This window comes from Dietzia sp. PP-33, assembly GCF_033790845.1.
Lineage (GTDB): Bacteria > Actinomycetota > Actinomycetes > Mycobacteriales > Mycobacteriaceae > Dietzia.
The window spans coordinates 1-851291 of the sequence record NZ_JAMYEI010000001.1; the positions used below are offsets into that span (position 1 = coordinate 1).

Annotated in this window: 798 protein-coding genes, 11 tRNA genes, 1 rRNA gene, 8 pseudogenes and 1 riboswitch; of the genes and pseudogenes, 306 read left to right on the forward strand and 512 right to left on the reverse strand. The window is 69.5% G+C overall.

Annotated features, from left to right (window positions below; translation table 11 throughout):
• The first annotated feature begins 170 nt into the window (after positions 1-170).
• From rrf to NJE57_RS00095, 18 genes are all read left to right on the forward strand, one after another.
• A 5S ribosomal RNA gene (gene rrf / locus NJE57_RS00005) occupies positions 171-287 on the forward strand.
• 107 nt (positions 288-394) lie between these two features.
• Complete coding sequence (locus NJE57_RS00010) at positions 395-1390, forward strand: hypothetical protein (protein ID WP_319026339.1); 996 nt, start codon at positions 395-397, stop codon at positions 1388-1390.
• A 5-nt stretch (positions 1391-1395) separates the two neighbouring features.
• The gene (locus NJE57_RS00015) at positions 1396-2394 is read left to right on the forward strand and encodes an HAD-IIA family hydrolase (RefSeq protein ID WP_319026340.1); all 999 of its coding nucleotides are present in this window, start codon (positions 1396-1398) and stop codon (positions 2392-2394) included.
• A gap of 10 nt (positions 2395-2404) precedes the next feature.
• Positions 2405-2632 (forward strand): hypothetical protein, encoded by a 228-nt coding sequence (locus NJE57_RS00020; RefSeq protein ID WP_319026341.1) that lies wholly within the window; start codon positions 2405-2407, stop codon positions 2630-2632.
• A complete protein-coding gene (locus NJE57_RS00025; protein WP_319026342.1) occupies positions 2632-3453 on the forward strand; it encodes a TlyA family RNA methyltransferase in 822 nt (273 codons plus the stop codon). The genes NJE57_RS00020 and NJE57_RS00025 overlap by 1 nt, the downstream gene beginning before the upstream one ends.
• Positions 3450-4379: an NAD kinase gene (locus NJE57_RS00030; protein WP_319026343.1), complete on the forward strand. Its 930-nt coding sequence runs from the start codon at positions 3450-3452 to the stop codon at positions 4377-4379. Before NJE57_RS00025 ends, NJE57_RS00030 begins: the two co-directional genes overlap by 4 nt.
• A 9-nt stretch (positions 4380-4388) precedes the next feature.
• Positions 4389-6134 (forward strand): DNA repair protein RecN, encoded by a 1746-nt coding sequence (gene recN, locus NJE57_RS00035; protein WP_319026344.1) that lies wholly within the window; start codon positions 4389-4391, stop codon positions 6132-6134.
• A 59-nt stretch (positions 6135-6193) separates the two neighbouring features.
• Positions 6194-7366, forward strand: coding sequence for a putative cytokinetic ring protein SteA (steA, locus tag NJE57_RS00040; protein WP_319026345.1), 1173 nt, complete (start codon positions 6194-6196; stop codon positions 7364-7366).
• Positions 7363-8295, forward strand: coding sequence for a copper transporter (locus NJE57_RS00045; protein WP_319026346.1), 933 nt, complete (start codon positions 7363-7365; stop codon positions 8293-8295). The genes steA and NJE57_RS00045 overlap by 4 nt, the downstream gene beginning before the upstream one ends.
• A 58-nt stretch (positions 8296-8353) precedes the next feature.
• Positions 8354-10774, forward strand: a complete 2421-nt coding sequence (locus tag NJE57_RS00050) for a CTP synthase (RefSeq protein WP_413464329.1) — start codon at positions 8354-8356, stop codon at positions 10772-10774.
• A 16-nt stretch (positions 10775-10790) separates the two neighbouring features.
• Positions 10791-11741 carry a site-specific tyrosine recombinase XerD gene (locus NJE57_RS00060; protein WP_319026347.1) on the forward strand — a complete coding sequence of 317 codons (951 nt, stop codon included), beginning with the start codon at positions 10791-10793 and terminating at the stop codon, positions 11739-11741.
• Positions 11742-11837: 96 nt separating this feature from the next.
• Entirely contained in the window at positions 11838-12713 is an 876-nt protein-coding gene (locus NJE57_RS00065) for a ParA family protein (RefSeq protein ID WP_319027017.1), read from the forward strand.
• Positions 12710-13582 carry a segregation and condensation protein A gene (locus NJE57_RS00070; RefSeq protein ID WP_319026348.1) on the forward strand — a complete coding sequence of 291 codons (873 nt, stop codon included), beginning with the start codon at positions 12710-12712 and terminating at the stop codon, positions 13580-13582. The genes NJE57_RS00065 and NJE57_RS00070 overlap by 4 nt, the downstream gene beginning before the upstream one ends.
• Positions 13579-14277, forward strand: coding sequence for an SMC-Scp complex subunit ScpB (gene scpB, locus NJE57_RS00075; RefSeq protein ID WP_413464330.1), 699 nt, complete (start codon positions 13579-13581; stop codon positions 14275-14277). The genes NJE57_RS00070 and scpB overlap by 4 nt, the downstream gene beginning before the upstream one ends.
• Before the next feature lie 7 nt (positions 14278-14284).
• Complete coding sequence (locus tag NJE57_RS00080) at positions 14285-15043, forward strand: pseudouridine synthase (RefSeq protein WP_413464331.1); 759 nt, start codon at positions 14285-14287, stop codon at positions 15041-15043.
• A complete protein-coding gene (cmk, locus tag NJE57_RS00085; RefSeq protein WP_319026349.1) occupies positions 15040-15774 on the forward strand; it encodes a (d)CMP kinase in 735 nt (244 codons plus the stop codon). The genes NJE57_RS00080 and cmk overlap by 4 nt, the downstream gene beginning before the upstream one ends.
• Entirely contained in the window at positions 15771-17228 is a 1458-nt protein-coding gene (gene der, locus NJE57_RS00090; protein ID WP_319026350.1) for a ribosome biogenesis GTPase Der, read from the forward strand. The genes cmk and der overlap by 4 nt, the downstream gene beginning before the upstream one ends.
• Positions 17229-17296: 68 nt before the next feature.
• Positions 17297-17370: transfer RNA gene (locus NJE57_RS00095), tRNA-Pro, on the forward strand.
• A 118-nt stretch (positions 17371-17488) separates the two neighbouring features.
• On the opposite strand, the gene NJE57_RS00100 is transcribed toward NJE57_RS00095, so the two are convergent.
• Entirely contained in the window at positions 17489-18658 is a 1170-nt protein-coding gene (locus tag NJE57_RS00100; protein ID WP_319026351.1) for an FAD-dependent oxidoreductase, read from the reverse strand.
• An 82-nt stretch (positions 18659-18740) separates the two neighbouring features.
• Positions 18741-19088, reverse strand: coding sequence for a hypothetical protein (locus NJE57_RS00105; RefSeq protein WP_319026352.1), 348 nt, complete (start codon positions 19086-19088; stop codon positions 18741-18743).
• 289 nt (positions 19089-19377) lie between these two features.
• Between NJE57_RS00105 and NJE57_RS00110 the strand changes: the two genes are divergently transcribed.
• From NJE57_RS00110 to NJE57_RS00145, 8 genes are all read left to right on the forward strand, one after another.
• Positions 19378-20130: an alpha/beta hydrolase family protein gene (locus tag NJE57_RS00110; RefSeq protein ID WP_319026353.1), complete on the forward strand. Its 753-nt coding sequence runs from the start codon at positions 19378-19380 to the stop codon at positions 20128-20130.
• A 123-nt stretch (positions 20131-20253) separates the two neighbouring features.
• Positions 20254-20880 carry a DUF4178 domain-containing protein gene (locus NJE57_RS00115; protein WP_319026354.1) on the forward strand — a complete coding sequence of 209 codons (627 nt, stop codon included), beginning with the start codon at positions 20254-20256 and terminating at the stop codon, positions 20878-20880.
• Positions 20877-21455: a DUF2617 family protein gene (locus NJE57_RS00120; RefSeq protein ID WP_319026355.1), complete on the forward strand. Its 579-nt coding sequence runs from the start codon at positions 20877-20879 to the stop codon at positions 21453-21455. The genes NJE57_RS00115 and NJE57_RS00120 overlap by 4 nt, the downstream gene beginning before the upstream one ends.
• Positions 21452-21871, forward strand: a complete 420-nt coding sequence (locus NJE57_RS00125) for a DUF4247 domain-containing protein (protein ID WP_319026356.1) — start codon at positions 21452-21454, stop codon at positions 21869-21871. Before NJE57_RS00120 ends, NJE57_RS00125 begins: the two co-directional genes overlap by 4 nt.
• Before the next feature lie 43 nt (positions 21872-21914).
• The gene (locus tag NJE57_RS00130) at positions 21915-22355 is read left to right on the forward strand and encodes a DUF350 domain-containing protein (RefSeq protein ID WP_319026357.1); all 441 of its coding nucleotides are present in this window, start codon (positions 21915-21917) and stop codon (positions 22353-22355) included.
• 76 nt (positions 22356-22431) lie between these two features.
• Complete coding sequence (locus NJE57_RS00135; protein ID WP_319027020.1) at positions 22432-23997, forward strand: polyamine aminopropyltransferase; 1566 nt, start codon at positions 22432-22434, stop codon at positions 23995-23997.
• Positions 23998-24078: 81 nt separating this feature from the next.
• Complete coding sequence (locus tag NJE57_RS00140; RefSeq protein ID WP_319026358.1) at positions 24079-25182, forward strand: ATP-binding protein; 1104 nt, start codon at positions 24079-24081, stop codon at positions 25180-25182.
• 136 nt (positions 25183-25318) lie between these two features.
• Positions 25319-26668 (forward strand): glutamate decarboxylase, encoded by a 1350-nt coding sequence (locus NJE57_RS00145; protein ID WP_319027021.1) that lies wholly within the window; start codon positions 25319-25321, stop codon positions 26666-26668.
• 82 nt (positions 26669-26750) lie between these two features.
• On the opposite strand, the gene NJE57_RS00150 is transcribed toward NJE57_RS00145, so the two are convergent.
• Positions 26751-27335 (reverse strand): TetR/AcrR family transcriptional regulator, encoded by a 585-nt coding sequence (locus tag NJE57_RS00150; RefSeq protein ID WP_319026359.1) that lies wholly within the window; start codon positions 27333-27335, stop codon positions 26751-26753.
• Positions 27336-27428: 93 nt separating this feature from the next.
• Between NJE57_RS00150 and NJE57_RS00155 the strand changes: the two genes are divergently transcribed.
• The 13 genes from NJE57_RS00155 (at position 27429) to NJE57_RS00215 (ending at position 41479) form a co-directional block, all read left to right on the forward strand.
• A complete protein-coding gene (locus NJE57_RS00155; protein WP_319026360.1) occupies positions 27429-27809 on the forward strand; it encodes a DUF1304 domain-containing protein in 381 nt (126 codons plus the stop codon).
• Between the two features lie 65 nt (positions 27810-27874).
• Entirely contained in the window at positions 27875-28924 is a 1050-nt protein-coding gene (locus NJE57_RS00160) for an NADP-dependent oxidoreductase (RefSeq protein ID WP_319026361.1), read from the forward strand.
• Between the two features lie 148 nt (positions 28925-29072).
• Entirely contained in the window at positions 29073-30221 is a 1149-nt protein-coding gene (locus NJE57_RS00165; protein ID WP_319026362.1) for a hypothetical protein, read from the forward strand.
• A gap of 90 nt (positions 30222-30311) precedes the next feature.
• The gene (secA2, locus tag NJE57_RS00170; protein WP_319026363.1) at positions 30312-32609 is read left to right on the forward strand and encodes an accessory Sec system translocase SecA2; all 2298 of its coding nucleotides are present in this window, start codon (positions 30312-30314) and stop codon (positions 32607-32609) included.
• Positions 32606-33370, forward strand: a complete 765-nt coding sequence (locus NJE57_RS00175; protein ID WP_319026364.1) for a CDP-alcohol phosphatidyltransferase family protein — start codon at positions 32606-32608, stop codon at positions 33368-33370. Before secA2 ends, NJE57_RS00175 begins: the two co-directional genes overlap by 4 nt.
• A gap of 48 nt (positions 33371-33418) precedes the next feature.
• Entirely contained in the window at positions 33419-33823 is a 405-nt protein-coding gene (gcvH, locus tag NJE57_RS00180; protein ID WP_319026365.1) for a glycine cleavage system protein GcvH, read from the forward strand.
• A gap of 121 nt (positions 33824-33944) precedes the next feature.
• Complete coding sequence (locus tag NJE57_RS00185; protein ID WP_176475132.1) at positions 33945-34364, forward strand: FHA domain-containing protein; 420 nt, start codon at positions 33945-33947, stop codon at positions 34362-34364.
• Entirely contained in the window at positions 34361-35095 is a 735-nt protein-coding gene (locus NJE57_RS00190; protein WP_319026366.1) for a MerR family transcriptional regulator, read from the forward strand. Before NJE57_RS00185 ends, NJE57_RS00190 begins: the two co-directional genes overlap by 4 nt.
• Before the next feature lie 68 nt (positions 35096-35163).
• Complete coding sequence (locus NJE57_RS00195; RefSeq protein ID WP_319027022.1) at positions 35164-35664, forward strand: bifunctional nuclease family protein; 501 nt, start codon at positions 35164-35166, stop codon at positions 35662-35664.
• Between the two features lie 323 nt (positions 35665-35987).
• Entirely contained in the window at positions 35988-36557 is a 570-nt protein-coding gene (locus NJE57_RS00200; protein WP_319027023.1) for a MerR family transcriptional regulator, read from the forward strand.
• A 33-nt stretch (positions 36558-36590) separates the two neighbouring features.
• Positions 36591-36687, forward strand: a riboswitch (glycine riboswitch).
• A 176-nt stretch (positions 36688-36863) separates the two neighbouring features.
• Positions 36864-39743 carry an aminomethyl-transferring glycine dehydrogenase gene (gene gcvP, locus NJE57_RS00205; protein WP_319026367.1) on the forward strand — a complete coding sequence of 960 codons (2880 nt, stop codon included), beginning with the start codon at positions 36864-36866 and terminating at the stop codon, positions 39741-39743.
• Between the two features lie 47 nt (positions 39744-39790).
• Positions 39791-40618 carry a hypothetical protein gene (locus NJE57_RS00210; protein WP_319026368.1) on the forward strand — a complete coding sequence of 276 codons (828 nt, stop codon included), beginning with the start codon at positions 39791-39793 and terminating at the stop codon, positions 40616-40618.
• A gap of 27 nt (positions 40619-40645) precedes the next feature.
• Positions 40646-41479: an alpha/beta hydrolase gene (locus NJE57_RS00215; RefSeq protein WP_319026369.1), complete on the forward strand. Its 834-nt coding sequence runs from the start codon at positions 40646-40648 to the stop codon at positions 41477-41479.
• Positions 41480-41487: 8 nt separating this feature from the next.
• Here NJE57_RS00215 and NJE57_RS00220 read toward each other — a convergent pair whose 3' ends face one another.
• Positions 41488-43044 (reverse strand): fatty acyl-CoA synthetase, encoded by a 1557-nt coding sequence (locus tag NJE57_RS00220; protein WP_319026370.1) that lies wholly within the window; start codon positions 43042-43044, stop codon positions 41488-41490.
• A 30-nt stretch (positions 43045-43074) separates the two neighbouring features.
• The gene (locus NJE57_RS00225) at positions 43075-43323 is read right to left on the reverse strand and encodes a hypothetical protein (RefSeq protein ID WP_319026371.1); all 249 of its coding nucleotides are present in this window, start codon (positions 43321-43323) and stop codon (positions 43075-43077) included.
• Between the two features lie 136 nt (positions 43324-43459).
• On the opposite strand from NJE57_RS00225, the gene NJE57_RS00230 reads away from it, so the two are divergent.
• Positions 43460-43786, forward strand: coding sequence for a YchJ family protein (locus tag NJE57_RS00230; RefSeq protein WP_319026372.1), 327 nt, complete (start codon positions 43460-43462; stop codon positions 43784-43786).
• A 24-nt stretch (positions 43787-43810) separates the two neighbouring features.
• Here the strand turns inward: NJE57_RS00230 and NJE57_RS00235 are convergent, their stop codons facing one another.
• The 7 genes from NJE57_RS00235 to NJE57_RS00265 all read right to left on the reverse strand — a co-directional run bounded on the left by NJE57_RS00235 (position 43811) and on the right by NJE57_RS00265 (position 50977).
• On the reverse strand, positions 43811-44353 hold the full coding sequence (locus NJE57_RS00235) for a hypothetical protein (protein ID WP_319026373.1): 543 nt from the start codon (positions 44351-44353) through the stop codon (positions 43811-43813).
• A 57-nt stretch (positions 44354-44410) separates the two neighbouring features.
• The gene (locus tag NJE57_RS00240) at positions 44411-45346 is read right to left on the reverse strand and encodes a TY-Chap domain-containing protein (protein WP_319026374.1); all 936 of its coding nucleotides are present in this window, start codon (positions 45344-45346) and stop codon (positions 44411-44413) included.
• Positions 45347-45409: 63 nt separating this feature from the next.
• A complete protein-coding gene (locus NJE57_RS00245; RefSeq protein WP_319026375.1) occupies positions 45410-46228 on the reverse strand; it encodes an NUDIX hydrolase in 819 nt (272 codons plus the stop codon).
• A 59-nt stretch (positions 46229-46287) separates the two neighbouring features.
• Complete coding sequence (locus NJE57_RS00250; RefSeq protein ID WP_319026376.1) at positions 46288-46914, reverse strand: TetR/AcrR family transcriptional regulator; 627 nt, start codon at positions 46912-46914, stop codon at positions 46288-46290.
• A complete protein-coding gene (locus tag NJE57_RS00255) occupies positions 46911-47369 on the reverse strand; it encodes a DUF3817 domain-containing protein (protein WP_319026377.1) in 459 nt (152 codons plus the stop codon). The genes NJE57_RS00250 and NJE57_RS00255 overlap by 4 nt, the downstream gene beginning before the upstream one ends.
• Before the next feature lie 84 nt (positions 47370-47453).
• Positions 47454-50000: a DEAD/DEAH box helicase gene (locus NJE57_RS00260; protein WP_319026378.1), complete on the reverse strand. Its 2547-nt coding sequence runs from the start codon at positions 49998-50000 to the stop codon at positions 47454-47456.
• A gap of 41 nt (positions 50001-50041) precedes the next feature.
• Positions 50042-50977: a PAC2 family protein gene (locus NJE57_RS00265; RefSeq protein ID WP_319026379.1), complete on the reverse strand. Its 936-nt coding sequence runs from the start codon at positions 50975-50977 to the stop codon at positions 50042-50044.
• A gap of 270 nt (positions 50978-51247) precedes the next feature.
• Between NJE57_RS00265 and NJE57_RS00270 the strand changes: the two genes are divergently transcribed.
• On the forward strand, positions 51248-52420 hold the full coding sequence (locus NJE57_RS00270) for a DUF4192 domain-containing protein (protein WP_319026380.1): 1173 nt from the start codon (positions 51248-51250) through the stop codon (positions 52418-52420).
• Positions 52421-52439: 19 nt separating this feature from the next.
• On the opposite strand, the gene galE is transcribed toward NJE57_RS00270, so the two are convergent.
• Entirely contained in the window at positions 52440-53420 is a 981-nt protein-coding gene (gene galE / locus NJE57_RS00275; protein ID WP_319026381.1) for a UDP-glucose 4-epimerase GalE, read from the reverse strand.
• On the reverse strand, positions 53417-54106 hold the full coding sequence (locus NJE57_RS00280) for a metal-dependent transcriptional regulator (protein ID WP_319026382.1): 690 nt from the start codon (positions 54104-54106) through the stop codon (positions 53417-53419). The genes galE and NJE57_RS00280 overlap by 4 nt, the downstream gene beginning before the upstream one ends.
• A gap of 228 nt (positions 54107-54334) precedes the next feature.
• On the opposite strand from NJE57_RS00280, the gene NJE57_RS00285 reads away from it, so the two are divergent.
• A complete protein-coding gene (locus tag NJE57_RS00285; RefSeq protein ID WP_319026383.1) occupies positions 54335-55567 on the forward strand; it encodes an acetoin utilization protein AcuC in 1233 nt (410 codons plus the stop codon).
• 61 nt (positions 55568-55628) lie between these two features.
• Positions 55629-58355 (forward strand): GNAT family N-acetyltransferase, encoded by a 2727-nt coding sequence (locus NJE57_RS00290; RefSeq protein WP_319027024.1) that lies wholly within the window; start codon positions 55629-55631, stop codon positions 58353-58355.
• Between the two features lie 98 nt (positions 58356-58453).
• On the opposite strand, the gene NJE57_RS00295 is transcribed toward NJE57_RS00290, so the two are convergent.
• From NJE57_RS00295 to NJE57_RS00310, 4 genes are all read right to left on the reverse strand, one after another.
• Positions 58454-59422: a sigma-70 family RNA polymerase sigma factor gene (locus NJE57_RS00295; protein ID WP_319026384.1), complete on the reverse strand. Its 969-nt coding sequence runs from the start codon at positions 59420-59422 to the stop codon at positions 58454-58456.
• 146 nt (positions 59423-59568) lie between these two features.
• A complete protein-coding gene (gene dtd / locus NJE57_RS00300; protein ID WP_319026385.1) occupies positions 59569-60006 on the reverse strand; it encodes a D-aminoacyl-tRNA deacylase in 438 nt (145 codons plus the stop codon).
• Between the two features lie 10 nt (positions 60007-60016).
• Positions 60017-61645, reverse strand: coding sequence for a methyltransferase (locus NJE57_RS00305; RefSeq protein ID WP_319026386.1), 1629 nt, complete (start codon positions 61643-61645; stop codon positions 60017-60019).
• Positions 61642-62037, reverse strand: a complete 396-nt coding sequence (locus tag NJE57_RS00310) for a DUF3099 domain-containing protein (protein WP_319026387.1) — start codon at positions 62035-62037, stop codon at positions 61642-61644. The genes NJE57_RS00305 and NJE57_RS00310 overlap by 4 nt, the downstream gene beginning before the upstream one ends.
• Before the next feature lie 57 nt (positions 62038-62094).
• On the opposite strand from NJE57_RS00310, the gene NJE57_RS00315 reads away from it, so the two are divergent.
• Positions 62095-62340, forward strand: coding sequence for a DUF3039 domain-containing protein (locus tag NJE57_RS00315; RefSeq protein ID WP_017837712.1), 246 nt, complete (start codon positions 62095-62097; stop codon positions 62338-62340).
• Positions 62330-64177 carry a DEAD/DEAH box helicase gene (locus NJE57_RS00320; RefSeq protein ID WP_413464345.1) on the forward strand — a complete coding sequence of 616 codons (1848 nt, stop codon included), beginning with the start codon at positions 62330-62332 and terminating at the stop codon, positions 64175-64177. The genes NJE57_RS00315 and NJE57_RS00320 overlap by 11 nt, the downstream gene beginning before the upstream one ends.
• A gap of 88 nt (positions 64178-64265) precedes the next feature.
• On the opposite strand, the gene NJE57_RS00325 is transcribed toward NJE57_RS00320, so the two are convergent.
• Complete coding sequence (locus tag NJE57_RS00325) at positions 64266-65639, reverse strand: RNA polymerase sigma factor (RefSeq protein ID WP_319026388.1); 1374 nt, start codon at positions 65637-65639, stop codon at positions 64266-64268.
• 181 nt (positions 65640-65820) lie between these two features.
• Entirely contained in the window at positions 65821-66666 is an 846-nt protein-coding gene (gene ppgK, locus NJE57_RS00330; RefSeq protein ID WP_319027026.1) for a polyphosphate--glucose phosphotransferase, read from the reverse strand.
• A gap of 161 nt (positions 66667-66827) precedes the next feature.
• Here ppgK and NJE57_RS00335 point away from each other — a divergent pair, with 161 nt between their 5' ends.
• Positions 66828-67700, forward strand: a complete 873-nt coding sequence (locus tag NJE57_RS00335; protein WP_319026389.1) for an inositol monophosphatase family protein — start codon at positions 66828-66830, stop codon at positions 67698-67700.
• Here NJE57_RS00335 and cei read toward each other — a convergent pair.
• Entirely contained in the window at positions 67690-68265 is a 576-nt protein-coding gene (cei, locus tag NJE57_RS00340; protein ID WP_319026390.1) for an envelope integrity protein Cei, read from the reverse strand. The two genes, NJE57_RS00335 and cei, sit on opposite strands and share 11 nt — an antisense overlap.
• A gap of 268 nt (positions 68266-68533) precedes the next feature.
• Here cei and NJE57_RS00345 point away from each other — a divergent pair, with 268 nt between their 5' ends.
• Positions 68534-68836 (forward strand): DUF4193 domain-containing protein, encoded by a 303-nt coding sequence (locus NJE57_RS00345; RefSeq protein WP_179525218.1) that lies wholly within the window; start codon positions 68534-68536, stop codon positions 68834-68836.
• A 5-nt stretch (positions 68837-68841) separates the two neighbouring features.
• Here the strand turns inward: NJE57_RS00345 and NJE57_RS00350 are convergent, their stop codons facing one another.
• Positions 68842-69348 carry a DUF3093 domain-containing protein gene (locus NJE57_RS00350; RefSeq protein ID WP_319026391.1) on the reverse strand — a complete coding sequence of 169 codons (507 nt, stop codon included), beginning with the start codon at positions 69346-69348 and terminating at the stop codon, positions 68842-68844.
• A 54-nt stretch (positions 69349-69402) separates the two neighbouring features.
• Between NJE57_RS00350 and dut the strand changes: the two genes are divergently transcribed.
• The 4 genes from dut to NJE57_RS00370 all read left to right on the forward strand — a co-directional run bounded on the left by dut (position 69403) and on the right by NJE57_RS00370 (position 71929).
• Positions 69403-69882, forward strand: a complete 480-nt coding sequence (gene dut, locus NJE57_RS00355) for a dUTP diphosphatase (RefSeq protein WP_319026392.1) — start codon at positions 69403-69405, stop codon at positions 69880-69882.
• A gap of 78 nt (positions 69883-69960) precedes the next feature.
• Positions 69961-70788, forward strand: coding sequence for a DUF3710 domain-containing protein (locus NJE57_RS00360; RefSeq protein ID WP_319026393.1), 828 nt, complete (start codon positions 69961-69963; stop codon positions 70786-70788).
• A gap of 26 nt (positions 70789-70814) precedes the next feature.
• Positions 70815-71219: an OB-fold nucleic acid binding domain-containing protein gene (locus NJE57_RS00365; protein WP_319026394.1), complete on the forward strand. Its 405-nt coding sequence runs from the start codon at positions 70815-70817 to the stop codon at positions 71217-71219.
• Entirely contained in the window at positions 71216-71929 is a 714-nt protein-coding gene (locus NJE57_RS00370) for a DUF3159 domain-containing protein (RefSeq protein ID WP_413464332.1), read from the forward strand. The genes NJE57_RS00365 and NJE57_RS00370 overlap by 4 nt, the downstream gene beginning before the upstream one ends.
• A gap of 102 nt (positions 71930-72031) precedes the next feature.
• On the opposite strand, the gene NJE57_RS00375 is transcribed toward NJE57_RS00370, so the two are convergent.
• From NJE57_RS00375 to NJE57_RS00385, 3 genes are all read right to left on the reverse strand, one after another.
• The gene (locus NJE57_RS00375) at positions 72032-72895 is read right to left on the reverse strand and encodes a hypothetical protein (RefSeq protein ID WP_319026395.1); all 864 of its coding nucleotides are present in this window, start codon (positions 72893-72895) and stop codon (positions 72032-72034) included.
• A 177-nt stretch (positions 72896-73072) separates the two neighbouring features.
• Positions 73073-73597: a carboxymuconolactone decarboxylase family protein gene (locus NJE57_RS00380; RefSeq protein ID WP_319026396.1), complete on the reverse strand. Its 525-nt coding sequence runs from the start codon at positions 73595-73597 to the stop codon at positions 73073-73075.
• Complete coding sequence (locus NJE57_RS00385; RefSeq protein WP_319026397.1) at positions 73594-74190, reverse strand: peroxiredoxin; 597 nt, start codon at positions 74188-74190, stop codon at positions 73594-73596. Before NJE57_RS00385 ends, NJE57_RS00380 begins: the two co-directional genes overlap by 4 nt.
• 154 nt (positions 74191-74344) lie before the next feature.
• On the opposite strand from NJE57_RS00385, the gene NJE57_RS00390 reads away from it, so the two are divergent.
• Positions 74345-75280, forward strand: coding sequence for a LysR substrate-binding domain-containing protein (locus NJE57_RS00390; RefSeq protein WP_319026398.1), 936 nt, complete (start codon positions 74345-74347; stop codon positions 75278-75280).
• On the opposite strand, the gene NJE57_RS00395 is transcribed toward NJE57_RS00390, so the two are convergent.
• From NJE57_RS00395 to gndA, 3 genes are read right to left on the reverse strand one after another with little or no spacing between them, the layout of a single operon-like run.
• Positions 75237-76220, reverse strand: coding sequence for a hypothetical protein (locus NJE57_RS00395; RefSeq protein WP_319026399.1), 984 nt, complete (start codon positions 76218-76220; stop codon positions 75237-75239). The two genes, NJE57_RS00390 and NJE57_RS00395, sit on opposite strands and share 44 nt — an antisense overlap.
• A complete protein-coding gene (locus NJE57_RS00400; RefSeq protein ID WP_319026400.1) occupies positions 76217-77551 on the reverse strand; it encodes a DEAD/DEAH box helicase in 1335 nt (444 codons plus the stop codon). The genes NJE57_RS00395 and NJE57_RS00400 overlap by 4 nt, the downstream gene beginning before the upstream one ends.
• Complete coding sequence (gndA, locus tag NJE57_RS00405; protein ID WP_319026401.1) at positions 77518-78990, reverse strand: NADP-dependent phosphogluconate dehydrogenase; 1473 nt, start codon at positions 78988-78990, stop codon at positions 77518-77520. The genes NJE57_RS00400 and gndA overlap by 34 nt, the downstream gene beginning before the upstream one ends.
• Before the next feature lie 299 nt (positions 78991-79289).
• Here gndA and NJE57_RS00410 point away from each other — a divergent pair, with 299 nt between their 5' ends.
• Positions 79290-80054 carry a hypothetical protein gene (locus NJE57_RS00410; protein WP_319026402.1) on the forward strand — a complete coding sequence of 255 codons (765 nt, stop codon included), beginning with the start codon at positions 79290-79292 and terminating at the stop codon, positions 80052-80054.
• 90 nt (positions 80055-80144) lie between these two features.
• Positions 80145-80561, forward strand: a complete 417-nt coding sequence (locus NJE57_RS00415; protein WP_319026403.1) for a PaaI family thioesterase — start codon at positions 80145-80147, stop codon at positions 80559-80561.
• A gap of 102 nt (positions 80562-80663) precedes the next feature.
• Here NJE57_RS00415 and NJE57_RS00420 read toward each other — a convergent pair whose 3' ends face one another.
• Positions 80664-82079: an NAD(P)/FAD-dependent oxidoreductase gene (locus tag NJE57_RS00420; RefSeq protein WP_319026404.1), complete on the reverse strand. Its 1416-nt coding sequence runs from the start codon at positions 82077-82079 to the stop codon at positions 80664-80666.
• A 226-nt stretch (positions 82080-82305) separates the two neighbouring features.
• On the opposite strand from NJE57_RS00420, the gene NJE57_RS00425 reads away from it, so the two are divergent.
• On the forward strand, positions 82306-83658 hold the full coding sequence (locus NJE57_RS00425; RefSeq protein WP_319026405.1) for a class I SAM-dependent methyltransferase: 1353 nt from the start codon (positions 82306-82308) through the stop codon (positions 83656-83658).
• Entirely contained in the window at positions 83655-84134 is a 480-nt protein-coding gene (locus tag NJE57_RS00430; RefSeq protein ID WP_319026406.1) for a nitroreductase family deazaflavin-dependent oxidoreductase, read from the forward strand. The genes NJE57_RS00425 and NJE57_RS00430 overlap by 4 nt, the downstream gene beginning before the upstream one ends.
• A 6-nt stretch (positions 84135-84140) precedes the next feature.
• Here the strand turns inward: NJE57_RS00430 and NJE57_RS00435 are convergent, their stop codons facing one another.
• On the reverse strand, positions 84141-84620 hold the full coding sequence (locus NJE57_RS00435) for a MaoC family dehydratase (RefSeq protein WP_319026407.1): 480 nt from the start codon (positions 84618-84620) through the stop codon (positions 84141-84143).
• Positions 84621-84685: 65 nt separating this feature from the next.
• Here NJE57_RS00435 and NJE57_RS00440 point away from each other — a divergent pair, with 65 nt between their 5' ends.
• Positions 84686-85456 carry a thioesterase family protein gene (locus NJE57_RS00440; RefSeq protein ID WP_319026408.1) on the forward strand — a complete coding sequence of 257 codons (771 nt, stop codon included), beginning with the start codon at positions 84686-84688 and terminating at the stop codon, positions 85454-85456.
• Positions 85457-85540: 84 nt separating this feature from the next.
• On the opposite strand, the gene NJE57_RS00445 is transcribed toward NJE57_RS00440, so the two are convergent.
• Together NJE57_RS00445 and NJE57_RS00450 are read right to left on the reverse strand one after the other, a co-directional pair.
• The gene (locus tag NJE57_RS00445; RefSeq protein ID WP_319026409.1) at positions 85541-86458 is read right to left on the reverse strand and encodes a GNAT family N-acetyltransferase; all 918 of its coding nucleotides are present in this window, start codon (positions 86456-86458) and stop codon (positions 85541-85543) included.
• A 50-nt stretch (positions 86459-86508) separates the two neighbouring features.
• A complete protein-coding gene (locus NJE57_RS00450) occupies positions 86509-86862 on the reverse strand; it encodes a cupin (protein WP_319026410.1) in 354 nt (117 codons plus the stop codon).
• Between the two features lie 176 nt (positions 86863-87038).
• Between NJE57_RS00450 and NJE57_RS00455 the strand changes: the two genes are divergently transcribed.
• A complete protein-coding gene (locus tag NJE57_RS00455) occupies positions 87039-87782 on the forward strand; it encodes an MBL fold metallo-hydrolase (protein ID WP_319026411.1) in 744 nt (247 codons plus the stop codon).
• Between the two features lie 110 nt (positions 87783-87892).
• Positions 87893-88789: a potassium channel family protein gene (locus NJE57_RS00460; protein ID WP_319026412.1), complete on the forward strand. Its 897-nt coding sequence runs from the start codon at positions 87893-87895 to the stop codon at positions 88787-88789.
• Positions 88790-88845: 56 nt separating this feature from the next.
• Here the strand turns inward: NJE57_RS00460 and NJE57_RS00465 are convergent, their stop codons facing one another.
• Together NJE57_RS00465 and NJE57_RS00470 are read right to left on the reverse strand one after the other, a co-directional pair.
• Positions 88846-89352 (reverse strand): hypothetical protein, encoded by a 507-nt coding sequence (locus NJE57_RS00465; RefSeq protein WP_319026413.1) that lies wholly within the window; start codon positions 89350-89352, stop codon positions 88846-88848.
• Positions 89353-89371: 19 nt separating this feature from the next.
• Entirely contained in the window at positions 89372-89875 is a 504-nt protein-coding gene (locus NJE57_RS00470) for a DUF309 domain-containing protein (RefSeq protein WP_319026414.1), read from the reverse strand.
• Between the two features lie 113 nt (positions 89876-89988).
• On the opposite strand from NJE57_RS00470, the gene NJE57_RS00475 reads away from it, so the two are divergent.
• Entirely contained in the window at positions 89989-90771 is a 783-nt protein-coding gene (locus tag NJE57_RS00475; protein ID WP_319026415.1) for an alpha/beta fold hydrolase, read from the forward strand.
• A gap of 76 nt (positions 90772-90847) precedes the next feature.
• Positions 90848-91228, forward strand: a complete 381-nt coding sequence (locus NJE57_RS00480; protein WP_319026416.1) for an SRPBCC family protein — start codon at positions 90848-90850, stop codon at positions 91226-91228.
• 267 nt (positions 91229-91495) lie between these two features.
• On the opposite strand, the gene NJE57_RS00485 is transcribed toward NJE57_RS00480, so the two are convergent.
• A complete protein-coding gene (locus NJE57_RS00485) occupies positions 91496-91621 on the reverse strand; it encodes a hypothetical protein (RefSeq protein WP_319026417.1) in 126 nt (41 codons plus the stop codon).
• A gap of 157 nt (positions 91622-91778) precedes the next feature.
• On the opposite strand from NJE57_RS00485, the gene NJE57_RS00490 reads away from it, so the two are divergent.
• Positions 91779-92144 carry a DUF1330 domain-containing protein gene (locus NJE57_RS00490; protein WP_319026418.1) on the forward strand — a complete coding sequence of 122 codons (366 nt, stop codon included), beginning with the start codon at positions 91779-91781 and terminating at the stop codon, positions 92142-92144.
• 115 nt (positions 92145-92259) lie between these two features.
• Here the strand turns inward: NJE57_RS00490 and NJE57_RS00495 are convergent, their stop codons facing one another.
• Positions 92260-93744, reverse strand: a complete 1485-nt coding sequence (locus NJE57_RS00495) for an amidase (RefSeq protein ID WP_319026419.1) — start codon at positions 93742-93744, stop codon at positions 92260-92262.
• Positions 93745-93808: 64 nt separating this feature from the next.
• Here NJE57_RS00495 and NJE57_RS00500 point away from each other — a divergent pair, with 64 nt between their 5' ends.
• Positions 93809-94771: an alpha/beta hydrolase family esterase gene (locus NJE57_RS00500; RefSeq protein ID WP_319026420.1), complete on the forward strand. Its 963-nt coding sequence runs from the start codon at positions 93809-93811 to the stop codon at positions 94769-94771.
• 47 nt (positions 94772-94818) lie between these two features.
• Here the strand turns inward: NJE57_RS00500 and NJE57_RS00505 are convergent, their stop codons facing one another.
• Complete coding sequence (locus NJE57_RS00505) at positions 94819-95298, reverse strand: hypothetical protein (RefSeq protein ID WP_319026421.1); 480 nt, start codon at positions 95296-95298, stop codon at positions 94819-94821.
• A 60-nt stretch (positions 95299-95358) separates the two neighbouring features.
• Here NJE57_RS00505 and NJE57_RS00510 point away from each other — a divergent pair, with 60 nt between their 5' ends.
• Positions 95359-95799, forward strand: coding sequence for a MarR family transcriptional regulator (locus tag NJE57_RS00510; RefSeq protein ID WP_319026422.1), 441 nt, complete (start codon positions 95359-95361; stop codon positions 95797-95799).
• Positions 95800-95827: 28 nt separating this feature from the next.
• On the opposite strand, the gene NJE57_RS00515 is transcribed toward NJE57_RS00510, so the two are convergent.
• The 6 genes from NJE57_RS00515 to NJE57_RS00540 all read right to left on the reverse strand — a co-directional run bounded on the left by NJE57_RS00515 (position 95828) and on the right by NJE57_RS00540 (position 102033).
• Positions 95828-96265, reverse strand: coding sequence for a PaaI family thioesterase (locus tag NJE57_RS00515; protein ID WP_319026423.1), 438 nt, complete (start codon positions 96263-96265; stop codon positions 95828-95830).
• Between the two features lie 26 nt (positions 96266-96291).
• Positions 96292-96915, reverse strand: coding sequence for a GyrI-like domain-containing protein (locus tag NJE57_RS00520; protein WP_319026424.1), 624 nt, complete (start codon positions 96913-96915; stop codon positions 96292-96294).
• Positions 96916-96918: 3 nt separating this feature from the next.
• A complete protein-coding gene (locus NJE57_RS00525) occupies positions 96919-97503 on the reverse strand; it encodes a pyridoxamine 5'-phosphate oxidase family protein (protein WP_319026425.1) in 585 nt (194 codons plus the stop codon).
• A gap of 10 nt (positions 97504-97513) precedes the next feature.
• On the reverse strand, positions 97514-99868 hold the full coding sequence (locus NJE57_RS00530) for an excinuclease ABC subunit UvrA (protein ID WP_319026426.1): 2355 nt from the start codon (positions 99866-99868) through the stop codon (positions 97514-97516).
• 66 nt (positions 99869-99934) lie between these two features.
• Positions 99935-101647, reverse strand: coding sequence for an alpha/beta hydrolase (locus NJE57_RS00535; RefSeq protein WP_319026427.1), 1713 nt, complete (start codon positions 101645-101647; stop codon positions 99935-99937).
• 29 nt (positions 101648-101676) lie between these two features.
• Positions 101677-102033 carry a hypothetical protein gene (locus tag NJE57_RS00540; protein ID WP_319026428.1) on the reverse strand — a complete coding sequence of 119 codons (357 nt, stop codon included), beginning with the start codon at positions 102031-102033 and terminating at the stop codon, positions 101677-101679.
• A gap of 153 nt (positions 102034-102186) precedes the next feature.
• Between NJE57_RS00540 and NJE57_RS00545 the strand changes: the two genes are divergently transcribed.
• Complete coding sequence (locus NJE57_RS00545) at positions 102187-102531, forward strand: RNA polymerase-binding protein RbpA (protein WP_319026429.1); 345 nt, start codon at positions 102187-102189, stop codon at positions 102529-102531.
• 95 nt (positions 102532-102626) lie between these two features.
• Here NJE57_RS00545 and NJE57_RS00550 read toward each other — a convergent pair whose 3' ends face one another.
• Genes NJE57_RS00550 through NJE57_RS00560 form a run of 3 tightly spaced genes read right to left on the reverse strand, consistent with a single transcriptional unit; the run spans position 102627 to position 105955 of the window.
• Positions 102627-103394 (reverse strand): polyprenol monophosphomannose synthase, encoded by a 768-nt coding sequence (locus tag NJE57_RS00550; RefSeq protein WP_319027030.1) that lies wholly within the window; start codon positions 103392-103394, stop codon positions 102627-102629.
• A gap of 12 nt (positions 103395-103406) precedes the next feature.
• A complete protein-coding gene (lnt, locus tag NJE57_RS00555; RefSeq protein ID WP_413464346.1) occupies positions 103407-105005 on the reverse strand; it encodes an apolipoprotein N-acyltransferase in 1599 nt (532 codons plus the stop codon).
• Positions 105006-105025: 20 nt separating this feature from the next.
• Positions 105026-105955, reverse strand: coding sequence for an amidohydrolase (locus NJE57_RS00560; RefSeq protein ID WP_319026431.1), 930 nt, complete (start codon positions 105953-105955; stop codon positions 105026-105028).
• A gap of 72 nt (positions 105956-106027) precedes the next feature.
• Here NJE57_RS00560 and NJE57_RS00565 point away from each other — a divergent pair, with 72 nt between their 5' ends.
• The gene (locus tag NJE57_RS00565; RefSeq protein WP_319026432.1) at positions 106028-106945 is read left to right on the forward strand and encodes a hypothetical protein; all 918 of its coding nucleotides are present in this window, start codon (positions 106028-106030) and stop codon (positions 106943-106945) included.
• 5 nt (positions 106946-106950) lie between these two features.
• Here NJE57_RS00565 and NJE57_RS00570 read toward each other — a convergent pair whose 3' ends face one another.
• Positions 106951-108567 carry a cobalt-precorrin-6A reductase gene (locus NJE57_RS00570; RefSeq protein WP_319026433.1) on the reverse strand — a complete coding sequence of 539 codons (1617 nt, stop codon included), beginning with the start codon at positions 108565-108567 and terminating at the stop codon, positions 106951-106953.
• A 28-nt stretch (positions 108568-108595) separates the two neighbouring features.
• Positions 108596-109375, reverse strand: a complete 780-nt coding sequence (locus NJE57_RS00575) for an SDR family NAD(P)-dependent oxidoreductase (RefSeq protein WP_319026434.1) — start codon at positions 109373-109375, stop codon at positions 108596-108598.
• Positions 109376-109438: 63 nt separating this feature from the next.
• Here NJE57_RS00575 and NJE57_RS00580 point away from each other — a divergent pair, with 63 nt between their 5' ends.
• Positions 109439-109864 (forward strand): PPOX class F420-dependent oxidoreductase, encoded by a 426-nt coding sequence (locus NJE57_RS00580; protein WP_319026435.1) that lies wholly within the window; start codon positions 109439-109441, stop codon positions 109862-109864.
• Between the two features lie 11 nt (positions 109865-109875).
• On the opposite strand, the gene NJE57_RS00585 is transcribed toward NJE57_RS00580, so the two are convergent.
• Positions 109876-110982 (reverse strand): Xaa-Pro peptidase family protein, encoded by a 1107-nt coding sequence (locus tag NJE57_RS00585; RefSeq protein ID WP_319026436.1) that lies wholly within the window; start codon positions 110980-110982, stop codon positions 109876-109878.
• A 154-nt stretch (positions 110983-111136) separates the two neighbouring features.
• On the opposite strand from NJE57_RS00585, the gene NJE57_RS00590 reads away from it, so the two are divergent.
• Positions 111137-112066, forward strand: a complete 930-nt coding sequence (locus NJE57_RS00590) for a 5'-3' exonuclease (protein ID WP_319026437.1) — start codon at positions 111137-111139, stop codon at positions 112064-112066.
• Between the two features lie 133 nt (positions 112067-112199).
• On the opposite strand, the gene NJE57_RS00595 is transcribed toward NJE57_RS00590, so the two are convergent.
• The 10 genes from NJE57_RS00595 to NJE57_RS00640 form a co-directional block, all read right to left on the reverse strand.
• Entirely contained in the window at positions 112200-114860 is a 2661-nt protein-coding gene (locus tag NJE57_RS00595; protein ID WP_319026438.1) for a DEAD/DEAH box helicase, read from the reverse strand.
• Positions 114844-115779, reverse strand: coding sequence for a twin-arginine translocase subunit TatC (gene tatC / locus NJE57_RS00600; RefSeq protein ID WP_319027031.1), 936 nt, complete (start codon positions 115777-115779; stop codon positions 114844-114846). The genes NJE57_RS00595 and tatC overlap by 17 nt, the downstream gene beginning before the upstream one ends.
• 114 nt (positions 115780-115893) lie before the next feature.
• The gene (gene tatA, locus NJE57_RS00605) at positions 115894-116334 is read right to left on the reverse strand and encodes a Sec-independent protein translocase subunit TatA (protein WP_319026439.1); all 441 of its coding nucleotides are present in this window, start codon (positions 116332-116334) and stop codon (positions 115894-115896) included.
• A 108-nt stretch (positions 116335-116442) separates the two neighbouring features.
• Entirely contained in the window at positions 116443-117414 is a 972-nt protein-coding gene (locus NJE57_RS00610; protein WP_319026440.1) for a WYL domain-containing protein, read from the reverse strand.
• Positions 117411-118379, reverse strand: a complete 969-nt coding sequence (locus NJE57_RS00615) for a helix-turn-helix transcriptional regulator (protein WP_319026441.1) — start codon at positions 118377-118379, stop codon at positions 117411-117413. The genes NJE57_RS00610 and NJE57_RS00615 overlap by 4 nt, the downstream gene beginning before the upstream one ends.
• An 11-nt stretch (positions 118380-118390) precedes the next feature.
• On the reverse strand, positions 118391-119797 hold the full coding sequence (gene pafA / locus NJE57_RS00620; protein WP_319026442.1) for a Pup--protein ligase: 1407 nt from the start codon (positions 119795-119797) through the stop codon (positions 118391-118393).
• 6 nt (positions 119798-119803) lie between these two features.
• The gene (locus NJE57_RS00625; protein ID WP_319026443.1) at positions 119804-119980 is read right to left on the reverse strand and encodes a ubiquitin-like protein Pup; all 177 of its coding nucleotides are present in this window, start codon (positions 119978-119980) and stop codon (positions 119804-119806) included.
• Positions 119981-120035: 55 nt separating this feature from the next.
• Complete coding sequence (gene dop, locus NJE57_RS00630; RefSeq protein ID WP_319026444.1) at positions 120036-121523, reverse strand: depupylase/deamidase Dop; 1488 nt, start codon at positions 121521-121523, stop codon at positions 120036-120038.
• Positions 121520-123220 (reverse strand): proteasome ATPase, encoded by a 1701-nt coding sequence (gene arc / locus NJE57_RS00635; protein ID WP_319026445.1) that lies wholly within the window; start codon positions 123218-123220, stop codon positions 121520-121522. The genes dop and arc overlap by 4 nt, the downstream gene beginning before the upstream one ends.
• A gap of 117 nt (positions 123221-123337) precedes the next feature.
• A complete protein-coding gene (locus NJE57_RS00640; protein WP_319026446.1) occupies positions 123338-124177 on the reverse strand; it encodes a tRNA (adenine-N1)-methyltransferase in 840 nt (279 codons plus the stop codon).
• Between the two features lie 57 nt (positions 124178-124234).
• Here NJE57_RS00640 and NJE57_RS00645 point away from each other — a divergent pair, with 57 nt between their 5' ends.
• The gene (locus NJE57_RS00645; RefSeq protein WP_319026447.1) at positions 124235-125191 is read left to right on the forward strand and encodes a RecB family exonuclease; all 957 of its coding nucleotides are present in this window, start codon (positions 124235-124237) and stop codon (positions 125189-125191) included.
• Complete coding sequence (locus tag NJE57_RS00650; RefSeq protein ID WP_319027032.1) at positions 125191-125958, forward strand: thioesterase family protein; 768 nt, start codon at positions 125191-125193, stop codon at positions 125956-125958. The genes NJE57_RS00645 and NJE57_RS00650 overlap by 1 nt, the downstream gene beginning before the upstream one ends.
• A 66-nt stretch (positions 125959-126024) precedes the next feature.
• On the opposite strand, the gene hisG is transcribed toward NJE57_RS00650, so the two are convergent.
• The 5 genes from hisG to metH all read right to left on the reverse strand — a co-directional run bounded on the left by hisG (position 126025) and on the right by metH (position 132182).
• Entirely contained in the window at positions 126025-126876 is an 852-nt protein-coding gene (gene hisG / locus NJE57_RS00655) for an ATP phosphoribosyltransferase (RefSeq protein ID WP_319026448.1), read from the reverse strand.
• Positions 126877-126923: 47 nt separating this feature from the next.
• Positions 126924-127187, reverse strand: a complete 264-nt coding sequence (locus NJE57_RS00660) for a phosphoribosyl-ATP diphosphatase (RefSeq protein ID WP_319026449.1) — start codon at positions 127185-127187, stop codon at positions 126924-126926.
• Positions 127184-127900: an HAD family hydrolase gene (locus NJE57_RS00665; RefSeq protein WP_319026450.1), complete on the reverse strand. Its 717-nt coding sequence runs from the start codon at positions 127898-127900 to the stop codon at positions 127184-127186. Before NJE57_RS00665 ends, NJE57_RS00660 begins: the two co-directional genes overlap by 4 nt.
• A 73-nt stretch (positions 127901-127973) precedes the next feature.
• A complete protein-coding gene (locus NJE57_RS00670) occupies positions 127974-128498 on the reverse strand; it encodes a hypothetical protein (RefSeq protein ID WP_319026451.1) in 525 nt (174 codons plus the stop codon).
• Between the two features lie 123 nt (positions 128499-128621).
• Positions 128622-132182, reverse strand: a complete 3561-nt coding sequence (metH, locus tag NJE57_RS00675) for a methionine synthase (RefSeq protein ID WP_319026452.1) — start codon at positions 132180-132182, stop codon at positions 128622-128624.
• 50 nt (positions 132183-132232) lie between these two features.
• Here metH and NJE57_RS00680 point away from each other — a divergent pair, with 50 nt between their 5' ends.
• Positions 132233-133159, forward strand: a complete 927-nt coding sequence (locus tag NJE57_RS00680) for a PAC2 family protein (protein ID WP_319026453.1) — start codon at positions 132233-132235, stop codon at positions 133157-133159.
• A 49-nt stretch (positions 133160-133208) separates the two neighbouring features.
• Here the strand turns inward: NJE57_RS00680 and mshC are convergent, their stop codons facing one another.
• From mshC to NJE57_RS00705, 5 genes are all read right to left on the reverse strand, one after another.
• Positions 133209-134459 (reverse strand): cysteine--1-D-myo-inosityl 2-amino-2-deoxy-alpha-D-glucopyranoside ligase, encoded by a 1251-nt coding sequence (gene mshC / locus NJE57_RS00685; protein ID WP_319026454.1) that lies wholly within the window; start codon positions 134457-134459, stop codon positions 133209-133211.
• A 27-nt stretch (positions 134460-134486) separates the two neighbouring features.
• Entirely contained in the window at positions 134487-135269 is a 783-nt protein-coding gene (locus NJE57_RS00690; protein ID WP_319026455.1) for an SCO1664 family protein, read from the reverse strand.
• Positions 135266-135853: a DUF3090 domain-containing protein gene (locus NJE57_RS00695; RefSeq protein WP_319026456.1), complete on the reverse strand. Its 588-nt coding sequence runs from the start codon at positions 135851-135853 to the stop codon at positions 135266-135268. Before NJE57_RS00695 ends, NJE57_RS00690 begins: the two co-directional genes overlap by 4 nt.
• 64 nt (positions 135854-135917) lie before the next feature.
• Positions 135918-136622 (reverse strand): histidine phosphatase family protein, encoded by a 705-nt coding sequence (locus NJE57_RS00700; RefSeq protein ID WP_319026457.1) that lies wholly within the window; start codon positions 136620-136622, stop codon positions 135918-135920.
• Between the two features lie 40 nt (positions 136623-136662).
• Complete coding sequence (locus NJE57_RS00705) at positions 136663-137508, reverse strand: undecaprenyl-diphosphate phosphatase (protein ID WP_319027034.1); 846 nt, start codon at positions 137506-137508, stop codon at positions 136663-136665.
• Positions 137509-137684: 176 nt separating this feature from the next.
• Here NJE57_RS00705 and NJE57_RS00710 point away from each other — a divergent pair, with 176 nt between their 5' ends.
• Positions 137685-138716 carry a hypothetical protein gene (locus NJE57_RS00710; RefSeq protein WP_319026458.1) on the forward strand — a complete coding sequence of 344 codons (1032 nt, stop codon included), beginning with the start codon at positions 137685-137687 and terminating at the stop codon, positions 138714-138716.
• Between the two features lie 34 nt (positions 138717-138750).
• Complete coding sequence (locus NJE57_RS00715) at positions 138751-139818, forward strand: quinone-dependent dihydroorotate dehydrogenase (RefSeq protein ID WP_319027035.1); 1068 nt, start codon at positions 138751-138753, stop codon at positions 139816-139818.
• 15 nt (positions 139819-139833) lie between these two features.
• On the opposite strand, the gene NJE57_RS00720 is transcribed toward NJE57_RS00715, so the two are convergent.
• Positions 139834-140376, reverse strand: coding sequence for a YbhB/YbcL family Raf kinase inhibitor-like protein (locus tag NJE57_RS00720; RefSeq protein WP_319026459.1), 543 nt, complete (start codon positions 140374-140376; stop codon positions 139834-139836).
• Positions 140377-140558: 182 nt separating this feature from the next.
• Here NJE57_RS00720 and NJE57_RS00725 point away from each other — a divergent pair.
• The 10 genes from NJE57_RS00725 (at position 140559) to NJE57_RS00770 (ending at position 148744) form a co-directional block, all read left to right on the forward strand.
• Positions 140559-140644 (forward strand) — tRNA-Leu (locus NJE57_RS00725).
• Positions 140645-140720: 76 nt separating this feature from the next.
• The gene (locus NJE57_RS00730; protein WP_319026460.1) at positions 140721-141083 is read left to right on the forward strand and encodes a TfoX/Sxy family protein; all 363 of its coding nucleotides are present in this window, start codon (positions 140721-140723) and stop codon (positions 141081-141083) included.
• Between the two features lie 38 nt (positions 141084-141121).
• On the forward strand, positions 141122-141736 hold the full coding sequence (locus tag NJE57_RS00735; RefSeq protein ID WP_319026461.1) for a hypothetical protein: 615 nt from the start codon (positions 141122-141124) through the stop codon (positions 141734-141736).
• 33 nt (positions 141737-141769) lie between these two features.
• Positions 141770-143218, forward strand: coding sequence for an SDR family NAD(P)-dependent oxidoreductase (locus NJE57_RS00740; protein WP_319026462.1), 1449 nt, complete (start codon positions 141770-141772; stop codon positions 143216-143218).
• Positions 143212-143721: a DUF664 domain-containing protein gene (locus NJE57_RS00745; RefSeq protein WP_319026463.1), complete on the forward strand. Its 510-nt coding sequence runs from the start codon at positions 143212-143214 to the stop codon at positions 143719-143721. The genes NJE57_RS00740 and NJE57_RS00745 overlap by 7 nt, the downstream gene beginning before the upstream one ends.
• Positions 143718-144716: a nucleoside hydrolase gene (locus NJE57_RS00750; RefSeq protein WP_319026464.1), complete on the forward strand. Its 999-nt coding sequence runs from the start codon at positions 143718-143720 to the stop codon at positions 144714-144716. The genes NJE57_RS00745 and NJE57_RS00750 overlap by 4 nt, the downstream gene beginning before the upstream one ends.
• A 474-nt stretch (positions 144717-145190) precedes the next feature.
• Positions 145191-146477: an acyltransferase gene (locus NJE57_RS00755; RefSeq protein ID WP_319026465.1), complete on the forward strand. Its 1287-nt coding sequence runs from the start codon at positions 145191-145193 to the stop codon at positions 146475-146477.
• Between the two features lie 74 nt (positions 146478-146551).
• A complete protein-coding gene (locus NJE57_RS00760; RefSeq protein WP_319026466.1) occupies positions 146552-146749 on the forward strand; it encodes a hypothetical protein in 198 nt (65 codons plus the stop codon).
• A gap of 353 nt (positions 146750-147102) precedes the next feature.
• Positions 147103-147450 carry a YciI family protein gene (locus NJE57_RS00765; RefSeq protein ID WP_319026467.1) on the forward strand — a complete coding sequence of 116 codons (348 nt, stop codon included), beginning with the start codon at positions 147103-147105 and terminating at the stop codon, positions 147448-147450.
• A gap of 40 nt (positions 147451-147490) precedes the next feature.
• Positions 147491-148744: an RNA polymerase sigma factor gene (locus tag NJE57_RS00770; protein ID WP_319026468.1), complete on the forward strand. Its 1254-nt coding sequence runs from the start codon at positions 147491-147493 to the stop codon at positions 148742-148744.
• A 24-nt stretch (positions 148745-148768) separates the two neighbouring features.
• Here NJE57_RS00770 and meaB read toward each other — a convergent pair whose 3' ends face one another.
• The 3 genes from meaB to NJE57_RS00785 all read right to left on the reverse strand — a co-directional run bounded on the left by meaB (position 148769) and on the right by NJE57_RS00785 (position 154024).
• The gene (gene meaB, locus NJE57_RS00775; protein WP_319027036.1) at positions 148769-149740 is read right to left on the reverse strand and encodes a methylmalonyl Co-A mutase-associated GTPase MeaB; all 972 of its coding nucleotides are present in this window, start codon (positions 149738-149740) and stop codon (positions 148769-148771) included.
• 128 nt (positions 149741-149868) lie between these two features.
• A complete protein-coding gene (scpA, locus tag NJE57_RS00780) occupies positions 149869-152175 on the reverse strand; it encodes a methylmalonyl-CoA mutase (RefSeq protein ID WP_319026469.1) in 2307 nt (768 codons plus the stop codon).
• 1 nt (position 152176) lies between these two features.
• Positions 152177-154024 (reverse strand): methylmalonyl-CoA mutase family protein, encoded by a 1848-nt coding sequence (locus NJE57_RS00785; RefSeq protein ID WP_319026470.1) that lies wholly within the window; start codon positions 154022-154024, stop codon positions 152177-152179.
• A gap of 135 nt (positions 154025-154159) precedes the next feature.
• Here NJE57_RS00785 and NJE57_RS00790 point away from each other — a divergent pair, with 135 nt between their 5' ends.
• A complete protein-coding gene (locus tag NJE57_RS00790; RefSeq protein ID WP_319026471.1) occupies positions 154160-154819 on the forward strand; it encodes a TVP38/TMEM64 family protein in 660 nt (219 codons plus the stop codon).
• Positions 154820-154837: 18 nt separating this feature from the next.
• Here the strand turns inward: NJE57_RS00790 and NJE57_RS00795 are convergent, their stop codons facing one another.
• On the reverse strand, positions 154838-155650 hold the full coding sequence (locus NJE57_RS00795; protein WP_319027038.1) for a DUF3097 domain-containing protein: 813 nt from the start codon (positions 155648-155650) through the stop codon (positions 154838-154840).
• 77 nt (positions 155651-155727) lie between these two features.
• Between NJE57_RS00795 and NJE57_RS00800 the strand changes: the two genes are divergently transcribed.
• On the forward strand, positions 155728-156540 hold the full coding sequence (locus tag NJE57_RS00800; RefSeq protein WP_319026472.1) for a hypothetical protein: 813 nt from the start codon (positions 155728-155730) through the stop codon (positions 156538-156540).
• 86 nt (positions 156541-156626) lie between these two features.
• On the opposite strand, the gene NJE57_RS00805 is transcribed toward NJE57_RS00800, so the two are convergent.
• From NJE57_RS00805 to NJE57_RS00840, 8 genes are all read right to left on the reverse strand, one after another.
• Positions 156627-157673: a ferrochelatase gene (locus tag NJE57_RS00805; RefSeq protein ID WP_319026473.1), complete on the reverse strand. Its 1047-nt coding sequence runs from the start codon at positions 157671-157673 to the stop codon at positions 156627-156629.
• A 1-nt stretch (position 157674) separates the two neighbouring features.
• A complete protein-coding gene (gene inhA, locus NJE57_RS00810; protein WP_319027040.1) occupies positions 157675-158520 on the reverse strand; it encodes an NADH-dependent enoyl-ACP reductase InhA in 846 nt (281 codons plus the stop codon).
• 91 nt (positions 158521-158611) lie between these two features.
• Entirely contained in the window at positions 158612-159343 is a 732-nt protein-coding gene (gene fabG1, locus NJE57_RS00815) for a 3-oxoacyl-ACP reductase FabG1 (RefSeq protein WP_319026474.1), read from the reverse strand.
• 54 nt (positions 159344-159397) lie between these two features.
• Complete coding sequence (locus NJE57_RS00820; RefSeq protein ID WP_319026475.1) at positions 159398-160378, reverse strand: VWA domain-containing protein; 981 nt, start codon at positions 160376-160378, stop codon at positions 159398-159400.
• Positions 160375-161385, reverse strand: a complete 1011-nt coding sequence (locus NJE57_RS00825) for a DUF58 domain-containing protein (RefSeq protein WP_319026476.1) — start codon at positions 161383-161385, stop codon at positions 160375-160377. The genes NJE57_RS00820 and NJE57_RS00825 overlap by 4 nt, the downstream gene beginning before the upstream one ends.
• Positions 161382-162446 carry an AAA family ATPase gene (locus NJE57_RS00830; RefSeq protein WP_413464333.1) on the reverse strand — a complete coding sequence of 355 codons (1065 nt, stop codon included), beginning with the start codon at positions 162444-162446 and terminating at the stop codon, positions 161382-161384. Before NJE57_RS00830 ends, NJE57_RS00825 begins: the two co-directional genes overlap by 4 nt.
• Before the next feature lie 156 nt (positions 162447-162602).
• Positions 162603-164036, reverse strand: a complete 1434-nt coding sequence (locus tag NJE57_RS00835; RefSeq protein WP_319026477.1) for an NlpC/P60 family protein — start codon at positions 164034-164036, stop codon at positions 162603-162605.
• Positions 164037-164427: 391 nt separating this feature from the next.
• Positions 164428-164958, reverse strand: a complete 531-nt coding sequence (locus NJE57_RS00840) for a DUF6676 family protein (RefSeq protein ID WP_319026478.1) — start codon at positions 164956-164958, stop codon at positions 164428-164430.
• Positions 164959-165205: 247 nt separating this feature from the next.
• On the opposite strand from NJE57_RS00840, the gene acnA reads away from it, so the two are divergent.
• From acnA to NJE57_RS00865, 5 genes are all read left to right on the forward strand, one after another.
• Positions 165206-168019, forward strand: a complete 2814-nt coding sequence (gene acnA / locus NJE57_RS00845; protein ID WP_319026479.1) for an aconitate hydratase AcnA — start codon at positions 165206-165208, stop codon at positions 168017-168019.
• A 92-nt stretch (positions 168020-168111) separates the two neighbouring features.
• A complete protein-coding gene (locus tag NJE57_RS00850; RefSeq protein WP_319026480.1) occupies positions 168112-168681 on the forward strand; it encodes a helix-turn-helix domain-containing protein in 570 nt (189 codons plus the stop codon).
• Positions 168682-168707: 26 nt separating this feature from the next.
• Positions 168708-169550 (forward strand): aldo/keto reductase, encoded by an 843-nt coding sequence (locus tag NJE57_RS00855; protein ID WP_319026481.1) that lies wholly within the window; start codon positions 168708-168710, stop codon positions 169548-169550.
• Between the two features lie 203 nt (positions 169551-169753).
• The gene (locus NJE57_RS00860; protein WP_319026482.1) at positions 169754-171154 is read left to right on the forward strand and encodes an MFS transporter; all 1401 of its coding nucleotides are present in this window, start codon (positions 169754-169756) and stop codon (positions 171152-171154) included.
• Positions 171151-172719, forward strand: coding sequence for a pyridoxal phosphate-dependent decarboxylase family protein (locus NJE57_RS00865; protein WP_319026483.1), 1569 nt, complete (start codon positions 171151-171153; stop codon positions 172717-172719). Before NJE57_RS00860 ends, NJE57_RS00865 begins: the two co-directional genes overlap by 4 nt.
• Before the next feature lie 67 nt (positions 172720-172786).
• On the opposite strand, the gene NJE57_RS00870 is transcribed toward NJE57_RS00865, so the two are convergent.
• Together NJE57_RS00870 and NJE57_RS00875 are read right to left on the reverse strand one after the other, a co-directional pair.
• Complete coding sequence (locus NJE57_RS00870) at positions 172787-173134, reverse strand: hypothetical protein (protein WP_319026484.1); 348 nt, start codon at positions 173132-173134, stop codon at positions 172787-172789.
• 66 nt (positions 173135-173200) lie between these two features.
• Positions 173201-173902, reverse strand: a complete 702-nt coding sequence (locus NJE57_RS00875) for a GAP family protein (RefSeq protein WP_319026485.1) — start codon at positions 173900-173902, stop codon at positions 173201-173203.
• A 70-nt stretch (positions 173903-173972) separates the two neighbouring features.
• Between NJE57_RS00875 and NJE57_RS00880 the strand changes: the two genes are divergently transcribed.
• Positions 173973-175217, forward strand: coding sequence for a carbamoyl-phosphate synthase large subunit (locus tag NJE57_RS00880; protein WP_319026486.1), 1245 nt, complete (start codon positions 173973-173975; stop codon positions 175215-175217).
• Positions 175218-175269: 52 nt separating this feature from the next.
• Complete coding sequence (locus tag NJE57_RS00885) at positions 175270-176487, forward strand: alpha/beta hydrolase (RefSeq protein ID WP_319026487.1); 1218 nt, start codon at positions 175270-175272, stop codon at positions 176485-176487.
• 36 nt (positions 176488-176523) lie between these two features.
• On the opposite strand, the gene NJE57_RS00890 is transcribed toward NJE57_RS00885, so the two are convergent.
• From NJE57_RS00890 to NJE57_RS00900, 3 genes are all read right to left on the reverse strand, one after another.
• The gene (locus tag NJE57_RS00890; RefSeq protein WP_319026488.1) at positions 176524-176979 is read right to left on the reverse strand and encodes a universal stress protein; all 456 of its coding nucleotides are present in this window, start codon (positions 176977-176979) and stop codon (positions 176524-176526) included.
• 174 nt (positions 176980-177153) lie between these two features.
• Entirely contained in the window at positions 177154-178785 is a 1632-nt protein-coding gene (locus NJE57_RS00895; protein WP_319026489.1) for an ABC-F family ATP-binding cassette domain-containing protein, read from the reverse strand.
• 151 nt (positions 178786-178936) lie between these two features.
• Entirely contained in the window at positions 178937-179722 is a 786-nt protein-coding gene (locus NJE57_RS00900; RefSeq protein WP_319026490.1) for a thioesterase family protein, read from the reverse strand.
• Positions 179723-179758: 36 nt separating this feature from the next.
• Here NJE57_RS00900 and NJE57_RS00905 point away from each other — a divergent pair, with 36 nt between their 5' ends.
• Entirely contained in the window at positions 179759-180925 is a 1167-nt protein-coding gene (locus NJE57_RS00905; protein ID WP_319026491.1) for a lycopene cyclase family protein, read from the forward strand.
• Here NJE57_RS00905 and NJE57_RS00910 read toward each other — a convergent pair.
• From NJE57_RS00910 to NJE57_RS00945, 8 genes are all read right to left on the reverse strand, one after another.
• Entirely contained in the window at positions 180922-181425 is a 504-nt protein-coding gene (locus tag NJE57_RS00910; protein ID WP_319026492.1) for a hypothetical protein, read from the reverse strand. The two genes, NJE57_RS00905 and NJE57_RS00910, sit on opposite strands and share 4 nt — an antisense overlap.
• A 167-nt stretch (positions 181426-181592) precedes the next feature.
• Positions 181593-182063: a metal-sulfur cluster assembly factor gene (locus NJE57_RS00915; protein ID WP_319026493.1), complete on the reverse strand. Its 471-nt coding sequence runs from the start codon at positions 182061-182063 to the stop codon at positions 181593-181595.
• A gap of 6 nt (positions 182064-182069) precedes the next feature.
• Positions 182070-182522, reverse strand: a complete 453-nt coding sequence (gene sufU / locus NJE57_RS00920) for a Fe-S cluster assembly sulfur transfer protein SufU (protein ID WP_319026494.1) — start codon at positions 182520-182522, stop codon at positions 182070-182072.
• On the reverse strand, positions 182519-183778 hold the full coding sequence (locus NJE57_RS00925) for a cysteine desulfurase (protein ID WP_319026495.1): 1260 nt from the start codon (positions 183776-183778) through the stop codon (positions 182519-182521). The genes sufU and NJE57_RS00925 overlap by 4 nt, the downstream gene beginning before the upstream one ends.
• Positions 183779-183796: 18 nt before the next feature.
• Positions 183797-184567 carry a Fe-S cluster assembly ATPase SufC gene (gene sufC / locus NJE57_RS00930; RefSeq protein ID WP_319026496.1) on the reverse strand — a complete coding sequence of 257 codons (771 nt, stop codon included), beginning with the start codon at positions 184565-184567 and terminating at the stop codon, positions 183797-183799.
• Between the two features lie 58 nt (positions 184568-184625).
• Positions 184626-185834 carry a Fe-S cluster assembly protein SufD gene (sufD, locus tag NJE57_RS00935; protein WP_319026497.1) on the reverse strand — a complete coding sequence of 403 codons (1209 nt, stop codon included), beginning with the start codon at positions 185832-185834 and terminating at the stop codon, positions 184626-184628.
• A gap of 5 nt (positions 185835-185839) precedes the next feature.
• Complete coding sequence (gene sufB / locus NJE57_RS00940; protein ID WP_319026498.1) at positions 185840-187297, reverse strand: Fe-S cluster assembly protein SufB; 1458 nt, start codon at positions 187295-187297, stop codon at positions 185840-185842.
• Complete coding sequence (locus NJE57_RS00945) at positions 187294-188031, reverse strand: metalloregulator ArsR/SmtB family transcription factor (RefSeq protein ID WP_319026499.1); 738 nt, start codon at positions 188029-188031, stop codon at positions 187294-187296. Before NJE57_RS00945 ends, sufB begins: the two co-directional genes overlap by 4 nt.
• Before the next feature lie 162 nt (positions 188032-188193).
• Here NJE57_RS00945 and mptB point away from each other — a divergent pair, with 162 nt between their 5' ends.
• The 4 genes from mptB to NJE57_RS00965 are packed head-to-tail and all read left to right on the forward strand — an operon-like array spanning position 188194 to position 192567.
• The gene (gene mptB / locus NJE57_RS00950) at positions 188194-189807 is read left to right on the forward strand and encodes a polyprenol phosphomannose-dependent alpha 1,6 mannosyltransferase MptB (protein ID WP_319026500.1); all 1614 of its coding nucleotides are present in this window, start codon (positions 188194-188196) and stop codon (positions 189805-189807) included.
• Positions 189804-190739, forward strand: a complete 936-nt coding sequence (locus tag NJE57_RS00955) for an ABC transporter ATP-binding protein (protein ID WP_319026501.1) — start codon at positions 189804-189806, stop codon at positions 190737-190739. Before mptB ends, NJE57_RS00955 begins: the two co-directional genes overlap by 4 nt.
• Complete coding sequence (locus tag NJE57_RS00960) at positions 190736-191527, forward strand: ABC transporter permease (protein ID WP_319026502.1); 792 nt, start codon at positions 190736-190738, stop codon at positions 191525-191527. Before NJE57_RS00955 ends, NJE57_RS00960 begins: the two co-directional genes overlap by 4 nt.
• 38 nt (positions 191528-191565) lie before the next feature.
• Positions 191566-192567 carry a COX15/CtaA family protein gene (locus tag NJE57_RS00965; protein ID WP_319026503.1) on the forward strand — a complete coding sequence of 334 codons (1002 nt, stop codon included), beginning with the start codon at positions 191566-191568 and terminating at the stop codon, positions 192565-192567.
• A gap of 70 nt (positions 192568-192637) precedes the next feature.
• Here NJE57_RS00965 and NJE57_RS00970 read toward each other — a convergent pair whose 3' ends face one another.
• A complete protein-coding gene (locus tag NJE57_RS00970; RefSeq protein WP_319026504.1) occupies positions 192638-194143 on the reverse strand; it encodes a hypothetical protein in 1506 nt (501 codons plus the stop codon).
• 114 nt (positions 194144-194257) lie between these two features.
• Between NJE57_RS00970 and NJE57_RS00975 the strand changes: the two genes are divergently transcribed.
• Complete coding sequence (locus NJE57_RS00975) at positions 194258-195226, forward strand: quinone oxidoreductase (RefSeq protein WP_319026505.1); 969 nt, start codon at positions 194258-194260, stop codon at positions 195224-195226.
• A gap of 4 nt (positions 195227-195230) precedes the next feature.
• Here the strand turns inward: NJE57_RS00975 and NJE57_RS00980 are convergent, their stop codons facing one another.
• A complete protein-coding gene (locus tag NJE57_RS00980; protein WP_413464347.1) occupies positions 195231-196262 on the reverse strand; it encodes a heme o synthase in 1032 nt (343 codons plus the stop codon).
• 160 nt (positions 196263-196422) lie between these two features.
• Between NJE57_RS00980 and tkt the strand changes: the two genes are divergently transcribed.
• From tkt to pgl, 5 genes are all read left to right on the forward strand, one after another.
• Positions 196423-198531: a transketolase gene (gene tkt / locus NJE57_RS00985; protein WP_319026507.1), complete on the forward strand. Its 2109-nt coding sequence runs from the start codon at positions 196423-196425 to the stop codon at positions 198529-198531.
• Positions 198528-199637 carry a transaldolase gene (tal, locus tag NJE57_RS00990; protein ID WP_413464334.1) on the forward strand — a complete coding sequence of 370 codons (1110 nt, stop codon included), beginning with the start codon at positions 198528-198530 and terminating at the stop codon, positions 199635-199637. The genes tkt and tal overlap by 4 nt, the downstream gene beginning before the upstream one ends.
• Positions 199634-201214 (forward strand): glucose-6-phosphate dehydrogenase, encoded by a 1581-nt coding sequence (zwf, locus tag NJE57_RS00995; protein WP_413464335.1) that lies wholly within the window; start codon positions 199634-199636, stop codon positions 201212-201214. Before tal ends, zwf begins: the two co-directional genes overlap by 4 nt.
• Positions 201199-202131: a glucose-6-phosphate dehydrogenase assembly protein OpcA gene (locus NJE57_RS01000; protein ID WP_319026508.1), complete on the forward strand. Its 933-nt coding sequence runs from the start codon at positions 201199-201201 to the stop codon at positions 202129-202131. The genes zwf and NJE57_RS01000 overlap by 16 nt, the downstream gene beginning before the upstream one ends.
• Positions 202132-202203: 72 nt before the next feature.
• Positions 202204-202926 (forward strand): 6-phosphogluconolactonase, encoded by a 723-nt coding sequence (pgl, locus tag NJE57_RS01005; RefSeq protein ID WP_319026509.1) that lies wholly within the window; start codon positions 202204-202206, stop codon positions 202924-202926.
• A gap of 101 nt (positions 202927-203027) precedes the next feature.
• Here the strand turns inward: pgl and secG are convergent, their stop codons facing one another.
• From secG to NJE57_RS01195, 38 genes are all read right to left on the reverse strand, one after another.
• Positions 203028-203261 (reverse strand): preprotein translocase subunit SecG, encoded by a 234-nt coding sequence (gene secG, locus NJE57_RS01010; protein ID WP_319026510.1) that lies wholly within the window; start codon positions 203259-203261, stop codon positions 203028-203030.
• Positions 203262-203386: 125 nt separating this feature from the next.
• On the reverse strand, positions 203387-204172 hold the full coding sequence (gene tpiA, locus NJE57_RS01015) for a triose-phosphate isomerase (RefSeq protein WP_319026511.1): 786 nt from the start codon (positions 204170-204172) through the stop codon (positions 203387-203389).
• Between the two features lie 30 nt (positions 204173-204202).
• Positions 204203-205420: a phosphoglycerate kinase gene (locus NJE57_RS01020; RefSeq protein WP_319026512.1), complete on the reverse strand. Its 1218-nt coding sequence runs from the start codon at positions 205418-205420 to the stop codon at positions 204203-204205.
• A gap of 141 nt (positions 205421-205561) precedes the next feature.
• A complete protein-coding gene (gene gap / locus NJE57_RS01025) occupies positions 205562-206578 on the reverse strand; it encodes a type I glyceraldehyde-3-phosphate dehydrogenase (protein WP_319026513.1) in 1017 nt (338 codons plus the stop codon).
• 118 nt (positions 206579-206696) lie between these two features.
• Positions 206697-207680: a DNA-binding protein WhiA gene (whiA, locus tag NJE57_RS01030; RefSeq protein WP_319026514.1), complete on the reverse strand. Its 984-nt coding sequence runs from the start codon at positions 207678-207680 to the stop codon at positions 206697-206699.
• 22 nt (positions 207681-207702) lie between these two features.
• Positions 207703-208668, reverse strand: coding sequence for a uridine diphosphate-N-acetylglucosamine-binding protein YvcK (locus NJE57_RS01035; protein ID WP_319027046.1), 966 nt, complete (start codon positions 208666-208668; stop codon positions 207703-207705).
• A gap of 41 nt (positions 208669-208709) precedes the next feature.
• Positions 208710-209579, reverse strand: coding sequence for an RNase adapter RapZ (gene rapZ, locus NJE57_RS01040; RefSeq protein ID WP_319026515.1), 870 nt, complete (start codon positions 209577-209579; stop codon positions 208710-208712).
• 8 nt (positions 209580-209587) lie between these two features.
• The gene (uvrC, locus tag NJE57_RS01045) at positions 209588-211705 is read right to left on the reverse strand and encodes an excinuclease ABC subunit UvrC (RefSeq protein WP_319026516.1); all 2118 of its coding nucleotides are present in this window, start codon (positions 211703-211705) and stop codon (positions 209588-209590) included.
• A 6-nt stretch (positions 211706-211711) separates the two neighbouring features.
• Complete coding sequence (locus NJE57_RS01050) at positions 211712-212215, reverse strand: PH domain-containing protein (RefSeq protein WP_319026517.1); 504 nt, start codon at positions 212213-212215, stop codon at positions 211712-211714.
• Positions 212212-212688, reverse strand: coding sequence for a 6,7-dimethyl-8-ribityllumazine synthase (gene ribH / locus NJE57_RS01055; protein WP_319026518.1), 477 nt, complete (start codon positions 212686-212688; stop codon positions 212212-212214). The genes NJE57_RS01050 and ribH overlap by 4 nt, the downstream gene beginning before the upstream one ends.
• On the reverse strand, positions 212685-213941 hold the full coding sequence (locus tag NJE57_RS01060; protein ID WP_319026519.1) for a bifunctional 3,4-dihydroxy-2-butanone-4-phosphate synthase/GTP cyclohydrolase II: 1257 nt from the start codon (positions 213939-213941) through the stop codon (positions 212685-212687). The genes ribH and NJE57_RS01060 overlap by 4 nt, the downstream gene beginning before the upstream one ends.
• Before the next feature lie 76 nt (positions 213942-214017).
• A complete protein-coding gene (locus NJE57_RS01065) occupies positions 214018-214641 on the reverse strand; it encodes a riboflavin synthase (RefSeq protein ID WP_319026520.1) in 624 nt (207 codons plus the stop codon).
• Entirely contained in the window at positions 214641-215699 is a 1059-nt protein-coding gene (ribD, locus tag NJE57_RS01070) for a bifunctional diaminohydroxyphosphoribosylaminopyrimidine deaminase/5-amino-6-(5-phosphoribosylamino)uracil reductase RibD (RefSeq protein WP_319026521.1), read from the reverse strand. The genes NJE57_RS01065 and ribD overlap by 1 nt, the downstream gene beginning before the upstream one ends.
• Positions 215696-216364: a ribulose-phosphate 3-epimerase gene (gene rpe, locus NJE57_RS01075; RefSeq protein WP_319026522.1), complete on the reverse strand. Its 669-nt coding sequence runs from the start codon at positions 216362-216364 to the stop codon at positions 215696-215698. Before rpe ends, ribD begins: the two co-directional genes overlap by 4 nt.
• Before the next feature lie 80 nt (positions 216365-216444).
• The gene (locus NJE57_RS01080) at positions 216445-217359 is read right to left on the reverse strand and encodes an alpha/beta hydrolase (RefSeq protein ID WP_319026523.1); all 915 of its coding nucleotides are present in this window, start codon (positions 217357-217359) and stop codon (positions 216445-216447) included.
• Complete coding sequence (locus NJE57_RS01085; protein WP_319026524.1) at positions 217352-218890, reverse strand: RsmB/NOP family class I SAM-dependent RNA methyltransferase; 1539 nt, start codon at positions 218888-218890, stop codon at positions 217352-217354. Before NJE57_RS01085 ends, NJE57_RS01080 begins: the two co-directional genes overlap by 8 nt.
• Positions 218887-219819 (reverse strand): methionyl-tRNA formyltransferase, encoded by a 933-nt coding sequence (gene fmt, locus NJE57_RS01090; protein WP_319026525.1) that lies wholly within the window; start codon positions 219817-219819, stop codon positions 218887-218889. Before fmt ends, NJE57_RS01085 begins: the two co-directional genes overlap by 4 nt.
• Before the next feature lie 3 nt (positions 219820-219822).
• Positions 219823-220377, reverse strand: a complete 555-nt coding sequence (gene def / locus NJE57_RS01095; RefSeq protein WP_319026526.1) for a peptide deformylase — start codon at positions 220375-220377, stop codon at positions 219823-219825.
• Positions 220378-220459: 82 nt separating this feature from the next.
• A complete protein-coding gene (locus tag NJE57_RS01100; protein WP_319026527.1) occupies positions 220460-222502 on the reverse strand; it encodes a primosomal protein N' in 2043 nt (680 codons plus the stop codon).
• A 44-nt stretch (positions 222503-222546) separates the two neighbouring features.
• Positions 222547-223758 carry a methionine adenosyltransferase gene (metK, locus tag NJE57_RS01105; protein ID WP_319026528.1) on the reverse strand — a complete coding sequence of 404 codons (1212 nt, stop codon included), beginning with the start codon at positions 223756-223758 and terminating at the stop codon, positions 222547-222549.
• 60 nt (positions 223759-223818) lie between these two features.
• Entirely contained in the window at positions 223819-225057 is a 1239-nt protein-coding gene (coaBC, locus tag NJE57_RS01110; protein ID WP_319027047.1) for a bifunctional phosphopantothenoylcysteine decarboxylase/phosphopantothenate--cysteine ligase CoaBC, read from the reverse strand.
• Between the two features lie 20 nt (positions 225058-225077).
• A complete protein-coding gene (gene rpoZ / locus NJE57_RS01115; RefSeq protein ID WP_319026529.1) occupies positions 225078-225362 on the reverse strand; it encodes a DNA-directed RNA polymerase subunit omega in 285 nt (94 codons plus the stop codon).
• 69 nt (positions 225363-225431) lie between these two features.
• Complete coding sequence (gene gmk / locus NJE57_RS01120) at positions 225432-226037, reverse strand: guanylate kinase (RefSeq protein ID WP_319026530.1); 606 nt, start codon at positions 226035-226037, stop codon at positions 225432-225434.
• Between the two features lie 7 nt (positions 226038-226044).
• Positions 226045-226368, reverse strand: coding sequence for an integration host factor, actinobacterial type (gene mihF, locus NJE57_RS01125; RefSeq protein ID WP_007631925.1), 324 nt, complete (start codon positions 226366-226368; stop codon positions 226045-226047).
• 420 nt (positions 226369-226788) lie between these two features.
• Complete coding sequence (pyrF, locus tag NJE57_RS01130) at positions 226789-227640, reverse strand: orotidine-5'-phosphate decarboxylase (RefSeq protein WP_319026531.1); 852 nt, start codon at positions 227638-227640, stop codon at positions 226789-226791.
• Entirely contained in the window at positions 227637-230999 is a 3363-nt protein-coding gene (carB, locus tag NJE57_RS01135; protein WP_319026532.1) for a carbamoyl-phosphate synthase large subunit, read from the reverse strand. The genes pyrF and carB overlap by 4 nt, the downstream gene beginning before the upstream one ends.
• Positions 230999-232222 (reverse strand): glutamine-hydrolyzing carbamoyl-phosphate synthase small subunit, encoded by a 1224-nt coding sequence (carA, locus tag NJE57_RS01140; RefSeq protein ID WP_319026533.1) that lies wholly within the window; start codon positions 232220-232222, stop codon positions 230999-231001. The genes carB and carA overlap by 1 nt, the downstream gene beginning before the upstream one ends.
• Positions 232219-232767, reverse strand: coding sequence for a hypothetical protein (locus NJE57_RS01145; protein ID WP_319026534.1), 549 nt, complete (start codon positions 232765-232767; stop codon positions 232219-232221). The genes carA and NJE57_RS01145 overlap by 4 nt, the downstream gene beginning before the upstream one ends.
• The gene (locus tag NJE57_RS01150; RefSeq protein WP_319026535.1) at positions 232764-234080 is read right to left on the reverse strand and encodes a dihydroorotase; all 1317 of its coding nucleotides are present in this window, start codon (positions 234078-234080) and stop codon (positions 232764-232766) included. The genes NJE57_RS01145 and NJE57_RS01150 overlap by 4 nt, the downstream gene beginning before the upstream one ends.
• Positions 234077-235018, reverse strand: a complete 942-nt coding sequence (locus tag NJE57_RS01155; protein WP_319026536.1) for an aspartate carbamoyltransferase catalytic subunit — start codon at positions 235016-235018, stop codon at positions 234077-234079. Before NJE57_RS01155 ends, NJE57_RS01150 begins: the two co-directional genes overlap by 4 nt.
• On the reverse strand, positions 235015-235599 hold the full coding sequence (pyrR, locus tag NJE57_RS01160; RefSeq protein WP_319026537.1) for a bifunctional pyr operon transcriptional regulator/uracil phosphoribosyltransferase PyrR: 585 nt from the start codon (positions 235597-235599) through the stop codon (positions 235015-235017). The genes NJE57_RS01155 and pyrR overlap by 4 nt, the downstream gene beginning before the upstream one ends.
• A 69-nt stretch (positions 235600-235668) precedes the next feature.
• On the reverse strand, positions 235669-236214 hold the full coding sequence (nusB, locus tag NJE57_RS01165; protein ID WP_319026538.1) for a transcription antitermination factor NusB: 546 nt from the start codon (positions 236212-236214) through the stop codon (positions 235669-235671).
• Between the two features lie 2 nt (positions 236215-236216).
• Positions 236217-236780, reverse strand: a complete 564-nt coding sequence (gene efp, locus NJE57_RS01170; protein WP_319026539.1) for an elongation factor P — start codon at positions 236778-236780, stop codon at positions 236217-236219.
• A gap of 74 nt (positions 236781-236854) precedes the next feature.
• The gene (locus tag NJE57_RS01175; RefSeq protein WP_319026540.1) at positions 236855-237955 is read right to left on the reverse strand and encodes an aminopeptidase P family protein; all 1101 of its coding nucleotides are present in this window, start codon (positions 237953-237955) and stop codon (positions 236855-236857) included.
• Complete coding sequence (gene aroB, locus NJE57_RS01180; RefSeq protein ID WP_319026541.1) at positions 237952-239079, reverse strand: 3-dehydroquinate synthase; 1128 nt, start codon at positions 239077-239079, stop codon at positions 237952-237954. The genes NJE57_RS01175 and aroB overlap by 4 nt, the downstream gene beginning before the upstream one ends.
• Positions 239080-239140: 61 nt before the next feature.
• Complete coding sequence (locus tag NJE57_RS01185; protein ID WP_319026542.1) at positions 239141-239692, reverse strand: shikimate kinase; 552 nt, start codon at positions 239690-239692, stop codon at positions 239141-239143.
• Positions 239689-240891: a chorismate synthase gene (gene aroC / locus NJE57_RS01190; protein WP_319027049.1), complete on the reverse strand. Its 1203-nt coding sequence runs from the start codon at positions 240889-240891 to the stop codon at positions 239689-239691. The genes NJE57_RS01185 and aroC overlap by 4 nt, the downstream gene beginning before the upstream one ends.
• Before the next feature lie 38 nt (positions 240892-240929).
• The gene (locus NJE57_RS01195) at positions 240930-242003 is read right to left on the reverse strand and encodes an AraC family transcriptional regulator (RefSeq protein ID WP_319026543.1); all 1074 of its coding nucleotides are present in this window, start codon (positions 242001-242003) and stop codon (positions 240930-240932) included.
• A gap of 70 nt (positions 242004-242073) precedes the next feature.
• Between NJE57_RS01195 and NJE57_RS01200 the strand changes: the two genes are divergently transcribed.
• Positions 242074-243588: an NAD(P)/FAD-dependent oxidoreductase gene (locus NJE57_RS01200; RefSeq protein WP_319026544.1), complete on the forward strand. Its 1515-nt coding sequence runs from the start codon at positions 242074-242076 to the stop codon at positions 243586-243588.
• A gap of 66 nt (positions 243589-243654) precedes the next feature.
• Here the strand turns inward: NJE57_RS01200 and NJE57_RS01205 are convergent, their stop codons facing one another.
• The 6 genes from NJE57_RS01205 to NJE57_RS01230 all read right to left on the reverse strand — a co-directional run bounded on the left by NJE57_RS01205 (position 243655) and on the right by NJE57_RS01230 (position 250834).
• Positions 243655-244515, reverse strand: a complete 861-nt coding sequence (locus NJE57_RS01205) for a shikimate dehydrogenase (RefSeq protein ID WP_319026545.1) — start codon at positions 244513-244515, stop codon at positions 243655-243657.
• Positions 244505-245677 carry an endolytic transglycosylase MltG gene (gene mltG, locus NJE57_RS01210; protein ID WP_319026546.1) on the reverse strand — a complete coding sequence of 391 codons (1173 nt, stop codon included), beginning with the start codon at positions 245675-245677 and terminating at the stop codon, positions 244505-244507. The genes NJE57_RS01205 and mltG overlap by 11 nt, the downstream gene beginning before the upstream one ends.
• A 91-nt stretch (positions 245678-245768) precedes the next feature.
• Positions 245769-246254 (reverse strand): Holliday junction resolvase RuvX, encoded by a 486-nt coding sequence (gene ruvX / locus NJE57_RS01215; RefSeq protein ID WP_319026547.1) that lies wholly within the window; start codon positions 246252-246254, stop codon positions 245769-245771.
• Positions 246251-248911, reverse strand: a complete 2661-nt coding sequence (gene alaS / locus NJE57_RS01220; RefSeq protein WP_319026548.1) for an alanine--tRNA ligase — start codon at positions 248909-248911, stop codon at positions 246251-246253. Before alaS ends, ruvX begins: the two co-directional genes overlap by 4 nt.
• Positions 248912-249181: 270 nt before the next feature.
• Positions 249182-249328: a hypothetical protein gene (locus NJE57_RS01225; RefSeq protein WP_319026549.1), complete on the reverse strand. Its 147-nt coding sequence runs from the start codon at positions 249326-249328 to the stop codon at positions 249182-249184.
• Between the two features lie 156 nt (positions 249329-249484).
• A complete protein-coding gene (locus NJE57_RS01230) occupies positions 249485-250834 on the reverse strand; it encodes a replication-associated recombination protein A (RefSeq protein WP_319026550.1) in 1350 nt (449 codons plus the stop codon).
• Between the two features lie 171 nt (positions 250835-251005).
• Here NJE57_RS01230 and NJE57_RS01235 point away from each other — a divergent pair, with 171 nt between their 5' ends.
• Positions 251006-252310: an alkaline phosphatase family protein gene (locus tag NJE57_RS01235; RefSeq protein WP_319026551.1), complete on the forward strand. Its 1305-nt coding sequence runs from the start codon at positions 251006-251008 to the stop codon at positions 252308-252310.
• A 28-nt stretch (positions 252311-252338) separates the two neighbouring features.
• Here NJE57_RS01235 and aspS read toward each other — a convergent pair whose 3' ends face one another.
• The 3 genes from aspS to NJE57_RS01250 form a co-directional block, all read right to left on the reverse strand.
• A complete protein-coding gene (gene aspS, locus NJE57_RS01240; protein ID WP_319026552.1) occupies positions 252339-254141 on the reverse strand; it encodes an aspartate--tRNA ligase in 1803 nt (600 codons plus the stop codon).
• Between the two features lie 148 nt (positions 254142-254289).
• Positions 254290-255570 (reverse strand): histidine--tRNA ligase, encoded by a 1281-nt coding sequence (hisS, locus tag NJE57_RS01245; protein WP_319026553.1) that lies wholly within the window; start codon positions 255568-255570, stop codon positions 254290-254292.
• Between the two features lie 65 nt (positions 255571-255635).
• Positions 255636-256301 carry an MBL fold metallo-hydrolase gene (locus tag NJE57_RS01250; RefSeq protein WP_319026554.1) on the reverse strand — a complete coding sequence of 222 codons (666 nt, stop codon included), beginning with the start codon at positions 256299-256301 and terminating at the stop codon, positions 255636-255638.
• Between the two features lie 205 nt (positions 256302-256506).
• On the opposite strand from NJE57_RS01250, the gene NJE57_RS01255 reads away from it, so the two are divergent.
• Positions 256507-257436, forward strand: a complete 930-nt coding sequence (locus NJE57_RS01255) for a peptidylprolyl isomerase (protein WP_319026555.1) — start codon at positions 256507-256509, stop codon at positions 257434-257436.
• A gap of 24 nt (positions 257437-257460) precedes the next feature.
• Here the strand turns inward: NJE57_RS01255 and NJE57_RS01260 are convergent, their stop codons facing one another.
• From NJE57_RS01260 to thrS, 18 genes are all read right to left on the reverse strand, one after another.
• Positions 257461-259824 carry a bifunctional (p)ppGpp synthetase/guanosine-3',5'-bis(diphosphate) 3'-pyrophosphohydrolase gene (locus NJE57_RS01260; protein ID WP_319026556.1) on the reverse strand — a complete coding sequence of 788 codons (2364 nt, stop codon included), beginning with the start codon at positions 259822-259824 and terminating at the stop codon, positions 257461-257463.
• A gap of 45 nt (positions 259825-259869) precedes the next feature.
• Complete coding sequence (locus tag NJE57_RS01265; RefSeq protein ID WP_319026557.1) at positions 259870-260427, reverse strand: adenine phosphoribosyltransferase; 558 nt, start codon at positions 260425-260427, stop codon at positions 259870-259872.
• The gene (gene secF / locus NJE57_RS01270; protein WP_319026558.1) at positions 260424-261485 is read right to left on the reverse strand and encodes a protein translocase subunit SecF; all 1062 of its coding nucleotides are present in this window, start codon (positions 261483-261485) and stop codon (positions 260424-260426) included. Before secF ends, NJE57_RS01265 begins: the two co-directional genes overlap by 4 nt.
• Positions 261482-263203: a protein translocase subunit SecD gene (gene secD, locus NJE57_RS01275; RefSeq protein ID WP_413464336.1), complete on the reverse strand. Its 1722-nt coding sequence runs from the start codon at positions 263201-263203 to the stop codon at positions 261482-261484. Before secD ends, secF begins: the two co-directional genes overlap by 4 nt.
• A 75-nt stretch (positions 263204-263278) precedes the next feature.
• The gene (yajC, locus tag NJE57_RS01280) at positions 263279-263584 is read right to left on the reverse strand and encodes a preprotein translocase subunit YajC (protein ID WP_319026559.1); all 306 of its coding nucleotides are present in this window, start codon (positions 263582-263584) and stop codon (positions 263279-263281) included.
• Between the two features lie 97 nt (positions 263585-263681).
• Positions 263682-264797: a Holliday junction branch migration DNA helicase RuvB gene (gene ruvB, locus NJE57_RS01285; RefSeq protein WP_319026560.1), complete on the reverse strand. Its 1116-nt coding sequence runs from the start codon at positions 264795-264797 to the stop codon at positions 263682-263684.
• On the reverse strand, positions 264797-265396 hold the full coding sequence (ruvA, locus tag NJE57_RS01290) for a Holliday junction branch migration protein RuvA (RefSeq protein WP_319026561.1): 600 nt from the start codon (positions 265394-265396) through the stop codon (positions 264797-264799). Before ruvA ends, ruvB begins: the two co-directional genes overlap by 1 nt.
• On the reverse strand, positions 265393-266067 hold the full coding sequence (ruvC, locus tag NJE57_RS01295) for a crossover junction endodeoxyribonuclease RuvC (RefSeq protein ID WP_319026562.1): 675 nt from the start codon (positions 266065-266067) through the stop codon (positions 265393-265395). Before ruvC ends, ruvA begins: the two co-directional genes overlap by 4 nt.
• Positions 266068-266127: 60 nt before the next feature.
• Complete coding sequence (locus tag NJE57_RS01300) at positions 266128-266880, reverse strand: YebC/PmpR family DNA-binding transcriptional regulator (RefSeq protein WP_319026563.1); 753 nt, start codon at positions 266878-266880, stop codon at positions 266128-266130.
• Positions 266881-266937: 57 nt separating this feature from the next.
• Entirely contained in the window at positions 266938-267555 is a 618-nt protein-coding gene (gene pdxT, locus NJE57_RS01305) for a pyridoxal 5'-phosphate synthase glutaminase subunit PdxT (protein WP_319026564.1), read from the reverse strand.
• A complete protein-coding gene (locus NJE57_RS01310) occupies positions 267552-268499 on the reverse strand; it encodes an acyl-CoA thioesterase II (RefSeq protein WP_319026565.1) in 948 nt (315 codons plus the stop codon). The genes pdxT and NJE57_RS01310 overlap by 4 nt, the downstream gene beginning before the upstream one ends.
• 7 nt (positions 268500-268506) lie before the next feature.
• The gene (gene pdxS / locus NJE57_RS01315) at positions 268507-269412 is read right to left on the reverse strand and encodes a pyridoxal 5'-phosphate synthase lyase subunit PdxS (protein WP_319026566.1); all 906 of its coding nucleotides are present in this window, start codon (positions 269410-269412) and stop codon (positions 268507-268509) included.
• A gap of 94 nt (positions 269413-269506) precedes the next feature.
• Positions 269507-270103 carry an NUDIX hydrolase gene (locus tag NJE57_RS01320; protein ID WP_319026567.1) on the reverse strand — a complete coding sequence of 199 codons (597 nt, stop codon included), beginning with the start codon at positions 270101-270103 and terminating at the stop codon, positions 269507-269509.
• Positions 270093-271208 carry a glycosyltransferase family 4 protein gene (locus NJE57_RS01325; RefSeq protein ID WP_319026568.1) on the reverse strand — a complete coding sequence of 372 codons (1116 nt, stop codon included), beginning with the start codon at positions 271206-271208 and terminating at the stop codon, positions 270093-270095. Before NJE57_RS01325 ends, NJE57_RS01320 begins: the two co-directional genes overlap by 11 nt.
• Before the next feature lie 7 nt (positions 271209-271215).
• Positions 271216-272124 (reverse strand): phosphatidylinositol mannoside acyltransferase, encoded by a 909-nt coding sequence (locus NJE57_RS01330; RefSeq protein ID WP_319027051.1) that lies wholly within the window; start codon positions 272122-272124, stop codon positions 271216-271218.
• A gap of 11 nt (positions 272125-272135) precedes the next feature.
• Positions 272136-272780 (reverse strand): phosphatidylinositol phosphate synthase, encoded by a 645-nt coding sequence (gene pgsA, locus NJE57_RS01335; RefSeq protein WP_319026569.1) that lies wholly within the window; start codon positions 272778-272780, stop codon positions 272136-272138.
• 14 nt (positions 272781-272794) lie between these two features.
• Positions 272795-273283, reverse strand: a complete 489-nt coding sequence (locus tag NJE57_RS01340) for an HIT domain-containing protein (RefSeq protein ID WP_319027053.1) — start codon at positions 273281-273283, stop codon at positions 272795-272797.
• Positions 273284-273384: 101 nt separating this feature from the next.
• Positions 273385-275484 carry a threonine--tRNA ligase gene (gene thrS, locus NJE57_RS01345; protein ID WP_413464348.1) on the reverse strand — a complete coding sequence of 700 codons (2100 nt, stop codon included), beginning with the start codon at positions 275482-275484 and terminating at the stop codon, positions 273385-273387.
• A gap of 159 nt (positions 275485-275643) precedes the next feature.
• Between thrS and NJE57_RS01350 the strand changes: the two genes are divergently transcribed.
• Positions 275644-276306, forward strand: coding sequence for a DsbA family oxidoreductase (locus tag NJE57_RS01350; RefSeq protein WP_319026571.1), 663 nt, complete (start codon positions 275644-275646; stop codon positions 276304-276306).
• 78 nt (positions 276307-276384) lie between these two features.
• Here NJE57_RS01350 and NJE57_RS01355 read toward each other — a convergent pair.
• A tRNA-Val gene (locus tag NJE57_RS01355) sits at positions 276385-276456 on the reverse strand.
• A 257-nt stretch (positions 276457-276713) separates the two neighbouring features.
• Between NJE57_RS01355 and NJE57_RS01360 the strand changes: the two genes are divergently transcribed.
• The 5 genes from NJE57_RS01360 (at position 276714) to NJE57_RS01380 (ending at position 277925) form a co-directional block, all read left to right on the forward strand.
• A tRNA-Gly gene (locus NJE57_RS01360) sits at positions 276714-276786 on the forward strand.
• Positions 276787-276835: 49 nt separating this feature from the next.
• Positions 276836-276909 (forward strand) — tRNA-Cys (locus NJE57_RS01365).
• Positions 276910-276937: 28 nt separating this feature from the next.
• A tRNA-Val gene (locus NJE57_RS01370) sits at positions 276938-277012 on the forward strand.
• A gap of 131 nt (positions 277013-277143) precedes the next feature.
• Positions 277144-277344 carry a hypothetical protein gene (locus NJE57_RS01375; protein WP_319026572.1) on the forward strand — a complete coding sequence of 67 codons (201 nt, stop codon included), beginning with the start codon at positions 277144-277146 and terminating at the stop codon, positions 277342-277344.
• Between the two features lie 26 nt (positions 277345-277370).
• Complete coding sequence (locus NJE57_RS01380; RefSeq protein WP_319026573.1) at positions 277371-277925, forward strand: GNAT family N-acetyltransferase; 555 nt, start codon at positions 277371-277373, stop codon at positions 277923-277925.
• Between the two features lie 25 nt (positions 277926-277950).
• On the opposite strand, the gene zapE is transcribed toward NJE57_RS01380, so the two are convergent.
• Positions 277951-278967: a cell division protein ZapE gene (zapE, locus tag NJE57_RS01385; RefSeq protein ID WP_319026574.1), complete on the reverse strand. Its 1017-nt coding sequence runs from the start codon at positions 278965-278967 to the stop codon at positions 277951-277953.
• 50 nt (positions 278968-279017) lie between these two features.
• On the opposite strand from zapE, the gene NJE57_RS01390 reads away from it, so the two are divergent.
• The 4 genes from NJE57_RS01390 (at position 279018) to msrB (ending at position 282996) form a co-directional block, all read left to right on the forward strand.
• Complete coding sequence (locus NJE57_RS01390) at positions 279018-279755, forward strand: dihydrofolate reductase family protein (RefSeq protein ID WP_319026575.1); 738 nt, start codon at positions 279018-279020, stop codon at positions 279753-279755.
• Positions 279752-281263 carry an alpha/beta hydrolase gene (locus tag NJE57_RS01395; RefSeq protein ID WP_319026576.1) on the forward strand — a complete coding sequence of 504 codons (1512 nt, stop codon included), beginning with the start codon at positions 279752-279754 and terminating at the stop codon, positions 281261-281263. Before NJE57_RS01390 ends, NJE57_RS01395 begins: the two co-directional genes overlap by 4 nt.
• Positions 281264-281349: 86 nt before the next feature.
• Entirely contained in the window at positions 281350-282546 is a 1197-nt protein-coding gene (locus NJE57_RS01400; RefSeq protein ID WP_319026577.1) for a glycosyltransferase family 87 protein, read from the forward strand.
• 9 nt (positions 282547-282555) lie between these two features.
• On the forward strand, positions 282556-282996 hold the full coding sequence (gene msrB / locus NJE57_RS01405; RefSeq protein WP_319026578.1) for a peptide-methionine (R)-S-oxide reductase MsrB: 441 nt from the start codon (positions 282556-282558) through the stop codon (positions 282994-282996).
• 121 nt (positions 282997-283117) lie between these two features.
• Here the strand turns inward: msrB and hemQ are convergent, their stop codons facing one another.
• The 3 genes from hemQ to hemE are packed head-to-tail and all read right to left on the reverse strand — an operon-like array spanning position 283118 to position 286314.
• A complete protein-coding gene (gene hemQ, locus NJE57_RS01410) occupies positions 283118-283813 on the reverse strand; it encodes a hydrogen peroxide-dependent heme synthase (RefSeq protein ID WP_319026579.1) in 696 nt (231 codons plus the stop codon).
• Positions 283814-283816: 3 nt separating this feature from the next.
• Positions 283817-285199 carry a protoporphyrinogen oxidase gene (gene hemG, locus NJE57_RS01415; protein ID WP_319026580.1) on the reverse strand — a complete coding sequence of 461 codons (1383 nt, stop codon included), beginning with the start codon at positions 285197-285199 and terminating at the stop codon, positions 283817-283819.
• A gap of 2 nt (positions 285200-285201) precedes the next feature.
• Positions 285202-286314 (reverse strand): uroporphyrinogen decarboxylase, encoded by a 1113-nt coding sequence (gene hemE, locus NJE57_RS01420; protein WP_413464349.1) that lies wholly within the window; start codon positions 286312-286314, stop codon positions 285202-285204.
• A gap of 109 nt (positions 286315-286423) precedes the next feature.
• Here hemE and NJE57_RS01425 point away from each other — a divergent pair, with 109 nt between their 5' ends.
• The gene (locus NJE57_RS01425) at positions 286424-287011 is read left to right on the forward strand and encodes a DUF3000 domain-containing protein (protein ID WP_319026582.1); all 588 of its coding nucleotides are present in this window, start codon (positions 286424-286426) and stop codon (positions 287009-287011) included.
• Entirely contained in the window at positions 287008-288246 is a 1239-nt protein-coding gene (locus NJE57_RS01430; RefSeq protein ID WP_319026583.1) for an HRDC domain-containing protein, read from the forward strand. The genes NJE57_RS01425 and NJE57_RS01430 overlap by 4 nt, the downstream gene beginning before the upstream one ends.
• A 13-nt stretch (positions 288247-288259) precedes the next feature.
• On the opposite strand, the gene dxs is transcribed toward NJE57_RS01430, so the two are convergent.
• The 3 genes from dxs to NJE57_RS01445 form a co-directional block, all read right to left on the reverse strand.
• Positions 288260-290158, reverse strand: coding sequence for a 1-deoxy-D-xylulose-5-phosphate synthase (dxs, locus tag NJE57_RS01435; RefSeq protein ID WP_319026584.1), 1899 nt, complete (start codon positions 290156-290158; stop codon positions 288260-288262).
• 117 nt (positions 290159-290275) lie between these two features.
• Positions 290276-291595: a class I SAM-dependent RNA methyltransferase gene (locus NJE57_RS01440; protein WP_319026585.1), complete on the reverse strand. Its 1320-nt coding sequence runs from the start codon at positions 291593-291595 to the stop codon at positions 290276-290278.
• Positions 291592-293580: an APC family permease gene (locus NJE57_RS01445; RefSeq protein ID WP_319027054.1), complete on the reverse strand. Its 1989-nt coding sequence runs from the start codon at positions 293578-293580 to the stop codon at positions 291592-291594. Before NJE57_RS01445 ends, NJE57_RS01440 begins: the two co-directional genes overlap by 4 nt.
• A 114-nt stretch (positions 293581-293694) precedes the next feature.
• Between NJE57_RS01445 and NJE57_RS01450 the strand changes: the two genes are divergently transcribed.
• Positions 293695-294357 (forward strand): TrkA family potassium uptake protein, encoded by a 663-nt coding sequence (locus NJE57_RS01450; RefSeq protein WP_319026586.1) that lies wholly within the window; start codon positions 293695-293697, stop codon positions 294355-294357.
• Between the two features lie 136 nt (positions 294358-294493).
• On the forward strand, positions 294494-295153 hold the full coding sequence (locus NJE57_RS01455) for a TrkA family potassium uptake protein (protein WP_319027055.1): 660 nt from the start codon (positions 294494-294496) through the stop codon (positions 295151-295153).
• An 8-nt stretch (positions 295154-295161) separates the two neighbouring features.
• On the opposite strand, the gene NJE57_RS01460 is transcribed toward NJE57_RS01455, so the two are convergent.
• Positions 295162-295923, reverse strand: a complete 762-nt coding sequence (locus tag NJE57_RS01460; RefSeq protein WP_319026587.1) for a hypothetical protein — start codon at positions 295921-295923, stop codon at positions 295162-295164.
• Between the two features lie 48 nt (positions 295924-295971).
• Between NJE57_RS01460 and NJE57_RS01465 the strand changes: the two genes are divergently transcribed.
• Both NJE57_RS01465 and hrpA read left to right on the forward strand, forming a co-directional pair.
• Positions 295972-296160, forward strand: coding sequence for a hypothetical protein (locus NJE57_RS01465; protein ID WP_319026588.1), 189 nt, complete (start codon positions 295972-295974; stop codon positions 296158-296160).
• Between the two features lie 47 nt (positions 296161-296207).
• The gene (gene hrpA, locus NJE57_RS01470; protein WP_319026589.1) at positions 296208-300122 is read left to right on the forward strand and encodes an ATP-dependent RNA helicase HrpA; all 3915 of its coding nucleotides are present in this window, start codon (positions 296208-296210) and stop codon (positions 300120-300122) included.
• Between the two features lie 8 nt (positions 300123-300130).
• Here hrpA and nrdR read toward each other — a convergent pair whose 3' ends face one another.
• Together nrdR and NJE57_RS01480 are read right to left on the reverse strand one after the other, a co-directional pair.
• Positions 300131-300586 carry a transcriptional regulator NrdR gene (gene nrdR / locus NJE57_RS01475; protein WP_319026590.1) on the reverse strand — a complete coding sequence of 152 codons (456 nt, stop codon included), beginning with the start codon at positions 300584-300586 and terminating at the stop codon, positions 300131-300133.
• Positions 300587-300700: 114 nt separating this feature from the next.
• A complete protein-coding gene (locus NJE57_RS01480; RefSeq protein ID WP_319026591.1) occupies positions 300701-301063 on the reverse strand; it encodes a hypothetical protein in 363 nt (120 codons plus the stop codon).
• A gap of 229 nt (positions 301064-301292) precedes the next feature.
• Between NJE57_RS01480 and lexA the strand changes: the two genes are divergently transcribed.
• A complete protein-coding gene (lexA, locus tag NJE57_RS01485) occupies positions 301293-301961 on the forward strand; it encodes a transcriptional repressor LexA (RefSeq protein WP_319026592.1) in 669 nt (222 codons plus the stop codon).
• A 39-nt stretch (positions 301962-302000) separates the two neighbouring features.
• Here the strand turns inward: lexA and hflX are convergent, their stop codons facing one another.
• Positions 302001-303449, reverse strand: a complete 1449-nt coding sequence (hflX, locus tag NJE57_RS01490; RefSeq protein ID WP_319026593.1) for a GTPase HflX — start codon at positions 303447-303449, stop codon at positions 302001-302003.
• A gap of 37 nt (positions 303450-303486) precedes the next feature.
• Positions 303487-304392 carry a diaminopimelate epimerase gene (gene dapF / locus NJE57_RS01495; protein ID WP_319026594.1) on the reverse strand — a complete coding sequence of 302 codons (906 nt, stop codon included), beginning with the start codon at positions 304390-304392 and terminating at the stop codon, positions 303487-303489.
• 117 nt (positions 304393-304509) lie between these two features.
• On the opposite strand from dapF, the gene NJE57_RS01500 reads away from it, so the two are divergent.
• Positions 304510-306690 carry a malate synthase G gene (locus NJE57_RS01500; protein ID WP_319026595.1) on the forward strand — a complete coding sequence of 727 codons (2181 nt, stop codon included), beginning with the start codon at positions 304510-304512 and terminating at the stop codon, positions 306688-306690.
• 107 nt (positions 306691-306797) lie between these two features.
• Here the strand turns inward: NJE57_RS01500 and NJE57_RS01505 are convergent, their stop codons facing one another.
• From NJE57_RS01505 to NJE57_RS01515, 3 genes are read right to left on the reverse strand one after another with little or no spacing between them, the layout of a single operon-like run.
• Positions 306798-307544 (reverse strand): IclR family transcriptional regulator, encoded by a 747-nt coding sequence (locus tag NJE57_RS01505; protein ID WP_319026596.1) that lies wholly within the window; start codon positions 307542-307544, stop codon positions 306798-306800.
• Positions 307541-308506: a tRNA (adenosine(37)-N6)-dimethylallyltransferase MiaA gene (miaA, locus tag NJE57_RS01510; protein WP_319027056.1), complete on the reverse strand. Its 966-nt coding sequence runs from the start codon at positions 308504-308506 to the stop codon at positions 307541-307543. Before miaA ends, NJE57_RS01505 begins: the two co-directional genes overlap by 4 nt.
• On the reverse strand, positions 308503-309198 hold the full coding sequence (locus NJE57_RS01515; RefSeq protein WP_319026597.1) for a hypothetical protein: 696 nt from the start codon (positions 309196-309198) through the stop codon (positions 308503-308505). Before NJE57_RS01515 ends, miaA begins: the two co-directional genes overlap by 4 nt.
• A 202-nt stretch (positions 309199-309400) precedes the next feature.
• On the opposite strand from NJE57_RS01515, the gene NJE57_RS01520 reads away from it, so the two are divergent.
• Positions 309401-310831: a DUF349 domain-containing protein gene (locus NJE57_RS01520; RefSeq protein ID WP_319026598.1), complete on the forward strand. Its 1431-nt coding sequence runs from the start codon at positions 309401-309403 to the stop codon at positions 310829-310831.
• A gap of 90 nt (positions 310832-310921) precedes the next feature.
• Here NJE57_RS01520 and NJE57_RS01525 read toward each other — a convergent pair whose 3' ends face one another.
• The 9 genes from NJE57_RS01525 to pgsA (NJE57_RS01565) all read right to left on the reverse strand — a co-directional run bounded on the left by NJE57_RS01525 (position 310922) and on the right by pgsA (NJE57_RS01565) (position 317658).
• Complete coding sequence (locus NJE57_RS01525; protein ID WP_319026599.1) at positions 310922-311497, reverse strand: hypothetical protein; 576 nt, start codon at positions 311495-311497, stop codon at positions 310922-310924.
• On the reverse strand, positions 311485-313053 hold the full coding sequence (gene miaB / locus NJE57_RS01530; RefSeq protein ID WP_319027058.1) for a tRNA (N6-isopentenyl adenosine(37)-C2)-methylthiotransferase MiaB: 1569 nt from the start codon (positions 313051-313053) through the stop codon (positions 311485-311487). The genes NJE57_RS01525 and miaB overlap by 13 nt, the downstream gene beginning before the upstream one ends.
• Positions 313054-313079: 26 nt before the next feature.
• Positions 313080-313688 (reverse strand): regulatory protein RecX, encoded by a 609-nt coding sequence (locus NJE57_RS01535; RefSeq protein ID WP_319026600.1) that lies wholly within the window; start codon positions 313686-313688, stop codon positions 313080-313082.
• Positions 313688-314794 (reverse strand): recombinase RecA, encoded by a 1107-nt coding sequence (gene recA / locus NJE57_RS01540; RefSeq protein ID WP_319026601.1) that lies wholly within the window; start codon positions 314792-314794, stop codon positions 313688-313690. Before recA ends, NJE57_RS01535 begins: the two co-directional genes overlap by 1 nt.
• Positions 314795-315018: 224 nt before the next feature.
• Positions 315019-315213 (reverse strand): DUF3046 domain-containing protein, encoded by a 195-nt coding sequence (locus tag NJE57_RS01545; protein WP_319026602.1) that lies wholly within the window; start codon positions 315211-315213, stop codon positions 315019-315021.
• Positions 315214-315283: 70 nt separating this feature from the next.
• Positions 315284-316111, reverse strand: a complete 828-nt coding sequence (locus NJE57_RS01550) for a PspA/IM30 family protein (protein ID WP_319026603.1) — start codon at positions 316109-316111, stop codon at positions 315284-315286.
• A gap of 96 nt (positions 316112-316207) precedes the next feature.
• Complete coding sequence (locus tag NJE57_RS01555) at positions 316208-316522, reverse strand: helix-turn-helix transcriptional regulator (protein ID WP_319027059.1); 315 nt, start codon at positions 316520-316522, stop codon at positions 316208-316210.
• Positions 316523-316538: 16 nt separating this feature from the next.
• The gene (locus NJE57_RS01560) at positions 316539-317048 is read right to left on the reverse strand and encodes a nicotinamide-nucleotide amidohydrolase family protein (RefSeq protein ID WP_319026604.1); all 510 of its coding nucleotides are present in this window, start codon (positions 317046-317048) and stop codon (positions 316539-316541) included.
• Positions 317049-317070: 22 nt separating this feature from the next.
• Positions 317071-317658 carry a CDP-diacylglycerol--glycerol-3-phosphate 3-phosphatidyltransferase gene (gene pgsA, locus NJE57_RS01565; protein ID WP_319026605.1) on the reverse strand — a complete coding sequence of 196 codons (588 nt, stop codon included), beginning with the start codon at positions 317656-317658 and terminating at the stop codon, positions 317071-317073.
• 77 nt (positions 317659-317735) lie between these two features.
• Between pgsA (NJE57_RS01565) and NJE57_RS01570 the strand changes: the two genes are divergently transcribed.
• Positions 317736-318017: a YciI family protein gene (locus NJE57_RS01570; protein WP_319026606.1), complete on the forward strand. Its 282-nt coding sequence runs from the start codon at positions 317736-317738 to the stop codon at positions 318015-318017.
• Between the two features lie 48 nt (positions 318018-318065).
• On the opposite strand, the gene NJE57_RS01575 is transcribed toward NJE57_RS01570, so the two are convergent.
• The 22 genes from NJE57_RS01575 to rimP form a co-directional block, all read right to left on the reverse strand.
• The gene (locus tag NJE57_RS01575) at positions 318066-320597 is read right to left on the reverse strand and encodes a DNA translocase FtsK 4TM domain-containing protein (RefSeq protein ID WP_413464350.1); all 2532 of its coding nucleotides are present in this window, start codon (positions 320595-320597) and stop codon (positions 318066-318068) included.
• A gap of 303 nt (positions 320598-320900) precedes the next feature.
• Positions 320901-321557 carry a TIGR03085 family metal-binding protein gene (locus NJE57_RS01580; RefSeq protein WP_319026608.1) on the reverse strand — a complete coding sequence of 219 codons (657 nt, stop codon included), beginning with the start codon at positions 321555-321557 and terminating at the stop codon, positions 320901-320903.
• A 5-nt stretch (positions 321558-321562) separates the two neighbouring features.
• The gene (locus tag NJE57_RS01585) at positions 321563-323767 is read right to left on the reverse strand and encodes a ribonuclease J (RefSeq protein ID WP_319026609.1); all 2205 of its coding nucleotides are present in this window, start codon (positions 323765-323767) and stop codon (positions 321563-321565) included.
• On the reverse strand, positions 323764-324711 hold the full coding sequence (gene dapA, locus NJE57_RS01590; RefSeq protein ID WP_319026610.1) for a 4-hydroxy-tetrahydrodipicolinate synthase: 948 nt from the start codon (positions 324709-324711) through the stop codon (positions 323764-323766). The genes NJE57_RS01585 and dapA overlap by 4 nt, the downstream gene beginning before the upstream one ends.
• Positions 324712-324769: 58 nt before the next feature.
• Positions 324770-325522, reverse strand: coding sequence for an FAD-dependent thymidylate synthase (gene thyX / locus NJE57_RS01595; RefSeq protein ID WP_319026611.1), 753 nt, complete (start codon positions 325520-325522; stop codon positions 324770-324772).
• 37 nt (positions 325523-325559) lie between these two features.
• Positions 325560-326012, reverse strand: coding sequence for a flavodoxin family protein (locus tag NJE57_RS01600; RefSeq protein WP_319026612.1), 453 nt, complete (start codon positions 326010-326012; stop codon positions 325560-325562).
• Positions 326009-326482, reverse strand: a complete 474-nt coding sequence (locus NJE57_RS01605) for a hypothetical protein (RefSeq protein WP_319026613.1) — start codon at positions 326480-326482, stop codon at positions 326009-326011. Before NJE57_RS01605 ends, NJE57_RS01600 begins: the two co-directional genes overlap by 4 nt.
• A gap of 8 nt (positions 326483-326490) precedes the next feature.
• Positions 326491-327240, reverse strand: coding sequence for a 4-hydroxy-tetrahydrodipicolinate reductase (gene dapB / locus NJE57_RS01610; protein ID WP_319027061.1), 750 nt, complete (start codon positions 327238-327240; stop codon positions 326491-326493).
• 34 nt (positions 327241-327274) lie between these two features.
• The gene (locus tag NJE57_RS01615) at positions 327275-328597 is read right to left on the reverse strand and encodes a pitrilysin family protein (protein WP_319026614.1); all 1323 of its coding nucleotides are present in this window, start codon (positions 328595-328597) and stop codon (positions 327275-327277) included.
• A gap of 137 nt (positions 328598-328734) precedes the next feature.
• A complete protein-coding gene (locus tag NJE57_RS01620; RefSeq protein WP_319026615.1) occupies positions 328735-331011 on the reverse strand; it encodes a polyribonucleotide nucleotidyltransferase in 2277 nt (758 codons plus the stop codon).
• Positions 331012-331353: 342 nt separating this feature from the next.
• Complete coding sequence (gene rpsO / locus NJE57_RS01625; RefSeq protein ID WP_319026616.1) at positions 331354-331623, reverse strand: 30S ribosomal protein S15; 270 nt, start codon at positions 331621-331623, stop codon at positions 331354-331356.
• 115 nt (positions 331624-331738) lie between these two features.
• Positions 331739-332725: a bifunctional riboflavin kinase/FAD synthetase gene (locus NJE57_RS01630; protein ID WP_319026617.1), complete on the reverse strand. Its 987-nt coding sequence runs from the start codon at positions 332723-332725 to the stop codon at positions 331739-331741.
• 23 nt (positions 332726-332748) lie between these two features.
• On the reverse strand, positions 332749-333660 hold the full coding sequence (gene truB, locus NJE57_RS01635) for a tRNA pseudouridine(55) synthase TruB (RefSeq protein WP_319026618.1): 912 nt from the start codon (positions 333658-333660) through the stop codon (positions 332749-332751).
• A 9-nt stretch (positions 333661-333669) separates the two neighbouring features.
• Entirely contained in the window at positions 333670-334377 is a 708-nt protein-coding gene (locus tag NJE57_RS01640; protein ID WP_319026619.1) for a 4'-phosphopantetheinyl transferase family protein, read from the reverse strand.
• Positions 334374-335300 (reverse strand): metallophosphoesterase, encoded by a 927-nt coding sequence (locus NJE57_RS01645; protein ID WP_319026620.1) that lies wholly within the window; start codon positions 335298-335300, stop codon positions 334374-334376. Before NJE57_RS01645 ends, NJE57_RS01640 begins: the two co-directional genes overlap by 4 nt.
• The gene (locus NJE57_RS01650) at positions 335297-336691 is read right to left on the reverse strand and encodes an MATE family efflux transporter (RefSeq protein WP_319026621.1); all 1395 of its coding nucleotides are present in this window, start codon (positions 336689-336691) and stop codon (positions 335297-335299) included. The genes NJE57_RS01645 and NJE57_RS01650 overlap by 4 nt, the downstream gene beginning before the upstream one ends.
• Complete coding sequence (locus NJE57_RS01655) at positions 336675-337643, reverse strand: DHH family phosphoesterase (protein WP_319026622.1); 969 nt, start codon at positions 337641-337643, stop codon at positions 336675-336677. Before NJE57_RS01655 ends, NJE57_RS01650 begins: the two co-directional genes overlap by 17 nt.
• The gene (rbfA, locus tag NJE57_RS01660; protein ID WP_319026623.1) at positions 337640-338101 is read right to left on the reverse strand and encodes a 30S ribosome-binding factor RbfA; all 462 of its coding nucleotides are present in this window, start codon (positions 338099-338101) and stop codon (positions 337640-337642) included. The genes NJE57_RS01655 and rbfA overlap by 4 nt, the downstream gene beginning before the upstream one ends.
• Positions 338102-338215: 114 nt before the next feature.
• A complete protein-coding gene (gene infB / locus NJE57_RS01665; protein WP_319026624.1) occupies positions 338216-341050 on the reverse strand; it encodes a translation initiation factor IF-2 in 2835 nt (944 codons plus the stop codon).
• Between the two features lie 94 nt (positions 341051-341144).
• Positions 341145-341519 (reverse strand): YlxR family protein, encoded by a 375-nt coding sequence (locus NJE57_RS01670; protein ID WP_319026625.1) that lies wholly within the window; start codon positions 341517-341519, stop codon positions 341145-341147.
• Between the two features lie 154 nt (positions 341520-341673).
• Complete coding sequence (nusA, locus tag NJE57_RS01675; RefSeq protein WP_319026626.1) at positions 341674-342660, reverse strand: transcription termination factor NusA; 987 nt, start codon at positions 342658-342660, stop codon at positions 341674-341676.
• A complete protein-coding gene (gene rimP, locus NJE57_RS01680; RefSeq protein ID WP_319026627.1) occupies positions 342657-343202 on the reverse strand; it encodes a ribosome maturation protein RimP in 546 nt (181 codons plus the stop codon). The genes nusA and rimP overlap by 4 nt, the downstream gene beginning before the upstream one ends.
• Positions 343203-343308: 106 nt before the next feature.
• Between rimP and NJE57_RS01685 the strand changes: the two genes are divergently transcribed.
• Both NJE57_RS01685 and NJE57_RS01690 read left to right on the forward strand, forming a co-directional pair.
• Positions 343309-343803 carry a twin-arginine translocation signal domain-containing protein gene (locus NJE57_RS01685; RefSeq protein WP_319026628.1) on the forward strand — a complete coding sequence of 165 codons (495 nt, stop codon included), beginning with the start codon at positions 343309-343311 and terminating at the stop codon, positions 343801-343803.
• Positions 343800-344204, forward strand: coding sequence for a DUF4439 domain-containing protein (locus NJE57_RS01690; RefSeq protein ID WP_319026629.1), 405 nt, complete (start codon positions 343800-343802; stop codon positions 344202-344204). Before NJE57_RS01685 ends, NJE57_RS01690 begins: the two co-directional genes overlap by 4 nt.
• A 4-nt stretch (positions 344205-344208) precedes the next feature.
• Here NJE57_RS01690 and NJE57_RS01695 read toward each other — a convergent pair whose 3' ends face one another.
• The gene (locus tag NJE57_RS01695) at positions 344209-345960 is read right to left on the reverse strand and encodes a proline--tRNA ligase (RefSeq protein ID WP_319026630.1); all 1752 of its coding nucleotides are present in this window, start codon (positions 345958-345960) and stop codon (positions 344209-344211) included.
• Between the two features lie 58 nt (positions 345961-346018).
• Between NJE57_RS01695 and NJE57_RS01700 the strand changes: the two genes are divergently transcribed.
• Positions 346019-346768 carry a peroxide stress protein YaaA gene (locus tag NJE57_RS01700; protein WP_319026631.1) on the forward strand — a complete coding sequence of 250 codons (750 nt, stop codon included), beginning with the start codon at positions 346019-346021 and terminating at the stop codon, positions 346766-346768.
• A 44-nt stretch (positions 346769-346812) separates the two neighbouring features.
• Here NJE57_RS01700 and cobA read toward each other — a convergent pair whose 3' ends face one another.
• Positions 346813-348039, reverse strand: coding sequence for a uroporphyrinogen-III C-methyltransferase (cobA, locus tag NJE57_RS01705; RefSeq protein ID WP_319026632.1), 1227 nt, complete (start codon positions 348037-348039; stop codon positions 346813-346815).
• A 133-nt stretch (positions 348040-348172) separates the two neighbouring features.
• Entirely contained in the window at positions 348173-349669 is a 1497-nt protein-coding gene (mqo, locus tag NJE57_RS01710) for a malate dehydrogenase (quinone) (protein WP_319026633.1), read from the reverse strand.
• Between the two features lie 131 nt (positions 349670-349800).
• Between mqo and NJE57_RS01715 the strand changes: the two genes are divergently transcribed.
• Entirely contained in the window at positions 349801-350838 is a 1038-nt protein-coding gene (locus NJE57_RS01715; protein ID WP_319026634.1) for an alpha/beta hydrolase, read from the forward strand.
• A 5-nt stretch (positions 350839-350843) separates the two neighbouring features.
• The gene (gene mtr, locus NJE57_RS01720; RefSeq protein WP_319026635.1) at positions 350844-352244 is read left to right on the forward strand and encodes a mycothione reductase; all 1401 of its coding nucleotides are present in this window, start codon (positions 350844-350846) and stop codon (positions 352242-352244) included.
• A 44-nt stretch (positions 352245-352288) separates the two neighbouring features.
• On the opposite strand, the gene map is transcribed toward mtr, so the two are convergent.
• The 5 genes from map to dxr form a co-directional block, all read right to left on the reverse strand.
• Positions 352289-353161, reverse strand: coding sequence for a type I methionyl aminopeptidase (gene map, locus NJE57_RS01725; protein WP_319026636.1), 873 nt, complete (start codon positions 353159-353161; stop codon positions 352289-352291).
• Between the two features lie 99 nt (positions 353162-353260).
• Complete coding sequence (locus NJE57_RS01730; protein WP_319026637.1) at positions 353261-354115, reverse strand: GNAT family N-acetyltransferase; 855 nt, start codon at positions 354113-354115, stop codon at positions 353261-353263.
• Positions 354116-354119: 4 nt separating this feature from the next.
• The gene (ispG, locus tag NJE57_RS01735; RefSeq protein WP_319027062.1) at positions 354120-355268 is read right to left on the reverse strand and encodes a flavodoxin-dependent (E)-4-hydroxy-3-methylbut-2-enyl-diphosphate synthase; all 1149 of its coding nucleotides are present in this window, start codon (positions 355266-355268) and stop codon (positions 354120-354122) included.
• A gap of 135 nt (positions 355269-355403) precedes the next feature.
• Complete coding sequence (locus NJE57_RS01740; protein ID WP_319026638.1) at positions 355404-356621, reverse strand: M50 family metallopeptidase; 1218 nt, start codon at positions 356619-356621, stop codon at positions 355404-355406.
• A 6-nt stretch (positions 356622-356627) separates the two neighbouring features.
• Positions 356628-357791, reverse strand: coding sequence for a 1-deoxy-D-xylulose-5-phosphate reductoisomerase (dxr, locus tag NJE57_RS01745; RefSeq protein ID WP_319026639.1), 1164 nt, complete (start codon positions 357789-357791; stop codon positions 356628-356630).
• A 162-nt stretch (positions 357792-357953) separates the two neighbouring features.
• Between dxr and NJE57_RS01750 the strand changes: the two genes are divergently transcribed.
• Positions 357954-358313: a DUF2631 domain-containing protein gene (locus NJE57_RS01750; RefSeq protein ID WP_319026640.1), complete on the forward strand. Its 360-nt coding sequence runs from the start codon at positions 357954-357956 to the stop codon at positions 358311-358313.
• Positions 358314-358418: 105 nt separating this feature from the next.
• On the opposite strand, the gene rlmN is transcribed toward NJE57_RS01750, so the two are convergent.
• A complete protein-coding gene (rlmN, locus tag NJE57_RS01755; RefSeq protein ID WP_319026641.1) occupies positions 358419-359528 on the reverse strand; it encodes a 23S rRNA (adenine(2503)-C(2))-methyltransferase RlmN in 1110 nt (369 codons plus the stop codon).
• A gap of 86 nt (positions 359529-359614) precedes the next feature.
• On the opposite strand from rlmN, the gene NJE57_RS01760 reads away from it, so the two are divergent.
• Positions 359615-360046, forward strand: coding sequence for a lipopolysaccharide assembly LapA domain-containing protein (locus NJE57_RS01760; RefSeq protein WP_319026642.1), 432 nt, complete (start codon positions 359615-359617; stop codon positions 360044-360046).
• A gap of 45 nt (positions 360047-360091) precedes the next feature.
• Here the strand turns inward: NJE57_RS01760 and NJE57_RS01765 are convergent, their stop codons facing one another.
• The 5 genes from NJE57_RS01765 to rpsB form a co-directional block, all read right to left on the reverse strand.
• Entirely contained in the window at positions 360092-360970 is an 879-nt protein-coding gene (locus NJE57_RS01765) for a phosphatidate cytidylyltransferase (protein ID WP_319026643.1), read from the reverse strand.
• Between the two features lie 64 nt (positions 360971-361034).
• Entirely contained in the window at positions 361035-361592 is a 558-nt protein-coding gene (gene frr / locus NJE57_RS01770; RefSeq protein ID WP_319026644.1) for a ribosome recycling factor, read from the reverse strand.
• Positions 361593-361642: 50 nt separating this feature from the next.
• Positions 361643-362368 (reverse strand): UMP kinase, encoded by a 726-nt coding sequence (pyrH, locus tag NJE57_RS01775; RefSeq protein ID WP_319026645.1) that lies wholly within the window; start codon positions 362366-362368, stop codon positions 361643-361645.
• 238 nt (positions 362369-362606) lie between these two features.
• A complete protein-coding gene (gene tsf / locus NJE57_RS01780; protein ID WP_319026646.1) occupies positions 362607-363431 on the reverse strand; it encodes a translation elongation factor Ts in 825 nt (274 codons plus the stop codon).
• 207 nt (positions 363432-363638) lie between these two features.
• Positions 363639-364619, reverse strand: a complete 981-nt coding sequence (gene rpsB / locus NJE57_RS01785; RefSeq protein WP_319026647.1) for a 30S ribosomal protein S2 — start codon at positions 364617-364619, stop codon at positions 363639-363641.
• A gap of 399 nt (positions 364620-365018) precedes the next feature.
• Between rpsB and NJE57_RS01790 the strand changes: the two genes are divergently transcribed.
• A complete protein-coding gene (locus NJE57_RS01790; protein ID WP_319026648.1) occupies positions 365019-365591 on the forward strand; it encodes a M23 family metallopeptidase in 573 nt (190 codons plus the stop codon).
• Between the two features lie 21 nt (positions 365592-365612).
• Here NJE57_RS01790 and NJE57_RS01795 read toward each other — a convergent pair whose 3' ends face one another.
• From NJE57_RS01795 to ftsY, 18 genes are all read right to left on the reverse strand, one after another.
• A complete protein-coding gene (locus tag NJE57_RS01795; RefSeq protein ID WP_319026649.1) occupies positions 365613-366581 on the reverse strand; it encodes a tyrosine recombinase XerC in 969 nt (322 codons plus the stop codon).
• Between the two features lie 230 nt (positions 366582-366811).
• Positions 366812-368671 (reverse strand): DUF4209 domain-containing protein, encoded by a 1860-nt coding sequence (locus tag NJE57_RS01800; RefSeq protein WP_319026650.1) that lies wholly within the window; start codon positions 368669-368671, stop codon positions 366812-366814.
• Between the two features lie 780 nt (positions 368672-369451).
• A complete protein-coding gene (dprA, locus tag NJE57_RS01805; protein WP_319026651.1) occupies positions 369452-370651 on the reverse strand; it encodes a DNA-processing protein DprA in 1200 nt (399 codons plus the stop codon).
• Positions 370648-372165, reverse strand: a complete 1518-nt coding sequence (locus tag NJE57_RS01810; protein ID WP_319026652.1) for a YifB family Mg chelatase-like AAA ATPase — start codon at positions 372163-372165, stop codon at positions 370648-370650. Before NJE57_RS01810 ends, dprA begins: the two co-directional genes overlap by 4 nt.
• Position 372166: 1 nt before the next feature.
• Positions 372167-372568, reverse strand: a complete 402-nt coding sequence (locus tag NJE57_RS01815; protein WP_319027064.1) for a YraN family protein — start codon at positions 372566-372568, stop codon at positions 372167-372169.
• Between the two features lie 145 nt (positions 372569-372713).
• Positions 372714-373019 carry a DUF2469 domain-containing protein gene (locus NJE57_RS01820; protein ID WP_007632861.1) on the reverse strand — a complete coding sequence of 102 codons (306 nt, stop codon included), beginning with the start codon at positions 373017-373019 and terminating at the stop codon, positions 372714-372716.
• A complete protein-coding gene (locus NJE57_RS01825) occupies positions 373016-373693 on the reverse strand; it encodes a ribonuclease HII (protein WP_319026653.1) in 678 nt (225 codons plus the stop codon). The genes NJE57_RS01820 and NJE57_RS01825 overlap by 4 nt, the downstream gene beginning before the upstream one ends.
• Positions 373690-374484: a signal peptidase I gene (lepB, locus tag NJE57_RS01830; protein ID WP_413464337.1), complete on the reverse strand. Its 795-nt coding sequence runs from the start codon at positions 374482-374484 to the stop codon at positions 373690-373692. The genes NJE57_RS01825 and lepB overlap by 4 nt, the downstream gene beginning before the upstream one ends.
• Before the next feature lie 62 nt (positions 374485-374546).
• Positions 374547-374888: a 50S ribosomal protein L19 gene (gene rplS / locus NJE57_RS01835; RefSeq protein WP_319026654.1), complete on the reverse strand. Its 342-nt coding sequence runs from the start codon at positions 374886-374888 to the stop codon at positions 374547-374549.
• A gap of 165 nt (positions 374889-375053) precedes the next feature.
• Positions 375054-375818, reverse strand: coding sequence for a tRNA (guanosine(37)-N1)-methyltransferase TrmD (gene trmD, locus NJE57_RS01840; protein WP_319027067.1), 765 nt, complete (start codon positions 375816-375818; stop codon positions 375054-375056).
• A 32-nt stretch (positions 375819-375850) separates the two neighbouring features.
• Positions 375851-376384 (reverse strand): ribosome maturation factor RimM, encoded by a 534-nt coding sequence (gene rimM / locus NJE57_RS01845; RefSeq protein WP_319026655.1) that lies wholly within the window; start codon positions 376382-376384, stop codon positions 375851-375853.
• 35 nt (positions 376385-376419) lie between these two features.
• Positions 376420-376662: an RNA-binding protein gene (locus NJE57_RS01850; RefSeq protein ID WP_319026656.1), complete on the reverse strand. Its 243-nt coding sequence runs from the start codon at positions 376660-376662 to the stop codon at positions 376420-376422.
• A gap of 5 nt (positions 376663-376667) precedes the next feature.
• Entirely contained in the window at positions 376668-377195 is a 528-nt protein-coding gene (gene rpsP, locus NJE57_RS01855) for a 30S ribosomal protein S16 (RefSeq protein ID WP_319026657.1), read from the reverse strand.
• Between the two features lie 212 nt (positions 377196-377407).
• The gene (gene ffh, locus NJE57_RS01860) at positions 377408-378973 is read right to left on the reverse strand and encodes a signal recognition particle protein (protein ID WP_319026658.1); all 1566 of its coding nucleotides are present in this window, start codon (positions 378971-378973) and stop codon (positions 377408-377410) included.
• Between the two features lie 64 nt (positions 378974-379037).
• Positions 379038-381413 carry a [protein-PII] uridylyltransferase gene (locus tag NJE57_RS01865; protein ID WP_319026659.1) on the reverse strand — a complete coding sequence of 792 codons (2376 nt, stop codon included), beginning with the start codon at positions 381411-381413 and terminating at the stop codon, positions 379038-379040.
• Positions 381414-381583: 170 nt separating this feature from the next.
• A complete protein-coding gene (locus NJE57_RS01870) occupies positions 381584-381922 on the reverse strand; it encodes a P-II family nitrogen regulator (protein ID WP_319026660.1) in 339 nt (112 codons plus the stop codon).
• A gap of 28 nt (positions 381923-381950) precedes the next feature.
• Positions 381951-383246 (reverse strand): ammonium transporter, encoded by a 1296-nt coding sequence (locus NJE57_RS01875; protein ID WP_319027068.1) that lies wholly within the window; start codon positions 383244-383246, stop codon positions 381951-381953.
• A 212-nt stretch (positions 383247-383458) separates the two neighbouring features.
• Positions 383459-384910: a signal recognition particle-docking protein FtsY gene (gene ftsY / locus NJE57_RS01880; protein ID WP_319026661.1), complete on the reverse strand. Its 1452-nt coding sequence runs from the start codon at positions 384908-384910 to the stop codon at positions 383459-383461.
• Positions 384911-385009: 99 nt separating this feature from the next.
• On the opposite strand from ftsY, the gene NJE57_RS01885 reads away from it, so the two are divergent.
• The 3 genes from NJE57_RS01885 to NJE57_RS01895 are packed head-to-tail and all read left to right on the forward strand — an operon-like array spanning position 385010 to position 388498.
• Positions 385010-385741, forward strand: a complete 732-nt coding sequence (locus tag NJE57_RS01885; RefSeq protein ID WP_319026662.1) for a succinate dehydrogenase cytochrome b subunit — start codon at positions 385010-385012, stop codon at positions 385739-385741.
• A complete protein-coding gene (locus NJE57_RS01890; protein WP_319026663.1) occupies positions 385738-387744 on the forward strand; it encodes a fumarate reductase/succinate dehydrogenase flavoprotein subunit in 2007 nt (668 codons plus the stop codon). The genes NJE57_RS01885 and NJE57_RS01890 overlap by 4 nt, the downstream gene beginning before the upstream one ends.
• Before the next feature lie 10 nt (positions 387745-387754).
• The gene (locus tag NJE57_RS01895) at positions 387755-388498 is read left to right on the forward strand and encodes a succinate dehydrogenase/fumarate reductase iron-sulfur subunit (protein ID WP_319026664.1); all 744 of its coding nucleotides are present in this window, start codon (positions 387755-387757) and stop codon (positions 388496-388498) included.
• A gap of 24 nt (positions 388499-388522) precedes the next feature.
• Here NJE57_RS01895 and smc read toward each other — a convergent pair whose 3' ends face one another.
• Genes smc through NJE57_RS01915 form a run of 4 tightly spaced genes read right to left on the reverse strand, consistent with a single transcriptional unit; the run spans position 388523 to position 393717 of the window.
• Positions 388523-392089 (reverse strand): chromosome segregation protein SMC, encoded by a 3567-nt coding sequence (gene smc / locus NJE57_RS01900; RefSeq protein WP_319026665.1) that lies wholly within the window; start codon positions 392087-392089, stop codon positions 388523-388525.
• A 58-nt stretch (positions 392090-392147) separates the two neighbouring features.
• Positions 392148-392483, reverse strand: coding sequence for an acylphosphatase (locus NJE57_RS01905; RefSeq protein ID WP_319026666.1), 336 nt, complete (start codon positions 392481-392483; stop codon positions 392148-392150).
• On the reverse strand, positions 392480-392926 hold the full coding sequence (locus NJE57_RS01910) for an OsmC family protein (protein WP_413464338.1): 447 nt from the start codon (positions 392924-392926) through the stop codon (positions 392480-392482). The genes NJE57_RS01905 and NJE57_RS01910 overlap by 4 nt, the downstream gene beginning before the upstream one ends.
• Before the next feature lie 38 nt (positions 392927-392964).
• The gene (locus NJE57_RS01915) at positions 392965-393717 is read right to left on the reverse strand and encodes a hypothetical protein (RefSeq protein ID WP_319026668.1); all 753 of its coding nucleotides are present in this window, start codon (positions 393715-393717) and stop codon (positions 392965-392967) included.
• A gap of 89 nt (positions 393718-393806) precedes the next feature.
• Here NJE57_RS01915 and NJE57_RS01920 point away from each other — a divergent pair, with 89 nt between their 5' ends.
• Positions 393807-394427, forward strand: a complete 621-nt coding sequence (locus NJE57_RS01920) for a TetR family transcriptional regulator (protein WP_319026669.1) — start codon at positions 393807-393809, stop codon at positions 394425-394427.
• On the opposite strand, the gene mutM is transcribed toward NJE57_RS01920, so the two are convergent.
• From mutM to NJE57_RS01960, 8 genes are all read right to left on the reverse strand, one after another.
• Positions 394342-395250: a bifunctional DNA-formamidopyrimidine glycosylase/DNA-(apurinic or apyrimidinic site) lyase gene (mutM, locus tag NJE57_RS01925; protein ID WP_319026670.1), complete on the reverse strand. Its 909-nt coding sequence runs from the start codon at positions 395248-395250 to the stop codon at positions 394342-394344. The genes NJE57_RS01920 and mutM overlap by 86 nt on opposite strands.
• Position 395251: 1 nt before the next feature.
• Positions 395252-395950, reverse strand: coding sequence for a ribonuclease III (gene rnc, locus NJE57_RS01930; protein WP_319026671.1), 699 nt, complete (start codon positions 395948-395950; stop codon positions 395252-395254).
• Positions 395947-396546 carry a YceD family protein gene (locus NJE57_RS01935; RefSeq protein WP_319026672.1) on the reverse strand — a complete coding sequence of 200 codons (600 nt, stop codon included), beginning with the start codon at positions 396544-396546 and terminating at the stop codon, positions 395947-395949. Before NJE57_RS01935 ends, rnc begins: the two co-directional genes overlap by 4 nt.
• 23 nt (positions 396547-396569) lie before the next feature.
• Positions 396570-397361: a DivIVA domain-containing protein gene (locus NJE57_RS01940; protein WP_319026673.1), complete on the reverse strand. Its 792-nt coding sequence runs from the start codon at positions 397359-397361 to the stop codon at positions 396570-396572.
• Positions 397362-397493: 132 nt separating this feature from the next.
• Positions 397494-397967 (reverse strand): pantetheine-phosphate adenylyltransferase, encoded by a 474-nt coding sequence (coaD, locus tag NJE57_RS01945; protein WP_319026674.1) that lies wholly within the window; start codon positions 397965-397967, stop codon positions 397494-397496.
• Complete coding sequence (gene rsmD / locus NJE57_RS01950) at positions 397964-398551, reverse strand: 16S rRNA (guanine(966)-N(2))-methyltransferase RsmD (protein ID WP_319026675.1); 588 nt, start codon at positions 398549-398551, stop codon at positions 397964-397966. The genes coaD and rsmD overlap by 4 nt, the downstream gene beginning before the upstream one ends.
• Before the next feature lie 31 nt (positions 398552-398582).
• Positions 398583-400859, reverse strand: a complete 2277-nt coding sequence (recG, locus tag NJE57_RS01955) for an ATP-dependent DNA helicase RecG (RefSeq protein ID WP_319026676.1) — start codon at positions 400857-400859, stop codon at positions 398583-398585.
• Positions 400856-402571: a DAK2 domain-containing protein gene (locus NJE57_RS01960; protein ID WP_319026677.1), complete on the reverse strand. Its 1716-nt coding sequence runs from the start codon at positions 402569-402571 to the stop codon at positions 400856-400858. The genes recG and NJE57_RS01960 overlap by 4 nt, the downstream gene beginning before the upstream one ends.
• A 129-nt stretch (positions 402572-402700) precedes the next feature.
• Between NJE57_RS01960 and NJE57_RS01965 the strand changes: the two genes are divergently transcribed.
• Positions 402701-403495, forward strand: coding sequence for an enoyl-CoA hydratase-related protein (locus tag NJE57_RS01965; RefSeq protein ID WP_319026678.1), 795 nt, complete (start codon positions 402701-402703; stop codon positions 403493-403495).
• Positions 403496-403498: 3 nt separating this feature from the next.
• Here the strand turns inward: NJE57_RS01965 and NJE57_RS01970 are convergent, their stop codons facing one another.
• Genes NJE57_RS01970 through thiL form a run of 3 tightly spaced genes read right to left on the reverse strand, consistent with a single transcriptional unit; the run spans position 403499 to position 405731 of the window.
• Positions 403499-404209, reverse strand: coding sequence for a uracil-DNA glycosylase (locus tag NJE57_RS01970; RefSeq protein ID WP_319026679.1), 711 nt, complete (start codon positions 404207-404209; stop codon positions 403499-403501).
• Between the two features lie 4 nt (positions 404210-404213).
• Complete coding sequence (locus NJE57_RS01975; RefSeq protein WP_319026680.1) at positions 404214-404735, reverse strand: gamma carbonic anhydrase family protein; 522 nt, start codon at positions 404733-404735, stop codon at positions 404214-404216.
• Positions 404736-404744: 9 nt separating this feature from the next.
• Entirely contained in the window at positions 404745-405731 is a 987-nt protein-coding gene (gene thiL, locus NJE57_RS01980) for a thiamine-phosphate kinase (protein ID WP_319026681.1), read from the reverse strand.
• 112 nt (positions 405732-405843) lie between these two features.
• Between thiL and NJE57_RS01985 the strand changes: the two genes are divergently transcribed.
• Positions 405844-406467: a DUF3515 domain-containing protein gene (locus NJE57_RS01985; RefSeq protein ID WP_319026682.1), complete on the forward strand. Its 624-nt coding sequence runs from the start codon at positions 405844-405846 to the stop codon at positions 406465-406467.
• Between the two features lie 16 nt (positions 406468-406483).
• Here NJE57_RS01985 and NJE57_RS01990 read toward each other — a convergent pair whose 3' ends face one another.
• Both NJE57_RS01990 and NJE57_RS01995 read right to left on the reverse strand, forming a co-directional pair.
• The gene (locus NJE57_RS01990; RefSeq protein ID WP_319026683.1) at positions 406484-407590 is read right to left on the reverse strand and encodes a D-alanine--D-alanine ligase family protein; all 1107 of its coding nucleotides are present in this window, start codon (positions 407588-407590) and stop codon (positions 406484-406486) included.
• Positions 407591-407600: 10 nt separating this feature from the next.
• Complete coding sequence (locus NJE57_RS01995; protein WP_319026684.1) at positions 407601-408599, reverse strand: NAD(P)H-dependent glycerol-3-phosphate dehydrogenase; 999 nt, start codon at positions 408597-408599, stop codon at positions 407601-407603.
• Positions 408600-408708: 109 nt separating this feature from the next.
• Between NJE57_RS01995 and cofC the strand changes: the two genes are divergently transcribed.
• From cofC to NJE57_RS02010, 3 genes are read left to right on the forward strand one after another with little or no spacing between them, the layout of a single operon-like run.
• Positions 408709-409443: a 2-phospho-L-lactate guanylyltransferase gene (gene cofC / locus NJE57_RS02000; RefSeq protein WP_319026685.1), complete on the forward strand. Its 735-nt coding sequence runs from the start codon at positions 408709-408711 to the stop codon at positions 409441-409443.
• The gene (locus tag NJE57_RS02005; protein WP_319026686.1) at positions 409440-411536 is read left to right on the forward strand and encodes an RNA degradosome polyphosphate kinase; all 2097 of its coding nucleotides are present in this window, start codon (positions 409440-409442) and stop codon (positions 411534-411536) included. The genes cofC and NJE57_RS02005 overlap by 4 nt, the downstream gene beginning before the upstream one ends.
• Entirely contained in the window at positions 411533-412453 is a 921-nt protein-coding gene (locus tag NJE57_RS02010) for an NUDIX hydrolase (protein WP_319026687.1), read from the forward strand. Before NJE57_RS02005 ends, NJE57_RS02010 begins: the two co-directional genes overlap by 4 nt.
• A gap of 61 nt (positions 412454-412514) precedes the next feature.
• Here the strand turns inward: NJE57_RS02010 and NJE57_RS02015 are convergent, their stop codons facing one another.
• The 3 genes from NJE57_RS02015 to leuC form a co-directional block, all read right to left on the reverse strand.
• Positions 412515-412895, reverse strand: a complete 381-nt coding sequence (locus NJE57_RS02015; RefSeq protein WP_319026688.1) for an HU family DNA-binding protein — start codon at positions 412893-412895, stop codon at positions 412515-412517.
• A gap of 124 nt (positions 412896-413019) precedes the next feature.
• Entirely contained in the window at positions 413020-413625 is a 606-nt protein-coding gene (gene leuD, locus NJE57_RS02020) for a 3-isopropylmalate dehydratase small subunit (RefSeq protein ID WP_319026689.1), read from the reverse strand.
• 5 nt (positions 413626-413630) lie between these two features.
• Positions 413631-415097, reverse strand: coding sequence for a 3-isopropylmalate dehydratase large subunit (gene leuC, locus NJE57_RS02025; RefSeq protein WP_319026690.1), 1467 nt, complete (start codon positions 415095-415097; stop codon positions 413631-413633).
• 70 nt (positions 415098-415167) lie between these two features.
• Here leuC and NJE57_RS02030 point away from each other — a divergent pair, with 70 nt between their 5' ends.
• Complete coding sequence (locus NJE57_RS02030; protein WP_319026691.1) at positions 415168-415869, forward strand: IclR family transcriptional regulator; 702 nt, start codon at positions 415168-415170, stop codon at positions 415867-415869.
• Between the two features lie 273 nt (positions 415870-416142).
• Here NJE57_RS02030 and NJE57_RS02035 read toward each other — a convergent pair whose 3' ends face one another.
• Positions 416143-416997, reverse strand: a complete 855-nt coding sequence (locus NJE57_RS02035) for an ABC transporter substrate-binding protein (RefSeq protein ID WP_319026692.1) — start codon at positions 416995-416997, stop codon at positions 416143-416145.
• Between the two features lie 90 nt (positions 416998-417087).
• Positions 417088-417160, reverse strand: a tRNA-Glu gene (locus NJE57_RS02040).
• Positions 417161-417274: 114 nt separating this feature from the next.
• On the opposite strand from NJE57_RS02040, the gene NJE57_RS02045 reads away from it, so the two are divergent.
• From NJE57_RS02045 to NJE57_RS02055, 3 genes are all read left to right on the forward strand, one after another.
• The gene (locus tag NJE57_RS02045; protein ID WP_319026693.1) at positions 417275-417997 is read left to right on the forward strand and encodes a TetR/AcrR family transcriptional regulator; all 723 of its coding nucleotides are present in this window, start codon (positions 417275-417277) and stop codon (positions 417995-417997) included.
• Entirely contained in the window at positions 417994-419574 is a 1581-nt protein-coding gene (locus NJE57_RS02050) for an MDR family MFS transporter (protein WP_319026694.1), read from the forward strand. Before NJE57_RS02045 ends, NJE57_RS02050 begins: the two co-directional genes overlap by 4 nt.
• 111 nt (positions 419575-419685) lie before the next feature.
• Positions 419686-420660, forward strand: a complete 975-nt coding sequence (locus NJE57_RS02055) for an acyl-CoA thioesterase (RefSeq protein ID WP_319026695.1) — start codon at positions 419686-419688, stop codon at positions 420658-420660.
• Between the two features lie 74 nt (positions 420661-420734).
• On the opposite strand, the gene NJE57_RS02060 is transcribed toward NJE57_RS02055, so the two are convergent.
• The 3 genes from NJE57_RS02060 to gltX all read right to left on the reverse strand — a co-directional run bounded on the left by NJE57_RS02060 (position 420735) and on the right by gltX (position 422498).
• Positions 420735-420807, reverse strand: a tRNA-Glu gene (locus NJE57_RS02060).
• A gap of 54 nt (positions 420808-420861) precedes the next feature.
• Positions 420862-420933: transfer RNA gene (locus NJE57_RS02065), tRNA-Gln, on the reverse strand.
• Between the two features lie 80 nt (positions 420934-421013).
• Complete coding sequence (gltX, locus tag NJE57_RS02070; RefSeq protein ID WP_319026696.1) at positions 421014-422498, reverse strand: glutamate--tRNA ligase; 1485 nt, start codon at positions 422496-422498, stop codon at positions 421014-421016.
• 121 nt (positions 422499-422619) lie between these two features.
• Between gltX and NJE57_RS02075 the strand changes: the two genes are divergently transcribed.
• Positions 422620-423750: an isochorismate synthase gene (locus tag NJE57_RS02075; protein WP_319026697.1), complete on the forward strand. Its 1131-nt coding sequence runs from the start codon at positions 422620-422622 to the stop codon at positions 423748-423750.
• 36 nt (positions 423751-423786) lie between these two features.
• Here the strand turns inward: NJE57_RS02075 and NJE57_RS02080 are convergent, their stop codons facing one another.
• The 5 genes from NJE57_RS02080 to serA form a co-directional block, all read right to left on the reverse strand.
• Positions 423787-424581: a fumarylacetoacetate hydrolase family protein gene (locus tag NJE57_RS02080; protein WP_319026698.1), complete on the reverse strand. Its 795-nt coding sequence runs from the start codon at positions 424579-424581 to the stop codon at positions 423787-423789.
• Positions 424582-424591: 10 nt separating this feature from the next.
• Positions 424592-425305, reverse strand: coding sequence for an exonuclease domain-containing protein (locus NJE57_RS02085; RefSeq protein ID WP_319026699.1), 714 nt, complete (start codon positions 425303-425305; stop codon positions 424592-424594).
• A complete protein-coding gene (locus NJE57_RS02090) occupies positions 425305-427167 on the reverse strand; it encodes a DUF294 nucleotidyltransferase-like domain-containing protein (protein WP_319026700.1) in 1863 nt (620 codons plus the stop codon). The genes NJE57_RS02085 and NJE57_RS02090 overlap by 1 nt, the downstream gene beginning before the upstream one ends.
• A gap of 92 nt (positions 427168-427259) precedes the next feature.
• Complete coding sequence (locus tag NJE57_RS02095) at positions 427260-428279, reverse strand: 3-isopropylmalate dehydrogenase (RefSeq protein WP_319026701.1); 1020 nt, start codon at positions 428277-428279, stop codon at positions 427260-427262.
• 35 nt (positions 428280-428314) lie between these two features.
• Entirely contained in the window at positions 428315-429907 is a 1593-nt protein-coding gene (serA, locus tag NJE57_RS02100; protein ID WP_319026702.1) for a phosphoglycerate dehydrogenase, read from the reverse strand.
• A 144-nt stretch (positions 429908-430051) separates the two neighbouring features.
• Here serA and NJE57_RS02105 point away from each other — a divergent pair, with 144 nt between their 5' ends.
• Complete coding sequence (locus NJE57_RS02105; RefSeq protein ID WP_319026703.1) at positions 430052-430633, forward strand: hypothetical protein; 582 nt, start codon at positions 430052-430054, stop codon at positions 430631-430633.
• Positions 430630-432102: an NAD(P)/FAD-dependent oxidoreductase gene (locus NJE57_RS02110; protein WP_319026704.1), complete on the forward strand. Its 1473-nt coding sequence runs from the start codon at positions 430630-430632 to the stop codon at positions 432100-432102. Before NJE57_RS02105 ends, NJE57_RS02110 begins: the two co-directional genes overlap by 4 nt.
• Before the next feature lie 9 nt (positions 432103-432111).
• Here the strand turns inward: NJE57_RS02110 and NJE57_RS02115 are convergent, their stop codons facing one another.
• The 4 genes from NJE57_RS02115 to NJE57_RS02130 are packed head-to-tail and all read right to left on the reverse strand — an operon-like array spanning position 432112 to position 437238.
• Entirely contained in the window at positions 432112-433740 is a 1629-nt protein-coding gene (locus NJE57_RS02115; protein ID WP_319026705.1) for a hypothetical protein, read from the reverse strand.
• A 52-nt stretch (positions 433741-433792) separates the two neighbouring features.
• On the reverse strand, positions 433793-434806 hold the full coding sequence (gene ilvC / locus NJE57_RS02120) for a ketol-acid reductoisomerase (protein WP_319026706.1): 1014 nt from the start codon (positions 434804-434806) through the stop codon (positions 433793-433795).
• Between the two features lie 36 nt (positions 434807-434842).
• Positions 434843-435349, reverse strand: a complete 507-nt coding sequence (gene ilvN / locus NJE57_RS02125) for an acetolactate synthase small subunit (protein ID WP_319026707.1) — start codon at positions 435347-435349, stop codon at positions 434843-434845.
• Entirely contained in the window at positions 435346-437238 is a 1893-nt protein-coding gene (locus NJE57_RS02130) for an acetolactate synthase large subunit (RefSeq protein ID WP_319026708.1), read from the reverse strand. The genes ilvN and NJE57_RS02130 overlap by 4 nt, the downstream gene beginning before the upstream one ends.
• A gap of 279 nt (positions 437239-437517) precedes the next feature.
• On the opposite strand from NJE57_RS02130, the gene NJE57_RS02135 reads away from it, so the two are divergent.
• Positions 437518-437955 carry a PH domain-containing protein gene (locus NJE57_RS02135; RefSeq protein ID WP_319026709.1) on the forward strand — a complete coding sequence of 146 codons (438 nt, stop codon included), beginning with the start codon at positions 437518-437520 and terminating at the stop codon, positions 437953-437955.
• On the opposite strand, the gene NJE57_RS02140 is transcribed toward NJE57_RS02135, so the two are convergent.
• Both NJE57_RS02140 and NJE57_RS02145 read right to left on the reverse strand, forming a co-directional pair.
• Positions 437845-439299, reverse strand: a complete 1455-nt coding sequence (locus tag NJE57_RS02140) for a YhgE/Pip domain-containing protein (RefSeq protein ID WP_319026710.1) — start codon at positions 439297-439299, stop codon at positions 437845-437847. The two genes, NJE57_RS02135 and NJE57_RS02140, sit on opposite strands and share 111 nt — an antisense overlap.
• Before the next feature lie 89 nt (positions 439300-439388).
• Positions 439389-440195 carry a DoxX family protein gene (locus NJE57_RS02145; protein ID WP_319026711.1) on the reverse strand — a complete coding sequence of 269 codons (807 nt, stop codon included), beginning with the start codon at positions 440193-440195 and terminating at the stop codon, positions 439389-439391.
• 66 nt (positions 440196-440261) lie between these two features.
• On the opposite strand from NJE57_RS02145, the gene NJE57_RS02150 reads away from it, so the two are divergent.
• Complete coding sequence (locus NJE57_RS02150; protein ID WP_319026712.1) at positions 440262-441290, forward strand: oxidoreductase; 1029 nt, start codon at positions 440262-440264, stop codon at positions 441288-441290.
• A gap of 37 nt (positions 441291-441327) precedes the next feature.
• On the opposite strand, the gene gatB is transcribed toward NJE57_RS02150, so the two are convergent.
• From gatB to gatC, 5 genes are read right to left on the reverse strand one after another with little or no spacing between them, the layout of a single operon-like run.
• Positions 441328-442809, reverse strand: coding sequence for an Asp-tRNA(Asn)/Glu-tRNA(Gln) amidotransferase subunit GatB (gene gatB, locus NJE57_RS02155; protein ID WP_319026713.1), 1482 nt, complete (start codon positions 442807-442809; stop codon positions 441328-441330).
• Positions 442810-442819: 10 nt separating this feature from the next.
• The gene (locus tag NJE57_RS02160; RefSeq protein WP_319026714.1) at positions 442820-443854 is read right to left on the reverse strand and encodes an ATP-dependent 6-phosphofructokinase; all 1035 of its coding nucleotides are present in this window, start codon (positions 443852-443854) and stop codon (positions 442820-442822) included.
• Between the two features lie 28 nt (positions 443855-443882).
• The gene (locus NJE57_RS02165) at positions 443883-445286 is read right to left on the reverse strand and encodes a DHA2 family efflux MFS transporter permease subunit (RefSeq protein WP_319026715.1); all 1404 of its coding nucleotides are present in this window, start codon (positions 445284-445286) and stop codon (positions 443883-443885) included.
• A complete protein-coding gene (gene gatA / locus NJE57_RS02170) occupies positions 445283-446737 on the reverse strand; it encodes an Asp-tRNA(Asn)/Glu-tRNA(Gln) amidotransferase subunit GatA (RefSeq protein ID WP_319026716.1) in 1455 nt (484 codons plus the stop codon). The genes NJE57_RS02165 and gatA overlap by 4 nt, the downstream gene beginning before the upstream one ends.
• Positions 446734-447033 carry an Asp-tRNA(Asn)/Glu-tRNA(Gln) amidotransferase subunit GatC gene (gene gatC / locus NJE57_RS02175; RefSeq protein ID WP_319026717.1) on the reverse strand — a complete coding sequence of 100 codons (300 nt, stop codon included), beginning with the start codon at positions 447031-447033 and terminating at the stop codon, positions 446734-446736. Before gatC ends, gatA begins: the two co-directional genes overlap by 4 nt.
• Before the next feature lie 75 nt (positions 447034-447108).
• Here gatC and NJE57_RS02180 point away from each other — a divergent pair, with 75 nt between their 5' ends.
• Both NJE57_RS02180 and NJE57_RS02185 read left to right on the forward strand, forming a co-directional pair.
• Positions 447109-447753: an amino acid-binding protein gene (locus NJE57_RS02180; protein WP_319026718.1), complete on the forward strand. Its 645-nt coding sequence runs from the start codon at positions 447109-447111 to the stop codon at positions 447751-447753.
• A gap of 2 nt (positions 447754-447755) precedes the next feature.
• The gene (locus NJE57_RS02185) at positions 447756-448124 is read left to right on the forward strand and encodes a hypothetical protein (RefSeq protein WP_319026719.1); all 369 of its coding nucleotides are present in this window, start codon (positions 447756-447758) and stop codon (positions 448122-448124) included.
• Here NJE57_RS02185 and ligA read toward each other — a convergent pair.
• Complete coding sequence (gene ligA / locus NJE57_RS02190; protein WP_319026720.1) at positions 448121-450292, reverse strand: NAD-dependent DNA ligase LigA; 2172 nt, start codon at positions 450290-450292, stop codon at positions 448121-448123. The genes NJE57_RS02185 and ligA overlap by 4 nt on opposite strands.
• Positions 450293-450351: 59 nt before the next feature.
• Between ligA and NJE57_RS02195 the strand changes: the two genes are divergently transcribed.
• A complete protein-coding gene (locus NJE57_RS02195) occupies positions 450352-451047 on the forward strand; it encodes an exonuclease domain-containing protein (protein WP_319026721.1) in 696 nt (231 codons plus the stop codon).
• A gap of 17 nt (positions 451048-451064) precedes the next feature.
• On the opposite strand, the gene NJE57_RS02200 is transcribed toward NJE57_RS02195, so the two are convergent.
• The 6 genes from NJE57_RS02200 to NJE57_RS02225 all read right to left on the reverse strand — a co-directional run bounded on the left by NJE57_RS02200 (position 451065) and on the right by NJE57_RS02225 (position 458103).
• Entirely contained in the window at positions 451065-452147 is a 1083-nt protein-coding gene (locus NJE57_RS02200) for a cobalamin-independent methionine synthase (protein WP_319026722.1), read from the reverse strand.
• A complete protein-coding gene (mnmA, locus tag NJE57_RS02205) occupies positions 452144-453274 on the reverse strand; it encodes a tRNA 2-thiouridine(34) synthase MnmA (protein WP_319026723.1) in 1131 nt (376 codons plus the stop codon). The genes NJE57_RS02200 and mnmA overlap by 4 nt, the downstream gene beginning before the upstream one ends.
• Positions 453271-454467, reverse strand: a complete 1197-nt coding sequence (locus tag NJE57_RS02210; protein ID WP_319026724.1) for a cysteine desulfurase family protein — start codon at positions 454465-454467, stop codon at positions 453271-453273. The genes mnmA and NJE57_RS02210 overlap by 4 nt, the downstream gene beginning before the upstream one ends.
• 95 nt (positions 454468-454562) lie before the next feature.
• Positions 454563-455513: an electron transfer flavoprotein subunit alpha/FixB family protein gene (locus NJE57_RS02215; RefSeq protein WP_319026725.1), complete on the reverse strand. Its 951-nt coding sequence runs from the start codon at positions 455511-455513 to the stop codon at positions 454563-454565.
• Between the two features lie 50 nt (positions 455514-455563).
• A complete protein-coding gene (locus NJE57_RS02220) occupies positions 455564-456349 on the reverse strand; it encodes an electron transfer flavoprotein subunit beta/FixA family protein (RefSeq protein WP_319026726.1) in 786 nt (261 codons plus the stop codon).
• 122 nt (positions 456350-456471) lie between these two features.
• Positions 456472-458103, reverse strand: a complete 1632-nt coding sequence (locus tag NJE57_RS02225; RefSeq protein ID WP_319026727.1) for an AMP-binding protein — start codon at positions 458101-458103, stop codon at positions 456472-456474.
• Positions 458104-458333: 230 nt separating this feature from the next.
• On the opposite strand from NJE57_RS02225, the gene NJE57_RS02230 reads away from it, so the two are divergent.
• A complete protein-coding gene (locus NJE57_RS02230) occupies positions 458334-459704 on the forward strand; it encodes a PQQ-binding-like beta-propeller repeat protein (RefSeq protein ID WP_319026728.1) in 1371 nt (456 codons plus the stop codon).
• On the opposite strand, the gene NJE57_RS02235 is transcribed toward NJE57_RS02230, so the two are convergent.
• From NJE57_RS02235 to NJE57_RS02245, 3 genes are read right to left on the reverse strand one after another with little or no spacing between them, the layout of a single operon-like run.
• A complete protein-coding gene (locus tag NJE57_RS02235) occupies positions 459689-460921 on the reverse strand; it encodes a THUMP-like domain-containing protein (protein WP_319026729.1) in 1233 nt (410 codons plus the stop codon). The genes NJE57_RS02230 and NJE57_RS02235 overlap by 16 nt on opposite strands.
• A gap of 11 nt (positions 460922-460932) precedes the next feature.
• On the reverse strand, positions 460933-461718 hold the full coding sequence (locus NJE57_RS02240; RefSeq protein WP_319026730.1) for an NUDIX hydrolase: 786 nt from the start codon (positions 461716-461718) through the stop codon (positions 460933-460935).
• Positions 461715-462539 carry an ABC transporter ATP-binding protein gene (locus tag NJE57_RS02245; RefSeq protein ID WP_319027070.1) on the reverse strand — a complete coding sequence of 275 codons (825 nt, stop codon included), beginning with the start codon at positions 462537-462539 and terminating at the stop codon, positions 461715-461717. Before NJE57_RS02245 ends, NJE57_RS02240 begins: the two co-directional genes overlap by 4 nt.
• Positions 462540-462710: 171 nt before the next feature.
• On the opposite strand from NJE57_RS02245, the gene NJE57_RS02250 reads away from it, so the two are divergent.
• Positions 462711-464729, forward strand: a complete 2019-nt coding sequence (locus tag NJE57_RS02250) for a maltotransferase domain-containing protein (protein ID WP_319026731.1) — start codon at positions 462711-462713, stop codon at positions 464727-464729.
• Positions 464730-464740: 11 nt separating this feature from the next.
• On the forward strand, positions 464741-467110 hold the full coding sequence (gene glgB / locus NJE57_RS02255) for a 1,4-alpha-glucan branching protein GlgB (RefSeq protein ID WP_319026732.1): 2370 nt from the start codon (positions 464741-464743) through the stop codon (positions 467108-467110).
• A gap of 64 nt (positions 467111-467174) precedes the next feature.
• Here the strand turns inward: glgB and NJE57_RS02260 are convergent, their stop codons facing one another.
• Complete coding sequence (locus NJE57_RS02260; protein WP_319026733.1) at positions 467175-468104, reverse strand: tetratricopeptide repeat protein; 930 nt, start codon at positions 468102-468104, stop codon at positions 467175-467177.
• Between the two features lie 35 nt (positions 468105-468139).
• The gene (locus NJE57_RS02265) at positions 468140-469339 is read right to left on the reverse strand and encodes an acetyl-CoA C-acetyltransferase (RefSeq protein ID WP_319026734.1); all 1200 of its coding nucleotides are present in this window, start codon (positions 469337-469339) and stop codon (positions 468140-468142) included.
• Positions 469340-469415: 76 nt separating this feature from the next.
• On the opposite strand from NJE57_RS02265, the gene mce reads away from it, so the two are divergent.
• On the forward strand, positions 469416-469886 hold the full coding sequence (gene mce / locus NJE57_RS02270) for a methylmalonyl-CoA epimerase (protein WP_319026735.1): 471 nt from the start codon (positions 469416-469418) through the stop codon (positions 469884-469886).
• 35 nt (positions 469887-469921) lie between these two features.
• Positions 469922-470851 (forward strand): hypothetical protein, encoded by a 930-nt coding sequence (locus tag NJE57_RS02275; protein WP_319026736.1) that lies wholly within the window; start codon positions 469922-469924, stop codon positions 470849-470851.
• Here the strand turns inward: NJE57_RS02275 and NJE57_RS02280 are convergent.
• The 17 genes from NJE57_RS02280 to rho all read right to left on the reverse strand — a co-directional run bounded on the left by NJE57_RS02280 (position 470832) and on the right by rho (position 486296).
• Positions 470832-471134 carry an ATP/GTP-binding protein gene (locus NJE57_RS02280; protein ID WP_319026737.1) on the reverse strand — a complete coding sequence of 101 codons (303 nt, stop codon included), beginning with the start codon at positions 471132-471134 and terminating at the stop codon, positions 470832-470834. The genes NJE57_RS02275 and NJE57_RS02280 overlap by 20 nt on opposite strands.
• Before the next feature lie 14 nt (positions 471135-471148).
• Positions 471149-471829 carry an endonuclease NucS gene (gene nucS / locus NJE57_RS02285; protein ID WP_319026738.1) on the reverse strand — a complete coding sequence of 227 codons (681 nt, stop codon included), beginning with the start codon at positions 471827-471829 and terminating at the stop codon, positions 471149-471151.
• A gap of 44 nt (positions 471830-471873) precedes the next feature.
• Positions 471874-472323 carry a DUF2550 family protein gene (locus NJE57_RS02290; RefSeq protein ID WP_319026739.1) on the reverse strand — a complete coding sequence of 150 codons (450 nt, stop codon included), beginning with the start codon at positions 472321-472323 and terminating at the stop codon, positions 471874-471876.
• Between the two features lie 56 nt (positions 472324-472379).
• On the reverse strand, positions 472380-472751 hold the full coding sequence (locus NJE57_RS02295; protein ID WP_319026740.1) for a F0F1 ATP synthase subunit epsilon: 372 nt from the start codon (positions 472749-472751) through the stop codon (positions 472380-472382).
• 9 nt (positions 472752-472760) lie between these two features.
• Entirely contained in the window at positions 472761-474209 is a 1449-nt protein-coding gene (atpD, locus tag NJE57_RS02300; protein ID WP_319026741.1) for a F0F1 ATP synthase subunit beta, read from the reverse strand.
• A 4-nt stretch (positions 474210-474213) separates the two neighbouring features.
• Positions 474214-475206 (reverse strand): F0F1 ATP synthase subunit gamma, encoded by a 993-nt coding sequence (locus NJE57_RS02305; RefSeq protein WP_319026742.1) that lies wholly within the window; start codon positions 475204-475206, stop codon positions 474214-474216.
• 54 nt (positions 475207-475260) lie between these two features.
• Positions 475261-476901: a F0F1 ATP synthase subunit alpha gene (atpA, locus tag NJE57_RS02310; RefSeq protein WP_319026743.1), complete on the reverse strand. Its 1641-nt coding sequence runs from the start codon at positions 476899-476901 to the stop codon at positions 475261-475263.
• 90 nt (positions 476902-476991) lie between these two features.
• Positions 476992-477810, reverse strand: a complete 819-nt coding sequence (locus NJE57_RS02315) for a F0F1 ATP synthase subunit delta (protein ID WP_319026744.1) — start codon at positions 477808-477810, stop codon at positions 476992-476994.
• 14 nt (positions 477811-477824) lie between these two features.
• A complete protein-coding gene (locus tag NJE57_RS02320; RefSeq protein ID WP_319026745.1) occupies positions 477825-478394 on the reverse strand; it encodes a F0F1 ATP synthase subunit B in 570 nt (189 codons plus the stop codon).
• 27 nt (positions 478395-478421) lie between these two features.
• On the reverse strand, positions 478422-478670 hold the full coding sequence (locus NJE57_RS02325) for an ATP synthase F0 subunit C (RefSeq protein WP_319026746.1): 249 nt from the start codon (positions 478668-478670) through the stop codon (positions 478422-478424).
• A 97-nt stretch (positions 478671-478767) separates the two neighbouring features.
• Positions 478768-479547, reverse strand: coding sequence for a F0F1 ATP synthase subunit A (gene atpB / locus NJE57_RS02330; protein WP_413464351.1), 780 nt, complete (start codon positions 479545-479547; stop codon positions 478768-478770).
• Between the two features lie 270 nt (positions 479548-479817).
• Positions 479818-480246, reverse strand: a complete 429-nt coding sequence (locus tag NJE57_RS02335) for a hypothetical protein (RefSeq protein ID WP_319026748.1) — start codon at positions 480244-480246, stop codon at positions 479818-479820.
• Between the two features lie 10 nt (positions 480247-480256).
• A complete protein-coding gene (locus NJE57_RS02340) occupies positions 480257-481426 on the reverse strand; it encodes an MraY family glycosyltransferase (RefSeq protein WP_319026749.1) in 1170 nt (389 codons plus the stop codon).
• Between the two features lie 15 nt (positions 481427-481441).
• On the reverse strand, positions 481442-482095 hold the full coding sequence (locus NJE57_RS02345) for an L-threonylcarbamoyladenylate synthase (RefSeq protein WP_319026750.1): 654 nt from the start codon (positions 482093-482095) through the stop codon (positions 481442-481444).
• Positions 482092-483045 carry a peptide chain release factor N(5)-glutamine methyltransferase gene (gene prmC, locus NJE57_RS02350; protein ID WP_319026751.1) on the reverse strand — a complete coding sequence of 318 codons (954 nt, stop codon included), beginning with the start codon at positions 483043-483045 and terminating at the stop codon, positions 482092-482094. The genes NJE57_RS02345 and prmC overlap by 4 nt, the downstream gene beginning before the upstream one ends.
• A gap of 3 nt (positions 483046-483048) precedes the next feature.
• Positions 483049-484134, reverse strand: a complete 1086-nt coding sequence (prfA, locus tag NJE57_RS02355; protein WP_319026752.1) for a peptide chain release factor 1 — start codon at positions 484132-484134, stop codon at positions 483049-483051.
• Positions 484131-486296, reverse strand: coding sequence for a transcription termination factor Rho (gene rho / locus NJE57_RS02360; RefSeq protein WP_413464339.1), 2166 nt, complete (start codon positions 486294-486296; stop codon positions 484131-484133). Before rho ends, prfA begins: the two co-directional genes overlap by 4 nt.
• A 476-nt stretch (positions 486297-486772) precedes the next feature.
• Between rho and NJE57_RS02365 the strand changes: the two genes are divergently transcribed.
• Positions 486773-488443 (forward strand): AMP-binding protein, encoded by a 1671-nt coding sequence (locus NJE57_RS02365; protein WP_319026753.1) that lies wholly within the window; start codon positions 486773-486775, stop codon positions 488441-488443.
• A gap of 21 nt (positions 488444-488464) precedes the next feature.
• Here the strand turns inward: NJE57_RS02365 and thrB are convergent, their stop codons facing one another.
• Genes thrB through argS form a run of 5 tightly spaced genes read right to left on the reverse strand, consistent with a single transcriptional unit; the run spans position 488465 to position 494919 of the window.
• On the reverse strand, positions 488465-489427 hold the full coding sequence (gene thrB, locus NJE57_RS02370) for a homoserine kinase (RefSeq protein WP_319026754.1): 963 nt from the start codon (positions 489425-489427) through the stop codon (positions 488465-488467).
• Positions 489424-490506 carry a threonine synthase gene (gene thrC, locus NJE57_RS02375; protein ID WP_319026755.1) on the reverse strand — a complete coding sequence of 361 codons (1083 nt, stop codon included), beginning with the start codon at positions 490504-490506 and terminating at the stop codon, positions 489424-489426. The genes thrB and thrC overlap by 4 nt, the downstream gene beginning before the upstream one ends.
• A complete protein-coding gene (locus NJE57_RS02380; protein ID WP_319026756.1) occupies positions 490503-491855 on the reverse strand; it encodes a homoserine dehydrogenase in 1353 nt (450 codons plus the stop codon). The genes thrC and NJE57_RS02380 overlap by 4 nt, the downstream gene beginning before the upstream one ends.
• On the reverse strand, positions 491852-493270 hold the full coding sequence (lysA, locus tag NJE57_RS02385; protein ID WP_319026757.1) for a diaminopimelate decarboxylase: 1419 nt from the start codon (positions 493268-493270) through the stop codon (positions 491852-491854). The genes NJE57_RS02380 and lysA overlap by 4 nt, the downstream gene beginning before the upstream one ends.
• The gene (argS, locus tag NJE57_RS02390; protein WP_319026758.1) at positions 493267-494919 is read right to left on the reverse strand and encodes an arginine--tRNA ligase; all 1653 of its coding nucleotides are present in this window, start codon (positions 494917-494919) and stop codon (positions 493267-493269) included. The genes lysA and argS overlap by 4 nt, the downstream gene beginning before the upstream one ends.
• 190 nt (positions 494920-495109) lie before the next feature.
• On the opposite strand from argS, the gene NJE57_RS02395 reads away from it, so the two are divergent.
• A tRNA-Arg gene (locus tag NJE57_RS02395) sits at positions 495110-495185 on the forward strand.
• 74 nt (positions 495186-495259) lie between these two features.
• Here NJE57_RS02395 and NJE57_RS02400 read toward each other — a convergent pair.
• The 5 genes from NJE57_RS02400 to NJE57_RS02420 all read right to left on the reverse strand — a co-directional run bounded on the left by NJE57_RS02400 (position 495260) and on the right by NJE57_RS02420 (position 503347).
• Positions 495260-495739, reverse strand: coding sequence for a MarR family winged helix-turn-helix transcriptional regulator (locus NJE57_RS02400; protein WP_319026759.1), 480 nt, complete (start codon positions 495737-495739; stop codon positions 495260-495262).
• A gap of 76 nt (positions 495740-495815) precedes the next feature.
• Positions 495816-498458: an AAA family ATPase gene (locus NJE57_RS02405; protein WP_319026760.1), complete on the reverse strand. Its 2643-nt coding sequence runs from the start codon at positions 498456-498458 to the stop codon at positions 495816-495818.
• A complete protein-coding gene (locus NJE57_RS02410) occupies positions 498455-499642 on the reverse strand; it encodes a metallophosphoesterase family protein (protein WP_319026761.1) in 1188 nt (395 codons plus the stop codon). Before NJE57_RS02410 ends, NJE57_RS02405 begins: the two co-directional genes overlap by 4 nt.
• A 70-nt stretch (positions 499643-499712) precedes the next feature.
• On the reverse strand, positions 499713-500417 hold the full coding sequence (locus NJE57_RS02415; RefSeq protein WP_319026762.1) for a hypothetical protein: 705 nt from the start codon (positions 500415-500417) through the stop codon (positions 499713-499715).
• 53 nt (positions 500418-500470) lie between these two features.
• Positions 500471-503347: a DEAD/DEAH box helicase gene (locus NJE57_RS02420; RefSeq protein ID WP_319026763.1), complete on the reverse strand. Its 2877-nt coding sequence runs from the start codon at positions 503345-503347 to the stop codon at positions 500471-500473.
• 155 nt (positions 503348-503502) lie between these two features.
• Between NJE57_RS02420 and NJE57_RS02425 the strand changes: the two genes are divergently transcribed.
• Positions 503503-504264, forward strand: coding sequence for an HNH endonuclease family protein (locus NJE57_RS02425; RefSeq protein ID WP_319026764.1), 762 nt, complete (start codon positions 503503-503505; stop codon positions 504262-504264).
• An 8-nt stretch (positions 504265-504272) separates the two neighbouring features.
• On the opposite strand, the gene NJE57_RS02430 is transcribed toward NJE57_RS02425, so the two are convergent.
• From NJE57_RS02430 to NJE57_RS02450, 5 genes are read right to left on the reverse strand one after another with little or no spacing between them, the layout of a single operon-like run.
• Positions 504273-506351 (reverse strand): DEAD/DEAH box helicase, encoded by a 2079-nt coding sequence (locus NJE57_RS02430; protein WP_319026765.1) that lies wholly within the window; start codon positions 506349-506351, stop codon positions 504273-504275.
• Between the two features lie 54 nt (positions 506352-506405).
• Positions 506406-507641, reverse strand: a complete 1236-nt coding sequence (locus tag NJE57_RS02435; protein ID WP_319026766.1) for an MFS transporter — start codon at positions 507639-507641, stop codon at positions 506406-506408.
• Positions 507638-508972, reverse strand: a complete 1335-nt coding sequence (locus NJE57_RS02440; protein ID WP_319026767.1) for a M20/M25/M40 family metallo-hydrolase — start codon at positions 508970-508972, stop codon at positions 507638-507640. The genes NJE57_RS02435 and NJE57_RS02440 overlap by 4 nt, the downstream gene beginning before the upstream one ends.
• Positions 508969-510180 carry an amino acid deaminase/aldolase gene (locus tag NJE57_RS02445; RefSeq protein WP_319026768.1) on the reverse strand — a complete coding sequence of 404 codons (1212 nt, stop codon included), beginning with the start codon at positions 510178-510180 and terminating at the stop codon, positions 508969-508971. Before NJE57_RS02445 ends, NJE57_RS02440 begins: the two co-directional genes overlap by 4 nt.
• Before the next feature lie 7 nt (positions 510181-510187).
• The gene (locus NJE57_RS02450; protein WP_319026769.1) at positions 510188-510826 is read right to left on the reverse strand and encodes a TetR/AcrR family transcriptional regulator; all 639 of its coding nucleotides are present in this window, start codon (positions 510824-510826) and stop codon (positions 510188-510190) included.
• Positions 510827-510968: 142 nt separating this feature from the next.
• Here NJE57_RS02450 and NJE57_RS02455 point away from each other — a divergent pair, with 142 nt between their 5' ends.
• From NJE57_RS02455 to NJE57_RS02465, 3 genes are all read left to right on the forward strand, one after another.
• Complete coding sequence (locus NJE57_RS02455; protein ID WP_319026770.1) at positions 510969-512303, forward strand: D-arabinono-1,4-lactone oxidase; 1335 nt, start codon at positions 510969-510971, stop codon at positions 512301-512303.
• An 83-nt stretch (positions 512304-512386) separates the two neighbouring features.
• The gene (locus NJE57_RS02460) at positions 512387-513082 is read left to right on the forward strand and encodes a hypothetical protein (RefSeq protein WP_319026771.1); all 696 of its coding nucleotides are present in this window, start codon (positions 512387-512389) and stop codon (positions 513080-513082) included.
• 127 nt (positions 513083-513209) lie between these two features.
• Positions 513210-517064, forward strand: coding sequence for a multifunctional oxoglutarate decarboxylase/oxoglutarate dehydrogenase thiamine pyrophosphate-binding subunit/dihydrolipoyllysine-residue succinyltransferase subunit (locus NJE57_RS02465; protein WP_319026772.1), 3855 nt, complete (start codon positions 513210-513212; stop codon positions 517062-517064).
• A gap of 115 nt (positions 517065-517179) precedes the next feature.
• On the opposite strand, the gene NJE57_RS02470 is transcribed toward NJE57_RS02465, so the two are convergent.
• On the reverse strand, positions 517180-518094 hold the full coding sequence (locus NJE57_RS02470; RefSeq protein ID WP_319026773.1) for a glycine betaine ABC transporter substrate-binding protein: 915 nt from the start codon (positions 518092-518094) through the stop codon (positions 517180-517182).
• Between the two features lie 147 nt (positions 518095-518241).
• Here NJE57_RS02470 and NJE57_RS02475 point away from each other — a divergent pair, with 147 nt between their 5' ends.
• Positions 518242-519306 (forward strand): magnesium and cobalt transport protein CorA, encoded by a 1065-nt coding sequence (locus NJE57_RS02475; RefSeq protein ID WP_413464352.1) that lies wholly within the window; start codon positions 518242-518244, stop codon positions 519304-519306.
• Here NJE57_RS02475 and NJE57_RS02480 read toward each other — a convergent pair whose 3' ends face one another.
• From NJE57_RS02480 to NJE57_RS02490, 3 genes are read right to left on the reverse strand one after another with little or no spacing between them, the layout of a single operon-like run.
• The gene (locus tag NJE57_RS02480) at positions 519307-519912 is read right to left on the reverse strand and encodes a suppressor of fused domain protein (protein ID WP_319026775.1); all 606 of its coding nucleotides are present in this window, start codon (positions 519910-519912) and stop codon (positions 519307-519309) included.
• Positions 519912-520418 (reverse strand): general stress protein, encoded by a 507-nt coding sequence (locus NJE57_RS02485; protein WP_319026776.1) that lies wholly within the window; start codon positions 520416-520418, stop codon positions 519912-519914. Before NJE57_RS02485 ends, NJE57_RS02480 begins: the two co-directional genes overlap by 1 nt.
• Complete coding sequence (locus tag NJE57_RS02490; protein ID WP_319026777.1) at positions 520415-521458, reverse strand: CoA ester lyase; 1044 nt, start codon at positions 521456-521458, stop codon at positions 520415-520417. The genes NJE57_RS02485 and NJE57_RS02490 overlap by 4 nt, the downstream gene beginning before the upstream one ends.
• Positions 521459-521527: 69 nt before the next feature.
• Between NJE57_RS02490 and NJE57_RS02495 the strand changes: the two genes are divergently transcribed.
• The 4 genes from NJE57_RS02495 to NJE57_RS02510 all read left to right on the forward strand — a co-directional run bounded on the left by NJE57_RS02495 (position 521528) and on the right by NJE57_RS02510 (position 525799).
• Positions 521528-522841, forward strand: a complete 1314-nt coding sequence (locus NJE57_RS02495) for a magnesium transporter MgtE N-terminal domain-containing protein (RefSeq protein ID WP_319026778.1) — start codon at positions 521528-521530, stop codon at positions 522839-522841.
• Positions 522838-523389, forward strand: a complete 552-nt coding sequence (locus NJE57_RS02500; RefSeq protein ID WP_413464340.1) for a DUF1003 domain-containing protein — start codon at positions 522838-522840, stop codon at positions 523387-523389. Before NJE57_RS02495 ends, NJE57_RS02500 begins: the two co-directional genes overlap by 4 nt.
• A 72-nt stretch (positions 523390-523461) precedes the next feature.
• Entirely contained in the window at positions 523462-524619 is a 1158-nt protein-coding gene (locus NJE57_RS02505) for a hypothetical protein (protein WP_319026779.1), read from the forward strand.
• Positions 524620-524659: 40 nt separating this feature from the next.
• Positions 524660-525799 carry an Mrp/NBP35 family ATP-binding protein gene (locus NJE57_RS02510; RefSeq protein WP_319026780.1) on the forward strand — a complete coding sequence of 380 codons (1140 nt, stop codon included), beginning with the start codon at positions 524660-524662 and terminating at the stop codon, positions 525797-525799.
• A 48-nt stretch (positions 525800-525847) separates the two neighbouring features.
• Here the strand turns inward: NJE57_RS02510 and tatB are convergent, their stop codons facing one another.
• The 4 genes from tatB to sigE form a co-directional block, all read right to left on the reverse strand.
• On the reverse strand, positions 525848-526318 hold the full coding sequence (gene tatB / locus NJE57_RS02515) for a Sec-independent protein translocase protein TatB (RefSeq protein ID WP_319026781.1): 471 nt from the start codon (positions 526316-526318) through the stop codon (positions 525848-525850).
• Positions 526319-526382: 64 nt separating this feature from the next.
• Entirely contained in the window at positions 526383-527909 is a 1527-nt protein-coding gene (locus NJE57_RS02520; protein WP_319026782.1) for a S1C family serine protease, read from the reverse strand.
• A gap of 10 nt (positions 527910-527919) precedes the next feature.
• The gene (locus NJE57_RS02525; protein ID WP_319026783.1) at positions 527920-528339 is read right to left on the reverse strand and encodes an anti-sigma factor family protein; all 420 of its coding nucleotides are present in this window, start codon (positions 528337-528339) and stop codon (positions 527920-527922) included.
• A gap of 99 nt (positions 528340-528438) precedes the next feature.
• On the reverse strand, positions 528439-529062 hold the full coding sequence (sigE, locus tag NJE57_RS02530) for an RNA polymerase sigma factor SigE (RefSeq protein ID WP_319026784.1): 624 nt from the start codon (positions 529060-529062) through the stop codon (positions 528439-528441).
• A gap of 206 nt (positions 529063-529268) precedes the next feature.
• Here sigE and NJE57_RS02535 point away from each other — a divergent pair, with 206 nt between their 5' ends.
• A complete protein-coding gene (locus NJE57_RS02535; RefSeq protein ID WP_319026785.1) occupies positions 529269-529877 on the forward strand; it encodes a hypothetical protein in 609 nt (202 codons plus the stop codon).
• 73 nt (positions 529878-529950) lie between these two features.
• On the opposite strand, the gene glgC is transcribed toward NJE57_RS02535, so the two are convergent.
• Entirely contained in the window at positions 529951-531177 is a 1227-nt protein-coding gene (gene glgC, locus NJE57_RS02540) for a glucose-1-phosphate adenylyltransferase (protein ID WP_319026786.1), read from the reverse strand.
• A 143-nt stretch (positions 531178-531320) separates the two neighbouring features.
• On the opposite strand from glgC, the gene glgA reads away from it, so the two are divergent.
• Positions 531321-532487: a glycogen synthase gene (gene glgA, locus NJE57_RS02545; RefSeq protein ID WP_319026787.1), complete on the forward strand. Its 1167-nt coding sequence runs from the start codon at positions 531321-531323 to the stop codon at positions 532485-532487.
• Here the strand turns inward: glgA and NJE57_RS02550 are convergent.
• The 8 genes from NJE57_RS02550 to dapE form a co-directional block, all read right to left on the reverse strand.
• Positions 532476-533372, reverse strand: coding sequence for a methyltransferase type 11 (locus NJE57_RS02550; RefSeq protein ID WP_319026788.1), 897 nt, complete (start codon positions 533370-533372; stop codon positions 532476-532478). The genes glgA and NJE57_RS02550 overlap by 12 nt on opposite strands.
• A gap of 65 nt (positions 533373-533437) precedes the next feature.
• Positions 533438-534907, reverse strand: coding sequence for a M17 family metallopeptidase (locus tag NJE57_RS02555; protein WP_319026789.1), 1470 nt, complete (start codon positions 534905-534907; stop codon positions 533438-533440).
• A 77-nt stretch (positions 534908-534984) separates the two neighbouring features.
• On the reverse strand, positions 534985-535152 hold the full coding sequence (locus tag NJE57_RS02560; protein ID WP_319026790.1) for a DUF3117 domain-containing protein: 168 nt from the start codon (positions 535150-535152) through the stop codon (positions 534985-534987).
• A gap of 91 nt (positions 535153-535243) precedes the next feature.
• The gene (locus NJE57_RS02565) at positions 535244-535594 is read right to left on the reverse strand and encodes a DivIVA domain-containing protein (RefSeq protein ID WP_319026791.1); all 351 of its coding nucleotides are present in this window, start codon (positions 535592-535594) and stop codon (positions 535244-535246) included.
• Positions 535595-535668: 74 nt separating this feature from the next.
• Positions 535669-536481 carry a dihydropteroate synthase gene (folP, locus tag NJE57_RS02570; RefSeq protein WP_319027076.1) on the reverse strand — a complete coding sequence of 271 codons (813 nt, stop codon included), beginning with the start codon at positions 536479-536481 and terminating at the stop codon, positions 535669-535671.
• A gap of 68 nt (positions 536482-536549) precedes the next feature.
• A complete protein-coding gene (locus tag NJE57_RS02575) occupies positions 536550-537107 on the reverse strand; it encodes a TIGR00730 family Rossman fold protein (RefSeq protein ID WP_319026792.1) in 558 nt (185 codons plus the stop codon).
• Entirely contained in the window at positions 537104-537904 is an 801-nt protein-coding gene (locus tag NJE57_RS02580) for a TIGR00730 family Rossman fold protein (protein WP_319026793.1), read from the reverse strand. The genes NJE57_RS02575 and NJE57_RS02580 overlap by 4 nt, the downstream gene beginning before the upstream one ends.
• A gap of 35 nt (positions 537905-537939) precedes the next feature.
• On the reverse strand, positions 537940-539121 hold the full coding sequence (gene dapE, locus NJE57_RS02585; RefSeq protein WP_319027078.1) for a succinyl-diaminopimelate desuccinylase: 1182 nt from the start codon (positions 539119-539121) through the stop codon (positions 537940-537942).
• 49 nt (positions 539122-539170) lie between these two features.
• Between dapE and dapD the strand changes: the two genes are divergently transcribed.
• Positions 539171-540139: a 2,3,4,5-tetrahydropyridine-2,6-dicarboxylate N-succinyltransferase gene (gene dapD, locus NJE57_RS02590; RefSeq protein ID WP_319026794.1), complete on the forward strand. Its 969-nt coding sequence runs from the start codon at positions 539171-539173 to the stop codon at positions 540137-540139.
• Between the two features lie 60 nt (positions 540140-540199).
• Here the strand turns inward: dapD and dapC are convergent, their stop codons facing one another.
• The 3 genes from dapC to NJE57_RS02605 all read right to left on the reverse strand — a co-directional run bounded on the left by dapC (position 540200) and on the right by NJE57_RS02605 (position 544321).
• Complete coding sequence (dapC, locus tag NJE57_RS02595) at positions 540200-541312, reverse strand: succinyldiaminopimelate transaminase (RefSeq protein WP_319026795.1); 1113 nt, start codon at positions 541310-541312, stop codon at positions 540200-540202.
• 5 nt (positions 541313-541317) lie between these two features.
• Positions 541318-541641 (reverse strand): ferredoxin, encoded by a 324-nt coding sequence (fdxA, locus tag NJE57_RS02600; RefSeq protein WP_319026796.1) that lies wholly within the window; start codon positions 541639-541641, stop codon positions 541318-541320.
• An 85-nt stretch (positions 541642-541726) separates the two neighbouring features.
• Complete coding sequence (locus tag NJE57_RS02605; RefSeq protein WP_319026797.1) at positions 541727-544321, reverse strand: bifunctional FO biosynthesis protein CofGH; 2595 nt, start codon at positions 544319-544321, stop codon at positions 541727-541729.
• 99 nt (positions 544322-544420) lie between these two features.
• Here NJE57_RS02605 and NJE57_RS02610 point away from each other — a divergent pair, with 99 nt between their 5' ends.
• Both NJE57_RS02610 and NJE57_RS02615 read left to right on the forward strand, forming a co-directional pair.
• The gene (locus NJE57_RS02610; RefSeq protein WP_319026798.1) at positions 544421-545065 is read left to right on the forward strand and encodes a PH domain-containing protein; all 645 of its coding nucleotides are present in this window, start codon (positions 544421-544423) and stop codon (positions 545063-545065) included.
• A complete protein-coding gene (locus NJE57_RS02615; protein ID WP_319026799.1) occupies positions 545062-546720 on the forward strand; it encodes a PH domain-containing protein in 1659 nt (552 codons plus the stop codon). The genes NJE57_RS02610 and NJE57_RS02615 overlap by 4 nt, the downstream gene beginning before the upstream one ends.
• Here the strand turns inward: NJE57_RS02615 and NJE57_RS02620 are convergent.
• The 4 genes from NJE57_RS02620 to typA are packed head-to-tail and all read right to left on the reverse strand — an operon-like array spanning position 546691 to position 551768.
• Positions 546691-547092: a hypothetical protein gene (locus NJE57_RS02620; protein WP_319026800.1), complete on the reverse strand. Its 402-nt coding sequence runs from the start codon at positions 547090-547092 to the stop codon at positions 546691-546693. The genes NJE57_RS02615 and NJE57_RS02620 overlap by 30 nt on opposite strands.
• Positions 547089-547985, reverse strand: coding sequence for an N-acetyl-1-D-myo-inositol-2-amino-2-deoxy-alpha-D-glucopyranoside deacetylase (mshB, locus tag NJE57_RS02625; protein WP_319026801.1), 897 nt, complete (start codon positions 547983-547985; stop codon positions 547089-547091). Before mshB ends, NJE57_RS02620 begins: the two co-directional genes overlap by 4 nt.
• The gene (locus NJE57_RS02630; RefSeq protein ID WP_319026802.1) at positions 547982-549835 is read right to left on the reverse strand and encodes an ABC transporter family substrate-binding protein; all 1854 of its coding nucleotides are present in this window, start codon (positions 549833-549835) and stop codon (positions 547982-547984) included. Before NJE57_RS02630 ends, mshB begins: the two co-directional genes overlap by 4 nt.
• 10 nt (positions 549836-549845) lie before the next feature.
• Positions 549846-551768 carry a translational GTPase TypA gene (gene typA / locus NJE57_RS02635; protein ID WP_319026803.1) on the reverse strand — a complete coding sequence of 641 codons (1923 nt, stop codon included), beginning with the start codon at positions 551766-551768 and terminating at the stop codon, positions 549846-549848.
• 353 nt (positions 551769-552121) lie between these two features.
• Here typA and NJE57_RS02640 point away from each other — a divergent pair, with 353 nt between their 5' ends.
• On the forward strand, positions 552122-552802 hold the full coding sequence (locus tag NJE57_RS02640) for a hypothetical protein (protein ID WP_413464341.1): 681 nt from the start codon (positions 552122-552124) through the stop codon (positions 552800-552802).
• A gap of 38 nt (positions 552803-552840) precedes the next feature.
• Positions 552841-553569 carry an NAD-dependent protein deacylase gene (locus tag NJE57_RS02645; RefSeq protein ID WP_319026805.1) on the forward strand — a complete coding sequence of 243 codons (729 nt, stop codon included), beginning with the start codon at positions 552841-552843 and terminating at the stop codon, positions 553567-553569.
• A 128-nt stretch (positions 553570-553697) separates the two neighbouring features.
• Here NJE57_RS02645 and NJE57_RS02650 read toward each other — a convergent pair whose 3' ends face one another.
• The 7 genes from NJE57_RS02650 to NJE57_RS02680 all read right to left on the reverse strand — a co-directional run bounded on the left by NJE57_RS02650 (position 553698) and on the right by NJE57_RS02680 (position 560835).
• Entirely contained in the window at positions 553698-554447 is a 750-nt protein-coding gene (locus NJE57_RS02650; protein WP_319026806.1) for a hypothetical protein, read from the reverse strand.
• Positions 554448-554571: 124 nt separating this feature from the next.
• Entirely contained in the window at positions 554572-555864 is a 1293-nt protein-coding gene (locus NJE57_RS02655) for an acetyl-CoA hydrolase/transferase family protein (RefSeq protein WP_319027079.1), read from the reverse strand.
• Positions 555865-555932: 68 nt separating this feature from the next.
• A complete protein-coding gene (locus NJE57_RS02660; RefSeq protein WP_319026807.1) occupies positions 555933-556919 on the reverse strand; it encodes an LLM class F420-dependent oxidoreductase in 987 nt (328 codons plus the stop codon).
• A 35-nt stretch (positions 556920-556954) separates the two neighbouring features.
• A complete protein-coding gene (locus NJE57_RS02665) occupies positions 556955-557824 on the reverse strand; it encodes an ABC transporter ATP-binding protein (protein ID WP_413464353.1) in 870 nt (289 codons plus the stop codon).
• A 15-nt stretch (positions 557825-557839) separates the two neighbouring features.
• A complete protein-coding gene (locus NJE57_RS02670; protein WP_319026809.1) occupies positions 557840-558889 on the reverse strand; it encodes an iron chelate uptake ABC transporter family permease subunit in 1050 nt (349 codons plus the stop codon).
• Positions 558882-559898, reverse strand: a complete 1017-nt coding sequence (locus NJE57_RS02675; RefSeq protein ID WP_319027081.1) for an ABC transporter permease — start codon at positions 559896-559898, stop codon at positions 558882-558884. Before NJE57_RS02675 ends, NJE57_RS02670 begins: the two co-directional genes overlap by 8 nt.
• Positions 559899-559923: 25 nt before the next feature.
• Positions 559924-560835, reverse strand: coding sequence for a siderophore ABC transporter substrate-binding protein (locus tag NJE57_RS02680; RefSeq protein WP_319026810.1), 912 nt, complete (start codon positions 560833-560835; stop codon positions 559924-559926).
• 195 nt (positions 560836-561030) lie between these two features.
• Between NJE57_RS02680 and NJE57_RS02685 the strand changes: the two genes are divergently transcribed.
• Together NJE57_RS02685 and NJE57_RS02690 are read left to right on the forward strand one after the other, a co-directional pair.
• Positions 561031-561606, forward strand: coding sequence for a protein-L-isoaspartate carboxylmethyltransferase (locus NJE57_RS02685; protein WP_319026811.1), 576 nt, complete (start codon positions 561031-561033; stop codon positions 561604-561606).
• A 54-nt stretch (positions 561607-561660) separates the two neighbouring features.
• Positions 561661-563358 carry a fumarate hydratase gene (locus tag NJE57_RS02690; RefSeq protein WP_319026812.1) on the forward strand — a complete coding sequence of 566 codons (1698 nt, stop codon included), beginning with the start codon at positions 561661-561663 and terminating at the stop codon, positions 563356-563358.
• Between the two features lie 27 nt (positions 563359-563385).
• Here NJE57_RS02690 and NJE57_RS02695 read toward each other — a convergent pair whose 3' ends face one another.
• Positions 563386-563865 carry a VOC family protein gene (locus tag NJE57_RS02695; RefSeq protein WP_319026813.1) on the reverse strand — a complete coding sequence of 160 codons (480 nt, stop codon included), beginning with the start codon at positions 563863-563865 and terminating at the stop codon, positions 563386-563388.
• Between the two features lie 147 nt (positions 563866-564012).
• On the opposite strand from NJE57_RS02695, the gene NJE57_RS02700 reads away from it, so the two are divergent.
• Genes NJE57_RS02700 through NJE57_RS02710 form a run of 3 tightly spaced genes read left to right on the forward strand, consistent with a single transcriptional unit; the run spans position 564013 to position 567390 of the window.
• Positions 564013-564528: a hypothetical protein gene (locus NJE57_RS02700; protein WP_319026814.1), complete on the forward strand. Its 516-nt coding sequence runs from the start codon at positions 564013-564015 to the stop codon at positions 564526-564528.
• A gap of 28 nt (positions 564529-564556) precedes the next feature.
• Positions 564557-566140 carry a cation:proton antiporter family protein gene (locus NJE57_RS02705; RefSeq protein ID WP_319026815.1) on the forward strand — a complete coding sequence of 528 codons (1584 nt, stop codon included), beginning with the start codon at positions 564557-564559 and terminating at the stop codon, positions 566138-566140.
• A gap of 38 nt (positions 566141-566178) precedes the next feature.
• Positions 566179-567390 (forward strand): multidrug effflux MFS transporter, encoded by a 1212-nt coding sequence (locus NJE57_RS02710; protein ID WP_319026816.1) that lies wholly within the window; start codon positions 566179-566181, stop codon positions 567388-567390.
• Here NJE57_RS02710 and NJE57_RS02715 read toward each other — a convergent pair.
• Positions 567365-568102 (reverse strand): CPBP family intramembrane glutamic endopeptidase, encoded by a 738-nt coding sequence (locus NJE57_RS02715; protein WP_319026817.1) that lies wholly within the window; start codon positions 568100-568102, stop codon positions 567365-567367. The genes NJE57_RS02710 and NJE57_RS02715 overlap by 26 nt on opposite strands.
• Positions 568103-568189: 87 nt before the next feature.
• Between NJE57_RS02715 and NJE57_RS02720 the strand changes: the two genes are divergently transcribed.
• From NJE57_RS02720 to NJE57_RS02740, 5 genes are all read left to right on the forward strand, one after another.
• On the forward strand, positions 568190-569092 hold the full coding sequence (locus NJE57_RS02720; RefSeq protein ID WP_319026818.1) for an oxygenase MpaB family protein: 903 nt from the start codon (positions 568190-568192) through the stop codon (positions 569090-569092).
• 153 nt (positions 569093-569245) lie between these two features.
• Positions 569246-570190 (forward strand): DUF808 domain-containing protein, encoded by a 945-nt coding sequence (locus NJE57_RS02725; protein ID WP_319026819.1) that lies wholly within the window; start codon positions 569246-569248, stop codon positions 570188-570190.
• The gene (locus tag NJE57_RS02730) at positions 570190-570726 is read left to right on the forward strand and encodes a DUF488 domain-containing protein (RefSeq protein WP_319026820.1); all 537 of its coding nucleotides are present in this window, start codon (positions 570190-570192) and stop codon (positions 570724-570726) included. The genes NJE57_RS02725 and NJE57_RS02730 overlap by 1 nt, the downstream gene beginning before the upstream one ends.
• Positions 570727-570735: 9 nt before the next feature.
• On the forward strand, positions 570736-571206 hold the full coding sequence (locus NJE57_RS02735; RefSeq protein ID WP_319026821.1) for an FABP family protein: 471 nt from the start codon (positions 570736-570738) through the stop codon (positions 571204-571206).
• A gap of 84 nt (positions 571207-571290) precedes the next feature.
• Positions 571291-571569: a Rho termination factor N-terminal domain-containing protein gene (locus NJE57_RS02740; RefSeq protein WP_319026822.1), complete on the forward strand. Its 279-nt coding sequence runs from the start codon at positions 571291-571293 to the stop codon at positions 571567-571569.
• A 22-nt stretch (positions 571570-571591) separates the two neighbouring features.
• On the opposite strand, the gene NJE57_RS02745 is transcribed toward NJE57_RS02740, so the two are convergent.
• Positions 571592-572710, reverse strand: coding sequence for an acyl-CoA dehydrogenase family protein (locus NJE57_RS02745; RefSeq protein ID WP_319026823.1), 1119 nt, complete (start codon positions 572708-572710; stop codon positions 571592-571594).
• Positions 572711-572921: 211 nt separating this feature from the next.
• Here NJE57_RS02745 and NJE57_RS02750 point away from each other — a divergent pair, with 211 nt between their 5' ends.
• Positions 572922-573608, forward strand: a complete 687-nt coding sequence (locus NJE57_RS02750; RefSeq protein WP_319026824.1) for a phosphate signaling complex PhoU family protein — start codon at positions 572922-572924, stop codon at positions 573606-573608.
• 58 nt (positions 573609-573666) lie between these two features.
• On the opposite strand, the gene ilvD is transcribed toward NJE57_RS02750, so the two are convergent.
• The 5 genes from ilvD to NJE57_RS02775 form a co-directional block, all read right to left on the reverse strand.
• A complete protein-coding gene (ilvD, locus tag NJE57_RS02755; protein WP_319026825.1) occupies positions 573667-575391 on the reverse strand; it encodes a dihydroxy-acid dehydratase in 1725 nt (574 codons plus the stop codon).
• A gap of 50 nt (positions 575392-575441) precedes the next feature.
• On the reverse strand, positions 575442-576584 hold the full coding sequence (locus tag NJE57_RS02760) for a PQQ-dependent sugar dehydrogenase (RefSeq protein WP_319026826.1): 1143 nt from the start codon (positions 576582-576584) through the stop codon (positions 575442-575444).
• Positions 576585-576716: 132 nt separating this feature from the next.
• Positions 576717-578135 carry a deoxyribodipyrimidine photo-lyase gene (locus tag NJE57_RS02765; RefSeq protein WP_319027083.1) on the reverse strand — a complete coding sequence of 473 codons (1419 nt, stop codon included), beginning with the start codon at positions 578133-578135 and terminating at the stop codon, positions 576717-576719.
• Between the two features lie 28 nt (positions 578136-578163).
• Positions 578164-578865 (reverse strand): oxygenase MpaB family protein, encoded by a 702-nt coding sequence (locus tag NJE57_RS02770; RefSeq protein ID WP_319026827.1) that lies wholly within the window; start codon positions 578863-578865, stop codon positions 578164-578166.
• A gap of 29 nt (positions 578866-578894) precedes the next feature.
• Positions 578895-579902 carry an LLM class oxidoreductase gene (locus NJE57_RS02775; protein ID WP_319026828.1) on the reverse strand — a complete coding sequence of 336 codons (1008 nt, stop codon included), beginning with the start codon at positions 579900-579902 and terminating at the stop codon, positions 578895-578897.
• Between the two features lie 99 nt (positions 579903-580001).
• Here NJE57_RS02775 and NJE57_RS02780 point away from each other — a divergent pair, with 99 nt between their 5' ends.
• Positions 580002-581288: a cation:proton antiporter gene (locus tag NJE57_RS02780; RefSeq protein WP_319026829.1), complete on the forward strand. Its 1287-nt coding sequence runs from the start codon at positions 580002-580004 to the stop codon at positions 581286-581288.
• Here NJE57_RS02780 and NJE57_RS02785 read toward each other — a convergent pair.
• Together NJE57_RS02785 and NJE57_RS02790 are read right to left on the reverse strand one after the other, a co-directional pair.
• Positions 581285-581908, reverse strand: coding sequence for a hypothetical protein (locus tag NJE57_RS02785; RefSeq protein WP_319026830.1), 624 nt, complete (start codon positions 581906-581908; stop codon positions 581285-581287). The genes NJE57_RS02780 and NJE57_RS02785 overlap by 4 nt on opposite strands.
• A complete protein-coding gene (locus tag NJE57_RS02790) occupies positions 581905-582783 on the reverse strand; it encodes an endonuclease/exonuclease/phosphatase family protein (RefSeq protein WP_319026831.1) in 879 nt (292 codons plus the stop codon). The genes NJE57_RS02785 and NJE57_RS02790 overlap by 4 nt, the downstream gene beginning before the upstream one ends.
• A gap of 114 nt (positions 582784-582897) precedes the next feature.
• Between NJE57_RS02790 and NJE57_RS02795 the strand changes: the two genes are divergently transcribed.
• Positions 582898-583830 carry a pseudouridine synthase gene (locus NJE57_RS02795; RefSeq protein WP_319026832.1) on the forward strand — a complete coding sequence of 311 codons (933 nt, stop codon included), beginning with the start codon at positions 582898-582900 and terminating at the stop codon, positions 583828-583830.
• On the opposite strand, the gene NJE57_RS02800 is transcribed toward NJE57_RS02795, so the two are convergent.
• From NJE57_RS02800 to NJE57_RS02815, 4 genes are all read right to left on the reverse strand, one after another.
• The gene (locus NJE57_RS02800) at positions 583769-584962 is read right to left on the reverse strand and encodes an SRPBCC domain-containing protein (protein ID WP_319026833.1); all 1194 of its coding nucleotides are present in this window, start codon (positions 584960-584962) and stop codon (positions 583769-583771) included. The genes NJE57_RS02795 and NJE57_RS02800 overlap by 62 nt on opposite strands.
• 3 nt (positions 584963-584965) lie before the next feature.
• Positions 584966-585307, reverse strand: a complete 342-nt coding sequence (locus NJE57_RS02805) for a metalloregulator ArsR/SmtB family transcription factor (protein WP_319026834.1) — start codon at positions 585305-585307, stop codon at positions 584966-584968.
• Positions 585308-585374: 67 nt separating this feature from the next.
• Entirely contained in the window at positions 585375-587138 is a 1764-nt protein-coding gene (locus tag NJE57_RS02810; protein WP_319026835.1) for a lipase family protein, read from the reverse strand.
• Between the two features lie 105 nt (positions 587139-587243).
• Complete coding sequence (locus tag NJE57_RS02815; RefSeq protein WP_319026836.1) at positions 587244-588020, reverse strand: isocitrate lyase/phosphoenolpyruvate mutase family protein; 777 nt, start codon at positions 588018-588020, stop codon at positions 587244-587246.
• A 301-nt stretch (positions 588021-588321) separates the two neighbouring features.
• On the opposite strand from NJE57_RS02815, the gene NJE57_RS02820 reads away from it, so the two are divergent.
• The 4 genes from NJE57_RS02820 (at position 588322) to NJE57_RS02835 (ending at position 593154) form a co-directional block, all read left to right on the forward strand.
• Positions 588322-590556 (forward strand): NADP-dependent isocitrate dehydrogenase, encoded by a 2235-nt coding sequence (locus NJE57_RS02820; protein ID WP_319026837.1) that lies wholly within the window; start codon positions 588322-588324, stop codon positions 590554-590556.
• 164 nt (positions 590557-590720) lie between these two features.
• On the forward strand, positions 590721-591521 hold the full coding sequence (locus NJE57_RS02825; protein WP_319026838.1) for an alpha/beta hydrolase: 801 nt from the start codon (positions 590721-590723) through the stop codon (positions 591519-591521).
• Between the two features lie 103 nt (positions 591522-591624).
• Positions 591625-591831, forward strand: a complete 207-nt coding sequence (locus NJE57_RS02830; protein WP_319026839.1) for a dodecin — start codon at positions 591625-591627, stop codon at positions 591829-591831.
• 207 nt (positions 591832-592038) lie between these two features.
• Positions 592039-593154: a N(5)-(carboxyethyl)ornithine synthase gene (locus NJE57_RS02835; RefSeq protein ID WP_319027085.1), complete on the forward strand. Its 1116-nt coding sequence runs from the start codon at positions 592039-592041 to the stop codon at positions 593152-593154.
• Here NJE57_RS02835 and NJE57_RS02840 read toward each other — a convergent pair.
• The gene (locus NJE57_RS02840) at positions 593143-593706 is read right to left on the reverse strand and encodes an AAA family ATPase (protein WP_319026840.1); all 564 of its coding nucleotides are present in this window, start codon (positions 593704-593706) and stop codon (positions 593143-593145) included. The two genes, NJE57_RS02835 and NJE57_RS02840, sit on opposite strands and share 12 nt — an antisense overlap.
• Positions 593707-593849: 143 nt before the next feature.
• Between NJE57_RS02840 and NJE57_RS02845 the strand changes: the two are divergent.
• Positions 593850-594369 (forward strand): annotated as a pseudogene (locus NJE57_RS02845) (nucleoside deaminase).
• Positions 594370-594388: 19 nt separating this feature from the next.
• Here the strand turns inward: NJE57_RS02845 and NJE57_RS02850 are convergent.
• Positions 594389-595037 (reverse strand): annotated as a pseudogene (locus NJE57_RS02850) (mismatch-specific DNA-glycosylase).
• 72 nt (positions 595038-595109) lie between these two features.
• The gene (locus tag NJE57_RS02855; RefSeq protein WP_319026841.1) at positions 595110-595439 is read right to left on the reverse strand and encodes a hypothetical protein; all 330 of its coding nucleotides are present in this window, start codon (positions 595437-595439) and stop codon (positions 595110-595112) included.
• Between the two features lie 148 nt (positions 595440-595587).
• Between NJE57_RS02855 and NJE57_RS02860 the strand changes: the two genes are divergently transcribed.
• Positions 595588-596160: a YdeI/OmpD-associated family protein gene (locus NJE57_RS02860; RefSeq protein ID WP_319026842.1), complete on the forward strand. Its 573-nt coding sequence runs from the start codon at positions 595588-595590 to the stop codon at positions 596158-596160.
• Between the two features lie 451 nt (positions 596161-596611).
• Here the strand turns inward: NJE57_RS02860 and NJE57_RS02865 are convergent, their stop codons facing one another.
• From NJE57_RS02865 to NJE57_RS02885, 5 genes are all read right to left on the reverse strand, one after another.
• On the reverse strand, positions 596612-596965 hold the full coding sequence (locus NJE57_RS02865; RefSeq protein ID WP_319026843.1) for a DUF1801 domain-containing protein: 354 nt from the start codon (positions 596963-596965) through the stop codon (positions 596612-596614).
• 185 nt (positions 596966-597150) lie between these two features.
• Positions 597151-597486 (reverse strand): hypothetical protein, encoded by a 336-nt coding sequence (locus NJE57_RS19970; RefSeq protein WP_413464342.1) that lies wholly within the window; start codon positions 597484-597486, stop codon positions 597151-597153.
• Positions 597487-597632: 146 nt separating this feature from the next.
• Positions 597633-598790 carry a low temperature requirement protein A gene (locus NJE57_RS02875; protein ID WP_319026844.1) on the reverse strand — a complete coding sequence of 386 codons (1158 nt, stop codon included), beginning with the start codon at positions 598788-598790 and terminating at the stop codon, positions 597633-597635.
• Positions 598791-598896: 106 nt separating this feature from the next.
• Entirely contained in the window at positions 598897-599226 is a 330-nt protein-coding gene (locus NJE57_RS02880; RefSeq protein WP_319026845.1) for a nuclear transport factor 2 family protein, read from the reverse strand.
• Between the two features lie 29 nt (positions 599227-599255).
• Complete coding sequence (locus tag NJE57_RS02885) at positions 599256-600011, reverse strand: SDR family oxidoreductase (RefSeq protein WP_319026846.1); 756 nt, start codon at positions 600009-600011, stop codon at positions 599256-599258.
• A 62-nt stretch (positions 600012-600073) separates the two neighbouring features.
• On the opposite strand from NJE57_RS02885, the gene NJE57_RS02890 reads away from it, so the two are divergent.
• Entirely contained in the window at positions 600074-600757 is a 684-nt protein-coding gene (locus tag NJE57_RS02890) for a TetR/AcrR family transcriptional regulator (protein ID WP_319026847.1), read from the forward strand.
• A gap of 317 nt (positions 600758-601074) precedes the next feature.
• On the opposite strand, the gene ychF is transcribed toward NJE57_RS02890, so the two are convergent.
• Positions 601075-602154, reverse strand: coding sequence for a redox-regulated ATPase YchF (gene ychF, locus NJE57_RS02895; protein ID WP_319026848.1), 1080 nt, complete (start codon positions 602152-602154; stop codon positions 601075-601077).
• Positions 602155-602253: 99 nt separating this feature from the next.
• Here ychF and NJE57_RS02900 point away from each other — a divergent pair, with 99 nt between their 5' ends.
• Positions 602254-603768: an AI-2E family transporter gene (locus NJE57_RS02900; RefSeq protein ID WP_319026849.1), complete on the forward strand. Its 1515-nt coding sequence runs from the start codon at positions 602254-602256 to the stop codon at positions 603766-603768.
• A gap of 11 nt (positions 603769-603779) precedes the next feature.
• On the forward strand, positions 603780-604271 hold the full coding sequence (locus NJE57_RS02905) for a DUF6542 domain-containing protein (RefSeq protein ID WP_319026850.1): 492 nt from the start codon (positions 603780-603782) through the stop codon (positions 604269-604271).
• A 12-nt stretch (positions 604272-604283) separates the two neighbouring features.
• Here NJE57_RS02905 and NJE57_RS02910 read toward each other — a convergent pair whose 3' ends face one another.
• A complete protein-coding gene (locus NJE57_RS02910) occupies positions 604284-605264 on the reverse strand; it encodes a 4-hydroxy-3-methylbut-2-enyl diphosphate reductase (RefSeq protein ID WP_319026851.1) in 981 nt (326 codons plus the stop codon).
• A 71-nt stretch (positions 605265-605335) separates the two neighbouring features.
• On the opposite strand from NJE57_RS02910, the gene NJE57_RS02915 reads away from it, so the two are divergent.
• Genes NJE57_RS02915 through NJE57_RS02925 form a run of 3 tightly spaced genes read left to right on the forward strand, consistent with a single transcriptional unit; the run spans position 605336 to position 607265 of the window.
• Positions 605336-605704: a hypothetical protein gene (locus tag NJE57_RS02915; RefSeq protein ID WP_319026852.1), complete on the forward strand. Its 369-nt coding sequence runs from the start codon at positions 605336-605338 to the stop codon at positions 605702-605704.
• Complete coding sequence (xseA, locus tag NJE57_RS02920; RefSeq protein ID WP_319026853.1) at positions 605701-607032, forward strand: exodeoxyribonuclease VII large subunit; 1332 nt, start codon at positions 605701-605703, stop codon at positions 607030-607032. The genes NJE57_RS02915 and xseA overlap by 4 nt, the downstream gene beginning before the upstream one ends.
• Positions 607032-607265: an exodeoxyribonuclease VII small subunit gene (locus NJE57_RS02925; protein ID WP_319026854.1), complete on the forward strand. Its 234-nt coding sequence runs from the start codon at positions 607032-607034 to the stop codon at positions 607263-607265. Before xseA ends, NJE57_RS02925 begins: the two co-directional genes overlap by 1 nt.
• A 24-nt stretch (positions 607266-607289) precedes the next feature.
• Here the strand turns inward: NJE57_RS02925 and NJE57_RS02930 are convergent, their stop codons facing one another.
• A complete protein-coding gene (locus tag NJE57_RS02930; RefSeq protein WP_319026855.1) occupies positions 607290-607853 on the reverse strand; it encodes a DUF4245 domain-containing protein in 564 nt (187 codons plus the stop codon).
• A 150-nt stretch (positions 607854-608003) separates the two neighbouring features.
• On the opposite strand from NJE57_RS02930, the gene glpX reads away from it, so the two are divergent.
• Both glpX and NJE57_RS02940 read left to right on the forward strand, forming a co-directional pair.
• Positions 608004-609014 (forward strand): class II fructose-bisphosphatase, encoded by a 1011-nt coding sequence (gene glpX / locus NJE57_RS02935; protein WP_319026856.1) that lies wholly within the window; start codon positions 608004-608006, stop codon positions 609012-609014.
• A 64-nt stretch (positions 609015-609078) separates the two neighbouring features.
• Complete coding sequence (locus tag NJE57_RS02940) at positions 609079-610482, forward strand: class II fumarate hydratase (protein WP_319026857.1); 1404 nt, start codon at positions 609079-609081, stop codon at positions 610480-610482.
• A 176-nt stretch (positions 610483-610658) separates the two neighbouring features.
• Here the strand turns inward: NJE57_RS02940 and NJE57_RS02945 are convergent, their stop codons facing one another.
• The 5 genes from NJE57_RS02945 to NJE57_RS02965 all read right to left on the reverse strand — a co-directional run bounded on the left by NJE57_RS02945 (position 610659) and on the right by NJE57_RS02965 (position 615846).
• The gene (locus NJE57_RS02945; protein WP_319026858.1) at positions 610659-611279 is read right to left on the reverse strand and encodes a hypothetical protein; all 621 of its coding nucleotides are present in this window, start codon (positions 611277-611279) and stop codon (positions 610659-610661) included.
• A 94-nt stretch (positions 611280-611373) separates the two neighbouring features.
• On the reverse strand, positions 611374-612729 hold the full coding sequence (locus NJE57_RS02950) for a PhoH family protein (protein ID WP_319026859.1): 1356 nt from the start codon (positions 612727-612729) through the stop codon (positions 611374-611376).
• 246 nt (positions 612730-612975) lie between these two features.
• Positions 612976-614238 carry an acetyl-CoA C-acetyltransferase gene (locus NJE57_RS02955; protein WP_319026860.1) on the reverse strand — a complete coding sequence of 421 codons (1263 nt, stop codon included), beginning with the start codon at positions 614236-614238 and terminating at the stop codon, positions 612976-612978.
• 4 nt (positions 614239-614242) lie between these two features.
• Positions 614243-614695 (reverse strand): MaoC family dehydratase, encoded by a 453-nt coding sequence (locus NJE57_RS02960; RefSeq protein ID WP_319026861.1) that lies wholly within the window; start codon positions 614693-614695, stop codon positions 614243-614245.
• Entirely contained in the window at positions 614692-615846 is a 1155-nt protein-coding gene (locus NJE57_RS02965) for an acyl-CoA dehydrogenase family protein (protein ID WP_319026862.1), read from the reverse strand. The genes NJE57_RS02960 and NJE57_RS02965 overlap by 4 nt, the downstream gene beginning before the upstream one ends.
• Positions 615847-615964: 118 nt before the next feature.
• On the opposite strand from NJE57_RS02965, the gene NJE57_RS02970 reads away from it, so the two are divergent.
• Both NJE57_RS02970 and NJE57_RS02975 read left to right on the forward strand, forming a co-directional pair.
• A complete protein-coding gene (locus tag NJE57_RS02970) occupies positions 615965-616984 on the forward strand; it encodes a MaoC family dehydratase (protein WP_319026863.1) in 1020 nt (339 codons plus the stop codon).
• A gap of 25 nt (positions 616985-617009) precedes the next feature.
• Positions 617010-617771: a FadR/GntR family transcriptional regulator gene (locus NJE57_RS02975; protein WP_319026864.1), complete on the forward strand. Its 762-nt coding sequence runs from the start codon at positions 617010-617012 to the stop codon at positions 617769-617771.
• Between the two features lie 15 nt (positions 617772-617786).
• Here the strand turns inward: NJE57_RS02975 and fabG are convergent, their stop codons facing one another.
• From fabG to NJE57_RS02990, 3 genes are read right to left on the reverse strand one after another with little or no spacing between them, the layout of a single operon-like run.
• Positions 617787-618527 (reverse strand): 3-oxoacyl-ACP reductase FabG, encoded by a 741-nt coding sequence (gene fabG, locus NJE57_RS02980; RefSeq protein ID WP_319026865.1) that lies wholly within the window; start codon positions 618525-618527, stop codon positions 617787-617789.
• Complete coding sequence (locus NJE57_RS02985; RefSeq protein ID WP_319026866.1) at positions 618508-619761, reverse strand: CaiB/BaiF CoA-transferase family protein; 1254 nt, start codon at positions 619759-619761, stop codon at positions 618508-618510. Before NJE57_RS02985 ends, fabG begins: the two co-directional genes overlap by 20 nt.
• On the reverse strand, positions 619758-620963 hold the full coding sequence (locus NJE57_RS02990; protein WP_319026867.1) for an acyl-CoA dehydrogenase family protein: 1206 nt from the start codon (positions 620961-620963) through the stop codon (positions 619758-619760). The genes NJE57_RS02985 and NJE57_RS02990 overlap by 4 nt, the downstream gene beginning before the upstream one ends.
• 124 nt (positions 620964-621087) lie before the next feature.
• Here NJE57_RS02990 and NJE57_RS02995 point away from each other — a divergent pair, with 124 nt between their 5' ends.
• From NJE57_RS02995 to NJE57_RS03005, 3 genes are read left to right on the forward strand one after another with little or no spacing between them, the layout of a single operon-like run.
• Complete coding sequence (locus tag NJE57_RS02995) at positions 621088-622278, forward strand: CoA transferase (protein ID WP_319026868.1); 1191 nt, start codon at positions 621088-621090, stop codon at positions 622276-622278.
• Complete coding sequence (locus NJE57_RS03000) at positions 622275-623456, forward strand: acyl-CoA dehydrogenase family protein (protein ID WP_319026869.1); 1182 nt, start codon at positions 622275-622277, stop codon at positions 623454-623456. Before NJE57_RS02995 ends, NJE57_RS03000 begins: the two co-directional genes overlap by 4 nt.
• A gap of 21 nt (positions 623457-623477) precedes the next feature.
• Entirely contained in the window at positions 623478-624581 is a 1104-nt protein-coding gene (locus tag NJE57_RS03005) for a zinc-binding dehydrogenase (RefSeq protein WP_319026870.1), read from the forward strand.
• 193 nt (positions 624582-624774) lie between these two features.
• On the opposite strand, the gene NJE57_RS03010 is transcribed toward NJE57_RS03005, so the two are convergent.
• From NJE57_RS03010 to NJE57_RS03035, 6 genes are all read right to left on the reverse strand, one after another.
• The gene (locus NJE57_RS03010; RefSeq protein WP_319026871.1) at positions 624775-625917 is read right to left on the reverse strand and encodes an acetyl-CoA C-acyltransferase; all 1143 of its coding nucleotides are present in this window, start codon (positions 625915-625917) and stop codon (positions 624775-624777) included.
• A gap of 67 nt (positions 625918-625984) precedes the next feature.
• Positions 625985-627190 carry an acyl-CoA dehydrogenase family protein gene (locus NJE57_RS03015; protein WP_319026872.1) on the reverse strand — a complete coding sequence of 402 codons (1206 nt, stop codon included), beginning with the start codon at positions 627188-627190 and terminating at the stop codon, positions 625985-625987.
• 18 nt (positions 627191-627208) lie between these two features.
• Entirely contained in the window at positions 627209-628033 is an 825-nt protein-coding gene (locus tag NJE57_RS03020; RefSeq protein WP_319026873.1) for an SDR family NAD(P)-dependent oxidoreductase, read from the reverse strand.
• Positions 628033-629106 carry a phosphotransferase family protein gene (locus NJE57_RS03025; protein ID WP_319026874.1) on the reverse strand — a complete coding sequence of 358 codons (1074 nt, stop codon included), beginning with the start codon at positions 629104-629106 and terminating at the stop codon, positions 628033-628035. Before NJE57_RS03025 ends, NJE57_RS03020 begins: the two co-directional genes overlap by 1 nt.
• 51 nt (positions 629107-629157) lie before the next feature.
• A complete protein-coding gene (locus tag NJE57_RS03030) occupies positions 629158-630531 on the reverse strand; it encodes an MFS transporter (protein ID WP_319026875.1) in 1374 nt (457 codons plus the stop codon).
• A gap of 20 nt (positions 630532-630551) precedes the next feature.
• Positions 630552-632234 carry a class I adenylate-forming enzyme family protein gene (locus NJE57_RS03035; protein ID WP_319026876.1) on the reverse strand — a complete coding sequence of 561 codons (1683 nt, stop codon included), beginning with the start codon at positions 632232-632234 and terminating at the stop codon, positions 630552-630554.
• 139 nt (positions 632235-632373) lie between these two features.
• Here NJE57_RS03035 and NJE57_RS03040 point away from each other — a divergent pair, with 139 nt between their 5' ends.
• On the forward strand, positions 632374-633015 hold the full coding sequence (locus NJE57_RS03040) for a TetR/AcrR family transcriptional regulator (protein ID WP_319026877.1): 642 nt from the start codon (positions 632374-632376) through the stop codon (positions 633013-633015).
• On the opposite strand, the gene NJE57_RS03045 is transcribed toward NJE57_RS03040, so the two are convergent.
• On the reverse strand, positions 633012-633758 hold the full coding sequence (locus tag NJE57_RS03045; RefSeq protein WP_319026878.1) for a LysR family transcriptional regulator substrate-binding protein: 747 nt from the start codon (positions 633756-633758) through the stop codon (positions 633012-633014). The two genes, NJE57_RS03040 and NJE57_RS03045, sit on opposite strands and share 4 nt — an antisense overlap.
• 69 nt (positions 633759-633827) lie before the next feature.
• On the opposite strand from NJE57_RS03045, the gene NJE57_RS03050 reads away from it, so the two are divergent.
• Together NJE57_RS03050 and NJE57_RS03055 are read left to right on the forward strand one after the other, a co-directional pair.
• Positions 633828-634295 (forward strand): MaoC family dehydratase, encoded by a 468-nt coding sequence (locus tag NJE57_RS03050; protein WP_319026879.1) that lies wholly within the window; start codon positions 633828-633830, stop codon positions 634293-634295.
• A gap of 103 nt (positions 634296-634398) precedes the next feature.
• On the forward strand, positions 634399-635148 hold the full coding sequence (locus NJE57_RS03055; protein WP_319026880.1) for a glucose 1-dehydrogenase: 750 nt from the start codon (positions 634399-634401) through the stop codon (positions 635146-635148).
• Positions 635149-635233: 85 nt separating this feature from the next.
• On the opposite strand, the gene NJE57_RS03060 is transcribed toward NJE57_RS03055, so the two are convergent.
• From NJE57_RS03060 to NJE57_RS03175, 24 genes are all read right to left on the reverse strand, one after another.
• Complete coding sequence (locus NJE57_RS03060) at positions 635234-636265, reverse strand: MBL fold metallo-hydrolase (protein WP_319026881.1); 1032 nt, start codon at positions 636263-636265, stop codon at positions 635234-635236.
• On the reverse strand, positions 636262-636588 hold the full coding sequence (locus tag NJE57_RS03065; RefSeq protein WP_182635473.1) for an EthD domain-containing protein: 327 nt from the start codon (positions 636586-636588) through the stop codon (positions 636262-636264). Before NJE57_RS03065 ends, NJE57_RS03060 begins: the two co-directional genes overlap by 4 nt.
• Positions 636589-636700: 112 nt before the next feature.
• Positions 636701-637312 carry a TetR/AcrR family transcriptional regulator gene (locus NJE57_RS03070; RefSeq protein WP_319026882.1) on the reverse strand — a complete coding sequence of 204 codons (612 nt, stop codon included), beginning with the start codon at positions 637310-637312 and terminating at the stop codon, positions 636701-636703.
• Positions 637313-637424: 112 nt separating this feature from the next.
• Positions 637425-638918: a class I adenylate-forming enzyme family protein gene (locus tag NJE57_RS03075; protein WP_319026883.1), complete on the reverse strand. Its 1494-nt coding sequence runs from the start codon at positions 638916-638918 to the stop codon at positions 637425-637427.
• A gap of 37 nt (positions 638919-638955) precedes the next feature.
• Positions 638956-640077, reverse strand: coding sequence for an alcohol dehydrogenase catalytic domain-containing protein (locus NJE57_RS03080; RefSeq protein WP_319026884.1), 1122 nt, complete (start codon positions 640075-640077; stop codon positions 638956-638958).
• Complete coding sequence (locus NJE57_RS03085; protein WP_319026885.1) at positions 640074-640838, reverse strand: SDR family NAD(P)-dependent oxidoreductase; 765 nt, start codon at positions 640836-640838, stop codon at positions 640074-640076. The genes NJE57_RS03080 and NJE57_RS03085 overlap by 4 nt, the downstream gene beginning before the upstream one ends.
• On the reverse strand, positions 640838-641602 hold the full coding sequence (locus tag NJE57_RS03090) for a glucose 1-dehydrogenase (RefSeq protein ID WP_319026886.1): 765 nt from the start codon (positions 641600-641602) through the stop codon (positions 640838-640840). The genes NJE57_RS03085 and NJE57_RS03090 overlap by 1 nt, the downstream gene beginning before the upstream one ends.
• Positions 641603-641604: 2 nt before the next feature.
• Positions 641605-642825, reverse strand: a complete 1221-nt coding sequence (locus NJE57_RS03095) for an acyl-CoA dehydrogenase family protein (RefSeq protein WP_319026887.1) — start codon at positions 642823-642825, stop codon at positions 641605-641607.
• 48 nt (positions 642826-642873) lie between these two features.
• The gene (locus NJE57_RS03100; RefSeq protein WP_319026888.1) at positions 642874-643866 is read right to left on the reverse strand and encodes a phosphotransferase family protein; all 993 of its coding nucleotides are present in this window, start codon (positions 643864-643866) and stop codon (positions 642874-642876) included.
• Positions 643863-645092, reverse strand: coding sequence for an acyl-CoA dehydrogenase family protein (locus NJE57_RS03105; RefSeq protein WP_319026889.1), 1230 nt, complete (start codon positions 645090-645092; stop codon positions 643863-643865). The genes NJE57_RS03100 and NJE57_RS03105 overlap by 4 nt, the downstream gene beginning before the upstream one ends.
• Positions 645089-646246, reverse strand: a complete 1158-nt coding sequence (locus tag NJE57_RS03110; protein ID WP_319026890.1) for a thiolase family protein — start codon at positions 646244-646246, stop codon at positions 645089-645091. Before NJE57_RS03110 ends, NJE57_RS03105 begins: the two co-directional genes overlap by 4 nt.
• The gene (locus tag NJE57_RS03115; RefSeq protein ID WP_319026891.1) at positions 646246-646674 is read right to left on the reverse strand and encodes a Zn-ribbon domain-containing OB-fold protein; all 429 of its coding nucleotides are present in this window, start codon (positions 646672-646674) and stop codon (positions 646246-646248) included. Before NJE57_RS03115 ends, NJE57_RS03110 begins: the two co-directional genes overlap by 1 nt.
• Positions 646675-646728: 54 nt before the next feature.
• Positions 646729-647517: an enoyl-CoA hydratase/isomerase family protein gene (locus NJE57_RS03120; protein WP_182653851.1), complete on the reverse strand. Its 789-nt coding sequence runs from the start codon at positions 647515-647517 to the stop codon at positions 646729-646731.
• A gap of 125 nt (positions 647518-647642) precedes the next feature.
• Positions 647643-648752, reverse strand: coding sequence for an ABC transporter ATP-binding protein (locus NJE57_RS03125; RefSeq protein WP_319026892.1), 1110 nt, complete (start codon positions 648750-648752; stop codon positions 647643-647645).
• A gap of 82 nt (positions 648753-648834) precedes the next feature.
• Positions 648835-650508: an iron ABC transporter permease gene (locus NJE57_RS03130; RefSeq protein ID WP_319026893.1), complete on the reverse strand. Its 1674-nt coding sequence runs from the start codon at positions 650506-650508 to the stop codon at positions 648835-648837.
• Between the two features lie 100 nt (positions 650509-650608).
• The gene (locus NJE57_RS03135; RefSeq protein ID WP_319026894.1) at positions 650609-651661 is read right to left on the reverse strand and encodes an ABC transporter substrate-binding protein; all 1053 of its coding nucleotides are present in this window, start codon (positions 651659-651661) and stop codon (positions 650609-650611) included.
• A 131-nt stretch (positions 651662-651792) separates the two neighbouring features.
• Positions 651793-652848 (reverse strand): ABC transporter substrate-binding protein, encoded by a 1056-nt coding sequence (locus NJE57_RS03140; protein WP_319026895.1) that lies wholly within the window; start codon positions 652846-652848, stop codon positions 651793-651795.
• A gap of 148 nt (positions 652849-652996) precedes the next feature.
• Complete coding sequence (locus NJE57_RS03145; protein ID WP_319026896.1) at positions 652997-653794, reverse strand: SDR family NAD(P)-dependent oxidoreductase; 798 nt, start codon at positions 653792-653794, stop codon at positions 652997-652999.
• Between the two features lie 52 nt (positions 653795-653846).
• Positions 653847-654815, reverse strand: a complete 969-nt coding sequence (locus tag NJE57_RS03150) for a zinc-binding dehydrogenase (protein WP_319026897.1) — start codon at positions 654813-654815, stop codon at positions 653847-653849.
• Positions 654816-654884: 69 nt separating this feature from the next.
• Entirely contained in the window at positions 654885-656825 is a 1941-nt protein-coding gene (locus tag NJE57_RS03155) for an FAD-dependent oxidoreductase (RefSeq protein WP_319026898.1), read from the reverse strand.
• A 46-nt stretch (positions 656826-656871) separates the two neighbouring features.
• Positions 656872-658188 carry an FAD-dependent oxidoreductase gene (locus NJE57_RS03160; RefSeq protein ID WP_319027087.1) on the reverse strand — a complete coding sequence of 439 codons (1317 nt, stop codon included), beginning with the start codon at positions 658186-658188 and terminating at the stop codon, positions 656872-656874.
• A gap of 69 nt (positions 658189-658257) precedes the next feature.
• Positions 658258-659925 (reverse strand): MFS transporter, encoded by a 1668-nt coding sequence (locus tag NJE57_RS03165; protein WP_319026899.1) that lies wholly within the window; start codon positions 659923-659925, stop codon positions 658258-658260.
• Positions 659922-660623 carry a nitroreductase family protein gene (locus NJE57_RS03170; RefSeq protein ID WP_319026900.1) on the reverse strand — a complete coding sequence of 234 codons (702 nt, stop codon included), beginning with the start codon at positions 660621-660623 and terminating at the stop codon, positions 659922-659924. The genes NJE57_RS03165 and NJE57_RS03170 overlap by 4 nt, the downstream gene beginning before the upstream one ends.
• Positions 660624-660625: 2 nt before the next feature.
• Positions 660626-661762, reverse strand: coding sequence for an acyl-CoA dehydrogenase family protein (locus NJE57_RS03175; RefSeq protein ID WP_319026901.1), 1137 nt, complete (start codon positions 661760-661762; stop codon positions 660626-660628).
• A gap of 129 nt (positions 661763-661891) precedes the next feature.
• Here NJE57_RS03175 and NJE57_RS03180 point away from each other — a divergent pair, with 129 nt between their 5' ends.
• The 3 genes from NJE57_RS03180 (at position 661892) to NJE57_RS03190 (ending at position 664175) form a co-directional block, all read left to right on the forward strand.
• A complete protein-coding gene (locus NJE57_RS03180; RefSeq protein ID WP_319026902.1) occupies positions 661892-662311 on the forward strand; it encodes a nuclear transport factor 2 family protein in 420 nt (139 codons plus the stop codon).
• A gap of 12 nt (positions 662312-662323) precedes the next feature.
• Positions 662324-662692 (forward strand): hypothetical protein, encoded by a 369-nt coding sequence (locus NJE57_RS03185; protein ID WP_319026903.1) that lies wholly within the window; start codon positions 662324-662326, stop codon positions 662690-662692.
• A 268-nt stretch (positions 662693-662960) separates the two neighbouring features.
• The gene (locus tag NJE57_RS03190; protein WP_319026904.1) at positions 662961-664175 is read left to right on the forward strand and encodes an IS110 family transposase; all 1215 of its coding nucleotides are present in this window, start codon (positions 662961-662963) and stop codon (positions 664173-664175) included.
• 94 nt (positions 664176-664269) lie between these two features.
• Here NJE57_RS03190 and glyA read toward each other — a convergent pair whose 3' ends face one another.
• Positions 664270-665574, reverse strand: coding sequence for a serine hydroxymethyltransferase (gene glyA, locus NJE57_RS03195; RefSeq protein ID WP_319026905.1), 1305 nt, complete (start codon positions 665572-665574; stop codon positions 664270-664272).
• 137 nt (positions 665575-665711) lie between these two features.
• Here glyA and coaA point away from each other — a divergent pair, with 137 nt between their 5' ends.
• Entirely contained in the window at positions 665712-666644 is a 933-nt protein-coding gene (gene coaA, locus NJE57_RS03200) for a type I pantothenate kinase (RefSeq protein ID WP_319026906.1), read from the forward strand.
• Between the two features lie 30 nt (positions 666645-666674).
• Here coaA and NJE57_RS03205 read toward each other — a convergent pair whose 3' ends face one another.
• From NJE57_RS03205 to NJE57_RS03235, 7 genes are all read right to left on the reverse strand, one after another.
• A complete protein-coding gene (locus NJE57_RS03205) occupies positions 666675-668240 on the reverse strand; it encodes an aldehyde dehydrogenase (RefSeq protein WP_319026907.1) in 1566 nt (521 codons plus the stop codon).
• 69 nt (positions 668241-668309) lie between these two features.
• Complete coding sequence (locus NJE57_RS03210; RefSeq protein WP_319026908.1) at positions 668310-669311, reverse strand: PDR/VanB family oxidoreductase; 1002 nt, start codon at positions 669309-669311, stop codon at positions 668310-668312.
• 7 nt (positions 669312-669318) lie between these two features.
• Positions 669319-669513: a ferredoxin gene (locus NJE57_RS03215; protein WP_319026909.1), complete on the reverse strand. Its 195-nt coding sequence runs from the start codon at positions 669511-669513 to the stop codon at positions 669319-669321.
• A gap of 32 nt (positions 669514-669545) precedes the next feature.
• Positions 669546-670805 (reverse strand): cytochrome P450, encoded by a 1260-nt coding sequence (locus tag NJE57_RS03220; protein ID WP_319026910.1) that lies wholly within the window; start codon positions 670803-670805, stop codon positions 669546-669548.
• Positions 670806-670856: 51 nt separating this feature from the next.
• The gene (locus tag NJE57_RS03225; protein WP_319026911.1) at positions 670857-671327 is read right to left on the reverse strand and encodes a nuclear transport factor 2 family protein; all 471 of its coding nucleotides are present in this window, start codon (positions 671325-671327) and stop codon (positions 670857-670859) included.
• A gap of 379 nt (positions 671328-671706) precedes the next feature.
• A complete protein-coding gene (locus NJE57_RS03230; RefSeq protein WP_319026912.1) occupies positions 671707-672090 on the reverse strand; it encodes a hypothetical protein in 384 nt (127 codons plus the stop codon).
• Positions 672091-672213: 123 nt separating this feature from the next.
• Complete coding sequence (locus NJE57_RS03235; protein WP_319026913.1) at positions 672214-673323, reverse strand: tocopherol cyclase family protein; 1110 nt, start codon at positions 673321-673323, stop codon at positions 672214-672216.
• Between the two features lie 38 nt (positions 673324-673361).
• Between NJE57_RS03235 and NJE57_RS03240 the strand changes: the two genes are divergently transcribed.
• Together NJE57_RS03240 and NJE57_RS03245 are read left to right on the forward strand one after the other, a co-directional pair.
• Positions 673362-673850, forward strand: coding sequence for a PH domain-containing protein (locus tag NJE57_RS03240; protein WP_319026914.1), 489 nt, complete (start codon positions 673362-673364; stop codon positions 673848-673850).
• The gene (locus NJE57_RS03245) at positions 673847-675370 is read left to right on the forward strand and encodes a PH domain-containing protein (protein ID WP_319026915.1); all 1524 of its coding nucleotides are present in this window, start codon (positions 673847-673849) and stop codon (positions 675368-675370) included. The genes NJE57_RS03240 and NJE57_RS03245 overlap by 4 nt, the downstream gene beginning before the upstream one ends.
• A gap of 109 nt (positions 675371-675479) precedes the next feature.
• Here NJE57_RS03245 and NJE57_RS03250 read toward each other — a convergent pair whose 3' ends face one another.
• The 3 genes from NJE57_RS03250 to NJE57_RS03260 are packed head-to-tail and all read right to left on the reverse strand — an operon-like array spanning position 675480 to position 678078.
• Positions 675480-676178 carry an MOSC domain-containing protein gene (locus NJE57_RS03250; protein ID WP_319026916.1) on the reverse strand — a complete coding sequence of 233 codons (699 nt, stop codon included), beginning with the start codon at positions 676176-676178 and terminating at the stop codon, positions 675480-675482.
• On the reverse strand, positions 676178-676945 hold the full coding sequence (locus tag NJE57_RS03255) for an isoprenyl transferase (protein WP_319026917.1): 768 nt from the start codon (positions 676943-676945) through the stop codon (positions 676178-676180). The genes NJE57_RS03250 and NJE57_RS03255 overlap by 1 nt, the downstream gene beginning before the upstream one ends.
• 59 nt (positions 676946-677004) lie before the next feature.
• Positions 677005-678078: a 3-deoxy-7-phosphoheptulonate synthase gene (locus NJE57_RS03260; protein WP_319026918.1), complete on the reverse strand. Its 1074-nt coding sequence runs from the start codon at positions 678076-678078 to the stop codon at positions 677005-677007.
• A gap of 300 nt (positions 678079-678378) precedes the next feature.
• Between NJE57_RS03260 and NJE57_RS03265 the strand changes: the two genes are divergently transcribed.
• Entirely contained in the window at positions 678379-678765 is a 387-nt protein-coding gene (locus NJE57_RS03265) for a DUF2784 domain-containing protein (protein ID WP_319026919.1), read from the forward strand.
• Positions 678766-678873: 108 nt separating this feature from the next.
• The gene (locus NJE57_RS03270; RefSeq protein WP_319026920.1) at positions 678874-680466 is read left to right on the forward strand and encodes an HNH endonuclease signature motif containing protein; all 1593 of its coding nucleotides are present in this window, start codon (positions 678874-678876) and stop codon (positions 680464-680466) included.
• Positions 680467-680486: 20 nt separating this feature from the next.
• Here the strand turns inward: NJE57_RS03270 and NJE57_RS03275 are convergent, their stop codons facing one another.
• On the reverse strand, positions 680487-681512 hold the full coding sequence (locus NJE57_RS03275; RefSeq protein WP_319026921.1) for a nuclease-related domain-containing protein: 1026 nt from the start codon (positions 681510-681512) through the stop codon (positions 680487-680489).
• Positions 681513-681683: 171 nt separating this feature from the next.
• Here NJE57_RS03275 and NJE57_RS03280 point away from each other — a divergent pair, with 171 nt between their 5' ends.
• Both NJE57_RS03280 and NJE57_RS03285 read left to right on the forward strand, forming a co-directional pair.
• Positions 681684-682934, forward strand: coding sequence for an LLM class flavin-dependent oxidoreductase (locus tag NJE57_RS03280; protein WP_319026922.1), 1251 nt, complete (start codon positions 681684-681686; stop codon positions 682932-682934).
• Positions 682931-683638, forward strand: a complete 708-nt coding sequence (locus NJE57_RS03285) for a CE1759 family FMN reductase (protein WP_319026923.1) — start codon at positions 682931-682933, stop codon at positions 683636-683638. The genes NJE57_RS03280 and NJE57_RS03285 overlap by 4 nt, the downstream gene beginning before the upstream one ends.
• An 8-nt stretch (positions 683639-683646) precedes the next feature.
• On the opposite strand, the gene NJE57_RS03290 is transcribed toward NJE57_RS03285, so the two are convergent.
• The 7 genes from NJE57_RS03290 to mca form a co-directional block, all read right to left on the reverse strand.
• A complete protein-coding gene (locus NJE57_RS03290; RefSeq protein ID WP_319026924.1) occupies positions 683647-684702 on the reverse strand; it encodes a beta-mannosidase in 1056 nt (351 codons plus the stop codon).
• Positions 684703-684753: 51 nt separating this feature from the next.
• Entirely contained in the window at positions 684754-686379 is a 1626-nt protein-coding gene (locus tag NJE57_RS03295) for an ABC transporter (protein ID WP_319026925.1), read from the reverse strand.
• 13 nt (positions 686380-686392) lie between these two features.
• Positions 686393-687829, reverse strand: coding sequence for a glycosyltransferase (locus tag NJE57_RS03300; RefSeq protein WP_319026926.1), 1437 nt, complete (start codon positions 687827-687829; stop codon positions 686393-686395).
• Positions 687814-689127, reverse strand: coding sequence for a hypothetical protein (locus NJE57_RS03305; protein ID WP_319026927.1), 1314 nt, complete (start codon positions 689125-689127; stop codon positions 687814-687816). Before NJE57_RS03305 ends, NJE57_RS03300 begins: the two co-directional genes overlap by 16 nt.
• Positions 689124-691043, reverse strand: a complete 1920-nt coding sequence (locus NJE57_RS03310) for a hypothetical protein (RefSeq protein ID WP_319026928.1) — start codon at positions 691041-691043, stop codon at positions 689124-689126. The genes NJE57_RS03305 and NJE57_RS03310 overlap by 4 nt, the downstream gene beginning before the upstream one ends.
• Positions 691044-691142: 99 nt before the next feature.
• Positions 691143-691466: a hypothetical protein gene (locus NJE57_RS03315; RefSeq protein ID WP_413464343.1), complete on the reverse strand. Its 324-nt coding sequence runs from the start codon at positions 691464-691466 to the stop codon at positions 691143-691145.
• Positions 691463-692386 (reverse strand): mycothiol conjugate amidase Mca, encoded by a 924-nt coding sequence (gene mca, locus NJE57_RS03320; protein WP_319026929.1) that lies wholly within the window; start codon positions 692384-692386, stop codon positions 691463-691465. Before mca ends, NJE57_RS03315 begins: the two co-directional genes overlap by 4 nt.
• Before the next feature lie 116 nt (positions 692387-692502).
• On the opposite strand from mca, the gene NJE57_RS03325 reads away from it, so the two are divergent.
• The 6 genes from NJE57_RS03325 (at position 692503) to NJE57_RS03350 (ending at position 699679) form a co-directional block, all read left to right on the forward strand.
• The gene (locus NJE57_RS03325; protein WP_319026930.1) at positions 692503-692955 is read left to right on the forward strand and encodes a DUF4307 domain-containing protein; all 453 of its coding nucleotides are present in this window, start codon (positions 692503-692505) and stop codon (positions 692953-692955) included.
• 136 nt (positions 692956-693091) lie between these two features.
• Positions 693092-693589, forward strand: a complete 498-nt coding sequence (greA, locus tag NJE57_RS03330; RefSeq protein ID WP_017835774.1) for a transcription elongation factor GreA — start codon at positions 693092-693094, stop codon at positions 693587-693589.
• Positions 693590-693678: 89 nt separating this feature from the next.
• A complete protein-coding gene (locus NJE57_RS03335; RefSeq protein WP_319026931.1) occupies positions 693679-695919 on the forward strand; it encodes an AAA family ATPase in 2241 nt (746 codons plus the stop codon).
• Positions 695916-697226, forward strand: a complete 1311-nt coding sequence (locus NJE57_RS03340; protein ID WP_319026932.1) for a 5-methylcytosine restriction system specificity protein McrC — start codon at positions 695916-695918, stop codon at positions 697224-697226. Before NJE57_RS03335 ends, NJE57_RS03340 begins: the two co-directional genes overlap by 4 nt.
• The gene (locus NJE57_RS03345; protein ID WP_319026933.1) at positions 697223-698431 is read left to right on the forward strand and encodes an SGNH/GDSL hydrolase family protein; all 1209 of its coding nucleotides are present in this window, start codon (positions 697223-697225) and stop codon (positions 698429-698431) included. The genes NJE57_RS03340 and NJE57_RS03345 overlap by 4 nt, the downstream gene beginning before the upstream one ends.
• Before the next feature lie 27 nt (positions 698432-698458).
• Positions 698459-699679, forward strand: a complete 1221-nt coding sequence (locus NJE57_RS03350) for an acetyl-CoA C-acetyltransferase (RefSeq protein ID WP_319026934.1) — start codon at positions 698459-698461, stop codon at positions 699677-699679.
• Between the two features lie 437 nt (positions 699680-700116).
• Here NJE57_RS03350 and NJE57_RS03355 read toward each other — a convergent pair whose 3' ends face one another.
• A complete protein-coding gene (locus tag NJE57_RS03355) occupies positions 700117-700986 on the reverse strand; it encodes a Bax inhibitor-1/YccA family membrane protein (protein ID WP_319026935.1) in 870 nt (289 codons plus the stop codon).
• Between the two features lie 485 nt (positions 700987-701471).
• Between NJE57_RS03355 and NJE57_RS03360 the strand changes: the two genes are divergently transcribed.
• Positions 701472-701945 carry a PadR family transcriptional regulator gene (locus tag NJE57_RS03360; RefSeq protein WP_319026936.1) on the forward strand — a complete coding sequence of 158 codons (474 nt, stop codon included), beginning with the start codon at positions 701472-701474 and terminating at the stop codon, positions 701943-701945.
• A gap of 11 nt (positions 701946-701956) precedes the next feature.
• Here NJE57_RS03360 and NJE57_RS03365 read toward each other — a convergent pair whose 3' ends face one another.
• From NJE57_RS03365 to NJE57_RS03380, 4 genes are all read right to left on the reverse strand, one after another.
• Positions 701957-702865: a serine protease gene (locus tag NJE57_RS03365; protein ID WP_319026937.1), complete on the reverse strand. Its 909-nt coding sequence runs from the start codon at positions 702863-702865 to the stop codon at positions 701957-701959.
• Positions 702866-703226: 361 nt separating this feature from the next.
• Positions 703227-704054 (reverse strand): hypothetical protein, encoded by an 828-nt coding sequence (locus NJE57_RS03370; protein WP_319026938.1) that lies wholly within the window; start codon positions 704052-704054, stop codon positions 703227-703229.
• Positions 704051-704755: an ABC transporter ATP-binding protein gene (locus tag NJE57_RS03375; protein ID WP_319026939.1), complete on the reverse strand. Its 705-nt coding sequence runs from the start codon at positions 704753-704755 to the stop codon at positions 704051-704053. The genes NJE57_RS03370 and NJE57_RS03375 overlap by 4 nt, the downstream gene beginning before the upstream one ends.
• A 1-nt stretch (position 704756) precedes the next feature.
• On the reverse strand, positions 704757-705170 hold the full coding sequence (locus tag NJE57_RS03380) for a GntR family transcriptional regulator (RefSeq protein ID WP_319026940.1): 414 nt from the start codon (positions 705168-705170) through the stop codon (positions 704757-704759).
• A 216-nt stretch (positions 705171-705386) separates the two neighbouring features.
• On the opposite strand from NJE57_RS03380, the gene NJE57_RS03385 reads away from it, so the two are divergent.
• The 5 genes from NJE57_RS03385 to NJE57_RS03405 all read left to right on the forward strand — a co-directional run bounded on the left by NJE57_RS03385 (position 705387) and on the right by NJE57_RS03405 (position 710126).
• Positions 705387-705548, forward strand: coding sequence for a hypothetical protein (locus NJE57_RS03385; RefSeq protein WP_319026941.1), 162 nt, complete (start codon positions 705387-705389; stop codon positions 705546-705548).
• Between the two features lie 83 nt (positions 705549-705631).
• Entirely contained in the window at positions 705632-707002 is a 1371-nt protein-coding gene (locus NJE57_RS03390) for a flavin monoamine oxidase family protein (protein ID WP_319026942.1), read from the forward strand.
• A gap of 49 nt (positions 707003-707051) precedes the next feature.
• Positions 707052-708071 (forward strand): AraC family transcriptional regulator, encoded by a 1020-nt coding sequence (locus NJE57_RS03395; RefSeq protein WP_319026943.1) that lies wholly within the window; start codon positions 707052-707054, stop codon positions 708069-708071.
• Positions 708072-708135: 64 nt separating this feature from the next.
• Positions 708136-709278 (forward strand): hypothetical protein, encoded by a 1143-nt coding sequence (locus NJE57_RS03400; protein WP_319026944.1) that lies wholly within the window; start codon positions 708136-708138, stop codon positions 709276-709278.
• On the forward strand, positions 709275-710126 hold the full coding sequence (locus NJE57_RS03405) for an SDR family oxidoreductase (RefSeq protein WP_319026945.1): 852 nt from the start codon (positions 709275-709277) through the stop codon (positions 710124-710126). The genes NJE57_RS03400 and NJE57_RS03405 overlap by 4 nt, the downstream gene beginning before the upstream one ends.
• 1 nt (position 710127) lies before the next feature.
• Here NJE57_RS03405 and NJE57_RS03410 read toward each other — a convergent pair whose 3' ends face one another.
• Positions 710128-712215, reverse strand: a complete 2088-nt coding sequence (locus NJE57_RS03410; RefSeq protein WP_319027091.1) for an NAD(P)/FAD-dependent oxidoreductase — start codon at positions 712213-712215, stop codon at positions 710128-710130.
• A gap of 247 nt (positions 712216-712462) precedes the next feature.
• On the opposite strand from NJE57_RS03410, the gene NJE57_RS03415 reads away from it, so the two are divergent.
• Entirely contained in the window at positions 712463-712630 is a 168-nt protein-coding gene (locus tag NJE57_RS03415; protein WP_319026946.1) for a hypothetical protein, read from the forward strand.
• 37 nt (positions 712631-712667) lie between these two features.
• Here NJE57_RS03415 and NJE57_RS03420 read toward each other — a convergent pair whose 3' ends face one another.
• From NJE57_RS03420 to NJE57_RS03435, 4 genes are all read right to left on the reverse strand, one after another.
• Positions 712668-712808 (reverse strand): hypothetical protein, encoded by a 141-nt coding sequence (locus tag NJE57_RS03420; protein WP_319026947.1) that lies wholly within the window; start codon positions 712806-712808, stop codon positions 712668-712670.
• A gap of 87 nt (positions 712809-712895) precedes the next feature.
• Positions 712896-713657 carry a 23S ribosomal RNA methyltransferase Erm gene (gene erm / locus NJE57_RS03425; RefSeq protein WP_319027093.1) on the reverse strand — a complete coding sequence of 254 codons (762 nt, stop codon included), beginning with the start codon at positions 713655-713657 and terminating at the stop codon, positions 712896-712898.
• 314 nt (positions 713658-713971) lie between these two features.
• Positions 713972-715078, reverse strand: coding sequence for a sterol desaturase family protein (locus NJE57_RS03430; RefSeq protein WP_319026948.1), 1107 nt, complete (start codon positions 715076-715078; stop codon positions 713972-713974).
• Between the two features lie 22 nt (positions 715079-715100).
• Entirely contained in the window at positions 715101-716645 is a 1545-nt protein-coding gene (locus NJE57_RS03435; protein WP_319026949.1) for an MDR family MFS transporter, read from the reverse strand.
• Positions 716646-716806: 161 nt separating this feature from the next.
• Between NJE57_RS03435 and NJE57_RS03440 the strand changes: the two genes are divergently transcribed.
• The 5 genes from NJE57_RS03440 to NJE57_RS03460 all read left to right on the forward strand — a co-directional run bounded on the left by NJE57_RS03440 (position 716807) and on the right by NJE57_RS03460 (position 721872).
• Positions 716807-717733, forward strand: a complete 927-nt coding sequence (locus NJE57_RS03440; RefSeq protein ID WP_319026950.1) for an AraC family transcriptional regulator — start codon at positions 716807-716809, stop codon at positions 717731-717733.
• 65 nt (positions 717734-717798) lie between these two features.
• Complete coding sequence (locus NJE57_RS03445; RefSeq protein ID WP_319026951.1) at positions 717799-718833, forward strand: iron-siderophore ABC transporter substrate-binding protein; 1035 nt, start codon at positions 717799-717801, stop codon at positions 718831-718833.
• Between the two features lie 134 nt (positions 718834-718967).
• Entirely contained in the window at positions 718968-719945 is a 978-nt protein-coding gene (locus NJE57_RS03450) for an iron ABC transporter permease (protein ID WP_319027095.1), read from the forward strand.
• Between the two features lie 5 nt (positions 719946-719950).
• Entirely contained in the window at positions 719951-721009 is a 1059-nt protein-coding gene (locus tag NJE57_RS03455) for a FecCD family ABC transporter permease (RefSeq protein ID WP_413464354.1), read from the forward strand.
• On the forward strand, positions 721006-721872 hold the full coding sequence (locus tag NJE57_RS03460; RefSeq protein WP_319026952.1) for an ABC transporter ATP-binding protein: 867 nt from the start codon (positions 721006-721008) through the stop codon (positions 721870-721872). The genes NJE57_RS03455 and NJE57_RS03460 overlap by 4 nt, the downstream gene beginning before the upstream one ends.
• Before the next feature lie 160 nt (positions 721873-722032).
• Here the strand turns inward: NJE57_RS03460 and NJE57_RS03465 are convergent, their stop codons facing one another.
• Positions 722033-724021: a hypothetical protein gene (locus NJE57_RS03465; protein ID WP_319026953.1), complete on the reverse strand. Its 1989-nt coding sequence runs from the start codon at positions 724019-724021 to the stop codon at positions 722033-722035.
• Positions 724022-724099: 78 nt separating this feature from the next.
• Complete coding sequence (locus tag NJE57_RS03470; protein ID WP_319026954.1) at positions 724100-725398, reverse strand: carboxylate--amine ligase; 1299 nt, start codon at positions 725396-725398, stop codon at positions 724100-724102.
• Positions 725399-725618: 220 nt separating this feature from the next.
• Here NJE57_RS03470 and NJE57_RS03475 point away from each other — a divergent pair, with 220 nt between their 5' ends.
• A complete protein-coding gene (locus NJE57_RS03475; protein ID WP_319026955.1) occupies positions 725619-726338 on the forward strand; it encodes a CHRD domain-containing protein in 720 nt (239 codons plus the stop codon).
• A gap of 188 nt (positions 726339-726526) precedes the next feature.
• On the forward strand, positions 726527-726658 hold the full coding sequence (locus tag NJE57_RS03480; protein WP_319026956.1) for a hypothetical protein: 132 nt from the start codon (positions 726527-726529) through the stop codon (positions 726656-726658).
• A gap of 189 nt (positions 726659-726847) precedes the next feature.
• On the opposite strand, the gene NJE57_RS03485 is transcribed toward NJE57_RS03480, so the two are convergent.
• The 4 genes from NJE57_RS03485 to NJE57_RS03500 form a co-directional block, all read right to left on the reverse strand.
• Positions 726848-727192: a hypothetical protein gene (locus NJE57_RS03485; protein ID WP_319026957.1), complete on the reverse strand. Its 345-nt coding sequence runs from the start codon at positions 727190-727192 to the stop codon at positions 726848-726850.
• 2 nt (positions 727193-727194) lie between these two features.
• Positions 727195-727653 carry a prevent-host-death protein gene (locus NJE57_RS03490; protein WP_319026958.1) on the reverse strand — a complete coding sequence of 153 codons (459 nt, stop codon included), beginning with the start codon at positions 727651-727653 and terminating at the stop codon, positions 727195-727197.
• Between the two features lie 195 nt (positions 727654-727848).
• Positions 727849-729117, reverse strand: a complete 1269-nt coding sequence (locus tag NJE57_RS03495) for an alpha/beta hydrolase family protein (RefSeq protein WP_319026959.1) — start codon at positions 729115-729117, stop codon at positions 727849-727851.
• A gap of 179 nt (positions 729118-729296) precedes the next feature.
• A complete protein-coding gene (locus NJE57_RS03500) occupies positions 729297-729872 on the reverse strand; it encodes a hypothetical protein (protein ID WP_319026960.1) in 576 nt (191 codons plus the stop codon).
• Between the two features lie 256 nt (positions 729873-730128).
• Here NJE57_RS03500 and NJE57_RS03505 point away from each other — a divergent pair, with 256 nt between their 5' ends.
• On the forward strand, positions 730129-733158 hold the full coding sequence (locus NJE57_RS03505; RefSeq protein WP_319026961.1) for an AMP-binding protein: 3030 nt from the start codon (positions 730129-730131) through the stop codon (positions 733156-733158).
• Here the strand turns inward: NJE57_RS03505 and NJE57_RS03510 are convergent.
• The gene (locus NJE57_RS03510) at positions 733139-734506 is read right to left on the reverse strand and encodes a cytochrome P450 (RefSeq protein WP_319026962.1); all 1368 of its coding nucleotides are present in this window, start codon (positions 734504-734506) and stop codon (positions 733139-733141) included. The two genes, NJE57_RS03505 and NJE57_RS03510, sit on opposite strands and share 20 nt — an antisense overlap.
• A gap of 154 nt (positions 734507-734660) precedes the next feature.
• On the opposite strand from NJE57_RS03510, the gene NJE57_RS03515 reads away from it, so the two are divergent.
• Positions 734661-734942, forward strand: a complete 282-nt coding sequence (locus NJE57_RS03515; protein ID WP_319026963.1) for a hypothetical protein — start codon at positions 734661-734663, stop codon at positions 734940-734942.
• Positions 734943-734992: 50 nt separating this feature from the next.
• On the opposite strand, the gene NJE57_RS03520 is transcribed toward NJE57_RS03515, so the two are convergent.
• Positions 734993-736189, reverse strand: coding sequence for a class I SAM-dependent methyltransferase (locus tag NJE57_RS03520; RefSeq protein ID WP_319026964.1), 1197 nt, complete (start codon positions 736187-736189; stop codon positions 734993-734995).
• 160 nt (positions 736190-736349) lie between these two features.
• Positions 736350-736622 carry a type II toxin-antitoxin system RelE/ParE family toxin gene (locus NJE57_RS03525; RefSeq protein ID WP_319026965.1) on the reverse strand — a complete coding sequence of 91 codons (273 nt, stop codon included), beginning with the start codon at positions 736620-736622 and terminating at the stop codon, positions 736350-736352.
• A gap of 190 nt (positions 736623-736812) precedes the next feature.
• Here NJE57_RS03525 and helR point away from each other — a divergent pair, with 190 nt between their 5' ends.
• Together helR and NJE57_RS03535 are read left to right on the forward strand one after the other, a co-directional pair.
• Complete coding sequence (gene helR, locus NJE57_RS03530; protein WP_319026966.1) at positions 736813-739056, forward strand: RNA polymerase recycling motor ATPase HelR; 2244 nt, start codon at positions 736813-736815, stop codon at positions 739054-739056.
• Positions 739057-739521: 465 nt separating this feature from the next.
• Entirely contained in the window at positions 739522-739710 is a 189-nt protein-coding gene (locus NJE57_RS03535; RefSeq protein WP_319026967.1) for a hypothetical protein, read from the forward strand.
• 102 nt (positions 739711-739812) lie between these two features.
• Here NJE57_RS03535 and NJE57_RS03540 read toward each other — a convergent pair whose 3' ends face one another.
• From NJE57_RS03540 to NJE57_RS03575, 8 genes are all read right to left on the reverse strand, one after another.
• The gene (locus tag NJE57_RS03540) at positions 739813-740322 is read right to left on the reverse strand and encodes a hypothetical protein (protein ID WP_319026968.1); all 510 of its coding nucleotides are present in this window, start codon (positions 740320-740322) and stop codon (positions 739813-739815) included.
• A gap of 382 nt (positions 740323-740704) precedes the next feature.
• On the reverse strand, positions 740705-740950 hold the full coding sequence (locus NJE57_RS03545; RefSeq protein ID WP_319026969.1) for a hypothetical protein: 246 nt from the start codon (positions 740948-740950) through the stop codon (positions 740705-740707).
• A 29-nt stretch (positions 740951-740979) separates the two neighbouring features.
• The gene (locus NJE57_RS03550; protein ID WP_319026970.1) at positions 740980-742353 is read right to left on the reverse strand and encodes an NAD(P)/FAD-dependent oxidoreductase; all 1374 of its coding nucleotides are present in this window, start codon (positions 742351-742353) and stop codon (positions 740980-740982) included.
• A gap of 708 nt (positions 742354-743061) precedes the next feature.
• Positions 743062-743988: a siderophore-interacting protein gene (locus tag NJE57_RS03555; RefSeq protein ID WP_319026971.1), complete on the reverse strand. Its 927-nt coding sequence runs from the start codon at positions 743986-743988 to the stop codon at positions 743062-743064.
• Positions 743985-744830 carry an ABC transporter ATP-binding protein gene (locus tag NJE57_RS03560; RefSeq protein ID WP_319026972.1) on the reverse strand — a complete coding sequence of 282 codons (846 nt, stop codon included), beginning with the start codon at positions 744828-744830 and terminating at the stop codon, positions 743985-743987. The genes NJE57_RS03555 and NJE57_RS03560 overlap by 4 nt, the downstream gene beginning before the upstream one ends.
• Positions 744823-745947: a FecCD family ABC transporter permease gene (locus tag NJE57_RS03565; protein WP_319026973.1), complete on the reverse strand. Its 1125-nt coding sequence runs from the start codon at positions 745945-745947 to the stop codon at positions 744823-744825. Before NJE57_RS03565 ends, NJE57_RS03560 begins: the two co-directional genes overlap by 8 nt.
• On the reverse strand, positions 745944-747050 hold the full coding sequence (locus NJE57_RS03570) for a FecCD family ABC transporter permease (RefSeq protein ID WP_319026974.1): 1107 nt from the start codon (positions 747048-747050) through the stop codon (positions 745944-745946). Before NJE57_RS03570 ends, NJE57_RS03565 begins: the two co-directional genes overlap by 4 nt.
• Complete coding sequence (locus NJE57_RS03575) at positions 747047-748009, reverse strand: ABC transporter substrate-binding protein (protein ID WP_413464344.1); 963 nt, start codon at positions 748007-748009, stop codon at positions 747047-747049. The genes NJE57_RS03570 and NJE57_RS03575 overlap by 4 nt, the downstream gene beginning before the upstream one ends.
• 482 nt (positions 748010-748491) lie before the next feature.
• Here NJE57_RS03575 and NJE57_RS03580 point away from each other — a divergent pair, with 482 nt between their 5' ends.
• Complete coding sequence (locus NJE57_RS03580; RefSeq protein ID WP_319026976.1) at positions 748492-749139, forward strand: hypothetical protein; 648 nt, start codon at positions 748492-748494, stop codon at positions 749137-749139.
• Positions 749140-749148: 9 nt separating this feature from the next.
• Here NJE57_RS03580 and NJE57_RS03585 read toward each other — a convergent pair whose 3' ends face one another.
• From NJE57_RS03585 to eno, 6 genes are all read right to left on the reverse strand, one after another.
• The gene (locus NJE57_RS03585) at positions 749149-752505 is read right to left on the reverse strand and encodes a DEAD/DEAH box helicase (RefSeq protein WP_319026977.1); all 3357 of its coding nucleotides are present in this window, start codon (positions 752503-752505) and stop codon (positions 749149-749151) included.
• Positions 752506-752766: 261 nt separating this feature from the next.
• Positions 752767-752840: transfer RNA gene (locus NJE57_RS03590), tRNA-Leu, on the reverse strand.
• 54 nt (positions 752841-752894) lie between these two features.
• Positions 752895-753821: a Ppx/GppA phosphatase family protein gene (locus tag NJE57_RS03595; RefSeq protein ID WP_319026978.1), complete on the reverse strand. Its 927-nt coding sequence runs from the start codon at positions 753819-753821 to the stop codon at positions 752895-752897.
• A gap of 65 nt (positions 753822-753886) precedes the next feature.
• Positions 753887-754438, reverse strand: coding sequence for a DUF501 domain-containing protein (locus tag NJE57_RS03600; RefSeq protein ID WP_319026979.1), 552 nt, complete (start codon positions 754436-754438; stop codon positions 753887-753889).
• On the reverse strand, positions 754435-755079 hold the full coding sequence (locus tag NJE57_RS03605) for a septum formation initiator family protein (protein ID WP_319026980.1): 645 nt from the start codon (positions 755077-755079) through the stop codon (positions 754435-754437). Before NJE57_RS03605 ends, NJE57_RS03600 begins: the two co-directional genes overlap by 4 nt.
• Before the next feature lie 277 nt (positions 755080-755356).
• Positions 755357-756634, reverse strand: coding sequence for a phosphopyruvate hydratase (eno, locus tag NJE57_RS03610; RefSeq protein ID WP_319026981.1), 1278 nt, complete (start codon positions 756632-756634; stop codon positions 755357-755359).
• Positions 756635-756913: 279 nt separating this feature from the next.
• Here eno and NJE57_RS03615 point away from each other — a divergent pair, with 279 nt between their 5' ends.
• Positions 756914-757093 carry a hypothetical protein gene (locus tag NJE57_RS03615; protein WP_319026982.1) on the forward strand — a complete coding sequence of 60 codons (180 nt, stop codon included), beginning with the start codon at positions 756914-756916 and terminating at the stop codon, positions 757091-757093.
• 122 nt (positions 757094-757215) lie between these two features.
• Here the strand turns inward: NJE57_RS03615 and NJE57_RS03620 are convergent, their stop codons facing one another.
• From NJE57_RS03620 to NJE57_RS03635, 4 genes are all read right to left on the reverse strand, one after another.
• A complete protein-coding gene (locus tag NJE57_RS03620; protein ID WP_319026983.1) occupies positions 757216-758529 on the reverse strand; it encodes an ISL3 family transposase in 1314 nt (437 codons plus the stop codon).
• 192 nt (positions 758530-758721) lie between these two features.
• Complete coding sequence (locus NJE57_RS03625; protein ID WP_319026984.1) at positions 758722-759165, reverse strand: hypothetical protein; 444 nt, start codon at positions 759163-759165, stop codon at positions 758722-758724.
• A 52-nt stretch (positions 759166-759217) separates the two neighbouring features.
• A complete protein-coding gene (locus NJE57_RS03630) occupies positions 759218-759340 on the reverse strand; it encodes a hypothetical protein (RefSeq protein WP_319026985.1) in 123 nt (40 codons plus the stop codon).
• 133 nt (positions 759341-759473) lie between these two features.
• Complete coding sequence (locus NJE57_RS03635; protein ID WP_319026986.1) at positions 759474-760028, reverse strand: NADP-dependent oxidoreductase; 555 nt, start codon at positions 760026-760028, stop codon at positions 759474-759476.
• Between the two features lie 300 nt (positions 760029-760328).
• Between NJE57_RS03635 and NJE57_RS03640 the strand changes: the two genes are divergently transcribed.
• From NJE57_RS03640 to NJE57_RS03660, 5 genes are all read left to right on the forward strand, one after another.
• The gene (locus NJE57_RS03640) at positions 760329-761939 is read left to right on the forward strand and encodes a DEAD/DEAH box helicase family protein (protein ID WP_319026987.1); all 1611 of its coding nucleotides are present in this window, start codon (positions 760329-760331) and stop codon (positions 761937-761939) included.
• A gap of 38 nt (positions 761940-761977) precedes the next feature.
• Positions 761978-763486 carry a tyrosine-type recombinase/integrase gene (locus tag NJE57_RS03645; protein WP_154828146.1) on the forward strand — a complete coding sequence of 503 codons (1509 nt, stop codon included), beginning with the start codon at positions 761978-761980 and terminating at the stop codon, positions 763484-763486.
• Positions 763487-763593: 107 nt separating this feature from the next.
• The gene (locus tag NJE57_RS03650) at positions 763594-765231 is read left to right on the forward strand and encodes a hypothetical protein (protein WP_154828148.1); all 1638 of its coding nucleotides are present in this window, start codon (positions 763594-763596) and stop codon (positions 765229-765231) included.
• Positions 765228-767192 (forward strand): hypothetical protein, encoded by a 1965-nt coding sequence (locus NJE57_RS03655; RefSeq protein ID WP_132064157.1) that lies wholly within the window; start codon positions 765228-765230, stop codon positions 767190-767192. Before NJE57_RS03650 ends, NJE57_RS03655 begins: the two co-directional genes overlap by 4 nt.
• The gene (locus NJE57_RS03660; RefSeq protein ID WP_154828150.1) at positions 767189-767548 is read left to right on the forward strand and encodes a hypothetical protein; all 360 of its coding nucleotides are present in this window, start codon (positions 767189-767191) and stop codon (positions 767546-767548) included. The genes NJE57_RS03655 and NJE57_RS03660 overlap by 4 nt, the downstream gene beginning before the upstream one ends.
• A gap of 242 nt (positions 767549-767790) precedes the next feature.
• Here the strand turns inward: NJE57_RS03660 and NJE57_RS03665 are convergent, their stop codons facing one another.
• Complete coding sequence (locus tag NJE57_RS03665) at positions 767791-768051, reverse strand: helix-turn-helix domain-containing protein (protein WP_182654034.1); 261 nt, start codon at positions 768049-768051, stop codon at positions 767791-767793.
• A 1125-nt stretch (positions 768052-769176) separates the two neighbouring features.
• Between NJE57_RS03665 and NJE57_RS03670 the strand changes: the two genes are divergently transcribed.
• Both NJE57_RS03670 and NJE57_RS03675 read left to right on the forward strand, forming a co-directional pair.
• Positions 769177-769512, forward strand: a complete 336-nt coding sequence (locus NJE57_RS03670; RefSeq protein WP_182642448.1) for a histone-like nucleoid-structuring protein Lsr2 — start codon at positions 769177-769179, stop codon at positions 769510-769512.
• Positions 769513-769762: 250 nt separating this feature from the next.
• Positions 769763-770029, forward strand: a complete 267-nt coding sequence (locus NJE57_RS03675) for a hypothetical protein (RefSeq protein WP_067715495.1) — start codon at positions 769763-769765, stop codon at positions 770027-770029.
• A gap of 42 nt (positions 770030-770071) precedes the next feature.
• Here NJE57_RS03675 and NJE57_RS03680 read toward each other — a convergent pair.
• From NJE57_RS03680 to NJE57_RS03690, 3 genes and pseudogenes are all read right to left on the reverse strand, one after another.
• A pseudogene (locus NJE57_RS03680) lies at positions 770072-770995 on the reverse strand (sensor histidine kinase); the annotation flags it as partial.
• Positions 770988-771176: pseudogene (locus NJE57_RS03685) on the reverse strand (response regulator); the annotation flags it as partial. The pseudogenes NJE57_RS03680 and NJE57_RS03685, both read right to left, overlap by 8 nt.
• 264 nt (positions 771177-771440) lie before the next feature.
• Positions 771441-771755 (reverse strand): heavy-metal-associated domain-containing protein, encoded by a 315-nt coding sequence (locus NJE57_RS03690; protein WP_311200806.1) that lies wholly within the window; start codon positions 771753-771755, stop codon positions 771441-771443.
• Between the two features lie 332 nt (positions 771756-772087).
• Here NJE57_RS03690 and NJE57_RS03695 point away from each other — a divergent pair, with 332 nt between their 5' ends.
• Entirely contained in the window at positions 772088-772432 is a 345-nt protein-coding gene (locus NJE57_RS03695) for an NADH-quinone oxidoreductase subunit A (protein WP_007626392.1), read from the forward strand.
• Positions 772433-772527: 95 nt separating this feature from the next.
• On the opposite strand, the gene NJE57_RS03700 is transcribed toward NJE57_RS03695, so the two are convergent.
• Positions 772528-772977 (reverse strand): hypothetical protein, encoded by a 450-nt coding sequence (locus NJE57_RS03700; protein ID WP_319026988.1) that lies wholly within the window; start codon positions 772975-772977, stop codon positions 772528-772530.
• Between the two features lie 21 nt (positions 772978-772998).
• Here NJE57_RS03700 and NJE57_RS03705 point away from each other — a divergent pair, with 21 nt between their 5' ends.
• Genes NJE57_RS03705 through NJE57_RS03735 form a run of 7 tightly spaced genes read left to right on the forward strand, consistent with a single transcriptional unit; the run spans position 772999 to position 780373 of the window.
• Entirely contained in the window at positions 772999-773706 is a 708-nt protein-coding gene (locus NJE57_RS03705) for a hypothetical protein (RefSeq protein ID WP_223210110.1), read from the forward strand.
• The gene (locus NJE57_RS03710; RefSeq protein ID WP_017836399.1) at positions 773699-774634 is read left to right on the forward strand and encodes a complex I subunit 1 family protein; all 936 of its coding nucleotides are present in this window, start codon (positions 773699-773701) and stop codon (positions 774632-774634) included. The genes NJE57_RS03705 and NJE57_RS03710 overlap by 8 nt, the downstream gene beginning before the upstream one ends.
• Positions 774635-774637: 3 nt before the next feature.
• The gene (locus NJE57_RS03715) at positions 774638-775201 is read left to right on the forward strand and encodes an NADH-quinone oxidoreductase subunit J (RefSeq protein WP_064257203.1); all 564 of its coding nucleotides are present in this window, start codon (positions 774638-774640) and stop codon (positions 775199-775201) included.
• Complete coding sequence (locus tag NJE57_RS03720) at positions 775198-775500, forward strand: NADH-quinone oxidoreductase subunit NuoK (protein ID WP_017836397.1); 303 nt, start codon at positions 775198-775200, stop codon at positions 775498-775500. Before NJE57_RS03715 ends, NJE57_RS03720 begins: the two co-directional genes overlap by 4 nt.
• Positions 775497-777443, forward strand: coding sequence for an NADH-quinone oxidoreductase subunit L (locus NJE57_RS03725; protein WP_007626383.1), 1947 nt, complete (start codon positions 775497-775499; stop codon positions 777441-777443). Before NJE57_RS03720 ends, NJE57_RS03725 begins: the two co-directional genes overlap by 4 nt.
• Positions 777444-777445: 2 nt before the next feature.
• Positions 777446-778936, forward strand: a complete 1491-nt coding sequence (locus NJE57_RS03730; protein ID WP_319027098.1) for an NADH-quinone oxidoreductase subunit M — start codon at positions 777446-777448, stop codon at positions 778934-778936.
• Between the two features lie 15 nt (positions 778937-778951).
• Positions 778952-780373 (forward strand): NADH-quinone oxidoreductase subunit N, encoded by a 1422-nt coding sequence (locus NJE57_RS03735; protein WP_007626380.1) that lies wholly within the window; start codon positions 778952-778954, stop codon positions 780371-780373.
• Positions 780374-780547: 174 nt separating this feature from the next.
• Here NJE57_RS03735 and NJE57_RS03740 read toward each other — a convergent pair whose 3' ends face one another.
• The 5 genes and pseudogenes from NJE57_RS03740 to NJE57_RS03760 form a co-directional block, all read right to left on the reverse strand.
• Positions 780548-780976: a four-helix bundle copper-binding protein gene (locus NJE57_RS03740; protein WP_007626378.1), complete on the reverse strand. Its 429-nt coding sequence runs from the start codon at positions 780974-780976 to the stop codon at positions 780548-780550.
• 110 nt (positions 780977-781086) lie between these two features.
• Positions 781087-781287: pseudogene (locus NJE57_RS03745) on the reverse strand (ATP-binding protein); the annotation flags it as partial.
• The gene (locus tag NJE57_RS03750; protein ID WP_007626376.1) at positions 781286-781795 is read right to left on the reverse strand and encodes a DUF2771 family protein; all 510 of its coding nucleotides are present in this window, start codon (positions 781793-781795) and stop codon (positions 781286-781288) included. The pseudogene NJE57_RS03745 and the gene NJE57_RS03750, both read right to left, overlap by 2 nt.
• A 239-nt stretch (positions 781796-782034) precedes the next feature.
• Positions 782035-783039: a c-type cytochrome biogenesis protein CcsB gene (ccsB, locus tag NJE57_RS03755; RefSeq protein WP_017836393.1), complete on the reverse strand. Its 1005-nt coding sequence runs from the start codon at positions 783037-783039 to the stop codon at positions 782035-782037.
• Positions 783036-784682 carry a cytochrome c biogenesis protein ResB gene (locus tag NJE57_RS03760; RefSeq protein WP_319026989.1) on the reverse strand — a complete coding sequence of 549 codons (1647 nt, stop codon included), beginning with the start codon at positions 784680-784682 and terminating at the stop codon, positions 783036-783038. Before NJE57_RS03760 ends, ccsB begins: the two co-directional genes overlap by 4 nt.
• Before the next feature lie 318 nt (positions 784683-785000).
• Here NJE57_RS03760 and NJE57_RS03765 point away from each other — a divergent pair, with 318 nt between their 5' ends.
• Positions 785001-785699: a response regulator transcription factor gene (locus NJE57_RS03765; RefSeq protein WP_319026990.1), complete on the forward strand. Its 699-nt coding sequence runs from the start codon at positions 785001-785003 to the stop codon at positions 785697-785699.
• Positions 785696-786853, forward strand: coding sequence for a sensor histidine kinase (locus NJE57_RS03770; protein ID WP_264887533.1), 1158 nt, complete (start codon positions 785696-785698; stop codon positions 786851-786853). Before NJE57_RS03765 ends, NJE57_RS03770 begins: the two co-directional genes overlap by 4 nt.
• A gap of 1 nt (position 786854) precedes the next feature.
• Here the strand turns inward: NJE57_RS03770 and NJE57_RS03775 are convergent, their stop codons facing one another.
• Positions 786855-787481, reverse strand: coding sequence for a M23 family metallopeptidase (locus NJE57_RS03775; RefSeq protein WP_154828158.1), 627 nt, complete (start codon positions 787479-787481; stop codon positions 786855-786857).
• 652 nt (positions 787482-788133) lie between these two features.
• Between NJE57_RS03775 and NJE57_RS03780 the strand changes: the two genes are divergently transcribed.
• The 3 genes from NJE57_RS03780 to lnt (NJE57_RS03790) all read left to right on the forward strand — a co-directional run bounded on the left by NJE57_RS03780 (position 788134) and on the right by lnt (NJE57_RS03790) (position 790716).
• Positions 788134-788562: a hypothetical protein gene (locus NJE57_RS03780; RefSeq protein WP_319026991.1), complete on the forward strand. Its 429-nt coding sequence runs from the start codon at positions 788134-788136 to the stop codon at positions 788560-788562.
• Positions 788559-788924 carry a cytochrome b5 domain-containing protein gene (locus NJE57_RS03785; RefSeq protein ID WP_017836387.1) on the forward strand — a complete coding sequence of 122 codons (366 nt, stop codon included), beginning with the start codon at positions 788559-788561 and terminating at the stop codon, positions 788922-788924. Before NJE57_RS03780 ends, NJE57_RS03785 begins: the two co-directional genes overlap by 4 nt.
• 313 nt (positions 788925-789237) lie before the next feature.
• The gene (gene lnt / locus NJE57_RS03790) at positions 789238-790716 is read left to right on the forward strand and encodes an apolipoprotein N-acyltransferase (protein WP_319026992.1); all 1479 of its coding nucleotides are present in this window, start codon (positions 789238-789240) and stop codon (positions 790714-790716) included.
• A 158-nt stretch (positions 790717-790874) separates the two neighbouring features.
• On the opposite strand, the gene NJE57_RS03795 is transcribed toward lnt (NJE57_RS03790), so the two are convergent.
• The 3 genes from NJE57_RS03795 to NJE57_RS03805 all read right to left on the reverse strand — a co-directional run bounded on the left by NJE57_RS03795 (position 790875) and on the right by NJE57_RS03805 (position 793989).
• Complete coding sequence (locus tag NJE57_RS03795; RefSeq protein WP_187352351.1) at positions 790875-791873, reverse strand: SURF1 family protein; 999 nt, start codon at positions 791871-791873, stop codon at positions 790875-790877.
• A 166-nt stretch (positions 791874-792039) separates the two neighbouring features.
• Positions 792040-792783: a M23 family metallopeptidase gene (locus NJE57_RS03800; RefSeq protein WP_081615259.1), complete on the reverse strand. Its 744-nt coding sequence runs from the start codon at positions 792781-792783 to the stop codon at positions 792040-792042.
• Positions 792784-793053: 270 nt separating this feature from the next.
• A complete protein-coding gene (locus NJE57_RS03805; protein ID WP_095719382.1) occupies positions 793054-793989 on the reverse strand; it encodes a cation diffusion facilitator family transporter in 936 nt (311 codons plus the stop codon).
• Between the two features lie 191 nt (positions 793990-794180).
• Between NJE57_RS03805 and NJE57_RS03810 the strand changes: the two genes are divergently transcribed.
• From NJE57_RS03810 to NJE57_RS03885, 16 genes are all read left to right on the forward strand, one after another.
• Positions 794181-794834, forward strand: a complete 654-nt coding sequence (locus NJE57_RS03810; RefSeq protein WP_154828163.1) for a TlpA disulfide reductase family protein — start codon at positions 794181-794183, stop codon at positions 794832-794834.
• Complete coding sequence (locus NJE57_RS03815) at positions 794831-795685, forward strand: cytochrome c biogenesis CcdA family protein (protein ID WP_043568439.1); 855 nt, start codon at positions 794831-794833, stop codon at positions 795683-795685. Before NJE57_RS03810 ends, NJE57_RS03815 begins: the two co-directional genes overlap by 4 nt.
• A 358-nt stretch (positions 795686-796043) precedes the next feature.
• A complete protein-coding gene (locus NJE57_RS03820) occupies positions 796044-797591 on the forward strand; it encodes a multicopper oxidase family protein (protein WP_319027100.1) in 1548 nt (515 codons plus the stop codon).
• Between the two features lie 55 nt (positions 797592-797646).
• Positions 797647-798294 (forward strand): DUF305 domain-containing protein, encoded by a 648-nt coding sequence (locus NJE57_RS03825; protein WP_319026994.1) that lies wholly within the window; start codon positions 797647-797649, stop codon positions 798292-798294.
• Between the two features lie 109 nt (positions 798295-798403).
• A complete protein-coding gene (locus NJE57_RS03830) occupies positions 798404-799246 on the forward strand; it encodes a F510_1955 family glycosylhydrolase (protein ID WP_319026995.1) in 843 nt (280 codons plus the stop codon).
• A 41-nt stretch (positions 799247-799287) separates the two neighbouring features.
• Positions 799288-800562: a L,D-transpeptidase gene (locus NJE57_RS03835; protein WP_181694399.1), complete on the forward strand. Its 1275-nt coding sequence runs from the start codon at positions 799288-799290 to the stop codon at positions 800560-800562.
• 130 nt (positions 800563-800692) lie between these two features.
• Positions 800693-800848, forward strand: coding sequence for a hypothetical protein (locus NJE57_RS03840; protein WP_156523497.1), 156 nt, complete (start codon positions 800693-800695; stop codon positions 800846-800848).
• 667 nt (positions 800849-801515) lie between these two features.
• Complete coding sequence (locus tag NJE57_RS03845; protein WP_003862069.1) at positions 801516-801782, forward strand: SHOCT domain-containing protein; 267 nt, start codon at positions 801516-801518, stop codon at positions 801780-801782.
• Entirely contained in the window at positions 801779-803260 is a 1482-nt protein-coding gene (locus tag NJE57_RS03850) for a multicopper oxidase family protein (protein ID WP_319026997.1), read from the forward strand. Before NJE57_RS03845 ends, NJE57_RS03850 begins: the two co-directional genes overlap by 4 nt.
• 65 nt (positions 803261-803325) lie before the next feature.
• Positions 803326-804627: an APC family permease gene (locus tag NJE57_RS03855; protein ID WP_096905123.1), complete on the forward strand. Its 1302-nt coding sequence runs from the start codon at positions 803326-803328 to the stop codon at positions 804625-804627.
• 236 nt (positions 804628-804863) lie between these two features.
• On the forward strand, positions 804864-805106 hold the full coding sequence (locus NJE57_RS03860) for a DUF2892 domain-containing protein (protein WP_076599981.1): 243 nt from the start codon (positions 804864-804866) through the stop codon (positions 805104-805106).
• 179 nt (positions 805107-805285) lie between these two features.
• Complete coding sequence (locus NJE57_RS03865) at positions 805286-805414, forward strand: hypothetical protein (RefSeq protein WP_256385638.1); 129 nt, start codon at positions 805286-805288, stop codon at positions 805412-805414.
• Positions 805415-805531: 117 nt separating this feature from the next.
• Entirely contained in the window at positions 805532-805849 is a 318-nt protein-coding gene (locus tag NJE57_RS03870) for a heavy-metal-associated domain-containing protein (RefSeq protein ID WP_119193468.1), read from the forward strand.
• 106 nt (positions 805850-805955) lie between these two features.
• Positions 805956-808967 carry a heavy metal translocating P-type ATPase gene (locus NJE57_RS03875; RefSeq protein WP_319026998.1) on the forward strand — a complete coding sequence of 1004 codons (3012 nt, stop codon included), beginning with the start codon at positions 805956-805958 and terminating at the stop codon, positions 808965-808967.
• A gap of 153 nt (positions 808968-809120) precedes the next feature.
• Positions 809121-810059: a cation diffusion facilitator family transporter gene (locus tag NJE57_RS03880; RefSeq protein WP_096907173.1), complete on the forward strand. Its 939-nt coding sequence runs from the start codon at positions 809121-809123 to the stop codon at positions 810057-810059.
• Complete coding sequence (locus NJE57_RS03885) at positions 810056-810982, forward strand: DMT family transporter (protein ID WP_067717485.1); 927 nt, start codon at positions 810056-810058, stop codon at positions 810980-810982. Before NJE57_RS03880 ends, NJE57_RS03885 begins: the two co-directional genes overlap by 4 nt.
• 49 nt (positions 810983-811031) lie before the next feature.
• Here the strand turns inward: NJE57_RS03885 and NJE57_RS03890 are convergent, their stop codons facing one another.
• Together NJE57_RS03890 and NJE57_RS03895 are read right to left on the reverse strand one after the other, a co-directional pair.
• On the reverse strand, positions 811032-812552 hold the full coding sequence (locus tag NJE57_RS03890; protein ID WP_096907172.1) for an ABC transporter permease: 1521 nt from the start codon (positions 812550-812552) through the stop codon (positions 811032-811034).
• Positions 812549-813232, reverse strand: a complete 684-nt coding sequence (locus NJE57_RS03895) for an ATP-binding cassette domain-containing protein (RefSeq protein WP_096907171.1) — start codon at positions 813230-813232, stop codon at positions 812549-812551. The genes NJE57_RS03890 and NJE57_RS03895 overlap by 4 nt, the downstream gene beginning before the upstream one ends.
• A gap of 739 nt (positions 813233-813971) precedes the next feature.
• Between NJE57_RS03895 and NJE57_RS03900 the strand changes: the two genes are divergently transcribed.
• The 5 genes and pseudogenes from NJE57_RS03900 to NJE57_RS03920 all read left to right on the forward strand — a co-directional run bounded on the left by NJE57_RS03900 (position 813972) and on the right by NJE57_RS03920 (position 818849).
• Positions 813972-814895, forward strand: coding sequence for a DMT family transporter (locus NJE57_RS03900; protein ID WP_319026999.1), 924 nt, complete (start codon positions 813972-813974; stop codon positions 814893-814895).
• 129 nt (positions 814896-815024) lie between these two features.
• Positions 815025-815450, forward strand: a pseudogene (locus NJE57_RS03905) (L,D-transpeptidase); the annotation flags it as partial.
• Between the two features lie 377 nt (positions 815451-815827).
• Complete coding sequence (locus NJE57_RS03910; protein ID WP_007625927.1) at positions 815828-816037, forward strand: heavy-metal-associated domain-containing protein; 210 nt, start codon at positions 815828-815830, stop codon at positions 816035-816037.
• Positions 816038-816123: 86 nt separating this feature from the next.
• Positions 816124-818496, forward strand: coding sequence for a heavy metal translocating P-type ATPase (locus tag NJE57_RS03915; protein ID WP_319027000.1), 2373 nt, complete (start codon positions 816124-816126; stop codon positions 818494-818496).
• Positions 818493-818849, forward strand: a complete 357-nt coding sequence (locus NJE57_RS03920; protein WP_119192365.1) for a metal-sensitive transcriptional regulator — start codon at positions 818493-818495, stop codon at positions 818847-818849. Before NJE57_RS03915 ends, NJE57_RS03920 begins: the two co-directional genes overlap by 4 nt.
• Before the next feature lie 839 nt (positions 818850-819688).
• On the opposite strand, the gene NJE57_RS03925 is transcribed toward NJE57_RS03920, so the two are convergent.
• Entirely contained in the window at positions 819689-819916 is a 228-nt protein-coding gene (locus NJE57_RS03925; protein WP_241737405.1) for a hypothetical protein, read from the reverse strand.
• Between the two features lie 48 nt (positions 819917-819964).
• On the opposite strand from NJE57_RS03925, the gene NJE57_RS03930 reads away from it, so the two are divergent.
• Positions 819965-821905, forward strand: a complete 1941-nt coding sequence (locus NJE57_RS03930; protein ID WP_319027001.1) for a heavy metal translocating P-type ATPase — start codon at positions 819965-819967, stop codon at positions 821903-821905.
• A gap of 5 nt (positions 821906-821910) precedes the next feature.
• Positions 821911-822507, forward strand: coding sequence for a CueP family metal-binding protein (locus NJE57_RS03935; protein WP_319027002.1), 597 nt, complete (start codon positions 821911-821913; stop codon positions 822505-822507).
• A gap of 93 nt (positions 822508-822600) precedes the next feature.
• Here the strand turns inward: NJE57_RS03935 and NJE57_RS03940 are convergent, their stop codons facing one another.
• Positions 822601-822990 carry a heavy metal-responsive transcriptional regulator gene (locus NJE57_RS03940; RefSeq protein WP_063973410.1) on the reverse strand — a complete coding sequence of 130 codons (390 nt, stop codon included), beginning with the start codon at positions 822988-822990 and terminating at the stop codon, positions 822601-822603.
• Positions 822991-823082: 92 nt separating this feature from the next.
• Between NJE57_RS03940 and NJE57_RS03945 the strand changes: the two genes are divergently transcribed.
• From NJE57_RS03945 to NJE57_RS03980, 6 genes and pseudogenes are all read left to right on the forward strand, one after another.
• The gene (locus NJE57_RS03945) at positions 823083-824477 is read left to right on the forward strand and encodes a dihydrolipoyl dehydrogenase family protein (RefSeq protein WP_319027003.1); all 1395 of its coding nucleotides are present in this window, start codon (positions 823083-823085) and stop codon (positions 824475-824477) included.
• Positions 824478-824560: 83 nt separating this feature from the next.
• Positions 824561-825124 (forward strand): signal peptidase II, encoded by a 564-nt coding sequence (gene lspA, locus NJE57_RS03950; RefSeq protein ID WP_082904555.1) that lies wholly within the window; start codon positions 824561-824563, stop codon positions 825122-825124.
• A 152-nt stretch (positions 825125-825276) separates the two neighbouring features.
• Positions 825277-825555, forward strand: coding sequence for a copper chaperone PCu(A)C (locus tag NJE57_RS03955; protein WP_319027005.1), 279 nt, complete (start codon positions 825277-825279; stop codon positions 825553-825555).
• Positions 825556-825561: 6 nt separating this feature from the next.
• Positions 825562-826788, forward strand: a pseudogene (locus NJE57_RS19975) (Dyp-type peroxidase).
• A 179-nt stretch (positions 826789-826967) separates the two neighbouring features.
• Entirely contained in the window at positions 826968-827612 is a 645-nt protein-coding gene (locus tag NJE57_RS03975) for a DsbA family protein (RefSeq protein ID WP_319027010.1), read from the forward strand.
• Positions 827596-828243, forward strand: coding sequence for a vitamin K epoxide reductase family protein (locus tag NJE57_RS03980; RefSeq protein ID WP_017838588.1), 648 nt, complete (start codon positions 827596-827598; stop codon positions 828241-828243). The genes NJE57_RS03975 and NJE57_RS03980 overlap by 17 nt, the downstream gene beginning before the upstream one ends.
• Positions 828244-828424: 181 nt before the next feature.
• On the opposite strand, the gene NJE57_RS03985 is transcribed toward NJE57_RS03980, so the two are convergent.
• The 3 genes from NJE57_RS03985 to NJE57_RS03995 are packed head-to-tail and all read right to left on the reverse strand — an operon-like array spanning position 828425 to position 829598.
• Positions 828425-829246 (reverse strand): SURF1 family protein, encoded by an 822-nt coding sequence (locus tag NJE57_RS03985; protein ID WP_182642091.1) that lies wholly within the window; start codon positions 829244-829246, stop codon positions 828425-828427.
• Entirely contained in the window at positions 829216-829401 is a 186-nt protein-coding gene (locus tag NJE57_RS03990) for a hypothetical protein (protein WP_172812155.1), read from the reverse strand. Before NJE57_RS03990 ends, NJE57_RS03985 begins: the two co-directional genes overlap by 31 nt.
• Positions 829398-829598: a hypothetical protein gene (locus NJE57_RS03995; RefSeq protein WP_017838586.1), complete on the reverse strand. Its 201-nt coding sequence runs from the start codon at positions 829596-829598 to the stop codon at positions 829398-829400. The genes NJE57_RS03990 and NJE57_RS03995 overlap by 4 nt, the downstream gene beginning before the upstream one ends.
• Before the next feature lie 446 nt (positions 829599-830044).
• Here NJE57_RS03995 and NJE57_RS04000 point away from each other — a divergent pair, with 446 nt between their 5' ends.
• Positions 830045-830422, forward strand: a complete 378-nt coding sequence (locus tag NJE57_RS04000; RefSeq protein ID WP_017838585.1) for a hypothetical protein — start codon at positions 830045-830047, stop codon at positions 830420-830422.
• 761 nt (positions 830423-831183) lie between these two features.
• Here the strand turns inward: NJE57_RS04000 and NJE57_RS04010 are convergent.
• Complete coding sequence (locus NJE57_RS04010) at positions 831184-831954, reverse strand: M23 family metallopeptidase (protein WP_069389212.1); 771 nt, start codon at positions 831952-831954, stop codon at positions 831184-831186.
• Positions 831955-832607: 653 nt separating this feature from the next.
• Between NJE57_RS04010 and NJE57_RS04015 the strand changes: the two genes are divergently transcribed.
• A complete protein-coding gene (locus NJE57_RS04015; protein ID WP_319027011.1) occupies positions 832608-833129 on the forward strand; it encodes a M23 family metallopeptidase in 522 nt (173 codons plus the stop codon).
• Between the two features lie 60 nt (positions 833130-833189).
• On the opposite strand, the gene NJE57_RS04020 is transcribed toward NJE57_RS04015, so the two are convergent.
• From NJE57_RS04020 to cmtR (NJE57_RS04045), 6 genes are all read right to left on the reverse strand, one after another.
• Positions 833190-833831 (reverse strand): hypothetical protein, encoded by a 642-nt coding sequence (locus NJE57_RS04020; protein WP_017838581.1) that lies wholly within the window; start codon positions 833829-833831, stop codon positions 833190-833192.
• 86 nt (positions 833832-833917) lie between these two features.
• On the reverse strand, positions 833918-835960 hold the full coding sequence (locus tag NJE57_RS04025) for a cytochrome c oxidase assembly protein (RefSeq protein WP_063973161.1): 2043 nt from the start codon (positions 835958-835960) through the stop codon (positions 833918-833920).
• A 370-nt stretch (positions 835961-836330) separates the two neighbouring features.
• A complete protein-coding gene (locus NJE57_RS04030) occupies positions 836331-837272 on the reverse strand; it encodes a cation diffusion facilitator family transporter (RefSeq protein ID WP_017838579.1) in 942 nt (313 codons plus the stop codon).
• Between the two features lie 6 nt (positions 837273-837278).
• Positions 837279-837656, reverse strand: a complete 378-nt coding sequence (locus NJE57_RS04035) for an ArsR/SmtB family transcription factor (RefSeq protein WP_042330374.1) — start codon at positions 837654-837656, stop codon at positions 837279-837281.
• A gap of 208 nt (positions 837657-837864) precedes the next feature.
• Positions 837865-839820, reverse strand: a complete 1956-nt coding sequence (locus NJE57_RS04040) for a heavy metal translocating P-type ATPase (RefSeq protein ID WP_017838576.1) — start codon at positions 839818-839820, stop codon at positions 837865-837867.
• A 35-nt stretch (positions 839821-839855) separates the two neighbouring features.
• A complete protein-coding gene (gene cmtR, locus NJE57_RS04045) occupies positions 839856-840218 on the reverse strand; it encodes a Cd(II)/Pb(II)-sensing metalloregulatory transcriptional regulator CmtR (protein WP_063973160.1) in 363 nt (120 codons plus the stop codon).
• Between the two features lie 306 nt (positions 840219-840524).
• On the opposite strand from cmtR (NJE57_RS04045), the gene NJE57_RS04050 reads away from it, so the two are divergent.
• From NJE57_RS04050 to NJE57_RS04070, 5 genes are all read left to right on the forward strand, one after another.
• Positions 840525-841145: a TlpA disulfide reductase family protein gene (locus NJE57_RS04050; RefSeq protein WP_017838574.1), complete on the forward strand. Its 621-nt coding sequence runs from the start codon at positions 840525-840527 to the stop codon at positions 841143-841145.
• 41 nt (positions 841146-841186) lie between these two features.
• Complete coding sequence (locus tag NJE57_RS04055) at positions 841187-842041, forward strand: cytochrome c biogenesis CcdA family protein (protein ID WP_371517683.1); 855 nt, start codon at positions 841187-841189, stop codon at positions 842039-842041.
• Between the two features lie 108 nt (positions 842042-842149).
• Positions 842150-842509, forward strand: coding sequence for a Cd(II)/Pb(II)-sensing metalloregulatory transcriptional regulator CmtR (cmtR, locus tag NJE57_RS04060; protein WP_031265411.1), 360 nt, complete (start codon positions 842150-842152; stop codon positions 842507-842509).
• A complete protein-coding gene (locus NJE57_RS04065; RefSeq protein ID WP_017838570.1) occupies positions 842506-843102 on the forward strand; it encodes a cadmium resistance transporter in 597 nt (198 codons plus the stop codon). The genes cmtR (NJE57_RS04060) and NJE57_RS04065 overlap by 4 nt, the downstream gene beginning before the upstream one ends.
• Before the next feature lie 102 nt (positions 843103-843204).
• Positions 843205-844209: an arsenic resistance protein gene (locus NJE57_RS04070; RefSeq protein WP_017838569.1), complete on the forward strand. Its 1005-nt coding sequence runs from the start codon at positions 843205-843207 to the stop codon at positions 844207-844209.
• Between the two features lie 140 nt (positions 844210-844349).
• Here NJE57_RS04070 and NJE57_RS04075 read toward each other — a convergent pair whose 3' ends face one another.
• The 7 genes and pseudogenes from NJE57_RS04075 to arsB all read right to left on the reverse strand — a co-directional run bounded on the left by NJE57_RS04075 (position 844350) and on the right by arsB (position 850541).
• On the reverse strand, positions 844350-845390 hold the full coding sequence (locus NJE57_RS04075) for an ArsO family NAD(P)H-dependent flavin-containing monooxygenase (RefSeq protein WP_017838568.1): 1041 nt from the start codon (positions 845388-845390) through the stop codon (positions 844350-844352).
• Complete coding sequence (locus tag NJE57_RS04080) at positions 845377-846567, reverse strand: MFS transporter (RefSeq protein WP_042330372.1); 1191 nt, start codon at positions 846565-846567, stop codon at positions 845377-845379. Before NJE57_RS04080 ends, NJE57_RS04075 begins: the two co-directional genes overlap by 14 nt.
• 46 nt (positions 846568-846613) lie before the next feature.
• The gene (locus tag NJE57_RS04085; protein ID WP_017838566.1) at positions 846614-847243 is read right to left on the reverse strand and encodes an arsenate reductase ArsC; all 630 of its coding nucleotides are present in this window, start codon (positions 847241-847243) and stop codon (positions 846614-846616) included.
• Between the two features lie 12 nt (positions 847244-847255).
• Positions 847256-848596 (reverse strand): FAD-dependent oxidoreductase, encoded by a 1341-nt coding sequence (locus NJE57_RS04090; RefSeq protein WP_319027012.1) that lies wholly within the window; start codon positions 848594-848596, stop codon positions 847256-847258.
• Positions 848593-849012 carry an arsenate reductase ArsC gene (locus NJE57_RS04095; protein WP_256378867.1) on the reverse strand — a complete coding sequence of 140 codons (420 nt, stop codon included), beginning with the start codon at positions 849010-849012 and terminating at the stop codon, positions 848593-848595. Before NJE57_RS04095 ends, NJE57_RS04090 begins: the two co-directional genes overlap by 4 nt.
• A gap of 18 nt (positions 849013-849030) precedes the next feature.
• Positions 849031-849417 (reverse strand): annotated as a pseudogene (locus NJE57_RS04100) (low molecular weight phosphatase family protein); the annotation flags it as partial.
• The gene (gene arsB / locus NJE57_RS04105; protein ID WP_319027013.1) at positions 849414-850541 is read right to left on the reverse strand and encodes an ACR3 family arsenite efflux transporter; all 1128 of its coding nucleotides are present in this window, start codon (positions 850539-850541) and stop codon (positions 849414-849416) included. The gene arsB and the pseudogene NJE57_RS04100, both read right to left, overlap by 4 nt.
• Before the next feature lie 100 nt (positions 850542-850641).
• Here arsB and NJE57_RS04110 point away from each other — a divergent pair, with 100 nt between their 5' ends.
• Positions 850642-850992 carry a metalloregulator ArsR/SmtB family transcription factor gene (locus tag NJE57_RS04110; RefSeq protein WP_319027015.1) on the forward strand — a complete coding sequence of 117 codons (351 nt, stop codon included), beginning with the start codon at positions 850642-850644 and terminating at the stop codon, positions 850990-850992.
• The last annotated feature ends 299 nt before the right edge of the window (positions 850993-851291 follow it).

Consider the following 851291-nt stretch of genomic DNA (forward strand, 5'->3'; position numbering starts at 1 on the left):
GATAGGCCGGAACTGGAAGCGCAGCAATGCGTGGAGGTGACCGGTACTAATCGGCCGAGGGCTTACACACAAACAAGCCAAGAATTGTTACGCGTCCACTGTGCAGTATCTGAAACAACACACCCATACCGCGAGACACACTTCGCGGTGAGGGCCTTGTTTCACAGAGTTACGGCGGCCATAGCGGCAGGGAAACGCCCGGTCCCATTCCGAACCCGGAAGCTAAGCCTGCCAGCGCCGATGGTACTGCACTCGAGAGGGTGTGGGAGAGTAGGACACCGCCGAACACAACTTCATGACCAGCGGGAGGGACATTCGTTCCTCCCGCTGGTCTTATTTGTGTGCCATACATCAACCGCAGTGCCGGATTTCCGGTGCACGTAAGGTGAGAGTCGTGAACGAATCCCGGTCAGAACAACCAGATCGTACCCCGCGACGAGGCGATGGCGACGTACCCCGTCGAGGCGACCGGGCCTCAGGCGGTGTCCGCAGGGACAACAGCTCATTCGGTGAGCGTCGCGGCAAACGGTACGACGGCCCGGAGTCCGGAGAGCGGCGGCGGGCCGGGGGACAACGTGGCGGTCAGGAGCGCGGCGACTCGAGCGGCGCCCCCGCTGATCGTCGTGGCGGCGCCTCTCGGGGCGACCACCGGGGCGGCGGGCGTCCCGGTGACGATCGTCGGACCGCCGGTCGGCCGGGGCAGGACGCCCGACAGGCCGCCCGTGCCGACGAGCCCGACCTGCCCGAGGATATCGAGCCCGCTGACCTCGACACGGAGGTCCGTCGCGATCTTCGCGGACTCGACAAGGCGAACGCCGACACCGTGGCCCGGCACCTCGTGGCCGCCATGTACTTCGTCGACGACGACCCCGAGTTGGCGCTGGCCCACGGGCGCGCCGCCAAGAACCGGGCCGGAAGGATCGGCGTGGTTCGCGAGACCCTGGGGGTCCTTGCCTACCGCGCCGGTGAATGGTCCGAGGCACTGGGCGAACTCCGTGCTGCCCGACGTATCTCGGGTGGTCCCGGACTTCTGGCGATGATGGCGGACTGCGAACGAGGTCTCGAGCGTCCCCAGAAGGCGATCGAACTCGCCCGTGGGGAGGAATCCCGGCAACTCGAGGGCGAGGATCTCGTCGAACTCCGCATCGTCGAGGCCGGCGCGCGGGTGGACATGGGTCAACTCGACGCCGCCCTGGTGACGCTGCAGGACGCCGGGGCGAACGCGGACGCCGTGGGCGAGGAGGCGGCCCGGCTCGACTACGCCTACGCAGAGGTCCTGCTCGCAGCCGGGAGGAGAGACGAGGCCGCGGCGTGGTTCGGTCACGCGGTGAACGCGGACCCGGGTCAGAACACGGACGCCGAGTCCCGTCTGGCCGAGCTCGAGGGCTAGGACAGGTGTCGACCACAACCCTGGCGGACTCCCACGACGCCCTGCTCGTCGACCTCGACGGGACGCTGATCCGAGGCCCCGAGCCGATCCCGGGTGCCGCGGAGGCACTGGAGCGGTCGGGCCTGCCGGTGGTCTATGTGACCAACAACGCCAGCCGGGCTCCCGCGGACACCGCGGCGCATCTTCGCGACCTGGGATTCACGGCCCGCGCGAGCGATGTCATGACCAGCGCACAGGCCGCCGTGGTGATGCTCAGCGACCACGTGGCGCCGGGCGCGAAGGTGCTCGTCGTGGGCCACGACAGTTTCCGAGACCTGGCACGGGAGGCGGGCTACGAGGTCGTCCTCTCTGCCGATGACCGTCCGGAGGCGGTCCTCCAGGGGCTGTCCCGGCAGTTGACCTGGGGTGACCTCGCCGAAGGGTGCCTGGCCATCCGGCAGGGAGTCCCCTGGGTGGCCTCCAACACCGATACGACCCTCCCCACGGAGCGGGGCCTGCTGCCGGGCAACGGATCCCTCGTGGCGGCGCTGCGCGCCGCCACGGACCGCGACCCCGTCGTCGCCGGGAAGCCGGCAGCCGGAGTGCTCAGAGCGGCCGCGGACCTCGTCGGCGCGAAGCGTCCCTTGGTGGTGGGCGACCGCCTCGACACCGATATCGAGGGCGCGGTGGCCGCCGGTATGCCCGCGCTCATGGTGCTCACAGGGGTCCACGGGACCGCGGATCTGCTGGCCGCACCCGAGCATCGCCGGGCCACTCACCTGGCCCGGGACCTGTCCGCACTCGCCCTTCCGGCCGAGCGCAGCCACATCACCTCGGCCCCTGATCTCGAATCGAGGGTGCTGGACGGGGTCCTGCACCTGGGCGCGATCCCGGATGCGCTCCACGGAGTCGATCTCGCGCGCGTCGTCATCCGTCAGGCATGGCGGCACGGGGTCGGCACGATCGGGGATCCCGGACCCGCTGCTCGGTCGAGGCTCGTCGAGGCCGGGCTCGTCGTGGGCTAGCGTGGAGGTCGTGAGTACCCCCGGATCGACACCGCTGCCCGGGCCCGCGGGCCCGGACCTCGCCGAACTACGTTCGGCGTTCGACGATCTCCTCGCCGACTCGATCGGGCCGACCTCGACCGATGGCGAGGGCGATGGCGACGGCGACGGGACGGTCCGCGACGACCAGGTGGAGGCCCTGGACGCCGCCCACGAGTTGCTGGCCGGGGCGCTCTCGGCCCTGGACTCCGCCCGCTGATGGCGGTCTCCCGCAGGCGCCTGGACGCCGAACTGGTGCGTCGCAGGATGTGTGACAGCCGTGAGCGGGCCCAGGACCTCATCGGCTCGGGTCGGGTGATCGTCAACGGTGTCGCGGCCAGCAAACCGGCGACCCAGGTCGAACCCACCACCTCGATCGCGGTCGCGGCCTCGGCGGAGCCCGACTGGGCCTCCCGGGGCGCCCACAAACTCCTCGGGGCCCTGGACGCGTTCGGCGACGTGACGGTCGAGGGCGCCCGCTGCCTCGACGCCGGCGCATCCACGGGCGGCTTCACCGACGTCCTGCTCTCGCGGGGAGCGGCCCGGGTGGAGGCCGCGGACGTGGGTTACGGACAACTCGTGTGGCGCCTGCGCAGCGATGAGCGTGTGGGAGTCCACGACAAGACCAACGTCCGTTCGCTGACCCCGGAGGACATCGGGGGCGAGGTCGACCTGGTGGTCTCCGACCTGTCGTTCATCTCCCTCCCGCTCGTCCTGCCGGCCCTGGCCGCGTGCGTCCGCACCGGAGGAGACCTGTTGCCCATGGTCAAGCCCCAGTTCGAAGTGGGACGCGAGCGGGTCGGTCAGGGCGGTGTCGTGCGTGACCCCGCACTCCGGGTCGAGGCGGTCACCCGGGTCGCGCGGGCCGCGGCCGCCCTGGGTGTCCAGACGCGAGGGTGCGTGGCGAGTCCGCTTCCGGGGCCGTCCGGCAACGTCGAGTTCTTCCTGCACCTTCGTCAGACGGGGACGGGAGGTCCGGTGGAGCTGTCGGCCCGGGCGGAGGACGCCATCCGTATCGCCGTCGAGGAGGGGCCGAGATGACCGACACGACTGATGTGGGCGGCCCCCGCCGCATCCTGCTCGAAGCCAACATCGAACGGCCGGACATCGTCGCCATCGTGTCCCAGGTCGTGGACGCCTGCGCGGCCCGGGGAATCGCGGTGAGGATGCTCGCGGACACCAGCGAGAACGTCGCGACCGGGACCGGCGTGGAGTCGGTGCCGGACACCCCGCAGGCCGCCGAGGGGTGTGAACTGGTCCTGGTACTGGGGGGCGACGGCACGTTCCTGCGCGCCTGCCAGTACGCCAACGCCGCCGACGTGCCGGTACTGGGAGTCAATCTCGGTCACATCGGCTTCCTCGCCGAGTCCGAGATCTCCTCGCTCAGGGGAGTGGTCGAACAGATCGCGGACCGGGACTACCGGGTCGTCGAGCGGATGACCGTCGAGGCCACCGTCCTGCACGGGGACACGGTGATCGGTCGCGACTGGGCGCTCAACGAGGTGAGTATCGAGAAGGTCGCCCGGCAGGGCGTCCTCGAGGCCTCCGTCGAGATAGACGGCCGACCGGTGAGCGACTACGGCTGCGACGGCATGCTCGTGTCGACCCCGACGGGATCGACGGCGTACGCCTTCTCCGCCGGGGGGCCGATCGTCTGGCCCGAGCTCGACGCGATCCTGGTGGTCCCCAACAACGCCCACGCACTCTTCGCCCGTCCCATGGTGGTGGCGCCCACGTCGCGGGTCGCGGTCGAGACAGGAGCCCGCTCGGGGCCGGCGGTGGTCGTCCTCGACGGCCGTCGGCTCGTCAACGCTCCCGCCGGTAGTCGCGTGGAGGTGGTGCGCGGCCGACGTCCGGTCAAGTGGGTGCGCCTGGACGACTCGCCGTTCACGGACCGGCTGGTGACGAAGTTCGAGCTCCCGGTGACCGGGTGGCGCGGACGGTCCGCTGTCCGTCCACTGGCCTAGGGTGGGTGCGTGCTCACGGAACTTCGGATCAGCGGCCTCGGCGTCATCGACGAGGCCGTGGCCGATTTCGCCCCCGGGCTGTCGGTCCTCACGGGTGAGACCGGTGCGGGCAAGACCATGGTGGTCACCGGGCTCCGGCTCCTCGCCGGGGGGCGTGCTGATCCGGGCCGGGTCCGACGCGGGGCCGTCAAGGCGGAGATCGAGGGACGGTTCGACCTGGCGGCCGCCGCCACGATGGACTCGGCGGACAGGCGGCAGTTGGACACACTCCTCGAGGAGGCGGACGCCGAGCTCGACGAGGACGGCACGGTGATCGCGGCCCGCCGCGTGGGGGCCGACGGACGCTCCCGGGCCCGGTTGGGCGGTCGTTCGGTTCCCGCCGGCACGCTGGCCCGGTTCTGTGCCCCGGTGCTCGCCGTCCACGGTCAGAACGATCAGCTCCGCCTGCTGCGGCCCGACAGGCAACGCGAGGCGGTCGATTCCCACGGCGGGGAGCCCGCGAGGGTGGCCCTGGAGGCGTACCGCGAGACCTTCCACCGGTGGCGAGTGGCCGAGAGGTCGCTCGCCGAGCGCACCGGGCGTGCGCGCGAACTGGCCCGCGAAGCCGACCTGCTCCGCCACGGCCTCGACGAGATCGACGCCCTCGACCCCAGGCCGGGCGAGGAGGCCGAGCTCGACGCCGTGATCCGTCGCCTCACCGACTCGGAGGAGTTGCGTGAGGTGGCCGGGCAGGCCCACGAGACGTTGACGGGGGAGGGGGAGTCGACGGAGCCGGTCGTCAACGTCCTGGACCATCTCCGGCAGCGTCTGGCCGGCGCGGGTGACCCGGCGCTGGATCCCATCGCGACCAGCATCGACCAGGCGGTCGCGGCCCTCGGGGACGCCGCGACCGAACTCGGTCTGTACCTGGCCGAGCTGCCCGAGGACGCCGCGGATCTCGACTCCGCACTGGAGAGACGCCATGACCTCAAGGCGCTCACCCGCAAATACGGCACCGATGTGGACGATGTGATCGAGTGGGCCGAGAAGGCGCGGATCCGCCTGTCGGAGGTCGACACGTCCGACGCCGCGGTGGCAGAGCTGACGGCCACGGTCGACAGGCTCGCCGGCGAGCTCACGGAGCGGGGTGCGGACCTCACGGCGGTCCGCAGAGCCGCCGGGGAGGACCTGGCGCGACGGGTCACCGCGGAACTGGCAGAGCTGTCCATGGGCGGCGCCGGGTTCGTGGTCGGAGTCTCCCCGTCCGGAGACGGCCTCGCCGCCGCGACGGAGTCGGGCCTGGACGAGGTCGAACTCGCCCTCGACGGGCCGTCTGGTGTGGTCCCGTTGGGCAGAGGCGCCTCCGGGGGTGAGCTGTCCAGGGTGATGTTGGCGCTGGAGGTGGTCCTGGCAGAGCGGTCCGGAGGCGGGACCCTGGTGTTCGACGAGGTCGATGCGGGGGTCGGTGGTCGCGCGGCCCTGAGCATCGGCAAGAGGCTGGCCGGCCTTGCCAGGACACACCAGGTGATCGCGGTGACGCACCTCGCCCAGGTCGCCGCGTACGCGGACACCCACCTCGTGGTGCACAAGGACGCGGATTCCTCCGGTGGGGACTCCGTGGTGTCGGGCGTGCGGTCTGTCGACGACGCGGACCGGGTGACCGAACTGGCGAGGATGCTCGCGGGTATGGAGGACACCGACACCGGCTTGGCCCACGCCGAGGAGCTCCTCGCCATGGCGCAGGCGGAAAAGTCTCAAGCTCAACTCGACCGTTAATCCGACACGCCGACTCGACCTCCCTCGTCACTAGAATCACACGCGTGATACTCGGGCACATGAAGATGTCGGGTCTCCTCAATCGCCGCTCCAACGACCTCGCCGGTGTGGTCGGCACCGTCCGCCAGATCCGGGCCGGGTCGCCGGTCCCCAGGAAGCTCGGTGCCAAGGACGTCGCCGTGCTCGACCTCAACCGGACGCCGGCCGCCACGGCGCGCGCCGTCGTCGACGCCGCGGTCGCCGCGGTCGTCCACGTACCGCGGTCCGGCGAGGAGATGCTGCCCCGCGCCGCGTTCCGGATCCTGGCCGCGTCGACGATCCCGGTCATCGAGGACGCGGATCTCGCTGAGATCGAGGACGGGACCCGGGTCCGCATCGACGAGGGGGTCGTGTACTCCGTCAAGAACGAGGACCGGCTCGCCTCCGGTCGCGAGGCCGGTCCCACGACGATCCTGACCGAGGTCGACGCGGCGGAGGCCGGATACGTCGAGTCCGCGTTGGCGCACCTGGCCAACGCCACGGAGTTCCTGAGCCTGGAGCACCGGCTGCTCCTGGACGGTGAGGGGCTGCCGGATATCGACGTCGCGTTCACGGACCGCCACGTGGTGGTGGTGACCGGGGATCCCTCGTCGGAAGCCCAGCTCGCCGGGCTGAAGCCGTTCATCAAGGAATACCGACCGCTCCTGGTCGGCGTGGGTGGCGGCGCCGACCTGCTGCGCGAGTCGAGGTTCTCCGCGGACGTAGTGGTGGCCACCCCCACAGAGGTCTCCGACGAGGCGCTCACCGACGGTGCGGTCCTCGTCCTCCCCGCCGACCGCGACGGCAGGGCCGAGGGGCTCGAACGTGTCACCGACCTCGGGGTGGGCGCCACCACGTTCCCGGCCGCGGCGACCGCGCGCGACATGGCACTGCTGCTGGCTTTCCACGGGGGAGCAGAGATGATCGTCGTGACCGGCGATGATCGCGGACTCGAGAACGTCTTCGCGCCCTCCTCCGCGCCGTCGTCGACGATGGTCGACACGGCCGTGTCGTCGCGACTCGTCCACGCCGATGCGTGCTCCACGCTGTACCGGTCGCGTGGCACGGGGATCGGGCTGGCCCTCGTGGTGCTCGCCGCACTCATCGCGGTGGCCGCCGTGGTGGTGGCCCGGGATTCCGCCCAGGACCTGCTCATCTGGGCCATCGAGGCCTGGAACACCTTCGCCCTCTGGGTCCAGGGGCTCGTCCGTTGATCTCCCTGCGTCGCCACGTCCTGACGCTGGTCGCCGTGTTCCTCGCCCTCGCGGTGGGGGTGGTCCTGGGATCGACGTCCGTGGCGACGTCGATCCGGGACGCGGTGGTCGACAACGAGGAGACGACGGCGGCGCGACTCGAGACGACCCGGGACGACCTGGCCGCGCAACGACTCTCCGTCGACCGGCTCCAGGTCATGGCGGGCGAGCTCAGCCCGGTCGCCCTGGACGGCCGACTCGAAGGACGACCGGTGCTGGTCGTGGTGGCGCCGGGAGCGTCCGACGACGACGTGACCGCGGTTGTCGACGTCATCGGTGCCGCCGGCGGCATCGCCGCGGGCCGGGTGAGGCTCACGGACAAGGCCGTGGACCCGGAGGCCGACGCGGAGCTGGAGGCCCTCGTGGCCAATCTCCCGATCGGTGAGGCGCCCGCGGCAGACGCGGACATCGGCACCCAGCTGGGGACCGCGATCGGTCGCGCGGCGCTGCTGCGCACCGAGGACGCCGAGCCCCACCTGGACGACGACGACCGCGAGACCGTGCTCACCACCCTGGCCGACGCGGACATCGTGGAGTTCGAGGCCGGCACCGTCCGGCCGGGCCAACTTGCCCTCGTCGTCACCGGCCCGGGCGAGGTGGAGTCGGCCGCGCTCCGGATGGCCTCGTTCGCCCGATCGCTGGACCGGGAAGGTGCGGGATCGGTCGTGGCCGCCGAACTCGGGGACGCACCGGGCCACGACGCGGTCACAGTATTGCGTTCCTCCGGCGAGGAGGGTGTCTCGACCGTCGACTCGGTGGGCTCCGACGCGGGGCGTCTGGCGACAGGACTGGCGTTGGCGCAGCAGCTCGATCGGGAGCAGGGCCACTACGGGCTGCGGCCGGATGCGACCGCAGCGGTGCCGTCGCTCCCCTCTGCGCCGGCTCGGTGATAGCCTGAAGCCCCGTGGGGTGCACCGGAGCCACACCAGCATTCATCCATTCCGGCGTATGGACACGGGAGTCCCCTTGGCACTGAACCGAGCCACGTCGCGGTCCGCGACCAAGCACATCTTCGTCACCGGTGGCGTGGCGTCGTCGCTGGGCAAGGGGCTCACGGCCTCCAGCCTGGGGCAACTCCTGACGTCCCGCGGACTCCGCGTGACCATGCAGAAGCTGGACCCGTACATCAATGTCGACCCGGGGACGATGAACCCGTTCCAGCACGGGGAGGTGTTCGTCACCGAGGACGGTGCGGAGGCCGATCTGGACCTGGGCCACTACGAGCGCTTCCTCGACCGCGACCTGAGCGCCAACGCCAACGTGACGACCGGGCAGGTCTACTCGGCGGTGATCGCGAAGGAGCGGCGCGGCGAGTACCTCGGCGACACGGTCCAGGTGATCCCGCACATCACGGACGCGATCAAGGAACGCATCATCGCGATGGGTGCCCCGGACGACGAGGGCCGCCGACCCGATGTGGTGATCACCGAGGTCGGTGGCACCGTCGGCGACATCGAGTCCCAGCCCTTCCTCGAGGCCTGCCGGCAGGTGCGCCACGAGGTCGGCCGCGAGAACATCTTCTTCCTGCACGTCTCGCTGGTGCCCTACCTCGCCCCGTCGGGCGAGCTCAAGACCAAGCCGACCCAGCACTCGGTCGCGGCGCTGCGGTCGATCGGCATCGTTCCCGACGGGTTGATCCTGCGGTGCGACCGGGAGGTCCCCGACGGGCTCAAGGCCAAGATCGCGCTGATGTGTGACGTCGACCTCGAGGGGGTCGTCTCGACGCCGGACGCGCCGAGCATCTACGACATCCCCAAGGTCTTGTTCAACGAGCACCTGGATACGCACGTGGTCCGCAAGCTCAACCTCCCGTTCCGGGACGTCGACTGGACCGTGTGGGGTGACCTGCTGGGGCGCGTCCACGAGCCGCGTGAGGAGGTCGAGATCGCCCTGGTGGGCAAGTACATCGACCTGCCCGACGCGTACCTGTCGGTGACGGAGGCGCTGCGGGCCGGAGGATTCGCCCACCGCGCACGGGTCAACATCCGGTGGGTGGAGTCGGACGCGTGCGCCACCGAGGCCGGGGCACGAGAGGCCCTGCGGGGTGTCGACGGCATGCTGATCCCCGGCGGCTTCGGCATCCGTGGCATCGAGGGCAAGTTGGGCGCCGTCTCGTGGTCGCGCAAGAACCGCATCCCGCTGCTCGGGCTGTGCCTGGGTCTGCAGTGTTCGGTGATCGAGGCGGCCCGCTCGGTCGGTCTTACCGGTGCCTCGTCCAGCGAGTTCGAGCCGGACACCGAGTATCCGGTGATCTCCACGATGGCGGACCAGGTCGACGCCGTGGCCGGCAAGGCCGATCTGGGCGGCACGATGCGTCTGGGCGCCTACCCGGCGGTCCTCACCAAGGGATCGCTCGTGGCCGAGGCGTACGGCGCCACCGAGATCTCGGAGCGGCACCGCCACCGGTTCGAGGTCAACAACGCCTACCGCGACAAGGTCGCCGAGTCCGGTCTGCGTTTCTCGGGGACCTCTCCCGACGGCCACCTGGTGGAGTTCGTCGAGTACCCGCGGGAGCAGCACCCCTTCTTCGTGGCCACCCAGGCGCACCCGGAGTACAAGTCCCGGCCGACCCGCCCCCACCCGCTGTTCGTCGCGTTCATCAAGGCCGCGCTGGACTACGAGAACGAGATGCGGCTCCCGGTCGAGCCGTGGCGTGCCGACCAGTCGGGTGACCAGGCGGGGGAGTCCGCCGGGGCGACCATCGCCGCCCCGGACGCCAAGACCTCGACCGTGCGGGCGGGCGGGCGGGCCCGACGCGGAGTTGACGTCCGACGTGCGCTCGGACGGGAGCTGAGCGAGGTGGCGGGCCCCGGAGTCCCCGGGTCGCACGACTACCGGACCGTCGGCAGTCGGGCCATCTTCGACGGGAGAGTGGTGCGGCTGCGCGTGGACACCCTCACCATGCCCGGCGGTGGCACGGCCGAGCGGGAGATCTGCGGCCACGACGACGCGGTCGCGGTGATCGCGCTCGACGAGCGGGACCGGATCACCCTTGTCCGGCAGTACCGCCACGCCGTGGGGGAGCGGCTCTGGGAGCTCCCGGCCGGACTGTGTGACGTGGAGGGCGAGGAACCGCTGGAGTCGGCGCGTCGCGAGTTGATGGAGGAGACCGGGCTCGAGGCGCGGTCCTGGCAACCGGTGATCTCGATCGTGCCGTCCCCGGGCTTCTGTACCGAACGCGTCCACGTGTTCCTGGCCACGGACCTCCGCGAGGTCGGCCGGCCGGAGGCGGAGCACGAGGAGGCAGACATGGAGGTCGCGCGGATGCCGTTCGCCGAGGCTGTGGACGCGGTCCTGGACGGCCGGATAGTCAACGGCATCGCGGTGGCCGGGATCCTCGCCGCTCGCGCGTCGATCGCCGGGCACTGACGCCGGGCGCACCGCGATGACGTCCGCGGGCGTGGCCGCGATCCAGATCCGCGGATATCTCGACCACCTCGCCGTCGAACAGGGGGCCTCCGCGCACACCCTGTCCGCCTACCGGCGTGATCTGGAGAAGTACCGGCAGTTCCTGGCGGAGTCGGGTGTCGGCGACCTCGAGGCGGTGACGGAGGGGCACGTCGAGCAGTTCCGCGCCCGGCTGGCCACCGCCGACCCGGAGGTCGGCAGACGGGCGCTGGCACCCAGCTCGGTGGCCCGTGCACTGGCCGCGGTACGTGGGCTGCACAGGTTCTCCACCCGGGACGGGCTGACCCGCGTCGACGCCGCGGCATCGGTGACCCCTCCCCGTCCGCCTCGGCGGCTGCCCAAGGCGCTACCGGTGGATCGGATCATCGCGGTGATCGAGGCCTCCGGGGGCACCGAACTGGATACCGAGCCCGCCAGGTTGCGGGACCGGGCGATGCTCGAGTTGTTGTACGCCACGGGGGCGCGCGCGGCCGAGCTCGTGGGCCTGGACGTGGACGATCTCGACGGTCTCGACAACCCCGGCGGCGGCACGGTGATCCTGCGCGGGAAGGGCGGGAAGGAACGCCTGGTCCCGGTCGGGGGCCCCGCCTGTGACGCCGTCGGCGCGTACCTGGTGCGTGCGAGGCCCGCGCTGGCCGTCAGAGGGGGGCCGGCACTGTTCCTCAACACCCGTGGGGGGCGGGTATCCCGGCAGACCCTGTGGACCGTGGTGGGTGCGGCCGCGGGGAGGGCCGGTGTGGAGTCCGACATCTCGCCACACTCCTTCCGCCACTCCTTCGCCACCCATCTCCTCGACGGCGGGGCCGATATCCGCGTGGTCCAGGAGCTGCTGGGCCACGCCTCGGTCACCACGACGCAGGTGTACACCCTCGTCACCGTCGACACGCTCCGCGAGGTCTGGGCCGAGTGTCACCCCCGGGCACGGTAACGTGGCCGGGGTTACGGTCCGAGCGGGTGGACACGGCGAGGAACACAGCGGGGAACGCAGCGAGAGGAGACGCGGGTGACGCAGGACACTGGGGCGATGGATCCCGCACTGTTCTCCCGCGCGGAGCTGCTGGGAGCCGACGACCCGGCGGCCGGGGAGGGCTTCTCCGCGATCCCCGAGCCACAGCCGTTGACCTCCCACGGCCCCGCCATGGTCGTCTCGATGTGCAACCAGAAGGGCGGCGTCGGCAAGACCACCAGCACGATCAACCTGGCAGCCGCCCTCGCGGAGTACGGCCGCCGGGTGCTGTTGGTGGACCTCGACCCCCAGGGTGCGCTGTCGGCGGGGCTGGGCATCCCGCATCACCAGCTCGACCTGACCGTCTACAACCTCCTGGTGGACACCACGGTGTCCACCGAGGAGGTCCTGGTCAGGACCCGGGTGGAGGGTGTGGACCTCATCCCCGCCAACATCGACCTGTCCGCCGCGGAGATCCAGCTGGTCAACGAGGTGGGTCGCGAACAGGCGCTGGGCCGCGCGCTGTACCCGGTTCTCGATCGCTACGACTACGTGCTGATCGACTGCCAGCCGTCGCTGGGCCTGCTCACCGTTAATGCCCTGGCCTGCTCTGACGGCGTGTTGATCCCGATGGAGTGCGAGTACTTCTCCCTGCGGGGGCTCGCTCTGTTGACCGACACCATCGACAAGGTCCGTGACCGGATCAACCCCCGTCTGCACCTGACCGGCATTCTCATCACCATGTTCGACCGTCGGACCGTGCACGCCCGCGACGTCCTCGGCCGGGTCGTCGAGGTGTTCGGAGACCAGGTCTTCGACACCCTCGTCACCCGCACGGTCCGGTTCCCCGAGACCACCGTCGCCGGGGAGCCCATCACCACGTGGGCGCCCAGATCGGCGGGTGCGCAGGCCTACCGGGCACTGGCTCGCGAGGTCATCCAGCGCGGTCGGTGATCGAACCGGTGACCGGGGTCGAACCCAGTGACGGGGGCGGTGCCTCCGAGCCCCCTGCCGGGGACGGCGTCTCCGAGGTCGAGGGTCCGCGCGCCTTCACGGTTCATCTGACCAATTTCACCGGCCCGTTCGACCTGCTCCTCAAACTCATCGACTCGCGGCGCCTGGACGTGACCGAGGTGGCGATCCACGCGGTGACCGACGAGTTCATCGCCCATGCCCGCGAACTGGGGCGGGAGGCCGGTCTCGAGGAGGTCACCGAGTTCCTGGTGGTGGCGGCCACCCTGCTCGATCTCAAGACCGCGCGGCTCGTGCCGTCCGGGGAGGTGCAGGACCCCGAGGACCTGGCGTTGCTGCAGGCCAGGGACATGCTGTTCGCTCGGCTCCTGCAGTTCCGGGCGTTCCGTCAGGTCGCCGAACTGTTCGCCGAGCTCGACAGGACCGCCCGCCACTCGTTTCCGCGGACGGCGGGGCCGGACGACGAGTTCCTCGACCTGCTGCCCGAGGTGGAGCTCGGTGTGGACACCGAGCAGTTCGCCACCATCGCCGCAGTGGCGTTCCGGCCCCGGCCGGTCGAGGAGGTGGGGGTCTCGCACATCCACACGGCGGCCGTGTCGGTCCCCGAGCAGGCCGGCCGGGTCCTGGAGTTGCTGCGGTTCCGGGGCCGGGGCGAATGGGTGGACTTCCGCGAACTGGTCTCGGGCTGCGGCGACTCCCTCGTCGTCGTCGCCAGGTTCCTCGCCCTGTTGGAGTTGTACCGGGCGCGCGCCGTGGCGCTCGCCCAGGACGAGGCGCTCGGCGACCTGTTGGTGAGCTGGACCGGTGGGGACGCCGCCGAGGTGACACGCGGAAGGGATGAGTGGACATGAGTCAGGACACCGGCCCCGGCGGGATGGAACCGTCCGGGGATGACGACGACGAGCTCCGCGGAATCGGTGCACCGCCGTTGCGGGCCCGACTCGAGGCGCTGCTGCTGGTGGTAGACCAGCCGACGGCTGAGGGGGCGCTGGCCTCGGCGGCGGAGTCGACACCCGCGGAGGTTGCCGCCGAGCTGCGGGCGTGGCGGGACGACCTCACGGCGGTGGGAAGCGGAATCGACCTGAGGCGTACGGACGAGGGGTGGCGTCTCTACACCCGTCGAGAGCTGGCCCCGTACGTCGAGCGGCTCCTCACCGACGGCACCCGGTCGACGCTCACCCGTGCCGCGCTGGAGACCCTCGCCGTGATCGCCTACCGCCAACCGGTCACCAGATCGCGCGTCGCGGCGGTCCGCGGAGTCAACGTGGACGGGGTCATGCGCACCCTCGTGGCCCGCGGGTTGGCCGTGGAATGCGGCACCGACACGGACACCGGGGGCATCCTGTATAGGACCACAGAGCTATTTCTGGAAAGATTGGGTCTGGTCTCGCTCGACGAGCTCCCGGACATCGCCCCGTTGTTGCCGGATGTCGACCTGGTCGACGAGATGAGCGACGATCCCGCGGAGGACCCGCGGATACCTCTGGGCAGGCGCAGGAAAGCTGCGCCCGGCCCGATCCCCGAACACGACACCGAAGAGATGTGACGAATTCATGAACGAGTCCGCTGGCCGAGACGGCGCACCGGTCCGCCTCCAGAAGATCCTGGCCCAGGCCGGGATCGCCTCCCGCAGGGCCTCGGAGGACCTCATCGCCCGCGGGCGGGTGGAGGTCAACGGGAAGACCGTGCGCGAGATGGGCGTCAAGGTCGATCCCTCCACCGCCGTGATCCGGGTGGACGGTACCCGGATCGTGCTCGACGACGACCTGGTCTACCTGGCACTGAACAAGCCCCGGGGGTACCACACCACCATGTCCGACGACATGGGCCGGCCCTGCGTGGGAGACCTGGTGGCCGACCGTGTCGACGCCGGTCAGCGGCTGTTCCACGTGGGTCGCCTGGACGCCGACACCGAGGGGTTGCTGCTGGTGACCAACGACGGCGAGCTCTCGCACCGACTGATGCACCCGTCCTACGAGGTGTCCAAGACCTACATGGCCACCGTGACCGGTGTCGTCGGCAAGGGAGTGGGCAGGACGCTGCGTGACGGGGTCGAACTCGAGGACGGACCGGCAAAGGTCGACCAGTTCTCGATCGTCGACGTCCACGAGGGACGGTCGCTGGTCAAGGTCGTCCTCCACGAGGGCCGCAAGCACATCGTCAGGCGGTTGCTCGACGAGGTCGGCCACCCCGTCGAGTCGCTGGTCCGGATCCGCTTCGGCGCCGTCGCACTGGGCGACCAGCGCGCGGGGAGCTTCCGCAAGCTCAACCGCAAAGAGGTCTCGGACCTCTACGGGGCGGTGGGCCTGTGAACGCGCCGACCGGGTCCACCAGCGCCCCCCGGCTCCGGATCGCTATCGACGGCCCCGCCGGCACCGGTAAGTCCACCCTCGCCCGCACCCTCGCCGCCCGCATCGGGGGCGCCTACCTCGACACCGGTGCGATGTACCGGGTCGCGACCCTCCGGGTCATGCGCGCGGGCATCGACCCGGACGACTCGGCCGCGGTGATCGCCGCCTCCGCCGACCTGCCCCTCGAGATCGGCACTGACGCCGGCTCCGAGCGGATCCTGCTGGACGGTGAGGACGTGAGTGAGGAGATCCGCACGGCACGGGTCACCGCGGGCGTGTCCGCGGTCTCCGCCGTACCGGAGGTACGGGCCAACCTCGTCGAACTGCAGCGACGTCTGGCGTCCGGCGGCGGCGCCGTGGTCCTCGAGGGCCGGGACATCGGCACCGTGGTGCTGCCCGACGCCGAGGTGAAGATCTACCTCACCGCGAGTCCGGAGGTCCGGGCTCGTCGTCGCACCGAACAGGACGTGGCGGCCGGACGCGCCGCCGACTATGACGAGGTGCTGGCGGCCGTGATCGAGCGTGACCGCAAGGACTCCACCCGCGCCGCGAGCCCGCTCCGGCCCGCTGATGACGCGGTCGTCATCGACACCTCAGATCTCACCCTCGACGAGGTGCTCGACCGGTTGGTCGCACTCGCAGAGGGCGCCGACGCGTCGCACAACGACGCCGCAGAAGGGAACGCACAGTGACCAGCAACGAGGACTTCGATCTACCCACGGGCCCCGTCGAGGAGACCGTCGAGGACGCCTGGAACGACGACACGGACTGGGACGCCGTGGCCGAGGAATGGGCCGAGGAGATCGGCGCCGAGGTCGACGGGGTGGAGATCCTGCCGACCGTCGCGATCGTGGGACGCCCCAACGTGGGCAAGTCCACACTGGTCAACCGGATCATCGGTCGCCGCGAGGCCGTCGTGGAGGACGTCCCCGGCGTGACCCGGGACCGCGTGTCCTACGAAGCCCTGTGGAACGGCCGGACCTTCATGGTGCAGGACACCGGTGGATGGGAGCAGGACGCCAAGGGCATGCACCGCTCCATCGCGCAGCAGGCGGAGATCGCCATGGGCACCGCCGACCTCATCGTCCTGGTGTGCGACGGGAACGTGGGCATCACCTCCGCGGACGAGACGGTGGCCAAGAGCCTGCGCCGCTCGGGCACGCCCGTGATCCTGGCGGTCAACAAGGTGGACAGCGAGAAGGCGGAACTGCAGTCGGCCGAGTTCTGGGGGCTGGGTCTGGACCAGCCCTACGCCATCTCGGCCGCCCACGGCCGCGGTACGGCCGACCTGCTCGACGAGGTCCTGGACCGGTTGCCCACCAAGGCCCGGATGCGCGAGACGACCAACGCCCCCCGACGCGTGGCGCTGGTCGGCAAGCCCAACGTCGGCAAGTCGAGCCTGCTCAACAAGCTCACGGGGGAGGAGCGGTCGGTGGTCGACAACGTCGCCGGTACCACCGTCGACCCCGTGGACTCGCTCGTCGAGCTCGGTGGCAAGACTTGGCGCTTCGTGGACACCGCCGGTCTACGGCGGAAGGTCAACCAGGCGTACGGGCACGAGTACTACGCCTCTCTCCGTACCCGGGGGGCCATCGAGGCCGCCGAGGTGGTGGTGCTGCTGCTGGACGCCTCCGAACCGATCACGGAGCAGGACCTGCGGGTCATCTCCATGGTCGCCGACGCCGGTCGGGCACTGGTGATCGCCTTCAACAAGTGGGACCTGGTGGACGAGGACCGCAGGTACGACCTGGACAAGGAGATCGACCGGGAGCTGTCCAAGATCCTCACCTGGGCGTACCGGGTGAACATCTCCGCCACCACGGGCCGCGCCCTGGCCAAGCTGGTGCCGGCGATGGAGGGCGCACTCGACTCGTGGGACAAGCGCATCCCCACCGGTCCGCTCAACACCTGGATGAGCGAGGTCGTGGCCGCCACCCCGCCGCCGATGCGCGGCGGGAAGCTGCCGCGGATCCGCTTCTGCACCCAGGCCACCACGAGGCCCCCCACGTTCGTGTTCTTCTCCACCGGATTCCTGGAGGCCGGATACCGGCGATTCCTCGAGCGGCGCCTGCGCGAGACCTTCGGCTTCGACGGCTCTCCCGTGCGCGTGAACGTGCGCGTCAAGGAGCGCCGGCAGCGCAAGTGACCTGCCGATTGGAGTGCGCCGACGGGCGTGCGCTAGTCTGATCCAGTCGCCGCGCGAGCGGTGGCGGGCGGGCTGTGGCGCAGCTTGGTAGCGCACTTGACTGGGGGTCAAGGGGTCGCAGGTTCGAATCCTGTCAGCCCGACAGAAAAGCCCCGGTGAGAGTAGGTTTCTCACCGGGGCTTCATCATGTTCGCGGACGTGCTCTCGTGGTAGCGATCGACCGGCCCCGGCACATCTCAATAGGTAGGGCCCCTGACCTCTCAGTCCTGCAATTGCGCTAGGCGTCGCGCGAGGCGGGTTTGCCTGCGGGGCGAATGGAGCACCGTCCTGATCGCGGCATCACGGAGGTGGCGGAGCACGGGTGTGCGAAGGGTGGCCATGCGCGTCATGCGATCGGTGAAGCCGATCACCTTGACTGCCGCTGGGCGGCGAATGAGTTCGTACTCTGCAAGCGTGTCCTCGTTACGGGTGCCGGAGAGAACGTCGAGGAGGTGGCCGCCCAGGTCGACTGCGTCCTGGATTCCGAGATTCATTCCCTGGCCGCCGGCCGGACTGTGCACATGGGCAGCGTCGCCGGCAAGAAAGGCGTTGCCCTGTCGGTAGCTCGCGGCCAGACGGTGAGCCACACGAAATCTCGAGCTCCAATCAAGAGAATGAACGGTGGTCTGACCGGGTCCACGCTCATCGAGCAGGTGTTGGATGTCGGTGACGGTAGGTCGCGCTGGCGCATCGTCCACTGTGGCAACGATGCGGTGTTGACCACCGGGCAGCGGGGCTACGACCATCAGTCCTTGCTCCGCGAGGAACAACTGCACCTCGGTCGGCGCGAGGGGCCAGACCATCGAGACATCCGCGAGCACGAAAGAGTCGGAATACTCCGCACCCTCGAACGCGATCCCCAGTTGCTGTCGAACGCGGCTGTGGCCCCCGTCCGCGCCGATCACGAATCGCGCGTCGACAGTCTCGCGGGTCCCGTCACCGCGTCGCAGGACGGCGACCCGTCCGGACGACGTTGACTCGAATGACTCGAACGCGACCTCTCGATCGATGCCGCAGCCTGTGTCGGAGAGAGCTGAGGCGAGTAGCTCCTCCGTGCGTGCTTGGGAAAGCATGAGGGTGAACGGAAAAGGAGTGCGGAGACCGCGGAAATCGATGTGCGCGAGCTTCGTGTTCCGGGCGCGCACCGTGAAGTCCGGGACGATGATGCCTTCCTCGAGCATGCGGGTCGCGAGTCCGATGTCGGCGAGGAGGTCGAGCGTGCGGGCATGGATGACCGCCGCGCGCGAGGTAGAGGCTCCGCTCGGCGCAGCGTCGATGATGCGGATTCGAGCTCCATTTTGACTCATCTTGACCGCTGCCGCGAGGCCAACAGGCCCAGCTCCGACGATGAGGGTGTCGATTTGAGTGGGCGACGAGGATGAAGCCGTCATGCGTTGACAGTTCCATCGGGACGGCGGAAAAGTCAACGGGCGTTGGGAAGGTGCCGAATGCCACCTGACCAGGCTGTAGCTCTTACCGCGAAGAGTCTCCGCTCTCGCGACGGGCGGAGTATGCCGAGCCCCGCGGGGACAGTTCGTAGCCTTCGGGCAGGCTTCGGGTGAGTCTGTGGAATTTGAGTTTGCGAACGTTGCGCTTGAAGACCGCCTTGTCCATATCGCTGTCCATATCGCCGTCCATGTCGCCGCGCAGGGATTCTGCGGAGCGACCGGGAGGCCCCTTGATGAGGTAGAGCGTGCGGAGTGTCCATGTGCCGTGATCCGAAGTCCTGACGAGCTCCTTCACAGATGTCGCTCCCGCTGCGGTCGCTTGGTCTTCTGTGATGTCACGTATGGCGACTATTGAGACCTCGCCGACGTTCACCACGCCAGCCGAGCTGCGGAATGTGTGGCCGTTCTGCACTCGTGGCTTCTTCCACCATCGGAACTCGAGCGCGATACTCCCGGCGGCAAAGCCGGCAGCTACGCGGCTGGTCCATATCGTGCTTCTGGCGAGAACTCGGCGGGCGCCCGCGTCTCCGAGGCGGACAGGGATTCACGGTACGTCCGTTCCGCTCGGGCGAGTATCTACCGAGCCAGGAAGAGACCCTCATAGGCCGGGGTCGGTGCGGGCACCTTGACCCCGCGGGGCCGCGACGGGTGTGATGGCATGCATGGCCGAGAGCATTCGATTCACCAGTACGAAGGGCCTCGAGCTCGCCGGCGTGTTGGACCCGCCCGAGGGCGCGCTGCGCGGATGGGGACTGTTCGTGCACGGATTCACCCTCGGCAAGGATTCGCCGGCGGCGTTCCGGATCTCGCGCAGCCTGGCCGAGGAGGGGATCGGGATGCTGCGCTACGACAACCTGGGCATCGGGGAGTCCGACGGTGACCTCGGTGACGGGTCGTTCACGACCAAGGTCGCTGACACCGTGCGGGCCGCGCGGTTCATGACCGATCGGGGGACCCCGCCGGACCTGATCGTCGGTCATTCGTGGGGCGGGGCGGCAGCGATTCTGGCGGCCCAGCAGGTGCCGAGCATCAGGGCGGTGGTGACCATCGGGGCCCCCTCCGAGCCCGCCGAGGTGGAGCGCCACTATGACGCGATCGTCGGCGAGGTAATGGAGGAGGGCAGTGGCACGTGGTCGATCGGTGGTCGCGCGCTGACCCTGAAGCGGGAGTTCGTCGAGGACGTGCGCCGCGCCGATCTCATCGGCCACGTCCGCGCCCTCGATCGACCGCTTCTGGTCATCCACTCGCCGACCGACGCATCGGTGGGAATCGACAACGCCGCTCAGATCTTCCAGGCGGCACTCCATCCACGCAGCTTCGTCTCGCTGGAGGGATCGGATCACTTCCTCACCGTGGACGGGCAGGCGCAGCGCGCGGCGAAGATCATCAGCGCCTGGGTCGACCAGTACCTGTGACCCCGGCGGACCCGACCGGAGGGGCACGGTTTTGGGCCCCTGGTGGGTTAGCCTTGCGTCCGGACAGCCCGCGGGCCGCAGGCGCCCGTTCGGCGGTGAACTTCTCGTGAGGGGTGATGAGGGGTGGGAGAACTACTCGTCGTGATCGGCGTGGTGGTCGTGGTGGTCGCGGGGATCGGGATCGCCCTGAAGATGGCGAGGTCGCGCAGGCCCGACTCCGGTGGGCACCGACGTGATCCTCTCGCCGCAGATCAACCCGTGCACGGCTTCGGGCCACGCAACCTCGGTCCCGGTGCGATCGTCGCCTACGGCGGTATCGACTTCGTGGTCCGCGGCACCATCACCCTCCGGCAGGGGTCATTCGTGTGGTGGGAGCACCTCCTCGACGGCGGCGACGGTGCGCAGTGGCTCGGGGTCGAGGAGGACGAGGGCCAACTCGAGCTGACCTGGTGGACCACCAGGAAGGGGCTCGGGGTGGGTCCGCAGGCCGAGGTGGTCGTCGACGACCGGGTCCACCGCGAGGACGAGTCCGGCGAGGCCGAGTACTCGTGCGAGGGGACCACCGGCCTTCCCGAGCGGGGTCGGATGCGGTACCGCGACTACCAGACCGGCGACGGTAGCTCGCTCCTGTCCTTCGAGGACTGGGACGGTGCCGGGTGGGAGGTCTCGACCGGTCGGCCGCTGTCTCCCGGCGAGTTCACCGTCTACCCGGCTCCGCCCGCCCCCGGCGATCCCGGGTACGCCCCGTGACCCTGTACCGACTCGACCTCGAACCCGACGATGTGGCGGCGGCCTCCCTGGGGTACCGAGTCGACCTGGCACCGGCGCCGGAGTCGCTGGTGACGGCGTTGCTCGAGCACCCGACGCACCCCGCTGCTCTACGGTTGTCCATCCTCGGGGCATCCCACGCGGTCACCCTCGTGGTCGAGGGAAGGGACACCGTGACGGAGGAGGTCTCGTGTCGGGCCTCGTCCTCGGGCGGCGGACTGCCGTCGGTGAGTGCGCTCCACCCCGGGCCGTGGGGCGACCACCACCTCCGGGGGGCGGTGGAGTCGCTCGCGCCCGAGGCGTTCGCGAGGGTGGTGGAGGAGTTGACCGCGCTCGCGGACTCGGGGCCCGAGGTCCTCGCGGGCCGCTTCCCCGGTGCCGAGGGCGCGCTCACCGTCGTCTCGGCTGCCGCGGACCCGGCGGGGTGGCGGTGGCGCACGTGGCACCTCTACCCGGCGGTCGACATCGACGGCGCAGGAGCCGGTGGAGAGGTCGTGACCACCGTGTCCCGGCTCGAGCTGGCGCTCACCGACTCGCTGACGGAGGTGGCGTCGTGAGCCGGTACCGGGGATGGATCATCGCCCTCGTCGGAGGGGTCATGGCGGTCATCCTCGGACTCGTCCTGGTGGCCGCCGGCACCGACGCCGTGCGGTACGTCCGGGAGAACTACACGCCCGTGGCGAGTGCCTCGAACACCTACGAGTGCCGCGGCGACAAGTCCGCCACCGTCGCCGACATCTCGGACCACGAGCGCCCGGACGCGAGTGGACAGCAGGACCAGACCGAGTACCTGCGGTACGGGGACGACGTCATCCAGGTCGGACCCTCGGGTGCGATGACATGTCGGGTCCAGCTCGACGCGAACTCCCGGACGCTGCGCTCCGGCGGATTCCTGTTCCTCGGAGGCGCCTTCGGCCCGAGGAGCCCGGCGAGCTCCTCCGGCGGGAGTTCGGGCGGGTTCGGCGCCAAATGACCACCCCGACCGGCCCTGAGGGCCTCCATCCGAAGGAGAAACGGTGAACCTTGCCGACCACATCCCCGACCTGATCAACGGCATCGGAGTGTCACTGGCGTACTTCGGGGTCGGTGCCCTCGTGCTCGCCGCCGGTTTCCTCGTGCTCGATCTGCTCACCCCGGGCAGCCTGCGCCACCACGTCTTCGTCGACCACCGCCCCAACGCCGCTGCCCTCCACGCGGCCTCGGCCCTGGCGTTGGCGATCATCGTTGTCACCGTGATGGCTAACGCCTCGGACAGGCTCGCGTGGGGACTGGTGGACGTCGTGGTCTACGGGCTGCTGGGCGTCGTGTTCCAGGCCGTCACACTGGTCGTTCTCGAGTTCCTCGTTCCGGGTCGGTTCCGTGACCTGGTCACCTCGCCCAGATTCAGCACCGCATCGCTCGCGGTGGCGGCCACTCTGGTCGCCGTGGGTGCGGTCAACGCCGCCGCCATTGCCTGAGGAGCGGACGGTGGCGCCGCCGACCGCCGAGAGGTCCGACAGGGACACAGGCACAGACGCCGGTACCACCGCTCGGATCCCGGCCGGGCGCTGGTGGCGCCCCGTGGTCCTGGCGGCGGTGGCCGCGTGCGCCGCGTGCGGACTCATCTACGAGCTGGCGTTGCTCACCCTCGCGACGACGGTCCAGGGCGGGGGGATCGTCGCGACGAGTCTCATCGTGGCCGGATACGTCGCCGCCCTCGGCGTCGGCGCACTGCTGGCCAAGCCTTTCGTCGACCGCGCGGCATCGACGTTCGTCGGGGTCGAGACCGCCCTGGGCCTCGTCGGAGGGGTCTCGGCGACGGCGCTGTACGTCGCCTTCACCACGCTTGGGTCCCAGACCGGATCCCTGGTGGTCCTGGTCCTGGCCACCGCGGTGATCGGTGCCCTCGTCGGCGCCGAGGTACCGCTGCTCATGGCGCTCCTGCAGACAGGCCGTCGGAGCGGGGCGGAGGAGTCGGGGAGGACCCTGGCCAATCTCAACGCCGCCGACTACCTGGGGGCGGTCGTGGGTGGCCTGCTCTGGCCGTTCCTCCTCCTGCCCTCCATGGGGATGCAGCAGGCGGCGGCCGTCACCGGTCTCGTCAACATCGCCGCCGCCGCGATCCTGCTGGGGCTCGTGCTGCGTCATTTCCTCTCCCGCGCGCGGACGGTCGGCGCGGGACTGGTCCTCGCGCTCGTCGCCGTCCTGCTCGCCGCGCTCCTCGTGGCCGTCGACGACGTGACGGAGTGGTCCCGGGCCCGGCTGTACCCGGACCCGGTGATCCTGCACTCACAGTCCGCCTACCAGGAGATCGTCGTCACCAGTGCGGCCTACAACGGCCGCACGGATCGTCGCCTCTACCTCGACGGCACGCTCCAGTACTCGAGCCTCGACGAGTACCGGTATACCGAATCACTGGTCTTGCCCGCCGTCGCGCGCCGACCGACCGACGTCCTCGTGCTGGGCGGCGGCGACGGACTGGCGGCCCGGGACCTGCTCGAGGTCCCCGGGATCCGTCGGGTGGTGCAGGTCGAACTCGACCCCGCGGTCCTGCGGATCGCGCGGACGCACCTTCGAGAGGACAACGAGGGCGCGTTGGACGACCCGCGGGTGGACGTCGTCGTCGACGACGCGTTTGCCTGGCTGCGCAGGGGCGGCGACGGGGCGGTGCCCGCCGGCGGGTTCGGTGCGGTGCTGGTGGACCTGCCCGACCCCCGGAATCCCGCTCTGTCCCGCCTGTACTCACAGGAGTTCTACGGCCTGGTCCGCCAGGTGGTCCGGGACGACGGTCTCATGGCGGTCCAGTCCGGCAGTCCGTATTCCACGCCACACCAGTTCTGGCGGACCGCGTCGACCGTACGGTCCGCCGGGTGGGGCACGACCCCGTACCACGTGCACGTCCCGACGTTCGGGGACTGGGGGTTCGTCCTCGCGTCGAAGGACGGGACGCCACCGGACCTACGACTGCGGTCCGACGTCGGCGGTCTCCGGTACCTCGACTCCGGTGTCCTCGCCTCCGCCGCCGAGTTCGGTCTCGACGTGGCCCCGTTGGATCTCGAGCCCTCGACCCTGGACCGTCCGAGGATCCTCGACGACACCCGCCGGGGTTTCGAACGCTGACGGATCGTCGGAACGTCGGAACGCCGGGGCGTGCATGGGTGAAGGTCTAATATGAGGATTCGCTGAAGCAGGAGGTGGCGGATGGTGGGGCTCGCGATCGGAAGCAACGTCGATGTACCGGGGGAGTCCGTGACCATCGACGCGCGACGGTTCAACCGGCACACCTTCTGGTGCGGTCAGAGCGGCAGCGGTAAGACCTACGCGCTGGGCGTCGTCCTGGAGCAGCTGCTCCTGCACACGGAACTGCCGATGGTCATCCTCGACCCCAACGCGGACTTCGTGCGTCTGCCCGAGGTCCGTGAGAGTGCGAGCGAGGCGGACGTCGCCCGGCTCGCCGACACCGACATCCGGGTCTTCCGCTCCTCGAAGGGGCAGGGCGATCCGCTGCACGCCCGATACGTGGACCTGTCCCCGTCCTCCAAGGCCGCTCTGCTCCAGCTCGACCCGATCGCGGACGCGGAGGAGTACAACGTGCTCCTGCGTACCGACGTCCGCGCCGAGACCTTCGACTCGGTGGGTGCGCTCTCGGCGCTCCGGTCCTCGCCCGACCCCGGTGAGGTGCGATTGTCGTACCGGATGGAGAACCTGCAGGTGCTCGAATGGGATCTGTGGTCCCGCGGTGCCGGATCCGTCGTCGATGTGATCGATCAGCGCCCCCGCGCCACGGTGATGGACCTCGGCGGCTTCACCCACCCGGCAGAGTCCAAGGTCGCGGCGCTGGCAGTGTTGGAACACCTGTGGTCCCGGCGCGAGCACCGTGAGCCGATCCTCATCGTGATCGACGAGGCGCACAACATCTGCCCGCCGGACCCCCGGACCGACGTCGAACGCGCGCTCACCCGTCAACTCGTCCAGATCGCTGCCGAGGGCCGCAAGTTCGGGTTGTGGTTGCTGCTGTCGACCCAGCGTCCGAACAAGATCCATCCCAATGTGCTGTCGCAGTGCGACAATCTCGGCCTCATGCGTGTCAACTCGCCCCGGGACCTGATGGAGCTCGCCGAGGTGTTCGGATTCGCCGGCGAGGACCAGATCCGACGTTCGGCCTCGTTCGCCCAGGGACAGGCGTTGTTCGCCGGGGGCTTCGTCTCCGAACCGACATTCGTCCAGATGGGCCGTCGTATCACCGAGGAGTCGGGCGGGGACGTGTCGGTTCCGATGCGCGTCGACAGCACGATCGGTGAATAGGTCCCGCGCCCGGGCGCCCACTCTATGCTCGATATGAGATCGGTCTTAGTTGAAGTTGGCCGAGGCGTATCGGAGTGAGGTGGACGTGTCCGAGTTCTACCGAAACGCAGTCGAGCAGTCCGATGCCGCGCAGTTCGTGGTGAATCCTGTCTTCGCGCGGCCGGGTGAGGCGACGAGCCTGGCGAAGTTCCGGATGCCGGACGGCATGATGTCCGGGGACACCGCGTACCAGATCGTCCACGACGAGGTGATGCTCGACGGGAACTCGCGGCTCAACCTCGCGACCTTCGTCTCCACCTGGATGGACGACCACGCGCAGAAGCTGTACTCCGAGACCGCTGACAAGAACATGATCGACAAGGACGAGTACCCGGCAACTGCCGGGATCGAGGACCGCTGCTGGCGGATGCTCGCGGACTTGTGGAACGTGCCCGACGCGCAGGACACGATCGGGACCTCGACGGTCGGCTCGTCCGAGGCGTGCATGCTCGGTGGTCTGGCCCTCAAACGCCTCTGGCAGGAGAGGCGTCGGGCCGAGGGCGAGTCGACGGACAGGCCGAACCTGATCCTCTCGGCCGGCGTCCAGGTCGTGTGGGAGAAGTTCTGCAACTACTGGGAGGTCGAGCCGCGCTACGTGCCGGTCACCGAGGAGCACCTCGTGCTCGACGGCGTGGGGCTCGAGGACTACGTCGACGAGAACACCATCGGGGTCGTCGCCATCCTCGGTCAGACCTATACCGGTCTGTACGAACCGGTGGAGCAGATCGCCGCCGCGCTCGACGAGATCCGGGACCGATCCGGGTTCGACGTGCGGATCCACGTCGACGGTGCATCGGGTGCCATGGTCGCGCCGTTCTGCCAACCCGAGCTCATGTGGGACTTCAGGGTCGACCGGGTGAACTCGATCAGCACCTCCGGGCACAAGTACGGACTCGTGTACCCCGGTGTCGGATGGGTCGTGTGGCGGGACAAGGCGGTCTGCCCCGAAAGCCTGATCTTCCACGTCAGCTACCTGGGTGGAGACATGCCGACCCTGGCGTTGAACTTCTCGCGTCCCGGAGCGCAGGTCCTCCTGCAGTACTACCAGTTCCTGCGCCTGGGCCGCGACGGCTACCGCGCTGTCCAGCAGGGTTCGATCGACGTCGCGACCTACCTGTCCTCCGAGATCGGTGCCATGGAGCCGTTCGAACTCGTCAGCCGGGGCGACACGATCCCCGTGTTCGCGTGGAAGCTCAGGACGGGCCGACGCAACTGGGACCTGTACGACCTGGCGGACCGGCTGCGGATGCGGGGCTGGCAGGTGCCCGCCTACCCGATGCCCGACAACCTGTCCGACCTGGTCGTCCAGCGCATCGTCGTTCGTCTCGGCCTCAGCCGCGACCTCGCCGAGTTGCTCCTCGCATCGATCAAGGAGGAGGTCGCGTTCCTGGAGAACCTCGACGCACCGATTCCGCGGCAGCGTAGACGCACCAACTTCGCGCACTAGGCCCTCGTATGGGCCCCACCTGGTCTGCAGTGGGGAGGGATCGAGTGCTCGGCGACGCCGCGGCGGTGGACCCGAGTCGGGGTCAGGTGTGGTCGTCGAGAAGGTGGATGGCGGTGTCGATGCACTGCAGCGCAGCCGCGTTGTCGACGCGGGCGAGCGCGAATGCTGCGACGATCATCGCCGCGCAGGCGTCGGCGAGCCGGGCGTTGGCGCCCGGGTCGTGCGTGGGCCGATACGCGGTGACGCCGCGGCCGATGGCCGCGCGCAGCTCCTCCCGGTAGGCGGCGACGGTCTCGCGCACCGCGGCGTCCCGCGCGATCGGCGCGTTCGCCGAATTGATCAGGAGGCATCCGTTCGCGGACGCAGGAGAGTCGGCGTTGTGGAACGTGCTGCGCAGCCGCCCGAAGTACTCGACGATCGCGTCGCGGGCGACCGGGGTCGCGCTGAACGGCTGCAGCAACGGGCGGATGACCTCGTCCAGGTAGCTGTCGACGGCCGCGTCGAAGAGGCCGCGCTTGCTGCCGAAGGCGTTGTAGATGCTCGATCGGTTCAGTCCGGTCGCGCGCTCGAGGTCCGGAATGGCGGCGTCCTCGTACCCGGATTCCCAGAAGATCTCGCGAGCTCGACGGATGACCGCTGCGGTGTCGTAACTCTGTGTGCGCCCCATGTCGGCTCCCCTTTGTGCAACAGTCAGTCTAGTATATAGTGAAACGGTCAGTTCAGAATAGTTCCATCCCACTTCGATCAACGAGGTCGCCTCATGCTCACCCTCTCTCTAGTCCTCGCAGCTCTCGCGGCAATGGTGCACGTCGCCATCTTCGTCCTCGAGTCATTCATGTGGACGAGCGCCCGGACCCGCAGGGTCTTCGGAACGGGTCTCGACGAGGCGCGTGCCACCCAGCAATTGGCCTTCAACCAGGGCTTCTACAACTTGTTCCTGGCGATCGTCGCGGTGGTCGGCATCGTGATCGTCCTGGTCGGTTCTGTTCCGGTGGGAGCGGCGCTGCTGTTCGCCGGAACCGGTTCCATGGCCGCGGCCGCACTGGTCCTCTTCCTCTCCGCCCCGGACAAGCGGGGAGCGGCCCTCAAGCAGGGCGTCCTTCCGCTGCTCTCGGTGCTCGCGCTCGTGGTCGCCCTCTAGCGTCCCGGGTCCCGATCCCACTCCTCACCTGCCCACGCACGCCCTCCGTTCAAGGAAGTCACACGATGTCAGTCGCCACCAGCACCAGCACCAGCACCGTCACCAGCACCCAGATCCAGCTCGCCGCGCGCCCCGCGGGGTGGCCGACCCAGGAGGACTTCCACACGGCGACGGTCACCTACGGACCACTCGAGCCGGGCCAGGTCCGGGTATCGAACCTCTACGTCTCGGTCGACCCCTACATGCGGGGTCGCATGAACGACGTCCGTAGCTACACGGCCCCCTACGCGCTCGGCGAGACGATCACCGGCGGCGCGATCGGGCGCGTCACGGCCTCCACCGACGAGTCCGTCCCCGTCGGCAGCGTCGTCCTACACCAGCACGGCTGGTCGGACCTCGTCCAGGCGGACGCCTCGACCTTCACCGTGGTGCCCGAGCTCGACGGAGCACCGCTCTCGCTGTATCTCGGAATCCTCGGCATGACGGGATTGACCGGCTATGTGGGGCTCACGGCGATCGCCGACCTGAAGCCCGGCGACACGGTCTTCATCTCCGGCGCCGCCGGCGCGGTCGGGACCGCGGCAGGGCAGATCGCACGACTCCTGGGCGCCGGGCGCGTCATCGGATCGGCGGGATCACCCGAGAAGGTGCGTCTGCTCACCGAGAAGTACGGCTTCGACGCCGCCCTGAACTACAAGGACGCGCCAGTACGCGAACAGCTCGGCGAGCTCGTCCCGGGCGGCGTCGACGTGTTCTTCGACAACGTCGGTGGCGACCACCTCGAGGCCGCGCTCGACGTGATGAACGACGGCGGACGCATCGCGCTGTGCGGGGCGATAGCCGGCTACAACGCCACGGGCCGGAAGCCCGGGCCGGACAACATGGCCAACATCATCACCCGGGCCCTCACACTCAAGGGCTTCACCCTCGCCGGATATCTCCACCTCGCCCCCGGGTTCAAGGAGAAGATGGCGCGGTGGTTCGCCGCCGGTGAGATCGCCTACGACGAGACCGTCGTCGACGGGATCGAGCACACGGTCGACGCGTTCCTCGACATGATGCGCGGAGCCAACACCGGCAAGATGGTCGTGCGGCTCACGCCCGGGCAGGAGTAGCACCCACGCCTGACTTCTCGTGCGCGGCGGGTCTGTGCCGGTCCCCGCCCCCGGTGAGCGGGACGGCGTGTACTCGCCCGAGGGTGCATCATGGAAAATGCAGTCCATCGGCGATGATCGCCGGAGCGGGGGAGAGAGGTGCTCGGTCATGACCATTCACGATCAGGACGGTGAGGGCACGGACGCCCGGGCCCGCCTGATGCGGGATGTCGACCACCTGTGTTCCGGCACGGTCTCCTCCGGGCCGGTGGAACTGTCCGACCGCGCTGCCCTGCTCGTCGCGTGCGGGCTGGTGGAACCGCGGATCGCCGACGTCGTGCTCGCGCGACTCCACCGCAACCTGCCCTTCCCGACAGTGGGTGGCTTCCACCAGGTGCGGATCATCGAAGAGCAGCGTCACGACCTCAGACGACTGCTGGGCACTCCGGTCCCGTCCGTCCTGCGGATGGCGTTGCGCACGCGACTGGCCGACCTGGACCGGAGGTACGTCGCCCTGCGCACGGGATTCACCCGGGGAGCAGGTGTGTTCGCCTTCCGGATCAAGGACATCCGCGCGGATCGGAGGCGGGGCGTCCACCTGGACCCGGAGGACCGCGGCCGCCTGTTCGACGCCCTCGCCTCCACGCCCACGATGGCACCGGTGCCGATGGTGCCCAGAACCATCGTCGAGTTGGGCACCGCCGCTGCCGCCTACGGGCAGCGGGAGATGGGGCGGGTCACCCTGCCCCACCGGGTCCAGTCGGTGGTGGAATCCCTGCCGTCACTCCCGCGTATCCGGGCGGACCGCCGTCGCATCCCCGAGATGTACACGGCGCTGCTCATGGAGGCCGGCTGGCTGTACGACCGACTGTTACGGGCCTACGTGCGCGGGGGACGATCGGTGGAGGAGATCCGGCTGCAGTTCGATGCGGAGACCGAGATGGTGGGGATCGCCGGCGACATCTGCCGTCTGCGCGAGGCGGCCGCCACCCCCGGGCTCCCGCCCGCGCGTGACGGGTTCGCCACGCGCACGGGCATGGGAACCGCCATCGACGAGGTCTGGGCCGAGGTGGTCGACCGGGCGGTGGCGTTCCGCGAGCTGGTCGAGTCTGTCGAGGGCCGCGCGGATGTCGCGGTGGCGGAGGCCGCCCGTCTGGACGACATCGCCCGGGACTACGGGGTCCGACCCCCCTCCGCCGCTCAGTCGCCGACCCCGGCGGACCTCACGGCCGAGCACCTGGCCGCGCGCGCCGGCGATCGTATGCTCTCCACCGAGGCCATGCGCCGGCTGCGCGGACAGATCGACCCGGATCGCTGACGCGCGCGGCCAGCGGGGTGCGCCGCCGTGGCCGTCACCCCCTGCGTACGGTGGCATCAACTGTTCTCTTGACCGGGAAGGACTCCACGCGTGGGCTTCGCCAACCGCTTCTGGAAGCTGATGGGCTCCACCCAGGGCCGGGACACCTCGCGCGCGCAGAGCGCGGTCGAGGCGTCCCACGGATTCGACGACTGGGCCGAGGGGATGGACGACGGCGAATTCGCGGACGCCGCCCACGGCCTCCAGCTCTTCGGGGATCCCCCCGAGGACCTCGCCCGGTTCCTGGCCCTGGCCCGGGAGGCGGCCTCCCGGGCCGTCGGCCTCCGACCGTTCGACGTGCAGCTCCAGGGCGCGCTACGGATGTTCGCGGGGGACGTGGTGGAGATGGCCACCGGCGAGGGCAAGACCCTCTCGGGCGCCGTGGCCGCGGCGGGCTACGCACTGCAGGGCCACACGGTCCACGTCATCTCCGTCAACGACTACCTCGCGGCCCGCGACGCGCGCTGGATGGGGCCGATGTTCGAACTCCTGGGGCTGACCGTGGGTCACGTCACCGAGTCGTCGACCCGTGAGGAGCGTCGCACCGCCTACGCGTGTGACGTCACCTACGGCTCGGTCTCCGAGATCGGCTTCGATGTCCTGCGGGAGCAACTCGTCACCGACCCGGCGGACCTCATCTCGCCGACCACGGACGTCGCGCTCGTGGACGAGGCAGACTCCGTACTCGTCGACGAGGCGTTGGTCCCGCTGGTCCTCGCCGGGTCCACCTCCGGAGAGGCGCCGACGGGGGAGATCCTCGCCGCGGTCCGGAAACTGCGGCCGGGTCGCCACTACGAGACGGATTCCGAGCGGCGCAACATCTACCTCACCGAGGACGGCGCCGAGGCGATCGAGGGTGAGCTCGGGATCGACGACCTCTACGCCACCGACCACGTCGGGACGACGCTGGTCCAGGTCAACGTGGCGCTCCACGCCTGCTTCCTGCTGCGGCGGGACGTGGACTACATCGTCCGCGACGGGCGGGTCCAACTGGTCAACGCCTCGCGGGGTCGCGTGGCCGAACTGCAACGTTGGCCGGACGGGCTGCAGGCGGCGGTCGAGGCCAAGGAGGAGGTCGCGGTCTCCGAGGCGGGACAGATCCTCGACAGCATCACCGTCCAGGCGTTCATCGGTCGCTACGACCGGGTGTGCGGGATGACGGGAACCGCCCTCGCCGCCGGTGCGCAGCTGCGGGAGTTCTACTCGCTCGGTGTGTCCCAGATCGATCCCAACACCCCCTGCGTCCGCTTCGACGAGGCCGACCGCACGTTCATCGACAACGACAGCAAGACCCGCGCGGTCGTCGAGCACATAGCGGCGGTCCACTCGACCGGTCAGCCGGTCCTCGTGGGCACGCACGACGTCGCCGAGTCGGAGGAACTCGCCGTACGCCTGTCCGAGAAGGGCGTGGCCTGCGTCGTCCTCAACGCCAAGAACGACGAGGAGGAGGCGGCAATCATCGCGGAGGCGGGGGACGTGGGCAACGTCACCGTCTCCACGCAGATGGCGGGTCGCGGCACCGACATCCGTCTGGGTGGCTCGGACGAATCGCGCCGCGACGAGGTCGTCGAGCTCGGTGGACTGCACGTCGTGGGGACCGGGCGCCACCGGACGGAGAGACTCGACAACCAACTCCGCGGCCGCGCCGGACGCCAGGGCGACCCCGGCAGTTCGGTGTTCTTCGCCGCGATGGACGACCCGGTGGTGACGTCGGCTCTGGAGCCGGAGAAGATCCCCACCGCGCACGACAGGATGAGCGGGTTGCTCAAGGGCAACCGTGGACGTGACGCCGTCGATCACGCCCAGCGGGTCACCGAGGGGCAGATGCTCCAGATCCACTCCAACACCTGGCGCTACAGCCGGCTTCTCGCGGAGCAGCGTGACATCCTCGCCGAACGCCGGGCGGCCCTGTTGGTCACGGAGAAGGCGTTCGAGGAACTCGCAGCACACGACCCCGAGCGCAGTGCCGAGCTCGTCGAAGCACACGGCCGGGATGCCGTGGTGCAGGGGTGTCGGGAGATCATGCTGTGGCACCTCGACCGGGGTTGGGCCGTCCACCTGGAGAGGATGAACGACATCCGCGAGTCGATCCACCTCAGGGCCCTGGGGCGCGAGAACCCCCTCGACGAGTTCCACCGGATCGCGATCGACCACTTCCGTGACCTCGCCTCGGATGCGGTCCGTGAGTCCGAGACGACCTTCGAGGAGATCGAGTTCACCGATTCGGGGGTGGACCTGGAGGCCAACGCGATGGCCCGTCCGACCTCGACGTGGACGTACATGGTCCACGACAACCCGATGGCGGCGGGGGGCAACGTGTTCTCCGGGATGATGTCGACGTTCCGATGAGTTCGGCGCGGGAGGGCAGACGCGAGACCGATCTGCGGGAATGGCGGACCGGTGAGGGCAGGGTCCTCGGAGCGCGCATCCCGCAACCCCGTGGCGGTCACCTCTCCGCCGCGGTCCCGCCCGGCCTGGGTCAGGAGCCACCGCCGCGGGCCCCCGAGGTCAGTGACAGGTTCTGGACGCTCCCCAACGTCATCTCGCTGGCGCGCATCGCGCTGATCCCGGTGCTCGTCGTGAGCATCCTGGTCTGGGACGACCCCCCACTGGCGCTGTGGCTCCTCGGGGCGCTGGTCGTCTCCGACTGGCTGGACGGCAAGATCGCACGGCTGTGGAACATGCGGTCGACCTGGGGCGAGCGACTCGACCCCCTCGCCGACCGCATCCTGGTGGCCGCCGTTCCAGTGGCCTTCGCCGTCGCCGGATACATCCCGGTCTGGGTGGTGGTGGCGCTACTCGTGCGGGACGCGCTGCTGGTGGGGACCCTGCCCGTCTACCGACGACGAGGGATCGAGCCCGAGGTCACCTACCTGGGTAAAGCCGCCACATTCGCGTTGTTCTGGTCTCTCCCGCTGCTGCTCGCCGGCTACGCCGGGGCCCCCGGGGGTGAGGGGCTGCAGATCCTCGGCGAGGCGTGTCTGTACTGGGGCGTCGGGCTCTACGCGTGGAGCGGTGCGATCTACCTGTGGCAGGCGCGGAAGATCGCCGCGACCGTACCCCCGGGTCGTGCCGGATCTACTGCCGTGGAGTCCCCGGGCGGTGTGTAATGTCGCCACATGTAATCGTCATGTGAGCCACGCGAGAAGGGCACGTCAGTGAGCGACCAGAACATCCCCGATCAGCTCCGGTACACCGACGAGCACGAATGGGTGGAGCGGGTGTCCGACACGCGCGTTCGCATCGGCATCACCGAGTACGCCCAGTCCAAGCTGGGGGACATCGTCTTTGTCCAGCTCCCGGACGTGGGCGGCGAGACGGAGACGGGCGAGCCGTTCGGCGAGGTGGAGTCACCCAAGAGCGTCTCCGACCTGTACGCGCCGCTGAGCGGGAAGGTGGTGGAGGTCAACACCGCCCTGGAGACCTCGCCCGAACTCGTCAACTCGGATCCGTACGGTGAGGGGTGGGTCATCGTCCTCGAGATATCGGATGTCGACGACCTGGAGGCGCAACTCGAGCAGACGTTGGACTCCGACGGATACGCCAAGATCACGCAGGGCTGAGCGGACTCCGCCGCCCCCGGCCCCGCGGCCGGACGGTCCGGCATAGAATCGCAGGGCACCGCACGGTGAGCCCCTCGTTGGGCTCGGACGAGGAGAGACGAACGTGACCGAGAACAAGAACATGCCCGAGGCGACCGCCGAGACCACCTCGGTGTTCCGTGCGGAGCTTCTCAACGAGTCCGATCAGCAGGCGGCGCAGTCCGAACCCGCCGTCACGGGTGTGGAGGGACTGCCCGAGGGACAGGCGTTGCTGGTGGTCAAACGGGGCCCCAACGCGGGCTCGCGGTTCCTCCTGGACCAGGCCACGACATCGGCCGGCCGACACCCGGACAGTGACATCTTCCTCGACGACGTCACGGTGAGCCGTCGTCACGCCGAGTTCCGGAGCGAGGGCGGGACCTTCAACGTCGTCGACGTCGGTTCGCTGAACGGCACATACGTCAACCGCGAGCCCGTGGACTCGGCGTCGCTGTCCAACGGCGACGAGGTCCAGATCGGCAAGTTCCGGCTCGTGTTCCTGACGGGTACGCCCGGGCAGTGACAGCCGCCGGACACGGCGCCGCGGACGAGGGTCATCTGTCGATCGGCGGTGTCATCGCACTCCTGGGTCCGGACTTCCCGGACCTCACGGTGTCGAAGGTCCGGTTCCTCGAGAACGAAGGCCTGGTCACTCCCGAGCGGACCGCGAGCGGGTACCGACGGTTCAGTGTCGAGGACCGGGAGCGTCTCCGGTACGTCCTCACGGCGCAGCGGGACCGGTACCTCCCGCTCAAGGTGATCCGGGAGGAGCTCGACGCCCTCGACTCCGCGATCGCCGACGGGTCCACCACCGCACTGTTGCCACGGCACGGATCGGACGGGGTGCCGGGTTCGACTCCGGACGATTTCCGAAGCGACACCGTCCTGAGACTCACTCGGGAGAACGTCGTGGACCAATCGGGGGTGGAGGCGGGGCTCGTCGACTCGCTCGTGGACGCCGGGCTCATCGTCGCCGGTCCCGGTGGCTTCTTCGATCCGGAGGCGGTTCTGGTCGCGCGCACCGCGCACGATCTCGCGGGTCACGGAGTGGACGTACGTCATCTCCGTGGCTTCCGTACCGCCGCGGATCGACAGACGGGCCTCATCACACAGATCGCCGGGCCGGTGGCACGGCAGGGCGACGCGGACGCCCGCGACCGGGCGGCAGAGCTGGCGCGGGAGATCGCGGCGCTGTCCGTCGCGCTCCACTCGACGCTCGTCACCGTCGCCGTCCGGCACGCACTGGAGTCCTGACCCGAGCGCCCCGGGGCGCTCGGGGCTAGGCTGGACCCGTGGGAGAGGCGGAGGACATGGGAAAGAACATGCGCGAGGTGAACGTCGTCGGCATCCGTTTCGAGGAGCCGGAGTACGCACCAGTACTGATCCTGCACGAGAAGGACGGCGGGCGGTACGTGCCGATCTGGATCGGCGCGTCCGAGGCTGCGGCGATAAGCCTCCAGCAACAGGGAGTACAGCCGGGGAGACCGCTGACGCACGACCTCGTCGCGACTCTGCTCGAGACCTTCTCACACCCGCTCGAGCAGGTGGAGATCGTAGGGGTGTCGGAGGGAACCTTCATCGCCGAGCTGGTCTTCGACGGCAAGCGGGTCTCCGCCCGCCCGTCCGACGCCGTGGCCGTGGCGCTGAGGACCTCGTCCCCGGTCCTGGTCAGCCGCGAGGTCCTCGACGAGGTCGGTATCTCCCTCGTCGAGCAGGGGGAGGAGGAGGTCGAGGCCTTCCGCGAGTTCCTCGACCAGGTGAGCCCGGATGATTTCCTCGGCGGCGGGAACGGGCCTGAGGAAACCGGCGAGAGCTCTCCCTGAGTGCGGTGACCTGCCAATTCCTTCCTCACAGCAATCACTCCAGCACCAGTTCGCAGGTCGCGGATAGGTCTCAAGTTCAACTTGAGGTTGAGGTTTACCGCGTGTCCTATTGATCGCGGACCCTCGCGGGCCTAGCGTTGCTCCCAGTGAACTACACCGATGGTGTTCACGCGTCCAGGATCCGGACTCGCCAGAGCCCGGCACCGTGTCGCCACGATCGTGGCGACACCCCACAGCTTGAGGGAGCAATCGTGGCCGACCACACCCGGGACCCGGAGTCGTCCTCCACCGGTACGCACACGGAGGGTCTCTTCGGAGGCGACATCGAGGCCACCCAGGCCACGTTCGACGAGGTGCAGCCGGGACTGTTCCCCGACGACGGCATCCCCGACGGGACGAGCGGCTACCGCGTGCCGATCGCCTGTCAGATCGCTGGTATCACCTACCGCCAGCTCGACTACTGGGCCCGGACGGACCTGGTGGTGCCGTCGATCCGCAACGCGGCCGGCTCCGGAAGCCAGCGCCTGTACTCGTTCAAGGACATCCTCGTCCTCAAGATCGTCAAGCAGTTGTTGGACACCGGGATCTCGCTCCAGAACATCCGCAAGGCGGTGGATCAGATCCGCTCCCGCGGTGTGAAGGACCTGGCGACCATCACGCTCTTCTCGGACGGGCGCACGGTCTTCGAGTGCACCTCCAAGGAGGAGGTGTTCGACCTCCTCCAGGGCGGACAGGGGGTCTTCGGGATCGGGATCGGGGGCGCGATGCGCGAGCTCGCCGGATCGATCGCCGATTTCCCCGCCGAGACGGTCTCTGCGGAGGACATCGTGGAGCCACTCGAGGACGAGTTGGCCGCCCGGCGCCGCGCCCGGGCGTCACGGCGTACGGGCTGACCGCGGGAGTCGTCTAGACTCAGCGGTGCGTTCACGCGACTCACGGGAGAGTCCCTCGGCCCCGGCCGTCGGCGCCGAAGGAGCAACTCCTCTCCGAGAATCTCTCAGGCACCCGGACCGTGCAGTCGTCTAACGCCTCTGGAGAGCGGTGGAACAGACCACCCGCCCACGGGGAAAGCGGGGCCCGCTGACGGGCCCGGTGAATCTCTCAGGCGCCGGCACCAGCCCGGCAGGGGACAGAGCGGAGAGGGTAGCACCGGCCCGCAGGCCGCCCGTCCGGGCGGCCCCGCCCTTGGAGGAGCTCCTGTGACGACGACCCCGCACCCCGCCCGGACCGGAGGCGAGTTCGTCGCCCGCCATCTGGGACCCGACGCCGACGGACTGGCCCACATCCTGGAGACCATCGGCGTGAACTCGCTCGACGAGCTCGCCGAACGCGCCTTCCCGTCCGTGATCGTCGACGAGGTGGGCGCCGATGGCCGCGCCGCGGGTATCGATTCACTGCCCGAGCCGCTCTCGGAGGCCGAGACCCTGGCCGAACTGCGGGCACTCGCGGAGCGCAACACGGTGGCCGTGTCCATGATCGGACAGGGATACTACGACACCCTCACCCCGCCGGTCCTGATCCGCAACATCATCGAGAGTCCCGCCTGGTACACGGGGTACACCCCCTACCAGCCGGAGATCAGTCAGGGACGGCTCGAGGCCCTGCTCAACTTCCAGACGATGGTCTCCGACCTCACCGGCATGGACATGGCCAACGCGTCGATGCTGGACGAGGGGACGGCCGCGGCCGAGGCCATGACGATGCTGCGCCGGGCCAACCGGTCCTCGAAGAGCCCGCGCTTCGCGGTCGACGCGGACGTCTTCGGACAGACCGCCGCCATCCTGGCCACCCGTGCCGAGCCGCTCGGTATCGAGATCGTCACCGCGAACCTGATCGACGACGGGTTGCCGGAGGGCGACTTCTTCGGCGCCCTCGTGCAGACGCCCGGCGCGTCGGGACGCGTCACCGACGTCGCGGGTCTCATCGACCAGTGCCATGAACGAGGGGTCATGGTCGCAGCCGGCGTCGACCTGTTGGCCGCGACCGTGCACACCCCGGCGGGGGAGAAGGGCGCCGACGCGTGCTTCGGTTCCACCCAGCGCTTCGGGGTCCCGATGGGCTTCGGTGGACCGCACGCCGGCTTCCTGGCGTGCCGCACACCGCACGCCCGCAACCTTCCGGGGCGCCTGGTGGGGGTGTCGACCGACGCCGACGGCCGGACGGCATATCGCCTGGCCCTACAGACCCGTGAACAGCACATCCGCCGGGACAAGGCCACGTCCAACATCTGCACCGCGCAGGTCCTGCTCGCGGTGCTCGCCGCGATGTACGCCGCGTACCACGGGGCCGCGGGACTGACCGCGATCGCCCGTCGCGTCCACGCGCACGCGGTGAGCCTGGCCGACGGTCTCACCACCGCCGGGATCGAGGTGGTGCACACGGACTTCTTCGACACCGTGCTGGCCCGCGTCCCGGGTCGTGCGGACGAGGTGCTGGCCGCCGCCGCCACCCACGGGGTCAACCTGTGGAAGGTCGACGACGACGAGGTGTCCGTCTCCTGTGACGAGGCGACCACCGCGGAGCACATCGGAATCGTCCTCGAGGCCTTCGGCGCAGGCGGGGGGCCGGTGCCCGAGATCGCCGTGGACGCGTCCTACGGAGACCGTACGAGCGGGTTCCTCCAGCACGAGGCGTTCGTGCGCTACCGCACCGAGACCGCGATGCTTCGGTACCTGCGGGCACTCTCGGACAAGGACATGGCGCTGGACCGCACCATGATCCCGCTGGGCTCGTGCACCATGAAGCTCAACGCGACCACCGAGATGGAACCCGTCACGTGGCCGGAGTTCAGCCGTCTCCACCCCTTCGCCCCGGCCGATCAGAACGGCGGCATCCGTGAGCTCGTGGCCGATGTCGAGCGGTGGCTCGTCGACATCACCGGTTACGCCGCGGTCAGTCTGCAACCCAACGCCGGCAGTCAGGGCGAATACGCCGGCCTGCTCGCGATCCGCGCGTACCACCGGTCGCGCGGCGAGGAGGACCGCACCGTGTGTCTCATCCCGTCCTCCGCACACGGGACCAACGCGGCCTCCGCGGTCATGGCGGGGATGAAGGTCGTCGTGGTGGCGTGCCGCCCCAACGGTGACGTGGACGTGGACGATCTTCGCGCCAAGGTCGACAAGCACGCCGCGGAGCTCTCGGCGATCATGATCACCTACCCGTCCACGCACGGTGTGTACGAGCACGACATCGAGGAGATCTGCGCGATCGTGCACGACGCCGGCGGCCAGGTGTACATCGACGGCGCCAACCTCAACGCCCTCGTGGGAGTCGCCCGCCCGGGCCGGTTCGGAGGCGACGTCAGTCACCTCAACCTGCACAAGACCTTCTGCATCCCCCACGGTGGCGGTGGTCCCGGGGTGGGGCCGGTGGCCGTGGCCGAGCATCTGCGCGAGTTCCTTCCCGGCCACCCGTACGAGCACGGCCTGGGCTCGGGGGGTGTGGTGTCCGCCGCGCCCTTCGGCTCAGCCTCGATCCTGCCCATCACCTGGGCGTACATCCGCATGATGGGTGCCGACGGGCTGCGTCGGGCCACGCTCACGGCCATCGCCAGCGCCAACTACCTGGCCCGTCGTATCGGCGGGCACTTCCCGGTGCTCTACTCGGGCGAGGACGGCTGGGTCGCGCACGAGTGCATCCTCGACCTGCGCCCGCTCATCGACTCGGTGGGGATCTCGATCGACGACGTCGCGAAGCGACTGGCCGACTACGGTTTCCACGCGCCCACGATGAGCTTCCCGGTGCCCAACACCTTGATGGTGGAGCCCACGGAGAGCGAGGACCTGGCCGAGCTGGACGCGTTCTGCGACGCGATGGCGGCCATCCGTGCCGAGATCGACCGCGTCGCCTCCGGCGAGTGGACGGTGGAGGACAACCCGCTCCGCGGGGCGCCGCACACCGCTGAGAGCGTCTCGGCGGACGACTGGGAGCACGGGTACCCGCGCAGCGTGGCGGGATACCCGCTCGGTTCGTCCTGGCGACCCAAGGTGTGGCCGGCCGTGCGCCGCATCGACGGTGCGTACGGAGACCGGAACCTGGTCTGCTCGTGTCCACCGCTGGAGGCGTTCGCGCAGGACTGACGGCGGGCGGCACGGCGTTGTCGTACCCACGTGACACCGTGCGGGGCATGACGACGACCGGATCCCGTCCCGTTCCCGCTCTCCCCGCGGCCTGTCTCGACTGGTGCCGTGCCCAACCCCCCGCCCTGCTCGTGGCCGACGAGTACGTGGAGATCGACCTGGACCTGTGGAACCTCAGGTTGGCGGAGCGCGGGGTCGACCTCCGGCTGGTCGCCGGTGGACCGGACGGCGGCCGGGTCGAGTCCGGATCCGGATTCCTCCGCAGGAGTGACCTGTGGGCGGCGGGCCGCCGGGCTCGCGGGAGCCTCGAGGAGTCGGTGGTCGCCCTCTATATGTGCGCGGCCTGGCTGGCCGGGCATCCGCAGCGTTCGGGGATCCGTCGGGGGCTTCCGGACTTCCGCCTGCCGGAGTGGGACCGTGCCGCGTGGCGGTCCGTGTCCTCGCACGGGTATCCGCTGGTCCTGCACGAGGTGGTGGACTGGCTCGACGCCCCGGCCGAGGCGATGAACCTGCTTCGCAACGGGGCACCACACGGGAGCGCCGGTAGAGGCGTGCCCGACCTCGGGTACCCGCTCGCCTCGCTCTATCTGGCGTCGCTCGGGATGGCATGGTCCGAGCAGACGATAGTCCCCGTCGACCCGGCGGGTATCGGCTCGTTGGTCCACGCGGGATGGACGGAGGTCGAGTCACTCGGCCGGTTGACCCCGCGCAGGTATCAGCGGTACCTGGACGTGGTCTCGGCCTGGGCGGACGAGGCGGCGGTCGACCCGCTGGTGGTGGAGATGTGGCTCGTCCACCACTGGCACGACCGGCGCTCGGCGGTCACACCGTCCGGCTCGTCCGCGGAGAGCCCACCCGGCAGTCGTCCGCGTTGACCGCCGGGAGCGGCTAGTGTCCGCTGCATGGAACCCACGACCACGACCGTCGACATCTCCGTCGGTAGCCTCGACGTTCTGGAATGGCGTCCGAGCGGCCCCGTCCAGAACACCGTACTGGCGCTCCACGGCTTCCCCGAGTCGCCGTGGGAGTGGATGTCCGTGGCCGAGGTCCTCACCCAGCACGGGATCCGGGTGGTCGCCCCGGCGCAGCGCGGCTATTCGGCGGGTGCCCGCCCGGACTCGGTCGGCGCGTACGCGATAGAGGAGCTGACGGCGGATGCGCTCACGATCCTGGACCACCTCGGGATGGACAGCGTCCACGTACTCGGGCACGACTGGGGAGCGTCGGTCGCGTGGTGGTTGGCGGCCCACCACCCGGAACGGGTCGCCACGCTGACGGCCGTCTCCGTGCCCCACTTGTCCGCTTTCGGCGAGGCCCTCGCGTCCGACCCGGACCAGCAGGCCCGATCCGCCTACTTCACGCTGTTCCGCCAGGCGGGCAAGGCCGAGGACGTTCTCCTCGAGGACGGGGCCCGCCGGCTGCGGTCGATGTTCGACGGGCAGGTGTCCGACGATCTGATGAGCAGGCATCTCGAACTGGTCGGCGAACGGGCCGGCCTCACCGGGGCGTTGAACTGGTATCGCGCGATGCGGCGGTACGACCTCCCCGACGTGACGGTACCCACGACCTACGTCTGGGGTGAGGACGATCCCGCGATCGCGCGCTCCGGTGCTGAGGCCACCGCCTCCAGGATGGCGGGGGACTACCGGTTCGTGCCGCTGTCCGGGATGGGCCACTGGCTACCGGAACAGGCCTCCGAGGTGGTCGCCGAGGAGGTCCTGGCACGGATCGGGTGACGCCGGCGTCAGGCCCAGCGCAGCTCTCGTTTGAGGAGCTTGCCCGACTGATTGCGGGGGAGTTCGTCCACAAAGACGACCCGCTTGGGCACCTTGAACGGCGCGAGGTGCGCACGGGTGCCATCGATGATCTCGGACTCTGTGGCGCGGGTGTCGTCCTTGAGGACCACGACCGCGGTGACGGCCTCGATCCACTTGTCGTCCGGGGTGCCGATGACGGCCACCTCCGCGACTCGCTCGTCCCGGTACACCGCGTCCTCGACCTCTCGGGAGGCCACCAGGACGCCACCGGTGTTGATGACGTCCTTGATCCGGTCGACCACCTCGAGGAAGCCCTCCGGGTCACGCACCACCAGGTCCCCGGAGTGGAACCAGCCGTCGCGGAACGCCTCGGCAGTGGCCTCGGGCTTGTTCCAGTAGCCCGTGCACAACTGTGGGGACCGGTAGACCACCTCGCCACTCTGGCCGTCGGCGACCTCGGCGCCCGACTCGTCGACCACCCGCGCCTCGACGAAGAACACGGGTCGGCCCGCACTCGCCGGCCGGGCGTCGTGCTCCTCCGGGCGCAGGACGCAGGCCAGTGGGCCGATCTCCGACTGACCGAAGCAGTTGTAGAAACCGAGTTCCGGGTACCTGGTCCTCAGTCGCTGGAGCACGGTCACCGGCATGATCGACGCGCCGTACTGGGCCTTGCGCAGGCTCGACAGATCCCGGTTCTCCAGGTCCGGATGGGACGCCAGTGGCACCCAGACCGTCGGCGCGAGGAACAGGGAGCCGATCCCGTCGGCCTCGACCCGGCGGAGGATCTCCTGGATGTCGGGTGCCGCCATGAGGTGCACCGTCGCCCCCAGCGACAGGTAGGGGAGCGCGAAGACGTGCATCGCGGCCGAGTGGTAGAGCGGCATGGTCACCAGGGGTTCGTCATCGGCCGCGAGGTCCAGGGTGAGGATGCAGCTCACGTACTCGTGGATGAGTGCGGAGTGGGTCATCATCGCGCCCTTGGGCCGTGAGGTGGTGCCCGACGTGTAGAGGAGCTGGGCGAGATCGTCGCCGGAGGCGGGGGACTGCACCGGCGCACACGCGGTCCCGTCGAGCGCGGAGCCGAGGACCGTGCCCTCGGCGGGCTCGCCAGTCCGGGGCAGCAGCGCGAGGGACTGCAGTCCCGGCAGGGCCGCGAGCACCTCGTCCAACGTGGAGGACTGCGCCGGATCCACCAGGACGAGCGACGCCCCTGAATCGGTCAGCAGATATTCGAGCTCACCACCGGTGAGCGCGTAGTTGACGGGAACGTGGGTGAACCCCGCTCGCGAGGTCGCGAGGAAGGCGATGAGGTAGGCGTCCGAGTTGACGCCGTAGGCGGCCACCCGCGCCCCGTCGTCGAGACCCAGCCCGGCGAGCATCGTGGCGACACGGTCCACCGCTGAATCGAGCGCGGCGTAGGTCCACCGGCGTTCGGCGAAGGTGAGGGCGACACGGTCGGGGAACCGCGACGCCGTGCGGCGCACGACGGCATCGATCGTCGCGGAGCTGACGGCGGGAGTGACGGGCTGAGGGGTGGTGGTCATCTGTTCAGCCTATAACCGCCCCGGTGGCGTTCACGGGTCGGCTGCGACGATGTCCAGCACTTCCGGGGGGACCGCTCCGTTGCTGTCGCGGGGGGTCCACTGCTCGCTCGGGACCCACTGGGATCCGCACCCGCGGCAGGCGAACATAGGCTCGCCGCGGCGCTCCACCGGGGTCCGGTTCCATTCGCACAGGTCCCGGCACGAGCGGACGCGGAGTGGAGCGAGGTCCGGGTCGGCCGGTCGGCGGGAGCGGAGGCGCAGTGCGCGGAATTCGGACATGTCTGTGATAAGGATAGGTCGATTCGGCGGACCGTGGGTAACGTGGTCGCCGACCTGTGGGGACGAGAGGCTGCCCGAGATGACCGGATGCCCGTGTGGGAGTCGGCGTGCGCTTCCGGCGTGCTGCGGGCCGGTGGTGGAGGACGGAGTCCCGGCCGAGACCGCCGAGCACCTCATGAGGTCGCGGTACACCGCCTTCGTACTCGGTCGGGGGGACCACCTCTGGCGGACGTGGCACCCGCGGACCAGGCCCGCCCGCGTGGACGTCGGCGACGTGGAGTGGACAGGCCTGACAGTCCTGGACGTGGTGGCCGGCGGGGTGGACGATCAGACCGGGATCGTGGAGTTCGAGGCCCGCTTCATCGGGGCCGAGGGGCCGTCGGTCATGCGGGAACGGTCGGTGTTCGAGCGCAGGGGCGGCCGCTGGACCTATCTCGAGGGTCGGGATCCGGCGGAGGTCTAGAAGAGCAGGCCTGGGAGAGCAGGTCTAGGAGAGCGTCGGATCGGCCGGTTGGCGGGTCACGGTGATCGAGCCGATCGTCCCCGGTGCCACCAGGTCGACCCGGCCGATGCGCTGACCCCGGGGCATCGTCCACGCGACCATGCCCCGGATCTCCTCACCGGGGTAATCCAGTACCGAAGGAACCAGCGGATCCTCGACGATCCCGGCTGGGTTCCCGATCTGCTCGAACGGTCGCCCCGACGGGTCGAATGCAGAGATGTCCCCGGGGCCGAGCGCCGGCCGACCGGACGCCTGCACCGCGCGGACGTCGACGGCCACCACCGCATCCGAGTACGTGGTCGAGGGCACGATCCGCAGGTTGGACAGGGTCACCGTGGCGACCCAGTCCTCGCCGGCCACGGGGAACGGTCGATCGAACTGCTGCGACGACGGCAGGGGCCCGGACGGTTGGGCCGTCGGGACGGGGACGCCCGTGGTGTCGTCGCCGGAGAACAGTGACGCCGGTGAGCAGGCGGGTGCGGACGCGGTGGCGGCCACGATCACGGCAGCGAGGGCGGCGCGACGCATGTAGGCGCTCCTGGGACGAGGCATCGTGCCGGGCTCGTCCCGGCACGGTCGTAGATCTTACTGCTCACCCGCTCCTGGGTCATCGGCGGCGCGCAGGTCGCGCCAGCGCCTGCCCGCGACCCGCCGCGCGAGATCCGAGTAGACGTCGTCGAGCTCGGCCGAGATCTCGGCCAGCTGGATCTTGAAGTTGACCGGGACGAACACCCGGTCCACGAGTTCGGCCTCGGCGGAGATCGTCGTACCGTCGAAGACGTACCGGCACCACAGGGAGTCCCGGTTGAGGATCGCCACCTCGGTCTCCGCGGCCGCGACGTCCTCGACGGAGGAGACCAGTGGGCTCCGGAACACGACGAGGGGGAGTGACCGGTGTGCGCGGACGAAGAGCAGGACGCATCCGGCGGGAACGGTGAACACGTCGTGCTCGTCGGGCGTGATGCGCCGGGCGTAGACCTCCGAGAGTGCGGAGGACAGGGCCAGGGTCGCCTGGTCCGGGCTCGTGATGGGCTGCGAACGGAAGTCGGCGTCGGCGGGGACGGGGTCGCCGGACCCTGCGCCGGCCTCCTCGCCGGGATCGGCCACGTCGTGCAGGAAGACCGGATGGGGGATCCCGAACACCCGCTCCATCGTTCCCGCGACCAGGTGAGCGGCCTCCGAGGACCGGTCGGTGGGCAGGGTGACGCTGGCACCGGGGGCCCCCGCCGCGGGGACCCGCAGGCGCCAGCCCAGTGCGACGAGTTGCTCGAGTTGGGCTGACCCCAGGGGTGCCGGGGAGTCTTCGGATCCGCCGCCGGACACCTCGGCGTGGATGCGGTCGGCCTCGACGGCCGTGAACCGAACGTACGGGGTTCGGGTGGACGGGGCGCCGAGGACGGGTACGGCCAGATCGAACGTCGCCCCCGGGACCAGGTCACGCAGGAGCTCGGCCAGGCGTGCCGCGAAGCGGTCCCACCCGGCTGCGATCGACGCGTCCACGTCGAATTCGAACTCCGGCATGCAAGGCAGTCAACCACCGACCAGCCGAGCCCGTGAGGAGTTCGAGATGTACGACCGGGTCGATCAGCTCTCCGCCGACGCGTGCCCGGCCTGATAGTCGGACCAGTACTCATCGGAGCCGTCGAAACCCACCCGCACCCCGCCCCGGTGCTCGATGATCTCCGGCTCGACGGGGGAGATCTCGCGCTCGGCCGCCAGAGCGGAGCCGACGTCGGAGAACTGCGCCAGGACCCGGAGTTGGGTCCACGTCGGGGGCAGGAGCATCGACCGCCCCGACCGGAAGTCGTCGAGGAGATCGACGGGGCGTGCCCACATGGTCAGATCCACCTCGGTCGTGAGGTCGTCGGGTTCCTGTCCCTCGGGGAGCGCGGCCAGGAAGAAGCGGGTGTCATACCTGCGCGGTTCCACGGAGGGGGTGATCCAGTGGTCGTAGGGGCGGAGACGGCCCGCCGCGAGCGAGAGCCCCTCCTCGGAGAGGAACCGACCGAAGGTCAGCCGATGCCGCTCGAGGTCCTCGCGACTCGAATGGTATCGACCGGCGGCGGCGACGGGAGAGCCGTCGAGGTGGTCGGCCAGGAGGACCCCGCACTCCTCGAAGGTCTCTCTCGCGGCCGCGCAGACCAGCCGCCGGGCACGGGGTACGTCGCACGCGAACTTCCCGGCCCACCACTCGGGGGCGGGGCCGGTCCAGGCGAGGTCCGGATCGTCGTCGGAGGCGTCGACCCCGCCGCCGGGGAACACCGTCATACCCCCGGCGAACGCCATCCCCCGGACGCGGCGGGCGACGAACACCTCCGGCCCCCGGTCGGCGTCACGGATCACCATGACGGTGGAGGCGTCCTTGATCGGGCGGGCGTCGGGAGCGTGGCCGTCGGTCGTCATGATGTTCAGTTTCACCCGGGCCGGTGGTGGGCGCGTCAGTGGGGTGGTGGAACCGGCCCTCAGCCGGCACCGTCCGTGGTCGCGAGACCGGGCAGCGCACCGTAGAGGACGCGAGCGACGTGTTCCCGGAGATCAGCTCGGTGGTCGCCGCCGCGGGACCGTTCGACACCCGAACGCACGATGCTCATGTAGAGGACGTCGAAGACCGTCTGCGCGGGGCTGTCGAGGTCCGTCGCACCGGCAGGCCGTCCCGAATGCCGGGCGAGGATGACGCCGATGATCCCGCGGAGCTCACCGAGGATGCGTTGCGCCTCCGCCCTGTGTGGGCCCGGTTCCCCGAACAGTGTCTCGCGGTGGTAGGCCGCGATGTTCTCCGGTTGTCTCTCCAACGCGGAGAACAGAGGGTCGCACAGGGTGACGAGATCGGTGACCGGGTCCCCGGAATCCGGAACGGTGTCGACCATGGCCCGGAACTCCTCGTTGGCGACCATGCACAGCAGCTCGCCCTTCGACCGGGCGTAGCGGAACAGCGTCCCCGTGCCGACCTCCGCCAGGTCGGCCACCTCCTGCGTGGTGACCGATGAATACCCTTCCCGGGAGAACAGATCACGGGCGGCGGCCAGGATCCGACGCTGCTTGTCCGCCTTGTTCAGCTCGCGGCGCCCCGGTTCCCGGTCGAGTGTCACGAGAACCACTCGGTGGGCTTGCCCGCCACCAGGAGCAGTGAGAACACCGCCGCCACCACGATGAGGGTCACGATGAGCGCGACGACCGGGGACCGTAGTGCGAAGGCCAGGACGCGCTCGGGGAAGGAGTGGGGCTGCTCGCCACCCGGACCGAGCCGCCACCGCCGGTCGAGGAGCCCGCGGCGGTCGACGGAGCGCTCGAACGGGACCGTGGCATAGGGGATCACCGCGGACGCCAGGCCCAGGACGCCGATCCCCGGCGACCACCGCTTGTCCGTCCACACCGCCACCGTTGCCGCGCCGTAGCACAGGAACACGAAACCGTGGATGCTGCCACCGACGGTGGTGGCCCAGTCGTACCCGAACGCGTACTTGCCGACCATGCCCAGGATCAACAGGGTCCAGGTGACCACCTCCGCGAATGCGAGCCTCAGGTACAGGGTGCGGGGGGTCACGGGTGTCCTCCAGGGGTCGGGTCGATGTTCGTCGGTCATCGTACGGACCCCGGATCGCCGGTCCGGTTCAGCCTCCCGGTGAGGTCACCCGACGAGGGCGAGGGAGGCGAAACGGACCTCTCCCGCCTCGTCGCTGGCGCCCAGATCCACCACGCCCTCGACAGCCCACCCGTGGTCCGAATCCGGATCGTCCAGGACCTGCCGGACCCGCCACGTCCCCGATTCCACCCCGTCACCCGATTCGGTGATCGTGAAGAGCGCCGGCCCACGTGCGGCCGGGCCTGTCCCGATCGCGTCGTACTCGTCCCAGTACGCGTCGATCTCCGTGTCCCAGTCTGGGTGGTCGGGGACGTCGGCGTCGAGTTCCCCGAGGCGAGCGATGTCATCCCTGGACAGCAGTTCCACCCGACGGAACATCGCGTTGCGCACCATCACCCGGAACGCCCGCCGGTTGGCGGTGACGGGCCGTGTGGTGCCGGCCGACTGACCGAAGGCGAGTTCGGCAACCTGGTCCGGGGAGACGTCCGGGTCGGTGAGCAGCTCCCACTCGTCCAACAGGCTCGAGTCGACCTGGCGGACGAGCTCCCCGAGCCACTCGACCAGGTCGTCGAACTCCTCCGTCCGCAGGTCGGCCGGGACCGTTTGCCGCAGTGCGCGGTAGGCGTCGGTCAGATAGCGCAGCACGGACCCCTCGGACCTGCTGAGCCCGTACGCCGAGACCAGATCGGAGAAGGTCATACCCCGCTCGACCATCTCCCGGATGACCGACTTCGGGGAGGGCTCGATCCCGGTGACCCACGGGTGCCCGGCGCGGTAGGCGTCGTAGGCGTCGGCGATGAGGTCCGCGAGGGGTGTGGGCCACGAGATCTCCTCGACGAGCTCCATCCGTTCGGAGTACTCCACGCCGTCGGCTTTGAGAGCCCCGATCGCCTCACCCCGGGCCGCGCGTTGCTGCGCGTACAGGATCGGGCGGGGATCGTCGAGAACGGATTCGATCACCGAGACCAGGTCCAGGGCCGGGGTGGGGGAGTCGGGGTCCAGGACCTCCATCGCCGCGATCGCGAACGGGGCGAGGGGCTGGTTCAGCGCGAAATCCCGCTGCAGGTCGACCGTCAGTCGGACGTGCCGCCCGTCGTCGTCGGGTTCGGTCATCCTCTCGACGATGCCCGCCGTCTCGAGACCGCGGAAGAGCTCTATCGAGCGCAGCACGTGCTGGCGGGTGCGGGCCCGGGTCTCGTGCGAGGACAGCAGCAGGTGTCGCATGTGGGCGTAGCAACTCCCGGGGCGCGAGATCATGTTGAGCAGCATCGCGTTGCTCACCTCGAAGCGACTGGTCAGTTGCTCGGGTTGCGCGCCGACGAGCTTGTCGAACGTCGACCGGGACCAGTTGACGAACCCCTCCGGCGGCTTCTTCTTGGCCACCTTGCCCTTCTTCTTGGGGTTGGCGGCCACCTTGGCCGCGGCCTTGGAGTTCTCCACCTCGTGCTCGGGGGCGAGCACCACGACCAGGCCCTCGGTGTCGAATCCGGCGCGCCCCGCCCGGCCGGCGATCTGGTGGAACTCCCGTGCCTTGAGAACGCGCTGGCGGCGCCCGTCGAACTTGGTCAGTCCCGTGAACAACACCGTCCGGATGGGCACGTTGATGCCGACCCCGAGGGTGTCGGTTCCGCAGATGACGGTGAGCAGGCCGTCCTGGGCGAGCCGCTCGACGAGCCGACGGTACTTGGGGAGCATGCCGGCGTGGTGGACCCCGATGCCATGCATCAGCAACTTGCGCAGGCTGCGCCCGAAGGCGGTCGTGAACCGGAAGCCGCCGATCTCGTCGGCTATCGCCGCCTTGCGGTCCTTGCCGGACACCGCCAGCGAGGTCAGGGCCTGCGCCTGTTCGAGAGCCGAGGCCTGGGTGAAGTGGACGATGTAGACGGGGGCCTTGTCGTCGCGGAGCAGGAGTTCGACCGTCTCGTGGATGCCACTGACCACGTAGTCGTACGTCAGGGGGACCGGCCGATCAGTGCCCCCCACGAGGGCGCACGGGCGACCGGTGCGTTCGCGCAGATCCTCGAGCAGCCAGTCCACGTCGCCGAGCGTGGCCGACATCAGCAGGAACTGGGTGTCGGGCAACTCGATGAGCGGGACCTGCCACGCCCAACCGCGGTCCGGCTCGGAGTAGTAGTGGAACTCGTCCATCACCACCTGGCCGATATCCGCGTCGGCTCCCTCCCGGAGGGCGATGTTGGCCACGATCTCGGCGGTGGCACAGATGATCGGTGCGTCGGCGTTGACCGCCGCGTCGCCGGTGAGCATCCCCACGTTCTCCGCACCGAACACCGTGCACAGGGCGAAGAACTTCTCGCTGACGAGCGCCTTGATCGGCGCCGTGTAGTAGCTGCGGACGCCCCGGGCCATCGCGGAGAAGTGCGCGCCCAACGCGACGAGGGACTTGCCCGAACCCGTCGGGGTGGCCAGGACGACGTGGCTGCCCGCCGCCACCTCGAGAACCGCCTCCTCCTGCGCCGGGTAGAGCGTCAGACCCTGGTCGGCCGTCCACGCCACGAACGCGTCGAAGACAGCGTCGTCGAGTAGATCGGAGGGGACGTCATCGAGGTCGGCGAGCAGTTCGGGCAGATGCACCTGACCGAGCCTAGCCGCCCGGCCGGGCGGGCCCGGCGGTGCTAGTGGGCGTCCGACTCGTCCTCGCCGGTCTGCTCGGCGAGGAAGCGCTCGAACTCGGCGCCGATCTCGTCACCGGACGGCAGGGGTGTGCCACCGGGATTGAGCGAATCGGAACCGTGGCGGGTCTCCATGAACTCGTCGTACTGCTTCTCCATCAACTCCACGGCGTTCCGGATCTCCGGGTTGTCGGCGATCTGCGCGGTGACCTGGTCGGTGAAGTCCCGGGCCGCCGTCTCGAGCTCGCCGGTCGGCAACTCGAGTTCGGAGATCTGGGCGATGTTGCCCACCAGGTTGAGGACCGCTGCGGGGTACGTGGTCTGCGACAGGTACTGCGGGACGTGGACGGTGAAGCCCGCGGAGGGGATCCCGTGCTCGGCCATCCGCAGCTCCAGCAGTGCACTGACGTTCCCGGGCACGGAGAACTCGCCGGGCCAGGCGGTGAAGCCACGGATGAGCTCGACGTCACTCGCGTGGGCGCTCGCCTGGGTGGCCCGGGTGTGGGGCACGCCCAGCGGGATGGCACCGAGGCCGATGGACATCCGGGCCCCGAACGAACCGGCGAGGTCGATCACGGACTCGGTGAACCCGTCCCACCGCAGGTCCGGCTCTAGCCCGGAGAGCAGGAGGAACGACGTCCCGTCGGAGTCCTTGACCGCGTGCATCTGGATAGTCGGCTCCGAGTAGCCGGCGAAGTGGTCGAAGGAGTAGCGCAACTGCGGCCGTCGTGAGCGGTAGTCCACGAACTCGTCCACGTCGAACTCCACGATGAGCTGGGAGTCCAGGTGTTCCTTGAGATGTTCTGTGACGCCCTGGATCGCCTGGCCGGCATCGGAGAAGCCCTCCAGCGCATGAACGAGGACCGGCCCCTCACCGGACTCGGAACGCAGATCGGGGACGGGCTCGATCAGTCGGTACAGATCGCTGTGCCTGGCCATGTCGACTCCTCTCGTCGCAATACCCCGCGTCCGACGGTCGGGATCGAGTTGATCGTCCGCCCGGGACGGGGTTTCTTCTCATTGCCAACGACAGCGGCCCGCTGATGATTCCCCACGGCCCCACGCCGCTCCACAGAGGACCGTCCGGACCGTCGTTCCCGGGCGTTCGGCGGCCGGGGTGTGTCCGAAGGTTGGTCAGGTGCACCGGCACCCGCGGACCGCTGCCGCGACGAGGGGGCGGCCGCGTGACGACGGGACAGGCGGATGGCGATGACGGCGAACGGACGGGGCGATGGCGACCGGATGGGCGAGAGGGAGACGGTGGTGATCTCCTCTCCGGAGGAACTCATCGCCTCGATCCCGGCGATGCTGGGTTTCCCGCCGGGTCCCGGATCGGTGGTGGTGATGTGCGGACGGACCGCTGACGGTGGCCAGGGGCCGGTCGTGCGGATGGACGTGGACGGGCTGCTCGACGGGTCGGGGCTGTTCACCGACGGTGTCGTCGGGCCTGACGGGTTCGACGACCACCGGGACGACCGGGACGACCGGGACGACCGGGACGACCGGGACCCGGATGCCCGGGGCCGAGGTGGGTGGGGCCGGGTCGGTGGTCGACCGGCCACCATGATCGGGGAGGGGCCGGCTCGCGGTCTGGCCCTGTTCTGCTCACGTGAGGGGGTGTCACAGGTCCACCTGGTGGTGGTCCACGAGGACTGCGCGGACGGTTTCTCCGCCGGTCTGCGCGCGGAGGATGCCGCCGCGGCGTTCGAGTACTGGCTGGATTCGGCGGGGACGCGGGTGATCGCCGCCTACGGGGTCGGCGAGTTCGCGGAGGGCGCGCCCTGGGTCGATCTGTTCGGGATGGTCCGGGGTGTCCAGCTGGACCCGGACTGCACGGAGATCGCGGCAGTGCACGCCTACGACGGACGCGTCCGGGCCGGATCGCGGGAGGAGATCGACCAGCTCTACCGGGCCAGGGACCCCGAGGCCTGTGAGGTCGACCCGCACGGAAAGCGGCCGGTCCGGCTCGAGGGGTCCTGCGCGGTGGAACGGGCGGTGGCTACCCACGACGACGCCGCCGGGCGACTGGAGGCGGGAGAGGGGATCGACGACGACGAGCTGGCCGAGATCGGTCGGTCCCTGCTGGACGTCGCGGTGCGGGACGAGGTCTACCGACGTCTCGCACTACAGGGGCTGTGCAGCGCGGACGGTCGCCGCCTGCTGTGGTGGTCGCTGGCGCGTCGCAGACCCGGACGCGAACGCTCCGTGGCGCTCGTGTTGTTGGGAGCCGCCGCGTACTTCGCCGGCGGCGGGGTCCATGCCCGGTCGGCCCTCGAGGCGGCCCTGACAGCGGACCCCGCCAACTCGCTCGCGCGGCTCCTGCTCCACGGACTCGAACACGGTCTCGCACCCGAACGGCTCCGTCGGGTCGCCGCCGCCTGACGTCGACACTCCCGCTCGACTACCGCGGGGCGGAATGCGCCCGATCGCCGAGTGCCGAGGTGAACGCCCATGCGTCCTCCACGATCGTCCGCAGATCGGTGCGGGTGGGGGCCCATCCCAGGTCGGTGACGGCCTTCTCGCTGGAGGCGACGAGGACCGCGGGATCGCCGGCCCGGCGCGGGGCAACCACCTCCGGGATGGGGTGACCGGTGACCTCGCGGCACACGTCGATGACCTCGCGGACCGAGAAGCCCTCGCCACTGCCCAGGTTGAGTACGCGGTGGACGCCCGGGGCGTTGGATTCCAGGGCCAGCAGGTGGGCGTCGGCGAGGTCGGCCACGTGGATGTAGTCGCGGACACACGTCCCGTCCGGGGTGGGCCAGTCGTCACCGAAGACCTTGATGTCCGCGCGGTGCCCCAGGGCCACCTGGAGTACCAGCGGGATGAGGTGCGTCTCGACCACTCGGTTCTCACCCGCGTCGCCGTGCGCGCCGGCCACGTTGAAGTAGCGCAGGCTGGTCGCGGCGAGCCCGTGGGCGGCCGCGTACGAGCTGATGGCGTGGTCGATCGCGAGCTTGGTGGCGCCGTAGGTGTTGGTGGGCCGTGTGGGCATGTCCTCGGTGATCGGGACCTCATCCGGCTCACCGTAGGTCGCCGCGGTGGAGGAGAAGACGAGGTTGGTCACGTCGGCGGCGAGCATCGCGTCGAGCAGGGCCAGCGAGGTGACGACGTTGCCCTGCCAGTACTCGCCGGGTTTGTCGACGGATTCGCCCACGAGGGAGCGCGCGGCGAAGTGCAGGACGCCGTCGAAGGACGGGTCCAGGACGTCTGCGGCAAGGGCGGCGACGTCCCCCTCCACGAACGCCGCTCCGGTGGGAACACCGGCCCGGTTCCCGGTGGAGAGATCGTCCAGCACGACCACCTCGTGTCCACGCTCGACCAGGACCGTCGCGCAGACCCCCCCGACGTACCCCGCCCCGCCGGTGACGAGCAGCTTCACCGGAGGATCTCGACCTGGATCGCGTGTGCGTGGTCACCGTCGAGCTCCACCGTGTGCCCGTCGCCGGAGTCGAGTTCGACGAGGTGGCCCCGGCGGGTCGCGGTGACGGTCTTGAGCGGTTCCACCCCGGCGGCGCGGAGTTCGGAGATGAGCTCGGTGTCGATCTGGACGTTCTCGCCGATCGCCCGGATCCGGACACTGTGCGGGGTGTCGGTGTCGAGCGCCGACAGACGGGTGAAGGTGGTCTCGTCGGCGGCCGCGGACGTGTAGCCGATCCGGTCGAGACCGGGGATGGGATTGCCGTACGGCGACGTCCTGGGATCGTCGAGGACCTCGATGAGCCGACGCTCCACGTCGTCACTCATCACGTGCTCCCAGCGGCACGCCTCGGCGTGCACCTTCTCCAGCTCCAGACCGATGACGTCGACGAGTAGTCGCTCGGCCAGCCGGTGCTTGCGCATCACGTCCACGGCCAGTTCGCGGCCCGTGGGGGTGAGCTGCAGATGCCGGTCGGGCGCGACGTGCACGAGTCCGTCCCGCTCCATCCGGGCGACGGTCTGGCTCACGGTCGGGCCACTCTGCTCGAGTCGCTCCGCGATCCTGGCCCGCAGCGGGATCACGCCCTCCTCCTCGAGCTCATAGATGGTGCGGAGGTACATCTCGGTGGTGTCCACCAGGTCTTTCACGCTGACTCCTCCACGTCGGATCGTCGCAGGTAATCGCTCCCGGTGGATGACGGTGCCAGCCGGGTTCCCGGTCGAGACTACCGTCGGGCATCGAACCGGGGTGGGGAGCGCGCAATCGCCGGGCCGGGCCCGGCCCCGCCGCGTAGATTCGTGGGACGCACCTCACCGGGACAGCACCGGGTGTGGAGAGCCGGGAGGACCCCCGGCGCGACGGGAGGACGTGGGGAAATGGCCGGTATCCGGGACGGCGTCGACGCGGCGGTCGTGTGGAGTCCGTCGCTGATGGACTACCGGCACTCCGCCGATCATCCGATGAGTCCGCGCAGACTCGACCTGACCATGTCCCTGGCCACCGAGCTGGGCGTCGTCCGGGGCGTGGAGATGATGGACCCCGGATCCGCGACCGACGAGGAACTGCTCCGCGTCCACACCTCCCGCTACATCGACGCCGTCAAGGCGGCCGGGGACCTGCCACCGGGGGAGCACGTCGGGATGAGCCACGGGCTCGGCACGGCGGACAACCCGACGTTCCCCGGGATGCACGAGGCGAGCGCCGCGGTGGCGGGCGGGACCCTGGCGGCGGCCCGGGCGATCGCGAGCGGGGCCGCGACCCGCGCGGTGTCCGTGGCAGGGGGGATGCACCACGCCATGCCCGCCGCGGCTGCCGGGTTCTGTGTGTACAACGACGCGGCGGTGGCCATCAGCTGGTTGCTCGACAACGGGTACGACCGCATCGCCTACGTCGACATCGACGTCCACCACGGTGACGGTGTCCAGACCGCGTTCTACGAGGATCCGCGGGTCCTGACCATGTCGCTGCACCAGCACCCCGCGACGCTCTGGCCGTCCACGGGGTGGGCCTCGGAGACCGGTGTGGGCCGGGCCGAGGGGACCGCGGTCAATCTGGCCTTCCTGCCGGCGGTCACCGACGAACTCTGGCTGCGCGGTTTCCACGCCGTGGTGCCCGGGGCGCTGCGCGCGTTCGAGCCGCAGATCATCGTCATGCAGGCGGGCTGCGACTCCCACCGTGAGGACCCGTTGGCAGACCTGTCCCTCACCGTCGACGGGCACCGCAGGTCCTATCTCGAGGTGATCGCGCTGGCGGACGAACTCTGCGAGGGGCGCATCATCGCCATCGGAGGTGGGGGATATGAGCTGGTCCGTGTGGTCCCGCGTTCATGGACCCACCTCATCGCGGCGGTCCTCGGGGTCCCGGTCGATCCGGCGACCCCGGTGCCGGAAGAGTGGAAGGCGATGGCCACCCGGTTCACCGTCCCGGACCGGGTCCCCCAGACGATGAGCGACGGCAGCGAAGCCGGATACACGCCGTGGGAGCCCGCCGGCGCGGATCGGGGAGCAGAGATGGACAGGACACTGGCACGACTGGACCAGTCGATCCTCGACACCCGCCGCTCCGTCTACCCACTTCTCGGGCTCGATCCGGACGATCCCCGTGACTGACCACGCCGTCCGCGCGTAGCGGGCACCCACCACCTCGACTGTTGTCACTTGGAGGACCATGATGGCCAACCCCGGCGACGGAACGACCGACGGCGACCCCCCCGGCGTCGACCCGCCCGAGCACGCCTCCACCGACACGGCGGTGGACGACTATCCGGAGGGCTACCCGCACGAATGGGCGGCCGACGTGCTGGGTTCCGACGGCCGTGCCGTACGGATCCGGCCGGTCCTGCCCAACGACTCCGACAAGATCTCGCGCTTCCACTCCAGCCTGTCGGAGCGGACCCGCTACCTGCGCTATTTCGGTTCCCACGACATCCTGTCGGCCAAGGAACTGCAGCGGATGACCAACGTCGACTATCGCGACCGGATGGCGTTCGTCGCCGAACTGGGCGCGGAGATCATCGGGATGGCCATCTACGAACGCCTGCCCGACTCCACGTTCGCCGAGGTGGCCTTCACGATCTCGGACCAACACCAGGGCCGGGGGCTGGGGTCGATCTTCCTCGAGCACCTCGCTGGTTCGGCGGCCGAGTGCGGGATCGACCACTTCGAGGCGGAGGTGTTGTCGGAGAACCGGTCGATGATCCAGGTGTTCCGTCGGGCCGGGTACGAGATCTCGCGCTCGTTCGACGGATCGACCCTGCACCTGGAGTTCGCGATCGACCCCACCGAGGCGTTGACCAACGTCCGCAACGCCCGCGAGACGGCCGCCGAGGCCCGGAGCCTGGCCAGGGTCCTGACCCCCGGTTCGGTCGCCGTCATCGGTGCCTCGGACCAGGTCGGCAAGATCGGCCACACCGTCCTGCGCAACCTCATCGGCAACGGGTTCTCCGGCCCGGTGTACCCGGTCAACTCCGACGCCACCTCGGTGCAATCGGTGCGCGCCTACGCCAGCGTGCGCGACATCCCCGACCCGGTGGACCTCGCCGTGGTGGCGGTCCCGGCCGCGTCCATGTCCGAGGTGCTCGACGACTGCCTGTCCAAGGGGGTGTCGACCCTGGTGGTGATCTCGGCCGGTTTCTCCGACGTCGGTAGTGCGGGCGTGGTGTCCGAACGCCGACTGGTGAGCGAGGCCCGGGCCCACGGGATGCGGGTGGTGGGCCCCAACGCGCTCGGGGTGATCAACACCGCCGCCGAGGTCCAGCTCAACGCCACCCTCGCCGAGGTGGTCCCGGGACCAGGGCGGGCGGGGTTCTTCTGCCAGTCCGGTGCCCTCGGCATCACCATCCTCGCGGCCGCGGCACGCCGCGGGCTGGGGCTGTCCACCTTCGTCTCAGCGGGGAACCGGGCCGACGTCTCCGGTAACGACCTACTGCAGTACTGGGACACGGACACCGGCACGGAGGTGGTCCTGCTCTACCTGGAGAGTTTCGGAAACGCGCGCAAGTTCTCCCGGATCGCCCGCAGGGTCTCCCGCAACAAACCGGTGGTCGTGGTCCGCCGGGCTGCCGACGACCTGGAATCGGGAGTGCAGGGACTCACCGCGTCCGCCATCCGCGGTCTGTTCCGCGACTCCGGGCTCATCCAGGTGGACTCCATCACCGACATGTTCGACACCGCGACGCTCCTCGCGTACCAGCCGCTGCCGGAGGGCGGTCGGCTGGCGATCGTCGGGAACTCGACCGCCGTCGGCCGACTCGGTGGCGATTCCGCGCGACAGCAGGGATTCACCGTGGCGCATTCGGTGGACCTGGGAGCCGGTGCGTTGCCCGAGGACTTCCGGGCCGCCATCGCCGACGTCGTGGCCCGGGACGAGGTGGACTCGGTCCTCACGGTCTTCGTCCCACCCGTCGCCACCGAGCCCGACGCCTACGCCGAGGCCATCCGGGCCGCGGCGGCGGGCAGTTCCAAGCCGGTGGTGAGTACCTTCCTCGCGGGGGAGGGGTTGCCCGAGGGACTCACCGTCACCGACGAGTCCGGGGTGGCCTCGCGGGGTTCCATCCCCTCGTACCCGTATCCGGAACGTGCGGTGTCGGCGCTGGTACGCGCGCGCCGCTACGCGGAGTGGTTGGACCGGCCCGCGGAGGAACCGGCGGAATTCGACGACATCGACCGTGCCCGCGCACGAGACCTCGTCGACTCGCTGTGCCACTTTCACGCAGGGAGCGAATCGTTCGAACTCACCCAGGGACAGGTCCGGAGCCTCCTGGAGTGCTACGGGGTCGGGATCGTGGACTACCGCGTCGCGGCCGACGTCGACCAGGCCGTCATGGCAGCCGAGGAACTGGGCTATCCGGTGGCGGTCAAGGCGATGGGGGAGAAGTGGCGCACCCGCAGTGACCAGTCCGGGGTCCGGCTGGACCTGACCGACGAGGCGACGGTCCGTCACGCGTTCGACAACCTGCAGGCGACCACGGGTTCGCGGTCACTCCACGTCCAGAAGATGGCCACCAAGGGCGTCGCCGTGACCATCCGGGTGGCCGACCACCCGATCTTCGGCTCGCTGATCTCCTTCGGACTGTCCGGGATGCTCTCGGACCTCCTGGCGGACCGGGCGTTCAGTACCCTGCCGATCTCGCCGTCCGAGGCCCGTTCACTGCTCGACCGACCGCGGGCGGCGCCGATCCTCGACGGGTACGCGGGGGACACCCCGGCCGATCGCGACGCCCTGGTGGAGCTCATGGGCCGGATGTCGTGTCTGGTGGAGGACGTCCCCGAGCTCCGGCGCCTGTCCGTGGACCCCGCGCTCGCCGCTCCGGACGGGGTGTCCGTGCTGTATGCCCAGGTCCATCTGGGTCCGCCGCCGCGATTCAGTGGCGACGAGGGGCCGCGGCGGCTGCGCTAGGACGATCCGCCACCCGGCCCGTCGACACGGGAAAGTCCCGGCCCCCACGTCATGGGGGCCGGGGCTTCCTCGTGCGTCCGCCGGGCCCGGACCCGGTCTCAGCTGGCGTAGGAGCGGAGCTTGTCGGCGCGGCGCCCCTCGCGGAGTTTCGCCATGACCTCCCGCTCGATCTGACGGACGCGCTCACGCGAGAGGCCGAACCTCTTGCCGATCTGGTCGAGGGTGCGCGGCTGGCCGTCGTCGAGCCCGAACCGCAGGGTGATGACCTGCTGCTCGCGCTCCTCGAGCGTGGCCAGCACCGCCCGGACGTCGGAATGCATGACGTTGGTCACAACCGTGTTCTCGGCGCTCGTGGCCTCGGCGTCCTCGATGAAGTCACCGAGCGGCGCCTCCTCGTCCGCGCCGACCGGCATGTCCAGGCTCACCGGATCGCGCGAATGGTCGAGGAGCTCCTCGATCTTGTGCGCGGGGATCCCCGACTCCTCCGCGAGCTCGTCGAGCGAGGCCTCGCGACCGAGCTGCTGGTGCAGCTCACGCTTGATGCGCGCCAGCTTGTTGACCTGCTCCACCAGATGGACCGGGAGCCTGATGGTGCGCGACTGGTCGGCCATCCCCCGGGTGATCGCCTGACGGATCCACCACGTCGCGTAGGTGGAGAACTTGAACCCCTTGGCGTAGTCGAACTTCTCCATGGCCCTGATCAGGCCGAGGTTGCCCTCCTGGATGAGGTCCAGCAGGGGCATTCCGCGACCCGTGTAGCGCTTGGCCAGCGAGACCACCAGGCGCAGGTTGGCCTCGAGCAGGTGGGCGCGGGCGGCCTCGCCCTCCGCGACGATCGCCTTGAGGTCGGCCTTCTTGGTGGGACCCATGCGCTTCTTGGTGGCCAGGAGATGCCTGGCGTACAGGCCGGCCTCGATACGCTTGGACAGTTCGACCTCGTCCGCCGCGTTGAGCAGAGCGGTCTTGCCGATCCCGTTGAGGTAGACGCGGACGAGGTCCGCACTGGGGCTCTGGCCATCCGAATCCGCCTCCGTCCGACGGTCCGATCGGGTGGTGGCTGACGTCATGTCTCCTCCTCCTGCCTGGCCCAGGGGATCAGAGCCGGCGGTCGGTAGCTGGTGGACGGATCGGGCGCGTGTCCGGGTCACGGTCACGTACTGCTACAACGGCGGGCGTGCCGGGAATGTTCCCGGTCTCATGACGTCCGTCACGGTCAGCGGGAGCCCGCGGTCTCCACGATGACGGTGAACGGACCGTCGTTCACGGAGCTGACCTGCATCATCTTGCCGAAAGCGCCGGTGGACACCTCGAGTCCCCGCGCGCGGAGTCCGTCGACCACCGTGTCCACCACCGTCTCCGCCCGGGCTCCGGGGGCCGCGCGGGCCCAGGACGGTCGGCGTCCCTTGGCCGTGGATCCCATGAGGGTGAACTGACTCACGACGAGCACGGGCGCACCGATGTCGATCGCGCTCTTCTCGTCGCGCAGGATCCGCAGTTCCGAGATCTTGCGGACCATCGTGGTGATGTCCGCCTCGTCGTCGTCCGTCGAGACCCCGAGAAGCACCAGCAGTCCGGCCCCGGGGAGTGCCCCCACCACCTCGTCGCCCACGGTGACCGACGCCTCGGTGACGCGGGAGACCACCGCCCTCATCCGACCGCCCTCATCCGACCGCCCCGCCGTCGGCGGGCACGGCGGGCACGGCGGCGAGAACCCCGGGAGGGAGCACGTCGGGCACCCCGGCCGGGACGACGAACCCGTGGACGAGCAGATCGGCGACGGCCCTGCGGACGGGCTCCGCCAGGGTCTCGGGATCCTCACCCGCACCCGCGGCGGCGAGGACCACGAGGTCCTCCAGCGGCAGCGCGCCCGTGCGTGCCCCCCGCAGGATGGTGGCGATCAGCGGGTCGATCTCGTGGCGCCAGCGCGCGCCGGTGACCCGCTCGACGACCACCGAGCCGGCAGGTCCGGCGGACCCGGACCGGTGGTCACCCGGATCGCCTCCGGCCGGTGCCAGGGACTCGGAGACGTGGAGGTGGACGTCCGGGGAGACCGTGAACACCGTCGCGTCCAGGGCCTGCGCCTGCCCGCCGTGGCGATCCGCGGCCGCTCTCAGCCACGCGGTGCGCGCGAAGTAGGCCTCGGCCTCGTCCCCGAGCCCGCCCTCGAAGGGGTGGGTGAGGTCCTCGCACAGCACCGACGAGGCGCCGTCGATGCGCCTGAGGTAGACGTACCCGAACCCGATCCCGTCGACGCTCTCGTTCTCGAAGTGGTCGAGCCAGGCGTCCGCGGCGAGGGCGGTGGATTCCTCCCTCGGGTCCATCCCCTCGTCGGTGAGCCACGTCCACACGTAGAGCTCCGGATCGGAGGTGTCGCGGCGGAGTACCCAGGCCTCCACGCCCTCGGCGGGGATCCACGACGCCACGCGGGACCGCCAGTCCGTGTCCCGTCGCTCGACCCAGGACGCCAGGATGACCGCGGTGCCGTTCTCCGCCAGGTGCTCGGGAGCCCCGGACACGACCGTGCGGCTGGCCCCGTCCAGCGCCAGCCCCGACTCCCGGTACGAGTGGCCGGGTTCGGAGGGGCCCACCACGAACGGCGGGTTGGCGACGATCCTGTCGAACCGACGGTGGGCCACGGGATCGAACCAGGGGCCCGCGAGCAACTCCGCGTCCACCCCGTTGACGGCGAGGGTGGCGGCCGCCAGGTGCAGGCCTCGCGGTGAGATGTCGGTGCCGGTGGCCGCCCCCGCGGTCGCCAGGGCGTGCACGAGTTGGATGCCGCACCCCGTCCCGAGGTCGAGAACCGAATCCACGGGGGAGGTGGGGGTGATCCGCAGGAGGGACAGCGTGGCCTGACCGACCCCCAGGACGTGATCCGGCCCCGTGGTGGCGTGGACCATCGACCCGTCGATGTCCGCGAAGACCCACCGGTTGCCGTGACCGGTGTCCACCGGACGCAGATCGACCAGCGCGCGCAGCGTCCCCGCCGGCCCTTCCGGCCGCGCCCACAGCCCGGCGGTGATGCCGTCGGCGACGGCGACGCCGGGCAGCACCGCCGTGACATCGGACTCGGTGAGCGCATCCCCGAGGATGAACAGCCGCACCAACACCCCGGTCGGCCCCGCGGACCGGGCACGCCTGCGGACGGACGCCGCGTCGGACCGGGCGAGGGCCGCGACCGCCTCCGGACCCAGTGCGTCCTCCAGGCCGGACACCGTGTAGCCGTGTCCGCGGAACGCCTCCGCCAGGGCCGGTGCCAGTAGGGGGAGGGTCGGGACGGTCAGGGTCACGGTGCGGGATCACTCTCGTCGGGCCGGTGGGCCGGTCCGCCCGCGAGACCCGGCGGCAACACGAGGGGGGTCTCGTTGGACAGGGCCCCCGCCGTGTACCGACGGGCCTCGCCCTTGGGCAACGGCGGTCTGTCGTTGGCACTGATCACCGCGATCCAGGGGATCGGGATGGACCCCGCGACGATCGCGAGGGCGATCCACGGGTTGTTCCACAGCGCGAGGGAACCCGCCGCCAGGAGCAACGCCGGGATGCGGATGGACATCAGGAGGAAGTATCGCCTCTTCCGCGCCGAGAGCTCGTCCCGGTACGACTCCCGGGCGGCGGTGATGAGAACGGGACCGGTGGTGCCGTCCCGATCCTTGGACCGCTTACGGCGCGAGTCGGGTGCCATGGCCCCAAGGTACTCCGGCGTTGGCGCCCCGGCGCCCGGGTGCGGCATCATGGAGAGGTGAGCACCACCCGGACCAAGACACTAGAGCGCCCCGAGGTCACCACGACCGAGGAGACGCAGGACGACGCGCCCAAGTTCTTCCACTACGTGGACAAGAGCAAGATCGCCGAGAGCGCGGTCATGGGCTCCTACGTGATCGCCCTCTGCGGCGAGGTCTTCCCGGTCACCCGGTCCGCCAAGCCCGGTTCCCCCGTCTGCCCCGAGTGCAAGCGCGTCTACGAGACCCTGAAGCCTGGTGAGTGAACCCGGAGCGGTCCCGGGCACCGAGGAACAGACCGCTGACCCCACGTCCCCGGCGGCCGGGGGTGCGCCGCTGCGCGCCTGGCAGCGGACCGCGCTGCGCAAGTACCTCATGGCCCGTCCCAAGGACTTCCTCGCGGTCGCGACCCCGGGCGCCGGAAAGACGACGTTCGGTCTGCGTGTGGCCACCGAGCTCCTCGCGGACCGGACGGTCGACTCGATCACCGTGGTGGCCCCCACCGAACACCTCAAGTTCCAGTGGGCGGAGGCCGCGGCGCGGGCCGGCATCGCACTGGACCCCGAGTACTCCAACTCCTCGGGTGCGCTCGCACCGGAGTACCACGGCGTGGTCGTCACCTACGCACAGGTCGCCTCCCACCCCTTCAAACACCGCGAACGCACGGCGTCCCGCCGCACGTTGGTGATCCTCGACGAGATACACCACGGTGGTGACGCCAAGAGCTGGGGCGACGGCATCCGCGAGGCGTTCGACGACGCCGAGCGCCGGCTCTCGCTGACCGGGACGCCGTTCCGGTCCGACGACAGCCCGATCCCGTTCGTCACCTACGAACCCGACGGCCAGGGCCACCAGCGTTCCAGGGCCGACCACTCCTACGGGTACGCCGACGCGCTGGCCGACGGGGTCGTCCGGCCCGTGGTGTTCCTGGCCTATTCGGGCGAGGCGCGGTGGCGCACCAACGCCGGCGAGGAGTTCTCGGCCCGGCTCGGTGAGCCGCTCAGTGCGGACCAGAACTCCCGCGCCTGGCGGGTGGCGCTCGACCCCCACGGCGACTGGATGCCGGCGGTCCTCCAGGCGGCCCACACCCGGCTCCGCCAGATCAGGGCCGGTGGGGTACCCGATGCCGCCGGTCTGGTGATCGCCACCGATCAGGAACGTGCCCGCGAGTACGCGGCTCTGCTCACGGAGATCACCGGGCGCGCCCCCGTCGTCGTCCTCTCCGACGACCCCACCGCCTCGAGCCGGATCGGCACCTTCTCCGCCTCGACGGACGAGTGGATGGTCGCGGTCCGCATGGTCTCCGAGGGCGTGGACGTGCCGCGGCTGAGTGTGGGCGTCTACGCCACCAGCGCGTCGACCCCCCTGTACTTCGCGCAGGCCATCGGCCGCTTCGTCCGGTCGCGTAGGCCGGGGGAGACCGCATCGGTGTTCCTGCCCTCGGTTCCGGTCCTGCTGCAGCTGGCCTCGCAGATGGAGGCCCAGCGAGATCACGTCCTGGGCAAGCCGCACCGTGAGGACGGGCTCGAGGACGAGTTGCTGGCCCAGGCCAACCAGCAACAGGACGAGCCCGACGCCGACGACGAGGACAAGGGCTACATCTCCCTCGGCGCCGACGCCGAGCTCGACCAGATCGTCTACGAGGGGTCCTCGTACGGGACGGCCACGTTCTCCGGGAGCGAGGAGGAAGCCGACTACATCGGGCTTCCCGGGCTCCTCGGCGCGGACGATGTCAAGGCCCTCCTGCGCCAGCGGGAGAAGGAGCAGATCAGGAGGACCTCCGGCGAGGCGTCCTCCGCACCCGGGGCCGTGGCGGTGGTGGGCGTGGGAACGGACCCGACCATCTCCGGCACCACCCTCCCCGGGAACGCCGCCGGCCCCGGCGCACACGCGGGTGCCGCGGCCGATCGCGTGGCCTCGGCCGCCGAGCTCAAGGATCTCCGCCGTCAGCTCAACACGCTGGTATCCGTCTACTCGGGACGGCTCGGCAAGTCCCACGGGGCGATCCACACACAGCTGCGCAACTCCTGCGGTGGCCCGCCGGTCCCCATGGCCTCGGCCGACCAGATCCGGGAACGCATCTCGCTGCTGCGCAGCTGGTGAGATCGGGTGGCGGCGGCCGCCCCGGTCCGTACACGAGACCGGGCCCCGTCGATCACGACGGGGCCCGGGTGCGTTCTACAGCGGGATATCAGTCCAGGTAGTCCCGCAGCACCTGGGAACGGGAGGGGTGCCGCAGCTTGGACATGGTCTTGGACTCGATCTGGCGGATCCGCTCGCGCGTGACGCCGTACACCTGACCGATCTCGTCGAGTGTCCGCGGGAGGCCGTCGGTGAGGCCGAAGCGTAGCCGGACCACGCCGGCCTCGCGCTCGGAGAGCGTGTCGAGGACCGAGCGGAGCTGGTCCTGCAGGAGGGTGAAGCTCACCGCGTCAACGGCGACGACGGCCTCGGAGTCCTCGATGAAGTCGCCGAGCTGGGAGTCGCCCTCGTCACCGATGGTCTGATCGAGCGAGATGGGCTCCCGGGCGTACTGCTGGATCTCCAGCACCTTCTCCGGGGTGATGTCCATCTCCTTGGCCAGCTCCTCCGGGGTGGGCTCGCGGCCCAGGTCCTGGAGCAGCTCGCGCTGGATGCGACCGAGCTTGTTGATGACCTCGACCATGTGCACCGGGATACGGATGGTGCGGGCCTGGTCGGCCATCGCGCGGGTGATGGCCTGGCGGATCCACCAGGTCGCGTACGTGGAGAACTTGTAGCCCTTGGTGTAGTCGAACTTCTCGACCGCGCGGATCAGACCGAGGTTGCCCTCCTGGATGAGATCCAGGAACGCCATGCCGCGGCCGGTGTACCGCTTGGCCAGCGACACCACCAGTCTGAGATTGGCCTCCAACAGGTGGTTCTTGGCGCGGACACCGTCCCGCTCGATCCAGCGGTAGTCGCGCTTCTGCGCGGTGGTGAGTTTCTCCCCGCGCTCGATGACCTGAGCCTGGAACCAGGTGGCGTAGAGGCCGGCCTCGATGCGCTTGGCCAGCTCGACCTCCTCCTCGGCGTTGAGGAGGGCGACCTTGCCGATCTGCTTGAGGTAGGCGCGGACCGAGTCGGCCGACGCGGTGAGCTCGGCGTCCTTGCGGGCCTGCCGCAGTGCCTCCGACTCGTCCTCGTCCCAGACGAAGTCACCCGACGCCTTGTCCTTGGCGGTGGGCCCTTCCTTGGTCTCGTCGTCGGCCTCCGCGTCGTCGACGTCGTCGACCTCGACCTCCTCGAGCTCGGCGGTGTCCGGCTCGACGTCGAGGGCCTCGACGGGCGCCTCGTCGGCCGGGGCACCGTCCGTGACGGCGGGATCTCCCGGAGCGGCCGCCTTCGCCGTCTTCTTGGCGGCGGTCTTCTTGGCCGCCGTCTTCTTCGCAGCGGTCTTCTTCGCCGCCGTCTTGGCGGGAGCGGCCTTCTTCGCCGGCGTCGTGCGCGCCGCGGTCTTCTTGGCGGGGGCCTCGCCCGTGACCTCGGTGTCCGACGGATCGCCGCTCATCGCGGAATCCGAACTGGTGGTCTTCGTGGCTGCCACAAACGCCCCTTCACAACCGGTAAATCGATGGGAAACGAGGATCGATGCCGCATCGTCTGCTGACACTGGAGCCGTCCGCCTTGCGGTACCGGGCCCGTCCCCGGCCGGTAGCTGATCCCGGCCTGAGCCATTGTAACGAGGATCGCGCCCGGGGGTCGCATCAGGCGGCGATGCCGACCGGTCAATAGCTGTCCGGGGACAGCGTCGAATCCAGGTCCACCAGGCCCGCGTGCCCGGCCGCGTACAGCGCGGCACCGATGATCCCGGCGTCGCCACGGCGGACGGCGGCGCGGACCGGGGTGCGGTTCTCCAGCAGGGGGAACCACTCGTCCGCGACCTCGCTGACCCCGCCTCCCAGCACGAATGCGCGGGGCCAGAGCAGGTCCTCCAGGGAGCGGAGCACGTTGGACACGTGGGGCGCCCACTGCTCGAAGGTCAGCCCGTCCCGGCCACGGATCGCCGCGGAGGCGAGGTGTTCGGCCTCGTCGAAGCCGCGTCCGGTGATGTCCTCGACGACGAGGTGTCCGAACTCGGTGTTGGGGATGAGTCGGCCGTCGAGGAGAAGCGCCGACCCGATCCCGGTGCCGAAGGTCAGCAGGATCACCAGGCCGTCGATGCCCTCGCCGGCGCCGTAGTGGACCTCGGTGAGCCCCGCGGCGTCGGCGTCGTTGAGCAGCACCACCGGGCGTCCCGGCAGGTGCTTCCCGAACAGCTCGACCACGTCACAACCGATCCAGGAGGCGTCGATGTTGTGGGCGATCCGCGCCACCCCGTCGTGGATGACGCTCGGAAGTGCCACCCCCACCGGGCCGTCCCATCCGGAGTGGTCGACCATCTCGCGGATCACCTCGGCGATCGCGTCGGGCGTGGCCGGAGACGGGGTCTCCCGTGTCAGCCGGTCGCCGACGAGCTCTCCGCTCCCGAGGTCGACCACCCCGACCTTGATGCCGGTGCCGCCGACGTCGACACCGAACCCGGTCCGGGAGTCCGGAGCTTGGGTGCGTTCGGCAGGGGTGGGGGTGGGCATCTGGAGCTCCCGTACGACGGGCCGCGTCGGACGCGGCTGGTGGTTGGAGGTCATCGGGCCGAGGGGGCACGATGGGGGCGACGAGCACCCGTTCGTCAGGGTATCTGTCCGGTACCCCCGTGTGACCGGTTCATTCGGGGACGACGACGAGGGGAGCCGACATGGCACGGGACACGGTCGAGAGTGGCGCGGGAGTCGCGGGCACGGATTCGATCGACGAGTTGAGGGAGTTCGCCCGCGGTCTCGCGGTCTCGGGCGGTGACGTGGCCCGGCGGATGCTGGAGCAGTTCGCCACGACGGGCCTGGCGCCCCGCACCAAGAGTTCGGCGACCGACCCGGTGACCGTCATCGACACCATCGTGGAGGAGCACCTTCGTTCGGAGGTGGCCGCCGCCAGGCCCGGGGACCGGGTGTTGGGGGAGGAGGGCGGCGAGGCTGAGGCCGCCGCGGGTGCCGGAGTCGTCCGCTGGGTGGTCGACCCGGTCGACGGGACCGTCAACCTCCTCTACGGGATCCCCTTCACCGCCGTCTCCGTGGCGGCGGAGGTCGACGGGGTGGTCCTCGCGGGGGCCGTGCACAACATCGTCACTCGTGAGACCTGGACCGCGGGCCTCGGCCGCGGGGCGAGCCTCCGGGCCGTCGACGGGACGGACACGGCCCTCACGGCGTCGGGGTGTGACGAGTTGTCGCTGGCGCTCGTCGGGACCGGGTTCGGCTACGACTCGGACGTCCGCGCCGAACAGGGGCGGGTGCTCGCAGGACTGCTCCCACGGATCCGTGACATCCGACGCTGCGGATCCGCGGCGCTGGACCTGTGCATGCTCGCCGCCGGCCGCATCGACGCGTACTACGAGCGCTGTCTCAAACCGTGGGACCACGCCGCCGGTGCGTTGATCGCCGCCGAGGCCGGTGCGGTGGTGGCGGTGTCCCACGACGACGGGGTGCCCACGACCGCGGCCGCACCCGGTGTCGCACGCGAGTTCCTGGCAGCGCTCGAGTCGCTCGAGGCGATCGAGGGCCCGGTCAGCAGCTGACCTCGCGCGCCGCGTCCAACTCGGTGGAGATCGGCTGGCGACCCACCTTCAACTCGTCGAGCGACCCCACGGCGGCCGGTGAGTCGGACAATCTCGAGAAGATCGTCCCCAGCACCAGGTCGACGGAACCGTCCTCACGACCGTCGGACACCAGCTGCATGCAGGGCGCCGCCAGCGAGAGCGACCGCGCGTTCGCCCGCCCCGCCTCGCCGTAGCGGATCTGTCCGTGGCACTCGAGATCCTGCGCGTAGACGGGGTCGTTACCGGTCGCGTCGGTCTCCGCCGGCTGGAAGCCGCGTTCGGCCAGCTGTGCGGCGACAGCCCCGGCCTGCCCGCTCTGGCCGTTCGCGTTGAGAACGCGCACGCTCGTGTCCGACAGCAGGGCCGGCTCGACCGAGTCGAGGGCGCTCGCGGGTTGTGCGCGCAGGCCCGCCTCCTCCGCCGCGGGCGTCACGGGGCACGCCGCGGCCTGCGTGGCGGCGTCGCTGCCCCGGAGGGCGGAGGCCCATACCAGGCCGCCGAGGATGACCGCGGCCACCACGAACAAGATGTAGGGGCTGCGCATACGACCCATCCCCCGAGTGGGGGTCGGACTGGGGGTCGCCTGGGCGCTGAGGTGGACGACCATGAGGGTCCTTCCTGCAGGTGTCGCGGTGCGAGAACCCTGTTCGGGTCCCTGTGGTCACTGTAATCGCCGGGCTTTCCCGAACCCGGCGGGGACACAGTCCGGCCGCTCGGATGAAATCCCTGCTGGTTTCCGTTAATATGCGTGCGCCGGTCGGTCAACGATCGAACCGCCCACCCTCGTCACCAGACCGCTAGAGAAGAGACTCATGGCAACCGACTACGACGCACCCCGCCGGACCGAAGCTGATGAGCTGGCCGGTGATTCGCTGGAGGAACTCAAGGCCCGCAGGGCGGAGGGTGCCACCGGCGAGGTCGACGTGGACGAGACGGATACCGCCGAGTCCTACGAACTCCCCGGTGCGGATCTCTCCGGAGAGGAACTCACCGTGCGTGTGGTTCCCGAGCAGGACAATGAGTTCACCTGTGGCGACTGCTTCCTCGTCCATCACCGCAGCCGTTTCGCCGAGGAGCGGGACGGCCTGCCGATCTGCGTGGACTGCGCCGGCTGAGGCGGTCAGCTGTAGTGGTTGTCCGGCAGCGCCGCGGCCAGTCCCTCGGGGTCGCGGGTGCTGATCAACCAGTACGGCGTGGGGTCCAGCGGGTCGTCCAGGACGACGATCACCATCGTGGGGATGTACCCGCGGTGTACGACGAACGCCTCCGGGTCGAGCTGACGCCCCATCGCGGCCTGCTTCGCGGTCGCCGGCACGACGGCGGTTCGCGAGATCGCGTCGAAGGGCAACCGCGCCCGCCCCGCGTACAGGGTCCCGTCGCCCTGCCCGTCGGACTCGACCTCGACCCGTTCGCGACCCACGGTCACGAACAGCCAACCGAACAGCGCGGGAACGACCACCGCCAGGAGCCACATCCACCAGCGTGCCCCGAGCGTGAAGCACAAGGCCAGGACGAGGGCGGTGACGGCGGCGAGGCCCACCCACCACCAGGCCGGCACCCGGAGACGTTCCGAGTGAACCGGGCGTGGGACGCGGTCGGGCGACGGTCGGAGATCTTCTTCGGTCACGACATCAAGACTATCCATCACCCGGGCGTTGCCCGGTAGGAGGGCGGCGACCACATGAGCAACTCGGATCACCAGGCCGGATCGGGCGGGCCGCTGAGACTACTGAGACTGGACCCGGGTCTCCCCGTGCCGTCGCGGGCCCACCCCTCGGACGCGGGTATCGACCTGTACGCGGCCGCGGACTGCGAACTCGCGCCCGGGCAGCGGTCGCTGGTGGGCACGGGCGTGGCCGTCGCGATCCCGGAGGGATTCGCGGGTCTGGTGCATCCCAGGTCCGGCCTGGCCGCGCGTGCCGGACTCTCGATCGTCAACGCACCGGGCACCGTCGACGCGGGGTACCGAGGGGAGATCAAGATCAACCTGATCAACCTCGATCCGTCCGAGTCGGTCACCATCGGTCGCGGTGACCGTATCGCTCAGTTGATCATCCAGAGGGTCGAACTCTGGGATGTGCTCGAGGTCGCCGAACTCGGGGAGACCGACCGCGGTGGCCGAGGGCACGGATCGACCGGAGGCCACCACCGCCTGACCTGACCGGCGGTGACGTGGTTGGGTAGCGTCAGGAGGCACGGTCCCGACCGGGGCCGGGTCGCACGCGGAGAGGATTCGACCATGTTCGGACGCAAGAAGTCGGTGACCGGGGACCGCGACGCCGCCGCCGCGGAGGCCGCGGACTCCGGGCCGTCCACGACGGGCCCTCACGACCGTTCGGCGGTGGCGGACGTCCCGCGCTACTACACCGACCTCGGCTACGGACACCTGGATCTCGGCTCGCTGGTGATCGGTGTGCCCAAGGGGCGAGATCTGAACGTCGCACTGGATCCCAACGGCCAACCTGAGTTCCACGTCGTGACCGGCGTGTCCAGGGTCATCCCCCGTGCATTCGCCGCCCCCAAGACCGCGGGGCAGTGGCGGACCATGGTCACCGGAATGCGTGAGCAGCTCGAGGGACAGGGCGCCGAGGTGTCCATCGAGGACGGGCCGTGGGGTCGTGAACTGGTGGCCATCATGCCCGGGGCGGTGTTCCGCGCGATCGGGGTCGACGGTCACCGGTGGACCGCCGAGGTGCGCATCATGGCCACGCCGGAACTTGCGGATCAGGCAGCGGACGAGGGCAGGGAGGTGTTCCAGCATCTCCTGATCAATCGTGGCGACGGGCCGATGCCCGTCCGGGAGCAGTTGCCGCTGACCATTCCGGACGAGATCCAGCAGGCGCTGGTCAAGGCCCAGTCACAACTGGCCGCGCAGCAGCAGGCGCAGGCCTACCAGCAGCAGATGGGGGCGGGGCAGCAGGCCCCGGCCCAGGCCGCGGGGCGACAGGAGCAGGCGCCCGCACAGGCCCCGGCACAGGACGCACAGGCCCGGCCGAAGAACCCGTCGGCGCAGCCACGCAGGGACGGCAGCGCCATGGACCGGCTCCGAAGCTCCGACGAGCTCTGATCGTCCCTCCCACGGAGACCGCAACGATGTCCACCACCATGACGCGTCTGATCCGAGGCCTGTCCGCCCGGCTCACCGAATCCCTCGACTCCCGCGACGCCGCGGACCTGGCAGGCGTGGTGCGAGGCACAGGCTGTTGCCATGTCGCGAACGCGGAGCGTGGTCACCGGGTCACACTGGTGGGCCGGGTGCGCACGGTTCTCTCAGGCGGCGGAGAGCACTGCCTCGGGGTGACCGCCGAGGTGTACGACGGTTCGGGAGCGGTGAACGTGTGTTGGCTCGGGCGTACGTCGATCCCGGGTATCGATACCGGTCGTTTCCTCAAGGTCACCGGACGGATCGGCGTCCGCGACGGACAGAAGATCATGTTCAATCCGCGTTATGAATTGCTCAGCGGCCAGCCGGTCGCGGGACGCAGAGGAGAAGCGTGACAGAGTCTGACCGGGCCGCGGAAGAGCCCACGGGGGAGACGTCCGCCGACGGTGCGGGAACACGGCGCACGTCCGCGTTCGGTGACCCCGACGCGTCGCTGATCGAGCAGATGGGCGGAGTCCGCGGACTCGTCTTCTCGTCGATACCCATCCTGACCTTCGTCCCCGTGAACGGGATCTGGGGACTCACGGTGGCCATGTGGTCCGCCCTGGGAGTGGCGGTCGCGATGCTGGCCTGGTCTCTGGTCCGGCGTGACAACCCCCAGCCGGCGGTGTCCGGGTTCATCGGGGTCGCCATCTGTGTCTTCATCGCCTGGCGCACCGGAAGCGCCAAGGGTTACTTCCTGTACGGGATCATCACCCAGGCGGTCTACGGCGGCGCGTTCGCGCTCTCCGCGCTCGCGCGGTGGCCACTCGTCGGCGTGATCTGGGGGTTCCTCGACGGCAAGGGGATGGCCTGGCGTCGGGACCCGCACGCGCGTCGCTGGTACGCGTTCGCCACCTGGATCTGGGCGGGGCTCTTCGCGATACGCGCGGTCCTGCAGTACGCGCTGTATCTCAACGACGAGGTCAACTGGCTCGGAGCCGCGCGGATCGCCATGGGGTGGCCGCTCGCCGTGCTGGCGTTCGTCGCGACGGTCTGGGCGGTTCGGCGCGCATCAGTGCACGAGCGTGAGGCCGAGGAGCCCCGGTTGGACACGCCCAGCTGAGCGGTGTGTGAGAAATACGACGACAGCCCCCGGCGGTGACGCCGGGGGCTGTCGTCGGTGGAGCGAGGTGCGAGGCGCCCTGCGGTCCGGCGCCGCCCGGGATCAGACGGTGCTCGTGGCGGTGCGCGAGAAGTCGCTGGGGCCGGTGATGGTGCGGTAGGCGTACACCGATGCCAGTGTGACCACCGGGACAGCCACGAGGAGACCGACGAACAGAGCCAGGAAACCCACCACCACGACGAGGATGTTGAGCAGTGCCAGGGCGAGCAGATTTCCGGCGTCGGACTTGATGGCGTTGACGCTGGACTTCATGGCATCGATCGCGGTCATGTTCCGGTCCACGACGAAGTGGAGCGTCCAGTAGAGGAAGAAGGCCACCACGAATCCGGGGATGATCAGCAGGATGAAGCCGACCGTCGTGGCGAGTCCCACGAGGATCGCCGCGATGACGAACGCACCGAAGTTGTGCAGCTTGAAGAAGTCGCCGATCTCCGGCTTGTGACCGTCGACCTCGAGCAGTGCACCCCGGATGACGAAAGCCTGGAACAGGAAGCTCACGGCCACCGTCAGGATGGTGCCGACGAACGCCACCGACATCGACTGCGAGTTGGAGATCGAACTGGCGATCCCGTTGGCCACGAACATGGCCAGCGCGATCAGCACCCAGGGCAGGGGATTGTTCTTGAACATCTGCCAGCCGGCGCTGATCGCGTCGGTGGCGGAGACCTTGCCGGTCATCGACGGTCCGCCGCCCTGGCCGGGCGAGGGGTACGCGGAACCGTACGCGGGGTCCCCGTACGACTGCTGGCCGTAGCCCTGCTGGCCGTGACCCTGATCGGGGTAGGGCTCCTGTCCGAATCCCTGGCCGCCGTACTGCTGCTGCCCGTCCCAGTTCTGCTGGCCGGCGTCTGAGCCGTACGGGTCGTTCGGGTACCCGCCTCCTGACGGGGTGCCTCCTGTGGTCATGGCATCTCCAAATCTGTGTGGGTCGGAGTGAAAGATCTTTCCACTTCTCTGACCCCGAACCTAGTCCTGTTCGAGCGATTTAGGGAGTGCAACCTCGCGGGGGACGGCCCGGGAGGCACGACGAGGGCCCCGTCGACCTGTCGACGGGGCCCTCGCTCGGCTGGCCTAGCAGCGGTGTCAGATGTTCGCGTGGATCTCGACGGCCTGCGCGACGCCGGCTATGGTTCCTGCGATCTTGACGGCCTCCCAGGCCTGCTCCTTGGTGACGCCCTCCTTGCGGATGACGTCATCGTGCGCAGCGGTGCAGTTCTCGCACCCGTTGATCGTCGACACGGCCATGGACCACAGTTCGAAGTCCGCCTTGTCCACACCCGGGTTGGCGATGATGTTCATCCGCAGGCCCATCCGGACCTGGGTGTAGTCGTCGCCGAGGAACTCCTTGGCACGGTAGGCCACGTTGTTCATGGCCATGATGGACGCGGCGCCGAGCGCGGCGTTGAACGCCTCGTCGGACAGGTTCTCACGAGCCTCGTCCGCGATCTCGGAGAGCACGGTCTCCGACCGGGTGGCCGCGGCGGTGGCCAGGAAGGTGCCCCAGAGCTGCTGCTGGGACAGCTCCGTGGAGCGCGCGAGCGACCCGAGATTCAGCTTGAGATCCTTGGCGAACTCGGGGAGTCCGGACTTCAGGTTCTCGATGGTCACTTGATGCCCTCCTGCAGCATGTCCATCTTGTTGATGTTCTTGGTCGGGTCGTTCTTCTGCCAGTTGCAGGCGCAGACCTCGGACGACTGGAGGGCGTCGAGGACGCGGAGGACCTCGTTCACGTTGCGACCCACGGCGTCCGGGGTCACGGAGACGAACTGGATGACGTTGTCCGGGTCGACGATGAAGGTCGCGCGATCGGCCACACCGTCGGCGTTCTCCACGCCCAGCTCCCGGATGAGCTCGTGCTTGATGTCGGACAGGAGCGGGAAGGGGACTCCCTTGAGCTCGTCGTTGGTCGCGCGCCAGTTGAAGTGCGCGAACTCGTTGTCGATCGAACCGCCGAGGACCTGCGTGTCGCGGTCCTGGAAGTCCTCGTCGAGCTTGCCGAACGCGGCGATCTCGGTGGGGCAGACGAAGGTGAAGTCCTTCGGGTAGAAGAAGATCACGCGCCACTTGCCGGCGTAGGACTGGTTCGTGACCGTCTCGAAGTAGTCCTCGGGCTGCTGTGCGTTGACCGCCTGCAGGTCCCCGCCCTTGAGGGCGGTGAGCGAGAAGTCCGGGAACTGGTCTCCGATGGTGAGAAGTGCCATGTGATCCTCCTGTGATTGGGGCCGTGTGGGAACGGACATGCCCGACTATGCCCGACGTCCAGTGAGAGGTAAAGCCTAATGAGGCGAAGATCACTCATAGGGGCGAGCGAATAATCGTCGACTTTGGGCTATCAATGGTCTTACACTCATCGCCATGGCCAATCACCGTTTCGTTCCGAGCGTGACCCAGCTCAGGGTGTTGCTCGCGGTGGCGGAACGACTCCACTTCCGCAGCGCAGCGGAAGACCTCGGCATGAGCCAGCCGTCCCTGTCCCAGGCCCTGGCGACCCTCGAGGACGGTCTCGGAGTGCACCTGGTGGAACGGAGCACCCGGACCGTGCTCGTGACCCCTGCCGGACACCAACTCCTTCCGTACGCGCGCACCGCCGTCACCGCGATGGACGCGGTCGCCGACATCGCCGCCGGCAGCGGGGGGCCGTTGTCGGGCGACCTGCGCATCGGCGTGATCCCCACGGCCGCGCCCTATCTCCTGCCCGGTCTCCTCCCGGCGCTGGCCGAGAGCTTCCCGGATCTTCGGCCGAGGATCGTCGAGGATCAGACGGCCAGACTGGTCGACCAGTTGCGCTCAGGGGCGATCGATGTCGCGATCATGGCCGTCCCGACCGAGATGTCCGGGGTGATCGGGATACCGCTCTACACCGAGCCCTTCGCCCTCCTCGTTCCCGCCCGGCACGCGCTCGCCGGACGCGACGACCTCTCGCTCGAGGCACTGGTGGACCTCCCGCTGCTGATGCTCGACGAGGGGCACTGCCTCCGCGACCAGACGGTGGACCTGTGTCGTCGGGTCTCGGCACCGATCCTGGGCCGGGGCGGGTCCCGGACCGCCTCGCTGACCACCGCGGTCCGTTGTGTGGCAGGCGGGCTCGGGGTGACGATCGTCCCGGAGTCCGCCGTGGGCCCGGAGAGTCGGGACCCCGCGATCGGGGTCGCCCGATTCCTCGCGCCCGAACCCGGCCGGACCATGGGGCTGGTCCTGCGCACCGCCACGGCCGGCGATGACGCCTATGCCGAGTTCGGCCGGGTGATCACCGACGTGGCGATAGCTCTGTTCGGCGCGACCCCGGCGTGACCGGGGTCGGTTGCGCTCCACCGGTGCCGTTCCACATCGTCGCCTCCAGGGTCCCGACCGCGTCCAGGAACCTCGCCCGGAGCGCCTGGGTGCGTCGGATCCACCCACGCTGATAGGCGACGAACTCCGCCCGACCCTCGGGAGTCTCCACCGCGATCGGGTCGAGTCCCCAGGCGGACAGGTCGTAGGGGGAGGAACGCATGTCGACCTCCCGGGCATCGAAGGCGGCCACGAGTGCGTCGAGCAGGAGTTCACCGGGGGCACCCGCCTCCATCCCCGCGACGTGCGAGTAGAGATCCATACCGGCGTGTAGACATCCCGGCTGCTCGTTCCGGGCCTGCCCCTCGCGGTCGAGGACATCCTGGTTGAGGGGTGCGGCGGCGTCGGTGAAGAAGCGGAAGGCGTCGAAGTGGGTGCACCGGAGGCGGGATTCGCCGACCACCCGGTCGATCCGTGCGTGGGACACGCGCAGGGGAATCCGATCATGACGGATGTCCTCCTCTGCGCTCCCGTAGAGCATCGCCCATTCGTGAAGGCCGAAACAGCCGGTCGCTCCGGGCCGCGAGGCGGTGGAGCCCACGACATCGCGTGCCCGGTCGATGCGGCGCCCGCACCGGGTCAGGACGGAGGCGGGGTCCACCATGAGACCCACCCGACCGTGCAGGGATGCGCGTTCATAGTGCCGCCAGTCCATTCGTTCGGTCAGATGGGCGTTCTCCAGGATCATCGCGGGGCCGGGGTGCCACCGCCGGACGGTGGCGACACTCGTCCGGTAGTAGGTGAACACGAAATCGACGACCGGGTGTGGCTCGCCGCGGCGGCGACGACCGAGGTGGTCGACGGTGAGCTCGTCCACGACCGCGGTATGCCGCTGCTCGAGCTCCCTCCAGAGGGACTCGGGGACGAGGGCCGGTGTGCCGGGAGGGTGTCCCGCGCTCACGACCGCCGCTTCTTCTTGGGGCGGTGTACACGGGATCGGGCGGGGCGTCGGGAACGCGCGGGCGGTGCGGACTCCCTCCGACGCCGTGGTAGCGCGATCTCCGGACCGAACAGTTCGTCGATGCGGCGCAGGGCGTCACGCCCGGTGAAGTCGACGGGCTCGACGGTCATACCGACCTCGCCGGCCAGCGCACTGATCCGGGCCACCTCCGACGGACGCACGATCGCGGCCACGACCCCGGCGGCGTCGTCCCCCCGCCCGGTGCGGCCGGAGCGGTGGACCAGATCCTGCACCGAATGGGGAGGCCCCACATGGACGACGTGGCCGACCCCGTCGAGGTCCAGACCGCGCCCGGCGAGGTCGGTGCTCACGAGCACCCGGACGGTTCCCGACGCGAGGTCGGCGAAGGCCCCCGCTCGCCGGGTGGGGGATGCCGACCCCGCGACCCCACCAGCGGTCACACCGGTCGCCGCGATGGACGCGCGCAACGGCTCGACCGCGTCGCGGCGGGGTACGAAGAACAACGCGCGCCGGCAGCGGGAGGCCAGAGCGACCGCACAGCTGTCCGGGTCCGGTGCGGACACCACGACGAGCCGGCGGGGAGCCCCGGTGGCGGCGACCGACCGTGACGGCCCTGGGTCGACGGGGGAGTCCACGCGGTGGATCCGGAGCCCGGGTCGTCGGCTACGCAACCCGTCCTCGACGACGGTGTCCGCCGTGGCCGTCGTGGACAGGAGCGTGGCGTCGCCGCACTGCTCCAGGAGAACGGCGGTCTGCTCCCCGAAGGACGGGCCCAGGAGATGGTCCGCCTCGTCGAGGACGAGGACGGTCACATCGACGGTGGACAGCGCGCCCGTGCGGATCAGGTCACTCAGGCGGCCCGGGGTGCCCACCGCCACATCGACAGGGGGCACGAGGGATCGACGGTCGGTCGCGAGAGGCTGACCACCGACGAACGTGGCGACGCGCAATCCGGCGCCGGCTCCGACCTCGGCGAGGACCTCCCCGTTCTGGACCGCCAGCTCACGGGTCGGGGCGACCACGATCGCACGCGGCCGACCGGGAACGCTCGGCGACCCGGCAAGCCGGTGGGTCACCGCGATCGCGAACACGAGGGTCTTGCCGGAGCCTGTCGGCGCCACCGCGAGGAGGTCGTGCCCGGCGACCGCGTCCTCGAGAGCGGCGGATTGGATCGCGCTGGCCGGACCGTCGACGACCGTGGAGACGGCGTGCCGGATCGGGACCTCCACGCCGAGCCCGGCGAGTAGACGGCCCAGATCGGTCGGAGCCGGCCCGGTCAGACCCGGACCTCCGTACGATCGCCGCTCCACAGGGTGTGGAAGCTGCCCTCGCGGTCGGTCCGCAGGTAGGTGTGGGCGCCGAAGAAGTCGCGCTGCCCCTGGATCAGTGCCGCCGGCAGGCGCTCCGTCCGCAGCCCGTCGTAGTAGGCCAGGGCCGCGGCGAACCCGGGCGCGGGGATACCGGCCGCCACGGCTGTGGTGACGACCCGCCGCCAGCTGTCGACGCAGTCCGCCAGGGCCTCGGCGAAGTACGGGGCGGCCAGGAGCGTCGGCAGGTCGCTGTTCTCCGCGTAGGCCTCCCGGATGCGATCGAGGAAGGTCGCACGGATGATGCAGCCGCCGCGCCAGATCGTCGCCAGGTCGCCGCGCGCCACATCCCAACCGTGCTCGGCGGTCGCTGCGGTGATCTGGTCGAACCCCTGGGCGTAGGCGATGACCTTGGAGGCGTACAGGGCCCTTCGCACATCCTCGACGAAGTCAGCGCCGGTCTCGGCAGGCGTCGACACCGTGCCGGAGGGAAGGGCCAGGCCGGCCTCGCGCTGGGGCACCGAACTCGACAGCGCGCGTGCGAACACCGCCTCCGCTATGCCGGTCACGGGGACCCCGAGGTCGAGGGCTGACTTGACCGTCCAGCGACCGGTCCCCTTCTGGCCCGCGCGGTCCACGATCACGTCGACCAGGGGGTACCCGGTCTCCGCGTCCACCTGGGCGAGCACCTCCGCGGTGATCTCGATCAGGTAGGAGTCCAACTCGCCGGTGTTCCACTCCCGGAACGTCTCGGCCATGGCCGCGGGTTCGATCCCGGCCACGCCCCGGAGGAGGTGGTAGGCCTCGCCGATGAGTTGCATGTCCGAGTACTCGATGCCGTTGTGCACCATCTTCACGAAGTGACCGGAGCCGTCCTCGCCGATGTGGGTGCAACAGGCGGTGCCGTCGACCTTGGCGGAGATGTCCTCGAGCATCGGCCCGACGACCGCGTAGCTGGAGGCCGGGCCGCCCGGCATGATGGACGGCCCCTCGAGGGCGCCCTCCTCGCCCCCGGAGATGCCGGCGCCGATGAATCGGATACCGCGCTCGGCCATGGCCTTCTCGCGCCGGATCGTGTCCGTGTAGAGCGAGTTGCCCCCGTCGATGATGATGTCGCCCTCGTCGAAGGCGTCCGCGAGAGCGTCGATGACCGCGTCGGTGGGCGCCCCGGCCTGGACCATGACCAGTGCACGTCGGGGCGAACGCAGCGCAGCCGCGAACTCCTCGATCGTCTCGGTGCGGACGAAGTCCCCGTCGCCACCGTGCTCGCTCAACAGTGCGTCGGTCTTTCCGGCGGAACGGTTGTGGACCGCGACCGTGTATCCGTGTCGCGCGAAGTTCCGGGCGATGTTCGAACCCATCACGGCGAGTCCGGTTACTCCGATGTCGGCGGTCCCGTTGTTGCCGGAGGTCGGCTGCGCGTCCTCGCGCTCAGTACTCATGACTCCAAGACTAGTCGACGCCACCACAGGCAGTGGACCTGCGTCGATAAGAGATCGAGACCGCTCGGCCGGGGCGCCGGAACCTGTGCGTTTGCTGACAAGTCAGTCGTGCACTGAGTGCAGCCTTTGCCCTGGCCGGCAAAAATCCCTTGGTCGTGGGTGGTGGTGTGTTGTATCACTTATTACCGAGCCGGGACACCGGTGCCACCGCGGAACGGGGGGAAATGCGCCGCGGTCCGGCACCTGCAGGCAGGTGTCCGGCCGCGTCACAGGCACATCACCAAGGGGGAAGAGCAGACATGACCAGCTCCACGCTGCCCACACGGCTGGTGGGTACGCGCACGGTGTTCGACGACACGGTGGACGTGCTCGGCGGATTCAGACCGGGGTACCCGAAGTTCTACTCGATAGCGGACCTGGGTTCGCAGTCCCGGCGCCGATGGGTTCCGCTGGAGCAGGCCGTCGAGGGCGGGCGTGTCGAGATGATGTTCCGCAACTACTTCGCCGAGTCCGGGGATATCCGCTTCTCGACCTACCTCGTCGCGGATGCGTTCGCGCACGGGGTGATCGGCCGGGCGGTCGCGAGTTTCGTGACCATCGGCCGCGTATGGGACACCGGTGCGGAGAACCTGGCGGTCCGTACCGACATCGAGGGTGGGCTCGACTGGGCGGGTGTCAGGGACACGACGTTGCGCGTGTTGGGAGACGACCAGTCGGCGGGTTCGCCGGGGACGGTGGTCCTGCCGTGCGAGCAGGCGCTCGCCCAGTGGCTCGCCTGTCGCTCACGCATCACCCTGGGTCCTGTGTTCGACGGCCTGGCCCTGGTGAGCAATTGCAGCGTCGACACGCTCTGGTCGGTGGTGGGGGAGTGTGTCCTCGGCGCCGCGACCATCGTCCCGACCTTTGCCGACACGAGCCCCGAGGTCGGCTACCGTCGGGGCCAGATGGTCCTGCAGGCGCTCCATGATTCCGGTCTGGCGGTGCGCAGGCGTAGTGCCCTGCCGCGCACTCCCGGGGCGGGGCCGATCCCCGTGCGGGACAGGGGTTGGCGCTCGGTTCGCTGAGGGGCCGGGACCCCTCTCCGGGAAGTCGGCCGCGCGGTAGCGTCGGAACCCGTATCGCCCGGACGGCCCGGGCCTGCAGAAAGAGGTTCTATGTCCGAGGCGGTCGAGAACGAGCTCATCCAGATGGTCCGAGGGCGGTCCGGTGCCGGTTTCGGTGGCGGGATCGGCATGGAGTACGTCGAGATCACTCCCGACAGGGTCGTGGTCTCGGTGGAGATCGGTCCGCATCTTCACCAGCCCTACGGGATAGTGCACGGCGGTGTCTACTGCGCGATCGCCGAGGAGGTCGCGAGTGTCGCGGGCGCGGTCTGGCTCGGGGGCGAGGGCAAGGTGGTCGGCGTCAACAACTCGACCGACTTCCTCCGCGCGGTCACCGAGGGCACGCTCACGGCGACCGGCACCCCTGTGCACCGGGGCCGCAGTCAACAGCTCTGGCGCGTGGAGATCACCGGGGACGACGGGCGGACGGCTGCCGTGGGACAGGTCCGATTGGCGAACCTCCAGTAGGGGCTACCGGACGGGTGAGGGGCGCACGGCGGGAGATGCTCCCGCCGCGCGCCCCTCACCCGTCCGGCGCTGCCGTGTCCGTCTCAGGACACCCGCAGCGGATCACCGGGCCCCGGTACGCGCGTTCTCCTCGGACTCCCTCGCGGATCGCGCCGCTTCGTCGGCCGCGACCCTCTCGATCGCCTGGCGGGCGTAGACCCACTGCTGCGTGGACGTGAGCTGTGAGCGGTGCTCGCCGCCCATGTGCATGCCCCAGGAGAACATGGTCGTGAGTCGGTTCTTGAAACCGACGAGGTAGGCGAGGTGAACCACCAACCACATGACCCATGCGATGAAGCCGGAGATCTCCAACCGGCCGACCTTCACCACGGCGCTGTAGCGGGAGACCGTGGCCATGGAGCCCTTGTCGAAGTACTTGAACGGCGGCCGTTCGGCGGGTGACGTGCCCTTCTCGACACCGGCGATGATCTGCTTCGCGGCGTACTTGCCACCCTGGATCGCGACCTGTGCCACGCCGGGGAGGTTGTCGAGGCTCATCATGTCGCCGACCACGAAGATCTCGGGATGCCCGGGAAGCGAGAGGTCGTTGCGCACCAGGACCCGACCGGCCCTGTCGATCTCGGCATCGGTCTGGTCTGCGAGCATCTTGCCGAGGGAGCTGGCCTTGACACCGGCGGACCAGATCTTGCAGGTGGCGTCGATGCGGCGGACCGAACCGTCAGGATCCTTCACCTCGATGCCGTGGTAGTCCACGTCGGTGACCATGGCGTTGAGTTGGATCTCGACGCCCATCTTCTCGAGCCGGGCCCGGGCCGCGTTGCCCAGCTTGTTGCCGAACGGCGGCAGGACCGCGGAGGCCGCGTCCAGGAGGATGACCCGGGCGGAGGCGGGATCGATCCGGCGGAAGGTGTTCTTCAGGGTGTGTTGGGCCAGTTCGGCCACCTGGCCGGCCATCTCGACACCGGTGGGACCCGCACCGACGATGATGAACGTCAGGAGTCGGCGGCGCTCCTCCTCGTCCTCGGTGACCTCGGCCTGTTCGAAACAACCGAGGATCCGGCTCCGCAACTCCAACGCGTCGTCGACCGTCTTCATGCCCGGGGCCCAGCGCTCGAAGTGGTCGTTGCCGAAATACGACTGGTTGGCTCCGGCGGCGACGATCAGGCTGTCGTACTCGAGGTCGAATCCGATGTGCCCGGCGGTGGCGTAGACGGTCTTGGCCGCCACGTCGATCCGGTTGACGTCGCCGAGGATGCAGGTGGCGTTCTTCTGATCGCGGAGGATGAGCCGGGTGGGCGGAGCGATCTCGCCGACGGAGAGGATTCCCGTGGCAACCTGGTACAGGAGCGGCTGGAACAGATGATGCCCGGTCTTGGCGACCAGCGTCACGTCCACGTCCGCCTTCTCCAACTGCTGGGCGGCGAAGAGTCCGCCGAAGCCGGAACCGATGATGACTACGCGGTGCCGGCGGCCGGCAGGTGCGGTGGCGGTGACCTGGTCGTGTGCGGGCTCGGTCATGGCGGCTCCTGATGAGGGTGGTCTTGTGGTGACGGGCGCGGTGGCTCGACGGTCAGGGCCCGGGCGGGTGACACCCGGACACGACTCCCCAGCGTAATGGTAGGGGGTATCCCGTGCACGCGATGCCGGTCCGCGCGGGGGACCGTCGCCCCCGCCGCGCCTGACGGGAACCGGCGGCGTACGGCGGTACCGTCCCCGGTGACGACGCCCCAGAGGGAGGGACCCGGTGGTCAGACTCGAACCGCAGACGGTCGACCTCGAACGCTGGCCCGCGCTCGCGGAGCCGGACGGGATCGGCGGCCAGACCGCCGGTGAGGTCGCGCAGGCACTGCGGAGGTCCACCCGCGAGCTCGGTCTGAGGATCGACTACCCGGATTCGACCGCGGCCGGGGAGTACGACGCCCCGGTCCGCATCGTCCTACGCGACCCGGAGCGCTTCTGGGCGCGCCTGGCCGCAGCCGGGGTGGTGGGACTGGGGGAGTCGTTCATGGCCGGCGAGTGGGCGGCCTCCGACCTCGGTGCGGCCCTCGGGGCCCTGGGCCCCTGGATCGCTGGCAACGCCGACTGTGCGCACCCGGGCGAACGGGCCTACGGCCGGGAGGGTCGAGGTAACCCCGGTGGCGGTCGTCGGCGCGGGGGGCCGGTGGCGGTCGAGCTCGAGGACTCCGTCCCCGGTGCGCTCACCTCGCTGTACACCGACGAGACGATGTCGACGTCGGGGGCCGTGTTCGCCTCCGGCGCGCGCACCCGCGCTCGCCTGGACGACGGGACGGAGGTGGTCCGTCTCGAGGCCCCCTCGGCGCCGCCGAGGCGAAATGACCTGGGAGATGCCCAGCGGCGCTCGGCCGACACCCTTCTCACCCTGGCGGGGGTCGGCCCCGGGGCCCGCGCGCTCGTGGCCACGCCCGGCTGGGGCGAGCTGCCCATGCGTGCCGCCGAGCGCGGCGCCCACGTCCGGGCCATGACCGCGTCCACGGAGAGACTGTCGGCCCTGGGGTCGAGGTTCGCCGCCGCCGGTCTCGACGACGAGATCACGCTCTACCTGGGTGGCCCGGCCGAGGCGCGGGGGACAGTCGACGCGGTGGTCGCGGTCGACCCGGGCATCACGGCGGGGCCCGCCGGCTACACAGAGGTCGTAAACACAGCCGACCGACTCCTGACCGACGGCGGCAGACTGGCGATCTCGGCGGTGGTGTGCGCGGAGCGACCGAAGCCGGCGGTCATCGAACTCGCGGCGTGGGAGTCGCGCTACGTCTCGGAGGCCGGTCCGTTGGTGTCCTGGCCGGAACTGGTGGCAGCCATCGAACGATCACCCCGACTGCGACTGCGCGGACGCGTCGAGGCGACTGCTCATCACGCGGAGACGGTGCGGTTGTGGTCGGAGCTGTTCGCTCACCGCGGACGGGATGCGGCGGCCCTGGGTTTCGACGCCGTCTATCGGCGGATGTGGGCGTTTCACCTCGCGGCGCTCGAGGCCGGCCTGAGGCGGGGGTGGCTCGAGTCGGTGCAGGTGGTCGCGATCGCGGAGAGCGCCCTGCCCCCCGAGGCGGACCACCGGCATCCTAGAGTTCGTCCATGAGCAACTTCCTCACCCCGCTGGCCGTCTGGTTCGGGCGCCAGGACGCCACACGCGAGAACTCCCACCTCGTCGTGACGGTCGACAGATGGATGACGCGGATCACGCATGGCCGGGTTCCACTGCTCCGGGTCGCCGGCCTGCCGACACTCACGCTCCACGTCCCGGGGCGCAGGAGCGGCGCGCTTCGCAGCACACCACTGCTCTGCGCGTCCTGGCACAACGGTCTGGTGATCGTCGGCTCCAACTGGGGAGGCGAGAAGATGCCGGCGTGGGTGCACAACCTCCGTGCTGCGGGCGACGGGGAGGTCGAGATGTCGGTCTACGGTGCGAGGCTCAAGGTCGACGTGCGAGAGCTCCCCGAAGCCGAACGGGCCTCGGCCTGGGACGCGGCCGTCAAGGTCTGGCCCAACTATGAGATCTACGCGGGACGGACGACCAGGCATCTCCCGATCTTCCACCTGACCCCCGGGCTCTGACGGGCCTCAGCGTCGGGCGACCATGTTGAGCGCCGTGGCGGTCAGCACCGGGTCGCCGTCCTGGTTGAGCAGGGTCACATCCGTGGTGAGCACCCCGCGGTCCGGTTTGCTCCTGGAGGGGCGCACGCCCGTCGTCTCGCAGACCAGGGTCACCCGGTCGCCGGGACGCAGCGGCCGCACCCAGCGCAGCTCGTCTATCCCGGGTGAGGCCAGACTCGCGACACTGGTGAGGTAGTTGTCGGCGAACAACCGCATCATGAGAGCGGCCGTCTGCCATCCGCTCGCGATGAGCCCGCCGAACGGGCCCGCGGCCGCCGCGTCGGGATCGGTGTGGATGCTCTGCGGGTCGTACCTGCGGGCGAACTCCACGATCTCCCCGGCGTCCACCGACTCCTCGCCGAACCGGTATGTCGCGCCCTCGGTGTAGTCGTCGAGGTATCTGTCATCGATCGGGGTCGCGAACTCGTCGTAGGCCTTGTCGTCCATGGTCTCTCCCGGGTGCCGGTGTGTACCCTCCCAGTTAATCATCACTCACCGACCGGAGGCAGGCGATGGCGTACTTCGACCGGCTAGGTGAGGACACGTTCCGTCCGACGGGACACGTCAGTGGCGCGTGGGACGAGTCGACCCAGCACATCGGTCCGGCCCTCGGACTGCTCGTGCACGTACTCGAGTCGGACTGCGCCTCGAGGCGCGAGGACCCGATGGTCGTGTCACGGTTGTCGTACGAGCTGTTGGGCGTGGTCCCCATGGACGTGGTCGATGTACGGGTGGAGGTCGTCCGGCCGGGCCGGACGATCGAACTCGTGGAGGCCACCTACGGTCACGGGGACCGGACGGGGATCCGGCTACGTGCGTGGTTACAGCAGCCCCGCGACACCGCGGAGATCGCCGGTGAGGGTTTCGATCCGATCCCACGGCCCGACGAGATGGCGCCCTGGGATCCCACGACGATCTGGAGGGGCGGCTACCTCGCGTCCGCGCAGGTCCGACGTGAGTCGACAGGTCCCGGTCGATCGCGGTACTGGGTCCGCACGGATGTGCCGCTCCTGGCCGACGAGGAGGTCAGCACGCTGGCACGGATGACCGGGTTGTTCGACATCGCCAACGGAATGGCCGTGCGGGCCGACCCCACGCGCGTGCACTTCCCGAACATCGATCTCACCGCCCATCTGGTGCGGCCGCCGCAGGGGGAGTGGACCGGGTTCGACACCCGGGTGACGTTCGGCCCCGGTGGTCTCGGGCTCACCTCGAGCGTGATCCACGACCACCGGGGCCCACTCGGGACCGTCGCGCAGTCCCTCACCGTGCGGCCCCGGTGAGCTGGCCACGTGGTGAGACGGTGACGCAGTGCGGGTGACGCAGTGCGACAGTAGCGCGCGGTGACGACGACACCGCCCTGAGCTCTACATCTGACGCAGATAGCACCGCATGCCGGAGCCCGAGTCCGGGTCGACGTCCGAGAAGCCGTGACGGGTGTAGAACCGCCGGGCATCGACATCGTCCGAGTCCACGTTGATGAGGATCTCCTCGCACCCTCGCCGAGAGGTGTCGGCCAGCGCGAGTTCGATTATCGCGGTACCGACCCCGCCCGACCGGAAATCCTTGTGGACGTAGAGTTCCTCGAGCTGCGCGAGAGGCCCGTCCCACAGGGGAGTGGGACGAAAGGTGAGGAAGGCGAAGCCGATGTCCGTACCGGCCTCGTCACCATGGGTGAGTCGCGCGACGACGGCGAGGACGTCGTCGCGATCGAGTAGTCGCCTGAACCGATCCGCAGCCTCCGCGGCGCTCGGCGAGGGGCAGTCGAACTCGGAGTTGAAGTCGTGGAGGAGGCCGCCGAGCGATGTCGCGTCCGCTGCCGTCGCCTCACGCACCTCCGCCTGCACGGTGGAACGGGAGGACGCCCGGACGGTGGAGGGGCGATCTCCTTCGAGGAGGCTCCCGAGGCGGTCCAGATCGGCCGCCACGGTTGCCGCGTCCTGCTCGAACTCGTCGTCGTCCTCGTTGAGTTGTCGAACGGTCATTACCACCTCGGCGCCGTGCGGGTGGGGTAATACGCGAAGCGGGTTGTACACGGTCGTGCCGTCGGGCAATGTGACCTCGTGGTCCAGGACGCCGAAGTCGTTCCGGGGTAGGAACCGCACGCGGACCCTGCCCATCGGGGAATCCACGACGAGGGTCGGCCCGTCAGCCGTGTCCTCCACATCCACCTCCGCGGTGGCCAACCCCGACGCCCAGGAGGGGAGGGTGGCGGGGTCCGAGGCCAGCTCGTAGACCTCCGCGGGCGAGCGGCGGATCACCGTACTGACGTGCCGGGTGCGCATGCCACCCAGTGTCCTCTCCCGTTCCGGGTCCGCGCCAGGGGTATGGCCGGTCAGGCGGAGGGCGGCTCGGTGTAGCTGCCCTGACCCTCGATGCTGGTGACCGTGGTGAGCAGGAAGACCGAGTCCTCTCGTGCCCTGACCGCGTGACGGTGGTGGGTGAGGGTGTGGAGTTCACCGGCGGCGATGTCCACCGTCGTCTCACCGGTCACCTGGACAGCCCCCTTGATCAGGTAGAGGCTGGCCGCCGGGGGCGAATTGTGCTCCTCCAGCTCGGTGCCGGCGGTCAGGGCCAGCAGCGACTGGCGGAGCGGGCCCTCCCGGACGAGGATCTCCGCGTGGCGGCCGTGCGCGGACTCCGAGGCCCGGGCCAGGATTCGATCGGCGGTGTCGGGGACGTTGTTCATGGGTCGAGATCACAACCTTCCGGTGGTTGAGGCCGACGCTACGCGCTTTCCTCCGACCCCGGGACCGGTGAAGGGCAGGGCCCGTCGCGCCGGAGTCCACGCCCGGTCTCCGGACTCCGGTTGCGAGACCATCGGACGCGGACCACGCTCGCCCTCACGACGACGAGAGGACCGCCGTGCACGCCACCGAGGTCGCCGACCGGGTTCATCGCCTGGCTCACGCCCACGTCAACTGCTATCTGATCGACGACGACGAGGGCGTCACCCTCGTCGACGCGGGCCTCCCCTCAATGTGGGGACTCATGCTCGAGACGCTGGGCCGGTTGAATCGGCGACCCCACGATATCCGTGCCCTGGTGCTCACCCACGGACACTTCGACCACGTGGGTTTCGCCCGCCGGGCCCGGACCGAACTGGACGTTCCGGTCCTCGTGCACCCGTACGACGTCCGACTCGCCGCGCACCCGTACAGCTACACCCCGCAGAGCAACCGGTTCCTGTACCCGCTCGCTCACTCCCGGTCGCTCCCCGTGCTGGGGAGGATGGCGGCCGCGGGGGCGCTGACAGTCAAGGGGATCGAGGACGCGGGGGAGTTGTCGGTCGATGCGGACCTGGGCCTTCCCGGCGACCCGATCGCGATGCATGCGCCCGGCCACACCGGTGGGCACTGCATCGTGGCACTACCGGCCCGCGATGCGGTCATCAGCGGCGACGCCCTCGTCACGCTCGACCCCTACACCGGTGCGACCGGGCCGCAGATCGTGGCCTCCGCGGCGACCGCGGACACCGCCCTGGCGATCGATTCGCTGACTTCTGTCGCGGCCACCGGAGCTCGATCAGTACTCCCCGGCCACGGTGAGCCGTGGGATGACGGTGTGGACACCGCGGTTCGGCAGGCCCTGGCCGTGGGCGAACATTGACATCGCGACGGGGTGATCTCCCGTCCGTCCGCACCGGGTCCCCGGGGGCGGGACCGCGCGCGGGTCGGAGGCCTGGTAATGGTTCAAGGTGAGAGTGGAGTGGAGGGTCAATGGACATCGCCGTGACGATCGTCGGGGCCGTGATCATCGTCGTGGGGCTCGTGGACATGTTCCGCGCCCTGCTGCACCCCAGCGGGGAAGGGGTGCTGAGCAATGCGGTGATGTCGGCCCTCTGGTCGGTGTCGCGGCGAGTCGGGCACCGACCCGGTTCGGCAGTCGGACCCGCGGGCATGGTGGCAACGGTTCTGGTCTGGGTAATGATGCAGGGGCTGGGCTGGGCGCTGATCTACTTCCCGCATATCCCCGGCGGGTTCAACTATTCACCGGGTATCGACCCGGGCCGCTACCCGAATCTCGTGGAAGCGATCTACGTCTCGCTGGTGACCCTGGCGACACTGGGATACGGCGACGTGGTGGCCATCCAACCCTGGATCCGGGCACTCGCGCCCGTGCAGGCACTGGCAGGTTTCGCCCTGCTGACCGCGGCACTCACCTGGTTCATGCAGATCTATCCGCCGCTGACCCGGCGCAGGGCGCTCGCCCTACGACTTCACGGACTGGCGGAGGCCGATTTCGCCGAAGCGCTTCCCGGCCTTCCCGCTGAGACCGTCACCCGGGTACTGGGGGAGCTCGCCGCGGAGATCAACGTCGTGAGCGTGGACCTGAACCAGCACTCCGAGACCTACTACTTCCAGGAGGAGAATCCGAGAGAGTCGCTCTCGCGCCAGCTGGACTCCGCTCTGGAACTGTGCGACGCGGCCGGCGCGAGAGCGAGCGCGGAGACGGGTGTGGGCGCCCGGATGCTGGCGGAGTCACTGGACAATCTGGCGGCCCCTCTGCGCGGATTCGTCCGTGTAGGGGATGAGGCGACTGCCCGGCAGATCTTCCGCGCGTACGCCGAGGATCATTCGCGGGGCTCACGCGACCGAGAGACCGAGGGGGAGTAGCGCCCGGGGATAGAACGGATGACAGGGCGGGTAGCCCCAAGGGAAGGGTCGTCGAGTTATTCGCCGGCGCCGTTCAAGTCCTCGAGGATGTCCTCGGTGGGGGCGCCCGGCGGCAGGGCAACCTGCAGCTGCTCGCTTCGCAACTCGCCCCGCACTCGTACCGAGGAGATGATGTGGTCTCCGACCTTCATCACGAGCCGGGAGTGGTCTCCGGCGTGCGTCGCCTCGGCTGTCATTCTGCTGACCACCCGGGTTCCGTCACCGTCGAGTGTCACAGTGATCATGTCGGACTCTCCGGACGGCGGTGCGCCGCTGGCGGAATCGACGCCCGCGCGCTCGAACGCCGTGGGGGCCACGAGGACGTGTTCGCCGTTGACGGGAATGCACCGCGGCTCCGAGCCGGGAGTGCAGGTCTGCGATATAGCCAGTTCCAACGCGCCCTGAGGCGTATTCCCTGCCTCGTCGGCGGGCGGTGGGGCGGTCGACCCGCCCCCGGCGGTGTCGTCGGACGAACAGGCGGTCAGCGCCGCGAGGAGTGAGATGGCGAGAGCGATTTTCTTCATGGGGCGATACCGGGATACGTCAGTGGTGGGTTGATGGGCGGACCAGGCGCGGATTCAGCTGGTCCGGTGCGGGATCGGCGCCCCGCCGGAGTTCAGCGATGAGTCCGTCGGCGTAGGTGACCAGTCCGGGCGCATCGACTCCGTGAGGTGCCGGCCCGGCCTGATGTCCGATACCTTCGGCCGCACGCTCGAGTAGCGTCATCGCTCCCTTGACGTTGCCGCGCTGGATGTGGGTGATGCCGACGGCCAGCTGGGCCAGGCCCTGCCAGAGTGTGCGCTCGTCGGCAGGGCAGCTCTTCCACGCGCCTTCGAGAACCTCGTGGGCATTGAAGGCCAGTCCTCGATCCAGCAGATCCTGCGCCCAGGTCAACGACTCGGCGGGCGTGAGATCGAGGTCCTCTGGAATGCGCTCGACCCCGACGCTCCCCGGGGGCAGCGGGCGGCCCAGTTCGTCGCGGGGACGTGAATTGCGCGCGCGACCGTCGTCATCTCGATCACGGTCCGTGCCGTCAGGGGTGCGCATGGCCTCATCGTTCCATCCGACGTCGCTCGTCTGCTACCTCGGACCGGTCACCGCTGCCCCGATCGCAATTCTTCTCGGGCGGCCGACCTGGCCATAATCCGTAGGATGCTCACATGACGCTCCATCATGTTCGACGCGGGACGGGCAGCCCTCTACTGCTCGTGCACGGACTCGGCGCGGGCTGGCGGTCCTGGGAGCCCATCATCGACCAACTGGCCGAGAGCCGTGAGGTCATCGCGGTCGATCTGCCGGGCTTCGGTGAGACCCCACCGGTGGAGGGCGAGGTCTCGATCGCCTCGCTGGCCGACTCGGTCGCTGGCTTCATCGATGAGCAGGGCCTGGACGGTGTCTCCACCGCCGGGCAGTCGATGGGCGGGCGGATCGTGCTCGAGCTCGCCCGGCGTGGAGTCGGTGGGGACACGGTCGCGTTGGATCCCGGTGGGTTCTGGAGCGATCGCGAGCTGGCCATCTTCAGCGCCACGTTGCGGCCCTCGATCGCACTGGTCGGTGCCCTGCGTAGCGTGCTGCCTGCCCTCCTGGGCAATCCGGTGAGTCGGACCGCCCTGTTGGCGCAGCTCTCTGCTCGACCATGGGCACTGTCAGCGCAGACCGTGCTGCCCGACGTGGCGGGTCTGGCCGATTCCCCGTCGACAGGCGCGGCGATGGACGCGCTGACCAAGGGCCCCAAGCAACAGGGCGCGCCGTTGGGCACGGTCCCGGGACTGGTCACCATCGGATGGGGGCGTCGCGATCTCGTGACCGTTCCGGCGCAGGCTCACCGAGCCGCCCGAGCATTCCCGGACGCCGCGCTGCACTGGTTCGACCGGTGCGGCCACTTTCCGCAGTGGGACGCGCCCCAGGAGGTGATCCGGCTCATCCTGGGCCGGACGAGCTGACCGGACGATGAGCCGCCTCGCGTCCGTGGCACAGCCGGGCTCGGTGCTTCGGGTCCGCCCCACGTTTCGCCGGGGGATGGTGACGACCGAATTGCGGATGACCGTGGATCCCGAGACGGTGTGGTCGGTCATCACCGATGTGCAGACCTGGCCGCGGTGGGGGCCCACCGTCTCGGGCGCACGGGTCGACGGAGACGCCGGGTTGACGAGCGGCGCGCGGGGGACTGTGACGACGATCCCGGGGTTGTCCCTGCCATTTGAGATCACCGAGTTCGTGGACCGTCGGGCGTGGGCGTGGAAGGTGGCCGGAGTGAGCGCGACGCGCCACGAGGTCATCCCGGTGCCGGGTGGCTGTGTTCTCAGCTTCGGCGCCCCGGTCTGGGCGGCGGGATATCTGCCGGTGCTGGCTATCGCATTGCCGCGCATCGAACGGATCGCTGTCGAACGAGCGCGCTGATTGGGTCGTGTCGTGTCGTGGCGGCCGACGAGCAGGCGAGAGGCATCCACTGGAACCTCTTCCACGTCCGAGATTCTTACTGATCAAGTGCCGGGTTGCGAGGTGTCGAGTTCCCGGCTGTGGCCCGGCCAAGACGCCATGGCGCACGGCTTCCTTTACGCCGGCCCTGGGAGTGGGGGCGGGTGTGGGTTCCGGCTGATTTTTATGTGCTTCGCAGAATTTGCGAATGTGTCGCAGAAAATGCGAATCCTGATGAAGGGCCGCAGGTCAGAGCAGTCGTTCGCATACTGTTTGCGGCCCGGGTTCGACATCGGACAGACCTCGGATCATCTGCGCGATGCGCACCTGCTCGCAGGTCAGGCGCAACCCGAGTTCGAACGAGCTGCGAGCCATTCGGGGAGGTGTCGAGTTCGCACAATCGACAACTCGGCACCTTTGACTTTACATAATGTATCTTATCGGCACTGTGGAGCATCTGCAGTCGGGCCTGGATGCCCCCGCGACGGCCAATCGCGCCTTCCTCGGCTGCGGAGGTCGCCATACTGGACCAATGGCCATTGATCCCCGTGGACGAGACCTCAAGCGCTACCTCGACGAAGACCCCGGCGGTCCGGTGGTGATGCTCAATCTGCTCCGGTTCACCGATGACGGACGGGACGACTACGCGCAGTACGCGGCGGCGCTGAACGAGACCTTCCTTCCGCGCTACGGTGCCGAGGTTCTCTACGCGGGCGACGGCTCCACGGCCCTGGTCGCCGAAGCCGGTCAGGACTGGGACGCGGTTCTGTTGGTCCGCTATCCGAGCCGCGCCGCGTTCAGCGAGATGGTCGCCGATCCGGAGTACCACGCCGTCACGGCGCTGCGTACCAGCGCGCTGCAGGAAGCGGTCCTGCAGGCCACGACGCCCTGGACGTGAACCGTACTTCCGGTCAGCGAAATCGTGGGCCGTCGGCAGACTCCTCGTGTCCCCAGGCCCTATTGTTTCGTCACAGGTGACGAAACAATAGGGCTCCCGGGAGTCTCGGAATCGATCACTTGGCTCCGGGTGCCCGGTCCTTCCAGGCCATCGACTGCTCCAGCTGGCCGGCCAGACGCAGGAGCATGGACTCCCCTTGCAACGGCGAGGTGAACTGCACCCCCATGGGCACTCCCTCCGGGGTCCAGTGCAGAGGAAGTGAGAGCGCCGGCCGACCGGTCAGGTTGGCCAACTGGGTGTACGGGATCCAGCTGAGGTTGTTGTTGATCATCGACTCGACCAGGCCCGAGCGGCGCAGCAGGCCCGCCGTGCGGGTCCTGAGCAGTCCGGCGGCCGCCCGCTGCGCGGCTCGCGGGGTGTCCAGCGCCCCGATGTGTGGCGGAAGGTCGGCCAGGGTCGGCGTCATCAGCAGGTCGTAGCGTTCAAAGTACTCGGACAGGCTCCGCACGTACGCGTGCCGACGCATCACGGCGTCGACGTACTCGACGCTGCTGTGCGCCCTCCCGAGCGCCGCCATGATCTGTGTGTCGAGCTCGAAGTCGCGATCGCTGCTGCCGGTGCGCTTTTTTGCGTCGTCGACACTCCACGCCAGGTACACGAACCAGGTCGCGAGGAAATCTCGGGCCAGCGCCAGGTCGTCGACGGGTTGTTTGTCGAGGATCTCAACGTGGTGGCCGAGGTCCTCCAGCGCCGCCGCTGCGGCGTGGACCGCCGCCACGGCCTCGGGATGGGGTCGCGAGTTGATTGAGGATGCTGTGCACACGCCGATCCGCAGCCGCCCGGGATCCTTCCCGACCTGCGAGAGGTAGCTCTCGGATGGCATCCCTGGAACGTAGGGGCCGCTCGCCTCCCCACCCGCGAGTACATCCAGCATCGCCGCCGTGTCGCGGACTGAACGGGAGACGACACCATTCGTGGCCGCGCCGTGCATCGCCTCACCGGACGCCGGGCCCATCGGGACCAGCCCGCGACCGGGTTTGAGCCCGACGAGACCGCAACAGCCGGCCGGGATGCGGATGGAGCCGCCGCCATCGCTGGCTCCGGCCACGGGCACGACGCCCGCCGCGACCGCCGCGGCGGCGCCGCCCGAGGAGCCACCGGGGGTCCTGCTCGTGTCCCAGGGATTGCGCGCCGGTCCGAAGAGTTCCGGTTCCGTGATGCCCTTGGCACCGAATTCGGGCGTGTTGGTCTTGCCGAAGATCACGAGGCCGGAGTCCAACCATCGTCGCACCACCGTGGAGTGCTCGGTCGCTGCCGTTCGCGACAGGGCTCGGGAGCCCGCACTGGTCGGCACGCCCTCGTAGTCCTGTCCCAGATCCTTGATGAGGAACGGGACTCCCGCGAAGGGGCCGTCGAGCGTCTCGGAGAGCCGGCCGCGCGCCTGGTGGTCCATCCGTCGGACGATGGCGTTGAGGCGCGGGTTGACGGCGTCTGCCTGCTGTGCCGCCGACTCGAGCAGCTGCCCTGCGGACACTTCGCCGGCCCTGACCAGTTCGGCGAGGCCGAGAGCATCATGGCTCCGGTATTCATCGGGACGCATGGAAGAAGAGTCTACTCACGGTCAGTCCGGAACCGCGGCTATGCACATGCCGCAGACTCGAGCTATGAACCACCCGAGTCCGCCCCCCACGCTCGGTCTCGCAGCCTGCCTCGTCCTCGCAACCGTGGTCGGCGCGTGCGCGGCACCCCCCGGGGATCCCCTGCCGTCCGTAGTGGGCCCGGGAGACGATTCCGAGGGTCTGTCCGGCCACTCGGTGGTGCTCGATGAGGTGACGCGGACCTGGAGCGCCTATCGTCCCCCGGGTACGGCACTGGACCCGGCGGCGCCGGTGCTGCTGGTGATCCACGGGACCGGGGACTCCGGCTCCGGTATCCGCCACGGTATCGGGCCCGAGCTGGAGCGTCTCGCCGACCGGCACGGGTTCTCGATCGCCTACGTCGACGGTCATCAGAACAACTGGAACGAATGCCGTCGGGAGGGCGACTGGCCCGCGAAGGAGAAGGGTCTCGACGACGTGGGGCTCATGCGTGAGGTGATCGACTCGCTGGACACGACCGGACCCGTCTACGCGGTGGGGTTCTCCAGCGGCGGACACATGGCCATGCGTCTGGCGCTCGAGGCTCCGGACCTGGTCGACGCGGTAGCGGCTGTGGCGGCAAACCCCCCGACCCGCCGGAATCTGGACTGCCCGGCGGATGGCGAGGCGGTGCCGATCATGTTTGTCCAAGGGCGTGAGGACACGATCAATCCGATCGACGGAGGAGAGGTCCGAGTGGGATCGGGTGTGTCCGCGAAGTCCCGGGGAGATGTCCTGTCCGCCGTCGACGGTGCGGCGTGGTTCGCCGACCGCAACGGGGTCGCGGGCGATGGGACAGTTCCGCCGGGGCACACAGACGGGGACGCCGAGACGATCACCTGGGAAGGGCTGGACCCGGTGCGCCTGGTGATGGTGGACCGGGTGGGACACTCCTTCCCCACCCTGTCCGGTAGGTGGGACGGGGACGGTGGGGCGGAGTACGACGCCCCGGGCGAGATCTGGCGGTTCTTCACCTCCGCCGCGCCCTGAGACAGCCCGGGTCGCCCCCGCCGGGTATAGGTCGCCCGGGTAGGCCGTCAGCCGCGAGAGTTCCGCCAGGTCCGCCAGGCGCCTGTGGACCACAGTGCCCAGGCCACCAGGACCGGCTGGAAGAACAGGCGGATGAGCCGGGCGCGGTCGGTGTCGAGGCCGAAGGCGTCCGTGCCGGTCACGAACTGCGAGATGTTGCCGGGGAAGATCGCCACGAAGAACCCGGCCGTTACCCACCCGACGGCGGGCCGGAACCTCGACGGCGCGAGGATCAGGGCGGCACCCAGCCCGAGTTCGACCACCCCTGAGGCCAGGACCACGAAATCGGGATCCAGCGGCACCCAGGTGGGGACCTGGGCCTGGAACTCCTGCCGCAGGGTGGTCAGATGCCCCACGCCGGCTCCGAGCAGTGCCGCCCCCAGCGCCCATCGTCCCGCGTGGCGGACCGCCTCGGCCGCCCGTCCCGGTCGACGGACCGTCGAGGTCCCGGTGCGTCCGACCGGTCGATTGCCTGTGGTGTACTTCATGGAAAGAGTATTGCGCACAATTGAATTGTGCGCAACCAAATTATGCGGGACACTGGGTGGATGGACGCCGATCTCCGCCTCGACCAGCAGGTCTGCTTTGCCCTCTACGCCGCTTCCAGGGCCTCGACCGCGGCGTATCGGGAAGCGCTGTCCGCAGCCGGGCTGACCTACCCCCAGTACCTGGTGATGCTGGCGCTGTGGGAGGAGGAGGGCCAGACGATCGGGCAACTGGGCGAGCGGATGTTCCTGGACTCCGGGACGCTCTCTCCCCTGGTCTCGAGACTGGAGGCCGCCGGTCTGGTCTCCCGCCGCCGCGGGGGCGGTGACGCCCGGAGCGTGACCGTGGTGCTGACCGACGCGGGTGACCGACTCCGCGACGAGGCCGGCCGCATCCAGTGCGCGCTGCTGGAGAAGCTCGACCTGCCGCCGGAGGACCTGCTCGAACTGCGGCGACTGGCGCGCAGTGTCGTGTCCGCTCTGGAGCGCGCGGGGAAGCCGTGAACCCGGCCCGCCCGCGACGCGGCGGAGGCTATGCGTGCGGTGCGGGATCCGGCCGGGGCACGTTCTGCAGCCTGAGCTGGCCCCGCGCGAGCGCCTTGCCGGTACCGGACTGACTGATCACGACGTCCCAGAGCTGCTGACTTCGCCCCTGGAACAGCGCTTCCGCGACGACCTCCACCCGTCCGCCGGTCGACGCCCGGAGAAAATCGGTGCCGTTGTGGACGCCCACGGCGATCTGGCCACGGTCGGCCACGGCGAACCCGGCCCCCGCGCCCCCGGCGGACTCGACGATGCTGGTGTAGACGCCACCGTGAACGGTCCCCCACGCCGTGAGGTGGTCCTCGCCCAGGTCCGCATGGCCCTTGAGCGTCGTGGCGGTGACCTCGTCGACGACGAGTCCGGACACTCGGACGAACCTGCTCGCCTCGGCGGACGAGGCATCGGGAAATCCGTCGGAACCGGCCATGGGTCCTTTCTACCCGCTACCGGTGACTATTCCCCCGCCGACCTCACGGGCTGGCGCAGGATCGTCCGCAGTCTGGCGGGATCGGTCCTGCGGGCGTCGGAGAGGTAGATCTCGTGATGGTGCCCTGATGCGACCATGCCCCGGCCGGGGATGATCTCGTCGTGCATCCGCGCGATTACCGGGCCCTCGGCGTCGTACGGTCCCACGTGCAGCGTCTGTACGGCCGTTCCCTCGCTGAACTCCTCGAAGCGGATGTGGTCGACCGCGACGGCCGGCTTCGTCGTCGTCACCTTCCCGACGGCGGTGGCCACCATGTCCGCTGTGACCCACTCCGGTTGCCAGATCATCATGGTCCACCTCCAGGCCTCCTTGGCCCGGGCGGTGAAGACCCCGAGGTCGTCGGCGTACCAGAGGCCTTCGAGGGGGCCGACGGTGTGAGGGCGGCCGAGGTCGGTCTTGCAGATCGCGCGAACCGCGTACGAGGTCGTGTAGAGGGCTTCGAGGACGGCCCGGTAGTCCTCGGAGGTATTGGGATCGCCACTGCCGTCGGCCATGAGAAAGTGCATGGTCGGAATCTCGACCACGTCGAACCAGCCGACTTTCCCGCCGTAGAGGCCGCGGAGTTCACGCTTGACGTCGATGGTGCCCATGTCTCATCCTCCGCGGAGTTCGTCGATCTGCCGACGGTGGACCTCGGTGAGGTCATCGATGTACGCGCGGTCCCACCGGGGCGTGATGTACTTGCTGCAGTTGGCGTCCGAGGCCACGAGGTCCACGATGATCGCCCGCTCCACGTGCCCGGTGTAGGTCTTTTCCCCCATCGTCCGCAGCCGGCTGATCAGGCTCGGGTCCTGGCCCGGTTCGACGGCCCGGGCGTGCCCGAACACCTTGAGCCGCGTGCGGGTGGGATAGTCCACGAAGAACAGGCAGACGCGACCGTCGTGGTCGATATTGCCCGTGGAGACGTACTGTCGGTTGCCGCGGAACTCGAGCCACTCCAGCCTCGTCGGCGTGGAGACGTGGACGAACCCGGCCGGTCCGCCGCGGTGTTGGACGTACGGCCACCCGGACTCCGTGATGGACGAGAGGAAGAAGTGGTCGGCGCGGCGGATCAGCGCGGCGTCCGTGCCCTCGAGCGCGAACTCGTCGCTCACCGACGGCCTGGTGACGCCCACCGCCGACTGTCGCGCGCGGGCGGCGGGGCCGAACGCGATCTCGGGGTATCGGTTGGCGGGCACAGCCCCGACCCTAGTCGGGCACTACAACGTACCGCGCCAGGTGCTCTCCCGTGAGCGTGGACGCCGAGGCCACGAGGTCGGCGGGCGCGCCCTCGAACACGACGCGGCCGCCGTCGTGCCCGGCACCGGGGCCGAGGTCGATGATCCAGTCGGCGTGCGCCATGACGGCCTGGTGGTGCTCGATCACGATCACGGACCTGCCCGAGTCGACCAACCGGTCCAGCATGCCCAGCAGGTTCTCCACGTCCGCCAGATGCAGGCCGGAGGTGGGTTCGTCGAGCACGTAGACATCTGCCTTGTCGGCCATCTGGGCCGCCAGCTTGAGGCGCTGGCGCTCCCCGCCGGACAGCGTGGTGAGCGGTTGGCCGAGGGTCACGTACCCCAGTCCCACATCACGCAGGCGGACCAGGATCTTGTGGGCGGCCGGGATCCGCGCGTCGCCCTCGCGGAAGAAGTCCTCTGCCGTGGCGACTGACATGGTCAGCACCTCGGCGATGTTCCTGCCACCGAACTGGTACCCCAGCACCTCCGCCTGGAAGCGGCGGCCCTCGCAGTCGTCGCACGTGGTGGCCACCCCGGCCATCATCGCGAGGTCGGAGTAGACCACCCCGGCGCCCTTGCAGGTGGGGCAGGCCCCGGCCGAGTTCGGGCTGAATAGCGCCGGCTTGACGCCGTTGGCCTTGGCGAACGCCTTGCGGATGGGGTCGAGCAGGCCCGTGTACGTGGCCGGGTTGCTGCGCCGCGACCCACGGATCGCGGTCTGGTCGATCGCCACGACCCCCTCGCGGGGAGAGACGGAACCGTGGATGAGCGAGCTCTTGCCCGACCCGGCCACACCGGTCACCACACACAGCACACCGAGTGGGATGTCGACGTCCACCTCGTGGACGTTGTTCGCGGTCGCGCCTCGCACCTCCATCACCCCGGAGGCGGACCGGACGGAGTCCTTGAGTCCCGCGCGGTCGTCGAGGTGACGCCCGGTGACGGTGTCGCTCTCCCGAAGCCCGGCGACCGACCCCTCGAAGCAGATCTCGCCACCCTCGGTTCCGGCTCCGGGGCCCAGATCCACCACGTGGTCGGCGATCGCGATGGTCTCGGGTTTGTGCTCCACCACCAGGACCGTGTTGCCCTTGTCCCGCAGCCGCAGTAGCAACTGGTTCATCCGCTGGATGTCGTGGGGGTGCAGGCCGATCGACGGCTCGTCGAACACGTAGGTCACATCGGTGAGCGCGGACCCCAGGTGCCGGATCATCTTGACCCGCTGCGCCTCACCGCCGGAGAGCGATCCCGCCGGCCGGTCGAGCGACAAGTACCCCAGGCCGATTTCCACGAACGAGTCCAGTGTGTGTTGCAGCGAACCGAGCAGCGGCGAAACCGAGGGCTCGTCCAGACCGCGCAGCCACTCCGCCAGATCGGTGATCTGCATGGCGGAGACATCGGCGATGTTCCACTCCCCGATCCTCGACGATCTCGCGTCCTCGTTGAGTCTGGTTCCGGCGCACTCGGGACAGGTGGTGAACACGACGGCGCGGTCGACGAACGCCCGGATGTGAGGCTGCATCGCCTCGACGTCCTTGGCGAGCATCGACTTCTGGATCTTGGGTATCAACCCCTCGAACGTCACGTTGATCCCGTCGGCCTTGACCTTGGTCGGTTCGAGCCGCAGGAGGTTGTGCATCTCCTCGTCCGTGAACTCCCCCACGGGTTTGTCCATGTCGAAGTACCCGGAGCCGGAGTAGATGCGGCCGTACCACCCGTCCATCGAGTACCCGGGAACGGTGATCGCTCCCTCGGCGAGCGACCTGGACCGGTCCACCAGCGCGTCGATGTCGAAGTCGGAGACGCTGCCCCGACCCTCGCAGCGCACGCACATGCCACCGGTGATCGTGAACTCCGCCTTCTCCCGGGTGCCGTCCGCCTTCGTGAGGACGCCGGAGCCACTGGCGGAGGCGACGTTGAACGAGTAGGCCTTCGGTCCGCCGACGTGCGGCCGGGCGATGCGACTGAACAGGATCCGCAGCATGGCGCCGGTGTCGGTGGCGGTGCCCACGGTCGACCGCGGGTCCGCCCCCATCCGCTCCTGGTCCACGACGATGGCCGTGGTGAGTCCGTCGAGGAGGTCCACGTCGGGCCGTGCGAGGGTGGGCATGAAGCCCTGGACGAACGCGCTGTAGGTCTCGTTGATCATCCGCTGGGACTCCGCCGCGATGGTGGCGAACACCAGCGAGCTCTTCCCGGACCCGGACACCCCGGTGAACACGGTGAGCCGTCGTTTGGACAGGTCCACGCTGACCGACTTCAGATTGTTCTCCCGAGCTCCCCGGACACGGATCACGTCGTGGGTGTCGGCGATGTGGTCACTCACTGGTTCTCCTCGCTCGGTGGTCTGGGCACAACCGTAGGCGCCCGACACCCCGGGCGGGGCCCACTCTCAGCCCCGGTACTGCTGCTCCATCGCGATCGCGTGGAGCCGGGCGAAGCGCTGGAACTCGTCGTCGTCCCATTCGGGCCGGCCCGTGGCGGTGGCCCAGCCGTCGAGCACCTGGTGGTCGTACAGGTGACCGTAGCCCTGTGATCCGCCGATCGCGTTGCCCAGGTCCGCGGTGACCTGGAAGAAGGTCACCACGGGCAGATAGTGCATCCCCGGGTGTCTCCCCTTCCCCGGAGGCTCCGCCAGCCACGCCGGCCGGTCGAACAGCAGGTCCGGTGTCCACCACACCACGGGGTCGGTCGCGTGCTGGACATAGAGGATGTGGGGCGGGATCCACGGGGTGCTGCGTCGACGGAACTCGCCCGGATCCTCGGAGAACCGGACCAGCAGGCCGTCGGCGTAGACGGGCTCGGTGGCCGTGGTGCCCGGATCCCGTCGTTCGACGAGCGAGCGCCAGATCCGGTTGGAATGCGGAGGACCGACCCACAGCACCCCGTCGACGGTCGCCCGGATGTCGCGGATCCCGGAGAAGGCGGCCTCGCCGGCCTGGGTCCCGAGGCTCTCTCCGTAGACGTAGAGGGCCGGCCGGGGCCTGCCCGGTGGCAGGGAATCCCGCCAGGTCACCACCGCCTCGATGAGAGATCGCCCCGCCGTCTCCGCCTTCTCCCGGTCGGCCAGGAACGAGATCCAGCTCGGGAGGTAGGAGTACTGGGTACCGACGATCGCCACGTCGCCCCCGGAGAGGAGCTCGATGGCCTGCGCCGCGTGTGGGTTGATCCACCCGGTGCCGGTGGTCGGCGCCACCACGACGGAACCGCGTTCCCAGGCACGTGTCCGCTCGAGTTCGGCCACCACGAGCCGGGAGCGCTGGTCGTCCGTCGCCGCCGACTCCAGACCCGCGTACAACCGGATTGGCTCTCGCGCGTCCTGCCCCAACAGATCGCCCAGTTGCTCGCGGCCGATTCCGCCACTGACGAATCGTCGTCCCTGCATCCCCAGATCGTCGAAGGCCACCACCGACCCCGGTCCCCCGGAGCGTTCGGACACAGCAGGACGCCGGGCGCCGGGGAGGTCCTCGTCGTTCTGCACGCTGAAGACCCGGTTGGCGCTCTCGAAGAACAGTCTCGGCACCACGCCCTCGGCGACCCCCACCAGGAGGGCGGCGACCACCACGATCCCGGTGACCCGCGCCGGGTACTCCCCCACGTCGAACCTCCGACGGACGGTGCGGACCAGCCACCGGTACCCGGAGCGGATCGCCCGGCAAACGACCAACAGCACCACGAAGATGGCGAGGGCGACCCACGGGATGCGCATGTAGTCACCCCACGGTGGTCTGGGCGACCCCACCAGGTCCGACACCTGGTCCTGCCACCGGACCGCGGTGGCCGTGGCGGTAACGAGGTAGACCACGAGGATGTAGGGCGCCGCCAGCCGTGCGAAGGCGAGTGCACGGTCGCCGAGGTCGAGCACGGTGGGGCCGAGGGTGATGCGGGGAGCGACCAGCCTCCTCCAGACGGTGCGCAGTGCCACGCCGAGCCCGTACCCCACCAGCATGGACACTCCGGTGACGAGTCCCTGGTAGTGCCACGCGCGGGGCAGCAGCGAGGGCATGAGCGAGGACCAGGCGGCCAGCGCGGCCACGATCAGGCCCGTGACCGACAGGTGCCAGCGGTGCCACCAGCCCCCCAGTACCTCACCGACCCGGCTCACCTGGGAGGCCCGACCCGCCGCCGCCCGGCTCACCTCAGGCGCTCGGCACGCCGGGCCGCCGCCACGAGGTCGTCGGACATCCGGGCCAGTTCGGCCGCGTCCTCCCCCTCGTCGATCGCGGTGCGCAGGTCCTCGCACGCGCACCGGAGCTGGAACATCCGGTCCATGAGATCGGCGGATTCGGCCTCGGAGAGCACCACCGTCCCCTCGGGTAGTTCACGGAGCCGCAGCGACTGTCGCTGTTCGTACGCGCGCTGACGACACGAGCGTCGGCAGTACCGGCGCCGCCTGCCGGAGTTGCCCTCGTCGACCGGACGTCCGCACCAGGCGCACGAGGCCTCGCCCCGCCGGGGCGGGGGTTGATCGGCCGGTGAGTCGGTGTCCACGGAGGTCAGGGTACCGAGGCGGTGCCCGAGTGGCCTGCTGCCCTCGACGCGTGGGAACATTTGGGGGGTCACCTGGCGTTACATCATCAGGAACACGGCAGCGTCGTGTCGCCACACCTAGACAGACGGACGAACACGGCAGAAGGAGTTCGCATGGCAGATCGAGTCCTCAGGGGCAGCCGCCTCGGCGCGGTGAGCTACGAGACCGACCGGGACACCGATCTCGCGCCCCGCCGGATGGCCAAGTACCAGACGGAGAACGGCGAGGTGTACGAGGTCCCGTTCGCCGACGACGCCGAAATCCCCGGCTCCTGGATGTGTAAGAACGGCCAGGAGGGCCAGCTCATCGACGGCCCGTCGGTCGAGGTCAAGAAGGGCAAGCCGCCGCGGACGCACTGGGACATGCTGCTCGAGCGTCGCTCACTCGAGGACCTCGAGGAGTTGCTCAAGGAGCGGATGGATCTGCTCAAGAAGCGCCGGCGCGCGGGCGCGCGCTAGCCCCCGCCGCAGCGGGAGATGACGCCCCGGCCCCGTCACAGGGGCCGGGGCGTTCCGTGTGCAGGGCACCCTGCAGCGTCGGGGGCCGGGTCGGGTCAGCGGCGGACGAGGGACCTCAGCTGGCGGCGACGCTTCTCCCAGCCCCAGCGTGCGACGTTGACGGCCGCCTCACGGAAGATCGACTCGCTCATCTTGGACTGTCCCACGGTGCGTTCGGTGAAGGTGATGGGAACCTCCACCACCCTGCGGTCGGCGTTCAGGAGCCGCCACGTCATGTCGATCTGGAAGCAGTAGCCCTTGGACTCGATGGAATCCAGGTCGAGCTCGGCGAGCGCGCCGGCCCGGTAGGCGCGGTAGCCGGCCGTGATGTCCCTGATGCCCACGCCCAGCATGATCCGGGAGTACACGTTGCCACCGCGGGAGATCACGTGGCGCTGCCAGGGCCAGTTCTCCACACTGCCGCCGGGCACGTAGCGAGACCCGATCACCAGGTCCGCGCCGGAGTCGACGGCCGCGAGCATCGCGGGCAACCTCTCGGGCGGGTGGCTGCCGTCGGCGTCCATCTCCACCAGCACCGTGTAGCCGCGCTCGAGACCCCAGCGGAAGCCCGCGATGTAGGCGGCCCCGAGCCCCTGTTTGCCGCCACGGTGCAGGACGCTGATCCGCCCCCGCTCGTCCCCCGCGGCCAGCTGGTCGGCGACCTCGCCCGTGCCGTCGGGGCTGTTGTCGTCGGCGATGAGGACGGCCACGTCGGGCGCGGCGACCAGTAGTCGCTCGACGACGTCCGGCAGGTTGTCCCGTTCGTCGTACGTCGGGATGATCACCAGGGTCCGCGCGGACGGGGCTCCGGTCGCCGGCGCCATCGGATCGGTCACTTACATCTCCTCGTGGTCGGTCACGGGTCGCTGCCGGGTGCGGACCAACGCCCATGCCAGGCCGACGAGCCCGATGAGACAGCACACCGCCTGCGGGATGCCGCCCAGTCGGGTTGCCATCGTACCGGCGGCGTCGACCCGCACCGTGGCCGCCAGGACACCCGGTTCGAAGATCCCCGTCTGCTGGGAGACGCGCCCGCTCGGCTCGATGATTGCGCTGACCCCGCTCGTGGCCGCGATGACGACGGGAATGTGGTGTTCGACCGCCCGCACGCGGGACATCGCGAGCTGCTGGTAGGTCATTGGCGAGCGGCCGAAGGTCGCGTTGTTGGTGGGGACGGTGAGGATCTGCGCGCCTCGCGTCACCGGTTCCCGGGCGGCGGCGTCGAACGCGATCTCGAAGCAGATGGCCACGCCCAGGTCGATCCCGGCCGCGGTGACGAGCCCGTCCCCGTCGCCGGGAACGAAGTGGCCGGCGGTCCGGGCGATCGGGAAGAGCGCCTCGAGCGGCGCGCGTAGTGGCAACCACTCGCCGAAGGGTTGGATGAACTTCTTGTCGTGGCGGTCGACAACGGGCTCGCTGCCCCGGGGGTCGGAGGAGCGGCCGTCCCACACCAGGTATGAGTTCGTGGCCTCGGGCCCGTCGCCCACCCGCAGCACCGTGCCCACGAGGATCGGTGCCGCCAGACGCCGGGACAGCTCGGTGATCTGCGCTGCGGCCCGGGCGTCGGTCAGCGGGGAGATGTCAGCGGCGTTCTCCGGCCACAACACCAGGTCGGGGCGCTCCGTGGTGCCGGAGTCGACGGCGTCGGCCAGTTCGGCGGTGACCCGCAGGTGGTTGTCCAGGACCGCGCGGCGTTGCGCGTTGAAGTCCAGACCGAGCCGCGGCACGTTGCCCTGGATCGCCACGACGCGCGCGTACTCGCCGCGGGTGTTCGTGTCGCTGTCGCGCATCGACGCGAGCACGTCTGCGGCGAACGCGCCCGCGACACCGATCGCCACCACCGCCGCCAGCCCGGAGAGTGGACGCCACCCGGCACGCACACCGGGTTCCGCGACCAGCACCACCACGAGGCCGAGGGCGGCGCCGAGCAGCGCCACGACGAAGCCCAGCAGTGGCACTCCCCCGATACCCGCCAGCGCCAGGAGCGGTCCGTCAGCCTGCCCGAACGCCAGCCGGCCCCACGGGAAGCCGCCCCACGGCCACGAGGAGCGGATCCACTCCCACACCGACCACCAGCCGGCCACACCAAGGACGGCACCCACCGACCGCAGGCCCGGACGCCGCCCGGTCGTGAGACCCGCCCGCAGGATCGGCACGGCCCCGGCGCCGAAGGCCGCGAGATAGAGCGCCTCCACCAACGCGAGGGCCCACGCGGCGTAGGCGCCCACGTACAGACCCACCCATGGGACCAGGAGCAGGAAGAACACCAGGCCGGTGACCAGTCCCAGGAGGGCGCCCGTGCGCGCGCGCGGTGCGGGTCCACGGAGTGGGGACAGGACGACGACGAGGAGGGCGATCGCGGGCAGCGCCGCCCACCACAGGTCCACCGGGGGGAACGAGGCCGCCAGCAGCGCGCCGGCCGCGGCCGCGCCCATCGCCCGGGCCAGGAGGGCGATCACTGCGGGGGCACCGCGGCCCGGCCGTCCACGACCAGTCCACGCAGCACGGGGTCCGGACCCGACAGGTCGGGCATCGGAGGGACACCGGACCTCGGATCGGTGGACCACCGCTGGACCGCGTCGTCGGCCGCGACCACGACGAGTTCACCCGTCCGCCACCGCGCGTAGGTCGCCGCCGCACCGGGGGCGAGCGTCCCGGCCGCACCGTCGCGAGCCCCGGCGGCGCGCCGGGCTCCACGGGTGAGCGCGGTGAACGCCGCCCGAGGGGACAGGCCCCGACCGCCGGGCACGGAGGTGAGGGCCCGCAGGGTGTCCCACGGCCGCACCGTGTCCCCCGTCGGGGAGGATTCCGTGTGGGCGGAACCCGCTCGGGTCGACGCGGCCAGGGTGACCCCGGAGGCGGCGATCCGGACCAGGTCGACCCCCGCGAGGTCGTCCACGAGGGGCCGCACGAGCAGGACGGCCCCGACCGCCGCGAGCGCGGCGAGCGAACCGTCGTCGACCGGAGTGGTCAGCCCGATCAACACGGGGGTGCAGCGGGCCACCGCGGGGCCGCCGAGTTCGTCAGCGAGGCGGGTGAGTTCGTCGGCGACCCGAGCGGGGTCGGTACCGGCGCCCAGCACCACCCGCTCTCCCGCCCGGACGAGTTCGCCCACCGTGTCGAGTCCGTGTGTCCCGGGCAACGGGGCGGTGACAACGCCCCGGCTGCTCCACACTTCGAGGCCCGGGTCGTCGGAGAGGCATTCGACGAACGCCGGCGCCACCCAGTCGCCCTCGAGATCGACGCGCTCGGCGTCCGGGAACAGGGCCGGTCCGGGCGCATCGGAGCCCGCCCACACGAGGAGACCGTTCTCGTGGGCCAGCGCGGTGGCATCACGTGAGGCGGGGGTGAGGACGCGGCCTCCGGTGGCCAGCAGTGCGGTCATGACCCCGAGTATCCCTGACAGGCCCGACCGCCGTTCGGCCCCCCACCTGCCCCGCGCCTAGGCTGGTAGCCCATGACCGATCCATCGTCCGACGCCGTCGTCCGCTTCCCGGGAGGCCGGGTGACACCTGATCACTGGACCACCCTGGCGGGCGTGGCCGCCGAGCACGGCGGCGACGTCGTGCTCGCGCCCAGAGGAGGTGTCCTGGTTCGGCGCGCGGACGGCGGGGCGGTGAGTCGGTCCGAGCTCGTGGCGGCGGGACTGCCCCGGCGCGTCGGGGACGAGCGCCTCCCCCATGTCATCGCCTCGCCCATGGCCGGCCGCCTCGACGGGCACCACGATCTCGCTGACCTGCCCGAGCGCCTCTGTTCCGAGCTGCTCCGTTCCGGGAACCTCGGGCCAGACGGGATCCCGGCGCTGCTCGGCCCCCTGGTGGTGGGCCTCGATGACGGATCCGGGGACGTCCTGGCGCACTCCCCGGATCTGGCGCTGGTCGCCGGGGGTGTCGACGGAGCCGTCCGGTTCCACGTCCGTGGCCTCGACACCTCGCTCGAGGTGGCGATCGCCGATGCCCCCTCGGTTCTGTCGGACCTGACTGCGCAGGTACTCCGCAGTCCGGACGCGGTGCGGGGCACGACCGACCCGGACGTGCTGTTCGACCTCGTCGTCGTCGCCCTCGGTACACACCCGCGCACCGCCCCCCGTGACCGTTCCGCAACCGCCACTACCGCCGTAGAGGTGCCGCGGGTCGGGTGGGTGGACACCGCCGACGGTCTGGTGAGCCTGCTCGCGGTGGTCCCCCACGCGGTAGTCCCCGCTCGACTCGCGGAGTTCCTGGGCGCGGTGGAACGCCCCGGCACCGTCTCGGCGGATCGGGTGATCGGTCTGCACGGGCTCACGGAATCGATGGCGGAGCAGGTGGTCCGGGTGCTCGCGCCGATGGGCATGGTCTTCGACGACGCGTCGCCCTGGGTAACCGGCTCAGCGTGACCGGCTCAGCGTGAGCCGAAGCGCCGCACCAGCCACCGGGCCGCGTCGTCGACGGAATCCACGGTCTCGGCGAGCTCCATCCCGCCCGTTCCCGAGACGATCGGACGGTCCACCATCACCACGGGGATCCGTAGATCGCGAGCAGCGCGGAGTTTGGCGACGGAGTTCGGACCGCCGCTGTTGCGGGTGACCAGGACGTCGATCCGGTGCCGGGACATGATGGCCCGCTCGGATTCGACGTCGAACGGGCCGCGGTCCAGCACCAGCAGGTACCGGTGCGGGAGCGGACCGGGTGGCGGTTCGGCGCACCGGATCAGATAGGAGCCACGGGTGTCGCCCGCGAACGCGGTCGGGCCCTGCCGGCCCACCGTGAGCATCGGTCGACGGAAACGCTCCCGCACCAACCGGGCCGCGGCCTCGGTGTCGGGAACCCGGATCCAGGACTCCCCGTCCTCCGGCGTCCACGGCGGGCGGTGCACCCGCAACAGGGGGACCCCGGTCTGCTGGGCGGCGCGCAGCGCGGAGGACGAGATGGCGGTGGCGTACGGATCGGTGGCATCGATGACGGCGCTCACCTCGTTCTCGCGGAGCCAGTGGGCCAGGCCCTCGGAACCGCCGAATCCGCCGATCCGCACCTCGCCCCGGGGCAACCGCGGTCGGGACACACTCCCGGCGAGCGAGGTCACCACATCGAGTCCGGCCGTGACCATGAGGTCGGCGAGCCGGCGGGCCTCGCCGGTCCCGCCCAGCACGAGAATCCGGCCCGGGGCCACGGCGGGGACCCGAGTGGAGGACGGCGCGGGGACGGGCACCAACGGTCGGCTGGTCGCCGCGCTGGTTGGTGTACTGAGTGGTGCAGTGGTCGGCGCGGGGGCGGGGGCCGGCGCCGGCGCTGCGTCGCGGGTGCTCGCGGTGCCGCAGTCCATTCGCTGCTCGAGGGCCCGTCCGACGACCATCACCACGTCCCGCGAGGGATCGGCCGCCGGTGTGCGTCCTGCGATGTCGCGGAGGGTCCCGGCCACCGTGGCCTGGTCTTCCCGACCCGCGGAGACCACGACCCCGGCCGGGCGGTCCGGACCGAAGGTCGGGAGGAGCCCCCGGACCACGTGCGCCAGTTCGGAGGCCCTCACGTGGAAGACGGCGGTGCCGTCCGTGAGGGCGGTCGAGGCCGGACCGCCACCCGTCGGGAGCGGGTCCGAGGGGTCGTCCACCTGGGTGATGAACACCGACCCCGCGCCGGACGCAGCCGTCAGGTCTATCCCCAGGGCAGCGCCCGCCGCGGCGAACACGGGTAGCCCGGGGATGATCTGCCATCCGATCCCCTCCGCGTCGAGGGCACGGAGCTGCTCGGCCATCGCCGGTTCAGCCGCCGGATCGCCGGAGTGCAGGTAGACGACCCGGTCCCCCCGCTCGTACGCCGACCGCATCTCCGCGACGACATCCCTGGGCGACATCCCGGTCGTGTCGACGGTCCGGGCCTCCGGGGGGCAGAGGGCGAGCACCTCGCGGGAGATTGAGTCACCCGCGAACAGGCAGGTCCCGCAGTGGGATATCACCCTCGAGGCGCGCACGGTGAGCAGATCCGCGGCGCCGGGGCCGACGCCGATGAGGTGGGCGCTCACCGGGCCCGGTCCCGCGTGGCAGGGGCGGTCACCGCGGCATCCGTCGCCAGACCGGCTGTGGCACGACCCGGGCGACGGCGAACATCACCCGCAGCTGCCACGGGATCCACACCACCCCGGCCCTGCGGGCCCGCACACGGTCGACCACCGCGTCGGCCACCTGCTCGGGCGTCGAGGAGAACGGGGCGGGGTCCATGCCCTCGGTCATCCGGCCGATCACGAATCCCGGCCGGGGGATCACCAGAGTGACGCCCGTGCCGTGCAGGGCGTCGGCCATCCCGGAGGCGAAGCCGTCGAGACCGGCCTTGGCGGAGCCGTACACGTAGTTCGCCCGCCTGACCCGCTGACCGGCGACGGAGGAGAACGCCACCAGTACCCCGCTCCGGCGGGGCTTCATCCGCTCCGCCAGGACCGTGAGCAGGGCGGCCTGCGCAACGAAGTCGGTGTGGAGGATCCGAGCGGCGACCGTCGCGTCGCGCTCGGCGACCTCCTGGTCCCCGAGGATCCCGAACGCGAGCACGGCGATCGCGATCTCGCCGATCCGGGATTCGACCTCGTCCACGAACCGGGCGTGGGAGTCGAGATCGTCGGCGTCGAAGTCCAGGATCTCTACGGCCGCGGCCCCGGCCGCCACGAGAGGGGCCGCCAGGGCGGAGGTGTCACGCCCGGGCCGGGTGGCCAGAACCACCGTGCGTCCGTCGGCGAGGCGCTGTGCGACGGCCAGCCCGATCTCGCTCCGACCACCGAAGATCACGACGACCTCGCCACCGGACGCGGGCCGGGATGAGGGGGTTACGGGGGTGGACATGAGGGCATTGTCCCACGTACTCCCCTGTGGGCCGCGTCGGCTCGCTGTGGCAGGCTCGGCACCATGTCCCGCACCCTGGCAGACCTCTCCCCCGAGGCGCACGACTTCCTCGCGGAATACCACCTCGGCTCCCTCACGACCCTCCGCCGTGACGGCTCGCCCCACGTCGTCGCCGTGGGCTTCACCGTCGACACCGGGTCAGGTCTGGCCCGCGTGATCACCCGTCACGGTTCCCAGAAGGCGCGCAACGCCCGGCGCGGTGGCCGGGCGGCGGTGTCCCATGTGGACCGGGGCCGGTGGCTGACATTCGAGGGTCCGGTGCGGTTGTTGACCGATGAGGACTCGGTCCGCGAGGCGGAACGCCGGTACGGGCTCCGCTACCGGGTGCCGCGGCCGAATCCCGAGCGGGTCGTCGTGGCGATCGAGGTGGACCGCGTGCTCGGCTCCGCCCAGATGTTCACCGGATCCGGCGCCGCCACTCCCCACTGAGCCGGGCCGGATCAGAGGACCCGCAGTCCCCTCTCCCCGGTGTTCAGGTCGCGACGGCCGTCCGCTGCCACCACGACGATGTCCTCCAGGCGGGCGCCCCACCGGCCCGCCCGGTAGATGCCGGGTTCCACGGAGAACGTCATGCCCTCCTCGAGCACGGTGTCGGCGCCGGGGGCGACGAACGGCGGCTCGTGCAACCCCAGCCCGATCCCGTGTCCGGTGCGGTGGATGAACAACTCCCCCAGTCCTGCGGCCGCGAGGTGGTCGCGGGCGGCGGCGTCGACCTCACCGATCGCCACTCCCGGACGCACGGCCTCGCGGGCCAGCCGCTGCGCCTCCTCCAGCACCGCGTAGGCCTCGGCGACCTCGGTGCGGGGCTCGCCCATCGAGTAGGTCCGGGTGCAGTCCGAGTGGTACCCGCTGGCGAGCGGGCCCCCGATGTCCACCACCACGATGTCGCCCTCCAGGACCACACGGTCGGAGACCCCGTGGTGCGGGTCGGCACCGTTGGGTCCGGAGCCGACGATCACGAACTCGGCGTGGGACAGTCCCTCCTGCTCGATCGCGGCGGTGATCAGCTCGCCCACCCGCGCCTCGGAGTGACCGACGCACAAGAACTCACCCATCCGCGCGTGGACCGAGTCGATGCGACGCGCGGCCTCGGCGAGCTCCTCGACCTCCGGCGGAGTCTTGACGGCCCGGACGTGGTCGATCACCTCCGAGGCGAGCACCACCCCACCGTCGACCCCGTCCTGCAGGGGGACCAGGTGCAGCGCGGGCAGCGCCGTCGAGACGGCGATCCGGCCCGACACCGTGCCCGCCACCAGCGCTACCGCATCGGTGCCGTCGGCCCACGGGTGGATGGTGGCACCCACCCGCTCGGCGGCACGGCGGGTGGCGGCGGTGAGCTCGAGCGCAGGGAGCACGAGGAGAGGCTCTCCGTCGGCGACCGGCACGACCAGCGCCGTCAGTCGCTCGTGGGAGTCCATGCGCTCACCGGTCAGGTAGGACATGTCCTCGCCCGAGTACACCACCACGTGGTCGACACCGAGGTCATGCGCGCGAGCCCGCACGGCCATCAGTCGTCGGGCGTGGATGTCCGAGGTGTCGGTGCTCATGTCCCCACACTAGGTCTCCACACACTGCGTCGCCCCACACCGGGTCGCCCCACACCGGGTCTCGCCACGCCCGCCTCCACCTCGCGCGCCCGCGGGTACGACTAATCTGACGGGCAGGTCGATCCCCGGCCCACTCCCGACCCGAGGAGGCACGGTGTCCCAGGGCCCGCTCATGGTTCTCGACAGCGCGGGCCTGTGGTTCCGCGCGTTCCACTCGGTGCCGGAGAAGATCACCGGGCCGGACGGTGCCCCGGCCAACGCCGTGCGCGGCTTCTGCGACATGGTCGCGGTACTGACCGAGGAGTACTCCCCCACCGGTCTGGTGGCCGCCCTGGACCGCGAGTGGCGGCCCGGGTGGCGGGTGGAGTTGGTGCCGTCGTACAAGGCGCACCGTGTCGGCGACGACGACGAGGAGGACGCGCCCGCCTCCCTCGGCCCGCAGGTCGGGTCGATCCGGGAGGTCCTCTCCGCGGCGGGCATCACCCAGGCGTGGGCGGAGGACGCGGAGGCCGATGACGTGCTGGCCGCGCTCGCCGCCCGGGATCGCGAGGTGCTGGTGGTGACTGGCGATCGCGACCTGTTCCAGCTGGCCTCGGCGAGTACGACCGTGGTGTATGTGGGAGCGGGGATGAAGAAGCGACTCGCCTACACCCCGGAGGTCGTGGCCGAGCGTTTCGAATTGCCCGCGGGTGACGACGCGCGCGTGTACGCGGACTACGCGGTGCTCGTGGGCGACGCCTCCGACGGGTTGCCGGGTGTGGCGGGGATCGGCGCCAAGACCGCCGCGGCCCTGCTCCGCGAGTACGGCGACCTCGACGGGATCGTCGCCGCTGCGGGCGATCCGGGCTCGGCGCTGACCGCCCGGCAGCGCAAGGCGCTCACCGAGGGGGCGGACTATCTGGCCGCCGCGCGCGGGGTCGTGCGACTGGGCGGCCGGGCGTTCGAGGTGCAGTTCGACGGCGACGTCGACGGCCGCCGCGGGGTCGTGGACTCCGACCGGCTCGAGGCGCTGGGTCAGTCGACGGGGCAGGCCCGCGCGATCGGCAGGCTCGTCGAGGCGACGGCGGGGTTGGACGCGGTCTGACCTGTTCCCGACCGGCCCGACGCGCTACTGGTCGTCACCGACGTGCCACACGCTGCTCCTGCCCATGGTGAGCGCGACCACGGTGAGCGCGACCACGGACACGGTGGATGCGACCACCAGTGGGGTGCCGGGGTCAGGCCATGTGGTCGAGCACGACCCCGCGGCGCAGGGATCCCACGGCCGATCGTGCGGCGCGCGCGAGTTCGGGTTCGGCGACCTGCCCGACCTGGGCCAGGACGTCCACCACGAGCCGAGCCGACCGGACGAAGTCCCCGGCGGTGAGCTCGACACCCTCCTGCCAGGAGGCGGAGAGGATCGATGAGAGCGCACCACCGGACACCCAGTGGTGCATAACCGGCGCCAGCCCGGCGTCCAGGTCAGGAGTCGACGGGAGCTGATGGGCCTTCTCCACCTCGGACACCTCGGCTGCGACCCGCTCGGTCTCGACGAGCGCGGCACGCAGGATCTCGTCGGCGGGTTCACGGACCGACGAGTCGCCACGGGGGTGGGCCACGACGGTCGCGATCACCGCGGCCAGTCCGGCGGGATCGAGTCCACGCCACACCCCGCGCCGCAGGCACTCGGCCACGAACAGGTCCTGTTCGGTGTGCACTCCCGCGAGAAGGCGACCGGCGTCGGTGGCGCGGAGACCACCTTCCCTGTTCTCCAGGTAACCCAGCTCCCGGAGCAGGTCGACGATTCTGCGGAAACGGCGGGCCAGGGAGTCGGAGTCGGAGTCCACCTCGGCGGTGAGAGACCCCACGTCCGCCGCCGCGCGGGCCCACCGCTCGTGGAGACGGGCCAGAGTGTCGATCCGCGGGTCCTCGTGGAGCGGGTGCTGTCTCACCGCCCGCCGGGCCGAGGCGATCCGGGGGTCCTTCCGGACGGGTCTGCCGCCCGCGTTCTTCATCCGGCCCTTCGCCTTGCCCCGGAGCCCCTCCATGCGCTGGACCAGGGCTCTCTTGGCGCGGCCGTCGAGCTTGCGCCGACCCCTGGGCAGCTCGACCCTCCCGACCGGAACGGGGGGCGCCGCGAAGTCCTGTTGCCGCAGCCAGCCGGTCCATCCGGTGTCGGTCAGGCACAACAGTGCCGGGTCGGCGGGGATGTCGGTGCGCACCTGCAGGACGGTGGCGACCATGCCGAAGCGCTTGCGGCCCACCGTGATCACCGAACCCGCGGTCTGCTTGAGCATCGCCGCCCGCACGGCCTCCAGCCGGTCGTCCCTCGACTCCTTCTCGGTGGACCGTTCCAGTCGGCTCAGGTCCGCGCGCAGCTTCATGTAGTCGTCGAGCTCCGAGTCACCGCCGGCCTCCTCCAGGGTCGTGCGCATCAGATCGCGCTCGTCCCTCCTGCGCTCCACGGCCCGGGAGCGGGATACCAGCGTGCGGTCGGTCTGGAACTGCGCGAACGATCGGCCGATCAGTGAGGTGGCCTCCGCCACGCCGAGTTGCTCCACGAGGTTGACGGCCATCGAGTAGTCGGGGGTGAACGCACTCCGCAAGGGGAAACGAGGGGTGTCCACGAGGGCCGACAGCGCGTCCAGGTCGAGGTCCTGCTGATCGAGCACGACCGCGGTGCCCTTGGTGTCGATCCCCCGGCGGCCGGCACGACCGGTGATCTGCGAGTACTCGGCGGAGGTGAGCATGGCATGGGTGTCGCCGTTGAACTTGGTCGTCTTCTCCAGCACGACCGCCCGGGCCGGCATGTGGATACCCAGAGCGAGGGTCTCGGTGGCGAACACCACCTTGATCAATCCGGCCGAGAACAACTCCTCCACGATGGTCCGGAACAGCGGCAACATCCCCGCGTGGTGGGCGGCCATGCCACTGACCAGACCCGCCCTGAAGGCGTTGAAGTCGAGGGCGTCCAGGTCGTGCCGGGGCACCTGCGCGCACGCGGCGTCGACGTGGGAGGCGATCCGCCGGGACTCCTCCCCCGTGGTGAGCCGGAGTCGGGCCCGCCGCATCTGCGACACCGCGCCGTCGCATCCGGCGCGGGAGAAGACGAAGTAGATCGCGGGGAGCAGGCGTTCGTCGTCGAGCTTCTCGATGACGTCCTGGCGCCGAGCCCACTGGGCCCTCGGGCGGGCCGCGACCCGCTCGTCGTGGTAGCCGCTGCGCCGGCGGCGCCGTTGATCGGCCGCCGCACGGACAGGGACCAGGTCGCCGTCCGTGTACAGCATGTGGGCGAGTGGAACGGGCCGGTGCTCGGAGAGCACCACCGCGGTGTCCCCCCGGATCTCGCTGATCCAATCCCCGAGCTCACCGGTGTTGCTGAGCGTCGCCGACAGTCCCACCAGCCGCACCGCCGGGTCGAGGGTGAGGATGATCTCCTCCCACACCACTCCCCGCGATCGGTCACCCAGGTAGTGGATCTCGTCCATCACCACGCAGTCGAGGTCGTGGAGAGCGGAGGAGCCGGAATAGATCATGTTCCGCAGGACCTCGGTGGTCATCACCACCACCGGGGCGTCCGCGTCGATCGAGTGGTCCCCGGTGAGCAGCCCCACGTTCTCGGGCCCGAACCGCTGGCGGAACTGACGGAACTTCTGGTTGCTCAGCGCCTTGACGGGCGTGGTGTAGAAGCAACGACCGCCCCCGGACAACGCCCGGTGGGCGGCGTACTCACCGACCAGGGTCTTGCCCGACCCGGTGGGGGCGGAGACGAGCAGGTTGCGCCCGGCGTCGAGAGCGGCGAACGACTCCAGTTGGAAGGGGTCCGGGTCGAATCCCTCCGCCGACAGGAAGGATTCCAGCACGACGCCCGGCTCGAGCGGCTCAGATCGTGTCGTCATACAACGCTCCGCCCGCCGGCGCCTGGAGGGGCCGGGAACCGAGCGGTTCGGATGTGGAGAGCGGGCCGGTTGACCGGACCGGTCCCGACCCGTCGACCCCCTCGGCGGGGTGGAGTGGCGAGGCGGACTCGTCGTCGACCTCCAACCAGTCGGCTTGCGCCTTCTTCCGGCGCCTGTCGTGGAGGCGGGCGAACTGGATGGACACCTCGACGAGTAGGCACACGGCGACAGCGAGGGCGAGCATCGAGAACGGGTCCTGCCCGGGCGAGGCCACGGCGGCAAAGACGAAGACGCCCATGATGATCCCGCGCCGCGACCGGGCAAGGACCTCGTAGCTGAGTACGCCGGCCACGTTGAGCATGGCGATGAGCAGCGGGATCTCGAAACTGACGCCGAAGATCAGGATGAGCTGGATGAGGAAGGTGAAGTACTGCGTGCCCGAGAGCGCGGTCGTCTGGACGTTGTCACCGATCGAGAGCAGGAACTCGAGGGCGTGGACGATCACGATGTAGGCCAGGACCGCGCCGCCGATGAACAGCATCGCCGCGAGGATGGTGAAGACGACCCCGTATCGCTTCTCGTTCTTGTGCAGGCCGGGGGTGATGAAAGCCCAGAGCTGGTAGAGCCAGACCGGGCTCGCCAGGACGATGCCGGCCGTCGCGGCCACCTTGAGGCGGAGCATGAACTGTTCGAAGGGGCCGGTGGCGAGCAGCCGGCACTCGTCACCCGAGTCCCCCAGCTGCAACCGCGCGCCCGGCGGGATGTCGCAATACGGACCCGTGAGGATTCCGCCCAGCGAGGGGACCCCTAGGAATCCGGTGCCGTACCACCAGAACCCGAAGCCCAACGTCACCACGATCGCCGCGACCGCGATGAGTAGCCGGGTGCGCAGCTCGTAGATGTGCTCGATGAGCGGCATCGTCCCGTCGGGGTTCCGGGGCCGGCGCTTGCGCTTGGACAGCAACCGACCGGCGCCACCCCGGGGGGTGGCGCCGGTCTTCTCGGTTCCGGTCTGCGTCATCGGTGAGGTGGCCTACTGCCCCGGGGAACCCGTGCCGCCGTTGTACGGAGCCGTGGGGTCGAAGTGCTGCTGGGGCGGGTTCGGCTGCTGGTTGGGCTGCTGTGGCTGCTGGGCCTGAGGCTGCTGAGGCGCCTGCTGGTAGGGCTGCTGGGGCGCCTGAGGGTAGCCCTGGGCCTGCTGCGGGTACGCCTGCGGCTGGGCCTGCTGCGGAGGCGACTGCGGCTGGGCGTACTGGGCGGCGGTGGGCTGGCCGGCCTGGGTGAGGGCCTGCGGCTCCTCCGGCCCGGCCGGGGCGCCCTGCTTGTCGTCGTTCTGCATCTCCTTGATCTCCGACTTGAAGATGCGCATCGACCGCCCCAGACCGCGGGCTGCCTCGGGGAGCTTCTTGGAACCGAAGAGAAGCAGCACCACCGCGAGGACGATGAGCCAGTGCCAGATGCTCAACGCACCCATGTCAACCTCCGTTTGTGTGACAACACGCCCATGCTAACCCACCCCGCCGAACCCGCGCCGGGGCGGTTCCGACCTGCGGATGCGGTGACCTGCGGGTTCATCGCCATTTCACGCCGTCGATATCGAGTCGTCGCCTGCTGAGTAGACCGCGAGACCCGCCGCGGCCCGGTCCGCGATCTCCGCGGTCAGCGCGGGATCGGCGGGCGTGACCACGTCTGCGTGCCCGAGCAGGAACCTGAGCAGCCACGCCCGGTCGTGATAGGCGATCGAGACGTCCAGATCGCCGTCCGGGCGCCGGACGACGTCGTGGAATCCGAACTCGTCGAGGAACCACGCCGCGGCCGCGGGGACGACGGCCCGCTCCAGGAGGACGCCGCCCTCGCCGTCGTCCTGGGGTTCCGGTCCGAGCTCGCGGCGTGGGCCGACCTCCTCGACCCCGCTCATCCGATCGGTGCGGAACGTCCGCCACTGGCCCGACTCGCGGTCGACGCCGTGGACGTAGGAGTGCCCGTCGGCCACGGAGAGCCGCGCGGGATCGATCACACGGGTGGTGGAGGTGTCCGAGCTCGCCGAGTGGTAGACGAACCGCAACGCGAGCCCGTCGTGGACGGCGGTCCGGACGACGCCGGCATCCGGTGCGGTGGTGTCAACACGGGGGTCCTCCTCCGCGCGTCCCCCGGCGCCCGACTCCACACCGGCCGCGGTCCGGAGGGTCTGCAGGAGATCGCGCAGGGCGGTCTGGTCCACCACCTCGGGATGGTCGAGGAAGATCGCGAGTCCGGTCTCGAGGGTGACGGCCTCGGCGGCGGTGAGCCGGACGGGTCTGTCGATCCCGGCGGTGAACGTGACCTCGACCAGTTCGGCGTCGTCCAGGTCCTCCGAGGAGAACGCGAGGTCGATGAGGTCACCCGGCCCGTAGCCGGGCAACCCGCAGGACCACAGCTGCCAGAGGGCGTCCCGCAACTGCTTCTCCGTCATGCCCAGGTCCCGGGCGGCTCCGGCCACCGGGACGGCGCCCCGGCTGTGGAAGTACGGGACCACGCTGAGCAGCGTCGCGAGGGGAACGGCCCGGGGGGTCATCGGACCGCCTCCTGCGCCGCGGTCAGGATCGTCACGACGCGCACGCGCAGTTCGGCGGGACGGAGCGCCACCGAGTCGGCGCCCTGGGAGGCCACCAACGAGGAGAGTTCTCCCAGGGGGGCGCTCACCTCGAGGTCGGCGCCGGAGCGCCCGAACCGGTCCGCCGGTTCGGCGGCGCGGGCCATCGCCCGGATCTCGGCGGCGTGACCGTCCGCGGCCCAGACGGTGGCCTCGACCACCGGGTTCAGGCGGGCGATGGCGTCGTCGAGCAGTTCCAACACCTCGGATGTCGGCGGGACCGGGGCCGTACGGCGTTCCTGGCCCACCCGGACGTCCGAGACGCGCACCAGGCGGAAGGTCCGGGGTTGACCCCGGTCCAGGTCGTGGCCGACGACGTACCAGTTGCCGTGACGGGACCCGGTCCACCACGGTTCGATCCGCCGGGGTGTGGCCTCGGTGGCTCCGGCCGGGGTGTGCGAGAACGACAGGAGTCGACTCCCCGCGATCGCCTCCGCGACGACCGCGGCGGCGGTGAGCTCGGCCGGGTCCACCACCGACACGGTCGTGCCGGCGTCGTGCACCGGGTCGATCCCCGCGGCGGTGAGCTTGGCCAACGCCCCGTCGGCGCGCGCGGCCCGCTCCCCCTCGCGCCAGACCTCGGAGGCCACGGCCAGTACGCCGGCCTGTTCGGGGGTGAGGGTGATCTCCGGGAGTTCGTACCCCCGGGCTGGGATCCGGTACCCGGCCGGGGACCCCGGGGCGAGCGAGGCGCCCTGCTCCAGAGGCACACCCACCTCGCGCAGTTCACGCTTGTCCCGCTCGAACATCCTCAGATAGGCCGCCTCGTTCTCGCAGTCGTCATACCCCTGCACCATCCTGCGGATCTCCCCCGCGGACAGGTAGGCACTGGTCGACCGCAGACAGATCACGAGGTTGACCAGTCGTTGCGACTTCGAGGTGGACACGGGCAGGAACGCTATCGTCCGAGCGCGGCGATCAGGTCGTCGACACGCGGGTCCTCGGCCGCGAACGGGTCCGTCAGTGCGACCGTGGGCAGCGAGCCGTCGGCGACCTTCAGGTGCACCCAGTCCACGGTGTAGTCGCGTTCGGCGTCGGTGGCCGCGGAGATGAAACGCCCCCGCAGTGCGGCACGCGTGGTCTCCGGAGCGGTGCGCCGGGCCCGCTCGATCTCGGTGTCGTCGACCACCCGGGAGACCAGGCCGCGCCGTTCGAGCACCGAGTGCAGACCCCGCCCGGGACGGATGTCGTGGTATGTCAGGTCGATCTGGGCGAGTCTGGGGTGATCCAGGTCGGCCCCGGTCCTGGCCTGGACCTGCCGGATCAGACGCAGCTTGGCCGCCCAGTCGATGTCACCGGCGATCGAGTCGTGGTCGCCCGACTCGATGGCGTCCAGGACCCGTTCCCACAGGGCCACGCTCTTCTCCACGTCGGGCCGGTCGTCGCGCTCCCAGCCGCCGCTCCCGAGGTGGCGGTGGACGGCGGCGAGGAACTCCCGCTGGATCTCCAGTGCCGTCATGGTGGTGCCGTCGGTCATCGCGACGGGCCGCGTGCCGGTGAGGTCGCGGCTGATCTCCCGGATGGCCCGCACCGGGTGCGCCACCGCCATCGGGCGCAGCTCGACGCCCGCCTCGAGCATCTCCAGCACGAGCCGGGTGCTGGCGATCTTGAGCAGCGTGGTGGTCTCGATCATGTTGGAGTCGCCCACGATCACGTGCATGCGCCGGAACCGGGTCGAGTCGGCGTGCGGCTCGTCGCGGGTGTTGATGAGCGGTCGGGAGCGTGTGGTCGCGGAGGAGACGCCGTCCCACATGTGCTCGGCACGCTGGGAGAAGCAGAAGGCCGGCTCCTCGTCGGGGCCGGGACCGACCCCCGCCGGGGCGCCGGGCAGGATCTTCCCCGCGCCGCAGATCAGCTGCCTGCTCACCAGGAACGGCAACAGTGTGGTCGCCACGCTCCGGACCTGGGTCGAGCGGTCCAGCAGATAGTTCTCGTGGGAGCCGTAGGAGTTGCCGACCGTGTCGGTGTTGTTCTTGAACAGATAGACCTTGGCGTCGATCCCCTCGGCCGCGAGCGACTGCTCGGCGTGGACGGCGAGATCGTCGATGATCCGCTCCCCGGCCCGGTCGTGGGCCACGATCTGCCGTAGGCCGTCGCACTCGGCTGTCGCGTGCTCGGGGTGGGAACCCACGTCCAGGTAGAGGCGGGACCCGTTCTCGAGGAACACGTTGGAACTGCGCCACCGTTCGACGACGGGCCGGAAGAAGTACCGGGCGATCTCGTCGGGACCGAGTGATCGCGATCCCTCGCCCCCGACGCTGGTGATCCCGAACTCGGTCTCGATCCCGACGATGCGGCGGAGCATGGCGGTCTACTGCCCGCCCTTCTGGACGTAGGACTTCACGAACTCCTCGGCGTTGGTCTCGAGGATGTCGTCGATCTCGTCGAGCAGGGAGTCGGCCGATGAGGTCTGCGCGGCCTTGGCGACCTGGCCGGCCTCGTCGCCCGACTCGCCGGCGCCGCCGGCGTTCTTGTGGATCTGGGACATGGTGTGGAACTCCTGTCGGTGAGGTGGGTGTCCGGGCGCAGGACCCGGCGTGGTGCTAGTGACCCGCGGGCCCGTCGGGGGTGAGGAAGGCCGGCTCGGCCTCGCAGTGGGCGCGGGTCCCCGTGTAGGGGTCGGCCAGGTCGACGTGGCGTCCGTGCCCGCGGGAATCGGTGACGACGACGTGATCCCACCCCGCGGCCCGGACACGGTCGCCGAGTTCCGCCAGGAAGCGCCCGCGAGCCCAGGCCCGCGTCGTCTCGGGTGGGGTCGTCACGGCGGCCTCGACCTGCTCGGCCGTCGTCATCCGGCGCATCGCTCCCCTGGACACCAGGCGGTTGTGGAGCCCGCGGTCCGGGTCGATGTCGTGGTACTGGAAATCGATCAGGGCGAGCCGGGCGTGATCCCACCCCAGGGAGTCCCGCGTGCGGAACCCCTCCAGCAGCCGGAGCTTGGCCGGCCAGTCGAGCCGGTCGGCGCACGACATGGGGTTCTCCTCGAGTGCGTCGAGGATCTCCCGCCACTCGGCGAGCACCTCGAGGGCCCACCCCGGACGACCCGCGCCGTCTCCGATCGACTGAGCGACGCGGTCGAGGATCTCGCGCTGCAGCGCGATGCCGGTGGGAGCGCGACCGTCGGAGAGGTCGACGGTGGCGGTGAGCGACGGGTCGTGACTGATCGTGTGCACGGCCTCGACGGGGTCGACGGGGAGCAGGTCGGCGAAGTCGACGCCCGCCTCGATCGCGTCCAGGACGAGGCAGGTGGTGCCGATCTTGAGGTACGTGGCCAGCTCCGACATGTTGGCGTCGCCGATGATCACGTGGAGGCGCCGCCAGGTCTCGTCCGGGGCGTGCGGTTCGTCCCGCGTGTTGATGATGCCGCGACGCAGGGTGGTCTCGAGGCCGGTGAGTACCTCGATGTAGTCCGCGCGCTGCGAGATCTGGAACCCGGCCGTCTCACCGGACTGCCCGATCCCCACCCGCCCGGCGCCGCAGTACACCTGGCGGGAGAGCAGATGCGGCGCCAGGCTCATGGTGAGGGCGTCGAAGTCGACGTCCCGGCGAACGAGGTAGTTCTCGTGCGCCCCGTAGGAGGCGCCCTTGCCGTCGACGTTGTTCTTGTAGAGCTTGAGCTCGGCGTTGCCCTCCACGGTGGACGAGGCGCGGCCGGCCCGGTGCATGACCACCTCCCCCGCCTTGTCCCAGATCACCGCGTCGAGCGGCGAGTCGACCTCGGGGGACGAGTACTCGGGATGGGCGTGGTCGACGTAGAAACGGGCCCCGTTGGTCAGTACCCGGTTGGTCACGCCGAACTCGCTGGGGTCGTACGCGCGGGCGGAGCCGAGGTCGAAGCCGCGCGCGTCACGGAGAGGCGACTCGGACCCGTAGTCCCACCGTGTCCCGTCGGTTGCGCCGGCGCCCTCGCCCGGGTCGGTGTACTCCTTGACCACCTGGGTCGAGGTGATCACCGAGCTGAGCAGCGGCTGGCCCACCGCCACTATCCCGAATTCGATCTCGGTCCCGATGACGCGACCGCGGGGGGTCATCGGTCGCCCTCGCGCTGCGGGACGGTGACCTCGACGACGCGTTCGCCGCGCACACCCGTCAGGCGCGCCCACTCCTGTGGGTTGGAGGTGTTGGGCAGGTCCGTGTTCTCCGCGAACTCGGCGTCCACGGCGTCGAGGAAGTCGTCGGTGGTCAACCCCTGCCCGCTGCCGTGGACGATCTCCTTGATCGCCAGCTTCTTCGCCCGGTCGACGATGTTGCGCAGCATCGCACCGGAGGTCAGGTCGGCCAGATACAGGGACGACCGGCGTCCCGACGCGTAGACCATGTGTACGTACGTCGTGGACTCGTCCCGGGTGTAGAGCCGGTCGACGATCCGGGAGATGAGTTGCCGGACGTGCTCCCCGCCCTCCGTCGAGCCGATCTCGGCGGGATCGAAACGCAGGTCGGGGGTGATGTACTTGGCGAGGATGTCGGCGGCCGCACCGGCGTCCGGACGGTCGATACGGATCTTCAGGTCGAGTCGGCCCGGGCGCAGGATCGCCGGGTCGATCATGTCCTCCCGGTTGGAGGCGCCGATCACCAGGACGTTGCGCAGGTCCTCGACCCCGTCGATCTCCGCGAGCAACTGCGGGACGATGGTCGTCTCCATATCGGAGGACACGCCCGACCCGCGGGTGCGGAAGATGGAATCCATCTCGTCGAAGAAGACGATGACCGGATTGCCCTCGGTCGCCTTCTCCCGCGCCCGCTCGAAGATCGACCGGATGTGCCGCTCGGTCTCACCGACGTACTTGTTGAGGAGTTCGGGGCCCTTGATCGACAGGAAGTACGAGTTGGGCAGCCGGCCGTCGGTGACGTCCTCGCCCCGGGACCGCGCGGCCGCACTGGCCAGGGAGTGCGCCACCGCTTTGGCGATCAGTGTCTTGCCACAGCCGGGCGGGCCGTAGAGCAGGACGCCCTTGGGCGGTGACAGGTGGAACTCCCGGTACAGGTCGTGATGGATGAAGGGCAGTTCGATGGCGTCGCGGATCTGCTCGATCTGCGGACCGAGACCGCCGATGTCGGAGTACTCGACAGTCGGGATCTCCTCGAGGAGGAGTTCGTCGACCTCGGCCTTGGGGACGACCTCGAACGCCACGGCGGCCTTGGGGTCCACGAGGACGGCGTCCCCCGGGCGCACCGGAGCCGGGCGGTCCGTGGTCCGCCCGCCGCGCAGGGCGGCGGCCAGATGCACCACGTGCTCCTCGTCGTTGCCCATCACGACGCGGGCCCGCTCGCCGTCGGCCAGGGCGTCGCGGAAGACCGCGGTGACGCCGGTCACCGGCAGCCCGCCACACTCCTCGACCACCGTCATGGCCTCGTTGAGCCTGACCGTCGCCCCGGCGGACAGGACGGCGGTGTCGACCCCCGGGGCGAGGGTGAGCCGCATCCGGCGGCCGGCGGCCATGACCTCGGCGGTGTCGGGATCGGTGGGGTCCTGCAGCACGACGCCGTAGGTGCTGGGCGGGGTGCCGAGACGCTCGACCTCACCCTTGAGTGCCTCCAGCTGGTCGCGGGAGTCCCTGAGAAGCTCGGCGAGTCTGACGTTGCGGGCCCCGAGCGCGTCGATCTTGACCGACTTCTCGCGGTCCGAACGGGCGCCCTCGTCCACGGCCCGACGCAGCCGTGCGAGCTCGGCCCGGTCCAGTGACACGCTGTCGCCATCCCGCCCGTCCGGGGAACGTCCCTCGGTCACCGCGATCACCTGCCCTCCGACTCGCCGACGACACCCTCGTCGTCGTCGCCTCCACCCTATCGCCGGGGTGAGTGGCCGGGTGAGGGGCGGGTCGGCGCCCGTCCCCGACCCCCGGGGTCAGCCCTTGCCGCTCCGACGCTTGGGCTTGAGGGTGGTCACGCCCTCGGCCAGACGCCGCGCTGTCACCAGGAACGCCGTGTGCCCCTGGATGCGGTGCTCGGGTCGCACGGCCAGCCCCACGACGTGCCAGCCGCGGTTAATGGACTCCCAGGCGCGCGGTTCCGTCCAGCACTGCTGCTTGCGGAGGGCCTCCACCACGTCGGAGAGCTGCGTGGTGGTGGCCACGTACGCCACCAGCACCCCGCCGGGGACCAGGACCTCGCTGACCGTGGGCAGGCACTCCCACGGTGCGAGCATGTCCAACACCACGCGATCGACCTGACCTCCCAGCGCCTCCACCGAGGTCTCCGCCAGGTCGGCGATCCGCAGGTCCCAATTGGCCGGGTGCTCGCCGTGGAAGGTGCGGACGTTGCGCTCCGCGTGCTCGGCGTGGTCGGCGCGGATCTCGTAGGAGAACACCCGGCCCTCCGGGCCCACTGCGCGCAACAGAGAACAGGTCAGGGCACCGGATCCGGCGCCGGCCTCGAGCACGCGGGCGCCGGGGAATACGTCTCCCTCGTGGACGATCTGCGCGGCGTCCTTGGGGTAGATGACCTGGGCCCCGCGCGGCATGGACAGGACGTAGTCCGTGAGCAGCGGGCGGAGCGCGAGGTAGTGGGAGTCCTTGGTCGAGGTGACGATCGACCCCTCCGGCGCACCGATCAGGTCGTCGTGCCGGATGGCGCCGTGATGGGTGAAGAACTCGGCACCGGAGACCAGGACGACGGTGTACTTGCGCCCCTTGGTGTCGGTGAGCTGGACGCGGTCGCCGACGACGAACGGGCCGGATCGCTGCACTGTGGACCTCCAGGGGACTGCGGCCGGTTGTCCGACCGGTTGTCTACCCTGCCAGGTGTGAAGGATCCCCTGGAAATCGGCGGCACTGGCCCCACGGCCTCTCCGGCCTCCCCGGCCTCCCCCGCGTCCCCGGCCCCCACGGAGGACGTGACTCCGCCGGAGCGCAGGCCACTGGCGTTGTCGGCCTCGCGGGCGGCGGACTTCCGGCAGTGTCCCCTGCTCTACCGACTCAAGGCGATCGACAGGATTCCGGAACCGAAGACGCGTGCCCAGGTCCTCGGCACCGTCGTCCACTCGGTTCTCGAGGAGCTGTACACGCTGGAGCAGTCCGAGCGCGCACCGGGGCGGGCCGTGGAACTGGTCCCCGCGGCGGTCGGACACTTCTACGACGTCGACGGTGGCGCCGAGGTGGTGCCGCCCGCCGACCGCGGGCAGTTCGAGTCGGAGGTCGCCGCTCTCGTGTCCGCCCTCTACGGGGTCGAGGACCCCCGGCGCTTCTCCCCCGCCGCGTGCGAGCAGTACCTCGTGACCGCCACCTCGTCCGGGACCCCGCTCCACGGCTACCTGGACAGGGTGGACGTGGCGCCGACCGGCGAGGTCAGGGTTGTCGACTACAAGACCGGAAAGCCACCGCGTCCCCGCTACCGGGATCAGGCCATGTTCCAGATGCGGTTCTACGCCCTGATGTACCAGCAGGTGCACGGTGTCGTGCCGACGCAGCTCAAGCTGATCTACCTCAGGAACGGCAGCTGGCTCACCCTCTCCCCCGACCTCGGGTCCCTGGTCGAGACCGAGGCGCAGCTCGACTCGCTCTGGGCGGAGATAGAGCGGGCGGGACGCCTCGGGGACTTCCCTCCCCGTTCGTCCCGGCTCTGTGACTGGTGCAGTCACCAGGCGTTGTGCCCGGCATTCGGGGGTACCCCACCCGAGTACCCGGGATGGCCGGAGAGCCGCGTGATACCTCTCGATCCGACGACACCCGACGCGGGACCCGCCGGACCGAGGAGCACATGATGACGCAGGCCTACTTCGAGCCGCTGGGCACGGACGACGGCTGGGAGGAGTTCCGGGCGACCCCGCACACGGTCAGTGCCTGGGGGCCCGATCTGCAGCACGGGTCGCCGCCGTCGGCCATCCTCACCCGCGCGATGGATCGTCTCGAGCGGTCGGAGGCGACCCGTATCGCCCGCGTCACCGTGGACCTGCTCGGCCCGGTCCCGCTGGGCGAGGTGCGCACCCGGGCCCGCATCGTCCGCCCCGGACGCAGGATCCAGCTGCTGGAATCGGAACTCGAGGCGGGGGGTCGGATCGTCGCCCGGGCGAGCGCCTGGCGGATGGCCGTCGGCGACACCGCAGAGGTCGAACAGTCGGCCGATCGCCCGCGGGAGCTCCCCGAGGTCGACCGGAACAGCGACTTCTTCAACCGTTGGACCAGCGGGTACATCGACTCACTGGAGATCCGCGGTGCGGACGACGGGGTCGTGTGGGCGCGCGCCACCCTTCCCCTTGTCGCAGGGGAGGAGATGACGCCGGCAGAGCGGGTGATGTCGGTGGCCGACATCGCCAACGGTGTGGGAGCCGTGCTCGAACCCGACCAGTGGCGGTTCCTCAACACCGATCTGATCACCCACCTGCACCGGCGACCCGTCGGTGAGTGGATCGGGGTCGGCGCGAACGCCTCGATCGGGCCCGACGGCGTCGGGGCCACAGCAGGGACCCTGTACGACGAGGCGGGGGCCATCGGGCACACCCTGCAGGCACTGCTCGTCGAACGGGTCTGAGCCGGCCCGGGTCGTGCGATGTAGACGCACGGGAACCCGGGCCCCCGCGGCGTCGGCGCCCGAGGCTCAGCCCATCCGGCAGGACCGGATGTCGGTGGCGATGATCGCCTTGGCTCCGGCTGCGGCGAGCTCGTCCATGATCGAGTTGACCCTCTTTCGCGGCACCATCGACCGGACCGCCACCCATGCCGGGTCGGCCATCGGTGAGACGGTGGGCGACTCGATCCCGGGGGTGATCGCCGAGACCGGTTCCAGGAGCTCCTTGGGGCAGTCGTAGTCCAACATCATGTACTGCTGGGCGAACACCACGCCCTGGAGGCGGGCCCGCATCTGGGCCATCGCCGGGCTCGTCTCGGAGCCCGCGCGCGCGATCAGGACGCCGTTCGAGTCGCACAGGACGTCCCCGAACGCCTCCAGCCCGTGCACCTTGAGCGTCCGGCCCGAGCCCACCACGTCGGCGATGCAGTCGGCCACCCCGAGTTGGATGGAGATCTCCACTGCACCGTCGAGCCGGATCACCTCGGCCTCGATCCCCCGCCGTTGCAGGTCGCTCCGGACGATGTTCGGGTACGACGTGGCGATCCTCGCGCCGGCGAGCCGGTCCGTGGTCCACCCGGCTCCGGCGGGGCCGGCGTAGCGGAAGGTGGAGTGCCCGAAACCCAGCTCGAGCAGTTCGTCGACCTCGGCCATCGAGTCCATGCTCAGGTCGCGACCGGTGATCCCCAGCTCGAGACGACCCGACCCCACGTAGACCGCGATGTCCTTGGGTCGGAGGAAGAAGAACTCGACGTCGTTCTCACGGTCGATCAACGTGAGGTCCTTGCTCCCCTCCGTCCGCCGGCGGTACCCCGCCTCGGACAGCATCTCGGAGGCGGACTCGGACAGGGCGCCCTTGTTGGGCACTGCGACACGCAGCATGATGGCGGCTCCAGGAATCGGTGCGGGAGGGGTGGTCGGTGTGGCGGCTAGAGATGCCGGTAGACGTCCTCGAGGTCGATACCGCGCCTGAGCATCATGACCTGGGTCCAGTAGAGGAGCTGTGAGATCTCCTCGGCCAGTTCCTCATCCGACTGGTATTCGGCCGCGATCCACACCTCGCCAGCCTCCTCGTTGACCTTCTTGCCCAGGTGGTGCACGCCCTTGTCGAAGGCGGCGACGGTGCCGGAGCCCTCGGGGCGCGCGGTGATGCGCTCGGACAGCTCGGCGAACAGGGAGTCGAAGGTCTTCACGCGCCCGATTCTCCCACAACCGCATCCACGGGTGTTCCGGAGGTGAGCGCGACGAGACCGGACGCGCTCACGCCCTCGAGGCTCGGGTGGAGGTGTGCCCCGGCCACCTCCGGCTGACCGTCTGTCGACGGTACGTACAGCACGCGGCACCCCGCGGAGACCGCTGACGTAGCACCGGTGACCGAGTCCTCGACCGCGACGGCCGTGGTCGCCTCGACTCCGAGCCGGGCGCAGGCCAACAGGTACGGATCAGGCGCGGGCTTGGGGTCGGTGACCATGCAGCCCGTCACCACCACCCGGAAGCGGGAACGATCGATGAACTCCAGCGGTACCGCCGCGACGTCCGCCGTCGTGTTGGTCACCAGGGCCACCGGGGTGCCCGTCGAGGCCAGGTCCTCCAACAACTCCTGCGCACCCGGCCGCCACCGCATGTCGGAACGCATGAGCTCGGTGACCCGGGAGTTGAGCCGGTGGGCCAGGCGGTCGAACTCGGCACCCTCGATCGTCCGACCGGTGTACTCGGACAGGACCCGGAAGAACCCGGGTAGGGAGTTGCCCAGGGTCCGCTCGCGGGTCGCGTCATCGAGCGGACGGCCCAGGTGTTCCGCGAGCTCGTAGACGGCGATGTCCCACAGGCGCTCGGTGTCGACGAGGGTGCCGTCCATGTCGAGACACACGGCGGCCGGGGGACGCGAGGACGGATTGCTGGTCACGGCCTACTGTCTACCCGACCGGCCTCGGACCGGGGGTGCCGCCTCCGTCCCCGTGGTCCGTCATCCCTGACGCTCAGCAGTCGCCGGCGGGGACGATGAATCGTTCGGTGTGCGTGGCGGACGCGAACGGCGCGACCGACCCCGGCGCGAAGGTCGGCAGCGCGGACCTGGCGGCGGTGACGGTCACGGCCAGACGTCCGCGCCCGGTGAAGGCTCCGGCTGTGCCCACCTCGGGTCCGGTCGAGTGGACCGTCTGCACGCCCCGCACGCCGGTGTCGGTGTTGTGCCACTCGATCGTCGCCGAGTTGAAAGGCAGCAGTGTCGCCGAGAAGTCGAACGATCCGACCGGCTGGTCGAGATCGCGCGCACCGGCGCTCAGCGCCTGGTGGAACCGCCCGTCGCCGCCCAGCTTGCAGGTGGTGAAGGCACCGAAGCGGATGGTGTGCTCGCCGCCTAGGGGGTACGGCATGCGCACATCGTGCGCGGGTGCCTCGTGCCACACCTGGGCGGACGCCGCCGGGGCGGTGGCCACGGCCAGCGCCCCGGCGAGCAGTGCCGCCGCGCACGCGGTGGCGGAGGTACGACGGATGGTGGTCATGACCGACTCCTCACAGATGGTGGTGAGCGGCGCACGGTCGGATCGTCGCCGACGCGAACCCCTCTCCCCCTCTATCGGTGGCCCCTGCCGTTGTCGTTAACACCCTCCGGCCGGCCTGCGGACTCAGACGTTGAAGTACTTCGCCTCGGGGTGGTAGAGCACGAACGCGTCCGTCGACTGCTCGGGATGGAGTTGCAGCTCTTCCGAGAGCTCGACGCCGATACGTTCGGGCTCGAGTAGGTCCACCACGACCTGGCGCGACTCGAGATCCGGGCACGCGCCATAGCCGAAGCTGTAGCGTGCGCCGCGGTACTTGAGGTCGAAGTAGTCGTGGATCGTATCGGGGTCCTCGTCCGAGACCGCACCCTCGGGAAGTCGCAGTTCGTCCCGCACCCGCCGGTGCCAGAATTCGGCGAGTGCCTCCGTGAGCTGCACGGACAGGCCGTGGACCTCGAGGTAGTCGCGGTAGTTGTCCCCGGCGAATAGCTCGTTGGCGAAGTCCGCGATCGGGCTGCCCATGGTGACGAGCTGGAACGGCAGGACGTCCACGATCCCCTCGGCCTCGCAACGCTCCCTGGAGGCGATGAAGTCCGGGATACTCAGGAACCGGCCCCGCTGCTGGCGGGGGAACGAGATCCGGTGCAGCACCTCGGCATCCGGCCGGGGCTCGGCCAGGACGCAGATGTCCTCACCCTCCGAATATGCCGGGAAGTAGCCGTAGACCACCGCGGAGTGGGCCAGGATCCGCTCGGTGGTGAGTCGGTCGATCCACGAACGCATGCGGGGGCGTCCCTCGGTGGCGACCAGCTCGTCGTAGTCGGGACCCTCTCCGCTGCGGGTCCCGCGTAGCCCCCACTGCCCGAAGAACAGCGCGCGCTCGTCCAGGTGACCGACGTAGTCGGCCACCGGGATGCCCTTGGCGATCCGGGTCCCCCAGAAGGGCGGGACGGCGATGGGCTGGTCCGCGGCGACGTCCGATCTCTCCGGCACCACGACGGGCTCGGCCTCGGCGGCCCGCTTGGCGGCGATCCGCTCGCTCCGGGCACGACGCTCGCGCCGCTCCGCGGCCTTGGTCGCCGCGTCGGAGGACTCGGACATCGGGACACCGGTCCGCTTGGCCGTCATCACCTCGTCCATGAGACGAAGACCCTCGAACGCATCGCGGGCGTAGAACACCTCGCCCTGGTACATGCCGGCCAGGTCCACCTCGACGTAGGCACGGGTGAGGGCGGCTCCGCCCAGGAGCACGGGGAACTCGCTGGCCAGGCCCTCCGAGTTCAACTCCGCGAGGTTGTCCTTCATGACGACGGTCGACTTGACCAGCAGACCGGACATACCGATCACATCGGCCTTGTGCTCACGGGCCGCCGAGATGATGTCGGCGATCGGCTGCTTGATGCCGATGTTGACGACGTCGTAGCCGTTGTTCGACAGGATGATGTCCACCAGGTTCTTGCCGATGTCGTGGACGTCGCCCTTGACCGTCGCCAGCACGATGCGGCCCTTGCCGTCCTCGTCGCTGGCCTCCATATGGGGTTCCAGATGCGCGACCGCGGTCTTCATGGTCTCCGCGGACTGCAGGACGAACGGCAGCTGCATCTGACCGGAACCGAACAGCTCGCCGACCGTCTTCATGCCGCCGAGCAGGTGCGTGTTGATGATCTCGAGCGGGGGGATCTCGGCCATCGCGGCATCGAGGTCGGCCTCGAGCCCCTTGCGTTCCCCGTCGACGATCCGTGCCGACAACCGGTCCATCAGCGGCATCGCGGCGAGTTCGGCCGCCCGCGCGTCCTTGGTGCTCGCGGTGGAGACCCCGTCGAAGAGCTCCATGAACACCTGGAGGGGGTCGTAACCCTCCTTGCGCCGGTCGTAGACCAGGTCGAGCGCGACCTCCCGCTGACGGTCGTCGATCTTGCTCATCGGCAGGATCTTCGAGCTGTGCGCGATGGCGGTGTCCAGGCCCACCTGGATGCACTCGTGCAGGAACACCGAGTTGAGCACCTGCCGGGCGGCCGGATTGAGCCCGAACGAGATGTTGGACAGACCCAGAGTGGTGTGCACGCGCGGATGCGACCGCGTGAGCCGGCGGATCGCCTCGATCGTCTCGATTCCGTCCTTGCGCACCTCCTCCTGACCGGTGGAGATCGGGAACGTCAGGCAGTCGATGATGATGTCGTCCTCGGCGACCCCCCAGTTCCCGGTGAGGTCCGCGATGATCCGTTCGGCGATCTCGACCTTGCGGTCCGCCGTCCGTGCCTGGCCCTCCTCGTCGATGGTCAGACCCACGACCGCCGCACCGTGGCGCGAGACCAGTCGCATGATCTTCTGGAAACGGGAGTCCGGGCCCGCCCCGTCCTCGTAGTTCACCGAGTTGACCGTGCAGCGGCCCCCCAGGTGCTCCAGGCCCGTCCGGATGACCTCCGGCTCGGTCGAGTCGAGCATGATCGGAAGCGTCGAGGACGTGGACAACCGGCCGGCCAGTTCCGCCATGTCCCCGGAGCCGTCGCGGCCGACGTAGTCGACGCAGAGGTCGATCATCTGCGCGCCGTCGCGCATCTGCTCCTTGGCGATCTCCATGCAGGTGTCCCAGTCAGCGGCGAGCATCGCCTCACGGAACCGCTTGGACCCGTTGGCGTTGGTGCGTTCGCCGATCATGAGGATGCCGGCGTCGGCGCGGAGCGGGGTCGAGCTGTAGAGCGAGGCGACGGCGTTGACGGGTTCGACCCGCCGCTCGGCCTTCTCCCGGGCCATGACCTCGTCCCGGAGACGGGTGATGTGCTCGGGGGTGGTGCCGCAGCATCCACCGACCATCGACAGGCCGAACTCGGAGACGAAGTCGGCCACCTGGGGTCCGAACGCCTCGGCGCCGAGCGGGTACACGGCGCCGTGCTCCCCCAGCTCGGGCAGACCCGCGTTGGGCATGACCGACACCGGCACGCCCGCGTGCTGGGTGAGGTAGCGCAGGTGCTCGATCATCTCGGACGGCCCCGTGGCGCAGTTCAGCCCGATCATGTCGACACCGAGCGGTTCGAGCGCCGTCAGCGCCGCTCCGATGTCCGAGCCCAGGAGCATGGTCCCGGTGGTCTCGATGGTCACGTGGGAGATGATCGGCAGCCGGCGTCCGGCGGCCGCCATCCCGTCCTGGCATCCCAGTACGGCGGCCTTGACCTGGAGCAGATCCTGGCTGGTCTCCACCAGATACGCGTCCGCGCCGCCCCTGGCGAGTCCCTCCGCGGCCTGCGCGTAGGCGTCCCTCATCTCCGCGAACGCGGCCTGACCGAGCGAGGGCAACTTGGTCCCCGGCCCCAGCGACCCCAACACCATCCGCGGCGTCCCGTCCTCGGACGGGCCCATCTCGTCGGCGACCCCGCGCGCGATCGCCGCGCCCTTCTCCGCCAGCTCCCCGATCCGGTCGACGATGTCGTAGTCGCCGAGGTTGGACAGATTGCAGCCGAAGGTGTTGGTCTCCACCAGGTCCGCGCCGGCGGTGAAGAACGCCCGGTGGATGTCGGCGACCACATCCGGGCGGGTGGCGTTGAGGATCTCGTTGCAGCCCTCCAGCCCGAGGAAGTCCGCATCGACGTCGAGGTCCACGGCCTGCAACATCGTGCCCATCGCCCCGTCACCGATCAGTACTCGCCGACGGGCAGCGTCCAACAGGGGCGAATCGAAATCGACAGACATGCCGCCCAGTGTATGGGTCCCGCCGGAGCCGACGTCCGTAGGCTGTACCGATGACTGTCGAATGGACTCCCGACGGGCACCTCGACCTCGAGAGCCCGGTGATGATCGTGGCCTTCGAGGGCTGGAACGACGCCGCCGACGTGGCGACCGGAACAGTCGAGCACCTGGCCCTCACCTGGGAGGCCCGGCAGATCGCGGAGATCGGCGGGGACGAGTTCTTCGACTACCTGGACCAGCGGCCGATGGTCCGTCACTCCGGCGGGGTGTCGCGATCGGTCGAGTGGCCGCAGATCCTGGTGTCGGTGTGTCGACCGGACGGGTTCGATCACGACGTCCTCCTTGTCCGCGGACCCGAGCCGGGCCTGAAGTGGCGCCGGTTCGCCTCGGAGTTCGTGGATCTCGTCGACACGCTTGGGGTGTCCCAGGTGGTGCTCCTGGGTGCGTATCTGGCCGATGTGCCCCACACCCGCCCGGTTCCCCTGACCGGGACGGCGTTCAACCGCCAGCAGATGGTCGCGATGGGGGTCCGGGCCTCCGAGTACGAGGGCCCCACCGGGATGACCGGGGTCCTGCAGCAGCTGCTCACCGAGGCCGGGGTCCCCACCTCGAGCCTGTGGGCGGGTGTCCCCCACTACGTCGCCGCTCCGCCCAATCCACGTGGCACCGAGGCGGTGCTGTCGTGGCTGGCCGAGAACCTCGGGTTCGCCGTCCCCATGGACGCGCTGCGGGTCCAGTCCCGGACGTGGGTCGCGAAGGTCGACGCCGCGGCCGGGGAGGACGAGGACCTGCGCGACTACATCCAGTCCCTCGAGGACCAGATGGACGAGGAGAACGGGATCGGCGCGGGGGTGGACCCCGAGCCCGACCGCGGTCGGGCGGCCGACGGGGACGCGATGCCGCTGGTCGACGGCGACGCGATCGCCGCCGAGTTCGAGCGCTTCCTGCGCGGAGATCGGGACGGGCCCGACGTCGGCTGATCCCGACCCCCGCGGGGCCCCGCCGCCACCGGTCCGCCCCCGGTCGCTGTCAGGAGGCCGGTGCGAGCCCGAGCAGTGCGTCGAGGGCGGTCGCCACGGCCGACCCGGCGGACGGGTCGGAGTCATCCCCGGCCAGGGTGGCCTCGGCCCAGGCGTCGACGACGGCCAGCGCGCCCGGGGTGTCGAGGTCGTCCGCGAGTCGTTCCCGCAGCGCGGAGATCGCGGTGGCGGAGTCCGCGCCGGCGCCGCGGGAGATGGCCCGGCACCAGGTCCCGCACCGGGAGCGGGCCTCCTCGAGAAGCGCCTCGGACCAGGAGCGGTCGGTACGGTAGTGCCCCGCGGCCAGGGCGAGCCGGATGAGGGCGGGGTCCACCCCCTGCTGGCGGAGTGTCTGTACCCGCACGAGGTTGCCCAGGGACTTGCTCATCTTGACGCCGTCGAGCCCGATCATCGCCGCGTGGACATAGAACCGGGCGAACGGCGAGTGACCGGTCGCGGCCTCCGCGTGCGCGGCGGAGAACTCGTGGTGGGGGAACGCGAGGTCGCTGCCGCCGCCCTGGACGTCGAACTCCATTCCCAGCCGGTTGCGGGCGATCGCCGAGCACTCGATGTGCCAGCCCGGCCTGCCCTCTCCCCAGGGCGACGGCCAAAACGGCTCACCCGGTCGACGTACCCGCCACAGGAGAGCGTCCAGCGGGTGCTCCTTGCCCTCCCGGTCCGGGTCACCGCCGCGTTCGGCGAACGCGCGCGCCATCTCGTCGGCGTCGTACCCGGATTCGTACCCGAACCCCGGGGTGGCCCGGTGGCGGTAGTAGACGTCGGGGTAGCCGTCGACCCCGGGATCGATCCGGTAGGCGTGCCCGCGGTCGACGAGCTCGGCGACCATCTCCACGACCTCGTCGATGGTCTCGGTGGCCGCCACGTAGTCGCGTGGGGGCAGCACGCGCAGCGCCTGCATGTCGGAGCGGAACAGGTCGGTCTCGCGGTCCCCGAGTTCCCGCCAGTCCACGCCGTCGCGCTCCGCCCGCTCGAACAACGGGTCGTCCACGTCGGTGGTGTTCTGTACGTAGTGCACCTCGTGGCCGGCGTCCAGGAGGAGCCGGTACACCAGGTCGAAGGTCAGATACGTCGCCGCGTGGCCGAGGTGCGTGGTGTCATACGGCGTGATGCCGCAGACGTACATCCCGGCGACGGGCCCGGGGGCCACCTCACGTATCTCGCCGCGGGCCGTGTCGAACAACCTGAGGGGGACTCCGTCGCCGGGGACGGCGGGGACGGCGGGCGAGGACCACGAGATCATGCGGCCGAGTCTAGAGACCGCCAGTGGTCAGAAGAGCGGCCAGGGTAACGGGTAACCGGGTCCCGGGACGGGGAACACCTCGTCGTCGACCAGTGCGGTGACCCGAGCGGCGAGCGCGCGGACCTCGCCCGGCGAGAGCAGCTCACGAAGGGTGTCGGCGACCGCTCCGTCCCCGGCGAGTCCGACCCGCACCCTCTCCAGGCCCTCGAGGTCGCCCGGGGGCAACGGCTGTCCCGCCCACCCCCACAGGACGGTGCGCAGCTTCGGGTCGGCATGGAAGGACAGGCCGTGGTCGATGGCCCACATCACCCCGGAGGTGTCGACGAGGACGTGCCCGCCCTTACGGTCGGCGTTGTTGACCACGTGGTCGAACAGCGCGATCCGCCGGAGTCTGTCGTCCAGGGCGTGGGCCACCACCACGTCCTCCCCACGGGAACCCTCGCCGCGGAGTACGGCCACCCGACCGGGAGGCAGGGCGTCCACCGGGTGGACGTCCACCGGGTCGTGGCCGGGCGCCTCAGCCCGGTCGACCTCCTCGATCCATCGTTGCGCCATACCCGGGCCACCGGGACCGTGCGCACGCACCGTCTCGGGAACCAGGTCCCAGCCCAGCGCGACCGACACCGCGTACGCCGCGATCTCCCGGGCCGCCAGGCTGCCGTCCGGGAAGTCCATGAGCGGGCGCTCGCCCGCCGACGGCTTGTACACCCAGTGACCGCCCCCGGCGTCGACGCAGCGGTAGACCGCGTTGCTGCCCGAGGGGATCCGGTGCAGAACGGTGAGTTCGGGCCCCGCCGGGCGGGTGGTCACGGATCGACGAGCTCGGTGAGCGCGTCACCGGAACGCGGCAGATACCCGTTGAGGCGGACGCACAGGTGCCCGGTGGTGTCGATCGGCTCGCCGCACAGCGGACACGGCGCGCGCCCGGCCGAGACGACCTTCTCGCTGCGCAGGACGAACTGTCGCGCGCGTTGCGGGGTCAGGAACACCCGGAGCGCGTCGGGCGCGTCCTCCGAGTCCGAGAGCACGACCGACTCGTCGGTCGCGGAGGGATCCGCCGCGAGGAGCTCCACCACGATCTGGCTCTTCTCGCCGTCCCATCCCAGGCCCATGGTGCCCACCTGGAACTCCGCGTCGACGGGCATCTCGAGAGGCGCCAGGTCGTCCACCACCCCGCCGGAGGGGGGCACCGGGACATCGGACTTCGCCGCGATCTCGTCGAGGAGGTCCCCCATCCGCTCGGAGAGGATCTGCGCCTGTTGCTTCTCACAGCGAACCGAGACGGTACGACCGCCGCCGGTGGCCTGGACGAAGAACACCCGCTCGCCGGGCTGACCGACCGTGCCCACCACGAACCGGGTCGGGTCGCGGAACTCGTGGACTTCCCTGCTCATGCCGGTCGTCTCCCTACTGTGGTGCCATGTGGTGCCGGTCGGTGCCTGGTGGTGGCGCGGATCATCAGGGTACGTTCCCCCCGGGCACCGCGTCCGAGCTGGCGTGACCGGCGGTGGCGTTGCCGACGTGACCGGCCGGTTCGCCTCGAAGGCTCGCCAGGTCACCTCCGGTGTCGTTGACCCGGAGGACGAACGGCCGGTGTGGCGTGTACCGGACCACCGACATCGAACCCGGCTCCACCACGATGCGCTGGAAGTGGTCGAGGTGCATCCCGTACGCGTCGGCGATCACCGCCTTGATCACGTCCCCGTGGCTGCACGCCACCCACAACACGTCCCGGCCCGCGTCCTCCGCCAGACGCCGGTCGTGCATCCGGACGGCCGAGACGGCCCGCGTCGCCATGTCGGCCAGGGACTCGCCCTCCGGGAAGACCGCCGAGGAGGGGTGCTGCTGCACCACCGACCACATGTGCTCGGAGGCCAGCTCGGTCAGCCCCCGTCCGGTCCAGGCTCCGTAGTCCACCTCGACCAGGCCGTCCTCGATCACCGGCTCCACCCCGAACGCCGAGGCCAGCGGTTCGACCGTCTCTCGGCAGCGCTTCAGGGGGGATCGGACCACCGCCTCCACCGGCAGGCCGGCCAGTCGGTGGCACAGGTCCTGTGCCTGCGCCCGGCCGGTGTCGTCGAGCGCGACTCCGGGGGTGCGGCCGGCCAGGGTGAGCGCGGTGTTGGCGGTGGAGCGGCCGTGCCTGAGCAGGATGACGGTCATACCGGCAGGTTACCGACGTGACGCGAGTTGGCGGTCGGGGTCAGGTCGCCGGGATGGTCCCGGTGGCGAGCAGGCCCATGACCGCCAGCCCCAGGATGATGCGGTAACCCGCGAACCAGGCCAGGGAGTGGTTCTGGACGAACCGGAGCAACCAGGCGATCGCTGCGTAACCGAGTACGAACGCGATCGCCGACCCGACGAGCAACTGGATCCCGCTAGCGGATTGCCCGACGGAGGGTTCGAAGGCGTCCGGGAGGCTGAACAACCCGGAGGCCAGGACCGCCGGGATGGCCAACAGGAAGGAGAACCGGGCGGCGGCCTCGCGAGACATGTTCAGGAACAGACCGGCGGAGATGGTGCCACCGGAGCGGCTCACGCCGGGGATCAACGCGAGGCACTGGGCGAAGCCCATCACGACCGCGTCCTTCATGGTCAGGCCCTCGAGCGATCGTGGGTGCACGGGTCGGTCCTGTCGTCCGTACTTCTCCGCCAGGAGGAACACGAAGGAGAACGCGATGAGCACGAACGCGGTGATCCAGAGGTTGCGGGCGGCGTCGCGGATGAGGTCCTTGCCCAGGAAGCCGATGATCCCGATGGGTACGGAGCCCACGATCACGTACCAGCCGAGCCGGTAGTCCGGGTCGTCGCGGCGCCCGGAGTCGACCACGCCCCGGAACCAGGCCACGAGGATGCGCACGATGTCCTTGAAGAAGAACACCAGGACCGCGGCCTCCGTGCCCAGTTGCACGACCGCCGTGAACGACGCGCCCGCGTCCGCCCCGAACAACCAGGTGGAGAAGATGCGCAGGTGCCCGGAGGACGAGACGGGCAGGAACTCGGTGATCCCCTGTAGCGCGGACAGCACGATGACCTGGATCCAGGACATACCTTCCTCCGCCGGGGCGGCGAGGACCGTCGGGTTCACGGGCGCTGCTTTCTCTAGGGGGCGTCGGCACGAGCTCGGGTGCGTCAGACGCACCGCCGTGAGGGTAGCCGCTGAGGACCTGGACGGGGACCGAGGACCCGGGTGAGGGACAATGGCGACCAGTCGAAAGGAACACCGTGCCCCTTCGTGTCCACCGCCGCTCCGCCCTGCCCGCCGCGCTGCTCGCCGTCGTGGTGGGGCTCGCCGGCTGCTCATCGGCCACCAGCCAACTGGAGGACTACACCGGGATCGAGCAGGGCAACGCCCGGCCCGCCGAGTCGCCGCAGGTCTCCGATCCCGAGGGCGGCGAGGTGATCCCGGCACCGGGGTCGGTGACGTCGCTGGTGGCGACAGGTGACCGGGTGATGGCCCAGGTCGACGGCGGCTCCGCGCTGGAGATCGCCCGTGTCGAGGGCACCCGGTGGATCCCCGAGGGTTCCGTCGAACTGCCCGCCGACGCGGGCACCGCCACCGCCGGGTACGACGGGACGGTCCTGGTCCCCTACGGCGACGGAGTGGTGATGGTCACGTCGGCCGGCGACGCGCGGGAGATCTCGGGGCTCGGTCCGGTCACCGCCGCCGCCGTGACCGACGACGGCCACCTGCTCACCGGGACACCGGACGGTGAGGTGGTCGTCCGCGACGGCGAGGGGAACGAGCAACACCGTGTCACAGGCCTGACGTCCGTCGATCGGATCACCGTGGCCCGGGACGGTTCGGTCACCGCGTTCAGCCGGCCCGACACGGTCATCGCGAGCATCGACCCGGACGAGGACGGCGCGGGTCCGCTCCTGCGCGCAGGCAAGGGAGCCGGGATGCTCGACGGGTACGGCGACCGCACCGTCGTCGCCAGCGACACCGTGGGCGACACGCTCCTGATCTACTCGACCTCGCCCATCCGGCTCCATCAGCAGTTCCCCGTCGCCGACGCCCCCTGGGCGGTCGCCGGTGACGCCACCCGGGACGTCGTCTGGGTGACCTCCACCGGGACCAACACCGTCCAGGCGTACGATCTCGGCGACGGCACAGGCATCCGGCGCGCCGACATCGCGACGGTGCGTCAGCCGGACTCGCTGGTGGTCACGGAGTCGGGCACGGTGGTCGTCGGTTCCTCCGACGGTGCCGGCATCCACCTGATGCGCCCCACGTTGTCCGGGCCGTCGAGTTGATCGAAGGACCACCCCAGTGCCCTCGAGGAGGACCGTGTACTCGCTGATCAAGAGCGTGCTGTTCCGCTTTCCCGCGGAGCGGATCCACCACCTGGTCTTCGGCTTGCTCAAGCTGTTGACACTGGTACCGCCGCTGGGAGCGCTCGTCCGCCGGATCCTCGGTGTCCGGGATCCGATCCTGGGCCAGGAGGTCCTCGGACGCCGCTTCCCCGGACCGCTCGGACTCGCCGCCGGATTCGACAAGAACGCGGCGGCGGTGGACTCGTGGGGCGCGATCGGCTTCGGGTTCAGCGAGGTCGGCACGGTCACCGCCTCTCCCCAGCCCGGTAATCCGTCGCCCCGGTTGTTCCGCCTGGCGCAGGACAGGGCGATCCTCAACCGGATGGGGTTCAACAACCACGGTGCGGGCAACGCCGCCAACAATCTCCGGCGCCGCCGGAGCAGCGACCCGGTGGGGATCAACATCGGCAAGACCAAGGTCGTGCCCGCCGAGGACGCGGTGGGCGACTACGTCGCCTCGGCCACCATGCTCACGGGCCTCGCCGACTACATGGTCGTCAACGTGAGCTCCCCCAACACCCCCGGACTGCGGGACCTCCAGGCCGTCGAGTCCCTTCGCCCGATCCTCACCGCGGTCCGCGAGGTGGCCACGATCCCGGTGTTGGTCAAGATCGCTCCCGACCTGGACGACGCCGACGTGGACGCTGTGACCGACCTCGTGCTCGAGCTCGAGCTGGCCGGGATCGTCGCCACCAACACCACCATCTCCAGGGAGGGTCTGACGACCCCGGCGGGCACGGTGGAGGCGATGGGTGCGGGCGGGATCTCCGGTGCTCCCGTCGCGGACCGGTCCCGCCGGGTCCTCGCCCGGATCCACGAGCGGGCCGGCGGCCGGATCGTCATCATCTCGGTGGGAGGTGTGGAGACCCCGGAGGACGTGTGGGACCGCATCACCCACGGCGCCCACCTCGTCCAGACCTACACCGGGTTCGTCTTCACCGGTCCCGACCTCATCCGTGGCACGAACAAGCTGGTCGCGCGCCGGCTCCGCCAGGGCGGGTTCGGGTCCCTGGCGGACGCCGTCGGCTCCGCGGTGCGTTGAGGGCGGCGGCCCCTCTCAGCGCTCGAAGATCGCGGTGCTGGTGCCGCGGGCCAGTCCCTGTCCGAACAGGTTGAACCCGACGAAGGCGCAGGAGGCGTCCTCGCCGAGCTCGATCCGGTCACCGACCGCGTGGACCGCGAGGATGTAGCGGTGCGGGCCGTGTCCCTCCGGAGGGGCCGCACCCACGAAACCCTTGAACCCGGCGTCGTTACGCACCACCACGGCCCCCTCCGGGAGCCCCGAGGAGTCGTCGCCGGTGCACGCCCCCTCGGGAAGCGACGTCACGTCCGCGGGGATGTTGGCCACCGACCAGTGCCAGAAGCCCGATGCAGTCGGCGCGTCGGGATCGAAGACGGTCACCACGTAGGTCCGGGTCCCTTCCGGTCCGGCGCTCCAGCTGACCTGCGGTGACCTGTCCAGTCCGCCCTCGACGCCCATGACGCCTCCGAGCTGGGCGGGGGACAGCGTCGACCCGTCGGAGAACGACTCGCTCGTCACCTCGAGTGCGGGAAGGTCCGGAAGGGCGTCGTAGGGGTTCGGCACGCGGAAGTCGGTCATCTTCTCCTCCTGGGTCGGACGGCTGGAGGTCCCCCAGCCGGTCACTTCCTTGTCTACCAGCGATGACCGGCGGGTGTGGGGCGGGAGCGGGGGCCGATTTGTCCCACGGTTCGGGCATCGGCTAGTGTCATTCCTCGCACGACCAAGCCGGGAACGAGCCGGTGCAGGTCATCAGTGTGCGAGCGCGAGTGGCGGAATGGCAGACGCGCTAGCTTGAGGTGCTAGTGTCCTATTAACGGACGTGGGGGTTCAAGTCCCCCCTCGCGCACACTGTGTCGAGACAGTAGAAGTGGCCCCGGATCCGTGAGGATCCGGGGCCCACTTGTTTCTGGGGAGGTCGCCTGATGGCCCGCACACCGCCGCCCCCCGCCCAACAGCGACTCATCGACCGCCTGCGCGATCTCCTCGCGGACGAACCGGTGACCCGCGAGGTATCGATGTTCGGCGGCCGCTGCTTCATGGTCTCCGAGAAGATTGTGGTGAGCGCGGGCCGGGACGGCCGGCTACTCGTCCGGGTGGACGCCGACCGGCACGACGAGCTCGTCGGGAAGCCCGGTGCCGGGCAGGCAGAGATGGGTGCAGGGCGTGACATGGGTCCCGGCTGGATCTCGGTGACCGCCTCGGCGATCGGGACCGATGAAGAACTGTGCGAGTGGCTCCGGCCCGCCCTCGACTACAACCGCTCGGTGACCGGAGGCGCCGGGTGAGAACGATCGCGGGGCGGGCCGCAGACACGCTGGGACGGGTGACTGACGCTATCGCTCGCGCCCTGGACCGACGACTCGACGCCCTGGGTCTGGCTCCCCCACCACTCGACCTGCCCCCACGGGTCCGCGACGACCTCCGCGAGGTCTTCGGCCACACCATCGACCCCGCCGCGCTGACCATCCGTCGTGGCCACGTCCCCGGAGTGCCGCATCCGCGGGCGTTCGCGCTACCCGGTCTCATCTACCTGGGTGCCGACCCGGGCGTGGTGGGCACGACAGCCGGGGGCGGTCGCGGGCCCCGGGCCACCCCGACGCTCGTGCACGAACTCGTCCACGTGTGGCAGGGCCGGTTCCTCGGGCCCCGATACGTGGTCGTAGCGCTGGCCGAGCAGGGGCGGAGGGGGCGCCGCGCCTACGACTGGCGTGCGGTGCTCGACAACGCCGTCCTCGACCGTGCTCACATCGAACAGACCCCGCGGGCCTTCCCGGTGGAGGCCCACGCCCAGCTGGTGTCCGATGCCTACGCCCTCCGCTACGGGTTCACCCCGGTCACGGCGTCCGCGGCGCCGAGCCGGGAGCTGCAGGCCATGGATGAGGCGCTCACCGGGCTCAGGGCGGGTCGCGCACCTACCCTGCGGAGGCGAGCGGTTTAGGGACCGACGACCTCGTCGTCGTACCGTGTCCTGGTGACAGGCATCGATCCAGACGACCTCGAGACGCTGCAGCGCGTCCTCGACCAGGCGGCGGCGCTCGGCGAGGACCACCCGGACTCCATCCGGGTGCAACGATCTGTGGGCCACATGTTCAAACTCCTCAAGAAGAGTCGCCGGCACGAGGTCCGGCGGGCGAGGCAGGAGGCGGACAAAGCGGTCGTCGAGGCCACCGCGACCGGATCACCCTCCAGGATCGACGACGAGACGGCCGGCATCCGGCTGGTGTCGAACGCCCCGGGAGCCGTGGCCGGTCACCTCCAGCGCGCGGTGGCGTGCTACGTGTGCAAACAGCTCTACACGCAGGTCGACGCCTTCTACCACCAGTTGTGCCCGGAGTGTGCAGCGGTCAATCGTGCGAAACGGGACCCGGACATGGATCTGACCGGCCGGCGGGCGCTGCTGACCGGGGGGCGCGCCAAGATCGGTATGTACATCGCGCTGATGCTGCTGCGGGCCGGCGCCGACGTGACCATCACGACACGCTTTCCGCGCGACGCCGTGCGGCGCTTCGCCTCGATGCCGGACCATTCCGACTGGGCCGACCGGGTGCACGTGATCGGCGTGGACCTGCGTGACCCCGCCCAGGTGGTGGCACTGGCCGACGAGGTCGCCGCCGCGGGTCCGCTGGACATCCTCATCAACAACGCCGCGCAGACGGTGCGTCGCTCCCCCGGTTCGTACTCCGGCCTGGTCGACGGCGAATCCGCGCCCCTGACCGGGCGGGCCGCCGACATCCCCATGGTCACGATGGGACGCACGTCCGAGCTGCACCCGGCCGCGCTGATGGGTGGCGAGTCCGCGCTCATCGGCGAGGTGGAGGCCGAGCGCGAGGCCGGCCACATCGCGAGCCTCGCACTGCAGGCGGGGTCGGCGTCGCTCGACCGGGTCGCCGCCGGCACCGCCGTCGACGCGGGCGGGCTGCTACCGGACGTGGTCGACCACAACAGCTGGGTGGCCACCGTCGAGCAGGTGGAGCCCATGGAGATGCTCGAGGTCCAGCTGTGCAACTCGGTGGCGCCGTTCATCCTGGTCTCCCGCCTGCGTCCGGCTCTCGCGGCCTCCGCGGCCCGGCGCAAGTACGTCGTCAACGTCTCCGCCATGGAGGGGCAGTTCTCGCGCCGCTACAAGGGCGCCGGGCACCCGCACACCAACATGGCCAAGGCGGGACTGAACATGCTCACGCGGACCTCCGCCGAGGAGATGCTCCACGAGCACGGAATCCTCATGACGGCCGTCGACACGGGGTGGATCACCGACGAGCGCCCGCACACGACCAAGGCCCGGCTGCACGAGGAGGGCTTCCACGCCCCGCTGGACCTGGTGGACGGCGCCGCCCGGGTGGTGGACCCGATCGTCCGCGGAGAGGCGGGCGAGGACCTCTACGGCTGCTTCCTCAAGGACTTCGAGCCCAGCCCGTGGTGAGCGTCGACGCGGTGCACCTGATCCTGGCGGAGCAACTGTCGCCGTCGATCCGCGCGGCCGTGACCGATCTCGGCGGCGACGGGCCCGGCACGCTCGTGCACGCCCGGCCGACGGCCGACGACGCGCGGTGGCCGACCACCACGCCCGCCGCGCTCGTCCACCACCTCTGCGGCGTGCTGGTCTCGTGGGGCGCGGCGTGCCTCGGCGGAGAGGAGATCTCGCGTGACCGCGCCGCGGAGTTCGGGTACACCGGTCCGGTGGAGCCCGAGGTGGATCGACTCGAGGGTCTGGTCGCCCGCCTGCCCGCGTGGGCAGCGGCGGCCACGCGGCGGGGCGGCCTCGCCCACCCTGCCGGAACGGCCTTCGACGTGGAGGGCGCGCGCCGGGCGGGCAGCTTCACCCCGGAGTGGGTCCTGGCCCACATCCTGCACGAGGTCGCGACCCACGCCGGGCACCTCGAGCTGACCCGGGACGTGCTGCTGTCGGGGAGCCGCGACCGGTGAGGCCGATCCCGGTGCTGCTCGACTGCGACCCGGGCATCGACGACGCCCTGGCGATCGCCTATCTGGTCGCCGAGCAGCGAGCAGGTCGGATCGACCTCGCGGGGCTGGTGTGCACGGCCGGCAACGTCGGCATCGACGACACGGTGCGCAACGCCCTGTCGTGGTTGGACCTCGCCGGCTGCCCGCCGGTCCCCGTCGCCGCCGGCGCCGCGGGCGCCCTGGTGGTGCCGCACGTGTTCACCCCCGAGACACACGGGCCCCGCGGGGCGGGACACGCGGACCTGACTACGACGACGAGGTCGCTCGATCCCCGCGACGGCGCCCGACTCTGGGTGGACGCCGCCCGCGCCCACCCCGGTGAGCTCGTCGCGGTGGTGACCGGTCCCTCGTCCACGCTGGCCCACGCGCTGGAGCTCGAGCCCGCGCTCCCGCGGCTACTGCGGCGGCTCGTCGTGATGGGTGGGACGTTCCGCGGCCACCCCGGCAACACCACGCCCGTGAGCGAGTGGAACGTGGACGTGGACCCGGAGGCCGCCGACCGTGTGTGCCTGGCCTGGGAGGCGGCGCGTGCCGACGACCCGACCGTCGCGCCGGCCCGATGGTGCGGGCTCAACCTGACGGAGCGGGCGGTGTGGACCCCCGAGCGCTCCCGGCGCCTGGTGGAGGCGGCACAGGGATCGACGCTCTCTCGGCACCTGGCGGATGCCCTGCGCTTCTACTTCGAGTTCCACGAGTCGGTCGGCGAGGGCTACCTGGCGCAGGTGCATGATCCCCTGGTGGCCTGGTTGGCGCTCCACCCCGAGGCGGCCCTGACCGAGCCCGTCCATCTGCGCATCGAGTGCGCGGGAGAGCACACCCGGGGGATGACGGTCGAGGACGGCCGTGGCCACCGTGGGCGGCCGGCGAACGCCGAGCTCGTCGTCGATCTCTCCGTTCCCGGTGGTGCGGTCGCGGTGTTGGAGGAGGTCACCGTCTCGATCGCGGACCTGCGCTGAGTTGACCTCCACCGGCCCGCTCCCCCGGCACTCCCGAGGTCCGTCGCCGGCCGCCGCGTGGTGTCACCGAGGCCCACCGCGTGGTGGAAGCCGGCGGCCGGTACCTCGCCCACGACCTCAGCCCGGTGCCCGACGAGATCCACGACGACGTCAAGACCGCCATCCGCAAGGACCTCGCCCGGTCCGTCCGCGTCAACGCCCGACCCCTGACCGTGGCCGAGTGGCGCGCACTAGTCGAGTGCGCGGGCTTCGAGGTGGAGATGACCGAGCCGGCGCGTCCTCGCGATGCGTGCCACGTTCCGAGGGCACGACGAGGCGCTGGGCGCCGTGGGCTTCGTACTGCGTACGCGCGGCTGACCACCCCGGGGTCGCTGGTTGGAACCGGTGCTAATCTCGTCCGGATGTCCTGGCGGCGGCACCACCGTCGCCGGACAACGGACCGTCGTCTCACTTGAAGTAACCCCGGGAGAGTCCATGAGGCCTGTCGCCGCCGTCGCCCTCGCTGGTGGGGCTGTCGCGGCCGGGTTCGCCGCGCGACGCCTCGCGCAGCCCGCCCAGCCGACGGCAGCAGCTCCGACCCCGGTCGACGCTCCCGACACCGCCACAGCCGAGGCCGCCGGGGGGCAGCAGCCGCGGCTCGCCGGTGCTCGCGGTCACATTCCGGCGCTCGAGGGTCTTCGCGGCCTCGCGGCGATCGGCATCATCACCACCCACGTCGCGTTCGTGACCCGGATGTCCTACGGGACGCCGGTGCGCCGCCTCTACGGTCGTCTGGACATGCTGGTCGCGGTGTTCTTCGCCAAGACCGGCTTCCTGCTGTGGCGGGCACACTCCGACCACGCCCGCCGCGACCGGTCGGGAACGGCTCGCGCGGTGATCCCCTACCTGCGGGCCCGGCTCGTGCGAATCATGCCCGCGTACTCAGTGCTCGTCGCCGTCGCGATGGTGCTCCTACCCCAGAACCGGATCAACGGCCCCGGGGTCTGGCTGCGCAACCTCACCCTGACGCAGATCTACCAGCGGAAATTCCTCGTCTCCGGGCTCACGCACGCCTGGTCACTCGCGGTCGAGATGGCCTACTACCTGGCGCTCCCGGCGCTGTGGACCGGGTTGAAGAACCTGCGGGGCGACGGGGCCCGATGGCGGCTGCCCGCCGTGGGCGCCTTCGGGCTCTCCGGCCTGCTGTTCCCGCTGATCCCCTGGCAGCGCCTCCGGCTCCTGCCCAGGGGCGTCAACGTCCAGATCCTGCCGCCGGCGTTCTCCGCCTGGTTCGCCTCCGGGATGCTGCTGGCCGAGCTGGCCACCGCCCGTCCGGGACTGCTCGCCCGACTGAGCCGGGCTTCCTACGCGAGGTGGGGTTGGTGGGCGGCTGGCGCAGGGGCGCTGCTCGCCACCACGTCGACCCGCTGGTTCTCCGAGGGCTTCCGTCATCCGAGCGGCCGCGAGTACGCCGCGCGCAACGGGCTCACCGCGGCGATGGCGTTCTTCTTCCTCGGGCCGGTCGTCCTGGCACCGGCGGGCACGCGCTTCCGAGTCCTTGAGTCGCCACCCCTGCAGGCGATCGGCCGCTGGTCGTACGGGATCTTCCTCTGGCACCTGATCGTGCTGCACTACGCGTTTCCGCTCACCCGCACCGCGCTGTGGACCCGGCGGATGGGCGTGATCTGGCCCGTGACCGTGGCCGGTTCGATCGCCGTGGGCGCGGCCAGTTACAGGTTCATCGAGGATCCGGCGCGAAAGCTCCTCTCTCCGCACGCCTGAATTCGGCGCCGAGGTCTCGTAGGGTGAGCGCACGACCGCGGACAGGCGCGCGGTCACGACGAAGGAGAACAGCCATGGGTTACATCGGCGGCGGAGTGGTCCTTGTGGTGATCGGCGCGATACTCATGTACGCGGTCGAGGTCACCATTCCGGGTATCGACTCGAACACCCTCGCGGTGATTCTCATGGTGGCCGGTGTGGTGCTCTTTGTGATCGGTCTCCTGTTCGCGATGCGCTCCCGAAGTCGCCGGGTGCCGGACGATCGGTACTGAGCCCGAGCGTTGGCGGGCTGGGCGTCGACCTCCACCGCCTCCTCCGTCTTCTCACGTCTGAATCCACTCGCGTGGTCGCCATTCACAGACGAGATGTCGCGTGTGGGTGAGCCTGCAGCGTGTGCATCCGACTGCTGAAGCCCGTAAGCCTCGTGTGCCCCGCGGGGGTGCGGCCGCGCCGCCTCTGAGGCAGCCCCGCGCGACATCTCTTGCGCGGATGCCCCGGGAGCGGAATCCGGAGTGCGTGGAGAATTATTCTGCGAACCTGTCGATTTTCCGGCGCCCGTTCGTCATGGAGGTGTCGCCGCACTTCACCGCGGCCGACATCCACCACTCACGGTCAGGAGATCGACATGAAATACGTACTGCTGCTTATGGCCAACCTCGAGGACGTGCGCTGCGGCGAGGAGGAAGGGCCCGGGGTCGAGGAGTTCATGGCCTTCGACGCCGAGCTGGAGAAGGCCGGCGTCCTCGCCGGTGGTTTCGCTCTGGAGGACCCCGAGACCGGCGTCACGGTCAGGATCCCCGCGGGCGGGACGGACGCCGTCGTCACGTCGGGTCCGTACGCCGAGAGTAGGGAGTTCGTCGGCGGCACGATCATCATCGACGTGGCGGACATCGACGAGGCGCTGGCCTGGGCCGCCAAGTGCCCCGGCGCCAGGGGCGGATGGGTCGAGGTCCGCGCGATGCTGGAGTTCTGATGCCGGACCGACGGGTCCGGGGCGCCGCGGGGGTGACCCCGTGACCGCCCCGGGCCCGGCGGCGTCGGACGTGCTCGCCGCACTGCGGCGCGAGGAGCATTCGCGCCTCCTCGCCACGCTGGCGTCACGCTTCGGGGATCTGGATCTCGCGGAGGACGCGGCCCAGGACGCGCTCGAAGCGGCGATCGAGACCTGGCCTCGTACCGGGGTGCCGGACTCCCCGCTCGCGTGGCTCACCACTACCGCCACCCGCAAGGCGATCGACCGGCTCCGGCGCGAGAAGGCGCTCACCGAGCGTCTCGCGCGTCTCCGGGTCGAGGAGGACCGACGAACGTCCGCGCCGCCGGTCCGTGCGGTCGTGGAGCCGGACGAGATCCCCGACGACAGGCTCGAGCTGTTCTTCGCGTGCTGCCATCCCACGCTCAAGACCGACGAGCAGGTGGCGCTCATCCTGCGATACCTCGGCGGGCTGACGACAATGGAGATCGCCCACGCTTTCCTCCTCCCGGTGACGACGGTGCAGCAACGCCTCGTCCGGGCGAAGAAACGCCTCCGGGTCACCCGGATCCCGATCCGCACCCCCGGCCCGGAGGATCTGCCGACGCGACTGCCCGCGGTGCTCGCGGTGATCTACCTGATCTTCACCGAGGGCTACGCCGCGACCACCGGTGACGGCCACCTGCGCGGGGACCTCACGACGGAGGCGATCCGCCTCGCCCGAATCGTGCACAGGCTCGTACCGGGGCAGCCGGAAGCGACGGGTCTGCTCGCTCTCCTCCTGCTCACCGAGGCCCGCGCGCCGGCCAGGGTCGACGACGAGGGCCTACCCGTCCCATTGCGCGAACAGGACAGGGACCGGTGGGACCGTCTCCTGGCGGATGAGGGGCTGGGCCTGGCGATGGAGGCCGCGGCCGGCGGGCCGGGGCCCTATGCGGTCCAGGCGTCGATCGCCGCGGTCCACGCGGAGTCGCGAGACGTCGAGTCGACCGATTGGGCACAGATAGTGGTGCTGTACGACCTCCTCCTCGCACTCGCACCCGGACCCGTCGTCCGGATGGCGCGTGCAGTGGCCGTGGGACGCCGCGACGGACCGGAGACCGGCCTGCAGCAGCTCGACGCCCTCGCCGGAGAGGCGGAGCTGGAGCGGCATCACCCGTTCCACGAGGCGCGGGCGACGACGCTCGAGGAACTCGGGCGCGGTGACGAGGCCCGCCGGTCCTGGGCGCGTGCCCACCAGCTCACGGAGAACGCCTCTGAGCGCGAGTACCTGGTCCGCAGGTGGTGGGACGCCTGACGCGCTCCCCGACGAGTCGGCGCGTCAGCTGTCGAAGGCGTCGATGATCGCCTGGGCAGCGAGGGCCGCCGTCAGTGTCCCCTCGCTGACACGTCGCTCGACATCGGCCGTGACCCGACGCACCTCGGGGTCGGCCGCGAGTCTCGCCATAAGGGTGTCGTGCACCATCGACCTGGTCCATTCGACCTGCTGACGGGCCCGGCGGGCCTCGACCTCCCCGATCTGGTCCATCGCGTCCTGATGGGACCGGACGGCGTCCCAGAAGTCCTCCAGACCGTCACCCTCGAGCCCCGACATCGTCAGGACGGGGACCTTCCACGTCGAATCCGCCGGACGTACCAGGCGCAGTGCGGTGCCGAGTTCGCGCGCGGCGCGCCGGGCGTCCTTGACGTGGGGGCCGTCGGCCTTGTTGACGGCGACGACGTCCGCCAACTCCAGCACCCCCTTCTTGATGCCCTGGAGCTGGTCCCCGGTCCGGGCGAGGGTGAGGAACGTGAAGCAGTCGACCATCCCGGCGACGGTGACCTCGGACTGGCCCACCCCCACGGTCTCGATCAGGATCACGTCGAATCCCGCGGCCTCGAGCAGGACCATCGTCTCGCGGGTCGCCTTGGCCACCCCGCCGAGTGTGCCGGAGGTGGGTGAGGGCCGAATGTACGCGCGGGGTTCCGTGGCGAGCGTGGCCATCCGGGTCTTGTCGCCGAGGATCGATCCGCCCGTGCGCGTGGAGGACGGGTCGACGGCCAGGACCGCCACCTTGTGCCCCTGCTCGACCAGGTACAGACCGAACGACTCGATGAACGTAGATTTGCCCACCCCGGGGACCCCGGTGATGCCGATTCGCAGTGCCCCCCCGACGTGCGGGAGGGTGCCGAGAAGCAGTTCCTGCGCCTTCTCCCGGTGGGCGGGGTTGGTCGACTCGAGCAGGGTGATGGCGCGGGCGAGGACGGGACGACGGTCGGCGAGGACTCCCTCCAGGAGCGCGTCGACGTCGATCTCCCGGCGCGGTCGTGGGCCCGTGGCGGAGGGGACGGGTCCGCGCGCCGCACCGGTGCCGAGGGTCGTCGACAGGCTGCCCGAGGTGTTGCCCGACCCCGCGGGGTCGGGACCGGAACCGAGGCGGGTCAGGACTCCGCCCCCGCCTCCGCGACGTCGGCCGTTGACAGGACGTGGCCGAGCTCTCCGGCCAGCGTGCCGAGCAACCCGATCGCCGCGTCCGAGATCACGGTGCCGGGCGGGTAGATCGCCGCCGCCCCGGCGTCGTAGAGCTCCTGGAAGTCCCCCGGCGGGATCACCCCGCCCACGGTGACCATGATGTCCTCACGGCCCACGGCGGCAAGTGCCTCGCGGAGAGCCGGGACCAGTGTGAGGTGGCCGGCGGCCAGCGAGGACACGCCCACCACGTGCACGTCGGCGTCGGCGGCCTGCTGGGCGACCTCTTCCGGCGTCTGGAACAGCGGTCCCATGTCCACGTCGAAGCCGAGGTCGGCGAATGCGGTCCCCACGACCTTCTGGCCGCGATCGTGCCCGTCCTGGCCCATCTTGGCCAACAGGATGCGGGGGCGACGGCCCTCCAGCTCGGCGAACTCGTCGGCCATCTTCATGGCCTTGGTGACGTTGTCCACGGCGCCCTCCTTGGAGACTTCCTGCCGGTACACGCCGGACAGGGTCCTGATCTCGGCCTTGTGACGGCCGTAGACCTTCTCGAGCGCGTCCGAGATCTCGCCGATGCTCGCTCGGGCACGGGCGGCGTCGATGGCCAGCGCCAGGAGGTTGTTCTCCATGTCGCTGCTCGCCCCGCCGGACGCCGACTCGGTGAGCCTGGCCAGCGCGGCCTGGCAGGCGTCCTCGTCCCGCTCCTCGCGGAGCTTGGCCAGTTTGGCCAGCTGCTCGGTGCGCACGCGCGAGTTCTCGACCTTGAGGACCTCGATCTCCTGGTCCTCGGTGACCACGTATTTGTTGACCCCGATCACGGGTTGGCGTCCCGAGTCGATACGCGCCTGCGTCCGCGCTGCGGCCTCCTCGATGCGGAGCTTCGGGATCCCCTCGCCGATCGCCTGGGCCATGCCGCCGGCCTCCTCGATCTCGATGAGGTGCAACCGGGCCTTGTCGGCGAGCTGGGCGGTGAGCCACTCGATGTAGTACGACCCGGCCCAGGGGTCGATCGGACGGGTCGTCGCGGACTCCTGCTGGAGGAGGAGCTGGGTGTTGCGCGCGATCCGGGCGGAGAAGTCGGTGGGCAACGCCAGCGCCTCGTCCAGGGCGTTGGTGTGCAGCGACTGCGTGTGTCCCTGCGTGGACGCCATGGCCTCGATGCACGTGCGGGCCACGTTGTTGAACACGTCCTGTGCGGTCAGTGACCACCCGGAGGTCTGCGAGTGGGTGCGCAGCGACTTAGACTTGGCGTTCGTGGGGCCGAACTTCTCCACCAGTTCGCTCCACAGCAGACGCCCTGCCCGCAGCTTCGCGATCTCCATGGAGAAGTTCATCCCGATGGCCCAGAAGAAGGAGAGGCGCGGGGCGAACTTGTCGATCTCCAGCCCGGCATCCAGACCGGCGCGGAGGTACTCGACCCCGTCCGCCAGCGTGTACGCCAGCTCCAGATCGGCCGTCGCCCCGGCCTCCTGGATGTGGTAACCGGAGATCGAGATGGAGTTGAAGCGGGGCATCTTCTGCGAGGTGTAGGCGAAGATGTCCGAGATGATCCGCATCGACGGCTTGGGCGGATAGATGTAGGTGTTGCGGACCATGAACTCCTTGAGGATGTCGTTCTGGATGGTCCCCGCGAGCTGCTCCGGCGTCACCCCCTGTTCCTCGGCCGCCACCACGTAGAACGCCAGGATCGGCAGGACGGCGCCGTTCATGGTCATCGAGACCGACACCGCCGAGAGGTCGATGCCGTCGAAGAGCTCCCGCATGTCCAGGATCGAGTCGATCGCCACGCCCGCCATGCCCACGTCCCCACCGACGCGGGGGTGGTCGGAGTCGTAGCCCCGGTGCGTGGCCAGGTCGAACGCGACCGACAACCCCTTCTGCCCCGCCGCGAGGTTGCGCCGGTAGAAGGCGTTGGACTCGGCAGCGGTCGAGAAGCCCGCGTACTGCCGGATGGTCCACGGCTGGTTGACGTACATGGACGGGTAAGGGCCCCGCAGGAACGGAGCGGCGCCCGGGACCGTGTCCAACGGGAACGGGGTGACCTCGTCTCCGTCGTCGGTCGGGGCGACCCCCGACTCCACCGCGTCACGGTCCGCTTTGGTGAACACCCGTTTGACGTCGATGCCCTCCGGGGTCTCCCACCGTGGTCCGGAGTCGCCGGTGTCGACGCCGGTGTCGACGCGGGAGTGGCCTGCGGTCTCGACGCCGTCCGGCAGGGGCGCCCCCTCGGTGTTCTCGCGCAGTGGGGTGGTGCTGAAATCGGGGAAGGTGGTCATCTCACTTCACTCCCAGCTGGTCGAGGAGGGTGGTCAGGGCGGCGACGGCGTCGATGCCGTTCGAGAGGTACCCGTCCGGTCGGTCCTCGGCGTCGACGGGGAAGCCCTTCTCGGCTCCGGCGAGGTACACCGTCGTCACCCCCGCGTCACGTAGTGCGCGGACGGCGCCCGGCCCCTCGGAGGCGTAGCGCTTGTCGCCGCCGCACAGGACCGCGATCTCCTCGCCCTCGTGGGCGCCGGCGAACTGGTCGGCGGCGGTGACACCCGGGTTGCGGGCCTCCACACCGCCGGCGGCGAGCAGGTTGGCGATGAAGGTCACGCGGCCCGTGGTCTCGGCCTGCGGGCCCAGACCGGCGAGCAGGACGGCCGGCCGGGAGCCGGTGGCCTCGAGATGTGCGTCCGAACGATCACGCAGGTCTTCGAAGTCGCGGCCGTAGCGGTAGTCCTGTCCGCCTCGACGGGAGGCGTCGAGCGGCTGCTCGGCGAGGTTCGGGAACTCGGAGACACCCGTGATGGGCGCCGAGCGGTGCGCGATGTCGGAGTCCCGCGCCTCGCGGACCCGCGCGATCGCATCGGCGACACTCCCGGAGGCGATCGCGGCGGCGAGTCCCCCCTCGGCCTCGACGGTCTGGAGGGCGGACCAGGCGGCGTCGGCGAGCGAGTCGGTGAGCGACTCGACGTACCAGGAACCCCCGGCCGGGTCGACCACGTGGCCGAGGTGCGATTCCTCGAGCAGGAGGAGCTGGGTGTTCCGGGCGATGCGCTCGGCGAAGGAACCCGAGGTGCTCTCCAGACCGCCGGGGACGGAGACGTCGAAGGGCAGGACGGTCACGGAGGTGGCGCCGCCGACACCGGCGCCGAACGCGGCGAGAGTGGTGCGCAGCATGTTCACCCACGGGTCGCGTCGGGCCATCATGGCCGAGGAGGTGACGGCGTGCTGCGGGGCGTTCCCGGCGTCCGGGGCATCGAGGAGCTCGGCGACGCGGGCCCACATCAGCCGCCCGGCCCGGAACTTGGCGATCGAGACGAACTGGTCGTCGGTGGCGGCCAAGCGGAAGGAGATCTGGCGCAGCGCCACCTCGGCCGGCAGACCCGCCGACATGAGCGCGCGCACGTACTCGAGCCCCGCGGCCACCGCGTAGGCGAGTTCCTGTGCGTCCCCCGCGCCGTCGGCGTGGAAGACGGTCCCGTCGGCGACGAAGGTCCGGAGGGTCTCCTCGCGATCGGACACCCGGGAGGCCAGGTGCACCGCGTCCTCGAGGGTGGCGGTCGCGGCCGCCGCGCCGTCGCCGTACGCGGTGGTCACCGGGGCGGCGCCCAGGTCGGCGATCACCGCGGCCCGGTCGGTCACCCCGTCCCCGTCCGCCCTGCGTCGGTCGAGCAGTTCCAGGAACGCGTCGGTGACCTCGACCAGGTCGGCTCCGGCGTCGAAGGTGACCGGCGCCAGATCCAGGTAGACGTCCTTGAGGACGGCCGCGACGTCGGGGGCCCCCACTTGCAGCCACAGCGCGGACGCGCCCTGGCCGAGGAGGTCCAGGACGGCGGTGTTGACCTCACTCGGGTCTCCCTCTGCCTCGACCCTGGCGCTGACGTGCCAGCCGTTGTCGGGCAGTCCCGACCGGTCGCCTCCCCGGACGAACGGGAACGCCCCCGGTGCCGGACGTTCGGGGGTCTCGTCGGCCCGCGTGTACAGAGGGTTGACCTCGATACCGTCGCGGGTGGTCTCCACGAGTTCGCGCCAGGCGTCCTCGGGCATCTCGGAGGGATCCTTGCGGGCGGCCTTCGCTAGTACGGCTCCCACAGAGGCGTACCAGGAGTGAAGGTCGGGACCTGTGGTCGGACTGGACACCGGTACCTCGTTCTCTTGTGGAGTGAAGGGGGTCACGACGAACTCTAATGCAGCCCCTCTGCCGGCTGGGACGTGACCATGTGCGCGGGGTCACCAGGGGGAGGGCACCGGGAGACCCGCGACTACAGTCGACCTGTGCGCGGACGGGTGATCTGGTGGGGGGCGGCCGTCCTGGCCGTGGTGTTCCTGGCCACCGTCGTCCCGACCCCCGGTCTGCAGCAGTTGCGCGACTGGGCGGATCAGCTGGGCCCGTGGTTCCCGATCGCGTTCTTCGCGGCCTATGCGATCGTCACCGTGGCCCCGGTCCCCCGGTCGACCTTCACCTATTCGGCGGCCGTGCTGTTCACGCCGGCCGTGGCGATCCCCTGTTCACTCCTCGCGTCCGGCATCGCGGCCACCCTGGCGTTCGTGGGGGTCCGTCGCCTCGGTCACCGGCGCACCGCCGCGCTGCGCGCGGACCCCCGTGTCGCGGCGATCGACGCCCGCCTCCGACGTCGCGGCTGGCTCTCGGTGGGGAGTCTGAGACTGGTCCCCGCCGCGCCGTTCTCGGTGGTCAACTACGCGGCCGCGCTCACGTCCATCCCCTACCGGCAGTTCCTGCCCGCGACGGTGATCGGCAGCACGCCGGGGACGATCGCGGCGATCCTGCTGGGACACTCCCTCACCGAGGGCGACGGGACCGCCGCCCTGTGGGCGACGGGCGCGTTCGCGGCGGTGGGACTCGTCGGCATGATCCTGGACGCTCGCCTGCCCGTCCGGGGCAAGGACGACGACGAGGTCGGCACTCCCGGGTGACCTGCTCCCCGTGGTGGATCAGACGGGCTCGGTAACGAAGTCCACTAGCCGTTCGACCGCACCCAGCAGGGCCGGCTCCACGTCCCGGTATGTGCTCACCGCGCCCAGGACCCGCCTGAAACCGTCGGCCGGGTCACCCCACCCGAGCCGGTCGCAGATGCCGGTCTTCCAGTCCTCGCCCCGCGGGACCACCGGCCATGTGTGGATACCCACGGCCCGGGGCTTGACCGCCTGCCAGATGTCCACATAGGGGTGGCCGGTCACCAGCACGTCGCCACCGAGCCCGGCGACGATGCGCGACTCCTTGCTCCCCGTGACCAGGTGGTCGACCAACACCCCCAGGCGCGCCTGCGGCGTCGGCCCGAACTCCGCCACCAGCGCGGGCAGGTCGTCGATCCCGTGAAGTGGTTCCACGACGATCCCCTCGACCCGCAGATCGTGGCCCCAGATCTTCTCGACGATGGCTGCGTCGTGGATGCCCTCGACCCAGATACGGCCCGCGCGCGCGGTCCGGGCACGCAGGCCCTCGACCTTCCGGGACCCGGACGCGGTGACCTTCGGGCCGGCCGTCACGACCGGCCCGGGCCTGCGCAGCGTCACCGGTGAGCCGTCGATGAGGAACGCGGACGGTGTCATGGCGAAGAGGCGGACCAGGCCGCGCCGGTCCTCGAGTTTGACGAAGTCGCCGTCGGGGGTGCGGGTGAATCCCACCACGGCACCGCAGAAGCCGGAGTCCGGGTGCTCGACCACCAGGTCGCTCTCGGCGACGACGACGGGGGTCTCCGGTCGGCGGCGCCGCGCCGTCCCGGACAGGATGTCGGAACCGTACATGTCTGCCATGGCCCGACACGGTAGTCGGAAACGCGCGCGGGGGGCGGGCGGCGCACCGACCGGTAGGATTGACCGTCATGTCACGCCCCCTCACCCGGAGCGCCGCGCTGTCCCCCGCGTGGCCGTTGCCGATGTTCCTCCTGCGCACCGCCTGGGGTGACCAGCCCTTCGACGAACTCACCGGGTACGTCTCGGGGCTGGCCGAGTCACACCTGGTCGAGATCTCGGGCGAGCCCGTTCGGATGCTCGACGGGATATCCCCCGCCTCCGGGCCCACGGCGCTGCTCCCCGGGCTCGTCACGGGTCTCCGGCGCTCGGGGCGCTCGCATCCCGCTCCCGAGTCGCTGGCCCTGCTCACCGCGGCCCCCGGGGACTCGTCGAGCCTTCCCACGGTCCCCGCGGTCCGCTCGGACGTGGCGGAGGCCGGGTGGGGAATCCTGGTCCGTGATCCGGTGAGCCGCGAGGCGGTCTGCCTGACCTGCGTCCGCCCGCACCCGGACGTCCTGCGCTGGCGGGCCCGTGGCGTCGCAGACTGTCCGGTGCCGCCACAGCCCGACGGGCCGTCCGGGGCACTGTTCGCCCTGGGGCAGGCGGTGGTCGAGGCGGCGGAGTTGATCGAGCGGACCGCGGCACAGGTGGGCCAGGGGGGAACTCTCGACCTCGATGCCCACGTCACCAGGTTGCCCGCCGGCCTACCGGCCCGCGTTCTCGAGCTGGTGGACAGGATCGACCGGGTGGAGGCGATCATCTCGGTCGCGCTGGCGCAGCCGGACGTGGGCGCCGACCCCGCCACGCGGGAACCGGTCCTACGACGACTCGTGGCCGTGAAGGACGCCGCTCGGCGCTCGGCGGTGGCCGCTGCTGGTGACGCCGCCCTGCGCGAGACCTGAGTCCGCGAAACCTGACGTCTCGAGGCCTGGAGCCTCGAGAACCGGGGCCTCGAGAACCAGCCGCGTTCCGGCTACCCCTCCGACGTCTACCGCGAGCAGCACCCCACCGCGCACCGGGCGCCATCGCGGTTGCAGCCCAGCGCGGGCACGTCGCCGAGCCTGTCACCGTTCACTCCGGACTCGACCTCGTCGAGGAGCTGCAGGACCATTCGGGCGAACTCCGGGCTCGGCCCGGGGGTGGCGCACCGGGTGACGGTCACGCCGAGTTCGCGCACCTCGTCCACCAGCTCGGTGTCCAGGTCCCAGATCACCTCGACGTGATCGGAGATGAACCCGATCGGGACGACCACCACGTCGCGGACGTTCTGGGTGTCCGCCAGTTCGCTGACGTGGTCCACCACGTCCGGTTCGAGCCACGGCACGCTCGGCGGGCCGGAACGCGACTGCCACACCAGGTCGTGCTCTCCAACCCCCGCGGCCTCTGCCACCAGCCGTGACGCCTCGGCGACCTGACGGCTGTAAAGGTGACCTCCGAGCTTCGGCGGCCCCGCCACAGAGTCCGCCGATTCGGGCACCGAGTGCGCGGTGAAGATGACCCGGGCGCCCGGGGCCGCCGACGCCACGGCGGCGCGGAGATCGGTCGCGAATCGCTCGATGAACAGGGGATGATCGTAGAACTGGCGGAGGCGGACCATCGTCGGCGCACCCGGCACCTGTTCGCGGGCGCGGGCGATGTCCTCCTGATACTGCGCACAACCGGAGTATCCGCCCCACGCGGAGGTGGCGAACACCGCCGCGGTGCGGACGCCGTCCGCGGTCATCTGCCGCACCGTCTCCTCGATCATCGGGTCCCAGTTGCGGTTCCCGAAGTACACCGGCAGGTCCCTGCCCCGGTCCGCGAGCTCCGCCTCGATGTTCGCGATTATCTCGCGGTTGAGGTCGTTGATCGGGCTGCGTCCACCGAGCTGCCGGTAGTGGGTGGCCACCTCCTCGAGTCGCTCCGACGGAATACCACGACCGCGGGTGACGTTCTCCAGGAACGGGATCACGTCGTCCTGGCCCTCCGGCCCGCCGAAGGACAGGACGAGCAGGGCTTCCACGGGCCCGGTCTGTTCGAGCGCGTCGCCTGCCATCTCAGTTCTCCTGTCCGCTGAACGAGACGGTGCCCGCGCCGCCGTCCGCGTAGATGACAGTCCCGGTCGTCGCCGACATGAGGTCTGACAGCAGTGCGACCGCGGTGGTCGCCACGGAGGTGGGGTCGTCCACATCCCACCCCAGGGGGGAGCGACGCGCCCATTCGGCCTGCATCTGGTCCAGCTCACCGCCGGGCCCCAGGGCGTCCCCGGCGATGGCCTTGGCCGCGAGAGTCTTGACCGGTCCGGCGGCGATGAGATTCGAGCGCACCCCCTCGGGACCGAGCTCGCGCGCCACGTAGCGGTTGACCGCCTCCAGAGCGTTCTTGGCCACCGACATCCAGTTGTAGAACGGCATGGAGGATCGCGGATCGAAGTCCAGGCCGATGATGGACGCACCCGGGTTGAGCAGCGGACGCACCGCCCTCGCGAGTGCCGCATACGAGTACGCGGAGACCTCCACCGCCACCGAGACGTCCTTCCACGGGGCGTCGAGGAACGGGTCCCCCAGGCAACTCGGCGGCGCGAACCCGATCGAGTGGACCACCCCATCGAGTGAGTCGGCGTGTTCCCTGACCCTGCTCTCGAGGGCCGCGAGGTCCTCCTCGCTCTGGACGTCCAGCTCGATCACCGGTGGTCTCTCGGGTAGCCGCTTCGAGATCGCCTTGACCAGTGACGGACGGCCGAACGCGGTCAGGATGACGGTGGCCCCGTGCAGCTGGCAGTGCTTGGCGATGTGGAAGGCGATCGAGGCGTCCGTGATCACCCCGGTGACGAGGATGGTCTTGCCCGCGAGGAGCCCGGCGGTGCCGGGTGCGCCGGTGGGGCTGGTGTGACTGTCCGTCATCGTGTCGTCCTTCGTCTCGTCCGCGCTCTTCTCGGTGTCGGTCATTCCGGTGCCGGTCACGTCAGCGTCGGTCACATCAGCGTCGGTCACGTCAGTGCCCCATTCCCATTCCACCGTCGACGGGCAGGACCGCGCCCGAGATGTACCCGGCGTCGTCCCCGGCGAGGAAGCTGACGGCCCCCGCCACGTCGTCCGCACTGCCCTTCCGTCCGAGCGGGATGGCCGCCACGGCGAGCGCCTGCGTCTTTTCGTCCAAACCCGCGGTCATGTCGGTGTCGATGAACCCGGGAGCCACCACGTTGGCCGTGATGTTGCGGGAGCCCAGCTCCCGGGTCAGCGAGCGGGCCATCCCGATCAGCCCGGCCTTCGACGAGGCGTAGTTGACCTGCCCCGCGGTGCCCGACTGGCCGACGACCGAGCCGATGAAGATGATGCGGCCGAACTTCGCCCGCAGCATCCCCCGCGACGCCCGCTTGGCCACCCGGAAGGCACCGGACAGGTTCGCCTCCACCACACGGGTGAACTGTTCGTCCTTCATCCGCATCAGGAGCGTGTCATCGGTGATCCCGGCGTTGGACACCACCACCTCGACCGGCCCGTACTCGGCCTCGACCGCGCTGAACGCGGCATCCACCGAGTCGGGGTCCGTCACATCGCACCGGACTCCGAACAACCCCTCGGGTGCGCCGGACCCCCGGTGCGTCACGGCGACACGGTGACCGTCGGCGGCCAGACGTTCCGCGACGGCGCGTCCGATCCCGCGGTTGCCTCCGGTCACCAGGACCGTTCGGGGGGTGGTGGTGAGAGTGCTCTCGGAAACCATGTGCACCAACCTATCGAACAGGGGGGGTGGCCCCGCGTGGGCGCACCGGCGGCGTCACGGGATGCGGCGGTGCGCCACCAGGGACCCCGCGGCCGCGAGCATCGCGAGCAGCGACCCCACGACGAGCCACGGCCTCGAGGCGTCGGCCTTCTTCCACTCGTAGCCGATCTGCTCCTCGAGGGTGCGGTAGACGGAATCGAGTTCCTCCAGGCTGGAGGCGGTGTAGAAGTCCCCGCCGGAGATCTCGGCGATGGTGCGCAACGAGGCGTCGTCGACCGGCACGGGTTGTGGGCGGCCCTGGATGTCGACCGTCCCGTAGAGGGTGCCGAAGGAGATGGTGGACACCGGGATGCCGGCCTCCTCGGCCCGTTCGGCGGCGGTGAACGCACCGCGCTCCTCGGTGGGGTCGGCGGGGACGGTCTCCTTGCCGTCGGAGAGCAGGACGATCCGCGCGGGCGGTGCCTGGTCGGGCCCGCCGAGACTCTCCGTGAAGGTGGTGACGGCCTGCGTGGCGGTGTAGATCGCCTCTCCGGTGGCGGTCCGCTCGTCCAGCCGCAGGCGTTCGACGGCCCGGACCACCGGTCCTCTGTCGGTGGTGGGTGCCACGAGCATCGATGCGGTCCCGGCGTAGGAGACCAACCCCAGGTTGACACCCGGGGTGAGGTTGTTGGCGAAGGTCGTGGCCGCCTGCTGGGCCGCCTCGAGTCGTGAGGGGGCGACGTCCGTGGCCTCCATGGACAGGGACACGTCGACGACGAGGATGACGGTAGCCCGGTTCCGTGGCACCTTCTGGTCCTTCTGGGGACCGGCGAGGGCCACCACCAGTGCGACCAGTGACACCACGAGCAGCACGGCCGGGACGTGGGTGAACCAGCGCCTACCGCCGCGGTCGACGGTTCGGAGGGCCCCGAAGTTGCCGAAGCGCACGGTCCGGCGTCGCTTCGACCGCAGGGCGATCACATAGCCCACGGCGAGCGTCAGCGGGACCACCAGCAGGATCAGCCACAGCGGGTGCTGGAACTCCGACAGGCTCATCGGTTGGGCCTCCCCGGTGTGGACCCGGTCGGTGTGGACCCGCGGGGTGTCGGGTGGTCGTCGGGTAGATCCCTGACGAGGTTCTCACCGGTGGGCAGGCCGCCCTGACGCCGTGCGCCGACGAAGTCGATCACGTCCCGGATCCAGTCCCGATCGGTCCGCAGTGCGAGGACCGGAGCGCCGCAGCGGCGGAGGGCGGCGTGGACCTCGTCGCGGTGGACCTCCGCGGCCCGGCGGTAGTCGGCCGCCAGCGCGTCGTCGACGTCCACCTCTAGCACCTCGCCGGTCGCGGGATCCTGCAGCAGTGCCGCACCCACCGCGGGCAGGGCGATGTCCAGGGGGTCGGCCACGTGGACGGCCAGGAACTCGTGGCGGGTCCCCAGGACGCGCAGGTCCCGTTCCCAGTCCACCTCGGCGAGGAAGTCGGAGATCACCACGACCAGGCCGTGGCGGCGGGCGGCGTTGCGCACGCCGCGGAGCGAGTCGGTGAACGTCCCTCCCGGCGAGGTGGTGGTGGCCGAACGTGAGACCTCCTCGAGCAGACGACGGACGTGGTCCCTCCCGCCCGTGGCCCGCAGGACCCGGGGCCGGCCCGTACCGGTGAGGACCATCCCGACGCGGCTGCCGCCTCCGGCGGACAGGAAACCCACGGTGGCCGCGGCCGCCTCGACGAGCCTGCGTTTGGTGCCGTGTCGCCCCTCGACATCGAGGCTGGGCGCCATGTCCACGACGATCCAGGTCTCCAGTTCCCGGTCCGCGATGGTCTGACGGATGTGGGGAACCGTGGTCCGCGCCGTCACCGACCAGTCCATCGTCCGGACGTCGTCCCCCGGCTCGTACGCCCGCGCCTCACCGGGTTCGGTCCCGGGACCGGGCAACAGTCCCCGGTGGTCACCGTTGAGGACCCCGTCGAGCCGGCGGGTTACGAGGAGTTCCAGTTGGGCGATGGCCGCGCGGGACGCCGCCGCGACCGGGTCGTCGCGGGTCCCCCCGTCCGGCCGGCTCACCGTGCGGGCGGCGGGCCGGGCTGCGCGGGGACCGCACTGATCTGCGGCAGCGGCACCGCCTCGAGCACCCGGCGCACGACGGTGTCGGCGGTGACCTCGTCCGCCAGTGCGTCGTAGGTCAGGACGAGGCGGTGCCGGAGCACGGCGGGCAGGACGTCGACCACGTCCTGGGGTACGACGTAGTCGCGGCCCCGGACCAGGGCCAGCGCCCGGGCGGCGGTGACGGCCCCGAGCGTCGCACGAGGCGACGCTCCGTACGCGAGCCACCGCGCCACGTCTTCGAGGCCGTGGCGGGCGGGTTCGCGGGTGGCGACGGTGACGCGGACGACGTAGTCGACCAACGCGTGGTGAACGAACACCTCGCGCACCGCGTCCTGTAGCCGGATCAACGCGTCCACCCCGAGTACCCGGGACGGCTCCGGCGGGCGGGTACCCATGCGGTAGACGATCTCCCGCTCCTCCTCGGGGCTCGGGTAGTCCACGACCAGCTTGAACAGGAACCGGTCCCGCTGCGCCTCCGGGAGCTGGTACACACCCTCGCTCTCGATGGGGTTCTGGGTGGCCATGACCAGGAACGGGGTGGGCATCGGGAAGGTCTGTCCGCCGATGGAGACGTGACCCTCCGCCATCACCTCGAGCAGCGCCGACTGGACCTTGGCCGGGGCGCGGTTGATCTCGTCGGCCAGCACGAAGTTGGCCAGGATGGGCCCGAGTTCGACGTCGAACTCCTCGCGTCCCTGGCGGTAGATGCGGGTGCCGACGATGTCCGCGGGGACGAGGTCCGGCGTGAACTGGAGTCGGCGGAAACTGCCCCCCACCACCCTGGCGAAGGTCTCCACGGTGAGCGTCTTGGCGACTCCCGGAACACCCTCGAGGAGGATGTGGCCGCGGGAGAGCAGGCCCACCAGGATCATCTCGATCAGCCGGTCCTGGCCCACGACCACCTTCTTGACCTCGTACACCGCCTGCTCGAGCAGCGCGGCGTCCGACGCGGCGGAGGACGCGGTCACCGCGGGGCGGGTGCCCGGGTCGGTCGACTGGTCGGGGTGGGGATCGCTCACCGCGGAGGGCTCCTTCGCGTGGTGGGGCGGTTCCGGCACGGGGCCGGACCGTCGTGGACGGACTGCAGATGACAGTACCGGTGTACGGCCGTACCCGGCCCGACCACTGGTCGGACCGGGCAGGGCGGGTCGGATGAGCGTGGCGGCGCGGCCTCGTCAGACCAGCCGGACCACCATGGGTGAGACCCCGGCCATCCGTACCGGCGAGATCTTGACGACGTCACCGGACTGCGGTGCCTCCACCATCCTCCCGTCACCCAGGTACAGCGCCACGTGTCCGGGCCAGAAGAGCATGTCCCCGCGCTTGCGCGTGGAGACCGGGAACTGGGGACCGGCGGTGTACTGGTAGCCGGTGTAGTGCGGCAGCGCCTTACCGATCCCGGCGAACGCGTAGATCATCAGTCCAGAACAGTCGAAGCCGATCTTGTTGTAGTCACCGTGGCTGTCGGCGACCCCGCCGTCCCGGATGCCCCGCGTCGGTCCCTTGGCGTCCCCACCGCCCCAGGCGTAGGGCACGCCGAGCTGGGACAGCGCCCGGTTGACCACCGTCTCGACCCGGGCCGAGGAGGACGGTGTGCCCGGGTCGCCCCCACCCTGACCGGGCGCGGGGGACGGCACGGCCGGCCCCTGCTGGATCGACCCGAAGTCGGCCCGCCCGATCGCGTCGGTGACCTGCCGGATGATCGCCTCGGTGTCGCCGCCCATCCCGGCGTCGACCGCTGCACCGACACTGCCGGCGTCGATCGCCCCGCCGACGGCCTGCGCCGCTCCGTCGGAGGATCCGCCGGCGAACTGGCGGACCGCGCCCAGATCGAGGTGGCCGGGCAGCGCCGAGGCGATATCCGCGGCCTGTCGGCCCGCGGCCGGGTCCTCGGCGAGGGCACGGACGGCCTCGGCCCGCATGGAGTCGCCGTCGACCGTGTACCGGTCGGCGGTCTGCGGACCCGCGGGAGTCGCACCGGACTCCGCGAGAGCGGACCGGTTCTCCTCGAGCGCGTCGGTCAGCTCGGCGACCTCGGTCTCGAGTGCCGAGACCTCCGCCGCGACGGCGGCCACCTCCGACTCGGCGGCATCGCGCCGTGACGAGGCGTCGGCGTAGCGCTGCTCGGCATCCTCCCGGGCGCGGGCCGCGTCGGCCTCGCGCCGGGCCGCCTCCTCGGCCGCCGCGACCATGTCCCCCACCACGTGCTGCTGGTCGGCGGCGGCCCGGTGGAGGAACTCCTGGCGACGGCCGGCGTCAGCGGGGCCGGCGGGGTCGAGGATCGCGGAGGCCACCCCCGGGGCGGTGCCCTGGCGGTGCAGCAGCCGGGAGTACTCGTCCAGGGTGCTCCTGGCGGTCTCCACACCGGACTCGGCCTGGTGCCGCTCCGTGACCGCACGGTCGGCGTCCGAGATGGCGCGGTCGAGCTCGATCCGCGCCATCTGCAGGTCCACCAGGGTCTTGTTGACCCCCTCCCGCTTGACGGCGATCCCCTGACGGGTGGCGTCGAGACGGGCGGACGCGTCCGCGACACCGCGGATCAGACCGCTGATGTCCCCGGTCGAGACCGCCGGGGCCTCCTGTGCCGCGGCGATCGGTACCTGGACCACGCCTGACGCGGTTCCCAGAACCAGTGCCGCCGCGAGTACGGCGCGACCCGGTACCCGTCCGGGACTCCGACGTCTCCGCGCTCCCGGAGCGCGGCTTGATGAATGGACAGGCTCCACGTTTCACCTTCCGATAACCGCACCAGGTGCGGCCGACCGCGCGACCCGCACGGCGGGACGCGTCACCGAGGAGGGTGAGGTTCTCGTGATGCCTTCCCCTGCGCCACTAGAGACTCATGCCTTCTCGGCAGAACCGATGGTTCCTCTAGCACCGTAGGTCACAGAAGACCCATCCGGAACATTGGGCGCCAAAATACACTGCTGTAACTCGCCTATCGCCAGGACGGGCGGCGTGTCGTGCGACCGGGTGGGGCGACTGGTGGCGCGGTATCGGTCAGCGCACGCGGCGACGGAGCGCGACCGCGAACGCCAGGACCGCGACGATCGCCAGGACCAGGACGACGGCCGAGTAGGCGCCCCAGGGCGGTGCCGGGGCGGTGACCTTGTGTGCGAAGACCGAGGCTGAGGCCACCGGGTCGAACTCCTCCCAGGCGTCGTCCTGGCCGGCCTCGAGTCGATGGCGCGGCACGGAGTCGCTGGAACTGCCCACAAAGACCGGGGTGCGCACGAGGATCGTGCCCTCGTACTCCTGGTTGAGCAGGGCCGCGAGATCGCGGGCGTCGGTGTAGACGGCCGCCGGGGCCTCCGTGTAGACGACCTTGAGGTCCAGCCCGCGATCCCCCGCGTCGGCGACCACGGTCCGCAGGCCCTCGACGAACGGCTCCGGCGAGGAGACCCCGTCGTCGGCCAGGTCCGCCACGACGGCCTCGTAGTCGAGCCACTGCGGGACCTCGCCCTCCTGCAACGACGCCGCCGGCTCCGCCTCGAAGGCCAGCGTGCTCACGGAATCGTCGGAGTTGTCCACGCGCCACATGGTGCCATCTCGTCGTCACCGGCGCCGAATACACGCGCCGGTCGGCGCGATAACCGCTTGGCGCCCCCACCTTCGGGCGTGCCGACACCTATACAGGACGGGCGTACTGGTAAATTGGGGGCCGCAACCGGGCGCGAGGGTCCACAATGGGCACTGTGTCCGCCCCGGCGTCGCCGCCTCGAGACACGCGGCGGCACCGGGAGGGATGAGAAATCGACACACCACGAGTGGAGCTGACGTGACAGCAAACATTGACAGCTTTGGCGCCAAGGGGACCCTAGAGGTCGGCGGCCAAGCCTACGAGATCTACCGCCTGTCGGCGGTCGAGGGAGCCGCGAAGCTCCCCTACTCCCTCAAGGTTCTCACCGAGAACCTCCTGCGCACGGAGGACGGCAAGAACGTCACCAAGGCGCACATCGAGGCCCTGGCGAACTGGGATCCCGAGGCTCAGCCCGACACCGAGATCCAGTTCACGCCGGCCCGCGTGATCATGCAGGACTTCACCGGCGTGCCCTGCATCGTCGACCTCGCCACCATGCGCGAGGCCGTCGAGAAGCTCGGCGGCGACCCGGACAAGGTCAACCCCCTCGCGCCGGCCGAGATGGTCATCGACCACTCCGTGATCATCGAGTCCTTCGGCGAGCGCGGCTCGTTCGACAAGAACGTCGAGATCGAGTACCAGCGCAACGAGGAGCGCTACCAGTTCCTGCGCTGGGGCCAGGGCGCGTTCGACGACTTCAAGGTGGTCCCCCCGGGCACCGGCATCGTGCACCAGGTCAACATCGAGTACCTGGCGCGGTCGATCATGGTCCGGAACGGTCAGGCCTACCCGGACACCTGCGTCGGAACCGACTCGCACACCACCATGGAGAACGGCCTCGGCGTGCTGGGCTGGGGCGTCGGCGGCATCGAGGCCGAGGCCGCGATGCTCGGCCAGCCGATCTCCATGCTCATCCCCCGCGTCGTGGGCTTCAAGCTCACCGGCTCGATCAAGCCGGGCGTGACCGCCACGGACGTCGTCCTCACGATCACCGAGATGCTGCGCAAGCACGGCGTCGTGGGCAAGTTCGTCGAGTTCTACGGCGCCGGTGTCGGGGCCGTGCCCCTGGCCAACCGCGCCACCATCGGCAACATGAGCCCGGAGTTCGGCTCCACCTGCGCCATGTTCCCCATCGACGGCGAGACCATCGACTACCTGCGCCTGACGGGTCGCGACGAGGAGCAGCTCGCCCTGGTCGAGACCTACGCCAAGGAACAGGGAATGTGGCTCGATCCCGAGGCCGACGAGCCCGTCTTCTCGGAGTACCTCGAGCTGGACCTGGGCGACGTCGTCCCGTCCATCGCCGGCCCGAAGCGTCCCCAGGACCGCATCGAGCTCGCCGACGCCAAGAGCGCGTTCCGCAAGGACATCCACAACTACGTCGGCGACGACGTCAACCCGCTCGGCGACACGGAGAAGGGCCGGATGCAGTCCGAGGGCGGGGCGCCGTCGGACAACGCCGGGCAGGCGACCCTGTCCCACGCGGAGGAGGGGTCGGTCCGCGCCGATGCCTCCGCCGGTGCCGAGGGCCGTCCGTCGAAGCCGGTCGAGGTCACCGTGGGAGACACGCAGATGGTCCTCGACCACGGCATTGTGTCCATCGCGTCGATCACCTCCTGCACCAACACCTCCAACCCGTCCGTCATGATCGGTGCGGGCCTGGTCGCCCGGAAGGCGCACGAGAAGGGCCTCAAGGCCAAGCCGTGGGTCAAGACCTCCATGGCCCCGGGCTCGCAGGTCGTCACCGAGTACTACGAGCGCGCCGGCCTGTGGCCCGATCTCGAGGCACTCGGCTTCTACCTCGTGGGCTACGGCTGCACTACCTGCATCGGTAACTCCGGCCCGTTGCCGGAGGAGATCTCCGAGGCGATCCAGGAGCACGACCTCACGGCGACCGCGGTCCTGTCCGGCAACCGCAACTTCGAGGGCCGGATCAACCAGGACGTCAAGATGAACTACCTGGCGTCCCCGCCGCTGGTCATCGCCTACTCGATCGCCGGCACGATGGACTTCGACTTCGAGTCCGACGCCCTGGGCCAGGACCAGGACGGCAACGACGTCTACCTCAAGGACATCTGGCCCACGTCCGAGGAGATCGAGGAGACCATCAAGGCGTCCATCTCCTCCAACGAGTACAAGTCCAAGTACGCCGACGTCTTCGCCGGCGACGACCGCTGGCGCGGGCTGAGCACCCCGGACGGACAGACCTTCGAGTGGGACGAGAAGTCGACCTACGTGCGCAAGGCCCCGTTCTTCGAGGGCATGGAGATGGAGCCGGCCCCGGTCACCGACATCACGGGCGCCCGCGTCCTGGCCAAGCTCGGAGACTCGGTGACCACCGACCACATCTCGCCGGCGTCGACCATCAAGCCGGGGACCCCGGCCGCGCAGTACCTCGACGCCAACGGTGTGGAGCGCAAGGACTACAACTCCTTCGGCTCCCGTCGCGGCAACCACGAGGTGATGATCCGCGGCACGTTCGCCAACATCCGTCTGCAGAACCAGCTGCTGGACGGCGTCACGGGCGGCTACACCCGCGACTTCACGCAGGAGGACGCCCCCCAGGCGTTCATCTACGACGCCGCGCAGAACTACGCCGAGAAGGACATCCCGCTCGTCGTGCTCGGCGGCAAGGAGTACGGCACGGGCTCCTCGCGTGACTGGGCCGCCAAGGGCACCAGCCTGCTCGGCGTGCGCGCCGTGATCACCGAGTCGTTCGAGCGGATCCACCGCTCCAACCTCATCGGAATGGGCGTCATCCCCCTCCAGTTCCCCGAGGGCGAGTCGCACGGGACCCTCGGTCTGGACGGAACCGAGACCTTCGACATCTCGGGTATCGCGGAGCTCAACAACGGCACCACGCCCAAGACGGTCAAGGTCGTGGCCACCAAGGAGGACGGCGGGGTCGTCGAGTTCGACGCCAAGGTGCGGATCGACACCCCCGGCGAGGCGGACTACTACCGCAACGGCGGCATCCTGCAGTACGTCCTGCGGAACATGATCAACAGCTGATCACCCTTCACCGTGTCGGCGGTGCGCGGCTCCACCCGTTATCTCGGGCCGGACCGCGCACCGCCGCGGTGTATCACGAGGAAGGTCGTCTGATGCCCAGGGTCAGCCAGGACCACATGGACGCCCGGCGCCACCAGATCCTGTCGGGGGCGCGGGAGTGCTTCGCCGAATACGGGTTCGAGGGCGCCACCGTGCGAAGACTCGAGGAGACGACCGGACTCAGTCGCGGGGCGATCTTCCACCACTTCGTCGACAAGGACGCGCTGTTCCTCGCACTGGCTCACGACGACGCCGAGGCGATGGCGGCGACCGTCGCCGAGCAGGGGTTGGTGCAGGTGATGCGGGAGATCCTCGCCGATCCGCAGGAGTTCTCCTGGCTCGGCACCCGCCTGGAGATCGCCCGCCGGATCCGCACCGACCCGGTCTTCCGCGAGCGGTGGACGGATCGGCAGGCGGAGGTCGACGCCGCCGTGCTCGCGCGCCTGCGGGAGCAGAAGGACTCGGGACGGATGCGCACCGACATCCCCGACGACGTGCTACGCGTGTACCTCGACATCGTGCTCGACGGGCTCATCACCCACCTGGCCACGGGACGGGGAACCGCCCACGTCAGCGCGATGCTGGACCTGGTCGAGGCGTCGCTACGCACCGGTCGCGACTGATCCCGGGACGCGCGTACGGTGGCCGCATGACCTCTTCCGCACCCCAGATCCCGCTGATCGACCTCAATGACGGCCGGGCGATCCCCCAGCTCGGCTTCGGCACTTACCAGGTCCCCCCGGCCGACACCGAGAAGGTCGTCTCCCAGGCCCTCGAGGCCGGATACCGCCACCTCGACACCGCGCAGATGTACGGCAACGAGGAGGGTGTCGGCCGCGCCGTCGCGGCCTCGGGAGTGCCGCGCGAGGAGCTGTGGATTACCACCAAGCTCAACAACTCCTTCCACGAGCGCTCGGCCGCTCGCGAGTCCATCGAACGCTCCCTCGAGGCGCTGGGCGGGCGCATCGACCTGTTCCTGGTCCACTGGCCGCTCGCGATGCACGACGACGTCGCCCGCGTGTGGGAGGTCATGGAGGAGATCCGAACCGACTTCCCCGTGGACTCGGTCGGCGTCTCCAACTTCACCCCGGCGAACATGGCCCGGCTCTCCGAGGCGGGGCTCAGCACCCCCACGGTCAACCAGATCGAGTCCAACCCCTACTTCGTCAACGACGAGGTGCGGGCGGCCTGCGCGGACAGAGGGATTGCCGTCGAGGCGTGGAGCCCGCTCGCGCAGGGCGCGGTGTTCGACGACCCGCAACTCACGGCGCTGGCCGAGCAGGTGGGCCGTTCGATTTCCCAGGTGGTGCTGCGGTGGGTGCTCCAGCGCGGCGACATCGTCTTTCCCAAGTCCTCGAGCCCCGAGCGGATGAGCCAGAATCTCGAGTTGTTCGACTTCGAGCTGACCGAGGAGCAGATGGGCTCGATCTCGTCCCTGCACAACGGCACCCGCTCCGGTCCGGACCCTGACACCTTCGACTGGCGCGGCTGAGCCCCCGCCCCCGCGTCCCCGCCTCCCCGACCCAACTCGTCCCCGGCGAGTGGTCGATTCCGCTCGCGTTCCCGCAGGTCGCGGACCGCGCCGCTGCACATTGGTGACCAGTCGCCGGAATCGCCGCCGTTCGACCCGCCTGGAGGTCCGTGCGAAGGCGCGTAACGGCCTTGTGGTTGATCGGAGCGCCCTACAGTCGGTTCATGACCACCACCGCGGCCCCGGGCGACACCCCCGGCACTGGCGGGACTTCCCGGGGTGCATCCCGGGCCTCGACAGTTCGACCGTCGGGGGGCCTGCTCGCGTCCTACGCCGCCGGAAGTCTGGGAACCGGGGCGTTCGGCACTCTGCCCGGTCTGGTGTTGGCCTATTACCTGACCGACTCGATCGGCGTGGCCGCCGCGGTGGCGACGGTGCTGGTGCTGGTCCCCAAGGTGATCGACGTGCTGGCCTACCCACTCATCGGGGCGATCTCCGACCGCGCATCCCATCGCACCGGCTACCGCACGGGTCTGATGCTCTTCGGGGCGCTCGCTCTGCCCCTGCTCTTCGTGGCCACCTTCTCGGCCCCGACTCAATGGGGCACCGCGGTGGCCGGTGTCTGGGTCATGGGGTTCTTCCTGCTCGCCTCCCTGGCCTACTCGTGCTTCCAGGTCCCCTACCTGGCGCTGCCGGCGGAGCTGACGGGCGACTCGGCGGTGCGGGTGACGATTCTCGCGTGGCGGGTGGCGGTGTTGGCCGCGACGATCCTGGTGGTGGGCGGCGGCGGTCCGGCCCTGCGCGAGGCCGCGGGCGGCGGAGCGACGGGCTACGTGGTGATGGCCGTCGCCGTGGCCGCGGTGATGCTCGCCGGCATGTTGTGGTCCACACTCGGGGCCGGCCGGAGGACGGTCGTGCGGGCGGACGCTCAGGTCGGTGACCTCGGGCGGCAGTACCGAGACGGGCTCGATGCCCTACGGGTGACCCGTCCCTTCCGGCTGCTCGTGGGGCTGTTCTGCCTGCAGGCGGTGGCGACGGCGGTGATGCTCGCCGGCGGCCAGTACGTCGCGACCTACATCCTGGGCGATGAGGCCGCACTGACCGGACTGTTCCTGGCGTTGATCGGTCCGGCGCTGGTGGTGATGCCACTCTGGGCCCGCCTCGCTCACGCCCGCGGCAAGATCCCCGCACTGGCGACCGCGACCATCCTGTTCACCGTGGCGGCGCTGATGCTCATCCCCGCGGGCGTGTGGCCCGGGATGTGGGTGCACGTCCCCGTCGCGCTCGCGGGGGTCGCCTACGCCGGGATGCAGGCCCTGCCGATGTCGATGCTGCCCGACACCACGGACATGGACCGCGAACTGGGTGGCCGCCGGCGCAGTGGCGCGATGAGCGGGCTGTGGACGGCGTCGGAGACCGGATCCATGGCGCTGGGACCGGTGGTGGTGTTGGTGCTGCTCGCGATGACGGGCTTCCGCTCGGGCGGCGTCGCGGATCAACCCGGGCCGGCGCTGTGGGCGATCGTCCTGGGCTTCTCCCTGGTGCCCGCCCTGCTGACCGGCGGAAGCCTGCTGGTCGTCCGGGCCCTGGGCCGTGAGTACCCGAGCTGGACGGAGCCCGCATGAGCGTCGATCCCCTGGAGGCCGTGGTCGCCCGCCGTGGTGACGAGGCACTGGAGACACTGGCCGGTCTACGGGCTACCGACCCTCCCACCACCGGCGGCCGGGTCCTGTCCTACGTCTACGACTCGGGGGTGTCGGCACTGGATGACCTCGCCGTGCGCGCGGCCGGGCTGGCCCATGGGGTCAACGGATTGGACCCGACCGTGTTCGGGTCGGTGGCCCGGATCCACGGCGGGATCGTGCGGAGGGTCCGCACGATCCTGGGCGGGGACAGCGGTGGCGCGGGAACCGACGGGAACGGCGGGAACGGCGGGAACGGCGGGGAGAGCGACGACGACGAGGTGTACGGCGTCGTGACGTCGGGCGGCACCGAGAGTTGCGTACTGGCATCTCTGGCGGCGCGGGAGGTCTCGGGGCGGGCGCCCGGCAGCGGCGGGTCGATCGTCGCGCCGGTGACCGCGCACGCGGCGTTCCGCAAGGCCGCCCACGTCCTGGGGATGCGGTTCGTGGGCGTGGAGGTCGACCCCGCCACCGGCCGGGCGGCCGCAGAGGACCTGCTCGCCGCGGTGGACGGCGACACCTGCATGGTGGTGTGCTCGGCGCCCTCCTACCCCACCGGTGTGATCGACCCGGTGGAGCAGGTCGCGGCCGGGCTGGAGGCGCGTCACGACCCGCGGATCGGACTGCACGTGGACGCCTGCCTGGGTGGGCTGGTCCTGCCGTTCTGGCCCGGCGGGGTCGGCGAGGCCTGGGACCTTCGGGTCCCCCGCGTCACCAGCATCTCCGCCGACCTGCATAAATACGGTTTCGCCCCCAAGGGCACCTCGGTGCTGCTCAGTCGAGGCCGGGCCCGCCACCGTGCGTCGTGGTTCGCCACCGTCGACTGGCCGGGCTACCCGGTGGTCAACCCCACCCTGTCCGGCTCGAAGCCGCTCGAACCCTCGGCCGCCGCGTGGGCCGTGCTCGAGGCGCTGGGAGACGACGGGCAGCGCGAACTCGTGGCCCGCACCGCCCGGGCGACGAGCCGGCTCGTCGAGGGGCTGTCGGCGATCGAGGGGCTGAAGGTCGTCGACTCCGATCCGGGGCCCCTGATCGCGGTGGTGGCCGACGTGTCCGCAGGTGAGGACCGTGTGGTTCATCCGCATCGGTGGGCGGACGAATGCGGACGCAGGGGCATCGCTGTGCAGGCGCAGCCGGCGTACCGGCAGCAGCGGGGATCGTTGTCGTCGTCGTCGCACCTGACCATCACCCCGGTCACCGAACGGCTGACGGGCGAGATCCTGGGCGTCGCGCGGGGTGCCGCGGACGCGGTCCGCGGAATGCCCGCCCCGGCACCCCCGGCCGAGTTCGCCGACGTGCTGGACGCACTGGGGTCCGGCGCCCTGTCCCCGGGCGATCTGCTCGCCCTGCCCGAGGACGACGTGCACGAGTTGGTCGCCGGGGTGAGCTCGGGGGCCTCCGATGAGACCGGCGGCGGGATGGCCCCGCTGCTCGCTGCCATAGAACGTCTGCCCGCGGAGGTGGGCGCCCGGCTGGTGCGTGCTTACCTTGCCGCGGTCATGGAGTAGCCGGGGAAACGACAACCGCCCCACGACCAGTAGGTCGAGGGGCGGTCCGAGGTGGCGGTGGCAGGCGTCAGACGAGCACGGCGATCGCCACGTTGACGATGCCGAGCGCGCCGGCGACGTGTGCGAGGGTCGCGGTGCTGCCCTGGGCCCTGGCCTCCTTGCGGACGCCGACGACCGCGACCACGAGGATCACGATCGCGACGAGCAACTTGATGCCGATCTTCACGTGGTTCAGGTCGCCGTCCTGCATCTCGCGCAGGCCCACGAGCAGGAGGCCGGTGACCACCTGGAGGATCGCACCGTGCAGGATCGCCTTGGTGACGTGGGGTGCCTTGATGGTGGCGAGCCAGCCGCCGATGATGCCGGCCAGGCCGATGAAGTGCAGGATCAGAACGATGTTGAAGACGAGGTCCATGGCGTCCAGTCTCTCAAACGTGCTGGTCAACCCGACCGCTAAGGATCGCCTAACCGGTTGCCGAGGTCAGCGATGTGCGAGCACGGTGAAGCCGAGCAGTAGCACCCCTCCGAGGGTCAGCACGACCAGGGCCACCCGGCGGAAGTCCCACCCCAGCATCCGTTCGTACACCGCGGTGACCTTCCGGGCGGCGACCGGGAACCGGGACCAGAGCCAGGCGAGCAGAATGAAAGGTGCGACCAGGGCCACCAGGAAGACGGAATAGGCGACGAGGCGGAGTAGCGGGTCGGTGCTCAGGCTCGCCACCAGTCGACCGGTCAGGTACATGATCGGGAACGTGGTGAAACCGACGATGGCCGAGCTGAACCCGAGGACGAACATGCTGGCGGGCGGAGCGTTCTTGTCGATGTCGCGAGTCGGACCGCCAGGAGCGTCGGGCACGATCCGCACCCACAGCGCCATGGCGGCTGCCGCGACCAGCAGGACCACGCCCACGATCAGATCGACGCGTCGATCCTCCACCATGGCGTCCCCGCGGTGGTGGGCCTCCGCGACGAGAGTCGCGGGATCGAAACCGTGCAACAGCAGAACGAGCACGGTGGCCCCGGACGCCAACCCCGAGAGTAACCAGGTGAGGCGGGCGCGCACGTTCTGATTGCGCGCGAGGATGTCGGCGGTCGCGCCGTAGAGCGTCGGGCTCAGGCCCAGGGCCAGCGCGAAGCCGACGAGTGTCGGCACGGCCGCGATCCAGCTCATCACCTCGGACATCCGCCCCCATTTCCTCCGCCTGACAATAGTCGCCGATGGGGTCCGGTTGCGCGGCGCTCGTGAATAGGATGTGCGGGAGGTCACCGCCGCCGAGAGGACCATGATGCGCGTACTCGTCACCAGTTCCAGGAACACCTTCGCCCTGGACATCATCCGCAAGCTGGGCAGCCGTGGCCACACCGTCGTGGCCAGCGACACCTATTCGGGCGCAACGGGCAGCCACTCGAAATACCTCGCGGGCCATGCCGTGACGGCCTCCCCCCGCTACGAGACCGACAGGTTCATCGCGGACGTGAACCGGATCGTGGACGAGTACGACATCGAACTCATCATCCCGACCTTCGAGGAGGTGTTCTACCTCGCCGCCCGGGTGGCGGATCTGCCCGACGGCGTGACGCTCTTCGGCGGCAGCTTCGACAAGCTCGCGCAGCTGCACGACAAGGCGAGCTTCCAGCGCCTCGTCGATCGCGCGGGAGTGCCGATCCCCGAGACCATCGTCGCGACCGATCACGACTCGCTCATCGAGGCGATCGAGAAGTACCCACGCTATTTCGCCCGCGCGGCGTTCTCCCGCGGCGGTGTGGGTCTGCTGACCAACACAGGACCGCTGGCGGGCAAGATGTCGGCTGACGACTGCCACCCCACCGAGGAGCAGCCGTGGCTGGTGCAGCCGTTCGTCGACGGCCCGATGGTGTGCACCTACAGCACCGTCGTGGACGGAAGGGTCACCTCGCACTGCACCTACCGCGCGCCGGAGCAGTGGGCCCACAGTACGGGCATCACCTTCCTCGCCGTGGACAGCACCGACACCCTGGACTACACGCAGCGCATCGTCGATGCACTCGATTCCGGGTTCACGGGCCAGCTCTCGTTCGACTTCGTCGACAACGACGGGCAGCTCTACGCCATCGAGTGCAACCCCCGCCCGACCAACGGCGTCATCCTGCTCGGGGCGGAGCAACTCGAACAGGCGCTGACCGGACGGAATGACGAGCCGTTCGTCGTCGAGCCGGGCGTCGAGCGGCAGATCAGCCTGGCCGTCCTCGCGGACGCGTTCGCCGAACCGCTCAAGCATCTACCGACCTCGCTGCACGACCTGCTCCACGTCCAGGACGTCGGGGCGGGGTGGCACGATTCCTTCGCGATGGTGTGGAGCCCGGCGACCCTGGTCCACGGCGCCACGATGAGCCACGGCCAGCGCAAGGAGTTGCTGGGAGCGCTGGGCGACGACATCGTGTGGAACGGCGAGCCCATCGCGGGGATGAGCCCGGCCGACGCCGCCGCGCTCGAGGACGTCCACGAGCAACGCGTCTGAGCAACGCACGGTCGACCGTCATGTTCGCCCCGCTCCCCCGGCCGGTGCGGACATGACCCGGCGACCCGGCCTGCTCTCGGCGATGGCCGCCGGTACCCCCGGGCTGCGCCGCATCAGGCGGCCGGCCGATGACGCCGGGCCCACGTTCGACCTGGCCTACGTACGGACCGGCCCGCGCACGGCTCGCCCGACAGTGGTGGTTCCCGGCGGTCCCGGCCTCGGCTCGGTACTGCCCTACAGGGGATTGCGACGGCGGGCCGCCCGCCTCGGACTCGACCTGATCATGGTGGAGCACCGGGGTGTGGGGCTCTCGCGCACCGACACCGCCGGCCGGGACCTTCCGGTCGACGCGATGCGGATCTCCGCGGTCGCCGGCGACATCGCCGCGGTGCTCGATCGTGAGGCGGTCGACTCGGCGTTCCTCGCCGGGTCCTCCTATGGCAGCTATGTCGTCTCGTTCTTCGGGGCCCGGTATCCCGAGCGGGTCGCCGGGATACTGCTGGATTCCGCCCTGCAGTCGTCGACGGATATCGGAGTCGAGCGGCAGGCCGTGCGGTCGCTGTTCTGGGACGCCGACACTCAGATCGCCGCGGATGTGCGGCACCTCTACGCCGGTGGAGTGGACCGGCGGCGACTCCTCGATGTGATCCGCGCCGCCCACGAGCTGGGCGGGCCGCAGCTGCTCGGCCCGCTGCTGCGGCAACGGCTGCGGCGTCCCGGTGGGGCAGCCTGGCGGATTCTCGAGGCGTACGCCACCCGGGACGGCTCGATCGCGACGCTGCCCGGGATCTACGAGTTCGACATCGCCGGGGCGATCGGCTTCCGGGAACTGGGGTACGGAGCTCCGCCAGACGGACTGCCGCTCGATCCCGCGCTCACATACGCCCCGATCGCACACCGGTTCCCCGCGTTCGAGGGCGAACCCGCCGAGCTGGGCGAGGCGACCTCCCGGTTCACCTGGCCGATGGTGCTGCTCAGCGGGGACCGGGATCTCCGCACCCCACCGAGCATCGCCGAACGCGTCGCGTCGATCGCGCCCGACGCGACGCTCACGCGCCTCGAGAACGGCCACAGTGCGCTGGACACCCACCCGGCGGCGCTGTTGAGCGCTATCGCCCACCTCACCACCGGCCGGCACGAGAGTCTCCCCGGACGGGCCGGTGATCTGAACAGCCTCCCCCGCCGTGGAGCGTCGGCCAGGGTGCCTGGACTGCTCGCGCTTCTCCTGCGGGCGGAGAGAATGCTGGGTGGGCCCCCGACCCGACAGTGACCGGGCGGGGGCACGCACTCCGGTTGCCGCGGGTGTCTACGCGGCGTCGTGGTGCGGCAGGACCACCACCGGGCAGTGCGCATGGGGCACCACGTGCTGGCTCACCGAGCCCAGCAGCATTCCCTTGAAGCCTCCGCGTCCGCGACTACCCACCACGACGAGCCGGGCGTCCCGCGACGCCGCGACGAGCGCCTCCGCGGGATGACCCCGGAGTACGATCTCGCGGGTCCGGGCGTCTTCTCCCAAGGTGTCCCGGACGGCGTCGGCGAGCATGCCGCGCGCCCTGTCCTCCAGTATCGACGGTTCCACCCAGCCGGCCATGGCGTACGGGCCGGCGATTGCGGGTGTCTCGACTGCGGCCAAGGCGATCAAGGGTGCCCCGACCGTGCTCGCGTACTCGGCAGCCCACGCAAGGGCCCGCAACGAGTCAGGTCCCCCGTCCACTCCCACAACTACTGGCTTGGCGTCCATGAGCTGGCCTCCCTCGGTCACGCGGCCGACGGTGTACCCGGGGATTGTCGTACACCGACGACACTTTCACCGTAGACCTGACGCCATCGGATTGCGAGGGTCCGTGTCAGGAGAATGGGACGCCCTCGCTGCGCTCGGTTACGCGAGTTCGACGGCTCCCTTGCGCGAACGTCCGCGTGCCCTCGCTGCGCTCGGTTACGCGAGTTCGACGATCTCCATGTATTCCTGGCTCCACAGGTCCTCGGTGCCGTCGGGCAGGATGATGACCCGCTCGGGCTCGAGCGCCTCGACCGCGCCGGGGTCGTGGGTGACCAGGACGACCGCGCCTTCGTAGCTGCGCAGGGCGTCCAGGACCTGCTCGCGGGAGATCGGGTCGAGGTTGTTGGTGGGCTCGTCGAGCAAAAGCACGTTCGCGGCCGAGGACACTAACCCGGCCAACGCCAGGCGGGTGCGCTCACCGCCGGACAGGGTGCCCGCGGGCTGCTCCAGCTGGGGACCGGTGAACATGAACGCACCCAGGAGGCCGCGCAGGTCCTGCTCCCCGGCATCCGGTGCGGCGTGGCGGATGTTCTCCCACACGCTGGTCTCCATGTCCAGGGTGTCGTGCTCCTGCGCGAAGTACCCCACCTTCAGCCCGTGTCCGGAGACGACCCCGCCCTCACCGTCGGTGCGCTCGACCCCGGCGAGCAGCTTGAGCAGGGTGGTCTTGCCGGCACCGTTGTACCCGAGCACCACCACCCGGCTGCCCTTGTCGATCGCCAGGTCCACCCCGGCGAACACCTCGAGCGAGCCGTACATCTTGGTCAGACCCTTGGCGAACATCGGGGTCTTGCCACACGGCGCGGGCGTGGGGAACTTGATGTGCGCCACCTTGTCGGACACGCGCACGTCGTCGAGCTCGTTCATCATCGTCTCGGCGCGGCGGATCATCTGCTTGGCGGAGGCGGCCTTGGTCGCCTTGGCACCGAGCTTCGCGGCCTGCGTCTTGAGCGCCGAGGCCTTCTTCTCCGCGTTCGCGCGCTCGCGGCGACGCCGGGCCTCGTCGGTCGCGCGGGCATCGAGGTACTTCTGCCACCCCATGTTGTAGGCGTCGATCTCCCCGCGCACGGCGTCGAGGAACCACACCCGGTTGACCACGGCCTCGAGCAGCTCCACATCGTGGGAGATGATGATCAGGCCGCCCTCGTGCTTCTCCAGGAACTGGCGCAGCCACGTGATGGAGTCGGCGTCGAGGTGGTTGGTGGGCTCGTCCAGCAGCAGCATGGTCTGGGACTTGCCGGCGCCGTCGGAGGCGGCGAAGAGGATCCGGGCCAGCTCCACCCGGCGGCGCTGACCACCCGAGAGCGTGCCCAGGTTCTGGGTGAGGATCCGGTCCTCGAGACCCAGGCTGTTGCAGATCCGGGCGGCTTCGCTCTCGGCCTCGTACCCGCCCCGGGCGGAGAACTGGTCCTCGAGCCGCCCGTACCGCCGCACGGCCTTGTCCATCGCCTCGTCGTCAGGGGCCTCGACCATCTGCTCCTGCGCCTCGGTCATCTCGACCATGAGAACGTCCAGCCCGCGAGCCGACAGGACGCGGCTGCGAGCGAGCTGATCCATGTTGCCCTCGCGGGGATCCTGCGGCAGATAGCCCACGTCGCTGGTGGTCGTGACCTTGCCCGCGTACGGCTCACCCTCGCCGGCGAGAATCCTCATCGTCGTCGTCTTACCCGCACCGTTCCGGCCGACCAGGCCGATCCGGTCACCGGGCTGGACCCGCAACGAGGACCCGTCCATGTGGAGCAGGGTGCGCACGCCGGCGCGCACCTCCAGGTCGTCGATGGTGATCACGTGCGCGGGTACCTCGTCTGTCCTCGGGTTGAATCGGGCCGACCAGCCACTCTACCTGCGGCGTGATGCCGGGGACGAGTCCGGTGACGTGGGTCTCCGCCGGGCGCCGCGTCACCCCGCCGGGCGGGTGTGTGAGGTGCGTGCTCTGCCCTCAGGCCAGACTGCGGCCGTACAGGTTCTGTACGCTGCGTCCGATCCTCCCCCTGTCGTCGGAGAGCAGGGTGTCGGTCAGCACGCCGTGGCCGGGGCCGCCGACAGTCTCGGAGTCCAGATGCACCCAGCCCGGCTCGGGCTCCCGGTGCAGCGACACCACCAGATCGCAGTTGATCGCGGGACGGGTCAGGGGGTCGGTGGCCAGGGAGATCCCGCTCGCCGAGTCGGCCACCAGCACCGTGTGCTGCCATCCGGTCATCGACTCGCCGTCGATCAGGTCGATCCGACTCCGCCCCCACGCCTTGGCCGGTCCCAACTCGTCCCCGCCGCCGGAGTCGAAGGAGAAGTCCACCACGGACAGGTACCCCTCGCCGTGCGCGAAGGACATCATCGCGCCCCGCTCGCGAGGGGTGTCCGGCACGGCGGGGCCGGAGTGGTCGCCGTGCGCGGGGAAGTCCTCCGGAGTCGACCGCATCCGCCATCCCCTGGCCACGAGGGCGGGCCGGCCGCTCACCGAGGCGGTGGCCTCGAGCAGTTCCACGCTGCGCCCCGGCCGGACGGTGCGCACCTCGATGTCGAGCGTCGCGACGGGCACCGGGCCCAGGACGTCCACCGAGACCCGCGACAACCGGACCCCGGGCGCCCGCTCGAACCGTTCCATGGCGCGGGCCAGCAGCGCACTCGGTGGTCCGGCGTGCTGGGAGTCGGGCGACCAGGGGCCGGCGGTGAGCGGCGAGGATTCGAACCGGCCCTCGTCGACCTGCTGATAGAACGCTCCCGGCACTTCGATGCCCTCTCGTCGGCGGTACTGTCGATCCTCATGGATGGTACGGGGGACGGTCTGTACGACGTCGCGGTCGTCGGTCTGGGGCCGGCCGGCCGCGCGCTCGCCTCCCGCTGCGCCGCGGCGGGTCTGAGCGTGCTCGCGATCGACCCGCGCCCCGACGCGCCGTGGCGCCAGACGCTGTCACTGTGGACCGATCAACTACCGCGGTGGCTCACGGAGGACGCCTGCGGGGTCGACGTGGTGGCGCACTCGGTGGACGCGGCCGCGCACTACTCCCCCGACCGGGCCGTACTGGAGCGGGCGTATTCGGTTTTCGACAACGCCGCGCTCCGCGAGGCCCTCCCGCTCCGGGCCGGCGTGACGGTCGAGACCACCACGGTGGACGACGCCGGACTGATCGCCCTCACCGATCGCGCTCACCGGGTGGTGGACTGTCGCGGCGCCGGCGGCCCCGGCGCCCCGGGACCACTGCAGACGGCCTACGGGATAGTCGTGGACGCGGTCGACGCCGCCCCCGCCCTCGGCGGCGAGGCGGCGCTGTTCATGGACTGGCGGGATGACCACGACGACGACGAGCTGGGCCCCAGCTTCCTGTACGCGATCCCTCTGGGCTCCGACCGGGTCCTGCTCGAGGAGACGTGTCTGGCGGGCCTGCCCGCCCCGTCGCCGGCGCGTCTCGAGGCGCGTCTGCGGTCGAGACTGCTGAGCCGTGGAGTCGCGCGGTCGGTCGTCGACGCCCCGCTCGCGGTCGAGCGGGTGCGGATCCCGCTGCTGCCGCGACCCGGCGCGGCGGGCGATCCGCGTATCGAGGCGTTCGGTACCGCCGGTGGGCACGGGCACGCGGCGACGGGGTTCTCGGTGGCGGCGATGCTCGCGGGCGTACCGGGCGCGGTCCACGCGATCGGTTCCGGATTCCCGATCCCGGCCCCCCGGTCCCCCGCGAGCACCGCGCTGCACAGGACGGGGCTGCGGGTCCTGCTGCGAGCGGACGAGCGGACGCTTCGGCAGTTGTTCAGCGCCTTCGGCCGGCTCGACGGCCGCCGGCAACGATGGTTCCTCGACGGTGCGAGCCCCTCGTATCAGGTAGCCCGGGCGATGTGGGACATGTGGGTGACGATGCCGCTCCGCGACAAGGTGGGAATGGTCGCCGCGGTCCTGCGGCGGCACCCGCGTCCCGCCGTGCTCGTGAGCTCGGACTAGGCGGACGGGGAGCGGCCGGCCCCCGTCCCGGGCACCGTCGGCCGGTACCCGTCGAAGGTCAGGGTGACCCCACCCGGACAGCGGAAGAGCAGGAAGATCGAGGCCAGCGCGACAACTGCCCAGGCTGCGCCGACAAGCTTGAAGGTCTCCTCCACGTACTGGAGGGCCATGTAGAGGTCGGACCTCCCCTGGTCGCGCTCCACGATCCCCGTGACCGACTCCAACACCAGGGCGCCGAAGAGGAACGTGGCACCGGATCCGATCAGCCCGATCGTCACCCGGGTGCGGAGGGCGAGCACCAACCGGATCAGCAGCGCGGCGACGAGGAGCCAGAGGGCGGAGGCGAACCACACCGCGGCGTTGCCCTCGGCACCGACGTCGAAGGCCGTCCACAGGAGGTTCCAGCCGTGGTAGAGCTCGTAGCTCTCCGTGACACGGACCATGACGTACAGCAGCGCCGACAGCGGGGCCAACAGGATCGACGGGAGTAGCAGCCACATGGCTGGGTGCGAGAGACGCGTTCCGGCCTCGGCCTCGCCTTCACCGGCGTTCCGGGAGGCCGACCCGGGGGCAGATCGTCTGCGGATGGGGCCATGTGATCAGCGTAAACTGTCGATGAACGAGAGAGGGACCCGGGCGGGGGGCGAGCCCCGGCCGGGTCCATCGGTCACACGGTGAAGCCGATTGCGCGGAGTTGTTCCCGGCCGTCGTCGGTGATCATCTGCGGGCCCCACGGAGGCATCCAGACCCAGTTGAGCTCGAGGTCGTTGACCAGGTCTGCACCGATCGTCGCACTACGGGCCTGGTCCTCGATCACGTCGGTCAGCGGGCACGCGGCCGAGGTGAGAGTCATATCGACCCGCGCGATGGTGGATCCCTCGGTTTCGCCCGGGCGGACCCAGATGTCGTAGACCAACCCGAGGTCGACCACGTTGATCCCCAGCTCGGGATCGACCACGTCGCGCATGGCCTCCTCGAGGTCGGCGACCAGGGACAGGTCCTGCTCCGACTGCTCGGGTCGGTTGGGGTCGGGACGGAACTCGCCGTTGTAGACGGTGCCCGCCGGGGTCTCGTTCTCCGCCGCGGCGGTGGGGTCGTCGACGGCAGGGTCGTTGGCAGGGGTCATCTGCTCGGTCATGTCACATCACTCCTGGTGTTGTTCGGATTGTTGGCCGAGGGCGTCCCTGAAGGCCATCCAGCCCAGCAGTGCGCACTTGACGCGAGCCGGGTAGCGGGACACCCCGGACAGGGCAACCGCGTCGTCGAGGACCTCTTCGTCACCCTCGTTCTGCCCGCGCGACGAGATCATCGCGTGGAAGGCCTCATAGACCTCCAGCGCGTCGGTCACGGGACGGCCGACGATCAGCTCGGCCATCATCGACGTGGAGGCCTGGCTGATGGAACAGCCCTGGGCGTCGTAGGAGATGTCCTGCACGGTGCCGAGGTCGTCGGAGAGTTGCAGCCGCAACGTCAGTTCATCGCCACAGGTCGGGTTGACGTGGTGCACCTCGGCCCCGAAGGGCTCCCGGAGTCCGCTGTGCTGCGGGCGCCGGTAGTGGTCGAGGATGACCTCCTGGTACATCTGCTCGAGCTTCACGAACGTCCACCTCCTACTCCGAAGAACTCCTGTGCGTGACGCACGGACCGCACCAGCGTGTCGACCTCGTCGATGGTGTTGTAGAGCGCGAACGAGGCTCGGATCGTGGACTGGACACCGAGCCGGCGGTGCAGGGGCCAGGCGCAGTGGTGGCCGACCCGCACCGCCACCCCGTCGTCGTCGAGGACCTGGGAGACGTCGTGAGCATGGACGCCGTTGACGACGAACGACACGGCACCACCCCGGGCCACCATGTCGGTGGGCCCGACGATCCGGACACCGGGCATGTTCCCGAGCGCCTCGAGAGCCGCCACTGTCAGCGACTCCTCGTGCCGGGCGATCCTCTCCATGCCCACGGCTTCGAGATAGCGGACGGCGGCCGCCAGTCCCACGGCCTGGGACACCATCGGCACCCCGGCCTCGAACCGCTGCGGGGGATCCGCGTAGGTGGTCTTCTCCATCGTCACGGTGGCGATCATCGAGCCGCCGGTGAGCACGGGGGGCATGGCGCGCAGGAGAGCACGCCGACCGTAGAGCACGCCGATGCCGGTGGGCCCGAGCATCTTGTGCCCGGAGAACGCGGCGAAGTCGACCCCCAGCTCGTGGAAGTCCACGGCCATGTGCGGGACGGACTGGCAGGCGTCCAACACGACCAGCGCGCCGACGGCCTTGGCGGACTCGACGACCCGCGCCACGTCCGTCACCGCCCCGGTCACATTGGACTGATGGGTCAGCGCGACGACCTTGACCGCGTCGGTCAACTGGAGCGAGTCGAGGTCAATCCGGCCGTCGTCGGTCACCCCGTACCACCGCAGGGTGGCGCCCGTCCGGCGGCACAGCTCCTGCCAGGGCACCAGGTTGGCGTGGTGCTCGAGTTCGCTGATCACGACCTCGTCACCGGGGCCGACGGCGTAGTCACCGAACCGATCGTCCCCAAGCGCGAACGCGACGAGGTTGAGCGCTTCCGTGGCGTTCTTGGTGAAGACGAGTTCGTCCACCCCGGCCCCGACGAACCCGGCGATGGTCGCGCGGGCGTCCTCGTAGGCGTCCGTGGCCTCCTCGGCGAGCTGGTGCGCACCCCGGTGGACCGCCGCGTTGGAGTGCAGCAGGAAGTCCCGCTCCGCGTCCAGTACGGGAGTCGGTCGCTGTGAGGTGGCCCCGGAGTCGAGGTAGACCAAGGGCTTGGCGTCGCGGACCGTCCGCTGCAGGATCGGGAAATCCGAGCGGAGGGCCGTGAGGTCGAGGGTCGAGGTCATGTTCTCCCAGCTGTCTGTTCAGGCGTTCGCGGGCGTCAGGTACTTCTCGTAGCCCTCGGCTTCGAGCTCGTCCGCCAGCTCCGCTCCACCGGAGGCGGCGACGCGGCCGTCCACGAAGACATGGACGCGGTCGGGCGAGATGTACCGCAGGATGCGGGTGTAGTGCGTGATGAGGAGGATGCCGCCGTTCTCCTCGCTCCGGTAACGGTTGACACCGTCGGACACCACGCGCAGCGCGTCCACGTCGAGACCGGAGTCGGTCTCGTCGAGCACGGCGATCTTGGGCTTGAGCAGGTCCAGCTGGAGGATCTCGTGGCGCTTCTTCTCGCCACCGGAGAAGCCCTCGTTGACGCTGCGCTCGGAGAAGGCGGGGTCGAACTCGAGGTCGGACATGGCCTCCTTGACCTCCTTGACCCAGTGCCGCAGCTTGGGTGCCTCGCCCCGCACGGCCGTCGCCGCGGTGCGAAGGAAGTTGGCGGTCGAGACTCCCGGGATCTCGGTCGGGTACTGCATGGCCAGGAAGAGGCCGGCCCGGGCGCGCTCGTCGACCTCCATCGACAGGACGTCCTCGCCGTCGAGGGTGACGGTGCCGCCGGTGACCTCGTACTTGGGATGGCCGGCGATGACGTAGGCGAGGGTGGACTTGCCGGAGCCGTTCGGGCCCATGATGGCGTGGGTCTGGCCCGACTCGATGGTCAGGTCGACGCCCTTGAGGATGTCGACGGTCTCGGCCGAGTCGGCGGTCGCGGCGACGCGGGCTGTCAGGCCCTTGATCTCGAGAATGGTCATTGGTGTGCTCGCAATCTGGTCGAAGTCTTCGGGGATGGTCTCTCGGTACGGGCCGCGGTCAGATGCCGGAGGACTGCAACTCGAGCTCGACGGCCTCGGCGATCCGCTCACGGACCTCGGGCACGCCGATGCGGTTGATCACCTCACCGAAGAACCCACGGACCACGAGGCGCCGGGCCACGTCCTCGGAGATACCCCGGGACATGAGGTAGAACAGGTGCTCCTCGTCGAAGCGTCCCACGGCGCTGGCGTGCCCCGCGCCGGCGATCTCGCCGGTCTCGATCTCGAGGTTGGGCACGGAGTCGGCGCGCGCCCCGTCGGTGAGGACGAGGTTGCGGTTCATCTCGTAGGTGTCGGTGCCCTCAGCCGCGGCGCGGATGAGGACCTCGCCGATCCACACGGTGTGCGCGTCGGGCAGGTTCGACTTGGCATCGCCCTGGAGAGCGCCCTTGTAGAGCACGCGCGACGTGCAGTGGGGCACTGAGTGGTCGACCAGCAACCGGTGTTCGAGATGTTGGCCGTCGTCCGCGTAGTACAGGCCGTTGATGTTCACCGTGCCGCCCGGAGCCGTGAACGTCGCCAGCGGTGCGATCCGCACGAGCTCGCCACCGAAGGTCACGGCGGTGTAGGTCATGGTCGCGTCGCGACCGACCTGCAGGTGGTGATTGGCCAGGTGCAGGGCGTCGTCATCCCAGTCCTGGATGAGGACCACCTCGAGGTGTGCGGAGTCGCCGACGACGAACTCGACGTTCTCGGCGATCGTCCCCCCGCCGCGCTGGTCCACGACGAACGTGGCGTTGGCGAACGGCTCCAGGCGGATCTGGGCGTGGCCGTAGGCCAACTCGCCCTCCCCCGGTCCGTCGACCGTCACGTACACGGGCTCGTCGAGGACGGTCTCCTTGGCCACGGTCAGCACCGTTGCCTGCTCGACGGAGCTGAAGGCCTGGGCGGCGACGCGGTCACGGGGTGCGCCGGCCTCGCCGATGCGCCGGTCCGTGGTGGGGACGGTCTCGACGGTGAGTCCCTCGCGCTCGGCGACGGAGATGAGCAGGCTGCCGGTAGCCGTGACGTTGGAACCGTCATGGATCCCACGCAGCCGCTTGAGCGGGGTGAAGCGCCAGATCTCGTCCTTGTGGCTCGGGACCTCGAACGCGTTCACGTCGAAGGAGGAGAACTGGTCGCCCTTGGTCGCGGTGACCGGGACCCCGTAGCGGTCCGTCACCGGCGTGGGTCCGGTCCGGGTGGTGGGTGCAGTGGTGTCTGTCATGGTGGTCAGCCCACCGACCCTTCCATCTGGAGTTCGATCAGGCGGTTGAGCTCGAGGGCGTACTCCATGGGGAGCTCCTTGGCGATCGGCTCGACGAATCCGCGCACGATCATCGCCATCGCCTCGTCCTCGGCCAGGCCTCGGCTCATGAGGTAGAACAGCTGGTCCTGGCTCACCTTGGAGACGGTGGCCTCGTGCCCCAGCGTCACATCGTTCTCGCGGATGTCGATGTAGGGGTAGGTGTCGGACCGGCTGATGTTGTCGACGAGCAGTGCGTCGCACTCGACGTTGGACTTGGAGCCCTTGGCGCCGGCATTGATCTGGATGAGCCCGCGGTACGCCGAGCGCCCGCCACCTCGCGCCACCGACTTGGAGACGATGTTCGAGGACGTGTTGGGCGCCAGGTGCAGCATCTTGGAACCGGTGTCCTGGTGCTGGCCCTCGCCGGCGAACGCCACCGAGAGCACCTCGCCCTTGGCGTGCTCACCCGTCAGCCAGACGGCCGGGTACTTCATCGTCACCTTGGAACCGATGTTGCCGTCGATCCACTCCATGGTGGCGCCCTCCTCGGCCCGGGCGCGCTTGGTGACGAGGTTGTAGACGTTGTTGGACCAGTTCTGGATGGTCGTGTAGCGGCAGCGACCACCCTTCTTGACGACGATCTCGACGACGGCCGAGTGCAGCGAGTCCGACTTGTAGATCGGCGCCGTGCAGCCCTCGACGTAGTGCACGTAGGCACCCTCGTCGACGATGATGAGCGTGCGCTCGAACTGCCCCATGTTCTCCGTGTTGATGCGGAAGTAGGCCTGCAGCGGGATGTCCACCTGGACGCCCGGCGGGACGTAGATGAACGAGCCGCCCGACCACACGGCGGTGTTGAGCGCGGAGAACTTGTTGTCACCGGCGGGGATCACGGAACCGAAGTACTCCTCGAAGTACTCGGGGTGCTCCTTGAGCGCGGTGTCGGTGTCCATGAAGATGACACCCTGGCTCTCCAGGTCCTCGCGGATCTGGTGGTAGACCACCTCGGACTCGTACTGCGCGGCCACGCCGGCGACCAGGCGCTGCTTCTCCGCCTCGGGGATGCCGAGCTTGTCGTAGGTGTTCTTGATCTCCTCGGGCAGGTCCTCCCACGAGGTGGCCTGCTTCTCCGTGGACCGCACGAAGTACTTGATGTTGTCGAAGTCGATCCCCGACAGGTCCGAGCCCCACCCCGGCATCGGCTTCTTGTAGAACGTCGACAGTGCCTTGAGGCGCTTGGCGAGCATCCACTCGGACTCGCTCTTCTTGTCGGAGATGTCACGCACCACGGCCTCGGAGAGGCCACGCTGTGCGGTCGCACCGGCGGAGTCGGAATCGTGCCAACCGTAGTTGTACTGACCGAGGGAGGCGATCCGCTCCTCATCGGTGGTCGGCTCGTGCACAGTGACGTCGGCCGTCACCTGATCTGGGGTGATGGTCATCGCACAGTCCTTTCGGGGGTCGGAACCGACGCGTCTGCGCCGGCCGCTGCGGGGATGGTGGCCGCCAGGTCTCCGGCGGTCACCGTCCCCGTGGGGATGTTCGTGGTGCAGGCGCAGTTCCCGCCGGCGATGGTGGCAAGACGCTGGACGTGGGTGCCCACTATCTCGGACACCACCTCCTGCTCGGCCTCGCAGAGTTCGGGGAACCGGGAGGCGACGTTCCAGACCGGACAGTGGTGCTGGCATATCTGCAGACCCGTTCCGGCCTCTTCGATCGAGGCGGCATAACCCGACCCGGACAACGCGGTGGCGATCTCGGTCGCCGCGCGCTCGACGTCGTCCGGGCCCTCGGCGGGCCGGACGTGCCCGATCATCGACCGGACACGTTGGCGCGCGAACTCCGCGACCGCGGCGGCGCCGCCGACGCTACGCAGGGCCGACAGGGCCTCCACCGCGAGATGGTCGTAACCGTGTTGGGCCGAACTGCGGCCCGCCGCCGTGACCTGGAACGCCTTGGCCGGCCGGCCGCGGGTTCCCACGGGGCGGGTACGGATCGCCTCGACCTCACCGGTCTCGACCAGGTGGTCCAGATGTCGTCGGACACCGGCCGCGGTCAGTCCCAGCTCCCGCCCGATATCGGCGGCGGTCAACGCTCCGCGCTCCAGGAGGAGCTCGCGCACGGCTGAGCGGGTGTCTGGCCGCGTGCTGCTGTCGATCACGTGCTGCACGCTCATGTGCCACTCCCTTCCGGCTATGCTCGGTGCGCCCCTGAGGGACGCACCACCTGATATTACGCAACACTTCCGTGACGGAAATATTCCCCACCCCCGGGCGAGTCCGGAAGAGCATCGCGAAACGTGATCTTCGACACCCGCGGCGGAGGAAGGCTGAGGTCAGTGCCACGACAGCCCCCGGGAGGCGGAGCGGGGTCGGTCACCGCCCGGCTCCACACCGAGGAACGCTTCACCGGGGCCCCGGCGTCCGCCGAGCTGGCCCGACTCCGCCGGATCCGCCGGATCGGCACCACCGCCGCTGTCGCGATGGCGATCGGCGCACTCGGGGCGGGGGCCCTGCCGGTCCTCCAGAACCCCGTAGCCGGCGAGCGTCTTCTCGGCCTCTGGCTCCGGCTGCAGCAGTCGTCGATGACCGTGGTCATGACCGGGATGGTCGTGGTGACGCTGTGCTGGCTCCTGTTGGCCCCGTATGTCCTGGGACAGGATCGCCGGGGACGGCTGAGTGGCCGCATCGACCGTGCCACGCTCGACCGCATCATCGCCTCGTGGGCGCTCCCGCTCGCCCTCGCCCCGCCCATGTTCAGCAAGGACGTCTACAGCTATCTCGCCCAGGGCGCCATCGGAAACACTCTCGACGACCCATACGAGCTCGGGCCGGTCTCGGCCCTGGGCTCGGCGCACGCCCTGACGGTCAACGTCCCGGACATCTGGCGCGACACCCCGAACCAGTACGGACCGCTGTTCCTGGGTGTCCAGAAGGTCATCCACGCCCTGACAGGGGACGACGTGGTGGTCGGCACGATCCTCCACCGGGTGGTCGCCATCCTCGGGATCCTCATGCTGGGCTGGGCCGTCCCGCGCCTGGCCGAGTACTGCGGGGTGTCGGACGTCGCCGCACTCTGGCTCGCGGTGGCCAATCCGCTCGTGTTGTTCCATCTGGTCTCCGGCATCCACTCCGAGTCCCTCATGATGGGCCTGTTGGCGGTGGGATTGGTACTGGCGCTGCGTGCCGTCGACTCCCTCGATTCCGGCAGACGAACAATCCTGCTCTTCGTGGTGGGCACCGTCCTCGTCACCGCCTCGGCTCTGGTCAAACTCCCCACCGTCGTCGCACTGGGCTTCGTCGGGATGGCGCTGGCCCGCCGCTGGGGCGGCGGGTTCCTCGCCACCTCCCGGGCGGCGCTGGTCATGGTGACGATCAGCGGCGCGACCACCGGCCTGGCCATGCTCGCGACCTCGTCGGGGCTCGGGTGGATCACCAAACTCGGGGCGGCCACGTCGCTCCGTAGCTGGCTCTCGCCGCCCACCGCGCTGGGCGTGGTGGTGGGTGGGATCGGACAGTATCTGGGCCTGGGCGACCACACCGCGCAGATCCTCGTGATGGTCCAGACCGCCGCGCTGCTGATCGCCGGCGCGTTCACCGTGAGGATGCTGTTCGCGGTCCAGTCCGGCCGGATCGACCCGGTGGGCGGACTCGGGGTGTCGATGGCCGCGATCGTCCTGTGTTTCCCCGTCGTCCAACCCTGGTACGTGCTGTGGGCCCTGATCCCGCTCGCCGTGTGGGCCTCGCGGATGGAGTTCCGGCTCCCCGTGGTGGCCGTCAGCGCGGTCCTCGCGTGCTTCACCCTCCCCCCGGGCGCGGGCCTGCCACCCTTCGTCACGGTGCAGGCGTGGGTGGCCACCGCCGTGACCGTGGGGATCCTGCTGATCGCGCTGTTCCGCTGGCCGGGGCTGTTGCGCTTCCGGCGGGAGGCGCGGCCTAGAATGCTCGGGTGACCTCACGCACCGACTCCCCCGCGCTGCACGTCGAGGGACTCGTCAAGAGGTTCGGCGGCACCACCGCCGTGGCGGGTCTGGACCTCAGGCTCGACCGCGGGGAGGTGATGGCGCTTCTGGGTCCCAACGGTGCGGGCAAGACCACCACCGTCGAGATCTGTGAGGGCTTCCTCCGTCCGGACGGGGGATCACTGCGGGTACTGGGACTGGATCCGGTCTCCGACCGACAGCGGGTCCGCAGTCGCGTCGGCATGATGCTGCAGGGCGGTGGCGCCTACCCCGCCGCGCGGGTCGGAGAGATGGTCGGGCTGGTCGCGTCCTACTACGCCGACCCCCTCGACCCGGACTGGCTGCTCGCCGAGCTCGGCCTGAGTGACCACGTCCGTACCCCCTACCGGCGGCTGTCCGGCGGCCAGCAGCAACGGCTCTCCCTCGCCATCGCGGTGATCGGTCGTCCCGAGCTGGTGTTCCTCGACGAGCCCACCGCCGGCCTCGACGCCCAGTCGCGCCGGGCGGTGTGGGATCTGGTCCGGGCGCTGCGTCGCGACGGTACCGCCGTCCTCCTGACCACCCACCTCATGGACGAGGCCGCCGCACTGGCCGACGAGGTCGTGATCATCGACCACGGGCGCCGGGTCGCGGCCGGAACCCCGGCCGAACTGGCGCGGGCGGGTACCTCAGAGGGCGTGACCCTGGTCGTCGACGGCGAGGCCTCCCCGACCCTCCTGTCGGACGCGGTCGGAGCGGACCACACCGTGACGACGGGGTCCGCAGCCGGGGTCCTGGAGGTCCACGGACCGGTCTCGCCCGAACTCATGACCGCGCTGTGCGCCGCCCTCGAGCGGGCCGACGTCCAGCTCACCTCCCTGGCCACCCGGACCAGGAGCCTCGAAGAGGTCTTCCTCGATCTGACCGGACGGGAACTGCGATGACCGAACAACGGACCGGGACCAACCGCTTCGCGCCGGGCACGTTCGCCCGGCCCTCGGCGCCGGCGTCGCTCGCGCGGATGACCGTGTCGCAGACCCGGATGGAACTGACCCTGTTCCTGCGGAACGGCGAGCAGTTGCTGGTGGCCCTGGTGATCCCCGTGGCCGTCCTGTTCGCCCTCACCGCGATCGAGTTCGGTGCCGTCCCCCAGCCGCGGATCGACTACGCGATCACCGCGGTGCTCACGCTGTCGGTCATGGGCACCGCGTTCACCGGCCAGGCCATCGCCGTCGGGTTCGACCGGCGCTACGGTGCGCTCAAGAGACTCGGCGGAACCCCGCTTCCACCTGCCGTGATCATCACCGGAAAGGTCCTGGCGACACTCGTCCTGGTGGCGGGCCAGGCGGTGCTGCTAAGCGCCATCGCAGCCGCTCTCGGTTGGCGCCCGGACCCGGCCGGGTTGGTGGTCGGCGCGCTGATGATCGCGTTGGGGTCGATCGCGTTCTCCTCCATGGGGCTCCTGCTCGGGGGGACCCTGCGCGCCGAGATCGTCCTGGCCCTGGCCAACCTCATCTGGTTCGTCCTCATCGGGGCCGCCGGTCTGGCGATCGGGGTGGCGGCCCTGCCCGACTGGCTGCACGACCTCCTCGTCGTCGTCCCCTCCTACGCCCTGACCAGCGCACTGGTCACCGCCATCGACGGTGGCGTCCCCGCGGCCGCGGCGCTCGTACTGGTCGGGTGGACCGCGGTCTGCGGTGGACTCGCGGTGCGGTACTTCTCCTTCACCTGAACGCGGAGCCGTCCACGCCCCCGCCTAGAATCGGGCGCGTGACCTCGACTTCGCACGCCCCGAACCCCGGAACCCCGGCCGCGAGCGACCCCCGCGGTTCCGCGGGACCACTGTCGCGTCTGCCGATGCCCTCGATCAGGTTGCAGAAGGGCCTGGCACTGGCCAACGTCATCGCCCAGATCGGCATCATGACGACCGGGGTCACCGTCCGCGTGACCGCTTCCGGGTTGGGGTGCGAGACCTGGCCGAGGTGCAACCAGGACAGCTTCACCCCGGTCGCCGGTGCCGGACCCGCGATGCACCAGGCTATCGAGTTCGGCAACCGATTGCTCACCTTCGTACTGGTCGCCGTGGCCGCCGCGCTGCTCCTGGCACTACTGCGTGCAGGGCGTCGCCGCGGGCTCATCTGGCTGGCCCTGGCCATGCCCGCGGGGATCCTGGCGCAGGCGGTGATCGGTGGCATCACGGTTCTGGCCGGCCTCGTGTGGTGGACCGTCGCGCTCCATCTGCTCCCGTCCATGATCCTCGCCTGGCTCGCAGCCGTACTGTTCGTACGGATCGGCGAGGACGACGACTCCCCCGCCAAGCGGGTGCTCCCCGAGCCCCTCTCCTGGCTCATCATCCTCTCGGCGGTCCTCCTGGCAGGAGTGCTGGTGACCGGGACCATGGTCACCGGCGCCGGCCCCCACGCCGGCGACGCGCGTATCGGGGCCGCCGACCGCCTCCAGATGCCCATCCAGTGGCTGGTCCACTTCCACGCCGAGTTGATGGTCGGGTACGTCTGCCTGCTCATCGGCCTCGCGTTCGGACTGATCGCCCTGCGGGCGCAGGGACCGGCCGTCCGGCGCAGTCTGATCCTGATCGGGTTGATCGCGGCGCAGGCTGTCGTGGGGATCACCCAGTACCAGCTGGGGGTGCCCGAGCTGCTCGTGGTGCTGCACGTGACCCTGGCCGGAACCATCACCGCCGTGACGGGGTCTCTCTGGGCCGCCGCGGTCATCCGGGATCGGGCGGTCCCCGCACGGCGGCCGCGCCGGTAACGAGCCGTAGCGCCCCCACAGACCGGAGCGGCCCCGCCGCTGGCGGGGCCGCTCCGGTGGTGCAGGAGGCTCAGACTAACGAGCCGGAACCCGCCATGCGCTTCCAGTGCCCTGCCGGGACGTCGGTCCTGGAGACCAGCTCCCGGGTCCAGTCCGAGGCGGTGAGTCCGGGGACCGAGTCCCGCACGGCCTCGGCCTCGGACAGGCTGGCCACCATGTAGTCGCCCATGACGCCGTCGGACCCGACGAACGTCAGTCGGACTCCGATGCGGCCGGTGGGCTGCAGGACCACGTCCGCCGCACCTCCGTGGCGGGCCAGGAACGTCTTGACGAACTTCACGGCACCCGCGGGCGGGGTCGGACCCGCCGGGACCGGAGTCGCCTCCACCTTCTCGGACTTCGCCTTCTCCACCGGCTTCTCGCCCGACTTCTCGGCGGTGACGGTCTCGTCCGAGTCGTCCCCCGGAGGCGTGGCGGCCGGTTGCGCCGCTGCGGGTGCGTCGGCGGGCTTGGCGGCGGCGGGCGCGGTCTCCCGAGTGGCTGCGTGATCGTCGACCGCCGGAGGCTTCTCAGACTCCGACGACTTCGACCCCGACGCCGGGGCGGACGCGCCGGCTCCCGCCGCACCTCCGCCCAGGGTCAGTGCTCCGGAGCCGCCACCGGGGGCCTTGGCCTTGGAACCCCCACCCAACGTCAGGCCGCCCGTCTTGCCGCCACCGGGGGTCTTGGCGGTCGCGCCGCCACCGAGGGTGAGCCCGCCGGTCTTCTTGTCGGCGGGCTTCTTCTCAGCCGGTTCCTTCTCTCCCGCGTCGTCGACCTCGACCTCGGTCGACCGGCCGGCGGCCGGCTGATCAGCGGCCGGCGCGTCCGTGGTCGTCGCCGCTGCGGGCGCGCTCTTCTCCGCGTCCGCCCCGGATCCGGACGCCTTCGCCGCGCCGGCCGCTGCGGCGGCACCTGCGCCGCCGCCCAGCACCAGCTTTCCGACGGAACCGCCGCCGGGCGCCTTGGCTCCCCCGCCGCCGCCCAGGGTGAGGCCGCCCCTGGCGGGAGTCGGCGGTGTTCCGGCGTCGGCGGGCGCGGGCTCGGGTTCGTGAGGCTCGGGCTCGGACGCGTCGGACTCTGCGACCTCCGGCTCCGGTGTGCCGGCCTGATCGGGCTCGGGCCGGGCCGCCCCGGCCGGGCTGGTTCCGGCCGACGCGGCGGGTGGCGCCCCACCCTCCACCTCCGTGATTCGCGACCCGTGCAGAGTAGACGCGCCGCCACCGGGAGCCTTGGGGCCGCGTCGACCCAGGCTGATCCCGCCCGCGGATGTCCCGGGGGCCACCGGGGCGGCGGTATCCGGGCTTGCGGTCTCCGGGCTTGCGGGCGTCGGGTCGGTCTCCGGCGTGGTCCCCGGCGCAGACTCCGGCGACGGTGCCGGTGCAGCGGAGTCGTCCCCACCCGTCGCGGTGTCGACGACGGGGCTCGCCTGGTCGGGCGTCGACGCCGCGTCGGATCCGCTGGTGGTGACGGCGGGCCGGCCGGTCGCCCGGACTCGCGGTCCCCCGGCGTACTGGGAAAGGATCTGCAGGCTCATGGGGGTACCTTATCGCCTCCGGCCCTCCCCGCCGTCCGCCGCTCCCGGGGTGCCGTCACCAACCTCGCGAAGCCGGGGCTGCGGGAGAGCGCGACGTCCCGGATACTGGACCGCATGCGCGCAGTACAGATCTCTGAGCACGGAGGCCCGGACGTCCTCGTCCCGGTCGAAGTCGACATCCCGTCGCCGGGGCCCGGGGAGGTTCTCGTGCGGACCACCGCGATCGGCGTCAACTACATCGACACGTACCTCCGTGAGGGCACCTACCCGAGCGACCTGCCGTTCATCCCCGGCAGCGAGGGGGCCGGCGTCATCGAATCGGTGGGTGAGGGCACCCCGGACCTGGTGGCCGGTGACCGGGTGGCCTGGTGTCAGACGCCGGGCTCGTACGCGCAGTACGTGGCCGCTCCGGCCGAGTCGCTCGTCGCCGTCCCGGACGGGCTCTCCGATGAGGTGGCCGCGTCGATGCTGCTCCAGGGGTTGACCGCCCACTACCTGATCACCGACACCCATCGCGCCAGCGGCGGGGACACCGTCCTGATCACCGCGGGTGCGGGCGGGGTGGGGCAACTCCTCATCCAGATGGCGGTGGCCCGGGGTTACCGGGTCGTCACCACCACCTCGACGGAGTCCAAGGCGCAGCGCTGCAGAGACCTCGGCGCCCACCATGTGCTGCTCTACCCGGAGGCCACACCCGAGAGGGTCCGCGAGTTGTCCGAGGGCGGGGTCACCGTGGTGTTCGACGGGGTCGGACGCGACACCTTCGACACGAGTCTGGCTTCGCTGTGCCCGCGCGGGACCCTCGTGCTGTTCGGTGCCGCGAGCGGCCCCGTTCCTCCGGTGGACCCGCAACGGCTCAACGCGGCGGGTTCGGTGTTCCTGACACGGCCTAAGCTCGCCGACTTCATCGCCACGACCGAGGAGTACCGCGAACGTGCAGCGGAGGTGATGGAGGGGCTGGTCGACGGCTCACTGTCACTCGAGGTGGGATCGACCTTCGGACTCTCCGACGCGGCCGGTGCACATCGCGAACTCCAGTCCCGGCGCACCACGGGATCGGTCATCCTCGACCCCTCCGGGTGACGGCTCAGAAGAGCGAGAACATCTCCGAGAGCGTCTCGAGACCGAGCACGGCGTCGATCGACAGGGCGACGAACACCGCGGCGAGGTAGTTGTTCGACAGGATGAACAACTTGAGCGGCTTGACCTCGACGCCCCGACGGACCCCGGCCTCGAGTCGGTGGGCCATCACGATGAACCAGACGCCGAAACCGATCGCGCCGGCGGCGTAGATCCACCCCGCGGCCGGCAGGAGCACGAAGGTGCACAGGACGGTCGCCCACGTGTAGATGGTGATGCGCCGGGTGACACCCTCCGGGGACATGACCACCGGCAGCATCGGCACGCCGGCGGCCTTGTAGTCCTCCTTGTACCGCATCGCCAGCGCCCAGGTGTGCGGAGGAGTCCAGAAGAAGATGATGAGGAACAGGACGATCGCCTGCCACCAGTTCTGCGACTGCCCTTCCGGGAGGTGGTCGGTGATCACCGCCCAGGACACGAGTACGGGCATGCAGCCCGCAGCACCGCCCCACACCACGTTCTGGGCGGTGCGACGCTTGAGGACCATCGTGTAGACGAACACGTAGAAGCAGATCGTCAACAGGATGAAGAAGGCGGCGAGCCAGCTCTGTGCGAGGAGACCGAGCCACAGCATGCTGGCCGCGCCGAGCACCAGACCGAAGATCAGGGCGGCCCGGGTGGTCACGGCATGACGGGCGAGCGGGCGCCGTTCGGTCCGCTTCATCACCTTGTCGATATCGGCGTCGACGACCATGTTGAGCGTGTTGGCGCTCGCGGCGCCGAGCCAACCGCCGACCAACGTCAACAGGACCAGACCCAGGTGGACCTGCCCGCGGTCGGCCTGCAGCATGGCGGGGATGGCGGCGACCAGGAGCAGCTCGATGACGCGCGGCTTGGTCAGCGCGATGTACGACATGACGACGTCGACAACACGGGCGCGCCCGCTCGCCGGAGCCGGCCGCCCCGAGGACTCTGGAGGGGAGACGGACGGCCCCCCACTCCGGGTCGGGGTGGATTCGTGCACCGGAACTCCTCGCAGCAGATGTCAACGCACTACCCGGCCGATACTACGTCCCCCCTGCACGCTCCGCGAAAGAGCGGGGGCGGGGACCGCCCGACCCCGAGCGTCGGTGACCACTAAGGTGGTCCACGACATACGCGCGGATCCGCGCCGCACCCTCGACCCGGGAGAACCACAAGTGACCAGCGCGTCGGAGATCACCGAGCTCACCACCGCCCGCCACCCGTCCGACTGGACCGACCTGGACACCCGGGCGGTCGACACCGCGCGTGTCCTGGCCGCCGAAGCCGTACAGAAGTGCGGCAGCGGCCACCCGGGCACGGCCATGAGCCTCGCACCGCTGGCCTACACGCTCTACCAGCGCATCATGCGTCACGACCCGTCGGACCCGAAGTGGGTCGGCCGGGACCGTTTCGTCCTCTCCTGCGGCCACACCTCTCTGACCCAGTACGTCCAGCTCTACCTCGCCGGCTTCGGCCTGGAGCTCGATGACCTCAAAGCGCTGCGGACCTGGGGTTCCAAGACCCCGGGACACCCCGAGTGGAACCACACCGACGGGGTGGAGATCACCACCGGTCCGCTGGGCCAGGGACTGGCCTCCGCCGTGGGGATGGCCATGGCGGCCCGGTACGAGCGGGGGCTGTTCGACCCGGAGGCGCCCGCCGGCAAGAGCCCGTTCGACCACTTCATCTACGTGGTCGCCTCTGACGGCGACCTGCAGGAGGGGGTCACCGCCGAGGCCTCGTCGCTCGCCGGCACGCAGCAGCTCGGGAACCTCATCGCGGTTTATGACGACAACAAGATCTCGATCGAGGACGACACGCAGATCGCCTTCACCGAGGACGTCGCCGCGCGCTACGAGGCGTACGGCTGGCACGTCCAGACTGTCGACGGGGGTGAGGACATCGCCGCCATCGAGGAGGCGATCGCCGACGCCCGCGCGGTGACGGACAAGCCCTCGATCATCGTCCTCCGCACGGTCATCGCGTACCCGGCCCCCACCAAGATGAACACGGGGGCCTCGCACGGGTCGGCACTCGGACAGGAGGAGGTCGACGCGGTCAAGGAGGCGCTCGGGATGGGCGGCACGGAGCCGTTCACCGTCGACGACGAGGTGCTCTCCCACACCCGGGCCGCCCGTGACCGCGGTGCCCGTGTCCACGCGCAGTGGAGCGACATGTTCCACGCGTGGGCCGAGGCCAACCCCGGGGCCAAGAAGCTGTTCGACCGCCTCTACGCCGGACAGTTGCCGGACGGCTGGGATTCCGCTCTGCCCACCTGGGAGGCCGATGCCAAGGGCGTCGCCACCCGCAAGGCATCCGCGGCGGCCATCCAGGCCCTGGCCGAGACCCTCCCGGAACTCTGGGGTGGATCGGCGGACCTCGCGGGCTCCAACAACACCCAGATCGAGGGCGCGGACTCCTTCGGCCCGGCGTCGATCTCCACCGGGACGTGGACGGCGTCCACGTATGGCCGCAACCTGCACTTCGGTGTCCGTGAGCACGCCATGGGCGCGATCCTCAACGGCATCGCCCTCCACGGCCCGACCCGGCCCTACGGCGGGACCTTCCTCATCTTCAGCGAGTACATGCGCCCGGCCGTGCGGCTCGCCGCCGTGCAGGGCAGCAACGCGTACTACGTGTGGACGCACGACTCGATCGGCCTCGGCGAGGACGGCCCCACCCATCAGCCGGTCGAGCAGCTCGCCGCACTCCGCGCGATCCCGGGCCTGGCCGTCCTGCGGCCGGCGGACGCCAACGAGACCGCGGCGGCGTGGCGCGCGATGCTCGTCGCTCTCGACGGCCCCAAGGGGCTGTGCCTGACCCGCCAGAACGTCCCCGTCCTCGAGGGCTCGGCCGAGCTCGCACGCGAGGGCGTCGAGCGCGGGGCCTACGTGCTCGCCGAGGCGTCGTCCGGCAGCCCCGACGTGATCCTGATGGGAACCGGCTCCGAGGTCCAGCTGGCGGTCGCCGCACGTGAGGTCCTCGAGTCCGAGGGCGTGCCGACCCGGGTGGTCTCGGTACCGTGTGTGGAGTTCTTCGACCAGCAGGACGCGGAGTACCGCGAGTCGGTGCTCCCCCGGTCGGTCCGTGCCCGCGTGAGTGTCGAGGCGGGGATCGCGATGCCGTGGCACCGGTTCCTCGGCGACGCGGGACGGGCGGTGTCGTTGGAGCACTTCGGCGCCTCGGCCCCGTACGAGACCTTGTACACCGAATTCGGAATCACCAGCGACGCCGTAGTCGCCGCGGCCCGCGAGTCCCTCGCGGCCGTCAACGGGGAGGCATGATGACCAACGCCAATCTCGCCGCACTGAGCGCCGCCGGCGTCTCGGTCTGGCTCGACGACCTGTCCCGGCAGCTGCTGACCTCGGGTGAGCTCGAGAAGCGGATGTCCACCTATTCCGTCGTGGGGGTGACCACCAACCCGGCCATCTTCCAGTCGGCTCTGGGCGACTCACACGCGTACGAGACGGCGCTCGCCGAGGCAGCGCGCGCCGACCGCGACGTCGACTCGGTGGTACGCGCCCTCACCACCGCGGACGTCCGGGACGCATGTGACGTCCTGGCGGGTGTCCACGAGGCCACCGACGGCGTCGACGGGCGGGTCTCCCTCGAGGTCGACCCCCGTCTGGCGGACGACACCCAGGGGACGGTGGCCCAGGCCGTCGACCTCGCCGCCGTCGTGGACCGGCCCAACCTCATGATCAAGATCCCGGCGACCGCCGCGGGTCTGCCGGCCATCACGGAGGTGATCGGGCGCGGGATCGACGTCAACGTGACCCTCATCTTCTCCGCCGAGCAGTACCGCGGCGTCGCGCAGGCGTACCTGGCCGGGCTGGAGAAGGCGGCGGAGGCCGGCCATGACCTGTCGCGGATCCACTCGGTCGCGTCGGTCTTCGTCTCCCGGCTCGACTCCGAGATCGACTCCCGACTCCCCGCGGACTCCGAGCTGCGGGGGCAGGCGGGGCTGGCGGGCGCGAGGCTGTGTCAGGACGTCTACGACGAGGTGTACGACACCTCCGGACCCTTCGGGGCCCTGGCCGACCGGGGCGCGCGGCCCCAGCGCCTCCTCTGGGCGTCGACGGGTGTGAAGGACCCCGCCTACCCCGACACCATGTACGTGAGCGGACTGGTCACCCACGGCACGGTCAACACGATGCCGTTCGCGACCATGGAGGCGTTCGCCGACCACGGTGTGCTCGAGGGTGACACCGTCCGGGGTACCGGCGAGGCCTCGCGGGCCACCCTCGAGGCGCTCCGTGCCGAGGGGATCGACCTCGACGAGGTCTTCACGCTGCTCGAGCAGCAGGGCGTGCAGAAGTTCGTGAGCGCGTGGGACGACTTGCTCGCCACCGTGAGGTCGAGGATCGACGAGATCCCGTCGGGGTCGTGACAGGACCGGACAGCGGGCTCGACCCGGCCGCAGGCGACCCCGTCGACGGCCGGGACGGGTCGGCCAACCCGCTGCGCGACCCGCGGGACCGCCGACTCCCCCGGATCGCCGGACCATCCGGACTCGTCATCTTCGGCGTGACCGGGGACCTGTCCAAGAAGAAGTTGATCCCGGCCGTCTACGACCTGGCGAACCGGGGTTTGCTTCCCCCGGGTTTCTCCCTCGTCGGGTTCGGTCGTCGCAAGTGGACCCACGCGGAGTTCGCCGAGTTCGCGCGTGAACACGCCCGGGAACGGTGTCGAACCCCTTTCCGGGAGGACGTGTGGGAGCAACTGGCGGCGGGCCTGAGGTTCGTCACGGGGACCTTCGACGACGACGAGGGGTTCGACCGACTGGCGGAGCAGCTGACCGCTCTCGAGTCCGAGAGGGGTACCGCCGGGAACTATGCGTTCTACCTCTCGATCCCGCCGGACGACTTCCCCACGGTCTGCCGACACCTCGACCGCACCGGGTACTCCCGGGCCGACCACGGTTCGTGGCGTCGCGTGGTCATCGAGAAGCCCTTCGGGCACGACCTGGCGAGCGCACGTGAGCTCAACGCGGTCGTGGGGGCCGTCTTCCCCGAGGACTCGGTGTTCCGCATCGACCACTACCTCGGCAAGGAGACCGTCCAGAACATCCTCGCCCTGCGCTTCGCCAACCAGCTCTTCGAACCGGTGTGGAACGCCAACCACGTCGACCACGTGCAGATCACCATGGCCGAGGACATCGGTCTCGGGGGTCGCGCCGGGTACTACGACGGCATCGGCGCGGCACGCGATGTGATCCAGAACCACCTCATCCAGCTGATGGCGCTCGTGGCGATGGAGGAACCCACGGACTTCTCGGCCTCGGCGCTGCGGGCGGAGAAGACCAAGGTCTTCGAGTCCACCTCGCTCGCTCTCCCGATCTCCGAGACCGCTGCCCGAGGCCAGTACTCCGGCGGCTGGCAGGGGTCCGAGCAGGTGGTGGGGCTCAAGGACGAGGAGGGCTACGACCCCTCCTCCACCACGGAGACCTACGCCGCGATCACGCTGGAGGTGCACAACCGTCGCTGGGCCGGCGTCCCGTTCTACCTCCGCACCGGGAAGCGGCTCGGCCGCCGGGTCACCGAGATCGCCGTGGTCTTCCACCGGGCCCCACACCTGCCGTTCGACGCCACGATGACCCAGGAGCTGGGGCAGAACGCCCTGGTGATCCGGGTCCAGCCTGACGAGGGCGTGACGCTGAGGTTCGGATCGAAGGTCCCGGGGACCGCGATGGAGGTCCGTGACGTCAACATGGACTTCGCCTACGGTGAGGCGTTCACCGAGTCCTCCCCCGAGGCGTACGAGCGACTCATCCTCGACGTCCTGCTCGGCGAGCCGTCACTCTTCCCCGTCTCGCGCGAGGTGGAGTTGAGTTGGATGCTCCTCGATCCGGTTCTCCGTGACTGGGCTGCCGGCGGAACCCCCGAGCAGTACCAGGCCGGAACCTGGGGCCCGCGTGGCGCCGACGAGATCCTGGCCCGCAGTGGCCGTGCATGGAGGCGACCGTGATCATCGACCTGCCCGACACCTCGACCCGCGAGCTGGCCAAGAAGCTCGTGCAGATCCGCGAGGACGCGGGGCTGAGCACCATCGGCCGGGTCCTCACCCTCATCGTCCTGACCGACCACGTCCGGGGCAGCGAGACGGCGATCGAGGCGGCCAACGAGGCCAGCCGCGAGCACCCCTGCCGGGTGATCGTCGTGATCCGGGGCAACCGGGCCAGGGCGGACCGGCTCGACGGCCAGATCCGTGTCGGTGGCGACGCGGGGGCCGCTGAGGTCGTCGTCCTGCGCACCTCGGGGGCGATGGCGTCGCAGTCCGCCTCGTTGGTGACCCCGCTGCTCCTGCCCGACACACCCCTCGCCGTGTGGTGGCCCAGACATTCGCCGACGCTGTTGTCCGAGGACAGGGTCGGGCGACTCGCGCGACGTCGGATCGTCGACTCGGACGCCGAGGGCCACCCCACCGATGCGCTGGCAAAGCGTGCGGCCGGATACTCCCCGGGCGACACCGACCTCGCCTGGGCCCGGGTCACGCACTGGCGGTCCCTGCTCGCCGCGACTCTGGACAGGCCCCCGTACGAGACGATCACGGGGGCCACGGTGTGCGGCCCGGAGCGGGCGGCGTCCGTCGACCTCGCGGGAGGGTGGCTCGCGTCCCGTCTCGGGATAGACGTCCACCGCGCGGTGGGGCCGCGGATGGTGGTCCTGGAGCGGGCCTCCGGTTCGATCGTGATCGAGCAGTTGAGCGCGACCTCCGCGGAGCTGCGCATCACCGGCCAGTCACCCACCCGGGTGGCTCTGGTGAAGCGGACCGTGGCGGACTGCCTCGCGGAGGAGTTGCGCCGGATGGACACCGACGGTGTGTACGCCGATGCCCTCGCGAACCACGACCGGGTGATCTACACCTCGGCCTCGGTGCGCTGAGCGGGCGGCGCCCGCACGCCGACAGACCGATTTCCCGACACCACGCGATCGCGCGACCACCAAGGAGAATCCATGTCCGAACCCCGCCATCTCGTCCACCCCGACGCGGATTCGCTCGCCACCGCGGCCGCCAGGGCGATCGTGGATCACCTGACGGAGCGGATCGCCACGTCCGGACGGGCGACGCTGTCGCTGACCGGGGGTTCGGTCGGGGTGAAGACCGCGGCCGCGCTCGCGGATGCCGCGGTGGAGTGGGAGAAGGTGACCATAGTCCTCGGAGACGAGCGCTTCGTCCCCGCCGGCCACGCGGAGCGCAACGACGGCCAGCTGGACGAGGCGCTGTTCGACTCGCTCGGCGACCGCCCCACCGTGCACAGGTGGCCGGCACGCACCGAGGCGGACGACGACGTCGACGCCGCGGCGGCCCGGTTCCTCGACTCGCTCGACGTGCCGGCCGGTGACGATCCGATCTTCGACGTGACGGTCCTGGGTATGGGCCCCGAGGGGCACATCGACTCGATCTTCCCGCACACCCCCGCCGTCGCCGAGACGGAGCGACTGGTGGTGGGCGTACACGACTGCCCCAAGCCGCCGCCCGAGCGCATGACGTTCACCCTCCCGGCCGTGCGTCGCTCGAGGCACGTCCTGGTGGTGGCGGCCGGTGAGGGCAAGGCCGAGGCGGTGGCCCGGGGACTCGGCGGCGCCTCGCCATCGGACTGGCCGGTCGCCGGCGCGGTGGGGATCGAGACCACGACCTACCACCTAGACGGGGGCGCGGCCTCCGCTCTGGGCTGACGTCGACGCCTGCACGGCTGCCGACGACGAACGGGGTGCGCATCTCTCGTAGAGAGGTGCGCACCCCGTTCGCGGCTCCGGGCGGAGCCGACGGTAGGCGGTCAGCCGAAGCGGACCAGGAGTCCGACGGCGACGATCGCGATGAGCCACAGTACGGCCACTACCACGGTCACCCGGTCGAGGTTGCGTTCCACGACACTGGACCCCGCGAGGCTGGACTGGACCCCGCCGCCGAACAGCGACGACAGACCGCCCCCCTTGCCGCGGTGCAGCAGGATGAACAGCATCAGCAACAGGCTGGTGGCGACGAGGAAGATGTCCAGGGCGAGCTTCATGTACGGATCGGGCCTTACGTCAGGTCGGGGGGTCGGAGGACGACTGCTCCAGACTACCCGGTGGGGTCGACTTGGCGAATCCCGGCGCGCCCGCCCGTGACGGGGCGGGTACGCCGGGTGGGAGCTCAGGGCAGTGGTCCCCCGGCCGCGATGGCGGAGAGCTGGGCGAACTCGTCGGACTTGAGCGAGGATCCGCCCACCAGACCACCGTCGATGTCGGGCTGCTCGAGGAGCTCACCGACGTTGGAGGCGTTGACGCTGCCGCCGTAGAGCACGCGCATCTGTTCTGCGGTCTCGGAATCGGACAGCTCGGCCAGTGCGGCGCGGATCGCGGCGCACACCTCCTGGGCGTCCGCCGCCGAGGCGGTCTTGCCCGTGCCGATCGCCCACACGGGCTCGTAGGCGATCACGGTGGCGGCGAGCTGGTCCCTGCTCAGACCGGCGAGGGACGCCGTGAGCTGGTCCACCACGACCCGCACGTGGTCGCCGGCCTCCCGGACCTCGAGCTTCTCGCCGACGCAGACTATCGGGGTGAGACCGTGCTTGTGGCACGCGGCGGCCTTGGCGGCCACCAGTTCGTCGGTCTCAGCGTGGTGGTCGCGCCGCTCCGAGTGGCCCACCACGACATAGGTGCACCCGAGCTTGGCGAGCATCCCCGCCGAGATCTCACCCGTGTACGCGCCGGAGTCGTGCACAGACACGTCCTGGGCGCCGTAGTCGAAGCCGAGCTTGTCGCCCTCGATCACGATCTGGACGCCGCGGATATCGGTGAACGGCGGGATGAAGGCCACGTCCACCTTCTCCAGGTACTTCTCGGGTAGGGCGAAGGCGACCTTCTGCACGAGGGCGATCGCCTCGAGGTGGTTGAGGTTCATCTTCCAGTTTCCGGCGATGAGCGGGGTGCGTGCCATGTTCTCTCCTGTGTCTCGGCGCGGGCGGGTTCAGTTGTTGCGCTCGAGGGCGGTGACTCCGGGGAGTTCCTTGCCCTCGAGGTACTCCAGCGATGCCCCACCACCCGTCGAGATGTGTGAGAAGTTCTCCTCGCCCAGGCCCAGTGTGCGGACGGCCGCCGCGGAGTCGCCGCCGCCCACCACGGAGAAGGCACCGTTCCTGGTCGCTGTGATGATCGCCTCGGCGACACCACGGGTGCCGGCGGAGAACGCGTCGAACTCGAACACGCCCATCGGACCGTTCCAGAAGACGGTCCTGGCAGCGGTCAGCTTCTCGGAGAACGACGCCACCGACTCCGGGCCGATGTCCAGACCCATCGTGCCGTCGGGGATGGCGTCGGCCGGGACCGTGGTGTGCGGCGCGTCGGCGGCGAAACCGTCGGCCGCCACCACGTCCACGGGCAGGGAGATCACGTCGCCGAACTTGTCGAGCAGGTCCTTGCAGGTGTCGATCATCTCCTCCTGCAGCAGCGAGGATCCGACCCCGTGGCCCTGTGCGGCCAGGAACGTGAAGCACATCCCACCGCCGATGACCAGCGTGTCGACCTTGGGCGCCAACGCCTCGATCACGGCGAGCTTGTCCGAGACCTTCGACCCGCCGAGCACGACGGCGTAGGGACGCTCGGCGTCCCCGGTGAGGCCGGCGAGGACCTCAACCTCGCTCTGGACCAGGTCGCCCGCATATGCCGGGAGCACCTTCGCGACGTCGTACACCGACGCCTGAGCGCGGTGCACCACGCCGAATCCGTTGGAGACGAACGCGCCGTCCTCCCCCACGAGGCTCGCCAACTCGGCGGCGAGTTCGGCGCGCTCGGCGGGATCCTTGCTGGTCTCGCGGGAGTCGAAGCGGACGTTCTCCACCAGGAGTACGTCCCCGTCCGTCAACCCGTTCGCGCGCTCGCGGGCATCCGGCCCCACCACGTCGCCGGCGAGTTGGACGTACCGACCCAGCTCCTCCCCCAGCTTCTCCGCGACGGGGGCCAGGGAGAAGGCCGGGTCGGGCTCACCCTTCGGCCGCCCCAGGTGCGCGGTGATCACCAGCGCGGCCCCCGCGTCGAGCAATGCGGTGAGGGTCGGCAGTGAGGCCGTGATCCGGCCGGAGTCGGTGATGGTGGACCCGTCGAGCGGAACGTTGAGATCGCAGCGGACGAGGATCTTTCGACCCTCGACACCGGCGTCGAGCAGGTCCTGGAGTGTGCTCACTGCCATGGGGTGGGACTCCTGTCGGGAGGTGCTGTGGTGTGGGTGGGTGATGTGCTGGTGGGTGATGTGCACGGGGCCCGGCCGGGACGCTCTGGGCGTTCCCGGGCCGGGCCCGGTGATCGTGCTGGGTCGTCAGGCCCGAGGGCTCTAGAGGGACTTGCCGACCAGGCCGACGAGGTCGGCGAGACGGTTGGAGTAACCCCACTCGTTGTCGTACCAGGAGGCGATCTTGATCTGTCCGTCGATCGCCTTGGTCAGCTGCGCGTCGAAGATCGAGGAGTGCGGGTCGGTGACGATGTCGGACGAGACGATCGGGTCCTCCGTGTACTTGAGGATGCCCTTCATCGGCCCCTCGGCGGCGGCCTTGATCGCGGCGTTGACCTCGGCGACGGAGGCCTTCTTCTCGAGCTCGACCGTGAGGTCGGTGAGCGAACCGGTGGGCAGCGGGACGCGGACGGCGTAGCCGTCGAACTTGCCCTTGAGCTCCGGGAGGACCAGGGCGACTGCCTTGGCCGCACCCGTCGAGGTCGGGACCATGTTGATCCCGGCGGCGCGGGCACGGCGCGGGTCCTTGTGCGGCGCGTCCTGCAGGTTCTGGTCCTGGGTGTACGCGTGGATGGTGGTCATGAGTCCCTTGATGATCCCGAACTCGTCGGACAGGACCTTGGCCACCGGCGCGAGGCAGTTGGTGGTGCAGGAGGCGTTGGAGATGATCGTCTGCGAACCGTCGTACTGATCGTCGTTGACTCCCATGACGATGGTGATGTCCTCGTCCGACGCGGGCGCCGAGATGATGACCTTCTTGGCCCCACCCTCGAGGTGCCCGCGAGCCTTCTCGGCGGAGGTGAAGATTCCGGTGGACTCGACCACCACGTCGACGTCGTAGTCGCCCCACGGAACGGACGCGGGGCCCTCCTTGACCGCCAGGGCACCGATCTTGACCCCGCCCACCGTGAGGGAGTTGTCGTCGAAGGTGACGTCCTTGCCGAGGCGACCGAGGATCGAGTCGTACTTGAGCAGGTGGGCGAGCATGTCGTTCGTGGTGAGGTCATTGACGGCGACGATCTCGATGTCCGTCTTGCCCTCGGCCTTGAGTACCTCCACCGCGCGGTAGAAGTTGCGGCCGATTCGTCCGAATCCGTTGATGCCTACGCGCACGGTCACGTGATGTCTCCTTATAGGTGGTGCGAGAAAGAACCCCTGGGGACTGGGTGGAGCCCGGGGACGTGACCCAGACTACCCGCCCCCTGTGGGGGCTGTGCAGGGTCCACGGGGGGTGGGATCAGTCTTCGTCGAGCATGTCCTCGGTCACCACGGACTCGGTGTCCGGGATGCCCAGATCGGCCGCCTTGCGGTCGGCCATGGACAACAGGCGGCGGATCCGCCCGGCCACCGCGTCCTTCGTCATGGGCGGGTCGGCGAGTTGGCCCAACTCCTCCAGTGACGACTGACGGTGCTGCACGCGGAGTTCACCCGCGGCCAGCAGGTGGTCCGGGACGTCCTCGGCGAGGATCTCGAGGGCCCGCTGGACGCGGGCGGCCGCGGCGACGGCCGCGCGGGCGGACCGACGGAGGTTCGCGTCGTCGAAGTTCGCCAGGCGGTTCGCGGTCGCCCGGACCTCCCCGCGAGACCGTCGCTCCTCCCAGATGTCCCTGGTCGACGTGGCGCCCATCCGGGCCAGGAGGATGCCGATGGCCTCCCCGTCCCGGATGACGACCCGGTCGCCGCCGCGGACCTCGCGGGCCTTGGCGGTGACGCCCAGTCGACGCGCGGCACCCACCAGGGCCATGGCGGCCTCCGCGCCGGGCGCGGTGACCTCCAGCGCGGACGAGCGGCCGGGTTTGGTCAGGGAACCGTGCGCGAGGAACGCCCCCCGCCACGAGGACTCCGCGGCGGCCACGGATCCCCCGACGACCGCGGCGGGCAGCCCCCGGACCGTGCGCCCCGCGCTGTCGACCAGGCCGAGCTGACGGGTCAGGTCCGCGCCCCGGTCGATCACCCGGATCACGAACTTCCGTGCGGTTCTGCCCCCGGATCCCCCGATCGGGTGGATCTCGCAGGGTACCGAGAACAGCGAGTCGAGTTCCCCGGACAACCTCTCGGCGATATCCCCCGAATCGACCTCCGCCTCGATGACCAGGCGGCCCGAGAGGACCTGCAGCGTGCCCGCGAACCGCAGGAGCGAGGCGATCTCCGCCTTCCTGGTCTCGGAATTGCCCACCGGGACCCTCACCAGTTCGGACTTGACCTGCGCGGTCAGCGACACGCCCTGCTCCTTCGTTCTGCGATCATCTCTGGACCCCCGCGGTCCCCGTGGCGGCGAGCGCCCGGGCGAGCAGTGCGGGGTCGTGTATCGGTCTCATCGTCCCATCCGGGGTCGTCCTCGCGATGTCCGCGACCAGGACCCGGGCCCCCAGCCCGGCCGCCGCCCGGTCGAGGTGTTCGCGTTCGGTCCCGCTGAGCGGCATCCGGGGGTCCACCAGAACCACGTCGACATCGACCTCGGGGGCGTGTTGGCGCAGTACGTGGAGGTGCTGCTCGGCGGAGAAGCCCGCCGTCTCCCCGGGTTGCGGTGCCAGGTTGAGCACGAGGGCCTTGGTCGCGGCGGTGCGGGCCAGAGCGGTGGCGATCCCGGGGACCAGCACGTTCGGGATGACACTGGTGAACCACGAGCCGGGGCCCAGGACGACCATGTCCGCACGCTCGATCGCCTCCACCACCCCGTCCGCCACGGGCGGGTCCGCCGGGATCAGGCGTACGCGGCGGACCCGGCCGGGGGTGGTGGCCACGGCCACCTGGCCGATGATCGTCCGTACGACCCGGGGATCGGCCTCCAGGCCGACGACCTCTGCCGCGATGTCGAGGGCCACCGGGGACATCGGGAGCACGCGACCGGTCACCCCGAGCACGGAACCGGCGGCCTCGAGCGCCAGGACGGGGTCCCCGAGCATCTCCCAGAATCCCGCGAACACGAGGTTGCCCACGGCGTGCCCCGCCAGGGCCCCCGTGCCGCCGTAGCGGTGCTGGAACAGGTCGGTCAGCCGCCCGTGGTCGTCGTCCTCGGCCGCGAGTGCGCACAGGGCCATCCGGAGGTCGCCGGGCGGCAGGATCCCGAGTTCGCGGCGCAGGCGGCCCGACGAGCCGCCGTCGTCGGCCACGGTCACCACCGCTGTCACGTGGTCGGCCACGATCCGCCCGGCACGCAGGGTGGCGGACAGGCCGTGACCGCCGCCGAGTGCGACGAGCGAGCCCATCCGGTCGGAATCCCCGACCCCCGCCCGGGTGGTCACGCCGGTCACTCCCGCCCGAGGTCGCGGTGGCGGACGTGGACGTCCACGGAGTCCAGACCGGTCAGTCGGCCCGCGAGCGACTCGGAGACCGCGACGCTGCGGTGCTTGCCCCCTGTACAGCCCACCGCGATGGTCATGTACCGCTTCCCCTCCCGCCGGTACCCGGTCATCGCCAGACCGATCATCGTCACCGCGGCCCGGAGGTACTCCTCGATGGACTGGTCGGCCAACACGTAGTCCTGGACCGGCTTCTCCCGACCGGTGTGGGGTTGTAGCTCCGGGATCCAGTGCGGGTTCGGCAGGAACCGCATGTCGAGCAGCATGTCCACATCGACCGGGACCCCGTATTTGAAGCCGAAGGACTCGACGGTGAGGTGGAAGTCGAAACCGAGGTCACCGAACGGGGTCTCGAGGCGGTGCCGCAGATCGTGGACGCTCAGCTCGGTGGTGTCGACGACGACGTCAGCACGGCCGCGGATCCCCTCGAGGACCTTGCGCTCCCGCTCGATGCCGTCGATCAACCCGTCGCCCGACTGCAGCGGATGGGAACGCCGCACGCTGTTGAAGCGCTTGACCAGTGCCTCGTCGGAGGCGTCCAGGAACAGGACCCTCGCCTGGGGACGACCGTCGAAGCGACCGAGGAGCTCGGCGATGTGGTCGTCGAAGCCCATGCTGCGGACGTCCGCGACGATCGCGAGCCGCCTGGGCTCCCCGGTCTCGCGGACGCGTTCCACCAGTTCCCCGACGAACCGCAGCGGGAGGTTGTCCACGACGTACCAGCCGAACTCCTCGAGGACCTTCGATGCCGTGCCCTTGCCGGCCCCGGACATCCCGCTGATGAGGAGGAGCTCGCGCCCCTCACCGTTCACGTCCATGGTTCCCCCTAGTCGCTCGCCCCGCCATCGCCCGTCACACCATCACCGACCGCAGGGCCCGAGTCTTTCACGTCGACGCCCTCCTCGTCCGACCCCGGTGTGTCGGGTTCGGCCGCACCCCGGGACGGAGGGCCGATCGCGGTCCGGATCGCGGCCGCCACCCCGGGCCCGATCCCGGGCACGGCGCAGAGGTCGTCAGCGCTGGCGGCCCGGAGAGCCGACACGGTGGGGAACTTCTCCAGGAGCGCGGCGCGACGCGAGGGGCCGAGCCCGGGGACGTCGTCGAGGATCGACGTGGTCATCCGCTTCGACCTCGCCCCGCGGTGGGCACGGATCGCGAAGCGGTGTGCCTCGTCGCGCAGACGTTGGAGGAGGAACAGTCCCTCCCCGTGCCGCGGGAAGATGACGGGGTACTCCTCCCCCGGCAACCAGATCTCCTCGAGCCTCTTGGCGATCCCGATCACCGGGACGTCGGTGATCCCGAGCTCCGACAGCACCTCTGCGGCGGCCTCCACCTGGGGCCTGCCGCCGTCCACCACGAACAGCTGGGGAGGGTAGGCGAAACGTCGGGTCGGGGTGGACCTGCCCGCGCCCGCCTCGTCCGGTTCGGTCACGTCGTCGACCGGGCCGTCGGTGTCGTCCGGGGTCGTCGCCGGTTCCTCGTGGTGCCGGCGGAAGCGTCTGCGCGTGACCTCGGCGATGCTCGCGACGTCGTCGGAGCGGCCGTCCCCCGCGGCCTCACGGATCCGGTAGAGCCGGTAGTCGCTCTTGCGGGGGATCCCGTCCTCGAACACCACGAGCGACGCCATGACGTCGGTGCCCTGCGTATGGGAGATGTCCACGCACTCGATACGCAGCGGCGCCGCGTCGAGTTCGAGTGTCTCCTGGATCTCCTGGAGCGCGGCCGACCGCGCGGTGAGGTCGCCGCTGCGACGCAGCTTGTGCTGGGTCAGTGCCTCCACCGCGTTGCGGCGGACCGTCTCGGCCAGCGACCGCTTGTCCCCCCGTTGCGGGACCCGCAGTGAGACCCGGGAACCGCGCAGGGTGGAGAGCCAGTCGGCGAGCTCGGCGGAGTCCTCGGGAAGGGCCGGGACCAGCACCTCCCGTGGCACCGCCGTGGCGAGATCGGTGCCCGATTCGGTGGCCCCGGCCAGGTCCGCCTCCCCGCCGTAGAACTGGGCGAGGTAGTCGGAGACGACGCCGGGCACCGCGAGCGCCGGGTCGAACCGACCGTCCGCGTCCACTCCGTGGGCGTGTTCGACCACCCACCCCCGTTGACCCCGGATCCGTCCGCTGCGAACGTGGAACACCTGTACGGAGACTTCAAGCTCGTCCACCTCCACGCCCACGACGTCGGCGTCGGTCCCGTCGCCCAGGACCACGGCCTGTTTCTCCATGGCCCGCTTCATCGCCCCGAGATCGTCCCTGAGCCGGGCCGCGCGCTCGAAGTCCAGGTCCTCGGACGCCTCGAGCATCCGCTTCTCGATCCGCCTCATGATGACGTCCGTCTTGCCGGCGAGGAAGTCGCACAGCTCGTCGACGATCACCCGGTGCTCGTCCGCCGTCACCCTGCCGATACACGGTGCCGCGCACTTGTCGATGTAACCGAGGAGGCAGGGACGGCCGAGCTGGGCCTGCCGCTTGAACACCCCTGCGGTGCAGGACCGAACGGGGAACACCCGCTGGAGGGTGTCCAGGGTGTCCCGGATGGCCCACGCGTGCGAGTAGGGGCCGAAGTAGCGGGTGCCCGCCCGGCGGGGTCCCCGGTAGACGAAGGCGCGGGGGAACTCCTCCCCCACCGTGACCGCGAGGAGCGGGTAGGTCTTGTCGTCGCGGTACCGGACGTTGAACCGCGGGTCGTACTTCTTGATCCACGTGTACTCGAGCTGGAGTGCCTCGACCTCGGTGGAGACGACCGTCCACTGGACCCCGGCGGCCGCCGTGACCATCTGCCTGGTCCGCGGGTGCAGCAGGGTGAGCTCGGCGAAGTACGAGCTGATCCGACTCCGCAGGTTCTTGGCCTTGCCCACGTAGATGACGCGACCGTGGGCGTCGCGGAAGCGGTAGACCCCCGGATCCGTGGGGATGGAGCCGGGGGCCGGACGGTAGGAACGCGGGTCGACCACCACGGATCAGCGGTCGGCGACGGTCTCGGGATCGGCGGCCACGGGCTTGTACCGCCGGATGGTCTCCCGCATACGGCCCATGGCCTCGACGGCGTCGGGACCGTCGAGGGTCAGGATGGCCCACACCCCGACGTGCTCGTAGGCGGGCAGTTCGAGGCGGGGCCACATGCTGGACCTGGGGAAGGTGATCCCCACGACGTCCCGCCAGTCCCAGACCCGCGACCGCAGCGGACCGCGGATCTCGACCCCCGGCTCGCCCACCCGGACCCTGATCCGGAGGAGGGTGCACAGGACGCCCGCGAAGATGAGCCCGATCACCACGAAGGCGAGCTGGTCGGCGATCCCGACCGTGACGCCGGTATCCCCGCGGACGAGGACGACCGCCCACACGATGTGGACCGCGACGATGAGGATCGCCAGCGCCGTCACGGCGATCCGGAGGCGCCGGGGGCGGTACTCGAAGTCCCAGATCTCGTCGGCGCGGTGCTGCTGGTCTCCGTGCCCGTTCATCGGTCCGCCCGGAGGTCTCGAAGGGTGACGGCGGCCCCGAGCGCGGCGGCGACCGCCTCCCCGCCCTTGTCCTCGGCTGCGCCCTCGTGCCCGTCGCGGTCGCGGGCCTGGTCCTCGTTCTCGGTGGTGAGCACTCCGTGGGCGACCGGGGTGGCCTCGTCGAGTGCGATACGGGTCAGACCGTCCGTCACGGACCGACACACGAAGTCGAAGTGGGGGGTCGATCCCCGGATGACCACGCCGAGTGCCACCACGGCGTCATGGGTCCTGGCGAGCTCCTGCGCCACCACCGGGAGCTCCACGGCCCCGGTGACCCGGACGACGGAGACGACCGCCCCGGAGGCCTCCGCCACCGTGAGCGCACGGTCCATCAACTGCGCGCAGATCTCGTCGTGCCAGGTCGACGCCACCACGCCCAACCGCAATCCGCGCGCGTCGGGGATCACCAACTCGGGCCTACCGGTGCCACTCATCGCCGGTCCTCTCCGTTCGTGTCGGGGTCGATACCGTCGTCCAGGCCCTCCAGGAGATGACCCATCCGGTCCCGCTTGGTCCGCAGGTACCGGAGGTTCTCCGGGGTCACGGCGGTCGGCATGGGAACCCGCTCGACCACCTCGACCCCGCCGGCCCGGAGGGCGTCGGCCTTGACGGGGTTGTTGGTCATCAGGCGGACACGCGTCACCCCGAGATCGCGCAGCATCTGCGCGGCCAGACTGAAGTCCCGGGCGTCGGCCGGGAGACCGAGGTCCAGGTTCGCGTCGACGGTGTCGCGGCCCTCGTCCTGCAGCTGGTACGCGCGCAGTTTCTGCACCAGTCCGATCCCCCGGCCCTCGTGACCCCGCATGTAGAGGACCACTCCGCGTCCCTCCTCACAGATCGAGGCCACCGCCGCGTCGAGCTGCGGGCCGCAGTCACAGCGCAGTGAGTGGAAGACGTCGCCGGTGAGGCACTCGGAATGGATACGGACCGAGACCGCGTCGTCGCCCGAGACGTCCCCGGCGACCATGGCCACGTGCTCGACCCCCTGGAGGACGTCCCGGTACCCGTGGGCGGTCATCGTTCCGACCGGCGTGGGGATCCGTGCGGCCGCCTCGTGGATGACCTGCACCTCGTGTGCCCGGCGCCAGTCCTGCAGCGCCTCGATCGTGATCATCGCCAGCCCGTGCTCGTCGGCGAAGCTCCGCAACTCCGGGGTCCGGGCCATGGTGGTCGGGTCCTGTTCGGACACGATCTCGCAGATCACGCCGGCGGGTCGCAGGCCGGCCAGGCGGGCGAGGTCCACCGCGGACTCCGTGTGGCCCGGGCGGGTGAGCACACCGCCGGGCCGGGCGCGGAGCGGCACCACGTGACCGGGACGGGTGAAGTCCCCGGGGACCGCCTCCGTGGAGGCCAGCATCCGGGCGGTCCGCGCCCGGTCCGCGGCAGAGATCCCGGTGGTCACGCCGGTCCGGGCGTCGACGGTCACGGTGTAGGCCGTGTCGTGCCGGTCCTCGTTGATCGCCCGCATCGGTGGCAGGTCGAGGCGTAGGCAGTCCTCGGCCTCCAGGGCGACACACACGTACCCCGAGGAGTAGCGCACGAGGAATCCCATGAGCTCGGGGGTCGCGAGTTCGGCGGCGAAGATCAGATCGCCCTCGTTCTCACGGTCCTCGCTGTCCACCACGACCACGGCTCGTCCCGCCGCGATGTCGGCGATGGCGCGGTCGATGCCGTCGAAGGTGGTCACTGCTGCGGGTTCTCCTCAGTCATCTCGAAAACCCGGGCGTCGGCCGCGGGCACGGCCACAAGTATGGCGCATCCGGTCAGCCGGACCGGCCACCGCGTCCGTCGAGAAGACGCTCCACGTATTTGGCCAGGATGTCGACCTCCAGGTTGACCCGGCCGCCCGGGGTCAGTCCGCCCAGGATCGTGTCGGAGAGGGTGGTGGGGATGAGCGAGACCTCGAACCACGGCTCGGCCTCGTCGGGTCCGCTCACCGCCGACACGGTGAGGGAGGTGCCGGACACCGTGACGGATCCCTTCTCCACGACGTAGCGGGCCAGGTCCCCGGGCAGCGAGATGCGTACGACGTGCCACTGGTCGTGTTCGACCCTGCTGATCATGACCCCGGTGCCGTCGACGTGTCCCTGGACGATGTGCCCGCCGAACCGGGCGTCGGCCCGCATCGCGCGTTCGAGGTTGACCGGGTCCCCCGGGGCCAGTGCACCCAGCGCGGTGCGGTCCAACGACTCGGCCATCACGTCGACGTCGAACGACTCCCCGGGGACGTAGGAGGTGACGGTCAGGCACACGCCGTTGACGGCGATCGAGTCGCCGTGCCCGGCGTCGGAGGTGACGAGCGGCCCGCGGATCCTCAGGCGGGCGGAGTCACCGACCCTCTCGACGGAGTCGAGCGATCCGAGCTCCTCGACGATTCCGGTGAACATCAGCGTGGTCCTCTCGTGGGTGCGGTCAGGCGTAGGTAGACGTCGGGGCCCAGGCTTGCGGTCTCGCGCACCTCGAAGCCGTGGGCCGCGGCGAGGGTGCCGACGCCGGCGTCCTCCACCGCGGACCGGCCGGCTCCCAGGACGATCGGGGCGAGGTAGGCCTCGACCTCGTCGACGAGCCCGGCGGCCAGGAACGCCCCGGCCAGACGGGGGCCGCCCTCGACCAGGACGTGCTGGACGTCCCCGAGCAGTGCGAGCGCCTCCACGGGGTCGCGCGTGGGCAGGTGCCGGAACCGGCCGTCGGAGCCGCGTACCGCGGCGGTGGGGGGCACCTCGGTCAGACCCATCACCGCGCGGAGCGGTTGTCTCCGGGCGGGCGAGCCGTCGACCGACCGGGCGGTGAGTGAGGGGTCGTCGGCGCCGCGGGTCCCCGATCCGACGACGATGACGTCGACCTCCCGCCGTCGGCCGTGGACGTGGTGTCGCGATTCGGGGCCGGTGATCCATCGGCTGGTGCCGTCGGCCGCGGCCACCCGGCCGTCCAGCGTGGCCGCGTACTTCCAGGTCACGTAGGGCCTGCCCGAGCGCTGGCGGTGCAGCCACGCCCGGAGCGGGCCGTCCCCGGCGGCGGCCACCTCGTCGTCGTCGGCTCTGGCCACGTCCACCCCGGCGCGCCGCAACGTCTCCGACCCGCCGGTCGCGACGGGGTTCGGATCCTCCACCGCGTAGACCACCCGGGCGACGCCCGCCGCGAGGGCCCGGGTGGAGCACGGCCCGGTCCGGCCGTGGTGATCGCAGGGTTCGAGGGTCACCACGAGGGTGCCTCCCCGGGCCCGTCCACCGGCCTCGTCGAGCGCGACGACCTCGGCGTGGCGACCCCCGGGGGCCTCTGTCGCCCCCCGACCCGCCACGTCACCGGCCGGGTCCAGGACCACGGCTCCCACCGGCGGGTTGGGTGTGGAGACCCCCAGCGCGGACCGTGACAGCCTGAGCGCGTCGGCCAGAGCCGCGCGTTCGCGGCGGCGCCGGCCGGCATCGGGCGCGTCGGACACGGTCACGCCCGGGCGTCCGAGGCCCCCGCGCGCAGGGTCTCGATCATGGCGTCGGGGTCGGGGGCGCCGTAGACGGCGGAGCCCGCGACGAAGACGTCGCACCCGGCGGCGGCGCACTCACCGATCGTGCGGGCGTCGATGCCCCCGTCGATCTGGATCAGCACGTCGAGCCCGCGCCGGTCGATCTCGGCGCGCAAGGTCCGGACCTTGTCGAGCACCTCCGGCATGAACGACTGTCCACCGAAACCGGGCTCGACGCTCATTACCAGGACCAGGTCCACGTGATCGAGGAGCTCGAGGTACGGCTCCACGGCCGTCCCCGGCTTGACGGAGATACCGGCCCTGCACCCGCGCGAGTGCAGCAGGTCCGCGACGGCCCTGGGGTCGTCGGTGGCCTCCACGTGGAAGGTCACGCTGAAGGCGCCCGCGTCGACGTAGTCGCCCACCCAGCGGGCCGGATCCTCGATCATGAGATGGCAGTCCATCGGCGTGTCCGTGACCTTCCCGACCGCCTTCGCGACCGGGGCGCCGAAGGACAGGTTGGGCACGAAGTGGCCGTCCATCACGTCGACGTGGATCCAGTCCGCCGCAGGGATGCGCTCGATCTCCCGGTCGAGTCGGGCGAAGTCGGCGGACAGGATCGACGGCGCGATGAGCGGCTGGTACGGCATGACACCCAGTCTAGGCGGGGTCCAGACGGGCAGGCGCGAGCGGTCTGTCGAGGGAGTGGACCGCAACCGCTCCGGAGTTCTCAGGCGGTCGGTCCCACCAGCGATTCGCAGAACTCCAGTTGGTCGGCCACGATCTGCTCGAACTGCGGGTCGACGTAGGGGTCGAAGTGTTCGCACGGGTACTCCAGATACCGTCCGTGCGGCATCCGCTCCACAGCCCGACGCGCGGTCGCAGCGGGCGTGATGGCGTCCCGGGTGGCGATCTGCACCAGCGTGGGGCAGGTGATCCGCCGAGCGTGACGCATCGGTGAGTAGAAGCCGATCCGCGCCAGGATCCGCGCGGCGACATCGTCACGGAAGTCGCTGCGGTCCAGGCCCGAATCGGCGGCCAGTCGGTCTACCGCGGGATCGGCGTCCGGACTCGTCATGACGGCCGGACTCCCCGGTCGCCCGACCAGGGGCACGTACCGCGGTTCGCGACGCCGGACCGCGCGCAGGAGATCGCCGAGGATCGCCGGTGTGAGCCTGATCGCCGCACGCAGGCCCGTCGCCCGGACCGCGGCGGGACCACTGACGTGGGGGACCTGGGCGACGACCCCGGCCAGCCGCTCCCCCGTGCCGGCGAGAGTGAGGACGTGCCCTCCCGAGAACGACGTGCCCCACGCGATCACCCGGTCCGGATCGACCCCGGGCAGCACACGGGTGAAGGCGAGTGCGGCCCGCCAGTCCTCCAGTTGACGGCCGATGTCGAGGAGTTGCCGGGGCTGTCCGTCGCTCGCGCCGAAGTGCCGGTAGTCGAAGACCACGACGACGAAGCCCGCCTCCCGGAACCGCTCGGCGTACGCGGGTAACCGCAGGTCCCGGATGCACCCGAACCCGTGTGCCATGACGATAGCCGGTGCCGGGGTGGCAGGTCCGCCCTCCGATGCCTCCGGGCGGTAGACCCAGGCCGAGCACCGCACCCCGTCTGAGCTGAACTCCGCGTCCTCACGCATCTGTGCCCTTTCGTAGTGCTGCCATGAACATCGCGTCTGTGCCGTGGCGGTGCGGCCACAACTGCACCCACGGACCGTCCCCGAGCGCCTCGACGGGCTCGGCGCTCACGTCGGCGAGGATCTCCCGCACATCGAGAACCTCGACGTCTGTGCGGCGGGCGGCCTCGCGGACCACCGACACCGTCTCGGACAGGTGCGGTGAGCACGTCGCGTACAGCACCACCCCCCCTGGCCGGACCAGCCGCAGCGCGGACTCCAGCAGCTCGCGCTGGAGCGCCACCAACCCCGGGATGTCGGCGGCGGTCTTGCGCCACCGGGCCTCGGGACGACGTCGGAGTGCCCCGAGGCCCGAACACGGCGCGTCGACGAGCACGCGATCGAACCCGGGTTCCAGACCGGGATCCCGACCGTCCGCGGTGTGCACGGTCACCGGGAGATCCCGGGTGGCATCGCGGACCAGGTCGGCGCGGTGCCGGGAGACCTCGACCCCGGCCAGGGTGGCGCCCTCGATCTCCGCCAACGCGCCCAGCATCACGGCCTTGCCGCCGGGACCGGCGCACAGGTCCAACCACCGTCCGCGGTCCTCGCCCACGAGCGGCGCCCGGGAGGCCACCACCGCGACGATCTGGCTGCCCTCGTCCTGCACCGCGGCCAGGTGGTCGTTGACGGCGTCCAGCGATCCGGGATCACCCGAGTCGAGGTGGACCGCGTACGGCGACACCCTGCCCTCGTGGCCACCGGTGACCAGCGCGAGTTCCTCCGCCGTGATGGCACCGGGCCTGGCGGCCAGGTGGACCTTGGGGCGGGCGTCGTCGGCGGCCAGCAGCTGGGACAACTCGGCGGCGTCCGCCCCGAGGGATTCCGCGAACGCCCGGGCGATCCACTCCGGGTGTGCGGTTCCCACGGCCAACCGGGCGACGGGGTCCGTCACCCCGTCGCGCAGGACCGCCACCCAGGCGTCGAGATCCTGGGTGGCCACCTTGCGCAACACCGCGTTGACGAACGCCCCGGCCCGGCCCAGACCCTCCGTCCGCGCCGCCTCGACGCTCGTGTCGACGGCCGCGTGCGCCCCGATCCGGGTGTACAGCAGCTGATAGGCGCCCAGTCGGACCAGGTCCAGGACCGGCGGGTCGATCTCCTCGACCGATCTGCCGGAGGCCTTCGAGATGACGCGGTCCAGCAGGCCCTGCGCACGCAGGGTGCCATAGGTGAGCTCCGTGGCCAGGGCCGCGTCGCGGGTGTCGAGTCGCGCCTTCTTGAGTTCGGCCGGGAGCAGGAGGTTCGCATACGCCGCGCGCTCGCGCACGGCCGTCATCACGGCGAGGGCGACCCCCCGGGCATCGGGCCGGTGTTGACGGGGGGCGGGCCGTCCGTTGCGAGGGTTACCCGAGCGGGCTCCCTGCGGACGCGCACCCTGCCGAGCCGCACCCTGCTTGTGTGCGCCCTGCCGACCCTCGCCCCGCTTGCCGGCACCCTGCTTGCCGTCGCCCTGCGGGCCGCGGCCCCCGCTCCGGTCGCCCTCGGCACTCATTCGAACTCCGCTCCGTCGTCGAGTCGTGCCCCACGCACCCAGTCGAGCGCGTTCATCATCTTCTTGCCGGGCGGCTGGAGCGTCTCCACCAGGATCGGCGAGGTGGCCGTGCCGACGAGGAAGGACTTCTTGTCCCACCTGATGTGCCCGGGCGCCAGGGGTGGGGAGTCCTCCCCGGACGGCATCGCGCTACCGATCTTGACCCGCTCTCCGCCGAAGGTCGTCCACGCCCCCGGGGCCGGGGTGACCGACCTGATGTGGCGGTCGACCGCGAGGGCCGGGTCCGTCCAGCGCACCCGGGCGTCGTCGACGGTGATCTTGCCCGCGTGGGAGATGCCCTCGGCCGGCTGTGGGACCGCGCGGAGCTCTCCCGTGTCCAGGGCGTCGAGCGTGGCCACGAGCAATCCCGCCCCGGAGACGGACAGCCGACCGAGCAGGTCGCCGGCGGTGTCGCGCGGCCGGATCGTCTCTGTCATGGTGCCCAGGACCGGGCCGGTGTCCATCCCCTCGTCGAGAAGGAAGGTCGTGGCACCGGTGACCTCGTCACCGGCGTCGATGGCCGCGTTGACCGGCGCGGCCCCCCGCCAGGCCGGTAGCAGCGAGAAATGCAGGTTGATCCACCCGTGAGTGGGGATGTCGAGGACCGTGCGCGGCACCAGGTGCCCGTAGGCCACCACCGGCACAGCGTCGGGTGCGATGTCGCGGAGTCGCTCGGCGAACTCCGGGTCGCGTGCATTCGGCGGGGTGAGCACCTCGATGCCGGCCGCGTCGGCCGCCGCGGCCACCGGACTACGCGACAGCCCGCGCCCGCGTCCGGTTCGTGCATCGGGCCGGGAGACCACGGCCACCACGTCGTGACGGCCACCGGCCAGGAGCGCCTCGAGAGAGGGTACGGCGACCTCGGGGGTGCCGGCGAAGACGAGCCGCACGGGTCACCTCACCGCCATGGCGTCGGCGAGCTGGTCGTAGACGACACCGGCGCTGATAGCGGCGCTACCGAACCATGCGGAGGCGCGGATCCCGGCCATCGCGGAGCGGCGTCGGTCCGGGGTGAGGCGCTGGAGGAACAGCACCCCGTCGAGATGGTCGGTCTCGTGCTGCACGGCACGCGCCAGAATCCCGTCGGCCTCGAAGCTCACCGGCTGCCCGTGCATGTCGAATCCCCGGGCGCGGACCCGCGCGTAACGCTCGGTGGGCTCCGAGATCCCGGGGATGGAGAGACACCCCTCGGTCAAGTGGGTCTTCTCATCACCGATCGGATCCCACTCGGGATTGACCAGGTGACCCTCGCGGCCACCACAGGTGTAGACGAACACCCGGGTGGACACACCGATCTGCGGGGCCGCCAGTCCCGCCCCCTCCTCGTGCCGCACGGTGTCCATGAGGTCGGCCACGGTGCGTGCCAGCCTCTGGTCGAACGAGGTGACGGGATCGACGGGTGTCCTCAGGACGGGATCGCCGAAGAGCCGGACGGGGTGGACGGCCATGCGGATCGGAACTCCTCGCGGGCGACGGATGGGGGAAACGTCCATTCTATGTGGTCATGGGGCCGATCACCGCACGGGTCGGTCAGCCGATGTGGACCGGGTCGAGCCGGACCCGGACCGGGTCGGCGTGTCGTCGACCGGATCGCCCCACCACGATCGCCCGGAGTTCCGTGGACACCTCGCCCAGCAGGGACGGAGGGACCCGGAGCAGCACCCGCTCGGGGTCCTCGATGCCGTCGTGTCCGGGCAGTTCCTCGCCCGGGGGCAGGTCCACGGGACCGAGCACCTCCACCTGATCGGGGATCCGGAGCTCGTCGAGGACCCCCGCGAGGGCCGCGGCCGATCCGTCCACCGCCACCATGTGCACGGCGGGCGGGAAACCCACCTCGGCGCGGTCCGCGAGCTCACGCTCGGCCCACCCCTGCGGGTCCCACCGTACGAGCGCCTGGGAGACCGGGGACCCGGAGTCGGCGGACAGGAACACCCGTCCGCCGTCGGCGGCGGGCCGGACCAGCGAGGCCGCGCCTATCCAGTACCGCAGGGCGTTCTGGACGGCCCGCAGGTCCGGACGACCGAGCAGAGCCCACGAATCCAGGAGCAACGCCGCGCCGTACCCACCGTCGGCCACCGGCTCGGCCCCGGGCGTGGAGACGACGATCGCGGGGCCGGCCGGGACCGCGTCGAGCACCTCGCGTCCCCCGCTCGTCCGCACCCGGACCCCGGGGAACATCCGGCCGAGTTCCTCGGCCGTCCGGCCCGCGCCCACCACCCCCGCGCGGAGGGCACGGGACCCGCAGGCCACGCAACGGAAACCCGGTTCCGGGGCCCCGCACCAGCCACAGGCCAGATCGACGGGACCGTACACGGCGTCCATCCGCCCCGCACGCAGGGGACCGTTGCACCGACGACACCGGGCCGGAGTCCGACACGACCCGCACAGGAGCGTGGGGATGTAGCCCTTCCTCGGGACCTGGACGAGGACCGGGGCGTCCACCTCGATCGCCTCCCGCGCCATCGTGACCGCCACCGCGGGCAGCCGGGTCCGCCCACCGGCCACGTCGCGGGCCTGGGCCGGATCCGCGTCGGTGAACGCGACGACGCGAGGGGCCAGCGCACGGACCAGGCCCGGTTCGGGCCGTATCTCGTGCGCCCAGCCGGACCGGACGTACTCGGCCACCTCGGGGGTGCGGTCCACGGAGGTCAGCAGGAGCGGCGTGCCGTCCAGCGCGGAACGCTGCGCGGCGACCTCCCTGGTGTGCGGGTACGGGGCGCGGGGCTCGACGAAGGACTCGTCACCGTCGTCGTGGAGCACTATCAGCCCGGGTTCCGGCAACGGGGTGAACACGGCGCTCCGGGTTCCCACCACGATCCGGGCGTGACCGCGGATCGCGCGCAGCCACCGCCGGTATCTCGCGGAGGGCCCCACCCCGGCGGAGAGGTCGGCCACGAGTTCCCGCCCCGCGGCACCCCCACCCACGGCCAGCCGACACGCCGCGGTGAGCCGGTCGACGTCCCGCTGGTCCGGGACGATCACCAGGACCTGCAACCCCCGTCGCCGCACCGAGTCCGCCAGGGACGCGAGTGACTGCGCCCAGTCCCGGCCCGGTGGGACGGTCCAGACGCCCCGGGCCGGCACGCCCACGGTGGCGGCCTCGAGGAACCGGGCCACCATCGGGTGGTCGGCCCACCCGGACGGGATCTCCACCGGCCCCGCGGTCACTCCCCGGGGCGGGTCGCCGTCGGGCACCGACTTCTCGGCCGCCGCGTGCCGCGGGGGGATCGCCAGGCGCAGGACGTCCGAGCGCATGCCCACCCACCGCGCGGCCACGAGCTCGACCAGGCGGAGCAGCTCCGGCGTGAGCACGGGTTCCGGTGAGACCACGCGTTCGAGCCATGCGAGTTCCCCGCGGTGATCGGTCTCGGTGGATCGCCCGACGACGAACCCGTCGACCAACCGGCCCGCGAACCGCACGCGCACCCGGGTTCCCGGACGCGCCTGGTCGGACAGGGACTCCGGGACCAGATAGTCGAACTCCCTGTCCAGGTGCGGGACCCCGAGCAACGGCAGGACCCGGGCCACGGGGGCGTCAGCCGCCGCGACCCGGGTCGCTGGGGTGGTGGTCACGGCATCAGATTCTCGCACCTCGCCGCGACGACCGGTGAGTCGAGTCAGAGCCCGGCGGCGCGCTTGAGCTCGTCCACGCGGTCCGTGCGCTCCCACGGGAGGTCGATGTCGGTCCGGCCGAAGTGGCCGTACGCGGCGGTCGCCGCGTAGATCGGACGCTTGAGATCGAGGTCCCGGATGATCGCGCCCGGGCGCAGGTCGAACACCTCGGTCACGGCCTGCTGGAGCACCGCGATGTCGACCTTCTCCGTTCCGAACGCCTCGACGAACAACCCCACCGGGGCGGCCTTGCCGATCGCGTACGCGACCTGCACCTCGACACGCTCCGCCAGTCCGGCGGCCACGACGTTCTTGGCCACCCACCGCATGGCGTACGCCGCGGACCGGTCGACCTTGGACGGATCCTTGCCCGAGAAGGCGCCGCCGCCGTGGCGGGCCATGCCACCGTAGGTGTCGACGATGATCTTGCGGCCGGTCAGGCCGGCGTCGCCCATCGGGCCGCCCAGTACGAACCGTCCGGTCGGGTTGACCAGGAGCCGGAAGTCGCCCGTCTCGATGCCGGTCGCGGCTTCGGCCAGCACCGGGCCCAGGACGTGCTCGGTGAGGTCGTCGCGAAGGGTCGTCTCCAGATCGATCTCGGGGGCGTGCTGTGTGGAGATGACGATCGTGTCCAGGCGGACGGCGCGGTCGCCGTCGTACTCGATGGTGACCTGGGTCTTGCCGTCCGGACGCAGGTAGGCCAACGTTCCGTCCTTGCGCACCTCCATCAGCCGCCGCGAGAGACGGTGCGCCAACGCGATGGGCAACGGCATGAGTTCCGGGGTGTCCGAGCACGCGTACCCGAACATCAGGCCCTGGTCACCGGCTCCCTGACGGGCGATCGCGTCCTCTACGGGGTCGGTCGACGTGCGTGCCTCGTGGGAGGTGTCCACGCCCTGGGCGATCTCCGGCGACTGCGCACCGATGGAGATCGAGACGCCGCAGGAGACGCCGTCGAATCCCTTCTCGGAGGAGTCGTAGCCGATCTCCACGATCTTCTCGCGGATGAGCTGCGGGATCTCCACGTAGCCACTCGTCTTGACCTCGCCGGCCACGTGCACCTGTCCGGTCGTGACCATGGTCTCCACCGCGACGCGGGCTTCCGGGTCCTGCGTCAACATCGCGTCCAGGATGGCGTCCGAGATCGCGTCACAGATCTTGTCCGGATGCCCCTCGGTCACGGACTCGCTGGTGAACAGCCGTCGTGCCTGCGTCACAGTGGTTCTCTCTTCCTGGTGCCGATCGCGTGTGATCGGTGCCGATCGCGTGGGGACAGACTAGTCGGTGCGGTCGCCGGCGGTCCGCGCGGCCGCCGCGGCGACCGAATCGAGGATCCGGCCGGCGAGGAGATCCTTGCTGGCCCTGTCCACGGGCGTCTCGCCGCCCCCGGCGTCGAGGATCCAGCCACCGTTGACGTCCTCGCCGAAGGTGGTGCCGCGTCCGACCTCGTTGACGACGAGGAGGTCGCACCCCTTGCGGGCCAGCTTCGCCCTGCCGTGCTCGAGCACGGATCCCGTGGAGTCCCCGGTCTCCGCGGCGAACCCCACGAGGACACAGTCGGCGGGGATCTCCCCCGCCCTCCGCGCCGCGACGAGGTCCGCGAGGATGTCCGGGTTGCGTTCCAGGCGGATGGCGTCGGGCTCGGAGCTGCTGCCCTTCTTGAGCTTCGACGACGACACCTCGGTCGGCCGGAAGTCGGCCACCGCGGCCGCCTTGATCACGACGTCCGCCCGGGCCGCCGCACGGAAGGTGGCCTCACGCAGCTCGCGGGCGGAGTCGATGTGGACCGCCTCCACGGCGGCGGGCACGGGCAGATCCGAAGAGGTCACGAGCGTCACCGCGGCGCCCCGGGCCGCGGCGACGGCGGCGATCGCATGGCCCTGCTTGCCCGAGCTCCGGTTGCCGAGGAAGCGAACGGGATCGATCTCCTCGCGGGTGCCGCCGGAGGTGACGACGACGCGTGTCCCCGCGAGGTCCCACGGGAGCCCACCGCCCTCGAGCAGCAGCATCGCCAGTCGGGCGATGTCGGCGGGTTCGGGCAACCGGCCCGCCCCGGTGTCGGCACCGGTGAGACGGCCCGACGCCGGCGGCATCACGTGGACGCCGTCGCCCCGGAGGGTGTCGACGTTGCGTCTCGTGGCCGGGTGTTCCCACATCTCGGTGTGCATGGCCGGTGCGAGCAGGACGGGGCATCGCGCGGTCAACAGCGTGGAGGTGAGGAGGTCGTCGGCCCGGCCGGACGCGATCCGCGCGAGCAGGTCGGCGGTGGCGGGGGCCACGACGACGAGGTCCGCCCGCTGCCCGAGGGCGACGTGGCGGACCGACGGCACGTCCGAGAACACCCCGGTGGAGACCGGGTTCCCGGACAGGGCCTCGAAGGTGGCGGACCCGACGAATCTCAGGGCCGCCTCGGTGGGGACCACGTCCACGTGGCAGCCGGACTCGGTGAGGAGCCTGATCAGACCACAGGACTTGTAGGCGGCGATCCCGCCGCCCACCCCGACGACGACACGCATACCGCGCACGTCGTCCCCGGTCACTCGCCCTCGGCGCAGTCGAGCAGGTCGGAGTGCAGCTCACGCAGCGCGATGGTCAGGGGCTTCTCGTGCATCCCCGGGTCGACCAGCGGGCCGACGTACTCGAGGATGCCCTCCTCGATCTGGTTGTAGTACGAGTTGATCTGCCGGGCGCGCTTGGCGGCGAAGATCACGAGGGCGTACTTGGAGGACGCCCGCTCGAGGAGCTCATCGATCGGCGGATTGGTGATGCCGATCGGGGTGTCGTAGAGCGGGGTTGTTGCTGAGGCTTCGATCGTGGCCACTATGGGTTCTCCTCTGGGTACTGCCGTCGGTGGTGCTCTTGCGTCGGGGTTCGCGTCGCGGGTTCGGTCTCAGTCGCGGCCGACCAGCAATGATACCAATTGATCCACCGCGACTTCGAGTTCGTCGTTCACGACGACCTCGTCGAACTCCTCGCGGGCCTCCATCTCGACCTTCGCGGTCTCGAGTCTGCGGGTCACCACCTCGTGCGGTTCGGTACCCCGGCCCCGGAGGCGCTCCTCGAGGTCCTCCCAGGACGGGGGTGCCAGGAACACGGTCCGGCCCTCGGGAATGGACTCGCGGATCTGCCGCACACCGGCGAGATCGACCTCGATGAGAACCGGGCGTCCCTCCGCCAACGCGCGACGGACGGGATCGGCCGGGGTCCCCGAGAGTTGCAGACCCCGGTGGATCTCCGCCCACTCGAGCATCCGACCCTCCTTGACGGCCGCGCGGAACTCCTCGGTGCTCACGAAGTGGTAGTCGCGCCCGTCGACCTCGCCGGGACGCGGATCCCGCGTGGTCATGGAGACGCTGAAGTACAGGTCCGGAACGCGGTCACGTAAGCGGGCCACGACGGTTGACTTGCCGACGGCGGAGGGGCCGGCCAAGACGATCAGCCGGCCCCTCTTCGCCGTCGCTTCCGGGGACGAGACCCCGGACGACGGTGTGTTCATGCGTCGATCAGTCGACCGTGAAGTCGAACCGCTCGAGCAGTGCACGGCGCTGGCGGTCTCCGAGACCACGCAGGCGACGCGTCGGCGCGATCTCCAGCTCGGTCATGATCTCCTGAGCCTTGACCTTGCCGACCTTGGGCAGGGCCTCGAGCAGCGCCGAGACCTTCATCTTGCCGAGGATCTCGTCGCTCTCGGCATCCTTGAGCACCTGCTTGAGGTCGGTGCCACCACGCTTCAGGCGCTCCTTGAGCTCAGCCCGGGCGCGACGGGCGGCAGCCGCCTTCTCCAGAGCAGCGGCACGCTGCTCATCGGTCAACTGGGGAAGGGCCACAATTCCTCCGTCTCGTTCGTGTGTGTCTCATGACTCACGCGGGTGTCCACCGTAGGACATCCACGTGTGGTGTGCGGTGACCGGCCCCGGCGCGTCCGCGGGCTGCGGCTCGTGCCGGGAGCGGGCGCTCCCTCGTGCTCACCGTACCCGGGCGATTCCGTCCCCCTCACGGGAGACCGGCACGGCGTCGGGCCTGATGACCTCAGCAACAGTACGCGGCCGCGGGGCCCCGTCGTTGCGCGGGGCCCGGCGTGGCACCCCGCCTGAACTGCGCATTGACGTGTGAGGTGTGGAGAAGACTAGCGTCGGCGGCCCTCGACCGCGAACCGAACCGCCCGAAGTCGCCGGAAGCGATACGCGACGACGGGCCCCGGTCCGTGACCACTGTGACTCAGGCGATCCGCTGTGGCGCCTGACAGCTCAGGCGGTCTCCTCGAACCGGAAGGTCGCGGTGAGTTCGCGGACCACCGCGCGCATCGCGTCGACGTCCGGACCCGCCCGCAGGACGTGCCGCGAGATGTTGACCAGGGTGTGCGGTAGCGCGGGACCGGCGATCCGTCGGACGTCCGCGAGCGTGCCGCCCTGCTCCCCCACCCCGGGCATCAGGACCGGCCCGGCGAGGGCGTCCAGCCGCGGCGGGTCGGCGACCGTCGCGCCCACGACCACACCGAAGGACCCCGGTACGCCGGACTCCGGACGACCGTTCCTCCGGCCCACCTCGTCGACGACCGACTGTGCGACCGTCCCGGCGGGCCCGGTGGCCCCCTGCAGGCCTCCCGCCTCCGGGTTCGAGGTGCGGGCCAGCACGAAGAGCCCGCGTCCGGTCGCCGTCGCCGCGTCGAAGGCCGCCTCGAGCGAACCCACCCCGAGGTACGGGGACACCGTGAGGGCGTCGCAGGCCAGTGGGGAGTCCTCGCCCAGCCACGCCCGGGCGTACCCCGCCATCGTCGACCCGATGTCGCCACGCTTGGCGTCGGCGACGGAGAGTGCACCGACCTCGGTGATGTCGCGCAGGACACCCTCGAGGACCGCGACCCCCGCGGAGCCGTACTCCTCGAAGAACGCGACCTGGGGTTTGACCGCCGGGACGAGGTCGCCGAACGCGTCGAGGGACCGCCGCGAGAACTCACGGACGCCTGCCGCGTTCACCCCGAGCCCCCACTGTTCGAGCAGAGCCGGGTGGGGATCGATCCCCACGCAGAGGTTGCCGCGGACGGCGACGGCGGAGTGCAGCCGCGCGCCGAACGGGGCCCGGGGCGGGCCGTCGGTCATCGGACGGTGAATCCGCTGTGCAGCTCCTGTAGGGGGCTCACGGTGACCTCGCCGCGCCGCATCGCCTCGATGCCGTGGACCGCCGCCGTGGCGCCCTGCACGGTGGTGATGCACGGGACCCGGCGGGAGATCGCGGCGGAACGGATCTCGTGACCGTCTGCGCGGGTCCCGCCGGTGGAGGAGGCGATGTTGAGGATCAGGTCGACTTCGTCGGCGTTGATCCGGTCGACGATGGTCCGGACCGGGTTCCCCTGCTCGTCGACCGGACCGTCCCCGGCCTCGGTCAGCTTCGCCACGGTCTCGCACGCGATCCCGTACCGGCGCAGCATCAACGCGGTGCCCTCGGTGGCCAGCACCGTGAACCCCAGAGCGGCGAGACGTTGTGCGGGGAACACCATCGAGCGCTTGTCCCGGTTGGCGACCGAGACGAACGCGGTCCCGGTCGTCGGCAGGACCCCCTCGGCCGCGAGCTGGGCCTTGGCGAAGGCGACGGCGAAGTCGGGACCGATACCCATGACCTCGCCGGTCGACTTCATCTCCGGGCTCAGCAGCGAGTCGACGGGCTCGCCCTCGGGGGTGCGGAAGCGGTTGAACGGCAGGACCGCCTCCTTGACGGCGACGGGGGCGTCGGCGGGGAGGGAACCACCATCCCGGTCCGAGGGGAGGAGCCCCTCGGCCTTGAGCTCGGCGATCGTCTCACCCATCATGATGCGTGCGCAGGCCTTGGCGAGGTGTACGCCGGTGGCCTTGGAGACGAACGGCACGGTCCGACTGGCCCGGGGGTTCGCCTCGAGCACGTACAGGACATCGTCCTTGATCGCGTACTGGACGTTCATGAGTCCCTTGACACCGATTCCGAACGCCAGGGCCTCACTGGACCGGCGGACGCGGTCGATGTCGTCCTGGCCCAGCGTGATGGGCGGCAGGGCGCAGGCGGAGTCCCCGGAGTGGATGCCGGCCTCCTCGATGTGCTCCATGACGCCGCCCAGGTAGACCTCGGTGCCGTCACACAACACGTCGACGTCGATCTCGACCGCGTCGTCGAGGAAGCGGTCGACCAGGACCGGACGGTCCGGACTGATCTCGGTCGCATTGGCGATGTAGGACCGCAACGACCCCTCGTCGTAGACGATCTCCATACCGCGGCCGCCGAGGACGTACGACGGGCGGACGAGGACCGGGTAGCCGATGCGGGCCGCGATCTCGGTGGCCTCCGTGGCGTTGATCGCGGTCCCGAACGCGGGGGCGGGCAGCCCGGCCTTCACCAGCACCTCGCCGAACTCGCGACGGTCCTCCGCCAGGTCGATCGCCGACGGGCTGGTACCGACGATGGGGACACCCGCCTCCTCGAGCTGCGCGGCGAGGCCGAGCGGGGTCTGGCCGCCGAGCTGGACCAGGACCCCGGCGACCGTGCCCGACTCGGACTCGGCGTGGTAGACCTCCATGACGTCCTCGAACGTCAGGGGCTCGAAGTAGAGACGGTCCGCCGTGTCGTAGTCGGTCGAGACGGTCTCGGGGTTGCAGTTGACCATGACGGTCTCGTACCCGGCCTCCGAGAGCGTCAGGGCCGCGTGGACACACGAGTAGTCGAACTCGATGCCCTGGCCGATCCGGTTGGGGCCGGAACCCAGGATGATGACCTTCTCGCGCTCGGTCTGGGCCGCGACCTCGGACTCGGCCGAGGGATCGAGTTCGTAGGTCGAGTAGTGGTAGGGGGTCTTGGCCTCGAACTCCGCGGCGCAGGTGTCGACCGTCTTGTACACGGGTCGCACCCCGAGCCGGAGGCGCAGTCGACGGACGCCCTCGGCACCGGCGAACTCGGGTCGCAGGGCCGCGATCTGCGCGTCGGACAGTCCGTTGTGCTTGGCCCGACGGAGCAGGGGCTCGTCGACCACGGGCGCGTCGACGATGTCCTGACGGAGCTCGACCAGGGCGGCGACCTCGTCCACGAACCACGGGTCGATCCCCGAGACCTCGTGTACCTGCTCGACCGTCGCCCCGAGCCGCAGGGCGAGCTCGACGTCGTACATCCGGCCCTCGGTCGGCCGCACCAGATCCGCCAGGACGGCGTCGACGTCGGTCGACCGACCGGGGGCGATCGTCTCGTCCGGCAGGGTCCAGAAGCCCGCGGCCTTGGTCTCGAGCGACCGCATGACCTTGCCGAGCGCCTCGCGGTAGTTGCGTCCGAGACTCATCGCCTCGCCGACCGACTTCATCGTGGTCGTGAGGGTGTCGTCGGCACCCGGGAACTTCTCGAAGGCGAACCTCGGGGCCTTGACCACCACGTAGTCGAGGGTCGGCTCGAAGCTCGCCGGGGTCTCCCCGGTGATGTCGTTGGTGATCTCGTCGAGGGAGTACCCGATCGCGAGCCGGGCCGCGATCTTGGCGATCGGGAAACCGGTCGCCTTGGACGCCAGCGCCGAGGACCGGGAGACCCGCGGGTTCATCTCGATCACGACGAGCCGTCCGTCGGCGGGATTGATGGCGAACTGGATGTTGCACCCACCGGTGTCGACACCGACCTCGCGGAGGATCGCGATACCGAGGTCGCGCATGTCCTGGAACTCGCGGTCCGTCAGGGTCATCGACGGTGCGACGGTCACCGAGTCCCCCGTGTGGACACCGAGGGCGTCGACGTTCTCGATCGAACACACCACGACGACGTTGTCCTTGTTGTCCCGCATGAGCTCCAGCTCGAACTCCTTCCACCCGAGGATCGACTCCTCGATGAGGACGTTCGCGGTGGGTGAGGCGGACAACCCGCCGCCGGCGATCCGCTCGAGGTCCTCGGTGGTGTAGGCCAGTCCCGAGCCGAGACCGCCCATGGTGAAGGACGGGCGGACCACGACGGGCAGCCCCAGTTCGGCGACGGTCGCGTGGACCTCCTCCATGGTGTGACACACGGCGCTACGGGCCGAGTCACCGCCGACGCTCGCGACGATGTCCTTGAACGTCTGCCGGTCCTCACCGCGGTTGATCGCGGGGATGTCGGCACCGATCAACTCCACGCCGTGCTTGTCCAGGATGCCCTGCGCGTCGAGTTGCATGGCGGCGTTGAGCGCCGTCTGGCCTCCGAGCGTGGCGAGGACGGCGTCGACGGGGTGCCCGTCCGCGGCCTCCTTGGCGAAGATCTTGTCGATGTACTCGGGTGTGATCGGCTCGACGTAGGTACTGTCGGCGAACTCCGGGTCGGTCATGATCGTGGCCGGGTTGGAGTTGACCAGCGTGACGCGCAGTCCTTCGGCGCGGAGGACGCGGCACGCCTGGGTGCCGGAGTAGTCGAACTCGCAGGCCTGGCCGATCACGATCGGGCCGGAGCCGATCACGAGGACGTGGGTGATGTCTGTGCGGCGGGGCATCAGTTCGAGCCCTTTCTGGAGTCGGCGGAACCGGTGTCGGCGGCGTCGCCGCTCGTGGAGTCGAGCAGGCTGACGAAGCGGTCGAAGAGGTCGGCGGCGTCACGGGGACCCGCCGCGGCCTCGGGGTGGTACTGGACGGAGAAGGCGGAGCCGTCGGTGAGGGCCACACCCTCGACGGTCCCGTCGTTCGCGCACACGTGGGTGACGGTGGCCGCGCCCCAGGGGGTCTCCCAGGTCTCGGTCTCCGGGGCGCGCAGTGCGAACCCGTGGTTCTGGGAGGTGATCGCGACGGAGCCGGTGGCCTTCTCGATCACCGGGATGTTGATCCCGCGGTGGCCGAACGGCATCTTGTAGGTCTCGAGCCCGAGGGCGCGACCCAGGATCTGGTTGCCGTAGCAGATCCCGAAGAACGGGATCCCCTGGCTCAGGACCTCCTTGGTCAGGTGCACCGCGGCGTCGGCGGTGGCCGGGTCCCCGGGACCGTTGGAGAGGAACACGCCGTCGACGTCGAGGTCCATCACGTCCTGCAGGGTCGAGGCCGCCGGGAGTACGTGGACCCGTACGCCGCGGGCGGTGAGCATCCGCGGGGTGTTGGTCTTGATGCCCAGGTCCAGGGCCGCCACCGAGAAGCGGGCCGGCCCCTCGGGCTCGACCACGTAGGCGGCGTCGGTCGAGACGATCTCCGCCAGCGACGCCCCGACCATGGGCTCCTGGGCCCGGACGGCGGCGAGCATCGACTCGTCGTCGGCCAGGTCCTCACCCGAGAAGATCCCGGCCTTCATCGCCCCGAGATCGCGGATGTGGCGCACGACCGCCCGGGTGTCGATCCCGGCGATCCCCACGATGCCCTGCGCGAGCATCTCGTCCTCGAGGGTGCGGTCGGAGCGGTGGTTGGACGCCCGGCGGGACAGGTCGCGGATGACCAGTCCGGACACCCAGATCCGGCCGCCGCCGTTCACGCCGTCGAGGAGCGACTCCCCGTCCTCGTCGTTCCACCCGGTGTTGCCGATCTGCGGGGCGGTGCTCACGACGATCTGCCGGTAGTAGGACGGGTCGGTGAGGGTCTCCTGGTACCCGGACATGCCGGTCGTGAAGACCGCCTCGCCGAGCGTGGTGCCGGTCGCCCCGAACGCCGTCCCGCGGTGGATGCGACCGTCCTCGAGGACGAGCGCGGCGGGCGTGCGGCCCCCCGGTGCGACTGTGGTGGTGTTCTGCGGGGTCACTGCTTCTCCTCGGTGGTGGCGCGGGGGGTGTCCGGTCGGTCGGCGGGTGCGGCGTCGCCGCGTAGTGCCTCCCACCGTGGGTACGAGTCCTTGTCGTCGGCCCGGAATCCCGAGTCGATGAGGGTGCGGCCGTCGAGGCCGTCGACCTGCCACCGCGCGACGAGGATCCCGCCGCCGGGCACGGTCTTGTTGGCGAGGGCGGAGGCGCGTCGCACCTCCACCAGATCGGCCCGGGGGATCCACACGGTGGAGTCGGCCAGCTCGAGCCGCAGACCACCGGTGTAGGCGGTGAAGGTTCCCGCCGAACGGTGCCCGAGCGGCGCCCGGGCGATCCGCGCCTGCCAGTCACCCGCCACCGTGCTGCCGATGTACACGCCGGTCAGCGGGCCCAGGACGACGTCGCCGGTCTCGGCGGGGACAGCCGGGAGGGTGTCGTAGAGACCTGCCTGCGAGCGACCGCGGTTCCGCCAACCCAGCGCCATCAACCCGAGTAGACCGAGAAAGACGGCGACGACGATCACCACGGTCCAGACGTCCTGCGTCATGTGAGTACCTCTCCGTCGCGGCTGGTCATGCGGCCCCGGTACACGGTGCCCACGACACGAGCGGCGAACGTCATGCCCTCGTAGGGGGTGTTGGCGGACAGACTTGCCAGTTCCTCGCCGACGACGGTCCAGTCGGAGTCGGGGTCGACGACGGCGAGGTTGGCCGGCTCCCCCACCTCGATCGGCCGCCCCTGATCGGTGAGGCCGGCGATCTCGGCGGGCCGGACGCTCATCACACGGGACAGATCGCGCCAGGTCATCTCACCGGACTCCACGAGCAGGGCCGCGATGATCGGCAGCGCCGTCTCCAGCCCGAGCATTCCCGGGCGGGCGGCGGCGAATTCACAGCACTTCTCCTGGGCGGCGTGGGGCGCGTGGTCGGTCGCCACGCAGTCGATCACTCCCGCCACGAGTGCCGCCCGCAGCGCGAGCGTGTCGTGGGTCTCGCGGAGCGGGGGGTTGACCCGGTAGACGCCGTCGTAGGACTCGAGCCTCGTGTCGTCGAGCAACAGGTGGTGCGGGGTGACCTCGGCGGTGATCGAGATCCCCTGCCCCTTGGCCCACTTGAGCAGCTCGACCGTGCCGGTGGTGGAGGCGTGGCAGATGTGGACCCGAGCACCGGCGTCCCGGGCCAGGATGGCGTCGCGCGCCACGATGGACTCCTCGGCCGAGCGCGGCCACCCGGTGAGCCCTAGGCGCGCTGCCGTGGGTCCCTCGTGGGCGACGGCTCCCCTGGTCAGGCGCGGCTCCTCGGCGTGCTGGGCGACGAGGACCCCCAGCCCGGCGGAGTACTCCAGAGCACGCCGCATCACCAGCGGGTCGTGGACGCACATCCCGTCGTCGGAGAAGATCCTCACCTGCGCCTCCCCGGAGGCCATCTGACCCATCTCGGTGAGGTGCTCGCCCCCCAGGCCGACCGTGACCGCGCCGACCGGGTGGACGTCACACAGGCCGACGGACCGACCGATCCGCCACACGGAGTCGGTGACGGTCTGATTGTCCTGCGGGGGTTGCGTGTTGGCCATGGCGAACACCGCGGTGTACCCGCCCCGGGCCGCCGCGGATGAACCGGAGGCGATGGTCTCGGTGTCCTCCCGGCCGGGCTCTCTCAGATGGGTGTGGAGATCGACGAAACCGGGCAGCAGGACCGCACCGTCCAGCTCGTGGATCTCCGCGTCGTCCGGTGCGTCGTCACCGGCGCCCGGACCGATCGCGGCGATGACGCCGTCCCGCACGAGCACGTCGACGGGGGCGCCCTCCCCATAGGGCCGGACCCGGCGCAGCAGCAGGGGCGGGGGTTCGAGGGCGCTCACTCGGGGTTTCCTTCCGTTCCGACAAGAGTGTGGAGCAGGACCGACATGCGGACGTGGACGCCGTTGGTCACCTGCTGGAGTACTGCCGACGAGGGGGCGTCCGCCGTCTCGAATCCGATCTCCATCCCGCGGACCATGGGCCCGGGATGGAGCACGACGGTGTGCTCGCGCAACCGGGCCGTTCGGGCGGGACCCAGTCCGTATCGCACCGCGTATTCACGGGTGGACGGGAAGAACCCGCCGTTCATCCGCTCGGCCTGGACCCGCAGCATCATCACCGCGTCCGCCCCGGGGAGTTCGGCGTCGAGGTCGGTCGAGGCGCGTACGGGCCAGTCGCCGACGCCGACCGGCAGCAGGGTGGGCGGAGCCACGAGCACCACCTCGGCACCGAGCGTCGACAACAACAGGGCGTTCGACCGGGCCACCCGGGAGTGCAGGATGTCGCCGACGATCACCACCCGTCGGCCCTCGATACCCCCGAGTCGTTCCCGGATGGTCATCGCGTCGAGCAGGGCCTGCGTGGGGTGCTCGTGCATCCCGTCGCCGGCGTTGATCACCGACGGTCCGACACCGCCCGGCGCGACCCACCCGGCGATCTGTTGGGCGGAACCGGACGCGGGATGACGGACGATGAGCGCGTCCGCCCCCACGGCGGTCAGGGTCATGGCCGTGTCCCGTAGAGACTCGCCCTTCTGCACGGAGGAGGCGTTGGCGGAGACGTTGATGACGTCGGCGCTCATCCACTTCCCCGCTGTCTCGAAGGAGACCCTCGTCCGGGTGGAGTTCTCGTAGAACACCGTCAGGACGGTCTTCCCACGGAGGGTGGGCAGTTTGCGGACCTCGCGCCCGAGCAGCGTCTCCTTGAGACGGCTCGCCTCGTCCAGGATGGACAGAGCGGAGTCGCGGTCGAGATCTGCGGCGGAGAGCAGGTGCTTCATCGGGCACCCTCCGGGTCCGCTCGTCTGAGGACCACCGCGTCGACCCGGTCGATCTCGGTGAGCAGTACCGAGATGCCCTCCTCGCGGGAGGTGGGTACGTTCTTCCCCACGTAGTCCGCGCGGATCGGCAGTTCGCGATGTCCCCGGTCGACCAGGACGGCCAGCTGCACGCGCGCGGGCCTGCCGAGATCGCGGAGTGCGTCGAAGGCGGCCCGGATGGTCCGGCCCGAGAAGAGGACGTCGTCGACAAGGATCACCGTCGCACCGTCGATTCCCTCCGCCGGTACCATAGTCGGACTCATCGGGCGGTGCGGACCGCCGGCGAGGTCGTCCCGGTAGAGGGTCACGTCGAGGGAGCCGGCGTGTACTTCCGCTCCGCCGAACTCCCGGATCCGTTCCGCCAACCGGTGGGCAAGGGGAACGCCTCTGGTGGGGATGCCGAGCAGGACGACCGGCCCCGAATCGGGCGCGTCCGCAGCCGTGCGTTCGATGATCTGATGGGCCAGGCGGGAGACCGTCCTGGCGACGTCGTCGGACGTGAAGAGTGACACCGAGTTCGATTCCGAACCGTCAGCGCTCACCGATCACCACCTCCTTGTCCGCCTCGCTGGACGGCTCGTTAAAGGGATAGCTTTCGGATGTGGACTCTATCAGTCTTCCGCACCCGCTTCCGTCGCGTCGGGGGTGGGCTCCGACACGTCCGGTGGGGACGCGGTGTCGATCGTCGACACGGCTCGCTCGGCCGCCCGGATGTGCTGGGCGAGGCCGGCGACGCGGTCGAGGACGGCGTTGACGTAGCCCACGGACTTCTCGGCGGACAGGTCCGAGATCAACAGCACCGCCTGGTCGATCACGATGGCCGGGTCGACGTCGTCGGTACCGAACAGCAGCTCCCACGCACCGGCGCGCAGCACGGCACGGTCGACCGCGGGGAGTCGCTCGAGCGTCCACTCCCGCAGGTGCTCGGAGATCATGGAGTCGAGACGGTCCAACCGCTCGGCCACACCCGTGACGATGTCCATGGTGTACGAGGCGACGTCGTGGAACTCCTGCGACTCCGCGCCCATCCTGCGGCGTTCCTCGGCGAGCTCCACCACGTCGGCGTCCCGCAGCTCGGCCTCGAACAGCAGGGCCACCGCACGCTTGCGGGCCCGGAACCGGGATCCCCGGCGCCGGTAGTCGACTTCGTCTGACATGGTCAGTCGTTCACCCGGCTGAGGTAGCGACCGTCACGGGTGTCGATCTTCAGCTTGTCGCCGGTGTTGATGAACAGCGGGACACTGACCTCGGCGCCGGTCTCGAGGGTGGCCGGCTTGGTGCCGCCGGTCGAGCGGTCGCCCTGGAGGCCCGGATCCGTGTGCTGGACCAGCAGGTCCACAGAGACGGGCATCTCGGCGAAGAGGGCGACGCCCTCGTGCATCGAGACCTGCACGCTGGTGTTCTCGAGGAGGAAGCGCGCACCGTCACCCATCACCGTGGGCGAGACGTTGATCTGCTCGAAGTCCTTCTCGTCCATGAGGACGTAATCCTCGCCGTCGCGGTACAGGAAGGTCATGTCGCGGCGGTCCACCGTGGCGGTCTCGACCTTGACCCCGGCGTTGTAGGTCTTGTCGACGGTCTTGCCCGTGACGACGTTCTTGATCTTGGTGCGGACGAAGGCAGGGCCCTTACCCGGCTTGACGTGCTGGAACTCCTGGATCTGCCAGAGGTTCCCCTCCTCCTTGAGGACGAGGCCGTTTTTGAAGTCGGCGGTGGACGCCATTGTCGGTTCTCCTTCGCGGGTCGTCGGCGGGCGGCCGTGGACCGGCGCCGCGCGCATGTTCGTGGGACTGCTGCTCAGAGCACGCTGAGCGCCGTCGACGTGGTGGTCAGGGACCTACCGCCCCCGCCGGTGACGGCCACGGTGTCCTCGATTCGGATCCCTCCGAGACCCGGGAGGTAGATCCCCGGCTCGATGGTGATCACATCGCCGTCGGACAGTGTACTCGTGGACCTGGAGGAGACAGCGGGCGCTTCGTGGACGTCCAGCCCCACACCGTGCCCCAGCGAGTGACCGAAGTACTTCCCGAAGCCGGCGTCCGAGATGATCCCCCGACTCACCGCGTCGAGTTCCGGACAGGACAGCCCAGCGCGCACCGCCGCCACGCCGGCGACCTGGGAGCGCCTGACGACCTCGTAGGCATCCAGGAGGCGATCGGCGACGACGCCCAGCGCGACGGTCCGCGTGCAGTCGGACGCGTAGCCGGCGACGGTGGCGCCGAAGTCCACCACGACGAGATCGCCGTCGGTCAGCACCCTGTCCCCGGGGACGTGGTGCGGGTGGGCGCCGTTGGGACCCGAGGCGACGATGGTCTCGAACGCCACACCGTCGGAACCGGCTCGTCGCATGGCGTGCTCGAGGTCCGCGGCGACCTCCCGCTCGGTCCGGCCCGCGGTCACCGACCGCTGGGTCGACAGATGGGTCCATGCGTCGTCGACGACCCGACATGCCTGTTCGATCAAGCCAATCTCGACGGGGTCCTTCGCCCGCCGGACCCGCTCGACGAGGCCACTGGTCTCGATGACCGGCGCTTCGTCGGCCCCGACCGTCGCCATCACTCTGCGCAGTGCGGTCGCAGCGGAGAGCGTCAGGTCGTCCGCCTCCACCGCGAGCGGCGCGTCGGCGGGTCCGCGGCGCCGCCCGAGCACCCCGGCGACGTACTCCCGCGAGATCACGTGTCCCACGTCGGGGGCCTGCTCGACCACCTGGAGTTCGTACCGCGAATCGGTGCACAGGACCGCCTCACCGTCCTCCTCCACCAGAACGACCCCGCCGGATCCCCGGAACCCGGTGAGGTAGGCGATGTTGCGCGGATCCGTGACGAGGAGAGCTCCCGCACCCGCCTCCGCGATCGCTGAGGCCACCGCGCGCCGACGGGCTGCCAGACGGCCGGTCACAGGAGGATCCCGCCGCCGGCGGCGGTGCGCCCCTCGGAGATCGCGGCGTAGGCCGCGGTCATCAACGACGGGTCCGGAGCCTCCATGCGTGCGGGCCGGGCCAGTCCGTCCAGCACGACGAGCCGGAGGAATCCGGAGTGGTTCTTCTTGTCCCCGGCCATCAACTCCAGCAGACGCGGGAAGGCGTCCTCGTGGTACCCGGTCGGCAACCCCAGGGACGCAAGGATCGAGGCGTGTCGGTCGGCGGTGGCGTCGTCGAGACGGCCGGCGAGGCGGGCGAGTTCGGCCACGAAGCACATCCCCACGCTCACGGCCGCCCCGTGACGCCAGCGGTACTGCTCCCGTCGCTCGACGGCGTGGCCGAGGGTGTGACCGTAGTTGAGGTTCTCGCGGGGACCGGACTCCCTCAGGTCCCTGCCCACCACGTCGGCCTTGACCTGCACGCTCCGTCGGATGAGTTCGACGATCGTGTCCCCGGTCGGGTCGAGCGCTGCCTCCGGATCCGCCTCGATGAGGTCCAGGATCACCGGGTCCGCGATGAACCCGCACTTGACCACCTCGGCCATGCCGGAGATCAACTCGTTGCGCGGCACCGACTCCAGCGTCGCGGTGTCGACGAAAACTGCGGCCGGTTCGTGGAAGCTGCCGACGAGGTTCTTTCCCGCGTCCGTGTTGATACCAGTCTTGCCACCCACGGCGGCGTCCACCATGGCGAGGAGGGTGGTGGGGATGTGGACCACGCGGACCCCGCGCATCCAGGTGGCCGCCACGAATCCCGCGAGATCCGTCGCGGCGCCGCCGCCCAGGCTCACCACGGTGTCCTTGCGGCCGAGTCCGATCTTGCCGAGCACGTCCCAGCAGTATCCCGCGACGGCCAGGTCCTTGCCCGCCTCCGCGTCGGGGATCTCCACCCGGTGAGCATTGACGCCGGCCTCGGCGAGCTGCTCCCGCAGTGCTTCCGCGGTCTGGGTCAGCGGTGGTTGGTGGAAGATCGCGAGGTTGCGCGACCCCGAACACGCCTCCAGGATCTCCGGGAGCAGTCCGCGGCCGATCACCACCGGATACGGGTCGGCGGACCGTACGTCGACGACCACGGGGTCGGTGGTGTTCCGGTCTCGGTTCATGAATTGCTCCCGCTCATCGCTCGATCTCCCACGGCTGGTGCCGACAGCTCCTCGTTCCGACTCACGATCGGTCCGGTGCGCCCCGGACGTGCGGGTCACCGGTCTCGAGTCTGTCGACGATCTCCGTCACCACCTTGCCCGAACTCCGACGTTCCGTGCTGACGGTGGACCACGCCACCTCGCGGTACAACGGCGACCGCTCGGTCAGCAACGCCTGGTAGCGCGCGGTCACGTCGCCCCCGGCCAGCAGCGGGCGGCCGGGCCCCCGGGACCTGCGTACGCCTTCGGCCACCCCGATGGTCAGGTGGATGACGCGATGATCCCGAAGCATCCGCCGGGTGGTCTCCGACAGCACCGCGCCGCCACCCAGGGAGAGGACGCCGTCGAACGACCGTAGGGCCTGGCCCACGATCCGTTCTTCGATCACGCGGAACCCCGGTTCGCCGTCCTCCGCGAAGATCTCGGGGATCGAGCGTCCCTCGGACTCCTCGATCAGCTGGTCGGCGTCCCGGAACGGCACGTCGAGGCGCCTGGCGAGTTTCCGTCCGATGGTCGTCTTGCCGGCACCCGGCGGACCCACCAGGACGGCGACCGGCCGTGCCGGGCCGCTCATGCCGGATCCGGGTCCCAGTCCAGTCGCTCCGCGACGGCGGCGAGGTACCCCTCGGCATTGCGTCGGGTCTCGGACAGGGAGTCCCCACCGAACTTCTGCAGGACGGCCCGGGCCAGGACCAGGGCGACCATGGATTCCGCCACCACTCCCGCCGCGGGGACCGCACACACGTCGGAACGCTGATGGATGGCGGTGGCCCCGGAGCCGTCGGCCATGTCGACCGTGCTCAGCGCACGGGGGACCGTGGAGATCGGCTTCATCGCCGCCCGGACCCGGAGGGCCTGACCGTTGGTCATACCGCCCTCGAGTCCACCAGCGCGGTTGCTCCGTCGTCCCACACCGTCCGCGTCGCGTTCCATCTCGTCGTGCGCGACGCTGCCGCGCCGCCGGGCGGTCTCGAACCCGTCCCCGACCTCGACGCCCTTGATCGCCTGGATGCCCATGAGGGCACCCGCCAGCTGGGCGTCGAGACGATCGTCACCGGAGACGTGCGAGCCGAGTCCGATGGGGAGTCCGTGGACCACCACCTCGACCACCCCGCCGAGGGTGTCCCCTGCCTTCTTCGCGGCCTCGATCTCAGCGATCATCGCCTCCCCGGCCCCCGTGTCGAACGCACGGACCGGGCTCTCGTCGATTGCCGGGAGATCGGCGAAGCCCGGCTCCGGACCGACGTAGGAATCGGATCCGCCGATCGAGATGACGTGGGAGAGCACCTCCACCCCGAGGACGTCGCGCAGTACCGCCCGGGCGACGGTCCCCGCGGCGACCCTGGCGGCGGTCTCCCGTGCGCTCGCGCGCTCCAGCACCATGCGAGCGTCGTCGAAGTCGTACTTGAGCATGCCGGCGAAGTCGGCGTGACCCGGACGCGGGCGGGTGAGCGCGGCGGCCCGGGCCTTGTCCTCGATCGCGTCGGGTTGGACCGGGTCCGACGACATGATCTGTTCCCACTTGGGCCATTCGGTGTTGCCGACCTCGATCGCGATGGGGGATCCCATGGTGCGACCGTGGCGGACGCCGCCCAGGACCCGGACCGCGTCGGCCTCGAACTTCATCCGCGCGCCACGGCCGTAGCCCAGGCGACGGCGGGCGAGTTGCGAGGCGATCTCGTCGCTCGTCACCTCGACCCCGGCGATCACGCCCTCGACGATCGTCACCAGGGCCTGGCCGTGCGATTCTCCGGCAGTGGTCCACTTCAGCACGTCGCCGATCATCCCACGTCGGGGTACGGCACGGCACATCAGGCCCGGGGCGTCGCGGACCGCCGTGCCCGCGAGGCGACGACGGCACGGTGCGGAGTGTCACCGGTGAGACGCCGGAACGCGTGGATGAAGCTCGAGGCCTCGGCATACCCCAGGCGCAAGGCGACGTCCTCCACCGACAGCAGGCCGGTCGCCAACATCCGCCTGGCCAGTTCCAGCCGGACGTCGTCGAGAAGGCGCTGGAACGATGTGCCCTCGTCCGTCAGGTGCCTGCGCAGGGTCCGGGGACTGACCCCCAGTCCGGCGGCCACCGAGGACATGGAGGCCCCCTGCGTGAGACGACCGGCGATCTCGACGCGGACCCGGCTGCTCACCGGCCCCCGGGTCCGACGGGTGGCGGCCAGGTCGCGACACATGGCCTCGGCCACCGTCACCGCCGCCGGGCTCCCCTGCGGGAGCGGTTCGTCGAGGCGGGCGGCGTCGAAGACCATCGTGACGCCGGTGCCGTGGTCGGACTCCGACGGCGCCAGGCCGAGCCGTGCCCCGTATGCGGTCAGGGTCCCGGGTGACCGCCCCCCACCGAAGGTGATCTCGGTGAACGGGACACCTCCGGGGACGAGCTCGCCGAGGACGGAGTGGATCGCGAACAGGTCGCGGTCCACGAGGAACTCGCGGACGTCGTCCGGGAGCGCGGTGTCCGCCAGACGCACCACGATCCTGTCCCCCGTCGACTCCACACCGATCGTGCTGAAGATGTAGCTCAGGTCGATGAAACGAAGCGTCACGGCGATCACGTCGCGGAGCGTCGGGCTCGACAGCAGGGCGTATCCGAAGATCCCGAAGGTGGTCAACCGGTAGGCGGCGCCCACCTCGGCGGCGAGGGCGGGCCGGTCGCCCGCGGCGGCGCGGAGGTTGCGGATCGCGGTCAGTTCCTGGTCCGGCGCCACGAGAAGATCGGGGGTGGCGAGGTCGGCCGTGGAGAGCGCGATCCCCTGCAGGACCCGGCCGGCGTCCACGCCGAGCCGCTCCCCGGCCTCGACGAGCACGCCGATCCCGATCGCCGAGCGGGGGAAGTCCCAGTGTGGGACCGCGGGGTCGTCCCAGGTGGTCATGTCCGGAATTATGGATTATTCGTCCGTGAATGTCTGCGGCCACGCGGGGCCGGGGCAATACCGTCATGACATGACCTCTTCCTCCTCCCCCGAGACCCGGCGTCGGCGACCGCGCGTGATCATCATCGGAGCCGGATTCGGTGGCCTCGGCGCCGCCTACGAGCTCACCCGCGATGGCCTGGCAGAGGTGACGATCCTGGAGAAGGCCGACGACGTCGGAGGGGTGTGGCGGGACAACACCTACCCCGGAGCGGCCTGCGACGTCCCGTCGAACCTCTACTCGTACTCCTTCCACCGCAGGACGGACTGGGGCCGTCGCTACGCCGAGCAGCCCGACATCCTGTCCTACATCCAGGAGACCGCGGACCGGTTCGGCCTGCGCGAACTCGTGCGCACCGGCATCGAGGTGACCTCCGCGGAGTTCGACGACGACAAAGCCACGTGGACGGTACATACCGCCACCGGCGAGTCGTTCGAGGCCGAGGTCCTCGTGCCCGCGGTGGGTCAGTTGTCCCGTCCGGCCTACCCGGCCATCCCCGGGTTGGAGACGTTCGCCGGCCCGTCGTTCCACTCCGCCGAGTGGCGGCACGACGTCGATCTGACCGGTAAACGGGTCGCGGTACTCGGCACCGGGGCCTCGGCCATCCAGTTCGTCCCCCGCGTCCGCGAGGTGGCCGCGCACGTGACCGTCTACCAACGCTCCGCGCCGTGGGTGGTACCCAAACCGGACCGCGCCTACACGGACGCCCACCGGACGGCGTTCGCCCGGGTCCCCGGCCTCATGACCGCGATGCGCGGCACCATCTGGGAGACCACGGAGGCGATCGGCCTGGCACTGACCTCCGCGCGGCCGCTCGCCAGGATCCTCAGCGGGCTCGCCCGCGCCAACCTGCGGCTCACCGTCCGCGACCCCCGGCTGCGTGAGGCCCTCACCCCCACGGAACCGATCGGGTGCAAGCGGATGCTGTTCAGCAACCAGTGGTACCCCGCACTCGCGCAGCCGAACGTCGACGTGGTGACCGACACGGTCGCCGAGGTCGTCCCCGAGGGGATCGTCACCGCGGACGGACGGGTACGCCCCGTCGATGTCGTGGTGTACGGCACGGGTTTCAAGGCCACCGACTTCCTGGCACCGATCACCGTGCGGGGCCGCGGTGGTCGGGACCTGCACGAGCAGTGGCGCGAGGGTGCGCGCGCCTATCTCGGGATGGCCGTGCCGGGCTTTCCCAACATGTTCGTGATCTACGGACCCAACACCAATCTCGGGAGCAGCTCGATCATCCTCATGATCGAACAGCAGGCCAGGTACATCCGCCAGGTGGTCGAGGAACTGGCCCGGGCGGATCGGACGGTGGCCGTGGACGTCCGTCGCGAGGTGCACGAGGCCTACGACGACGAGATCATGCGCCGCCTCGGAGAGTCGGTGTGGAGCGGCTGCGACTCCTGGTACAGGGCGGACTCAGGCCGGATCACGACGAACTGGCCGGGACTGGTGCACGAGTACCAGCGCCGCACCCGGACCGCGGATCCGGCCGACTTCGAGACGATCGCCCCCCGTCGCGCCAGCGAGCCCTCGACCATCTGACCGAGCATCTGGCCGAGCATCTGGCCGTGCGGCTCCGGCGCGGTGGCCGTCCCCGTGTCCGCGAAGTCAGCGACCGAGTGCGTGCGAAAGGGCGGCGGCCATCTCCCCGCGCGGCGCCGGGTGCCCGGTGAACAGCTCCACCTGACCGAAGGCCTGGTGGAGCAACATCACGTCGCCACCGACCACGGGGATGCCCGCGGCCAGGGCTGCTGCGCCGGCCGCGGTGGGCCAGGGGTCGTAGAGGACATCGAACACCCGTCGGGCGCCGGCGACCAGGTCCGTGAGGTCCCGCACGCCTGGCTCGGGAACGGTGTTGATCAGAAGGTCTGCCCGCGCGATCTCCCCGATCAGCTCCGGGTCGGTGAGGCCCATGGTGCGGACCCTGAGCCCCAGGGCACGTCCGCAGTCGGCGGCCGGTCCGGCGTTGTCACGCCTGGAGGCCAGGACCACCCGCGTGGCGCCGGCCGCGGCGAGCCCGGCGAGTACCGGTCTGGCGGTTCCACCCACACCCAGGACGACCGCCGTCGGGGCACCCGGGAGGTCCCCGAACGCGGCGAGCGCCCCGGTCACCCCGTCCACATCGGTGCAGTCGGCGTACCAGCCGCTCCCCCGCCGGACGAGAGTGTTGGCACTGCCCACGATCCGGGCGCGGTCACTGACCTGGGACGCGTGGGATAGGGCGGCGAACTTGCCGGGCATCGTGACCGAGTACCCGACCCGATCCGCGGGCGAGGTATCGACCACCGCCGGCAGCCGTTCGGCGTCGCAGTCGATCCGTTCGTACGTCCAACCGTCCAGCCCCAGCGCGCGGTAGGCCGCCCCGTGGAGGACCGGGGAGAGCGAGTGGTCGACCGGATGACCGAGTACCGCGGCCGAGTGCACCGACCCGGTGTCGGCCGGGTCGGCTCCATGGGCGCTAGCGCCCACTGGACAGGACCCCGTTCGCGATCGCCTCGCTCTGGTAGCGCTCGTGCTCGGGGTACTCGTCGGCGAACTTCGTGGTGCCCTGCATGTCCACGGTCACGAAGTACTTCCACTGCCCCTCGGCCGGGTCCTCCATCGCCCGGAGCGCCTCGAGGCCGGGCGAGCCGATCGGACCGTAGGGCAGCCCGTCCATGGCGTAGGTGTTCCACGGGGTGTCCGCGCCGCGATCGGCGTCGGTCGTGGCGATCTCCTGGTCGGCGAGCGCGTAGTTGACCGTCGAGTCGAACTGGAGTCGCATGGGTTCGTCGAGCCGGTTGAGGATCACCCGGGCGATCTTGTCGAAATCCTCCCGGGTGCCCTCCTTCTCCACCAGAGAGGCGGCGGTGACCACCTGGTACGGCGTCAGCCCGATGCGCTCGGCCGACGGCACCAGGCCGGTCTCGTCATAGGCCTCGGTGGACGAGTCGATCAACTGGCGGAGGATCTCGACGGGTTCGGACTGCGGATCGATGTTGTGGATCCCGGGCGCGACCAGCCCCTCCAGTCGACGCACCGGGTCCGGGGCGTTGCGGACCTCGTCGATGGCCCATTCGGGCACCCCCAGGTCGACGGGATCGGCCCGGACAGCCGCGTCCACGATCTCCTGTGGCTGGCGGCACATCGGCGGGCCGTCCGGATCGTCCAGGTCGCGCAGACAGGTCGCTTCGGAGATCTGGGTGTAGATCCCCTTCTCGGTCCCGCCGCCGACCACCACGGTGTCGAGCAGTCGCGCACCGGGGAAGACGTCCATGAATCCGACCCTGTTCCGCGGATCCGCCAGGGTCTCCACGGCCGCCTCGGCGCTCATCTCCTCCCGGACCTGGTAGTAACCCGGTTGGATCCCCTCGACCGACGTGCCGGTCGCGGCGCCGGTGAACGCACGCGTGCTGGCCACGGTGCCGATGTCGTACAGACGATCGCCGACCACGCCGAGGGTGTCCCCGGATTCGACGTGAAGTAGCGCGTTGCCCGTACCCTCCCCCTCGAAGTCGGGCGCGGCGGTCACCTCGTTGCCGGAATTGCGGTAGACCATCACGGCGAAGGCCAGGACCACGCCGATCACGGCCGCAAGCAGTATGAACCGGGTGGTGCCGCTCGTGCGTGAGCGTCCTCGTGCCGCAGACATCGTGCTCCTTCGCCAGGGGTTCGGGGAGCTGCCCGGCGGACAGCATCGCGCTTCCTGGCAGTTTATCCAGCCGCGCCGGTCGGCGCGCCCGTCATCGTCGGGCGCGCCGCGAGTCGATCCATGCCTGTAGGAGCACCACCGCGGCGGCCTGGTCGATCACGCCACGTTGCTGCCGGGTGTTGCGGCCCGCGCCGTGGAGCGCCGCCCCGGCGGTGACGGTGGTCAGTCGCTCGTCCACGAACTCGACCCTGGACTCCGGGGAGGCGGTCAGGAAGGCGTCGACGAAAGACCTCGCCATCGCCGTGGACGCGGTGTCCCGACCCTTCAGCGAGGTGGGCAGACCCACGATCACGCCGATGGCGTCGTACTCCTCCACGAGCTCGCCGAGACGCCTGATCTCGGCGGTCCAGTCGGGGTCACCACTGGTGACGCGGATGGTTTCTACAGGTGTAGCGAGAATGCCGTCGGGATCGCAGGTGGCCACGCCGATCCGCGCGGTCCCCACGTCCAAGCCCAGTCGCCGCCCGCGGATCCACCCGATCCCGGGGTCGGCGGGATCGCCGCCCTCACCGGTCACCCGGCGTCCCGCACGGTCTCACGCAACGCGGAGACCGCCGACTCGACCCCCGACGGGTCGGTGCCCGCGCCCTGCGCCATGTCGGCCTTTCCGCCGCCGCGGGCGCCCAGGGCGGTTGAGATCGCCTTGACCAGGTCACCGGCCCTGAGCCCGCGTTCCTGGGCGGCGGGGCTCACGGCGATCACGAACGGGACCTTGTCCCGCCCCGGGGCCGTCAGGAACACGACGCCGGGGTCCCCGCCGAGTCGGCCCTTGAGGTCGGAGGCGAGAGTCCGCAGGTCGCCCGCGGCGCCGTCCGGCGTGGAGTGGGAGAGGAAACGGATCCCGCCGAGGTCCTCTGCTGAGGAGAGCAGGTTCCCGGCCTGCGAGGCCAGCTGCGCGGCGCGCAGTGCCTCGAGGTTCTTCTCCGCCTCCCGCAGCTTGGCGGTCAGGGCGGCCACCCGGTCGGGGAGCTCGTCGGTCGGGGCCTTGAGCGAGGCGGCCAGCCCGGACACGAGCGCGCGCTCGCGGGCCTGGTGTCGGTAGGCGTCCATCCCGACATACGCCTCCACCCGGCGGATCCCCGAGCCGACCGAGGCCTCACCGAGCAGGCTCACCGGGCCGATCTGAGCGGAGCTCGACACGTGCGTGCCGCCGCACAGTTCCATGGAGAACGGGCCGCCGATCTCCACCACGCGGACCAGGGACCCGTAGTTCTCGCCGAACAGGGCCATCGCCCCCATGCGCCGCGCCTCGTCGAGACTGGTCTCGATGGTGTTCACGCCGTAGTCGGCATCGACGGCCGCGTTCGTGATCTCCTCGACCCGGGCCAACACGTCGGACGGGATCGAGCCCGTCCAGTTGAAGTCGAACCGCATGTAGCCGGGCTTGTTGAGGGAGCCGGCCTGCACGGCCTCCGGGCCGAGGACCTCGCGCAGGGCCGCGTGGACGAGGTGAGTGGCCGAGTGTCCCTGGGTGGCGCCCTTGCGCCACTCGGGGTCGACCGACGCCGTGACGAGCTGCCCGGCCTCGACCTCGCCGCCCGTGAGCACACCCTTGTGCACCCAGAGCTTCTTGCCGATCTTCTGTACGTCGTCGACCTGCATCTGGAACCCGGCGGTGGAGATCATCCCGCGATCACCCAGCTGTCCTCCGGCCTCGGCGTAGAACGGCGTCCGGTCGAGGACGAACTCGACCCGGTCGCCCTCCCTGGCGAGGTGTACGGACTCCCCACCGGCGACGATGCCGAGCAGGGTCGACTCGTCGGTGAGCTCGGTGAAACCCGTGAACACGGTCTCGCCGGCGTCGAGGAAACCGCGGTACACAGACAGGTCGGCGTGGGCGTGCTTCTTGGAGCGGGAGTCCGCCTTGGCCCTGGCCCGTTGCTCGGCCATGAGCGAGCGGAACCCCTCCTCGTCGACCTTCAGACCGGCCTCGGCCGCCATCTCGAGCGTCAGGTCGATCGGGAAACCGTGGGTGTCGTGGAGCGCGAACGCCTGATCGCCGGAGAGGGTCCCGCCGCCGGCGCTCCTGGACGTCTCCGCGGCGCGTTCGAACAGCTGGGTCCCCGACTCGAGGGTCTTGAGGAATGCGGCCTCCTCGGCCACCGCGATCCGCTCGATGCGCTCGTAGCCCGCCACCGTCTCGGGGAACGAGGGGCCGATGGCGTCCCTGACCGTCGCCATGAGCGCAGCCATCGCCTCTCCGCTCGCACCGAGCAGACGGACGGATCGCACGATCCGGCGAAGCAGGCGCCGCAGGATGTACCCACGTCCCTCGTTGCCGGGGGTCACGCCGTCGGAGATGAGCATGTACGCCGTCCGCGCATGGTCGGCGATCACCCGGAACCGCACGTCAGACGCGTGATCGCGCCCGTATTCCGTACCGGAGAGACGTTGTGCCGTGTCGATCACGGGTCGGAGCAGGTCGGTCTCGTAGACGTTCTCGACCCCCTGGAGGAGAAACGCGACCCGCTCGACGCCCATCCCGGTGTCGATGTTCTGCTTGGGAAGCGGTCCCAGGATCTCGAAGGCGTCCTTGCCCGTGCCCTCACCCCGCTCGTTCTGCATGAAGACGAGGTTCCAGATCTCGATGTAGCGATCCTCGTCGGCCTCCGGCCCGCCCTCGACCCCGTACGCCGGGCCACGGTCGTAGAAGATCTCCGAGCACGGGCCACAGGGCCCGGGCACGCCCATGGACCAGTAGTTGTCCGCCATGCCCCGGCGCTGGATGCGACCCTCGGGGATGCCGACCACGTCACGCCAGATGCCGTAGGCCTCGTCGTCGTCGAGATACACGGTCACCCACAGCAGCTCCGGGTCGATACCGAACCCGCCGTCCTCCACGGATGAGGTGAGCAGTGACCACGCGTGGCGGATCGCCCCGTCCTTGAAGTAGTCGCCGAACGAGAAGTTCCCGGCCATCTGGAAGAAGGTGTTGTGGCGGGTGGTGATTCCCACCTCCTCGATGTCGAGGGTGCGCACACACTTCTGGATGGAGGTCGCGGTGGCGTGCTCCGGAGACTCCTGGCCGAGGAAATAGGGCTTGAACGGCACCATGCCGGCATTGACGAACAGGAGATTGGGGTCGTCCAGGACCAGCGATGCGCTGGGGACCTCGGCGTGGCCGGCCTTGACGAAGTGGTCGAGGAAGCGGCGCCGGATCTCATGGGTCTGCACAGGGGGCCTCACTGGTGGTCTTGACGAGGTGGTGGATCAGTCGGCTCATCAGCCTACCGGCGCGCGTCCGGCGTCGAGGAATGGCTGCCACCTCGGATTCGAGGTCGGCTCTCCGCCGGCGCGTCCCGGCCGGCACTCGTACCTCGCGCTCGCCGTCCCGGGGGTGCGGGTGCGGTGGTGCCGGCCCGCCGGTGCTGACAGACGACGTCAGGCACGGACCCGGCAGACTGTGGGGCCCGTGCCTGAACGGCGGTGGAGAAGGGCGACGTGTCAGCGCGGCATCGGAGGCAGGACGATGCCGAAATTGGCGGCCGTGATGAACGCCTCCGGGGGCAGCAGTCCCATGCTGTGTGCACCGGTGCCCCAGACACCGATCGAGGTGGCGACGCTGACGAGGGTCGAGAGTAGATAGGCCATGAGTCCTCCGGGGGAGAGTGGTGGGTATCGATCGCTGTTCGAGTGAACAGGCGTCACAATCCTTTCACGACCGAACCCTGACCGGGTGTCCCATGTCCGCATGAAAACCCTCCGGCACCGGCGGGGACGGGCCTGTTCCGGGGGTCGTCGGCCCGGTCATCCGCCGCGGACGATGGACCGCAGTCTGGCCACCCGCGATCCCAGCTCGCGTTCGTGACCGTGCCCGCTCGCCGAGTAGTACTCCCGCCCGACCAACTCGTCTGGTGGGTACTGCTGCCGAACGACCCCCGCGGCGACGTCATGGGGCAACCGGTATCCCACACCGTTCCCCAGCCCCTTGGCCCCGGCGTAGTGGCCGTCACGCAGGTGCCTGGGCACCTCGCCCACCCCGCCGGCGCGGACGTCGGACATCGCGGCGTCGATCGCTGAGATCACGGCGCCGGATTTGGGGGCGGTCGCCAGGTGGATGGTGGCCTGGGCCAGCGCCAGTCTCCCCTCCGGTAGTCCGACCTTCTGCACGATGTCGGCGGCCGCGTTCGCCGAGAGCAGGGCTGTGGGATCCGCCATCCCGATATCCTCGCTCGCGTGGATCATCAGACGCCGTGCGATGAAGCGCGGGTCCTCCCCCGCGACCAACATCCGCGCGAGGTAGTGCAGGGCCGCGTCGACGTCCGAACCCCGGATGGACTTGATGAACGCACTCGTGACGTCGTAGTGCTGGTCACCGTCGCGGTCGTACCGCACCGGGGCGGCGTCCAGACTCAGCTCCACGATCTCCGGCGTCACCACCCCGTCCTCTGCCGCATCCGCGGCGGCTTCCAGGACGGTCAGGCTCCGGCGCGCGTCACCACCGGAGAGCCGCACGATGTCGTCCACCGCCTCATCGGTGACCTCGACACTGCCCGCCAGTCCCCTCTCGTCCGCCACCGCGCGCCGGACCACCGCGGCCACGCCCCGCTCGTCCAGGCCCTGCAGCTCGGCGATGAGCGATCGGCTGAGCAACGGCGCGATCACCGAGAAATGGGGGTTCTCCGTGGTGGCGGCCACCAGGAGCACGATGCCGTTCTCCACCGCGGAGAGCAGCGCGTCCTGCTGGCTCTTGGAGAAGCGGTGGACCTCGTCGATGAACAGGACGGTGCGCTGACCGTGGATCTGCCGGGTCCGCGCGTCGTCGATCACCGCCCGCACGTCCTTGACCCCCGCACTCAGCGCCGACAGGGCCACGAAGTGCCGACCCGACGTACTGGCGACGAGGTTGGCCAGCGTCGTCTTGCCCGTACCCGGCGGCCCGTAGAGGATCACCGACGAACCGCCCCGGCCCTCGACCAGACGTCGCAACGGGGAATTGGGGCGCAGGAGGTGTTCCTGCCCGATCACCTCGTCCAGGACCCGCGGTCGCATCCGTACCGCGAGTGGCGCCGACGGGTCGACGGGGCCCGGCGCGGACGCGGACGCCGCGCCCGCTCCCGCGTCCCCGGCCGCGAACAGTCCAGCGTCATCGGTCACGCCCCCAGGTTACCGGCCTCCCCCCGACACGGCCCCGGGTGAACAGTGGGCGACGAGCCGCCTGTCGTGACCGCGCACGTCGTCGTCGTCGGGTTGTCTGGAATCCACGTCTACCCCGTGCCGACGCGGTAGACCTGTGATCAGTCGCGCCCTATTTCCGAGGAGCCTCCGATGAGCCGCCACGACGACCCCTGTCTCCGCCCCACCCTGACCCGCCGGGAGGCGTTGGCCGGAGCAGGTATGGTCGCCGCGGCCGGCGCGGTAGGGGTCACCCTGCTCGCCGATCCGGCTCCGGTGTGGGCCACCCCCACCCGGCCTGTGGCCGACGATCTGGATGTCTACGTGCTGGTCACCGACGGGATGAGGCCCGACGAACTGAACCCCGTCCAGGCCCCGACGCTGCACCGCTGGGCCACCGAGGGCACCCGCTTCACACACGCCTCCTCGGTGATGATCGCCGAGACGCTGCCCAACCACGCCGCGATGGTCACCGGGGTCCTGCCCGAACGCAACGGCGTACCCGCCAACTCCGTCTGGGACCACGCCGCCGGCACCGACAGGACCCTTGACCGGCCGGGCGACCTCCGCGGCCCGACCGTGCTGGACCGCATCCGCACCGAGGCCGGCCTGACCACCGCGAGCGTGCTGAGCAAGGACTACCTCCACGGCCTGTTCGGAGGCCGCGCGAGTGTGCAGTGGGCGCCGTTCCCCCTCGTGCCGATCACCGACCACTCCCTCGACTGGTTCACCGTCGAGGCGCTCAAGCAGACCATCACCGATCACTCCCCGCGGATGACGTTCGTCAACCTCGGCGACATGGACCGCTTCGGCCACATGGACCTGTCGGGGACGTCGCTTCGCCTGGCCCGCAACCAGGCCGTGGCCAATTCCGACCACAAACTGTGGGACTTCGAGCAGTTCCTCCGGTCGACCGGCCGCTGGGAGCGTTCGGTCGTGATCGTCCTGGCCGATCACGGCATGGACTGGTCGGAGCCGTTGAACCTGATCAGCGCGGCCGGCCCGATCGAGGCCGACCCGGCACTACGCGGCCGGTTCGGGATCGCCCAGAACGGTGGCGCCGACACGTTCGCCCACCTCGGCCCCCCGCACGAGCGCGACGCCTCCCTGGCGCGGTTGCGCGAGGTGGTCGGGGCGCTCCCGGGGGTCCACCGGTTGTATGATCCGGCCGAGTTGTCCCTGGGCGATCGTGGGGGCGACCTGGTGGCCACGTGCCACCCCGGCTGGCGCTTCTCCGACCCCACCCCGTTCTCCAACCCGATCCCCGGTAACCACGGTCACGAGGTGACCCTGGGCATCCCGTTCCTGATCGGCGGCGGGCACCGGATCGTGCGCCGGTCGGGCATCGTCGACCGCCCGGTCCGCACCCTGGACGTCGCACCCACCGTGGCCCGGCTCTTCGGTCTGGACCACGGCTCGATGGACGGCCGCCCCGCCCTCGAGGCGTTCCGCCTCTGAGGTGCGGAACGTCAGCGGTGTCCGGTGACTACTCGGCCGCCACCGGCTCCGCCTCCGTGCCCTGACCACGCTGCGCCGGCGTGGCGTCGATCCCCGACTCCCTGCGCTGCTGGGGGGTGATCGCCGCGGGCGCATCGGTGAGCGGATCGACACCGCCGCCGGACTTGGGGAAGGCGATGACGTCACGGATGGACTCGGTGCCCGCGAGCAGGGCGCAGATGCGATCCCAGCCGAAGGCGATGCCGCCATGCGGCGGGGCGCCGTAGGAGAAGGCGTCGAGCAGGAAGCCGAACTTCTCCTGCGCCTCCTCCTGGGAGATGCCCATGACGCCGAAGACCCGCTCCTGGACGTCCTTGCGGTGGATACGGATGGACCCGCCACCGATCTCGTTGCCGTTGCACACGATGTCGTAGGCGTAGGCCAGGGCCGATCCCGGGTCGGTGTCGAACGTGTCCAGGTGCTCGGGCTTGGGCGAGGTGAAGGCGTGGTGCACGGCGGTCCACGCACCCGACCCCACGGCGACGTCACCGGCGGCGGTGGCGTCGTCGGCCGGCTCGAACATCGGCGCATCGACGACCCAGGTGAACGCCCACTTCTCCGGGTCGATCAGGCCGAGCTTGTCCGCGATCTCGCCGCGGGCGGCGCCGAGGAGCGCCCGGGTCGACTTGACGGCCCCGGCACCGAAGAAGATGCAGTCCCCGGGCTCGGCGCCGACCTGCGCGGCGATCCCCGCCCGCTCGGACTCCGAGAGGTTCTTGGCCACGGGACCGCCGAGCTCGCCGTCCTCGCCCACGAGGATGTAGGCCAGTCCCTTGGCGCCGCGCTGCTTGGCCCACTCCTGCCAGGCGTCGAGCTGCCGGCGCGGCTGCGAGGCTCCACCCTTCATGACCACGGCGCCGACGTAGGGGGCCTTGAACACCCGGAACGGGGTGTCGGAGAAGAAATCAGTGCACTCGACCAGCTCGATGTCGAAGCGCAGATCCGGCTTGTCTGAGCCGAAGCGACGCATCGCCTCGTCGTAGGTCATCCGAGGGATCGGGGTCGAGATCTGATAGCCGGCGGTGGCCCACACCTCGGTCAGGATCTCCTCGGCGATCGCGATCACGTCGTCCTGGTCGACGAAGCTCATCTCCACGTCCAGCTGCGTGAACTCCGGCTGCCGGTCCGCGCGGAAGTCCTCGTCGCGGTAGCAGCGGGCGATCTGGTAGTACCTCTCCATCCCCGCCACCATGAGCAGCTGCTTGAACAGCTGGGGCGACTGCGGGAGGGCGTAGAACGTGCCCGGCTGCAGGCGAGCGGGGACCAGGAAGTCGCGAGCCCCCTCGGGCGTGGAGCGGGTGAGCGTCGGGGTCTCGATCTCGACGAAGTCGTGGCGGGCCATGACGCCGCGGGCGGCGGTGTTGACCTTCGACCTCAGCCGCAGAGCCGAACCGGGGCCCTCGCGGCGCAGGTCGAGGTAGCGGTGCCGCAGGCGTGCCTCCTCGCCCACCTCGTCATCCAGCTGGAACGGCAGCGCCGCGGCCTCACCGAGGACCTCGAACGAGACCACGTCGATCTCGACCTCGCCCGAGGCGAGATTAGGGTTCTCCGACCCCTCGGGGCGACGGTCGACCACGCCGGTCACGGCCACGCAGTACTCGTTCCGGAGACGGTGCGCGTGCTCGGCGACGTCCTCGGACCGGAACACCACCTGGCACACGCCGGTGGCGTCGCGGAGATCGACGAAGATGACCCCGCCGTGATCCCGGCGGCGCGCGACCCAACCGGCCAGGGTGACGGTCTCCCCTGCGTCGGCGGCTCGGAGCTGGCCGGCGGAATGGGTGCGCAGCACTGCGGTGGTCCTCTCGTCGGGAAAAGTGAAGTGGTCGGCGAACGGCGGACGGACCCACTGCTGATCGAGCAGTCGGCCCCGGGTTCGGACGAAGCCCAGTCTACGTCCACCGGTCGGCGATCCCCGTCCCGGCTTCGGACGGAGGCCGTCAGGTACTGATGAGCCCCGCGACGTGGGCGACGAGCGACTCGAGCGGGACCGGGTGCTGCTCACCGGTAGCCATCGTCTTGACGACGGCGGTACCGGACGCGAGCTCGTCCTCGCCGACGACGATCGTGACCGCGGCCCCGGATCTGTCGGCCGCCTTGAAGGCGCCCTTCATGCCGCGGTCCCCGTACGCCATGTCGGCCCGGAGGCCCGCGCGACGCAGCGCCGCCAGGACGGGGACGAGGGCGGACTTGGCCTCGGACCCCAACGCGACGCCATACACGTCCACGCGACCTCCCGCGGCGGGGTCGATCCCCTCGGCCCGCAGAGCGAGCATCGTGCGGTCGACTCCGATGCCGAAGCCGATCCCGGACAGCGCCTGCCCACCGAGTTGCTCCATCAGCCCGTCGTAGCGGCCGCCGCCGCCAATTCCGGACTGGGCGCCGAGACCGTCGTGCACGAACTCGAACGTGGTCTTGGTGTAGTAGTCCAGTCCGCGCACCATCCGCGGGTTGACCTCGTACGCGACGCCCAGCGCATCGAGGTGTGACCTGACCGAGTCGAAGTGCTCCGCGCTCTCCTCGGAGAGGTTGTCGACCATCAACGGAGCCGCCGCGAGCTGTGCGCGGACCTCGGGTCGTTTGTCGTCCAGGACGCGGAGCGGATTGATCCGGGCCCGCTCCCGCGTCGCCTCGTCCAGATCGAGTCCCGCCAGGAATTCCTGCAGTCGCTCGCGGTAGGCGGGCCTGCAGGAGTCGTCCCCGAGGGAGGTCAGCTCAAGGCGGAAACCGGTCAGTCCGAGTGAACGGAAGGCCTCGTCGGCCACGGCGATCACCTCGGCGTCCAGGGCCGGGTCGTCGATCCCGATCGCCTCGATGCCGACCTGCTGGAGCTGGCGGTATCTGCCCGCCTGCGGACGCTCATAGCGGAAGAACGGGCCCGCGTAGCAGAGCTTGACCGGGAGCGGCCCGCGGTCCAACCCGTGCTCGATCACGGCGCGCATGACACCGGCGGTGCCCTCGGGTCGCAGGGTGACGCCCCGGCCCCCTCTGTCCTCGAACGAGTACATCTCCTTGGAGACGACGTCGGTGGACTCCCCCACCCCCCGGGCGAACAGCGCGGTGTCCTCGAAGATCGGCAGCTCGATGTGCCCGTAGCCGGCGCGCCGGGCAGCGGAGGTGATCGCATCCCGGACAGCGACGAACCCGGCCGAGGTCGGGGGGACGTAGTCGGGCACACCCTTGGGGGCCTTGAGCGCGGTCTTCTTCTCTGTGCCGGTCACGTGTCGTGGGTCCTTAGGGTCTGTCTGTGGGTGGGCGGGGAGCCGTGGGTCTGGAGGTCGCGGGTCTAGAGGTCGCGCAGGAACGGGTTGGACCGACGCTCCCGGCCGATCGTGGTCGAGGGGCCGTGACCGGGGAGCACCACCGCGTCGTCGTCCAGGACGAGGAACTTCTTGGAGATCGACTGCATGAGCACCTCGGTATCGCCCGCGGGCAGGTCCGTGCGGCCGACGCCGTCCTGGAACAACACGTCGCCCCCGAGCACGACCAACCGAGGGCCCTCCTCGGTGTCGACGACGATCCGGAAGGACACCGATCCCGGACTGTGCCCGGGCACGTGGTCCACGTCGAAGGTCATCGACCCGAACGTGACACTGTCGCCGTCGAACACCTCAACGACCTCGGCGGGCTCGGTGAACGTCATGCCCTTGAGCATCGCCGACAGGTCCAGTGAGAGCCCCTTTCCGGGATCGGACAGCATCGCCCGGTCATCGGGGTGGATATAGGCCGGCACGCCGTAGTGGTCCGCCACCTGCCGCGCGTTCCAGATGTGGTCCAGGTGGCCGTGGGTGAGCAGGACCGCGCGCGGCCTCAGTCCCGCCTCGGAGATCTGCCGCCGCACCTGTTCCTCGGCGTCCTGGCCCGGGTCGACGACCACGCAGTCCCCCGCGTCGTCGGACACGATGTAGCAGTTGGTCTGGAACATCCCTGCGGGGAACCCGATGATCTGCACGTCCCGTTCTCCCTTCCTCTTCTCGCCCGCGACGTCCGTCGCAGGCCGTCGGCCGGACTAGGCGGTACACCGGAGTGGTGTACTACCGTCCGGGCCCGACCTGGTAGACAAGACCCCTGGGCCGGAGCGCTGAGGTCTGCTCCGTGAGTCCCCACCGCGGCTTCAGCCGACTGTTCCAGCCTAGTCCAGGTACCCAGGAGGGTCAGTGTCCACCAACCAGGAACGCCGAGCAGAGGCGCGTCAGCGCCTGCGCGAGCAGATGGAGGCGCAGGCCCGTCGCGAGAAGCAACTGAAGATCGTCGCCGCCTCGGTCGTGGTGGCCGTGCTGCTGGGCATCGTCGCTGTGGTGGCGTGGATCAACTTTGACCGCAAGCGGGCCGAGGAGTACGCGGCCAACTGGGTGACGTGCGAGTACCCGACAGACACCGAGACCCCCGAGAGGCTGGACCCGGCGGAGTTCGCCGATCAGGGCCCCGAGGTGGTCGAGGAGGTCCGCGAGTTCAACGCGCAGGTCGACACCATCGACGAGACCGGGCGTGACGCAGAGCCGCCGACGGGTGACCAGGCACGGCAGGGCATCGCGGAGATCACCATCACCACCGACCGGGGAGAGATCCCCGTCACCCTCGATCGTTCCGGCGCCCCCTGCAACGTGGCGAGCTTCGTCCACCTCACCGAGCAGGGGTACTTCGACGACACGGAGTGCCACCGGTTGACCGTGTCCGAGGAGGAGCCGGGCCTGTCGGTCCTGCAGTGCGGGGACCCGACGGGGACCGGTCTGTCCGGGCCCGGGTACTCGGTGGTCGATGAGCCGCCGGCGCCCGATGCCCTCGCACCCGCGGAGGACGGGTCCGGCGCGGCCATCTACCCCCGCGGCACGGTGGCGATGGCCAAGTCGCAGGCGCCCGACAGCGCCGGCAGCCAGTTCTTCCTCGTCTACGAGGATTCGGCTCTCCCGCCGGAGTACACCGTCATGGGCACGGTCGGTGAGTCCGGTCTGGAGGTTCTCGACGACATCGCCGAGACCGGCGTCAAGAGCGACGACCCGACCGACAGGGACAACCAGGTCCCCAAGCGTCCGGTCACCATCGAGAACGCGGTCGTCGACGACCAGTCCGGGCTCCCCGAGAAGTGACCCGACCTGAGCCGGCCGTCCGGCTCAGGTCGACGTCATCCGGTTGACGTCGAAGACCCCCTCCACACCCCGGACCGTCTGCAGGACGTGTCCGAGATGCTTGGGATCGGCCATCTCGAAGGTGAACCGTGAGATGGCCACGCGGTCGTCCCCCGCCGTCTGGACCGAGGCGGACAGGATGTTGACCTTCTCGTCCGCCAATACCTTGGTCACGTCCGACAGCAGTCGGTGTCGGTCGAGCGCCTCCACCTGGATCGCCACCAGGAAGACGGCCCCCGGCTGCGGCGTCCACTCCACCTTGACCAGGCGTTCGGGCTCTCGGTGGAGGGCCGAGGCGTTGGTGCAGTCGGTGCGGTGCACGCTGACGGTCCCGCCGCGGGTGATGAATCCCAACACCTCGTCACCGGGCACCGGCGTACAGCAACGGGCGAGCTTGGCGTGGACGTCCTTCACCCCGCCCACCAACACTCCCGGACCAGCCGGTGCGGGCCGGTTCGAGGTGATGTTCTTGTCCCGCGAACGGTCCGCCAGCTCCTCGGTGACCTCGTCGACGCCCCCGTGGGCGGCGACGAGCCTGCCCACGACGTGCTTGGCCGAGACGTGGTTCTCCCCGATCGCCGTGTAGAGGGCGGTGACGTCGGCGAACCCCAGCTCCCGCGCGATCCCGGCGATCGACTCGTTGGAGAAGACCCGGTGGACGGGAACGCCTCCCCGCCTCACCTCCCGCGTGATGAGATCCTTGCCCCGCTCCAACGCCTCCTCGCGGCGCTCCTTGGCGAACCACTGGCGGATCGAGCTCCTGGCCCGGCCGGACACGACGAACTTCTGCCAGTCCAGGCTGGGCCCGGCGTTGGGGTCCTTCGAGGTGAACACCTCGATGACCTCGCCGTTCTCCAGCGGCCTCTCGAGGGCGACGAGCTTGCCGTTGACGCGCGCCCCGATGCAGCGGTGCCCGACCTCGGTGTGCACCGCGTAGGCGAAGTCCACCGGTGTCGCGCCCACCGGCAGGTTGATCACGTCTCCCTTCGGGGTGAAGACGAAGATCTCCTTGCTCGTCATCTCGAAACGCAGCGAGTCGAGGAACTCGCCCGGGTCGGCGGCCTCGCGCTGCCAACTCAGGAGCTGGCGCATCCAGGCCATCTCGTCGACCTCGGTCGGATCGCCGTGGTGCTTGCCCCTGGTCTCCTTGTACCGCCAGTGTGCCGCGATGCCGTACTCGGCGTTGCGGTGCATCTCGTGGGTCCGGATCTGGATCTCCAGGGGTTTGCCGTCGGGCCCGATCACGGTCGTGTGGAGTGAGCGGTACACGCCGAACCGGGGTTGGGCGATGTAGTCCTTGAACCTGCCGGGCATCGGTTTCCAGGTGGAATGGACCACGCCGATGGCCGCGTAGCAGTCGCGGACGTCCTCACACAGGACCCGGATGCCGACGAGGTCGTGTATCTCGTCGAACTCGCGTCCCCGGACGATCATCTTCTGATAGATCGACCAGTAGTGCTTGGGCCGACCTTCGACCCGGGCCTCGATGTGGGCGTTCTCCAGCTCCGCCTTGACTCGGTTGGTCACCGTTCCCAGGTAGACGTCGCGACTGGGGGCGCGGTCCGCGACCAACCGGACGATCTCCTGGTACTTCTTGGGCTCCAGTATCGCGAAGGCCAGATCCTCGAGTTCCCACTTCACCGTGGCCATCCCGAGCCGGTGCGCGAGGGGGGCGATGACCTCCAACGTCTCGCGTGCCTTCTTGACCTGCTTCTCCGGTGGGAGGAAGCGCATGGTGCGCATGTTGTGCAACCGGTCCGCGACCTTGATCACCAGTACGCGTGGATCATGCGCCATCGCGATGATCATCTTGCGGATGGTCTCCGCCTCCGCGGCCTCACCGAAGTCGACCTTGTCGAGTTTGGTGACGCCGTTCACCAGGTGTGCGACCTCGTCCCCGAAATCGGCGGCGAGGGTCTCGAGCGAGTAGTCGGTGTCCTCCACGGTGTCGTGCAACAACGCCGCCACCAGGGTCGTGGTATCCATACCCATCTCCGCGCAGATGGTCGCGACCGCCAGCGGATGGGTGATGTACGGGTCCCCCGACTTGCGGAACACGCCCTCGTGCTGCCGTTCGGCGAGAGCGTAGGCGCGCGAGAGGAGTCCGACGTCGGCCTTGGCGTGATGGATCCGGTGGACCCGGACGAGGGGCTCGAGGACGGCCGGAGTGGAGGTCACCGTCAGTCCGGAGGTGAGGCGACGAGCCCACCTGGCGCGGACCCGCCTCCCCGCGGACGGACGCGCGCCCGGGACCACGGGGAGAGGCTGTGTGTTGGGCTGGGACGGCTCGGTGTTGGCGGGCTGCGGGCCGGCGCCGGCGTCCCCGGCGGGATCCTGCCGATTCGTCATGCCGGCTCCTCCCTCCAGATCCGATCGGTCAACGACGGGCAGGGCTCACGCGACCGTGAGGCAGGTAAGCGGTGTGGCGGCCAGTCTATCCCGACCCCCGAGCCCGGGGACCTCGAGGACCACCGACAGACCCGCCACCACCGCGCCGCAGTCGTCGAGGAGTCCGACGGCAGCACTGAGGGTGCCTCCGGTGGCGAGGACGTCGTCGACCACGAGCACCCGCTTTCCGCGGAGGTCCAGTCCGTCGGCCGGCAACTCCAACGTGGCCGCCCCGTACTCGAGTTCGTATGAGCGGGAGTGCACCGGCGGTGGGAGCTTGCCCGCCTTGCGGATGGCCAGCACGCCCGTGTGCAGTCGTACCGCGACCGCCCCGGCCAGCAGGAATCCACGGGCGTCCAACCCGGCCACGTAGTCGACCGAACCGACCTCGTGGCCTGCGACGAGGCCGGTGACCACGGCGTCGAAGCCGTTCGGGTCGGCGAGGACCGGCGTGAGGTCGCAGAACTGCACCCCGGCGGACGGGAAGTCCTCCACTCGTCGCATGAGTCTCTCCACCGCGGAACTGATCGCCGGGGACACCGCTGACATCGCTGAGTCGGTCATGCGGTGGCCTCGGCCTTCTCGCGTCGGGCAAGGACCTTGGCGGTCTGGCGCCTGATGGCGGGGTCGCGCTCCTTGAGGGATACCAGCAGGGGTGTGGCGAGGAAGATGGAGGAGAAGGTGCCCGTGACGATGCCGACCATCTGGACGATCGCGAGGTCCAGCAGTGTTCCCACCCCCAGGATCCACACCGCGATCACGACCAGTGCCAGCAACGGCAGGATGCCGATGATCGTGGTGTGCATGGACCGCATGAGGGTCTGGTTGACGCCCAGGTTGGCCTCCTCGGCGTAGGTGCGCCTGGTGGTGTGTTTGAGACCGCGGGTGTTCTCCTCGACCTTGTCGAACACGATCACCGTGTCGTAGAGGGAGAAGCCCAGGATCGTGAGGAGACCGATCACGGTGGCAGGGGTCACCTCGAAGCCGACCAGTGAGTACACCCCCGCGGTGGTGATCACGTCGAACAGCAGTGCGACGATCGCGGCCACCGCCATCTGCCATTCGAACCGGAACGCGATGTAACCGAAGACGATCACCAGGAAGACCGCCAGGGCGATCAACGCCTTCTCCGTGACCTGGCCGCCCCAGCTCTCGCTCCGGGCGGAGTCGCCGATCGCCGAGACGGAGGGCTCCCCGCTCGCCGCGACCGGCTGGAACTCCTCGAAGAGCGCGTTCTTCGCCGCCCGGATCTCGTCGCTGGTGAGGAAACTGGTCTCGACCTCGACGATGCGGGCCGCTCCGGAACCGACGATCTGGACCGTCTGCGGTTCCTCGCCGATGGCGTCCACGATCACCGCCGGCACGCGGTCCTTGTCGATGTCGCCCGCCGGCATGGTGAGCTTGGTGCCACCTGTGAAGTCGATACCGAAGCTGAACCCACGGAACAGGATGCTGGCCAGGCAGATGGCGACGATCACCGTGGTCAGGACGTAGAACCGTCGACGGTTGGGCACGATCCCGAACGCGCCCGTTCCGGTGTAGAGCCGGGTGAACAGGCTGTCCGGCCTACCGCCGGACGAGGTGTCGTCCCCGGGGACGCTGGTGACGGTGGAAGTGCTCATCGGCCCTCCTCCTCATCGGTGGTGGGGCGATCGGACCCGGTGACGGGGCGGGCGGATCGGGGAAGGGTCGCGGTGGCTCCACCGGGGCCGTTGATGGTGGCGGACACGCCACGGTCCCCGGACTGCCCGCTCTCCCTCTCCGCCTTCTGGTCGAGCCGGCGCTGATGGGCGGCAGCGGCCTGCAGCGTCTCCATCCGACCCATCCCGTTGGCCCACGGCTTGGCGAACGTCGACCTGGTCGAGGCGAGGTACACGAAGGGCCAGGTCACAGTGAAGGCGACGAAGACGTCCATGACGGTGGTCAGGCCCAGGGTGAAGGCGAAACCGCGGACCTCTCCCGTGGCGAGGACGTAGAGGACCACCGCGCCGATCAGGCTCACCATGTTGCCGGTGACGATGGTCCGGCTGGCGCTCTTCCACGCCCTCGGGACGGCGGATCTGAACCTGTGCCCGTCCCGGAGTTCGTCCTTGATGCGCTCGAAGAACACGACGTACGAGTCGGCGGTCATACCGATGCCGATCACCAGCCCCGCGATCCCGGCGAGGTCCAGGCTGTAGTCGATGGTGTAGCCGAGGAACACCAGGGTCACGTAGGTGAGCAGGAACGACAGGCTCAGGGAGACGAAGGCGAGGACGCCGAGTAACCGGTAGTAGAGCGCAGAGTAGGCCAGGACCAGCAGGAACCCGATCGCGCCGGCGAGCAGCCCCGCCTCGAGGGAGGCGAGACCGAGGGACGCCGGAACGTTGTCGACGTTCGGGTCCTCGAAGGAGATCGGGAGGGCGCCGTAGCGCAGGTTGGCGGCCAGTGAGGACGCCTCGTCCATGCTGAAGCTGCCGGTGATGGAGGTCGCCGACCCGACGGGTGTCACACCCTGGACGACCGGAGCGCTGATCACCTCACCGTCGAGGAGGATGGCGATCTGGCGCTGGAGGTTCTCCTGGGTCAGGCGCGACCAGGTCGCGCTGCCCTGTTCGCCGGGGCCGGCGGTGAAGCGGAAGGAGACCTCGTTCTGACCGGCCTGCTGACTGAAGCCCGAGCTCACCGAGTCCTTGACGATCTGCTGACCGTCGAGGCGATCACCGTCCTCGGGTTCACCGTTGAGCAGTGGGACGGGGCCGAGAACGTACTTGGCGCCCTCTCCGCAGGCGATGAGCGCCTGGGACTGATCGTCGAAGCCGGCCAGCACGTCACGCTCGGGGCAGCGGAACTCCGGCAGTCTCTCGATGAGTTCGGCGGGGTCGCCCTGGCGGACCTCACGGGCCTCCGCGACCTCCCGGGCCACGGCCTCGCTGTCGCCCTTCTCCGCCGGGACCGGTTCCACGTCGCCCTCGGCGACGGGCTGCACCTGGAGGACGGGGCGGATGGTGAGCTGCGAGGTGGTGCCGAGGTCACGGGCCTGGCTCGAGTCCTCGCCGGGGACGGTGAGGACGATATTGCTGCCCTCGATGACGACACTCGTGCCGGCGACGCCGAGGCCGTCGACACGATCCCGGATGATGTCCTGCGCGAGTTGGAGATCCGCCTCGTCGGGCTCCCCGATGGGGATCAGGGTGACCCGGGTGCCGCCCTGCAGGTCGATACCGAGTTTGGGCGTCAGACCCCTGTCCGCCACGGCGAACGCGGCGAGGAAGAGGATGAACAGCACCAGGAGGAAGGCGGACAGCAGCGCCCAGGGCCTGGGGCGGGCGTCGGCGCCTCGAGAACGGACTGGTGACACAGGTGATCTCTCTCGGTATTCGTCTGAGGCCTCCGGCTGGACGGCCCCATCACACTACTCGCCGGTAGTCGCTTGTCAGGAACCCGAGGGATCAGTCGCGGGATCCGAACCGGGGGCGACCGCGCGGTCGAGCTTCTCGCGGATCACCCGTCGGTCCCACTGGGTCCGGACGCCGGGGGAGATCTCCAGCACCAGGCTCTCCTCCCCGATCGACACGACCGTCCCGTGCAGTCCCGAGGTGGTGAGTACCTTGTCACCCACGGCGAGTGACGCCTGCATCTCCTTCAGTTCCTTCATCGCCTTGCGCTGCTTGGAGCTCTGGAAGAACATCAGCGCGACGAGCGCGATGATCATCAGGGGCAGTAGTAGTTCCAGTCCCATGCGGGGTCCTCTCGGCTGACGGACCCGTCGGTTCGGGGTCCGATGGTGTCGGGTCCGGACAGCGGACCGGTCTCGTTCGAGGATGCCAGCACGGTCGTCAGCCGCGCGGGCCGGGTCCCGGCCGGGTCTCCACCGGCAGCATCGGTTGATCGGGGTCGCGTTCCGGACGGCGGAGACCCATGTGCTCCCATGCCGCCGCCGTGGCGACCCGGCCACGGGGGGTGCGGGCGAGCAGACCGGCACGCACGAGGAACGGCTCGCAGACCTCCTCGAGGGTGCTCGACTCCTCCCCCACCGCCACCGCGAGAGTGCTCAACCCCACGGGCCCGCCCTCGTGTTGGACGAGCAGTGCCCGGAGAACCGCTCGGTCGAGCCTGTCCAGACCCAGTGCGTCGACCTCGTAGACCTCGAGCGCCGCCCGCGCCACGGGCACGGTGACCCGGCCGTCCGCCCGTACCTCCGCGAAGTCGCGCACCCGCCGGAGCAGGCGGTTGGCGATCCGGGGCGTCCCGCGGGAGCGCCCGGCGATCTCCGTCGCCGCATCCGGTTCCACCGGGATCGCGAGGATCTCCGCGGCCCGGGACACGATCCGTGCCAGGTCGGTGTCCGAGTAGAAGTCCATGTGGGCGGTGAACCCGAAGCGATCCCGCAGCGGGCCGGTGAGCGCTCCCGACCTCGTAGTGGCACCGACCAGCGTGAACGGGGCGATCTCCAGAGGTATCGAGGTGGCTCCGGGGCCCTTGCCCACCATGATGTCGATACGGAAGTCCTCCATCGCCAGGTACAGCATCTCCTCGGCGGGGCGCGCGATGCGGTGGATCTCGTCGATGAAAAGGACGTCGCCCTCGATGAGATTGGAGAGCATCGCGGCGAGGTCCCCGGGGCGTTCGAGTGCGGGTCCGGAGGTGATCCGTAGCGACCCGCCCAGTTCGGCCGCGACGATCATGGCGAGGCTGGTCTTGCCCAGGCCCGGAGGCCCGGAGAACAGCAGGTGGTCCGGGACCACTCCCCGTCTGGTCGCTGCCGTGAGCACCAGGTCGAGTTGTTCACGGACCGTCTCCTGTCCGATGAACTCGCCCAGGTTCCGGGGCCGCAGCGCGCCCTCGACATCGGTGTCGAACGGGGTCACCGACGCCGACAGCTCGGCCTCGGGTGCGTCGTCATGACCCGCCGGGCGGGGTCGGGCGTCCGCGTGCTCGAACGGCTCCGACATCAGCGCTTCCCGAGCGAGCGCAGCGCCAGACGGAGCGCCTCCGCCGGGCCGAGGTCCGGATCGGTCGCCAGGACCGAGGTGGCGGTCTTCTCCGCCTCGACAGCGCTGAAGCCCAGGCCCTCGAGTGCCCCCGCCACCTCGGTCGCGGCCGGGGCCGACGACACTCCGGGTCCGCCGGCGCTCTCATCTGTTTCGGGTACGGGCCCGACCTTGTCCTTGAGTTCGAGCACCATGCGTTCGGCGGTGCGCTTGCCGACCCCGGGGACCCGGGTGAGGGCCTTGACGTCCTCGGTTCCCAGTGCTCTGACCAGGTCATCGGGTTCGAGGGTGGCCACGATCGCGAGTGCGAGCCGGGGCCCGACCCCGGAGACGGTCTGGACGGTCGAGAAGAGTCGACGGGCGTCCACGGAGTCGAAGCCGTAGAGCGTCAGCGAGTCCTCGCGCACCACCAGCTCGGTGTGGAGCATGCCCTCGTCGCCCCGGCGCAACCCCGCCAGGGCGGCCGGGGTCGCGTGGACCAGGACGCCCACGCCTCCCGCCTCCACCACGCACCGGTCCAGGCCGATCTCGGCCACCGTCCCCCTGATCGAGGCGATCACCACCGCACTCCTTTCGTCCGGGCCATCGCCCGGGCGGCGGCCCGGGCACGTTCCTGGTCGGCGGACGCGGACCCGTTCCGTGTCCGGTCGGCGTGTGCCGCCTCGGTCGCCGCGGCCGCCCTGCCCTCGAGAACCTTGGCCTCGAACCCGGCGCGCGACCTGGCCACCTGCGCGTCCAGGGAGGACACCCGGCCCTGCATGGGCGCCCGCCAGCTGTGACACACCGCCAGCGCGAGCGCGTCGGCCGCGTCGGCGGGGCTCGGGGGCTGCTGCAGACCGAGGATCCGCGTGATCATGAGCGTCATCTGCTTCTTGTCCGCGCGGCCGCTGCCGGTGACGGCCGCCTTCACCTCCGAGGGGGTGTGGAACGCCACCGGGATGTCCCGGTACGCCGCGGCCATGGCGACCACCCCCGCGGCCTGTGCCGTGCCCATCGCGGTGGAGACCTGGTTCTGGGCGAAGACGCGCTCGATCGCCACCACGTCAGGCCGGTGGATCGCCATCCACTCGTCCGCCACCTCGTGGACCGCCCGCAGTCGACGCTCGAGCGGTTCGTCCGACCTCGTCCGCACCACGTCCACGTCGAGAGCCGTCACGGATCGACCCGGCGCGGTCTCGATCAGCGCGAGACCGCACCGGGTCAACCCCGGGTCAACACCCATGACGCGCATCGCAACCTCCGCCGACCGGTGATAGAACCTACGTTCGAGACCCTACCAGCGGGGGCGGGCTCAGGAGTCGAGGCCCGCCAGCACGTCGTCGGGGACGTCCACGTTGGAGTAGACGTTCTGGACGTCGTCGGAGTCTTCGAGCGCGTCGATCAGCCTGAAGATCTTGCCCGCCCCCTCCGCGTCGACCGTGACCTCGACGGAGGCGCGGAAGCCCGACTCGGCGGAGTCGTAGTCGATCCCGGCCTCCTGGAGCGCCGTCCGCACCTCGACGAGGTCGGTGGGCTCACAGATCACCTCGAACCGGTCCCCGAGGTCGTTGACCTCCTCCGCGCCGGCCTCTAGCACGGCCATGAGGACGTCGTCCTCCTCCAATTCGCCCTTGTCCAGGACGATCTCGCCCTTCCGGGCGAAGAGGTAGGCCACCGAACCCGGGTCGGCCAGATTCCCGCCGTTGCGGGTCATGGCCGTCCGCACCTCCATGGCGGCGCGGTTGCGGTTGTCGGTCAGACACTCGATGAGCATCGCCACGCCGTTCGGGCCGTAGCCCTCGTACATGATGGTCTCCCAGTCGGCGCCGCCCGCCTCCTCGCCGGCGCCACGCCGGCGCGCACGCTCGACGTTGTCGCCCGGGACCGAGTTCTTCTTGGCCTTCTGGATGGCGTCGAACAGCGTCGGGTTGCCGTCGGGGTCACCGCCGCCCGTACGGGCCGCCACCTCGATGTTCTTGACGAGCTTGGCGAAGAGCTTGCCGCGCTTGGAGTCGATCGCGGCCTTCTTGTGCTTGGTGGTGGCCCACTTGGAATGGCCTGACATGGCGTGTTCCGCCCTCCGGGGTGTCGGTGTGAGATCTCGGTGTGGTGGTCCGTCAGTCTACGAGGTCGCCGCCCGGACCATGTCGACGAAGTACCGGTGGACGCGAACATCGTCGGTGACCTCGGGGTGGAACGAGGTCGCGAGGGCGTTCCCCTGGCGCACCGCGACCACGTGGTCGAGGCCGTCGGAGGCGCGGACGCCGGCGAGTACCTCGACGTCGGGACCCACCGTCTCCACCCACGGTGCCCGGATGAAGACGGTCCGGAACGGGTCGGGGCCGAGGGCGTCGACGACGAGGTCGGCCTCGAACGAGTCGACCTGCCGCCCGAAGGCGTTCCGGCGGACCGTCATGTCGATCGCGGAGAACCACGTGGCGTCCGGGCGGGTGTCGAGCACGACGGAGGCGAGCAGGATCATGCCCGCGCACGAGCCGTAGACGGGCATGCCGCCCGAGATCCGCTCGGACACCGGCTGGTACATCTCGTACACGCCCAGCAGCCGGCTCATCGCCGTCGACTCACCACCCGGCAGCACCAGCGCGTCGACCGAGTCGAGTTCCGAAACGCGGCGCACCGTCACGGCCTCGGCCCCGACGGCCTCCAGGTGGTTCAGGTGCTCGGCGACGTCGCCCTGCAGGGCGAGCACGCCGATCCGGGGACGGTCCGGAGCGCTCACCCGCGGTCCCCGCGGGAACCGGCATCCCCGCGATCGGTATCGGCGCGGTCGCTGTCGGTGCGGTCGCGGCCGGTGCGGTCGGTGTCGGTGCCCGACAGATCGACGGGGAAGGACTGCGCTCCCTCTCTCAAGCTGCGTGACAGCCCCTCCTGCGTGACCGCCGCGACGAGTCGGCCGGTCCGGTCGAAGATCCGTCCCTGGGTGAGCGCGCGGCCACCGAAGGCGGACGGGGAGGTCTGGTCGTACAGCAGCCAGTCGTCGGCCCGGAACGGGCGAAGGAACCACATGGCGTGGTCGAGTGAGGCGTCCTGGGTGGGTTCGTCCGGGTGGATGACCTTGGCCGAGCTGAGCAGGGTCATGTCGGACATGTAGGCCAGGGTGCACACGTGGAAGTTGGGGTCGTCCGGCAACTCGTCCACGCAGCGGAACCACACGCGCTGCTGCGAGGCGATCTGCGAGGACCCGCGGAGCTTCTCCGGGGGCACCATCCGGATGTCCCACTGCGCCCACTCGTCCACGAAGACGCGGTGGGTCTCGTCCAGATCCTCGTACCGGGGAGCGGGGATCTCCTCGGCGTCGATCACGTCGGGTATCGGGTCCTGGTGCTCGATACCCTCCTGGTCGCGGAGGTGGAACGAGGCCGACATCGAGAAGATGGGCTCGCCCTCCTGGATCGCGGTGACCCGTCGGGTGGCGAAGCTGCGACCGTCGCGCAGCCGGTCGACCTGGAAGACGGTGGGTGCCGAGGGGATCCCCGGGCGGATGAAGTACCCGTGGAGGGAATGGACGTGCTTGTCGTCGTCGACGGTGCTCACCGCGGCGGTCAGTGTCTGGCCGGCGACCTGACCGCCGAAGGTGCGCTGCAGGTGTGTCTCGATCGGGTGTCCGCGGTAGAGGTCGCGGTCGATCCGCTCGATCGCGAGGATGTCCTCGATCTTGGCCACCGGCGGGTCACCAACCCCGCTCGGCGAGCCGGTGCGGCTCCGGGATGTCGTCCACGTTGATGCCGACCATGGCCTCGCCGAGACCGCGGGAGATGGTGGCGAGCATCTCCGGGTCGTCGTGGAAGGTGGTGGCCTTGACGATCGCCTTGGCCCGATCGGAGGGGTTGCCCGACTTGAAGATGCCGGATCCGACGAAGACGCCCTCGGCGCCGAGCTGCATCATCATCGCGGCGTCGGCCGGGGTGGCGATCCCGCCGGCGGTGAACAGCACGACGGGGAGCTTGCCCTTCTGCGCGACCTCCTTGACCAGGTCGTACGGCGCCTGGAGCTCCTTGGCGGCCACGTACAACTCGTCGACGGGCAGGTTCTGCAGGCGGCGGATCTCCTGGCGGATCTTGCGCATGTGCGTGGTGGCGTTCGAGACGTCGCCGGTCCCGGCCTCGCCCTTGGAGCGGATCATCGCCGCGCCCTCGGTGATGCGCCGCAGGGCCTCTCCGAGGTTGGTGGCGCCGCACACGAAGGGGACGGTGAACTCGAACTTGTCGATGTGGTTGGCGTAGTCCGCCGGGGTGAGGACCTCGGACTCGTCGACGTAGTCCACACCGAGGGCCTGGAGGATCTGCGCCTCGACGAAGTGGCCGATGCGGGCCTTGGCCATGACGGGGATGGAGACGGCCTCGATGATCCCGTCGATGAGGTCCGGGTCGCTCATGCGGGCCACGCCGCCCTGGGCGCGGATGTCGGCGGGGACACGCTCGAGCGCCATGACGGCGACGGCGCCGGCGTCCTCGGCGATCTTGGCCTGCTCGGCGGTGACGACGTCCATGATGACACCGCCCTTGAGCATCTCGGCCATACCTCGCTTGACGCGTGCGGTTCCGGTGGTGTTCTCGGTGGACTGCGGCTCGCTCACGAAATAGGCCTTTCCGGCGTTGATGACTCGTCGTAGGCGTCCAGTGTAGGTCGACCTGACGTCGGTTCCCCAACCGCCGTCCCACCGTGTCCGGTCATCCTCCCACCGGCGGGTGGTCGCCGAGTTCGACGTAGTCGGGCATCGGCGCGCGACCCGCCAACCGGAGCGCTCTCACCGTGGTCTTCTCGCGCAGGGACCGGGTGTCGCGCACGGCGTCGTTGTAGAAGCTGCGCGCCATCGACACCCGGTCGGTCACGTCCACCAGTTCGGCCGCCAGGTGGTCGGGGAGCACGGTCTCGTCCAACCCCGTCAGTAGTACACCGAGGGTGTTCTCGGCGAGTTCCGCCTCCGCGGCCTCGTCGTCCCCCGGGTCCCTGGAGGGCCGCCACCCACGGCTGTCCGGCTCGGGTGCCGGGTCGTCCCCGGCCACCGCGTCGGGCGGATGGGCGCGGGCCAGCGCCAGCGCTCGGGACAACCGCCGCGCGGCACCGGGATCACGGTCGGCGAGGTCGACGATGACGGCCGCCGTCACCGTGTGACGGCGTTCGAGGGCGCCGACGAGAGCGGCACGGGCGAGATCGGTGCGGATGTGGAGGCGGTCGAGGCGGTGGGCGGTCAGGTATGCGGCGAGTAGTGCGGTCGCCGCGAGAAGGGACAGGACGACGACGAGGAGGATCACTTCACCGGACACTGATGGTCTCCCCCGGCCCACGGACGGTCTCGTACACGCGGATCACCCTCTCCGCCACGACCGGCCAGTCGTACTCGCGGACCGCCTCGGCCGCGCGGGTGCGGAGGCCGTCCCTGCGGGCGTCGTCGCCGAGCACGCCGACGAGGGAGGCGGCCAGGGCTGCGGGGTCCCCCACCGCGGCGAGTTCCCCGCACTCCCCGTCGCGCAGGACACGACGGAACGCGTCGAGATCGGAGGCCACCACCGCGGTTCCCGCGGCCATCGCCTCGACCAGGACGATGCCGAAGCTCTCCCCGCCCGTGTTGGGGGCGCAGTAGACGTCCGACCCCGCGAGCACGGCGGCCTTGCGCGCATCGTCGACACGGCCGAGGAACTCCACGTCCAGTCCTGACGGCAACCGGGAACGCAGGGCGCGCTCGTCGCCGTCACCCATGATCCGCAACCGGAGCCCGGGAACCTCCGCGAGCACCGCCGGGAGTGCGGCGACGAGCACGTCCATCCCCTTGCGCGGTTCGTCGTAACGCCCGAGGAAGGCCACGGTGGGCGCTCCCGAGCGTTCCGCGCCGGCATCGACGTCCCGGAACGAGGCCACGTCCACACCGTTCGGGATCTCCACCGCATCGGATCCCAGGGCCTCCATCTGCCACCGCCGGGCGAGGGTCGACACGGCGATTCGTCCACGGATCTTCTCCAGCAGCGGGGCCAGCGCGCCGTCGGCCGCACCGAGGATCATCGAACCGGAGGTGGAGGTGTGGAAGGTGGCCGTGATGGGCCCCGAGGCCATGGCCAGCGCGAACATCCCGACCCCCGGCGCGTTGGGTTCATGGATGTGCAGTACGTCCAGCGGCTCCCGGCGGAGCCACTGGCGGGTGGCCCGCCAGGCCGCGGGTCCGAAACTCAGGCGTGCGACGGAGCCGTTGTACGGGATCGGCACCCCCGGCCCGGTCAGGGTCATCCCGGACACCGGCGCGTTCTCGGGACGCCCCGGGGCCAGCACACGGACCGTGTGACCGCGCCGTCGTAGCTCCTCCGTCAGGTCCACCACATGTGCCTGTACCCCGCCCGGTGCATCGAAGGAGTACGGGCAGATCATGCCGATGCGCACGACGTGATCAACCCTCGATCCGCGCGCGCCGGTCGGCGGGGAGGTCGTCGAGCCACAGGGGCTGGAGCATGTGCCAGTCGGCCGGGTGGCGGGCGATGCCCTCCGCGAAGAGGTCGGCCATCGCCTGCACCCCGGCCTCGACACCGCCGGAGACGTTGATCGGCGGCGTGATCCTGACCCGCATCGTCTCCTCGTCCTCATACCAGAACTGCGCCACCAACAACGGTGCCCCGGTCTCCACCGCGAGCCTGGCGGCACCGGCCGGCATGCGGGTGGTCTCCCCGAAGAACGTCACGGGCACCCCGGTGCGGCGCAGGTCGCGCTCGCCGGGCAGGCACACGATCCCGCCGCCGGCGAGGTAGTCCCTGAGTGCATCCAGCGGCGGGGTGGGGCCGCCGGTGTGCGGGTAGATCGTGAACCCCAGACCCTCCCGGAAGTCGAGGAAGCGCTGGTAGAGCGATTCGGGCTCGAGCCGCTCCGCCACCGTCGCGAATCCGCCGTAGCGCCGGGCCAGCCACGTCCCGCCCAGATCCCAGTTGGCCGAGTGCGGAAGCGCCACGACCACTCCGCGCCCCTGCGCCAGGGCCGCGTCGAGGTGGTCCACTCCCGCGATGGTCCGGTCCATCTCCCGGGCCACGGCCTCGCGGTCCATGGACGGCAGACGGAACGCCTCCCGCCAGTAGCGCGCATAGGAGCGGAAGGAGTCCCGGATGAGGTCGTCGGGCACCTCGGCCGGCGTCACCCCCAGGACCCGGGCGAGGTTCCTGCGCAGCTGGGAGTCCTCGCCCTGCCTGCGGGCTGCGACGTCGGCGCCGGCCCTGAAGAGCGCGCGGGCCAGCGGCTCGGGTAGCGCCCGGACCACGGCCCAGCCCGCCGCGTAGCCGAGGTCGGAGAGTCGCTCGCCCACAGACGTCATCAATCCCCTGGTCATCGTTCGCCCGCCGTCGGGGCGTCGAGACGCGCGACCCGCCCGAGGTGATCGGCACGACCGCCCCACACCCGCTGGACCACGGTGATCAGGCTGCCCACCGCCACCGCGGTGGCCGCGACCTCGAGGGCCCACGGGACGCCCAGCCCCTCCAACCCGGCGCCCAGCAGGATCAGGACCAGGCGGTCGGCGCGCTCCATCAGACCACCCGGGGTGCGCAGTCCGCCCGCGTCCGCACGGGCCTTGGAATAGGAGACCACCTGGGACAGCACCAGGCACGCCAGCAACATCAGCAGCGCGTAGCCGTTCTCCGATTCCACCTCGACCAGCCACCACACCAGTGAACCGAAGATCACCCCATCGGCGACCCGGTCCGACACGGCGTCGACCAGGGCTCCGTAGGGCGACCCGCCGTCATCGGCGCGTGCGACCGCACCGTCGACCAGGTCGAGCAGGGTGCACAGGGCGATCACGATCGCGCCTGCGACCAGGTGGCCGTTCCCGAACAGCAGCACGGCCGCGGCGCAGGTCAGGACGAGCCCGGTGAGGGTGATCCCGTTGGCGGTGACCCCCATCCGGACCAGGAACGTGGCCAGGGGGTGTGCCACCTTGGTGACCCCCGACCTTCCGAACTCGCTGAGCATTCGTCCCCCCGCAATCAGGTGTTGGCAGGCCCGGGCACCGTCGGCCACGCCTCGGCCAGCAGTTGCCGGGTCTGACGGAGCAACTGCGGCAACACCTTGGTTCCGCCGGTCACGGTAATGAAGTTGGCGTCGCCGATCCAGCGCGGCACGACGTGCTGGTGCAGATGCTCGGCGAGTGAGCCGCCGGCCGCGTTGCCCAGGTTGAGTCCCACGTTGAACGAATCGGGCCGCGAGACGGCCTTGATGACACGGATCAGGTGCTGGGTGTACGACATGAGTTCGCGGGATTCGCCGTCGTCCAGGTCCTCGAGGTCGGCGACCTTGCGGTACGGCACCACCATGCTGTGTCCCGGGTTGTACGGGTACAGGTTGAGCACCACGTAGACGTGGTCGCCCCGGGCGACCACCAGGCCGTCCTCGTCGCTCATCCGGGGGATGTCGAGGAACGGCTCCCCGGTCATCCCCTCGGCGGGTTCGGGCCGTGACTGGGCGATGTAGGACATCCGGTACGGGGTCCACAGCCGTTGCAGGCGGTCCTCCCCCACCCCGTACTGGTGATACTCATCCGCCCGATACCCGTCCGCCGGGGTCGACTCCCGGGGCGTCACACCCGCTCCGCGGTGGGCACGTCGTTGCGGCGCGAATTGATCCAGTAGCCGATCTTGTCCATCGCGGCGTTCCGGGACACCCCGTTGAGCTGCGTCCCGTCGGGGAAGCGGAAGCTCACCGCGCCCGCCTCCACGTCCCTGTCGCCGGCCAGCAGCATGAACGGGACCTTGCCGGTCGTGTGGTTGCGGATCTTCTTCTGCATCCGCTCGTCCGCCAGATCCAGTTCGGCGCGGATCCCCCGGCCGCGGAGCTCGTCGATCACGTCCTCGAGGTGCTTCTCGTGCGCCTCGGCCACGGGGATGCCCACCACCTGGACGGGCGCGAGCCACGCCGGGAACAGGCCCGCGTAGTGCTCGAGCAGCACCGCGAAGAACCGCTCGATCGAGCCGAAGAGCGCCCGGTGGATCATCACCGGTCGCGTCTTGGTGCCGTCCGCGGCGTTGTAGGTGAGGTCGAACAGTTCGGGGAGGTTGAAGTCGAGCTGCACCGTGGACATCTGCCAGGTCCGACCGATCGCATCGCGCGCCTGGACCGAGATCTTGGGGCCGTAGAAGGCGGCCCCGCCCGGGTCCGGGACCAGCTCGAGGCCGGAGTTCGTGGCCACCCGACGCAGCGTCTCGGTCGCCCGCTCCCAGATCTCGTCGCCGCCGACGTACTTCTCCGGGTCCTTGGTGGACAGCTCCAGGTAGAAGTCCTCGAGGCCGTAGTCGCGCAACAGCGAGATGATGAACGACAGGACGGAGGCGATCTCGCCCTCCATCTGGTCCTCGGTGCAGTAGATGTGGGCGTCGTCCTGGGTGAAGCCGCGGGCGCGGGTCAGCCCGTGGATGACGCCGGACTTCTCGTACCGGTACACGGTGCCGAACTCGAACATCCGCAACGGGAGCTCACGATAGGAGCGGCCCCGGGAGTCGAACACGAGGTTGTGCATGGGGCAGTTCATGGGCTTGACGTAGTAGTCCTGCCCCGGCTTGGTCTCCTTGCCGTCGGCGTCGTACTCCGCGTCCAGGATCATGGGGGGGAACATCCCCTCGGAGTACCAGCTCAGGTGCTGGGACTTGCGGAACAGATCGCCCTTGGTCACGTGCGGGGTGTTGACCAGGGAGTACCCGGCCGACAGATGGCGCTTGAGCGAGTGCTGTTCCATCTCGTTGCGGATGATCCCACCGCGCGGGTGGAACACCGGGAAGCCGGAGCCGATCTCGTCCGGGAAACTGAACAGGTCGAGCTCCGTGCCGAGCCGCCGGTGGTCGCGCTTCTCCGCCTCCGCCAACCGGTCGAGGTGGGCGTCCATCGCCTCGGTGCTCTCCCACGCGGTGCCGTAGATCCGCTGGAGACCGGCGTTCTTCTGGTCGCCACGCCAGTACGCGGCCGACGAGCGGGTGAGGGTGAACGCCGGGATGAACTTGGTGGTCGGTGTGTGGGGGCCCCGGCACAGGTCCGACCAGACCACCTCGCCCGTGCGCGGGTTGAGGTTGTCGTACGCGGTCAGTGCGCCGGCCCCGACCTCCATGATCTCGGCGTCCTCGAGCGCGTCTGCCCCGCCGGCGTCGCCGGCGTCCGCGCGGCCCTTGTCCTCGACGAGCTCCAGTTTGTACGGCTCTCCGGCGAGCTCGGCGCGGGCCTCGTCGAGCGAGGCGTATTCGCGGCGTGCGAAGCGCTGTCCCGACTTGATGATCTTCTTCATCCGCTTCTCGAGGTCCTTGAGGTCCTCGGGCGTGAACGGCTCCGCGACATCGAAGTCGTAGTAGAAGCCGTTCTCGATCGGCGGTCCGATCCCCAGCTTGGCCTCCGGGAACTTGTCCTGGACGGCCTGCGCCAACACGTGGGCGCAGGAGTGCCTGATGACGGACCTGCCGTCCTCGGTGTCCGCGCGGACGAGCTCGACCTCGGTGTCGGACTCGGGCGCCCACGACAGATCCCGCAACACGCCGCCGGGATCGCGCACCACTACGACCGTCTCCGGGCCGCTCTTCGACTGCAGTTCCCTCTCGGCGAGGACCTTGCCCGCCGGCTCTCCCGCCGGGATGACGGTGGTGGTCACGGTTGTCGTCACTGCGCCCGCACCCGTCACGTCGACTTCGGCTTCCGGCATGCGGTTCTCGGACACGGGGGGAGATCTCCTAGGCAGTGGACGACGGGTGACTCTGGGCCATCCGTGACGGGCGCACCAGATCCTGTGAGGTACCTGGGCCGGTCCATGCTACCCGGCGACTCCTGGAATCCCGGACCGCCTCGGACCGTTGTACCCGCCATGCGCATAGACATCTGGTCCGACGTCGTCTGCCCGTTCTGCTGGATCGGCAAACGACACCTCGAGGCCGCGTTGGAGGCCTTCCGCTCCGAGCACCCGGGGACGGAGGTCGAGGTGGTCTGGCGGGCCTTCGAGCTCGATTCCGCCGCGCCCCGCCACGGTGAGCGCGGGGATGAGGAGTCCGCCGCCCAGATGCTCTCGCGCAAGTACGGGATGACCCTGACGGAAGCCGAGGCCGGGCAGGAACAGATGGCCGACCGGTTCCGGGAACTCGGGTTGGGGTACGACTGGCGCTCCTCCAGGGTCTCCTCCACCTTCGACGCCCACCGGTTGGCGGCGCTCGCAGCCGATCACGACCTGGCGGACCAGGTCGACGAGGCGCTGCGCAGGGCCTATTTCACCAACGGCGAGCGGCTCTCGGATCCGGAGGTACTCAGGCGCATCGGAGTCCGGGCCGGGCTGCCTGCCGACGCCGTCGACGGGATGCTGACCGGGGACGGGTTCGGCGACCGCGTGCGGGATGACACCGAGGCCGCCCGCGGGATCGGGGTGACGGGCGTGCCGTTCTTCGTCTTCGACGGCCGTCTCGCCGTCAGCGGTGCACAGCCCGTCGAGGTGTTCGGGCAGGCCCTCGAGCAGGCCCTCGTCGGCCGGCAGCCCTGAGCCGCTCGGGCCGGCGGCCCCGCATACGCACGCAGCCCCCGATTCCCGGGTACCGGGGCGGGGGCTGCAGGCGTTCTGTGGTCCTAACTGGGTTCGAACCAGTGACCTCTCCGGTGTGAACGGAGCGCTCTTCCACTGAGCTATAGGACCGCGTGTGGCCCGATCTCTCGATCGGCACCGGAACACTGTAGCAAGCCCGACGCGCCGTCCCAATTCGGGGTCGACCCGACGCTCGTGCAACGCAGGGACACATCCCGAGACCCCGGACGCACGGCGACGCAGTGGCGCAGATTCGGTTGTCTACGCAGGTGGGGACCCATTTTCGACCCCCGATTTGTATTCCAAGATCCGGTTCGGCTAATGTTCATTCTCGCAACGCGGTGAGCAACAGCGAGCCGGGAAGCGATGCGGATGTGGCGCAGCTGGTAGCGCATCACCTTGCCAAGGTGAGGGTCGCGGGTTCGAATCCCGTCATCCGCTCGGAGGGATCGAGGAGCCAGGACGTCCTCACCAGGCTCGATACCTTTGCGGTGGAGTGGCCGAGTGGTGAGGCAGCGGCCTGCAAAGCCGTCAACACGGGTTCGATTCCCGTCTCCACCTCCATGCCGGAGTGATCCGGACGGAGATCCCCGCGCGATTAGCTCAGCGGGAGAGCGCTTCCCTGACACGGAAGAGGTCACTGGTTCAATCCCAGTATCGCGCACCACGAGACACGCCCCGGCTGACCGCCGGGGCGTCGTGCATTTCGCTCCCTGTTCGGTATGCGTCCGTGCCCGTGGTGTGATGGAGATCACTCATCATCAGAGCATGTCCGCCGTACACAAGCTTCCACACACGATGACAGTCGACTCTGTCCCGTTGGAGGACGTCCGGGGCCGGGTCATCGACCTCCGGCACACCACGGGCATCCTCGCCGACCTGCGCCGCACGGCCACGGACACCTACGAGGTCACGATGGTCCTGGGGGGCGGGGACGACTCGGAGAGGGTCGTGATGTCCGGGGTGACCGGGACCGAGAACCTGCACCTGCACGTCTGATCGCGGCGGCCCGATAGGCTCCCGTGGTGGCCATCCGAGTCGAACCCGCCGTCGTGTCGGACCTCGACTCGATCGCCGACCTGGCAGCACGGACCTTCCCGTTGGCGTGTCCCCCGGATCTGCCCCGGGACGCCGTCGACTCGTTCATCGCCCTCCACCTCTCGAGTGGGGCCCTGGGGGGTCATCTCGTCACCCCCGGGCACGTCCTCCTGGCGGCGAGGACCCCGGAGGGTGAGCTCGTCGGGTACGCGCTGCTGCTCGACGGCACCGGCATGGATCCGACATGCGCCGGTCAGATCCTCCACCGACCCACCGTCGGGATCAGCAAACTGTACGTCGACCCCGGCCACCACGGTTCGGGCGTCGCTACCCGGGTGCTCGCCGAGATCGTCCGGCTGTCTTCCGGTCGTGGTGTGCGCAGCCTGTGGCTCGCCACGAACGTGGCCAACACCAGGGCCCGCAGGTTCTACGACAAGCAGGGATTCGTCGAGCGGGGCGCCCGGACCTTCGATGTGGGCGGCGTCGCGAACACCGATGTGGTGTACGAGAAGGAACTGGGCGGGACGGCCCGGGGCGCCTAGACGACCGAGGCTCCCAGCCGACCGTTCAGCCCCCGACCGTGTCGAAACGTGAGAGCGCGAGGAGCCGGGATGTGGCGCGCAGGTACTTCTTTCGGTACCCGCCGGCGATCATCTCGTCGGTGAAGATCGCGTCGAGCTTGTCCCCCGAGTTCCGGACGGGGATCCCCGCGTCGTAGAGACGGTCCGCCAGCACGACCAGGCGCAGGGCGATGGCCTGATCCGGCAGCGGTCCGACGTCGCGTAGGCACACTCTGGTCACCCCGTCGACGAGCCGGTTGTACTTGGACGGGTGGAGGGTGGCCAGGTGGTCGCACAGCTCGCCGAAATCGTCCAGTGTCGCCCCGGGGTCCGCGCCGGCCTCCGCCTCGAGATCGGACTCCGACATCGGGTCGGGCGCGGGCGGGAGGTTCCGGTGACGGTAGTCGGGCCCGTCGACGCGGATCGACTCGAAGATCCCCGACATCTTGCGGATCTCCCGCATGAAGTCCTTGGCCGCGAACCGCCCCTCACCGAGCTGCTCGGGGAGGGTGTTGGAGGTGGCGGCCACACTGACGCCCGCCGTGGTCAGCTCCGCGAGCAGTCGGGACACCAGCATCGTGTCCCCGGGGTCGTCGAGCTCGAACTCGTCGATGCACAGCACCGAGTGCCCGGAGAGCTCCTCCACCGCCCGGTTGAAGCCCAGGGCACCCACCACGTGGGTGAGCTCGACGAACGTGCCGAACGCCTTGGGCTCGGGGCAGGTGTGGTAGATCGAGGTGAGCAGGTGGGTCTTCCCGACGCCGAAGCCTCCGTCGAGGTAGATCCCCGCGCCCTGGACCGCCTTGGGACGACGCCCGAACAGTCCCTTCCTGGGGGAACGGCGGGAGACGACCGCCTCCGCGAACTCGCGACACGCCTTGACCGCGGCGGACTGCGACGGCTCCGCCGGGTCCGGGATGTAGGACTCGAAACTCACGTCGTTGAACATCGACGGCGGGACCATCTGGGCCACGAGTTGGTCAGCGGGGACCACCGGGGTGACATCAACGAGGCGAGAGACCATGTGAAGAGCCTATCGTGGGGCGACAGGCGTCAGAACGGAAGGAGCCCCAGGTGCGGTCGACCCGACCTCCCGTAGTCGACGACGATCCGGCGGCACTCGACCTGATCTGGACGGCGCTGGAGCCGGAGCCGACTGCGGTGACCCCGCTGATCCGTGCCGTCATGATCTCCTCCGTGGACGGGACCACCACCATCGACGGCCGGAGCGCGGGACTGGGGACACCGACCGACAAGCTGGTCTACGACGCCATGCGGGCCCGGGCCGACATCATCCTGGTGGGCTCGGGAACCGCGATCACCGAGGGATACGGTCCCGCGCGGGTGAGCCCGGTCTGGGCCGACAGGCGCACCGGTCCGGCCCCTCTCATCATGGTGCTCACCCGGGAGCTGTCCGACCGGCTCGTAGATCACGCCGCCGGCGCCGGAGACCGGGTCCACATCGCGGCCGCACACGGCGTGAGCGCCCGGCGCGTCGAGGCCGCGCGGGAGCGCGGCGTCACCGTGCACCTGCTCGACCCGGGTCCGACCGGAGCCGCGGTCCGCTCGCTGGCCTCCCGACTCGGCGCCGACGAGGTGGACCTCGAGGGCGGTCCACGACTACTCGGTTCGTTGCTCCTGGAGGGAGCTGTCGACGAACTCGTGCTGTCGCTGGCGCCCGAGGTCATCATCGGCGGCGAGACCTCGACGCTGACCTCCGGACCCGGCCGGGCGCGGGTGCCCATGCGGGTGGTGTCGGCCTTCACCTGCCCGCGGGGCGGTCTCTACACCCGCTGGGTGGCCGGAGGGTGACCCGGGTACGGATCGCTCGGGCGGCCGGTGCCGTGGTGGCGGCGCTGGCCGTGGTGGCCGCCGGGTGTGCGCCGCTGCCGTCGACGGGACCCGGGCTCGCCACCGGGGACGGGCCCGGTCGTTCCACCGGTACGGGAGAGGACACCGGACTAGTGGAGCCACCCGAATGGACGGCTCCACGGTCAGAGTTCGACTGGGTCCCGTGTGCCGACGGCGGCACGCGCGGGGTGCCCGAGGGGTCCCGTGTCGACTGCGCCCTGCTCAGCGAGACCCCGGTGCTACGGGTCACCACGGACGGCACACCGGAGGACGCTGCTCCCCTCGTCGTCGTCGCCGGCCCGGGTAGCGCCGCCGACGACCTCGCGGTCCGGTTCGCCTCGACCGGGAGGCAGATCACCGGTTCACACCCCGTCGTGATCGTGGATCACAGGGGGCGGACCGGACCGGCCGGTACGTGCCTGACCCCCGCGGCCAGGCGCACACTGGACGGGCTCGCCCAGGCGGGCACGGACCCGGGGTCCCCCGAACTTCGCGGGGATCTCGCCGAGACCGCCCAGTCCTGCACCGACCTGCTCCCCGGCCGCGAACTCGACTTCGGTTCGGCCGGTGCCGCTGAGGACCTCGAGGAGCTGCGGCAGTCGTGGGACGTGCCCGGGTTGGCGGTGCTCGGACTCGGCGCGGGCGCCGCCACCGCTCTGCACTTCGCCACAGCCCACCCGGGGCGGGTCGCTCTCCTGGTCCTCGACTCCCCCGCGCCCTGGGACGGCGACCAGGAGACCGCGGCACGTTCGGCCCTCGACGGCTCCGACGCCGCGTTGCGGCTGTGGGCGGCCTCGTGCACCCGCACCGAATGCGGACCGGGCCGCCCGGACGAGAAGGTCGACGCGGTCACCCGCGCACTCGACGCGGCCCGGGAGCCGGGTGCCCGCGTACCGGCCGCCCTGCTGTCCGACGTGATCCGGTCCGCCCTGGCGGACCTGTCCGGCGCCTCCGCCCCGGCCGCGTCCGAGGGGGATGTGATCCTCGGCGACCTCGTGGCGGCGGGGCCGGGCGTGATCCCGCCGTCGGTTCGTGCCCGGGCGGAGGCATTGGCGAGTTCGTCTCTGTCCTACGTCGCGGGGTGCTCCGACCTGCCCCGACGGGTGCCGGTCAACCGCGTGCCCGAACTCGCCGCCGAATGGGCGGACGACGAGCCGTTCGGAGAGATCCTGGCTTCCCAGCTGTCGGCCTGCTCGACCTGGCCCGTCCCCGGGCAGACCACGGTGGAACTCCCCGGACCCGCTCCCGTCCTCCTGCTCGGCGGTATCGCCGACCCCCTCGCGGGCGCCGCCGCCCTGGAACCGACCGCGGGAAGGTTGTCGGCCGCCGGGGCCGACGACCTCCGCACCCTGACCTGGGGTGCCCCGGGTTCGCGGGTCATCCTCCACTCCGACTGTGCCGCGTCCGCGGTCACGCAGTTCCTCGATGACCCGACGTCGGTCGACCGATCCATCGCCTGTCCCTCCTGACCGGCCCGCCACCACGGGGCCCGGTCGGACCGGCCCACCGGGGCGCCTGCGCGGGGGACCGACCGGGGGCCGGTAGCCTGCACATCGTGCCGTTGCCGACCCGAAGCACTGACGCCGTGCCCCGCCTGCTCAATCAGATCCTGTGGCCGCTGGCGATCATGACAGTGATCCACCGCGTCCTGATCAAGGCCGTCAACGGGTCCGTCACCAACGACTTCGGGACCGTCTACGCGGCCACCAGGCGGTTCCTGGCCGGCGAGCCCGTCTACAGCGAGAACCTGATCACGGTCCAGCCGCACTACCTCTACGCGCCGAGTGGCACGTTCCTGCTGGCTCCCTTCGGTGTCATCGACAACTACACGGTCGCTCGATGGCTGTTCATCGTCATCAACACCGCGGCGATCATCGGCGCACTGTGGCTCCTGATGCGTCTGTTCGACCTCGACGTCCGCTCGTTCGCGGCCCCGGCGATCCTCCTGGGCGCCTTCTGCACCGAGGCCGTCACCAACACCCTGATCTTCACCAACGTCAACGGCGTGATCTTCCTGTGCCAGGTGGCGTTCCTCTATCTGCTGCACCGGCGCCGGCTCTGGTGGGCCGGCGTGGCGATGGGACTGTCACTGGCGATCAAGCCGATGCTGGCCCCGCTACTGGTGCTGCCCCTGATCCGGAGGCAGTGGCAGCCCTTCGTGGCCGCGGTGGCGATCCCCGCCGCGGCGATGGCCGCGGGCTGGGCGCTCACCGTGGACGCCGGGCGATACCTCTCCCACATGGCGCCCTACATGGGCGAGGTCCGCGACTACTACAACAGCTCCATCGCCGGCCTCGGCCTGTACTACGGTGTGCCCGACCCGGTGATCCTGGTCGCGCGGATCCTGATCGTCGTGGCCACCCTGGTGGCCGTGTGGCTCCTGCTGGACTACCGCCACAACCACGAGGTGCTGTGGCTGGCGACCACGTCGGGCGTCATCCTGGCCGGGGTGTTCCTGGTCTCCAGCCTCGGCCAGATGTACTACTCGATGATGCTCATCCCGATCATGCTCACGGTGGTGCTCGACAGGTCGCTGGTTCGGAATTGGCCCGCCTGGCTCGCCGCCTACGGGTTCTTCACGCTGGACTTCTGGGAGTCGGCGAGGTGGCCGTACTACGGGCGACTGCTGGAGTTCGCCCACCCCACACTCGGGTGGCTGTTGCTGCTGTGCACCGTGCTGGTGATCCTGCTGTGGCGACGCACCGACCCGCGCCGACACGAGCGGATCGCACCGGCCGCGGCGGCGGCGTAGCCTGCGGGCATGAGCAAGCCCACCGACACCCCCTCGACCACCCCACAACCGGACTTCACCCTCGACGACGCCGAATGGCGCCGCAGGCTGACCCCCGAGGAGTACCAGGTGCTCCGCCGGGCGGGCACCGAGCGGCCCTACACCGGGGAGTACACCGACACCACGACCGAGGGCGTCTACCGCTGTCGCGGGTGCGGCGCGGAACTGTTCCGCAGCGACTCCAAGTTCGAGTCGCACTGCGGCTGGCCGTCGTTCTACACACCACTGGCCGGGGACGCCGTCATCGAGCGGACCGACACCAGCCTCGGGATGGCCCGGACCGAGGTGGTGTGCGCCAACTGCCACGGCCACCTGGGGCACGTCTTCTCCGGGGAGGGCTACCCCACCCCCACCGACCTGCGCTACTGCATCAACTCGGTCAGCATGACCCTCGAACCGGCCGGGGACTGAGACCACGGAGGACTGAGACGACAGAGGGGCCGGCGGGACCAACGGGTCCCGCCGGCCCCTCGCCCACCCGGGCGCCCCAGGGAAGGGCGACTCAGGGCCGGGTGTATCAGGGCCGGGTGTATCAGGGCAGTGTGGTGGCCAACCGCCCGGCGCTGACGCGGGGCCCGGTGAAGAACGGGACCTCCTCGCGCACGTGCCGACGGGCCTCCGTGCTGCGCATGACGCGCATCAGGTCCACGATCCGGTCGAGCTGAGGGGCCTCGAAGGCCAGCAGCCACTCATAGTCCCCCAGCGAGAACGACGGCACGGTGTTGGCGCGCACGTCGGGGTACTCGCGGGCGGCGCGGCCGTGCTCGGCGAGGATCTGTCGTCTCTCCTCGTCGGGGAGGAGATACCACTCGTAGGAGCGGACGAACGGGTAGACGGAGATGTAGGCACCGGGCTCCTCCTCGGCGAGGAACGCCGGGATGTGGCTCTTGTTGAACTCCGCGGGGCGGTGCAGCGCGGTGTTCGACCAGTACGCGGTGCTGGCCCGGCCCAGGATCGTGGTGCGCCGGAACTCGTTGTAGAACCCCTGGAGGTCCTCGATGTGCTCGGCGTGGGTCCAGATCATGAAGTCGGCCTCGGCCCGCAGCCCCGAGACGTCGTACAGGCCGCGCACCACCACATCGGTGCCGTCGAACCGGTCGAGGAACTTCTCGAGATCCGCGGCGACCGCGTCCCTGTCCTCCCCCAGCTCTCCCGGTGTCACGGTGAAGACCGAGAACATGAGGTAGCGGAGTGTCGAGTTGAGCTTCTTGTAGTCAAGGCGTGCCATGGCTCAATCCTGCCACCTCGTGGCCAGCCGCCGGGCCGCGGCCCGTGCCGAGCCGATGCAGGCCGGGACCCCGACGCCCTCCGTCGCACCGCCGACCAGCTCCACACCCGGCAACCGGTCGGCCAGCTCGCCGCGGACGGCCGCGATGCGGGCGGCGTGGCCGGGCCCGATCTCCGCGAGGGCGTCGTCCCATCGACGGACCCGCGAGTGCAGGGTCGTGGGAGCGGACCCGCACACCCCGGCCAGCGCGGATTCGGCCATCGCGGTCAACCCGCGGTCGTCGACGGCCAATACCTCGTCGTCGTCGAGCCGCCCGAACGACACCCGCACGAGGTGTCCCGGTCGGTCGTCGAGGTGGGGCCATTTCCGGCTGGAAAAGGTCATGGCCTTGAACGGGACCGGTTCGTCGGTCGCCACCAGGACTCCGGAACGGTCCGGCAGCGCCAGCGACCGGTCCACCTCCAGGGCCACCACGGCCGAGGAGGCCGTCCGGATCCCGGACAGGCCGGAGACCGCACCGTCGGCGACCCCGGTGGCGGCGAGCAGACCGGCGGCGTGGGGAACGGGTACGGCGACGACGACGAGGTCCGCCTCCAGCGACCAGAGACCGCGGTCGCCCGAGACCGTCAGCACGTAGCCGGAACCGAGCCGGTGGATGGCCGTGCAGGCGTTCCGCGTGCGCACCAGCGCTCCCGAGGCCTGTGCGAGTGCGTCCACGAGGAGCCGGTATCCGCCATCGAGTGTGGCGAACACGGGGCCCGGGACGCGGCCGGCCATGAGCGTGCCGATCGCGGCGGTGAGCGTGGGAGCGCCCCTGTCCAGGGCCTCGGCGAGTCCCGGGACCACCTCGCGCAACCCGAGCTCGGTACTGGGGGCGGCGTAGACCCCGCCGAGCATCGGATCCACCAGCCGGGTGACGACGGCGGGGCCGAACCGCTCGGCGACCAGCGCACCCAGTGGGACATCCGATCCGGGTTCCCATCGCAGCGGCAGCTCCGGTTCCCGGGAGGCCACGGCCGACTCCTCCGGTGTCAGCACCCCGGCCAGCGTCGAGACGTCCGACGGCAGGCCCATCAGGGTGCCGGTCGGCATGGGGACCAACCGTCCGCCGGTGAGGATCGCCGGGCCGAGCAGGCCCGGATGGCGCAGCGCATCGGTGAGGCCTAGTTCAGCGACGAGATCGGAGGCCTCGGGCCGGCGGGCGATGAACGCCTCCGCGCCCAACTCCACGGGACCGGACGGGAAGTCCGTCGTGTGGAGCGCCCCCCCGACGGCGTCGCCGGCCTCGAGGACCGTAATCCGGGCTCCGGGCAGGTCGCCCGCGAGCTGATACGCGGCGGTCAGTCCGCTGAGCCCGCCCCCGACAACCGCGACCCGGGCGCCCACCGCTACTTCCCGGTGAGCTCGTGGACGAGCTCCACCACGTGCGTCACGGCTCCCGGATCGGTGCTGGGCAGGACACCGTGGCCCAGGTTGAACACGTGACCGCGGGCCCCGAGGTCACGCGCGCGCTCCGCCTCGTCGAGGATCCGGCGGACCTCCGTGTCCAGGGCGGGGCGGTCCGCGAAGAGCAGGGCGGGGTCGAGGTTGCCCTGGAGCACCTTCCCCGGGGCCCGTCGGGCGGCGTCGTCGAGCGGGATACGCCAGTCCACACCCACGACCTCCGGCCCGGCCTCACCCATCGCGCCGAGCAGCTCGCCGGTGCCCACTCCGAAGTGGGTGCGGGGAACGGTCGAGATCACCTCGTCGCCGAAGATCCCGGTGGAGTGCGGGAGCACCATCGAACGGTAGTCGCGCAGGCTCAGCGCTCCGGCCCACGAGTCGAACAGCTGCACCGCGTCGGCGCCCGCCTCGATCTGGGCACGGAGGAACACCGTGGTCAGGTCCGCGAGCTTGGCGAGCAACGAGTTCCAGACGTCCGGCCGCGTGTACATGAGCGACTTGGTGTGTTCGTGGTTGCGGCTCGGGCCGCCCTCGATGAGATACGAGGCCAGGGTGAAGGGGGCGCCGGCGAAGCCGATGAGCGCGACCTGCGGATCGAGTTCGGCCACCACCATGCGGACGGCCTCGCCGATCTTCTCGAGACGATCCGGGGTGAGCTCCGGCAGCGCCGCCACGGCGGCCTCGTCGCGGATCGGCTCGGCAACCACGGGTCCGGTTCCCGGGACGATGTCGATCTCCACGCCCGCGGCGGCCAGGGGGATGACGATGTCCGAGAAGAAGATCGCGGCGTCCACGCCGTGGCGGCGGACCGGCTGGAGCGTGACCTCGCAGGTCATCTCGGGGTCGAAGCAGGCCTCGAGCATGGTGCTCCCGGACCGCAGCTCCCGGTACTCGGGCAGCGAGCGACCGGCCTGACGCATGAACCACACCGGGGTGTGGACGGCACCGGTGCCGCCGACTTCGTCGAGGTAGGGCCCGGTCCCGGCTCGGCGGGCGGCGGAGCGGCCGGGGGCCTGGGTGTCCACGGAACTGGGGGTGGAGGGCACATCGGAGTTCAGCACGCCCCCATCGTCCCATGAGTCCGCGGCCGGGGCCGCCCACCCCACCCGGGCCGGCGACGGCGCGCCTCCTCCGGACGCCACGGGGTGGTCGCTAGCGTGACGACCCGTGAGCACATCGGTCAATGACGGCGAGCCCGAGGTCTTCCGGGAAGCGGTCGAGTCGCTGTCCCGGCTCGAGGTCCGCCCGGAGATCTCCGTCGGCCCGATCCGCCCGCCGCAGAGACTGGCCCCGTACAGTCACGCGCTCGGGGTGGAGATCATCCCGCCCAGCGGCGACGACGTCCCCGAGTTCTCCGATGGTGACGCCTTCGGGCGTCTCATCCTCCTCCACGACCCGTCGGGGGACGACGCCTGGAACGGCACCCTCCGGCTGGTGGCCTACATCCAGGCCGACATGGAGGCCTCCCTCGCCGGCGACCCCCTGCTGCCCCAGGTCGCCTGGAGTTGGCTCACCGAGGCGCTCGACGAGGACGCGGGGCCGTACACGTCCCTGGGCGGGACGGTCACCAGCACCGCCTCGGTCCGCTACGGCGACATCTCCGGTCCCCCCCAGGCCCACCAGCTCGAGCTCCGTGCCTCGTGGACCGCGCTCGAACCCGATCTGACCGGCCACGCGGCCGCGTTCTGCAAGACCCTCTCGCTGGCTGCCGGACTACCGCCCGTCGGCGTGACCTCCCTCCACCGTCGGGCGTGAGCGGCCACCGTCGCGGAGAGACCCCGCCCGGGGCACCGCCTCCCCCGGCCGAGTACGAGTTCGTCGACGATTCCCACGGGATCGGGTCGGTCGCGTCCGCCCTGGAGTCCTCGGCCGGGCCGGTCGCGGTGGACGTCGAACGTGCCTCGGGCATCCGCTACTCCGAACGCGCCTTCCTCCTCCAGCTGCGGGCGGCGGACGGTCCGGCCCTCCTGGTGGATCCGGAGACCGCCGGACAGACGGTCGGGCCGCTGGCCGGCGTCCTGTCGTCGCGTCCGTTGCTTCTCCACGCCGCGAGCCAGGACCTGCCGTCCCTCAGGCAACTCGGCATCTGGCCGACCTCGCTGATCGACACCGAACTGGCCGGCCGGTTCCTCGGGATCGAGCGGGTGAACCTCGGCGCGATGATCTCGGAGCACCTCGGGATCGGGCTGGCCAAGGCGCATTCGGCCGCGGACTGGTCGCGGCGCCCCCTGCCCGCGGCCTGGCTGGACTACGCCGCGTACGACGTTCTGTTCCTCCACGAACTCGCCGACGCGGTCCTGCCCCGTCTCGACGATCTCGGTCGCCGCGAGTGGTTCGAGGCCGAGTGCCGGCACCTCGTCGACTCCGGCCCGGCCCCGGCGGCGCCGGATCCCTGGCGCCGGTTGTCCCGCCTGTCCTCACTCCGCGACACCCGGCAGATCGCCCGCGCCCGCGAGCTGTGGATGGCGCGGGACCGGGTGGCGTCCGAACGCGACATCGCCCCCAAGAGACTGCTCGCCGACGCGGCGATCATCGAGGCGGCCCGGACCGCCCCGACGACCCGCTCCGAACTCCTGGCGATCGACGGTTTCGACGGCCCGCACCGCCGGCGACTCGCGGACGAGTGGCTCGCGGCGTTGGAGTGGGCCGCAGAACTGGGACGGGGAGACCTCCCCGACCGCCAGGCGCCGCGCGGGGAGCACCCCCCGCACACCACGTGGAAGCGGACCGACCCGGAGGCGGCAGCGCTCCTGGACACCGCCCGGGAGGCGATCGGGTCACTCGCCGACGAGCTCGGCATCGAGCCGGGACTGTTGCTCAAGCCGGCGACTCTGCGATTGTGGGCCTGGCGTGCGGCCACCACCGACGCGGGTGACGACGCGGCGTTGCTGCACCGGGTCCTGCGGGACGAGGGTGCTCGTGGCTGGCAGGTCGAGCTGACGGAGGCGCCGCTGCTGGAGGCCGTGCACGACTTCCGGTCGGAGGACTAGACCCGGACCCGAACTACGCGGGGCGCACGGTCTCCCGGTCGGCGAGGCGGGTTCGGATGCTGTCCGCGATCCCCTCCGGTGTCAGTCCGGCGTCCGCGAGGATCTCCCCCCTCGAGGCGTGGTCGAGGAACTCCTGGGGGATCCCGAGCGACGCCCTGTCGACTCGGACGCCCGCACGCTCCAGCCGTGACGACACCGCGGATCCGACTCCGCCGTGGAGCCCGTTGTCCTCGACCGTCACCACGAGACGTCGTCCCCGGGCGGAATCGATGATCGAGTGCGGGACCGGGTAGACCCACCGGGGGTCGACGACATCGACCGACACGCCCTCCGCGGCGAGTACACCCGCGGCGGCGACGGACGGCACGACCATCGAACCCACCGCCACCACGAGGACGTCCGCGTCGCCCGGGCCGTGGACGCGATCGACCCCGTCGGCCGTGGAGTCGAGCGCCGGGACGGGCTCGCCCACCGACCCCTTGGGGAAACGGACGACGGTCGGACCGTCGGTCACCGCGACGGCCTCGCGCAACTCCTGACGGAGGGTGTCGGCGTCACGCGGTGCGGCCACCCGGACCCCGGGGACGATGCCGGTCAGCGACAGGTCCCACATGCCGTTGTGACTGGCGCCGTCCGGACCCGTCACGCCGGAGCGGTCGAGCACCAGCGTCACCGGTTGCCCGAGCAGCGCGACGTCCATGAGCAGCTGGTCGAACGCCCGGTTGAGGAACGTGGAGTAGACGGCCACCACGGGGTGCATCCCCCCGAGTGCCAGACCCGCAGCCGAGGCGACGGCGTGCTGTTCGGCGATACCGACGTCGAACATCCGGTCCGGGAACCGGTCGCCGAAGGCGGTGAGCCCGGTGGGGCCGGCCATGGCCGCGGTGATCGCGACGACGTCGTCACGCTCGGCACCGATCTCGCACAGCTCCTCGGAGAACACCGAGGTCCAGTCCACCGCGGAGGAGGCCGACAGCGGCTTGCCGGTGTCGGGGTCGATGACCCCGGTGGCGTGCATCTGATCGGCGACGTTGTTCTCCGCGTGGACGTATCCCATGCCCTTGCGGGTGACCACGTGGACCACCACCGGGCCGCCGAAATCCTTGGCCAGGCGTAGCGCCGACTCCGTGGCGGCGAGATTGTGTCCGTCGACCGGTCCCATGTACTTGAGGCCGAGGTCGGCGAACAGTTCCTGCGGGGAGACCACGTCCTTGAGACCGGTCTTGATCCCGTGCAGGATCGAGTAGACGGCCTTTCCCACGATGTCCTTCCGGGCGCCGAGGGTGCGCTTGGTGCGGTCCATCGCCTTCTCGTATGCGGGTTGGAGCCTCAGCACGCCGAGACGCTCGGCCAGACCTCCGATCGTGGGCGAGTACGAGCGACCGTTGTCGTTGACGACGATCACCATGGGCCGGTCCTTGCCCGCAGCGATGTTGTTCAGCGCCTCCCAGGCCATGCCACCGGTCATCGCGCCGTCGCCGATGACGGCAACGACCGTACGGTCCGACTCGCCGCGGAGCGCGAACGCCTTGGCCAGTCCATCGGCATAGGACAGTGACGCGGTGGCGTGGGAGGACTCGACGACGTCGTGCTCGCTCTCGGCACGGCACGGGTAGCCGGACAGACCACCGCGGGTGCGGAGCCCGTCGAACTCGTCCCGACGGCCGGTGAGGATCTTGTGGACGTACGACTGGTGTCCGGTGTCGAAGACGAGGGGATCGCGCGGGGAGTCGAAGACCCGGTGCAGTGCCACCGTCAACTCGACGACACCCAGATTGGGTCCGAGGTGCCCGCCCGTGGCGGAGACCTTCCGGATGAGGAACTCCCTGATCTCGCCGCAGAGGCGCACCAGCTGGTCGGGTCCGAGTGCCCAGAGGTCGGACGGTCCGTTCACCTGATCGAGCACACTCATCGCCGTCGACTTCCCCTTCCCTGGCCGCACCCCGGAGGGTCGAAACGACAGTCTACGGGCAAACGCCGGGCGACCACGCTCGTGGGCGGTGGGCCGATTCCGGCCCACCGGCCGTGGTCAACCCGCTCGGGGCGAATCGAGAACGGCGAGCCCCTCCACGTGGTGCGTCGCGGGGAAAGCGGCCACCCCGCGCAGATCCACCAGCGTCCACCCGGCATCCACCAGGACCCCGACATCGCGCGCGAGGCTGGCCGGATCACAGCCCACGTGGATGATCCGCGACCCCACCCTTCCCGCGAGATCGGTCATCACCCCGATCCCGGCGCCGCCCCTGGGCGGGTCCAGGATCACCAGGTCCGGCCGGCCGTCGGCCCCGTCCGTCCGCTCGAGGAAGGACTCGACCCTCGCGCACACCGGGACCACGCCGGACCCCACGTCCAGGGCGGTGCCCACCGCGCCCGAGGAGGAACGCGAGGCCTCGACGATCGTCACCCGCGCACGAGGGGCCACGTCGAGAACCGCGGCGGAGAACAGTCCCGCTCCCCCGTAGAGGTCCCACACCACCGGCTCTCCCGGCAGCCCCGGCGCCTCCGACACCGCCGCACGGACGAGGTCGACGTAGTGCGCCGCGGCCGACCGGTGCGCCTGCCAGAAGGCATCGACCGGCAACCGCCACCCGTGCTCCCCCACGCGCCTCACCACGGTGGACGGGCCCGCCACGAGCTCCCACGCCCCGGCCCGCGAGGACCGGGCCCGCGCTCTCGTCGCGGCGACCTGCCGGGACCGACGGTCGCGGCCCCGTACGGCGGGTTCGACGAGACGTCGGTGTGCCACGTGGACCTCGCCGTCGTCGCCCAACACCCCGAGGACCTCACGGCCCGGCCCCACGCCGGCGGCCCGCACCGCCCCGGTGATCCGCGGGTCCGCCTGGACACAGGGCTCGGTCACCACGCTGTGCGAGCGGGCCAGGCGGACCCCCGGCACGCCGTCGGGTCCGGTCACCCACCGGGCCGTCGTCCGCCATCCGGTACTCGCGTCATCGCCGGCGGGCACCTCGACGGGAACGCGGTCACCGGCCGGGTCGATCCGCCCGATCCGGCGGGCCTGTTCGGCCAGGATCCTGCCCGAGAACTCCCGGGCGGCCCCCGGCGCGATGTGGCTCCAGTCGCAGCAGCCGGCGCCCGCGGCGGCGGCCGGGCAGTACGTGTCGATCCGGCTCGGTGACCTCTCGAGTACGTCTGTCACCGTCGCTCGGCAGAAGGCGCGGCCCGGGTCGTCACCGACCACCGCCTCGACCAGTTCCCCCGTGATCCCGCCCCGGCAGAACACCACGCGTCCGCAGTGACGGGCCACGAACTCGCCGCCCTGCGCGGGCCCCTCGACCCGCAGTCGGAGCACACGGCCCGTCCAGTCGTTCTTCTGCGTGTGCGCCATCATTCCTCCGGCCCGCCCCAGCGCCCGATGACGGGCTCGTCGCTCGCCTGCTGCGCGCGACCGTCCGAGGACGACAGCTGCCACGGGACGCTGGTGACCATGACCCCTCTTTCGTACAGCAATCGGGATTTGAGTCGGAGTGCGCTCTGGTTGTGGAGCAGCTGCTCCCACCAGTGCCCCACGACGTACTCGGGGATGTACACGATCACGACGTCCCTGGGCGACTGCTCCCTGAGTCGCTTGACGTAGTCCACCACCGGGCGGTTGATCTCGCGGTACGGCGACTCGACCACCTTGAGCGGTACGGAGATCCGCCGCCTCTCCCATTCCCGCACCAGCGTGCGGGTCTCGGCGGTCTCGATGTTGACGGTCAGCGCCTCGATGGTGTCCGGCCTGGTCGCCCGCGCGTAGGCCAGGGCCCGGAGGGTGGGTAGGTGGAGCTTCGACACGAGCACCACGCAGTGCGTCCGGCTCGGCAGGACGACCTCCCATGACGAGTCGTCGAGTTCCCGGGCGACGGACTCGTAGTGGCGGTTGATGAGCTTCATCACGCCGAAGACGGCCAGCATCGCCAGCACCGCGATATAGGCACCGGCGAACAACCTGGACGCCATGATGATGACCAACACACCGGCGGTGAGGACGAAGCCGACCGCGTTGACCACCCGCGCACGTCGCATCCGTCGGCGGACCGCCGGGATCTGTTCGGTCTCCAGTTGACGGGTCCAGTGGCGGATCATCCCGAGTTGGCTGAGCGTGAAGGCCACGAAGACCCCCACGATGTAGAGCTGGATCAGGACGGTCACCTGCGCGTCGAACGCCACCACCAGCACGATCGCCGCCACGGCGAGCAGGACGATCCCGTTGGAGAAGGCGAGCCGGTCGCCCCGGGTCGCGAGCTGCCTCGGGAGGTACTTGTCGCGTGCGAGCCTCGAGGCGAGCACGGGGAACCCGTTGAACGCCGTGTTCGACGCGAGGATGAGGATGAGTGCGGTGACGCCCATGACGGCGTAGAAGACGACGGGTACACCCGCGAACACCGGTTCGGCGAGCTGCGCGACCATCGTCTTCTGCTGGTAGTCCTCGGGCGCCCCGATCAGTTGGGCGGCCGGGTCCTCGGCGATCTGCACCCCCAGTCGGATCGCGAGCACGATCAGCCCCAGTAGGAACGAGATGGACACCACCCCGAGAACCACGAGGGTGGTGGCGGCGTTCCTCGCCCGGGGCCTGCGGAAGGCGGGGACCCCGTTGTGGATCGCCTCGACCCCGGTCAGGGCGGCGCAGCCCGAGGCGAAGGACTTGGCCACCACGAACGCCAGCGCGAGCCCGGTCACCGCCACACCGTCGGGGGTGACGAGTTCGAAGTCCGCCGACTCCGCCCGCAGGTCACGGTCCAGCACGTCCACCTGGAACAGGCCCCACACCACGAGCACCGCCATCGAGATCATGAACGCGTAGACGGGGACCGCGAACATCGCCCTCGACTCCCGGATGCCCCGGAGGTTCATCGCGGTGAGCAGGATGATCGCGATGACGGCGAACACGGCCTCGTTCGAGTACACGAACGGTATCGCGGACCCGATGTTGGCCGCCGCCGCGGAGATCGACACGGCCACGGTGAGCACGTAGTCGATGAGCAGTGCCGCGCCGACCCCGAGGCCCGCGTTGGGCCCGAGGTTGACCGTGGCGACCTCGTAGTCGCCCCCTCCGGAGGGGTAGGCGCGGACGTTCTGGCGGTAGCAGGCGATCACGACCACCATCACCACCGCGACCGCGAGCCCCACCCACGGTGTGAACGTCAGGGCCGACAGGCCGGCCAGGGACAGGACGAGGAAGATCTCCTCGGGGGCGTAGGCCACCGAGGACAGGGCGTCGGAGGCGAAGACCGGCAGTGCGATCCGCTTTGCCAAAGGCGAGTCGCCGACGGTGTCGCTGCGGAAGGGGCGCCCCAGCAGGAGGCGCTTGGTTCCCACGGAGACCTTGGAGATCCTGGACACCGACACATCGTAGGGCTCCGCGTGCCGCGGGGACAGCACCGTCGACCCGGGTAGCGTGTGTCGGACGGGTCCGCGTGTCACGGACCGTGAGGAGCGGTACTCGCCATGAGGGTGATCATCATGGGCTGCGGGCGCGTCGGAGCGGCGCTCGCGACCGAGCTCGACGGAGGCGGTCACGACGTCGTCGTGATCGACCGCGATACCGCGGCGTTCGCCCGACTGGCCGAGGACTTCAGCGGCCGCACCGTCACCGGGCTCGGCTTCGACCGGGAGGTTCTCGTCGATGCCGGGCTCCACGGAGCGGACGCGTTCGCCGCGGTCTCCTCGGGGGACAACTCGAACATCATCGCCGCACGGGTGGCCCGCGAGACGTTCGGCGTGGAGCGGGTCATCGCCCGCATCTACGACGCCGGACGCGCCGAGGTCTACGAGCGACTGGGCATCCCGACCGTGGCCACCGTCCCCTGGGCCACGGGCCGGTTCATCGGTTACCTCACGGCCGGATCGAGCCCCGTGGTCTGGAGAGACCAGACCGGCGAGGTCTCACTGACCGCGGTCGTACCGCCCACGGTGTGGGTCGGGTCGCCTCTCGCGTCGCTCTCCCGCGTGCTCGGCGGCAGTGTCGTGGCACTCACGCGCTTCGGTCAATGCCGGATCCCCGACGCTGGCACGCTCGTCCAGGCAGACGACCTGATCCACCTCGCCCTGCCCTCCGGAGCGGTCGACGGCCTCGACGACGCGCTGGAGAAAGGCCCCTCCGATGACTGATCGACAACGGCCCGACCGCTCCGAGTCCGGCGCCTCCGCGCGCGGTGGCCCCCTCCCCGGCAGCTCCATTCCCGACTATGCCGACGGCTCGGGCCTGTTGAACCGCTCCCCCACGCGGCGGGTCCACTCGTCCACCATGCGCGTGGTCGTCGCCGGTGCAGGGGTGGTGGGCAGGTCCATCGCACGCGAACTCCTGGCCAACGACCACCAGGTCACCCTCCTCGACAAACGGGCCTCCGCACTGGCCCGCGACGAGGTCCCGGGTGCCCGGCAGTTCGTCGGTGACGCCTGCGAACTGAGCTTCCTCGAGCGCCTCGGGGTGGAGGAGGCCGATGTCGTGGTCGCCGCGACCGGTGACGACAAGGCGAACCTGGTCGTGAGCCTGCTGGCCAAGACGGAGTTCGCCGTGGACCGTGTCGTGGCCCGCGTCAACGACCCCCGGAACGAGTGGCTGTTCGACGACCGCTGGGGCGTGGACGTGGCCGTGTCCACCCCCCGGTTGATGGTCTCCGTGGTCGAGGAGGCCGTCTCGGTCGGGGACGTCGTGCGGCTCATGGCGTTGCGACGCGGCGGCGCCAACCTGGTGAGCGTCACCCTCCCGGACCAGACCCCGCTCGCCGGCAGACCGGTCTCCCGCGTCAGGTTCCCCCGCGACGCGGCGCTGGTGGCCATCCTCCGCGGTGGCAGGGTGATCGCGCCCGAGCCGGACGTGCCCTTCGAACCCGGCGACGAGTTGCTCGTCGTGGCACCGGAGGCCGCCGAGGAGGGCCTGAGCGACGCGATCCTGGGCGGCTGATCCGCTGGTCAGCGCGACCGGGCGGGTCCCCCGGGCACGGTGACCGCGATCTCGCGGCCGTACTCCCACCCCGGGGCGACCGGTAGCTGGTCGCCACTCCAGAAGCGGCCCGGGTCGTACCAGCTGGCATCGCCCGCCGGTAGCAGGACGCCCATCGACTCGAGGGTCATCCCCACGACCTCCGCGCAGTAGGCGGCCTCCATCCGTAGCGCCGGGCCGGGGCTCGCGTGTCGGCGCCACGGGAGACCGCGTCCTCGGCCCGCGGCCGCCCGCTCGTCGTCGTCATCCCCCGTCCCACGACCCCGGCCGCCCCCCGGACCGGCGCGCCGCCCACCACGCGCCGCCCACCGCCCCCGCGCCCACCGTGCGGTGAGCCGCCCCGCCGACGGGAAGGACACCCCGTTCAGTCGCGCGATCGACTCCAGGAGCGCGTCCTCCTGCGACTCCCCGACCTCCGGGGTGATCTGGCGCAGCCACGCACGCTGTCCATACGGCCCGGTCCACTGCCGGACCGCGGTCTCGAGATCGTGGAGTTGCACTCCCCGTTGGCGCCGTCCGGTCCACACGTCCGTCACCGCGCGCCCCATCTCCGCATGCCACAGCAGCGGGGGCATGTCGTCGAGCACCACCGCCACCCCCACGTGGTTCACGGGCGAGTTGGTCAGGGTCTGGATGAGCCGGTCGGCGGTCGTGCGCCCCCGGAACAGCCAGAGGTCCCCGGTCCGGGTGCGGTCGGCCGCGGCGGCCAGCAGGACGGTGTCGAGGCTCATGGTCCGATCCTGCCAGTCGACCCGGCGGGACGACCTACCCTTGCTGCCATGGCACCCCGTGGACGGCAGTGGCTCAAGGTGGTCGGCGCGGCCGGAGTGGTCGGCGTCGCGGCGACCGGCATCCTCGCCGCCCGGACAGAACGCCGCCGGCAGGCGTACGAACCGGAGGAGATCCGGGAACGGCTGCACCAGCGCTACACCCGCGTCCAGTCCCGCCGCGACGGCGCCACCGACTGACACCCCGGTCGGCCCCCGCCCCGGTTGCCGATACCCTGGCGGACACCATGTCGACGTCTTCCGTGCCCGCCCCAGATCTGCGCAGGGCCCGACACGATCTCCTGGTCCGGCTCGACGACGTCGGCATCCTCGACGCCCACCGGCTGCGTTCCAGGATCCGCCGGGCCGGCCCCGACCAACTGGCGGACCTGGGGAAGAGGATCGACGCCGCCGCCGAGCGCCTCCGACACCGGGAAGAGTCCGTCCCGACCCCCGAGTACCCGGCGCAACTGCCCGTCAGCGCCCGCAAGGACGAGATCGCCGCGGCGATCCGCGACAACCAGGTGGTGGTGATCGCGGGTGAGACCGGGTCCGGCAAGACCACCCAGATCCCCAAGATCTGCCTCGAACTGGGTCGCGGAGTCCGCGGGATGATCGGCCACACTCAACCCCGCCGACTGGCGGCCCGGTCCGTGGCCGAGCGCATCGCCGAGGAACTGGGCGTGGAGACCGGCCGGCTGGTGGGCTCCGCCGTCCGCTTCGATGACCGCACCAGCACCGACACCGCGGTCAAGCTGATGACCGACGGCATCCTGCTGGCCGAGATCCGACGCGACCGGCTTCTGCGCGCCTACGACACGATCATCATCGACGAGGCCCACGAACGCAGCCTCAACATCGACTTCCTGCTCGGGTACCTCCGGCAGATCCTGCCCCGGCGGCCGGACCTCAAGCTCATCATCACCTCGGCCACCATCGACCCCGGCCGTTTCGCACGCCACTTCTCCGACCCGGCCGGCCGGCCGGCGCCGGTCATCGAGGTCTCCGGGCGCACCTACCCGGTGGAGATCAGGTATCGGTCCCTCCAGGTGGAACACGCGGACCGCACCATCGACCTGGACCCCCTGGACGCGCTCGCCGATGCCGTCGGCGAGCTCCTGGCCGAGGGCGACGGTGACGTGCTGGTGTTCCTCTCCGGAGAGCGCGAGATCCGTGACGCAGAAGAGGTGCTCCGCGGACGCAAGTTCAGGAGCACGGAGATCTTCCCCCTGTTCGCGCGGCTCACGGCCGCCGAACAACAGCGGGCGTTCCGGCAACACTCGACCCGCCGGGTGGTGTTGTCGACCAACATCGCCGAGACCTCGGTGACCGTGCCGGGCATCCGCTACGTCGTCGACACCGGCCTGGCGCGGATCTCCCGCTACTCCACCCGGACCAAGGTCCAGCGGCTCCCGATCGAGCCGATCTCGCAGGCCTCCGCCGCCCAGCGCGCCGGGCGGTGTGGTCGTGTGGCGGACGGCATCTGTATCCGCCTGTACTCGGAGGAGGATTTCGACTCCCGCCCCGAGTTCACCGACCCGGAGATCCTGCGCACCAACCTGGCGTCGGTGATCCTGTCGATGGCCGACCTCGACCTGGGTGCCGTCGACGACTTCCCCTTCGTCGAACCACCCGACCGCAAGGCCATCCGCGACGGCATGATGTTGCTCACCGAACTGGGTGCGCTACGGATCGACGACGACGAGCGCCCGCACCTGACCACCGTGGGCCGCGACATGGCCGCGCTACCGCTCGACCCACGGTTGGCCCGGATGGTCGTCGAGGGTCACGGCAACGGATCGCTGGCGGACGTGCTGGTGGTGGTCGCGGCCCTGACGGTGCAGGACGTGCGCGAGCGGCCCGCCGAGGAACGCGCCAAGGCCGACACCTTCCACCGCAGGTTCACCGACAAGTCCTCCGATTTCCTCGGCTACCTCAACCTGTGGCGCTACATCACCGAGCAACGCCGTGAGCTCAGTGGCAGCGCCTTCCGCAAGATGTGCAAGGCCGAGTACCTGCACTGGCTGCGCATCCGCGAGTGGCAGGACCTCAACGCGCAGCTGACCAGCATGTGCCGCGAACGGGGCTGGCATCCACCGTCCGGACACGCCGCCGAGGACGATCTCCACAAGGCGATCCTGTCCGGGCTGCTCACCAACGTGGGGATGCGGGACGAGGAGACCCGCGAGTTCCGCGGCACCCGCGGCATCCGATTCCAGATCTTCCCCGGGTCCGACCTGGCCAAGAAGCCACCGCGCTGGGTCATGGCCTCGGAACTGGTGGAGACCTCGCGCCTGTTCGCCCGCGACGTCGCGCGCATCGACCCGGGATGGATCGAACAGCTCGGGGGACACCTGGTCCGCACCCAGTACTCCGAGCCTCACTGGTCGGACGCGCAGGGCGCGGCGATGGCCTACGAGAAGGTCCTGCTCCTGGGATTGACCGTGGTCGAGTCGAGGCGAATCCTGCTCTCCCGGGTCGACGCCCCCCTGGCCCGCGAGATGCTGGTCCGCCACGGGATAGTCGAGGGTCGGTGGTCGACCCGCATCCCGGTGATCCGGGAGAACGCCGAGGCCGTCGCACAGGCGCGGGAGTTGGAGACCCGCAGTCGACGCCGCGACCTGGTGATCGACGACGACGCCCTGGTCGACTTCTATCTGCACCGGCTCCCCACCGACCTCACCTCCGGTCGCCACCTGGAGTCGTGGTGGAAGAAGGCGGGCCACGAGGACCCGGACCACCTGCGCCTGCGCCCCGAGCAGATCCGCACCTCCGATGCCGGTCCGGCCGCCACCGAGTTCCCGCCGTTCTGGAGGCAGGGTGATCGGACGTTCGAACTCCGGTACGCCTTCGATCCGGGTGTCGACACCGACGGCATCACCGTCCGGATCCCGCTGCCCCAGCTCTCCTCGGTCACCACGGCCGGTTTCGAGTGGCTGGTACCCGGGCTCCGCGAGGAGCTCTACACCGAGATGCTCCGGACGCTGCCCAAGTACCTGCGGCGCCTGTGCTCCCCGCCCGCCGAGTACGCCGCGCTGCTCGCCTCCGATCTCACGCCCAGGTCCGCGCCTCTGCCGGTGGCGCTCGCCGAGGCGCTCTCGGCGCGAATCGGGGCGACCGTCGACCCCCGTGAGTTCCACCCCGAGCGACTCCCCGAGCACCTGCGCATGCGGTTCGAGGTCGTCGACGGTGACGAGGTCGTGGCGTCGGGGACGGATCTCGGTGCCCTGCGTAGCCGTCTGGTGAACGAGGTCCGGGCCACCCTCAACTCCCGCCTGGTCCCGGACGACGGACCGCACCGGGACTGGACCGCCGAGACGATCGGAGATCTCGCCCCCTCGATCACCGGCACCATCGACGGGGTGGAGGTGACGGTCTACCCGGCGCTGCAGGTCCGAGCGGACGGGATACACCGGATCGCCTGCGCCACCGAGGAGGAGCGGCGGGCCGCCCAGACCACTGCCGTGCTGACCATGATCTCCGGCGGGCTGGTCTCGGCGACCTCGATCGTGCGGGGTCGACCCGTGGAACAGCGCCTCGCCCTGACGCAGTATCCGCACGGCGGGGCCGAGGGTCTGGTCACCGATGCCTCGTTGGCAGCGTGCGGACGGATCCTCGCCCGCCGCAGGGGTGCGCCGGTCCTGACCGCCGCCGGGTTCGCGGAGTTGCGCGCGACCGCGCGCGCCGAGGTGCCGGCCGCGGTGGCCGCGTCGATCTCCGCTGCGGTACCTGCCCTGGTGGCCGCCCAGTCCGTCTCCGCCCGGCTCGACCAGGTGTCCCCCGAGGTCGCGGACGAGGTCCGACCCGCACTGGACTTCCTGGTGGGAAAGGGGTTCCTCGCGCGCCACCCGGCGGAGTTGCTCCCCCAGCTGGAGCGTCATGTGCGGGCGGTCGACCTCAGGCTCGATCTCGCGGAGAAGTCGCCCTCGAGGTACCGGGAACTCACCGCGCGCCTGGAGAAGTCCGAGGCGACCGTCGCGGAGGCGACGGCAGCACTGCGTGGTCGGCCGGGTGGAGCGCGCACCACCCGGGATCTCCGGTGGCTGCTGGCCGAGTACCGGGTGGGGCTCTTCGCGCAGTCACTGGGGACCGCGCGCCCGGTTTCCGCTGAGCGAATCGACAAGGCGGTCGCGGCGGCACTCGGCTCCCGCACCAGGCGGTAGTCATCCGGTCAGGTTCTCGCGTGCCTCTCACGCAGCGCGATGATCTCGCTCTCGAAGTCCGCGGCGGAGCTGAACTGCTTGTACACAGAGGCGAACCGCAGATAGGCGACCTCATCGAGGTCCTGCAGGGGTCCGAGGATCGCCAACCCGATCTCGTGGGCGGGGACCTCCGACGCGCCGCCGGCTCTGACTACGTCCTCGACCTGCTGCGCCAGACGTCTGAGGGCGTCCTCGTCCACCGACCGGCCCTGGCACGCCCGTCGCACTCCGCGGACCACCTTGTCGCGGCTGAAGCTCTCGGTGACGCCGTTGCGCTTGAGCACGGTCAACAACGGGGTCTCGAGGGTGGTGAACCGGTGCCCACACTCCGGGCACTCGCGTCGGCGGCGGATAGCCTGACCGTCGTCGACCGCCCGCGAGTCGATAACCCGGGAATCCTCGTGGTGGCATGTCGGGCAGTACATTCCAGCTCCGCCATTCGTCGACCGGTTCCGCAGGCCTCCCCCGGCCGGAGCCGGAGGCGATGCAGGGACGACGGGGCGCCGTCCCTGGATCATTCTAGAAGGCGATCCGGTCGGTCACGCGTAGGCGGGCCCGCCGAGGAGGGCCAGCGCCAGCAGCATGAGGATGCCGAAGACGACTCCACACGCCAGCAGGGCCCAGGTCGGCACATCGTCGACCACCGGGGACGCAGGCTGCACCTCGACCCGGCATGACCGGGCCTGCGCCGGGGATGCTGAACGGACGAGCACCCGCCGGCCGGGGGCGACCGATCGCGTGGTCGCAGGGCGTCCCCGGTCCAGGGTGCGGGGGACGGGATGGATACGCGAATCCTCACGGGGCCGGAGCCCGCTCGCGGAGGACCGGCTGTGTTCGGTGGCGCAGACCTCACTCCACGGTGTCGTCTGACGCGACGGTGACTGCATCTCCAGGACGGACATGAACTCTCCCAACTCGATACGGTGTGCGAACCGCGTTCGCACGCCCGTGTGCATCTCTGTGCACATCTGTTCGAACTCGAACGTGACTAGAGTTGTATCACGCGGGTCCGACAGAGTCGAGATTTCGGCGGCACTTTCTTCGAACACCTGTGTGGCGCACGCCGCTCACGCACAGTAGGGTGTACACAGATCAAGACGTCGAACACCCATTCGCCGAAGGGACCCACACATGCCCAAGCCCGACTTCGAGGCCCTGACGCCTCGCCAGAAGAGCGTCCTGTTACACATCCACGACACCGTCAAGGACAGGGGCTACCCGCCGAGCATCCGGGAGATCGGTGACGCCGTCGGGCTGCAGTCGACCTCGTCCGTCGCGCACCAGTTGCGGACGTTGGAGAAGAAGGGCTTCCTGACGCGTGATCCGCACAAGCCTCGGGCCGTCGACGTCCACGGGGTACCGGGGCAGCGGTCCCGGGGTCGGCGTGCCCCGTCGCCCGAGGAGCCGCGGCCGAGCGGGGCGGTCGAGCCCGTGTACGTCCCCGTTCTCGGCCGGATCGCGGCCGGAGGGCCGATCCTGGCGGAGCAGGCGGTGGAGGAGGTCTTCCCCCTGCCGTCCGATCTTGTGGGGTCCGGTGACCTGTTCATGCTCAGGGTTGTCGGCGAATCGATGATCGACGCAGCGATCTGTGACGGCGACTACGTGGTGGTCCGCCGTCAGAACGTGGCGGACAACGGCGAGATCGTGGCCGCGATGATCGACGGCGAGGCCACCGTCAAGACGTTCCGCAGGGACCCGAGCGGCGTCTGGCTACTGCCCCACAACCCGTCGTTCAGCCCGATTCCCGGAGAGCACGCGACCATCCTGGGGAAGGTCGTCACTGTATTCCGCAAGCTCTGACCCCGAGCTGCCACGGCGCTGCCTGACCGTGTGACCGGATCAGGCGGCGCCGTCGTGTGAGCCCCCGGAGCTGAACTCCCCCAGCTCGCTCGCCACGGAGACGGGCAACCGGACGACGATCCGCGTCCCGTGCTGCGTGTGCTGCTCGTCCACCACCGCGCCCTCGGCATGGACACGGGAGACCACGTCCCCACGTGTGAAGGGAATCTCCAGTGTCACCTCGGTGTCCCCGGAGGCGATGATCCGGGTGATCCGGCCGAGCAACTCGTCGATACCCTCCCCCGTGGTCGCCGAGACGAACACCGCGTCCGGCAGCGCGTGGTGCAGTTCGGTCAACACCACCGGATCCGCCGCGTCGATCTTGTTGATCACCACGAGCTCGCGGGGACTCTCGGCGTTCTGTTCCTCCACGACGTCGTTGATGACCGTGCGCACGGCCTCGATCTGACGCAACGGGAAGGCGTCCGATCCGTCCACCACGTGCAGGAGCAGTTCGGAATCGACGACCTCCTCCAGCGTCGAACGGAACGCCTCGACGAGTTGGGTGGGAAGGTGCCGGACGAACCCGACCGTGTCGGTGAAGACCACCGCCCGTCCGTCCGGCAGCTCGGCCCGCCGGGTGGTGGGATCGAGGGTGGCGAACAGTGCGTTCTGGACGAGTACGCCTGCGCCGGTGATGCGGTTCAGCAGACTCGACTTTCCCGCGTTCGTGTAGCCGGCGATCGCGATGGAGGGCACGGGCGTGGCGCGCCGGCGATGGCGCTTGGTGTCCCGGGCCTGCTTCATGCCCTTGATCTCGCGACGCAGCTTCGCCATGCGCTCACGGATGCGGCGACGGTCGGTCTCGATCTTCGTCTCACCGGGACCGCGGAGGCCGACGCCCCCGTTGCTCCCGGCCCGGCCGCCCGCCTGACGGGACAGGGTCTCTCCCCAGCCGCGAAGTCGCGGGAGCAGGTACTCCATCTGTGCGAGGGAGACCTGAGCCTTGCCCTCGCGACTGGTCGCGTGCTGCGCGAAGATGTCGAGGATCAACGCGGTGCGGTCGATCACCTTGACGTTGACAGCCTTCTCGAGGGCGATCAGCTGCCCGGGCGTGAGCTCGCCGTCACAGATGACGGTATCCGCACCGGTCGCGTCGATCACGTCTTTGAGCAGCTTCGCCTTGCCCGAACCGATGTAGGTGGCCGAGTCGGGCTTGTCCCGCCGCTGGATCATCGCGTCACACACCTCGGAACCGGCGGTCTCGGCGAGTTGGGCCAGCTCGGCCATCGCGGCGTCGGCCTGGGCGGCGGAACCCTCGGTCCAGACGCCCACCAGGACGACACGCTCGAGGCGGAGCTGGCGGTACTCCGCGTCGTTGACGTCCTGCAGCTCGGTCGACAGTCCGACGACCCGCCGCAGCGACGACCGCTCCTCGAGCTGGAATTCGCCGACCGAGGGGTCGTGGTCTCGTGTGGCCCGGTCAGGGGCGGTGTCATCGTTTGTCATTCACCGCCGATCATCTCACATCCGCGGTGACCGCGCTCTACGCACCACGGGTCGATCCGGCCCGGCGGAACCATCCGTCGGCGACGATCTCCGAGGGGCCGGTCAGCGCGGACCCGCCCTTCGTGAGGCTCACCGCCAACTCTCCCCCGGGTACGGTCACGACGACCTCGCCGGTCGCCTCTCCGCCATCCGCCAGGGCGGCGACGGCGGCCGCGACGATGCCGGTCCCACAGGACATGGTCTCGCCCGCCCCGCGTTCGTGGACCCGCATCGACACCCGTCCGTCCACCAGTGGGGTGACGATCTCCACGTTGACGCCACCGGGGAAGAACCCGGTGTCGAACCGCGGCGCGAGGTGCACCGGCAGTCCGCGCAGAGCTGCAGCATCCAGCCCGGGGACCACGCATGCCAGGTGGGGGTTTCCCATGTCCACCGCGAGGCCGGCGAACGTCCGGTCCCCGAACTCGGCGGAGGAGATCCCGAGCAACCGGGGCTCCCCCATGTCGACCCTCACCACGGCATGGTCCCCGTCATGGGCGAGGATGTCGGCCGGCCGCGGTCCGGAACGGGTACCGATGGCGATCCGTCCCGCCTCCGCCCGCCCTGTGGACACCAGGGCGTGCGCGAAGACCCTGACCCCGTTTCCACACATCTCCGCGACCGAACCGTCCGCATTGCGGTAGTCCATGAACCAGTCGTCCGGATCCACGCCGGTCGGCGGGGCCGTGAGGACGCCGCGGTCGACGAGGGCCCCGGTCCTCGCCACGCGCAGCACCCCGTCGGCGCCGATCCCGGCCCGCCTGTCGCAGAGGGCACGTACAAGGTCCTCGTGGAGGTCCAACTCCGCGTGGTCGTCGGGCAGGATCACGAAGTCGTTGAGAGTTCCGTGGCCTTTGAGAAAGGCGATGCCGTCGGCCGGAGCGGGGGGTCGGGCGGAGTTCATGCCCAGATCCTAACCGCCCCGCCCCGCGTTCCGCCCTGCGGAAATGCGGGGTGAACCCAGGCCAGGGGCGCACTAGAGTCGGATGCGAGAACGATCCCCTATCTGAGGAGAGCATCGATGTCCGAGCGCATCACCGTCGGCGGAATCCAGGTGGACAAGGTCCTGTACGACTTCGTCAACAGCCAGGCGATCCCGGGCACCGGGGTCGACCCCGACGCGTTCTGGGCGGGCGCCTCCGAGATCTTCGCGGACCTCGCGCCCCGCAACCGCGAACTCCTCGCCGTCCGCGACGAGCTCCAGTCCAGGATCGATTCCTGGCACCACGAGAACCCCGCGCCGATCGACCCCGACGCGTACAAGGCGTTTCTGCGGGAGATCGGCTACCTGGTCCCGGAGCCGGAGTCCGTGGAGGTGGCCACCGAGAACGTCGACGAGGAGATCGCCACGGTCGCCGGTCCGCAGCTGGTCGTGCCGGTCATGAACGCCCGCTTCGCGATCAACGCCGGCAACGCCCGGTGGGGGTCGCTGTACGACGCGCTCTACGGCACCGACGCCATCCCGGAGTCCGACGGCGGGGAACAGGGCACCTCCTACAACAAGGTCCGCGGCGACAGGGTCATCGCCTGGGCACGGGAGTTCCTCGACGACGCCGTGCCGCTCGCCTCCGGCAGCCATGCCGGCTCCACCGCCTACGCCGTCGTCGACGGCGCGCTGGAGGTCACCCTGGCCGACGGGTCGAGCACCGGACTCGCCGACCCGGAGCAGTTCGCGGGCTACCTCGGTGAGGCCGCGGCTCCGTCGTCGGTGCTGCTGCGCAACAACGGGCTGCACATCGAGATCCAGATCGACGCCGACTCCCCGATCGGTTCGACGGACGCCGCCGGTGTCAAGGACGTCGTTCTCGAGTCCGCCGTCTCCACGATCATGGACTTCGAGGACTCCGTCGCCGCCGTCGACGCAGAGGACAAGACCCACGGTTACCGCAACTGGCTGGGCCTCATGAAGGGCGACCTGTCCGAGGAGATCAGCAAGGGCGACAAGAGCTTCACCCGCGTGCTCAACGACGACCGGGTCTTCACCGCGCCCGACGGTTCCGGCGAGGTCCGCCTCCACGGACGCTCGATGCTGTTCGTCCGGAACGTCGGGCACCTGATGACCAACCCGGCGGTTCTCGACTCCGAGGGCGCCGAGATGCCCGAGGGCATCCTGGACGCGCTGATCACGTCGCTGGCCGGCATGCACGGGATCGCCGAGGGCAACGAACGCCGCAACAGCCGTACCGGGTCGATCTACATCGTCAAGCCCAAGCAGCACGGACCCGCCGAGGTCGCGTTCACCACCGAGCTGTTCGGTCGGGTCGAGAAGCTCCTGGGGCTCCCGTCGAACACCCTCAAGGTGGGCATCATGGACGAGGAGCGGCGTACCACGGTCAACCTCGCCGCGTGCATCGCCGAGGCCACCGAGCGGGTCGTGTTCATCAACACCGGCTTCCTCGACCGGACCGGCGACGAGATCCACACCTCCATGGAGGCCGGCCCGATGATCCGCAAGGGCGAGATGAAGTCGGCACGGTGGATGACCGCCTACGAGGACTTCAACGTCGACACCGGTCTGGCATGTGGTCTGCGGGGACGCGCCCAGATCGGCAAGGGCATGTGGGCCAAGACCGACCTCATGGCCGAGATGCTCGCCGAGAAGATCGGGCAGCCCCGGGCCGGTGCCAACACGGCCTGGGTGCCCTCCCCGACCGGCGCCACCCTGCACGCCACCCACTACCACCGGGTGAACGTGATGTCCCGACAGGAGGAGCTGCTCGCCGGAGGCCCGCGCGCCGGCGTCGACGACATCCTCGCCGTGCCGCTCGCCCCCGACACGAACTGGACCGACGCCGAGAAGAAGGAGGAGGTCGACAACTCGTGTCAGACCATCCTCGGGTACGTCGTCCGCTGGGTCGAGCAGGGCATCGGCGTCTCCAAGGTGCCGGACATCCATGACGTCAACCTCATGGAGGACCGTGCGACCCTGCGCATCTCCTCGCAGATGCTGGCCAACTGGATCCGCCACGGCATCGTCACCGCCGACGACGTCGAGGACTCCCTACGCCGCATGGCCGAGATCGTCGACGAGCAGAACGCCGGTGACGACGCGTACCGGAACATGGCACCGGACTTCGACTCGTCGATCGCCTGGCAGGCCGCGCGGGAGCTGATCCTCGAGGGCACCAGCCAGCCGTCCGGCTACACCGAGCCGATCCTGCACCGCCGCCGCCGTGAGTTCAAGGCTGCCAACGGACTGTAGACCGACCCGGCCCGGACGGGCCCGGCCCGAGATCCGCTGCCCGCCCGTGGTCGCCGATCCCTCGACAGGGGTTGAGGATCGGGGGCCGGGCAGCGGATTCTCCCGTCTCAGGGGTGCAGGTCCACCACGGCCGACCGGAGCACCTCGACGGCGGCGTCGCGGCGCTCGGCGGTGAACCTCGCCTCGGGCCCGGACGCGGAGACCGCGAACGCCGCGTCACCCACTCCCACCGAGATCGCCACGCAGCGCACACCCTCCTCCTGCTCCGACTCGTCGGTCGCGAATCCGACACGGCGGATGCGATCGAGCTCGGAGAGCAACCGGTCGGGCTCGACGATCGTGGCATCGGTGTACCGACGCATCCCGGTCCGGTCCAGCATGGCGCGGACCTCGTCGTCGTCGTCCTGAGCGACCAACGCCTTACCCACCGCGGTGCAGTGCACGTGCACCCGTCGCCCCACCTCGGTGAACATCCGCATCGAGTGCGGCGACGGGACCTGGGCCAGGTACACCACCCCGTCCCCCTCCCGGACCGCGAGGTTGGCGGTCTCGCCGGTGCCCTCGACCACGGCCTGAAGGACCGGTTCCGCCCACGACCACGTCGCCCGCCCCGCGGCGTCCCCGACGCGCTGCAACCTGGGCCCCAGGAGGTAGTCGCGACGCGTGTCACGGCGCAGGTGGCCCGAGTCGGCGAGCGTGGCACACAGGCGGTGCACGGTGGCCGCGGCCAGACCGGTGTCGGCGCACAGTTCCCCGAGTGAGGCGCGCCCGCCCCGCCGGGTCAGCGCGTCGAGGAGAGTGAACGCCCGGTCCACGGACTGGACACGGCCCCGGTCCGGACGCGCGGAGCTCATCGCCCCGCCTCGCCGAGCAGGTCCAGCGCGGTCTCCAGCGGGGTCCGGCCGCCGGCGACCCGGTCTCCGGCGGAGGTGTGGACGTCGGTGTCGATCCAGCGGATGCGGTGGTCACGCCCGAACCACGATCGCTGCCGCCGGACGTACCGACGGGTGCCGATCACCGTCCGCTCGAGGGCACGGGCCACCGCCTCGTCGTCGATACCCAGATCGTCGTCCATCTCCTCCAGCACCTGGGCGTACCCGATGGCGCGGCGGGCCGTCACACCTTCCAGCAGACCGGATGCGACGAGTCCGCGCACCTCGGCCACCAGCCCGTCGGTGAACATCCGCTCCGTGCGGACGCCCAGTCGCGCGTCCAGCTCCGGGAGGGCACACCGCAGCCCCAGGAGACGTGTCCCCCACCGCGGTTCGCCGATGGTCGGCCTTGAGGCGGAGAACGGTCTGCCGGTCAGTTCCACGACCTCCAGCGCCCGGACCGTGCGGCGGGGATCGGTCGGGAGGATGGCGCCCGCCGCCTCCGGGTCCACCCGGGCGAGTTCGGCGTGCAGCGCCCGCACGCCGATCTCCTCGAGCCGGCGTTCGTAGCGGGCCCGCACACCCGGGTCGGTGTCCGGGATGGACCACCCGTCGACCAGGGCCTGGATATACATCATCGATCCACCACAGAGGATCGGCACGTTCCCACGGCCGCGGATCCCGGCGATCTCCCGTTCCGCCTCACGGCGGAAATCGGCCACGCTCGCGGTCTCGGAGACGTCGAGGACGTCCAGTCTGTGATGCGGGACGCCCCGCCGCTGCGACGGCGGCAGCTTCGCGGTGCCGATGTCCATACCGCGGTATTGCTGCATGGCGTCACAGTTGACCACCTCCCCGCCCAGTCGCTGCGCGAGATCCAGGGACAGCTCGGACTTACCGGTCCCCGTCGGTCCCACCACCGCGATCGGCGCCGGCCCGGTCATCTCCCACCACCCGGCCGCGGGGACACGGGCGACGCCAGGTCCCATCGCGCGCAGTGGTAACCCACACCGAACGGTGCCCAGGACGTCGCCTCCAGGGCCGCCCGGTCCCCGACCATCCCGGCGAGCTCGCGCCACGCCGGCCGACTCCACCACCCCACGGAGTCCGAAACCTCGCCACCGGGGTCGGGTAGCTCTCCGCCGTGCCGCAGCCAGTCGGACAACCGGGAGTCGAGGGCGACCCCACGAGGATCCTCCGGGACCGGGGCGCGAGGGGTGAGAGAGGCGGGACCGTCCGCGACGACGACGACGAGGGTGTCGGCCCCCGGGTGCCGTGCGGGCCGCCCGTCGCCGGTGACGCCGATGAACGATCTGGGCAGGTCGATCCCGGCCCGGTCGAGGAACCACCAGCCCAGCAGGGCCGCATCGGGGACCCCGGGGTGCCCGCTCTCCGGCGCGCCCGCACGGCCGACCGGTACCGCGTCACCCCACCTGGCGAGCGAGGAGCGGACGTCGCCGAGCGCCCGACCGGTGGGGTCAGATCCCAGCACGAGCACCCGGGCGAGACCACCCGCGGCAGCTCTCAGAAGACCTAGCGTCACCTCGACCTGCGAGGTGGTCTCCGCGGCCGCCGTGCCGGACAGCTCGGGCACCAGAACGGGTGCACCGGGCACCAGGACGACTGGGATGCTCACACCGAGAACCTTACTGACCTCCCCGGGAGGCTCCCCCAGCGACACGGGCGTGCCCGGCGCGACTGGTTGTGGATACCCGGACACCCGGGCGATGGTTGGTACACACTAGAAGGATGCCGTCCCCTCTGGGAGCGGCGAGGCGATGACCGGTGGGACCCCGGCGACGGTGCCGTGTCACGCGGCAGGACGAAACGAGGACTAGATGAGCGAGCAGTCACCCACCACCCCCGGGGAATCGTCTCCGGGTGCGTCCGCACCGAGCACCGCTCCGGACTCCCCGCCGAGCTCCGCACGCGCCTCTGGCCCGACCCCTGGGCCGACTCCGGGTCCGCGTCCCGGTGCCCCGTCGCCGGCCGCTCTGGCGCGTAAGGTGCCTTCCCGCCCCGCGCCCGGTGCCGAGCGGGCGGTCCGGGCATCGGATCCCACCGAGTGGGGCCGGGTGGACGACTCCGGCGCGGTCTACGTCAGAACCGCCGACGGCGAGCGACAGGTCGGTTCGTGGCAGGCGGGATCACCGGAGGAGGGCCTCGCCCACTTCGGCCTCAGGTTCGACGACCTCGTCGCGGAGGTCACGCTCCTCGAGGCGCGACTCCAGTCGCATCCCCAGGACGCCGGGAAGACCCGGGCCTCCGCTGAGACGCTCGCCGAGCAGGTACCCACCGCTGCCGCCGTCGGTGATCTGGACTCCCTGGCGGCCCGCCTCACCGCCGTGATCGAACGCTCCGGAGTCGTCGAGTCCGAGGCCCGCCGACACAAGGAGGAGGAGCGGGCGGCCGCGATCGCCCGGAAGGAGGCCCTCGCCGTCGAGGCCGAGGAGATCGGGGAGTCGTCCACCCAGTGGAAGGCCGCCGGTGACCGCCTGAGGGAGATCCTCGACGAGTGGAAGACCATCCGGGGCATCGATCGCAAGACCGACGACGCACTGTGGAAGCGCTTCTCCAAGGCTCGCGAGGCGTTCAACCGGCGTCGCGGTTCCCACTTCGCGGAACTGGACCGCAACCGGGCCTCGGTCAAACGGGTCAAAGAGGAGCTGGTCGAACGCGCCGAATCGATCTCGGGCTCGACGGACTGGAACGACACGGCCACCGCGTTCCGGCGTCTCATGGACGAGTGGAAGGCTGCCGGCCGTGCCCCCCGCGAGGCCGACGACGCCCTGTGGAAGCGATTCAAGGCGGCTCAGGACACGTTCTTCGACGCGCGACACGCCGCGGCCGCGGAACGGGACGCCGAGTTCGAGGGCAACGCGACCGCGAAGGAGTCCCTCCTCGCCGAGTACGCGAGCCGGATCGATCCGGGGAAGAACCTGGCAGCGGCCCGGTCCGCGCTACGTGAGCTCCAGACCCGCTGGGAGGAGATCGGAAAGGTCCCACGGGACAAGATGGGGCAGCTCGAGGGACGGATACGTGCGCTCGAGAAGTCCGTCTCGGACGCGGCCGACGTGGAGTGGCGACGCACCGATCCGGAGGCCAAGGCCCGCGCCGCCCAGTTCTGGGTTCGTGTCGAGGACTTCGAGGAGCAGGCCGCGAAGGCCGAGGCGGCGGGCAAGGCCAAGGACGCCGAGAAGGCCCGCACGCAGGCAGCCCAGTGGCGCGAGTGGGCCGAGGCTGCCGAGAAGGCGGTGGACACGCGCTGAACCACGGGCCCGGGCCCCACCGCGACGGCGGGGCCCGGGTCGCGGGCGCCGCACCACCCGTGCGGATGGTGCGTCGATCGCCCCGGTTGGTCAGTCGACCTGCCGCGCGGACTCCTCGAGCTCGCGTTGCTCGGGCACCCGGGCCCACAGCACACCCGCCAGCGCCATCACCAGTGCGGCCACGAGGAACCAGCTCACGTACAACCCGATTCCGGGAGCGCCGAAGTCCTGGAAGTCGGGGTTCGGTCCGCGTCCGGACTGGCGGAGCCAGATCGCCAGGACCCCGTAGACGGTCGCGACACAGCTCGCGCACCACGCGATCCCCGCCGCCCACCACTTCTGGGTGAGGATCATCACGGCTCCGAACAGGATGGTGCCGACCGAGTACAACAGGACGAACACGTGCGAGGGCAGCGACGTCTGCTGCTCCCGGGCCACGTCCGTGAAGAACAGCACGTCCAGCCCGCGCACCCCGCTGCTGTGGGGCAGCGCGAGCGCGGCCGCGAGCAACACGATGAGGACCGCCGACGCGAGATACGCCCTGCCGATCACCAGTGTGTGGCCCAGTCTCCGGTCCCGACGCCGCAACTCCGAATCCACGGTGCGGCTGGATTCCATGATCCCCTCGATGGGGTCCGGGCGGTCATCGATGCTCACGTGGGGCATCCCTTCTGGGTGGGGTCGAGGGTGATGACGTCACGTCGCAGGGTGGGCAGCCCCAGCCGGACCCCGATCGGTGGGGTCTCCGGCTTCACGCCGGCCTCGTGCCGGTCTCCCGCCCGAGTGGCACGGCAGGTCAGCACACCGTCGTCCGCGAGCAGATGATGAGGTGCGGCGGCGGTGATACGGGTGGTGACCACGTCGCCCGGCCGGATCCGTCCGGCGTGTTCTCCCACGGGCGCGAAGTGCACCAGCCGTCCGTCGCGGGCCCGGCCGGTCATCCGGGCCGTGGCGGCGTCCTTGCGCCCCTCGTCCGCGGTGACGAGCAGTTCGACCTCGCGACCGACCTGGGCACGGTTCTCCTCGAGGGTGATCCGCTCCTGCAGCTGGATCAGTCGCTCGTAGCGTTCCTGTACGACGGCCTTGGGGATCTGATCGTCCATCGTCGCCGCCGGGGTCCCCGGGCGGGGCGAGTACTGAAAGGTGAAGGCGCTGGTGAAGCGGGCCTTCTCGACCACGTCGAGAGTCGCCTGGAAGTCCTCCTCGGTCTCCCCGGGGAAGCCGACGATGATGTCGGTCGTGATGGCCGCGTGGGGCATCGCGGCGCGAACCCTGTCCAGGATGCCCAGGAAGCGCTCCGACCGGTACGACCGGCGCATGGACCGCAGGATTCGGTCAGAGCCGGACTGCAGGGGCATGTGCAGCTGTGGGCACACGGCGGGGGTGTCCGCCATCGCCTCGATCACATCGTCGGTGAACTCCGCCGGATGGGGAGAGGTGAATCGGATGCGCTCGATCCCGTCGACCCGACCGGCCGCCCGCAACAGTGTGGCGAAGGCGCCCTTGTCGGAGGGCTCGTCGGGATCATGGAACGACCGCCCGTAGGCGTTGACGTTCTGTCCGAGCAGGGTCACCTCCAGGACCCCTTCGTCTGCGAGGGCCCGCATCTCGGCGAGGACCTCACCGGGTCGCCGGTCCACCTCCTTGCCCCGTAGTGACGGGACGATGCAGAACGTGCACGTGTTGTTGCAGCCGACGGAGACCGACACCCAGCCCGCATAGGCGGACTCCCGGGTGGCCGGCAGAGTGGAGGGGAAGTGCTGGAGGGAGTCGGCGATCTCCACCTCGGCCCGCTCGTTGTGCCGGGAGCGCTGGAGCAGGGCGGGCAGGTGGCCGAGGTTGTGGGTGCCGAACACCACGTCGACCCACGGCGCACGGGAGACCACGACTTCCTTGTCCTTCTGGGCCAGGCAGCCCCCCACCGCGATCTGCAGCCGGGGGTTGGCGTCCTTCCACGGCCGAAGGTGCCCCAGGGTGCCGTACAGGCGGTTGTCGGCGTTCTCGCGGACGGCACAGGTGTTGAACACCACGAGGTCGGGTAGGTCACCCGAGGCGGGGTCCGCCTCCCCGGTGAACGGCACGTACCCGGCGGCGTCCAGAACACCGGAGAGCCGCTCGGAGTCATGGACGTTCATCTGGCATCCGAACGTGCGCACCTGGTAGGTGCGCCCCTCGACGCGCTCGACGCGGGCGTCATCGTCCGTCGCCTGCGGGTCGGTCACGAGTAAATCCACGCAGGCCAGGGTACTCAGGACGACACCTGGGCCGCCAATTCAGTGTCGACCACCGTCATCGCCAACCCCGTCGGATAACCCCGGCGCGCGAGGAACGCCACCAACCTGCGTCGCTCCCCCTGGTGGTCGACCCCGGGACCGGAGTCGATCGGTCTGCGGGCCAGCCGTGCCCGGACGAGTTCGGTCGCCTGTTCACGGTCGTCGGTCTCGTCGATGTCGGAGACCGCCCCCGCGATGTGGACCTCGGCGACGCCCTTGTCCCGGAGCTCACGTTCGAGTGCACCGCGCGACCGTCCGCGCCGACGGCGTCGACCCCTGACCCATTCCGCAGCGAAGTCCGCGTCGTCGACGAGACCCCAGATCCGGACTCTCTCCAGTGCCTCCTCCACGGCGGTCGCGCCGTGATCCTTGGCCCCGAGCCTCTCGCGAAGTTCGTGCTCGCTACGCGGACGGTGTCGCAGGAGCCGCAGGGCAGCCGTCGCCGCCTCGTGGGCCTCGGCAGAAAGCGGTGGCAGGTCCGAGCTACTGGAAGCCCTCGTCTCCACCGCGGCGATCGCCGTGCGCAGTGCGTCTGCGTCGAGTTGCGGACCCGGGTCGACCGCGCGCGAGTCTTGCGTGCCCATCAGAACTCGACTGGCACCACGTCGATAGGCGCATCCTCGTCGGACTCCGCCTCGATCTCCGCGAGCTCCGCACCTGCCCCGATGTTGAGCTTGTCGAGGATCTTCCGCTCGATCTCGTCGCGGACCTCAGGGTTCTCCTTGAGATACCGGCGCGCGTTCTCCTTGCCCTGGCCCAGCTGGTCGGGTCCGTACGTGAACCAGGAACCGGACTTCTTGACGAAGCCGTTCTCCACGCCCATGTCGATCAGCGAACCCTCGCGACTGATGCCCTCGCCGTAGAGGATGTCGAACTCGGCGATCTTGAACGGCGGCGCGATCTTGTTCTTGACGACCTTGACCTTGGTGCGGTTTCCGACCGCGTCAGCCCCGTCCTTGAGGGTCTCGATGCGACGCACGTCCAACCGGACCGATGCGTAGAACTTCAGCGCCTTGCCGCCGGTGGTGGTCTCCGGAGAGCCGAACATCACGCCGATCTTCTCGCGCAGCTGGTTGATGAAGATCGCGGTGGTGTTGGTGTTGTGCAACGCGCCGGTCATCTTGCGAAGCGCCTGGCTCATGAGCCTGGCCTGGAGACCGACGTGGCTGTCCCCCATCTCGCCCTCGATCTCGGCCCTCGGCACCAACGCCGCGACGGAGTCGACGACCAGGATGTCGATGGAGCCGGACCTGACCAGCATGTCCGCGATCTCCAGCGCCTGCTCACCGGTGTCGGGCTGCGAGACGATGAGGTTGTCCGTGTCCACCCCGAGCTTGCGTGCGTACTCCGGATCCAGGGCGTGCTCCGCGTCGATGAACGCGGCGATCCCGCCGGCGGCCTGGGCACTGGCCACGGCGTGCAACGCGACGGTGGTCTTACCGGAGGACTCCGGACCGTAGATCTCCACCACACGTCCCCGTGGGAACCCGCCGATGCCGAGCGCGACGTCGAGGGAGAGCGCGCCGGACGGGATGACCTTGATCGGCGGTCGGACGTCATCGCCCAGTCGCATGACCGAGCCCTTGCCGTAGGCCTTGTCGATCTGGGCGAGCGCCAGTTCCAGCGCCTGCTCACGATTCTGGGCCACGCCCGTCCTGGTGCCTGACTTGGCGGTGGTCTTGGGTGCCATGGTGCTCTCCGTTCGTGCTCGACCTCCGGACTCGTGCCGGTCGGTCTGTGTGGTCTGCTCACTCGCGGACGCTACGGGTCGGGTACGACACGAAAGGCCGCACGAGCCCCGGCAACCCCTCCCTGTGGAGGGAAGACGCCCTGTGGACGGGACCTCCCGCCATCACATGTCACGAGTGTAGACGAACGCCTGTTCGAGATCGAACGACACGCCGTCGGACGCGTTCAGCGCAGCGAGTCCGGGATCTCGAACTCCGTGCACAGGGCCAGCCACACCTGTTTGACCGAGGCACCGGCGTCGATGGCCTCGTCCGCCGTCCGGCCACCGAATGCGGCGAGATGGTGGGACCGGACGAGATGGCCTGCACGGAGATCCCCGAAGGCCTCGACGGTCCGGGCCCGGAATTCGGTCAGCGTCACCTCGACACCCCTCCATCACGGACGACGACGGGCCACCGGTTCACTCACCGGCGGCCCGTCGTCGGCCGACTCACTGCTGTTCGGTCTGCGCCTGCTGCTGCGGCGGGGTGGACGTGTCCGCCTGCCCCTGGGGGAGCCCGGAGGCCGCCCCTGAACCCTGCCCGAGCTGACCACCCTCGGACTTCATCGAGGCCCGGATCTGCTCGAGACGGCTGTGGCCCGCCATCTGGGTCGACGCCTGCTCGACCTCGAGCATCCGGCCCTGCACCGAGTTCTGGGCCAGTTCGGCCGAACCGAGGGCGTTGGCGTACCGGCGCTCGATCTTGTCCCGGACCTGGTCGAGATTCGGGGTGTTGCCTCCCGAGGACACGTCGGACATCGACTGCAGGGACGCGCTGACCTGCTCCTGCATCTTGGCCTGCTCCAGCTGACTGAGCAGCTTGGTCCGCTCGGCGACCTTCTGCTGGAGCACCATCGCGTTCTGCTCGACGGCCTTCTTGGCCTGGCCGGCCGCCTGGAGTGACTGGTCGTGGAGCCCCTTGAGGTCCTCCACGTTCTGCTCCGCGGTCACGAGCTGGGCAGCGAAGGCCTCCGCCGCGTTCTCGTACTCCGTCGCCTTCTGGATGTCGCCGTTCTGGTGGGCCTGCTCGGACATCTGCAGGGCCTGACGGGTCGAGCCCTGCAGCTTCTCGATATCGGCCAGCTGCCGGTTGAGCTTCATCTCCAACTGACGTTGGTTGCCGATGACGGCGGCCGCCTGCTGGGAGAGCTGCTGGTGCTGGCGCTGTGCGTCGGAGATCGCCTGCTGGATCTGTACCTTCGGGTCAGCATTCTCGTCGATCTTCGAATCGAACAACGCCATGAGGTAGCGCCATGCCTTCGTGAACGGATTGGCCATCGCTGCGTAGTGTCCTTCTGCCGATTCGGACGACGGGTCGATACCACGGTACCGAACAACGCCTGGGGTCGACCACCGGGCAGTGCCCGGTGGTACTCAGGCCGCGAGGACCGGCTCCGCGACGGTGCCCGGGGGCGAGACCTCGAGGGCCGCACGGATGAGGATCTCCCCGAGCGAGACGTGGAGTGCTCCCGAGATGGACGAGAGGAGCTCGCTCGAGGCCTCCTTGCGGCCGCGTTCGATCTCGGAGAGGTAGCCGGGGCTCACACGGGCCGCGTCGGCCACGTCCCGCAGGGTCCGCCCCGATTCGCCGCGCAGGCCGCGGAGCACCGTCCCGAGGGTCTCCCGGAGCAGCGGGGGGCCGCTCCGGTGGTCCGGTCCGGGCAGCGTGGTCATCTGGATGTTCGGCATCACGGGGTACAACGCCTCACACCCCGGATTCGTTCCCGTCGGAGTCGGCCACTCCGACCACGATCTCCAGAGCCGCCGCACAGGCCCCCCGACGGATGGCGTCGCGGCCCCCTCCCAGGAGCATCCGCACCGACCGGGCCTCGACACCGGGCGCGCAGACCCCCACATGAACCGTGCCCACCGGGTGGCCCTCCTGCCGGTCCGGCCCCGCCACACCGGTCAGACCCACCCCGACGTCGGCGCCACACCTGAGGGCCGCGCCGACCGCGAGTGCCCGGGCCGTCTCGGCCGACACCGCCCCGTGCCGGTCCAGGACCTCCCGGGGGACGCCCGCGAGGTCATGTTTGAGATCGGTGGCGTAGACCACCAGTCCCCCGCGCAACACCGCGCTCGCTCCGGGGACCTCGGCCACCGTGGCGGCGAGCAGCCCGGCGGTCAACGACTCCGCGGTGGCCAGCGTCCAGCCGCGTCGACGGAGAGCGGCCACCGCCGCTGCCGCCCGGGTGTCGGGCCCGCTGGTCGACATCGTGTGTCCGGCCCCCCGTGCCTCAGCGCCCGGCCCGCGCGGCCTGTCGAGCCTTGACCAGGTAATCGATCCCCGTGTACACGGTGAGGACCAGCGCCACGCCGACCACCGCCCACTCGGCCGGCCACGCCCACTGCGGGAGCGGCAGGATCAACATGCCCAGTCCCACCGTCTGGGTGACGGTCTTGAGCTTGCCGCCTTTGCTTGCGGCCACCACGTGATCGACCCCGAACAGACGCCAGAGAGTGATGCCCACCTCGCGGACCAGGATCACGATCGTGACCCACCAGAACAGCTCGTCCACCAGTGAGAGCGAGATCATCGCCGCCGCCATGAGGGCCTTGTCGGCGATCGGGTCGGCGATCTTGCCGAAGTCGGTCACCAGACCCAGTCGTCGGGCGAGGTAGCCGTCGACGTAGTCGGTCGCCATCGCCAGGGCGAAGACGACGAAGGCGCCCACCCGCCACCACGGGTTCTCGGCATCGTCCACGAAGAACAGGACGACGAACACCGGGACCAGGGCGATCCGCAACACGGTGAGAACGTTGGCGATGTTGAGGACGGGGACCTCGGCGCTTGGGCGGCCGTCGTCGGTGATGGGAACTGTCACCCCCTCACCTTAGCGAGACCGGGGCGAATACCCTTGGTCGCACACCCGCCCCCACCCGACCCGGGAGGTCCACACCGATGCCGCTATTCGCCGTCAGCTACCGCTACGAGGCAGCCCAGACCGATGACCGCGAGGCGAACAAGCCGGCGCACCGCGGGTGGCTGTCCGCTCAGGTAGACGCCGGGACCATCCGCACCGTCGGCCCGTTCACGGACGGCTCGGGCGCACTGCTCGTCGTCGAGTCCGACGACGTTGACGCTGCCCGGGCCCTGGTCGCCGACGACCCCCACTGCCTGCGCGGGATGGTCTCCGAGATCACGGTCCGCGAGTGGAAGCCGGTGTTCGGCGTCCTCGCCTGAACAGACCGGGCGCCTGAACAGACAGACCGGGCCCCTGAACAGACCGGGTCAGCCCACCGGGGTCTCGTCCAGGCTGTCGCTCGGCGCCGGCACATCCCCCTGATCCTCCTCGGGCGGGGCCCCACCCTTGATCATCCAGATCACCGACCCCAACTCCTCGGGCTTGACCAGGACATCGCGGGCCTTGGATCCCTCGGAGGGGCCCACGATGTCGCGGGACTCCATCAGGTCCATGAGCCGACCCGCCTTGGCGAACCCGACGCGGAGCTTGCGCTGGAGCATCGAGGTCGACCCGAACTGGCTCGAGACGACGAGTTCCACGGCGGCGAGCAGGTCGTCGAGGTCATCGCCGATGTCGCCGTCGATGTCCTTCTTGGACTCCTCCTTTGCGGCGGTGACAGTCTCGTCGTAGTCGGGTTCCGCCTGGGTCTTGGCGTAGTCGACGACCTTGTGGATCTCCTCGTCCGTGATGAACGCCCCCTGCATCCGGATGGACCGCGATGCGCCCATCGGGATGAAGAGCCCGTCGCCCATACCGATGAGCTTCTCCGCGCCGGCCTGGTCGAGGATGACTCGAGAGTCGGTGAGGGAGGACGTCGCGAAGGCGAGTCGCGACGGCACGTTGGTCTTGATCAGGCCCGTGACCACGTCGACGGACGGACGCTGCGTGGCGAGCACCAGGTGGATGCCGGCCGCCCGCGCCTTCTGGGTGATGCGGACGATCGCGTCCTCGACGTCGCGTGGAGCGGTCATCATGAGGTCGGCGAGCTCGTCCACCACTGCCACGATGTACGGGTACGGCCGGTACTCGCGCTGGCTACCGGGCGGGGTCGAGATCTCCCCCGATTTGACCCGCTCATTGAAATCCGTGATGTGGCGGACGCGGGTGGACTTCATGTCCTGGTAGCGCTGCTCCATCTCCTCCACGAGCCAGGCCAGTGCCGCCGCGGCCTTCTTGGGCTCCGTGATGATCGGTGTGATCAGGTGCGGGATTCCCTCGTACGGCGTCAGTTCGACCATCTTGGGGTCGATGAGGATCAGGCGCACCTCGTCCGGGGTCGCCCGCGACAGCAGGGACACGAGCATCGAGTTGACGAAGCTGGACTTGCCCGAACCGGTCGAGCCGGCGACCAGGAGATGCGGCATCTTGGACAGGTCGGCGGTGACGAAATCCCCCTCGATGTCCTTGCCCAGTCCGATCAACATCGGGTTGTGCTTGTTGGCCGTACTCGGATCGGTGAGCACGTCCGCGAGTCGGACCAGTTCACGATCGAGGTTGGGAACCTCGATGCCCACGGCGGACTTGCCGGGGATCGGCGCCAACAGTCGAACGTTGTCCGTGGCCACCGCATAGGCGATGTTCCGGTGTAGCGCGGTGATCTTCTCGACCTTCACACCGGGGCCGAGCTCGACCTCGTAGCGGGTGACGGTCGGCCCGCGGGTGAAGCCGGTGACCGCGGCGTCGATCTTGAACTGCTCGAGGACGCCCTGGATGGCCTCGATCATCTGGTCGTTGGACTCGCTGCGCTCCTTGGGCGGATCTCCCGCGGTCAACAGGCTGACGGGCGGGAGCGTGTACTCGACACCGCTGAGCAGCTGCTTCTGCGAATCGAGGCGCTCCACGTCGGTGTCCGCGGCGGTGTGGGTCGACGGCGAGTTGGTCTGCTGCACCGCGGTGGTGGGCGCCGGGGCCCCCGTCTCCGACGCGGGGGCGGTGTCGGGTGCGGACGCGTCCATGACGGTCGTGTCCGCGACCGGAGTGCGCGGCGCCCGCCTGGTCCGCGCCGGGGCCTCGGCGGGGGCGTTCTCCTGCTCCTGCGAGGACCCGACCCGGGCTGCCGCCGGCATCTCCACCGTCTCCCCTGTGGTGGGTGTGTCCGTCCACGCGGCCATGCGTCGCCGGGACGTCCGGCGTGCTGTGGGCCGCTCCTCCTCGACGGCCGACCCGATGTCGGAGATCGGGTACGCGGTGGTGGCGTCCCCCTCGTCCCAGTCCGCATCCTGGTCGTCGTGGTCGACGATGTCCCCACTGCCGTCCCAGCCGAAGAATCCGCGAACGATCCCCGGGATCTCCCTCGCGGGACGGCCCACCATCACGAGGACCCCGAAGGCCGCGAGCAACACGAGCAGCGGGACCGCGACGAACACCGACAGTCCCGTCTCGAGAGTGCCCCCGACGATCCGGCCGAGGACTCCTGCCCCCGAGCGGACACCCTCCGGATCCGACGGCGATCCCGACGCCAGGTGCCAGAGACCGACGACTCCCAGGCCGGTCACCGTCGTCCCGACCAACCACCTGGAATGGACGTCCGGCCGGGGCTCCCGCGCCATCACGAGGGCGCCCCAGCCGCCGAGCAGCAGGGGAAGCAGCGCGCCGGGTGTGCCGACGACGGTCCGGATCCCGGTGTCGATCCACTGCCCGACCGGCCCGGCCGCGCCGAACCACACAGCTCCGGCGCAGATGATCGCGATGCCGACCAGGATCAGCCCGAGACCGTCGCGTCGATGCGGGGGCGCCACGCGGTCGTCGTCGGCCGTCCCCCGCAGTCCGCGGACGCCGTGGCCGACCCCCTTGGCCATCCCCGACCAGCCGCCGCGCAGCCCACGACCGACCGCCCCGAAGGCCCCGGATGTACGTTCCGGCGTCGCCGGGGCGGTGCGGGCACCGCCCCGGCTCCCCGACCGTGGAGTGGAGACGACGGCTCCCCGACGGGAGGCGTTGCCCCGGGAGGATGACGTGGTGGATCGCTGCGCTCCCGACTTCGATGCCGGTCGTCGTCCACCGGGGGCACGGGTGGATCGCGTGTTCGAGCTGGGTGCCATGGGGGTCACTCTATCTTCTCGAACCCCATCGGTAACAGCAGCCACACGGGTGGGGGCGGTCTACAGACCCCTCGACACGGCCTCGACAGCGTCGATGCCCTGCTGGGCGCCGGAGATGTCGACGTCGACGGCGTCCCGACCGAACGCCCACAGGAGCAGTTCGACCGGGTGGGCCGTCACGCTCACCATGGGCGCAAGTGCGGCGCCCGTGGACACCGCGCCCCGCTTGGTCAACCGGATCTCCGACGGGGTGCGCAGGTCGACACGGGCCGCGACACGCCGCAGGAACGTCCTGGCGACCGTGGTCCCCAGCGCCCAGATGCGGTCGAGGTCCTCGGCGTCGAACTCCCTCGTCGTCCATTCCCCGTCCGCCCTGCGGACGTCCTCGTGGTGCACGAGGTACTCCGCGGCGTTGGCCACCCGATCGGCGTAGCGAAGGGGCGAGTACCACGGCGCCCCGGCCGCGATCCTCTCGAGGAGGTCGTCCCACGACCGCTCGGTCTCACGGAGTCTCAGCTCCTCCAACCGCGAGGCGAGCGCGGGGACGATCACGCCCGCGGCGGCGTCGGGGCGCGCCTCACGCACCACGAGGTGCGCCGCGAGGTCACGGGTCGTCCAGCCCTCGCACAGGGTCGGCGCATCCGGCCCGGTGGCGCGCATCGTCTCGACGAGTGCGCTCCGTTCCCGCTGCGCCAGGGACCGACGGTCGACGTCCACCGGGCTCAGCTCTCGGCTGCGACGGAGGTGATGACGGTGGGAACGATCATCGGCTTGCGACGCCACTTCTCGGAGACCCACGTGCCGACGGTGCGCCGAACGGCCTGCGCGAGGCGGTAGGGGTCGGTCTCCCCCTCCCCCGCCAGGTCCCACAGGGCGTTCTCGACCAGCTCGACGACCGGGGACAGCGCACCGGGCTCGTCGGTGAAGCCCTTGGCGATGATCTGGGGCTTGCTCACCGGACGACCGGTGCGGGGATCCACCACGACCGTGGCGACGATGAATCCGTCCTCGCTCAGCGCCGTCCGGTCGGCGAGCACGGTGTCTCCGACGTCCCCGGTGGACAGACCGTCCACGTACAGGTGGCCGACCGGGATCTGGCCGACCGCGGCCGCCTTGCCGTCGACGAGGTCCACCACGACGCCGTTCTGCGCCAGCACCACGTTCTCCGCGGGCACCCCGGTCGCGACCGCCAGCGCCTTGTTGGCCCGGAGATGTCGCCACTCGCCGTGCACCGGCATGGCGTTCTTGGGTCGCACCGCGTTGTAGACGAAGAGCAGTTCGCCCGCGTCCCCGTGTCCGGAGACGTGGATGTTGGCGTCCCGTGAGGTCACCACGTTGACGCCCATCTGGGACAGGCTGTTTTGAACGCTGAAGACCGGCTCCTCGTTGCCCGGGACGATCGACGACGAGAACAACACGGTGTCGCCCTCGGAGAGGTTGATCTGCCGGTGCTCACGGCGGGCCATCCGGGAGAGCCCGGCCATCGCCTCGCCCTGGGTGCCGGTGGTCATCACGAGGACCTTCTCGGACGGGAGCTTGGCGGCCGCATCCATGTCCACGATCACGTTCTTCGGGTCGGTGAGCAGCCCCAGCTCGAGGGCGATCTCCATGTTGCGGAGCATCGATCGACCGGTGAGCGCGACCTTCCGGCCGTTCGCTGCGGCGGCCTCGAGGACGGACTGGACGCGGTAGACGTTGGACGCGAAACAGGCGACCACGACGAGCTGACGCGCGTTGGAGATGAGCCGTTCGAGCGCCGGCCCGACCTCGGACTCCGAACGGCTGACCCCCGGCGTGGTGGAGTTGGTGGAGTCCAGCAACAACAGGTCGATCCCCTCGTCACCGAACCGCGCCATCTTGGGGAGGTCGGTGGGCCGCTTGTCCGTGGGGAGCTGGTCGAGCTTGATGTCGCCCGACATCATCACCGAGTTCCCGCCGGCGCGGATGACCACACCGAGGCACTCCGGGATCGAGTGGTTGACGTCGAAGTAGCTGACCTCGAACGGGCCGAACGAGCTGATCGACGACTCGTCCACCTGCCGGAACACCGGCTTGATCCGGTGTTCGCGACACTTGGCCGCCACCAGCGCCAGGGTGAACCTGGACCCCACCACCGGGATGTCCGGGCGGAGCTTGAGCAGGAACGGGATCGCGCCGATGTGGTCCTCGTGGGCGTGTGTGAGCACGAGCGCCTCGACCTTGTCGAGACGGTCCTCGATGTGCCCGAAATCGGGGAGGATGAGATCGACGCCCGGTTCCGCCGAGCTCGGGAACAGCACACCACAGTCCACGATGAGCAGCTTCGAGTCGTACTCGAAGGTCATCATGTTGCGGCCGATCTCGGTGATCCCACCGAGGGCGACCAGACGCAGGGCGCCCTTCCGCGGCTTGGGCGGGCTGGGCAGCCTGACGGTCATGTCCCCGCCCTGCATCGTCTTGACGCCCCCGAACTCGGCGGTCGAGGTGCCCCCGCGGCCGCGGCCACGCCCTCCGCGACCACGGCCGCCGCCCTGGTTTCCGCCGTTCTGGCCCCCACCGTTCTGGTTGCCGCCGCCCTGGTTTCCGCCGCCCTGTCCTCCATCGGAGGAGGTACCGCGCCCACGGCCGCGCGAGGAAGCCTTCGAGGCGTCCTGCTTCTGGTCCGGCTGCCCCTTGTTCTGCTGGGACTTGGACTGGCCTCTGCCCTGCTGGCCGCCGCCCTGCTTGCCCTGGTCCTGCTGTTTGCCCTGGTCCTGCTGCTTGCCCTGCTCCTGCTTGGGCCGGTCCTGCTTGGACCGGTCCCCGCCGCTGCTCGCCGCGGGCACGTCGGCGACGGCCTTGGGCTCGGTGAACTGCACAGCGGTCGCGGGTGCGGGTTCGCCGGTGGGGCGGCCGGCAGCCCGGCGGGGGCGACCGCGTCCGCGGCTGTTGGTCGGATTCTCCGTCATCTGATGACTCCTGCTCTGTGCAACAGCGACGCCAGTGCGTCCCGCTGCTCGGTGGTCGGTGGTAACTGCGGGAGTCGCGGCACTCCGGCCGGGATCCCGAGAAGTTCTAGAGCTGCTTTGGACATCGACACGCCACCGAGCGCCCGCTGGGCGTCGAAGAGCGCGAGGAGTCCACGGTTGATATGCCGTGCTGTCTCGACGTCGCCGGCGAGGAAGGCCCGGCGGAGCTCGACCAGGCGCGGGGCGACCAGGTGGCCGATCACGCTGACGAATCCGCTCGCGCCCACGGCCAGCCAGGGAAGGTTGAGCTGGTCGTCACCCGAGTAGTAGACGAGGTCGCAGTGGGACATCACGGTGACGGCGTCGTGGAAATCGCCCTTCGCGTCCTTGACGGCCACGATGTTCGGGTGGGACGCCAGTCCGATGAGAGTGGTCGCCTGGATGGGGACCACGGACCGCGGTGGGATGTCGTACAACATCACGGGCCGGTCGGTGGCGTCGGCGATCGCCCGGAAGTGGGCGTCGAGTCCTGCCTGGGTGGGCTTGGAGTAGTACGGCGTCACCACGAGCATGCCGTGGGCGCCGACTGAGGCCGCCTGGCGGGCGAGGTGCACGGAATGTGCCGTGTCGTAGGTGCCCACCCCGGCGACGATCGTCGCCCTGTCCCCCACCGCGGCCAGAACAGCCTCCAGGACCGCGATCTTCTCCGCGTCCGTGGTGGTGGGCGACTCGCCCGTGGTCCCGGACACGACGATTCCGTCGCATCCCGAATCCACGAGGTGTTCCGCGACACTCGCGACGGCCCCCAGGTCGACGTAGCCGTCGGACCCGAACGGGGTGACCATCGCCGTGAGAACCGTGCCGAACGGCGCGGGGCGCCCCGGTTCGGTGGGGGCCGGCCGACCGTCGGTCGACGTCGGGCCCCCGGTGGTCACGTGTGTCATGGATTCCCAGACTACCCGCAGAGTACGGGATGTCCCGATTCCGACCCGGCGTTCCGGCTCATCCCTCCAGGACGTAGGGGCTGACGGCGATCTCGGAACCGTCCTCGAGGGTGGTGATCTCGAAGTCGGAGAACACGGCCGGCGCCGCGTCCCGTAGTCGGCGAAGGACGTCGATGGCCAGTCCACGGATCTCGGTATCCGCGTGTTCGGTCGCGCGCATCCCGATGAAGTGCCGCCACGACCTGTAGTTGCCCGTCACGACGATCCGCGTCTCGGTGGCGTTGGGCAGCACCGAACGAGCGGCCTGCCGGGCCTGCTTGTGACGGAGCATCGGGTTGGGGACGTCGGCGAACCGCTCCTCCAACTTGGACAGCATCTCCGCGTAGGCGTCACGCGACGCGTCGGTGGCCCGTCGGAAGATCTCCACCAGCTCCGGGTCGTCGGCTATCGCGGGCGGGGGCACGACCTTCGAGTCGTGCTCGGGAACGAACCGCTGTGAGAGCTGGCTGTAGGAGAAGTGACGGTGTCTGATGAGCTCGTGGGTGCACGAACGGGAGATGCCGGTGATGTAGAAGGACACACTCGCGTGCTCGAAGACCGAGAGGTGGCCCACCTCGAGGATGTGCCTGAGATAACCCGCATTGGAGGCGGTACGGGGGTTGGGCTTGTCCCAGCTCTGGTAGCAGGCCCTGCCGGCGAACTCAGCCAGGGCGGATCCGCCGTCCGCATCCGTGTCCCACCCGACCTCGTCAGGTGGGGTGAACGCGGTGTGCGCGACCAGGCGGACCTGCCGCCGGACGAGCTCGGACATCGTGTGACTCCCTTTCGCTTTCGTGGTGCCCGGCGGGTCAGCCGAGCAGATGTGCGGCGACCGTCGCGGCGGTCTCGGCCGCGGTGTCGAGCTCCTCGCGGCCGGGCTCGCCGGTGAGTTGTATCGCGGGCGCGACCTGTCGCAGACCCCAGCCGGTGGTGATGCGCTCGACCGAGGTGACCGCCCCCGACGTGTCGTTGTCCCCGTGGACGCAGAGCGCGTACGGTCGGCCCGCCACCGCGCCCTCGCAGGTGTAGTAGGTCCGGTCGAAGAAGTGCTTGAGTGCTCCGGACATGTACCCGAAATTGGCCGGGGTGAGCAGGACGTAGCCGTCGGCGCGGAGGACGTGGTCGTCTGTCGTGGCCAGGGCCGGGACCGATTCGACGTCGACACCCTCGAGATCAGGGTGTTCGAGCCCGCTCTGCAACGCCTCGAGGATTCGGCGCAGACGAGGCGATGGTGCGTGGTGGACCAGGAGAACGGTGCTCACTGCGGTGGCTCCCCCGTCGACGCCTCGCGGAGGCCGATCGCCGCGCGCATCACCTCACGGGCGCGGGCCCGGTCGCCGGCGTGGTCGTAGGCCCGCGCCAGCCTGTAGTTGGTGCGCCAGTCGTCCGGGGCGGCCTCGTACTCGGCACTGACCCGGTCGAACAACGAGTCGGCGGCGGCGTGCTCGAGTCGCCCGGAGGGGCGCTGGTCGAGTCCGGAGATGTCGAGTTCGATGCCCTCGTCGGCGGCCGCGGCGGAGATGCGCTGCAGTTCGAATCCGTTCCGCAGGATCGCCCACATCGCCCATGCGCCGACCACGGTCAGCAGGATGATCCCGACTCCCAGCCCTCGCATGGCGAGATACTCGGATCGGCTGATCATGGCCCAGCCGAGGTAGAGCAGGTAGCCGAAGGCCACCACCAGTCCCGCGGCGGTGACGGCCATGACCAGGGGTTTGACGACGCGGTCCATGGGCCGGCCTACAGATCCATGAAGTCGTCGAGCCCCACGGTCAGCCCGGGAGCCTCGGTGACCGACCGCACTCCGAGCAGGACCCCGGGCGCGAACGAACTGCGATCGAGCGAGTCGTGCCTGATGGTCAGGGTCTCTCCCCGCGTGCCCAGCAGCACCTCCTGGTGGGCGACCAGCCCGGTCACCCGGACCGAGTGCACCCTGACCCCGTTGACGTCGGCGCCCCTCGCGCCCTCCAGTTCCGTGGACGTGGCGTCCGGGGACGGTCCGAGGCCGGCCGCGGACCGCGCTGCGCCCATCATCTCGGCGGTACGGTGAGCGGTGCCCGACGGAGCGTCGGCCTTGTTGGGGTGGTGTAGCTCCACGATCTCGGCGGACGGGAAGAACTTCGCCGCCTGGACGGCGAAACGCATCATGAGGATCGCGCCGATGGCGAAGTTGGGAGCCACCAGCACCCCGGTACCGGGCTGGTCACGGAGCCACCCGCGGAGGGTCTCCAGTCGCTCGTCGGTGAAGCCGGTCGTGCCGACGACCGCGTGGATCCCGTTCGAGATGCAGAACTCGAGGTTGGCCATGACCACATCGGGATGGGTGAAGTCCACGACGACCTCGGCGCCGGAGTCGGTGAGCTTCTCCAGTGGATCACCCTGGTCCACCTCGGCGACGAGTTCCAGGTCCTCCGCCTCGCGGACAGCCTCGCAGATCGCCGTGCCCACCTTGCCGCGTGCCCCTAGCACTCCGACCTTCGTCACCGTCATCGTCTCCTCAATGGTCGTCAAGCCGATCACCAGCCTATCCGCCGACGCCGGCGAGCAGACCAGCCGCGCCGCCGACGTCGGGCATGCCCGGCCCCACGGCGGCCAGGCACCAGGGTGCGGTCTCCGCCGTCCAGTAGCCCGCGACATCGTCCCGGGTCACCGATCGGAGTCTGGCCAGGGACTCCTCGACGGTCACCACGGTGTCCCGGTCCAGGAGGTGGCGGCCGATCCGCGTCATCCGTGACAGCGGGTCGTCGAGACCCAACCTGATGGACCCGGTGAGGTGTCCGGCGGCGCGCTCGATCTCCTCGACCGTGGGAGGGTTCGGGATCATGCCGGCCACCACGTCCGCGACCGCACCGCACAGGGCCTCGCTCCGGCCGACCGGGCTACCGGCGACCACCGACACCAGGCCTGTCGCCCGGAACTGGTCCATCGACGCGTACACGTTGTAGGACAGTCCCAACTCCTCCCTCACCCGTTGGAAGAGTCGGGAGCTCAGGCCCCCGCCCAGGACGGCGGTCGCGAGCTGCGCCGCGGCGCGGTCACGGTGATCTCGCGCGGGCGTCCTGCGGGCCAGCGCCAGGAGGACCTGTTCGGAGTCGCCGTTTTCACCGACCAGCACCGACGACGACGCCCAGTCGCCGCGGTCGACGGGCTCGGAGACGACGGGCCGAACCACGGGGTCGCCGATTCTCGGGAGGTCCTCGCCGGCGGCGATCACCGCGGCCAACGGGCCGTCGGCGATACGCCTGACCAGGTCCGCGTGATCGACGCGCCCCGCCGCGGCCACCACGACGTCACCCGCGCGCAGGACCCGCCGGTGGAACGACCGCAGTGTCTCGGCGTCCAGCGTCTCCACCGAATCCTCGCTGCCGATGATCGGGCGGCCGAGCGGATCGCACCCGAGAACGGCGCCCGTGACGAGGTCGCAGGCGAGGTCCTCCGGGTCGTCCCCGCGGCCGGCGAGCTCGTCGAGCACCACATCACGTTCGATCTCGACGTCCTCCGGCGCACACGAACCGTTGGCCACCACGTCGACGAGGACGTCGACCGCGGTCGGCAACCCCTCGGCGGGGACGTGGACGTGGTAGCAGGTGTGCTCCCGACCCGTGTAGGCGTTGAGGTCGCCGCCGAGCAGGTCGATCCGCTCCGAGACCTCCCGACCGGACGACGTCGCGGTCCTCTTGAACAGGACGTGCTCGAGAAAGTGGGCGGCACCGTGCTCATCGGGGGCCTCGTCGGCCGAACCGGCCGCGATCCACACCCCGACCGCCGCGGTGTGACACCACGGGAGGTTCTCGGTCACCACCCGGAGACCGGGGATGGACCGGTCGACCCGGATCGTCGAACTCACTGTGGCACTGCCTTTCAACGAGACTGCCTTTCAACGATTCGGGGGCTCGAAGCGATGCGAGGCACGCACCCCGGGTGTGGGGTGCGTGCCTCGTCGTGTCCTACCGGAGGCGGTTCACCGCGCCCGGCTGAGGATCATCAACCCTGGTCGGTGTCGGCCTCCGGGGCGGGGTCCCCGGCGTCCTCGGACGCGGACTCGTCGCCGACGGGGACGAGGCTGATCTTGCCGCGGTTGTCGATGTCCGCGATCTCGACCTGCATCTTGTCGCCCACGTTGACGACGTCCTCGACCTTGCCGACGCGCTTGCCCTGGCCGAGCTTCGAGATGTGGACCAGGCCGTCGCGGCCGGGCAGCAGCGACAGGAACGCACCGAACGGGGCGGTCTTGACCACCGTGCCCAGGAACCGCTCGCCGACCTTGGGCAGCTGCGGGTTCGCGATGGCGTTGATCTTGTCGATCGCGGCCTGCGCGGAGTCACCGTCGGTGGCACCGATGTAGACGGTGCCGTCGTCCTCGATCGAGACGGAGGCGCCGGTCTCCTCGGTGATCGAGTTGATCATCTTGCCCTTGGGCCCGATCACCTCTCCGATCTTGTCGACGGGCACCTTGATCGCGATGATGCGCGGGGCGAACGGGCTCAGCTCGTCCGGCTCGTCGATGGCCTCGGCCATCACGTCGAGGATCGTCAGACGCGCCTCGCGGGCCTGCGTCAAGGCACCGGCCAGCACCTCGGACGGGATCCCGTCCAGCTTGGTGTCCAGCTGCAGGGCGGTGACGAACATGCCCGTGCCCGCGACCTTGAAGTCCATGTCGCCGAAGGCGTCCTCGGCACCGAGGATGTCGGTCAGCGCCACGTAGCGGGTCTGTCCGTCGACCTGGTCGGAGACCAGACCCATCGCGATCCCGGCCACCGGCGCCTTGAGCGGCACGCCCGCGTTGAGCAGCGACAGGGTGGAGGCGCAGACGGATCCCATCGAGGTGGACCCGTTGGAGCTGAGCGCCTCGGACACCTGACGGATGGCGTAGGGGAACTCCTCGACGCTCGGGAGCACCGGCATGAGCGCACGCTCGGCGAGCGCTCCGTGACCGATCTCGCGGCGCTTGGGCGAACCCACGCGGCCGGTCTCACCGGTGGAGTACGGCGGGAAGTTGTAGTGGTGCATGTACCGCTTGCTGGTCTCCGGTCCCAGTGAGTCGATCTGCTGGGCCATCTTGACCATGTCGAGGGTGGTGACACCCAGGATCTGGGTCTCGCCCCGCTCGAACAGCGCCGAACCGTGGGCCCGCGGGATCACCTCGACCTCGGCGGACAGGGCCCGGATATCGCGGGTGCCGCGGCCGTCGATACGGAAGTGGTCGGTGAGGATCCGCTGGCGGACGATCTTCTTGGTGAGCGACTTGAACGCGGCACCGATCTCGCCGAGCCGGCCACTGAAGCGCTCCTCGAGCGAGTCGAGCACCTCCGCCTTGAGTGCGTCGGTGGCGCTGTCGCGCTCCTGCTTGTCCGCGATGGACATGATCTCGCCCAGCTTGGCCTCGGCCACCTCGGACACGGCGGTGAACGCGTCCTCCTGGTAGGGCGGGAAGAGCTGGAACTCGCGGGCCTCGGAGGGCGCCGCCGTGGCCAGCGCCTGCTGAGCGGCACACAGCTCGGAGATGAACGGCTTGGCCGCCTCGAGTCCCTGCGCCACGACGTCCTCGGTCGGCGCCTGCGCACCGCCGGCGATCTTCTCGATGACGTTGTCGGTGGCCTCGGCCTCGACCATCATGATGGCGACGTCGGCGGTGTCACCCGAGCCGACCACGCGACCGGCCACGACCATGTCGAAGACGGCCTCGGAGAGCTGCTCGACTGTCGGGAACGCGACCCACTGGCCCGCGGGCTGGGCGGCCGTCGGGATGAGAGCGATGCGCACGCCGCCGACCGGGCCCGAGAACGGGAGGCCGGACAGCTGGGTGGACGCGGACGCGGCGTTGATCGCCACGACGTCGTAGAGGTCCTTGGGGTCCAGGCTCATGATGGTCACGACGACCTGGACCTCGTTGCGGACCCCGTCCGCGAAGGTGGGTCGCAACGGCCGGTCGATGAGGCGGCAGGTGAGGATGGCGTCGGTGCTCGGCCGACCCTCACGGCGGAAGAACGAACCGGGGATACGACCCGCGGCGTACATCCGCTCCTCGACGTCCACCGTCAGCGGGAAGAAGTCGAGGTGGTCCTTGGGGTGCTTGCCCGCCGTGGTGGCGGACAGCATCATGGTGTCGTCGTCGAGGTACGCGACGACCGCTCCGGCGGCCTGCTTGGCCAACCGTCCGGTCTCGAATCGCACCTCGCGGCGACCGAAGTCGCCGTTGTCGATGGTCGCGACGGTCTCGAAGACTCCGTCTTCGACCTCGACGGCCGTGATCTCTGGCATGTGTGGTCCTGTCCTGTCGATGACTGGGGGCCACTCGGCGGAGTCCTCCGCCGGGGCCGCCGGGCCACACGTCAGGGGGTCCCGGTTCGACCTCGGTCTTCGATCGAAGCGGCCGGAACCGGTACCCCATCGTGATGGTGAGGCACCCTCAAGTTCCGGCAGCCACTACCGAGGACCGTCAATCGGACCTGTCGACACCCGGTACGTGCGCACCGGCCGTGATCAGGCTACCAGGGAGAACACCCGGGGTCACCGGAGGACACGGGCGCACCGCCCTCGAACAGCACTGTTCCCCGCCCTCGACGAGGACGGGGAACAGTGGGAAGTGTGAGCGGGATGTGCTCAGCGACGCAGGCCGAGGCGCTCGATCAGCGAGCGGTAGCGGGCGATGTCGACCTTGGCGATGTACTTGAGGAGACGACGACGGCGACCGACCATCAGGAGCAGGCCGCGACGCGAGTGGTGGTCGTGCTGGTGGCTCTTGAGGTGCTCGGTCAGCTGGCTGATCCGCTTGGTGAGCAGCGCGACCTGGGCCTCCGGCGAACCGGTGTCGGTCTCGTGGATCCCGTACTCGGCCAGTACGGCCTTCTTCTCTTCGGTGCTCATCGCCATGGGAATCTCCTGGTTGTTCCAGTCCGCGAAAATGAATGACCCCGCCGCCGCGGACCGCAGGAGGGCCGAGAGGAGACGTTACCAGCAGGAACGGCCGCGATCCCAATCCGCGGTGTCATATGCGTGCACGACCGGTCCCGTCCACTCCGAGCACGGCCCGGGTCCTGGCGACGTCGCGGTCCATCGCCACCAGCAACTCGTCCACCGAGGAGAACTTCTCCATGTCGCGGACGTGGTCGACGAAGTCGACGGCGGCCAGGTGACCGTAGAGGTCCGCCGACTCGTCGAGAACGAACGCCTCGACGCTGCGGGGGGCGTCGCCGAAGGTGGGGTTGGTGCCGACGGAGATCGCCGCCGGGTATCGCCGGCCGGGCACGATCGATCCGTCGACGGTGTGGTCGTCGAGAACGGTGAACCATCCCGCGTAGACCCCGTCCACGGGTACGGCGGTGTACTCGGGCAGGTCCAGGTTCGCCGTCGGGTACCCCAGGTCGCGTCCGCCGCGTCCGGCCCCGTGCACGACGACCCCGGACACCCGGTGCGGCCGGCCGAGGATCGACGCGGCACCGGCGACGTCGGACTCCGAGAGCAGCCGGCGGACACGGGAGGACGAGACCGGTTCGCCCCCGGATTCCAGGAGGTCCACGACCCGGACGGCGATCCCCCTCTCGTCGCAGAGCCGGCGCATCGTCTCGGGGTTCCCGGAGGCGCGGCGACCGAACGTGAAATTGCTGCCCACGGCGACGGCACGACTCCGCAGCCCGTGGACCAGGACGCGGTCGACGAACTCGTCGGGCTCCCACGCCGCCATCTGCAGGTCGAAGGGCAGCGCGAAGACCGCGTCCACGCCGAACTGCCCGGCCAGTTCCGCGCGCCGCTCCAGTGGAGTCAACACGAGCGGGTGGGTGCCCGGCCTGACCACCTCGACGGGGTGGGGATCGAAGGTGACCAGGACGGGGCTCGCCCCGAGGTCGCGCGCCGACTCGAGCGCGTGGTCCACCAGGGCCCGATGACCTCGGTGGAGTCCGTCGAACACCCCGAGCGCGACGGAGGTCCCGCCGTCGGGGATCACGATCTCGTCGAACGTCCGCCACAGCTGCACGGCGCCCACCTTACGCCCGGCCGTCACAGGCCCGCCGGTCGCATGACCACGACCGGAGCCGCTCGCCGTCCGGACTCGGAGACCAGTGCGGCCACCCGCCCGTCCGGGCCCACGGCGGCGACGACTCCGACCTCGCCCCGGGCCTCCAGCCACCGCCCGTGCCGCAGGCCCTCCGCCTCGTCGGCGTCGATGTCGCGACGGCCGAAAGCGGTCAGTGCCGCGGCGTCCAGGTCCAGCGACACCCGCGGATCCTCCTCGAGTTCCCCCAGGGTCCGGGCCACGTCCAACCCGAACGGGCCGACCTTCGTGCGTCGAAGGGCGGTGAGGTGTCCCCCGACCCCGAGGGCGGAGCCGAGGTCGCGGGCCAGGGCGCGGATGTAGGTGCCGGTGGAACAGTCGACGACGACGACGAGGTCGATCACCCCGCCGGTGCGCGTGCGCTCGGTGACCTCGAAACGCGACACCGTCACCGCCCGCGCGTCGAGGCGGACCTCTTCACCGGCCCGGACCCTGTCATAGGCGCGACGACCATCGACCTTGATCGCGCTCACCGAGGACGGGACCTGGTCGATCTCCCCGGTCAGGGCCTCGACCCCGGCGTCGATCGCCCGGTCGGTCACCGCGGACGCGTCGGCCCGCGTCAGGGTCTCACCCTCGGCGTCGTCGGTGGTGGTGGTCTCCCCGAGACGGATGGTGGCCTCGTATGACTTGGTCTCCAGCGCGAGCAGACCGAGGATCTTGGTGGCGCGCTCGATCCCCACCACCAGGACGCCGGTCGCCATCGGGTCGAGCGTGCCGGCGTGCCCGACCTTGCGGGTGCCGAAGTACCGGCGCAGCAGCCCGACCACGTCATGGCTCGTCATCCCGCCGGGTTTGTCGACCACCACGAGTCCGGGGGCGGGAGCGGGACGGGGGTCGGATCTGCGCGGCGTCACGGGTACACGCTATCTTCCGCCGGCGGGCCGGAGCACGACCGCCGAGGCCACGTATCCGTCCCGGACGGCCCAGCGGCCGCGGAACTCGACCAGGTCGGGTCCGCCGTCGACCGCGTGTGGGTCGATCAGGATCCGCGACCGCAGCACGCCCGAGGCGGACCCGCCGTCGACGACGGTGGGAGTCAGGGTGATGTGTGCGTCGGCGAAGCCCAGCCACCTACGGGTGAGTGGGAACCACGCCTTGTAGGTGGCCTCCTTGGCCGTGAACAACAGCCGGTCCCAGTGGACGGCGCGCTCGGCCCCACGGGCGGCGCGCACCCACGCGGCCTCCTCCGGCAGCGAGACCGCCTCGAGCACCCCGCCCGACAGCGGCCCGTGCGGTTCCACGTCCAGGCCGAGGGACCGGACCCGGTCGACCGGGGCCAGTGCCGCCGCCCGCAGACCGGCGGTGTGGGTGAGCGTGCCCACCACCCCCGCGGGCCACACCGGCATCCCCCTGCCCCCACGGGTGATCGGGCCGGCGGGAAGCCCGAGTCTGGCCATCGCCTCCCGGGCGCAGGCGCGGGCCGCCGCGAACTCGACCCTGCGGCTCTCGACCGCCCCGCTGATCTGCTCGGCCTCCACGGGATACAGGGCGGCGAGCGCCGCCGCGTCGTCGAGATCGAGTTCGTCGAACGTCACGGCCACCACGTCGTCGGGTAGTACGTCGCGGATCACCGCTCCTCCTCGAGGTCTGTCCCGCCCTCACCGGGTCGGGCGATCTTCGGCAGTCCGTCTCCGCCCCGGATCCACCGCACCTGTCGGCGCTCGGGGGCGGGCAGGATCTGACGGGCCAGCGGCTCGGGACGGCCGCGGCTGCCCCACTCGCGCGGATAGCCGAGCGAGACCTCGTCGAACCGGACCGAGTCGTGGACGGTGGTACGCGGGATGTGCAGGTGCCCGTAGACGCAGGCGGACGCGCGATAGCGGCGGTGCCAGTCCGCGGTCTGCTCGGTGCCGCACCACAACGCGAAATCCTGGTGCCGGAGGACCTCCGTCGGTGCCCTCAGCAGCGGCCAGTGGTTCACCAACACGGTGGGGTGCGCCGGGTCCAGGGCGGCCAACCTGGTGGTGGTGGTGACCAGGCGGTCACGGCACCAGGCGGCCGCGTCCGGGTACGGGGCGGGGTCGATCAGGAACTCATCGGACGCCACGATCCGCCGCTCCCGCGCGCCCGCCAGTGCCGCCGTCCGGGACTGACCCGGAGAGCGGGTCCACGAGTAGTCGTAGAGCAGGAACATCGGGACCACCCACGCCGGGCCCCCCGGACCGGTCCACAACGGGTAGGGGTCCTCGGGGGTGTCGACCCCGATCGAGCGGCAGGCCTCGACCAGTCGGTCGTACTTGGTGGTCGAGGTGATCCCCCCGTCGTCGGAGGAGATCCACAACTCGTGGTTTCCCGGGACCCAGATCACCCGCTCGAAACGGGCGGCGAGACGCGAGAGCGCACCGACCACCTGGTCGATCTTCTCCGCGACGTCACCGGCCACTATCAGCCAGTCCCCGGGATGGGAGGGCTGGACGTCGTCGAGCACGTCGACGTTGCCGCGGTGGCCCACGTGCAGGTCGGACACCGCACGCAGGCTCGCGTGGCCCCTCATGCGGGAGTCCCTTCGACGGTCCGTCCGACCGGCGTCCGCGAACCGAGGACGAGCCAGCGGTCCCCGCGGACCCGGGATGCGACGGCGATCAACCGCATCGCCACGAACACCCCCATGCCCCACCAGATCCCGGGCAGTCCCCACCCGAAGTGCCGGGTCGCCAGCAGTACCGGGAGGAACCCGAACAGGGCCGCGACCACCGTGGTGGTCCGCAGGTAGGCGGCATCGCCCGCGCCGAGCAGCACCCCGTCGAGACCGAACACCAGAGCGGCCGGTATCACCACGACCGCCATCCCGGACAGTGCCACCACGAGCCTGCCGGCCACCTCCGCATCACCCGACAGGAGGACGGACATCGGTCCCCGGAAGATCGCGGTGAGCACCGCGAGGCCGACGCCCAGGCCCAGCGACCACAGGACGACCGCCCGCGCCAGGGCACGACCGTGTGCGGCGAGTCCGGCGCCCAACGCCGCCCCGACGAGCGACTGCGCCGCGATCGCGACCGAGTCCAGGACCAGGGTGTAGAGCGCCCAGAGTTGCTGCGCCAGGTGGTGCGCGGCGAGCGAGTCGACACCGGCGGCTGCGGCGGCGGTGGTGGCCACGGCAAAGGTCACCTGGAAGGAAGCGGTACGGATCACCAGATCCACGCCGAGGCGTAGCTGACCCACGATCACCGCCCACCGCGGGCGCAGCGACCCCCGGTGCTCCAGGACGAGGGCCGCGAGGAACCCGCCCGCCATGATCACCTGACCGGCGAGGTTGGACCAGGCACTTCCCACCAGTCCCAGCGCGGGCGCGGGACCAAGACCGGGCACCAGCACCACACAACCGATGGTGGAGACACCGATCCCCACGGCCACCAGGACCAGGGGTGTCCTGAGTCGCTGCACGCCCCGCATCCACCCGTGTCCGGCGGACGCGACCAGGATGCACGGGATACCCCACACCGCCACCCTCAGCCAGTCCGCGGCACTCGCGGCCACCTCGGCGTCCGCGGCGAGGACACGCGTCAGGGGTCCCAGCGTCGCGTGCACGACGGCCACCACGACGATCCCCACCGAGAGCGCGATCCAGGTGGCCTGCACCCCTTCCGCCACGGCGTCGGCGCGTCGTCCCGCGCCGTGGAGTCGAGCCGCGCGTGCGGTGGTGCCATAGGAGAGGAAGTTCATCTGGGTGCCGAGCACCAGCAGGACGAGCGCCCCCACACCGAGGGCGGCCAGATCCTCCGGGCCCTGCCGGCCCACGACGATCCCGTCCACGAGCAGATAGATCGGCTCGGCGGCCAGGACCGGCAGCACCGGAATGGCGATCGTCAGCAGGCGGCGCCCGAGTTCGCCCGCCCCGACCTCAGGTGCCGACGACTCCCGGTCCGGGTCAGCGGAGTAGCTCACGGAGCCTCGCCACCACGACCCCGAGGTCGCCGCGCATCGTGCATCCGGCGGCGGCGGGGTGCCCGCCACCTCCGAGTGCCGAGGCGACGGCGGAGACGTCCACGCCATCGCCGGAGCGCGACCGCAGTGATACCGCCCACTCCCCCGGCAGGAACTCCTTCACGAGGACCGACACACCCGCCTCGCGTACCCCTTGGAGATGGGACACCAGTGACTCCACGTCGGCGTCGTCGACGGCCGCGACCACCTCGTTCGGCACCGTCAACCACACGGCGCCCCGGCCACCGACCGCGTCGGCCTCGAGTCGGGCGGTGCCCAACAGTTCACCCAACACACGCAGCCAGGAGAACGAGTGGGCGTCGAGGAGCTCGAAACCGAGAGCGGTCGACTCCGCGCCGGCGGCCAGGAGCCGGCGGGCCGTCTCGTGCGACCCGACGCCACCCCACCGGAAGGAGCCCGTGTCGGTGACGAGACCCGCGTAGAGACTGGTGGCGAGATCGGGGTCGACCGGGTAGCGGCCGGCGTCGAGGACGTCCAGAACCAGGGTCGCGGTCGACGCCGCCTCCGGATCCAACAGAAGGTGGGTCCCGAAACCGGGATTGGACCGGTGATGGTCCACCACGAGGACCTCGGTCGCGGACCGGGCCAGCCGGCCCCAGTCGCCCACGCGGTCCGGACTGGCGCAGTCCAGTGTCACCACCAGGCCGTCGTGGGCGGGCACCGCGCTCAACGGCACCACGTGTTCCGTCCCCGGGATCACCCGGAGCGCCCCCGGGACGACTCCCGGGTCGAACGAGTGGTGGACCACGACGCCCTCGGCCCGCAGTGCACGGGCGAGGCCCGCGGAACTGCCGAGGGCGTCGGCATCGGGACGCACATGGCAGAGCACGGTCACCTCACGGTGCCGCGAGAGCACCTCCGCCGCGCCGCCCGCGTCCACCGGGGTGGTCACCGGTCGTCGTCCCCCGGCTGCTCTGTCTCCTCGTCCCTGCGGTAGGGGTCCTCGTCGCCCGCCGGCCGCGCGCCCTCCGCCACGCGGCGGACCTCTTCGTCCTGAGCACGGGCCTTGGCCAGCAGCTCCTCCATGTGGCGTGCCGCGTCCGGCACCGCATCGAGCACGAACGTCAGCTCCGGGGTGAACTTGACCCCCGTCTGCTTTCCCACCATCGTCCGCAGTCGACCCCGTGCCGCGGTGAGTGCAGCCTCCGCGGCCTCCAGGTCGGGCTCGTCGTCGAGCGTCCTGCCGCGGACCGTGTAGTACAACGTGGCCACCCGGAGGTCGGCCGTGATCCGCGAGTCCGTGATGGTGATGAACTCGAGGCGCGGATCCTTGATCTCGTGCTCGATCGCCGTCGCGACGATCTCCCCGATCCGCTTGCCGAGCCGTCCGGCCCGTCCCTTTCCGGCCATGGCGATCCTCCTTGACGTGGCGCGGCCGCCCGGCGGCCGCTCGTTCCCCAGCATGACGTGGGGGCAGGCCCGTAGACCACGGAACCTGCCCCCACGGGTGTGTCGCCGTCGACGTCAGTCGCGCGGCTTCTCGACGAGCTCGTAGGTCTCGATGATGTCGCCGATCTTCACGTCGGAGTACGTCACGGTGAGACCACACTCGAAGCCCTCGCGGACCTCGGTGGCGTCGTCCTTCTCCCGGCGCAGCGAGGAGACGGTCATCTCCTCGACCACGACGTTGCCGTCGCGGATGAGCCGAGCCTTCGCGTTGCGGCGGATGATCCCGTCGAGGACCATGCAACCCGCGATGTTGCCCACCTTGGAGGAACGGAACAGCTGGCGGATCTCCGCCTGACCGAGCTGCTTCTCCTCGTAGATCGGCTTGAGCATGCCCTTGAGCGCGCTCTCGATCTCATCGATCGCCTGGTAGATGATCGAGTAGTACCGGATGTCCACGCCCTCGCGGTTGGCGAGCTCGGTGGACTTGCCCTCCGCACGGACGTTGAACCCGATGATCACCGCGTCGGAGGCGGCAGCCAGGTTGACGTTGGTCTCGGTGACGGCACCGACACCGCGGTCGATGACGCGCAACTGCACCTCGTCGTCGATCTCGATATTCATGAGGGCCTCTTCGAGGGCCTCGACCGTACCGGAGTTGTCGCCCTTGATGATGAGGTTGAGCTGGCTCGTCTCCTTGATGTGGGCGTCCAGGTCCTCGAGGCTGATCCGGCGGCGGGACCGCGCGGCGAGCGCATTGCGCTTCCGCGCATTTCGCTTGTCGGCGATCTGCCGGGCGGTCCGGTCCTCCTCGACCACCATCAGGGTGTCACCGGCGCCACAGACGCTGGTGAGCCCGATGACCTGCACGGGACGGGACGGGGTCGCCTCGACGACGTCCTCCCCGTGCTCGTCGACCATCCGTCGGACTCGTCCGTATGCGTCGCCGGCGACGATCGAATCGCCGACCCGCAGTGTTCCGCGCTGGATGAGCACCGTCGCGACGGGACCACGGCCCCTGTCGAGGTGGGCCTCGATGGCGACGCCCTGGGCATCCATATCCGGATTGGCCCGCAGGTCCAGTGAGGCGTCAGCGGTGAGGACGACCGCCTCGAGCAGGTAGTCGATGTTGAGCCCCTGCTTGGCGGAGATGTCGACGAACATGGTGTCGCCGCCGTACTCCTCGGGAACGAGCCCGTACTCCGTCATCTGGCCACGGATCTTGTCGGGCTGCGCACCCTCCTTGTCGATCTTGTTGACCGCCACGACGATCGGCACCTCGGCCGCTTGTGCGTGATTGATCGCCTCCACCGTCTGCGGCATCACGCCGTCGTCCGCCGCGACCACGATGATCGCGATGTCCGTCGACTTGGCGCCGCGGGCACGCATGGCGGTGAACGCCTCGTGTCCCGGGGTGTCGATGAAGGTGATCGTGCGGTCCACCTCGTCGACCGGAACGGTGACCTGGTAGGCACCGATGTGCTGGGTGATCCCACCGGCCTCGCCCTCGCCGACCTTGGCGGACCGGATGCTGTCGAGCAGCCGGGTCTTGCCGTGGTCGACGTGGCCCATGACGGTGACGACCGCGGGACGGATCTCGAGATCGTCCTCTCCGCCCTCGTCCTCACCGAAGGACAGGTCGAACGAATCGAGCAGCTCGCGATCCTCGTCCTCGGGGCTGACGACCTGGACCTTGAAGCCCATCTCCTCGCCGAGCAACTGGAGGGTCTCCGGGGTGACGGACTGCGTCGCCGTCACCATCTCGCCGAGGTTGAACAGCGCCTGGACGAGCTGCGACGGGTTGACGTCGATCTTGTCGGCGAAGTCGCTCAGCGACGCACCCTGTGCCAACCGCAGGACCTGCCCACGACCGTCGGGAAGCCGGACGCCGCCGACCTCCGGGGCCCGCATCGAATCGTATTCCTGACGCTTCTGCCGCTTGGACTTGCGGCCCCTGCGGGGCGCGCCTCCGGGACGACCGAACGCGCCCGCGGCACCGCTGCGGCCACGAGGGCCACCACCGGGACGGCCGCGGAAACCGCCGCCACCCGCCGCGGGTGCACCGGCACCGCCGCCACCGGGACGGAAACCGCCGCCACCCGGTCGACCGCCGGGGCCTCCCGGCCTACCGCGGCCCGCAGCGGGACGCGCGACCTGGCCCGGCATCTGGCCGGGACTCGGACGGGCCGGCATGTTGCCGGGGGTGGGACGGGGGCCGCCCTGACCCGGAGCACCCGGACGCTGCGCGGGGCGGGGACCACCCTGGCCGGGAGCCGGACGGGGACCACCGGGGCGGGGACCACCCTGGCCGGGCGCCGGACGGGCGCCGCCCTGCGGACGGGGCGCCGGCGTGGTTCCACTCGAATACGGGTTGTTGCCGACGCGCGGGGCCTTGGGGCCCGGCTTCGGTCCCGCGGGACGCGGGCCCGGTGCGGGACGCGACGCCGCCGGGGCCTCGGGGGCCGACGGCGCGTCGGGGGACGCATCCGCCGCGGGCCGCTCGGCGGCGGGCTTGGGAGCCGGCGCCGCGGGCTTGGCACCCGGGCTGGGCCGATCCGCTGCAGCCGGCTTGGGAGCCGGAGCCGCGGGCCTGGCACCCGGGGTGGGCCGCTCGGCGGCGGGCTTGGGAGCCGCCTTGCGCGGATCCGCTCCCGGACGGGGGCCCGGTGCCGGCGTGGACGGTGCACCGGGCTTCGGCGCAGCGGATCCTGCCGGGCTGGGCGCCGCCGGTGCGGAACCGGCACCGCCGTCGGCCGGTGCGTGCGACTCACGGAGACGCCGGACGACCGGAGCCTCGAGGGTCGACGACGCTGATTTGACGAACTCTCCCTGATCGCGGAGTTTCGTCAGAAGTTCTTTACTGGTGACACCGAACTCTTTTGCCAGTTCGTGTACCCGGGGCTTGCCTGCCACTGCTCTCCTCACTGCGAGGTCTTCACGGCAGGGCTGGCCGCGCGACCTCGATCTACATTGGATGGACGTTCATCGCTGGAGCTTCACGGTGTGCTCATCGTGTCTGGTCCGTTCCTTCTCTTGTGCTCCTCCCACCGGCCCAAGTGGCCGACGGGTGGTCTCGTGCTCGTGACGATAGCGTCCCGATCATCTCCGAGAGCGCGTCCTGGGACACGTTCCCGGCGACCCGCAGGGACCTGATGAAGGCCTTGCGGTCGAGTGCTGTCGCGATACACCGCTCGTCGCGGTGCACCCAGGCTCCTCGTCCGTGCGCTCGACGATGGGGGTCCGGTGAGAGCGATGCCGCCTCCGGATCGTGGACGATCCGCAGTAACCGGGAATCGGAATCCCGGCGGCGACAGCCGACGCAGGTCCTTACCGGACCTGCGACTTCGGCGACGCCTCTGCGCTGGTCTCGATGTACCCGCATCAGGCCGCCTCGGTCCTCTCACCGTCCTCCGTGCGAACGGCTGGACGTGAAGTCACTGTGACATCTGGTCAGTCTACAGGTCACAGGGTATCGATACTAACGGCGCGCCCGACCGCGTGGACAGGGGACGTGCCGGACATCACTTCCGCGACCGTCATTCCGCATCGCTGTGGATGTCGATCCTCCACTGCGTCAGGCGGTGGGCGAGACGGGCGTTCTGCCCCTCCTTGCCGATCGCTAGGGAGAGCTGGTAGTCGGGGACGACCACGCGGGCCGCCCGGGTCTCGGCGTCCGCCACTGTCACCGAGACGACCTTGGCAGGCGAGAGCGCGTTGCCGACGAAGACCGTGGGGTCCTCGTCGAAGTCGACGATGTCGATCTTCTCGCCGTTGAGTTCCGCCATGACAGCCCGCACCCGGGCACCGTTCGGGCCGATGCACGCGCCCTTGGCGTTGAGGCCCGAGATCGTCGTCTCGACCGCGATCTTGGTCCGGTGACCGGCCTCGCGCGCGATCGCCGCGATGCGGACGGACCCGTCACCGATCTCGGGCACCTCCAGGGCGAACAGTCCCCGGACGAGGTCCGGATGGGTACGCGAGAGCGAGACCGAGGCGCCGTGGGGCCCCTTGTGGACCCCGACCACGTGGCACTTGATCCGGTCACCGTGCTCGTATGTCTCCCCCGGGACCTGCTCTGCAGGTGCGATCGTGCCCTCGGTGCCACCGTTCTCGGGCCCGATGTGCACCACGACGATGCCGCGGGTGTTCGCCCGGGAATCCGACTGGATGACCCCGCTGACCACCTCTCCCTCCCGGGCGACCAGGTCACCGTAGATCCGATCCGTCTCGGCCTCCCGCAGGCGTTGGAGGATGATCTGTCGCGCAGTGGCCGCGGCCACCCGGCCGAAGTCGGACGGGGTGGCGTCGAACTCGCCGATACGGTTGCCGTCCTCGTCGACCTCAGCGGCCATGACGGCGACCGTCCCGGCCTTGCGATCGAGCTGGATCCGTGCGACGCGATGCGCGTCGTCGGTTCGCTTGTACGCGGTGAGCAGGGCGTTCTCCAGGGTCTGCACCAGGTCGTCCAACGGGATCTCCCGCTCCTGGGACAGCATGTTCAGCGCCGCCATGTCGATGTTCAACTGTTTTCTCCTTCTCGCACACCACGTCGGGGGTTCGCGGCTTCCGACAGGAGGGCGAGTTCGTCCTCCGGCGCGGGCCGGAACTCGACCCGGATCACGGCGCGGGCCACCTGGTCCAACCGTACCGATTCGGCCCGCATCCCACGACCCGACCTCGAGACCAGGCGCACGACGCCGGCCTCCTCGTCGAGGTCGCCGACGCGCCCGCGGCTGGGGCCGTCGACCCCGTCGACGAAGGTGAGGTCCACCTGACGACCGCGAGCCCGCCTCCAGTGTCGTGGCGCCTCGAGGGGGGCGTCCACACCGCGACTGGTCACCTCGAACGTGACAGCCCGGTCGGGACCTCCCCACTGCTCGGCGACGGCGTCGAGGTCCGTCGACAGTGTCGCGAGGTCGTCGAGCGTGACACCGGAGTCACCGTCGACGACGACGGTGACGTGCCAGGTGGTCGACCGGGAGTCCTCGCGTAGCTCCTCGAGTTCGAGTCCACGGTCGGCGACCGCCTTACGGATATGGGCCCTGTCGGGCTCGGGGACGATCACGTTGCTCCTGGCGTCGCTGCTGGTTGGTGCCGATCCGGGTCGCGGACGGGCCGGATCACTGTACCGCCTCCGGACCGGCACTCCCGCTCCCTGGCAGGATGTCGGGGTGCACTCCTCCCCCGCCGCCCCCGTCTCGCGTCGACGGTTCGTCGCGGTTTCCGCTGTCGTCACCGGGCTCGCGGCCGTCGGGGGTTGTGCGCTCCCCGTCGTCGACGACGCACCGGATCCACTGGTGCAGCTGGCCGAGGCCGCCGACCGGGACGCCCGCGAGCTCGCGGCCGCCGACGTCTCCCACGGGGATGACGTCGCCCGTCTGCGCCGGATCGCCGAGGCCCGCCGCACCCACTTCGAACGGCTCTCCGCCGAGATCGGCCGGCAGACCACCACCGGAGAGGCACCACCGGACGATGTCGCCACGGAGGACGGTGTCGCCACGGATCGACCCGTGACCTGCCCACCCGTCGAGGAGGTCCGCGCGCGCCTTCGTGAGGACGCCAGACGCGCCGCCGAGGTCGCCGTGGACTCCCGCGGGTCCCGCGCCGAGGTCACTGCGGCGGTGTCGGCCGCCTGTACCGCCGCGGTGGAGGTGGTGCTCGCGTGACCACGCCACCGGGGTTGGCCGCCGAGGACGCTGCCGTGTTCGGGTACGGACTCGTCCTGGCCGGAGCGGACGGCGGTATCCGTGCCGCAGTCCGACGGGAGCTCGCTGCGCACCGCGCGCGACGGGACGCCGCGGAGGACCTGTGGCCGGGTGCCGCCCCAGCACCGGTGGGTTACCTGACGGCCCCTGACGTCTCGACATCCCCGGTTCTGCTCGCCATCCGGCTCGAATCCGACTGCTGTGAGGCCTGGAGGGCGGAGCTCGGGGCCGCACGGTCCACCGAGGTCCGGCAGTTCTCCCTGGACGCTCTCACGGCGGCCGCCGTCCAACTCGCGCGATGGCGGACGTTGGTCCCGGGCGCGCCGTTCGAGGCGCTGCCCGGGTTCCCTCCCCCGTCCTGACGGTCTAGCGCGCGGCCCCCATGAGCCGCATGATCTCGTCGGCGGCACCGTCGACGGAGACCTGGGTGACCTCTCCGGTCGCGCGTTCCCGGAGCTCCACGGTCCCCTCCGACCAGCCTCGACCGACGACCACGACCCAGGGCACACCGATCAGTTCGGCATCCTTGAACTTCACCCCCGGGGAGGCCTTCCGGTCGTCGAAGAGCACCTCGAGTCGGGCCCGGTCGAAGGCCTCGACGAGCGTCGCCGCACCAGCGGCGGCGGCCTCGTCCTTGTTCGCGATCACCACGTGGACGTCGGCGGGGGCGGCCTCGGCCGGCCAGACCAACCCCTTGTCGTCGGCGAACTGCTCGGCCAACACGGCAACGAGACGGGAGACCCCGATGCCGTACGACCCCATCGTCACCCTCGCCGGTTTGCCGTTCTCCCCGAGGACGTCGAACCCGAAGGCGTCGGTGTACTTGCGGCCGAGCTGGAAGATGTGTCCGATCTCGATACCCCGGGCGAGGGTCAGCGTGCCGTGCCCGCCGGGGGCCTCGTCACCCTCCCGGACCTCCGCGGCCTCGATCGTGCCGTCGGGGGTGAAGTCGCGCCCGCACACCAGGTCGACGACGTGCCGGCCCGGCTGGTCGGATCCGGTGATCCACGTTGTGCCCTCGACCACTCTGGGGTCGACCAGGTACCGGACCCCGCCCGCGAGCAACGCGGCGGGGCCGATGTATCCCTTCACCAGGAAAGGGTGGGCCGCGAAGTCGGCCTCGTCCAGGACGGCGACCTCGGCGGGCTCCAGCCCCGCCTCCACCCGCTTCATGTCCACCTCGCGGTCCCCGGGCAGTCCCACCCCGAGCAGCTCCCAGTCCTTTCCGGGCCACCGGACCTTGAGGAGCACGTTCTTGAGGGTGTCCGCGGCGGTCACCTCGCGTCCGAGGTCCGCACCGTTGGCCCAGTCGACCAGCTTGTCGATCGTCGGGGTGTCCGGGGTCTCGTGGACGACGGCGTCCGGGAGACCCTCGAGGGCGCGGGCCGGCGGTACGGGGGTCACCACGGCCTCGACGTTGGCCGCGTACTCCCCGTCGGTCGAGCGGACGAAGGTGTCCTCGCCCGCCGGGGCGATGGCCAGGAACTCCTCCGAGGCCGACCCGCCCATCGCGCCCGACGTCGCGGCGCAGATGACGTACTCGATACCCAGACGGTCGAAGATCCTCTGGTAGGCCTGGCGATGCGCCTGGTAGGAGCGCTCGAGACCGGCGTCGTCGAGGTCGAAGGAGTACGAGTCCTTCATGGTGAACTCGCGGCCCCGGAGGATGCCGGCACGGGGCCGTTCCTCGTCCCGGTACTTGGTCTGGATCTGGTAGAGGGTGACCGGCAGATCCTTGTAGGAGGAGTACTCGCCCTGCACGGTGAGCGTGAACAGCTCCTCGTGGGTGGGGCCGAGCAGCATGTCGTTGCCCTTGCGGTCCTTGAGCCGGAACAGTGCCGACCCGTACTCGGTCCACCGGCCCGTGGTCTCGAAGGGCTCGCGGGGCAGGAGCGCGGGGAGACTGATCTCCTGCGCGCCGGACGCGTTCATCTCCTCGCGCACCACCTGCTCGACCCTGCGCAGGGTGCGCAGACCGAGTGGCAGCCACGAGTACACGCCCGGGGCGACGCGCCGGACGTATCCGGCGCGGACCAGGAGTTTGTGGCTCAGGACCTCGGCGTCGGCCGGGTCGTCGCGGAGCGTACGCAGGAAAAGGTGGGACAGGCGCGTGATCACGGTGGTCAAGCGTAGCCGCACGGGAACCCACCGCCGGAGCGACGGTAGCCTCAGCCGGGTGCGCATCCTCCTATCGCCCTCCGAGACCAAGTCCGTCGGCGGTTCGGGAGGCCCCCTCGATCTGGCCTCGCTCTCGCTGACCGAGCTGACCGAGACGCGCAGATCGGTGGCTGACGCGCTGGTGACGAAGTGTGTCGACGACCCGGTCGGTGCGCGGTCCGCGCTCGGGTTGAGCGACACCCAGTCCGAGGAGGTGACCCTCGACGCGCAGCTGTGGTCCTCCCCCACCGCGCCCGCACTGAGCAGGTACACCGGGGTCCTCTACGACGCGCTCGACCAGACCTCGTTGACCCGGGCCGCGCGGTCGCGCGCAGAATCCCGGCTGTGGATCGGGTCGGCGCTGTTCGGTCTGATCGCCGCCGCCGACCCCATCCCCCACTACCGGCTCTCCGCGGGCACCCGACTCCCCGGCACGGGAACGCTGCGCACCACGTGGAAGCCTGCGCTCACGGCGGCTACCGCCGGCTGGGCCGACGATCTGGTGGTCGACCTGCGCTCCGGCGGCTACCACCAGTTGGGGCCCGTCACCGGTGCGGTGACCGTCGACGTGGTCACCGAGTACCCCGACGGCACCCGCAAGGTGGTGTCGCACTTCTCCAAGTTCCACAAGGGGCTGCTGGCGCGCACACTGGCCACCTCACGGGCGGAGATGGGCGACGTGGCCGCGCTCCTGCGCGTCGCGAGACGGGCCGGGCACACCCTCGAACGCACCTCGGAGACCGCTCTCACGATGGTCACCGATCCCTGAGCGGGCACCTCCGAGGTGGGGGGGGGGGGACGGTCAGGCGCCGTTCAGGAACTCGTGAGGACCTGTGGCAGGCCGGCGACCTCACCCACCACCACGATCGCGGGCGGGCGGACGTCGAATTCCTCGAGCGTGCCGGCCATCGTCCCGATGGTGCACCGGTGCGTGGCCTGGCCGTCGAGACTGCCGTCCATGATGATCGCGGCCGGGGTGTCCGCCGATCTCCCGCCGGCCATGAGGGATTCCGCGATGGCCGGGGAGTTCTTGACGCCCATCAGCACGACCAGGGTGCCCCGCATCCGTGCGAGCGCGTCCCAATCGATGAGGGAGTTCGGGTGTCCCGGTGGCAGGTGTCCTGAGACCACGGTGACCTCATGGGTCATCCCGCGGTTGCTGACGGGGATCCCCGCCAGAGCGGGGACGCTGAGGGCGCTGGACACACCGGGGACGACGGTGCAGGGGATCCCGGCCTCGGCACAGGCGTGCGCCTCCTCGTATCCCCGCCCGTAGAGGAACGGGTCACCGCCCTTGAGCCGCACCACGAACTTGCCCTCCCGCGCCCGGTCCACGAGCACCTGGTTGATGGCCTCCTGCGCCATCGAGCGGCCGTACGGGATCTTGGCCGCGTCCACGATCTCCACGTCCGGGCGCAGTTCCCCCAGTGGTCGCTGGGGCGCGAGGCGGTCGGCCACCACGACGTCGGCACGGGAGAGCAACCGATGGCCCCGGACCGTCATGAGATCGTCCGCACCCGGCCCCCCGCCCACCAGCGCGACGGTCCCCCGCAATTTCTCCTCGGCCTGTGGCGCCTCCGCCCCGGCCACGCTCAGGGCGCGGGCGACGACGTCGCGGGCCTCGGCGGTCCGGGCGCGGTCGCCGGTGAGCACTGCCACCAGCATCTCGTCACGGCGCACCACCGCGGGCGTCACCGCGGTGCCGGAGTGGACCGCGTCTGACCGGACGCAGAAGGTGCGCAACTGCTCGGCCTCTGCCGCGACCCGGGCGTTGACCAGGGAATTCCTGGTGGCGGCCACCACGTACCAGGCGCCCTCGAGATCCCCGGTGTAGTACTCGCGGTCCTCCCACCGGATCCGCCCGGAGTCGACCAGTACCTGCAGGGTGGGAGTGATCTCCGGGCTCACCAGGTGCACGGCGGCACCCGCCTCGAGGAGGACGGGGATGCGTCGCTGGGCCACCGACCCTCCGCCGATCACCACGACACGGCGGCCTTCGAGGTCCAGTCCGACGGGGTACGGGTTCACGGGCCGGATCATGCCCCCGATCCTATCCGTCGGCGGTGGCGTCGCCCGCCTCGCCCCGAGGGTCTGTGACGGGCGTCATCCCCCGGCCACGGTGGCACCGCGGCGGGGGATGACAGGGGGTCGTCGAGCGGGTCTACGCCCGGGCTCAGGCCTTCTGGTCGAGCTTGAGGGTGCGCGTCGAGCGTTCGAACTGCTCGGTGAACAGCGCCGGCTCGGCGGCGAGGTCGCGGCCGAGCGACGGGATCATCTCCTCGAGGGCCGGCTTCCAGTCGGCGAAACGACTCGGGAAGCAGCGCTGGAGTACGTCGACCATCGCGTCGACGGCGGTCGAGGCACCGGGAGAGGCCCCCAGTAGACCGGCGATCGACCCGTCCGCGGCGTTCACCACGGCCGTGCCGAACTCCAGCGTGCCACCGCGGCCGTTGGGCTTGATCACCTGGACGCGCTGGCCGGCGACGACCTTCTCCCAGTCGCCTTCCCGCGCGGAGGGCACGAAGTCCCGGAGGGTGTCGACTCGCGCGCCGTGATTCTTGGCCAGCTCGGTGATGAGGTACTTGACCAGGCCCATCTCGGTCAGCCCGATGTTGGCCATGGGCATCAGGTTCCCCGGCCGGATGCTCGACGGGAGGTCGAGGAAGCTGCCCATCTTGAGGAACTTGGGGGTCCAGCCGGCGAACGGGCCGAAGAGAAGCCCCTTCTTGCCGTCGATCACCCGCGTGTCCAGGTGCGGCACCGACATCGGCGGCGCACCGACGGAGGCCTGGCTGTACACCTTGGCCTGGTGCTGGTCGACCAGTTCGGGGTCGGTGCAACGGAGCCACTGGCCCCCGACGGGGAACCCTCCGATGCCCTTGATCTCTGGGATCCCGGCTTTTTGCAGGAGGTGGAGCGCTCCGCCGCCGGCACCGACGAAGACGAACTTGGCGTCGACCGTCCGCTCGTCGCCGGTGTGGCGGTTGGCCACGGTCAGTCGCCAGGTGCCGTCGGTGTTGCGCTCGAGGTCCTTGACCTGGTTCTGGTAGTGGACCTCGGTTCCGGTCCGGGTGAGGTACTTGACGAACTGGCGCGTGAGTGCGCCGAAGTTGACATCGGTGCCGTTCTCGAAGTAGCTCAGTGCGAACGGCTGCTCGGGCGAGCGCTCCCGGGCCATCAGGGGCACGAGTCGCTCGAGCTCACCGAAGTCCGTGGTGTGCCCCATCCCCGGGAACAGGGGGTGTCCCGCGAGCTTCTCGTAGCGCCTACGCAGGTACTCCTGCCCGTCCGGGCCGGCCACGAAGCTCATGTGCGGCACCGGCCGGATCCACTCGGTCGGGTCGCCGAGGATGGTGTTCTCCACGGCGTACGACCAGAACTGCCGGGAGACCTGGAACTTCTCGTTGACGCTCACGGCCTTGGTGATGTCCACGTCGCCGTCGGCGGTCTTGGGCGAGTAGTTGAGTTCGCACAGAGCGGAGTGGCCGGTGCCGGCGTTGTTCCACGCGTCGGAGGACTCAAGCGCGGGGCCCTCGAGGCGCTCGAAGATCTCGATCTGCCAGTCGGGTTGGAGGCGTCGCAGAAGGGCCCCGAGCGTGGCGCTCATGGTTCCCGCGCCGATGAGCGCCACATCCGTCGTTCCGTGCTTTGCCACCTGATCTGCAGTCACCGGCTACCCTCGCTCATTGGTCGTGGACCCGAATCGGCGTCGACGCGGGCCGGTTCTACGACCCGCGTGCACCGGTTCCCAAGACTACTCACCGGCCTGCCCACACGGCACACCGGACTAGGGTGGTCGTCGTGTCTCCGCCCTCCCCCGATCCCGTCACCCCCGCCGGATCCGATGTGCAGTGGACCCCGGACCTCCTGGGTCCGTCCTACCGCCGCCGTGAGCTCCCGCTCGGCACCGATCCGGACGGCGAGGGGCCGATCTCGGCCACCCTGGTGCGGCACGAGGACGCGCCGGCCGATCCCGTCGCGGCCCTGCTGGTCGTCCACGGACTGTCGGACTACTTCTTCCACACGCATCTCGCGGACTTCCTGGCCGGGCGCGGGATCGCCACGTACGGCGTGGACCTGCGCAAGTGCGGCCGCTCGAGGAGGGACGGACTGACGCCACATTTCGTCACCGATCTGGAGAGATACGACGACGAGCTGGACCAGTCTCTGGCCGTGATCGAGGGCGACCACCCGGGGCTGCCGGTCATCGTGGCCGCGCACTCGACGGGCGGGTTGGTGGTGCCGCTGTGGCTCGACCGACGTCGCGACCGGGGTGCACTGGGCCCCGTGGTGGGCCTCGTGCTCAACTCCCCGTGGTTCCAGCTCGACGTCCCGGATCGCGTCCGTCCGCTCCTGGACCCGGTCATCCGCACCCTGGGCTCGGCCAGGCCCTACTACCAGCTCCCCCTGAAGACATCCGCCCGGTACGTGGTGAGTACGCACATCGACCACGACGGGGACTTCCACTTCGACACCACTCTCAAGCCCCCGGGCGGGGTCGGGGTCCGGGCGGGATGGCTGGCGGCGGTCCGCCGGGCGCAGAAGCGTCTCCAATCCGGGGTCCACCTGCCGCTGCCCGTGCTCATGCTGCGGTCCACGGCATCGTGGATGGGCGCTCGCGGCAGGGACGGGGAACCCGACGTCGACACCGACCTGATCCTCGACGTCCGTTCGATGGAGCGCTACGCGGACCGGGTCTCCGACCGGGTCACCGACGTTCCCGTCGCCGGCGCCCGCCACGACGTGTTCCTCTCCCGTGCCGACGTCCTCGAGGTGGTCTTCGACCACCTCGGCGTCTGGCTGGACCAGATTCTCGCACCCCACACCAAGGAGTCCTGACGACCATGACCCAGTCCCCCTCCCGGCACTTCGACCTCATCGTGATCGGAACCGGCAGCGGAAACTCGTTGATCGACGACTCGTTCGCCGACAAGTCGGTGGCGATCTGTGAGAAGGGAACATTCGGCGGGACGTGTCTCAACGTGGGGTGCATCCCCACCAAGATGTTCGTCTACACGGCCGACACCGCCACCTCGATAGAGCACTCCGGCACGTACGGGATCGACTCGACGCTCGACGGGGTCCGGTGGCAGGACATCGTCTCCCGGGTGTTCGATCGGCGGATCGACCCCATCGCCTCCAGTGGCGAGGACTACCGACGCAACCGCTGCGACAACGTCACGGTGTACGACGGCCACGCGACCTTCGTCGGCCCGCGCACCATCGACACGGGCACCGGGGAGATCATCACCGCGGACTCCGTGGTGATCGCGGCCGGCGCACGCCCCTCCATCCCTTCGATCGTCACTGACGCGGGAGTGGCGTACTACACCAGCGACGACGTGATGCGGATCCCCGAACTTCCCAGATCCATGGTGATCCAGGGCTCCGGGTTCATCGCGTGTGAGTTCGCCCACGTGTTCTCCTCGCTGGGCGTCGAGGTGACAGTCATCGGGCGTTCGGACGTGTTGCTCAAGTACCTCGACCGCGAACTGGCGGAGAGGTTCACCCGTCAGGCAGGGCGCAGGTGGGACGTCAGACTCGGGCAGGAGATCACGGAGATGACCGCGACGGGCGAGGACCGGCGCGGGGTCGAGATCACCTTCGAGGACGGATCCACCTGCTCGGGTGAGACTCTCCTGGTCGCCACGGGTCGCACCCCGAACGGGGATCTCCTCGGCCTCGACGCGGCCGGGGTGCGGATGGACGGCGAGCGCGTCCACGTCGACGAGTACGGCCGCACCACCGCGGACGGCGTATGGGCCCTCGGTGACGTCAGTTCGCCGTTCCAGCTCAAGCACGTCGCCAACCACGAACAGCGGGTGCTCGGACACAACCTGCGGCACCCGGACGACCTCCACGCCGTCAACCACCGGCTCGTCCCCTACGCCGTGTTCACGTGGCCGCAGATCGCCTCGGTGGGCCTGACCGAGGCCGAGGCCCGCGACGCCGGGTACGACGTCACGGTCAAGGTCCAGGACTACGGCGACGTGGCGTACGGCTGGGCGATGGAAGATTCGGTCGGCTGCTGCAAGCTCATCGCGGACCGTGCCACCGGGTTGCTCGTGGGTGCCCATCTCATGGGGGCCCACGCGCCGTCGCTGGTCCAGATCCTGATCCAGGCCATGGAGTTCGAGATCACCGTTCCCGAGCTCGCACGCAGGCAGTACTGGATCCACCCCGCGATGGCCGAGGTCGTCGAGAACGCCCTGCTCGGTCTGGACTTCCCGGACCGCGGGTTCTAGACGGACCCGCTTGTAGGCGGGCCGGCTTCCAGGCGGACCGGCTTCTAGGCGGACGGCAGTGTCAGGATCTCGTGACCGTCCTCGGTCACCAGCACCGTGTGCTCGAACTGGGCGGTCCACGCCCTGTCGGCCGTGGTGACCGTCCAGTCGTCGTCCCAGACGTCGAACCCGGGTCCGCCGAGCGAGATCATGGGTTCGACGGTGAGCGTCATCCCCGGCTCCAGCACCTCGGTCCGCGACGGCTCGTCGTAGTGCAGCACGACGAGACCGTTGTGGAATGTCGGACCCACCCCGTGGCCGGTGAACTCACGGACCACCGTGTAGTCGAACCTGCGGGCGTAGGACTCGATCACCCGGCCGATCACGTTGATCTCCCGACCCGGGCGGATCGCCCTGATCCCACGGTCCATGGCCTCCCTGGTCCGTTCGACCAGGAGCCTGTTCTCCTCGCTGACCTCGCCGGCGAGGAACGTGGCGTTGGTGTCACCGTGGACCCCACCGATATAGGCGGTGACGTCGATGTTGACGATGTCCCCGTCCCGGATCACGGTCGTGTCGGGGATCCCGTGGCAGATCACCTCGTTGAGGGACACGCAGCAGGACTTGGGGAATGCCTTGTACCCGAGGGTCGACGGGTACGCACCGTGATCACACATGTAGTCGTGGGCGATACGGTCGAGCTCGTCCGTCGTGACCCCCGGGGCCACGGCCTGCCCCGCCACCACGAGGGCGTCCGCCGCGATCGTGCACGCCCGACGCATCGACTCGATCACCTCGGGCGTCTGCACCCACGGTTCACCGTTGGCCTCGTCTACCCGGTCGCGCCAGACGTACTCCGGCCGCGGGATCGTCTCGGGGACGGTCCGGATCGGGGTGGGCTCACCGGGGACGAGGGGCTGACGGGTCGAGGTGGTCATGACACCAGGATAGGCCCGATCGACGGGCGGTCGACGACATGGTGCCGGCACTGCCGGTGCCGACACGGCCCCGCTGCCCGGCCACCGGCTCCCGGCGGGTCACATCAGGACCGTCGCATAGTCGATCACATCGGACATGCCCACCCTCCGGTAGGCGGAACGGGCGGCGGAGTTGGACCCGTTCACCACCAACGACGGGGTCAGGCTCGTGGCCTGGAGGGCGGCGCACACCGCCGCGATCCCGCCGGACCCCAGTCCCGCCCCCCTCCGGTCGGGGCGGACCCAGACACCCTGGATCTGCGCGGACCGCGGGGAGACGGCCGCGACGTCCGCTTTGAAGAACACCCCGCCGTCATCGGTCCCCACCCAGGTCCTCCCCCGCGACAGGGAGCGCGCGACGCGGCGTCGGAAGGGGATCCCGGACCCCACGGCGAACGGATCGGACCCCAGCTCCTCGCGGTACATCGCCGCGGCGGCGGCCAGGACCTGTTCGAACTCGCTCAGTGACGCGGCCCGGATACCGCCGAGCACCAGGCCCTGTTCAACCGGTCGTTCCAGCGCCATGAGGAACTGTGAGTCCCGGATCTCCCTGGGCGGGTCCCAACAGGCCCCGAGGGAGGCCCACAGCGCCGCGACGTGCTCCCGCCGACCGTGTACGGACATGGGCCCGAATCCCAGACCGGCGACCGCCCGACCGAGAGCGTGGTGGTCGACCGCGTCGCCCCGTAGCGGCAGCACCGAACTCCCCACGAACACGAGGGACCGGCCGGGACCCCCGAGGGTGAGGAACCGTCCCTCCGGTCCGGGACCGGCACCGGAGGCGGCGACCTTCTCGGCCGCGGGGCACGACACCAGCGGGTCGGACTCGAGGACCCCGAGCACCTCGCGGGTCTCGCCGGCGTCCACCCCTCGGCAACCACCGGTCTGGGCCCGCGGCGCAGCCGTATCGGTCATCGGCCTATCGCGTGACCTTGACCTGCGGGCCCTGCCCCTCGGCCGCCTCGCCGACGGGCTCGCCCATCTCCTCCGCGATCCGCATCGCCTCTTCGATGAGGGTCTCGACGATCATCGCCTCCGGCACGGTCTTGATGACCTCGCCCTTGACGAAGATCTGACCCTTGCCGTTGCCCGACGCGACGCCAAGATCGGCCTCACGTGCCTCACCGGGCCCGTTGACGACGCAACCCATGACCGCCACCCGCAGGGGGACACTCATCCCCTCCAGACCGGCCGTGACCTCGTCGGCGAGCTTGTACACATCGACCTGGGCCCGTCCGCACGACGGGCAGGACACGATCTCGAGCTTGCGGGGACGCAGGTTCAGCGACTGCAGGATCTGCCCGCCGACCTTGATCTCTTCGACCGGGGGCGCGGAGAGCGAGACCCGGATCGTGTCCCCGATCCCCTCCGACAGCAGGGCCCCGAAGGCGACCGCCGACTTGATGGTGCCCTGGAACGCCGGCCCGGCCTCGGTCACGCCCAGGTGCAACGGGTAGTCCGACCGCGCGGCCAACTGCCGGTAGGCCTCCACCATGATCACCGGGTCGTTGTGCTTGACGGAGATCTTGATGTCACCGAACCCGTGTTCCTCGAAGAGCGAGGCCTCCCACAACGCCGACTCCACGAGGGCCTCAGGCGTGGCCTTGCCGTACTTGGCCAGAAGGCGGGGATCCAACGATCCGGCGTTCACCCCGATGCGGATCGGGATGCCGGCGGCACCGGCGGCCTTGGCGACCTCTCCGACCCGGCCGTCGAACTCCTTGATGTTGCCCGGGTTCACGCGTACCGCCGCGCAGCCGGCGTCGATCGCCGCGAAGATGTACTTCGGTTGGAAATGGATGTCCGCGATCACGGGGATCGGCGACTTGCGGGCGATGGTCTCCAGCGCGTCGGCGTCCTCCTGACGGGGGCACGCCACGCGGACGATGTCGCAGCCCGACGCGGTGAGTTCGGCGATCTGCTGGAGGGTGGCGTTGATGTCGTGGGTCTTGGTGGTCGTCATGGACTGGACGGACACCGGATGCTCGCTGCCCACGCCCACCTGGCCCACGAAGAGCTGGCGCGTCTGCCGCCGCGGCGCGAGGACCGGTGGCGGCCCGTCGGGCATGCCCAATCCGATGGGGATGGAGGAGGAGTCGTTCACAACAGGGCCTTCCGTAGGGGTTGCCAGCCGGGTGCTCGCGTGTCCCGCCCACCATTATCCGCGTTTCGGGCCGCGGGGGCGAGATGGGCGTCCACACACTCAGCCTGTCAGCAGTATCGGGTTGACGAAGTCCGCGGTGATGACGATCGCCGACACGCCCATCAACAGGACGAACACCCCGATGGTGACGGGCGCCAACTTCTCGTAGTCCGCCGGGCCGCCCGGCGCCAGGCCACGGAGCCTGCGCAGCGCGTCCCGGATCTTCTCGTAGAACACCACCGCGATGTGTCCACCGTCGAAGGGGGTGAGCGGGACGAGGTTGAACGCCCCGAGGAACAGGTTCAGTCCGGCGAGGAAGAGCAGGAACAACCACCAGGCGCCCTGCTCGGCGGCCTGACCGCCGATGTGGCTCGCGCCCACCACGGAGACCGGCGAGTCGTCCGCCCGTTCGGCGCCGAAGATCGACGCGGCGACCGCAGGGATCTTGGACGGGAACGAGATCAGCCCGTCTATCGTCGCCTCGATCATCTCGCCGGTGAATGTGAAGGTGGCGGGGATCGCGCCGAGGGCGTCGTAGGTGTTGACCGTCTGGTAGGCGGGGTCATCGAGGATCTCCGGCGGGATGCCGTCGTCGGACAACCGCACCCCCAGCGCTCCCCGCGTCTCGCCCTCGTCGGTGGACGAGCTCAGCGTCGCCGTCGTCGTCACACTCTCCCCGTCCCGGTCGACGACGACCGGAACGGTCTCCCCGGGCCGTGCGGAGACCTCCTCGGACAGGTCTTCCCAACTGCCCACCGGCTGGCCGTCGACGGAGGTGATCCGGTCACCGGCCAGGATGCCGGCCTCACCCGCCGCGCCCACACCGACTCCACACCGGTCCGCACCGGCGCAGGTGTCGCCCACCACCGCTGCGACCCTGTCCGTCGGGATCGGTTGGACGTCACGGTTGACCAACCCCCAGCCCAGGGCGACGGTGTAGAACAGCGCGATCGCCAGGACGATGTTCATGGCGGGGCCGGCCAACAGCACCGCCACACGCTTCCACCACGCCTGACGCCACATCGCCTTGGGCTCGTCCTCCGGTGACAACTCGTCGTACGCCGTCATCCCCGCGATGTCGCAGAATCCGCCCAGCGGGACGGCCTTGAGCCCGTACTCGATGCCGCCGCGGTGCACCGACCACAGCGTCGGGCCGAAACCGACGAAGAACCGCCGGACCTTCATGCCCGACCACAACGCCACCCGCATGTGCCCGTACTCGTGGAGGACGATCGACACCATGATCCCGAGTGCGAACAACACGATCCCGAGCACCATCACGACTCAGCCCTCCCGGCCCGCGACGAGCGTGGCCGCGTGGCGCCGGGCCCAGGTCTCCGCCGCCGTGACGTCGTCCAGGTCGCGCGGATCGGACGACCACTCGTCAGCCGCCGCAACGGTGTCCGAGACCACCTCGACTATCTCCGTGAAACCGATCCGCCCGGCGAGGAACGCCGGGGCGGCCTCCTCGTTGGCGGCGTTGAACACGGCGGTCCGTAGACCCCCCGCCGCACCCGCCGCCCGGGCGACGGAGATCGCCGGGAAGGTCTGATCGTCCACGGGTTCGAACGTCCAGGTGTGTGACCGGGAGAAGTCGAGCGGGGTCGTGGCGCCGGGGATCCTGTCCGGCCAGCCCAGGGCGAGGGCGATGGGCAGCTTCATCGACGGCGGAGAGGCCTTGGCGATCGTGGCGCCGTCGACGAAGGTCACCGCCGAGTGCACGACCGACTGGGGATGGACCGTCACCTGGATCCTCTCGTAGGGCACCCCGAACAACAGGTGCGCCTCGATGAGCTCGAGCGCCTTGTTGACCAGTGTCGCGGAGTTGAGCGTGATCATGCGGCCCATCTGCCACGTGGGGTGCTGCAGGGCCTGCTCAGCGGTGACGTCCGCCAACTGCTCGCGGGTCCTGCCCCGGAACGGCCCGCCGGACGCGGTGAGGACCAGGCCGGCGACCTCGTCCGTCGATCCGGAACGCAGACACTGGGCCATCGCCGAGTGCTCGGAGTCCACGGGGACGAGCTGCCCCGGGGCCGCCGCGCCGGTGACGAGCGACCCGCCGGCGACCAGGGACTCCTTGTTGGCCAACGCCACCCTGGCGCCGGTCGCGAGTGCCGCCAGGGTGGGTCCGAGCCCGATCGAACCGTCGATGCCGTTGAGCACCACGTCCGCTGCCACCGCACCGACGAGCTCCGCGGCCCCGCCCGGGCCCTCGAAGACGACCACGTCCGGGAACCGTGCCCGGAGGCGCGCGGCCGCGCCGGGGTCCGCGACGGCGACGAACCCGGCACCCGTCGACACGATCTGGGAACCCAGCAGATCGATCCGTCCGCCACCCGCGGCCAGGCCCACCACCTCGAACCTGTCGGGACCGGCCTCGGAGGTCACCTCCAGTGCCTGGGTACCGATCGAGCCGGTGCTGCCGAGGACGAGAACGCGCGTGGTCACCCCGTCATTGTCCACGCCCGGGGCCCCGGGCGCCGCATCGACGACCACGCCGGGCGCGATACCGGCGGGTTACCCGTCGGCCCCGACCGGGCATGTGCCAGACTGAGCGGGATGTCGGCGGCCCGCAGGGCTGCCAGCGAGCCGTGAGGAGAACCGGGGAGCATGAGCGCGGACGGGCACCACACCAGCAAGGAAATCGTCGTGGAGGGCATCAGCTCCCTCGACGAGCCCTCGGTCCAGTGGGGCTGGCACCAGCACAGCAGGAAGGTCGGACTCGTCGTGGGCGGCTTCTTCGTGCTGTTCCTCCTGGCCATGCTGTTCGGCAACCACGTCGGCCGTGTCGAGGACATCTGGCTCGTGAGCATCGCCGTCTTCCTGGCGGTATGGATGTTCCTCGCACTCCGCCCGAAGAAGGACGACAGTCTGAAGAGGGCCGAGATCTACGAGGTCCCCGGCGACCACTACTCGGTGGTCGGTGCCGCCGCGACCGGCGCCGTGGGGACCGCTCCCGCCAAGCGCTGATCCCTGCACGAGCAAGGGCCGACACCCGTGGGTGTCGGCCCTTCTTCGTGGTCGGTCGGCGTGGTCAGTCGGCGTGAGGCTCGTACCGGCTCCGGGAGGCGGTGGTCACCCGTCGGCCGCGAGTTGACCACAGGCGGCGGCGATCTCCTGTCCGCGGGTGTCCCGGACGGTGCAGGACACGCCAGCCTGCTGGACCGCGGCCTGGAACGCGTCCTGCTGGGGCTTCGGACTGGCGTCCCACTCGCTGCCGGGCGTCGGGTTGAGCGGGATGAGGTTGACGTGCGCCATGGGTCCGAGTCTCTGGGCGAGCAGACGACCGAGCATCTCCCCGCGCCACGTCTGGTCGTTGACATCGCGGATCAGTGCGTACTCGATCGACACGCGACGACCGGTGGCGTCGGCGTAGTGTCGCGCCGCGTCGATGACCTCGGCGACCGGCCACCGGTTGTTGACCGGTACGAGGGTGTCGCGCAGTTCGTCGTCGGGCGTGTGGAGTGAGACGGCCAGGGTGACATGCAGCCCCTCCTCCGCCAGACGATGGATCGCGGGGACGACTCCGACGGTCGACACCGTGACCGAGCGCTGGGACAAGCCGAAGCCGGACGGCGGCGGCGAGACGATGCCCCGGACGGCAGTGAGAACCCGCTTGTAGTTGGCGAGCGGCTCCCCCATCCCCATGAACACCACGTTCGACAGACGGCCCGGTCCGCCGGGAACCTCCCCGTCCCGCATGGCCCGGGCGGCCTCCCGCACCTGTTCGAGGATCTCCGCGGCCGAGAGGTTGCGATCAAGCCCGGCCTGCCCGGTGGCGCAGAACGGGCAGGCCATGCCGCACCCGGCCTGACTGGAGATACACAACGTCGCCCGGTCCGGGTACCGCATGAGGACGCTCTCCACGAGCGAACCGTCGTGCAGCTTCCACAGCGTCTTGCGGGTGGTGCCCCCGTCGGCGGAAATGTGCCGCACCGAGGAGGCGAGCCGGGGGAACAGGTCCGCTCCGACCCTGTCACGGAGTTCGACGGGCAGGTCCGTCATGGCACCCGGGTCCGCCTCGAGTCGCCCGAAGTACTGGTTGGCGAGCTGCTTTCCGCGGAACGCGGGGACCCCGAGTTCCCCCATCGCCTCGGCCCTGCCCTCGGCGTCGAGGTCGGCGAAATGACGAGGGGGAAGGCCGCGGCGGGGGGCATCGAAGACGAGGGGTAGGGGTTCAACCATGATGGCAGCCATTGTGTCAGAAACCAGTCGTCACGACACACCGCCACCGGATGACGTCGACGCCGGGGAGGGAATAGAGTCCACCCATGGCCACGCGTTCGCACGATCCCGTAGACCCTGACCACACCGATCACGCCGCCGGATCGGCGGAGATCACGCCCGTCGACGACACCCACGCCTCTGCCCCGGCGACGGTGCCCGCCGAGGGCACGCGCGGGGGCCGGAGAGATCACGAGGCCGGCTATCCCGATTCCGCGGGGGGCAGACTGGGGTCCGCATGGGTGGGTCTGGTGCTCGGTGCGCTCGTGACCATCCTGCTGCTGATCTTCATCGCGCAGAACACCACCTCGACGGACGTGCGCTACCTGGGCCTCGAGTTCAGCCTCCCACTGGGGGTCCTGGTGCTGTTCGCCGCGATCGCCGGCGCACTGATCATGGCACTGTTCGCGGGGTTCCGTATCCTGCAGCTGCGGATGCGGGCCCGCAAGGCGCGAAAGCTCACCTCCCGCCAACACTGACGGTGGTGTCGGCCGGTGGTCCCGGCCGGCGGTCCTGTCGACCGGTCAGGTCGGGACGACGTAGGTGAAGATGATCCACACGACCACCGCAGTGGGCAGGACCGAGTCGAGGCGGTCCATGAAGCCACCGTGTCCGGGCAGCATGGTGCCCATGTCCTTGATCCCCAGATCCCGCTTGACCTGGGACTCGATGAGGTCACCCAGGGTCGCCGTGAACACCGTGAGGACGCCGAGCAACACGCCCTTGAGAACGGCGTCGTCGAACAGCAGTACCACCACCAGCGCACCGCCGACCACCGCGAACAGCATGGACCCGACGAAGCCCTCCCAGGATTTCTTCGGACTGATCGCGGGCACCATCGGGTGTCTCCCGAACAGCACCCCGGCGATGTACCCCCCGACATCGGAACACACGACCAGGAGGATCAGCGCCACGACACGTTGGGCCCCGTAGTCGCCGTCGGCGAGCATCGCGCCGAGCGCGCCGGGCACGGCGATCCACACCAGGACGAAGACGGAGACCGAGACGTCGCGCAGGAAGTTCTGGGGGGCCGTGGTCAGACCCGCCATCAGGAGGCGCCAGACCAGCACCACCACGGTGGTGGCGGCGAACGCCGCGAACGCACCCTTGGCCTCGGCGAAGAACCCGGCCCAGACCATCGCCTGTCCGCCCACGAGCAGCGGGATCAGCGGGAGCCGGAACTGGGCCTGCCGTAGCCGCTTGAAGACCTCCCACGTGCCGATGGCCACCGCCGCGGCGGCGACCAGATACCACGCCCTGGGGTTGAACGCGATACTCGCGATCACCAGTGCCCCGAGCCCGACGCCCACGGGGATGGCCCGGGTCAGATCCCGGCCCGCTCGCGACGGAGGTGCTGCGGCCGCGGCGGTGGGCCCGGGTGGGCCGGACGGTGCGGAGTCCACGGCGATTCTCCTCGGGTGTCGGGTGGTGGGTGGATGGACCGGCGGCAGAGGGCGGGCCGGGAGGTCAGACCTCCATCAATTCGCCTTCCTTGGCCTTGACGAGCTCGTCCACGTCGGCCACGAAACGGTGGGTGAGCTTGTCGAGTTCCTTCTCGGCGGCGTTGACCTCGTCCTCGCCCGCCTCGCCGTCCTTGTCGATGCGCTTGAGCTCGTCCATCGCCTTGCGCCGGACGCCCCGGAGCGCGATGCGGCCGTCCTCGGCCTTGGACTTGGCCTGCTTGACCAGGTCGCGACGCCGCTCCTCGGTGAGCTGCGGCACCGTCACGCGCAGGACCTGGCCGTCGTTGGTCGGGTTCACGCCGAGGTCGGAGTTCCGGATGGCGTTCTCGATCGGGCCGATCTGGGACATCTCGTAGGGCTTGATGATGAGCATCCGCGGCTCGGGCACCGCGATACTCGCCATCTGAGTGATGGGGGTCAGGGCGCCGTAGTACTCACAGAGCACCCGGTTGAACATGCCGGGGTTGGCGCGACCGGTACGGATGGCGGCGAGCTCGTCACGGACGTGCTCGATGGCCTTCTCCATCTTGTCCTCGGCCTCGAGCAGCGTGTCGTCGATCATGTGGTTGCCTTCCGTTCTCTACTGTGACTACGGTTCGTCGGTCCTGCGCCTCAGGCCGGGGTGCTGACCAACGTCCCGATCTCCTCACCGGCGACAGCGCGCGCGATGTTGCCCTCGGTGAGCAGGTTGAAGACCATGATCGGCATCTTGTTGTCCATGCACAGGCTGAACGCGGTCGCGTCGGCCACCTTCAGTCCCCGTTCCAGGCACTCCCGGTGTTCGATGTGCGCGAACAGCTCCGCCTCGGGGTTGGTCCGCGGATCGTCGGAATAGACTCCGTCGACGGCCTTGGCCATCAGCAGCACCTCCGCCTTGATCTCGAGTGCGCGCTGTGCGGCGGTGGTGTCGGTGGAGAAGTAGGGCATGCCCATCCCGGCACCGAAGATCACCACGCGGCCCTTCTCCAGATGCCGCTCTGCGCGGAGCGGGATGTACGGTTCCGCGACCTGGCCCATGTGGATGGCGGTCTGCACCCGTGTGGACACGCCCTCCTGCTCCAGGAAGTCCTGCAACGCCAGGCAGTTCATGACGGTGCCGAGCATGCCCATGTAATCGCTCCGCGCCCGGTCGAGGCCACGCTGCTGCAACTGGGCACCACGGAAGAAGTTCCCGCCACCGATGACGATCGCGATCTGCGCGCCCGTACGGGACACCTCGGCGATCTGCCTGGCGACGGACTGCACCACATCGGGGTCGATCCCCACGCCTCCGCCGCCGAACATCTCGCCGCCCAGCTTGAGCATCACACGTCTGTAGCCGTCCCGCGGGTCGGTCATCGCTCTCCTAGTCCCGGACGGATCACGCCCGTCTCGTGCGTTCAACGCCCTCGACACTGGGGTCGAGAAGCCGTTCGGCCCTAGTTGGGACCTCGTCCATTCTGCCCTATCGTCACCGCCGCCACACCGCAGCCCGTGGGTTGAGTACCGGGCGGATCGGACAGACGACGACGGCGGTACCCGGGGGCCGGGTACCGCCGTCGTCGAGGTGCCCGCCTGAGCGGGCAGCGCGGGCTGATCAGGCCTGGCCGACCTCGAAACGCAGGAACGAGGTCACCGTGGCACCGGCCTCGGTGAGCAGCGCGCCGACGGTCTTCTTGCTGTCGGTGACGGACGGCTGGTCCAGCAGGACGACGTCCTTGTAGAAGCCGTTCAGGCGACCGTCGACGATCTTCTGGAGGGCCTGCTCGGGCTTGCCCTCCTCGCGGGCGGTCGCCTCGGCGATCTCGCGCTCCTTGGCCACCACGTCGGCGGGGACCTCGTCGCGGCTGACGTACTGCGCCTTGAGCGCGGCGATCTGCATGGCGGCCGCGCGCGCGGCGGTCTCGGCGGCCTCGCCCTCACCCTCGTAGGCCACCATCACGCCGACCGCGGGGGGCAGGTCGGAGGAGCGCTTGTGCAGGTAGACGGCAACCGGGCCGTCGAGCTTGCCCACGCGGCGCAGGACCAGCTTCTCGCCCGACTTGGCGGAGAACGAGACCACGGAGTCGGCGACGGTCGAGCCGTCGAGCTCGGCGGAGTTGAGAGCGTCGAGGTCGGAGATGCGCTTCTCGGCGGCCACGGCGACGATCTTGTCGGCCAGGGCGATGAACTCGGCGCTCTTGGCGACGAAGTCGGTCTCGGAGTTGAGCTCGATCATCACGCCGTCCTTGACGGTGACCAGACCCTCGGCGGTGGTGCGCTCGGCACGCTTGCCCACGTCCTTGGCGCCCTTGATGCGCAGGACCTCGACGGCCTTGTCGAAGTCGCCGTCGGTCTCTTCGAGAGCCTTCTTGCAGTCCATCATCCCGGAGCCGGTGAGCTCACGCAGACGCTTGACGTCGGCAGCGGTGTAGTTCGCCATGGTGGGGCGACCCTCCTTGTTGGGGTTCGTGATGTGTCGGAAGTTGTTGACGTCGGCCAGCGGGCGCGGTCGGCTCCACCCTAGACGCCTCGGCGGCCGGGGACTGACGGCCCGTCATCGCCGACACGTCGGGCCCGGCCCCCGGTAGATCCCCCGCTGGGGATCGTGGGCGGCCGGGCCCGACGGTGCTCGAGCTGGTGCGGGCGATCAGGCCTCGGTGGCCTCGGCCGCGGGGGCCTCCGTGGCAGTGGCCTCGGTCGCGGGGGCCTCCGTGGCAGTGGCCTCGGTCGCGGGGGCCTCGGTCGCCGGGGCCTCGGTGGCGGCGGTCTCGGCGGCGGGGGCGTCGGCCACGGGCGAGTCGGTGCCCGTGACGTCCGCGGCAGGCGCCTCGGCTGCCTTCTCGACCTCGGGCACGGCGGTCTCGCCGGTCACCTGGTCGAGCTGCTCGGCCTCCCACTCGGCGAGGGGCTCGGTCTCCTCGCCGGTGGCCTTGCCGGCCTGCGAGCGAGCCTTGAGTCCCTCGGCGACGGCGGAGGCGATGACCCTGGTCAGCACGCTGACCGAGCGGATCGCGTCATCGTTGGCCGGGATCGGGTAGTCGACCAGGTCCGGGTCACAGTTCGTGTCCAGCAGCGCGACCACCGGGATGTTGAGCTTGCGCGCCTCGCCGACGGCGATGTGCTCCTTGTTGGTGTCGACGATCCACACCACGGAGGGGACCTTCGTCATGTCCCGCATGCCGCCGAGCGTGCGCGCCAGCTTGGTCATCTCACGCGTGAGCATGAGAATCTCCTTCTTGGTGCGTCCCTCGAACCCGCCGGACTGCTCCATCGCCTCGAGCTCCTTGAGGCGGATGAGGCGCTGGTGCACGGTCTGGAAGTTGGTGAGCATGCCGCCCAGCCACCGCTGGTTGACGTAGGGCATACCGACCTTGGCAGCCTCTTCGGCGATGGCCTCCTGGGCCTGCTTCTTGGTGCCGACGAACAGGACCGTGCCCCCGTGGGCGACGGTCTCCTTGACGAACTCGTACGCCTGATCGATGTACGTGAGCGTCTGCTGGAGGTCGATGATGTAGATGCCGTTGCGGTCGGTGAAGATGAACCGCCGCATCTTCGGGTTCCAGCGACGGGTCTGGTGACCGAAATGAGCGCCTGCGTCGAGCAGCTGCTTCATGGAGATGACTGCCATGGAGATGTTGAGGGGCTCGTCCGGCTTGAAAGCAGCCGGACCGCGAGGCCCTCGTCCTCGCTTTCTGGTGTGTATCGGGTTACGCCCGTCAGACCGGTTGGTCCCGGGCCCTGGTGTCCGCGCCGGACCGAACCCCCGCTGAGCTGGGGCACCTACAGGTCCGGTGTCCGGTGAGGCCGGGGCTCGTTCGCCCCGGGTCCGGATGCGACCCCCGTGGGAGTCGCAGGACACGCGAAGTCAATCGACATCAGTCGACCGCGTCGGCAATCATAACCCCGCTCCCACTCATCGGCCAACACGTGGCCGGCGCCGGGATCGGGCTGTGGATCGTCGTCGACCCCGTCCACAGGGGCCTCCGCGGGCGTGGGCACCGGGCACGCCGCCGGTTCTACTGGAGTCATGCGGGCACCGACCAGACCGACCGCGGCGACGCGTCACCGTGTGACAGCGGCGGCGGTGGCCACCGCGATCCTCGTCGTCGCCCCGGCCCCGGCGCGCCCCGAACCCCCGCGACGGGACCTGCTGGGCCCGCTCACCGTACCGGTGACCGTGGTGACCCCGTTCGACCCTCCCGCCGAGCGGTGGCTGACCGGTCACCGGGGCGTGGACCTGGCGGCGACGCCGTTGACCACGATCAACGCGCCCGCCGACGGCACCGTGGTGTTCGCCGGCGCGGTGGGGGGTCGGCCCGTGCTCTCGATCGACCACGGCGCGGGTCTGCGCACCACCTATGAACCGGTTCGCGCGACAGTCGCCGTGGGCGACCAGGTCGCCCGGGGGGACGCGGTGGGGCATCTACTCGCCGGCCACGCGGGGTGTCCCGTGGTGGCGTGTCTGCACTGGGGCGCGCGGATGGCCTCGGGAGGACCCTCGGGTGACGACGACGACTACCTGGATCCGCTCAGCCTGGTGGCGGACCGCGACAGACCGATCCGGCTCAAACCCACCCTTCCCGGCGACGGTCGGCGTTGATCCCTGCGCAGTCCTACGCCGTCAGGCCCTGGGATGAGCGCCCCGGTAAGCGGCACGGAGGCGTTCCGCAGAGACGTGCGTGTAGATCTGGGTGGTCGCCGGTGTCGAGTGTCCCAGGAGTTCCTGGACGTGGCGCAGATCCGCGCCCCCCTCCAGTAGATGTGTGGCGGAGCTGTGACGCAGGGCGTGCGGCGAGACCCGCGGCGAGCCGGGTGTGGCGGCCGTGACCTCGTTGACGATCCGCCGGGCGGCGCGCGGGTCGAGCCGGCCCCCCCGTGCGCCGAGGAGCAGGGCCGGGCCTGACGTCGCGGACGCCAGCGCGGGGCGGCCGCCGTCCAGCCAGGCTCGCAGGGCCCGCTCGGCGGGCGGGCCGTACGGCACCGCCCGTTCCCGGTCCCCCTTCCCGACGACCCGGAGGAGGCGGCGTCCCGTGTCGATGTCGTCGACGTCCAGTCCGCAGAGCTCGGCCACGCGGATTCCGCAGGAGTAGAGCAACTCCACGACCAGACGGTCGCGCAGCGCGATCGGGTCTCCCTCGGCCGCCCCGAGCTCGGTGGTCCGGATCGTCTCGGCGGCCTGCGTCCGATCGAGGATCTGTGGGAGGTGACGCTGCGCCCGGGGCGCCTCCAGCCGGGCCGCCACATCCGTGGGGAGCACACCTCGACGGCAGGCCCACGTACTGAACGACCGGGCGGCGGCCACCCGACGGGCGATGGTCGAGCGGGCCGCACCCGATCCGACCTGGGTTGCCAGCCAGCCACGGAGCGCCGGTAGCGTCAGAGCGCCGGTGAGGTCGGCCACTGTCGCGGGTCCGTCTCCCCCGACGGCCAGATGGGCCAGTAGCGCGCGGACGTCGGAGCGGTACGAGCGCGCGGTGGCCTCCGAACGCGACTGGCCGACCCTGAGATCCAGCACGAAGTCGTCGACGAGGTCCTCGAGTGGGCCCGGGATCCCCCGGCCCTGCTCGACCGAGGCCCGATCTCGTCCCATGAGAACCAATTGTCACTCGTGTCCCCCGCAGACGCAAGGGGGCTTCTGCGGGGCGGCCGCGATGCAGCCGATGGGCAAAGTGCTGGTAATGGCGGGGCGCGTATACGACGGAATTGACGATTCTCGCGCGACACGGGCGTCCGGCAAGATGATGCGTCATAGGAGTCACGAGTTGTGACAGCAGATGCGGGATGGTGGCTGGGAAGAGCTTCGCGCCAACTACGGGAGCACTAATGCGGCGACGGAGTTCCCGAAGCGTCGCCAGGCGGCGTTGGGGCGTCCCCGCCCTCAGACGCCTCGTCGTTGGCCGACCGGGTCATGTTCCACAGTGGCACGACCACCAACCTCATGCACAGCCACCAGACATAGACTGACGATGCGCTCCACGCTTGACTGTCGTCGAGGAGACCGTGGGCGGTGTTGTGCCGCAGGTTGGGCCCATTCTGCTCGATCAGCGTTGCCTGGAGCTCGAACTGAAGGGACTCGCCCAAAATCTGAGCCGTCTCCGACATTGCGAGAAGGGAAGACAGGCTCTTCTCAGACTCCACGCCATAGGAGTCAACAAACAGCGTGTGCACGCCATGGCGTTTAAGGACGCCGCGGACTAGTTGTTCAATCTGAGGTATCAGAATAGCTGCGGCGGAAGCGAAGTCGCGGTTCAAGCCGTGGCGGAGACCGCGGGCCCAAAGGTCCTCGTGTCCTGACGGCGCAAGGGGGGACTCGACGCAGACGCGCCGTAGGAAACCCAGGTCGTACCGATGCTCGAAAGTCACAACCTCATGTGCAGGGATGATGAAGCCAGTGGCCACAATTCCGGTGGTCAATTGATGGCCCCGGATCATGTCCGACCGGATGGCAGCCTCTGCGTGGTCGACGGCACCTTCGGAAGAGGCGACCTTCCGTCCGTCGGAGTTGTAGGTGACGTTGCCGAGTAGGTGCCGAAGCGAGCCCTCAGCAAGTTCTTCTGCATGCGCCCGTACACTGGCGATGTCCGCGAGCGGATAGACAGTCGCCATGGCCACCAGCGCCTTAAACTTGGCGAGACCGGACACTCGGCGCCGGGTTTCGGCGACCGCCTCAGTGAGGTCGATTGGGTCGGTCGTGATCCGCATCATCGATTCCAGTGTCTGTTCGCGGCAGTCGTCCATACGCCGTCGCAGTTCCTCAAGGCGTTGGTCGTGCCCGTGTTGGATCCGGTAGCTGCGGGGAAGCGCTCGCAGGGTCGCTATCGCTTTTTCTAGAAAGTGGTCGGCACCGAGCGCTGCCCCACTGCCCGCAGCCAAGCGTTCTTCGGCCTCCGCGACGTAAAGCTCAGCTACACGTTCTGCGGACGCGTATTGGCCCTCTTGGTCGCCCACAGACGCTAGCCATTGCTGGGCCGTACGCTCCATGTGCCGTGACAGGCGGCCCTTGCCCTCAGCGGCAAGTTCGACGAACTTCGTGGCCAACGCGGTTCGCTCAGGTGCTTCCAAGCTGGCGCACTTCTTCAGCATGTCGGACATGTCACACAGCACAAACCCATCGCTCCGGTCGCCGATCAGCACACGAGCGTGGAGGGTGTCGGTCATTGCCTGGAGCCTCGCCAGTTCCGCTCGGCCGCGTCGGCGCGTGAGGTCGATGGCGCGTTGCCACTCGGTGTGTCCGGTCTTGTGCCAGTTGTCCGGCTCTAAGCCAGCGGCGCGGTAAGAGTCAATCGCCAACCCGAGCGTGGCGTGATCTGAGCGATCGGCCATCCATAGGACATCTGCGAGCCTCGCGCGCAGGGGCCGCTCTTCGACAAACGGGAGGACACGGCGCAGCAGCTCGAGCTGCCTCCCGTCGAGATCGTCAGGTAGCGCCGAGCGTTGGCCGTCCCACACAACCATCGGCTTGAACGGCTCGTCCCAGTTTTCGGGGCGCAGCATCGCCGACGTCGCCAAGTGCAAGGCGGTCAGGACTTCGCTCTGGAGGCTACCGGCAGGGGCGGCCACTGCAAGGTCTGCGATTCGCATGCTGGCGAGCTCAATAACGCGTCGAGGTCCATCATCATCGGCATCGACAAACGCTTCCGCCCACCAGGACGGGTCGATGTGGGAATCCTCCGAACTCATACACAGACCTTTGCAAAAAGTGGGGGCCATCACAGGCTATCAATACCAGCGTCGAATCCGCCGTTGATAAACGGTGGTGGGCGGCCATTCAGATGCTTCCCTCTCGCCCCATCCACCAAAATAGTGCCGAGAGCGACAAGCTGCAGCAAGTATCAGAGACAGCGCCGGCTCTGTTGTACCGCTCACGAGAGGCCGCACGTTCTGCACATCCCACGGCTCGAACTCGCCCCGGGGAACCGGCGACACATCGGCCTCGCCTCAAACCTATCGGGCCTTTTCTCGTCGGCGCTCGTGGCATCCGGGACGATACCGACCGCGTGGAGATTGTCGCGAACGGCCTCGTACAAGACTGTCACTCCGAGATGAAGACGTTCGGCGCTCCAAGGTCGTGCTCGCGCGAGCGAGTCACCGAGCAAACGGGCCGCTGTCGTCTCCTCGTCTTCGGCCAGCACGGCAAGACCTAGGCCAGCCAACTCCTCGTCATACCGATCAAGCACCCATTTTGCCACTTAACCCAGATACGACTTGGCCGCCTCGGGGTCGAAGGTGCCAACCATAACGGTGACGGCGACTATCGAAGGCGCAAAGAAGTCGCCCGGAAGCCAGGCCGCACCGGGTTGGTCAGCAAATCGACTCAGCCCCACTTGAAAGCGAGAGGCGTCATCTCGGGGGTGTCGACGCGTCTCTACTCCGGAGACCCACACCCCAGTTCCAGCTGATAAGGGAACCCCCAATGCAAGCCGAAAAGGGATGGCGCGGTTGACCGGGCTGACCGCCAGGTCACGTGGCCGGGATCGTCAACTGCAGACCTCCGTCACCTGACCTGCGCCACCCCTCCGGACCACGCACGACCGCCCCCGTGGAGAGCAGGCGTCCGAGGACCGCCCTCGTGGTGGTCGGGGCCGTCCCCGCGGAGGCGGCGATCTCCGCCGGAGCGGCCCCGCCCGTGATCGGCAGCGCCTCCAGGATCCGGCGGGTCACGTCGTCCAGTCCGTCCCAGGGCCGTGCGTCCCCGGTCGGCGGGGCGGTCGTCTCGCCCATGTCGCCGGCCAGTTCGATCACGTCGGCCGTCCGGCCCACCAGGACGGCTCCCCGGTCACGCACGAGCAGATGACACCCCACCGACGCGACGGAGGTGACGGGCCCGGGGACCGCGCCCACCGGACGATCGAGCGCCGCGGCCCACGCCGCTGTACTCAGTGCGCCGCTTCGTGCCGCGGCCTCGACCACGACCGTCGCGCGGGACAGCGCCGCGATCAACCGGTTCCGGTCGAGGAAGCGGTACCGCGTGACCCCGGTACCCGGGGCCTGCGCCGAGATCACCGCCCCGGACTCCGCCACCGCCCGCAACATCCCGTCGTTCCCGCGCGGATAGAGCCGGTCCACCCCGCCTGCGAGCACAGCGATCGTGCACCCTCCCGCCCCCAGGGCCGCCCGGTGCGCGGCCGCGTCGATCCCGAACGCCCCGCCGGAGACCACCGCGAACCCCTCCGCGCAGACACCTGCCGCGAGGTCCGCGGTGACCGCACGACCGTAAGGCGTGGGCGCGCGGGTGCCCACCACCGCGACTGACCTCCCGAGCGACAAGGCGGGATCGGCGGTTCCTCGCCACCACAGGCCCAGCGGGCGCAGCGCGGTGGCGACACCGCCCCGGCCGCCCCGCCGCCACCTCGGTCTGTCCAAGGGTTCAAGGGCGTGCGCCGGCCACCCCGGGTCCCCGGGCACCAGTAGGTGGGCTCCGACCTCACCGGCGGCAGCCATGAGTGCCGCGCCGTCCACGCGGTCCCGGCGGGACGCCGACTGCTCCGCGAGCGCCTCCGGCACGCGCGCCGCCCTGATGCGGTCGCAGGCCTCGATCGGTCCGACCTCGTCCACCAGATCCCACAGTTGCGCCGTCGGGCGTTCCGTCACCGCCCCCAGGTACGCGTACGCCCGCCGGACCTCCTGTGCCACCACCATGTCGTCACGGTCGTCCATCATTCCTCCCCCCTCAACACGAGTGCCTCGGACACGTGCGCCTCCCCAGGGACACCGGCGCCCTCGAGATCAGCGACCGTCCACGCCAGCCGTAGGCACCGGTCCACCCCCCGAGGTGACAGCACCCCGAGCGCCAAGGACCGGTTGAGCGGCCGCAGCGCGCGCGGGTCCAGTCCACGCACGGTGCGCAGCACTCTCCCGGGCACGTCAGCGTTGGTGCGGGCGCCCGCGGTGCCGGGGCACGCCGCCCACCTCTCGGCGGCCGCCGCCCTGGCGGTCGCCACTCTGGCGCGGACCGCGGCGGTGTCCTCCTCCTCGCCGACCGCGAACAGCCCTGACCCCAACGGCAGAGTCCGGGACAGGATGTCCAGCCGGTCGCGCAACGGGCCGGTCAACGACCTCCCGTATCGGCGTCGCGCGTCGGGGGTGCAGGAGCACTCGGAGGGTCGCGGTGAGCCACACGGGCAGTCGTTCGCCGCCATCACCAGCTGGAATCGGGCGGGGAACACCGAGACGCCGTCCCGGCGTGCGATCCGGACCTCCCCGTCCTCGAGCGGAGTCCGCAGGCTGTCCAGGACCCTTCCCGAGAACTCCGCACACTCGTCCAGGAAGAGCACACCCCGATGCGCGAGGGTCGCGGCACCCGGCTTGGCGATGTTGTTCCCACCGCCGACGAGCGCCGCCGCCGACGCGGTGTGATGCGGGGCGACGAACGGCGGGCGCCGAAGCAGCGGGTCGTGGTCCGACAGCCGGCCCATGACCGAGTGGATCGCTGTGGCCTCGAGCGCCTCTCGCTCCCCCAGATCAGGCAGCAGACCGGGCAGACGCCGGGCCAACATCGTCTTGCCCGTCCCGGGCGCACCCTGGAGGAGCATCGCGTGTCCCCCGGCCGCCGCGACCTCGATTGCGCGGCGGCAGTCGTCCTGACCGTGGACCTCGGCCAGGTCCATACCGTCGTCCGTACAGGCGGCCGCCGGGTCCGGAGCTTCGGCGATGAGGTCACCGCTGCCTCGGCTCCATGCCGCCAGCATCGCCAGGGACTCCACCCCCGCCGTGTCGATGTCCCCTACCAGCCTGGCCTCAGCCAGGTTCTCGGCCGGCACGATCGCACGCCGGAGGCCCGCGTCTCGCGCCGCGAGCACCGCCGGTAGCACCCCACGCACCGAACGGACGCGGCCGTCGAGCGCCAGCTCACCGACCAGCAGAGTCCCCTCGAACCCTCCGGCTGGCAGCTCGTTCGACGCGGTGAGCGCTCCGATCGCGAGCGCCACGTCGAACCCCGATCCGCGCTTCGGCAGCGCTGCGGGTGACAGCGAGAGGACCACCTTCCCTTTTGGCCAGGACAGGCCCGAATTGCCCACCGCCGCCCGCATCCGCTCCCTGGACTGCATGACCGCGCCGTCACCCATCCCCACGATGCTCACCCCGGGAAGTCCCCGCCCGACATCGGCCTCGACCTCGACGAGCTGGCCACCAATCCCCGAGAGCGTCACCGCCCACGTCCGCCCGAGAGCCATCTCAGAACACGTCCTCGAAGAGTTCCAGTCTCGGACGAGAGGAGTCCGCGAGGTCCACTCCGATCACGTCAAAGCAGACCTGACGCCAGGGACCCGGGTTCGCCGCCAGCCACTCCCTTGCCAGCGTGCGCAGACGGCGCTGCTTGACCGCGGTCACCGATTCGGCCGGCGTTCCGAACCCGCTCCCGGTCCGCGTGCGGACCTCGACGAACCGCAGCCGTCCCCCTGCGTCCAGGGCGACCAGGTCGAGTTCCCCCGTGCGGCTTCGCCAGTTCCGACTGATCACGACGCCACCACGCGCCTCGATCAGACCGGCCGCGTGCGCCTCCCCGGTCGCCCCCGTCCGCCGACGCGGATCTCCCCCGTCCTCGCCGGCGTCCGATCCCGCCCTGTCCCCCGCCATCGCGAGCCCCTCCCCGGCGACCCGGTCCGTCCGGGCCACCGCGGCTCACCATGCCCGACGACGCCGGCCCGATCCGCTGGTCACGGATCGGGCCGGGGGCACCCTGTGGAGGCGCGGGGGGCTGTGGAACACCAGCCGGGGAGTTCTACTCCGGGAGGCGGAGTTCGGGCTTGTCCAGCTCCTCGATGTTGACGTCCTTGAAGGTCAGGACGCGCACGTACTTCACGAAACGCGCAGGCCGGTACATGTCCCATACCCAGGCGTCCGACATGCGGACGTCGAAGTAGACCTCGCCGTCCGCCGACCTCGGGATCAGCTCGACCGCGTTGGCGAGATAGAAGCGCCGCTCCGTCTCGACGACGTAGGTGAACTGGCCGACGATGTCGCGGTACTCGCGGTACAGCGAGAGCTCCATCTCGGTCTCGTAGTTCTCCAGATCCTCGGCGCTCATCTACTGCTGCTCCTCGAATGCGCCTGCGCGGCGCGACGGACGTTGGCGTACGACATCCGGTGGATGTCGCTGGGACCGAGCTGTTCGATCGCCCTGGCGTGACCCGGGGTGCTGTACCCCTTGTGTGCTGCGAATCCGTAGCCCGGGTACCTCGGGTCGAGGTCCACCATAATCCGATCGCGCGTGACCTTTGCGAGGACACTCGCTGCGGCGATGGATGCGACCACCGCATCACCCCCGATCACCGCGGTGGACTGGCAACCGAGTCCGTCGACGGCGAACCCGTCGGTGAGGACGAAGCCCGGCGGAGGGTCCAGCGCGGCCACCGCTCGCCGCATACCCTCGAGGTTGCAGCGGTGGACGCCACGTTCGTCGATCCGGTCGGGCTCGATGACCACCACCGACACCGCGGCCGCACGACGAAGCACCGCGTCGTGGAGTCGTTCCCTGGTGGGCGGCGACAGCTTCTTGGAGTCGTCGAGGTCCGCGAGTTCGGTGTGGAGTCGGTCCCCCAGCACGCACGCCGCCACGACGAGAGGGCCCGCGCAGGAGCCGCGACCGGCCTCGTCCACCCCGGCCACCGGGCCCAGACCGCGGCGCCCCAGTGCCGCCTCCAGCGCCAGTCGACCGTCGCGCCGCGTCACCCGGACCCGGCCCGGTCGGACCCGGGTCACCCCGCCTGGATATCCGGCGACGGCACGGAACCGATGCGGTCGAACGGGAGGATGACGGCCTGCACCTTGCCGATGACGTTCTCGTCCGGGACCGATCCCTGGAACTCGTCACCCATGTGGAAGCGGGAGTCGGCAGAATTGCCCCGGTTGTCACCCATCACCCAGTAGTTGCCCTCCGGGACGGTGACCGGACCGAAGGCACAGTTCAGAGGATTGCGGTCGACGGAGGGGTCCTCGTTGAGATACGGCTCCTCCAGCGGCTGTCCGTCCACCAGCAACCCGCCCTCCGGCGAGCAGCCGCCAACGGTCTGCCCACCCACCGCTATCACCCTCTTGACCATGTCGTTCTGGTCCGGGGGGACGATGCCGATGACTCCGCCGATGTTCTGCAACGTCCGGATCACCGGGTTGTCCGAACGGATGGACTGATAGCCCTGGTTCCAGGAGTCGGGCCCCTCGAACACGATGACGTCACCGGGTTCCGGATCGCCGAACCGATACGAGATCTTGTCCACGAAGATGCGGTCGCCCGTACATCCGGCGCACCCGTGCAGAGTCGGTTCCATCGATTCCGACGGGATCTGGTAGACGCGCCCGACGAAGGTCTGGAAAACGAACACCAGCACCAGCGCGATCACGACCAACATCGGAATCTCGATGTACCAGGGCTGGCCCTTCTTCTCGGGGGTGCGCTTGTCGCGATGCCCCCTACGCACACCTCGAGCCGGGTCCCCGTCTTCTCGGGGACCCGGCTCGGAGGGGTTCTGTCCAGGTGTTCCGGTGCTGCTCACCCGGACGAGCGTAGTCGATCCCCCACCGCCCACGGCGGCGGGATCCGACCCGCCCTATGCGCTCAGCGCTTCTCCTTGATCTTCGCGGCCTTGCCACGGAGATTGCGGAGGTAGTACAGCTTGGCGCGACGGACGTCACCGCGGGTGAGGACGTCGATGTGGTCGATGGTGGGCGAGTGGACCGGGAAGGTGCGCTCGACGCCGACGCCGAAGGAGACCTTGCGGACGGTGAAGGTCTCGCGGACTCCGCCGCCCTGGCGACGGATCACGACGCCCTTGAAGACCTGGATGCGCTCCTTGGAGCCCTCGATGACCTTGACGTGCACGTCGAGCGTGTCACCGGGCCGGAACGCGGGGATGTCGTCCCGCAGTGACTTGTTGTCGATGAAGTCGAGAGTGTTCATTGTGTTCCTCGGATGTCAGGAATTGAGGACAGAGGACCCTGGCGCCCGCCGTCAGGCGGGTCGACCGGTTCGTGCCCCGGATAGGCGCGACCGTCCGCAGGGCGCACGGATGCGCCCGAATGGTCAACCTCGCTAGTGTGCCATCCCCGGCGTGCCGGACCCAAATCACTCGTCTCGCGGCGTCCACCCGACGGCATCGAGTGTCTCGAGGTCTCCCGGAGCCAGTTCCACACCATCGAGCAGTTCGGGTCGGCGCCGCGCGGTGCGGCGCAGCGACTCGTCTCGCCTCCACCGGGCGATCCTCGCGTGATCGCCGCTCTTGAGGACCTCCGGCACCGGCCGGTCTCGCCACACCTCCGGCCGTGTGTAGCTGGGTCCCTCCAACAGTCCGTCCGAGAAGGAGTCCTCCTGATGGCTGCGCTGGTTGCCCAGCACACCCGGCAGGAGTCTGACCACGGCCTCCGCCATCACCAGGACGGCCACCTCCCCACCGATGAGCACGTAGTCGCCGATGCTCACCTCCTCCACGTCCATCCGGGTCGAGGCCTCGTCGATCACGCGCTGATCGATGCCCTCGTAGCGACCGCACGCGAAGAGCAGGTGGCGACGTCGCGCGTAGCGATGGGCATCGGCCTGGGTGAAGGTCCGGCCCGCGGGCGTGGGCACGATCAACAGCGGGCGCTCCCCCGACTCCCCCGCGACCTCCGGGGCCAGGTCGTCCAGAGCCTCACCCCAGACCGACGGGCGCATGACCATGCCGGGGCCACCACCGAACGGGGTGTCGTCGACCGACCTGTGGACGTCGTGGGCCCATCCTCTGAGGTCGTGTACACCGACATCCAGGATCCCGCGCTCGATCGCGCGGCCGGGCAACGCCAGTCGGAGCGGGGCGAGATAGTCGGGGAAGACGGTGACCACGTCGAGCCGCATGAGCGGACCCGGGGCGCCGTCATGCGGAGCCGTCACGAGGTCCCCAGGTCCAGGAGCCCTTCCGGCGGGTCGATGACGCACGTACCGGATCCGAGGTCCACCTCGGGGACGATCCCCGTGACGAACGGGACCAGTGCGTCCCCACCGTCCGAGAGCAGCACGGAGAGGAGTTCCCCTCCCGGGGTGTGGACGACCTCCGTGACCACACCGAGCTGCGCGCCCACCGTGTCGAGGACCCGCAACCCCACCAACTGGTGGTCATGGAACTCGTCCGGGTCGTCCGTCTCCGGCAAGGACTCGGAGTCGACCAGCAGCAGCATCCCCCGCAGCGCATCGGCCGAATCGCGGTCCGAGACGCCGGTCAGGCGCACGAGAAGCCGCCCGGAGTGATCCCGGGCGGCTTCTACGATGACCTCACGGTCGGTGGCGTTGTCTCCCCTACCCGTGCGACCCAGCAGGCGCGAGCCCACCGCGAAACGCTCGAGCGGGGAATCGGTTCGCACGTCCACCACGAGTTCACCGCGGACCCCGTGGGACTTGACGACGCGGCCCACGACGAGCTCCATGATGTCCTTCCGGTACGGGTGGGATCCGGGTGGATCTAGCGGTCGGTGTCGACCACGTCGACCCGGACGTCCGGTCCGCCGACGGCGGAGACGATCGTCCGGATCGCAGAGGCGGTGCGACCGCCGCGACCGATGACGCGCCCGAGGTCCTCGGGCGACACGGTCACGCGGATCACGGTGCCGCGCCGACCTCCACTCGACCGGACGGAGACCGCGTCTGGTTCCGACACGATTCCCCGGACGAGATGGTCGACGGCGTCGACGACCATGTCACTCATCCGACTCAGGCCTCGGCGGTCTCAGCGTCGGCCGGGGCGGCCTCGGCCGACTCACCCTCGGCGGACGCGGCGGCAGCCTTCTTGGCCTCGTCGGCCTTCTTGGCCTCGTCCTCGGCCTTCTTCGCCTCGTCGGCCTTCTTGGCCTTCTCGGCCTTGCGCTTGGTGGTGATGGCCTCGGCGGACGGCTCGCCCTGGGCCTCCTCGAGCGCCTTGTTGAACAGGTCGAGCTTGCTGGGCTTGGGCTCGGCGACCTTGAGGGTGCCCTCGGCGCCCTCGATGCCCTTGAACTTCTGCCAGTCGCCGGTCACCTTGAGCAGCTGCTCGACGGCCTCGGTCGGCAGGGCGCCCACGCCGAGCCAGTACTGCGCACGCTCGGAGTCGATCTGGATGAAGCTCGGCTCCTCCTTGGGACGGTAGAGGCCGATCGTCTCGATGGCGCGACCGTCACGACGGGTGCGGGCGTCGGCCACGACGACGCGGTACTGCGGGTTGCGGATCTTGCCGAGGCGGGTGAGCTTGATCTTGACGGCCATGTGGCGTCTCGCTTTCTGTTGCGGGTCACGTGGCGATTCAGCGACTCCCGCACCTGTTGCGGGGCCCGGTTTCGCCTTCCGGGTGACCGCCGTTCGGCGCGGGCCCCCGTCCGCGACCAGCGCGGCGGGACCCACCGGTGACGGCGTCCAGCGCACCAGTCTAAACGCCCCGCCGCCCCCGGTACCAATCGGCGTGTCTCGAACCCGTCCGGTCAGCGTTTGGGGAACTTCAGGTCGTTCAGATCGAGTCCCTCGAGTCCCGGCGGCAACTGGTCGAGCCCGGGTGGCATCTGCGACAGATCCGGCATCCCACCAGCGGGCATCCCCGGGGGCATCCCCGGCATGCCGCCGGGCATCATTCCCCTGTTCTTGGGCTGCGTGGGTCCCCGCCCCTTGCCCTTGCCCTTCTTCCCCTTGCGCTGGTTCTTGCGGCCGGCGCCCGGCATGCCCATCTGGCCCGCCATGCGGCTCATCATCTTGCGGGCCTCGAAGAACCTGTCCACCAACTGGTTGACGTCTGTGACGGTGACCCCGGAGCCCTTGGCGATCCGCTGGCGTCGGGATCCGTTGATGATCTTCGGATCCGCCCGCTCCTCCGGCGTCATTCCCCGGATGATCGCCTGGATACGGTCCAGGTACTTCTCGTCGATGTCACCGACGGCGGCCTTCATATCCTTGCCGCCGGGCAGCATCCCCAGGAGGTTCCCGATGGGGCCCATCTTGCGGATCATCAGCATCTGGTCGAGGAAGTCCTCGAGGGTGAGCTCCCCCGAACCGATCTTGGCGGCGGTCTTCTCGGCGTCCTTGGCGTCGAACACCGTCTCGGCCTGCTCGATCAGCGAGAGCACGTCCCCCATGCCCAGGATCCGGCTGGCCATGCGATCGGGGTGGAAGACGTCGAAGTCCTCGAGCTTCTCACCATCCGAGGCGAACATGATCGGCGTGCCGGTGAGCTCGCGGACGCTCAGCGCCGCACCACCGCGGGCATCACCGTCGAGCTTGGTCAGAACGACGCCGGTGAACCCGACCCCCTCCCGGAAGGCTTCCGCGGTCATCACGGCGTCCTGGCCGATCATCGCGTCGAGGACGAAGAAGGTCTCGTCCGGCTGGACGGCGTCACGGATCCCCCTGGCCTGGGCCATGAGCTCCTCGTCGATACCCAGCCGGCCCGCGGTGTCGACTATCACGACGTCATGCATCTTGGCCCGGGCATGGGCGAGGCCCCGCTGGGCCACGGTCACCGGCTCCTGTACACCGACGACCTCGCCGTCACCCCCCACGGACGTGCCGGGGTGGGGTGCGAAAACCTGGACCCCGGCGCGCTCACCGACGATCCGGAGCTGGTCGACGGCGCCCGGCCGCTGGAGGTCGCACGCGACCAGGAGCGGGGTGTGCCCCTGCCCCTTGAGCCAGTGCGCGAGCTTGCCCGCCAGCGTGGTCTTACCCGCGCCCTGCAGGCCCGCGAGCATGATCACCGTCGGGGGTTGCTTGGCGAACTCGATGCGTCGCGCCTCGCCGCCCAGGATGGCCGTGAGCTCGGCGTCGACGATCTTGACGACCTGTTGCGCCGGGTTGAGGGCCTCGGAGACCTCCGACCCCTTGGCCCGCTCCTTGACCCGGGAGATGAAGGTTCGTACGACGGGCAGCGCGACGTCCGCCTCGAGCAGGGCCAGACGGATCTCGCGCGCCGTCGCGTCTATGTCGGCGTCACTGAGCCGACCCTTCCCGCGCAGGTCCTTGAGCGCACCTGCCAGGCGATCGGACAAGGAATCGAACACGGTTACAGCTCCCTGGGTCGCGGGCCGGGGGTGTGGGGGTCCCGGCGTCGTCGACGACGACTGCTCACAGGGTATCGGCACGCCCGGCGCCGGGCGTCGCGGGATCGCGTCGGGGCAGCAACGACTCCACCGCCGTGGCCGTGCTGAGCACGGCTCCGGGGCCGGAGAGCGCGAACACGTCCTCGACCGCGGCGCCCCGGGTCCGCACCACCACCCAGTCGATCCTCGCCCCCTTGGCCAGTATCGATGCGATGACCTTGGCGAACAGTCCCGGGCGGTCCTCCGCCCGCACCTCGAGCAGGATGCCGTCCGCGTCCGTCCGCCGGTTGACCAGGACGGAGGACCTGGCCTGCGGGGGGCCGACCAGGCGGGAGGCGTTGCGCTCCGCGGCCGCCCGCAGGGACGCCGGAACACCGGAGTCGACCGCGCGGCGCAGGTCCTGTCGGAGGACCCGCGGGTCGACGGGGTCGCCGAACCGTGTGGAGACCGTCATGCGAGCACGCACGCCGCCCGGCGGGCGCAGGTCGATCTCCCCGTCGACGATCTCCAACCGGTGCGCGGCGAGGATCTCCGCGGTCACCGCGAGTGACTTCCCGGCGCCGGGGACCACGAGGGTCACCTCGTGGTTCGTCCCGGTCGCCGAAGGGCGGAGGTCGACCACCACATCGGGCGGACCGTGCGGTCGCGAGGCGTCGACGGTCGGCGCCTCCACCGCGCCGGGTTGCGAACCCACCCGATCACGACAGACGTCGACCAGCGTCGCGTGCGCCCTGGCCCGCCCCTGCGTCCAGACGGTCGGCCCGGTGGCCAACGAGTCCGCCTCGGTGAGCGTCGCGAGGACGTCGAACGCCGTCGCGTCCCCCTCGAGAGTGGTCAGGACCCCGTCGGCCGTCTCCGGGTCCGACGGATCCCGTCTGGACGCGGTCGCGGCGAGCAGCAGGTGGTGCCGGACGATCCGGACGAGGGTGTCGACGTCGGAGGGCCCGAGTCCCATCCGCCGGGCGATCGGTTCGACCATCTCGGCACCGGTCTCGCTGTGGTCGCCCTCGCGGCTCTTGCCCAGGTCGTGCAGCAGTGCGGCCAGCAGGAGCAGGTCCGCCCGCGCGACGGAGGTGGTGAGCCGGGATGCCTCGACCGCCGTCTGCACCAGGTGGCGGTCGACCGTGTAGATGTGCGACCGGTCCCTGGCCGGCAGGTCCCTCACCTCGGACCACTCGGGCAGGAGCCGCTCCCACAACCCACTGCGGTCGAACGCCTCGAGAACCGGTACCTGCGCCTCTCCCGTCCCCAGCAGGACGAGCAGGTCCGAGAGCGCCTCGGCGGGCCACCGTCCCTCCGGGGCCGGCGAACGCTCCACCAGAACCCCGAGTGTCGAGCTCGCGACCGGCAACCCGAAGCGGGCCGCCGCCGCCGCCACCCGTAGCGGCAGCCACGGGTCCTCGGTGACCCGTGCACTCCGGGCGAGCGCCACCTCTCCCGCGTGTTCCACCACGCCGTCGTCGAGAGGTCGGCGCACCGGGGATCTGCGCAGCAACCCGGTCAGGCCCCGGGAGGACAGCGCCGCGACCGACCCGCGGATGGCCTGGTCGGCGGTGAACGCGATGGTCCGCGAGGCGTCGCTGAGCGCACGGGCCAGATCGAAGCGGTCACCCAACCCGAGGGCGCGGCCGACGTCGTCGCCGAACTCCGCGTGCAGGACCTCGCGGCCCCGGCCGCTCACCCTGTGGAGCTCCGTCCGCGCGTCGAGCACGAGCCGGTGGGCGGACGACAGGCCGCCCGGGACGACGGGGCGTCCGTCGCTGAGGTGAGCGACCGCGAGCGCTGTGACGAGCTGCGAGTCCCGGAGGCCGCCCACGCCGTTCTTGAGATCGGGCTCGCTCCTGTGGGCGATCACCCCGGACCGGTGGCGCCGCGCCACCGCGGCCGCCACGAGGTCGTCGAACCGGGAGGCGATCTGGTCCCGCCACTGGCGCCGAGCGCCGTCGACGACGAGTGCGCCCAGGTCCGCGTCCCCGGCGATCACCCGGGCGTCCAGCAGGCTCAGCCCCACGGAGACGTCCGCGGCCGCCACGGCGAGGCACTGGTCCACGGTCCGCACGCTGTGGTCCAGGCCCACCCCCGAGTCCCACAGCGGATACCACAGAGCGTCCGCGAGTTCACCGACGTCCCTGCCGGGTCGCCTCTCGTGCACCAGCACCAGGTCGAGGTCCGAGTACGGGAGCACCTCACGTCGGCCGAGTCCGCCGAAGGCCACCAGGGCGAACCCGGACCCCGGGACGATCCCCGCATCCTCCGCGAGCCGTCCGAGCTCCATCTCGTACAGCTCGCACAGCGCGTCCCGCAGTGCCGCGGCGGGGAGTTCCTCCAGAGTGGCGGCGAGGATCCGCTCGCGTCCGCCCCGCAACGCCATGGCGCGCTCGCCGTCCGCCGTCACGCTCACGTCGTCCCTCTTTTCCCGTCATCCGTCGGTGTCCAGACTGTCGGCCCCATGTCACCTCGAGGCGGCGCCGGTGTTTCGCTTGTGTGAACGAGCTCGCACGCCCGGCCCCACACGCAGAGATGCGCGGTCCCCCCGGTTCCGGGGGCGACCGCGCATCGTGGTGGCGTCGATCAGATCGCGGCCTCGCCGGCCTCGCCCGTGCGGACCCGGACGATGTTCTCGACGGGTGTCACCCACACCTTGCCGTCGCCGATCTTCCCGGTCCGCGCGGCATCCACGACGAGCTGGACCACGGTGTCGACGGACTCGTCGTCGACGACCACCTCCACGCGGATCTTGGGTACGAAGTCGACCGCGTACTCCGCGCCGCGATAGACCTCGGTGTGGCCCTTCTGGCGGCCGTAGCCCTGGACCTCACTGATGGTCAGGCCGTGGATCCCCGCCTGTTCGAGTGCTGCCTTGACGTCGTCGAGCGTGAACGGCTTGACGATCGCGGTGACGAGCTTCATGTCAGGATTTCCTTTCGCTGATGTCGGCTCAACGGATGAGCGCGTTGGTGGAGGCCTCGTACGCGGTCTCCGCGTGCTCGGCGCCGTCGATGCCGGACTGCTCGTCCGTCTCGCTGATGCGCCACCCGAGCGGGCGGCAGATCACGTAGGCGATCGCGGTCATGATGGCGGTGAACACCAGCGCCACCAGGGCGATGACGATCTGGACGACGAGGAGCTTCCAGCCGTCCGCCGAGTAGAACACGCCCGCGGCGGTGTCGAAGGTGCCGGTGGCCAGGAGGCCGATCGCGATGGTGCCCCAGAGTCCGGCGACGAGGTGGACGCCCACGACGTCCAGCGAGTCGTCGTAGCCGAAGCGGTGCTTGAGTCCGACGGCGAGGGCGCACAGCGCACCGGACACGGCACCGAGGGCGATCGCACCGAGGGGGTGGACCGACCCGGCGGCCGGGGTGATGGCGACCAGGCCGGCGACGACGCCCGAGGCGGCACCGAGGCTGGTCGGGTGCCCGTCCCGGATCCGCTCGGTGAGGAGCCAGCCGAGCATCGCGGCGGCCGTGGCGACAGTGGTGTTGATCCAGGCCAGACCAGCCGACCCGTTGGCGCCGAATGCCGAACCGGCGTTGAAACCGAACCAGCCGAACCACAGGAGGCCGGCGCCGAGCATGACGAGCGGGAGGCTGTGGGGGCGGAACGCGGTGCGACCGAAGTCGTAGCGCTTGCCGATGAGCAGCACGAGAACGAGGGCCGCCATACCGGCGTTGATGTGGACCACGGTGCCACCGGCGAAGTCGATCGGCCCGACCGCGGCGGTGAGGCCACCCTCGCCGTCGTCGACCGTGCCGAAGATCATCGCGGCGAGACCGTTCTCGGAGTGCGAGAGCAGCCCACCGCCCCACACCATGTGGGCGAGCGGGAAGTAGGCCAGCGTGACCCACACGCCCACGAACATCAGCCAGGTGCCGAACTTCACGCGCTCGGCGATCGCGCCCGAGATGAGGGCGACGGTGATGATCGCGAACGTCACCTGGAAGCCGACGTCGACGACCTGCGGATACGCGCCCGATGCGGAGGCCGCCCAGTTCTCGGCGTCACCGATCACCCCGGAGAGACCGAACATCTCGAAGGGATTGGCGAACAGCCCGAGGATGTCCTGCGAGCCGTAGGACATCGACCAGCCCCACAGCACGTAGACGACGCCGACGACGCCCATCGCGCTGAAGGACATCATCATCATGTTGAGCACTGACCTCTGGCGTGTCATGCCGCCGTAGAACAACGCCAGTGCGGGCGTCATGAGCAGGACCAGGGATGCCGCCATCAGCATCCAGGCCGTGTCTCCCGCATCGAACTCCGTCGTCGCCTCCTGGGCGAGCAACCAGACACTGTCACCTCTCACGGTGATGTCCTCCTCGTCTCCATGGTGAGCGTTTCTCACTCACTCTCGGTTGAGAAGAATTCCTTTCCGCTGTTTCGGTGGATGCGCGGCAGTGTTTCCGATCTGTAACGCGGCCCGCCCTGTGGTTCCGATCGTGTGTCCTAGGTGCCGAGCAACGCGTCGACGAAGGCCTCCGGGGTGAACGGCGCCAGGTCGTCGGCCCCCTCTCCCAGCCCGACGAGCTTGACCGGCACACCGAGTTCGTGTTGGACCTGGAAGACGATCCCGCCCTTGGCGGTGCCGTCGAGTTTGGTGAGCACCACCCCGGTGATGTCCACGACGTCCTTGAACACCCGGGCCTGCATGAGCCCGTTCTGCCCGGTGGTCGCGTCGATCACCAGCAGGACCTCGTCGACGGGGGTCTTCTTCTCCACGACCCGCTTGACCTTCCCGAGCTCGTCCATCAGCCCGGCCTTGGTGTGCAGGCGACCGGCGGTGTCCACGAGGACGGCGTCGACCCCCGTCTCCACCCCCCGGGCGACGGCGTCGAACGCCACCGACGCGGGATCCGCGCCCTCCTTGCCCCGCACGACCTCTGCGCCCACGCGCTCGGCCCAGGTCTGGAGCTGGTCCGCCGCGGCGGCGCGGAAGGTGTCCGCCGCGCCCAGGAGGACGGCGCGGCCATCGGCCACCAGGACCCGGGCCAGTTTGCCGGTGGTGGTGGTCTTACCGGTCCCGTTGACCCCGACGACGAGGAGGACGGCCGGCGTGCCGTCGTTCGGGAGCGCGCGCAGCGAACGGTCGTACTCCGGGTGGAGGTTGTCCACGAGTACCTGCCGGAGCAGGTCCCGCACCTCGGCCTCGGTACGGATCTGCCGGGTGGCGATGTCCTCGCGCAGACGGTCGACGACGCGCTGGGTGACGGTCGACCCGAGGTCCGCCATGATCAGCGTGTCCTCGATCTCCTCCCACGCGTCCTCATCGAGGTCCCCTGCGCCCAGCAGGCCCAGCAGACCCTGCCCGACCGTGCCCTGCGACCGCGCCAGCCTGCCGCGGAGTCGATCGAGCCGACCTGCTGACGGGTCGATCCGCTCGACGGGGGCCACCTGGTCGGGAGCGCCGGTGATGAGTTCCGTCGAGGGAGCCGGAGCCTCCTCGTCCGGGACCTCCGGCGGGATGACGACCGGGTCGACGGGGGCGGGCTCCACGACCACCGTGTCCTCGCTCGGACCGGGTTCGGTGTCGGGTTCGGGCACGATCGACGGCGGGGCCGGAGCCGGGGCCGGGGACACGGACTCCGGCGCCGGTGTCTGAGGAGTCGACGGGTGGGCCTCCGGCGCGTGGGGAGCCGGCGCGTCGGGGCCCCGCGGGGCCTCGCGCGGCAGGGGCTCCCTCGGGGGTGCCGCGGTGGCGCTGCCGCCCGCCTCGGTGAAGGAGAAGCCCGTCCCCGCCTGATAGTTGCCCGAACGTTCCTCACGGGTGAGCTCCCTGCGCTCCTCCGGCTTGCTCAGGGAGATCTGTCGTTTCCTGCGCAGTTGCAGCCCCACGACCAGCGCGAGGAGGGCGAGCAGCAGTACGACGACGACGGCCACGATGATCCAGGTGGTGTTCACGGTGCCCAGTATGGACGACGGCCCCCGTCCTCATCCCGGTCCCGGGGGCACACCGGCGGCCCTAGACTGACGCCCGCTACCGGAAGGAGGTGTCCGCGCGTGACCGAGGCCGCCGCCCCGCACGTCCCGGCCCGAGCTCGGAGGCCACCCGTCCGGCGCACCCCTGCGTTTCCCACCTGGGCCGCCAAGACCGTCATGGCCGTGACGGGACTGCTCTTCACGTCGTTCGTGGTGGTGCACATGATCGGCAACCTCAAGGTGTTCGGCGGTGCGGCCGGATTCGAGGGCTACGCCGAGTGGCTGCGGACCCTTCTCTACCCACTGGTGCCGCACGAGGGCGTCCTGTGGGCCCTTCGGGTGCTGCTCGTGCTGAGCCTGGTGGCACACATCGGGTGTTCGGTGCTGCTCGCGCGACGCTCCCGGGCCTCGGCGGGCCCCCGTCGTCGTCGCACCGGTCTGACCGCCGGTTCCTTCGGCGCGCGGTCCATGATGGTGACCGGCGTGGTGATGCTCCTGTTCGTGGTCTTCCACGTCCTGGACATGACCACCGGCACACCCCCTGCCGCCAGTGACTCCTTCGTCCCCGGTTCGGCGCACGCCAACCTCGTGGCCAGCTTCGCCAGGCCGTGGGTGGCGGCGTTCTACACGGTCACCATGGTCCTGCTGGCGGTACACGTGGCGCACGGCGTTCGCACGGCGGCCGGCGATCTCGGGGTGACCGGGGTCCGGAGCCGTGCCGCGGCGACGGTCGTGGGCGGTGTCGCCGCCGTCGCCGTCCTGGTGGGCAACGCCATCATCCCGATCGCGGTGCAGGCCGGGTGGCTCGCATGACCGTCCCACGCACCCCGGGCGGATCGGGCACATTCGAACCGCCGCCCGTGACGGCACCCGGTGCGTGGGCCGGGGACATCCTGTCCTCGGGTACTCCCACCGGCGACCCCGCCACCGCCTGGTCGCGGCGACGCGACTCCTACCCCCTGGTCTCCCCCGGGAACCGACGCCGCTTCCACGTGGTCGTGGTGGGCACGGGCCTGGCCGGCGCCGGGGCGGCGGCCGCGCTCGGCGAGCTCGGCTATCGGGTGACCGCGTTCACTTATCACGACGCGCCGCGGCGCGCGCATTCCGTGGCGGCGCAGGGCGGGATCAACGCCGCCCGCGCGAGGAGGGTCGACGGGGACTCGCTGCACCGCTTCGTCTCCGACACGGTCAAGGGCGGCGACTTCCGGGGCAGGGAGTCCGAGGCATTCCGCCTGGGTGAGGAATCGGTTCGCGTCATCGACCACTTCTCGGCGATCGGCACGCCCTTCGCCCGGGAGTACGGGGGGGTCCTGTCCACGCGCTCGTTCGGCGGAGTACAGGTCTCACGCACCTATTACTCCCGCGGGCAGACCGGCCAGCAGCTCCAGATCGCCGGGAGCCAGGCCCTCCAGCGTCAGATCCGGGCGGGCACGGTGCGGTTGCACACCCGCCACGAGATGCTCGATCTGATCGTCGACGACGACGGATGTCACGGGGTCGTGGTCCGCGACCTCGTCTCCGGACACATCCGCGCCGAGACCGCCCACGCCGTGGTGCTGGCGACGGGCGGCTACGGGAACGTCTTCCACGACTCGACGCTCGCGATGAACTCCAACGCCTCGGCCGTGTGGCGGGCGCACCAGCGGGGGGCGCTGTTCGCCTCGCCGTCGTTCGTCCAGTTCCACCCCACCGCGCTCCCCAAGGACAACCACTGGCAGGCCAAGACGATCCTCATGAGCGAGTCCCTGCGCAACGACGGCCGGGTCTGGATCCCGCTGCGGGTCGGCGACGAGCGACCACCCGGCGACATCCCGGACGCCGAACGCGATTTCTTCCTCGAACGGCGCTACCCGGCCTTCGGCAATCTGGTGCCACGCGACGTGGCCTCCAGGGCGATCACGGCGGAGCTGCGCTCCGGCCGCGGGGTGGGACCGCGTCGCAACTCGGTCTACCTCGACTTCCGGGACGCCCTCGCCCTCCACGGGCGGGACAGGATCGCCGAGCGGTACGGCAACCTCTTCGACATGTACTCCCACGCCACCGGTGAGGACCCGTACACCGTCCCGATGCGCATCGCCCCCACCTGCCACTTCACCATGGGTGGGTTGTGGAGCGACTACGACCTGCAGACCTCGATCCCCGGACTGTTCGTGGGTGGCGAATGCGGCTGGGCCTACCACGGTGCCAATCGGCTCGGGGCCAACTCGCTGCTCAGCGCCAGCGTGGACGGCTGGTTCACCCTGCCGTACTCGGTGCCCGCGCACCTGGCCACACGCCTCGGGGAAGACCTACCGGACGACGACGACGGGGTGGTCACCTCTGCCGTCTGCCGTGCCCGGAACCGCGTCGAGGCGCTACTGGCGGTGGGCGGCACGACGGGGCCCGAGCACTTCCATCGCGAGCTGGGCGAGATCCTCTACGCGGGATGCGGCGTCACCCGTACCGTCGCCGGGCTCACCGAGGCGATCGAGCGCATCCGCCGACTGCGTGGGCGATTCTGGGCCGAGCTCCGGGTCACCGGCGCCGGCACGCACCTCAACCAGGTGCTCGAACTGGCCGGCCGGGTCGCCGACTACCTGGAGCTGGCAGAGCTGATGTGCCTCGACGCCCTCGACCGCGACGAGTCCTGCGGGGCGCACTTCCGTGAGGAACACCAGACCCCGGGCGGTGAAGCACTGCGCCGCGACGAGGACTGGTGCTTCGCCTCCGCGTGGGGATCCGGCGGCGACGACCGGGGCGGACCGCGCACCTTCACCCGTCACGCCGAACCGCTCGACTTCTCCGCAGTCGGGCTCACCACGAGGGACTACCGATGAGGCGGACACCGTGAAACTGACTCTGCGCATCTGGCGCCAGGCCGGGCCCGAGGACGCCGGTCGGTTCGACGACCACGAGGTCCCCGACGCCGAGCCCGAGATGAGCGTCCTCGAGCTGCTCGACACCCTCAACGGTCGGCTGGTCGACGAGGGCCGTGAACCGGTCGCGTTCGACTCCGACTGCCGCGAGGGGATCTGCGGTGCGTGCGGGGTGACCGTCGACGGACGCCCGCACGGCCCGGCCGAGAACACGCCCTCGTGCCACCAGCGCCTGGACCGCTACTCCGACGGCGACACCCTCCGCATCGAGCCGCTCCGGGCGGCCGTGTTCCCCGTGATCCGAGACCTCGTGGTGGACCGTTCCGCGCTGGACGGGATCGCGGAGGCCGGAGCCCACGTGTCGATCCCCGCCGGTACCGCGCCGGATGCCGACGCGATGCTGCAGGGCCACGACGACGCGGAGACGGCCCTGGACTTCGCCGCGTGCATCGGCTGCGGCGCGTGTGTGGCGGCCTGCCCCAACGGGTCCGCCAACCTCTTCCTGGGCGCCAAACTGGGTCACCTGGCCCTCATGCCGGTCTCGGGACTCGAGCGCGGTTCCCGCGCCCGGGAGATGGTCCGCGAGGCCGACACCGAGTTCGGCCCCTGTTCCCTGTACGGCGAGTGCTCGCGGGTGTGTCCGGCGGGAATCCCGCTGCGGGCGGTCGCGGTGGTCAACCGGGAGCGTCTGCGGTCGGTGTTCCGCCGCGGGTGACGCGACCCCGATGGGGAGGCGCCGTCACCGCATGCGCTGCGAGATGACCTTGGAGATGCCGTCGCCCTGCATCGACACGCCGTAGAGCACGTCCGCCACGTCCATGGTGGGCTTCTGGTGGGTGATCACGATGAGCTGGCTGGTCTCGCGAAGCTGCTCGAACAGTCCGATGAGCCGCCGCAGGTTCGTGTCGTCGAGCGCGGCCTCGACCTCGTCCATCACGTAGAACGGGCTCGGCCGGGCCTTGAAGATCGCCACGAGCATCGCCACGGCGGTGAGCGATTTCTCTCCGCCGGACAAGAGTGAGAGGCGTTTGACCTTCTTTCCCGGAGGCCGCGCCTCGACCTCGATGCCGGTGGCGAGCATGTCGCCGGGATCGGTGAGGATGAGCCGGCCCTCGCCGCCGGGGAACAGCGTGGAGAAGACACCGCGGAACTCGCGTTCGACGTCGACCCACGCCTCGGTGAAGATCTGCTCGATCCGCTCGTCGACGTCGTCGATCACTCCCTCGAGGTCGGATCGCGCCTTCTTGACGTCGTCGAGCTGGGTGGACAGGAACGCGTACCGCTCCTCGAGCGCGGCGAACTCCTCCAGCGCCAGGGGGTTGACCTTGCCCAGGGTCGCGAGGTCCTTCTGGGCGAGCTTGAGTCGACGCTCCTGCTCGGCGCGCAGATACGGCATCGGCGGTGGCGGGCTGACGTCCTCACCCCGCTCGCGGGCCGTCTCGTACTCCTGCATCTCCAGCGCCGACGGTGGCAGGTCGACGTGAGGCCCGTACTCCGCCACCAGCACCTCGGGCTCGATGCCGTGCCGCTCCACCACCGCCGCCTCCAACTCGGAGACCTTGACCTCGAGTTGGGCCCGGACGATCTCGTCGCGATGCGCCGCGTCTCCCAGCCTGGTGACCTCGGAGCCCGCGGCCGCCAGTTCGTCACGAAGCGAGGCCACCCGCGTGGTGGCCTCCGCCCGTGCGGCGGCCAGGCGGTCCCTCTCGGCGCCGGCCGAGACGATGAGCTCGTCGAGCCGGGACAGCAGTCGCCCACTCAGTTCGTCCACGACCTCGGCGACCTGTGCCCCGCGTCGTCGGGCGGCCGCGGCCCGGGCGGCCCGTGCCCTCGACTCGCGTTCGGCCTGTGCCGCTCTGCGCAGCGAGGCCGATTTGCCGCGTACCCCGCTCGCGCGCTCCTCGGCCGACCGGTGCGCGAGCCGGGCCTCGAGTTCGGCAGCCCGGGCGGAGGCGACCGTCGCCTGCGCGGCGACCCGGCCGTCGTCCGCGGGCAGCTCGGCCTCATCGTGGTCCTCACCCGCACGCGCCAGCCGGTCGGTGAACTCCTCGTGCTCGGTCCGGGCGGCGTCGAGTTTGTCGACGGCCATCCGTCGGGACTGTTCGAGGCGCCGCACCTCCGCCTCCGCGCGTCGGCGACGCTGGCCGATCCGCGCGAGTTCGGCGTAGATCTCCTCGATCGCGGCGTCGGACTCGCTGATCGCGGCCAGCGATTCGGAGAACCGGTCAGCCCGTTCGACGTCCTCGGCCTCCGCGCCGGCGAGCTCGGCCTGGGTGGTCTCGATCTCCGCGCGGACGGCGTCCCGTCGCACGACCGCCGCATCGATCGCGGACTGGATCTCCAGTCCCGTCCGCCCCGCCGCCGAGCCGCCCACGGTCCACCCCGACCCCGCCAGCTCCCCGTCCCGGGTCACCGCCCGCACTCGCCGATCCGACTCGACCTGCGCGAGGGCGGCGCCGAGGTCCTCGACCACCACGACGTCCACCAGCAGTGCCGTCACCGCGGCGACGAGGTCCGCAGGGATGTCGACGACGTCCAGGGCCCAGCGGGCGCCGGCGATCAGGTCCACCTCGAGTCTGTAGTCCCCGCCCGCCTCACCGCGGCCCACCAGGCCGGCGCGACCGCCGTCCGCCCGGCGCAGCGCCGCCAGGACCGACCCGCGGTCGACCCCGGCGTCCACGACGACGGCGTCCACTGCCGGTCCGAGCGCCGTCCCCACGGCGCGCTCCCACCCGGGTCGGACGCCGAGCAACTCCCCGACGGTCCCGGCGACGGTCTCCGGGCCCAGGTGCCGGAGCACCCAGTCCGCCCCGTCCCCGGCCCCCTTGTTCTGCTCGAGGGTCTCGATGCGGGCGGCCAGACTGGCGATCTGCTGGTCCGCCTCCCTCTCGATACCCCTCAGCTCGGCCAGCCGCGCGCGGGCCGCGAGGTGGGCGCGCTCGGCACGACCCAGCTGGTCGTCGAGGGTCCGTTCCCCTTCCGAGTGCGCGGCGACCCGGGCGTGGACGGCGTCGAACTCCGCCTCGGCGTCCGCCACCGCGGTCCGGGCGTTCTCCGTCTCCGCGTCCAGTCGTGCGATCTCCGCCCGCGTCGACTCGACCCGGGCGGCCAGCGTCTCCACCTTGCCCGCGAGACGGGCCACTCCCTCGCGTCGGTCGGCGATCGCCCGCACGGCCTTGAGATGTTCGGCCTCCAACCCTGCCAGGGTGGTCTCGGCGGCGTCGAGCGCCTCCGTCGCGCGACGCGCCTCGGTCGCGGCGCGGGTGACCGCCTGCACGAGTTCCTGCTCGTGTGCCTCGGCCCGCTCGGCCTGTCGGTCCAGCTCCTCCGGGTCCGTACCGTGGTGGACGGCGGTCTCACCGGAGAGCGATCGGGCGCGGTCGGAGGCGATCCGGGCGGTCGCGCGGGCACGCTCGGCAAGCGTCGACAGCGCGAACCACCGCTGCCCGGCGGCGTCCGCGTCCGGGGTGAGCCGGTCGAGCTCCGACTGGGTCTCGGCGACCGCCCCTGCAAGCTCGTCGCGACGATCCACGGCGGCCGCCACCTGCGTCGCGAGTCGCGAACGGACGCTCTCCGCATCGGCGAGCTCACCGCGGCGGGTCACCAGGTCGTCGGCCGCCAGCCTGAACGTCGCATCCCGCACGTCGGCCTGGATCGACTGTGCGCGCCGCGCCACCTCGGCCTGGCGCCCCAGCGGCTTGAGCTGGCGGCTCAGCTCGCCGGTCAGGTCACTCAACCGATCAAGGTTGCCCTGCATGCCCGCGAGCTTGCGCTGCGCCTTCTCCTTGCGCCGACGGTGTTTGAGGATGCCGGCGGCCTCCTCGATGAACGCGCGCCGCTCCTCGGGCTTGGACTCCAGGATCTCGGCGAGCTTTCCCTGGCCCACGATCACGTGCATCTCGCGACCGATACCCGAGTCCGAGAGCAGCTCCTGCACGTCCATCAGGCGGGCGCGGTCACCGTTGATCTCGTACTCGGCGGCCCCGTCACGGAACATCCGCCGGGTCAGCGACACCTCGGCGTAGTCGATCGGCAGCACGCCGTCCGAGTTGTCGAGGGTGAGCGTGACCTCGGCCCGCCCGAGTGGCGCCTTGCCGGCCGTTCCGGCGAAGATCACGTCCTGCATCTTGCCGCCGCGCAGCGATTTGGCGCTGTGCTCCCCCATCACCCAGGTGAGCGCGTCGACGACGTTGGACTTTCCGGATCCGTTGGGGCCGACCACGCAGCAGATCCCGGGCTCGAACCTCAGTGTCGTCGGTGCCGCGAAGGACTTGAAGCCCTTGAGCGTCAACGATTTGAGGTACACGGGTGTCGATCCTAGGGCACCTGCGCCCGCTGGCCCGTAACCGTGACCGACACCGGGTTCATCGCTCGACGAAGCCCGACAGCCCGCCGCGCGCGGGCTCCCATGCGTCCACCACCAGCTCGACCCGGCCCGGGCTCCCCCCGCCCCTGAGCAGGTCCACGAGCTCGGCACACGCCCGGCGGGATCCCTCGGCCACCACGTGTACCCGGCCGTCGGTCTTGTTGGCGGCATATCCGACGAGCCCGAGTTCGAGCGCCCTGGACCGCGTCCACCACCGGAAACCCACGCCCTGCACGTGCCCGTGGACCCAGGCCACCAGCCGGACCGGGTCCTGCCCGGCCCCGGCCGGATCCTGCTCTGCCGGGTCCTCGCCGGCCGCGCGCTGCCCCGTCATCGGATGTCGAACCCGAGTTCCACCTCGGCCCCCGCCTCCAGTGTCCGGCCGACCGTGCACGCGGAGTCCACCGTGCGCCGGATCATGTCCAGCAGCCTGTCCCGCATGGCCGGGTCGAGCCCGGACAGGTCCAGCTCGTAGGTCTCCTCCAGCCGCGGGTACCGCTCGGCCTCGCGGTCGGCGTCCCCGGACACGCGCACGGTGGCCTCATAGTCGTCGCCGAGCCGGCGAGAGACGGTGAAGTCCGACGCCATCGCCGAGCACGACGCGAGCGCGATCTTGAGTAGTTCGCCCGGGGTGAACACCCCCGGGGCGTCGCCCTGACCGATCTCCACCCGCGCCCCGCGCGAGGAGTGGCCCACGTAGCGCCGGGTCCCCTGACGCTCGACCCACAGGTCGGTGGTGGTGTCGGTCGACTTCTCGGTGTCCTCCATGCGGGTCATGGTACGGAGCCGGTCAGCGCACGGAGCCGGCTGGCCGATCAGTGGAGCCGCCGGTAGAGGATCGGCTGGGCGGCGATGTCGTTGGCGGCGAAGTTGGCCAGGACGAACGTGCGGAAGCTCGGCCGCAGCAGCAGGTGCGGCAGGAACGATCGGAAGTTCGGCCAGCTGCAGTGGTTGATGAGGCTGTAGTCATCGGACGCACCGGGCAGGGGCTGCATGGGGACCGAATCGGCCAGTGCGGTCGTGCGCTGGAACCAGCCCGCGGTGTACTCCCACACCGAACGGACCCTCGTGGGGTCGGTGCAGTGGAAATAGTTGAACAGGAACACGTTTCCGGGATCGTGATCGACGTCGGCGATTCGTGCGGGACTGCTCGCGACAACCTGGTGCATGTGCCGGGCGTGATCGTCGAGCACCGCCATCAGTTCCGGCCACAGCCGATCGGCGCGGAGCGCGGCCAGATCCGCCACCGTCCGCGTGCGGATCAGGACAACAAAGTCGTAGCGAGCCGGCGCGACCCCGGTCCGGCGCAGCAGACGGCCGCCTTCACCCGGCGGACGCAACGCGGCGCGGAATGCGGTCGCCTCGATGACGTCGTCCCGGTCGGCGAGGCGCTGCAGCAGCGGCACCACCTGGTCGAGAGCGCGGCGCCGTCGGCGCGTCGGGATCGGGAACGGGCCCGCCCAACCGCCGATCTCGGCGGCGACGAGCGCGAAACCGTTGTCGGTGGGCGACTCGAGACGAACCGGGTCGGCCCGCTGATCGTTGACGATGGTGATGTCCGTACGCACTGCCACTCCTTCGTTGTCAACACTTGTTGACATCGACCCTATGACCACCCCCAGCCCATGTCAACAAGCGTTGACCTACACTTGTGGCCATGCGTAGGTCGTCGAGTGACACCAAGTCCGCGATCCTGGCTGCCGCCAAGGAGAGGTTCGCCGCCGACGGCTACGATCGGGCCACCATCCGGGCGATCGCCGCGGACGCCGGCATCGATCCCGCGATGGTGATGCGCTACTACGGCACCAAGGAGAGGCTGTTCGCCACGGCCGCCGAGTTCGATCTGGAGTTGCCGGATCTGGCAGCGGTCCCCCACGAACAGATCGGCGCGGCGCTGGTCACCCACTTCCTCGACCGGTGGGAGCGCGACGAGACGTTGCTGATCCTCTTACGGGCGGGAGTGACCAATCCCGCGGCGGCGGAGCGGATGCGGTCGATCTTCGCCGCCCAGCTCGGACCTGTGGTCGCCCGGGTGAGCCCCGACCCGGGCCAGTGGTCGACGAGGGCCGCCCTGGTCGCCACACAGATCCTGGGGATGGCGCTGTGTCGCTTCGCGCTCGCGTTCCCGCCGGCGGTGACGATGTCCAGGGCGCAGATCGTCGCGTGGCTCGGACCGACCATCCAGCACTACCTCACTGGCGACGAGCCGGCCGACCTGGCTGCCGCCGCCGGGGCGGGGCCTGACACACCGGACAGTAGTGCGACCCGCGGTTCATGAAGTCCTCGCGCACGACCGGGGTACCGCACCGGGCACAGGGCAGTCCCGCGCGTCCGTAGGCGTCGAGTGAGCGGTCGAAGTACCCGGAGGCACCGTTGACGTTGACGTAGAGGGCATCGAACGAGGTCCCGCCCGCGCGGAGGGCGTCGTCCATCACCTCACGGGCGTGGCCGAGCACCCCGCGGACGGCGGCCAGCGTCAACGCACCCGCGCGCCGCCGGCCGTGGACACCGGAACGCCACAGCGCCTCGTCCGCGTAGATGTTCCCGATCCCGGATACCACCCTCTGGTCCAGCAACAGCCGCTTGAGCTCGGTGTCGCGGCGGCGGATCGTCCGGGCCACCGCCGCCGCGTCGAACCCGGGCTCGAACGGGTCCGCGGCGACGTGGACGGCCGGGGCCGGCAGGAGCACACCGGTGCCGTCGGCGGCCTCGGCCAGGGGGACGACGGTCCAGCCCCCGAAGGTGCGTTGGTCCACGAACCGCAGGTCGTTGCCGTCGTCGAGGACGGCCCGGGCGTGCAGGTGCGGCACCGGCGGCGCGTCATGATCGGTGACGAGCATCTGCCCGCTCATCCCCAGATGGACGAACAGGCAGTCGGCCCCCGGGGTCTCGTCGCCGTCGAGGGTGAGCCACAGGTACTTCCCGCGGCGGCGGGCGCCACTGACGGCCCTGCCGCGTAACCGGGCGACGATCTCTTCCGGGCCGCCGGGTTGACGGCGGGCCGTCCGGGCTCCGCTCACCTCGACGTCGAGGACTTCCCGACCCACCACGTGGGACTCCAGCCCCCGACGCACCACCTCGACCTCGGGCAGTTCCGGCATGTCAGGAAGCGGTCCGGTCCAACGCGGCCCAGGCCTGTTCGGCGGCCTTCTGCTCCGCTTCCTTCTTGGTCCGCCCGACCCCCTCCCCCAGTCGTGTCTCGCCTACGAGTGCGACCGCCGAGAACGTCTTGTCGTGATCGGGCCCGGTGGAGGTGATGTCGTACCGGGCCTTCGGTCGGCCGAGTGCCGAGCACTTCTCCTGGAGACTGGTCTTCCAGTCCAACGCCGCGCCCAGGGTCGGTACCACCCGGAGCCGCTCACCGATGATCCCCTCGACGATCCCGCGCGCGACCTCCAACCCGTGGGTCAGGTACACGGCTCCGAACACCGCCTCCAGGGTGTCCGCCAGGATCGAGTGCTTGTCCCGCCCGCCGGTGAGCTCCTCGCCGCGACCGAGCCTCAGTAGCGCCCCGAGACCCTCGGCTCCCAGTTCACGGGCGATGTCGGCGAGGACGTACGTGTTGACCAGGCTCGCACGGATCTTGGCGAGGTCGCCTTCCGGCCGGTCCGGGTAGGCGCCGTAGAGGTGCTCGGTGACGACGAGTTCCAGGACGGCGTCACCGAGGAACTCCAGCCGCTCGTTGTGCGGTAGCCCCCCGTGCTCGTAGGCGTACGAGCGGTGGGTCAGCGCCTGCGTGGCCAGCTCACCGGGGAGATCCACACCGAGCACGACCCCGAGTGCAGACGCCGGGTCGGTCACTCGGCCCCCTCTCCGGGGCCGGTGGTGCCGGTGGTGCCGAACTTCTCCGCCAGTCCGGCCCATCGCGGGTCGATGCGCCCCTCGGTGCTGCCGGAGATCCCGTCCGGAGCGGGCGTGTCCGGGTTGACGCATCCGCTGTGGCCGTAATCGGTACACGTGGGCGACATGGGGAACTCGAGCCCGAACGCGTCGACCAGCGCCGGCTCCAGGTCCAGCAGGTCGCCGTCGAGGAGTCGGACCTCGTCCTCCTCCGCACCGTCCGCGGCCGACGTTCCGTGGGCGGCGTACATCTCGGTGAGTTCGACCGCCACGCCGGTGGTGAACTCGCCCAGGCATCGCGCGCACTCGACCCGCGCCTGTGCGCTGACGGGCCCGGTGACCAGGACGCCCTCCTCCACGAAGGTCAAGGTCAGGTCGAGGTCGACCTCGGATCCCTCGGGGATACGGATCAGCTCGACCCCGATGTCCGACGGCAGCACGGCGGGGCGCCGGACCTGCGCCATCGCGCCGGGGGTACGGGCGATCGTGCGGGTGTCGAGGACGAGGGAATCGGCGGCCGGGCGGCCATGACGCGGCTTGCGAGAGGTGGTGGACACGCCCAGCAGACTACCCGCAGCCGTCAGTAGTCCCCGTAACCGTCGCCGCGGGGCTCGCCCTCACGGGACCCCCGTCGGCCGGCGGCCTCACGTCGACCTGCCGGGGTGACCCCGTGGAGCTCCTCCCGGCCGCGGGACACCGTCCTGATGGTCGATCCGAGGAACTCCTCGAACCGCGCCATCTTGTCGTCGATGTAGGCGTCGCACTCCTCGCGCCTGCGGTCGCTCTCCGCGTGCGCGGCGTCCCGGATCCGGCGGGCCTCCTCGTCCGCGATCCGGACGACCTCGGACTCCGACAGCATGCGCTGCTGTTCCTGTCGGGCCTCGGTGATCGTGCGGTCATAGATGATGTTGGCCTGCTCGACGAGGCGATCGGACTCCGCGCGGGCCCGGCCGGTAGTCGACTCGGCCTCACGGCGGGAGCGGTCGAGCAGTTCGGCCGACTCGGCGCGGGCGTCGCCCACCAGACCATCGGCGTGTGCCGTGGCCTCCGCGACCATGCGGTCGGCGCGCGCCTTCGCGTCGGCGAGCATCGCGTCCGCGTCCGCCCGCGCGTCACGCAGCGTACGGTCCGCCTCGGTGTCCGCGGCGGCCACCGTGTCCCGGGCGGTGGCGTCCGCCTCGGCGAGCACACTGTCGCGCTGGTCCAGCACATCCTGGGCATCGTCGAGCTCGCCGGGGAAGGAATCCCGGATGTCGTCGAGCAACAGCAGGGACTCGTGCCTGGGCACCACGCAGTTGGCGGTCATGGGCAGACTGCGGGCGTCCTCGATCATCGCGTTCAGCTCATCGAGGGCCTGGAACACTCGGTACACGCTCGTCCCTTCACCGGATCGTCACTCTTGCCACATCAGTGTGCCCGCAACACACGTCCCGGAGCCGGTGCGGCGGCGGTGTGTCCTACGGTCCGCCCGACCGCCGGCGGGCCCCGGACGATCTCGGCGGACTCAGCCCAGCCTGTCCTTGAGGGCGCGCGCGACGGGATCCGGCAGCAGGTGCGAGACGTCCCCGCCCAGACGCGTGACCTCCCGGCACAGCGACGAGGACACGAAGGCGAGATCAGCCCTGGTCGGCAGGAACACCGTGTCGACCCCCGAGATGGACCGGTTCATGTGGGCCATCGGCAACTCGTAGTCGTAGTCGGTGGAGTCGCGGAGGCCCTTGATCACGGCGGTCGCGCCCTGCTCGCGGCAGTAGTCCACGAGCAGGCCGTAGAAGCTGTCCACCCGGACCCCGGGGAGGTCGGCGCAGACCTCCTCGATCAGTGCCTTCCGCTCGTCGATCGTGAATGTCCCCTGCTTGTTGGGGTTGGCCACCACACACACGATCACGTCGTCGAACAGCTCGGCCGAGCGGCGGACGATGTCGAGATGCCCGAGGGTCACCGGATCGAAGGAGCCTGGGCACACGACGGTTGTCATGGGGCGACGGTATCAATCGGCCGGGCCATCTCGACGGCCGTCTCCCCGTAGGTCCGCTCGAACACCACCTCGTACCCGTCGGGCCACCGCACCGCCGGGTCCCGCCTCGACCTCTCCCACACCACGAGCGCGTCGTCGGAGAGCCACCCGCCCGCGGCGAGCGCCTCCAGAACGGGTGCGTCGAGCTCGGCGGACCGCTCGTACGGCGGGTCCGCCAGGACGAGCTGGAAACCGCCGGCCACGGGGCAGGGGCCGGCGACGGCGGTCGGCAGCACCGCCCGCCTGACCGTCACCTCGACCGTGGGGAACGACGACGACAAGCCTGAGGTGTTCCTCCTGAGCACCGCGACGGCCCGGGGGTTGCCCTCGACGAACCACGCGATGTCCGCACCCCGGGAAACGGCCTCGAGGCCGAGGGCCCCGGACCCGGCGAACAGGTCCAGGACCGCGGCGCCCTCCAGGTCGACCCGGCTGACGATCGCACTGAACAGTGCCTCGCGGACGCGGTCGGTGGTGGGGCGGGTCCCCGAGGGCGGGACACTGATCGACCGCCCGCGCAGTCGGCCCGAGATGATGCGGGTCATGATTCCTTGTCGCTCGTCGAGAGTCCGGTGGTCAGTATTTGAACAGGTAGTCCGACTCCTCCGAGCCGGACAGGCGGTGGACCCTCTCGGCCAGCGCCGGATGGGTGTGGAGTCCGGGGTCGGAGTCGAGGATCTCCTCGGCGTGACGGCGGGCGATCTCGATCACCTCGCCGTCGTCGACCACCGACAGCAGCCGCAGCGCCGACAGCGCACCGGACTGGGCGTCGCCGAGGACGTCGCCTTCACGCCGCTGGACCAGGTCCAGCTGGGCCAGGAGGAACCCGTCCGTGGTGGCGGCGACGGCATTGAGGCGTTCCATCGCCCGACCCCCCTCACGGGAGTTGGTCACCAGTAGGCAGAGACCGGGCAGCCCGCCCCGGCCCACCCGACCGCGTAGCTGGTGGAGCTGGCTCACCCCGAACCGCTCCGCGTCCATCACCACCATCACGGTCGCCTGCGGAACGTCCACTCCGACCTCGATGACGGTCGTGGACACCAGGACGTCGAGTCCGCCGGAGGCGAACTCGGCCATGGTCGCGTCCTTGTCCTCCGGTGGCAGCCGGCCGTGCATGAGGCCGATCCGCACGCCCGCGAGGGGCCCGGTGGAGAGGTGTTCGTGGAGATCCACGGCGGCGACCAACGGCGGACGGTCACCGCCCGTGTCGTCGTCCCCTCCCTTCGTGGCTCCGCCCGGGGCGTCGGTGGTCTCGGCGTCGATCCGGGCACACACGACGTACGCGCGGTGACCCGCCTCGACCTCCTCCCGCACCCGCTCCCAGGTCCGCTCCACCCATCTCGGCTTGTCGCGGGCCGGCACGACCGAGGTCGAGATGGGCCGGCGCCCGCCGGGCAACTCCTCCAGCTCGGAGACCTCCAGGTCGCCGAACACGGTCATCGCTATGGTCCGCGGAATCGGCGTCGCCGTCATCACCAGCAGGTGCGGGACCATCCCGTCCCGACCCTTGGCTCGCAATCGGTCCCGCTGCCGGACCCCGAAGCGGTGCTGCTCGTCGACCACGACCATCCCGAGGTCGAAGAAGTCCACCGAATCCTGAATGAGCGCGTGGGTGCCCACGACGATCCCGGCCTCGCCGGTGACGATGTCCAGCAGGGCGGCCCTCCGGTCCGCGGTGGACATCGACCCGGTCAGCAGGACCACGCGGGTGGCCTGGTCCGCGGCGCCGAGCCTGCCCCGCTCGCCCAGATCCCCGAGCATCGCCGAGAGGGACCGGTGGTGTTGGCTCGCGAGGACCTCGGTCGGAGCCAGCATCACGCACTGGCGCCCGGCGTCGACCACCTGCAGCATCGCCAACAGCGCGACGACCGTCTTGCCGGAACCGACCTCGCCCTGCAGCAACCGGTTCATCGGCTCGTCGAGCGTCAGGTCGGCCGAGATCTCCTCCAGCACCGCCTTCTGCCCCCCGGTGAGGTCGAACGGCAACCGGACCTCCAGCGCGGCACGGACGCCGTCCCCGCGCACCGGGCTCGCCGGCGCCGGGTCCCGGGCGACGAACCGGCGCCGGGCGGCGAGGAGCAGTTGGAGGGCGATCGCCTCGTCGAAGCGGAGGCGGTACCCGGCCCTGTCCGCGTCCTCGGCGTTCTCCGGCAGGTGGGCCTTGCGCAGCGCCTCGTCGAGGTCCATGAGCCCGGCGGCCGCCCGGACCGTCTGGTCGAGCGGGTCCACCACCGGGACCAGGGCCCGGATCGCGGTCACCACCGCGCCCAACAGGTCCCACGAGGTCACGCTCTGGCTGGCCGAGTAGATGGGCAGGAGCGGGCGGTCGAACAGACTCGGGCCGCCCTCGGCGTCGATCGTGGCCGACAACCGGGCGAGCGCGGCGAGGTTCCCCGATCCCTTGAGCTGGCCGACGGGTCCGGACACCGACCTCAGTACCAGGAACTCGGGGTGTTTGAGATCCAGGGACCGCCGGAAGCGCGACACGGTCCCGTCGAACATCGCGACCGTGCCCACCGGGAGCATGAACTTGATCTTGCGTCCGGCGAAGTAGACCACCCTGAAGGTGGTGTCCTCGTCCTTCACCGTGAGCGTGAGCATCTCCCTCGCCTGGCCCTGCTTGGTGGAGTACGTGCGGGTGGCGGCGGCGGTGACCGTCCCGATGATCGTCACCCGCTCGCCGTCGACTAGTTCCCGCTTGTCGTACCGCTGCCCGTGTTGCCGGTAACGGCGGGGCAGGGTGTGGAGCAGGTCGCCGACGGTCCGGTGTCCGAACGCCGTCGTGATCCGCTCGGCCAGGTCGGCGTCGAGGACCTCGGCGAGCGGGGTGTCGGTGGTGGCGAGCGGGGTCATTCGACCCCGACGTGCGCGAGCACCCGTCCGGGCCCGGCCGCGTAGCCGGCGACCTCCACGTCGGGGTGCGCACTCCGGATCCTGTTCACCGTCGTCTCGGTCGCGGCCTCGTCGTACTCGGCGCCGAGCAGGAGGGTGACGAGTTCGCCGCCGGAGGAGAGCAGCCGGTCCGCGAGGGCACACACCGCGTCCACCGGGTCCGTCTCGATGAGCGCCACGTCGTGGCCGACCATGCCCAGCAGATCGCCCGCGACGCAGCGACCCACCAGCGTGAGAGCGTCGTGTTCGGCCCGCACCAGGTGCGCGTGTCGGGTGGCCGCGGCCGCATCCGCCATCCCGAACCCGTCCAGGGACAGGGTGGTCGAGGCATCGTGGACCGCGAGCGCCGACAACCCCTGGACCACCGACCCCGTCGGGAGGATCAGTGCGTGCCCCTCCACATCGCGCAGCGCGGCGTCCAGCGCCCCGATCTGCGCCCGGGACAGTTCACCGTTCGGCAGTACCAGCAGCTCGTCGGTACACAGCGCGAGGACCGCGTCGATCACCCCGTCCTCGCCGGGATCGACCGTCCTCGCGCCGGCCTCGGAGAACAGGTCCGCCAGGGGACCCCCGCGGACGATCGCCACGACGGACCGCTCGGGCTGGGCCCCGGTACCGGACTGCTCTCCCCCGGGACCGTTCCCGTGTCGGGGCCCGCCCGCTCCGGGTGCGCCCACCGGGTCCAACATGTCGGTCACGCGGATCTCCGTGACCCGTCCGAGGGGGAGCGCCACCTCGATCGCCGTCCCGATGTCGTCGGTGTGGACGTGCACGGCCCAGCGCGCATTGTCGCCCGTTCCGCCGTCACCCACGACCACCACGCTGTCACCGAGGGTCCTGAGCGCTGATCTGAGTTCGTCGGCACGCGCGTCGTCCGAATGGGTCAGGGAGTACATGACCTCGTACCGGGTGTCCGCGCCGGCGTCCACGGACCCACCGGGGTCACCGTCGCACCGCTCGGACGACACCGCGAGAGGATCGTCCGGGATGGCGTACTCCGGTCGCTCCGGTGCCCGCCCCACCAGGACCTCGACCATGGTGTCCAGCAGGACGAGCAGACCCCGGCCACCGGCGTCGACGACCCCCGCCCGGGTCAGTGCGGGGAGCTGGGAGGTCGTCCGGTCGAGGGCCTGGGCCCCGGCGTCCGCAGCCGCGCGGGCCACCTCGACCAGCGAGGTGGCGGACGACCGGCCGGCACCGGCCGCCGCCTCCCGCAGGACGGTCACGATGGTGCCCTCGACCGGATCGCTGAGTGCGTGGTCGACGAGCGTGACCGCCGTCCGGAGCGCGCGCCGGTAGGTCGAGGCATCGACGACGGTGAAGGTCGCGGCTTCACCGACAGCTCGGAGGACCTGCGAGAGGATGACGCCCGAGTTCCCCCGCGCACCGTGGACGGCCCCGTGGCCGAGCGCCACGGCGATCTCACGGGCGCCGGCGCTCCCCCCGCCCTCGGAGATCCACGCCTCCTCGCCCTCCGCCCTGTCGACAGCGGCTCTCATCGTGTAGAGCAGGTTCGTCCCGGTGTCCGAATCCGGCACCGGGAAGACGTTGAGGGCGTTGATCTCCTCACGGTGGGTCGCCAGCTGCTCCACACACCGGCGGGCCCAACCCAGCAGGCCGTGGGCGTCGAGTGATGAGGGGCGTTCCCCGACACTCGTCGTCTCCTGTGTCATCACCCCTCCTCGGCGTCCGCTCACCCCTGCGATCCGACTCGCGTCGGTCGGCGCGGCCAAGCCTAGTACCCTCACCAGGCGACAGCCGACGAACAGGCCGAGACGGCCAGGACCACTCCAGGAGCCCGGATGACCTCTGATCTGACCGCCACTCCGCTCGTCACCCTGGAGGACGGGGTCCTCACGATCCCGATCTCCCTCGAGGGCAGGGGGAACTCGCTGGACTCCGACGCCGTGACCCAGGCGGGGACCGCGCTGACAGCGCTGGCCGCCGGCGAGATCGACGCCGGCGCCGTGCTCCTGGTGGGCCTGGGGAAGAACTTCTGTGCCGGCGGCAACGTACCGGGGTTCGCCGCGGCCGAGGACCGGTCGGAACACGTCCGCGAGCTGGCGGACCGCTTGCACCGGGTGATCCGGCACCTGGACGCCGCGTCCGTCCCGGTGGTCGCTGCCGTGGCCGGGTGGGCCGCGGGTGCGGGGTTGTCCCTGGCGTTGGCGGCCGACTTCTCGGTCGGGGGTCCGGACACGCGCCTGTTGGCGGCCTACCCCGGTATCGGCCTCTCCCCCGACGGCGGCATGTCCTGGCGTCTACCCCGTGCGATCGGACATTCCGCTGCGAGTGCGTTCATCCTGGGCAACGAGCCGATGGACGGTGAGCGCGCGTACCGGATCGGGATGATCACCACGTTCACCGAGGAGGACGTCCCCACGGAGGCCCGGACGCTGGCGGTCCGTCTGGCGGCGGGCCCCCGCGCCTCCCACGCCGCCACCAAGGAGCTCCTCCGGCGGTCCGGGGACAGGACGCTGGCGCAGCAACTCGACGCCGAGCGCGACTCGATCGCGGCGCTGGCGGTGTCACCCGACGGTGTCGAGGGAGTGGACGCGTTCGTCGCCAAGCGCAGCCCGCGGTTCGGCGGCGCCTGAGGCCTATGCCTGCCCCGGCGAGTCGGGCAGGCGCCAGTCCACGGGCGGGGCACCGAGGCGCGACAGTGCGTCGTCGGCGCGGCTGAACGGCCGGGAGCCGAAGAACCCGCGGGTGGCTGAGAGCGGCGACGGGTGGGCGGACGCGATGACCGGGGTGTCTCCGAGTACCGGCGTCAGTGACTGCGCGTCGCGACCCCAGAGGATCGCCACCAGTGGCCGGTCGCGTTCCACCAGCGCCTCGATCGCGCGCTGGGTGACCTCCTCCCAGCCCTTGCGACGGTGCGACGCCGGCTGACCCGGCGCCACGGTGAGGACCCGGTTGAGCAGGAGCACCCCACTGCGGGACCAGGAGCTCAGGTCGCCGTGCCGCGGCGCGGGCAGCCCGAGGTCCTCGGAGTACTCGCGGTAGATGTTGACCAGGCTCCGCGGCAGTGGTCGGACCCGCCCATCGACGGCGAAGCTCAGGCCGACGGGGTGGCCGGGGGTGGGGTAGGGATCCTGTCCCACGATCAACACCCGGACCTGGTCGAAGGGCTGCTCGAAGGCGCGCAGGACCCGGTCTCCCGTGGGCAGGTAGTCGCGCCCCGCGGCGTTCTCGGCTCGGAGGAAGTCGCCCATCCGGTGTATCCGGTCCTCCACCGGCGCCAACGCGCGCGCCCATCCCGGGTCGATGACCTCCCCGAGGGGCGGCCGGTCCGCCTCGTGTCCGCCCACCGGGTCAGTCGAGCCGTCGGAGTTCCGAGCGGTACCGCATCGCGTTGTCGTGGTACTTCTGCGTGTTCCCGTCCAGCATCGCCGGGTCCACCTCGTACCCCTCGCGGATCCTCGCGGGCGCCCCCATGGCCATGCGCCGGGCGGGCAGCTCGAACCTCGGCGGGATGAGGCACCCGGCGGCGACGACCGCCCCCGCGCCGACCACGGAGCCGTTGAGCACGATCGAACCGGAGGAGATCAGCGCACCGTCGCCGATGGTGGCGCCCTCGATGTGCGCGTTGTGTCCGACGATGCAGTGCTCACCGATCACGGTGGGCTCCGACTCGGTGCAGTGGACGATCGTCCCGTCCTGGACGTTGGACATCGCGCCCACCTCGATGCGCCCGTAGTCGCCGCGCAACACCGCGGTCGGCCACACCGAGACGCCCGGGCCGAGGCGGACGCGGCCGATCACCACCGCGTCCGGGTGTACCCACGCATCGGGGGCGATGTCGGGTTCGAGGTCTCCGAGTGCGTAGACGGCCATGGCCCCAGCCTAGTTCGCCCCCCGCGCGGAGTCCCAGCCCCCCGGGACCCTGGGGATGCCGTCGACCGTCACCTCCCCGGGGACACCGCCCGAGATCGTCCCGATCACGGTGAACCCCTCGGGCACGGCCGCGCCGGGGGGGAAGGTCCCCAGGAGTCCGTGGTCCTCTCCGCCGTCCAGCACCCAGTCCAGGACCTGCGCGTCCGGGTCGGGGGCGCCCAGCAGCGCGGCGGCCTCGCGGAGACGGGGGTCCACGGGGAGGGCGTCGACGACGAGGTCCGCCGCGACGCCCGAGGCCCGCGCGAGGCCCGCCAGGTCACGCAGCAGACCGTCGCTGACGTCCGTGAGCGCGTGGGCCCCGGCGAGGCGCGCCGCCCTGCCGGACCCGATCGGGGGAACGGGGACCCGATGGGCCTGCTGCAGGGGCCCGTCGGTGTGACCCGCCAGCAGCAGCGCCAGGCCCGCCGCCGAACGTCCCGGGCTCCCGGTGAGCGCCACCCGGTCGCCGGCCGCGGCCCCGTCGATCCGCAGGGGCCGCGCGCCGTCGGGGAGGGTGCCGATCGCCGTCACACCGACGATGACGATCCGGGCGCTGGTGAGATCACCGCCCACCACCACGGCCCCGGACCGAGCGGCCTCGCCGTGGATGCCGGCGGACAGCTCACGGATCTGCTCCATGGTCGTCTCCCCCGGCACCGCCAGTGCCACGAGGACACGCGAGCAGTCGGCGCCCATCGCCAGGACGTCCGAGACGTTCTGCGCGACGGCCCGGCGGCCGACGTCCCCCCAGCCGGTCAGGTCCAGACGGAAGTGGGTGCCCTCGACGAGCATGTCGGTCGTCACCACTGTCGCGGCGGCCGGACCGAGGACCGCGGCGTCGTCGCCGTTGCCCACCGGATCTCCCGCGTCGGGGCCCCGCGGCCCGCTCAGCACGGCCAGCACCGCGGCCTCCCCCACGTCCGCGACGGTGGGGGGCCGCTCGGTCGACGGGCTCATCGGTGTCCTCGGTGGTCAGGCGCCGTAGGTGGCGACGGGGGTCTGTAGCGTAGCCGTCAGGCTAGCGGCCGCCACCCCGGGCGGCCGACCGCAGTAGAGAGGAACACCCGGCGTGGGCACCACGGGCACGGACTCGCACGACAGGGACGACGCGGGTCCGGCCGGATCACGGCCCCCCGGTCCCGCCTCCACACCTCCGGTCCCCCACCTCGTCGTGGTGGCCGCGGTGGTCATCCCGCTCGTGGTGCTCGTCGTGGTCCTGGTCCTGGTGCGGGGCGTCAGTGAGGACGCCACCGAGGCGTCCGCGAACGAGCCCGTCACCGCCGTGACCATCCCGGCTCCCGGCGCGGAGTCCGAGGAGTGCCTGACCCTGGTGGAGGCGCTCCCGGACTCCCTCGGGGACGCGGACAGGGTGCCGTTCACCGAGCCCGCCCCGCCGGGTGCCGCGGCGTACCGAATGCCCGACGCCGAGCCCGTCGTCGTCCGCTGCGGTCTCCCCGCCCCTCCGACCTTCACGGTCGGGACGTCACTACAGGAGGTCAACGGGGTCCGGTGGTTCAACGAGCCCGACCCGGACCCGGCCGTGACGTCGTCCACCTGGGTCGCCGTCGACCGGCCGCAGTACGTCGCGGTCACGCTCCCCGGGGCCAGCGGTACCGGCCCGATCCAGGATCTCTCCGACGCACTCACCGAGAGCCTCGACACGGTCGAACCGCGGCCGGCGCCGATCCGATGACCTCCTCGGCCGGTGGTCAGTCCATCGCGAGCGCGGTCCGCAGGAGCGTGTCGAGCAGGGTCGGGTAGTCGACCCCCGTCGCCGCCCACATCTGCGGGTACATCGAGATCGGGGTGAATCCCGGCATGGTGTTGACCTCGTTGATCACCGGACCGTCCTCGGTGACGAAGAAGTCGACGCGGCTCAACCCCCGAGCATCCAGCGCGTTGAACGCCTCGACCGCCAGCGCCCGCAGGCGGGCCGTCTGCGCGGCGGGGAGCCGGGCGGGCAGGTCGAACGTGCACACGTCGTCGAGGTACTTGGTGTCGAAGTCGTAGAAGGCCTCGCCCTCCGACTCGCCCTCGCCACCCGTCGGTTCCCCCGGGATGTGGAGTTCGGCGGGCAGACTCGCCTCCACCCGGCCGTCCGGGTACTGGAGGACACCGCACTCGACCTCGCGGCCGAGGATGGCGGCCTCCACGATGACCTTGGGGTCGAAGCGCCGGGCCTCGACGATGGCGGCCTCGAGGTCCTGCGCCCGCGACACCTTGGTGATGCCGATGGACGACCCACCACGCGCGGGCTTGACGAACAACGGGAGACCGAGTCGTGCGAGGTCCGCCTCGGGGAGCGCACCGGACCCCGGTCGAAGCACCACCTGCCGACCGATCGGCAGGCCCGCCGCACCCAACACGACCTTGGTGAACTCCTTGTCCATCCCGGCAGCGCTGGCGAACACGCCCGGGCCGACGTACGGGATGCCGGAGAGTTCCAGCAATCCCTGCACGGTGCCGTCCTCCGCGTGGGTGCCGTGCATGACGGGGAAGACCACGTCCACGCGGGCGACCTCCTCGCCTGCCCGCTCGCCGTCCACGAACCGGAGGACACCGCGGTCGTCGGCGGACAGCCCCAGCGCGACCTGAGGTCGGTGCGCGTCGACCACCGGCATGCTGCGGTCGACGATGCGCAGGTCCGAGACGTCGTCGGGGCCCAGGGTCCAGGTCCCCGAGCCGGTGATGCCGACAGGGACCACGTCGTAGACGGCAGCGTCGAGATGGGCCATGACGGCGCCGGCGGACACGCAGCTGACCGAGTGCTCGGTGCTGCGGCCGCCGTAGAGGACGGCAACGGTGATGCGATTCACCGGGCCGAGGCTACTCGGGCTTGGTGCTGCGTCTCATCAGGCGCACCGCCACCTCCACGGCGTCACCCCCCTCGTGACAGATCTCGTGGACGGCCTCGGTGAGCGGCATCTCGACCCCCACCTGTCGGGAGAGCGCCCGGATGGAGGTGCACGACTTGACGCCCTCCGCGACCTGTCCGTTGGTCGCCTCCTGCGCCTGCTCCAGGGACTCCCCCCTGCCCAGCCGCTCGCCGAAGGTCCGGTTGCGCGAGAGCGGCGAGGTGCAGGTGGCGACCAGATCGCCGAGCCCGGCGAGCCCGGCGAAGGTCATCTTGTTGGCCCCGAGCGCCACCCCCAGCCTCGTCGACTCCGCCAGTCCTCGCGTGACCAGCGTGGCCATCGTGTTGTCCCCCAGTCCCATGCCCGAGGCGATACCGCACACCAGCGCGATGACGTTCTTGGTGGAGCCGCCGATCTCGCAACCCACCACATCGGTGTTGGTGTACGGGCGGAAGTAGGGCGTGGTGAACGAGTCCTGCAGGCGGGCCGCGCGGTCGACATCCGGGCATGCGATGACTGTCGCCGCAGGCTGGCCCTCGGCGATCTCCCGCGCGAGATTGGGCCCGGACAGCGCGGCGATCCTGCTCTCCGGCAGTCCCGTCACCTCGGCGACCACCTGACTGATGCGCATCAGGGTCCCGGTCTCGATTCCCTTGGCCAGGGAGATGACCCCGGCTTCCGGCTCGAGGAAGTCCACCCAGGTCTCGAGGTTCCCGCGCAGGCTCTGGGACGGCACCGCCAGGACCACCTCGTGGGAGCCCGAGAGCACCTCGGCGGGGTCGGTGGAGGCGGTGACCGTCGCCGGCAGGACGATGTCCGGGAGGTATTTGTCATTGCAGTGCCGCTCGTTGATCCCGCGGGCCACCTCGTCGCGGCGGGCCCAGAGGACGACCTCCGATCCCGCGTCCGCGAGCACCTTGCCGACGGCGGTCCCCCACGACCCCGCACCCATCACCGCGACCCGCGCCATTTCGCCTCCCGGCTCGTCGTACCCCACCCGAGCCCGTCACAGGTGGATCCTGAGCAAACGCTACCCGGCCCGCCGCGCTCGCGAGGCTCTGCTGGCAGGATGACAGGCGATGAGCACGGTGGCGGGTGACGGGTCGGCGGACGGCGGGTGGACGATAGTCGTGCCCGTCAAGGCCCTCGACCGTGCCAAGAGCCGACTCGCCCCCGCTCTCACCGCGACCGGGAGACGAGCACTGGTGCTCGCGATGGCCGAGGACGTCCTCCGGGCCTGCGCCTCCACGCCCGGTGTCTCCCGGGTCCGTGTCGTCACCTCCGACCCAGACATGACGGCGCTCGCACGAGACCTCCTGCCCGACATGGTCCCGTGCGACATAGTCCCCGAGCCCCCCCACGCCGCGGATCGGGCGGGCGACCCCCTCAACACGGCCCTGGCCGCGGCGATCCACGGCGTGCCGGGCCCGGTGGGGGTGGTGACCGCGGACCTGCCCGAACTCCGGGCGGCCCACCTGGCCCGCGTGCTCGATGTCGCGGGCACCCACCCGCACTCGGTGGTGCCCGACCATCGTGGTGCCGGGACGACGATGGCGTTCTGGACCGGTACCGCCGTGGCACGTGTCCCACGGTTCGGGGTCGACTCCGCCGCGCGGCACCTGGCCGAGGGCGGCGCGGTGCCCCTCCACGACGCCGACCCCTCAGGCGCGGCCACGCGTGACGTCGACACCCCCGCGGACGTGGCGGCGCTGACCGACCGTGCCGTGGGCGAGGCCACGACGGCGGTTCTGCGGACCCCCGCTGTGGCACAAGGTGCTCACGCCGCCGGGGTATCGGCCACAATGGTCCGGTGACCGTAGACGAGCCCGTACTCGAACAACTCCCCCGACCCCGTGACCGCTACCTCAACCGCGAACTCAGTTGGCTCGACTTCAACGCCCGGGTGCTCGCCCTGGCGGGCGAGCAGGATCTCCCCCTGCTGGAGCGGGCCAAGTTCCTGGCGATCTTCGGGTCGAACCTGGACGAGTTCTACATGGTGCGGGTGGCAGGACTGAAACGACGCGACAAGACCGGGTTGTCGGTCAGGTCCGCCGACGGCCAGACACCCGCCGAGCAGCTCGGACGGATCAGTGTCCGGACCCGTGAACTCTGCGACGAGCAGACCCGGTTGTTCCACGACGAGATCCGGCCCCAGCTGGAGCAGAACGGGATCCGGATCCTGCCGTGGGGCGACCTGACCGCCGACGAGCGGTTCTCCCTGGCGGAGCTGTTCCGGAACTCGATCTTCCCGGTTCTGACCCCCCTGGCCGTCGACCCGGCGCACCCCTTCCCCTACATCTCCGGGCTCAGCCTCAACCTGGCGGTGATAATCCGCGACATCGGGTCGGGGCAGGAGCACTTCGCCCGGGTCAAGATCCCCCACAACGTGCCCCGCTTCGTCCGGGTGGACCGCGGGGCCGAGGACGAGTACTCGTTCGTGCCCGCCGAGGAGATCATCGCGGCCCACCTGGGAGATCTGTTCCAGGGCATGGAGATCGTCGAGCACCACGTCTTCCGCGTGACCCGCAACGCGGACATGGAGGTCGAGGAGGACCGCGACGAGGACCTGCTGCAGGCACTCGAGCGCGAGCTCGCCCGTCGCCGCTTCGGGTCCGCCGTACGCCTCGAGATCGCCGAGGACATGACCCCCCGGATGCTGCGGATACTCCAGCACGAACTCGACGTCGCCTCGGCGGACGTGATCCGGTTCTCGGGCCTGCTCGATCTGACGGGGTTGTGGCAGATCCACGGGCTGGACCTACCCGACCTCAAGGACCCGGCCATGGTCCCGGCCACCCCACCGGCGTTCGGTGAGCGGGAGACGGCCCGGAACATCTTCGCCTCCCTCCAGGAGGGCGACGTCCTGGTGGAGCACCCGTACGACTCGTTCGCCACCACGGTCCAGCGCTTCATCGAACAGGCCGCCGCGGACGACAACGTACTGGCCATCAAACAGACCCTGTACCGGACGTCGGGTGACTCCCCCATCGTCAACGCCCTCGTGGACGCCGCGGCCGCCGGGAAACAGGTGGTCGCGCTCGTCGAGATCAAGGCACGTTTCGACGAGCAGAACAACATCCGGTGGGCCCGCGAACTCGAGCAGGCCGGCGTCCACGTGGTGTACGGGCTGCTGGGCCTCAAGACGCACTGCAAGACGTGCCTGGTGGTGCGCAAGGAGGGAGACCGCCTGCAACGCTATGCCCACATCGGCACCGGAAACTACAACCCCAAGACGGCCCGTCTCTACGAGGACGTGGGGTTGTTCACCGCCGACGAGGATGTCGCCTCGGACCTGACGGACCTGTTCAACCACCTCACCGGGTTCTCGAACGTCTCCAAGTACCGGCGTCTGCTCGTGGCCCCGGAGGGCATCCGGTCGGGGATCATCGAGAGGATCGACCGCGAGATCGCCCTGGCGGCCGAGGGACGTGCGTCGGGCATCCGGCTCAAGGCCAACGCACTCGTCGACGAGCAGATCATCGACGCCCTGTACCGCGCATCCCAGTCGGGCGTGCCGGTGGAGATCGTCGTCCGGGGCATCTGCGCGCTACGGGCCGGCGTCCCCGGTCTCAGCGAGAACATCCACGTCCGCTCGATACTCGGTCGGTTCCTGGAGCACTCCCGGATCCTGAACTTCCTCGGGGCCGACGAGGTCCTGATCGGCAGCGCGGACATGATGCACCGGAACCTGGACCGCCGCGTCGAGGTGATGACGACCGTCACCGACCCCCGGCTCAAGGCGCAGGTCCACCGCATCTTCGACTCGGCCCTCGATCCGGCCACGCGCAGTTTCCACCTGCAGCCCGACGCCTCGTGGGCCCGGATGCCCGCCCCCGGGGACCGGTCCGGCTCGGTCGACCACCAGGAACGCATGGCCTCGGCCCACGCCGGGTTCCGGGACCGATGAGCAGAAAGTCGAGCGGGAGCAATTCGCGCGTCCGCGTGGTCCCCGCGGCGGGGGCCGTCCTGTACCGCATGGACGGCCGCTCGCCCCGCTGCGCGGTGGTCCACCGGCCCCGATACGACGACTGGTCACTGCCCAAGGGAAAGGTCGACCCCGGCGAATCGCTGCCGGTCACCGCGGTGCGTGAGCTCGCGGAGGAGACAGGGTTCATCGCGGCACTCGAAGCGAGGATCGGGACCACCGCGTACCCGCTCAAGGAGAGCACCCGGAAAGAGGTCACCTATTGGTCCGCCCTCGCCCACGGCGGTGGCTTCGAGCCGAACTCGGAGGTCGACGAGATCCGGTGGCTCCCCGTCGACGAGGCCAAGGAGTTGGTCTCCTATGCGTTGGACAGGAAGATCCTCACCCGCTTCGACGCGGCCCGGCAGGTGGACTCGGTCCTCCTGCTGGTCCGTCACGCCAAGGCGGGGAGCAGATCCGAGTGGAGTGGGCAGGACGCGTCACGTCCTCTCGACAAGGCCGGGCGGGCCCAGGCCGAGCTGCTCGCACCGATGCTCCGTGCGTTCGGCGTCCGGCGGCTACACAGCGCACCGAGGGTGCGCTGTGAACAGACCCTGTCCCCGCTGTCCGATGAGCTCGGGGTGGGGATCTCCGTCGAGCCGACGCTGAGCGACGAGGCGTACCAGGAGGATCCCTCGGCCGCCAGGGAGCGGCTGATCGAGCTCGTCGCCGGCGAGGGCGTCGCGGCGGTGAGTTCGCAGGGAACGGCCGTCCCCGGGCTCGTCGACGACCTGGCCGCGCGGGCGGGGATCGAGGTGGGGAGCACCGCGACCAAGAAGGCCGGGGTCTGGGGGCTGGGTTTCGACGGCGGGACGCTGGTGTTCGCCGACTACTACCCGAGTCCGCTCCCGGTGCTGTGAGCGGCGCCCCTCGACCGGTCCCGTCCCTCGACTGACCCGGTCACCCGACGGGCCCGGCTGCTCAACTGACCTTGTCGCGGTGGTTCACGCCGTTCTTCCCGACACCCCCGAAGGACTGGTGGGAGCTGGACCGCTTCGCGGCGAGTCGTCCCTCCGGGAGGGTCTCACTGCCCTGGACCACGGACTTGAAGTACTGGCCCGGGCGGAATGCCGGCGAGTAGGTGGGCGGTACGGGGATGGACTCGCCGGTATGCGGGTTACGCGCGACCCTGGCCGCGCGGGCACGCTTCTCGAAGATCCCGAAGCCCATGATGGTGATGGACTCCCCCGACGACACCGTCCGCACGATGATGTCGAGTGTGTTCTCCAGCGCCTCGGTGGCGAGTTGCTGGTCTCCGCCCATCCGGTCCGCCAGTTCGGCGATTAGGTCGGCCTTGTTCACGAGGGTCCCCCTTAGGGTGAGTACGCTCGCGCGGAGGAAGACCGCGCCGTATGAAATAAAAGCATACTCACACATCGCCGTCGCACGGGGGTCCATCGCGGAGGCGGCTGCCCAGGGCCGGTGTTCAGCGCCTTTCGGGGAGGGTGGTGACGGGCTTGAACGCCGGTCGGTGATCCTCGAACTCCGCGATGGCATCGGCCCGCCGGAGGGTGAGCCCGATGTCGTCGAGCCCCTCCATCAGGCGCCAGCGGGTGTAGTCGTCGATGTCGAACGGGACGGTCACGTCCCCCGCGGACACCGTCCGCGTACCCAGGTCCACGGTCAGCTCGATCCCGGGCTCCTCGTCCATGATCTTCCACAGGAGTTCGACGTTCTGCTGCTCGACCTGCGCGGCAACGAGGCCCGACTTGCCCGAGTTGCCCCGGAAGATGTCGGCGAAACGCGCCGAGATGACCACGCGGAACCCGAAGTCCTTCAGAGCCCACACCGCGTGCTCGCGGGACGAGCCGGTGCCGAAGTCCGGTCCGGCCACGAGCACGGAGGCGCGGTCGTACGGCGGACGGTTGAGGACGAAGTCGGGTTCGTTCGCGCGCCACGAGGAGAACAGGCCGTCCTCGAACCCGGTGCGCGTGACGCGCTTGAGGTACTCGGCCGGGATGATCTGGTCGGTGTCCACGTTGGACCGGTGCAGCGGTGCCCCGATTCCGGTGTGGGTGGTGATCGGCTCCATGGTGATCAGGCCCCCTTCGCGGGCTCGAGATCGGCGGGCGAGGCCAACCGCCCGACGACGGCGGTGGCCGCGGCGACCGCCGGGCTGACGAGGTGGGTGCGGGCGCCCTTGCCCTGGCGGCCCTCGAAATTGCGGTTGGAGGTCGAGGCACAACGCTGTCCGGGCTCGAGTGAATCGGGGTTCATCCCCAAACACATCGAGCATCCGGGTTGCCGCCACTCGGCGCCGAAGGCGGTGAACACCCGGTCCAGGCCTTCCTCCTCGGCCTGCAACCGGACCTGCATCGATCCGGGCACGACCAGCATCCGCACTCCCTCGGCGACCTCGCGGCCGTCGATGATCCCGGCCACGGTCCGCAGGTCCTCGATGCGCCCGTTGGTGCACGAACCCACGAACACCACGTCGACGGGGACCTCGCGCAGCGGCGTGCCGGCCTCGAGATCCATGTAGTCGAGTGCGCCCTGCGCGGCGATGCGTTCGCTCTCGTCCCCGAAGGTCTCCGGGTCGGGGACGGCGGAGCCCAGGGGCGCACCCTGGCCCGGATTGGTCCCCCAGGTGACGAACGGGGTGAGCGCGGAGCCGTCGACCACGACCTCGGTGTCGAACACGGCGTCGTCGTCGGTCCGCAGGCCGTCCCAGTACTCGACGGCCGCGTCCCACTCCTGCCCCCGGGGCGCGTGCGGCCGACCCCGGAGGTAGTCGTAGGTGGTCTGGTCGGGCGCGATCATGCCGGCCCGGGCACCGGCCTCGATGCTCATGTTGCAGATGGTCATCCGCGCCTCCATCGAGAGCTTCTCCACGGCCTCGCCGCGGTACTCGATGATGTGGCCCTGCCCGCCGCCTGTCCCGATCTGGGTGATGACCGCCAGGATGAGGTCCTTGGCGGACACTCCCGGTTGCAGCTCACCCGTCACCGTGACGGCCATCGTCCTGAACGGCCGCAGGGACAGCGTCTGGGTTGCCATGACGTGCTCGACCTCGGACGTACCGATGCCCATCGCGATGGAGCCGAACGCCCCGTGGGTCGAGGTGTGCGAGTCGCCGCACACCACGGTCATGCCGGGCTGGGTGAGCCCGAGCTGGGGGCCGATGATGTGGACGATCCCCTGGCCCGGGTCGCCCATCGGGTACAACCGGACCCCGAACTCGTCACAGTTGCGACGCAGGGTCTCGATCTGGGTCCGGGACACCCGGTCGGCGATGAGGTTGGTCGCGCCCCCGACGATGTCGGTCGGGACGTTGTGGTCCTCGGTCGCGATCGTGAGATCCGGACGGTGCAGGCCACGACCCGCCAACCTGAGCCCGTCGAAGGCCTGCGGGCTGGTGACCTCGTGGATGAGGTGGAGGTCGATGTAGACCAGATCGGGCCCGCGGGACTCGCCCTCACCCTCTCCCCTGACCACCACGTGGTCGTCCCACACCTTCTCCGCCAGGGTCCGGCCCCGGGTCGCCCCGGACGGTGTCACACTCATCACGCCTCCAGTCCACGTCCCGGGCGTTGAACCGATAGATTCTCACCATGTAGGACGCTATAGTCGAACTGTGAGACAGTATAGCGGGATCGGAGTCCTCGACAAAGCCATGACGGTGCTCCACGCCGTGGCTGAGCAACCGTGTGTCCTCTCGGACCTCTGTGAGCGCACGGGGCTCCCCCGGGCCACCGCACACCGGCTCGCGGTGGGGCTGGAGATCCACCAGCTCCTGTCCCGCGACGACGCCGGTGTCTGGAGTCTCGGGCCCGGATTGGCCAAGCTCGCCGCGCACGCGGCGGACTCCCTGGCGGAGGCCGCATCCGCCGTCCTGCCCCGTCTGCGCGAGGCCACCGAGGAGAGCGTGCAGGTCTACCGCCGCGAGGGCGACCACCGGATCTGCGTGGCCTCCGCCGAGCCCCCCACCGGCCTGCGGGACACCGTCCCGGTGGGCGCGATCCTGCCGATGAGCCGGGGCTCCGGCGCCAAGGTCCTGGCGGCGTGGGCCGATCCCGCCACCCAGCGCGCGCTCCTTGTGGACGCGGCCTACACGGAACGGCAGCTCGCCGAGGTGCGCCGGCGGGGTTGGGCGCAGTCGGTGGCCGAGCGCGAGGCCGGGGTCGCCTCCATCTCCGCGCCCATCCGGGACGCGACGGGCGCAGTGGTCGCCGCGATCTCCGTCTCGGGCCCGGTCGACCGCATCGGTCGACGCCCGGGGGTGCGCTGGGCGGCCGATCTGCTCGCCGCCGCGGACGCGATCCACAAGAGGCTCTGACCTCCCGCGCGGCGCGCCCCGGGCTGACGCGCAGTGCGACATCCGCGCGCGCACCCGTCGACCCGCATCACAGCCGCTCCTGTCGATGCACTCCCGCCCGCGCAGCGGTGCGGGCGGGAGTACATCGCGACCGGCGGCACGACATCCGCGCGCGCGGATGGACTGCGCGAGATCGCGACGAGCGTGCAGGTGGATCGCCCCGGCGGAGGCGCCCGAACCGACGTGGGGCGGCGACAGCTCGCCATGCCGGCCGACGCCCATGCCAGCCGACGCCTATGCCGGCCGACGCCCGTCCGCCAGCCGGTCGAGCGCCCACGGCAGGCTGGTGACGCTGGGTTGACGTACCGCCGCCACCAGGTCGCCGTCGCGCGGATCCACCCGCGCCACCTGCACTCCGGGCCGCCGCAGCTCGCGGTACGGGACGGGCTCCGGATCGGAGATCACCTCGAAGCCCAGATCCCGGAGCTCCCGGCCGAACGGCGAACCGTCCTGGAGGGTGGCGACGGGGGTGTCGGGACGGGCGCCGGTACCGACGACGACGACGAGGGCCTCGACCCCGAGCCGCCGCTGACCCCGGGACCACGCGTCGAGTGCATCCTCCGTGTCGGCCGCGGGCGGAGCCGGGTCGCGATCGACCGCACCGGCCACCAGGTCGAGGTGCTCCCGCCACCCCGGCCGGCCGTCGGGGTCGACGATGACGGTGGCGAGCTGCTCGAATCCGCGCAACTGCGCCTCGGAGACGTCGGCGGCGGCGAGCGCGAAGGCGTCGACGCCGAACAGCAGCAGCGAGCGCAGGCTGGGCGGTCCCGACCCGGCCCAGTCGGGCTCCGGCGGGGACGGCCGCTCGCGCCAGGGCCGGGGCCCCGTCCCGTCCGCGGCCCACGCGACCTCCGGTTCCATCCCGAGTGCGAGTACGACGTCCAGGTCCGCGGAGGAGAGGGTGCCCAGGCTCCGGACCGGCGAGTCCTCGGTCGGTGTCCGGACCGGGGCGGGAGGCGCGAGCGGGTCACTCGTCGAGACGGCCGGGCTCGTCGTCGTCGATTCCCCGCCCGCGCCACACGCGGTCAGGCCGGCGAGGCCGAGTCCGGCGCCGAGCGCCAGGCGGAGGACGTCGCGGCGTGAGTTCACGCCGGAATCCTCTCACGCCCCGAAATGCGCCCCGAAATGCGCGATGTCCCGGCTCCTCGCTCTCGCGACGAACCGGGACAACTACTGACGTACCCCCGATGGGATTCGAACCCACGCTACCGCCGTGAGAGGGCGGCGTCCTAGGCCGCTAGACGACGGGGGCCTGGTACGCATCGACAGTAGCGGCCGGACCTGTCGACCTCCAAATCGTCGGGCCCGACGTCATGCACCAAGTGCAAATATGCACCGAGTGCACTTTCCGGGTACGCTCTCCGTCATGACCTCCCCTCCCGATGCGGATTCCCTCCGCGAGCGCAAACGGCGCTCGACGATGGTGGCCATCGAGACCGCCGCGACCTCGCTCGTCCTCGAGCACGGGTACGACTGCGTGACGGTGGATCAGATCTGCTCGCAGGCCCAGGTGTCCAAGCGCACGTTCTTCAACTACGTGCCCTCCAAGGAGGCGGCCGTCATCGGTTCGCCGCCGGCCGAGGTGCCCGAGGGCCACCGCGCGGACTTCCTCGACGCGGTCGACCCCGACGTCCCCGGTGCGCTGCTGCGCCTCTTCCTCGGCGCGTTCGAGGCCGCGCGCGTGGCGGACGACGCCCAGACCGCGGTCCTGGCCCATCGGCGACGGGAGATATTCCGCGCGAACCCGGAACTCGGAGCGGCACGGATGACCGCGTCGTACCGCTTCCAGATCCGGTTGGTGGACCTCGTCACCGAGCACTTCCGACGGCACCCCTTCCTGCGCAGCCTGGACGGTGTGCCCGCCGAGGCGGAGGCCCGCGCCTGCGTGGCCCTGGTGGCGGCCTCGGCCAACCTCGGGTTCTCCACCTGGCTGACGAGGGAGGCGGCGACGTTCGACAACCTCCACGTCGAATGCGCGACCGCGCTCCGACAACTCGCCCTCCTCGTCACCCGGCCCGCCGACTCCGAGCCCAATGTCACCGAGCCCAGCGTCACCCACCACTCCGAGCACACGGGAACACCTTCATGAGCGAGACCAGCGTCCACACCGAGACCACCCGGGATCCGGACCGGCCCACCCCGGCCACCCACAACGTTCCGCTGGTCTTCACCTCCCTGCTGCTCGGGATGCTCATCGTGTCCCTGGGACAGATGATCTTCGCGACCGCGTTGCCGACGATCGTCGCGGACCTGGGTGGCGTGGACAAGATGAGCTGGGTCATCACCGTCTATCTCCTCACCATGACCATCGGGCTGCCGGTCTACGGGAAGCTCGGCGACCAGATCGGTCGCAAGCCGCTCTTCGTCGCCGCGATCCTGCTCTTCCTCGGTGGGTCCGTGCTCGGCGCGCTCTCGTGGAACATCGATGTGCTGATCGTCTCGCGCGCAGTCCAGGGACTGGGCGGGGGCGGTCTCATGGTGCTGTCCCAGGCCATCGTCGCCGACGTGGTCCCCGCCCGACAGCGGGGACGGTACATGGGTGTCATGGGGGCGGTCTTCGGGCTGTCGTCGATCCTCGGTCCACTCCTCGGCGGGTTCTTCACCGAGGGCCCGGGCTGGCGGTGGGCGCTGTGGTTCAACCTGCCGATCTGCCTGCTCGCCCTGGTGGTGGCCGTTCTCTATCTCCGGTTGCCCAACCGCGGCACCGGCCGCAGCACCGACTGGCCCGGCACGGTCCTCATGGTCACCGGCACCACCGCGCTCATCCTGGTGTCGTCGTGGGCCGGACGCCGGTACGCGTGGACGGACCCCGCGATCGTCGGCCTCACCGGGCTGTTCCTGTTCTGCGCGGTGGCGTTCGTCCTGGTCGAGCTCCGGTCCCCGCATCCACTGATCCCCATGACCCTGTTCGCGCAGCGCAACTTCGCGCTCTCCACCGCCGCCGGACTCATCATCGGTGTCGCGATGTTCGGGACCATCACGTACCTGCCCACCTACATCCAGATGGTCCACGGGCTGGGCCCCACCGACGCGGGCCTGATGATGACGCCGATGATGGGCGGGATGATGGGCACCTCGATCATCGTGGGCAACATCGTGAGCCGGACCGGCCGCTACAAGTGGTACCCGGTGGCCGGGACGATCATCATGTCCGTGGGCCTGTGGCTCATCGGTTCACTCGAGGCCTCCGACACCCTGCTCCACCTCGGGGTCGTGCTCTTCGTCTTCGGCTTCGGTCTGGGCCTGTGCATGCAGCTGCTCGTCCTCATCGTCCAGAACTCGTTCCCCGTGTCGATGGTCGGGACCGCCACCGCGTCCAACAACTTCTTCCGCCAGATCGGCGGGACGCTGGGGTCGGCGGTCGTCGGATCCCTGTTCGTCAGCCGCCTGGCCGACCTCATGGGAGAACGGATCCCCGCCGCCGCGGCCGGGATGGGGCCGGAGGGAGCCGAGGTGGCGCAGTCGTTCGCGAACGGCTCCGGAGCGGCCAACTCGATGAGCCCCGAGATCCTCGCCGGCCTGCCCGGCCCTCTGCACGACGCGATCGTGGGGTCGTACAACGACGCCCTGGTGCCGATCTTCCTCGTCGTGGTGCCGCTACTGCTGCTCGCCACGGTCCTGCTGCTGTTCATCCGCGAGGACGCGCTCAAGGAGACGGTCGACTGACGGGCCCGGGTGCTCACCGCCCGGCTCGAGCCGGGTGAGAATCTCGTCACGTGTTCAACACGCGCGGCAACCGTGCTGCAACGCACCGTGATTAACGTGCCGGAGGTGCCGATGACCAGAGAGACCGTCCTCCGCTTCCTCGCCGCCCCGACCGACGTCGGGACGGGCGAACAAGTCCATACCGGCCGCATTCTCGAGTGGCTCGACAAGGCGGCGTACGCGCAGGCCGCGGCCTGGAGTGGTGGCTACGCCGTCACGGCGTACGTCGGCAACGTGCGCTTCTCGAGACCCGTGCACTCGGGGATGCTCGTGGAGGTCTCGGCGCGCCTGGTCCACACGGGCACCACGTCGATGCACATCCAGTGCGATGTCCGGGCGGCCGATCCGGTGTCCCTGGAGTACCGCCACTGTGCGGAGTGCCTCGTCGTCTTCATCGCCGTCCGGGACGGCGTCCCCGTTCCCGTCCCGTCCTGGGAACCCGCGTCACGGCTGGAGGTCCACGAGGCGGACGAGGCGGTCATGCGGATCACCCTCCGGAAGGACATCGAGGACGCCATGGCCCGCCAGACGTATTCGGAGGACGGCACCGCGCCCCGGTCGACACTGCGGTTCCTGGCCGCGCCGCGCGACGTCAACTGGGGTGGGAACGTCCACGGCGGCCGGCTGATGTCCTGGATCGACGACGCGGCCAATCTGTGCGCGACCCGGTGGTCCGGGACCCCGTGCACGTCCGTCTATGCGGGCGGGGTCCGCTTCTACCACCCGGTGCGGATAGGGCACGTGGTGGAGGTCGAGGCGCGACTCCTGCACACCGGCCACGAGACCCTCCACGTGTCCGTGCACGTCCGGTCGGGCGATCCCACGTCCTCGGAACGAGTCCTCACGACGCACTGCCTCACCGTCTGCGCGGCACTGGGCCTCGACCACCGCCCCACCCCGGTACCCCGCTGGGACCCCGTGTCCGCCGAGGACCGCGCCCTCGACGATCACGCACGTCAACTCATGCGGTTGCGGGGTCGGGGCCGTGTGAACGGTCCCGGTCCGGCCCCCGATGACTACGGGGCGTTCGCGTCGGCCTCGGCCTGAACGCGTGGGAGGAGCCACCATACGACGACAGCGCCCGGAGCGAGATCTGCTCCGGGCGCTGTCGTCTGTAGTTGTACCCCCGATGGGATTCGAACCCACGCTACCGCCGTGAGAGGGCGGCGTCCTAGGCCGCTAGACGACGGGGGCTCAGGACGTGGATCCGCGAGGGATCCACTGCAGCGAGCGCGGTGACACGCTCAGCTGGCCTACCAGGACTCGAACCTAGAACGACGGTACCAGAAACCGCTGTGTTGCCAATTACACCATAGGCCACTGTATTCACTTGTCCGCCCCGTGCGGGGCGACCTCGAAGAGACTATCAAATCACCAAGGGTGAATAGCAAATCGCCTGGTCATTCCGCGATCGGCGCAGCACGGAGACGGGAGAGGGTGGCCTCCCGACCCAGTAGTTCCAGCGACTCGAACAGGGGAGGCGAGATGTGCGATCCGGTGACCGCGACCCGCACCGGCCCGTAGGCCTTGCGCGGCTTGATCCCCAGTTCGTCCACCAGCGCCCCGGACAGTGCCGCCTCGATCACCGGAGTGGTCCACTCCTCCACGGACTCGAGTGCGGCCACCGCGGCGTCGACGACCTCACGGGCCTCGGGCTTGAGGTTCTTGGCGGCCGACTGCGGGTCGACGGTGAACCCCGCATCGTCCACCACCAGGAAGTGGATGAGACCCCACGCGTCGGACAGGACCACGATGCGGGTCTGCAACAACTCCGCCACGACAGTCCAACGTTCGCCGTCCAACCACTCGGGCAGTGTCAGGCCGTCCTCGGACGGGTGGGCCTCGAGGAACTCCCGCAGACGCCGTGCGAACTCCTCCGGCGCCAACTGCCGGATGTGCTCGGCGTTGATCGCGTCGGCCTTCTTCTGGTCGAACCGAGCCGGGTTGGAGTTGACCTGGCGGATGTCGAAGGCGTCCACCATCTCGCCGAGCGAGAACACGTCGCGGTCGTCCGACAGCCCCCAGCCCAGCAGCGCGAGGTAGTTGAGCAGGCCCTCGGGGAGCATGCCGCGGTCGCGGTGCAGGAACAGGTCGGACTCCGGGTCCCGCTTGGAGAGTTTCTTGTTGCCGTCCCCCATGACGAACGGCAGGTGCCCGAACTCGGGAACCCGGTCCGCCACGCCGATCCGTGTCAACGCGCGGTAGAGCGCGATCTGCCGGGGGGTCGAGCTGAGCAGGTCCTCGCCCCGCAGGACGTGGGTGATCTTCATGAGTGCGTCGTCGACCGGGTTGACCAGGGTGTACAGCGGGATCCCGTTGCCCCGGGTGAGGGCGAAGTCCGGAACGGTACCGGCCTTGAACACGGTCTCGCCTCGGACGAGGTCGTTCCAACCCAGGTCCTCGTCCGGCATGCGCAGACGGATCACCGCGCCCCGGCCCTCGTCACGGTAGGCCTGCTTCTGCTCCTCGGTGAGATCCCGGTCGAACCCGTCGTATCCGAGCTTCGGATCGCGTCCGGCCGCACGGTGGCGTGCCTCCACCTCCTCGGCGGTCGAGAAGGACTCGTACGCCTCCCCCGCCTCGACGAGCCTGCGCACCACCTCGAGGTGCTGGTCCCGTCGTTCGGACTGCCGGTACGGCGCGTACGGTCCCCCCACCTCCGGTCCCTCGTCCCAGTCCAGTCCGAGCCACCGGAGCGCGTCGAGCAGGGCCTGGTAGGACTCCTCCGAGTCGCGTGCGGCATCCGTGTCCTCGATGCGGAAGACGAACGCCCCGCCCGTGTGCCGCGCGTGGGCCCAGTTGAACAGGGCCGTCCGGACGAGGCCGACGTGGGGCGTTCCGGTGGGCGACGGGCAGAAGCGGACTCGGATGTCTGAGGCGGTCATGTCGTCCATCCTAGTGACGGTGCCGGCTCGCGCCCCCGCGGAGGACCGGCCTAGGATCGGCCGGGTACCCGTGGCCGCCGTCCGAGCGTGGCCCACGGCCGACGAGCGAAGGGGGCGAGCCGTGGCGTCAGGGCCCCTCCCAGACGCCGCCCGGCCGGTCACCGCACCGGATTTCCTCCTCTCCCGACACACGGGTTCGCTCCGGACGCAGGGGTCGCTCCGAGTGTTCACCGACCCGGCCGACGCGGCGCTGGCACTCCGGTCCGGTGCCTGCGGTCTGGTGGTCGGTGCGATCGGTTTCGAGCCGGATGCCCCGGCGGCGCTGGTCGAGCCGGACATCGTGGTCCGCACCGACGGCCCCCTCGAGCCCCCCGCCTACTTCCGGTCGATCCGCACCCGTGCACACGTCACCGAGGAGCTCCCACCGACCCTGGACCACCGAAATCGGGTTGCCACGGCTGTCGCCGGGATCCGGGCCGGCGGTCTGGACAAGGTCGTGCTCGCCCGCGCGGTGCGCCTGGTCGCCGAGGAGTCCATCGACCCCCACGCGGTGTGCGCTGCCCTCATCGACTCGAGCCCGTCCGCCGACGGCTACCTCGTCGACCTCTCCCCCGCGGGCGGCGACCACGCCGGTCGCGTGCTGGTGGGATCGAGCCCGGAACTGCTCGTGCGACGCCGCGGCGACATCGTGGAGTGCCATCCCCTCGCCGGATCGGCCCCGCGATCAACCGACCCGGCGCGGGACCAGGCCTCGGGTCGTGCACTCAGGGAGTCGGTCAAGGACGCCTCCGAACACTCCTTCGTGGTGGACTCCCTCGCGGAGGCGCTGGCCCCCCTGTGCCGCGACCTGGACATCCCCGCCCGGCCCTCCCTCGCCTCGACCCGGGAGATGTGGCATCTGGGAACGCGGATCCGGGGACGCGTCGCCGACCCCCGCACCACCGCCCTGGACCTGGCGTTGGCCGTACACCCCACCCCCGCGGTGTGCGGAACCCCCACAGAGGAGGCACGTCGGGTGATCGCGGGCGTCGAGGGCGTACGCGGCTTCTACTCCGGTGCGGTCGGGTGGGCGGAGGCGGGTGGCGACGGCGACTGGATGGTCACCATCCGCTGCGCCGAGATAGACGCCGACCGTTCCGGCGCGATCGCCTGGGCGGGCGGGGGACTCGTCGCCGATTCGGACCCCGACGACGAGGTGGCCGAGACGGCCGCCAAGCTCCGCACCGTGCTCACGGCGTTGGGCGCCGTCTGACCCGGCGCCCGGTGACCGGCCGGGTCGGGAGCGGACCTACCTGTCCACCACGGGGTTGGTCAGCGCACCGATCCCCTCGATCTCGACGGTCACCCGGTCCCCGGGGAGCATCGGGCCGACACCGGCCGGGGTGCCCGTGAGCACCACGTCGCCCGGCAGGAGGGTCATGACCCTGCTGACGTACTCGATGATCTCACCCACGGTGTGCATGAACTGCGAGGTGTTGCCGTCCTGACGCACCTCCGACGTCCCGTCGGCGTGGTGGAGCGTGGTGCGCACGTCGAGGCCGTTGGGATCGAGGTCGGTGACGATCCACGGGCCGAGGGGGCAGAAGCTGTCGTAGCCCTTGCCGCGGGTCCACTGCCCGTCCGAGAGTTGTTGATCCCGCGCGGTGACGTCGTTGCCGCAGGTGTAGCCCAGGATGACCTCGTGGGCACGGGCGGCCGAGACGTCACGGCACGGTTGGCCGATCACCACGGCGAGCTCCCCCTCGTGGTCCACCCGCTCCGAACTCGGCGGGTACGCGATCGCGGCCTCCGGACCGATCACCGAGGTGTTGGGTTTGAGGAAGATCAGTGGTTCCGCGGGCGCCTCGGATCCCATCTCCTCGGCGTGCTCCGCGTAGTTCTTGCCCACGCAGATGATCTTGGAGGCGAGGATCGGGGCGAGCAGGCGGACGTCTGCCAACGGCCATTCGCGGCCGGTGAACTCGGGGGTACCGAAGGGGTGTTCCGAGATCTCGGCGCACGTGAGTGCGGCCGGATCGGCGATGTCCCCACGGACCTCGACGAAGGCGAATCCCTGCGGGTGGGCGATACGGGCGAGACGCATACCCGCGATCCTATGTCGTCCGCAGATCCCGGAGGGTCCTGACCCCGCGGTCGTGTAGCTCCGCCGTCTGGGCGAGGTACAGCTCGGCGCACGCGAGGGCGTCGACGAGAGCATCGTGCGCCCGGTATCGGGGCAGGCCGTACCGCTCCCGGGCGCTCCACAGCCGCAACCGGTCCGGGGAGGACTCCGGGGCGAAGCCCCTGTCGATGCCCGCTCCGAGCACCCGGCGGTGGAGCTCGAGCGTGTCTACGGCGACGAAGGTGGGTCTGACACCGTGGTGGAGGAAGCACAACGACGCCAGGAAATCCGTTTCTATACGGCTGTAGTGAGCGACGAGCACCCGCCCGGCCAACGCCCCGAGGATCCGGTCCAGGAAGACGTCCCCGCCCACACCGGTCGCCACGGTGTCGTCGGTGATGCCGTGGAGCGTGGCACTCTGCCCCACGCCGTCGTCATCCTCCGCGTGCGCTCCCCGCAGGAGCATCGACTCCGCACCACCGAGGACGATCCGGTCACCGTCCACCGGCACCGACCCCACCGACAGCACCCTGTCACGGCGTGGCTCGAGCCCGGTGGTCTCCACGTCCACGGCCAGCAGTGGTAGCTCACCGAGAGGAGTCGACGGCCCCGGTGGCGGCGTCTCGAGGTAGTGCCGGAGAGGCCCCTCGGGAAGGCGCCGTGCGGCGCGGCGCCTGCGGCCCGCACCGGTGAACCACTCGCGCATCACATCTGCCCGACCCGGTACTTCAGGGCGAGTGCGCCCTGCGCCCCGGCGATGATCCGGAAGGCCGCCCGGAGCCGGTGCCGGTCTGCGGAACTCAGGGTGCCGGGATCCACGTGGTTGTCCTGCGGATCGTCGTCGGCGATCTGGCGCGCATGATGGCGATACGCGAGTCCGCGTAGGAACCGGAAGGCCTCGCCCAGGTCCTCCGCATCGGCGCGCGCGATCACTCCGGCGCCGGCCGCGGCATCGAGCCGGCCGAGGGTGGAGACCTCGTCCAGACCGGCCGAGAGGGCGTGCAACCGCGCGATCTGCACCACGGGGGCGATTCCTCCCGCCTTGAGGTCCAGGGTGTTGCGGTACTCGCCCCGCCGCGCCACCACCAGCCCGCGGAAGAACCCCAGCGGTGGGCGCCAGTCACAGGCGATGCGGGCCAGGTGTGCCAGGAAACGGGGGCTGCCCTGGGAACGGACGAGCATCTCCCGGCGCACCCGCAGGAAGAGCGAGGTGTCGCCGTGCACCGGCCGGATGTCGAAGAACACCTGCGAGTGCAGGACGGCGTCGGCCCCGGGTGCCCGCACCCAGTCCCCCACCCGCTGCTCCCACTCGTCGCACGTACGGCGCCACACCGGGTTGGTGGCCATGACATCGCCGGGGCACAGGGGGAAACCGGCGCGATCGAGCCCGGTGCACACGCGATCCGCGAGCGCGGCGAAGTACCGGTCCGCCCCCTGCACCCCCGCCGCCGCGTCGTCGAGGATGAGCGCGTTGTCCTGGTCGCTCGCCACCCCGAGCTCGCCTCTGGCCTGTGAGCCGAGACCGACCCAGCAGTACGGTACGGGCGGAGGTCCGAGTTCGCTCTCCGCCAGCGCGATCAACCTGCGTGTCGCGGCGTCCGAGGTGGCGGTGATGACGCGTCCGATGTCCTGGGGGGCGGTGCCTCGACGGACGAACTCCCCGACCAGCGCGGGTAGCCGGGCGGCCAGGGCCGCCACACCGTCCGTGTCGGGCGCCCGGGAGATGCGAGCCGCGAGGTAGACGGGATCGGTCTGGGCCAACCGGAGCAGATCTCCGCTGGTCACCATCCCCACCGGGACGCCGTTCTCGCAGACCGGCAGGTGGTGGACGCCGCGGTCGATCTGGAGGAGGGTGGCGTCGAACGCGCGGGAACCAGCGTCGACCGACACCGGGTCCGGGGTCATGATGGTCGACACCGCGGCCGTGGTGTCCCCTCCAGTGGCCACCACTTTCGAGCGCAGATCGCGATCGGTGAAGATTCCGACCACCTGCCCGGCCTCGACCACGAGCAGCGCGGACACGCGGCGGTCGGTCATGAGCTGCGCGGCGTCGCGGATGGTGGTCTCGGGGCCGGTGGTCACCGCGTCCCGGGCGAGCAGCTCCCCGACCGGTGTCCCCAGGGCGTCCCCTCCCGCGGCGTCGAGCCTGGCCGAGGCGAGATCCTGACGGATCCGATCGCTGCGCTCACCGAAGAAATGGCGCAGCCGCGGGTGCTCGGTAGCCAGGTCGTCGAAGACCTCGCGGGACATCTCGAGCAGCAGGGTGTCGGACACCGCCACCATCCGGTAGCGCGACGGGCCGTCGCGGGTGAGAGTCGAGTAGCCGAAGCAGTCACCCTCGTCCCGGGCGTCCAGCAGCACCCCGTCCGGGTCGCACACCTCCACCGCGCCGGATCGGATGATGTGCAGGGTGTCGTTCCGGGCGCCCGCCTCGAGGATCACGGTCCCCCGGCGGTGGTACCGCTGGGTGAGCCGCGCCGGTATCCGGTCGAGCTGCTCATCCGTCAGCTCGTCGAAAGGGGCGCAGCGGGCGAGGAAATCCCTCACCTCGGCGAGTTCGACGTCCATACGTCCACTCTGTACGCCCGCGACCCGCGGTGTGATCCGCTTCACGCGATTCACACCCGCGGGCCGCGGTGGCGTCAGGTCCGGTCGACCCGCTAGGTGGTCACCGCCGACACGATGCGGTCGCCGACCTCGGAGGTCACGACGGGACCGTCCCCGCGCGAACCCAGGTCGGCCTCGACGGCGGTCTCGACGCGTTCGGCCTCGTCGGTCCTGCCGACGTGGCGCAGCAGCAGCGCCACGGACAGGATGGCGGCGGTCGGGTCGGCCTTGCCCTGACCGGCGATGTCCGGCGCGGACCCGTGGACGGGTTCGAACATGGACGGGTTCGTGCCGGAGGCGTCGATGTTGCCCGATGCCGCAGTGCCGATACCGCCGGTGACGGCGGCCGCGAGATCGGTGATGATGTCGCCGAAGAGGTTGTCGGTGACGATCACGTCGAAGCGCGACGGGTCCGTGACCATGTAGATGGTCGCGGCGTCGATATGGCAGTAGTCCACCTCGACGTCCGAGAACTCCGGCGCGACCTCGTCGACGGTGCGCTGCCACAGTCCGCCCGCGTTGACCAGCACGTTGGTCTTGTGCACCAGCGTGAGCTTGCCGCGCCGCGAGCGGGCCCTGGCGAACGCGTCGCGGACGACGCGTTCGACTCCGAAGCGGGTGTTGACCGAGGTCTCGGTGCCGATCTCGTGCGGGGTGCCCACACGGATCGCCCCGCCGTTACCGGTGTACAGGCCCTCGGTGCCCTCGCGAACCACCACGAAGTCGATCTCGCCGGGGTTCTTCAGCGGGGTGGCCGACCCCGGGAAGAGCCGCGAGGGTCGCAGATTGACGTGGTGGTCGAGCGCGAACCGCAGCGGGAGCAACATGCCGCGTTCCAGGACGCCGGCGGGCACCGACCGCGGGTCACCGATCGCCCCGAGCAGGATCGCGTCGTGCCCCTTAAGACTCTCGACGTCCGCGTCGGTCAGCGTCTCCCCGTTGCGCAGGTACCGCCGCGCCCCGAGGTCGTACTCGGTCTTCTCGACACCCGGGACGAGTGCGTCCAGCACCCGGAGCGCCTCGGCCGTGACCTCGACACCGATACCGTCACCGGGGATGACTGCGAGCTTCATGATCTCCGTATTCCTCTTCACCGGTCCCTATCCACTCAGGCCAGGGAGATCTGGGTGGCGGTGGCGTCGAGCTCGGCGACGATCCGGTCGACGGTCGGCTCCGCCACCGCGCGGTCGACGCGGAGGATGAGAGACGCACCCTCGCCGTGGGCGTCCTGGCTCAGTGCGGCGGCCTGGATGTCGATTCCCTCGCCCCCGAGGATGGAGCCCACCTTGCCGAGCACGCCCGGCCGGTCGGAGTAGTGGACGAAGAGGTTCTGGCCCTCGGCGCGCATGTCGAAACCGCGCTCGTTGATCCGCACGATCTTCTGCACCTGGTCCAGACCGGAGAGCGTACCGGTGACGCTCGCGAGGGCCCCGTCGGCCGCGACCGCCGTGACGGTCACGGTGCTGCGGTAGGACTTGGACTCGCTACGGGTCTCCACCGAGTGGGTGACCCCGCGCTGCTCGGCCATCTGGCCGACGTTGACGAAGGTGGCGGGCTCGTCGGTGATCGCGGAGAACATCCCCCGCAGGGCGGCAAGTCCGAGGACCTCGACCTGCTCGGAGGCGAGCTCACCGGCCACATCCACCCGCACCGTGGTGGGCACACCCGGGCACAGGTGACCGGCCATCAGGCCGATCTTGCGGACCAGGTCGAGCCAGGGTGCGACCTCGTCGCCGACGGGGCCACCGGAGACGTTGACGGCGTCGGGGACGAACTCCCCGCGCAGTGCCAGCAGGACACTACGGGCGACATCGGTGCCCGCGCGGTCCTGAGCCTCGCTGGTGGAGGCGCCCAGGTGCGGGGTCACCACGGTGTTCTCGAGCTCGAACAGCGGTGAATCGGTGCACGGTTCGGTGTCGAAGACGTCCAGTCCGGCCGCCCGGACGCGGCCGGACTTCAGTGCCTCGACCAGTGCGTCCTCCTCGATCAGACCGCCGCGGGCGGCGTTGACGATCACGACGCCGTCCTTGACCCGGGCCAACCTCGCGGCATCGAACAGCCCGGCGGTCTCCTTGGTCTTGGGCAGGTGCATCGTGATCATGTCCGCGCGCGAGACCAACTCGTCGATGTCCACGAGCTCGATGCCCAGCTGGGCGGCACGGGCGGCCGGGAGATAGGGGTCGTAGGCGATGAGGTTCGTCTCGAACGCCGCGAGACGCTGCGCCACGAGCTGGCCGATCCGTCCGAGGCCCACCACACCGACGGTCTTGCCGAGCAGCTCGACACCGTTGAAGGAACTGCGCTTCCACGTGTGCTCACGCAGGGTGCGGTCGGCGGCCGGGATCTGGCGGCAGGCGGCCATCAGCAGGGCGACGGCGTGCTCGGCGGCGGAGTGGATGTTGGAGGTGGGGGCGTTGACCACCATGACACCGCGCTCGGTGGCGGCCGGGATCTCGACGTTGTCCAGGCCCACGCCGGCGCGTCCGATGATCTTGAGCTTGGGCGCGGCGGCGAGCACCTCGGCATCGACCGTCGTAGCTGACCGGACGAGGATGGCGTCGGCGTCGGGTACCGCCTCCAGGAGCTTCGCGCGATCTGGACCGTCCACCCAACGGACCTCCACGGCGTCGCCGAGAGCGTCGACGGTCGACTGGGCGAGCTTGTCGGCGATGAGGACGACGGGACGTCCGGATGCTGTCACAGTGGGATCTCCTCGGTGTCAAAATTGGCACTGCCAGTCTAGGCCACCGCACCCCACCCCCGACCAGTGGCCGGGGTCGCCACCGACGCCTACCGTGGCTGATGTCACCGCCGGACCCGAGCGACGCCAGACGAATGGATCACCATGCCGCGAACGCCCCGGACGACCGGATTCCCGGTCCGCCTGCCCAACCCCTGGTTGCCCGTCCTGGCTCCCGCCCGCGGTCCGACCGCCGTGGCCACCTACCTGCGGGTCCACCTCTACGGGGCGGCGGTGGGTCGCAGTCTCCTCGACCACTGTATCCGCGCGGTGGACGAGCGGGACCGGGTCCGCCTGCTCCCCCTGCGGGCCCAGTTCGAGGAGGAGATGGACACCGCTGCGGGGCTGCTGTCGCGGCTGACCCCCATCGGGACCCCGGGCCGACGGTTGCTGCGCCTGTCGTCCGGCATCACGCTCTCCGTGCTTCCCGTCGGGCCGGTGTTCAGCGATCCTCTCTCCCGACTCGGGGTGTTGGAGGCGCTGCGCACCCTCGTGGTGGCCAAGCGCTCCATGTGGGAGCTGCTGTCGGACTCGTGGGTGGCGGACGGGCCCTCGGGGATCGACGACGACGAGCCGGGTGGCTCCGGAACCCGACGCGTCCTCGAGGGGCTGGCCGACCAGGCCCTGGCCCAGGAGGAGTTGCTCGAGGAGCTCCGCCGTACCTACGGCCTGGCGGTGTTCGAGTGAGCCCGTCCGGACCCGTGCGCGCCGATGTCGTGGTGGTGGGTTCGGGACCGAACGGGCTCGCGGCAGCGCTCCTGTGCGCCCGCGCGGGCCGGCAGGTGGTGGTACTCGAGGCCGAGGACACGATCGGGGGCGGTTGCCGCACCCTCCCCATGGACGGGATGCCCCATGATCTGGGCGCGGACCTGGTGGTCGACCCCTGTTCGGCGGTCCACCCGATGGCCGGCGCGGCCCCGTTCTTCCGGGAGTTCGACCTCGACGCCCACGGTGTCGAGTTGGCGACACCACCGGTGCAACTGGCCCACGCGCTCGGAGGGCGCGACGCGATAGTCGTGCCGTCCGACCCCTCTCGCGGGGCCCTGGCCGAGGGCCTGGGGTCCGAGGCGGAGGCACGTGCGTGGTGGCGGGTCATGGGGCCGGCGGCGGAGCGGTCACTCGAGGTCGTGTCCGCCGCGTTGTCCGATCAGCGGTCGATCCCACCGGTGGCGGCCACGGCGGCGCTGGCCGCGGCCTTCGTCCGGGCGCATCCCCGCGGGGGTCTGGCCGATCCGTTCGGACGGGACGGGCGCACGCTGCTGTCGGGGATCTCGGCCCACGCCATCACCCCGCTGACCTCCCCGGCCGCGACCGCTGTCGGGCTGGTCCTGGGCTCCCTCCTGCACTCCCCACTCGGGTGGGCCCTGCCGGTGGGGGGCAGCGGCGCCATCACCGCGGCGCTGGCCGACGCTCTCCGGGAGGCGGGCGGCGAGATCCGTACCGGGTTCCGGGTGGGTTCGCTCGCGCAGATCGACGCCCGCGACGTGGTGTTCAACACCTCCTCCCGGATCCTCGGCGAGATCCTCCTGGCGTCCTCGCCGTCGCCGGCCGTCGCCGGGCGGGCGCGCACGTTGACGGAGGCTCCCGTGGGCGGGGCCGCCGCCAAGGTGGACCTGGTGCTGTCGGGCCCGGTGCCGTGGCGCGATCCGCGCCTGGCCGGCGCGGGCACCGTGCACCTGGGCGGCGATTCGGCGCAGATCGCGGCGGCCGAACGCGACGTGGCGGCCGGCCGGCATGCGGCCCGGCCGATGGTGCTGGTCTCCCAGCCGTGGGTGACGGATCCGGGTCGCGTCGCCGCCGACGGTCGACGGCCGCTGTGGACCTACGCGCACGTGCCCGCATATTCCGATCTGGACCAGACCGAGCAGGTGCTCACCGCGCTGGACGAGGTCGCGCCCGGGATCCGCGATGTCGTGGTGGCCACCCGGTGTACGCCCGCGTCCCGGATGGGCGAGCACAACGCGAACTACGCCGGCGGCGACATCGCCGCGGGTCGGGTCGACCTCCGAGGACTCCTCGCCCGTCCGGTCCCCCGTGTCGACCCCTTCGCCACCGGCGTGCCGGGCGTGTGGCACGCATCCGGATCCACGCCCCCGGGCCCCGGCGTCCACGGGATGGCCGGGCAGCACGTCGCGGACCGGATCATCGGCGGGTGACGGGTCGGCTCACTGGTAGGAGACGAACCACGGTCGGGGCTCGACCGCCATCGTCTGCTCCGGCGTGAACGTCGGCGTGTCCTCGTCGTAGAAGTTCTTCCACGCCATCCAGATGTCCTGGGACAACCCCTGCTGCAGCACCTCCCACGTCTCCAACTTCAGGTCCGGGGTGCCGTGTCCGTCGGCGTGGAGGGAGATGGCGACCTCGGGCCGGGAGGTGTCGATCCGGTCGCGGTCGGTGATCATCGCCATGGAGAACTGGTGCAGGATGAGCAGCTTCTGCGGTCCCCCGGTGTCGCGGGTGAGGTCGGCGAGCCACCGGGTGACGCGGTTGATCTCGTCGGCGCTCGCGCTGCCGATCTGCGCTCCGGGCTGCTGACCGGGCTCGAGCTTCCACTCGGGGTCCAGGGCCAGACCCACGTTGGGCCGCGTGAGCAGCTCTTCGAAGAGCTTGGCCTGGTCGAGCAGATCCGCCATACCGGGCTGCAGGTCGATCACCGCGTAGCCACCCGCCTCGGTGATCGCGTCGACCAGCGGGGTGAACTCCTCGAGGCCCCATTCGTTGGTGTAGTTGCCGTCCGGCCCCGGCTCGGTGGAGGCGACGGTGGCGATGATCTCGAAGGCCGGGATGACGGGTTCCGGCGAGTACGGCTGGTACTCGTCGACCAGCTGCTCCACGCGCGCCACGCTCTCCTGCGGCCCCTGCTCGCCGAGGATGCCCAGTGTCGGGGTGATCGGTGATCCGTAGGCCGCGACGAACCGACGGCCGGGGAACAGCAGCTGTCCCCCGCCGGGGAGTTCGGGCACGGTGCGCGCGGCCTCGACCCGGTCGGCCAGGTCCTGCTCGGTCCCCCACCCGGGACCGAGGGCGACGACGGCGTCCGCGTCCTCGACGGCATCGACGGATCCACCGTCCACCCGGGGGTCCGGGATCCGCAGGTGCGACACCGCCGCGCCACTGGCGACAGCGGTCGCCACGGCGGCGACCGGGGTCCGGTCGTACACGAGTACGCGGGGGGCCTCGTCCGCTGTCCAGGCGGGGCCGCCCGCGGAGAACGCCTCGACCCCTGCCGCCGGCTCGCCGCCGGCGGTGACCTCTCCCGAGACCATCAGCGACGGCGATCCCGGGGCCTGATGAACCGTGACGTCGTCGATGCGGTCCGCAGGGACCTCCAGCTCGGAGTCGAACGTGATCCCCGTCAGCTCTTCCAAGCCGGAGCGGCCCGTCGGGGCGTCGACCACCTCGCCGTCGTCCGGCGTGAAAGCGACCTCGCCGACCCGCAGCACCCGCTCCGCACCCACACGGTCCAGTTCCTCCGACAGGGCATCGTCACCGCCGTCCACGGCGGTGAGCATCGGCGCGCGCAGTCCGACGGCCACCGACGCGGCGCGGGCCTGGGCGGCCTCGTCCGGCGCCGCCACCACGACCACCGGGGCGGACTCGACCAGCAGACGGGTCGTCTCGACCCCGGAACCGTCGGCGTCCACCGCCACCCGGTCGCCGTCGACCTCCGCGGCGGCGATCCCGGGTGCGTCACCCTCGGTGTCGGTGGCGGAGTCGGTGGCGCACGCCGAGGCGGAGGCCACCAGGGAAACGGCGAGGACCGCCGCCCCCACACCTCGACTGATGTGGCGCACGGCGGTCCTCCTCGAATCGGGGTGAGAGATCCCGATGGACCCTACAGGGGTCTCAGGCGGTCTCGGTGATCGGCCGGTCGACCCAGCTCATCAGGTCGCGCAGCTTCTGACCGGTGACCTCGATGGGGTGCTCGGCGTTCTCCTTGCGGAGCTGCTCGAGCTCGGAGTTACCGCCCTCGACGTTGGCCACGAGGCGCTTGGTGAAGGTGCCGTCCTGGATGTCGGACAGGATCGCCTTCATGCGCTCCTTGGTGCCGGCGTCGATGACGCGCGGGCCGGAGAGGTAGCCGCCGAACTCCGCGGTGTCGGAGACCGAGTAGTTCATGCGGGCGATGCCACCCTCGTACATGAGGTCCACGATCAGCTTGAGCTCGTGGAGCACCTCGAAGTAGGCGAGCTCGGGCTCGTAGCCGGCCTCGACCATGACCTCGAAGCCCGTCTTGACGAGCTCCTCGGTGCCGCCGCACAGCACGGCCTGCTCACCGAACAGGTCGGTCTCGGTCTCGTCCTTGAAGGTGGTCTTGATGACACCCGCGCGGGTGCCGCCGATCGCCTTGGCGTAGGACAGCGCGAGCGCCTCGCCCTCGCCCTTCGGGTCCTGCTCGACGGCGATGAGTGCCGGGACGCCCTTGCCGTCGACGAACTGGCGACGCACGAGGTGGCCGGGACCCTTGGGGGCGACCATCGCGATGGTGATGTTCTCTGCCGGCGTGATGAGGCCGAAGTGGATGTTGAGGCCGTGGCCGAAGAACAGCGCGTCGCCGTCGTTGAGGTTGGGCTCGATGTCCTCGGTGAAGATCTGCGCCTGCGAGGTGTCGGGGGCGAGCAGCATGATGACGTCGGCCCACTTGGTGGCCTCGGCGGCGGTCATGACCTTGAGGCCGGCCTCTTCGGCCTTCGCGCGGGACTTGGAGCCCTCACGCAGACCGATCGCGACCTCGACGCCGGAGTCGCGCAGGCTCAGCGAGTGCGCGTGCCCCTGCGAGCCGTAACCGATGACGGCGACCTTGCGGCCCTGGATCAGCGACAGATCCGCCGAGTCGTCGTAGAACATCTCCACTGCCATGGTGGATTCCCTTCGTGTTGGTGATAGAAGTCGAGACTATCGAGTGGTGGTGATGGACTTGGGGCCGCGTCCCAACGCGACCATGCCGGACTGGACGATCTCCCGGATCCCGTAGCCGTCGAGCATGCGCAACAGCGCGTCGAGCTTGTCCGGGGTGCCGGTGGCCTCGAGCGTGACCGATTCCGGGGAGACGTCCACGACGTGGGCACGGAACAGGCTGGCGATCTCGACGATCTGGCCGCGGGTGGTGGTGTCCGCGCGGACCTTGACCAGCGTGAGTTCGCGGGCCACCGATCCGGCCGGGTCCTGCTCCACGATCTTGATGACGTTGACCAGCTTGTTGAGCTGCTTGGTCACCTGTTCCAGCGGGAAGTCCTCGACGGCCACGACGATCGTCATGCGGGAGAGCCCGTCGGTCTCGGTGGGCCCGACGGCCAGGGACTCGATGTTGAACCCGCGCCGGGAGAACAGCGACGCCACGCGTGCCAGCACGCCCGGCTTGTCCTCCACCAGAACGCTCAGGGTGTGGGAACGAGCGGTCACTGGTCCTCCTCCTGCGCGGCGAGCACCGCGGCGTCGATCCGTTCGGTCGCCTCGTGGAGCTCCACCGGGTCGTCCGCAGCGGATTCCGTGTCGTCGAACAGCGGCCGGATGTCCCGGGCCGCCATGATCTCGTCGTTGGACGTACCCGCCGCGACCATCGGCCACACCTGCGCGTCCTTGCCCACGATGAAGTCGATGAGCACCGGCCGGTCGTTGATCTCGCGGGCCTTGGCGATCACCTCGTCGACGTCCTCCTCCCGATCACAGCGGAACGCCACACAACCCAGGGCCTCGCCGAGCTTGACGAAGTCGGGGATCATCGAGTGCGTCGACAGGTCGGTCTGCGAGTAGCGCTGGTCGTAGAACAGCGTCTGCCACTGGCGGACCATGCCGAGGTTCCCGTTGTTGATCAGGGCCACCTTGATGGGCGCGCCCTCGATCGCACAGGTGGCGAGCTCCTGGTTGGTCATCTGGAAGCACCCGTCGCCGTCGATGGCCCACACCTCGGCCTCCGGGCGGCCGAACTTGGCCCCCATGGCCGCGGGGACCGAGTACCCCATGGTCCCGAGCCCGCCCGAGTTGAGCCACGTGCGCGGCTTCTCGTACTTGACGAACTGTGCGGCCCACATCTGGTGTTGCCCCACCCCGGCGCAGTAGATGGCGTCGGGGCCGGCGGCCGCGCTGAGGCGCTCGATCACGTACGCCGGGGACAGCGAGCCGTCCGACTGCGGCCCGTATCCGAGCGGGAACTCGGAGCGGAGCTCGTCGAGCTGGGCCACCCAGTCGGCGGGCTCGACCAGCGCCCCGGAGTCGCGCTCGCCGCGCAGGGTCTCGACGAGCTCGATCAGCACCTCTCTGATGTCGCCGACGATCGGCACGTCGACGGCACGGTTCTTGCCGATCTCAGCCGGGTCGATGTCCGCGTGGATGACCTTCGCCTCGGGGGCGAAGGTGTCGAGCTGGCCGGTGACACGGTCGTCGAACCGGGCACCCAGGGTGACGAGCAGGTCCGACCGCTGGAGGGCGGCCACCGCGGCGACCGTGCCGTGCATACCGGGCATGCCGTAGTGCAGGCGGTGCGAGTCGGGGAACGCGCCGCGCGCCATCAGGGTGGTGACCAGCGGGATGCCCGAGAGCTCGGCCAACGCGAGCAGTTCCGCGGAGGCGTCGGCCTTGATCACGCCGCCGCCGACGTACAGGACCGGCCGCTTGGCCTTCGCGATGAGTCGCGCGGCCTCCCGGATCTGCTTGCCGTGGGGCTTGGTCACCGGCCGGTACCCGGGCAGCTTCATCTCCGGCGGCCACGAGAACGTCATCTCGGCCTGCAGGACGTCCTTGGGGATGTCCACCAGCACCGCACCCGGACGACCGGTCTGGGCGATGTGGAACGCCTCCGCCATCATCCGCGGGATGTCCTCGCCGTGGGCGACGAGGAAGTTGTGCTTGGTGATCGGCATGGTGATGCCGGAGATGTCGGCCTCCTGGAAGCCGTCCGTGCCGATGAGTGCGGTGCCGACCTGCCCGGTGATCGCCACGATCGGCACCGAGTCCATCTGTGCGTCCGCGAGGGGGGTCACCAGGTTGGTGGCGCCGGGACCCGAGGTGGCCATGCAGACACCGACCTTGCCCGTGGCCTGCGCATAGCCGGTCGCCGCGTGGCCCGCGCCCTGCTCGTGCCGGACCAACACGTGTCGGACCTTGACCGAGTCGTAGAGGGGGTCGTAGACGGGCAGGATCGCGCCGCCGGGGATGCCGAAGACGACGTCGGTGCCGATCTCCTCGAGAGACCGGACGACCGCCTGGGCGCCCGTCATCCGCTCGGGGGCCGCGGACCGGGCCTTGTTCTCTGCACCCGGACGGGGTCCGGGCTGTGCCGTTGGTGCGCTCACTTCAACTGTCCTTCATGCTGGTCGTGGAGCTGACGTTCGTCGCCGCACCCGGTCCGGTGGGACCAGGGGAACCCGGCAACAAAAAACCCCCGACGGCCACGGGGGCCGGCGAGGGTGCGCGTCGACGGAAAGCCAGGTAGCGGCTCAGGCGCCGACGCGCCGGCCGAGTACTAGACCGTTCCAGGTGTTCACGCGATCAGGTTAGGCCCCGGCCGTCGACGTCGTCAACTCGTGGAACATCGATCTCACATAGTGGACCGTGAGACAGTGGAACACATCATGAGCGCCCCCTTCAGAACCCCCCACCCGGAGTCGACGCCCACCGATCGGACACTCTTCCGGGTCAACCCCATGTCCTACGCCGTGATCGCGATCTTCGTGGTGGCGATCGTCTGGCCCGTCACCGCTTACCCCGTCGCCCTCGGGTGGCTCGTACTCCTTCCCGCGGGCTTCGCCTGGTGGGTCGCGCGGACCAGGACCAGGGTGGACGAGGACGGCGTCCACCTGTCGTCGTGGCGGTCGAGGTCATCCGTGCCCTGGGACCGGGTCAAGGGTGTGATGTTCCCCAAGAACGGCTTCGCCCGGTTGGTCACCACCTCGGAGGACTCACTCCCGATGGGCGGGGTCTCGTTCCACGATCTCCCCCGACTCTCCGAGGCCAGTCGCGGGCGTATCCGCGACCCCTACAGTGCGGCCCGGACGGACGAACCCGCCTGAGCGACCGTCGTCCGCGCGGCGGTTCGCCGGCACCCTGTCGGCGACGGCCTGGCGCCTCATCCCCATCCGCTCGTAGAGCAGGGTGACCACCACTCCCGCCAGGAGGCCCGCCACGGCCCAGCCACCGAGGACCCAGACCGCGTGCCCGAGGCCGGCATCCCAGCTCGAGTCGAAGAACATGATCGAACGCAGTCCGAGGTAGGCCTGGTGCATCGGCTGGAGGGTTCCGATCGCGATGAACACCTGGGGCAGCATCTGAGTGGGCGTGGCGCCACCCGAGGTGGGAATCCCCAGCACCACGAACAGCACCAGGTTGACCAACAGGCCGGCGTTGCCGATCGCGGCGATGATCGTGTGTGCGCACACCCCCACCGCCACGATCACGAGATTCGAGAACCAGAACATGTGCCAGGGGTCGTACCCGGTGACCCCGATCATGTCGGCGACCAACAGGCACAGCCCGGACACGAGCGGCGCCGTCACCAGGGTCACCACCCACTTGCGGGCCAGCGTCTGGAGCCGGCCGAACGGGGCCACGTGGACGTGGAGCGCCAGCGGACCGATCTCCAGGGGTATGAAGCCGAGCCGGGCGTCCAGGAGCGCGGAGATGATCATCGCTCCGGTGAAGCCCGCCAGGATCACGATCAGGGCGTAGAACATCGGCAGCGACGCGTTCGACACCCCGTCCGGCAGCGGGTTCCACGCCGTCACGTCGATCCCCACCGGGTCCCCGAGCGCGAGGGCCGCCGCGGCGCCGACCGTCCGGCCCTCCGCCTCGGCCAGCAACTCCGACTGCGACAGGAGCTGATCCCCCATCCGCTCGCGGAACGACTCGTGCATCGCCTCCGCCATCGTGTACATGACCTGGCTCGAGACGATCGACACGCGGGGTGAGTACTCCAGCGTGATCCGGGCGGGCGGCGGGGGCTCCGCGGTGTCCCCTGATTCGGTGGCCGCGGCCTCGACGAGACCGACCACCCGCTCGCTGAGCTCGGCGGGGATCCGCACCACCCCGAAGTACGACCCGTCCCGCAGCCCCTCCTCCGCCGCCTCGGGGTCCACCACGTGGAGCCGGATCCTCTCCCAGTCGTTGTTCTGGAGCAGTCCGGCGGTGATCTGCGATCCCACGTCGAGGTCACGCGCACCTATAGGTGTGTCCAACGACGCCCCGCGGTCGGAGTCCACCACCGCCACGGGGATGTGTCTCGCGTGCGATTGGGGGTCCGCGGTGCCTCCGAGGTACATGAAAGACAGGAGGAAGAACAGCCCGCACACCAGGACCACCGCGCCGGCCGAGTGAGAGGCGAACTCGCGGAAGCCGCCGGTGTGGCCGGAGTCGGTCATGGGACATCCTCAGTCTTCTCGGACGGCGCGTGTATTGCGAACACGTCGCCGTGTCCTCGTCGGCTGGGCTCCGCGCCGACGCCGGGTCCTCAGCCGGCGGTGACCGGGGGACTGTCGGTGGTGGACGTCAACGGGTTGGTGCCGTTGAGCAGGTACCAGATGACGCCCGCCACGATCACGGCCAGCAGCAGCCAGATCACCCCGCTGAACCGGGGGCGATGCGACCAGCGCCACCGGCGGTCGACCGACCACCGGCCGGCTCCGGCGAACAGCAGTGCCAGCAGGGCGGCGGCGTACAGGATGGACGTCTCGAGGCCGCGGGTGGTGTCCCCGAGCAACGGCACGGGATCGCCGCCGGTCAGTCGGACCGCGATGCCCATCCCGACCAGGGCGAGCAACGCGGACGCCGCGACGGGTGTGGCCAGGCCGATGACCAGCAGGACGCCCGCGACCAGCTCGACGGCGCCACCGGTGATCGCCAGGATCCGGGCCTGTTCGAACCCCGACTCGGTCAGTGTCGCTGCGAACCCGTCGATTCCCGGGCCACCGAACAGACCGAAGAGCTTCTGCAGGCCGCGCATCGCCAGGAGTACACCGACGGCCAGACGGAGCACGAAGAGGCCGAAGTCGGTCGTCCCACGGCGCGTGACCTCGTCCCGGGGGGATGCGGCGATCGTCGTGGGCTGGTCCGAGAACGGTAGCGGAGCCGACGGGTCGTAGCCCCCGGACTCGGCGAACTGCGAGTAGTCCGACCGACCTGCCGCGGGAAAGGCGGTGGTCGCGGAGTCGCCGCCCGGACCTGAGCCGGACCCCGACGTACTCGGGACGTCGAGCGGATAGTCGACGTCGTGGATCATCTCGGTACGGGCGTGGTCTCCGGGCTTTGAGGAAGTCACGATCCGACCATATGCCGCCACCCGCGCACCCGCACCCAGGACACGGCGCACCGTAGGCTTGTCGTCATGAGATCGCTCTCGCTGCTGGTGGTCGTGGCCCTGGCCATGGCCGGGTGTGCGAGGTTCGACGACCGACTGTCCGACCCCTTCACCCCCGCCCCCGGTCCGGGGATGGGCGCCGCCCCACCGAGCAGCCCGCCGGGCGTTCCCCCGCCCTCCTCGACACCGCGTGAGGGCGAGCCGGAACCGCCACCGGAGCCCGGCCCGTGTGTGGACCCGGATCCCGCCGTGATCGCGACGTGCCTCGATCCCGCCGTCGCCGTCGCCGGCCTCGGCGAGAAGGCCCTGGTCGCCGAGGCGACGGGAGGCGTCACGATCGTCTCCGTCGATTCGCCCCCCGAGGACTTCGGCCGCGTCGAGCCGCGGGCCGGACGAGTGGCGGCGGTCGCGCCCTCCCCCGACTTCGCTCAGGACCGGTTGGTGTACCTCCTCGTCGTGGGCGACGGCGCCTCGAGGGTCGAGCGCCTCGCGCGCGGGGACGCACCGAGAACGGTGGCCGAACTCGCCCCTGCGGAGACCGGGGGGCTGGCGTTCGTCGACGATGTCCTGACGGTGGGCGTGGGCTCGGAGCTCCTGAGGTTTCCCGGGTTCACCGGGATCGGGCGCGCCGAGGCCCCGGAGATCGTCGCCCGCGACCTGGGCCGGATCACCGGGCTCTGCACCCATCGGTCCGACCTCTATCTCTCGGCCGTCACCGACCGCGGTGCGGTGGTCCGGACGCCCGACCGCCTCATCTGGACATGGCCGGATCAGCGTTCGGCGGGCGGGTGCGCCGCCGCCGAGGACTCCCTCTCCCTCGCGCTACCGGACGGGGAACGCGCCGACACCCTGCCCCTCGCGGGCGGCGCGGCCCGCGGGCAACCCGAAGCCCTCGCGGAGGGCCGCTACGGACGCATCACCGGCCTGGCCGCGGTCGGTGACGGGGTGCTGCTCGGCGGCACCACCAACAACAGTGGTGGCTCACCGGTCCCCACCGACGATCGCGCCGTGATCCTGCCGCGGACCGGCGAGGGTGGCGGCGACGCCCGGACGTAGGGGCGCCACCGCGCGGCCACCGCCCCGGGCGTCACGCCTAGTCGCAGGCGGCTATCACGAGCTCCTTGACGCGGGCCGGGTCCGCCTGGCCGCGCGTGGCCTTCATCACCGCTCCCACGATCGCTCCGGCGGCCTGCACCTTCCCGGCGCGGATCTTCTCCGCGATGTCCGGCTGGGCGGCGAGAGCGTCGTCGACGGCCTTCTGGAGCGCCGAGTCGTCACGGACCACCTCGAGTCCCCTGTCGGCGACGATCTGGTCCGGCTCACCCTCGCCGTCCAGCACGGCGTCGACGACCTGGCGACCGAGCTTGTTGGTGAGCTTCCCCTCGGCGACCAGCTCGATGACCCGCGCCACCTGGGCAGGGGTGACCTCGAGCGCCGGCAGGGCCACGCCACGCTTGTTGGCCTGCTGGGACAGGTAGGACACCCACCACGACCGCGCCTCGGCGGGGGGCGCCCCGGCATCGACGGTGGCGAGGATCAGATCCAGCGCCCCGGCGTTGACCAGGTCACGCATCTCCTCGTCGGAGACGCGCCAGTCGGCCTGCACCCGCGCGCGGCGCAGCCACGGCAACTCGGGCAGCTCGGCCCGGATCTTCTCGATGAGATCGACGGAGGGCTCGACGGGTGCGAGGTCGGGCTCCGGGAAGTAGCGGTAGTCCTCGGCCGATTCCTTGGGCCGACCCGCCGTGGTGGTGCCGTCGGACTCGTGGAAGTGCCGGGTCTCCAGCACGACCTCGCCACCGGAGGTCAGGACGTCGGCCTGCCGGCACATCTCGCTACGCACGGCGATCTCGACACTGCGCAGGGAGTTGACGTTCTTGGTCTCGGTGCGGGTACCGAACTCGGTGGCGCCCCTGGGCATGAGCGAGACGTTGGCGTCGCACCGCATCGACCCCTGGTCCATGCGCACGTCGGAGACGTCGAGGCTCCTGAGCAGGTCGCGGAGGGCGGACACGTACGCCCGGGCGATCTCGGGCGCGCGCTCCCCCGCCCCGACGATCGGCTTGGAGACGATCTCGATCAGTGGGACGCCGGCGCGGTTGAAGTCGAGCAGCGAGTGCGTGGCGCCGTGGATCCGGCCGGTCGCCGACCCGACGTGGGTGGACTTGCCGGTGTCCTCCTCCATATGCGCGCGCTCGACGTCGACACGCCAGGTGGTGCCGTCCTCGAGTACGACGTCGAGGAAACCGTCGTGGGCGATCGGCTCGTCGTACTGCGAGATCTGATAGTTCTTCGGCTGATCCGGGTAGAAGTAGTTCTTGCGCGCGAACCGGCTGTACGGGGCGATCGAACAGCCCAGGGCCAGGCCGATCTTGATGGCCCACTCGACCGCCTGCCCGTTGACCACCGGCAACGCGCCGGGGAGCCCGATGCACACCGGACACACCTGGGTGTTGGGATCCGCCCCGAACGCGGTCGGGCACCCGCAGAACATCTTGGTGGAGGTGTGCAGCTCGACGTGCACCTCCATGCCCATGACGGGATCGAAACGTGACACGACCTCGGTGAACTCCATGCGCAACAATCTAGCCGAAGAGGCAGGCGGCCTCGCGGTAGCGGTCCTCCGGGACGGTCTTGAGCACGGCCACCGCCTCCTCGACCGGCACCATCTCGATGCACTCCCCGCGCAGGGCGACGATCTGCCCGAAGTCCCCGCGGTGCACCGCGTGCGCGGCGTGGACGCCGAAGCGGGTGGCCAGGACCCGGTCGTACGCGGTGGGCTTACCACCGCGCTGGATGTGTCCCAGCACCGTCGTGCGGACGTCCCGGTTCATCCGTTCGGCGATCGCGGCGGCCATCTGGTCGGCGACGCCGCTGAACACCTCGTGGCCGAACTGGTCCGTCCCGCCCTCACGCAGCGTCATCCCGGAGCCCTCGACGGGTGTGGCGCCCTCGGCGACCACGCAGATGCCGTACGCCTCGCCCATCTGGAATCGGCGCTTCATCACCTTGCACACGTAGTCGATGTCGAACGGCACCTCCGGGATGACGATCATGTGTGCTCCGGACGCCAGTCCCGAGTGGAGGGCGATCCATCCGGCGTGCCGCCCCATGACCTCCACGAGCATGACCCGCTCGTGCGACTCCGCGGTGGTGTGCAGCCGGTCGATCGCGTCGGAGGCGATCGACACGGCGGTGTCGAACCCGAAGGTGTAGTCGGTTCCACCCACGTCGTTGTCGATCGTCTTGGGGACGCCGACCACCGGGACACCGTTCTCGGTCAGCCACCGCGCCGCCTTGAGCGTCCCGTCTCCCCCTATCGCCACCAGAGCGTCCAGCGAGTGACGCTCGATGGTCTGACGGATCTGCGGCAGACTCCCCGTGAGGATGTCCGGGTTGAGCCTGCCCGTTCCGAGGATGGTGCCGCCGCGGAGCAGGATGCGGTCGATCCCCTCGTCGTCGAACAGTGGGACCGCACGGTCGTGGACCAACCCCGACCACCCGTCCTGGAAACCCAGGACCGGTGAGTCGTACTCGGAGTTGGCGGTCCGGACCAACGCGCGGATGACCGCGTTGAGTCCGGGGCAGTCCCCGCCTGCGGTGAGCACGCCAATACGCACGTCGAGCTCCTCTCGGTTCCTCAGCAGTCTAGGGCCGCCCGGTGCTCGCCGCGCCGGGCTCCTGCGACTGTTCACCGGTACGGAACGCCATCGTCGCCAGCCCGCCGAGCAGCACCACCACGGCGGGCAGGAACATGGAGTCGGCCACCGCCTGCCCGACGTCACCGTGGACGACCAGCCGTGCTTGCATCAACGCACCGATCGCCGCGGAGCCCAGGACCGCGCCCACCTGACGGGTGGTGTTGTAGACCCCCGACCCGGCTCCGGCAGAGGCCAGCTCGAGCCTGCGCATCGCCGTGGACGACGTCGGCGCCCAGACACACCCGTTGGCCACCCCCATCAGCGCGATGGGCCCGAGGAGGACTGGGATCGAGGTCTGCGAATCCATGACCAGGGCCAGCCAGAACAGCGAGATGGCGTAGGAGAAGTAGCCGATGCCGGTGAAGAGTCGCGGATCGAGACGGTCGGCCCACCGACCCACCATCGGGGCGAGCACCCCCGCCACGAGCGCCATCGGCAACAGCATGAGGCCGGCGCCGGTGGGGCTGAGCTCCTTGACCCCCTGGAGGTAGAACATCAGCGGCACCATGGTGCCGGCGGTGACGAACCCGATGGTCGACACGCCGAAGGTGCCGATCGAGAAATTGCGGTCGCGGAACAGTCGTAGAGGCACCAGCGGTTCGGTCCGCACCCGCGACTGCCACCAGACGAAGGCGGCCAATCCCGCTACACCTGCGCAGATGAGCGCGAGCGTGGTCCCGCCCCAGCCGTGCGACTCGCCCTGTTGGATGCCGAAGACCAGGAGGAACATGCCCAGTGCCGAAAGGGCGATACCTGGTCCGTCATAGGAATGTGGCCGGGTCTCGAACCTGGGCACCCACCGCCAGACCAGGACCACGGCGAGGATGCCGAAGGGGATGTTGACGAAGAAGATCGATCGCCAGTCGAACGCGTCGATGAGTACACCGCCGAAGACGGGCCCGACGACCGAGGCGATGCCGGCGACCGCTCCCCAGGCCCCCATGGCCGCACCGCGGCGTTCGGGACGGAAGACCCTGGTGATCACGCTGAGCGACTGCGGCGTCAACAGCGCGGCGCCGAGCCCCTGGAACACCCGGGCGACGATGAGCGTCTCGATGTCGCCCGCGAGCCCGCACCACAGCGAGGCCCCGGTGAACAGGACCAGACCCGCGATCGAGACCGTACGCGGCCCGATCTGGTCTCCGAGGCGGCCGGTGAACAACAGCGGTACGACGTAGGCCAGAAGGTAGGCACTGGTCACCCAGATGACCTGGTTGGTAGTCGCCCCGAGCTGGGTGACGAAGGCCTCGGTGGCGACCGCGACGATCGTCTGGTCCACCAGGATCATGAAGAACCCGATGACGAGCGCCGCCAGTGCCTTCCACGCGTCCCGCTCGGGGACGGGGCTCACGCGATCGGGCCTCTCGCGGCCTCGAACGCGGCACCCACCCGGTACAGGCGGTCGTCGGCCAGCGCCGGGGCCATGATCTGCAGACCGGCCGGGAGCCCGTCGACGAGACCGGACGGAACCGACATGCCACAGTGCCCGGCCAGGTTGAGCGGCAGGGTGCACAGGTCGAACTGGTACATCGCGACCGGGTCCTCGACCTTGTCCCCGAGGGTGAACGCGGTCGTCGGCGTGGTCGGCGAGACCAGCACGTCGACCTTCTCGTACGCCGCGTCGAAGTCGCGGGCGATCAACGTCCGGACCTTCTGGGCCTGGCCGTAGAAGGCGTCGTAGTACCCGGCCGACAGGGCGTAGGTCCCCAGGATGATGCGGCGCTTGACCTCGGGGCCGAATCCGGCCTCGCGACTCGCGGCCATCACCTGGTCCGCCGACCCCTCGCCGGTGCGCAGGCCGTAGCGCATGGCGTCGAACCGGGCGAGGTTGCTGGAGACCTCGGACGGCAGGATCAGGTAGTAGGCGGGCAGCGCGTAGCGGAAGTTCGGGCACGAGACCTCGACGACCTCCGCGCCCAGACCCCGAAGCGTCTCGACGGCGGTCTGGAACGAGGTCTCGACGCCGGGCTGGTACCCCTGACCCGAGAACTCCGAGACCACACCCACGCGCACGCCCGTCAGGTCGCCCTTCGCTCCCTCGCGTGCGGCGGCGACCACGTCGGCCACCTGTACGTCCAGGCTGGTGGAGTCGCGTGGATCGTGGCCGGCGATCACCTGGTGCAGCAGCGCGGTGTCCTCGACCGTCCGGCCGCACGGTCCGCCCTGGTCGAGCGACGACGCGCAGGCGACGAGGCCGTACCGCGAGACCGTGCCGTAGGTGGGCTTGACGCCGACGGTCGCGGTGAGCGCGGCGGGCTGACGGATGGAGCCACCGGTGTCGGTGCCGATCGCGATCGGCGCCTGGTGGGACGCCAGCGCGGCGGCGGACCCGCCCCCGGAGCCACCGGGGGTGCGGCTCGGGTCCCAGGGGTTGCGGGTCGGGCCGTACGCGGAGTTCTCGGTGGACGACCCCATGGCGAACTCGTCCATGTTGGTCTTGCCGAGGATCGGCATTCCCGCCCGGCGAAGTGTCGCGGTCACCGTCGCGTCGTACGGCGACATGTAGCCCTCGAGCATCCGGGAGCCGCAGGTCGTGGGGGCGTCGGTGGTGGTGAAGACGTCCTTGAGCGCGATCGGCACCCCGGCCAGCGGGCCGAGCTCCTCACCGGCGGCGAGTCGGGCGTCCACGGCGCGCGCCGACTCGATCGCCGCGTCCGCGCCCACGTGCAGGAAGGCGTTGATCTCGCCGTCGACCTCGGCGATCCGGTCGAGGTGGGCCCGGGTGACCTCCTCCGAGGACACCTCCCGCGCGGCGATCCGGCCGGCCAGCTCCGCGGCGGTGGCGGTGGTCAGCCCGGTCATGCCTCCTCCCCCAGGATCTGCGGGACCTCGAAGCGCTGCTCGTCCGCGGCCGGAGCCTGGTCGAGCGCCTGCTCCGGGGTCAGGCCCGGGGTGACCACGTCGTCGCGGTACACGTTGGAGATCGCGGTGGGATGGCTCATCGCCGGGACGTCGTCCGCTGCGACCTCGGACACGGCCTGCACGTGGTCGAGGATGTCGGTGAGCTGTCGCGCGAACGAATCCAGCTCGGAGTCGCTCAGTTCCAGGCGGGAGAGCCTGGCCAGATGCGCGACGTCCCCGCGTGAGATCGAGGTCACGTGTAGTCCCTTTCCGTGGCATGTCGGTACCGGCCCAGCCTAGTCAGCCCGTGGGAGTGCGGCACAATGGGCGCCATGTCTTATCTGCTCCGCGTCCTGTTGCCCGATCGACCGGGCAGCCTCGGTTCCCTCGCGGTGGCGCTGGGGACCGCCGGTGCGGACATCATCAGCCTCGATGTGGTGGACAGGTTCGACGGGGTCGCGGTGGACGACATCGTGGTGGAGGTCCCCAACGGGACCTTTCCCGACACGCTGATCACCGCCGCCGAGCAGCTCGACGGCGTCGCGGTGGACTCGTTGCGGCCGTTCGGCGGAATCCTCGACGCGCACCGCGAACTCGAGTTCATCGACGCGGTGGCGGGCGCCGGGGCCGGGGCGGACCAGATGCTCGCCGACGAGCTGCCCTCCGCGCTGCGGCTCGGATGGGCACTCGTGGTGGCACTGACGGCGGACGGGTGCCGCCTGATCGCACGCGGCGAGGCGGCGCCGATGTGGGACGGGGGCGAGGTCGCGGCGATTCGTCACCTCGAGCGGGCCACGGCACTGGACGACGACGTGCCGGCGGAATGGACGGCCATGGACACCGCCCTCGCGGCAGCCCCGCTCTCGTCCGGTCACGTCCTCGTGGTCGGCCGGCCGGGCGGGCCCTCGTTCCGCCCGTCCGAGATCGCCCGGCTCGGATACCTCACCGGCATCCTGCGGTCACTGCACGCGGGCTGATCATGCGATCAGCGGCGGTGGTGACGGCCGGGGCTCTGGTGGCCGGATGCCTGCCCCACGTTCTCGTTCTGGCCGGGAGACTCCCGCACACGGCGCTGGCCGGCGGCCGGATCCCCGACGCCCGCACCGGGCGGATCGCCTCCGCCGCGAGTATCCCCGTCCTGGTGGCCGAGGCAGGCGCGGCGCTGTGGGCGGGCATCAGGTGCGAGCGAACACGTGGGGTCGGCTCGGTGCTTGCCGTCCATGCCGCGGTAACCCTTCTCCCCCAGCTCGTCGGGACCCCGTTCGAACGCAGGTACGCGGCGCCCGTCTGCGTGGTCTGGCTCGCGGGAGCGGTGGCGTTGGCAGCCCGCTCCCCGACGCCGCGTTAGTCGCCGTCGTCCTCCGCGCCCGGCTCCTCCGGCGCCGGGCCGTTCTCCAGCAACTCCACGAACCCGGCCTCGTCGAGGATGGTGAGCCCCAGCTCCTCGGCCTTGGCCGCCTTCGACCCGGGATTGTCCCCGACCACCACATAGTCGGTCTTCTTGGACACCGACCCCGAGGCCTTGCCGCCGCGGGTGATGATTGCCTCCTTGATGCCGTCGCGGGTGAACCCCTCGAGGGAACCGGTGGCGACGATGGTCAGTCCCTCCAGAGTGCGCGGGATGGAATCGTCCCGCTCGTCGGCCATCGACACGCCCGAGGCCGCCCACCTGTCGACGACCTCGCGGTGCCAGTCCACGTCGAACCACTCCACCACCGAGGCCGCGATGGTCGCGCCGACGCCGTCGGTCTCCGCGAGGTCCTCCTCGGAAGCGGCGCGGATGGCGTCCATCGTCCCGAACCGGGTGGCCAACGCCCGGGCGGCGGTCGGACCGACGTGGCGGATCGACAGTGCCACCAGCACCCGCCACAGCGGTCGGTCCTTCGCCACATCGAGGTTGGTCAGCAGCTTGCGACCGTTCTCGGTGAGCACTGTGCGCTCGGGATCGGCGCCCTCGTCCACCTGCTTTCGGCTCGCCTTGTCGAGGCGGGTGTAGAGGGAGGTCCGCAACAGGTCGGCCTCGGTGAGGTCGAACAACCCGGCCTCGTTCTCCAGCACCCCGCTGACCAACAGATCCGAGGCCCCCTCGTAGCCCAGCGCCTCGATGTCCAGCGCGTTGCGTGAGGACAGATAGAACAACCGCTCACGGAGCTGGGCAGGGCAGGACCGCTGGTTCGGGCACCGCCAGTCCGCGTCACCCTCCTTCGCCGGGGCGAGGACGGTGTCACACTCCGGGCAGCGGTCGGGGAAGACGAACTCGCGCTCGGACCCGTCCCTGCGCTCCACCACCGGGCCGAGGACCTCCGGGATCACGTCCCCGGCCTTGCGGATCACCACCGTGTCGCCGATCAACACCCCCTTGCGCCTGACCTCGGTCTGGTTGTGCAGGGTCGCGAGCGAAACCGTGGAACCCGCGACGAGCACGGGCTCCATGTGCGCGAACGGTGTGACCCGGCCGGTCCGCCCCACGGAGACGCGGATGTCGAGGAGTTCGGTCATGACCTCCTCGGGCGGATACTTGTAGGCGATGGCCCACCGCGGTGCCCGGGACGTCTGCCCCAGCCGACGCTGGACGGAGCGGTCGTCGATCTTGACGACGAGGCCGTCGATCTCGTGCTCGGGATCACCCCGGTGGTCGCCCCAGTAGCGCATCCGCTCGAGGACCTCCTCTACACCTGTCGCGGGGGCGGTGTGGGGCGAGACGGGCAGACCCCATTCCGCCAGCGCGAGATAGACGTCATGGAGGCTGGTGAAGGTGGCCCCCTCGACCGCGCCGAGCCCGTGGCAGTACATCCCGAGGCGCCGCTGGGAGGTGATGGCCGGGTTCTTCTGGCGCAACGAACCGGCGGCGCTGTTGCGGGGGTTGGCGAACGGTGGCTTGCCCTCGGCCACGAGCCGCGCGTTGAGTTCGGCGAAGTCCCGGAGGCGGAAGAACACCTCGCCCCTGACCTCGAGCAGCGCGGGGACGGGACGGTCCTCGGACGGGGTGAGCGTGACCGGGATGTCGTCGATCGTCCGGGCGTTGAGTGTCACGTCCTCACCGGTGCGGCCGTCTCCGCGGGTGGCCGCGGAGACCAGTCTCCCGTCGCGGTAGACCAGGTCCAGCGCCACTCCGTCGATCTTGACCTCGCACAGGAACCGCAGCTGCTCCTCGGGCAGATGCGCGTGCTCGACCGCGGAGGCCACCCACGCACGTAGCTCCTCCTCGGAGAACACGTTGTCCAGACTCGTCATCCGCTCGAGGTGCTCCACCGGTGCGAAGTCGGTCGAGAACCCACCGCCGACGAGCTGCGTCGGGGAATCGGCGGTCCTGAGCCCCGGGTGCTCGGCCTCGAGCGCCTCGAGGTCACGGAACAACCGGTCGAACTCGGCATCGGAGACGATCGGCGCGTCCTTGACGTAGTAGCGGAACTGGTGGTCCCGCACGGTCTCCGCGAGCTCGGTCCACGCCTGACGCACGTCCGGCGGGATGTCGCCGGTACCGATGGGCTCGCTGCTCTGGCTCGCTTGGCTCACGGGGACAGGGTAATGCGACACGGGTCCGGGATGTCGGAGCGCTGGCCTACGGTGAGCGCATGAACACTCGGATCCAGACCCCCGCCACGATCGACCGGAACCGGTTGCTGGCCTTCGACCTCGAGACCACGGGGCCCGATCCCCGTACCGCACACGTCGTCACCTCCGCCCTGGTCGCGATAGACGGCCCCGGAAAGGTGGAGCTGAGATGGATGGCCGATCCCGGTATCGAGATCCCGGAGGGAGCGACGGCGGTCCACGGCGTCACCACCGCCCAGGCGAGAGAACACGGGCGCCCCCACGCCGAGGTCGTCGCCGAGACCATCGCGGGAATCCGACGAGGGTGGCAGGAGGGCAGGACGTTGGTGGTGTTCAACGCGGCCTACGACCTCACCATCCTCCGGAGATGGGATCCCTCGTTCGAGGTGCTCGGGCCGGTTGTGGACCCCTACGTGGTGGATCGGGCGACCGACCCCTATCGCAGGGGGAAGCGCACCCTCGAAGCCCTGTGCCTCCACCACCGCGTGCAGTTGGACGGCGCCCACGAGGCCGCGGCGGACGCGCTCGCGGCCGCCCGCCTGGCGTGGAAGCTGCTCGGTTCGCTCCCCGACCTGACCGGCGGCGACTGGCGAGCGGTCAACACCCGACAGGCGCTCTGGCACGAGGAACGTCAGCGCGACTTCGCCGCCTATCTCGAGAAGTCGGGAAAAGACGCCTCCGACGTCAACACGGAATGGCCGATCGCCGTCGCGTAGACCGGCGGACGGCGGGCCTACTCCGCCAATCGTGGCGCGGCCTCGGTCACCCGCCGAACCGCGGCGAGTGCCTCCACCGGGCCGACCCGGCCAGAGACCATGTCCTCCACGGTCGGCGTGAAGACCAGCTGGTCGAGCGCCGCGTGGCGTGGCGCGCTGAGCCGGTCGAGCAGGGCGAGGATCATGGACACACTGCGTTCGACGTCCGCGCCGGTGCGGGGGGGCCTGGCGATCCCGGGCAGACCTTCCATCTGGAGGATCCGCCCCGCGCCCAGGACCGTGCCCGCGGCGTCGAGCGCGGAGTGTGACCGGCTCGAGTGCAGAAGTTCGGCCGGCACGCACAGTCCGTCGAGTGGAGTCTCTCCCCGGGGCGCCTGCGAGACCGCGGACCACCTGGCCGGCGCCTCCGGTCCGGTGCCCGCGGGGACGCGGATCAGCACGTCGGTCACCCCGCCGCGACGGAGGACGTCAGCGAAGCGGCACAGGGACAGCGCTAACCTGTCCTCCGGAACGGCCGGGATGGGATCGAAGCGGCTCGGTCCGGCGACCGTGCCCGCAGCGACGTGCCAGAGCATCGGCTCGTCGAGAACGATGCGCGCGCCGGCCCCCATCCGTCCCGCCAGTCGGGTGATGCGGTCGGCCACGCCCTCGGCGAGCGCCTCCGCGAGATCCCTGCGGGCGCCACGGTCGGTGAGGACGGGTAGCCCACCGGGCAACTCGAGCTGCGCGGCGAGCGACCACGGGCCCAGCACCCGCGCCACGAGGCGGCGGTCTACCGGGGCGGGATCCCCCTCGGGGGCCCTGACGGATTCGTCGGCCTCTTCCAGCGCGTCGAGGTCGCGGTCGAGGAGGTCGGAAGCAGTCCGGGCCGCTCGCCCGGGCGAGCCCGCCAGGCGCCACCCGCGGGGGGAGACGTCGACGGGGAGATCGGCGAGCATGGCCAGGGTCCGGCCCACCTGATCGGCGCCGAGTCCCCGGTCCGCGAGTTCGGGGAGGAACGGCAGGCGGTGACATTCGCCCAGCACCACACGCGCCGACTCCCGGGGGTCCACTCCCGGCATGGGGCCGGGGCCGGAGACACCTGTCGCGACGGCGTTCACGGGGCGCTCGCGACCGGGCGGGAGGAGGTGATCGTGCCGCTGCCCAGTACTCGGTCACCCTCGGGTTCCGGCCGGTAGAGCACCGCCGCCTGCCCGGGGGCGACTCCGCGCACGGGTTCGTCGAGGGTGATCTCCAACCGGGCCTGCGGACCGTCGCCCACCCGCCTGACGTACCCCGGGGTCGCCTCACCGTGCGCCCGGATCTGGACGTGGCACTCGGTCTCGCGGATGTCGTCGTCGACGAGCCAGTAGGGCGAGGACGCGGTCATCGATCCCGAGAGCAGGTGATCCGAACCACCGACGGTCACTGTGCCGGTGTCCGCGTCGATGGCCGTGACGTATCGGGGGCGACCGTCCGCCGCCGGGCCCTGCAGACCGAGTCCCTTGCGCTGACCGATGGTGAATCCGTGCACACCCTCGTGGCGGCCGAGTTCGTCGCCGGTGTCGGCGTCGACCACCGCACCCGGACGCAGTCCGATCCGCGCTCCGAGGAATGCACGGGTGTCGCCGGAGGGGATGAAGCAGATGTCGTGGCTGTCGGGTTTGGACGCCACGGGCAGCCCCGCCGCCTCGGCCTCGGCGCGGATCTCGGACTTGAGCGAGTCCCCCAGCGGGAACATCGAGTGGGCGAGCTGCTCGGGGGTGAGGACGCCGAGTACGTAGGACTGGTCCTTGGCGGGGTCGACCGCCCGGCGCAGAACGGGGCGCCGGACGCCGTCGGTCGGTTCCTCCGTGGACAGGCGCGCATAGTGCCCGGTGGCCACCGCGTCGAAACCCAGTGCCATGCCCCTGTCGAGGAGGGCCTCGAACTTGATCCGCTCGTTGCAGCGCAGGCACGGGTTGGGGGTCTCACCGCGCGAGTAGGACTCCACGAAGTCGTCGATCACGTCCGCGCGGAAGCGTTCCGCGAAGTCCCACACGTAGAACGGGATGCCCAGTAGGTCGGCCACCCGGCGCGCGTCCGACGCGTCTTCTCGCGAGCAGCACCCGCGGGACCCGGTTCGCAAGGTCGCCGGATCCGCGCTCAGGGCCAGGTGGACGCCCACGACCTCGTGTCCGGCGGCCACCGCACGGGCTGCCGCGACCGCCGAGTCCACTCCACCGCTCATCGCGGCGAGGACCCTCATGACGCCGTCGCTTCCGTGCGCATCAATCCGAGCCCGGCGACGCGGGCGCGTTCGGCGGCGGGGCCGAGCGCGGCGACGGCCGCGGCGACGTCGTCCTCTGTGGTGGTGTACCCCAGGCTCAGGCGCAGGCTGCTCCGTGCGGCTGCCTCCCCCGCACCCAGCGCCAGGAGGACGTGGCTGGGCTCGGCCACCCCGGCGGTGCAGGCCGACCCGGTCGAACACTCGACGCCGGCGGCGTCGAGCAGGAGGATGAGCGACTCCCCGGAGCAGCCCGGGAAGGTGAGGTTGGCGATCCCCGGGAGGCGGTCGCCGCCGCCGTTGGCGATCGCGTCCGGGACCTCCGCGAGGATCCCCGCGACCAACCGGTCCCGCAGGCGCTCGAGTCGTCGTGCCTCGGAAGCCATCTCGCGGACCGCCTCGTCGAGTGCCACCGCCATCGCGACGACGCCCGGGACGTCGACCGACCCCGACCGGAGGTCCCGCTCCTGTCCTCCTCCGAAACCGACCGGGAGACAGTCCGCGCCGCGGTCGATGAGCAGCGCGCCGACACCCAGCGGTCCGCCGAACTTGTGTGCCGACAGGCTCAACGAGGTCACGCCCAGTGCCCCGAAGTCCACCGGGACGTGTCCGACCGCCTGTACGGCGTCGGTGTGGACCGCGGCACCCGCGGCACTGGCGGCTGCGGACACGGCGGCGACGTCGGTGAGGGTGCCGATCTCGTTGTTGCCCACCATCGCGGCGACCAGGGCGAGTCGGGGCCCCACCTCGGCGACCAGATCGTGCACCGATCCGGGTGTGACCGCGCCGTGGCGGTCCACGGGCAGGACACGGACGTCCATCCCGCCTCCGCGGTCCGTGGCCAGATGGGCTGCCGAGTCGAGGACCGAATGGTGTTCGGTCGCGCCGACGGCCACGACGTCCCCGGCCGCCGCGGCGGCCTGCCCGAGCACCGCCAGGTTGTCGGACTCGGTCCCCCCGGAGGTGAAGACCACCTCGGAGGGCCGACACCCGAGGTGGGCGGCGAGGGATTCGCGGGCCTCTTCCAGCCGGCGACGGGCGCGACGCCCGGCTCCGTGGAGGGAGGAGGCGTTGCCGACGGTCGCGGCGGCCTCGGCGTAGGCGGCGATCGCCGCCGGACGCATCGGGGTGGTCGCGGCGTGGTCCAGGTAGTGCGCGGTGCGGGTCGTGAGCATGTCGTGGGCAACGATACGCCGGAACGCGCCGGACCCCGGCACCGCAGGGGTGCCGGGGTCCGGTTGGCGCTGGCGACGACGCTGCCGCGTCCGGCTCACTTACGGGCGTTGATGGCCTCGGTGAGCTGCGGGGCGACACTGAACAGGTCGCCGACGATGCCGTAGTCCGCGATCTCGAAGATCGGCGCCTCTTCATCCTTGTTCACGGCGACGATGGTCTTGGACGTCTGCATGCCGGCGCGGTGCTGGATGGCGCCCGAGATACCGAGCGCGATGTACAGCTGCGGCGAGACGGTCTTACCCGTCTGACCCACCTGGAACTGGCCCGGGTAGTAGCCCGAGTCGACCGCGGCACGGGAGGCACCGACGGCGGCCTTGAGCGAGTCCGCCAGCGGCTCGATGACCTCTTCGAACTTCTCGGCCGAGCCCACACCGCGACCACCGGAGACGACGACGGTCGCCTCGGTGAGCTCCGGGCGGTCTCCACCGACGATCGGGTTGCGCGAGACGACCTTGGCGGCGTTCTCGGGCTCGGGCACCTGGACCTCGACGACCTCGCCCGCCCCGGCGGACGGTGCGGCCTCGACGGCCCCCGGACGCAGGGTGTAGACGGGCGTGTCGCCGGAGACGGTCGCCTCGACGGTGAAGGCGCCACCGAAGATCGAGTGGACGGCCGAGCCGTCGGACTTGATCTCGACGACGTCACAGAGGGTGCCGGAGCCGGTGCGGGCGGCGAGGCGACCCGCCACCTCCTTGCCCTCGAACGTGGCGGCCAGGATGACCGCGGCCGCGCCCTGCTCGGCGAGGCCGGCGAGGACGTCGACCTTGGGGGTGACGAGGTAGTTCTGGACCGCGTCACCCTCGGCGACGTAGATCTTCTCCGCGCCGGCCTCCTTGAGGGCGTCTGTGAGCGCGGCGGCGGAGCCGGTCTCACCGAACACGACGGCGGACGGCTCACCGAGCGCGCGTGCCGCGGTGAGCAGCTCCGAGGTGACCTTCTTGAGTTCGCCGTCGACGTGCTCGACCGCGACGAGGACTTCAGCCATGGTGGATTCTCCTTGAAAGAACGTGTGGGAGTCGGTCGGGTGAGCTCGGCTCAGATGAGCTTCTGCGCCACGAGGTACTTGGCGACGTCGTTGCCGCCCTCGCCCTCGTCGTTGACCTTCTCACCGGCGCTACGCGGCGGCTTGGGGGTGGACGAGGTGACGGTGGACGCCGCGTTGTCCTTGCCCACCTGGCTGGGCTCGACGTTGGTGTCGGCCAGGGTCAGGAGCTCGACCGGCTTCTTCTTGGCGGCCATGATGCCCTTGAAGGAGGGGAAGCGCGGCTCGTTGATCTTCTCGCCGACCGACACGACGCACGGCAGCGAGGCCTCGATCTCGAAGATGCCCTCGTCGGTCTCGCGCTCGCCCTTGATCGTGTCCCCGGAGACCTCCAGGGTCCGCATGTGCGTGACCTGCGGAAGGCCCAGGTACTCGGCGAGGATGGCCGGGACGCTGCCCATGCGGCCGTCGGTGGCCTCGTTGCCGCAGATGACCAGCTCGGTGCCCTCTATGGTGCCGAGCACGTTGGCGATGGCCCATGCCGTCTGGACCACATCCGACCCGTGGAGCGCCTCGTCGTTGAGGTGGACGGCCTTGTCGGCGCCCATCGACAGTGCCTTGCGGATCGCCTCGGTGGCGCGGTCGGGCCCGGCACACAGCACGGTCACCTCGCCGCCCTCGGCCTCCTTGATCTGGAGAGCCTGCTCAACGGCCTTCTCGTTGATCTCGTCCAGGACCGCGTCCGCGGCCTCACGGTCCAGGGTGAAGTCCCCATCGGAGAGCTTGCGCTCCGAGTAGGTGTCCGGAACCTGCTTGATCAGTACGACGATGTTCGTCATGGGCCTGCGTCGACCTCCTGCGAGTCGGGGCTGGGTGCGATCCGAGCTAACCGGGCGCACCGGGATGTGGTCCTGCGGACAACAATAACGTCACCGGCGCCGACACTGCAGGAGTGGGGCGGTCAGTTGATGCGCTTGTCCCACCCCGACCACGCGGCGTCACGCAGTTCGTTCTTGCGGACCTTGCCCGTGGAGGTGCGCGGCAACGCCTCGGTGAGTTCCACCGCGCCGGGCACCTTGTACCGGGCGATCCTCGTCCGGCAGTGCTCGACCACGCCGTCCTGGTCGAGGTCGGACCCCGGCCTGACCACCACGTATGCCTTGGGCCGCTCGCCCCACTTCTCGTCCGGCATCGAGACGACGGCGCAGTCCATCACGTCGGGGTGCGAGGTGATCGCCTGCTCCACCTCGATCGTGGAGATGTTCTCGCCACCGGAGACCACCACGTCCTTGGCCCTGTCGAGGAGCTGCACGTAACCGTCCGGGTGCATCACGCCGAGGTCGCCCGAATGGAACCATCCACCGGCGAACGCCGTCTCGGTGGCCCCGGGGTCGCCGAAGTAACCCTTCATCACCCCATTGCCGGTCATCACGACCTCTCCCATCGTCACCCCGTCGGCGGGGACGTCGACCAGACGCGAATCGCCGGGTGAGGTGCGCTCGACCACACGGACGGTGTCGGCGTGGATCATCGCCACACCCTGCCTGGACTTCCGGGCGGCGCGCTCGTCCGGGTCGAGCTCGGACCACCCCGGCTGCGGCACACACTCGGTGAACGGCCCGTACGTCTCGGTGAGCCCGTACACCTGGGTCACGTCGATGCCCAGGTCCTCGAAACGGCGCAGGATCGTCGGCGAGGGCGGGGCGCCGGCGGTGACCATGCGGATCCCCTCGATCGGCCGGGCCGCCGGGTCGTCGGCGATCGTGGACAACACGGCGGGTGCACCGGCGAGGCGGTTGACACCCTCGTCGTCGAACAGCCTCCAGATCTCGTCCCCCCGGACGGCGCGCAGACACACATGGGTGCCCATCGCCCCGGTCAGGGCCCAGGTGGTGCACCAGCCGTTGCAGTGGAACATCGGGAGCGTCCACAGGTAGCGCGAGTCCGCGTCCAGCCCCTGGGTCACGATCTCGCCGAGCGCATTGAGGTAAGCGCCCCGGTGGGTGTACATCACGCCCTTGGGACGCCCGGTGGTGCCGGAGGTGTAGTTGACGGCGATGACGGAGTCCTCGTCCTCGACCGCCCAGGACACCGCTCGCGGCGAGGCCAGGGCCAGCCCCTCCTCCAGCGCCTCGGCGCGGGGGCCGAAGCGGGCCGGGTCCGGCTGGGTGCCGTCGGCGTCGGGGGTCACCAGGATCAGACGGATCGACTCCGGCACCTCGTCGCCCAGGCCGGCCAGGAGTTCCGCGTCGGCGATGAGCACCGCGATCCCGGCGTGCTCGGCGATGTAGGCGATCTCGGCGGGCGCCAGGCGGGTGTTGAGGGCCACCACAGCGCCACCGGCGAGAGGGACCGCGAACTGTGCCAGGAGGGCTTCGGCGGAGTTGGGGGCCAGCACCCCGACGCGGTCGCCGCGGGCGACCCCGCGCATCCGCAGGAGCGACGCCAACCGCGTGGCACGGTCGGCGAACTCCGCGTAGGTCTGGCGGCGGGGACCGTCGACGACGGCGGTGGCCTCGGGAAACACCCGCGCGGCCCGCTCCAGGAAACTCAGCGGGGTGAGGGCGGTGTCGAGTCCGGATCTGGCTGTCATCGCGGGTGGTCCGCCTCTCGTGGATTCTTCCGGTGATGACCGTCACGGTAGCCGCGGGTGCCGGGACACACCGGGCGATTGCCCGCCGATCCCCCCTGCCGGCGCCCGCCACGACCCAGCCGGCGCCCGCCACGACCCAGCCGGGGCCCGCCGCCGGGACGTCTCACGGGTCGCGCGTCCACGCGCCGACTACGCTCTGCACTGACGATCTGACGCGAAGGGGACCTCCAGTGGCACCGGCATCGATACCGCGGCGGGCCGCACTCACCGCGCGGGCCCTGGCGGTCGGCGCGGTCGCGGTCGCCCTCGCCGCGGGGTGCGTCTCCTCCACCGAGAGCGGGGGCGCCCGTCTGGGGCAGGCCCAGAGCTGGTCGTCCGTCGCCGGCGGGCCACCGAACTCCGGACGAGCGCACGCGGCCGTCTCCGACTCCCCCGGGCTCGTGTGGTCGCGCTCGCTGGGGGCCCCCGCGATCGGGGTGGCCTCCTCCGACGGACTGGGCACCTTCTACCAGGCGACCGTGTCCGAACGCGGGTGCAACCTCTTCGCCCTCACCGCCGACGACGGACGCAAGCGCTGGTGTCTGCGCCTGCCGACCGACGGGCCGCGCATCACGGCCACCGTCGACGGCCGCGGTTCCCTGTTCGTCCCGATGTACGGCGGGGTGGGCGCGGTCTCGGCCGAGGGCGAGAACCGCTGGTTCGCCGACACCCTGGGCATCCCCACCACCGTCACCCTCCTGGACAACCGGCATCTGCTACTGATCTCCCACCTGGGGATCGCCAGGGTGGTCAACACCCAGACCGGCCTGGACGCCTCCTCCGAACTCCCCCTCGCCGGCGAGATTCCGCCCGCCGACCCGGGCTACGGCTCACCCTGGTGCGGCTCCGGCGAGCGGGGGTGCCCCGCACCGGGCCCCGCGGCGGTGGACACCGACAGCGGGACCGCCTATCTCACCGCGTGGACGCCGGGCGCACCCGCCCCCGAACTGGTCGCCGTCCGGTTCTCCCCAGGCGAGACCGGGCGACTCGAGGTGGCGTGGCGGACCGGGCTCCCCGAGGGGCGGCTCGGCGTCCCGGTGGTCCTGTCGAACGACCGCGGGCAGGTCCACGTGCACTCCCGTGACGGTTCGCTCCACGCCTACTCCACCGCCGACGGCGCCCCGCTGTGGTCCACCCCGGTCGGGTACCGACCGGACACCCCACCGGCGGTGCTGCCCGACGGGACCCTCGTCTCCGGCGGCCGCACGACCACCGTGTGGAGGGGTGTCGACGACGACCACTCCGCCGACGCCGGCCCGGCGCCCGTGGTGGCCGTCCGCCCCGAGGACGGTCGGGGCCGTGAGGTGTGGCGGCGCGACGACCTGCGCCAGCTCACCAACCCCGCCGCCACCGAGGACGGGCGGGTGGTGGTGGCCGTCCGGTCGGGGGGGACCGACGACGAGCCCGGCATCGCCGTGCACCTGCTCGACGGCGAGGACGGCGGCACCGTGCACGAGTTCGACGTCCCGGCGGCCCGCGGCCCGGTCTCGGGGCTCAGCGTGGACGACGAGGGACGCATCGCGCTCACGACCGCCGTCGGGGCGGTCTACCTGCTCGGGTGAGCGTCCCCGGCGGCGGCCGTACGCGGCCCGCAGACGAACACCACCGCCGATCTGCCGATCCTGGTCACGACCAGCGCGAGCGGGCGGGAGCCCCCCAGCGACAGTGAGCGCCGCAGCACATCCGGGTCCGTGTCGACCCCACGGACGAGGATCTCCAGCGACCCGCAGTCCCGCCGACGCAGGACCTTCCGCAGCTCCCGGCGGTCGAGTCTGCACCGCTCGAGCACCTCGAACCCCGTGTAGCCGCCCGGGACCCGCGGCCCGGTCAGGTGCGCGATCCGGGGGTCGAGCTGGCGGAGCCCGTTGCGGCGGGCCCAGTGCCGGACCAGGCCCGACCGGACGACCGCCCCGTCGGGATCCACGATGAAGCGGTCGGCTTCCTCGTGCGCGTCGACCTCGTCGTCGTCGCCGTCCGTGACCTCCTCCACGTGCACGGCGAGGCCGTCGGACACCAACCGTGGGGGACCCCACGGCGACGCCGCGTCGACAGCGGTGGAACGCACGACGGTCGCGCGCCGCCGCACCCCCGCGGACAGGCCCGGCGACCACAGGCACGCCTCCCGCACCGACCCGTCGAGCGAGACCACCTGGACCTCCCCGGAGTGTTCGAGGACCGAGGTGTCCAGTCCGGGCGCGCACTTGATCGCGTAGTCGCGGTCGTCCACCGCGGCCAGCAGACCCGGCAGCGGCGGGCTGAGCTGTCCGGGATCGTGGATGCGTCTGCCACCGGCCCTGCGGGCGGGATCGGCGACCACCACCGTGCCCCGGCTCGGCGGGGCGAGGGCATCCGCCACGCACACCAGCGCGCCGGGCACGTTGTGGGCGGCCATCCGGGCGCGGAGCGGGTCGAGATCGGAGCCGACCACCCGGCCTGCGGCCCGCAGGAGCTCGCCCAGCTCGGCCCCGACCGAACAGGTGACGTCGTGGACGTCCCGGCCGGCCAGTCGTCCGGCGCGCAGCGCGGCGACGGGCCACGCGGTGGCCTGCTGGACGGCCTCGTCCGTCAGGAGCATCCGCTCCGCCCCGCGGACCCGGCCGTGTGCGCGCCGACGGGCGGTCACCACATCGATCGCGGCCGCGGCGTGCCCGGGATCGGCCCGGCGCACGGCGGCCGTGGAGGCCACCAGTCGCCCGCGCGACCAGTCGAGTCCGGCGGCCAGGGCGAGCAGGTCCCGGCCGGCGTCGGTGAGCAGGAAGTCCAGATCCTCCGGGGTCATCCGTCCACCACCTATCGGCCGCCCGGCGCGATGACCCGGGGGGTGGCCAGGAGCTCGGCGACGTCGTCCACCGCCGCCAGGTCGGCAAGGACGTCGAGGGTCGGCCGGAGCATCCCCAGGCGCCCGAGGGTCCCCGCGGTGGCGGCGTCGTCCGCCCGCATCCACTCGGTGGCCCGCGCCTCGCTCGTTCCCCCGTCTGCCTCCGCCCCGTCCGGTAGCGCCGCCACGAAGAACAGGGTGTCGTACCGGCGCGGGGGTCCGAGCGGGGTGGTCCAGCGATCCCACGGACGCAGCAGATGCGCGGACAGGACGAGCCCGTACGCGGCGAGAAGCGAGTCGAGGTCGCCCTCCCCCGCGTCGAGAGCACGTCGCTCCGCTGTACCCGGCCGCTCTGCTGCACCCGGCCGCTCCGCGGTGCCCGGCGGGTCGTGGAGTGGGGCGCCGGCCGGCGCCGCCGGGTCGGGTTCGGCCAACAGCACGCCGGTCTCCTCGAAGAGTTCACGCACCACTGCCCGCACGGCCGCGGCCGCGCGCCCCACACCGATGCCGAACCGCTCGGCCCACCAGTGCGGCTCCGGCCCGCGCCACGGGCGGTCGCTGCGGTGATCCCGTGGCTCCACGCCGCCACCGGGGAAGACGGACATCCCGGCGGCGAACTGCATGGTGGCCACGCGGTGTTGGAGGAACACCTCCAGTCCACCGCCGACCCGCGCGTCGCGGACCAGTGCCACCGTGGCGGCTTCCCGGACGGGGACGGATTCCGGAGGGGTGGCCGCCGGGCGCCCGGGGCGCGTCACGGTCGTCGGTGCCGGCCGGAGCGACGCGCCCGCCGGGCGAAGTAGCGGCCGTCGATCGCGTCCACGACGATCGACTGCGCGAAGGCGTGGCTGAGGTGCTCGGAGGTGATCACGTCCTCGATCAACCCGAGCGCGGTGACCCCGCCCTCGGCGAGCAGCATCGCGTGCGTGAAGCCCGGCGGGATCTCCTCCACGTGGTGCGTCACCAGGACGGTGGCCGGTGCGTCGGGGTCCATGGCCATGTCCCCCAGGCGTGCGACCAGGTCCTCGCGTCCGCCCAGGTCGAGGCCGGCTCCCGGCTCGTCCAGCAGCAGCAGTTCCGGATCGGTCATCATCGCGCGGGCGATCAGCACCCGCTTGCGCTCGCCCTCCGAGAGGGTCCCCCAGGTGCGCTCGGCCAGGTGTTCACCACCGATCATCTCGAGAGTGTCGGCCGCGCGGTCGAAATCCGCCTGGTCGTAGACCTCGCGCCACCTGCCGAGCACCGCGTACCCGGCGGAGACCACGAGGTCCTTGACCACCTCGTCCCCGGGGATCCGGCCGGCCACCGCGGCGGACGACAGACCCACCCGGCTGCGGAGTTCGGAGACCTCGGTGCGCCCCAGCTGCTCCCCCAGGATCACCGCCGAACCGGTGCTGGGGTACTCGAGCGCCGAGGCGATCCGCAGCAGCGAGGTCTTGCCCGCGCCGTTGGGACCCAACACCACCCACCGCTCGTCCAGCTCGACCTGCCAGGTGACGGGGCCCACCAGGGTCCGTCCGTCCCGCCGGAGCGAGACGTCGGTCAGGTCCAGGACGAGGTCGGGGTCGGTCTCGATCAGCGTTCTCACGGCCCCCATCTAACCCCGTATCGCCGGGCCGGGTGGCGAGGAACACGGCGCGCGGCGGTGAACGCCGACGCCGCGCCCCTCCCCGATCACCGCTCGCTTCGCTAGCGTCGTGGGCACAGAGGCGTCCGCGCAGCGGGACCCACAGCCGAGAGGAGTACCGACGTGAACGATCGTCTGGCCATCGACGAGGTCCGCCCACTGGTCTCCTGCGGGAGGTTCCCCGCCAAGTCGGTCGTGGGTGAGGTGGTGCCGATCTCGGCGACCGTGTGGCGGGAGGGCCACGACGCGCTGTCGGCGAGCCTGGTCGTCCGCCGCCCCGGAGGCGTCTCCTCACGGACGACGATGGTGGCCGGGACGGAGGCGGACACCGTCCACGGCCTCCTGCCCACCGACGCGCCGGGCATGTGGTCGTTCCGGGTGGAGGCGTGGTCGGACCCGTTCGCCACGTGGACCAGCGGCATCGTCAAGAAGATGGACGCCGGCCAGGACTCCGACGTCCTGGGCAACGAGTTCGAGGTGGGTGCCCGGGTCCTGGACACCGGCGCCGCGCAGGCCTCCACTGCGGGGGACACCGACCGCGCGGCACTCCTGTCCTCCGCCGCCGCCGCGCTACGCGGCACCGGGGACGCCCGGACGCGGACCGCCCCCGCACTCTCCACCGAGGTCGCGGCGGCGATGGCCGCCGGACCCGTCCGTGAGCTGGTCACACCCGGTCAGACGCAGCGGGTGTGGGTCGACCGTCGCGAGGCCCAGTTCAGTTCCTGGTACGAGTTCTTCCCGCGCTCCACCGGTGGCCGGGACGACCAGGGCCGGCCCGTCCACGGCACCTTCACCACCTCCCGCACCCACATCGACCACGCCGCGGATCTGGGGTTCGATGTGGTCTACCTCCCCCCGATCCATCCGATCGGCGAGGTCAACCGCAAGGGCCGCAACAACACCCTCACGCCCGAGCCGGGCGACGTCGGCTCCCCCTGGGCCATCGGTTCCGCCGAGGGCGGGCACGACGCGGTGCACCCCGAGCTCGGCACCATCGAGGACTTCCGCGGGCTCGTCGAGTACTCCGCTACACAGGGGATCGAGATCGCGCTGGACCTGGCGCTGCAGTGCGCACCGGACCACCCGTGGGCGAAGGCACACCCCGAGTGGTTCACGGTGCTGCCCGACGGTCACATCGCCTACGCGGAGAACCCACCCAAGAAGTATCAGGACATCTACCCGGTCAACTTCGACCTCGACCCCGAGGGGATCTACGCCGAGGTGCTCCGGGTGGTGCGGCTGTGGACCTCACTGGGCGTGAGGATCTTCCGGGTGGACAACCCGCACACCAAGCCGGCCGACTTCTGGAGCCGCCTCATCGCCGAGGTCAAGCGGACCGAACCCGACGTGCTGTTCCTCGCCGAGGCGTTCACGCGCCCGGCCCGCCTGTTCGGTCTGGCCAAGCGGGGATTCTCGCAGTCGTACACCTACTTCACCTGGAAGACCACCAAGGCCGACCTGGTGGAGTTCTCCGAGCAGCTGCTGGCCCACGTGGACGAGGCGCGGCCCAACATGTTCACCAACACCCCGGACATCCTCCACGAATCGTTGCAGCGCGGGGGCCCCGCGATGTTCGCGATCCGGTCTGTGCTCGCGGCGACCCTCTCTCCGGCGTGGGGCGTGTACTCGGGCTTCGAGCTGTTCGAGTGGCAACCGGTCGTCGACGGCAGCGAGGAGTACCTGGACTCGGAGAAGTACGAGCTCCGGCCCCGGGACTTCGCGGGCGCCGAGGCCGCCGGGCAGTCGCTGGCCCCGTGGCTGCGCACCCTCAACCGGATCCGCCGCGAGCACCCCGCCCTGCAACAGCTGCGCACCCTGCGGTTCCACGACGTGGACAACGACCAGATCATCGCCTACTCCAAGATCGACCCCGCCACCGGCGACTGCGTGCTGGCCGTGGTCTCGCTCGACTCCCACGGGGTCCAGGAGGGCACCCTCACATTGGACATGGCGGCCCTGGGATATGACGACGACGCCCGGTTCAGCGTCCACGACGAGGTCTCGGGCAACGAGTTCCACTGGGGATCGAGCAACTACGTCCGACTCGAACCGTGGACGGCGGTCGCTCACATCATCGTGGTCCCGCCGTGCGACGAAGCACGTAGGGTCGAACTGACCTACCGCACGCATATCGTGGATTGAGGGACAACGGCATGGGAAAGCACCAGAAGAAGGGCCGACCCGCTCCCGACAGCTCCGCCACGGAGCCCGGCAGGGTCCCGCCGCCCGTCGACCGGGAGGCGGCCTGGCAGACACCCGAGGAGGTGGCCGCCACCAGCTCGCCGCAGGCCCCGTCGTCGTCGGATCCGGTCTCGTCGGATCCGGTGCCGTCCGCTCCGGTCGAGACCCACGGTGAGATCCCCGGCGACGTCCTGGACGCGCTGCGCTCCGGCACCCACCGCGACCCCCACTCGGTCTACGGCGCCCACCGGGCCGGCGAGGGTTCCGTCGTGCGCACCGTCCAGCCCGGTGCCACCACCGTGGAGATCGTCCTGGGCGAGCGCGTGGTGCCCATGGAGCCGCTCGGCGAGGGCATGTTCCGGGCCACGCTGCCCGAGCGGGACGTCCCCGACTACCGCTACCGGGTGACCTACGCCGACGGACACACGCGGACCGTCGCCGACGGGTACCGCTTCCTGCCCACGCTGGGCGAGGTCGACCTGCACCTGATCAACGAGGGGCGACACGAGCGACTGTGGACGGTCCTCGGCGCCCATGTGCGCACCTACGACACCCCCGGCGGGCCGGTCACCGGCACCTCCTTCGCCGTCTGGGCGCCGAGCGCACGCGGGATCAGCGTGGTGGGCGACTTCTGCGCGTGGAACCCCGTCGCCCTGCCCATGCGCGCGATCGGGTCCTCGGGGGTGTGGGAACTGTTCGTCCCCGACGTCGCCGACGGCGCCGTCTACAAGTACTGCGTGCGGGGCGCGGACGGCCGGACAATCGACCACGCCGACCCGCTCGCGGTGGCCACCGAGGTGCCCCCCTCCACCGGGTCGAAGGTGTTCACGCCCCGGTACGAGTGGGACGACGACGAGTGGATGGCCGCCCGCGCGACCCGCGACCACTCCCGGTCCCCGATGACCGTCCTCGAGGTCCACGTGGGTTCCTGGAGGACCGGACTCGACTACCGCGAGTTCGCGCACCAGCTGGCGGAGCACGTGACGGAGACCGGGTTCACCCACGTGGAGCTGATGCCCGTCGCCGAGCACCCCTTCGGCGGCTCGTGGGGCTACCAGGTCTCCTCGTATTTCGCGCCCACCAGTCGCTTCGGTTCGCCCGACGACCTGCGCTACGTGGTGGACCACCTGCACTCGCGCGGCATCGGCGTGCTGGTGGACTGGGTCCCCGCGCACTTCCCCAAGGACGAGTGGTCGCTGGGACGGTTCGACGGCACCCCTCTCTACGAGCACGCCGACCCCCGCCGGGGCGAACAGCCCGACTGGGGTACCTACGTCTTCGACTTCGGCCGCCACGAGGTCCGCAACTTCCTGGTGGCCAACGCCCTGTACTGGGCGGAGGAGTTCCACGTGGACGGCCTTCGCGTGGACGCGGTCGCCTCGATGCTCTACCTGGACTACTCCCGGAACGAGGGTGAGTGGACACCCAACCGCCACGGCGGCAGGGAGAACCTCGAAGCCATCTCGTTCCTCCAGGAGGTCAACGCCACGGTCCAGCGCGAGCACCCCGGCTTCCTCACCATCGCCGAGGAATCCACCTCGTGGGGTGGCGTCACCGCCCCCACCGACACCGGCGGCCTGGGCTTCTCCATGAAGTGGAACATGGGGTGGATGAACGACACCCTGCGCTACGTCGGTCTCGACCCCCTCTACCGCAGCCACCACCACGGGGAGGTCACCTTCTCCCTGATGTACGCCTGGAGCGAGCGTTTCGTCCTCCCCCTGAGCCACGACGAGGTCGTCCACGGCAAGGGCTCCATGTGGCAGCGCATGCCCGGTACCTCATGGGATCGGGCGGCCGGACTCCGCAGCCTCTACGCGTACATGTGGGCGCACCCCGGCAAGAAGCTGATCTTCCAGGGCATGGAGTTCGGTCAGGTCGGCGAGTGGAACGACGAACAGGGCGTGACCTGGGAGAACCTGGAGGGCTGGGAGGGCGAGTACCACCGCGGCATCCTCGCCTCCGTACGGGACATGAACGCTCGGTACGCCGAGAACCCCGGCCTGTGGACCCTCGACGACGACCCGTCGGGCTTCTCCTGGATCGACGCCAACGACTCCCCGCACAACGCGCTGTCGTTCCTGCGGACCGATCACGCGGGCAGCACGATCGCCTGCGTGGTGAACTTCTCCGGCGCCGCCCTGAGCGACTACCGGATCGGTCTTCCCGAGGCCGGATACTGGGAGGAGATCCTCAACACCGACGCCTCGGGCTACGAGGGGTCCGGGACGGGCAACCTCGGCGGCGTCCACGCCGAGGAGCGCACCCACCACGGCCGCCCCCACTCCGCGGCGATCACCGTCGGCCCGCGCGCCACGGTCTGGCTGCGGCACACCCGCTGACGAGAGAGACGAGAAAAGGGCCCGGGCGCGCGAGCGCCCGGGCCCTACTTTCCGTCCCTGTCCGTCAGTACAGCGCGTTCGCGAGATTCCGGCGGGCGTCCAGCACGCGCGGGTCGTCCACCGGCAGCGCCTCGAGGATCTCGATGAGACGCGCCCGCACCCTCGCCCGGTCATCACCCGCGCTCACCTTGACGGCATCGACGAGCACCGCGAACGCGGGCTCGTACTCCCCGCCCACGAGCGCCCTGTCGGCCGCCCGCAGTGCGGCGGGGACCGTCCCTTCACCCGCGTCAGACTCCTCGGTGGCCCGGCGTGCGGCCTGCACGTAGCGCAGCGCCTCGAGCAGGGTGTGGTCGCCGGGACGCGAGTCCACCAGGGCGGTGAACCGCTCCTCCGCCGTGGCGAGTTCTCCCTCCGCCAGGGCGTCCTCGGCCGCATCACGCTCGACGTCCGCGCGTTCCTCCGGCTCCTCGCCGGCCTCCGCCTGCGGGGCCCCGTTCAGCTTGCCCTCGGTGGCCTGCATGACGGCCGCGATCCACTGGCGGAGCGCGTCCTCGGGCTGCTCGCCCTCGAAGTCAGCCAACGGCCGGCCGGCCGCGACGGCGACGACCGTCGGGACCGCCCGCGCCTGGAACGCCTGGGCGATGCCCGGGGAGGCGTCCACGTCGACGACGGCGTGCACCCACTGCCCACCCGCCTCCTCGGCCAGCGAGGAGAGCAGGGTGGTCAGCGCGGACGGGGCGCGCCGCGACATCAGTTCGACGACGACGGGGACCTGCGTCGACCGGACCAGGACCTCCTGCTCGAACGACGCCTCGTCCACCTCGACCCCGGTCGCGGGACCGGTCCCCGGGCCGGGCGCACGGGCCGCCGCGCCGGGCTCCCGCCGGGACTCGGCGCGTTTCTTCAGACCCGACAGGTCGACGGCGCCGGCGAGGGACGCCGCGAGCTTCTGCTCGGAGGCGGGCGGTGGTCGGTTACCTGGTCTCGTCACGCCCCCGATCCTGCCACGGCGGGCCCGATCGGGTGTCAGCTGGTCGCGGGTACCCGGATGAGCAGGGCGTCGCCCTGGCCCCCACCACCGCAGAGGGCGGCCGCACCGAGCCCGCCACCGCGGCGGGCCAGCTCGAGCGCGAGGGTCAGCACGACGCGGTTTCCGGACACCCCGATCGGGTGACCGATGGAGATGGCACCACCGTTGACGTTCACCTTGTCCGGGCTCAGCCCGAGCATCTTCGTGGAGTGGAGACCGACCGAGGCGAAGGCCTCGTTGAACTCGAACAGGTCGATCTGGTCCACGTCGACGTCCGAGCGGCGGCAGGCGTCCAGGACCGCGTCGGCGGGCTGGTGCTGCAGGGTCGAGTCCGGTCCGGCGACCGTGCCGTACCCGACGATCTCGGCCAGCACGGGCCAGCCCTCGGCCTCCGCGCGGGCCGCGGTCGTGACGATGACGGCCGAGGCGCCGTCCGAGATCTGCGACGAGGAGCCGGCGGTGATGGTGCCGTCCTTGGCGAAGGCCGGACGGAGCTTTCCCATCGACTCGGCGGTGGAGTCCGCACGCACGCCTTCGTCGGACTCCACCACGGTGTCGCCCTTGCGGCCCTTCACCGTGACCGGCACGATCTCGTCGGCGAACCGTCCCGCCTCCGCGGCGGCGGCCGCGCGCTGGTGGGAGGTCGCCGCGAACTCGTCCTGGTGTTCGCGGGTGATCTCCAGCTCCACGTTGCGCGCCTCGGTGAGCGCGCCCATCGGCTGGTCGGTCGGTACGTCGTGCAGGCCGTCGTAGGCCATGTGGTCGAGGACCTCGATGGAGCCGTACTTGTAGCCGCTGCGGCTCTTCGGCAGCAGGTGCGGCGCCTGCGACATCGACTCCTGGCCGCCGGCCACCACGACCTCGGAGAAGCCGGAACGGATCGCCTGGTCCGCCAGCGCGATCGCCGTCATCCCGGACAGGCACATCTTGTTGATGCTGAGCGCGTTCACCCGCTGGGGGATCCCGGCTGCGAGCGACGCCTGTCGCGCGGGCATCTGACCGGCACCGGCGGACAGGACCTGGCCCATGATCACCTGGTCGACGGACTCGGCGGACACCCCGCCCCGCTCGAGGGCCGCGCGGATGGCGAGGCCGCCCAACTCGGCGGCGGACAGGGAGGACAATCCCCCCTGGAGACGCCCGAACGGTGTGCGGGCACCGGAGACGATGACGGTACGGGTGGGGTCGGCTGTCATGGGACACCTTCCGATCGAGGGGATGGGGCTGTGTTCGACAAACTACCGCGTCCGGGCAGCGACTACCGTGGACGGTATGACCACTACCCCAGCCAGCCAGCCCTTGTTGCCCTCCGAGCTCGTCGTGGCGATAGACCACGTGGGCGTGGCCGTACCCGACTTCGACGCCGCCGTCGCCTGGTACCGCGACAACCTCGGGATGGAGAACCTCCACGAGGAGGTCAACGAGGAGCAGGGGGTGCGCGAGGCCATGCTCGGCTCCCCCGGCCGGCCGGAGGGCAGCGCGCTTCTGCAGGTCCTCGCACCCCTGGACGAGTCCTCGACCATCGCCAAGTACCTCGACCGCAACGGCCCGGGTATCCAGCAGATGGCGGTCCGGGTGACCGACATCGACGCCATCACCGCGCACCTCACCGGTCGCGGGGTACGCGTTCTGTACCCGGCACCGAAGAACGGGACGGCCGGCTCGCGCATCAACTTCGTCCACCCCAAGGACGCGGGTGGCGTCCTCCTGGAGCTGGTCGAGCCGGCCGCCGGGACGCACTAGGTCCCCGGAGAGGCCACCGACGATAGGGTGGGGCCATGTCGAGCACCCACACGCCCACCACGGGCGCCGAGCCCTTCGCGGTGGTCCGCAAGGGCTTCGACCGAGAGCAGGTGACCTCCGCCCTGACACGCCTGGAGGCCGAGGCGGAGCTGCTCCGCGCGGATCGAGACGCCGCGGTCGACCGGGCGGAACGAGCGGCCGAGGAGGCGGCCCGTGACCGAGCACGGGCCGCCTCCCTCGAGGCCCGCGCCACGGAGTTGGGACGGGCGCCGGTCACCAGCGAGCAGATGTCGGATCGGCTCTCGACCATGCTCTCCCTCGCGACCGCGGAGGCCGAGTCGATCAGGGACACCGCACAGGCGACCGCCGACCGCATCCTGGCGGACGCCGAGGAAGAGGCGTGGAAACTCCGGGAGACCGCCCGGCGCGAGGCCGCGGCTGATCGTGACGCGGCCACCGCGGAACTGACCGCCGCCCGGGAACGTGCGGCCGCGGTCCGCACCCAGCAGAGCGGCGTGCTCGACGCCGCGCGGTCCAGGGCCGCCGAGATCGTCGCCGCCGCCGAGCGCGAGGCCCGGCGACTCGACGTCGAGGCAGCCCACCGACGAGACCTGATCGACGAGGACCACCGTCTCGCCTCGGACCTCAGGAGGAGCCGGTCCCTCCGCGAGGAACGCGATCGACGGGCGGCGGCGGAGGCGGCGGCGGAGTCGATGCGCATCGACGCCGAGCGGTCGGCGCGCGAGACCCTCGACGAGGCCAGGACAGAGGCGTCCGAGGCGAGTTCTCGCGCGCGCCGCTATACCGAGGAACTCCTGACCGTCCGTGAGCGGGTCATCGCGGATCTCGCCGCCATCCGTGCACGGCTCGAATCCGTGCCGGGTCCACTCGACGTCGGTGACCGGGACCTCCCCGACGAACCCACGTTCAGCCCCGCCGCGGTGGTCAGCTCCACCGACGAGTGATACCCCGGTTGGCGCGCCCGGACCAACACCCGCTGTGCCAGTGGCGGCGCTCGTCGTCACCGCCGGGCCTGTCCGGCCACGCCACCACGTGCGGGGTGCCGGCGGTGACCAGCTGGTCGCAGCCCGGGCACCGGTAGTCCTTACCGGCGCGGGAGCCCGGCACCCGGCGGACGTGATACGGGTCGGGGTCACCGGACGGGCCGGACTCCAGTGCGCTGCCGCCCGGTCCCTCCCGCCGTGGCGCGGGACCTCCGGCACCCGCCCGTCTGTGACGTCTTGGCATCCGGGTACCCGTTCTCAGAACAGCCGCAGGTCCGTCGACTCGATCCCGCGGAGGGTGTCGTAGTCGAGCGTCACGCAACGGATGCCGCGGTCCTCTGCCAGCGTCCGGGCCTGAGGTTTGATGACCTGAGCGGCGAATACCCCGCTGACCGGCGCCAACAGCGGGTCGCGGTTGAGCAGTTCCAGGTATCGGGTGAGCTGCTCGACGCCGTCGATCTCGCCGCGGCGTTTGATCTCCACGGCGACGGTCACGCCGTCCCCGTCACGCCCGAGGATGTCCACGGGACCTATCGCGGTCATGTACTCACGACGGACCAGGCTGTATCCGCTCCCGAGGGTCTCGATGTGCTCGGCCAGCAACTCCTGGAGGTGAGCCTCCACGCCGTCCTTCACCAGGCCGGGGTCGACGCCGAGCTCGTGGTGGGAGTCGTGGTGTATCGCGGAGACCGTGATGCGCAGTTGCTCCCCGGACTTGTTCTCCACCACCCACAACTGATGCTCGGGGTCCTCCGGGTGCTCCCGCTCGGTCAACGAGCAGGGCGGTGTCATCCAGTTGAGCGGCTTGTAGGCACGGTCGTCCGCGTGAACGCTCACGGAACCATCAGCCTTGACCAGCAACAACCTCGGGGCCATCGGCAGATGAGCCGTCAGACGACCGACATAGTCGACCTGGCATGTGGCCACGACGAGTCGCACTGTTCCTCCTGCAGTTGGCGGTGTACCGGACGTGCCGGGCGACCTCAGCGGCGGCGCCTACCGTCGGAACGGACCTGTTCGGTGGAGCAGGCCTCGACCCAGGCCAGCAACGCGGTCATCTCGGCGGGGCCCACACAGAGCTCGCCCTCCCTGATCGTGCCCTTGCGGTCGTGCCCGGAGAAGGGCACGATCAGCTCACCCGTCTCGGCCACGTCGAGCTCATCGCCCGTGGGCTGACGACGGGCGCCCAGCACGAGGCTCCGGCGGTCCAACCGGACGTCGGCGCCGAACCGCACGCTGAGAAGCCGATAGAAGGCCACGTCGGTGTCGGAGTAGCGCACCGCCCCGTGGCGCCAGGAATCGCCCCCGTACCGCTTGACGAGGACCGAGGTGGAATCCCTCCGCACGAAGACCAGCCGATAGACAACGGCCGCGGCCACCGGAGCGAGGACGAGCAGCACGACGACACCGAGAATGATCTCGGACGTCGCCATCTGCTCAACCCCTTCCGGTGGCCGCGGGCGTTGGTTCGCGAGCCACTGCTGTCCTGCTAGGCGCCGGCCTTCTCGACCGCGCGGAGGCGACCACGTGCGGTCGCCGCAGCAGCGGAGTCGTCACCGGCATCGGAGAGCGCTCGCTCGGCTGCGGCGCGGTCGATCGACTCCGACCACTCCGCGGACTCACCGAGGATGCTCACCTTGTTGGCGGTCACCGAGAGGAAGCCGCCCTGTACGGCCGCGACCTTCTTGCCCTCGTCGGTGTAGACCGTGACGGTGCCACCGGCGTCCAGCTCGCCGAGCAACGGCTCGTGCCCGGTCTGGATACCGATCTCGCCCTCGGTGGTCTTGGCGACCACCATGGTGGCCGTACCGGACCAGAAACGGCGCTCGACCGTGACGAACTCGACTTCGATGTCAGCCATGGTCCGCGGTCACTTCCCCGAGAGCTTCTTGGCGGCCGCCTCGACGTCGTCCAGACCGCCGATACCGTTGAACGCCTGCTCGGGCAGGTGATCCAGCTCGCCCTTGACCAGCTTGTCGAACGCCTCGATGGTGTCCGACAACGGGACGACCGAGCCGACCTGTCCGGTGAACTTCTCCGCGACCAGGAAGTTCTGGCCGAGGAAGCGCTCGAGGCGACGGGCACGCTGAACGGTGACCTTGTCCTCCTCGGAGAGCTCGTCCATACCGAGGATGGCGATGATGTCCTGCAGCTCCTTGTACTTCTGGAGGATCTGGATGACCTCCTGAGCCACGCGGTAGTGCTCCACGCCCACGATTCCCGGCTCGAGGATCCGCGAGGTCGAGGTGAGCGGGTCCACTGCCGGGTAGATGCCCTTCGACGCGATGGAGCGGGAGAGCTCCGTGGTCGCGTCGAGGTGGGCGAACGTGGTGGCGGGCGCCGGGTCGGTGTAGTCGTCGGCGGGGACGTAGATCGCCTGGAGCGAGGTGATCGAACGACCACGCGTCGAGGTGATGCGCTCCTGCAGCTCGCCCATCTCGTCCGCGAGGGTCGGCTGGTAGCCGACGGCGGACGGCATACGACCGAGCAGCGTCGAGACCTCGGATCCGGCCTGCGTGAAGCGGAAGATGTTGTCGATGAACAGCAGGACGTCCTGGCCCTGCACGTCGCGGAAGTACTCGGCCATCGTCAGGGCCGAGAGGGCGACGCGCATACGCGTCCCCGGCGGCTCGTCCATCTGGCCGAACACCAGGGCGGTGTCCTGGAGGACCCCCATCTCCTCCATCTCGAGGAAGAGGTCGGTGCCCTCACGGGTGCGCTCACCGACGCCGGCGAACACCGACGTACCGGAGAACTCACGGGCGATACGGGTGATCATCTCCTGGATGAGCACGGTCTTGCCGACACCGGCACCGCCGAAGAGGCCGATCTTGCCGCCCTTGACGTACGGGGTGAGGAGGTCGATGACCTTCACACCGGTCTCGAGGATCTCCGTCTTGCCCTCGAGCTGGTCGAAGGCGGGCGGATCGCGGTGGATGCCCCACTGCTCGCCGTCCCGGCCGGTGCCGGGAGCGTCGAGGCAGTCGCCGAGGGCGTTGAAGACGTGTCCCTTGACGACGTCACCCACGGGTACCGAGATCGGTTGGCCCGAGTCGACGACGTCCGCACCGCGGACGAGCCCGTCGGTGGACTGCATGGAGATGCAGCGCACCATGTTGTCGCCGAGGTGCTGGGCGACCTCGAAGGTCACGGTCTTGGCGACGGCCGCGAGGGTGATCTCGGCGGTGAGTGCGTTGAAGAGGGCCGGGAGGGCGCCGCGCGGGAACTCCACGTCGACGACCGCACCCAGGACGCGGGCGACCCGACCGGTGAGACCGGCCGTGCCCGTCGTGCTCTGATCGGTAACAGCTGTGGTCATAGCTTTAGTCACTTCCTGCGCTAGCGGCGAGCGCACCAGCGCCACCGACAATCTCGCTGATTTCCTGGGTGATCTGTGCCTGGCGTGCCTGGTTAGCCTCGCGGCTCAGGCCCTCCACCAGCTCGGTGGCGTTGTCGGTCGCCGACTTCATGGCGGTCCGTCGCGCCGCCGACTCCGATGCCGCCGCCTCGAGGAGTGAGGCGAAGGCGCGGGTCGACATGTACCTCGGGAGGATGTTGTCCAGCAGGGTGTCCGCATCCGGCTCGAAGGACACCTCCGGCTTGAACTCGGACACGGGCCCGGGGTTCTCGTCCATCATGCCATCGCTCAGGTCCAGCTCCTCGATCTCGACCTCGGTCTCGATCGGGGCCAGCCGACGAGCGCGCGGGGTCTGCGTGAGCATCGACTTGAACTGGGTGTACACGATGTGCACCTCGTCGACGCCCTTGCGGGTGGCGTCCGCGGCGTCCTCCTCGAGGTACTCGGAGGCGTCGAACGTCTCGTCGCCGCCGGCCTTGAAGGCCGCCGAGAGGAGCTGGAACGCCGGACGCGCCTCCTGGTAGTCGGGCTTCTGCGAATGCCCGTGCCAGGCGCCGGCGAGCTCGATCTCACGGAACGTGTAGTACACGATCCCCTTGTTGCCCATCACGTAGATGTCGACCTCACGCCCGACCTCCTCGAGGTAGGCGATGAGCTCGGCGGCCTCCTTGAGCACGTTGTGGTTGTAACCACCACACATGCCGCGGTCGGAGGTCACCACGAGCACGGCGGACCGCTTGGGGTCCTCCGGCTCGTTGAGCATCCGGTGCTGGAGGGACGAGGCGCTGGCGAGATCGGTGAGGATCTCGGTGATCTGGTCCGCGAAGGGCTTGGCCTCCGCGACCCGGGCCTGGGCCTTGGAGATCTGCGAGGTGGCGATCAACTCCTGGGCCTTGGTGATCTTCTTGGTCGAGTTGACCGATTTGATCCGGTCGCGTAGCTCACGCATGGTCGCCATGGACGTGGATCACTCTCCTCTCGACCTTGAATCGGATGGCTGTCATCGCAGGCCTCAGGCCTTCTTCTTCTTGGTGACCGTGAGCTTCTCACGATCGATCTCGTCTTCGGAGAGCGCCTCGGCCTCGGGCTCGTTGACCACGCGCGAGCCGTCGGAGGCCACGAAGCCCTCCTTGAACTCGTTGGTCTTGGCCTCGAGGGTCGCCTTGGACTCGTCGGAGAGCGCGGCGCCCCCGTCGATCTGGCTGTAGACGTCCGACGCCGAGTGCCGCAGGGTCTCGAGCAGTTCGCCCTCGAAACGACGGACGTCCTCGACCGGCACGGTGTCGTAGAAACCCTCACCGGCGAGATAGATCGAGACGATCTGGTCCTCGACGGCCACCGGGGAGTTCTGGTCCTGCTTGAGGATCTCGACCAGTCGCTGCCCACGCTCGAGCTGCGCCTTCGAGGCGGAGTCGAGGTCGGAGGCGAACGTCGCGAACGACTCGAGGTCGCGGTACGCGGCCAGATCGAGACGCAGCGAACCGGAGACCTTCTTCATTCCCTTGGTCTGCGCGGCGCCACCGACTCGGGAGACGGAGATGCCGACGTTCACCGCGGGGCGGACGCCTCGGTTGAACAGGTCGGACTCGAGGAAGACCTGTCCGTCGGTGATGGAGATCACGTTGGTCGGGATGAACGCCGAGACGTCGTTGGCCTTGGTCTCGATGATCGGCAGACCCGTCAACGAGCCGCCACCCATCTCGTCCGAGAGCTTGGCACACCGCTCGAGCAACCGGGAGTGCAGGTAGAAGACGTCACCCGGGTAGGCCTCGCGACCCGGCGGACGGCGCAGCAGCAGCGAGATCGCACGGTAGGCGTCGGCCTGCTTGGACAGGTCGTCGAACACGACGAGAACGTGTGCGCCCTCGTACATCCAGTGCTGACCGATGGCGGAGCCGGTGAACGGCGCCAGCCACTTGAAGCCGGCGGAATCGGAGGCCGGGGCCGCCACGATGGTGGTGTACTCCATCGCGCCGTTCTCCTCGAGCGTCGTCTTGACGCCCGCGATGGTGGAGCCCTTCTGTCCGATCGCGACGTAGATGCAGCGGAGCTGCTTGGTCTTGTCGCCCGACTCCCAGTTGGCCTTCTGGTTGAGGATCGCGTCGATGCAGACCGCGGTCTTGCCCGTCTTGCGGTCACCGATGATCAGCTGACGCTGTCCGCGGCCGATCGGCGTCATGGCGTCGATGGCCTTGATGCCGGTCTGCATGGGCTCCTCGACCGGCTGACGCTCCAGCACGGACGGGGCCTGCAGCTCGAGGGCGCGGGTGCCCTCCGACTCGATCTCGCCGAGGCCGTCGATCGGCTTGCCGAGCGGATTGACGACGCGACCGAGGAAACCGTCGCCGACCGGCACGGAGAGCACCTCGCCGGTCCGGCGGACCTCCTGGCCCTGCGCGATCTCGTCGAAGTTACCGAGGATGACCGCGCCGATCTCGCGGTCCTCGAGGTTCAGCGCCACCCCGAGGATGCCACCCGGGAACTCCAGCAGCTCGTTCGCCATCGCGGACGGCAGCCCGCTGATGTGGGCGATACCGTCGCCCGTGTCGGTGACGATTCCGACCTCCTCGCGCGACGCCTCGTCGGAAACCGTCGACGTGTAATTCGCAATCGCACTACGGATCTCGTCGGAGGAGATAGTCAGCTCCGCCATGTCATTCCTGCTCTCACTAAGTGTGGTCTGGATGTGTCTTGTCAGGTGAGCATCGACCGAGTGCGACCGTTGCTCGTCGGGAGTCGGCACCTAGGGAAGCGCCCGTCGAACAGCCGCCAGCCTCCCGGCGACGGAACCGTCGATGATCTCGTCACCGACCCGGATCACCATGCCGCCGAGCACCGCCTGGTCGACCTCGACGTGTACCGCCATCTCGCGTCCGTAGATCGAGGCGAGTTTGGCCTCGAGCGCGTCCCGCTGCTCGGAGGTGAGCTCCGAGGCGCTGGTGACCACGGCCACCGACTGTCCCTGGAGCTCGGCGGCCTGCCGGGACAGCGCGTCGAGATCATCGGCGGGCATCCCGGCGGGGCGGGCGATCGCCTGCCCCGCGAGAGCCTCGGTGACCGCGGTCACCTTGCCGTAGAGGACCTGACCGAGGAGTGCACGCTTGCCCTCAGGGGTGGTGGTCCGGTCGGACAGGGCCTTTTCGAACTCCGCGTCGCCGGCGACGATGCGGCCCAGTCGGAACAACTCGTCCTCGACCGTCCCGAGCTGTCCCTGCTCGCGAGCCGAGAGCAGGAGCGCCTCCCGACCGAGCGTGACCAGGGCCTCGCGGAGGTCCCGCGGGGTGGACCAGGACAACGCGACCGCAGCAAGCACGACCGCCAGGGTCGACTCGTCGATCTTCCAACCGAAGACCGAACGGGCGAGGTCCTCGCGGGCCTCCACCGGCGCCGACGAGTCCGCGACGGCGACCCGGAGGGTGCGGTCGTCCTCCAGGGCGTCGACGACTTGGAAGAGCTCGGAACCGACCTTGGCGCCCGTGGCACCCCCGGCCGGATCGGCGGAGAGCGTGGACTGCAGGACCGACCGGGACTGCTCGACGGCGTCGCGGCTTGCTGCGTGCATAGTCTGCTTCTTCCTTACTTCTGGCCCGCCCCGGCGACCTTGTCCAGGTCGGCGAGGAAACGGTCGATGGTGCCCGAACGGCGGACCGGATCGGACAGCTGCTCACCCATGAGACGCTCGGCGAGCTCGACCGACTGGCGTCCGAGGTCGCCACGGAGCTCCGTGACGATCTGCTGACGCTGGGCGGCCAGCTGCTGGTGGCCGGAGGCGACGATACGGTCGCTCTCCGCCTGTGCCTCGGCCTTCATGTCGGCGAGGATCTGCTGCCCCTGGGCACGCGCGTCGTCGCGGATCTTCGCGGCTTCGCCGCGCGCCTCCGCGAGTTGGGCGTTGTACTTGTCCAGGGCCGCCTTCGCCTCGGCCTGAGCGGCCTCCGCCTTCTCGATGCCGCCCTCGATGCGCTGGGTGCGCTCGTCCAGGACCCGCTTGAACATCGGGAGGACGAACTTCCAGAACACGAACAGGACGACAGCGAAGGGGATCAGCGACCAGACGATGTCGTACAGCGCCGGCGAGAGGACGTTGGGCGTCTCCTCCAGCGGGAGCGCCTCGCCCTCTGCGGCGAGAATGTTAATCGGATTCATGTCGTTGACCTTCGCGCCAGCCGGCGATCAGAAAATGAAGCCGGTGACGATACCGATGAGCGCGAGGGCCTCGGTGAAGGCGATGCCCAGGAACATCGTGGTACGCAGCTGGCCGGCCATCTCGGGCTGGCGAGCCATGCCCTCGATCGCCTTGCCGACGACGATGCCGATGCCGATGCCGGGGCCGATGGCGGCGAGGCCGTAGCCGATGGCGCCGTATCCCCGGGCCGTCGTCTCGACGGTCTCGGCAGCCTGGGCGAGAGTGACGATATCCATGTGGGTTTCCGTTCTCTTTCAGATGGCCGGTGCGGGATGTCCGCACGCGGTCGTCGGTGTGGTCTGGGTGTCCCGACGCTCGGGGCGCCGGAAGTATTTAGTGACTGTCGGCGTGCAGCGACAGGTCGATGTACACCGCGGTGAGCAGAGCGAAGATGTACGCCTGCAGGAAGATCACCAGCAGCTCGAAGAACGTGAACGCCACCGACACGATGATGGTCACGAGGCTGACCGCGGTCCACCCGTTGAACTGCCAGAAGAAGAAGTTCGTGGCGGAGAACAGCAGCACGATCATGATGTGCCCGGCCAGCATGTTGGCCATGAGACGGATGGTCAGCGTGGCCGGCCGCAGAATGAACGTTGACACGAACTCGATCGGCACCACCAGCAGGTGCAACGCCGGGGGCAGGTTCGGCACGACGACCGACTTGCCCACGAAGGAGAAGAAGCCGTACTTCTTGGCGCCTGCGTAGATGAAGACGACGTACGTGATCGCCGCCATGACCAGCGGCATGCCGATCCGGGCGTTGGGCGAGATGTTGAATCCCGGGATCACGGCGGGCAGGTTCATGAACAGCGTGAGGAAGAAGATCGTGGCGATGACCGGCAGGAACCGGTCCCCGTCCTTCTTGCCGATGATCTCGTCGGAGATGTTGTTCTTGACGAAGTCGAGCGCGATCTCGCCGACGTTCTGCAGCCCGCGCGGCACGACGGCCGCCTTGCGCATCGCGAGGTAGAACAGGATCGCCACGACCGCTGCCGCGATGAGCCGGATGATCATCAGCCGGTCCAGAGCGAACGGAGTCCCCTCGAAGAGCACTGCCGGCGGGAAGAAGTCTTTTAGTGAAGGCGGGTGAAACTCGCCCTTGAATGCCAGCAGTGACGTGCTCAGCGTTCTCTCCCCTGTTCGGGCCGCCTGCAGAGACGGTGGTCATGTCCAGTGTGTCGTTCCGACCTGCGGAACCCGTGAGGGGCCGAGGGGATTCTCGTGGCCTGTACGGCCGGTCCTCATCCCGGATTCCCTCCGCAGAGCATCGTAACAAAGAGGTGGGCTCGCCGACCCCTGGGGGCACCTCAGGCTGTTATCCGGTCATCATAAGGCCGACATCGAACCGTGACACCGACGACGACGGCGCCGCCGCGCGGGTCAGGGTTCCACGTACGGGGCGCGGTTCCGGAGGACCGCGACGGTCTCCGATACGAGGACCACCACCATGGCCACGACGATCGTCAGGGCGAAGGCGCGCTTCGAGTAGAAGTCGAGTGGCTTGAGCGCTGCGACGACCCCGATCGCCACGATGAGCTTGAGCAGCCACGTGCCGAGCAGTACGGCCCCCGTCACCTGGGGTGAGGTTTTGGCGGTGGCGATCACGACGACCGCGGTGAGGAGAACGAACACCCCGCCGATGGCGGCGCCGAGCAGAGCACCCCACAACCCGGGCTGTCCGTCCACCGCCCACCACACGCCGGCGCTGAGCACCATGAGCACGGCCAGCGCGGTGGCTCCCAGTGTCACCGCCCTACGCAGTCCGACGGTGTGGGCGCTCTCGGTGGGGAGTGTCGGTGCTTCGTCCATGCCGGTCAGCCTAGTCGCCCCGGGGACGGGTGCCGTCGGTGCCCGTGCGGTCCTGACCCCGCGAGCTGCGCAGTCGCGGGACCAGCGTCGCGGCCAGCACCGACAGGAGGGCGGCCGCGATCAGGGGGACGATCACCTCGGTGGGCAGCATCGTCGCGCCGACCGCCCCGAACGCGATGAGCGACACCCACGCGTAGATCACCAGTGCGACCCGCCGGTGGGAGTGCCCCAGGGCGAGCAGCCGGTGATGCAGGTGCATCTTGTCCGGTGCGAACGGACTCCGGCCGGCGCCGACCCGGCGGACCACCGCCATGACGAGGTCGAGCACGGGGACGAACATCGCCGCCGCCACCACGATCATCGGTGAGAGCAGGACGATCATGTCCTGCGGCCCGTACAGGCTCTGCGAGATCTTGCCCGACGCGCTGGTGGAGGCCGCGGCGAGGACCAGGCCGATCAGCATCGAGCCCGAGTCCCCCATGAAGATGCGGGCCGGTTGGAAGTTGTGCGGCAGGAAGCCCACCAGTGCCCCGGCGAGCACCGCCGTGACGAGCGCCGGCGGGTACGCGCCGACCGTGCCACCCTGGTCGAGCATGATGCCCACGGAGAAGACACAGATCGCCATGGCCGCGATCGCACCGAGACCGGCGGCGAGACCGTCGAGGCCGTCGACGAAGTTCATCGCGTTGACGATTGCAAGGGTGAACACGACCGTGAGCAGACCCGCCTGGAGCTGGTCCAGGACGAGGATGTTGCCGTCGCCGAACGGGAGGTACACCAGGGTCCATGACACGCCCATGGCCACCAGGACCCCGGCCGCGGCGGCCTGACCCGCGAGCTTGGTGACAGCACCGAGACCGAGGATGTCGTCGACGATCCCGACCAGGACGATCACCCCGCCGGCGATGATCGTCGCCTCCACATCCGGGGCGAACGGCGGGAACGCGCGGTTGAGGGCGGGTAACTGCGCGGCCAGGTAGACCGCGATCAGCATGCCGGTGAAGATCCCCACCCCGCCGAGGCGGGGCGTCGGGACCACGTGGACATCCCGGTCGCGGGGATAGGCGAGGCCGCCGATGGCCGGCGCCACTCCCCTGACCAGTCCCGTGACGATGAAGGTGACCAGGCCGGCCGTCACCGCGATGAGCAGGAGCTCGCGGAACGGGACCCCGATTCCCACGATCAGATCACCGGGTCAGCCGCGCAGGGTCGCGGGGTCGGTCCCCAGGACCTCTCCGACGCGTTCCGCGCTCACGGCGCCCTCCCGCACGATGCGGGGAGCGGGCCCGGTGAGGTCGACGATCGTCGACGGCTCGCCGATCGCGCAGGGGCCGCCGTCCAGGTAGACGGCCACCGAATCGCCGAGCTGCTCGCGTGCCTGGGTGATCGTGGTGGCCGGGGGCTGTCCGGACACGTTGGCGCTGGAGACGGCCAGCGGGCCGACCTCACGAAGGAGTTCGAGGGCGACGGGGTGCAAGGGCATCCGGAGCATGACGGTCCCGTGGGTGTGCCCGAGATTCCAGCCCAGCGAGGGTGCCTGGTGCACGATCAGACTCAGGCCACCGGGCCAGAAGGCCCGGATGAGATCTCGGGCGGCCGCGGGGGTGCCCACCACGAGACCGTCGATGGTCTCCCACGACCCCACCAGGACGGGCACCGGCATGTCCGGCCCGCGGCGCTTGGCCGAGAGCAGGGAGGTGACAGCGTCCGCGTCGAACGCGTCGGCGGCGATGCCGTACAGCGTGTCCGTCGGGGTCACGACGAGTCGACCCGCGCGCAGGGCGCCGGCCGCGGAACTGAGGCCGACCTCGCGGCCCGTCTCCTCGGTGCAGTCGTAGGTGATGGTCACCGGGTGATCCCCTTCTGGACTGTCGGGTCGATCTCGTCGTCATGGTCGTCGTCGTGGTCGCCGGCGAGTCTCGTCGCGGTGACGAACCTCGGACGTCCGGCGAGGTCGGTGTGCCGTTCCACGTTACCGAAGCTCCCCTGCGCCCAGACCACCGCGGCGACGGTGGCCCCGGTCGTGTCGTCGTGCTCCACGGCGAGGTGCCCTCCCGGGCCGAGGAGTCCCGCCGCGACGGCGACGAGCGGAGTGATGACGGCGAGGCCGTCCTCTCCACCGAACAGCGCGGTCGACGGCTCCTGCCCGAGCACGTCCCCGGGGAGGTCGTCGGTCTGCGGGATGTAGGGCGGGTTGGACACCACCGCGTCGACCGCACCCCTGAGCTGCGCCAGCAGTGCGTGGTCCGTCGCGTCCCCCCGGTGGATCTCGACGGGTGTGTCCCCCGCCGCCGCCCGCTCGGCGACATTGTGTCGGAGCCACTCCAGCGCCGGCCCGTGGAGCTCGACCGCATGGACGACCGCATCCGGGCGGGCGTGGGCGATCTCGAGGGCCAGGGTCCCACTGCCGGCGCAGAGGTCCACGACGACGGGGCCGGGCCCCTCTCCCGGAGCGGGGAGCGCGGCGAGCGTGTTCTCCACCAGCAACTCGGTCTCCGGCCTGGGGATGAAGACACCCGGCCCCACCGCGAGGTCTAGCCGACCAGAGGTGGCACGACCGAGGAGGTACTGGAGCGGGGTCCGGTCACGGGCGCGGGCGGCGACGATCCGATCGACCTCGGCGACCGCGGTGGCATCGAGCCCGTCGGCCATCGGCAGGACCGACCGGTCCACACCGAGGACGTGGGCGCACACGAGTTGCGCCTCGACGTGGGCGGAGTCGATGCCGGCGTCCCGCAACTGTCGCGCGGCCGAGCTCACGACCCCGGTCACTCCGACCGGGACCGGGTTGGCGTCCACGGCCTACGCGTCTTCCATACGCCGACGCCGGTCCTCGTCCGCGAGCGCGTCGAGCACCGCGTCGAGATCACCGCCCAGCACGGCGTCCAGATTGTGCGCCTTGAATCCGACCCGGTGGTCCGCGATCCGGTTCTCCGGGAAGTTGTAGGTGCGGATCCGTTCCGAGCGATCAACGGTCCGGACCTGCGTGGCCCGTCCTTCGGATGCCTCCGCACTCGCGGCCTCCTCGGCCGCCGCCTGGAGACGGGCGGCCAGGACCTGGAGCGCGCGATGCTTGTTCTGCAACTGACTTCGTTCGTTCTGACACGTGACGACCGTGCCGGTGGGCAGGTGGGTGATCCGCACCGCCGAGTCGGTGGTGTTGACCCCCTGCCCGCCCTTGCCGGACGACCGGTAGACGTCGATACGCAGATCCGACTCGTCGATCTCGACCGGACCCACGTCCTCCGGTTCCGGGAACACCAACACGCCCGCGGCGGACGTGTGGACCCGCCCCTGCGACTCCGTCACGGGGACCCGCTGCACCCGGTGGACGCCGCCCTCGAACTTCAGACGGGACCACACGCCGTCACGCGAGGGGTGGCGCGACCGGATCGAGAACGAGGCGTCCTTGTATCCCCCCAGATCGGACTCGGTCACGCCGAGGACCTCGACCACCCAGCCGTGCTTCTCGGCGTATCGGGTGTACATGCGGGCCAGGTCCGCGGCGAACAGCGCGGACTCCTCGCCGCCCTCACCGGACTTGATCTCCATCACCACGTCGTCCGCGTCATGGGGGTCCCGCGGCGCCAACAGGTCCGCCAGGCGCGACTCCAGCTCGGTGGCCTCGATCGCCAGGCGTTCGGCCTCCTCGGCGAACGACGAATCGTCGTCGGCCAGCTCACGGGCGGCGGCGAGATCGTCCCTGGTCGCCACCAGCGCGCGGTGACACCGCACCACGGGGGTCAGCTCGGCGAAGCGCTTGCCCACCCTGCGCGCGGCCGCGGCGTCCTCGTGGAGGGCGGGGTCCGACAGCTGCGCCTCGAGGCCCCCGTACTCCGAGAGGACGTCGTCCACCGAGGAGGGCGATCGCCCCGGGGCGTCTGTCACTCCTCGTCCTGCGGCAGCGTCGGAGTCGTCTTTGCCACCTGCAACAGGAACTCGTAGTTGGTGTTGGTCTTGCGCAACTGCGACATCAGGAGGTCGATGGCCTGGTGCGAGTCGAGGCCCGACAGCACCCGGCGCAGCTTGTGCATGACCCCGGCCTCCTCGGGAGTCATGAGCAGCTCTTCCTTGCGGGTACCCGAGGGGCCCACGTCGACGGCGGGGAACACCCGACGCTCGGCGATGCGCCGGTCCAGCTTGAGCTCCGCGTTGCCGGTGCCCTTGAACTCCTCGAAGATCACCGTGTCGCCGGCGGACCCGGTCTCGACCATCGCCGTGGAGATGATCGTCAGGGACCCGCCGTTCTCGATGTTGCGCGCCGCGCCCAGGAACCGCTTGGGCGGGTACAGCGCCGTCGAGTCGACACCACCGGACAGGATGCGCCCCGATGCGGGCGAGGAGTTGTTGTAGGCGCGACCGAGGCGGGTGATGGAGTCGAGGAGCACCACGACGTCCTGCCCCATCTCCACCAGACGCTTGGCCCGCTCGATCGCGAGCTCCGCGACCTGGGTGTGATCCGACGGCGGACGGTCGAAGGTCGAGGCGATGACCTCACCCTTCACCGACCGCTGCATGTCGGTGACCTCCTCCGGTCGCTCGTCGACGAGCACGACCATGAGGTGGCATTCGGGGTTGTTGACCGCGATCGAGTTCGCGATGTTCTGCAGGATCGTGGTCTTACCCGCCTTGGGCGGGGAGACGATCAGCGCACGCTGGCCCTTACCGATCGGCATGATCAGGTCGATCACCCGGGTCGAGATGATGTTCTTCTCGGTCTCGAGGCGCAGCCGCTGGTTGGGGTACAGCGGTGTGAGCTTGCCGAATTCCGGACGGTTGCGGACGTCCTCGAGGGGACCGCCGTTGACCGAGTCGATCCGGACCAGCGGGTTGAACTTCGCCCGGTTCTTGCCTCCCTGTCCGCCCTGCCCGCCGCCTCGGCCGCCGCCCTGCCCGCCGCCCGGCCCGTCGTTCTGGCCGTCGTTCTGGCCGTCGTTCTGTCCGTCACGCGGCATCTTGACCGCTCCGGTGATCGCGTCACCACGACGGAGGCCGTACTTGCGGATCATGTTCATCGAGACGTAGACGTCGTTCGAACCCGCGAGGTAGCCGGAAGTGCGTACGAACGCGTAGTTGTCCAGCACGTCGAGGATCCCGGCGACCGGCTGGAGGACGTCGTCGTCCCGCACCTCGGTCTCGCCCTCCGCCGGGCGGCCACCGCCACCGCCGCGGTTCCGCTCGCGCCGACGGCGGCTCCGACGACCGCGCCCGCTCCCGTCGTCGTCCCTGTTCTGGCCGTCGCCCCGGGGGCCGTTGTCGCCACCCTGGTTGCCCTGGTTGCCCTGGTTGCCCGCGTCGCCGGACTGTTGGTCGCGATTGCGGTTGCGGCCACCCTGCTGGTCACGGTTCTGCTGACCGGAGTTCTGCTGGTCGCCGCCCTGCTGGTCGCGGTTTCGGCCGCCCTGCTGGTCACGGTTCTGCTGGTCGCCGGACTGCTGGTCGCGGTTTCGGCCGCCCTGCTGGTCACGGTTCTGCTGGTCGCCGGACTGCTGGTCGCGGTTTCGGCCGCCCTGCTGGTCACGGTTCTGCTGACCGGAGTTCTGCTGGTCCGAACCCTGGTCGTCGCGGTTCTGTCCACCCCGGCGCTGCCGGTTGCCCTGGTTCTGGCCCTGATTCTGGTTCTGGTTCTGGCCACTGGTGCGTGCGCCGTCCTCATGACGGTTCCGGTCACCCTGGGCCTGGTCGTCGCCGCGATTCTGGTTCTCCTCGCGGTCCCGGTCCTCACCACGCGACTGCCCCTCGTCGCGGGACCTGCCCTCGTCGGGGCTGCGGGTCTCGCGCCGGGACGGCTGCCCCTCCTGGGTGGGCTGCCGGGCGTCGGGCCGGGGGTCACCGTCCGGAGCCGGGGTGGTCGCGGTGGATGCGGGCGGGACAGGCGCCGGGGCTCTGCCGCCCCGCGCCCCGTCGATCATCGCGACGAGGTCGCTCTTGCGCTTGCCGGAGAGGCCCTTGAGGCCCATCTGCTGCGCAAGGGACTTGAGGTCCGCCAGTCGCATGGCTGCCAGTGCAGCGCCCTGCGGCGGCGTGGATTGGGTTTCCGTCGAGGTCACGGGTGTCCTTTCTGGGCCCGGGCCGGGGCGGTGTCATCCGCCTCGCAACCGAGCGTCTGTCCGGGACGCGGACGGGCGTCCCGGGTGGCCGCTGAGGCCTTCCGTGGCGGCGAGTGGGCCGGACACGGATTCGTCTGAGGGGGATGTGCTCGAGGTGGCACCCGGCCTGGCCGACTGGATGCTGATCGTCGACAGCGGAAGAGAACCACTCACGGGCACGAAGATCCCTGTTGACCACTCGCCGTTCGGCCGCTCCCGCCGGGACCGGCTCGCGCGCCGCCGACCGCGATGGCGGTGGGCGAACTGGAGATGTCTTCCGGATGCGGGGACGACCGGGCGTCCGTGGCTTCGGCAAGCATACTACCCGGAACCCGTTTCCACGTGCGTGGCCCTCGCGAGTCCCGCCCGCGGTGTCCGCCTCACCCCCCGCGAGCGGTAATCTACAGCCCACTGCGGACACGCGGAGGGAGGCCGGCATGTTCGGAACGATGCTCGACACCCCGTTGCTCGTGTCCCGGATCCTCGACCACGCCTCCGAGCGCCACGCCGGCTCCACCGTGACCGGTTTCGTTGGCGACCTGCAGCCGCAGACCACCCGTTTCGATGTGATCGCGGCGAGAGCGGCGGCCACTGCCCATGCACTCGCCGACCTCGGCGTGGAGGAAGGCGACGTCGTCGCGGTGTTCTCCGGCAGCCGCACCGAGGTCGTGGAGGCGGTGTTCGCCCTACCGTCGATGGGCGCGGTCGTGTTCTCGGTCAACGTCCTCAGACCACTGTCGTTCCTCCGGGCCGCCCTGCGCGAGAACAACGTCTCCGTCCTGCTCGTGGACCCCGAACTGCTCACACTCGCACTCGACGTGGTGGCGGAACTGGAGCACGTGCGCCACCTCGTCGTCTTCGACAGCCACCTCCCGGAGCGCACCGCCGACTCGTCCGGAGACGATCACACTGTGGAGATCCACGCGCTCGAATCCCTCCTCGACGGGCGTCCCACGACGTACCCCTGGCCCGATCTGGACGAGCGCACCGCCGCCGCGCTCGCGTACACCTCGGGCACCACCGGCCTGTCCAAGGCCGTGACGTTCACACACAGGTCGATCTGGCTGCACTCGATGGAGATGTGCATGGCGGAGAGCGCCGCGCTCCGCAGCGGCGACACCGTCCTGACGACCGTGCCGATGTTCCACGTCATGTCATGGGGACTGCCGTTCGCCGCGTTCATGACCGGCGCGAGCATCATCACCGCCCGCCCGCGGCCGGGCCACGCGATTCAGACCGGACGCGACCTGGCCGAACTCCTGGGCACGTTCCGACCCAACAAGGTCGCCACCACCCCCGCCTCGTTGCAGCGACTACTGCGGCGGCTGGAGACCAACCCTCAACCACTCGGGCACCTCAGCGAGGTGTTGGTCGGTGGCTCCCCGGTGCCCGAGGCGTTGTTCGACGCGTTCGTCACGCGCCACGGGGTCACCATCATGCAGGCCTACGGGCTCACCGAGTCGAGCCCCATCGCCACCTTCGCCCGCGCGGACCCACACTCCTCCGCGACGCACCGCCGGGCCCAGATCCTCGGCCAGGGACGGTTCCCCGCCGCCGTCGAGGCGCGTGTCGTCGAGGCCGGGCGGGTGCTGCCGAACGACGGCTGGTCGGTCGGCGAACTCCAGATCCGGGGCCCGTGGGTGACCGCCCGCTACCTGTGTGAGGAGGCCGGCGACCGGTTCGTCGACGGGTGGCTGCGCACCGGGGACATGGCCACCATCTCGCCAAGGGGTTACCTCGACGTGGTGGACCGGGTGGACGACGTCATCGCCTCGGGAGGCGAGCTGATCTCCTCGGTGGAACTCGAGCACGCGGTCCTGCGGGACGACCGCGTGGCGGACGCCGCGGTGATCGGGGTCCCGGACCGACGCTGGGGTAACCGCCCCCTGGTCCTGGTCCACCTCAAACCCGGCGCCACCGCCACCGCCCGAGCGCTGTGGGAGGGGCTGGAGGGACACGTCGAACTGTGGAAACGGCCCGACCACTGGGCGTTCGTCGACGACATCCCCCGAACCTCGGTGGGAAAATACGACAAGCGGGCGATACGCTCGCTGCACGCGTCCGGGGAGTACCGGGTCACCACGATCGCACCGGGTTCCGCGGGCTGACCGGCGCCACGGGGGCGGGGCTCAACCTGGGGTGAGGACCCGGGCACCTTCCGCGATCTTCAGATCCAGCACCCGCCACCCCTGGGACTCGGCGTCCCCGCGCAGATCTGCCGGGAGGGCACCGGTCCCCAGGACCAGTACGGTCGGGCCCGCACCGGAGACGGTCGCCGCCAGACCCCGCTCCCGCAGCCGGGCCACCCACTCGGTGGTCGCGGGGAGCGCCGGGGCGCGGTAGGACTGGTGGAGCCGGTCCTCGGTGGCGGCCGGGAGGAACTCCGGGTGGCTGGCCAGGGCCACCGACATGAGAGCGGCCCGGCTGGCGTTGAACGCGGCGTCCTCGTGGGGGACGGTCGCCGGGAGCAATCCCCGGGTCTGCGCGGTAGAGGAGGTCTCCGACGGCACCAGCACGGTCACGACGATCGACGGGTCCACCTCCATCCGGACCGCCCGGTAGACCACGGTCGTCGCCGACCGCTCGGTCCACGAGACCACGACCCCGCCGAGGACACTGGCGGCCGCGTTGTCGGGGTGCCCCTCGAACTCGCTGGCCAGCTGTACCAGGTGCTCGTCGGTGAGAACCCGGCCCATGAGTCCGTTCGCCGCGACCAGTCCCCCGACCGCCGCGGACGCGGACGAGCCCAGACCTCGGGAATGCGGGATCGAGTTGGTGCAGGTGATCCGGACACCCGGGGCACCCATCCCACCGGCCCGCAGGCCCGCCTCGACCGCCTTCGCCACGAGATGCGAGGCATCGGCGGGCACCTGTCCGGCTCCTTCCCCCGACACCTCGAGCTCGAGGCCCGACTCGATCGTCGTGACGGTGATGGTGTCGTAGAGGCCCAGGGCCACTCCGAGGGCGTCGAAACCCGGACCGAGGTTCGCGCTGGACGCGGGCACCTCGACGCTCACCGTGCGTCCGACCGGGAGAATGCGGCCGCCGGAGCTGCCGAAGACCTCGGGGCCGGTTGCGCTCATGCCGCTCATTCCAGGCCGAGCGCGCCGGCGACAGCCGTCGGATCCACCGGGATCGCCTCGACCTCCGGCATACCCAGGAGTGCGGTGTCCGGGTCCTTGAGCCCGTTACCTGTGACCGTGCAGACGATGGTCTGACCGGCCTCGAGCTCGCCGCGCGCGTGCGCGTCGAGGAGGCCGGCGACCGACGCCGCGGACGCGGGCTCCACGTACACGCCGTCCTTGCCCGCGACGGTGCGGTAGGCCTCGAGGATCTGCTCGTCCGTGCGCTTGCGGAACGTGCCCCCGGACTCGTCCCGTGCCGTGACCGCGCCGTCCCACGACGCCGGGGCCCCGATCCGGATGGCGGTGGCGATCGTCTCCGGGTTCTTGACCGGCGCGCCGTCGACCAGCGGTGCCGCGCCCGCGGCCTGGACACCCATCATCCGCGGCCGGGCGGAGATGACGCCGTCCGCGTGGTACTCGCTGTAGCCCTTCCAGTAGGCGGTGATGTTGCCGGCGTTGCCCACCGGCAGGAAGTGCAGGTCCGGTGCGCGTCCGAGAACGTCGACGATCTCGAACGCGGCGGTCTTCTGCCCCTCGATGCGCACCGGGTTGACCGAGTTGACCAGTCCGATCTCCGCATAGGTGGCGGTGGTCTTGCGCGCCAACTCCAGGCAGTCGTCGAAGTTGCCGTCGACCTGGATGATCGTCGCACCGTGCATGACCGCCTGCGCCAGCTTGCCCGCGGCGATCTTCCCCTGCGGGATGAGCACCGCGCAGCCCATCCGGGCGCGGGTGGCGTAGGCGGCCGCCGAGGCGGAGGTGTTGCCGGTCGAGGCACACAGCACGGCCTTCTGTCCCCGAGCCTTGGCGTCCGTGACGGCCATGGTCATCCCGCGGTCCTTGAACGAACCGGTCGGGTTGAGCCCCTCCACCTTGAGGTAGACCTCGCAACCCGTGACCTCGGAGAGGTAGGTGGCCGGGATGAGGGGCGTGCCGCCCTCGAAGAGGGTGACCGGTTCCCAGGTGTCCCCGATCGGCAGTCGGTCGCGGTAGGCCTCGATGAGACCGGGCCACCGGTTGTGCACGGGCTTGTGGGGCTTGCTCATTCTGTGTCCACTCCCTCGAGACGGATGACGCTGGTGATGACCGAGACGGCGTCCTGGTCCGACAGCGCCGCGACGGTGTCCGCCAGCGCGCGCTCGGAGGCCCGGTGGGTCAGGACGGTGAGTTCTGCGGTCGGCTCGGTGTCGTCGCCCTGGGTCTCGGGCACCTCGACCTCGGTCTGGCGCACCTGGGCGATGGACACCCGGTGACGGGAGAACTCCGCCGCCACCAGTGCCAGCACGCCGGGCTTGTCGGCCACCCGCATACGCACGTGGTAGCGGGTCGAGACCTCGTCCATCGACGCCACCGGCAGGGCCGCGTAGGTCGACTCCCCGGGCGCACGACCGGAGCTGACCTTGTTGCGGGCCGCGGCGACCATGTCACCGAGGACGGCGGACGCGGTCGGGGAACCGCCTGCGCCCTGGCCGTAGAACATCAGGCGACCGGCCGCCTCGGCCTCCACGACCACGGCGTTGAACGCGCCGCCCACCGTGGCCAGCGGGTGGGAGTTGGGCAGCAACGCCGGGTACACCCGCGCCGAGACCGCCTCGCTCCCGTCCGCCCGCCGTAGCTTCTCGCAGATCGCGAGGAGCTTGATCGTGCAGTCCATGTCGCGGGCGGAGGCGAAGTCGTCGGGCGAGATCCGGGAGATCCCCTCGCGGTACACATCACCCGCGGTCACCCGGCTGTGGAACGCGATCGACGCCAGGATCGCGGCCTTCGCCGCCGCGTCGTAACCCTCCACGTCGGCCGTGGGGTCGGCTTCCGCATACCCGAGTCGGGAGGCCTCCGCCAGGGTCTCCGAGTAGTCGGCCCCCGTCGAACCCATCTCCGACAGGATGTAGTTGGTGGTGCCGTTGACGATGCCCACCACCCGCTCGACCTGGTCGCCCGCCATGGAACGACGCAGGGGTCCGATCACCGGGATCGCCCCCGCCACCGCCGCCTCGAAGTACAGGTCGGTGCGGGTCGAGTCCGCGGCCTCGGCGAGCTCGTCGGTGTACTCCGCGAGCAGGGCCTTGTTGGCGGTGACGACGGCCTTGCCGTGCCGCAACGCCTCCAGCAGGAGGGGGCGCGGCACGTCGATGCCGCCCATGAGTTCGACGACGACGTCGACGTCCTCGCGTGAGACGAGCGAGGCCGGGTCCGCGGTGAGGAGCTGGGGGTCCAGCCCCCTGTCGCGGGACAGGTCCCGGACCGCGACACCCCGCAGCACCAGCGGTGCGCCGATGCGGGCGGCGAGCGCCTCCGCGTTGTCCGTCATGTAGCGGATGACCTCGGTCCCGACGGTGCCCATCCCGAGCACCGCCACTCCCACGGGTCGCACGCCAGACGCCGTTGCGTCGCTCACTGTCCCACCTCCAGGCTCGTCAGATCGTCAAGGGTTTCACGTCGCAGTACCAGGCGCGCCCGACCGTCGCGGACCGCCACCACCGCCGGCCTACCGATGAGGTTGTACCGGCTCGACATGGAATAGCAGTACGCGCCCGTCGCGGCGACGGCCACGAGGTCCCCGGCACCCACGTCCTCGGGCATCCACAGGTCACGCACGACCACGTCGCCGCTCTCGCAGTGCTTGCCCACCAACCGCGCGACCACGGGCTCGGCCGTCGAGGCGCGGCCCACCAGTCGGGCGTCGTACACGGCGTCGTACAACGCCGTTCTGATGTTGTCGCTCATCCCGCCGTCGACGCTGAGGTACCGGCGGCTCTCCCCGCCCGACAGTTCGACGTCCTTGACCACGCCGACCTCGTAGAGGGTGACGGTGCCGGGGCCGGCGATCGCGCGACCGGGTTCGACGACCAGGGTCGGAGGGGTCAGACCCACGTCCTCGGAGAACCCGTCCACGATCCTCGACAGTGCCCCGGCCAGTTGTCCGATAGGCGGGGGGTCGTCGGAGGGGACGTAGCTGATGCCCAGGCCACCGCCCAGGTCCAGGTGGTCCAGTTGGGCGGTGCGTTCGACACCGAACTCGTCGACGATCTCCCGCAGGAATCCGATCACCCGGCGGGCCGCGAGCTCGAAGCCGTCGACGTCGAAGATCTGCGATCCGATATGGCTGTGCAGGCCGGTCAACCGGATGTGATCCGCGTCGAACACCGCACGTACTGCCTCGATGGCCGCGCCCCCGGCGAGGGAGAACCCGAATTTCTGATCCTCGTGTGCCGTGGCGATGAACTCGTGGGTGTGGGCCTCCACACCGACCGTCACGCGGATGAAGACGTCTTGGACCACGCCCTCCTCCCGAGCGATGCGGTCGAGGAGACGTATCTCGGACATCGCGTCGAGGACCACGTGCCCGACGCCACTGCGTACCGCCATGCGCAGTTCGTCGGCGGACTTGTTGTTGCCGTGCATCGTGATCCGGGCCGGGGGGAAATCGGCGCGCAGGGCCACCGCCAGCTCGCCACCCGAGGCGACGTCCATGCTCAGGCCCTCCTCCGCGACCCAGCGCGCGGTCTCGGTGCACAGGAACGCCTTGGAGGCGTAGTGGACCCTGTCGGCGCCGCCGAACGCTTCGGCCATCTCCCGGCAGCGGGAGCGGAAGTCGTCCTCGTCGATCACGAACAGCGGCGTACCGAACTCGGCGGCGAGCTCCCCCGCCGAGACCCCGGCGAACTCCGCCATCCCGTCCTCGCGCCGGCGCGATCCGCGTGGCCACACGGCCGGGTCGAGCGCCATCACGTCGTCCGCGCTCGACGGGCGCTCGCCTATCCCCGGGGCGTGCGGGAACTCGTGCCGGGCCCCTGCCGGGTGGGCGCTCACATCTTCTCCGGGGCGCTGACACCGATCAGCCGCAGGCCGTTGGCGAGCGTCTGCCTGGTCGCCGTGCTGAGGGCCAACCGCGCCGCATGGAGCGGCCCGGCTTCCTCGTCCCCCATCGGCAGGACCCGGCAGGTGTCGTAGAAGCGGTGGTACGCGCCCGCGAGTTCCTCCAGATACCGGGCGACCCGGTGGGGCTCACGCAGGTCGGCGGCGCTCGCCACGACCCGGGGGAACTCGCCGATGGTGCGGATGAGCGCGCCCTCCCGGTCCTCGACCAACAACGCGAGATCGGCGCCCTCGATGGTCACGCCCAGGTCCGCCGCGTTTCGGGCCAGCGAGCACAGGCGGGCGTGCGCGTACTGCACGTAGAAGACCGGATTGTCGTTGGTGGCCGAGGTCCACAACTGGAGGTCGATGTCCATGGTCTGGTCCACCGACGAGCGGATGAGCGCATACCGCGCGGCGTCGACCCCGATCGCATCCACCAGATCGTCGAGGGTGATGACGGTGCCCGCGCGCTTGCTCATCTTGACCGGGACGCCGTCCCGCACGAGGCTCACCATCTGGCCGATGAGCACCTCGATCGTGGCGGGGTCGTCACCGAGCGCGGCTGCTGCCGCCTTGAGTCGCGCGATGTAACCGTGGTGGTCCGCGCCGAGCATGTAGATGCACAGGTCGAATCCACGATCCCGCTTGTCCAGGAAGTAGGCGATGTCACCCGCGATGTAGGCGGCGTTCCCGTCCGACTTGAGGACGACTCGGTCCTTGTCGTCGCCGAAGTCCGTCGAGCGCAACCACCAGGCGCCCTCGGACTCGTAGAGGTTGCCGTTGCCCTTGAGCACCTCGATCGCCCGGTCGACCGCACCGGAGGTGAACATCGAGTTCTCGTGGGTGTAGACGTCGAATACGGTCCCGAACTCGGCGAGCGAGGCCTTGATGTGCGTGAACATCAGATCGACCCCCGCTGCGCGGAAGGTCTCGAGCCCCTCTGCCTCCGGCAGCGCCAGCACGTCCGGGTGTTCCGCGACGACGCGCGCCGCGATGTCCTCGATGTAGGCGCCCGCGTACCCGTCCTCTGGCGTCGCCTCGCCGCGGGCCGCGGCGGCCAGCGACCGGCTGAAGCGGTCGATCTGGGCGCCGTGGTCGTTGAAGTAGTACTCACGGGTGACCTGTGCGCCCGACGCCTCGAGCACACGTCCGAGTGCGTCACCGACCGCAGCCCAGCGGGTCCCTCCGAGGTGGATGGGGCCGGTCGGATTGGCGGACACGAACTCCAGGTTGACCCGACGCCCGGCCATCGCGTCACCGGTTCCGTATGTCTCGCCTTGCTCGAGGACGCTGGCCACCAGCGACCCCTGGGCCCCGGAATCGAGGCGGATGTTGAGGAAACCGGGACCGGCGATCTCCGCCGATGCCACACCGGGATCCTCGGCCAATGCGGTGGCCAGTTCCTGCGCCAACTCGCGCGGGGCGGCGCCGACCCGCTTCGCCAGCTGCAGTGCGATGTTGGTCGCGTAGTCACCGTGTTCCGGGTTGCGGGGACGCTCGACGGTCACCGTCTCCGGCACCACCGAGATGTCTGCTCCACGCTCGGTGAGAACGGCGATGAGTGCGGCACGGATGACGGCGGCGAGGTCGGCGGGAGTCACGTCTTCCTATCCTAGGTGTCAGCACGTCGGCAGCGGAATCGGACACCGACCCGGCCGGCCGGCTCCGCCCCGCGCGGGGCCGATGCGGTCACCGCTGCACACCGGTGCTACGATCGGTCTCGCTGTTCAGCAGGGTGGTCGCACGCAGTCGCCCTCTGACCGGCCTCCGGCCTCACCGGCCGGTTATCCCGCCCTCGTAGCTCAGGGGATAGAGCGTTGGTTTCCGGTACCAAAGGTCAGGGGTTCGATTCCCTTCGGGGGCACCACGAGAGCAGGGCCCGGGCTTCACAGCCCGGGCCCTGCTCTCGTTCTGCGGCACCGGCGGAATCCGCCCGCCGGGTCACTTCGGCAGGGTGATCCCGTCTACCTCGCCGATGCGGGTGACGACCCGCTCGAAGATCTCCGTCAGGGCGCGGACCTCGTTCTGGTCCAGTGCCTCGATGAGCAGTTCCCTGACCTTCTCGACGTGCATGGGGGCCACCCGGGCGATCGCCTCGGCCCCTGCCGTCGTGAGCGTGACGATCGTGCCACGGCCGTCCTCGGGGCACTCGGCCTTCGCCACCAGCCCCCGGCCCTCCATCCGCCTGACCTGATGGGACACGCGGCTGCGATCCCAGCCCAGGGCCGCACCGAGATCGCGGGCACGCAGACCACGGCTATCGGCCTCGCTGAGGCAGACCAGCACCGCGTAGTCGGACTGGGACATCGACGCGTCGCGCTGGAGCTGGCGCTCGATCGCGAGCTCGAGCAGTTGGTTGACTTCCCTGTACCGGCGCCACATGCACTGCTCTTCATCGCTCAACCAGCGTGTCTCGCTCATGGGGCTATTACAACACGACGCCGGACCACGTCGAACGCCAACCACCGCCCCGAGGATCGACCACGCGTTCGTGCGGTCAGTCCCGGGACGCACCCGCGCTGCGCATGATGTGGGTTCGTGCGCTCCCGACTCCGGCGAATCGCGCGCGGTCGCACGTGAGGACGATCACCTGCGAGGTGGCCGCGGCCGCGGCGATGACCGCCCCCATGGACAGGCGTCGAGCCGGATCGGTGTACCCCATCGTGTCGTCGAGGAACACCGGGACTCCGTTGTCGCCCACCAGTCTCGCGCAGGCGATCCGGACGATCACGGCCAGCTGTTCCCGCGCCCCGCCCGACAGCGACTCGTAGTCGACCGTGACGCCACCGGAACGTCGGCTGAGGATGGTCAGGTCCTCCCCCAGACGGACGTCGAAGTCGCGCCCGTAGACCAGGCATCCGAGTTCCACCACGGCGCGGTGAAAAGGCTCCTGGTAGGACCGGAGCGCCTCGGCCCGACGCTGCACGAGGGTGCGGTGGAGCAGGTCCGCCGCGCGGGCGCGTCGCCACAGCGCCTCGTTCTCCCTCTGCGCGGCCTCGAACTCGCGCTCGGCGACCGCGACATCCCCGAGCCTGCCCTGCTCGCCGATCGCGTTCACCCGTCCGAGTGCGGTGGCCACCGCAGCCGCGCCGTCCCGCTCCTCCGACACGAGCGCGGCCAACGACGCGCGCGCGTTCTCGAGCAGTTCCGGAGGAGCGTCCGCCAGTGCCTCGTCCAGACGGGCCCGCGCCCGGACGACGGCCTCCCGTGTGGAGTCCACCACGACCCTCGTCCGCTCCAGTGCGACCTCGAGATCCTCGTCCGGGGTATCGGCCCTCGCCGCGGCGAGTGCGTCCTCACATTCCTGCACGCGGGCCGCGGCCTCCGCGGCCAGCGCCTCCCGGGTGGCGAGGTCGGTCCGTAGGGTCTCGGCCTCGGACGAGGCCGCCCTGTCCTCGCCACGGCACCTGGCGAGGTCAGACTCGGCATCCGCCGACTCCACCGCCGGGTCGGTCGACGAACCGGCTCCCGGAACACCTGTGTCACAGGGGTCCCCCGCCGCGGGCCGGGCGTCGTCCCGGTCCGCGGCCACCTCGGTCGCGAGGGCGGATCGTCGCCTCGAGAGGTCCTCGAGCGTGTCACCCCGGAGTAGATCAGTCCTGCGTCGACGGTGTGCGGCGATGTCGGCGCGGAGTCCGTCTGCACGCCGCTCCCGCTCTTCGGCCTCGGACAGCGACCCGGCGCCGACCTCGGCCAACAATGCGGCGAGGCGGGACCTGGCCGTCGTTTCCGCTCGGCGGACCGCCTCCGTGTCACCGGCGGGAACCACGGTCAACGACACCGAGCCCACCTCGAACACGGTGTCCTCGACGATCTCCCGCACCCATCCCTCGGCGGCGTCGACCGGCTCCGAACCGATGAGGACCTCTCCCGCGCCGGCGACGGCCACCGTCGGGGCGCTGGCCGCGCTCCGGACGACGGCTTCGCGCAGGGCCGCTTCCGCGTCGCGGATCCGGGCGACAGCCCCGCCGGGCAATCCGACCTCCGCCAGCTCGGCCTCCATTCCGGCGAGCTCGTCGCCGAGGACGCCCAGCGTGCCGAGCAGGGAGTCGACCTCCTCCAGCTCCGCACGCCGCCGCGCGCACTCGTGGGCCTCGCGCTGAGCATCGAGGAGAGCGCGGGCACGGGTGACCCGTGCCTCCGCCGACTCGAGGGCGGTCCGCGCCTGCATCGCCCTGGTCTGAGCCGGTTCCGACCTCGCCGCCGCCTGCGCGGCCGCGTCCCGCAGGTCGGCCATCCTGAGTTGTTCACCGTCGCGTCGGGAGACGAGACCGGCCCGCTCCCGGTGCAGGCGGCTCGAGGCCTCGTGCGCCACCGTGGCGCGGTCGACCTCCGCCTCCGCGGTCCGGAGGGCCTCCCGGAGTCCGGTGGCCGTGCGGCCCGCCTCCTCCAGGCGCGCCACCTCGGCCTCGACGGCGACCAGCGAGGACCGCCGGCCGGCGTGGGCGGCGGTCTGGCGGGCGTGCTCGGTCACCGCGGCATCGAGCTCCGACAGCCCTGCCGTGGCCTCGTCCAGCGCTGTGCGGGCGTCGGCCAGACGGGTCTCTGACCGAGCCAGATCTCCGGTTGCTTCGCCCCTGCGTGCCGTCAGGTACCGGTTCCGTTCCTCCGCGACGCGCATGATGAGGCTGTCGTCGCCGGTCGGGTCGGCGCCGCCGGCGGCGGTGTCCAGGGCTCGACGCAGCGATTCCATCCCCTTTCCGGCGTCCACCTGACCGATGGGTTCGTCCTGGGCGATACGCAGGGCCCTCCACAGGGACCGGTCCACCCTGCGGTCGAGGAGATCTCGCACGTACTCGTGTGCGTCGTCGCCCGTGAGTGCCACCTTCGCGGAATCGGTGAACTCGAGCGAGGTGCGCTTTCCCCGGACGAACTCCTTCCGGTACCGCAGCCGTTCGCCGTCGATGGTGAAGTCCGCCTCCACGACGACGGGGACGTCCCGCCCCACGGGACTCGCGGCTTTGATCTCCGCTCGCCCGGAGGACGCCTTGTGCTCGAGGAGCATCTCCAGTGCGTCCATGAGGCTCGTCTTGCCGGACTCGTTGGGCCCCTCGATCACGAAGACGCCCCGGGAGGGCACGTGCACCTCTTCCCGCTCGACCCCACGGAAGTCCTCGATACACAGCCGGTGCAGGATCATCGCACGCCTCCGTCGACGAGCCGGTACAGCAGGCTGAGCGCGTTCCCCGCGTCCTCGGCGTCCGGACCGTCCGACGCCGCAGCCTCCACGAGATCCTCCACCGCGCGCCCGGCGTACCCGTCGACGAGGTCGGTGAAGTCCGAGTCCTCGGCTCGGACCACGAGATGGGTGAGCCGCTCCCGCAGGTACGCGGCCGCGAACAGCGCCGCCCAGGTGTCGAGCAGGTCGTCGATCCTGGCGCGTAGTGCGACTCCGACGGTCCCGGTGAGCCCCAGCTTGAGGACCGTCCTGGACTTGTCCCCGACCGCCTCCACGCGCTCGGAGAGCGCCTCGAGGTCCGCCTCGGTCTCGATCTCCGCGTTGATGGCGCGGAACGACCAGCGTCCGGTCCGTACGGGGGTGACCGCACAGTCGACCCGGCTCCCGGTGGCGTCCGGTCTCCCGAGTTCGACGAGCAGCGCGTGACCGGAGTCCTTCTCCACGTCGTCGAACGCCGTCGTCTCGGGGCTCCCGGAGAACCAGATCCTGTTCCCGGAACCGACACGGGTGACCGAATGCCTGTCGCCGAGTGCGACGTAGTCCAGGTGCCCCGCCCCGACGGAGTCCTCCAGATCCGCGACGCGGATCGCCTCCACCGACGGGGCGTCACCACCGTAGACCTCGTCGGTCCCTCCGTGAGCCACGAGGACACGCAGTCCGTCGGTCGGCCCCAGCGAGGCGAGCAGTGCGGGCAGGCGGGCCGGATCCGGACGTTTGGAGGTCCAGGGGACTCCGACCACCTCGACGCCCGGGAGCACCTCCACAGGTTCGGAGTCCTCGAGGACGGTGACCGCTCCCCCGTGGACGGCCGAGGAGAAATCCCTGCACCGCAGTACCGAGGACACGTCGAGCGGGTCGTGGTTCCCGGGGAGGACGAGTACGGGCACCGGGAACGCCGCGAGGGCCTCTGCCGCCCGCAGGACGACCGACCGGGGTACCGCGTTGTCCTCGAACGCGTCACCGGCGACCACCACGAAGCCCGCACCGTACTCGGTGGCCAGCTCCCCCAGCGAGGCCACGGCCGCGAGCCTGTCCGCGGTGTACACGGCCTGGGACTCGGTCCCGAGGAAGCGCCGGGTCATCCCCAGCTGCCAGTCCGCGGAATGGAGGAATCGGATCACGTCGCCGTTCCGTCGCCTGTCCATGGCCGCATCGTAGGTCGCGGGTCCGACATCACCGGCATCGGACCGTCGGGCTCCCCGGCGCGCGCGCCAGTCATCGTGGGCGGTACCGCGAGAACGCGTCGAGGAAGTCCTCGAGGTCGGCCACGACCCGCAGCTGCTCGAGCGGGTCCGAGGTGGCGGCCGCCGCGAGTCTTCTGGTGACCGGCGCGTCCAGCAGGTCCTCCAGGCCGGCCGGCTCGGCGGTGGGATGAGCCGGCACCAGCGGATCCCGGCCCCACAGGCCCTCCTCCACGTCGAACGCGACGGGACCGTCGTCCCCGTCTGCCGTCCCTCCCAGTACCGCGCCCAACGACTCGGCCCGCAGTCCGCGGAGCTCGAACATCACCTCGGGGGCGGCGTCCCACCACTCGACCAGCACGTAGGCCGCGGACAGCACGTGTCGGCACGGCCCGGGTTGCACCGGACACCTGCAGGAGTACCTGGTGGACCCGTGGACCGCGGGGAGCAGCAGGAAGCCCACGGTGTCGGAGAACCCGCCCGACAGTGCGCCCAGGACTCCGCCGTCCTCCCTCCGGAGGGCCGAACGCAGGGCGTCGGTGTCGGTGCCGTCGAGCTGGGAGAACTCGAACTCGACGGTGTACGGCTCCGGCTGGCTGCCGCCGACGTCGCACCGCACGATCCGGCCGGAGTGGTCGAGGGAGAGCACCTTGCCGTCTCGTGCGTCCCTGCGGGCGAGGAACACGTCCCGCCGGTCCACCCCGACCTCGAAGTCCGAGGACCATCGACGGCTCCACATGTGCGCCCCGAAAGGACCCGCCCGCGACCTGGTGGGGATCCCCGCGCGACCGCTCACGGTTCGTCACTCCCCTCGTCGGTCAGGGCGACCAGGGCGGCGAGATCCGCATCGGTCAGCTCGGTCAGTACACCCGCGAGCGGCCCCAGGGTGAGATCGGCCAGCTCACGTTTGGCCTCCAGCAGCTCGTCGATCCGGTCCTCCACCGTCCCCGGTGCGACGAGCGTGCGGACCTGGACCACCCGCGTCTGACCGATCCGGTGCACCCGATCCGTCGCCTGGTTCTCCACCGCGGGGTTCCACCACCGGTCCAGGTGCACCACGTGGTTGGCCTCGGTCAGGGTGAGCCCGGTCCCGCCCGCGCGGAGGGAGGCGAGCATCACCGGCGGACCGTCCGCGCTCTGGAACTCCTCGACCATCGCCGCCCGACCGGCGGCCGTGACGCCGCCGTGGAGGAACGGCACGCCCGTCGCGGCCCTGCGCTCGAGTAACGGCATGATGAGGTCGCCGAAGGCGCGGTACTGGGTGAACAACAGGACCTTCTCCCCCGCGTCGAGGATCTCGGTGAGTACCTCGTCCAGTGCTGCGAGCTTGCCTGACCGGTGACGCCCCCCGCGCAGGAGGGCGGACCCGTCGCCGAGATAGTGCGCAGGGTGGTTGCACACCTGCTTGAGCGCGGTGAGTCCGGACAGGATGGCCCCCTTGCGGGCCGCGCCCTCGGATTCCTTGACCTGCTCCATCATGTCCTCGACGACAGCCTGGTAGAGGGTCGCCTGCTCGCGGGTGAGTGGCGAGTCGACCCGGATGTGCTGCTTGGCGGGCAGATCGGCGGCCACCGCCGGGTCCGATTTGAGTCGGCGCAGCACGAACGGGGATGCCAGGGCCCGTAGCCGCGAGGCCGCGGCCTCGTCCCTGTGGGACTCGATGGGCACCGCGAACCGGGCGCGGAAGGTACTGGCCGACCCGAGCAGTCCGGGGTTGGCGAAGTCGAGGACCGCCCGCAGTTCGTCCAACCGGTTCTCCACCGGGGTTCCGGTGAGCGCGATCCGGTGTCGCGCGGGGATCGACCTGATCGCCCGGGACACGGCCGTGGCCGGGTTCTTGACCGTCTGGGCCTCGTCCGCGACCAGTCGTCGCCACCTCACCCCCGTGAGCATCTCGGCGTCACGTGCGGCGGTGCCGTACGAGGTCAGCACGAGGTCCGTCTCCGCCATCCGGTCGACTGCACCCTGACCACGGTCACGGCCCGGGCCGTGGTGCACGTGGACACGAAGCCGCGGAGCGAACGTGGCGGCCTCCCGGGCCCAGGTCGCCACCAGGGTCAGGGGCGCCACCACCAGGGTGGGGCCGCTCCGCCCGGCCGCGTGTTCGGCGGCGGTGAGTGCGAGGACCTGCATGGTCTTGCCGAGCCCCATGTCGTCCGCCAGCACGGCACCGGTATCGGCGCGCGCCAGCGCCGAGAGCCACCTCACACCCTCGGACTGGTACGGACGCAGCGTGGCCCGGAACCACTCCGGGAGGACCACCTGGAACGACGACGACGAGGGGATCCAGTCGAGCGTGGGGGGCGACTCCACCTCGACGCCCTCCGCCTCCTCGGACATCAACGCCCCCACCAGCGCCGGCGCGGTCACCCTCGTCCCACGGCCGGCGGCGAGGAAGCGGGCCGCCCGTCGGAGCGCCCCCGGGTCCGCCCGCACCCACTGTCCCCGGAGCTTGACCAGATCCGAGGCGGCGTCAAGCAACATCCGGGCCTCGGTGGCGTCCAGAGGGGTGCCGTCGACCACCATCTCCCAGTCCACGTCCGCCAACTGCTCGAGCCCCAGCCGGTGCCCCGAGTCCACGGACTCGGTCCCGGGTTCCTTCACGGCCACCCTGACCGCGGTCCTGACCCGGGTCCAGGCCCTCGGCAGGAGGACCTCGACGCCCCGGCCACGGAGCGCCTCCACTCCCTCGTCGACCAGATCCACCACGAGGTCGGTCGGCAGGAGCAGGTCGGGACTCCCTGCCGCGTGGGTCGCCCGCGAGAGAGGCGGCCACGACCGGACGGCCCTGTCCATGACGTCGCCCACCGGTCCGGCCACGGCGGTGGCGTCGGCCATCTCGGAGAAGGGTCGTAGGGAGTCCGTCCCCGTCCTGACGAGCACCTGCAGACGCCAGAACACGCCCCCGGGCGGGGACTGCTCCCCCTCCGGACCGTCGGCCTCGTCGTCCGCGGAGGGCTCGAGCACCCGGAACACCACCTCGACGTCCCTCGCCGCGGCCGCCCGGCCGAACTCCGAGATCGCCTCGGCGAGGCCCTGTGTGCCCGACGACACGCTTCCCCCGCTGACCAGCGCGTCCCCGAGGTCGCTGTGGCGGTCCGCCGCCAGTGGTGCCAGCGCCGCCCGGGCGTGGTGATCCGCCAGTGCCGACAGGAGACTGGACAGCTCCTCGCGGGTGGCGACCAACCCGTGGCAACGATGCAGACTCTCCGTTGTCCAGGCCGAGATCACCGGGGAGGCGACCAGCTCCCAGGACGCCTCCCACCCCCCGTCCAGGCGGGCCAGGGCAGGAACCACATGGCCCGTGGAGACGAGGGTCGCGACGCCGGCCGACAACGCGGCGAGGGCCCTCAGTCCGGGTCCGACCCACTGGTCGTCGGCCCCGAGGAGTCCACAGAGGTCGATCGCGGCGGCGACCGATATCCGGATCCCGGGGACCGTCGCTGCTCTCACCCGGCCCTCCACCACGGCGCGGACGGTGATCCGGTGCGAGAGCTTGTACTCCTCGAGGAATCCGAGAACCTGTTCGGGTGCACCGGCCCGGGCCACCGCCGTCACGGAGGAGGCCGGCGCGACGGACCGCGGGCGGTGTAGTCCCGTGTCGCACCACAACCCCACGACCCCGGACTGCCAGACGGCATGGAGCCGGGGATCGACGGTGTGGGTCACGACGCCATGAAAGCACGCCCGTCGGACACGGCCCCGTCCGCGGGGCCGTGCACAGGAACCGACGGTCCCTCCACACCCTCGAGCATCTCCACAGGGTCGAGCCGCCGGCCGGTCGGTCGGCCCACCATGCGCCCGCCGTCATCGATACTCGCCGCGTGACCCACGACTCGCGTCTCGGACCGCTCACCATGTCACCCACGCGGATCATCCCGCCGGTCGGACCGAGGGCGCTCTGCCTCGTACTGGCCGTGGGGGCGGCGGTCCTCGTGGTCATGTGGCTGGCCGAACCGCGGACCCCGGCCCCGGGCAGTCCCGGTCGGGACCGCGTCGGTCCTCTGCTCGCGCAGGTCGAGGTGGTGGACGAACGGGTCCCGGTCCCCGGGTACGAGCGGGATTGCGCGGGAACCTCGGCGTGCGTGTTCGGCCCGGCCTGGAGCGATTCGACCGGAGCGCCCGGCTCACGGAACGGCTGCCCCACGCGTCACGACGTGCTGGCCCGCGATCTCCGCGGGGCCACGACGGACCCGGCGTCCCCCTGCACGGTGGACGGAGGGACCCTCGTGGACCCCTATACCGGTCGGGTGGTGGACGTGGGCGACTCCGGTGTCAGGGGCATTCATGTGGACCACGTGTTCCCCCTGGCCGCGGCGTGGGACCTGGGGGCCTGGCGGTGGTCAGCCGAGCGCCGCGCCGCGTTCGCCAACGACGTCGACCGCAATCTCCTCGCCGTCACCGGGTCGGTCAACAGCGGGAAGGGCGATTCGACGCCGGAGGGCTGGCTCCCGCCGGACCCTGGTCGGCACTGCTTCTTCGCCGCCAGATACCTCACGGCTGCGGTCGCGTACGGACTCCCGGTGACCAGCGGGGACCACGAGGTGCTGACGGACGCGGTCCGCGGCTGCCCCGCCGGGGCGTAGCGGCGGGGTCAGTACCGGTCGGAACCGCCGCCCGAGCGGCCGCGGAACCCGCCGCCACGGCGGTCGTCGCCGTCGCCCCGCCGGGAGCCCCCACGGTCGTCTCCCCTGGTGCCCCGGTCACCACGATCGGCCCTGTCGCCGCCACCTCGCGGGCGGCCACCGCGGTCGTCCCTGGATGCTGACGGGCGACCGGCGGGGGGACCGGAATCCGGTCGGATGTCGATCTCGGACCCGGCCACCCGGATCCCGCGCATCGATTCGATCTGGTCGCGGGACAGGTTCGCGGGAAGCTCGACGATCGAGTGGTCGAAGCGAATGGAGATGCGTCCGATGTCACCGCCGCTGAGCCCGGCCTCGTTGGCCAGAGCGCCCATGATCGACCCGGGTTTGACGTTGTTCCGCTTACCCACGGCGACCCGGTACTGCGCCATGTCCTTGCCCGTCCGCGAGGGTCGGGGGCCGTCCGAGAAGTCACGGCCCGGACGCTCGCGCCGCTCGTCGCGCCGACCCTCCCGCCTGTCGTCCTGCCTCTCACGACGCACCGGCCGCTCCGGCTCCCGCATGAGGAAGTCGGCGGAGTTCCGGGACTGCGTGGCGAGAGCGGCGGCGATGTCCGCCATCGAGACGGAGTGCTCGTTGGCGTACTCCTCCACCAATCGACGGAACATCGCCAGGTTCGGATCGTCGAGGCTCTCGGTGATCGAATGCCCGAACTTGGCCATCCGCATCTCGTTGACGTCGTCCACGCTCGGGAGCTGGATCTCCGTCAGCGGCTGACGCGTGGCCCGCTCGATCTGGGAGAGCATGCGCCGCTCCCGCGGGGTCACGAACAGCAACGCCTGCCCGCTGCGACCGGCGCGGCCCGTACGGCCGATCCGGTGCACGTACGACTCGGTGTCGTGCGGGATGTCGTAGTTGACCACGTGGCTGATCCGCGACACGTCGAGCCCGCGGGCGGCCACGTCCGTGGCCACGAGGATGTCGGTCCGGCCGTCCTTGAGCGCCTCGATCGTCCGCTCGCGGAGGTTCTGCGGGATGTCGCCGTTGATCGGCGCGGCCGAGAACCCGCGAGCCCGTAGCTTCTCCGCTAGTTCCTCCGTGGCCGACTTGGTTCGGACGAACAGGATCATCGCGTCGAAGTCCTCGACCTCGAAGATCCGCGTCAGTGCGTCGAGCTTGTCCCGGTGGTTGACCAGCACGTAGCGCTGGTGGATGTTCGGGGCGGTGGAGGTCTTGGATGCGACCTTCACCTCGGCCGGATCGGTGAGGTACTTCTGCGAGATCCGGCGGATGGCTGCCGGCATGGTGGCGGAGAACAGTGCGACCTGGGTGGTCTGCGGGGTGTCGGACAGGATCCGCTCGACATCCTCCTGGAAACCCATCGCGAGCATCTCGTCGGCCTCGTCGAGCACCAGATGGCGCAGTCCCGACAGGTCGAGGGTGCCCTTCTTGAGGTGGTCGATGACGCGACCCGGGGTACCGACGATGATCTGGGCGCCGCGCCGCAGACCGGACAGCTGGATGCCATAGGCCTGCCCACCGTAGATGGGCAGCACGTTGACCTGGGGCATGTTCGCCGAGTAGGTGATGCACGCCTCGGCCACCTGGAGCGCGAGCTCGCGGGTGGGGGCCAACACGAGCGCCTGCGGGCTCTTCACCGACGGGTCGATGAGCGAGAGGATCGGCAGCGCGAAGGCCGCGGTCTTACCGGTGCCGGTCTGCGCGAGCCCCACGACGTCTCGGCCCGCCATGATCAGGGGGATCGTGGTGGCCTGGATGGCGGAGGGGACCTCGTAGCCGACGTCCTTGACGGCCTGCGCGACGGCCGGCGCGAGCCCCATGTCGGCGAACGTGACGGTGGAGCTGTCCGCCTTCTCCTCGGTGGGGGCGCGGTCCTCGGTCTTCTCCGCCACGGGCACCTCCGCGTGGGGCTCCTCCACCTCGGGAGCGCGGTCGTCCGACCCGCGGGCGGCGGGGACCCGGTCGACCGTGTTCTCGGCGAGGGTGTCGGTGGTGTCGGGGGCGCTGGCGGGGGTGTCGACCTCGTCGCCGGCGGTGGCGGTACGGTCCTCGTTGTCGTTGTTCATGAGGTGACTCATGCTACGGCGTCGACGGCCCCATACGCGACACGACGACGCAGGTCACTCCCCCGACGTCACCCGGGCCATCCGGTCGTGGGTCTCACGGGCGAACAGCCACGGGACCACGGCCGCCAGGAGCAGCGCCCCCGAGATGGCGAATCCGGCGGTGTATCCGGACAGCTGCACCACGACGCCCACCAGCACCGGACCGAGGATCGCCCCGGAGTCACTGGCCATCTGGAACGAGGCCAGCACCTTGCCGCCGGAGCGGTCGGCGCCGATCACGTCCGCCACCGCCGCCTGCTGGGCGGGATTGAGCACCCCCGCGCCCATGCCCGCCACGACCGATGCGGCGATGAGCAGAGGAACCGTGTCGCACCATCCCAGGAAGATCGTCGAGATACCGGAGACGAGCAGGCCACTGATCACCAGGGGGCGCCGGCCGTATCGGTCGGACAATCGGCCGGCCAACGAGATCACGGTCGCCGTCCCCACGGCGAACGAGGCGAGTGCAGTCCCCGCGATCCCCGGGCCGGCGTCGAAGTTCGCAGCCGCGAACAGGGGGACGATCGCCACCCGGACGCCGAAGGAGGACCACCCGTTGGCGAAACTCGACACCAGTGCGGCGACGTACCGGGCGTCCCGTAGCGCGTCCCGCACCGGGAGCGGCTCCTGCTCGGGGGTCCCGTCGTCAGGCGACTGCCGCCGTCCGCCCCGGAGGAATACGGCCACCACCGCGGTGGCCACGAGCAGACTGACGGAATAGACGAAGAACGGCACGCGCATGCCGAACTCCGCGAGTAGCCCGCCGAGGACCGGCCCACCGATGTTGCCTATGAGGAACGCCGTAGCGTAGAAGCCCATGATCCGGCCGCGAGCGCCCGGCGGCGAGAGCCGGGTGAGCAGGGCCATCGCGGAGATGGTGAACATGGTCGAGCCCAGACCACCGAGACCACGGAAGACCAGCAACTGCCAGTAGGACTGCGCGAACCCGGTGGCCAAGGTCGATATCGCCACGATGAGCAGCCCGCCCATGTAGACCCATCGCTCCCCCAGCCTGTCCACGAGCACGCCGCCGGCGGGGGCGAACACGAGCCGGAAAAAGGCGAAGACGCTCACGACCACCGACGCGGCCGCCACCGAGACGTCGAAGCTCATGGCGTACTGGGGAAGGACGGGGGCGACGAGCCCGTAGCCCACCGCCACAGCGAAGGCCGCGGCGATGAGTACCCAGATGTCGGCGGGCAGCCTGGCACCCGCCTCGGGCGTCCGGGCTGCGGTGAAAGGCAGCCTCACGCCGAACGGAGCACACGGTCGAGGACGTCCGCACCGAAATGGAGGGCGTCGACCGGGACCCGCTCGTCGACGGCGTGGAAGTGGCCGAAGACATCGAACTCGTCCGGCACCCTCAGGGGGACGAAACCGTACCCGTGGATCCCCAACGGTGCGAGGTGCTTGTTGTCTGTACTGGCCGGCAGGAGGTAGGGAACGACGAGCGCGTCGGGGTCGGACTCGCGGACCGACTCCCGGATGACCCCCACCAGCGGGTCGTCGGCGGGCGCGGCGATCGGCGGTTGCCAGATCCAGTCGACCGTCACGTCGGGGCCGAGCTCGTCCTCGATCTCCGCGCGGAAGGTCTCCTCGCCGCCGGGCAGGACACGGCAGTCGATCTCCGCGAACGCCTCGGAGGGGATGACGTTGGTCTTGTACCCGGCGGACAGGATGGTCGGCGAGGCGGTGTGCGAGAGCGATGCCTCCACCAGCGGACCGAAGTGTCCGAGCACGCCCAGGTGCGCGGGCAGGTCCGCGACGTCCCCGCTCGACCCGGCGATCTCGCCGACCGCCGCCGCCAGGGCGGCGTTGGCCTCGGTCGGCGCGACGGGGAAGTGGCGGCTCGCCACCCTGTGGACGGCACCCGCGATCGCGGCGACCGCGTTGTCCGTGGTGGGCCGGGAGGCGTGGGCGGCGGCCCCGTTCGCACTGACCCTGGCCCAGGCGACACCCTTCTCCGCGACGGCGATCGGGTAGAGCCGACGTCCGGCCACCGGCACGGACCACCCTCCGACCTCACTGAGTGCGTGGGTCATGCCGTCGAAGATCTCAGGGTGTTCGCGAACCACCCACTTGGCACCCATGGTCCCTGCGGCCTCCTCGTCCGCGAAGAAGGCGAGCAAGAGGGGTCTGCGGGGGACGATGCCCTCGCGGCGGTGGTGACGCACGACAGCGAGCATCATGCCGATCATGTTCTTCATGTCGACGGTCCCACGGCCGTAGAGCCAGCCGTCGTGGATCTCCCCCGAGAAGGGCGGCACCGTCCAGTCCTCGGCGACCGCGGGCACCACGTCGACGTGACCGTGGACGACCAGTCCACCGGCTCCGGGGTCCGCTCCGTCCACGCGGGCGAACAGGCTTCCGCGACCGGGCACGGATTCCACCAGTCGGCTGGGGATCCCCACCTCGTCGAGGTACTCGGCGATCCTGCGGCACACGCGGGTCTCACCGTCCCCGATCGACGCCGGGTCGCCGGTGTTGGTCGAGTCGATGGACACCAGATCGGCCGTGATCGAGACGGCCTCGGCGTGCAACAGGTCCCGCATCTCGTCGGTCATCGGCGCGGTGTCCGTCATCCGAAACACTTCCCTTCCCCACGGTAGGTGGGCCAGCGGTCCACCACTGCGGGCCCCTGTTCAGTCTCGTCCACCACGTGGAGCGTGTCGAACCGCTCGCAGACCTCCCCCGCCTTCGCGTGTCGCCACCAGGCGCGGTCGCCTATCGCCACATCCCCTCGCACGGGGGTCTGGACCTCGCCCGCGCCCTCTCTTCCCAGGTATCGCAGCCCCGCGGGGCGAGCGGGTACCGGCAACCGGTCGGCCCCCGGCGCCCCGGAGGCGACGTAGCCGCCGTACAGGAAGGTCGTGAGTCCACGGGCGGGGGTCCGGACCGCGGGCAGCGCGAAGAACAACGAGGGGCGCGGCGTGAAGGACCGGTAGTGGTCGAACAACCCGGGAACGAAGAGCCCGGACCCCGCGGTGACCTCCGTCACGGCGGGGTCCGCGGCGCTCTCGGCGACCGAGCCCGAGCCGCCGGAGTTGACGATCTCCGGCTGCTGCCCGGTGACGTCGGTGATCACCGCGGCGACGGCCTCGCGCAACCCGAGCAGACGACGCATGGACAGTTTCTTGACCACACCGACACCGCGGACGTCGTCCGGGACACCGGCGACCTGCGCCTCGTAGAACATCGCCCCCACCACCCGGAACCCCGCGGCCACGGCGCGACGGACCAACGGTTCGACGTCGGCGGGTCCGCGTAGTGGCGATCGCCGGACCCCGAGGTGGATCGGCCCGAGGCGCAGCGAGGCGTCCACGTCGATGCACACCCTCGCGCCACCGGCTCCGGACGCCCGCGCGATCTCCACCTGACGGACGTCGTCGATCATCAGGGTCACCGCGGCGAGAGAGCCCGGGTCCGCGCCCAGCCGGGCGAGGGCACCGCGGTCGACGGTCGGGTATCCGACGAGTACGTCGTCACACCCCTTCTCCACGAGCCACAGCGCCTCGGCGAGCGAGTAGGCCATGATCCCACGGACAGTCGCATCGCCCCGGAGCCCCGGGCCCAGGGCCTCCTCGAGCACCCGACGCGATCGGACCGACTTACTGGCGATCCGGATCCGCGTGCCGCCCGAACGTCGTCCGAGGTCGGCGAGGTTCGCACGCAGGCTGGGGAGGTGGAGCGCGGCGAGAGGCGCGTCGAGTCCGGCGGTGGCGGCCTCGACGGCGTCGAGTGCGTCGGGCTCGTGACCGCCCACCCCCCTGGTCACCGTCGGCCTGGTCACCGTCGACCTAGTCACCGTCGGCCGGACGCGCGTCCGCCACGACGAGGTCGACCGCCCGGTGCAGAAGCGTGATGGCCTCGTCGTCGTCCCGGCAGATCTGCCACCGCAACCCGATGCCGGCGACCGTGGCTTCCACGACCCGCACCATGTCGTCGAGCCCCATACCCCAGTACATGCCCGCGGACTGGGCGGTCCGCTCGAGCACCGATCGGACGATCTCCTCGTTGGACTCCTGCTGGTGGCGGGCCAGCCCGATCTCGGGTGAACCGTGGGTACGTAGGGAATAGGAGACGATCTCGTAGGTGAGGAGTTGCCGGTCGGGCGAGGCGGAGATGACCGCCCATATGAGGTCGATGGCCTCGTACAGCCGTCGCCGCAGCCCCTCCCTGCCGCGGGTGCCGGAGTCGAAGTCGACGTTGATGAACGCCCTGGCCGCCTGGTGCACCTCGGAGTTGACCGCACCGATGACCTCGCGCAGGAGCTCTTCTTTGTCGGTGTAGCAGTAGTGGACGACACCCAGCGAGACCCCGGCGCGCTCCGCGACCCCTCGCACGGTCACCGCTCCGAGACCGTCGTGTTCGGCGATCTCCAGGGCGGCCCTGAGGAGCTGCGCTCTGCGCTGATCGGATGGAAGGCGTCTGGTCACCCGTCCATGGTACGACGGCGCCTCGGCGACAGACACCGGTCAGGGTCACACACGCCTCGGTGCACCGGGCTCGGCCGGCGCGATCTGGTCAGTCGTCCGGGACCGTCCCCCACCCGCCCCGCGGGAGGTAATCTCGGCAGCCATGACGACCTCGAGCGCATCGTGGCGGAACTGGGCCGGGAACGTGATCGCCTCGCCCTCCGGCCGCTCCAACCCCACCACCGTCGCAGAGGTGGTGGAGGTCGCCACGGCCGCCGCGGACCGCGGCACCAGGATCAAGTGTGTGGGGGCCGGCCACTCCTTCACCCCCGCCGCCGCCACGGACGGCGTCCTGGTCTCACTCGACGACCTGACCGGGATCGAGTCGATCGTCCCCACCCGCGACGCCGACGGCCACGTCGACGGCGCGGACGTGACCGTCTGGGCGGGCACGCGCCTGCACCGGCTCGGCCCGCTGCTGTGGGACCTCGGCCTCGCCCAGCCGAATCTCGGCGACTTCGCGGAGCAGTCTCTCGCCGGGGCCGTGTCGACGGGCACCCACGGCACGGGCCGAGGTGCTGTGGGGCTACCCGCCACCGTGGTCGGCCTCCAGCTCGTCACGGCGGACGGTTCCGTGCTCACCTGCTCGCGGGACGTCCATCCGGAGGTGTTCGAGGCGGCCAGGCTCGGGATCGGCGCGCTGGGGGTCATCACCAAGATCACGATCCACTGCGTACCGGCGTTCGCCCTGCGTGCCGAGGAGCACCCCTGGACCCTCTCCGCCGCCCTGACCGATCTCGAGGGTTTCGCAGACTCGGCCGACCACGCCGAGTTCTTCTGGTTCCCCCACACCGACGCCGTCACCGTCAAGCGCAACACCCGGTTCCCGGGAGACGCAGACCTCCGGCCGCTGAGCCGGGTCCGGGAGTTCATCAGCGACGAGTTCCTGTCCAACGAGGCGTTCGGCGCACTGTGCCGCACCGCCGCCCGTCGACCGGCGCTGACACCACGACTCAACCGCGTCGCCGCCGCGGCGCTGTCCGCCCGCGAGTACACCGACCGCAGCTACAAGGTCTACGCCTCACCGCGTCGGGTCCGGTTCCGCGAGATGGAGTACGCGGTCCCGCTCGCCGCGGCGGCGGGGGTCCTGGGGGACCTTCGCGACGTGATCGACCGCTCCGGCATCGTCACCCCGTTCCCCGTCGAGGTGCGGTTCGCCGCCGCCGACGACGTCTGGATGTCGACCGCCTACCGGCGGGAGGTCTGCTACATCGCGGTCCACCAGTTCCATCTGATGGATCACACCGAACTCTTCCGGTTCGCGGAGGAGATCTTCCTCGCCGCGGACGGCCGCCCCCACTGGGGGAAGATGCACACCCGTACCGCCTCGGACCTCTCGGGCACGGTCGGGCGCTTCGATGACTTCGTCGCGGTCCGGGACCGCCTGGACCCCGGCCGCGTCTTCGGAAACGAGTACACCGAACGGGTCCTGCCCTAGCGGGGCGGGCCCCTCCGATTCTCCGTACCGTGGTGTGGAAGAGGACCCCCGTCCCGATCGCGAACACTCGAGGAGATCCGCCCGTGCCAGACCGCGTCCCCGCCGAATCCGAAGTCTCGGGACCCCTCGCCGGGGTCGTCACGTCAGCACTGCGCAAGGCGATACGGAGTCAGGCGGGTGCCGCGCGCAGCTATGTCCGGAAGCTCCGTGAGCACCATCCGGGCGACGGTCCCGAGCAGATCCGCGAGCGACTCGATTCACGGTTCCTCGCCACGGTCACCGCGTCCGGGGCCGCCGTCGGCGCCACCGCCGCCGTTCCGGGGGTGGGCACCGTGCTCGCCTTCGGTGCGATCGGCGCGGAGTCACTCGTCTTCCTCGAGGCCACCGCGTTCTACACGTTGGCCGTGGCCGAGGTGCACGGTGTCGACGTCCGGGTGGGCGAGCACGAGGAACTACTCGTCATGACGATCATGCTCGGCGCCTCCGGGACCGCGATCCTGTCCAACGCCGTCAGCACGGGTGGCGGGGCCGCCGCCGGTGGCTCTCTCGCCGGCCGGACCCTCGGTCTGCCGGGACTGAAGGAGGTCAACCGCCGGATGATGACCCGCTTCGCCCGGAAGTTCGCGGTCAAGCGGGCCACGCTCGCCATGGGCAAGCTCGCTCCGGCCGGGATCGGCGCCGCGTTGGGCGGCTGGGGCAATCGCAGGCTCGGCAGGACCGTCGTGGACGCCGCCGCCACCACGTTCGGAACCCCACCCGACAGCTGGCCGACATCCTGACCCCGCTGGCGCCGGAGGGGGGCATCCCCCTGACAGGTGAGATCAGAAGGCCGAGACCGCGCAGAAGGTCTAGCCTGGGTTCATTGCGTGTGAAACCCACCACAGACCAGAGAGGCACCACAACATCGTGAGCAACAACGTCTCACAGTTCGGACAGAACCAGTGGCTCGTCGACGAGATGTACCAGCGGTTCTCCAAGGACCCGTCCTCCGTGGACAAGTCGTGGCACGAGTTCTTCGACGCGAACCCCGGGGCCGCCGCTTCTGGGGGTGAGAGCTCGTCGAACGGCACGTCCGCCGGTCGTCCGACCTCGGACGGGGGTGACGAGCGTGGTGACGGCCCGAGCAGTGGTGGGAAGAGCGCGGACGGCGCGGCTTCGGGAGACAACGCCACCCCCGACGCGAACACGCAGAAGACCTCGGAGCTGACCGTCGGCGACATGTCTCCTGAGTCGTCGGCCAAGGACGTGGCCGCCAAGCCCACCGCCGAGAGCTCCCCGAAGAGCAAGGCGCGCGGGCAGGGAGTGCCCGCCCCCGAGCGGACGCCCGGCTCGCGGGGCAAGTCGGACGCACCCGCCGCCAAGCGGACCACGCGGCCCGAGTACACGCCTCCCGAGGAGGCGGAGAACAAGGTCCTGCGCGGCCCGGCCAACGCGATCGTCAAGAACATGAACGCGTCGCTGACGTTGCCCACGGCCACCTCGGTCCGTGCGATTCCGGCCAAGCTCATGATCGACAACCGCGTCGTGATCAACAACCACCTCAAGCGGACGCACGGCGGCAAGATCTCCTTCACCCACCTCATCGGGTACGCGATGGTGCAGGCGATCAAGGCCTACCCGAACATGAACAACCACTTCGAGGAGATCGACGGCAAGCCCAACGTCGTGACCCCGAACGGGATCAACCTCGGCCTGGCGATCGACATGAAGACCAAGGCGGGGCGCACCCTCGTCGTGGCCGCCATCAGGAACTGCGAGGACCTGACCTTCCGCGGCTTCCTCGACGCCTACGAGGACATCGTCTCCCGCGCCCGCATCGGTAAGCTGACGATGGAGGACTTCTCGGGGGTCACCATCTCCCTCACGAACCCCGGCGGGATCGGCACCGTCCATTCTGTGCCGCGACTCACCGTGGGGCAGGGCACGATCCTGGGCGTCGGCGCGATGGAGTACCCGGCCGAGTTCCAGGGTGCCAGCGACGAGCAGCTGGCCAACAACGCCATCGGCAAGATCACCACGCTCACCTCGACCTACGACCACCGGATCATCCAGGGTGCGGAATCCGGGGAGTTCCTCCGCGAGATCCACCGCCTCCTGCTCGCGGACGAGTTCTACGACGAGATCTTCGACATGCTCGGGATCCCCTACGAGCCCGTCCGGTGGCGTCAGGACATCACCGACCCACGCGTGGACAAGGACGCCCGGGTCCTCGAATTGATCGCGGCCTACCGAGACCGCGGCCACCTCATGGCGGATATCGATCCGCTGGACGGACGGCACGCCAAGCGTCGCCGCACCTTCCACCCCGATCTCGACGTCAACTCCCACGAGTTGACGCTGTGGGACCTGGACCGCAAGTTCTCCGTGGGCGGGTTCGTCGGCAAGGACAAGATGCGCCTGCGCGACGTCCTGTCGGCGCTGCGCGCGGCGTACTGCCGCAAGATCGGCATCGAGTACACCCACATCCTCGAGAACGAACAGCGCCAGTGGATCCAGGATCGCGTCGAGGGCGTCGACGACAAGCCGACGGTCGCCGAACAGAAGTACATCCTGTCCAAGGTCAACGCGGCCGAGGCGTTCGAGACCTTCCTGCAGACCAAGTACGTGGGTCAGAAGCGCTTCTCCCTGGAGGGCGCCGAGTCGGTCATCCCGATGATGGACGCGGTGATCGACGAGGCGGCCGAGTTCGCGCTCGACGAAGTCGTGGTCGGGATGCCGCACCGTGGTCGGCTCAACGTCCTGGCCAACATCGTGGGCAAGCCGTACCGGCAGATCTTCACCGAGTTCGAGGGCAACATGGACCCCTCGGCCGCGCACGGTTCGGGTGACGTCAAGTACCACCTCGGCGCGGAGGGGATCCAGTACCAGATGTTCGGCGAGAACGAGATCAAGGTCTCGCTCACCGCCAATCCGTCCCACCTCGAGGCCGTCGACCCCGTCCTGGAGGGAATCGTGCGCGCCAAGCAGGATCTCATCGAGGACCCGGAGTGGCGTGCCGAGTACCCGGTCGTCCCACTCATGCTCCACGGCGACGCGGCGTTCGCCGGACAGGGAGTGGTCGCGGAGACTCTGAACCTCTCCCAGATCGACGGCTACCGCACCGGCGGAACCATCCACATCGTCGTCAACAACCAGATCGGCTTCACGACCGCTCCCGAGGCCGGTCGGTCCAGTCAGTACTCCACGGACGTCGCCAAGATGATCGGCGCCCCGATCTTCCACGTCAACGGCGACGACCCCGAGGCGTGTGTACGGGTGGCGCGGCTGGCGATGGACTTCCGCCAGCAGTTCAAGAAGGACGTCGTGATCGACCTCGTCTGCTACCGCCGTCGCGGCCACAACGAGGCCGACGACCCGTCGATGACGCAGCCCCGGATGTACGAGGTGATCGACGGCAAGAAGAGCGTCCGTCAGTCGTACACCGATGATCTGGTCGGTCGCGGCGACATCACCGAGAAGGAGGCCGAGAACGCCCTCCGCGACTTCCAGGGACAGCTCGAGCGGGTCTTCAACGAGGTCCGCGAACTAGAGAAGCACCCGGTCAAGGCGTCCGAGTCGATCCTGCCAAACCAGCCGCTGCCCAAGCGTCTGGTGACGGCCGTGGACGAGTCGGTCATCCATGCGATCGGCGACGCCTTCGGCAACCTGCCCGAGCACTTCCACATCCACTCGCGTGTCAAGCCCGTCTACGAGGCGCGCCAGAAGATGGCCTATAACGGCAACATCGACTGGGCGTTCGCGGAGTTGTTGGCGATCGGTTCCCTGGTGCAGGAGGGCCGCACGGTCCGCCTCACCGGCCAGGACTCCCAACGGGGGACGTTCACGCAGCGCCACGCCGTGGTGGTCGACAAGACGACCTCCGAGCCGTATTCACCGCTGCAGAACCTCGAGGACGCCCAGGGTCGGCTGGAGGTCTGGAACTCCGCACTCACCGAGTTCGCCGGCGTGGGCTTCGAGTACGGATACTCCGTCGGTGACCCCGAGGCGTTGGTCCTGTGGGAGGCGCAGTTCGGCGACTTCGTCAACGGCGCCCAGACCATCATCGACGAGTACATCTCCTCGGGTGAGGCCAAGTGGGGCCAGAAGTCCTCGGTCACGCTGCTCCTGCCGCACGGTCACGAGGGCATGGGCCCGGACCACACGTCGGGGCGGATGGAGCGGTTCCTGCAGCTGTGTGCCGAGGGCTCGATGACGGTCGCCCAGCCGTCGACCCCGGCGAACTACTTCCACCTCATGCGCCGCCATGCCACCGACGGCATCAAGCGCCCCCAGATCGTCTTCACCCCCAAGTCGATGCTGCGGAACAAGAAGGCCGTCAGCGCTCTCGCGGACTTCACCTCCGGCAAGTTCCGCTCGGTGCTCGACGATCCCACCTTCGTCGACGGCGGCAAGGACCCGGGCGAGGTCAAGACCATGCTGCTGGTCTCGGGCAAGCTCTACTACGAGCTCGCCGCACGTCAGGAGAAGGAGGGCCGCGACGACATCGCGATCGTGCGACTCGAACAGATCCACCCGATCCCGTTCCGTCGCCTGCGTGAGGCCCTCGCGCACTACCCGAACCTCTCCGAGGTCCGGTGGGTGCAGGAGGAACCGGCCAATCAGGGGGCGTGGAGTTTCCTCGCCCTCAACGTGCCGGAGGTCATCCCCGAGTTCCCGAGGATCAAGCGGGTCTCGCGCCGGGCGATGGCCGCCACGTCGACCGGCCTGAGCAAGGTGCACGCGGTCGAGCAGAAGGCGCTCGTCGACGAGGCCTTCGCGTGACCACTCCCGCGGGGTAGGCGCCCGCGCCGCCGCCGATCCGCCGGATCCGCCACCCCGCCCCTGGCCCCCGTGGGGAGCGGATCCGGGGCGGGGTGGCGGAGTGGGGCCTCGGAGGTCAGTAGTCGTGTGAGTCGAGCCAGTAGTTGGCCAGCTCGACCGGGGTGGCCGTCCCGAACTCCACCCCGAGCAACAACTCCCGGACGTCCTCGGTGGTCAGCTCACCGCTGATCCTGTTGACCAGGGCGAGCTGGTCCTCCGAGAGCGAGCCCTTCCGGAACACCGGTACGAGATGCTGGGCCGGGATCGCGTTCTCGTCGTCGTCCAACGGCACCATGTCGTCGGGATCCAGTATCGGGTCGGTCGACTGGACCAGCCCCACTCCGATCCGGCCCGCCCGCAGCGCCTCGAACACCTCGCGGGGATTCGGGCCCATCGCCACGCGTCGCCCGAACCCGCAGTCGTAGGTCCCCCCCACCGCGGTGGCCAGCTCGCGATCGGTGAGTGCCTCCTGACGGGCACCCAGGGTGAACTCCCCGCACCGCCCCGCCAGGTCGGACATCGCCCGCAGGCCGTTCGTCTCCGAGGTGTGCCTGGTCACCACGTACACGGGAGCGTCCTCCGCCGGTGCCGGATCGGCGGCGGTGACGCCCTCCGGGAGTGCGGCCACCATCGCGGCGTAGACGTCCTCGTCCCGGACGGCCGAGGAGCCGGGATCGAACGTGCGCAGCAGTTCGCCGGTGAAACCGACGGTGAACGTGGAATCCCCGTCGACCACCGACTCCACCACCTCGTCCTGGGTGCCCGACTGCGGGCGCGCGGTGACCCGCGATCCCGATCGCATGAGGGCGTTGGTGTAGATGTGCCCGACGATCTCGGCCTCACCGAACGAGGCCGTCTCGATCACCACCACCGGATCGGGTACGTGCGCGGGGACGATCGAGGACTGGGCCTGGCATCCGCCCAACGCCACCGCGAGGGTCCCCACCGCGGCCAGTGCCCGCACCCCGACCAACTCTCCCGTCCGCCGCATCCGTCCACGCCCTCTCTCACCACGTCCGCGCCCCTCGGCGCGACATCTCGACCGTCAGTCTCCCAGCACACGCGCGACGACGTCACCCCGAGTCCCGGCGCGACCGATAGTGTCGGGCAGGGGACGAGAGGAGCACCGGTGACGAACATCCGGAAGCGACGGGGGTCTGCGGGCGGGTCTGCGACCACGCCCACCGGCCCGGCAGTCCCCGCCGAACAGGCCACGGTGGACTGCGGCGTCTACGTGGACGGGCTCCGCGAACCGGGGCGGTTCACCCATTCGTCAGCGATCCGCCGTGTCCGCGAGACCGGGCGGGGATTCGTGTGGATCGGCCTCCACGAACCCGACACGGACCAGATGGAGTCGCTGTCCGGGCAGCTCGGCCTGCACGAGCTGATCACCGAGGACGCCGCGACCGGTCACCAACGGCCCAAACTCGAGGCGTACGCCGACGCCCTGGTGCTCGACATGGCGACGGTCGGCTATCTCCCTCATGAGCCGCTCACGGAGGCCAGGGACATCGTGTCGACCGGCGGCGTGATGGTGGTGCTCGGCCGGGATTTCGTGGTGACCGTCAGGCACGGCGACTTCGCGGGACTGGCCGGGACGCGTGCGCAGTTGGAGGGGCAACCGGCACGGCTGGCGAACGGTCCCGCCACGGTGATGCACGCCGTCGCCGACCGGGTGGTGGACAGCTACCTGGAGGCGGCCGAGGCGATCGGTCGGGACGTCGAGGAACTGGAGATGGCCGTCTTCGCCCCCCGCACGCAGGTGGACATCGAGCAAATCTACTTCCTCAAGCGCGAGCTGCTCGAACTCAAACACGACATCGCGCCCCTCGCCCTGCCCCTGCGCAGGCTCTCCGTCGATCATCTGGACCTGGTCCCCGGCGAGATCCGGCACTATTTCCGGGACGTCCAGGACCACCACTCACAGGTCGCCGCGGAGGTCACCACCCTGGACGAACAGCTCACCTCGCTGGTCAGCGCCGCCGCCGCGATGGTCGGGGTGCAGCAGAACACCGACATGCGGCGGATCTCCGCGTGGGTGGCGATCGCCGTGGTCCCCACGATGATCGCGGGGATCTACGGGATGAACTTCACCCACATGCCCGAGCTCCGGTTCGAGTACGGCTACTACATCGTCCTCGGGTTCATGGTCGCGGCGTGTACCGGGCTGTTCCTGTTGTTGCGCCGGAAGGGCTGGCTCTGATCACCGGGTCAGGCCCGGGTTGACCGCCCGGCGGGCCGGATCGGTCACATCGATCCCCGCCTCGGCCCACGCGTCCTCGAGTTCCCCCGACCCCTTGAGCCGGACCCACGCGGCCTCGGTGTGGGTCACCGGTACCGCCCGGAATATCCGCACCGGTGCGGACTCGCCACCCAGCTCGACGTCCGGGATCTCGGGGGCCCGGAGCACGACCGCGGTGAACGCCGCCCCGGGCCACAGCGGCTCGCCGAGATCGATGAGGGCCCCCTCCGACAGGACGAGTCCCTCCACGGCGGGGGCGGCGGCGAGGACGGCCAGCGCACGGACGATCCCGTCCACCCCGCCCTGCAGCACCAGGGACAGCTCCGCACGGGGCGCGGTCGGGTCGGGGACCAGCGCGGAGGGGTCGCCCATAGGGTCGGCCGAGCACCCGAGGGAGGCGTACCGGACCAGCCCCGACTCGATGTCCACGAATCGCAGGATGCGGATCGGCGCCGCACCCAGGAAGGTCACCGAGGCCTCCTGCGGGTCGGGGCCCAGATGCGTGATCAGGTGCTCCCGGACGGCGACCAGAACCGACGGAGAACCGGACTGGTCTCCCGGGGACATCACTTGAGACCGAGGCGGGCGAGTTCGTCGCGGACCCTCTCGGCGTTCGCGGGTTCGCACAGGATGTCGTACCGCCCGGCCACCAACTGCGAGGTCGAGGCGAAGTCGCGCTTGCCACGGGTCGCCGCGTAGGAGAGTGCAGCGGAGACCACGCCGAACACCGAACCACCGACTAGGCCGGTGAGGACGACGCCCCACATCGGCTGCGTGAAGATGCCGAGCACCAACCCCACGAAGAGACCGAGCCAGGCCCCGGTGGCGAGACCCCCGAGCAGGACCTTCGGCCAGGTCAGGCGCCCGGTGACGCGCTCGACCTGCATGAGGTCCACCCCCACGATGGTGACCTCGTGGACCGGGAACTCCTCGTCCGCGAGGTGGTCCACGGCCGCCTGGGCCTGGGCGTAGGTGGGATAGGAACCGACGACCCAGCCGGTGGGCGGGGTGGGCAACCCGGGCGTCTGCCCGCCCCTGGCCCGGCCGGTGGTGGGGTTGACCGGAGAGGTCATGAGCTCAGTCCTTCCGTGGCCGACCCGTCCGGATCGGATTCGAGGGCATCGGACGTGGTCATCCCGGCCGCTCGGCCCCGAGCGGAGACGACCAGGGCCATCTTACGGCTGGCCTCGTCGAGCATCTCGTCCCCGAACATCACCGCCCCGCGGGCCCCGCCCTCGGTTGAGGTCGAGTGAGCGTACGCGGCCAGGATGCCCTCGGCCTTGTCGAACTCGTCCTGACGGGGGCTGAACACCTCGTTACCGGCGTCCACCTGCGCGGGGTGCAGCACCCACTTGCCGTCGAAGCCCAGTGCCGCGGTGCGGGCCGCCGCACGGCGGAAGCCCTCGACGTCGCGCACCTTGAGGTACGGCCCGTCGATCGCCTGGAGACCGTGCGCGCGGGCCGCGACGAGGATGCCCAGGAGGACGTGGTGGTACGCGTCGCCGGGCGTGTACCCCTCGGGCTGCTCCCCCACGGTGAGCGTGCGCATACCGATCGAGGCCATGAAGTCCGCCGGGCCGAAGACCAGGGTGAGCACACGGGGACTCGCCGTGGCGATGTCGTTGATGTTGGTGAGCCCGAGCGCGTCCTCGATCTGTGGCTCGATACCGATGTGCCCGACCGGGAGACCGGCGGCCTTCTCCACCTGGGTCAGCACGAGGTCGAGGGCGGTGACCTCCGCGCCTGACCGTGCCTTGGGCAGCAGCACCGCGTCGAGGTGCGCGCCGGCCCGGCCGACCACCTCCGTGATGTCCCGGACCGTGTACTCGGTGTCCCAGGCGTTCACCCGGACGACCACCGTCGCCGCGGCGAAGGCGCCCGCGGTCAGCGCCTCCACCACGTTCTCGCGGGCCTGCTCCTTGGCCGGCCCCGCGACGGCGTCCTCGAGATCGAGGAACACCTCGTCCACCGGCAGGTCGCGGGCCTTGCCGATCATCTTGACACTGCTGCCGGGGACCGCCAGGACGGTGCGTCGGGGGCGCGCCCGGAGCTCGGCGATCGTCGCCGCGGCGGGGTCCGACGGTGCGGACTCCGTGTGCTGGGCGGGGCTCATCTGGGGGCACTCCCTCCGGTCCGGTGCGGGCGGGGCACGTTCCACCGCCCGGTGACTAACCTGGTCCGCATGGCGAACCTCAACAAGGCCTTCGTCGCCAGGCTAGCCGGACTGCCGGTGATCGGCCCTGACGGGGACGACATCGGACGTATCCGCGACGTCGTGGTGACGATGCGGTCCCGGCACAAACAACCCCGGGTCGTCGGACTCGTGGTGGAACTGCCGACCCGGCGACGCATCTTCGTGCCGATGCTCCGGGTCGCGTCGATCGAGCCGCGCTCGGTGTCGCTCATCTCGGGCACCATCAACCTCCACCGGTTCACCTCCAGGCCCGGTGAGAACCTCGTACTCGGTGCTCTCGTGGACTCGATCATCGACGTGGATCAGGAGCGCTCCTCCCCCGACGGCCCCGGCGGCCCGGGGACGGTGACGCGCCACCAGGTGGTCGACGTGGAGATCGAGCGTCAGCGAACCCGGGACTGGCTGGTCTCCCGGCTCGCGGTTCGGGCCAGACGCGGGCGTGGTCCGCTCGGCCGGCGGGGTCCGGTGTCGATCCATCCCTGGAGCCGGATCAGGGGGTTGGACGACGACGCGATCGGCACCCCCGAGCACGGCGCCGAGAGCCTCGTCGAGCAGTACGCGGACCTGCGCCCGGCGGATGTCGCACACGCGCTACGCGAGCTACCGGAGGTGCGGCGCCTGGAGGTGGCCCGAACCCTCGACGACGAGCGGTTGGCGGACATCCTCCAGGAACTCCCCCACGACGAACAGACCGAGATCGTCACGCGACTGGAGCTCGAACGTGCGGCGGACGTGCTCGAGGCGATGGACCCCGACGACGTGGCGGACCTGCTCGGCGAGATGCCGGAGAAGGACGCCGAGTCGTTTCTCGAGCGGATGAACCCGGAGGATTCGGCACCCGTCCGACGGCTGCTCACGTTCGACGCGGACACCGCCGGCGGGCTCATGACCCCGGAGCCGATCATCCTGTCGCCGCAGACCACCGTCGCGGAGGCCCTGGCCCACTGCCGGAACCCCGATCTCAGCCCGGCGCTCGCCAGCCTGGTCTTCGTGGTGCGTCCACCCACCGCCACCCCTACCGGCAAGTACCTGGGGTGTGTCCACATCCAGGCGCTCCTGCGGGAGCTGCCCTCGACGATGGTCGCCGAGACCGTGGACACCAGCCTGTCCACGTTGCGCCCCACGGACTCGGTGGATTCCATCACCCGGTTCTTCGCCACCTATAACCTCGTGTGCGGACCGGTGGTCGACGAGGAGGGGCACCTCCTCGGCGCGGTCGCGGTCGACGACCTCCTCGACCACCTCCTGCCCGACGACTGGCGGGACATGGACCTGCACGACGACAGGGAGGCACGACCGTGACCGAACCGGGTATGCGATCGTCGCTCTCGACGCCGCTGACCTCGCGGCGTCCCCGGATCAGCTTCGACGCGGACGCCGTGGGGCGACACAGCGAGACGATCGCCCGGTTCTTCGGCACCGGCACCTATCTGATGATCCAGACGGTCATCGTGATCATCTGGATCATCATCAACGTCACGGTGGTGGCGTTGCGGTTCGACCCGTACCCCTTCATTCTGCTCAACCTGGCGTTCTCCACCCAGGCGGCCTACGCCGCCCCGCTCATCCTGCTCGCGCAGAACCGGCAGGAGGACCGGGACAAGGACTCCGTTCAGGAAGACCGGCTGCGTGCCACCCAGACCAAGGCGGACACGGAATTCCTGGCCCGCGAGCTGGCCTCGGTCCGGCTCTCCGTGGGCGAGACCGTCACCCGGGACTACCTCCGCCGCGAACTGGATGACCTCCGGAACTCGATGGAGCGCATGGAAACCCTGCTCGCGGAGCTGAAATGTGATGACGGTAACACTGAAGGCGGGAAAAGCGATTCAGACACCAAGGGCCGGAGGTAGCGTCGTCCAGCACGGCAGCGATGTTGCGACGCACCCCGCTCGTGACACCGTCCGGACGCTGTAGGGGGAACTTTGCGCCAGATCGCGCACCACACTGATCGACGGGTACTGACCAGCGCTGCGGTCGCCGTGAGCGTGATCGGCGTGCTCACCGCCGTGAGCCTGACGATGGACCACAGTCGTCCCGGCGGGGCCCCGGACATCGTCCAGGCGGCCGAGACCTCGGCCCACGTCCCGACGGTGACCGAGACGCCCTCCACCGAATCCCCTGCCGATCCGACGCCGTCCGACCCGCCGCCGTCCCCGGTGGATGACCCCGGCGCCGCGCACATCGAGAAGGCGACGATCCCGGACGGTCCCCTCGGGATCCCCGGCATCGCACTCGACGCCTACCACCGGGCCACCGACCGACTGACCGTCGAGAAGCCCGCATGCGAGATGGAGTGGACCCTCCTCGCCGGTATCGGCCAGGTCGAGTCCAACCAGGGCCGTGGACGGTTCGACGTCCACGGCAACACCATCGGCCGGATCCTCGGCCCCCGCCTGGACGGATCCCTGCCCGGGACCGCCGTCATCACCGACACCGACGGAGGCAGGTTCGACGGTGACGCCGAGTACGACCGGGCTGTCGGCCCGGTCCAGTTCATCCCCTCGACATGGGCGGTCCTGGGCCGCGACGGCAACGGCGACGGCGTGGGCGACCCGAACAACATCTATGACGGGGCGCTCGCGGCCGCCACCCTGCTGTGCGGTCAGGGCGGGTCGATGGGTGATCCCGCGGCGCGCACCCGCGCGATCCTGGCCTACAACAACTCACTCGCGTACGTGGCCAACGTCAACGCCTGGGCCAACGGCTACGCCGTCAACTCGTACCCGTTGCCAGCGGACCTGCCGGAGATCCACCAGCCCGAGCCGACCGTGGAAGAACCCGCCGCCCCGGAACACTGCCCCGAGGGCTGGGAGGGCCGGCCTACCGCGGCACCGGAGCCCGCTCCACCCGGCGAGCCCGGCCGCCCGGTGCCCGGCTGTACCGAGGTGACCCCGCCGCCACCGCCGTCTCCTGAGCCCCCGTCGCCGTCACCCACGCCGTCGCCGTCGCCTGAGGAGGCCCCGGACCACCGCCGGGCCGCGGCCCCCGCTCCGGCCCCGCCGGCCCCGCCGGGTTTGCCGGGTCTGCCGGTGATCGAGCTGCCCTGTATCGCACCGTTCTGCGTGCCCCCACCGGCCTGAATCGTCCGCTCGGACCCCGACGCCTAGACTCGGGTCCATCATGAGTGCACCCAGCGAAGAATCGATCCGCGCCGCCCTGGCCAAGGTCGACGATCCGGAAATCGGCAAGCCGCTCACGGAGCTCGGCATGGTCAAGGGCGTCCACATCGACGCGCAGACCGGCCGAGTCGACGTCGGCATCTACCTGACCGTGGCCGGCTGCCCGATGCGGGAGACGATCACCGACCGCGTCCGTAAGGCGGTCTCCGACGTGCCCGGGGTGGGTGAGGTCGCCGTCGAACTCGACGTGATGAACGACGAGCAGCGTACGGAGCTGCGCAAGAGCCTCCGCGGCGACGCGGCCGAACCCGTCATCCCGTTCGCCCAGCCGGGGAACCTCACGCGGGTGTACGCGGTCGCCTCGGGCAAGGGTGGCGTGGGCAAATCCACCGCCACGGTCAACCTCGCCACGTCGCTGGCATCCCGGGGGCTGTCGGTCGGTGTCCTCGACGCGGACATCTACGGGCACTCCATACCGCGGATGCTCGGAACCGACGCCAGGCCCACCCAGGTCGAGCAGATGATCCTGCCGCCGGTCGCGCACGGCGTCAAGGTCATCTCCATCGCCCAGTTCACCAAGGGCAACACCCCGGTCGTGTGGCGCGGCCCCATGCTCCACCGGGCTCTGCAGCAGTTTCTCGCCGATGTCTACTGGGGCGACCTGGACGTCCTGCTCATGGATCTCCCACCCGGTACGGGCGACGTCGCCATCTCGATCGCCCAGTTGATCCCGTCCGCGGAGATCCTCGTCGTGACCACCCCGCAGCAGGCTGCGGCCGAGGTGGCCGAACGGGCGGGATCGATCGCCCTGCAGACCCGGCAGAGGATCGCCGGGGTCATCGAGAACATGTCCTGGCTCGAACTCCCCGACGGCACCCGCATGGACGTCTTCGGTACGGGTGGCGGGGCCGAGGTCGCGGCGAATCTCTCACGTTCGGTGGGCGCGCCGGTACGACTCCTCGGCCAGGTGCCACTCGAGCAGGCGGTCCGGGAGCACGGCGACGAGGGCACCCCGATCGTGCTGGCGGAGCCGGATTCGGCGTCCGGACGGGCTTATCGGGAGATCGCGGACGGCCTCGCGGTCCGGCCGCGGGGCCTGGCGGGGATGAACCTCGGGATCGACACGACGCGGCATCTGTGACCTCACGGCCGGGGCGATCCCGCTCCGGTCGGACTCCCGCTGGTGTTCCTAGGTCGCGTCCGTGTCCCACGCCGGGTTCGCCGGTGTGGGCCTCGGGGCGGGGGTCGCCGACGGCGGGTGCGCCTGTCCGGACACCGGTGACGTCGGTGGCGGCGTCGGCCGGGTCGACGGCGTCCCGGTCCCCGCAGCACTCCCGACCGCGGTCCCGACCGCGGGGGCTGCCGCGCCGAAATCCCCGTTGAACAGGGACTCGTCGCCGTCCAGGAGGTGCTTGGTGACCATGGCGCGGGGGCTCATGCCCCGGAGATCGCTGAGTTGTTTGAGCGGCTCACGGAACTCGTCGAAGTCGGTCCCGTAGTCGTCCCGGAGCTGCTGTTGGGCGGACCCCGCGAACTCCTTGACCTTGCGGATCGCCGAGGCCAGCCAGCGGGCGGCCTCGGGTAGCCGCTCGGGCCCCAGGACCACGAGCGCGATCACGCCGAGCACCAGCAGCTCGGACCACCCCACGTTTGTGAACATCGCCTCCGAGGATACGTCCTCGCGGCCCCGTCCGGCACCACGACCTCGTGCGACTACTCCGCCGTCACCCCTCCGCGGGGCGGACGGTCAGCTCGATCCGGGCGCCGTCCCGGATCACCTCGACCGGGACCTCGACATCCGCTCCGGCCCGCCGGACCGCGATGACGAGCTCGTCGGAGGACCGCACGCGGCGATCACCGATCCTCGTCACCACGTCGCCCTCACGCAGGCCCGCCTCCTGAGCGGGGGAATCCTCGCGAACGTTGACCAGCTCCGCACCCTCCACGTCGCCGTTGTCCGCCTTCCTGGCGTTCACCCCGATGGTGGCGTGTCGGACCGACCCCTCGGTCATGAGCGAGGTCGCGATGTCGCGAACGTCGTTGACGGGTATCGCGAAGCCGAGCCCGATGGATCCACCGGTCTGCGTGAAGATCGAGGTGTTGATCCCGATCACGGCCCCGCTGGAGTCGATGAGCGGGCCACCCGAGTTTCCGGGGTTGATGGCGGCGTCCGTCTGGATGGCGTCGATCACCACATCTCCGTCGGTGGTCGCCTCCCCCAGCGCGATCGGCCGCTGGGTGGCCGACACGATGCCCTCGGTGACCGTCCGTGCCAACCCGAGTGGTGAACCGATGGCCACCACCTGCTCCCCCACCTGGACCTCGTCCGAATCGCCGAGGGTCGCCACCGTCAGGTTCTGGACGTCCTCCACCTTGAGAACCGCGAGGTCGGTCGCCGGGTCGCGACCGACCAGTTCGGCCGTCGCCCTGGAACCGTCGGGGAACATGACGTCGATGTCGGCTCTGTCCGCGGCCCCGTCCATGGTCACCACGTGGTTGTTGGTGACGATGTATCCCCGGGGATCGATCACGATTCCCGAGCCCTCACCCTGGGCGGACGGCGTCGAGACCCGGATGTTGACCACGGCGGGCTGGACCCGCTGCGCGACCTCCCCGACGGGGTTGTCGGGACGGATGACATCGGCCGGGGCGTCGGCGATCCGCACCGTCGATGTGGTCAGGCCGCGGGCCGAATCGGCCACCACGGCACCGATCCCCCCACCTATGAGTGCGATGACGGCGACGGCGGCGACTGCCGCGGCGAGCGCCTGCCTGCTCAGTCGACGATCGAACAGCGCCTCCGAGAGCGAGAGCCTCGGCGGAGCGGGCGCGTCCGCACCGGACAGGTCCTCCGCCCCGGGGTCCTCGGAAGCCGACACCGCGGGTTCGCCGAACCCCACCGGGGCGTGGGGATCCCGCCAGGGGTCGGGTTCTGGGGGTGGGGAGACCTCGGCCTCGTCCTGCCACGCCGGATGACGCTCGATGCCACGCTCGCCGTCACCGGACGCACCGAACGCGGCGGCCAGTGCCGGGTCGGGGTGGGCCTCGCGACCGGGCACCGGCCGGGGGTGGTCGCCGGCGGTGGGTCGACGCCGGGGGTCCGATCCCCCCGTCACCCCGTCGGGGCGGGAGAAGTGTTCCGCGGACTCCTCGTCGACGACCGGCCTGAGGATCGGGGCCGGTTCGCGAAGCGGCCGGTCCGGGTCCGCGCCCCGCACGGCCGGTTCCGGCACACCAGTCTCGTCCTCCACGCCCCCCAGCCTATCGGCCGGATCCGCGGAGGCGGCGCAGGAGCCTCGCCCACCGGGTCCCGGACTGCGACTCGGGATCCGACGGTGGCTCGACGTCGGTGCCCTCCCCGAGGAGACGGAGACGCTCGCGCAGGTCCCCCGGCATGTGGATGGGTCCGGATCCGCGGAGGGCACGGCGTGCGTCCTGCTGGTCGGCCACCTCGCGGCGACACTGTGGGCACTGCGCCAGATGGGCGTCCGCGCGGACCTGGCCCGAGGGTGGAAGACAGCCGTCGACGTAGGCCGCGGCCGCCTCGGTGGACAGGTGGTCGGTGGAGAGGAAGTGGGGTTCGGACCGGGGCGGCGGTGTCCTACCCGCGACTTCGCGGACCGAGTCGCGCGACAACCGGTACTCCGTGTCGGATCCGTGTCCGCGATGGTGTCGGTCCACCTCACCCCTCCTCGTCCGTCCGGGCCGGGGCCGCACGTGCTCCCCGTCCGAGGTGGTCAACGCACGGGATGCGCCCGGGGTTCCCGGGGCCCCGCGGGATCACCGCGTGTTCTGGTGCACCCCGGTCACGCCGGCCGCCTCGAGTTCGGCGCGCAACGCGGAGCGACCCCGGTGGATACGGCTGCGGACCGTACCCATCTTCACACCGAGGATCCGGCCCACCTCGTCGTAGCTGAGGTCCTCGATGTCGCACAGCACCACGGCCGCGCGGAACTCCGGTGAGAGGTTGGCCAGGGCGGTCTGCAGGACCGGGTCGAACGTCTCCTCGGACAGGACCTGCTCCGGGCTGCGTTCACGACCGGGAACGCGCTCGGCGTCCTCCGGGAGGGCCTCGAAGCGGATTCGCGACCGTCGTCGCGCCATGTCCAGGAAGAGGTTGGTGACGATGCGGTGCATCCACCCCTCGAACGTGCCCGGCTTGTACTTGTCCAGCGAGCGGAAGACCCGGATGAACGCCTCCTGGGTGATGTCCTCGGCGTCGTGGGAGTTGCCGCAGAGACGGAAGGCGAGTCGGTACACCCGGTCCCCGTGTTGGGCGACGAGCTGCGACCAGGTGGGCATGTCCGCGACGTCACCACTGGCGTCGAACCGTGCGGTCCCGACCGCCTCGTCGACGTCACTCCCGGGGGGGAAGGTCGTACCGTGCACTGTCTGCGAGTACATGCGCTGCCGCCGCCTTCCGGCGCGGACTGGTGGGGAGGCGTCCGCGCGGTGCTGTCGTCGCCCCCTCGTGGAGCGCGTGGTCCCACCCTCTCGCACTGGCCTGTCCTCACGGTATACCCGTACTGAGATCCCCCTGAGAGTCTCATACCGATCCGATCACCGCGCGTTGGACGCACCGTCGCCGCGCCCGGCGATACGCTGCTCGGGTGCCCGATTCGACTGACGTCCCCGCCACCGACCGTTCCCGGCCCGCCGATCTCGCGCGCCGCAGTGCCGATCTGGTCGACGACTCCCTGTATGCGCCCGCTCGTGCGGAGGCGGACGAGCTGGGAGCGTCCTCGCCGGACGCGCTGACCGCCGAGGCGATCCGGTTGGTGGCCCGTCTGACCGGAGCCCGGGCGTCGGTGTGCATCTCGCCCGCCCCCGGGGTCCCGGCCCTGGCGATCCTGGCGGCCGCGGGGCCGGGAGCCGGAGCGGTGGTCACCTGCATCACCGACGACCCCCACCATCTGGATGCCGCCCGCTCCGCCGTGCGTGCGGCCGGACACCCCGCATCAGCCGCCCGGTACATCGCGGCGCGACCACTGGAGGTGGCCGACAAGCTCGCCGACGGTGCCTACGACCTGCTGGTGGCAGACGTCCCGGACCATTCGGTCTCCCGGGTGCTCTCCCGGGCCCATCAACTTCTCCGGGCCGGTGGCGCTCTCATCCTGATCGGTGACCACGCGCCGCTGCCCGAGGACGCGGACCTGCCCGCCCACGCGCACGTCACCCTCCTACCGGTGGGCGGCGGGCTGACGGTGGTCGCACTCTGACCGGATCCGTCACGGACGGGACGCGGCGGGGCCGTCCGGGCGGTCGCTCCGACGGGGCGCTCAGCCGGGTTCTTTAACCCGGCAGTGACGTGACGGAGTTCTTGGCCACGCTCACCACCCCGCCCGCGCTGACAGGGAACCGCAGGCGGTCGCGCTCGTGGTCCACCCCGATCACGTCGCCCGCGCCGATCTCACAGTTTTTGTCGACGATCGCCTTGCGCACCACGGCGCCCCGGCCGATCCGCACCCCGGGCATGAGCACGCTGCCCTCCACCACGGCGCCGTCCTCGACGACGACGTTGTTCGAGACCACCGAATTACGCACGGTGGCCGCGGAGATGATGGTCCCGGCGCCGACCATCGACTCCTGGGACATGCCCCCGTTGACGAACTTGGCGGGCGGCAGGTTGTCCTGCTGGGTCCGGATGGGCCACAGGTTGTTGTAGAGGTTGAAGACCGGGTGGACGGAGACCAGGTCCACGTGGGCGCCGTAGAACGCGTCGATGGTGCCCACGTCCCGCCAGTACCCGCGGTCGCGCTCGGTCTCCCCCGGCACCAGGTTGCGGGCGAAGTCGTACACGTACGCCCGCTCCTGCTCGACCAGTGCCGGGATGATGTCCCCGCCCATGTCGTGGGTGGAATCCGGCTTCTCCGCGTCCGCCTTCAGCGCCTCGATGAGCGCGTCGGTGGAGAAGATGTAGTTGCCCATCGACGCGAACGTCGCATCCGGGTCGTCCGGCGTCCCCGGCGGGTCGGAGGGCTTCTCGACCCAGTCCCGGATCAGGTCATCGTCCCCGGCGTCGATGCACCCGAAGGCGAACGCCTCGCTGCGCGGGACACGGATCCCGGCGACGGTGACGGCCGCCCCCGTGGCGATGTGGTGGTCGAGCATCTGCCGCGGGTCCATCCGGTACACGTGGTCCGCACCGAAGACGACGATGTGGTCCGGCTTCTCGTCGTAGACCAGGTTCAGCGACTGCAGGATCGCGTCCGCCGAACCCGTGTACCACCGTGGTCCCAGCCGTTGCTGGGCGGGAACGGGGGTGATGTACTCGCCCCCCATCCCGCTCATGTGCCACACCTGGGAGATGTGCCGGTCGAGGGAGTGGGACTTGTACTGGGTGAGGACACAGATCCGCATGAACCCGGCGTTGACCAGATTGCTCAGGACGAAGTCGATCAGTCGGTACGAGCCCCCGAACGGCACCGCCGGTTTGGCGCGGTCCGCCGTGTGCGGAAAGAGTCGTTTGCCCTCGCCACCGGCGAGAACGATTGCTAGGACGTGCGGCTGGTTCCTCACCCCACCACCGTATCGACTTCCCGGCCGGGGCCACGGGGCATCGCGGGACTTGCCCCCGAGGCGACCCGACAGGACACCCCGCGGTCGGTCGGGGTTCACCCGCAACGGTCCCGGGTTCGCCCGGGACGACTAGGTTGGCGCGTGTGCGAGTAGCGATGATGACGAGGGAGTACCCGCCGGAGGTCTACGGCGGGGCGGGAGTCCACGTGACCGAACTGGTGGCCACCCTGCGGCCGCTGTGCGAGGTCGACGTCCTGTGCATGGGCGCGGACCGGGACACCGCGCGCGCATTCCGGCCCGATCCGGAGCTGGGCGAGGACGCCAACCCGGCGATCAAGACACTGTCGGCGGGCCTGCAGATGTCCGTGGCGGCGGAGGGGGCGGACATCGTCCACTCCCACACCTGGTACGCGGGCCTGGCCGGGCACCTGGCGAAGGAGCTCTACGGGATCCCCCACGTGGTGTCCGCGCACTCGCTCGAGCCCAGTCGCCCCTGGAAGGCGGAGCAGCTCGGTGGCGGCTACCGCGTCTCGTCGTGGTCCGAGCGCAACGCCTTCGCCCACGCGGACGCCGTGGTCGCGGTGAGCTCGCGGATGAAGGACGAGATCCTGCGGGTGTATCCCGAGATCGACCCGGACCGGATCCACGTGATCCTCAACGGCATCGACACCTCGGTGTGGTCACCGGTCGAGACCTTCACAGGCCAGGACTCGGTCCTCCGCCGGCACGGTGTCGACCCCGACCGTCCGATCGTCGCGTTCGTCGGTCGCATCACCCGCCAGAAGGGTGTCCCCCACCTGGTGCGAGCCGCCCGCGACTTCCACCCGGACGCGCAGCTCGTGCTGTGCGCGGGGGCCCCGGACACCCCGGAGATCGGTGCCGAGATGGAGGAACTGGTCGCCGGGTTGCAGTCGACACGCGACGGCGTGTTCTGGCTGCGGGACATGCTGCCCCGCGAGGAGGTCATCGAGATACTCTCCGCCGCGACGGTCTTCGCGTGCCCCTCCGTGTACGAACCCCTGGGGATCGTCAACCTCGAGGCCATGGCGTGCGACACGGCGGTGGTGGCCTCGGACGTCGGCGGGATCCCCGAGGTCGTCGTCGACGGCGAGACGGGCACCCTCGTCCACTACGACGAGTCGGACCCGGACGCCTTCGAGGCCGGTATCGCGGCCGCGGTCAACGACCTGGTGGCCCACCCCGAGAAGGCCGCCGGGTTCGGCCGCGCGGGCCAGGAGCGGGCCCGGAGCCGGTTCGCGTGGGAGGCCATCGCCGAACAGACCCACGCGATGTACGCCTCACTCCTGTAGGGCCCGACGGAACGACCGCACCTCGACGTGCACGCGGACCCGACGCTCGACCGTGCCGACGTGCTGCTCGACGCGCGCCCGGTCCAGATGGACCCCACTGGGCCCCATGAGCGCGAGGTCGGCGGCGATCGGGGCGGGGATCACGGCGGTGACATCAACGACCCGCACGGGTCCGGCAGTGAACCACCCGGTCAGATCCGCCTCCAGGCGTGCGGCCTTGCCCGCCGCCGGCTCGAGCATCCCCGTCTCCGACCGCAACGGTTCCAGATGACCGGGACCCGGCACCGCGACCACCAGTGTCCCGCCGGGGCGCAGGACGCGCGCGAACTCGGCGGGGTTTCGTGGGGCAAAGACGACCTGGACCACGTCGACACACGCGTCCACCAGGGGCAGTCCGTCCCAGGTGTCGGCGACGAGGGCCGCCACGAGCGGGTCCACCCGGGCCAGTCGGCGGGCGGCGGCCACGGATATCTCCGTGCCGATCCCCAGCGGCTCCGCGCTGTCGTCGGGGGTGGGGACACCCGTCGGACGCATCGCGCGTAGGGCGTCCACGACACGGTCCAGGTAGAACCCCGTGCCGGCCCCGGCGTCCAGGACCACCGGTGGGACGGCACCGCACTGGGTACCGCCAACTGTCCCGCGAACCGTCTCGCGGCCCGTCCCGCGGCCCGTCTCACCCACCGCCTCCACCACCGCGTCGGCGACGGCGTCGGCCACACCGTCGAACATCCCGTGACCGAGGACCCTGTCCCGCGCGGCCACCTGCTCGACCGAGTCACCGGGGAACCTGCGGCCCCGGGCTCCGAGAAGGGTCAGCTGACCGTGGCGTGCACGGTCGAACGAGTGCGCGCCCCCGCATTCCACGCCGGAGGCGGTCGCCGTCATCCGCTCCCCACAGACTGGACACCGCAACAACGGGACGACCCGCCCGAGGGCGGCCGGCGCGGAGCTCACCCCCGAGGCCGGTCGACGAGATCCCGGAGCAGGCCCAGCAGGGTGCGGGTGGCGAACCCGGTCGCCACGGGGCCGACCTCGTCGATCTCCTCCGGCGAGCGGGCCGGACCGGCGATGTCGAGATGTGCCCAGGGACGCCCGTCGACGAACCCCTCGAGGAAGAGCGCCGCGGTGATGGCGCCGGGCCCCTTAGGCGCCTGACGGCGATCCGCGATCGCCGAGTCGACGGCGCCGCGCAGGTCGTCGGGGAGAGGGAGACGCCACCACCGCTCCCCCGCTCCCGCCCCCGCGGCGGACACTCGGTCGGCGAGGTCGTCGTCGGTCGCCATCACCGCGCCGGTCCGCATGCCGAGCGCGACCTTCATCGCCCCGGTGAGCGTGGCGACGTCGACGACCACGTCCGGGTCGCACTCGGAGATCCCGTGGGCGAGCCCGTCGGCCAGCACCATCCTGCCCTCGGCATCGGTGTTGGTGACCTCGGAGGTCGTGCCACCCACGTGGGTGACGACGTCCCCGGGTCGGTACGCGGAGCCGGAGAGCATGTTCTCGGCAGCGGGGACCACGACGGTCACGTCGAGTCCCTCGTACCGACCGTCGGCGTCGCCGCAGAACGCGGCGGCCGCGGCCACGACGGCGGCCGAGCCGGCCATGTCCGTGCGCATCAGGTGCATCCCCTCGGCCGGTTTGACCGAGATGCCGCCGGTGTCGAACGTGATGCCCTTGCCCACCAGGAGCACCCGCGTCCCCGGGCCGGGGCGTCTGGCCACCAGGACGCGGGGCGCCGCCGCCGATCCGCCGCCCACCGCGAGGACCCCGCCGAACCCACCGTCGACCAGGGCGTCGCCCTCGAGTACCCGCGTGTGCATCCCGGCGGCCGAGAGCAGGTCGGACATCCTCGACACGAGCCACTCGGGGGTCTTGAGATCCGCGGGCGCCCCTGCGAGGTCCCGGGCGAGCGCGGTTGCCCGGGCGGCCTCCCCCGCCGCGGCGACCGCGGAGGTGACGACCACCTCGTCGTCGTCACCGGACCCGGACGCCACGCGCACCACCAGGTCGGGGACCACCGGCACCGGGTCCGCGGCGAACACATCCTGACCCCGCGCCCCCAGGAGATACCCCAGGACCAGATCGCCCACCCGCGCCGCCGGGACGGCCCCGGGGACGGACACCGAGACCTCCTCCGTCCTCCCCGCATCCCGCAGGTGCCTGGCCACGGCCGCACCCGCACGGCGGTGACCGATACCGACATCCGCCGCACCCGCCCACCCCGGCCGGGGCCGCGACGTCTCCACCTCGACCTCGATCACCGGCCGCCCGTCGACGGTGCTCGTCCGCGCCTCCACCGCACGACCACGGAGGGCCCGACGGCCGTCCGGGGGCCGGGTGACCAGAGGCCACCCGGTGGCGGGGCCGGTGTCGGGGATCACACGGACCGCCGGCAGTGGACGCGAGGGGATCAGGGGCATCGGGGCACCTTCCGTAGAACCGGGACGACGCACCCGCCGCTTGGGCCGGGTGCGTCGAGGTGGCGAACAGTGATCGGTCAGGAGGTGGCCTGGCTCAGCTCCTCACCGAGTGACTTCGCCTCGTCGGGGGTCAACTCGACCACGAGGCGACCGCCACCCTCGAGAGGGACGCGCATGACGATCCCGCGGCCCTCCTTGGCCGCTTCCATCGGTCCGTCACCGGTCCTGGGCTTCATAGCCGCCATCGGGTCGATTCCCTTCGTCCTTGGCCGCGGGTGGCGTCCGGTGAGAACGGCCGTGCCCACGTGCGGTACTGCTGAGTGGATGACTGCGATTCTAGCGCGTCGCACCGGGCCTGGATGCCGGAGCGCGTTCTGGGCCCACCCCGTGGGATGGCGTACCCGTGTCCGCCTCCTCGCCCAGCCGCGTGCGGAGGCGGTCGATCTCCGCGGCCGCCTGTTCCAGCGCCCAGTCGACCTCCGCCATCGTGTACCCGCGCGCGGACATCCCGAAGCGCACCGATCGCAGGTCGTCCCCGGTGAACGGCCCCGCGGGCAAGGTCGTGACGGTGTGTCCCCTGGCCACCGGCGGCAACAGCTCCGAGCGGCCGAAGACGACGATCGACAGCGCGAAGAGAGCAGCCGCCACGATCAGGGTGACCGCCACGTAGACGACGACGGTGAGCATGCTGGCGCCCCTCCTTCTGCCACGGACCGGGATTCCAGTCTGGCACACGCGCGGCGGGCACGGTCCCGCCCCCGTCAGGCCAACCCGCGGACCGTTCGCGCAGGTGGACGGCTCCCCACGACGGAGGCGACCATCTCCACCACCCGTAGTGTCGCCCGCACGTCGTGGGTGCGGAAGACCCGTGCGCCCATCATCGCCGCGACGGAGGTGGCCGCGAGCGTGCCCTCCGCCCTGTCGTCGATCCCCAGGTCCAGGGTCTCCCCGATGAAGTCCTTGTTGCTCAGCGCCATCAGGACGGGATGGCCGAGGGCCACGATCTCGTCGAGGCGTCGCAGCAGTTCCAACCCGTGGAAGGTGTTCTTGCCGAAATCGTGGGTGGGGTCCACCAGGATCCCGTCGGCGGGCACCCCTGCGGCGGCCGCCCGGTCCGCGGCCGCGGACAGCTCCGAGGCCACGTCGAGCACCACGTCGGCGTACCCCACCCGGAACGGGCGGGTGCGCGGGACCGCGCCCCCGGTGTGGGAGCACACGAAGCCCGCCCGCGCCTCGGCGGCCGCCGCCAGGACCTCTGGGTCGTGACCCGCCCACGTGTCGTTGACGAGGTCGGCCCCGGCGGCCAGCGCCCGGCGGGCGACCGACCCGCGCCAGGTGTCCACGGACACCACCACGCCCGGGTGCCTGGACCTCACCGCCTCGACGAACGGCACGACCCGCCGGATCTCCTCCTGCGCGTCCACCGGGTCACCCGGGCCGGCCTTGACACCACCGATGTCGAGGATGTCGGCGCCGTCCGCCACCGAGTCGTCGACCCGGCGCATCGCGGCCTCGTCGCTGAAGCTGGCTCCACGGTCGTAGAAGGAGTCCGGGGTCCGGTTGACGATCGCCATCACCAGCGGACGGTCGACCGGGACCGGACGCCCGCAGAGGGTGGGCAGGGGCGCCGGGCCCGGATGGCTCACCGCGCTCCCCCGCAGGCGTCGAGCGCCGACTCCAGGTCGTCGCGCACCACCAGACACTCGAGCGCCTCAGGCTTGACCAGCCCCGACTCCGCCAAGCCGCCGACCCAGTCGAGGAGTGGCCGGTAGAAGCCGATGGGGTCGTACAGCACGACCGGCTTGTCGTGGAAACCGAGCGAGGCCGAGGTCCACACCTCGAACATCTCCTCCATCGTCCCGATCCCGCCCGGCAGCGTCAGGAACGCGTCCGAGCGCTCCTCCATCTCGCGCTTGCGTTCCCGCATCGTGGTGACGACCACCAGCTCGTCCGCCGAGGTGTCCGCCACCTCCCGCACCCGCAACCCCTCGGGGATGACGCCGACGGTCCTGGCCCCACCGTGCCGTGCCGCCTCGGCGACCGCCCCCATCATGGACACGTTGCCGCCCCCGGAGACCAGCGACCAACCGCGGCGGGCGATCCCCGCGCCCACCTCGGTGGCGATCTCCAGCAACGCGGGATCGTAGGTGGACGAGGCGCAGTAGACGCAGACCCCGCGCCCGGCCGACGGCGCCGTCACCGCTCGACCCCGCGGTGTTCCTCGCCCAGCAGGTCCTCCCGCTGCTGCGAGGTCAGGGCCGCCCGGTGGTGCGCCTCGCGGATGTACTCCACGGCCTCCGGCACCGAATCGGTCACCAGGAAGAGGTCGAGATCGGACGCCGAGATCATCCCCTGCTCCGCCAGGGTGCCGCGGATCCAGTCCACCAGCGGGGTCCAGAAGTCCACACCGAGCAGCACGATCGGGAACCGGGTGATCTTGTCCGTCTGGACCAACGTGATGGCCTCGAAGAACTCGTCGAGGGTGCCGAAACCACCCGGGGTACAGACGAACGCCTGGGTGTACTTGACGAACATCGTCTTGCGGACGAAGAAATAGCGGAAGTGCAGCCCCAGGTCCACCCACTTGTTGATCCCCTGCTCATTGGGCAGCTCGATGCCCAGGCCCACCGACCGCCCGTCCGCCTCCCAGGCACCCTTGTTGGCCGCTTCCATCTGACCGGGTCCGCCGCCGGTCACCACCGCGTACCCCGCCTCCGCGAGCGCCCGGCCGAGCTCCACCGCCTGTTCGTAGGCGGGGTCCCCGGGGCGGGTCCGGGCCGACCCGAAGACGCTGACGGAGTCGGGGAGTTCCGCGAGCGCACCGAAACCGTTGACGAACTCGCTCTGGATGCGCAGGACCCGCCACGGATCGGTGTGCAACCAGTCGGTGTCCTGGTTCGTGTCCAGCAGACGCTGGTCGGTGGTCGAGTGATCGCCGCCCTTGTCACGACGGACGAGGAGCGGACCGCGCAGGTGTACGGAATCGTTCGGTGCCATCAGCGAAGACTCTCCTGGTGTAGTGGGTCCCGGCGTCAGCGGGACGTGGTGAGGTAGGCGCGCAGGACGTCCGCCACCTCGGTGATCTGGGCGGCGGGGCAGTGTTCGTCCCGCGTGTGTGCCAACCCCGGGTCACCGGGGCCGAGGTTCACCGCGGGCACACCCAGGCCGGCGAACCGTGACACGTCGGTCCACCCGTACTTGGCCCGCACGCGACCCCCCGCGGCCCGCACCAGGTCCGCGGCCGCGGGAGCCGCGAGCCCGGGCAGTGCCCCCGGGGAGAGGTCGGTGAGCTCCCAGTACAACCCGGGCGCCGCCGGGGGCTCCTCGCCCGCGGGGACACGAGCCGGATCGGACAGGCCGAGCGCGTCGAGGGCGTGGGCGAGCGCGGCGCCGGTGTCCCGGTCCGGTGCGAACCGGAAGTTGACGTCGAGCCACGCCTCGTCCGGGACGGTGTTGCCGGCCACCCCCGCGGACATCCGCACCGCCTGCAGGCCCTCCCGGTAGATGCAGCCGTCGATGTCCACCGACCGGGGCTCGTACACGCCGAGTGCGGCGAGGACCGGGGCGAGACGGTGGACGGCGTTGTCCCCCAACCAGCTGCGCGCCGAGTGGGCACGCAGTCCCCGGGCGTGGACCCTGATCCGCAGGGTGCCCTGGCACCCCGCCTCGATCAGACCCCCAGTGGGCTCGCCGAGGATCGCGACGTCGCCGGTGAGCCAGTCCCGGTGGGTGCGCTCGAGGTGGCCGAGGCCGTTTGCGGTGGCCTCGATCTCCTCGCAGTCGTAGAGCACCAGGGTGAGGTCGTGCGCGAGCTCGTCGGAGTCCGCCAGGGTGGCGAACAGATGCAGGAACACGGCGTCGCCGGACTTCATGTCGACCGTCCCGCAGCCGTGGAGCACAGTCTCGGCCCCCTCTCCGGTGAGCCGGGACGGAACGTTGTCCGCCACGGGCACGGTGTCGAGATGGCCTGCCAGCACCACGCGCGTCGGCAGGCCCCTGCGGGTGCGGGCGAGGACCCGGTTGCCCTCGCGGACCACCTCCGTCCGTCCGGCCGCCGACCCCGTGAAGCCGGCCACGACCGACTCCAGCGCGGCGTGGACGGCCCCGGCGATCGCGGACTCCTCCCGGGAGGGACTGGCGATGTCGACGAGGGCGCGGGTCAGGTCGACCGGGTGTGCGGTCAGGTCGGGGGCGGCGGTCACGGCGTCCACCATAGATGCCCGTGGCCGGTACGCGCCGGAGTCGACGGCTAGCATCGGGGTCATGAGTGCACATGGAGCCATGGCCACCGGAATCGCCACCCTGACGTCCGATCACACCGTCCTCGACGTGTGGTATCCCGCACCGGAGCTCGGTGCGGCCTCCGAGGGGGGCCATCGCGTCCTGTCCGGTGACGAGGTCCCGGCCGAGCTCGCCCCGCTGACCGGGCCCGACGCCGACCGTGGCGTCGAGCGCGTCGCGGTGCGGGTGGAGATCGACGACCTCACGCAGGCCCCGACCGACGCCTACGACGCCTACCTCCGGCTGCACCTGATCTCCCACCGACTCGTCAAGCCACACTTCGCCAACATGGACGGCCTGTTCGGCACCCTGTCCAACGTCGTGTGGACCAACTTCGGCCCCTGCGCCGTCCAGGGCTTCGAACTGGTGCGGGCCAAGCTGCGCGCCCGCGGCCCGGTGACGGTGTACGGGGTCGACAAGTTCCCCAGGATGGTGGACTACGTCGTGCCCTCCGGTGTCCGGATCGCCGACGCCGACCGGGTGCGCCTGGGCGCGCACCTGGCGGAGGGGACGACCGTCATGCACGAGGGGTTCGTCAACTTCAACGCCGGCACCCTCGGACCGTCGATGGTCGAGGGTCGCGTCTCCGCCGGCGTGGTGGTGGGCGCGGACTCGGATGTCGGCGGCGGCGCCTCGATCATGGGCACCCTCTCCGGCGGCGGCAAGGAGACCATCTCGATCGGTGAACGCTGTCTGCTGGGAGCCAACTCGGGCGTCGGGATCTCGCTCGGCGACGACTGCGTGGTCGAGGCCGGGCTCTACGTCACCGCCGGCACCAAGGTGGACGTCCGTGCCGGCGCGTGGGCCGAGCGGGAGCCGGTCAAGGCGGGTCAGCTCTCCGGGATGGACAACCTGCTCTTCCGGCGCAACTCCGTCTCCGGCGCCGTCGAGGCCGTGCCGTGGAAGCGGGAGGGCGTCGGGCTCAACGCGGATCTGCACGCCAACGACTGACCCCGAGGCCGGAAGCCCGGCAACCGGGCAACCGGGGGGACGCCGGCGGGGAAGGTCGGCTCAGCGCAGTCGGCGCACGGCCTCGTCCACCGTGGCGTCGGTGGCGGTGAGCGCTATGCGGACGTGCCGTGCCCCGGCCGGCCCGTAGAACTCTCCGGGGGCGACCAACACGCCACGCTCGGCGAACCAGTCCACGGTGTCACGGCAGGCCTCGTCGCGGCTGGCCCACAGGTACAGTCCGGCCTCGGAGTGGTCGATCCGGAAACCGGCCGCTTCGACCGCGGGCACCAGGCGTTCCCGGCGCGCCCGGTACCGCTCGCGCTGCTCGGCCTCGTGCGCGTCGTCCCGCAGGGCCGCGGTCATGGCGGACTGGACCGGCAGGGGCATCATCAGTCCCGCGTGCTTGCGCACCGCCAGCAACTCCGCGATGAGAGTCGGGTCGCCCGCCACGAACCCGGCACGATACGAGGCCAGGTTCGAGGTCTTGGACAGCGAGTGCAGGGCCAGGAGGCCGGAGTGGTCGCCGTCGCAGACCCGCGGGTCGAGGATCGAGGGCGCCTCGCCCTCCCACACCAGTCCGAGGTAGCACTCGTCCGAGGCGACGATCACGCCGCGCTCACGCGCCCAGCCGACCACCTTGCGCAGGTGGTCCACGCCGAGCACCTTGCCGCTGGGGTTCGACGGCGAGTTGAGGTAGAGCAGCGACGGCGACGACGGGCCGAGCTGGGTGAGCGAGTCGGCACGTACCACCGTGGCTCCCGCAAGCAGTGCCCCGACCTCGTAGGTCGGGTACGCCACCTCCGGTACGACGACCGTGTGTCCCGGACCGAGCCCGAGCTGCGCGGGCAGGCCCGCGATGAGCTCCTTGGTGCCGATCGCAGGCAGGACCGACCCGGGGTCGAGACCGGTGACCCCGTACCGCCGGGCGAGCGCGTCGACGGCGGCGAGGCGCAGCTCGGGGGTCCCGACAGTGGTGGGGTACCCCGGTCGGGCGGAGTCGGCGGCCAACGCCTCGCGGATCACCGGGGCGACCGGATCGACGGGGGTGCCCACGGTCAGGTCGACCAGCCCGTCGGGGTGGGCGGAGGCGACCGACCTCGCCTCTGCGAGGGTGTCCCACGGGAACACGGGAAGCGTGCGCCCGGGCGGTCGACGCTCCGGGCGCGACACCACCGGTGTCACTCCTGGTTCATGGGCGGGAGCGCCTTGACCATCGGGTGGTCGTAGTCGACCTTGCCGACCTTGGCCGCGCCGCCCGGCGATCCCAGTTCGACGAAGAAGTCGACGTTGGCGGTGTTGTACTCGGTCCACTCGTCCGGGACGTCATCCTCGTAGAAGATGGCCTCCACGGGGCAGACGGGCTCACAGGCACCACAGTCGACGCACTCGTCGGGGTGGATGTACAACATCCGTCCACCCTCGTAGATGCAGTCGACAGGACACTCCTCGACGCAGGACTTGTCCATCACGTCGACGCACGGCTCTGCGATCGTGTAGGTCACGTCGGCCACCTTCCTCGTAGCGGTATGGCCTGCATCGTATGTCACACCCCACGTCCGTGACGCAGCCGCCCCGAACCCCGCCGCGCTATGTGACGACGGTCACCGGGATCGGCTCGGGGGCGGGGCCGTAGACGGTGTCCCGGCGCCGCGCGGGGCGGCCGATGCCCGTGGCGATCTCGGCGATCTCCTCCGGGGACTTGGCCGAGCCGTTCTCCGCGCCGGCCATCCGCGAGATCGTCTCCTCCATGAGCGTTCCACCGAGGTCGTTCGCACCCGAGCGGAGCATGGTGCGCGTGCCCGCCACCCCGAGCTTGACCCAGCTGGTCTGCACGTTGTCGATCGCGCCGTGCAGCATGATCCGGGCCAACGCGTGGACCGCGACGTTCTCCTCGCGCGTCGGCCCGGGGCGGGAGGCCCCGGCCAGGTAGAGCGGGGCGCTGCGGTGCACGAAGGGCAGAGGGACGAACTCGGTGAACCCGCCGGTGCGGTCCTGGATTCCCCGGAGGGTGCGCAGATGCGCCACCCAGTGTCGCGGGGTGTCCACGTGGCCATACATCATGGTCGAACTCGACCGCAGCCCCACCTCGTGGGCGGTGGTGACGATGTCGATCCATTCGGAGGCGGGCAGCTTGCCCTTGGTCAGGACCCAGCGCACGTCGTCGTCGAGGATCTCGGCCGCCGTACCCGGGATGGTGTCCAGCCCGGCCGCGCGCAGCTCGGTGAGCCACTGGCGCACCCCGACCCCCGAGCGGGCCGCGCCGTTGGAGATCTCCATCGGACTGAATGCGTGGACGTGCATGGACGGCACGCGCTCCTTGACCGCCCGGACGAGGTCGGCGTACCCGGTGACCGGCAGGTCCGGGTCGATCCCGCCCTGCATGCACACCTCGGAGGCGCCCGCGACGTACGCCTCGTACGCGCGGTCGGCCACCTCGGCGGCCGAAAGCGAGAACGCGTCGGCATCGCCCTTGCGCTGGGCGAACGCGCAGAAGCGGCACCCTGTGTAACAGATGTTGGAGAAGTTGATGTTGCGGTTGACCACGTAGGTCACCGTCTCGCCCACCACGTCCGCCCGGATCCGGTCGGCGAGACCGGCCACCGCCGCCAGCCCGTCACCGGTGGCCGTGGCCAGGGTGAGGTACTGCTCGTCGGTGAGCGCGGCCGGGTCCGACTCCGCCGCCCGCAACGCGGCGAGCACCTCGGAGTCCGCCCGCTCGGGTGCCAGTGCGGCCGCACCGAGCTCGGCGGCGCGGGCGCGGATGACGTCCCAGTTGCCGAACGCCTCGCCGATGTCCGAGCGGGTGTCGGTGTTGCGGCCCTCGGAGTCGATCGCGGTGTGCAGATCGGTCCGTCCGCTCGAGTCCCAGTCGTCGTCGGGTTCCTGCCAGGGTCGTCCGCTGGGTCGGACCACCTCGTCGTCGTCGGCCCCACCGTCGCCACCGACCGCCGCCAACCCGCTCGCCGGATCGGCGAGCGCGTGGACGTGGCCCGCCACCCTCGGATCGATCCAGGCGTCCCCGGCGCCGACGTAGCGCGGATGCGCGGTCAGTCGCTCGGTCAGTGCCCATCCCGACGCCGCCAGGTCGGCGGTCAGGCCCTCCAGGTGCGGCCACGGGCGCTCGGGGTTGACGTGGTCCGGGGTGAGCGGGGAGATCCCGCCCAGATCGTCCACCCCCGCGCCGATGAGGGCCAGGACGTCCTCCCTGTCGACCAGGTTGGGGGGAGCCTGGACCGCGACCCGCGGATCGAGCACCAGCCGCGCCACGGCGATCGCCGCCAGGAACTCGTCCCTGTCGGCATCGGCCACCCCGCGCATCGCGGTGTCCGGCTTGGCCCGGAAGTTCTGCACGATCACCTCCTGGAGGTGACCGAACTCGCGCGCGAGACCCGCCAGCGCGAGCAGGCTCTCCGCCCGCTCGGTCCTGTTCTCCCCGATGCCCACCAGGATCCCCGAGGTGAACGGCACCGCGAGCCGACCAGCGTCGGTGAGGGTGCGCAGCCGCACGGCCGGGTCCTTGTCCGGGCTGCCGTGGTGGCACTCACCGGGAGTCGTGAACAGCCTCGTGGCGGTGGTCTCGAGCATCATCCCCATCGACGGTGCGACCGGCTTGAGCGTGGACAGCTCCGACCAGCTCATCACCCCGGGGTTGAGGTGCGGCAGCAGCCCGGTCTCCTCCAGGACCCGGATCGCCATGGCGCGCACGTAGTCCAGCGTCGAGGAGAAGCCGCGGGACTCGAGCCACTCGCGCGCCTCGGGCCAGCGGTCCTCCGGCCGGTCGCCGAGCGTGAACAGCGCCTCCTTGCACCCGGCCTCCGCGCCGCGGCGGCACAGGTCGATGACCTCGTCGGGGTCGAGGAACATGCCCTCGCCCGCCGCCCGCAGCTTCCCGGGAACGGTGACGAACGTGCAGTAGTGGCACTTGTCCCGGCACAGGCGGGTCAGGGGGACGAAGACCTTGCGGGAGTACGTCACCACCCCGGGGCGCCCCTCGTCGACGAGGCGGGCGTCGCGACGCGCGGCCGCCAGCCCGGTGAGTCGGGCGAGATCGTCCCCGCGCGCGGCCAGCAGCACCGCCGCCTCGGTGACGTCGAGGGTGAGCCCGTCGGCGGCCCGGCGCAGCGCGCGCCGCATGGCCGAGGGCGTGGGCTCGGGATCGACGGGCGTCAAGGCGAGATCCATGCCCGTGATGATGCCCCACCGGGGCCGAGAGGTGGAGGGCCGGTGCTGCGTGGGAGGTCACGGGCGTACGGAACGGGACCGCGCACTAGTCTGGGCGGCATGCCCGATCCCGCCCGTCCCCTGCGCAGCAACGGGGATCCTCTGGTCTCCGCACCTCCCCGTGGTGCCGGTGGCGCCCATGCCCTGCGCGAGCCCGGCCCGTCGACCACGGGCCGTGACGACTCCGACCCGGGGCAGGGGCTGCTGACCGACAACCGCGTACTGGTCACGGCCCCCCGGCACCGGATCGCCAGGCGCACCCCACTGTTGTGGGTGATCGAGGGGATCTGGTCGTGGGCGATCCTCGCCGGGCTGCAGGTCGCCTGGTACTTCTGGGACGACAACGTGATGGGGTTCTGGAACTGGGTCGCGCTGGCCGCGACCGTCCCGTTCGCGTTCATGTCCATCGTGGTGGCGCCGTGGTGGCGCTACATCGTGGCCCGCTGGGACGTCTCGGACACGGCGGTGTGTTCGCGCAAGGGCTGGTGGACCACCCAGTTCCGCATCGCTCCCCTGGTCCGTCTCCAGACCGTCTACACCACCCGCAACCTGTTCGAGAGGTGGTTCGGCCTGGCCACCGTGCACGCCTCCACCGCCTCGGCGCAGGGGACCGTCGAGATCAGGGGGTTGGAGTTGGCCGACGCGGAGGCCCTGGCCCAGCACCTCATCGCGATCGCCGACCTCGATTCGGAGGACGGGACGTGACCGACGCGGTTCGGGTCGACGGCAGCGGCGACGTCGCCGAGACTCCGGAGTCCACCGAGGCCACGGACGACACCGGGGCCGGGCGGGCCGACGAGGCCGACGTCGCCGGGAAGATCGACCCGGGGGCGCCCTGGGAGCGACTGTCGTGGCGGATGCTGCTGGTGGACCCCCTCGGTTCCCTGACCCGCCTCCTGCCGCTCTTCCTCATCTCTCTGTGGCTGGGATCGAACCGCAGCAACTACTGGTTCGAGTTCATCGTCATCTCACTGGTGGTGCTCGCGGGAGTGCTGCGGTGGTTGTCGACCAGCTACCAGATCGGCCGCACCCACATCATCCTCAAGAAGGGCTTCTTCAGCCGCCACGTGGTCACGGTCGCCCGCAACCGGATCCGGAGCGTCGACACCGAGTCCGACCTCTTCCACCGGGTCATGCGCGTGTCGATCGTCGAGGTGGGCACCGGTCGCGCGGACTCCGGCAAGTCGGACGCCGAGCGCTTCCGCCTGAACGCGATCGACACCGCTCTGGTCGAGCCGCTGCGCGACGAACTGCTGGCCCATCGTCGTGCCCTGGACCCGACCCTGAGCGAGGAGGACGAGGCCCAGTGGGGCTCCAAATACGGCGAGGACATCGCCCGGTGGCGGATCACCTGGGCGCGGTTCGCCCCGTTCTCCTTCATCGGGTTCGGCGTGCTCCTCTCTCTCTGGCTCATCACCTGGCAGATGGGCGACATGCACGACCGGGTCATGGACCTGGCGGTCGTCCAGGGGACGGTCTCCTGGCTGGACTCCCTGGGACAGCCGTGGGCCGTGGTGGGCAAGGGCGTCGCCATCTGGATGGTGGCCGGGGTCCTGGCGGTCATCACCTACGCGATCCGTTACGGCAAGTACGCGCTCACCGAGCGCGGGGAACTGCTCTACGTCCAGAACGGCATCCTGCGTCGCAAGCACCAGGCCCTGGACAAGGCCAGACTCCGCGGGGTCGAGATCCGGCTGCCCGTGTACCTGCGGATACTGGGCGGCGGCCGGCTCGAGCCCATCATGACCGGTACCAAGAAGGGTGCCACCGCGTCGACCCTGTTGCCCCAGGCGCCGATCAAGGACGTCCGGAGGGTGGCGATCCGCATCCTCGGGGACGAGACCCCGGTCACGGTCCCCCTCCGTCGGCACCCCTGGAAGGCCGCCAGGCGGCGGATCACCCGCGGTCTCATGCCGTTCTGGGTCGTGGCCGGCCTCATCATCCTGGTCCGTATCGACTCGGGTCCCTCCGCCGACATCTGGGTGCGGTGGGCGATCCCGGCGGCCCTGGTGTTCTTCCTCGCCCTGTCGATCGACCGCATCCGGATGCTCGGGCACGTCCTGCTCCCCGACACCCTGGTGAGCTCGCACGGTTCGTGGGCCGCCAAGCGGACGGTGATCGAGGCGGACGGGATCATCGGGTGGACCGTGACCCAGTCGGTCTTCCAGCGCTCAGCCCGGGTCGCCACCGTCTCCGCGGCCACGCCGGCCGGTAACGGTGTCTACTCGGTCATGGACATGGACGCCGACGAGGCGTGGGCGCTGGCGGAGGCGCTGACCCCGGGGATCACCGACGTGTGGAACCACGACGGGGTCGCCGACGAGCGAGTCTCACCCTCGATGGGCGTCCGGCGACAGTGATCGACCCGCGGTCGCCACCCACAGCGGGATGAGGCCGCCCACCACCAACAGCGCGAGCCCCCGCAACCCGAGCGGCACCGGCATGTCGCCACCGGGGCCGAGGTTGAGCGCGACCAGTGTCAGGACCCAGATCAGGGCCGGGAACGCGGACACGATCGCGCGGTCCGACCACGCGGACGCGACCCTCACCAGGAACACGGTCCACGCGCCCGCCACCAGGATGGTGACCGGGAACGGGACCGAGCCGACGTAGGCGGTCAACCAGGCGACGGCGAGCACACAGCTGGCGACGGCCCCCACCGCGAGCAACACCAGGGCCACGCCCAGTTCGACGACGGAGGCGGAGCGGACCGTCGAGCCCGGGCCGGTCACGGCTGCTCCTGCCCGAGGCCGTCGAGCAGGTGGGCCCTGCCGGGCGGGCACTTGACGTACGGCCCGTCCGGATCCACCAGGTCGTGGGCGACGTACCACTCCACCTGGGACACCGGCTGGAGCACGCCGTTGGTCAGCGCGAGGAACCACGGTTCGCCATCTCCCGCGGGCAGCAGCTCGAGCTGGGTGGCGTGGCCGGTCAGGGCCTCCAGCTTGGCCGCGTACGTGGCGTCGTCGAGCGGGACCCGGTGGGTGAGTCGGGAGTCCGGAACCGAGGGGAGTTCGTCCTCCGCGGCGTGCCGCAGATGCGCGGGCGGGGCGGGGTGCTGTCGCGACACGTCCGACCGGGCGGTGACCGTCCACGCCACCCGCGTCGGTCGGTGTGCGGCCTCGTCGAGCGCGGCGCCGACGACCTCGTGGGCCCGGATGTGGTCCGGGTGCCCGTAGCCTCCGCGTGGGTCGTAGGTCACGACCAGCTGAGGCCTCCACTCGTCGAGTAGCGCGACCATCTCCGTGACGGCGGCGCGCCCCGACCCGACGAACGCGCGAGGGTGGCGCGCGGACGAGGTGCCGGCCATCCCCGAGTCCCGCCACCGGCCGGCACCGCCGAGGAAGCGGGGCCGGTTCACCCCGAGTGCGCGCAGCGAGACTGCCAGTTCGCCGATCCGGTACCCGCCGAGCTGGTCGGCGCGGTCGGATACCAGACCTGCGAGCTCCCCTCCGAGGACCTCGCCCTCCTCGCCGAGGGTGCACGTCACCACGCGCACATCGACGCCCAGCGTGACGAGGGCGGCGATGGAACCACCGGTGGTGATCGCCTCGTCGTCGGGATGGGCGTGCACGAACAGGGCCCGGGTGTCGGTGTACGGCGACGGCGGCGTGGACGGTGTCATCCGGACCTCCTCCAGGTGGGTGCGGTGTCGAACACGTCGGTGATCATCGGTGGCGTCGTGTCGACCTGGCCGGGTTGCGCCGCCGTGACGTCCACTCCGTCGTCGGCGAAGAGCAGGCCCGGCCGGACGAGGGGGATCCTGAGCGCCTGCTCGGCGACCATCTCCCCCGCCGCTGCCAGGTCGGGACCTCCCTCGACGCCGCGCAGACCGAGGGCGCGGTCGAGCGCGGGGTCGCACACCCCGGAGACCCCACTGGTCCTGGCCGGGGCGGTGGTCCCGATCGTGCGGGTCGGCGCGGCGGTGGTGGGGGTGGTGGGGTCCGTGGTCGGCGTCGCCATACTGCCCGTGTCGGGTTCCGGTGGGACGAGGCTGGTGACGGTGGTGGGGGGCCGGGCCCGGCCGGCGGGATCGTTCGTGCCCGGGACCGGGGACCGGGTCGCTCGCGGGGCCCCGGCCGGGGCACAGGCGAACCGGGACACGGCCGCGACGTCAGCGTTCCCGTCGACCCGCTGCCATCCCACCACGGCGTCGACCAGCCCGTGCGGCAGGGCGTCGCCGTACAGGTCGGCCGCGTCGAGTTCCCAGACCCGGGCGCCGATGCCGGCCCCGCGGAGCTGGTCGGCGACGGTGAACGCCGCGGTGAGCGCGCGCTCGTCCTCCGACTCGACCCCGATCGTCACGCTCAGCGGGGTGCCGTCGCGTTCCCATCGGGCGCCGGCCCGGGTGAACCCCGCGTCGGTCAGCGCACGGACGACGGCGGCCGCGTCACCGGTCGTGGTGGCGGTCGCCTCCGCGGGGAACGGGTACGACGTGACGGAGGGGTCCGACTGCCCGGTGACGATCCGGCCGACCACCTCCGGATCCACCGCGGTCCTGACGGCTCGCCGGACCGCCGGGTCGTCCACGGCCGGTGCCACGGTGTTGAATCCCAGCTCGAGTTGCGCGGAGGCGTGGACGGACACGGCCCGGACCCCGGAAACGGTGGCGGCCACGTCGGCGGCCACCGGTGTCTCCGGGACGACCGCGAGCGATCCCGGTCCCCCTCGTAGCGCCGCACCGAGTTGCCCGGCCCCGGTCGCGCGCCGCACGACGATCTGATCGAGTTCCGGGATCTGCGCCCAGTACCGGTCATTACGGACGAACTCGATCTCGCCCCGACCGATGTCGGCGAAGCGGATCATGAACGGTCCCGCGCTCATCACCGGGAGCCCGGCCATCGCGCCCTGGAACCCGTTCGGGGCGTCCTTGAGTATGTGCCCGGGCAACAGGTCGTCGAACAACGTCCGCCAGTGCTGCGGCGGGGAGTCGAACACCACGTCCACGACCTTGCCTCCCGCGCCGGCACGGATCTCCACGATCCGTTCGTACGCCGCCGGGTCGACCACTCCCGGTTGGCTGATCATCTGCTGCCACAGGTACTCGAAGTCCTCGGCCGCGACCGGGACCCCGTCGGTCCACTGGGCCTGGGGATCGATGGTGTAGCGGATGGTCCGCGGTTCCCCCTCCAGGGGCCCCGCCGACACCAGGAGGTCGCGATTGAGCACCAGGTCGCCGTTCGGACCGGGGACGAACGCGCTGGGCAGGAGCAGGGAGGCGACCAGGTCGGTATCCACCCCCTGGTCGGCCAGCAGGTGCGGGTTGAACCCCGCGTCGACCCGGTCCAGGGCCAGGAGGACACCGTTGTCGGAGAGGCTGACGGCCTCACCGTCGGAGGGCTCCTCCCCCACCACGGTGGGGGGTGGAGGATCGGCGACACACCCGGCGACACACCCGGCGACGACGACGAGGGCCAGCACCGCGGCCGGTGCGCCGGCTCCCCGCCGACGCGCCGGCAGCCTCCTCGTGCTCACCTGGAACCCGTCAGTTGACCGACTGCTGCTCGCGCGACTTGGACTTGCTCCGGGACTTGGCCCGCTCGTTGGCGGTGAGCAGCACCTTGCGCACACGGATCGCGTCCGGGCCGACCTCGACGCACTCGTCGACGGAACAGAACTCCATGGCCTCCTCGAGGGTGAGGTTGCGGTGCTTGGCCAGGGTCTCGGTCGCGTCGGAGGACGCCGCCCGCATGTTGGTGAGCTTCTTCTCCTTGGTGATGTTGACGTCCATGTCCTCGGAGCGGGGGTTCTCACCCACCACGACGCCCTCGTACACCTCGGAGCCGGGCTCGATGAAGAAGTCGCCGCGGTCCGCGAGTCCCAACAGCGCGAACGCGGTGGCCTTGCCGGCGCGGTCGGCCACGAGCGAACCGGTGTGCCGCGAGCGGATCTCCCCGACCCACGGCTGGTAGCCGGCGGAATAGGAGTTGGCGATCCCGGCTCCCCGCGTGTCGGTCATGAAGGTCGTCCGGAAACCGATGAGGCCGCGGGCCGGCACGAGGAACTCCATCCGGACCCAGCCGGAGCCGTGGTTGCTCATCTGCTCCATGCGTCCCTTGCGGGCCGCCATGAGCTGGGTGACTGCGCCGAGGTGCTCCTCGGGCACGTCGATGGTCATGTGCTCCATCGGCTCGTGGACCTTGCCGTCGACCATCCGGGTGACGACCTGCGGCTTGCCCACGGTGAGCTCGAAGCCCTCGCGGCGCATGGTCTCCACGAGGATGGACAGCGCCATCTCACCGCGGCCCTGGACCTCCCAGTCGTCGGGGCGTTCGGTGTCGAGCACCTTCATCGAGACGTTGCCGACGAGCTCCTGGTCGAGGCGCGCCTTGACCATGCGGGCGGTGAGCTTGGTCCCACCGTTGCGACCGGCCAGCGGCGAGGTGTTGACTCCGATCGTCATGGAGATGGCCGGCTCGTCCACCGTGATGGCGGGCAGCGCGACCGGGTTCTCCGGATCCGCCAGGGTGTCACCGATCATGATGTCGCCGATGCCGGCGACGGCCGCGATGTCGCCGGCCACCGCCTCGTCCGTGGGGACCCGCTCGACGCCGACGGTCTTGAGCAGCTCGGAGATCCGGACGGACTTGGTCTCCTGCTCCCCGCCCGGCAGGTTGTGGATCCACGCCACCTGCTGCCCCTTGCGGAGTCGGCCGTTGTGGATGCGGACGAGTCCGATGCGCCCGAGGAAGTTGGAGGCGTCGAGGTTCGTCACGTGAGCCTGGAGCGGCGCGTCGGCGTCACCCCGGGGGGCGGGGATCACGTCGTAGAGGAGCGTGAAGAAATCGTCCAGGTTCTCGGCGTCCGGCTCCTGGCCGTTGGCCGGCTGGGTGGTGGACGCCTTGCCCGCCCGCCCGGAGGCGAAGACGACGGGCAGTTCGAGCGCGTGCTCGGCCGCAGCCTGGGCCTTGGGGTCCTCGAGGTCCGAGGCGAGGTCGAGGAGCAGGTCCTGGGCCTCCTCGACTACCTCGTCGATCCGGGAGTCCGGGCGATCGGTCTTGTTCACGACGATGATCACCGGCAGGGAGGCGGCGAGCGCCTTGCGCAGGACGAAGCGCGTCTGGGGCAGCGGCCCCTCGGAGGAGTCGATGAGCAGGACCACGCCGTCGACCATGGACAACCCGCGCTCGACCTCGCCACCGAAGTCGGCGTGACCCGGGGTGTCGATGATGTTGAGGACGAGGTCCGCACCGCCCGCACCCGCTCCGGGCCGACGCACGGCGGTGTTCTTCGCGAGGATCGTGATGCCCTTCTCGCGCTCGAGGTCTCCCGAGTCCATGACCCGGTCCACGAGCTCCGCGCGTTCGTCGAACGCTCCGGACTGGCGCAGCATCGCGTCGACGAGTGTCGTCTTACCATGGTCGACGTGCGCGACGATGGCGACGTTGCGGAACTCGGTCAGGGCCATACGGTGGGTTCTCCCTCGGGGGCTTTCGGCGCCGCCGGCGACTCTCCGGTCGCCGGGCGCGTGGTGGGAATCTGCGGGTGCCCCGCTTGATCCACATGCGCGTCCGGTCGAGCGCGCGTGCGGGTCCACATTACCCGTAGGGGCCGCCAGGCCGGTATCGACGGCACCCGGCCCCCCACCCACGGCGACGAGTGTTATTTACATCACAAGTACCATCTGTCACACTGGCCCCACAGACGACCGTAGCGAAGGCCTCCGGTATCCACCCCTGTGGACGTTGTGAGAACATCGAGCGGTCGATTGGTCGGTCCGCCGACCGGTCCGCCCGCCTCATCCCAAGAATGGACTCGCCAGTGACCCGCCACTCGCTCAGGAACTCTGTCAGGACCCTAGGCCTCGGTGCCGTCGCCGCCATGGCGGTCTCCCTCGCCGTGCCCACGTCCGCAGGGGCCCAGTCGCTCGACGAACTGGGGCGACCGACCGAGCCCGTCCTGCAGTCCATCGAGAACCTGTCCGCGCAGCAGTGGATCCCCGAGGAGACCCGGGACACCATCGCCCGCGTCGTCGGGTTCTTCCGCGGCACCGGCGAGCCGGGGACCCCGATCCCCGAGAACGGCCCGCGGATCGCCCAGTTCGCCTACCCGACGATCATGGAGAACTGCATCGACGGGGAGCAGACCGCCGTCGGGGCCGCCACCGCCGTGCCGGGACCCGCCGGGCTCCCCCTGCCCGGTATCCCGGGCGGCCAGCTCGGCTTCGTCTTCACCGCCCTCGGCACCGAGGGGGTCGCCGCTCAGCAGGTCCAGCCGATGACGGTCGACTGGGTCAACATCAATAACGGTCGCCGGGGCACCACCGTGCTGAGCTACAACGGGATCAACGAGGGCGGGCCGGCCACGCTCAACGGTGTCGCCGACACCGGGGCGGGGCAGGTGCTGATGCTCCTGCAGGGCGGCGTGACCACCACCCTCGCCGGCGGCGGGACCTCCAATTGCGTCTCCCTTCCGTTGGTGGGTACCGCGTTCGTCCCGTGACCGCGGCAGGCACGGGGCCCGGACTACCCCACCCCGACATGAGCAAGGCCCGTCTCGCCCTCGCCGGCGGCGGGCCTCTCGTGGTTCTCACGGGTGCCGGCATGAGCGCCGAGAGCGGCGTGCCCACCTTCCGCGAAGCCCAGACGGGGCTCTGGGAACGCTACGACCCCACCGCCCTCGCCACCCCGGAGGCGTGGCGCCGCGACCGGGACAGCGTGTGGGCCTGGTACCGCTGGCGTGAGCATCTGATCGCATCCGCCGAACCGAACGCGGGCCACCGGGCCGTCGCCCGCGCCGCCTCGGACCGCGAGGTCGTGGTGGTGACCCAGAACGTGGACGACCTGCACGAGCGTGCCGGTTCCACCGAGGTCCACCACGTGCACGGCAGTCTCTTCGCACACCGGTGTGACGAGTGCGGGGCGGGGATCGAGGTCCCTCCTCCCCCGGCCGAGCCCGTGGCCCGGCTCGCGCCGCCGGGCTGCCCCCGGTGCGACGGACGTGCCAGGCCGGGAGTGGTCTGGTTCGGGGAGATGCTCCCGTCGCGGCCGTGGGACGCCGCGGTGTCCGCCGTCTCCGCGGCGTCCGCGGTCCTCGTCGTGGGGACCTCCGGGTTGGTCCACCCCGCCGCGTCACTCCCGGGGATCGCCGCCGACGGCGGGATCCCCGTGATCGAGGTCAACCCCGGCCCGTCCGCGTTCGCACGTGAGGTGACGGTGCACCTCCGGGCCACCGCCGGACAGGCGCTCCCGGCGCTCCTGGCGCCCTGAGCGCGCCCGCGTCCCCACCGCGCCCCCGGCCGGCGGGTGACGGGCGTCGCGGCCCCTCCACCGGATACGACGCAGGGCCCGCGGGATCGTCTCCCACGGGCCCTGCGCCGTCCGTCCGGGTGGGAGGGTCAGTGCCGCGGCTCGTCGCGACGGTTCCTGCCCAGCACCTTGTCGACGATCCCCGGCTCCTCCCCCGGGTGGGAGTCCGGGCCGGTGTCCCGGGCGCGGGAGCCGGTGGCGTGCTCGTCGCCGCCCCGACCGCCGAGTCCGCTACGGTCACCGTCGGCCCCCGTGCCGCGATCACCCACGTGATCACCGGCGACCCCATCGCTGCCGACGACCCCGTGATCATCGGAGACAGGAGCCTCGTCGGACCGCGAGTGGCGGCCGCGCGCGTCAGCCGAGGTGGCTCCGGCCACGCCGCCGGCTCCGGCGGTCTCCCGGTTCCCGGGAGCGGCTGCACCGCCGCGAGAACCACCACGGCCGGTCTCATCCGCGCCCACGCCGTTGTCGGTGTCCCGACCGAGATCGTCCGCCCGGTGCCGCGGATCGAGCTTGTCGGCGTGCTGTTCCATGCGCCGCAGATCGTCGCGCTGTTCGTCGACGACGGAACGGTGCTGGTCGGCCTCCGCGCGAATCCGATCCGCCTCCGCGGCCTTGGCCTTGGCCTCCTGCTCCGCGGCGCCCGCGCGGTGCTCCTGCTCGCGGGCCACCGCGTGCTGGCGCTCCAACTGCTCCTCCCGCTGGCGGGCGTCCTTGCGGAGTTCGGCCGCCTCGGTGAGCTTCTTCCTGTTGTTGCTCTTCACGACCAACGCGATGAGCGCGATGACCACGATCAACGCGACCACCCCGATGATGATCCAGATGATGGGGTCCACAGCTGCCTCCGAACTCAGGGGTCACATTTCTCCCGAAACGTAACCCCCCTCCCAGGCACCTGCCACCGGACAGCGCGGCGACGTTCCGACGAACGCCCCCGGCACTCGGGTCTCGCGACCGGAACTAGTGCATGACCCGCGGCAACAGTCCGGCCTCACGTGCTTGCCTGCTCAACCGCTCGCGGTGGTCCGGGTGCGCGATCTCGATCAGTGCGGCGGCTCGCGCGGACACGGACCGCCCCCGGAGGGCGGCTATCCCGTACTCGGTGACCACGTTGTCGATGATGTTCTTGTGCGTGGTCACCGGACTACCGGGCGTGAGGGAGAGCGTGATGCGGCTGATGCCCCCCGAGGTCTGGGACGGGGTGACGATGAATCCGTGGCCCCCGGGCGAGAACCTGCACCCCCTCGCGAAGTCGGCCTGTCCACCGGCCCCGGACCAGTACCGCCCCCCGATCGTCTCCGATGCCGCCTGACCGTAGAGGTCGACCTCGCTCGTGGCGTTGACCGAGTGGAGATTGTGCTCCTGACCGATCACGCGCGGGTCGTTGACGATGTCCACCGGGAGCATGGCGACCGACGGGTTGTTGTGCAGCCAGTCCATGAGCTTCTGCGACCCCACCGCGAAGGTGGTGACGTGCTTGAACGGACGGCCGGTCTTGCGCGATCCGTCGATGACCCCGGCGTCCACGAGATCCATCACCCCGTCCGACAGCGCCTCGGTGTGGATCCCCAGGTTCTCGTGCCCGGTCAGCCGTGAGAGGAACGCATTGGGGAGCTTGCCCACGCCCAGCTGCAGGCAGGCGCCGTCCGGCACCCGCTCGGCGATGATGTCGGCGATCGCGCTCTCGACGTCTCCGGGCACCGGCGGCTCGATCGTGATCATCGGGACGTCGTTCCGCGTCACGCCCACGACCTGGGAGATGTGGATGTGGTTGCGCCCGAAGGTCCGTGGCATGTTGGCGTTGACCTCGACGAAGAACGGCACCTGCCCGATGAAGGACGCCACGTAGTCGGCGTTGGTACCCATCGAGAAGAACCCGTGCTCATCGATCTCGGACACCGTGGTGACGGCGAGGCCGGGCGGGCTGAACTCACGCAGGGTCGCCGGGACCTGCGCGAAGTCGACCGGGACGAGGTCACACCTGCCCTCGTGGAAGTTCTTCCGCGAACCGGGGCCGAGGAAGTAGTCCACGTGCCGGAGTCTGCCCGGATACGCGCCCTCCATGAACGGCAGGGACTCCCAGGGGTCCATGTGGTGGATGGTGACGCCGGAGAACCCCTCGGCCCCCGCGTCCAGGGCGCGCAGCAGCGCCGGGGGCGCCCCGTTCTGGATCGGGGAGAGGATGTGCATCCCCGGACGGACGTGCTCGAGGACCGCCTCGGCGGGTAGCTCGTCGTACACGGTGGCCTTCATCACGATCGCGTTCTCCGATCTCCTGGGACGGCGCGGGGTGCCCGCCACCTCACTCACTGACAGGCGGTTCACGCCAGGGCGGGAATGACCTGGCGTTCGAAGAGCTCGAGGCCCGAGGTGTCGGTGGCGATCTCGGGGAAGTAGAAGATGCCGTACCCCATCCCCTGGCGTTCGAGTCCGCTGAGTTTCTCCACGATCTGCTCGGGTGTCCCCACCGCGGGCAGGTCCCGGTATGCGCCGAGTTGACGGTTCGCCTCCTCCACCCCGACGTGGCGGGCCATCCGATCGTGGAGGAACGCCAGGCGGTCCGCGACCTCCTTCTCCGTCTCGCCGACGGCCACGTTGTAGTTGGCGGTACGCGTGATCTCGGCGGGGTCGCGGCCCACGTCGGCGCAGTGACCGAACAGGACCTCCGACTTGCGCGCGAACCCCTCGGGACTGCCGTCGAAGTTGGTGTAGTCGGCGTGGCGGGCGGCTGTCCGGAGGGTCTTGCGCTCCCCTCCGCCGGCGATCCACATCGGGATGCCGCCGTCCTGCAGTGGTCGGGGCTGCACGATGGCCCCGTCGAGCCGGAAGTGCTCGCCCTCGAGCGAGACGATGCCGTCAGCCCACGCCTCGAGCATGATGCGCACCCCCTCGTCGAGCATCGCGATCCGCTCACCGGCGGAGGGGAACCCGTACCCGTAGGCCCGCCACTCGTGCTCGTACCACCCGGCCCCGATGCCCATCTCGACGCGTCCGCCGGAGATGTGGTCGACGGTCGACGCCATCTTCGCCAGCAGCGCGGGATTCCGATACCCCACGCACGTGCACATCTGGCCGAGCCGCACGCGGGATGTGACCGCGCCGAGGGCGGACATCAGGCTCCAGGCCTCGTGGGTGGCCTCGCTGGTGGTCAGCGGTGCCGTGTGCATGTGGTCGTAGACCCACACCGACTCCCACCGGCCCGCGTCGGCGCGGGCCGCGAGGTCGGAGATGACCGGCCAGTGGGTGGCGGGAGGGACGTCGACCAGGTCGAGTCGCCACCCCTGGGGCAGGAAGAGTCCGAAGCGCATGCCCCGACACTAGCGCCGGCGAGCGCCGGGCCGGGTCAGGCCGTGGAGAGCACCGGGTCGCGACCGTCCACTTCGTCCTCGCCGTCGAAGTACAGCGCGACGTACCGACCCGCGACCTCGGCGACCTGCATCTCCATGTCGTAGACCGACCGCAGGACGTCGGTGCGCATGATCTGCGCCGGGGAGCCGTCCGCGATGATCGAGCCGTCCTTCATGGCGATGATCCGGTCGGAATAGGCGGCGGCGATGTTGATGTCGTGGATCACCAGCACGATGGTCTTGCCCCGCTCCGAGGCGGTGCGGCGCAGCAGCCGCATGATCGACGTGGCATGGCGTAGATCGAGGTTGTTGAGCGGCTCGTCGAGCAGGACGTAGTCAGTGTCCTGCGCCAGCACCATGGCGATGTGCGCGCGCTGGCGCTGCCCGCCCGAGAGCTCATCCAGGTACCTGTCAGCGAGACTCTCCAGTTCCATGGCCGCCAGTGCGTGGTCGATGTGGTCGACGTCGCCGGGCGCGGGCCGGCCACCGTTGTGGGGGAACCGGCCGAAGGCCACGAGTTCACGAACGGTCAGACGGATGGAGACCGCGTTCTCCTGCCGGAGGACCGCGAGCCGTCGGGCCAGCTCACGTCCACCGCTGGCGGACACGTCGACCCCGTCGACGCACACGCTGCCCGAGTCGGCCTCCTGGAGCCGGCTCATGACCCCCAGGAGCGTCGACTTCCCGGCACCGTTGGGTCCGATCAGCGACGTGACCCCGCCCTGGGCGAAGCATGCCGTGACGTCGTGGAGGACCCGGGTGTCCCCGTACGACGAGCACACGACCTGTGCCTCGATGCCACACCCGGTCGACCAGTCGGGAGCGCGTGACCGGTCGTCACGGCGACGGAACGGGAGAAGGGACATCATGTGCTTCTTTCGTCAGCGGGCGCGATTGGTCAGGAGCAGGAACAGGAACAGGAGGCCACCCATGAACTCGATGACGATGCTCAGCGCGGACTCCACCCCGATGGCGCCGAGAACCATCTCCCCACCGGCCAGGGCGATCACTCCCAGGAGAGAGGCGACGGGCAGTGTGAAGCGGTGGAGGTTGGTGCCGAGGAGGGCGTACGCCGCGTTGGCGACGATGAGCCCGAAGAACATCACCGGGCCGATGAGGGCCGTGGAGGCGGAGACGAGGAACGAGACCACGACGAGGACGATGATCGTGACCCGGCGGTGGTTCACGCCGAGGGCGACCGCCGGATCCCTGCCCAGGAGCATCACGTCGAGTCTGCGCCCGAGCACGGCCACCACGACCAGACCGGCCGCGACGATGAGCCCGCACGCCACGAGGACGTCCAGTTGAACGCCGCGGAAGCTGGCGAACATGGCGTCCTGGACCTGGAGGTAGGCAGCCGGGTCGAGCAGTCGTTGGAAGAACGAGGAGATCGAACGGAAGAACACCCCGAACACCACACCCACCAGCAGCAGCAGGTGGATGTCGGTCCTGCGCCCTCCGAGCAACCACAGGTAGAGCGCGGTCGAGGCCACCACCATGATGGCGGTCTGCCCCAGGAATCCGGAGAGCCCCCCGCTGATCAGGCCACCGGCGATCGCCTCGGGTCGCGGGACCATGAAGAACACGAGCATCGTCTGGATGAGCAGGTACAGCGAGTCGAAGCCCATGAGCGCCGGCGTGAGGATCCGGTTTCCGGTGACGGTCTGGAACAGCACCGTCGAGACCCCCACCGCGACTGACACCAGGACGATCGCCACGGCGTGGCGGGACAGCCGGTCCAGCGAATAGGTCCACGCCTTGGAGCCGACGGCGTCCGGCAGGCCGGTCAAGACCAGTGCGGCCAGCGCCGCGACCGCGGCGGCAGCGCACACCAGGGTCACCAGCCGGCGGCGTCGACGGTCGGACTCGACCCGGGTCCGGGGCCGCGCGAGCCCCTCCCGCGGCTCGACGAGCGTCGAAATGTCAGCCATTGCGCACCCCCCGCAGCATCATCGCGAGGAATACGGCCCCACCGATGATCCCCACCAGGGTCCCGACGGGGATCTCTCCCGCTCCCGCCGAACCGCCGGCGAGGAGACCCGGGAGTGACCGTCCGATCATGTCGCAGACGAGGACGGTGACCGCGCCGAGGATCGCCACGAGCGGCAGTCCACGTCGCGCGTCGTCACCGACGAGCCGGGAGATGACGTTGGGCACCACGAGCCCAAGAAGCGGGAGTGCGCCCACGGTGACGACGACGACGGCGGCCACCGCTGCCACGATGGACATCCCCATCGCGACGACCGTGCGGTGATCCAACCCGAGCCCGGTGGCAACGTCCTCCCCCAGCCCGGCCACGGTGAACCTGTCGGCCGCGATGTAGGCGAGCACGCCGAGAGCGGCGACCAACCAGAGCAGCTCGTACCGCCCGGCGAGGACCGCGGAGAAGTCGGCGAGCATCCAGGCGTTGAGCATCTGCAGCAGGTCCCGCGACAACGCCAGGAACGCCGCCACCGCGCCCACGACCGATCCCAGCATGATCCCGATGAGGGGCACGATGAAGGAGTCCGAGACCGCCACGCGCCGGATGCACGCGAGGAACAGCGCGGTGCCGGCGAGGGCGAACACCATGGCGACGATCATCTTGATGACGATCGGCGCGCCCGGCGCGAGGATCGCCACCACGACGAGGCCCAGTCCGGCGGACTCGACCGTTCCGGCCGTGGAGGGCTCGACGAAGCGGTTGCGGGTCAGCAACTGCATCAACAGACCCGCGATCGCCAGGGAGGCCCCGGCGAGCGCCGCCGCCGCGGTCCGGGGCAGGCGCGCTTCGACCAGGTAGACGCGATGCGCCTCGGTGAGGCCACCGGTGAGGACATCCCACGCCGTGATGTCGGCCGCCCCGACGAACACACTCGCGAACAGGGCCGCCACGAGCGCGGCCACGCCGAGAGCCGGCCACGGCATGCGCTGCCGTGGCCGGCTCTCCACCGTGGTCATGGTCACGACCGGATATCTCCGGCCGTCAGGAGACGGCCGAGTCGATCTCGGCGATCATCGCGTCCAGGACACCGAGTTCGCCGCCGACGAGGTACCAGTTCTGCCCGTCGAGCATGTGGACGTTGTCATTGGCCGCGGCAGAGGTCCGGTTGAACAGAGGGTTGTCCAGCAGCGCGGAGGCCGCCTCCCCCTCGGCGCCGATCGCGGCGTCACGGTCGATCACGAAGACGTGCTCGGGGTCGAGCTCGGCGATCTGCTCCCAGCTCAGCGGGGCGCCGTGCCGGCCCTCGGCGGCGACGTCGCCGGCCGACTCCATCCCGAGCTCGTTGAAGATGATGTCGAAACGGGTCCCGGGGCCGTAGGCGGTGACCTTGCCGCCCGAGGTCATCAGCACCAGCGCCGTACCGGCGTTCTCGGCCTTGGCTCGCGTCTCGGCCACCTTCTCGTCGATCTCGTCGAGCTGCTCCGCCGCCTCGTCCTGGGCGCCGAACAGCGCGGCGATCTCCTCCACCTTGGCGCGGTTCGAGGCGATCGTGTCGGAGGTGTCGGGATCACCCGCGATCACCTGGTCAGAGATCTTGACGAACTCGGGCTCCATCGCCTCCGTACGGGCACCGAACAGGATGAGGTCGGGGCCGAGCTCGGCGATGACGTCCATCTTCGGCTCCTTGAGGCTGCCGACGTCGGCGTACTCGTCGCTCGCATAGGTGTCGAGCGCATCCGGGAACACCCCGGTCTTGGTCAGGCCCACGACGCGGTCCTCGAGATCCAGTTCGTCGAGCGTGTCGGCCGCGGCGTGGCTCGTGAGGACGACCCGGGAGGGGCCCTCGCTCTCGGCGCCACCGGACTGTGCCTCTGAGCTGCCACACGCGGTGAGCGCACCGCCGGTCAGGGTCAGGGCGGCTGCCGCGGCGACGATCTTGGGGAATCGCTTCACTGTCTCTCCAGAGCTCGATCGGTAGGTAAGGCTCACCTTAGCCACATCGATGTGTATCGACCAAAACTTAGGTATGGCAGACCTGAGCGCCCGGCACTGTCGGACTGCCCGGTGCCGGGACCACAGCCATGGCCAGGGACTGCGGACGCGGGTACGATCACGGCACGGTCAGCCCGGTGTGGAGGGAGGCCCGCCATGCGCGCCCGAGAGGTCCGGAGGGCGATGCGCTCGCAGGAGCGGCGCCGGTTCCTGCCCCCCGAGGTGGCCGACGAGCACCACCTCGACGTACCGCTCCCGATCGGCTTCGGGCAGACCAACTCGCAACCGTCCACCGTGGCGGCCATGATCACCCTGCTCGAACCGTTCCCGGGGATGCGGGTCCTCGACGTGGGTTCCGGCAGCGGGTGGACCTCAGCGATCCTCGGGGAACTGGGTGGCCCGGAGTCGGCGGTGTTCGCCGTGGAGCTCGTGCCGGAACTCGTCGAGCGCTCCCGCCTGGCCATCACCCTGCCCTGGGTCCAGGTCCACCATGCGGAACCCGGCGTACTGGGCCTGCCGGGACAGGGTCCCTTCGACCGCATCCTCGTCTCGGCGATGGCCGACTCCCTGCCGTCGGAGCTCGTCGACCAGCTCACCGGGAACGGGGTGTTGGTCGCCCCCTGGCAGGACGAGATGCACAGAGTGCGGCGCACCGGCGGGGAGCCCGAGGTCACCGACCACGGCGGTTACCGTTTCGTCCCCCTGCTCCACACCCGGTTCCGGCCCGCCTGAGTGGCCGATTATTCTGGACGGAAGTTTTACCCGCCGCGATATCCAGGAGCGTCAATGCCCGAGTTCGTCTACGAGGACCTCCTCCCGGTCGGTGCGGACACCACCGAGTACCGCCTCCTGACCACCGAGGGGGTCACCACGGTCGAGGGCCCGGACGGCACGAGCTTCCTGCGCGTGGATCCCGAGGCGATCCGCCTGCTCACCGAGACGGCGATGCACGACATCTCGCACTACCTGCGCCCCGATCACCTGGCCCAGGTCGCCAAGATCCTCGACGACCCCGAGGCCAGTGACAACGACAAGTTCGTGGCGCTGGACCTGCTCAAGAACGCCAGCATCGCCGCCGGCGGCGTGCTGCCGATGTGCCAGGACACCGGGACCGCCATCGTCAAGGGCGAGCGCGGTCAGCACGTGCTGACCCCCGGCCCCGACGAGGAGGCGGTCGCCCGCGGCGTCTACGACGCGTTCACCCGTCTCAACCTGCGCTACTCGCAGAACGCCCCCCTCACGATGTGGGAGGAGCGCAACACCGGGTCGAACCTCCCGGCCCAGATCGAGATCGGGGCCGACACCACACCCGGTCACGAGAACTCCTACAAGTTCCTCTTCATGGCCAAGGGCGGCGGGTCGGCCAACAAGTCGTTCCTGTACCAGGAGACCAAGGCGATCCTCAATCCCGACCGGATGATGCAATTCATCGAGGAGAAGATCCGGTCGATCGGCACCGCCGCGTGCCCGCCGTACCACCTGGCGATCGTCGTGGGCGGCACCTCGGCCGAGTTCGCGGTCAAGACGGCCAAGCTCGCCTCGGCGCACTACCTGGACGAGCTGCCCCGCGAGGGTGCCATGTCGGGCCGGGGGTTCCGCGACGTGGAGCTGGAGGAGAAGGTCTTCGAGCTGACCCAGCAGATCGGGATCGGCGCGCAGTTCGGCGGCAAGTACTTCTGCCACGACGTCCGCGTGGTGCGGCTTCCCCGCCACGGCGCCTCGCTTCCCGTCGCGATCGCCGTCTCGTGCTCGGCAGACCGCCAGGCCAGGGCCAAGATCACCCCGGAGGGCGTGTTCCTCGAGCAGCTCGAGTTCGATCCGGGCCGCTTCCTGCCCGCCACCACGGACTCCGAGCTGGACGCCGCGACGGACGGCGTGTCCGGGACGGGCAAGGGCGCGGCGGTGAAAATCGACCTCAACAGGCCGATGCCCGAGATCCTCGCCGAGCTCGGCAAGCACCCGGTCAAGACCCGCCTGTCACTGACCGGTCCGCTGGTCGTGGCCCGCGACATCGCCCACTCCAAGATCAAGGAGCGCCTGGACGCCGGCGAGGAGATGCCGCAGTACCTCAGGGACCACCCCGTCTACTACGCCGGACCCGCCAAGACCCCCGAGGGCCTGCCTTCGGGCTCGTTCGGCCCCACCACCGCCGGCCGCATGGACTCCTACGTCGAGCAGTTCCAGGCGGCGGGGGGCTCCATGGTCATGCTGGCCAAGGGCAACCGCTCCACCCAGGTCACCGACGCCTGCGCCACCCACGGCGGCTTCTACCTGGGCTCGATCGGCGGCCCCGCGGCCCGGCTGGCCCAGGACTGCATCAAGCACGTCGAGGTGATCGAGTACGAGGAACTCGGCATGGAGGCGGTGTGGAAGATCGACGTCCAGGACTTCCCCGCGTTCATCGTGGTCGACGACAAGGGCGAGGACTTCTTCGCCCACACCGGCGAGGTCACGCTGACGATCGGCAAGCGTCCCGGGCTCTGAGCGGACCCCGTGGCCCGGGGCGACGGCTCAGTCCCCCCGGGCTGCGGCCTCCAGGGCGGCCAGGTCCAGCCTGACCATGTCCATCATGGCGGTGAACGCCCGGACCGCCGCCTGGCGGTCGTCCGATCTCCACACGTCGTACAAGAACGTCGGCGCGACCTGCCAGCGCACCCCGTAGCGGTCGATCAGCCAACCGCACTGGACCTCCCGCCCACCGCCGGCCAACAGGCCGTCCCAGTAGTGGTCGATCTCCGCCTGGTCCGCGCACCTGATCTCCAGCGAGACCGCGTCGGTGTACTCGACCCCCGGACCGCCGTCGAGTCCGACGAACAGCCGACCGTCGAGCTCGAACTCCACGACCACCACCTCCCCCGTCTTCGGCCCCGGCGTGTCGATCGGGGTCCTGTCCACGGAGATGATGCGCGACCGGGGGAACACCGAGCAGTAGAACTCCGCCGCCTCCTCCGCCTTCCTGTCGAACCACAGACACGTGGTCATCTGGGCCATCGTGATCCCTCCTCGCGGATCCGCCCCGCAACGCGGGCGACGCGTACACCACCAGTGTTCTCCGCAGGGGAGGCGACGGGAAGGGCGGAGACGTTGCGATCCGGCTACGGAACCGGTGGCCTGCGCGGCCGACTAGACTCCCCAGCCATGGACAGGATCACGCGCGTCCTCGCCACGCTCACCCTCGCCGCCCTCACCGGCGCGGGGGTCGCCGCCTGCTCGTCCGACGAGGGGCAGGGCGGGGGTTCGGGCGGCGCCGGGTCCTCGTCTCCCCCGACGTCCGAGGTGAGGACGACGACGAGCTCGGCTGCCGTTCCCGGGCCCGCCGACTCCATGGTCGACATCCCGGCGCCCGTGGCGGACCGCTGGAACGAGCTCGGCGGCGAGGCCGGTGCACTGGGCCGGGCGACGGGCCCCGCGACAGAGGTAGAGGGGGGCTCGATCACGCAGTTCGAGCGGGGATCGATCGTCCTGAGCCCGGAGGGTCGGGCCTTCGTGGTCCAGGGCGCGATCCTCGAGGCGTACCTCGAGGCGGGCGGACCCGCGGGCGAACTGGGCTTCCCCACCGCGGATGAGGCCACCACGGACGGGGGGTGGATCTCCACCTTCGAGGGCGGCGTCATCACCTTCATCGACGGCCGTCCGGTCGTCGAGGTCGGCTGATCGTCCGCCGGGCCGGTCGGGGTTAGCAGTGGAGACCGTCGCAATCTACCTGGTCGTGGTGTTCGCCTGCGGGTTCGTCGCCCGCCTGATGGGCCTGCCCACCCTGATCGGGTACCTCGCGTCGGGATTCATCCTGCACGCGCCGGGGATCGACGACCTGCCCGTCGTCGACACGCTCGCGGACCTCGGCGTGACCATCCTGCTCTTCACCATCGGACTCAAATTGGACCTGCGGATGCTCTTCCGCCGCGAGGTCCTGGTGACCACGGCGGCAAACCTGCTCGCGCTCGTGGGTCTGACCTTCGGTTTCCTCGGCCTGCTCGCGACGGTCGGTGTGCGCCTGCTGGCCGGGGCGGACTGGCAGCTCCTCGCCCTCCTGGGGTTCGCGCTCTCGTTCTCCAGCACCGTCTTCGTGGTGCAGGTGCTCGAGGACCGATCCGACTCGCACACCCTGTACGGCCGGGTGGCGATCGGCGTCCTCGTCCTGCAGGACGTCCTGGCGGTGGCGTTCCTCACCGCCGTCAAGGGCACTCCCCCGAGCCCGTGGGCGCTGGCCCTGCCCCTGCTCCTGCCCGCCGTGTGGCTGATACGACGGTTGTGGAACCGGCTGGGACACGGCGAACTGCAGACGCTCTTCGGCATCATGATGGCCCTCGTGCCCGGATACTGGTTGTTCGAGGCCGTGGGCATCAAGGGCGACTTCGGGGCGATGGTGGTGGGCGTCCTGCTCGCCTCCCACCCGCGCGCGGCCGAGCTCTCCCGCACGCTGTTCGGGCTCCGCGAACTACTCCTGGTGGGCTTCTTCGTCTCGATCGGCCTCCATGTCACCCCGACCCTCGAGACCGTACTGCTCGGCCTGCTCCTGGTGGCGCTGCTCCCGATCGAGGGGGCGGTGTTCACCCTGGTCCTGGCCGCGTTCGGGCTCCGCAAACGCACGTCGATCCTCGCGGGCCTGGCGCTGGCCAACTTCTCCGAGTTCGGGCTCATCGTGATCGCCGCCGGGGTCGATGCGGACATGGTCAGCGACGACTGGCTGGTGGTCGTCTCCGTCGCGGTGGCCGCGAGCTTCGTCCTGTCGACCTTGGTCAACCGTCGCGGGACCGGGCTCGTCACCCGGCTGTCGAACTTCGTCCCGACGCTCCGGGACGAGCGCACGCACCCCGAGGACGCCCCGATCGACCTCGAACACGCCCGGGTGTTGGTCCTGGGGGTGGGCCGCGTGGGCCGGGCGGTGCGCGACCGCCTGGTCGAGGAGTACGGACTCTCGGTCATCGGCGTGGAGAACGACCCGCTCAAGGTCAGCGCCCTGCGCGAGCAGGAGGTCCGGGTCCTGGAGGGAGACGCCACCGATGCCGACTTCTGGGACCGCTGCATCAACGACCGCGAGGTGGAGATCATCGTATTGGCCATGCCGTTCCACGGATCCAACCTGATCGCGCTCGAACAGGTGGACGCGCGCGACTTCGAGGGCACGGTCGCCGTGGTCGCCCAGTACGACGACGAGAGGGACGAACTCATCGAGCTGGGCGCGGATGTGGCGTTCCACATCTACGAGGGCACCGGGGTCGGCCTGGCGGACAGCGCCGCCGAGGCCGCCGGGGTCAGGCGGTGACGGACGCGGACGATCGGTCACACGGAGACACCCGGGGCGTGGGACGCCGACCCGGCACGGTCCCCGCGACGATGCTCACGGCGCTGGCGCTGGCCGGGGCGATCGGACCGTTCGCCACGGACACCTACCTGCCCGCCCTCCCCCTGATCGTCGGCGAGTTCGCGGTCTCCGCCTCCACCGCCCAGCTCACGCTGACCGCGTTCATGGTCTCGCTGGCCGTGGGCCAGCTCGTGATCGGCCCCCTGTCGGACCGCACGGGTCGGCGCACCCTCCTCGTCCTCGGTTCCGTCGGCACCGCGCTCGCGGCCGTCGTCTGCGCTCTCGCGCCGTCGATCTGGGTGCTCGTGATCGGTCGGGTGGCCCAGGGTTTCTTCGGAGCGGCCGGAATCGTGCTGAGCAAGGCCGTCGTGGTGGACGTCGGCCGTGGAACCGGGGTCGCCAGGGCGTTCGCGACCCTCATGGCCCTCCAGTCCGTGGCGCCCGTGATCGCCCCGCTCATCGGCGGCGCCGTGGTCCCGTTCGCCGGTTGGCGCGGGGTGTTCTGGCTGTTGGCCGGATTGTCGGTGGTCACTGCGATCGGGGTGGTCGCGGTGGTTCCCGAGACGCTGCACCCCGACTCGCGCAGGGCCGGGGGGATCAGGGCGACCCTGGCCGACATGCGGGTCGTGGCCACCCACTCCCCGTTCGTGGCCAGGGTCGCGGTGTTCGTGTTCACCTTCGGCGTGCTGTTCGCCTACATCTCCGCAAGCCCGTTCATCTACCAGGACATGGTCGGACTCTCGCCCACCGCGTACGCGGTGGCGTTCACGGTCAACGCCCTCGGAATCCTGGTCTCGAACCTGGCCGGCGCCCGCCTGGTCGGCAGGTTCGCCCCGGAGAGAATCCTGGCCACCGGGGTGGCCGGCATGGTCACGGCGGTCGCCTACCTCGTCGTCGTCGTCGCCCTCTCCCCCGACGGCACCCTCGCACTGGCACCGGTCACCGCCGGGTTCATCGCGTTGACCCTGTCCATCGGGCTCATCCTGCCCAATGCGGCGGCGTTGGCCATGCAGTCCACCCGCGGGAGTTCGGGTTCCGGTTCCGCACTCCTCGGCGCCGCCCAGTTCGGCCTGGCCGCGCTCGTCTCGCCGCTCACCGGTCTCGCCGGCCGACACTCGGCGGTCCCGATGCTCGTGGTGATGGGGGCCTGTGCGGCGGTCGTCGTGGTGGCGGTGTGGGCGGTGCTCACCCGGCCAGTGCGCGCCACGTGAGGGCCGCGGCGAGCGCGCCGACGGCATTGAACGCCCAGTGCAGTCCGATCGGTGCGAGCAGGCTGCGGCTGCGGCGGCGGAACCAGATGAAGACGGCGCCCGCCACGGATGTCGCCGCCACCGCCAGACAGATCCCGGCGAGCTGACCGGCCGTTCCCGTACCCAGCAGGTCCGCCAACCCGGCGTTCCCGGCAGTGAGCCCCAACGACGAGGTGACGTGCCACAGCCCGAACGCCAGCGAACCCACCACGAAGACACCGGTGGTGCCGAAGACCCGCTCGAGCGCGCCCTGCAGGACCCCCCGGAACGCCAGCTCCTCGGGGAGCACCGTCATCACCGGGATCAACACGAGCGCGGAGAACACGGCCATCCGCAGATCCGAGTAGCGCTCGGAGAGGAAGAACGGGCTGGTCACCGGGATCAGGCACCCGGCGGTCACCACGACGGCCACCGCGACGGTCGCGGCGAACCCGTACGCGAGACCGCGGGGCATGTGGCGGGCCGACAGGCCCAGCTCCGACCAGCGCATCCCCCGCGCCCGCGACGCCACCACCAGCGCGAGAACCGACAGCGGCACGACCCACTCCCGGTGAGGCAGACCCGCGAGAGTGGCGGTGAGGTTGACCCCCGCCAGCACCACCAGTACACCGACGACCCCCACCACCCCACGGACCCGGTGGGGGTCGGACCGGATGGTCGACGGTGACGACATCGACCCGACGATACCGGGCGCACCCGCCGTACCAGGGGTATGGTGACGCACACGACCGAACTCCGGGTGGTGCCTGTCATGACCGCGATGTCGACGACTCTCACGACGTTGACGACCCCGTTGACGACGACCGCGTCCCGAGCCCTGACCGAGGCTCGCCGCCGGGCCGGGCTCGTCGTGCGCTCGCGGATCGCCGGCGACGACGCCGCCGAACGTCGCCGGCAGATCTGGCACTCCGACGGCGAACGCTGGAACTCCCCCGGGGACGCGATCTGCGTGGTCCACGGTGACGCCTCGATGTTCGCCGCCGGGTTGACCGCCCTGCTCCTGCAGTCCCTGCACCCGCTGGCCATGGCCGGGGTGGCCGACCACAGCGACTACCGCGGGGACCCCTGGGGGCGACTCCAGCGCACCTCGCAGTTCATCGCCACCACCACGTTCGGCACCGTCGTCGACGCCTCGGCGCTCATCCGGACCATCAACGGTGTGCACCGCGGCGTGGTGGGTCACGACCACCGCGGCCGGCCCTACGACGCCCGCGACCCACACCTGCTCCGGTGGGTCCACGTGGCCGAGATCTGGAGCTTCCTCGAGTGTCACCGTCTCTACGGGCGGACGCCGCTGTCGCCGGAGCGGCGGGACGAGTACGTCCGACAGGCGTCGCGCACCGGCATCATGCTGGGTGCGAAGCAGGTGCCGCTGACCGTGGCGGAGCTCGACGCCGCCCTCGAGGAGTACCGGCCCGAGCTCGAGGCCTCGCCCGCGGCACTGGACGCCCGACACTTCCTGCTGAACGAGCCCCCTGTGGGGTGGACCGACAAACCGGCCTACGCGCTCCTCCGGGAGGGCGCCGTGGTGGCGTTGCCACCCTGGGCGTGCGCGACCCTCGGTCTGCCCGACGGGCCCCTCGGTTCGCCCGCGGTGGCCGAGCACCTCGGCCGCGCCGGGGTGGCGACCCTGCGGTGGGTCCTCGACGCGGTGGAGGGGTGACGCGGCCGACGAATGCCGCGGTGGAGGGTTACTCGGCGGAGGGCTGAGACGGCGCGGTGGGCCGCACGGCGCTACCCTGTGACGATCCGACCCACCAGGAGTCGGCCGTCTCGTCGGCGGGGACCACTCCCGCCCACCTGAAGTGAGGTGCCCATGGCCGGAGGTCTCGCCGCCCTGCTCGACGACGTCGCCGTCCTCGCCCGGATGGCCGCCGCCAGCACCGACGACATCGCGGCGGCCGCCGGACGCGCCAGCGTCAAGGCCGCCGGCGTGGTGGTCGACGACACCGCGGTGACCCCGCAGTACGTCCGCGACGTCGACCCCTCGCGGGAGCTGCCGATCATCCGCCGGATCGCCACGGGCTCGCTGGGGAACAAGGCAGTCATCATCGTCCTGGCCCTGTTGCTCAGCCAGTTCGTCCCGTGGATCCTCACCCCGATCCTCATGCTCGGCGGTCTCTATCTCTGCTACGAGGGCGCGGAGAAGGTGTGGGAACGCGTCTCGGGGCACCACGAGAAGGCCGCCCCCGTGGTCGAGAAGGGCCCGGAGGCCGAGGCCCGGATGGTGCGCGGAGCGGTGACCACCGACTTCATCCTCAGTGCCGAGATCATGGTGATCGCGCTCAACGAGGTCACCGACGAACCGTTCTGGACGCGTGCGGCGATCCTCGTGGTGGTGGGGCTGTTCATCACCGCGCTCGTCTACGGCGTGGTCTCGGTGATCGTGAAGATGGACGACGTCGGGCTGCACCTGGCTGGCAGGGACTCCCCCACCACCCGGCGGTTCGGGCTGGGCCTCGTCAAGGCCATGCCGGGAGTGCTGGAGGTGATCTCGTTCGTCGGGATGCTCGCGATGCTGTGGGTCGGCGGGCACATCCTGCTCGTGGGGCTGGACGAGCTCGGCGTGACCGCCCCCTACCACCTGGTCCACGTGCTGGAGGAGCCCGCGGCGGCGGTGGCCGGCATCGGAGCCGTGCTCGGCTGGCTGGTCAACACCGCCTGCTCGCTGGTGTTCGGCCTGGTGGTGGGTGCTGTCGTGGTGGCGGTCGCCCACCTCATGCCGCGGCGGGGCCGGACATCCGGGGAGTCGCGGCACTGATGCTGCTCACGGTGGGGCACGGCCGGCTCGAGCGGGAGGAACTCGCGCGCCTCCTGGGCGGGGCCGGGGTCGAGCTCTTGGTGGACATCCGACGCTTCCCCGGCAGTCGCGCAAACTCCGCGGCGGCCAGGGGAGCGGTGCCCGAGCTCGCCGCGGAGATCGGACTCGACTACCGATGGGAGTCCGGACTCGGCGGTCGCCGCACCCTCACCGCCGATCAGCGTCGTGACTCCCCCGACACGTGGTGGCGGGTCGAGGCGTTCCGCGCGTACAGCGCCTGGACCCGCACGGCGGAGTTCAGGACCGCCATGGAGCGGGTGGTCGGGGACGCACGCCGCAGCCGCACCGCGGTGATGTGCTCCGAGTCCGTGTGGTGGCGCTGTCACCGGCGGATCGTGGCCGACGTCGCCGTCACCGAGCACGGCCTGGCGGTGGGGCACCTCATGCACACCGGGAAGATCACCGAGCACTCCCCCAGCGAGGGCCTCCGGCTCGACGACGCCGGACACCCGGTGTGGGACTCCGGCGTCGCCTAGGCTCGGGGAATGGATCTCTCACCCGCCCTCGCTCCCGTCGCGGCCCTGGTCGGCACCTGGCGAGGTGAGGGCGCGGGGTCGTACCCCACCATCGACGACTTCTCCTACACCGACGAGGTCGTGTTCACCGACGTCGGCAAACCGTTCCTGCACTACGTCCAGCGGTCGTGGAGCCCGGACGGCACCCCCATGCACACCGAGACCGGGTACCTGCGCATCCCGGAGGCCGGCACCGCCGAGTTGATCCTGGCCCAGCCCATGGGGCAGACCGAGCTCGCCGAGGGCACGGTCACGGCGGAGGCGGACGCGTTGGTGGTGGAGCTGCAGGCCCGTCTGGCGTGCAGCGCCACCGCCAAACACGTCGATTCCACCCGGCGCCGCTACGAGCTCGCCGGGAACACCCTGGTCACCACGTTCGCCATGGCCGCCGTCGGGCAGCCGATGACCCACCACCTTTACTCGCGGCTGCAGCGGGTCTGATCGACCGGTGGCCAGGGCGACCTCGGGCCGCCACCATGATCAACACCTGCACATCGCACACCTGGTGACGACCGAGGAGGCACAGTGCCCGAGAAGAAGAACGACAGCGGATCGGCGAACATCAAGGACGAGAAGGTCTACGAGGCGCTGCGTGACGACGGGGCGAGCAAGGAGAAGGCCGCCCGCATCGCCAACGCCTCGGCAAAGGAGTCGAGGTCCGAGATCGGCCACAAGGGCGGGAAGGCCGGCTCCTACGAGGACTGGACCGTCGACGAGTTGACGGACCGGGCCCGCGAGATCGGGATAGAGGGTCGCTCCTCCATGAACAAGGACGAGTTGATCGAGGCGCTGCGCGAGCACTGACGTCCCGCGCGGACGCCGTCGCTCACGTGGCCACCCCGAGCCGGTCGAGCTCCCACCGCAGCTGGGACTGCGACGGCGACTGGACCGGGAGGAACGCGGCCTCGCGCATCCGACGGTTGGCGGGAGCGCCCTGCGCATACCCCATACCGCCACAGAGGATGGCCTCGAGTCGCGTCGCGGCCGGGGCGATCTCCGTGCCGGCCAGGCGGAGCAGGAGCAGTTCGGTGAGGGTGGCCTCTCCGGGCCGCGCCGCGAGACGGTGGAGCTCCGAGTGCATGTGCTCGTGGCGGGCCGCGAGGGCGGCGTGTTCCTCGGCTGAGAACGCACCGAGTCCCTCGAGACGACGCTCGGCCTCGGTGACGGAACGCGCGGCGACCCCTGAACAGAAGGCCGCCTGCAGGATGAGGAACTGCGCTCGCGCGCCCGCCAGGAAGGTCGGCAGGTCCTCCCCCAGGACCTGCTCACCGGGCACGACGACGCCGTTCAGCCCGATCATGGTGGATGCCGTCGCGTTGAGCGCCAGGAGATCCGGGGCGCTCTGGATGGTCACCCCGGGATCCGACGCCTCGAGGGCGAGCACGAGACTGCGGCCGTTCTCGGTGTTGGCGGCGAGGACGATCGTGCTGTCCGCGTAGAGGTTGGAGGCCCAGGCCACGGGGCCGTCGATCCGGTACCCGCCGTCGATCGGGGTCGCCGTGACCGGGACCTCCCCCAGCCCGACCGCCTGGAGTTGGGCCGCGGCCATGCCGGTGACACCGGGGCGCTCGCCCGCGGCGACCGCACGGTAGGCCCGTTCGGTGGCCTCCGAGCGATGCTCCGCGTGACGGAGGTAGACGGCGGTCATGCGCTGCGCCCATGCCGCGAAGGCGACGGCCAGGCTCTCGGTCGCCACGGCCTCGAAGATCGCGGCGGCGACGGCGACCGGGGTGCGGTCGACGTCGAACAGACCCAGATCGGCGAGCACGGTGACATCCCGGCGCAGGTCCGCCTCCCCGCGGTCCAGGGCGGACGCGCGGGAGGCGACCGACTCGACCACCGCGATGAGGTCCACGGGGTCGACGTCGCCGAGGTCACCGGCGGTCAGTCGCGCCCACGTATCCCCGAGGCCGGGGGCGGAGGGTCCCGCCGTGGAGGTGCTCATAGGGCCTCTCGCTCCTGAGGGGGAGCGGTCCCGTGCCGCGAGGGGGTCACCGGGTTCCTTTCGGAGGACGTGTCGACGATCGTACTTCGGGCAACAACAGGCTGATCCATCCACTTATTCCCTCCCGTGCCCGCCCTGTCCACGGGCGGCCGCGCGTGACTACTCCCGGAACGGGAGAGCGTCGCGCCCGGCGCGCCACTACAGTCGTGACATGCGCACCGTCCTCCATTCCAAGCTCGACGAGTTCTCCGACCAACTGGTCCGGTTCTGCGAGATGAACACCCGACTCCTCGACCTCGCCAGCGTTGCCCTGCTCGAGGGGGACGAGGTGGCCGCCACCAAGGTGATCGACGGCGCGGCCGAGGTGGAGGAATTGCGGGAGGTCAGCGAACAGCACGCCTTCGACCTGCTCCTGCTGGAGGCACCGGTGGCACGCGACCTGCGGCAGGTGATCTCGGGCATCTACATCGTCGAGCACTTCACCAGGATGGCCGCACTCGCCGGGCACATCGCGCGCGTGGCTCGCCGTCGGCACCCCCTCCCCGTGGTCCCCGAACCCGTGGCACCGATGATCCGCGAGCTCGCGGAGAAGGACTCGGCCATGGCCACGACCCTCCGCGAGCTGCTCACCACCAAGGACGTCGATCTGGCGCTCTCGCTCGACTCGGAGGACGACGCCGTCGACTCGCTCCACGCCGAGCTCATGAGGCGGATCTCCGCCCCGGACTGGCCCCACGGTTCGGTCGCCGCCGTCGACCTGGCCCTGCTCGCCCGCTACTACGAGCGCTTCGGCGATCACACGGTCAGCATCGCCAACCGCATCGTCTACCTCGCCACCGGGAGCCGGCCCGGAGAGGGTTCGCTCTCCCACCTCGACGACGGCACGGTCCTCGACTGACCCGGCCCCGGGCCCGGAGGTCGTCCCTCCGGGCCCGCAGACCGGTGCCGCGTCGTGGTCACCTGCAGATCGCGCCCTCCGAGGCCGACTGCACGAGCTTGGAGTACTTGGCCAGGACACCGCGGGTGTAGCGCGGCGGGAGCGGCGCCCACGCCGCGCGCCGCTGCTCCAGCTCGGACTCGTCGACCAGCAGGTCGAGCGTGCCGTCCGAGACGTCCAGACGGATACGGTCGCCGTCGCGGACCAGGGCGATCGGGCCACCGTCGACGGCCTCGGGCGCGATGTGGCCCACGCACAGACCGGTGGTCCCCCCGGAGAACCGCCCGTCGGTCATCAGCAGGACGTCCTTGCCCAGCCCGGCGCCCTTGATGGCCCCGGTGATCGCGAGCATCTCCCGCATCCCGGGCCCGCCCTTGGGGCCCTCGTACCGGATGACGACGACGTCGCCGGCGGTGATGGTCCCGTCCTCGAGGGCGTCCATCGCGGAACGCTCACGTTCGAAGACGCGGGCGGTGCCCTCGAAGACGTCGGAGTCGAAGCCGGCGGACTTGACCACGGCACCCTGCGGCGCCAGCGACCCGTGCAGGATCGTGATGCCACCGGTCGGGTGGATCGGCTCTGCCATCGCGCGCAGCACCAGACCGTCCGGGTCCGGCGGGGCGATCTCCGCGAGGTTCTCCGCGACGGTCCGCCCCGTGACGGTGAGGCAGTCGCCGTGCAGCAGACCCGCGTCGAGCAGGGCCCTCATGACCACCGGCACGCCGCCGATGCGGTCGACGTCGGTCATCACGTGCGCGCCGAAGGGCTTGACGTCCGCCAGGTGCGGCACCTTGGCGCCGATGCGGGCGAAGTCGTCGAGGGTGAGGTCGACCTCCGCCTCGCTGGCGATCGCGAGGAGGTGCAACACGGCGTTGGTCGATCCGCCGAACGCCATGACCACGGCGATGGCGTTTTCGAACGCCTTCTTGGTCATGATGTCGCGGGCGGTGATCCCGCGGCGAAGCAGGTCGACGACCGCCTGGCCGCTGGCCGTGGCGTAGTCGTCGCGCCGGCGATCCGGGGCCGGCGGGGAGGCGCTCCCCGGGAGGGACATCCCCAGGGCCTCGGCCGCGCTCGCCATGGTGTTGGCGGTGTACATGCCGCCGCACGCGCCCTCGCCGGGGCAGATGGAGCGCTCGATGGTGTCGACGTCCTCGCGGCTCATCAGGCCACGCGAGCACGCCCCGACCGCCTCGAACGCGTCGATGATGGTCACCTGCTTCTCCGTGCCGTCGGAGAGCTTCGCGAAACCGGGCAGCGTGGATCCGGCGTAGAGGAAGACGCTCGCCAGGTCGAGGCGGGCGGCGGCCATGAGCATGCCGGGCAGGGACTTGTCGCAGCCGGCGAGCAACACCGAGCCGTCGAGCCGCTCGGCGCTCATCACCGTCTCCACGCTGTCGGCGATCACCTCACGGGACACCAGCGAGAAATGCATGCCCTCGTGGCCCATGGAGATGCCGTCGGACACCGAGATGGTGCCGAACTCGAGCGGGTACCCGCCCCCCGCGTGCGTACCCTCCTTGACCTTCTTGGCCAGTCGGTCCAGCGAGAGGTTGCACGGGGTGATCTCGTTCCAGGACGAGGCGACGCCGATCTGGGGCTTGACCCAGTCGTCGTCGCCCATCCCCACAGCGCGGAGCATCCCCCGCGCGGCGGTCTTTTCCAGACCGTCAGTGACGTCCCTGCTGCGGGGCTTGATGTCGACACCGTCGTGGGTGCCCGTCTGATCGTTCTGCTGCGTCATACCGCCAGCCTAGGCGGTGGCCGGCGGCGGGTCGTCGGAGAGTCGACCGGTCAGACCGGGGTCAACTCGAGCAGGCGGCCGCCCGGGCCGTCCTCGAGCACCCAGATTGCGCCGTCGGGGGCCTCGGCGAGCGCCCGGACCCGCGCGCCCATGTCCCACTCCTGCACGACGGTCGCGGTCCCGTCCCCCAACTCGGCGCGGACCAGATTCTGGCCGGACAGGCCGCCCAGCAGCGCGCTCCCCGCCCACCCGGCGAAGCGGTCCCCGCGGTAGATCAGAAGGCTCCCGGGGGAGATCGCGGGCACCCAGTACGTCGCGGGAGGCACGAACCCGTCTCCGTCGCGGTGCTCCGGGATGTCCTCGCCGCTGTAGTGCCGGCCCATCGAGGCCTCGGGCCACCCGTAGTTGCCGCCCCCGTCGAGGAGGTTGAGCTCGTCGCCGTGGCGGGGTCCCATCTCCGAGACCCAGATCCGGCCCTCCGGGTCCTCGTCGATCCCCAGAGGGTTCCGGTGGCCGATGGTCCACAGGTCGGCGGAGGCACCGTCCTGCCCGGCCCACGGGTTCCCGGGTGCGGGGTCGCCGTCCGGGGTCAGACGGACCACCCCGCCGAGGGTGTCGGAGGTGTCCTGGGCGGGGGTCTGCTCCTGGCGGTCGCCCGAGGTCACGTAGAGATGCCCGCCGTGGACCAGTAGTCGCAGTGCGAAGTGCCCGCTACCGGCGGCGGGCTCCTGCTCCCAGATCACGTCGAGATCCGTCAGTGCGGCGCGGTCGACGTCGAGGGTGCCCCGCCCCACCACGCCCTGGGCGCCCCCGGGATGGTCGCGGACCCAGCTGACATAGACGGTGCCGTCCTGCGCGTGGGTGGCACCCGGCACGATGTCGTGGAGACCGCCCTGCCCGGCGTCCTCGACCGGAGGCGCACCGTCGACCTCCACCACGTCGCCGGTGGACTGGTCACGCAACAGGAGTTCGCCCCCGCGCTGGGAGATGAGCAGATGCCGCGATCCGGGGAGGAAGCTCATCGCCCACCCCTCGTCGAACTCTCCGTGCTCCGTGACGCGGAAGTCCTCCGGCACCTCGGCGGTGGACGGCGCCTGCCCCGCCCGTTCATCCGGATCCACGGAGCCGGTCCCACCGCTGCACCCGGTCATGACCAGGGCCATGGCCGCCACCGGGGCGAGAAGTCGTCGCATGACACCACGGTATCGGCTCGACGGGAGGTCGGCAGCGCTGCTCAACAGCGCTGCTCAACAGGGCCGGTCGACAGGGCCGGTCGACAGGGCCGGTCGACAGCACTGGTCGGCAGAGCTGGTCGACAGGGCCTGTCAGTCCGCGTCGCCCCGGGCGCGCTCGTAACGTCGCAGGGCCTCCCGGCGCTCCTCGGCGTGGTCCACGATGCGTTCGGGGTACCCGTGATCGTATCCGTCCGGCGCGCGCCACGGTTCGTGCGCGGTGGCGCCCCGCAGGTGCGCGAGTTCGGGGATCCACCGGCGAACGTAGTCCCCGTCCGGGTCGAATCTGACCCCCTGGGTGACCGGGTTGAACACCCGGAAGTACGGCGAGGCGTCGGTGCCGGTCCCGGCGACCCACTGCCACCCGTGGTTGTTGGACGCCAGGTCGCCGTCTCTCAGCTGGTCGAGGAAGTACCGTGCCCCCGTCGGCCACCACACGTGCAGGTCCTTGACCAGGAAGCTCGCGGTGACCATCCGGACCCGGTTGTGCATCCACCCCTCGGCCCGCAGCTGCCGCATCCCGGCGTCCACGAACGGGAAGCCGGTCAGCCCCTGCTGCCACGCCTCCACCAGGGTCTCTGTCTCCGGGCCGTCGTCGTAGTCCATGCCGGTGAGCGCGTCCCGGAGATCCCGCCACGCCGACCGGGGCTGGTGCCAGAGGACGTCCGCGTAGAACTCTCGCCACGCCAGTTCGGCGACGAAGCGGCGCGCGCCCTCGGAGGTCGCGGCCGGGTGTTCGGCGAGCTCGGCCAGGATCGTGCGCGGGTGGATCTCGCCGTACTTCAGATGCTCCGACAGTCGGCTGGTCGTGTCGAGGTCCGGTCGGTCCCGCTGGTCGGCGTACGAGGCCAGGTCGTCCCGCAGGAAGGCCCGCCACCGCGACAGCGCAGCGCGTTCGCCGGCCGCCCGTTCGCCGGCCGCCCGTTCGCCGGCCGCCTGTTCGCCGGCCTCCTCCCCGATCGCCTCTCCACCACCCGGCTCTCGACGCGATCCGGACGACACCGACCGCGGGGCCTCGGCCCACGCGATGTCGTCCGGTCGCACACCGGGCTGCGGCCAACCGTGGTCGTGCCAGGCCCGGGAGAAGGGGGTGAAGACCCGGTAGGGCTCCCCGGCCTTGTTGAGGATCCTGCCCGGGCCGACCGCGTACGGCGAGCCGGTCTCGACGAGTTCCCGCCCCCCGGGCGCGAGGCGTTCACGGACCCGCTCGTCCCGCCGGCGACCGTAGGGGGTCGACTCCCGGCTCACGTGGACCCGGCGGGCGTCCACGGAGGCTGCCAGCTCCGCGATCACCTCGGCGGGGTCGCCGGTGCGGACCACCAGGGCGCCGCCGGTGGACGCGGACAGGGCGGCGAGGGAGGACTCCAACCGCTCGACCCGGACACCACCCCGGGCGAGCAGCACGGGATCGCGGACGAACACCGGCAGGACCTCGTCGGTGGACTCGACGGCGGCGAGGAGCGCGGGATGATCCGCCAGCCGCAGGTCACGCCGGAACCACAGGATCGAGATGGTCACGGGTCGATTGTGGCAGAAGCGCTCACCCGAGAGAGGACGCCGAGGTGAACGCCGCCGACACCGCGCGGTCGATCGCGGAGGGACGGACCCCGAGCGCCCCGGCGGCCACCGGATGCAGGAAGGTCCTGATGGCACCGGACGGGACCGCGGCCGGCCACCACTGCCGGGGTCGGAGGAGTTGACCGCGGTATCGCGTGAGCGCCGGGGTGACGGCCAGCATCCCAGTCCGGTCGCGGAAGTACTCGTCGAATTCCTCCACCGTGGCGGGCAACGGCGTCTCCGAGATGCCGTAGGCGCGGTACCAGCTGCAGCACCTGGCGTAGAGCGCTCGGCGTTCGCCGAACTCCAGGGGGCCGCGGAACCTGGTAATGGTCTCGAACAGCGAGTCCACATACGTGGCGTGTTGGAAGTGGAAGACCTCCGGGTCCAGCGAGTGGTAACGGTTGCCGTCGGCGTCGGTTCCTCTGATCGTGTCGTGGGTGACGACGATGCGCCCCGGTATCCAGGACTCGGGGTGCGGGTCGAACGCCATGGCGATCGTCGGGGGCACCGACCGCTTCTTGTGCAGCCACACGAAGCCGGGCGAGGGCGAGTGCTCGAGGATCGCCGCGCTGATCGCCGGGTGCATCAGCTGCAGGGACACCGCGCGGGGCAGCATGAACAGGAACTGCCGGGACCGGAGGTGCTCGAACAGGTCGGGTCGCGCAGTGGTCGTGCGCGTCATCGGTGGCCCCCGTCCGTCCCGCGGTGAGGCTAGTGTGCGAGCGCGGGAAAGTGGGGGACGACGTGACGGGCCAGCTCGTCGACGACCTCGCGGATCGGCCGACGCGAGGCCCCCACCCCCAGGAGCACGTGGTTGACGCCGATGTCCCGCAGGTCCCCCAGGTGCTCGACCAGCCGGCGGTGGCCGATCCGGAACCCGAAGCCGATGGGCGAAGCGGACTCGTCCGGATCCTCGGCCAGATCGATCTGGAGCGATTGCGCGAAGGGCTTGAACACCTCGTCGTCGTCGTTCTCCCCCACCAGGGACTCCCCCACCAACTCGCGCCACCGCGCGACGGTGCGCCGCTGTGCGTCGAAGTCACGCGGATAGGTCATCCACCCGTGGCCGCGGGAGGCCAGGAACCCGATGCTCTGCTGACACGAGCCGGTCATGATCAGCGGTATCGCCGAGGCGGTCGGCTTGGGGACCACGTCCGCGCTGTGCATCCAGCCGCCGGACCAGCGGATCCCGCGCATCTCGGTGGTGAGTGCGTGGGTCATCACCGACAGGTTCTCCCGGAACCTCTCCCCCCGACTCCCCTGTTCGAGGTCGAACGCGCGGAACTCCTCCGGCCGGTCGCCCGAGGCCACCCCCAGCAGGAGCCGGCCGCCGGAGAGCCGGTCGAGGCTCGCCGCCGATTTGGCCACGTGCAGGGGGTGACGCACGGGAAGGACGATCGCCGCCGTCCCGAGCGCGACCCGGCTCGTGTGCGCGGCCACGTAGGTGAGGAACACCCACGGGTCGTAGACCTGCCCGACATCCCCGAAGGACGGGACGCGGAGCGGGATGTCACGGGCGTAGAGCGCGGCGAACCCCCCGGCCTCCGCGGCCCGGGCCATCTCCACCTGGTCCGCGATGTCCGCGGCGTCCGACTCGTCCGCCCGGGTCCGCAGCGGGAATCCGAGGCCCAGCGTCAGCCGGCCGTCGCGGTAGGTGCGGCGGAAGCCCGGCAGACACCGCGGATCACCGTCGGAGACCGAGTACGGCGAGGAGGTCATGCCCCTCACCCTCGCACGAACCGATCACCGCCGGTCCGGGGGCCCGCGAGCTCGACGGTCCTCTAAACTCCTTCTGATAAACCGAGCGAAAGGGCAGACGTGACCACCACCCTCCTGGCCGCCGACGCCTCCACCACCGAGCTCGTCTCCCTGTTCTGGATCGTCCTGGCGGTCTGGGCTGCCCCGTTGCTTTCTCTGCTCACCCGCTCGCTCGTCCCGGGTGTGGTGCTCCTGTTGGCGGGCGGGATGCTGATCGGCCCCAACGGGACGGGCCTGGCGGTGGAGTCCGGCGGGGTCGCGCTCCTCGCGGAGCTCGGCCTGGGGATGCTGTTCCTGCTGGCCGGGTTCGAGCTCGAGGTCTCCACGCTCACCGGGCGCAGCGGGCGGCGGGCGGCCGGGACCTGGGCGGTCAGCCTGGTCCTGGCCGCCGGGGTGGGGTGGCTGGTCTCGGGCCGCTGGGAGACCGCCGTGGCGATCGGACTCCTGCTCACCTCGACGGCGGTCGGCACCCTCCTGCCGATCCTCAAGGGCTCCGGGCATGACAGCACACCGGTGGGCCGTGCGGTCCTGACCCACGGCGCGGTGGGCGAACTGGGTCCGATCCTCGTGATGGCCGTGTTGCTCGGCACCCGCAGCATCGAGTCCTCCCTCGCGGCCGTCGGGCTGTTCCTGCTGGCGGCGCTCGTGATCCTGGCGGTACCGGCCCGCCTGCTCCACATCCCCGCGCTCGGCCGGGCACTCCTCCTGGGCACCACCTCCACCGGTCAGCTGGCGATGCGGACGGTGATCCTCCTCCTGGCCACGATGATGGTGGTGGCCACCGTCTTCGGCCTGGACGTCGTGCTCGGTGCCTTCGCCGCCGGGATGATCCTGCGCCGTCTGGTCGACTCACTCGGGGTGAGCATGCGGGACAGACGCGGTGACACGGAGCGCGACCTGGCGGCGATTCTCCTGCGCCAGCTGGAGACCGTCGGCTACACCCTGTTCATCCCGGTCTTCTTCGTGGTCTCGGGGATGGGCATCGACCTCGGGGCGGTCGCGGCCTCCCCGTGGATCCTGGTGGCGGCGGTGGCGAGCATGCTCGTGATCCGCGGCGGCGGGGTGTGGCTGGGCGAGACCGTCACCCGGGCGAGTCCGGGCCTGACTGGGCAGAGGGAGCGGGCGAGGGTGGGGCTCTACGCCGCGACCGGCCTGCCGATCATCGTCGCGGTCACCGAGGTGGCCGTGGGCAACGGTCTGATGACCCGTGAGATCGCCTCCGTGCTCGTCGCCGCGGGTGCCGTCACGGTTCTGCTGTTCCCGCTCCTGGCGGAACTCGTACGAGCCGGGGACGCGGGTCGGCGGACGGCCGTGACGCCCGGGGAGCTCGAGAACACGACCCGCTAGGGCCGGCTCGAGGTGGTCGCCGACGACTCGCGCATCGGTGGGGCCGCCGGCATCAGCAGCGCGGGCCCGTGGGCCAGGAGCAACCCGGCACACAGTGCACCGACGCCGCCCGCCGCCATGTCCCCGATCGTGTCGCCGAGCGTCACGTAGATGTCAGTGGTCAGGAAGGCGTGCCCGAACCACTCGATCATCTCCCACAGCGCCCCCAGGGCGAGGCCGAAGGCGGTGGTGAGCACCACCGACCCCGCCGCCGTGAACCCGGGGGCGTCCGGAGGCGCCACGGTCCCGCGGTGCGCGAGGAACAGGTAGGTCACCACCGCCAGTGCCCCGGCGCACACGATGTGGACCGCGATATCCCACCACCAGATCCGGGTGTACAGGTCGACGACGTTGCTCCAGGCCGCCACGAGCACCGTGCCCGACACCGCGATGTCCGCCCACGGCCTCATCCCGATGAAGCGCGGGAGCATCAGCCCGGGCAGAGCGAACGCCACGATGGCCGCGTCCGTCAGACCGTGGAGCAGGAGGGCGAGCAACACGCTCAGGGTCCCCAGGATCCGGAGCGAATCCGCCGCCATCTGCGCGTGGCTCCGGGCTGGCCGGAGGAAGTTGTCGATCACGATCCGGCCCCTCCTTCGTCGAGACCCACGACGGCGTGCACGGGCAGATGATCCGACGCCCACCCGCCGCCGTGTCGTCGGGGGTTGACCGCGGCGTGGGAGACCCCGAACGCGGACGAGGCGAGTATCCAGTCGATCCGGGGCCCGCTCCGGCGGGGCGCGCGGTAGCCGGCGTAGGTTCCCCACTCCTCGCTCACCCGGGTCCGGGCGCGGCGCCAGCTGTCCGCGAGGACACCACCGGAGAGCAGTTCACGAACCGCCGCACTCGACGGGCCCGCGTTGAGATCGCCGGTCACCAGCGCCGGCAGACCACGGGCGGACACCACGTCGACGATCGCCCGGGCGGACCGCAGCCGCGAGCGCGCCGAGAACGGATCGAGGTGTGTGTTGACCATGAGGAGGGTCCGCGACGTCTCCCGATCACGGAACGTCGCCGTGACGAGGATGCGGGGAAAGACGTTGCCCCAGGACACCGAGCCGGCCCGCGTGGGGTGGTCGGACAGCGCGGCCTGATCCCAGTCGAGCAGGTCGAACCGGCCCGAGTCGTAGAAGATCGGCGAGGCCTCACCGCCTCCCCCGACGCCCCTACCCCGCCCCACGACGGCGTATCCGGCGCCGAGGGCCCCGAGTACCACCGAGGCCTGATCGCCCAGCACCTCCTGGGCGCCGAGCACAGTCGGCCGCTCGGCGGCGAGGAGCGCCAGGAGCCGGGGAGCGCGCTCCTGCCAGCGGTCGGCCGGTCGCGCCACCACGGCGGGCACCGGGCGACGGATGTTCCAGCTCATCACGTGGATGGCCGGCGCTGCCACCTGTCCGATGAGACACTCGGGCCCCGGCCCCGGGTCAGGGGCCGCGTCGGGGGTGTGCGGTGCCATCGTGCGATCCTCGGGGTCCGGAGCCGGTGCTGGATCTCCACTGTATTCACCGAGGAGGGTGCCGTGCCGATGCCGTCGCCACTGCCCGTCAGGGACGGGGTCGGACCGACACGGATGCGCGTTCCGACGACCGGGCCGTGGTCGACGATCGCCGAGTACGTGATCGAGCGGTTCGACCACCTCGAGGCCGCCGACCTGTACCGCCGCTTCGCCGCCGGCGACGTCGTGGGCGCCGACGCCCGTCCGGTCGGTCCCGCGGAGGCACTGGGCTCCCACGAGTTCATCTGGTACCACCGAGAGCTACCGGCGGAGGCAGAGCTCCCGTTCCACGAGGAGATCCTGCACGTGGACGACGACCTGGTGGTGATCGACAAACCACACTTCCTCCCCACCACCCCGACGGGGAGATTTCTGCGCGAGTCCGCGCTAGTGCGTCTGCGCGTCCGACTCGACAACCCCGACCTGACGCCGGTCCACCGCCTGGACCGCGGCACGGCCGGGCTCGTGATGTTCTCGGCCCGGCCCTCCACCCGGGGCGCCTATCAGACGCTCTTCGAACGACGTGAGGTCGCCAAGGTCTACGAGGCGGTCTCGACGCGGCCACCGGGGTGGGACCCGAGCACGCCGGAGCTCTCCGGGCGGCCGCTCCCCCTCGTCCACCGCGATCACCTCGAGAGGCTGCGCGGCCGCCAGCGGGTCGCCGTCCGCCCCGACCGCGCACCCAACACCGAAACGCTCATCGACGTCCTCGGTTCCGGCCGGAGCGCCGCCGGACGCACGGTGCTGCACACGTTCCTGCGCCCGCACACCGGACGACTGCACCAGCTCAGGGTGCATCTGGCTGAGCTGGGGATCCCGATCCTGGGCGACCGCCGGTACCCCGACCTGCTCCCGGAGGCCCCCGACGACCACCGACTCCCCCTGCAACTGCTCGCCGGGGAGCTGGAGTTCACCGACCCGCTCTCGGGAGCGTCACGCCGATTCGTCACCCGCCGGACGTTGTCCGAGGCACCCGTGCCCGGTGACGCCAGAAGCTCAGGTGGATGACCCCGCTCGGTGAGCTCGTCGATTCGATCCGGAACCGCTCCTCGAGTCCCTCGAGCCCGTCCCACAGTCGTTCGCCCCGGCCCAGGAGGACGGGGACCAGGGCGATGTGCATCTCGTCGATCAGATCCGCCTCGAGGAACTGACGGATGGTGCTCGCTCCCCCGCCGATCCGGACGTCCAGGCCCCCCGCCAGATCGCGTGCGTACGCGAGCGCGGTGGCCGGGTCCGCGTCGAGGAAGTGGAACGTGGTGCCGCCGTCGAGCTGCAGCGTCGGCCGCGGATGATGGGTGAGGACGACCACCGGGGTATGGAAGGGCGGGGTGTCCCCCCACCAGCCACGCCACGTCTCATCCCCCCACGGGCCGCGGGAGGGCGCGAACTTGTTGCGCCCCATGATCTCCACACCGATGCCCGCGTTCCATCGACTCGCGAACGCCTCGTCGACCCCCACCGAGGGCTGTTGCTCCCCGTGGAAACCCATGTCCTGGAAGGTCCGCGTCGGCAGCGCCCACTCGAGCAGTCTCTGCCCGGCGTGACCGAACGGTGCCTCGAGACACTGGCCCTCGCCCACCCCGAATCCGTCCAGGGACACGGAGAAGTTGTGGACCCGTACGAGCCCCTCGTGGCCCACCGGTCGGCCCCCCGCCGCGAGCTCGGTGGCGTACGCGGCGAGGTGGGACAGGGTCTGCTCGCCGCCCTCGACCGCGCGATACTCCTCCACCGCCCTGTCCCGCAGCTCCCGCGTGGGGAACACCGTCCGGAAATCGATACGGGTCCCGTCACCCTCGGACTCGAAGACCAGGACCGACTCGAACGCCTCCGGATCGTCCCGGGACTCCCCGTGCAGCAACGCGATCCGCTGCGCGGGGACGATCTCGAGCCACGTGATCCACTCCGGATAGTCGGTCCCGTCCGGACCGTGCATGAGGAAGTCCCAGACTCCGCCCACACGGAACTCGAAGGACCGGGTGGTGGTGGTGAATCCCTCCGGCCCCCACCACCGTGACAGGTGTTCCACCTCGGTGAACGCCCGGAACACCACCTCGCGAGGGGCGTCGATGTACCTGGTGATCGCGACCTCGCGGTCCGCGGTCGCCGACCCCGTCGGCTCCCCTCGTCCGTTCTCTTCCATGACCTACTCCTCCCGCTCCGCCTGCGTCATCCCGTGGACGTAGGCATCCAATCTGTCGAAGCTCTCGTTCCAGAACCGCTCGAATCCGCCGACCCAGTCGTGGACCGGTCGGAGCCCGCCGGCGTCGAGGTCGTAGAGGCGCTGCCTGCCCGCCCGGCGTTCGCTGACGAGACCGACCTCTCGGAGCACCCGCAGGTGCTTGGACGCCCCCGGTTGGGTCAGGCCCAGCTCGTGGGCGACCTCGGTCACCGGCCTCTCGCCCGCCCGCAGCAGGACCAGGATCTGCCGGCGTTGCGGTTCGGCGATCGCGTTGAACACGTCGGAGGTCGTCGCTGCTCGCGCCATACCGATGATCATATTCCCATATGGGAAACTGTCAACGGGGCGGGACCACGTTCCGCGCCGCGCCCGCTCAGCAGGTCGGAGTGGGAGCCTCCCCGCTCCAGCGGTCGAGGGTCCACTGCACCAGTTGCGGGGTGAGCGGCGAATCCGCGGCGACCACTCCGTTGTGGTCCAGTCCCGGATAGGTCCGGTAGTCGAGCGGCTCACCCTCCGCGCACCGCGCGTCCACCCAGGTCTGCTGCATCGTGGGCTTGACCAACGGGTCGGCCAGGCCCTGGGCGATCAGCACCGGGGCGGGCCACGGTCCCGTGGGCGAGTTCTCCCTCAAGGTCTCCCCCAGGTCGCCGTCGAGGACGGCATCGGGGAACACCTGCTCGGGGATCTGGGTACCCCGTACCAGTGCCGCGATCGCGTCCTGCTCGTTGAAACACAGCTCGCCGATCTTCTCCACGCCGTGTGCGGTGCCCGGATTGAGGTGCCCGGACAGGTCCAACCCGGGATAGACCTCGTTCCACGACTCGGCGATGTAAGCGGAGACCGTCTTGCCCCCGACCTCACTCTTGCTCGCCTCGGCGAGGGTGTACAGGTCGGTGGCGGGCGCCATTCCGGCGATGCCCTTCAGCTCCAGTTCCGGCGCGTAGTCACCGGCGATCTGGCCGGTCCACAGCGCGCCGTGGCCACCCTGCGAATGGCCCCAGACCACGGTGTCGGTGCCCAGGGTCACGCCGTCGAGCTGCTGCGCCGCACGGGAGGCGTCGAGCACGTTGCGCGCCTCCGCCTGCCCGACCAGATACGGGTGCATCCCGGAGGTGCCCAGGCCCACGTAGTCCGAGATCACCCCGGCCCACCCGTGGTCGGTGACCATCCGGGTGAGCGCGGCACCCGCACCGTCCGCGAACGGGGTGGGGCTGAGCGAGGGAGCGCAGCGAGGGACGATACCGGTGGTCCCGTGCGCGATGCTCAGCAGCGGGAGCGCGTCGGACTGCCGGTCGGTCGGTGCGATCACGGTCCCGCTGGCCACGGTCACCGTGTCGTCCGGCCGGGTCGTCGTGTAGAGGATGCGCCAGGCGTCGGCACCGTCGGGGACGCCGGTCGTGAGCGTCTCGGCCCGCAGCAACACCCCGGGGTCGGCGGGCAACGGCCCGGCTACCGAATAGAAGTCGTCGGGTCCGGGGCGGTCGTCACCACGGAGTAGTAGTGCCGAACAGATCGCGAGCGCGACCACCACCAGGAATACCGCCACCGCGAGGATGGTCCGGCCCCACCGGCGCATCCGGCCCACGCCGGCCCTCGCGGGCCCGCCGTGCCCGCGCCGGTGGAGCAGCGCGTCCATCAGCCCGCGCAGCCCGACGAACACCAACCACGCGCCCACACCGAACTTGATCAGCTCGATCGCCAGGACCGGCCAGGCCAGGCACAGCAGCCCGAACAGGACGGCCGCGGTGCCGCTGAACACCCCGGCCACCCGGCTGTCGGTCTCGCTCCGCAGCGCCACCACGATCGTGTGGACGCCGTGGACGATCAGCGCGGCGACCATGACCCACAGCAGGCTGCGGATACTCGCCGACTCCCAGACCAGCACCACCACGCCCGCCGCGGCGGCGGCGAGCCCCGTGAGCACTCGTGCCCACCACCCGGAGTGGCCGGCGCCGTCGACGCCGATCACCGTAGCGAGACCGACGACGACGAGCCCGGCACCGGCCACCCTGACGATCTCCGGGAGTGCGAGGGGAGCCAGGATCACCACCGCGCCCAGTGCGATCGTCACGAGCGCCACCAGGGTGCCTGTGACCTGTCGCCTGCGGTCGGGGCGTTCGCCGGCCTTCTCGTGCATGGTCGATCTCCTCGGGACGAGTCCGGGCCGTACGGCGTGTACGGACCGCTCCTCCCGAGAAGTTATCGCTCGGCGGCCACTTCTGGGGCCGCCACAGACGTGGAGCTAGCCGTCGACGGACAGCCAGTCGGCGAGTCGGTCGGCGGAGACCTCGGCCAGCCACATCTGCCAGAGCGGGCCGAAGGTCACTCTCCGGGCCCCCAGTCTCGTCAGGTCGTCAAGGTCCCCGGCGCCGTGGCCCTTCACGGGGTGGGCGGTCACGTTCACGGGTATCGACACCGCTTTCACGAGCGTGGTCACCTGGTCGGCGGTCGTCAGTCCCACGGGGTAGACCGAGCGTGCGCCGGCCTGCTCCATCAGCACGATGCGCTCGGCGGCCTCGGCGAGCGGGTCGGAGAACACGTCGGAGCCGAGCTTGACCGCATCCGTGCGCCCGTTGATCACGAACGGGACCCCGGCCTCGTCGGCGGCTCGGCGGGCGCCGGCGATGTAGTCGGCGTGCTCCTGCTTGTCGCGGACCCGGCCGCCCTCACCGTGGACCACGTCCTCGATGTTGGCCCCCACGGCCCCGACCTCGAGCAGGCGCGAGATCAACTCCTCGGGTGCGAACCCGTACCCCGACTCCACATCCGCGCTCACCGGCACATCCACCGAGTCGGCGATCCTGCGGACCACGCCGAGGTACTCACCGAAGTCCATGTTCTCGCCGTCGGCGCTGCCGATGGCGTCGGCGACCGGGTGGCTGCCCACCGTCAGGCCGTGGAATCCCGCACCCGCGGCGACCCGGGCACTCCAGGTGTCCCAGACGGTCGGGAGGACCACCAGGTCACCCGACTCGTGGAGCGCGGCCAGTTCGCGTGCACGTGCACCTACATCGGTCATCGTCCGTGCCTCCTCGGCGGTAGTCGTCCCCCGACCCTAGGCCTGATCCGCAGGACGCGACACCGACTGCGATCGACGACGCGGTCGCCGCCGGTCCGCCCGACCGGGGTCCCCGCCGCCTGGAAACACCGCACATTCGTCCACACTGGACCACACTGCAGAGGGACGCCGAGACGATCACCGATCGACCCACGCCCGCAGGTTCTGGCCACGCCGGTCCGACCCGGGTGATGATGGTGGAGGCGAACTGACGCCGTTCCACAAGAACTAGATCAGCCCGATACGAGAAGAGTCGACATCCATGACCAAAGGCACACAGACAATCATCTACACCCTCACCGACGAGGCCCCCCGACTGGCGACGGAGGCGTTCCTCCCGGTCGTGCGCACCTTTACCGAAGCCGCCGGCATCGAGGTCGAGACGAGCGACATCTCGGTGGCCGCCCGCATCCTGGCGGCCTTTCCGGAACGGCTCACCGACGAGCAGAAGGTGCCCGACAACCTGGCCGAGCTGGGACGCATGACCCAGGAACCCGGCACCAACATCATCAAACTGCCGAATATCAGCGCCTCGGTTCCCCAGCTGAACCTAGCGATAGCGGAACTGCAGGCCAAGGGATACGACATCCCCAAGTACCCCTACGACCCGCAGACCCCGGAAGAGAAAGAGATCGCCGAGCGTCTCTCGACGTGCCTGGGCAGCGCCGTGAACCCGGTGCTGCGTCAGGGCAACTCGGACCGCCGCGCCCCGAAGGCGGTCAAGGAGTACGCCCGGGCCAACCCGCACTCCATGGGCAAGTGGTCGATGGCCTCGCAGTCCCACGTGGCGCACATGACCCACGGTGACTTCTACGCCGGCGAGAAGTCGATCATCCTCGACCGCGCCTGCGATGCGCGCATGGAGGTGGTGACCCCGGACGGTGAGACGCACGTACTCAAGACGGTGCCGCTCGAGGCCGGTGAGGTCGTCGACTCGATGTTCATGAGCAAGAAGGCGCTCATGGAGTTCTACGAGGAGCAGCTCAACGACGCCAAGGAGACCGGCGTCATGTTCTCGTTGCACGTCAAGGCCACCATGATGAAGGTGAGCCACCCGATCGTGTTCGGCCACGCCGTGCGGGTCTTCTACAAGGAGGCCTTCGAGAAGCACCACGACCTGTTCGACGAGCTCGGGATCAACGTCAACAACGGCATGGTCGATCTCTACGACAAGATCGAGAACCTGCCCAGCTCCAAGAAGGAAGAGATCATCGAGGATCTGCACCGCTGCCACGAGCACCGGCCGGAACTGGCGATGGTCGACTCGGCCCGCGGGATCACCAACTTCCATTCCCCCTCGGACGTGATCGTCGACGCCTCGATGCCCGCGATGATCCGCATCGGCGGGAAGATGTACGGGGCCGACGGCCGCAAGAAGGACACCAAGGCCGTGATCCCCGAGTCCACGTTCGCGCGGATCTACCAGGAGATCATCAACTTCTGCAAGACCAACGGAGCGTTCGATCCCACCACGATGGGGACCGTCCCGAACGTCGGCCTCATGGCGCAGAAAGCCGAGGAGTACGGCAGCCACGACAAGACGTTCGAAGTCCCCTTCGCCGGCGTCGCCAACATCGTCGACGCCGCCACGGGCGAGGTCCTGTTGTCGCAGGACGTCGAAGCCGGCGACATCTGGCGCATGTGCACCGTCAAGGACGCGCCGATCCGAGACTGGGTGCGGCTCGCGGTCGATCGCGCCCGCGCCTCGGAGATGCCGGCCGTCTTCTGGCTCGACCCGTACCGCCCGCACGAGAACAACCTGATCACCCTGGTGAAGAAGTACCTCGCCGACCACGACACCGAGGGCCTCGACATCCAGATCATGTCGCAGGTGCGTGCCATGCGGTACACCCTCGAGCGCGCCTGGCGGGGACTGGACACCATCTCGGTGACCGGCAACATCCTGCGCGACTACCTCACCGACCTGTTCCCGATCCTCGAGCTCGGTACCAGCGCCAAGATGCTGTCGATCGTGCCGCTGATGGCCGGCGGCGGACTGTACGAGACCGGTGCGGGCGGATCGGCGCCCAAGCACGTCCAGCAGTTGGTGGAGGAGAACCACCTGCGCTGGGATTCGCTCGGCGAGTTCCTGGCCCTCGGGGCGAGTCTGGACGATCTCGGCCGCAAGGACGACAACCCCAAGTCGACGATCCTGGCCAAGACGCTCGATACCGCGACCGGCACACTGCTGGAGAACCGGAAGGGGCCGTCGCGCGACACCGGCGAACTCGACAACCGGGGCAGCCAGTTCTGGCTCGCGCTGTACTGGGCGCAGGAGCTGGCCGCCCAGACCGAGGACCCGGAGCTGGCGGCGCACTTCTCTCCGTTGGCGGAGAAGCTGACCGCGGACCGGGACGCCATCCTCGACGAGCTCCTGGCGGTACAGGGCACGCCGGTGGAGCTGGACGGCTACTTCCAGCCCTCCGTAGAGAAGCTGCGGGAGGCGATGCGTCCGAGCAAGACGTTCAACTCCGCCCTCTCCGACGCTCGCGCCTGACTCGACTCGACCCGCGCCACCGCACCCCTCGGCCGACCGCCGAGGGGTGCGGTGGCGTCTGGCCCGGCTGCGAGTGAACCCACACTCCTGTCGCGATGAGGGCCTCTCGTCCCCGCCCGGGCCACTCGACACACGATGCGCTCCGTCGCGAGTACGGTCGACAGATGGAGTGCGTCGCGAACGGCCTCACCATCGCCTACCGGCGCGAGGGTGTGGGCCCGCCCGTGGTCTTCCTCCACGGTGCGGCTGGGGACGGGCGCATCTGGGCGCCGCAGTTCGCGGACCTGACCGACGAGTTCACCGTCATCGCCTGGGACGAGCCGGGGGCCGGAGGCTCGTCGGACCTTCCGCACGACTTCACGCTGGCAGACATCGCGGACGTGCTCGCCGCGATGCTCGACTCTCTCGACCTCGGGCCGGCGCACATCGCCGGCAACTCCTGGGGCGGCACCGTTCTGCTCGAGTTCTATCGCCGTCACCCCGACCGTGTCGCGACGCTGATCATGATCGATACCTACGCCGGCTGGAAGGGATCACTGCCTGCGGACGAGGTACGTGCGCGGGTCGCGGGCGCGCGGATGATGCTCTCCGTCCGGGATGAGGCTGTCGACCCCACGGTGTCCGGGCTCTTCGCCAGTGACCCGCCGAAGGAGGTCGCCCGCCTGCTCGCCACCATCACTGCCGACGTCCGACCGGACACTCTTCGCAGGGAGTTGGCGATCATGGCCGAGGCCGATCTCAGCGATCTGCTGCCCCGGATCACCGTACCCACCCTGTTGATCTGGGGGCGGAACGACCTTCGATCACCACTGACCGTCGCACACCGGTTCCACGAGGTGATCCCGGATTCGACACTTGTCGTGATCGATGACGCAGGTCACCTGAGCCATCTGGAACGGCCCGAACAGGTGAACCACGCCGTGCGTCAGTTCTGTCACGCCCATCCGCCCTCGGGATCGGTGTAGGCGGAAGGCGGAAGGCGATGACCACGCGCGTGATCGTCGACTCGTATCGCGACGACCAGGGAAAGCGATAGAGTGAGCTAGATCACACTACCGGGAGGGCATCATGAACCACGTCTACAGCATCACCGAGATCGTCGGCTCCTCACCCGACGGGACGGACGCTGCGATCGCCAACGCCATCGCCGAGGCGTCCAAGTCGCTGCGCAATCTCGAGTGGTTCGAGGTGCAGTCGGTACGCGGGAAGGTGGACGGCGACCGGGTGGCGCACTGGCAGGTGACCATCAAGGTCGGGTTCCGCCACGAGTCCTGAGCACAATCTGACCTGGTGAGCCTGAAGGCTCCCCTGTCGGCGCCCGAGCCGACCCCGCATATAGTCGGGTGAGGAGCTGACTTCGGTTCCCCGATGATGGGAGTCCGGATGTCCGGCACCGCGCGTACCCCTGCTCAGTCGAACGAGGCGTCTGCCGAGGCCTCGACGGGAGGGCTCCGCACCCTCGGTGTACTGGCGACCTCGACGATGGAGAACGAACGCCGGCTACCGCTGCACCCCCACCACCTGGACCGGATCGATCCGGACATCCGCGCGCGGATGATCGTCGAACGCGGATACGCCGCCGACTTCCAGCTCGAGCCCGGCTATATCGAGTCACGCGTGGGCAGGGTCGCGGAGCGTTCGGAGGTGATCGCCGCCGCCGACGTGCTCCTGCTGCCCAAACCCCAGGCGGGGAACGTGACCGAGGTCCCGGAAGGCCGGGTCCTGTGGGGATGGCCCCACTGCGTGCAGGACGCCGGATTGACGCAGATCGCGATCGATCGTCGATTGACCCTCATCGCGTTCGAGGCGATGAACCACTGGACCCGTCAGGGCGACTTCAGTCTGCACGTGCTCCACAAGAACAACGAACTCGCCGGCTACTGTTCCGTCCTGCACGCTCTGAGCCTCATCGGTTCCACCGGGCACTACGGCCCACGCCTGAGTGCAGTGGTGATCGGCTTCGGCGCGACGGCCCGCGGAGCCGTCACCGCACTCAACGCACACGGGATCCACGACATCCAGGTCCTCACTCAGCGCGGGGCGTCGGCCGTGGGTTCGCCCATCCACCGGGCACAGATCACCCAGCTCAACACCGACGAGGGCCCCACCCACCTCAGCACGGTGCCCACCGACGACGGCGACGTCCTGCTCCCCACCTTCCTCGCCTCCCACGACATCGTGGTCAACTGCACGCTCCAGGACGTCACGGCACCATTGACCTACCTGCGGACAGAGGACCTCGAACTGTTCGAGGCGGGCAGCCTGATCATCGACGTCTCCTGCGATGCGGGCATGGGTTTCGAATGGGCTCAGCCCACCGGATTCGACGATCCGATGTTCACCGTCGGCGAAGGGGTGAACTACTACGCCGTCGACCACAGTCCGTCGTACCTGTGGAACTCGGCGACCTGGGAGATCAGCGAAGCGCTCCTGCCGTTCCTACGAACGGTCATGGAAGGGCCTGCCTCGTGGGATGACGACCAGACGATCTCCCGTGCGATCGAGATCCGCGAGGGAGTGATCATCAACCCGAGCATCCTGAGCTTCCAGGGACGTGACGCCGACTTCCCCCACAAGCTCAGCGATTCACCGGCCTGAGCGCAGGGACTCGACCATCCGGTCGACCTCCCGGGAGGTCCGTAGGCGGTGGAAATCGAGATGGCGGTTCCCCGGGTCATTCATGGCGGACTCGTAGAGATCCCGGGTGCGCGGGTAGGACGTCCATGCCCACCCCAGGACCGACTCCTCACCCCTCCAGACCAGGAGACCGCGCCAGTTCTCGCGGTTGCCGTTCCACAACTCCTGCCCGGTGAACACGCGACGGATCGTGCGGCTCAGCGATCGCCACATCGCCACCGGGCGGGACGGGTTGACCCAGACGACCGTGTCCGCGCGGTCCCAGACCATGGTCCCGATCTTGCCCCGATAGTTCCCGTCCACCACCCATGCATCCGTGGTTATCGCCAGCTGCACCCTCTCGCGCAACTCGTCCGCTGAGGCCGCCGTCCAGTCAGGCCCCCAGTGCAGTGCGTCCAGCTCGATGTGCGGCACACCGAGGACTCCTGCGATCCGCCTCGCCGTCGTCGTCTTACCCGACCCGGAACTGCCCACCACCAGCACCCGACGCACACCGGCCCCCTCGGTTCTCACGTGGCGCCCGGACCGGAGTGGACCCGCCGAGCCGCGCGCTGAAGTGTCCCGATGGTAGCGGCACGCCCGCCGACCATGGCTCTGGCACCTCGTCGCGCGCGACAGGGCAGGATCTAACCGACACGTCATTGAAGGAGGCAACCGTGACCACCACACCCGTATCCTGGCCCGTCCACGACGATGACCTCGTCCACCTCCGCAGATGCGTTGATCTTGCGAGCGAGGCACTTGCGGCCGGCGACAAGCCGTTCGGCTCACTGCTGGTGGACCAGGCCGGTGAGGTCCGGTTCGAGGACCGCAACCGCGAATCGAGCGGCGACGCCACCCGGCACCCGGAGTTCGCGATCGCGCGCTGGGCCGCGGAGAACATGAGGCCCGACGACCGCGCATCCAGCGTCGTCTACACCTCGGGCGAGCATTGCGCGATGTGTAGCGCCGCCCACGCCTTCGTGGGACTCGGGCGCATCGTCTACGCCTCCAGCGGCGCCCAGTACGCCGGCTGGAAAGCCGACCTCGGTCTGGACCCCGGGACCGCTCGCCCCGCTCGGAATCACCGACGTGGCCCCGGGCATCCCGGTCTCCGGCCCGGTCCCCGCTCTGCCCGAGGAGGTCAGACTGCTGGTCGAGCAGTCCGTCCGGGCGGATCAGCGCCGCAGCAGCTGACGATAGGGATCGCTCAGCGCTAACCCGACTCGTCCCGCGCCTCAACCGCACACCAGACCTGACGCCAGTGAGCAGCAAGGGAGTCGAGGGTCTCGTGCGCGTTCAACCCGCTCGGCTGCGGTACCACCCAGAGCGTGACCCCGTCCGGCCACCCCGGGATCGTCGAGGTGTCCTGCTGCCCCGTGCGCGCCTTGGGCAGCCTGAAGGCCACGCGGAAGGCCGTGATCCCCGCGACGGCGACGACCGCCGGGCGCAGCTCACCGGCCAGGACGGTCAGGCGCTCGGCGCCCGCGCGGAGCTCCTCGCGGGAGAGTTCATCGGCCCGCGCGGTGGCACGTCCCACCAGGTTCGTCATCCCGAGGCCTCGCGAGAGCAGTTGTTCCTCGTCGGCGAGCGAGAAGCCCACCGCGGCATCGACGACGTGATCGGTCAGCCCCGGCTCGGTGCAGAGACGGCCAGAATCGGTTCCCGGGCCGCGCGAACGGTGCGTTGACGGCCGCGGTCCACAACCCCGGGTTGACGCCCACGATCAGCAGCCGGAGCCGCCCGGCCTCGGCGGGCAGGACATCGTCGACCCCGTGCGGATCGTCCGTGGCGAACCCGGCGAGCTCGTCACGCCTCGGGCGGCGACCGCCCAGAGGGGAAGGCCGCCGCGGGATTCCGGTCATCACATCACGCTCCCTTGGGCCCGGTGTGGGTGGGCGTCCGCTGGCGTTCCCTTCGCCAACCGGCCGCTGGCGTCAGCGCTCCGCCCGCTCTCCGTACAGATTGAGCCCACCGAAGTAGTGCGCGAGGAGAAACGCCATCCCGACGCCTCCCGCGACAGCTGCCACGCTGTCCTTGGATGAACCGGAGTGCACACGCGACAGCGCGCCACCAGCCGCGAGGTTGATCACGCCCCACGCCACATTATGGATAGGCGGCGACAGCCCGACGCCCGGCGGATCGGCGAACGGCGTCGGGAACTTCTGTCCCGTCATCCCCTTGACCGTGTGCGGCACGGCATTTGCCACCAGCACCCCTGAGACGCCGGCAGCGATCACGCTGGTCAATTCACGAACACGTGACATGTACTCCCCCTTGATCAGCCGGTCCAGAACGAGTCGGCTCAGCTCTCGTCGCCTTCTCAGCCATGGAACGAGGTTAGCGCGAAGCGAACCGGGCAAGCGCGACGGATAGAGGACAGTTGCAGACCTCTTCACCTGACAGGCTGGGGCCATGAGCGTGACGGACAGCCCAGACGCCCCACTGACCGTGCCGACCATCGAACGATGGCGCGAGTGGCTGATCTCGCACGAGGAGAGCTGCGACGGGATCTGGCTGATGCTCGCGAAGAAGGGGGTCACCTCACCCACCTCGCTCTCCTACCAGGAGGCACTCGAGGAGGCGCTGTGCAGCGGATGGATCGACGGTCAGCGCAGGTCGCATGACGAGACGACGTTCGTGCAACGGTTCACCCCCCGCCGTGCGCGCTCCATCTGGTCACTGCGGAACGTCGAGATCGTCGCTCGCCTCGCCGAGGACCAGAGGCTGCGGCCGCGGGGCATCGCCGAGATCGAGCGGGCGAGGTCCGACGGCCGCTGGGACCGCGCCTACGCCGGCCCCGCGACCGCACAGGTCCCCGAGGTGCTCGCGACCGCGCTCGAGGCGTCGCCGGCGGCGGGGGCCGCCTTCGCCCGGCTCACCCGCGCCGAGCGCTACAGCGCGATCCACCCTCTACTCGTAGCCCCGGACGACGCCGCTCTCGAGCGACGGGTCGGACGGCTGATCTCGCGGCTCAGGTCACCGTGACAGAGCCCGTCGCCGAGTCGTGGGGACATGCCCGGCTGCGAAGGCGGCGGGCCGGGGTATCTACCTGGAGCGACGACGAGGACGACAGTCGCCACGCCGACCACCGGCACGCCGAGATCATTGGGGGCTGGTGCGTGGCTGGGTGACTAGCGTGTTCGCTTCCATGCGCCACCGCCTCTACTGCCACGGGGGGAGGTACGTGGAGAACGGCTCGCCGTCATCCCACCCGACACCGCTAACCCTTACCGGGCACCGCTCATCAGGCAGTGGAGCGACTCCCTGACCGCATCCACAGCCTCAGCCGAACCGCTCAATCACGACGCGCGAGCACCCTTGCGAAGCGATTACACCCGACTCAGACCCGGAGACCGCGGAGCACACTGCCTCCCGACCATCCCCGACGACGAGCATGCGATCAGTCGTCGTCGGAGATGGTCGGGTCAGACAATGCTCAAGAAACCACCGAACGGACGATCTCGGCGATGCGCTGCTCGGTGTCCTCGTCCACGGACTCGAAATACCACGCAGCAGGCATCAGCGCGCCGTCCACTCCACCTACGGGTCGGAAATCGGCCTTCTCGGTGATCGCGAGATTCAAGCGTTCGTCGTTGCGTAGCGTCACCAGCGCCGGCGTGCTCGCCGACTCAGCATAGGCGGGCATGCCGTACCAGATCCGCGGCTTCAGGGTGGGAGCCGCAGCCAGGATGACGTCGTGCACACGCCCCATGATCGACCGTCGCGGTTCGTCCATCTTCGCGATCTTGTCGAGCACCTGCTGGAGATTCTTCTCGTCCTTAGACGACATGTCATGTCCTTTCGTCAGCCGATGCCTAGCATCGGCGATATGAAGTCGGCGCACCGGTGCGCCGCACCCCATTCAGACATGTCCTGAGCTGCTCGGGACTCTCCGCAATGATTCACGTGGTCTTCACGTGGAAGTGCCGTCGGTGGCGGAAACCACCGACTTCAAGATACCTGATGGGCAGCGAATCACAGCTGGTTTCCCAGCTTCAGCGGATCGAGGGTGTCTGCGACCAGACTCGTCGCCTCGAACGGCCGCCGACCGGCGACATCCGGAAAGTCCTCGGCGTGCCCCTTCCACCCCGAGAGCCCGAGCAGCAAGGAGACCGGCGATCGGCGCTCTTCGACAATCAGCGACTTTCGCGTCAGGAGCAACAGGTCGATATCGCTCTCCGGGCCGAGTCCCGTCATCGTGCTGGAACCGATGAGATACACCCCGAGGATCCTGCCGGGATCATCGGCGAGCGCTCTGTCAAGAACGCTGTCAAGAACGCTGTCAAGAACAGTCCGGATTGGATCGTCCACAACGGCTAAAACTACGCGTTAGCCGGGATTCAGTCGGCCAGTTATCCCAGGAGATGGCTGTCGCCAAGCATGGCGCGTCGCTCGCTCATGCGCACCGTCATCGGGCGCCGATGGATCTCAGGTAGAGGTTGCCAGGTCATCGCCAGCTATCCGAGCGACGACTGTTTCGATGTCGTGTACGCGGTGTGGGCGGCGAGGGCAGCCGTCACGGCGAGTACGGCCACGCTCAGCGCAATCACGGGGAGGAGATCGATCATCAGCATCGCGGCGATCGTGATCACCACCAGCACGGCTGCTGCGATGAACCGGGACCGCGCGAGGCGTCCGAAGCGGGACCGGAGGAACAACAGGTTCCCTGCCAGGTAGACGAGCGGACCTGCTGCCGTCACGAGAACAATGGCGGGCGTGAGGTGGTCGTGGGAGAGCCGCAGCTCGATGGACACGGCCACGAGGATCGCGCCCAGGACCATGAAGGCATGCGCGTAGGCATAGGCCGACCGGAGGGCCCCGGTTGACGAGTCCCCGCCGTGGGTATCAGGGCCGGCAAGGGCGAAGTAGTTCCACCAGAGCACGAACAGGGATGCGAAGCCGACGAGCATGCTCAGGGCGAGCGACGGAGTGAGCTGGCCCTGGTAGACGATGCTGCCGCCCATGAGAAGGATGGACTCACCGAGGGCGATGATGAAGACGAGACGGTTGCGCTCGGCCAGGTGCTCGGCGTCTGTGTCCCACTGGTGCATGGGTGCTGCGCCGATGCCGGGGATCCGGTAGTGGGCCAGCGGGGCCGCATAGTCGATGAGTACCGCGATCAACCAGAGACCCAACCGCCACTCGAGGGGCAGGGCCGCACCGAGCACCCAGAAGATGCCGGCCAGCAGGGTCCACAGCAGCAGCATGCGGTAGTTGGCTGCGAGCTGGTGTCCCCGATAGGTGATCATCATGAAGACTGGACGAAGGACGCCCATGAACAGGTAGCACCCGACGAACAGCCAGGCTCCGTCGCCGAAGGCGCTGGGGATGGCGATCGACATGCCCAGTGCGGCGAGCATGAGCACGCCGGAGAGCAGCTGCACCGGGGTGCGACCCGGATCGAGCCAGTTCATCGCCCAGGCGGTGTAGTTCCAGCCCCACCACACCGCGGCGAACACCACGATAGTCTGGGCAGCGCCCTCCCAGGAGAGGTGATCGATGAGCAGGTGCGAGAGCTGGATGATGGCGAAGACGTAGACCAGGTCGAAGAAGAGCTCGACGGGGCCGACCTCGGATCGACGGTGCCCGGTGCGGGCGAGCGGGACGGTAGTCATGGTTGGCGAACCTCGTGTGTGCGTGTCGTGCGGGAGTCTCGAAGGCGACAGCGACGAGCGGGCGTCCATCTGGCTGGACGCCCGCTCGAGTTGCCAGCGCTGGCTCTCAGCCTTCGCGGATCGTCATCTTCGCGAGCTTGTCACCGTCGAGCTCGAAGACGAACGTCGACCGGCCGTTGGCGTGGTTGGAGCGCCAGTCGCCGGTGACGGTGATTGTGCCGCCGGCAACGTCGACCTCCTCGACCGCGAGGGTGCCGCGCGAGCCGATGAACTCCTTGTCGCTCCAGGCCTTGATCTGCTCGCGTCCGGTGAAGGTGCGACCCCAGTCGTCCACGGTCCCGTCAGGAGCGAAGGCGTCGAGGAAGGCTTGTTCGTCGTGGTTGTTGACCGCGGTGATGAACGAGGCCACGGGTTCGGGGATGGTGGGTGCTGCCATGGAAAGCTCCTCTTGTCGTAGCGTCGAGCTCAGCGGGTGGTGTAGCCGCCGTTGGCGAAGATGGTCTGGCCGGTGATCCACCAGCCCTCGGAGGCGAGGAAGCGGACGATCGGGGCGATGTCCTCGATTCTAGTGAGCTGGTTGCCCATGCCCTGGGACTTGTGGAACTCGACCCGCTCAGGGGTCTCCTGGCCGTAGAAGAACGGGGTGTCCATGGGGCCGGGCGCGATCGCGGTGACGGAGATTCCCCGGTCCGAGAACTCCTTGGCCGCAGCGCGGGTGAAGTGCTCCACCGGGCTCTTGCCGCCTGCATAGGTGGAATAGCCGTCGGTGAAGGCCGCCAGCAGAGCGGTGACGATAGTGATGATCTTGCCACCGTCGGCGAGGTTCTTGCCGGCCTCCTGGATGAAGAAGTACGCGGCCTTGGAGTTGATGTCGAACATCGAGTCGTACTCGTCCTCGGTGGTCTCCACGATCGGCTTGCGCAGCACCTTGCCGGCCGTGTTCACCGCGATGTCGATCGTGCCCAATGCTGCTTCCGCGTCAACGAACAGGCGGGTCACGTTCGCCGGGACCGTGAGATCTCCCTGGAAGATCGCCCCCTTGCCTCCAGCGGCCTCGACAGCGGCGAGTGTCTGCTCCGCGTCGGCGCGGCTGGAGTCGGAGTTGTAGTGGATCGCGACATTCGCGCCGGCCTCGGCCGCCTGGCGGGCGATCAGCCCGCCGAGATTCTTCGCCCCGCCCGCGATCAGAACGTTCTTGTCCTTGAGTGTGTGTTCAGCCATGAGGCCCCCTGTATCGTCAGTATGCAACAGTAGTTCACTGCTACATAGGCTAATGTAGCAGCATGGCAGGAACACCGACAAGCGATACACGGGAACGGCTCATCGCTGCGGCGGCCGACCTCATCGCCGCCTCGCCCGGAGAGGACTTCTCGCTGCGCGCAGTGTGTGAGGCCGTCGGGGTGAAGATGCCGACGCTCTATCACTTCTTCGGGTCCAAGCAAGGGCTGATCGACGCGGTCATCGAGCACGGGTTCGACCTCTACCTGGGCGAGAAGTCATCGATGGAGTCCTCCGGCGACCCCATACAGGACATCCGCGCAGGATGGGACGCCCATGTCGCCTTCGGCCTGGCCAACCCCGGGTTCTACTCGCTCATGTACGGAAAGGTTCGTCCAGGGCACTCCCCCGAGGCGCAGTCGCGTCCCAGCGCGATCCTCCGCGGACTCACGGACAGGGCTGCCACACAGGGCAGGCTCGTCGTCTCTTCCGAGCAGGCGGCGGCGCACGTCCTCGTGACCAACATCGGCGTCACCCTGCGCCAGATCATCCTGGCAGCGCCGGACCCTGCGCTCTCTCTGGCTGTCCGCGAAGGCGCCATCTCAGCGATCACCAGCAGAGGAACACGAACCGACAACCCGCTCACCACCGCCATCGAGCGCGCCGCGGCTCACCCCGACATCCTGGGCAAGGCCGAGACCCAGCTCCTCATCGAATGGCTCGGCCGACTGGACCGTGACAACGAATAGCCGAAGTAGGCGAGTGCGATGAACTACGGGGCGAGGCACAGCGGTTCCGGAGGCAGACAAGAGATCTTCGTCGATCATGCCGCCGACGTGCCCCGGGCAGGATTCGCGCCCCGAATACAGAAAGCCCAACTCGACGCGAGACTGTCGTAGATGCGCTCAGGCGGCTCGGCGACCCGATCGTCGGGTACGTGGAGTGCGGCGATGTGCAGCCGTTCATGGCAAACGCCAGTGGTCCACTCGGCCGTCTGCACTGAGTGAACGCCGGCGGGCCGCCCACACAACCCGCATGCTGTTCAGCCGTCGAACCTCACCAGACGCTAGACGTTGAAGCGGAACTCCACCACGTCGCCGTCGGACATCACGTAGTCCTTGCCCTCCATGCGCACCTTGCCGGCGGCCTTGGCGGCGGCCATCGAACCGGCGGCGTCAAGGTCGGAGAAGGACACGATCTCTGCCTTGATGAAGCCCTTCTCGAAGTCGGTGTGGATCACGCCGGCGGCCTTGGGGGCGGTGTCGCCCTTGCGGATCGTCCAGGCGCGCGACTCCTTGGGTCCGGCGGTGAGGTAGGTCTGCAGGCCCAGGGTGTGGAAGCCGGCGCGTGCGAGCGCGTTCAGGCCCGGCTCGTCCTGGCCGATCGACTCCAGCAGCTCCATGGCGTCGTCCTCGTCCAGCTCACGGAGCTCGGACTCCACCTTGGCATCGAGGAACACACAGTCGGCGGGAGCCACGGCGGCGCGCAGCTCGGCCTGACGCTCGTCGTTCGTCAGTACGGCCTCGTCCGCGTTGAACACGTAGAGGAACGGCTTGGCGGTCATCAGGTGCAGGTCACGCAGCAGGGTGCGGTCCACCTCGTCCTGGGCCTTGAACAGGGTGCGACCGTCCTCGAGGACGGCCTGTGCCTTGCGGATCTCCTCGAGCTGCGGCACCAGGGACTTGTCCTTGCGGGACTCCTTCTCCAGGCGCGGGACCGCCTTCTCGAGGGTCTCCATGTCGGCCAGGATCAGCTCGGTGGCGATCACCTCGATGTCCGCCATCGGGTCCACCTTGCCGTCGACGTGGATCACGTCCGGATCGTCGAACACCCGCACCACCTGACAGATGGCCTCGGCCTCGCGGATGTTGGCGAGGAACTTGTTGCCCATCCCCTCACCGGTGCTGGCGCCCTTGACGATCCCGGCGATGTCCACGAACGACACGACCGCAGGCAGGATCCGCTCGGAGCCGAAGATCTCGGCGAGGCGGGCCAACCGGGGATCCGGCAGATCCACGACGCCGATGTTCGGCTCGATCGTGGCGAACGGGTAGTTCGCTGCCAGCGCGTCGTTGTTCGTCAGGGCATTGAACAGGGTCGACTTACCGACGTTGGGCAGTCCGACGATTCCGAGGGTGAGGCTCACGAGGCCAGAGTCTACGTCCCGCGCTCATCGGGCTCCCGTCCCGCCACCCCGGCCCGCTCACGCGAGCGCACTCGCGTGAGCTCTGACATCATGTGCACCATGAGCGACGATCCGACACCGCCTCCTTCATCCAGCACCGAGGAGGAGCACGTCGATCGGGCCGTTCTCATCGGGCTCGGCGGGCGGTGGGTCACCGACTGGGCCCTGCGCCTGGCCATCCTGCTGGTCGCGGCGTGGCTGCTGAGCCAGATCGGCGGCGCGCTGTGGGTGGGCATCCTGCCGATTCTGCTCGCGTTGATCGTGTCCTCCGTCCTGTGGCCCCCGACCGGCTGGATGACGCGGCGCGGTCTCCCCAAGTCCCTGGCCGCCATGATCTCGATCTTCGGCTCGCTGGGCGCCGTCGCGGGGGTCCTGGCACTGATCGCCCCGTCGATCATCGAACAGAGCGTCCAGTTGGCGGATCAGGCCTCGGAAGCGATCGTCGAGGTCCAGGACTGGCTGCGGGGCCCGCCGCTGAACATCCGGGACGAGCAGTTGGACAGCGTGCTCGGTCAGCTCAGCTCGACCCTGCAGGATCGCGGTGATCAGATCGCCAACGGTGTGTTCACCGGGGTGACCGCGGTCGGCTCACTGGTCGTCACCTTCGTCCTGGTCCTGGTGCTCACCTTCTTCTTCATCAAGGACGGCCCCCGCTTCCTGCCGTTCGTGCGCCGGATCGTGGGTCGCAACGCCGGCCGCCACCTCACCGAGGTCCTCACCCGCAGCTGGAACACCCTCGGCGGGTACATCCGGGCGCAGGCGATCGTGTCGCTCGTCGACGCCTTCTTCATCGGTCTCGCCCTGGTGGTCCTCGGCGTGCCGCTGGCGTGGGCCCTGGCCGTCATCACGTTCCTGGCCGGGTTCATCCCCATCGTCGGTGCGTTCACGGCCGGCGCCCTGGCGGTGCTCATCGCGCTGGTCGCCAATGGTCTGACCACGGCGATCATCGTGCTGGCGGTGATCATCGCCGTGCAGCAGTTGGAGGGCAACGTCCTGCAGCCCATCCTGCAGTCGCGTGCGATGAACCTTCATCCGGTGGTGATCCTGCTCGGTGTGGCCGCGGGTGCCACCCTGTTCGGTATCGTCGGCGCGTTCCTGGCGGTGCCGATCCTCGCGGTGGCCGCGGTCATGCTGCGCTATCTCGGCGAACAGATCGATCTCCGGACCGGGGACGTCACCGCGTCGGACCTCGCCTCCGCCACCGACGAGGGCCGTCTGACGGCCTGGCTCGGCGAGATGTCCAGTTCCCGGTTCGCGCCGCTGCGCAAGAGCAGTAGCGCCATCATGGCCGGGATCAAGGACGCGCGGCCGGGGCCCGTGTCCGGGGCCCCCGCGACCGGGTCCGTCGTCGCCACCGGTCCGGGCGGTGCGGCGGTGGAGACGGTGGGGGGTGACGACGACGAGGTGGTCCCGCCGGACCCGGACGCACCGGATCCCTCCGCGGACCACGCCAATCCCCCCACGGGGCCCGTCGACCCGAGTGCGGTGTACGGCAACCGCCCCTCGCCTGCCGAGGAGAAGCCCAACGCGCTCAGGCGCTTCGGCAGATTCCTCGCGCGCCGCCTCGAGGGCTAGAGTCTCACCCCGTGAGCACACGCAGGAGCGGACGGGTCCCGGCTGGCGAGAGGTCGGTGGTGTCGTCGATCCGTGGCCTCCCGGCCTGGACCGCGACGCTACTGGCGGTGGCCATCACCTTGACCGGTGTGGCGGTGGACTCGCTCTCCGGAGATCTGGGCGCCGGGTTCACCGTGGCGTACTTCCTCGGCTGCCTGATCGCGGTCCTGGCCGTCTCACGTCGTTCGGTGTTCGTGGCGGGGGTGCAGCCGCCGATCATCATGACGGTGCTGGTGCCGCTGGTCTCGGTGATCGCCGGGGCCGGTCTGACCTCCGACGCCTTCTCGCGAACGCAGCTGATCTCGCTGGTCCTGCCGCTGGCGACACGGTTCCCACTGATGCTCACGACCACCCTCGTGGTGGTCGCGATCGCGCTCATCCGCGCGTTCGTCCTCGAACCCCGCGCCAACTACCCGGTGGCCGCCCGCCGACAGCGGGTCGCCCCGGCGCACGCCCGCCGCTGAGGCTCCTACGGATCAGACCTTCTTGGGGACCCGCAGTTCGCGGGGCAGCGAGAACGTGATGGTCTCCTGGGCGGTCCGCACCGAGGAGACATCGTTGTACCCGTGGTCGGCCAGCAGGTCCACCACGCCACGCACGAGGAGCTCCGGAACCGAGGCGCCCGAGGTCACCCCCACGGTGTCGACTCCCTCGAACCACGACGTGTCGATCTCCTTGGCGTAGTCGACCAGGTGCGCGTCGCGGGCCCCGGCCTGCAGCGCCACCTCCACCAGCCGCACCGAGTTGGACGAGTTCTGCGAGCCCACCACGATCACCAGGTCACACTGCGGCGCCATGGTCTTCACCGCGACCTGTCGGTTCTGGGTGGCATAGCAGATGTCGTCGGACGGGGGATCGATCAGCGTGGGGTACTTGTCCTTGAGGCGGCGCACCGTCTCCATGGTCTCGTCCACGCTCAGCGTGGTCTGCGAGAGCCAGATCAGCTTCTCGGTCTCCACCGGGATGTCGAGCGCGTCGACGGAGTCCGGGCCGTCGACCAGGGTCACCACGTCGGGCGCCTCTCCGGCGGTCCCCTCGACCTCCTCGTGGCCCTCGTGGCCGACCAGCAGGATCTGGTAGCCCTCGCGGGCGAAGCGCTTGACCTCGGTGTGCACCTTGGTCACGAGCGGGCAGGTGGCGTCGAAGGTCTTCAGCTCCAGCTGCAGCGCGCTCTCCCGCACGGCCGGGGAGACCCCGTGTGCGGAGAACACCAGGTTGGACCCGTGCGGGACCTCGTCGGTCTCGTCCACAAAGATGACGCCCTGGTCGGTGAAGGATTCCACGACGTGTTTGTTGTGGACGATCTCCTTGCGCACGTATAGCGGTGCACCGTACTTGGCCAGGGACTTCTCGACCGTCTCGACGGCCCGGTCGACGCCGGCACAGTAGCCGCGCGGTTCGGCGAGAAGCACTCGCTTGGTTGCCGGTTGGGCGATCATGTCGGTCTGCTCGGTCATGTCCCCAGGGTACGGTTCATACTGGATTTCGACCATCACGCCTCCCGGACGCCCCCGGCAGAGAGGTTCCTATGCCCCGTCCCTTCTTCCTCGCCCGTGCCTCGATCGGTCTCGCCGCCTCGGTGGTGGAACTAGCCGTGGAACTCCCGGGTCGCGCGCTCGGGGCCGCCGTCGCACTGCCGGCCGTCCCGGTCAGGGTCGCGGGCAGTCTGGTGCAGACCTACCTCCACGCCGGTCAGGCGGTTGCCGAGCTCGCCGTCAAGGGTGACCGTGTGCTCGAGGCGGCCTTCCCCGCCCGGGCCGACCAGCCGGGGTGGGCGACGTTCGACGAGGACCTCCCCGAGGACGGAGACGAGGCCCGGGTCGACCCCGACGGGCCCGGGTCCGGCGGGGACGGTCCGGGGATCCCCACCGGCCGCGTCACCCCCCGCACCACGTGACCGGCGGTTCCGCCAAGGCCGCCAGCACCCCCGAACAGCCGTGGCCGGTCCGGGTGGTCTCGGACCAGATCGCCAGCTGGATTCACCGGCTCGGAGCCGTCTGGGTCGAGGGTCAGATCACCCAGCTCAGCCTCCGTCCGGGCACTCGGACGGCCTTTCTCACACTGCGTGACCCCTCGGTGGACAACTCACTGACCCTCACGTGCCCACCCAGGCTCATCTCCGAGTCGCCGGTACCGGTGACCGAGGGCAGTCGTGTCGTGGTCCGCGGGACGCCGCGCTTCTACACCGGTCGAGGGTCGTTCTCCCTGCAGGTCTCCGAGATCCGCCCGGTGGGCGTCGGCGAGCTCCTCGCGCGGATCGAGAGGCTCAAGCAGGCACTGTCCGCCGAGGGGATCTTCGACCCGCGGCTCAAGCGCCCGTTGCCGTTCCTGCCGACCTGCGTGGGCCTGGTGACCGGCCGGGCGAGCGCGGCCGAGCGCGACGTCGTCGAGGTGGCCCGCGGTAGGTGGCCCGACGTGCGGTTCGACGTCCGCAACACCGCGGTCCAGGGCCCCTCGGCCGTGCCGCAGATCCTCGAGGCGCTGGCCGGTCTCGACGCCGACCCCGTCGTCGACGTCATCATCCTCGCCCGTGGCGGCGGGTCGGTCGAGGACCTGCTCCCCTTCTCCGACGAGGCCCTGATCCGTGCCATCTCCCGGTGCCGCACGCCCGTGGTGAGCGCGATCGGGCACGAGCCGGACTCCCCGCTGTCCGACCTGGTCGCCGACCTGCGTGCGGCCACCCCCACCGATGCCGCCAAGCGTGTTGTCCCGGACGTGGCCGAGGAGCGCCGCCGACTCGCCGAGGCCCGGGCCCGCACCGCCCGCGCCCTACGGGGCTGGGTGGAGCGTGAGCGGGGCCAGCTCTCGGCGATCCGCTCCCGCCCCGTGATGGCGAACCCGTACGGGCTCGTCGACTCACGGGCCGAGGTGGTGGCCGAGGCGCTCCGGGCGGCCCGTCGGGACATCACCAGGATCATCCAGACCGAGTCCTCGTCGCTGGGCCACCTCTCCGCCCGCCTGACCACCCTCGGGCCCGCGGCCACCCTGGCCCGGGGGTACGCGGTGGTCCAGTCCGTGGCCGGGGACAACGACGGCAGGGTGGTCTCCTCGATCAGCGACGCCCCGCCCGGCTCGCAGTTGCGCATCCGTGTGTCGGACGGGGCGCTGTCCGCCGCCGTCCTCGGGTCGACGCCCGCCGCGGGACGGGCCGCCGTCACCGCCGCCACACCCGAACCCGCTTCACCCGAACCCGCAGGCCCCACCACCCCCGAGGAGCAGTCCTGATGTCCGACGAGCAGACCCCCGTCTCGGAACTCGGTTACGAGCAGGCCCGTGACGAGCTGATCGAGGTGGTCCGCATCCTCGAGGCCGGCGGGCAGGACCTCGACGCCTCGCTGGCGCTGTGGGAGCGCGGCGAGGAACTCGCCGCGCGGTGCACCGAGCACCTGGACGGCGCGCGCGACCGGATCGACGCGGTACTGGGCGACGACGACGAGGGCGGCGGCGGCGATCGGTGACCCGCCGCCGGTCGGGCGTCCGGGCTACCTCTGGTCCCGGAGCGGTTCCGCGTCCTGCACCGCCGCGGCCAGCGCCTCGAAGTCCGAGGTGGACGCCGATCCGGTCACGGCCACCCGGACGTCCTGCAGGTCGAGCACCCACACCGGGCGGGCGTCGTCACCGGTGAACACGGTCCACTCCTGACCGCTCACGGGCACGATCGTCCGGCTGGGCCGCGGCCCCCCGCCGAGGGACCGGAAGGCCTCCTCGGGGGCGTCGGACTGGACCAACTCGACGAAGCTGCGCTCCCCCGTGACCCAGCCGACGTGGCTGGACGTGGTGTCCGCGAACTCCTGGACGCGCCCGGAGTTGGAGGTCCACCCCTCCGGGACGACAGGCGAACGGACCGGGAAGTCGAGGCTGCGGGCGTCCTGTCGCAGTGAGGCCTCGGCGTCGAACTCGGGGATCGCTCCCTGCTGCGGTCCGGACGGGCTGAACGTGCACTGTCCGGCGACGCCGGCGAAGATCCCGCAGATCAGCATGAGCACCACCACAGACCAGAACATGTCGCGGTTGCCCTGCAGGATTCTCGGTTTCGCCTCGGCCACGACTGTGATTATCCCACCCACCCGGGGCAGACCCGGCGCGTGGCCCCCGGCGGGGGCGACGAGGTGCAAGAATGAGCGCCGACCCCCCACCGCGGGCGCGGGTGACTTCCGGACACCTCGCGCGCAGCTATCCGAGGAGCCCGACACCACATGTCAGACGCCCTACGTCCCGATCGAAACCTCGCCATGGAGCTCGTCCGAGTCACCGAGGCCGCCGCCCTCGCGGCCGGCCGGTGGGTGGGCCGAGGCGACAAGCTCGGTGGTGACGGCGCCGCCGTCGACGCCATGCGTGAGCTGATCGGCACCGTCGAGATGGACGGCGTCGTGGTGATCGGCGAGGGCGAGAAGGACGAGGCGCCGATGCTCTTCAACGGCGAGAGGGTCGGCACCGGGCACGGTCCCGCCGTCGACGTGGCGGTCGACCCGATCGACGGGACCCGGCTCATGGCCGAGGGGCGGCCCAACTCCATCGCCGTGATCGCGGTCGCCGAGCGGGGCGCCATGTTCGACCCCTCGGCGGTGTTCTACATGCGCAAGATCGCGGTGGGACCCGATGCGGTGGGCAGGATCGACCTGGCCAAGCCCACGGAGTGGAACGTCCGTTCGGTGGCCGAGGCGAAGAACATCGACGTCGGCGACATGACCGTGTGCGTCCTCGACCGCCCCCGGCACGCCGAGCTCATCGCGGAGATCCGCGCCGCCGGCGCCAAGGTCCGGTTGATCATGGACGGCGACGTCGCCGGCGCCGTGGCCGCGGCCTCCGACGACAGCTCGGTGGACATGCTCATGGGGATCGGCGGCACCCCCGAGGGGATCATCACCGCCTGCGCCATGAAGTGCATGGGCGGCGAGATCCAGGGGCAGCTCTGGCCGCAGGACGAGGCCGAGCGCCAGAAGGCGGTGGACGCCGGGCTGGACGTCGACGCGTACCTGGGCACCGACGACCTGGTCAAGGGCGACAATAGCTTCTTCGCCGCCACCGGCATCACCAACGGCGACATGGTCCGCGGCGTCAGCTACCGCTCGAACGGCGCCGTGACCAGGTCGCTGGTCATGCGTTCCAAGTCGGGCACCGTCCGGCACGTGGAGGCCCGCCACCGCATGGAGAAGCTCCGTGAGTTCTCGGCGGTCGATTACGGTCAGGGCGCCCGCGACCAGTGACCCCGCTCGTGCCCGCCGCACCGAGCGCCTGCGCGGTGCGGCGGGCACGCCTACTCTGACCGGTATGGCCGATCAGAGCGACTTCCGTATCGAACACGACACGATGGGCGAGGTCCGGGTGCCCGTCGATGCGCTCTGGAGGGCGCAGACGCAGCGTGCGGTGGAGAACTTCCCGGTGTCGGGCAGCGGACTCGAGCGCGCGCAGATCCGCGCGCTGGGCCTGCTCAAGTCCGCCTGCGCCACGGTCAACGGTCGTCTCGGCCTCCTCGACCGCGACAAGGTCGACGCCATCGTGGCCGCGGCCGGACGGATCGCCGACGGCGAGGTCGACGAGCACTTCCCCGTCGACGTCTTCCAGACCGGGTCGGGCACCAGCTCGAACATGAACGCCAACGAGGTCATCGCGTCGCTGTGCGCGGCCGAGGGCGTGACCGTCCACCCGAACGACCACGTCAACATGTCGCAGTCCTCCAACGACACCTTCCCCACCGCCACACACGTCGCCGCGACCGAGGTGGCCCTCACCGAGCTGGTGCCGGCCCTCGGCGTCCTCGCCGACTCCCTGGAGGCCAAGGCCACGCAGTGGCGGGACATGGTCAAGTCCGGGCGCACCCACCTCATGGACGCCGTCCCGGTGACGCTGGGCCAGGAGTTCGGCGGGTACGCGCGTCAGATCCGGGCCGGGATCGAGCGCGTCTGCGCCACCCTGCCCCGTGTCGGCGAGCTGCCGATCGGTGGCACCGCCGCCGGCACCGGTCTCAACGCCCCCGACGGCTTCGGCTCCGCCGTGGTCGAGGAACTGCGCTCGCTCACCGGGCTCGAGGAACTGCGGTTGGCCGCGGATCCGTTCGAGGCCCAGGCGGCCCGCGACGGGCTCGTCGAGTTCTCCGGGGCCCTGCGGACTCTCGCGGTCTCGCTGACCAAGATCGCCAACGACGTCCGGTGGATGGGGTCCGGCCCCATGACCGGGCTCTCGGAGATCCATCTGCCGGACCTGCAGCCGGGGTCGTCGATCATGCCCGGCAAGGTCAACCCCGTCCTCTGCGAGACCATCTCGCAGGTCGCCGCGCAGGTCGTGGGCAACGACGCCGCCGTGGCCTGGGCCGGCGCGAGCGGCGCGTTCGAGCTCAACACCGCGATCCCCGTGATGGCCCGCAACGTGCTCGAGTCCGCCCGCATCCTTTCCACCTCGTCCACGTTGTTCGCCGAGCGGTGCATCGACGGGATCGAGCCCGACGTCGACCGGATGCGTCGGCTCGCCGAGTCATCCCCCTCGATCGTCACGCCGCTCAACTCGGCGATCGGCTACGAGGAGGCCGCCCGGGTGGCCAAGCACGCCCTGGCCGAGGGGCTGACGATCCGTGAGGCCGTCATCGCGCTGGGTTTCGTCCCGGACCCGCTGAGCGAGGAGGAGCTGGACCGCCGGCTCGACGTGCTGGGGATGACGGGGCTCGACCGCGAGCGCTGACCCCTCGCGGGGACCCCTCCCCGACCTGCGCGCCCGGAGTGCCCGCCGCCCGGGGACTCACGCGTTGTGTACGGACCAAACTCACCGCATAAGTCAGAGCGGACTAGGTCAGAGCGGACTAGGTCAGAGCGGACCGGGAGCTGCCGCACGGATCACCCCGGACCGGGGTCGCGGGCTCAGCCGCCGTGGTCGACCACCTCGATGGTCTGGTTCTCCAGCCGGATCTGGCCGCGCTGGAAGTCGGAGGAGATCACCTCGCCCTCGGCGGTCTCGTCGCTCGTCGGCCAGCCGAGCGGACCGGACGGCCCTCCGCCCTCCAGGTAGGTCTCCAGGATCCGCCCCCGCACGATCTGTGCCCCCGTCTCCGGCGACCAGAAGACGGCCCCGTCGAGGTAGTCCTGCGTCATTCCGTCGGCCCACGGCTCCGCCGGCCCGACGGGCGCCTTCAGCGCCAGCGGCCCGCCCTTGGCGTCGTCGTACCTGCGATAGATCGCCATGATGGTGGGGAACTCCTGCTCACCGATCTGCACCACGATGGGGTCGTCAGCGTCCGAGTCCTCCCCGGGGGCGGCGCCCGGTTCCGCGCTACCCGACCCCGCTGCACGCGGCTCGGTGGTGGTCGACCCGGTGGTGATCGACCCGGTGGTGGTCGACCCGGCGGCGCTCGCCCCGGCGGTGGTCTGGGGCTGCTCCTCGGCCGGTGACCCACCCGGGGTCTGCTCCCCGCACGCGGACAACAGGAGCGCGCACGCGGCGACGACGGAGAACGCGGGCGTCGAGAGTGATCGTCGGGACATGGCCGAGGCCTTTCGGGGTGCACGGATCGGGTCCGGGCGTGGGAGCCCGGACCCGATCATCTCACCTCGTCATGTGAGTGCCGTCACTCGCCGGTCACGCCGCGGTGATCCTCCGCAGTTCTCCCGGCTCGGCGTCGGGGTGGAACTCCTCCAACATGGTGGTCACGAGCTCGGCGATGGCCGAACGCTCGGAGCGGTTGAGGGTGACGTGCGCGAACAGCGGATGCCCCTTGAGCTTTTCCACCACGGCCTGGATCCCGTCGTGCCGTCCGACCCGGAGGTTGTCCCGCTGGGCCACGTCGTGGGTGAGCACGACCCGCGACCCCGTGCCCAGTCGCGACAGCACGGTCAGCAGCACGTTGCGCTCGAGCGACTGCGCCTCGTCGACGATCACGAAGGAGTCGTGCAGGCTCCGGCCGCGGATGTGGGTCAACGGCAGCACCTCGAGGATGTCCCGGTCCATCACCTCGTCGATCACGTTCTCGCTGACCAGACCTTCGAGGGTGTCGAACACGGCCTGCGACCACGGTGACATCTTCTCGGACTCGCTACCGGGCAGGTAGCCGAGTTCCTGGCCACCCACCGCGTAGAGCGGACGGAACACCACGATCTTGCGGTGCCGGCGACGCTCGAGCACCGACTCCAGGCCGGCGCACAGGGCGAGAGCGGACTTGCCCGTGCCCGCCCGGCCGCCGAGGGAGACGATCCCGATCGACTCGTCGAGCAGGCAGTCGATCGCGATGCGCTGTTCGGCCGAACGGCCGCGCAGGCCGAACACCTCGACGTCGCCGCGCACCAACTTCAGCCCGCCGCCGTCGGTGACGCGGGCCAGGGCCGACGACGACTCGGTCTGCACCCGGACCCCGCAGTGCACCGGTGTCTGGCCATCGAGTCCGGCGGCACGGGCCGCGAGCGGTGAGGCACCGCCGCCCGAGAACAGGGTGTCCACCAGGTCCTGGGTGGCGGGCAGGTCGGAGACCCCGCTGTACCCGGTGAGCACCACGTCCTGGGCGTGGTACTCGTCCGCGGGCAGGCCCAGCGACCCGGCCTTGACCCGCAGTGGCACGTCCTTGGACACCAGCACGGTGTCCACTCCCTCGGCCCGCAGGTTGAGCGCACACGCGAGGATCCGGGCGTCGTTGCCGGTGTTCCGGAATCCCGAGGGCAGCACCGCCTGGTCGGTGTGGTTGAGCTCGACCCGCAGCGTGCCGCCCCGATCGGTGATGGGCAGATCGCCGTCGAGCCGTCCGTGGCGGAGCCGGAGGTCCTCGAGGAGTCGCAGCGCCTCCCGGGCGAAGTATCCGAGCTCGGGGTGGTGACGCTTGCCCTCCAGCTCGCCGATCACCGCGATGGGCAGCACCACGCGGTGTTCTGCGAAGCGGGTGGCGGCCCACGGATCGGACAGCAGAACCGAGGTGTCGAGGACGTAGGTACGTACGGTGTCGGTCACGGCGGACTCCTGGCCCGCGGCACCGCGGGCGAGCTGGGGGTGGACCGGTCGGCTCAGGTCACCTGGTGGTGACGGGGCCGGGTGCCGGCCCCCTCCCGATCGAGTGGATCGATCATCGGCTGGGACCTCCCGACGGTCGGCTTCCCCACCGACCGTTGTGACCCACGCTACGCCGGAATCACATGAGTGTGAGTTAACTCATCGTGAATTCGTGAGGCTCCTCGAACGGCCGGGGCGGCGACCGGGTCACGTCACCCTCTCGAAGGCCGCGGCCAGGCCCTGTCCACCGCCGATGCACATCGTCTCCAGGGCGAGTCGGCCCTCCCGGCGCGCGAGCTCACGCGACATGGTGGTGAGGATGCGCGTGCCCGTGGCGCCGACGGGGTGGCCGAGGGAGATACCGGAGCCGTGGACGTTGAGCCGCTGCCGGTCGGCGGCGGTGAAACCGAACGCGGACTCCCACTCGCGCAGGCACGCCAGGACCTGGGAGGCAAAGGCCTCGTTGAGTTCGAGCAGGTCGAAGTCCGTCAGTCTCAGGTCCAGCTTCCCCAGCAGTTCGGCCGTGGCGGAGACGGGCCCGATCCCCATCCGCGCGGGGTGGACCCCGGTCACCGCCCAGCCCAGGGGTCTGACGTACGCCCGCAGCCCGAGCGCGGCCGCGCGTGCGCGGGTGGTGACGATGCACATGGAGGCCCCGTCGTTCTCTCCCGAGGCGTTCCCGGCGGTGACCGTGGCGTCGGGGTCGACGCGCGATCGGACGGGACGCAGTCCGGCGAGGGTCTCGAGAGTGACACCTCGACGGGGGTGTTCATCGGTGTCGACGACGACGTCGTCGCCCTTGCGCTGAGGGACCCGCACCGGCACGATCTCCTCGTCGAAGACCCCCGCGTCCTGTGCGGCGACCGCGCGCCGTTGGCTCTCGACCGCGAGTTCGTCCTGTTCGGCGCGGGAGATCGAGTACTCGGCCCGCAGGTTCTCGGCGGTCTCGAGCATGCCGCCGTCGATCGGGTGGTCACGGCCCCCCGACGTCACCCGGCCCCGGGCGATGCGGTCGATGAACTCCACCCGGTCGCCGTGGACGCCGCCGCGAAGACCGAGTGCGTAGAACTCGCTGTTCGACATCGACTCCGCGCCGCCGGCGATCACCACCTCGCTCACCCCCACCGCCACCTGCATCGCGGCGCCCAGCACAGCCTGCAGACCCGATCCGCACCGCCGGTCTATCTGGATGCCGGGCGTGCGGATGTCCAGGCCGGCGTCCAACGCGGCCACGCGCCCGATCGCCGGGGCCTCCCCGTTCGGATAACACTGCCCGAGGATCACGTCGTCGACGTCCCCCGGGCCCAGGCCGGTCCGCTCGACCAGTCCGCGGATGGCGGCGGACGCGAGGTCGGCGGCCTGGAGTGGGGCGAGCACGCCGCCCCGGCGGCCCACCGCGGTGCGCACGGGCTCGCACACCACGATGTCGGCGAGGGCCTGCGCCATGGGGGAACCGGATCCCGGCCTCATCCGGTCACTCCACCATCATCCGGACGGTCTCGGCCACGACGGCGGGGCGGTCCCCGCCCTCGACCTCGACGGTCACCAGGGTGTTGAGCTGGACACCCGAGGATTTCCGGTCGAGCGAGGTCAGCTCGATCCCCGCACGGATACGCGACCCCACCGGCACGGCTGCCGGAAAACGGACCTTGTCGGTGCCGTAGTTGATCATCATCCGGAAGCCCCGGATCTCCATGACCTGCGCGCCGAGCACCGGCAGCAGCGAGAGCGTGAGATACCCGTGGGCGATGGTCGCCCCGTACGGCCCCGTCGCCGCCCGCTCCGGATCGACGTGGATCCACTGGTGGTCCCCGGTCGCCTCCGCGAACGCGTCGATCCGCTCCTGCGTGATCTCCAGCCAGTCGCTGTACCCCACGTGCCGGCCGATGGCGGCCTCGACCTGGTCCAGGCCCTCGAACACCTTCATGACAGTCCTCCTCGTGCGACCAGTTGTGACGCGATGACGTTGCGTTGGATCTCGTTGGTCCCCTCACCGACGATCATCAGCGGCGCGTCGCGGAAGTAGCGCTCGATGTCGTACTCGGTCGAGTACCCGTAGCCACCGTGGATCCGGACCGCGTCGAGCGCGATCTCCATCCCCACCTCGGAGGCGAAGAGCTTGGCCATCCCCGCCTCCATGTCGCACCGCTCGCCCGCGTCGTACTTCTCCGCCGCGAACAGGGTGAGCTGGCGGGCGGCGGTGAGCTTGGTGGCCATGTTGGCCAGGTGGTGGCCGATCGCCTGGTGCTTCCAGATCGGCTGCCCGAACGACTCCCGCTGCTGCGCGTAGGCGAGCGAGTCCTCGAGCGCGGCCGCCGCCACGCCGAGAGCACGGCTCGCCACCTGGATCCGCCCGGTCTCCAACCCCTTCATCATCTGGCTGAAGCCCCGACCGGGTTCGCCGCCGAGGACCCGGTCGGCAGGGGTGCGGTACCCCTCGAAGGACAGCTCGCAGGTCTCGACGCCCTTGTACCCGAGCTTGGACAGGTCGCGGGACACCGTCAGGCCGGGGCCGTGTTCGACCAGGACGATCGAGATGCCCCGGTGCCTGGGCGTCGCCTCGGGATCGGTCTTGCACAGCAGGGCGATGAGGCCGGAGCGCCGTGCGTTGGAGATCCAGGTCTTGGTTCCGTTGATCACGAGGTCCTCGCCGTCGATCCTCGCCGTGGTGCCCAGGTTCTGCAGGTCCGATCCCCCGCCGGGCTCCGTGAGCGCCATGGTCGCCCGCATCTGCCCCGTCGCCATCCGCGGAAGGTATGCGGCCTTCTGTTCCTCGGTCCCGTACTCGGTGAGCAGCGTGGCGACCACCGTGTGCCCGCCCATGGCGCCGGCGAGCGACATCCACCCGCGGGCCAGCTCCTCGGTCACCCGCACGTAGCAGGGCATCGAGACCGGCATCCCGCCGTACTGCTCGGGCACGGCCAGCCCGTAGATGCCGATCTGCTTCATCTGCTCGATCCACCGCTCCGGATACTCGTTCGCGTGCTCCATCTCGAGCACGGACGGCTTGACCTCGCGGTCGATGAACCGACGCACGGTCGCGACCAGGTAGGACTCTTCGTCGTTCAGATCCGGCACCGGGGGTACACCTCGTCGTGGTCTCGGCCCGCCTTCCCGGCGGGGACTCGGGCCCATCGTCGCAACCAGCCGCCCAATAGTCAATAATGATGCGCATGATTTGTGTAGGGTGGCACCCGTGACGACCGAGAACACCACACCGCAGGGGCCCGTCGTCGAGGTCGGCGGCCCCTACTTCGACGACCTCGCCGTGGGGCAGGTCGTCGATGACGCCCCGTCCGTCACCCTGACCGAGGGGCTGGCGGCGGCCCATCAGGCGATCCTCGGCGACCGACTGCGGCTGCCCCTGGACCACCATCTGGCACGCGCGGTCACCGGTGGCACGGTCGCGCACCCCGGCCTGGTGACCGACGTGGCGATCGGCCAGTCCACCGTGGTCACCCACCACGTCAGGGCCAACCTCTTCTACCGGGGACTGCGGCTGCTCGCCGCCCCGCGGATCGGCGACACGCTCACCACCCGTACCGAGGTCGTGGGGCTCAGGTCCACCACGCCCAGGCCGGGACGCGCCGCCACCGGGCTGGCCGCGCTACGCGTGACCACCACCGACCAGGACGGCCGGGCCGTCCTGGACTTCCACCGCTGCGCGATGCTCCCGGTGGCCGAGGGCGTGGACCCGGAGTCGTGCGCGCGGGCCGACGACCTCGCGACGATCGGTACCGGACAGGGTGGCCCGTGGTCGGTGCCCGAGGGATGGGACCTGCGCGTCTACCGTGAGCGGGTCCCGGGAGGGGACGCACCGCTGCCCGAGGAGGGCACCGTCCTCCGGGCGGGCGCGGACGTGGTCACGGGCGCGCCCGAGCTGGCGCGGCTCACGCTGAACGTCGCCCGGACCCACCATGACGCCCGCCGGTCGGCAACCGGCCGCCTGGTCTACGGCGGGCACACCATCGGGCTCGCGCTCTCGCAGGCCACGCGCGCGCTGCCGGCGATGCTCACCGTGCTGGGATGGCACTCCTGCGATCACGTGGGCCCGGTCCGGGAGGGCGACACCCTGAGCAGCGAGGTCGTGGTGGGCGCCGCCGTCGACCTTCCCGGCGGCGGGGTGGCACTCGACCTCCGGTCCCTCGTCACCGCACATCGCGGGGACGGCGACGCGGCCGTCCTCGACTGGTCCTACACCGTCCTCATGCCGTGAGTCGGAGACAGGGATAATGGTTGTCATGAGTTCACCCCGCGACAGGCCGCGTCCGGGGGTCGGTCGACCCAAGAAGACGGCGCTCCTCGTGGCCCAGCAGATCGTCGAGGACATCTCCCGCCGCGGCAACACCGTGGGCGACCGTCTCCCTCCGGAGCACCTCATGTTGGAGGAGTACGGCGTCGGGCGCGGCACCCTCCGCGAATCGCTGCGCTACCTGGAACTGCAGGGGGTCATCGTGCTCAAGCCCGGACCGGGCGGCGGGCCCATCGTGCAGCAACCGGACGGCGGCACCCTCGGCGCCACGTTGAGCCTCCTCCTGCAGTTCGAGAACGCCCCGTTCTCGACGATCATGGAGGCCCGAGCCGCCCTGGAGCCCTCCATTGCGCGGTTGGCCACCACCCGGATCGACGACGCCGGTCTCGAGCGGCTCGCCGAGAACCTCCGCGTGACCCGTGAGCAGATGAGTGATCAGGCCGTGTTCTCCGCTCAGTCCGAGCGGTTCCACGAGCTGATCGCCTGGAGTTCAGGAAATGCGCTCTTCGGGTACCTCTTCGACGCGTTGACCGGCCTCATCGCCGGCGCGTCGATGGGCATCACCTACCCCAGACGGCAGCGGGAGCTGACCTGTGACATCCACCAGGACATCTACACGGCCATCGCCGACCGGGACGCGGACACCGCGTCCCGGCTGATGTCGGATCACATCCGCGACCACACCACGTATCTGGAGAAGCGGTTTCACACCGCGTTGGCCCGGCCGATCCGCTGGGACCTCGACGGGTGAGCTGCCGGGGTGGGCTCAGATGTGTCGTCCTCCGGTGATCTCGAGGACCGTGCCGGTCATGTAGCTCGACATGTCGCTGGACAGGAACAGCACCACCTGCGCCACCTCGGAGGGCTCGGCGGCGCGCCCCATGGGGATCTCCGCCATCTTCTGCTCCCAGACGTGTTCCGGCATCGCCAGGGTCATCGCGGTGCGGATGAGACCGGGCTGGACGGCGTTGACGCGCACGTTCTTGAAGGCGACCTCCTTGGCGGCGGCCTTGGTCAGGCCGACGATCCCCGCCTTGGCGGCGGAGTAGTTGGTCTGTCCGGTCAATCCGACCTTTCCGGAGATCGAGGAGACGTTGACGATCGCTCCTGACCCGTGTTCGCGCATCCGCCCGGCCGCCGCGCGGGTGCCGTTCCAGGTGCCCTTGAGGTGGATCGCGATGATGTCGTCGAACTGTTGCTCGGTCATCTTGCGCATGGTCGCGTCGCGGGTCACGCCGGCGTTGTTGACGAACACGCCGAGCGGCCCGAACGCCTCCTCGGCCACGTCGATCATCGCCTCGACCGCCGCGCCGTCGCGGACGTCGCAGTGGACGTAGCGGGCCTTGTCCTCACCGCCCAGCTCGGTGACCGCCGCGGCGCCGGCCTCGTCGTCGATATCCCCGACGACCACCCGTGCCCCGCTGTCGATGAACGTGCGCGCGATCTCCAGTCCGATGCCGCGCGCACCTCCGGTGACGACCGCGGTCTTACCCTCGAGCAGTCCCATGACGTGTGTCCTCTCCTCGTACCTGCCCGGCCACCTCGGCCAGGATCGCGTCCGTGTGTTGGCCCAGTGCCGGGACGGGCCCCATCGGCAGCTCTACGTCTGTAAACGTCATCGGGGGCAGCAGTCCCCTGACCGGACCGGCGGGCGTCTGAAAGTCCCGCCACCGGTCCCGGGCCTCCAGCTGCGGGTGGTCGACCAACCCGGCGACGTCGTTGAGCCGTGCGGCCGGGACCCCGAACTCGTCGAGCTTGTCGGCCAGCTCCTGCGACCCGTACCCGGCGGTCAACCGGCCGATCAGTTCGTCCACCTCGGTCCGGCGTGCCACGCGGGCGACATTGGTCGCGTATCGCTCGTCCCCGACCAGCTCCGGACGGCCCAGCACGTCACCGACGAGGGCCGCCCAGCCGCGGTCGTTCTGCACCCCGATCAAAACCTGTCCGTCCCTGGTGGGGAACGCGTCGTACGGGCAGATCGAGGCGTGCGACAGGCCCATCCGCCCCACCTGCCGGCCCTCGTACATGCGGATGTACATGGGATGGCCCATCCACTCCGCTGTCGCCTCGAACATCGACACCTCGACGGTCGCGCCGCGGCCGGTCCGCTCCCGCCGGAACAACGCCGACTGGACGGCCGAGAGCGCGTACATGCCGGTGGCGATGTCGGAGACGGGGACCCCGGTCTTGGCGGCGGCATCGGGGGTGCCGGTGATCGAGCACAGTCCGGACTCCGCCTGGACGAGCATGTCGTAGGCCTTCCGGCCGGCGTACGGTCCGGTGTCCCCGTACCCGGAGATGGTGACGACGACGAGCTGGTCCCTGCGCGCACGGAGCGCGGCGGCCCCCAGACCCAACCGCTCCATCGCGCCGGGAGCCAGGTTGCTGATCACCACGTCCGCCCGGTCGGCCAGGTCGAGCGCGACCCGCAGTCCGTGGTCGGAGGCCAGGTCGAGTTCGATCGACTCCTTGCCCCGGTTCAGCCAGACGAAGTGCGAGGCCAGTCCGTGCACGGAGTTGTCGTAGGCGCGGGCGAAGTCTCCCTCCTCCGGGCGTTCGATCTTGATGACGCGGGCGCCCAGGTCCGCGAGGTGGCGGGTGGCCAGCGGGCCGGCGACGGCCTGTTCGACCGCAACCACGGTGATCCCCTCGAGCGGGAGCGGCTCGGCTCCGCCCGTATCGAGCCCGCCTGTATCGACCCCGCTTGTACCGGCTCCGCCTGTGTCGACCCCGTCCGTCATCTGACGCCTGCCTGCGGGGTCCAGCCGCGGATGAGGCCGCCGCCGATGATGAGCTTCTGGATCTCGCTGGTGCCCTCGTAGAGCCGCAGCAACCGGATGTCGCGGTAGATGCGCTCGACCGCGACGCCGCGCATGTAGCCGGTGCCGCCGTGGATCTGGACAGCCAGGTCGGCGACCTTCCCGGCCATCTCGGTGCAGTAGAGCTTGGCGACGGAGGGGGCGATGCGCCTGTCCTCGCCCGAGACGTAGGTGGCCGCGACCTCCCGGACCAGCGCCCTGCCCGCCATCACCCCGACCTGTTGCTCGGCGAGCATGGCCTGGACCAGCTGGAAGCCACCGATGGCCTCGCCCCCCTGTGTGGTGGTGGCCGCGTAGGCCAGCGACTCGTCGAGCGCCCGCGCGGCGGATCCCACGGCGACGGCGGCGATGTGCACGCGACCGCGGGCCAGCGACGTCATCGCTGCCCGGTATCCGGCGTCCTCGTCGCCGCCCACCAGTGCCGAGGCCGGAACGCGGACTCCACTGAAGCTCACCTCGGAGGTCGCGGCGCCCTCCTGGCCCATCTTCCGGTCCTTCGGCCCCACCGTGACCCCCGGGGCGTCGGCGGGGACGAGGAACACGGCGATCCCCGTCCCGCTCTCGTCGGCGGGACGGGTCCGGGCGAACAGCACGAACAGGTTCGCCACCGGCGCGTTGGTGATGAAGCGCTTGGTGCCGTCGATGATCCAGTCCCCGCCCTCTCCCCCGTCGCGGACGGCCCTGGTCGTCAGGCCCGCGGGGTTGGACCCGGCACCGTCCTCGGTGAGGGCGAAGGAGGCGACCACCTCGCCGGAGGCGATCCTCTCGAGCCACTCGGTCTTCTGCTCGTCGGTCCCGAAGTTCACCAGGACCTGTCCGGCGATCCCGTTGTTGGTGCCGAACAGCGATCGCATGGCCAGGCAGGTGTACCCGAACTCCATCGCCAACTCGACGTCCTGGGTCAGGTCCAGCCCGAGGCCGCCCCACTTCTGCGGGATCGCGTACCCGAACATCCCCATCTCGGCCAGCCCGGCCCGGATGTCGTCGGGAATGGCGTCGGTGTCGGCGATCTCCTGCTCACGCGGGACTACGACCGTGCGGACGTACTCCCTGGTCGCCGAGAGGATGTGCGCGAAGTCCTCCGCGTCGACCTCCGAGGTGGCTGTGATCGGTTGCCCGCCCATGGTCTCTTCCCCCGTCGCCCGTGGTGGGTGTCGCGGAACGCGCATCCACTGCAGTATGCTCCCAACTATTATCAGGATTTAGATCGAGGGGCAACCGTCCCCGCAGCACCCACGGGAGTAACCGATGACCGGATCCATCGCGTCTCGCCCCCTCGAGGGCATCCGCGTGGTCGAACTGTCCAGCTTCGTGGCCTCGCCACTGTGCGGACTCACGCTCGCGCAACTGGGCGCCGAGGTCATCAGGGTCGACCCGGCCGGTGGGGCGGCGGATGTACACCGTTGGCCTCTCGCCCCGGACGGCACGTCGATCTACTGGACCGGGCTCAACCGCGGCAAGGCCTCGGTGACACTCGACCTGCGATCGGATGAGGGGCAGCAGGCGTTCCGTGACCTGGTGACCGCCCCCGGAGACGGCGGCGGCATCCTCGTGACCAACTCCGGCGGCCGGGCGTGGATGAGCCACGAGCGCCTGGCCGGGGCCCGGCCCGACGTCATCACCCTGGAACTGCTCGGACGGCGCGACGGTCGACCGGGCGTCGACTACACCGTCAACGCCGCCCTGGGGTTCCCCGCGATCACCGGGCAGGTCGACGGGCGCGGCGGCGACACCCCGGGCGGGCAGGTGGTCAATCATGCCCTGCCCGCCTGGGATGTCGCCGCGGGCCTCCACGCGGCGTTGGCCGTGGTCTCGGCCGTGCGCGACCGGGAGAGGACCGGCCGGGGACGACGGATCGTCCTGCCCCTGGAGGACGTGGCCCTGGCCACCGCCGGAACTCTGGGATACCTCACCGAGCCCCAGGTGGACGGGACCTCTCGCCCGGCCGTCGGCAACCACATCTACGGCACCTTCGGGACGGACGTCACGACCTCAGACGGCGGTCGCTTCATGATCGTCGCCCTGACCACCCGCCACTTCCACGACCTGGCCCGCCTCACTGGCACGCGGGAGGCGGTCGACGCCCTCGAGACCGCGACCGGCGCCGACTTCACCACCGAGGCCGACCGCTACTCCTACCGCGAGGTGCTGGCCGCGCTGTTCGCGCGCTGGTTCGCGGCCCGCACAACCGACGAGGTGGCACGGACGCTCGAGGCCTCGGTCGTGCTCCACGAGCGCTACCGCACCTTCGGCCAGGTCGTGTCGGAGGGCGATCTCGAGGCCAACCCGCTGTTCTCCCCCGTCGATCAGCCGGGGATCGGCCGTTACCTGGCCGCCGCGCACCCCGCCATGTTCGACGGCACGCACCTGACCACCGGCCCGGCGCCCGTACTCGGCGCCGACACCGGCCGTCTCACCAGTGGAGGACCTCCCGTATGACCCACAAGCCCACCGCGCGCGACGGCGTCCCCGTCTACCTCACGGAGGACCGTCTCGCCATCCGCGACCTCGCCCGCGACTTCACCGCCAAGGAGGTACTCCCGGTCGCGAACCGGCTCGACCCGGAGAAAGGCGACATCCCCGACGAGCTCCGGCAGAAGATGGCCGACATGGGTTTCTTCGGCATCATGATCGCCGAGGAGCACGGCGGGCTCGGGCTGGGGGTCTTCGAGTACTGCCTGGTCGCCGAGGAGTTGGCTCGCGGCTGGCTCTCCGTCTCGGGACTGCTCGCCCGTGGCAACGGCATGGGCGGCGGGTTCACTCCCGAGCAGGAGGCCCGGTTGCTCCCCCGCGTGGCCCGCGGTGAGTGGTTGGGCGCCTACGCACTGTCCGAGGCGGAGGCGGGATCCGACGTCGCCAACATCTCCTGCCGAGCCGTCCGGGAGGGCGACGAGTGGGTCGTGAACGGAACCAAGATGTGGTGCACCTACGCCGACCAGGCGGACTACCTGGTCCTGTTCGCCCGCACCGATCCGGACCGGGATCCGGACAAGCCACACCGCGGGATCTCCACCTTCCTCGTCGAGAAGGAGCGCGGTTCCTTCCCCGCCGGCATCACCGGCACCCCCGTCCGCAAGATCGGCTACTTCGGCTGGCAGACCTGGGAGCTGTCGTTCGACGACTTCCGGATCCCGGCATCGGCGCTGCTCGGCGAGGAGGGCAGGGGCTTCTACATGGCCGTGTCCGGGCTGGAGGTCGGCCGCGCCCACACCGCCGCCCGTGCGATCGGTCTGGCCCGCGCCGCGCTGGAGGACTCGATCGCCTATGTGGCCACCCGCGAGCAGTTCGGGCGGCCGATCGGCGAGTTCCAGTACCTACGCTTCGAGATCGCCAGGATGGCCGCGGACATCGAGGCCGCGCGCCAGCTCATGTACTCGGTAGCCACTGCCATCGACTCCGGGCGCCGCTGTTCGCTGGAGGCCGCGATGTGCAAGCTCGTGGCCACCGAGATGGCCGAGCGCGTGACCTCCCAGGGCGTCCAGATCCACGGCGGGGCCGGCTACACCACCGACTTCCAGGTGGAGCGCCACTGGCGGGACGCGCGACTCACCAGGATCTTCGAGGGCACCAGTGAGATCCAGATGCGGATCATCTCCGACGAGCTCCTGGGCCGCTGACGGCTGCGTACAGTCGGCGACATGAGAGCTGCGGTGTGCGTTGAGACCGGATCCCCGCTGGTGATCGAGGACATCCCGATCCCTGAGCCGCGCGCGGGTGAGGTCCTGGTCCACAACCACGCGTGCGGGGTCTGCCACACCGACCTGCACGTGATGAAGGGCGAGGTCGGCTTCCCGCTGCCCGGGGTTCTGGGCCACGAGATCTCGGGCGTCGTCGCCGAGGTCGGCCCCGGGGTGACAGGCGTCCGCGCGGGTGACCGGGTCGTCGGCTCGTTCATCATGCCGTGCGGATCGTGCGAGAACTGCGCCCGCGGGATGGAGGACATCTGCTCCACGTTCTTCGAGTACAACCGCCTGCGCGGCACCCTGTACGACGGCGAGACGCGACTTCACCGGGCCTCCGGCGAACCACTGTCGATGTACTCGATGGGCGGACTGGCCGAGTACAGCGTCACGCCCGCCACGGCGGTGTTCGCGCTCCCCGAACCGCTCGATCTGACCGACTCCGCCGTCCTCGGTTGTTCGATGTTCACCGCCTACGGAGCAGTCCGCAACGTGGGCGATGTCCGGAGCGGCGAGTCCGTCGCGGTGGTGGCGGTCGGTGGGGTCGGGCAGAACATCGTCCAGCTGTCGGCGGTCAGCGGCGCCGAGTCGGTCATCGCGATCGACGTGGACGACGACAAGCTGGCCCTCGCCCGCCGCATGGGCGCCACCCACACGATCAATTCGCGGGAGGTCGACGCGACCGAGGCGGTCATGGAGATCACCGGCGGCCGCGGCGTGGACGTCGCGTTCGAGGCCCTGGGCTCGGCGGCCACCACCCGGCAGGCCACAGACATCGCCCGCGAGGGCGGACGGGTCGTGGTGGTGGGCATCCCGCCCGCGGGCACCTCGTTGGACGTGGACCTGGCCCGCATCGTGCGCCGCAAGATCCAGATCAAGGGCTCGTACGGGGCCCGCGCCCGGCAGGACGTGCCCGCGCTCATCCGACTACTGGCGGCCGGGAAGCTCGACCTGGGCGGCATGATCTCCCGGCGGGTTCGGCTGGCCGAGGCTCCGGAGACCTACCAGGCCCTCGAGCGCGGTGAGGTGCTGGGCCGCGCCGTCGTGCTGACCGGCAGCTGACGCGCCCGGACCTGCCCCCGCGCCGCCCCGCCCCACGCCACCGCCACCGCCACCGCCACCGCCGCCGACCGGCATCCGCGCTAGCGCCTGTACGCCTGGAACACGTCCGCTCCCGGCGATGAACTCGCGCGCGCACTTCGGCGGTGGCGGGAGTTCATCGACGGGAGCGGATGTGGCGCCGGGACCAGCCTGATCAGAGCAGTTCGATGATGGTGGCGTTGGCCTGGCCGCCGCCCTCGCACATCGTCTGCAGGCCGTACTTGATGCCGTTGTTCTTCATGTGGTGCACCATGTCGGTCATGATCCGGGCGCCGGATCCGCCGAGTGGGTGACCGAGGGCGATCGCGCCGCCGTTGGGGTTGAGCTTGGCCGGGTCGGCGCCGGTCTCGGCGAGCCACGCCATCGGCACGGAGGCGAAGGCCTCGTTGACCTCGAACACGCCGATCTCGTCGATCGACAGTCCGGACTTCTCCAGCGCCTTGGCGGTGGCCGGGATCGGGGCGGTGAGCATGATGACCGGGTCATCGCCGGCCAGCGTGGCGGTGTGCACGCGGGCGATCGGGGTGCAGCCGTACTTGGCGGCCGCCTCCTCACTCATCACCAGGATGGCGGCGGAGCCGTCCGAGATCTGCGAGGCGTTGCCGGCGTGGATCACGCCGTCGTCCTTGAACGGGGTCTTGAGTCCCGCCAGCCCCTCCACGGTGCTGCCGCGGCGGATGCCCTGATCGTCGTCGAACGCGCCGTCGGGAGTGGCCACCGGAACGATGTGCCCGGCGAAGAACCCGGCGTCCTGCGCGGCGGCCGCCTTCTCGTGCGAGGCCACCGCGAACTCGTCGAGCTGGGTGCGGGACAGACCCCACCGCTCGGCGATCATCTCGGCCCCGACACCCTGGTTGGGCATGGTGCCGTCGTACCGGCCGAGGAAGTCCTCCCCGTACGGGAGTCCCTCGCCCGTGATGGAGCTGCCCATCGGCTGACGGGTCATGGACTCGACGCCGCCGGCGACGACCACGTCGTGGTAGCCCGACTCGACCACAGCGACGGCGAAGCTCAGCGCCTGCTGCGAGGAACCGCACTGGCGGTCGATGGTCACGCCCGTGACGGTCTCCGGCCAGCCGGCCGAGAGCACCGCGGTGCGCGCGATGTCACCGGTCTGCTCACCGGCCTGCGTGACGCAGCCCCAGATCACGTCCTCGACGATCGACGGGTCGACCCCGGCGCGCTCGACGAGCGCGTTCAGGACCTTGCCCGACAGGTCGGCCGGATGCACCCCGGCCAGACCACCCTTGCGTTTGCCCACCGCGCTGCGCACGGCCTCGACGATTACTGCACCCATGAATCTCTCTCCCTTGCCTCGGTCGCCGTAACCGTCGCCACGGCGTTATTAGTGGGACATCCTAGTATCAGCCGACGTACGGCGGCGTGCGCTTGAGTTCGCCGCGCGCGATCGTGCGACGGTGCACGGCATCCGGGCCGTCCACGATCCGCAGGGCCCGCGCCCAGGCGTAGAAGTACGCGAGGGGGGTGTCGTCGGAGACACCGGCGCCGCCGAAGATCTCGATCGCACGGTCGATCACGGTGCACGCGACCTGCGGCGCGATCACCTTGATGGCCGAGATCTCGAAGCGGGCCTCCTTGGCGCCCACGGTGTCGATCATCCACGCGCAGTGCTGGACCTGCAGGCGTGCCTGGTCGATCTCGATCCGCGAGTTGGCGATGTGCTCCTGCACCACGCCCTGCTCGGACAGGTACCCGCCGAAGGCGTGACGCGACTTGGCGCGGTCGACCATCAGGGCCAGGGCCCGCTCGGCCATACCGATGGCACGCATCGCGTGGTGGATGCGGCCCGGCCCGAGACGGGCCTGGGCGATCGCGAACCCGGCACCCTCCTCACCGAGCAGGTTCCCCACCGGGACACGGACGTCGGAGAACACGAGCTCGCAGTGACCGTGCTGGTCCTGGTAGCCGAACAGCGGGAGGTTGCGCTCGATGGTCAGGCCCGGCGTGCCACGCGGGACCAGGACCATCGACTGCTGGCGGTGCGTCTCGGCGGAGGAGTCCGTCTTGCCCATGACGATGAAGATCTCGCAGCGCGTGTCCGCCACACCCGTGATCCACCACTTGCGGCCGTTGATCACGTACTCGTCGCCTTCGCGGCGGATGACGGTCTGGATGTTGGTCGCATCCGAGGAGGCCACGTCGGGCTCGGTCATGGCGTAGGCCGAGCGGATCCTGCCTTCCTTCAGCGGCTCGAGGTACCGCGCCTTCTGCTCCTCGGTGCCGAACAGGTGGAAGGTCTCCATGTTCCCGGTATCGGGGGCCTGCGAGTTGATGGCCTCGGGGGCGATCACCGGTGACCAGCCGGAGATCTCCGAGACCGCGGCGAACTCGAGGTTGGAGATGCCGGACCATTCGGGCAGGAAGAGGTTCCACAGCCCGCGGCGCCGCGCCTCCGTCTTGAGCTCCTCCATGACGGGCGGGTGCTCGTGGTCGCCGTGCGTGCGCAGGTACTCGGCCCACACCGGCTCGGCGGGGAACACATGCTCGCGCATGAACTCCCACATGTTCTCCTGCAGCTCCCGGCTGCGTTGGCTGTACGCGAACTCCATGGGTGATCTCCTGTGGGTCTAGTGAAGGGTCATGCCGCCGTCGACGGTGAGCGTCGACCCGGTGATGAACGACGAGGCGTCGGAGGCGAGAAAGACGAGCGCGGAATCGAGCTCCGGTTGCAGGCCGAGCCGTCCGAAGATCGTGCGCCCGGTGATGTCGGCGAGCATCTGCTCGGGGATCTCGTCGGTCATCTCCGAGGCGAAGTACCCGGGGGCGAGCGCGTTGACGCGGATCCCGCGCCTGCTCCCCCACTGCGCGGCCAGGTCCCGGGTCAGCCCCAGGACCGCGGCCTTGGACGCGGAGTAGGCGGCCTGCGGGGCGAATCCGGCGGTCAGGCCCAGGACGCTGGCGACGTTGACGATGCTCGACCCGGGCTCCATGACGCGCGCGCACTCCTTGGCCGCCCAGTAGGCGCCGTGGAGGTTGACGTCCACGACGCCCCGGAACTGCTCGGGCGTCTCCTTGAGTGCGGGCACCGCCGTCCCGATGCCGGCGTTGTTGACCAGCACGTCGATGCGCCCGTGGGCGTCCATGGCCGCGCGGACCATCGCCGCGCACGCGTCGGGGTCGGCGACGTCACAGGCCACGGTCGATGCCGCGCCTCCGGCGGAACGGAGCTCGTCGGCCAGGGCCTCCAGTCTCTCCCGTCGCCGGGCGGCCAGCACGAGCGTCGCCCCCGCAGAGGAGAGCGCACGGGCGAATCCTGCGCCGAGTCCGGAGGAGGCACCGGTGACCACCGCGACGCGGCCGTCGAGCCGGAAGCGGTCGAGCACCGGGACGGCGGTCTGTGGCCCCGTGCGTGGGTCGACGGGCCGGGCGGAGTCGGATGCGTGGTCAGCCATCAGTTGGTGCCCTTCCGGGAGTCGAGGAGGGAGTGACCGTGATCCACGAGTTCGCGGATCTGCGGGCCGATGTCGCCGAAATCCTGCCCCGCCATGTCCCCGGCCTCCGAGCGGGTGGCCACACCCTGGGCGATCGCGGCGAACTTGAACGTCGCGAAGGCCAGGTACCAGGGCATGTGGGCGGGGTCGGTGCCGGTCGCCGAGCAGTAGCGGTCCAGCAGCCGCTGCGGACCGGGCCACCCGGCCTCGGTGGTGATGGACGGGATGAGCGGGACCCGGGGTCCGTCGGGGTCGCCCCAGTAGAGGACCGTCTGGGCCAGGTCGGCGACCGGGTCGCCGAGCGTGGACAGCTCCCAGTCGAGGATCGCCTTGATGCGCCCCGGGTCGGCGGGGTCCACGACGTAGTTGTCCAGGCGGTAGTCACCGTGGATGATCCGCGACGACGGCGAGGTGGGCATGCGCTCACCGAGTCTCGCCGCCAGCTCGGGCAGGCGTTCGGCACGGACGGACTCGGTGGCCTTCTCCGACTGGCCCAGCCACCGGCGCAGCTGCCGCTCGAGGTAGCCCTCCGGGCGCCCCAGGTCTCCCAGGCCGACCGCGTCCTGATCCACTGCGTGGAGTGCGACCAGGGCGTCGATCTGGGCGTCGGCCATGGCCGCCTTGTCGTCGTCGGACTCCGCGAAGCCCGGAGGGAGTTCGTCACGGATGACGTGGCCGACCACCTTCTCCATCACGTAGTACGGCACGCCCAGGTCCTCGCCGGTGGTCTCGTTGAGGCGCACCCGCGCGACCGGCACGTCCGTGTCCGCCAGTCCCAGCTGGATGCGTGCCTCGCGTCCCATGTCGTGCGCACTCGGCAGCAGCTCACCCGTCGGCGGACGCCGGAGGATCAGCTCCCCCGCGTCGGACCGGAGCGTGAAGGTCAGGTTGGACTTGCCACCGGCGATCAGCTCGGCCTCGAAGTCGGTCCAGGCCTCGTCGCCCGTGGCCTCGGCGATCTTGGGGCCCACCACGTCGGGGCGCAGGAGTTGGTCGACCGAGAGGCCGTCGGACGCTGAGGGTGGAGTGGTCATGAGGTGGATCCTCGCGGTTGGTGAGCGGTCGGATGACTGGAATGCGAAGGACTAGTCGTGGCCGACCGTGTGCAGGTCGTTGCCCCGGGTCTCCTTCATGATCGCCGTGGCGATGATGGTGCAGACACACAGCGCGATGATGTAGGCGCTGATCATCCAGTACACGTCCCACTCGATGAACTGGGCGTTGAGGTAGGGCGCGCTGCCACCGAAGACCGCGACGGACAGGGAGTAGGCGAAGCCGATCCCGGACGTGCGCATCTTGGTGGGGAACGCCTCGGACATGAACGAGGAGAGGATCGAGCCCGCCGCCGCGACGAGGGTCATGGCGACCAGGGAGGTCACGAACAGGGTCCACGGCCGATCGTCGATCATCCCCATCAGGAACGGGGTGGTGATGATGGTGCCGACGGCGAAGATGAAGATCACCGGACGGCGGCCGATGTGATCGGACAGCAGGCCCCACAGCGGCAGGGTGCACAGGGCGATCAGCTGGCTGCCGAAGATCATCCAGAAGGCGGCGCCGGAGTCCATGTCCCGCTGGGTGATCGCGAACGTGGAGGCGTAGGAGCTCCACGTGTAGTGCGCGACGGTGATGCCGGAGACCATGGTCACGACCAGGGCGATCGCGCGGGCCAGGCGGCCCTTGGAGAACGTGACGACCGGGGAGGTCGGGTCGGCGGCGGCAGCGGCGGAGGCCTTGTCGAAGACGTCGGACTCCTCCATGCCGGCCCGCAGGTACAGCACGAAGAGGGCGAAGACGGCGCCGAGCAGGAACGGGATCCGCCAGCCCCACTGGCCGACGGCGGACTCCGAGAGCACGGCGGTGATGGTGCCGCCGATGCCGTAGGCGATCACGGTGCCGCCCATGATGGCTACGAAGACCAGGCTGCCCCACATCCCCCGACGATTGGGCGGCGCGATCTCGGCGACGTAGCTGTACGCGGTCGCGGACTCACCGCCGTGGGCGAAGCCCTGGACCATCCGGCACAGCAGGAGCAGTACGGAGGCGAAGATCCCCAGCGTCTCGTAGCTGGGCAGCAGCCCGATCAGCAGGCTCGCGCCCGCCATCATGAGCATGGTGGTGATGAGGACCCACTTGCGGCCCTTGACGTCTGCGATGCGGCCGAAGACGATGCCGCCGAGCGGACGCATGAGGAACCCGACCGCGAAGACGGCGAAGGTCGCGAGCAGCGCGGAGACCGGGTTGTCGTTGTTGAACATCGCCGCGGCGATGAACGGGGCGAACACCGCGTAGGCGGTCCACTCGTACCACTCGAACAACTGCCCGGTGGTGCTGGCGGCCAGCGACCTGATGGCGTTCGTGTTGCCCGAGGTCGGCTGCGCGGTGGTGGACTTCGCTGTGGTGGCGTGCGTCGACTGTGACTGTTCGGGGCGATCGGGGTGGATCGTGGCCTCGGCCATGTCATTTCCCTTCGGTGGGATCAGGAGGGGTGGGACGGGGTGTGCTCGTCGCGGAGTTCACGACGGCGGATCTTGCCGGTCTGCGTCTTGGGGAGCTCCCCGATGACGTGGACCTCGGTGGGCCGCTTGTAGGCGGCGAGTCTGGTCGCGGCGAACGAGATCAACTCGTCCTCCGGGGCGGTGCGGCCCGCCTTGAGGGAGACGAACGCGACGACCTTCTCGCCGCGGTACTCGTCGGGGAGTCCGACGACGGCCGCCTCGAAGACGGCGTCGTGCTCGTACAGGGCGTCCTCGACCTCACGCGGCCACACCTTGTAGCCGGACGCGTTGATCTGGTCCTTGAGCCGGTCCACCAGGTAGACCCAGCCGGCCTCGTCCATGACCGCGACGTCGCCGGTGTGCAGGCGGCCACCGGGCATGGTGGAGGCGGTGGCCTCGTCGTTGCGCCAGTAGCCGGACACGACCTGCGGGCCGGACAACACGAGCTCGCCCTGCTGCCCCGCGGGGACCTCTCGGCCGTCGACCCCGACCACACTCGCATCGATACCCGGCAGCGGGACCCCGATCGAGAGGGTGCCGCTGGACTCGTCGACGGGCGCGCGGAGGCCGGGCGGGACGGCGATCACTCCCGAGGTCGTCTCGGTCATCCCGTACCCGTTGTGGATGTAGTGACCGAACCGCTCCTCGAAGCGGTCCACCGTCGACGGCGGGATCGGCGCTCCCCCGCTGTAGAGCGTCTTGACGGAGGCGAAGTGCTCCGGGCCGGCCTGGTCCAGTCGCATCAGGGCGTTGTACGCGGTGATCGACCCGATCGTGTAGGTGACACCGTGCTCGCGGAACGCGTCCAACACCACCTCGGGCCGGAAGCGGCCGGCGAAGACGAGGGTGGTGTCGCCGAGCAGGGCCAGCGTGGCGTTGATGACCGCACCCGTGATGTGGAACAGCGGAGCGATCGCCAGCACGACATCTCCCGCCGCGACGCCGGCGAAGTCGGCGAAGCTGCGGGACACGGCCACCACGTTCGCGTGGGAGTTCATCGCGCCCTTGGGCGGGCCGGTGGTCCCGGAGGTGTAGGTCAGTAGTGCCAGGTCGTCCGGTGACACCGTGACGGGTACCGGGGTCCGGCCGGAGAACTCGCGGACGAGCGCCAGCAGATCTCCGTCTGCCGCGTCGACGGGGGCGGGCGTCGCCGACCCGTCGGTGGCGAACGCACGGGGATCGTCGCGGGTCTGCAGGTCACGCTCGCTCGTGCTCAGGATCCACCGCGCGTCGGTGCCCTCCACGCTCTCGCGGATGGCGGGGGCGTCCCTGTCGGTGGCGATGATCCCCACCGCACCGGAGTCCTCCACGGGCAGGCGGAGCTCGCGACCGAAGTACATCGGGTTGAGCACCACCGCGGCGGCGCCGATCTTCCACAGCGCGAGCAGGGCGATCGCGTACTGCGGGATGTTCTGGAGATGGATGCCGACGCGGTCGCCGGCTCCCACTCCGCGGTCCTGCAGCGCCGCACCGAGGGCGTCGGACATCTGATCGACCTCACGGGCCGACAGAGTGGCGTCGAAGTACGCGATGGCGGTCCGGTCCGCGCCGTGGTCGACCCGGGCGCGCCAGGCGTCGACCAGCGTGGTCCGCCGATCCACGAGGCTCTCATCGAGCCCCGGGCGGTACAGCTCACGCCACCGGCGCGAGTCCAGTTCGCTCATCGTCGACCTCCGCTCCATCATCTCAACCACGGTCGTCCCGACCGAGCGATCGCTCGGTCTGAGGTAGTGTTACCTACACCACAACCGGTGTCAAGTGGTCGACAGCTACGATCTGTCGATGTGCGAGGAGGCCCCACCGATGAGCGACTGGCGAGATTTCGGGCCGGACACCCTGTCGCCCCCGTTACGTGCCGCCCTGGTCGTCTTTGCGCGACACGGGTACCACGGGGCCTCGATCAGGACGATCGCCGAGGAGGCGGGCCTGTCGGTCCCCGGCCTCTATCACCACTACCGCTCCAAGCAGGTGATCCTCGCCGCCGTGGTGGACACCGCGATGGCAGAGATGCTCTCCCATACCGCCGCGGCCTGCGAGGACGCGGGCGACGACCCCGTGACGCGCTTCGACAACCTCGTGGAATGCCTCGCGAGGTTCCACATGGCCCGGCGCGACCAGGCGTTCGTCGCCTCGACCGAGATGCGCAGCATGGAGCCGGACGTACGCGACCACCACATCGCGCAGCGCGACTCACAGCAGGCGATGATCGAGAAGACCATCCGGTCGGGGGTCGACTCGGGCGACTTCGCCTGCGAGCACCCCGAGGACGCGGCCCGCGCCATCTCCTCCCTGTGCGTGTCGATCGCGTCCTGGTACCGCCCCGACGGGCCCCTGACCGCGGATGACGTGGTGGCGCGACACCTCGACTTCGCCCGGGCGATGGTGGGGGCCGGGCGCGATCGGCGTCCCGGCCCCGACTCCTCGCGGTCCGGAGGACTCACCTAGCGCCCGCGCGAGGGGCGCCCTTTCGCCCGGGGCGCCTGTCCACCCCGTGGTTGATGTTGCTGTGGTTGTCCTCCCCGCGCCCGCGCCTTCGCCGCCGCCTTCTGCCGGGCGTTGCGTTTCTCCGGCGGCGCGTCCCCGGCATTGCGGGAGGTGCTCGCGGTGCGGCCGCGCACGATTCCGACGAACTCGTCGATCAACTCGTCGTCCGGGCGGTCGGACGACCAGGCCACCCCCATCCGGGTCGCGGGCGCTCCCTCCAGCGGCCGCTCGATCACGTCCCGGCGGCTCAACGACCGCGCGTACGGCTGCGGGAGGACGAGCAACCCGACCCCGGCCGCGACCAGATCCACCGCGGCCGACACCTCGTCCGGGGTCGCGGTGATCGTGTCGACGGGGTCGAGCCAGGGCTCCCCATCGAGGTCCGCCGGGGTCAGCGAACCATAGGCACCCATGGCGTGGTCCCTGGCGGCGAGCACGGCCATCGTCTCGGTGTAGAGCGGTACCCGGAACAGGCCGGCGGGCGCTGTGCGCGGTGCCGCCTCGGGCTCGCGGAAGAACACGACGTCGAATCCGTCCTCCTCCGGCCCCCGGGCCAGTCCGGCGCGGGGATCACCCACCCGCCGCGCCGAGATCGGCACCCCGGGGTTCCGCTCCCGCCAGCGGGAGAGCCACTTGTCGGGCTGCACGCCCGGGACGTAGCCGATGGCCAACCGATGACTCACGGGACCGCTCACCTCGTTCACCCCCCAACGGTAACCTCTGATCCACTGAACTCACTTCACCCGAATGTCTCCACTGACGAGAGGCCCCTGATGACCCACGTGTTCCACGGCATCGACGAGTTCCGCGCATCCGCCGGTCTCGAGCTCGGCACCGGCGGTTGGTTCGCCGTCACCCAGGACCGCATCGACGCCTTCGCCGACGTCACAGAGGACTGGCAGTGGATCCACGTCGACCCGGACCGGGCGACCTCGTCCGACATGCGCTCGACCGTCGCACACGGCTACCTCACACTGTCCCTCCTCCCCCGGCTCAGCTCCGAGCTCTTCACGTTCGAGGGCATCGGGCGCGCGGTCAACTACGGGCTCGACAAGGTGCGGTTCCCCTCCTTCGTCCGCCCCGGGGACAGGATCCGGGCCCGGGGCCGGGTGGCGTGGACCCGTGACGCGCAGGCCGGGGGCGTCCTGGCGTGCGTGCACTACTCGATCGAGGTCGAGGGCCGCGAGAAACCGGCCTGTGTCGCCGAAGCACTCATGGTGGCGTTCCCGCCAGAGGGCTGACCTGACCCACACCCGGCATTCCCGACGAGCGATCTACTGAATTCAATTCACTTCATCTATCGTGGGAAGGCACAACCCATCCAGCACCAGAAGGGCCGAACACATGGAGCGATTCCAGGACCGCGTCGTCCTCGTCACGGGCGCGACAGGCGGCATCGGGACGGAGATCTGCGGCCGGCTCGCCGCGGAGGGCGCCGTCGTCGTCGTCGCCGATCTCCCGGGCACCCCCCTCGACCGGGTGGCCTCATCCCTGCCGCACGGACCACACCTCACGGTCGAACTCGATGTGGCCACGGAGGACCACTGGACCGCCGCGGTCGAACGCATCATGGACGCCCACGGCCGGCTCGACGCACTGATCAACAACGCGGGCATCGGCAGCCTCAAGACGCTGGAGGACGAGACCCCGGAGCACTGGCAGCGCGTCATCGACGTCGACCAGACCGGCGTGTGGCTGGGAATGAAGCACGCGGGCGCGGCCATCGAACGCACCGGCGGCGGGGCGATCGTCAACGTCTGTTCGATCCTCGGCAGCGTCGGCGGTTTCGGCAACAGCTTCGCCTATCACGCCGCCAAGGGCGCGGTGCGGACCATGACCAAGAACGCGGCGATGCACTGGGCCACCTCGGGCGTCCGCGTGAACTCCCTGCACCCGGGATTCATCGAGACCCCGCAGCTGCTCGAACGCTACGAGGGCAGCGAGCGGCATCGCGGGATGCTGGCGGGCACCCCGATGGGGCGCCTCGGGACGCCCGCGGAGATCGCCGGTTGCGTGGCCTTCCTCGCCAGCGACGACGCCGGGTTCATGACCGGCGCCGAGGTCTACGCGGACGGAGGCTGGACCGCCGGATGAGATGAGGGCCGGGCCCGCGACCACGTCGGCGGGCCCGGCCCCGGACGCCATCAGGTCTGGCGGTTGCGGTTCAGGCAGTGATGGTTCAGGTGGAGACGAACCGCTGCACGCCCTGCGCGGAGAACTCGTCGACCGCGACGACGCCGCGCGCCACCAGGACGTCGAGGTGCGCCATGGTCTCGCAGGTCGCGATCATCTGGTTGAACCCGTCGAGGCTCGCGAAGGTGCGCTCGCGGCGGGTCCAGGGCAGGCCCGCCGCCACCTCGAGCCCCGTCGCGCCAGGACGCGCGAACACCTGCCCGCGTGTGGCGTCCAGCCGCTCCTCGTGGTGGGCCAGCAGTTCCCGGACCCGGGCGTGGACACTCCCCCCGACCGCGCCGTGCGCCGGCAGCATGAGGGTGTCCGGGCGGTCCAGCATCGCCTCGAGCGAGGTCAGGTAGTCGCCCAGGGGATCGTCCCATCCACCGAGCTCGAAGCCGATGGACGGAGAGATCCTGGGCAGCACGTGGTCACCGGTGAACGTGACCCCCAGCGCCTCGTCGTCGAACACCAGGTGTCCCTTGGTGTGGCCGGCGGTCCGCCGCGCCTCCATCGGTCGCCCGGCCACCGACACCGGGCCCTCCTCTGTCCACGTGTCGGGCAACTCCCAGTCCGCGGCCAGCCAGGGCTCGGCGAGCGCCTCGACCCGGGAGGCCTCGGCGATCTCCGGGGCGCCCGCCCGACGGAGCTGGTCGAGCGAGTCCGTCGGCACGCTGGTCCCCAGTTCGCGGAGCTCGGTCAGCCCGGGGCGCTCGCCACCTCCCAGGTGAATGCGGCTCCCGACCTGACGGCGCAGTTCCGGCCCCATCGTGTAGTGGTCGCGGTGGATGTGCGTCACGTGGACGTCCGTCACCTCGGCCAGGCCGATGTCGACCGACCGCAGTCCGTCGCGCAGGATCTCGAGGTTTCCCGGGACGTTCCACCCCGCGTCGATGAGAGAGACACCATCCGGACCCTCGATCACGTAGACGTTGATCGCACGCAGTCCGTCCTGCGGCATCGGGAGCGGGGTCCGGTGGACACCCTCGGTCACCGGGTGGCACCCGGGCTCCGTCCAGTCCGATCCCGCGGTGGTCACGAGTCGGAGACCATGACCTGTTCGTCGCCCATCACCATGATGGCGCGGCCGCCCATGGCGCCGACGTGCTCGGCGGCCTTCGCCCACTCGGGGCTCTCGAGCATCGCGTCGTAGGCCTCCTTCGAGTCGAAGCTCAGAACCGACACCCCGTCCCAGCCGAGTGAGTGCTTGTTCCCGCCGGTCTCCTTGACGGCCGTGTGCGACCACCTGCGCAGGCCCGGCAGCGGGTAGGTCACCTCGGCGTGCTCGCCGCGCCACCACGTGATGAACTGCTCGTGGGTCCACTCGCTCGGCTTCGAGGCCATGACGATCAGGTTGTACACGATTCCTCCATAGTTGAATTCACTTCAGGCTCTGACGGCAAGGTACCACCGGGACCGGCTGCGAGGAAAGCATCCGCGACCGGCCGCGGGATGGACCGGGGCGGTCGAGACCTCAGTGAACCAGGCGGAAGCACGCACCCATGACCGACTCCGAGACCTCGGGTAGCGTTCGGCTCCCCCCGGGCCGGTACCAGTTCCACACGGAGTTGAGCAGTCCGAGCACGAACCGCCCGAGCTCGACCGGGTCGCGGCGGGGAAACTCCCCGGAGTCCATCCCCCGCTCTAGGAGCCCGGTCCACTCCCGCTCGACCACCCGGACGAGTTCGCGGGCCCGGACCCGCTCCTCCTCTTCCCGCTCGGACGAACGCGGCGTGGCGAGCATGTCGATGTGATGCAACAGGATCCGCGCCTGGAGCGCCTCGGTCTCACTGATGTCATAGGCGCTGGCGATCGCCGCCCGCAGCGCGGACTCCGCATCGTCCGAGCTCTCCACCGCCACACTGAACCGCTCGTGGTAGCGGGTGAGCTCGGCGCTCATGATGGTGAGCAGGCAGTGCGCCTTGGACTCGAAGTAGTGGTAGAGAGCGGTCTGGCCGATCCCCACCTCACCCGCGATCGTCGCCCACTTGGTGTGCTCGTAACCGACACTGCCGAAATTGGCCACCGCCGCCTCGAGGATGACATTCCTCTTGGACCGCGGACTCTCCGTCTTAGTAGGCGCCATCGCCTGTACCCCCCGTGATCGTGATCATCCGTCCAGGTTAAGGGAAAGTGAGTTCAGGTCACACCGGTACCCGAACCCGCGTGCGGTTCGCCGGTCTGGTCCACCACACCGATCAGTCGCCGAAGATCTCGGCGGCGAGACTCGCCGCACCCTTGCGGTCCAGCTTGCCAACCCGGGACTGGGGAAGGACCGAGACCGACCGCACGAACTCCGGCCACTTGAACTTGGGGAAGTCGGCGGCCTCGAGGTGGCTGCGGATCTCGTCGAGACCGAGCGGCTCCCCCTCCGAGACCACGAGCGCAGCCGTCCGCTCGCCCAGGACCGGATCGGGCACGGGCACCACACAGACCTGGTGGATTCCCGGGATGGCGGCGAGAGCGCCCTCCACCTCGTTGATGTCGATGTTGCGCCCACCCCGGATGATGAGGTCCTTCTCGCGACCGCGGATACTCACGCTGCCGTCCACGTCGATCACGGCCCTGTCGCCGGTGGACAGGAAGCCCTCGGCGTTGACGTCGGGCGCGACCGGGACGCCCTCGCGGGCGTACCCCACGAACAACGACGGTCCTCGGACCTGCAGGGATCCGAGCTCGCCGGGCTCGAGCACCGTTCCACCCTCGTCCACGACCCGCAACTCGGTGCCGGGGAACGGGCGACCGTCCCGGCCCAATCGCACGTCCACGCTGTCCGCCGGCGACGGGGTGGTGTGGCCCAGGCACTCGGACATGCCGAACACCCGCAGCAGGGTCGTGCCGAGCTTGACCTCGGCGTCATGGAGGGCCTTCTGGTTCATCGGGCCGCCGCCGACGGTCATGGCCCGCATCGCCGAGAGCGCACCCTCGGACCCGTCGACCAGGGTGAGCTGCAGTGCCATGGTCGGCACGAGCATGGTCCAGCCCACCCGGTGCTCGCGCAGGAGCTCCACCGCGGTCTCCGGCTTCCACCTGTCCAGCGCCACCATCGCGCCACCGAGCATGGTGGGCAGGTACATGCCGAAGCAGATCGCGGCAGCCGAGGACAGCGGCACCAGTGCGCCCACCGCATCCCCGGGCTCGAGACCCACGGCCTCGATCGTCGCGCTGCCCGCGTAGCGCAGCGCGTACTCGCTCTGGATCACGCACTTCGGTCGACCCGTCGATCCGGAGGTCATGGCGGCCACCGCGCCGCCGTTCCAGCGCTCGACCCCCTTCGAACGACCGTCTGACGGCCCCGCGACCACCCAGCCGCCCAGTGCCCGGCCGGCCTCGACGAACCCGTGCTCTGCCAGTCCCCACACCTCGGCGGTGTCGGCGGCGGTCACCACGATGTCCGGCTGGAGGTCCTCGGCCGCGATGTCGAACTCCGACCGCGTGGCGTGGCCGCTCATCACCGCGAGCATCCCGTCCACCAGCCCCACGGCCACGGCGGCGGACACCGTCCGCCACGAGTTGTCGGCACGCACGAGCACGGTCGGCGGGCGGTCCACCGCCGCCTCGATCACCTCGGCGAGCGCCCGCGCCTCACGGAGGATCTCCGCGAGGTCGTGGGTCCCCTCCCCGTCGACCACCGCGAGGTCCCCGGGCGTGCGGGCCGCGCGCTCGATGACGTCCTGGGCGAGCTGCTTCATTGACCTACTCCTAAACGATTGGTGGTCCGACGGCGCGTCACGCTGCGGACGGATCCCTGCCGGGGACGACGACGAGCCGGCCGGAGGCCCGACCGCGGCGCAGGTCCTCGTAGGCCGCGGGCACCTCGTCCATCGTGCGCTCCTCGACCACCGAGGCGATCTCTCCGTCGGCCGCGAGCCCGAGGACGGCGGCGAGGTCGGCGTGCGGGCCCCAGAACGGCGCGGCGACCCGCCAGCCGCGTGGGACCGATCCCTGCTTGTCGACGGTCAGTGACCCGCCCGCCGACCCGACGACGGTCAGCCCTCCCCCGGTGGCCAACATCCGTGCGCCGGCGGTCACGGTGTCCTGCACGCCGACGAAGTCGAAGACCAGGTCGGCGCCGGTGTCCCCGGAGAGCCGGGCCACCAGATCGACGGCCTCGGCCACCGAGGCGACCGCGTGGTCGGCCCCGAGTTCCGTGGCCAGATCGCGGGCGCCCCTGCGGGGATCCACTGCCACCACGACCTCGGGCGACCGTGATCTCACCACCTGCAGTGCGAGGTGCCCGAGGCCGCCGATCCCGATCACCACGACGACCGCCCCGGCCACGTCGACCGGCTGGGAGTCCACCGCGTGGAAGGCGGTGAGCCCGGCATCGGTCAGCGGTGCGAGAGCGGTCCCGGCGGTGGGATCGACCCCGACCAGGTGTCGGGCCGAGGGGACGAGGATGTAGTCGGCCAGACCACCGTCGAGCCCTATCCCACCGCCGATCGCGCCGTCGAGGCGGACGCAGTAGTTGTCCCGTCCGCTCCGGCACTTGCGGCACTCGCCGCACGACCACACGCCGTGCACGGCGCAGGTCAGGCCGAGCCAGTGCTCCTCTGCCCGATCGCCGACGGCCACCACGGTGCCCACGACCTCGTGTCCGAGGGTGAACGGGAGCGTGTAGGGCAGCCGCCCCTCGGGCGAGTCCATGATGTGCAGGTCCGAGTGACACAGCCCCGCCGCGTCCACCTTCAACAGGACCTCGCCCGGCCCGGGCCGCGGCACCGGGACCCGGTCGAGCGTGGGACGCGAACCCCACTCGTGCAGACGCCAGGCGCGCATCGTCGCGGGCAGCTCGTCGCGCGTCGTCGCGGAGTGCTCCCCCGTTCCGGTGGCCGGCGGCGGGGTGGTCATCGCGCCGTCCACCCGCCGTCGACTGTGAGGACGTGGCCGGTCACGTAGCTGGCCGCGTCGGAGGCCAGGAACAGCACCGCCCCGTCGACCTCGCCGGCGCGGCCACCGCGGTCGAGCATGGTGTTGCGCCGCACCCAGCCCGCGGATTTGTCGTTGGCGAACAACCCGTCGGTCATCTCGGTGTCGAACCACCCGGGCACGACCGCGTTGACGCGGACACCGCGCCGGCCCCACTGACCGGCGAGTTCCCGGGTGACGCCGATGATCGCGGACTTGGACGCGGCGTAACCGGCTCCCCCGATGGGTGCGGTGGAGACCAGGCCGATCACCGACGAGATGTTGATGATCGAGCATGCCCTGCCCTCCGGCAGAGCGGTGACGGTGGCCGCCGAGAGGTGGAAACCGGAGGTGAGGTTGACGCGCAGGATGTCGTCGAACTCCTCCGCGCTCTCGGTGAGCGCGTCGGGCGGGCCGGGCCGGCCGGCGTTGTTGACCAGGACGTCCACTCCGCCGTTGATCTCCGATGCCGTGGCCACGAGCCGGTCGCGGTCGTCGGCGCTGGTGATGTCGCACTCGACCGGCACCAGTCCGGGTACCTCGGCGGCCAGGCCGGCCAGGCGATCCGCACGCCGGGCGGCGGCGACCACCGTCGCCCCCGCGGCGGCGAGCGTCCGGGCGAAGCCCTCGCCGAGCCCCGAGGACGCCCCGGTCACCACGGCGACGCGGCCGGTGAGGTCGAAGAGTTCGGATGGGGTCGCCATCAGTAGACCGCCGTCCGTCCGCCGTCCACGGGGATCAGCGCACCCGTGGTGTATCCGGCCTGGTCGGAGGCCAGGTGGACGACCAGGCCGGCGATCTCCGCCGGGTCTCCCAGTCGCCCGGCCGGGAGCCGGTTGACCACCAGGCCGAGGAACTCGGAGTCCCAGTCCGCCGCCATGTCCGAGGCGAAGGCGCCGGGCATGATGCAGTTCACGCGGACGGTAGGCGCGTACTCCTGGGCGAAGGCCCGGGTGAGGGCGTTGAGGCCGTTCTTCGAGGCCGCGTAGGTGGCCTCGGGCGGGCTCGGCCGCTCCGCGCCGATGCTGGAGATGTTGACGATCGAGCCGCCGCCGGCCGTCACCATCCGGTCCCCCGCGACCGCCATGAGACGGAACGGCCCCTTGAGGTTGACGTCGATGGTCTTGGTGAACAGCGCCTCGGAGACCTCCAGCGCGGACGGGGCGAGCGGCGCGATCCCGGCGTTGTTCACCACGATGTCGATCGAGCCGTGCTCGCGGACGATCTGGTCCACGGCGGGCTCGATCGAGTCCCAGTCGCCCACGTGCAGCGCCAGCGGGTACGCGGCCTGACCCGTGGCGGCGGTGATCTCCGCGGCCACGGACTCGCACTGGTCGGCCTTGCGACTCGACACGATCACGGTGGCGCCGGCCTCCGACAGGGCCTGTGCCATGGCCTTGCCGAGCCCGCGGGTCGCGCCCGTGACGAGCGCGACCTTTCCGGCGAGGAGGGTGGACTTCTCGCTCATGATCAGGCCTCCGTCGGGGTGGGGGTGTACTTCTTCAGTTCCAGACGCGCCATGGTGCGCAGGTGCACCTCGGTGGGGCCGTCGGCGATCTGCAGTGCGCGGGTCAGGGCGAAGAACCGACCCAGCACGTTGTCGTCACTCACGCCGGCGGCGCCGTAGGTCTGCACCGCGCGGTCCACCACCTTGTGGGCGGTCTCCATCGCGGAGACCTTGATCGCGGCGACCTCGGACCGCGCCGCGGCGTTGCCCCGGGTGTCCATCAACCAGGCGGCCTTAAAGGTGAGCAGGCGGATCTGGTCGATCTCTATACGGCTGCGGGCGATCCACTCACGGACGACACCCCGCTTGGCGAGCGGCTCGCCGAAGGCCACCCTGTCCTGGGCTCGCTGGCACATCATCTCCAGCGCCCGCTCGGCGATGCCGATGCCGCGCATCGCGTAGTGCATCCGCCCCGGCCCGAGCCGGCCCTGGGCGATCGCGAAGCCGTCGCCCTCCTCGCCGAGCATGTTCTCGGCCGGGACCCGGACGTCGGTGAACGTGACCTCGCCGTGGCCCAGCCGGTCGTGGTAGCCCAACATCGGCAGGTCACGCACGACCTCCACGCCCGCGGCGTCGGTCGGGACGAGGATCATGGACTGCTGCCGGTAGGCCGGCCCGTCCGGATCGGACTTGCCCATGACGATCATGAGCTTGCAGTCCGGGTCCAGCACGCCCGAGGAGTACCACTTGTGGCCGTTGATCACGTACTCGTCGCCGTCGCGCAGGATCGTGGTCCCGATGTTCCGGGCGTCCGAGCTCGCGACATCCGGCTCGGTCATCGCGAACGCCGAGCGGATGTCACAGTTCAGTAGCGGCATCAGCCACTGCTGCTTCTGCGCCTCGGTCCCGTACATGGCGAGGATCTCCATGTTCCCGGTGTCCGGCGCCGAGCAGTTTATGGCCTCGTTGCCGATGATCGACCGGCCGACGATCTCAGCCAGTGGCGCGTACTCGAGGTTGGTCAGGCCGGCACCGAGGCCGTCGTGGGCCATGAAGAGGTTCCACAGGCCCTGCTCGCGTGCGGTGGCCTGCAGGTCTCGCATGACCTGTGGCTGCTCGTGCGGGTTGTCGTTCTCCGCGATCTGGCGGTCGTACACCTTCTCGGCGGGATACACGTGCTCGTCCATAAAGGCGTAGAGCTTCTCCGCGAGTTCCGCGGTTCGGCCCGAGTAGGCGAAATCCATGATCGTTCTCTCGTTTCTCGGAAGGTGGCGCGTCTGGAGGGAGGCGCGTCAGGCCAGCCGGTCGATGCCGGTGACGATGAGCCGGCGGATGGTCTCTGGCAGGAGCTCCTGCGCCGGGTCGTGGTGTCGACCCTCGCGGTGCCGCCGCAGGTTGTGGCCCATGATCGCCGCCATCTTGAACCGGCCCAGGGCGTCGAACCAGGCGAAGTCCGTGAGCGCACCGGCCGCGGCGCTGTAGATGTCGATGAGCTCCCCGGGTTCGGGGAGGCCGGCGACCTCACGGCCCACGCCGGGGAAGTTCGTCCCGTCGGCGAACACCAGGAACCACCCGAGCTCGACCCGCGGGTCACCCGGGCTCCAGATCTCCCAGTCGATCAGGGCGGCCGGGTCGGTGCCGTCGCAGAGGATGTTGCCCAGTCGGTAGTCGCCGTGGACCAACACCGGGGCGACCGGCTCGGGGATCGAGGCGGTGAGCAGGCCCTCGAGCCGGTCGGCGTCGGGGACCAGCTCGGGGGGGACCGCGTTCATCGTGCGGACCCAGCGGGCGAGCTCGTCCGCCGGGGAGAGCACCTCGCCGTCGACGGGCAGGGTGTCCAGTGGCACCGCGTGGAGCGCGGGCAGGATCTCGGCGGCCCGGCGCATGCGGGCGGCCGCGAGGCCGCCCTCGACCGCGGGGTCGTCGAGCACCGGCTCCAGGGACTCCCCGGACACCAGGTCCATCGCGAACCAGGCAGGGGACTCGTCGTCCGTGGCCCGGATGCCGGGAACCGGGACCGCCGTGTCGGCGAGCGCGGACATGATCCGGGCCTGCCGGAGCATGTCGTGCCGTCCGACGGCCTTCTGGCCCGGAGGCACCGACTTGATCACGAAATCCTCGGTCGCGCCCGCGATGCGGTAGGTCAGGCCGGAGTGTCCGCCGAGCATGGGGTCGAGTGGCCCGAATGGCCCCTCCACCCCCTGCGCCTCGAGCCCGGCGATCACGCGTTCGCGCAGCTGCGACTCGTGGGTGTTCGCGTCTGTCGTCGTCTCGGTGGTCGTCATGGTCGTGGCTCCCGGGGAAGACCGAGCACGCGCTCGGCGAGGATGTTGTGCTGGATCTCGTCGGTTCCGCCGGCGATGCGGTAGCCGGGGGCCCCGAGGACGTGTTCGGTCCACGCCCAGGTCCCCCACCTCTCGCCGCGGAGCGTCAGGTCGGGGCCGAGCAGGAGCCGGACCGTCTCGGAGGTCCGGGCCATCGTGTCCGTGGCGAGCAGCTTGCCCACCGACGCCTCCGGCCCGGGTTCGCGCCCGGCGCCGACGGCCGCGGCCACCCGCATGCCCACCAGCCGCTGGACGAAGCTGCGGGTGACGAGGTCGGCGACCGCGTCACGCTCCAGTGCGTCGAGGTCGCGACCGGCGTTGCGGGCCAGCTCGACCGCCTGGTCGGCGTTCTCCAGACCCAGATTGCCCGAGTCCAGTCGTTCGGCCGCGAGGACGGTGAGGGCTACCTTCCAACCCTGCCCGATGGGGCCCAGCCGAGCGGAGTCGTCCACCTCGACCTCGTCGAGCAGGACCTCGTTGAACGAGGTCCCCCCGGTCATCTGCCGGATGGGGCGGACGGTGATGCCGGGGGCGTCCATGGGGACGATGAAGACGGTGAGGCCCTGGTGCTTGGGTACGTCCGGATCCGTGCGGCACACCGCGACGCCGTAGTCGGACACGCCGGCCCCGGAGGTCCACACCTTGGAGCCGCTGAGCACCCAGCGTCCGTCCTTCTGCACGGCGCGCGTGCGCACGGCGGCGAGGTCGGAGCCGGCTTCGGTCTCGGAGAACAGCTGGCAGGCCATGAGGTCGGTCCGCAGCATCGCCCGGACGTACTGCGCCCGCTGCCCCTGCGTGCCCCACTGCGCGATCGTCGGGGCGATCAGCTGCTGGGTCACCGGGAACATCTCGGTGCGTTGCGGGAGGTCGTAGTCCGCCTCGAGTCGGCGGAAGGCGAGGTCGTAGGCGATCGGCAGCTCCCGGCCGCCGTACTCGGGGCCCCAGGTCACCGCGCCGAAGCCGGCGTCGAACTTGGCCTGCTCGTAGGTGCGCCGGCGGTCCGTCTCCTCGCGCTCCTGCTCGGCGGTCCAGTTCTCGAACACCACGACCGCGTCTGAGCCCTCCCCCCACGGGCGGGACTGCCGGGGGCTGGCGACGGACTCCAGCCACTGCCGGGCCTCGTCGAGGAAGCCCCGGAGCCCGTGGTCCTGATCGATACCGTGCTGATCCGTGTCGACGGAAGTCATCGCCGGCCCCCTTCCAGGACGGTGCATGCGCTGATGCCGGGCGCGCCGTACACGTGGGTGAATCCGAGGCGCGGATCGCCGGGGACCTGTCGGTCACCGGCCTCCCCGCGGAGCTGGGTGACGATCTCGTGGACCTGTCGCAGGCCGGAGGCGCCGATCGGCTCGCCGTTGGCCAGGCACCCGCCGTCGGTGTTGACGGGCAGTCGGCCGCCGATCTCGGTCTCGCCACGCTCGAGCATCCCCTCCTGCTCCCCGTCCTCGCAGAAGCCGCATTCGGCCAGGTGCATGATCTCGGCGCCGGACTCGGTGTCCTGGAGCTGGGCCACGTCGATCTCGGCCGGGGACACGCCCGCGGTCTCGAAGGCACGTCGTGCCACCTCGGTGCTCACGCTGCTGGGCTCGCCCTCACCCTGGACGGACGGGGCGAAGACCTCGAAGGACCCGAACGGCCGGGTGCCCGTGGCGACGGCACGGACCGCGACCGCGCGCCCGCCCATCCGTGCCGCGACGGCCTCGGAGGCGAGCAGGATCGCCGCCCCACCCTCGCCGGGGTTGCAGAACATGAACTGCGTGAGCGGGTCGTTGACCATCGGCGAGGCGGCGATCTCCTCGAGTGTCTTGGGATCGCGCCGCCAGGCGTTCGGATTGATACTGCCGTTGCGGTAGGCCTTCTCGGCCACCCGGGCCAGCGTCGTCTCCGAGATGCCGTGACGGGCCATGTACCGCGTGATCTTCATGGCGAAGAACTGGGTCGTGACCATGAGTCCGTGGGTGCCGTAACCCTCGGTCAGGCCCCACTCCTCCGGCTTGGGGTCGAACGCCCCGCGCGGGTGCTTGTCGAAACCGACGGCGAGGGCCACCTCGGCCGCGCCGGAACGGATGGCGTTGATCGCGGAGACGAGCGCGCTGCCCCCGGTGGCGCAGCCGTTCTTGACGTTGGTGAAGGGGATGCCGGTCAGGCCCAGGTCCGTCACCAGCGTGTCCGCGAGTCCGGAGCCGTCGCTGCCGCCGAAGGCGATCTGGACGTCGGACCACTGCAGGTCGGCGTCGGCGAGCGCGGTCCGGATGGCGGTGACGGCCATCTGGCGACCGGTGACCCCGTCCTGGCGACCGAACTTCGACAGTCCGGCACCGACGATGTGCACGTCCGACATCAGACCTCCTCCTCGTTCGTGGCAGGGTTCCTGGCAGGGTTCCCGGCAGAGTTCGTGGCAGCGTTCGTTGCGTCGGCGAGCGCGAAGCTCGGCACCGGATCGGACCCGACCAGGACGACCTCCCGGCCGATCAGGTCTGTCGGCGAGGTGCCGTCCAGCAGGGCCTCGACCTTGACGCCCTCCGCAAGGGCGACGTAACCGACGGCGTAGGGGTGGAACCCCCCGGCCGGTGGGACGTACGGCGGCGACTTCGGGGGGAACCGCTGGATGGTCGCGGTCCACACCGTGCCGGTGGTGGACAGGTCGATCCCGGTAGTCTGGGACCCGCCGCAGCGCTGACAGCTCACGGAGGCGGGAAACGCCACGGTCGCGCAGTGCTCGCACCGACTCCCCCGCAACCGCGGTGAGAGGTTCTGGTTCTCGGTCATCGTGTGCACTCCTTGTGTCCGTCGAGTTTCCCGCTCCGTGATGAGACCGTCAGATCAGCGGCCGACCCACTTCGGCTCACGCTTCTCGAGGAACGCCTGCACGCCTTCCTTGCCGTCTGCCGACTGCAAGGCGTTGCCGACGGCGAGGTGCTCCATGATCATGAGCGACTTGACGTCTGCGTCCAGGCCCTGGTTGATGGCCATCTTGGTGAGCTTCATCATGAACGGGCTCTTGTCGGTCAGGGTGCCGATGAACTGCTCGACGCACGCGTCGAGCTGGTCGGCGGGGGCCGAGTCGTTGATGAGGTCGAAGTCCTTCGCCTCCTGGCCCGAGAGCAGCTTGCCCGTGAGCATGAGCTCCTTGGTCTTGCGCAGGCCGATCATCCGCGGCAGGCGGTAGATCGGGCCGGCGCCACCGAACAGGGCGCGACGGATGTGGAAGTCGCCGATCTTGGCGTCGTCCGAGGCGATCGCGAAGTCACACGAGATCATGAGCTCGAAGCCACCGGCGGTGACGTAGCCCTCGAGGACGGCCACCGACGGCGTGTTCATCGAGTAGAGGCGGTCGCACACCTGGGCCGAGAGGACGCCGACGTCCATGGCATTGGTGGTGCCGACGAAGTCACCCAGCAGCTCGTTGAGGTCGAAGCCCGAGCAGAACTGGTTCTCCACGCCGCGGAGGACCAGGACCTTGAGCTCCGGGTCCTCGTCGACCTCCTTGATGATCTCGTCGAGGCGGTGCAGCAGCTCCACGGTGACGGCGTTCTTGACGTGCGGGCGGTTGAGCCACACCCGGGCGACGTCGCCGTCCTTCTCCAACAGCACGTGATCGGTCTGAACCATGATCTCTCCCTTTCGTGGAGCTTCCTGAACTGGATTCAGTTCATGTCTACATTGTGTTGTGGTCCCCGTCAACCCCTCAGCGGGACATCAGCGGTGACCTGGCCTGAATCGCCGAGAGGCGGCTCTCAGCGCGCGGAATCCTCCGTGGAGAGCGGGTAGATCTTGAGGCTCTCGGAACGGAAGCTGATGACGACGGGCTCGCCCTTCTTCGACCGGCGGAGCCAGTCGCCGTGGACCGCGGCGGAGGCGCGAAGGCGGTACTCCTCCGGCCCCGCACCGACCTGGACGTGATAGAAGCGCCCGCCGAACTCCGCCGACAGCAGAACGGCGTCCAGGGTGATCTCCTGGTGTGAGACGTCCTCATCCGGCCGGTGGAGCGTGATGTCGTCCGGCCACAACCGCGCCGAGACCGCCTGATGGCCGAACGTGTCACTCCGCAGTTCCAGTTCGGTGCCCGCGGCAGTGCTCCACTCCAGTCCGGAACGGTGGAGCTCGAGCCGGTTGGACATCCCGATGAAGTCGGCTACGTACTCGCTGATCGGATGGTCGAACACATCCTGCGGGGTCGCGAGCTGTTCGATCTTGCCGTGTTTCATGATCGCGAGTCTGTCGCCGAGGGCGAACGCCTCGGAGTGGTCGTGGGTGACGAAGACGGCGCCGAATCCCTGCTCGTCGTGCAGTCGGCGGATCTCCGTGCGCACCTGGTCCCGCAACAGGGCGTCGAGGTTGCTCAGCGGCTCGTCGAACAGCACGAGATCCGGCCTCGCCGCCATCCCGCGGGCCACCGCGATCCGCTGCTGTTGGCCACCGCTCAGCTGCGACGGAAGCCGGTCCAGCAGATGGCCGCAGTCGACCATGTCCGCGGCCTCTTCGACCCTGCCCGAGTTGAGCGCGTCCTTGAGCTTTCGCGCCTTCAGGGGGTAGGCGATGTTCTTACGCACCGTCATGTTGGGCCACAGGGCGTAGGACTGGAACACCATGCCGATACTGCGCTTGTTGGGCGGGACGTTGACCCTGGCATCCGCGTCGAACATCGGCTCGCCGTCAAAGGAGATCGACCCCTCCTCCGGGGTCTCCAATCCCGCCAGGCACCGGAGAGTTGTCGTCTTTCCACAGCCACTCGGCCCGAGGAGGACGAGGAACTCCCCCGAGTCGATCTCGAGGTCGAGCCCGTCGACGACGACGTTGTTCCCGTATTGCTTGGTGAGACCGGAGATCTCGATTTTCGCGGTCATCAGACTTCCTCACATTCTTGCCGGCGGTATCGCTCGGCTCGGACACAGATGAACAGTGCGGGCACGCACCCGCAGGGCGACTTCACAGCTTCTCCAGGACGTTCCGGCCGCCGACCAGCATCGCCACGGCGACGCCGGCACCCGTGACCACGGACATGAGGATCGCCAGAGCCGCGACGAGCGTGTAGGACCCGTTGCTCCAGTGGTCATAGAGCAGGGTGCCCATCACCTGGGTGGTCGCGGAGCGGACCATCAGCGACGCCGCGAACTCGTGGGTCAGGAGGATGAACATCAACGCGATCGAGCTGAAGATCGTCGGCCTGAGCATCGGCAGCGTGATCCTGAGCATCGTGGCCACCGGCCCGGCACCGGAGACCGCGGAGGCCTCCTCGTACTTGTCGCCCATCGAGATGAGCGCCGTCAGCTGCATGCGGGTGGCGAACGGGATCATGAGCACCACGTAGACCAGGATGATGACGGCCTTGGTCCCGTAGAGGATGAGCGGTGGTTCGGTGTAGGTGAGAAGGAACCCGACACCGAAGATGACGGCGGGGATGCCCATTGGCAGGGCCGTGATGAGGTCCGCGATCGTCCGCAGAACGGGGAGATCCTGTCTCTTGACCATGAGGTTCGCGATGCCGAAGCCGATGGGCACGCAGATCAGCACGGCGACTATCGACGTCACCACGCTGGTGACGACCGAGTCGACGATGCCCGGAGTGGTGACCAGGGCCCTGTAGTTGTCCAGCGTGAACAGGTCCGCGGACAGCTCGCCCGACCAGTACGGGGTCAGGGACACGATGATCACGCCGGCCAGCGGGAGGATCAGGGCGACGAGCCCGTAGAGGCTCACGATCACGGTGGCCCAGTGCGAGGAGCCCCCGACCGGGGAGAAGGATTTGCCACCGTGGGTGACGAACCGGGCCTGGTTCCCCAGGATCGCCCGCTGACCGAACACGACGATGATGCCCATGACGACCAGGGGCGAACCCGCCGCCGCAGCGGCGGCGAAGTTGATGGGGGATTCCGAGGCGCGGAGGTACATCTCGGTGGCGAGCACCTTGACCCCCTCGTTCTGGCCCAGCAGCAGGGGCGCGGTGAACTGACCGAGTCCCAGCAGGAGGGCCACACCGGCTCCGTAGACGAGCGACGGGCGCAGCAGTGGCAGGACGACCTTGAAGAACGTCCCGATGGTCGTTGACCCCGCGATCTGCGCGGCCTCGAGGTGCTCGCCGCTGATGTTCTGCATCCCGGCACTGACGAACAGGTACACGAACGAGGTGAGGCTGAAGCCGGTGATGATGATGATCCAGGTGGGGCTGTACACGTTCACCGGACCGGATTGCAGATCACTCCACCAGGGGAGCATCCGCAACAGCATGTTGACGTAGCCCGGCCCCGGGGAGAGCAGGAACGCGAACCCCACGACGTTGGCAACCGACGGGATGACGATCGGCAGGATCGGCACCAACCGCAGGAATCCCATGCGGCGCGGCAACCGCGTGGTCGCGAACGCGAGGACGGTGCCACACACCATCGCGATCACGAGGGAGAAGAACCCGAGTGCCGCCGTGGTGAGGAGGGTGTCGACGATGTCGGCCCGGCCGTACTGCGAGCGGTAGCCGCGCGCCCCGTTGGCGAACGCCAGCGACTGAAGTTTGTAGAGGGGCCAGACCACCAGGTACGCGAGTACGAGGATCAATGGCACGTATATCAATCGGTGTCGCCAGATCGTTCGCGAACCTGGACTCTTCATGTGGATCAAACCTCTGCTCGAAGAAGTGCGCCGTGCAATCGGCCGGGTGCGGGCAGCCGGCCCGTGGCGAGGGGGGACCGCACCACGGGCCGGTCGTGACTCAGCCCAGGAACCGCTGTTCCCACTGGGCCTGGTACGCCTCGACCGTCTCGGGGTCGAGGGTGTCGGGATCACCGAGTTCCACGTCCTGCGCGGTGACGGTCGATCCCGGGACTCCGGTGCCCGGGACGTCCGGGAGCACCGAGAGATAGTCGGCCGAGATGGCCTCCTGTCCCTCGGGCGTGATGAGGAAGTCGGCGAGGAGCTGCGCCGCGTTCGGGTTGGGTGCCGAGGCGAGCACGTGCGAGTACCAGGGCACGCCCCAGGGGTCCTCGGGGAGCGCGAAGTCGACGGGTGCGCCCTTCTCCTTCTCGGTCAAGACGTTGCTCGCGGCCATCGGCGCCGTCCACACCTCACCGGAGGCCAGCGCCTGGGTGATCGCGACCGCACTGGCGTAGACGCGCGGGTTGGTCTCGGCCAGGCGCTCGAGGAAGTTCTCGCCGTAGTCCACGTCGATCGAGCGGTACATGTCCACATAGGTCGGGATGCCGTTGGGGTTCTGGATGCCGACCTTCCCGTCGAACCGGGGATCGATGGCGTCGTCCGGCGTCTCCAACCCCTCGGGCACCTGCGTGGTGTTCCAGCCGAGTCCGAAGACGGTCGCGCTGGTGAGGAAGAACTTGTCCTCGAGCACGCTCTCCTCGGGGTCGTAGTCGGGGTTCTCCAGCGACGGGGCCACGACCTCGGCCGAGTAGTCCGTGTCGAAGCTGCGGTTGATCCACCCGGCATCCGTCGTCATGTGGACGTCCGCGACGCCGGAACCGGTCGAGTTCTCCACCTCGATCTTCGGCAGGATGTCTGCATCGGTACCGCGCACGTAGGTGAGCGTGATGCCGGGGTATTCCGCCTCGAACGCCTGCTTGAGCGCCTCGAGATTGTCCGGGGAGTGCGTCGAGTAGATGGTCACGCTCCCCTCCTCCTGGGCGGCGGTGACGATCTCGTCCCACGAGCCGGCGAGCTCGGAGCCCGAACCGGAGTCCGAACCGCACCCTGCGAGGATCAGCGCGAGCGCTGCTCCCCCGGCGACGGTGGCCTTGATCCTGGAAAAGCTCATCGCTCCCCCTCCTTTCGTGGCCCCCTCAGGGAGCCGAATTGAATTAGCTTCAGGTTAATATATGACCTGGGTCACGTGAGCGCGATAGCGAGAAACCGTTAACTTCGCCGCATCCACTTCCGGGTGGGTCGTCAGCCGAGGAACTTCTGCTCCCAGTCGGCCACGTACTCCTCGACCGCGCTCGCCTCCAGCGTGTCCGGGTCCGCGAGCTCGATGTCCTGCGCCACGACATCCGAGCCCTCGACACCCGTGCCCGGAACCCCCGGCAGGACAGCGATGTAGTTCTGCGACAGCGCGGCCTGACCCGCCGGCGTGAGCATGAAGTCCGCGAGCACCTGGGCGGCATTGGGGTTGGGGGCCGCCGACAGGACGTGCGAGTAGAACGGGATGCCGATGGGGTTCTCGGGCAGAGTGAAGTCGACCGGCGCCCCCTTGTCCCGCTCCACCAGGACGTCCATCGACGCTCCGGGCGCGGCCCAGATCTCACCTGATGCGAGCGACTGGGTCACAGCCGGGGCACTGGTGTAGATCTGCGGATCACCCTGCGCCAGGCGATCGACGAAATCGGTCCCGTAATCGATGTCCATGCGGCGATAGATGTGGACCACGGCCGGGAATCCCGCCGGGGTCACCACCCCGACCTTGCCGTCGAGTCGGGGATCCAGCAGATCCTCGGGGGAATCGAGCCCGTCGGGGACGTTCGTGGTGTTCCAGGCGAGCCCGATCGAGGTCGCGCTGGTGACGAAGAAGGTGTCCTCCAGCACCCCGTCCTCCGCTCGGTACGCCGGATCGTCGATCGCGGGCGCGACCACCTCCGCCGAGTAGTCACCGGAGTCGAGGCTGCGGTGGATCCAGCCGGCGTCGGTGGTCATGTGGACGTCGGCGACGCCACTGCCCGTCTGGTTCTCGACCTCGACCTTGGGGATGAGGTCGGAGTCCGTCCCGCGGACGTAGTTCAAGGAGATCCCGGGGTGCTCGGTCTCGAACGCGACCTTGAGCGCCTCCAGGTTGGACGGGGCGTGATTGGAGTAGATCGTCACGCTCCCCTCGTCCCCGGCGGCGGCGACGATCTCGTCCCACGAGCCCGCCAGTTCCGGGGCCTCGCCTCCGCCCGAGCTGCAGCCCGCCACCACGAGCGCGGCGGAGACGAGCCCGGCCAGCGCGGTGGCCACCTTGGTGCGTGTCATGAAGTAACTCCTCGCGGATACCGCAAGCCCACTGAATTGAACTCGCTTCGGTAGACTGTATGAGAGAGATCACATGATGTCCATGTTTTCGCGAAGACGTGTTCCGGGCGCCCGCGCCCCGGGCTCCGGGGCGCGGGTTGCGGACGCCTCACACGGTGAAGCGCCCCCCGTTGCTCAACAGCACGGCGCCGACGACGTTCGATGCCTGATCGGACGCCAGGTAGGTGATGCTCTCCGAGAGCTGTTCCGCGGTGGCGTAGCCGATCGCCGCGCCCTCGTTCATCCGCGTGCGCACGGATTCCGGAGTCCGGGCGGCCATGGCGGTGTCGACGGGCCCCGGGGCCACGGTGTTCACCCGGATCCCGAAGTGGATGACCTCTTTGGCCACGGACTGGCTCAGTGCGTGCACGGCCGCCTTCGAGGACGCGTAGTGCGGGTAGCCCACCAGGGTGTCGAACGCCGCCGACGACCCCACGGTGACGATCGCCCCTCCCCCGCCGGGGCGCATCGCCCGGACCGCCTCGCGCAGGATGTGGAAGGTGCCGTCCAGGTTGACGGCGTGGATCCGGCGCCACGTGGAGTCGTCGAGCCGGGTCAACACGTCCACCGGTTCGCCGGTCTCGGCCGCCTCGTAGATGTGGCCCTTGGCCACGGGGTCATCGATCCCCGCCGCGTGGACGACCACGTCCACCCGCCCGTCCTCGGCCGTGATCTTCTCGAAGAGCTCACGGACGGCGTCCGGGTCGGCCACGTCCACCCCGTGCGCGGCGCCGCCGATCTCCTCGGCGGCCCGCCGCGCCGCGTCCCGCGCGAGATCCACCACGTGGACCCTGCGTGCCCCTTCGGCGGCGAGCTGCCTCGCCACGGCCGCGCCGATGCCCGAGGCGGCCCCCGTGACCACCGCCACCTTCCCCGCGAACCTGCCGTGTTGTCCCGTCTGCGTCATCGTCCAGTCCTCTCGTCGCCGTTCCCGTGTCCTCGTGATGGTTCCGGTGGCGTCACATGGTCACGACCAGGCGCCCGGTGACCTGCCCCTGCCGCAGCCTGTCGATCCCCTCGTCCACCCGGTCGAATGTCAGCTTCTCGACGACGGGGGTGATCCGCCCGTCGCGGAGATAGCCGTAGACCGCCTCGATGTCCTGCGTGGTCCCGCCGGAGGACCCGCGGATCAGAGCTCTCTGGTGGATCACGTCGGCCGTGACGAGCTCACTCGTGTGTGCGCCCATCCCGACCATCACCACCACCCCACCCACCCTGATCGCGCGGACGGCCGCCTGGGCCGTGTGGGTGAAGCCCGCGAAGTCCACCACGGCGTCGAGCCCGAGGCCCGCCAACTCCGCCGCGTCCGGGACGACCGTCGTCGCCCCCGCCCGCATCCCCAGCTGCCTTGCTTCCGGGCTGGGGTCGGCGGCGTACACCTGGGCCCCCAGCAGGACGGCGATGCGCGCGCCGATCTGCCCGAGGCCCCCGAGGCCGATGATCCCCACGCGGTCACCCGGCCCGACGCCGGCGACCTCGGCCACGGCCTGGTGCGAGGTCATCCCGGCGTCTGTCCCGAGGGCGCCCAGCTCGTAGCTCAGACCGTCCGGCAGCGGCACCAGATCGGCGGCGGGTGCGACGTGGAACGCCGCGTACCCGCCGTCCCGTCCGTACCCGGGCACGGTGGCGCCGAGCGGGTGGACACCGCAACGGGCGCCGACGGCGACGTCGTGCACTCCCTCACCGAGTGCCACCACGTCGCCCGCGATCTCGTGTCCGAGCGTGATCGGACATCGGTGGATGTTGACCGCCCACGAGGGTTCGTCGAGCTCACCGACGTCCGAGTGGCACATCCCCGCGGCGCGTACCCGCAGCAGGACCTCGCCCGGGCCGGGTCCGGGCACCGGGACCGTGGACAGGGTCAGAGGCTCGTGGGTTCCGGTCCATTGCCACGCCTGCATCTCGGATGCCGTGGTGGTGGGGTTCATCGTTCCTCCGTGCTGGGTCGGGGCGGTTGGAGCGGTCGGGCCGGCGGGGCGCTCGGGGCGCGGGGCGGGTCAGATCTCGGCGCCCACCCGGTAGCCCTCGGCGATCGCGTGGCTGATCCGGCGGGGTGTCACGCAGTCGCCGATCACGCTGACGTCCTCGCGTCGGCCGAGGGCACGGGCGAGCCCGTCGACCGCGGTGCGGGGCCGGTGCCACACCACGAGGTCGGCATCGAGCGCCGTCTCCCCGCCCCCGAACACGTGCACGAGGCGGCCCCCCTCGTCGTCGTCGGAACCGGGCAACTCCAGCGCCGTGGCCACGTGGAACCGTGCGCCGGCCGAGCCCAACCGGCCGAGGAGCGGTCCCACGCTCTCGGCGGGGACCCGTGAGGCGAGCGCGGTGAGGGGGGTGGCGACGCGGGTGTCCCATCCCCGGGCCACGAGCGCCTCGGCCGCGCTGTAGCCGGGCCAGAACCCGTCGCTCTCGTCGTAGACGACCGCGCGGCCCACCTCGGCGGGGATCCGGCCGACCAGGACGTCGTCGACCGTCACGACGGTGAGGGCGCGACCGGCGGGCACGGGGCCGGGGCGGGAACCGGTGGCGACGACGACGTGGTCGGCCGCGTCGGCGAGTTCGGACAGGTCGTCCCGCCCGATCTCCGCGCCGAGGTTCACGTCCACCCGCAGTCGGCGCATCTCGGCGGAGAGATAGTCGACGACGTCGATGAGCGTGACACGGTGCGGGGACAGTGCGGCCACCCGGACGGCTCCGCCCAGCTCGGACGCGGCCTCGAACACTGTCACGCGGTGACCACGCCCGGCGGCGACGCGGGCGGCCTCGAGTCCTGCCGGCCCACCGCCGATGACGTAGACGTCCTTCGTCGTGGCGGCGCGCACCCCGACGTTCCGGTGCCGGCCCCGGCCGATCTCGGCGTTGACCGCGCAGTGCAGATGGGGATCGAAGGCGCGGCAGTCCTGGTTGATCCCCAGGCATCCCCGGATCTCGCCCAGCCGCCCCTCGGCGGACTTGTTCGGCAGGTCCGGATCGGCCAACAGTGCCCGGGCCATGCCCACCAGATCGGCCTTCCCGCTCTTGACGATGTGGTCGGCCGTGGCGGCGTCGCGGATGCGCTGACCAACGAGTACCGGCAGCCCGGTCTCGGAGCGCACCCGCGCGGCCGAGTCCACCGCCACGCCGTCGGGGTGGGTGGCGTCCTTGACGTATGTGCCGCGGGTCCCGTGGGTGATGCTGAAGTAGTCGACGGACCCCGACTCGGCCAGGTGTCGCGCGATACGGACGCAGTCCTCGATCCCCATCCCGCCGGGGATCTCCTCCTCCCCGCTGAGCCGGACACCGAGGACCATGTTCTCCGGCATCGCCGCGCGCATCGCCGCCACCACCTCGTCGACGAACCTCATCCGGCGCTCGAAGGACCCGCCGTACGCGTCGGCCCGCCCGTTGGTGAGCGCGGACATGAACTGGGCCGGCAGGTACCCGTGGGCCGCGTGGATCTCGGCGCCGTCGTACCCGGCCCGGGCCAGATTGGCCGCGGAGACACCCCACCCGTCGACGACGTCGCGAATCTCCTCCACGCTCATCTCGTGCGGCGGGTAGGCGTCGCGTACGGTCTTGACCGGCGAGGGGGCGCTGGGCGGCGAGTCCGACTCGCCGCCGATGAACTCCCGACCCAGGTGGCACAGCTGCCCGATGATCTTCGCGCCGTGCCGGTGGACCCCCGCGGCCTTCTCCGTCAGGGCGGGGACCACCTCGTCCCTGTAGGCCTCGACGAGCTTGCGGGATCGCAGCGTGGTCGAGGGATGGACCACTGTCGCGCCGCCCACGATGAGCCCGACGCCTCCCGCCGCGAGCCGCTCGAAGTGCTCCTGGTCGCCGTGGGTCGGCACCCCGTCCGTGGCCATGCTCGTGCCCGCCGGCAGCGCGACCAGGCGGTTGCGCAGGGTGAGGGGGCCGAGCGTGAACGGGGAGAACGCGTGCGGGAAATCGGTGGTCACGAGGGGCCTCTCGGTAGGCGGCGCGGGGTGGAAGCGGGGGCCGGGCTCAGCCGCCGGTCGCGGCGTCGCCCGCGCGCAGCCCGAAGACCAGGGCGGGGGCCAGGCCGCCCGCGTAGGCGCGCCGGTACACCCCGCCGGTGTCCGAGCCGGCGGCGAGCAGACCCGGGATCGCCGTGCCGTCGGCGCGCAGGACCGAGGTGTCGGCGCCGATCCTGACCCCGACGAAGGGGAACGTCACGGCCGGTGTGGTCTCGACGATGTAGTACGGCCCGCGGTCGAGCGGGGTGAAGTCGTACTCGCGCGGCGGAACGGCCTTCTGGCCGGCCGCGTTGACCCGGCGGATCCCCTCCGCGATGGTGGCGCCCTCGTAGCCCCACTCCTCGGGAAGGTACTCGAACTCCTCCAGCGTCTCCGCCAGGCCGCATCGCCCGCCACGCTTGGACGCCTCGGTGTATTTGTCGATCGCGACCGCGCCCTCGACATAGGACCCACAGATCCAGTCGCGGTAGACCCGCTCGTCGGCGACCAACAGGCCACGGGCCTCGGGCTGCTCCATGAGCGCCATCGCCGTGAGGTGATCACCCTGGGTCTCGTCGACGAACCGCTCTCCGTGGAGGTTGAACAGCAGCGCGTGCTCGGAGTAGTAGAGGGAGATGCCGACGAAGTCACCGGAGTCCCGGAACGGCATCCCCGACGGGATGAGGTGGCCGTAGAAGCCGGCGTCGTCGAAGCCGATCGCGGCGCCGGCCGACTCCGCCAGGGTCAGGCCCCCGCCGTCGCTGTTCGGGTTGGAGCGGAGCGGAAACCGTGAGGCCAGAGGGTGGAGGTGCTTCTCGACCAGTTCCGCGTTCGCCTGGAAGCCCCCGGTGGCCAGCAGGACGTTGCGTGCCCGCAGCTCGCGGACCTCGCCGTCGCCGGTCCGCACGGTCGCCCCGACCACGGCGTCGGCCTCCGTGACGAGGCCCTGCACGTGCGCGCCCGTGTGGATTGTGTTGCCGGCGGCCTTGATCTCGCGGGCGCAGGCGTCGAGATACCGGTTGGTGTCGAACGCGTGGCCGATGCCGTAGCGCAGGACCGGGACCCCCTCGGCGCACTCGACGCCCCGGCCGCGGATCCAGTCGAGCCCGGCCGGGAAGTCGTCGACGACCGCGTTGCGCAGTTCCCGGTCCCCATGGGGGTTGATCTCCGCCATGATCTCCCGGGTGGGCGCGGTCCACGCATATCCTGCGAACCGCGCGGACCCGCCGGTCTCGTCGCCCTTCTCCAGCACCACCACGCGGGCGCCCCGTTCGGTGGCGCGGGCGGCGGCGGTGAGACCGGCCATGCCGGCACCGATGACGAGAAGATCGACGGCGTTCTCCATGAGGGGCTCCCGAAGGGTCGCGGCGGCTGTGACGTACCCCACCGTACCACCTGAGTTGAAGTCAGTTCACTACTTTCGGGAACTCCGCGGACCACGCCTGCCGCGCGATGCCGGAACCCCGACCTCCACCCGCGGACCCGCGACGGACGCCGCCAACGACTCGACCCGGTGGCGTAGTCGCGTCTCGGGAACGGTGAGACGCGCCCTCTCCTGCTCAGCAAACTCCTCGGCGCTGCTCACCCGGTAGGACTCGACGAACAATCCGGGATCTCCGGCCGGGGTCTCCAGGCGCCAGTCCCGACCCCCGAGCCGGAGACGGGAACGCCGGAGGATGCGAATTGCCGACCGGAACTCCTGGCGACGGTGCTCCGGCACGCGGTACTCGTAGCGGATCAGAACGGGACCAGAACCCCGGGCCCCGGTGGTCCCTGCGCCAGAGGCCCCCTCGCCGGTGGCCGTCTCCGGCTGCGGCGCGGGCCCACCGAGTTCGGAGACCAGGACGGGTTCGATCCCCGTCTCGGCCCCCAGTCCCACGACCAGGAGCGAGAGGCAGCTGAGCAGCATGAACCCCGCGGCCGTCAGGAGCGCCGCCTGCAGGCCGGCGACATCGGACACGACCCCCCACAGAAGCGATCCCACGGCCTGGGTCCCCTGGAACATCAGGAGGATGAACGCGATCAACCGGGGCCGGACCCAGTCGGGGAAGAACTGGTGCCCCATCGACATCCAGGTGCTCTGCACGCTGACCCACGCCGCGCCGGCGAACAGCATGGCGACGGCGACCACCACCGACGAGGTGGAGAGCGCCAGCACGGCCAGGGCGCAGGCGTAGACGAACGCGCCGCAGGCCGCGAACACCGTGACCCGCAGACGTCTGCGCAGCCCGCCGAAGCCGACGACCGCCACCACCGCGCCGGCGCCGATCAGTGCCATGAGCGCCCCGAACCCGTCCGCGCCCATCCCGAGCCGGTCGTGCACGGCCAGCGAGATGAGGGCCCAGAGGGCACTGGAGGGGACCCCGAAGAGGAAGAGTTGGAACAGCAGCCGGGTGGTCCACGCCGAGTTGGCCACGAACCGCACCGCCCCCGAGATCTCGGGCATGATCGCCCGCCGCGTCGAGGTGCGGTCGGGTGAGCGCCGTTCCATCCGCCACAACGTCAGCGCACACCCGACCGACAGGACGGCGACCACCGCGAACGCCCATTCCGCACCGGCGAACCCCAGACCGAATCCCGCCAGGAGCGGGCCCAGCGAGCGTGCGAGGTTGAACACCGCGCCGTCGACGAGCGCGGCGGTGGGGATCAACCGCCGGTCCACCGTCTCGGGCAGGAGTGACTGCCAGGAGACACCCACCACCACCAGGGCCGTGCCGACCAGGACGACGGACAGGATCATCGGCAGCGCATCGTCGGTCCCCGTGACCGTCAGCGCCGTCGCGGCCACCGCGGCCAGGGCAGAAGTGGTGGTGGCCAGCGCCATCATCTTCTTCCGGGAGGCGTATCCCGCCACCACTCCGACCGGGAGCGAGAGCACCAGGAACGGCACCGCCATGGCCGCGGGCGCCAGCGAGATGATCGACGCGGACTCGCCGCGTTCGGTGAGGACCCACTGGACCGAGACCACGTGGATCCACACGGCCACCGCATTGGCGAGCTGGACCGCCTCCAGTGCCCGGAACGCCCGCTGGCTTCGGAGCGAGAGCGCCCGCGGTCGGTCGCCTCCCGCTCCGGTGCTCACCAGGAGTCCCAGTGGATGAACTCCTCCGCCGGTGGCCGCCACGCCTGGCGGAACGAGGTGCCGGTGTGGTGGGCCACCGGGATCATGCAGACCTGTTCGACCAGGGAGGGATCGATCCCGACGATCTCGGCGACCTCGTCCTCGCGGCCGAGGGTCATCCCGGTCCAGCAGGTGCCCAGCCCACGTAGTCGCGCTGCGAGCATGAAGTTCCACACGGTCGGGTACACGGTCGCGAGCCGGTGCTTGGCGGTGAGGACATCACCCTCGGCGAGCCGGGGGGTCAGACACGGGATGACGATCACCGGCACGCGGGACATGACAGCAGCGAGGTGCTCGGCGGAATCCCTGGTCCGTCTGCTCTGGGCGGCGTGCCGGGGGTCGGAGTCCACCCGGTTGAACAATCCGACGTCGCTGGCGCGGTAGAAGCCGTCGAACTCCTCGCGGTAGATCCGGCCGAGGCGGTCGATGCGGCCAGGATCTCGCACGATGACGAACTCCGTGCGCATGAGGTTGGAACCCTGTGGCGCCTGGAGGGCGTCGGCGACGCACTCCTCCAACAACCGGGGGTCCACCTGGCGCTCGAGGTCGAGCCGCCGGCGCACGGCCCGGGTGGTGGTGATCAGTTCGTGCGCGCTGAGGGGCTCGTCGGCGCCGCGCGGTTCGCGTGCGCTCCCGGCCGGGGACTCCGATGTGGTCATCCCTAGACCCCGACCAGATCCGCGATCGACCGTCGAGCCTGCCGCCCTCCCCCGAACGCGCCCTCGTCCCCGAGTGCGCGGCGCAGGTAGAAATGGGCGGAGTGCTCCCAGGTGAAGCCGATCCCGCCGTGCAGCTGGATCGCCTCGTAGGCGCTGGCGGTCACGGCGTCCGCACAGACGGAGGACGCGACCGCCACGGCGAGGTCGACGTCGGTGGCGCCGTCCTCGTCGAGGACGGCGAGGGCGTACATCGCGGCCGAACGAGCTCTCTCGCGGTCGACCAGCATGTCCGCGAGGCGGTGTTTGATCGCCTGGAACGACCCGATCGGTCGGCCGAACTGGTGGCGCTGGCCTACGTAGGCGACGGTGTCGTCGAGCAGTCGCGCGGCGATCCCCGCGTGTTCCGCGGCGAGCGCGGCGCCGGTGATCAGGTGCAGTTCGCGGACCGCATCACCGAACCGACCGGCCCCGACGAGCACGCGCGCGGGCGCCGCCTCGAGCCGGAGGTCGGCGCGACGCCTCGTGAGATCGACGACCTCCCTCGCCTGCCGTGACGCGCCGGTGAGATCGACGATCACGAGCACCTGCTCACCGCCGGAGTCCGCGACCACGACGAGGGAGTCGACCGTCTGCCCCCAGAGGACGCCCTCGACGGTTCCGTCGACGGCGCCGTCTGTGACGGGCCCGGCCCCGCCGGTCGCCAGGGTGACCTCGGCGTCGAGTGCCACCCCGACCGTCCGGGTGCCCTCCATGACCTCACCGAGCAGGTCGGCGACCGAATCCGGATCGTCCGCCCGGACAAGCGCCTGACAGGCAACGACGGCACTGGCGAGGATCGGCTCCGGCAGCAGCGCCGCCCCGGTCTCCTCGAGGACCACACCGAGGTCTGCGAAGCCGAAGCCGTGCCCACCGAGCTCCTCGGGCACGGCGAGCGCCGCGACCTGCAACTCGTCGTTGAGCGTGCGCCATCGCGCATCCGAGTATCCGAGGTCGGTCTCGACCGACTGGCGGATCCCCTCGTGATCACCGTGACGGGAGACGAACTGGGCGACCACCGCGCGCAACTCCTCCCGCTCAGGGGTGGGCAGGATGATCGACGGGTCGGCCTCGGGTCGCGCGGTCCGGGTCTGCTGGGTCACGAGTTGTCCTCTCCTCGACTGAACTCCTCAACCAAACCTGAGTTGAGTTCAATTCATCACATGACAGCATAGTGAGGCGGATCACGCAAGGTCTTGAGTTCGGCACCGGTACTAAACTAAGTTCGATTCATGACCGCGGCCGATTCCACCCTGTCCGAATCCACTCTCGTCACGTATTACTCCCTGGTCGACTCCGGCGAGCTCGACGCCGGGATCGCACTGCTCGCGCCGGACGTCTCCTTCGCGATCCTCCTGCCCGGCACCGCCGTGCGCGGCACGGATCGCGACGGCGTCCGCCGCTACCTGGAGGGCCGGGGACCCGTCGACCGACGCCACGTCCCCACCCACGCCACCCGGACCGGCGAGCTCGAGTTCGTCTACGGCGCCGTGGTCGAGGACGGGGTGACCATCACCGGGCACTTCCTCGCGTCCGCCCGGATCGACGACGACGGGTTGATCACCGGCTACCAGGTCGCGTTCGACCCCGAACTCGGCCTGGCTTCTCCCAGCCTCGCCCCTCCCACCCACGCCTCCCCCGACCTCCCCTGAACGGAGCACCACATGTCCGCCGACACCCCGCTGCTGCACGCCTGGTTCGAGATCATGGACTCGGACGACCCGGACCGCGTCCTGGAGCACATCACCGACGACTTCCAGCTGTCCATCCAGTTCTCGAAGGGTGACTCCGCCGCGGAGTTCCACGGGGACCGCGCCGGGCTGGAGGTCTACCTCGCCCAGCGTGAGAAGAGCGTCCTGACCCACCACATCCTCAGCGGCGCCCGGGTCGGGGACACCGAGCTGTGCCTGGGCGAGACCCGTCGCGACGGCGAGTTCGAGGCGAGCTTCAACGCCAGCGCACAACTCACCGGGGATGACATGGTCCGTCGACTCCTCATCTGCCGCACCCCGAGGATCCGCTTCACCGACTGATCCCACCCTCTGCGTCCATCCCGGCGACGAGGAACCCGTTACCTTTATTGCACCTCCGGTGGTCGGAGGTCTGGTCGCTCGAGTGGGCATGGCTTTCTTGCCCTGCCATCGATGGTCCGGGGGGTGTTGCCACCTGCTCGAGAGACACGCGTTGACCGCTGATAGGGACGCGGCCCGCCAGGTCGGCGAGGTCTCTTCGTAACGTGGGTGTCGGCATCGGGTGTCAAGACGGTGACCAGCAGTGATGCTTCAGAAGGGAAGTATCGCCATGTCCGAGAACTACGCCGTGTACGTGGGACTGGACGTCGGAAAGAGTGCTCATCACGCATGCGCCCTCGCCGAGGATGGCTCCCGCCTCTACGACAAACCCCTAGTCCAAGACGAAGCCGCGCTGCGCGAGGTGTTCGTCGGCCTGCAGCAGCACGGGCCCGTGCTGATGATCGTCGATCAACCCAACACCATCGGCGCCCTGGCAATCGCGGTCGCTCGCGACTGCGGTTGCCAGGTCGCCTACCTGCCAGGTCTTGCGATGCGAAAGGCTGCAGATCTATACCCCGGCCGGTCGAAAACCGACGCGCGGGATGCGTTCATTATCGCCGACACTGCTCGCACGATGCCGCACACACTGCGAGCGGTGGACCGCGACAGTGAAGTGCTCTCGGCACTGAAGATGCTCGCCGGTTTCGACGACGACATCGCCCGCGACTGCACCCGGGCCAAGAACCGCCTACGCAGTGTTCTGACGCAGATCCATCCCGCATTCGAGCGAGTACTCGTAGGCGAGATCCTGGCCCGAGCTATCGTGTTAGACCTGCTCATCCACTACGGCGGGCCCACCAAGCTCGCTGCCGCCGGCCGAGGACGAGTTCTCAAATGGGCACGGAACAGGTCACGGAAAGACCCTATCGAGCTCATCGACCGCATCTTCGCAGCGCTCGCCAAACAGACGGTCACCGTGCCCGGAACCGACGCCGCGGAACTGGTCATTCCGCAGCTCGCAGCGAACATCAAAGCCCTACAAGAACAGCGCGAGACCATCGCAGATCAGGTCGAGGGGATGCTCGATGAATTCCCTCTTGCCGAGGTCTTGATCTCGATGCCCGGCATCGGGATCAAGACCGCCTCCAACATTCTGCTGGCAGTCGGCGATGCCAGTGACTTCGCTTCCGCATCACACCTGGCCGCATACGCCGGGATTGCCCCGGTCACCAGAAGAAGCGGGACCTCCATCAAAGGCGAGTTCCCCGCTCGCAGCGGCAACAAGCGACTCAAGAACGCCATGTTCCGCAGCGCCTGGATCGCCAGCAACTGCCACGAACCATCACGCCGCTACTACCAGCGCAAACGGGCAGAAGGAAAGAAGCACAACGCCGCCGTCATGTGCCTGGCGCGACGCCGAAGCAACGTCATCTACGCGATGCTGACCAACCGCGAGTTCTACCGCGAACCCGCGTCACCACCACAGATGCCGGCGGCCGCTTGAACTAGCGAAGAGACTCGGCCAAACCGTTGACAATCCTCATAGGGACACCCCCCCGCGGTGTGTACCGCGGGGGGTTCGTCGTATCCGGGTGGCGTCAGCCGAGGATGCGCCACTCCTCGAGGCCCTCGTAGAGGGGCTTGGCCGCGGCCAGGACGGAGACGCGCTCGCGCAGGGCGGCCAGGTCGGCACCCTTACCGGCGGCGAGAGCGGTGCCGATGATGTCGGCGACCTCGCGGAACTCCTCCGCACCGAAACCACGGGTGGCCAGGGCGGGCGTGCCGATCCGCAACCCCGAGGTGATCATCGGTGGGCGCGGGTCGAACGGCACCGCGTTGCGGTTGACGGTGATGCCGATCGAGTGGAGGAGGTCCTCCGCCTGCTGGCCGTCGAGCTCGGAGTCACGCAGGTCCACCAGCACCAGGTGCACGTCAGTCCCACCGGTCAGCACCGAGACCCCCGCGTCCCTGCAGTCCTGCGCGGTCAGTCGCTCGGCGAGGATCTTGGCGCCCTCGATGGTGCGCTGCTGACGCTCGCGGAACTGCTCCGTGCCGGCGATCTTCATCGCGGTGGCCTTGGCGGCGATCGCGTGCATGAGCGGCCCGCCCTGCTGGCCCGGGAACACGGCGGAGTTGAGCTTCTTGAACAGTTCGAGGTCGTTGGTGAGGATCATGCCGGAACGCGGCCCGCCGAGGGTCTTGTGGACCGTGGTCGAGACGACGTCCGCGTGGGGCACCGGGCTGGGGTGCAGGCCCGCGGCCACCAGGCCGGCGAAGTGCGCCATGTCCACCCAGAGCTTGGCGCCCACCTCGTCGGCGATCTCGCGGAACCTGGCGAAGTCCAACGTGCGCGGGTACGCGGACCAGCCGGCGATGATCACGTCCGGCTTCTCCGCCAGCGCCATCTCGCGCACGGTGTCCATGTTGACCTGCATGGTCTCCGGGTCGACCTCGTAGGCGGCCACCTCGTAGAGCTTGCCCGAGAAGTTGAGCTTCATCCCGTGCGTGAGGTGCCCGCCGTGGGCCAGGGACAGGCCCATGATCTTGGAACCCGGATCCGCCAGCGCCATGAGCACCGCGGCGTTGGCCTGCGCGCCGGCGTGCGGCTGGACGTTGGCGTACTTGGCGCCGAACACCTCCTTGGCACGATCCCGCGCGAGGTTCTCCACCACGTCCACGTGCTCGCAGCCGCCGTAGTAGCGCCGCCCCGGGTAGCCCTCGGCGTACTTGTTGGTGAGCACGGACCCCTGGGCCTGCAACACCGAGCGGGGCACGAAGTTCTCGGAGGCGATCATCTCCAGCGTGTCGCGCTGACGCGCCAGCTCGCCGGCCATCGCCTCCGCCACCTCCGGGTCCAGCTCGGACAGGGAGGCGGAGAACACGTCGGTGTTCGGGTCGGTCATCGCTGCAGCTCCTCGCGCGTGGGCATTCACTTCGGGCGAACCGTGTCGGCCACGGCCCGCCTCGTCGTCGTCGTCCACTCTAGTGCCAGGGCACCTGGAGGCCTCTCCCCCGTGGGCACCTGACACAATCGGTAACCGTGAGCAGACACGCCGGCGACTACACGCCGTACGTCGAGTTCGACCGCCGGAGCTGGCGGCGGCTCAGGCGGGCCATGCCCATGGTGCTCACCGAGCAGGACCTGGAGGGCCTGCGCGGCCTGGGCGAGCACCTGGACCTGGACGAGATCGCGGAGATCTACCTGCCGCTCAGCCGGCTCATCCACCTGCAGGTCACGGCCCGCCAGCGGCTGTTCCAGTCCACCAACCTGTTCCTCGGCGAGACCGTGGACGCCCCCATGCCGTTCGTGATCGGCGTGGCCGGCTCCGTGGCGGTGGGAAAGTCCACCTCCGCCCGTGTGCTGCGCGCGCTGCTGACCCGCTGGGACTCCCACCCCCGGGTGGACCTGATCACCACGGACGGGTTCCTGCACCCCAACCGTGAACTGCAACGACGCCAGCTCATGCATCGCAAGGGCTATCCCGAGTCCTACGACCGGCGGGCCCTGCTGCGCTTCGTCACCGAGGTCAAGTCCGGCGCCCCGGTGGTCCGCGCGCCCGTCTACTCGCACACCAAGTACGACATCGTCCCCGACGAGTCCATCGAGGTCCGCCGCCCCGACATCCTGATCGTCGAGGGCCTGAACGTGCTGCAGACCGGCCCGCGACTGATGGTCTCGGACCTGTTCGACTTCTCCCTCTACGTCGACGCGAAGATCGAGGACATCGAGAAGTGGTACGTCGAGCGGTTCCTGGAACTGCGCAAGACGTCGTTCTCCAACCCCGGCTCGCACTTCGCGCACTACGCCGACCTCTCCGACCAGGCGGCCCGGCTGGCGGCGCGCGAGATCTGGAACTCGATCAACCGGCCCAACCTGGTGGAGAACATCCTGCCCTCCCGGCCGCGGGCGACTCTGGTGCTGCGCAAGAACTCCGACCATTCCATCCAACGGCTGCGCCTGCGCAAGATCTGACCTCCCGCGCGGCGCCCGGTGCCCGGCCGGTCAGGCGCCGCCCTTGCGAACGCCGCTCGTGACCACGTCCGCGTCCCTGACGACGGACTCGGGGATGGCCATCGACGGGTCCACAGAGATGGACTTGGGGATGAGATACCCCTCGAGTCCGGCGACGCCGTGTTCGCGACCGATCCCGGATTCCTTGAATCCGCCGAAGGGCGAGTTGAAGTCTGCGGAGAACGAATTGACGGAGAACGTCCCCGTCCGCACCCTGCGTGCGATCTCGAATCCGCGCTCGACGTCGGAGGTGTAGACCGATCCCGCGAGGCCGTAGCGGCTGTCGTTGGCGATCCGGATCGCATCCTGCTCGTCGCGGTAGGAGATCACCGCGACCACGGGGCCGAAGACCTCTTCCTGCGCGATCTCCATGTCCGGCGTCACCCCGGTCAGCAGGGTCGGCTCGACGTACCATCCCGTGTCGAGACCCTCCGGGACACCGCCGCCGAACGCCACCGTGGCGCCCTGGTCGACGGCGCGCCGGATCATCGCGAGGACACGCTCCCGATGCGCCTCGGTGATGAGCGGACCCATGTCGACCTGCGGGTCGTGCGGGTCGCCGACTCTGATGTCCGCCATCGCGGCGACCAGGCGTTCGACCAGCTCGTCGTGCCTGGCCTCGGACACCAGGAACCGACTCTGACACACACAGCTCTGACCACTGGAGGGGATCACACTGACCCCCAGCAGCGTGGGGACGGTGGTGTCGAGATCGGCGTCGTCGAGGACGATGGCCGCCGATTTCCCACCGAGCTCCAACACGACCGGTCGGATCAGCGCACCGCACTCGCGGCCGATGTGGGAGCCCACGGTCGTGGACCCGGTGAAACTCACCATGTCGACGTCCGGGTGGGAGACGAGGTAGGCCGACTCCTCGGGCCCCGCAGCCACGATGTTGATCACCCCGGGCGGGAAGCCCACCTCGTGGACCAGCTGGCCCAGGGCGAACACCGCGAGCGGGTCGGGCTCCGGGACCTTGATCACGACGGTGCAGCCCGCGACGATCGCCGGCGCCACCTTCTGCGAGGTCCCGGGCATGGTGAAGTTGTAGGCGACCATGGTCGCGACCACGCCGACCGGCTCCTGCACCACGAGGGCCTGGGTCTGGTACGGCATGATCATGCCCCCGGCGGACCCCCCGGCCAGTGGCCCGAGGTCAGCGGTCCGGACCTCCTTGAACGGGAAGGTGCGCCCGACCTCCGCGTTGTAGTTCCAGTGCAGGGTCGGGGCCACGGCCTGGTAGACGTCCGCCAGCATGCGGGTGCAGCCCAGCTCGTCCACCAGCAACTCGGCCATCTCGTCCTTGACCTCGTAGAGCCTCGCCGCGAGCGCCTCGCACAGGGCCGCGCGCTCCTCGACGGGTCGGGTGGCCCAGTCGGTCTCGTAGAACGCGTGGCGGGCGGCCTCGACGGCCGCGTCGATGTCCGACCGGGTCGCGCGGGGCACCTCGCCGATCGGCTCGCCGGTGGACGGGGACACCACGGGGAAGCTCTCGGTCGAGTCCGTCGCGCGCCACTGTCCGTCGATGTAGAACTCGCTGTAGCTCCTCGGGAGCATTGATCCTCCTGGTTTTTCATGGTCGGGTGGGCCGGGCCCGGCCCGGTGAACCGGGTCAGGAGACGAGGCCTAGAGGTCGAGCACGAGGCGGGGACAGGTCGCCCGGGAGACGCAGATCATCATGGTCTCCTGCGCGTCCTGCTCCTCCGGGGACAGGACGACGTCGCGATGGTCGGCGGTGCCCTCGAGGATGGTGGTCTCGCAGGAACCGCAGGTCCCCTCGGTGCAGGACGTCGACACGTAGACACCGGCCTCCGTCACCACCTCGAGGATCGTCTGGTCCTCGTCCACGTGGAGCGTCGTCCCGGTCTGCCGGAGCTCCACGTCGAAACCGGAGTCCCGCGACGTGTCGACCTCGACGGCCGAGAAACGCTCCAGGTTCAGTGAACCCTGGGGCCACGTGGCGCACCGCTTCTCCACGGCCGCCAGCAGCGGCTCCGGCCCACACGAGTAGACGAGCGTTCCTTCCTCGGGCGAGCCGAGCAACCTCTCGAGGTCGATCAACCCGTGGGAGTCCTCGGGCCAGATCGTGACCCGGTCCCCCCACGCGCGTAGTTCGTCGACGTATCCCATCGTCGACTCGCTCCGGCCTCCGTAGACGAAGCGCCACTCGGCGCCGGCCGCCTCGGCCGCGCGCATCATGGGGATCAGTGGGGTCACCCCGATCCCCCCGGCGATGAACAGGTACCGCGGGGACTCCCGGAGCGGGAAGTGGTTCCGCGGGCCCTTGATCTCCACGCGGGCGCCCGGGTGGAGCTCCTCGTGGATGCGCCGCGACCCTCCACGGCCGTCGGGCTCGCGCAGGATCGCCACACGGTAGGTCGTGGGGTCCGCCGGATCACCGCACAGCGAGTACTGACGGATCGCGCCGTCGTCCAGCACGATGTCGATGTGGGCGCCGGGTTCCCACACGGGCAGGTCACCGCCGTCGGCCGCCTCGAGCACCAGCTCGACGACGCCCTCCGCCACGTCTCGTCGCCCTGCGACGACCGCGTCTATCGACACGTCACCGGACGAGCCGTCCCCGAGGTGGACGATGTCGGCACGCAGCGGGTCCTGGAGCATGGTCATCGATCCCTCACGAATCCCGCACGATCGAGATGGCGGACTCCGGACAGGCCCGGACCAGACGGCGCGCCGTCTCGGGGGACATCTCCGGGGCGTCGTCGCGCACCACGCCGCGGCCGCGCTCGTCCTCGGCGATGTGGTCGGGCTCCAACGTGTAGCAGCGGGCGTGACCCACACAGAACTCGTGGTCGATCTTCACCTTCATGATGTGTCCTCTCGGGTTTCGGGCGTCCGGGCTCAGCGGACAGACGCGGCGGGGGTGATCTCGTCGACCGTGACCTCGAACTCGGTGAGCCCGCGGGTCGGCATGGAGTGGGTGTGGATCTCCTGGTCCGGGACGAGGGTCACGCCGGGCATGCGGGTGAGCACCGCCGTGAACGCGACGCGCAGGAAGATCCGCGCGAGGTTCGACCCGAGGCAGCGGTGGATGCCGGCGCCGAAGGAGACGTGGCGCTTGTTCTCGCGATGGACGTTCCAGCTGTCCCCGTCGGGGAACACCGACTCGTCGCGGTTGGCCGAGCCCGGCAGGTTCCAGATCTTGTCACCGGGCTTGAGGTCGTACCCGTTGAGCGTCGTCTCCGTGGTGACGGTGCGCTGGGTGAGCGTCACGTTGACGAACAGCCGGAGCGCCTCCTCGATCGCCTCGTCGAGCAGGGACATGTCGTCCTGTAGCTCCTTCAGGTCCTCCGGGTGTGTGGCCATGTGGTGGATCGTGCCGCTCAGGACGGTGCCGGTGGACTCGAGTCCGCCCAGCGTCAGCGCGATCATGATCTTGATGAGGTCGCCGTCGTCGGGAACCTCTCCACCGGGCCGACAGTTCGCCAGAACGGTCACGATGTCGTCCTCGCCACGGGGGTTCTCCCGACGTTCCTGGAGGATCTCGAGGAGGGCGGAGCTGAGCTTGCCGAAGGCCTCGACCGCCCGCTCGGGAACGATCAGCGCGTCCTGCGCCCACGCCGAGAACTGGAGGATCCGGTCACTGTCGGCGGGGACACCGAGGATCACGGCGAAGATCGCCCGCGCCTGCATCGGACGGACGAACTCGTCCATGACCTTGAACCTGGTGCGACCCTCGAGACCCTCGAGCAGGTCGTCGGCGATCTTCTCGATGAGCTCCGCGTGGGCCTCCATCTTCTTGAGGGTCAGCAGCGGCTCGAGGATCTTGCGCCACTCACTGTGGACCGGCGGATCGGTGTCGAGCGGGATGAAGGTCGGGTCGTCGTTCGGGTCGTCGTATCGGCGGTCGGCCAAATGCGAGGCGGCGCGACCGGACTGGAACGTCCTCCAGTCACGGTGGATCTTCCACAGGTCCTTGTAGCGGGTCACCAACGGGACGGTCGTGTTGCCCTGCTTGTGGAAGGCCAGGTCGTGCTCCTCGCGCAGGTGCTTGAGGGTCTCGAGGTTCTTCTCGTTGTACTCCTCCGACCACATGTCCACGAACGGACACGTGGGGGCGTCGGCGACGACGGTGCTCGGGTCGGGCAGTTCTTTACCCATGGTCTTCTCCTCCGGTGTGACGTGCTGTGTCGGGGCGTCCGCGTGGTTCGCTCAGGACCTGAGGCCCTCCGGGAGGAGCTCGGACTCGCCGGCCTCCACCAGGGTCCCGCCGAGGGCGCGGAACAAGATGATCGAGTCGTAGTACTCGACGAAGCGGGCGATCTTGCCGTCGCGACAGACGAAGCGGGAGATGTACTCGTTCGCGTACCGGGCGCCGCTGCGCAGGAGCATGTCGCTCTTGTAGGTGGCGATCACGACGTCCGGGTTGGAGGCGAGGGTGTCGAGCTCGAGGTCGTGCAGGTTCTCCGACCCGTCGATCATGTGGTCGCGAGCCTGGGCGAGCACCTCCATGTACGCGGTACGTCCGACGGTCTCGCGTCCGAACGTGGGGGGCCGGAACGGGAGCTCGAAGACGACGTCCTCGGTGGACAGCTCGCTCATCGTCTCGATGTCCCACTTGTTGAGAGCGTCTGTGTACGCCCGCACCAGGTCCAGGTTCTTGAGGCGCTGTTCTTCGGTCACGTCTGATCCCTCCGTAGCTTTCGAGCTGAATTCACTTAGGGCGACTGTAACCACGATCACACTGTGACGCAAGGCATAGTGTGCAGAAAGTAGGAAATCATTGTTTTGGCCCGAAGGTGGACGTCTGACCAGGTCAGGGCGGTCATCGACATCGACCCCATCGCCGGTGCAGGTCGCGGCTGGAATCCTGCTGACACGACTACGTTTCCGCGACGGGCCGCCCCTCCCGTCTGCGCCGCACCCCACGACGGACGTGGGCCGGGCCCCGAGGTCGCCCCCGGGGCCCGGCCCACGTTCTGCCAGAGCGCCCTACGTCGCCCGTCCTGCTTCCCCTTCGTCGGTTTGGAGGAACTTCTCGCATCCGGACCGGGCGGCCATCTCACGCTCGCAGATGGGTGAAGCCGCTGACGAACTCGAAGGTCCGGGGCGAGCCGAAGCCTTCGAGCAGCTCACGCAGCTCAGTGTTGACGGGCCCGTAGATCCGGAGGTCCAGCACGTCGACCGTCGACATGAGCTCGCCGACCTTCGCCTGATCCATCTCGGCGAGGTGCGTGAGCATCGCGTCCGCGTCCCGGTAGTGCTCGTGAGCGAAGAGAATCCGCGCTCCTTCGTCGAGGTAGAAGTTGTGCCCGCGGATGTGGTCGCCCTCGGCCGCGGCGCCCCGACTGACGTCGGCGAGGATCGAGCGGAGCCGATCGATGGTGACGTCGTCGTGGATCTTCATCTCCGAGGTGAGTCGCACCTCGCTACTGCTGTCTGACATCGCTCTCCCGTCGTCGCTAAACTGAACTCGTTTCTGGACGTTATGTGACGACGAACACACTGTCAACGACGAGCCCGGGAACCCACGAGTCCTGCGGCAGGGCGGAACGGGAGCGCGGAGGACCTACTCCGGGGCGGCGCCCGTCTCCCCCACCGGCACGCCGCGACGCCGCAGCTCCGCCTCCGCACGCTCCAGACCTCCGTGTTCCAGTGCGGCCTGCGGGCTCTGGTCGCTCCACACCAGCCGGCCGTGGCGCCACACCTCGACGTCGAGCTCGCCGGACAGATGCTCGATCGCACCGGCCGAGTTCCGTTTCTCCGACGGCAGCGGGACGGGCAGCACGTGCGCCCGACCCAACGGTGCGCGGCCGGTGACGCGGATCCGCCACCCGTAGCCGCGACCCTCCAGCGCCCACACGTCGTCGCCCACGTCCGCGCGCACCGGCGAGACCACGGGGTTGCCGAGCCGGATCACCCGGCCCCCCGGCAACCGCACCACCAGGGCCGTGACCTCGGTGCGCAGCGGGCCCGAGTGGATCTGTCCGCCGGCGAACGCGACGCACGTGCCCGGCTCGGAGAAGCCCTGCGCCTGGCCCCACCACCAGGAGTCCGGGAAACCCTCGGCTCCCCAGTTCTTCTCGCCGTAGACGTCGGCGCCGTCGAACTCCCAGCGCCGGCCGTCGAGCTCGGCCCAGCCCCGCGCCTTGCCGCCGAGCAGCCACGGGTGCCAGTACTGGTTGAGGGCGGGAACGGACTGGAAGATGCTCGACCCGCCCACCGCGCGGTGCGGCCACCCGACGGGATCGGTGATGTCCACGTGCAGGCGGGCGCCCTCCCCCATGTCCACTCGCACGCCGTCCGCCCGGTAGTCGAACAGCTCACCGGAGCGGGCCCCCAGGCGATCGGGATCCGCCCACCCCTGCGGCGCGGCGGCCAGACGGAGGGAGGACGACGTGCCGGACGACAACAACGACGACGACGAGGTGGCGCCGTCGCCCGGCCGGGGGACCCCGCCCGCACCGGCCGGCGGCGGCACCTCGTCCGAGGCCAGACCCAGGGTCGCCCAGTGCCCGTCCGGCCCCCGGTTGATCCCGATGAGCGCGATCACCGCGCGACCCCGCTCGGCGTCGGTGACCCTGAGGAAATACCCCTCCATGGCCACCCCGTGTGCGCGGAGCGGATCGCCGAACGGCAGGTCTGCGCCGGTTGCCCGGTAGCGCCCGAGAAGTGTCATGACGGCAAGCGTTCCACAGGGGCCCTATGTTGGGAACCGTGAACTCGTCACCTCTAGAACTCAGGCCACCGCGCAACCGCGTCGACCCGCGGTGTCGACGCTGGTGGACGGCGCAGGTCGCGATAGCGATGATCGGGCCCCTGGTGGTGGCCGTGGTCCTCGGGGTGATCCTGGCCCCGTGGATCCTCCTCGTGGCCGTGGGGTGGGCGGCCGCGACAGCCGTAGCGTTGGTGGTGGTGCCGCGGGTGCGGTGGGCCATCCACCGCTGGGAGGAGACCGACACCGCCGTCTACAGCCGTAGCGGCCTGTTCTGGGAGGAGTGGAGGGCGGCCCCGCTGTCCCGGGTGCAGACCGTCGACAAGACCCGCGGCCCGCTGCAGCGACAGTTCGGGTTGGCCACCGTCGTCGTGACCACCGCGTCCTCGGCCGGCGCCGTCCGCATCAGCGCCCTCGACGCCGACCGGGCCGAGGAGATGGTCGACCGACTGACGCTGCTGGCGGAGGACGACCAGCGGGACGCGACGTGACCGCCCCCGACGCCGGCTGGCTGAGTCTCGACCCGCGGACGATCCCCGCCACGACGCTGGTCGCCGCGGGCGCGCTCGCCGCCGCAGCGGTACCCGCGGGCATCGGCATGCTGCTCGGCGGCCTCGCCGTCGGATGGGTGCTCCTCTGGACGATCGGCGCGACCATCCTCGGCACCGTCGCCACCGCGGTCACCGAGACCGTCCGGCTCGCCGTGACCAGGTACCGCGTGGACCCCCACCGGATCGAACGCCGGGTCCGTTTCCTCTCCAGCTCCACCACCAGCCTGTCGACCGGACGGGTACGCAACGTCGAGATCTCGGCCGACCTGGTGCAGCGTCGGTTGGGAATAGCCACTGTCAGGCTGGGCAGCGGGGAGACCGACGGGTCCCGGCTCACGCTCGTCGCCCTCGACCGCGAGGTCGCCGAGGACCTGCGCCGACATCTGCTCGCCGAGCGGGCCGCCACCGACACCTCCGAACTGGTGCGCCTGGACCGGGGCTGGGTCCGCTACGCACCCGCGAGCGTCATGACGCCGCTGCTGGGCCTGGTGGGGATCGGCATCGTGTTCCAGGTCGCGGACTGGTTCGGGGCCGTCCCCGAACTGCTCGAGTGGATCTGGGATCGCATCGGCGCTCTCCCGATCCCGGTGATCGCCGCCGGGGTAGTCCTCCTGGCGCTGGTGGTGGGCACGATCGCCTCGGTGGCGATCTTCGTCGAGAACTGGTGGAACCTACGACTGGACCGCCACGAGGACGGCTCGCTCGAGATCCGCCGAGGCCTGCTGGTGGGGCGCCACTCCTCGTTCGACGGACGCCGCGTACGCGGGGTGACGCTGCACGAGCCACCCGGGTTCCGGCTCCTCGGCGCCGCGCGACTCGACGTGGTGGCCTCCGGGGTGGGGACCGGGAAGGACGAGGACGGAAAGCAGAAGCAGAGCCCGGCGCTCGTTCCGGCCTCACCCCGGGACGTCTCCGCCGGAGCCGCCGGGACGATCCTCGGCGAGCCGGTGCCCACCGCGCCCCGCGCACAACAGCCCACCGCGCCCCGCGCACAACAGCCCGCCGCGCTCCGCGTCCATCCGCCCGCGGCCCGGAGGCGCAGATTCGTGCGGGCGGCCGCGGCCGTCGTCGTCGTCACCGGGTCGGGTGTCGTCCCCGCCGTGCTCTGGCCGTGGCTGTGGTGGGCCCCGGTGGCCGCGCTGGCGGTGTCCGCGCCGGTGGCGATCTGGACCGCGGTCGACAACTCCCGCGGCCTCGGACACGGCGTCACGACCCGCGTGGTCGCCCTCCGCAAGGGTTCGCTGCTGCGCCGCACCGACCTGCTGATCCGCGAGGGGATCCTGGGGTGGAACATCCGCCGCTCACCCCTGCAGCGCCGGGCCGGGCTGGCGACCCTGGTGGCCACCACGGCCGGCGGGAGCGGCGCGTTCCGGCTGCCCGACGTGGGTGTCGAGCAGGCACCCGAGCTGTGGCGCACCGCCGGCCCGGTCTGGGACCACCTGGTCGAGCCGCGTGCGTGATCCTGCCCCGAGTGGTCACAGCCGACTGGTCACAAATGCGCTGACCACCTGAACCCGCCCCTGGGGAAACGTGAACGGAATCGACCTCTCGACAGCGTGAGGGGCCGGCTCAGTCGGCGTCGGCGGGACGCACGTCCGTGGCCGGGTCGAGCTTGCGCACCAGGCTCGGTGCGAGATCGGAGAGGTTGTACTCGGCGAGCAGGCGGCCGACCTCGTCGTCGTCGACCCCCTCGAACACCCGCCCGATGGTGACGCCGTGGCCGGGCACCGCGACCACCCGGATCTCGTCGCCGGCCTCGACGGGCCCCGCCCGCAGCACGCGGGCGTACGCGCCCGGTCGCCCGGCCTCGGTGAAGCGGCGCACCCACCTCGGCTTACCCACGCGGTCGCCGAACGTCTGACACGGGATCCGCGGCGTCGTGATCTCCAGTCGCAGAGGGGCTCTACGCCCGCTGCCCTGCCCCACCTCCAGCACCGTGCCGATCGGCAGCTGCGCGGTGTCGACGCCGGTCACGCGCAGGTTCTCGCCGAAGTAGCCGGGCGGGATCGGGCCGCCGAACTCGGGCTCCCACGGCTCGACGTCGGAATCGGAGAGCAGGTAGACGGCCTTCCACACGCCGCCGTGGTGTTCGCGATCTGCCTGTACGTCGCCGTGGAGTCCGTACTCGCGCACCTGCACCGGGCCGTCGACGGGCTGCTTGTCGATCGCCGTCACCCCCACCCGGCCGGGCACGGTGAGCAGCTGGTCCACCACGCAGACGGCCTTCACGGAGAACGACTCCGGTACCCCGGTCCCCGACGCCGACATCAGTGACCGAACCTACGGTGTCGGGCGCCGTAGTCGCGCAGGGCGCGGAGGAAGTCCACTCGGCGGAACGCCGGCCAGTACGCCTCGGTGAACCAGATCTCCGAGTACGCGCTCTGCCACAACAGGAAGCCCGACAGCCGTTGCTCACCCGAGGTGCGGATCACCAGGTCGGGATCGGGCTGGCCGGAGGTGTAGAGGTGCTCGCCGATGCCCTCCACGGTCATCCCGTCGACCAGCTCCTGCCCCGTGCGGCCCTGTTCGATCAACTGCGCCACCAGATCCCGCGCGGCGTCGGCGATCTCCTGCCGGCCGCCGTAGCCCACGGCCACGTTGACCTTGACCCCCGGTCGCCCCTTGCTCACCCGCTCGGCGTGGCGCAGCCTCTCGGCCAGCCACTCCGGCAGCACCTCCAGGCGACCGACTATGCGGACCTCCCAGTTCTTGCCCGGGCCGGTGATCTCGTCCACCACGTCGGCGATGATCTGCAGCAACTCGTCGAGTTCGTCGGTGTCCCGTCCGAGGTTCTCGGTGCTGAGCAGATAGATGGTGGCCACGTCCACGCCCAGCTCGTCGCACCAGCCCAGCATCTCGGCGATCTTGACCGCCCCCGCCCGGTGGCCGTGGGCGACGTCCGTGAAGCCGGCCTCCTTGGCCCAGCGGCGGTTGCCGTCGCACATCACCGCGATGTGCCGTGGGAGCCGGGCACCCTCGAGCGACGACCGGAGTCGAGACTCGTACAGCGAGTACAGGGGGGAGGAGGCGTCCACGCGGGAAAGAGTACCGCGCGGCGCCCCCTCCACAGAGGTCCCCCTTACCCGGGCCGGGCTCAACCCCTCCGGCCGCCGCGTACCGCCGCAGCGAGAGCGCGCAGACTGTCGGCGGTGGTGTCCCAGCCGATGCACGCGTCGGTGACGGACTTGCCGTACACCAATTCGGTGGCCCCGACGGACTGGGCGCCGGCCTCGAGGAAGCTCTCGATCATCACGCCGGAGATGCCCTGCTCCCCCGCCCCGACGCGCTCGGCGAGCTCGGCCACGACCTCGGCCTGCCGCTCATGGGACTTGCCCGAGTTGGCGTGGCTGGCGTCCACCATGACGAGACCGGGCAGCCCCACCTTCGCGACCGACGCCACCGCGGACGCCACCGACCCGGCGTCGTGGTTCGGCCCACCCGTTCCGCCGCGCAGGATCACGTGGCAGTCGGTGTTGCCGGCCGTCTCGACCACCGCGGCGCGACCGTCGGGGTCGGTACCGAAGAACACGTGCCGCGAGGCCGAGGACCTGCACCCGTCCACCGCGACCTGCACCTCGCCGTCGGTCCCGTTCTTGAAGCCCACCGGCATGGACAGTCCGGAGACCAACTGGCGGTGTACCTGGCTCTCGGTGGTCCGCGCCCCGATCGCGCCCCAGGAGACGGCGTCGGCGATGTACTGCGGGCTGGTCGGCTCGAGGAATTCGCAGCCCACGGGCAGCCCCAGGTCGAGCACGTCCAGCAGGAGCCGGCGGGCGGTGCGCAGGCCGCGCGGGATGTCGTAGCTGCCGTCGAGCGCGGGGTCGTTGATCAGGCCCTTCCACCCCACCGTGGTGCGCGGCTTCTCGAAGTACACGCGCATCACGATCAGCAGGTCCTCGGCGGTCTCCTCGGCCAGCGCCGCGAGACGGCCGGCGTAGTCGAGCGCGGCCTCGGGATCGTGGACCGAGCAGGGGCCCACCACCACGAGCAACCGGTCGTCGCGTCCGGCCAGCACGTCGGCGACCTCGGTGCGACTGCGCTCGACCAGCGCTTCCCGGGTCTGCCCCAGCGGGAGCTCGCCCAGGATCTGGGTGGGGGTCGGCAGCGGGGAGTAGGACAGGACGCGCCTGTCAGCGGTCTGGGTGGGGTTCTCGGCGGTGATGGTCACGGCGGTGCGCTCCTGGTCTCTCGGTGGTGGCGGGCCGGGTGCCGTGATCCTCGTGGTGCCCGTGATGCACCCGGATCCGCCGCTGGAAATGGCGGGAGGCGGCGACCGTGGTGGTCACCGCCTCTGGGCTCCGGGTGTCGGGGCGTCCGTCTAGCGGACGCGTGCGCTCGCGGCGCGGGCTCCACCCGGAGCCCACATAAAGCGCCAATATGCGCGAGCGTTCGACATGCGGCACACCGTAGCAGACGACGCCGGCGGCGGACCACTCCCGCCACCGGCCGAGGCTGGCACCCTGGAGGCATGGGGTACCGGCTGATCGCGGACATCGCGATGCTTCTCCATGCCGCGTTCCTCGTCTACCTGGCGGTGGGCGGCTTCCTCGCCTGGCGGTGGCGGTGGACGTTCTGGCCGCACCTGGCCACCGCCGTGTACGCGCTGGCGATCGCCATCGTGGGGTGGGTCTGTCCGCTGACCCACGTGGAGAACTGGGGCCGCGAACACGCCGGTCGCGAGACCATTCCCACCTCCGGGTTCATCGACCACTACCTCACCGGCGTGATCTACCCCGAGGAGCATCTGCTCACGGCGCAGCTCGCGGTGGCGGCCGCTGTCCTGGTCTCCTGGGCCGGCCTGGCCCTGCTGAGCTGGCGGAACCGGTCCCGGGCGGGCCGGCCGCCGCGCTCATAGGGCGCTCTCAATCCCGTACCCGACACTCGAACACTTGCGCGATAGTCGGACCGCGTCTAGACTAGTACACATGTTCGAGTCTGGTGTGGCGCGGGAGGGGTGACGGTGATGAGTACGACGACGACGGGGTCGTTCACCACCGGGCCGTTCGCTGCTGGATCGTCCGCTGTTGAGTCGTTCACCACCGGGCCGCATCGCGCCGTGCCCGAGCCCCTGGACACCCTCGACGCCGAGGCATTGAGCGAGGTGGCCCGGTCGGCCACTCGTGCCCAGAATCTGGCCGCGGCCACCCGCCTGCAGGCTGCGCACCACCTCGTGGAGGCGATGAGGCGTCTGGACCGGGCCGCCCACGATGTGTCCGAGGCTGATCCCGCCGCATCCGACTCACGCCCGGCGTTCGCGCGTCTGGAGCCGACCGACCGGGCCCGCGATCACCTGGCCGCGGCGATGGCGTTGACCACCTGGCACGCCGCGCGCCTGGTCACCGCCGGGGTTCAGATCCACACCCGACTGTCGCGTCTGCGTAGCTCGGTCGAGCGCGGCCTGTTTCCCGAACAACTGGCCATCGACACCGCCTGCCGCCTGGCCGAGATACCCGACGACATCATCGGCGACGTCGAATCCGAGGTCGTCGCGGCCCTCGCGCGGGCCCTGGACGGCGGCCACCGCCCCAGCCGGGCAGCCCTGGACACCACCGTGGACGCCTCCCGCGAGCGCCACGACCCCACCGGCGCCCAGGACACCGCCGATGCCGCCGCAGAGCAGCGCACCGTCCGGTTCCGCCCCGGCCGAGCCGGCATGACCAGCATGTGGGCGAACCTGCCCGCCGGCGCCGCCGAGAAACTCCGGCGCCGCATCGACGCCGCCGCCCGCACCGCCACCGACAGCGGTCATCCCCGCAGCCGCGACCAGCTCCGCGCCGACGCCCTGTGCGCCCTGGGTGACCCCAACACCGACGACATCGGCACCGGCCTGCACGACCCCGAACACCCCACCGACCGTGCCGACAGCCCCGTCAGCGCCGGCGCCGCTGACCGGCCGCCCCTGGGCGCGTCCTGGGGCACCGACAAGCCGGTGCGGATCTCCATCATCAACGGCATCGCCCAGGGCCTGCCCAACCAGGTCCAGTTCGTCACCGGCGCCTACGCCAGCTTCGACTGGCTGTGCGAGGAGTTGCTCTCCGGCGGCGACGCGAAAGTGCGGTTCGAACTGATCGACCCCCAACCCGGCGTCCTCGACACCCCCGACGCGGTGCTCAAATACTTCCTCACCCCGGCCCTGGTCGAGCGGATCCGGCTGCGCGATGGCACCTGCCGCCACCCCGGCTGCACCGTCGATGCCCACGACTGCGAGATCGACCACGTCATCGCCTTCAACCACCTCCATCCCGAACTCGGCGGACCGACCGCCGAGTGGAACCTGGTCTGCCTGTGTCGCAGGCACCACCGGGAAAAGACCTTCGGACACTGCGCCTACCAGCCCGGACCCCTCGGCGAGTTGACCATCATCACCGAGACCGGACACGAACACCGCACCACCCCCACAGGCCCCCTGGCACGGGCCCGCGACCAGATCCTCGACCACCAGTGGCGACTCCACCTCGACCGCCTCATCACCGACGACGGGCACCTCACCAACCCACCGGGAGTCAGCCGCCCCCGCCGCGACCCACCCAGCCGCGATTCACCCCGACCCGCCTGACGTCGGTCACCGCCCCGGGCTCAGCGCTGCCGCGTGGTCGATCGTCTGGCGACCTCGTGGATCGCGTCGATCTCCCGCAGGCTCAGTCGCGGAGGCTGCGACTGCAGAAAGCGCCTGATACCCCGCCGGGGGACCACCACCACGGCGCGGTCGGCGGGCTGGCTCTTCACGGTGAACCCGCGGCGGGCGCCGACCACCGCGATCATCCCGGTGACGGGCACCGGAAAACCGACGTACTCGGCGAGCAGGCGAGATGCCCTTCCCGCCTCGTGCCGACTGTTGCGGACATAGGGAACCCGGCTGCCGTTGATCATGACGGTGTCACCGCCCACCCAGATCGCCGCCTTCGGGTGATTCTTGGAGTTCACGGTGAAGACGCCACCGGGGCCGATCACCACGTGGTCGATGTCCGCACCGCGCTCCCCCACGCGCACCGCGTGCAGGATCCGCCACTGCAATCCCAACATCGCCAACTGCTCGGCGACCGCCTGCTCGCCGTCGGCACCGATACGCCAGGCGCGCTCGTCGGTCTTCGCGTCGACAAGCCGGGCGAACAGGTGCCGGATCACCCCCTGCGCCTCACGCTCGGCGATCGCCCGCTCGCGCGCGGCCGCGCCCGCAGGGATGCCGGTGAGGTCGTGGCACCTCGGTCCGGGCGCGGGTTCGGCCCTCGGGCCCGGTGCCATCAGGAGCCCGGGAGCCGACGTCGGTTCCGGGCCCGACACCTGGAGCGGGTCCGGCGTCGGGGTCGGCGTCGGCTTCGGCACGGGTGGCGCGGAAGGTGCGGACGGCGCAGGCGCGGACTCGGGTTGACCCGCCCCCGCCACTGCCACCGCCGGGCTCGGCGCCGAAGCAGGGTCCGGCGCCGCGACCGGAGCGAAGTGCTCCCCGACCGCCCTGCGCAGCAGTGGAAGGTTCGACAGGTCGTCGGAGTGGAAGCGGCCGGTCGCCAGGTCGAGATAGCCCAGGTCGGTTCCGCCCGGGGTCGCGGCGTAGAGACGGTCGTGGCCGAAACGGGCCCATCTCCGGACGATCCACTCGGTCACGGCGCCTCCTGGTGACAGTCGTCGAATCCTGACATCCCCACCCCTCTGCGCGCAGGGAAACCAGGGATCGCCGCGGAGTGCAGCGTGATCGGGAATACCCCGCCCACCCCTTTTGTTTGACATGTCAGCAAGTTAGGATGAGTAGACCAACAGACTGAAAGGCCCGCCACCATGCAGTTCGGAATCTTCTCCATAGCCGACATCACGCCCGACCCTGTCACCGGCCGGGTGGCCACCGAGCACGAGCGTCTCGAGACCGTGGTCGAGTATGCCGTGCAGGCCGAACAGGTGGGACTGGACGTGTTCGCGCTGGGCGAGCACCACAACCCGCCGTTCGTCACGTCCTCCCCCACCACCACGCTGGGGTACATCGGCGGCCGGACCTCGGACATCATCCTGTCCACCGCCACGACGCTCATCACCACCAACGACCCGGTGAAGATCGCGGAGGACTACGCGATGCTCCAGCACCTGACCGGCGGGCGCGTGGACCTGACGATGGGCCGCGGGAACACCGGCCCCGTGTACCCGTGGTTCGGTCAGGACATCCGACAGGGTCTGCCGCTGGCGATCGAGAACTACGAGCTGCTACACCGCCTCTGGCATGAGGACGTGGTGGAGTGGGAGGGCAAGTTCCGCACCGCGCTCCAGCAGTTCACCTCCACCCCGCGTCCGCTCGACGGGGTCGCGCCCTTCGTCTGGCACGGTTCGATCCGCTCACCCCAGATCGCTGAGCAGGCCGCCTACTACGGTGACGGGTTCTTCCACAACAACATCTTCTGGCCGATCAGCCACACCAAGCAGATGGTCGACCTGTACCGCCGCCGCTACGAGCACTATGGCCACGGCTCCGCGGACCAGGCGATAGTGGGCCTGGGCGGCCAGTTCTTCGCCCGGCCGAACAGTCAGGACGCGGTCGACGAGTTCCGCCCGTACTTCGACAACGCCCCGGTCTACGGCCACGGCCCGTCGATGGAGGACTTCACCGCGCAGACCCCGCTGACGGTGGGGTCGCCCCAGCAGGTCATCGACCGCTACATGGGCATGCGTGAGCACGTGGGCGACTACCAACGCCAGCTGTTCCTCATCGACCACGCGGGACTGCCCCGTAAGACGGTGCTCGAGCAGATCGAGATCCTCGGCACGGAGATCGTCCCGGTCCTGCGCCGTGAGCTGGACGCCCTGCGGCCGGCGCACGTGCCGAACGGGCCCACCCACGCCGATCGGGTGGCGGCGCGGGACGCGGCACTGGCCTCGGAGGGTCAGCCCGCGTACTCCGACGCGTACCGCTTCGGCACCGGCGACAACTGGACGGGACTGACCACCGAGGGCGGGCAGCGTGCCCAGGAGCAGGCGCTGGCCCGTGCCCGTCGCACCGAGTCCCGGCTCGCCGAGGCCCCCGCCGGAAAGGAGTCCAGGTGACCACACAGCCACACAGCCACACCGGCGAGCGGCCGCTCAACCTCGTCGTCGTCGCCGCCGGCACGTCCGTGCCGTCCAGCACCCGGATGCTCGCCGACCACCTCGCCTCCGCGACCCGGGATGCGCTCGCGCGCCACGGGCGAGGGGTCCACGTGAGCGTGCTCGAGGCACGCGAGCTCGCGCACGAGGTGGTCGACGCGACCATCACCCGTTTCCCCGGTGAGAAGCTGAGCGCCGCGATCGACGAGATCGCCCGGGCGGACGGCGTGATAGCCGTGACACCCACCTACAACCAGTCGTTCTCGGGCCTGTTCAAGTCGCTGTTCGACGTGATCGATCCCGGCACTCTCGCCGGCGTCCCCGTGGCGTTGGGCGCGACCGGCGGCACCGCGCGACACTCGCTGGCGATCGACTACGCGCTGCGGCCGATGTTCGCCTACCTCAAGGCCGACGTCGTCCCCACCACGGTCTTCGCCGCCGCGGAGGACTTCGGCGCGCCCACCACGGCCGGGGACGAGAACTCGCTGAGCACCCGCGCCGGCCGCGTCGGGACCGAACTGGCGGACTACATGCTGCGCTTCGCCGGGGTCACCGGTGGTGCCGTGCCGCCCACCCGGGCGGACGAGGGGCGGGGCCGCCGGACCGACGACGACGAGTTCGGCGACTTCGTCCCGATGGGCGACCTGCTGGGCGGACGGAACTAGCAGCTCCTCTAGCCGGCCCTGCTCATCTGGGGAAGGTCCCTGATCGGGTCCTCCGGGCCGATGTCGAACGTGCACTCGGCGGGCCTGGGATCGGGGACGAACGCCCAGAGCATGGCTCCCGCGGCGCCCATCGCCCGGTAGTCGTCGATGCGCTCCCCGATCTGCACCGCCCGATCGTCGAGAGACTGGCAGGAGCCGGCCGCGATACCGAGTTCGGTGACCACCAGCGGCTTGTCGGTCTGCGCGAGGCGCAGCGGCAGGAAGCCCGCGTCGTCGTAATCGTGGTACTGGAGCACGTCCACGTACGGGGAGTCCGCGATGAGCTTGTAACCGTCGCCCACGAGACCGCACTGGTCGCCGCCCAGGAGGCCGGCGGTGATGAGACGGTCCGGATCACGGTGACGGATCAGCGCCCCGATCTCGTCGGTCCACTCGCGGAGCACCTCCGCCGAGTCGGCCGGGCAGGTGCGGAACTGCCAGTGGCAGTCATCGGTTCCGCAGACCGCGGTCTCGGGCTCCCCGATCGGCTCCCACGCCGCGACGGCCGGGGACACCGACCACCGCTCGACCGCGGTGGTGACCCAGTCCCGGTAACTCAGCGGCATGGCCGTCGGTTGCTCCCAGCCCTCCAGATACCAGTCCCGGTCCTTGTACTGTCCGTCCTCACACGCCCCGTCCTGCCCCACCAACACCGGGATGACCATCTGGTCGTGACGCTCTGCCGCCGCGAAGACGGCGTCGATCGGAGCGAAGTCGAGTTGTCCGGTGAACTTGTTCACGGCGAGCTGTTGAAAGACGTTGAACCTGGTCGCCGCCCCGTCGGGGAGGGAGCCGAAGTACTGGTCGAGGTCCACCATGGCCCCGCACCCGGCGTTGACGCCCCAGTCGGTGGCGAGCTGATAGGCGTTGAGGCCCGTCGGCCACCAGGGCTGGCCGTCGAGGTGGAACTCGCCCGCGGAGACCGTCGCCCGAGGGGTCGGCTCCTGCGACCTCGAGTCCGGCGGCGCGGCGCACGACAACGTCATGGCGATCACGAGCAGTGCGACGATCTGAGGGGATTTCATGAGCTGACGATAGTCGACCATCACCCTCCATCCACCGGATCACGGCCGCTTCTAGAACACCCGCCACAGCCGCCAGGTCGGGCGGTCGTTGCCGGAGTTGACCACCTCGAACTCCAGGGCGCCGAGCTCGGCGCCGTTCTCGTGCACGGTCGGATAGCGCAGGTTGAGCGCATCGGAGGTGCCGCGCCCCTCGGCGGGCACGGTCAGCAGGAAGCGCACGCCGTGGGCGGCCGGGTCGTTGAGGATCTCGACGAAATCCCGGTCCGAGGGGATGACGAACTGATCCGGCCGGGTGGTGGAGGCGATGATCGGGAACCCGTGGACCGTGTCCATCAGGACGGCGCCCTCGGGCAGGCCGAGAGAGTCGAGGTAGTCGGCGATGCGTCGCTCGGTGTCGAACGACGCGATGATCGCCTCCTGCTGCAGGCGCAGCTCCGTGGCCCGGTCACCGGAGTCGGGAACCACCACCGCGTGGAGGGCGTGTTGTTCCTGCGAGAGGGTCGGCGAGACCATGACCGCGCCACTGAGCGGCACCCCCGCCGCGAGCAGCAGCAACACCGTGGCCGGCAGGACGACTCCCCGCCCGAGCGTGTCCCGCGGCCTGTCCGCCGCCCGGGCCCCCGGTCGCCGGGGCCGCAGGGTGCCACCGCGCGGAACGCAGAACACCGCCAGGACCGCGATCAGGGGGACGGCGCTGATGTAGAAGCGCAGGAACGGGAAGGTCATGCCCCGCATATAGGTGAGCACCGCGAAGGCCAGGACCGCCACCAGGACCAGCGCGGCCAGCGGTTCGGGATCCCGCCGGCGCACGGACAGGACGGCACACCACACCAGGACCACCCCCAGCGCCGGGGCGAGCACCACGATCTCGGCGGCGGAGAAGGCGATCGCGGACAACCCGCCGGTCGATCCCCCGCCGGACTGCTCGAGGATCGCGGCGTTGCCGTAGCGGGAGGAGAACTGTGCGAGAGCGCTGCCCGTCACCAACCAGCTGGTCGCCGCCCAGGCGAGGAAGGCCAGCGCGGTCGGCGCGGCCAGGACCACGCCGTCGAGGATCGCCACCTCCTGCCTCCGGCTGCGGCGGTAGGACACCGCGGCGACGAGCAGGGTCGCGGTGCCCGAGGCGGCCAGCGCGTCGTAGCGCGCGAGATAGGCCATCCCGAGTGCGAACCCGGCGACCATCAGGTCGTGCACGTCGTCAGTGCTCATCCACCGGACGAGCCGGCGCACCGCCCAGACCACGAAGAAGACGAACAGCGCCTCGCTCATGCCGTTCGCGCCGTAGTAGACGATCATCGGGTGCAGTCCGAAGACCAGGGTGACCCCCCGGGTGAACCAGGTCGGGCACCCGCGTTCCCGCGCGATCGCGTGGACCTGGATGACCGCCCCCGCCATCGCCGGGGCGCTCACCGCCACGGCCGTCAGGTTCCATCTGGTCAGCGCGGGGAACCACTCCGACAGCCCGACCAGCGGGAGCTGGGCGAGCGCGGTGAGAGGCGTGAAGATGAACCCGATGGCCGCCAGGTGCGGGTCGCGCGACAGCAGCGCCGCCCGGGTGTCGGCCACCCGGCTCAGCGCGTCTCCCTGCAGGTAGCCCGCACCGAGCGACAGGTACAGCCCGGCCGCGAGGTACAGGGCGGTGAAGGCGAGGAAGAGCACCGCGGGCCGGTACCTCATGACGCCGGCCCTCTCATGACGCCAACCCGTGGACGGTCTTCTCCCAGTACGACGGGTTGGCGAACAGCTGGTAGGTGCCCTTGATCGCGGCGATCGACATCAGCACCCAGTAGAGCGGGACCGTCAGGCACGCCCACCACAGGGAGGCGTTCCCGGTCTCCCGGCACGCGATGAGGTTCGAGTAGAGGATCGTCGCGTTTCCGAGTACCAGGCAGATCAGCGCCGGGAAGTACACGTAGGCGGGGAAGACCTCTTCGATCACAGCGGGTTGTCCCAGGAGCCAGGACAGGGTCACCAGCCAGAAGACCATGTTCAGGCAGGCGATCACGGGGGTGCCGGCGAGCAGGGTGGTGAACCGGAACATGCTCACCGTGCCGAGGGTGCGCCACAGCGTCACGGGCTGACGCATGTGCACCAACCAGGTCTGGAGGTAACCCTTGTACCAGCGGGAACGTTGCCTGATCCAGTTGATGGGATCGGGATTGGCCTCCTCGAGGGTGGTCGAGTCGAGCACGGCCGTCCGGTGCCCGCGGGCCGCGATCCGCACCCCCAGGTCCGCGTCCTCGGTGACGTTGTACGGATCCCATGCCCCGATCTCGGTCAGGACGTCCGCCTTGATGTGGTTCGAGGTGCCCCCGAGCGGGATGGGCGAGCTGGACTTCATCAACCCGGGCAGGAGGAAGTTGAACCACAGCGCATAGTCGGCGGTGAACCACGCGGTGAGCATGTTCTGCGAGCCGTTGTGGAACGCCAGCTTCGCCTGCACGCAGACCACCTCGTCGTCGAGCTCGGAGAAGGCCACCGCCACCCGGCGCAGTTGGAGGGGGTCGGGGCGGTCCTCGGCGTCGAAGATCGTGATGATCTCGCCGGTGGCGTAGTGCAGCGCGTAGTTGCACGCCTTGGGTTTGGTGCGCGGATCGGCAGGGGGGATCCGGAGGATCTGGCACACCCGCCCCAACCCGGCCGCCTCCGCGGCGTCGATCGTGACGTCGTCGTCCGCCTCGAGAAGGAGCAGCACCTCCAGCTTGTCGGCCGGGTAGTCGATGGAGCTCACGGCGTCGATAAGGTCACCGATCACCTCGGGCTCGTTGTAGGCGGGCACCAGCACCGTGTAGGTGGGCAGCTCGGAGTCCGGGACGGCGAGGGCGCGCTCGTCCTCCACGTGCAGGATCGAGTCCCGTGCCAGACCCCGGCTGAGCAGCAGGAGTCGGTCCGCGAGCGTGATGAGGTAGACGAACGTGCTCACCGCCGTCAAGAAGATCAGCGTCTGAGTGGTGGCCAGGACGAGGGCGAGGATCACCACGGCGAGCGCGGCGAGGCCGGTCCACTTCTGCCAGGGCACGAACGGCACCGCCGCCGAGGCCAGCGGGTCGCGTTCGAACAGCCCGTGCACGGCGTCGTGCAGCGCGGCCTCGCTGCGGGCCTGCTCCGGCGTCACTGCCCCGTCCATTGCGCCCTCACCAGTTCGGTCCCCAGTTCGATCAGCATGTCCAGATCCTTGTCCTGAGGGTTGGTGTCCGTGACCGCCGCCGACCCGCGCAGCAACAGGTTCGCCAGACGGGTGAACGTGGACCGCGTGCCGGGGACGGTCGGTGGGAACACGGCGTCGAACTCGTGGTTGTCCACGGTGATGAGGGTGACCCGCTGCACCCGGCCCCGGTCCCGGCTCCACGCGAAGGTCAACAGACTCCAGGTGAGGAGGTTCTCGTCGTCGATCACGGTGCGGTACCGGGCGGTGACCCCGCGACCCAGGTCCACCGTCCGCGGTGGGCTCACCCGGGCCGCGCTCAGGTCGAAGGTCATCTCGAGCGGGAACAACTCGAGCACCCCCGTGCCGGCAACGGTCAGCGACTGCACGGCCGCGACCCGCGGGCGCAGGAGTTGGTCCCAGTCGGCCCGCACCCGGGTGGCCCGGATCATCTGGCGTTGCAAAGTGGCGGACGGCCCGAACATCCGGCCCGCCCACGGGTAGTCCACGGTCTCGAGTTCCTGCCACCCCTCCGGGATCACCTGCCCCGGGCCGTCCAGGGTGGGTGGGCCCGTGGCCAGCCGCTCGGAGACCCCCGGTGGCAGCGGTGCGAGCGCGAGCACCAACGCCACCACGACCAGCAGGGGCGCGCTACGCCATGCCTCCCGGCGGTACACCACCGTGCGCCGCGCGCGGGCGTGGCCGCCGCCGTCCGAGCTCCCCCGGTCGCGGTGACGCACCCGCCCCAGCAGTGCGGGCGCCGCCACTACCACCGGGCCCGTGAGCACCACGAGCAGGGCCACGACGATCTGGGCCGTGCCGCTACCGCCGAGCGCGTAGGACGCCAGTCGGACCGCGCCGGGCGGGACCACCACGAGGACGATCCACGCCGGCCAGAACGCCCCGGTGCGGCGGAGTCCGAAGAGGAAGACGCATCCCCCCAGGAGGAAGACCCACGCGGCCAGCACGTCCAGGTGGAGCAGGACGTAGCTGCCCGTGTATCGCGGAAGGACCAACCACTGCACCATGAGGGCGATCGCCAGGACGATCGTGCCGGCGATCTTGTCGCTCTGGCGGTCGTGGATCGGCAACTCGGGGCGCCGCCTCAGGTGGAGGGCGACCGCGGTGAGGGCGGCGCCCAGGATCGGCGCGAGCAGAACGCCGCTCCCGGCTCCCGCGGCCTGCTCGCGCACCACCCGCAGCCAGGTCTCGTGGAAACCGGCTGCCAGCAGGGCGGTGAGCAGGGCCCACCGCGCCGCGTGGTCGTACCCGGCGTTCACCGCCCGGCGCCCAGCCGGCGCCGGCGGGTCACCGCCCAGACGAGTCCTGCGATCCCCGCTCCCACCACGGTGACCACGAGCCCGATGAGCAGAGCCGTTCGGACGATGCCGTCAGTGCCCTCGGCGTCCGTCGACTCCACCACGACGGCGTCGGTGGTCGACAGTTCGATCGGCTCCCGGTCGGGGGCGGTGAACAGGACGTTGCCGCCCAACGTCGACCAGCGACCCGGCTCGGCGTCCAGCCAGTCCAGCATGCGATCGATCTCTCCGGAACCGGAACTCGTCGAGGCCACGAGAAGCGCCCGATCACCGTCCTCGACGACCTGCATGGACGCGAAGTCGACGTCCTCGTAGAACCGCAGGGTCGCCGGTTCGCCGTCGTCCGCGCCGATCACCTCGAGGGTGCGCCCGCTGGTCAGGGTGAGGGGACGATCGAGTTCCGCAGGAGCCGGGGCGGAGCTCACCAGGATTCCGGGGCTATTGCCGGTGAGGAGGGTCTCCATGGTCACCCACTCGGGCATGAGCGGGCCGGCGGACAGCGCCTGCAACTCGGCGAGGATCCGCACCGCTCGAGAGGTGTCCTCCAGTGACCCGTTCGCGGTGGCCACCTGCAACCGCGGCATCAGCGCCTGCGGAAGCGAGTCGAACCCGGCCGGGGCGGGTGAGGAGGGCTCGCCGAGCCGCACCCGGGATGACCCGTCGATGAGCATCGTCAGCGGCTGGAGCACCCCGCACGCGGCGCCCGCTCCCGCCGTCTGCAGGGAGACGGTGATGTCGGTGTACCGACCCAGTGCGCCCTGGGGGATCTCCACGCTGCGCTCGATGACCCCGGACTGATCGGCGGTCCAGGAGTCGAGCACGGTCTGCCCGGCGGAGACCACGATCAGCCCACTGCGGTCCGCAGGCGGCGGCGAGTACGACCCGAGCAGGTCGACCGAAACGTCCCCGGTCACCATCGCGAGGTTCGTCTGATCGAGCCCGAAACCCGCCTCGACCGTCCCGACGGACCGGGCCAGACGGGAGCCGATCCCGAGCTCGTCCAGCGTGCCCTCGGTCACCAACGCCCGCGGGGCCGGAAGCGGAGAGTCCAGGGTCACCGTATCCGACACGGCCAGTGACCACAGTTCGCTGGACACCGAGCGCATCTGACGGCCCAGGGTCGTGGCGTCCCCCCGTATGACTGCGGTGGGGACCGCGTCATCGGTCAACTCGACGCGGGTCTGGTCCGACTCGGTGATCTCGGCCCGTCGGGTGAACGGCGAGGTGACCGGAGCCCTGGGGCCCGACGCCGGGAGGACCTCCACCTCCAGCCCGCGCGTCCCGAATCTCGCAGCCGCCAGGACGGTCAACTGCGCTGCGGCCTTCGACTCGGCGATGCTCGGCTCGTCCGGCAGGTAGATCTCCAGCCGCTCGAGCACCGGGGGGACGAAATCCGCCAGGACCTCGGGGGGCTCGGGTTCGCCGTCGAATTCCACCACGGAATCGCGCAGGACCAACGGCCTGTCGGTCCAGTCCGGGCACGCCTCACCCAGGGAGCTCAGAACAGTCCGCAGGGTGAGGTCCAGAACGCCGCCGCGCACCCGCCCCCTGTCGAGCGGGATGTCCAGACGGACCGACTCCTCCCGACCGTCCAGTTCCATCCGGTCCAGGAGGAGGTCACCGGACCACGCCTCGAGATGACCGTGTTCCAGATCGACCGGCAACTGCACCGTCGTGGACAGGGTCCGCGGGGTCAGTCCGGGGGGAACCGGGATGGGGACGGCGACCTCCGCGCTCCGGTCACGGAACTCCAACACCTCCGCGACCCCCAGGGTCAATCCGTCCACGACGGTCTGGGCGCCCACCGGAGCGGGAAACGCGAGGGTGGCGGCCAAGAAGAGGCAGGCGGGGACGCGCAGAGCGCGGGGCGGGAGCACAGCCGGTGACCCTACCCCCTCCGACCTCCGTTGATCGGCGATCGGGCCGAGGCGCCCGTTGCTCCGCCCCGTTTCGGATGTGTTGGGGCGCAACCGGGGTCAGCGAGGATCGGCAGGTGCGCCGGGGGCTTCTCCCTCGACTCCGGCGCGGTCCGTGCCCTCGTCGGCCAGCTGGTCGGGCTCCGGATGCTCCGCGTCGAAGCTCTCGGGGAGGTTCTTGATGTGCTTGTTCATGTTGCGGATCAGCAGCACCGTCGCGATGAGCAGCAGCAGCACCACCGGGATGCCGATCGGCGAGGCCTTCCCGAACTCCGGACCCAGCGGGTTGTCGTTGTATCCGGGAGTCCCCGGCGACTGGTTCTGCGCGAGGATCATCGTGGCCTGGTACGCCACGATCTGGACGTCCGGTCCCAGGGTGATCATCTCGGGTCCTTCACTGTGCTCGGTCCGACCGGGAGCTCGACGTACGGGTCGACGCCCTCGAAGAGGTCTGACTCGTATTCTCCCTCAGCCCGCTCGCGTACGGCCACCCGACTTGCCGCGAGCTCGAACTCCTCGGTCGGCCACACCCGCTGCTGCATCTCCACCGGGGCGGCGAAGAACCACCCGTTGGGGTCGATCTGCGTGGCGTGCGCCAACAGGGCGGAGTTGCGTTGCTCGAAGTACTCCGCGCACTCCACCCGGGTGGTGACCCGCTCCATGATGTCGGGACGGTCGCCCCAGCGGGAGAGGAACTCCGCGAAGTGGCGGACGCCGTCGCGGGCGAACAGCTCGTCGTCGAGCCGCTCCAGACGACTCTTGGGGAAGCCGTGCGTGTAGTAGACCTTGGCCACCGCCCACGGCTCGCCCGCCTCCGGGTACCGCGCGGGATCGGCGGCGGCCTCGAAGGCGGCCATCGACGCCGAGTGCACCTTCAGGTGATCCGGGTGGGGGTACCCGCCGTTCTCGTCGTACGTGATGATCACGTGGGGACGGAACTCGCGGATCCTGGCCACCAGGGAGGCGGTGACCTCGTCGTCGTCGGCGAGCGCGAAACATCCCTCGGGCAACGGGGGCAACGGGTCCCCCTCGGGCAGACCCGAGTCCACATACCCCAGCCAGTGGTGGTCGACGCCCAGGATGTCGGCCGCGCGCGCCATCTCACGGCGCCGTACGGCCACGAGGTCGGCCACCACGTCGGGACGGTCCATCGCCGGGTTGAGGATGCTGCCGCGCTCCCCACCGGTACACGTCTCCACCAGCACGTGCACGCCCTCGGCGACGTACCTGGCCATCGTCGCGGAGCCCTTGGACGCCTCGTCGTCGGGGTGGGCGTGCACCGCCATCAGCCGAAGACCGGCCATCGTCGCACCTGCCTTCTGCAGAGCTCGGGTACTGGTTGACCGCACCAGTCTATGGACTCACCGAGCTCCGGTGCCCCCGGGGCGGTCCGCCCACCGCCCCCGGATACCCTGGGCCCATGAATGAGCCGAGGTCGGACGACCCGTCGCAGGCGCCGTCGACCCCGCCGTCGGAGCGGTACGGCGACTCCGGATCGGGAGTGGCCGGCAAGGTGGTCGCCGGCTTCCTCGTCCTGCTCGTCGGCGCCCTCGTGGTGGCCGGCGCGGTCGCCGGGTACCGCCTCAACGCCGACCCGGACATCTCCGCCGAGCAGACCGGGGTGACGGTCGTCGACGACGAGCGGACCGACCTCGTGATGACGGTCACCCGCGACGAGCCCGGCACGCCCGTCTACTGCATCGTCCGCGCGCAGGACCAGACGAAGGGCGAGGTCGGTCGCCGGGAGGTGTACGTGCCCCCGTCGGAGAGCGGCACCATCCAGGTGCAGGTGTCCATCGAGACCTGGGCGCGCGGGTTCGTGGCCGACGTCTACGGATGCGGAGACGACGTGCCCGACTACCTGCGCGGGTAGGGCCCCACCGGGCAGGTTCGCACGGCGCTGGGCAGGTCAGTCCCTGTGTTAGCATCGAGCCATCAGCACGGCTCCCTTTGCGGGGCCGTGTTTTGCGTACAGCAGCACGCACACGAACAGATTGGAGTGCGCTCTCATGGCCAACGACACCCAGGGTTACTGGTTGACCCAGGATTCGTACGACCGCCTCATGGCCGAGAAGGAGGCGTTGATCGCCAACCGTCCGGTCATCGCCGCCGAGATCAACGAGCGGCGCGAGGAGGGCGACCTCAAGGAGAACGCCGGTTACCACGCCGCGCGTGAGCAGCAGGGCCAGGAGGAGGCCCGCATCCGTCAGCTCGACGACCTGCTGGCCACCGCCCAGGTCGGCGAGACGCCCACCGAGACCGGCGTCGCCCTGGTCGGGTCGGTCGTCCGCGCCTACTACAACGGCGACGAGGACACCAAGGAGACCTTCCTGGTGGGCACCCGGGGCGAGGGCTCCGGCAAGGACGACCTGGAGATCTACTCCCCCGACTCCCCCCTGGGCCGGGCGATCCTGGGCGCCAAGGTCGGCGAGAGCCGCGAGTACACCACCCCGAACGGCAAGTCCGTCTCCGTCACCATCGTGACCGCGGAGCCGTACCAGAGCTGACCGGCGGCGACGGGCCCGGTGGTAGGTTCTCCACGAATGTCGGGCCCGGAGCGAGCCCGATTCCGCGCCGGCGTTTCCAGGAGTTCCACGTGTCAGACGGTTCCCATGACAGGCCTCTAGGCCCGGCACCGAAGATCGAATCGGCGGCCGAGCAGGTCCTGGGACCCGCGCTGCGCACCGGGCAGTCGCCCTTCGACCCCGAGCTCTACACGTGGACCCCCGAGGTGGCGGAGGAGCTCATCCGGCGGCTCGACGGCGACCCCGACGAGCCGTCCACGGAGCCCTCCGGTGGCTCCACCCGCTCCCCCGTCATGCAGGCGCTGCACGACCAGCTGGAGGGCGCCCCGCGGCCGGTGGTGCTGTTGGCCGCCGAGTTGCTCTACATCCAGCAGTTGCCGCTGTCCACGGTCACCGCCCGCCTCAAGCGCGGACGGATCCGGGACGTGCTGTCATGGATGGACGACGCGCCCGGGATCCCCGAGGCCCTCGACGAGGCGCTCGGCGAGAAGGGCCCGCTGACCGGCGGGCTCGGCTTCAACGTCCAGATGCGGGAGCACCTGCGCTGGCTGTGCTCGTTCGTCATCCACTGGGCCGAGCTGGACTCGACGGAACGCGACGCGGCGCTGACCGACCCGTGGGAGTTCCAGCGCGCCGCCCGCTCGACTCCGGGAGACTGGCGGGCCATCCGCTACAGCCTGCAGTACCTGGCCTGGCCCGGGTACTTCCAGCCGATCGTCAAGCACGAGCACAAGACCCGCATCCGCGACGCCTTCGCCGACCTCATCGGCGGCCCGTCGGGCATCGACGAGCTGGACATCGACCAGGACCTGCACCGCATCTCCGAGACTCTCACCGCCCAGCTCGGTCAGCCGGTCGACTGGTATCGCGGCGCGATCGCCAACCAGTGGCAGCGCCACCGCGATGACCACTCGCGACGCGCCTGGCTGGTCCGGCCCGGTCGCGGCGGGGTCGGTCAGGCCGGCCAGTGGGTCGCGCAGAACCGCATCGCCCTGCCCGCCTCCCACCTGCCGCGCATCCCGGCGCACGCCAGCCGGCTCGAGGTGTCCCAGGCCGTCGAACAGGGCTACCCGCACCTGGACTACCAGGCCCGGTTCCAGCTCACCGCCGAGCTGCACACCTTCCTGTCCCGGATGAGTCCCCAGGACGTGGTGGCCACGGTCGCCGACGCCAAGCTGCACCTGGGCACCCTCACCGACGACCTGGGATACGTCGAGGACGGCGGTCAGCAGCTCGAACGCTCCGTCCGGTGGCACTCGGTCACCCTCGACCTGGACACCCTCCCCAGTCCGCTCTCGGAGCTCATCGGGGAGCCCGGCACGGTCGTAGACCTCACCGACGGACTGGACGCGCTGCTGGCGGTGATGCACCCCGGCCGCCACTCCGCCGAGTCGCAGGTCGCCGAGGCACCCGGAGCCGGGACCGTGCCCACCCTGCCCGACGTCACCGACGAGCTCGCCGACAGCCTGCACATGCCCCGCGAGGAGCTGCAGGAGATGGTCGAGACCCTGCAGCAGCGGCAGCAGATCGTGTTCTACGGCCCGCCCGGCACCGGAAAGACCTACCTGGCACAGGAACTCGCGCGCTTCCTCGCCGGAGCCGACGACCCCAGCCGTGTCCAGCTGGTGCAGTTCCACCCCAGCTACGCCTACGAGGACTTCTTCGAGGGCTACCGGCCCACGCTCACCGAATCCGGCCAGCCCGGCTTCGCCCTGCAGGCCGGGCCCCTGCGCCGGCAGGCCGCGCGCGCCACGTCCGATTCCGGGCGCGAGCACCCGAGCTTCCTGATCATCGATGAGATGAACCGTGCCGACCTGGCCCGCGTCTTCGGCGAGATGTACTTCCTGCTCGAGTACCGCGACCGCACGGTGCTGCCCCAGTACAGCCCCGACACCTCGTTCCGGTTGCCCCGCAACCTGTTCATCATCGGCACCATGAACACCGCCGACCGGTCGATCGCCATGGTCGACGCGGCCATCCGCCGCCGCTTCGCCTTCATGGAACTGCACCCTGACACCCCACCGGTCGCGGGCGTGTTGCGCCGCCACCTCGAGGCGCGGGGCGTGACCACCGAGCCCGCGGAGCTGCTGGAGGCACTCAACTCCGAGATCGACGACTCCGATCGCGATCTTCGGATCGGGCCGTCGTACTTCATGAAGGACCGGGCCACCGATCCCGGGGGGCTCGAGGCGATATGGCGCTACGACCTCCTGCCCCTGCTCGAGGAGCACTACTACGGGCGGATGACCCGCGCGGAGGTGCACGAGCGCTTCGGCCTGGCGACGCTGCGTCGGAAGATCGGCCGGGCGTGATCTCCGCCTCGGCGGGCTCGGCGACCTCGGAGTCCCTCGAGTTCGACGAGTTCGATCGCCGCGGCCGGCTGGTCACCCTGAGCTGGGAGGGCGCCCAGCACCTGTCACAGACCGGGCTCGTGGAGGTCCTGCCCGCCGGCCGCGACACCTGGCGCCTGATCCCCTGCGGCTGCGTGGGGTCGGTCCGGGTCGAGGGACTGTCGGTGCGGGTGCTGCCGGCGGCCAACCTGGGTCTGACGCAGTTGTTCTTCCTGCTCGACCACGCTGCCGACAACGCGTTCCTCCCGTCCGCCGTACAGGCGAGGGACGACGACGAGTTGTGGGCCTCCGTGGCGGAGTCGATGGCCGCGTTGGCGCACCAGGCGCTGTCGTCCGGGCTCCTGCGCGGCTACCGCAGGGTCGACGAGGCGCTGACCACCGTGCGGGGCCGGATCCGTCTGGGAGACCAGATCCGCCGCCACCCGGGCATGACCATCCCCCTGGAGGTCACCTACTCGGAGTTCACCCCGGACATCGCCGAGAACCGCATCCTGCGCACCGCCGCGCACCGCCTACAGTTCCTGCCGGACCTGCCCGACGCCACCCGGCGGCGACTCGCGATGGTCGACGCCCGGCTGACCGACGCCTCGCTGATCGGCCAGGGCGCCCCGGTCCCCACCTGGACGCCCACCCGGCTCAACGCCCGCTTCCAGGACGCGCTCGCCCTGGCCGACCGGATCGTGCGCCGCATCTCGGTCGAGGTCGAGGACGGCCACGCGGCGTCTGCGGCGTTCGTCACCGAGATGCCGGCACTGTTCGAGCGCTTCGTGGAAGCCGAGCTGACCGCCGCCCTCGACGGCCGCGGGGGCCGCCTGCTGCACAACCCCGTCGTCAACCTGGACTCCGGAACCGAATCGGACGACGACCCCTCCGGCCGGCACAGCGCACCCGCCGATCACGGCGACCACATCTCCGTACGGATGGGTCTGGTGTACGAGGTCGACGGCGAGCCGGTCACCACCTTCGTGCCCACCTATCCGACGGATCGTCGCGCCCGCGCGGCCGAGCACTACCGACTGCTGGCGGCCTGCACCGCGCTCGGAGTCGACCGCGCCTACCTGGTGTACCCGGCCCAGCGCCGCGACGACGCCCCGCAGCCCCGGCGGATCGTCCACACCGACATCTCGATCGTCGAGTACCCGGTCGACCTGTCGATGGGGCCCGCCGAGAGCCGCAGGACTATCGTTGAGCTGTCACAGCAGGCCCGCGACCTCGCGGCGCCCCGTTCCGCACGACACCGCACCGAGGGGAGACGCCACGCCAGATGAGCCAAGCAGATGATCCGGCGCGGAACGTCGTCGTCAACCTCGCTCTGCTCGCGGTCGGCACCGCGGTCGGCACGGCCGGCGCGTACCGGGGCGCGTACGGACTGCTCGCCCAGCAGGCCAGGATCGCCCGTCGGGTGATCCCCAAGCCCACCTCACGGCCCTTCCACGGTGACGGCCTCTATCGGCCCGGCGCCGAGACCGCCGAGCCGTGGCGGCCCGGGATGACGTGCGACGTCCACATGATGGTCTTCGGCGACTCCCTCGCCGCCGGCCTGGGTGCCGACTCCCCCGGCGAACTGCCCGGAGTGCTCCTGGCGCGCGGCCTGGCCGAGGAGTCCGGCTGGGACGTGCGACTGAGCGTCAAGGCGATCGTCGGCGCCACCTCCAAGGGGCTCGAGGGCCAGATCGAGGCCATGCAGATCGCCCACGGTGATCCGGACATCTCCGTGATTCTCGTCGGCGGCAACGACATCACCGCCCGGCACTCCATCGGCCCCGCCGCCAAGCGGGTGGGTGAGGCCGTCGAGGCGCTACGCGAGGGCGGTTCACACGTGGTGGTGGGGACCTGCCCCGACCTCGGGATCATCAAGGCCGTCCCCCAACCACTGCGGTCGGTCATGGCCACCCTCAGCCGTCGACTGGCCGCGGCCCAGTCCGTGCAGGTCCGGCGGGCCGGTGGCGTACCGGTGTCCCTGGCCGAGGCCCTGGCCCCGGAGTTCCACCAACGCGGCGACAGCCTGTTCTCCCCCGACCGCTTCCACCCCAACTCGGCGGGCTACGAACTCGCCGCGGGACTACTCCTGCCGGCGGTGTGCGTCGCTCTCGGTGTGTGGGACGAGGTCCCCGACGAGCTGCTGCCGCACGGCGCCGAGGAGGCCGCCGCCTCCCTCGAGGCCGCGGAACTCGCCGCGGACGATGCGGAGACCGCTGCCGAGGAGACCGCGGACGCCTCCACCGGAGCGAACCGCGAGTCCGTCGTCGCCCGGCTGACCAAGCGCCTCACCGACTTCGTCCGGACCCACGAGGACGCGGACGACGTGAACGAGAACACGTACCTGCATAATGAGGACGTGGACGGCGACCCCGAGAGCACCGGAGATGCCCGCGAGGCAGCGGACACCCTCCGCCGCCGGAGCCGGATCCTGCGCTTGACCCGCTCCACACGGGATCCGTCGGATTCGGATCCCTCGACCGACCACACATAGCATTCACCCGCAACGAAGGAGCTTTCCATGCCGGAAGCCGTGATCGTCTCGTACGCCCGTTCCCCCATCGGGCGCGCCAACAAGGGTTCCCTCGTGGGCATCCGCTCCGATGACCTCGCCGCGCAGATGGTCACGGCCGCGCTGGCGAAGGTCCCCTCCCTCGACCCCACCCAGATCGACGACCTCATGCTGGGTTGTGGCCTGCCGGGTGGCGAGCAGGGCTTCAACCTGGGTCGCGTCGTCTCCGTGCTCGCCGGCCTGGACACCGTCCCCGGCACCACCGTGAACCGCTACTGCTCCTCGTCACTGCAGACCACCCGCATGGCGCTGCACGCGATCAAGGCCGGCGAGGGCGACGTGTTCATCTCCGCCGGCGTCGAGACCGTGACCAACTTCGCCAAGGGCACCTCCGACCACTGGCCGGACACCCACAACCCGATCTTCGCCGACGCCGAGGCCCGCACCGGTGCCCGCGCCGAGGGTGGCGCCGACACGTGGACCGATCCCCGCGAGAACGGCCAGCTGCCGGACGTCTACATCCCGATGGGTCAGACGGCCGAGAACGTCGCGCAGACGACCGGCATCACCCGCGAGGAGCAGGACCATTGGGGCGTGCGCTCGCAGACCCGCGCGGTCGCCGCCGTCGAGAACGGCCACTTCGCCAACGAGATCACCCCGGTGACCATGCCCGACGGCACCGTGGTCTCCACCGACGACGGCCCGCGGCCCGGCACCACCTACGAGAAGATCTCGCAGCTCAAGCCGGTCTTCCGCCCCGACGGCACCATCGCCGCCGGCAACTGCTGCCCGCTCAACGACGGCGCCGCCGCGCTCGTCATCATGAGCGATGTCAAGGCCAAGGAGCTCGGCCTCACCCCGCTCGCGCGCGTCGTCTCCACCGGCGTCTCCGGCCTGTCCCCCGAGATCATGGGCCTCGGCCCGATCCAGGCCGTCAAGAACGCCCTGAAGATCGCCGGCAAGTCGGTCTCCGACATCGACCTGTTCGAGATCAACGAGGCGTTCGCCGTCCAGGTCCTCGGCTCCGCACGTGAGCTCGGGATCGAGGAGGACAAGCTCAACATCAACGGTGGCGCCATCGCGCTGGGCCACCCGTTCGGCATGACGGGCGCCCGCATCACCGCCTCGCTCATCAACAACCTGCAGGCCGCGGACAAGCAGTTCGGCGTCGAGACCATGTGTGTCGGCGGTGGCCAGGGCATGGCGATGGTGCTCGAGCGCCTCAGCTGATCCCCTGACGCCCCCGGGCGTCCCCGTGCGCGTGCGCATAGTGCGCGTCCGCGTGCGCATAGCGAAGAGCGTCCCGAACACATCGCCCGAGTGGCGGGTGTTCGGGACGCTCTTCTCGTGGCCCCTCGGCTGTTGGGTCGTTCGCCATCGACTCGCCCCGCCGAGTGGTCACAAAAGCGGCACTTCATGCGACGGCGTCCTGGGAAAATGTGAACCGATGTGACCTTTCGGCAAAACGCACAGCCCGGTACGTCCTGGCAGTTTCGGCGCAGGAGCTGGCCCCACCCGCTCGGCCCACCCGTTCCGGCCGACTACACATTCCCCCGAAATAGCCACTGCCCCGACTCCCCTGATGGGGGGGTCGGGGCAGTGGGGCCGGGGCCGCTGGCTCGCCGGTCGTTCGCCGGAACTGCCGGCGGGGCTACTGCTCGCGCAGATCAGTCGCGGAAGTAGCTCATCAGGCGCAGGATCTCGATGTACAGCCAGACCAGGGTGACGGTCAGGCCGAGTGCGACGCCCCACGCCATCTTGTTGGGGGCACCGGCGCGCACGAGGCGGTCGGCGTTGTCGAAGTCCAGCAGGAAGCTGAACGCGGCGAGGCCGATGCACAGGAGGCAGAAGCCGATCGCGAGGGGGCCACCGTCGTACAGCGGGTTCGAGCCGCCGGTGAAGAGGCTGAGCACGATGCTGCCGAGCCCGGCGAACAGCACGCCCACGATGCCGGCGGTGAGGAAGCGCGTGAACTTGGGCGTGACGCGCACGGCGCCGGTCTTGTAGACGAACAGCATGCCCACGAAGACGCCGATGGTGCCGAGGATGGCCGCGCCGACTGCACCGAGGATGGCGCTGCCCTGAAGGCCGTCACCAACGGTGAACAGGTAGGTCGCCGCGGCGACGAACAGTCCCTCGAGCGCGCCGTACGTCAGGGTGATCGGCGCGGAATCCATCTTGCGACCGAACGTGGCGATGAGCACCACGACCAGGCCGCCGATGCCGCCCACGAGCAGGAACGGCAGGAGCAGGCCCGGGTTCACGGAGATCATGTAGAAGCCCACAGCGCCGACGATGCTGAGCAGGCCCAGGGTCATGGCGGTCTTGGTGACAACGTCGTCGATCGTCATGGGCCGCGTGTCCGTGTCGAACTGCGGGTGAGCCTGGGGGGCGCCGTAACCGGGCTGGGCGCCGTAGCCCTGCTGGCCGTACTGCCCCTGCTGGAAGGTGGCGCGTCCGGCACCACCGAGTTGGGTGGCGCCGCGGGCGCTGCCCTGGGACAGGGAACTGAAGACCGGATTGCTGCTGGTGCGCATCGAGGTCCCTTCGGATTGTCGGGGAAGGTCGTTTATCGAGAGTCCCCGCCGGGTCACCGACGAATCACTCGTACCAGTTGAACGCGCGGGCCCACCTGTGTGTTCCCTGCGTCGACCTCCATTCTGCCCGACTGGTCGGGCGTCCACGAGACCGACCAGTTAACGATATGTCGTTGACATTCTTCGAGAGTTGAACGATACTTTTTCACAGACGGGCACCGATCAGGTGCCCCTTCGAGGAGGACGACACGATGCGTAGCAACGACGTCGGGAACGACCCCGGGGACGTCGGCGGCCCGGGACCACGAGGGCCGGGCGGGCACCCCCGGCGTGGCGGCCGCCCCGGCCATCACCGCGGACACCACAGGGGCACTCGTCACGACCACGGCGCCGGCGGCGGGCCGTTCGCACCTGGTGGACCGTTCGGGCCCGGCGGACCGTTCGGGCCGGGCGGACCCTTCGGACCGTTCGACGAGGGGCGCGGGATGCGTCGTGGCCCCCGGAGACGACGACGAGGAGATGTCCGACACGGCGCGCTCCTGCTGTTGGCGGAGGGGCCCATGAACGGCTACGGCATCATCCGAGCGCTGGCCGAGCGCAGTGGCGGCACCTGGCGCCCCAGCTCGGGCGCGGTCTACCCCGCGCTGTCGCTACTGGAGGACGAGGGCCTGATCGGTCCCGCCGAGGACGCCGGCCCCAAGCACTATCAGCTCACCGATGCCGGTCGCGCCGAGGTCGAGCAGCTGGAGGGCCGCGCTGCACCGTGGGACGACGCGACCGAGGAGGCCGGTTCGAGGTTGGGCGGAGACGCCGAGCTCTGGAAGGCCTTCGGCGATGCGGCCATGGCGGTCCGGGCCGTCGTCCAGACCGGCGACCGTGGCGCCAGCTCCGCGGCGACCGCCGAGTTGGTGGCACTGCGCAAGCGCCTCTACGGGCTGTTGGCGGACGCCGGGGACTGACCGCCGGCTTCTCACCCCACGCCGTTCCTGGCCAGGATTCCGCGCAGTTCCGAGGTGGTGGTGACGATGTTGAAGTCCCTCCTCCCGCCGCGGACCACGTAGGTGTTCACGCCGACCACCCGGCCCCACTCGTCGACGGTCGGCCCGCCGGCCATGCCGGAGCTGACGTCGGCGGCGACCTCGTATCCCGTCACTCCTTGCGGCGAGACGTCACGGGCGGAGACGGCGCCGGCCGCGAACGACGGGGCCCGGATGCCCGACGTCGCGGAGACGTCCGCATCGGCGCCGTCGAAGCCGATCGAGGTGACGCGGTCTCCGGGCTGCAGACCGGATTCTGCGATCTCCATAGGGGGCGGCGTGGAGGCGGGACGCCCGGGGCCCCGCAGCAGAGCCAGATTCCCCTGCTCGTACGGGACCACGTCGACCACCTCCACCGGGACCCAGTCCTTGATGGTCGCACCGTCGATATCCGGCTGGCCGGCCTCCACCCGGATCTCGAACTCGGCCTTCAGGCCGTCGCCGCCGATGGGTTCAGCGCCTGCCCGGTAGGCGTCGATCACGGCGGCGCGCCCCTCGTCCGGGTCCACGCAGTGGCCCGCGGTGACGATCTCCCCGCCGCCGCCGGCCACCCATCCGGTGCAGGACCCGACCGCCCTCACCTCGTCGGACCGCACGGGGTCGCCGTTCCCACCCCCGTCGTCGAGGACGTGCCCGGAGACCGTGATCTTGAGGAACACGACGGAGTCGTCGAGGTCCTGCGGATTCATCGCCGGTCCTCCGGTGGACGGCGATGTGGACTCGATGACGCCCGGAACGTTCTGCGAGGGGACGGGATCGTCGATGCCGCCCGGGACGCACGCCGTCCCGAGGGCGAGCACCACCGCTGCCAGTGGGCACAGCAGCGGTAGACGACCGTTCACGACAGCTTCCTTGGTTATATGAACAATTGTTCATCAGGGTTCACGGTGCAACCTACCCCGTGCGCCGACCCACGACCAGAGCCACGTGGACGGTAGGACGATCGATATGGGCTGCGGGCTTTCCGGAAGGCGAGGGGACGTCCTCGTGAGGGTCGGTCAGTCGCGCGCTCGAGCCGGATGGGGCTTCCGGCCGACGACTAATGTGAACAGTACTCCGCGCCGCGCCCGAGGAATAGGTTTCTTATATTCCCCTACCTCCCTCCGACGACGAACTCGCCGAGCACGGTGGTGTGCTCGACGAGTTCGGAAGAGGTGAATTCCGGCGGGAGACCGCGGAGGCACTCCCGGTTGGCGGGACCCCTCAGGCCAGCGCCACCTTGTGGTTCCACGAGCGGGCCGTGCGCCAGAGGCAGAACACCACCAGCGCCGCCAGGGCCGCGACGAACCCCACGGGCATGACGTTGTTGCTCGCGGCGGCCCCCGCGGCCATCTCGGAGAGGATGTCGAACCGGACGATGCCCAGCGTCTCGCCGTCGACCTCCCCCACCCCGAACGGGAGCACGATCATCCCGACCAGCGACAGGACCTGGGTCGCCACGTAGACCAGCACGAACACCACAACGGGTCCGCCGGCGCCGAGTCCGGCCAACCGACGCTCGTGCCCCAGGGACACCGAGAAGTAGTAGTACACCGGCCAGACCAGGAACGACCCGAGCCCCAGGAGCAACCCGCAGACGATCATCCAGGCCGGGGCGACGGCGGTGACGGTGGACCACGCATCGGAGAAGACCGACCACGACGGCGAGGGGAGCCCGGACTCCCGCGCGGCCGCCCACCACGCCAGCAGCGCGAGCACGGCGGTGAGGACGATCGCGGCCAGGGAGACGATCATCGCCCACGCCAACTTGACCCAGAAGATGCGGGAGCCGCGGACGGGGATCGAGTGCGTGAAGTACCCCGTGCGGCCGTAGCCCGATCGCCAGTAGTCGGCGGCCATGGCCAGCTGGACGGCCGGGACCGCGACGACCGCGGCCAGCATGCCCAGCGCCAGTCCGAGCTGGGACAGCAGCGGCCATCCGGCGGCAGCGAGCAGACTGCCCAGGACGCCGACGAGGGCGATCAGGCCGAAGAGGTTCGCGAGTTGGCCCCGTGTGCGCAGCCACTCGTGCTTGAGCAGTGTCGTCGTCATCGGTAGGTCTCCCTGAATATCTGGTCGAGGCTGGCGGAGTGCTGGCCGCGGAGGTCGTCGGCGTCGCCCTGGAGCAGGACGCGACCGTGGCGCATCATCACGACGGCATCGAGGATCGGCTCCAGGTCGTGCACCAGGTGGGTGGAGATAATCAGCAGCGAGTCCTCGGACAGGTTGCGCAGCAACCCGTCGAGGATCAGCTGACGCGCGGCCGGGTCCACGCCCGAGATGGGCTCGTCCAGCAAGAACACGCGGGCGTCGCGGGACATGGCCAGGGCGATCTGCACCTTCTCGCGCATGCCCTTGGACATGTCCTTGAGCTTGGTGGACTCGCCGAGACCGAAGAACCCGATGAGGTCGCGGGCCTTCTCGGCCTGGAAGTCGGCGAAGAAGTCGCGGTAGAGCTCCAGGCAGTAGCTCACCCGGGCGGAGTCGGGCAGGAAGCTGGTGTCGGGCAGGAACGACACGATCGCCTTGGACTCGGGGCCCGGGGCGTGGCCGTCGATCCGCACGCTGCCGGAGTACCCGGAAAGCACGCCGGCGAGGACCTTGAGCAGCGTGGTCTTGCCGCAGCCGTTCTCGCCGAGCAGACCCACGATCCGGCCCGGCGTCAGCTGTAGTTCGAGACCGTCCAGCGCCGTGGTGGCACCGTAGCTCACGTGGAGGGACGTGGCCTCGACGAGTGTAGTGGGAGTGGCCACGTCAGGCTCCTCCGTTGTTCGCATGTCCGCTGTTCGCATGTGCAGTGGCGTGGTGTTCATGGTCGTCCCATCTCGTGTCGAGCAGTGTGTGTGCCTGGCCGTGCGCCATCCCGAGCCCTCGGACCCGACGGACGAACTCGTCGGCGGCATCGGTCGCGAGGTCGGCACGGACCTCGTCGATCCGGTCCTGATCGGAGGTGACGAACCGACCGGAGGCCCGCTCGGACCGGCACAGGCCCGTTCGCTCCAGCTCGGCCAGAGCCCGCTGCGCCGTGTTGGGATTGACGCCCAGGTCGGTCGCCAACTCCCGGACGCCCGGCATCTTGTCGCCCGCCGCCCACTCCCCCGTCACGATGCGCCGCGAGAACTCCCCGACGAGCTGTACCCAGATCGGGGATGAGGTGTCGAACTGCATCTCCGCCCCCGTTTCGTGTCACTGTATTAAGTGATTAATACAGTGACACCGGTCGGCGCGATTGTCAACACGACAGGATGTCGACGAGGAGGGGCGCCCGGGCGCGGTCCCGCACCGTCCCGGGGCCCTTGTATATACCCCTCGGGGTATGTACTCTCGAGGCTGTCGAGCGGCCGACACCGCGGCTGCCGGAACCCGAACACCGGAGGATTACTGATGTGCCGTCAAGCCACCTGTAAGACGTGCGGCAAGACGACCTGGGCCGGGTGCGGCATGCACGTGGACCAGGTCATGGCCGGCGTGTCCCGGTCCGAGCGCTGCCCGGGCCACGAGGCCCAGCCCAGGGAGGGGTTCCTCGCGAAGATGTTCGGCAGGTGACCGTCCGCCGGGCCTGCCGTCTGCCCGACTCCGCCTCCCCCGGCCGGCTCGCCTGCTAGACATCGGGAGGAGGGAGGCGCGGGATGGACTCGCCTGTGGACGTGGACGTGGTGGTCGTCGGCGCCGGCGTCGCCGGGCTGGTAGCCGCGCGAGAACTGACCCGCGCGGGCCGGGACGTCCGCGTCCTCGAGGCCCGGGACAGGGTCGGCGGGCGCCTGCTCAACTCCGTGTTGCCCGGCGGTGCGCCGATCGAGGTCGGCGGACAGTGGGTCGGCCCCACCCAGCACCGCGTCCTCGCACTGATCCGAGAGCTGGGGCTCCAGACCTACCCGACGCACATCGACGGTCGCCACATCGCCGAGCTGGGCGGGGCCCGGTCCGAGTACACCGGTTCTATCCCCCGGCTCGATCCCGTCACGCTGGCCGACATCGTCCGGGCCCGGTCACGGCTCGATCGCATGGCCGCGGCCATCCCGCCCGGCGACCCGTGGCGGGCCGCCGACTCCGAGCGACTCGACGGCCAGACGTTCCAGACCTGGCTCCGGCGCACTGCCCGGACCCGCAACGGCCGGGCCTACTTCCGGTCGGTCACCGAGGCCGTCTTCGCGGCCGGTCCTGAAGACTTGTCCGCGCTGTGGGCTGGGTTCTACATCGGTGCGGCGGGTGGGCTCGACGCACTGATCGACACCGCCGGCGGAGCGCAGCAGGACCGGGTTGTCGGCGGGGCGCAGGCGATCGCGACCGAGATGGCGGCCGAGCTCGGCGAGCGCGTGATGCTGGGCCGTCCCGTCACCGGGATCGAGTGGGACGACACCGGGGCCCGCGTACTCGCCGGCGGCATGGCAGTGCGCGCCCGCCACGTGGTGGTCGCGGTGCCGCCGCCGCTGGCCGCGAGGATCCGCTACTCCCCCGGCCTGCCCGGCGACCGGGACCAGTTGCTCCAACGGCTGCCCATGGGCCGGGTGATCAAGGTCAACGTGGTCTACGAGGAACCGTTCTGGCGGACCGACGGGTGGAGCGGCCAGGCCAACAGCACATCGCGACCGTTGGGCACCGTCTTCGACAACACCCCGCACAGCAAAACCCCGGACAGTGGCACGCCCGGGGTGCTGGTCGGTTTCCTCGAGGGCCGGCACGCGGACGCCGGGGCCCGTCTGGATCCCGCCGACCGCAGGGCGCGGGTGGTGGACGACCTGGTCGGCTACTTCGGCCCCCGGGCTCGCCATCCCATCGACGTCATCGAGCACGACTGGGCCGAGGAGGAGTACAGCCGCGGCTGCTACGGCGCGTTCGCCGCGCCGGGCACCCTCACCCGCTTCGGGCCCCACCTGCGGCGGCCCGTCGGCCCACTGCACTGGGCGGGAACGGAGACCGCCACCCGGTGGGCCGGTTACATGGACGGGGCGGTCGAATCCGGGCAGCGGGTGGCCGGCGAGATCGACGTCCCCGGGTGAGCGCTCCGGGATCGGTCACCACCCCGGAGCCGGTGATTCGGGAGCCCTTGTGCAGCCGCTGATCCGCACCGCCAGCCTGCGGGGCTTCGGCGACCTGGTCACCGAACTCGGTGGGGACCCCGATCGGCTGCTCGACCGGTTCGGCATCGATCGCGAGGTGCTGGAGGGCGACGACGAGCTGGTGTCGATCACCGCTCACGACCAGATGCTCGACGCCGCCGCGGCGGAGCTCGGCTGCCCCGACTTCGGGCTACGGCTGGCCGGTCGCCAGGACCTCACCATCCTCGGCCCACTCGCGCGGGCGGTCCGGTCGTCCTCGACGGCCACCGAGGCGCTCGAGTACGGGGCGCGGTTCCTGTTCGTCCACAGCCCCGCGCTGACGATCGGCGTCGACGACGACCCGTGGAACCGCCGCGGCGTGATCGCGCTGACCTACCGCAAACAGCTGTCCGAGTCGCCGTACTCCCCGCAGGCCATCGAGCTGGGCCTGGGGGTGTTCCACCGCGTGGCCGTGCAGCTCCTCGGGGGCAGCACCGGCCTGCGGTCGGTGGAGTTGCCCCACGGGCCCCTGTCCCCGATCGACCGCTACCTGCGGTTCTTCGGCGCCGACATCAAGTTCGACCGCCCCGTCGCCGCGTTGTGCGTCGACCGCCGGATCCTGGACGCCTCGTTCGCCACCGCCGACGAGGAGATCCGCAGGGCCGCCCTGGATCACCTGACGGACGCGTACTCCGATCCGGCCCGGTCGGTGGCCGGCCGGGTCCGCCTCGCGGTGAGCGAGAGCCTGCCCGGGCGGGTCCCGCCTCTCGCGGTGGTGGCCGCCGCGCTGGCGCTCCACCCCCGGACGCTGCAGCGCCACCTCGTCGTCGAGAACACCACCTACGGCCAGGTGGTCGACGACCTGCGGCGAGACCGGGCGCACCGGTTCATCACGACCACCGACCTGTCCTTCACCCAGATCGCCGACCTGGTCGGCTTCTCCGAACAGTCCACGCTCAGCCACGCCGTGCGCCGATGGTTCGGCGTCTCCCCCGGCAAGCTCCGGCGACAGGCCAGACTGTCGCGCTGACACAAGTTTTCCGCTCCCCGTCGCCGGACCCTGTAGGAGACCGGAGAACCACGAGGAGCGAACAATGCTGCAAGAGAAGACGTCCCAGAACATGCTCGAGCAGATCGGCGCGCGGTCGATCCCCGAGTTCGACGGCGTCCACGACCTGTGGCCCCGGGGCGAGCGCCTGCGGGCCGTGCGGGCGGCCGCCACCGAGTACAAGGCGCGCTTCGTGCAGCAGGGTCAGGTGCGGGCGGTGCAGTCCGTGGACGTCGCGGCGGCGCCGTACCCGGTCAAGTACGCCTTCAACAACGCGGTCTCGGTCCCCAGCCTGCCGCTGATCACCATGATCAACCGGATGATCGTGGTGCAGTACGACGACTGGGACGGTCGCCCCCGCACCCTGGTGTTCGAGCCGACCGTCCCCGCCGGGTCCGCCGAGGCGCCCTTCTACGACAACCTGCAGAAGCTCACGGACAAGATCCCCGGCGGCAACCTGGCCGTCAAGCTGCTCCTCAAGTACTTCAACGAGCCGGACCAGGCGCTCGCCAAGGTCGGCCTCACGCCGCAGGACGTGGACTTCTGCACGTTCGACCACCTCCACGTGCAGGACCCGCGCATGATCCTGGGCTCGACCGAGGTGATCCCCGGCGACACCGCGCCCCGCGCGCCGCTGTTCGGCGACGCCACACTGCTGGTCCACCGCCGCGAGCTGGCCACGCTCGAGGACCTGCACCCCATGCAGTGGGCCTGGTACGTCTCCGGCGGGCTCGGTGGGGTCGACCGGGACAAGTTCGCGGTGTTCGACGGGGACATCGAGCTCGGCCCCGGCATCGCCCTGCTGTGGACCCCCGGTCACACCGACGGCAACCACTCGCTGGTCATCAACACCCCGGACGGCGTCTGGGTGTCCTCGGAGAACGGCATCTCGCTGGACAACTGGCAGCCGGAGCGGTCCAGGATCCCGGGCGTGCGGCGCTACCACGAGAAGTTCGGCCGGGAGATCTGCCCCAACGCCAACACCCTCGAGGACTCGCTAGACCAGTACGACTCCATGATCAAGGAGAAGACCATGGCGGACCGGTGTCCCAGTGATCCGCGCTGGTTGCAGATCCTGCCCTCCACCGAGCTGGTCCCGTGGAAGCGGTTCTGGCCCGTGGTGCCCACCTTCTGCCACGGCGGGATCTCCTACGGTCAGATCCGGTCCGGACTGAAAAACGAAGAGTGACGACGACGACGAGGTCGCGCAGCGCGCTCGTGACCGGGGCCGGTCGCGGGTTGGGCAGGGACATCGCTGCGATGCTCGCCGGTCGCGGCTACCGGGTGATGGTCACCGACCTCGACGCCGACACCGCCGCCGCGGCCGCCGCGCAGATCGGCGGGAGCGCCACCTGGGCTGCCGTCGACGTCCGCGACCACGCGCAGGTCGCCGCTGCCCGGGACGCGCTGATCGCGTCGGCCGGGGGCATCGACGTGTGGGTCAACAACGCTGGCGTGCTGCTCACCGGGCCGGCGTGGGAGCAGACCGAGGATCAGCGGCGACTGCTCATGGAGGTCAACGCCCTCGGCACGATCAACGGCACCGTCGCCGCGATCGAGGCGATGCGCGGCCGCGGCCCGGCCCACCCGGGTGGCGGCGGGCACATCATCAACATCGCGTCGCTGGCCGGGATCTCCGCGGTCCCAGGTGAGGCCGTGTACGCGGCGTCCAAGCACGCGGTGATGGGGTTCAGCATCAGCACCGCCTGTGACCTGAGGATCGCGGGAGTGCAGGACATCGCGATTTCCTGCATCTGCCCGGACGGGATCTGGACGCCGATGATCCACGACAAACTGACCGATCCGCAGGCCGCGCTGTCGTTCTCGGGATCCCTGCTCCAACCCGGCGACGTGGTGCGCGCGGTGGGCGCGGTGCTGGACTCCCCTCGCGCGGTCACGTCCGTGCCGGCGTGGCGCGGCGGGCTCGCCCGGCTGGGTGCGACCTTCCCACGGGTCGCGGCGGCAGGCCTGCCCCTCATGGCCGCACAGGGGCGCCGGACGCAACGCCGGCTCCTCCGGGCACAGGGGCTGCCCTGACTCACCCCAGCGTGGCGACTTTCCATGCCGAGTGGATCGCCCCGTGGATGTAGCCCACCTCGCCGGCGTCGCCGATCACTTCGCAATCCACACCGGCCTCGCGCAGTTGGTCGGCCAGCGGCGCGGAGGCGGTGGTGCCGTCGGCGTAGATCACCATGTCGGCCGGGGCCGAAGAGGCGGTGCCCTTGCGGTCGGCCCACTCGACACCCGACTCGGTGATGCGCGTGACGGTGACCCGTCGGTGGATCGCGACGCCGTGCTCGCGCGCGCGACGCACCGCGGTCCACCGGCGCGGCATGGCCAGCGGTAGACCGAGTTGCTGGTCCTCGTGCAGCAGGGTCACGCGGCGGCCGCGCTCGGCCAGGAACTCGGCCAGCTCCAGGCCGACCAGGGAGCCGCCGATCACCACGACGTCCTTGCCCATCGGCAGCGCGATCCTGGTCAAGCGGCGAATCCACGCGGGGCGCTTGGTGATCCCCGACAGGCGGCCGAGCCGCCCGATCAGCCGCAGGGCCGGCCCGGCCTCCTCAGCGGTGGCGGTGCCCAGCATGAGACCGCGCAGCGTGTCGCCGGTCTGCACGATCGGCAGGTCGCCGCCCGGGATGGTCGGGGCGGGCCGCACGGCTCCGGTGGCCACCACCACCCAGTCGGGTCGCAGCGCACGGATGGACTCCACCGTGGCCTCGGTTCTCAACCGGACGTCGATGCCCAGCCTGTCGATCTCGGCGGCGAACCAGCGGATCAGCGGCTCGTTGTCCGGGGTGGTGAGCGTGGAGAACCACATGGTGCCGCCCAGCCGGTCGGCCTTGTCCAGCACGGTCACGCGGTGCCCGCGCTCGGTCAGCACACGGGCGGCTTCGAGCCCGGCCGGGCCCGCGCCCACCACCACCACGTGGTCCCGCCTCGGGGCAGGCGTGAGCGGCAGCAGCGTCTCGTTACCCAGCGGCGGGTTGACCGCGCAGAACGGGGTGTCGTCGAAGAAGTTCTCGGCTACACAGAGGTAGCAGTTGATGCACGGCCGCACCTGCTCCGGCGTTCCGGCGCGCAGCTTGTTCGGCAGCTCCGGATCCGCGAGCAGCTGCCGGCCCATGGCGGCAAAGTCCACCTTGTCGTCGTCGATCGCCTTCTCCGCGACCTCCGGCAGCATGCGACCCACGGCGATGACCGGCACCGACACCGCGGCCTTGATGGCCGCGGCGTTGTCCACGTACGCCCCGATCGTGTCCGGCAGGGGCCCATCGGTGAAGTTGTCGAAGGGGTTGCGGCCCCACCCGGTCACGTGAATGGCGTCCGCGCCCGCGCGCTCGAACATCCGCGACGCCTCGATCGACTCCTCGAGCGTCAGCCCGCCGTCCTGGCCGTACTCCTCGCCGGACACCCGCACCAGGATCGCCAGCTTCTCCCCCACCCGCTCCTTGACCGCCGCGATGACCTCGCACGCCAGCCGCGCCCGACCCGTCAGCGAACCCCCGTAGGCGTCGGTGCGCTTGTTGTCGCGGCGGTTGAGGAACACTCCCAGGATGTATCCGTGCGCCACGTGGATCTCGATGGCGTCCGCGCCGGCGCGGGCGATACGGTCGGCGGCATCGGCCCAGGTGGAGATGAGCCACGCGATGTCCTCGCCGGTCATCTCGCGGTAGACCGTCTTCTTGCCGGCGGTGGCCCCGCCCATCCGGCCCAGCTCCTCGCCGGTGCTGTCGGCCAGCGCGGAGTAGTCGTAGTCGTAGTCGGGCTCGCTGGGCGCGATCACCGGACGATCGTTCGCGATGTCCACCCGCGCGACCTTGCCGTGGTGCGTGGACTGCACGCACAGCTTCGACCCCGCGGCGTGGACCGCGTCGGCCAGTGCCGCCAGGCCCGGGATGAACTTGTCGTCCGAGAGTCCCGGTTCCTTCATGGACGCGGCGCTGTGGGGGAAGGCGACCGCGCAGGCCCCGGTGATGATCAACCCGGCACCGCCGGCGGCGCGGGCGACGTAGTGATCGATCTCGCGCTTCTCGATCTCGCCGTCCTCGGAGACGTTCATGTCCATGGCGGGCAGCACGATGCGATTCGCCGTGTCCATGGGACCGATCCGGCCGGGCGACATCAGACGAGGGAAAGAGGTGAGGGTAGCCACCTGAAGGAGAATACGCGGGGGTTGACGGGTGTCAATAACAGGTTCTAGTTGTCGATCACGAGCACTCCCGGGATCGACAGGACCACGTCCACACAGAAGCCGGCCAGCCCCTGCTCGTCCATCCCGGTGCCACCCTCCAACCAGGTGACGAACGTCAGCAGCAACGAGCCGCCCAGCGCAGCGAGCGCCAGCGGCCCACGCCGCAGCCCTGGATCCGGTGTTCCGCCTGATGTACGTGCGCGCGATGCCGGCCTTCTGGGCACTCGGCACCAGCAGTCGCCTGACCGAGAGGGTCCACGAGATCTACCGGCGGGACGATCCGGAAATCACGCGGTTGCTCGATGCCGCGCTCGAGGCGCAGCGCCGGGCACACTCGGTCGGATAGGCGGTCGCGCCCGGCTGCGATGTGTGGAACCCGGGCGTCAGGAACCCACGCCGACCTGCGCCGCGAGGTACGGCAGCAGACCCATGCACTCCGGTGTCAACGCCAGACATGACACCTCATCCGGCCCGGGGCCGAACAGGAAGCGCAGCGGATTCTCGAACAGTCCGTCTGAAAACATGATGTCGCTCCTCACGTATGGAGATCCGGGGACTCACCAGAGAAATCGCACCCGGCCCGGCACTCGTTACCCTGGCACAGGCCGGGTTCATCCGTCCAGATGACGCCATAGCGCCGCCCACTGCTCAGGGCGCAGGTCGCGCGGCAGGGCCCGCGATTCGATCATCGCTTCATTCAGGGCCTCGCGGACGAGCGTGCGAGGTGACCGTGTGGCCTGCTGCACGATGCGATCGAGGCTCCCGCCGCGGCCAGTGAACACCGCGCGGACGAACCGTTCGTACGGCGGGCGCTGCTTGCCCGGGATCAGAGGACAGACGCGGCGGACGATGTGGATGATGCCGCCATCCACGCCCGGTGGCGGCCGGAAGCCGTAGGAGGGAACTCGTCCGTGCAGCGTAAAGGTGAACCAGGGTGCGGTCTGCGCGGTCAGCATCGTGGACCCGCCGACACCGGCACGCCTTCGAGCCACCTCCCACTGAGTCAGCAGCACCGCGTGCTGCCACGTCCCGGTGGTGAGCAGACGTCGCAGGATGGGCGTGGTGATGTGGAAAGGCACGTTCCCCACGATCACCGGGCGGGTGAACGGATAGGCCAGGGCATCGGCATGCTCCACCGTCACCCCGGGCAGGGTTCGCTGTAGCTCGGCCACTCGGTGCTCGTCGATATCGATCGCTGTCAGCGGCCTCCGAAGCCGCACAAGATTCCGGGTGAGGGCACCACTGCCGGCGCCGAGTTCCAGGATCGGCCCTTCGGTAGCCGCAGCGAGTGTGGTGATCTTCTCGATGGCCGGGATGTGTACGAGGAAGTTCTGGCCGAGTTCGTGTCGGCCGCCATGGGATGAACGGGGCATGATCGCGCTCCAAGATCGAAATGGGAGCGCCTCGAAACCTGGCAGGGTCATGAAGACCGGGAAAAGGGTACGCAGAGGTGCCGTTCCGAGACGCAGACGGACTCTCGGACGGACGACGCGCTAAGCGTTCAGCGACACGCGCCGTCAGGCGCGGCGGTCGCGAACAGCAAGCGAGTACGCCACAGCGAACCCGCAAATCAAGCTACCCATGCGCGAGAACATACCAGTACCTTTAATCCTCGGGGGCCGGCTGCCCCGGCTCCGTGACCTGCACCGCCCTGAACGGTGCGTGCAGGGCACCCCAGGTCAGCGGCCTACGCGCGCCTCGCCCCAGCCCACCCCGGCCCGCGCACCAGGTACCCGAGCCGGTCACCCCAGGAGCGCGCCCGGAACACGTCGCGGGCGATCGAGACCCACTCGTGCGTGGCGATCCGCACCGGGTTGAAGGTGTCGATGTTGGTGGTCAGCCCGTAAACCACGTTCTCCCCCTCCGGCTCGTGGGTGCCGAACAGGCGGTCCCACACGATGAGGATGCTGCCGTGGTTGCGGTCCAGGTACCGGCGGTTGCTGCCGTGGTGCACGCGATGGTGGGACGGCGAGTTGAACACCTTCTCCAACGGACCGATGGAGCGGATGACGGCGGTGTGGATCCAGAACTGGTAGATCAGGTTGATCGCCCGCGCGTCCTGCACGAGCGCGGGCCGCACACCCAGGAGCGACAGCAGCCCGTAGGGCACGTAGATCGTCAGCGCCTCGGCCACCGGTTGGCGCAGGGCCGTGGAGAGGTTGTAGCGCTCGCTGGAGTGGTGCACGACGTGCATCGCCCACAGCCAGCGACTCTCGTGGTCGAAGCGGTGGTTCCAGTAGTAGATGAAGTCCCAGCCCAGGATCGCCGTCGCGTACGCCAGCGGCCCCGTGCCCAGGTCCAGCGGGGTGAGCCGGAACAGCTTCTTGCCGGCCGTCTCCGCACTCCACAACGTGGAGACCGTCACCACGGCCGAGGCGACCGCCGTGACCGCCGAACCCCCGGTGATGCGCTGCAGTGCGGGCGGCACCTGCGTTGCCCCGGCGTCGGGGGCAGCGGGATGTGGCGACGGCAACGCTCCCGCCTCGAGCAGGCCGGTGGTGCGGGTGCGCCGGACCACGTCACCGGCGGTCGCGACGGCCGCAGCCACCAGTGACACACCCATCAGCGCCTTGGCGTACCGGCCTGCGCGCGGCGTGACGGGCGCGAGCAGGGTGTCCGCCACGTACGGGGCCACCAGACTGCCCACGCCCATCGACAGGCTGGCCATGGTGTCGGCGAACTCGTAGTCGCCGGCCCGCTCCCCCTGCGCCGGGTTGCGGGACTGCCATGTGTACTCCGCCACCATCGCCGCGACGAAGCCCGGGATGGCCAGAACCGTCAGATCAACCTTCACACCCCTGAGGATATGACGCGGGTCACTCCGAGACGTGGGCGGGAGCCCCGGCCGGGGCCTGATCCGCCGTCGTGTCCTCGGCCATCGCAGCCGTCGCCGGGCCCTCGGTCTGGGCGGTGTTGCGGACGAACCACGCGCCGACCACGGTGATCAGCGAGATGACCGCGCCCACCAGCAGCGCGTTGTGGACGCCGTTCATCTGCGCGGCGATGTCGCCCTCACCGGACTCCGCTCCGGCCACGATCCCCAGCGTCATCACGGTGATGAACAGCGCGGTACCCGCGGCCGCGGCGACCTGCTGCAGCGTGTTGAGCAGTGCCGAGCCGTGCGAGTAGAGGTGCGGCGGGAGGGACCCCAGCGCCGAGGTGAGCAGCGGCGAGAACAGCAGGGCCAGCCCCACGCTGAGGACCATGTGCCAGGCCACCACGATGACCAGCGAGGACTCGGCGGAGAAGAAGGTGTACATCCCCCACAGACCCGCGGCGGCCAGGACGGAGCCGGGGATGATCAGCGGGCGCGGGCCGATGCGGTCGAACATCCGGCCCACGAACCAGCCGAGGACGCCCATCAGCAGGCCGCCGGGCAGCAGCGCCAGGCCGGACTCGAGGGTCGTGGTGCCCAGGACCTGCTGCATGTACAGCGGCAGCAGGATCAACGTGCCGAACAGCGCCATCATGGACAGCAGCATCAGCGTCAGGCTGACGGTGAAGGTGCGGAAGGTGAAGGCCCGCACGTCGAGCAGGGCCAGATCCTTGAGCGAGAGCTGACGCCACACGAACACCGTCAGCGCGACCACACCCACCGACACGGGCACCCACGGGGACACCAGGGCGTTGTCGTTGGCGGCCTCGCCGAAGGAGCTGAGGCCGAAGATCAGGCCCGCGAAGCCGATCGCCGACAGGATGCCGGAGAGGATGTCGAGCGGGATCGGGCGGGTGGCGGTGACGTTGCGGATCAGCGTGGCGCCGGCGACCAGGGTCAGCAACCCGATCGGCAGGACCAGCCAGAACATCCAGCGCCAGCTCATCACGTCCAGTACCAGTCCCCCGACGGTGGGGCCGATGGCCGGGGCCACGGCGATCACGATGGAGATCACGCCCATCGTGCGTCCGCGGCGGTCGGCGGGGACGACGTTGAGCACGGTGGTCATGAGCAGCGGGATCATGATCGCGGTGCCCACGGCCTGCACCACGCGGCCGGCGACCAGGATCGGGAACACCGGGGCCAGCGAGGCCAGCAGGGTGCCGAGGGTGAACGTGGTCATGGCGATGATGAACACGGTCCGCAGCGGCAGCCGCACCAGCATCCAGCCGGTGAACGGGATGACCACGGCCATGGTGAGCATGAACGCCGTGGTGAGCCACTGCGCGGTGGCGGCGGTGACGGCGAACTCCCCCATCAGCTCGGGAATCGCGACCGACATGATGGTCTCGTTGAGGATCACCACGAACGCGGCGGCCACGAGCAGCGCGATCAGGCGCTTGGTGGCGGCGGGCAGCGGCGGGGAGCCCAGCGCGGGGTCGCGCTGGGCGGGGGGAGTTGCAGCGGAGGATGACTCAGTCGTCACGGAAATCCTTAGAGATTACGAATTGATGCAAAGGTGGGAACCCGGCGGGGCCCGGGGCGCGCACGGGAACCTTCGCACTGTACTGCACGACGCTCGGCAGGCTTTGCTGATGTGACCACCGTTACGCGGGGCGGGACGGGCGGTAGTGCGACAATCAGCGCATGACCGGAACCAGCTCCTCACGCCGCGGCGGGATCGATACGCGCACGCTGCCGGTGTACGAGGCGGGCGCCGCGGTGATGCCGTTCGTGATCACCGGCATGGACGAGCTGGTGAGCCGCGACACCGAGTGGGAGCCGCACTCGCACCCCACCCACGAACTGCTGTGGAACCGGTCGGGGGCCTCCACCGCGAGCATCGGCTCGCGCACCTGGACCATCACGCCGTCCGTCGGGTTGTGGATCCCCGCGGGCGTGCTCCACTCGGCCACGGCTCCGGCGGGGACCTGGTACCGGACCGCGCACGTCGACGTCCGCACCACCTCGACGGTGCCGGCCGAGCCCGTGGCGGTGGAGGTGACCCCGCTGCTGACCCTGCTACTGGAGCGGCTCGTGGACCACACGCTGCACTCCCGGTCGCGTGAGCTGACGGAGCAGATGGTGTTCGACCTGCTGGAGCCCTCCCCTCTCGCACTGCTGGTGCACAAACCCACGAGCGAGCTCCTGCGTCCGATCGTGGCCGCACTCGAGTCCCGCCCCGGCGACGACCGTTCCCTCACCGACTGGGCGGCGCGGCTCGGCGTGAGCGAGCGGACCGTGACCCGGGCGTTCCGGGCGGAGACGGGACTGAGCTTCGGGGCCTGGCAGGCGGCCCTGCGCGCGCAGCACGCGGCGCTGCTGCTGGGCGGGGAGATGGCGGTCGACGAGGTCGCGGCGCGGGTCGGGTACAGCTCCGCCAGCGCGTTCGGCGCCGCGTTCCGGCGGACCACCGGGCTAACCCCGGACAGTTCCGCGCCGCCGGGGGGCCCGCGACCGGCGCAGACGATGCCCCGGCGACCGCGACCGGCACGCCCTCGGTGTCCGGATTGCTACACCACGCGTCCTGATCAAGCGATTGCGCCGCTGACCGGGCGCGTCGTAACGTCTTAGGGGAGCCTCACCTAATGGTGGGCGCTGTCCTGTTCCTGCTTCTCGAGAGTGAGAGAGCCGCCCCTATGCGTTCTCGCGGTGTTGTCCCATTTCTGATCGCCACCACGGCGGCCCTGGTGTTGTCGGCCTGCGGGTCGTCGGCCGACTCCGACTCCTCCGGCGGCGCGGCCGCCTCGGGAGGCTCCGGGGAGTTCCCCGTGGTGATCGAGCACGCGCTCGGCACTACCACCATCGAGGAGGCGCCCGAGCGGGTGGCCACCGTGGCGTGGGCCAACCACGAGGTGCCGCTCGCCCTGGGGGTCGTCCCGGTGGGCATGGCCGCGGCGACCTTCGGGGACGACGACGACAACGGCATGCTCCCCTGGGTGGAGGAGCGACTCGAGGAGCTCGACGCGGAGCCCCCCGTGCTGTTCGACGAGACCGACGGGATCGACTTCGAGGCCGTGGCCGACACCGACCCGGACGTCATCCTGGCCGCCTACTCGGGGCTGACGCAGGAGGACTACGACACCCTCACCGAGATCGCCCCCGTGGTGGCCTACCCGGACCAGCCGTGGGCCACCTCGTGGCGTGACTCGATCCGCTTCAATTCGATGGGCCTGGGGCTCGAGGCCGAGGGAGAGGAGATGATCACCGAGCTCGAGGGCGAGATCTCCGACGCCGTGGCCGAGCACCCGCAGCTCGAGGGCACCAAGACCATGTTCATGACCCACGTCGACCCCACCGACCTGAGCACGGTGAACTTCTACACCGCCGCCGACACCCGGGCCGCGTTCTTCGAGGACCTGGGCCTGGACACCCCGCAGGCCGTGGAGGACGCCTCGGCCAGCGGCGAGTTCTCCGGCAGCGTCAGCGCCGAGCAGCTGGACATGTTCGACGACGTCGAGCTGATCGTGACCTACGGCGACCAGAGCCTGGTCGACACCCTGCGCTCCGATCCGCTGCTGTCGCAGATGCCGGCCGTGGAGAACGACGCGATCGTCTTCCTCGACGGCAGCGGCCCCATGGGCACCGCCGCCAACCCCACGCCGCTGGCCATCTCGTGGGTGCTCGACGACTACGTGGCGCAGCTGGCGGAGGCCGTCGGCAACGGCGAGTGAACGAGCCGCACAAGCGCGGCCGAGTGACCGAGCCGCTCAAGGACACGCGAGTGAGCTCGGAAACCGCCACCCCAGACGCGCCGGGCGTCGCCACGTCTGCTGTCAGGACGGTGCGGCACCCGGCGCGGGTCCGCGTGGGCTGGCTTCTGGTGACGATCGCGGTCCTCGTCGTCGTCGTCATATTGTCGGTGACCATCGGCTCCCGTGTGGTCTCGCTCGACGAGATCACGGCCGCGCTCGGCGGCTCCACCGACGGCCTCGGTGAGGCCTCGGTGGCCAAGCGGATCTCCCGCACCATTCTCGCGCTGCTCGTGGGCGCGGCCCTGGGCCTGGCCGGGGCGGTGATGCAGGGCGTAACCCGCAACCCGCTCGCCGACCCCAGCATCCTGGGCGTGACCATGGGCGCCTCGCTGGCCGTGGTGGTGGGCATCGCGTGGTTCGGTCTGTGGAGCTACACCGGCTACATCTGGACCGCGATCGTCGGCGCCGGGATCGCCGCGGTGTTCGTCTACACCGTCGGATCCCTCGGACGCGGCGGTGCGACCCCGCTCAAACTCGTGCTCGCCGGCGCCGCCACCTCGGCGGCCGCGTCGTCGTTCATCAGCGCCGTGGTGCTGCCGCGCGGGGACATCGCCGGGGGCGTGCGCTCGTGGCAGATCGGCGGCGTCGGCGGGGCCAGCGCGGAAGCCATCGAGACGGTGCTGCCGTTCCTCGCGGTGGGCGCCGCGATCTGCTTCCTCGCCGCCCGGCCGCTCAACTCGCTCGCCCTGGGCGACGACCTGGCCGCCGGGCTGGGTGAGCGCGTGATCCTCACCCGGGCCGTGGCCTCGCTCGGCGCGGTGATGCTCTGCGGCGCCGCCACCGCCGTCACCGGGCCCATCGCCTTCGTCGGCCTCATCGTCCCCCACGCCTGCCGGCTGCTCGTGGGCGTGGACCACCGCTGGCTGCTGCCGTTCTCCGCGCTCACCGGCGGCATCCTCATCACCGCCTCCGACGTGCTCGGACGAGTAGTGGCCCGGCCCGCGGAGATCGACGTGGGCATCATCACCGCGCTCGTGGGCGCGCCGTTCTTCATCGCGATCGTGCGCCGCCAGAAGGTCAGGGAACTGTGAGCATCGTGACGCAGAGCGCGCTGACCCAGGCCCGCCCGTCGGCCGTCGAGGTGGTCACCCGCGGCCGCCGCAGCCGGGGTCGTCGGCGCCTGATCGTCATGTGCGCGCTCGCCCTGGTGGCGGCCGCGCTGTGTGCCGCGAGCCTCATGGTGGGCAAGACGTTCTACTCCCCCGCCGAGGTGATGGGCGTGATCCTGGGCCGGGACGTGGCCGGCGCCTCGTTCACCGTCGGCCGGCTGCGGCTGCCCCGCGCGGTGCTCGCGGTGCTCACCGGCGTCTGCTTCGGCATCGGCGGCGTGACCTTCCAGACCATGCTGCGCAACCCGCTGGCCTCCCCCGACATCATCGGCATCAGCTCGGGTGCCAGCGCGGCGGCGGCGTTCGCGATCATCGTCCTGGGTCTGGGTGGCACCCAGGTGTCGGTGTTCGCGATCGTGATGGGGATCGCCGTGGCACTGGCGATCTATCTGCTGGCCTACCGCGGCGGCGTGGTGGGCACGCGTCTGGTGCTGATCGGCATCGGCATGGCCGCCACCCTGGACGCGGCCACCAGCTACATCCTCAAGACCGCGCCCCAGTGGGAGCTGCAGGAGGCCATGCGCTGGATCACCGGCAGCCTCAACGGCGCCTCCTGGGAGCACGTGCAACCGGTGCTCGTGGCGTGCCTGGTGTTCGCCCCCGTGCTGCTGCTCAAGTCGCGTGACCTGTCGATGCTGCGGCTGGGCGACGACACCGCCTCCGCGCTCGGGGTGCGCACCGAGCTCACCCGGATCGTGCTGATCGTGGCCGCCGTGGGGTTGATCGCCTTTGCCACCGCGGCCGCCGGACCCATCGCCTTTGTGGCGTTCCTGTCCGGGCCCATCGCCGCCCGACTGGTGGGGCCCTACGGTTCGCCACTCCTACCGGCCGCGCTGGTGGGCGTGGTGCTGGTGCTGGGCGCGGACCTGGTGGGCCAGTACGCCTTCGGCTCCCGCTACCCCGTCGGCGTGATCACCGGCGCACTCGGCGCCCCGTACCTGATCTACCTCATCGCCCGCAGCAACCGCACCGGAGGCTCACTGTGACCGCCGACCACACCCTCCACGCCACCGGCCTGGACCTGGGCTACCGCGACCGCACGGTGATCCACGACCTGGAACTGCAGGTACCGCCGGGCCGGATCACCGCGATCGTCGGCGCCAACGCGTGCGGCAAGTCCACGCTGCTCCGGTCCATGTCCCGGCTCCTGCGGCCCCGCGGCGGGCAGGTGCTGCTGGACGGCGAGCAGGTGCACCACATCCCCGCCAAGAAGCTGGCTCGCACCCTGGGGCTGCTCCCCCAGTCGCCGCTCGCGCCGGAGGGGATCACCGTCTCCGACCTCGTGGGCCGCGGGCGCAACCCGCACCAGGGGATGCTCTCGAGGTGGGCCCGCGCCGACGACGAGGCCGTGGCCTCCGCGCTCGAGGCCACCGGAACCCTCGAGCTGGCGGACCGGGCCGTGGACGAGCTCTCCGGCGGGCAGCGCCAGCGCGTGTGGATAGCCATGGCCCTGGCCCAGCAGACCGACCTGCTGCTGTTGGACGAGCCCACGACGTTCCTGGACGTGGCGCACCAGGTGGAGGTGCTGGACCTGCTGGTGGACCTCAACCGTGACCGCGGCACGACCATCGTCATGGTGCTGCACGACCTCAACCTGGCCGCCCGCTACGCCGACCACCTGGTGGCCCTGGCCGACGGGCGCGTGCACTGCGCCGGGGCTCCGCAGGAGGTGTTCACCCCCGAGATGGTCCGCGCGGTGTTCGGGATCGACTCCGTGGTGATCCCCGATCCCACCTCCGGCCGGCCGCTCATGCTGCCGCTGGGGCGGCACGGGGTGAGGGCCGACGCGGTGAGCACGGACGCGGTGAGGACGGACGGCGCGATGACTGGCCGGTCCGCGACGCCGTAGGGGCCGGCCCCCTCTGGCTTGCGCGGCCTTTCTGCCCGCGTCCACCCGACTTATGCGCCTGGAATGGACCATTCCCGCAGCACGAGACGCCAGGGCCCGCGAGCCACTGGTGCGGCACGAGCTGGGCGCCCACGTCGGAGGGAGGGCGTGGGCGCCCGACTCAGATCTCCGGCAGCCGATCCGCGCCCCAGCTCGAGTGGATGTACTCGGTAGCCCGGGCGATCTCCTCCGCCGCCACCGATCCGGTCTCGCCGGGCTCGAGGGCGTCGAAGTGGAAGATGTACAGCCGCGAGGCGAACTGCTCGAACGGCAGCGAGGATTCGCCGAACCGCTCGCCGCTGCCGGCGGTGCTCACCACCACGCCGTCGCCCCAGTCCTGGCCGCTGTCGTTGTTGGGGTTGAAGAAGTACACGCGCATGACCTCGTCCGGGTCCAGCGCGACCCGCAGGATCGTGATGGCGTGCCAGCCCACGAACTTCGCGGAGCTGTTGGTCACCGCCACGCCGGCGGGCTGCGGGTGGATCAGCGGCTGATTGCCGTTGTGGTACGGGTGGTAGCTGCCGTAGAAGTGGCGCAGAAAGTCCTCGAGCCCGGTCAGCCTGCCGGACTCCACGTCCACGTTGATGCGGAAGCCCCGGGCCGCCCACCAGCCGTGGAACTCCGGGTTGACCCAGCGGTGCGGGTCGCCTTCACGATCGGCGCACTGCCTGCCCATCTCGGCGTAGATGCGGTCCAGGTGCGGCACCACGAGCAGGGACACCGGGTCCAGGTCCACGGGCTGGGTCCCCGCCAGTCCCGCGTCGAGGCCGCGGGAGGAGATGGGGCGGCCCTCGAAGTGCATGACCACCTCGTCGTCCCGCGCCGCCCAGGCGATGGTCTGCAAGAGGTAGTCGGGGTCGTTGTAGGCCCACATCGACAGTGCTCGTGCGGACTGGCAGGTGGGGTTGTCCCCCTGCCCCACGCCCAGGGGTTGTCCGAGCATCGACAGGGTCCCGGACAGCAGCCAGACGCGGCCGTCGTGCTCCGGGCCGAAGGCCAGTGCGAGGCGCTCGAGGGAGTTCTCCGACAGCGGCAGGCCCAGCAGTCGCCACAGCGCGGGTGCGACCGGCGGCTGGAACAGGATCCCGCGCTCGAGCAGCAGTGCCAGTCCGTAGACGGACTGGGCCGTCTCGGGGTGCACGGCCGCGTCGATGAGGGCGTCGACCAGACCGTGGAAGCACAACAGGCTCTCGCGTCCGGTGCTCGACAGTCCGAGCGCCTCGCTGAGAAGGAAGCTCCCCTTCTCACGGAGGAACCGCAGCAGGACGGGGTGGTACGCCGAGACGAGGCCCGTGTCGTGCATCGACCGCGCGAACCCGGCGGCCTCGTACTGCAGGGCGCCCTCGTCCATCGCCTCGAGGCGGGAGCGGTAGACGTCGACCCCGGGGTCCTCCCGGCTCGCCTCGGTGGTGCCGAAGATGCTGCTGATCAGACGGTCGACACCGAAGCCGCCGCTGGTCATCTCCACGTCCGGGTCCTGGCGTGCGACGGCGACCTGCGTGATCGTCTTCTTGATGTGATCGACCTGGATCGGGCGTTGCCGCAGGATCCGCCAGATCTCCTCCACCAGCTGGTCTAGGACGCTGTCGAACCCGATCTCCTGCGCGATGTGCGACAGCGCGGTGCGGGTCACCTTGGCCATCCGACCCTGTTGCACCCGCTCGGCTTCGGTGGCGGAGGTGAACAGGAGCGAGGCGTTGGTGGCCAGGACCTCCTTGACGTGCTGGAGCGCGTCCTCCGCGGAGACCTCGGGGTGCACGTATTCGCCCTTGGCCACCGCGACGAGCCGGAGATTGCTGACGATCTCCATCACCACGGTGTCCGAGTCGGGGCTACGCAGCGACCCGGTGCTCAGCGCCGCGACCAGAGAGCTCGGCGCCGCCCAGTCGGTCCCCTCGAACAACCCGGCGGTCTCGAGCTCGCGGGCCATCGACTGCACGGCCCGGGCTCCGCCGTCCTGGATCAGGACCAGGCGCAGGCCGTCGAGGACGCGCCGCAGCCGCGGTGATTTGCCCACGTCTCCGGACTCGCCGAGCGCCTTGGTGGCCTCGACGAGCGAGGCCACCCTCTTGTCCAGTACTCGGTCCGCCCCGGGCTCATCGTGTGCCACTGATGTTCACTCTCCAGATCTCCGGGCGACGTCGCCCGCCCCCGGTACCGTACCCACGTTCTGCGTGCAGATGGCTCGTCACACGTAGAAGTCGAGCTCCTCCTGGCGCGCCAGGAGGGTGCGCATCTCGTAGGCGTCCTCTCCGAAGAAGTAGATCAGACCCCAGTGGGTACCGAACGCGGTGCGCTTGGTGACGGTCTCCTCGACGGGCGCGGTGAGCTCGTGGGACTCGAAGTACTCGTGGTCCTCGGTCTCCTCCGGGACCTCGAGCGTGGAGACCACGCGGCGCCGCGGGTAGACGCCGAAGCAGCCGGCGTGACCGGTGGCGTCGACGACCTCGCGCGGGAAGAACTCGGTGATCTCCTCCTCGGTGGTCTTGGGGTCGAACGCCAGCACCAGGCCCTGGTAGGCGTTGAAGCCGTAGGCCCGCTCCAGCAGCTCGAAGACCTTGAACCCCGGCGGGCGGTAGGCGACCTCGCCGAAGTACATCTCGCCGTCGCTGGTGACGAAGTACTCGGGGTGCACGAACCCGAACTTGATGTCGAAGGTCTTGATGAGCTTCTCGATCTGCCGCGTGATCTCCGGGCGGTAGCGCTCCAGCTCCGGGGAGGCGGGCACGAACACCGAATACCCGAGCGTCACGTACTCGGAGATGTTGAGGAACACGATCTTGCCGTTGTGGATCCATGCCTCGACGGCGAACTCCCAGCCGTCGAGGTGGGACTCCATCAGGACGGGGAACTCCTCGTCCGGGATCGTGTCGACCTCGTCGGGCGTGCGGATGACCCGGTGGCCCAGGCAGCCGGCCTTGTCGAAGGCCTTGAGGTGGATCGGGTCGTTGGGGTCGCCGTCGAGCTTGAGCAGCGTCTGGTTGACCCGCTTGAGGAACCGGATCACGTCGTCGCGCTCGTGGGCCTCCTCGAAGATGCCCACGCGGATCCCACCGAGCTGCGCGCGGCGCTTCATCAGCGCCTTGTCGCGCAGCAGCAACGACTGTCCGTACAGCGTGGGGTTGTCCAGGAGCATGGAGTTGATGGCGCCCGCCCACTCGACGGTCTCCTCGAAAAGCGGGATCGCCACGTCGACGCCCATCTCCTTGAGCGTCTCGGCGATCTCCATGGACCGGTCGTTGAGCCGCTCGAAGTTCCACGGGACAAACGGGATGTTGTGCTGGCGGCAGTAGTCCTCTGCCCAGTCCGGGGCCACCACGACGTAGCGGCGGTCGAACCTGTCCACTGCGTCGACCGCGTTCGGCGCCCAGCCGAGTAGCGCCACATACCCCTTGTCCGGGTTGCGTCGCTTCTCGTTGGCGTCCTGCGTCGCTAGCGAACTCTTGTCCGCGTCCGCGGTGGTGGTTGCTGCGGTGGAAGTCTGCACGCTCAGTTGCCTCCTGGGTTGGGGCGCGGGCTGGTGGGCCACCAACCTACCCAAGAGTCCGGGACATCGTGGCCGGAGGAGCCGACCACACGGACGCTGTGGGGCGATTCTGAGAATCACCCAATCCGATCTTGGATGTGTTGCGAATCACTGCCAGCACCGTCCTCAGCGGTCGGATGGCCGCACGGTGCCCCAGGTCGAAAGGACGCATATGCGCACGATGACCAGACGAACGCTGCCTGTGTTGGCAGCCACTGCACTCTTCAGCTCGCTCGGGGTGGCTCCCGCGATGGCGGGGAGCCTCGGCAGCACGGGAACCGACACCGACACCACCAACCTCACGGCCAACATCACGGAGCTGAACGACTCCGGCGTGGAGAGCACCGCCTGGCTCACGCTGGACGGCAATGAGCTCAGCGTCCGCATCGACAGCTCCGGCCTGCTCGCCGGTGCCCCGCACGCGCAGCACATCCACATCGGTGGGGCCAACCAGTGCCCCGATCCCAACCAGGAGGGCACAGGTTTCGAGGGCGCGATCCGCACAACGGACGCCATCGACTCCTACGGCGGTGTCCAGGTGTCGCTGACCACAGAGGGCGACACCAGCCCGGCCAGCGCGCTCGCGGTCGAGCGGTTCCCGGTCGGCGATGCGGCGTACTCGCGGACCTTCACGGTCACCGACGAGGTGGCGGCCAGCCTCCGCAACGGCGAGGGTTCCGTGGTTCTGCACGGTGTCGACCACAACGGCAGCGGCGAGTACGACGGCGAGCAGGTGTCGGACCTCAATCCGGACCTGCCTTCCGAGGCCACCGATCCCGCCGCGTGTGGCGAGCTGAACATCGACTCGATGGGCAGCCTGTCCATGGGCAGTCTCGGCGGTTCGTTCGGGTCCATGGGCTCAACCGGGTCGACGGGTTCGCTCGGGTCCCTGGGCTCCTGACCCCTCGGGGTTTCTGACGTTCCGAGTCCCCGCACTGGTTGACGCCGGCGCGTCGGGACGCGGCACTCACGGGTGATCGACGGTCGGTGGCGCTGCAACGGCGCCACCGACCCCACCGCCCCTGATTACCCCGTGCCCGATTACCCTGCCCCCCCCATCCGGAGTCCCCGCAGCGGCGGACACCGGGCATGTTCTCGTCACCGCTCTCGCGCCGACCGAACTACCCCCGCGGCACCAGCGTCTGGTGGGACGACTGGGACTGGTCCTGCGCGGCGCCGCAGCCGACGAGGGTGGTCCGGTCCGAGCACGGTGCCGAGTAGGCGCGAGGTGACCAGGTGCCGGCCCCTCGATTGACGACGACGACGAGGTCGCAAGCCGCGTGAACCTCGACAATGGATCGGCGTTCATCACGAGCATGTTCGGAGCGCGGACCCGCCGACGACGATCCCGGGGACGTTGCGGTCAGTCGCCCGGATTCTGTCTGGAAGAACCGACCTTCCGAATCGGTCCTACTTCGTCTCGTTCGGGTGGCTGGAATGCACCTGCTCCAGGAAAACGGTGCGCTCGTGGACGCAAAACCATATGCGAGCAGTTCCTTTGACGGTCGGCTTGTGCTGCCAGCGCTCGTGAGTCGCTCCTCCTCTAACGATCGTGCCGAGTTCGCCCTTGAGCCGATAGTTCGTCGGCGTCGTGTGCAGGGGTGTTCGCGTCAGGAAGTCCCAGGTCTCCGTCATCGAGTTCCGGATCGTCGCTACGAGGTCTCGCCATCCCTTCTCGGCAGTGGCGAAACGGATGTCGTACTCGATCTTCTTCGGAGGACGTGGGACCAACTCACCCTTCCTGGCAGCTGCCACGATTACGGACGCTTCACGGTGTCGTCCACGTCGAGCCACTCAAGGTCGGCGCTGCCGAGCCCTGCAGCGACAGCAGTGGCCGTTTCCTTCCAGGAGGTCAGTTCAGCGAGCGCCAGGTGGGGCTGGTCAGTAGCGAACGAGGCGCGCGCGGCATCCACGAGATCCTGTGCACAGTCCTTCCGGTCCGCGGGCGACAACGCGTGCATCCACGGGAATGCTCTGGTCATGCGCTCAGCGAGCGAACCGTCGCTGTCGAGCGTGACGGTGATGAGCTGCGCCGCGAGGTTCAGCAGCCGAGAACGTCCCTCGGCCTCGCGCTGCGACATCAGCACCAGCGCCTCGCCGTCGCGTCGAGTCACCGTGACGGGGTGGTCCTCCGCCTCGGCGAAGACCTCGGCGGAGTGCTTGCTCAGGTCCGAGGAGCGACGAGTCGCCAGGGGGAGGTGGGATGCGATGGACATGGATGCATCGTATTCGGAACGTGTTCGGAAGTTCGCCCCAGCAGCCACAACAAGCCTTGGTCGATCCGCTCCTGCTCCGACCTCACGCGTTAACCGAAGTGGTCGGAGACTTCGGGATGGGTACAGCACGGCGATTCGGATCGCCACGAGGGCTCGATCGAGCGAGCGAAATCGCGAGCGCGGGAGAGCCTCGGACTACCTGCCGATCACCGTGTCCAGCCAGTCGAATGCGCGCTGAGAAAACAGCGCTGCCGCCCCCGCTTCGTCGTGTTCACCGGCACCCTCTGCGTTGGTGAACTCGATCATCGTCTTGGGCGCGGTGAGGGCGTCGAAGAGACTCTGCGCGTCGACGATGCGCGGGTCGTTCTGGCCGATGGTCAGCAGCACGGGACAGTCGATGCGGTCCGCGAGGCCATCCAGTGTGTACAGCTTCAATTCGCGCAGGTAGTCGACCGGGGTCGCGCATCCGTGCGTGAGCATCCCTCGCCCCACGGAGAAGTCCAGTCCCGGCGACTGCTGCATCCCGGCGCGGACCACCGTGTTGAGCAGCTCATCGGCATCCCCGGTGTCCAGGTCGCCGCGGTACTCCTCCGGAAGGAGCAGCGAGGCATTGGCTCCCGGAGCGTACTGCGGGGCGTCGGCGATCACGGCGACGAGGCGGTGCTCTGCTGTGGCGGCGCGGGGCGCGAGATGGCCGCCCCAACTGCGGCCCAGTGCCGCTATCCGGGAGGCATCGACCTCGGGACGGGCGACCAGCCAGTCGACCTGAGCGGTGACGACCACCTCCCAGTCGTGTCGGAAGTGCAGGTCGCGTTCGACCAGCGCCGCGCCCTGGCCCGGGCCGTCCATCATGAGAACGGCGTAGCCGCGCCGCGCCGCCGCGACGCCGCCGGCGACGTACGTCTCCTCCATCGTGCCGTCGTATCCGCCGACCAGGATGAGGGTGGGGAACGGCCCCGGGCCGGGTGGGGTCGCGAAGTAGCCGTCGAGTTCGGTTCCGTCGTACGGGACCGTGACCTCCCGGAAGGGATGATCCATCAACTCGATCGCTCGGCGGAAGGCGTCCCGTTGCCGCGCGTGCGCCGTGACGAAACGCGGATCCATCGGAGGGGCGTACATGAAGACCCCGGAGATACGGAAGTAGGTGGCCGCGCGGAGGAAGCCCTCACGCGCGCTCACTCGGTGACCGGTGGCGAGACTCTTCTCCGCGTCCGCGAGAATCCGTTCGCCGAGCGCGTTCCACTCGGCATACCAGGCGTTTCTATCGCCGTCGGGGATTCTGCGGGCGGTGATGAACGCCTCGCCGACGTCGGCTCCGCCCGTCGCTATGGTGTCCAGCACGCGGAGGAACTGGCCGTCGAACCCACCGTCCGAGAAGGCCAGGCCGGTGAGAGTGGGCTCGCCGGTGCTTCCATTTCCGTCCACGGCGCTGGTTGGCGCACTCGATTCAGTGTTCGTGGCCATGTCCACACCTCGTCATCCGTGGTGGTCATCCCTGGTCGACGTCGCCACAACCACCGTCACTCAGTGTAAGGACAACGTCAGTAACTCTAGGTCGCATTTCGGGACGAGATCCTTGATGACGACGACGAGGTCACGTCCCACACGGCGTGGACGACCACTCGGCGTTCGTCTCGAGTTCGTCACTCTCTCGAGAGCACGTCTCCGCTGATCACGATCGTGAACTCCCGGTCTTCGGTGAGCACGTTCAAGAATCCGGGCTCGATGCTCAGGACATACCCGGCCACAGTGCCGTTGGTCGTCTCGATCACCTCGTGCGGGACCCAGGGCGTCTGCCCGAGGGCAGCGAGGAGCAGGAGACCGACCCCCGCCACCCAGCCGACCCGCGCCATGGCGACAGCCAACGCGTGCCTCAGCGGACGCTGCGGAGGCAGGCGTCGGATCACCGCGATCACCGCGAACACTGCCGCTGCCCCGGCGGGGAGCCACCAGATGCCGAAGCTCGATGTGAGAGCCACCGACACGACCACTCCCAGTACGGACAGGAGCAGGACCACCGTCCGGTGCTCACGCGGGCCCCACAGGTACCCGGCGATCAGTAGCGGGAGAACACCGATCAACAGGACCGCGGTGAGGGTGTGCTCGGCGATGAGTGAGCCGAAGACTAGGGCGAACGAGTCGTTGAGCCCGAGGGTGGTGCTGACGAGGAACGCCGTGGACCAGTCGTAACCGGATACCGCGAATATCCGCAGGGTCACAAAGGCCACACCCCATGTCGCGCCGTGCGCGGCAGCACCGGCGAACCGAGTCGGGCGAGTTCCACGATCCTGCTCTGAGTCCCCGCGCCGTTCGGCGGCGGTTCCATTCGGGGCAGCGTCCATGCGGTGAAACTACTATCAGCGCGGCCAACAGCAGGGTGACACGGTGCCGGCTCCCCGGGATCAGCCGAGACCCTCCGCTCATTCCTGAACTGCCTACACCGGACCGATGACGCGCCCTAGTCTCACAACCACCATGACCCCTCGCCCCGACACCCTCGCCGCCGCGCTCACCACCGCCACGTCATTCGTCGTCAACGCGATCGAAGTCCTGCGTTTCGGCGGCCTACAGACCGACGAAGAGCCCTCGCCGTTCGAGATCGTCACCCGTCGCCCGATGTATCGGCTGCGTCGCTACTACGGACCGGTGGCGGGGGGCGCCGGGCACAGACGCGTCGGCGTTGATGTGGACGAGGTTGATGTGGATGAGGGGCCGCGCCCGCCGATCGTGCTCGTGCCGCCCATGATGATCTCCGCGGACATCTGGGACGTCTCCCCGTCGACGAGCGCGGTGGCCGCACTGCACGAGGCCGGCATGGATCCGTGGGTGATCGACTTCGGGTCCCCTGACATTGAGGACGGTGGGCTCGAACGCACCCTCACCGACCACGTCGTCGCGGTGAGCGAAGTCATCGATCTCGTCGCCGCCGCCACGGGTCGTTCAGTGCATCTCGGCGGGTACAGCCAGGGCGGCATGTTCTGCTACCAGGCCGCGGCATACCGGCGCTCGCGCGACCTCGAGAGCGTCGTGACGTTCGGCTCCCCCGTCGACTGGCGCGGTAGTACCCCGCTCGGCGTACCCGAGGACGTGATCGTGAACGTCGCCCGCTTCGTTGCCGACTACGTCTTCAGCGACCACTCACTCCCCGGGTGGTTGGCCTCAACCGGGTTCCGTCTGCTCGACCCGATCAAGACCGCCCGCTCGCAGGTGGGTTTCCTGCGCCAACTACACGATCGAGAGGCGCTGATCGGACACGAGCGACAGCGCCGCTTTCTCGGCGGTGAGGGATTCGTCGCATGGTCCGGACCGGCGATCGTCGACATGATGCAGCAGGTGATCATCCAGAATCGAATGATGGTCGGCGGCTTCGTCGTCGGAGATCACGTCGTCTCACTGGCCGATATCACCTGCCCCGTCCTCGCCGTGCTCGGGGAAGTCGACGAGATCGGCGTACCGGCAGGCGTCCGCAAGATCGCGGCCGTCGCCCCCTCCGCCGAGGTCTACGAGTTCCCGGTCCGCGCCGGGCACTTCGGACTCGTCGTCGGCTCGACCGCTTCCTCGCTGACGTGGCCCGCCGTCGCCGACTGGATCGGGTGGATCGAAGGCACCGGAGACCGCCCGAAGGGCATCGCCGAAGTCGGCCCCGACTCCGCTGGCGACCCGTCCCCGACCACGGCGGTGATGCTCGCGGCGGGAGGGGCGACGCAGGTCGCCGGGGTCGGAGTCGGCATGGTGCGCGGTGCCGGTCACCTCGCCGTGGGCGCACTGCAGACGACGCGGGCCCTGGGATACGAGGCGCTGCACGCCGCGCCGCGCCTGTTGCGGCTGGGGCAGATCCAGACCGGAACACGCATCTCGTTCGCCAAGATCATGGCCGAGCGTGCGCGGACGCAGCCTGGTGACGCGTGCTTCCTGTTCGCCGACCGCGTCCATACATACTCGGCCGTCGACGCCCGGATCACGAACGTGGTGAGGGGACTCATCGAGGTCGGAGTGCGCCAGGGCGACCACATCGGCGTACTCATGGAGACCCGGCCCTCGGCGCTGGTCGCGATCGCCGCGCTGTCGCGTCTCGGCGCCGTGGCCGTGCTGCTGCCTCCGTCCCAAGAGCTGTCCGAGCTGCTGCAGCTCAGCTCTGTGTCCGAGGTCGTCGTCGACCCGGAGCACGCCACCAGGGTCACCGACGCCGGGGCGCGGGCGCTCGTCCTCGGCGGCGGCGGCGCGGACCGCGACCTACCCGGAGACCTCGGCGAGGGGGTCGTCGACCTCGAGCGCATCGACCCCGATGCGGTCGAGCTACCCCGCTGGTACCGACCGGACCCCGGCCGCGCCGGCGACCTCGCCTTTGTCGTCTTCACTCGCACCACGGGCTCATGGCAGACCAAGCTCGTGACCAACCACCGGTGGGCGCTCTCCGCGTTCGGCACCGCCAGCGCCGCGCGTCTGACCGCCGCGTCGACCGTCTACTGCCTCAGTCCACTCCATCACCCGTCCGGTCTGCTCACCGCCGTCGGCGGGGCCGTGGCCGGTGGGTCCCGGATCGCGCTGTCACGCGGTTTCGACCCGGCGACCTTCGACGAGGAGATCCGCCGCTACGGGGTGACGGTCGTGTCCTACACGTGGGCGATGATGCGTGAGCTGGTCCGCCAGCCGGTGCATCCGCGCGACACCCTCCCGACGATCACCCTCTTCATGGGATCGGGCATGCCCCGCGGGGTGTGGCGACGGGTCCTGGACCGCTACCCGGGGACTCGGGTCCTCGAGTTCTACGCCGGCACCGAGGTCGATGTCGTTCTTGCCAATCTCTCGACAGCCAAGCACGGCGCTCGTGGCCGTCCGCTGCCCGGCACCGCCGAGGTTCGGCTCGTCGAGGTCGACCCCGACTCCGGCTCAATCGTGACCGGCCCCGGCGGCTACGCCGTGCCGAGCGAGGTCGGCGCTCCCGGGGTTCTTCTCGCCCGGCCCCGCCTCCGGGTAGACGCCTCCGTTCGCCAGCTTCGCGGGGTGTTCCGGCGGGGCGACACGTGGGTGTCCACCGACGACGTGTTCGAGCGTGACCGGGACGGCGACTTCTGGCTGCTCGGCCCGGCGAGCACGGTGGTCCGCACGTCACACGGCCCGGTGTTTCCGATCCAGGTCGCCGACGCGCTCGGGGATCTGCCCGAGGTCGATATCGCCGTGGTCTACGGCGTGCCCGCTGCCACGGGTCTGGTCGCCGTCGCCGCTGTGAGCAAGTGGGGCTCCAGGGCGATCACCGCGGCCGACGTCGGTGGCGCACTCGTCTCGGTCCCCTCCGCCGGACGACCGGACATCGTCCACGTTGTCGACACCATCCCGGTGACGAATTGGTACAGGCCGGACGCCACCGGACTTGCCGCCCGGGGCCTACCGAAGGCCGGCCCGCGAACCTGGATCCGTGATCCCGGATCAGGCGAGTACGTACGGCTGACCAAGGCCGTGCGGGACGGGCTGGTCCCGTCGACCGTCACCGACGCCGGACGGTGATCCGCCCTCCTCGGTGAGGCGCGAACGCGACGCCGCGGGAGTGCCATTTCTCGTCGCGCTCGGCCGTCGGGACGATCTCGTACATGCTCAGCAGGGTGCGCAGCACGACATCCATCTCCATCGTCGCGAACGCCGCACCGATGCATCGCCGGGTTCCGCCGCCGAAGGGCAGCCATGCCGGCGGTGGCGTGGTGTCGAGGAAGCGGGTCGGGTCGAAGCGCTCGGGCTCGGCAAAGTGCACGCTGTCGTCGTGCAACAGCGAGATCGCGACCATCACGTTGTACCCGCGCGGGATCCGCCACGGACCCAGGTCGAGGTGCGGAACCTGCACGTTGCGTCCGGCGAGGTCGATGACCGGCCGGCTGCGCTGGACCTCCAGGATCGTCGCGTGCCTGTACTCGGTCCCCCCGGCGTCGACCTCGGCGACCAACTCCTCCAGCACCGCGGGGTTCCGGCTGAGCCGCTCGAGGGCCCAGGCGAGCGTCGTCGCGGTGGTCTCGTGTCCCGCCACGAGAAGCGCGGTGAGCTCGTCGCGGATCTCCTCGTCAGTCATGGACGAGCCGTCGTCGTAGGTGCTCTGCAGCATCATCGCCAGGATGTCGTCGCGCTCGTCGAGTCGGTCGTCGCGGCGGCCCCGGGCGATGAGTGCGTTGATCGCGTCGTCGTACACCTTCTTGTAGCGGGCGAACCGAGCGCGCGGGCCCAACGACCCCACACCCACCGCCCCCACGCGCACCGGCAGTTCCGGGGTGATGACCACCGCCGAGCCGGCCTCCACCATCGGCGGGATGACGCGGCGCAGCGTGACGAGCTCGTCGTCCCGGGCGCCGAACACCGTCCGGATGATGATGTCCAGCGTGATGCGGGTCATCGACGGCATGGAGGGGAACGGCCGGCCGACGACCCACGAGTCGAGTTCGCGCCGGGTCTCCTCCTCGACCACTGCCTCGTAACCCTTGATGCGTCTGCCGTGCAGAGGTGGGGTGAGCAGCTTGCGGCGCCGGCGGTGGTCGGTGCCCTCGAGCGCGAACATGGACTGCTCCCCCAGGACCCGACCCAGATTGGGGTCGACGTTGGTCAGCGACTGCTGCGGGGCGGTGAACAGCTCTCTGGCCAGCGCGGGGTCGGCGATCATCACCGCGCGCCCGTAGATGGGTAGGTGCACGGTGACGGCGTTGCCGTATCGGGCCTGCAGGCGCTGGAGCACTCTGCGCCGGGCGAAGCCGAAGCCCACGCCCTGGATCGACCTGGGCAAAGGGGGCCCGGGCGGGAGCAGCGGTCCGCGGTCGTCGTCGGTCGAACTTCCTCCGGACGCGGCGGGAGCCGACCTGTTCGTCATGCTGTCCATGGCATCGCATCCTCGGCCTCGGGTGGAGTGCGGGGCGTCGCCCAGCCTACGTGCCGCACATGCGGTGGTGGCGCGGAAAGTACGACGACGAGGGCCTCTCCTGCCGCCTGGCACCGCACCCAATCCGCGACGACCCTGGCGTCGAATCCCCGTTATGCACTCCGCTTCGCAGTCACCTCAGCCCGCCGACTTCCACGTCGCGGCGGACGGTGCGGACGTGGAAGGGCTCTTCGCCGACTCCCGGGACGCCGCCGCCGAGCACGATTCACCAGAGCCAGCCGAGTCCGAGCGCGGGGACTTCCTCGGCGCCATGCGCGCATCCTGGGACGACTGGGTGCCCGTGGCCACCACGGGCTGGGGCGCGGTGGTGCTCATCGCCCCGTTGCTCGCGGTGCATGCCCTCGTCTGGGCATTCGGCGGGCGCCGGCCCCGCTAAGTGCTCCGCCCTGACAAGGTGCGCCGGCTCCACTAGGTGCTCCGGATCCGCTAGGTGCTCAGCCTCGCCCCCACCCGCCACAGGATGGTGCGCTCTTTCGACCGAGCCGCGTGCAGCGGATCAGCACTGTCTGCGGCGCGGGAATGGCGTGGCGTGGTCTCGTATGTCCCGACCACGGTCAACCCGGCCGCGTCGATACGGCCGAGCAGCTCATCGCGGGTGCGCAGTCCCAGGTGTTCGGCGAGGTCGGACAGGATCAGCCATCCTTCGCCCTGCGGCGTCAGGTGATCGGCGAGCCCGCTGAGGAAGCGATTCAGCACGTCAGAGTCCGGGTCGTAGATCCCCTGCTCCAGCGCCGAGGTCGGACGCCCGGGAATCCATGGCGGATTGCACACCACCACATCGGCCCGCCCGGAGTCGCCCGCTTCGTCGTCGTCATAGGGCCACAGGTCGGCCTGTACCACCGCAACGCGGTCCGCCAGTCCCAGCCGATTCACGTTGTCCAGGGCGCATTGCACGGCGCGCGGGTTGATGTCGGTCGCCACCACTTCCCGGGCCCCGCGCTGGGCCAGGACGGCCGCGAGCACTCCCGTCCCGGTGCCGATGTCCCACACGACGGGATGGTCGACGCCCTGCGGCCAGGCGGCGTCGGCGACCAGGTCGATGTATTCGTCGCGGGTGGGAGCGAAGACGCCGTGGGCGGGATGGATCCGAGCCCCCAGGGCCGCGACCTCGATGCCTGTGCGGTGCCATTCGTAGGCGCTGATCACGCCGAGGAGCTCGGGCAGCGAGACGAGAGTCTCCTCGCCGATGGACTCGCTCGACTCGTCGGCGGGCTGGTCGACCGGCTGCCCGTAGGCGTGCGCGCAGGCCTCACGCGCGTCGGGCGCTCGGCGCAGGCTGACCGAGTAATCGGGCTGCAGGGGGATCAGGATCTTGCCCAAGATCGCCGCACGCTGGGCGCGTGCTCTTCGGATGGCGACGAAGACTTCGCCGGGGTCGGTGGACTGCGGCGCCCGAGACGCCCGCTTCTCGAGGCGACGGTCGAGGGCGCGCATGAGCTGCCGTGCGTTCTGGAAATCCCCCCGCCACAGCAGGCTTGAGCCTCTCTGGGCGATTCGGAGAGCCTTGTCCGCGGAGATGTCGTCGGTGATCACGACGATTCCAGTCGGCGCCGGTGCGGCGTTCTCGGAGCGCCACCCGGCGGTGCGGTCTACGCCGCTCTCACGCCAGCTGACGGTGTTCACGGGCGGTCCGGGTGCGGCATACGGGAAGTCACGGGAGTCCTTCAGACGGTCGCGCACTCGGCCCGAGGGTGAGGGGTGACCGCGCGAGAGCAAGTGACCCGTGAATCGGGCCGAGCCCAGTGTCTCAGCCCTGCCCCAAACGGTCACGGCCAGTCGATCTCTATCGGTAGAGCTCACGCCGATGCGCAACATCAACGACGAGGACTGTCACGCGTTGATTCTCGATCGAGAAAATGATCCGGTAGTCGCCCACGCGGTACCTCCAGAGGTGTTGGTCGCCGCGAAGCGCCTTTCCGAGATACCTGGGGTCCTCGCACCCATGTATTCGCTCATCGAGGATTGCCCTGATTCCCTGCTGCGCAGTCTTGTCCTGACGACCGAGCGTGGTGATGACCTTCTGGACGTGCGGCGTGACCTCGACCAGATACGCCACCTCAGGACCAGTCCACCTGGCCCAATGGGATGGCGGAGTCGTCTGACTGCCGGAATTCCTCCAGACGGTGCTGGGCCAGGTACCAGTCCGGTGACGCGAGCCAGATGCTGGTGAGAGCCCCTCCCACTCTCAAGTTATAGCTGGTAGGGGGCCTTGCGGCAAGACCCCGGTGGGGGCGCACACTATCGCGATGCTCCCTGATGCCACCAGCGTTTTCGCTCTCCCCGACCACCGCGCGGCCAAGGCCGATCCGGCCCTGATCGCCGCCGACGAACGGCACTTCGCCGCCGTATCCCACGCCCTCGAGCAGAAGGTCGCCGACCTGACTGCCCGCCTCGGCGCCCGCCGCCGCGACCCCGCCGGCCGGGGCGCGCAGACCATCGAGCGTGACGCCGACATCCGGCGCCTCGCCGCCGAGCTCGCCACCCTGCGCCGCTTCGGGCTGGACGTGTGTATTGGCCACTACGTCACCACCGACCCCGACCCCGACTCCGACGGTGCCGAGGCCGAGTCGGTATACGTGGGCCGCATCGGACTCACCGACACCACCGGCACTCCCCTACTGGTGGACTGGCGCACCCCGGCCGCCGAGCCGTTCTTCGCCGCCACGCTCGCCGATCCGAGGGGCCTGACGTACCGCCGTCGGTACCGGTGGTCGGGCGGGCGCATCGTCGACTATTGGGACGAGGTACTTGATGACGACGACGAGGTGACCTCGCACAGAGCCCTGGACGATCAATCGGCATTCATCACGAGCCTGGCCGGGGCACGGACCGGCCACATGCGGGATGTGCTCTCCACGATCCAGGCCGATCAGGACGCGATCATCCGTGCGGACGACTCGGGCGCGCTCGTGGTGGACGGCGGGCCTGGCACCGGCAAGACGGTGGTGGCTCTGCATCGAGCGGCGTACCTGCTGCATGCGCAGTCCCGCTCCGGCCAGCGGCGCGGCAACCTGCTGCTGGTCGGCCCGCACCGGCCGTACCTCGACTATGTGGCTGATGTCCTGCCCGCGCTCGGTGAGCACAGCGTGCAGACCGCGACGGTGGCTGATCTCGCCGGCACCGTCGCGCGCCGGGCTCCGAACGCGCCTGCCGATGGCCTGCCCGAGGAACCCGACCCCGAGGTGGAGCGGCTGAAATCCGAACTGCGCATGGTCGAGGCGATCGAAACCGCCGTCCGCTTCTACGAGCAGCCGCCCCAGAAATCGATGCTGGTGCAGACCGACTGGCTGGATCTGCGTCTCACGCCCGCCGACTGGGCCGAGGCGTTCGCCTCACCAGAGAACGGCACACCCCACAACGAGGCTCACACCCAGATCCGCGAGACGCTGGTCGAGATCCTGGTCGACAAGTCCGGCGGAGACCTGCCCGTAGTGGCCCTCCGGGCAGAGTTGGCCGCGAACCCAGAACTGCACCGCGCGTTGTACCGGTCGTGGCCGATGGTCGCGGAAGGCGATCTGGTCGGCGACCTGTGGACGGTCCCCGCGTACCTGCGTTTGTGCGCACCGTGGCTCACGTCCGATGAGGTCCGACTCCTCCAGCGAGAGGACCCACAGGCCTGGACCCGCGCAGACCTTCCCCTGCTGGACGCGGCCCGGTACCGGCTGGGTGACGCCGACCGGGCGCGCAGGGCCCAGCGCCGGCGGGTCGAGCGGGCCGCGGAACTGGAGCGACGTCGCTCGGTGATCGACGAGGTGATCGCCGCCGACGACGACCCCGAGGGTGTTGCCCCCATGCTCCGACACCGTGACCTTCAGGAGGCGCTGCTCGATTCTCCGACCGTCGACGACGGATCAGCTGACCGTTCCCCTCTCGCGGGACCATACGGCCACGTCATCGTGGACGAGGCGCAGGAGCTCACGGATGCCGAGTGGCAGATGATCCTGCGCCGCTGCCCGTCCGGCAGCCTGACGGTGGTCGGCGACCGCGCGCAATCGCGCCGCGACTTCGACGAATCCTGGCCCGAGCGACTCGCGAGGATCGGGCTCTCCCCCGCCCGCATCACCACGGTGCACCTGAGCATCAACTACCGCACCCCGGCCGAGATCATGGACGCAGCCGCCCCGGTGATCAGATCGGTCCGCCCGGACGCGAACGTGCCGGAGTCGGTGCGCAGCACCGGAGTGCCGGTCGAGTACGGCCGCGTCGAGGACCTTCACCGTGTGGTCGACGGCTGGCTCGCGGCGCACCCCGAGGGCGTGGCCTGCGTGATCGGAGCCCCCGCCTTCGCCGGTTCCGACCGCGTCCGATCGTTGTCCCCCGCCCAGGCCAAGGGGCTCGAGTTCGACCTGGTGGTGCTGGTCGCTCCCGAGTCCCTCGGCACGGGTGTGACCGGAGCGGTCGACCGCTACGTCGCGATGACCCGCGCGACTCAGCACTTGGTAGTGCTCGACCAGTTCGAAATGCCGGATCGGTCGCAGGACGCCGCATGACGGAGCTAACATTGCTCAACCACCTCATATGAGTGGTATCTCACCTGTGAGCTTCGTCGGCTTCTCGCAGTAAGGCACAAGATGCGCTCTCGAATCGCCTCGATACTTGCAGCAGCCGCTCTTCCGCTGCTTCTTCTCTCAGCGTGTAGCTCGGGCGACGCCCAACCTGCGGAAGTCACGGTCACCCAGACCGTCCAGCAATCGACACCAACCAGCTCGAGCAAAGCGAGTCCCACACCGGCCAGCTCGACAACGGCCATTCCCAATCCGCCCTCGTCGAGCCAAGCTCCAGCCGCTCCGGCCGCCGATACGTGTGGAGCCGTCGGCTACCAAGGTGCGCCCGGCCACGAGAGCCCACATTGTCTGGGCACGCAGATTGCCTCGTGCGGGACGGCCGATCACCAGACAGGAACGACGTTCTTCACCGACGGCACGTCCGGGTGGACGCAGACGTGCCAGGACCAGATGCTGGCCGCCTATGTTCCGCCGCCGCCCGATCCGACTTTCGATCAAGACGCGTACAACCAGCAGTACGCCGACGAGTACTGGCAAACGCACCCGAAACCGACGTTCAACCCCGACTCGGCCGACGGCTACGGGCCTGATCAAGAGTTGCCTCCGGCGTGCCTTCGACTCGAGGGCGTCGACTGTTGAATGCCTCAGCTCGGCTCAATGGCTGTGCATCACTAGAACGGCGCCGCAGTCTAGAGAATGAGCACTACTAGCTGGGGACTTATGGGGCGCCCCACACGGTTCCTACACGTCGCTCGACTGCAATCGCTTGACCACCGTGGAGGCGAGCATCCCTTCCGCGACTCTGAACTCTGACCACTTGTCGCCGCTGGAGGATGACGTTGCGGCCGAGAACACGCGTCGTCCCCTGGCATTCGCGGTGGTGTTGGCTGCGAAGGCGGGGCTCGGCACTAACCACGATTGCCTGATCGAACCATCTGCAACATCTACGAAGACGAACAGCATGTCCAAGTCTCCGCGCGGGTAGAACGAGGAATTTCGGACATGAGCTTGGAAGCGGCCTCGCTCCACCACGAGCCCATCTGACATTCGGGCCTTGACCTGAACTGCGAGGGTGGCGGTGTGTTCGCGAAGGTGGAAGACGAGATCGACACCTTCATCGTCGATGATCGACGTCGAGACGTTGAGCTTTGCACGGGACTGCAGAATGCAGGTGGCGGCCACGAGTAGCTCCGCGGCCTTGCCCATCCGCCCGGAGTCCGGCGATTTCTGCAGGTAGTCGTCGGGAGCCATTCCTGGACTATAGGGAGAATGCCACTCGCTGCCAGCACTACCGGTGGTACAGGTCGAGGTGGAAGTGGTCGAAGCGCCCGAACTACCTCCGCGACGGCGGTATGTGGCGGGAGAATTGGGTAACTGGTGGAGACTGGACCCGATAGAACCCTGTAGGCGCTGATGACGCCGAGGAGCTCGGGCAACGAGACCAGCGTGGTTTCGCCGGAAGCAGCCTTCGGGTCGTCGACGGCGGCTCGTAGGCATGCGTGCAGGCCTCACGCGCGTCGGGCGCTCGGCGCAACCGGGTCGTGTAGTCGCGTTCCAGTGGGTCAGTATCTTCCCCAGGACCGCCGCTCGTCGCGCACGGGCTTTCCTGTTGGCGAGGAAGAGGTCTCCTGGTTCAGTGCCCCGCGTAGTGCGGGACGGCTGCTTCTCGAGCCGTCGGTCGAGGGCGCATGAGCTGGCGCGCATTCTGGAAGTCGCCTCGCCACAGCACGCCGGTGCCTGACCGGGCGAGCCGGAGTGCCTTGTCTGCCGCGATGCCGTCGTCGATCACGACGATGTCGCGCGTCGCCGGCGCTCCGTTCTCGGAGCGCCAGCCGGCGTTGCGTTCCATCTCTTTCTCGACCCAGGTGACTTTTCTCATGCTGCACCCTGGCGAGCTTCGCAGGCTCGTCACGGAGCGGGCTCATCACGGCGCTGTGCCTCGGCAATGGCCTGACGTCCGTACACCCACTGTGCTGTGGAGTTCAGGTGCGAGCGGTGATCGCCCATGTGCATCCCCCACGACAGCAGGGTCATGACGCGGTTCCGGAAGCCGATGAGGAAGGCGAGGTGCACCACGAGCCACAGAACCCAGGCGATAAAGCCGTGGAGCTCGACTTTGCCGATCTTTGCCACTGCGCTGTAGCGCGACACCGTGGCCATCGAGCCCTTGTCGAAGTACTTGAAGGGTGGGCGATCGGCCGGGGATCTGCCCTTCTCGACCTCGTGGACGATCTGCTTGGCCGCGTACTTGCCGCCCTGGATTGCCACCGGCGATACGCCTGGCAGGTTGTCGAGGTTCATCATGTCGCCGATGACAAAGATCTCGGGGTGATTCGGCAGCGACAGATCCTTGCTGACGAGGACTCTCCCTGCACGATCGAGTTCCGCACCGGTCTGGTCCGCGAGAGTCTTTCCCAGAGAACTTGCTTGCACGCCGGCCGACCAGATTTTGCAGGAGGCGCGGATCCGGCGGCGGGTGCCGTCTGAATCCTGGACTTCGATCCCCTCATAGTTGACGTCGGTGACCATGGCGTTGAGCTGGATCTCCACTCCCAGTTGTTCCAGCCGCGCCCGGGCCGCGTTGCCGAGACTCTGCCCGAATGGCGACAGCACCGCGGAGCCAGCATCGAGCAGGATGATGCGCGCAGAAGATGGGTCGATGTTGCGGTAGATGCCCTTGAGGGTGCGATGCGCCAGCTCGGCGATCTGGCCGACCATCTCGACGCCGGTCGGGCCGGCACCGACGACGACAAAAGTGAGTAGCCGACGACGCTGCTCCTCGTCCTCGGTCACCTCGGCTTGCTCGAAGCAGCCCAATATGCGACTGCGCAGTTCCAGGGCATCGTCGATGGTTTTCATCCCCGGGGCCCAGTACTCGAAGTGGTCGTTGCCGAAGTAGGACTGATTGGCCCCTGCAGCCACGATCAGGCTGTCGTACTCGAGCTCGAACTCGATGTGTCCGGCAGTGGCATGGACCTTCCGCGCGGCGACGTCGATCCGGTCTACATCGCCGAGAGTGACGGTGGCGTTCTTCTGGTCTCGCAGGACCAGGCGGGTGGATGGTGCGATCTCGCCGACGGACAGGATTCCGGTGGCGACCTGGTAGAGCAGCGGCTGGAAGAGGTGATGGCCGGTCTTGGCGACCAGGGTCACGTCCACGTCCGCCTTCTTCAGGCTCTGGACGGCGCTGAGCCCTCCGAAACCCGATCCGATGACGACCACGCGGTGGCGGCGACCCACAGACTCGTACCCATTGATAGGCGGATGAGAGATTCCGGTCATGACGACTCCTCGGCGTTGCAATGTTTGAGGCTCAAGCCCCGGCAGGACTCACCGCCGCTGATACTAATCCGGCCGGTTGATCGGGCCGCTAAAGTCGCAGCGACCCTCGCCTTCGCCTGGTGGTGCTCACTCGGCAGGACGACGCTGACGCAGCGGGTCTACAGAAATTGGTGATGTACTCCGCCCATTGGGCGGGAGCCGTGGAGCCGAACCATTGTCGCCGTTAACATACCCCGCTATTCTCGGCACAATGCGGGCACGATGGTGGCAGTTCCGGAAGCGAAAAGATGAGCAGTGCGCCAATCTCGTTTATCAGTTCCTCGACGGAGCCCGTCATCACCGTCACTCTCTTGTCACGGTGATCACTCCGACCCAAGCCGCTCGACGGGGTTCAAAGGCGATCATCTCTGTGGACGGCGGATCTCCCCGTGACGCGTGGTTCTGGTGGTTCCACGTCACCCCTGGCCTGGTCGTCGCCGTGGATCACATCGGGCAAGGCTGGGGTCCGCATACCCACCGGCACGGTGTCACCTACATCGGCTCAGAGGGTGCCTGCGGCGTCCACGCCTGGGTATCGGCCGATGTGTGGGCACGCGCGCAACGGCACTTCGAGGGCGGTCGCAAAGCCCGGGAGCCAGTGTGGGTTCCCTCTTCTAGTGCGGGACGCGCTGCCCCGCGCAGCGAATAGGCCTGCTCCCCGATACGCGCCTACCCGACCAGCGGGCCGCCGAGCTTCCAGTAGCCCAGGAATGCGACCCGGTCCTTGGGCATGGCGAGGTCAGCGGTGAGGTAGCGGCGCAAGCGTGTGGTGGCACCGGCCTCGCCGGCGATCCACGCGTAGGCGGTGGGATCACCAGCCAGATCGGCACCATTGCTCGCACCCCATTCGCGCACTGCACGCTCCAGCGCGCTGACGTCGGCTGACTCGAGGTCGTCGGCGCTGTTACCTGAGCTGACGACCGCGGAGCCGCCGGACGTGACCGCGTCCGACTCGATCACGCGGATGCGGGTGCGCGGAGCGGGCGCGTCGAGGGTGTTGTCAGCCGGGTCCGCCAGCTCGAGGAACACCTCCGCAACAGTGCCCTCGGCCAGGGCCGCGAGGATGTTGCGGATCGCGGGCAGGGCGGAGGCGTCGCCGACCAACAGGAGTCGGCTGGGCGGCTCCGGCGGCGTGTAGTGGATTCCGTACCCGGTGTAGCCCGCGCGGGCATCGGGGCCGGTGAGTACCAGCTCGTCGCCGGGTGCGCAGGTCGCAGCCCAGGTGGACGCCGGCCCGGCGGGCTCGTGGAGGAACACGTCCACGTCGATCTCCCCGACCTCGGGCCGGATCGCGGCGGGCGTGTAGGTCCGCAGGGCGTTGCGGCGGCCCTCGGGCAGCTCCTTCCACCGCGCGTACCAGTACGAGGGATGCGGAGTGGGGTCGGCGAGGAGTCCGAAATCCGGCCGAGAGCCGTCGGGCATCGGCAATACCAATTTGATGCGCTGGTCCAGTCCCCACTCGGCAAAGTGGCGCAGGGCCTGGCCGGCGAGGGTGATGCGGCGGAAGCCCGGGCTCAGCTGCCGCGTCTGCGCGACGGTCACCGGGAAGGCGCTGTACTCCCATGGGCGGGTGGGCGCGGAGCTCGTCGTCGTCATCGGGCTTTCTCCTCCTGTACGTGGGCGGGCTCCTGCGCGTGGACGGGTCGGCCGCGCGGCACCACGAGCGGGCCGCCGGTGACGGGATCGGGGATCACCACGTTGGGCAGGTCGTAGATCTCCTCCACGCGCTCGCTGGTCACCACCTGCTCCGGGGTCCCGGTGGCGACGATGCGCCCGTCGCGCATGGCGATGATGTGGTCGGCGTAGCGGGCAGCGTGGTTGAGGTCGTGCAGCACCGCCACCACCGTCCGGCCGCCGCGGTTGAGGTGGGCGAACAGTTCCATCAGCTCCACCTGGTGGGCGATGTCGAGGAACGTGGTGGGCTCGTCCAGCAGCAACAGGTCGGTCTGCTGGGCCAGGACCATCGCCACCCACACGCGCTGTCGCTGGCCACCCGAGAGTTCGTCGACCGGGCGCGCGGACAGCCCCCGCGTGCCGGTGGCCTCGAGCGCCTCACGCACGGCCTCCTCGTCGGCAGTCGACCACTGGCGCAGCAGACTCTGGTGCGGGTACCGGCCGCGCGCCACCAGGTCGGCCACGGTGATCCCGTCGGGGGCGATCGCCGACTGCGGCAGCAGCCCCAGCCGGCGGGCGACCTCCTTGGCGGGCAGGGAGCTGATGGCGCTGCCGTCGAGGATCACGGTCCCGGATCGGGGCGCCAGCAGTCGCGACAGTCCGCGCAGCAGCGTGGATTTGCCGCACGCGTTGGGGCCTATCACCACGGTGAACGAGCCCACCGGGATCTCCGCGGACAGTCCGGTGATCACGGGGTCGGCGTCGTAGCCCAGCGTCACGTCCTGCGCGCGGAGTCGGGAGGTGGGGGCAGTCTGGTCAGGCACGGCGGCGAATCTCCTGGATGATCATGACGACGAGGTACAGCCCTCCCACGGAGACGGTCACCACGCCGACCGGTAACCCCACCGGCAGCACGTGCTGCGCGATGAGGTCCGAGGCCAGCAGGAGCAGCGCCCCGACGAGTGCGGAGAGGGTGAGTGAGAGGTACGGGGTGCGTGCCAGGCGCTTGGCCACCTGCGGGGCGGCGAGTGCGACAAACGCGACGGGCCCGATCACCGCGGTGGCCACGGAGACCAGCAGGACCGCGATGAGCAGCGCGAGGGTGCGCACGAGGGCGGGTCGGGCGCCGGTGGCGGTGGCCACGTCGTCGCCCAGGTCCAGCTGGCGCAGGCGCGGCGTGAGTGCGACCAGCACGAGCAGTAGCGGGATTCCGCAGGCCACGGCTCCGGCGACCGGCACCGCGGTGACGCCGTTGAGGGTGCCGACCCCCCAGGCGGTGGCGAACATGGCGGTCTCGAGCCCGATCTGCAGCAGCATCCAGGTGTTGGCGGAGGCGAGGATCGCGGCCACGCCGATGCCGATCACGATGAGGCGGAACCCCTGGACCCCGCCGCGGTGGGCCAGTCCCCAGATCACGGCCGCGGTGGCAAGCCCGCCGACGACCGCGCCGGCTGTCACGAGCGGCCACCCCGCCGAGGTGAGCACGAGGGTCAGCAGCATCCCGGTGAACGCACCGTTGGACAACCCGAGGAGGTCCGGACTGGCCAGCGGGTTGCGGGTGACGGTCTGGAACAGCGCACCGGAGATCCCCAGGAATCCGCCCAGCGCGATCGCGGCGAGCGTGCGCGGCAGCCGCCACTCCAGTACGACCGTGCGGTCCAGCGCTCCCCCACCGCCGAAGAACACCTCCACCACCCGGCCGGGGCCGAGCGTGTAGGTGCCGAGCCCGAGGGACAGAACCCCCAGAACGACGACGACGAGGACCACACTCACCGCCACACCGAAGCTCCGCGCCCGGACCGGCAGTTCGAGCCGTCCCGCGCGCAGGACCCGGCGCCGGTAGCCGAGGTCGATCGGTGTGGTGGTGAACGGGGCGGTGCCGGTCCGGGCGGAGCTGATCCTGGAAGAGTCGGTACGGGCAGCGTCGATTCGTGTGCTCATGACAGGCTGCTCGCCTTCCGCCGGCGGGCCAGGATGATCAGGACGGGCGCGCCCACGAAGGCGGTGACGATCCCGACGGGGATCTCGGCCGGAGCGATCAGCACGCGGCCGAGGACGTCGGAGAGCAGGACGATCACCGGGGCCAGGAGCATGGAGATCGTGAGTATCACGCGTTGGTCCACGCCGAAGATCCAGCGGGCGACGTGCGGCACCATGAGGCCGATAAAGGAGATGGGTCCGGCGAGCGCGGTGGCGGTGCCGGCGAGCATGGTGACGGCGACGATCACCCCGATGCGGATACCCAAAATGTTGGCGCCTTGCGCGCGGGCCACGTCCTCCCCCAGCGCCAGCGCGTTGAGTCCGGGCGTGAGCACCAGGGCCAGGATCACGGCCACACCGATGAACGGCAGGAGCGGGACCAGCACGTCGAACCCGCGGCCGAGCAGTGAGCCGGCGTTCCAGGAGCGCATGTGCTCAAAGGCGTCGGGGTTGCTCAGCGTGAGGCCGGTGGTCATGCCGGAGAACACCGCCCCCAGCGCGACCCCGGCCAGGGTCAGGCGGATGGGGTCGGCGTTGCCGCGACCGGAGGAGCCGATGAGGTACACGGCCACGGTCACCACGAGCGCGCCCAGGAAGGCGGGCCAGACGAACTGCGAGGAGTCGCTTAGACCGAAGAAGCCCACACCCACGGCGATGGCAAAGGCCGCGCCAGCGTTGACGCCGAGAATGCCGGGATCGGCGAGCGGGTTGCGGGTGAACGCCTGGATGAGCGCGCCCGCCGCGCCCAGGGCGATGCCGGCGATCACGCCGGTGACGGTGCGCGGGATGCGCAGGTCCTCCACCACGAATCGGGCCTCGGGTGAGCCGCCGCCCCGCAGCACGTCCCACACGACGCCAGGCGGGAGCGTGTTGGAGCCCACCATCACCGAGAGCGCCACCGAGAGGGCCAGGAGCACGACGAGCCCGACCAGGCCCAGGGTGATGCGGAGTCGCCGGCCCGTCGTCGCGGGCTCGCTGTGTGACGTCGTGTCCAACGCCGCCGCCCCCGTCCCGTCGCCCTGGGGCGCGGGACGGGGACTGGACGTTGTCGTAGCGGTGGTCACTGCTGCGATCGGAGGAACTCTTCGATGTCATCGAGCACCAGCTCGCCGCCGCGGGGGCCGACGCCGGAGACCCAGTAGCTGGTGTCCACGAGTGTGACCGAAGGGAACTCGGCGCTGTTCTGCGTGATGGCGTCCGGCATCGTGGACTCGTCGGTCACGTCGGAGGTGGTGACAAACACGTGGTCGGCCTTGGCCTGGAGGATGTTCTCCGGGGAGATGTCCGCCTGCAGGCCGTCCTCCCAGTTCTGCTCGGGGATGGTGAAGCCCACGCACTCCAGGGCGCCGCCTGCGAACGAGACGGGGCCGTAGAGGCTGAGCGTGGTCTCATCGCGCGGGCGGACCATGTTGGCTGTGGTCCCCTCCACGGAGAACTCGTCTTTGATCTCCTCGCAGCGGTCGTTGAAACCGTCCAGCAGCTCCTGCGCCTCGTCGGGCTTCCCCAAGGCATCGGCGATCAGGAGCACGTTCTCCTGCCACGGGTCGGCCTGCGTCTCCATGAACACGGTCGGGGCGATGGAGTTCAGCTGCTCGTACAGCTTGGAGTGCCGCGAGTCGGTGCCCAGGATCAGGTCGGGCTGCAGCTCGGCGATGGCCTCGAGGTCCGGCTCCGGCACTGTGCCCACTGGCTCAACGCCGTCCACGCCCAGGTACTCGGGCACGCCCGCGACGTTGCTGGCCACCGCCGCGCCGACCGGTGTCACACCCAGCGCGACAGCCGTGTCCAGCTCGACGGGCTCCAACACGACCACGCGCTGAGGCGACTCCGGGACCTCTGCTGTCCCCCGCGCGTGCTCGACGCTGCGGGTGATCTCCGAGCCTCCCCCGGTCTCCGACTCCTGCGCGTTCGAGGAACAACCGGCCAGGACCAGCGCCGCCGCGAGCGATGCGGTCGCGAGTGACACAGCCTTGGACGAGACAGTTCGGCGTGACCCCGCTCGGCGGGATAGTGACGTGCGCATGGGGATGGGACCTTCCGGAGTGGTGATGTACACGGTGTCGGCCACAGGCCGCTCATTAGGTTAGGTGAGGATAACCTACATTGCCTCTGACTTCGGGGTGGACAGGGGTCCGGAACAGGCTGGTAAAAAAGCCTCGGTGGGGCACATCAGGCACGGCAGGCGCGTCGCGCGGTCCACAGCGGGCCTGATCTCGGCTGGTGCTTGTGCGGTCGCCACGGCGCAGACCGGCGTCAACGCGTCCACAGCATCGCATCCTTCGCAGCGATCGGAACCATCGGTCTAGTGCGAAATTCTCCGAATCGTTCCTCGACAAAGGTCCAGCTCAAGCTCAGCAGACGCCCCAGCCCGATGCCTCGTTCAGATCCGCATCAAGCCAATCAACGAGTGGATGGTCGCTTCATCTTCACGCCAATAACCACTTAGCCTTGCACACATTCGATAGCTATCCACGGCTACAGCGCGGAGGCGCCATACTAAAGAGCATGACTGAACGAAGTGATAAACGAGTTGTCGAGGCAACCATCGCGGCGTGGATTCCCGCCGATCTTTCCGGCGTCGAACTCGGAGAGAAAGTGATCGAGGCGGTCGACCGCTTTGCGTTCCGCTACATTGAAGACCCAGCCACAGCCGAGAGACTTTTTGGATTCGTTAAGTCACCGGAGGAACGAGAGCATCTCGCCAGCGCTTACCGAGGAACGAGATGGCAGCAGAAGATCGGTCTAGTGCTCGCCCGCCCAACCGATCATGATGCACACCATGCACAGGTCCGAGCACAACTCATCGGTTACGGCGCGATCGCGGAGGCAGCTCTTAGGATCACGCTGGCGCAAAATGGCAGAGATGCCCCTCCGAACGACTTTGACGGCATAATCACCAAGGCTAAGGCAGCAGGAATTCTGTCGAAAGATGAAGCAGAATCAGCCCACAATTTAAGGCTCTATCGCAACCGCGTGCACCTATTCCTGGACTCGGGAACCAAGTCGCTTATCGCTCAGCGTGACGCCCTCCGAGCTTTCACAGCACTCGTAACCGTCCTCCAAGCTTGCCGGAAGCGCGCTGGGCTCGGTGAGTGGAGTTTCGGAAGCGAACCGGCAGAGGGCGAGGGGGCCGACGAGGCGCTGCTCGACTAGGCCAGAACTCTAAAAATCGAGCTCATCCCACACTCTGCCAGGCCCGGAGCTACGGGTATCGGCAGCCTCGGCCTCTTCCCTCGCGATGCGGGCCTCTACCACGATTTCAAGGGGCATATGAACCCCATTGGTGCCCATATAATCGCCCGCGATGCGCGACACCTGAACGCGGTCGGCACCGTTGCGAACCAACGGGCAGAGCGCGGCATCAAAGACGCCGTATCGAAGCCTGCTGGGAGCGAGACGGTGGTGGGCCGTCTCCCGCAGATCGAGGTCATCGGCCAGTGCTGCAATGATCTCGAAGGACCCTGTAAGCGCCCAAACTAGCAGGGTCTCAAGGTGTCTTGGCCTCACGGCCGACCATGCGTCTGAGTGTAACTTCTCGATGTCGCCCTCGCTGGTACCAGCAATCCACTCCGCCAGTGCGTCGCCAAGTGACTTGGAGTTGACCTCCCGGAGGTCTTGGAGCTCCTCGACGGTGGATACGCATACTTCTACGAGCCAACGCAAGAGCTGCTCGTTGACACTGTGGTCGGGCGGGTCGGCACGGAGGACACGCACGATGCCCTCCAGGTTAGCGGCGAGCCTGTCTCGGAGCGCCAGGCATCCCTCCAGCTTCAGGCCTGCGCGGTAGATAGCCGCCCGTAGGGCGGCATCCGGTATTTTCTGGCCAATTTGAGCCGCGTAGCTGGCGCCACGGGCCAAGGTCTCCATATGGTCAATCTGTGGAGAGGACGTGCCGAACCAGAAGGTCCGCTGCAGCGCCTCCTCTAGCGATCTCCTGAGATCTCCATCGACCGCTGCCGACTCCGCCAGAGCCTCAATAGTGACGGCGTCAATCACGTCCTTGTTAGCCGCAGCAAGCATCTGATTCGGTGCGCGCTGCTGAAGCTCCTTGAGCGCCCTGGTGAGCGCGGTCTCAGTCGGCGGCAGCCCCTGACGCATCGCTCGCCGCCACAGTCGCGCCTGCTTGTGGTCGCTCGTCATAACGACTAGCCGCCCGCTAGTAAACTTGCCAGCGCGACCCGCGCGTCCCTCTAGGTTGCGAAGACGGGCGATGTCAGGGGCATGCTCGGGGGTGCGCGGCGGGTACGCTGCGATGACAGTGCGGGCTGGGAAGTCGACCCCCTCTAGGAGCGTGGGGGTACACACGATGCAACTCAACAGACCGCCCTCTCTCCGCGCTGCCGACTCAATGGCCTGGCGGACGCCACGGTGCACATCAGCGTGGTGAAGCCCGAAGCCGTTCCGCAACGCCGCGGCTTCTACCGGGTGCATCTGCTCGATGGAGGCTGCAATCTCGGCTAGAGCGGCGCGAGGCGGTCCATGCTGGACCGTCTTGGCCGAAATCGTGCCGAAGAGTCCTTCGGCGTACGACTTATTCTCGGTGAACACGACCACTAGCCCGTCGGTCGCCCACTTTTCCACGAGACCGGCAGCCTCATGCCGTCTGTCGCGGACCCACCCCTCTCCTTTAGTCTTCAAGCTCGGTTTAAGCTTGAAGACCGGCTTCGGGTCGCCCCCCTCGGGCCACAGATATGCCATGCGAGCGCGCGTAGGCTTGGTCTCCAACTCTCCGCGGATGTATACGTGCCTCTCTAGCCAGGCGGGACGCCAGTCAGATACCAACGCGTCGCCGTTCACCCAGTTCGCTATGGCGTCGACGTTCGAGAACTGACTCGCTAGCAAGACCACGCGAATACCGCGCCGCAAAGCCTTGGCGATAAGGAGTTCCAACGTCGCGCCGCGCGATCCGCTGTCGACGTGTTGTGCCTCGTCAACAATGAGCAACTTGATGTCTTCGAGGTCGATAGCGCCGTCGCCGGTCATCGCTCGGCGCCAGTCCAGATCTAGGCGTTCGGGCGTCATCACCGCTACCCCGGGACTATCGAGTACGCCTCCCGTCGAGGGCACGTCGGTGTCGTAGTCGAGTCCGCCCTGCGAAGAACGGACTTCTACTTCGTCCGGCAGACTGTCGCGTAGGTCGCGGTAGAGTTGGCCGACAAGAGCGCGGGTGGGTGCGACGACGGCAACGACACCATCGGGGTGGCGATCAATCGTGTCGGCAGCGACCAGCTCCATCAAGGTGGTTTTTCCGGCGCTCGTGGGCATCTTGATTGCAATTGAACGCTGTGCTGAGTCGAGTAGTCCGCCGCGTACTGCGTCGGCCTGAGAGGGCCAAAAGGCGTGACGGCCGATCCGCCGCATGCGGTCAACCACGTGCCTTACGGCAACCCCGGTGGCCCCCTTCGCAGTAGTCATGGTCAGCGGGTGACGATCAAGGCGGTGAACGAGGGCGGCCGCTACATGATGGGCCGCCTCCAGCAGGAGCGTGTCGAGCGCGGTAGAGGCGTCAAGGACCTCGCGCAACCGGTGAGGAGGTGCCTGAAGGTCTAGGACGTCGCGGGCAGCATCAGCGAAGTCCGCGAGCGGGCGATCGTCGAGTGTGCTTCGCGCGCGCCCGAGTGCGCCGGTCAGAATCTCTGAAAGTCCTCGAACATCGACGTTCCGCTCGGTAGCAACCATTCTGGCGCGCGCTAATCCGAGGCCGTCTTCGTCAGCCAAGTACCAGAGGCTCGATTCGAGGATCGCGTGTAGAGGGTTGAGCGCTGGGCGGATAGCGGCGCGGGAAGCCATCTCAGGGCTGAGCAGACCCGAAATACCTGGCGTAGCATCTGGGCCGAGAAACGTGGAGGCACCCCCTGATAAGTCAGCATAGGTAAGCTCCGCTGCGGCTTCGAAGATGCTGCTCAGGGTCGCTTCGGAGTCCTTGATGGTGACGATATGCAGCTGCGTCACAGGAGGGGTGTCCGGCCAGCGTTCCCCGATCTTCACCGTCGGTATCCGGTCCTCACCGACCACCGCGACTGCGTGACGCAGGTGCGGCGGCAGGGGCGCATTGGGGTCGATGAGCCGACCCAGGTGCTGGGCAGCCGCGAAGGCGAAGTGCCGCTTGTGGTCCGGGTGTGCGTGCATGAGCTGGACGCCTGCCGCCCACCCTTCCACGCAGTACTGCTCGGTCAGCCCCTTGACGCTCGATTCGATCGCGCCAAGCACCGCCGCTGGCGTACCGATAGGGCGCCATTTAGCCTCGACTATGACAGGTTCAACTTCCTCACCCTGCGTGATGGTCAGGCAGAGGTTGTCTGGCCCTTGCACTGTGGCCTTTGCCACCGGCTTGGCCAACTGAAGTTTGCTGAAAGGTACTGTGCGGCCCATCCGAGTGCTGTAGATGCCTAAAGCAATCATCTCGCCGAAATCGCCCTTACGGGTGGTGCCTCCCTCCGGGGGGATCTTGTCGCTGACTCGGGCGGCGGGGTACGCCAGGCGCATGGCGTCGGTAACGTAGGCACGTCCGATGGCCACAGCAAGGGTAGGAATGTCTTGCGGTGCGCAATCGAATGCCCATCGGTAGACGCTCAGCTGCCCGCCACAAGTGCTCTGAGGGGGAGCCGTCGCGCGGAGCTTTGCACCGAACTCGGTCGTCATAGCCGTGAGATCGTCCAGCTAGCTCTTGCCGGTCTTGTCGTAGCGGACATAGTTCTCCTGAATAGGAAATTTCATGGGTCGTGCCGCACGAAGGTCCTCGGATTCCCAAGCTACGGGAGACCAAGCCACACGTGCCCGTGCCCCCAGTCGGACTCGAACCGACACTTGGACGGTTTTAAGCCGTCTGCCTCTGCCAATTGGGCTATGGGGGCTTGTCGGCCCCGCCGGGGCGGGGCCGGGTGGCGCGGAGGACGCCAGGGGCCGGGCTAGCCTGCTAGGCGAGTGAGCACCGACATCGCGATGCCGTCCAGGATGTCCTTCTCGCTCACCGTGAGCTCGGACAACCCTGCGCGCTCTGCCATCACATCACACAGCGCTTGAACCACGATGGAACCCCCGCCGATCACGTCCGCGCGACCCGGGTGCATCGGCCCCAAGCTGCGGCGCTCGGTCACTGAGTACGCCACCAGGCGGCCGCAGACCTCACGCATCTGCGCCAGCGGGATGACGCTGCCGTGGATGCGCTCGGGGTCGTACTCCCCCAGTCCCTGCGCCAGGGCACACAACGTTGTGAAGGTGCCAGCCACGCCCACCCAGCGGGCAGCGCGGCCCACGGGCACGTCGCCGGCCTCGGTCAGCGCGTCGGCGATCACGGCGCGGGCCTCGGCGATCTCGGCCGCCGTCGGCGGGTCCGAATGGAGCACTCGCTCGGTGAGGCGCACGCAGCCCACGTCGAGGCTGCGGGCCCCGAGGATCCGAACCTCTCCGTCAAGTAGCTCCCCCACCACGATCTCCGTAGACCCGCCGCCGAGGTCCGTGACCACGAACGGCCCGTCGGACGGGTCGAGGTCGATCACCCCGCCGGCGAAGGTCAGCTCGGCCTCGGTCTGCCCAGAGATCACCTCGGCCACCGCCCCCGGGAAGTGCTTGCTGAGCACCTCGGCGGTCATGTCAAAGAACTCGTCCTTGTTACTGGCGTCGCGGGTGGCGGAGGTCGCCACCATCCGGACTGATTGCACGCCGAGCTCGGCCATGGTGGCCGCGTAATCGGTGAGCGCCGTGCGGCACCGGGAGATCGCTTCGGTCGACAGCCTGCCGGTGGCATCGACGCCCTCGCCGAGGCGGATAATCCTCATCTCCCGGGTGACGTCGGTGAGCCCGGGCTGGCCGGGGACGCCCTCGGCGACATACATTCGAATTGAGTTGGTGCCGCAGTCCACTGCTCCTACCCGGACAGCGCCATCGGGAGCAGTCGCGGTCACTCCTGCTCCTGCGCGTAGTAGTCGGGCACGCCCAGCTCCTCGGGCGTGGGCCAGTCCTCGGGCAGGGCGTTGCCGCGCAGTCCTGCCTCGCAGGCCAGCGCCACGGACTCATCGCCCAGCCAGACCACGCCCGGCCCCTCGGCCAGCGCGTACGCCATCAGCACGTGCAGGCACTTGACCCGCTCGGGCATCCCGCCACCAGAGAAGTCGGTACCGAGGTCCTCGATCTCGTTGCGCTGGGAGAGATACCGCTCATGCGCCTGGGTGTAGTTGGCGGCCATCTCGGGGTCCGAGTTCAACCTCGTCGTCATCCCCCTCATGATCCCCGCGGATTCCTGCCGACTCGCCTCGGCGGTCAGGCGCGGATCGGTGAGGTAGTACAGCGTCGGGAACGGGGTACCGTCCTCCAGCCGCGGCGCGGTCTTGACCACCCCGGGCCTGCCGTCGGGGCTGCGATAGGACACCTCCAGCACCCCGCGCGGCCGCCGGCCCAGCTGGGCCTCGATCGCCTCGAGATCGTCACTGGACACGCTGTGTTCGGCGCTCACGCTGGGGGGTCCTCCTGTGGTTGGGGTTGCGGCGCGGCTCCATCAGCCGGCTCGTCGCCCGGGGTGTCGATGTCGAGGTTCCCGCGTTCGGGGTCCACCGGAACGGCCGGGGTGTCGGGGCCACCGGGGATGCTGGTGCCCTCAACCAGCTGGGACCCCTCCGGCATGATCGGGCCGGCGGGCACGGAGATGGAGTCCCACACCCGCGTCTGCCACGGCAGCGCCGCCAACTCCGCCGCCCGCTGCTCGGCCGCTGCCTGCTCCACTGGGTCCACCGTGCTGACCCGGTACGGGGTCTCCCCCGGCTTGACGGCGCCAAAGCGGATGCGGGCCTGCTGCTCGATATACGCCGGGTCGGCGAGCAGCTGCTCCTCGGCCTCGAGCTCGGAGATGGTCCGCTCCAGCGCGGCCCGCTCCTGCGCCACGGCCTTCTCGTCCGAGAGGAACTGGTAATGGTTGCGCAGCGGGAACGACACCGTGACCAGCAAGATGATGGCGATGACGGCGAGGAGGCCGATCCGCCGCGGTGTGTAGTTCCGCGGGCCCAGCACCGTGGCCGACAGGTCGGTGCGCGTGGTGAGCCGGTGGGCCTCCGGATGCGCGGTCGAGCCCACCCGGCCGGAGCGGGCCGAGGCGGGCACCGGGCGGTCCCGCTCCCGACTGGGCGTACGCCGCTGGGGCGTCTGCCGGCGGGTCGGGTCGGAGGAGGGCTCACCCTGGGCGCGGCCCCGCTGCGGGGTCCGCCGGATGGGCCCCGACGCCTCCCCTGGACGTCGGGACGACCCGCGATCGCGGCCGTCACCCCGGCGATCCGAAGGGCGCGGTGGACGAGCCATGAGCCCTCCTCTCGACTACCTACCTACTGGGGCCGTGCTTACCGGAGCTGTGCGGCTGCTTCGTGCGGCCCGGTGGCCTGGCTCAGGCCTTGAAGCGCGGGAACGCACCGGCACCGGCGTACCGGGCGGCGTCCCCGAGCATCTCCTCGATGCGCAGCAGCTGGTTGTACTTGGCCACGCGCTCCGAGCGGGCCGGGGCGCCGGTCTTGATCTGGCCACAGTTGCAGGCCACCGCGAGGTCGGCGATGGTCGTGTCCTCGGTCTCACCCGAGCGGTGCGACATCATGGTGGCGTAGCGGTTGCGGTGCGCCAGCTCCACGGCATCCAGCGTCTCGGTGAGCGTGCCGATCTGGTTGACCTTGACCAGCAGCGCATTGGCCGCGCCCTGGGCGATGCCGTCGGCCAGGCGCTGGGGGTTGGTGACGAAGAGGTCATCGCCCACGATCTGGACCTTGTCGCCGATCATCTCGGTGAGGGTCTTCCAGCCGTCCCAGTCGTCCTCGTCGAGCGGGTCCTCGATGGAGACCAGCGCGTACTTGTCCACCAGGTCGGCGTAGACGTCGGCCATCTCGGCGGCGGAGAGCTGCTTACCCTCGAAGTGGTACTTGCCGTCCTTGAAGAACTCGGTGGCCGCCACGTCCAGCGCGAGTGCGACGTCGGTGCCGAGGGTGTAACCGGCCTTCTCGATGGCCTCCACGATCACGTCGAGCGCGGCCTTGGTGGAATCGACCGACGGAGCGAAACCGCCCTCGTCGCCCAGGCCCGTCGACAGGCCTTTCTCCTTGAGCACGGCCTTGAGGTGGTGGTACACCTCGGCGCCCATGCGCAGGGCCTCGCGGAAGGTGGGCGCGCCGATGGGGGCAATCATGAACTCTTGGACGTCCACGCCCGAGTCGGCATGCGCGCCACCGTTGAGGATGTTCATCATGGGCACCGGCAGGACGTGCGCGTTGGCGCCGCCGACGAAGCGGTACAGCTCGAGGTTGGCCGAATCGGCCGCGGCGCGGGCCACGGCGAGCGAGACGCCCAGGATGGCGTTGGCGCCGACGGTGGACTTGTTGAGGGTGCCGTCGGCGTCGAGCAGGGCCTCGTCCACCAGACGCTGCTCCTCGGCCGGGATGCCGATCACTGCGGGGGCCAGCACGTCCAAGACGGCGTCCACTGCCTTGCTCACGCCCTTGCCCATGTAGCGCTCGTCCTCGTCACGCAGCTCCACGGCCTCGTGCGCACCGGTCGAGGCGCCCGAGGGCACGGCCGCCCGCGCGAACGAGCCGTCGTCCAGAAGCACCTCCACCTCGACGGTGGGGTTGCCTCGCGAATCGAGGATCTCCCGGGCTCCGACCTGCTCGATAAGCGCCATCTGTGCTCCTTGGGGAAGTTCGTGGATCGTGTCTGGGCCGGCACCGCGCTGGGTAGTTGCAGTACCGGGTGCCATTGTTCCACGTTGGTCATCGAGCCGGGGCCAGGCGTGCTGGGCCACATCCCTTCGGGTGCGCTGCGTGTCTGATCACGTCACGGCGGGATGCGATACGAGTCGGGACCAGACCGGCAGCGCAACCCAGAGGCAGGGCGAGACGCCCTGGCCAATCCGCCCGGCACGTGCTGCCTTTCCGGAGCGATTCGCAATACGATAGTGGCCATGGAGCGAGAGATTCAAGGTCAGAACGTCTCCAAGGAACAGCTCGACGAGTGGGTCGCCGAAGCTGAAAAGGGCTACGACATCGCCTGGCTTCAGAAGCGCATGGTTCGGCCTGCCTGGTGGTCCGACCGCGTTTTCGATGCCGTTCTTATCCCATCAACTGCTGTACTGAATGCCTAGCACCTTAGCGATCGCCAGCGGTCTGCAGAAGGAATAGGACTAGTCGAGTGCGGTTCCACTTGGGACTCGTTTGTCCTCAGCCTCTCGAGCTCCGTTCGCGTCAATAACGGGCTCTTCCGGAATCAGAGTGCATTGATCCGATCCTGGAGCTGACCGGAGTGGATCAGTGACCGCAAGATGTAGTGCTTGAGGTTGCGGAAGCCCAGTGCGATCCCGCGGAGGTGCTCGAGCCTGCCGTTGATGGCCTCGACGGGGCCGTTGGAGGCGCCGACGTCGAAGTAGGCGAGGATCTCGCGGTGCCGCTTCCACAGCGACCGGCCCAGTTGCGCGAGCTCGGGGAGTTCGGTGGGCACCCCGGTGCGGATCGATTTCAGGAGCTTGTACATCGCGATCTTGCCCTCCCGCTTGCCGGAGGCTTCGTAGGCGGTGATGAGTCGCTGGTAGACGCCGTAGGTGACCTCCACTGCGGCGTGCGCATCGTGGGCGGTGAGCGCTTTGAACAGGCGGACCTTCTGCTTGTCGGTGAGCAGCTCAGCGCGTGTACGCAGGGTGCGGCGGATGCCGTACAGCGGATCGCCACTGCGACCGCGGTGCCCGGTGGTGGCCTGCTGGATGCGTTGGCGGCACACGGTGAGCTTGTCGGCGGCCAGGTGCACGACGTGGAACGGATCCATCACCGTCCGGGCAGCGGGAACGGCTTTGGCGGCGGCCGAGTGGTAGCCGGCGAACCCGTCCATCGTGACAACCTTGACCCGGTCTCGAAACAACTGGTCACGGGCGTCGAGCCACTCGGTCAGGACCTTCGCCGAACGGCCCGGGACCATGTCTAGCAGCCGGGATGGCCCGGTGCCGTCCACGACCGGGGTGAGGTCGACGAGCACGGTGACGAACGAAGAGGAACCGTCGCCGCGGACGTGCTTCCACTTGTGCTCATCGACCCCGAGCACGCGGACGCCATCGAAGTGTCCCGGCTGTTCGTAGACCATCGCGCGAACCTCCGAGACCGCCAGGTCATTGACCAGATCCCACCCCAGCCCGAGGGCCTTGGCCACCGCGGACACGCTGGTGCGGTCGATCGCCAGACGCTGCAGAATCCAGCGGCTGCAACGGCGGGTGGTCTTGGCCCGCGGCTCGGCCAACGCCGGCATCCGCTGTTGGAAGACCCTCGTGGCGCACTCGGTGTTGTCGCAGGTGAAGCGCGGTACCCGCACATCCAGCCTCGTGGGGTGACCCACGATCGGTAGATCCGTCACCTTCCGCTCCACATGATCCCGTAGGCGCCCAGCAGTTCCGCACTCGGCGCAGACCGGGTCCAGTGTGACCGGGGCGCAAAACAGGTGCGTGAACTCGTCGGCCACGGCGGCGTCGGTGATCGTCACCCCGAGCTCGACGGTGCGGCAGATGGTGTCGGCAAGCAGGCTAGCGGTAGCGTTCAAAGCGGGTCCTGGGGTGTTCGATGCGGCGTGTGAGAACCTGCATCTTCACACGCCCCAGGACCCCTACATCTTGTGCCTCACCGCATCACCGGCGAACCCCAACCACGCACTCCAGATCCGGAAGAGCCCAATAACGTCCTGCGGCCCTGCCGCCGAATTATCGCCGTCGGCAGCTTCCTTGGACCTCTTCTCTCACCTCCAATGGAAGACCTCATGCGCAAGAGAGGAGACCGCCGCAACGAGCAGAATGACGAATCCAGCTAGGTAGACCCATGAAAGAACCGCCACGACCGCGCCGGCATTGTCGTACTGCAACTCGCTGACCGTCGCGGACAGCATTGTCACCAAGACTGCGCCCACTGCCGCCCAGACGAGAAGCCACAAAGAGTAGTCGGGAGTGTCGAGCTTCTCGAACTGTTTCGCTATCGCTCGCTTGACGATCTGCTCCTCATCCGGCGAATGTGATACCTCATCCAGCACCTTCTGTAACTCACGAATTTTCGTCTCAGGTGGCTTTCGGCTGGCAGAAACTACTGCAACTGCAATCGCGGTAATCGCACTGATTACGGCGGCAAGGATTGTGACCATGCGCACTACGTTATCGATCTTGTGCGACAGTTCAGTCCGCTGGGTCATCCGACTCAACTATTCAGTTCACCAAGCCTGCCTGATAGGCCTTGGTAGTGACCTAGTCGGGGATCAGCACGTCCGGATCGGCCAGCTCCACTCCGACCAGAGCGATCATCTGGCTCTGCATCAGGTTCGGTGGATGCTCACCCGCGACGATCGCGGTGTCGATGCCGTCAGGCACATCGTCGACACAGTAGGCCCAACCGTCTGCAGCGCAGCGCGGACCTCGGCGAACCCAGACCGCTCACTGCCGTTGCGCACAGCCGTCAGCAGCAGACCATTACCGGCGGCCGACCTCGTCGTCGAAGGGCTTCTCAGCCCAGCGTCACCACGCACTTGCCCGTCGTCCGCCCGGAGAGCATGTCCACGATCGCCTGCGGCGCGGACTCCAGGCCCTCGTACCGCGCGAGGTCCAGGTTCAGGTCGCCCGACCGCCACAGCTCCGCGAGGTGCTTCCTGGCCTCGGGCAGCCGATCCGCGAAGGTGCCCGCAAGGAAGCCGCGCAGGTTGATGTCCTTGGTCGTGGCGTTGAAGAGGCTGTCCGGAGCGGCCGGCGGCTGGCCGTCGTAGCCGGCGATCGCGCCGCAGAGGGCGACCCGACCGAGCCGGCGCAGGTGAGTGAGCGCGGCCTTCAAGTGATCGCCACCCACGCTGCCGAAGTACACGTCGATGCCCTCGGGCGCGAACTCACTGAGTGGCCTGTCCAGGCCGTCGCGCCAGTTGAACGCCGCGTCGAGCCCGAGCACGTCCTTCAGGTAGGTGACCTTCTCGTCGCTGCCGGCACTGCCGATCACCCGGCAGCCGTGCGCCTTAGCGAGCTGCGCCGCGACACTGCCCACCGCACCGGCGGCCGCGAGGATCCACACCACGTCTCCGACGACAATGCAGGCAAGCGCGACCCCGGCTTCAGGGCCTGACTACGAACCATCCCGCAGCCAGAATTCTGGCCGCGGCGGGCCCGTGTCGTCGTCATCGCCTTACCTTCGCCCCCAATGCGCGGCCTCACCCCGGCACCCACGCGCACCCCGCGACCCGGCGGGGTGCGCGCCAGCCAAGGGCGGCGGTGACGTACCCGACCTCTACAGTGAGCCCGACCCCGCCAGGACCACCCAGGAGAACGCTGTGGACTCACCCGCCCTCGTCACTCCCCGAAATCGGGCAGCACTCTGATGGCGACCCGGTCCACACGCGCGGCCAGCACCAAGCGCAAGTCGAGCTCCAGGCGGGCGACGTCGGCCAAGAAGCCCAGCGCGGCGCCGGCGGTTCCGTCGATCCCTCCCGGCCAGCGGGTGTGGCTGCTGGAGCTCCCGTGGGGAGGACTGGGCGGCGGGACGCCGGCTGGGGTGACCTACTACAAGGCGCTCACCGCGCACGCCTACGTCGGTACCGCCCTGCCGAGCCCACTGGCGCCCTACGCCAGCAAGCCCTACTCCTATCTGCGGTGGCTGGAGGACGAGCTCAACGGCAGCGAGGGCCCGGGCGCGACCGCTGCACCGATGACGCTGCGCCCGGAGCAACGCGCGGACGTCGACGCGATCGTCGCTGCCGCCCAGCGCCAGTTCCGGCAGGTCCACCTGGCGAACGATGTGGGCACCGGCAAGACCCTGGTGGCGGTGGCCGCGGCGAAGGCCATTGCGCAGTTGCGCGGCGCACGCACCATCCTGGTGACAGTGGACCGGCCGGCGCGCATCACCATCCCGTCGTGGCGACGCACCATCGCCGCACTGTGTGACGAGGACCTGTGTGACGACGACCTGCGCTGGATCATCATGTCCTCAGACAGCCTGCGCAAGCTCATGTCCCGGAACGGGCGCCCTCGCCTCAAGGTCGACGTGGCGGTGATCGACGAGGCCCACCAGTTCCGGCACGCCAGCAAGCGCACGAGCTACATGCGACGACTGACCCGCATGGACGGCCCTCACGAGAAGGCCCCGTTCGTGCTGACGATCACCGCCACCCCGGGCCACCACCCGGGCGAATGGGGATATCTCTCGTCGCTGTACGCGCAGGTACACGACGACCCGCCTGCCCGGTGGGCGGACTTCGGGCGGGCCCTGGCCGAGCGGGGTGTGCCACTGAAGACCTCGTACGGCAAGTGGACCTGGACCGCGGAGGCCAAGGAGTCGTTGCCCATGCAGCAGGCCGCCATCAGCGACGTGCGCGACATCCTGCTGCGGCACGATCCGCCACTGATGCTCACCCGGTCGGCGCCGTGGGGGCCGCCTCCGTTCGACGTGGACCTGGTGGAGCTGACCCCGGACCAGTGGCGGGCCTACGAGCTGGAGTGGGGCGACTTCCAGCGGGAGATGCAGTTGGCCAGGACGGGCAACAACGTCGCTCGAGGGCTGGCGGCCTTGGTGCGGCTGCGACAGAAGGCGTCGCTGATCCGAGTCGAGCACACGGTCGCGGCGGCGAAGGCCGAACTCGAGCGGGGTTACCAGGTGCTGATCGCCACCGAGATGGTGTCCACGGCCGCGCACCCGGTGGCCGAGCTGCTCGAGGCCGACGGGATCCCGGTCGCACGGATCTACGGCTCGAACCCGCAGGCCGAATCCGAGCGGATGCGGTTCCAGCGAGGCGAGGCGCCGGTGGTGGTGTTCAACACGCCCACCGCGATCAACCTGCAGGCGCGCGAGCAGTTCGCCGACGGCACGTTCGCGACCGACACCCCGCGCAGAGGCTTCTTCCACCAGGCCCGCTACTCGGGGCTCCTGGCCGAACAGACGATGGGCCGCGCGCACCGGAATCATCAGGTGTGCGCCTGGTCCCTCCTTATATAGTAACCGGCGACTGTTGGGTGCGCTCTACGCTGGCTGACATGACCGTCTCGCAACCCATGAACCTCGCGCAGGTGAAGACCGTTCGTCTGAGCGTGCTGTCGGACATGGTTGACCGGCCTGCGTGGCTGGAATCCACAATGAGCCAGGCGGCTGGGATTCTTCGCCGGAAGGCTCCCCTCTATATTCCGGTGACTGCCAACGGGAATATTCATCCTGCGGTTGCCGAGTGGGCGCGGAGGTATCACTCCGTCAATACAGCTTCCGCTTATGCGTCAGATGTGGCGCTCTTTTTCAGATGGCTTGGTCCGGGGAATGACTGGCTTGCGGTGCGCCGCGCTGAGATTAACGATTTCATGGACCGGCGTCGCTTTGGTGCCTCGGGCGATGATGATCTGCGAGATATTCCGGCGGAGCCGGTATCTGCATCAACGCTAGCTCGCAACCTGGTCGCCATTCGCTCGCTTTACGACGTGGCTGTGGGTCTGGGAATTATCTCCGGCAATCCAGTGCCGTCGGGACGGATCAATGCCACCAAAGGACAGTTGTCAGCGGACGTCAACTGGCTGACCCGCCGGGCGTACGACCGCTGGCGGTCCGAGGGCCTGCTGGGGATTGGATCAGCTCGCGGCGAATCGTTGATGATGCGTGAGAGGAACACCGCGTACGCGGACTTGCTTTACCACACTGGCCTGCGACGAACTGAAGGTGCTGGGCTGCTGACGTTTGAGATTCCCAGCGCTGATTTCAGCACGCGACTGGTCTCTGGGCGGGTGCCAGCTTCGCTGTCGAAAGGGAGCCCGTCGCGGGGCCGGATGATGTACTTGGACCGCGCGACGCACCAGTCGATCACGTCATATGTCACCGGGGCGCGTGAGGTCGAGGTGGCGTTCGGCCTTCGGTCTGGCATCTACGAGCAGGACGCGGACCCGCTGATCCTGAAAGAGATTTCCCGCCGCGGAGGGATTCCGACCAAGGTCCTGGTGAGCCGACCCGCAAGGGCTGGTGAAGAGCGTTGGTGGCGGCTGGACGACCTCACGCTCGCCCAGCGCACACGCATGTACGCACTGGATGAGGAGGGGCGTCGGCGTCCTCTCATGGTGTGGCTCGGGACGGGCGGGAAGCCTGTCGGCGTCTCCAACTGGAACACCGTCTTCAAGTCTGCTTCCGCCCGAACGGCGGGTTCTCGCGGCGCGTGGGGGGCCGGTCTCGCGGTCCTCGATGACACAACGATTCGGGTTCATCCACATATGCTTCGCCACTCGTTCGCGCTGTATGTGTTTGCGCTCGCCGCACACATGGAAATGTGCCAGCGTGGTGCACTAACGCCCGGCGCGTTCGACTCGATGGTGCGCAGCCAAAACATCTGGCTGCGAGTCCAGACACTGCTGGGGCACCGGAGTGTCGAGACCACTCGGAATTACTATTTGGCACCCGTTCTGGCCCTGGAGTGGGAGTGGTTCATGCGGGCCGCTGAGGGTGCTCCGCTGTCCCTCGACCACACGCTCTCGCAGGTCGCTGCCCTAGACGACCGGGTGGCAGACGCATGAGATGCGAAGCAGTCAATGACGGCCTCCGGGTGACCCCGTCACGCGGACGGCCCTACGAGCTCGATTTCACATCTGTTGACGTCGGACCAAACCTGCGAAAAGCACTCATGGAACGATTCATCGACATGGCTGGGCCTTCGGGGTCATGGGGCACGAAAGCGACGACGGGTAGAGCTCTGACGGCAGTCCGGGCGTTCTTCTCCGACCTCGGCGTCGTCAATGCCAGTGACCTGACTGGGGTGATGTACCGCGAACGGTTGATGTTGTGGACCAATTACACTCGCTACAGACGGCACCGCATTCTTCGAGTCATCCTGCCCACACTTCCCGGCATCAGCGCGGAGTGCGCACACGTCATTGAATCGACGACTGCGCCGCGACCGGAACCGCAGGCCTCTGACGACGCGTTGACCGATGAGGAAATCGAGTTGCTACGACTCACCTGTGTCAACAACGTGCGTGATGCCCTCACCCGTGTGAAGCATGGCTGGGACGTCGTCGACGCCTATCAGCGTGGCGAGTATGACGACCGCCATCCCGACTACGAGTACGCCCAGTTCCTCGACGAGGTGGCCCGCACCGGCGATGTAGCAGACCGCAGCCCCGGGAGCCCGAGTAAGCGGCGCGTGCCACCGAGCGTGTACCGCAGGCTTTACCCGAACTCGAGAACCAATAACCGAACGCTCTTTCCGCTGTGGGAGAACCTCTACCCGACTCCCGCCGAAGTCGCTGCCGCGCTCCTCGCATTGATCATCACCTGCGGCTGGAACCTCGGCACCGCCCTCACTCTCGGCGTGAGCGACGTCAACCGAGTGGACGCCCGTGACGGCAGTGAACCGCTCCATCTTCGCGTCAGGCTCACCAAACCGCGACGGGGCGTCGTCAGCGAGTGGACTGAGACCTACACCGACAACGGCCCTCGATCCAAAGCCCGCCTGATTCAGATGATTCTCGAACTCACCGACGGGGCGCGGCGCACGCTACAAGAGGTGGGCTACCCCACTGACGCGGTGCTCGTGTCCCGCTCGGGCCAAGTAAATGCGATCGGTAGGAACGCGCGACCAGTCCCGCTCACCGTGCTGGTAGACGCGAATACCCACACGATAGCGAGATACCTCAGGGCCTGGCGCGGTGAACACCCCGAACTGGACTTTGCAACTCCTATCAGGTTGCGATCCTACTTCGCCACACAAGTTCATCCGCAAGGTCATAGCCTCAACACCAACATCGACTACAACCTCAACGATCCGACGGTGAAGAAGGCCGTGCAGCCAGTCATCGCCACTGTTCTTCAAGACCATTTCCACGCCGTGCAGGCGCGAGTCGTGAACGGTGCGCCGACGGTCGACGACCTCCCTACGGATTTCCGCGGCGTGCTTGAGGACGTGAACTCAGGTGCGCGCGACACAGTGGCCTCGGCCTGCGTTGACCACGAGCATGCTCCCGACACTCATGAGCCGTGCCGCGCGTCCTTCCTGACTTGTTTCGCGTGTACGAACGCGGTGGTCCTTAAGCGACACCTCCCTCGAGTCGTCGCCCTCCACGACCACCTGGAGGGATTGCGCGCTGTCACGCCAGCACACCTCTGGGACTCGCGATTCGCGGCTCATCATGCCCGCATCGCCTCGCTGCTAGTCCCCAATCGGCACTTCTCGAACAGCGACCTCCTCGCTGCCCGCGCTGATGTCACCGATACTGACCGGGACCAGGTCAATCGACTGATGAATAGGACTTGGGACACATGACCAACCCCGCCGTCAACACTGCTGCGACTCGGACGGTCGGGCTCACGCCGGTCGTCCCGCTGCTGACCAGTCCACTCTTCGCCAACCGTCACCACCGGACTCCCGAAGCAGCACCGGAGCCAGTCTTCGGCGACGACGTGTGGCCGCTCCACTACCTCTCGCTCTCCGAGAACCAGATCACATTGAACATCAACTTCGCTGCCATTCGGCCCCGTCATCGCGAAGCGGCGAAGGTTTACCTCTACAACGTCCTCAATACGGAAACTCAGCGTCGAACCACGTCTATGAAGTCTCGGTTCCCATCCGCCGGGACCGCCCTCCATATGTTCCACGCCATGAAGTTGTTGCTGGACTGGATCGACGCACACGGACTCAGTAGCATCGCAGACCTCACCACCGACGACTGGACCCAGTACGGCGAGCACGTGGGTGCACGCGAGGATTGCGCCTATTCATACAAGGTTGCGCAACTAGTCCACCTAGGGCGACTGTGGGCCCACAATGTCGACCTGCCCTCGCCTTACGCGTTCACCGCACCCTCATGGTTCTCGGCGAAATATAGCCGGTGGCTCGGTCCTGCCCCAGTCGAGTACGAGAACAAAACCGAACCGTTCCACCCTGAGGCGATCAGTGCGCTCATCGTTGCCGCCCACACCGTCATCAGCGGCTATCTCGACGGCACACTCACCGTCGGGCGTCGCGGCATTAAGAAGACCGCTGAAACATGGTTCACGGCGCAAGGGATCACGCTCCCACCGGGCCGTCTCTCCGCCGAGAACGCCCGACAATGGAAGGACGCCACCAACTGGCTCCAGTCCTACGACGCAGGCAGCGTGCGGTCGGCAGCGTTCGTGCTCATCTCCTACTTCACCGGCATGCGCCCCCAAGAGGTCCTGCACCTTCAACGCGGCTGCCTCCGCTACAACCCAGTCACCAGCAATGCCAGCGCCGCAGCTGAGTACACAATCGTCGGCCGCGAGTTCAAGGGCCTCCGCGACGAGTACGGTGATCAACTCAGTCAAGGTGCTCAACGCGACCAGCCGTGGGTGACCATCGAGCCCGCCGCCCGCGCGATTGAGGCGCTCGAACAGCTCGCGAGACCAGACACCCCATATTTGTTCGCCTGGAACCGCCGCCCACGAGAAGGCCAACAGCGGCAAGGCGAAGTAGCCACCACGTCCTCCATAGGTATTAGTCTCGGCAGCTTCATCACGCTCTGGAACGCCCACGCTACCCAGAACGGAGACCCGGTCGTTCCAATCTCCGGGCCGACCAGCATCCTCTCCGAGAACCAATCCGGTGACGCCGCTCGCCTGCTTATCGGAACCACCCGCTTCCGACGCACGCTCGCCTACCACATCGCCAACCAGCCCGGCGGTGAGATTGCGCTCGGCATCCAGTACGGGCACGTCAAAAGCGTCGTCTCCCTCGGCTACGCGGGGCGCGAGGAGTCCGGCTTCCCCGATGTAGTGGAGTTAGACGCCCTCCTCGGCTCCTGGGACGACCTCACGCTACTCGCCGAAGAACTCGAAGGCGGATCTGCCATTAGCGGCCCGGCCGCGAATCGCGTCCGTGATGGCGTCACCGCCTTTGCTGCCGAGTTCGCCGGCGAGGTCAAAACCGAAGCAGCACTCGAGCGTTTCAAACGATCCGGACTCACTCTCATTCACGACAACGGGCACGCCCACAACGTCTGCTCGTACGTTGCCGCCACCGCCCTCTGCCACCCCACCCGAACTACCAACCGCGACTCGGGGACACCAGACCTCACCAACTGCCAACGCGGCTGCCCCAACATCGCCCTGCTCGACCGCCACTTCCAAGAGAAGACGCGGCAACGCGACCAACTACTCGCTGAAATCGACTACTTACCCGCCCCGCTGGCAGCGCGCAACCAGCAAATCGCGGACGAACTTACCAAGGAAATCACCCGACACGAACAAGGAGAGAACAATTCATGACCCGACGCGGTGATGATGCAGAAGAACGCGACAAACTCATTGCCGCGCTCATTCGGACCCTGAAAGGTGAATCCGAAAGTAGTTCGGGACGGCTATCAGTCAAAGCGATAGCCCAGGAAGCTGGTCTCGCACGAACGGCGCTTACCCACAAACACCTCGACCTAAAAGAACTCATCGAAATTTATCAATCTGCAAATAGAGACCGAACCCGAAATGACAATACGGAAAAGGTGGAGTCTCTCACGGCCGAAGTTCAAGAACTCAAAGCCCTCAACGAGGTGCTGGCCGCGCAAGCGACGCTCGCGGCCCTCACCTACCGTCCCTCGCCAAGTCTCACATCGGTGCCGCCACCCTGAGCACCACGCAGGCTGGTCAACCAATTATTTACCAGCGCGTGTCGAACAATCAGCCCAAGGATTTCGCCCTGCAACCTGCCGGAGGCCGCGACGGAGTGAACAGCCTAGCCGTCAGTGGTACTGACTGTTCTAGCTGAAAGTTGTTGGTGGGTGCAGACCACGATCGTCAATCTCTACAGCCATGCCAAATCTCGCCACTGGGTCGGCCTATCAAACGAGTCGCGGCTGGCCCATTAGTATTCTCAGCCGAGTTCTGGGTCGGCGCTTATGAGCTTCTGCGCTTCAAGCACGATTTCTTCTGGCGTTGAATTTATCGCACGGGCTAGAGGCCATAGACGATCCAGCGGGGTTCCGCCGACTCCCTTTTCAATCCGTCGAAGCTCTCTCTCGCTCATGTTCGCCTGTTCGGCAACTTCGACCTGAGAGAGCGCGGCCGCCTTCCGCAACCGGGCTACGACCGTTCCGATGGCTCGGCGCACGACTTCCCTCTCCCGCAGCTCCATGGGCGAAAACTTGTGATCCGAGATAGGCACAGGCCCATTATCGCCGTCGATCGACCGTGTCGAGCGACCGGCACGACCCTTTCTGGCACCCGAGGGCCCCTCAGCGATACTATAGGACACTAGTGTCCGGTTTCGCTACGATCGTCTCGAGGTCCTTGGTGCACTCGCCACTCCCGCTACCCGCGCTCCGGCCGCCGAAGCGGCGCCCGGTCCACCAGATGTTGAGCTTGATCGAGGCGCACTCGAAGGGCGAGCAATGGACAGTTCAATTCCGTAGCCCGATATTTGGTGTTTACAGTGTGTTCGGCCCAATTCACCGCTCTGCCGTGACAAATGAGCTGAGAGTGGGACTGGCTTTTATCACGACCGGGGGCAAGTCCCCTAATAGCCGCGTGCTAAATATCTGGGCTGAACGGGCGGACTTAATTGATGTTGCGAGCACAAACTGCTCGCCGGCCACCGTCAGACATGGGGCAGTGGTCCGCGCTGAGGTCTCATCATTCGGAGATCGCCTCACCTTGGTGGGACATGCAGTCGCACAACGGCGCACCGAACTGATCGGAGTCGGCCACCACACGATACGAACGCCGTCTGGTGCGGCGCCGAACCTCATCTCAGTGTCTGAGGTTGCAATCCCCTCTAAACGACCTCCACCCCTGCCGTATGCGTGGTCGGATCTCGACTACGATGCCTCGCGTCAATAACGTGCTGGCTATGTACGCGACACTGCACCGAGCCCGGCAGGAATCATGACCCAGCGACAAACACACGCCGGAACCCCGCTTGTCGAAATAACTCTACCGGGACGAGGGCCACTTGCTGCCGCTGCGGCATTGGGAAGAGATGCTGGGAACCATAACCGGCATGTGGTGAGTTTCCGGTTGCCGGCACGCTCTAAGTGGTCTGATGACAACGCTGCTGCCGACCGTCCGCAAAAAACCGTTCAGCAGCACTAAGCCGACCGAGGACGTGCGGAACAACCCCAGATATCGCCAAGCTGTGAGATAGCCCACTGGCCATACTGGGGAAGCTGTTTTTATTGCCACTCCTAGCTTGCTGAAAAATTGACCAAGATCGTCAAGTGTGGATACTTAGTCCCGCACCTTGACAATCTTTGGGAGAACAATGGCAGTCGTATATTCCGCAGTCTTCATCGACGACTTCGACGGTAAGGAACTAGACCGAGACGAGGCCGTGTCGATTAAGTTCAGCTACCGCGGCAAGGACTACAGCATCGATCTGAGCGCCGAAAACGCCGCTCTGTTCGATGATGCGATCGAACCGTTCCGGTCAGCGGCGACCAGAGTGAAGGGCGACAAGAAGAAGCAGATCGCCCGCACCTCGGGCGGGCGCACCGACACCAAAGCGATCCGCGAGTGGGCGAACGCCAATGGGCACACGGTCTCTGACCGTGGACGTATCCCCGCCGACATCGTCGAGGCGTACGACGCCGCTCACTGAACTAGCCGAAGAAAAAGGAAGGGCCCTGCCTCAAGTCGAGGCAGGACCCTTTGTTTCCACTCGCAGGCTCCAGTCCAGCTCGTCCCAGCCACAGAATCGCGCTGACACATTGACGAGGTCGAGCCAGCGGGCGCCCTCTCCGACTGGCGGCGGGACGACACCGGTAACCAGACGTTATGTAAAGTAGTACTTGTCGAGAGCGTCCACTACTACTTGACGACATACTCAGCGCAGGCGAATACTCGGGACTATGGAGACCTCTCGCCTGGTCGAGCTCATTGATGCTCACAAGCACACCTACGGCGTCAGTGAGGCCGAGCTGGCCCGCCGAATCGGGATCACCCGCCAGAATCTGTACTTGTGGCGCACCCGCGGTCTGCGCGGCCTGCCGGCCCGAGCGACTCTCGATGGCATGGCTACCGAACTGCATCTTCCGTATGTCCGGGTTCTCGAGGCGGCCTTGCGCGATGTCGGCTACCTCGACGCCACCGACGGATTCTCAGGCGTACTGGCATGACCGCCCCTGACCCCCTCGGCCCGGCGGCCACCTGAGTCGTCTTTAGTCCGGCTTTGGAATTTCGACAGTAAAGCTCGCACCTTGGCCGGGCCCGTCGCTGTGCGCTCGAATGTGCCCTCCGTGGGCTTCGACGAGTGCGCGAGTGATGGTCAGGCCGATACCGCTGCCGCCGCTGTGGCGGCCGCGTGAGGTGTCGGCTCGGTAGAAGCGGTCAAAGAGGTGGTCGAGGTGGTGTGGGGCGATTCCTTCGCCGGAGTCCGACACGGTGATCTCGACGTGGCGGCGCCCTACCTGCCCGCTGATGACTGTGACGGTGCCGCCGGCGGGGGTGTGGCGAAGTGCGTTGTCCAGGAGATTGCCCAGCACTTGTCCGATGCGGTCGGTGTCCACCGTCACCGGTGCGTCGTCGACGTGGGTGTGTAGCTGGACTCCCTTGTTCTCGTATCGTTCTCGGACGGCGTCGACCGCACGGGTGACCAGCGTCCGAGTAGTGGTCGGACTGGGGCGAAGGCGGGTGAGGTGTTCTTCCGCGCGGGAGACGTCGACGATGTCCGCGGCGAGTCTCTCCAGCCGCCGAGTAGCCGACCACAGAATGGTTCGGACGTCGTCGTCGAAGGTGTGGATGCCGTCGTCGATGGCTTCGAGGTAGGAGTCGAGTGTGGCAAGGGGTGTGCGCATTTCGTGTCCGAGGTCGGCCAGCATTCTGCGTCTGGTGGTCTCGGTGGCGTCGAGCCGTCGGGCGAGTTCGTTGACACTGTCGGCGAGATCGTCGAACTCGCGGCCCAGGCCTGGGCTAACGACCCGCGTGTCGTAGCGTCCACTGGCGATCTCGGCAGTCGAGGAGGTCACGGCGGTGACGGAGTGTTGAACTCTCCGGGTGAGATACCAACTCACCAGCAGCGCCAGTAACACTGCGATGGTCACCGCCAACCCCCACGCCACGATGATGGACGCCGTGAATGCTTCGACAGACCTCCACCCCGTCCAGCCCGGGCAGGCCAAGGTCAAGGACGATGACGTCTGGGTCGATTTGCCGGGCCAGTGTCACCGCCTGAAGACCATCGCCGCAGATCGTCACCTCGAAGCCCTCGCGTTCGAGGTAGGTGGCCACGACATCGGCCAAAGACTGCTCGTCCTCGACAACCATCGCCCGCAAGCCCGTGGCCGGACGTGGCGTCGGTGCGGCGACTTCTGTCGTTCCGAGCGCACGGGCAGAAGAGTTCATGTCCCCCATCATCCTCGGCGCCACCATATGGGCCACACGCGCGCGGGCCACATGCCGACCCGGACATCTCTCAATGACTTGCGGCTGGAAGTCGAGCGCCGGGTGAGCGAGGGTGCCCACCCGGCCAATGCTGTGTTCGCTCGAGAACGTGGTTCATCGCGTCATCGGGCCGAAATGGGCCAACCGTCAGCTGCAGCAGCAGCCACCCGTTCCACTCGCCATGGGCAAGGAGACACCGACCGTCTGATCTGCGGAGACTATCGCGTATCCGGCGTCGGCCACGGCTTGGGATACGGCCTGGGTAGTCGCGGTTCCGGTCGTTGTCATACTTCCTGCCTGCAAGTTGACTTCGACGCCGATCACGCCGGGCAATGCACCAACAGCGGCTTTCACGGATGAAACGCAATGCCCGCAGGTCATCCCCTGAACTTGGTATGTGGTGGCCGTCATCGTCTTAATCCTTTCGCCGAACGCCGTGGGGCGATCCCACACCAGAATCATATACCCCCGGTGGGTACATGATTCGAGTCGTCAGGTTTCTTCACGAGATCTTGACCTTGGCACCGAGGGAGCGAGGTGGGCGCCCCAGGACACGTTGCCCGAGGCTGGTCGATCGGGCTCGGAGAACCGCGGTTTTCGGACTGGCCCCTGAAAGCACCCTCTGCCGGTGCCCTACAGCGCCCATCATTTCCTGCTGCTCTGCGGAGCCGGCCCCGGTCACGGCTGACCGCCGAGCTGGAACGAGATTATCGATCGCGGTAATCCGTTAAGGTGACTCCCACCGCTCAGCGACCGGCCTCGATGTTCGACCGCGAGAAAGGGGAGAGACCGTCATGTCCTCAGGGATCGTGTCCGTGGCTCTGGTGGCGCTGTCTGTCGTTGCTCTCTTCTATGCACTCCACCGCGTGGCCAGCATTACCTCCGACCCGTTGACAGTCCTGCCGGCCCAATCCGGGTGGGCACCGCAGGAGCACGCCCTGTCGCGGTTCCACGCACGCTGGTACCTCGCCTCGATCGTGTTTCTGGCCTTCGACGTCGAGATGCTCTTTATGTACCCGTGGGCCGTGGTGGTGATCGAGAAGGGGCTCTCTGCGGTGGTGGAGATGTTCCTGTTCCTTGGTGCCCTGCTAGTCGCCGTGGCCTGGGCACGGCGAGAAGGCGCATTCCGATGGGCTTGAGCCCGTTTCTCGCCCGCCTCGCCGTCCAGGCCACCCGGGTGCTCGTCGTCGAGGCCCCGGGCCAGTGGGCGACTCGGATGGAGCTTGAGCAACAGCTACTCCGTCGCGGGTGGCGGATAGCCAGTAGTCCGGCTCAGGGGGACGTGCTCGTCGTGTGTGGTGCGCCGGGCCCTGAGCTGTCGGATCTGGCGAACCGCCTCTGGGAGCAGATGCCCGGCCCTCGGGTGCGCATCGGCATCGCCTCGCCCGGAGCGGTGGTTCCCGCCCTCGACAATGCCACTGCGCTCCTGCTCGACACTTCCCATCACCGGACCGACGCCCGCGAACGGGCGCAGGAGCCCTCGATGTCCGATCACGCGAACAATGCTGATGGCGAAGGGCACGAAGGGCACGTGGGTCACGAAGGACACGAGGAACTCCAGGGCCACGGTGGACACTCGGACCACGAAGAGCACGCGGATCGCCAGGCGCACGAGGGCCACGAAGACCATGGCGGGCATGGTGGCCACGAGGGCCACGCAGACCACGGCGGGCACGAGGGCCATGAAGGCCACGGGGATATGGACATGGCTCCCGCCGGGATTCCCTTGGCCGAAGGCGGGGAGGACCGCGACGGCCTGGAGATGGATGTTCTCCATCTGCCGCTCGGTCCGGTATTGCCGTTCTGGCCGGCCGGGCTCGTGCTGCACTGCTCGCTACAGGGGGACGTTGTCGTCGACGCCACCGCCTCGGTGATCGACGCGACGGAGCACAGGGCCGGAGCACCCGGTCGGCCCACGGACCACGCGTCTGCCACGGTGACCCAATGTGATCAGGTCATGGCACTGCTGGCACTGGCCGGTGCCGAAGACCTGGCGGACTGCGCCCGCCGTGCCCGGGACGGGATTCTGACGGGCGATCCCGGTGCCGCCCGTGACGCCGTCGAGCGTCTGCACCGGAAGGTTCGCAGGTCGCGGCTGCTGCGCTGGTCATTGCGGGGCGTGCTGCCGCTCGGCCCGGCCGATCTGGAGCGCCACGGCTTGCCGGGGCACTGCCTCGGGGATGCCCACGACCGGTTGCTGGCCCAACTGGAACGGATCCGCGTCGAGGTCGGCGGCGCAACGCCGGACCGGGCGGATGGCGGCTCAGCGCAGGAATCTGCGGACAAACTAACTGTGCCGTGGGCGGTGGTGCCGGACCTGGTGACCGGTTTGGAGCTGGGCACTGTGCGCTTGGCGGTGGCGAGCCTTGATCTGGGCTCGCATCCTGCCGTCCGGGAGGTGGGGCATGTCTGAGACCGTGGTGACGACCGTGTCCGGTGGGTGGGCCGTGCTGGCCGGGGTGATCCTGTGTGGGCTGGCGTTGTTCGCGGTGGCGCTGGACGGGGTGCTCTCGTCGCCGGCGCGGGGCGGCGGTCGTGGCGGGCCCACTCCCCTGGCCCGTGCGGCCCGTCTGTTGCGGCAGCGTCGCCGCACGACGGTCGCCGCGGACACCCTGCTGTGGCGGATCGGCGGCGCGGGCATGCTGGTCGGGGCGTTCCTGATGATCGCCGTGATCCCGCTGGGCCGCTGGACACTGGCGGACCTCGACGTGGGAGTCGTGTGGTTCAACGCCGTCGACGTCATGGTGTGGGCCCTGGTCTGGCTGGCGGGGTGGGGCGCCAACTCCATCCACGGTCTGGTGGGCGGTTACCGCTTCCTCGCGCACGGGCTGGCCTATGAGCTGCCGCTGATGTTCGCATTGGTGGCCCCGGCGATCGCCGCCGGCAGTCTGGCGGTGGGCGACGTCGCGGCCGCGCAGGACGGCGTGTGGTTTGTGGTGTGGATGCCGGTGGCGTTCCTGGTCTTCCTGATCGGCGTGACCGGCTTCTCTGTATGGGGTCCATTCGCCCCGGCCCTGTCCGCGGACATCGTCGGCGGGGTGACGGCCGAACTCTCGGGGGTCGATCGGCTGGTCCTGCAGGCCGGGCGCTACCTGTTCCTCACCGCCGGGGCGGCGTTCTCGGTGCCGCTCTTCCTCGGCGGTGGTGCCGGGCCCGTCCTGCCCGACTGGGCGTGGGTGCTGGTCAAGACAGCGCTGGTGCTGACGGTTCTGGTGTGGGCGCGGCGCAAACTTCCGCTGCTGCGACCGGATCGGTTCATGGAGATCGGCTGGACTGTCTTGCTCCCGGCCGTCGTGGCCCAGGATCTGCTTGTGTCCCTCGTCGTGGTCTGGAAGGGCTGAGCCGTGCTGGTCGGGATCGTGTTCTGGGTACTCGCTGTGGTGGCGGTGACCGCGGGGACGGCCGTGTTCGTGGTGGACTCGATGGCCCGGGCCACCTACGCGCTGGCGGCATCGTTCATCGCCGTGGGGGTGATGATTTTGCTGCTGGGTCAGAGCTACCTGGGCATCATCACGATTCTGATGATGGTCATGGAGATGGCGGTGATGGCGGTCTACATGGTGATGTTCATGGGCATGAACCCGGCGCTGATGCCGATGGACATGACCCACGGTAAGAAGACCGCGATCGGCACCTCGGTCGGGGTCTTTGTGCTGCTGGCCGCCGGGGCGCTGCTGATCCCGTGGCCCGAGCGACGTGGCGCCCCACCCGAGGACCTCACCAACGCGCTGGGCCTGGAGATCATGGGCGAAAAGATGTTGGTGATGGCCGTGGTGGGCGCGGTCATGGTGGCCACCATCGTGGCCGGGATCGTCCTGGCCGCCGGGCGCACCCGCTACGACCGGCTCGGCGACGATCTGCGGCGCCGCCCGGCCGACGACCCCCAGCCGGGAGGTGTGGGTCGATGACCCTGGAGGCCGTTCTGGTGGTGGCCGCCGCCCTGTTCGCCGTCGGGCTCTACGGGGCCCTGTCCCAGCAGGTGGTGGTGATGGTGATGATGGGCCTGGAGTTGATGATCAACGGGGTGCTCCTGGCCGCCGCGGGGTTCTGGTGGTTCCTGGCCCCGGGCCCCTCCGGGCAGGTGCTGCTGCTGGTGGTGCTGGCGGCCATGACCGTGGAGATGGCCATGGGCTTTGCCGTGGCGACGCTGTTGCACCGCAAGCGGCAGACCGACATGACCGACATGGCCGAGGATCTCTCCGGATGACCGCCGACCAGACCTTGCTGCTGACCCTGGTGGTGCTCCCGGCTGCCGTGGGTGCGGTGCTCGCGCTGACCCGGGCGGAGCGGGTTGCGGCCCCGATCGCGGTATCGACCGCTGCCGTGACCGCGCTGCTGGCGGCTGTCGTCGCCGTTGCGCGGCCTGCGGTGGCGTTCCCGTTCATCGCCGGCGTCGACGTGGCATTGGAGGTCGACGCCCTGGCGGCGCTGACCCTGCCGATGGTCGCAGTGGTGACCCTTTTGGTGCTGGTTTTTGCGGCCGGCAACATCCGGGCGGCCCGGCCCCGCTTCCACGGGCTGATGCTGCTCTTCGCCGCCGCGGCCCTGATCACGGCCTCGGCCGCCAGCCTGCCAGCGCTGCTGTTTGCCTGGGAGTTGATGGGCGCGACCTCGTACGCGTTGATCGGGTTCTGGTGGCGGGACACCGACCGCGTCTCGGCCGGGCTCACGGCCTTCCTCACCACCCGTACCGCCGACCTGGGTCTCTACCTGGCCGCCGGCGCTGCCTTGGCCGGCGGCGCCGGTATGGGCCTGTCCGAGTTGCCGGCGGCGGAGAGCCCGTGGCGGCACGTGGTGGCGGCCGGGATCCTGGTGGCGGCACTGGGCAAGGCCGCGCAGCTGCCGTTCTCGTTCTGGCTCTCCGGCGCGATGAAGGGCCCCAGTCCGGTCAGCGCACTGCTGCACTCGGCGGCGATGGTGGCAATGGGCGGTTACCTGCTGCTGCGCGTGGAGCCGCTGCTCGCCTCCACCGGGTGGGCGGGCCCGGCCGCCGCGTGGATCGGGCTACTGACCGCGGTGGCGATGGGGATCGTGGCGTTGGCCCAACGGGATCTCAAACAGTTGCTGGCGGCGTCCACTGTGGCGCAGATGGGATTTGTGGTGCTGGCCGCCGGAGTGGGCGCGGTGAGCGGAGGTGCCGCCCAACTGGTGGCTCATGCCTCCACCAAGGCACTGCTGTTCCTCGCTGCCGGGGCGTGGCTCACCGCGTTGGGCACCGAGAAGCTCACGGAACTGCGCGGGGCGGGCCGCCGATGGCCGGTGGTGGGCGTGACCGCGACCGTGGGAGCCCTGGCCCTGGCCGGGATCGCGCCGCTGTCCCTGTGGGCGACCAAAGACGCGGTGCTGGCTGGAGCCCTGGAGACCTCGGCCTGGCTCTACGCCACAGGACTGGTGGCGGCGGCCCTGTCGGCGGCCTACTCCGGCAAGGTCCTATGGACGATCTGGCACCGCGGGGCCCAGGCCCGGGTCGAGGAGCCCACCGCCGGGCGGGAGGTCGGCGCAACGCAAGAGCTCGGCACCGGGCAGGTGGGGGCGCTCGAGCAGGCCCCGCTGGTCGTGCTGGCCGCGGGGGCGGCCGCGGTGTCGGTGTTGGCGCTGCCCCCGCTCAGCGGCGCCCTCGCCCAGGCGATGGGCGGGCACGGCGAGGTGACGGCGCTCGAGCTCGTGGTCTCGGCCGCCATCGCCCTGGCCGTGGTGCTGCTGATGCGACGTCTACGCGCCCCGGAACTCGGGTGGGCCGAGCGGTGGCTGGGGCTGGAGGCTGCTGCGCACGTTGTCGTCGTCGTTCCCGTCATGCGGTTGGCGCACCTCCTGGCCCGGTTCGACGACGCGGTCCTGGACCGCGCCGTGACCTCCGTGGCCGGGGCCGTCCCGATGCTGGCACGGTCCGTGGCGCGGTTCGACGACGAGGTCCTCGACGCCGGAGTCGGAGCAGCCGCACGGGCCGCCCATACGGCCGGGCAGGGCGCGGCCCGCCTCGATGACGCCGTGGTCGACGGCGCCGTCGAGGGCCTGGCCGGTTGGGTTCGCCGACTCGGGCACCTGGCCCGCACCCCGCAGACCGGGGCCGTCCACCAGTACCTCCTGCAGGCCGTCGCGGTGCTCACCGTGGCCGTGGTGGCCTGGACCGTCTACGCAGTGATGGGATGAGCATGCTCAGTCTGATCGTCTTTCTCCCCTTGGCCGCCGCCGCCGTCCTGGCCGCGGTGCCGGCGATCGGGCCGGCGGCCGCGCGATGGGCGTGGATCGCGGTGAGCGTGCTGGAAGTGCTGCTGGTTGCCGTGGTGTGGGCCGGCTACAAGGACCCGGGACCGAACGGGCTGGCGTTCGAGGAGCAGGTGCCGTGGATCCCGGGGGTGGGCAGCAGTTACCACGTGGGCATCGACGGGCTGTCCCTGCCGCTGGTGGCGATGACGGTCGTGGTGTTCTTGGCGTGCGCTGTGTACTGCCTGCGGGATTCGGACCGGCCGCGCGTGCAGGCGGCGCTATTTTTGTTCCTGCAGAGCATGAGCCTCGGCGTGTTCGTTTCGGCCGACCTGATCCTGTTCTTCGTCTTTTTTGACCTGTCGATCGTGGGAATGTACTTCATCATCGCCGGGTGGGGCCACGGCAATGCGGCCCGGTCGGCGCTGAAGTTCTTCCTCTACACGTTCCTGGGGTCGCTGGCCCTGCTGCTGGGTTTCATCGGGCTGTATGTGTTCTCGGCGCCCCACACCTTTGACATCCCCGAGCTGGTCGCCGCACCCCCGCTGGCCGGTGAGCCGCTCGCCGGGGGGCTGGTGCTGGCGGCGATCCTGGTGGGCTTGGCCGTCAAGACCCCCACCGTGCCGTTCCACACCTGGCTTCCCCCGGCCCACACCGACGCCCCGGCCGCCGGCTCGGCCGTCCTGGCGGGGGTGTTGCTGAAGATGGGCGCGTACGGCTTCGTGCGGATCGCCATGCCGATGCTGCCCGAGGTCTGGCGGGCGTGGGCCTGGGTGATCGTGGCCGTGGGAATCGTCTCCGTGCTCTACGGCGCACTGGTGGCGCTTGCCCAGACCGACCTCAAGCGGATGATCGCCTACACCTCCGTCAACCACATGGGCTACATCGTCCTGGCCCTGGGTGCGGCCGGGCTGCTGGTGGAGGGTGCCGAGCAGGCCCGGTCCATGGCGGTCACCGGCGCGATGGTGCAAATGGTCAGCCACGGACTGATCACCGCCGCCCTGTTCTTGCTGGCCGGGGTCATGCAGAGCCGGGCCGGGACCTACGACCTGGGTTCCTATGGCGGGCTGGCCGACCCCGCCCCGCGGTACGCGGCGCTGTTCGCGATCGGCGCCTTTGCCTCCCTGGGCCTGCCCGGGTTCTCCGGGTTCATAGCCGAGTTCCAGATCTTCGCCGGCAGCGTGGCCGTGGCCCCGGTGACCGCAGTGGCGCTAGTGGGCATCGTGATCACCGCCGCCCTGTTCCTGCGGGCCCTGCAGCGGGTCTTCACCGGGCCCGCCGCCGGGCGCTCCCCCGGGTTCGCGGACCTGCGGGCGCACGAGCTGTGGTCGGCCGGCCCTCTGCTGGCGCTGTCCGTGCTGATCGGAGTGCTGCCGCTGGTGCTGCTCGGGGTGATCGAGCCGAGCTCGGCCGCCCTCGTGGAACTGGTGGGACGGTAACCCGTGGACGCCTCCATGCAGATGAGCCCCGGGCTGCTGCTGCCCGAGATCATCGTCTTTACCGGCGGATTGGCGGTGCTACTGGGCGGATCGTTCCTCCCCCGGCAGCGCCAGTGGATCGCCCGCGCCGCGGCCGCCCTGGCGCTACTGGGCGCCGCGACCGCCGCCGCGGTGGCTATGGCCGGGCCTGCGCAAAGCGCCTTTGCGGGTACCTTTGCCGTGGACACCGCCACCGGCGCCGCACGGGTGATAGCCACCCTGGCCACCCTGCTGATCCTGGGGGTGGCCTCCGGGGAGCTCAAGGACTCCCCGCGCGAATCCGACACCTACGCCCTGCTGCTCTTCGCCACCGCCGGGGTGATGGTCCTGGCCGGGATCACCGACCTGTTGGTGCTGATCGTGGGATTCCTGCTGGCCAGCATCCCGCTGTACGGGATCATCGGACTCACCGGCGGCCGCTTGGGCGCCGAGGCGGCGGTCAAGACCTACCTCATGGGGGCGCTGTCCGGGATCCTGCTGATGCTGGGCGTCACCGTGCTCTATGCCCTGGCCGGAGGCACCGACTACGCCCTGCTCCGGGAGGCGTTGCCCACCGCACCGGACGCCGCCGTGGGGACAGGCATCCTGGGGGTGCTGGCCGGGCTGCTGTTCAAGGCCGGCGGGGTGCCGATGCACTTCTGGGTGCCCGACGCCGCCCAGGGCTCCGGGGTCACCGCCGCCACGTTCCTGACCACCGTGCCCAAGGTGGGCGCGCTGGTGGCCGTGTACCGGTTGGTGGCCACGGTCTCCGCCGAAGAGCACTCCTGGTTGCTCGTCGCCGCCCTACTGGCCACCGCCTCGATGTTCCTGGGCAACCTGGCCGCCTACTGGCAGACCGATCCCCGCCGGCTACTGGGCTGGTCGACCGTGGCGCAGGTGGGGTTCCTGCTGGTGCCCGTGGCCGCAGCCGGGCGCAGCGACCTGGCCCTGCCCTCGCTGTTGTTCTACCTGGCCGCCTACGCCGTGACCAACGTCGCCGCCTTTGCCGTGACCGCTGCCCTGCCCGAGCACCGGACGCTCGCCGAATACCGCGGGCTGGCCCGCTCCCGCCCAAGGTTGGGACTGACCGTGCTGGTGGCGCTGCTGGGGCTGGTGGGCACCCCGCCCCTGGCGATCTTCGTGGGCAAACTGACCACCGCCACCGCCGCCTGGGACGGCGGTCACGGGTGGCTGGCTCTGGTGGTGGTGGTCAACAGCGTGATCAGCCTCTTCTACTACCTGCGCTGGTTCGCCCCCGTCTTCGCCCGACCCGACTCCCAAGCCGCCGAGTTCCCCGGACGCGGCGGGATGGCCGCCTGGCCGGCCGTCACGGCCGCGGTCGCCGCGACCGCGAGCCTGGCGCTGGGCGTCCTGGCCGGTGTCCTGTGGGCTGCCCTCGACGGCCCCGGGATCCTGTAGGGCTGGGAGCGGCAGCCTTCCCCAGCCGGAAGGGGCGTCGAGTAGGTGCGGGAGGGAGCCGGGGGCCGTACAGGAGAGCCCGCTTATAGGAGAGAACCCCCTAGATCGTCGGTTGTCGCCGTAGGACCTAAGTCGCACACCCAGTCGAGCAACGACTACAGCGGCGCCGCGGGTTCAGCCAATGGCGCTGAGGAGGTCGCTGCAGGCCTTTTCGCAACGACGGCAGGCGTCAGCACACAGCTTGCAGTGCTCGTGCATGTCGGCGTGAGCCTCGCAGTCTTCGGCGCAAGTAGCGCACGCGGCACGGCAGGCCTTGAGCAACTCGGTGACCACGGTCAGGTTGCTGCCCGTTCGGCGACTCAGGACGGAAGCGGTGGCGACGCAGACATCGGCGCAGTCGAGATTGGTACGGATGCAGTTCCGCAGGTCGGCAACCGCCTCTTCTGCCAAGCAGGCGTCCGCGCCGTGCGGGGAATCAAGGTAGGTCCGGTGCCAGCGACGCATGAATCGTGGCCCCAGGCCGGGGAAGAAACCGGCCGGTAGCTGTTCAACGTGCAACTGCGCGGTCGCGCCGAGATCAGCGATCGTGGCGTACCGCAGCACGAGATCGTCCTCCGTCGCCGGTCCCGGCCGTGGGCAAGGCGCCGTCCGCGCACGGTAGAGCAGGCGGTAGCGCCACGTCGGTCGACACATAAGCTGACTCCCTTCTTCGGTCAAATCAGACCGGGCCCGGCCACTTGCGCGCCGGAAATGCCGGCTCGGTTAGTGGGAGAGCGGCCAGAGCTCGGAAACTCGACAGTGAAACTTGCATCTCGGCCGGGCCCGTCACTGTGCGCTCGAATGTTCCCGCCGTGGGCTTCGACGAGTGCGCGAGTGATGGTCAGGCCGATACCGCTGCCGCCACTGGGGCGCTCAGTCCTCGTAGACGAAGGACACGGACCATTCGCCGTTGAGGATCGACGGCTCACCGGCTTTGTCATAGAAGATCGGGACCGACCGGATGGCTAGGCCCTCGATGGGGCCATGCTCCGGGGTGCTCACCGGAATGAGTAGCTCGCCGGCACCGCCAGCCTCGACGATGTACTCGTTGGTACCGCCCTGACGCACCTCGTAGACGTTCATCGTCGACTCGCGCAGCTCGGTGGACAATCGGACGGTCAGTGTGTGCTCGCTGCGCACCACGAATTCGGGCACCGGGTTGGTGAAGGAGTTGCCGTCCAGGTCGGTCGCGGTGAAGGGCAGAGCCTTGACGGTGCTGCGGTCGGTGGCCACGGTGATCTCCGACAGCACACCGAACCGGGCTTCCGACCCCTTCCACGCCCCCAGGATGGCGGCGATCATGATGATCATCCACGCCAGGATCGCCCAGGTGGCCGGGCGGACACGGCGGCCGGTCAGTTCGGATTCATTGCGGGAGCTCACAGTTTCGTTCTGCCGATCTCTTCGTAGTCGGACTCAGGGAGCCACCGGCTTCCCCGAGGTGCCGCGAACGGTTCCACCTAGCCCAGTGTGGTTACCCGGCTCGCCTCGCACGGTGCCAAAAAGCGTCTCCTGCCCGAGTCGGACCGGGGCGATAGCCGGCCCCGTTTCTTTCATTTCGCGGAGTTGGATGCTGCGCTTTCTAAAGCAGATATCGAGGCTGCGAAGTGCTCCTCAACCGTTCAGTTCAGGCCAGCATAGGAGTGCAGACCGGAGACCACGATGTTGATAAAGAACAGATTGAAGATGAGCACCGCAAACCCGGCGAGGTTGATCCAAGCGGCCTTCTTGGGGCCCCAGCCACTGGTGGCACGGGCGTGCAGATAGCCGGCGTAAAGGACCCAAGAGACGAAGGAGGCAGTCTCTTTGGGGTCCCAGCCCCAGAAGCGACCCCACGCGCCCTCGGCCCAGACAGCGCCCAGCAGGATGCCCACGCTGTAGATCGGGAATGCGATCACAGCGGTGCGATAGGCCAGTCGGTCGAGAGTGTCGGCATGCGGTAGTGGGCGGGAAAGCCCAGAGCTCCAGCCCGTTTCCTGACCCTGCGGTTGCCACACCCGGATCAGGTACATGATCGAGGCGACGCCGGATATCAGCAGTATGGCCGATCCCAGCGAGATGATCGAGACGTGGATGGGCAGCCAGTACGACTGCAGTGCCGGCACGACGGGAGAGGCTTCGGAATACAGGTTGGTGCCGCCGAAAAACAGCAGGATCAGAACCGGTACCAGTACGAATGGCCAGGCCACCTGTAGGGCCGGCTTGCGCAGGAAAATCAGCCCGGCGCCCACTCCCAGCAGTGTGGTGGCCAGAATGAACTCGTACATGTTGCCCCACGGGAAGCGACCTGTGGCCACCCCGCGCAGGATCAGCGCAGCCGCTTGGAAGAGGAAGGCGATGATGATGAATAGCTGTGCGATCCGTGCCCAGCGGACACTGCCTGCGGACTCACGGTCCTCGTCTCCGGTGTCGGTGAGAGAGGTTGATTCTGTGAGCCCGGGCCCACCGGCACCCACTAGGTTCCGGCTTGATTTAGTCACCTTGGCTACCCGGAATCCGGCGTAGTAGATCAACGATGCGACAAGCGCCAGCACGTATAGACCGAACGCGGACCTATACGCCAGGTCGCTGTAGGTGGAGAGCGTCTCGTTGACAGGCAGTCCCTGCGCGAGAATTACAGTGTTCACCGGATGTTGTCCTTCCACGAAGCGTCGGGGTCGGCGCCTCGACTAGATGCAGTGTCGCTAGGTTCGGGCAAGACGGGTGTAGCAGTAGCAATGGTGGCCAGCCGGTCCCGGAGGTCGTCGAATTCCCGGCCCCAGCCCGATCTGTCCGTCTTAGCGAGGCCACCCAGGTCGACGCGGGTCGCCTGGGCCCCGTCGACGATGACCCGTGCCCAGATCCTTCGGCGACGGACCATCAACGACAGGACGAGTCCACCCACCATGACGGCAGCGAACACGCCCACCCAGATCTGAGTAGGGTCCTCCGAGACCTGGATGTTGATGAACTCGTCGGCTCCATCGAAGCGAACCTCGGTGCCATCGGGCAGGGTCGTGGATTCGCCGGGCATGAGGTTGACGCGGGCCCTACGCTCCAACGCGCCCGACTCCATTAGGTCGGGGTCCAGCGAGAAGATCGACTGTGCGCCGCCATTGTCCAGGCCGGCGTTGCCCTGGTAGACGTCGATCGCCACCGCCGGGTCGTCCATCCGCGGGAAACGGGAGCTGAGTATGTTGCCGTCGAACGAGGCGGTCGGTGCGAACAGCCCCTGGATGGCGATCTGCTGCTCAAGGCGATCGTCGATGTCCGGGTACATGCCGGCTGGCGGATCAAAGCGCATGATGCCGGAGGAGAGAAAAGTCAACAGGTCCGTCGGTTGCCACTGCACTGTGTCTGTACGGGTCTCGCCGTTGGGGAACGTGACCGTGAACGTGGGCGCGAAGCCGTGACCTTGGAGGTAAACACGAGTACCGCCGATGCGCAGCGGGTGGTTGACCTGCAACGTGTAGGGATCCCATGTGTCTGGATCGGTGGTAGTGACCTCCTCACTGAAGCGAATGTTGGAGGTGAACATCTCCGCCTGGCCATTGGGTAGATAGTCGGTACGGAAGTCTTCGACCTTGATACAGAACGGCGCCAAGTCAGTGCCGTCTACCAGCAGACCTGCCCGGAACGAGTCGTACGCACTAGGCGTGGTGTTGCAGAAGGCCGGCGCTTCCTCGTTGGCGATGATCACCCGCATGCCCTCCGCGTACACGAACTTGCCGGCCGCGAACGCGATCAGCAGGAACAGCAAGCCGAAGTGGAATACGATGTTGCCCACCTCGCGCGCATACCCGCGCTCCGCGGACAACTCGATGCTGCCCGACACGCGACCGTCCCCGTTGTTGCGACGGACCCGCCAGCCCTTGAGGCTCTTTTGGACCTGGTCCGCGGCCTGCTCCGGCGTGGCCGTGGTCCGGTACGCCGCATGATGCGGCAGGCGTGCAAGGTTACGCGGGGCAAGCGGCGGCGGGGCCTTGAGTTGTTTGACCAGATCAATCGACCGCGGTGTCAGGCAGCCCACCAGCGATATAAACAGCAACACGTACACGGCTGTGAACCACCAGCTGGAGAACACGTCGAACAGCTGGAGCTTGTCGAAGAACTCCCCCAGCCAGCCGTTGTCCGCGATGTACTGATTGACGTTTCCTTGGTTGAGGCTGCGCTGCGGCAGGAGTGCCCCCGGTATCGCCGCCACTGCCAGCAGAAATAGCAGAATCAATGCCGTGCGCATCGCGGTGAGAGTGCGCCATGAGTTGCGCAGGAACGCGGTGACCGGAGCCATCCTAGGCACTGATATGAGTCCCCTCTGCCGTTCCCGGTGCGACGAACCGGAACGAGGGGCAGCTTCGGTGGGGCGTCACCGGCTTCATAGCATCATCAGCACCGCTGTAGCACGCATAGTCACATCTGGAGATTGTCCTTCGCCGACCCCATTGATTCGGTGGGGGTTTGATGAAGGTCTGATCAAGATCAAGCATGCGATAGGCGCCAGTGGCAGACCTACGACGATGATTGAGGCCTTATGTTCACATCCGATTCTCGAGACGCCGGACCTGAAGGTGAGTCCCCGACCACGCGCGCGACCACAGGGCTGCGGGCGATGGTCATCGAAGATGAGCGTGAGCTCGCCGATCTCATCGGTACCTATCTGACCCGCGAGTGCTTCGACATCACGATCGTTCACGACGGGCAGGATGCAGTCGACCTGATCCGGCAGATTGATCCCGACGTCGTCGTGCTAGACCTCGGCCTTCCGCGACTGGACGGCGTCGAAGTGTGCCGCCAGTTGCGCACCTTTTCCGATGCGTATGTCGTCATGCTCACCGCCCGCACCGAGGAGGTCGACACCCTCATCGGACTGTCCGTGGGAGCCGACGACTACATGACCAAACCGTTCAGCCCACGAGAGCTCATGGCCCGCATCCAAGTCATGCTGCGCCGTCCTCGATCGTCTACAGCCTTACGCTCCCCGTCCGCGGCCTCCGAACACAGAGAGCTGCGAAGGATTGGGGCACTGGCGATCGACGTCGAAGGCCGCGAGGTCACCGTCGACACCACCCCTGTTCAGTTGACCAGGACCGAGTTCGACCTCTTGGCGGCACTGACGCGAGACCCCGGCTTGGTGCTGTCCCGGACGCAGTTGATCAGTGCCATCTGGGGGCCTGACTGGGTCGGCGACACGCACCTTGTTGATGTCCACATCGGGCACCTGAGACGCAAGCTCGGAGACACTGCGTCCCGGGGCGCATACATCCGCACCGTCCGCGGTGTCGGCTACCGCACCGGAGATGGTCAGTGAGCCGGATCGATCTGGGTGACAACGTGACGCGCCTCAAGCGGTGGTTCACCACTGCCACCTTCGGTACCCGGCTACTGGCGGCGCTCGCTTTTGTGATGATCGGTTTCGCAGTCAGTGCCTGGGTCGTCGCCGCAATACTTGCCCCCGGGATCTTCCACGAGCATCTGGAGATGGCCGGACTGTCACAGAACTCCTCCGAAGCAGCCCATATGGAGGAGGCATTCAACTCGTCAATGATGCTGTCTTGGTCGATCGCACTGGCGGTATCGGTGATCTTGTCGCTGGCTGTCAGCGGCTACATCGCCCGCCGCGTTCAACGATCGATCACCCCGGTCACCCGATCAGTCCAGCAGATCTCCGGTGGACAATACGACTCACGAGTGCACGAGCCGAGAATAGGTCGTGAATTCGACGATCTTGTCGTCAGCTTCAACGAACTGGCACGACGACTAGATGCCACCGAAACCACACGCCGACGGATGCTTTCAGATCTCGCACACGAGTTGCGGACTCCCCTGGCCACGCTCGAATCCCACCTTGAGGCGATCGAAGACGGTGTCCGTGCACTCGACGACGACACGCTGCGCATTCTGCGAACCGCGACTGGTCGGCTAGGCCGGCTCGCTCACGACGTCAGCGCGGTGTCCCGAGCCGAAGAACACCTCACGCGTCTCATCCCCATCGGTACCGACACTCGCAGCATCATCGCGGCCGCGATCGACGCCCTGCGCCCCGAGTACTCGCACAAGAATGTGATGCTCCAAGCGCGTATTGATCAGGCAGTACCGATCACTGTCGACAGTGATCGAATCAACCAGGTCCTGACCAACCTTTTGCACAACGCGCTCCGCCACACCGATTCAGGTGGGATGGTCACCGTCACCAGTCGCCTACACAACGGGAACGTGGAGATCACTATCGCCGACACTGGTGAAGGCATCGCAGCGCAGCACCTCGACCACATTTTTGACCGCTTCTACCGCGTCGACACCGCACGCGACCGGGCACACGGAGGAAGCGGCATCGGACTCACCATCACCCGTGCACTCGTCGAAGCCCACGAAGGCCATATCCGCGTTCACAGTGACGGGCTCGGCCGCGGCGCCCGATTCACGATCTCCTTACCGCAGACCCCGGCTCATTCCAAGGGCTGACTCAGTTGGTCGCGATACCGTTTTGCCGGAGCCACTCGATGGGGTCGGCGCGCTCCCGTCCCTCGTTCAACCACACCTCGAAGTGCAAGTGTGAACCGGTGGAAAAGCCACGACTTCCCATGAGGGCAATCGTCTGTCCAGCCTGTATACGCTGGCCCGTGGACACGAGAACCTCTTCCATGTGTCCATAAACGGTCATCGTGCCCTCATCCGACAGCAGTCGGACCCAATTGCCGAACCCTTGCGCCGGGCCGGCATCGATGACGGTCCCGTCAGTGGCCGCCACGATCGGGGTTCCGATCGCGTTTGCGATATCGATGCCGCCGTGGAGCGAGCCCCAGCGTTGGCCGAACTCAGACGTGAGGGTCCCGACTGTCGGCATCGCTGCTGTTGGACGGCGCGCGGTCTCCTCGGCAACTTGTCGGCGAGCGTCGATTTCGGTGCCTGCCGCCAATGACGACACCATGGCGGCAGCGCTCTCCAGCGGGAGGTCGCCTTGCACCGCAACGGGCCCAGGCAGTTCAGCCGGGGGAAGGGCTATGTCTCCAGACTGGCCAGCAGGACTGATCGACTCCTCGTGCGCGATGAGGTGAATGTGCTCACCACCAGCTTCTGCGTGCTGGTCCACTAGAAAACTTATCGAGGACACGATGGCCCCGGCGGCGACCGTGACGACGACGACCTGATCATGTAACTCGGGCCGGGCGGAGGGTTGGCGATGCGTACCGCCACCTCGAGGGCGACCAGAACTCGCCCAGATGTCGACAGTTAAAGGGTGTGCCTTGCGGCGTGCACGTCTTCGCTCCACTGTCGCCGTGTCTCCCCTGCCGCTATACCGTGATGGTTTCGTGATGTGACTTTTGCTCGAACTTAGACGAGCAGAGTCCGCCGTCGCAAGAAGTGGGGGCCTCGTCACCCGTGTCGAAGAACGACCGGGAGCGGCCCCCACCAGCGTGCATCGTGCCTAGAGTCTCCCTCTGACCACAGCCTCTGGCAGCGTTCATCAAGCTGCCTGTTGCGAGTGTCAGGGACTACGTGGGCGACATGGGAAGGCCTTCGGAAGCTGGACGTCCTGACAGGCTTCACCCAGGTTCACCCCAACTGGCCGCGCACCAAATCAGCACCGCGTCAGCGACCGTCACGTCCGGGATCTTGATCAGACCTTCATCAAACCCCGACCGAATCAAGAGGTCAGCACAGCACAATCTCCAGATGTGACAGTGCGTGCGGCATTGGGGGACAAGTGGGGCGGGTCGCCAGCCGCCTCCCACCACGAAGAAGTGGACGAGCAGCTCGAGAACGGGAAAGTGTCGCGATCACAAGATTTACAGATTTCCGGACGATTGTTGTTGCTCGCACGAGCGGTGGCCTTGTTGACGGTCAGCGCCCTCGGACTTCTCTTCACTTCGGCAGGGGTGCTGGTCCAGGACGGCACCAGTCTGGACGTCCACAGCTCGGCCGCCATCGCCCTTCATGTCCTCACCGGCGTGCTGGCTCTGGTTCTAGGGTGGCGCGCGTGGGCTACGCGGCGAGGTCGCTGGGCTGCAGTCGTCGCCCTCGTCCTGTTCGGGGCCACGTTCGCCCAAGCGAGCTTAGGGGGCAGTTCGACCTTGGCATTCCACATCGGCGTAGCACTGGTGCTCACGGTCCTGTGTACGTGGCTGGCCGCCTGGACTTTCGGTAGATCACTATACGAGGAGATCGAATGAGACTGCGCAGGACACTCACCGCCTCCGGCTCCACCGCCGCCCTGCTCCTAGCTGTGGGCTGCGCCGGGAACGACACGGGCGCGCCAGAACAGGCAGAGCAGCTCCAGACGGGCGAGAGAGCCGAGAAACAGGTCACGATGGCCGAGGTCCAGCAGAACGATTCGACCGACTCGTGTTGGACCGTGATCGAGAACATCGTCTACGACCTCACCGCGTGGGTCGACCAACACCCGGGCGGGCCGGACCGGATCGAGCAGCTGTGCGGCACAGACGGGACAGAGAGTTTCACCGACCAGCACAGTGGAGCGTCCCAGCCACAATCGCGGCTCGCCGAGTTCCAGATCGGCCAGCTCGCCGGGTGACCCGGCAGATATGCTTCCGATCCGCTCTGTGCGTCCCGGTCGGAGGCATGTGCCGGGCCCCGCTCCGGGGCCGCGCGCGTGGACTCAGCGAGGCCGTGAACGGGTTCGATTCGCTCCCCCCGCGACCTCTGCGGAAGACGAGAGCGCACCTCGCGAGCGTGACATGACAACACGACAGAAGAACCGTGGGCCGCAATCGGTGGTACTGCCAGCAGTCGACCTCAGGATGGGCGGGGTTACCCGAAATCAACCGCAGTCAACGCCTTCCCGGCGGTGGCTAAATAGTCACCCCGTCGGCCGTGCGCTTGGTCGAATGGTGTCGTCATTGGGCGCAGGAATACTGCTGTACACCAGTTTCCCGCCTCTATCCTTGTGGTTTCTCGCCCCGGCCGGTCTTGCCATTTTGGTCCTGTCGATCCGAGGGATCAGCGTGCGCGGCGCATTCGGATTGGGATACCTGGCTGGTCTCGGGTTCTTCGTACCTTTACTGCCCTGGGTGGGGGTTTATGTCGGCGCTGTCCCCTGGCTAGCATTAGCGGCGCTACAGGCCGTGGCAGTCGCTGTCTTCGCTGGGGCCACCGCACTGGTGGCGCGGCTGCCCGGGGCTGCACTGTGGATCGCGTGCTGCTGGGTGGCCACCGAAGCCGTTCGAGCGCGCCTGCCCTTCGGTGGGTTTCCCTGGGGCCGGCTGGCGTTCGGTCAGACTGATGGACCATTGCTGGCGATCGCTCAGATCGCTGGGGCGCCAGGGGTGAGCCTGTCCGTTGCACTGGTGGGCAGTGCAACTGCTGCAGTGGTCGTCGGACTTGCTCGGCGCTCCGCCTGGCGCTCGGTGTTGCTACTCGGGGCGGTGCTTGTGACCGCCTCTGCACTCGGCTCGATACCCGTCTCTACCGCACCAATCACCACCCCCTCTAAAACGGTTGCCCTAGTCCAGGGCAACGTGCCCCGACTCGGTCTGGATTTCAACGCGCAACGGCGCGCTGTACTGGACAATCATGTGGCTCGTACCGACGCTCTCGCCACCGAGGTCGCAGCGGGGGTGAAGCCCGCACCGGATCTGGTGATCTGGCCGGAGAACGCATCAGACATCGACCCGTTTCGCAATGCCGACGCTGCAGAACAGATCGATGCGGCCACAGAGGCGATCGGCGCTCCGATCCTTGTGGGGGCGGTGGTGTCCACTGGCTCCGGTACCACCCGAAATACAGCGCTGGTGTGGGAGCAAGGAACAGGACCTGGCGATGCGCACGACAAAAGACGCCTGGTTCCATTTGGTGAGTATCTGCCAATGCGATCGATCGTGAGCAAGCTCTCGCCTTATGCCGCGCAGGCGGGCAACTTCGTGCCCGGTAACGGCGATGGTGTGGTGACCATCGATGAGACACCGCTCGCTGTGGCCACCTGTTATGAGGTCGCGTTCGATGATCTGGTGGCCGAGTCGGTTCGGTCGGGGGCGCAGTTGATCGCGGTACCAACGAACAATGCAACCTTCGGCGATACCGACATGACCTATCAGCAGCTGGCGATGTCGCGGCTGCGCGCTGTCGAACACAACCGCACGGTGGTGGTAGCGGCCACCAGCGGTGTCAGCGCGATTATCGCGGCGAATGGCGATGTCCTCGAGCAGACCGAAATGTTCACTGCCGATGCCCTCGTCGCACAGGTCCCGCTCAATACCGAGTTCACACTTGCCACCCGATTACGTTCAATTCCTGAACTCATCATCACGGTCACCGCAGTATTCGCTATGCTGGTGGGGTGGATTGCTAGCCGCCGTCGGCGGGGCTGAGATCCCCGGCCATGAGTGCGCGCCGATATCGGGAGCGGACCCGTCGTCGGCCGGGCCGGCTGCAGGCGCTCAACGTGAGCATGTCGGGCAGGGCGCCGAGGGCGAGAAATTGATGAGCTCCCGCGAGGTAAGGGCGAGAGCCAGCTCGAGGATTGGACTCAGTAATCGAGCCTATTTCTCGGACGTAGACGCCGTCGGCGTTCAGCCTCAAATCTGGTGCCGTAGCGATCACGAACGGTCATCGTTACGAGGCGGTCATGGGCCACTGCCTCCGTGGCCGCATCCACCTCAGCAATATGACCGGATACGACATCAGGATCGATATCCCTGTCACCAGGTCCCACAGCACCGTCGCCTAGGCTGCCTTGCTCGTCGTTGCCCTGGCTACGTTGGCGGCGCCGCTCCCGGATTTCACTCCACAGAAAGTAGCCAAGCCCAATTGGCGCTAGAACTCCGAATGCAAGCCATTGAAGCCCATAGGACAGGTACGAACCCGCCTCGACTTCCGGTATCGGAGTTGGCTCGAGTGATCCTGGTTGACCTCCGGGGAGCTGGAGATGATAGCCAGCAAGATCGAGATCCAGAACCCGACCGATCGTCGAGGTTTCAATGGAGCGCACCATGTGACGATCGTGCAGAACTATCGGTTCGGCCGGGGTGTCGGTGGGCATTCTGAGCCTGGCGGTGATGGTCACTGGATCGGCTACCGCGGCCGGGTAGGTCGGCACCGTGTTGTTCTCGCCAACGCGAACCCATCCACGATTAATAAGCAGATCATCGCCGCCCTCGGTCCGAAATGCGGTGAGAACTTGGTAAACCTGTTCCCCGTCGACAGCTTGCTGCCGCAAGAGCACTTCGTCTTCGGGCAGATAGCGACCGGTTACTGTGACCCGATGCCACTCGGATTCGTCCAACGGCGCGTCCCGCGCCGTCAATTCCGTCAACGGCACTGGATCGGCTTCGACGCTGTGAAGAAGTTGGGAATTGCGCGTCTTCAAATCCTCGTTCTTGCCTAACTGCCATGGCGCCAACAGTGTGAAGCACGTATAGACGAACAGTGCGACGGCGATGAAGGAAATCAACCACCCCGGCGTCATCACGCGAAAGACCCTCTGCACGCCGTTCACGGTAGGCGGTGATGGCAAGACGGTCGGCATCGGGGCCCTCCTGTCGGCACCAGCTCCGGCGATCATTAATCGTGCCCGCCTCCCGCCACTGTCGGCAGGGATGGTTCCGATCCGGCGAGATCAGCGTGTTGCGTGCCGAATTGTGGCATCCGGGCCTGGATCGGAAGTGTCGAGCAGCAGGTCGTTGTCTACGTCCTCAGATGACGACGCCGTTCGCGGCCAACCATGACACCGAGTCGATCCACTGGCCGGCGGGATTCTGTACGCCGAAGTGCACATGCGGACCAGTCGAGTAGCCACGGTTACCGACTTCACCGATCACCTGGCCGGCGGTGACCTGCTGGCCTTCGGTGACGTAGTTGGCATTGTTGTGGCCATACTCCAAGAGATAGCCGTCATCGGTCTTGATGCGAATCCATAACCCATAACCGGAAGCGGGGCCGGAGGCCACGACCGTGCCGGACTTGGCTGCATACAAGGGTGTGCCGATCGGCGCAGCGATGTCGGTGCCATTGTGGTTAGCGCCCCACCGCGAGCCGAAGCCAGAGGTGATCGTTCCATCAGTCGGCCTGTGAGCTTGGCTGGCGACCGAAAACGCCGAAGACGACGACTGAGCAGTATCGAATCCGAGCGCCTGGCTCAGCCCGGGGGCCTGACTTGCATACTGGCGGACCGCGTCAGCTCCGATGCCATAGCGGGCGGCAGCCTCTTCGACCATCTGTCCGACGTGCTCGGGATCAGACGATTGGGCAGCGGCCACAGGGGCGACACTAAGCGCCGCGCCACCGGCGATTGCGGCGCCAGCCAGCGTGGTGGCGGCGATCCGGCCCACTCCCCTGGATCGGTTGGCGCGATGACGCCCACCAGCAGAGATGCGGTGGCCCACACCAAGCGAGTCCATGAGATCGGCGAACGGAACGCTCTTGGAGGAGCTCGACATGATTGATTCCTTCAACTTAAGCGATGGTCGCAGCTTCATACCGACGACCACTGGAGACTCCCGAAAAGGTAACAGTTGCATATCGTCCTGTCACGGAGAGTTTCCTGAGAATCCAGAAATCAGCAGTTCATACGCCATTTGTTATTCATCTACGGCATCGCCCGACCGTTACCCCGACGTGATTTTTGGTTCGAACGCGGGCCGGCCGGAGCCACCCCGCAATCGTCCCGGGTGACTAAACCGCGATCAACGCAAGCAGGATCAAGGTCCTTACTCCTGCCCCCTCCTCGTACCCGCCGCACGTGTGATGTCGATCGCTGCTGCCGCAGACTCATCGGGACAGTCGGTCTCCACCTGCACAGTAGAAAAGAAGAAGCCGTACCGATCCTGAAGCAAGTTGGAGGCGGATTGGAGAACGATCTGCGGATCGGCGCTTGCGGAGGTGCGCAGGTGGCCGGAGAACACGAAACGTCCACTGGTTAGTGCCCAAGCATGGGCATGATGGACGTCTTCCACCCCATCTATCGCTGCCAGGTCTTCAGTCACGTCAGACAGGTAGACCTCGTCGGGTGTGCCCTCCATGAGCAGATGGGTGGCGTCGCGCAGGATGCTCCAGCTTGCCCATACAAGCACGAAGCCGAACGCCAAACCGAGCAGCGGATCGATCAGCAAGAACCCGGTGAACTTGATCACTAGTGCGGTGACGATGATGAGCAGGCTGCCGACGAAGGTCTGGATGATGTGCCACAACGCGCCACGAACGTTCATGTCGCTGCGGCTTTGTTTCCAGATCAGGCTCAGGGCAACGATTTCGGTAAGCAAGCCTCCCGCGGCTGCCCACAGCATGGGCGTCGTGGGCAGGTCAACCGGAGCATTCATGCGCATGGCAGCCATCACGATCACCACCATCGCCATGATTAGCAGGAAACCGCCATTGACCAGCGCGCCTACGATCTCGGCGCGGTACCAGCCAAAGCTGCGATTTTCGTCTGCGGGGCGGCGGGCGAGTCGAGCAGCGAAGATGGCGACTAGGACACCACCGACCGCCGAGAAGGTGTGAAAAGCGTCCGAGATCACCGCAACCGAGCCGGTCCACAGCCCGATCGCCAACTCGATGACGAAGTAGATTCCCGTCAGCCAAGCCGAGATAGCCATGCCCCACCCACGAGCCTGCACCTGCCCGTGTCCACCATGCCCATGCGCCATGGGGGTCTCCTTTTTTGCACTCGGAATCCGGTTCTCGTGTCAGCTGCACACTGTGCATCGGTCTCGCGGTGCCCACAGCTTCTCTTGGGAATCTTGATCAGACCTTCATCGAACCCCGACCGAACCAATGGGGTAGGGGCGGCACAATCGTCCGGTGTGACTGTGCATGCAAGAGTGGTGCTGATGCTGTGATGACGACGAATGTGTTCGGCAAGGGTGCGCAGCCCGGTAGCTGGGGCAGACGGGCAAGATGCCAACTGGCCGCAGTGGTGGTGAGTTCGCTTGTACTTACTGGCTGCGCTAGCGGCACTGATGCCGTCGCTTCAGGTGAGACGTTCGATTTTGTCAGCCCGGGCGGCCAGATTGAGATCTTCTATGATCCGCCGGCGGACCGCCAGAAGATCGCGCCGATGTCTGGCCCGGAAGTAGTAGATCCGGAGGCCACTGTGGCGGTCGCAGACTTTCCTGGCGAGGTGGTGCTGATCAACCTGTGGGGTCAGTGGTGTGCTCCCTGCCGGACGGAAACCGACGACCTGCAGCGACTACAGGACAAGTACCAGGCGCAAGGGTTCACCAATCTCGGCGTCAACTTGCGCGACCCGAATCGGCAAAAGCCTGTCGACTTCATCAAGGACAACGGGGTCACCTATCCCTCAATTTGGGACCCATCGCAGGCCGCGGTGGCAGCGCTACATGGTTTCCCCACCTCGGTGGTGCCAGCGACACTGATTCTCGACAAACAGCACCGAGTCGCTGCGGTATATCTAGCAGAGGTCACCGACACCCAGTTGGAGCCGGTCATCGAGAGACTGCTGGCCGAGCCTGCTGAAAGCGACGCTGCATGAACACGGTGCTGATCGCGCAATCCATTGGCCAGACGTTCCAACAAACAGCTGCTTCCGGGCCTCTACTTCTCGCGTTGGGAGCATGTGTCCTTGCGGGACTCGTCTCGTTCGCCTCGCCGTGCGTAGTCCCGCTCGTGCCCGGGTATCTGGCATATATGGCCAGCATCGTGGGTGCAGAGCGCCCGGCGGTGACCGTGCAGGCCGCCGAGCAACGCCGCGCCGAAGCCAGCACGCTCACTCTTGAACAGCAGCGTCAGCGGGTGTCATCGCGACGACGAGTCGTCCTCGCCGCGGTGCTATTCGTTGCTGGATTCACGGTGGTCTTCGTGCTGCTGTCGGCGATGGTGCTGGGCACCGTGCAATACCTCGCCCCCCAGCAAGAATTGCTGCAGCGGCTCGGCGGTGTGGTGACCATCTTGATGGGTCTGGTGTTCATCGGGGCCATACCCGCCCTCCAGAGGGACACTCGAATGCAGCCGAAAGCGCTTTCCACCTGGGCGGGCGCGCCGCTACTTGGCGCCGTCTTCGCCCTGGGATGGACGCCGTGTCTCGGACCGACGCTGGCAGCGGCGTTGTCGGTGGCCGCCGGAACCGGACTCGACGCCGCACGCGGAGTACTGCTCATCGTGGCGTACTGCCTGGGGCTCGGACTGCCTTTTATCGTGGTGGCCTTCGGTTCGACGAGAGCCATCCGCACGGTGGGCTGGCTGCAACGACACACGCGAACGATTCAGATCGTCGGCGGCATCATGCTCATTGTCGTCGGAATCTTGCTGCTCAGCGGCATATGGACGCAGTTCGTGTACTGGCTCCGCGACTTCGCCGTCTCAGACACCACTTTGCCGATCTGACAGTGCTCCGATGGTCTCTCCTAACTCGAGTCGAGTCTGTCTGTCCGAAAAGAACCTTGATCGGATCTTGACGAAACGATGACCCAGATCTCGCATTTCGCCCCGCAGAATCGAGTTTCTAATACAGGCAAGGAGTTGAGTCTGATGGGGTGGTTTTACGGTATGAACTGGATCGACATCGTCCTGTTGATCGCGTTCGTACTCGGTTTCTGGGCGATGGTTCTGGCCTTGACGACCAGTCTTTTCGGAGGGCATCGGCACCTACGCGGGTCTCACTCTCCTGCTACTGGGGTCGTCTCTTCCGGTATCTCTTTCGGATCTCACGTAGGGACCGCGACTTCGCGAAACGCCGATCATGATGAACGCTGACGCCACGGGGCGGGCAGGTGCGCTAAGACGTGCGCCGCGCGTGCTGGTCTCCCGCCGGTCTTTCTTGGCCGGATCGCTTCTCGCCGGCGCCGGCGCTCTGACTGCATGTTCTGGTTCCGGAGCAGCCACGGGCAGTCCCGTGGGAGCCTCGTCAGATCTCGTGAAGCGGCTTGAGCAGGAGCGACGCTCCCCCGGCCAAACGGTGGTATCTGCGCAGTTGACCCCCCGTCCGGTCGACGTTGATCTGGGTGGCCGAGTCGTCTCAACGTGGGGATACGACCAACAATTGCCAGGCCCACTGGTGCGGGCCCAAGCTGGAGAGCGGCTGCAGATCACCGTGGACAACCAGCTGCCCCAGGAGACCAGCGTGCACTGGCACGGGATCGCCATGAGCAACGACATGGACGGGGTTCCCGGGTTGACGCAGGACCCGATCGCACCAGGCACCACGTTCACCTACGACTTCACCGCCCCAGACCCGGGCACGTACTTCTACCACTCACATTCGGGTCTGCAACTCGATCGGGGCTTGTACGGAGTGGTGATCATCGATGATCCGGGCGAGCCCGGCGACTACGACCATGAATGGCTCGTGGTCCTTGACGACTGGGTCGACGGGACCGGTCGGACTCCCGACGATGTCGCCCGTGATCTGGGCATCGGTGCCGACACCGCAGATGCCGGGATGCAGGGGATGGACCACGACATGATGGACATGCACGGGGGTGAGGGGTCGATGATGTCCCCCATCCTCGGCAGCGCCGGGGATGTCACCTACCCGCACTTTCTGATCAATGGTCGACTCCCTGTCGACCCCTACGTTTGGAGAGCGTCGCGGGGCCAACGCGTGCGCATCCGGTTCGTCAATGCCGGCGCCGACACCGCGTTCCGGGTCGCGCTTGGCGGGCACCGGATGACCGTCACTCACACTGACGGCTTTCCCGTGCTTCCCGAGGACACCGATTCTCTTCTGATCGGTATGGGTGAACGGTTCGATGTTGTGGTCACGCTCGGCGACGGCGTGTTCCCGTTGTTCGCTCAGCCCGAAGGCAAGGATGGCCACGCGCAGGCCCTTGTACGTACAGCAGCGGGCGATCTCCCGACGAATTCCCGACCAGTCGAAGTGGACCGGCGTCCGCTATTGGGTACCGACTTATCCCCCAGCGAGGCAGTACGTCTGTCTAGCCAAAGTCATGATCGGTACCACAGTGTTGACCTGGGCGGGACGATGTCGCCGTACCGGTGGACCCTCAACAGCCAAGTCCACCCGGATTCGGCGCCGCTGGAGGTCAACAGTGGGGAGCGGGTGCGGATGCGGATGCGGAACATGTCCGACATGTTCCACCCGATGCACCTGCACGGACATACGTTCGCGCTCGCGGACAGCGGGCTTCGCAAGGATACCGTCACGATTCGGCCGATGCGCACCATTGAGATCGAGTTCGACACCGATAATCCTGGCCAGTGGGCGTTGCACTGCCACAACGCCTATCACCAAGAGGCCGGGATGATGACCACTCTGTCTTACCTCGCCTGACCGGCAAGGTGATCCACTCGCGGGCCCGAAAGTCCGCAGAAGAAAGGGAACCCAGATGAATCGAAAGAAGCTTGTGATGACCGCCGCTGCCGCCGCGGTCCTGCTGGGGCTGTCCGCCTGCACCAGCGACGAGACCGACACGGCCAGCGAGACCACGACCGCCGTCGAGACCACTGCGACCAGCGGGAGTTCGACCACCGAGCAGGCAGAGGAATCAGCTCAGCATTCCGAGGCTGACGTGATGTTCGCCCAGATGATGATCCCCCACCATGAGCAAGCCATCGAGATGAGCGACATCATCTTGTCCAAGGATGATGTCCCCGCCGACGTCACCTCGCTGGCCGAGGAGATCAAGGCGGCCCAGGGGCCCGAGATCGCGCAGCTGACCGACTGGCTTGAGCAGTGGGGCGAGCCGACGCAGCCCGAAGGCATGGACATGGACATGGGCGGTGACCATGACATGGCGCAGATGGAGGGCATGCTCTCCGATGAGGAACTGCAGCAGTTGTCCGACGCTCCCGGCCCTGAGGCTGCCGAGTTGTTCCTTAACCAGATGATCGCCCACCACGAAGGTGCCGTGGCCATGGCCGAAGACCAGGTGGAGAACGGCACGTACCCGCCGGCTGTCGATCTGGCGCAAACCATCATCGACACCCAGCAGCAGGAAATCGACACCATGCGGCAGTTGCTTGACCCCATGTAGAAAACGAAGCCTTGTATACCCGGCGGGGTCGATGGCAGTCCGACCCCGCCGGAGACCGTCTGGGCATCAACACATTTTCTTGTCCCTGCCAGAAACGAGATACGCATTCATGCTTTCGCACCGAAAGCGGGCCTGGGCCTCAATAGCCATCCTTGCATCGGCTCTCATCGCGACCGCGTGTTCGAGCCCGCAGCAGACGCCAGCACCCGAATCCGGGGACGCCTCATCGACGGCCGGCACCGCATTAACACCCGCGCTTGACCATGTGCACGGACTCCACCTCGATGCTGAGGGCAGGGTGCTGGCCGGCACGCATACGGGGCTTTTCGTCCTCAACCCCGATGGCGCGACCACCCGCGTCGGCGACGCCGACGACGACTTCATGGGGCTCACAGGCGCGCCCGGGACGGATAACCTCTACGCCTCGGGCCATCCTGGCCCGTCAAGCTCCGCCCCCAATCCTCTCGGACTCATCGAGAGTGTCGACGGCGGCCAGTCGTGGGCGACGAAATCCCTCTCCGGCGAAGTCGACTTTCACGCCCTGACCACTGACGGAAACACCCTTGTCGGATTCGACACCGCCAACGGAATTCGAACGTCCACCGACTCGGGCGTCAGTTGGACCGACGGCATCGAGATAGCCGCGAGAGCATTGGCGATTACCGACGAGGGCATCTGGGCCACAACCGCAGAAGGCCTACAACTCAGCACCGACATCGGGCGCACATTCGCATCAGTACCAGCTGCTCCCGAACTCCTGCTGATATCTGCAGCCGAAGACGGCACCCTCTGGGGGATCGATACCGACGGCACCGCCTGGCGCAAGAACGTCAACGACGATGAGTGGCAGCAGGGACCAGTTGTCGGTGATGTCGAAGCCATCATCGCCGCGGACCAGGACACTGCCTACGCTGCTGATGGACGGTCATTTCATACATTAACGATTCCCTGAAACGTCGTCGGCGGCGCAAACCAAGGCCGACCGAAGACGGAATGGAAACTACCGGTCAGAACGCATACGAACTCGAGGGAGAAGTGGTGAGGAAAGAAGCGATGCTCGCAGGCGGAGCCGCACCAGAGCGCACACCGGCGAAACGGCTTGCCTCGGTCGCGGTGGCCTTGGTGGCCGCAGTAGGACTGAGCGCGTGCACGATCGGGGACACCGAGGACGCCTCGACGGCCGCTGCACCGAAAGAAGCCCCCGCCGCTGCGGCCGTCATTCACACCTCGTTCGAAGATGGGACAGTGGCCGCGACGCCGCGGGAACCGATCGTCTTGGATGTGACAGACGGTGCGTTCGACGATGTCACGGTCACAAACGAAGAAGGCCGCGAGGTCGAAGGCGAGTTCAACGCGGAACGCTCCCAGTGGCGCACCACCGAGACTCTGGGCTACAACCGGGATTACTCGATCGAGGCGAGCGCTACTAACGACGACGGTGAGACGATTACAGACTCGTCCTCGTTCAGCACCGTGGTCCCGAACTCGACCACCAGCGCGAGCCTGGTGACCGGTCAGGGCCACACGGTAGGTATCGCGCAGCCGGTCGCGGTGCGTTTCGAGTCCGCCGTCGGCGACCGTAAGGCCGTCCAGGACGCCATCGAGGTCACCACGACCCCCGCCGTCGAAGGAGCCTTCTACTGGGTGTCGCCCTCGGAGGTTCGCTGGCGCCCCGCCGAATTCTGGGCACCGGGCACCGAGGTCGACGTCGACGTCAACATCTACGGCACCGATATGGGCGAAGGCCTTTACGGAGCCCAGGACGCAAACAGCAACTTCACGATCGGCGACGAGGTCATCACCACGATCGACGACAACACCAAGACAATGACGACCCGAATCAATGGCGAGGTCGTCAGCAGTAGCCCGGTCTCACTAGGAAAGGCATCGACACCCACCCCGAACGGCACCTACTACATCGGCGACCGATACGAATCGCTCATCATGGATTCATCGACGTTTGGTGTGCCGGTCGACTCGGCCGACGGCTACCGGCTTTCAGTCAACTGGGCCACCCAGATGTCCTACAGCGGGATCTACGTCCATGCCGCCCCATGGTCCGTTGAACAACAGGGCTTCACCAACGTCAGTAACGGCTGTATCAATGTCACCGACGCCTACGCCAAGTCGTTCCAGAACAACAGCAACCGTGGCGACGTGGTCGAAGTCATCAATACCGTCGGACCAACACTTCCTGGGACCGACGGACTGGGCGACTGGAACATCCCGTGGGAGACCTGGCGTGCCGGAAATGCCGATCAGGCCTGAGGGGTCCAGTCACTATTCTGACCTCGACCAAAGGCCAGGCCAAAATCGTCCGGCGAGCGCGGGAATAGCCAAAATGCACACTCTTCCGTGGTCATTGATCGACGTTTGAATTTCCTGACATTCGACGTTCATGGACGAGGGAGTCTCGCCGGATTCGTTTTTGGCGGCCCCACCGGCACAAACGAACAATGGCAGCCAGCAGGTGCGCAAGATGGTGCGCGACATCTGGTGCAACCAGCCGGTGGACGCGAATACGCCCGGAGCTAATACGCAGACCTTCCACTAAACGGGCCCTTCACTATGAAGGGCCACTAAACGATGCCGAGCTGTAGTTTCTGCGAACTCACCCTTCCCCAAATTTCCCCCATCTTCGAGGGCACGAGGGTTCTCCACCATGGTCTCGATCGTTCCAGCCTGTCCTGAGTGTCAGCTCGCCAGCGGAAATTCTTGATCAGACCTCCACCTGATCTCCACACAAATACGCGGGCGTACCGGCCAATGTGGAACTCGACCGGAAGACAGGGGCGCGGTATGGAGTGGGCGAGTGTAACCGTGGTGGCCATTGGCCTGGGCGTGTTCTGGGCCAGCGTGCTCTGCCTCATTGTCGCCCTGACAGGGACCGCTCCCCAGGCGTGAGACACCCAGGGACCAATCGATGGGTGAGCCGGGTTCAACCACCTACCCCACATACCCCATAGGGGTATAATTGGAGGTGTTCCAGTGAGCACCAGCAACGAATATGAAGAGGAGAAGATGTCTATCCAGCCTCGCAGTAACCTTCCGTTGGAAGCGATCGCTGAATCCTGCACGTGCTGCTCCACACCCAGACCCTCGGTGCCGATGCCGATCCACGGTCTCCAGACCGACCGCCACGCCCCGCACCCGGCGCCACCACCCCCCAGACACCGGCGGGCCACACGCTCGGGACTGAGAAGTAGCGAAGGACGATCGCGATGATGTGGAACAACGGGATGGGTTCGGGAATGGGCTGGATGTGGATCTTCTGGCTCTTGGTCATTCTGGGCACGGTGGTGGTCACCGTCGTCCTGGCGAAAGCGTTCACCGGCGGCCGGGGCCAGACCGGAGGGCATGAGCATGTCAAAACCGGGGAACGCCCGCGCCAGCCGCGAGAGATCCTGGACGAACGCTACGCCCGTGGAGAGCTAACCACCGAGGAGTACCGGGAGCGACTACACACTCTGGGCGAGGGACGGCAGTGAGCGAGCTGACCCGACGGCAGCTCCTCGCACTGGGTTTGGCAGGGGCCGGCACCGCCGCCGTGGGCGGGGCCGGCCTGTGGTGGACCGTCAGTGAGGGCAACACCACGAACAGTGGTGGCTTCTCCGACGGTGGTGACGACCTTCTCGAGCCGGACGTGGTGGCCAGTCGGGACGGTGTGCTCGATCTGGAGTTGGTCGCCGCCCCCGCCCGGGTCAAGATCGGCGGGCGAAACGCAAACGTGCAGGCGTTCAACGGCACACTCCCAGGCCCCACCCTGCGCGTTCGGGGCGGAGACACGATCCGAGTGGCGATTGCCAACGAACTCGACACCCCGACCAACCTGCACGTACACGGGTTGCACGTCTCCCCCGAGGGCAATGGCGACAACCCCTTCGTCAGCATCTCCCCCGGCGAGTCCTTCGACTACGAAATCGTCCTGCCAAACGACCACCCGCCCGGGACTTTCTGGTACCACCCCCACCACCACGGCCATGTCGCTGACCAACTGGCGGCCGGACTCTACGGAGCGATCGTTGTTGAGGACCCCGAGCCGGTCCCGGTGTCCCGTGAGCGCACCTTGGTCGTCTCCGACATCACCCTCGACGGCACTGGCAACCCGGCTGCCGCGTCCCCGCCCGAGAAGATGATGGGCCGTCAAGGCGAGATAGTGATGGTCAACGGCCAGGTTCGGCCCCGGGCCACCGCTTCGCCGGGAGAGCGAGAGCAGTGGCGGATCGTCAACGCCTGCCCGTCCCGCTACCTGCGCCTGACCCTGGATGGTCAGTCTCTGCGCCTGCTCGGCCGTGACACCGGCCGCCTACCCGAACCTGTCGACCTCACCGAGGTGACGCTGGCTCCCGGAAACAGAGTCGAACTCCTGGTGGACGCTCGCCAGGGCACCTCCACTCTGCTCAGCATCCCGGTGGACCGCGGCGCCATGCCTGGCATGATGGGCGGACCCATGGCCGGTGCGTTCCCGGCGGACGACGAGCCGATCGGTCTGCTCACGCTGGACGTGACTGGGCCCCCGGCGGACGAACCCGATCCCGTGCCCGCAGGACCGGCCCTGCGGGACCTGCGCACCGCACCGGTAACTGCCCGTCGAACCCTGGAATTCGCCATGGGCATGGGCATGGGCCGTGGGATGCGCGGAGCCGAATCGATGATGTCGTTCACCATCAACGGCCGACAGTTCGACGCCGACCGAAACGACATCACGGTCCGCGCCAGAACTGTGGAGGAATGGACCCTGACCAACACCAGCCCCATGGACCACCCAATGCACCTGCACGTGTGGCCCATGCAAGTCCTCGACGACGGCGAGTCACCCACCTGGCAGGACGTGGTCAACATTCCGGCCTTCGGCCGCGTCACCATCCGCGTGGCCTTCGACGACATCGTCGGCAGCACCGTCTACCACTGTCACATCCTCGACCACGAGGACCTCGGCATGATGGGCACGATCCTGGCCCGCTGAACTCGGCGCACCCGACCGCAAGCACACCGCCAACCCCGCCCGACGAGAAGAAAGTACGGTACCGCATGGATCGCAGCGCCCAGTCCTCGAACTCACTGACCCTCACTGGATCCGTTGCGCTCGGGACGGGGGTGATGATCGGGGCGGGCATTTTCGCCCTGGTAGGGCAGGTCGCCGAGCTGGCCGGGGGGTGGATGCCGTGGGCCTTCCTTGCCGGGGCAGTGGTGGTGGCCTTCAGCTCCTACTCCTACATCCGCTACTCAGCCACCAACCCTTCCTCGGGCGGAATCGCGATGCAACTCAAAGCCGCGTATGGACCCGGGGTCGTGGCTGGCTCGGTTTCGCTGTTCATGTACGTGTCGATGATCCTCGCCGAGTCCCTTCTCGGCCGAACCTTCGGTACCTACATGCTGCGACCGTTCGGGATGCAGGACTCCGACGTGTGGGTCCCGGTGCTGGCCGTCCTCGCCATCGCCGGCGCCGCACTGGTGAACCTGGTGGGCAACCAACTAGTGGAGCGCTCTGCCACGGTCACCGCAGCGCTCAAGATCGTCGGCATCGCGGTGCTGGCGATCGCGGGAATCCTCGCCGCGGGACTCTCCTCCCTGCCCCGGCTCATTACCGCCGCTGGACGCACGCCACCAGACCAGGGATGGGTGGGCTTTCTCGCCGGTGTCACCCTATGCATCCTGGCGTACAAGGGGTTCACCACGATCACCAACCACGGCGGGGATCTGAAGAACCCCAAGCGCAATATCGGCCGCTCAATCATTATTTCCATCGCCCTGTGCACGGCGCTCTATCTATTGATCACCGTCGCAGTCACTGCGAGCCTGACCGTGCCAGAGATCATCGAGGCCCGCGACTACGCACTGGCCGAAGCAGCCCAGCCGATGTTCGGCGACTGGGGCATGAGAATAACCGTGCTTATCGCGGTGGTCGCCACACTGTCTGGACTGATCGCGAGCCTATTCTCAGTCTCGAAGCTCTACGACATGCTCCGAGAAATGGGCCAAGCCCCGGGCCTGCCCGGCCGGCCAGGACATCAGTCGCTCTACATCACCGCCGGGCTGGCGATCGTGATGGCCGCCTTCTTCGACCTCTCCCAGATCGCCTCCCTTGGCGCTATCTTGTATTTGGCCATGGACATTGCCATCCACTTCGGGATCATCCGCCGTCTCAAAAACGACGTCGCCGCCAACTCCTGGATCCCGTTGCTCGCGATCATCCTTGACCTCGCGGTACTGGTGCCCTTCCTGCTCACCAAGAGCCAATCGGACCCGTTCACCCTCGTCATCACCGCGCTAGTGGCCCTAGCCATCGTCCTCGCCCAGTGGCTCGCCGTGCGACACCACCAACACCAGTGAGAACACAGAGCACACCAGAGACTCCAACCAACCCAGCGCGATTCAGGCCGCACGACGCGCGTCCGCTGAGCGCGTTGAGGCGCGCATCTCCCCACACTTGTGGCACACGCCGTACCGGCTTCACCGAACCTTCACGTGAAGGACAGTTCGTCCTTCACAAACACTTGGCAGATTGGGGGTGTACCGATCAATGGTCCCGTGCACTCGGGGCTGGATCGAGCACCCAGGAGGAAACGATGCAGGCGAGATGGAGTATCAACATCACCCCTATCGAAAGGGGCGCTCGCATCGTGTTGGGTCTTCTCGGTGTCGTTGGCGGAGGAATTCTGCTCAGCCAGGCGGACTCCACGGGCGCGGTGATCGTGGAGCTGTTGTTGATCGTGGCTGGTCTGGACCTGATCGTCACTGGTGGGACCGGGCACTGTCCACTGTACAAAAAATTGGGCCGCCTCCCGCTTCGGAAAGGACACCCCTCATGAGCGAGCAATCACCCCAGGAGCGACGGCGCCAGCCACTAGACGCGCCCCCTGATCAGCCCCCCGTTGCGGGGTCGGCTTCCCCCTACAGCGATGGGCCTCTGGAAGAGCACTACCCGCCCGAGCCCTCGAAGCCCGGACGCTCCGGTCATCGTTGGATGATGCTCGCGTGTTGTGTCCCGATGCTCGTTCTTGTCGGGGTCCTGCTGGTGACCGGGGTCGCAGGCACCGGAGTGATCGTGTTTGGCGCGCTGTGCGTGGCGATGATGGGCCTGATGATGTTCGCAATGCCCGGTGGCCACGGCCATTAACCCGCCACTACACGCTCCTGGGATCCAATCGGCTCAGCATTGAACCGACCAGGAGCGAGCACGACGCGATTTCCAAGGCTGGAGGACACCGAGATGGCTGCAGCGGCCACTAGCACGATGAGTTACACCGTCAGGGGACTGACCTGCGGTGAGTGCATCGCGCGAATGATCGAGCATCTATGGGGGCTACCCGAAGTCGAGGGGGTGTCAGTCGACCTCATCAAAGACGGGCAGTCCGTCATCACGATCAGATCTTCTCCCGAAAACAGCCTGGCGCAGACCCTCACCGCGGTCGAACAGGTGGGTTTTGAGCTGACCGGCCGAATGGAGCTGACCGGGCATTGGCCGGGCCTACACGGTGCGTTGCATCCCGACGAAATGACCCGACGAACCAGGCTGCAAAAGCTCGGTCTCGTGGAAGGTGACAGACGATGAACAGTAGCGGTGTCATGATCTTGCTGGCTGCGCTCACCTTGACCGGATTCATACTTTGGTACTTCTTCGGCACCAGGAAAGTTCGCCGGGCCGAACTCGAGGGGGCGTGCAGGTCGTCAAAGTCACGGTCAAGGGCGGATACAGCCCGGACCTGATTGAGGTCTCCCCCGGGGTGCCGGTGCGGCTGCTGTTCGACAGGCAAGAAAGCGGTGAGTGCTCGTCACGGGTACTGTTCCCCGACTTCAAAATTAACCAGACTCTGCCCGCGTTCGAGACCACGTCGGTGGAGTTCGTCCCCGATCACCCCGGCGAGTACAGCTTTGCGTGCGGGATGAACATGCTTCACGGCAAGCTCGTGGTCGTGGGTGACCCGCCTTCGCCGGAGACTTGTGGGTCCTCGGCCGCCACCCATTTGGCCGCGACCGCGCCGAACGCAACCGAGACGAGAGGATCCGACGCCACCGCCACCGCAGCCTGGGCCCGGGTGCAGGACGGTGTTCAGGTGGTCACGATGCAGGTACGGGGTGGATTCGAGCCGCACGTGGTGCGAGTGCGGCCGGGGATCCCAGTGCGGGTACAGGTGGACCGACAGGAGGACTCGTCCTGTTCCGCTCGCCTGGTCATCGCCGATCTTGACGTGAACCGCGCGTTGGCCGCGTTCGGACAGACCACGATCGACCTGCCTGCCCTGTCTCCCGGTGCTCACGAGCTTACCTGCGGAATGGGCATGCTCCACGGCCAGATCCTAGTCAGCGATAAGGCCGACGACCGGGACTCGGCGACCCCGGTACAGGCGGGGTCGGTGGCTGACCCGTTCGACGGGCATGCCTCGGGCCCGGCTAAAGACCACGGGGATGTCGAAGGGCGGGAGCGCGCCGCCGAGATCTCCGACCTGTGGCGTCGAGTGGCGCTCGGGGCGATCCTCACGACCCCGGTCGTGTTCGCGGTGATGCTCACCGAGTTCTTCTCGGTGTCCTGGATGCCACAGGTGCTGCTGGAGCCCTGGGCGCAGTTCGCGTTGATCACGCCGGTGATGTTCTACGCGGGCTGGCCCATCCACCGCACGGGGTGGATGGCTCTGTCGCACCGCACAGCAGACATGAACTCCCTGATCACCCTGGGCACGTTGGCGGCTTACGGGTACTCACTCGTGGTGACGCTCGTTCCGTCGCAGCTGCCGGTCGATGTCCGGGAGGTCTATTACGAAGCGGTCGGGGTGATCCTCACCCTGATCCTGCTGGGGCGTCTGCTGGAGACGAAGGCGAAGGCCGGTACCGGAGAAGCGATTCGTACTCTGATCGGACTTCAGCCCAAGACCGCGCGCGTGATCCGTGGCGGCGAGGAGCTCGAGATTTCTATCCAGGACGTCGTGGCCGGGGATGTGGTCGTAGTCCGGCCGGGGGAGAAACTCCCGGTGGACGGCCAGGTACTCGAGGGCGGCTCGGCGGTGGATGAGTCCATGGTGACGGGCGAGCCGATCCCGGTGACCAAGACGGCTGGGGACCTGGTCATCGGGGCGACGATCAACCAGACCGGCTCCTTCCGCTACACCGCCACCAGGGTCGGCGCGGACACCATGCTCTCCCAGATCATCACCCTGGTCCGCCAGGCCCAGGGGTCTAAGGCGCCCATCCAACGCCTGGTGGACCTGGTCTCTAGCTACTTCGTACCGGCCGTGATCGTGGTCGCGATCTGGACGTTCGCGGCTTGGAGCGTGCTCGGTCCAGCCCCCATGTTCATTTTCGCGTTGGTTGCGGCAGTGTCGGTGCTCATCATCGCGTGTCCCTGCGCATTGGGGCTGGCGACGCCGTTGTCCATCACTGTCGGCACAGGCAAGGCCGCTTCGGCTGGCATCTTGATCCGCTCGGCAGAGGCACTCGAGACTGCGCAGAAGCTCGATATCGTGGTGTTGGACAAGACCGGCACGATCACCAAGGGCCAACCGGCGTTGACCGACGTGCTGCCCGCCGACGGCTTCGAACCTTTGGAGGTCCTCGCACTGGTAGCTGCGGTGGAGCGCTTCTCCGAGCACCCACTGGCCGCGGCGATCGTCGCAGGTGCCCGAGACCAGCAGGTGACCGTGGCCGAGGCCTTCGAGTTCGACTCCATCACTGGCCAAGGCGTAAGGGCGTTGGTCGGGGGCCGGACAGTCCTGGTTGGCAACCGACGCCTGTTGACCACCGAGGGCGTCGATGCCGAGGTGTTGAGTGCTGACGTCGAGCAACTGGCCGGGGACGGTAAGACCCCTATGCTAGTTGCCGTGGACGCTCGACCCGCTGGCGTCGTCGCGGTTGCCGACACTCTCAAGGAGGGCTCGATCGCGGCCATCGCCGCCATGCGGGCCCGCGGCATCGAGGTAGTGATGATGACCGGGGACAATCGGGCCACCGCCGCGGCCATCGCCCGCCAAGTCGGCATCACTCGAGTGGTCGCCGAGGTCATGCCCGAGCACAAGGCCGCTGAAGTTAAGCGACTGCAAGCAGAGGGCAAGGTTGTGGGCATGGTCGGCGACGGCATCAACGATGCCCCAGCCTTAGCCCAAGCCGACGTCGGTTCAGCGATCGGCACCGGCACCGACGTGGCCATCGAGTCCTCAGACATCACTTTAATATCCGGGGCGTTGTCAGGCCTGGTCATCGCCGTGGACCTGTCCCGAGCCACGATGCGCAACATCAAGCAGAATCTGGTCTTCGCTTTCCTCTACAACGGTCTCGGTATCCCGATCGCTGCGGGCGTACTGTATCCGTTCTTCGGGCTCAGACTCAGCCCGATGATTGCCGCTGCGGCGATGGCATTGTCCTCCCTGTCGGTCGTGGTCAACGCCAACCGACTCCGGGGCTTCACTGCCGAACGGGCCGCTGATGACACCGCGGTGTCGCTCGCCTCCGAACCTGTGGTGGAAGTCGGCGACGACCGCCACGATCCTGGATCAGAGCCAACTCCCCATGCCACTGACCCGGTATGCGGCATGAGCGTGGACCCGGCCTTTGCCACTGCCAGCGCCACCCACGAGGGCCACACCTACTACTTCTGTTCCGGCCACTGCGCGAGAGTATTCGACACCCGACCCACAGACTTCGCCGCCACCACCGAGCGAGGAAGCGCCCCGCCGCAATGACCTCCACCAGAGATGCTCTCCTCCAGACGCGAGCACTAACTCGCACTGACCCGATCAGATCCTCAATTTCGACCATATTTCGCCCTGCCGGTTGCTCCCGGTGGGGATGAGCAATCACACCAGAACTGACCTTGCGGTCAGGAGGAGGGGTTCATGACTCACGGACACGGAGGCCACAGTTACACGGACGGTGCGCGCGGCCCTGGGTGGGGACTGGCCATCTCGGCGTGGCTGACGGGAATTTACTTCTTCATTGAAATTAGCATCGGGTTATGGACCGGTTCGGTCGCGGTGATCTCAGATGCCTTCCACACTTTCTCGGCCGTCGGTGGCGTACTGGTGGCCATCATTGCTGCGCGGCTCGCTCGCCGGCCAGCAGATGAAGACCGCAGCTTCGGCTGGTATCGCGCGGAAATTGTCGGCGCATTGGTCAACGGCGGTTTCCTGCTGGTGATGGCGCTGGTAGTGATCGTGATGGGCGGGATGCGGCTAACTGCCCCGATCGACCTGTCCACTACGCCGATGTTGTGGGCAGCCGCGGGCGGTTTGCTCACTGAAGTCATCTCGTTGGGTCTGATATGGAAACAAAGTCGCACTGATCTGAACGTCCGCGGCGCACTGTGGCACATTCTTCAGACCTTTGTGGGCAGCCTCCTGATCATCGTCACCGCACTCGTGATCCGCTTTACCGGTTTCTTGCTGATCGACCCACTCTTGGGCATTGCTTTCGGTGTGGTATTGCTGTGGGCGAGCTGGGGCATCTTGCGGGATGCTGCCCATCTACTGATGGCGGGCACACCGACCGACCTCAGCCTTCCCGAGATCACGGCAGCACTGGAGGACACCGAGGGGGTCCAAGGGGTGCACCACGTTCACGCGTCAGCACTGACCAGCGGACGCTATATCTTCTCCGGACACCTTCGAGTGGTCGAGGGCGCCGATCCACAAACCGTCCTGCAAACAGCCTCCACTGTGCTCGAAAACAAGTTCGGGTTCTTCTTCACCACCTTGCAAGTGGAGACCGGCCACCTTGATGAGGCTGGCGCCGAAGCGATCGACATCACGCGGCCCGCGCCGAAAAATAGAACATGAAGGCGCTACTGCTGCTGGCTTTGATCACCGTGTCTGAAGCGACTATCGGCGTATTTGTCAAGCTTAGCGACGGGTTGATTCCCGTCCAGACGCTGACGTTTTACGCGATGGCCTTCGCGGCGGTGTTTCTGTTCATTGCGCGGGCACTGGCGAGCCGGGAATGGCCCCGGTTCCCGCGCGGGAACGTAAAGGACACGGTCATCATCGGCGCGCTGATCGCGGCCCAGGGCGGAGTGTTCAACTACGCCATGACGTTGGTGCCCATCGCCAATGCGGTGATATTCTGGAGTATTGCCCCGTTCTTCGTGTTCATTTTTTCTGCACTGTTTCTTGGCGAGAAGGCGCACAAGCGCTACATCGGGATTTTCGTCATTGCGTTGGCCGGTATCGCCGTGGCTAACCCGCTCAGCGGCGGTCACACCCTGGGCAATCTTGTGGCGTTGGCAACCGGGGCGATCTATGCGGCGATGATCACCTACATGCGTTATGAGGGCAAGACCGAGACGGGTAACGACATAGCCTGGTCGCTCCTGGCCGCGGCACTGGTGCTGTCGCCCTCGCTGCTGCTCGTCGGGCCCGGCAAGGTCTCAGCCACAATCTCCTATCCCGGGCTAGGTATCTCCGTGCCGGTGATGCTTTGGGTGGGGGGTCTGGGCGTGATTTCCACAGGATTCGCCTATTTCGGCATCTCCATCGTTTTGAAAGTTCTCAACGCCAATGTTTACTCGCTGGTCGATATCATTGTCTCCCCTGTGGTAGCCACGACATTGGGGTATCTGGTCTTCGCCGAAGTTCCGGCGCGGAGCACGATTTACGGGGCTGTACTGCTGCTCGGCGCCGGATTCTGGTTGACACGGGAGATGTCGCGGGGGGCAGAAAATCGAGCCGCGCACCCCTGTCAAATTGCCTCCCACCACACTTGAGAGTCCAGGGGTTCGTGCACGAGGTGAACCACGACGTCGTCTTCGACGTTTAGCTGGCTGTCCTCAGTGGGGTGCGGCCCGGTGCGGCAATCCGGTGGAACACCATGGCTGCCGCGAGCGTGATCCCAGCTAGCCAGCCAAGGGCCAGTAACGCCCCGGCGGTCTCGTCGAAACTGGGGGTGAACGCTGCGTCGGTCAAGACGCGAACAGCTCCATGGGAGGGCATCCAAGTCGCCCAGTCGGGTGGGGCGGCGTCGAACATGATGTTCTGGGCCAACCCGACATCAAGGAAAGGCAGCATGAACATCAAGTACAGGCCGCCCAGGCGCCCGACTATAGGTCCGATCAGCACTCCGAGCATGGCGTAGGTCAGGGCAACCGCCAGGGTCGCGAGCGCGAACGCCACCCACGAACGCGGTTGGAAGCTGAAGCTGGTCACGCCCAGGGAGACTGCGCTGACCAACACTGCGGCCAAGAGGATCACCCCGAGACGAGCCGCGAGCACCTCTGCGGTGCGGTAGCCGGCCACAACGAGTCGCCGGTCGGCCTCGAGTGATCCGAGCACGACGAACAGGCCAGCCAGGCCGGCCAGGAAGGCCACGGTGATCGGCACCATGATCGCTCCGTGCACATCGATCATCGAGACAATGGCGATCGTGTCCTGGCCGCGCTCGGTGAGTGCAACGGGGGTGGGCTGATCAGGGGTGATGGCGATCGACAGAGAGATGAAAAAGAAGGGAAGACCGACAAGCAGAACCCACAGTGCGACGTTGCGTCGATACTCGCGCCAGGCGAACCGCGACGCCACCCGTGTGCGCCCCCAGGTCGACTCGGGTGCACGACGACTGGTGCGGCGGTGGCCGGTAGTCAACACGAGGACACCGAACGCGAGCACCAGCCCGCCAAGGGTCCAGACCGCTGCGGCGCCAAGGTCACTGAGCGGGCCCGCGTGGCCAGTGCTGGCATCGAGCATCACCAACGTCGGAAAGTGTGAAGGGAACACGCGGGTAATCCATGAGTCGGACGGACCCATCGCCGGTCCGAGGAATACATCGAACATCCACACGAAGACGATCACCAAAGAGCCGTTGACTTCGGAGCGCACTAGCGCACCCACCGCTGTGCCGAGTCCCAGGTATATGAGGGCAAACATGACGGTGGCTGTCACTGTGCGGCCCACGTCAACGATGTCGGTACGAAGCGCCAGCGCCAGAAGTGAACCGGCAACCGCCACGCCCGCCAACGCCAGAGACGACGCCAGCCTGGCCAGCACGACCCTCGTCGGGGAGGAATCCGTGGCAGCCAGTCGTCGATCTGCCTGACGGGACCCGCTGACGTGGAAGAACCCCGCCACGCCAGCCAGAAATGCTGAGGCCCAGCCGGCGGTCACCGCCTCCAACTGTCCGAGGCTGGCTTGCCCACCCAGGATCCGGGCGAACTCGGCAATCGTGTCCGCTGTCAAGGTCACAAACACCAGGGGCACGACGCCCAGTAGCACCAAATTTATTGGACGGCGGGCATACTCGACCAGATACCGCCACGTCAACGACACAGTGAATGGGGTCGTCATCGTAAGATCGTCCTGCCGTCGACCAGGTCGTAGATGCGGTCGAAGCGCTCGGCGTCAGTGATGAAATGGCTGATGATCAACAGACTGCGCCCGGACTCGCGCCGGTCTCGGGTCAACTGCCAGAACCGCTGGTAGGTGTCCCAGTCGAACCCGGCGTAGGGCTCATCCAGTAGCAGCAGGTCAGGGTCCGGAAGCAGCGCCAAGCCGAGGTTGAGCTTGGCCCGAGTCCCCCCGGACAGCGCCTCAACGCGAGCGTGCCTCCACGCGACAAAGCCCAACGTGGTGTAGATGTCGTCTTTGGACCGCTCGATCTCGTCGTCGTCCATGCGGTAGGCCCGACCGAACAGGTCGAAGTGCTCGTCGCAGGTCAGCCTCTCGTACAGGATCGGCTCCTGCGGACAGAATCCGATGGGCCCAGTGTGGCTAATGGTGCCGCTATCTCGGGGTAAAGCACCCACTAAAATTTTCATCAGAGTTGATTTCCCCGACCCATTTTCGCCCACTAGACCCACGATCTCGCCAGGTCGAAGCTCGATGTCCGCGCCGCGCAGCACGCGTCGGGTGCGCCGTCGTGGCCACCACCCGGTTCGGTAGGACTTAGCCACACCGTGAGCGGCCAACACCACCGTCTCCCCAATAGGGCTTTCAGGCAGGCCGGTAATTGGATCCTGGTCCGTCACATCTGCTCCTCATTCAAATACTGGGAATGATCTCGCAAAAAGATGAAGTTTGGAGTCACCTCCGATGAAGGTTCAATAAACATTCTGAAAGAGCACTCCGGGATTATGGCGGTGGCATTCTTCACATTCATACTTTGAGGGAGGCTCTGCCCAACTCCGGCCGTAACACCGCATACAGTCACATTGGATGCGAGCTAGAAAATCGCGGGCCACCCACCGCGGCGAGGAGGCTACCGATGTCCGACAGAACAGAAGAGGCGATGACCTTCCAGGCAGTGCATACATGGATCGCGTCCTCTCCCGCCGCCGGTGCAGCCACCGCTGCCGAAGTAGGGGTCACCGACGCGATGAGGTGCTCTGAGCTACACCACACCCTGGTGAGGTTGCCCCTCGGTCGCGGTACGGGTGGCACAAATCGGCAGAATTCCCACTGGGCAGGCAAGGACCACCCGCTCGCCGGCCTGCCCGCCAGCGGGCTCGTCGATCCGCTCGTCAACCTATTGCTTCGCTCGCAGCTCCTTGCGTGGGCCAAACCCAGCGGGCTCTTCGCGACCCTTCCCCTTGAAAGCGTCACCTCTCCCCTCCCGCGCCGATTGAGTTCTTGTAGCTCAAGACCCCCGGACCGGATGGCCAGCCCGAGCGACAAATCGGCAGACAGTCAACCGCGGGGGCGTCGATGACCTCCCCGCGAGCCGAAGGCGGATCCCCTGCGTTAACCGGCAAACCGTCCCCGCTTCGGATGTTATGGATCACCGCCGCCCTGGCTGCCTGCTTCCTCGGTATCAAATGGGGACTGCGCGATGCGCCGCTGCTGTGGTTTGCGGCCCTGCGGGCGCTACTTGGCGGTGGCGCCCTGGCTCTCGTCGCCCTCTTTCAGCGACGACAGATTCCGTCCTCTTTCACAGCGTGGGCAAAGATCACGGCCCTCGGGTTGGTCAACGTCACGTTTGCCTTCGCCGCAATGTTCGCTGGCGTCGCCGGGCTGTCCACCGGGGTCGCGGCAGTACTGGCCAACGCCCAACCATTGCTGATCTTGCTGCCCGCTTGGTGGCTGTTCGGGGAACGAATCACGGCACGGACCGGGCTGGCCCTGGGAACAGGGTTCGCCGGACTGCTTATCGTCTCGATACCCGGAGGCGGCGGATCAGGAGCGCTACTCTCGCTACTCGCGGCCGCAGCAGTAACCGCGGGCACGCTGATGGTGCGCGGTTTGGCAGACCTCGACGTCGTGGTGCTCAGCGCTGCCCACTTTTTGATCGGGGGGCTAGTACTGGCCGGGGTCGCCCTCACCGTGGAAGGCCCCCCGGCCATTAGCTGGACCCCGCGGTTCGTGATCGTGTTGGCATTCCTCGGCCTGGTGGCGACCGCAGCGACCACTCTGGCCTGGTTCGTAGAGGCTCAACGCTCACGGCTGTCCTCCCTGACGGTGTGGATGTTCCTGATCCCCGTGTTCGGTCTGCTGATCGGGATAGTGGTCCTCGGCGAACGACCGACTGCCTGGACTGGGGCAGGCATCGCTCTCGTGCTGGCTAGCATGTGGGAGGCGCTCACCAAGCAGCCCTTCCCCCACGCTGGCCCGCCGGGCCACCTGAATTCCCCCGGCCCCGATTACTCGCCCCCCGCCGCGAAAAGGGCCGGCCCGCGGGGTACTACCCGGCGGTGAGCTGGTTCAGCACTTGCTCTGAAATGTGGCGGAGGGAATATCCACGCCTATGGAACTGTGAAAGGTGACCCCGGTGCACACCAGGCATGACCGAGGTTAGTGGCAGGCGCTGGTAGCCCGGATCAAATCAATGGCGAGGTCGTCAGCAGTAGCCCGGTCTCACTAGGAAAGGCATCGACACCCACCCCGAACGGCACCTACTACATCGGCGACCGATACGAATCGCTCATCATGGATTCATCGACGTTTGGTGTGCCGGTCGACTCGGCCGACGGCTACCGGCTTTCAGTCAACTGGGCCACCCAGATGTCCTACAGCGGGATCTACGTCCATGCCGCCCCATGGTCCGTTGAACAACAGGGCTTCACCAACGTCAGTAACGGCTGTATCAATGTCACCGACGCCTACGCCAAGTCGTTCCAGAACAGCAGCAACCGGGGCGACGTGGTCAAGGTCATCAATACCGTCGGACCGACGCTTCCCGGGACCGACGGGCTGGGCGACTGGAACATCCCGTGGGAAACCTGGCGTGCTGGAAATGCCGACCTAGCCTAAGAGGCCCTCGGCCAGGGTTCCGAACAATTGGTTGCGGATACAGACATGGCCGGGTGTTGGCCTGCGTTAATACGCGTCGCCCGTCTCTATGACGAACTGCTCGACTGCGGCGGCAAGGGCCTGGTTCGCGCTGCACCGCCAGCACGGTGAGCTCGTCTCCGCGCTTCCAAAGACCTTGCCGCCACGGCTCTTGCGCCCGCCTACTGGTCAATCCATACGGCGTCCGGGCGATCAGAGTGCAGGCGGAGTGAGCCGCGGACACAAGCGAACATCACCCTTGACCAATACCCCTACGGGGTATAGGTTCATTGGTGTTCGGATTGATCCGAGCCATCGGATGTCTCAACGAACTACACCCGTCAACGGAAGGAGCCGTCATGGCTACCAGCACCAAGGAGTACACCGTCCAGGGCATGACCTGCGGACACTGTGAGTCGTCAGTCAAGGAGGAAGTCGGCGAAATCGCGGGCGTCTCCATGGTGGAGGCCTCGAGCAAGACCGGAACGGTGTCGGTCTCCGGCGAGGGCTTCACCGACGAGCAGGTCGTCGCCGCCGTCAAGGAAGCCGGCTACACCGTCACCTCTTGACGCGAAGCGATCTCGCCAGCCCCAGCAGCTGGCGAGATCCCTGGCCCCGAGCACACCACCCGTTCACCGTGAAGGATTGATCCTCGATGACCCAGACTCAACCCTCCCAGATGCACCCCGCGGTGGATCTGATCGACATAGATCTGGGCGTCACGGGCATGACCTGCACTTCGTGCTCGGGGCGGGTCGAGCGCAAGCTCAACAAGCTCGACGGGGTGGACGCCACGGTCAACTTCGCCACCGAGTCCGCGTCCATCTCCTTCGACCCGAGCAAGGTCGACACGGACGCGCTCATCGAGACCGTGCGCGGTGCGGGATACGACGCGTTCACGATGAAGAATGACGACGACCAGGCTGTGGACGCAACTTCCGCAGGTGGCGGCGCCGGTCCCCGAGACCAGATCGAGGAGGCCAGGGAACGCGAGACCGCAGACCTCAAACACCGTCTGATTGTCTCGGCCGCACTCACGGTCCCGGTGGTCTTGCTGAGCATGATCCCGGCACTGCAGTTCACCAACTGGCAGTGGGCCGTGCTGACCATGGTCACCCCCATCTTCTTCTGGGGAGGCGCACCCTTCCACAAGGCCACCCTCGCCAACCTGCGGCACGGCTCGTTCACCATGGACACCCTGGTCTCCATGGGCACGGCGGCCGCCTACCTCTGGTCACTGTGGGCACTGTTCCTCGGCAACGCCGGCATGCCCGGCATGACCATGGAAGTGCATCTGCTGCCCACAAACTCCACGATGGACGAGATCTATCTGGAGACCGCCGCCGTGGTGATCTCCTTCCTGCTGCTGGGCCGCTGGTTTGAAACCAAGGCCAAGGGGCAGTCCTCCGCCGCACTCAAGGCGCTCCTCGACATGGGAGCCAAGGACGCCGCCGTCCTCCGCGACGGCGTCGAGGTCCGCATCCCCGTGGGTCAGTTGAAGGTCGGCGACATCGTCGTGGTGCGCCCGGGCGAAAAGATCGCCACCGACGGTCGCGTCACCGAGGGTTCGTCCGCGATCGACGAGTCCATGCTCACCGGCGAATCCGTCCCGGTTGAGGTCACGTCCGGCTCCACGGTGACCGGCGCAACCATGAACACCTCGGGAAGACTGCTGATCGAGGTCACCCGCACCGGCGAGAACACCACACTGTCCCAGATGGCCAAGCTGGTCACCGAGGCGCAGTCCAAGAAGGCCCCGGTCCAACGACTGGTCGACCGCATCTCGCAGGTCTTCGTGCCCATCGTGATCGTCATCGCGATCATCACCCTGCTCGTGCACTTGTTTGTGGTGGGAGCGGGACTGGCCACCGCGTTCACCGCCGCCGTGGCCGTGCTCATCATCGCCTGCCCGTGCGCACTGGGCCTGGCCACTCCCACCGCACTCCTGGTCGGTACCGGCCGCGGCGCCCAGATGGGACTGCTCATCAAGGGGCCCGAGGTCCTAGAGTCCACCCGGCGCGTCGACACCATCGTCATGGACAAGACCGGCACCGTCACCTCCGGAGTGATGTCCGTCAGCCAGGTCACCACTGCCGCCGGATTCGACCGGACGGATCTGCTGGTCAAGGCCGCTGCGGTGGAGGCCGCGTCCGAGCACCCGATCGCCCAGGCCATCGCCCGCGAGGGTGCAAAGAGTCTGGCGGGCGAGGGCCCCGTGGCCGACAGGGAGGCCGGATCCGCCATTCTGCCGGAGGTCACCGGGTTCACCAATACTGCAGGCCGTGGCGTCACGGGCACCGTCGACGGTGCCGTGGTGACCATTGGTCGCCCTGAGGGCTCCCTGCCGGCGGACCTGCGGACCGCGTTCGACGATGCCCAGAAGCAGGGCGGCACCCCTGTGGTCGCCCAGATCGACGGCACCGTCGCGGGCGTGATCACCGTCCGCGACACCGTCAAGCCCACCTCCGCCGAGGCGGTAGCCGGACTCAAAGCTCTCGGATTGACCCCGTGGCTGCTCACCGGCGACAACGCCGGAGCCGCACGTGTCGTGGCCAGCGAGGTCGGCATTGATCCGGCCAACGTGATCGCCGAGGTCATGCCCCACGACAAGGTCGCCCAGATCGAGAAACTGCAGGCCAAGGGCAAGAACGTCGCCATGGTCGGCGACGGCGTCAACGACGCGGCAGCTCTCGCCCGGGCCGAGCTCGGACTGGCGATGGGCGCCGGCACGGACGTGGCGATCGAAGCCTCCGACATCACTCTGATGAACGACGACCTGCGATCCGCCGTGGACGCGATCAGGCTGTCACGCCGGACCCTGGGCACCATCAAGGGCAACCTATTCTGGGCGTTCGCCTACAACCTCGCACTGATCCCCGTCGCTGCGATCGGACTGCTCAACCCCATACTCGCAGGCGTCGCAATGGCGTTCTCGAGTGTGTTCGTGGTGACCAACTCCCTACGCCTGCGCGGGTTCACCTCAAGCCACGCGACCCCCAACCACGACCAGACCAGGAGCCAGTCATGACGGATACCCCGGACCTCGCCATCGACCCTGCAGCCGAGCACGATGCCGAAGCCGCTGGCTGCGAGACCCACAGTCACCACGGCTACATGAAGGAAAAGGACCGCTACAAGGCCCGGCTCAAGCGGATCGAGGGCCAGGTGCGGGGCATCCACCGCATGATCGATGAGGAGCAGTACTGCATCGACATCCTCACCCAGGTCAGCGCCATCAATTCCGCACTGCGCAACGTCGCCCTCGGCCTGCTCGACGACCACATGCGCCACTGCGTCGCCGACGCCGTGAACGAGTCCGACGAAGCCGCAGAGATCAAATTCAAGGAAGTGGCCGACGCCATCGCCCGCTTCGCCCGCTAAGCGCTGTCAGGTAGGTACACAGGAGGCCCCGGCAAGGTCGCGAGCAGGTACTTCGCGGATGTAGCCGAGCCCCGAAATTCGGTGAACACGCCTCACCAACATACCCCGTGGGGGTATAGTTTGCGGGTGGGAAAGCCAATGAACTCGCACGGCAGAAACCAGGAGAGAACATGACATCTGATCGAATTCAGGATCCGGTCGACGCCGCCGGTTAGCTCGACGAACTCGCGGGCCCTATCCCGGGCTGGCTACCCGGTTGTTCCAATCGTCCCAGGCCATCACCGCAGGTCGTCACCGAAAAAGCCTCCGGGTTCGAGCAATGTGGCTACGAAGTCGGGCCAAAGGCAGCTCACCCTGGCCCACGCCCTTGGGCGCCCGAAAGACCAGCAGCGGCGGAGGGTGCTTCCATCGTTCCGAGCGCCCTAGAAGGGAGCCGCCATCATCGTGGCGCCAGCCCGAACCACTCCCCTGACGAACATCTTGAGCAAACCTTCACACAATCTCCACCACAATCCGCTGGCTCACCCACGATCCTGACTGTCGGCCGGACCCCAGAACGCCAGGACGTGCGTCATCACCGACGGGAACGGCGATCCTGGGATGGGCGGTGTCACGAACGTGGTCGGCCGAGCACAGATGTCAGCACGATTCGATACCCTGCGGCGGTATCGGCTCGTGGCCCGGAGCAACTGCTACTTGGCCCCACGGGAAGAGATGTCCATGACCCCTAGAACACATCATGCGCTAGGGCTCACCGCTGTCAGGGAATCATGTTCTTGCTGTTTCACTCCCTCGAAACTCCTGCATATCGAAGCTGCCGGACGCATGCCGCTCGAAGATCACGCCAACCAGGTGGCAATGGACAAGACGGAAGGGACCAAATGAATCAGTCGCACGATCATCATGACCACGCCCACAGTCACGGATCCGGCGGAGCCGCGGCCGGGCACCTCAACGAGCGAGACACGGCGGTAGCTGAGCACCATCACCCGGACGGGCCCCAGGAGACGACGGGCCACGCCCATGCGGGGCAGCATCACGCTGGCCATGAAGACCATGGCGGTCATGCCGGGCACGCAGACCATGTCGGGCAGTTCCGACGTTTGTTCTGGATCATGCTCGTCTTGGCGGTGCCGGTGGTCGGCTTCAACGAGATGTTCGCCGACCTCATCGGTTACCAGCTGCCCGACGCCGGATGGGTGTGGTGGGTCTCCCCCGCCCTGGGCACAGTGATTTATCTCTGGGGTGGTCGGCCGTTCCTTACTGGCGCGGTGTCTGAGGTTCGCGCTCGGCAGCCCGGCATGATGCTGCTCATCGGCTTGGCGATCACCGTGGCGTTCATCGCCTCCTGGGGCGCAAGCCTGAGCTTGTTGGATCATGAGCTGAACTTCTGGTGGGAACTGGCGCTGCTGGTGGTCATCATGCTGCTGGGCCACTGGATTGAGATGCGTTCTCTGGCGCACACCACCTCTGCACTCGATTCTCTGGCGGCGCTGCTGCCTGATGAGGCCGAGAAGGTCGACGGCGACGAGGTCGTCATCGTCTCTCCGGCCGACCTGGTGGTCGGTGATGTGGTGATCGTCCGCCCCGGGGCGTCCGTGCCCGCCGACGGCCGGATCATCGACGGCTCGGCCAGCATGGACGAATCCATGGTCACCGGCGAGTCCAAGGCGGTCCGGCGTGAGATCGGCGAGCAGGTGGTCGCTGGCACGGTGGCCACTGATTCCGGCTTGCGCGTCGAGGTCTCCGCAATCGGTGACGACACGGCCCTGGCCGGTATTCAGAAGCTGGTGGCCGACGCGCAGGCATCCTCCTCGCGTGCCCAGCGGATCGCCGACACGGCGGCCGGATGGTTGTTCTGGTTCGCCCTCGGTTCGGCTGCGATCACCGCGGTCATCTGGAGTGTCCTGGGGTTGCCGGAGGCGGCGGTGGTTCGCACGATCACCGTGCTGGTGATCGCCTGCCCGCACGCGCTGGGTTTGGCGATCCCGCTGGTGGTCTCGATCGCCACCGAACGCGCCGCCCGCGGCGGCGTGCTGATCAAGGACCGCCTCGCGCTGGAATCGATGCGAACGGTGAACTCCGTGCTGTTCGACAAGACCGGCACCCTGACCAAGGGCGAACCCACCGTCACCGGAATCGAACCGACAGATGGGCACACCGAGAACGAGGTGCTTGCCCTGGCTGCTGCCGCCGAGAGCGACAGCGAGCACCCGCTCGCCAGAGCCGTCGTCGGGGCCGCACGCGCCCGCGAACTGGCCGTGTCGAAGGCGACCGACTTCTCCTCCTCGCCAGCTGTGGGCGTGACGGCCACTGTGGACGGCACCGTGGTCGAGGTCGGCGGCCCGTACCTGCTTGACCAGCACGGACGCGACGAACTCCCCGTCGCCGACCAGTGGCGCGCCGAGGGCGCGATCATCCTGCACATCCTCACCGAGGGCCGGGTGATCGGCGCGCTGCGGCTGGCCGACGAGATCCGGCCAGAGTCCCGTGACGCCGTCGACGCGCTCCACGCTGCGGGCGCGCAGGTCGTCATGATCACCGGCGATGCTCAGGCCGTGGCCGACACCGTCGCCGCCGAGCTCGGCATCGACCGGGTCTTCGCCGGGGTCCGGCCCGAGGACAAGGCCGCCAAGGTCGCCCAGCTCCAGCACGAGGGCCGAAAGGTCGCCATGGTCGGCGACGGGGTCAACGACGCTCCCGCGCTCGCCCAAGCCGACGTCGGCATCGCCATCGGCGCCGGAACCGACGTAGCGATCGGCTCCGCAGGAGTCATCCTGGCCTCATCGGACCCGCGCTCGGTGCTCTCGGTCATCGAACTCTCCCGCGCGAGCTACCGCAAGATGAAACAGAACCTGTGGTGGGCCGCCGGCTACAACCTCGCCGCCGTGCCTCTCGCCGCTGGAGTGTTGGCTCCGGTTGGATTCGTGCTGCCCATGAGCGTCGGCGCCATCCTCATGTCGCTCTCAACAGTCGTTGTCGCTCTCAACGCCCAACTGCTGCGCCGCCTCGACCTGCGTCCAGAATCCGTCACAAGAGCGATGGAGCGAGGATAAACACGATGAACACCAGACACCACTCGCGGCGACGAGTCACGTCCGCTTTCCTTGCTGCCGCCGCGTTGACTCTCGCCGGCTGCTCGACCGGACCGTCCGAGAGCGCTTCGACAGAACCACCCGTCACCTCGTTGGAGTCCTACGGCCTCGCCGGTCTCGATGCGACCCAGATCATCGAGAAACTCGACGCCATGCCGGTCGCTGATAGGCCTGACGATCTGATCGCCTCGGTGCAGCCGAACGAACTGGTCTTGACCAGTGGCGATGAGAGCCTCGCAACAATTCCGATGCCAGATGACCAGTTCTATCTGGCAGTGGCGCCCTACGACACCAGCACCCACCCCTGCCAATTCCACAGCCTGACCACCTGCCTCGGCGAGATAGCTACTGAAGAGATGCACGTCACCGTCACCGATACCGCCACCGGAGACATCCTCATCGATGAACCACGCACCACCTATGACAACGGCTTCCTCGGACTCTGGCTCCCCCGGGACGTCACCGGCGTACTCACCATCGACTACGACGGCAAATCGGCCACTGTTCCGATCGCCACCGGAGACCAGGACCTCACCTGCCTGACCACCATGAGACTCACCTGACAACCCCGACTGCCCGCATCAACACCCCCCGCCGGGTCGCGGCCACCGACCGGCGGGGGGTGTTACGTCCCGCATGGACCACAGCACCGCCAGTCAGAGGTAGCGGCAGATCGTCTCGGCCTGGCAGGTCGCAGGGTCCACTGTGCGGCTGGCGGACTGCAGGTCTGCCACTGTCTGACGCAGCTGCAAGAGGTCGGCGATCTGCTGGTCGATCTCGTCCAGGCGGGTCGCCAGGAGCGTGTCGACGTGAGCGCAAGGTGCCTGCCCGGCATCGCGAATCCGGAGGATCTCACCAATGCGGACCAGCGACAGTCCCGCACTCTGGCCCCGCCGGATGAAATCGAGCCGGTAGATCGCGTTCTCAGGGTAGTCACGGTAACCGTTGAGGGTTCGGCGTGGGGGCGGGAACAGGCCCACCGATTCGTAAAAGCGAAGGGTTTTCGGAGAGGTGCCCGCCGCGGCAGCCAATTCGCCGATCCTCATTGAATCTACCGCTCCTTCGAGACCGCCTGGTTTGACCTTCCAGTGTGCTGGAAGGCCCATCCTAATGAGAGAAGAAAGAGAGGGGCCATCTGATGGAACCGGGTTTCGAATTCGACTTGGCGGTGGTGGGCTCCGGCGGGGCAGCCATGGCGGCCGCTATCACCGCTCGGCAGGCCGGCAGGACGGTGCTGGTGATCGAGCGCGGCACCATCGGCGGCACCTGCGTGAACATCGGGTGCGTCCCGTCCAAGGCACTTCTGGCCGCTGCTGGCACCCGCCAGGCCGCACTGACCAATCCCTTCCCCGGGGCCCCCACCCTCGCCCGGGACGTTGATCTGGGAGCGCTGGTCAGACAAAAGGACCAGCTGATCACCCAGCTGCGAGGGACCAAGTACGCCGACGTCGCGGACGCCCATGGCTTCGAAGTCCGCCGCGGGGAGGCATCCTTCCTCGATCCCGACACTCTGGTCATCGATGGGGATCCGGTGGCGGCCGGATCGGTGGTGCTGGCCACCGGAGCAGAACCGGCACGACCGAAGGATGTAGCCGGGCTGGGCGAGGTGGAGCATCTCACCTCAACCACAGCCATGGAATTGACTGAACTGCCCGAGTCCATGATCGTCATCGGCGGCGGCTATGTCGGTATCGAACAGGCCCAGCTCTTCGCCCATCTGGGCACCCGGGTGACCATCATCGGCAGGATCACCCCGGCCGCCGAACCGGAGATGGTCGCCATCCTGCGCCAGGCCCTGGCCCAAGACGGGATCACGGTAGTCGAAGAGCACGCCACCTCTGTCGACCGGCAGCACGCACAAGTCAGGGTGCGCACAGCGTCGGGCCGAAACCTCTGCGCTGAGCACCTCTTGGTGGCCACCGGGCGTCGCGCCTCCACAGCTCGCCTCAACCTGCCAGCCGCAGGCATCACCACCGACCCGGACGGATTCATCCTCGTCGATAAGCATCAGCGCACCACCAACCGGCGGGTCTTCGCCGCCGGAGACGCCACCACGGCACCCCAGTACGTCTACGTCGCCGCCGCCACCGGGAAATCCGCCGCCACCAACGCCCTGCAGTCCGATCCGCAGGCCCCAGCCGAGGTCGTCGATTACACCGGACTGCCGGCGGTGATCTTCTCCCGCCCCCAACTAGCCACCGCCGGGCTCACCGAGGCCGCAGCCCGGGCCGCCGGGCACCGGTGCCAAACCCGAGTGATGAGCTTCGAGGACCTGCCGCGCGCCTTAGTCGACCAGGACACCCGCGGGGCGATCAAGATGGTCGCCGAAACAGAAACCGGGAGAATCCTCGGACTCAGCGCCATCGGAGACCACGCCGGAGAAATCATGCTCGCCGCGACCTACGCCATCACAGCCGGGATGACCACCCGCCAGATTGCCGACACCTGGGCCCCCTATCTGACCACCTCCGAAGCCCTGCGCCTGGTCGCAGGCACCTTCCACACCGAACTACCCACCTCCTGCTGCGCCTGACCACCGCCTCCACATGAGGGGGCTTGGTTGGCCGCGATCGAGGTTCCTGCCGCCTCCGGTTTCGAGTCGAGGAGGATGACGTCATGCCAAAGGACGTTAATCCCGCTACTGAACCACCCCACCAAGGCGAACAAGGCGCCCGGGCGCGAACTGCTCTGGTCGTCTCGGTCACGCTGCTGGTCGCGGCGGACCTCGGAGTTAAAACTTGGGCGGGCGGAGCACTGGCCGACGGCCATACGGTGGACCTAGGACTAATGCAGCTGCGCCTGGGCTTCAACTCCGGGGTGGCGTTCAGCCTCGGCGCTGGCCTCCCCGCCGGCGTCGTTCTCGCCATCACTGGCCTCATCATCGGCGCCCTGGCGATCTTCACCTGGCGGGCCACCCGCTCCGCAACGCGCATAGTACGACTGGCACTTGCCCTGATCCTGGGCGGAGCTGTGGCCAACTTCATCGATCGCGCCACCGACGGGCTGGTGACTGACTACCTACACACCGGTTGGTTCCCTACCTTCAACCTCGCCGATGTCTTCATCACCGGTGGCGCCGTGGTGCTGATCGTGGCCACCCTCACCGGCCGCGACAGGACCGACGTCTTGGAGACGCCCGAAGCTGCGACCCGGCAAACAAGGGGACCTCATGGCAACTGAGTAGGCCGCAGCAGCGTTGGCCCTGTGGAGCTGCGTGCCTACCGCGACGACGAGTCCGAGTTACACCAAGATTCTGCGGCAGATGCCTCACAGCGGCTGACCGGCAGTGGGCTATCCCCCTGCATACCCGCAGATCGCGAGCCCGCTCCTCCGTGGTCGCCGGTGAGGCCGAGTTGAACGAGACCGCCTCGGGGACCTCGGGTAGTTCGATGATGCGCAAGCGGGAGGGCGGTTTTGTCATCCCGGCGGGCGGAGAGCTTGTGTTCGAGCCTGGCGGGAACCACATCATGCTGATGGGCGTGCACGAATCGATCCGAACGGGTCAGGAAGTCACCGTGACCCTCACATTGGAGAACGGTGACACGAGCGAGATCGTCGCCTCGGCTCGGTCGGTCGAGGGGGGCACGGAGCAATACCAGGGCGAGGAGTGACGGGGCATGGGCGACAAAAAATACCGCTCGGCGTTGAATCGCAGATCCTTCCTGGTCGGCGGCGCGGCTCTGACCGGTGGGCCGCCGTCGCCGGAGGCGCGGCGGGGTGGGGCGTTGGTGGGCGAACCGCCACCGCGCGGACCCTTGATCGCGAGGCGTTCGCCGGCTCTCGGGCCGTCGGCGCGGCCACCGAGCCCTTTCATGGTGACCGCCAGTCGGTATCACTACGGCGCCGCAGGCGCATGCGGCGTATGTGGCATTCGGTTTGCGAGAGGGTGTTCGTCGTACCGACCTCATCGGTGTACTGCGAGCCTGGACCCAGGACGCGGCCCGGCTCACGCAGGGGCGCGGAGGTCTTGCCGACCTGCAACACGAGTTGGCTGAAGGTCCGTCCCGGTTGACGGTGACCATCGGTTTCGGCCCGGAGCTGCTCGGCAAAGTCGGTCTTAGTGACCGCACCCCGGAGTGGTTGCAGCAGCTACCGGACTTCCCGCAGATCGACCGGCTCGAGGACCGGTGGTCGGGTGGCGATCTGCTGCTGCAGATCTGTGCCGACGACCCGCTCACCGTCGCACACTCGGCCCGGATTTTGTCCTCGGGTGTTCGGCGACGCGGTCATTCAGCGGTGGGCGCAGCGAGGGTTCCGTCGTGCCGTGGGCACCGACCCGTCCGGGCAGACACAACGCAACCTCTTCGGGCAGATTGACGGCACCGCCAATCCCTTGCCGGCCGATGCCGACTACGACCAGTTGCTGTACTCCGATGGCGCCGATCGGCGATGGATGCGGGGTGGCACCTCTCTGGTGCTGCGCCGTATCCGAATGACGATGGACACCTGGGAGGAGATCGAACGGAGCTCCCGTGAGCTCACGATCGGACGGAAACTCGACTCGGGCGCGCCACTGACCGGTACTGCGGAACACAACCGGGTTGACCGTCATTCCCACCGAGTCACACATCGCCCGGGCTCGGCCACGGATCCGGGCCGAGACGATCCTGCGGCGACCGTACAACTATGACGATGTCCCGGATCCCGGCCAGATCAGCAATTCTGGTCTGTTGTTCGCTTCCTACCAGGCCGACCCGGTTCGCCAGTTCGTGCCGATCCAGCAGCGACTGGCAGAGCAGGACATGCTCAACACCTGGACGGTTCCGATCGGCTCCGCCGTTTTCGCGATCCCACCCGGGTGCCACGAGGGCGGCTACGTCGGCGAGAGCGCACTGGAGGGATAACCACCTCAACCGCCGAGGGTTACGGTCACCGCCCCGCTCGTTTGGGTCTGGGCTGCCGTTGTTTCGTGGGTCGATCGCGCACCGGTCACCCCGCCTCACGCTGACGCTACGGCTGTCCGATTATCATCCAGTTGTCACGTCACGTCAGGGCACGCACGAGTCGGGAAGCGGACAACCTGTTGAGTAGAAGCCTGAAACTTTCGCTAGCGCTGATCACGGCTGCTCTGGTCGTCCTGGTGGTGGCGTTACTGGCTGCCCGGAACGACTCCGGTTCCGAGCAGACTGCCACCAACGACAGCCCGGATACCGCCGTGTTGGTTCGCGAGGACAGTCCCCGACTGTCTGAGGGCGGTGACGCCGTCTTCGTTGAGTTCCTCGATTTCGAATGCGAAGCCTGCATCGCGCTCTATCCGACAATTGAGGACCTCCGCGAGCAGTACGGAGACCGGGTGACGTTCGTGGTGCGCCACATGCCCCTGCACGACAACTCTATGGCGGCGGCCCTGGCCGCCGAGGCCGCCGCCGAGCAAGGCCGGTTCGAGGCCATGTACCGCAAGTTGTTTGACACTCCCGAGCAGTGGGGCCACCAACAAACCCCGCAAATGGACACATTTTTCGGCTATGCCGAGGAACTGGGGTTAGATATGGAGCGCTTCGAGAGCGCATACAACGACCCGGCCACCCTCGAGCGCATCGAGCAGAGCAAGCAGGACGGTCAGAGCCTCGGGGTCAGTGGCACGCCGACCTTCTTCCTGGACGGGGAGCGCCTCGAGCCGACCAGCGTCACCGATCTCGAGAACAGCATCAATGCTGCCCTCGAATAGCTCAGCCACCCCGGTCGCACACTCCACCAACGCCGGCCCGGATCAGTACCCCCACCGCAGGCTCGCGGTGGTGCTGATCGTTGGTGGGCTCATCGGCCTGGTCGCGGCGGTAGTGCTGCTGGTGGAGAAGATCGCGCTGATCGAGAACCCGGGCTACGTCCCGTCCTGCAGCATCAACCCTGTCCTGTCCTGCGGGTCGGTGATGACCACCGCGCAGGCCGAGGCCTTTGGCATCCCCAATCCGATCATCGGCATCGCCGGATTCGCCGCCACCACGGCCCTGGGTGCTGCGCTCCTGGCGGGGGGAGCATTTCAGCGCTGGCTGTGGGCCAGCATCCAAGTAGGCGTCACCTTCGCGGTGGTGTTCATCCACTGGCTCATCTACCAAAGCTTGTACAGCATCGGTGCCCTGTGCCCGTACTGCATGATCGTCTGGGCGGTGACCATACCGATCTTCTGGTACTGCACCCTGTGCAATCTTCAGCCACTACGCCGCAGCGATTCGGCGGGTCTTGCGCGCCTCATCGCCGTAGTTACCGAATACCGGGGCGCGATACTTACCGCCTGGTACCTACTTGTCCTGCTGCTCATCACGCACCGCTTCTGGGACTACTGGACCACCCTCGTCTAGAAACGCTCGCCGAACAGCAGATCGCGTTCCGCGAGTCAGTCCTCGGCTCACTCGGGGGCGGCACACCGCAGTCTGCGCAGGCGCTCCCAGATCAAAGCAGCGCACGCCGGATGGCTCTCGGACCCGGTCCCCCGCCCGCTGTCCAACTCCTCGTACAGCTATCGACTGCTGTCGCAGACGATCAGGCGCGGTTGCCTCCACGCGAGCTGCGTCGATACTCGGATGCGAACCGGTCACCGTAGCGATCACGCATGGCCGCCGCTACGAGCCGGTCTGAGTCCGCGGCCTCGTCCGATGGACCATCGTCTCCAACCGTGGCCGCGGGAGGGCCCGACGGGGCCTGCGACGCTGTGGTGTCCTGCCCGGGACCTGCTGCCCGGTTCCCGCCCTTGCGTGGCCGCGCCGCGGCGGCATCGTTGTCCTCGTCGTCCAGACGACGGCGCTGACGTATCTCGCTCCACACGAAGTAGCCCAGGCCGATGGGAGCGAGGACCCCGAAGGCCATCCACTGCAGGCCGTACGACAAGTACGGACCCGACTCGGTGGACGGCACTGGCATCGGTTCCAAAGACCCGGGCTGCCCACCGGCGAGCTGGAGATAATAGGGCGACAAGTCGGTGCCGAGGAGGTCCCCGATGACGGGGGGGTCGATGTTGCGCACCATGTTCCAATCGTGCAGAACGATGGGTTGGGCGGGAGCATCCATCGGGATCCTGAGGCGGGCGATGATGGTCAGCTGGCCCGTCGGCGCGGACGGGAAGTCCGGGACCGCGTTGTCGTCGCCGACGCGGACCCATCCGCGGTTGACGAGCAGGGAGTCACCACTGTCGGTGCGGAATGCACGAAGTGCCTGGTACACGAGTTCACCGTCGACGGACTGCATCCGCAACAGGACATCCTCCATGGGCAGGTAACTTCCGCGCGCAGTAACCAGATGCCACTCGGAATCACCGAGAGATCCCTCCCGCCGGATCACTTCGTCCAACGGAACCGGCCCTGCCACGCTGCTCTCAACGAGCTGGCATTGCGTGCCTTGAGATCCTCGTACTTGTTCAACTGCCAGGGGGCAAGCATCGTGAAGCACAGGTAGGCGAAGAGGCTGATGAACAGAAGGGTGATCAACCATCCCGGCTTGAGCATGCGAGAGAACCGTTTCACCTGCCAAACAGTAATCGTGCCGGCTGTCCGATCACCCTGCGCATCACCACGGCGACGGGAGCCGGCTGCACGGGCCTGTCGGAAAACTGGGCTGACCGGGGGGCGCGCACCTCATTTACGACCTGTCCGGTGCCCTGGTGGTCCGTGATCAGCGTCGTCAGGTTTTCGACCTCCCGCCGATCGAACATGCTCGCCATCGAGCACCGCGCCCAGCGGCGCGCATGTTCATGCGGAGTAGTGACTACCGCTGCGTTCCCGGCCGAGGCCAGAGCCCCGGTGTGTTACGGGCCCGGCGTGGCTGCGCTGGGCGCCTACCTACTGGGCCGCCAGCACCTTCCGGTTGACCGGCGTTCCGCAGAATTCGGTGGTTCTGAAGCCATTCCGGGGTGTTCGCAACGCTGTGCCCTGCACGGGCATGTTGAGGTCTAGCAATTCGTGTCGACTCTGCCCGTGTCACCTAACCCCCCAAGCAGAAACGCGGGACTCATGACCGAATGGGACACTTGAAGAGCGCCCTGGAGTCTCGCCCCCAGCAGCGTCCGGGACCGTAGCCTGATTAGGCGTCGTTGGAGCCGATGACTGCTCGCAGAGCAACGGGCGTGCCAGCCTAGCTGCAATCAGATACCGACCTAGGAGATCAGCAATGATCGCATTGACCACGTGGACGGGCGGCATCCTCACCGCCACCGGACTCATCGCCTACTTCACCACCGGGATGGAGAGTGCCACCTCGCTGATACCGGCGTTTATCGGTGTGCTGCTGCTCATCGCGGCGTTCATCGCGAGCCGCGTCCCGAACGCCAGCCGAGGGGTGATGATCGCAGCGCTCGTCATCGCCGTGCTCGGGGCACTGGGATCTCTCATGCCGCTTGCCGACCTCGGCGCGTTGTTCGCCGGAGATGCAGAGCGGCCTGCTGCGGTAATCGTCAGCGGGATCATGCTGATCGTGCTCGTCGTGTACTTCGTGGCGGGCCTTCGTCAGATCCTGACCACTCGCGAAACGGGGCCAAAAGCAAATTGACAAAGACCCCGGCCTTTCGCGGTGGGGTGAACATCGGGAGGAAGATTCCCGCGGATCGTGAATCGGGGCGCTCGCCTCGCACCGCGGCTGACGCGGGTTGCCGGGGTCGAGAGCGTTCAGGACGTAGTCGGGGGCGCGGGGATCGGCCACGGCAACGTGCTCGGAGAGGTTCTGCTCGCAGCCGTCCTGGACCACCACGTTGGTCGCCATCGAACCGGGGGCCAGGCCCGACGTGTACGGCAGGACGACCTCGACGTACCGGGTAGCCCGTTGAGGTACCGCACGCCCGGCGCGTACGGAGTCCCGTCGGCCCACAACTCCTGCAGCACGAGCGAGCCCGGCAGCATCTGCGTGAGGAGCACCGCAACCAACTCGACGCCGCCGGTGGAGGCGGTAAGCATCTGGTCCGGTCACCGGCCTGCTGATCGAATCCCGTACGACTCAGCTCAATGACCGCGATATCAAGACGGTCCGCGGAACCCCGGTTTTCGCTCCCAGCCGGGACACGCTTCCACGTCGCGCACGCGGCCGGAAACCAGGAACCACTCCTGCCAGCGTTCCGGAGAATTCTCCGGTTCTGGAGTCATTTCGGAGTGGGCGCAACGCCGTGACCTGCAGGGGCTTGTTTGAGATCTAGTAAGTCGGGGATTCCCCGAAGAAATGCACTACCGCGCGGGGTTGCAACGCCGGCCCGGAAATTGGCGAACACCAGCACGCGCTCCCCCGCGGGGAGGCGGTCGGCACGCCCGAAGTGGACGGTGCTAGACGAGGACTCCTTGGGCCGCGAGCCACGGCACCGGGTCGACCCACTGACCGGCGGCGGTCTGTACGCGAAAGTGCAGGTGGGGGCCGGTGGAGTCTCCGCGGTTGCCGACGGTTCCGATCACTTCACCGGCGTTGACCCGCTGGCCGACGCTGACGTAGTTCTGGTCGTTGTGGCCATATTCCAGCAGTTCGCCGTCATCTGTGCGGATGCGGATCCAGATGCCGTACCCGGCGGCGGGGCCAGCGGCTTCGACAACGCCGCTCTTGGCGGCGTAGAGCGGCGTACCAATGGGCGCTCCAAAGTCGGTGCCGTTATGGAAGCTGCCCCAACGCGAGCCGAACCCCGAGGTGATCGCGCCCGCGGTAGGGGCATGCGCACCACCGATCTGCGGGCTACCGGCGCTGTCGCCGAGGGAACCGAGCCCGAGCCCGGCGGCGTACTGCCGGACCTCACTTGGGGCCACGCCGAACTGGTCCCCAATCCTTTGGATCTCGGCGGGGTCGATGCCGAACTGCTCGGCCGCGGCCTGGATCGCCTCGACGACCTGGGCATGATTGATCGCGACGGGTTGAGCGGCGGCGGCTGGCGCGAAAGCCAGACCAAGGCCGCCCGAGAGGGCTACGCCGACGACGGCGCTACCAACAAACCGCGACACCGTCGCGGTTTCGCTGGCCACACGATGGCGGCCGCCGGCCAAAGTCGCGCTGCGCACGCCCAAACGCTCGGTGAGCTCTGCGACGGTCACGGTCCGGGTGGAGTCGATCATGGGGCTGTCTCCATCGTTCGGGGTGATGTGTTCCCGCGACGTCTATGCGATGCGGGTGACCGATTTCGTCGGCAACACGACCCAATATAACAACTCGGTATCGATCGTGTCACCCCTCAGCGCGTAATTCGTGATCATCGCCAGCCCCAGTGCGCCCAGATCGACTCCCGGTCGGGGAGAAGTCGTCTCCACCTCGGAAGCTCAGCCAGCGCCTAACCCTGGCGGAGCTGTCACCTCACTGGTCCTCTCTGTGACGGTCGTCTCGGCCGTGCATCTGCCTTGCGACCCGGTTGGTCAGCCACTACCTTTAACCGGGGTCAGGTCACGAAACGATTACGGTTAGACGACGACGGGATTCGGTAGCAGTGGAGAAGCGAGCAGGACCGAAGCACGCCTCTCAGTCGACCAGCCCCCCGCGGCGCCGCCGCGGAGCCCATCGCCGGGTTTCACCGAACAACCACCGCAGTATCGCCGCGGTCGTGGCCCTGGCCGCGGGTGCCTCTATTGCGGCAGCGGCTCCCGTCAGTGATCAGCGGATCGTTCTTCTCGCGACCGACGAGCCCCCGGCCGGTAGCACCGATGACGCACACTCCAAAGATGCCCAAGCCGCGACCCCCTCGGCTCCACTCCCCCTCACCTCCGATGACGCGAACGTGTCAGGCGAGCCGGGACCCACCGCCGCGGGTTTCGTCGGCAGTCTGCAGAGGGGCACCGAACTCAGCTACGAGCGTGAGCTTGCCGAGGAGCAGGCGCGGCGTCCCATTGTGGCCCTCCCGGCAGTGGGCATCTCAACGTCCTCCTTCGGCCCCCGATGGGGCACGTCCCATTCGGGTCTCGATGTCGCCAACGCCATCGGCACGCCGCTGTTCGCCGCGACCGATGGAATCGTCATCGATTCAGGCCCGGCCTCCGGTTTCGGCATCTGGATTCGGATCATGTCGCCGGACGGCTTCATGACCGTCTACGGCCACAATGAGAGCAATACAGTTCAGGTCGGTGACACTGTCGTCGCTGGTCAGCAAATCGGCGTGATGGGCAACCGCGGCTTCTCCACCGGCCCACACGTGCACTTCGAGGTATGGGCCGACGGCGGCTCGCGGGCTGTCGATCCGTCGGCATGGCTGGCAGAACGGGGCATCATGGTCAACTCGGGGTCAAGCAGCAGCGCCCTATGACGCCGGAACTCTGACGGCGCAGGCTGGCCGACAAGGCCCTGGCTCCCCCACACTGGGCTTCTAACTGTGACGAACAACTGACAAGACGACGCCCACCGGCACACTCACTGCGAGGCTGGCAATGACAATCCGGTAGAGCACGAGATACCACGTACGCGGGCGCGCGTGACGCACAGTGGCCAGGAACAACGTGAGCGATATCAGCAACAGCACACCGCCCGCGGCCACCACGATCACGGAGCCGGTCAGGGTGCCACCGAGTACCGCACTGTTGGCCAAGTTGTAGGCGAGAAGCTGGACAACACGCAGGCGACCGAACAGTGTGCCGCCAGTAAGCAGTGCCTGTCCGACGCCCAGCCCTACCTGGGCCACCCCCGCAACTAGCACCAGGTAGGCCGCCACCCAGGAACCCTCATCGAAACCGGTGGGACCGGTGACCGCGGCGACAAGGCCGCCCGCGATGATGGCGGTGAGGCCGACGAGCACGAATTCTCGCATCGCCCGCCAGTGCGAGCGTGTGAACTCGGCCTGATTACGTGCGCTGTGACTCAGTTCGTCGCCCATTCTCTGTTTCCCCTCGCCGTGATCGGTGTCGTGGTCCTGGTAGCGGGGTTGCTCGCCACTGAGGTGGAGACCACCGGGTTGTCGCACCCGCCGGTTGGTGGGGTTGGGGATGTTGCGGCGGGCGGCCATCTCGTTCATGGGCTCGCTCCTATCGCCGACGTGCCTGGGGGACGAACAAGGGGGTGTGAGGGAACCATCCTCGACGACGAGGGTCCGCTTGTCCCCTACTTCCGGTCGGTCTGGGACATCTCGCGGAGCATGTCGTTATAGGCCTTGAGCTCGGCGTCGTCGTCCCGCTCGGCCTGCCGCTCCCCCCTCCGCGCCTCACGCATGTCCGTCTGGAACCACTGCCAGGCCAGGGCGAGCATGACGATGAACAGCGGGATCTCCCCCGCCGCCCACGCCACCCCGCCGCCGACCTGCTGGCTCTGCAGCAGATCCGGGACCCAGGGCAGCCCGATCCCCGAGTACCAGCTCTCGGCCAGCACGGTCTTGTAGTTCATGAGCACGATGCCGAAGAAGGCGTGGAACGGTAGCGAACCGAGCAGCACCATGAGCTTGTAGAAGGGCGAGAAGTGCCGCGGCGCCGCGTCCACGCCGATGATCACCCAGTAGAACAGGTAGCCGCTGATGAGGAAGTGCACGTTCATGAACATGTGGCCCAGGTGCTCGGAGGCCAGCGTCTCGTAGAACCCTCCGAAGTAGATCAGGTAGAACCCGGCCACGAACTGCACCGAGGCGACGATCGGGTGGGTGAGGAATCGGGAGAGCGGGTTGTTGATGAACTCCACGATCCACTCGCGTGGTCCCGGCGGGTTGCCGCGGCCCGCCGCCGGGAGCGCCCGCAGTGCCAGTGTCAGCGGCCCGCCTAGGGCGAGCAGGACCGGAACGAGCATCGAGATGAGCATGTGCCCGACCATGTGGCTGGAGAAGTCGGCCATCATGTACATCCCCATACCGGAGCTGGTGGTCAGGAACAGCAGCACGCACCCGAGCACCCACGCCACGGTTCGTCCCACCGGCCAGGAGTCGCCGCGTCGGCGCAGGGTGATCAGCCCCCACACGTAGAGCCCGAGCAGGATCACCGAGGCCAGACCCAGCACCAGGTCGAAGCGCCACAGACCGAACACCGTCTCGAAGGAGAACGGCCCCGGCAACTCAAAACCCAGCAGCGACTCCTGCCGGGTGGGCACATAGAGCGGTGCCGGGGGCGGGGTGCGGCCGAGCGAGACCGACAGACCCAGGGTGCCCGCCATGATCACCGTTTCGACCAGTCCGATGCGCAGCAGCGTGCCGCGGTCCACCGGGGCGTTGGCCGACGTTCCCTCGATGCGGTTGATGATGCGCCGGCGCACCGCCAGCCCGAACACCGCCAACAGTGCCAGGCACAACGCTTTGGCCACAATCAGCAGCCCGTAGGTCGAAGACAACAGGTCGGCGGGGTGCAGACGGACCAGCCCGTTGATGATCCCGGTCAGCCCGAGCGCGACGATCGCCACCGTGGCCACCACCGAATAGCGGCGCAATGAAAGCGCTACCCGGCCCCCGCCACGCATCGCGTGGGCGATCACCGCGACGAGCCCACCGACGTAGAACGCGGCAGCGAACAGGTGGATAATCAGCGAGTTGGCGGCGATGTCGTGGGCGGTGCCGCCCGAGGCGTGGCCCGTCGCGGCAACGGGCAGGAGCGAGAGCACCGTGACCCCCAGCCAGATGACCGACCAGCGCCAGCTCACGGTGAGCCGCTGCCCGATCCCGGCGACCAGTGCAATGATCGCGGCCCAGCGCCACGAGGACGCCACCTCGATCTGAGTGATCGCCACGATCCACTGGTCCGGCGGCAGGGACTGCCAGAGCGTGCGCCCGGACACATCCGACAGGGTCAGCGGGATGAGCAGGGCCGCCGCGATCGCCCACGCGATGTTGATCCACGAGGAGATCTGCTGTGCGCGGTAGCCGTCCACGTCGAGGGTCTTGTCTTTCTGCGGCGGGGTGAAGAACGCGGCGAACAGCGCCATTCCCACCGCCACCGATGCCAGCAGCTCGGCGATCGCGCGGACCGCCGGGAGCCCGGCGGTGGTGAGCAGGCCCGGGTTCGGGACGCCGAGGAGCTCGAGTGCCAGGTCCGTGGACATTCGCGAGAGCGGGACCACCACACCTGCCGCCACGACCGCGAGCAGCACCACGACCGGCACCACACCGCGGGTACGCAGCGGTCTGGCGGTGGCGGAAGCTTTGGACGAGGGTGCCTTCGACGACGGCGACATGATCCCTATCGTAGGAAGCGGGTATCCCGGGGTCCGATTCGCGCCTGCTCTGCGCACCCCCGTGACCGGCGACGTTTCATGCGGGCCGTCCACCTGCCGGCGGACTACCGGGCCTGCTCGCATGCGCCCACTCGGCCGCCGCTCTCTCGGACTCCGGGCCTCAGCTGATCAGACAGTCTCGGGTTCGGGCGGTGATCGCGTGGGTCGGCCAGCCTGCCGAGGCCTTCAGGGTCGTACCTTCACCCGCATTGGTGGCCGTCTCCGCGCCCGCCGATCCCTTTCCTGCCGCCGCGCCGAGCAAGTCCGCTGGCCGGACCCGCACTACCCATCGTGCAGAAATGTGAACCGTTCATCTCCGGCTCGTAGCGGGTCAAGCGTGTCGGACTGCGGGAGATTCACGGTCACGCACGGCGGCAGTCTCCAGTTGAATGGTGGCATGGTCAATGGAGACGGGGAAATGCTCCTTGACGCAGGTGAGGATCTCCTCCAGGATCTGCGGGGCGTGACCGGATTCGAAGCACTGATCATCGATCACGACATGCGCGGAGATGACCGGCAGGCCGGTCCCAATCATGGATGCGTGCAAGTCGTGCACGTCCCGAACATGGTCCAGCTCCAGTATGTGATCCCGAACCTCATCCAGATCGAGCCCCGTAGGCGCGTACTCCATCAGCACCCGAACCGTCTGCCGCAGAAGCGTGAACGCGCGCGGGATGATCAAGGCGGCGATGAACAGCGCGGCAATGGTGTCGGCTCGCTGGAAACCGGTGGTGTTGATGACGATCGCCGCAACGATCACCCCCACCGACCCCAAAGCGTCGTTGAGCACCTCCAGAAATGCCGCCCGCATGTTGAAGTTGTCGCCTCGCCTGGAGGCCAGCACCACAATGGCGGCGATATTGGCGATCAGGCCGATCACGCCGAACACCAGCAGTTCGGTACCGGGCACGTCCGCCGGCTCGAAGAGTCTGCGGACGCCTTCGATCGCGGCATAGCTACCGACGACGATCAGCAGGACAGCTTGCCCTAGTGCGGCGATGACTTCGATCCGGGCGAATCCCCAGGTCCGTTTACTGCTCGGTGGACGCAGCATCATCGTCGCGGCTATGACCGCAACCAACAATCCCGACGCATCAGCCAATGCATGAGCGGTGTCGGTCAACAACGCGAGACTGCCAGTGACCACGCTGCCCACCGCTTGGGCCACCACGATGATCGCGGTGATGCAGAACGCGATCAGCAGCCGACGACGCGTCCCGCGATCGGCCTGGGGAGAAGTACTTCCATGGTCGTGACCGTGGCTATGCCCCATCTCGACTCACTCCTGCCCGAGGTCAAGGTCGGGGTGGTCCTGGTGATCGCGCAGCGACGGCGACACCCCGGACGCACTCAACAGCGCATCGGCGGCTTCCACCAGGTCCGCCAGCCGGGCCGGCTCAGCCAGCGAGAACCACGAGGAGCGCCCCTCGATCCGCATTCTGACTAACCCGCAATCCCGCAGGCAAGCCAGGTGCTTGCTCACCGTGGACTGTGCCAGATGCATGTGATCGACCAGATCCCGAACCCGATGCTCACCACTGACCAGATGCTCCAACAACGCCAGTCGAGTTGGTTCTGCCAGAGCATGGAACAACGCTGCATAGGTGTTTCGATCCTCGAACGTCACTGAATCGGGCACCCCATAATTGATCGCCATAGAGCGATGTTAGCACGAACCGTCGATAAGTTCGGGTGGGTCTCGGCCATCGGTGTACGCATTGTTCTTGCTCAGTCGTGCCTGGCAGCTGATGCCCTCCCGTCGATGCCGGGGCGCAGCGCAAGGCCGTCCGGTCGATACCGAGTGTTGTGATGGTTGCCGTCGTTTTTTTCCGGCGGTGTGCGGTGCGGGGCACGCGGGCACAGTGTCAATGAGGGAGCGGTGCCAGCTGGTGCATGTGCCGGCTGTCGTCGCGGTCGGCAGTTCTTGGGCTCGAGGGTCGCTCGAGCTGCCTGGTGCGTGCGGCACGCAGGCCATTGAGTATCACGAAGACTTCGGCGACCTCGTGGACCAGGACGACCGCTGCGAGTCCCAGAATTCCGGTGATCGCCAGTGGAAGCAGAACGATGATGATCGCCAAGGACAGGATGATGTTCTGATTGATGACGCGACGACCGCGGCGGGCGTGGTCTATGGCGCGCGGGATCAGTCGCAAGTCATCGCCGGTGAATGCGACATCCGCCGACTCGACCGCTGCGTCGGAGCCGGTGGCCCCCATGGCGATTCCGATGTCCGCCGAGGCGAGCGCGGGGGCGTCGTTGACACCGTCGCCGATCATCGCCACTGGCCCCCGGCCGTCGGCACGCAACTCGGCGATTGCCTGCGCCTTGTCCTGCGGACGCAGCTCGGCACGCACGTCGGTGATCCCCGCCTCGACGGCCAGTGCATCAGCGGTGCGGGCGTTGTCGCCGGTAAGCATCGTCACGCCCATACCCCTCGACGCCAGCGACGTCATGGCCTCGCCGGCCTCTGGACGCAGCTCGTCGCGCACCCCGATGGCCCCGACCGGGTGGTCGTCGCGGTGGACGACCACCACGGTGATGCCGCGGGCCTCCATCGCGTGAACGTGATCTGCCAGAGGACCTGGGTCGAGCCAGCGCGGGCTGCCGACGGCGATGTGCGCGCCATCGATAAGGCCGGCGATTCCCGCGCCCGCGGACTCGGTGACCGCCGATGCGGCGGGGACCTCGGTAGCTGCGGCGGTGATCGCTGCGGCCAGCGGGTGGGTGCTGTGGGTTTCCAGAGCGGCCGCCCAGCTCAGGACCTCGTCCTGGGCAGCGTTGCCAGTGGTGAGGACCTGCGTGACGGTGGGCTGGTTTCGGGTCAAGGTGCCGGTCTTGTCCACTGCCACATGCCGGAGGTAGCCCATGCGCTCGAACGCGGCACCGGATTTGATGATCACCCCGAACTTGCTGGCCGCACCGATCGCGGAGACGACCGTAATCGGCACCGAGATCGCCAGTGCGCACGGCGAAGCGGCGACCAGTACCACCAGTGCTCGCTCGATCCACAGTCCGGAATCTCCGAAGATCGAGCCGATCAGGGCGACCAGAGCAGCCAGGATGAGAACACCCGGCACCAGCGGGCGGGCCAGGCGGTCGGCGATACGTGCCCGCTCCCCCTTCTCTGTCTGTGCCTGCTCAACCAGTTCGACCACTGTGGTCAAGGAATTGTCTGTCCCTGCGGCGGTGGCCTCGACCTCCAGGACGCCGGAGGTGTTGATCGAGCCGGCCAACACCGCGTCACCGGGCCCGACCTCGACGGGAATGGATTCACCCGTGATCGCCGAGACATCCAGGCTGCTCTGCCCGACACGAACGATCCCGTCGGTGGCCAAACGTTCGCCGGCGACCAGACGCAGCACATCGCCGCGTTCCAGAGACTCAACGGGCACGGTGCGGGTGCCCCCGGTGGCGCCGAGGACGGTGGCACTGGAGGGAATCAGCGCCAACAGGGCCCGCAAGCCCGAGCGGGCCTTGTCCATCGCCCGATCCTCCAGCGCCTCGACGATGGAGTACAAGAAGGCCAGAGCGGCGGCCTCCTCGATGAACCCGAGCCCGACCGCACCGGCGGCGCTGATCGTCATCAGCAGCCCGATACTCAACCGACCCCGGACGAGCAGACCCCGCACCGCGCCTGGAACAAACTGCGAGGCGCCCAGAAGGAGAGCGGTCCAGAACAGCCACGCCGCTGCAGTCTCCGCCCCGGGGCCGTTGGCGAGCCACTCGAGGATCACACCCAGCAGGAGCGTCAGGCCAGAGAACACCGGGATGAGGACGGCACCGTTGCGCCACCACGAAGCGGACTCGTCAGGGCCGGCCACTGGCCCGGCCGGCTCACAACCACACGCGGACGTTGTCACCGCCGACCCCCTTCCGAACTGCAGCAACCCTCGACCGGACACTGCATGTCCAGACAGGGCGCGTTCTCGTCAACGGCAAGAGTCGTCTCGACCAAGGCGTTCAACGCACGTGCCAGATGGGCATCGACGATCTCGTACCGATTCTGCCGACCCTCGAGTTCAACCACGACGATCCCGCAATCCCTGAGACAGGCGAGATGATTCGACACATTTGAACGCGTCAACCCCAGCTCCTGGGCAATCTCGGCGGGATACACGGGCCCATCCAGCAGCCTCATGAGAATTCGAGAACGAGTCGGGTCGGCCATCGCACGACCGAGTCGGTTCATCACACCTTGACGCGAAGCAACAGTCAGCATGCACTGAATAGTACAGGACTCAGTGAACTGTCCCTGGCGGTGTGACCACGCATCTAAAGACGACGAAACCGCAAGGCCAACACAGTCAATGGGCACAGGTGTACCTGGCCTACCCCCGGAACCCACCCGCTTGCCGCGCCGTTCTGGGGCGTTTAACAGGGCGGATAGTGGCTATGGCACGATCGGACAGCGGGAACATCTCGCCAGTGCCGGTCACGTCACTGGTGTTCGAGAGAGCCACCCCGTGCGGCACCGCCGGTTCGGAGCCGAGGGGGCAATGACCCGTCGCAGACCGGAGTGAAAAGCATGGGCAGTATCCGAGCAATCGGTTTCCGCGCGCGCCTCTGGGCGGCCCTGTGTGCGGGCGCCTTTGTCCTCTCCGGTTGTGGGAGTGGCACCGATGCGGTCGCGCAGGGCGGCACGTTTGAGTTCGTCAGTCCAGATGGACAGCTGGAGATCCACTACCCCGAGGAAGAACGGAAACCGGTTGCCGAACTCGCCGGGCCGGATCTGCTTGACCCAGACCAGACCATCGGGCTCGCTGACTACAAGGGCGAGGTGGTGATCCTCAATACGTGGGGCCAATGGTGTGGGCCTTGCCGCACCGAGGTCGACGATCTTCAGCGCCTTCAGGAGGAGTTCGAATCCCAGGGCGCCACCGTGCTCGGGATCAACGTGCGTGATCCCAATCGCGATAAGCCGGTCGACTTCGTGCGCGACAACGGCCTTACCTACCCGTCGATCTGGGACCCGTCCAACGCGGCCGTAGGTGCACTTCGCGGCTTTCCCACCTCGATCGTGCCGACAACCCTCGTGCTTGACCGGCAACACCGGGTGGCCGCCGTGTATTTGGCGGCGGTCACCGATTACCAACTTCGGGACGTCATCGCCGAATTGGTGGCCGACGAGGAGAGTGCCACGCCGTGACGAATGTTGCCGACCTCGTCTTCGCCGGTGCCATGCCGCCGATGGACGGCCTGGTGCTCGCGCAGGGTATCGGTTCGGCGTTCCAACAGACAGCGGCCAGCGGACCCCTTCTGCTCGCCCTCGGCGCCTGCCTACTAGCCGGTCTGGTCTCGTTCGCCTCGCCATGTGTGGTCCCGCTCATCCCCGGCTATCTCGCCTACCTCGCTAGCGTCGTCGGCGCCGAGCGACCACCGGTCACCGTGGCGCAGGCCGAACAGCGCCACAGCGAGTCGCGAACGATCACTCTCGAGGAAAAGAAGGCCAGACAACGCTCGCGCTACCGGGTCGTCGGGGCATCTCTGCTCTTCGTTGGCGGGTTCACCGTTGTGTTCGTCTCGCTTAGCGCAATGGTCCTCGGAACGGTTCAATACCTCGCACCACACGAGGAGTTGCTCCAGCGCATCGGCGGGGTCATCACCATCCTCATGGGTTTGGTCTTCATCGGCTTCGTACCGGTGCTGCAACGAGATACCCGATTCCAGCCGAAGGCTGTCTCTACCTGGGTCGGCGCGCCTCTCCTGGGCGGAGTGTTCGCCCTCGGCTGGACACCCTGCCTCGGACCAACGCTCGCCGCCGCACTGTCCGTCGCCGCCGGAAGCGGCTTCAGCGGCACGCGCGGTGTCATGCTCATCGTCGCCTACTGCCTCGGGCTGGGGCTGCCATTCATCCTCGTCGCCTGGAGCTCCACCTGGGCAATCCGAACCGTCGGCTGGCTACAACGCAACACTCGACGAATCCAGATCATCGGCGGCCTCCTACTCATCGCAGTGGGCATAGCACTGTTCAGTGGCGTGTGGGCACTGTTCATCAGTTGGCTACGGGACTTCGCAATCACCGGCACGACGCTGCCGATTTAACCTTCTGCGCGGCCCTTCCGGGGCGGTAGCGCCCGAGTCACAGAGCCCAGAAATGTCTAACCTGTTCAGACGCCCAGTCAGTTCAGCGCCTACTGTACAGTTCAGTGAATGCTGACTATATCGTCTTGTGTGGATGTGATGAACCGGTTGGGGCGGGCGATGGCCGACCCCACCCGGTCGCGGATACTGCTGACCCTGCTGGAGCGGACGGCCTACCCGGCGGAGCTGGCCCGCGATCTGGAACTGACGCGTTCGAACGTGTCGAACCATCTAGCGTGCCTGCGCGACTGTGGCATCGCGGTCGCCGTGCCCGAAGGCCGCCAGACCCGGTACGAGATCGCTGATCCGCACCTGGCGCGGGCGTTGGCCTCCCTGGTCGAGGTCACCCTCGCAGTCAATGAAAACGCCTCCTGCCTGGACCCGGCCTGTTCGGTGCCGGGTTGTTACGCCACGGAGGTGCAGGGGTGATCCTGTCCTCAGCCCTGCAGGCGATCGGTCTGTTCATCGCCACCAATATCGACGACATCATCGTCCTCTCACTGTTCTTCGCCCGCGGCGCAGGCCAACGCGGCACCACCGCACGCATCCTGGTCGGCCAGTACCTTGGATTCCTAGGCATCCTCGGCGCCGCTGTGCTCGTGGCCTTGGGCGCCGGGACGTTTTTGCCCTCGGAGGCCATCCCGTACTTCGGGCTGATCCCATTAGGCCTGGGACTATGGGCCGCGTGGCAGGCCTGGCGTGGGGACGATGACGACGACGACGCCAAAATCGAAGGTAAGAACGTGACCGTGTGGACCGTGGCCGCGGTGACCTTCGCCAACGGCGGGGACAACATCGGCGTCTACGTCCCAGTCTTCCTCAGCGTCGGCCCGGGAGCCGTGGTGGCCTACTGCGTCGTGTTCCTGGTTCTGGTCTCGGTCCTGGTGGGCCTGGCCAAGTTCGTGGCCACCCGTCGGCCAGTCGCCGAGGCTTTAGAACGCTGGGAACACATCTTGTTCCCCATTGTCCTGATCGGCCTGGGCATCTTTATCCTGGTCAGCGGCGGAGCCTTCGGACTCTAATCACGGCCGGCCCTCCCGCCGCCCACTCTCACTGCCACTGCCGACCAGGATCGTCAGCGACGTGAGGCCGAAGGCAAGGCCCTGTCCCGAGGAGGACGAACAATGATCACGTGGCTGGAGCGGTGGCAGATACCCCTGTACCTGGTGGCCCTGGGGGTCGGTGCCGTGTTCGGGCTGGCCACCCCTTCCGCCGCCCCGGGTCTGGAGCAGGCAATCAACCCGGTACTGATGGTGCTGCTGTACGCCACATTCCTGGGCGTGCCGCTGACCCGGCTCGGTCGCGCGCTGCGTGACGGCCGGTTCCTGGCCGGGCTGTTGGTGCTGAATTTCGCCATCGTCCCGGTCGTGGTCTACGGGCTCTCCCGGTTCGTCGCTGACGACCAGGCCCTGCTGCTGGGTGTATTGCTGGTGCTGCTTGCCCCGTGCATCGACTACGTCATCGTCTTCTCCGGGTTAGCTGGCTCCGCGCACGACCGGCTACTGGCCGCGGCCCCGCTGCTGATGCTCGTGCAGATGCTGTTGCTGCCTGCCTACCTGGGCCTATTTATGGGCCCCAGCCTGTTCGAGGTCTTGGACGTCGCCCCGTTCCTTGAGGCCTTCCTGTTATTGATCGTCACACCCTTGGTTCTGGCGGCCATCACGCAGTACCTGGCCGCACGGTCCGCCTCCGCCCGGAAGCTCATGGACGCGATGGAGTCACTGATGGTGCCGCTGATGATGGCCACCCTCGCCGTCGTGATTGCCTCGCAAGTCGACGCCGTCCGGACGGATCTGTCCTCACTGCTGCGGGTCATCCCGGTCTATGTCGGCTTCCTGGTCGTGATGATCCCCTTGGGAATCCTCACCGGCCGGGTCTTCAGCCAGGATGCCCCGTCGACACGGGCGTTGGTCTTCTCCGGGGCGACCCGCAACTCGCTGGTCATACTGCCCCTCGCCCTGGCCCTGCCCGACCCATTTGCCCTGGTCGCGGTCGTCGTGGTCACCCAAACCCTCGTCGAACTCGTCGGCATGGTCACCTACGTCCGGCTCATACCCCGCCTCATTCCACACCACCCTGGAGCCCGCTCCCTAACAACTTCGCCAGCTCCCAAGGGCAACCCGCCCTGATGTCCGCACAGGCCCTGTGGGGACCGACACCAGCCCAGGGCGCGTAATAACCAACGGGAGGGATCCGAGCCCCGCCGAACTGGCGGCATAGCTCGCACTCCCCTCACCCCCGAGGGAGATCACTCTGGTGGTGGCTGCGCCTATTTCACGGTTCTGCCAACTGATGCGGCGATTCTCCGGGCAGCCTGTTTGGCATAGGGCCCCACACCGGTGATCGTTGCCGCTCCGGGACCGGTCCAGTCGCCGTAGCCGACCACATGGAGGCCCGGATGCTTTGGTCGACCGTGGTCGAGCAACCGGCGTATCGGCCCGATCGCGGAGCGAAAACCCGTGCACCAAATCAGGTGATCGGCGTCGATCTCATCCAGTGAGGTGAACATCGGCGTGGCCTGCAGCCGTCCGGTGTCCCGAGCGCGGCGCACCTCTGGCAGGACGACGATGTCTCCTAAGGCTGAGTCTGTCCCGGGGTCGGGCTCGCCGCGCTGCAGGGCAAGGGCACGTAGTCGGTTGCGGCGGAACAGCACCCGTCCGTCGACCTCGTCGGGCATCCAGCGTGGTGGCTGACGGGTGTACCAGGTCACCTCGGCGACGCTCGTGAGTTCTGCGGCGATCTGGGCGCCGGAGTTCGCGCCGCCCACGACCGCGACTGTGGTACTTCGAAAGGGAGTTGTACCGGGGTAGTTGGCGGAATGCCACTGCGTGCCGGCGAAGGTTCCTGGGTGGGAGGGAACAAAGGGGGCGGACCACGTCCCGGTGGCCGCGACCACGTTCTCGGTCGTCCACGACTTCGTGCCCGCCCAGACGTGGTAGGTGCCCTTCTCGTAGATCACCTCGTTGACCGTGACGGGACGCTGGACCGGAATCCGGTAGCGCCGTTCATAGGCAGCGAGATAGTCCACGACATGGCAGGCCGGTGGAAACCCGTCATAAGGGGGCATCGGCCAGCCCGGCAGATTGGAGAACTCAGCGGTGGAGAACAGGCGCAGGGACGGCCAGACGTGTAACCAGCCCCCACCCGGGTTGGGTTGATTATCCAGAACGAGGGTGTCCACGCCTGACCGCAGCAGGTAGTAGGCGGTGGCCAGACCTGCTTGCCCACCGCCGATGATGATTGCCTCGTGGTGCTCCGGGGTCCAGTCTGTGTCCGAAATGGTGGTCAGCTCCTGTTCACGTTCGGGCACTTAGTGCTGCGGCCACGGTGAGCAGGACGGCCATGATGACTGCCATTGCAGGGTATCCACCGATGAGGCTGGCCAATAGGGGTCCGGACACGGGGGCGAGTGCGGTGACGGCGGTCATTGGTGCGTTGAATAGGGCGTTGATGGCGCCGAAGTTTTGGGTGCCCCACCGGTCGGAGACGGCGGTGGCCTGGAGAAGGGTGTGACAGCCGCGGGCCGCGCCTGTACCTACGGCCAGAGCGATGAGCAGCCAGGTCGGGCCGGGAGTTGTTGCCAGTCCCCACAGGCCGAGTGCACCGGCGCCGAGGATCACCAGTGTGCGGTGTTGGGGTGTGGTTCTTCGGGTCAGTGGTGGGTAGCCGAGTCGGCCGATGACTTGTCCTGCGCCCACCAGTCCGAAGGCCAGTGCTGCGGTCGAGTAGTCGATTCCTCGTTCCAGCAACAGTGGGATGAGGTTGATCGTGACGGCGAATAGCGTGAACGTGGCTGCCGTCATCACTACTTGCAGGGTGAGGAATTGGCGGGTTCTGGTGACCTGGCGGATCTCGGTTCGGGACTGCTGCACGGTCGGCTCGCTGGCGGTGTCTGACCAGGTGGAGTTGAGAAAGAAGGCGTGCAGGGGCACAGATACGGCGGCGAGGATGCCGGCCATGATGAGGTAGCTGGTGCGCCAACCGAACTGCTCGATCAGGGAGGCAGTGAGCGGGGCGAAGATGGTGGAGGAAAGCCCGGCGACGAGTGTCAGCGTCATCAGGGGGCCGACTCGTCGCGGGCCGTACCAGCGGGTGATGACAGCGAACGCGGGTGGATAGAGGACAGCCGATTGGGCGAACCCCGCCACGAGCCAGGCCAGATAGAACATGGGCAGGTTGGGAGACCACGCCACCAGCGCCAGGGCAGCCACACCGATGACCGCCCCGAGGGTCATCACCGTGCGTGGCCCTCGGGAATCCAGAACGGAACCGACTTTGAGGCCGGCGACTGCCGAGATTGTGAGACCAGCTGACAGTGCGCCGGTGATGGCGGTGCCACTCCAGCCGGTGTCCTGGGAGATCGGCGCGACAGCCGCGGGCAGTGAGTAGAAAAGTAGGCCCCAGCTGGTAGTTTGCGCGATACACAGAGCCGCGAGTCCGCCCCGGGGGCGGTCGATCCCAGGCGGTGTCGCGTCTCGTTCCGTCATTGGATCCGATGCCGGACACGACGTGTGACCACCGGGTTGCGGCGGGTCACCTGTGAACCGTGGCCCACCAGGCGCGGACTCGATCGTCGATGTCGTCGACGATCTGGCGGGTGATCTCCGGAGTCTGCTCCGCGGGGTCGACAAGGTCCCAGTCCAGATAGTTCTTGCCCGGATACACCGGGCAGGCATCCCCACACCCCATCGTGATGACGTAGTCGGCAGCCCGCACCACGTCATCAGTCAGTGGCTTCGGGAACGCCCCCGCCATGTCGATTCCGCGCGATGCCAAGGTCTCCACCACGACAGGGTCGACCTCAGAGGCCGGGAGTGAGCCAGCTGACCGGACCTCGACGCCGCTACCGGCGTAGTGCTTGAGCAGGGCCGCGGCAATCTGGGAGCGGCCGGCATTGTGGACACACACGAACAGCACTTGTGGGACGGTCGACTGGATCTTGCCCTGTGACAACGCCAGTGCACGGAGCCTGTCTGAGGCGAAGTTTCGGGCCAGCGCCGCGAGATACCGCTTGATCGTCGCCGTGCGAGCCAGCGCGGTGTAGGACTCGAAGACGTACCGCTCTATGGTCTCGGCCGAGAACATGCCCTCGTACGTTCGAGCGAGGTCATCGGCCGTGCGCTGCAGGACGTGGACGTCCAATTCGGGTGCGTCGATAGTCATGGCGGGGACCTTTCAGCAGCAGGAAGAGGTGGAGGTGGTGGCGCCGAGCGAGATCAGTTGTGGGGTTGCCGGTGCATCGCACGAGCCACCGAGGTCGGTGGAGCAGACTCCGGTCTCGAGCAGGTCGAGGTGCACATCATCGGCGGCGGCCCGGTCACCGGCGAGTGCGGCGGCGATGGAACGGACCTGCTCATAGCCGGTGGCCATGAGGAACGTTGGTGCCCGGCCGTAGCTTTTCATTCCCACGATGTAGAAGCCGGTCTCGGGATGCGCCAGCAGGCTCTCGCCGTGCGGTGCCACGCTTCCGCAGGAGTGGAACTCCGGATCGATCAGCGGCCCGAGCTGATACGGAGCGTCCACGGCCGGGTCGAGAGCGAGCCGAAGCTCGGACAGGATGGACAGGTCGGGGCGGAATCCGGTGGCCGGGACGAGTAGGTCCACCTCGAGTCGAGTGGGACCCTGTGGGGTGCTGGCGTGCACGGTCAGATTGTCGGTCTTCGGGGTGAATTCGTTGATGGTGAAGGAGGTGTGGACCTCGATCACTCCGGACTCGACGGCTTCGCGCAGGCGGGTGCCGAGCGCTCCGCGGGCCGCCAGTTCATCGCGGTCCTCGCCTCCGTAGACGCTCGACACCTCAGGGGTGCGCACCGCCCAGCTGATCCGCGTTGCAGGGTCCTGCTTCGCGAGGTCAACCAGGTCGAGCAGGGTGTTGGCGGCCGAGTGTCCGGCCCCCACGACCAGGACGTGACGTCCGGCGAAACGGTCGCGCTCTGACCCGGTCACGGCCGGAAGCGGCGCGGTGATCAGGCCCTTGTCGATCGCCGCGTTCTCACCGGGTGCGGGTAGACCGGAGCGGCCGAGCGGATTGGGCTGGCCCCAGGTTCCGGAGGCGTCGATGACGCTGCGGGCCCGCACATCGGTCACGGCGCCATCAGCGGCCTGGACTCGGACCAGGAACGGGGTCTGCTCGCGGCCCGCCGAGCGGGTCTTGTCGATTCCTTCTCTGGAAACCGCCACCACGCGGGCGCCGGTGCGGATGACATCGTCGCCCAGGAGCTTGGCGAGCGGGGCCAGGTAGTGCTTGATCAGCTCGTGCCCCGTGGGCAGAGCGTCCGGGTCGGGCTCGGTCCAGCCGGTGGGCTCGAGTAGGCGTCGGGCGGCGCTGTCGATGTCGTACTGCCAGGGCGAGAACAGGCGGGTGTGCCCCCACTGCTCGATAGCGGCGCCGATGGTGGCGCCGGCCTCGAGCACTAACGGGGTCAGACCCCGTTCTCGCAGGTGCGCGGCCGTGGCCAGCCCCACGGGGCCGGCGCCGATGACTACTACCGGAAGCTCGTTGAAGTTCGTGCTCATTGGGTGTTCTCCTTCGGTGCCAGTTCGGCGATCAGGGTGGTGATGCGCCGCTTGATGTCGTCGCGGATCGGGCGGACAGCGTCCTTGCCCTGACCGGCTGGATCGGCCAGTTCCCAGTCCTCGTACCGCTTTCCCGGGAAGACCGGGCAGGTGTCTCCGCAGCCCATCGTGATGACCACGTCGGCGGCCTTGACCGCGTCGGTGGTCAGCACCTTCGGTGTGGCGGTGGTGATGTCGATGCCTTCTTCTGCCATCACCTCCACCGCGACGGGATTGAGCTGCTCGGCTGGCTGCGAACCGGCGGAGAGGACCTCGATCCGGTCCCCCGCCAGATGCGAGAGGTAGCCGGCGGCCATCTGGGAACGCCCGGCATTGTGGACACAGACGAACAACACGCATGGCTTGCCATTGGTGATCTCTGCGAGCAGATCGCGTACTCGGTGGTCGATGTCGTCGCGGACCAACCGCATCCGCTCCATCCCCTCGATTCCGCGGGCGGAGGGCTCGTCGGTGTTCCACACCTCGATCGTGCCCGCCATCCCGTCGACCGGTTCGACCTGGGCTTCCTCTCCCAGAACGATCACCCGGTCCACCCGCCGGAGCAGGTCGGGATCGATGGCCGTGGGTGTCTGGTCGGACATGTCGGCGCTGAGCTCGGCGACCGCTTCCGCGGCTAGGGCGTTGACCGCGGAACCGGGCCGGGTGCCCGCGGAGTGGACCTCGATCGCCTCCCCGGTGTGCAGGCGCATGAGCGCTGCTGCCATCTGGGACTTGCCGCCGTTCTTGACGCACACGAACAAGACGCTGGGAGTGTTGGTCATGGCCGGGCTCCTTCGGTGTTGCGGGCCGGGTCCGTGCGAGGTGGCGGAAGGGTTGGATCTCCCGGGAACAGTCGGGGGCCAGCCCAGAGCGCGACGTAGACGAGCCCGATCAGAACAGGAACCTCGATCAGCGGGCCGACCACACCCGCCAGGGCCTGGCCCGAGGCGATACCGAAGGTGCCGATCGACACCGCGATCGCGAGTTCGAAGTTGTTGCCCGAGGCGGTGAAGGCGACGCTGGTCGACTTGGCGTAGTTCAACCCCACCGCCTTGGAGACGAACCAGCTGAAGAAGAACATCAGGACGAAATACAGCAGTAGCGGCACGGCCATCCGGGCCACGTCCAGCGGCTGCGAGGTTATCGCCTCGCCCTGCATCGCGAACAGCAACACGATGGTGAACAGCAACCCGTACAGCGCCCACGGTCCGATCCGGGGAAGGAAGGTCTCCTCGTACCACTGGCGTCCCTTCGCCCTCTCCCCCAACACGCGGGTGAGGAAACCGGCCAGCAGGGGGATGCCGAGGAAGACCAGCACGGAGATCACGATGGACCACACGGAGAACTGCGCCGAGGTGGTCTCCAACCCCAGCCAGGAGGGCAGCAGCTGGAGATAGAACCATCCGAGGGCGCCGAACGCCACGACCTGGAACACCGAGTTGATCGCGACCAGCACCGCGGCGGCCTCCCGGTCCCCGCACGCCAGGTCATTCCAGATGAACACCATCGCGATGCACCGCGCCAGGCCCACGATGATCAACCCGGTACGAAACTCCGGCAGGTCCGGCAGGAAGATCCACGCCAACGCGAACATGAACGCCGGCCCGAGGACCCAGTTCAGGATCAGCGACAACGTGAGGAGCTTCCGGTCGCCGGTCACCCTGTGGGTCTCGTCGTAGCGCACCTTCGCCAGGACCGGATACATCATCACCAGCAGGCCGACCGCGATCGGCACCGAGATGCCGCCGATCTTCACCGAGTCCAAAGCGGCATCCAGGCCCGGGACGAAGCGCCCGAGCAGCAGACCGGCCGCCATGGCCACAAGAATCCATGCGGCCAAGTAGCGGTCGAGAAACGACATCTTCTTGGCGACCGGCGCAACAGCCCGGGCCGTGGTTGTGCTCATTGGCACGAAACTCCCTCATATCGATGAACGTCTATGCTGGAGGCTATGCTCACATATCGGCATGTGTCAATGTATTGTTCGAGGTGAGGTGATCGAGGAAATGACTTCAGCAAACGACGTCCTTCCGGCTCGGACGCAGAACGAGTGCTGCCCCCTGTCGTCAGCTCCGATCACCGCCGAGACCGCAGATCAGATGGCGCGCACGCTCAAAGCACTGGCAGACCCGACACGCCTGCGGCTGCTGTCCCACATCGCCGCGCAAGGCTGCGAGTCGGTGTGTGCGTGCGACTTGCTCGACGTGGTCGACATCAGCCAGCCCACGATCAGCCACCACCTCAAGAAACTCGTCGACGCAGGACTCCTGACCCGAGACCAGCGCGGCAAGTGGGCGCACTACTCAGTCGTGCACGAGACGTTCGTCGACCTACGCCGCTTCCTAGACCTAACCTGAGGCCACCCGGAGCGGTAGCCGGTTTCACCAGTAGGCGATCCAGCCGGAGTCGCTACGCGGACCACGCAGCTGCAGCCCGCGAAAGTGAGTCGCTGCCAGAATGCAGGTGGCTGGATGCCCACCCATCTATGGCACGTACACCACGGCCGATAACCAGACCTTATGACAAGCTCAGGGTGTCGAGTTGTAGATCCTGCGAACTCAACACCTCCCCGAACTGCCCCTCGCCCGTAGTGCCCGACAGGCCGCGTGACCTGCACGCCCTCAGGTGCCGGATTGCCGCTCCGGCTCTTGCTGCG

Coding starts and splice junctions, on each gene's coding strand:
- NJE57_RS01440 (WP_319026585.1), bottom strand. CDS start 291,595: ATGATGGCGCACACGCAGAAGAACGACTGGACGGGCCGTGTGCTCCGA.
- NJE57_RS02220 (WP_319026726.1), bottom strand. CDS start 456,349: ATGACGAACATCGTCGTACTGATCAAGCAGGTTCCGGACACCTACTCG.
- NJE57_RS03660 (WP_154828150.1), top strand. CDS start 767,189: ATGACCCGACGCGGTGATGATGCAGAAGAACGCGACAAACTCATTGCC.
- NJE57_RS03220 (WP_319026910.1), bottom strand. CDS start 670,805: ATGGGTAAAGAACTGCCCGACCCGAGCACCGTCGTCGCCGACGCCCCC.
- NJE57_RS02775 (WP_319026828.1), bottom strand. CDS start 579,902: ATGACCTCCTCGCCGTACTCGGTCTCCGACGGTGATCCGCGGTGTCTG.
- NJE57_RS03150 (WP_319026897.1), bottom strand. CDS start 654,815: ATGAACCCCACCACCACGGCATCCGAGATGCAGGCGTGGCAATGGACC.
- NJE57_RS03565 (WP_319026973.1), bottom strand. CDS start 745,947: ATGAGCACACGAATCGACGCTGCCCGTACCGACTCTTCCAGGATCAGC.
- mshB (WP_319026801.1), bottom strand. CDS start 547,985: ATGACACCGTCCACGCCGCCGTCGCCGTACACCGACACCCGGGCCCTG.
- rsmD (WP_319026675.1), bottom strand. CDS start 398,551: ATGACCCGCATCATCTCGGGCCGACTGCGCGGGCGGTCGATCAGTGTC.
- mce (WP_319026735.1), top strand. CDS start 469,416: ATGACCACTACCCCAGCCAGCCAGCCCTTGTTGCCCTCCGAGCTCGTC.
- NJE57_RS00430 (WP_319026406.1), top strand. CDS start 83,655: ATGAGCAACTTCCTCACCCCGCTGGCCGTCTGGTTCGGGCGCCAGGAC.
- NJE57_RS02430 (WP_319026765.1), bottom strand. CDS start 506,351: ATGAACAACGACAACGAGGACCGTACCGCCACCGCCGGCGACGAGGTC.
- NJE57_RS04010 (WP_069389212.1), bottom strand. CDS start 831,954: ATGATCGACTCCACCCGGACCGTGACCGTCGCAGAGCTCACCGAGCGT.
- NJE57_RS03180 (WP_319026902.1), top strand. CDS start 661,892: ATGACCGCGGCCGATTCCACCCTGTCCGAATCCACTCTCGTCACGTAT.
- NJE57_RS02480 (WP_319026775.1), bottom strand. CDS start 519,912: ATGTCCCCGGGAGACCAGTCCGGTTCTCCGTCGGTTCTGGTCGCCGTC.
- NJE57_RS03870 (WP_119193468.1), top strand. CDS start 805,532: ATGAGTTACACCGTCAGGGGACTGACCTGCGGTGAGTGCATCGCGCGA.
- NJE57_RS02960 (WP_319026861.1), bottom strand. CDS start 614,695: ATGAAGGTGTTCGAGGGCCTGGACCAGGTCGAGGCCGCCATCGGCCGG.
- NJE57_RS02055 (WP_319026695.1), top strand. CDS start 419,686: ATGACCAGAGAGACCGTCCTCCGCTTCCTCGCCGCCCCGACCGACGTC.
- NJE57_RS03095 (WP_319026887.1), bottom strand. CDS start 642,825: ATGGATTTCGCCTACTCGGGCCGAACCGCGGAACTCGCGGAGAAGCTC.
- trmD (WP_319027067.1), bottom strand. CDS start 375,818: ATGCGGCTCGACGTGGTCACCGTCTTCCCCGACTATCTCGCCCCGCTC.
- mutM (WP_319026670.1), bottom strand. CDS start 395,250: ATGCCGGAACTGCCCGAGGTCGAGGTGGTGCGTCGGGGGCTGGAGTCC.
- frr (WP_319026644.1), bottom strand. CDS start 361,592: ATGATCGACGACACGCTGCTCGAGGCCGAGGACAAGATGGAGAAGGCC.
- NJE57_RS02105 (WP_319026703.1), top strand. CDS start 430,052: ATGCCGCGAACGCCCCGGACGACCGGATTCCCGGTCCGCCTGCCCAAC.
- NJE57_RS03735 (WP_007626380.1), top strand. CDS start 778,952: ATGCAGATGAGCCCCGGGCTGCTGCTGCCCGAGATCATCGTCTTTACC.
- recG (WP_319026676.1), bottom strand. CDS start 400,859: ATGACCCCGCTCGCCACCACCGACACCCCGCTCGCCGAGGTCCTCGAC.
- NJE57_RS02940 (WP_319026857.1), top strand. CDS start 609,079: ATGGCCGATCAGAGCGACTTCCGTATCGAACACGACACGATGGGCGAG.
- NJE57_RS04070 (WP_017838569.1), top strand. CDS start 843,205: ATGATCACGTGGCTGGAGCGGTGGCAGATACCCCTGTACCTGGTGGCC.
- mltG (WP_319026546.1), bottom strand. CDS start 245,677: ATGTCTGCGGCACGAGGACGCTCACGCACGAGCGGCACCACCCGGTTC.
- NJE57_RS00185 (WP_176475132.1), top strand. CDS start 33,945: ATGCCCGAGGCGACCGCCGAGACCACCTCGGTGTTCCGTGCGGAGCTT.
- NJE57_RS00860 (WP_319026482.1), top strand. CDS start 169,754: ATGACCACCACCGCGGCCCCGGGCGACACCCCCGGCACTGGCGGGACT.
- NJE57_RS03615 (WP_319026982.1), top strand. CDS start 756,914: ATGGAGCGAGAGATTCAAGGTCAGAACGTCTCCAAGGAACAGCTCGAC.
- NJE57_RS02990 (WP_319026867.1), bottom strand. CDS start 620,963: ATGGGCGGGCAACCGATCACAGCCACCTCGGAGGTCGACGCGGAGGAC.
- NJE57_RS03785 (WP_017836387.1), top strand. CDS start 788,559: ATGAGACTGCGCAGGACACTCACCGCCTCCGGCTCCACCGCCGCCCTG.
- NJE57_RS01460 (WP_319026587.1), bottom strand. CDS start 295,923: ATGAGCCTCGACACCGTCCTGCTGGCCGCCGCGGCCGACCGCACCCGG.
- NJE57_RS01750 (WP_319026640.1), top strand. CDS start 357,954: ATGAGCGCGGACGGGCACCACACCAGCAAGGAAATCGTCGTGGAGGGC.
- NJE57_RS03760 (WP_319026989.1), bottom strand. CDS start 784,682: ATGGCTCCGGTCACCGCGTTCCTGCGCAACTCATGGCGCACTCTCACC.
- pafA (WP_319026442.1), bottom strand. CDS start 119,797: ATGCTCCGCCGCATCGTCGGGATCGAGACCGAGTTCGGGATCACCAGC.
- NJE57_RS02315 (WP_319026744.1), bottom strand. CDS start 477,810: ATGCACGCAGCAAGCCGCGACGCCGTCGAGCAGTCCCGGTCGGTCCTG.
- NJE57_RS02605 (WP_319026797.1), bottom strand. CDS start 544,321: ATGGATCTCGCCTTGACGCCCGTCGATCCCGAGCCCACGCCCTCGGCC.
- erm (WP_319027093.1), bottom strand. CDS start 713,657: ATGCCCCGTTCATCCCATGGCGGCCGACACGAACTCGGCCAGAACTTC.
- tatB (WP_319026781.1), bottom strand. CDS start 526,318: ATGTTCACAAACGTGGGGTGGTCCGAGCTGCTGGTGCTCGGCGTGATC.
- NJE57_RS01800 (WP_319026650.1), bottom strand. CDS start 368,671: ATGAGTTCGGAGGATTCCCACATCGACCCGTCCTGGTGGGCGGAAGCG.
- NJE57_RS03000 (WP_319026869.1), top strand. CDS start 622,275: ATGACCCACAAGCCCACCGCGCGCGACGGCGTCCCCGTCTACCTCACG.
- NJE57_RS02085 (WP_319026699.1), bottom strand. CDS start 425,305: ATGCGCGAGTGGTTCACCGGTGCGGGCCGCAGGCGCCGCGCCGCACGG.
- NJE57_RS00795 (WP_319027038.1), bottom strand. CDS start 155,650: ATGTACGGTTCCGACATCCTGTCCGGGACGGCGCGGCGCCGCCGACCG.
- NJE57_RS00510 (WP_319026422.1), top strand. CDS start 95,359: ATGGACGCCGATCTCCGCCTCGACCAGCAGGTCTGCTTTGCCCTCTAC.
- NJE57_RS01235 (WP_319026551.1), top strand. CDS start 251,006: ATGAGCCGCCACGACGACCCCTGTCTCCGCCCCACCCTGACCCGCCGG.
- NJE57_RS03120 (WP_182653851.1), bottom strand. CDS start 647,517: ATGGTTCAGACCGATCACGTGCTGTTGGAGAAGGACGGCGACGTCGCC.
- NJE57_RS03540 (WP_319026968.1), bottom strand. CDS start 740,322: ATGGCTCCCGACGACTACCTGCAGAAATCGCCGGACTCCGGGCGGATG.
- NJE57_RS02215 (WP_319026725.1), bottom strand. CDS start 455,513: ATGGCTGAAGTCCTCGTCGCGGTCGAGCACGTCGACGGCGAACTCAAG.
- NJE57_RS01550 (WP_319026603.1), bottom strand. CDS start 316,111: ATGGCCAATCCGTTCACGAAGGCATGGCGCTACCTCATGGCGTTGTTC.
- leuC (WP_319026690.1), bottom strand. CDS start 415,097: ATGAGTGTGACACCGTCCGGGGCGACCCGGGGCCGGACCCTGGCGGAG.
- NJE57_RS00050 (WP_413464329.1), top strand. CDS start 8,354: ATGGACACGGGAGTCCCCTTGGCACTGAACCGAGCCACGTCGCGGTCC.
- NJE57_RS01330 (WP_319027051.1), bottom strand. CDS start 272,124: ATGACGTCTGTGGGCGAGCGACTCTCCGACCTCGGCTACGCGGCGGGC.
- NJE57_RS04055 (WP_371517683.1), top strand. CDS start 841,187: ATGGACGGCCTGGTGCTCGCGCAGGGTATCGGTTCGGCGTTCCAACAG.
- NJE57_RS03090 (WP_319026886.1), bottom strand. CDS start 641,602: ATGAGCGAGAAGTCCACCCTCCTCGCCGGAAAGGTCGCGCTCGTCACG.
- thyX (WP_319026611.1), bottom strand. CDS start 325,522: ATGTCCGAGCTCGTCCGGCGGCAGGTCCGCCTGGTCGCGCACACCGCG.
- gatA (WP_319026716.1), bottom strand. CDS start 446,737: ATGACCGGGCTGACCACCGCCACCGCCGCGGAGCTGGCCGGCCGGATC.
- NJE57_RS02560 (WP_319026790.1), bottom strand. CDS start 535,152: ATGGCGGCTATGAAGCCCAGGACCGGTGACGGACCGATGGAAGCGGCC.
- NJE57_RS03800 (WP_081615259.1), bottom strand. CDS start 792,783: ATGTCGAGCTCCTCCAAGAGCGTTCCGTTCGCCGATCTCATGGACTCG.
- glpX (WP_319026856.1), top strand. CDS start 608,004: ATGTCAGACGCCCTACGTCCCGATCGAAACCTCGCCATGGAGCTCGTC.
- NJE57_RS02550 (WP_319026788.1), bottom strand. CDS start 533,372: ATGACGGCGACCGCCTCCGGCGTGGAATGCGGGGGCGCGCACTCGTTC.
- NJE57_RS02675 (WP_319027081.1), bottom strand. CDS start 559,898: ATGACCACGGTGGAGAGCCGGCCACGGCAGCGCATGCCGTGGCCGGCT.
- NJE57_RS03490 (WP_319026958.1), bottom strand. CDS start 727,653: ATGTCCATCGCATCCCACCTCCCCCTGGCGACTCGTCGCTCCTCGGAC.
- NJE57_RS00495 (WP_319026419.1), bottom strand. CDS start 93,744: ATGCGTCCCGATGAATACCGGAGCCATGATGCTCTCGGCCTCGCCGAA.
- NJE57_RS02925 (WP_319026854.1), top strand. CDS start 607,032: ATGTCCGACGAGCAGACCCCCGTCTCGGAACTCGGTTACGAGCAGGCC.
- dprA (WP_319026651.1), bottom strand. CDS start 370,651: ATGATGGACGACCGTGACGACATGGTGGTGGCACAGGAGGTCCGGCGG.
- NJE57_RS02900 (WP_319026849.1), top strand. CDS start 602,254: ATGAGCGACGATCCGACACCGCCTCCTTCATCCAGCACCGAGGAGGAG.
- rpsO (WP_319026616.1), bottom strand. CDS start 331,623: ATGGCGATGAGCACCGAAGAGAAGAAGGCCGTACTGGCCGAGTACGGG.
- NJE57_RS03025 (WP_319026874.1), bottom strand. CDS start 629,106: ATGACCACTCCACCCTCAGCGTCCGACGGCCTCTCGGTCGACCAACTC.
- NJE57_RS01200 (WP_319026544.1), top strand. CDS start 242,074: ATGACCTCTTCCTCCTCCCCCGAGACCCGGCGTCGGCGACCGCGCGTG.
- NJE57_RS03655 (WP_132064157.1), top strand. CDS start 765,228: ATGACCAACCCCGCCGTCAACACTGCTGCGACTCGGACGGTCGGGCTC.
- NJE57_RS00460 (WP_319026412.1), top strand. CDS start 87,893: ATGGACATCGCCGTGACGATCGTCGGGGCCGTGATCATCGTCGTGGGG.
- NJE57_RS03980 (WP_017838588.1), top strand. CDS start 827,596: ATGCTGCCCTCGAATAGCTCAGCCACCCCGGTCGCACACTCCACCAAC.
- NJE57_RS00560 (WP_319026431.1), bottom strand. CDS start 105,955: ATGACCGCACTGCTGGCCACCGGAGGCCGCGTCCTCACCCCCGCCTCA.
- NJE57_RS00390 (WP_319026398.1), top strand. CDS start 74,345: ATGGCCAATCACCGTTTCGTTCCGAGCGTGACCCAGCTCAGGGTGTTG.
- NJE57_RS03080 (WP_319026884.1), bottom strand. CDS start 640,077: ATGACCACCCCGCCGCCGGCCACCGGAACGGGGGAGCACTCCGCGACG.
- NJE57_RS02770 (WP_319026827.1), bottom strand. CDS start 578,865: ATGACGCGCACGACCACTGCGCGACCCGACCTGTTCGAGCACCTCCGG.
- NJE57_RS03115 (WP_319026891.1), bottom strand. CDS start 646,674: ATGACCGAGAACCAGAACCTCTCACCGCGGTTGCGGGGGAGTCGGTGC.
- NJE57_RS00870 (WP_319026484.1), bottom strand. CDS start 173,134: ATGGACCTCGTCTTCAACATCGTTCTGATCCTGCACTTCATCGGCCTG.
- NJE57_RS03835 (WP_181694399.1), top strand. CDS start 799,288: ATGGAAACTACCGGTCAGAACGCATACGAACTCGAGGGAGAAGTGGTG.
- tsf (WP_319026646.1), bottom strand. CDS start 363,431: ATGGCGAACTACACCGCTGCCGACGTCAAGCGTCTGCGTGAGCTCACC.
- NJE57_RS00480 (WP_319026416.1), top strand. CDS start 90,848: ATGGTGACGACCGAATTGCGGATGACCGTGGATCCCGAGACGGTGTGG.
- NJE57_RS03345 (WP_319026933.1), top strand. CDS start 697,223: ATGAGCCAAGCAGATGATCCGGCGCGGAACGTCGTCGTCAACCTCGCT.
- NJE57_RS01560 (WP_319026604.1), bottom strand. CDS start 317,048: ATGTCGACCAGCGGGCCCGACACCCGGGCGGCAGCGGCGGTGGCCGCT.
- NJE57_RS03690 (WP_311200806.1), bottom strand. CDS start 771,755: ATGATTCTGGTGTGGGATCGCCCCACGGCGTTCGGCGAAAGGATTAAG.
- NJE57_RS02955 (WP_319026860.1), bottom strand. CDS start 614,238: ATGAGGCCGGGATCCGGTTCCCCCATGGCGCAGGCCCTCGCCGACATC.
- NJE57_RS03360 (WP_319026936.1), top strand. CDS start 701,472: ATGCGTCGTGGCCCCCGGAGACGACGACGAGGAGATGTCCGACACGGC.
- NJE57_RS02265 (WP_319026734.1), bottom strand. CDS start 469,339: ATGACAGCCGACCCCACCCGTACCGTCATCGTCTCCGGTGCCCGCACA.
- NJE57_RS03250 (WP_319026916.1), bottom strand. CDS start 676,178: ATGTCGGCGTCGGGGACCGGGGTACCGGAGTCGTTCTCCGTGAAGGCC.
- NJE57_RS00915 (WP_319026493.1), bottom strand. CDS start 182,063: ATGACCGAGCAGATGACCCCTGCCAACGACCCTGCCGTCGACGACCCC.
- NJE57_RS00945 (WP_319026499.1), bottom strand. CDS start 188,031: ATGAGCGTGCAGCACGTGATCGACAGCAGCACGCGGCCAGACACCCGC.
- gltX (WP_319026696.1), bottom strand. CDS start 422,498: ATGACCGCCTCAGACATCCGAGTCCGCTTCTGCCCGTCGCCCACCGGA.
- NJE57_RS03580 (WP_319026976.1), top strand. CDS start 748,492: ATGACTGAACGAAGTGATAAACGAGTTGTCGAGGCAACCATCGCGGCG.
- NJE57_RS00820 (WP_319026475.1), bottom strand. CDS start 160,378: ATGAGCCTGTCGGAGTTCCAGCACCCGCTGTGGCTGATCCTGCTGGTG.
- NJE57_RS03110 (WP_319026890.1), bottom strand. CDS start 646,246: ATGTCGGACGTGCACATCGTCGGTGCCGGACTGTCGAAGTTCGGTCGC.
- NJE57_RS00060 (WP_319026347.1), top strand. CDS start 10,791: ATGACGTCCGCGGGCGTGGCCGCGATCCAGATCCGCGGATATCTCGAC.
- NJE57_RS03185 (WP_319026903.1), top strand. CDS start 662,324: ATGTCCGCCGACACCCCGCTGCTGCACGCCTGGTTCGAGATCATGGAC.
- NJE57_RS00905 (WP_319026491.1), top strand. CDS start 179,759: ATGGATGGTACGGGGGACGGTCTGTACGACGTCGCGGTCGTCGGTCTG.
- NJE57_RS00760 (WP_319026466.1), top strand. CDS start 146,552: ATGGGTTACATCGGCGGCGGAGTGGTCCTTGTGGTGATCGGCGCGATA.
- NJE57_RS03055 (WP_319026880.1), top strand. CDS start 634,399: ATGGAGCGATTCCAGGACCGCGTCGTCCTCGTCACGGGCGCGACAGGC.
- NJE57_RS00730 (WP_319026460.1), top strand. CDS start 140,721: ATGGCCCGCACACCGCCGCCCCCCGCCCAACAGCGACTCATCGACCGC.
- NJE57_RS01050 (WP_319026517.1), bottom strand. CDS start 212,215: ATGAACGGGCACGGAGACCAGCAGCACCGCGCCGACGAGATCTGGGAC.
- NJE57_RS00580 (WP_319026435.1), top strand. CDS start 109,439: ATGTCCCGCACCCTGGCAGACCTCTCCCCCGAGGCGCACGACTTCCTC.
- sufB (WP_319026498.1), bottom strand. CDS start 187,297: ATGACCATCACCCCAGATCAGGTGACGGCCGACGTCACTGTGCACGAG.
- NJE57_RS03205 (WP_319026907.1), bottom strand. CDS start 668,240: ATGCTCCCGAGGAGCTACAGCGAGTTCTACATCGACGGACAGTGGCGC.
- NJE57_RS02470 (WP_319026773.1), bottom strand. CDS start 518,094: ATGCGGCGGACGGGAGAGTTGGTCGGGGTGCGGGCACTGGCCGCGGTG.
- NJE57_RS03710 (WP_017836399.1), top strand. CDS start 773,699: ATGTCTGAGACCGTGGTGACGACCGTGTCCGGTGGGTGGGCCGTGCTG.
- NJE57_RS01870 (WP_319026660.1), bottom strand. CDS start 381,922: ATGAAGCTCGTCACCGCGATCGTCAAGCCGTTCACGCTCGACGACGTC.
- NJE57_RS00440 (WP_319026408.1), top strand. CDS start 84,686: ATGGCGTACTTCGACCGGCTAGGTGAGGACACGTTCCGTCCGACGGGA.
- hflX (WP_319026593.1), bottom strand. CDS start 303,449: ATGACAAACGATGACACCGCCCCTGACCGGGCCACACGAGACCACGAC.
- NJE57_RS03385 (WP_319026941.1), top strand. CDS start 705,387: ATGTGCCGTCAAGCCACCTGTAAGACGTGCGGCAAGACGACCTGGGCC.
- NJE57_RS03885 (WP_067717485.1), top strand. CDS start 810,056: ATGAAGGCGCTACTGCTGCTGGCTTTGATCACCGTGTCTGAAGCGACT.
- NJE57_RS03995 (WP_017838586.1), bottom strand. CDS start 829,598: ATGGCGAGCATGTTCGATCGGCGGGAGGTCGAAAACCTGACGACGCTG.
- NJE57_RS01960 (WP_319026677.1), bottom strand. CDS start 402,571: ATGACACAGGAGACGACGAGTGTCGGGGAACGCCCCTCATCACTCGAC.
- atpA (WP_319026743.1), bottom strand. CDS start 476,901: ATGGCGGAGCTGACTATCTCCTCCGACGAGATCCGTAGTGCGATTGCG.
- yajC (WP_319026559.1), bottom strand. CDS start 263,584: ATGGGACTGGAACTACTACTGCCCCTGATGATCATCGCGCTCGTCGCG.
- NJE57_RS01605 (WP_319026613.1), bottom strand. CDS start 326,482: ATGGACCGCGTCGTCAAACCCCTGGTCATGGCCGTCACCGCCGCGGGA.
- NJE57_RS03215 (WP_319026909.1), bottom strand. CDS start 669,513: ATGAAGGTGAAGATCGACCACGAGTTCTGTGTGGGTCACGCCCGCTGC.
- NJE57_RS01740 (WP_319026638.1), bottom strand. CDS start 356,621: ATGGTGCTCGGGATCGTGTTGTTCGCACTCGGGATCATGGTGTCGATC.
- NJE57_RS00335 (WP_319026389.1), top strand. CDS start 66,828: ATGGCACGGGACACGGTCGAGAGTGGCGCGGGAGTCGCGGGCACGGAT.
- NJE57_RS00550 (WP_319027030.1), bottom strand. CDS start 103,394: ATGGCGCCGGCGACCGGAGCCCCGTCCGCGCGGACCCTGGTGATCATC.
- NJE57_RS03720 (WP_017836397.1), top strand. CDS start 775,198: ATGACCCTGGAGGCCGTTCTGGTGGTGGCCGCCGCCCTGTTCGCCGTC.
- NJE57_RS03085 (WP_319026885.1), bottom strand. CDS start 640,838: ATGGCGACCCCATCCGAACTCTTCGACCTCACCGGCCGCGTCGCCGTG.
- NJE57_RS03795 (WP_187352351.1), bottom strand. CDS start 791,873: ATGCCGACCGTCTTGCCATCACCGCCTACCGTGAACGGCGTGCAGAGG.
- NJE57_RS02915 (WP_319026852.1), top strand. CDS start 605,336: ATGCCCCGTCCCTTCTTCCTCGCCCGTGCCTCGATCGGTCTCGCCGCC.
- NJE57_RS00515 (WP_319026423.1), bottom strand. CDS start 96,265: ATGGCCGGTTCCGACGGATTTCCCGATGCCTCGTCCGCCGAGGCGAGC.
- NJE57_RS04085 (WP_017838566.1), bottom strand. CDS start 847,243: ATGACTATCGACGCACCCGAATTGGACGTCCACGTCCTGCAGCGCACG.
- NJE57_RS03880 (WP_096907173.1), top strand. CDS start 809,121: ATGACTCACGGACACGGAGGCCACAGTTACACGGACGGTGCGCGCGGC.
- NJE57_RS04110 (WP_319027015.1), top strand. CDS start 850,642: ATGACTTCAGCAAACGACGTCCTTCCGGCTCGGACGCAGAACGAGTGC.
- glgB (WP_319026732.1), top strand. CDS start 464,741: ATGGGAAAGCACCAGAAGAAGGGCCGACCCGCTCCCGACAGCTCCGCC.
- folP (WP_319027076.1), bottom strand. CDS start 536,481: ATGGCGATCGTCAACCGGACCCCGGACTCCTTCTACGACCGTGGAGCC.
- NJE57_RS01480 (WP_319026591.1), bottom strand. CDS start 301,063: ATGTCCGTCCTGGAGATGCAGTCACCGTCGCGTCAGACGACACCGTGG.
- NJE57_RS03420 (WP_319026947.1), bottom strand. CDS start 712,808: ATGTTTTCAGACGGACTGTTCGAGAATCCGCTGCGCTTCCTGTTCGGC.
- NJE57_RS03900 (WP_319026999.1), top strand. CDS start 813,972: ATGTTATGGATCACCGCCGCCCTGGCTGCCTGCTTCCTCGGTATCAAA.
- NJE57_RS01520 (WP_319026598.1), top strand. CDS start 309,401: ATGAGCGAGCAGTCACCCACCACCCCCGGGGAATCGTCTCCGGGTGCG.
- NJE57_RS03050 (WP_319026879.1), top strand. CDS start 633,828: ATGACCCACGTGTTCCACGGCATCGACGAGTTCCGCGCATCCGCCGGT.
- NJE57_RS00165 (WP_319026362.1), top strand. CDS start 29,073: ATGACCATTCACGATCAGGACGGTGAGGGCACGGACGCCCGGGCCCGC.
- NJE57_RS02095 (WP_319026701.1), bottom strand. CDS start 428,279: ATGAAGCTCGCAGTCATCCCCGGTGACGGTATCGGTGTCGAGGTCACG.
- NJE57_RS00290 (WP_319027024.1), top strand. CDS start 55,629: ATGGCCAACCCCGGCGACGGAACGACCGACGGCGACCCCCCCGGCGTC.
- cofC (WP_319026685.1), top strand. CDS start 408,709: ATGAGCACGGTGGCGGGTGACGGGTCGGCGGACGGCGGGTGGACGATA.
- NJE57_RS03135 (WP_319026894.1), bottom strand. CDS start 651,661: ATGAGCTTTTCCAGGATCAAGGCCACCGTCGCCGGGGGAGCAGCGCTC.
- NJE57_RS01375 (WP_319026572.1), top strand. CDS start 277,144: ATGACAGTCGACTCTGTCCCGTTGGAGGACGTCCGGGGCCGGGTCATC.
- steA (WP_319026345.1), top strand. CDS start 6,194: ATGAAGATGTCGGGTCTCCTCAATCGCCGCTCCAACGACCTCGCCGGT.
- NJE57_RS02455 (WP_319026770.1), top strand. CDS start 510,969: ATGACGACCTCGAGCGCATCGTGGCGGAACTGGGCCGGGAACGTGATC.
- NJE57_RS01995 (WP_319026684.1), bottom strand. CDS start 408,599: ATGGCGCGGGTCGCGGTGATGGGTGCGGGGTCGTGGGGGACCGCCGTC.
- hemQ (WP_319026579.1), bottom strand. CDS start 283,813: ATGGCACGCCTTGACTACAAGAAGCTCAACTCGACACTCCGCTACCTC.
- NJE57_RS03475 (WP_319026955.1), top strand. CDS start 725,619: ATGACCAGACGAACGCTGCCTGTGTTGGCAGCCACTGCACTCTTCAGC.
- NJE57_RS03480 (WP_319026956.1), top strand. CDS start 726,527: ATGTTCTCGTCACCGCTCTCGCGCCGACCGAACTACCCCCGCGGCACC.
- NJE57_RS03505 (WP_319026961.1), top strand. CDS start 730,129: ATGACCCCTCGCCCCGACACCCTCGCCGCCGCGCTCACCACCGCCACG.
- NJE57_RS00245 (WP_319026375.1), bottom strand. CDS start 46,228: ATGACGACCGACGGCCACGCTCCCGACGCCCGCCCGATCAAGGACGCC.
- NJE57_RS02720 (WP_319026818.1), top strand. CDS start 568,190: ATGTCGACGACTCTCACGACGTTGACGACCCCGTTGACGACGACCGCG.
- sufD (WP_319026497.1), bottom strand. CDS start 185,834: ATGACAGACACCACTGCACCCACCACCCGGACCGGACCCACGCCGGTG.
- NJE57_RS02825 (WP_319026838.1), top strand. CDS start 590,721: ATGGAGTGCGTCGCGAACGGCCTCACCATCGCCTACCGGCGCGAGGGT.
- lnt (WP_413464346.1), bottom strand. CDS start 105,005: ATGGGCGCGGCCGCGGCCGGCGCGCTGCTGGCGGCCTCGTTCCCCCCG.
- coaD (WP_319026674.1), bottom strand. CDS start 397,967: ATGACAACCGTCGTGTGCCCAGGCTCCTTCGATCCGGTGACCCTCGGG.
- NJE57_RS02885 (WP_319026846.1), bottom strand. CDS start 600,011: ATGGCTGAACACACACTCAAGGACAAGAACGTTCTGATCGCGGGCGGG.
- NJE57_RS00650 (WP_319027032.1), top strand. CDS start 125,191: ATGACGCAGGCCTACTTCGAGCCGCTGGGCACGGACGACGGCTGGGAG.
- fabG1 (WP_319026474.1), bottom strand. CDS start 159,343: ATGGTTTCCGAGAGCACTCTCACCACCACCCCCCGAACGGTCCTGGTG.
- NJE57_RS03290 (WP_319026924.1), bottom strand. CDS start 684,702: ATGAAATCCCCTCAGATCGTCGCACTGCTCGTGATCGCCATGACGTTG.
- NJE57_RS02275 (WP_319026736.1), top strand. CDS start 469,922: ATGTCGAGCACCCACACGCCCACCACGGGCGCCGAGCCCTTCGCGGTG.
- NJE57_RS03210 (WP_319026908.1), bottom strand. CDS start 669,311: ATGACCATGCTCCAGGACCCGCTGCGTGCCGACATCGTCCACCTCGGG.
- NJE57_RS00215 (WP_319026369.1), top strand. CDS start 40,646: ATGGAACCCACGACCACGACCGTCGACATCTCCGTCGGTAGCCTCGAC.
- ppgK (WP_319027026.1), bottom strand. CDS start 66,666: ATGCCCACCCCCACCCCTGCCGAACGCACCCAAGCTCCGGACTCCCGG.
- NJE57_RS02090 (WP_319026700.1), bottom strand. CDS start 427,167: ATGGACGTCGAACTCGCCGAGGTGAGGGATTTCCTCGCCCGCTGCGCC.
- NJE57_RS02185 (WP_319026719.1), top strand. CDS start 447,756: ATGCGATCAGCGGCGGTGGTGACGGCCGGGGCTCTGGTGGCCGGATGC.
- mshC (WP_319026454.1), bottom strand. CDS start 134,459: ATGATCTCGTGGTCCTCGCCCGCCGTCCCCGCCGTCCCCGGCGACGGA.
- NJE57_RS02890 (WP_319026847.1), top strand. CDS start 600,074: ATGGCAGGAACACCGACAAGCGATACACGGGAACGGCTCATCGCTGCG.
- NJE57_RS00365 (WP_319026394.1), top strand. CDS start 70,815: ATGTCCACCACCATGACGCGTCTGATCCGAGGCCTGTCCGCCCGGCTC.
- NJE57_RS02735 (WP_319026821.1), top strand. CDS start 570,736: ATGGATCTCTCACCCGCCCTCGCTCCCGTCGCGGCCCTGGTCGGCACC.
- hrpA (WP_319026589.1), top strand. CDS start 296,208: ATGTCGACGTCTTCCGTGCCCGCCCCAGATCTGCGCAGGGCCCGACAC.
- NJE57_RS03890 (WP_096907172.1), bottom strand. CDS start 812,552: ATGACGACCCCATTCACTGTGTCGTTGACGTGGCGGTATCTGGTCGAG.
- NJE57_RS03945 (WP_319027003.1), top strand. CDS start 823,083: ATGGAACCGGGTTTCGAATTCGACTTGGCGGTGGTGGGCTCCGGCGGG.
- NJE57_RS03235 (WP_319026913.1), bottom strand. CDS start 673,323: ATGACACTTCTCGGGCGCTACCGGGCAACCGGCGCAGACCTGCCGTTC.
- NJE57_RS02800 (WP_319026833.1), bottom strand. CDS start 584,962: ATGGAAGAGAACGGACGAGGGGAGCCGACGGGGTCGGCGACCGCGGAC.
- NJE57_RS03145 (WP_319026896.1), bottom strand. CDS start 653,794: ATGACGCAGACGGGACAACACGGCAGGTTCGCGGGGAAGGTGGCGGTG.
- NJE57_RS03440 (WP_319026950.1), top strand. CDS start 716,807: ATGACCGGAACCAGCTCCTCACGCCGCGGCGGGATCGATACGCGCACG.
- NJE57_RS02010 (WP_319026687.1), top strand. CDS start 411,533: ATGAGCAGAAAGTCGAGCGGGAGCAATTCGCGCGTCCGCGTGGTCCCC.
- NJE57_RS02135 (WP_319026709.1), top strand. CDS start 437,518: ATGAGCGCCCCCTTCAGAACCCCCCACCCGGAGTCGACGCCCACCGAT.
- NJE57_RS02180 (WP_319026718.1), top strand. CDS start 447,109: ATGTCTTATCTGCTCCGCGTCCTGTTGCCCGATCGACCGGGCAGCCTC.
- NJE57_RS03015 (WP_319026872.1), bottom strand. CDS start 627,190: ATGGAGTTCGCGTACAGCCAACGCAGCCGGGAGCTGCAGGAGAACATG.
- NJE57_RS01535 (WP_319026600.1), bottom strand. CDS start 313,688: ATGGGCACGCAAGACTCGCGCGCGGTCGACCCGGGTCCGCAACTCGAC.
- NJE57_RS02715 (WP_319026817.1), bottom strand. CDS start 568,102: ATGTCGTCACCGTCGACCATCCGGTCCGACCCCCACCGGGTCCGTGGG.
- NJE57_RS00490 (WP_319026418.1), top strand. CDS start 91,779: ATGGCCATTGATCCCCGTGGACGAGACCTCAAGCGCTACCTCGACGAA.
- NJE57_RS01730 (WP_319026637.1), bottom strand. CDS start 354,115: ATGACCGATACGGCTGCGCCGCGGGCCCAGACCGGTGGTTGCCGAGGG.
- NJE57_RS02995 (WP_319026868.1), top strand. CDS start 621,088: ATGACCGGATCCATCGCGTCTCGCCCCCTCGAGGGCATCCGCGTGGTC.
- NJE57_RS04050 (WP_017838574.1), top strand. CDS start 840,525: ATGGGCAGTATCCGAGCAATCGGTTTCCGCGCGCGCCTCTGGGCGGCC.
- NJE57_RS03555 (WP_319026971.1), bottom strand. CDS start 743,988: ATGACGACGACGAGCTCCGCGCCCACCCGCCCATGGGAGTACAGCGCC.
- tpiA (WP_319026511.1), bottom strand. CDS start 204,172: ATGGCACGCACCCCGCTCATCGCCGGAAACTGGAAGATGAACCTCAAC.
- NJE57_RS02405 (WP_319026760.1), bottom strand. CDS start 498,458: ATGATCCTGCACCGGCTGTGTATCGAGGACTTCCGTGGGGTCGAGCGG.
- NJE57_RS03820 (WP_319027100.1), top strand. CDS start 796,044: ATGAACGCTGACGCCACGGGGCGGGCAGGTGCGCTAAGACGTGCGCCG.
- pyrF (WP_319026531.1), bottom strand. CDS start 227,640: ATGACCGACGGCCCGCCCCGGGCCCCGTTCGGCGCGCGGCTGCACTCC.
- NJE57_RS03495 (WP_319026959.1), bottom strand. CDS start 729,117: ATGGCCACGAACACTGAATCGAGTGCGCCAACCAGCGCCGTGGACGGA.
- NJE57_RS03725 (WP_007626383.1), top strand. CDS start 775,497: ATGACCGCCGACCAGACCTTGCTGCTGACCCTGGTGGTGCTCCCGGCT.
- NJE57_RS01450 (WP_319026586.1), top strand. CDS start 293,695: ATGAGGGTGATCATCATGGGCTGCGGGCGCGTCGGAGCGGCGCTCGCG.
- NJE57_RS02815 (WP_319026836.1), bottom strand. CDS start 588,020: ATGACCGATGTAGGTGCACGTGCACGCGAACTGGCCGCGCTCCACGAG.
- NJE57_RS00270 (WP_319026380.1), top strand. CDS start 51,248: ATGACGGCGAACGGACGGGGCGATGGCGACCGGATGGGCGAGAGGGAG.
- NJE57_RS00375 (WP_319026395.1), bottom strand. CDS start 72,895: ATGACCACAGGAGGCACCCCGTCAGGAGGCGGGTACCCGAACGACCCG.
- NJE57_RS03765 (WP_319026990.1), top strand. CDS start 785,001: ATGGTCATCGAAGATGAGCGTGAGCTCGCCGATCTCATCGGTACCTAT.
- typA (WP_319026803.1), bottom strand. CDS start 551,768: ATGGCCCTGACCGAGTTCCGCAACGTCGCCATCGTCGCGCACGTCGAC.
- NJE57_RS03665 (WP_182654034.1), bottom strand. CDS start 768,051: ATGGAGCTGCGGGAGAGGGAAGTCGTGCGCCGAGCCATCGGAACGGTC.
- gatB (WP_319026713.1), bottom strand. CDS start 442,809: ATGGAGTTCACCGAGGTCGTGTCACGTTTCGATCCCGTCATGGGCATG.
- eno (WP_319026981.1), bottom strand. CDS start 756,634: ATGGCGCTTATCGAGCAGGTCGGAGCCCGGGAGATCCTCGATTCGCGA.
- NJE57_RS02335 (WP_319026748.1), bottom strand. CDS start 480,246: ATGGACGAAGCACCGACACTCCCCACCGAGAGCGCCCACACCGTCGGA.
- NJE57_RS01350 (WP_319026571.1), top strand. CDS start 275,644: ATGCGCATAGACATCTGGTCCGACGTCGTCTGCCCGTTCTGCTGGATC.
- NJE57_RS02325 (WP_319026746.1), bottom strand. CDS start 478,670: ATGGATATCGTCACTCTCGCCCAGGCTGCCGAGACCGTCGAGACGACG.
- NJE57_RS03270 (WP_319026920.1), top strand. CDS start 678,874: ATGAGTACGACGACGACGGGGTCGTTCACCACCGGGCCGTTCGCTGCT.
- NJE57_RS02320 (WP_319026745.1), bottom strand. CDS start 478,394: ATGAATCCGATTAACATTCTCGCCGCAGAGGGCGAGGCGCTCCCGCTG.
- NJE57_RS02150 (WP_319026712.1), top strand. CDS start 440,262: ATGAGATCGCTCTCGCTGCTGGTGGTCGTGGCCCTGGCCATGGCCGGG.
- NJE57_RS03100 (WP_319026888.1), bottom strand. CDS start 643,866: ATGACGACCACCGAGACGACGACAGACGCGAACACCCACGAGTCGCAG.
- mca (WP_319026929.1), bottom strand. CDS start 692,386: ATGGCCGGTCTTCGGCTGATGGCGGTGCACGCCCACCCCGACGACGAG.
- miaA (WP_319027056.1), bottom strand. CDS start 308,506: ATGACCGGGCCGGCGCCGATCGCGGTGGTGGGACCGACGGGGACCGGT.
- NJE57_RS03625 (WP_319026984.1), bottom strand. CDS start 759,165: ATGACCCAGCGGACTGAACTGTCGCACAAGATCGATAACGTAGTGCGC.
- rpsP (WP_319026657.1), bottom strand. CDS start 377,195: ATGGCCGTCAAGATCAAGCTCACCCGCCTCGGCAAGATCCGCAACCCG.
- NJE57_RS03845 (WP_003862069.1), top strand. CDS start 801,516: ATGATGTGGAACAACGGGATGGGTTCGGGAATGGGCTGGATGTGGATC.
- NJE57_RS02280 (WP_319026737.1), bottom strand. CDS start 471,134: ATGCCAAGACGTCACAGACGGGCGGGTGCCGGAGGTCCCGCGCCACGG.
- NJE57_RS01620 (WP_319026615.1), bottom strand. CDS start 331,011: ATGCCAGAGATCACGGCCGTCGAGGTCGAAGACGGAGTCTTCGAGACC.
- NJE57_RS01300 (WP_319026563.1), bottom strand. CDS start 266,880: ATGTCAGGCCATTCCAAGTGGGCCACCACCAAGCACAAGAAGGCCGCG.
- NJE57_RS00850 (WP_319026480.1), top strand. CDS start 168,112: ATGCCCAGGGTCAGCCAGGACCACATGGACGCCCGGCGCCACCAGATC.
- NJE57_RS03810 (WP_154828163.1), top strand. CDS start 794,181: ATGACGACGAATGTGTTCGGCAAGGGTGCGCAGCCCGGTAGCTGGGGC.
- dxs (WP_319026584.1), bottom strand. CDS start 290,158: ATGAGTGTGCTCGATCAGGTGAACGGACCGTCCGACCTCTGGGCACTC.
- NJE57_RS03825 (WP_319026994.1), top strand. CDS start 797,647: ATGAATCGAAAGAAGCTTGTGATGACCGCCGCTGCCGCCGCGGTCCTG.
- NJE57_RS03670 (WP_182642448.1), top strand. CDS start 769,177: ATGGCAGTCGTATATTCCGCAGTCTTCATCGACGACTTCGACGGTAAG.
- NJE57_RS03170 (WP_319026900.1), bottom strand. CDS start 660,623: ATGACCACATCGGAGTCCCCGGCCGGGAGCGCACGCGAACCGCGCGGC.
- NJE57_RS03640 (WP_319026987.1), top strand. CDS start 760,329: ATGGCGACCCGGTCCACACGCGCGGCCAGCACCAAGCGCAAGTCGAGC.
- NJE57_RS03190 (WP_319026904.1), top strand. CDS start 662,961: ATGTCCGAGAACTACGCCGTGTACGTGGGACTGGACGTCGGAAAGAGT.
- NJE57_RS02830 (WP_319026839.1), top strand. CDS start 591,625: ATGAACCACGTCTACAGCATCACCGAGATCGTCGGCTCCTCACCCGAC.
- NJE57_RS01555 (WP_319027059.1), bottom strand. CDS start 316,522: ATGCCGAACATCCAGATGACCACGCTGCCCGGACCGGACCACCGGAGC.
- thrC (WP_319026755.1), bottom strand. CDS start 490,506: ATGAGCAAGCCCCACAAGCCCGTGCACAACCGGTGGCCCGGTCTCATC.
- NJE57_RS00240 (WP_319026374.1), bottom strand. CDS start 45,346: ATGCCGGAGTTCGAATTCGACGTGGACGCGTCGATCGCAGCCGGGTGG.
- NJE57_RS00285 (WP_319026383.1), top strand. CDS start 54,335: ATGGCCGGTATCCGGGACGGCGTCGACGCGGCGGTCGTGTGGAGTCCG.
- NJE57_RS03550 (WP_319026970.1), bottom strand. CDS start 742,353: ATGACCGGAATCTCTCATCCGCCTATCAATGGGTACGAGTCTGTGGGT.
- NJE57_RS01575 (WP_413464350.1), bottom strand. CDS start 320,597: ATGGCCAAGGGGGTCGGCCACGGCGTCCGCGGACTGCGGGGGACGGCC.
- NJE57_RS02140 (WP_319026710.1), bottom strand. CDS start 439,299: ATGACCGACTCCGGCCACACCGGCGGCTTCCGCGAGTTCGCCTCTCAC.
- scpB (WP_413464330.1), top strand. CDS start 13,579: ATGAGTCAGGACACCGGCCCCGGCGGGATGGAACCGTCCGGGGATGAC.
- dtd (WP_319026385.1), bottom strand. CDS start 60,006: ATGAGGGCGGTGGTCTCCCGCGTCACCGAGGCGTCGGTCACCGTGGGC.
- NJE57_RS02290 (WP_319026739.1), bottom strand. CDS start 472,323: ATGGCGACGTCCGAGATCATTCTCGGTGTCGTCGTGCTGCTCGTCCTC.
- NJE57_RS03940 (WP_063973410.1), bottom strand. CDS start 822,990: ATGAGGATCGGCGAATTGGCTGCCGCGGCGGGCACCTCTCCGAAAACC.
- NJE57_RS01920 (WP_319026669.1), top strand. CDS start 393,807: ATGCGTAGGTCGTCGAGTGACACCAAGTCCGCGATCCTGGCTGCCGCC.
- inhA (WP_319027040.1), bottom strand. CDS start 158,520: ATGACGGACAGTCACACCAGCCCCACCGGCGCACCCGGCACCGCCGGG.
- NJE57_RS01570 (WP_319026606.1), top strand. CDS start 317,736: ATGCCGCTATTCGCCGTCAGCTACCGCTACGAGGCAGCCCAGACCGAT.
- helR (WP_319026966.1), top strand. CDS start 736,813: ATGCTCCCTGATGCCACCAGCGTTTTCGCTCTCCCCGACCACCGCGCG.
- pyrH (WP_319026645.1), bottom strand. CDS start 362,368: ATGACCGACCCGCGGGACGGCTACAGACGTGTGATGCTCAAGCTGGGC.
- NJE57_RS02645 (WP_319026805.1), top strand. CDS start 552,841: ATGAGCAAGGCCCGTCTCGCCCTCGCCGGCGGCGGGCCTCTCGTGGTT.
- NJE57_RS03815 (WP_043568439.1), top strand. CDS start 794,831: ATGAACACGGTGCTGATCGCGCAATCCATTGGCCAGACGTTCCAACAA.
- NJE57_RS02860 (WP_319026842.1), top strand. CDS start 595,588: ATGAGCGTGACGGACAGCCCAGACGCCCCACTGACCGTGCCGACCATC.
- NJE57_RS03130 (WP_319026893.1), bottom strand. CDS start 650,508: ATGAAGAGTCCAGGTTCGCGAACGATCTGGCGACACCGATTGATATAC.
- NJE57_RS03380 (WP_319026940.1), bottom strand. CDS start 705,170: ATGCAGTTCGACACCTCATCCCCGATCTGGGTACAGCTCGTCGGGGAG.
- NJE57_RS00625 (WP_319026443.1), bottom strand. CDS start 119,980: ATGTCCCAGATCCACAAGAACGCCGGCGGCGCCGGCGAGTCGGGCGAC.
- NJE57_RS02835 (WP_319027085.1), top strand. CDS start 592,039: ATGGAGAACGAACGCCGGCTACCGCTGCACCCCCACCACCTGGACCGG.
- NJE57_RS04090 (WP_319027012.1), bottom strand. CDS start 848,596: ATGAGCACGAACTTCAACGAGCTTCCGGTAGTAGTCATCGGCGCCGGC.
- NJE57_RS02820 (WP_319026837.1), top strand. CDS start 588,322: ATGACCAAAGGCACACAGACAATCATCTACACCCTCACCGACGAGGCC.
- NJE57_RS03325 (WP_319026930.1), top strand. CDS start 692,503: ATGAATGAGCCGAGGTCGGACGACCCGTCGCAGGCGCCGTCGACCCCG.
- NJE57_RS02610 (WP_319026798.1), top strand. CDS start 544,421: ATGCCCGATCCCGCCCGTCCCCTGCGCAGCAACGGGGATCCTCTGGTC.
- NJE57_RS01500 (WP_319026595.1), top strand. CDS start 304,510: ATGTCCGAGCGCATCACCGTCGGCGGAATCCAGGTGGACAAGGTCCTG.
- rapZ (WP_319026515.1), bottom strand. CDS start 209,579: ATGGACGTGAACGGTGAGGGGCGCGAGCTCCTCCTCATCAGCGGGATG.
- NJE57_RS03410 (WP_319027091.1), bottom strand. CDS start 712,215: ATGTCGCCCGGCCGGATCGGTCCCATGGACACGGCGAATCGCATCGTG.
- NJE57_RS00610 (WP_319026440.1), bottom strand. CDS start 117,414: ATGACCCCCCGGGCCGTTCCCCTCGCGACGCTGCTCAGCGTGGTCCCG.
- NJE57_RS00755 (WP_319026465.1), top strand. CDS start 145,191: ATGAGGCCTGTCGCCGCCGTCGCCCTCGCTGGTGGGGCTGTCGCGGCC.
- NJE57_RS00295 (WP_319026384.1), bottom strand. CDS start 59,422: ATGACGTCAGCCACCACCCGATCGGACCGTCGGACGGAGGCGGATTCG.
- NJE57_RS03125 (WP_319026892.1), bottom strand. CDS start 648,752: ATGACCGCGAAAATCGAGATCTCCGGTCTCACCAAGCAATACGGGAAC.
- NJE57_RS02210 (WP_319026724.1), bottom strand. CDS start 454,467: ATGCTCACGACCCGCACCGCGCACTACCTGGACCACGCCGCGACCACC.
- NJE57_RS00575 (WP_319026434.1), bottom strand. CDS start 109,375: ATGTCCACCCCCGTAACCCCCTCATCCCGGCCCGCGTCCGGTGGCGAG.
- NJE57_RS03355 (WP_319026935.1), bottom strand. CDS start 700,986: ATGCGCACCAGCAGCAATCCGGTCTTCAGTTCCCTGTCCCAGGGCAGC.
- def (WP_319026526.1), bottom strand. CDS start 220,377: ATGGCCGTCCACCCCGTCCGGCTCTTCGGCGATCCCGTCCTGAGGACA.
- efp (WP_319026539.1), bottom strand. CDS start 236,780: ATGGCGTCCACCGCCGACTTCAAAAACGGCCTCGTCCTCAAGGAGGAG.
- NJE57_RS02660 (WP_319026807.1), bottom strand. CDS start 556,919: ATGCGCTTCGGACTCTTCCTGCCCCAGGGGTGGCGACTCGACCTGGTC.
- NJE57_RS00420 (WP_319026404.1), bottom strand. CDS start 82,079: ATGACCGAGCCCGCACACGACCAGGTCACCGCCACCGCACCTGCCGGC.
- NJE57_RS00800 (WP_319026472.1), top strand. CDS start 155,728: ATGTCACGCCCCCTCACCCGGAGCGCCGCGCTGTCCCCCGCGTGGCCG.
- NJE57_RS02045 (WP_319026693.1), top strand. CDS start 417,275: ATGACCTCCCCTCCCGATGCGGATTCCCTCCGCGAGCGCAAACGGCGC.
- NJE57_RS03035 (WP_319026876.1), bottom strand. CDS start 632,234: ATGAGCGAACTGGACTCGCGCCGGTGGCGTGAGCTGTACCGCCCGGGG.
- NJE57_RS03020 (WP_319026873.1), bottom strand. CDS start 628,033: ATGGCTGACCACGCATCCGACTCCGCCCGGCCCGTCGACCCACGCACG.
- NJE57_RS01975 (WP_319026680.1), bottom strand. CDS start 404,735: ATGGCCGTCTACGCACTCGGAGACCTCGAACCCGACATCGCCCCCGAT.
- NJE57_RS01225 (WP_319026549.1), bottom strand. CDS start 249,328: ATGGCCTATCTACTCTCGACCCTCGTCAGCGTCGCCACCTCGATCGGT.
- NJE57_RS02080 (WP_319026698.1), bottom strand. CDS start 424,581: ATGCGTCTCGCCCGTATCGCCCACCCGCAGGGATTCGCCTTCGTCGAG.
- gmk (WP_319026530.1), bottom strand. CDS start 226,037: ATGAACACACCGTCGTCCGGGGTCTCGTCCCCGGAAGCGACGGCGAAG.
- NJE57_RS03350 (WP_319026934.1), top strand. CDS start 698,459: ATGCCGGAAGCCGTGATCGTCTCGTACGCCCGTTCCCCCATCGGGCGC.
- sigE (WP_319026784.1), bottom strand. CDS start 529,062: ATGTACTCGCAGACAGTGCACGGTACGACCTTCCCCCCCGGGAGTGAC.
- NJE57_RS03920 (WP_119192365.1), top strand. CDS start 818,493: ATGACGGATACCCCGGACCTCGCCATCGACCCTGCAGCCGAGCACGAT.
- NJE57_RS00360 (WP_319026393.1), top strand. CDS start 69,961: ATGTTCGGACGCAAGAAGTCGGTGACCGGGGACCGCGACGCCGCCGCC.
- NJE57_RS01505 (WP_319026596.1), bottom strand. CDS start 307,544: ATGAGCTCCGCGCGTCCGGACCGGGGCCGTGTCCAGTCCGTGGACCGG.
- ilvC (WP_319026706.1), bottom strand. CDS start 434,806: ATGGCAGTGGAGATGTTCTACGACGACTCGGCGGATCTGTCGCTGATC.
- NJE57_RS02760 (WP_319026826.1), bottom strand. CDS start 576,584: ATGCGACGACTTCTCGCCCCGGTGGCGGCCATGGCCCTGGTCATGACC.
- NJE57_RS03915 (WP_319027000.1), top strand. CDS start 816,124: ATGACCCAGACTCAACCCTCCCAGATGCACCCCGCGGTGGATCTGATC.
- tatA (WP_319026439.1), bottom strand. CDS start 116,334: ATGGGTGCGTTGAGCATCTGGCACTGGCTCATCGTCCTCGCGGTGGTG.
- NJE57_RS00100 (WP_319026351.1), bottom strand. CDS start 18,658: ATGACGGCTTCATCCTCGTCGCCCACTCAAATCGACACCCTCATCGTC.
- NJE57_RS03865 (WP_256385638.1), top strand. CDS start 805,286: ATGCTCGTTCTTGTCGGGGTCCTGCTGGTGACCGGGGTCGCAGGCACC.
- NJE57_RS03300 (WP_319026926.1), bottom strand. CDS start 687,829: ATGGACGGGGCAGTGACGCCGGAGCAGGCCCGCAGCGAGGCCGCGCTG.
- NJE57_RS03650 (WP_154828148.1), top strand. CDS start 763,594: ATGGAACGATTCATCGACATGGCTGGGCCTTCGGGGTCATGGGGCACG.
- NJE57_RS00345 (WP_179525218.1), top strand. CDS start 68,534: ATGGCAACCGACTACGACGCACCCCGCCGGACCGAAGCTGATGAGCTG.
- leuD (WP_319026689.1), bottom strand. CDS start 413,625: ATGGAGCCGATCACCACCCACACCGGAATCGGGGCACCGCTGCACCGG.
- NJE57_RS03935 (WP_319027002.1), top strand. CDS start 821,911: ATGAACACCAGACACCACTCGCGGCGACGAGTCACGTCCGCTTTCCTT.
- NJE57_RS02410 (WP_319026761.1), bottom strand. CDS start 499,642: ATGGACAGGCGACGGAACGGCGACGTGATCCGATTCCTCCATTCCGCG.
- NJE57_RS00585 (WP_319026436.1), bottom strand. CDS start 110,982: ATGAGCACCGACACCTCGGACATCCACGCCCGACGACTGATGGCCGTG.
- NJE57_RS02655 (WP_319027079.1), bottom strand. CDS start 555,864: ATGAAGGCCACCGTGTACGACGAGCTACCCGCCGAGGCGGTCCTCGAG.
- aroB (WP_319026541.1), bottom strand. CDS start 239,079: ATGAACCGAGACCGGAACACCACCGACCCCGTGGTCGTCGACGTACGG.
- NJE57_RS02910 (WP_319026851.1), bottom strand. CDS start 605,264: ATGACCGAGCAGACCGACATGATCGCCCAACCGGCAACCAAGCGAGTG.
- NJE57_RS00885 (WP_319026487.1), top strand. CDS start 175,270: ATGACCCGGCGACCCGGCCTGCTCTCGGCGATGGCCGCCGGTACCCCC.
- NJE57_RS02195 (WP_319026721.1), top strand. CDS start 450,352: ATGAACACTCGGATCCAGACCCCCGCCACGATCGACCGGAACCGGTTG.
- NJE57_RS00150 (WP_319026359.1), bottom strand. CDS start 27,335: ATGGGGCGCACACAGAGTTACGACACCGCAGCGGTCATCCGTCGAGCT.
- NJE57_RS00210 (WP_319026368.1), top strand. CDS start 39,791: ATGACGACGACCGGATCCCGTCCCGTTCCCGCTCTCCCCGCGGCCTGT.
- NJE57_RS03925 (WP_241737405.1), bottom strand. CDS start 819,916: ATGACCGCCATGGTCTTCATGGCCAGCGTGATGCTGCCCCGCATGGGC.
- NJE57_RS02805 (WP_319026834.1), bottom strand. CDS start 585,307: ATGGCGCGAGCAGCGACGACCTCCGACGTGTTCAACGCGATCGCCGAA.
- rpsB (WP_319026647.1), bottom strand. CDS start 364,619: ATGGCAGTCATCTCCATGAAGCAGCTGCTCGACGCAGGCGCTCATTTC.
- cobA (WP_319026632.1), bottom strand. CDS start 348,039: ATGATCCGGCCCGTGAACCCGTACCCCGTCGGACTGGACCTCGAAGGC.
- NJE57_RS00960 (WP_319026502.1), top strand. CDS start 190,736: ATGACCGAACAACGGACCGGGACCAACCGCTTCGCGCCGGGCACGTTC.
- nusB (WP_319026538.1), bottom strand. CDS start 236,214: ATGTCAGACGAAGTCGACTACCGGCGCCGGGGATCCCGGTTCCGGGCC.
- NJE57_RS00025 (WP_319026342.1), top strand. CDS start 2,632: ATGGCGGTCTCCCGCAGGCGCCTGGACGCCGAACTGGTGCGTCGCAGG.
- NJE57_RS01890 (WP_319026663.1), top strand. CDS start 385,738: ATGACCGTCCCACGCACCCCGGGCGGATCGGGCACATTCGAACCGCCG.
- NJE57_RS00500 (WP_319026420.1), top strand. CDS start 93,809: ATGAACCACCCGAGTCCGCCCCCCACGCTCGGTCTCGCAGCCTGCCTC.
- NJE57_RS00030 (WP_319026343.1), top strand. CDS start 3,450: ATGACCGACACGACTGATGTGGGCGGCCCCCGCCGCATCCTGCTCGAA.
- NJE57_RS00545 (WP_319026429.1), top strand. CDS start 102,187: ATGGCAGATCGAGTCCTCAGGGGCAGCCGCCTCGGCGCGGTGAGCTAC.
- NJE57_RS00160 (WP_319026361.1), top strand. CDS start 27,875: ATGTCAGTCGCCACCAGCACCAGCACCAGCACCGTCACCAGCACCCAG.
- NJE57_RS03515 (WP_319026963.1), top strand. CDS start 734,661: ATGCACTCCGCTTCGCAGTCACCTCAGCCCGCCGACTTCCACGTCGCG.
- NJE57_RS03315 (WP_413464343.1), bottom strand. CDS start 691,466: ATGATCACCCTGGGACCGGACGTCCAGATCGTGGCGTACCAGGCCACG.
- NJE57_RS00195 (WP_319027022.1), top strand. CDS start 35,164: ATGCGCGAGGTGAACGTCGTCGGCATCCGTTTCGAGGAGCCGGAGTAC.
- NJE57_RS02495 (WP_319026778.1), top strand. CDS start 521,528: ATGGCGAACCTCAACAAGGCCTTCGTCGCCAGGCTAGCCGGACTGCCG.
- NJE57_RS03805 (WP_095719382.1), bottom strand. CDS start 793,989: ATGGCGCATGGGCATGGTGGACACGGGCAGGTGCAGGCTCGTGGGTGG.
- NJE57_RS00875 (WP_319026485.1), bottom strand. CDS start 173,902: ATGTCCGAGGTGATGAGCTGGATCGCGGCCGTGCCGACACTCGTCGGC.
- NJE57_RS00435 (WP_319026407.1), bottom strand. CDS start 84,620: ATGGACGACAAGGCCTACGACGAGTTCGCGACCCCGATCGATGACAGA.
- NJE57_RS03675 (WP_067715495.1), top strand. CDS start 769,763: ATGGAGACCTCTCGCCTGGTCGAGCTCATTGATGCTCACAAGCACACC.
- NJE57_RS02510 (WP_319026780.1), top strand. CDS start 524,660: ATGAGTGCACCCAGCGAAGAATCGATCCGCGCCGCCCTGGCCAAGGTC.
- NJE57_RS00865 (WP_319026483.1), top strand. CDS start 171,151: ATGAGCGTCGATCCCCTGGAGGCCGTGGTCGCCCGCCGTGGTGACGAG.
- NJE57_RS02730 (WP_319026820.1), top strand. CDS start 570,190: ATGCTGCTCACGGTGGGGCACGGCCGGCTCGAGCGGGAGGAACTCGCG.
- scpA (WP_319026469.1), bottom strand. CDS start 152,175: ATGACCACCTTCCCCGATTTCAGCACCACCCCACTGCGCGAGAACACC.
- NJE57_RS02400 (WP_319026759.1), bottom strand. CDS start 495,739: ATGAGCGAGACACGCTGGTTGAGCGATGAAGAGCAGTGCATGTGGCGC.
- lnt (WP_319026992.1), top strand. CDS start 789,238: ATGGTGTCGTCATTGGGCGCAGGAATACTGCTGTACACCAGTTTCCCG.
- NJE57_RS02235 (WP_319026729.1), bottom strand. CDS start 460,921: ATGACCCCGGAGGATCTGGACTTCCTGCTCACCGACGCCGGCCGGGAC.
- NJE57_RS03855 (WP_096905123.1), top strand. CDS start 803,326: ATGGATCGCAGCGCCCAGTCCTCGAACTCACTGACCCTCACTGGATCC.
- NJE57_RS03160 (WP_319027087.1), bottom strand. CDS start 658,188: ATGGAGAACGCCGTCGATCTTCTCGTCATCGGTGCCGGCATGGCCGGT.
- NJE57_RS03510 (WP_319026962.1), bottom strand. CDS start 734,506: ATGGACAGCATGACGAACAGGTCGGCTCCCGCCGCGTCCGGAGGAAGT.
- NJE57_RS01035 (WP_319027046.1), bottom strand. CDS start 208,668: ATGGGCTCGCTCGTCGCACTCGGCGGCGGTCACGGCCTGTCCGCCACC.
- NJE57_RS00225 (WP_319026371.1), bottom strand. CDS start 43,323: ATGTCCGAATTCCGCGCACTGCGCCTCCGCTCCCGCCGACCGGCCGAC.
- NJE57_RS00855 (WP_319026481.1), top strand. CDS start 168,708: ATGACCTCTTCCGCACCCCAGATCCCGCTGATCGACCTCAATGACGGC.
- NJE57_RS03265 (WP_319026919.1), top strand. CDS start 678,379: ATGGGGTACCGGCTGATCGCGGACATCGCGATGCTTCTCCATGCCGCG.
- NJE57_RS03910 (WP_007625927.1), top strand. CDS start 815,828: ATGGCTACCAGCACCAAGGAGTACACCGTCCAGGGCATGACCTGCGGA.
- NJE57_RS02865 (WP_319026843.1), bottom strand. CDS start 596,965: ATGTCGTCTAAGGACGAGAAGAATCTCCAGCAGGTGCTCGACAAGATC.
- NJE57_RS04025 (WP_063973161.1), bottom strand. CDS start 835,960: ATGTCGCCGTCGTCGAAGGCACCCTCGTCCAAAGCTTCCGCCACCGCC.
- gndA (WP_319026401.1), bottom strand. CDS start 78,990: ATGAGTACTGAGCGCGAGGACGCGCAGCCGACCTCCGGCAACAACGGG.
- NJE57_RS03830 (WP_319026995.1), top strand. CDS start 798,404: ATGCTTTCGCACCGAAAGCGGGCCTGGGCCTCAATAGCCATCCTTGCA.
- NJE57_RS02875 (WP_319026844.1), bottom strand. CDS start 598,790: ATGACTACCGTCCCGCTCGCCCGCACCGGGCACCGTCGATCCGAGGTC.
- ilvD (WP_319026825.1), bottom strand. CDS start 575,391: ATGACGCAGCAGAACGATCAGACGGGCACCCACGACGGTGTCGACATC.
- NJE57_RS03695 (WP_007626392.1), top strand. CDS start 772,088: ATGTCCTCAGGGATCGTGTCCGTGGCTCTGGTGGCGCTGTCTGTCGTT.
- NJE57_RS02440 (WP_319026767.1), bottom strand. CDS start 508,972: ATGACGGACACCGCGCCGATGACCGACGAGATGCGGGACCTGTTGCAC.
- thrB (WP_319026754.1), bottom strand. CDS start 489,427: ATGAGCGGCATGAGCGCAACCGGCCCCGAGGTCTTCGGCAGCTCCGGC.
- NJE57_RS02855 (WP_319026841.1), bottom strand. CDS start 595,439: ATGTCACGTGTTCGTGAATTGACCAGCGTGATCGCTGCCGGCGTCTCA.
- NJE57_RS01020 (WP_319026512.1), bottom strand. CDS start 205,420: ATGGCAGTGAGCACACTCCAGGACCTGCTCGACGCCGGTGTCGAGGGT.
- coaBC (WP_319027047.1), bottom strand. CDS start 225,057: ATGCGTGTCGTCGTCGGGGTGGGCGGCGGGATCGCCGCCTACAAGTCC.
- NJE57_RS03595 (WP_319026978.1), bottom strand. CDS start 753,821: ATGTATGTCGCCGAGGGCGTCCCCGGCCAGCCCGGGCTCACCGACGTC.
- NJE57_RS00565 (WP_319026432.1), top strand. CDS start 106,028: ATGACCGATCCATCGTCCGACGCCGTCGTCCGCTTCCCGGGAGGCCGG.
- dut (WP_319026392.1), top strand. CDS start 69,403: ATGAGCAACTCGGATCACCAGGCCGGATCGGGCGGGCCGCTGAGACTA.
- NJE57_RS01875 (WP_319027068.1), bottom strand. CDS start 383,246: ATGCTGATGGCGGCATCCCTGGTCCTGCTCATGACGCCCGCACTGGCG.
- mtr (WP_319026635.1), top strand. CDS start 350,844: ATGACCCAGTCCCCCTCCCGGCACTTCGACCTCATCGTGATCGGAACC.
- NJE57_RS01810 (WP_319026652.1), bottom strand. CDS start 372,165: ATGGCTCTCGGGCGGACGTGGGCGGTGACGCTCTCGGGGATTGGTGGC.
- NJE57_RS02975 (WP_319026864.1), top strand. CDS start 617,010: ATGAGTTCACCCCGCGACAGGCCGCGTCCGGGGGTCGGTCGACCCAAG.
- map (WP_319026636.1), bottom strand. CDS start 353,161: ATGACCACCTCGACCCGTCAGCCCCTCGTCCCCGGTGAGCCCACCCCG.
- NJE57_RS00975 (WP_319026505.1), top strand. CDS start 194,258: ATGCGCGCAGTACAGATCTCTGAGCACGGAGGCCCGGACGTCCTCGTC.
- NJE57_RS00765 (WP_319026467.1), top strand. CDS start 147,103: ATGAAATACGTACTGCTGCTTATGGCCAACCTCGAGGACGTGCGCTGC.
- hisG (WP_319026448.1), bottom strand. CDS start 126,876: ATGCTGCGTGTCGCAGTGCCCAACAAGGGCGCCCTGTCCGAGTCCGCC.
- NJE57_RS00155 (WP_319026360.1), top strand. CDS start 27,429: ATGCTCACCCTCTCTCTAGTCCTCGCAGCTCTCGCGGCAATGGTGCAC.
- NJE57_RS00140 (WP_319026358.1), top strand. CDS start 24,079: ATGGTGGGGCTCGCGATCGGAAGCAACGTCGATGTACCGGGGGAGTCC.
- NJE57_RS01525 (WP_319026599.1), bottom strand. CDS start 311,497: ATGCCCCACGTGAGCATCGATGACCGCCCGGACCCCATCGAGGGGATC.
- pgsA (WP_319026569.1), bottom strand. CDS start 272,780: ATGCTCAGCGAGTTCGGAAGGTCGGGGGTCACCAAGGTGGCACACCCC.
- rpe (WP_319026522.1), bottom strand. CDS start 216,364: ATGCCGTACCAGCCGCTCATCGCGCCGTCGATCCTGTCCGCCGACTTC.
- NJE57_RS04030 (WP_017838579.1), bottom strand. CDS start 837,272: ATGGGGCATAGCCACGGTCACGACCATGGAAGTACTTCTCCCCAGGCC.
- dapF (WP_319026594.1), bottom strand. CDS start 304,392: ATGAACTCCGCCCGACCCCCCGCTCCGGCCGACGGCATCGCCTTTCTC.
- NJE57_RS02295 (WP_319026740.1), bottom strand. CDS start 472,751: ATGGCTGACATCGAAGTCGAGTTCGTCACGGTCGAGCGCCGTTTCTGG.
- ispG (WP_319027062.1), bottom strand. CDS start 355,268: ATGCCCGACGGGCCGCCACCGGTCCTCGCGCCGCGGCGGCAGACGCGC.
- secF (WP_319026558.1), bottom strand. CDS start 261,485: ATGAGCACTTCCACCGTCACCAGCGTCCCCGGGGACGACACCTCGTCC.
- NJE57_RS02580 (WP_319026793.1), bottom strand. CDS start 537,904: ATGGCACCGAACGATTCCGTACACCTGCGCGGTCCGCTCCTCGTCCGT.
- greA (WP_017835774.1), top strand. CDS start 693,092: ATGGCCAACGACACCCAGGGTTACTGGTTGACCCAGGATTCGTACGAC.
- NJE57_RS02725 (WP_319026819.1), top strand. CDS start 569,246: ATGGCCGGAGGTCTCGCCGCCCTGCTCGACGACGTCGCCGTCCTCGCC.
- cmtR (WP_031265411.1), top strand. CDS start 842,150: ATGCTGACTATATCGTCTTGTGTGGATGTGATGAACCGGTTGGGGCGG.
- NJE57_RS02565 (WP_319026791.1), bottom strand. CDS start 535,594: ATGCTCACCGTCGTCGTCTACGTGGCGGTCACCCTGATCGTGGCGGCT.
- tal (WP_413464334.1), top strand. CDS start 198,528: ATGATGACCAACGCCAATCTCGCCGCACTGAGCGCCGCCGGCGTCTCG.
- sufC (WP_319026496.1), bottom strand. CDS start 184,567: ATGACCATTCTCGAGATCAAGGGCCTGACAGCCCGCGTCGCCGCGACC.
- NJE57_RS01795 (WP_319026649.1), bottom strand. CDS start 366,581: ATGGGACGAGATCGGGCCTCGGTCGAGCAGGGCCGGGGGATCCCGGGC.
- ruvC (WP_319026562.1), bottom strand. CDS start 266,067: ATGCGCGTCATGGGTGTTGACCCGGGGTTGACCCGGTGCGGTCTCGCG.
- NJE57_RS00700 (WP_319026457.1), bottom strand. CDS start 136,622: ATGACCGTCATCCTGCTCAGGCACGGCCGCTCCACCGCCAACACCGCG.
- metH (WP_319026452.1), bottom strand. CDS start 132,182: ATGTCTGTCGATTTCGATTCGCCCCTGTTGGACGCTGCCCGTCGGCGA.
- lexA (WP_319026592.1), top strand. CDS start 301,293: ATGCCCAAGCCCGACTTCGAGGCCCTGACGCCTCGCCAGAAGAGCGTC.
- NJE57_RS03070 (WP_319026882.1), bottom strand. CDS start 637,312: ATGGCGCCTACTAAGACGGAGAGTCCGCGGTCCAAGAGGAATGTCATC.
- NJE57_RS01465 (WP_319026588.1), top strand. CDS start 295,972: ATGGCACCCCGTGGACGGCAGTGGCTCAAGGTGGTCGGCGCGGCCGGA.
- cmtR (WP_063973160.1), bottom strand. CDS start 840,218: ATGCTGACTGTTGCTTCGCGTCAAGGTGTGATGAACCGACTCGGTCGT.
- NJE57_RS04000 (WP_017838585.1), top strand. CDS start 830,045: ATGATCGCATTGACCACGTGGACGGGCGGCATCCTCACCGCCACCGGA.
- fabG (WP_319026865.1), bottom strand. CDS start 618,527: ATGGGACTGCTCGAGGGTAAGACCGCGGTCGTCACCGGAGGTGCGCGC.
- NJE57_RS03030 (WP_319026875.1), bottom strand. CDS start 630,531: ATGGCCGAGGCCACGATCCACCCCGATCGCCCCGAACAGTCACAGTCG.
- NJE57_RS00450 (WP_319026410.1), bottom strand. CDS start 86,862: ATGAACAACGTCCCCGACACCGCCGATCGAATCCTGGCCCGGGCCTCG.
- tatC (WP_319027031.1), bottom strand. CDS start 115,779: ATGCCGCTCATCGAGCACATCTACGAGCTGCGCACCCGGCTACTCATC.
- NJE57_RS02745 (WP_319026823.1), bottom strand. CDS start 572,710: ATGAGCACCTCCACGGCGGGACCCTCCGCCCCCGGCCTCGGGGATACG.
- pgl (WP_319026509.1), top strand. CDS start 202,204: ATGTCCGAACCCCGCCATCTCGTCCACCCCGACGCGGATTCGCTCGCC.
- NJE57_RS01760 (WP_319026642.1), top strand. CDS start 359,615: ATGGCCACGCGTTCGCACGATCCCGTAGACCCTGACCACACCGATCAC.
- NJE57_RS03230 (WP_319026912.1), bottom strand. CDS start 672,090: ATGTCAGACAGCAGTAGCGAGGTGCGACTCACCTCGGAGATGAAGATC.
- NJE57_RS00080 (WP_413464331.1), top strand. CDS start 14,285: ATGAACGAGTCCGCTGGCCGAGACGGCGCACCGGTCCGCCTCCAGAAG.
- nrdR (WP_319026590.1), bottom strand. CDS start 300,586: ATGTACTGCCCGACATGCCACCACGAGGATTCCCGGGTTATCGACTCG.
- NJE57_RS01155 (WP_319026536.1), bottom strand. CDS start 235,018: ATGAAGCACCTGCTCTCCGCCGCAGATCTCGACCGCGACTCCGCTCTG.
- NJE57_RS03295 (WP_319026925.1), bottom strand. CDS start 686,379: ATGAGGTACCGGCCCGCGGTGCTCTTCCTCGCCTTCACCGCCCTGTAC.
- NJE57_RS01910 (WP_413464338.1), bottom strand. CDS start 392,926: ATGACCCGCATGGAGGACACCGAGAAGTCGACCGACACCACCACCGAC.
- NJE57_RS00695 (WP_319026456.1), bottom strand. CDS start 135,853: ATGAGCAGGGAAGTCCACGAGTTCCGCGACCCGACCCGGTTCGTGGTG.
- NJE57_RS01065 (WP_319026520.1), bottom strand. CDS start 214,641: ATGTTCACCGGAATCGTCGAGGAGCTCGGATCGCTCGACTCCGTCGAG.
- dapD (WP_319026794.1), top strand. CDS start 539,171: ATGAGTGCACATGGAGCCATGGCCACCGGAATCGCCACCCTGACGTCC.
- secG (WP_319026510.1), bottom strand. CDS start 203,261: ATGAAGCTCGCCCTGGACATCTTCCTCGTCGCCACCAGCCTGTTGCTG.
- NJE57_RS03575 (WP_413464344.1), bottom strand. CDS start 748,009: ATGCGCACGTCACTATCCCGCCGAGCGGGGTCACGCCGAACTGTCTCG.
- NJE57_RS03730 (WP_319027098.1), top strand. CDS start 777,446: ATGCTCAGTCTGATCGTCTTTCTCCCCTTGGCCGCCGCCGCCGTCCTG.
- NJE57_RS03075 (WP_319026883.1), bottom strand. CDS start 638,918: ATGAAGCAGCTCGCCCAGGACGTCATCGAGCGCGCGGCCCGCACGCCC.
- NJE57_RS01905 (WP_319026666.1), bottom strand. CDS start 392,483: ATGACGGGGCAGCGCGCGGCCGGCGAGGACCCGGCAGAGCAGGATCCG.
- dop (WP_319026444.1), bottom strand. CDS start 121,523: ATGACCCCCCGCGGTCGCGTCATCGGGACCGAGATCGAATTCGGGATA.
- NJE57_RS02305 (WP_319026742.1), bottom strand. CDS start 475,206: ATGGCGACCATGCGTGAGCTACGCGACCGGATCAAATCGGTCAACTCG.
- NJE57_RS01820 (WP_007632861.1), bottom strand. CDS start 373,019: ATGAGCGCCGAGGATCTGGAGAACTACGAGACCGAGATGGAGCTCTCG.
- NJE57_RS00310 (WP_319026387.1), bottom strand. CDS start 62,037: ATGGCACCCGACTCGCGCCGTAAGCGGTCCAAGGATCGGGACGGCACC.
- dapA (WP_319026610.1), bottom strand. CDS start 324,711: ATGACACACGTGACCACCGGGGGCCCGACGTCGACCGACGGTCGGCCG.
- NJE57_RS00415 (WP_319026403.1), top strand. CDS start 80,145: ATGTCCGAGGCGGTCGAGAACGAGCTCATCCAGATGGTCCGAGGGCGG.
- NJE57_RS04080 (WP_042330372.1), bottom strand. CDS start 846,567: ATGACGGAACGAGACGCGACACCGCCTGGGATCGACCGCCCCCGGGGC.
- NJE57_RS01080 (WP_319026523.1), bottom strand. CDS start 217,359: ATGCGTGAGGACGCGGAGTTCAGCTCAGACGGGGTGCGGTGCTCGGCC.
- ruvB (WP_319026560.1), bottom strand. CDS start 264,797: ATGTCGGAGCCGTTCGAGCACGCGGACGCCCGACCCCGCCCGGCGGGT.
- carB (WP_319026532.1), bottom strand. CDS start 230,999: ATGCCCCGCCGCACAGACATCACCCACGTCCTCGTGATCGGCTCCGGC.
- NJE57_RS01000 (WP_319026508.1), top strand. CDS start 201,199: ATGGAGGCGACCGTGATCATCGACCTGCCCGACACCTCGACCCGCGAG.
- NJE57_RS00475 (WP_319026415.1), top strand. CDS start 89,989: ATGACGCTCCATCATGTTCGACGCGGGACGGGCAGCCCTCTACTGCTC.
- NJE57_RS01645 (WP_319026620.1), bottom strand. CDS start 335,300: ATGAGGGGCCACGCGAGCCTGCGTGCGGTGTCCGACCTGCACGTGGGC.
- NJE57_RS00520 (WP_319026424.1), bottom strand. CDS start 96,915: ATGGGCACCATCGACGTCAAGCGTGAACTCCGCGGCCTCTACGGCGGG.
- atpD (WP_319026741.1), bottom strand. CDS start 474,209: ATGACCACAGCTGTTACCGATCAGAGCACGACGGGCACGGCCGGTCTC.
- NJE57_RS04020 (WP_017838581.1), bottom strand. CDS start 833,831: ATGAACGAGATGGCCGCCCGCCGCAACATCCCCAACCCCACCAACCGG.
- NJE57_RS00465 (WP_319026413.1), bottom strand. CDS start 89,352: ATGAAGAAAATCGCTCTCGCCATCTCACTCCTCGCGGCGCTGACCGCC.
- NJE57_RS00235 (WP_319026373.1), bottom strand. CDS start 44,353: ATGCGTCGCGCCGCCCTCGCTGCCGTGATCGTGGCCGCCACCGCGTCC.
- rlmN (WP_319026641.1), bottom strand. CDS start 359,528: ATGGTTGAACCCCTACCCCTCGTCTTCGATGCCCCCCGCCGCGGCCTT.
- NJE57_RS03400 (WP_319026944.1), top strand. CDS start 708,136: ATGCTGCAAGAGAAGACGTCCCAGAACATGCTCGAGCAGATCGGCGCG.
- NJE57_RS02555 (WP_319026789.1), bottom strand. CDS start 534,907: ATGCCCCTGATCCCCTCGCGTCCACTGCCGGCGGTCCGTGTGATCCCC.
- NJE57_RS02225 (WP_319026727.1), bottom strand. CDS start 458,103: ATGACAGCCAGATCCGGACTCGACACCGCCCTCACCCCGCTGAGTTTC.
- NJE57_RS01790 (WP_319026648.1), top strand. CDS start 365,019: ATGCGGGCACCGACCAGACCGACCGCGGCGACGCGTCACCGTGTGACA.
- recA (WP_319026601.1), bottom strand. CDS start 314,794: ATGGCACCCAAGACCACCGCCAAGTCAGGCACCAGGACGGGCGTGGCC.
- NJE57_RS03700 (WP_319026988.1), bottom strand. CDS start 772,977: ATGGCCCTCGTGCCCGCCGTGGTCTGCGTGGCCCTCGTGGCCACCATG.
- NJE57_RS00505 (WP_319026421.1), bottom strand. CDS start 95,298: ATGAAGTACACCACAGGCAATCGACCGGTCGGACGCACCGGGACCTCG.
- NJE57_RS02365 (WP_319026753.1), top strand. CDS start 486,773: ATGTTCGGAACGATGCTCGACACCCCGTTGCTCGTGTCCCGGATCCTC.
- NJE57_RS01260 (WP_319026556.1), bottom strand. CDS start 259,824: ATGACGAATCGGCAGGATCCCGCCGGGGACGCCGGCGCCGGCCCGCAG.
- glyA (WP_319026905.1), bottom strand. CDS start 665,574: ATGACCGACCCGAACACCGACGTGTTCTCCGCCTCCCTGTCCGAGCTG.
- NJE57_RS02695 (WP_319026813.1), bottom strand. CDS start 563,865: ATGGCCCAGATGACCACGTGTCTGTGGTTCGACAGGAAGGCGGAGGAG.
- NJE57_RS02050 (WP_319026694.1), top strand. CDS start 417,994: ATGAGCGAGACCAGCGTCCACACCGAGACCACCCGGGATCCGGACCGG.
- thrS (WP_413464348.1), bottom strand. CDS start 275,484: ATGCCGGAAGCCGAAGTCGACGTGACGGGTGCGGGCGCAGTGACGACA.
- NJE57_RS00445 (WP_319026409.1), bottom strand. CDS start 86,458: ATGCGCACCCGGCACGTCAGTACGGTGATCCGCCGCTCGCCCGCGGAG.
- NJE57_RS00175 (WP_319026364.1), top strand. CDS start 32,606: ATGAGTTCGGCGCGGGAGGGCAGACGCGAGACCGATCTGCGGGAATGG.
- cei (WP_319026390.1), bottom strand. CDS start 68,265: ATGCGCAGCCCCTACATCTTGTTCGTGGTGGCCGCGGTCATCCTCGGC.
- NJE57_RS02700 (WP_319026814.1), top strand. CDS start 564,013: ATGGACAGGATCACGCGCGTCCTCGCCACGCTCACCCTCGCCGCCCTC.
- NJE57_RS00705 (WP_319027034.1), bottom strand. CDS start 137,508: ATGTCCTGGATCCAGGTCATCGTGCTGTCCGCGCTACAGGGGATCACC.
- NJE57_RS00470 (WP_319026414.1), bottom strand. CDS start 89,875: ATGCGCACCCCTGACGGCACGGACCGTGATCGAGATGACGACGGTCGC.
- thiL (WP_319026681.1), bottom strand. CDS start 405,731: ATGAGCCCGTCGACCGAGCGGCCCCCCACCGTCGCGGACGTGGGGGAG.
- NJE57_RS00680 (WP_319026453.1), top strand. CDS start 132,233: ATGACTGTCGAATGGACTCCCGACGGGCACCTCGACCTCGAGAGCCCG.
- NJE57_RS02880 (WP_319026845.1), bottom strand. CDS start 599,226: ATGGCAGCACCCACCATCCCCGAACCCGTGGCCTCGTTCATCACCGCG.
- NJE57_RS02665 (WP_413464353.1), bottom strand. CDS start 557,824: ATGTCCCTTCTCCCGTTCCGTCGCCGTGACGACCGGTCACGCGCTCCC.
- NJE57_RS02810 (WP_319026835.1), bottom strand. CDS start 587,138: ATGCACGAGAAGGCCGGCGAACGCCCCGACCGCAGGCGACAGGTCACA.
- NJE57_RS02490 (WP_319026777.1), bottom strand. CDS start 521,458: ATGAGCCCCGCCCAGCACACGGAGTCCGCACCGTCGGACCCCGCCGCG.
- dapE (WP_319027078.1), bottom strand. CDS start 539,121: ATGGTGGACGCCGTGACCGCCGCCCCCGACCTGACCGCACACCCGGTC.
- NJE57_RS00485 (WP_319026417.1), bottom strand. CDS start 91,621: ATGGCTCGCAGCTCGTTCGAACTCGGGTTGCGCCTGACCTGCGAGCAG.
- NJE57_RS03005 (WP_319026870.1), top strand. CDS start 623,478: ATGAGAGCTGCGGTGTGCGTTGAGACCGGATCCCCGCTGGTGATCGAG.
- NJE57_RS00970 (WP_319026504.1), bottom strand. CDS start 194,143: ATGAGCCTGCAGATCCTTTCCCAGTACGCCGGGGGACCGCGAGTCCGG.
- NJE57_RS01185 (WP_319026542.1), bottom strand. CDS start 239,692: ATGAGCGGCCCGGCACGGCCGGTCGCCGTCCTGGTGGGTCCGCCGGGT.
- NJE57_RS02685 (WP_319026811.1), top strand. CDS start 561,031: ATGCGCGCCCGAGAGGTCCGGAGGGCGATGCGCTCGCAGGAGCGGCGC.
- NJE57_RS00410 (WP_319026402.1), top strand. CDS start 79,290: ATGACCAGCTCCACGCTGCCCACACGGCTGGTGGGTACGCGCACGGTG.
- zapE (WP_319026574.1), bottom strand. CDS start 278,967: ATGGTCTCTCGCCTCGTTGATGTCACCCCGGTGGTCCCCGCTGACCAA.
- NJE57_RS03370 (WP_319026938.1), bottom strand. CDS start 704,054: ATGACGACGACACTGCTCAAGCACGAGTGGCTGCGCACACGGGGCCAA.
- NJE57_RS01195 (WP_319026543.1), bottom strand. CDS start 242,003: ATGACCACCTGGGACGACCCCGCGGTCCCACACTGGGACTTCCCCCGC.
- NJE57_RS03645 (WP_154828146.1), top strand. CDS start 761,978: ATGACCGTCTCGCAACCCATGAACCTCGCGCAGGTGAAGACCGTTCGT.
- NJE57_RS01815 (WP_319027064.1), bottom strand. CDS start 372,568: ATGGCGGGGGACAGGGCGGGATCGGACGCCGGCGAGGACGGGGGAGAT.
- mnmA (WP_319026723.1), bottom strand. CDS start 453,274: ATGAGGGTCCTCGCCGCGATGAGCGGTGGAGTGGACTCGGCGGTCGCG.
- NJE57_RS00265 (WP_319026379.1), bottom strand. CDS start 50,977: ATGGCCAGGCACAGCGATCTGTACCGACTGATCGAGCCCGTCCCCGAT.
- NJE57_RS01085 (WP_319026524.1), bottom strand. CDS start 218,890: ATGAGTGCCGAGGGCGACCGGAGCGGGGGCCGCGGCCCGCAGGGCGAC.
- NJE57_RS03390 (WP_319026942.1), top strand. CDS start 705,632: ATGGACTCGCCTGTGGACGTGGACGTGGTGGTCGTCGGCGCCGGCGTC.
- NJE57_RS02795 (WP_319026832.1), top strand. CDS start 582,898: ATGCGCGTTCCGACGACCGGGCCGTGGTCGACGATCGCCGAGTACGTG.
- arsB (WP_319027013.1), bottom strand. CDS start 850,541: ATGAGCACAACCACGGCCCGGGCTGTTGCGCCGGTCGCCAAGAAGATG.
- NJE57_RS00385 (WP_319026397.1), bottom strand. CDS start 74,190: ATGGCACTTCTCACCATCGGAGACCAGTTCCCGGACTTCTCGCTCACC.
- NJE57_RS01670 (WP_319026625.1), bottom strand. CDS start 341,519: ATGCGGGTACATCGAGACCAGCGCAGAGGCGTCGCCGAAGTCGCAGGT.
- NJE57_RS02690 (WP_319026812.1), top strand. CDS start 561,661: ATGCCCGAGTTCGTCTACGAGGACCTCCTCCCGGTCGGTGCGGACACC.
- NJE57_RS03445 (WP_319026951.1), top strand. CDS start 717,799: ATGCGTTCTCGCGGTGTTGTCCCATTTCTGATCGCCACCACGGCGGCC.
- rplS (WP_319026654.1), bottom strand. CDS start 374,888: ATGAACACTCTCGACTTCATCGACAACAAGTCACTGCGGGACGACATC.
- NJE57_RS04035 (WP_042330374.1), bottom strand. CDS start 837,656: ATGGCGATCAATTATGGGGTGCCCGATTCAGTGACGTTCGAGGATCGA.
- NJE57_RS00110 (WP_319026353.1), top strand. CDS start 19,378: ATGGCCGAGAGCATTCGATTCACCAGTACGAAGGGCCTCGAGCTCGCC.
- NJE57_RS03705 (WP_223210110.1), top strand. CDS start 772,999: ATGGCTCCCGCCGGGATTCCCTTGGCCGAAGGCGGGGAGGACCGCGAC.
- NJE57_RS00910 (WP_319026492.1), bottom strand. CDS start 181,425: ATGTGGCTGCTACTCCCGTCGATCCTGTTGGCCCCGCTGTCGGCGCTG.
- NJE57_RS03535 (WP_319026967.1), top strand. CDS start 739,522: ATGCTGGCCGCCTATGTTCCGCCGCCGCCCGATCCGACTTTCGATCAA.
- NJE57_RS02790 (WP_319026831.1), bottom strand. CDS start 582,783: ATGGCACCGCACACCCCCGACGCGGCCCCTGACCCGGGGCCGGGGCCC.
- NJE57_RS03010 (WP_319026871.1), bottom strand. CDS start 625,917: ATGGGTGCAGTAATCGTCGAGGCCGTGCGCAGCGCGGTGGGCAAACGC.
- ribH (WP_319026518.1), bottom strand. CDS start 212,688: ATGAGTGGCACCGGTAGGCCCGAGTTGGTGATCCCCGACGCGCGCGGA.
- NJE57_RS02750 (WP_319026824.1), top strand. CDS start 572,922: ATGCGCACCGTCCTCCATTCCAAGCTCGACGAGTTCTCCGACCAACTG.
- NJE57_RS03860 (WP_076599981.1), top strand. CDS start 804,864: ATGCAGGCGAGATGGAGTATCAACATCACCCCTATCGAAAGGGGCGCT.
- NJE57_RS02985 (WP_319026866.1), bottom strand. CDS start 619,761: ATGACGGACGGGGTCGACACAGGCGGAGCCGGTACAAGCGGGGTCGAT.
- NJE57_RS02485 (WP_319026776.1), bottom strand. CDS start 520,418: ATGACCTCTCCGGTCAACCCCACCACCGGCCGGGCCAGGGGCGGGCAG.
- dapB (WP_319027061.1), bottom strand. CDS start 327,240: ATGACGGTGACGAAGGTCGGAGTGCTAGGGGCACGCGGCAAGGTGGGC.
- NJE57_RS01850 (WP_319026656.1), bottom strand. CDS start 376,662: ATGAGTGACATGGTCGTCGACGCCGTCGACCATCTCGTCCGGGGAATC.
- NJE57_RS03930 (WP_319027001.1), top strand. CDS start 819,965: ATGCTCGTCTTGGCGGTGCCGGTGGTCGGCTTCAACGAGATGTTCGCC.
- NJE57_RS00720 (WP_319026459.1), bottom strand. CDS start 140,376: ATGACCGACTTCCGCGTGCCGAACCCCTACGACGCCCTTCCGGACCTT.
- NJE57_RS00595 (WP_319026438.1), bottom strand. CDS start 114,860: ATGACGACACGATCTGAGCCGCTCGAGCCGGGCGTCGTGCTGGAATCC.
- NJE57_RS03105 (WP_319026889.1), bottom strand. CDS start 645,092: ATGACTTCCGTCGACACGGATCAGCACGGTATCGATCAGGACCACGGG.
- NJE57_RS00805 (WP_319026473.1), bottom strand. CDS start 157,673: ATGGCAGGCGACGCGCTCGAACAGACCGGGCCCGTGGAAGCCCTGCTC.
- lspA (WP_082904555.1), top strand. CDS start 824,561: ATGCCAAAGGACGTTAATCCCGCTACTGAACCACCCCACCAAGGCGAA.
- NJE57_RS02670 (WP_319026809.1), bottom strand. CDS start 558,889: ATGGCTGACATTTCGACGCTCGTCGAGCCGCGGGAGGGGCTCGCGCGG.
- msrB (WP_319026578.1), top strand. CDS start 282,556: ATGAGCAAGCCCACCGACACCCCCTCGACCACCCCACAACCGGACTTC.
- NJE57_RS00670 (WP_319026451.1), bottom strand. CDS start 128,498: ATGACCACCATCCGTCGTACCTCCGCCACCGCGTGCGCGGCGGCACTG.
- NJE57_RS01455 (WP_319027055.1), top strand. CDS start 294,494: ATGCGCGTGGTCGTCGCCGGTGCAGGGGTGGTGGGCAGGTCCATCGCA.
- rimM (WP_319026655.1), bottom strand. CDS start 376,384: ATGGAGCTCGTCGTGGGCCGCGTCGTCAAGTCCCACGGGGTCCGCGGT.
- NJE57_RS01340 (WP_319027053.1), bottom strand. CDS start 273,283: ATGTCCTACATCGCCCAGTCACGGCCCGAACCCGCCGAGGGGATGACC.
- NJE57_RS01145 (WP_319026534.1), bottom strand. CDS start 232,767: ATGACGCAGGACGTCTGGACCGTGGTGATCGTCGTCGCCGTCTTTCTC.
- NJE57_RS00220 (WP_319026370.1), bottom strand. CDS start 43,044: ATGACCACCACCCCTCAGCCCGTCACTCCCGCCGTCAGCTCCGCGACG.
- NJE57_RS03040 (WP_319026877.1), top strand. CDS start 632,374: ATGAGCGACTGGCGAGATTTCGGGCCGGACACCCTGTCGCCCCCGTTA.
- NJE57_RS03280 (WP_319026922.1), top strand. CDS start 681,684: ATGCAGTTCGGAATCTTCTCCATAGCCGACATCACGCCCGACCCTGTC.
- NJE57_RS01265 (WP_319026557.1), bottom strand. CDS start 260,427: ATGACCGACTCAGCGATGTCAGCGGTGTCCCCGGCGATCAGTTCCGCG.
- NJE57_RS03140 (WP_319026895.1), bottom strand. CDS start 652,848: ATGACACGCACCAAGGTGGCCACCGCGCTGGCCGGGCTCGTCTCCGCC.
- rbfA (WP_319026623.1), bottom strand. CDS start 338,101: ATGGCCGGAAAGGGACGGGCCGGACGGCTCGGCAAGCGGATCGGGGAG.
- NJE57_RS02945 (WP_319026858.1), bottom strand. CDS start 611,279: ATGTCCCGACGATCACTCTCGACGCCCGCGTTCTCCGTCGTCGCCGCG.
- NJE57_RS03545 (WP_319026969.1), bottom strand. CDS start 740,950: ATGAGAAAAGTCACCTGGGTCGAGAAAGAGATGGAACGCAACGCCGGC.
- NJE57_RS00065 (WP_319027017.1), top strand. CDS start 11,838: ATGGATCCCGCACTGTTCTCCCGCGCGGAGCTGCTGGGAGCCGACGAC.
- NJE57_RS03840 (WP_156523497.1), top strand. CDS start 800,693: ATGGACGAGGGAGTCTCGCCGGATTCGTTTTTGGCGGCCCCACCGGCA.
- NJE57_RS02415 (WP_319026762.1), bottom strand. CDS start 500,417: ATGTGGAGCCGTCGATGGTCCTCGGACTTCGAGGTCGGGGTGGACCGG.
- NJE57_RS00925 (WP_319026495.1), bottom strand. CDS start 183,778: ATGACCTCGACCCTCGACCTCACGGCCCTCCGCTCGGATTTCCCGATC.
- NJE57_RS01965 (WP_319026678.1), top strand. CDS start 402,701: ATGACCTCTGATCTGACCGCCACTCCGCTCGTCACCCTGGAGGACGGG.
- NJE57_RS01585 (WP_319026609.1), bottom strand. CDS start 323,767: ATGACGGAGAATCCGACCAACAGCCGCGGACGCGGTCGCCCCCGCCGG.